This window comes from Sporosarcina trichiuri (assembly GCF_030406775.1).
Classification (GTDB): Bacteria; Bacillota; Bacilli; order Bacillales_A; family Planococcaceae; genus Sporosarcina; species Sporosarcina trichiuri.
In genome coordinates this window covers 1,535,516-2,292,500 of record NZ_CP129119.1, presented here as the reverse complement: position 1 = coordinate 2,292,500, position 756,985 = coordinate 1,535,516, and the positions used below count along the sequence as shown (strand labels likewise).

At 54.0% G+C, this 756,985-nt stretch carries 674 protein-coding genes, 3 tRNA genes, 2 rRNA genes, 11 pseudogenes, 6 riboswitches and 1 other annotated feature (2 of these 697 cut by a window edge); of the genes and pseudogenes, 509 read left to right on the top strand and 181 right to left on the bottom strand.

Going from position 1 to position 756,985, the window contains the following annotated elements:
* From QWT68_RS11570 to rrf, 4 genes are all read left to right on the top strand, one after another.
* A tRNA-Ile gene (locus QWT68_RS11570) sits at positions 1 to 52 on the top strand (it extends 25 nt beyond the left edge of the window).
* Between the two features lie 20 nt (positions 53 to 72).
* Positions 73 to 148: transfer RNA gene (locus tag QWT68_RS11565), tRNA-Ala, on the top strand.
* 167 nt (positions 149 to 315) lie between these two features.
* A 23S ribosomal RNA gene (locus QWT68_RS11560) occupies positions 316 to 3,247 on the top strand.
* Positions 3,248 to 3,326: 79 nt separating this feature from the next.
* Positions 3,327 to 3,442: ribosomal RNA gene (gene rrf / locus QWT68_RS11555) — 5S ribosomal RNA — on the top strand.
* A gap of 411 nt (positions 3,443 to 3,853) precedes the next feature.
* On the opposite strand, the gene istB (QWT68_RS11550) is transcribed toward rrf, so the two are convergent.
* Together istB (QWT68_RS11550) and istA (QWT68_RS11545) are read right to left on the bottom strand one after the other, a co-directional pair.
* Positions 3,854 to 4,627, bottom strand: coding sequence for an IS21-like element helper ATPase IstB (istB, locus tag QWT68_RS11550; protein WP_290148489.1), 774 nt, complete (start codon positions 4,625 to 4,627; stop codon positions 3,854 to 3,856).
* On the bottom strand, positions 4,624 to 6,156 hold the full coding sequence (istA, locus tag QWT68_RS11545) for an IS21 family transposase (protein WP_290148487.1): 1,533 nt from the start codon (positions 6,154 to 6,156) through the stop codon (positions 4,624 to 4,626). Before istA (QWT68_RS11545) ends, istB (QWT68_RS11550) begins: the two co-directional genes overlap by 4 nt.
* Positions 6,157 to 6,419: 263 nt before the next feature.
* On the opposite strand from istA (QWT68_RS11545), the gene QWT68_RS11540 reads away from it, so the two are divergent.
* The 4 genes from QWT68_RS11540 to QWT68_RS11525 all read left to right on the top strand — a co-directional run bounded on the left by QWT68_RS11540 (position 6,420) and on the right by QWT68_RS11525 (position 9,761).
* Entirely contained in the window at positions 6,420 to 7,238 is an 819-nt protein-coding gene (locus tag QWT68_RS11540; protein ID WP_290148484.1) for a YihY/virulence factor BrkB family protein, read from the top strand.
* On the top strand, positions 7,239 to 7,916 hold the full coding sequence (locus QWT68_RS11535; protein WP_040287717.1) for a response regulator transcription factor: 678 nt from the start codon (positions 7,239 to 7,241) through the stop codon (positions 7,914 to 7,916). It abuts the gene before it with no gap.
* Complete coding sequence (locus QWT68_RS11530) at positions 7,913 to 9,292, top strand: sensor histidine kinase (RefSeq protein ID WP_290148481.1); 1,380 nt, start codon at positions 7,913 to 7,915, stop codon at positions 9,290 to 9,292. The genes QWT68_RS11535 and QWT68_RS11530 overlap by 4 nt, the downstream gene beginning before the upstream one ends.
* A gap of 73 nt (positions 9,293 to 9,365) precedes the next feature.
* Entirely contained in the window at positions 9,366 to 9,761 is a 396-nt protein-coding gene (locus QWT68_RS11525; protein ID WP_040287715.1) for a hypothetical protein, read from the top strand.
* Positions 9,762 to 10,080: 319 nt separating this feature from the next.
* Here the strand turns inward: QWT68_RS11525 and QWT68_RS11520 are convergent.
* The 6 genes and pseudogenes from QWT68_RS11520 to QWT68_RS11495 form a co-directional block, all read right to left on the bottom strand.
* Positions 10,081 to 11,622: pseudogene (locus QWT68_RS11520) on the bottom strand (solute symporter family protein).
* A gap of 14 nt (positions 11,623 to 11,636) precedes the next feature.
* Positions 11,637 to 11,999 carry a DUF485 domain-containing protein gene (locus QWT68_RS11515; protein WP_290148480.1) on the bottom strand — a complete coding sequence of 121 codons (363 nt, stop codon included), beginning with the start codon at positions 11,997 to 11,999 and terminating at the stop codon, positions 11,637 to 11,639.
* A 221-nt stretch (positions 12,000 to 12,220) separates the two neighbouring features.
* Positions 12,221 to 12,913 (bottom strand): hypothetical protein, encoded by a 693-nt coding sequence (locus QWT68_RS11510; RefSeq protein ID WP_290148478.1) that lies wholly within the window; start codon positions 12,911 to 12,913, stop codon positions 12,221 to 12,223.
* Positions 12,894 to 13,784 carry an ABC transporter ATP-binding protein gene (locus QWT68_RS11505; protein WP_040287712.1) on the bottom strand — a complete coding sequence of 297 codons (891 nt, stop codon included), beginning with the start codon at positions 13,782 to 13,784 and terminating at the stop codon, positions 12,894 to 12,896. The genes QWT68_RS11510 and QWT68_RS11505 overlap by 20 nt, the downstream gene beginning before the upstream one ends.
* Positions 13,785 to 13,796: 12 nt before the next feature.
* Positions 13,797 to 14,960 carry a hypothetical protein gene (locus QWT68_RS11500; protein ID WP_290148475.1) on the bottom strand — a complete coding sequence of 388 codons (1,164 nt, stop codon included), beginning with the start codon at positions 14,958 to 14,960 and terminating at the stop codon, positions 13,797 to 13,799.
* Between the two features lie 28 nt (positions 14,961 to 14,988).
* Positions 14,989 to 16,200, bottom strand: coding sequence for a hypothetical protein (locus QWT68_RS11495; protein ID WP_290148473.1), 1,212 nt, complete (start codon positions 16,198 to 16,200; stop codon positions 14,989 to 14,991).
* A 176-nt stretch (positions 16,201 to 16,376) separates the two neighbouring features.
* Between QWT68_RS11495 and QWT68_RS11490 the strand changes: the two genes are divergently transcribed.
* Positions 16,377 to 18,437 (top strand): catalase, encoded by a 2,061-nt coding sequence (locus QWT68_RS11490; RefSeq protein ID WP_290148472.1) that lies wholly within the window; start codon positions 16,377 to 16,379, stop codon positions 18,435 to 18,437.
* Positions 18,438 to 18,519: 82 nt separating this feature from the next.
* Here the strand turns inward: QWT68_RS11490 and QWT68_RS11485 are convergent, their stop codons facing one another.
* Positions 18,520 to 19,464, bottom strand: coding sequence for an MBL fold metallo-hydrolase (locus QWT68_RS11485; protein WP_290148470.1), 945 nt, complete (start codon positions 19,462 to 19,464; stop codon positions 18,520 to 18,522).
* A 482-nt stretch (positions 19,465 to 19,946) separates the two neighbouring features.
* Between QWT68_RS11485 and cls the strand changes: the two are divergent.
* Positions 19,947 to 21,400 (top strand): annotated as a pseudogene (cls, locus tag QWT68_RS11480) (cardiolipin synthase).
* Positions 21,401 to 21,527: 127 nt separating this feature from the next.
* A complete protein-coding gene (locus tag QWT68_RS11475) occupies positions 21,528 to 22,604 on the top strand; it encodes an S-layer homology domain-containing protein (protein ID WP_290148468.1) in 1,077 nt (358 codons plus the stop codon).
* 49 nt (positions 22,605 to 22,653) lie between these two features.
* On the opposite strand, the gene QWT68_RS11470 is transcribed toward QWT68_RS11475, so the two are convergent.
* The 6 genes from QWT68_RS11470 to QWT68_RS11445 form a co-directional block, all read right to left on the bottom strand.
* Entirely contained in the window at positions 22,654 to 24,813 is a 2,160-nt protein-coding gene (locus tag QWT68_RS11470) for a type IA DNA topoisomerase (protein ID WP_040287707.1), read from the bottom strand.
* 270 nt (positions 24,814 to 25,083) lie between these two features.
* On the bottom strand, positions 25,084 to 26,001 hold the full coding sequence (locus QWT68_RS11465) for a DUF7916 family protein (RefSeq protein ID WP_040287706.1): 918 nt from the start codon (positions 25,999 to 26,001) through the stop codon (positions 25,084 to 25,086).
* 110 nt (positions 26,002 to 26,111) lie between these two features.
* The gene (yedF, locus tag QWT68_RS11460; protein ID WP_040287705.1) at positions 26,112 to 26,351 is read right to left on the bottom strand and encodes a sulfurtransferase-like selenium metabolism protein YedF; all 240 of its coding nucleotides are present in this window, start codon (positions 26,349 to 26,351) and stop codon (positions 26,112 to 26,114) included.
* The gene (yedE, locus tag QWT68_RS11455) at positions 26,341 to 27,552 is read right to left on the bottom strand and encodes a selenium metabolism membrane protein YedE/FdhT (protein WP_290148465.1); all 1,212 of its coding nucleotides are present in this window, start codon (positions 27,550 to 27,552) and stop codon (positions 26,341 to 26,343) included. Before yedE ends, yedF begins: the two co-directional genes overlap by 11 nt.
* A gap of 113 nt (positions 27,553 to 27,665) precedes the next feature.
* Positions 27,666 to 28,109 carry a hypothetical protein gene (locus tag QWT68_RS11450; RefSeq protein ID WP_040287703.1) on the bottom strand — a complete coding sequence of 148 codons (444 nt, stop codon included), beginning with the start codon at positions 28,107 to 28,109 and terminating at the stop codon, positions 27,666 to 27,668.
* Positions 28,110 to 28,208: 99 nt separating this feature from the next.
* Positions 28,209 to 29,306: an acyltransferase gene (locus QWT68_RS11445; protein ID WP_040287702.1), complete on the bottom strand. Its 1,098-nt coding sequence runs from the start codon at positions 29,304 to 29,306 to the stop codon at positions 28,209 to 28,211.
* 167 nt (positions 29,307 to 29,473) lie between these two features.
* Here QWT68_RS11445 and QWT68_RS11440 point away from each other — a divergent pair, with 167 nt between their 5' ends.
* Complete coding sequence (locus QWT68_RS11440) at positions 29,474 to 29,944, top strand: DUF4825 domain-containing protein (protein WP_179860804.1); 471 nt, start codon at positions 29,474 to 29,476, stop codon at positions 29,942 to 29,944.
* A gap of 45 nt (positions 29,945 to 29,989) precedes the next feature.
* On the opposite strand, the gene opuFB is transcribed toward QWT68_RS11440, so the two are convergent.
* Positions 29,990 to 31,507, bottom strand: a complete 1,518-nt coding sequence (gene opuFB, locus QWT68_RS11435; protein WP_040287700.1) for an osmoprotectant update ABC transporter permease/substrate-binding subunit OpuFB — start codon at positions 31,505 to 31,507, stop codon at positions 29,990 to 29,992.
* Positions 31,504 to 32,445: an ABC transporter ATP-binding protein gene (locus QWT68_RS11430; RefSeq protein ID WP_040287699.1), complete on the bottom strand. Its 942-nt coding sequence runs from the start codon at positions 32,443 to 32,445 to the stop codon at positions 31,504 to 31,506. Before QWT68_RS11430 ends, opuFB begins: the two co-directional genes overlap by 4 nt.
* A 238-nt stretch (positions 32,446 to 32,683) precedes the next feature.
* Between QWT68_RS11430 and QWT68_RS11425 the strand changes: the two genes are divergently transcribed.
* The gene (locus QWT68_RS11425) at positions 32,684 to 33,649 is read left to right on the top strand and encodes a c-type cytochrome (RefSeq protein ID WP_040287698.1); all 966 of its coding nucleotides are present in this window, start codon (positions 32,684 to 32,686) and stop codon (positions 33,647 to 33,649) included.
* A 138-nt stretch (positions 33,650 to 33,787) separates the two neighbouring features.
* Complete coding sequence (locus QWT68_RS11420) at positions 33,788 to 34,762, top strand: c-type cytochrome (protein WP_040287697.1); 975 nt, start codon at positions 33,788 to 33,790, stop codon at positions 34,760 to 34,762.
* A 51-nt stretch (positions 34,763 to 34,813) separates the two neighbouring features.
* Here QWT68_RS11420 and QWT68_RS11415 read toward each other — a convergent pair whose 3' ends face one another.
* The 3 genes from QWT68_RS11415 to QWT68_RS11405 all read right to left on the bottom strand — a co-directional run bounded on the left by QWT68_RS11415 (position 34,814) and on the right by QWT68_RS11405 (position 36,714).
* Complete coding sequence (locus QWT68_RS11415) at positions 34,814 to 36,007, bottom strand: serine-tRNA(Ala) deacylase AlaX (protein WP_052461909.1); 1,194 nt, start codon at positions 36,005 to 36,007, stop codon at positions 34,814 to 34,816.
* 137 nt (positions 36,008 to 36,144) lie between these two features.
* The gene (locus QWT68_RS11410; RefSeq protein ID WP_040287696.1) at positions 36,145 to 36,387 is read right to left on the bottom strand and encodes a hypothetical protein; all 243 of its coding nucleotides are present in this window, start codon (positions 36,385 to 36,387) and stop codon (positions 36,145 to 36,147) included.
* Positions 36,388 to 36,408: 21 nt separating this feature from the next.
* The gene (locus QWT68_RS11405) at positions 36,409 to 36,714 is read right to left on the bottom strand and encodes a DUF3243 family protein (protein ID WP_290148457.1); all 306 of its coding nucleotides are present in this window, start codon (positions 36,712 to 36,714) and stop codon (positions 36,409 to 36,411) included.
* Between the two features lie 139 nt (positions 36,715 to 36,853).
* Here QWT68_RS11405 and QWT68_RS11400 point away from each other — a divergent pair, with 139 nt between their 5' ends.
* Positions 36,854 to 37,360, top strand: a complete 507-nt coding sequence (locus QWT68_RS11400; RefSeq protein WP_290148456.1) for a general stress protein — start codon at positions 36,854 to 36,856, stop codon at positions 37,358 to 37,360.
* Positions 37,361 to 37,450: 90 nt separating this feature from the next.
* Here QWT68_RS11400 and QWT68_RS11395 read toward each other — a convergent pair whose 3' ends face one another.
* Positions 37,451 to 37,639 (bottom strand): CsbD family protein, encoded by a 189-nt coding sequence (locus QWT68_RS11395; protein ID WP_040287693.1) that lies wholly within the window; start codon positions 37,637 to 37,639, stop codon positions 37,451 to 37,453.
* Between the two features lie 221 nt (positions 37,640 to 37,860).
* Between QWT68_RS11395 and QWT68_RS11390 the strand changes: the two genes are divergently transcribed.
* Positions 37,861 to 38,268: a hypothetical protein gene (locus QWT68_RS11390; protein WP_290148454.1), complete on the top strand. Its 408-nt coding sequence runs from the start codon at positions 37,861 to 37,863 to the stop codon at positions 38,266 to 38,268.
* A gap of 125 nt (positions 38,269 to 38,393) precedes the next feature.
* Here the strand turns inward: QWT68_RS11390 and QWT68_RS11385 are convergent, their stop codons facing one another.
* Complete coding sequence (locus tag QWT68_RS11385) at positions 38,394 to 38,570, bottom strand: hypothetical protein (RefSeq protein WP_290148453.1); 177 nt, start codon at positions 38,568 to 38,570, stop codon at positions 38,394 to 38,396.
* Positions 38,571 to 39,017: 447 nt separating this feature from the next.
* Here QWT68_RS11385 and QWT68_RS11380 point away from each other — a divergent pair.
* The 6 genes and pseudogenes from QWT68_RS11380 (at position 39,018) to QWT68_RS11355 (ending at position 44,495) form a co-directional block, all read left to right on the top strand.
* Positions 39,018 to 39,827: pseudogene (locus QWT68_RS11380) on the top strand (polyphosphate polymerase domain-containing protein).
* Complete coding sequence (locus QWT68_RS11375; RefSeq protein ID WP_052461907.1) at positions 39,796 to 40,479, top strand: DUF4956 domain-containing protein; 684 nt, start codon at positions 39,796 to 39,798, stop codon at positions 40,477 to 40,479. The pseudogene QWT68_RS11380 and the gene QWT68_RS11375 overlap by 32 nt, the downstream one beginning before the upstream one ends.
* Positions 40,480 to 40,600: 121 nt before the next feature.
* Complete coding sequence (locus tag QWT68_RS11370; protein ID WP_040287690.1) at positions 40,601 to 41,680, top strand: AI-2E family transporter; 1,080 nt, start codon at positions 40,601 to 40,603, stop codon at positions 41,678 to 41,680.
* Between the two features lie 108 nt (positions 41,681 to 41,788).
* Entirely contained in the window at positions 41,789 to 42,607 is an 819-nt protein-coding gene (locus tag QWT68_RS11365; RefSeq protein ID WP_040287689.1) for an ABC transporter permease, read from the top strand.
* Between the two features lie 4 nt (positions 42,608 to 42,611).
* On the top strand, positions 42,612 to 43,385 hold the full coding sequence (locus QWT68_RS11360) for an ABC transporter ATP-binding protein (protein WP_040287688.1): 774 nt from the start codon (positions 42,612 to 42,614) through the stop codon (positions 43,383 to 43,385).
* A 27-nt stretch (positions 43,386 to 43,412) separates the two neighbouring features.
* Complete coding sequence (locus tag QWT68_RS11355) at positions 43,413 to 44,495, top strand: ABC transporter substrate-binding protein (RefSeq protein WP_052461920.1); 1,083 nt, start codon at positions 43,413 to 43,415, stop codon at positions 44,493 to 44,495.
* A gap of 40 nt (positions 44,496 to 44,535) precedes the next feature.
* Here the strand turns inward: QWT68_RS11355 and QWT68_RS11350 are convergent, their stop codons facing one another.
* From QWT68_RS11350 to QWT68_RS11340, 3 genes are all read right to left on the bottom strand, one after another.
* Complete coding sequence (locus QWT68_RS11350) at positions 44,536 to 45,501, bottom strand: DMT family transporter (protein WP_290148449.1); 966 nt, start codon at positions 45,499 to 45,501, stop codon at positions 44,536 to 44,538.
* Positions 45,502 to 45,514: 13 nt separating this feature from the next.
* A complete protein-coding gene (gene pepT, locus QWT68_RS11345; protein WP_290148448.1) occupies positions 45,515 to 46,741 on the bottom strand; it encodes a peptidase T in 1,227 nt (408 codons plus the stop codon).
* 117 nt (positions 46,742 to 46,858) lie between these two features.
* Positions 46,859 to 47,080 carry a DUF2187 family protein gene (locus QWT68_RS11340; protein WP_290148446.1) on the bottom strand — a complete coding sequence of 74 codons (222 nt, stop codon included), beginning with the start codon at positions 47,078 to 47,080 and terminating at the stop codon, positions 46,859 to 46,861.
* 233 nt (positions 47,081 to 47,313) lie between these two features.
* Here QWT68_RS11340 and QWT68_RS11335 point away from each other — a divergent pair, with 233 nt between their 5' ends.
* The 3 genes from QWT68_RS11335 (at position 47,314) to QWT68_RS11325 (ending at position 50,069) form a co-directional block, all read left to right on the top strand.
* Positions 47,314 to 47,580: a metal-sensitive transcriptional regulator gene (locus tag QWT68_RS11335; RefSeq protein ID WP_290148444.1), complete on the top strand. Its 267-nt coding sequence runs from the start codon at positions 47,314 to 47,316 to the stop codon at positions 47,578 to 47,580.
* 138 nt (positions 47,581 to 47,718) lie between these two features.
* On the top strand, positions 47,719 to 48,354 hold the full coding sequence (locus QWT68_RS11330; protein WP_290148443.1) for a hypothetical protein: 636 nt from the start codon (positions 47,719 to 47,721) through the stop codon (positions 48,352 to 48,354).
* 201 nt (positions 48,355 to 48,555) lie between these two features.
* Positions 48,556 to 48,667: riboswitch (SAM riboswitch) on the top strand.
* A gap of 112 nt (positions 48,668 to 48,779) precedes the next feature.
* Positions 48,780 to 50,069 carry an O-acetylhomoserine aminocarboxypropyltransferase/cysteine synthase family protein gene (locus QWT68_RS11325; RefSeq protein WP_290148442.1) on the top strand — a complete coding sequence of 430 codons (1,290 nt, stop codon included), beginning with the start codon at positions 48,780 to 48,782 and terminating at the stop codon, positions 50,067 to 50,069.
* A gap of 42 nt (positions 50,070 to 50,111) precedes the next feature.
* Here QWT68_RS11325 and QWT68_RS11320 read toward each other — a convergent pair whose 3' ends face one another.
* The 3 genes from QWT68_RS11320 to QWT68_RS11310 all read right to left on the bottom strand — a co-directional run bounded on the left by QWT68_RS11320 (position 50,112) and on the right by QWT68_RS11310 (position 52,579).
* Complete coding sequence (locus QWT68_RS11320; RefSeq protein ID WP_040287681.1) at positions 50,112 to 51,611, bottom strand: glycine betaine uptake BCCT transporter; 1,500 nt, start codon at positions 51,609 to 51,611, stop codon at positions 50,112 to 50,114.
* Positions 51,612 to 51,849: 238 nt separating this feature from the next.
* Positions 51,850 to 52,080, bottom strand: a complete 231-nt coding sequence (locus tag QWT68_RS11315; RefSeq protein ID WP_290148439.1) for an excisionase family DNA-binding protein — start codon at positions 52,078 to 52,080, stop codon at positions 51,850 to 51,852.
* 13 nt (positions 52,081 to 52,093) lie between these two features.
* Positions 52,094 to 52,579: a QueT transporter family protein gene (locus QWT68_RS11310; protein WP_040287679.1), complete on the bottom strand. Its 486-nt coding sequence runs from the start codon at positions 52,577 to 52,579 to the stop codon at positions 52,094 to 52,096.
* 10 nt (positions 52,580 to 52,589) lie between these two features.
* Positions 52,590 to 52,634: riboswitch (PreQ1 riboswitch) on the bottom strand.
* Positions 52,635 to 52,911: 277 nt separating this feature from the next.
* Between QWT68_RS11310 and QWT68_RS11305 the strand changes: the two genes are divergently transcribed.
* From QWT68_RS11305 to QWT68_RS11290, 4 genes are all read left to right on the top strand, one after another.
* Positions 52,912 to 53,124 carry a KGG domain-containing protein gene (locus tag QWT68_RS11305; RefSeq protein ID WP_040287678.1) on the top strand — a complete coding sequence of 71 codons (213 nt, stop codon included), beginning with the start codon at positions 52,912 to 52,914 and terminating at the stop codon, positions 53,122 to 53,124.
* Positions 53,125 to 53,232: 108 nt separating this feature from the next.
* The gene (locus QWT68_RS11300; protein ID WP_040287677.1) at positions 53,233 to 53,583 is read left to right on the top strand and encodes a KGG domain-containing protein; all 351 of its coding nucleotides are present in this window, start codon (positions 53,233 to 53,235) and stop codon (positions 53,581 to 53,583) included.
* Between the two features lie 80 nt (positions 53,584 to 53,663).
* Positions 53,664 to 53,948 carry a KGG domain-containing protein gene (locus QWT68_RS11295; protein ID WP_040287676.1) on the top strand — a complete coding sequence of 95 codons (285 nt, stop codon included), beginning with the start codon at positions 53,664 to 53,666 and terminating at the stop codon, positions 53,946 to 53,948.
* Positions 53,949 to 54,163: 215 nt separating this feature from the next.
* Positions 54,164 to 55,072, top strand: coding sequence for a cation diffusion facilitator family transporter (locus tag QWT68_RS11290; RefSeq protein ID WP_040287675.1), 909 nt, complete (start codon positions 54,164 to 54,166; stop codon positions 55,070 to 55,072).
* 47 nt (positions 55,073 to 55,119) lie between these two features.
* Here the strand turns inward: QWT68_RS11290 and QWT68_RS11285 are convergent, their stop codons facing one another.
* Positions 55,120 to 55,296: a hypothetical protein gene (locus QWT68_RS11285; RefSeq protein ID WP_179860803.1), complete on the bottom strand. Its 177-nt coding sequence runs from the start codon at positions 55,294 to 55,296 to the stop codon at positions 55,120 to 55,122.
* Positions 55,297 to 55,441: 145 nt separating this feature from the next.
* On the opposite strand from QWT68_RS11285, the gene QWT68_RS11280 reads away from it, so the two are divergent.
* From QWT68_RS11280 to QWT68_RS11260, 5 genes are all read left to right on the top strand, one after another.
* Positions 55,442 to 56,131, top strand: coding sequence for a response regulator transcription factor (locus QWT68_RS11280; protein WP_040287674.1), 690 nt, complete (start codon positions 55,442 to 55,444; stop codon positions 56,129 to 56,131).
* The gene (locus QWT68_RS11275) at positions 56,109 to 56,288 is read left to right on the top strand and encodes a hypothetical protein (RefSeq protein WP_040287673.1); all 180 of its coding nucleotides are present in this window, start codon (positions 56,109 to 56,111) and stop codon (positions 56,286 to 56,288) included. Before QWT68_RS11280 ends, QWT68_RS11275 begins: the two co-directional genes overlap by 23 nt.
* Positions 56,288 to 58,510, top strand: coding sequence for a sensor histidine kinase (locus QWT68_RS11270; RefSeq protein ID WP_290148436.1), 2,223 nt, complete (start codon positions 56,288 to 56,290; stop codon positions 58,508 to 58,510). Before QWT68_RS11275 ends, QWT68_RS11270 begins: the two co-directional genes overlap by 1 nt.
* A gap of 93 nt (positions 58,511 to 58,603) precedes the next feature.
* A complete protein-coding gene (locus QWT68_RS11265) occupies positions 58,604 to 58,831 on the top strand; it encodes a hypothetical protein (protein WP_040287671.1) in 228 nt (75 codons plus the stop codon).
* Positions 58,832 to 59,413: 582 nt separating this feature from the next.
* Complete coding sequence (locus QWT68_RS11260; RefSeq protein WP_040287670.1) at positions 59,414 to 61,312, top strand: mechanosensitive ion channel; 1,899 nt, start codon at positions 59,414 to 59,416, stop codon at positions 61,310 to 61,312.
* 80 nt (positions 61,313 to 61,392) lie between these two features.
* On the opposite strand, the gene QWT68_RS11255 is transcribed toward QWT68_RS11260, so the two are convergent.
* The 5 genes from QWT68_RS11255 to QWT68_RS11235 form a co-directional block, all read right to left on the bottom strand.
* A complete protein-coding gene (locus QWT68_RS11255) occupies positions 61,393 to 62,028 on the bottom strand; it encodes a response regulator transcription factor (RefSeq protein ID WP_040287669.1) in 636 nt (211 codons plus the stop codon).
* Positions 62,003 to 63,046, bottom strand: coding sequence for a sensor histidine kinase (locus QWT68_RS11250; RefSeq protein WP_040287668.1), 1,044 nt, complete (start codon positions 63,044 to 63,046; stop codon positions 62,003 to 62,005). Before QWT68_RS11250 ends, QWT68_RS11255 begins: the two co-directional genes overlap by 26 nt.
* A complete protein-coding gene (gene liaF / locus QWT68_RS11245; RefSeq protein WP_040287667.1) occupies positions 63,043 to 63,744 on the bottom strand; it encodes a cell wall-active antibiotics response protein LiaF in 702 nt (233 codons plus the stop codon). Before liaF ends, QWT68_RS11250 begins: the two co-directional genes overlap by 4 nt.
* A 301-nt stretch (positions 63,745 to 64,045) precedes the next feature.
* Entirely contained in the window at positions 64,046 to 64,654 is a 609-nt protein-coding gene (locus QWT68_RS11240; protein WP_290148431.1) for a PspA/IM30 family protein, read from the bottom strand.
* Positions 64,655 to 64,666: 12 nt separating this feature from the next.
* Positions 64,667 to 65,014, bottom strand: a complete 348-nt coding sequence (locus QWT68_RS11235) for a lmo0954 family membrane protein (protein WP_290148429.1) — start codon at positions 65,012 to 65,014, stop codon at positions 64,667 to 64,669.
* 200 nt (positions 65,015 to 65,214) lie between these two features.
* Between QWT68_RS11235 and QWT68_RS11230 the strand changes: the two genes are divergently transcribed.
* The 23 genes and pseudogenes from QWT68_RS11230 (at position 65,215) to QWT68_RS11120 (ending at position 91,368) form a co-directional block, all read left to right on the top strand.
* Entirely contained in the window at positions 65,215 to 66,366 is a 1,152-nt protein-coding gene (locus tag QWT68_RS11230; RefSeq protein WP_040287664.1) for a thiolase family protein, read from the top strand.
* A 577-nt stretch (positions 66,367 to 66,943) separates the two neighbouring features.
* Positions 66,944 to 67,555 carry a DedA family protein gene (locus tag QWT68_RS11225; protein ID WP_040287663.1) on the top strand — a complete coding sequence of 204 codons (612 nt, stop codon included), beginning with the start codon at positions 66,944 to 66,946 and terminating at the stop codon, positions 67,553 to 67,555.
* Positions 67,556 to 67,561: 6 nt separating this feature from the next.
* Positions 67,562 to 68,389: an undecaprenyl-diphosphate phosphatase gene (locus QWT68_RS11220; RefSeq protein ID WP_290148427.1), complete on the top strand. Its 828-nt coding sequence runs from the start codon at positions 67,562 to 67,564 to the stop codon at positions 68,387 to 68,389.
* 135 nt (positions 68,390 to 68,524) lie between these two features.
* Positions 68,525 to 69,225 (top strand): annotated as a pseudogene (locus QWT68_RS11215) (response regulator transcription factor).
* Positions 69,215 to 70,570 carry a sensor histidine kinase gene (locus tag QWT68_RS11210; RefSeq protein ID WP_290148425.1) on the top strand — a complete coding sequence of 452 codons (1,356 nt, stop codon included), beginning with the start codon at positions 69,215 to 69,217 and terminating at the stop codon, positions 70,568 to 70,570. The pseudogene QWT68_RS11215 and the gene QWT68_RS11210 overlap by 11 nt, the downstream one beginning before the upstream one ends.
* A 43-nt stretch (positions 70,571 to 70,613) precedes the next feature.
* A complete protein-coding gene (locus tag QWT68_RS11205) occupies positions 70,614 to 71,423 on the top strand; it encodes a PepSY domain-containing protein (protein WP_290148424.1) in 810 nt (269 codons plus the stop codon).
* Between the two features lie 216 nt (positions 71,424 to 71,639).
* Positions 71,640 to 72,542 carry a chemotaxis protein gene (locus QWT68_RS11200; protein ID WP_290148423.1) on the top strand — a complete coding sequence of 301 codons (903 nt, stop codon included), beginning with the start codon at positions 71,640 to 71,642 and terminating at the stop codon, positions 72,540 to 72,542.
* A 171-nt stretch (positions 72,543 to 72,713) separates the two neighbouring features.
* Complete coding sequence (locus QWT68_RS11195; RefSeq protein ID WP_425313934.1) at positions 72,714 to 74,117, top strand: alanine/glycine:cation symporter family protein; 1,404 nt, start codon at positions 72,714 to 72,716, stop codon at positions 74,115 to 74,117.
* Positions 74,118 to 74,208: 91 nt separating this feature from the next.
* On the top strand, positions 74,209 to 74,346 hold the full coding sequence (locus QWT68_RS11190; RefSeq protein ID WP_290148421.1) for a hypothetical protein: 138 nt from the start codon (positions 74,209 to 74,211) through the stop codon (positions 74,344 to 74,346).
* Between the two features lie 415 nt (positions 74,347 to 74,761).
* Complete coding sequence (locus QWT68_RS11185; protein ID WP_052461906.1) at positions 74,762 to 76,984, top strand: ribonucleoside-diphosphate reductase subunit alpha; 2,223 nt, start codon at positions 74,762 to 74,764, stop codon at positions 76,982 to 76,984.
* Positions 76,969 to 77,418 (top strand): flavodoxin, encoded by a 450-nt coding sequence (locus tag QWT68_RS11180; RefSeq protein ID WP_040287657.1) that lies wholly within the window; start codon positions 76,969 to 76,971, stop codon positions 77,416 to 77,418. Before QWT68_RS11185 ends, QWT68_RS11180 begins: the two co-directional genes overlap by 16 nt.
* Complete coding sequence (locus QWT68_RS11175) at positions 77,364 to 78,425, top strand: ribonucleotide-diphosphate reductase subunit beta (RefSeq protein ID WP_052461905.1); 1,062 nt, start codon at positions 77,364 to 77,366, stop codon at positions 78,423 to 78,425. Before QWT68_RS11180 ends, QWT68_RS11175 begins: the two co-directional genes overlap by 55 nt.
* A 471-nt stretch (positions 78,426 to 78,896) precedes the next feature.
* Complete coding sequence (locus QWT68_RS11170; RefSeq protein WP_290148420.1) at positions 78,897 to 82,574, top strand: nitrate reductase subunit alpha; 3,678 nt, start codon at positions 78,897 to 78,899, stop codon at positions 82,572 to 82,574.
* Positions 82,564 to 84,180, top strand: coding sequence for a nitrate reductase subunit beta (gene narH / locus QWT68_RS11165; protein ID WP_040287654.1), 1,617 nt, complete (start codon positions 82,564 to 82,566; stop codon positions 84,178 to 84,180). The genes QWT68_RS11170 and narH overlap by 11 nt, the downstream gene beginning before the upstream one ends.
* Entirely contained in the window at positions 84,173 to 84,745 is a 573-nt protein-coding gene (narJ, locus tag QWT68_RS11160) for a nitrate reductase molybdenum cofactor assembly chaperone (RefSeq protein WP_040287653.1), read from the top strand. The genes narH and narJ overlap by 8 nt, the downstream gene beginning before the upstream one ends.
* The gene (narI, locus tag QWT68_RS11155) at positions 84,738 to 85,418 is read left to right on the top strand and encodes a respiratory nitrate reductase subunit gamma (protein WP_040287652.1); all 681 of its coding nucleotides are present in this window, start codon (positions 84,738 to 84,740) and stop codon (positions 85,416 to 85,418) included. The genes narJ and narI overlap by 8 nt, the downstream gene beginning before the upstream one ends.
* 48 nt (positions 85,419 to 85,466) lie before the next feature.
* Entirely contained in the window at positions 85,467 to 85,934 is a 468-nt protein-coding gene (locus tag QWT68_RS11150) for a GAF domain-containing protein (RefSeq protein WP_040287651.1), read from the top strand.
* Complete coding sequence (locus tag QWT68_RS11145; RefSeq protein ID WP_290148415.1) at positions 85,931 to 86,998, top strand: sensor histidine kinase; 1,068 nt, start codon at positions 85,931 to 85,933, stop codon at positions 86,996 to 86,998. Before QWT68_RS11150 ends, QWT68_RS11145 begins: the two co-directional genes overlap by 4 nt.
* Positions 86,995 to 87,642, top strand: coding sequence for a response regulator (locus tag QWT68_RS11140; RefSeq protein ID WP_040287650.1), 648 nt, complete (start codon positions 86,995 to 86,997; stop codon positions 87,640 to 87,642). The genes QWT68_RS11145 and QWT68_RS11140 overlap by 4 nt, the downstream gene beginning before the upstream one ends.
* Positions 87,643 to 87,673: 31 nt before the next feature.
* Positions 87,674 to 88,198: a hemerythrin domain-containing protein gene (locus QWT68_RS11135; RefSeq protein WP_040287649.1), complete on the top strand. Its 525-nt coding sequence runs from the start codon at positions 87,674 to 87,676 to the stop codon at positions 88,196 to 88,198.
* A gap of 66 nt (positions 88,199 to 88,264) precedes the next feature.
* Positions 88,265 to 89,755 (top strand): nitrate/nitrite transporter, encoded by a 1,491-nt coding sequence (locus QWT68_RS11130; protein ID WP_040287648.1) that lies wholly within the window; start codon positions 88,265 to 88,267, stop codon positions 89,753 to 89,755.
* Between the two features lie 73 nt (positions 89,756 to 89,828).
* Positions 89,829 to 90,848: a ThiF family adenylyltransferase gene (locus QWT68_RS11125; protein WP_290148413.1), complete on the top strand. Its 1,020-nt coding sequence runs from the start codon at positions 89,829 to 89,831 to the stop codon at positions 90,846 to 90,848.
* Positions 90,849 to 90,861: 13 nt separating this feature from the next.
* Positions 90,862 to 91,368, top strand: a complete 507-nt coding sequence (locus QWT68_RS11120) for a MogA/MoaB family molybdenum cofactor biosynthesis protein (protein ID WP_338066442.1) — start codon at positions 90,862 to 90,864, stop codon at positions 91,366 to 91,368.
* 26 nt (positions 91,369 to 91,394) lie between these two features.
* Here QWT68_RS11120 and moaC read toward each other — a convergent pair whose 3' ends face one another.
* Complete coding sequence (moaC, locus tag QWT68_RS11115) at positions 91,395 to 91,889, bottom strand: cyclic pyranopterin monophosphate synthase MoaC (RefSeq protein ID WP_040287645.1); 495 nt, start codon at positions 91,887 to 91,889, stop codon at positions 91,395 to 91,397.
* A gap of 66 nt (positions 91,890 to 91,955) precedes the next feature.
* Between moaC and QWT68_RS11110 the strand changes: the two genes are divergently transcribed.
* From QWT68_RS11110 to QWT68_RS11080, 7 genes are read left to right on the top strand one after another with little or no spacing between them, the layout of a single operon-like run.
* Complete coding sequence (locus QWT68_RS11110; protein WP_290150483.1) at positions 91,956 to 93,203, top strand: molybdopterin molybdotransferase MoeA; 1,248 nt, start codon at positions 91,956 to 91,958, stop codon at positions 93,201 to 93,203.
* A complete protein-coding gene (gene mobB, locus QWT68_RS11105; protein WP_290148411.1) occupies positions 93,200 to 93,709 on the top strand; it encodes a molybdopterin-guanine dinucleotide biosynthesis protein B in 510 nt (169 codons plus the stop codon). Before QWT68_RS11110 ends, mobB begins: the two co-directional genes overlap by 4 nt.
* Complete coding sequence (locus QWT68_RS11100; protein ID WP_040287643.1) at positions 93,696 to 94,142, top strand: molybdenum cofactor biosynthesis protein MoaE; 447 nt, start codon at positions 93,696 to 93,698, stop codon at positions 94,140 to 94,142. Before mobB ends, QWT68_RS11100 begins: the two co-directional genes overlap by 14 nt.
* Positions 94,139 to 94,372 (top strand): molybdopterin converting factor subunit 1, encoded by a 234-nt coding sequence (moaD, locus tag QWT68_RS11095; protein WP_040287642.1) that lies wholly within the window; start codon positions 94,139 to 94,141, stop codon positions 94,370 to 94,372. The genes QWT68_RS11100 and moaD overlap by 4 nt, the downstream gene beginning before the upstream one ends.
* The gene (gene mobA / locus QWT68_RS11090; RefSeq protein WP_290148407.1) at positions 94,369 to 94,923 is read left to right on the top strand and encodes a molybdenum cofactor guanylyltransferase; all 555 of its coding nucleotides are present in this window, start codon (positions 94,369 to 94,371) and stop codon (positions 94,921 to 94,923) included. The genes moaD and mobA overlap by 4 nt, the downstream gene beginning before the upstream one ends.
* Positions 94,924 to 94,927: 4 nt before the next feature.
* The gene (gene moaA / locus QWT68_RS11085; RefSeq protein ID WP_290148404.1) at positions 94,928 to 95,944 is read left to right on the top strand and encodes a GTP 3',8-cyclase MoaA; all 1,017 of its coding nucleotides are present in this window, start codon (positions 94,928 to 94,930) and stop codon (positions 95,942 to 95,944) included.
* Positions 95,945 to 95,982: 38 nt separating this feature from the next.
* The gene (locus QWT68_RS11080; RefSeq protein ID WP_290148402.1) at positions 95,983 to 97,809 is read left to right on the top strand and encodes an SEC-C metal-binding domain-containing protein; all 1,827 of its coding nucleotides are present in this window, start codon (positions 95,983 to 95,985) and stop codon (positions 97,807 to 97,809) included.
* Between the two features lie 64 nt (positions 97,810 to 97,873).
* On the opposite strand, the gene QWT68_RS11075 is transcribed toward QWT68_RS11080, so the two are convergent.
* The gene (locus QWT68_RS11075) at positions 97,874 to 98,773 is read right to left on the bottom strand and encodes a TetR/AcrR family transcriptional regulator (RefSeq protein WP_040287638.1); all 900 of its coding nucleotides are present in this window, start codon (positions 98,771 to 98,773) and stop codon (positions 97,874 to 97,876) included.
* Between the two features lie 172 nt (positions 98,774 to 98,945).
* Here QWT68_RS11075 and QWT68_RS11070 point away from each other — a divergent pair, with 172 nt between their 5' ends.
* The 11 genes and pseudogenes from QWT68_RS11070 (at position 98,946) to QWT68_RS11020 (ending at position 113,000) form a co-directional block, all read left to right on the top strand.
* Complete coding sequence (locus QWT68_RS11070) at positions 98,946 to 100,499, top strand: DHA2 family efflux MFS transporter permease subunit (RefSeq protein ID WP_052461919.1); 1,554 nt, start codon at positions 98,946 to 98,948, stop codon at positions 100,497 to 100,499.
* An 829-nt stretch (positions 100,500 to 101,328) separates the two neighbouring features.
* The gene (locus QWT68_RS11065; protein WP_040287637.1) at positions 101,329 to 102,807 is read left to right on the top strand and encodes an aldehyde dehydrogenase family protein; all 1,479 of its coding nucleotides are present in this window, start codon (positions 101,329 to 101,331) and stop codon (positions 102,805 to 102,807) included.
* Positions 102,808 to 102,822: 15 nt separating this feature from the next.
* Complete coding sequence (locus QWT68_RS11060; RefSeq protein ID WP_290148398.1) at positions 102,823 to 103,989, top strand: saccharopine dehydrogenase family protein; 1,167 nt, start codon at positions 102,823 to 102,825, stop codon at positions 103,987 to 103,989.
* A 24-nt stretch (positions 103,990 to 104,013) separates the two neighbouring features.
* Positions 104,014 to 105,213 carry an acyl-CoA dehydrogenase family protein gene (locus QWT68_RS11055; RefSeq protein ID WP_290148396.1) on the top strand — a complete coding sequence of 400 codons (1,200 nt, stop codon included), beginning with the start codon at positions 104,014 to 104,016 and terminating at the stop codon, positions 105,211 to 105,213.
* Positions 105,214 to 105,428: 215 nt separating this feature from the next.
* A complete protein-coding gene (darT, locus tag QWT68_RS11050) occupies positions 105,429 to 106,046 on the top strand; it encodes a type II toxin-antitoxin system toxin DNA ADP-ribosyl transferase DarT (protein WP_040287785.1) in 618 nt (205 codons plus the stop codon).
* An 11-nt stretch (positions 106,047 to 106,057) separates the two neighbouring features.
* Positions 106,058 to 107,092: a type II toxin-antitoxin system antitoxin DNA ADP-ribosyl glycohydrolase DarG gene (gene darG, locus QWT68_RS11045; protein WP_040287634.1), complete on the top strand. Its 1,035-nt coding sequence runs from the start codon at positions 106,058 to 106,060 to the stop codon at positions 107,090 to 107,092.
* A gap of 138 nt (positions 107,093 to 107,230) precedes the next feature.
* Positions 107,231 to 107,434, top strand: a pseudogene (locus tag QWT68_RS11040) (acyl-CoA dehydrogenase family protein); the annotation flags it as partial.
* A gap of 45 nt (positions 107,435 to 107,479) precedes the next feature.
* The gene (locus QWT68_RS11035; protein WP_290148394.1) at positions 107,480 to 108,751 is read left to right on the top strand and encodes a serpin family protein; all 1,272 of its coding nucleotides are present in this window, start codon (positions 107,480 to 107,482) and stop codon (positions 108,749 to 108,751) included.
* 165 nt (positions 108,752 to 108,916) lie between these two features.
* On the top strand, positions 108,917 to 110,020 hold the full coding sequence (locus QWT68_RS11030; protein WP_040287633.1) for an NAD/NADP octopine/nopaline dehydrogenase family protein: 1,104 nt from the start codon (positions 108,917 to 108,919) through the stop codon (positions 110,018 to 110,020).
* A gap of 138 nt (positions 110,021 to 110,158) precedes the next feature.
* On the top strand, positions 110,159 to 110,728 hold the full coding sequence (locus tag QWT68_RS11025) for a TetR/AcrR family transcriptional regulator (protein WP_290148392.1): 570 nt from the start codon (positions 110,159 to 110,161) through the stop codon (positions 110,726 to 110,728).
* A gap of 67 nt (positions 110,729 to 110,795) precedes the next feature.
* Complete coding sequence (locus tag QWT68_RS11020; RefSeq protein WP_244898721.1) at positions 110,796 to 113,000, top strand: YhgE/Pip domain-containing protein; 2,205 nt, start codon at positions 110,796 to 110,798, stop codon at positions 112,998 to 113,000.
* A gap of 693 nt (positions 113,001 to 113,693) precedes the next feature.
* On the opposite strand, the gene QWT68_RS11015 is transcribed toward QWT68_RS11020, so the two are convergent.
* Complete coding sequence (locus tag QWT68_RS11015) at positions 113,694 to 114,575, bottom strand: SDR family oxidoreductase (protein WP_040287631.1); 882 nt, start codon at positions 114,573 to 114,575, stop codon at positions 113,694 to 113,696.
* 131 nt (positions 114,576 to 114,706) lie between these two features.
* Between QWT68_RS11015 and QWT68_RS11010 the strand changes: the two genes are divergently transcribed.
* Positions 114,707 to 115,492, top strand: a complete 786-nt coding sequence (locus tag QWT68_RS11010) for a hypothetical protein (RefSeq protein WP_290148390.1) — start codon at positions 114,707 to 114,709, stop codon at positions 115,490 to 115,492.
* Complete coding sequence (locus tag QWT68_RS11005) at positions 115,489 to 116,790, top strand: glycosyltransferase family 2 protein (RefSeq protein WP_040287629.1); 1,302 nt, start codon at positions 115,489 to 115,491, stop codon at positions 116,788 to 116,790. Before QWT68_RS11010 ends, QWT68_RS11005 begins: the two co-directional genes overlap by 4 nt.
* Before the next feature lie 40 nt (positions 116,791 to 116,830).
* On the opposite strand, the gene QWT68_RS11000 is transcribed toward QWT68_RS11005, so the two are convergent.
* Positions 116,831 to 118,486 (bottom strand): sensor domain-containing protein, encoded by a 1,656-nt coding sequence (locus QWT68_RS11000; RefSeq protein ID WP_290148389.1) that lies wholly within the window; start codon positions 118,484 to 118,486, stop codon positions 116,831 to 116,833.
* A gap of 127 nt (positions 118,487 to 118,613) precedes the next feature.
* Between QWT68_RS11000 and QWT68_RS10995 the strand changes: the two genes are divergently transcribed.
* The 3 genes from QWT68_RS10995 (at position 118,614) to QWT68_RS10985 (ending at position 123,323) form a co-directional block, all read left to right on the top strand.
* On the top strand, positions 118,614 to 119,522 hold the full coding sequence (locus QWT68_RS10995) for an EamA family transporter (protein ID WP_040287627.1): 909 nt from the start codon (positions 118,614 to 118,616) through the stop codon (positions 119,520 to 119,522).
* A gap of 245 nt (positions 119,523 to 119,767) precedes the next feature.
* Entirely contained in the window at positions 119,768 to 121,540 is a 1,773-nt protein-coding gene (locus tag QWT68_RS10990) for an ABC transporter ATP-binding protein (RefSeq protein WP_290148388.1), read from the top strand.
* Positions 121,494 to 123,323 carry an ABC transporter ATP-binding protein gene (locus tag QWT68_RS10985; protein WP_290148386.1) on the top strand — a complete coding sequence of 610 codons (1,830 nt, stop codon included), beginning with the start codon at positions 121,494 to 121,496 and terminating at the stop codon, positions 123,321 to 123,323. The genes QWT68_RS10990 and QWT68_RS10985 overlap by 47 nt, the downstream gene beginning before the upstream one ends.
* 292 nt (positions 123,324 to 123,615) lie before the next feature.
* On the opposite strand, the gene QWT68_RS10980 is transcribed toward QWT68_RS10985, so the two are convergent.
* Together QWT68_RS10980 and QWT68_RS10975 are read right to left on the bottom strand one after the other, a co-directional pair.
* Positions 123,616 to 124,077, bottom strand: a complete 462-nt coding sequence (locus QWT68_RS10980) for a YusW family protein (RefSeq protein ID WP_244898739.1) — start codon at positions 124,075 to 124,077, stop codon at positions 123,616 to 123,618.
* Positions 124,078 to 124,173: 96 nt separating this feature from the next.
* Entirely contained in the window at positions 124,174 to 125,193 is a 1,020-nt protein-coding gene (locus tag QWT68_RS10975) for a DUF2804 domain-containing protein (RefSeq protein WP_040287624.1), read from the bottom strand.
* A 111-nt stretch (positions 125,194 to 125,304) separates the two neighbouring features.
* Here QWT68_RS10975 and QWT68_RS10970 point away from each other — a divergent pair.
* The 7 genes from QWT68_RS10970 to QWT68_RS10940 all read left to right on the top strand — a co-directional run bounded on the left by QWT68_RS10970 (position 125,305) and on the right by QWT68_RS10940 (position 128,332).
* Positions 125,305 to 125,376: transfer RNA gene (locus tag QWT68_RS10970), tRNA-Ala, on the top strand.
* A 94-nt stretch (positions 125,377 to 125,470) separates the two neighbouring features.
* On the top strand, positions 125,471 to 125,956 hold the full coding sequence (locus QWT68_RS10965; RefSeq protein ID WP_040287623.1) for an amidase domain-containing protein: 486 nt from the start codon (positions 125,471 to 125,473) through the stop codon (positions 125,954 to 125,956).
* Positions 125,957 to 126,039: 83 nt separating this feature from the next.
* Positions 126,040 to 126,624, top strand: coding sequence for a nitroreductase family protein (locus QWT68_RS10960; protein ID WP_040287622.1), 585 nt, complete (start codon positions 126,040 to 126,042; stop codon positions 126,622 to 126,624).
* 38 nt (positions 126,625 to 126,662) lie between these two features.
* Positions 126,663 to 126,836, top strand: coding sequence for a hypothetical protein (locus QWT68_RS10955; protein WP_179860802.1), 174 nt, complete (start codon positions 126,663 to 126,665; stop codon positions 126,834 to 126,836).
* Positions 126,837 to 126,912: 76 nt separating this feature from the next.
* Positions 126,913 to 127,074 (top strand): hypothetical protein, encoded by a 162-nt coding sequence (locus QWT68_RS10950; RefSeq protein WP_290148382.1) that lies wholly within the window; start codon positions 126,913 to 126,915, stop codon positions 127,072 to 127,074.
* A 65-nt stretch (positions 127,075 to 127,139) separates the two neighbouring features.
* Positions 127,140 to 127,433, top strand: a complete 294-nt coding sequence (locus QWT68_RS10945; RefSeq protein WP_290148381.1) for a transposase — start codon at positions 127,140 to 127,142, stop codon at positions 127,431 to 127,433.
* Entirely contained in the window at positions 127,430 to 128,332 is a 903-nt protein-coding gene (locus QWT68_RS10940; protein WP_290150482.1) for an IS3 family transposase, read from the top strand. Before QWT68_RS10945 ends, QWT68_RS10940 begins: the two co-directional genes overlap by 4 nt.
* 222 nt (positions 128,333 to 128,554) lie before the next feature.
* On the opposite strand, the gene QWT68_RS10935 is transcribed toward QWT68_RS10940, so the two are convergent.
* Positions 128,555 to 129,952, bottom strand: coding sequence for a dipeptidase (locus tag QWT68_RS10935; RefSeq protein WP_290148379.1), 1,398 nt, complete (start codon positions 129,950 to 129,952; stop codon positions 128,555 to 128,557).
* 348 nt (positions 129,953 to 130,300) lie between these two features.
* Between QWT68_RS10935 and QWT68_RS10930 the strand changes: the two genes are divergently transcribed.
* From QWT68_RS10930 to QWT68_RS10920, 3 genes are all read left to right on the top strand, one after another.
* Positions 130,301 to 131,551, top strand: a complete 1,251-nt coding sequence (locus tag QWT68_RS10930) for a hemolysin family protein (RefSeq protein WP_040287619.1) — start codon at positions 130,301 to 130,303, stop codon at positions 131,549 to 131,551.
* A gap of 109 nt (positions 131,552 to 131,660) precedes the next feature.
* Complete coding sequence (locus tag QWT68_RS10925; RefSeq protein WP_040287618.1) at positions 131,661 to 132,206, top strand: RNA polymerase sigma factor; 546 nt, start codon at positions 131,661 to 131,663, stop codon at positions 132,204 to 132,206.
* Between the two features lie 111 nt (positions 132,207 to 132,317).
* A complete protein-coding gene (locus QWT68_RS10920) occupies positions 132,318 to 133,799 on the top strand; it encodes a phospholipase D family protein (protein WP_290148377.1) in 1,482 nt (493 codons plus the stop codon).
* 79 nt (positions 133,800 to 133,878) lie between these two features.
* On the opposite strand, the gene QWT68_RS10915 is transcribed toward QWT68_RS10920, so the two are convergent.
* Positions 133,879 to 134,064 carry an SE1832 family protein gene (locus tag QWT68_RS10915; protein WP_040287617.1) on the bottom strand — a complete coding sequence of 62 codons (186 nt, stop codon included), beginning with the start codon at positions 134,062 to 134,064 and terminating at the stop codon, positions 133,879 to 133,881.
* 26 nt (positions 134,065 to 134,090) lie between these two features.
* Complete coding sequence (locus QWT68_RS10910; RefSeq protein ID WP_290148375.1) at positions 134,091 to 135,140, bottom strand: hypothetical protein; 1,050 nt, start codon at positions 135,138 to 135,140, stop codon at positions 134,091 to 134,093.
* A gap of 121 nt (positions 135,141 to 135,261) precedes the next feature.
* Here QWT68_RS10910 and QWT68_RS10905 point away from each other — a divergent pair, with 121 nt between their 5' ends.
* The 9 genes from QWT68_RS10905 (at position 135,262) to QWT68_RS10865 (ending at position 144,832) form a co-directional block, all read left to right on the top strand.
* Positions 135,262 to 135,426 (top strand): hypothetical protein, encoded by a 165-nt coding sequence (locus tag QWT68_RS10905; RefSeq protein WP_290148374.1) that lies wholly within the window; start codon positions 135,262 to 135,264, stop codon positions 135,424 to 135,426.
* Positions 135,427 to 135,463: 37 nt separating this feature from the next.
* On the top strand, positions 135,464 to 137,416 hold the full coding sequence (locus tag QWT68_RS10900; protein WP_290148372.1) for a cation:proton antiporter: 1,953 nt from the start codon (positions 135,464 to 135,466) through the stop codon (positions 137,414 to 137,416).
* Between the two features lie 68 nt (positions 137,417 to 137,484).
* On the top strand, positions 137,485 to 138,048 hold the full coding sequence (locus tag QWT68_RS10895) for an NADPH-dependent FMN reductase (RefSeq protein WP_290148371.1): 564 nt from the start codon (positions 137,485 to 137,487) through the stop codon (positions 138,046 to 138,048).
* Between the two features lie 113 nt (positions 138,049 to 138,161).
* A complete protein-coding gene (locus tag QWT68_RS10890) occupies positions 138,162 to 140,333 on the top strand; it encodes a DNA topoisomerase III (protein ID WP_290148370.1) in 2,172 nt (723 codons plus the stop codon).
* 81 nt (positions 140,334 to 140,414) lie between these two features.
* Positions 140,415 to 140,975 (top strand): hypothetical protein, encoded by a 561-nt coding sequence (locus QWT68_RS10885; RefSeq protein WP_040287613.1) that lies wholly within the window; start codon positions 140,415 to 140,417, stop codon positions 140,973 to 140,975.
* A gap of 72 nt (positions 140,976 to 141,047) precedes the next feature.
* Entirely contained in the window at positions 141,048 to 141,521 is a 474-nt protein-coding gene (gene ybaK / locus QWT68_RS10880; RefSeq protein ID WP_040287612.1) for a Cys-tRNA(Pro) deacylase, read from the top strand.
* A 303-nt stretch (positions 141,522 to 141,824) separates the two neighbouring features.
* Positions 141,825 to 142,409: a YczE/YyaS/YitT family protein gene (locus QWT68_RS10875; RefSeq protein ID WP_290150481.1), complete on the top strand. Its 585-nt coding sequence runs from the start codon at positions 141,825 to 141,827 to the stop codon at positions 142,407 to 142,409.
* Positions 142,410 to 142,496: 87 nt separating this feature from the next.
* The gene (locus QWT68_RS10870) at positions 142,497 to 143,570 is read left to right on the top strand and encodes a hypothetical protein (RefSeq protein WP_290148368.1); all 1,074 of its coding nucleotides are present in this window, start codon (positions 142,497 to 142,499) and stop codon (positions 143,568 to 143,570) included.
* Positions 143,571 to 143,641: 71 nt separating this feature from the next.
* Positions 143,642 to 144,832 carry a glycine C-acetyltransferase gene (locus tag QWT68_RS10865; protein WP_040287610.1) on the top strand — a complete coding sequence of 397 codons (1,191 nt, stop codon included), beginning with the start codon at positions 143,642 to 143,644 and terminating at the stop codon, positions 144,830 to 144,832.
* A gap of 169 nt (positions 144,833 to 145,001) precedes the next feature.
* Here the strand turns inward: QWT68_RS10865 and QWT68_RS10860 are convergent, their stop codons facing one another.
* Complete coding sequence (locus tag QWT68_RS10860; RefSeq protein ID WP_179860799.1) at positions 145,002 to 145,172, bottom strand: hypothetical protein; 171 nt, start codon at positions 145,170 to 145,172, stop codon at positions 145,002 to 145,004.
* A gap of 11 nt (positions 145,173 to 145,183) precedes the next feature.
* Positions 145,184 to 145,852, bottom strand: a complete 669-nt coding sequence (locus QWT68_RS10855; RefSeq protein WP_290148366.1) for a hypothetical protein — start codon at positions 145,850 to 145,852, stop codon at positions 145,184 to 145,186.
* A gap of 187 nt (positions 145,853 to 146,039) precedes the next feature.
* On the opposite strand from QWT68_RS10855, the gene QWT68_RS10850 reads away from it, so the two are divergent.
* Complete coding sequence (locus tag QWT68_RS10850; protein WP_040287608.1) at positions 146,040 to 146,984, top strand: L-threonine 3-dehydrogenase; 945 nt, start codon at positions 146,040 to 146,042, stop codon at positions 146,982 to 146,984.
* A gap of 578 nt (positions 146,985 to 147,562) precedes the next feature.
* Here QWT68_RS10850 and QWT68_RS10845 read toward each other — a convergent pair.
* From QWT68_RS10845 to QWT68_RS10825, 5 genes are all read right to left on the bottom strand, one after another.
* Positions 147,563 to 148,918: a YjiH family protein gene (locus QWT68_RS10845; protein WP_290148365.1), complete on the bottom strand. Its 1,356-nt coding sequence runs from the start codon at positions 148,916 to 148,918 to the stop codon at positions 147,563 to 147,565.
* Between the two features lie 173 nt (positions 148,919 to 149,091).
* On the bottom strand, positions 149,092 to 149,757 hold the full coding sequence (gene bshB2 / locus QWT68_RS10840; RefSeq protein ID WP_290148363.1) for a bacillithiol biosynthesis deacetylase BshB2: 666 nt from the start codon (positions 149,755 to 149,757) through the stop codon (positions 149,092 to 149,094).
* Positions 149,758 to 149,782: 25 nt separating this feature from the next.
* Positions 149,783 to 150,133: a YojF family protein gene (locus QWT68_RS10835; RefSeq protein WP_290148362.1), complete on the bottom strand. Its 351-nt coding sequence runs from the start codon at positions 150,131 to 150,133 to the stop codon at positions 149,783 to 149,785.
* A 130-nt stretch (positions 150,134 to 150,263) separates the two neighbouring features.
* Positions 150,264 to 151,097: a bifunctional hydroxymethylpyrimidine kinase/phosphomethylpyrimidine kinase gene (thiD, locus tag QWT68_RS10830; RefSeq protein WP_290148360.1), complete on the bottom strand. Its 834-nt coding sequence runs from the start codon at positions 151,095 to 151,097 to the stop codon at positions 150,264 to 150,266.
* A gap of 74 nt (positions 151,098 to 151,171) precedes the next feature.
* Positions 151,172 to 151,420, bottom strand: a complete 249-nt coding sequence (locus QWT68_RS10825; protein WP_290148358.1) for a hypothetical protein — start codon at positions 151,418 to 151,420, stop codon at positions 151,172 to 151,174.
* A gap of 127 nt (positions 151,421 to 151,547) precedes the next feature.
* Here QWT68_RS10825 and QWT68_RS10820 point away from each other — a divergent pair, with 127 nt between their 5' ends.
* From QWT68_RS10820 to QWT68_RS10780, 9 genes are all read left to right on the top strand, one after another.
* Entirely contained in the window at positions 151,548 to 152,330 is a 783-nt protein-coding gene (locus QWT68_RS10820; RefSeq protein ID WP_290148357.1) for a DUF4230 domain-containing protein, read from the top strand.
* 5 nt (positions 152,331 to 152,335) lie between these two features.
* Positions 152,336 to 153,019, top strand: a complete 684-nt coding sequence (locus tag QWT68_RS10815; RefSeq protein WP_290148355.1) for a uracil-DNA glycosylase — start codon at positions 152,336 to 152,338, stop codon at positions 153,017 to 153,019.
* Positions 153,020 to 153,036: 17 nt separating this feature from the next.
* On the top strand, positions 153,037 to 153,213 hold the full coding sequence (locus QWT68_RS10810; RefSeq protein ID WP_290148353.1) for a uracil-DNA glycosylase: 177 nt from the start codon (positions 153,037 to 153,039) through the stop codon (positions 153,211 to 153,213).
* Positions 153,210 to 153,482 (top strand): YwdI family protein, encoded by a 273-nt coding sequence (locus QWT68_RS10805; protein ID WP_290148351.1) that lies wholly within the window; start codon positions 153,210 to 153,212, stop codon positions 153,480 to 153,482. The genes QWT68_RS10810 and QWT68_RS10805 overlap by 4 nt, the downstream gene beginning before the upstream one ends.
* Positions 153,483 to 153,816: 334 nt before the next feature.
* The gene (locus tag QWT68_RS10800; protein ID WP_290148349.1) at positions 153,817 to 154,197 is read left to right on the top strand and encodes a hypothetical protein; all 381 of its coding nucleotides are present in this window, start codon (positions 153,817 to 153,819) and stop codon (positions 154,195 to 154,197) included.
* A 66-nt stretch (positions 154,198 to 154,263) separates the two neighbouring features.
* Positions 154,264 to 155,046 (top strand): ABC transporter permease, encoded by a 783-nt coding sequence (locus QWT68_RS10795; RefSeq protein ID WP_290148347.1) that lies wholly within the window; start codon positions 154,264 to 154,266, stop codon positions 155,044 to 155,046.
* Positions 155,034 to 156,545 (top strand): hypothetical protein, encoded by a 1,512-nt coding sequence (locus QWT68_RS10790; protein ID WP_290148345.1) that lies wholly within the window; start codon positions 155,034 to 155,036, stop codon positions 156,543 to 156,545. The genes QWT68_RS10795 and QWT68_RS10790 overlap by 13 nt, the downstream gene beginning before the upstream one ends.
* Before the next feature lie 15 nt (positions 156,546 to 156,560).
* The gene (locus QWT68_RS10785) at positions 156,561 to 157,196 is read left to right on the top strand and encodes an ABC transporter ATP-binding protein (protein ID WP_290148343.1); all 636 of its coding nucleotides are present in this window, start codon (positions 156,561 to 156,563) and stop codon (positions 157,194 to 157,196) included.
* 145 nt (positions 157,197 to 157,341) lie between these two features.
* Positions 157,342 to 157,722: a DUF423 domain-containing protein gene (locus QWT68_RS10780; protein WP_290148341.1), complete on the top strand. Its 381-nt coding sequence runs from the start codon at positions 157,342 to 157,344 to the stop codon at positions 157,720 to 157,722.
* 48 nt (positions 157,723 to 157,770) lie between these two features.
* Here QWT68_RS10780 and gerQ read toward each other — a convergent pair whose 3' ends face one another.
* The 3 genes from gerQ to QWT68_RS10765 form a co-directional block, all read right to left on the bottom strand.
* Positions 157,771 to 158,127: a spore coat protein GerQ gene (gerQ, locus tag QWT68_RS10775; RefSeq protein WP_431312225.1), complete on the bottom strand. Its 357-nt coding sequence runs from the start codon at positions 158,125 to 158,127 to the stop codon at positions 157,771 to 157,773.
* Positions 158,128 to 158,199: 72 nt separating this feature from the next.
* On the bottom strand, positions 158,200 to 158,619 hold the full coding sequence (locus QWT68_RS10770) for a cell wall hydrolase (RefSeq protein WP_290148339.1): 420 nt from the start codon (positions 158,617 to 158,619) through the stop codon (positions 158,200 to 158,202).
* A 555-nt stretch (positions 158,620 to 159,174) separates the two neighbouring features.
* Positions 159,175 to 160,449 (bottom strand): IS110 family RNA-guided transposase, encoded by a 1,275-nt coding sequence (locus QWT68_RS10765; protein WP_290148032.1) that lies wholly within the window; start codon positions 160,447 to 160,449, stop codon positions 159,175 to 159,177.
* Positions 160,450 to 161,176: 727 nt separating this feature from the next.
* Here QWT68_RS10765 and QWT68_RS10760 point away from each other — a divergent pair.
* The gene (locus QWT68_RS10760) at positions 161,177 to 162,130 is read left to right on the top strand and encodes a nuclease-related domain-containing protein (protein ID WP_290148337.1); all 954 of its coding nucleotides are present in this window, start codon (positions 161,177 to 161,179) and stop codon (positions 162,128 to 162,130) included.
* Between the two features lie 305 nt (positions 162,131 to 162,435).
* Here the strand turns inward: QWT68_RS10760 and hemQ are convergent, their stop codons facing one another.
* The gene (gene hemQ / locus QWT68_RS10755) at positions 162,436 to 163,188 is read right to left on the bottom strand and encodes a hydrogen peroxide-dependent heme synthase (protein ID WP_290148335.1); all 753 of its coding nucleotides are present in this window, start codon (positions 163,186 to 163,188) and stop codon (positions 162,436 to 162,438) included.
* 213 nt (positions 163,189 to 163,401) lie between these two features.
* On the opposite strand from hemQ, the gene lipL reads away from it, so the two are divergent.
* Entirely contained in the window at positions 163,402 to 164,244 is an 843-nt protein-coding gene (lipL, locus tag QWT68_RS10750) for an octanoyl-[GcvH]:protein N-octanoyltransferase (RefSeq protein WP_052461898.1), read from the top strand.
* A gap of 29 nt (positions 164,245 to 164,273) precedes the next feature.
* Here lipL and QWT68_RS10745 read toward each other — a convergent pair whose 3' ends face one another.
* Positions 164,274 to 164,909, bottom strand: coding sequence for an RsfA family transcriptional regulator (locus tag QWT68_RS10745; protein ID WP_290148332.1), 636 nt, complete (start codon positions 164,907 to 164,909; stop codon positions 164,274 to 164,276).
* A 177-nt stretch (positions 164,910 to 165,086) separates the two neighbouring features.
* On the opposite strand from QWT68_RS10745, the gene QWT68_RS10740 reads away from it, so the two are divergent.
* Both QWT68_RS10740 and QWT68_RS10735 read left to right on the top strand, forming a co-directional pair.
* Positions 165,087 to 166,385, top strand: a complete 1,299-nt coding sequence (locus tag QWT68_RS10740) for an HD domain-containing protein (protein ID WP_040287593.1) — start codon at positions 165,087 to 165,089, stop codon at positions 166,383 to 166,385.
* A 15-nt stretch (positions 166,386 to 166,400) separates the two neighbouring features.
* Positions 166,401 to 166,904, top strand: coding sequence for a YwgA family protein (locus QWT68_RS10735; protein ID WP_040287592.1), 504 nt, complete (start codon positions 166,401 to 166,403; stop codon positions 166,902 to 166,904).
* 53 nt (positions 166,905 to 166,957) lie between these two features.
* Here the strand turns inward: QWT68_RS10735 and thmT are convergent, their stop codons facing one another.
* Complete coding sequence (gene thmT, locus QWT68_RS10730) at positions 166,958 to 167,143, bottom strand: 2-hydroxymuconate tautomerase (protein WP_040287591.1); 186 nt, start codon at positions 167,141 to 167,143, stop codon at positions 166,958 to 166,960.
* Positions 167,144 to 167,211: 68 nt separating this feature from the next.
* Between thmT and QWT68_RS10725 the strand changes: the two genes are divergently transcribed.
* Positions 167,212 to 167,742 (top strand): YwhD family protein, encoded by a 531-nt coding sequence (locus QWT68_RS10725; RefSeq protein ID WP_040287590.1) that lies wholly within the window; start codon positions 167,212 to 167,214, stop codon positions 167,740 to 167,742.
* A 642-nt stretch (positions 167,743 to 168,384) separates the two neighbouring features.
* On the opposite strand, the gene QWT68_RS10720 is transcribed toward QWT68_RS10725, so the two are convergent.
* Positions 168,385 to 170,424 (bottom strand): transglycosylase domain-containing protein, encoded by a 2,040-nt coding sequence (locus QWT68_RS10720; protein ID WP_348539785.1) that lies wholly within the window; start codon positions 170,422 to 170,424, stop codon positions 168,385 to 168,387.
* 179 nt (positions 170,425 to 170,603) lie between these two features.
* On the opposite strand from QWT68_RS10720, the gene QWT68_RS10715 reads away from it, so the two are divergent.
* From QWT68_RS10715 to pyrG, 23 genes are all read left to right on the top strand, one after another.
* Positions 170,604 to 171,041, top strand: a complete 438-nt coding sequence (locus QWT68_RS10715) for a YwiB family protein (RefSeq protein ID WP_290148330.1) — start codon at positions 170,604 to 170,606, stop codon at positions 171,039 to 171,041.
* The gene (argS, locus tag QWT68_RS10710) at positions 171,038 to 172,705 is read left to right on the top strand and encodes an arginine--tRNA ligase (RefSeq protein ID WP_290148328.1); all 1,668 of its coding nucleotides are present in this window, start codon (positions 171,038 to 171,040) and stop codon (positions 172,703 to 172,705) included. The genes QWT68_RS10715 and argS overlap by 4 nt, the downstream gene beginning before the upstream one ends.
* A 533-nt stretch (positions 172,706 to 173,238) precedes the next feature.
* Positions 173,239 to 173,424: riboswitch (cobalamin riboswitch) on the top strand.
* Between the two features lie 118 nt (positions 173,425 to 173,542).
* The gene (locus QWT68_RS10705; RefSeq protein ID WP_040287587.1) at positions 173,543 to 174,550 is read left to right on the top strand and encodes an ABC transporter substrate-binding protein; all 1,008 of its coding nucleotides are present in this window, start codon (positions 173,543 to 173,545) and stop codon (positions 174,548 to 174,550) included.
* Positions 174,547 to 175,542, top strand: coding sequence for a FecCD family ABC transporter permease (locus QWT68_RS10700; RefSeq protein ID WP_040287586.1), 996 nt, complete (start codon positions 174,547 to 174,549; stop codon positions 175,540 to 175,542). Before QWT68_RS10705 ends, QWT68_RS10700 begins: the two co-directional genes overlap by 4 nt.
* On the top strand, positions 175,539 to 177,008 hold the full coding sequence (locus QWT68_RS10695; RefSeq protein ID WP_348539784.1) for an adenosylcobinamide amidohydrolase: 1,470 nt from the start codon (positions 175,539 to 175,541) through the stop codon (positions 177,006 to 177,008). The genes QWT68_RS10700 and QWT68_RS10695 overlap by 4 nt, the downstream gene beginning before the upstream one ends.
* The gene (cbiB, locus tag QWT68_RS10690; protein WP_040287585.1) at positions 176,996 to 177,964 is read left to right on the top strand and encodes an adenosylcobinamide-phosphate synthase CbiB; all 969 of its coding nucleotides are present in this window, start codon (positions 176,996 to 176,998) and stop codon (positions 177,962 to 177,964) included. The genes QWT68_RS10695 and cbiB overlap by 13 nt, the downstream gene beginning before the upstream one ends.
* Complete coding sequence (gene cobD / locus QWT68_RS10685) at positions 177,951 to 179,600, top strand: threonine-phosphate decarboxylase CobD (protein WP_082023430.1); 1,650 nt, start codon at positions 177,951 to 177,953, stop codon at positions 179,598 to 179,600. The genes cbiB and cobD overlap by 14 nt, the downstream gene beginning before the upstream one ends.
* On the top strand, positions 179,597 to 180,433 hold the full coding sequence (locus QWT68_RS10680; protein ID WP_052461896.1) for a cobyric acid synthase: 837 nt from the start codon (positions 179,597 to 179,599) through the stop codon (positions 180,431 to 180,433). The genes cobD and QWT68_RS10680 overlap by 4 nt, the downstream gene beginning before the upstream one ends.
* Positions 180,430 to 181,191: an adenosylcobinamide-GDP ribazoletransferase gene (gene cobS, locus QWT68_RS10675; protein WP_040287584.1), complete on the top strand. Its 762-nt coding sequence runs from the start codon at positions 180,430 to 180,432 to the stop codon at positions 181,189 to 181,191. The genes QWT68_RS10680 and cobS overlap by 4 nt, the downstream gene beginning before the upstream one ends.
* Positions 181,164 to 181,751: a histidine phosphatase family protein gene (locus QWT68_RS10670; RefSeq protein WP_290148323.1), complete on the top strand. Its 588-nt coding sequence runs from the start codon at positions 181,164 to 181,166 to the stop codon at positions 181,749 to 181,751. The genes cobS and QWT68_RS10670 overlap by 28 nt, the downstream gene beginning before the upstream one ends.
* Positions 181,703 to 182,095 carry a bifunctional adenosylcobinamide kinase/adenosylcobinamide-phosphate guanylyltransferase gene (locus QWT68_RS10665; protein ID WP_290148322.1) on the top strand — a complete coding sequence of 131 codons (393 nt, stop codon included), beginning with the start codon at positions 181,703 to 181,705 and terminating at the stop codon, positions 182,093 to 182,095. Before QWT68_RS10670 ends, QWT68_RS10665 begins: the two co-directional genes overlap by 49 nt.
* Before the next feature lie 14 nt (positions 182,096 to 182,109).
* The gene (locus QWT68_RS10660) at positions 182,110 to 182,703 is read left to right on the top strand and encodes a cob(I)yrinic acid a,c-diamide adenosyltransferase (RefSeq protein WP_290148321.1); all 594 of its coding nucleotides are present in this window, start codon (positions 182,110 to 182,112) and stop codon (positions 182,701 to 182,703) included.
* Positions 182,700 to 183,383: an alpha-ribazole-5-phosphate synthase gene (locus QWT68_RS10655; RefSeq protein ID WP_290148320.1), complete on the top strand. Its 684-nt coding sequence runs from the start codon at positions 182,700 to 182,702 to the stop codon at positions 183,381 to 183,383. The genes QWT68_RS10660 and QWT68_RS10655 overlap by 4 nt, the downstream gene beginning before the upstream one ends.
* 378 nt (positions 183,384 to 183,761) lie before the next feature.
* Positions 183,762 to 185,912, top strand: coding sequence for a (Fe-S)-binding protein (locus QWT68_RS10650; protein ID WP_290148319.1), 2,151 nt, complete (start codon positions 183,762 to 183,764; stop codon positions 185,910 to 185,912).
* A 184-nt stretch (positions 185,913 to 186,096) separates the two neighbouring features.
* On the top strand, positions 186,097 to 187,293 hold the full coding sequence (locus tag QWT68_RS10645) for an acetyl-CoA C-acetyltransferase (RefSeq protein WP_290148318.1): 1,197 nt from the start codon (positions 186,097 to 186,099) through the stop codon (positions 187,291 to 187,293).
* A 255-nt stretch (positions 187,294 to 187,548) separates the two neighbouring features.
* Complete coding sequence (locus QWT68_RS10640; protein WP_290148316.1) at positions 187,549 to 188,400, top strand: 3-hydroxybutyryl-CoA dehydrogenase; 852 nt, start codon at positions 187,549 to 187,551, stop codon at positions 188,398 to 188,400.
* A gap of 14 nt (positions 188,401 to 188,414) precedes the next feature.
* Positions 188,415 to 189,551: an acyl-CoA dehydrogenase gene (locus QWT68_RS10635; protein WP_040287576.1), complete on the top strand. Its 1,137-nt coding sequence runs from the start codon at positions 188,415 to 188,417 to the stop codon at positions 189,549 to 189,551.
* A gap of 226 nt (positions 189,552 to 189,777) precedes the next feature.
* Positions 189,778 to 190,917, top strand: coding sequence for an acyl-CoA dehydrogenase (locus QWT68_RS10630; protein WP_040287575.1), 1,140 nt, complete (start codon positions 189,778 to 189,780; stop codon positions 190,915 to 190,917).
* A gap of 15 nt (positions 190,918 to 190,932) precedes the next feature.
* The gene (locus QWT68_RS10625) at positions 190,933 to 191,568 is read left to right on the top strand and encodes a TetR/AcrR family transcriptional regulator (RefSeq protein WP_290148315.1); all 636 of its coding nucleotides are present in this window, start codon (positions 190,933 to 190,935) and stop codon (positions 191,566 to 191,568) included.
* Positions 191,569 to 191,597: 29 nt separating this feature from the next.
* Complete coding sequence (gene icmF, locus QWT68_RS10620; RefSeq protein WP_290148314.1) at positions 191,598 to 194,867, top strand: fused isobutyryl-CoA mutase/GTPase IcmF; 3,270 nt, start codon at positions 191,598 to 191,600, stop codon at positions 194,865 to 194,867.
* A gap of 191 nt (positions 194,868 to 195,058) precedes the next feature.
* Entirely contained in the window at positions 195,059 to 195,226 is a 168-nt protein-coding gene (locus QWT68_RS10615; protein ID WP_290148313.1) for a hypothetical protein, read from the top strand.
* A gap of 52 nt (positions 195,227 to 195,278) precedes the next feature.
* The gene (gene rpoE / locus QWT68_RS10610) at positions 195,279 to 195,836 is read left to right on the top strand and encodes a DNA-directed RNA polymerase subunit delta (RefSeq protein WP_290148312.1); all 558 of its coding nucleotides are present in this window, start codon (positions 195,279 to 195,281) and stop codon (positions 195,834 to 195,836) included.
* A gap of 437 nt (positions 195,837 to 196,273) precedes the next feature.
* The gene (gene pyrG, locus QWT68_RS10605) at positions 196,274 to 197,875 is read left to right on the top strand and encodes a CTP synthase (protein WP_040287571.1); all 1,602 of its coding nucleotides are present in this window, start codon (positions 196,274 to 196,276) and stop codon (positions 197,873 to 197,875) included.
* A 290-nt stretch (positions 197,876 to 198,165) separates the two neighbouring features.
* Here pyrG and QWT68_RS10600 read toward each other — a convergent pair whose 3' ends face one another.
* Positions 198,166 to 198,681 (bottom strand): DUF2529 family protein, encoded by a 516-nt coding sequence (locus QWT68_RS10600; RefSeq protein ID WP_290148311.1) that lies wholly within the window; start codon positions 198,679 to 198,681, stop codon positions 198,166 to 198,168.
* Between the two features lie 148 nt (positions 198,682 to 198,829).
* Here QWT68_RS10600 and QWT68_RS10595 point away from each other — a divergent pair, with 148 nt between their 5' ends.
* From QWT68_RS10595 to QWT68_RS10430, 34 genes are all read left to right on the top strand, one after another.
* Positions 198,830 to 199,201: a response regulator gene (locus tag QWT68_RS10595; RefSeq protein ID WP_338066440.1), complete on the top strand. Its 372-nt coding sequence runs from the start codon at positions 198,830 to 198,832 to the stop codon at positions 199,199 to 199,201.
* Positions 199,202 to 199,307: 106 nt separating this feature from the next.
* Complete coding sequence (locus QWT68_RS10590; RefSeq protein ID WP_040287568.1) at positions 199,308 to 200,165, top strand: class II fructose-bisphosphate aldolase; 858 nt, start codon at positions 199,308 to 199,310, stop codon at positions 200,163 to 200,165.
* A 103-nt stretch (positions 200,166 to 200,268) separates the two neighbouring features.
* The gene (gene fsa, locus QWT68_RS10585) at positions 200,269 to 200,916 is read left to right on the top strand and encodes a fructose-6-phosphate aldolase (protein ID WP_040287567.1); all 648 of its coding nucleotides are present in this window, start codon (positions 200,269 to 200,271) and stop codon (positions 200,914 to 200,916) included.
* A 19-nt stretch (positions 200,917 to 200,935) separates the two neighbouring features.
* The gene (gene murA / locus QWT68_RS10580; protein ID WP_040287566.1) at positions 200,936 to 202,219 is read left to right on the top strand and encodes a UDP-N-acetylglucosamine 1-carboxyvinyltransferase; all 1,284 of its coding nucleotides are present in this window, start codon (positions 200,936 to 200,938) and stop codon (positions 202,217 to 202,219) included.
* Between the two features lie 99 nt (positions 202,220 to 202,318).
* Positions 202,319 to 203,284 (top strand): class II fructose-bisphosphatase, encoded by a 966-nt coding sequence (gene glpX / locus QWT68_RS10575; protein ID WP_040287565.1) that lies wholly within the window; start codon positions 202,319 to 202,321, stop codon positions 203,282 to 203,284.
* Between the two features lie 127 nt (positions 203,285 to 203,411).
* Entirely contained in the window at positions 203,412 to 204,695 is a 1,284-nt protein-coding gene (rho, locus tag QWT68_RS10570; RefSeq protein WP_040287564.1) for a transcription termination factor Rho, read from the top strand.
* Positions 204,696 to 205,469: 774 nt separating this feature from the next.
* Positions 205,470 to 206,744: an IS110 family RNA-guided transposase gene (locus tag QWT68_RS10565; RefSeq protein WP_290148032.1), complete on the top strand. Its 1,275-nt coding sequence runs from the start codon at positions 205,470 to 205,472 to the stop codon at positions 206,742 to 206,744.
* 753 nt (positions 206,745 to 207,497) lie between these two features.
* Positions 207,498 to 207,722, top strand: coding sequence for a 50S ribosomal protein L31 (gene rpmE, locus QWT68_RS10560; protein WP_040287563.1), 225 nt, complete (start codon positions 207,498 to 207,500; stop codon positions 207,720 to 207,722).
* 104 nt (positions 207,723 to 207,826) lie between these two features.
* Positions 207,827 to 208,429: a thymidine kinase gene (locus QWT68_RS10555; protein ID WP_040287562.1), complete on the top strand. Its 603-nt coding sequence runs from the start codon at positions 207,827 to 207,829 to the stop codon at positions 208,427 to 208,429.
* A gap of 109 nt (positions 208,430 to 208,538) precedes the next feature.
* Positions 208,539 to 209,615, top strand: a complete 1,077-nt coding sequence (gene prfA / locus QWT68_RS10550; protein WP_040287561.1) for a peptide chain release factor 1 — start codon at positions 208,539 to 208,541, stop codon at positions 209,613 to 209,615.
* Positions 209,608 to 210,459, top strand: coding sequence for a peptide chain release factor N(5)-glutamine methyltransferase (prmC, locus tag QWT68_RS10545; RefSeq protein ID WP_290148308.1), 852 nt, complete (start codon positions 209,608 to 209,610; stop codon positions 210,457 to 210,459). Before prfA ends, prmC begins: the two co-directional genes overlap by 8 nt.
* A 46-nt stretch (positions 210,460 to 210,505) precedes the next feature.
* Positions 210,506 to 211,084, top strand: coding sequence for a stage II sporulation protein R (locus QWT68_RS10540; protein ID WP_290148307.1), 579 nt, complete (start codon positions 210,506 to 210,508; stop codon positions 211,082 to 211,084).
* Between the two features lie 56 nt (positions 211,085 to 211,140).
* Entirely contained in the window at positions 211,141 to 212,169 is a 1,029-nt protein-coding gene (locus QWT68_RS10535) for an L-threonylcarbamoyladenylate synthase (RefSeq protein ID WP_290148306.1), read from the top strand.
* 92 nt (positions 212,170 to 212,261) lie between these two features.
* Complete coding sequence (locus QWT68_RS10530) at positions 212,262 to 212,762, top strand: manganese efflux pump MntP (RefSeq protein WP_290148305.1); 501 nt, start codon at positions 212,262 to 212,264, stop codon at positions 212,760 to 212,762.
* A gap of 55 nt (positions 212,763 to 212,817) precedes the next feature.
* Complete coding sequence (locus tag QWT68_RS10525; protein WP_290148304.1) at positions 212,818 to 213,258, top strand: low molecular weight protein arginine phosphatase; 441 nt, start codon at positions 212,818 to 212,820, stop codon at positions 213,256 to 213,258.
* Positions 213,258 to 214,550, top strand: coding sequence for a methyl-accepting chemotaxis protein (locus QWT68_RS10520; RefSeq protein ID WP_290148303.1), 1,293 nt, complete (start codon positions 213,258 to 213,260; stop codon positions 214,548 to 214,550). Before QWT68_RS10525 ends, QWT68_RS10520 begins: the two co-directional genes overlap by 1 nt.
* A 118-nt stretch (positions 214,551 to 214,668) precedes the next feature.
* Positions 214,669 to 215,109: a ribose 5-phosphate isomerase B gene (rpiB, locus tag QWT68_RS10515; protein WP_040287556.1), complete on the top strand. Its 441-nt coding sequence runs from the start codon at positions 214,669 to 214,671 to the stop codon at positions 215,107 to 215,109.
* A gap of 16 nt (positions 215,110 to 215,125) precedes the next feature.
* A complete protein-coding gene (locus QWT68_RS10510; RefSeq protein WP_290148302.1) occupies positions 215,126 to 215,671 on the top strand; it encodes a TIGR01440 family protein in 546 nt (181 codons plus the stop codon).
* Positions 215,672 to 215,726: 55 nt separating this feature from the next.
* The gene (gene glyA, locus QWT68_RS10505) at positions 215,727 to 216,980 is read left to right on the top strand and encodes a serine hydroxymethyltransferase (protein ID WP_290148301.1); all 1,254 of its coding nucleotides are present in this window, start codon (positions 215,727 to 215,729) and stop codon (positions 216,978 to 216,980) included.
* Positions 216,981 to 217,292: 312 nt separating this feature from the next.
* Positions 217,293 to 217,922, top strand: a complete 630-nt coding sequence (upp, locus tag QWT68_RS10500) for a uracil phosphoribosyltransferase (RefSeq protein WP_040287553.1) — start codon at positions 217,293 to 217,295, stop codon at positions 217,920 to 217,922.
* A gap of 40 nt (positions 217,923 to 217,962) precedes the next feature.
* Positions 217,963 to 219,063 carry a non-hydrolyzing UDP-N-acetylglucosamine 2-epimerase gene (wecB, locus tag QWT68_RS10495; RefSeq protein WP_040287767.1) on the top strand — a complete coding sequence of 367 codons (1,101 nt, stop codon included), beginning with the start codon at positions 217,963 to 217,965 and terminating at the stop codon, positions 219,061 to 219,063.
* A gap of 627 nt (positions 219,064 to 219,690) precedes the next feature.
* On the top strand, positions 219,691 to 220,062 hold the full coding sequence (locus tag QWT68_RS10490) for an ATP synthase subunit I (protein ID WP_040287552.1): 372 nt from the start codon (positions 219,691 to 219,693) through the stop codon (positions 220,060 to 220,062).
* 29 nt (positions 220,063 to 220,091) lie between these two features.
* The gene (gene atpB / locus QWT68_RS10485; protein ID WP_290148299.1) at positions 220,092 to 220,802 is read left to right on the top strand and encodes a F0F1 ATP synthase subunit A; all 711 of its coding nucleotides are present in this window, start codon (positions 220,092 to 220,094) and stop codon (positions 220,800 to 220,802) included.
* Between the two features lie 66 nt (positions 220,803 to 220,868).
* Entirely contained in the window at positions 220,869 to 221,093 is a 225-nt protein-coding gene (gene atpE / locus QWT68_RS10480) for a F0F1 ATP synthase subunit C (RefSeq protein ID WP_040287550.1), read from the top strand.
* A gap of 241 nt (positions 221,094 to 221,334) precedes the next feature.
* Positions 221,335 to 221,886, top strand: a complete 552-nt coding sequence (gene atpF, locus QWT68_RS10475) for a F0F1 ATP synthase subunit B (RefSeq protein ID WP_431312206.1) — start codon at positions 221,335 to 221,337, stop codon at positions 221,884 to 221,886.
* Positions 221,883 to 222,419, top strand: coding sequence for a F0F1 ATP synthase subunit delta (locus tag QWT68_RS10470; protein WP_040287549.1), 537 nt, complete (start codon positions 221,883 to 221,885; stop codon positions 222,417 to 222,419). Before atpF ends, QWT68_RS10470 begins: the two co-directional genes overlap by 4 nt.
* Positions 222,420 to 222,446: 27 nt before the next feature.
* The gene (gene atpA / locus QWT68_RS10465) at positions 222,447 to 223,958 is read left to right on the top strand and encodes a F0F1 ATP synthase subunit alpha (protein ID WP_040287548.1); all 1,512 of its coding nucleotides are present in this window, start codon (positions 222,447 to 222,449) and stop codon (positions 223,956 to 223,958) included.
* A gap of 50 nt (positions 223,959 to 224,008) precedes the next feature.
* Positions 224,009 to 224,866 (top strand): ATP synthase F1 subunit gamma, encoded by an 858-nt coding sequence (gene atpG / locus QWT68_RS10460; protein ID WP_040287547.1) that lies wholly within the window; start codon positions 224,009 to 224,011, stop codon positions 224,864 to 224,866.
* Positions 224,867 to 224,908: 42 nt separating this feature from the next.
* Positions 224,909 to 226,324: a F0F1 ATP synthase subunit beta gene (gene atpD / locus QWT68_RS10455; RefSeq protein ID WP_290148297.1), complete on the top strand. Its 1,416-nt coding sequence runs from the start codon at positions 224,909 to 224,911 to the stop codon at positions 226,322 to 226,324.
* Between the two features lie 24 nt (positions 226,325 to 226,348).
* Positions 226,349 to 226,744, top strand: a complete 396-nt coding sequence (locus tag QWT68_RS10450; RefSeq protein WP_040287545.1) for a F0F1 ATP synthase subunit epsilon — start codon at positions 226,349 to 226,351, stop codon at positions 226,742 to 226,744.
* A 103-nt stretch (positions 226,745 to 226,847) separates the two neighbouring features.
* On the top strand, positions 226,848 to 227,081 hold the full coding sequence (locus QWT68_RS10445) for a DUF1146 family protein (protein ID WP_040287544.1): 234 nt from the start codon (positions 226,848 to 226,850) through the stop codon (positions 227,079 to 227,081).
* A 410-nt stretch (positions 227,082 to 227,491) separates the two neighbouring features.
* Positions 227,492 to 228,793, top strand: a complete 1,302-nt coding sequence (murA, locus tag QWT68_RS10440) for a UDP-N-acetylglucosamine 1-carboxyvinyltransferase (protein WP_040287543.1) — start codon at positions 227,492 to 227,494, stop codon at positions 228,791 to 228,793.
* A gap of 112 nt (positions 228,794 to 228,905) precedes the next feature.
* Positions 228,906 to 229,856 carry a stage II sporulation protein D gene (gene spoIID / locus QWT68_RS10435; protein ID WP_290148295.1) on the top strand — a complete coding sequence of 317 codons (951 nt, stop codon included), beginning with the start codon at positions 228,906 to 228,908 and terminating at the stop codon, positions 229,854 to 229,856.
* 31 nt (positions 229,857 to 229,887) lie between these two features.
* On the top strand, positions 229,888 to 230,556 hold the full coding sequence (locus QWT68_RS10430) for a M23 family metallopeptidase (RefSeq protein WP_040287541.1): 669 nt from the start codon (positions 229,888 to 229,890) through the stop codon (positions 230,554 to 230,556).
* Here the strand turns inward: QWT68_RS10430 and QWT68_RS10425 are convergent.
* Positions 230,525 to 230,752, bottom strand: coding sequence for a hypothetical protein (locus QWT68_RS10425; protein ID WP_290148294.1), 228 nt, complete (start codon positions 230,750 to 230,752; stop codon positions 230,525 to 230,527). The genes QWT68_RS10430 and QWT68_RS10425 overlap by 32 nt on opposite strands.
* A 405-nt stretch (positions 230,753 to 231,157) precedes the next feature.
* Between QWT68_RS10425 and QWT68_RS10420 the strand changes: the two genes are divergently transcribed.
* The 8 genes from QWT68_RS10420 (at position 231,158) to QWT68_RS10385 (ending at position 236,296) form a co-directional block, all read left to right on the top strand.
* Complete coding sequence (locus tag QWT68_RS10420) at positions 231,158 to 231,442, top strand: sporulation transcriptional regulator SpoIIID (protein ID WP_040287539.1); 285 nt, start codon at positions 231,158 to 231,160, stop codon at positions 231,440 to 231,442.
* Positions 231,443 to 231,632: 190 nt separating this feature from the next.
* Positions 231,633 to 232,628, top strand: a complete 996-nt coding sequence (gene mreB / locus QWT68_RS10415; protein ID WP_290148292.1) for a rod shape-determining protein MreB — start codon at positions 231,633 to 231,635, stop codon at positions 232,626 to 232,628.
* Positions 232,629 to 232,679: 51 nt separating this feature from the next.
* Positions 232,680 to 233,519: a flagellar hook-basal body protein gene (locus tag QWT68_RS10410; RefSeq protein ID WP_290148291.1), complete on the top strand. Its 840-nt coding sequence runs from the start codon at positions 232,680 to 232,682 to the stop codon at positions 233,517 to 233,519.
* Between the two features lie 36 nt (positions 233,520 to 233,555).
* A complete protein-coding gene (locus QWT68_RS10405; RefSeq protein ID WP_290148290.1) occupies positions 233,556 to 234,377 on the top strand; it encodes a flagellar hook-basal body protein in 822 nt (273 codons plus the stop codon).
* A gap of 20 nt (positions 234,378 to 234,397) precedes the next feature.
* Positions 234,398 to 234,844 carry a DNA-directed RNA polymerase subunit beta gene (locus QWT68_RS10400; RefSeq protein WP_052461892.1) on the top strand — a complete coding sequence of 149 codons (447 nt, stop codon included), beginning with the start codon at positions 234,398 to 234,400 and terminating at the stop codon, positions 234,842 to 234,844.
* 22 nt (positions 234,845 to 234,866) lie between these two features.
* Positions 234,867 to 235,301, top strand: a complete 435-nt coding sequence (gene fabZ / locus QWT68_RS10395) for a 3-hydroxyacyl-ACP dehydratase FabZ (RefSeq protein ID WP_040287535.1) — start codon at positions 234,867 to 234,869, stop codon at positions 235,299 to 235,301.
* A gap of 146 nt (positions 235,302 to 235,447) precedes the next feature.
* Positions 235,448 to 235,834 carry a hypothetical protein gene (locus tag QWT68_RS10390; protein ID WP_290148288.1) on the top strand — a complete coding sequence of 129 codons (387 nt, stop codon included), beginning with the start codon at positions 235,448 to 235,450 and terminating at the stop codon, positions 235,832 to 235,834.
* Positions 235,835 to 235,906: 72 nt separating this feature from the next.
* Entirely contained in the window at positions 235,907 to 236,296 is a 390-nt protein-coding gene (locus QWT68_RS10385; protein ID WP_290148287.1) for a hypothetical protein, read from the top strand.
* A gap of 97 nt (positions 236,297 to 236,393) precedes the next feature.
* Here QWT68_RS10385 and QWT68_RS10380 read toward each other — a convergent pair whose 3' ends face one another.
* Positions 236,394 to 236,822 carry a YwpF family protein gene (locus tag QWT68_RS10380; protein WP_040287532.1) on the bottom strand — a complete coding sequence of 143 codons (429 nt, stop codon included), beginning with the start codon at positions 236,820 to 236,822 and terminating at the stop codon, positions 236,394 to 236,396.
* A 261-nt stretch (positions 236,823 to 237,083) separates the two neighbouring features.
* Here QWT68_RS10380 and QWT68_RS10375 point away from each other — a divergent pair, with 261 nt between their 5' ends.
* Entirely contained in the window at positions 237,084 to 237,530 is a 447-nt protein-coding gene (locus QWT68_RS10375; RefSeq protein ID WP_082023422.1) for a single-stranded DNA-binding protein, read from the top strand.
* 213 nt (positions 237,531 to 237,743) lie between these two features.
* Positions 237,744 to 238,022 (top strand): hypothetical protein, encoded by a 279-nt coding sequence (locus QWT68_RS10370; RefSeq protein WP_144036117.1) that lies wholly within the window; start codon positions 237,744 to 237,746, stop codon positions 238,020 to 238,022.
* A gap of 50 nt (positions 238,023 to 238,072) precedes the next feature.
* Here QWT68_RS10370 and QWT68_RS10365 read toward each other — a convergent pair whose 3' ends face one another.
* The 3 genes from QWT68_RS10365 to QWT68_RS10355 all read right to left on the bottom strand — a co-directional run bounded on the left by QWT68_RS10365 (position 238,073) and on the right by QWT68_RS10355 (position 242,983).
* The gene (locus QWT68_RS10365; RefSeq protein ID WP_098060140.1) at positions 238,073 to 240,817 is read right to left on the bottom strand and encodes a DEAD/DEAH box helicase; all 2,745 of its coding nucleotides are present in this window, start codon (positions 240,815 to 240,817) and stop codon (positions 238,073 to 238,075) included.
* On the bottom strand, positions 240,814 to 242,394 hold the full coding sequence (locus QWT68_RS10360) for a hypothetical protein (protein WP_290148284.1): 1,581 nt from the start codon (positions 242,392 to 242,394) through the stop codon (positions 240,814 to 240,816). The genes QWT68_RS10365 and QWT68_RS10360 overlap by 4 nt, the downstream gene beginning before the upstream one ends.
* Before the next feature lie 94 nt (positions 242,395 to 242,488).
* On the bottom strand, positions 242,489 to 242,983 hold the full coding sequence (locus QWT68_RS10355; RefSeq protein ID WP_040287529.1) for a helix-turn-helix domain-containing protein: 495 nt from the start codon (positions 242,981 to 242,983) through the stop codon (positions 242,489 to 242,491).
* A gap of 180 nt (positions 242,984 to 243,163) precedes the next feature.
* Here QWT68_RS10355 and QWT68_RS10350 point away from each other — a divergent pair, with 180 nt between their 5' ends.
* The 23 genes from QWT68_RS10350 to QWT68_RS10240 all read left to right on the top strand — a co-directional run bounded on the left by QWT68_RS10350 (position 243,164) and on the right by QWT68_RS10240 (position 277,766).
* The gene (locus QWT68_RS10350) at positions 243,164 to 243,532 is read left to right on the top strand and encodes a hypothetical protein (RefSeq protein WP_290148281.1); all 369 of its coding nucleotides are present in this window, start codon (positions 243,164 to 243,166) and stop codon (positions 243,530 to 243,532) included.
* 101 nt (positions 243,533 to 243,633) lie between these two features.
* Positions 243,634 to 244,098 (top strand): transcriptional regulator, encoded by a 465-nt coding sequence (locus tag QWT68_RS10345; RefSeq protein WP_290148279.1) that lies wholly within the window; start codon positions 243,634 to 243,636, stop codon positions 244,096 to 244,098.
* A gap of 474 nt (positions 244,099 to 244,572) precedes the next feature.
* Entirely contained in the window at positions 244,573 to 245,253 is a 681-nt protein-coding gene (locus QWT68_RS10340; RefSeq protein ID WP_040287526.1) for a hypothetical protein, read from the top strand.
* Between the two features lie 3 nt (positions 245,254 to 245,256).
* Complete coding sequence (locus QWT68_RS10335) at positions 245,257 to 246,552, top strand: permuted SH3 domain-containing protein (protein WP_290148277.1); 1,296 nt, start codon at positions 245,257 to 245,259, stop codon at positions 246,550 to 246,552.
* Positions 246,553 to 246,673: 121 nt separating this feature from the next.
* Positions 246,674 to 247,309, top strand: a complete 636-nt coding sequence (locus QWT68_RS10330; protein ID WP_052461891.1) for an exonuclease domain-containing protein — start codon at positions 246,674 to 246,676, stop codon at positions 247,307 to 247,309.
* 456 nt (positions 247,310 to 247,765) lie between these two features.
* A complete protein-coding gene (locus QWT68_RS10325; RefSeq protein WP_290148274.1) occupies positions 247,766 to 252,733 on the top strand; it encodes a S8 family serine peptidase in 4,968 nt (1,655 codons plus the stop codon).
* A gap of 912 nt (positions 252,734 to 253,645) precedes the next feature.
* Positions 253,646 to 254,746 (top strand): helix-turn-helix domain-containing protein, encoded by a 1,101-nt coding sequence (locus QWT68_RS10320; protein ID WP_290148272.1) that lies wholly within the window; start codon positions 253,646 to 253,648, stop codon positions 254,744 to 254,746.
* Entirely contained in the window at positions 254,743 to 254,964 is a 222-nt protein-coding gene (locus QWT68_RS10315) for a PLDc N-terminal domain-containing protein (RefSeq protein WP_040287521.1), read from the top strand. Before QWT68_RS10320 ends, QWT68_RS10315 begins: the two co-directional genes overlap by 4 nt.
* Positions 254,954 to 255,847, top strand: coding sequence for an ABC transporter ATP-binding protein (locus tag QWT68_RS10310; protein WP_290148269.1), 894 nt, complete (start codon positions 254,954 to 254,956; stop codon positions 255,845 to 255,847). Before QWT68_RS10315 ends, QWT68_RS10310 begins: the two co-directional genes overlap by 11 nt.
* The gene (locus QWT68_RS10305) at positions 255,847 to 256,611 is read left to right on the top strand and encodes an ABC transporter permease (RefSeq protein ID WP_290148267.1); all 765 of its coding nucleotides are present in this window, start codon (positions 255,847 to 255,849) and stop codon (positions 256,609 to 256,611) included. The genes QWT68_RS10310 and QWT68_RS10305 overlap by 1 nt, the downstream gene beginning before the upstream one ends.
* Before the next feature lie 74 nt (positions 256,612 to 256,685).
* The gene (locus QWT68_RS10300; RefSeq protein WP_040287518.1) at positions 256,686 to 257,285 is read left to right on the top strand and encodes a 3'-5' exonuclease; all 600 of its coding nucleotides are present in this window, start codon (positions 256,686 to 256,688) and stop codon (positions 257,283 to 257,285) included.
* 902 nt (positions 257,286 to 258,187) lie between these two features.
* A complete protein-coding gene (locus QWT68_RS10295) occupies positions 258,188 to 259,138 on the top strand; it encodes a nuclease-related domain-containing protein (RefSeq protein WP_290148264.1) in 951 nt (316 codons plus the stop codon).
* Between the two features lie 297 nt (positions 259,139 to 259,435).
* Positions 259,436 to 259,783, top strand: a complete 348-nt coding sequence (locus tag QWT68_RS10290; RefSeq protein WP_290148262.1) for a YhdT family protein — start codon at positions 259,436 to 259,438, stop codon at positions 259,781 to 259,783.
* The gene (gene panF, locus QWT68_RS10285; protein ID WP_040287515.1) at positions 259,780 to 261,222 is read left to right on the top strand and encodes a sodium/pantothenate symporter; all 1,443 of its coding nucleotides are present in this window, start codon (positions 259,780 to 259,782) and stop codon (positions 261,220 to 261,222) included. The genes QWT68_RS10290 and panF overlap by 4 nt, the downstream gene beginning before the upstream one ends.
* Positions 261,223 to 261,377: 155 nt before the next feature.
* Positions 261,378 to 263,624, top strand: coding sequence for a 5'-nucleotidase C-terminal domain-containing protein (locus QWT68_RS10280; RefSeq protein WP_290148258.1), 2,247 nt, complete (start codon positions 261,378 to 261,380; stop codon positions 263,622 to 263,624).
* A 231-nt stretch (positions 263,625 to 263,855) separates the two neighbouring features.
* Positions 263,856 to 265,355 carry an N-acetylmuramoyl-L-alanine amidase gene (locus QWT68_RS10275; protein WP_040287514.1) on the top strand — a complete coding sequence of 500 codons (1,500 nt, stop codon included), beginning with the start codon at positions 263,856 to 263,858 and terminating at the stop codon, positions 265,353 to 265,355.
* A gap of 424 nt (positions 265,356 to 265,779) precedes the next feature.
* Positions 265,780 to 267,714: a S8 family peptidase gene (locus QWT68_RS10270; RefSeq protein ID WP_290148255.1), complete on the top strand. Its 1,935-nt coding sequence runs from the start codon at positions 265,780 to 265,782 to the stop codon at positions 267,712 to 267,714.
* Positions 267,715 to 268,674: 960 nt separating this feature from the next.
* Complete coding sequence (locus QWT68_RS10265) at positions 268,675 to 269,751, top strand: C40 family peptidase (protein ID WP_290148253.1); 1,077 nt, start codon at positions 268,675 to 268,677, stop codon at positions 269,749 to 269,751.
* Between the two features lie 88 nt (positions 269,752 to 269,839).
* The gene (locus QWT68_RS10260; protein WP_290148251.1) at positions 269,840 to 271,954 is read left to right on the top strand and encodes an S-layer homology domain-containing protein; all 2,115 of its coding nucleotides are present in this window, start codon (positions 269,840 to 269,842) and stop codon (positions 271,952 to 271,954) included.
* A gap of 660 nt (positions 271,955 to 272,614) precedes the next feature.
* On the top strand, positions 272,615 to 273,919 hold the full coding sequence (locus tag QWT68_RS10255; RefSeq protein WP_290148250.1) for a hypothetical protein: 1,305 nt from the start codon (positions 272,615 to 272,617) through the stop codon (positions 273,917 to 273,919).
* A 160-nt stretch (positions 273,920 to 274,079) separates the two neighbouring features.
* On the top strand, positions 274,080 to 275,477 hold the full coding sequence (locus QWT68_RS10250) for a YfcC family protein (protein ID WP_040287510.1): 1,398 nt from the start codon (positions 274,080 to 274,082) through the stop codon (positions 275,475 to 275,477).
* Between the two features lie 22 nt (positions 275,478 to 275,499).
* Positions 275,500 to 276,657 (top strand): M20 metallopeptidase family protein, encoded by a 1,158-nt coding sequence (locus QWT68_RS10245; RefSeq protein ID WP_290148247.1) that lies wholly within the window; start codon positions 275,500 to 275,502, stop codon positions 276,655 to 276,657.
* Positions 276,654 to 277,766, top strand: coding sequence for a mandelate racemase/muconate lactonizing enzyme family protein (locus QWT68_RS10240; RefSeq protein ID WP_290148246.1), 1,113 nt, complete (start codon positions 276,654 to 276,656; stop codon positions 277,764 to 277,766). Before QWT68_RS10245 ends, QWT68_RS10240 begins: the two co-directional genes overlap by 4 nt.
* A 247-nt stretch (positions 277,767 to 278,013) precedes the next feature.
* Here QWT68_RS10240 and QWT68_RS10235 read toward each other — a convergent pair whose 3' ends face one another.
* The 4 genes from QWT68_RS10235 to csaB form a co-directional block, all read right to left on the bottom strand.
* Complete coding sequence (locus tag QWT68_RS10235; protein WP_290148245.1) at positions 278,014 to 279,600, bottom strand: hypothetical protein; 1,587 nt, start codon at positions 279,598 to 279,600, stop codon at positions 278,014 to 278,016.
* A 463-nt stretch (positions 279,601 to 280,063) separates the two neighbouring features.
* Positions 280,064 to 281,572, bottom strand: coding sequence for a murein biosynthesis integral membrane protein MurJ (gene murJ / locus QWT68_RS10230; protein ID WP_290148244.1), 1,509 nt, complete (start codon positions 281,570 to 281,572; stop codon positions 280,064 to 280,066).
* A 70-nt stretch (positions 281,573 to 281,642) separates the two neighbouring features.
* The gene (locus QWT68_RS10225; RefSeq protein ID WP_290148243.1) at positions 281,643 to 282,818 is read right to left on the bottom strand and encodes a glycosyltransferase family 4 protein; all 1,176 of its coding nucleotides are present in this window, start codon (positions 282,816 to 282,818) and stop codon (positions 281,643 to 281,645) included.
* 3 nt (positions 282,819 to 282,821) lie between these two features.
* Positions 282,822 to 283,943, bottom strand: coding sequence for a polysaccharide pyruvyl transferase CsaB (gene csaB, locus QWT68_RS10220; protein WP_290148242.1), 1,122 nt, complete (start codon positions 283,941 to 283,943; stop codon positions 282,822 to 282,824).
* Positions 283,944 to 284,498: 555 nt separating this feature from the next.
* On the opposite strand from csaB, the gene QWT68_RS10215 reads away from it, so the two are divergent.
* From QWT68_RS10215 to QWT68_RS10175, 11 genes are all read left to right on the top strand, one after another.
* Positions 284,499 to 285,218: a WecB/TagA/CpsF family glycosyltransferase gene (locus tag QWT68_RS10215; protein WP_290148241.1), complete on the top strand. Its 720-nt coding sequence runs from the start codon at positions 284,499 to 284,501 to the stop codon at positions 285,216 to 285,218.
* Between the two features lie 40 nt (positions 285,219 to 285,258).
* Positions 285,259 to 286,533: a nucleotide sugar dehydrogenase gene (locus tag QWT68_RS10210; RefSeq protein ID WP_290148240.1), complete on the top strand. Its 1,275-nt coding sequence runs from the start codon at positions 285,259 to 285,261 to the stop codon at positions 286,531 to 286,533.
* Between the two features lie 478 nt (positions 286,534 to 287,011).
* Positions 287,012 to 288,430, top strand: coding sequence for an O-antigen ligase family protein (locus QWT68_RS10205; protein ID WP_290148239.1), 1,419 nt, complete (start codon positions 287,012 to 287,014; stop codon positions 288,428 to 288,430).
* Between the two features lie 400 nt (positions 288,431 to 288,830).
* Positions 288,831 to 292,085 carry an S-layer homology domain-containing protein gene (locus tag QWT68_RS10200; protein WP_290148238.1) on the top strand — a complete coding sequence of 1,085 codons (3,255 nt, stop codon included), beginning with the start codon at positions 288,831 to 288,833 and terminating at the stop codon, positions 292,083 to 292,085.
* A gap of 93 nt (positions 292,086 to 292,178) precedes the next feature.
* Positions 292,179 to 294,713, top strand: a complete 2,535-nt coding sequence (locus tag QWT68_RS10195; protein ID WP_290148237.1) for an Ig-like domain-containing domain — start codon at positions 292,179 to 292,181, stop codon at positions 294,711 to 294,713.
* Between the two features lie 897 nt (positions 294,714 to 295,610).
* Entirely contained in the window at positions 295,611 to 296,240 is a 630-nt protein-coding gene (locus QWT68_RS10190) for a hypothetical protein (RefSeq protein WP_290148236.1), read from the top strand.
* 364 nt (positions 296,241 to 296,604) lie between these two features.
* Positions 296,605 to 296,787: a hypothetical protein gene (locus QWT68_RS10185; RefSeq protein WP_290148235.1), complete on the top strand. Its 183-nt coding sequence runs from the start codon at positions 296,605 to 296,607 to the stop codon at positions 296,785 to 296,787.
* A gap of 101 nt (positions 296,788 to 296,888) precedes the next feature.
* Positions 296,889 to 301,214, top strand: a complete 4,326-nt coding sequence (locus tag QWT68_RS10180; RefSeq protein ID WP_348539795.1) for an endonuclease — start codon at positions 296,889 to 296,891, stop codon at positions 301,212 to 301,214.
* Positions 301,215 to 301,485: 271 nt separating this feature from the next.
* Positions 301,486 to 301,737 carry an ATP-binding protein gene (locus tag QWT68_RS15610; protein WP_431312224.1) on the top strand — a complete coding sequence of 84 codons (252 nt, stop codon included), beginning with the start codon at positions 301,486 to 301,488 and terminating at the stop codon, positions 301,735 to 301,737.
* A complete protein-coding gene (locus QWT68_RS15605) occupies positions 301,733 to 301,966 on the top strand; it encodes an ATP-binding protein (protein ID WP_431312223.1) in 234 nt (77 codons plus the stop codon). The genes QWT68_RS15610 and QWT68_RS15605 overlap by 5 nt, the downstream gene beginning before the upstream one ends.
* Positions 301,933 to 302,268, top strand: coding sequence for a magnesium chelatase subunit ChlI family protein (locus QWT68_RS10175; RefSeq protein WP_290148233.1), 336 nt, complete (start codon positions 301,933 to 301,935; stop codon positions 302,266 to 302,268). Before QWT68_RS15605 ends, QWT68_RS10175 begins: the two co-directional genes overlap by 34 nt.
* 903 nt (positions 302,269 to 303,171) lie before the next feature.
* Here QWT68_RS10175 and QWT68_RS10170 read toward each other — a convergent pair.
* Positions 303,172 to 303,819 carry a response regulator transcription factor gene (locus QWT68_RS10170; RefSeq protein WP_290148231.1) on the bottom strand — a complete coding sequence of 216 codons (648 nt, stop codon included), beginning with the start codon at positions 303,817 to 303,819 and terminating at the stop codon, positions 303,172 to 303,174.
* Between the two features lie 71 nt (positions 303,820 to 303,890).
* Positions 303,891 to 303,958, bottom strand: a riboswitch (cyclic di-GMP riboswitch).
* A gap of 316 nt (positions 303,959 to 304,274) precedes the next feature.
* Between QWT68_RS10170 and QWT68_RS10165 the strand changes: the two genes are divergently transcribed.
* From QWT68_RS10165 to QWT68_RS10155, 3 genes are read left to right on the top strand one after another with little or no spacing between them, the layout of a single operon-like run.
* Positions 304,275 to 304,682: a hypothetical protein gene (locus QWT68_RS10165; RefSeq protein ID WP_290148230.1), complete on the top strand. Its 408-nt coding sequence runs from the start codon at positions 304,275 to 304,277 to the stop codon at positions 304,680 to 304,682.
* Positions 304,683 to 304,712: 30 nt separating this feature from the next.
* Complete coding sequence (locus tag QWT68_RS10160) at positions 304,713 to 305,486, top strand: hypothetical protein (protein ID WP_290148229.1); 774 nt, start codon at positions 304,713 to 304,715, stop codon at positions 305,484 to 305,486.
* A gap of 47 nt (positions 305,487 to 305,533) precedes the next feature.
* Positions 305,534 to 306,145 (top strand): hypothetical protein, encoded by a 612-nt coding sequence (locus QWT68_RS10155; RefSeq protein WP_290148228.1) that lies wholly within the window; start codon positions 305,534 to 305,536, stop codon positions 306,143 to 306,145.
* A gap of 208 nt (positions 306,146 to 306,353) precedes the next feature.
* On the opposite strand, the gene QWT68_RS10150 is transcribed toward QWT68_RS10155, so the two are convergent.
* The 3 genes from QWT68_RS10150 to QWT68_RS10140 are packed head-to-tail and all read right to left on the bottom strand — an operon-like array spanning position 306,354 to position 309,155.
* On the bottom strand, positions 306,354 to 308,201 hold the full coding sequence (locus tag QWT68_RS10150; RefSeq protein ID WP_290148227.1) for a hypothetical protein: 1,848 nt from the start codon (positions 308,199 to 308,201) through the stop codon (positions 306,354 to 306,356).
* Positions 308,202 to 308,222: 21 nt separating this feature from the next.
* Positions 308,223 to 308,711 carry a prepilin-type N-terminal cleavage/methylation domain-containing protein gene (locus QWT68_RS10145; protein WP_290148226.1) on the bottom strand — a complete coding sequence of 163 codons (489 nt, stop codon included), beginning with the start codon at positions 308,709 to 308,711 and terminating at the stop codon, positions 308,223 to 308,225.
* Positions 308,712 to 308,726: 15 nt separating this feature from the next.
* Positions 308,727 to 309,155: a type IV pilus modification PilV family protein gene (locus tag QWT68_RS10140; RefSeq protein ID WP_290148225.1), complete on the bottom strand. Its 429-nt coding sequence runs from the start codon at positions 309,153 to 309,155 to the stop codon at positions 308,727 to 308,729.
* A 324-nt stretch (positions 309,156 to 309,479) separates the two neighbouring features.
* Here QWT68_RS10140 and QWT68_RS15585 point away from each other — a divergent pair, with 324 nt between their 5' ends.
* From QWT68_RS15585 to QWT68_RS10095, 8 genes and pseudogenes are all read left to right on the top strand, one after another.
* Complete coding sequence (locus tag QWT68_RS15585) at positions 309,480 to 311,468, top strand: flagellin N-terminal helical domain-containing protein (protein ID WP_348539783.1); 1,989 nt, start codon at positions 309,480 to 309,482, stop codon at positions 311,466 to 311,468.
* Positions 311,469 to 311,738: 270 nt separating this feature from the next.
* Positions 311,739 to 312,428 (top strand): annotated as a pseudogene (locus tag QWT68_RS15600) (dynamin family protein); the annotation flags it as partial.
* Positions 312,429 to 312,554: 126 nt separating this feature from the next.
* Positions 312,555 to 314,402 carry a TcaA NTF2-like domain-containing protein gene (locus tag QWT68_RS10120; protein ID WP_431312222.1) on the top strand — a complete coding sequence of 616 codons (1,848 nt, stop codon included), beginning with the start codon at positions 312,555 to 312,557 and terminating at the stop codon, positions 314,400 to 314,402.
* A gap of 11 nt (positions 314,403 to 314,413) precedes the next feature.
* Positions 314,414 to 316,363 carry a dynamin family protein gene (locus QWT68_RS10115; protein ID WP_290148221.1) on the top strand — a complete coding sequence of 650 codons (1,950 nt, stop codon included), beginning with the start codon at positions 314,414 to 314,416 and terminating at the stop codon, positions 316,361 to 316,363.
* Complete coding sequence (locus QWT68_RS10110; protein ID WP_290148220.1) at positions 316,360 to 318,108, top strand: dynamin family protein; 1,749 nt, start codon at positions 316,360 to 316,362, stop codon at positions 318,106 to 318,108. Before QWT68_RS10115 ends, QWT68_RS10110 begins: the two co-directional genes overlap by 4 nt.
* A complete protein-coding gene (locus QWT68_RS10105) occupies positions 318,108 to 318,479 on the top strand; it encodes a hypothetical protein (protein WP_290148219.1) in 372 nt (123 codons plus the stop codon). The genes QWT68_RS10110 and QWT68_RS10105 overlap by 1 nt, the downstream gene beginning before the upstream one ends.
* 232 nt (positions 318,480 to 318,711) lie before the next feature.
* The gene (locus QWT68_RS10100) at positions 318,712 to 318,993 is read left to right on the top strand and encodes a hypothetical protein (RefSeq protein WP_290148217.1); all 282 of its coding nucleotides are present in this window, start codon (positions 318,712 to 318,714) and stop codon (positions 318,991 to 318,993) included.
* Between the two features lie 119 nt (positions 318,994 to 319,112).
* Positions 319,113 to 319,943, top strand: coding sequence for a hypothetical protein (locus QWT68_RS10095; protein ID WP_290148216.1), 831 nt, complete (start codon positions 319,113 to 319,115; stop codon positions 319,941 to 319,943).
* Between the two features lie 66 nt (positions 319,944 to 320,009).
* Here the strand turns inward: QWT68_RS10095 and QWT68_RS10090 are convergent, their stop codons facing one another.
* Both QWT68_RS10090 and QWT68_RS10085 read right to left on the bottom strand, forming a co-directional pair.
* Positions 320,010 to 321,086 carry an S-layer homology domain-containing protein gene (locus QWT68_RS10090; RefSeq protein ID WP_290148215.1) on the bottom strand — a complete coding sequence of 359 codons (1,077 nt, stop codon included), beginning with the start codon at positions 321,084 to 321,086 and terminating at the stop codon, positions 320,010 to 320,012.
* A gap of 129 nt (positions 321,087 to 321,215) precedes the next feature.
* Positions 321,216 to 322,013, bottom strand: coding sequence for an SGNH/GDSL hydrolase family protein (locus QWT68_RS10085; protein WP_290148214.1), 798 nt, complete (start codon positions 322,011 to 322,013; stop codon positions 321,216 to 321,218).
* A 169-nt stretch (positions 322,014 to 322,182) separates the two neighbouring features.
* Here QWT68_RS10085 and QWT68_RS10080 point away from each other — a divergent pair, with 169 nt between their 5' ends.
* The 20 genes from QWT68_RS10080 to istA (QWT68_RS09985) all read left to right on the top strand — a co-directional run bounded on the left by QWT68_RS10080 (position 322,183) and on the right by istA (QWT68_RS09985) (position 343,589).
* A complete protein-coding gene (locus QWT68_RS10080) occupies positions 322,183 to 322,905 on the top strand; it encodes a YveK family protein (RefSeq protein WP_290148213.1) in 723 nt (240 codons plus the stop codon).
* A gap of 6 nt (positions 322,906 to 322,911) precedes the next feature.
* Positions 322,912 to 323,622 (top strand): CpsD/CapB family tyrosine-protein kinase, encoded by a 711-nt coding sequence (locus QWT68_RS10075; RefSeq protein WP_290148211.1) that lies wholly within the window; start codon positions 322,912 to 322,914, stop codon positions 323,620 to 323,622.
* 55 nt (positions 323,623 to 323,677) lie between these two features.
* On the top strand, positions 323,678 to 324,442 hold the full coding sequence (locus QWT68_RS10070) for a tyrosine-protein phosphatase (RefSeq protein WP_290148210.1): 765 nt from the start codon (positions 323,678 to 323,680) through the stop codon (positions 324,440 to 324,442).
* Positions 324,443 to 324,667: 225 nt separating this feature from the next.
* The gene (locus tag QWT68_RS10065; RefSeq protein WP_290148209.1) at positions 324,668 to 326,500 is read left to right on the top strand and encodes a polysaccharide biosynthesis protein; all 1,833 of its coding nucleotides are present in this window, start codon (positions 324,668 to 324,670) and stop codon (positions 326,498 to 326,500) included.
* Positions 326,501 to 326,536: 36 nt separating this feature from the next.
* Complete coding sequence (locus tag QWT68_RS10060; protein WP_290148208.1) at positions 326,537 to 327,871, top strand: glucose-6-phosphate isomerase; 1,335 nt, start codon at positions 326,537 to 326,539, stop codon at positions 327,869 to 327,871.
* A 139-nt stretch (positions 327,872 to 328,010) separates the two neighbouring features.
* The gene (locus tag QWT68_RS10055) at positions 328,011 to 328,460 is read left to right on the top strand and encodes a type II secretion system protein (RefSeq protein WP_290148207.1); all 450 of its coding nucleotides are present in this window, start codon (positions 328,011 to 328,013) and stop codon (positions 328,458 to 328,460) included.
* Between the two features lie 394 nt (positions 328,461 to 328,854).
* Positions 328,855 to 329,967: a DegT/DnrJ/EryC1/StrS family aminotransferase gene (locus tag QWT68_RS10050; protein ID WP_290150477.1), complete on the top strand. Its 1,113-nt coding sequence runs from the start codon at positions 328,855 to 328,857 to the stop codon at positions 329,965 to 329,967.
* Positions 329,967 to 330,638, top strand: coding sequence for a sugar transferase (locus QWT68_RS10045; protein ID WP_290148206.1), 672 nt, complete (start codon positions 329,967 to 329,969; stop codon positions 330,636 to 330,638). The genes QWT68_RS10050 and QWT68_RS10045 overlap by 1 nt, the downstream gene beginning before the upstream one ends.
* A gap of 3 nt (positions 330,639 to 330,641) precedes the next feature.
* The gene (locus tag QWT68_RS10040) at positions 330,642 to 331,547 is read left to right on the top strand and encodes a methionyl-tRNA formyltransferase (protein WP_290148205.1); all 906 of its coding nucleotides are present in this window, start codon (positions 330,642 to 330,644) and stop codon (positions 331,545 to 331,547) included.
* A 12-nt stretch (positions 331,548 to 331,559) separates the two neighbouring features.
* Positions 331,560 to 332,225, top strand: a complete 666-nt coding sequence (locus QWT68_RS10035) for a PIG-L deacetylase family protein (RefSeq protein ID WP_290148204.1) — start codon at positions 331,560 to 331,562, stop codon at positions 332,223 to 332,225.
* A gap of 13 nt (positions 332,226 to 332,238) precedes the next feature.
* On the top strand, positions 332,239 to 332,856 hold the full coding sequence (locus QWT68_RS10030; RefSeq protein WP_290148203.1) for an acetyltransferase: 618 nt from the start codon (positions 332,239 to 332,241) through the stop codon (positions 332,854 to 332,856).
* 3 nt (positions 332,857 to 332,859) lie between these two features.
* Positions 332,860 to 334,152, top strand: coding sequence for a glycosyltransferase family 4 protein (locus QWT68_RS10025; RefSeq protein ID WP_290148202.1), 1,293 nt, complete (start codon positions 332,860 to 332,862; stop codon positions 334,150 to 334,152).
* Positions 334,127 to 335,446, top strand: coding sequence for a nucleotide sugar dehydrogenase (locus QWT68_RS10020; RefSeq protein ID WP_290148201.1), 1,320 nt, complete (start codon positions 334,127 to 334,129; stop codon positions 335,444 to 335,446). Before QWT68_RS10025 ends, QWT68_RS10020 begins: the two co-directional genes overlap by 26 nt.
* A 12-nt stretch (positions 335,447 to 335,458) precedes the next feature.
* Entirely contained in the window at positions 335,459 to 336,496 is a 1,038-nt protein-coding gene (locus QWT68_RS10015; RefSeq protein WP_290148200.1) for a glycosyltransferase family 4 protein, read from the top strand.
* A gap of 21 nt (positions 336,497 to 336,517) precedes the next feature.
* A complete protein-coding gene (locus tag QWT68_RS10010; protein WP_290148198.1) occupies positions 336,518 to 337,426 on the top strand; it encodes a D-glucuronyl C5-epimerase family protein in 909 nt (302 codons plus the stop codon).
* A 19-nt stretch (positions 337,427 to 337,445) separates the two neighbouring features.
* Positions 337,446 to 338,546 (top strand): glycosyltransferase, encoded by a 1,101-nt coding sequence (locus tag QWT68_RS10005; RefSeq protein WP_290148197.1) that lies wholly within the window; start codon positions 337,446 to 337,448, stop codon positions 338,544 to 338,546.
* 115 nt (positions 338,547 to 338,661) lie between these two features.
* Positions 338,662 to 339,939 (top strand): hypothetical protein, encoded by a 1,278-nt coding sequence (locus QWT68_RS10000; protein WP_290148196.1) that lies wholly within the window; start codon positions 338,662 to 338,664, stop codon positions 339,937 to 339,939.
* 66 nt (positions 339,940 to 340,005) lie between these two features.
* Entirely contained in the window at positions 340,006 to 341,286 is a 1,281-nt protein-coding gene (locus tag QWT68_RS09995; protein ID WP_290148195.1) for a lipopolysaccharide biosynthesis protein, read from the top strand.
* A gap of 80 nt (positions 341,287 to 341,366) precedes the next feature.
* Positions 341,367 to 342,392, top strand: a complete 1,026-nt coding sequence (galE, locus tag QWT68_RS09990) for a UDP-glucose 4-epimerase GalE (RefSeq protein WP_290148193.1) — start codon at positions 341,367 to 341,369, stop codon at positions 342,390 to 342,392.
* A gap of 99 nt (positions 342,393 to 342,491) precedes the next feature.
* The gene (istA, locus tag QWT68_RS09985) at positions 342,492 to 343,589 is read left to right on the top strand and encodes an IS21 family transposase (RefSeq protein ID WP_290148192.1); all 1,098 of its coding nucleotides are present in this window, start codon (positions 342,492 to 342,494) and stop codon (positions 343,587 to 343,589) included.
* A gap of 65 nt (positions 343,590 to 343,654) precedes the next feature.
* On the opposite strand, the gene tnpC (QWT68_RS09980) is transcribed toward istA (QWT68_RS09985), so the two are convergent.
* From tnpC (QWT68_RS09980) to QWT68_RS09960, 5 genes are all read right to left on the bottom strand, one after another.
* Positions 343,655 to 345,226 (bottom strand): IS66 family transposase, encoded by a 1,572-nt coding sequence (gene tnpC / locus QWT68_RS09980; protein ID WP_290148191.1) that lies wholly within the window; start codon positions 345,224 to 345,226, stop codon positions 343,655 to 343,657.
* 67 nt (positions 345,227 to 345,293) lie between these two features.
* A complete protein-coding gene (tnpB, locus tag QWT68_RS09975; RefSeq protein ID WP_290148189.1) occupies positions 345,294 to 345,647 on the bottom strand; it encodes an IS66 family insertion sequence element accessory protein TnpB in 354 nt (117 codons plus the stop codon).
* 296 nt (positions 345,648 to 345,943) lie between these two features.
* Positions 345,944 to 346,669, bottom strand: a complete 726-nt coding sequence (istB, locus tag QWT68_RS09970) for an IS21-like element helper ATPase IstB (RefSeq protein ID WP_290148187.1) — start codon at positions 346,667 to 346,669, stop codon at positions 345,944 to 345,946.
* Positions 346,670 to 346,802: 133 nt separating this feature from the next.
* On the bottom strand, positions 346,803 to 348,092 hold the full coding sequence (gene istA / locus QWT68_RS09965; RefSeq protein ID WP_290148185.1) for an IS21 family transposase: 1,290 nt from the start codon (positions 348,090 to 348,092) through the stop codon (positions 346,803 to 346,805).
* Positions 348,093 to 349,400: 1,308 nt separating this feature from the next.
* Positions 349,401 to 349,883 carry a sigma-70 family RNA polymerase sigma factor gene (locus tag QWT68_RS09960; RefSeq protein ID WP_290148183.1) on the bottom strand — a complete coding sequence of 161 codons (483 nt, stop codon included), beginning with the start codon at positions 349,881 to 349,883 and terminating at the stop codon, positions 349,401 to 349,403.
* A gap of 273 nt (positions 349,884 to 350,156) precedes the next feature.
* Here QWT68_RS09960 and QWT68_RS09955 point away from each other — a divergent pair, with 273 nt between their 5' ends.
* The 9 genes from QWT68_RS09955 to QWT68_RS09915 all read left to right on the top strand — a co-directional run bounded on the left by QWT68_RS09955 (position 350,157) and on the right by QWT68_RS09915 (position 359,322).
* Positions 350,157 to 350,666: a YkvA family protein gene (locus QWT68_RS09955; protein ID WP_348539782.1), complete on the top strand. Its 510-nt coding sequence runs from the start codon at positions 350,157 to 350,159 to the stop codon at positions 350,664 to 350,666.
* 269 nt (positions 350,667 to 350,935) lie between these two features.
* Positions 350,936 to 352,036 carry a DNA sulfur modification protein DndB gene (locus QWT68_RS09950; protein WP_290148181.1) on the top strand — a complete coding sequence of 367 codons (1,101 nt, stop codon included), beginning with the start codon at positions 350,936 to 350,938 and terminating at the stop codon, positions 352,034 to 352,036.
* A complete protein-coding gene (locus tag QWT68_RS09945) occupies positions 352,033 to 353,067 on the top strand; it encodes a DNA sulfur modification protein DndB (protein ID WP_290148179.1) in 1,035 nt (344 codons plus the stop codon). The genes QWT68_RS09950 and QWT68_RS09945 overlap by 4 nt, the downstream gene beginning before the upstream one ends.
* A gap of 150 nt (positions 353,068 to 353,217) precedes the next feature.
* Positions 353,218 to 353,805 (top strand): competence protein ComK, encoded by a 588-nt coding sequence (locus tag QWT68_RS09940; RefSeq protein WP_290148178.1) that lies wholly within the window; start codon positions 353,218 to 353,220, stop codon positions 353,803 to 353,805.
* 560 nt (positions 353,806 to 354,365) lie between these two features.
* Positions 354,366 to 355,460, top strand: coding sequence for an ABC transporter ATP-binding protein (locus QWT68_RS09935; protein ID WP_290148177.1), 1,095 nt, complete (start codon positions 354,366 to 354,368; stop codon positions 355,458 to 355,460).
* Positions 355,457 to 356,374, top strand: coding sequence for a carbohydrate ABC transporter permease (locus tag QWT68_RS09930; RefSeq protein ID WP_290148175.1), 918 nt, complete (start codon positions 355,457 to 355,459; stop codon positions 356,372 to 356,374). Before QWT68_RS09935 ends, QWT68_RS09930 begins: the two co-directional genes overlap by 4 nt.
* Positions 356,371 to 357,183, top strand: a complete 813-nt coding sequence (locus QWT68_RS09925; protein WP_040287485.1) for a carbohydrate ABC transporter permease — start codon at positions 356,371 to 356,373, stop codon at positions 357,181 to 357,183. Before QWT68_RS09930 ends, QWT68_RS09925 begins: the two co-directional genes overlap by 4 nt.
* 21 nt (positions 357,184 to 357,204) lie before the next feature.
* The gene (locus QWT68_RS09920) at positions 357,205 to 358,542 is read left to right on the top strand and encodes an ABC transporter substrate-binding protein (RefSeq protein ID WP_290148173.1); all 1,338 of its coding nucleotides are present in this window, start codon (positions 357,205 to 357,207) and stop codon (positions 358,540 to 358,542) included.
* 24 nt (positions 358,543 to 358,566) lie between these two features.
* Positions 358,567 to 359,322, top strand: a complete 756-nt coding sequence (locus QWT68_RS09915) for a glycerophosphodiester phosphodiesterase (protein WP_290148172.1) — start codon at positions 358,567 to 358,569, stop codon at positions 359,320 to 359,322.
* 215 nt (positions 359,323 to 359,537) lie between these two features.
* Here QWT68_RS09915 and QWT68_RS09910 read toward each other — a convergent pair whose 3' ends face one another.
* Positions 359,538 to 360,071, bottom strand: a complete 534-nt coding sequence (locus QWT68_RS09910) for a glycerol-3-phosphate responsive antiterminator (protein ID WP_290148171.1) — start codon at positions 360,069 to 360,071, stop codon at positions 359,538 to 359,540.
* A 395-nt stretch (positions 360,072 to 360,466) separates the two neighbouring features.
* Between QWT68_RS09910 and QWT68_RS09905 the strand changes: the two genes are divergently transcribed.
* The 3 genes from QWT68_RS09905 (at position 360,467) to QWT68_RS09895 (ending at position 365,889) form a co-directional block, all read left to right on the top strand.
* Positions 360,467 to 362,485 (top strand): alpha/beta fold hydrolase, encoded by a 2,019-nt coding sequence (locus QWT68_RS09905; RefSeq protein WP_290148170.1) that lies wholly within the window; start codon positions 360,467 to 360,469, stop codon positions 362,483 to 362,485.
* A 93-nt stretch (positions 362,486 to 362,578) separates the two neighbouring features.
* Entirely contained in the window at positions 362,579 to 364,057 is a 1,479-nt protein-coding gene (gene glpK, locus QWT68_RS09900) for a glycerol kinase GlpK (protein ID WP_431312221.1), read from the top strand.
* A gap of 179 nt (positions 364,058 to 364,236) precedes the next feature.
* Entirely contained in the window at positions 364,237 to 365,889 is a 1,653-nt protein-coding gene (locus QWT68_RS09895; protein WP_290148167.1) for a glycerol-3-phosphate dehydrogenase/oxidase, read from the top strand.
* 88 nt (positions 365,890 to 365,977) lie between these two features.
* Here QWT68_RS09895 and QWT68_RS09890 read toward each other — a convergent pair whose 3' ends face one another.
* Both QWT68_RS09890 and QWT68_RS09885 read right to left on the bottom strand, forming a co-directional pair.
* On the bottom strand, positions 365,978 to 366,697 hold the full coding sequence (locus QWT68_RS09890; protein ID WP_290148165.1) for a glycerophosphodiester phosphodiesterase: 720 nt from the start codon (positions 366,695 to 366,697) through the stop codon (positions 365,978 to 365,980).
* 24 nt (positions 366,698 to 366,721) lie between these two features.
* Positions 366,722 to 367,135: pseudogene (locus QWT68_RS09885) on the bottom strand (extracellular solute-binding protein); the annotation flags it as partial.
* 343 nt (positions 367,136 to 367,478) lie between these two features.
* Between QWT68_RS09885 and QWT68_RS09880 the strand changes: the two are divergent.
* Together QWT68_RS09880 and QWT68_RS09875 are read left to right on the top strand one after the other, a co-directional pair.
* Positions 367,479 to 369,002 carry a YifB family Mg chelatase-like AAA ATPase gene (locus QWT68_RS09880; protein WP_290148163.1) on the top strand — a complete coding sequence of 508 codons (1,524 nt, stop codon included), beginning with the start codon at positions 367,479 to 367,481 and terminating at the stop codon, positions 369,000 to 369,002.
* Positions 369,003 to 369,020: 18 nt separating this feature from the next.
* The gene (locus QWT68_RS09875) at positions 369,021 to 369,629 is read left to right on the top strand and encodes a transposase (protein ID WP_290148162.1); all 609 of its coding nucleotides are present in this window, start codon (positions 369,021 to 369,023) and stop codon (positions 369,627 to 369,629) included.
* 234 nt (positions 369,630 to 369,863) lie between these two features.
* Here the strand turns inward: QWT68_RS09875 and QWT68_RS09870 are convergent.
* Positions 369,864 to 370,076 (bottom strand): annotated as a pseudogene (locus tag QWT68_RS09870) (transposase); the annotation flags it as partial.
* Positions 370,077 to 370,878: 802 nt separating this feature from the next.
* On the opposite strand from QWT68_RS09870, the gene QWT68_RS09865 reads away from it, so the two are divergent.
* The 4 genes from QWT68_RS09865 to QWT68_RS09850 all read left to right on the top strand — a co-directional run bounded on the left by QWT68_RS09865 (position 370,879) and on the right by QWT68_RS09850 (position 373,351).
* Complete coding sequence (locus QWT68_RS09865) at positions 370,879 to 371,022, top strand: hypothetical protein (RefSeq protein WP_290148161.1); 144 nt, start codon at positions 370,879 to 370,881, stop codon at positions 371,020 to 371,022.
* Positions 371,023 to 371,137: 115 nt separating this feature from the next.
* Positions 371,138 to 372,109 (top strand): Rpn family recombination-promoting nuclease/putative transposase, encoded by a 972-nt coding sequence (locus QWT68_RS09860; RefSeq protein ID WP_290148160.1) that lies wholly within the window; start codon positions 371,138 to 371,140, stop codon positions 372,107 to 372,109.
* A 424-nt stretch (positions 372,110 to 372,533) separates the two neighbouring features.
* Positions 372,534 to 372,749: a hypothetical protein gene (locus QWT68_RS09855; RefSeq protein WP_290148159.1), complete on the top strand. Its 216-nt coding sequence runs from the start codon at positions 372,534 to 372,536 to the stop codon at positions 372,747 to 372,749.
* 236 nt (positions 372,750 to 372,985) lie between these two features.
* Entirely contained in the window at positions 372,986 to 373,351 is a 366-nt protein-coding gene (locus tag QWT68_RS09850) for a hypothetical protein (RefSeq protein ID WP_290148157.1), read from the top strand.
* A gap of 383 nt (positions 373,352 to 373,734) precedes the next feature.
* Here the strand turns inward: QWT68_RS09850 and QWT68_RS09845 are convergent, their stop codons facing one another.
* A complete protein-coding gene (locus tag QWT68_RS09845; protein WP_290148156.1) occupies positions 373,735 to 374,217 on the bottom strand; it encodes a sigma-70 family RNA polymerase sigma factor in 483 nt (160 codons plus the stop codon).
* A gap of 301 nt (positions 374,218 to 374,518) precedes the next feature.
* Between QWT68_RS09845 and QWT68_RS09840 the strand changes: the two genes are divergently transcribed.
* Positions 374,519 to 374,908 (top strand): hypothetical protein, encoded by a 390-nt coding sequence (locus tag QWT68_RS09840; protein WP_290148155.1) that lies wholly within the window; start codon positions 374,519 to 374,521, stop codon positions 374,906 to 374,908.
* A gap of 489 nt (positions 374,909 to 375,397) precedes the next feature.
* Here the strand turns inward: QWT68_RS09840 and QWT68_RS09835 are convergent, their stop codons facing one another.
* Positions 375,398 to 375,826 (bottom strand): hypothetical protein, encoded by a 429-nt coding sequence (locus QWT68_RS09835; protein ID WP_290148154.1) that lies wholly within the window; start codon positions 375,824 to 375,826, stop codon positions 375,398 to 375,400.
* Between the two features lie 325 nt (positions 375,827 to 376,151).
* Here QWT68_RS09835 and QWT68_RS09830 point away from each other — a divergent pair, with 325 nt between their 5' ends.
* The 3 genes from QWT68_RS09830 to QWT68_RS09820 all read left to right on the top strand — a co-directional run bounded on the left by QWT68_RS09830 (position 376,152) and on the right by QWT68_RS09820 (position 379,025).
* Positions 376,152 to 377,255: a DNA sulfur modification protein DndB gene (locus QWT68_RS09830; protein WP_290148153.1), complete on the top strand. Its 1,104-nt coding sequence runs from the start codon at positions 376,152 to 376,154 to the stop codon at positions 377,253 to 377,255.
* Complete coding sequence (locus tag QWT68_RS09825; protein ID WP_290148152.1) at positions 377,249 to 378,286, top strand: DNA sulfur modification protein DndB; 1,038 nt, start codon at positions 377,249 to 377,251, stop codon at positions 378,284 to 378,286. The genes QWT68_RS09830 and QWT68_RS09825 overlap by 7 nt, the downstream gene beginning before the upstream one ends.
* 151 nt (positions 378,287 to 378,437) lie before the next feature.
* Positions 378,438 to 379,025, top strand: coding sequence for a competence protein ComK (locus QWT68_RS09820; protein WP_290148151.1), 588 nt, complete (start codon positions 378,438 to 378,440; stop codon positions 379,023 to 379,025).
* Positions 379,026 to 379,357: 332 nt separating this feature from the next.
* Here the strand turns inward: QWT68_RS09820 and QWT68_RS09815 are convergent, their stop codons facing one another.
* Both QWT68_RS09815 and QWT68_RS09810 read right to left on the bottom strand, forming a co-directional pair.
* Entirely contained in the window at positions 379,358 to 380,188 is an 831-nt protein-coding gene (locus tag QWT68_RS09815; protein WP_290148150.1) for a hypothetical protein, read from the bottom strand.
* Positions 380,176 to 380,598 (bottom strand): hypothetical protein, encoded by a 423-nt coding sequence (locus tag QWT68_RS09810; RefSeq protein WP_290148149.1) that lies wholly within the window; start codon positions 380,596 to 380,598, stop codon positions 380,176 to 380,178. Before QWT68_RS09810 ends, QWT68_RS09815 begins: the two co-directional genes overlap by 13 nt.
* 357 nt (positions 380,599 to 380,955) lie before the next feature.
* On the opposite strand from QWT68_RS09810, the gene QWT68_RS09805 reads away from it, so the two are divergent.
* Complete coding sequence (locus QWT68_RS09805) at positions 380,956 to 382,122, top strand: M20 family metallopeptidase (RefSeq protein WP_290148147.1); 1,167 nt, start codon at positions 380,956 to 380,958, stop codon at positions 382,120 to 382,122.
* A gap of 158 nt (positions 382,123 to 382,280) precedes the next feature.
* Here QWT68_RS09805 and nhaC (QWT68_RS09800) read toward each other — a convergent pair whose 3' ends face one another.
* Positions 382,281 to 383,714 (bottom strand): Na+/H+ antiporter NhaC, encoded by a 1,434-nt coding sequence (nhaC, locus tag QWT68_RS09800; protein ID WP_290148146.1) that lies wholly within the window; start codon positions 383,712 to 383,714, stop codon positions 382,281 to 382,283.
* 225 nt (positions 383,715 to 383,939) lie between these two features.
* On the opposite strand from nhaC (QWT68_RS09800), the gene QWT68_RS09795 reads away from it, so the two are divergent.
* The 15 genes from QWT68_RS09795 (at position 383,940) to tatC (ending at position 399,071) form a co-directional block, all read left to right on the top strand.
* The gene (locus tag QWT68_RS09795) at positions 383,940 to 384,842 is read left to right on the top strand and encodes a LysR family transcriptional regulator (RefSeq protein ID WP_290148145.1); all 903 of its coding nucleotides are present in this window, start codon (positions 383,940 to 383,942) and stop codon (positions 384,840 to 384,842) included.
* 534 nt (positions 384,843 to 385,376) lie between these two features.
* On the top strand, positions 385,377 to 385,538 hold the full coding sequence (locus QWT68_RS09790; protein ID WP_290148144.1) for a hypothetical protein: 162 nt from the start codon (positions 385,377 to 385,379) through the stop codon (positions 385,536 to 385,538).
* Positions 385,505 to 385,918, top strand: a complete 414-nt coding sequence (locus QWT68_RS09785) for a DUF7713 domain-containing protein (RefSeq protein WP_425313933.1) — start codon at positions 385,505 to 385,507, stop codon at positions 385,916 to 385,918. Before QWT68_RS09790 ends, QWT68_RS09785 begins: the two co-directional genes overlap by 34 nt.
* A 433-nt stretch (positions 385,919 to 386,351) precedes the next feature.
* Entirely contained in the window at positions 386,352 to 387,200 is an 849-nt protein-coding gene (locus QWT68_RS09780; RefSeq protein WP_040287471.1) for a MurR/RpiR family transcriptional regulator, read from the top strand.
* Between the two features lie 14 nt (positions 387,201 to 387,214).
* Entirely contained in the window at positions 387,215 to 388,258 is a 1,044-nt protein-coding gene (locus tag QWT68_RS09775; RefSeq protein WP_040287470.1) for a serine hydrolase domain-containing protein, read from the top strand.
* A gap of 13 nt (positions 388,259 to 388,271) precedes the next feature.
* A complete protein-coding gene (locus QWT68_RS09770) occupies positions 388,272 to 389,828 on the top strand; it encodes an ABC transporter substrate-binding protein (protein WP_040287469.1) in 1,557 nt (518 codons plus the stop codon).
* A 76-nt stretch (positions 389,829 to 389,904) separates the two neighbouring features.
* Entirely contained in the window at positions 389,905 to 390,849 is a 945-nt protein-coding gene (locus QWT68_RS09765) for an ABC transporter permease (RefSeq protein WP_290148142.1), read from the top strand.
* 33 nt (positions 390,850 to 390,882) lie between these two features.
* The gene (locus QWT68_RS09760; protein ID WP_040287467.1) at positions 390,883 to 391,710 is read left to right on the top strand and encodes an ABC transporter permease; all 828 of its coding nucleotides are present in this window, start codon (positions 390,883 to 390,885) and stop codon (positions 391,708 to 391,710) included.
* Positions 391,711 to 391,727: 17 nt separating this feature from the next.
* Positions 391,728 to 392,927, top strand: a complete 1,200-nt coding sequence (locus tag QWT68_RS09755) for an anhydro-N-acetylmuramic acid kinase (RefSeq protein ID WP_290148141.1) — start codon at positions 391,728 to 391,730, stop codon at positions 392,925 to 392,927.
* A gap of 1 nt (position 392,928) precedes the next feature.
* Complete coding sequence (locus tag QWT68_RS09750; RefSeq protein ID WP_040287466.1) at positions 392,929 to 393,906, top strand: ABC transporter ATP-binding protein; 978 nt, start codon at positions 392,929 to 392,931, stop codon at positions 393,904 to 393,906.
* A complete protein-coding gene (locus QWT68_RS09745) occupies positions 393,903 to 394,955 on the top strand; it encodes an ABC transporter ATP-binding protein (RefSeq protein WP_431312205.1) in 1,053 nt (350 codons plus the stop codon). The genes QWT68_RS09750 and QWT68_RS09745 overlap by 4 nt, the downstream gene beginning before the upstream one ends.
* Positions 394,956 to 395,454: 499 nt before the next feature.
* Positions 395,455 to 396,207, top strand: coding sequence for a gluconate 2-dehydrogenase subunit 3 family protein (locus tag QWT68_RS09740; protein ID WP_290148139.1), 753 nt, complete (start codon positions 395,455 to 395,457; stop codon positions 396,205 to 396,207).
* Between the two features lie 23 nt (positions 396,208 to 396,230).
* Positions 396,231 to 397,943 carry a GMC family oxidoreductase gene (locus tag QWT68_RS09735; protein WP_290148138.1) on the top strand — a complete coding sequence of 571 codons (1,713 nt, stop codon included), beginning with the start codon at positions 396,231 to 396,233 and terminating at the stop codon, positions 397,941 to 397,943.
* A gap of 19 nt (positions 397,944 to 397,962) precedes the next feature.
* On the top strand, positions 397,963 to 398,166 hold the full coding sequence (gene tatA, locus QWT68_RS09730; protein WP_290148136.1) for a twin-arginine translocase TatA/TatE family subunit: 204 nt from the start codon (positions 397,963 to 397,965) through the stop codon (positions 398,164 to 398,166).
* A complete protein-coding gene (gene tatC / locus QWT68_RS09725; RefSeq protein WP_290148135.1) occupies positions 398,166 to 399,071 on the top strand; it encodes a twin-arginine translocase subunit TatC in 906 nt (301 codons plus the stop codon). The genes tatA and tatC overlap by 1 nt, the downstream gene beginning before the upstream one ends.
* Positions 399,072 to 399,303: 232 nt before the next feature.
* Here the strand turns inward: tatC and QWT68_RS09720 are convergent, their stop codons facing one another.
* A complete protein-coding gene (locus tag QWT68_RS09720; RefSeq protein ID WP_290148134.1) occupies positions 399,304 to 399,813 on the bottom strand; it encodes a hypothetical protein in 510 nt (169 codons plus the stop codon).
* Positions 399,814 to 400,109: 296 nt separating this feature from the next.
* Here QWT68_RS09720 and QWT68_RS09715 point away from each other — a divergent pair, with 296 nt between their 5' ends.
* Positions 400,110 to 400,835: a 3-ketoacyl-ACP reductase gene (locus QWT68_RS09715; RefSeq protein ID WP_290148133.1), complete on the top strand. Its 726-nt coding sequence runs from the start codon at positions 400,110 to 400,112 to the stop codon at positions 400,833 to 400,835.
* 180 nt (positions 400,836 to 401,015) lie between these two features.
* On the opposite strand, the gene QWT68_RS09710 is transcribed toward QWT68_RS09715, so the two are convergent.
* Positions 401,016 to 401,468: an OsmC family protein gene (locus QWT68_RS09710; protein ID WP_040287458.1), complete on the bottom strand. Its 453-nt coding sequence runs from the start codon at positions 401,466 to 401,468 to the stop codon at positions 401,016 to 401,018.
* 277 nt (positions 401,469 to 401,745) lie between these two features.
* Here QWT68_RS09710 and QWT68_RS09705 point away from each other — a divergent pair, with 277 nt between their 5' ends.
* The 3 genes from QWT68_RS09705 to QWT68_RS09695 all read left to right on the top strand — a co-directional run bounded on the left by QWT68_RS09705 (position 401,746) and on the right by QWT68_RS09695 (position 403,746).
* Positions 401,746 to 402,468, top strand: a complete 723-nt coding sequence (locus QWT68_RS09705; RefSeq protein WP_290148132.1) for a DUF6904 family protein — start codon at positions 401,746 to 401,748, stop codon at positions 402,466 to 402,468.
* A 199-nt stretch (positions 402,469 to 402,667) separates the two neighbouring features.
* Positions 402,668 to 403,006, top strand: coding sequence for a hypothetical protein (locus QWT68_RS09700; RefSeq protein ID WP_290148131.1), 339 nt, complete (start codon positions 402,668 to 402,670; stop codon positions 403,004 to 403,006).
* A gap of 14 nt (positions 403,007 to 403,020) precedes the next feature.
* Positions 403,021 to 403,746, top strand: a complete 726-nt coding sequence (locus tag QWT68_RS09695) for a toast rack family protein (protein ID WP_290148130.1) — start codon at positions 403,021 to 403,023, stop codon at positions 403,744 to 403,746.
* On the opposite strand, the gene QWT68_RS09690 is transcribed toward QWT68_RS09695, so the two are convergent.
* The 3 genes from QWT68_RS09690 to QWT68_RS09680 form a co-directional block, all read right to left on the bottom strand.
* Complete coding sequence (locus QWT68_RS09690; RefSeq protein ID WP_290148128.1) at positions 403,743 to 403,907, bottom strand: hypothetical protein; 165 nt, start codon at positions 403,905 to 403,907, stop codon at positions 403,743 to 403,745. The genes QWT68_RS09695 and QWT68_RS09690 overlap by 4 nt on opposite strands.
* A 72-nt stretch (positions 403,908 to 403,979) precedes the next feature.
* Positions 403,980 to 405,056: an S-layer homology domain-containing protein gene (locus QWT68_RS09685; RefSeq protein ID WP_290148126.1), complete on the bottom strand. Its 1,077-nt coding sequence runs from the start codon at positions 405,054 to 405,056 to the stop codon at positions 403,980 to 403,982.
* Positions 405,057 to 405,386: 330 nt separating this feature from the next.
* Positions 405,387 to 406,160, bottom strand: a complete 774-nt coding sequence (locus QWT68_RS09680) for an SDR family NAD(P)-dependent oxidoreductase (RefSeq protein ID WP_290148124.1) — start codon at positions 406,158 to 406,160, stop codon at positions 405,387 to 405,389.
* Between the two features lie 325 nt (positions 406,161 to 406,485).
* Between QWT68_RS09680 and QWT68_RS09675 the strand changes: the two genes are divergently transcribed.
* From QWT68_RS09675 to QWT68_RS09655, 5 genes are all read left to right on the top strand, one after another.
* The gene (locus tag QWT68_RS09675) at positions 406,486 to 406,707 is read left to right on the top strand and encodes a hypothetical protein (RefSeq protein ID WP_144036111.1); all 222 of its coding nucleotides are present in this window, start codon (positions 406,486 to 406,488) and stop codon (positions 406,705 to 406,707) included.
* Positions 406,708 to 407,254: 547 nt separating this feature from the next.
* The gene (locus QWT68_RS09670) at positions 407,255 to 407,971 is read left to right on the top strand and encodes a uracil-DNA glycosylase family protein (protein ID WP_290148122.1); all 717 of its coding nucleotides are present in this window, start codon (positions 407,255 to 407,257) and stop codon (positions 407,969 to 407,971) included.
* A gap of 607 nt (positions 407,972 to 408,578) precedes the next feature.
* Positions 408,579 to 412,046, top strand: coding sequence for a right-handed parallel beta-helix repeat-containing protein (locus tag QWT68_RS09665; RefSeq protein WP_290150475.1), 3,468 nt, complete (start codon positions 408,579 to 408,581; stop codon positions 412,044 to 412,046).
* A gap of 406 nt (positions 412,047 to 412,452) precedes the next feature.
* Positions 412,453 to 413,724, top strand: a complete 1,272-nt coding sequence (locus tag QWT68_RS09660; protein ID WP_290148120.1) for a RidA family protein — start codon at positions 412,453 to 412,455, stop codon at positions 413,722 to 413,724.
* Positions 413,725 to 413,774: 50 nt separating this feature from the next.
* Positions 413,775 to 414,155: a hypothetical protein gene (locus QWT68_RS09655; RefSeq protein ID WP_290148119.1), complete on the top strand. Its 381-nt coding sequence runs from the start codon at positions 413,775 to 413,777 to the stop codon at positions 414,153 to 414,155.
* Positions 414,156 to 414,232: 77 nt separating this feature from the next.
* Here QWT68_RS09655 and QWT68_RS09650 read toward each other — a convergent pair whose 3' ends face one another.
* Positions 414,233 to 414,928 (bottom strand): N-acetylmannosamine-6-phosphate 2-epimerase, encoded by a 696-nt coding sequence (locus QWT68_RS09650; protein ID WP_290148118.1) that lies wholly within the window; start codon positions 414,926 to 414,928, stop codon positions 414,233 to 414,235.
* Positions 414,925 to 415,998: pseudogene (locus QWT68_RS09645) on the bottom strand (PTS transporter subunit EIIC); the annotation flags it as partial. The gene QWT68_RS09650 and the pseudogene QWT68_RS09645, both read right to left, overlap by 4 nt.
* On the opposite strand from QWT68_RS09645, the gene QWT68_RS09640 reads away from it, so the two are divergent.
* Positions 415,999 to 416,718: a MurR/RpiR family transcriptional regulator gene (locus QWT68_RS09640; protein ID WP_290148117.1), complete on the top strand. Its 720-nt coding sequence runs from the start codon at positions 415,999 to 416,001 to the stop codon at positions 416,716 to 416,718.
* A gap of 246 nt (positions 416,719 to 416,964) precedes the next feature.
* On the opposite strand, the gene QWT68_RS09635 is transcribed toward QWT68_RS09640, so the two are convergent.
* Positions 416,965 to 418,758: a M3 family oligoendopeptidase gene (locus QWT68_RS09635; RefSeq protein ID WP_290148116.1), complete on the bottom strand. Its 1,794-nt coding sequence runs from the start codon at positions 418,756 to 418,758 to the stop codon at positions 416,965 to 416,967.
* 381 nt (positions 418,759 to 419,139) lie between these two features.
* Between QWT68_RS09635 and QWT68_RS09630 the strand changes: the two genes are divergently transcribed.
* The 8 genes from QWT68_RS09630 to QWT68_RS09595 all read left to right on the top strand — a co-directional run bounded on the left by QWT68_RS09630 (position 419,140) and on the right by QWT68_RS09595 (position 425,520).
* Positions 419,140 to 420,435, top strand: coding sequence for a Zn-dependent hydrolase (locus tag QWT68_RS09630; RefSeq protein WP_290148115.1), 1,296 nt, complete (start codon positions 419,140 to 419,142; stop codon positions 420,433 to 420,435).
* 479 nt (positions 420,436 to 420,914) lie between these two features.
* Complete coding sequence (locus QWT68_RS09625) at positions 420,915 to 421,190, top strand: hypothetical protein (RefSeq protein WP_290148114.1); 276 nt, start codon at positions 420,915 to 420,917, stop codon at positions 421,188 to 421,190.
* A 37-nt stretch (positions 421,191 to 421,227) separates the two neighbouring features.
* Positions 421,228 to 422,208: a sensor domain-containing diguanylate cyclase gene (locus QWT68_RS09620; RefSeq protein ID WP_290148113.1), complete on the top strand. Its 981-nt coding sequence runs from the start codon at positions 421,228 to 421,230 to the stop codon at positions 422,206 to 422,208.
* 344 nt (positions 422,209 to 422,552) lie between these two features.
* Positions 422,553 to 423,380 carry a methyl-accepting chemotaxis protein gene (locus QWT68_RS09615; RefSeq protein WP_290148112.1) on the top strand — a complete coding sequence of 276 codons (828 nt, stop codon included), beginning with the start codon at positions 422,553 to 422,555 and terminating at the stop codon, positions 423,378 to 423,380.
* Positions 423,377 to 423,751: a DUF6508 domain-containing protein gene (locus QWT68_RS09610; RefSeq protein WP_290148111.1), complete on the top strand. Its 375-nt coding sequence runs from the start codon at positions 423,377 to 423,379 to the stop codon at positions 423,749 to 423,751. Before QWT68_RS09615 ends, QWT68_RS09610 begins: the two co-directional genes overlap by 4 nt.
* 73 nt (positions 423,752 to 423,824) lie before the next feature.
* A complete protein-coding gene (locus QWT68_RS09605; protein WP_290148110.1) occupies positions 423,825 to 424,001 on the top strand; it encodes a hypothetical protein in 177 nt (58 codons plus the stop codon).
* Positions 424,002 to 424,050: 49 nt separating this feature from the next.
* Entirely contained in the window at positions 424,051 to 425,031 is a 981-nt protein-coding gene (locus QWT68_RS09600; RefSeq protein WP_290148109.1) for a nuclease-related domain-containing protein, read from the top strand.
* Between the two features lie 96 nt (positions 425,032 to 425,127).
* Positions 425,128 to 425,520 carry a hypothetical protein gene (locus tag QWT68_RS09595; protein WP_290148108.1) on the top strand — a complete coding sequence of 131 codons (393 nt, stop codon included), beginning with the start codon at positions 425,128 to 425,130 and terminating at the stop codon, positions 425,518 to 425,520.
* 34 nt (positions 425,521 to 425,554) lie between these two features.
* Here the strand turns inward: QWT68_RS09595 and QWT68_RS09590 are convergent, their stop codons facing one another.
* Positions 425,555 to 427,345 (bottom strand): alpha/beta fold hydrolase, encoded by a 1,791-nt coding sequence (locus tag QWT68_RS09590; protein ID WP_290148107.1) that lies wholly within the window; start codon positions 427,343 to 427,345, stop codon positions 425,555 to 425,557.
* Between the two features lie 431 nt (positions 427,346 to 427,776).
* Here QWT68_RS09590 and QWT68_RS09585 point away from each other — a divergent pair, with 431 nt between their 5' ends.
* The 3 genes from QWT68_RS09585 to QWT68_RS09575 all read left to right on the top strand — a co-directional run bounded on the left by QWT68_RS09585 (position 427,777) and on the right by QWT68_RS09575 (position 430,279).
* Positions 427,777 to 428,427: a VTT domain-containing protein gene (locus tag QWT68_RS09585; protein ID WP_290148106.1), complete on the top strand. Its 651-nt coding sequence runs from the start codon at positions 427,777 to 427,779 to the stop codon at positions 428,425 to 428,427.
* Between the two features lie 297 nt (positions 428,428 to 428,724).
* Entirely contained in the window at positions 428,725 to 429,624 is a 900-nt protein-coding gene (locus QWT68_RS09580) for a polysaccharide deacetylase family protein (RefSeq protein WP_290148105.1), read from the top strand.
* A gap of 16 nt (positions 429,625 to 429,640) precedes the next feature.
* Positions 429,641 to 430,279, top strand: coding sequence for a YkyA family protein (locus tag QWT68_RS09575; RefSeq protein ID WP_290148104.1), 639 nt, complete (start codon positions 429,641 to 429,643; stop codon positions 430,277 to 430,279).
* 295 nt (positions 430,280 to 430,574) lie between these two features.
* Here the strand turns inward: QWT68_RS09575 and QWT68_RS09570 are convergent, their stop codons facing one another.
* Both QWT68_RS09570 and QWT68_RS09565 read right to left on the bottom strand, forming a co-directional pair.
* Positions 430,575 to 431,408, bottom strand: a complete 834-nt coding sequence (locus QWT68_RS09570) for a serine hydrolase (protein WP_290148103.1) — start codon at positions 431,406 to 431,408, stop codon at positions 430,575 to 430,577.
* Between the two features lie 137 nt (positions 431,409 to 431,545).
* A complete protein-coding gene (locus tag QWT68_RS09565) occupies positions 431,546 to 431,983 on the bottom strand; it encodes a hypothetical protein (protein ID WP_290148102.1) in 438 nt (145 codons plus the stop codon).
* A gap of 63 nt (positions 431,984 to 432,046) precedes the next feature.
* Between QWT68_RS09565 and QWT68_RS09560 the strand changes: the two genes are divergently transcribed.
* From QWT68_RS09560 to QWT68_RS09535, 6 genes are all read left to right on the top strand, one after another.
* Positions 432,047 to 432,247 carry a hypothetical protein gene (locus QWT68_RS09560; protein WP_290148101.1) on the top strand — a complete coding sequence of 67 codons (201 nt, stop codon included), beginning with the start codon at positions 432,047 to 432,049 and terminating at the stop codon, positions 432,245 to 432,247.
* Between the two features lie 152 nt (positions 432,248 to 432,399).
* Positions 432,400 to 432,945: a helix-turn-helix domain-containing protein gene (locus QWT68_RS09555; RefSeq protein ID WP_290148100.1), complete on the top strand. Its 546-nt coding sequence runs from the start codon at positions 432,400 to 432,402 to the stop codon at positions 432,943 to 432,945.
* Between the two features lie 15 nt (positions 432,946 to 432,960).
* Positions 432,961 to 435,003, top strand: coding sequence for a hydantoinase/oxoprolinase family protein (locus tag QWT68_RS09550; protein WP_290148098.1), 2,043 nt, complete (start codon positions 432,961 to 432,963; stop codon positions 435,001 to 435,003).
* A gap of 1 nt (position 435,004) precedes the next feature.
* On the top strand, positions 435,005 to 436,738 hold the full coding sequence (locus QWT68_RS09545; RefSeq protein ID WP_290148097.1) for a hydantoinase B/oxoprolinase family protein: 1,734 nt from the start codon (positions 435,005 to 435,007) through the stop codon (positions 436,736 to 436,738).
* 15 nt (positions 436,739 to 436,753) lie between these two features.
* A complete protein-coding gene (locus QWT68_RS09540) occupies positions 436,754 to 437,068 on the top strand; it encodes a cupin domain-containing protein (RefSeq protein ID WP_290148096.1) in 315 nt (104 codons plus the stop codon).
* A 31-nt stretch (positions 437,069 to 437,099) separates the two neighbouring features.
* Positions 437,100 to 438,443 carry a purine-cytosine permease family protein gene (locus QWT68_RS09535; RefSeq protein ID WP_290148095.1) on the top strand — a complete coding sequence of 448 codons (1,344 nt, stop codon included), beginning with the start codon at positions 437,100 to 437,102 and terminating at the stop codon, positions 438,441 to 438,443.
* 253 nt (positions 438,444 to 438,696) lie between these two features.
* Here the strand turns inward: QWT68_RS09535 and QWT68_RS09530 are convergent, their stop codons facing one another.
* Genes QWT68_RS09530 through QWT68_RS09520 form a run of 3 tightly spaced genes read right to left on the bottom strand, consistent with a single transcriptional unit; the run spans position 438,697 to position 442,958 of the window.
* Positions 438,697 to 439,083 (bottom strand): carboxymuconolactone decarboxylase family protein, encoded by a 387-nt coding sequence (locus QWT68_RS09530; RefSeq protein WP_290148094.1) that lies wholly within the window; start codon positions 439,081 to 439,083, stop codon positions 438,697 to 438,699.
* Between the two features lies 1 nt (position 439,084).
* A complete protein-coding gene (locus QWT68_RS09525) occupies positions 439,085 to 440,719 on the bottom strand; it encodes a thiamine pyrophosphate-binding protein (RefSeq protein WP_290148093.1) in 1,635 nt (544 codons plus the stop codon).
* Between the two features lie 16 nt (positions 440,720 to 440,735).
* The gene (locus QWT68_RS09520; protein ID WP_290148092.1) at positions 440,736 to 442,958 is read right to left on the bottom strand and encodes a putative bifunctional diguanylate cyclase/phosphodiesterase; all 2,223 of its coding nucleotides are present in this window, start codon (positions 442,956 to 442,958) and stop codon (positions 440,736 to 440,738) included.
* Between the two features lie 337 nt (positions 442,959 to 443,295).
* On the opposite strand from QWT68_RS09520, the gene QWT68_RS09515 reads away from it, so the two are divergent.
* The 5 genes from QWT68_RS09515 (at position 443,296) to QWT68_RS09495 (ending at position 448,103) form a co-directional block, all read left to right on the top strand.
* Positions 443,296 to 443,553 carry a DUF2188 domain-containing protein gene (locus QWT68_RS09515; RefSeq protein ID WP_290148091.1) on the top strand — a complete coding sequence of 86 codons (258 nt, stop codon included), beginning with the start codon at positions 443,296 to 443,298 and terminating at the stop codon, positions 443,551 to 443,553.
* A gap of 537 nt (positions 443,554 to 444,090) precedes the next feature.
* On the top strand, positions 444,091 to 444,639 hold the full coding sequence (locus tag QWT68_RS09510; RefSeq protein ID WP_290148090.1) for a competence protein ComK: 549 nt from the start codon (positions 444,091 to 444,093) through the stop codon (positions 444,637 to 444,639).
* A gap of 327 nt (positions 444,640 to 444,966) precedes the next feature.
* Entirely contained in the window at positions 444,967 to 445,533 is a 567-nt protein-coding gene (locus tag QWT68_RS09505) for a glycerol-3-phosphate acyltransferase (protein WP_290148089.1), read from the top strand.
* Complete coding sequence (locus QWT68_RS09500) at positions 445,530 to 447,137, top strand: aminotransferase class V-fold PLP-dependent enzyme (protein WP_290148088.1); 1,608 nt, start codon at positions 445,530 to 445,532, stop codon at positions 447,135 to 447,137. Before QWT68_RS09505 ends, QWT68_RS09500 begins: the two co-directional genes overlap by 4 nt.
* Positions 447,138 to 447,152: 15 nt before the next feature.
* On the top strand, positions 447,153 to 448,103 hold the full coding sequence (locus QWT68_RS09495; protein WP_290148087.1) for a hypothetical protein: 951 nt from the start codon (positions 447,153 to 447,155) through the stop codon (positions 448,101 to 448,103).
* On the opposite strand, the gene QWT68_RS09490 is transcribed toward QWT68_RS09495, so the two are convergent.
* Positions 448,104 to 448,472, bottom strand: coding sequence for a VOC family protein (locus tag QWT68_RS09490; protein WP_290150474.1), 369 nt, complete (start codon positions 448,470 to 448,472; stop codon positions 448,104 to 448,106).
* Between the two features lie 198 nt (positions 448,473 to 448,670).
* On the opposite strand from QWT68_RS09490, the pseudogene QWT68_RS09485 reads away from it, so the two are divergent.
* Both QWT68_RS09485 and QWT68_RS09480 read left to right on the top strand, forming a co-directional pair.
* Positions 448,671 to 450,318: pseudogene (locus tag QWT68_RS09485) on the top strand (catalase).
* A 457-nt stretch (positions 450,319 to 450,775) separates the two neighbouring features.
* A complete protein-coding gene (locus tag QWT68_RS09480) occupies positions 450,776 to 451,258 on the top strand; it encodes a GNAT family N-acetyltransferase (protein ID WP_290148086.1) in 483 nt (160 codons plus the stop codon).
* A gap of 589 nt (positions 451,259 to 451,847) precedes the next feature.
* On the opposite strand, the gene QWT68_RS09475 is transcribed toward QWT68_RS09480, so the two are convergent.
* Positions 451,848 to 452,405: a hypothetical protein gene (locus QWT68_RS09475; protein WP_290148084.1), complete on the bottom strand. Its 558-nt coding sequence runs from the start codon at positions 452,403 to 452,405 to the stop codon at positions 451,848 to 451,850.
* A 315-nt stretch (positions 452,406 to 452,720) separates the two neighbouring features.
* Here QWT68_RS09475 and QWT68_RS09470 point away from each other — a divergent pair, with 315 nt between their 5' ends.
* Entirely contained in the window at positions 452,721 to 452,873 is a 153-nt protein-coding gene (locus tag QWT68_RS09470; RefSeq protein WP_290148082.1) for a cupin domain-containing protein, read from the top strand.
* A gap of 149 nt (positions 452,874 to 453,022) precedes the next feature.
* On the opposite strand, the gene QWT68_RS09465 is transcribed toward QWT68_RS09470, so the two are convergent.
* The 4 genes from QWT68_RS09465 to QWT68_RS09450 form a co-directional block, all read right to left on the bottom strand.
* Positions 453,023 to 454,504: an FAD-dependent oxidoreductase gene (locus QWT68_RS09465; protein WP_290148081.1), complete on the bottom strand. Its 1,482-nt coding sequence runs from the start codon at positions 454,502 to 454,504 to the stop codon at positions 453,023 to 453,025.
* A 144-nt stretch (positions 454,505 to 454,648) separates the two neighbouring features.
* A complete protein-coding gene (locus QWT68_RS09460; RefSeq protein ID WP_290148080.1) occupies positions 454,649 to 456,400 on the bottom strand; it encodes a GMC family oxidoreductase in 1,752 nt (583 codons plus the stop codon).
* Between the two features lie 21 nt (positions 456,401 to 456,421).
* Positions 456,422 to 457,279 carry a gluconate 2-dehydrogenase subunit 3 family protein gene (locus QWT68_RS09455; protein ID WP_290148079.1) on the bottom strand — a complete coding sequence of 286 codons (858 nt, stop codon included), beginning with the start codon at positions 457,277 to 457,279 and terminating at the stop codon, positions 456,422 to 456,424.
* Positions 457,280 to 457,527: 248 nt separating this feature from the next.
* The gene (locus QWT68_RS09450) at positions 457,528 to 458,391 is read right to left on the bottom strand and encodes an NADP-dependent oxidoreductase (protein WP_290148078.1); all 864 of its coding nucleotides are present in this window, start codon (positions 458,389 to 458,391) and stop codon (positions 457,528 to 457,530) included.
* A 462-nt stretch (positions 458,392 to 458,853) separates the two neighbouring features.
* On the opposite strand from QWT68_RS09450, the gene QWT68_RS09445 reads away from it, so the two are divergent.
* The 7 genes from QWT68_RS09445 to QWT68_RS09415 all read left to right on the top strand — a co-directional run bounded on the left by QWT68_RS09445 (position 458,854) and on the right by QWT68_RS09415 (position 468,045).
* Entirely contained in the window at positions 458,854 to 459,834 is a 981-nt protein-coding gene (locus tag QWT68_RS09445) for an ABC transporter ATP-binding protein (RefSeq protein ID WP_290148077.1), read from the top strand.
* On the top strand, positions 459,831 to 460,898 hold the full coding sequence (locus QWT68_RS09440; protein WP_290148076.1) for an ABC transporter ATP-binding protein: 1,068 nt from the start codon (positions 459,831 to 459,833) through the stop codon (positions 460,896 to 460,898). The genes QWT68_RS09445 and QWT68_RS09440 overlap by 4 nt, the downstream gene beginning before the upstream one ends.
* A complete protein-coding gene (locus QWT68_RS09435; RefSeq protein ID WP_290148075.1) occupies positions 460,895 to 462,655 on the top strand; it encodes a peptide-binding protein in 1,761 nt (586 codons plus the stop codon). The genes QWT68_RS09440 and QWT68_RS09435 overlap by 4 nt, the downstream gene beginning before the upstream one ends.
* 52 nt (positions 462,656 to 462,707) lie before the next feature.
* The gene (locus QWT68_RS09430; protein WP_290148074.1) at positions 462,708 to 463,673 is read left to right on the top strand and encodes an ABC transporter permease; all 966 of its coding nucleotides are present in this window, start codon (positions 462,708 to 462,710) and stop codon (positions 463,671 to 463,673) included.
* 11 nt (positions 463,674 to 463,684) lie between these two features.
* Positions 463,685 to 464,596: an oligopeptide ABC transporter permease gene (opp4C, locus tag QWT68_RS09425; protein ID WP_290148073.1), complete on the top strand. Its 912-nt coding sequence runs from the start codon at positions 463,685 to 463,687 to the stop codon at positions 464,594 to 464,596.
* A gap of 28 nt (positions 464,597 to 464,624) precedes the next feature.
* Entirely contained in the window at positions 464,625 to 466,121 is a 1,497-nt protein-coding gene (locus QWT68_RS09420; RefSeq protein ID WP_290148071.1) for a carboxypeptidase M32, read from the top strand.
* A 229-nt stretch (positions 466,122 to 466,350) separates the two neighbouring features.
* Positions 466,351 to 468,045 carry a methyl-accepting chemotaxis protein gene (locus tag QWT68_RS09415; protein ID WP_290148070.1) on the top strand — a complete coding sequence of 565 codons (1,695 nt, stop codon included), beginning with the start codon at positions 466,351 to 466,353 and terminating at the stop codon, positions 468,043 to 468,045.
* 392 nt (positions 468,046 to 468,437) lie between these two features.
* On the opposite strand, the gene QWT68_RS09410 is transcribed toward QWT68_RS09415, so the two are convergent.
* Positions 468,438 to 468,980: a GbsR/MarR family transcriptional regulator gene (locus QWT68_RS09410; protein ID WP_290148069.1), complete on the bottom strand. Its 543-nt coding sequence runs from the start codon at positions 468,978 to 468,980 to the stop codon at positions 468,438 to 468,440.
* A 200-nt stretch (positions 468,981 to 469,180) separates the two neighbouring features.
* Between QWT68_RS09410 and QWT68_RS09405 the strand changes: the two genes are divergently transcribed.
* From QWT68_RS09405 to QWT68_RS09375, 7 genes are all read left to right on the top strand, one after another.
* Entirely contained in the window at positions 469,181 to 470,443 is a 1,263-nt protein-coding gene (locus tag QWT68_RS09405; protein ID WP_290148068.1) for a quaternary amine ABC transporter ATP-binding protein, read from the top strand.
* Entirely contained in the window at positions 470,436 to 471,287 is an 852-nt protein-coding gene (locus QWT68_RS09400; protein ID WP_290148067.1) for an ABC transporter permease, read from the top strand. Before QWT68_RS09405 ends, QWT68_RS09400 begins: the two co-directional genes overlap by 8 nt.
* Before the next feature lie 2 nt (positions 471,288 to 471,289).
* A complete protein-coding gene (locus QWT68_RS09395; RefSeq protein WP_290150473.1) occupies positions 471,290 to 472,195 on the top strand; it encodes a glycine betaine ABC transporter substrate-binding protein in 906 nt (301 codons plus the stop codon).
* Positions 472,196 to 472,539: 344 nt separating this feature from the next.
* Positions 472,540 to 474,762 (top strand): RNA polymerase recycling motor HelD, encoded by a 2,223-nt coding sequence (gene helD, locus QWT68_RS09390; protein WP_290148066.1) that lies wholly within the window; start codon positions 472,540 to 472,542, stop codon positions 474,760 to 474,762.
* 281 nt (positions 474,763 to 475,043) lie between these two features.
* Complete coding sequence (locus QWT68_RS09385; RefSeq protein WP_290148065.1) at positions 475,044 to 475,541, top strand: PH domain-containing protein; 498 nt, start codon at positions 475,044 to 475,046, stop codon at positions 475,539 to 475,541.
* Entirely contained in the window at positions 475,538 to 477,022 is a 1,485-nt protein-coding gene (locus QWT68_RS09380; RefSeq protein ID WP_290148064.1) for a PH domain-containing protein, read from the top strand. Before QWT68_RS09385 ends, QWT68_RS09380 begins: the two co-directional genes overlap by 4 nt.
* A 67-nt stretch (positions 477,023 to 477,089) precedes the next feature.
* The gene (locus tag QWT68_RS09375; RefSeq protein WP_290148063.1) at positions 477,090 to 477,923 is read left to right on the top strand and encodes a tryptophan-rich sensory protein; all 834 of its coding nucleotides are present in this window, start codon (positions 477,090 to 477,092) and stop codon (positions 477,921 to 477,923) included.
* Between the two features lie 86 nt (positions 477,924 to 478,009).
* Here the strand turns inward: QWT68_RS09375 and QWT68_RS09370 are convergent, their stop codons facing one another.
* Complete coding sequence (locus QWT68_RS09370; RefSeq protein ID WP_290148062.1) at positions 478,010 to 478,921, bottom strand: NAD(P)/FAD-dependent oxidoreductase; 912 nt, start codon at positions 478,919 to 478,921, stop codon at positions 478,010 to 478,012.
* A 150-nt stretch (positions 478,922 to 479,071) separates the two neighbouring features.
* Between QWT68_RS09370 and QWT68_RS09365 the strand changes: the two genes are divergently transcribed.
* On the top strand, positions 479,072 to 479,887 hold the full coding sequence (locus QWT68_RS09365; RefSeq protein WP_290148061.1) for an STAS domain-containing protein: 816 nt from the start codon (positions 479,072 to 479,074) through the stop codon (positions 479,885 to 479,887).
* A gap of 93 nt (positions 479,888 to 479,980) precedes the next feature.
* Here QWT68_RS09365 and QWT68_RS09360 read toward each other — a convergent pair whose 3' ends face one another.
* Positions 479,981 to 480,289 (bottom strand): hypothetical protein, encoded by a 309-nt coding sequence (locus tag QWT68_RS09360; protein ID WP_290148060.1) that lies wholly within the window; start codon positions 480,287 to 480,289, stop codon positions 479,981 to 479,983.
* Between the two features lie 217 nt (positions 480,290 to 480,506).
* Here QWT68_RS09360 and QWT68_RS09355 point away from each other — a divergent pair, with 217 nt between their 5' ends.
* The gene (locus QWT68_RS09355; protein ID WP_290148059.1) at positions 480,507 to 481,820 is read left to right on the top strand and encodes an S-layer homology domain-containing protein; all 1,314 of its coding nucleotides are present in this window, start codon (positions 480,507 to 480,509) and stop codon (positions 481,818 to 481,820) included.
* 42 nt (positions 481,821 to 481,862) lie between these two features.
* Here the strand turns inward: QWT68_RS09355 and QWT68_RS09350 are convergent, their stop codons facing one another.
* The gene (locus tag QWT68_RS09350; RefSeq protein WP_290148058.1) at positions 481,863 to 482,582 is read right to left on the bottom strand and encodes a manganese efflux pump; all 720 of its coding nucleotides are present in this window, start codon (positions 482,580 to 482,582) and stop codon (positions 481,863 to 481,865) included.
* 94 nt (positions 482,583 to 482,676) lie between these two features.
* Between QWT68_RS09350 and rbsK the strand changes: the two genes are divergently transcribed.
* The 4 genes from rbsK to QWT68_RS09330 all read left to right on the top strand — a co-directional run bounded on the left by rbsK (position 482,677) and on the right by QWT68_RS09330 (position 487,071).
* Positions 482,677 to 483,591 (top strand): ribokinase, encoded by a 915-nt coding sequence (gene rbsK / locus QWT68_RS09345; protein WP_290148057.1) that lies wholly within the window; start codon positions 482,677 to 482,679, stop codon positions 483,589 to 483,591.
* Positions 483,592 to 484,791 carry a M20 metallopeptidase family protein gene (locus QWT68_RS09340; protein ID WP_290148056.1) on the top strand — a complete coding sequence of 400 codons (1,200 nt, stop codon included), beginning with the start codon at positions 483,592 to 483,594 and terminating at the stop codon, positions 484,789 to 484,791.
* Complete coding sequence (locus QWT68_RS09335; protein ID WP_290148055.1) at positions 484,788 to 485,708, top strand: nucleoside hydrolase; 921 nt, start codon at positions 484,788 to 484,790, stop codon at positions 485,706 to 485,708. Before QWT68_RS09340 ends, QWT68_RS09335 begins: the two co-directional genes overlap by 4 nt.
* Positions 485,709 to 485,778: 70 nt before the next feature.
* Entirely contained in the window at positions 485,779 to 487,071 is a 1,293-nt protein-coding gene (locus QWT68_RS09330; protein WP_290148054.1) for a uracil/xanthine transporter, read from the top strand.
* Between the two features lie 54 nt (positions 487,072 to 487,125).
* Here the strand turns inward: QWT68_RS09330 and QWT68_RS09325 are convergent, their stop codons facing one another.
* Entirely contained in the window at positions 487,126 to 488,115 is a 990-nt protein-coding gene (locus QWT68_RS09325; protein ID WP_290148053.1) for a LacI family DNA-binding transcriptional regulator, read from the bottom strand.
* A 177-nt stretch (positions 488,116 to 488,292) separates the two neighbouring features.
* Here QWT68_RS09325 and QWT68_RS09320 point away from each other — a divergent pair, with 177 nt between their 5' ends.
* The 5 genes and pseudogenes from QWT68_RS09320 (at position 488,293) to QWT68_RS09300 (ending at position 492,081) form a co-directional block, all read left to right on the top strand.
* On the top strand, positions 488,293 to 489,522 hold the full coding sequence (locus QWT68_RS09320; protein ID WP_290148052.1) for a NupC/NupG family nucleoside CNT transporter: 1,230 nt from the start codon (positions 488,293 to 488,295) through the stop codon (positions 489,520 to 489,522).
* Between the two features lie 583 nt (positions 489,523 to 490,105).
* Positions 490,106 to 490,816 (top strand): hypothetical protein, encoded by a 711-nt coding sequence (locus tag QWT68_RS09315; protein WP_290148051.1) that lies wholly within the window; start codon positions 490,106 to 490,108, stop codon positions 490,814 to 490,816.
* 12 nt (positions 490,817 to 490,828) lie between these two features.
* Positions 490,829 to 491,269 (top strand): annotated as a pseudogene (locus tag QWT68_RS09310) (type 2 periplasmic-binding domain-containing protein); the annotation flags it as partial.
* Positions 491,270 to 491,317: 48 nt separating this feature from the next.
* Positions 491,318 to 491,716: a hypothetical protein gene (locus tag QWT68_RS09305; RefSeq protein ID WP_290148049.1), complete on the top strand. Its 399-nt coding sequence runs from the start codon at positions 491,318 to 491,320 to the stop codon at positions 491,714 to 491,716.
* A 62-nt stretch (positions 491,717 to 491,778) separates the two neighbouring features.
* Positions 491,779 to 492,081: a hypothetical protein gene (locus QWT68_RS09300; RefSeq protein ID WP_290148048.1), complete on the top strand. Its 303-nt coding sequence runs from the start codon at positions 491,779 to 491,781 to the stop codon at positions 492,079 to 492,081.
* A 90-nt stretch (positions 492,082 to 492,171) separates the two neighbouring features.
* On the opposite strand, the gene QWT68_RS09295 is transcribed toward QWT68_RS09300, so the two are convergent.
* Complete coding sequence (locus tag QWT68_RS09295; RefSeq protein WP_290148046.1) at positions 492,172 to 493,005, bottom strand: GNAT family N-acetyltransferase; 834 nt, start codon at positions 493,003 to 493,005, stop codon at positions 492,172 to 492,174.
* Between the two features lie 169 nt (positions 493,006 to 493,174).
* On the opposite strand from QWT68_RS09295, the gene QWT68_RS09290 reads away from it, so the two are divergent.
* From QWT68_RS09290 to QWT68_RS09280, 3 genes are all read left to right on the top strand, one after another.
* Positions 493,175 to 493,735 carry a hypothetical protein gene (locus tag QWT68_RS09290; protein WP_290148045.1) on the top strand — a complete coding sequence of 187 codons (561 nt, stop codon included), beginning with the start codon at positions 493,175 to 493,177 and terminating at the stop codon, positions 493,733 to 493,735.
* A 99-nt stretch (positions 493,736 to 493,834) separates the two neighbouring features.
* Positions 493,835 to 494,569 carry a sulfite exporter TauE/SafE family protein gene (locus tag QWT68_RS09285; RefSeq protein WP_290148043.1) on the top strand — a complete coding sequence of 245 codons (735 nt, stop codon included), beginning with the start codon at positions 493,835 to 493,837 and terminating at the stop codon, positions 494,567 to 494,569.
* A gap of 75 nt (positions 494,570 to 494,644) precedes the next feature.
* Positions 494,645 to 496,069 carry an IS1096 element passenger TnpR family protein gene (locus QWT68_RS09280; protein ID WP_290148042.1) on the top strand — a complete coding sequence of 475 codons (1,425 nt, stop codon included), beginning with the start codon at positions 494,645 to 494,647 and terminating at the stop codon, positions 496,067 to 496,069.
* A gap of 51 nt (positions 496,070 to 496,120) precedes the next feature.
* Here the strand turns inward: QWT68_RS09280 and QWT68_RS09275 are convergent, their stop codons facing one another.
* Positions 496,121 to 497,419, bottom strand: coding sequence for an aminotransferase class V-fold PLP-dependent enzyme (locus QWT68_RS09275; protein WP_290148040.1), 1,299 nt, complete (start codon positions 497,417 to 497,419; stop codon positions 496,121 to 496,123).
* Between the two features lie 124 nt (positions 497,420 to 497,543).
* Between QWT68_RS09275 and QWT68_RS09270 the strand changes: the two genes are divergently transcribed.
* Both QWT68_RS09270 and QWT68_RS09265 read left to right on the top strand, forming a co-directional pair.
* Positions 497,544 to 498,704, top strand: coding sequence for a tetratricopeptide repeat protein (locus QWT68_RS09270; RefSeq protein WP_290148038.1), 1,161 nt, complete (start codon positions 497,544 to 497,546; stop codon positions 498,702 to 498,704).
* Positions 498,705 to 498,718: 14 nt separating this feature from the next.
* The gene (locus tag QWT68_RS09265) at positions 498,719 to 499,654 is read left to right on the top strand and encodes a carbohydrate kinase family protein (RefSeq protein ID WP_290148036.1); all 936 of its coding nucleotides are present in this window, start codon (positions 498,719 to 498,721) and stop codon (positions 499,652 to 499,654) included.
* A gap of 22 nt (positions 499,655 to 499,676) precedes the next feature.
* Here the strand turns inward: QWT68_RS09265 and QWT68_RS09260 are convergent, their stop codons facing one another.
* A complete protein-coding gene (locus tag QWT68_RS09260) occupies positions 499,677 to 501,293 on the bottom strand; it encodes a putative bifunctional diguanylate cyclase/phosphodiesterase (protein WP_290148034.1) in 1,617 nt (538 codons plus the stop codon).
* A gap of 421 nt (positions 501,294 to 501,714) precedes the next feature.
* Between QWT68_RS09260 and QWT68_RS09255 the strand changes: the two genes are divergently transcribed.
* Entirely contained in the window at positions 501,715 to 502,989 is a 1,275-nt protein-coding gene (locus QWT68_RS09255; RefSeq protein WP_290148032.1) for an IS110 family RNA-guided transposase, read from the top strand.
* 545 nt (positions 502,990 to 503,534) lie between these two features.
* Here QWT68_RS09255 and gltS read toward each other — a convergent pair.
* Together gltS and hutG are read right to left on the bottom strand one after the other, a co-directional pair.
* Positions 503,535 to 504,737 (bottom strand): sodium/glutamate symporter, encoded by a 1,203-nt coding sequence (gene gltS / locus QWT68_RS09250; protein ID WP_290148030.1) that lies wholly within the window; start codon positions 504,735 to 504,737, stop codon positions 503,535 to 503,537.
* Positions 504,727 to 505,695 carry a formimidoylglutamase gene (hutG, locus tag QWT68_RS09245; RefSeq protein ID WP_290148028.1) on the bottom strand — a complete coding sequence of 323 codons (969 nt, stop codon included), beginning with the start codon at positions 505,693 to 505,695 and terminating at the stop codon, positions 504,727 to 504,729. Before hutG ends, gltS begins: the two co-directional genes overlap by 11 nt.
* 130 nt (positions 505,696 to 505,825) lie before the next feature.
* On the opposite strand from hutG, the gene QWT68_RS09240 reads away from it, so the two are divergent.
* The 10 genes from QWT68_RS09240 to QWT68_RS09195 all read left to right on the top strand — a co-directional run bounded on the left by QWT68_RS09240 (position 505,826) and on the right by QWT68_RS09195 (position 518,860).
* Positions 505,826 to 506,719, top strand: coding sequence for a LysR family transcriptional regulator (locus QWT68_RS09240; protein WP_290148026.1), 894 nt, complete (start codon positions 505,826 to 505,828; stop codon positions 506,717 to 506,719).
* 116 nt (positions 506,720 to 506,835) lie between these two features.
* Positions 506,836 to 508,659, top strand: a complete 1,824-nt coding sequence (locus tag QWT68_RS09235; RefSeq protein WP_290148024.1) for a S8 family peptidase — start codon at positions 506,836 to 506,838, stop codon at positions 508,657 to 508,659.
* Positions 508,660 to 508,867: 208 nt separating this feature from the next.
* Positions 508,868 to 509,593 carry a polysaccharide deacetylase family protein gene (locus tag QWT68_RS09230; protein ID WP_290148022.1) on the top strand — a complete coding sequence of 242 codons (726 nt, stop codon included), beginning with the start codon at positions 508,868 to 508,870 and terminating at the stop codon, positions 509,591 to 509,593.
* Positions 509,590 to 510,186 carry a DedA family protein gene (locus QWT68_RS09225; protein ID WP_040287385.1) on the top strand — a complete coding sequence of 199 codons (597 nt, stop codon included), beginning with the start codon at positions 509,590 to 509,592 and terminating at the stop codon, positions 510,184 to 510,186. The genes QWT68_RS09230 and QWT68_RS09225 overlap by 4 nt, the downstream gene beginning before the upstream one ends.
* A gap of 22 nt (positions 510,187 to 510,208) precedes the next feature.
* The gene (locus QWT68_RS09220; protein WP_290150472.1) at positions 510,209 to 511,384 is read left to right on the top strand and encodes an MGDG synthase family glycosyltransferase; all 1,176 of its coding nucleotides are present in this window, start codon (positions 510,209 to 510,211) and stop codon (positions 511,382 to 511,384) included.
* A 616-nt stretch (positions 511,385 to 512,000) separates the two neighbouring features.
* Entirely contained in the window at positions 512,001 to 513,167 is a 1,167-nt protein-coding gene (locus QWT68_RS09215) for a hypothetical protein (RefSeq protein ID WP_290148020.1), read from the top strand.
* A 15-nt stretch (positions 513,168 to 513,182) separates the two neighbouring features.
* Positions 513,183 to 514,424 (top strand): metal-dependent hydrolase family protein, encoded by a 1,242-nt coding sequence (locus QWT68_RS09210; protein WP_040287383.1) that lies wholly within the window; start codon positions 513,183 to 513,185, stop codon positions 514,422 to 514,424.
* 146 nt (positions 514,425 to 514,570) lie between these two features.
* Positions 514,571 to 516,010: an amidohydrolase gene (locus QWT68_RS09205; protein ID WP_040287382.1), complete on the top strand. Its 1,440-nt coding sequence runs from the start codon at positions 514,571 to 514,573 to the stop codon at positions 516,008 to 516,010.
* A gap of 21 nt (positions 516,011 to 516,031) precedes the next feature.
* Positions 516,032 to 517,555, top strand: a complete 1,524-nt coding sequence (locus QWT68_RS09200) for an AbgT family transporter (RefSeq protein WP_179860788.1) — start codon at positions 516,032 to 516,034, stop codon at positions 517,553 to 517,555.
* Between the two features lie 18 nt (positions 517,556 to 517,573).
* A complete protein-coding gene (locus QWT68_RS09195; RefSeq protein ID WP_040287380.1) occupies positions 517,574 to 518,860 on the top strand; it encodes an amidohydrolase in 1,287 nt (428 codons plus the stop codon).
* Between the two features lie 49 nt (positions 518,861 to 518,909).
* Here the strand turns inward: QWT68_RS09195 and QWT68_RS09190 are convergent, their stop codons facing one another.
* Positions 518,910 to 519,107, bottom strand: coding sequence for a DUF2188 domain-containing protein (locus tag QWT68_RS09190; protein WP_040287379.1), 198 nt, complete (start codon positions 519,105 to 519,107; stop codon positions 518,910 to 518,912).
* 317 nt (positions 519,108 to 519,424) lie between these two features.
* Between QWT68_RS09190 and QWT68_RS09185 the strand changes: the two genes are divergently transcribed.
* From QWT68_RS09185 to QWT68_RS09150, 8 genes are all read left to right on the top strand, one after another.
* On the top strand, positions 519,425 to 520,123 hold the full coding sequence (locus QWT68_RS09185; RefSeq protein WP_290148013.1) for an MgtC/SapB family protein: 699 nt from the start codon (positions 519,425 to 519,427) through the stop codon (positions 520,121 to 520,123).
* Between the two features lie 45 nt (positions 520,124 to 520,168).
* A complete protein-coding gene (locus tag QWT68_RS09180) occupies positions 520,169 to 521,812 on the top strand; it encodes a glycerol-3-phosphate dehydrogenase/oxidase (protein WP_290148011.1) in 1,644 nt (547 codons plus the stop codon).
* 251 nt (positions 521,813 to 522,063) lie between these two features.
* On the top strand, positions 522,064 to 522,360 hold the full coding sequence (locus QWT68_RS09175) for a rhodanese-like domain-containing protein (protein WP_040287376.1): 297 nt from the start codon (positions 522,064 to 522,066) through the stop codon (positions 522,358 to 522,360).
* A 27-nt stretch (positions 522,361 to 522,387) separates the two neighbouring features.
* On the top strand, positions 522,388 to 522,783 hold the full coding sequence (locus tag QWT68_RS09170) for a DsrE/DsrF/DrsH-like family protein (protein WP_040287375.1): 396 nt from the start codon (positions 522,388 to 522,390) through the stop codon (positions 522,781 to 522,783).
* A gap of 21 nt (positions 522,784 to 522,804) precedes the next feature.
* Positions 522,805 to 523,926, top strand: coding sequence for an MBL fold metallo-hydrolase (locus QWT68_RS09165; protein WP_290148005.1), 1,122 nt, complete (start codon positions 522,805 to 522,807; stop codon positions 523,924 to 523,926).
* A gap of 26 nt (positions 523,927 to 523,952) precedes the next feature.
* Positions 523,953 to 524,183, top strand: a complete 231-nt coding sequence (locus tag QWT68_RS09160; protein WP_040287373.1) for a sulfurtransferase TusA family protein — start codon at positions 523,953 to 523,955, stop codon at positions 524,181 to 524,183.
* A gap of 33 nt (positions 524,184 to 524,216) precedes the next feature.
* A complete protein-coding gene (locus QWT68_RS09155) occupies positions 524,217 to 524,993 on the top strand; it encodes a sulfite exporter TauE/SafE family protein (protein ID WP_040287372.1) in 777 nt (258 codons plus the stop codon).
* Between the two features lie 57 nt (positions 524,994 to 525,050).
* The gene (locus QWT68_RS09150) at positions 525,051 to 525,929 is read left to right on the top strand and encodes a DMT family transporter (RefSeq protein WP_290147999.1); all 879 of its coding nucleotides are present in this window, start codon (positions 525,051 to 525,053) and stop codon (positions 525,927 to 525,929) included.
* A gap of 62 nt (positions 525,930 to 525,991) precedes the next feature.
* Here the strand turns inward: QWT68_RS09150 and QWT68_RS09145 are convergent, their stop codons facing one another.
* A complete protein-coding gene (locus QWT68_RS09145; protein WP_290147997.1) occupies positions 525,992 to 526,279 on the bottom strand; it encodes a hypothetical protein in 288 nt (95 codons plus the stop codon).
* Positions 526,280 to 526,355: 76 nt separating this feature from the next.
* A riboswitch (SAM riboswitch) is annotated at positions 526,356 to 526,455 on the bottom strand.
* A 369-nt stretch (positions 526,456 to 526,824) separates the two neighbouring features.
* Here QWT68_RS09145 and QWT68_RS09140 point away from each other — a divergent pair.
* The 12 genes from QWT68_RS09140 (at position 526,825) to QWT68_RS09085 (ending at position 537,523) form a co-directional block, all read left to right on the top strand.
* Positions 526,825 to 527,835 (top strand): ABC transporter substrate-binding protein, encoded by a 1,011-nt coding sequence (locus tag QWT68_RS09140; protein WP_290147995.1) that lies wholly within the window; start codon positions 526,825 to 526,827, stop codon positions 527,833 to 527,835.
* Positions 527,832 to 528,878: a FecCD family ABC transporter permease gene (locus QWT68_RS09135; RefSeq protein WP_052461861.1), complete on the top strand. Its 1,047-nt coding sequence runs from the start codon at positions 527,832 to 527,834 to the stop codon at positions 528,876 to 528,878. Before QWT68_RS09140 ends, QWT68_RS09135 begins: the two co-directional genes overlap by 4 nt.
* Entirely contained in the window at positions 528,865 to 529,644 is a 780-nt protein-coding gene (locus tag QWT68_RS09130; RefSeq protein WP_040287368.1) for an ABC transporter ATP-binding protein, read from the top strand. Before QWT68_RS09135 ends, QWT68_RS09130 begins: the two co-directional genes overlap by 14 nt.
* A 1-nt stretch (position 529,645) precedes the next feature.
* Positions 529,646 to 530,065 (top strand): ankyrin repeat domain-containing protein, encoded by a 420-nt coding sequence (locus QWT68_RS09125; RefSeq protein WP_040287367.1) that lies wholly within the window; start codon positions 529,646 to 529,648, stop codon positions 530,063 to 530,065.
* A complete protein-coding gene (locus QWT68_RS09120) occupies positions 530,062 to 530,409 on the top strand; it encodes an antibiotic biosynthesis monooxygenase (protein ID WP_290147987.1) in 348 nt (115 codons plus the stop codon). The genes QWT68_RS09125 and QWT68_RS09120 overlap by 4 nt, the downstream gene beginning before the upstream one ends.
* 487 nt (positions 530,410 to 530,896) lie before the next feature.
* Positions 530,897 to 531,910 carry a dipeptidase gene (locus QWT68_RS09115; RefSeq protein ID WP_290147984.1) on the top strand — a complete coding sequence of 338 codons (1,014 nt, stop codon included), beginning with the start codon at positions 530,897 to 530,899 and terminating at the stop codon, positions 531,908 to 531,910.
* Positions 531,907 to 533,133, top strand: coding sequence for a DUF819 family protein (locus QWT68_RS09110; RefSeq protein WP_040287364.1), 1,227 nt, complete (start codon positions 531,907 to 531,909; stop codon positions 533,131 to 533,133). Before QWT68_RS09115 ends, QWT68_RS09110 begins: the two co-directional genes overlap by 4 nt.
* Positions 533,134 to 533,600: 467 nt before the next feature.
* Entirely contained in the window at positions 533,601 to 534,488 is an 888-nt protein-coding gene (locus QWT68_RS09105; protein WP_290147981.1) for an ABC transporter ATP-binding protein, read from the top strand.
* Positions 534,489 to 535,226 (top strand): ABC transporter permease, encoded by a 738-nt coding sequence (locus tag QWT68_RS09100; RefSeq protein WP_040287362.1) that lies wholly within the window; start codon positions 534,489 to 534,491, stop codon positions 535,224 to 535,226.
* Between the two features lie 3 nt (positions 535,227 to 535,229).
* On the top strand, positions 535,230 to 536,345 hold the full coding sequence (locus QWT68_RS09095) for a sensor histidine kinase (RefSeq protein ID WP_040287361.1): 1,116 nt from the start codon (positions 535,230 to 535,232) through the stop codon (positions 536,343 to 536,345).
* Positions 536,342 to 536,947: a response regulator transcription factor gene (locus QWT68_RS09090; RefSeq protein WP_040287360.1), complete on the top strand. Its 606-nt coding sequence runs from the start codon at positions 536,342 to 536,344 to the stop codon at positions 536,945 to 536,947. The genes QWT68_RS09095 and QWT68_RS09090 overlap by 4 nt, the downstream gene beginning before the upstream one ends.
* A 75-nt stretch (positions 536,948 to 537,022) precedes the next feature.
* Positions 537,023 to 537,523 carry a DUF1648 domain-containing protein gene (locus QWT68_RS09085; RefSeq protein ID WP_040287359.1) on the top strand — a complete coding sequence of 167 codons (501 nt, stop codon included), beginning with the start codon at positions 537,023 to 537,025 and terminating at the stop codon, positions 537,521 to 537,523.
* A gap of 46 nt (positions 537,524 to 537,569) precedes the next feature.
* Here the strand turns inward: QWT68_RS09085 and QWT68_RS09080 are convergent, their stop codons facing one another.
* The gene (locus tag QWT68_RS09080) at positions 537,570 to 537,833 is read right to left on the bottom strand and encodes an excalibur calcium-binding domain-containing protein (RefSeq protein WP_040287358.1); all 264 of its coding nucleotides are present in this window, start codon (positions 537,831 to 537,833) and stop codon (positions 537,570 to 537,572) included.
* A gap of 537 nt (positions 537,834 to 538,370) precedes the next feature.
* On the opposite strand from QWT68_RS09080, the gene QWT68_RS09075 reads away from it, so the two are divergent.
* From QWT68_RS09075 to QWT68_RS09055, 5 genes are all read left to right on the top strand, one after another.
* Positions 538,371 to 538,589, top strand: a complete 219-nt coding sequence (locus tag QWT68_RS09075; RefSeq protein WP_290147979.1) for a hypothetical protein — start codon at positions 538,371 to 538,373, stop codon at positions 538,587 to 538,589.
* Positions 538,590 to 538,747: 158 nt separating this feature from the next.
* Positions 538,748 to 539,587, top strand: a complete 840-nt coding sequence (locus QWT68_RS09070; protein ID WP_040287356.1) for a MurR/RpiR family transcriptional regulator — start codon at positions 538,748 to 538,750, stop codon at positions 539,585 to 539,587.
* A gap of 112 nt (positions 539,588 to 539,699) precedes the next feature.
* Positions 539,700 to 540,593 (top strand): N-acetylmuramic acid 6-phosphate etherase, encoded by an 894-nt coding sequence (gene murQ, locus QWT68_RS09065; protein ID WP_290147977.1) that lies wholly within the window; start codon positions 539,700 to 539,702, stop codon positions 540,591 to 540,593.
* A gap of 54 nt (positions 540,594 to 540,647) precedes the next feature.
* Entirely contained in the window at positions 540,648 to 542,027 is a 1,380-nt protein-coding gene (locus QWT68_RS09060) for a PTS transporter subunit EIIC (RefSeq protein ID WP_290147975.1), read from the top strand.
* Between the two features lie 87 nt (positions 542,028 to 542,114).
* Entirely contained in the window at positions 542,115 to 543,185 is a 1,071-nt protein-coding gene (locus QWT68_RS09055; RefSeq protein WP_290147974.1) for a DUF871 domain-containing protein, read from the top strand.
* Between the two features lie 70 nt (positions 543,186 to 543,255).
* Here QWT68_RS09055 and QWT68_RS09050 read toward each other — a convergent pair whose 3' ends face one another.
* Both QWT68_RS09050 and QWT68_RS09045 read right to left on the bottom strand, forming a co-directional pair.
* The gene (locus tag QWT68_RS09050) at positions 543,256 to 543,582 is read right to left on the bottom strand and encodes a DUF378 domain-containing protein (RefSeq protein ID WP_290147973.1); all 327 of its coding nucleotides are present in this window, start codon (positions 543,580 to 543,582) and stop codon (positions 543,256 to 543,258) included.
* Positions 543,583 to 543,724: 142 nt separating this feature from the next.
* Positions 543,725 to 544,246: a competence protein ComK gene (locus tag QWT68_RS09045; protein ID WP_290147971.1), complete on the bottom strand. Its 522-nt coding sequence runs from the start codon at positions 544,244 to 544,246 to the stop codon at positions 543,725 to 543,727.
* A gap of 171 nt (positions 544,247 to 544,417) precedes the next feature.
* Between QWT68_RS09045 and QWT68_RS09040 the strand changes: the two genes are divergently transcribed.
* Complete coding sequence (locus QWT68_RS09040) at positions 544,418 to 544,864, top strand: DUF4385 domain-containing protein (protein WP_290147970.1); 447 nt, start codon at positions 544,418 to 544,420, stop codon at positions 544,862 to 544,864.
* Between the two features lie 59 nt (positions 544,865 to 544,923).
* The gene (locus QWT68_RS09035) at positions 544,924 to 545,832 is read left to right on the top strand and encodes a diacylglycerol/lipid kinase family protein (protein ID WP_040287349.1); all 909 of its coding nucleotides are present in this window, start codon (positions 544,924 to 544,926) and stop codon (positions 545,830 to 545,832) included.
* Positions 545,833 to 546,310: 478 nt separating this feature from the next.
* Here QWT68_RS09035 and glpK (QWT68_RS09030) read toward each other — a convergent pair whose 3' ends face one another.
* A complete protein-coding gene (gene glpK / locus QWT68_RS09030) occupies positions 546,311 to 547,804 on the bottom strand; it encodes a glycerol kinase GlpK (protein WP_431312204.1) in 1,494 nt (497 codons plus the stop codon).
* Positions 547,805 to 547,952: 148 nt separating this feature from the next.
* Positions 547,953 to 549,368: a YsnF/AvaK domain-containing protein gene (locus tag QWT68_RS09025; RefSeq protein ID WP_290147968.1), complete on the bottom strand. Its 1,416-nt coding sequence runs from the start codon at positions 549,366 to 549,368 to the stop codon at positions 547,953 to 547,955.
* A gap of 277 nt (positions 549,369 to 549,645) precedes the next feature.
* Here QWT68_RS09025 and QWT68_RS09020 point away from each other — a divergent pair, with 277 nt between their 5' ends.
* Positions 549,646 to 551,463: a cation:proton antiporter gene (locus QWT68_RS09020; protein WP_290147967.1), complete on the top strand. Its 1,818-nt coding sequence runs from the start codon at positions 549,646 to 549,648 to the stop codon at positions 551,461 to 551,463.
* A 17-nt stretch (positions 551,464 to 551,480) separates the two neighbouring features.
* On the opposite strand, the gene QWT68_RS09015 is transcribed toward QWT68_RS09020, so the two are convergent.
* From QWT68_RS09015 to QWT68_RS09005, 3 genes are all read right to left on the bottom strand, one after another.
* Positions 551,481 to 552,389 (bottom strand): methyl-accepting chemotaxis protein, encoded by a 909-nt coding sequence (locus QWT68_RS09015; protein WP_290147965.1) that lies wholly within the window; start codon positions 552,387 to 552,389, stop codon positions 551,481 to 551,483.
* 297 nt (positions 552,390 to 552,686) lie between these two features.
* Positions 552,687 to 553,442, bottom strand: a complete 756-nt coding sequence (locus tag QWT68_RS09010; RefSeq protein ID WP_052461858.1) for a YflT domain-containing protein — start codon at positions 553,440 to 553,442, stop codon at positions 552,687 to 552,689.
* 147 nt (positions 553,443 to 553,589) lie between these two features.
* Complete coding sequence (locus QWT68_RS09005; RefSeq protein ID WP_179860785.1) at positions 553,590 to 554,813, bottom strand: polysaccharide deacetylase family protein; 1,224 nt, start codon at positions 554,811 to 554,813, stop codon at positions 553,590 to 553,592.
* A 293-nt stretch (positions 554,814 to 555,106) separates the two neighbouring features.
* Here QWT68_RS09005 and QWT68_RS09000 point away from each other — a divergent pair, with 293 nt between their 5' ends.
* The 5 genes from QWT68_RS09000 to QWT68_RS08980 all read left to right on the top strand — a co-directional run bounded on the left by QWT68_RS09000 (position 555,107) and on the right by QWT68_RS08980 (position 561,171).
* Positions 555,107 to 556,507: an MBOAT family O-acyltransferase gene (locus tag QWT68_RS09000; RefSeq protein ID WP_290147963.1), complete on the top strand. Its 1,401-nt coding sequence runs from the start codon at positions 555,107 to 555,109 to the stop codon at positions 556,505 to 556,507.
* A 33-nt stretch (positions 556,508 to 556,540) separates the two neighbouring features.
* Positions 556,541 to 557,623 (top strand): hypothetical protein, encoded by a 1,083-nt coding sequence (locus QWT68_RS08995; protein ID WP_040287344.1) that lies wholly within the window; start codon positions 556,541 to 556,543, stop codon positions 557,621 to 557,623.
* A 111-nt stretch (positions 557,624 to 557,734) separates the two neighbouring features.
* Entirely contained in the window at positions 557,735 to 559,141 is a 1,407-nt protein-coding gene (locus tag QWT68_RS08990) for a GGDEF domain-containing protein (protein ID WP_040287343.1), read from the top strand.
* A 127-nt stretch (positions 559,142 to 559,268) separates the two neighbouring features.
* On the top strand, positions 559,269 to 560,516 hold the full coding sequence (locus tag QWT68_RS08985; RefSeq protein ID WP_290147960.1) for a hypothetical protein: 1,248 nt from the start codon (positions 559,269 to 559,271) through the stop codon (positions 560,514 to 560,516).
* Between the two features lie 16 nt (positions 560,517 to 560,532).
* The gene (locus QWT68_RS08980) at positions 560,533 to 561,171 is read left to right on the top strand and encodes a class D sortase (RefSeq protein ID WP_290147958.1); all 639 of its coding nucleotides are present in this window, start codon (positions 560,533 to 560,535) and stop codon (positions 561,169 to 561,171) included.
* 45 nt (positions 561,172 to 561,216) lie between these two features.
* Here QWT68_RS08980 and QWT68_RS08975 read toward each other — a convergent pair whose 3' ends face one another.
* A complete protein-coding gene (locus tag QWT68_RS08975; protein WP_290147957.1) occupies positions 561,217 to 562,638 on the bottom strand; it encodes a trypsin-like peptidase domain-containing protein in 1,422 nt (473 codons plus the stop codon).
* A gap of 295 nt (positions 562,639 to 562,933) precedes the next feature.
* Between QWT68_RS08975 and QWT68_RS08970 the strand changes: the two genes are divergently transcribed.
* From QWT68_RS08970 to QWT68_RS08955, 4 genes are all read left to right on the top strand, one after another.
* Entirely contained in the window at positions 562,934 to 564,253 is a 1,320-nt protein-coding gene (locus tag QWT68_RS08970) for a hypothetical protein (protein WP_290147955.1), read from the top strand.
* Between the two features lie 28 nt (positions 564,254 to 564,281).
* The gene (locus QWT68_RS08965; RefSeq protein ID WP_040287339.1) at positions 564,282 to 566,423 is read left to right on the top strand and encodes an ICP22 family protein; all 2,142 of its coding nucleotides are present in this window, start codon (positions 564,282 to 564,284) and stop codon (positions 566,421 to 566,423) included.
* A 222-nt stretch (positions 566,424 to 566,645) separates the two neighbouring features.
* Entirely contained in the window at positions 566,646 to 567,719 is a 1,074-nt protein-coding gene (locus QWT68_RS08960; protein WP_290147952.1) for an S-layer homology domain-containing protein, read from the top strand.
* A 92-nt stretch (positions 567,720 to 567,811) separates the two neighbouring features.
* A complete protein-coding gene (locus QWT68_RS08955; protein WP_290147951.1) occupies positions 567,812 to 568,879 on the top strand; it encodes an S-layer homology domain-containing protein in 1,068 nt (355 codons plus the stop codon).
* Between the two features lie 397 nt (positions 568,880 to 569,276).
* Here the strand turns inward: QWT68_RS08955 and QWT68_RS08950 are convergent, their stop codons facing one another.
* From QWT68_RS08950 to QWT68_RS08940, 3 genes are all read right to left on the bottom strand, one after another.
* Positions 569,277 to 571,130: an LTA synthase family protein gene (locus QWT68_RS08950; RefSeq protein WP_290147949.1), complete on the bottom strand. Its 1,854-nt coding sequence runs from the start codon at positions 571,128 to 571,130 to the stop codon at positions 569,277 to 569,279.
* 106 nt (positions 571,131 to 571,236) lie between these two features.
* Entirely contained in the window at positions 571,237 to 573,759 is a 2,523-nt protein-coding gene (locus QWT68_RS08945; protein ID WP_290147948.1) for a phosphodiester glycosidase family protein, read from the bottom strand.
* A 282-nt stretch (positions 573,760 to 574,041) separates the two neighbouring features.
* Positions 574,042 to 574,662 (bottom strand): S-layer homology domain-containing protein, encoded by a 621-nt coding sequence (locus QWT68_RS08940; RefSeq protein ID WP_290147947.1) that lies wholly within the window; start codon positions 574,660 to 574,662, stop codon positions 574,042 to 574,044.
* Positions 574,663 to 574,944: 282 nt separating this feature from the next.
* Between QWT68_RS08940 and galU the strand changes: the two genes are divergently transcribed.
* On the top strand, positions 574,945 to 575,829 hold the full coding sequence (galU, locus tag QWT68_RS08935) for a UTP--glucose-1-phosphate uridylyltransferase GalU (protein WP_040287337.1): 885 nt from the start codon (positions 574,945 to 574,947) through the stop codon (positions 575,827 to 575,829).
* A gap of 67 nt (positions 575,830 to 575,896) precedes the next feature.
* On the opposite strand, the gene QWT68_RS08930 is transcribed toward galU, so the two are convergent.
* The 4 genes from QWT68_RS08930 to QWT68_RS08915 are packed head-to-tail and all read right to left on the bottom strand — an operon-like array spanning position 575,897 to position 579,232.
* Complete coding sequence (locus QWT68_RS08930) at positions 575,897 to 576,241, bottom strand: EamA family transporter (RefSeq protein ID WP_244898712.1); 345 nt, start codon at positions 576,239 to 576,241, stop codon at positions 575,897 to 575,899.
* Entirely contained in the window at positions 576,228 to 576,572 is a 345-nt protein-coding gene (locus QWT68_RS08925) for a DMT family transporter (protein WP_290147944.1), read from the bottom strand. Before QWT68_RS08925 ends, QWT68_RS08930 begins: the two co-directional genes overlap by 14 nt.
* Positions 576,565 to 578,298 (bottom strand): DUF6020 family protein, encoded by a 1,734-nt coding sequence (locus QWT68_RS08920; protein ID WP_290147942.1) that lies wholly within the window; start codon positions 578,296 to 578,298, stop codon positions 576,565 to 576,567. The genes QWT68_RS08925 and QWT68_RS08920 overlap by 8 nt, the downstream gene beginning before the upstream one ends.
* 10 nt (positions 578,299 to 578,308) lie before the next feature.
* Positions 578,309 to 579,232 carry a glycosyltransferase family 2 protein gene (locus QWT68_RS08915; RefSeq protein WP_040287335.1) on the bottom strand — a complete coding sequence of 308 codons (924 nt, stop codon included), beginning with the start codon at positions 579,230 to 579,232 and terminating at the stop codon, positions 578,309 to 578,311.
* A 193-nt stretch (positions 579,233 to 579,425) separates the two neighbouring features.
* Between QWT68_RS08915 and QWT68_RS08910 the strand changes: the two genes are divergently transcribed.
* Together QWT68_RS08910 and QWT68_RS08905 are read left to right on the top strand one after the other, a co-directional pair.
* Positions 579,426 to 581,150: a phospho-sugar mutase gene (locus QWT68_RS08910; protein WP_040287334.1), complete on the top strand. Its 1,725-nt coding sequence runs from the start codon at positions 579,426 to 579,428 to the stop codon at positions 581,148 to 581,150.
* Between the two features lie 322 nt (positions 581,151 to 581,472).
* Complete coding sequence (locus QWT68_RS08905; protein ID WP_290147938.1) at positions 581,473 to 583,986, top strand: S-layer homology domain-containing protein; 2,514 nt, start codon at positions 581,473 to 581,475, stop codon at positions 583,984 to 583,986.
* Between the two features lie 100 nt (positions 583,987 to 584,086).
* Here the strand turns inward: QWT68_RS08905 and QWT68_RS08900 are convergent, their stop codons facing one another.
* From QWT68_RS08900 to QWT68_RS08890, 3 genes are all read right to left on the bottom strand, one after another.
* Entirely contained in the window at positions 584,087 to 584,572 is a 486-nt protein-coding gene (locus QWT68_RS08900; RefSeq protein WP_290147937.1) for a YflT domain-containing protein, read from the bottom strand.
* Between the two features lie 116 nt (positions 584,573 to 584,688).
* Complete coding sequence (locus QWT68_RS08895; protein WP_040287332.1) at positions 584,689 to 584,907, bottom strand: hypothetical protein; 219 nt, start codon at positions 584,905 to 584,907, stop codon at positions 584,689 to 584,691.
* A 37-nt stretch (positions 584,908 to 584,944) separates the two neighbouring features.
* Complete coding sequence (locus tag QWT68_RS08890) at positions 584,945 to 585,421, bottom strand: VanZ family protein (protein WP_290147935.1); 477 nt, start codon at positions 585,419 to 585,421, stop codon at positions 584,945 to 584,947.
* Positions 585,422 to 585,555: 134 nt separating this feature from the next.
* On the opposite strand from QWT68_RS08890, the gene QWT68_RS08885 reads away from it, so the two are divergent.
* From QWT68_RS08885 to QWT68_RS08835, 11 genes are all read left to right on the top strand, one after another.
* Entirely contained in the window at positions 585,556 to 586,581 is a 1,026-nt protein-coding gene (locus QWT68_RS08885; RefSeq protein ID WP_290147934.1) for an acyltransferase, read from the top strand.
* 191 nt (positions 586,582 to 586,772) lie between these two features.
* On the top strand, positions 586,773 to 587,045 hold the full coding sequence (locus QWT68_RS08880) for a hypothetical protein (RefSeq protein ID WP_040287330.1): 273 nt from the start codon (positions 586,773 to 586,775) through the stop codon (positions 587,043 to 587,045).
* A gap of 94 nt (positions 587,046 to 587,139) precedes the next feature.
* Positions 587,140 to 587,397, top strand: a complete 258-nt coding sequence (locus QWT68_RS08875) for a PepSY domain-containing protein (protein WP_290147931.1) — start codon at positions 587,140 to 587,142, stop codon at positions 587,395 to 587,397.
* 186 nt (positions 587,398 to 587,583) lie between these two features.
* Entirely contained in the window at positions 587,584 to 588,609 is a 1,026-nt protein-coding gene (locus QWT68_RS08870) for an asparaginase (RefSeq protein ID WP_040287328.1), read from the top strand.
* Positions 588,610 to 588,631: 22 nt separating this feature from the next.
* On the top strand, positions 588,632 to 590,227 hold the full coding sequence (locus QWT68_RS08865) for a glutathione ABC transporter substrate-binding protein (RefSeq protein ID WP_040287327.1): 1,596 nt from the start codon (positions 588,632 to 588,634) through the stop codon (positions 590,225 to 590,227).
* 62 nt (positions 590,228 to 590,289) lie between these two features.
* Entirely contained in the window at positions 590,290 to 591,210 is a 921-nt protein-coding gene (gene gsiC, locus QWT68_RS08860) for a glutathione ABC transporter permease GsiC (protein WP_040287326.1), read from the top strand.
* Positions 591,211 to 591,224: 14 nt separating this feature from the next.
* Complete coding sequence (locus QWT68_RS08855) at positions 591,225 to 592,127, top strand: ABC transporter permease subunit (RefSeq protein ID WP_082023437.1); 903 nt, start codon at positions 591,225 to 591,227, stop codon at positions 592,125 to 592,127.
* 29 nt (positions 592,128 to 592,156) lie between these two features.
* Positions 592,157 to 593,170, top strand: a complete 1,014-nt coding sequence (locus QWT68_RS08850; protein ID WP_040287325.1) for an ABC transporter ATP-binding protein — start codon at positions 592,157 to 592,159, stop codon at positions 593,168 to 593,170.
* The gene (locus QWT68_RS08845; protein ID WP_290147927.1) at positions 593,136 to 594,116 is read left to right on the top strand and encodes an ABC transporter ATP-binding protein; all 981 of its coding nucleotides are present in this window, start codon (positions 593,136 to 593,138) and stop codon (positions 594,114 to 594,116) included. The genes QWT68_RS08850 and QWT68_RS08845 overlap by 35 nt, the downstream gene beginning before the upstream one ends.
* 1 nt (position 594,117) lies before the next feature.
* On the top strand, positions 594,118 to 595,098 hold the full coding sequence (locus QWT68_RS08840) for a winged-helix domain-containing protein (RefSeq protein ID WP_040287323.1): 981 nt from the start codon (positions 594,118 to 594,120) through the stop codon (positions 595,096 to 595,098).
* A 123-nt stretch (positions 595,099 to 595,221) separates the two neighbouring features.
* The gene (locus QWT68_RS08835; RefSeq protein WP_348539781.1) at positions 595,222 to 595,932 is read left to right on the top strand and encodes a gamma-glutamyl-gamma-aminobutyrate hydrolase family protein; all 711 of its coding nucleotides are present in this window, start codon (positions 595,222 to 595,224) and stop codon (positions 595,930 to 595,932) included.
* A 114-nt stretch (positions 595,933 to 596,046) separates the two neighbouring features.
* Here QWT68_RS08835 and QWT68_RS08830 read toward each other — a convergent pair whose 3' ends face one another.
* Positions 596,047 to 597,411: a PepSY-associated TM helix domain-containing protein gene (locus tag QWT68_RS08830; RefSeq protein WP_290147923.1), complete on the bottom strand. Its 1,365-nt coding sequence runs from the start codon at positions 597,409 to 597,411 to the stop codon at positions 596,047 to 596,049.
* A gap of 222 nt (positions 597,412 to 597,633) precedes the next feature.
* Here QWT68_RS08830 and QWT68_RS08825 point away from each other — a divergent pair, with 222 nt between their 5' ends.
* Together QWT68_RS08825 and QWT68_RS08820 are read left to right on the top strand one after the other, a co-directional pair.
* Positions 597,634 to 598,188 (top strand): DUF488 domain-containing protein, encoded by a 555-nt coding sequence (locus tag QWT68_RS08825; protein ID WP_290147922.1) that lies wholly within the window; start codon positions 597,634 to 597,636, stop codon positions 598,186 to 598,188.
* A gap of 261 nt (positions 598,189 to 598,449) precedes the next feature.
* Entirely contained in the window at positions 598,450 to 602,013 is a 3,564-nt protein-coding gene (locus tag QWT68_RS08820) for a DUF8508 domain-containing protein (protein WP_290147921.1), read from the top strand.
* Between the two features lie 261 nt (positions 602,014 to 602,274).
* Here QWT68_RS08820 and QWT68_RS08815 read toward each other — a convergent pair whose 3' ends face one another.
* Positions 602,275 to 603,321, bottom strand: coding sequence for an acyl-CoA dehydrogenase family protein (locus QWT68_RS08815; RefSeq protein WP_052461824.1), 1,047 nt, complete (start codon positions 603,319 to 603,321; stop codon positions 602,275 to 602,277).
* A 213-nt stretch (positions 603,322 to 603,534) separates the two neighbouring features.
* Between QWT68_RS08815 and QWT68_RS08810 the strand changes: the two genes are divergently transcribed.
* Both QWT68_RS08810 and QWT68_RS08805 read left to right on the top strand, forming a co-directional pair.
* Positions 603,535 to 605,898, top strand: coding sequence for a bifunctional 2',3'-cyclic-nucleotide 2'-phosphodiesterase/3'-nucleotidase (locus QWT68_RS08810; protein WP_290147919.1), 2,364 nt, complete (start codon positions 603,535 to 603,537; stop codon positions 605,896 to 605,898).
* A 100-nt stretch (positions 605,899 to 605,998) separates the two neighbouring features.
* Complete coding sequence (locus QWT68_RS08805) at positions 605,999 to 608,374, top strand: bifunctional 2',3'-cyclic-nucleotide 2'-phosphodiesterase/3'-nucleotidase (protein ID WP_290147917.1); 2,376 nt, start codon at positions 605,999 to 606,001, stop codon at positions 608,372 to 608,374.
* A 194-nt stretch (positions 608,375 to 608,568) separates the two neighbouring features.
* On the opposite strand, the gene sda is transcribed toward QWT68_RS08805, so the two are convergent.
* Positions 608,569 to 608,700 carry a sporulation histidine kinase inhibitor Sda gene (gene sda, locus QWT68_RS08800; RefSeq protein ID WP_082023370.1) on the bottom strand — a complete coding sequence of 44 codons (132 nt, stop codon included), beginning with the start codon at positions 608,698 to 608,700 and terminating at the stop codon, positions 608,569 to 608,571.
* 494 nt (positions 608,701 to 609,194) lie between these two features.
* Here sda and ilvD point away from each other — a divergent pair, with 494 nt between their 5' ends.
* The 10 genes from ilvD (at position 609,195) to QWT68_RS08750 (ending at position 622,494) form a co-directional block, all read left to right on the top strand.
* On the top strand, positions 609,195 to 610,862 hold the full coding sequence (gene ilvD, locus QWT68_RS08795; RefSeq protein ID WP_290147916.1) for a dihydroxy-acid dehydratase: 1,668 nt from the start codon (positions 609,195 to 609,197) through the stop codon (positions 610,860 to 610,862).
* Positions 610,863 to 610,864: 2 nt separating this feature from the next.
* Positions 610,865 to 611,104, top strand: a binding site (T-box leader).
* A 79-nt stretch (positions 611,105 to 611,183) separates the two neighbouring features.
* On the top strand, positions 611,184 to 612,932 hold the full coding sequence (gene ilvB, locus QWT68_RS08790; protein WP_431312203.1) for an acetolactate synthase large subunit: 1,749 nt from the start codon (positions 611,184 to 611,186) through the stop codon (positions 612,930 to 612,932).
* Positions 612,929 to 613,444 carry an acetolactate synthase small subunit gene (ilvN, locus tag QWT68_RS08785; protein WP_290147915.1) on the top strand — a complete coding sequence of 172 codons (516 nt, stop codon included), beginning with the start codon at positions 612,929 to 612,931 and terminating at the stop codon, positions 613,442 to 613,444. Before ilvB ends, ilvN begins: the two co-directional genes overlap by 4 nt.
* A gap of 64 nt (positions 613,445 to 613,508) precedes the next feature.
* The gene (ilvC, locus tag QWT68_RS08780; RefSeq protein ID WP_290147914.1) at positions 613,509 to 614,540 is read left to right on the top strand and encodes a ketol-acid reductoisomerase; all 1,032 of its coding nucleotides are present in this window, start codon (positions 613,509 to 613,511) and stop codon (positions 614,538 to 614,540) included.
* Complete coding sequence (locus QWT68_RS08775; RefSeq protein ID WP_290147913.1) at positions 614,527 to 616,083, top strand: 2-isopropylmalate synthase; 1,557 nt, start codon at positions 614,527 to 614,529, stop codon at positions 616,081 to 616,083. Before ilvC ends, QWT68_RS08775 begins: the two co-directional genes overlap by 14 nt.
* A 22-nt stretch (positions 616,084 to 616,105) precedes the next feature.
* Positions 616,106 to 617,206: a 3-isopropylmalate dehydrogenase gene (gene leuB / locus QWT68_RS08770; RefSeq protein ID WP_040287147.1), complete on the top strand. Its 1,101-nt coding sequence runs from the start codon at positions 616,106 to 616,108 to the stop codon at positions 617,204 to 617,206.
* A 51-nt stretch (positions 617,207 to 617,257) separates the two neighbouring features.
* On the top strand, positions 617,258 to 618,667 hold the full coding sequence (leuC, locus tag QWT68_RS08765) for a 3-isopropylmalate dehydratase large subunit (RefSeq protein WP_290147911.1): 1,410 nt from the start codon (positions 617,258 to 617,260) through the stop codon (positions 618,665 to 618,667).
* 15 nt (positions 618,668 to 618,682) lie between these two features.
* A complete protein-coding gene (leuD, locus tag QWT68_RS08760) occupies positions 618,683 to 619,273 on the top strand; it encodes a 3-isopropylmalate dehydratase small subunit (protein WP_290147910.1) in 591 nt (196 codons plus the stop codon).
* A gap of 149 nt (positions 619,274 to 619,422) precedes the next feature.
* Positions 619,423 to 620,595: a pyridoxal-phosphate-dependent aminotransferase family protein gene (locus QWT68_RS08755; RefSeq protein WP_290147908.1), complete on the top strand. Its 1,173-nt coding sequence runs from the start codon at positions 619,423 to 619,425 to the stop codon at positions 620,593 to 620,595.
* 210 nt (positions 620,596 to 620,805) lie between these two features.
* Positions 620,806 to 622,494, top strand: coding sequence for a methyl-accepting chemotaxis protein (locus QWT68_RS08750; RefSeq protein WP_052461821.1), 1,689 nt, complete (start codon positions 620,806 to 620,808; stop codon positions 622,492 to 622,494).
* Positions 622,495 to 622,614: 120 nt separating this feature from the next.
* Here QWT68_RS08750 and QWT68_RS08745 read toward each other — a convergent pair whose 3' ends face one another.
* Complete coding sequence (locus tag QWT68_RS08745; protein WP_040287143.1) at positions 622,615 to 623,514, bottom strand: C40 family peptidase; 900 nt, start codon at positions 623,512 to 623,514, stop codon at positions 622,615 to 622,617.
* Between the two features lie 304 nt (positions 623,515 to 623,818).
* On the opposite strand from QWT68_RS08745, the gene QWT68_RS08740 reads away from it, so the two are divergent.
* The gene (locus tag QWT68_RS08740) at positions 623,819 to 624,922 is read left to right on the top strand and encodes a glycosyltransferase (RefSeq protein WP_290147907.1); all 1,104 of its coding nucleotides are present in this window, start codon (positions 623,819 to 623,821) and stop codon (positions 624,920 to 624,922) included.
* 111 nt (positions 624,923 to 625,033) lie between these two features.
* Positions 625,034 to 625,771 (top strand): SDR family NAD(P)-dependent oxidoreductase, encoded by a 738-nt coding sequence (locus QWT68_RS08735; protein ID WP_040287141.1) that lies wholly within the window; start codon positions 625,034 to 625,036, stop codon positions 625,769 to 625,771.
* 69 nt (positions 625,772 to 625,840) lie between these two features.
* Here the strand turns inward: QWT68_RS08735 and QWT68_RS08730 are convergent, their stop codons facing one another.
* Positions 625,841 to 626,191: an SCP2 sterol-binding domain-containing protein gene (locus tag QWT68_RS08730; protein ID WP_290147906.1), complete on the bottom strand. Its 351-nt coding sequence runs from the start codon at positions 626,189 to 626,191 to the stop codon at positions 625,841 to 625,843.
* A gap of 211 nt (positions 626,192 to 626,402) precedes the next feature.
* On the opposite strand from QWT68_RS08730, the gene QWT68_RS08725 reads away from it, so the two are divergent.
* Positions 626,403 to 628,295, top strand: coding sequence for a putative bifunctional diguanylate cyclase/phosphodiesterase (locus tag QWT68_RS08725; protein ID WP_290147904.1), 1,893 nt, complete (start codon positions 626,403 to 626,405; stop codon positions 628,293 to 628,295).
* Positions 628,296 to 628,336: 41 nt separating this feature from the next.
* Here the strand turns inward: QWT68_RS08725 and QWT68_RS08720 are convergent, their stop codons facing one another.
* Genes QWT68_RS08720 through QWT68_RS08710 form a run of 3 tightly spaced genes read right to left on the bottom strand, consistent with a single transcriptional unit; the run spans position 628,337 to position 630,695 of the window.
* Positions 628,337 to 630,022, bottom strand: a complete 1,686-nt coding sequence (locus QWT68_RS08720; protein ID WP_040287139.1) for a b(o/a)3-type cytochrome-c oxidase subunit 1 — start codon at positions 630,020 to 630,022, stop codon at positions 628,337 to 628,339.
* A gap of 1 nt (position 630,023) precedes the next feature.
* Positions 630,024 to 630,524: a cytochrome c oxidase subunit II gene (locus QWT68_RS08715; RefSeq protein WP_040287138.1), complete on the bottom strand. Its 501-nt coding sequence runs from the start codon at positions 630,522 to 630,524 to the stop codon at positions 630,024 to 630,026.
* 30 nt (positions 630,525 to 630,554) lie between these two features.
* Positions 630,555 to 630,695 carry a cytochrome c oxidase subunit 2A gene (locus QWT68_RS08710; protein ID WP_098060136.1) on the bottom strand — a complete coding sequence of 47 codons (141 nt, stop codon included), beginning with the start codon at positions 630,693 to 630,695 and terminating at the stop codon, positions 630,555 to 630,557.
* Positions 630,696 to 630,983: 288 nt separating this feature from the next.
* On the opposite strand from QWT68_RS08710, the gene QWT68_RS08705 reads away from it, so the two are divergent.
* Positions 630,984 to 631,685, top strand: coding sequence for a glucosamine-6-phosphate deaminase (locus tag QWT68_RS08705; RefSeq protein WP_040287137.1), 702 nt, complete (start codon positions 630,984 to 630,986; stop codon positions 631,683 to 631,685).
* Positions 631,686 to 632,195: 510 nt separating this feature from the next.
* Here QWT68_RS08705 and QWT68_RS08700 read toward each other — a convergent pair.
* Entirely contained in the window at positions 632,196 to 633,089 is an 894-nt protein-coding gene (locus tag QWT68_RS08700) for an accessory Sec system S-layer assembly protein (RefSeq protein ID WP_290147902.1), read from the bottom strand.
* Entirely contained in the window at positions 633,089 to 635,464 is a 2,376-nt protein-coding gene (gene secA2, locus QWT68_RS08695; RefSeq protein WP_290147901.1) for an accessory Sec system translocase SecA2, read from the bottom strand. The genes QWT68_RS08700 and secA2 overlap by 1 nt, the downstream gene beginning before the upstream one ends.
* Positions 635,465 to 635,712: 248 nt before the next feature.
* Between secA2 and QWT68_RS08690 the strand changes: the two genes are divergently transcribed.
* Positions 635,713 to 636,756, top strand: coding sequence for a glycosyltransferase family 4 protein (locus QWT68_RS08690; protein WP_040287133.1), 1,044 nt, complete (start codon positions 635,713 to 635,715; stop codon positions 636,754 to 636,756).
* A 119-nt stretch (positions 636,757 to 636,875) separates the two neighbouring features.
* Here the strand turns inward: QWT68_RS08690 and QWT68_RS08685 are convergent, their stop codons facing one another.
* The gene (locus tag QWT68_RS08685; protein ID WP_040287132.1) at positions 636,876 to 637,964 is read right to left on the bottom strand and encodes an LCP family protein; all 1,089 of its coding nucleotides are present in this window, start codon (positions 637,962 to 637,964) and stop codon (positions 636,876 to 636,878) included.
* A 155-nt stretch (positions 637,965 to 638,119) separates the two neighbouring features.
* Complete coding sequence (locus tag QWT68_RS08680; protein ID WP_290147900.1) at positions 638,120 to 638,752, bottom strand: YigZ family protein; 633 nt, start codon at positions 638,750 to 638,752, stop codon at positions 638,120 to 638,122.
* A gap of 148 nt (positions 638,753 to 638,900) precedes the next feature.
* Between QWT68_RS08680 and QWT68_RS08675 the strand changes: the two genes are divergently transcribed.
* The 4 genes from QWT68_RS08675 (at position 638,901) to QWT68_RS08660 (ending at position 641,907) form a co-directional block, all read left to right on the top strand.
* Complete coding sequence (locus QWT68_RS08675) at positions 638,901 to 640,052, top strand: sensor histidine kinase (protein WP_290147899.1); 1,152 nt, start codon at positions 638,901 to 638,903, stop codon at positions 640,050 to 640,052.
* A 26-nt stretch (positions 640,053 to 640,078) separates the two neighbouring features.
* A complete protein-coding gene (locus tag QWT68_RS08670; protein ID WP_040287129.1) occupies positions 640,079 to 640,753 on the top strand; it encodes a response regulator in 675 nt (224 codons plus the stop codon).
* 61 nt (positions 640,754 to 640,814) lie between these two features.
* Positions 640,815 to 641,420 (top strand): nuclear transport factor 2 family protein, encoded by a 606-nt coding sequence (locus QWT68_RS08665; protein WP_052461819.1) that lies wholly within the window; start codon positions 640,815 to 640,817, stop codon positions 641,418 to 641,420.
* Positions 641,421 to 641,547: 127 nt separating this feature from the next.
* The gene (locus QWT68_RS08660; RefSeq protein ID WP_040287128.1) at positions 641,548 to 641,907 is read left to right on the top strand and encodes a YhjD family protein; all 360 of its coding nucleotides are present in this window, start codon (positions 641,548 to 641,550) and stop codon (positions 641,905 to 641,907) included.
* Here the strand turns inward: QWT68_RS08660 and QWT68_RS08655 are convergent.
* From QWT68_RS08655 to QWT68_RS08645, 3 genes are all read right to left on the bottom strand, one after another.
* Positions 641,876 to 642,424, bottom strand: coding sequence for a competence protein ComK (locus QWT68_RS08655; RefSeq protein ID WP_290147896.1), 549 nt, complete (start codon positions 642,422 to 642,424; stop codon positions 641,876 to 641,878). The genes QWT68_RS08660 and QWT68_RS08655 overlap by 32 nt on opposite strands.
* Positions 642,425 to 642,610: 186 nt before the next feature.
* On the bottom strand, positions 642,611 to 643,774 hold the full coding sequence (locus tag QWT68_RS08650; RefSeq protein WP_290147894.1) for a M20 metallopeptidase family protein: 1,164 nt from the start codon (positions 643,772 to 643,774) through the stop codon (positions 642,611 to 642,613).
* A gap of 120 nt (positions 643,775 to 643,894) precedes the next feature.
* On the bottom strand, positions 643,895 to 644,419 hold the full coding sequence (locus QWT68_RS08645; protein WP_290147893.1) for an antibiotic biosynthesis monooxygenase family protein: 525 nt from the start codon (positions 644,417 to 644,419) through the stop codon (positions 643,895 to 643,897).
* 256 nt (positions 644,420 to 644,675) lie between these two features.
* Between QWT68_RS08645 and hemE the strand changes: the two genes are divergently transcribed.
* Genes hemE through hemY form a run of 3 tightly spaced genes read left to right on the top strand, consistent with a single transcriptional unit; the run spans position 644,676 to position 648,125 of the window.
* Entirely contained in the window at positions 644,676 to 645,725 is a 1,050-nt protein-coding gene (hemE, locus tag QWT68_RS08640; RefSeq protein ID WP_290147892.1) for a uroporphyrinogen decarboxylase, read from the top strand.
* A 16-nt stretch (positions 645,726 to 645,741) separates the two neighbouring features.
* The gene (hemH, locus tag QWT68_RS08635) at positions 645,742 to 646,671 is read left to right on the top strand and encodes a ferrochelatase (RefSeq protein WP_290147890.1); all 930 of its coding nucleotides are present in this window, start codon (positions 645,742 to 645,744) and stop codon (positions 646,669 to 646,671) included.
* A 26-nt stretch (positions 646,672 to 646,697) separates the two neighbouring features.
* Positions 646,698 to 648,125 carry a protoporphyrinogen oxidase gene (hemY, locus tag QWT68_RS08630; RefSeq protein ID WP_290147889.1) on the top strand — a complete coding sequence of 476 codons (1,428 nt, stop codon included), beginning with the start codon at positions 646,698 to 646,700 and terminating at the stop codon, positions 648,123 to 648,125.
* 559 nt (positions 648,126 to 648,684) lie between these two features.
* Here hemY and yhfH read toward each other — a convergent pair.
* The gene (gene yhfH / locus QWT68_RS08625) at positions 648,685 to 648,810 is read right to left on the bottom strand and encodes a protein YhfH (RefSeq protein ID WP_082023367.1); all 126 of its coding nucleotides are present in this window, start codon (positions 648,808 to 648,810) and stop codon (positions 648,685 to 648,687) included.
* A 305-nt stretch (positions 648,811 to 649,115) separates the two neighbouring features.
* On the opposite strand from yhfH, the gene lplA reads away from it, so the two are divergent.
* From lplA to QWT68_RS08590, 7 genes are all read left to right on the top strand, one after another.
* Entirely contained in the window at positions 649,116 to 650,108 is a 993-nt protein-coding gene (gene lplA, locus QWT68_RS08620) for a lipoate--protein ligase (protein ID WP_040287121.1), read from the top strand.
* Positions 650,109 to 650,233: 125 nt separating this feature from the next.
* Complete coding sequence (locus QWT68_RS08615; RefSeq protein WP_290147887.1) at positions 650,234 to 650,938, top strand: response regulator transcription factor; 705 nt, start codon at positions 650,234 to 650,236, stop codon at positions 650,936 to 650,938.
* Positions 650,935 to 651,945 carry a sensor histidine kinase gene (locus QWT68_RS08610; protein ID WP_290147885.1) on the top strand — a complete coding sequence of 337 codons (1,011 nt, stop codon included), beginning with the start codon at positions 650,935 to 650,937 and terminating at the stop codon, positions 651,943 to 651,945. Before QWT68_RS08615 ends, QWT68_RS08610 begins: the two co-directional genes overlap by 4 nt.
* Positions 651,935 to 652,714, top strand: coding sequence for an ABC transporter ATP-binding protein (locus tag QWT68_RS08605; protein WP_290147884.1), 780 nt, complete (start codon positions 651,935 to 651,937; stop codon positions 652,712 to 652,714). The genes QWT68_RS08610 and QWT68_RS08605 overlap by 11 nt, the downstream gene beginning before the upstream one ends.
* A complete protein-coding gene (locus QWT68_RS08600; protein ID WP_290147883.1) occupies positions 652,686 to 654,620 on the top strand; it encodes an FtsX-like permease family protein in 1,935 nt (644 codons plus the stop codon). The genes QWT68_RS08605 and QWT68_RS08600 overlap by 29 nt, the downstream gene beginning before the upstream one ends.
* Before the next feature lie 130 nt (positions 654,621 to 654,750).
* Positions 654,751 to 656,304, top strand: a complete 1,554-nt coding sequence (locus QWT68_RS08595; protein WP_290147882.1) for a fatty acid--CoA ligase family protein — start codon at positions 654,751 to 654,753, stop codon at positions 656,302 to 656,304.
* Positions 656,305 to 656,866: 562 nt separating this feature from the next.
* Complete coding sequence (locus tag QWT68_RS08590; RefSeq protein ID WP_290147881.1) at positions 656,867 to 658,849, top strand: S9 family peptidase; 1,983 nt, start codon at positions 656,867 to 656,869, stop codon at positions 658,847 to 658,849.
* 44 nt (positions 658,850 to 658,893) lie between these two features.
* Here the strand turns inward: QWT68_RS08590 and QWT68_RS08585 are convergent, their stop codons facing one another.
* Positions 658,894 to 659,238 carry an alpha-helical endospore appendage domain-containing protein gene (locus tag QWT68_RS08585; RefSeq protein WP_290147880.1) on the bottom strand — a complete coding sequence of 115 codons (345 nt, stop codon included), beginning with the start codon at positions 659,236 to 659,238 and terminating at the stop codon, positions 658,894 to 658,896.
* Positions 659,239 to 659,404: 166 nt separating this feature from the next.
* A complete protein-coding gene (locus QWT68_RS08580) occupies positions 659,405 to 659,755 on the bottom strand; it encodes a hypothetical protein (protein WP_290147879.1) in 351 nt (116 codons plus the stop codon).
* Between the two features lie 593 nt (positions 659,756 to 660,348).
* Here QWT68_RS08580 and QWT68_RS08575 point away from each other — a divergent pair.
* The gene (locus QWT68_RS08575) at positions 660,349 to 660,627 is read left to right on the top strand and encodes a late competence development ComFB family protein (protein ID WP_290147878.1); all 279 of its coding nucleotides are present in this window, start codon (positions 660,349 to 660,351) and stop codon (positions 660,625 to 660,627) included.
* 591 nt (positions 660,628 to 661,218) lie between these two features.
* Here the strand turns inward: QWT68_RS08575 and QWT68_RS08570 are convergent.
* On the bottom strand, positions 661,219 to 662,028 hold the full coding sequence (locus tag QWT68_RS08570) for a flagellin (RefSeq protein WP_290147877.1): 810 nt from the start codon (positions 662,026 to 662,028) through the stop codon (positions 661,219 to 661,221).
* A 109-nt stretch (positions 662,029 to 662,137) separates the two neighbouring features.
* On the opposite strand from QWT68_RS08570, the gene QWT68_RS08565 reads away from it, so the two are divergent.
* A complete protein-coding gene (locus QWT68_RS08565) occupies positions 662,138 to 662,524 on the top strand; it encodes a flagellar protein FliS (RefSeq protein ID WP_348539794.1) in 387 nt (128 codons plus the stop codon).
* Between the two features lie 446 nt (positions 662,525 to 662,970).
* On the opposite strand, the gene QWT68_RS08560 is transcribed toward QWT68_RS08565, so the two are convergent.
* Positions 662,971 to 663,747, bottom strand: coding sequence for an enoyl-CoA hydratase-related protein (locus tag QWT68_RS08560; protein WP_290147876.1), 777 nt, complete (start codon positions 663,745 to 663,747; stop codon positions 662,971 to 662,973).
* A 158-nt stretch (positions 663,748 to 663,905) separates the two neighbouring features.
* Here QWT68_RS08560 and QWT68_RS08555 point away from each other — a divergent pair, with 158 nt between their 5' ends.
* The 18 genes from QWT68_RS08555 to QWT68_RS08470 all read left to right on the top strand — a co-directional run bounded on the left by QWT68_RS08555 (position 663,906) and on the right by QWT68_RS08470 (position 686,086).
* Positions 663,906 to 665,138, top strand: a complete 1,233-nt coding sequence (locus tag QWT68_RS08555; RefSeq protein WP_290147875.1) for an EAL and HDOD domain-containing protein — start codon at positions 663,906 to 663,908, stop codon at positions 665,136 to 665,138.
* A gap of 78 nt (positions 665,139 to 665,216) precedes the next feature.
* Complete coding sequence (locus QWT68_RS08550; protein ID WP_290147874.1) at positions 665,217 to 666,071, top strand: DegV family protein; 855 nt, start codon at positions 665,217 to 665,219, stop codon at positions 666,069 to 666,071.
* A gap of 27 nt (positions 666,072 to 666,098) precedes the next feature.
* Positions 666,099 to 667,475 carry an ATP-dependent helicase ComFA gene (locus QWT68_RS08545; RefSeq protein WP_290147873.1) on the top strand — a complete coding sequence of 459 codons (1,377 nt, stop codon included), beginning with the start codon at positions 666,099 to 666,101 and terminating at the stop codon, positions 667,473 to 667,475.
* A complete protein-coding gene (locus QWT68_RS08540; RefSeq protein WP_290147871.1) occupies positions 667,472 to 668,086 on the top strand; it encodes a ComF family protein in 615 nt (204 codons plus the stop codon). Before QWT68_RS08545 ends, QWT68_RS08540 begins: the two co-directional genes overlap by 4 nt.
* Positions 668,087 to 668,127: 41 nt before the next feature.
* Complete coding sequence (locus QWT68_RS08535) at positions 668,128 to 668,544, top strand: TIGR03826 family flagellar region protein (RefSeq protein ID WP_290147869.1); 417 nt, start codon at positions 668,128 to 668,130, stop codon at positions 668,542 to 668,544.
* 586 nt (positions 668,545 to 669,130) lie between these two features.
* Complete coding sequence (gene flgM, locus QWT68_RS08530) at positions 669,131 to 669,400, top strand: flagellar biosynthesis anti-sigma factor FlgM (protein ID WP_290147867.1); 270 nt, start codon at positions 669,131 to 669,133, stop codon at positions 669,398 to 669,400.
* A gap of 36 nt (positions 669,401 to 669,436) precedes the next feature.
* On the top strand, positions 669,437 to 669,934 hold the full coding sequence (locus QWT68_RS08525) for a flagellar protein FlgN (protein ID WP_290147866.1): 498 nt from the start codon (positions 669,437 to 669,439) through the stop codon (positions 669,932 to 669,934).
* Between the two features lie 13 nt (positions 669,935 to 669,947).
* A complete protein-coding gene (flgK, locus tag QWT68_RS08520) occupies positions 669,948 to 671,459 on the top strand; it encodes a flagellar hook-associated protein FlgK (protein ID WP_290147865.1) in 1,512 nt (503 codons plus the stop codon).
* 15 nt (positions 671,460 to 671,474) lie between these two features.
* Positions 671,475 to 672,365, top strand: coding sequence for a flagellar hook-associated protein FlgL (gene flgL, locus QWT68_RS08515; protein WP_290147864.1), 891 nt, complete (start codon positions 671,475 to 671,477; stop codon positions 672,363 to 672,365).
* A gap of 71 nt (positions 672,366 to 672,436) precedes the next feature.
* Positions 672,437 to 672,991, top strand: a complete 555-nt coding sequence (locus tag QWT68_RS08510) for a DUF6470 family protein (protein ID WP_290147862.1) — start codon at positions 672,437 to 672,439, stop codon at positions 672,989 to 672,991.
* 25 nt (positions 672,992 to 673,016) lie between these two features.
* Complete coding sequence (fliW, locus tag QWT68_RS08505) at positions 673,017 to 673,460, top strand: flagellar assembly protein FliW (protein WP_290147860.1); 444 nt, start codon at positions 673,017 to 673,019, stop codon at positions 673,458 to 673,460.
* Between the two features lies 1 nt (position 673,461).
* Positions 673,462 to 673,680, top strand: coding sequence for a carbon storage regulator CsrA (csrA, locus tag QWT68_RS08500; protein WP_290147859.1), 219 nt, complete (start codon positions 673,462 to 673,464; stop codon positions 673,678 to 673,680).
* Positions 673,681 to 674,335: 655 nt separating this feature from the next.
* Positions 674,336 to 675,190, top strand: coding sequence for a flagellin Hag (gene hag / locus QWT68_RS08495; protein ID WP_290147858.1), 855 nt, complete (start codon positions 674,336 to 674,338; stop codon positions 675,188 to 675,190).
* Between the two features lie 99 nt (positions 675,191 to 675,289).
* Positions 675,290 to 676,927, top strand: coding sequence for a glycosyltransferase (locus QWT68_RS08490; protein WP_290147857.1), 1,638 nt, complete (start codon positions 675,290 to 675,292; stop codon positions 676,925 to 676,927).
* Positions 676,924 to 678,399 (top strand): CDP-glycerol glycerophosphotransferase family protein, encoded by a 1,476-nt coding sequence (locus QWT68_RS08485; protein WP_290147856.1) that lies wholly within the window; start codon positions 676,924 to 676,926, stop codon positions 678,397 to 678,399. The genes QWT68_RS08490 and QWT68_RS08485 overlap by 4 nt, the downstream gene beginning before the upstream one ends.
* 2,479 nt (positions 678,400 to 680,878) lie before the next feature.
* A complete protein-coding gene (locus tag QWT68_RS08480) occupies positions 680,879 to 682,690 on the top strand; it encodes an aminotransferase class I/II-fold pyridoxal phosphate-dependent enzyme (protein WP_290147855.1) in 1,812 nt (603 codons plus the stop codon).
* A gap of 26 nt (positions 682,691 to 682,716) precedes the next feature.
* The gene (locus QWT68_RS08475; RefSeq protein WP_290147854.1) at positions 682,717 to 683,673 is read left to right on the top strand and encodes a hypothetical protein; all 957 of its coding nucleotides are present in this window, start codon (positions 682,717 to 682,719) and stop codon (positions 683,671 to 683,673) included.
* 1,363 nt (positions 683,674 to 685,036) lie between these two features.
* Positions 685,037 to 686,086: a DUF1015 family protein gene (locus QWT68_RS08470; RefSeq protein ID WP_290147853.1), complete on the top strand. Its 1,050-nt coding sequence runs from the start codon at positions 685,037 to 685,039 to the stop codon at positions 686,084 to 686,086.
* Positions 686,087 to 686,497: 411 nt separating this feature from the next.
* On the opposite strand, the gene tnpC (QWT68_RS08465) is transcribed toward QWT68_RS08470, so the two are convergent.
* From tnpC (QWT68_RS08465) to QWT68_RS08455, 3 genes are all read right to left on the bottom strand, one after another.
* Complete coding sequence (gene tnpC / locus QWT68_RS08465) at positions 686,498 to 688,060, bottom strand: IS66 family transposase (protein ID WP_431312220.1); 1,563 nt, start codon at positions 688,058 to 688,060, stop codon at positions 686,498 to 686,500.
* 73 nt (positions 688,061 to 688,133) lie between these two features.
* A complete protein-coding gene (gene tnpB, locus QWT68_RS08460; RefSeq protein WP_290147851.1) occupies positions 688,134 to 688,487 on the bottom strand; it encodes an IS66 family insertion sequence element accessory protein TnpB in 354 nt (117 codons plus the stop codon).
* On the bottom strand, positions 688,484 to 688,675 hold the full coding sequence (locus tag QWT68_RS08455) for a hypothetical protein (RefSeq protein WP_290147850.1): 192 nt from the start codon (positions 688,673 to 688,675) through the stop codon (positions 688,484 to 688,486). The genes tnpB (QWT68_RS08460) and QWT68_RS08455 overlap by 4 nt, the downstream gene beginning before the upstream one ends.
* Positions 688,676 to 688,918: 243 nt before the next feature.
* Between QWT68_RS08455 and tnpB (QWT68_RS08450) the strand changes: the two genes are divergently transcribed.
* From tnpB (QWT68_RS08450) to QWT68_RS08435, 4 genes are all read left to right on the top strand, one after another.
* Entirely contained in the window at positions 688,919 to 689,272 is a 354-nt protein-coding gene (tnpB, locus tag QWT68_RS08450; RefSeq protein ID WP_290147848.1) for an IS66 family insertion sequence element accessory protein TnpB, read from the top strand.
* A gap of 67 nt (positions 689,273 to 689,339) precedes the next feature.
* Positions 689,340 to 689,468 carry a hypothetical protein gene (locus tag QWT68_RS08445; protein WP_290147846.1) on the top strand — a complete coding sequence of 43 codons (129 nt, stop codon included), beginning with the start codon at positions 689,340 to 689,342 and terminating at the stop codon, positions 689,466 to 689,468.
* Between the two features lie 12 nt (positions 689,469 to 689,480).
* The gene (gene tnpC / locus QWT68_RS08440; RefSeq protein WP_290147844.1) at positions 689,481 to 690,911 is read left to right on the top strand and encodes an IS66 family transposase; all 1,431 of its coding nucleotides are present in this window, start codon (positions 689,481 to 689,483) and stop codon (positions 690,909 to 690,911) included.
* 403 nt (positions 690,912 to 691,314) lie between these two features.
* Positions 691,315 to 691,596, top strand: coding sequence for a hypothetical protein (locus QWT68_RS08435; protein ID WP_290147843.1), 282 nt, complete (start codon positions 691,315 to 691,317; stop codon positions 691,594 to 691,596).
* A 286-nt stretch (positions 691,597 to 691,882) separates the two neighbouring features.
* Here QWT68_RS08435 and QWT68_RS08430 read toward each other — a convergent pair whose 3' ends face one another.
* Positions 691,883 to 692,749, bottom strand: a complete 867-nt coding sequence (locus QWT68_RS08430) for an Rgg/GadR/MutR family transcriptional regulator (RefSeq protein WP_290147842.1) — start codon at positions 692,747 to 692,749, stop codon at positions 691,883 to 691,885.
* 232 nt (positions 692,750 to 692,981) lie between these two features.
* Between QWT68_RS08430 and QWT68_RS08425 the strand changes: the two genes are divergently transcribed.
* From QWT68_RS08425 to QWT68_RS08410, 4 genes are all read left to right on the top strand, one after another.
* Positions 692,982 to 693,698, top strand: coding sequence for a geobacillin-26 family protein (locus QWT68_RS08425; protein WP_290147841.1), 717 nt, complete (start codon positions 692,982 to 692,984; stop codon positions 693,696 to 693,698).
* A 16-nt stretch (positions 693,699 to 693,714) separates the two neighbouring features.
* Positions 693,715 to 693,885: a hypothetical protein gene (locus tag QWT68_RS08420; protein ID WP_290147840.1), complete on the top strand. Its 171-nt coding sequence runs from the start codon at positions 693,715 to 693,717 to the stop codon at positions 693,883 to 693,885.
* 204 nt (positions 693,886 to 694,089) lie between these two features.
* A complete protein-coding gene (locus QWT68_RS08415) occupies positions 694,090 to 694,860 on the top strand; it encodes a geobacillin-26 family protein (RefSeq protein ID WP_290147839.1) in 771 nt (256 codons plus the stop codon).
* Positions 694,861 to 696,179: 1,319 nt separating this feature from the next.
* Positions 696,180 to 696,398, top strand: coding sequence for a hypothetical protein (locus tag QWT68_RS08410; RefSeq protein ID WP_290147837.1), 219 nt, complete (start codon positions 696,180 to 696,182; stop codon positions 696,396 to 696,398).
* Between the two features lie 141 nt (positions 696,399 to 696,539).
* Here the strand turns inward: QWT68_RS08410 and QWT68_RS08405 are convergent, their stop codons facing one another.
* From QWT68_RS08405 to QWT68_RS08390, 4 genes are all read right to left on the bottom strand, one after another.
* Positions 696,540 to 698,135 carry an ABC transporter permease gene (locus tag QWT68_RS08405; protein WP_290147835.1) on the bottom strand — a complete coding sequence of 532 codons (1,596 nt, stop codon included), beginning with the start codon at positions 698,133 to 698,135 and terminating at the stop codon, positions 696,540 to 696,542.
* Positions 698,132 to 699,025, bottom strand: a complete 894-nt coding sequence (locus tag QWT68_RS08400) for an ABC transporter ATP-binding protein (protein ID WP_290147834.1) — start codon at positions 699,023 to 699,025, stop codon at positions 698,132 to 698,134. Before QWT68_RS08400 ends, QWT68_RS08405 begins: the two co-directional genes overlap by 4 nt.
* Positions 699,026 to 699,039: 14 nt before the next feature.
* Positions 699,040 to 699,663 (bottom strand): TetR/AcrR family transcriptional regulator, encoded by a 624-nt coding sequence (locus QWT68_RS08395; RefSeq protein WP_290147833.1) that lies wholly within the window; start codon positions 699,661 to 699,663, stop codon positions 699,040 to 699,042.
* Between the two features lie 141 nt (positions 699,664 to 699,804).
* Positions 699,805 to 700,629, bottom strand: coding sequence for an SAM-dependent methyltransferase (locus tag QWT68_RS08390; RefSeq protein WP_290147832.1), 825 nt, complete (start codon positions 700,627 to 700,629; stop codon positions 699,805 to 699,807).
* A 341-nt stretch (positions 700,630 to 700,970) separates the two neighbouring features.
* On the opposite strand from QWT68_RS08390, the gene rsgA reads away from it, so the two are divergent.
* A complete protein-coding gene (gene rsgA, locus QWT68_RS08385) occupies positions 700,971 to 702,032 on the top strand; it encodes a ribosome small subunit-dependent GTPase A (protein WP_290150469.1) in 1,062 nt (353 codons plus the stop codon).
* Between the two features lie 89 nt (positions 702,033 to 702,121).
* On the opposite strand, the gene QWT68_RS08380 is transcribed toward rsgA, so the two are convergent.
* On the bottom strand, positions 702,122 to 702,673 hold the full coding sequence (locus QWT68_RS08380; RefSeq protein WP_290147831.1) for a hypothetical protein: 552 nt from the start codon (positions 702,671 to 702,673) through the stop codon (positions 702,122 to 702,124).
* Positions 702,674 to 702,789: 116 nt separating this feature from the next.
* Here QWT68_RS08380 and QWT68_RS08375 point away from each other — a divergent pair, with 116 nt between their 5' ends.
* From QWT68_RS08375 to QWT68_RS08360, 4 genes are all read left to right on the top strand, one after another.
* A complete protein-coding gene (locus QWT68_RS08375; protein ID WP_040287086.1) occupies positions 702,790 to 703,380 on the top strand; it encodes a TetR/AcrR family transcriptional regulator in 591 nt (196 codons plus the stop codon).
* Between the two features lie 486 nt (positions 703,381 to 703,866).
* Complete coding sequence (gene nhaC / locus QWT68_RS08370) at positions 703,867 to 705,303, top strand: Na+/H+ antiporter NhaC (RefSeq protein ID WP_290147830.1); 1,437 nt, start codon at positions 703,867 to 703,869, stop codon at positions 705,301 to 705,303.
* Positions 705,300 to 706,166, top strand: a complete 867-nt coding sequence (locus tag QWT68_RS08365; protein ID WP_290150468.1) for an MBL fold metallo-hydrolase — start codon at positions 705,300 to 705,302, stop codon at positions 706,164 to 706,166. Before nhaC (QWT68_RS08370) ends, QWT68_RS08365 begins: the two co-directional genes overlap by 4 nt.
* Positions 706,167 to 706,215: 49 nt before the next feature.
* The gene (locus QWT68_RS08360; RefSeq protein ID WP_290147829.1) at positions 706,216 to 706,662 is read left to right on the top strand and encodes a GNAT family N-acetyltransferase; all 447 of its coding nucleotides are present in this window, start codon (positions 706,216 to 706,218) and stop codon (positions 706,660 to 706,662) included.
* Between the two features lie 51 nt (positions 706,663 to 706,713).
* Here the strand turns inward: QWT68_RS08360 and QWT68_RS08355 are convergent, their stop codons facing one another.
* The 5 genes from QWT68_RS08355 to QWT68_RS08335 form a co-directional block, all read right to left on the bottom strand.
* Entirely contained in the window at positions 706,714 to 707,598 is an 885-nt protein-coding gene (locus QWT68_RS08355) for a hypothetical protein (RefSeq protein WP_290147827.1), read from the bottom strand.
* Between the two features lie 193 nt (positions 707,599 to 707,791).
* Positions 707,792 to 708,649, bottom strand: a complete 858-nt coding sequence (locus QWT68_RS08350) for an ABC transporter permease (protein ID WP_290147826.1) — start codon at positions 708,647 to 708,649, stop codon at positions 707,792 to 707,794.
* A complete protein-coding gene (locus QWT68_RS08345; RefSeq protein WP_052461814.1) occupies positions 708,627 to 708,869 on the bottom strand; it encodes a hypothetical protein in 243 nt (80 codons plus the stop codon). The genes QWT68_RS08350 and QWT68_RS08345 overlap by 23 nt, the downstream gene beginning before the upstream one ends.
* A gap of 71 nt (positions 708,870 to 708,940) precedes the next feature.
* Entirely contained in the window at positions 708,941 to 709,366 is a 426-nt protein-coding gene (locus tag QWT68_RS08340; RefSeq protein ID WP_290147825.1) for a hypothetical protein, read from the bottom strand.
* A gap of 10 nt (positions 709,367 to 709,376) precedes the next feature.
* A complete protein-coding gene (locus QWT68_RS08335; RefSeq protein WP_290147824.1) occupies positions 709,377 to 709,823 on the bottom strand; it encodes a LytTR family DNA-binding domain-containing protein in 447 nt (148 codons plus the stop codon).
* Positions 709,824 to 710,093: 270 nt separating this feature from the next.
* Here QWT68_RS08335 and QWT68_RS08330 point away from each other — a divergent pair, with 270 nt between their 5' ends.
* Positions 710,094 to 710,798: a gamma-glutamyl-gamma-aminobutyrate hydrolase family protein gene (locus tag QWT68_RS08330; protein ID WP_040287079.1), complete on the top strand. Its 705-nt coding sequence runs from the start codon at positions 710,094 to 710,096 to the stop codon at positions 710,796 to 710,798.
* Positions 710,799 to 710,876: 78 nt separating this feature from the next.
* Here QWT68_RS08330 and QWT68_RS08325 read toward each other — a convergent pair whose 3' ends face one another.
* Both QWT68_RS08325 and QWT68_RS08320 read right to left on the bottom strand, forming a co-directional pair.
* Positions 710,877 to 712,919, bottom strand: coding sequence for a methyl-accepting chemotaxis protein (locus QWT68_RS08325; RefSeq protein WP_290147823.1), 2,043 nt, complete (start codon positions 712,917 to 712,919; stop codon positions 710,877 to 710,879).
* Positions 712,920 to 713,064: 145 nt separating this feature from the next.
* Positions 713,065 to 715,047 (bottom strand): methyl-accepting chemotaxis protein, encoded by a 1,983-nt coding sequence (locus QWT68_RS08320; protein ID WP_290147821.1) that lies wholly within the window; start codon positions 715,045 to 715,047, stop codon positions 713,065 to 713,067.
* 153 nt (positions 715,048 to 715,200) lie between these two features.
* Between QWT68_RS08320 and flaG the strand changes: the two genes are divergently transcribed.
* From flaG to QWT68_RS08265, 11 genes are all read left to right on the top strand, one after another.
* Complete coding sequence (flaG, locus tag QWT68_RS08315) at positions 715,201 to 715,563, top strand: flagellar protein FlaG (RefSeq protein ID WP_290147820.1); 363 nt, start codon at positions 715,201 to 715,203, stop codon at positions 715,561 to 715,563.
* A gap of 14 nt (positions 715,564 to 715,577) precedes the next feature.
* The gene (locus tag QWT68_RS08310; protein ID WP_040287077.1) at positions 715,578 to 717,041 is read left to right on the top strand and encodes a flagellar hook-associated protein 2; all 1,464 of its coding nucleotides are present in this window, start codon (positions 715,578 to 715,580) and stop codon (positions 717,039 to 717,041) included.
* 34 nt (positions 717,042 to 717,075) lie between these two features.
* Positions 717,076 to 717,480 (top strand): flagellar export chaperone FliS, encoded by a 405-nt coding sequence (gene fliS / locus QWT68_RS08305; RefSeq protein WP_290147819.1) that lies wholly within the window; start codon positions 717,076 to 717,078, stop codon positions 717,478 to 717,480.
* Entirely contained in the window at positions 717,477 to 717,830 is a 354-nt protein-coding gene (gene fliT, locus QWT68_RS08300; RefSeq protein ID WP_290147818.1) for a flagellar protein FliT, read from the top strand. Before fliS ends, fliT begins: the two co-directional genes overlap by 4 nt.
* 129 nt (positions 717,831 to 717,959) lie before the next feature.
* Positions 717,960 to 719,432: a methyl-accepting chemotaxis protein gene (locus QWT68_RS08295; protein WP_290147817.1), complete on the top strand. Its 1,473-nt coding sequence runs from the start codon at positions 717,960 to 717,962 to the stop codon at positions 719,430 to 719,432.
* 222 nt (positions 719,433 to 719,654) lie between these two features.
* A complete protein-coding gene (locus QWT68_RS08290) occupies positions 719,655 to 720,020 on the top strand; it encodes a PilZ domain-containing protein (RefSeq protein WP_290147816.1) in 366 nt (121 codons plus the stop codon).
* 123 nt (positions 720,021 to 720,143) lie between these two features.
* Entirely contained in the window at positions 720,144 to 720,704 is a 561-nt protein-coding gene (hpf, locus tag QWT68_RS08285) for a ribosome hibernation-promoting factor, HPF/YfiA family (protein ID WP_040287073.1), read from the top strand.
* Positions 720,705 to 720,751: 47 nt separating this feature from the next.
* Positions 720,752 to 721,126 (top strand): hypothetical protein, encoded by a 375-nt coding sequence (locus tag QWT68_RS08280; protein ID WP_290147815.1) that lies wholly within the window; start codon positions 720,752 to 720,754, stop codon positions 721,124 to 721,126.
* A complete protein-coding gene (gene secA / locus QWT68_RS08275) occupies positions 721,120 to 723,627 on the top strand; it encodes a preprotein translocase subunit SecA (RefSeq protein ID WP_040287072.1) in 2,508 nt (835 codons plus the stop codon). The genes QWT68_RS08280 and secA overlap by 7 nt, the downstream gene beginning before the upstream one ends.
* A 38-nt stretch (positions 723,628 to 723,665) precedes the next feature.
* Positions 723,666 to 724,767, top strand: a protein-coding gene (gene prfB / locus QWT68_RS08270) for a peptide chain release factor 2 (RefSeq protein ID WP_098060158.1) whose coding sequence is annotated in 2 segments (ribosomal slippage) — positions 723,666 to 723,737 and positions 723,739 to 724,767 — 1,101 coding nt in all. Because the reading frame shifts where the segments join, the coding sequence is not laid out codon by codon here.
* A gap of 77 nt (positions 724,768 to 724,844) precedes the next feature.
* Entirely contained in the window at positions 724,845 to 725,198 is a 354-nt protein-coding gene (locus tag QWT68_RS08265) for a hypothetical protein (protein WP_040287071.1), read from the top strand.
* Positions 725,199 to 725,267: 69 nt separating this feature from the next.
* On the opposite strand, the gene QWT68_RS08260 is transcribed toward QWT68_RS08265, so the two are convergent.
* Together QWT68_RS08260 and dapA are read right to left on the bottom strand one after the other, a co-directional pair.
* Positions 725,268 to 726,401: a M20 peptidase aminoacylase family protein gene (locus QWT68_RS08260; protein ID WP_040287070.1), complete on the bottom strand. Its 1,134-nt coding sequence runs from the start codon at positions 726,399 to 726,401 to the stop codon at positions 725,268 to 725,270.
* Between the two features lie 182 nt (positions 726,402 to 726,583).
* Positions 726,584 to 727,471 carry a 4-hydroxy-tetrahydrodipicolinate synthase gene (dapA, locus tag QWT68_RS08255; protein ID WP_040287069.1) on the bottom strand — a complete coding sequence of 296 codons (888 nt, stop codon included), beginning with the start codon at positions 727,469 to 727,471 and terminating at the stop codon, positions 726,584 to 726,586.
* Positions 727,472 to 727,593: 122 nt separating this feature from the next.
* A riboswitch (Lysine riboswitch) is annotated at positions 727,594 to 727,772 on the bottom strand.
* Between the two features lie 357 nt (positions 727,773 to 728,129).
* On the opposite strand from dapA, the gene cccB reads away from it, so the two are divergent.
* From cccB to QWT68_RS08210, 9 genes are all read left to right on the top strand, one after another.
* Positions 728,130 to 728,462, top strand: a complete 333-nt coding sequence (gene cccB, locus QWT68_RS08250) for a cytochrome c551 (protein WP_040287068.1) — start codon at positions 728,130 to 728,132, stop codon at positions 728,460 to 728,462.
* Positions 728,463 to 728,688: 226 nt separating this feature from the next.
* The gene (gene ftsE / locus QWT68_RS08245; protein ID WP_040287067.1) at positions 728,689 to 729,375 is read left to right on the top strand and encodes a cell division ATP-binding protein FtsE; all 687 of its coding nucleotides are present in this window, start codon (positions 728,689 to 728,691) and stop codon (positions 729,373 to 729,375) included.
* Positions 729,365 to 730,249, top strand: coding sequence for a permease-like cell division protein FtsX (gene ftsX / locus QWT68_RS08240; protein ID WP_040287066.1), 885 nt, complete (start codon positions 729,365 to 729,367; stop codon positions 730,247 to 730,249). Before ftsE ends, ftsX begins: the two co-directional genes overlap by 11 nt.
* A gap of 33 nt (positions 730,250 to 730,282) precedes the next feature.
* On the top strand, positions 730,283 to 731,671 hold the full coding sequence (locus QWT68_RS08235; protein ID WP_040287065.1) for a murein hydrolase activator EnvC family protein: 1,389 nt from the start codon (positions 730,283 to 730,285) through the stop codon (positions 731,669 to 731,671).
* Between the two features lie 170 nt (positions 731,672 to 731,841).
* Positions 731,842 to 732,504, top strand: coding sequence for a hypothetical protein (locus tag QWT68_RS08230; protein WP_290147813.1), 663 nt, complete (start codon positions 731,842 to 731,844; stop codon positions 732,502 to 732,504).
* On the top strand, positions 732,501 to 733,091 hold the full coding sequence (locus QWT68_RS08225) for a redoxin domain-containing protein (RefSeq protein WP_290147812.1): 591 nt from the start codon (positions 732,501 to 732,503) through the stop codon (positions 733,089 to 733,091). Before QWT68_RS08230 ends, QWT68_RS08225 begins: the two co-directional genes overlap by 4 nt.
* Before the next feature lie 83 nt (positions 733,092 to 733,174).
* Positions 733,175 to 734,623 carry a S41 family peptidase gene (locus tag QWT68_RS08220; RefSeq protein ID WP_290147811.1) on the top strand — a complete coding sequence of 483 codons (1,449 nt, stop codon included), beginning with the start codon at positions 733,175 to 733,177 and terminating at the stop codon, positions 734,621 to 734,623.
* Between the two features lie 108 nt (positions 734,624 to 734,731).
* Entirely contained in the window at positions 734,732 to 735,895 is a 1,164-nt protein-coding gene (locus QWT68_RS08215) for a PDZ domain-containing protein (RefSeq protein WP_290147810.1), read from the top strand.
* Between the two features lie 22 nt (positions 735,896 to 735,917).
* Positions 735,918 to 736,178 (top strand): CsbA family protein, encoded by a 261-nt coding sequence (locus tag QWT68_RS08210; RefSeq protein WP_040287062.1) that lies wholly within the window; start codon positions 735,918 to 735,920, stop codon positions 736,176 to 736,178.
* A 189-nt stretch (positions 736,179 to 736,367) separates the two neighbouring features.
* On the opposite strand, the gene QWT68_RS08205 is transcribed toward QWT68_RS08210, so the two are convergent.
* On the bottom strand, positions 736,368 to 736,676 hold the full coding sequence (locus QWT68_RS08205; RefSeq protein ID WP_040287061.1) for an AzlD domain-containing protein: 309 nt from the start codon (positions 736,674 to 736,676) through the stop codon (positions 736,368 to 736,370).
* Positions 736,676 to 737,398, bottom strand: coding sequence for an AzlC family ABC transporter permease (locus QWT68_RS08200; protein WP_290147809.1), 723 nt, complete (start codon positions 737,396 to 737,398; stop codon positions 736,676 to 736,678). The genes QWT68_RS08205 and QWT68_RS08200 overlap by 1 nt, the downstream gene beginning before the upstream one ends.
* A gap of 120 nt (positions 737,399 to 737,518) precedes the next feature.
* Here QWT68_RS08200 and QWT68_RS08195 point away from each other — a divergent pair, with 120 nt between their 5' ends.
* The 7 genes from QWT68_RS08195 (at position 737,519) to QWT68_RS08165 (ending at position 750,124) form a co-directional block, all read left to right on the top strand.
* On the top strand, positions 737,519 to 738,148 hold the full coding sequence (locus tag QWT68_RS08195; protein WP_052461807.1) for a TVP38/TMEM64 family protein: 630 nt from the start codon (positions 737,519 to 737,521) through the stop codon (positions 738,146 to 738,148).
* A 419-nt stretch (positions 738,149 to 738,567) separates the two neighbouring features.
* Positions 738,568 to 742,068: a helicase-exonuclease AddAB subunit AddB gene (addB, locus tag QWT68_RS08190; protein WP_290147808.1), complete on the top strand. Its 3,501-nt coding sequence runs from the start codon at positions 738,568 to 738,570 to the stop codon at positions 742,066 to 742,068.
* Positions 742,043 to 745,750: a helicase-exonuclease AddAB subunit AddA gene (gene addA, locus QWT68_RS08185; RefSeq protein WP_290147807.1), complete on the top strand. Its 3,708-nt coding sequence runs from the start codon at positions 742,043 to 742,045 to the stop codon at positions 745,748 to 745,750. Before addB ends, addA begins: the two co-directional genes overlap by 26 nt.
* Positions 745,747 to 746,943 carry a DUF418 domain-containing protein gene (locus QWT68_RS08180; RefSeq protein ID WP_040287057.1) on the top strand — a complete coding sequence of 399 codons (1,197 nt, stop codon included), beginning with the start codon at positions 745,747 to 745,749 and terminating at the stop codon, positions 746,941 to 746,943. The genes addA and QWT68_RS08180 overlap by 4 nt, the downstream gene beginning before the upstream one ends.
* Before the next feature lie 44 nt (positions 746,944 to 746,987).
* Positions 746,988 to 747,887: a fumarylacetoacetate hydrolase family protein gene (locus QWT68_RS08175; protein WP_040287302.1), complete on the top strand. Its 900-nt coding sequence runs from the start codon at positions 746,988 to 746,990 to the stop codon at positions 747,885 to 747,887.
* A gap of 75 nt (positions 747,888 to 747,962) precedes the next feature.
* Positions 747,963 to 748,334: a YisL family protein gene (locus QWT68_RS08170; RefSeq protein WP_040287056.1), complete on the top strand. Its 372-nt coding sequence runs from the start codon at positions 747,963 to 747,965 to the stop codon at positions 748,332 to 748,334.
* Between the two features lie 347 nt (positions 748,335 to 748,681).
* Complete coding sequence (locus tag QWT68_RS08165; protein ID WP_290147805.1) at positions 748,682 to 750,124, top strand: alpha-amylase family glycosyl hydrolase; 1,443 nt, start codon at positions 748,682 to 748,684, stop codon at positions 750,122 to 750,124.
* Between the two features lie 49 nt (positions 750,125 to 750,173).
* Here the strand turns inward: QWT68_RS08165 and QWT68_RS08160 are convergent, their stop codons facing one another.
* Together QWT68_RS08160 and QWT68_RS08155 are read right to left on the bottom strand one after the other, a co-directional pair.
* Entirely contained in the window at positions 750,174 to 751,022 is an 849-nt protein-coding gene (locus tag QWT68_RS08160; RefSeq protein ID WP_290147804.1) for a DegV family protein, read from the bottom strand.
* 21 nt (positions 751,023 to 751,043) lie between these two features.
* On the bottom strand, positions 751,044 to 751,853 hold the full coding sequence (locus QWT68_RS08155; protein WP_040287053.1) for a Cof-type HAD-IIB family hydrolase: 810 nt from the start codon (positions 751,851 to 751,853) through the stop codon (positions 751,044 to 751,046).
* Between the two features lie 139 nt (positions 751,854 to 751,992).
* Here QWT68_RS08155 and QWT68_RS08150 point away from each other — a divergent pair, with 139 nt between their 5' ends.
* The 3 genes from QWT68_RS08150 to QWT68_RS08140 all read left to right on the top strand — a co-directional run bounded on the left by QWT68_RS08150 (position 751,993) and on the right by QWT68_RS08140 (position 755,482).
* On the top strand, positions 751,993 to 752,763 hold the full coding sequence (locus QWT68_RS08150) for a prolyl oligopeptidase family serine peptidase (protein ID WP_040287052.1): 771 nt from the start codon (positions 751,993 to 751,995) through the stop codon (positions 752,761 to 752,763).
* Between the two features lie 51 nt (positions 752,764 to 752,814).
* Positions 752,815 to 753,123, top strand: a complete 309-nt coding sequence (locus QWT68_RS08145) for a metal-sulfur cluster assembly factor (RefSeq protein ID WP_040287301.1) — start codon at positions 752,815 to 752,817, stop codon at positions 753,121 to 753,123.
* 205 nt (positions 753,124 to 753,328) lie between these two features.
* Entirely contained in the window at positions 753,329 to 755,482 is a 2,154-nt protein-coding gene (locus tag QWT68_RS08140; protein WP_431312202.1) for an ATP-dependent Clp protease ATP-binding subunit, read from the top strand.
* Positions 755,483 to 756,315: 833 nt separating this feature from the next.
* On the opposite strand, the gene QWT68_RS08135 is transcribed toward QWT68_RS08140, so the two are convergent.
* Positions 756,316 to 756,501 carry a DUF2929 family protein gene (locus QWT68_RS08135; protein WP_040287051.1) on the bottom strand — a complete coding sequence of 62 codons (186 nt, stop codon included), beginning with the start codon at positions 756,499 to 756,501 and terminating at the stop codon, positions 756,316 to 756,318.
* A gap of 188 nt (positions 756,502 to 756,689) precedes the next feature.
* Between QWT68_RS08135 and QWT68_RS08130 the strand changes: the two genes are divergently transcribed.
* Positions 756,690 to 756,985: the 5' portion of a beta-ketoacyl-ACP synthase III gene (locus QWT68_RS08130; protein ID WP_290147800.1), read on the top strand. The gene runs 637 nt beyond the window's last position; 296 of the gene's 933 nt are visible here — the first part of the coding sequence; its start codon is at positions 756,690 to 756,692; the stop codon falls past the right edge of the window.

Below are 756,985 nucleotides of genomic sequence, written 5' to 3'. Positions count from 1 at the left end.
CGCACGCCTGATAAGCGTGAGGTCGGTGGTTCGAGTCCACTTAGGCCCACCATTTTGAATTCTTAATTACTTGGGGCCTTAGCTCAGCTGGGAGAGCGCCTGCCTTGCACGCAGGAGGTCAGCGGTTCGATCCCGCTAGGCTCCACCAATTTACTCTATGAAGAGTATTTTTGTTCTTTGAAAACTGGATAAAACGACATTGAAGCAACAAATCAAGACAATCAACCGAGCCGGACACACTTGTGAGCCGGACTGCGATTCTTTTTCGTTCTGACGTCCATTCATCGCTGGGTGGCGGAAGAACAATGACTTTATGGTTAAGTTAGGAAGGGCGCACGGCGGATGCCTTGGCACTAGGAGCCTATGAAGGACGGCACTAACACCGATATGCTTCGGGGAGCTGTAAGTAAGCTGTGATCCGAAGATTTCCGAATGGGGAAACCCACCATCTTTAATAGGATGGTACGTATCTGTGAATACATAGCAGATACGAGGCAGACCCGGAGAACTGAAACATCTAAGTATCCGGAGGAAGAGAAAGAAACATCGATTCCCTGAGTAGCGGCGAGCGAAACGGGAAGAGCCCAAACCAGGAAGCTTGCTTCCTGGGGTTGTAGGACACTCTATACGGAGTTACAAAGGGATGGGGTAGGCGAAGCGGCCTGGAAAGGCCCGCCAGAGTGGGTAAAAGCCCCGTAACCGAAATTCCATCCCCTCCAGAGTGGATCCTGAGTACGGCGGAACACGTGAAATTCCGTCGGAATCCGGGAGGACCATCTCCCAAGGCTAAATACTCCCTAGTGACCGATAGTGAACCAGTACCGTGAGGGAAAGGTGAAAAGCACCCCGGAAGGGGAGTGAAATAGATCCTGAAACCGTGTGCCTACAAGTTGTCAGAGCCCGTTAATGGGTGATGGCGTGCCTTTTGTAGAATGAACCGGCGAGTTACGATTCCATGCAAGGTTAAGCCGAGAACGCGGAGCCGCAGCGAAAGCGAGTCTGAACAGGGCGCATGAGTATGGGGTCGTAGACCCGAAACCAGGTGATCTACCCATGTCCAGGGTGAAGGTAAGGTAACACTTACTGGAGGCCCGAACCCACGTACGTTGAAAAGTGCGGGGATGAGGTGTGGGTAGCGGTGAAATTCCAATCGAACCTGGAGATAGCTGGTTCTCTCCGAAATAGCTTTAGGGCTAGCCTCAAACGTCAGAATCTCGGAGGTAGAGCACTGTTTGGACGAGGGGCCCATCCCGGGTTACCGAATTCAGACAAACTCCGAATGCCGATGATTTATGTTTGGGAGTCAGACTATGGGTGATAAGGTCCGTAGTCGAGAGGGAAACAGCCCAGACCGCCAGTTAAGGTCCCCAAGTATTCGTTAAGTGGAAAAGGATGTGGCGCTGCCCAGACAACCAGGATGTTGGCTTAGAAGCAGCCATCATTTAAAGAGTGCGTAATAGCTCACTGGTCGAGTGGCGCTGCGCCGAAAATGTATCGGGGCTAAACGAATCACCGAAACTGCGGATTGACACCTTGGGTGTCAGTGGTAGGAGAGCGTTCCAAGGGCGTTGAAGCTGGACCGGAAGGACTGGTGGAGCGCTTGGAAGTGAGAATGCCGGTATGAGTAGCGAAAGAAGGGTGAGAATCCCTTCCACCGAATGCCTAAGGTTTCCTGAGGAAGGCTCGTCCGCTCAGGGTTAGTCAGGACCTAAGTCGAGGCCGATAGGCGTAGACGATGGATAACAGGTTGATATTCCTGTACCACCTCCCCGCCGTTTGAGTAATGGGGGGACGCAGAAGGATAGGGTGAGCGCGCTGTTGGTCATGCGCGTCCAAGCAGTGAGGTGTGGAACGAGGCAAATCCCGTTCCTGTAACATTGAGCTGTGACGGCAAGGGGAAGTTTCCCTGGAGTCCCTGATTTCACACTGCCAAGAAAAGCCTCTAGCGAGGCGGGAGGTGCCTGTACCGCAAACCGACACAGGTAGGCGAGGAGAGAATCCTAAGGTGATCGAGAGAACTCTCGTTAAGGAACTCGGCAAAATGACCCCGTAACTTCGGGAGAAGGGGTGCTCTGGTAGGGTGAACAGCCCGAGAGAGCCGCAGTGAATAGGCCCAGGCGACTGTTTAGCAAAAACACAGGTCTCTGCAAAACCGTAAGGTGACGTATAGGGGCTGACGCCTGCCCGGTGCTGGAAGGTTAAGAGGAGAGGTTAGCGCAAGCGAAGCTTCGAATTGAAGCCCCAGTAAACGGCGGCCGTAACTATAACGGTCCTAAGGTAGCGAAATTCCTTGTCGGGTAAGTTCCGACCCGCACGAAAGGCGTAACGATCTGGGCACTGTCTCAACGAGAGACTCGGTGAAATTATAATATGCGTGAAGATGCGCATTACCCGCGACAGGACGGAAAGACCCCGTGGAGCTTTACTGTAGCCTGATATTGAATTCCGGTGCAGCCTGTACAGGATAGGTAGGAGCCTTGGATGCGTGAGCGCCAGCTTACGCGGAGGCAATGGTGGGATACTACCCTGGCTGTATTGGACTTCTAACCCTTGCCCGTGATCCGGGCAGGAGACAGTGTCAGGCGGACAGTTTGACTGGGGCGGTCGCCTCCTAAAAGGTAACGGAGGCGCCCAAAGGTTCCCTCAGAATGGTTGGACATCATTCGAAGAGTGCAAAGGCATAAGGGAGCTTGACTGCGAGACCGACAAGTCGAGCAGGGTCGAAAGACGGGCTTAGTGATCCGGTGGTTCCGCATGGAAGGGCCATCGCTCAACGGATAAAAGCTACCCCGGGGATAACAGGCTTATCTCCCCCAAGAGTCCACATCGACGGGGAGGTTTGGCACCTCGATGTCGGCTCATCGCATCCTGGGGCTGTAGTCGGTCCCAAGGGTTGGGCTGTTCGCCCATTAAAGCGGTACGCGAGCTGGGTTCAGAACGTCGTGAGACAGTTCGGTCCCTATCCGTCGCGGGCGCAGGAAATTTGAGAGGAGCTGTCCTTAGTACGAGAGGACCGGGATGGACACACCGCTGGTGTACCAGTTGTCTTGCCAAAGGCATCGCTGGGTAGCTATGTGTGGACGGGATAAATGCTGAAAGCATCTAAGCATGAAGCCCCCCTCGAGATGAGATTTCCCATTACGCAAGTAAGTAAGATCCCTCAAAGATGATGAGGTGGATAGGTCTGGTGTGGAAGCATGGCGACATGTGGAGCTGACAGATACTAATCGATCGAGGACTTAACCAAACAAAAGCGGAAGCGCCGTAAGGCGGTCTTGGCTGCACAATGTCTGTTTTATCCAGTTTTGAGCGAACAAGCTCATCTGTCTGGTAACGATGGCGAAGAGGTCACACCCGTTCCCATACCGAACACGGAAGTTAAGTTCTTCAGCGCCGATGGTAGTAGGGGGCTTCCCCCTGTGAGAGTAGGACGTTGCCGGGCACTATAAAAAGCGGGGACGATCGTTTTGATGCGACAAGCATCAGGGAGTCGGAGCTGGATTAACACGAGCGGAGACAAAATGTCTCTGCTCGTGTTTTTTTATTGCATGGAATGCTAGCATGTAAATGTTATCATGGGTCTGCCACCCGTCGCAGAGTATTAACATACAGTTTCGCTTCAGAAGGCGGTCCGTAAGAGTGAAGAGGCTACGGGTTCTCCTCTGATTTCCTGCATGGACTGCGGATGTGTGAAACCCTTAGAATAGAATAAGATAATGGATGGTATGATGATAAGTATTGGATGGCATTTAACATGATTTTGGGCTACGCCGTATGGGGTAAAAGCTCCTAATGTGACCGTCAAGTAGAATTAAGCAGTTTTCGGCAATTATCACACAACAGTTTTCAACAATTAAGATTCAACACCTGTTGTCGTAAATAACGTCTGACGATATTTCATTCGAATGCTGTTCTGCTCCTCGCTGAACGTTAAAATCTCGCTCCTATGCAGTAAACGATCCAGGATGGCTGTGGTCAATGTCGGATCTCCTAAAAACTTCCCCCACTCTCCAGGCCCCTTGTTGGATGTCAAAATAAAGGCTGCTTGATCATACAGTTCATAAATGAACTGGAAAAATAAATGAGCTTCCTGCGGCTCGTAGGCCATGTACATGACGTCATCGATAATGATTAAATCGGATTTGACGATTCGTTTGTAGCGGGTTTTAGACTTGGCCGTATAATCCTTGGTCTTCAATACATACATCAATCGGTCCATCGAGATGAAGGACACTTGGTGTCCTCTCTCAATCGCATGAATGCCTAATGCTGTAGATAGATGGGTTTTGCCGACACCCGTCGGCCCCATCATGATCAGTGTGAAACATTCTTCTACCCACGCTAGCTCCTTTAAGACATTCAGTTGCTTGGCCCCGATTGCGGTCTGTTCTTCCAACCGAAAGTTCTCCAAGGTGAGCAGTTCAGGAAACTCTGCCCATTTCATCAACTTATCCCGACTCTTTGTCTCCCGGCATCGCACCTCATAATGAAGGAATTCATGCATCAATTCATGATACGTCCATCCCTTCGATTCGGCCTCCCGTAAAATTCGGGGCAGCTCCTTTGCGGCCTCTGCTAAGCGCAGGGTCCGGCATTGATCTTGCAGATCTTCGTAGAGTGGCTTCATACCAGATCACCTCCTTGGAAAATCTGAAGGTAGATATCTTCTTTCCGTTCGGGGGCTCGAAGATCTTGATATTTTTCATTTACCGCTGCTTCACGCTGTCCAGTCTTCTTCTCTTCCATCTCCAACGAGATGGCGATGTCCCGTAAGTCATGAGCGCTGCTGAGTCGCAGTCGTCGCATCTCCTGAACAGCCGGGGATAAGAATTCAGGATACTGAAGGCCGACTGTCTGGACAATCTGCAATTGATCGAGCAGGTGACGCGGATATCGTTCCTTCAATACCTCAATCAGCCAGTTGGAGAGCTCAGCGTCCGCGATCATTTCGGTCACCTGTCGGATTGATGTGTCGCGTTTTGTCTGGTTCCGTTTCCGGTGGCCTGGATCGGATATAAGCTGGCCTTTTCCCTTCGCGATGGTATGTTTGGCGATCACCGGTCCTGTTTGCTGCAGACGGATCAGAAGGTGATCTTTATGTTCTTCTACATAGGCGATGTTCGGCGCGTCCGACCGGAACGTACCAAGTGGTACGCTATAGCGGTTCCCTCCAAAGCGAATCACATTGTCTTTGTGAATCTGTCTTGTTATACTGGACGTACAGACATTTTCGAAAATGTAGGTTCCTGAGACCGGTCTGAGGTGTTCCTTTTCCAGAGTATACACTTCGGCAGGTCTTTTTTTCGTCGTGTGATGAACGTTATAATTCCCGGTCCGTTTCAGCCATTTCATGCAGGTATCTTGCCAGTGGCGTAATTGATCGAATACCCGGTTCTTGGCGAAGTTTCCTTTTACGTACTGGATCACCCGTTCAATTTTCCCCTTTGTTTCCGGGTCAGCTTTCCGGCACAGATAAATCCTGAACTTCCGTTTCTGATGATACCTGGCGAACTCTGCGGTCAGAATAATATCTCCCGCATTTTCACTGACGGCCAGAAGGTTGTCCTGATCATATACGATTTCTTCGGTCATGCCTCCAAAATAGGCGAAGGCATTCTCATGCATCCGAATCAAATCCTTTGTGGTAAAGGGCCTGTCGAGCCACTCTACATATTTATAGCGAGAATGGGCCAGGACGAAACCGATGAAATAGAGTTTCTGGCTTTTTCCATCAACCGTTGGCTGTCGTGTCTGCCCGAAATCGACTTGTATCTGGAGTCCCTTAGGAAGTTCGGGCACAGCCGCATATTCTCGTTCTGCCAACTGTTTAGGAATACAATATTTCTCTCTAATTTCGTTAACGTAATTCCTCACAGTCCCTTCACTGACGAAGTTCACCTCCAGCTTTTCCTTTAGCCAGTCTGCGATTTGTGCACCTGTAAGATCTGGATGCTCTCTCAGCCATCCAAGGATCTGCTTCTCATACGGATCCAGTTTCTTCTTTCTTGTCTGTAAAGACAAGGCAAACTCGTGAAATTCCTCCGGAGTCTTTCCCCCATAATCTTTCACTCTGTTTCTAGAAATCTTAAGCTTTCTAGCGATCGCTGCGTCTGAAAATCCTTCCTCACGCAGTCGCTTCACTTCAAAATACACCATCCAAATTTCCACTTCCTCTTTCCTCACTTTCTATAGACTATCTCTAGTATATAGAAAGCAATATAGTAGCGGAAAACTGTTGTGTCTTATTTGTTGAAAACTGCTCTCTCTAGTTTAACGTTTACACCTAATCATGACTTTCAAGATGGAAAGATAATTTTTCAATAAATTGGTTGTCAGGACTCTCAATGTCCCCCTAATATAGATGGCTGTGTCTTTAACCGGCTTCTCCATGAACCCAAGACGACAAAAGGAGATTGATGATGAGTATAGGTATTAAAGTCCTAAAAAGGTTCTTTTTTGAGCGTTTTTTTGACCAAGCGGCTCAAACTGCCTACTATCTGCTGCTGTCGATATTGCCGTTTTTCCTGTTCGTGCTGTCGCTGCTCAGTCTCTTTCCGGTCAATGAAGAAGTTATGTTTCGATTTCTCCGGCCTTTTATTCCTGAAGAGTCTTTCTTACTGATTGAAGATAACGTCCTTGAAATCGTGAGGAACAAAACAGGGAAATGGCTCTATTTGAGTCTGGCGGGTGCTTTCTGGCTGTCGTCCGTGACAGTCCAGTCGCTCGCCCGTTCCCTGGACCTTGCAAACGGGTATGTCAGGAAGAGGGGCTTCTGGCTGTCGCTGTTCCGGGATCTCGGCGTCACGCTGCTCTTCATGCTGATTGTGCCGCTGTCCCTGCTGCTGCCGTTCATCGAAAACGTGCTCCATCAGGTGATTGCGTATTATGATGCCGTGGACGACTGGGAAGGCTGGCTGTTCCTTTGGCCGAAAGTGAAGTGGGGGCTCGGAACGCTCTTCCTATTCTTCTTTTTCCTGTTCTTCTATAAATTCGTGCCGACCGGAAAGGTGTATTTCCGGCAGGCGCTGCCGGGGGCGGTCTTCTCGACAATCGGCTGGCAGCTGTTCAGCTACCTGTTCGGCGGGTGGGTGACTGATGTCGATTACACGCGGTTGTACGGCCAGCTGTCCGGTATTATCATGCTGGTCATCTGGTTCTATATGACAGCGGTCATTCTGCTGCTGTCCGGCCTTCTTAATGCGGAGTGGAACCGATCGAAAACGAAAGGTGTGAAATAGATGACGACAATATTGGCAGTGGATGACGATCCGAATATCGTGGAACTTGTTCGGATCACCCTGTCGGGGGCAGGGTATTCGGTTATCAAAGCGGCAAATGGTAAGGAGGCACTTGGGAAATTAGCTGAGGAAGTGCCGGATCTCGCGGTTGTCGATGTGATGATGCCGGAGATGGACGGCTATGCGCTGACGAAGAAACTGCGTTCCGAATGGGATATCCCAGTGTTGCTGCTGACGGCGAAGGGGGAATTGGAGGACAAGGAGAAAGGGTTCCTTGCCGGATCGGATGACTATCTCGTCAAACCGTTCGAGCCGAAAGAGCTGCTGTTCCGGATCCGCGCGATTTTACGCCGCTATGACAAAGCGGTCGATGTCTTCATCGAAGCGGGGCCGCTGTCCATCAACCGTCAGACGTACGAAGTGACGATCGGCAGGAAAGTGCTGCTGCTGCCGCTGAAGGAATTCGAACTGCTGTCCGTGCTCGCCTCCCGTGTGAACCAGGTGTTCACGCGTGACATCCTGCTGGACCGTGTGTGGGGGTTTGACTACGAGGGAGATGACCAGACCCTTAACGTACATATCAAACGGCTGCGGAATAAGCTCGAAGGCCTGCCGGAAGGGATCCGCATCGTGACCGTCCGGGGTGTCGGTTATAAGCTGGAGGTCCCTCTGCCATGAGGTCCCTGTATGGGAAATTCCTTTTATATACCGCAGCCATCATGACATTCAGCGCCCTGACTGCATTCCTGGCAGTAAATACGTACTACCACCAGAATCTCAAAGGATCGAACGACGAGAAGAACATGCGGATCGCCAAGCAGATGGCGGACTACATCAAAGAGATGGAACCGCCGGATCTGCGGGTTTTTCTGGAGATGGAGGCTGGGACAGGATACAAACTGCTGCTGGCCGGTGCGGATGGAAAGACGGAGCGGTTCGGACAGGCGTTCCGTCTGGAGAACTTGGCGCCGGAGAAAGTGGAAAAGGTGTTGGCAGGAGACGACTACCATGGGATGCGTGAGTTTCCGACCGAAACGTTCGTGACCGGTTTCTTCTCGGACGAAACCGCGAACACGGTCGGCGTCCCATTTACGTATGAGGGCAGGGACTATGCGCTGTTCCTGCGTCCAGATATCAAACTGCTGTTCACGGAAGTGCATTCCCTGCTCGGCGGTATGGTGATCGTCATGGCCATCACCAGCCTGCTGGCAATGCTCATCGTTGCGAAGCGGCTCATCCGGCCGATCACCCAGCTGACGCTTGCGACGAGGCGGGTCGGGAATGAGGAATTCAGTCCAATCCTGAATATCGATCAGAAAGACGAGATCGGGCAGCTTGCGGAAAGTTTCCAAAGGATGACGGAGCGTCTCAGTGAGAACGACAGAATCCGGAAGCGATTCATCAGCGATGTGTCGCATGATTTCCAGTCGCCTCTGCTGAATATCAGAGGATATGCCGAACTGCTTGCAGACGAATCCCTGCCGGCGGGTGAACGGGCGGGCTATGCGAAAGTCATCCAATCGGAGACGGACCGGCTGTCGTCGCTGACGAAACAGCTGCTGCTGCTGACATCGCTCGATCAGATGATGAGCCCGCTGAAACCGGTGCAGTACAGTGTGAGTGAGCAGCTGAAGGAGACAGTGCGCAAATACCGGTGGCTGTTGGAAGAGAAGCAGATTTCGTTATCCATGGACGTGGAAGAGGCTGAGTTGACGGGGGATCCGTCGTTCCTTGAAAAGGTCTGGGAAAACATCCTGTCGAATGCGTTGAAATACACGGACAAGTATGGGACGGTGGACGTATCCCTTGCTGCAGGAGAAGAGAAGGTGGTTGTCACCATCAGCGACTCAGGCATCGGCATCGCGCCGGAGAACATGGAACGGATCTTCCACCGGTTCTACCGCGAAGACGACTCCCGGACACAGGCGGCAGAAGGGACTGGGCTCGGTCTCTCTATCGTGCAGCAGGTCGTCGAGCTCCACGGCGGAACGATCGATGTGACCAGTGAAAAAGGGAACGGAACGACATTCACAGTCACACTGCCGAAACTGTAATGTACTGTACATGTTGCGTTCATCTTCAGGTTGTATGATGGAAGTAATCAGAACGGCACAGGAGGAATGCAGCATGCAAGAGAAATGGAGTATGCGTTTAATCAGGATTGCAGCGATTTTCGGATTGATCGGAACGGTATTAGGTTCTCATATGGCGGGTTCGGGTTCGTACGCGTTCAAACCGATCCACGCGCACATTCTGCTCGTCGGCTGGCTGTCGATGTTTTCGTGGGGAGTCTTCTACAAAATATACAGGGTGCGCGCCAAAAAGTTGGTGGCCGTCCACGGCTGGACCGCCATCATCGGCGCCATCGGTCTGACAGCCGGTATGTGGCTGCAGTTCATCCAGCCATTCAATATCAACCCGACATTCGCTCTCATCTTCTACATCGTCGGCGGTACGATCCTGCTGATCGCCTTCGCGCTGTTCGTCATCATGACGTTCATGACCGAGCGGACAACAGCATAAGCGTATCGGATGAAAACCGTTCCCTGCCTGGGGAACGGTTTTTGCGTCTGGCGGCAGAGGAATCAGTTGCGGCAAAGCGGGAAAGTGCTCATAAATGGTGCCGTTCCGCTCATAAACCGGGGGAAGTGATCATAAATATGGGATTATGCTCATAAATCCTTGAAAGTGATCATAAACATGGGATTCCGCTCATAAACTGTCACGTTGCGCTCATAACTTCACAATTCCCACTCATCTTTGCCGGGAATACAGACAAAAAAGCCCGGCGGTCTGCCTGCAAGACAGACCACCGGGCTTTTAGGAAAAACGAGGAAACGATTTACAATCCGCGGTAGCCGGTTTCCGCTTTGAACCGGACCTCCGCGTAGGACACTTCCTCCGCTTCCTGCTTCTTTGCACCGACATATGTGCCGATGACCGCAGCCAGGAAGCCGGCCGGGATTTAGATGATTGCCGGGTTGATGAACGGGAAGAGCGGTTCGCCGACGAAGAACGCTGCGCCCGGCACCGGATTGATGACGTTCGGACTGACCGCGACGAGCACCAATGCCGTGATAAGGCCGGTCAGCATGGACGCCACTGCGCCTGTCGTGTTGAACTTACGCCAATAGATCGTCATGAGCAGAGTCGGTACGTTCGCGGACGCTGCGATACAGAATGCGAGCGACACGAGGAATGCGACGTTCAATTTTTCCGAACCAAGTGCCAGCAAGATTGACAGGACACCGACGCTGATGGCGGCGATACGGGCTGCGCGCACCTGCTGTTTCTCCGTCACTTTGCCTTTCATGATGATTTCTCCATACAGATCATGCGCAATGGCGGATGCACCCGAGAGCACGAGCCCTGCGACAACGGCAAGGATCGTGGCAAATGCTACAGCCGCAACGAATGACTCCAAGGCATCCCCGCCGAGCACACCGGCGAGCATCGGTGCAGCCATGTTGCCGGCGGCATTTTCAGCAATGATCGCTTTCGAGCCGACGAACTTGGCGGCCCCGAACCCGAGGAAGATCGTAAGGACATAGAAAATGCCGATGATCCAGACCGCATAGACGACGGATGAACGGGCCGTCTTTGCATCCTTCACCGTGAAGAAACGCATGAGGATGTGCGGCAGGCCTGCTGTTCCTAGCACCAGGGCCAGCAGTACGGAAATCAGACCGATCGGATCTTTGTAGACGACCCCCGAATGGAGGAATGATTCCCCGTGGTCCGTCGCTGTCCGCATAATATCGAACATGCCGACGAAATTGAAATTGAACTTCATTAGGACCAGGAACGAAATGACGATGGTTCCGATCATCAGCAGGATCGCCTTGACAATCTGCACCCAGCTTGTTGCAGTCATGCCGCCGAACAGCACATAGACGAGCATCATGACGCCGACAATCATCACTGACATCCAATAGTCGATGCCGAACAGCAGTTTGATGAGCGCGCCTGCACCGACGAGCTGCGCAAGCATATAGAACAGCACGATTGTAATCGTATTGAGCGCCGCCGCTCCGCGCACTTTCTTTGCGCCGAAGCGGGAGCCGATCATGTCGGCCATCGTATACTTTCCTAAATTCCGGAGCGGTTCTGCAATCAGGAACAGCACGACCAGATAAGCGGTCAGAAATCCGACACTGTAATAGAAGCCGTCGAATCCGTTCAGCGAGATGGCGCCGGCAATCCCGAGGAATGATGCGGCGGACAGGTAATCTCCGGCGATCGCCATGCCGTTCTGCCAGCCGGACAGGGAGCCGCCTGCCGTATAGAAGTCACTGGCCGTCTGCGTCTGTTTTGCAGCCCAGTAGGTGATGTACAACGTCAATAGAATCACAGCGAAAAAGATTATAATGGATATCATACTCATCAGCGAATCCCCCTTTATTCCTGAACGTGTTTTTCGATAATCTGGTCAACGTCCTTATCAAAATCCCGTGCTTTCTTTACATAAATCTGCGTGAACACCCATACCATGGCAAATAACCTGAAGGCGTAGACCCATGTCCACGTCATCCAGCCAACTGCACGCGTTTCCAGTATGTTTGTGTAACTGGTCAGGATCGGAAGCATCAGGTAAATTACGAAAAATGCAGCCGTATAAGGTGTGATGAAGCGGTTCTTCTTCCTGACGAGCCGCTTGAACTCCGGTGTCTCGATGGTCCGTTCATAGTCCAGTTTCCCATCCGTCGTGCGCGGCAGTTCCTCTGTCACGCGGACTCCGGATTCTTTCAGTCCCACTGTCACAAACTCATCCCCTTTTGTTTTCGTTGATATACCCCGCAGTTGTCAGGCGATCCCCAAATCACTTGGCAACTAGAGGCAGGACATACCTATTTTGTAAAGGTAACGAAAAGACAGAAAATATGAAATATTATTTTTACATAAGAAACAGACGGCCGGCAGTAAAAAGACCGCAATCTCATAGGAGAGTCGCGGTTTCCGGTGGATCTGATGAAGCTGAATCCCTAATCTGCAGGATTGAACACCACGGTAGACGTTTTAGTGACACGGAGCCACTGCCCTTCCCTGAGCTCCACACGGCTTTCGGTCTTCCCTGACGTGCCGCCGATCAGTTCGTAAAGAATGGGGTCTTTTCCTCTCTCAAGAATCTGCAAGTACCCATAGAGTTCATCAGTTGAAATCGTATATACTCCCGGGTCGATATCCGTTCCCACTTTCCATACACCTGCAGACAGGGTGTTCCTGGGTTCCGTCTCAGCAGGAAAAACTGAAACCGAATCATATCCGCCATCTGCGCGCACGGTCATCGATTCATCCACCGAAACAGTGAGCGTATGAGCACCGGCATAATCGCCGACAATTTCCCGGAGTATTTGCTTGCCGTCTTTATCCAATACATAGATATTCCCGGTAGGATTTCCGGCAATCATATACCGGCCAGGGGGCAGTGTGATGGTTTCACCGGTCTTCGGGACAACAGGGACAGCGGTTTCACGGGCTTCGCTGTTGGCGCGGTCGACTTCCGTAAACAGACCTGGATGAACAGAGCCGATCAGCTCCTGTTTCTCCTTGCCGGTGATTTCCTGATTCTCTGCGTAGCGGACAACGGACTCGGAAGACGGAACGGACTTTGTCTGGCAGCCTGCGGAGAGCGAGATCAGCAGGACGAGCAGCACGTTACGCATAGTAGTTTTCATAGTATTCCACCGTTCCGAGCGGTCCGATCGTCAGTTTGGCTGTGCCCTGCGTAAGAAGCTTTTCGATCCATTGCACCTGATCAGGCATGGACAGTCCGTTCAGCGGAATGCAGAGCAGGTGACGGGCGATATAGAGATGATCCTGCGGTAGGGCCAATGACTCTGCCAGAAGATTATATTGATCTGGCGCCATCTCGGCCTTCAGGAAAAGGTCCCGCTCGCCTGTCAGCTTCTGTTCGTGGACGATCACCCCGTCCTTCAGGAAGATGACACGGTCGGCGTATAAGTCGAGGTTTTCGAGCAGATGGGAGGCGACAAAGATCAGTTTCCCTTCCTCCTTCATCTGCATCAGACAATCGGAAATGAGGGCGACGTTAGCGATATCGAGCCCGTTCATCACCTCATCCATCAGCATGACAGGCGTGTCGGCGGCCATCATCATGGCAAAACAGAGCCGCTGCCGCATGCCGAGTGAATAGGTTTTCACTTTCTTCTTCACATAGTGGCCCATCTGGAGACGTTCGATGATGGCCGGGACTTGCTTGGACGAGTGCTGCCACATCGAGGCGTATAATTTCAGGTGAGCGGTGCCTGTCAATTCTTCAAAAAGGTCCCCCTGTTCCGGGAATGTTGTCAACTGCCGATGGATCGCAACCTCTTCCCGTTCGCTGCGGTAGGAATGCTTTCCGTCAAACAGCACTTGGCCGGAGTCCGGCTTCGTATAGTTTGCAATGATATTGAACAGCGTCGTCTTCCCGGTGCCGTTCGGTGCAGCAACACCGATGATCTCTCCTTTTCCGGCTGTGAAATCGATCCGATCCAGGACCACCTTGCCCGGATAGGCGATCGATATGTTCGTCAGTTTCAGCATGACTGTCCCTCCTTAGTGTTTCCTGGCTGTCCGGTATGCCCGGGCCGGCTGTCTGTAGCGAAGCCGGTTGACGATGGCGGCTGTGCCGAGAAGGATGGCGGTCAGGCCCGCATACCAGAAGAATGCATGCCGGATATCCAGCTGCCCGCTTGCATACCGTTCGGCTGCGATGCCGTTCATCACGGAAGCACTGTCCAGCATGACGAGCGGCCGGAGCCAGCCGGCCTGCAGACCTGCCGTCGACAGGATAGAGGGCAGCAGGATGAAAAAGAGAATGATCAGAACGGCTGCATAGGTGTTTTCCGTGAATTCCTGCAGCAGGGCGAACGCCGCAAGCAGCAGCAGGCTGATGAGCAGGAACGATAGGGACTGGAGCACAATATAGGAGACGGACGAGACCGCCCGGAACTCTCCGCCGTCATAGAGCAGCAGAGGTGATAAGAAGTCCCCCCATCCTGTCTTCAGTCCGGCATACAGCGCGCCGGCACCGATACCGGCGGCCAAGAACAGCGTAATAAGCGCCAGATGGACGCCCAGTTTCGTAAGCATCCGCCGGGTCGATGAAACCGGCAGCCCCTCCATGACGGAGCGGTTCGCCCGGTCATGGAGCATCATGCTGCTGCCGATCAGCAGGACGAACAAGCCGAATGGCGCACCGCTGATCCGATCCAGAGCAGCCGGTATGAAAGCACTTGCTGCCAGTGGATCTGCGATAATCGGCACGTCATGCTGCTGCTGATAGGTCAGCAGGGCCGTTTCTTGACGGATCTCTTCTTCCGTCATGATCAATTCCTCAGGCATGCCTTTGTTGCCGGCATCGTAAAGCTGCAGGCGCAGTTCGGTAAGCCGCAGTCCGTCTTCGATGTAAGACTTGCTGTTCTCCTCTTCATCCCATAAGTAGAAACGCTGCATGTTGATGAGGGATGCCTGTTCCGTCAGGTTGTCGTAGATCATCTGCCCCTCTTCCGACTCCCTCAGCTCTTCCGGAAATGCTTTGAAGATCGTTTCGAACAGTCCGGCTTCTTCATTCTTCTGATCTTGTACGGTTTCGATCTGCTGCTGGCTGTAGTGACCGAAATAGATCGGGAAGAAGAGGACCAGTGCCAGACCGAGCAGCCAGTTTTTCCGGTTATGTGCAAGCATGTTCAGTTCGAATAACAGATAGGTCCGTTTCATGGACAGACTCATTCCTTCCCGGGGTTTGTCAGCGCGCTTGGTAGAGGCGCCGCTTCGTGATGATCCGCGATACGGCGAACAGGAGGAGTTCCACTGCCAGCACAGCAGCCAGCAGGACGATGAATCCCTTCGCGACGGTGATCGTCTCCGTATTCAGCAGGTAATTCTTCTCACCTGTAATAATCTTGCCGAAATCGAAGTAGATCTGCGGGAAATAGCTGATGTCAATACCGGCAAGTTCCCGCGTCGTCCGGCCGTCATACAGCCGCTCCGCAAAAATGACAGCCGTTCCGAAGAGGAGGACGAGCCATTCGTTCTTCAGCAGGAGTCCGAGCACCGTATTCAGACGGATGATGAGATAGACGAGCAGGGGGACGGCCAGTAATGAAATCCCTATGAACTTCAAGATGCCCATCACGCCGTAGTCCTCGATGGTGAACGTCTGCTGGGCTGTCATGATGGGCACATTGAGATCGGCAGGCCCGAAGCCGAATTGGAGAGCCAGCAGGAGAACACCGACAGCCAGCACAGCGAAGATGACAAGCAGTGTATACAGGAAGGCGGACAGCGATTTCAGGTTCAGCTGCCGGTACCAGGACACGGGAAGACCTTGTAATACAGAACGGTGGAGCCGGTCCCGGGAAACGATATCGCTGCTGAAATACACAGCGCAGAAGAGCATGAAGGCAAAGCCGTATGTCTGGAGAAAGCGCTGCAGCGACTGGAGACCTGTCTTCTCGAACAGCAGCCCTTCCGTAACCGTACACTTATTGGAAAGGTAGTCTTCGTAGCGCAGCATTGTCTGATGGTACAGATGTTCCCGATCCTTGCCGGGAAATGGTGAATTGCTGAAAAGACGGTCATCCTGTATGTAGACGGAAGGGTCGGACTCCAGATAGGCGGTGCGCAGATGGAGATACCGGAGGAAGTTCCGGTCTTCATAGGCATTCAGGAATGCGGAGAACAGCCCGTGGTAGTATGCATTCATGGCGAATACGGGCTGCCCGGTCATGAGGATGATCCCCGTATTGCCGTTCTTCAGTCGCTGCTCCTGCTCGACTTCCAGTTTCGTCAAGTACAGTTTGGTCTCATCGATATCGAGCGTCTCAGGCGTCTCCCGATTCGGGACGAGCAGGAAACAGTAGATCAGCAGAAGTGTGCCGATGAACAGAAGGAACGGGATGGTCCGTCTGCCCGCAGCCGTCAGCAGAAATTCGTGTTTCAAATATGTGCGGTTCATTCCCGAGTCCCCTTTAACGATTTTCCAGTCATTTACTGAGAGTTGCAACCTACTATAACAGTATGTTCAAAATAGTTCAATATATCTTCTTGTGGAAAAGCCCGGACGTAATCTTCGACGGCCTCTTCACATACACTGTAAATGGTTGAAAATCTCGCTGAGAAAGGTGCGCATGTATGGATAATCGATTTTCCGACGAACATGACAAGTCGGTCACGAATCGCAAGCTCGAACAGCTTGAGGAGTTCCGCATCCAAAATACAGGAAATCCCCTGACGACGAACCAATCACTGAAACGGTCGAATGACGAAGATCAGTTGAAAGCCGGTGTCCGCGGTCCGACGCTGCGGCAGGACTATGAGTTTTTCGAGAAGATGACGCATTTTGTCAAGGAGCCGATCCCAGAGCGGAAAGTGCATGCGAGGGGATACGGCGCACATGGAGAGTTCGAGTGTTACAAATCCATGAAGCAGTACACGAAAGCCGGATTCCTGCAGGAAGAGGGGAAGAAGACACCGGTATTCGTCCGGTTCTCGACTGTTCAGGGGCCCCGCGGATCGAAGGATACTGCCCGTGATCTGCGCTGCAAAGGAGTGAAATTCTATACGGAAGAGGGCAACTACGACCTGACGACAATTGACATGCCGGTGCTCATTAACCAGGATGCCATGAAATTCCCCGATGCCCTGCATGCCTACCAGCCGGAACCGAGGACCGGCATGCCGACAGCTGCAGGCGCCCATGATAATTTCTGGGATTACGTAGCAAACAATCAGGAAGCCCTTCATATGACGCTTTGGGTCATGTCCGACCGCGGAATCCTTAGAAGTTACCGTATGATGGAATCCTGGTCGATCAACACCTATCTGCTCGTGAACGAACAAGGGGTCGCCACCTTTGTACGGTTCGTCTGGAAGCCGATCCTCGGCACGCATTCTCTCTTACAGGACGAAGCACAGAAGATTGGCGGCATCGATCCCGATTACCACCGCCGTGATCTGCGGGAAGCGATCGACCGGGGGGCATACGCAGAATATGAACTTGGCGTGCAGCTCCTGTCCCAGGAGGATGAGTTCAAGTTCGATTTTGACATCTTGGACCCGTCCAAATTTTGGCCGGAAGAACTCATCCCAGTTCAGCTGATCGGAAAAATGACATTGAACCGGAACGTCGACAATGAATTCGCCGAGCTTGAACAAGTGGCATTCAACCCGGCGAACGTCGTGCCCGGCATCGACTTCTCGAACGATCCTGTGCTGCAGGGACGGCTGATGGCCTATCAAAGTGCGCAGTATCACCGGCTCGGCAGTGCGAACTTCCAAGACTTGCCGATCAACCGCCCCCTCTGTCCGTTCACCAATAATACGAGGAAGGGCTTCATGCGGTACCGGATCGATGTCGATCAGACAAACTACCATAAAAACTCCATCTCGGATAATACACCGTATACCGTACCGCCGGAAGAGGGAGGATACGCCTCGTACCCGAAGAAAGTCGAAGGGCACGTCATACGCGCCCGGAGCAAGTCGTTCGATGATTTCTTCACACAGCCGCGGATCTTCTGGAACAGCCTTACTCCTGTCGAAAAACAGCACATGATCGAGGCACTCAGCTTTCAGCTCGGCTGTGTCCAAAGTGAGTCGGTCCGTCAGCAGAACGTCGATATCCTCGTCAAGGTCGATAAGGAGATGGCCAACATCGTTGCAGACAATATTGGTGTCAACCGTCCGAGCGGCAGCCATGTGCCGGTATCCACCAAGTATCCATCCCTCAGCCAGGCCAGCACACCGAAATACGCATATTCCCAAAAGGTCGGGGTGCTGATCACGAACGGATTCGATACGGAGGCGGTCAAAAAAACTCTGGATGTATTGGAGAAGTATGGTGTATTCGTCGTAATCATCAGTGAAACCCTCGGTACAGTGACCGGCAGTGACGGCACCAAACTGAAAGTGGATGAAACGTTCCTGACGACAAGCCCGTATTTGATGGACTCTCTCTATATCGTTGGGGGAACTCCGAAAAATGCAGATAAGTTCAATTACGACATGAACGAATACATTAACGTCGCTTACAAGCACTACAAACCGATCGGGGTTGCGTCCACTGGCCGGGCATTCATCCGGAAATCGGCGCAGAACAATATGGCTGGCGTCGTGTTTGCTGACAATAATCCGGACTTCGGCGAGGAATTTGTGGCAGCAGTCGCACAGCAGCGGTTTTTCGACCGAACGTAAGCAAACGCAAACAGACGCGTATTCCGATAACTGGAATACGCGTCTGTTTTCATTCAGTTCGGATAAGGGAGGGACAGGGCTCTCACGAATCGCAGAGCGTCTCCCCGAGCCGCAGCAGCGTCAGCCGTTCCCGCGGAAGACCGCGCCTGTGCCACTCGGCCAGAAGCCGGTCGAGCGCTTCTTCCGTCGTATCGTCGGCCAGCCGGAATGCGCCGTAATGCATCGGGATGAACGTATCCGCCCGGACATCTTCGAATGCCTGTACAGCTTCCTCAGGCGTCATATGCTGGGTGCCCATGAACCATTCCGGCTCATAGGCACCGATCGGCAGCAGGGCATAGCGGATATCCGGGAAACGGTCGCCGATTGCACGGAACCCCGGAAAGTACCCGCTGTCCCCGGCATAATACAATGTACCGAACCGCTCTTCACCAGCGGCTGCCTGGCGGATCACCCAGCCGCACCAATGGGACGTGTTCGTGTCGGTCAGCGAACGCTTCGTCCAGTGCTGGGCAGGGACCGCATGGTATGAAAGCGGGCCGATGGTGACGTATGCTCCCCAGGGGACTTCGTAAACGCACGACTGTTTCATAATCTTGCGTACCGCCGGCCCCAGACCTTCAGGCACCAGGACCGCCGGACTGCCCGGCAGCTGCAGGAGGGAAGGTTTGTCGAAATGATCGTAATGGGAATGTGACAGCAGGACGACGTCGATGGCAGGCAGATCCTCAGGCGACAGACCGGGCGGCTCAAGCCGGACATCCAGCCCCATCCGGCGCGCAAACACCGGATCCGTGAGGATGTTGAGTCCAGCGATCTGCAGCAGGAACGTTGAATGGCCGATCCAGGTAATCGTGGTATCACAGCGGTTCCGCTGCAGGCGCGCCGTCTGCTTGTCCGGCGCCTGGCCGATTTTAAAACGCAAATCCTTCCGCTTCCTCATCCGCTCCCGCCGCCAGCGCATCAGTTCCCCGAACGTCGCTGGCCGTGCCGCCGGATCCAGATTCCGATACCGTCGTTTCTTCATGAAGCAGTCCCCCTGTACAACCAGTTTTCCCCATTATAGCGCAACGGAGTTACCCAGACGATGCAGAAAGAGCGGGCTTCATTGCAAGGGGCTTGGAAACTGCTCATAAACTGGCGAAACTGATCATAAATCTTGGGAAACGCTCATAAAACTTGATAAGTGATCATAAACTCGGGAAAGTGATCATAAATTTCGTAAAGTGATCATAAACACAGAAAATCGCTCATAAACCATGCCAAACCGCTCATAACTTCACACAATCAGGAACACAGCATGCCCGCGGACTGGCTGTCGGCTGCCACCAACCCGCCGTGCCGCTCCGTATGCACTTCAGACAAATCAAACCCCTGGCTTGCCGGCTCCGCTGTGCTACGCATTTTTTTATAGGAACAGAAGGACGCAAAAGGAGTCTCCCAGAGCAGAAAATAGATTGTATCGTTCACGGAAACCTGGCATCATGGACGGTAAAGGAGCAGACGCCTATGGAAATTGGAAATATCATTACATTGACCGCCACCATCACAATCATCCTGAACGCCTTCCTGCTGGCGGGGGTGCTGTTTTTCGAACGCCGGGACATCGGCAATACATGGGCATGGATCCTTGTCCTCGTCTTCCTGCCAATCGTGGGCTTCATCCTCTATCTCTTCCTCGGCAGGAATCTGAAGCAGAACAATTTCTACCGGCTCACGGAAAACGAGCGCGGGGAAATCCAGACGGAAGTCGATGCGCAGCTGGAGGCAATTGACCAGGGGACCTGCTGAAGGAGCCCGCTCTGCAGGTACAGGAAGAACTCATCCATATGAACCTGAAGTCGGCGGATGCCCTGCTGTCCACCGATAACAACATTGAGATCTTCAGCGACGGGCATGCGAAATTCGATGCACTCGAACGCGATATACGCAGCGCCCAAACCGAAGTCAACATCCAGTACTATATCTTCCAGAAAGACGAACTCGGCCGGCGGCTGCGGGATGCGCTAATCGAGCGGGCAAGAGCCGGCGTGAAAGTGCGCCTACTGTATGATGAGGTCGGCTCCAAAAAGACCCCGCCGAAATTCTTCGACGAGCTCCGGAAAGCGGGCGGGGAAGTCGAGGTATTCTTCCCGTCCTTCTTCCGGCTCATCAATTTCCGCATCAACAACCGGAACCACCGCAAACTGGTCATCATCGACGGTAAAATCGCCTACATCGGCGGGTTCAACGTAGGGGATGAATACCTCGGACTCGACAAGAAGTTCGGCTACTGGCGGGACACCCATCTGCGGATCGAAGGGCGGGCCATCCACCACATCCAGGGGAGGTTCATCCTCGACTGGCATCAGGCTGGCCGCGGGAAACCCGGTGAATGGGATCAATACGAATTCGCAGCGGGTCCGGCACGGGGGACGAGCCCCGTCCAGGTCGTCGCAAGCGGCCCCAATTCCCGGACGGAGCACCTGAAGAACATGTACATCAAACTCATCCTGGCGGCGAAGGAACGCGTCTATATCCAGACGCCGTATTTCATTCCTGATACGAGTTTCATGGATGCGTGCAAGATAGCATTGCTGTCGGGCGTCGACGTGCGCATCATGATCCCGTGCAAGCCGGATCATCCGTTCGTCTACTGGGCGACCTGGGCATATGCTGGGGACCTGATTGCGTATGGTGCGAAAATCCTGCTATACAACAACGGATTCCTGCACGCAAAGCCGATGGTCGTGGACGGGGAGACGGCATGTGTCGGGACGATGAACATCGATTCCCGCAGCTTCCATCTCAACTTCGAGGTGAGTGCGGTCATCTATGACAAAGCCATTGCCGGACAGCTGCAGGAACTGTTCCTGAAAGACACTGAAATCAGCACCGAGCTGACGGCGGAACGCTACGCTGAACGCTCTTTGCTCATCAAGTTCAAGGAAGGCATCTCCCGGCTGCTGTCGCCTGTCCTATAGGGAAAAGACGTCCGCAGAATATACCCGGACGTCTTTTTGCATGAATAATCCTTTTCATCTGGAAAAAAGTTGATAGGATGGCAGCAGATTGGTATGCTGGAACAAACAGAAGAAGAGGAGTGAGCACATGAAGAAGTTATGGACACTTGTCACCGTCATTGGTCTTTCCTTCATCCTCGCGGCACAGCCTGCAGTGGCTGCTGGATTCCCGGATGTCCCGAAAACGAACCGCTTCCACGATGAAATCAATTTCCTCGTCGGCAAAAACATTATCAGCGGCTATACGACCGGAAAGTTCCAGCCGAAAAAGGACGTGACACGCGGGGAAGCGGCCATCATGGTCGGCCGGATGCTCGACCTGAACGGCACGAAGCGCGCGACCAAGTTCAAGGACGTCGGCAAGAACTATGGCGCGAGCGGCTATATCGCCTCAGCAGCGGACCGCAAGATCATCAACGGCTATCCGGACGGCACCTTCCGTCCGAACGAGAAGATTTCACGCGGTGATATGGCGATGATCCTGGAGCGTTCGTTCGGCATCATGGCGGGAAGTTATGGCAGATTCAGTGATGTCGGTCATCACATGAACGCCTCCACGGCCATTTTTGAAATGGCAGGTGCCCATATTGTGACGGGGTATCCGGATGGCACCTTCCGTCCGACCGCGAATGTCACACGCGAGCAATTCTCAGCCTTCCTTGCACGCGGACTCAGTACTGAATTCAAACAGCGGACGCTTAACAAAGACGGCTATGCCTATGATCTGACAAAGACGTATACGTACGCACAGCCGAAAGGCGAGTTGCAAGTCGCGTATAAAAAAGTGACCATCAAGCCTGCAGAAGTGACATTCCACGGATATTTGTGGGAATTCAAGGATACGGGCGACGGCAGTGTCTATCACCTGGATCAGCGGGAAACAAAAGATGGGCTTTACATGGTTCATCCGCTTTCTGAAGCCGAAAAGGAGCTTATCTATCCTGTGAAATTGAACACGAAGTGGCAGCCCGGAATGGATTTCCATGAACGCGTCACGATCACAGGGATCAATAAAACCGTGAAAACACCATATAAGACATTCACAAAGGCCGTGGAAGCCACAAATACAAATGGAAATAAATCTTACTTTGTCAAAGGAATCGGACGAGTGAAGACGGTCGATAAATCCGGCAAGATGATCAGTGAATTGAAATCGATCCAGTAAATGAGGAAACCAGGCGGAACGGGGGATGCCCCTGTTCTGCCTGGTTTTTTCATTCCTTCTTTCTGCTTTCCGCAAACAACAGATTCAGCTTACCGTCCTTCAGCTCGAGCGCCGCATCAAACTTCTTGCCGGCACCGGACTGGAAGCCTTTGATGACGTTCGTCCGGCCCTTCGTGCACAGCAGTTTCACCTGCGCGGGCGTCAGCTTCTTCTTCAGGAAGTAGCCCGGGAATGTCTGCTTGCAGCCACTCTTGTAGTTGCTGCAGCCATAGAAGTCCTTGCGGGCGACAATTGTCCCTTCCTTGCAGGCAGGACACGGCGCCACTTCGACCGGCGTATATGACTTCCGGCCGGACGGCGGCCTCGGCGGCAGCGTGATGTCGATCGTCTGCTGCTCGAGCTGCTTCGGCACATCGTCGAGCAGTTTCCGGATGAACTTCGAGACGTTGTCGAGGAAGTGGGTCCCCGTGCCGTCCCCGCTGCCGATCCGTTTCAAGTACGTCTCCCATTTCGCCGTCATCGACGGGCTCGCGAGCAGGCTGCCTTCGATCGCCTGGCAGAGCACGCGTCCTTTGTCGGTGATCGAGACAATGTTCTTCGTGACGGAGATGTAGCCGTGCTTCTTGATCGTCTCGATGATTCCGCTGCGCGTCGCTTCCGTGCCGAGCCCTTCGATCTCTTTCAGGATATCCGTTTCGCTCTGGTCCTCGACGAGCTTGCCGCACGTCTTCATCATCGCGATCAGCTGGCCTTCCGTATATGGTTTCGGCGGCTGGGTCGCCCCTTCCTTGATGCCGATCTCGCTCTGCACCGTCTCGTTCTGCGACAGCGGCGGCAGGGCGGGTTCCTCTGCATCCTTGCCTTTTTTCGGCGGCACGGCGAAGAGTTCCTTCCAGCCCTTGTCCACCTCTGTCTTGCCCGTTGTGAAGAACGGCAGCCCGTTGACGTCCGTCGTCACTTTCGTCTCGGTGTACAGGTAGTCCCGGTGGAACATCGCAAGCGCCGTCCGGACGACTTCTTCATATAAATTCCGCTCGAGCGGGCCGAGTTTTGCGATGGCGGCCGCAGTCGGCACTTTCTTCGTCGGAATGATCGCATAGTGCTCCTGGACTTTCGAGCTGTCGACGAACCGCTTCTTCGGTGTTTTCGACACGATGTCGAACGGCTGGCCGATGAGCTGCTGATAGTCTTCGGCAGCGTCTGCCAAGTACTTGAACTCACTCGGCGTAATATGCCGCGTATCGGTCCGCGGATAGGATACGAGTTTCTTTTCATAGAGCGCCTGCATCGTTTTCAGCACGGTGGCGGGACTCGCTTTCCAGCGCCGGTTCGCCGTCGCCTGCAGCGTCGACAGGGAATGGAGCTGGGGCGGCGGCATGCGCTTGTCCGATGTCTTGAGCTCCGTAATCACACCGGGCGACCGCTTCGTGATGCCCCGGCTGTTCAAGGCGTCCGCAATCAGTTCCCGTTTCGGCTCCTTCAGTTTCGCCTTTCCTTTGTACGTCCCGTGTTCCGCAGTGAACAGCGCTTCCGCTTCGAAGAACGGCTCGGAGACGAACGTCTCGATCTCCCGCTGCCGCTGGTAGATCAGGTAGACGGTCGGCGACTGCACGCGTCCGATCGGGAATACTTCCTGGATGCCCTTCGCCTTCAGCAGCAGCGTATACAGCCGCGAGCCGTTCATGCCGACAAGCCAGTCGCTGATCTGGCGGGACTTCGCCTCCTCGTACAGCTGCAGATCCTGGCGGTTATCGCGCAAGTTCGCGAACCCTTTCCGCACTTCGTCGGCTTCGAGCGAATTGATCCACAGCCGCTTGATGGTCTGCCCGCGGGCGCCCGTCTGGTTGTAGATGCTGTAGAAGATGTTGGAGCCTTCCCGGTCCACGTCACACGCATTGATGATCGTATCGGCATTCTTCATAAGTTTCTTCACGACTTGGAACTGCTTGTACTTGCCCTTCGACACCTCGAACTCATAGCGCTCGGGCAGGATCGGCAGGCTGCCGAGCGACCACCGTTTCCAGGATGGGTTATACGTATGCGGTTCCTTCAGCTCGACCAGGTGGCCGACGCCCCATGTCAAAAAAGCCCCCTCCGGAAAGGTCGGGCACGGCAGGAGTTCCATATAGCCCTCATGCTTGCGCGCCGAAAACGCATCGGCGTACGCCTTCGCCTGCGACGGCTTCTCCGCCAGGATCACCGGTTTCATGACAGCACCTCGGTTTCTTGTAATAGTACAGGTGTTCTGATTATCTCATAACTAGAATGGGAATGCGAATATTTCCCAATAGAAAAAAGTAACCATCCCCCGCTCTGGCTGCGTGTGAGATGATTACTTTTCAGGTCTAACACCGAATACAGGCCAACCGCTCTTCAAGCGGATGGGACTGCAGCTGATCGGGTGTTCGCGCACCCAGCTAATTTCATGTCTCCCTAGTATAGCATATTGGTAAATTGGATTGGCAGTACAGACTAAGGCTTACCGCAGCACCGACTTCGCCATCCGGACATACGTATGGCGTCTCCCGCGGATGGTGATGGAGTATGTCATGATGTTCTCCGGCACGGCGATGCCGTAGAAACCGGTGTCGCCGATGTGATGGATGTCAGCACCGGCCATCTTGCTGTTCAAGGCGATCTGGCGGATGGTCGCCTCATCGGCCCCTTCCTGGCTCGTGCCGATCGTCAGCATGGCGAGGGCGCCGTTCGCGTGGACATGCCGCACGTAGGATTCCGCTGTCTGCACAGTAATACCGGGAATCGTGCCGGGCGCCGGCATGAGGATGACGTCTGCGCCCGCTTCGATGAACCGCGTCAGCATATCTTCGGAAATGATGTCGCCGCCCATTTCGCCGGCGACTCCAGCACCGTGCATCTTGCCGGCGATGATCAGCCCGGCCACCCCGAATATCCGACGCGCCTCACGGATTGCCGCCACGGTCGCTTCGTTCGAAACACCTGTCTTCGGATTGCCGGTCAGGCAGACGAAATCGAAGCCGAGATCGGCCGCGGCCTGCATCGCTTCCGGGGTCGCGAGCCGGCCGGCATCCACACGGCTGAGCTGTTCCGCAGCGGCGGCATCCGGATCGACCGGCTCGAGGTTCAGCCCGACCGGCCGCCCCGTCAACTCCTTCAATGTGCGGATCACTTCGGACTTTTTCTCACAGTCCAATCCTTCCACCACCGGATGGAACACATCGAACACATTCAGCAGCAGCAGGTCCGCTCCGAACGACGCGGCCAGCTCCGCATTCGTCACGTCCGGATAGAGCGGCGGGGCGGATGCGATCGTCTCCGACAGCATCACCCGGCCCTCGCAGGCCCGGATTGATTGTTTCAAAGTCTGTCCGTCCATTTCCTTGAAATCACTTGCTGTGCAGTCCAATACCCGTTTCATGCCATCTCCTCCTTTGATTGCTTCCTTCATCATCTCACAATCGGAGGGACAAGCGCCAACGCCTGCAGACAGTAAAAAACAGGCACCGGAATGCCGGTGCCTGCTGCGGGTCATGCGTAAATATAAAACAAATACTCCTGTCCGTTCTTCACAGGATCCTGTGCGAACGTGTAGCCGTGTGCGAGTGCCTCTTCCGGCACGTTGCGGAACGAACCGGGGCAGTCGGTGATGACCTGCAGCAGTTCGCCTTTCTTCATGCCTTCAAGCGCTTCCAGTGTATAGATGACCGGATACGGGCACGATTCACCGCGCAGATCGAGCGTGAAATCAGGTTCGAGATCAGTTTGCATGCTGTTTCGCTCCTTTCATCGGTACGAGTTTACTGCGGTATTGCTTTTCCCGGAACACGGTCAGGCCATACAGGACGCCGAGCATGAGGAGGGTCGCCGCGATAGCGCCGACCGGTCCGAGCGTGTCGATCAAGTTGACTTGACTGCCGCTTGCGACGAGTGTCTCATAGACGCCGAGATGATCCCACGCATAGGCGAGGAGGGTGGCGCCGATGATATTGCCGGCGAACACCGGCAAAAAGAGCACTTGGCCTTCCATCAGCCGGTACATCATCCCGGTTTCACAGCCCGATGCCATGACGATACCGAGACCGAACAGCACGCCGCCGACGAACGTACTCAGTGCGGCGATCTGCGTGATCGGCGTCATTCCGTAGACCGAAATCACGATGATTGTAATGACGGAACTGACTGCCATCCCGAGGATAATCGCTTTCGCCATCATGCTGCGGCCGACGAGGAACAGATCCCGGAATGCCGATGTGAAGCAGATCTGGCCGCGCTCGATCAGGATGCCGAATGCGAGGCCGAACAGTGCTCCGAGCCCGAGCCGTGTCTGGCCTGAGGCAAAGAAATAGATTGTCAGCGCCGCGTAGACGAGTGCGATGGCGGCTCCGGCAACCGGCTGGATGGTCCGCGATTTCACTTCCGACGGCTTGACCGCACCGCCGCGGACGAGCGACGGGCGTCCTTTCCACCAGCGCGTCTTCGTCAGTTTTGCACCGAAGAACGTTCCGATGCCTGTCGCGACGATGAAGATCCAGGAGTGGAACGAAAACTGCGGCACACCGGTGAAGAAGGCGGCCAAGTTGCAGCCGAGGGCGAGCCGTGCACCGAATCCCGCGATGATACCGCCCGTCAGCCCCTGGACGTAGCGCCGTTTCTGTTTGGGAAGACGGATCTTGAAACTGCCGCTCAACAGCACCATGACGAGCGCGCCGATGAACATCCCCCACACAATCCAGCCGTCCGGACGGTTCCAGGTCGCCCCCTGCAGGTGTACCATGTCATAGTACGCCCATCCGGAGATGTCCACGCCTGCCAGCTTGAGCAGGTCGCCGCCGAGCCGGGTGAACTCACCGGTCACTGCCCAGACACCGCCCGTCAGGCCGAAATAGACGGCACTGAGGATACCGGCAGCCGCAAGAACCAGATAAGGGTTCCAATAGCGGCCGAAAATCGAATGATATATAGTTTTCATCTCATTTAGCTCCTTCTAAAAGTACTTTTCTATTCTATGCCTATTTCCGGAGAAATCAAGAAGGAAGCCGGACAAACAAACAAGCCCCCGCTGCCGGAGGCTTGTGTACACAGCTATTTCGGATCGATGAAAACCGCTTTCAGGACAGGCACGCCGTCCGTGTCTGTTTCAGTATAGCTGCCATAGACGGTCACCGTCGTTCCTTCCGGGATTTCGGTGCGTTCCCCGAGCCGCAGATCGTCGACCCACAGAACAGTTTCAGCTTCATCTTCAACGTCATGCTTCAAACCGAGCTTCCCGTCTTCGTTTGAGAAGACAGTACCGGTGAAGTTCACTTTCTTATTGGCGGGCACGTTACCGGACGCAAGATCCGCATAGGCCACTTCTTCCGTGTCCCCTTTGAGCCCTTCTTCGAGGTCGGTCACAGCACTCGTCTCAGCGGGCTGTTCGGCAGCAGGCGCCGTATCAGCCGTCTCCGGTTTCGGTTCAGATTTATCTGTATCGCTGCAGGCGGACAGCAGAAGCCCTGCAGCCAGCAGCATCATCAGTTTTTTCATCACAATCGCCTCCTTGTCCAGTGTAAACAATTTTCGGCAAAAAGAAAATACGCAACTGATCAAAAAACCACCGGAATCGGCTGGATGCCCGGGGATGTCCTACTCTTTGACCTGCCAGAACAGCGGAGCCTTCTTCGGCAGTTTTCCAAAAACAAAACTCGCGAACGGCACGAACCGGTGGAAGAACCAGATGATGAGATAGCACAAGATCACCGTAATCGTATATTGCAGGAAGATCGTCACATGCCAGGACAGCGGTGTGCCGCGCGTCGGCAGATACTTCATGACCTGGAACAGGACAAGAGGGTGCATGAGGTAGAAGCCGAATGAGTAGGTCGCAACGCTCCGCATACGGTGCACCGATACCGTGCTGCTCCAGCGGGCAAGGTACTCCCCGAAGTAGAAGAAGAACAAACTGCCGATCACCTTGAACAGGATGCCGATCATCTTATAATAATCATCATCGATCGGCAGCCGCTCGAAGTACGTATTCCGGTAGCGGATGAACACATACGTCAGGCCGAACAGCAGCCCAGCTGCTCCGGCCAGCAGCATTCTCTTCTTCGACATCTTGTCGATGATCGTTTCGTAATGGACGCCGATCCAGGCGCCGAGCATGTACGATCCGATGAAACTGAACATGAGGGGGACTGTCACGAAGTCCGTATGCATCGTAAACTGGAAGTATCCATACTCCGCGAGGATCCCGAAGAGCCATAAGTAGTTCCGGAAGAATGCAAACTTGCGCACCAGCAGCATAAGAAGGGGAAAGACCAAGTAGAATTGCACAACAATGAAGATGAAGTAAAGCTGATATTTACTCTCCCCGAACAGGAGCCGGTGCAGAATATCGGACAGTACGAGCGGACGGTCCTGATAATGCCACATTTCGACTTCGTAGATGAGTGACCAGACAATATACGGAATCAGTATGTAGGTGACCCGTTTCTTCCAATAGGACAGCAGAACATCTTTCGTGAACGGCCTGTCCCGGTACATATAGAAGAACACAATCCCCATGATCATGACGAACATGCCGCCTTCGACACGGACGATATTATTCAGGAAAAAATAGAACGTATTCTGGAACGAAGGAGCGGGGAACAGATGCCGGTATTGAGCTGTCGTATGGACGAGCACGACAAAGAGCGCAGCAAAAAATCGCACATAGTAGATGGAAGCGATTTCTTTTTTCATTGAAATTCAATCCTTTACCGGCGTAATATGTAAACCAACTGCCAGTATACCAAACGGTCGGAACGGAATGCAAAACAATTTCGCAGAGCGAAAAACTCTGCATGTCGCGGAATAGGGTTATACTATATAGACTGTGACAATGAGTGAATAGTTGAGGAGGAATGATCTTGAAGAGATTATGGATGGCAGCGGCGGCGGCCCTCCTGCTGCTGATTGTCGGTGGATGCGCAGAAGGGAATGGATCGAAGGATCTGTTTTCGTATAAGAACTCGAAGATCGGTGACAATAGCAGCATCGGGGCGATAGTCGGACTGCTGCCGGGCAGCGGTCAGTTCGAAGGGATGGAACTGCAGACGGATACGGAACCCTATGGAGCGAAGCTGTTCTATGAGACGGCAGATGGTGCGTTCACGGATGACATGATGCTGCATAATGCCTCGGCCATCTTTGCACTTGTGCCGAATGCAGGAGTCCTCACTTTCGTCGTTGACGGCGATCCGCATACCGTCAGCCGGACGGTTCTCGATGACTGGTATGGCCAAAAACTGTACGACATCGGATCCGAAGATGAACTGAAAAAACTCGAAGAAGAGCATCCGGCGAACGCAGGGGAGATGTCGATGCTTTTCGAATCATAAGGAAAAGCCGGCCGGCATCCCGAAACGGGTGCCGGACCGGCTTTTTCAGTGGAGCAGGCCTGCGTTCTGCAAGTATTCGCGTGCCACGTCCGCCGGCTGTTCACCGCCGGAATTGACCCGGTAGTTCATATCCCGCATTTCATCATCCGTCACCTTGCCTGAAAGCGTATTGAGAATTTCCTTGAGCTCCGGATGCTTATCGAGTGTTTTCTGCAGCAACAGTGGTGCTCCCTGATAAGGCGGGAACAATTCCTTGTCGTCCTTCAAGACAGTCATCTCATACTCCTTCAGCTCACTGTCGGTGGAGTAGGCATCCATCAGGTTGATGTCTCCCGTCTCGATGGCCTGATAGCGCAGTTTCGGCTCCATCGTTCTGACGGATGGGAAATCGAGGCCGTACAGCTTCTGGATACCTTTGTAGCCGTCTTCCCGGTCATTGAATTCAAGTGTGAATCCGGCTTTCACATTGGATTGGACCGCGGCCAGATCGGAAATGGACGAGATGCCGGTCTGTTCCTCGAATGCTTTGGAGATGGCAAGTGTATAGGTGTTGTTATAGGCCATCGGTTCCAGGAACGCCATGCCGAATTGGTCTGCGAGCCCTTTTCTTGCCTGTTCATATACTTCTTTGCGGTCGTTGCTGACAGCTTCCTCCTTCAGGAACTCGGACAGCGCTGTCCCGGTGAATTCCGGATACATGTCGATGCTGCCCGACTTCAGCGCGCTAAAGACGAACGACGTTTTCCCGAGCCCGGGTTTCAGTTCGACGGACAGATCCGTCCCGTCTTCGATCAGCAGTTTGTACATATTTATGAGGATCTCGGGTTCCGCACCGAGTTTCGCGCCGATGACGAACTGCTTCTCTGAACTTCCGGACAGGAACGGAAGGACGATGACGAGCAGGGCAGCGGCGAAGAAGACACCGAGAGCCGCCGCCGCGCGCTTGAAGGGAAGACCTTCGAACTTCTTCAGCAGGAAATCGAAGAGTAGCGCGAGTAATGCAGCGGGAATCGCGCCGAGCACGATCAGGGAAGGGTTGTTCCGGTCGATACCCAGCAGGATCAGGTCACCGAGACCGCCGGCGCCGATCAGGGCGGCCAAAGTAGCCGTTCCGATGATGAGTACCATCGATGTCCGGATCCCCGCCATGATGACAGGCATGGCGAGCGGCAATTCCACTTTGATCAGCCGTTTCCACGTGTTCATGCCCATCGCGGTCGCGGCCTCTCTCAAGGATGGGTCCACCTCTTTGATGCCCGTGTATGTATTGCGCAGGATCGGCAGCAGGGCATAAGCGACGAGTGCGATGATTGCCGGCACTTTGCCTATTCCGAGCAGCGGGATGAGAAGGCCGAGCAGGGCGAGCGACGGGATCGTCTGCAATACGGCACTCGCCCCGATGACCGGTTCGGCGATGGCGCGCTTGTTCGTCAGCCAGATGCCGAGCGGAATCGCGATCAGCACGGCAAAGAAGAGGGCGATGAACGAGAGCTGTACGTGTTCGAACAGTGCACCTGCCAATTCGCCTTTGCGTTCCTGGAATACGTCTGTGAAATGCGTCATGCAGTCGCCGTCCTTTCCTGATCAGCCAAGTACTTGAGAATGGAGCCACGGGTCAGGATGCCGATCGTCTGTCCGTCTTGGATGACCCGCACAGCATCTCGGGATTGTAATGCTTCCAGGACGGCATGCCAGCCTGCATCTCCGGGCATGGAGGGTGCGTCAGCGGCTTCCGATCCTGCCGGCTCCATATAGTCCTTCACATTGAAAAGGTGAGACGTGCGGCTGCCCGTGAATTCCTCGACAAACGGCGTGGCGGGTGACCGCAGTATTTCTGCCGGTGTGCCGAGCTGCTCGATCCGTCCGTCTTTCATGAGACAAATCCGGTCACCGAGTTTCATCGCTTCCTGGATGTCGTGCGTGACGAACACGATGGTCTTCCGGATGGTGCGCTGCAAGTCCAGCAGGTCGTCCTGCAGCTTGGTCCGGCTGATCGGATCGAGTGCACTGAACGGCTCGTCCATCAGCACGACGTCGGGATCCGCAGCGAGTGCCCGGACAACGCCGATCCGCTGCTGCTCCCCGCCGGACAGTTCGTTCGGTTTCCGGTTCCTGTATGTATCGGGCTCCAGTCCGGCCATTGTAAGCAGTTCGGTGACACGGTCCCGGATCTTCCCCTTTTCCCACTTCTTCAATTCCGGCACGACGGAGATATTCTCTTCGATCGTCATATGCGGGAACAGGGCGATCTGCTGCAGGACGTAGCCGATCTCCCAGCGCAGTTCATGGATGTCATAATCGCTGATACGCTTGCCATGGATCCGGACCGTGCCTCCGGTCAGTGGAATCAGCCGGTTGATCATCTTCAGGGTGGTCGTCTTTCCGCATCCGCTCGGTCCGATCAGTACGAAGAATTCCCCTTTTTCGATTGTGAAATTGATATCCTCCACGACATTCACACGGCCGTCGTATGATTTGTCCACATGCTCAAACTCGATCATTCCCCCACGTCCTCTCTGCTGGTCTCTCCGCAGCTGCCTGTGCAGAGTCCGCCTTCTTACCTATATCCTGATTTGTCGCATCAGAAACATGAATTATATAAGAAGTATAGTGTTTTACAATCGAGTGTTTCATAAGAGAGACGGCAGGGAAGAGGACGAATGGGCAGTGTACTGAATACATAATAAATATAGAAAAATAATCGGCCGATGCAGGATGGCCGATCAGGGAGGGGACAACTTGAAGAACAAATCAGTTTGGGCACTCGGTCTTCTGGCAGTCATAGGGGCCATTGCGATTGTCGTGCTGGCAAATGCATTGAAAGAGAGCAAAGAGGAGAAACAGGCCATCCAGGGCGGAGACGTCGGAGAGGTGCTGGATGATGTCGAAGTGGCGTATAATCCGCCCTCGATGGATGATCTGCCCGACGGACCGGAAGGCGAAGCGATCCAGAGAGGCTACGATCTCATGATGGACACATCCAATCTCCTGCGGGAAAAAGCGAAGGCGACGGATGGTGAGGAAGTGATGAGCCAACTGGCGTGTACGAGCTGCCATGCGGGCGCAGGATTGGATGAGGACGTCTCGTCGCTCGTGGGTGTCACAGTGGAATATCCGAAATACCGCTCCAGGAACGATGCGATCGCAACAATCGGCGACCGTATCAATGGCTGCATGGTGCGCAGCATGAATTACGAAAAATTCGAGGAAGGCGATGAAGATCTGAACGCGATGATCGCTTACATGGCCTACATATCGAAAGGGATTCCGCCTGGAGCTGATATGCCATGGCTCGGCAAGAATGAGGTGGATGAAGTGCCGATCCCGAATGTCGACAAAGGGGAAGGGATCTTCCAGCAGTCCTGCATCACATGCCACGCTGCCGACGGTTCCGGCTCGGGTCCGACGACAGGGCCGGCTTTGTGGGGGGATGGATCGTTCAATGACGGTGCCGGCATGGGACGTATGTCGAAGATGACGGGCTTCGTCCAGAAAAACATGCCACAGAACGCGCCGGGCTCGCTCAGTCTTCAGGAAGCAGCGGACGTGACGGCCTTCATCCTGTCACAGGAGCGGCCGGAATTCCCGGATAGCGGGTCGGACTGGCCGGATGGCGGCGGCCCGACGGATATCATGGATAAGGAAAAACAACAGCAAGTGAAAGACGGGACTATCGACTGGGAAAAGGTTTTGGGACATAAGTAAAAGCCGAAATATTCTGCATAGTAGAGGCGAAGGACAGGGGCGGCTCAGGGATTTCCCTATGTATTTCAATATCGATACAAATAGGCGGAAGGCGGGTGTATACTGTATATATAAGCAAGGAAGAAGGGGGAGAGTAAGTTGAGAAGAACATCTACATTGGTCTTATCCATCATCATTGCGGTCTTTGCGCTTACAATCGTGCTCATGTCTTTCCAGCTGAAGACGAATAAGGCATCCGAAGCGGAGGACATCACAGAAGTCGCTCAGCCCGATGTCACAGACAGCGGAACGATCGCCTATAATCCGCCGTCGATGGATGACGTTCCCGATGATGAGCTGGGAACAGCCATCAAACGGGGCTATGAACTTGTGAACGATACGTCGAATGTGCTCCGCAGTGAAGCGGCCACGGCGGAAGACGGTGAAAAACGGGTGAACGAACTGTCCTGTACAAGCTGCCATGCAGGAGCTGGGCTGGATGAGGAGGTCTCTTCACTGGTCGGCATGTCCTCCGTCTATCCGATGTATATCGGCCGCTCCGGCAAAATCGTTTCCTTGGAAGACCGGATCAACGGCTGCATGGTACGCAGTATGGACGGACAGAAGTTCGACATGGATGACCCCGATCTGCGTGCCATGGTTGCGTACATGACGTATATCTCCGAAGGGATTCCGGTTGGGGCTGAACTCGACTGGCGTCATCAGAACAGCTTCGAAGACATGCCGTTGCCGAATGTGGCAGATGGCGAGAAGGTCTACCAGCAATCCTGTGCAACCTGCCATGCTGGCGACGGCAGCGGAACAGGGTCCAATACAGGCCCGAAATTGTGGGGGCAGGGCTCATTCAATGACGGGGCAGGCATTGCACGTCTGACGAAAATGGCCGGCTACGTCAAGAATAACATGCCGGTCGGCAATGTCGGCAGCCTGTCCGATCAGGAAGTGGCGGATGTCGCTGCATTCATCCTTTCACAGGATCGACCGGAGTTCGCACACCACGACAAGGACTGGCCGAATGGCGGCCGCCCGTCGGACTCGATGACAAAAGAGCGGCGCGATGAAGTCAAAGCCGGCACGATCGATTGGGAAGCCGTCATTGGCAAAAAAGAATGACAGTGAAACACCCCCTCCATCCGTTGCGATGGAGGGGGTGTTTTGGGCAGGTCAGATATGCATAGGAATGGACCGTTCCAGCAGTTCGGCAAGTTCCCCGGCGGACATGAGGCGGGCACCGCCGCCTTGTACGGCGGCAGCTGAACCGCCTCCTTTCCCTTCGATCGCCGGCAGGGCGATCGAGGAGGCTGTCCGCAGATCAGGGGTCAAGGAGGCACTCCGCGACAGGACGAACTGGAGTTTATCCGCAGATTCGGAGACGAGGATGACGATGGCCTGCTCACGAAGTGCAATCGTTTTCTTCGCAAGTTTCTGCAATTCCTTCATTGGACGGTCAGTATACGTCTGCCGGATCTTGATGGACTTGCGGCTTGCCAGACGTTCCGCCTCCCGGTCGAGCAGTTCTTCCCGGGCGTGTTCCAGCTGCTTTTCGAGGGAATGCTGGGTCTGCAGCAGCAGCCCGGCAGCCGAGGAAGTTCCCAGAAGCGGTGCGCTCAGCAGCTGGGATGTCTTCGTCAGCTCCTGATGGACCGCTCCCAGCTGATCCAGCACACGGCCGCCGCACACAAAATGGATGCGGGTATGCTGCTTTTCTTTTTCGGAGGACAGGATCTTCAGGGCGGCGACTTGTCCGGTCGCTTGCGGATGCGTCCCGCCGCATCCGTTCGTGTCGAAGTCGGGAATGATGACAAGACGGATCTCCTCTTCGACACTGACTTCTTTCCGCAATGCATACTGACCGAGTTCTTCCTGCGTGACCCAGCGCTGTTCGATCGGCCGGTTTTCAAGGATGACCTGGTTGGCCAGACGCTCCGCTGCAGCGAGTTCTTCTGGTTTTATATGGGGCGTGTCGATATCGATCGACACAAGTTCCCGGCCTAAGTGGAAACTGACGGTCGGATATCCGAACAGCTCAACAAGCGCAGCGGTCAGGATGTGCTGGCCGGTGTGCTGCTGCATATGATCGAACCGGCGCTTCCAGTCGATTTCCCCCGATATGGTGCCTTCTGCAGAAAGCGGCTGCTCCGTATAATGACGGATTTCGCCATCCGCCTCTTCGACATCTGTTACAGCAACCCCATCGATCGTGCCGATATCATGGGGCTGTCCGCCGCCTGTCGGGTAGAATGCCGTGTTATCCAGGATGGTATATGGCCGTCCGCTCTCATCAGCGCCATGACGGATCACACGTGCAGTGAATTTCGTTACATAAGGATCTTGATAATAGAGACGATCTTTCAGCATCGGAAAACCCCTTTCAACCTCCGTATACATCTGTCTTCCATTGTACGGCGGGGAGCTTGCAGATGCAAAACAGATGGGGGCTATCATTTCCCGGGAAATAAAAAAAACAGGGAGGTTGAACTCCCTGCCTGCATCGGTCACTGGTTATCAAATTTCTCTTCAGTCGCGGATTCGTCTTTCGACTTCCGATGGTTTTCCTGTTTCTCCTCTTCCCATTCCATGCGTGTATCTTCCACAGGAATAGCATCAACGGTCTGCATATCCTCATGCATGTCGAAGAGTGTCTCCTTATCGGTCTTGATCCCTTCAGGGTTGTCCATGTAAGGTTCTATGACGTCTTTCCGGTCTTCTGAAGTGAATGGCTTCTTCTTATCATCCATATCTGGTTCCTCCTTTAGGAGTTACTCCGCTTTGACAAGTTTCAAGAGCAGGCTGGACAGTGCTTTCTGTTCGTCTTTGTCGCCCACCTTCCAGAGCTCCTGGAGCACGTACTGTTCACGGTTTTTCGGTTCTTCGTGCTTCGCAAGGTAGCTGGCAACGAATTCAGTCGCTTTCGTCAGCTGATTGTCACTGAGCCCGAGCTTTTCCCCTTTAGCGACCTGGTCTGCCAAGTAGGACTTGAATTTACCGAAGTTCTCAAGGATATCCTCTTTCTTCTCACTGTCCATGTTCTGCAGCTCGCCCTCGACTTTGCCTTTAACGTCCATTCAAGCGTTCACTCCTTTTTCGTAGTATAGACAGTATTCACCTTTCCGGAAATATTAAACCTGACCGGCCATGGGTTTCTAAACGGGAAGGAATGGGGAATAGATACTGTAATTATGGTAAGGGAGGACGTGAAACCCGATGAAGCAGAAACGATACGCAGGCACCTACCACTCCATTGACGCGGTGCTGGCAAAAATCACGGAATTGAAGTCGCTCGGCTATACGAAAGACGAAATCTTCGCTGTGTCCAATACGGAAGACAATGACCGCATGCTTGAAGATCAGACTGACATCGTGCTGCCGACAAGGGAGCAGGACGGCTGGCTGGCGCGCATGAAGTTCCTATTCACCGACCAGGAGCCTGCCAAAGAGGCATTCGATCAGCTCGGCTTCAATGAGCAGCAGACGCAGGCGTTCTATAATGAAGTCAAGGACGGCGGTGTGGCATTGTTCGTCATGGATGATCCGGACGCACCGACCCATCATGATCCGGCAGGCACGCGCGGCGGAACATCCGCACCGACACCGTTTGACAGTGAGGGCGAGATGACGGACAGCGGCATCCCGCTTGAGAACGCAAGTGAGGATGTGGAAGCTGAAGAGAATGCCGGGCGGTATCCCCGCATCAACACAAATAAGCTGTAAGAAACCAGTTGTAGGCTGACCGGTTTTTTTGCAATAAAAATAGCCGGAACAGCTGGTCATTCAGCTGTTCCGGCTGCTTATCAGCAGGTATCAGCGGCGATCACGATCGTCTTTGTGCTCGCCGACCTGCTCCTGTACCTCGCCTTTCATTTTGTCGTACTTCCCTTCAGCCTGTTTGCTGATATCATCCGTCGCATTGCCGTACTGGTCTTTTGCTTCGCCTTTCACTTTGTTCACAGCACCTTTTACCTTATCTGAAAACCCGTTGTCGTTGCTCATTCAAAAAACCTCCTCGATGTGTAATAGTCATTTCATACCCTTCGTGGTGCCGAGTTAAACTACAAGCGAAAAAGGGTATAGTTACTATCTACCAGGCGGCTAGTGTGTTTGTAAGTCTTCACCCTCACCCACAATATAGGGCGAATCCTATCTATCGGAATTGCTGGATTACTTATATACTGGAAGATAGATGCAGAACTTCACGACTCGGAGGTGATGGCATGTTTCGAAGAGGAAGATTTGCGTGCTGGAAAGGGAATGAGTATGAAATCAGTTCCAGGAACCGACAGATTTATCTGACATCCACGGACGAGGCCCAATTGGGGAACGGCTTTTCGGCGATGGACGGGACTTCTGCCTCCTTTGTCCGTCCGGTCACAATCAGCGAATTGGAGGATGCCTATGAAATCATCCCATATGCCCTGGTGAAAGGCCATCGATTTGCAGTGGAAGGGATCGACAGCCGGACAGGCCTCCTGAAGCTGGTGACCCATAATCCCTTCGCTGCCAAAAAGGTGGCCGTGCAGCCATATGGCTCTGGTACCTTTATGATTGAAATGTCAGTGGAGGACGTACAATTGGCAGAAGACCGTATCCCGATATTAGGATTCGAAGACCGGCTGGCCTGAACTCCAGCCGGTTCTTTCACGGGTCTGCCGGCTGCATTCCGTCACACCGGCTCTCCCATAGATAGAGTGGAACCTATGATTCCGTAAAGAAAAACCGCTTCCGGCAGACCGGAAAGCGGTTTTTTTCACTTATTAGCAGTCGCTGCGGTCTGTGATGGCCGGGCATCTTTCTTCTTATCCCCGCGCATCGGTGTGTTGGAGAATTCATCGAACTGCTTGGAAAGTTTGTCCCGTGCGTCTTTGTTGCGCATCAAATAGGCGGCGCCAAGACCAAGTGCTGTCAGTGCCAATGTCTTCTTCATCGTGAACTGCCTCCTCTTTTCAAGTGTATCCGTTCCATTCCCTCTTCTGAGATGAGTCAAACAGGTATCGGAGGGCAGCCGTTCAGCGACGGATTTTCAGCGCTGGGCGCGCGGGGATCTCGCCCGGAAAAGTGGAAAGTGATCATAAAACAGGGATTCTGCTCATAAAACCTGAAAAGGGATCATAAAAACGGATTTCCGCTCATAAACCGCGGAAAGTGATCATAAAAACAGATTTCCGCTCATAAACCACAGAAAGTGATCATAAATCTCATATTCCGCTCATAAACCTCATCCCACCGCTCATCCCAGCCTCCGTCTACCCCTCCTCCTGGGAGGCCGCCTTTTATTTCTCATTGTTTTCTAATCAATTCGACAGTGTTTTCCCATTTTCCCGCTGTAAAGTAGTCATCACAAGGAAATAGACCAGGAAAGAGAGGGAGACCCATGGCGATTGAGATCTTTTGCAGGAAAGAACAGAAATATTTGATCACACGCCGCCAATACGAGCAATTGGTTGACCAGATCGGTCCGAGGATGCGGAACGACAAGAATGGGGTGGAGGGGAAGTATTCCGTCACAAGCCTGTACTTCGACAGTCCGGACAAGACGATCTACTTTGAAACAAAGAACAAGCTGAAGTACCGGCAGAAACTCCGGCTGCGCGTCTATGACGATGCCGACCTGAACAGTACAGCGTTCTTCGAGGTGAAGCAGAAGCATAAGAAAGTCGTCAACAAGCGACGCATGCTCCTGCCGCTGAAAGAGGCCTACCGGTATTTGTCGGACGAAGGCAAGACGGATCTGTCCGATTATGAGACGTCGAATCGGCAGGTCATGAAGGAGATCGATTATTTCAAGAACTATTACAACCTGAAGCCTGAGATGGTCGTCAGCTACAGCCGGCATGCGCTGCATGGCGTCACTGATCCGGAACTGCGGATCACGTTCGATTTCGACTTGAAATGCAGATAAGGTGACCTGCATATCGAGCACGGTCCATACGGTGAGCACTTCATCGATCCGGATCTTGTCGTGCTTGAAGTGAAGGTGGATCACGCCGTGCCGCTCTGGCTGGCGCGAGTGCTGCAATCGCTGAACTGCGAGCAGCGCAGTGCCTCGAAGTTCTGCACAAGCATGGAACTGCTGAGCGGGGATGTCCTTCCGCAAAGCGGATTACTGGAACCAAAACAACTGGAAGAACCAACAATTGGGGGAATCGAAGATGGATCAGATCACGAGCTTGTTTACGTCTAATGGAGTGGAAGGGGCGCCGACCCTCTGGATGAGCCTGGCCGCTATGGCGCTGGCGTTCGTCCTCAGTTTGCTCATTACGAAAATCTACCAGATCACCTTTACAGGAGAACGCTATTCTCAGGCATTCGTCCATACGATCATCATGATGAGTGTCGTCGTATCGGTCGTCATGAATGTCGTCAGCGGCAACGCGGGGGTCGCATTCGGGCTGTTCGCCGTCTTCTCGCTCATCCGGTTCCGGAGTGCTGTGACCAATGCGAAAGACATCGCCTATATTTTCTTCGGCCTTTGTGTCGGGATGACAGCTGGTCTGTTCCAATTCCAGCTGGCCATCGTGCTGACCGTGTTCTCCTGCCTGGTCTTCTACTTCATCTACAAAGTGGATTACGGGAAAGGGAAGGATACGCAGCTGCTGAAAGTGACGGTTCCTGAGAACTTGAATCACGAAAATCTTCTCGATGATATTCTGGATGAAAAAACCGATTTCTACCAGCTGCGCCAAGTCGAGACAACCAACCTCGGCACGATGATCCTTTACACGTTTGCCATCCGCAGCAAAACGGACACGAAAGACCAGGTGCTGCTCGATGCGATCCGTGAACGCAACGCCAACTTGAAAGTTTCGCTTTCCTATCTGGAAATGCGCGACTGATCAAAATTCCCGCTCTCAGCCGAGAGACGGGGATTTTTTTCGTTCGTGTTCGACAGAGGGCAGGGAAACTCGTATACTAGAAACAATTCAACGGAATAAATGGAAGAAAGGAGGCTGCCGTGTGACAAAGAAATTATGGTTCCAGACAGGGGTCGCCATTTTGCTGGCACTGCTCATCATCAAGTTCTTCCTGGAAATCAACTATATTTTCGCGCCGGTCGGCATCATTGCAAAGGCGATCATCCTGCCGCTGATTGCAGGCGGAGTCCTGTATTACATGACGGAGCCCATCCAGCGCTTCCTCGAGAAGCGGAAAGTGCCGCGCTGGGGAAGCATCCTCATCATCCTTGTGCTGCTGGCAGGCGCCATCTATGCCTTCTCGGCACTCATCGGTCCGCCGATCGCCAAACAGGTGAACAACCTGATCGACAACGGCCCGAAGATTTCTGCGGAACTCATCCATCTGAAGGACCTGGCACTTGAGCAGAAGGATGATCTGCCGCCGCAAGTGAAAGACTCGCTGAACAGCGCAACGGATAAATTGCAGTCGTATTTACTGAAATTCGGCGGTTGGTTCATCTCCTTCCTGCAATCGTTCGTCCAGGCAATCGTCCTGCTCGTCCTTGTGCCGTTCTTCTTCATCTTCATGCTGAAGGACCATGAGAAACTCGCGCCGAATATCTATAAGTATTTCCACGGCAAGCGCCGTCAGTGGATCAAGAAAACGATCGACGATATCGATCATGTGCTCCGCAGCTACATCCAGGGACAGCTGCTGATCAGCGCCATCCTGGCGACGATCATCCTGGTCGGTTATTGGATCATCGGACTCCAGTATGCACTGCTGATTGCGATTTTCACGCTGTTCATGAACTTGATTCCATTCCTCGGCCCGTGGATTGCTGTAATGCCTGCGATCCTGATCGCCTTTACACAAGACCCGAAAATGGTCATCTGGGTGGCGGTCATCACCCTGGCGGCCAACCAGATCGACAGCAACTTCATTACCCCGAATATTATGGGGAAAACGCTTGATATCCATCCGCTCACCGTTATTACGCTGCTCCTGGCAGCAGGGAATATGGCGGGATTTGTGGGGATCCTTCTGGCGGTGCCTGTATACGCAGTGGCGAAGGTCATCGTCGCAAACATCTATGCAGCCAGACAGGATATCAAGAAAACGGCCACGAAGTCAGTGTGAAGAACGCCTGCATCCATACATACCGGATGCGGGCTTTTTTTATTGTGCCTGCACGTCTGCCTATGTTGCGGAACAGGCGAACGCATAGAGTACGGTGAGGTGGTGAACATGACTCAACCAGTCGACGCAAGACAAGACGCGGTGCAGATCGAGCGCATCGAATGGAGGCGGCGGCAGGCAAAAGCGAGATGGCAGCAGCTCCTGACTGTGGTGTCGCCCGTATTTCTCCTCGCCCTGTGGGAAGTGCTGTCACGGACAGGAGCGATCGACATCCGGTTCTTCCCGCCGCCAACAGCGATTCTCGGGACGTTCTGGGAAATGCTTATGAACGGCGCGATCGCCGAACATGTCGGCGTGTCGCTGTACCGGATCGCCCTCGGATTCCTGGCAGGGGTCATCCCCGGTATTCTGATCGGCCTTCTGATGGGACTCTACAAACCAGTCCGTCACTTCGTATCGCCGCTCGTCATGGCACTCATGCCGATACCGACGCTCGCCCTCCTGCCGATCATCATCATCCTGTTCGGCATCGGAGACGTCTCGAAAGTGGTGACGATTGCAGGCAGCGTCTTCTTTCCTGTTGTCATCAACACGGCTGCAGGCGTGCTCAGCATCGACAAGATCTATCTGGATGTCGCGGACAATTACGGTGCCAGCAAATCACAGTTCTTCTTCAAAATTGCGCTGCCCGGCGCACTTCCCGTCATGCTCGAAGGGATCCAGATGGGGCAGGCGATCGCCTTGCTGACAATCGTCGCCGCTGAAATGATGGGCGCGACGTCCGGGATCGGCTACCTGATCTGGACCTCATACAAAGCATTCCTGCTGCAGAATATGTTTGTCGGTCTCATCATGATTTCGTTTTTCGGATACGTCTTTTCCCTGCTGCTGCGCGGCCTGCAGAAAAAACTGCTGCCTTGGAGGTGACTGAATGCAGTCAAAAATTGAAATCCGCAACTTGACGAAAGTGTTTGTGAAGAAGAACGGGAGTGTGACAGCGCTGCAGGATATTTCGCTGGATGTGGCAGACGGGGAATTCGTCTGTCTCGTCGGCCCGAGCGGCTGTGGTAAGACGACATTGCTCCGTATACTGGCCGGCCTGGAAACACACAGTGCAGGTGAAATCGCCATCCATTCCGAACAGACGGGACGGCCGCTGCAGTCCATGGTATTCCAGGAGAAAGGGATCCTCCCGTGGATGACGGTGAAAGATAATGTGGCATTCGGACTGGAGATGCGGAAAGCCCCGAAACCAGTGATTGCCGAACAGACAGCATATTACCTGGAAAAGACCGGTCTGGCGAAATTCGCCCATCTGTATCCGAGTGAGCTGTCGGGCGGCATGAAGCAGCGGGTCAGTATCGCGCGCGCATTCGCCAATGACCCGGAGATCCTGCTGATGGATGAACCGTTCGCAGCACTCGATGAACAGAACAAATTCATCCTGCAGGAAGAACTGCTGTCCATCTGGTCGGAAACGAAAAAGACAGTGCTGTTCATCACGCACAGTATCGACGAAGCACTCATGCTGAGTGACCGGATTTTACTGATGAGCGCCCAGCCGGGACGGATCATCCAGGAAGTCCGTATCGACCGGCCGCGGCCGAGGAAGATTGAAGAGATCCGGAAGGACCCGGAGCTGGCCGGGCAGTTCGTAGAAATCTGGAAACATTTGCAGCAGGAAGTCCAGAAGACGAGAACGTGACGAAAGGGGAAGCGTGTGAAGAAGTGGATGAAAGCGGGGGGACTCGCGCTCGTGCTCGGTGCTGCACTTGTCCTTGGGGGATGTACAGGAAAAGAGGAAGAAAAGAAGCCTGCAGCCAAACCGGCTGACCAGACGGAAGAGGGAACTCTCAGCCCGCTCAGCAAGAAGACAAAAGTACTGATTGCCGAAGACGGGGCCGCCTCCGGAGCAGGGTTTTATATCGCGAAAGAACGCGGGTATTTCGATGACTACAATATCGACGTGGAATTCACAGATTTCGCGAACAGCGATGACATGCTGCCGGCACTCGCAGCAGGGGAAGTCTCCATCGCGGGCGGTGTCTCGACAGCGTCATTCTTCAATGCAATCGCACAGGGAATCGATGTGCGGATCGTTGCCGACAAAGGACATAACATGCCTGGCGAATCGTATTTCTCATTCGTCATCGGCAATCATATGAAAGACGTCATCCAGGACTACCCGGATTTCAAAGGGAAGAAGATTGCGGTCTCCTCCCGAAACTCGATAGACGGCTATATTTATGAAGAGATGCTGAAGCATGCGGGACTGACGGAGGATGATGTGGAGTATGTCCATATTGCAGATTTCAGCGCCATGCTCGGGGCACTCGATTCCGGTACGGTGGATGCTGCGCTCAGCATCGAGCCGCTCATCGCGCAGGGAATCGAAAACGGATTCCATCTGCGGTTCGGCGATACGACCGATTATGCACCCGAATCCCAGATCGCGATGGTCCTCGCCTCTCCGCAGTTCATGGAAGACGAGGAATTGTCCCTCCGTTTCATGGCAGCCTATCTGAAAGGCGTCCGTGATTATAACGATGCGTTCTTCGAAGGGGTGGACGAAGAGGAGATCATCGAGATCATGGTGAAGCATACGGCCCTGAAAGATGCCGCCCTGTGGGATAAAGTCTTCGTGACCGGTCTCGACCCTGATGGTAAGATGTTCATCGAAGATATCAAAAAGCAATATGAGACATACAAGGCGAACGGAGCGATCCAGGGGGAGATCGATTTCGATAAAGCGATCGATACGTCCCTTGCAGAAGAAGCGGTCAGCCTGCTTGGCGCCTATGAAGCCGCCCAATAAGAAAAAAGGATCCGAACGGAAAATCCGTTCGGGTCCTTTTTCATGGAATTTCAGAAGCTGCCCGCTTTGCGGCAGCTGCTGTCTGCCAGCTGTGCAGCGACATGCCGAGTATGATGATAGCAGTGCCTGCCAGCGAAACAGGTCCCGGCAATGCCATATGCAGCAGCAGCATTTCACCGAGCATCGCAAACAGGAGCTCGAGTGACTGCGTCGCTTCGACGGCTGCCAGACGGCCCTGGTCGTGCCGGGCGAGGTCCGTCGCCATGAAGAACAAAGTGGTCGCAATGACACCGGAACTGACCCCGACGACGAATGATTGGACGAGCTGGCTCCACGAGGGAAGGCCGACCGTCAGCCAGGCGTACAGCGCCAGCAGGAACCAGACCGGCAGTGTCATGAGCGTCATGCCGAGCACCCGCTGGAACGTATCCAGCGAACCGCCGAGCAGTTCCATCATCTTGCGGTTGCCGAGCGGATAGGCGAATGCGGCCAATACGACAGGCAGTATGCCCAGCAGCAGTGCATCCGCCGACACGGACCGGGCATGCGGAATCTGGATCAGCACCACGCCGCCGAGAATGACGAGCGAAATAAGAAGGGAGGCAACCGGGATGCGCTGCCGGACTCCGCGTTCCGTGCCATCCGATCCATCCCCTGACAAAAACAGGGGAGCCAGCAGGACTCCTGCAACAATCGTCAATTGCCACGTACCGGCGAGAAGCCAGCCGGGGGCATATCCTGCTGAAAAGGTGAGTGGTCCATAAAACAGCACGAAAGCAACCGTACTCCAGATGAAGAACTGCCAGGGATGACGGCGCATCTCCCGCTGGACGGGCGTAAAGCCGCCCCTCATGGCGACAATAGCGGCCAGAAACGGCACCATGAAGAAATAGCGGAGGGAAGCGCTCCACATCCAGCTGCCGCCTGATAACTCCATGGAACGGTTCAATACGAACGTGACCGCAAAAAACACGGCGGCCAGTACCCCGAGCCAGATCCCTTTCATGCCGTTGCCCTCCTTATGCGCGAGCTTCGTATAACTGGACGGCTTCGACGATCACCTGTGCCGCCTTCTCCATCGTTTCTGCAGAGACGAACTCATAGCGGCCGTGGAAATTTTCACCGCCCGCAAAGATGTTCGGTGTCGGGATGCCCATATAGGAAATCTGTGAGCCGTCCGTGCCGCCCCGGATCGGTTCGATGACCGGTTCGATGCCGAGATTGCTGAAAGCATCTTTGATGATTTCGATGATTTCCATGTGCGGCATGATCTTTTCACCCATATTATAATATTGGTCTTCCAGTTCAAGCGTGACAGCATCTGGGCCATAGTCGGACTGCATCTGGGCGACCGTATCACGGAACAGCTGTTTCCGGGCTTCGAATGTCTCCTTATCGAAGTAGCGGATAATGTAATCCAGCTCTGTTTTTTCAACTGACCCCTTGATATCCATCAGATGGATGAACCCTTGCCGTCCATCTGTCAGCTCAGGAACCTCCAGTGCCGGCATCGCTGCCTGGAATTCCTGAGCACGCAAAATGGAATTCACCATCTTATCTTTTGCTGTTCCCGGATGGACGTTCGTGCCGCGGAACGTCACCCGCGCGCCCGCTGCGTTGAAGCTTTCATACTGGAGCTCACCAAGAGGCCCGCCGTCCATCGTATAGGCGAAGTCCGCCCCGAATGCCTGGACATCGAATTTATGGGGTCCCCGTCCGATTTCCTCATCCGGTGTGAAGGCGACCCGCAGTTTGCCATGTTTCACTTCAGGATGTGACTGCAAATACGCCATCGCTGTCATGATTTCCGCAATTCCTGCCTTATCATCCGCACCGAGCAGCGTCGTGCCATCCGTTGTGATCAATGTCTGGCCTGTGTAGTTGTTCAGCTCGGGAAACAGCTCGGCTGATAATGTCGTATTTTCGCTGAGGACCAGATCGCGGCCATCATAGTTCTCGTGGATCTGAGGGTTCACATCTTTGCCGGAATAGTCAGGTGACGTGTCGACGTGTGCAAGGAAACCGATGACCGGGACATCTTTGTCCGTGTTGGACGGCAGTGTCGCAAACAGATAGCCGTTCCCATCGAGCGTAATCTCTTCCATCTCCAGTTCTTCGAGTTCGTGTTTCAATACATGCAGCAGGTCCCACTGGCATTCGGTGGATGGAGTCGATGGACTGTTCGGGTCCGACTCGGTGTTGATTTTTGCGTAACGGATGAACCGTTCAGTGACTTGTTCTTTCATAAGCTGGAGTATCCCCTTTCAAAATAGGAAGAATCACTCTGTAAGAGTGTGTGATGCTGCAAAAACAGACAGCAAAAACGGCAGTACGCAGATGCGCTGCCGCTGTGACATGACCGATCAGACTACTGTGTAATTTTTATGGGCAACCACGGTCAGATTGGAGGCTGCTCCGATCTGGACAGCGTCGCTTTCGGAAATTTCCACAATGACGGAGTTATCCAGTATTTTATGGATACTGCCGGAGACATGGACGCCATGCCGCATGAATGAAATCTGTTCACCAGGATGGCGGGCGGAGACGAAATCAGAGACGGGTTGTTCCTTGCGCGGAAAAGCCAAACGAATTCCTCCTCTCGTCGTTACCGACAGTTCACGCTCAGCCGTACAGCTGAGCCGTTCATTTTTACAATCAGTGAAGAAGCGAGTCTGATCGGTTCTCAAAAACAATAAGTACAGAGACAAGTATAACATAATTCGAATAATTTCACGCCATCAGCATTTCTATGCAACTGTTTCATTGACGAAATACGCGATGGGGTATAGAGTGAAGAGAAAAGGAAGGGGACGGTATAGTGGAATACGATGCAAAAGTGGTCAACCGGCTGAAACGGATCGAAGGCCAGATCCGCGGCGTCCTGCGGATGATCGAAGCTGGAGATGACTGCCGCGATGTCGTCACCCAGCTGTCGGCCTCGCGCTCGGGAATCGACCGGACGATCGGCGTGATTGTCAGCAGCAACCTGATCGCCTGCATGGAAGAACAGGAACTGTCCGGATCGCCGGAAGACAAAGAGGCACTGGTCAAGGAAGCCGTCGATCTGCTGGTGAAGAGCCGCTGATCGATGGCTCTTTTTTAACCGGGTAAACATTAGAAATCATCTTTACAATTCTCCTCATCTCTTAATTTGCATCTCAGTCTCCTCTCAGACAGCGGGGTTATGATAATAGCATCCCAACAAGATAAGGAGAGGAACAAGATGAAAAAAACATTGATTACAGCAGTAAGCGCACTGATGCTATCCGCAGGAGGTGCCCAGGCGGCGACATTCGCACACGGCCATCAGGCAGACGGGCAGAGTTCGTACTCGCACGTATCGTACAGCCAGCAAGTGAACCAGGACATTACAGGATTCGAGGAATACGCATCAATCGCCTCCGTCATCGATCCATCAAGCTTCACGGTACGCGTAACGGAAAACAATGTTTCCAACCGGGTCATCCTTTTCTCCGACAATTATGGACGTACGCAGTATAAGAGTGTGTTCGTGAAGAAGACAGGTCTTCTGAAAGTCATCAGCCAAAAAGGCGGCGGTGTCCTGCTCCAGACAACAGTGACAGGAAACACAGCAGCTCCGGAAGCGAAACCGGACCAGAAACCCGCACAGCCGGCAAGCACGATCAGCAGCCTGCCTGAGTACAAGACACTTGCTGCGCATGTCGACATTAGCGGTCTGGCACCTGCCGTTGTTTCCGATAACTACAACAACCGCACAATCCTGCTGAAAGATGCGAATGGCCGCGGCCAGTACAAGAGCATCTTCGTAAAACGCACGAACATGCTCAAAATCGTTGATTTGAATGGCGGCCAGATTTTCTACGGTGCTGCCGAGTAATGAATGTCACCTGCATACCGCGTCCAATGACGCCCGGTATGCGGGTTTTTCTATTTGCGGAAGCAGCCGCCTTGAAGAGGATCGGGCACGGCGTTGATTGGCTGAATACGAAACTGTCAAATTATTTTGAGTAACCTGTTGACTTTCTGATTTTACGTGTGTATACTCGTTTCCAAGATGGAAAACTGAATAAGTCACAAACTCTTATCAAGAGCGGCGGAGGGACTAGGCCCTGCGATGCCCGGCAACCGGCAAGCATACCAGCTTGCAAAGGTGCTACTTCCTACAGATCCAGTGATCTGAAAGATAAGGGGAAGTGCCAGCAATGGCGGTCCTCTTCTATTTTCAGAAGGGGGCTTTTTCGTTTTCCCCCACCCGTCCGGTGTGCACAGTTCCATCAAAACTACTTTCCGGAGGTTAGGTATATGACAAATCTTCAACCCGAAACACAGCTGCTTCACGGCGGCCAGCAGCCTGATCCGACAACAGGCTCCCGTGCAGTCCCGATTCATCGGACGACATCGTTCGTATTCAAGGATACGGAGCAGGCAAGAAACTTGTTCGCCCTTCAGGAAGCCGGCAATATCTACACACGGATCACGAATCCGACAGTTGCCGTTTTCGAAGAGCGGATTGCATTGCTGGAAGGCGGTACTGCGGCTGTCGCTTTGTCGTCCGGAATGGCGGCCATCGCCTTCTCCATCCTGAATATCGCGGAAGCGGGGGATGAAATCGTAGCGGCGGCCAATCTGTATGGCGGCACCTATAACCTGTTCGCGATCACGCTGCCGAAATACGGGATCACCGTGAAATTTGTCGACTCGGCCGATCCGGATAACTTCCGGAATGCCATTACGGAAAAGACGAAAGGGATCTTCGCCGAAACGATCGGCAACCCGAGCCTGCAGGTGCTCGATATCGAACGTGTCGCGGACATCGCCCACGAAAACGGCATTCCGTTCCTGATCGATAACACATTTGCGTCCCCATACGGATGCAATCCGATCGAATTCGGAGCGGATGTCGTCATCCATTCGGCAACGAAGTGGATCGGCGGCCACGGCACTACAATCGGCGGCGTTGTCGTCGATGCAGGCAAATTCGATTGGACACAGGGCCGGTTCCCCGGCTTCACGGAACCGGATGAATCCTATCACGGCCTCCGGTACGGCATCGACACGGCAAACGCTGCATTTGCGACGAAACTCCGGGTACAGGGTCTTCGGGATTTCGGGCCCTGCCTCGATCCGGACAGTGCCTTCAACTTCCTCCAGGGACTGGAAACGCTCCATCTGCGGATCCAGCGGCACGGGGAGAATGCACGTCAAGTGGCCGAGTTCCTGTCTTCGCATCCATCTGTCGAATGGGTGACATTCACCGGCCTCGACAGCCATCCGACAGCGGAACAGGCGAAGAAGTATCTGAAGAACGGCGCCGGCTCCATGATCGTCTTCGGGATCAAAGGAGGGCGCGATGCCGGCCGGCGGGTGATCGACAACGTCACGCTGTGGTCTCATGTGGCCAATGTCGGCGATGCAAAGTCGCTCATCATCCATCCGGCCTCGACGACCCACCAGCAGCTCTCTGCGGAAGACTTGAAAAACTCAGGAGTGACTGAAGAACTCATCCGTTTGTCAGTCGGTCTCGAGTCCGTGGATGACATCATTGCCGACCTGAAGCAGGCGATCGAAAAGGCGGCGCCGGTCAGCGTCTGAATAGAAAACACCCGGGTTCCCCATTCGGAACCCGGGTGTTCTTTATTTACGATGATGGTGTCTGTGCGGAAGCGACTCATTGCCGAGCTCCTTGAACAGGGAGTACACCATCAGCAGGATGATGAACGAAAACGGCAGTGCCGCAATGATGATCGTATTTTGCAAAGCGTCGAGTCCGCCGACGGACAGCAGTACGAGCGCGATAGAGGACTGCAGCAGCCCCCAGATGATCTTGACGCTGTTCGGCGGCGTCAGCGAACCGTATGTCGACTGCATGCCGAGGACGAATGTCGCCGAGTCCGCCGAGGTGATGAAGAACGAGGCAATCAGCAGTATCGCAAATCCTGAAGTGATAGCAGCCCAGGGAAGCTGGCTGAACATCTGGAAGATGACGATCTCCGTATCCACGGAAGCCAGGTCGAAAGAGCCTGACTTTTGGATTTCGATTGCAGTCGTCCCGAACGCCGCAAACCAGATGAAGCTGAGGAGGCTCGGTGCAAGCAGCACTCCCACCATGAACTCACGGATTGTACGGCCTTTCGAAACACGGGCGATGAACATACTGACGAACGGCGCCCAGGAGATCCACCATGCCCAGTAGAAGATCGTCCATACATCAAGCCACTCGCGGTTGCCTGCATTGAGCGGTGATGTACTCAGGCTTAGGTCTATGAAGTTCGAGAAATAACCACCGATCGAGTCCGTGAAAATGTTCATGATCAGCAGCGTCGGCCCGAGAATCAGGATGAAGCCGAGAAGCGCCAGTGCGAGAACAAGATTCGTATTGGACAGATACCGGATCCCCTTGCTGAGACCGGACCAGGCGGAAAAGATGAACAGCACGGTGACGACCGAAATGATGATGAACTGGGACCGGATGCCGATCTCGAAGCCGAACAGGTAATGCAGTCCGGCGTTAATTTGGACAGCGCCGAAGCCGAGAGAAGTGGCTACGCCGAAAGACGTTGCAAAGACAGCGAGGACGTCGATGACCGTACCCCAGGGGCCTTTCATTTTATCGCCAAAAATCGGCTTCAGTGTTGAAGAAATTAACCCCGGCTCCTCTTTGCGGAATTGGAAGTAGGCAAGTGCCAGTGCAACAATTCCATACAAAGCCCAGACATGGATACCATAGTGGAAGAAAGTCTGCCGCATCGATTCACGGAAAGCTGCATTCGTCCCAGGTTCAGCGGTTGCCGGATTGACGGCAAAATGGGAGAGCGGTTCAGCTGCCCCGTAGAAGACGAGCCCGATCCCCATTCCGGCGGAGAACAGCATGGCAATCCAGGTGACCGTTGAAAACTGCGGGCGGTCGGAATCTTTGCCGAGACGTATTTTTCCATACGGACTGAAGATGAAGTACACACTGACTGCGACCAGCAGGGTCATCAGCAGCATATAATACCAGCCGAACGACGTCGAGACGAAGGATTTCACGATATTGGTCCCCGCTTCGAAACGATCCGGATCGATGGCACCATATCCGACGGCCAGTACGATGAGCCCGATGGTTATATAGAAGACGTTTGATATTTTTTTCATGGTTCCCCCTTAACGATGTAGTTGTAACAAACAGTTTACCACTATACTATTGATTCTACAGAAGTGCAACCGGTTTGATACACCGCTGGAAAAGCTTCATTCACTCACTTATTCTTTACAGTATTCACAAAACATTGAGCCATCAAACGCGTTAGCAAGCCGTCAGAAAAATAAGTTCGGAAACAGACGAAAAGCCGTCCAGCGTCAGCACACAGCTGCCATCGGACGGCTTTTCAAATCAATCTTCGTCTTTTATATCACGGTCAGGCGGGATCGGTTCGTTCAGCCAGTCATCGATCTGCTGCTTCAGCAGCTTGAGCTGTTCGAAATACAGACTGAACTGATCTTCATTGATGAGCCAGTCGTTTCCATCGTGCACTGCCCGGATTTTTCCGTTCAATACATATCGACGGACCTGTTCCAGCGGCATGCCGAGCTGATCCGCAGTTTCTTCCATAGTGAGATACATACAATCGCCTCTCTCAGATCAGTTTTCCGAGCGGCACCCGTTTGTTCAGTGCTGCCATCAGCGGGATGCCGATTGCCATGACGATGAATTCACTGATCGATAAGTAGCCCCACGTGATCCAGAACGGGAAACCGAGTACAAGCTGCAGCTGCCAGGCGATGATGCCCATTGTGCAGGTGAAGACGGCCGTGCTGATGAACATGCGCGTCACCGGAGCGGAAACCTTTTTCACGAGCAGGATGGTGATACCAAGTGAAAGGGCCGTATGGCCGACGCCGAAGATCAGATCGAGTGGCCCGACTTCCGACAACAGCAGATTCGACACGAATACGCCGATGACGATGCCAGCAAAGTACTTCTTATTGAAGACCACCAGATGGTTGAAGATTTCAGCCAGGCGGAACTGGATGTTGGTAAATCCAAACGGAGCGATGACGATCATGACTGCTACGTACAATGCTCCTACAATACCGCTGACTGCCAGAGTTTTTGTTTTCATATGATGACTGGGCTCCTTAGTTTTTTTGCGTGGGAGGATTTCGAACCACGTATGTTGACCGCTACTCAGTGTACCATCCCGGCGGTGTTTCGTACAGACCGGCAAGCGGCATAATCAACGGTTGTTGGTGATTGGAATAGATATAGTAAACTCCTTTTTCTTCCAGTAAAATCTGCAAGCTATTCAATTCCTTCTATATAATTACCTGTCAGACCAGATAGTCCTTACCATAAGTTAACGTAACGAACAACCCGTCAAATGTTTAAGAAGAGGAGCGGTGGGAATATAACCTGTACGCAACATAAAACATCAAATTTTAGGAGGAATTACACATGGCTGACGATAACAAAAACGGTAAGATGTCACTTGAAGAGGCAGGCAAAAAAGGCGGCGAAGCAACTGCTAAGAATCATGACAAAGAGTTCTACCAGGAAATCGGCAAAAAGGGCGGCGAAGCAACTGCCAATAGCCACGGTAAGGAATTCTACGAAGACATCGGCCACAAAGGCGGCGAAGCCCGTGCGAAGCAGCGCGATGATCAGTGATCTGACAAGATAATATAAAAAATGAACGGCAGGAAGTTTAAAAGAAAAGCTATCGGGAATATAAACGATACGTTACTTATTAATTAAAAAAATTAGGAGGAATTCAAAATGGCAAACGACAACAATAACAACAACGGTAAAATGTCTCTAGAGGAAGCAGGCAAAAAAGGCGGCGAAGCGACAGCGAAGAATCATGATAAAGGATTCTATGAAGAGATCGGTAAAAAGGGCGGCGAAGCCACAGCTAAGAACCATGATAAGGAATTCTATCAGGAGATCGGTGAAAAAGGCGGCGAAGCCACAGCGAAGAATCATGATAAAGAGTTCTATGAAGAGATTGGTAAAAAAGGCGGCGAAGCACGTGCCAACCAGGACACTTCAGGTACAAACAAGATGAGCCAGTCCGAAGCAGGCAAAAAAGGCGGCGAAGCACGCGCCAACCAGCGCGACAACAAGTAATCTCGATACTATACAGATGATACCTCAGTAAAACACAAAAACTATTCATTTTTTGAATGAAAAAATAGGAGGAATAACAAATGGCTGAAGAAAAAAACAACGGTAAAATGACGGTAGAAGAAGCAGGTAAAATGGGCGGCGAGAAAACAGCGCAAACACATGACAAAGAATTCTACCAGGAAATCGGTAAAAAAGGCGGCGAAGCTACATCTGATAGCCATGGTAAGGAATTCTATGAAGAAATCGGTCAAAAGGGCGGCGAAGCCCGAGCGAACCAGGATACTTCAGGCACAAACAAGATGAGCCAGTCAGAGGCAGGCCGCAAAGGCGGAGAAGCACGCGCCAACCAACGCGACAATAACTGATTGATTGAATGATAAAAACAGTCTGGAATGGCTAATTTCCAGACCGTTTTTTCATGTCCGCTTTTTCGTTCTGTCTGGGATGGCGACTTGTGGATAAGAGCGCTACCCGTTCCACAGGCAGGATCGGAGTAAACAAACACAGTGATGAGCAGACTGTCCTGAAGATATGTCCTGGAAATATTGGATGTAACTGCTCATTTGAAGGAGGGGCTGCAATGGCGCATACTCATGATCATGGTCAAACAGCAAGCCGGAAAGTCCTCTTGTTCAGCTTCCTCATCACTACAGTGTATATGATCATAGAGGCGGCAGGCGGATTTCTTACGAACAGTCTCGCCCTATTATCGGATGCAGGTCATATGCTGAGTGATTCCATATCGCTCGGTGTCGGTGTCCTTGCGTTCACACTGGGTGCAAAATCGGCGGACCCCCAGAAGACGTTCGGCTATCGCCGTTTTGAAATACTGGCTGCTGTCTTCAATGGCACAGCCCTGTTGGCAGTCTCCATAGTTATTTTAGTGGAGGCATTCCGACGTTTTGCGGAACCTCCGGATGTCTCATCAATCGGCATGCTATGGATTGCCATTGCCGGACTTGTCGTCAATCTTCTCGTAGCTTACATTATGCGGAAGGGGGATACGCACGGTAATTTGAATGTACGGGCTGCATTTTTGCATGTGCTCGGCGATCTGTTAGGATCGGTGGGTGCGATACTCGCCGCTTTCCTGATCATGTTTTTCGATTGGAGCTGGGCGGATCCCCTGGCCAGCATCGTCGTGGCGATTTTAGTGTTGATAAGCGGCTGGCGGGTCACCCGGGATGCTGTTCACGTGCTGATGGAAGGGACTCCATCGGAAGTGGATATCCAAGCGGTTGAAAAACAACTCCGTTCGTTTGAGGAAGTGACGGATGTCCATGATTTGCACATCTGGTCCATCTCAAGCGGGTTCAATGCGATCGCATGCCATATCGAAGTCCGCTCTGATTTCACAATGCGCAAGGCGAAGCCCCTGCTGACTGAAATCGAACGACGGCTCGCTGAGGAAAACATTCATCATAGCACCATTCAGTTCGAACCTCCGGCCTATCAACATGTCCTGGATGAGGAAGGGCCGCGTCACTAATTGAAAGGAAATCCCCCGTTTTATTCGAAACGGGGGATTTTGCGACTTTATTTGCGTTTGGAATTTTCTCTTCCCTGCGACTTTCCTGTTTGTCGATTGTGCTTTTTCGCAGCATCATTCTGTCCGATCACATCGAAGTCATCCGGGCTTAAGTCCATGCCAAACCCGAATTCCTCACGGCCCAGCTGCTTCGCTTTGTGCTTTCGCTTTTCCTCTTTTTCCACGTCGCTCACCTCCTCAAAAAAGTATGTGCGGTTTCCGCCAATCCATCCGCCTCCCGTTCTTAAGAATTTCTTCATTATTTCCCTTCTCAATTGTTAAGAAGTCCCTGTTACAATGAATATAACGAGTGGGAAAGAGGTGCGGCAGATGGCGGCCATGACAGTAGTAGTGGCGGATGATGACAAGGAAATCCGCGACGGAATCGAAATTTATCTGAAAAACGAAGGATATCGTGTGCTGAAAGCATCAGACGGACGGGAAGCATTGGAGCTGCTGGAAACGGAAGAGGTGCATCTGCTCATCCTGGACATCATGATGCCTACTATGGACGGCATCACCGCCACTTTCAAAATCCGGGAAGCGCAGAATATTCCGATCATCATGCTCAGCGCAAAAGTGGAGGAATCGGACAAAATACACGGACTGTCCGTCGGTGCGGATGATTATGTCGCGAAGCCGTTCCAACCGATGGAACTGATGGCGCGGGTTAAATCACAGCTCCGGCGCTATGTCCAGCTCGGTACGTACGATGGAAGTTCCACCCTGTCCGTCGGGGGGCTTGAACTGGATGAAGAGGCGAAGACACTGACGCTCGACGGAACGCCTGTCCGTCTGACACCGATCGAATTCAAAATCACGGAGCTGCTCATGAAGCATCCGGGACGCGTGTTCTCAATCAACGAGATCTACGAACGGGTGTGGAACGAAGAAGCGTACAATGCGGAAAATATCGTAGCGGTCCATATCCGGAAGATCCGGGAAAAGATCGAAGCTGATCCGAAAAATCCAAGATATGTAAAGGTGGTGTGGGGTGTTGGGTACAAAATCGAAAAATAACAGTGCGCTGTACTGGTCATTGGCGTCCATCGTTATTGCGGCAGCAAGCCTGGCGTACTGCTTCCCGCACATCACCGACCTTGCCGGCAGCGGAATCGACCGCACCAGCCGCACGGTGGCGTATTTCATCCGGATCATCAAAGGAGAGACGATTTAATGAAGCGATTCACACCGATGCTCATCTGGTCGATGCTGGCGGCGATTGCGATCGGCGGACTTGTTACATTCACGAGCCACGGTTTTTCCATCCTGTTCAAGGATTATACGCAGTCCGGCCAATTCCAGAGCCATATGGATGATTTCTACAGGGAACTGGGCCGCAATGTGCTGAATCCGGTGGAACTCGGGGAGGCTGAGAAGAAACTGACGGCCTCCCAGGAAGAAATTGAAGCGTACCGGACGTATTACGGCAGTCTGGCATCGCAGGTCGAAAATATCGACATGCAGTACAGGGACCAGATCCGGGAAGCGGAGAACCAGCCTGAAGTGAAAAAGGCACTGGTGGAAGAGCGGGATGGAAAAATAGCCGATATCCGAAAAAACTTCGAGGATGATGCCTATGTCGAGGAGAAGATTCTTCAAAAGAAAAAGTACATCCTCTCCCAGATTCTGCAGGATGCGAAAACGGAAAGCGGCAGTCTGGCCATCCCTGCTGCCTATGAACTGACGCCTGTTGCAGGCGGTGAATCCGTCAGACGCGGGGATACAGCCGGAACAGCCCCGTACGAAAAGGAGTTCAATGAGAACACGGGATATCTGAAGATCGACGGCCAGGACCTCGATGGAATCGACAGGATGTATGAAGGGACGATCCAGGGCGAGCTGTATAATGGGGAAGGGATTTCCTTATCCGCACGGGATATCGATGCGATTTTCCCTTCGCATACTCTCTATAAGGGGACTGTACACGTGCCGGCTTCAGCATTTGACAAGGGCGGAGTTCTCTACGAGGAAGTGAAGGAGTACAACTCGCTGAAGATCATGCTGCTGCTGTCAGGGGTTGCCGGAATCGCGGCACTCGTCAGTTTGCTCACCATCTGGAAGTTCAAATGGACTTGGTTTGTCGACCTTCCGTTTACGGATCGATATAATGCACTTAAAATCGATGTGAAAGCTGCCGTCTTCCTGTTTTTGCTTGTGAATGTCCTTAGCATGGCGAACGGCATTTCAGGCAGGCTGAATATGATGGCATTTGGGGAGTATTCGTTCAACCCGGTCAGAGGGGCAATCTACTTCCTCTTGAATGCTGTGATAATTGCCGGTTTGACGTTCCAAGTGGGGAATGCCATCGTGCAGTATCGCCAGCCGGGACGATTCGCATCTGAAATGCGGGACAGTTATATGATGAAATTCCTGGAATACAGCAGAGCAGTCTTCCAGAACCGCTCCATTGCCATCCAGACCCTGCTGCTGCTGTTCGGATTCTTCCTTGCAGGCGTCGGGTTCGTGGTGGGGGCAATGGAACCTGTCTTGTTCGTCATCTATGCATTCTGCGTACTGTTCCTCGGGCTGCCTGTATTATTCTTCTACATGCGCCGGATGGGGTATCTCGGCAAGATTCTCACAGCGACGGATGAAATGGCGGCGGGCCGGCTGAACCGCGACATCCCGGTCATCGGGCGTTCTCCATTCGCTGTCCATGCCGCCAATCTCAACAATCTCCGTGAAGGGGTGGAGCGGTCCGTCAGCAGCCAGGCGAAAAGCGAACGCATGAAGACGGAGCTCATCACCAATGTGAGCCATGATCTGCGGACACCGCTGACGTCCATCATCACCTACACCGACCTGCTGAAGAACCCAGGACTGTCCGAGACGGAACGGGCGGAGTACGTCGATGTGCTGGACCGCAAATCGCAGCGCCTGAAAACGCTGATCGAGGATCTGTTCGAAGTGTCGAAGATGTCGAGCGGTACAATGGAACTGTACAAACAGCGCGTCGACCTGTCACAGCTCGTCCGCCAGGCGGTCGGGGAGCATTCGGAACGGATGGCGAAAATTCCGCTCGACTTCCGGGTAGCCGTGCCCGAGGAGCCTGTGCCCGCTATCGTCGATGGACAGCGTTGGTGGCGCATGCTCGACAACCTGATCGGCAATGCGCTGAAATATTCACTGCCGGGGACACGGGTCTACGTGACACTCCGGGAAATTGGAGGAACCGCCGAATTCACCATCAAGAACATCACGGCCTATGAACTCGAGGAAAACGTCGATGAACTGTACGAACGCTTCAAGCGGGGGGATGCGTCACGTCATACGGAAGGCTCCGGACTCGGCTTGGCGATCGCCCAGTCGATCGTCGACATGCATGGCGGGTCGATGGATATCCAGGTGGACGGGGATCTGTTCAAGGTGACGGTCCGTGTGCCCGCAGCATTATGAACACGGCAGAGTTTAAATTGTCCGGAAGCCGGGAATTCTAAGGGGACAATGGATAGCCGTCTGGACAGACAGGCTATGGAGGGGGCGAACACAATGACCATCCATGACAACAAATATCCCAACAAGCGTGACCTGGAACCGAAAGTGCCGAAAAAAGGCAAACCGGCCGGTCCCACCGAGGAGCTGCCATTGTCGGACCCGGCGGATTCCAACTATACGCATGTCGTGCACGAACCCGGCGACACCGCCGGCGCGGAAGACCCAACTGCCGATGGCCAGACCAAGGTGACTCCGGCAGACAAGGGGAAAAACGGCAAGTGAAGCGTCACCCATACGACAACGAAGAAAACCAGCTGCCTGCAGGCAGCTGGTTTTCTTCGTGTTACGGATGGATCGGCATCCGGCCGCTCTTGAAGTTGTGGAAACGTGCAGGAATGCTCATAAAACGGTAAAAGTGCTCATAAACCTGTGATTCTGCTCATAAACCGATGAAAGTGATCATAAATCGCAGTTTCCGCTCATAAACCGGCCAAAGTGATCATAAAACCGGATTTCCGCTCATAAACCACCTTAAAGCGCTCATAACTTCACAAACGCCCCTCTGCCCGCGGCCGGTTCACGACTTCCGGACGCCTCCGAGCCGCGCAGCAAACAAGCAAATCAAAGACTGGCTTGTCAACTCCGCCTGCGGCTCCGCTTTTCAGTGAAGCCGTCAGGGTGGGGGGACGCCGTTGAAAGCAAAATAATCATAAACCCTGAGAACCGCTCATAAACCGGCAGCGGGACCATCATGCAGCAATACCGGCCGGCGCCAAGCTGTTCCGCGGCCTGCCTGCAAAGGTTTATCCAAGCAAGTTAACAGGTATAAACATAGCAATCTACTATATAGAATGGAGGATACGAATGTTCAGTGATCCCTATTATGCAAATATCTTCAGCTGGCTTCCAGATCTGATACTCGGCATCATTGTATTAATTATCGGATTCATTATTGCGAAAGTACTCGAAAACATCGTCACCAAGGCAATGAAAAAGGCACGTGTGGACGAAAGGCTCAATATGCGTGACAAAAAATGGGGCGCTGACAGGATTGCCGGTAAGATCGTATTCTTCATCGTCCTGCTGCTGACGGTTCTCATCTTCTTCAACATGATGAACCTTAACCCGATTGCGGCGCCGTTCCTAAATGTCTTCGCAGGCTTCAGCGGTGCTGTGCTCGGTATCTTAAAGGCGGCTCTCATCCTGCTGTTCGCGTATGTCCTCGCAACGGTCGTGAAGAAACTCGTCATGAGGGCCGGGCACAAAGTGGACGTCCACAAAGCCGTTTCGAAAACAGGCGGCTCACCGGAAACGGTCGATAAGGAGCAGTGGGTCAGCACGGCTGCGAACATCGCATTCTACGGCATCCTGCTGCTGTTCATCCCCGCGGTGCTCAGTGCGCTCGGCCTCAGCGGCGTAAGCGGACCGTTCGAACACCTGCTGACCGGGTTCGTCGCGTTCATTCCGAAGTTGGTCGGGGCTGCACTCATCTTTGCGGTCGGCTATGTTGTGGCGAAGATTGTCCGTACGATCGTGACAAAACTGCTGGAGTCTGTCGGCACTGACAAGATTGCGGACAAGCTGCATCTGTCATCTGCCGTCCAGGGAACGAGCGTTTCCAAAGTGATCGGCACGATCGCTTTCGTCCTGATCATGATTCCGGTGACGATCTCCGGTCTTGAAGTGCTGGATCTTGAGGGGATTTCACAGCCGGCCATTGCGATGCTCAATGACATCATGGTCATGCTGCCGCGCATCATCATTGCGGTTGTTCTTGTGATCGTCGGTGTCTATGTCGCGAAGTGGGTGAAGAAGGTTGTCGCCCAGCTGCTTGCGAACCTCGGTGTGGATTCCCTGTCCGGTAAGCTCGGCGTGAAGTCCGGCAGCCATTCGCCGTCCGCCTTCACCGTATCTTCCGTGATTGCAACGATTGTGCAGATCGTGATCATCCTTCTGTTCGTCGTGGAAGCGCTGCAGATTGTCCAGCTTGCCTTCATGGTGACGCTTGCGACAGCCATCTTTGCATACTTGCCGATGGTGCTGGCTGCGGTGCTCATCCTTGCTGTCGGTTTCTGGCTGGCGAACCTGGCTGAGCAGTTCATCGGCAGTGTCATGAAAACGAAATCGGGCAGTCCGCATATCCTGCGCTTCGTCGCGAAGTATGCAATCCTGGCCTTTGCGTTCTTCATGGCACTCAGCCAGCTCGGAATTGCACCCGCGATCATCAATGCGGCATTCATTCTCATCCTCGGTGGTGTGGCTCTCGCGTTCGGCCTGGCATTCGGTCTCGGTGGTCGCGATCATGCCTCCCGCTACCTATCCAAAATGGAATCGAGCCTGCAGGATGCAGATGTCTCGAAGGAAGATTGGGAACAGAAGAAGGAAGAGATGAAAAAGGATGCCGAACAGGCGAAAGCCCAAGCGAAATCGGGCATGCGTGAAACTCGATCTGAAATGCATCAGAAGAAACAGGATATGAAACAAGCGGCTGACCAGGCACCGCCGATGCCGTCTTCAGATGACGTACCGGAAGATCCGGCAGACAGCCTGAAAGGTCCGGCGTACTCGGACGTACAGCCGCCGGTATCCGATAACTTCGGCGGAACTGACCCGGTGCCGTTTACGGACGATGCTGCGGACCCGGGATATAACGAAGTGGAACCGGGGGAGGAGTACCCGTACGGCGAACATGACCGCCGCAGCCGGTTCAACAAAGAAGCGCACGATCAGTGGAATAACCAGAAACCGAGAGACGATCGCTGAGACGGCCGTCAGGTTTCAGGTAAACCGAATAAACCGCATGGCACCCGGATCGGTGTCATGCGGTTTTTCGTTTGTAAATCTCAATTGGCGAGATGGTGCTGAAAGGCGTAGATGACCGCCTGGGTGCGGTCCTGGACGTCAAGCTTCGACAGGACATTGCTGACATGTGTCTTCACCGTCTTCAGGGAGATGAACAGTTCGTCCGCAATCTCCTGGTTGGACCTGCCTTTCGCCAGAAGCAGAAGCGTTTCAAGTTCCCGTTCTGTCAGGCTTTCATGGAGCGGCTGATCCGGCGCTCCGCTTCGCATCTTCTCCATCATCTTGCTCGTCACTTCCGGTTCCAGCACGCTCTGCCCCTGTGCTGTATCGCGGATCGCCTGTGCAATCCGTGACGCATTGGAGGTCTTCAGAATGTAACTGGAAGCGCCGGCTTCGAGAGCCGGATACACCTTATCGTCGTCGAGGAAGCTGGTGACTATGATGATGCGGGCTTCCGGCCACTGCCGGATGATTTCGCCCGTCGCCTCCGCGCCGGTCATGACCGGCATCACCATATCCATCAGGATGACGTCGGGACGGAGGGCGAGTGCTTTCTCCACGGCTTCCCCGCCGTCCGACGCTTCGGCAACCACTTCCATATCGTCCTGCATGCTCAAATAGGCGGACACGCCAATGCGCACCATTTCATGATCATCCGCGAGCAGTATACGGATCATGGGTATCCTCTCCTTTACGAATCGGCAATTTCACTTCCACGATGGTCCCTTGGGAAGGGACGGAAACGATCTTACAGACGCCGCCGATTTCGACGGCGCGCTCTTTCACGTTCTGCAGGCCGTAGGCGCCTCCGCGATCCGGCATCTCACTGAAGCCGACGCCGTTATCCTGCACGCGGAAGATGGCCAGCTCATCCCGGCTTATGAACAGCACATCGACTTCCGTCGCCTGGGCATGGCGCAGCGTGTTCGACAAGGTCTCCTGGGCGATGCGGAACAAGTGGTCTTCCGCGCCTTTTGACAACGGCACATCTTCAAGCCGGTACCGGATCGTGAATGTCACTTTCTGCTGCAGTTCCACCAGCAGCTCTTCCAGTCCTTCCTTCAGCGTCTTGCTGTTGAGGACGGCCGGCCGTAAGTGCAGCAAGAGCGCTCTCATTTCGAGCTGCGCCTGCTGCACCATCCGTTCGACTTGCAACAGTGGTTTCCGAGCGGCGTCCGCTGTCGGCTGCTCGGTCAAAGAGGACAGAAGCATGGACGCGGCGAACAGCTGCTGGGAGACGGAATCGTGAAGTTCGCGAGCAAGCCGCTGCCGTTCTTCGATCAGCCGCTCCTGGATGATTTTATCCTGATCCTCCGCGCGCTGGTCGGTGATCCTCTGCAGGCTGCGTTTCTGCGTATCGAGCACTTCCGATATTTCGTCGACCGACCGCTTCAGTTTACGGGACAGCCCTTTCGTGGACGGCTGGGGATTTTCCTCCGCCAGCTGCCCGAGACTCCGCTCCACTGCTTTTTCACGGTTGCGTGCAATGCCGTAAATCCAGCCGGAGAACGACCAGCCAAGTGCAATTGGCACGGCTGCGAGCCAGACACCAAGCGGCACTTCAAGCAATTCATCCTCGAACAGCTGCTGCCATTCGAGGACCGGGGCGTATTCAACCAGACCATAGACGCCGGCTGCCGTAGCGGCGAGGAACAGGAACGACAGGAGGATCGCCCGCCAGAAAAATCCACTCATTTCCGGATCACCTCGATATCACCAAACCGGACGGAGATGGAGATGATGAGTTCCGCTTCCGCTCCTATATTCCGATCATAGCCGTCTTTCATATGGATCGATTCGTTCAGCAGCCGTTTCGGCTCCAGGTCGAACAGCCGGCACTCCCCGAACAGGATGGAACAGTGAACACGGACTGGCAGATCGTACGGCAGCTCGACCTTCACGCGGCCGAGTCCCTGTCGGATGGAGATGAGCGATGTTTCTTTTGGCAGCACGGTGTCCGTCACATCGATATGGAAGTCGCCGATCAGGCCCTGCACATGGACGTCCTGCCATTCGTACGAAGTGAATGGAGTCGACTGCTGGGAGAACAGCCGGTCTTTCCAGATGCCGTTCGGCGTCTGCCGTTCCATCTCCTTCAGCGGGCGCATGATTTCCTCCGCAGGCGTCCCTTTCCAGAGCCGTATCACGAGATAGAGCAGAATGCCGAAAATGAGCAGTCGGAGGCTCCAGAGGGACAGAAGCGCGATGATGATGAAGACGCCGGCCGTAAATACCATCCATTTGGAGCGCTGGTGTGTCCCGTAGTACAGCACAATGGCACCGAGAAAGAAGAAGATGACATTGCCGTTGCCAAACAGGCCGGCTTCCACGAAAACCAGCAGGAAAAAAGCGACGATCCACAGTGTGAAGCGCTCCGTCTTTGTCCGTTTCATGCGTTGTCTTCCTCCTTTCTCGAAGTCATTGATATAGCTGCGGTGTGTAGATTTACCAGCAAAGCGATCCATTCGGGCGGGGGACCGATCCATTGTGCTGGCGAAGCGATCGATTCAGCCTGGAAACCGATCCATTTCACTGACAAAGTGATCGATTGTGTTCGCGAACCGCTCGATTAGGCCAGCAAAGCGATCCATTCCGTCCATCGTGCGCCCACCGGCATCCCATGCAGGCAAAACGGCTGCCGGGCCGGCACTAGTTCCTCTGCCGTCCGGTCAGCCAGCTGCTGTTTCTCTTAGTTTACACGATTTCCGTCCGGCCTGCTTCGTCGGCCGTCAATTTGTCTAGACGCTGACGCATGGATGCGATATCACCAGGAGTGTGGTCGTCCTTATCACTGTCAAACTCGTTACGCGGCGTCAGATCGGCATTGAAGATTCTGTCCATCCGGTAGTTTGCGCGATTTTCGTTCTCCTCGCCCATCAGCTTGAGCCGGCGGACTTTCATGTCTTTCACTTTGTGTTTCATGTTTTCGAAGCGCCGTTCGAGCTTGAGCATCGACTGGGTCGTCTCGTCTGCGAGTGCCTGGAGTTCATCCCGGCGTCTTTCATAAGCATGGACTTCATCAGCTGCATAGCTGATCAGCTCGTCATCCTCCGTGGCTTCGGCCAGCTGCAGCTGCTCCTTCCGTTTGGCGGCCATCCGTTCCGCTTCCGCCAGTTCCTTCGTGATCTCATCCCGCAGCAACCGCTGCCGGTCCATCAGTTTCCCGACGGCAGCCGTCTGCTGTTCCGCTTCCTTGATCGTCTCGTTCAATACATCGGCTGCATGGTGGGGTGTCCGTTTTTCTGTCAGCTTCTCCAAGTCTTCCTGTACGGCAAATTTGAATTTATACCATAGTTCGTTCATGCAATGACCTCCTTATTTTGTGAACTCGTTCCATTGTTTCTCGAATTTCGTGAATGGGTCTGCGTCGATGATGGGATCGTCGGCACGCTTCTCCTTCTTCCAAGTGCGCCATGCATAGTACGCACCGGCAGCAGCGAGCAGTCCGATGAATGCCGGGATATTTGAGATGCCCGACAAGATCCCGATCACGACCACGAAGCCGGCGAGGAAGCGGACGAATCCCGATCCGCTTTTCCGTATATAATGCAGGCCGAAGAATACGGCTGCAGCGGACAGGGCAAGCGCAGCGATTGAACCGATATTCGCGACAGCGACGATGGCCGCGATGATTCCGAGTGATGCGAGTGCAAATTTTTTCATGGTGATGATGGCCTCCCTTCGTTTGTATCCCTATCATAAGATGTTTCCCCTGCCTGCCAAACAGGCGCTGTACGGAGATTCATCTCAGTCTTTAGGCTGAGATGCGGCGGAAGATGACGAATTGGCAGTTGAAGACGTTTTCATTCATTGGTATAGTTGTTGGAAAACTATAACTATTTGAAGGTTGAGGAGGGGCAGCTATGAAAGAGACGGTAATTGTGGCGGGTGTCAGGACACCGGTCGGACGGCGGAAAGGGAGTTTATCCGGAACACGGCCTGATGAGCTGGCGGCACTTGTCCTGGACGAACTGATGACGCGTGCAGGGGTTTCAAAGGATGAGGCGGAAGATGTGATCCTGGGCTGCGTGACGCAATCCGGTGAACAGGGCGGCAACATCGCCAGGACAGCTGCTCTCATTGCAGGCTTTCCGGTCCGCGTGCCTGGGGTCACCATCGACCGTCAATGCGGATCGAGCCAGCAGGCGGTACACTTCGCTTCACAGGCGATTGCAAGTGGTGACATGGATATCGTGGTTGCGGGCGGCGTGGAAAGTATGACGCGGGAGCCGATGTTCTCCAATATGCATGCCGCAAAACCGAGCGCCAAGTTGACGGCGCGTTACGAGATTATCAATCAGGGATTGTCCGCCGAACGGATCGCCCGGAAATGGAACCTGTCCAGGGAGAGGCTCGATCAGTATGCCTATGAAAGTCATCAGAAGGCGATGCAGGCCATCGACGGGGGACGATTCAGCGAGGAGATTGTCCCGGTACCGGTCGTCAGCGCCGACGGCACGGCCGAGCTGTTCATGGAAGATGAAGGGCCCCGCCCCGATACGACACCGGCCGCGCTGGCGGGCCTGCGGACGGTGTTCGACGAAAATGGGGTCATCACAGCGGGGAATGCAAGCCAGATGAGCGACGGGGCATCCGCCGTACTGCTCATGAGCCTCGAGAAAGCCGAACAGCTCGGCGTCCGGCCGCTGGCGCGGATCGTCGCCCGTACGGTTGTCGGATCGGACCCGACACTCATGCTGACAGGGCCGATCGAAGCGACCCGCCAGGTGCTCCGAAAAGCAGGAATGACGATCGATGAAATGGATCTGTACGAAGTGAATGAAGCGTTCGCCTCCGTGCCGCTCGCCTGGCTGGCGGAAACAGGAGCAGATCCGAAAAAGCTCAACGTCAACGGCGGCGCGATCGCGCTTGGCCACCCTCTTGGAGCGACAGGAACAAAGCTGCTCGTGTCGCTGCTGCATGAGCTGAAAGCTTCCGGCGGACGATACGGCCTGCTGGCGATCTGCGAAGGTATGGGAATGGCGAACGCCACGATCATTGAAATGATTCATTGAAAGCGACATCCGGAATATGCATGTAAGGATAGAGCGGACAGAGCGATACCGAAACAGGCGGCCAGTCATAGACGGCCGCCTGTTTTCGTACACTGGCAGGGAAAGGGGAAACCTGCTCTGCCGTGCGTCGTCCATATGTCGGACAGACCGGGTCCCGCGGGTCGAAAGCCGGTGTCCGACGGGCTCGTGCCGCGATAAAAAGGAACAAGCTGACGGTCTTCACGGAAATCACAGCGGAGGGGCCGTAACCTATCGTTTGGCGGGAAACCGTGCGGAGGAAAAGGCGGCAGGCCTGATCGATTGTGTGAAGTTATGAGCGCAATTATGTGGTTTATGATCACTTTGACGGCTTTATGAGCGTTTTCCGTGGTTTATGATCACTTTTCAAGGTTTATGATCATTTTCCGTGGTTTATGAGCGGAACGGGCCTGTTTATGAGCGGAATCCGACCGCTCCGGAGTATCAGAAGTCCCTGGGTACATACACCGGCCTTATGATGGAGAGGCGGCACTGAAATTTCCTCTTCTTCGGGCGGCGCAATGGCTGTATGATAAATGAAAAGGAAGGGAGGGCATGGATGGAAGGCTGGATACTGGCCGTGCTGGAGCAGTATGGCTATTTTGGCGTGCTGGCATTGATTCTCATCGAGAACGTCTTTCCGCCGATTCCATCCGAGCTGATTTTGACGTTCGGCGGCTTCCTGACCGTTTCCCGGGAGCTGTCGGCGGTATGGATGATCACCGCAGCGACAGCGGGGTCTGTCATCGGCGCCATGATCCTATATGGGATCGGCATGTTCATGGACATACAGCGTCTGGAAAGACTTGCGGACCGTCATGGGAAGTGGCTGCGGGTCACCCGGCACGACATCCGGCGGGCGGATGCCTGGTTCCGCAAGTACGGTCCATGGACGGTGCTCCTCTGCCGTGTCATCCCGCTCGTCCGGAGCCTGATTTCGATACCCGCAGGCATGGCGGGCATGAATTTCCCGCTGTTCGTGATACTGACCGCAATCGGCAGCTTCGTCTGGAACACTGTGCTGATCGCCCTCGGCATGCAGCTCGGCACCCATTGGAAACTCGTCCTCCAGTATATGGATACGTATTCCGTCATCATCTATGCACTTCTTCTGGCTGGATTGGTCTTTGCAGGCCTCCGGTACATAGCCTTTTACAGAAAGCGGAGGTAACAGACAATGGACTTATTTGAATTACTGAAATCCCTGATCCTCGGGTTTGTCGAAGGGATGACGGAGTTTGCGCCCGTTTCATCCACCGGGCATCTGATCATCGTGGATGATATGTGGCTGAAGAGTGAGGAGTTTCTCGGGAAATACCCTTCCATCACCTTCAAGATCGTCATCCAGCTCGGCTCGATCCTGGCGGTGGTCGTCGTCTTCTGGAAGCGGCTGTTCAGCCTCGTCGGCCTGTACAAAGTCGACGGACAGCCGGCGAGCAAGAGTTTCAACCTGCTGCACGTCATCGTCGGCATGCTGCCGGCGGTCATCCTCGGATTCGCATTGAAAGACCTGATCGACGACTACTTGTTCGGCGTCAAAACGGTGATCTTCGCCTTGGTCGCTGGGGCTGTCCTCATGATTGCAGCTGACCGCTTCGGGCCGAAGAAACCACGGGTGACGAGCCTGGATCAGATCACCTACCGTCAGGCCTTCACGGTCGGTCTCGTCCAGTGTCTCTCACTATGGCCCGGGTTCTCGCGTTCCGGTGCAACCATTTCGGGGGGTGTCCTGTTCGGCATGAACCACAGGACGGCCGCTGACTTCACCTTCATCATGGCGGTGCCGATCATGATGGGGGCAAGTCTCGTTTCGGTTTTGAAAAACTGGGAATACTTATCGGCGGATCATCTTTCGTTCTACGTCGTCGGATTCCTCAGTGCGTTCGTATTTTCGCTGATCTCGATCCGTTTCTTCCTGGCGCTGATCTCGAAGATCAAGCTCGTGCCATTCGCCATCTACCGCATCATCCTGGCGGCCATTCTCGCTGTCATCGTATTTCTATAAGAAGAGATCCCGCACCGGCTGCGGGATCTCTTTTTTTATCCGGCCGGATGAAAAACTGATAGAATAGAAGGAAACTGCACGGCACTGCGCTGGCAAGTGTGCCTGCTGGGTATAGGAAAGAAAAGGTGAACCGACATGGCGGATAAACTGCTGATCATTGAAGACGAAGAAAGCATCGCGCGGGTGCTGCAGCTGGAACTTGAATTTGAAGGGTATGAAGTGGCAGCCTGCCATACAGGAACAGACGGGCTCATCAAATACCGGGAAGGAGAGTGGGACCTCGTGCTGCTCGATCTCATGCTGCCGGGCCTGAATGGGCTTGACGTACTCCGTCGGATCCGGGCGGACGGCACGCTGACGCCTGTGATCCTGCTGACGGCCAAAAGTGATATGGAAGACAAAGTGACAGGGCTTGACCTCGGGGCGAATGACTATGTGACGAAGCCGTTCGAAATCGAAGAACTGCTCGCGCGCATCCGTTCTGCCCTCCGGTTTTCGCCGAAAGGCACCGTGGAAGAAGACACCCATCTCCATGAAGTGGACGGACTGTCCATCCATGATCAGACACGGGAGGTCCGGCGTGACGGAGAGCTGATCGAGCTGACTCCGCGTGAGTACGATCTGCTGCTCCACTTGCTGACGCATCCGAATCAGGTGCTGACGAGGGAACAGCTGCTGGACGCCGTCTGGGGCTTTGATTACTACGGGGATACAACGTGGTGGATGTCTATGTCCGCTATGTGCGGAAGAAAATCGACCGGGAAGACGGCCCGTCTTTCATCCATACCGTGCGCGGGGTGGGCTATGCGCTGAAAGATTCCAAGCATGAAGCTTAAGACGAAAATCCACTCCCTGTCGACGCTGATGATGCTGATCGTCCTGATCTTAAGCAATCTCGGCATCTATTTCACATTCGACAGGACCCAGCACCATACCGAATACAGCCAGCTGCTCGGAAGCGCCAAGGAGCTGACGGTCGCCCTCAGCAAGATGACCGATGAGGAGGAAGCGGAAATCATCCTGCGTGCTTACGTACCGCCGAACGGTGCGCTGCGAGTCGTCGGGGAAACGGGCAAGGACATCCTGACGGTGCAGTCGATGGAAGGTTTCGATAAGAAGTTCCCCATGCCCGGTAAGGACGAAGAGTACACACTCGTTCCGTACGAAGGATACGAAGCGCTGTCCATCGCGATCCCGACAATCTGGCCGACCGGTGAAGTTATGCAGCTGCAGATGACGCAAGTACTGACCGACCTGAAGGCGAATTTGCGGCTGCTGCGCATTGTGATGATCAGCATTACGCTGTTCGCCATGATCCCGATCATGATTTCAAGCATCACGCTCGGCCGTATCGTCACACAGCCGATCGGAAAGCTGATCCAGGCGATGACGGCAAGCCGCCGGTCGGGGACATTCCAGCGGATCGCTGTGCCGGATGACGGCAAAGACGAGCTGGCGCAGATGGGACAGACGTTCAATGACCTGATGATTCAGCTGGAACAGATCTATAGGAAACAGGAAAAGTTTGTCTCTGACGCTTCCCATGAACTGAAGACGCCGATCACTGTCATCGACAGCTATGCGCGTCTTCTCGAACGGCGGGGGATGGAAAAGCCGAAACTTGCCGAGGAAGCGCTCGGTGCCATCCGCAGTGAAACGAAGCGGATGACCGGCATGATCGAGCAAATGCTGGATCTGGCACGGAACAATGAGCCGGCATCCTATGTGTTCGAGCCGGCTGAAATCCGCGAGCTTGCGGAAGAGGCGGCTGCCATGGTCAGCAGGGCATACAGCCGGGAAATCCGTATCGCAGCGCCGGAACACGCAGAGGCCGTGACAGACAGCCAGCATTTGAAGCAGCTGATGATCATCCTTCTCGACAATGCCCGCAAATACAGCGAGCAGCCAATCGATGTATCGGTCGACGACAAAGGGGCCGATGTGCAGATCACCATACGTGATTATGGAAAAGGGATACCTGCCAAGGACATACCGTTCCTGTTCGACAGGTTCTACCGGGTGGACGAAGACCGCAGCCGGAAGACGGGCGGCACGGGTCTCGGTCTCTCGATTGCAAACGAGATCGCCATCGGTCTCGGTGCAAAACTGGATATAAAAAGTGAGGAAGGGGACGGAACGGAAATCACGATCCATGTTTTGAAATCCCCTGCCTCTCAGTGATTTTTAATGTGGCTCTGGTATACTCCGGGTGAGGTGACGTATTATGAGAAACAGCATGAAATGGCTGCTTCCGGCCGGACTGGTCGTCATCGCCGTGCTGACAGGGATTTTCTATATGAAAAGTACCGTCACACACGCCGAAGCCATCCCGGCTGATTCGATCAGGAACCAGCTGGAAGTGATGTACAACGGCAAGGTCGATAAACTGAAGCTGCACGATGAAGTCTATGAAGCTGAGCTGACACGCTCCGGCTCTGTCTATACATTGAAAGTCGAAGGGGATACCGGCCGGGTGATGTCGATGGATCTTGTGTCGGCATCGCCGGCTCTTGCGGACAAACGGGAAGAAGCCGGAGAGAAAGCGGAAGGTGAAAGGGTAGAACAGCAGGAGGCAGCCGCTGACAGCCGACCGCCCGCTGACGCTGCAGGCGGAGGTAACGAAAAGGAAAAACAGCCGGCCGCTGCTGAACCGAAGCCGGACACCGCGCCTCAGCGGGAGTCGAAGCCGAAGCCTGCACCGGTGCCGAAGCAAAAGCCGGCGCAGCAGCCAGAACGGCAGCCAGCGCCGCAGCAGAATCCGAAGCCGCAGCAGCCGGCTGCATCCCAGTCGCAGAAACCGCCTGTCCAGAAGCCGGCTCCGCAGAAGACAGTTCTTCTGACGGAGCAGCAGGCCGTGCAGATCGCCCTGCGGCAGCTGAACGGGGAAGTGGACGACGTGGACTTCGTTCAGACGACGGAAGGCGGGTATTATCTGGTGGAAATCGAAATCGATGTCGACGATGGCCCGGATGAGGCCACCTATCAGATCCATGCCATCTCAGGAAAAATCATGTCGGTCACATGGGATGACTGACCGTATGAAACTCGAAACCGACCAGCTGCTGGCCGGTTTTTTGCTTTGTGAAAAAGACGCATATTCGCCGGACTATCTGGGGAATTCAAGAAAAAGACGGAATCGGACTCAACCCTATGCCTGTTGAAGCCGAAATAGGAAGTAGGGACGCTTCGCAGATAGTTAGCCAGACGCACAACGAACTGGCAGTAAATTACATGAAAAGGACTGAAACCTATGGCGAAAGACAGTGGGATCTTATTGGAAAGCGGAACAAACGAACTGGAAATTGTGGAATTCGAAGTGGCAGGCAACCGGTACGGCATCAACGTCATCAAAGTGAAGGAGATCATCGTACCGATGCCGATCACGCCGATCCCCCATGCGGACCCTGCGGTAGAAGGCATCATCCAGCTGAGGGGGGACGTGCTGCCGGTCATCAGCATGGAGTGCGTGCTCGGGATGGGGCCGTCCGATAATCCGCAAAATGATAAGTATATCGTGTCTTCCTTCAATAAGCAGCAAGTCGTGTTCCACGTTCACAATGTCACGATGATCCACAGAATATCATGGGATGCCATCGAGAAACCATCCGGCGCTTACTCGGCGGAAACGTCACCCGTCATCGGCGTCATCAAACTGAGCGGTGAGATGCTTCTTCTGCTCGATTTCGAGAAGATCGTCATGGAAATCAGCCCTGACACCGGGATCCGTGTCGAGCAGATCCAGAAGCTCGGCAAGCGTGAGCGGTCGGACAAACGGCTGCTCGTTGCGGAAGATTCCCCGATGCTGCGCAAACTGCTCCATACGACACTTTCCGAAGCCGGCTATGACCGTGTCGAATTCTTCGAAAACGGCAAGGATGCGCTGGAGTATCTTGAAAATGCTGCGGAACAGGGGGATATCGAGGACACGGTGCAGCTCGTGATCACAGATATCGAAATGCCGCAGATGGACGGTCATCATTTCACCCGCCGGATCCGGGGTAACAAAGCGCTTGCGAAGCTGCCGGTCATCATTTTCTCCTCGCTCATCACCGAAGAACTGAAGCATAAGGGAACGAGCGTCGGTGCGGATGACCAGGTGAGCAAGCCGGAAATCGCGGAATTGGTTCTGAAAATCGATCAGTATGTCCTCTGATGGGATGCGGTCTGATTTTCAGGAATAAATAATAAATTGACAACGGAGCTCTGCCGATGGTTAACTGAACCATCGGCTTTTTCGGTGTCTTCATCTATACAAGAAGAGGGTATGGGAAATGTGTGTTGAAAAGTAGAGTTACAGACAAAGAAAATGAGGTGAACCTGCATGATGACCAGCTTTTTGGAATGGGTGACAGGACCATTCAGCAATTATCTTTGGACGTATGTCCTGATCGGCCTTTTACTGCTGCTCGGCCTCTATTTCACAGTGGGGACGAAGTTTGTGCAATTCCGCCTGTTCGGTGAGATGTTCCGCCTGATCACCGAAAAGAAAGAGAACGAAGACGGCGTGTCGGCGTTCCAGGCATTTACGATCAGTGCTGCGTCACGGGTCGGAACAGGCAACGTGACAGGTGTCGCGCTTGCGATCGGGATCGGCGGCCCGGGTGCAGTTTTTTGGATGTGGGTGATTGCGATGGTCGGTATGGCGACGGCATTCATCGAGAGTACCCTTGCGCAAGTGTATAAAGTGCGTGACGGCGATACGTTCCGCGGCGGCCCGGCCTATTATATGCAGAAAGCCCTGAACCTGCGGGGGCTCGGAATTGTATTCGCAATCCTGCTGACGCTCTGTTTCGGTTTCATATTCAATGCGGTGCAGTCCAACACGATCAGCCAGTCGTTTTCGGATGTGTTCCATATCCCTGACTGGGCAGTCGGTCTTATTCTCGTTGTCATGACTGCGGTCATCATCTTCGGCGGCGTCAAACGGATCGTCAAAGTGACGCAGGCCATCGTGCCGGTCATGGCGATCTTCTATATCATCGTTGCACTCTATATCGTCATCATCAATATTACGGAAATCCCGGCGATGATCGCATTGATCGTCGAGCATGCCTTCGGTCTGAAAGAGATGGCGGGCGGCGGAATCGGCGCTGCGATGATGCAGGGCGTCCGCCGCGGTCTGTTCTCGAACGAAGCGGGTATGGGAAGTGTGCCGAACGCAGCTGCGACGGCGAACGTCACCCATCCGGCCAAACAGGGGCTTGTCCAGAGTCTCGGCGTGTTCTTCGACACTATTATCATCTGTTCAGCGACGGCGTTCATCATCCTGCTGGCAGGCTTGTATGACAAAGGTGAACAGGACGGCATCCTGCTGACGCAAGCTTCGATGGCGGAGCATGTCGGCTCCTGGGCGCCGTATTTCGTGGCAATCGCCATCCTGTTCTTCGCGTTCAGCTCGATTATCGGAAACTACTATTACGGCGAAACGAATATCGAATTCATCAATGCCCATAAGCTCTGGATGACCGTCTACCGGATCGCCGTCCTCGGTATGGTGATGTTCGGAGCGCTCGCCAAAGTGCAGCTCGTCTGGGACCTGGCGGATGTGTTCATGGGACTGATGGCAGTGTTGAACCTTATTGTTATCGCAATTCTCGGCAGGGTCGCTTTCCGGGTGCTGGACGATTTCACGCTGCAGCGGAAGAACGGCCTGAATCCGAAGTTCGAGGCAAAATCGGTTCCCGGGCTGAAAGGAACGGAATGCTGGGGAGAAGAACGACCAGAGTAATACTTTCCATGTGAATAGATTATGAAGAAAAACCGTCGAATCCGTCACAGGTTCGGCCGTATCGGAAGAGACTGCGGCCTCTGCAGAGCAGGTGAGCGCATCATCCGTCGCCCAGCAGCAGGAACTTGAGCGGGTGGCGGCATCCGTCCAGCAGATGTCCAAAATCGCGAACGAGCTGCAGCTTGTCGTCAGCCGGTTCAAACTGGCGGGTCATGGTGACCAAGTGTAATCGGAACTGAAGGTTCGAGAGGAGAAAGTGCTATTTTTTCTCCTCTCTTTTTTCTTTTCCCCGATTATCCGCAGCCTGCAAGTTGGAAGAAAAGCGTGAGGATTTCGCATGTGATTTTTTTAAGAGGACAACTCGGTAACACTCTCTAATCTGTGTTAAAATGTTTCTTTGAGCTGAAAATCAGGCTTACCACAAGGAAGATTAATTCAAACTTTTCTACCCACGCCTTTTAGTCCATTGAATGAAAAATCACTACATGTTATGCTGTAGTGCATATACAAACACTATATATAGTGTTTGACCACTCCTTGCAATGGGGTACATGAATTGTAATCACAGAACCATTTAGTTTCCATGCACCTTGAAGAAAACCTGAAATCATACATACGAACAAATCGGAAGGGGACGGTCGGTAATGACACTTACTCGGGAAACAAATGACACGGCGGGCATCCTGCAGGCACTGACAGAAGAATTCGGCACAGAAAAGATAGCGCCGCTCACGGAGGCGAGTGGAAAATGGCTGGCCAAGCATCCGGAGGGCTCGCTGAAGGAATGGACCAACGCTATGATTCTGGAGGCGCTGAGTAACATAGACGAATCCGCGAGTTACTGGACATTCGCGGCGGCACGCCTGTATTTGCAGCAGCTATATGCAGACCAGCAGCAGGTGCGGGGAAAAGCACCATACACGGACTTCGCAGGCCATGTTGCCTCCCTTGTCGAACAGGGGCTGTATACGTCTGATCTGACGGACGCCTATTCCGAAGGTGAACTGTCAGCGATCGGTGCCCTGATCCACCCGGAACGGGACAAGCTGTTCACCTATATCGGGCTGAAGACACTCATGGACCGATACGCGGCCGTGAATTTCACGAAACAGCCGGTCGAACTGCCCCAGGAACGCTGGCTCGTCATCGCGATGACTCTCATGCAGCAGGAGACGGACGACCGGATCGGCAAGATCGCGGAAGCGTACTGGGCGATGAGCAATCTGTATATGACAGTCGCTACACCGACACTGTCGAATGCGGGTAAGCCGCACGGCCAGCTTTCGAGCTGTTTCATCGACACGGTCGACGACTCACTGACAGGCATTTACAACAGCAACACCGATATTGCGAACCTGTCGAAATACGGCGGCGGTATCGGTGTGTATATGGGGAAGGTCCGCTCACGCGGATCATCCATCCGCGGTTTCAAAGGAGCATCGAGCGGCGTCCTCCCGTGGATCAAGCAGCTCAACAACACAGCGGTCAGCGTCGATCAGCTCGGCCAGCGCCAGGGGGCGGTCGCCGTCTACCTGGACGTGTGGCACAAGGACATCTTCACGTTCCTCGACCTGAAACTGAATAACGGGGATGAGCGGCTCCGCGCCCACGACATCTTCACAGGGGTCTGCCTGCCGGACCTGTTCATGGAAGCTGTCGATGCACGCGGTGACTGGCACCTGTTCGATCCGCACGAAGTCCGGACGGTCATGGGCTACTCACTCGAAGATTCCTATGATGAAACGAAAGGTTCCGGTACATTCCGTGAACGCTACGAGGCCTGCGTCAACCACCCGGAGATCACGAAGGAGACCGTTCCTGCAATCGAAATCATGAAACGGATCATGCGCAGCCAGCTCGAGACCGGCACGCCGTACATGTTCTACCGGGACGAAGTGAACCGGGCGAACCCGAACAAGCATGAAGGTATCGTCTATTCAAGTAATCTCTGCAGCGAGATCATGCAAAATATGAGCGCAACGGAGTTCGAATCGGTCACATTGGAAGATGACATCGTCGTCACTCGTTCCAAGCCGGGCGACTTCGTCGTCTGCAACCTGTCATCGGTCAACCTCGGAAAAGCAGTCCCGGCGGGCGTCCTTGACCGTCTCATTCCAATTCAGGTGCGTATGCTCGACAACGTCATCGATCTGAACAAGATCCCAGTCGTACAGGCGCAGCGGACCAACAGCCGCTACCGGGGCATCGGCCTCGGTACGTTCGGCTGGCACCATCTGCTGGCGCTGAAAGGCATCCAGTGGGAATCCGACGAAGCGGTCGAATTCGCAGACCGCCTGTATGAGCAGATCGCATTCCTGACGATCCGGTCATCTGTCGAACTGGCAGCCGAGAAAGGGGCCTATCCGCTCTTCGAGGGTTCCGACTGGCATACCGGCTCCTATTTCGAGAAACGCGGCTATGTCTCCGCGGATTGGGAACGGCTGCGTGAGCAGACAGCGGAGACCGGCATCCGGAACGGCTATCTGATGGCGGTTGCGCCGAACAGCTCCACATCGGTCATCGCCGGTTCCACTGCATCGATCGACCCGGTGTTCAAACCGTTCTACCATGAAGAGAAAAAGGATTATAAACTGCCGGTCATCGCACCGGATCTGGATCATAACACGTACGATGTCTACCGCCGGTCGGCCTATATCGTCGATCAGCGATGGTCCATCAAACAGAATGCAGCCCGTCAGCGTCACATCGACCAGTCAATCTCATTCAATTTCTACGTACCGAACAATATCCGTGCGTCCGTGCTGCTCGACCTGCACATGCAGGCCTGGAAATCCGGCATGAAGACGACGTATTACACCCGTTCCACCGCTTCGGATATCGAGGAGTGCGAATGGTGTCATTCCTGATCGCCTATGCGTCATGGAGCGGCAACACAGCGGAAGTGGCGGAATTGGTCGGACAGACGCTGACGGCAGGCGGTGCAGACATCACACTGCACCGCATCGGGACAGGGCCTGTGCCAGATTACCGTGACTACGATGCCATGATTGTCGGCTCGTTCACATGGGATCAGGGCTCGACCCCGGATGAAGTGAAAGATTTCGTACTGGATGTCGGTGTGAAACCGGACCATGTCTTCGTTTTCGGGACAGGCGACACCCAGTTCGGCGGCGACGAACTGTTTTGCCGGGCGGCCGTGAAGTTGGCCCGCTTCTACAACTCAGCGCTCGCACCGCTGAAAATCGAGCAAAGCCCGCGCGGCGCGCAGGAACAGCGCGTCGTCCAATGGGCGGAAGGAGTGCTGGATCATTGGCGACACTTACACGAGTTAACGTACTGAACCCTGCAAATCCAAATAAGGCAACCGCCATATTCGGCGGGGAAGCAAGCGGTATCCTCAACTGGAACAACTTGGCGCACCCGCATTTCTACACATTGCGGCAGCGTATCCGTTCCCTGTTCTGGACAGCGAACGAAGTGGATATGACACAGGACGTCAAGCAGTTCCCGACACTGACGAAAGCGGAGCAGGATGCCTTCCTCAAGATCATTGGCCTGCTCGCGACACTGGACGGCCCCCAGACCGTCATTGCGATGAAAATCGCGGACTTCGCGACGGATCCGTCCGTCAAATCTATCATGGCGACAATCGCCGACCAGGAAAGCGAGCATAACCACAGCTATGCATATGTCCTGTCATCGGTGACGACCTATGACAAGCAGATCGAATCGTTCGAGATGGGACGCACTGATGAAGTGCTCATGAAACGGAACGAGCGGATTGTCGAAGTGTATAACGAATTCGCAACGGACCCGACAATCGGGACAGTGCTGAAAGCGATGGTCTATACGACGCTGCTCGAAGGCCTGTTCTTCTACAGCGGCTTCGCTTTCTTCTATAACATGGCACGCCACCAGAAGATGGTCGGTACGTCAACGATGATTTCATACATCAACCGCGACGAGCTGCAGCACGGGAAAGCGATCAGTGATATCTTCCGCGCAGCCCTTGCCGAGAATCCGGAGTACAACACCGAAGAGTTCACGGAGTGGATCTATGAGCAGTTCCGCCATTCGGTGGAGCAGGAGATCATCTGGAGCCGGTACGTGCTCGCGGATATCGACGGCATCGATCTCGATGAGATGGACGGCTATGTGAAATACCGTGCCAACAAGATGCTTCGCATGCTCGGACTGAGCGAACTCTATCCGGAATTCACCGACAACCCGATGAAATGGATCCGTGCCTACACGGACAACTTCGACGGGACCAAGACGGATTTCTTCGAGCAGACATCCCGCCAGTACGTCAAAACGAGCGACTTGAACGGATTTGACGACCTATAATCGTGAAACACCAGACACCGGCAGCCTGCCGGGAAGTCTGGTGTTTTTTTGTATTGATTGACGCCAGGCGGGACGCCCTTATCCAACTCCCTTAGTTTCAGGGGAATTGACAGGAATCGACTGTGCTGAAATAGGCCTTTCCCTTATATGAAGCAGGACGCGTCCGCCGTATACTGAAGATGCTTTCGTGAAATGTACGCTGGAAACCAGAAATACAGATAGAAAGACGGATAAGAGAAAAGTCACGGAACTGTCACAGACACAGCGCCAGCTAACTTCCCTCAAATGGACTCTAGTAAACTATTACTTTTTATCACTAAATTCATTACGAAAAAAGAACCTATTTTAGTAATAGGGAATTCCCTTATAGCAAAGAGTCAGAATACATATTAGGCTGAGTATATAAGGAAATCTCAGTAAGTCCTGTCAATGGAAACGCGATTGGTCATTCAGAAGGGAGCAGGAAGTACAATGAGGAAGACAAAATTCAACTTGAACTATTTCAAGCCTGTGGAAAAATACTCGGGCGACTGGTCGGTGCTCGAAGAGAAGAACCGTGATTGGGAGAATATGTACCGGCAGCGCTGGTCGCATGATAAGGTCGTGCGCACAACGCACGGCGTTAACTGTACAGGTTCCTGCAGCTGGAAAGTGTTCGTGAAGAACGGAATCATCACATGGGAAAACCAGCAGATCGATTACCCTTCCTGCGGCCCTGATATGCCTGAATTCGAACCGCGGGGCTGTCCGCGGGGGGCTTCATTCTCCTGGTACGAATACAGTCCCCTCCGTATCAAATACCCGTACATCCGCGGGAAATTGTGGCGCATGTGGAATCAGGCGCTGACCGAAGAGAAAGACCCTGTACGCGCTTGGGCGAGCATTGTGGAAGACCCCGCCAAGTCCACGGAATATAAGAAGGCGCGCGGGAAAGGCGGACACGTCCGCATCCATTGGCGTGATGCGACGATACTCATTTCCGCACAGCTCATCTATACGATCCAGAAGTACGGGCCTGACCGGATTGCAGGGTTCACCCCGATTCCGGCGATGTCGATGGTCAGCTACGCGTCCGGTGCGCGCTTCATTTCCCTTCTGGGCGGCGAGATGCTGAGCTTCTATGACTGGTATGCGGATCTGCCGCCTGCCTCCCCGCAGATCTGGGGCGAGCAGACAGACGTTCCGGAATCGAGTGACTGGTTCAACGCAGGCTACATCGTCATGTGGGGATCGAACGTACCGCTGACAAGGACTCCGGATGCCCACTTCCTGACAGAAGTCCGCTACAAGGGTACGAAAGTCGTCTCCGTTGCACCGGACTATGCGGAAAGTGTCACGCATGCGGATGACTGGATCGCAGCGAATCCGGGTACGGACGCAGCTGTCGCACAGGCGATGACGCATGTCATCCTCGACGAATTCTATGAACAGCGGAAAGAGCCGATGTTCCTGAACTATGCGAAACAATACACGGATATGCCGTTCCTGCTTCTGCTGGATGAACATGAAGGTGCTTATAAAGCAGGACGTTTCCTGCGCGCCAGCGATATCGGACAGGAGTCCCAGCATGCCGAATGGAAGTCGGTCATCCTGGATGAGAGCACAGACGAGATCATCGTGCCGAACGGGACGATGGGCCAGCGCTGGGAGGATGACGTGAAGTGGAACCTGCTGCTCGACAAGGAAGATGGAACACGCGTCGAACCTGCATTGTCCATCGCGGACCATGGAGCGGAGTGGAAGGAGATCCGCTTCCCGTTCTTCGACAACCTGTCGAACGGCGTCTTCGACCGCACCATTCCGGCCAAGGAAATCACGCTGGCAGACGGCACCGTCCGCCAAGTCGCGACCGTCTATGATGTCATGGCCAGCCAATACGGCGTCCGCCGCAGCGGACATGAAACCGAAGCGGAGGATTACTTCGATAAGTCATCGATCTACACACCGGGCTGGCAGGAGAAGATCACCAGTGTCAAACCGGAGCTCGTCATCCAGATTGCCCGGGAATTCGCACAGAACTCGCTCGATACGGGCGGCCGCTCGATGATCATCATGGGTGCCGGCATCAACCACTGGTTCAACAGTGATACGATCTACAGAGCTATTCTGAACCTTGTCACGCTGACAGCCTCCCAAGGTGTCAACGGCGGCGGCTGGGCGCATTACGTCGGACAGGAGAAATGCCGTCCGATCGAAGGGTGGAGCACGATCGCCTTCGCACGGGACTGGCAGGCACCGCCGCGGCTCCAGAATGCGACGTCGTTCTTCTACTTCGCAACCGATCAATGGAAGTATGAGGAAGCCGGCACGCAGTCGCTCATGTCACCGCTCGGTGGGAACTCCCGCTATGAGCATCCGGCGGACTACAACGTGCTCGCTGCGCGGCTCGGCTGGATGCCGTCCTATCCGCAGTTCAACCGCAACAGTCTGCAGCTCACAGAAGAAGCAGCCGAAGCGGGGCACACGACAACACCTGAAATCGTGGACTACGTAAAGAATCAGCTGATCTCAGGAGATATGCAGTTCGCAATCGAGGATCCGGATGCACCGGAAAACTTCCCGAGAAGCCTGTTCGTCTGGCGCTCGAATCTCGTCTCCAGCTCCGCAAAAGGTCAGGAATACTTCATGAAGCACCTGTTCGGCGCAACCGACAACCTCCTGGCCAAGCCGAATGAACGCATGAAGCCGGAAGAAGTCGTCTGGCGGGATGAAGTCGAAGGAAAACTTGACCTGCTCGTCGCGCTCGACTTCCGGATGACAACGACCCCGCTCTATGCCGATCTGGTCCTGCCGGCAGCGACCTGGTATGAGAAAGTCGACTTGTCGTCCACGGATATGCACCCATTCGTCCACCCGTTCAATCCGGCGGTCGATCCTCTATGGGAATCACGTTCCGACTGGGACATCTACCGGTCGATCGCGGAGACTTTCTCGGAAATAGCGAAGACCCATCTTCCGGGCGTCTACAAAGACCTGGTGACCTCTCCGCTCGCCCACGACTCGGCGCAGGAGATCGCACAGCCATACGGCGATGTGCGGGACTGGACGAAAGGCGAGGCGGAAGCGATCCCGGGCAAGACGATGCCCGGCATGACGATTGTCGAACGAGACTATACGAAAGTGTATGACAAGTACGTCACGCTCGGACCGCTTTTATCTACAGGAAAAGTAGGGGCACACGGCGTCAGCTTCTCGGTTGCGGACGAATACGAAATGATGAAGGGCATCAACGGGGTCTACGAAGACGACACCATCAAAGACGGACTGCCGAAGCTGCACACCGCGAAGCATGTTGCGGAAGCGATGCTGACACTGTCTTCAGCGACGAACGGACGTGTCTCCCAGAAAGCATTCCTTTCTGCGGAAGCGGACACCGGCGTGGAACTCAAGGACATCTCGGCAGACCGAGCGGCGGAACGGTTCACATTTGCCGGTATCACCGCGCAGCCGCGTGAAGTCATTCCGACTCCGGTCTTCAGCGGATCCAACAAACTGGGTCGCAGATACTCGCCGTTTACGACCAACATCGAGCGTCTCGTGCCGTTCCGGACGCTGACAGGACGCCAACACTTCTATCTGGATCATGAGCTGTTCCTCGACTTCGGGGAGGCGCTGCCGGTCTATAAACCGACACTGCCGCCGCTCGTACTCGGGCCGCATGACCGTCCTGTCGCAGGCACGGAGGACTCCCTCGTCCTGCGCTATCTGACACCGCATGGCAAGTGGAACATCCATACGACCTACCAGGACAACCAGCACATGCTGACATTGTTCCGCGGAGGTCCGACCGTCTGGCTGTCCGACGTGGATGCAGACGCACATGGCATCGATGACAACCAGTGGCTGGAGGTCTATAACCGGAACGGCGTCGTCACAGCCCGTGCTGTCGTCAGCCACCGGATGCCAAAAGGCACGATGTTCATGTACCACGCACAGGATAAGCACATCCAGGTGCCGGGCTCCGAAATTACGGAAGAACGCGGCGGCAGCCATAACGCGCCGACACGCATCCATATGAAACCGACACAGATGGTCGGCGGATACGCACAGCTGAGCTATGGCTTCAACTACTACGGACCGATCGGCAACCAGCGTGACGAGTACGTAGCCGTCCGCAAAATGAAGGAGGTCAACTGGCTTGAAAATTAAAGCGCAGATCGCAATGGTGATGAACCTGGACAAATGCATCGGCTGCCATACGTGCAGCGTGACATGCAAAACGACATGGACGAACCGCGAAGGTGCTGAATATATGTGGTTCAACAACGTGGAAACGAAGCCGGGGATCGGCTATCCGAAGCGGTGGGAAGACCAGGAGATCTACAAAGGCGGCTGGAACCTGCGGAACGGCAAGCTGGAGCTCAAATCGGGCTCCAAGCTTTCCAAAATCGCCCTCGGCAAGATCTTCTACAACCCGGATATGCCGGAGATGAAAGACTATTACGAGCCATGGACGTACGATTACGAAAAGCTGACAACGGCACCGGACAGTGAGCATACGCCGGTCGCCCGCGCGAAATCGGTCGTCACAGGCGACTACATGGACCTCGAGTGGGGGCCGAACTGGGAGGATCAGCTCGCGGGCGGCCATATCACAGGCCCGACGGATCCGAATATCCAGAAGATCGAAGAGGAGATCAAGTTCAACTTCGAGCAGGCGTTCATGATGTACCTGCCGCGGCTGTGCGAGCACTGCCTCAACCCTAGCTGTGTCGCATCCTGTCCGTCAGGCGCCATGTACAAACGGGACGAGGACGGCATCGTCCTCGTCGACCAGGAAGCGTGCCGCGGCTGGCGCTACTGCATGACCGGCTGCCCGTACAAAAAAGTGTACTTCAACTGGAAGACGAACAAAGCCGAGAAGTGCACATTCTGCTTCCCGCGCATCGAATCCGGACTCCCGACCGTATGCTCGGAGACATGTACAGGACGGATCCGCTATCTCGGTGTCCTGCTGTATGATGCGGACCGTGTCCTCGAAGCAGCGGCCACTCCGGATCCGAAAGACCTGTACAACGCACAATGCGATCTGTTCCTTGACCCAAGCGATCCGGAAGTGATCGAACAGGCAAGGAAAGACGGCATCTCGGAAGACTGGATCACGGCAGCCCAGAACTCACCGGTCTACAAGCTCGCGATCGAGTACAAACTCGCATTCCCGCTCCACCCGGAATACCGCACGCTGCCGATGGTCTGGTATGTGCCGCCGCTCAGCCCGATCATGAACTACTTCGAAGGAAAAGACTCCATCCAGAATCCGGATATGATCTTCCCGGCAATCGAAGAAATGCGGATCCCGATCCAATACTTGGCCAATATGCTGACAGCAGGTGATACGGAAACCGTGAAAGGCTCCCTGCAGCGCATGGCGATGATGCGCTCCTTCATGAGAGCCCAGTCTTCCGGCAAGGACTTCGATGAAAGCAAACTGGATCGGGTCGGCCTGACCGCTTCCACCGCGAAAAAGATGTACCGCCTTCTGGCCATCGCGAAATACGAAGACCGTTTCGTTATCCCGACCTCCCACAAAGAGGGGCAGATGAACGTCTACCGCTCCCAAGGATCGGCCGGCTACACCGGAATGGGTACGTATGGCGAAGCTGTCCAGCAGGATCCATACAGCAACTTCTCCGTCATGGGATCGAATGGCAGCTGTGACGGTTGCGGCCCGGTCAATGCGGGAGCAGGAGCGCCAGTCAAGACCGGGAAGGAAATCTACGAAGAGAATTTCTATGGGGGGATCTGGCGTGATTGACTTGGATCTTCTGTACGACAAGAAACAGATTTTCGGGTTTTTCGCCCAGCAGTTCTCCTATCCTGAAAAACTCACATTCCATCCCGATGTGCTGGAGGGGTCCGTCCGCCCCTCCGATCCTTCCTATCCCTATGTGAAGGAGTACTGGGACGAAATGATGACGTACAGCCTCGATGAAATCCAGGAGATGTATACATATACCTTGGATTTCCAGAGCGATGCCACCCTGTTCATGACCTACGTGAAGATGGGGGATTCGAAAGAACGCGGCCAGACGCTGGCCCGGCTGAAAGTGCTGTACGAAATGTTCGGGCTTACGATGCCGGACAGCGAACTGCCTGATTCGCTGCCGCTTATGTGTGAATTCATCTACGCGGCGGAATGGAAGGGAGACCCGCGCGCCCAGCAGAGTTTCTCGATGCTGCTGGCGGTGCTGGAAGACGGCTCCTATCATCTGATGAAAGCGCTCGAGAAGTACGGCAGTCCGTATTATTCCCTTGTCAGAGGGATGCGTGAAGAATTCAAAGCATGCATGATCCCACGGGAGGTTCCGGCCAATGACTAGTCAATTTTTATGGGTGATATTCCCTTATCTCTGTATCGCGGTATTCATCGTCGGTCACATTTTCCGGTACCGGCACGATCAGTTCGGCTGGACGGCGAAATCCAGTGAATTCATCGAGAAGAAGCAGCTGATGATCGGCAGCCTGCTGTTCCATATCGGGATCTTTCCGGTCATCCTTGGGCATGTTGCAGGACTCGGCATCCCCAAAGAATGGACGCGGGCCATGGGCGTCAGCGATCATATGTACCATCTCGGCGCTGTATGGGGAGGCGGATTCTTCGGTGTCGTGACATTGATCGGAATGATCATCCTGACGAGCCGCCGTTTCACGAACAGCAATGTGCGTCACCTGTCGTCCGCTTCGGACCTGATCGTCAATACGTTCCTTCTGCTCATCGTGTTCCTCGGCGTCTACAGCTCGCTGATCACCAATACGATGACACCCGGGTTCGATTACCGGTCGACCATTTCGATCTGGTTCCGCTCTCTGCTGATCCTGCGTCCGGATGCGGCATTCATGGCGTCCGTACCGATCATGTTCAAACTGCACATCCTGACAGGATTCCTGATTTTCGCACTGTGGCCGTTCACCCGGCTCGTCCATGTATGGAGTGTACCGTTGAATTATGTGGGCAGAAGCTATATTCTGTACAGAAAAGACAAACGAAACTGATCCGGAGAGGGGCTGCATGAGACCTCTCTCCAGCGAGGGAGGACACTCATGGAAAGCCGAGCACCCGCGTTCGATTATCTGCAGCAAGTGGAGGAGATCCGCCGTATTATGGATTGCGACTTCACAGCCCTTGCCCTAGTGCAGCCGGAAGAGCGCCGTTTCCAGATCCGCTGGGAGTATGCGTCCGGGAATTTGAGCCAGCGGTACCGCCGTATCGTCCTGCAGTCGGGAAAAGGCGTGGCGGGAACTGTCTTCAAGACAGGGAAAGCGATCTTCGCCCCCGACACGGAGGACTATTTCAAGGAGAAGGATCTGTACAACTACCCGATCATCATGGCGGAAGGGCTCGAGAGCTTCGCTGCCATCCCGCTGTTCAAGTACAATCGGGTCAAAGGCATCCTGCTGGCGGGCTGCAGGAAGAAGAATTGCATGGATGAGGAGAAATTCAAACTGCTTCAGACCCTGGTCGCCCCCACGTTCGGTCCCTACTACAGTGAGGAGATGAGCGTAAATTGAAGGAACTGAGTCAAAACGGCATGAACAGCCTGCTGATGAAGCTGTATGACCGTTCGTCGGAAGCCATATTCTTCTTCGATGAGGAGAACCGGGTCGTCTCCATGAACCAGGCAGCGGAGCAGATCCTCGATCCGCAAGTTGCCGAGCTCATGAAAGCAGGAAGCACAAAAGCGATCTGTATGGCCTGCAAAGGATTTACCAGCGCAGAGGAAGAGCAGACGTGCATCGCCTGCTATATGTCAGATCCCGATCGTGATATCCCATCATTCCAGGTGTTCCTGGAGACGGCGGGCAGGGGGATCGTGCCGTATACAGGCAGCATCCAGATGATCGACAGAGAAAATGGGATCCGTGTCTTCATGTTGCGCGACCTGACCGAACAGATCAAGACTCAGGAATCGATGCATCAGCAGACGCTCGTCAAGCGGGTCATCAAAGCCCAGGAAGGCGAACGGAAACGGATTTCACGGGAACTGCATGACAGTGTGGCGCAGGAAATGCTCAGCGCACTCGTCGACCTGCGTGTCTTGAAATATATGAATGTGGAAGAAGACGTCTTGAAGAAAGTCAAGCAGACGGAAGGCTCGCTCATGCGCCTGCTGGAAGACATTCGTCATCTGTCCGTCCAGCTGCGTCCGGCCACGCTGGATGACCTTGGACTGGAGGCGGCGTTCAGAACGCATTTCAAATGGATCGAGAAGAACTATGGCATGCTCGTCGACTTCAGCAGCAACGTCCAGTCCGTCCGGTTCGACGGGGAAATCGAGACAGTCGTCTACCGGGTCTGCCAGGAAGCGGTGTTCAATGCGCTGAAGTATGCAGGCGTGGAAGAGGTGGAGGTGGCACTGCTGCTGACGGATTCCGATCTGAAGCTGACCGTGGAAGACAGGGGGTCCGGCTTCGACCTCAATTCCCCTGTCCATAAAGGCACGGGTCTCGGTCTGTTCGGCATGAGGGAGCGCGCGGAACTCGTGCATGCAGACTTGACTATACGATCAGGCATCGGAACGGGGACCGTAATTGAACTGACCGTGCCTCTGAACGGAAGGGGAGACGGACAGTGAAACTTATTATTGCAGACGACCACGCTGTCGTCAGAAGCGGCTTCGCCCACATTTTGAATTACCAGCCCGATATGGAGGTCGTTGCGACTGCGGCGGACGGTCTGGAGGCATACGACCAAGTCGCGAAACACCGACCGGATGTCCTTCTCATGGATCTCAGCATGCCGCCGGGAGAAAGCGGACTGATCGCCACCGGCAAAATCAGTGAGGATTTCCCCGAAACGAAAATTGTCATCCTGACCATGTACGACGATGAGGAGTATCTCTTCCATGTGCTGAAAAGCGGGGCATCCGGTTACGTACTGAAAAACTCGCCGGATGATGAGCTGTTCTCGGCGATCCGCACCGTCTATGACGGCGGCACGTACATCCAGCCCTCCATGGCGACATCGCTCGTCCGGGAATTCGTCAAGAAAGACGGAGACGAAGTCGAGACCGATCCCTTCAAAATCTTGTCGAAGCGTGAAATCGAAGTGCTTCCGCTCGTTGCGAAAGGATACGGCAACAAGGAAATTGCAGAAAAACTGTACATTTCGGTGAAAACAGTGGAAGCCCATAAAGCCAAACTGATGGAAAAACTGAACTTGAAGAGCAAACCGGAGCTCGTCGAGTATGCGCTCAAAAAGAAGTTCCTGAACTTCTGACAGCAGGCATTACGTAAACGGAGGCAGACCGATGGATACGAAACGATTCAAGTTTGATCTGCCTGCACTGCAGGTACTGGAAAACGAACATCAGTATTTGATGTATCTCATGGACAACTGGCATCCGATCGTACTCGGCTTCGAGAATCGGATCTATTCACTGGAAGAAGGACGCGAAGCGATGCGGTCACTGCGTAAAGCGCTGATCGAGTTCATCGAACCGTTCAAGAACCATACGGATAAGGAAGAGGAGATCCTGTTCCCTGAACTTGCACAGTATGTCGGGAACGAACAGGGACCCGTCCGGGCGGTGGAAGAAGAGCATGAAGAACTCGATGCCTACATCGGCCACTTCCTGCATCACACCCGCGGCAGCCTGGATGAGCTGTCCCTTGAAGATCTTGAAGCGGTTTCAAAAGACGCCGGGGAAGCTTACGAAGCGATCATGGTTCACTTCATCAAGGAAGAAACGATCGTGTTTCCGATGGTGGAGTCGATGCTCCGGATCGAACAGCAGGATGCGCTGTTCGACAAACTGTACACGCCTATCGTGTAGGCAGGTACAGTGAAAGTCTGATAGACTGCAAAGCCTTTCATTCTCTATAGAAATGGACTGATATGGATGATCAAGAAAGTGCAGCTGCCGTTACAGACGGCCAACCTGGTTGTGGGATTCATGGTCTGGGTGCTGATTTCGTCGCTCCTCCCGTTCATCCGGGAAGATGTGTCGATCCCTGCATCCCGCATAGCGATCATTACAGCGGTACCGGTCGTGCTCGGTTCCGTGCTGCGGATCCCTCTGGGCTACTACGCCAATATATTCGGCGCACGGATTGTGTTCGCGGTCAGTTTCATCTTATTGCTATTTCCAGTGTTCTACATAAGTGCCGCCTCATCATTCACCGATCTGATCATCGGCGGAACGTTCCTCGGTATCGGGGGAGCGGTCTTCTCGGTCGGTGTCACGTCCCTGCCGAAATATTACGCAAAAGAAAAGCATGGTCTCGTCAACGGAATCTATGGGATGGGGAACGTCGGTACTGCCGTCACGACATTCGCCGCGCCGGTCCTTGCGACGCAGCTCGGCTGGAGCATGACCGTCAAGCTGTACCTCATCCTGCTGCTTGCGTTCGCCGCGCTGAACTTCATACTCGGCGACCGGCAGGAACCGAAAGTGAAGACGTCGATGGTCAAGCAGATCAAAGGCGTCTATAAGAATGAGAAACTGTGGTTCTTCTCGCTGTTCTACTTCATCACGTTCGGGGCATTCGTGGCCTTCACGATCTTCCTGCCGAACTTCCTCGTCGACTATTTCGAACTTGAAAAAGTCGATGCAGGGATGCGGACAGCCGGCTTCATCATCGTGGCGACACTGTTCCGTCCTGTCGGCGGATGGCTCGCGGATAAGTTCCAGCCGCTGTTCCTGCTGATGGGTGTATTTGCCGGGCTGACAGTTGCAGGGGTCATCCTCGCCTTCTCGCCTTCGATCGGATTGTATACGGTCGGCAGCATGCTGATCGCACTGACCGCGGGAATCGGGAACGGGGTCATCTTCAAGCTGGTGCCGTTCTACTTCAGCAAACAGGCCGGTACCGCGAACGGTATCGTGTCCATGATGGGCGGTCTCGGCGGGTTCTTCCCGCCCCTGCTGCTGTCGGCCGTCCATGGGATCACCGGTTCCTACTCGATCGGTTTCATGGCGTTCGCCCAGTTCTCGCTCGTCAGTCTCGTCCTTGTCATCTGGCTCTACTATATGGACCGTCTGTCTCTTGCAAAAGATGTGTTCGACTCGACGGGGCAGGGTATACTCGTAACCGACAGCACCGGTAAAATCCTGTCCGTCAACCCGGCCTTCACGGAACTGACAGGCTACTCGGAAGACGAAATCGTCGGGAAAAACCCGAATGTCCTGAGCTCCGGCCGCCAGTCGAAAGAATTCTACACAACGATGTGGGGAGTCATCGGCGATGAAGGGTCGTGGCAGGGACAGATGTGGAACAGACGGAAAGACGGCAGTGAATACCTTGAACTGCTTACCATCAATGCCGTCAAAAATGCAGATGGCGACGTGACCCGTTACGTCGGTACATTCAGCGATATAACACCAGCATAACAACGGGGGACCGCCAGTCGAATCTGACCGGCAGTCCTCCTGCTTGCTTTACTATGGAAACGAGGTGCCTGCATTGGAACAACGTTATTCACGCCAAACACTTTTTGCGCCGATTGGTGAGCCGGGTCAGCAGGAGCTGCAGGAGGCCCACGCCTTCGTGCTCGGCTGCGGGGCGCTTGGATCGGCGATTGCAGAAACGCTGATCCGCGCCGGCATCGGCAGGCTGACCATCGCCGACCGGGATTATGTGGAACCTTCCAACCTGCAGCGCCAGCAGCTGTTCGCAGAGGAGGATGCGGTTCATGGCACACCGAAAGTCGTGGCGGCGGAGGCCCGGCTGCGCGCCATCCGGAGTGACGCGGACATCGTACCATTGCTCGATCACGTCGATGGCAGTCTGCTCGGACGATACGCGGCGGATGCTGATATCCTGCTCGATGCGACGGATAACTTCGAAGCCCGTCTGCTGCTGAATGACTTTGCCTGGAAGCATGGGATTCCATGGATTTATGGGGCCTGTGTCGGAAGTTCGAGCAGCGTTTTTCCGTTCATCCCCGGCCGGGCGCCGTGTTTCCGGTGCCTGCTGCCTGTGCTGCCGTCTGTGAACGAGACGTGCGACACGGTCGGCGTCATCGCCCCGGCTGTGCAGATCACGGCGGCGAACCAAAGTGCCGAGGCACTGAAATGGCTGACGGGCAACAGGGACGCCATGCGGACGAAGCTGCTGCACACGGATATTTGGCACAATACACAAGTGGAAGCAGGGATTTCACGTCTGAAGAAAGACACGTGCCCGACATGCGGTGCGGATCCCGTCTATCCATCGCTGATGGAGGAGACCGGCACCCACTACGCGGTGCTGTGCGGGCGCGACACCGTACAGATCATCCCTGCGGCTGAACGGCAGCTGACAGGAGAGGACGTACTGCGAGTGGCGGAACGTCTCGGAACCGTCGGAAAGCATAATACGTACTTCACGGAATTCGAGGCGGATGGGTTCCGATGCGTCGGCTTTTCCAATGGCAGGCTGCTTGTCCATGGACTGAAGGATATTCAGAGAGGCCGTAAAATCTATCATCAGCTATTCGGATAAGGAGAGGATTGCGTTGCATAAGGAAGAGACGGGTCAGAGTGAAAAACTGAATATTTGTATCTTGACTGTGAGTGATACACGGACCGAGGCAGACGATAACAGCGGCCGGCTCATCCGCGATCAGATGGAGGATGCTGGCCATACCATCTTTGCGAGACAGATCTGTCCCGACGATAAGAATGCGATCCTGAAAGCGGTCGAATCGTGGATCGGTAAAAAGGAAGCGGACGTCATCGTCATTACAGGCGGGACTGGGATCAGCTACCGCGATGTTACGATCGAGACAGTTCGGCCGTTCTTCACCAAGGAACTGAACGGTTTCGGCGAACTGTTCAGGTATATCAGTTACGCGGAAGATGTCGGTTCGAAGGCGCTGCTGAGCCGGGCCGCTGCCGGTGCAATCGGGGAGAAGGTGCTGTTTGCGCTGCCGGGTTCCGTGAAAGCGGTCGCACTTGCGCTTGACCGTCTGATCCTGCCGGAACTCACGCATATCCATAACGAACTGACGAAGCATTTATAACGAACAGAAAAAAGAGGAAGCGGTGTCTACGCTTCCGTCCGTTCATAATCTCCATTTTTACCGCCTGTCTTCGACTGCAGCATGGTCGGGCCGATCACCATTTCCTTGCCCGCCGCCTTGCACATGTCATAGACCGTCAGCGCTGTCGCAGAAGCTGCCGTCAGTGCTTCCATTTCGACGCCGGTCAGCCCCGTCGTTTTCACTTCCGTCCGGATGAGGACTTCATAGTGTCCCTGTGCCTCATCGACGTTCCAGTCGAACCGGATATCGACGCCGGTCAGCGGCAGCGGGTGGCACATCGGGATCAGATCGGCCGTGTTCTTGGCAGCCATGATGCCGGCGACTTGTGCAACGGCGAAGACATCCCCTTTTTTGTTCGTCCCCTCTTTGATCTGCCGGTAAATCGCTTCGTTGACGATGATGGATGTACTTGCAGCTGCCGTCCGTGAAGTGACCGGCTTATCTGACACATCGACCATCCGTGCGCGGCCCTGGTCGTTGAAATGGGTGAGTTCAGACATTCGATTCATTCCTTTCAGTTCTGATACACTTAGTATACCAGAAGAAAGCAGGTGCTTTTTGTGGAAATGAGAACACCGATTCCAGTAGCGGAGGCGATCGGACGCATCATGCAGCAAGTCCGTCCGCTGGAAACCGAAGAAGCAGCGCTTGAAGAGGCGCTGGGCCGTGTGCTGGCGGAACCGATCGTCGCCCGACACAGCGTGCCGCCGTTTGACCGGTCCCCGTACGACGGGTACGCCATCCGGGCGGAAGACAGCGAAGGGGCATCCGGCAGTGCACGTATCCCCTTCACAGTCATCGGCGAAATCGGGGCAGGCCATGTCGGGGAGAAAACCGTCGGACGCGGGGAAGCCTATCGGATCATGACCGGTGCCAAGATTCCGGACGGCGCGGATGCGGTCGTCATGTTCGAACAGACAGCGGAGACGGACAGCGGCTTCTCGATCCGGAAACCGTTCACAGCGGGCGAGAACATTTCATGTAAAGGCGAAGACGCCGCTGAAGGGGATCTGCTCATCGAAGCGGGCACCCGTATCCACCCGGGGACTGTCGCACTGCTGGCGACATTCGGCTATGCGCGCGTGAGCGTCTCCCGACTGCCGGTCGTCGGCATCCTTGCAACAGGGACGGAACTGCTCGGCGTGGAGGATGAACTGCAGCCGGGCAAAATCAGGAATTCCAACGGCCCGATGATCGCGGCGCAGCTCGGGCGTCTCGGCGTGCCGGTCAGGCTGTACGGAACATCGGCGGACGATCTGCCGGCCTGCACGGCAATCGTGAAGGAAGCGATTACCGAATGCGATGCCGTCATCACGACAGGCGGTGTGTCTGTCGGTGACTACGATTATCTGCCTGCGATCTATGACCAGCTTGGCGCCTCCGTGCTCTTCAACAAAGTCGCCATGCGGCCGGGAAGCGTGACGACCGTGGCTGCCCTGGACGGCAAGTTCCTGTTTGGTCTGTCCGGCAATCCGTCGGCATGCTTCACGGGCTTTGAACTGTTCGCCCGGCCTGCGCTCCTGTCCATGATGGGAGACAGAGCGCCGTACATGCCGCATTTTAAAGCGGAGCTGGCTGAAGACTTCACGAAGCCGAACCCGTTCACCCGCTTCATCCGTTCGGTCTGGCAGATGACAGGAGACAAGATCACCGCCGCGCCTGCCGGCTTTAACAAATCGAATGCCGTTTCATCGATTGCGCGTGGCAACTGCCTTATCGTGCTGCCGAGCGGAACAAGGGGGTATGCGGCGGGCGACAGCGTCGACGTGCTGCTCCTCGGTTCCGAGCAGGGTGCGAAGGACTGGGTGCTGTGAAGACCCTCCATATAGCCGGTTATAAGAACAGCGGCAAGACAACGCTGCTGGAACGCTGGATCGGCATTGCCAAGCAGGCAGGACGATCGGTCGCCGTGCTGAAGCATCACGGCCACGGAGGACCGGTCGAACTGCCGACGGTACTGACGGACACGACTCGTTTTTTCCGCAAGGGCGCGGATGCATCCCTTGCGGCAGGCGGCGGCACGTGCCAGCTGCTGCTGAACAGTGAGCCGGACTTTGAAACCTTGAAACAACTCGCGGCACAAGGAAAGCCGGATATTCTTCTCATCGAAGGGTATAAGGAAGAGACCGGTGACAAAGTCATCCTGGTCCGGGAGCCGGAAGATTGGGAGACCCTGCAGCATCTGGACGGGATCCGGCTCATTGTCGGACCGCTCACTTCACTGTCTGCGGAAATCATCCCATCCCGGGAGGATACGGCGCAGCTCGACAGCTGGTTTGCCCGCTGGCTTGCAAAGGAGGAATTGGATGAAACCGTTTGAGATAACAGAAGAGCCGATCAATCCGCAGGACTATGCGGATTATGTGCTTCACACAGGTGCCGGTGCTGTGACACTGTTCACCGGACATGTACGGGAATGGACACACGGCGTGCGGACCGTCTATCTGGCCTACGAGGCGTATGTGCCGATGGCAGAGAAGAAACTCGCGCAGATCGGTGCCGAGATGGAAGCGAAGTGGCCCGGCATCCGGACAGCGATCGCCCACCGGATCGGTGAACTGCACTTGTCCGATATCGCCGTCGTCATCGCGGTTTCATCCCCCCACCGTTCGGCTGCCTATGAAGCTAACGAGTATGCCATTGAACGTATCAAGGAGATCGTGCCGATCTGGAAGAAAGAGATCTGGGAAGACGGCCAGGAATGGCAGGGCGCCCAGAAGAAATATCCTGATAAAGGAGCCGATGCACAATGATCCGTGTAAACTACTTTGCGAGACTGCGTGAACTTGCCGGCAAGGGCGGCGAAACATTGGAACGCGATCAGATGACAGTCCGTGAGCTGCTGGACTGGGCGGAGGAGACGTATCCGGGGTTCGGGAAAGATGATGTCCAGGTCGCGGTGAACGAAGAGTATGCGCTGCCCGAAGACCTCATCCGCTCGGGTGATGAGTGTGCGTTCATCCCGCCGGTAAGCGGCGGATGATCGGCATCGTGCTGGCCGGCGGTGAATCGCGCCGGTTCGGTTCACCGAAAGCGTTCGCACGCCATAATGGAAAGCAGTTCTATCAATATGCCATGGAGGCCCTTGCTCCGCATTGTGCGCAGACAATCATCGTCGCGCGGCCCGAACACAGGGACCGCTTTCCTGATTGTCCGACCGTTCTCGCTGACCTGCCGGAAGTGGCCGGCCAGGGCCCGCTTGCCGGGATCCTGACCGTGATGGACGCCGCGGATAGCGATTGGTATGCTGTCCTGCCGTGCGATGTGCCGTTTGCAGACGACCGGATCGTGGAGCTGCTGACAGCGGAAAAAACGGACGGCGGCCCCTCGGCGATCGAAGCGGCCGGAATCCGGCATCCTCTGCTGTCCATATGGGATCGGGCATCGGCAAGAAAGATCCGCTCGGCACTTGCAGCAGGCGAACGGAGTGTCCGGCCGCTCATCCGCAAATGGATCGACGGAACCGGACTGCTGGAGGAGGATCCGTCTATATTTGACAACGTGAACAGACCCGGACAATTGGAAGGGAGATGACAGCATGGAGCCCATAACAGATAAATTCGGCCGGCCGATCCGTGATTTGCGGATTTCTGTCACGGACCGCTGCAACTTCAGATGCTCCTATTGCATGCCGAAAGAGATTTTCGGGGACGATTATGTGTTCCTGCCGAAGGACGAGCTCCTGTCATTCGAAGAGATCGAACGGCTGGCAAAGCTGTTCGCGGAACTCGGCGTGAAAAAACTGCGCCTGACAGGGGGCGAGCCGCTCATGCGGCGCAACCTGCCGGACCTGATCGGTTCACTGACGAAAATCGAAGGGGTCGAAGACATCGGACTGACGACGAACGCCGTCATGCTCGGCCAGTATGCACAGCCGCTGTATGACGCGGGTCTCCGCCGTCTCAATATCAGCCTGGACGCACTCGACCCCGATTTGTTCGGGGAGATGAACGGCCGGGGCGTCAAGCCGGATCTGATCCTGAAAAATATCGACAGGGCAAGCCAGCTCGGATTCACCATCAAGATGAACATGGTCGTCAAAAAAGGGACGAACGAGCAGGAGATCCTGCCGATGGCCCAGTACTTCAAGGAACGCGGCATCACATTGCGGTTCATCGAATTCATGGATGTGGGCAATGACAACGGCTGGAGTTTCGACAAAGTCGTCACGAAGAAGGAGATCCTCAGCCGTCTGCAGGACGTGCACGATCTGGAGCCGGTCGATGAGGAGTACTACGGCGAAGTGGCGAAGCGCTGGCGTTACAAAGACAACGGCGCGGAAGTCGGCTTCATCACCTCGGTGTCCGAGTCGTTTTGCTCCACTTGTACACGGGCCCGGCTGTCTTCGGAAGGAAAACTCTTTACGTGCCTGTTCGCTTCCGATGGATTTGACGTCCGGCAGCTGCTGCGCGAAGGTGCGACGGACGAAGAACTCGCTGCTGCAGTGACGGGTGTCTGGGAGAAACGGACCGACCGGTATTCGGACGAGCGGACGGAACAGACGGTGAAAAACCGGAAAAACAAGAAGATCAATATGAGCTATATCGGAGGCTGACAGGGCGGCCTGCGGAACAGTCGGGAGGATGCACAGCCATGATAGGAAGAAATGATCCGTGCCCTTGCGGCAGCGGAAAGAAGTACAAGAAATGCTGCGGGAACGAAAGCAGCGGGTTGCTGAATACAGTTGTCAGCGAAGAGCTGGACCGTCTGCTCATCCAGTTCTTCGATACATATCCGACAGGCGCTGCCAAGGAACAGATGATGCGGCTCATGCGTCAGTGGGCGGAACGGCTGCGCGGCAGCTGGGAGCCTGCGCACACCGAAGAGGCGGCGTCCGAGTTCTATTTATTCATCGAAAACAACGAGCAGTGGAAAGAGTATGTGCACACGCAGCGTGAGGCGGCTGCACGCGGCACTGTGCAGGAAGTTCTCGCAAAGTGGGATGAGCCGCTCATGCTGCTCGGTGAAATCACAGGTGCTGAGGAAAAGTTTCTGCACATTGAACAGCTGCTGACGGGGGAAACGGTGGAAGTGGCGCGGATCGAGGGCATGCCCGCGGATGAAGGGACACTGCTTTTCGGTGTCGTGCTCCCTGACGCCCGCCGCGGCGAGCGCGCGGTCGCGCCGGTGTCGTCCATGCTGTTCCTGGCGAAATGGAGCCGGCAGACGAAAAAATCCCTGCTATCGCTCCGGGCGCAATCGCCGGATGAACCGGCTGCGGAATTCATTTGCAATCATGCGCTGGATATTTACGAACTGCTCGTCAAACGCAGCATGGCGTCCATGAACGATCTGCTCGAGGATGTACTGGCGGATGAACAGCTCGGCGCCCTGAAACTGCTGGACAGCCGGCTGGCAGAAGGCGGCGAACCGGCGGATGTCCGGGAAATGCTGCAGAAACTAGCGGTCGCCTACTTCCTGAACACCGAACAGGAAGAAGGCCAGGCAACGGATACAGCCTCTTTCGTGCAGGCGGCAATCGGCGTCGGCCGGTCACTCTCCCTGCTCAAAGGGGACACTGCTGATGTTGCCGAGGCGGACACGGCAGAAACTTCCCGTCTGTCGCAAGAATTGTACAGCCTGTATACGGAGATGATGGAAAACGGTGAAGCGGCTGCGGCAGCCGTCTATGAAATCGGCACCGATCCGCGCCCGTCGGAATCCGAGCTGTGGGAGACTGCGATGACGACAACGGGCGTCGTGGAACCGGAACGCCGTCCGGGTGTGGATGAAGGACGCGCCCAGCGCCTTGCGTACGAAGCATACAGAGCGGAAACGGAAGACGGACGCCGGAAACTGGCGGACTCGGCACTCGCCATCGCACCGCAGCTCCCGGATGCCCTGCTGCTGAAAGCGGAAACGGAAGCCGATGCGGAGCCGGCGGGCAGCCTGTATGAACAGGCGATCCGCGAAGCGAGCCGGCGGTTCGAACCGGGGGAGAATCCGTGGAACAACCTGCCGAACCGTCCGTTCATGCGTGCGGCCTTCTCGTACGGAGTCCATCTGTTCAGGCTGCGGGAATTCAATGAGGCGGCGGATATCTTCCTGGATCTCGTGCGCATGAACACGACTGATAACCAGGGTGCCCGCTATGAGGCGATCGCGTCGCTCATCCATGCAGAACGATACAAGGAAGCGGGCGAGCTGCTCGTCCGCTACGAGCGGGGATCGGAGAACGATGCGACCTACCTGTACCTGGACTGGAAGCTGGAAAACGAAGCGACACAAGGGGTATCTGAGGAAGAGGCGGACATGCTGAAGAAAGCATCCGAAGCAAACGGCAACGTCATGCATCTTATGGCGTTCCGGGCGCAGACCATCGCCTATCCGCGCAACGGGCGCCTGCAGCCGGGCAGCAAAGAAGAAGCCCGCTATATCTGGCTGCTCCTGAACGGACCGAGTGACGTGAACGAACAATAATCTGCGTGTATGGATGATGAACGGAAAGAACGCTGTCCGCGGCTGGTGCGGACAGCGTTCTTTTTCATGTGGCAGGCGTGCGTGCGGCCGGACTGCCCAGCTCACTGATACGGGACACGATGTCATCCACTGAAGCTGCGCTGTCTGACGCTGCAAACTCGTTCCGGAATGCATCCAGCACACTTCCCAGAATGACGCTGCCGCTTTTCCCGGTCACCAGCTCGTCCATCAAAAATTTCACATAGTCGACGCCTTTTTGTTCTTTGGACTTTTCGAATTGTGCGAGAAGCGTACGCAGCCGCCTGAACAATTCCTCTTTCGCCTTTTCCGCATCTGCAAATGACAGCTTTTCAAGCATGTCGTTCCCGAGCAGGATATCATCGGCTTTCCGCATCCCTGCCATCATGTCATCGAGCCGGCGGATGGCGAACGGCACCATCTGTTCGTAGTGGGAACTGTCTTTCCGTCCGTACCCGATCTTGATGATGTGCAGAATGTGCTGCATGACACCGAGCAGCATGACGGCGCCGTCGGTGGCATACGGTTCAGCGTCCGGTCCGTAGATTTCCAGCAGACGGCCGGATAGCCAGGCAACTTCGTATAGATATTGCTCCCGGACATAGCGCCGCATTTCCTCGTCGTTCGAAAAGAATATGGCTTCATAGATCGGCAGGAGATTCCGTTCGCGGTCAACGTGCGCACGGGTCATAATCTGCTGGGCGAACAGACTTTTATCCGTCCGATCCTTGCCGATCAGCAGTTTGCGCCGGCGCTCGATCGATTCCTCATTGGCCATTTCAAGAATGGCGAGCAGGCATTCATTCTTCGACGTGAAATAGTTATAGAAAGTCCCTTTCGAAATACCGGCAGCCGTCAGGATATCCTGGACGGAGGTCGACACGATGCCTTTCTCCTCGAACACCTGCTGTGCTGCGTAGATCACTTTTAGTTTACGTTCGTTCATTCCATCACCTTTGGACTCATAGTATACTGACAGTCTACTCTCCGAAACGCTATATATCAATGAAATATACTGTTTCGGATTTTTTTCTTGCGTAAGTTGGACTGCGGGTATAAAATAGCTTTCATGATGTTTTTTCAGTCAAGGAAGTATAAGGAAAATGGGGGACCGTTGGATGGAAACAAGTGAACACATTAAGAAAATGCATGAAAAGCCGCCTTACGGCATCATCATCATCTTATTCATCGGAGCGTTTGTTGCGATCCTGAATAATACATTGCTCAACATCGCGCTGCCGACTATCATGACAGAATTCAAGATTGAACCTTCCCAAGTACAATGGCTTACGACCGGCTACATGCTGGTTGGCGGTATCATGATGCCGGCCAGTGCTTTTTTCATTATGAAATTCAAGAACCGGAACTTGTTCCTCACGGCGATGACGCTGTTCTCTTTGGGGACACTCCTTGCCATCGTGACACCGAACTTCGGTCTGCTGGTTGCAGCGCGGATGATTCAGTCGTCCGGGGCATCCCTGCTGATGCCGCTGTTGATGAACGTCATGCTCGTTGCGTTCCCGGTTGAAAAACGGGGGCAGGCGCTCGGCTACTTCGGGCTGGTCATGTTCACGGCGCCGGCGATCGGACCGACGCTGTCCGGCTTCGTCGTCGAGCACTACTCCTGGCGCGCGCTGTTCATCATCGTGCTGCCGATCGCGCTGTTCGTCATGGCGTATGCATTCTTCAAACTGCGCAACATCACACCGAATAAGGACGTGAAAGTCGACACGCTGTCGATTCTCTACTCGAGTATCGGGTTCGGCGGTCTGCTGTATGGCTTCAGTTCCGCCGGACACGCGGGCTGGGGGTCGGTCGAAGTGTACGGTACGATCATCATTGGTGTGATCGGTCTGGTCCTCTTCGTCACCAGTCAGTTGCGTAAGAAAGAGCCGATGCTCGATTTCCGCATTTATAAGCATCCGATGTTTGCCCTGTCGTCCGTCATCTCGGTCGTCGTGTCCGTTGCGATGTTCTCGGGGATGATCCTGACGCCGCTGTATGTCCAGAACGTCCGTCACATTTCGCCGCTCGATTCGGGGCTGCTCATGCTGCCAGGTGCGATCGTCATGGGCTTCATGTCGCCGATCACCGGCAAACTGTTTGACAAGTACGGACCAAAAGGCCTTGCTGTTACGGGCCTTGCGATCACCGTGCTGACCACATATCTGCTGAGCCGGCTCACACTGGATACCGGTTATTATGAACTGATGGCGATCTACACCGCCCGCATGTTCGGCCTGTCGATGGTGACGATGCCGATCATGACGAACGGCATGAACCAGCTGCCGATGGTCTCGAATCCGCATGGCACCGCCATGAACAGCACCGTGCAGCAAGTATCCGGCGCAATCGGTTCCGCCATCCTGCTGACAATCATGACAAAACGTGCGGAGTCAGCCGGAACACAGATCGCTCAGGACGCGGCGATGTCCGGAGGTCTGCCGACCGACAAAGCCGGTCTCGCGGCATTCCAGGAGCAGGTCGCCCAGCAGGCACAGCTGGATGGCATCAACTTCTCCTTCTTCATCTCCGCAATTATCGCGGCGGTGGCCCTGGTGCTGACGCTCTTCATCAAGCGGGTCCTCCCGCCGAAGTTCGAAGCGCAGCAGATGCCGGACACTCCGACACCTGAGCATAACAATGTTACGGCAAAACCTGATAACGCCTGATCCAACGCCTTCCCGCAGGATATCCAACCTGCGGGGAGGCTTTTTTTATTGGAGATTGGCCGCTCACACGCAGAGCGCTCATAAATGAGGCCGTTCCGCTCATAAAACGTGAATTCCGCTCATAAACTGCCGGAAACGCTCATAAACTCGTGGAAGTGATCATAAACCATGGAAAGTGATCATAAATCATATGAAAGCGCTCATAACTTCACACAATCCGGTCCAGCCGGGCAGCCGAGCCCGCGGCAAGGCGGCCAGTAGCCACAAGTCGCCATGCCGCGCCAGATGATCTTCCACAAACTAGGAAAGACTGGCTTGTCGGCTTCGCTTCGCTCCGCTTTTTCTATAGATGGAAGTCATTGCACGCCGAACGCTCATAAATGAGGCCGTTCCGCTCATAAAACATGAATTCCGCTCATAAACTGCCGGAAACGCTCATAAACTCGCGGAAGTGATCATAAACCATGGAAAGTGATCATAAATCATATGAAAGCGCTCATAACTTCACACAATCCGGTCCAGCCGGGCAGCCGAGCCCGCGGCAAGGCGGCCAGTAGCTACAAGTCGCCATGCCGCGCCAGATGCGCTTCCACCACAAACTAAAAAAGACTGGCTTGTCAGCTCCGCTGCGCTCCGCGTTTTTTTGTGCACCAACTCAGGCAATCGGCGCATAGTCCGGACCGGCCGCTCATACACTGGTCACTGTGTTCACGAAGTGCGGCGCAGCCAGCCGGACAGCGAATCGGACTCCCTGAAAGGAGAACCGGGCTGGCTGTCGAATACAGTATGTAAGGGTTTGCAAACCGCATAAGAAAGGGGACAGGCAGCTATGAAACTGAACAACTATATCAACGGAAACTGGGAAACTGACGGAGGGGCGGAGTATACCGATGTCCTGAATCCGGCTAATGGGGACAAGCTGGCGGAAGTCCGGCTGTCGACAGCAGATGACGTGGACAAGGCAGTCGCCGCCGCGAAAGCCGCGCAGAAAAAGTGGGCGCGTGTGCCGGCGCCGAAGCGGGCGGATTACTTGTATGAAATCGGCCGGCTCATGGTGGAGAAGAAGGAGCATCTCGCACAAACACTGACGAAGGAAATGGGCAAAGTCATCGAAGAAGCGCGTGGTGAAGTGCAGGAAGGAATCGACATGGCGTATTACATGGCAGGTGAAGGCCGCCGGCTGTTCGGTGAAACAGTGCCGTCCGAGCTCGACAACAAGTTCGCGATGAGTGTCCGGGCGCCGATCGGGGTCGTCGGTCTGATCACCCCATGGAACTTCCCGGTGGCCATCGCGACATGGAAATCATTCCCGGCGATCGTCGCGGGCAACACGTTCCTCTGGAAACCGGCGACCGAAACGCCGATGATGGCATACGAAATGGCACTCATCTTTGAAGAGGCCGGTCTGCCGGCAGGGGTCGCCAACATCGTCTTCGGCAGCGGAGGCACCGTCGGCACGGCGATGATCGAACATCCCGACGTGCGCGTCATCTCGTTCACCGGCTCCACGGAAACCGGCCGCCATGTCGCGGAACTCGGCGGCCGTCACCTGAAGAAAGTGTCACTCGAGATGGGCGGCAAGAACGCCATCATCGTCATGGATGACGCCGATCTCGACCTCGCCGTCGAAGGCATCCTCTGGAGCGCGTATGGAACAGCCGGCCAGCGCTGCACCGCCTGCAGCCGGGTCATCGCGCATTCCGCCATCAAGGAAGAGCTCGAACAGAAACTGCTCGAGTCAATGAAAACCCTCACGATCGGCAACGGAACGGATGAATCCGTCAAAATCGGGCCGGTCATCAATGAAAAATCGATCGAGAAGATCCAGTACTACGTCGGTGTCGGGAAAGAAGAGGGTGCGACACTGCTCGCAGGCGGCAGCCAGCTGACAGAAGGCCATTATACAGGCGGTCATTACTTCGAACCGACCCTGTTCACGGACGTCAAGGCGGACAGCCGTCTCGCGCAGGAAGAGATCTTCGGTCCGGTCATTTCACTGATCGAAGTGAACAGTCTGGAAGAGGCAATCGACGTTAACAACGGTGTCAAATACGGGCTGTCGAGCTCAATCTTCTCACGGGATGTCAATAAGATCTTCCAGGCGCAGCGCGATCTTGACACGGGGATCGTCTACGTCAATGCCGGCACGACCGGCGCGGAGATCCATCTGCCGTTCGGCGGGACAAAAGGGACCGGAAACGGCCACCGCGATTCGGGCGTGGCGGCGCTCGACGTGTTCACGGAGTGGAAGAGCATCTATGTGGATTTCAGCGGCACATTGCAGCGGGCACAGATCGACAATAACTAATAGGGGGCTGATTGCATGAAAGTCGTCGTACTCGGAGCGGGACTCATGGGAAAAGAAGCGGTGCGGGATCTGGTGAAGCAGGATGCGGTCACAGCGGTCTATCTGGCGGATCAGGACGTGCGGAAAGCGGAGAACTTCGCGGACGACCTGCTGTCCGACAAGCTGAGCATCCTCGTGCTCGATGCGCGGAACGAACTCCAGCTGAGCGAGGTCATTGCGCTCGGCGACGTCGTCATCAATGCCCTGTTCTATACGTTCAATGAAACCGCAGCCCGGCTCGCCATCGAAGCGGGCGTCCACTATGTCGATCTCGGCGGCCACATCGGCGGTGCGACGGATGCCGTGCTCGCGATGGACGAAGCTGCACAGGCGAAAGGCGTCACGGTCATCCCGGACCTCGGGGTCGCCCCGGGGATGATCAACATCCTCGCAGGTTACGGTGCGGACAAACTCGACACCGTGGAGTCGATCAAGCTGTACGTCGGCGGGGTGCCGGCCGAACCTGAACCGCCGCTCAATTACAATATCGTATTCTCGCTCGAAGGTGTCTTCGACCATTACACCGACCCGTCACGCGTCATCCGCGAAGGCGAAATCATCGAGCTGCCGTCGCTATCCGAAATCGAGACGATCGAATTCGACGGTTTCGGCCCGATGGAAGCGTTCCATACGTCCGGCGGCACATCGACACTGCTCGGCTCCTTCCCGGACGTCCGCACGCTCGAGTACAAGACGCTCCGCTATCCGGGGCACGCGGAGAAGTTTCAGCTGCTCGTCGATCTTGGGCTGCTGTCACGGGAATCCGTCATCCAGGTCGATGGGAAGCCGCTTCGTGTCCGCGATGTCATGCGCGCCCATCTGACGCCGCAGCTGCTGCTCGGCGACAAGAAGGACGCTGTGCTGCTGCGGGTTCTCGTCAGCGGGGAAGCATCCGGTATGCCGGCGACCTACGAATACAACATGACCGTCACGAAGGACATGGAGATGAACGAAACGGCGATGGCGCTTGCGACCGCGAATACGATCTCCGTCGTCGCCCAGATGATCGGAACCGGTGACATCACGAAGCGCGGCGTCCACCCGCCGGAATGTATCGTGCCGGGGCACCTGTATATCGAAGAGATGAAAAAACGCGGGGTTATCATCGATGAGAACGTACTGACCGGCGAAGCATCCTTGTAAACTCACAGAGAGGACGTGCGCGGAATGGACTTCACATTCACAGAAGATCAGCAGCTCCTGCGGCAGACGGCACGCCGCTATGTCGATGAACAGATCATCCCGAACATTGCAGACTGGGAACGCGCAGGCGGATTCGATCCGCAAGTATGGAAGGATTTCGCAGACCTCGGCTTCATGGGCTCCTGCATCCCGGAACAGTACGGCGGCAGCGGGCTCGACTACAATTCGCTCGCCATCCTGTGTGAGGAGCTGGAACGCGGGGATACGGCGTTCCGCACGGCGGTCTCGGTGCATACCGGCTTGAATTCACTGACCTTGCTGCAGTGGGGGACTGAGGAACAGAAGCGGAAATTCCTCGTACCGCAGGCGAAAGGCGAGAAGATCGGCGCCTATGGACTGACCGAGCCGGGGGCGGGCTCCGATGTAGCCGCCCTCGCCTCGACCGCCGTGCGGGATGGCGATGAGTATATCCTGAATGGCCAGAAGACGTGGATTTCACTGTGCGACCAGGCGGATCATTTCCTCGTCTTCGCCTATACCGACAAAACGAAAAAGCACCACGGCATCTCGGCGTTCATCGTCGAACGCACGCGTCCCGGGTTTTCATCCAAGGCAATTGCGAATAAATACGGCATCAGGGCCGGCAACACGGGTGAGCTGTTCTTCGAGGACGTGCGGATTCCGGCAGCGAACCGGCTCGGCGAAGAAGGCGAAGGGTTCAAGATCGCCATGTCGGCACTCGACAACGGCCGCTTCACCGTCGCGGCCGGCGCGGTCGGTCTCATCAGCGTGTGCCTTGAAGCGAGCACCGCATACTGCGAGGAACGGCATACGTTCGGCAAGCCGATCGGCGACCACCAGCTCGTCCAGCGCATGATCGCCAACATGGAGGCGGGCTATCAGATGAGCCGGTTGCTCGTGTACCGTGCCGGCGAACTGAAAAATGCCGGCCGCCGCAACACGCGGGAAACATCCCTCGCCAAATGGCAGGCGTGCGACTTCGCAAACCGGGCGGCGGACGACGCTTTCCAGATCCACGGCGCCTACGGCTACTCGGACGACTATCCCGTCGCCCGTTACCTGCGCAACTCGAAAGCACCCGTCATCTACGAAGGCACCCGCGAGATCCATACGATCATGCAGGCGGAATACGTCCTCGGCAAGCGCGGGGATAAGCCCTTGAACCGCATGCTGCCGGGGTGGCCGTTTGAGGAGTTTCTGTGACGGATCCGCCGGACAGCCGTCTCATGATGTAAAGGTCGCTGTCCCCCTATGGATAGCGATCTTTTTCTCCATTGCGGCAGTTTTGATGCTGTCGGTCACTGATCCTATCTATATCACGGGAAGTCTTGTTACTTGACAGCCGTTCTGTGCAGCTATTGATACTAGGAAGAATGTGATAAACTACAAGTATGAAACGAATGAACGGAGTGACGGATGTGGCGGATAATCAGCTCCTCTATCATTTAACACACATCAGCAATCTGCCTTCCATTCTAGAAAGTGGAGGATTGCAGTCACATGCAGCAATGCAGATGAATCAGCTGCAGCATCAGGATATTGCCAATCAGGACGTTCAAGCACGAAGAAACAGAACGAAGATCCCTGTTGGCAAAGGTGGAGTCCTGCACGACTATGTCCCATTCTACTTTGCAGCACGCTCGCCTATGTTGTACTACTTATACAAACAGCAAATTTCACAAGAAGACGTGGTATATTTCATGACAAGTATCTCAACTGTTCAACGGAACGAGCTGGATTTCGTGTTTACAGATGCACATGCCATCAGACGTTTAACGAACTTCTATACAGATCCAATCCATTTGGACCAAGTCGATTGGCAAGTGATGACCTCCGTTTATTGGCATGATATAGACGAGGACATGAATAGAAAAGCCAGGCGGCAAGCAGAATTCCTTGTCTATCAGGAAGTCCCTCTTTCAGCTTGTTTAGGATTTGCAGTTTTCGATGAACGAGCGAAGGTGAAGTTGGAATATTTATTACACGGGGCTGGCAGTACATTACCGGTTGCCGTCCGAAGACAGTTCTACTATTAGGAGGTGGAGGAATGATCCGTTCAATGCAGGGGAACTTACTGGAAGATCAGGCTGAAGCTTATGTAAATACGGTAAATACAGTAGGTGTCATGGGGAAAGGAATCGCCTTGCAGTTTAAACAAGCCTTTCCGGATGTATTTAAACAGTATGCGAAGGATTGTAAGGCCGGTCAGGTTCGAGTGGGGAGAATGCATGTAGTTCCAGTCCATGGGTTAGCCGCCCCTAAGTATGTCATCAACTTTCCGACAAAAAAGCATTGGCGTAATCCTTCTGAGCTTACGTATATACAGGAAGGTCTTCGCGATTTGGTGCAAATTATTCAAGAGCTGAACCTTCAGTCGATTGCCATTCCCCCGTTAGGCTGTGGAAATGGCGGATTAGAGTGGCCGGTTGTTCGGACTGCTATCGTGGAAGCCTTGGCGCCTCTTTCTATTGAAGTCCATTTGTATGAACCAGCAGGCGCACCTCCGTTGGATCGGATGGTAATTAGGACGAAACGGCCTAACATGACATTGGGAAGGGCCTTGCTGATCAGCGCCATGGAACAGTATGCGGGTCCGGGCTATCGGATGTCGTTATTGGAAGTACAGAAACTCGCGTATTTCTTGCATGAAGCAGGGACACTGCCGAAACTACAGTTCGAAAAGAATCGTTTCGGTCCCTATGCAGAAGCGCTCAATCATGTCCTGCAAGACATGGAAGGTCATTGGATCAGAGGATATGGGGATCGCACAGCAGGGGCTGAAATCTATCTGCTGGAAGGTGCTATAGAGGAAGCGGAAGAATTTTTGAAGAATCATCCGGACGCAAAGTTCAATTTGGATCGGGTCTCTGACTTAATATATGGATTCGAAACCCCTTATGACATGGAACTTCTGGCAACCGTTCACTGGGTGCTGAAAGAAAATGCATCAAAAGCAACAGATAAAGCGTTTGTTGTTCAATCCGTACAGCAATGGAATGAACGCAAGAATAAAATGTTCCCACCCCGTGACATTGAGCAAGTATGGAACTACTTGCTTTATGAGGTCAAGTTTGCTTCATAACGCCAGGTGTGCTGGCCTATTCGCCATGAGAGAATATACTTTTCGTTTAAAAATGATATAGAGAGATCGCTGTTCTGGCAGGAATGGCGGTCTTTTTCACTGCCAATGGAAGAGGGAGTGAAAAAACTTGTGGGATAAGACGCCTTCCAGATCCACGGCGCTTACGGCTACTCGGACGACTATCCCGTCGCCCGTTACCTGCGCAACTCGAAAGCACCCGTCATCTACGAAGGCACCCGCGAGATCCATACGATCCTGCAGGCGGAATACGTCCTCGGCAAGCGTGAGGACAAGCTTTTGAACCGCATGCTGCCGGGATGGCCGTTTGAGGAAGATCTGTAACGGATCCGCCGGACAGCCGTCTGATGGTGTAAAGGGGATGATGATATGCGGAAAAAAGGGATTGCGGCCGCTCTGCTTGGCGCTGCGCTCCTGCTGACGGCGTGCGGGACGGTGCAGGCGCCGGCACCCGATGGAGAAGAGGAAGAAGAGATGACAGACAAGATCAGCGGGGAGTTCGGACAGGACGACTACCGTCAGCTGGCTGATCCATCGATGGCGCTGTCCCGGCAGCTGCTGGAACGCGCAGAAGCGGATGACGACGGCAATGTGTTCGTCTCGCCGGTCAGCCTGCTGGCGGCGCTGTCGATGCTGCAGAACGGAGCGGACGGAGAAACGCGGGCTGGCATCCTTGCGGCCATGCAGGCATCCGGATTGGATGAAGACTCGCTCAACCGGGCGAACGCCTCGCTGCTCGACCGGCTGCAGAATAATGACAGTTTCACTCTGACGATGGCCAATTCCGTCTGGGTCAATGACGGGTTCACGCTCCAGCAGCCGTTCAAGGACGTGCTGAGCTCCTATTATCTTGCGGCGTCAGAGGAGATCGATGCGGGCGATGATGCTTCTGCAGACCGCATGAACGACTGGGTGAAACGGCAGACGAACGGCAAGATCGAGGAGATCGTACAGGCGCCGCTCAGCGGGGATCTAGTGCTGTATCTGCTGAATGCCGTCTATTTCAAAGCACCCTGGAAGTACCCATTCCTGGAAAGTGCCACCGAAGAGGGGGCCTTCCGTCTTTCGGACGGCAGCCGGGCGGACGTGCCGATCATGAACCTGCAGGAGGAACTTCCATACCGGGAGACCGATCAGTTCCAGGCCGTCTCCCTGCCCTACGGGGAAGACGGCCGCATGCGGATGGACGTCTACGTGCCAAAAGAAGGGACGGCAGCCGAAGACTTTCCGGCATTCCTGACAGCTGAACAGCGGAACGGCTGGCAGGATGCAAAGACACGGCCCGGCACTGTCCTGCTGCCGAAGTTCAGCCTGTCGTACGAAGTTGAACTGAACGAAGTCCTGTCGACAATCGGCATGCAGCGGGCGTTCGGATCGGATGCCGAACTCGGCCGTCTTGTGGAAGAGGAGAAGGATAAGCTGTATGTCAGCAGTGTCCTGCAGAAGACCTATCTGTCGGTGGATGAAGCCGGCACGGAGGCGGCCGCGGTGACGTCCACGTCCGTTGACGTAACATCGGCGCCGCTCGCTGAACCGTTCACACTGAAGGCGGATCGGCCGTTCCTCATCGAAATCCGCGACCGGGATTCGGGGCTTGTCCTCTTCGCCGGCAAGATCGGAAATCCTGTGCAGGAAAAATGAATAGGCAGCCGGGAAGCGGCAATCGGACCGTTTCCTGGTTGTTTCAAGTACTCTCACAAAATAGGTTTACAGCCGGGAATATAGGGTATTTAACTGTTGCAGGCTTTTGCCTGCAAAAAATTTAATATGTCATGTGAACGCTTTCACAAGAAGGGGGAACTTGAGATGAAAATTACAATTATCGGTTCAGGACATGGAGGTTCCATGGCGGCAGCCTGTCTCGCGCGCGATGGCCACGAGGTAAGCATGCTCAAATTGAGCGGCCGGCCGGATGAACATTTCCAGAAACTCGAACAGACGAAACAGATCACGCTCCACGACGAACACGGAACACAGACGGTTCCACTCCTAGCCGTGACCCGCAACCCTGCAGAGGTCATCCCGCAAGCAGATATACTCCTCATCTATTATGTATCGAACTACCACAAATCCCTCGCGAGCGCCCTTGCTCCGCATCTCCAGAAACACCAGACCGTCTATATCTGCCCAGGCTATCTCGGCAGTGTCTACTTCCTCAATGAGCTGGAACGGCTCGGCCGCAGCGGGGACGCACCGCTGTTCGCAGAGGGGGAGACGCTGCCGTACAGCTGCCGCATCACGGCGCCCGGGGAAGTGACACTGTACTCGGTGAACTATGGTCATCCGATTGCGACTGTGCCGGCAGGACGTGTGGAAGAAGCATGCAAGACGCTTGCGCCCGTTCTCGGCCACTGCATCCCGCGTGATAATATCGCGGAAGTGGCGCTGCATAACCCTAACCTGATCATGCATACGGTCGGCATCGCGCTGAACGCCGCCTACATTGAAAACTCGGATGGGCAGTTCTCCATGTACACGGAAGGGTTCACACCATCCACATGGAAGGTGGCCCATGAGCTCGACCAGGAGAAAATGGACATGCTCACGCGCATCGGTGCGAAGCCGCGCTCTTACATCGAGGAGTTCAAAGTGCGCACGTTCACCGATCCGGACGCCTATTCCGATGACGAAGCGTTCGAGATCTATGCGGAAAGCGTGAAAGACCTGCGCACGAAATCGGTCGATAACCGCTATATCACGGAAGACGTGCCCATGGGACTCGGGCTGCTCCACTCGCTCGGCAAGCATCTCGGCATGCCGACACCTGTCGGGGATTCAATCATGACGCTTGCGGGCACGATGGTCGGCGACGATTATTTCGCGCAAGCCCGCACTATCGAAGCGCTCGGTTTCAGCTCTGCGAAGGAATTGCTGTCATTCATCACTGAAGAACAGGCGGCGCATGCCTGAGTGAGAGGCGGAGGGGGAGTTTCCCCTCCGTCTTATTTGTGTGCCGGACTTGCATTCGGAAGAACGGCGATGTATGATAGGTTCTGACCAATTGACCGGAACTGAAATATAGTCATTTTTGATGAAAGAGGTGTACCTATGGATCGCAGAGCGGAGATATTGGAAGCCGCTGCGAAGTCCTTTTCGCTGTTCGGCTACAAAGCGACAACGATGGATCAGGTCGCGAAAATCGCAAATGTCGGCAAAGGGACGATCTATACGTTCTTCGCCAATAAGGAAGAACTGTTCAATGCCATTGTTGTCGGCATGATCGATGAAATGCGGTGCGAAGCGGAAGCGGCAGCGGTCCCGGACGCTTCATTCGAAGAGAATGCGCACGCCCGTCTCATGTCCATCCTGAAATTCCGGACGACACACCGGCTGTATGCCAAGCTGATCGACGAAGGGAAAGAGATCCGGACGCCTGCTGTACAGGAAGTGCTCGCCGATATCGAAACACAGATCATCCAGTTCATTGCCGAAAAGATCGAGAAGGGCATTGTACGCGGCGAAGTCAAGCCATGCAATACGGAACTGGTTGCGTATTTGCTGTTCAAATCGTACATGGCGCTCGTCGTTGATTGGGAAAGGACCCATGATCGTGAATTGGCCGAGTCGGAAATCACCGATCTGCTGAGCAGCACCATTTTTAAAAGTCTCATACGCTGAGACTTCTTTTTTCATCATTGAATGACCGGAATCCTAAAATGGTCATACAGTCAAGGAGGAAACGGTTATGAAAAAGACAATGACAGGGGCCGAGTGGAAACAGCTTCTCCGCACCCGCAAGATGCTCGTCCCGATGATCGCAATCCTGTTCATCCCGGTGCTCTATGCAGGGATGTTTTTATGGGCGTTCTGGGACCCCTATGCGAATATGGACGCACTGCCGGTTGCAGTCGTCAACATGGATGAGGGCGCGGACTTCGAGGGGACGCATCTCGCACTCGGTGATGATCTCGTCGACAAGCTGACGGACAGCAAACAGTTCGATTTCAAAGGAATTTCGGAAGCGGAAGCCCGTAAAGGATTGAACGACCAGGACTACTATATGACGATCGAAATCCCGGATAACTTCTCGGAGCACGCAACAACGCTCCTGGATGACACACCGGAGAAATTGGCACTCATCTACAAACCGAACGAAGGGTTCAACTTCTTATCCGCCCAGATCGGTGAGACCGCCATGGACCGTATCAAAGCGGAAGTGAACGAGAAAGTGTCATCCACGTATGCGGAGCAGCTGTTCGACTCCATCAAGGAGATGGGCGACGGATTCGGCGAAGCGGCGGACGGTGCCGGCAAACTGCATGATGGGTCCGGCAAGCTCGTGTCCGGGACGGATGATCTGAAAGGGTACCTGGAACAGCTCGCATCGAGCACGGTAACCTTGGCGGACGGTTCCGACCGGCTGAAGAAAGGCGTCGCGGAAGCTGCAAACGGTGCTTCTTCACTGAATGCCGGACTCGGAACCCTCGTTTCTGGTGTCGGTGAACTGCAGAGCGGTTCACAGAAAGCAGCCGCAGGCGCGAATGATCTGAAGAGCGGAATCGCCCAGTATACGCAGGGTGTCGAAAAACTTGCCGGCAGCTATCAGCAGATCGGTGCAAAAGAGAAGGAGTTCGGGGCAGGCGTCGCGAACCTTGCGGAGAAATCCGGGTCGCTGAACGCAGCAGCCGGTCAGCTGACAGGGGGTGCCCAGCAGGTGAACGCCGGCATCTCCCAGCTGTCCGATCAGCTCGCACCGATTCTCGCGCAGCTTCCTGAAGAGCAGCAGGCCGCGCTGAACGGTGCGCTCGGCCAGCTCCAGGCGGGCAGCGCGCAAGTGGCAGGCGGACTTGGGGAATTATCTTCGGGGACAGCCGCGCTGCGGTCCGGCGCCAGGGAACTGAACGGAGCAGCCGGGCAGCTCGCAGGGGCGCACGCGCAGGCACTGGCAGGTGTGAACGAACTGAACAGTAAATCCGGCCAGCTTCTTGCGGGGGCTTCATCGCTTGCAGACGGCAACAATGCATTGAGCGCCGGGGCAGGCAGACTTGCGGATGGCGCGGCTTCCGCCAAGGAAGGATCCGGTCAGCTCGTCAACGGTCTGACGGCGCTGACCGAAGGGACGAAGACACTGACGGACGGCACGGGAACCCTTGCGTCCAAATCACGTGATCTTGCGGATGGATCGGCAGCACTTGCCGATGGTGCCAAGGAACTGAACGAAGGAACCGGCACACTGCAGGAAAAGCTTACAGAAGCGAACGAGACGGCCTCTGAAGTCAAGCCGACAGACAAGACATACGAAATGGCGGCCGCGCCGGTTGATGTCGAAAAAGATGCGGTCAATGAAGTGCCGAACTACGGAACCGGCTTTGCGCCGTACTTCCTGTCACTCGGCCTGTTCGTCGGCGCCCTCCTGCTGTCAATCGTTTTCCCGCTCGTCGAACCGGCAATCCCGCCGACCGGCCCGTTCCGCTGGTTCACGAGTAAAGTGACGGTGCTCGCGACGGTCGGTCTCATCCAGGCATTGATTGCCGTAGGGATCATCAAATACGGGCTCGGCATGGAAACGGTCGATACGCCGATGTTCGTTCTGACCGCAGTCATTACGAGCTACACGTTCATCGCACTGGTGCAGCTGTTCGTTTCGGTATTCAGTGATGCCGGACGGTTCCTCGCGATCCTCGTGCTCATCATGCAGCTCGTGACAAGTGCCGGGACATTCCCGCTGGAGCTGATTCCGGAGCCGTTGCAGGTGTTCAATAAATTCCTGCCGATGACGTATTCGGTGCAGGCGTTCAAAGCATCGATCTCAACTGGGGATATGGCTCATCTGTGGGCCTCGAACGGCGTGCTCCTCGGCTTCATGGCCGTATGTCTCGCACTGACAGCCGGCTATTTCGCCCTGCTGTTCAGCAAACGGTATTCGAAACAGGAAATTGCGGAAGCCTGATGTGGATAAATATGAAATACCGGCAGCGCACATTGCGTCTGCCGGTATTTTTGTGGATAGCATACGAGTTATTCAGAAGTTTTGCAGAAGTTATCACCGGAATGGGGAAAAGGTATCCACCGAAATCGGGTGTAACTTTAGTTATCCACATAACAAGTAGATCTTGATCGCTTTAAAGCCCTTCATTATCCACATTCCTTTAAGGTTTAAGAGATAGCATACGCTGGCAAGCACTATTGGACAGAACGTGCGGTGTATCGGACAGTTTGCGGAGGATATCCGCCATTTCACGGGTGATATCGGACAGAACCTGTGAAGTATCGGACGTTTCGCCGAATTTATCGGCATCTGGGCACAATTCAAAGGATGATTGGTGCTCACTCCGTTCGTTTTGTGTGGGACTTCGCTCGCACATGCGCGGCGAAGCAGCGGATACGCGCGCGGCGAAAAAAAAAGCGCGACGGAAGGGGAGATATGCGCGGGCAGGCACCAGATACGCGCGGCCAGAGGCGAAATACGCGTGCGACGGAAAATACGCGCGGCAGGAGAGGAGATACGCGCGGACGGGAAGCAAATACGCGCGCGGCGAAAAATACGCGCGGCAAGAGGGGAGATACGCGCGGGCAGGAAGCGAATACGCGCACGACGAAAAAATGCCCTGCGGAACAATTCCGCAGGGCGTGTGGGCCGTGATTATGAGCCGACGTAGTCGCCGCCGTCGACGTGGATCGTCTGGCCGGTCATGTAGCTGGCATCATCGGAGGCGAGGAACACGTAGGCCGGTGCGTTTTCGGCCGGTTCACCACGCCGTTTCATCGGCGTGTCGCTGCCGTGGGCCTCCACTGTCTTTGCGTCGAATGTCGACGGGATGAGCGGTGTCCAGATCGGGCCCGGTGCCACTGCATTCACGCGGATCTTCTTCTCCGCGAGGTTGAGCGCGAGGGAGCGTGTGAATGTCGTGATCGCCCCTTTGGTCGCCGAATAATCGAGCAGTCCCGGGGATCCGTTATAGGCGGTCACGGATGACGTATTCACGATCGATGCGCCTTCTTTCAAGTGAGGGAGTGCGGCGCGCGTCAAGAAGAACAGTCCGAAGAAGTTCGTGTCGAACGTTTCCCGGAGCTGGTCGCCTGAAATATCGAGCAGCGATTTCTGCGGGAACTGTTTTCCTGCATTGTTGACCAGCACATCAAGACCGCCGAACTCTTTGACGACATCCTCGATAAGCGTCTCGCAGTTTTCCTCGTCACTGATATCGATGCGCCTCTTCCATGCTTTCCCGCCATACTGCTCGATCAGTTTGACCGTCTTGTCGGCATCGACGTCTTCGTCCTCGCTCAGATAGGCGATGGCGACATCCGCCCCTTCTTTCGCGAACGCAACGGCCACGGCACGTCCGATTCCGCTGTCACCGCCGCTGATCAGCGCTTTTTTCCCTTTCAGCTTTCCGGAACCTTTGTAGTTTTCATCGTCGTAGATCGGCTGGGGTGACATCTCTTCTTCGACACCGGGCTGCTGTTCCTGCGTCTGGGGTTTCACCTGTTCATCGATCTTTTCATATTTGTTCTCAGACATAGGTTGAATCCTCCTTACCGATTTTCTAATCAGAGTATTCCCGTCTGTCCGCCTTGCAAACACTGGCTCGTTTTGCATAGACTAAGAGAAGGACATACAACTGACAGAATTTCAGGATGGAGGCGGGACGGATGGAAACGAAACAAACACGCTGGCAGCGTCTGCAGCTGCCATTCGCGTCAGTCATCTGGCTGGGCAGTGCATCTCTGCTGATCGGGCTCCAGCTGCAGGCGGACCAGGCTGTCATTGCAATTGTGCTGACGGTCTGTGCGGTGCTTTTCTTCCTGGTCACGGACAGGACGGCCTTTTTCTTCTATATTCTGTTCACCCTCATGACAGTTTTCTATTTCCTGTACCGGGCCTTCATGGATGGCTGGTCACCCGGTGAACAGGCGGCGGGCATCGGGCTCCATTTCCTGTTCCTGCTTCACCTGTTCGCGCTCTATAGCGTGGCGAAATACGTCTATTCGTACCGTCTGGAAAACAGGGAACTGAAGCAGCGGGTGGAGGAACTCCGGGAATTCATCTCCGAGCAGGGCGTACTGACGAAACGGGAGTTCGAGAAACAGGCATCGTTGGTGTTATCGTCCATGGAACGGCACCGGGAACCGGGCTATATCGTGACTGCGGATCTGTCGGCACTGCGAAGAGCTGCCCGGAAGCAGGCGATGGCGGCAAGCGGTGCCGCCATCTACGGGACGCTCCGGAAACACTATGATCTCGTCGGCCAGCTGGATGGCAGCACGATCGTCTTCCTGCTGCAGAATATCGGTGACGAGGGCTATGCTGTCGTCGAACAGCGGCTGCAAGAAGCGATGCTGCGCCAGCTCGAACCAGACGCGTTCAAGCAGATCGGCTGGGAGACCCGGAAGATAGAAGGGCAGCGGACACTCGATGAACTGCTGGTGATTCCATGAACAGACGTCTGATCATCCTGCTGACGACCGCCTTCCTGTTCATCGTTTTGCTGGTTGTCGCGGCTGTGTTCAACGTAAAGCTGCTGCTGTTCTTCACGACGGCGCTGTTCCTGCTGCTGCTCGGGTATTACTCCATGCTGACGATTGCGGGTCTCTACAACCGGCTGAAGGGGCAGGAGATTCCGGAGCTCGCCGAGTATCCAAGTGTCGATATACTGATTCCTGCGCATAACGAAGGGGTCGTCATCCAGGACACAATCGAAGCGATGACCCGGCTGAACTATCCAGGCAATCTGCAGATCTACGTACTGAACGACAATTCGTCCGATGAAACCGGAGACATCGCCGAGGACTTCGCGGCTACATTCACCAACGTCCATCATATACTCGTGCCGCCCGGCGAACCGAAAGGGAAGTCCAGGGTGCTCAACTATGGATTGAGCATTTCCGGCGGGACCTACTACTGCGTATACGATGCCGACAATCAGCCGGATCCGGAAGCGCTCGTCAAGCTTGTCGCCGTAGCCGAAAGCAATCCGAAGTCTGCCGGCGCGGTCGGCTATGTCCGGACGGTCAACGAGCAGGCGAACTGGCTGACACGGATGATCTCGATCGAGTTCCAGGTGTTCCAGCTGCTCATGCAGTCGGGCCGCTGGCAGCTGTTCAAGACCGGCTCGCTGACGGGGACCAACATGCTTGTCCGGCGGTCCGTCATCGAGGAACTCGGCGGGTATGATCCGTATGCGATCGCAGAAGATGCAGAACTGACGCTGCGGATCACGAAAGCGGGCTACTACCTGCCGATCGTCCCGGACTCCATTACGTGGGAACAGGAACCGGAAACGCTCGGCGTCTATTTGAAACAGCGGACCCGCTGGCTGCAGGGGAACCTGTACATCGTCGAGAAGACGCTGACGGAACCCGGTTATTTCAAAGGCAAGCTGCTCGTCCATTCCATCCATCAGCTGCTCGTCTATGTCGTGTTTTGGCTGTTTCTCGTCATCTCGTATATCTGGTTCATCCTAGGCCTGCTCGATATTTTCTACATCGAATACACCTACCCGCTGCTGTTCATCTGGTATCTGGCGTACATCGTCTACACGACGCAGCTGTTCGCAGCGCAAGCGACACAGCGGACATTCACACCGCTCAATGTGTTCATCAGCGTCATCATGTATTTCACGTATGCGCAGCTGTTTTCGTACCTGTTCGTTCGGAGTCTCATTCTGTATGTCAAGGCCAAAAAGAACCGGCAGATCATCGGCTGGGACAAAACGGAACGCTTCAAACAGAAGTGAACACAAAGAAAGAGCGCTGCCCGCAGGCAGTGCTCTTTCCTTAGTTGCGGAGATGCAGCTTCTCTGCAGGAACAGGCGCACCGATATAGTATCCCTGGACCGCATCGATCCCCATCGAGACGAGCAGGTCGAACTGGGCCTGCGTCTCGACGCCTTCCGCAATCGTGTACAGGCCCATCGTCTTGCTGAACTGGATCATCCCTTCGACGAGCTGCTGCGTCTTCGGATGACTCACGAGGCTGTTCATGTACACTTTGTCGATCTTCACTTTGGAGATCGGCAAGTACTGCATGTAGCGGAACGAGGCGTAGCCGGTCCCGAAATCATCGAGGATGAAGTTCACACCGGCATCCTGCAGTTCCTTCATCTGCTGGATGATGGACTGTTCCTCTTCGGCCCGGAAGGCGAATTTTTCGGTGATCTCGAGTTCCAGCTGGCCCGGCCGGCATCCTTCAGTCTGCAGGATGCTGAGCATGTTTTCCTTCATAGGATGGTTCGAGAATTCGCGCACCGACGTGTTGACAGACACATGCGGGCTGCCTTCCTGTTCCTCAAGCCTCACGGCAAGACGGGCTGCTTCCGACAGGACATATTCGCCGATATTGGCGATCAGGCCATTCGATTCGGCGATCGGGATCAGTTCATCCGGCGAGACAGTGCCGAGTTCCTCATCCTCCCAGCGGACAAGTGCTTCGTAGACCTTGACCTGCTTTGACGCCACATCGTACTGGGGCTGGAACGCGACTTCGAGCGCCTTGTGATCGAGCGCTGTCAGCAGTTTCCGGTTGATGAGCGACCGGCGGTTCAGCACTTTGTGCGACGTTGCCGACAGGGACACGATCTTGCCGCCGCCCTGCTTCCGCACTTCGTCGAGCGTCATCACTGCCGCTTCGAGCAGGGTGACGTAGCTTTTCTGGTCTTCCGGATACCGGACGATGCCCCCGCTGATCGACAGCGGCAGCGCTTCACTTCCGATATAGAGCGGCTGCTGTTCCAGGAAGTCGAGGAAGCCCTGGACGTACCAGTCCCCGAACGGTGTCAGTATGACGAACTGGCTGCTGCCGATGCGTGCGATCGGATTGTCCTGGAAATAGCGCTTCATGCGGTTTGCGAATGCCTGTGTGAGTTCCGTTTCATCCGTCCCGTTCTGCAGCTCTTTCAATGTGTAATAATGATCGATGGACAGGTAGACGAAGGAGAAGCTCTTCTCTTCCCGGATCATGTCATTGACAAGCGATTCCAGTTTGTGGCGGCTCATGAGACCGGTTTCGATATCGATGAAAGCAATCTGCTCGAGCCGCTCTTTCAGCCGGATGTCTTCCGTGATGTCGAGTTCGAGGAACAGCGCACGCGCCAGACTGCCGTCCTCCTCCATCGACGGTACGGCCAGCATGTTCGTGAAGTACGGTTCGCCGGTCCGTTTCTGTTTCTGTGCCGTGCCGAACCACGTTTTCCCCGATTGCAGCTGTGTCCATATGTGGTGGATCGTGTTCTGCGCTTTTTCGTCTTCATCGAACAGCTGCCAGATCGTTTTCCCAAGAACCCGCTTCGGAGTCCAATTGCTTACATTCAGAAAGTTTTTATTTACAGAAAGTACGAGACCTTCCGCATCTGTTTGGGTTACCATATAGTAATGATCGAGACTGTGCCGGACGTCAGGCATATCCAGATCATGCTGTTCGTGTAAGGTGGTCATGGAAGTTCCCCTTTCAACTAGTTCATAAGACCAGTATAGACCAAAACCTTGAACTTTTCACCTATATTATGAAATTTATACAAGCACATAGATAGAATCATATCAACGAGGAAACGAAGGTGAATGGATGGAACGGGTAAAAGGACTTGCAATGATTATAAGCGGGGCCGCTTTATGGGGACTTTCCGGGCCAATGATGGAATGGATACTGGAGAACAGCGGGATGTCGGTCTCGTTCCTGCTAACAAACCGGCTGCTGATCGCAGGCCTATTGCTAATTACCTATTTAAAACTGAAGGGCAAACCGGTGATGCGACCTTGGCGGCAGAAAGTATGGGCCCGTCAGATGGTCATTTTCGGGGTGCTCGGAATGCTTGGCGTCCAGTTCGCCTTCACATCCGCAATCAGCGAAAGCAACGCGGTGATTGCGACGCTGTTCCAGTTCCTGTCGCCGATCTATGTCATCCTTTTCGTGTCGGTGCGTCAGCGGTTCGTTCCGCCGCTCGCTCAGATTGCGGGGATGCTCGTCACGCTCGGGGGACTGTTCCTGCTGCTGACGAACGGGTCGCTGTCTGGCTTCAGTCTCACGCCGGCAGCGGTCTTCTGGGGGGTTGCCGTCGGGTTCGCCTTTACATTCTATACGCTGTACCCGGTCCGTCTCATGCAGGAATGGGGGGTTCTGCTGTCGATCGGCTGGGCGATGGTCGCCGGTGGAGCGGCGTTGTTTGTGATGAACCCGCTGCGCCTGTTCAGGGAGTTCCACTATCTGCTTGATTGGAAAGTTGCACTCATGCTCCTTGGCGTCATTATCGTCGGTACAGTGGCCTTCCTGCTGTTCCTCGGCAGCATGAAGTACATTTCCCCGATTGAAACGAGCATTCTCTCGAGTTTCGAGCCGCTGACGGCGATGATCGTCTCGGTCACGTGGCTCGGTGCTGTCCTCGGTATGTGGCAGCTCGGCGGTGCTATCATCATGCTGCTCGGTGTGACTGGTATCTCGATTGCCGGAGGGAAAGCGAAAGAGGAGACAGCATGAAAGCACGGGAGACCATGGCGGATGCCAGTGGTCTCCCGTTTTTTCATGCTCATTTTGTTCCTCAGGCAGCTCAGTGGTTTCCGCTCTGCCCTCTCCATTGACACGGCCAGGGATCCCGTCCTGGCAGTCTAGCATTCGTGCATCAGACAATTCAGTTCATTCACTATACACTGACTTCCCATTATGGCATACTAAGGACTACTAACTAATTCGTTTAACGAAACAATTCAGGAAGGACGATGGACGTGAAAACAGTATTCTCCTATGCAAGGCCTTATAAATGGCCGATCCTCATCGCGATCTCCATGATGCTCGTGGAACTGGCCGTCGAACTGGTGCAGCCGCTGCTGATTGCGAAAATCATCGATGACGGCATTACAGCAGGGGACCGGGAGACGATCATCGTGTTCGGCGGGTTCATGCTCGGATTGGCATTGCTCGCATTCGCCGCAGGTATCACGAACTCGTTCTTCGCCGCACACGCAGCGCAGGCGTTCGGCTTCGATATCCGCCAGGCGCTGTTCCGCAGGATCCAGTCGTTCTCCATGGCCACATTCCTGCGCTTCCCGTCGTCCTCGCTTATCACACGGCTGACGAGTGACGTAACGATGGCGCAGAATATCTTGTTCATGGGTGTGCGGTTCCTGCTGCGTGCACCGCTTCTCGTAGTCGGAAGTCTTATCATGGCAATGATCGTCAATGTGAAACTGGCAGGATTCCTCGTGATCGGCGTCCCGTTCCTCACCGTGTTCCTGTTCGTCATGGCCAGGAAAGGGGTCGTCTATTTCGCGAATGTACAGCGCCGGCTGGACCGGGTCAACCGTGTCATCCAGGAGAACCTGCAGGCAGTCCGGCTCATCAAGGCTTACCTCCGCGGTGCCTATGAAGGCAGCCGGTTCGCGAAAACGGCCGATCTGCTGCGGAAAGATACCGTCAAGGCGTTCCGAATGATGGAACTGATCATGCCGGTCCTGCTGCTGATCATGAACGGCAGCCTCATGCTCGTCCTCTGGTTCGGCGTCGGCACCGTGCGCGCCGGCAATGCACAAGTCGGGGAAATTGTCGCGATCGTCAACTACGCATTCCGGATCACCGGCGGCTTCTCGATGTTCTCCTTCATGATCATCGCGTTTTCACGCGCGCAAGCGTCTTCAACGCGGATGGAAGAAGTCCTTCTGGCCACTGACGATCAAGAAGAGACGGCTGACCGGCAGGGGGCCGGTGCGGACGTGAAGCAAGGCGCCCTGACATTCGACCATGTCTCCTTCCATTATCCGGGGCATGAGGAGGACGTGCTCAAAGACGTCTCCTTCGACATCCAGCCGGGCCAGAAGATCGCTGTGATGGGGGCGACCGGTTCCGGGAAATCGACGATGCTCAACCTCATTCCCCGGATCTTCACCGCAACGTCCGGGCGCATCTTGCTCGACGGAAAGGATATCCGCGACTGGCCGCTGGAGGAACTGCGAAATGCGATCGGCCTCGTGCCGCAGCAGTCCGTCCTCTTCACGGGAACAATCCGTGAAAATCTGGCGTGGGGGGATCCGGAGGCGCGGGCGGACGAACTGGAAGCGGCAGCTGAAAAGGCGCAGATCCACTCGTCGATCCTGCGGTTCCCGGCAAATTACGATACGCGTGTCGGGCAGAAGGGGGTCAACCTGTCGGGCGGCCAGAAGCAGCGCCTGTCCATTGCACGGGCGCTCGTCCGCAAACCGGCAGTCCTGCTGCTGGATGACAGTACGAGTGCGCTCGATGTGAAGACGGAGAACGCCCTCTGGGAAGCGCTCGAAGATGAGCGTGCCACGATGATCGTCATCACCCAGAAGATCCATACGGCTCAAGGGGCGGATAAGATCCTGCTGCTGGATGAAGGGGAGGTCTCGGCCTACGGCACGCACGACGAACTGATGGAGCAGTCGGCGCTCTACCGCAAGATCGCCGGATCCCAACTGGATGAGGAGGTGGAGGACAGTGGTCAAAAGCATAAAGAAACCCTTCGGTTACGAACCGATTCTTGAGAAGGATGACTTGAAGAAAGGGGCGAAACGGCCGCGTGAGGAAGTCGGTGACTGGAAGAAAGCGCTTCTCAACATCTGGCGGATTGTCGACGAGCAGCGCGGACTGCTGATCACGGTGCTCGCACTCGTCCTCGTCAGTTCGGGGCTGACACTGCTCGGACCGTTCCTGATCGGAAAGACGATCGATAACTTCATCATCCCGATGAAAACCGCAGGCCTCGGTAAGCAGATCGGTCTGTTGCTCGCGATCTATGCAGGGGCATCCCTGTCCATGTATTTCCAGAACTTCTGGATGGTCGGCATCGCCCAGAACACCGTCTACAAGCTGCGGGCAGGGTTGTTCAATCATCTGCAGCAGCTGCCCGTCTCGTTTTTCGACAGACGCCAGCACGGAGAACTGATGAGCCGGATGACGAATGATATCGAAAACATCAGCCAGACGCTGAACTCATCGTTCATACAAGTGTTCTCGAGTATCCTGACACTCGGCGGGACACTCGCGGTCATGCTGTACCTGAGTCCGTTCCTGACACTGATGACGATGATCATCGTACCGATCATGTTCATCGCCATGCGCTGGATCACCCGCCGTACCGGCATCCTGTTCAAGCAGCAGCAGCGGGCGATCGGGGAGATGAACGGCATGATCGAAGAAACGATTTCCGGACAGCGGATCGTCAAGGCATTCTCCCAGGAAGAGCGCATGAAAGAGGAATTCGCCGAGAAGAGCGGCAAGCTCCGGAACACCGCGTTCTGGGCACTGACGTATTCGGGGTTCATTCCCAAAGTGATGAACATGCTGAACAACCTGGGCTTCGCCATTGTCGCGGGGATCGGCGGTCTCCTCGCATTGCGCGGGGACGGTATCGTGACCGTCGGGACAATTGTGATCTTCGCGGAGTATGCCCGTCAGTTCACACGTCCGCTCAATGATCTCGCGAACCAGTTCAATACGGTCCTGTCGGCGATCGCGGGGGCGGAGCGCGTCTTTTCGATCATGAACGAAGCACCGGAGCAGGACGCGGCGGAAGGGAACGGGGACATCCGGCTGAAGGGGGACGTGGAGTTCGATCATGTGTCGTTCGGCTATGCATCGGAAACGGACGGCTATACGATCGATGACGTCTCGCTGCACGTCCGGGAAGGGGAGACTGCGGCGCTGCTCGGTGCGACAGGCGCCGGCAAGACGACGATCGTCCAGCTGATCGCCCGTTTCTATGAAACGAACAAAGGGACGATCCGCATCGACGGCATTCCGATCGATGAGCTGCCGCGGACTGTCCTCCGCAGCCAGACGGCATTCGTGCTCCAGGATCCATTCCTGTTCGAGGCGACGGTCCGGGAGAACATCCGCTATGGCCGGCTCGACGCCACGGATGAAGAGATCGAAGCGGCCGCGAAGAAGGCGAATGCGCACGAGTTCATCGAGCGGCTGGAAGAAGGGTATGACACGCTGCTGACAGCGGACGGAAGCGAGATTTCCCAAGGGCAGAAACAGCTGCTGTCAATCGCCCGGGCATTCGTCGCGGATCCTGTCATTCTGCTGCTCGACGAAGCGACAAGCAGCATCGACACCGTCACCGAGCTCGAAATCCAGGCGGCGCTCGAGACGCTCATGGAAGGACGTACCAGCTTCGTCATTGCACACCGTCTGAACACGGTGAAGAAAGCGGACACAATCTACGTGCTTGATCAGGGCAGGCTCATTGAATCAGGCAGCCAGCAGGAGCTGATCGCGCAAGAAGGTGTGTACTATAACATGCTTATGCAGTCGAAGTTATAGCATAGTGGAGGGACGGCAGCTGCCGTCCCTTTTATATTTGCGCGCAGAGCTCACGTTGGGTGCGGATCTTGCATGGGTGACAGGGGATGTGTGAAGTTATGAGCGCTCTCGGGACGGTTATGATCACTTCGGGAGATTTGTGAGCAGAAAACCGGAGTTTATGATCACTTTTGCGGGTTTATGAGCGGAAATCCATTCTTATGATCACTTCCAAAGATTTATGAACGCGGCCCATGGGATGGACCGCAGGGCAAACTAAAAACCACCGGCTCCGGTGGTTTTCAGCAGGGAATTATTTTTCATCCTGGAAATTCAATTTCTTGCCGTCGTCAAACTCGACATTCAAGTCGAACTTGGAGTACTCATCGATCTGGTAGTAGTCGAGGATCTTGTCGCGCGCTTCTTCACCGGACATGTTGCTCTCCAGGTTCGTATCGATGAACAGCTTATCGAGCTCATCCATGGCTTCTTGGCCCTTCAGGTCGATGTTGTTCTGCTCATTCTGATATTCGGGATCGAAATCTTTTTCCACCTTGTATTCCGCGTCGACCGCATCTTCACCATTCACGTCGATTTCAAGATCAAAGACATTGAAACCGTAACCGTCGCCGGTGTCCCGGTCGCCGCCTTCTTTTTCATCTGTCGTCACGATGTCCGCTTCATCCCGGTTGTCCTTGTCGGCGTCCTTGCTGAAATTCCCGCATCCGCCGGTAAAGAGAACACCCGCGAACAGGGCTGTTCCGACTGTCATCATTTTCTTCACCGTCTCACGTCCTTTCCGGATAAGCTCGATTGTCTGTTTGTACTACTCTACCTGTTTTCCATCGAATTTAAACAGTCAGGACCGAACTCACCACTTGGCTGTGAACGCCTCACAAGAGCCGAGCAGCCGGCGGATCGGGAGGCGTTCTCCGGAGTCCAGCTTGACAGACCCGTTGAAGTAGCCGAACACTTGCGTAAAGTCCGCCCGGATGCTCCGTCTTCGTGCTTCTGCTGTGCGTTCGAAAAACGGGGTGAAGGTCAGGTCGACACAATCGGTGAATTTAGTGTGGATTGTCCACCGGTCTTTCATGCGTTCCGGATTCCAGGAAAAAATGACATCTTCGTGGATTTTGGTCATGCTGCCATCCACGATGACCGCATTCTCTGTCAGCCCCGTTCCATCGGACCATTGGCCGCCGAGGTTGAGGCCGATACGGCGCCCGCCGGACCGCTGTGACGCCATCCCCCATTGCCAGTCCGTACTCTTCGGCCAGATACCTCGCGTACAGTTATACACCGTGAAGCTGTAATCGGGATTGAATTCGTATCGTTTATCACCGATCTGGAGGATTCCGGAAGTCGGCAGAATATGGTGCTTTGCGGTGAATTGGAACACACTGCGGTTTTTCGGAACGACCACATTGACAGACTCATCGTCCGCCGGATGGCTGATATGGAAGTCTGCATGCAGGGGTTCATTGTCAAAATCGGAAATGGAAACGGACAGATGGCTTTTCCGGTTTTCCTGGATGACATGGAGCGACAGGCGGCTGTCTTCGAACTTCATGCTCGACAGGACATCTTCCGGCATCTTGACGTGGCGGGCGAATGGCAGGGCGACCCGCTTTTCGAAGAAGCGCTCCGTCTCGTAGTCCAGGAAGTAGATGAGGCAGACGGCGCCGATATCGAAGTGGGCCACCGTCGCTGTGAAGAGCACTTCCTCCCCATAGACTGTCCACGTATTCCATTTTTTCTTATTGGGGAACTGCCCCCTCAGATTGCTCCGGACGATCGGCTGCGATGCATACCCGATCGCTTCGGGGTTCAGCAGCCCTTTCGTGTCACAAAGCAGGACCGGTGATGTCAATTCTCGTTCTGCATGCTGCATAAGCCGTCCTCCTGACAGTTGTCTTTTCGCACAGTTCTTGGTATACTTTCAATTGTAGCAGATTGGTACGGAATTATCGTCAATGAAACGTGTCCGTCACCAACTCCATACGGGGCATTAGTTCAGCGGGAGAATACTTCGCTGGCAGCGAAGGGGTCACCGGTTCGAATCCGGTATGCTCCATACGAATTAGGGGAAAGCGTCCGCATTGTGCGGGCGTTTTTTTGCGGCATGAACTGCCCGTGACCGGCATAGTCTCTTCCGAGGAGGCGAAACGATGTATGACCGTGAAGCGGCCGTCCGGTATGCAGATCGCTGGTGGAATTCACGCAATCCTGCATATCCGTCGTTCGATGATGATTGCACGAATTATACTTCACAGTGCCTGCGGGCAGGCGGGGCACCGATGCACGGCAGTCCGGCGCGGGACCGCGGCTGGTGGATGACCGGCGGGAACTGGAGTTTCAGCTGGTCTGTCGCACACTCACTGCGCTGGTATCTGGCCGGATCGAAACGGGGACTGACGGCAAGGCAGGTCGGGTCCGCTGAAGAGCTGCAGCTCGGTGATGTCATTTTGTATGATTTCCAGGGGGACGGCAGGTTCGATCACTCGACGATCGTCACTGCGAAAGACGGGGCTTCCCCTCTTGTGAATGCCCATACGTACAACGCTAAGCACCGCAGCTGGGATTACAAAGACTCCTATGCATACCGTCCGGAAGCGAAATACATCTTCTTTCACATCAACGACGAGTTTTCATGAGATGCTGAATTCGACGGTTGGCAAGTATTGAACACCATTATGTTGTATACTGGAATGTATCAACTGCAAAAGGAGATACATTCATGGACGAACAAGCATTATCTGTAAGAGACGCAATCACATCCCGCCGCTCCATCAAGAACTTCAATGGGCAGCCGGTGGAACAGAGCGAGATTACGGACATTCTGGAAGATGCCGTCTGGGCGCCCAATCATGGAAACCGAAATCCATGGCGATTTGTCCTCGCTGCAGAAGACACATACGAACGATTTCTTGACGTCCTTCGTGAATTCGGTGTACCTAAGTGGAAAGAGCTGGACGACGAAACGCTGGATAAACAGATGAGCAAATTTTCGAAGGCGAGCGCAGCGCTGTTCGTCATCGTACCGGAAGACGCGCGTCAGAAACAGCGGCACGAAGACTTCGCAGCCGCAAGCACGCTGATTCAGAACGTCCAATTGCTGGCGTGGGACAAAGGCATCGGCACCTGCTGGAAAACGCCGGGCTTCCTGGATGACCCGAAATTCCGTGAGCGCCTCGGCGTACAGCGGGGGGAGCGGATCATCAGCATGCTGCAGTTCGGCCATTTCGACGAGCTGCCGAAAGCGAAACCGCGTACGCCGGTGGAAGACCTGGTCACCTATTGGCAGGAAAACACAGCAGAATGATCAAAAGCCCCTTTCTTCTCGGAGAACGGGGCTTTTTTTTGCGAAAAATTTTAGCGGCTGTCCTTGAAATGTGTCCGGATGCCGATAAATTCGGCGGAGTGTCCGATACTTGCGATGAAGTGTCCGATACTTTCCGCGATCTGTCCGATACCCCACGCCAACTGTCCGATACATCGCCCGAACTGTCCGATACTGCCCTGGAGGAGGGCTGACTTGTGCGTTTCTTCGCGCCATGAAGCCGTCCGGGACTTTTGAGAGCCACCGCGCCCGCGACGGGGCTGACAGGAAATGAGCGGAGCGAACACCAGCCATGCTCTTGAATTGTGCCCGGATGCCGATAAATTCGGCGAAGTGTCCGATACTTGCGCTGAACTGTCCGATACTTTCCGCGATTTGTCCGATATCTCCCGCCAACTGTCCGATACATCGCCCGAACTGGTGCTACCATAAAAAACGTACACACCAGCGCTCCTTTTTGTTATATTCAAACTACTTGAAAAGAGGTTGTGTATATTATGGGGAAACATCAGACGCATGAATTTAAAGTGTACATCTGTCGGCTTGTCGTTGAGGAAGGACGGAAAATGACCGAGCTTTCCTACGAAACAGGTGTCGCCCTCAGCACCATCCGGAAATGGGTGGCGAAATACCGGCAGGCATCCAAGGAGATACGGCTAGAAGAAGGCATGGCAACTCCGAAGGACATCGAAAAGAGGCTTCGCCAGGCTGAGAAAGAAGTCGAAGATTTGAAGCAGGAGAACGAAATCTTAAAAAAGGCTATGCATGTCTTCGCGAAAAGCCAGTCATAAGGTACCAGTTCATAGAAGAGCATTCGAACAAGTACAGTGTGGCGAAGATGTGTGGAATACTGGATGTTTCGACAAGTGGCTATTACGAATGGAAACGGCGGCCTCTGTCGGAAGAGTGGCAGGCTCGCAAGGAAAACCGGGAGGCGCTGAAGCAGGACATCGCCATCTTCTATCATATGAACTACGGTGTGTATGGCAGTCCCCGGATCCATAAGGATCTTCTGGAGATCGGCTACCTAGTCAGCGAAAGCTACGTCGGGCAGCTGATGAAGGAGATGGGGATCGCTGCTAAGACACAACGGAAATTCGTGATTACGACGGATTCGGATCACGACCAGGCGATCTATCCGAACCTCTTGAATCGGCAATTCGCCGTTCAGGAACTGGATACTGTCTGGGTGGCAGACATTACATACATCTACACCAAGGACGGATGGCTTTATCTGGCCAGTGTAATGGATCTCTGTTCCCGGAGGATTATCGGTTATACAATGAGTGATTCAATGAAGACTGAACTTGTCAGTTCAGCGCTCAAGAAGGCGCTGCTTCTGCGGCAGCCGAAGAATGGATTTCTTCACCACTCAGACCGAGGCAGCCAGTACTGTTCTAAGGAGTATATCGAGCTTCTGGAGGAGCGTGAGGTCCAGATCAGTATGAGCCGAAAAGGCGATCCCTACGATAACGCTTGCATCGAGTCCTTCCATGCGACCATCAAGAAGGAGCTGGTGTATCAATGGGGGCAGCTGACACGCGCGCAGGCCCGACAGGAGATCACCCGATACATCGATGAATTCTACAATGCGAGACGCCGTCATTCGACGCTGGACTACTTGTCGCCGATATCATTCGAGAAGAAAAAGCTGGAGAAAGCAGGCACACAGCAGGCGCTCATTTCGTAACCCTTTAGACGGGGAAGGAGAATTATTCCAACGGAACCATTCTTCTTACCTGTCCCACCAAGCAAAGCGCGGTAGCTACTTCTCACAAAAAGCGCTCCTTTTTCGGTGTACGTTTCTTGACGGAAGTCCAGAACTGTCCGATACCGCCCCCGCCCCCCAAACGCTCCCCGCCACACGAAAAACCCCCGGCACACAGTATGCCGGGGGGCTGTCTCATCAGATTCAAATCTTCAGCTGATCCTTCGTCAGGCCTGACAGTTCCCCGTAATAATCGCCGAGGACACGCAATCCTTTGTCGAAGTTTTCGAGCGTCAGATGTTCGTTCGGTCCGTGCAGATTCTCGGTTTCAAGACCGAAGCCCATGAGGACAACGGGGAGCCCGAGGATTTCATCGAAATCAGCTACGATCGGAATCGATCCGCCGCCGCGTGTGTAGACTGTCGGGACATTGTACACCTTTTCGTACGACCGGCTCGCTGCTTCGAGTGCCGGGTGATCGAACGGTGTGATGTATGGAAGTCCCTGGTCGAACGGAGTTACCGTGACAGTCACGCCCTCCGGCTTATGTGCTTCGATGTGGGCCTTCAGCTTATTGACGATCTCACCCGGCGTCTGGTCCGGTACGAGACGGCATGTGATCTTCGCGCCGGCTTCGGACGGCAGCACGGTTTTGATGCCTTCCCCGCTGAATCCGCCGAAGACACCGTTCACTTCGAGTGTCGGCCGGGCCGATGTGCGCTCGAGGAACGAGTACCCCGGTTCGCCGAACAGCTCGGGGACATCGAGTTCCTTGCGCTGTGCGTCTTCATCGAAATTCAGATCCTTGTAAGCCTGCCGCTCTTCATCGCTCAGCGGGCGCACATTCTCATAGAAGCCGTCGACCGTGATTGTGCCTTCCTTGTCGTGGAAGGAGGCAATGATTTCCGCGATGGCATGGATCGGGTTCGCCACGCCGCCGCCGAACGTGCCGGAGTGCAGGTCGCTTTTCGCGCCTTTGACATCGATCTGGATACCGCTCAGACCGCGGAGTGCGTAACAGATCGCCGGCTGGCCGGGTGCATAGAGCGCCGTATCGGAAATGACGATTGCGTCCGCTGCGAGCTTGTCCTGGTGGTCTTTGATGAAGGACACGAGGTTCGGACTGCCGACTTCCTCTTCCCCTTCGATGATGAATTTCAAGTTGACAGGGAGTTCCCCGTCGAGCTGCATGAGCGCCTCGGCCGCCTTCACGTGCATGAAGGCCTGCCCTTTGTCATCCGTCGCGCCGCGTGCATAGAGCTTGCCGTCACGTTCTTCAGGTGCGAACGGTTCGCTGTCCCATAAATTCAGCGGATCGACCGGCTGTACATCATAGTGACCATAGACGAGGATCGTCGGCTTGCCTTCCGCATGCAGCCAGTCCGCATATACGGCAGGGTGCCCGCCGGTCGGTTCGATCGAGACGTTCTCGAGGCCGGCCTGCTTCAGCGATTCCGCCAGCCACTCAGCGGCTTTTTTCATGTCCCCCTGATGTTCGGACAGGGCGCTGATGCTCGGGATGCTCAGAAATTCCTTCAGCTGGTTCAGGTGTGTGTCCCGGTTCTTTTCGAAGTACTCATTCAATTGATCCATAGTTGCCATGGAAATCCCCTCATTTCGATTAAATTCACCGCTAAGCGGGAAGAACAGAAATAACTTCCGCGACTGGCCCGGTCTGCTGCCGCACTCGCACAGCTTTCCCGGTCAGCCGGGGCAGTATGTGTGAAGCGGAACTTATTTCTTAAGTATAGCAGAGTTTCAGGGAATTCTAAAAAGAGCAGACTTCCGGCACCGCCCGGACACCCCTCATATGCTATACTGTTCCAACAGCTTGGAAAACCTTCATACATAAGCAGGAAAGCGTTTTGCGGCTATGCAACCTGGCGGCCGGAATGCACGTCAGTACTGTATCCCAAAACAAACCAGGAAACTTACCGGGAGGAATCGCTCTTGTTCATCGCACTTGCCTTCTTTTTAGTGATGTCATTTTTCTTATCAGGAAGTGAAACTGCACTTACAGCTGTCAACCGGATGAGAATCCAGATGCGGGCAGAGCAAGGGGATCCGAAAGCCATCCGTCTCCGCGCGCTCATTTCGAAGCCGGACCGGATGATCACCGCCATCCTGATCGGCAATAATATCGCCAATATCATGATGCCGACCATCGTCACGAAGATCGCCATTGACAAAGGGTGGCCGCTCGGACTTTTGACAGGGACTCTGACAGTCGTCCTCATCATTTTCGGTGAAGTGCTGCCGAAGACGATTGCCGCCACATTCGCGGAAACGCTCGCCTACACAGTGGCTCCCGTCATCCGGCTGCTCGTCAAGCTGCTGACACCGCTCACATACTTGCTTGCGCTGTTCACGAACCTTTTCATCCGCATCCTTTCGAAAGGGAAAGTGAAGGAAGCGACGCTGACAAAAGAGGACTTGCGTTCAATGGTCGACATCGCGTCGACGGAAGGGACGTTCCAGCACGAGGAATCCGAGCGGCTCAAAGGAGTGCTCGATTTCCCGGAGAAGGATGTGCTGGATGTCATGGGCACGCACCGGACCGACGTCGTTGCGCTGCCGCTCGAATCGACGTATGAAGAAGTGCGCGGCACGGTGCTCGAATACTTCTACACCCGCTACCCGATCTATGAGGAGAGCATCGACAAGATCATCGGTGTGTTCTATTCCAAGCGGCTGATCGAATGGTCCATGGATCCTGACTTGCCGTTTGATGAAATGATCGACCGCGATCCGCTGTTCGTCGTCCAGACGGCAAGTGTCGAGAAAGTGTTCAAGATGATGCTGGCCCACAAAAAGCATATGGCGATCGTGCTGGATGAATACGGCGGCACTCTCGGCGTTGTCACACATGAAGACATCATCGAGGAGATGATCGGCCAGGAGATCGAAGATGAGACCGACGAGGCGGAAGACGCCATGGTCTATGAGCATACGGAAGATACGCTCGTCTGCCAGGGCCGGCTTGAAATCGAGGAAGCCGTTGCCCTGCTCGGCATCGACCTGCCGACAGAGAATGAAACGATCGGCGGCTTCGCCTTCCAGGAGCTGGACCATGTGCCCGATCCGGGCGAGCGGTTCACCTATGGGCCGCTGCTGTTCGAGATCGAGGAGATGGACCGCAACCGGATCGTCCGCCTGAAAATCACACGGCGTCCTGACGAAGTCGTGGAAGATGAAACGTAAATTGCGCAACCTTACACGTTTGTAAGATAGCTGAAAGAAAGACCGATAGTTCGTCCCCGGGTTCTGGTGCATACTGTATGTAACAGCTAGAACACGGAGGCGTTTACGCATGAACCCAACATTGGATGAATTACACGAACAATATGGTCGTTACCTATATCATTTATGCCTGAAACTGACACGCAACAAAGAAGAAGCGGAAGACCTCATGCAGGATGTATGGGTGAAGGTCGTCCGCTCAAGCGGACGCATGGAAGGTGTCGATCGCATGAAAGCCTGGCTGACGACGATCTGCATGAACACGTTCAGGGACCGGTACCGGAAAGACGTGCGCCGCAGCAAGTATGTCATGAACCAGCCGGACACGCTCGATATCCCGCTGCTCGATCTCGTGCCGAGCGGAAGTCCGCTGCCGGGCGACATCGTGGAACAGCAGGATCTGCGGGCCGCTGTCCGCAGCAAAATCGAACAGCTCGACGGCATCTACAAGACGACGATCGAATACTTTTACGTCAACCAGTATTCACTCATCGAGATTGCGGAAATGATGCAGGTCTCAATCGGAACCGTGAAATCGCGCCTGTTCCGTGCAAAGAAGTATTTGAAAGAACTGCTGACCCAGGACCAATCCGTCAGCGAGCTCGTCATTGCCTGAATAAGCAGCCGGAGAGGCTTTCCCGACATCAGCCGGGGAAGCCTTTTTTAGTTTGCCGGCCGGTCCGACAGGGAATGTGTCAGTGATGGACGTTCATTGAGGAGGCAGCTGATGGCGAAGAAAAAGGATAAGACCAAACGGAAGTGGCTGAGCCGCACACAGAAACATATATTGTTGGCCGTCCTTGTGATCTACCTGATGGTCTATGTAGCAGAAATCATCTACCATACATACAAGCCGCTGCCGGAAGGCGTCGATTACGCGGGCGCCGTGCACAAGACCGACGACGTAAAGATGTTGACGGACCTGACCTATGCACAGAACCAGAAAGGGGACGGCATGCGCCATGAACTCTATATATTCGATGAAGTCTATTCCATGATCGATGATGCGGACGAGTTCATCATCCTGGATATGTTCCTCATGGATCACTACACCGACGAACCATATGATTTCCCGAAAATCGCGGAGACACTGACGCATAAGCTGGTGCAGAAGAAGACGGCGCATCCGGACATGCCGATCGTTTTCATCACCGATCCCCTCAATACGGGCTATGGATCGTACGAATCGAAGTGGTTTTCGAAGCTGGCGGACGCCGGCGTGGAAGTCGTCTATACGGACCTCGAGCCGCTTCGGGATTCGATGCCGCTGTATTCGGGTCTGTACCGGACGATCTTCCGATGGGGTGATATCGGCGGAAAAGGCTGGATTCCGAATGCCATGTCGTCGGAAGCGCCGAAGTTCCGGCTCGCGTCCTACGTCGAATTGCTTAACGTCAAGTCGAACCACCGGAAGATGATCGCGACTGACAAAGCCGGACTCGTGACATCGGGAAATCCGCATAATGCGAGCGGATTTCACGGTAATGTCGCGTTCAAGGTGAGCGGCCCGATCATCAACGACATGGTCGAAGCGGAAGAGGCTGTCGTGAATTATACGAAAGAGGAGTCCGGTCAGACGCTTCCCCGGGTGGAAGCGGACGAACCGGAGGACGGAGAGTATGCCATCCAGTATCTGACCGAGAAGAAGGTCAAGGACGTCCTGATGGAGCAGCTGGCTGCCGCGAAGGAAGGCGACCGTATCCGCATGGGCATGTTTTTCATTGCGGAGCCGGATGTTGTGAAGGCCGTGACGGAGGCGGCGGACCGAGGGGTGGAAGTCAAGCTGATCCTCGACCCGAACCAGAACTCGTTCGGCAACGAGAAATCCGGCCTGCCGAACCGGCCGGTCGTCCAGAAACTCGTGGAAGACAGCGGGGGCCGGATCGAGGTGCGGTGGTATAACACGGTCGTCGGCCAGTTCCATACGAAACTCGTCATGATCGAGCGTGCAGGGAACGTGCATGTCCTGAACGGTTCCTCCAACCTGACGGAACGGACGCTCGATAATTATAATTTGGAAAACGATCTGTACATCACCGCGCCGGCAGACAGCGGGCTGTCCGATGAGCTGGATGCGTACTTCACCCGGCTGTGGGACAACGAGGATGCCATGTATACACTGGATATCGATGAATACCAGAGCAAGCTGACCCGGCCGCAGCGGATTATCTACGCGCTGCAGGAGTGGCTTAAGCTGACCTCTTATTGAACCGGAAAAGACCTCCCAACCAGATCAGGAAGGGAGGCCTTTTTATGGTTCGGTTCAATTCAACTTAGATAAGTTTAGGTCATCCCAGTTCGGCAAGCTGCCGGTTGAGGTCTGCAAGACGCTCTTCCATCCGTGCCAGGCGGCTTTCCGCCTTCTGTACGGAGTCTCCGTGCCCAGTCGATTCGAGTTTTTCGATATCCCCCTGCAGGCTGATGTACTCCATCTTCAGTTCTGCAATTTCCGATTCGATCTGTGATTTGGTCATAAATTGGACCTCCTGATGTGTTTTCATCAGTTTACCACATCAGGGACCGGCTTGCCGGGGACAGCCCGTTTCGGATGCTCAAGCAGGTAACGGACGGCTTCGAATACGCTGTCCGCCTCTTTGCCGAGCGGCAGGGACAGCTGGCGGTCGATATCGCGCTGCCGGAGGGAGTCGTGGAGGAGCGGTTCCATGATGGCGTTTAAAAGGTTCGACTGCTTCACTTTGCGGCCGAGACCGAGATGCGTGAAACCGTCTCGGTCAGACGGAAATTGCAGCTCGGTTTCGAAGGAGCTCTGGGCCAGGACGATGCACGGAACACCGAGACTCGCCGCGTCGTACGGCATGTAGCCACCGCCGCAGATGACGATATCCGATGCCGCCGCCAGGCTCAGGAAGTCGTGCGGCGCTTTCTTGATGGCCGTGTTGCGCCGGCTGAGCGCCATCATCCGGAGGGAGCTGTCATCATGTGCGTAGGACGGGCCGAGCAGGATCGTGACATTGAGCGGGATCTGGAGGTTCATGACATGCCGGAATGCCCGGAATGTCAGATTGCCCGGATCGATCTCGCCGAATGCGATGAGCAGCCGGGGCGGATCACCGGCAGTCTGCCCGTCCCGCTGTCTGCGCAGCTCGTCGGCGCGCGGATCCGGCAGGAATGTCCCGATGCCGGTCTTATAGGTTTCTGTCACATTGAATTCCGAGTCTCCATATAATGTCTGGATGACGAGATCGGCAGCCTGTCCGCCTTCGCCGAAATCGTCGAAATGGAGGACGGCGGGCACGAGATTCCGCACGGCTTCCGATTCCTCTTTGGCGGTGTTGCCGCAATCGCGGACCAGAACATCCGGTTTCAGAAAGGCGAGTGTGCTCAGCAGGTCGCGCTGGGTGGCGGCCTGAATGCGGCGGCATGTGTCGGGCAGGGCCAGGTCCTGGCTGGTGATGAAGACCGTGTCAGCCTCCGCTGCGAGTTCTTCTGCAATCCGGAGCGCACGGCGCACGGGGTATCCGTTCTTTTCGTCAGCCGATGATAGATCGAATGCAATCAGCTTCGTCGGTTGTGTAAGTATAGGAATCATCCTTTCCTGCAATCTCTTGCTGTCCACTCTATGAGCAGCGGGACGAGATTATGAACATTGCGGCCGGCGGAGCAGCGGGGGATTGGATGATATCGGACAGTTGGCGCGGTGTATCGGACAGTTGGCGCGAAGTATCGGACAGATGGCCGGCCATATCGGACAGATTGCGCGAGGTATCGGACACTTCATCGAATTTGTCGGCATCCAGACACAATTCGGCCGGATGCCGGGCACTCTCGCAATCTGGGTGAAAAAGTTGTTTCCGAGTCTGATTGTGGTACACTAAAACGAAATTTCAACGCGTTAGGAGTGTCAAAAACCGAATGTTTGGATCACTAGCTGCGGATCTCATGCTTGTCGTGCTGATCGGCATCCTGTCCCAGTGGGTCGCCTGGCGCTTCCGGCTGCCTGCCATCGTCGTCATGGCGCTGGCCGGGCTGGTCGTGGGGCCGGTCTTCGGCTTCATCAACCCGAAAGAATCGATGGGGGACCTGTTCAGCCCGATCATCTCGTTTGCCGTAGCGATCATCCTGTTCGAAGGGAGCCTGAACCTCGACTTCCGGGAGATCAAAGGATTCAGCCGGCCGCTCACACGCATCGTCACGGCCGGCGCGTTCATCGCCTGGATTGCGGGGTCGCTCGCGGCACACTATGTCGCCGGCCTGTCCTGGGCGGTCGCCTTCGTAATCGGCGGGCTGTTCATCGTCACGGGACCGACCGTCATCCTGCCGATGCTGCGGCAGGCGAAACTGAAACCGCGGCCGGCGGCACTCCTGAAATGGGAAGGCATCATCGTGGACCCGTTCGGTGCACTGCTCGCCGTCTTCGCCTTCGAGTTCATCAAATTCATCAACGCCCAGGTGACGCTCGGCGCGCTCGGCCTGTTTGCGGCCGCCTCGCTGTTCGCGGTCTTCATCGGCTGGGCATCCGCCCGTGTCCTCGGCGCAGCGTTCGAGAAAGGGGCCGTCCCGGAATTCCTGAAAGCCCCCGTCCTGTTCGCAGTCGTGCTGTTTGCATTTGTCGTATCGGATGAAATCATGCACGAAACCGGACTGCTAGCCGTCACGGCCATGGGGATCGTCATGGCGAACATGCACCTGACATCCATCCATGATATCCGCCAGTTCAAGGAAAACATTTCCGTCCTGCTCATTTCCGGAATTTTTGTCATGCTGACGGCGTCGCTCGATCCGCACGTCCTCATCGAGATTGCGGACTGGCATATCATCTTCTACGTGCTGGCGATGCTGTTCATCGTCCGGCCGCTGTCCATCTGGATCTCCACAATCGGCACCGATCTCTCCTACCGGGAGCGTAACCTGATCGGCTGGATCGCCCCGCGGGGAATCGTGGCCCTGACCGTGTCCGGCTACTTCGCATCGATTCTGCTGGAAAACGGCTACAAAGACGCGGATCTGCTGACGGCGCTCACCTTTGCGCTCGTCCTGTCGACCGTCGTCCTGCACGGCTTCACGATCGGCCCATTCGCCCGGCGGCTCAACTTGACGACGACGGATGAGTCAGGTGTCCTCATTGTCGGCGGCACGAAATTCGGAGCTGAACTGGCAAGGTCCATCGAAGAGACCGGCAATGCCGTGCTGATGATCGATAATTCCTGGGCGGGTCTGTCCCATGCCCGGAAGCTCGGACTGCCGAGCCGTGTCGGCGACATCCTGTCCGAACAGACCGAGTACAATCTCGACATGACACCGTACCGGTACATGCTCGCCATGACGAAAGCAGATACGTACAACGCGCATATATGCGCGGACTTCCTGCACGACCTCGGACGTGAGCACTTGTTCCAGACGGCCTTCCATGTCGGCAAAGGGGTCGACTCCTTCAATGTCACCGGCGGGAGGACCTTATTCACACCAGGCCTGTCGATCTACGACCTGGAGGAACGGATGAATCTCGGGCACGTCTTCCGGAAGACGGTCCTCTCCAAACAGTACAGCTATACGCAGTACTTGCGGGAGCGGGATGACCGGTCCGTCCTGCTGTATATTCTGCGGGAAGACGGCAGTGTCGAATTCTACACGCCGGACGAGGAGCTGCAGGCGTCTGCGGGAGATACGGTCGTCGCCCTGTCGCACCCTGTGAAGCAGATCGAACGGGCGAAAGAGCGGGTGGCTGTCGAAAAAGGGGAAGACGGCGCCGACCAGGTCCATGTGGAAAAGCGGTTCACCGAAGAAGCGGGCAAAGGGAAGCCGGCACTGCCCGGCGATGCGCCCCCGCCGATCCAGCCAGGACCGTCCAAGGAGCCGTCAAGCTGATTGCAAGTCAATTCCAACTCTTTCTGATACCATGAACAGTGAGATGATCATTAGGAGGTACGGACATTTTGAAAGTTTTGTTTGTGGACGGGACCATTATCGGCAGCAAAACGGGCATCGTGCTCGATACTGTCGAGAAATACATTGAGGAAACAGGCTGCGGCTTCGACATGGAGCGGCTCAGTTTCGCAGATTACGATCACCAATTCGTCGACGGCCGGCCGGCGGACGACTACAACGACGACATGAAACAGCTCATCCGCAAGTTCGAGGAAGCGGACGGCTATGTCATCGCGACACCGGTGTTCCAGGGATCGATCCCCGGTGTGCTGAAGAATGCATTCGATATGCTGCCGCCGCGGACGATGCGCTACAAACCGGTATCGATCGTCGCGAACGGCGGCACGTACCAGCACCACCTCGTCGTCGAGAACCAGATGAAACCGATCCTCGACTACTTCCGGTGCCTCGTGACACCGAACTACGTCTACACGCACCGAGATCACTTTGATGAAACCGGCAAGATCATCGATGACAACGTGCATGACCGGCTGAAGGAGCTCGCCCGGGTCTTCGTGAAATATACGGAGATGGGCAAAGAGCTGACAACCGGTATGATTGACGAACAATAAGAACAACCGCCCGTCCCGCACCGGAATTCCGGAGGGCGGGCTTTTTTAACGGATGAACACTGAAAAGCTAGCGCCGATTCCGTATAATGGACTTAAGTGAAAGGGGACTGACCATGTCAAAATCAGTAGTACTCGCAGAAAAACCATCCGTCGCGCGTGATATCGCACGTGTGCTCGGCTGTCATAAAAAAGGGAACGGCTCTCTGGAAGGGGACAAGTACATCGTCACATGGGCGCTCGGCCACCTCGTGACACATGCGGATCCCGAAGGCTATGGCAATGAATACAAAGAGTGGAAGATGGAGCACCTGCCGATCATTCCGGAGCCCTTCAAGCTGACACCCATCAAACAGACAACCAAACAATATAACGCTGTGAAAGCGCTGCTTCGCCGCGACGACGTGAAAGAAGTCATTATCGCGACCGATGCCGGACGTGAAGGGGAACTCGTGGCCCGCTGGATCCTCGAACTCGCGAAAAACCGTAAGCCGATCAAACGGCTCTGGATTTCATCCGTCACGGATAAGGCTATCAAAGACGGTTTCGCCCATCTGAAAGACGGCAAAGCGTATGACAACCTGTACGAGGCGGCGGCTGCACGGGCAGAAGCCGACTGGGTCGTCGGCATTAACGCAACCCGGGCGCTGACCGTGAAGCACAATGCCCAATTGTCGACAGGCCGCGTGCAGACACCAACCCTCGCGATGATTGCTGAACGCGAAAAGCAGATCCAGCAGTTCCAGCCGAAGCCGTATTGGGGCATGCAGGCGCTGACCGAAGCAGGGCGCTTCACGTGGCGTGACGCCAAGGGGCAGACGCAGGCCTTCGACGAAGCGGTCATGAACGAGAAACTCAATAAGCTCGACTCGGTTACGGAAGGCAGGATCACAGATGTCAACGCGGCGCCGAAATCGCAGCCGGCACCGCCGCTGTTCGACCTGACCGAGCTACAGAAAGAAGCGCACCGCCGCTGGTCATGGTCCGCGAAGGAAACACTGTCGACCTTGCAGAACCTGTATGAGCGCCACAAAGCGGTGACGTACCCGCGGACGGACTCGAAACACTTGACGGGCGATATGGAAAACACATTGAAAGACCGTGTGAAAGCGGTCGAAATCGGGCCATACCGGAAAGCGGTGAACGCACTGCTGCGCAAAGGTGCACTCAAGCCGCAGAAAGGCGTCATCAACGACAGTAAAGTGTCCGATCACCATGCGATCATCCCGACAGAGGAAAGTCCGTCGCTGCATGCGCTCTCCGATAAGGAGAACCGGCTCTACGACCTGATCGTCAAGCGGTTCCTCGCTGTCTTCTACCCGCCGTTCCGGTATGAGCAGCTGACAGCAGAACTGACCGCGGGCGGCGAGACGTTCACATTGAAAGGCCGGACGATCACCGATGAAGGCTGGAAAGCCGTCTATTCATCCGATGAAGAAGAAGCGGACACCGATGCTCTGCCTGCACTGAAGAAAGGCGAGACCCTGCAGATCCGCGCGTTCAACCGCACGGAAGGCAAAACGAAGCCGCCCGCACGGTTCAATGAAGGGACACTGCTCGCTGCGATGGAGAACCCGGCGCAGTTCATGGCAGGGGAATCGAAAGAACTCATCAAGACAATTGGTGAAACCGGCGGACTTGGAACCGTGGCGACGCGGGCGGACGTCATCGAGCGGCTGTTCGGTATGTTTGTCATCGAAAAAAGAGGGAATGACATTTACACTACATCCAAGGGCCGGCAGCTGCTTGAACTGGTCCCTGAAGACTTGAAATCGCCCGCACTGACGGCGGAATGGGAGAATGACCTGTCCAAGATCGCCGCCGGCAAACTGAAGAAAGACCAGTTCATCCAAGGCATGATCGACTTCTCGAAGAAAACGATCCGGGACATCAAAGCCGATGACAAGAAGTTCAAGCACGATAACGTCACCGGCAAACTGTGTCCGGACTGCGGAAAACCGATGCTTGAAGTGAACGGCAAACGCGGCAAGATGCTCGTCTGCCAGGACCGTGAATGCGGTCATCGCCAGACCGTCTCCACATTGACGAATGCCCGCTGCCCGAACTGCAAGAAGAAATTAGAACTGCGCGGGCACGGCGACGGCAAGATCTTCGTCTGCAAATGCGGCTACAGGGAAAAGCTGTCGGCGTTCGAAAAACGGCGGGCCCAAAGTTCAGGCAAAAAGGCCGATAAGCGCGACGTCCAGAAGTATCTTAAGAAGCAGGAGCACGAAGAACCGGAAAACACAGCAATGGCGGATGCGCTGAAGAAACTATTTGACAAGTAAGAAAAAGTTTCCTTGGCCTCATGAACCTCAAAAAGCCTTGCTGTATACTGGATACACAAGTTTTGGACGGAGGTGAGCAGGATGGTTTCCATATCGATGAGCCCGGCAGTGTCCCAGCAAGTGCGAGCCGGCAGACTGAAAGCCGAAGCGGCCTACAGCCGGGATGACGCCTATGTGCGCGGCAACGCGGCCAGACGCGAAGAGGCGGCCCGCAATCTGCAGGCGGCCCAGGAACTGCCGGCAGCGGAGCCGTTCCGTAAACTCGGAGCCGGCCAGCTCAAGCAGGTGGCCCTGCCGCTCGGTGAAACGCTGGAAGAGACGATCGACAGCTGGCGGAATGTCCGCCGCGAAGCGCTGTCCGCATCGGATCCCGCCGAAGTGGACCATCAGCTCGCTGCGGCTGCGTCCGCTAAAATCATGGAAGCCGAAGCGCAGCTCGCACTCGAAGACCGTCTCCGGTCCGCTCAGCTTGCCGAGGCGGCTCTCGAAGAACGGTCGGAAGGCACGGTATCGGCAGAGCAATCCGTAACCGATGTGATGCGCGAACTTTACGAACAGGCAGCATCCGCCTATGCTGTACAGACGGAGGCACGTGCGCGCGGCTATGAAGTCGCGGCACCCGCCTTCTTCCTGACAGCCTGAATGACGCACAGCCTTCGAACCCGCCCATCCAGTGGCGGGTTTTTTAAATGGCGTAGAAAGGGGAGATGCATTATGGCGAAAAAGAACAAGCACATCAAAACGAATGCCATCCGCATACTCGAAGCCGAGGGCATCCCGCATGAGCTGCTGGAACGTGACCTGTCAGAGGACGCCAATGCAGCGGCGGATGGGGGAGACGAAGCGGACGTCTTTAAAACGCTCGTTGCAACAGCCGGCACGGACCGGTATTATGTTTTCGTCATCCCCGTCATCCGTGAACTCGATCTGAAGAAGGCGGCACGGGCAGCAGGGGAGAAGAAGATCGAGATGCTTCCGCTGAAGCAGCTCACCGCTGTCACCGGCTACGTGCGCGGCGGCTGTTCCGCCATCGGCATGAAAAAGCAGCTACCCGTCTTCCTCGACGAATCGGCGGCAGCCAAACCTGCCATTTACGCAAGTGCGGGTAAACCTGGCTTCCAGATGAAACTCAAGCCGGAAGACTACGCCCGGGCGACAGGAGCGCCCTTTGTGGAGTTGTGTAAATAAAGTGGCTGTGCGGGAACGGCGAGCCCCGCTGAGAGCAAAGTGATCATAAACAGTGCCGAACCGCTCATAAACTCATGAAAGTGATCATTAAAACTGTATTTCGCTCATAACTTCACACCTTCGGCATCCCGCCTCATAAAAACCCGGCAGACAAAAACCCTTCCATCGCGCCAAACCACGATCCCAGGCATATGCTACAATGGACAGTGACATTTCGCCGTCCATCCAGCGACGGCTTCAGAAAGAAGAATGCATATGATGACCTTACGGAAATGGAGATGGATTTTTTTCATAGTGGGACAGATGATCTTGGCGCTCGGAATCGCGATGACCATCAAAGGGCAGCTCATCGGCATCGGACCGTGGGACGTCCTGCATGTCGGCCTGTACCAGAAGGTCGGCCTGACAATCGGTTCCTGGAGCATCATCACGGGGCTCGCCATCGTCCTGACGACGGCCGCCTTCCAGAGGAAATGGCCGAAATACGGCACATGGCTCAACATGCTGCTGCTCGGGTCGTTCATCGACCTGTTCAACTGGCTGCTGCCTGACATTCACACCATCCCGGGCGCCATCGGCATGTTCATCGCCGGGGTCGTGATCATGTCGTACGGCATCGGGCTCTATGTTTCGCCGAATATGGGAGCAGGCCCGCGGGACAGCCTCATGCTGCTCATCGTCCATAAATTCAATATAAGCGTAAAAGTCGTCCGGACCTCGATCGAAGTGATCGTCGCGCTGCTCGGCTGGGCGCTCGGCGGACCCGTCGGCATCGGCACGGTTCTCATCGCCCTGCTGATCGGGCAGGTCGTCCATATCGCCATGCCCCAGTGCCAGCGGCTGCTGCTGCGCGCGGCGGGCGAGCCCAATATCGAAGCCCTTCTATGAGTCTCCCGGCACAGCCCCCAGCGGCTGTGCTTTTTTCGTCCCCTTCCTCATATCTTGTAAGAGACGTGTTCAGAAAGGGTGGTCATGATGACAGGAAGCATCACGGAATCTATGGGAACAGCCTATACAGGAGACGGCATCATCCATAAGTATGATCATCTCATCCGGCAGGCGGCGGTCACGGTATTCATCAAAACACCGCCGGCATTCGCCCTGTCCGGCCTGCTCAACGAACTGGCAGCACTCCACGCAAGCCGCGGCAGTGATATCGAGAGGTTCAGGAGTCCACTGCATCTGGAGAAGACCGACGGCATCTACGTCAAGGACGCCGGCATCCTCTACATCTCCGCCTCCGCACCGGTCTCCCTGGAGCCTGCAGATCTCGGCGGCCGACACCGTGTCGTCAGTTTCTACGATGTCTATGATGAAGACAAACTGCGTGCAGTCAATCCGTCGATCGTCCAGCATACGGAGGAAGCGGAAGCGGTATTAGGAAAAGCGCTGCAGTCCCTCTCGGAAGCGAAGGCCATCCACGACGAATGGGAGGCGGTCAACATCGCACGGATGGACTGGGCCGAGCATACGGCCATCACCGCGAAACTTGCAGCGGACCTGTTCGGGACCTTGCGGCTGAACAAGGAAGCCGTTGTCACCCACCGTATCATCGGCTCGCTGTCCGCATCAGGTGCGCATGACTTCATCCCCTCCATCACGAAGACGGCGAAACGGCGGATCCTCATCAAATCACTCCCGGGCACGGGGAAGTCGACGATGATGAAAGCGCTCGCTGCGGAAGCGGAGAAACGGGGCATCGATACCGAATACGGCTGGTGCGGATTGGACGCCGGAAGCATTGACGTCATCCAATTCCCGGAGCTGTCAGTCTGTCTGATCGATGCTACGGAACCGCACGTCTACGACATCGAGCGGGAAGGCGATGAAATCCTGAACCTTGCAGGCCTTTGCGCGAAAGACGAACTGGCCGAACGGAAAATCGATGCCATCCGTCTCCGCTACAAGGCTGCGATAGGCGAAGCGGCGGAAGCGATGCACCGATATGCCGGATTGACAGGCAGAATCGATGCCGCAATGGACAGCGCGCTCGATCAGCAGGCATTCTCGGAAAAATCGAAGACACTGCTCACCCTGCTGCCGGTCTGACACGCAACGGTACCGGGAACCGGTCCGATTATGCTACACTTAAAGCATCACGTGTCGAAAGGGAGATCAGTTTGTCACACATACTCAACCAATTTCTAGACGAAAACCTGCAGGAACTGAAAGACCAGGGACTGTATAACGAAATCGAACCTGTCGAAGGCCCGAACGGCCCGATCATCAAAATCAAAGGCAAAGAACTCATCAATCTGTCCTCCAACAACTATCTCGGTCTTGCGACAGATGAAGACCTGAAACAGCTCAACATCGAAGCGGTCAAGAAATACGGGGTCGGTGCAGGTGCCGTCCGCACCATCAACGGAACGCTCGACATTCATATCGAACTCGAGAAGAAACTCGCCGAGTTCAAAGGCACCGAAGCGGCGATTTCGTTCCAGTCCGGCTTCAATTGCAACATGGCGGCCATCTCCGCGGTCATGAACAAAAACGACGCGATCCTGTCCGATGAACTGAACCACGCGTCCATCATCGACGGCTGCCGCCTCTCCGGTGCGAAGATCATCCGGGTGAAACACCAGGATATGGATGACTTGCGCGCGAAAGCGAAGGAAGCGACGGAATCGGGCCAGTACGGCAAAGTGATGTACATCACGGACGGCGTCTTCTCGATGGACGGCGACATCGCGAACCTGCCGGGTGCGGTCGAAGTTGCAAAGGAATTCGACCTCATCACCTACGTCGACGATGCACACGGTTCAGGCGTCACCGGAAAAGGGAAGGGGACCGTCAAGCACTTCGGCCTTGAAAAGGAGATCGACATGCAGATGGGGACGCTCTCGAAGGCAGTCGGTGTTGTCGGCGGTTATGTGGCCGGCACACAGAAGCTGATCGACTGGCTGAAAGTCCGCTCCCGTCCGTTCCTGTTCTCGACGGCTGTACCGCCGGGCGACGTGGCAGCGATCATGGGGGCGCTCGATAAGATCAGCGCATCCACCGAACTGCACGACAAGCTGTGGGAGAACGGCAACTACTTGAAAGACGGCCTGAAGAAGCTCGGCTTCGACATCGGCAATTCCGAAACACCGATCACGCCGTGCATCATCGGCGAAGAGAAGCTGACCCAGCAGTTCTCCAAACGGCTGGCGGAAGAAGGCGTCTACGCAAAATCGATCGTCTTCCCGACCGTCCCGAAAGGCACCGGCCGCGTGCGCAACATGCCGACCGCTGCCCATACGAAAGCGATGCTCGATGATGCGCTTGCTATCTATGAAAAAGTCGGCAAAGAACTCGGCGTCATCCAATAAAAGAAGGCTGTTTCCGATCCCTTTCCCGGGAACGGAAACAGCCTTTTCCAAAGGAGGCAGTCCTGCTCATTATGCAGCCGTCAGCTGATATGCAGCTATACTGATTACAGAAGGGACCGCTCAAACCCGTGAAAAACAGCCTGGACAAGAAATTCTGTCCAGGCTGTTTTCATTTGACCGGAAAATCGTCTTTGGCCGCAATCTCATCGTGGAAGACGGTCGTGATCTCACCGTCCGTCAGCTCGATGTCATACCGGGTCGGCTCGTCCGCGCGCACGAGGAGGATGACCCCCCTGCGCCCGTCTTTCAGTTCAACGGCTGTGTCTTCGGTGTACTCCATTGCTATCCCTCCTATGAAGGTATCGGGAAAAGGCTGTCTTCCCGTTCAAACAGAGAAACGATAATGTAATGCTGGACACCGCGAGAATGGGCTGCCGCCAGTTCCGCTTCCCTGCGGTAAGCGGTCCGGTCACCGGCCTGCCCGGCAATCCCGGCTTGAAGGGCGTGCGACATCCAGGCCTTCCGGATGGATTGGCGGATTGTTTCGGCGCGTTCCGTATTTCCTTCCATCAGGACAGCACAGGCCGTGTAGTAATTGACGTAATCCGCAGACGGCAGGTGGATGGCGAGACGATGCAGCGCTTCGGCATCCCGCTGCCAGACCGCGAGATTGGCAGCGTACACCGCCTGCAGTTTCGGCTGCTTGAACGTCTGCAAAATGGTTTCCAGCGCGCCGATCACTCGATCCGCCGGTTCATGACCGACTGCATAGGCGTAGCCGAAGATGGCATTCGACCGGTTCTTCGCTAGGAACGCATCAATTTTCTTCACGTTCCTGGACAGGTAGATGATGTACAGGGGCCAGCCCATGGTGACCAGCAGATAGAGCATCATGATGATGGCGAACACCGCCCAGAACGGGATGTCCGCGAACAGCAGGACGACTGTCAGCAGCACACCGCCCGCGAACAGCATCAGCCAGCGGGCAATGCCCCGCACGATAAATGGATTATCCTTCAAGAGACACACCCTCCAATTGCTTTTATTGTAGCATAGCTTTCAGATAATTACCTGCATCACTGTATGAAATATTGTTTTTATGAGCAGAACAGTTTATAATCGATTTCATCGAGAAACAAAGGATCTTTTATTTTATTGATAAAATGTGTCCTCTCCATAAATACAAACAGTCATAGGAGGCAGACAGATGAAAAAAATCATGGTGACCGGAGCACTCGGTCAGATCGGCTCGGAACTGATCGTCAAACTGCGTAACGAATATGGAACGGAAAATGTGCTGGCAACTGATATCCGGGAGCCTCAGACGGAGATGGACGGACCGTTTGCGATTCTTGACGTGACTGACGGTGTGAAGATGACGGAACTCGCGAAAGAATTCGGCGCCGACACACTGATGCACATGGCAGCACTGCTGTCTGCGAAGGCGGAGGAGAACCCGCTGCTTGCATGGAACCTCAATATGGGCGGCCTGGTGAATGCGCTTGAAACGGCGCGCGCACTCGATCTGCAGTTCTTCACGCCGAGTTCGATCGGCTCATTCGGCCCATCGACGCCGAAAGACAATACGCCGCAGGACACATTCCAGCGGCCGACGACGATGTACGGCGTCAACAAAGTCTCCGGTGAACTGCTCTGTGACTATTACTTTGAGAAGTTCGGCGTCGATACGCGCGGCGTCCGGTTCCCGGGCCTCATTTCGTATGTCGCACAGCCCGGCGGCGGCACGACCGACTACGCAGTGGATATCTTCTACAAAGCGGTCGAGGACGGGAAGTATACGTCCTTCATCGCAGAAGGCACGTACATGGATATGATGTACATGCCGGATGCCCTGCAGGCGATCGTCGACCTGATGGAGACGGACGCCTCGAACCTCATCCACCGGAATGCGTTCAACGTGACGGCGATGAGTTTCGATCCGGAAGAGCTGGCCACAGCCATCCGAAAGCACATCCCGTCATTCGAATTGGCGTATGACGTCGACCCGGTCCGCCAGTCGATCGCCGACAGCTGGCCGAATTCCCTCGACTGCTCTGCGGCGGAAGCCGAATGGGGCTTTGCAGCAACCTACGACATGGACACGATGGTCGCGGACATGCTCGAGAAGATCCGTAAAAAAGTGAACGCCTGATGATGAACGCCCCGCCGCGCGGGGCGTTTTGCTCATAAAACAGGGAAAGTGATCATAAACCCGGCCGTTGCGCTCTTAAACTCGCCAAAGTGATCATAAAACCCAGTTTCCGCTCATAAACCCGCGGAAGTGATCATAAACCCAGATTTCCGCTCATAACCCACTCCAAAGTGCTCATAACTTCAAAATTGCGAGGGCCGCGGCTCATCCCTAACGTCCGCACGTCCCCGAGCCGCGCAGAAAACAGACAAATCAAAGATTGGCTTGTCAGCTCCGCCTGCGGCTCCGGCTTTTTCGTAGTGCCGTCGGGGCAAGGGGGCGCTGGTGAAAGCAAAGTGATCATAAACCCGGCCGTTCCGCTCATAAACTCGCCAAAGTGATCATAAAACCCAGTGTCTGCTCATAAACCCTCGGAAGTGATCATAAACCCAGATTTCCGCTCATAACCCACTCCAAATTGCTCATAACTTCACAATTGCCGCCCCCCACGCACTGCATTTTCCCCAATTAAACCCATCCGCCGCATATCATCACACAAAAAACCCCTCTTCCGCAGAAGCGGAAAGAGGGGGGGTTCATTAAAAAATCAAGTGGGCGACGCCTGCCACAATCGGCAGCGCGATCAGTGTACGAATCAGGAAGATGACGATGAGATCCCACAGATTGACTGGGATTTTCGTCCCTAAGATCAGTCCGCCGACTTCAGATAAGTAAATGAGCTGCACGACGGAAATGGTGGCCACTGTAAAGAGCGTGATCGGCTCCGTAAGCAGACCGTTCGCAAGCAAAGCCGGCAGGAACATGTCGGTAATCCCGACAATCATCAGGGAGCCCGCTTCCGCTGCCTCCGGAATGCCGAGCACGTTCAGCAGCGGTACGAACGGTTTCCCGAGAATCGTGAAGAGGCTCGTGTACTCTGCGAGCATCGTCGCGATCGTACCGAACGCCATGACGATCGGCGCGACACCGAGCCACATATCGAGGACGTTGCGGAAACCATCGCCGGCCATTTTGCCAAGGGAACGGTTCTTATCGGCTGTCTCAAGCGCACTTTTCAGACCGTGGGTTACCACATTGTACCCCTCAGGAATCTTTTTTTCCGAGTCGTCCTGCGGAGAACCGTCTATATGTTCGTCAGGTTTCCGGGAAAGCGGATAGATCCGGGGCATGATCAGGCCGAGCACAACGCCGACCAATGCAACCGTCGCGTAAAAAGGCACGAAATATTGTTCCAGGTTGACTTCACGGATGATGACCAGCGAGAAGGTGATTGAAACGATTGAAAACGTCGTAGCAATTACGGCAGCTTCCCGCTTCGTGTAATGGCCTTCTTCATATTGCTGGCTTGTCAGCAGCACACCGATCGTCCCGTCACCCACCCAGGACGTCAGCGCATCGATCGATGACCGGCCGGGCAGCTTGAACAGCGGACGCATGATTTTGACCATCATCGTTCCGAAAAAATCGAGCAGACCGAAATTCAGCAGCAAGGGCAGGAACAGACCGGCGAACAGGAAGATTGTATACAGGAACGACACCAGGCCGTCCGGCGATAACAGCATGCCGCCTGTATTCTCGCTCCAAATCGCCTCCGGTCCGAGCTGGAACGTCACCATGACAGCGAAAACAGCTCCGACCACACGGGTCAGTGTCCAGAACGGTGTCATCTTGAAGAGTTTTTCAGGGAATGTCGGATTCTCTTCATCTTTGAACGGTATGAAGAGGTAAATCACCGAACCGACCGCAGAGATGATGATCAGCACCATCGCCGCGAACGGCATAATAGGTTCCACGAGACCGGACAGCCAGTCTGCCAATACAGCGACCGGCACGAGCCATTCGCCGCCGAATTTCATCGGCACCATGAACAGCAGGATTCCCGCTAAGGACGGGAGCAAAAACAATAACCAGTTCGACAAAGACGCTTTTTTCATTCTGAAGGCTCCTTATGTATGAAGTCTTGCATACTATGTATATTTATTCATTTTAATGAATGAATATCAAAAAGTAAACAACTTATTTCGTCTGAAGCCCTGTATGTATACCCGGAGAGATGCCCGGTAAACGGGCAATTCCGGAAGCTTTCCAAATGAAAGCGTTTTCCTTATTAAAAAGTATATGTGTAGAAATGTTCTGTGTTCAACCATTTTAGCGCATCGGGATCCTGTTCGTCCAGACGTTTCTGCATAGCTTCCATCATCCAGACCGTCTGAGAGGCGTGGGCGTTCATGGCGCCGAGTTTTTTCTCATTGACTCCCGATACATCATGATGGACATCCGGATGGCCGATCTGGTTGACCGTGTCATTGTCGAACGCGATCGTATACACTTTCGGCCGGTCGCCGGCGTCCATGCGGCGTATCGTTTCGATGACCGCGCGGGCGGTCGCTTCGTGGTCGGGGTGTACCGACAGTCCGGGATAGAACGTGATGACGAGCGACGGGTTCGTATCGTCGATCAGTCCCTGGATCATCTTCACCATCTTTTCATCGTCTTCGAATTCTACCGTTTTGTCACGGAGACCCATCATCCGAAGGTCGGTGAGCCCCATGGCGTCAGCGGAAGCCTGCAGCTCCTTCTTGCGGATGCCGGGCAGCGTTTCCCGGGTCGCGAACGGCGGGTTGCCGAGGTTGCGTCCCATTTCGCCGAGCGTCAGGCAGGCATATGTCACAGGCACTCCCATTTCGAGATATGTGGCGATCGTGCCCGACACGCCGAATGCTTCATCGTCCGGATGCGGAAAAATGACCAATACATGGCGTTCTTGTTCCATAGTTCAAGTTCCTCCTTCTGTACTCTCAATATGTGAATGGTGTTTCGCTGATCTGCAGAGCGACAGCAAGTTTGCCGTCCGGACCGAGTCCTGCCATCAGCAGGCGGCCGTATTCGTCGAGCTCGTAATGAGTGATGCCCTGCGCATAGATCCAGCCCGAAGGCAGTTTCAGACCGACGCGGTGCGGGGATTCCCCTGCGACTTTCCCGAGTTCGTAATTGACGACAATATTGCGGATGAATGCGCCCGCATTGAAGAATCCTTCCTGGAAATGGGCCGCGTAGGCGCCGTTCGTCGTCTCCAGATGGATGTAGACATCTTTGCCTGCAAAGGAATCGATGAGCTTCTGGAGCTCTTCTTGTTTCACTGGTTCCATGGTTGTTCCTCCTCCGGCTGAGTTTTTTTCACTATAGATAAGTATATCGGGTTGCGAAACGAAATGCAGTTTTGCAGTTCCGGCATGGAAAAAGCACTGGGAAGGGGGACTTTCCAGTGCCTGCGGTCTGTCATACTTCAGTTGTAGTGATCTCAGGTCCGCCGAAACGGTTTTTCGCGCCATGCATGACGGGTCCCACGTACTCATTCAGCTTCCAGCCGTTGGCGATGGCGCCAGCGACGAACGCCTTGGCGTCGATGACTGCGCTCTTCATGTCTGCGCCATTCGCCAAGTTCGCTGTGATGGCTGCTGCGAATGTGCAGCCCGCCCCGTGGTTGTAATGCGTGTCGGTCTTTTCGGATTCGAGCAGCAGGTGTGCCGTTCCGTCATAGAACAGATCCGCCGCTTTGTCGTGCTGCAGCTGCTTCCCGCCTTTGATGACGACGTTCTTCGCGCCGAGGGAATGGATCTTCTCTGCGACGGTCTTCATCTGATCGATCGTCGCAGGCGTCTTCATGCCGGCAAGCTGTCCCGCTTCGAACAGGTTCGGCGTCACGACTTCCGCACGCGGCAGCAGGTATTCGATCATCGCATCGACAGTGCCGGGGTTCAGCACTTCGTCCTCCCCTTTGCACACCATGACCGGATCGATGACGACATGTTCCGCGCCGGATTCACTGATCGCTTCGCCTGCGGTCTGGATGACTTCCTCCGTGCTCAGCATGCCTGTCTTCACTGCGTCGATCCCGGTGGAAAGCGCTGTCTTGATCTGCGCTTTGACGACGTCGATCGGCAGGGAATAAACATTATGGCTCCAATTGTTGTCCGGATCCATCGTCACGACGACAGTCAGGGCGGTCATGCCGTACGTGCCGAGCTCCTGGAAAGTCTTCAGGTCTGCCTGGATGCCCGCACCTCCGGACGTATCCGAGCCTGCGATTGTTAACGTTTTCTTCAAAGTCATTTGTAGAGGACTCCTTTACGAATAAGGTATAATCAAGTGTACTGAAATGAAATTGCAATTACAAATTGTGTGGATTACGCACGGATGAGCTGCACGAGCACATAACCGATGGCAGCGCCGGCAAGCAATACCACCGCACTTCCAATATAATGACCCGTCTGGACAAGTCCGGCAGCAAGCGCAGCCAGCAGCAGGGCGGCCGCTGCGAACAGTGTATAGAGGATATACAGGCCGGCCCGTTTCGATGTTTCGGAATAGCGGCTGCCGTCACTTGCGGATGACATGATGCGTTTCACTTTCTCACGGATCGGCACGTTTGCCATAGGATCCCCTCCCTGGTGACAGTATACCATGCAGGAGGGAATGGAAGTCCCGGCATCCGTACGTTACAGAAACACCGGAAACGGTTATAGACGGAACAAAGACAGCACCATGCAGAGGAGGCTGACCATGGCAAAACAATCGCCGTCGGATGACGAACGGAAACTGAAGGAAGTCGAACGGCTGCTGAAAGAACTCAAAGCATCCGATGAGGAGCAGGCGGTCACCGTCGAAGAGACGATGGGACGGCCGAGGAAAGAACGCAGAAATGTCTGGCAGCTGCTCGGCGTGTTCTTCTCCCTGTGGCGGAAATCATTCCTGCTGATCGCGCTGCTCGTCCTCCTGCTTGTCGTCTCCCTGCCGTTCATCGCATTCTATTTGCTCAAGCAGGGGAGCACAGAGACCGAACAGAAGACGTCGTTCCTGGAGCAGATCCAGGACCTGAACGAGCTGGCGACTGCCGAGGCCTATACGAAAGTGATCATCGAGCGGCAGGACAACGAACTGTTCGGTCAGAGCATCGGACTCGACCTGCCCGGTACGAAACGGCAGCTGCTCGTCGTCATCCCGGGCGCCATCAAAGCCGGCGTCGATTTCTCCGCAGTCGAACAGAAAGATATTACGATAAATGAAGAAGCGAAGACCGCAGAGCTGGCACTACCGAAACCGGAATTCCTCGGAGGCGCGGAAATCTTCTTCGACCAGGTGGAAGTGTACTCCTACGAAGGGGTGTTCCGCCAGAAAGCGGATATCGAAGAAGCGTATGATCTGGCGGAGGAAGCGAAGAAAATGATCCGGGAAGAGAGTGCGGGGCAGGGCGTGCTCACCACGGCCGGGCAGAACGCCGAACAGACACTGCGCGAGATGTTCTCGTTCGCCGGATATGATGTCACCATCACATTCAAGGAGTGATCGCTATGAAACCGGAATTCAACAACGGGTGGGATGAAGTCCTGGACGATGTGTTCAGCGCACCGTTTTATCAGGAACTGCGCGAATTCCTGAAAGAGGAATATGCAGCCGGCGCCGTTTTCCCGGACATGCATGACATATGGAACGCATTCAGGCAGACATCCTATGAAAACGTGAAAGTCGTCATTCTCGGCCAGGATCCGTATCACGGTGCCGGACAGGCGCACGGTCTCAGTTTCTCCGTCCAGCACGGCGTCCGGACTCCGCCGAGCCTCCGCAACATCTTCAAGGAGCTCGAGTCGGATATCGGCTGTGCCAAGCCCGCGTCCGGTTCGCTGACCGGCTGGACGGAACAGGGCGTGCTGCTGCTGAACACCGTCCTCACCGTGCGGGAAGGGCAGGCCCATTCCCATAAGAAGCACGGTTGGGAGCAGTTCACCGATGCCGTCATCCGCAAGCTGTCCGATCGCGAAAAGCCGATCGTCTTCATCCTCTGGGGCAGGCCGGCGCAGGAGAAGAAGCGGCTCATCGATTTGACAAAGCATGTTACGATTGAGTCAGTGCATCCGAGCCCGCTCAGTGCAAACAGGGGGTTTTTCGGATCCAAGCCGTTCTCGAGAACGAACGGGCAGCTCGAACAATGGGGCGAGCTGCCGATCGACTGGTGCAGGACCGATGCTGGATCGTAAAGGGGGGCGCTGCCGTCATGGCCGTCAATTGTTTTGAATGCCGCAACTTTTATGTCACGTGGGAACCGCGTCATCCGCGCGGCTGCAAGGCGTATGGGTTCAAGATGCGGGAGCTGCCGTCCGCGGTCGTGCTGCGGTCGTCAGGTATAGAATGCATGAAATTCGAACCGAAGAAAGGGAGCGGGGGACGATGATCTCAGTGACCCATGTGCTGGATGAACTCCAGAAACAGCTGGCGAAAGCGAAGAATTCATCCGACGAACAGGAAATCCGGGAGTCGCTCGCGGCGATGCAGTCGCTATGCGGGCTCGTCCTCGGCGCAAAAGACGCCGGCGGTTCATCCGTGACGTCCCGGACGCCCGCTGCTGCGCCATCCATCCCGGCAGTACCCGTCAGCAGTCAGATGGAAGGGAAACTGCTGGAAGAGGAAGACGCAAACGGCGGATCGCTGTTCGATTTTTAAGATGGGAAATCATAACCTTACAACCGGTATGTAAAACAACTTCAGTTTTTGGTTAAAATCCGGATGTTTTGAATATTAAGAAAAATTTAACGACATAAATCATAATAAAAGAGGTATCTCGTTATGTAAACGTCGGTTTAGGCCATACCATTTAATGAGAGGCTTTTTTACTTTTAGGCCAAGGGAACCATTTAGTTAACACTCTTCTGTTCCTGCATTTACCTAATATAGTCACTTATAACCAATTACAGTAAATGACCATTTTCTTCTTGCTAAAGCTATTTATCTGTTATATTATAAAAATCTAATAAATATAAAAGAGGAGGAAGAGCAATTGAAAAAGAAAATGGTTGTAGGGTTCTTGGCATTTGTGCTGCTAATTTCCGGTGGAGCTTTAACCAAGGCGGGTACTGCTTTTACAAGCTACAATACCACGGTAGGAAAGTTTAATGGCAGTGGCTATACTAGCTATCAAACTAAAGCAAAAAGTAGTGCAGATGGATACTTAAATTCAGCTACTGTTGGAGGCAACTATCAAGTAGATGCTAGAATGAACTCATCTAGCGGCACAGGTCCGTGGGTTAGAATTGATGACAATAGAAGCTATTTCTTAATTAATTCTGTTAAATCAGGGGCAGCTGCCAGAGTGCAATTTAGTAATGATCTTTCTACACCAGTTAGTGTGCAGGTTACAGGAACTTGGAGTAGTAACTAAAAATTTGTAAAGAAGAGTTTATTTGTTTGCGGACAGATAGACTCTTTCTCATATAAGAGGGGACGTATGATGTTAAATCAGCAAATAGTAATTGAATTGAAAAAAGCTTTATCATACAATCGTTTGTTAATAAGGCTATTCATAATAGGTCTGCCTATCCTTATTCAATTTTTTATTATTAAAAATGGCTACACATTTAGCAGCTCCATTGAAGTATTTCAAAGACTACTCTCAGGTTTTTTACCGATGATTTTTCCGCTTCTCATGATTCTGATTTATGCTGACAGTTTAGTAATAGAAAGAAAAGAAAATTACTTATTGTATACACGAACGCGTATATGGCTACCTACATATTTGTTGAGCAAGGGAATAGTAAATGCTTTACTAGCATTTGTAATATCGTTTATTTTAATATTTTCAACGTTTTTATTCGCAGTGTATATTGAACCTGGCTTTTCTTTTATCCAATACGGCGGCGTGGCCAATCCGGCCACTGACACTACCTTTAATCAATTTCTAGTGTTAGGTACTTTTACTTACGGCATTTTATATTCTTCCTGGGTTGCGATAAACGGTATGGTATATGCTACCCTTACATATCTCTTAACACTGTGCATAGATAATCCTTTCATAGCTCTGTCGATACCTTTTGTCTGGTATCAAATAATGAACTTTATTACTGCAATTTTGTCAGTTCCTCAGTTTTCTCCATTGAGCACTATTTTTCCTTACAATCTCACCCAACAAGAACTATGGACGGTATTACTCCCGTTCTCAATACTTCTTTTAGCTACCGTGGGACTTATAATATTATTGATGAAAAGGAAGAGAAACGAATGGTTAATTTAATGAAGAAATCATTCGTTTCATTAACAAATGAAGCGCTTACCTTAAAATGGCTATTAGTAGGAGTAATTATTTTTGCTTTTGGGTTAAATGAAAGAGTTAACATTCTCCGAGAAGCAGTCAATCTAAACGTTTATTTAAACAAGTGGGACTTTTTTATAACTGTAATAAGCAATCTTTATGTAATTTTATATTTTATTTTTCCATTACTTTTATTCATAATGATTAGATTAACTATCCAAGATTTTGAATACAACATTTTGATTAGAATTGGATCGTATAAAAAATGGATCTATAGAGTGCAAAAGAAATTTTTTAAATACTTATTTTTAATTCTAGTAATTTGGATAGGATGTGCGGCACTCCTTACATTGGGAATACCCTATTCAATTTACTGGAGCGAGGGCAGCAAAATAGAAACCGTACATAATTTGAGCTGGAGCCTTCGGTCAAAATTTGCAACCCCTATAATTGCAGCTATTGCACAAATATTGGTCTTTTCTATAACAATACAATGGATCCAATTAGTCTTTTCACTAGTCTATACTTTTTCTAAAAATAAAATAGCCATTAGTCTAATAGGAGTGTTTACATACCTCGGGGCTATTATTTCATTTAAAATTCTTCCTGCTTCGATGCAATGGGTTGCGTTACCTAACTATCTCTCTGTTTATCATGGTATTTCTAATTTACATTCTTTCTTTACGATAATCTTAATACTAATGGGTTTAATAATACTGAGTGTTTTTGCAGTAGTGATGGTTGACAAACCCCACATACTTACAAGTAGCATGTTTTCAAAAATGGGTGTTATGATTTATGCGTTACTCTGTATTGTGGGTATTTTATTTGAAGTTATAAACTTGCAAGATGAAAAGATAACAATAGGGGATATATTAATTGAAACCTTTCAAGGCACCTCTCATGCTGGCTATTCTTATCTTTCTTATTTATATTACATAATCGTATACTTTGGTTTTTTGTATTTAGTTTTTGTATATCTGGAGAGAGAAATTTCCGGTATAAGCTATTATAAGATTATAAGGTACAGATCATTTTTTAAATGGTTTTGGAGTTGGTTCGGTAAAATATGTGTGGCTGTAATTAGCCTACTGTGTATATTGGTTATAGTTACCTGTACTATTGCCTCTATAGCTGGTTATACCATTACGTTTAAAAGTAATATTTATCATAACCTAAGTGTCAATACTATTCTGTATCACTTCCTTATAAATGGTTTTTTACAGTTAATGTTTTACGTTTTAATGGGTTTTATTGTAAGTTGGGTAAGTGATAATTCTTTAAGTATCCTGATTTTAATCGGTTTACTCTGTCTGGTTTTATTGCCAGGGATAAATGTCGTTCCGGTGGGTCTAAACGGTTTTGGTCATATCTTAATTGGGGAGAGCAGTTATTCTACGACCATTTTACTTGTAGTATTTATAGTGCTTCAAAGTCTTATGATTTACTGGTTATTTAACAAAAAAGAACTTCATCTATAAGAGAGGATAACTAAAATGACATTAATCGAACTGAAAAACGTGAGCAAGTCATATAAGGGGCTAATTTTATTTGATAAAATTAATTTACAAGTGGAGGAAGGGGAGATTTATGGAATTATAGGACATAATGGTTCTGGCAAGTCTGTTCTTTTTAAACTAATTTGTGGGTTTGTCCTCCCTGATAACGGTGCAGTGTTTGTCAGAGGACAGGAATTAGGTAAAAGTATAAGGTTTCCTGATGGTTTTGGGATTATTATAGATCGTCCAGGTTACTTGCCTAACAGTACAGGTTTTGAAAACCTTAAATCTCTTGCGATGATTAAAAATGAGATTTCTGATGAAGTTATTCGAAATACTATGATTAGGGTTGGATTGCAACCGGATATTGAGCAAAAAGTTAAGAACTATTCTCTAGGAATGAAACAAAAATTGGCGTTAGCGCAGGCGATTATGGAAGATCAAAAGGTGCTAATCTTGGACGAGCCTTTTAACGCTTTAGACTTTGATAGTGTGAAAAAAATACGAGAGTTGCTATTAGCTTGCAAAAAAGAAGGAAAAACCATAATATTAACGAGTCACAATCAAGACGACATAAACTTGCTTTGCGATAAAGTTTATCGTATTAACAATTGTAAACTTGATTCTCTGTAATGTTGTTTCCTTCAAATTATTTTATATCTTTCATTTAATGCATTTTAGGATTTGAAAGCAATATAAAAAGCATTTTTAGAATGCCATATTAATGTTTGGTTACTTCAATACCAACCAATATGTCAATACAGAAAGCAGGGGAATCATGCCATTTTTCATCATTGCAGGGGCGGTCAACGGAGCGATTTCCGTCGCCCTCGGCGCATTCGGCGCCCATGCACTTGCGGACAGGCTGTCTGCCCACTATCTGGACGTCTGGGAGAAGGCGGTCCACTATCAGATGTTCCATGCCATCGCACTGCTCGCGGTCGGCATTCTCATGAGCCCGTCACTGTTCGGCCCGTCGGCATCGCTGACATGGGCCGGCTGGCTGATCCTCGCCGGCATCATCATCTTTTCCGGCAGTCTGTACATTTTGAGCCTGTCAGGGATCGGTATCCTCGGGGCCATCACGCCGATCGGCGGCGTGGCGTTCATCGCCGGATGGATCATGCTGATCATCGCCGCTGCGAAATTCAGCCATTAATTGCAAAAACACCGGAACTCCCTTATGTAAAGGGGGTCCGGTGTTTTTTCATGGCCGCTGCGGGAAGTAATTGAGCTCTTCATTGAACTCCGCGTAGTCGAAGTAAATCATCGGGAACAGGAACCGCTTGCCGGTGCGCTGTTCACTCAGGATGACGTGGTCACGGCCGGCAGCTTCCACCATACCGGTGACTGCCTTGACGTTCGTTCCCGCTTCCATGGCGTTCTCGAAGGAGAAATGGAACGTGCCGACTTTCCCGCGGTTGAGCCGCAGGATGTTCTCGATGTACGACTCTTCGCGGAACGGGCCTGCAGGCGGCCGGCCGCTCGGAATGGTGACGGCCGGCGGCACGGTCTGCGGCTGGCCTTGTGATGGATACCCGTACTGGCCCTGCTGATTGGGCACAGGATAGCCGTACTGGCCTTGGGGATAAGTAGGTGTTCCCTGATACTGAACCAAACTGTCATCCTTTCAAAGTTAGATGTCCGGGCAATCCTGCTGCGTCGGTGAGAAGAAGCAGTGTGACTTGTAGCGCCCGGTGTTGTACTGGCCGTACCATTGTGACGGACAGTCCCCGGCCGGCATGAAGAACCAGAGCGACCGCTCCGCCGGATGGAAACGTTCGCCATTCACCGCCCGCCGTGCAAGCTTGCGGTCCTGCTCACGTGCCCTCTGGTAGAAGTAGCCTTTCGTCGTCGCCTCGAACCCGCCGGGCCGCTGGAACACCATGTCTTCCAGGTTGCGGATGTCCGTGAAGTCGAGGCAGCCCGACCGCACCCGGTTCACGCCGACATTTCCGACCATCAGCATCCCGAGATTGCCCTCGCCCTCCGCCTCTGCACGCATCAGGCGGGCGAGCAGATCGATATGCTTATTCGTCGCTTTGATCACCGCCATGCGATCACCCCCTCACATCTATCCTATTGTTTCTCGCGCGCAAGTATTCCACCGTGTCCGGAAAGCGTTCAGGAGTGCTCATAAACCCGCGGTACCGCTCATAAACTTGCAAGAGTGATCATAAAATCAAGATTCCGCTTATAAACTCGTGAAAGTGATCATAAATCCGCGATTCCGCTCCCTCTTGAAACATTGATATACCAGGGGTTCACGGTGGTAAATGAGAGACAAAAAAATTTTTCTCTTCGATTCATGACCAGTTCCTATAATAAAAGTGAAAATATTGAAGGCCAAGCATACGCTACGCTGCCAAGGGTGGAGGTAATTTCCATCCCTGGCGGGACTGGTATGCGATGCACTCTGGATCTCCGCGTTCCTTATACTGATGTACCCTCCCATGGCTCTTGGCGTCTAGGCGCTAACATTCCTTCGTCGGATCTAGTAATAAGGCGGAGGCTGGCTATGCTCATAAGGGGACTCTGAGGTCCAATCGGAATTTCTTGCCTGCTTCTCCGTGTCATCCTGTTGTAGGTCTTACATTAGAAGGTACGTCGGTCAGCCTTGGGCCAGGGCAGGGATATCCTGTATCATACGTTGCGGATCAAATGCCCTGCGGTGTTTACACATACCGAAGAGAACATGGAGTAATTTCCGGCAGAGAACCACCATTGACTCTTTCTTCTTTAAAGGATTTTCAAGGCGTGTCGTGTAATACAGATGAAGCTGACGAAATGCTGGGTTGTGCTGAACCAATGGCAAGGTAACTCGATACAAAACAGAACGAAGACGCCGTCTGCCGCGCTTGGAGAGACGCTTCTGGCCCGTATGTTTCCCCGAAGAGCTTTCCCGAAGCATTAATCCCGCTAATTTCTCCAATTGGCGTGGATGCTTATAGTGGGTAAAGCTGCCGACTTCAGACAATAGATCGATAATAGTCGAGTCGGAAATTCCAGGCACAGAGTTTAAAATTTCATACTCATCGGTTGGCCGGATAATCGCCATCAAAGCGTCTTCCAACTCTGCCAGCTCCCGCTCTACCTGACGGAACCGACTGACAAGCGACTGAATCTCCAAGCGGGCAATCCGCTGGCCTTCAGACGCGCCGATGGTGTGCGACAACAGAGGGATCAGTTTCTTCACCTTGGCCATCTGGACAGAACGCAATCCGTCGGATTGGCGATAGAGACTACGCAAGTCATCCAAGGACTTCCCCTCGAAATCTGCAGGGAAAGGCGTGTAGGTCAGGACGGCCAATGCCATCTTGCCAAACGAGCCGAAAACCTTGCGGAACTCTGGAAAGTAGACATCCGTCCAGCGAATCAGCTTATTTTGCAGGGCAGTCCGTTCTTTGACCAAGCTATTGCGCAGCGTGGAGCCCACCCTAATATCTGCTTCATGATCCTTCAGGTGGCGCGGGTAGCTATACCGACCATCCTTCACAAGCTTAGCGATGACGATGGCATCTTTCTTGTCATTCTTGGTCTGGATGTTATCGTCCAGCTCCTTAGAACGCTTTACATGAAGTGTCTGAACAGCCACGAAGGGGATGTGCTGTTCGTGCAGGAATTGCCGCAAATTCAGGCCATAGTGGCCTGTCGGCTCGGCACCTACCAGCACATCGGTCTTGCCGAATTCCTTCATCGCGTTCTGGATCTCTGCCTGAAGAAAATCGAATCCTTGCCTGGACTGAAAGACCGGAAAAGGCTTTTTCAGCACAATGCCTCGATCGTTGACCATACAGGCGTAGTGCTTCTCCTTGGCGACATCGATACCAACTATCAAGGTTTGTTCTGTCACTTGCATGATTTTGTGATTTTGGGTATCATTCATTTCGAGTCCTCCTTGGTATTTAGTTAGGGGTCATTTCGTCTAGGAACATGACACCCCCGAATCATACCAGGAGGGCTTTTTTGCGTGCAAGCCCTTTAAAAGTTCAAAACAGGAATGCTCATAAAGCTGCAAAAGTGATCATAAACCCAGTTTTCCGCTCATAAACTTGGAAAAGTGATCATAACTTCACATACACCGGTCCCGCGGGTGCAGAGTTCGCGGCAGTCCTCTCACTTCCCGATGAACTTCCGCCGCGCTGCATGCACTTCCGGCAAATAAAAGAAGTGCTGGCTTGTGTGCTCCGCTGCGCTCCGCATTTCTGTCAGATCGGGCAGGCAGGGGGAGCCTGTCTGGCAGCAGAGTGCCGTGGACCTGCGTTTCCGCTCATAAATCTCAGGAAGTGATCATAAATCCGCGATTCCGCTCATAAACTTGGAAAAGTGATCATAAACTCAGTTTTCCGCTCATAAACCCCGGAAAGTGATCATAAACTGCACTGATCCGCTCATAACTTCACAATCGCCGGACCTTCTCAAAACAAAAACCAACCGAGACTCATGAAAAAAGACAAAAAAATACAGCTGCACACAACTTCATTTTGCCCTGTTTTGAGCGCCAAACTTCAAGTTTGGCCGCTGAAAAGGGGGCAAAATGCGGCTTTCGCAAAAGCCATTCCCTTTTGAGGGGAAACAGGATACACTCGATGAAAACAAGGGGGATATCAGCGATGCTCATGAAACAGCGAACGGCACCTGAACAACTGAAAGGATTACAGGCACTGGCGAGACGGCTGCCGGTCTCACATGAGAAATACCGGTTCATCCAGGAAGAGCTGTACAAGCAGCGCGCCGGCTATGGGGGAGAGCAGGAGTATGACCGCTGCATGCAGGAAGTGAGGACAGATTATTCTCACGCGATCCTGCATGATCTCAGCCTGCGGCATGACAGGGTCCGGTTCCAGCTCGATTCCGTTTTCATCGCGCCGGACCGCATCGTCATCACGGAAGTGAAAAACGTGGCAGACCGGATTGTCGTCAAAGCGAACCCCCTGCAGTTCCTGAAAGAGACGCCCGGCGGCACCCGGACGGTGTTCCGCAGTCCGGCGGCCGAGCTGGAGAGGAAAATCCATTTCCTGACCGGCTGGCTCAGTGACCGGGGCATCGATGTCCCGGTCACAGGGCTGATCTCGTTTGCTCATCATAATGAACTGATCTTCGAGGAGGAACCGGCAATCCCGGTCGTCTCCAATTACGAAGCACCTTCCTATTTCCGGAATTTGCGAATGGAAGAGGAGCGGCTGTCTGAGCGTGACATCCGGCTGCTGGCGGATGAACTGATCGCCTGCCACAATCCGTACAGCCCATTTCCGCTCACCGACCGGTACGGCATCGCGCCGGACGACTTGAAGACCGGTCTGCTGTGCGGCAGCTGTTCCTCTGATATTGCGATGATCCTGGAAGGGAGGAAGTGGAAATGCCTGCAGTGCGGCGAAACTTCGCGCACGCCGTATGAACAGGCGATCGAGGAGTACTTCATGCTTGCCGGCAGGAAGCTGACGAACCGGACGTTTTGCAGGTTCACCGGTGTCACGTGCCGCCATACCGTCAAACGGGCGCTCCAGCATCCGCTCCTCCGGCAGTCCGGCACACGGAAAGCCGCCGTCTACACGCTCGCAGACTGAAACCGGGACCGACTTGCTGCGCTTCGCCGTGCGAAGCGTTTTCTGTCAGGGCAGCAGGGAACGGAAGTGACCATAAACAGTGCCGTTCCGCTCATAAACCGGCCAAAGTGATCATAAACCCCGAAAAGTGATCATAAACCTCCCAAAGTGATCATAAATCCTGAAAAGTGATCATAAAACCCAGAAAGTGATCATAATCCCCTAAAACCGCTCATAAACCGCCGCACCATCCCGCCAGCTGGCCCCCAGACGCACAAAAAAACCGCCCGGCCTCAGAAAGGCCGCGGCGGTTTCCATCAATCCATTCACACTGCAAAGAAGTCAGCGCGCTTGTCGTCCTGCAGGATCGTACCGACGAAGAACTCACCGAACTCGCTGTAGCGGGCGCTCACTTCGTCGAAGCGCATCTCGTAGATCAGTTTCTTGAACTGGAGCACGTCATCCGCAAACAGCGTAACGCCCCATTCGTGATCGTCGAAACCGACGGAGCCGGAGATGATCTGCTTCACTTTGCCGGCATAGCTGCGGCCGATGAGACCGTGGCTGCGCATCATCTCTTTCCGGACATCCATGTCGAGCATGTACCAGTTGACGTCACCTTCGCGCTTCTTGTCCATCGGGTAGAAGCAGACGTACTGGCTGCGCGGCAGTTCCGGGTACAGGCGCCCGCGGACATACGGATTCTGATACGGATCTTCATCCGAGTCGCCGCCTGCCAGATAGTTCGACAGTTCCACAACCGAGACGTACGAATACGCAGGAAGGGTGAAGTCTGCAATCGACAGCTTGTTGAACTCCGCTTCGAGCTGCTGCAGTTCATCCATTGTCGGACGCATCGTCATCAGCATGAAGTCGGCTTTCTGGCCGACAATCGTATAGAACGCGTGCGCACCGGTCTTGTTTTCATCCGCCTTGTTCAGCTTGTCGAGAAACGCCACGAATTCGTCGACAGCATGCTGCCGTTCTTCCTTCGAGATGAGTTTCCAGGAAGTCCAGTCCATCGAACGGAAATCGTGCAAAACATACCAGCCGTCAAGCGTTTGTGCTGCTTCAATCATGAGAAATCGAACTCCTTTGAAATGGGATGCGGACGGATCAGCGGGCGATCGCACCCACAGCCGCCGTTCTGTTTTCAGTGTACCATATCACTGCAAGCGTATCGGGCGGCAGCCCTCGATGTCACCAATTCGCCACCCATCAGCCGGTGGATGGGGCGGCTGCAGTAGTGTAAACTGGAGAAACGACATCACTTAACAGGAGCTAAGCCTATCATGAAACTGACAGACTCTTATCTGCACGTGCCGATATGGCGTTTTATGGATGAATCCCTATCCGCGCGCACCCGATCCGCCCTCGAATCGTTCGCAGCAGACGACACCCTCTGCCATCTCGTCGGCCAGCAGCAGAGCCCGCCGGCAGTCCGCACCTGGGTGCACGACAATACGATCGTGCTCGGCATCCAGGACCACCGGCTGCCCCACCTTGAAGACGCGCTTCCCGCCATCCACGCTGCAGGCTACCGCACGATCGTCCGGAATTCAGGGGGACTGGCCGTCGTCCTCGACCAGGGTGTCCTCAATATTTCCATCGTGCTGTCCGAACAGACGGGGTCGATCGATATCCCCGCCGGTTATGAGGTCATGCTCGAATTCGTCCGGATGTTGTTCCCGGAAGCTGGGACGGCGATCGAAGCCTATGAAATCACCGGTTCCTACTGCCCGGGCAGCTATGACTTGAGCATCGGCGGCCGGAAGTTTGCGGGCATTTCACAGCGCCGCCTCCGGCAGGGCGTCGCCGTCCAAGTCTATCTCTGTGTCGAGGGCAGCGGCAGCGGACGGGCTGCGCTCGTCCGTGACTTGTACGACAAGGGTCTCGCAGGGGAGGAGACGAAGTTCGCCTATCCGCGTATCCGTCCGGAGACGATGGCGTCGCTGTCGGAGCTGCTCGGCATGCCGCTCACCGTCGCGGACGTCAATATCCGTGTCCAGCAGCTCCTTCAAGCGCTTGCCGGCAGTCTGCAGACCGGGGGCTTCCGTGAAGAGGAGATGGATCTTTATGCGTTCTATCTGCAGCGCGTCGTCGACCGGAACGCCAAAATGATCGCCCGCGGCTGATGCGTCCGCCGGCAGGAAAGAACCGCCTATTAGTGAGTCATAGGCGGTTCTTTTGATACGAGATTGCCGTTCGGTTCCATCTGGAAGGACGGGGCAGTTTGCTCGCTGTCTTCGTCGAGCGCGACCAGGCGCCGTGCGCGGTTCATGATTTCGACGAACTGCTCATAATCATCCCGGATCGACCGGTTCTCCTTCTTCAGCAGCTCGATCGTCTTTTCAAGCTCTTCCGCGCGTTTCTGCGCCGCCTTGGCGGTCTGTTCCCAGCGCAGCGCATCCTGGTTTGCCCCGCCTGTGTGCTGCACCCGGAGCAGATAGGCAATCACGGTATCCATCGTCAATGCTGACAGCGGAACGGCTGCCCCGCGGGGATCGTCACCCGTTTCCTGTGGCTGGTAGAGCGGAACGGAGCGGCGTTTGAAATCGCTGCCGAGCACGCGGAGTGCCTGCTTCCGTTCTTTCTTCGCCTGTGCGAGCTCCTTTTCGTAATCCTGGCGTACGACCGCATTCCAGCGGAAGCCGCACGCGGCAGCCGTCCGGTTCAGGACATCCCCGACTTCTTCGAAGGCGCTCAGCTGGGTGCTCCCTTCACGTACATGCCGCAATACCGTGTCCGCCAACAACTTATCGTTTTCTTCAAGCCATGCATCCTGTCTGATTTTCACCATCTCCAATGCCTCCTAGTAATAACGTTCTCGCTTTCTACCGACAGCATGGTCAGCTTGCGCGATGTTTATACAGAACAAAAGATTAATACTTTCAACTTCTTCCGGATGGGCCGATTTGCGCTGTCCAAATCCCTGTCATTTGGTATACTGGAAGGAAACGATGAACGGAGGTGCGGCATGTCCTACGAGCATGAAAAACTGGCGGAAGAGAAGGTGTTCAAAGACCCGGTGCACCGCTATATCCACGTACGCGACCGGGTGATCTGGGATGTTATCGGCACGCGGGAGTTCCAGCGCCTGCGCCGGATCCGGCAGCTCGGCACGACCTATCTCGTCTTCCACGGCGCGGAACACAGCCGGTTCCAGCATTCCCTCGGTGTCTACGAAATTGTCCGCCGCATCATCGACAGCGGCTTCGGCGGCAGACCCGAATGGAATGAGGGTGAACGCCTCGTCGCGCTTTGCGCAGCACTGCTCCACGACCTCGGCCACGGCCCGTTCTCCCATGCATTCGAAAAAGTGTTCGACCTCGATCACGAGAAGTTCACGCAGGCCATCCTGCTCGGCGATACGGAAGTGAATGCCGTCCTGAAGCGGGTCAGTCCGGAATTTCCGCAGCGCGTCGCGGATGTCGTCGGCAAGACGTATGCGGACAAGCTCGTCATCAGTCTGATCTCCAGCCAGATCGATGCTGACCGGATGGACTACCTGCAGCGCGACGCCTATTACACAGGCGTCCAGTACGGCCACTTCGACATGGAGCGGATCCTCCGCGTCATGCGCCCGGCGGAAGAGCAGGTCGTCATCAAGTCGAGCGGCATGCATGCCGTCGAGGACTACATCATGAGCCGCTACCAGATGTACTGGCAGGTGTACTTCCACCCGGTTTCCCGGAGCGCTGAAGTCATTCTCATCAAAATTTTGCACCGGGCGAAAGAATTGTACAAAACAGGGTATACGTTTCAACAGGACCCCATCGCCTTCCGTGCTTTTTTCGATAAAACCATTACATTGGAAGACTACATCTCGCTCGACGAAGGCGTGCTGTTCACCTATTTCCAATTGTGGATGAAGGAACAGGATCCGATCCTGTCCGACCTGTGCGGCCGGTTCATCAACCGGAAACTGTTCCAGTACGCGGAATTCGATCCTGCGAAGGAATACCGCAAACTGCTGCGGCTCGACGGCCTGTTCCGGCAGGCAGGACTCGATCCGGAATATTATCTGGTGACCGACTCATCCTCCGATCTGCCATACGACTTCTATCGGCCCGGTGAAGAGAACGAGCGCGTCCCGATCTACCTGCAGCTGCCGAACGGGGAGCTGAGCGAACTGTCGCGCTCCTCGGACATCGTCGATGCGATCTCCGGCAAGCGGCGCACGGACCACAAAATCTATTTCCCGGAAGACGTCTTGGAAGCACAGCAGGGGGACAACCCGCTGTACAACGAAATACTGCAGCTGCTGAGAAGCTAGAAAGGAGCGTGCGCAATGCTTGCGGAACACGCGAAGATCGTCCAGATGATCTCCCTCGCGGAGGAAGTGAACGGGCGGAAGAAATTACAGAAGATGGTATACATACTGAAGAAACTGCAGTTCGATTTTGCGGAGAAATACGAGCTGCACATGTACGGCCCTTATTCAGAGGAACTGACATTGCGGATCGAGGAATTGTGCGAGATGGGATTCCTGCATGAAACCTGCACCGACAAAGGCTCTTATGTGCAGTACACGTACAAGGCGACGGAGGACGGCGTGAAGTTTTCCGAGACGGCGGATTTCCCTGCGGACGAGCTCGGCCCGTGCATCAGCCGGCTCAATACGCAGAGTTCCCGTTTCCTGGAACTCGTGTCGACACTGCTGTATTTCGACCATCTCGACCGTGCGGACCAGATTGCGAAAGTGCGGATCGTCAAGAACAAGCTCAACTTCTCCGATGAGGAGATGGACACCGCGTTCGCCTTCATCGCTGAAATGTCAGCGTGCGTGGCGTGAAACGAAGAAAGCCGGATGGCACAGGGGTGACCTGGCTGCCATCCGGCTTTTACTCAATTGTCGCTGAGGCGCTTGCCGGCGACCGCGTAATGCGATTTCGGCATTTCTTCAATGAACACGACGACTTTTTCCTTCGGTGCATTCACAGTCTCGGCAACGACGGCTGTCACTTTCTCACACAATTCGCGCTTCTGCTCATCCGTCCGCCCTTCCAGCATCTTCACAGTTACATACGGCATCCTGGTTCCACCTTTCCGGTAAATTGGGTATAGTAGATATACTACCAGAAAGGAAGGGGCTTGCGGAAATGGCAGACGAGCAGAAACCGAAACAGAAGCTGGGCTTCACGATCATCAAGAACGATCCGACTGACGGACACAAAGGGTTCGGCATCGGATCGCTGTCGCTTGAGAACGTGACACCCGTCATGATCGATACAGAAGAAGGCACGGCCTCCATCGAAGTGGGCGCCATGCATGCGAAAAGCGATATCGAGCGGGGCATCAAGTTCACAACGAACCGCGAAGACTCGGAGGGCGGCAAGCTGTACTGGCTCATCTGGGTGACGATCGATTTCAATGAAAACGGACCCTATTACGCGGGCGTGACATCCTGTGAAATGATCGTCAACCGGGAGAAGCGACGCGGCTATAAGATCCTGGCCGATCATGTGAACCGGATGGACAAGTCGATGAAACGCCAGATCCTCGTTGACAATATGGATGAAACTTCGAAGGAGATCCTCGCAGATTTCCTGAAAGAGCATAATGAAGAAATGTGGAACAACAGCGAGCCGAAGCTCCACATCGCACTCAGCGAATCGTCCCCTCATTTATGAAGGCTTTGTGACAACGGGAAAAACCGGTAACATGTAGTTGAATGTCACACGGAAACACAGTAAACTAAAAGATAGCTTGCTATTGTAGGCTAGGACACGCGGGCTCGCCCGCCGCATAAAAAGCTTCCCGCCGTTCGACCCAACGGCAGGAAGCTTTTTTCGTGGTTGTGCATAGTGCGGGCGGCGGACCGCTCCATTCACGCGGCGACCCGATCCATAATGCTGCACGGTATTTCAACAGGCTGAACCGCTCCATTCCGCTGCCTAAGCAATCCATTCCGCCCGCAAACCGCTCCATTCACGCGGCAGCTCGAAGCACCGCGCTCAAGCAGGTTGTCCCGCGCTCAAGTAAGTCGTCTTGCGCTCAAGCAGGGTCATCCCGCGCTCAAGTAAATCATCCCGCGCTCAAGCAGGGTCATCCCGCGCTCAAGTAAATCATCCCGCGCTCAAGCAGAGTCATCCCGCGCTCAAGCAAGTTGCCTCTGCGCTCAAGCAAAGCCGTCCCCCGCTCAAGCAACACCACAGAAGCATGTATGCGGGCTATCCGGCTGTATGGAGGCTGCCCCATTCAAAGGAGGACAGGCTGCCGCCCAATTTGCCGAAGGACGCAAATGGTGCAGCAGGCTGTCCTCCGCCCCTGTATCACTCAAAGAACGAAAATGGGAACAGATCGAAACCTTTTTTCTCCTTCGTCCCCTGCAGCCGGGTCTCCCGCAGCGTCTTATCCGTACAGAGCTGCTTCGGCACATCGCGTTCCTTCAGATAGACGAGCCGCTGCTTCGCACAGCCTTCCACCGCGATGCCGCCTGTCTCGATATCGACGGTGACCCCTTTGACTCCGTGCGGCGGCAGGAACGGCTCAGGCCGTAGACCGGAATGCGCACTTTCCATGAAGTCGATCCAGATCCGTTTCGAGGCCGCCTTGTCCTCGGCTTCCTCGATCTGCCTGCCGACGTCGTAGCCGGTCCAGATGCCTGCCGTCAGTGTCGGGGAGTAGCCGATCAAGTATTGGTCGGACAGCGTCGTCCCGGACTTTGCGGCATACGGCCGCGTCTGCGAAGCGCGCATCGATACGCCGGTCGCGGTCAGATAGTCATTGAACACCGGGTCGAACATCCCCGTCATCAGATGGGTCAGGACGAACGCATTCTCCTCGGTCATCGCCCGCTTCTTCGTCTGTTCAGGGTGCTCATACACCAGTTTCCCGCGGGAGTCCTCGATGGAGAGGATCAGGACAGGATCGATCTTCCGGCCGCCCGACGCCACCCGGTTGTAGGCGCCTGTCATCTCGAACAGTGTCACTGCGGACGTACCGAGAGCGACAGCGGGGGACTCGGGGAACTTCACTTGGATGCCGAGCTTCTCGGCCATTGAATTGTATTTCCGGTAGCCGATCTCCTCGAGCGTCTTCACGGCATAGATATTGTCGGACACCGCGAGCGCCTGTGCCAGTGAAATCGGGTGATCGCCGAATTTTCCGTTGACATTGCTCGGTTCGTACGACGAACGCCCGTCGTCATACGTGAAAATCGTCTTTTCCGTCGAGATGAACGTCAGCGGATTGAACCCGTCTTCAAGCGCCGCCGCATACAGGATCGGCTTCATGGCGGAGCCCGGCTGCCGCTTCGCCTGTGTGACCCGGTTGAACGGACTGTCCGCAAAGCTCCGGCCGCCGACCATCGCCGTCACTTCACCGGTATCCGGTTTCATGGAGACGAACCCGATCTGCAGGTCATTGTCCGGCATCCGGTCCGCGATGATCTCCTCCGCCTTCTGCTGATGCGCCAGATCGAGCGTCGTCTTGATGGTCCAGCCGCCTTCCGCAGGATACCTCCCTTTGCCGACCAGGATCTTTTCTGCGTCCTGCCACACTTCGTTCAGGAAGTAGGGAGCGATGTCCTTCTGATCCGACCACTCTTCCGTTTTCAGCACAAGCTGCTGGCCGCCTGCCCGTTCCCTCTGGTCGGGGGAGATGAACCCCTGTTCCGCCATCAGCCGCAGCACGATCTGGCGGCGGTTTTCCGCTTTCTCCTTGTTGGCGGCAGGGGAGTAGATCGACGGCCCTTTCGGGATGGCGGCGATGGCCGCCGCCTCCTCAAGCGTCAGCTCCCCCGCCGGCTTCGCGAAGAAGTACCGGCTCGCGGCTTCGACGCCGTACATACCATGACCGAAATAGACAGTGTTCAGATAGCCTTCGAGGATGCGTTCTTTATCGTAAAAAAGCTCCATCCGGTATGCATAGAGCGCTTCGTTCGCTTTCCGGGTCCATGATTTTTCGTTCGTCAGATAGAGGTTCCGTGCGTACTGCTGGGTGATCGTGCTGGCCCCTTCCGCTTTCCGGCCCGCCTTCACATCCTTCAGGACAGCGCCCGCAATCCGCTTATAATCGAACCCGCCGTGCTTGTAGAAATTCTTATCCTCCACCGCGACGAACGCATCGACGAGGAACGGAGACATCTCATCCAAGCCGACCCAGTAGCGGCGCTCCCCGGAGAACCGGTCGCCGATCTGATGGTCATTCCGGTCGATGAACACCGTCGCCTCGGGCACACTGAGCGACGGCGGGCCTGCGATCTGCGCATACACCCGCAGGCAGATGAGAACCGTCAGCACCGCCGTGAACCCCGTGATCGTCAGCAGCCCTGCGAAACGGTACCGGGCTTTCCGTCTGGTCTTCTTCACAAAATCCGTCCGCCGCATAGCATCCTGTCCTTTCCAAAACGTTTGCGGTCAGTATGGGAATGGCGGAGGTGAATTAAACGGAACTCTCCAAAAAAGGGCAACGGACAGGCCGGGATTGAAAAAAACGTGCGGCAGCCGCTATAATGGATAGAATATAGACTCGAAAAGGCGGTGGACGGATGGGAACGCAGCCCCCGATCGTACCGGTGACGATCAACTTGAAATCGGAGATCCGGCATCCCGGACAGGACACGGATTTCATGGAACTCGAACTGGCAGGGACGATCACGGAAAAAGGCGGCAGACGGTACTTGCGCTACGAAGAGAAGCAGAACGCGGAAACCGTCCGGACGACGATCAAGCTCGATCCGGAAGACGCGGTCATCATGCGGACCGGCGCCATCCGGATGCGGCTGCCATTCGCACCCGGCGGGACCCGGCCCGGCACGTATGCGAACGGACCGCTCGCGCTCGACCTGCATGTGGTCACGAATGAGCTCCTGCTGACAGAAGATCACGACCATGGCGAATTCCGCGTCAGCTACGAAATGCACGCTGAAGACGGATTGCTCGGACATTACGAACTGACTATTACTTACGCGGAGGGAACACGATGAATGCAGTTGAACAGATCCAGAACGAAGTGAAAGACGCCCTGCATATAGCAGTGCTGAGAACCGGCCTGGCGGATGAGACCAGCCTGCCGGACATCATGCTCGAAACACCGAAGAACAAGGACAACGGCGACTATGCGACCAACATCGCCATGCAGCTGACGAAAATTGCGAAGAAGCCGCCGCGCGCGATTGCGGAAGCGATCCTCGAGAAGCTCGATACATCCGGCACATCGATCGAGTCCGTCGATATCGCAGGTCCGGGATTCATGAACATCATCCTCAAGAAGGATTACTTGAGCGACGTCGTCAAGACGGTGCTCAGCCAGGGAGAATCTTACGGCCGCACAGAGTCCGGGCAGCACGAAAAGATCCAGGTCGAGTTCGTCTCGGCGAACCCGACCGGCGACCTGCACCTCGGCCATGCCCGCGGCGCATCGCTCGGCGACGCGCTCTCCAGCATCCTCGACTTCGCAGGCTATGATGTCTCCCGCGAATATTACATCAACGACGCCGGCAACCAGGTCGAAAACCTTGCACGCTCCGTCGAAGCCCGGTATTTCCAGGAACTCGGCCTCGACAAGGACATGCCTGCGGACGGCTACCAGGGCGCGGACATCATTGATATCGCCAAGCAGCTCGTCGCGGAATACGGCGACAAATTCGTATCTGTGCCGGATGAAGAACGCTATCAGTTCTTCCGCAAATACGGCCTGGACATCGAGCTCGGCAAGCTGAAGCAGGACCTCGCCGATTTCCGCGTGCCGTTCGACGTCTGGTTCTCCGAGACCTCCCTCTATAAGGACGGCAAGATTGATGTAGCCCTGAACAAGCTCCGTGAAAACGGTCATGTCTATGAGGAGGACGGCGCTACGTGGTTCCGTTCGACCGAATTCGGCGATGATAAAGACCGCGTCCTCATCAAAAAAGATGGCACATACACATACTTGACGCCGGATATCGCGTATCACGAAGACAAGCTGCGCCGCGGGTTCGACACACTCATCAACATCTGGGGTGCCGATCACCACGGCTACATTCCACGCATGAAAGCGGCCATCCAGGCGCTCGGCTACGATCGCGACACGCTGGAAGTGGAAGTCGCGCAGATGGTGCAGCTGTATAAGGACGGCGAGAAGTTCAAGATGAGCAAACGGACGGGCAAGGCCGTCACGCTGCGTGAGCTCGTGGAACTCGTCGGTCTGGATGCAGCGCGCTACTTCTTCGCGATGCGCTCCGGCGATTCGCAGATGGACTTCGACCTCGACCTCGCTGTGTCCAAGTCGAATGAAAACCCGGTATACTATGCACAATATGCGCATGCCCGCATCTCGTCGATCCTGCGTGCAGCAGCGGAGCAAGGGTTCGCAGCATCCATGGAGCACGTCGATCTGCTGAAGGCCGAGAAGGAGATCGAGCTGCTGAAGAAGATCGGCGACTTCCCGCAAATCGTCGGCGATGCGGCGCGCCTCCGTGCGCCGCACCGCATCACGACATACATCCAGGAGCTGGCGGCGACGTTCCACAGCTTCTACAATGCGGAAAAAGTGCTCGACCCGGACAACCGTGAGCTGACGGAAGCCCGTATCGCACTGGTCACCGCGACCCGCACAACAATCGCCAACGCACTGAAACTGGTCGGTGTCGCAGCACCCGACCGCATGTAACCGAAAGCCCGGCGCCGAACGCGCCGGGCTTTTTGCATGCGCGGAATCGGTGAGAATTGTGTCCGGATGCCGATGAATTCGGCGAAGTGTCCGATACTTCCGCCCAAGTGTCCGATACATCTCGCCAACTGTCCGATACCACACGCCAAGTGTCCGATATCTCTCAGCAACTGTCCGATACGCCCGGCAGTGCAAGGGATGGCTTGTCTTTTTCTGCGCGCCGCACAAGCCGTCATGGTTCTGGAGAGCTGCCGCGTCCAAGACGGCTCCGGCAGCAAACGAGCGGGAGCGAGCACAAGCCAGGCTCGTGAATTGTGTCTGGATGCCGATAAATTCGGCGGTGTGTCCGATACTTCCGCCCAAGTGTCCGATACCAAGCGTCAAGTGTCCGATACCACGCGCCAAATGTCCGATAACCCCAGCCAACTGTCCGATATGCCTGCGGGAAGCGTCCTCCCAGGGCGTTCCCTCCACACGGCACTCGACAAATCCAGACAGTTCTGTATAATAAGAGCGGAACACTATCAAACTACATACCAAACTCGCAAAAAGGTGCCCCGTCCCGACGGGGGGAAAAGGGAAGCCGGTTCAAATCCGGCGCGGTCCCGCCACTGTAAGTGCCGAGCTCGTCCGCAACCGCCACCGGCTGAACCCCGGGAAGGCGCGGATCGGGTGTCTGACGCACAAGCCAGGAGACCTGCCTTCTTTGCTGATCACCCGGACCCTACGCGGATAGGCACGGTGAAGTGCGGCGGTTCTCCGCCTTATTTCGACTGCGCTCATCCCTCGTGTCCGAACGGGGGATTTTTGTTTGGCGAGAAAACAGGAGGAACGACCATGAAGAAACTTTGGCAGTTTTGGCTCACAGCCATCCTCGCCGTCCTGCTTCTGACAGCATGCGGCAGCGCCGACAATGCGAAAGACAGCGGATCGGACAACAGCACATCGACGACCGAACAGTCGGACAGCAGCAAGGATGCAAGCAGCGAATCGGACGGCCAGGCGGATGCCGTCGCCTATCCATTGACCGTCACTGATGCGACCGGTGAGGAAATCACCCTCGACAAAGCACCGGAAACCATCATCTCCACATTGCCGAGCAACACGGAAATCCTGTTCGCCCTCGGTCTGGATGACGAAATCATCGCGGTCGATGATTATTCCGATTATCCGGAAGCCGCACAAAGCAAGGATAAGATCGGGGACATGAACCTCAACATCGAAAAGATCATCTCCCTCAACCCGGATATCGTCTTCGCCCATGAAATGTCGCTGCCTGGTGCGGAAGAAGGCTTCCAGCAGATCCGCGACGCCGGCATCAACCTGTACGTCGTCAAGAACGCCATGAACTTCGATGAAACGTACGGAACGATCGAGGCGATCGGCGAAGCAACAGGCAAGAAGGCAGAAGCGGCACAAGTCATCGAAGACATGAAAACGAAAGTCGATGAAGTCGCAGAGAAAACAAAAGATGTCAAAGACAAGAAACGCGTATTCGTCGAAACATCCGATGTGCCTGAAATCTACGCACCCGGCAAGAATACGTTCATGCAGGAGATCCTCGATAAGATCGGCGCCGAGAACGTCGTGACGGAAGACGGCTGGATCATGATCAGCCCGGAAGAGATCGTCAAACAGGATCCGGATGTCATCGTCGTCATGCATGACTACACGCCGGACGTCGTCAACAGCGTCAAGAAGCGTGAAGGCTTTGCGGACATCACGGCCGTCAAGGAAGACCGCGTCGTCCAGGTCGACGCCAACCTGACGAGCCGGACAGGCCCGCGTCTCGCGGACGGACTGGAGGAAGTCGCGAAAGCGGTCTATCCGGAGGCGTTCCAGTGAGACGCCCGCTGATCGCCTATACCGTCTCAGCGGCCGTCCTTGTAACGGCTGTCTGGCTCGGTGTATCGATCGGGGCGGTGCACCTCCCGCTGAGCACGCTGTGGAACAACGGAGCGGATCAGACAGCATCCACCATCCTCTGGAAGATCCGGATGCCGCGCGTCCTGCTGGCAGGGCTTGTCGGCGCATCGCTTGCGATCGCCGGCGCTGCCTTCCAGGGCCTGCTGAAAAACCCGCTTGCGGATCCATACACGCTCGGAGTGTCATCCGGCGCCTCAGTCGGCGCTGTGATGACACTCTTTTTCGGTATCAGCATTCCGATGTTCGGGCTGTACACCCTGCCCGTCTTCAGCATGCTCGGTGCCGCCGCCACGATGTTCACTGTGCTCGCATTCGCGAAACTCGTCGACCGCGGACTCAATATGGAGACGATCATCCTGACCGGCATCATCTTCGGCTCGTTCCTCGGCTCGGTGCTGTCACTCATGATCGCACTCACCGGCGAGGAGCTGCGCCAGATCATCGGCTGGCTGCTCGGCAGCGTGTCGATGCGCGGCTGGAAGTACGTCTGGATGATCCTGCCGTTCACTGTGATCGGCGCATTCCTTCTCTGGATGAACCGGAGGGAGCTGAACGCGATGCTGTTCGGGGAGGAACGGGCGAAGCACCTCGGCGTCGACGTCGCCCGCCGCAAGCTCACCATCCTGATCGGCGGCTCCATCCTGACAGGCGCCGCGGTGTCCGTCTCGGGCACGATCGGCTTCGTCGGCCTCGTCGTCCCGCACATGACACGCCTGCTGTTCGGGTCCGACCACCGGCACTTGCTGACGCTGTCATTCCTGAACGGAGCCTCGCTGCTCATCATCTGTGACCTGCTCGCCCGCACGATCATCGCGCCGACCGAACTGCCAGTCGGCGTCATCACCGCATTCATCGGCGCGCCGGTGTTCGCATTCATCTTCTACAGGCAGAGGAAAGGGGGGACTGCATGATGCTGCACGTGGAAAACGTCTCAGGCAGCTATGGAAAAGGGCTCATCGTGGATGGCGTCTCCTTCGATGTACGTCCGGGTGAAGTGCTCGGCATCCTCGGGCCGAATGGCAGCGGCAAATCGACGCTGCTCAAGATCATCTCGGGCATCCTGCCGAAACAGGGAGGCACCGTCGAAATCGGCGGCCGGCCGTCAGACAGCTATACTGCGAAAGAATTCGCCCGCCGCGTCGCCGTCCTGCCCCAGCTGCATGCCCATGCCTTCTCGAACACGGTGCGGTCGACCGTGGAGCTCGGGCGCTATCCGTACCAGTCGGGCCTGTTCGCAAGCTGGACGGCAGCGGATGAGGAGGCCGTCTGCCGCGCGATGGAGCGGACAGGTGTAACACGCTATGCGGAGGCATTCATCGAATCACTGTCCGGCGGCGAACAGCAGCGCGTGTTCGTCGCCCAGGCGCTCGCCCAGCAGGCGCCGCTCCTGCTGCTCGACGAACCGACGAACCATCTCGACATCGCCTACCAGCAGCAGCTCCTCGACACGGTCAGGAGCCTGGCTGCAGACGAAGGCAAGACCGTCGTCTCCGTTTTCCACGACGTCAACCTGGCGGCTCTGTACTGCGACCGCCTGCTGCTCATGCAGGATGGCCGCATCGCCAAGATCGGCGAACCGCAGGAGATCGTCCGGGAAGCGGTCATCCGCGAGGTCTACGGGGCGGACGTCAGGACGCAGGCGCATCCGTCGCTGCCGAAACCGCAGATGACCCTGCTGCCGTCCGCTGTGCAGAGTCCCATACCGTTCGAGGTGGATGAAGCCCAGTTCACCGTCACGTCCGATGCCGTCGTGCTCAAGACGCCGATCGCCTTGAAAACGGTTTCGTCGGCTGTCCATAACCCGGGCACGGGCTGGTACCGGACCTTCGTCAACCGGCGGGTGGATGCCGCCTACAATACGGATGACGTCAGCAAAGAGATGGCCGCCTATCTGCAGGCGGCCGGGCACCCGCTGACCGGCACAGTCGGCATGATGACCGCCGTCCATACGAAGGATGCGGAAATCCGCCGCTATGAAGAGGACGGGTTCTCGGTCGTCATCGCCGTCACGGCCGGTGTCGGAAATGCCGTCGATGCGTCCTGCGCCGCCATGCGCGAAACGGCCGCCGGCACCATCAATACATGGGTGTTCGTCAATGGCCGCCTGACGGACGAAGCATTCATTCAGGCGATGATCACGGCGACCGAAGCGAAAACACGCGCCCTGCAGGCAGAGAATGTCCTCGACCCGCTCACAGGCACACAGGCGACCGGAACGTCGACGGACAGCATCCTGGTCGCGGCGGTCCAGCAGGGGGCGGAACTTCCGTATGCAGGGCCGGTCGCGCCGCTCGGCAAACTAATCGGGACCGGTGTGTTCGAATGCACGGTCTGCGCAATCCGGACCTACAAGGAGGCGAAAGGATGGACACGCTGATTGCACTGCATCTGCTGGCGGTAACGATCGGCTTCCTCCTCGACCGGCTGCTCGGCGATCCGCCGCATTGGCCCCATCCCGTACGTTGGCTCGGCGCGTGGATCGCCTTCCTGACAAAGAACCTGAACCGGGGCGGATACCGGTCAGCGAAGGGTGTGCTCCTGCTGCTTCTCACCGTGCTGCCTGCGATACTTGCGGCCGGCGTGATAACGGCCGGCGGCTATTGGCTCCATCCGGCCGCCGGTGTGATTGCGGAGAGCATTCTCATCGCCGTCGCACTCGCACAAAAGAGTCTGGCGGATGCGGCGCGCGGCGTGGCGCATCCCCTTGCTGCGGGTGATGTGACGGAAGCGCGGCGCAAGCTGTCCTGGATTGTCGGACGCGACACGGAAATGCTCGATGAACCGGAGATTACACGAGGAGTCGTCGAAACCGTCTCCGAAAACATTTCGGACGGCGTCACCGCCCCTCTGTTCTTCGCATTCCTAGGCGGGGCGCCCGGCATCTGGCTGTACAAAGCCGTCAACACGCTCGACTCGATGGTCGGGTATAAAGATGATCGGTACTTGCAGTTCGGCACCGCTTCCGCACGCCTGGACGACATTCTGAACTTCATCTCCGCCAGGATTTCGGGACTTGTGATCCTGCTCGTCTCCCCGAACCCGAGCGGCATCCCGCTGATGGACCGGCTGGCCGGCTGGCGGACGGACGCCCGCAAACATCCCAGTCCGAACAGCGGCTATCTCGAAGCCGCCACCGCCTGGCAACTCGGCGTCCGGCTCGGCGGAACAAATACATACCGCGGCGTGCCGTCGCACCGGCCGCAGTTTGGACCGGGGCTGCGGCGGCTGTCCGCGAACGACATCGACGAGACCATCGTACAGCTCACCCGCACCTCATGGATCATCTGGCTCATCGGCATCCTGATAGGAGGAATCTGTTATGCACTTGCCTGAACACGGCGCGAATCCGCATATGCTCTATAGACAGCTCAATATCCCGGTGCCGCCCGCCGTCACCGATTTCAGCGAAAACTGCAACCCCGCCGGACCGCCGGCTGCTGTGTTCCGGCACTGGGAATCGCTCTATCCGGCGATCGTCCGGTATCCGGACCCATCCGGCGAGCCGTTCCTGTCCGCTGCAGCGGCGTATCACGGAGTCGCGGCGGAGCGGATCCTGCCGGGGAACGGCGCTGCGGAACTGCTGTCACTCCTTGCGCAGCAGTATGCCGGAAAGCGGGCGATCCTCATCGATCCGGCATTCTCCGAGTACGAAGCGACACTGACGGCTGCCGGTGCGCACATCATCCGGATCCAGGCACAGGAAACCGGCGGATTCGCCCTGCCTGCAGATGAAATCCGGGAACAGCTGGCCGGTGCCGATGTGCTCTATCTGTGCACGCCGAACAATCCGACAGGCCTGCTGCCGGACCGCCGGATACTCCGGGGGCTGATCGAAGAAGCCGGGCAGGCACACTGTGATGTCATTCTGGATGAAGCCTTCATCGACTGGGCGGACGAAGCCCATTCCTTCATCCCGGACATCGGGGAATTCGATCACCTCACCGTCGTCCGGTCGATGACGAAGCTGTATGCGGTCCCTGGCATCCGGCTCGGGTATGCAGTCGCGCATCCTGAACGGATCGGCCGTCTGCGCACCATGGCCCCGCATTGGAATGTCAATGCAGTCGCCGCGCAGATCGGCGCGCTCTGTCTGAAGCAGGAGGACTACCGCCAGAAAGCGGTCAGCCGGGCCGCAGCCGAGCGTGTGAAGATGACGGAGTTCCTCAGGTCGCATGGCTGTACGGTGCTGCCGTCTGCTGCAAATTTCCTGCTGTTCAAGCCGCCGGCATCCCGGTCCGCAGATTCTGTCCTGAAAGGCCTGCTCGAACAGGGGCTGGTCGTGCGGCATACGGAGAATTTCCGAGGGCTCGACGGACGCTGGCTCCGGATCGGCATGAAGACCGCCCGCGATATGGAGCGGCTGCGGAAAGCGCTTGATGAACTATTCAGCAGGGGGACGCTCGCCTTCATCTGCGGGGGAGTGCGCAGCGGCAAAAGCGCCTTTGCGGAGTCATTCGTCAAAGAGAGGGCTGCAAAGACCGGCGGCCGGCTCGTCTACATCGCCTCCGGCCGGCCGGATGATGCCGAGATGAAAGCTCGGATCGAACGGCACAAAGCCGGCCGGGCTGGCGACGGCTGGGTCACCATCGAGCAGCCGGTCGATCTCGGGGACGCGGTACCGCAGCTGCAGCCCGGCGACCATGTGCTGTGGGACTGTGCGACGACCTGGCTTGCAAATGAGGCATTCACGGGCTGGGAGACGGGCACGCCTTGCATCCTGGAACCCGGCTGCCTGGAGCGCAAAATGGAGCGTCTGCTCACGACGCTCGATGAAATACTGGAAACCGCCGGCGTGCTCGCCATCGTGTCCAATGAAGTGTTCGATGAACCGCTGAAAGACGACGAAACGACCCGCAGCTACACGGAATGGCTCGGTCGTCTCCACCAGCAGCTCGCTCTGCGGGCAGATATCGCAGTCGAAATGGACAGCGGCATTCCGGTGTTCCACAAAGGGGGCGGCGCCCGATGAAAGGTATCATGGTGATGGGCACCGCATCCGACGTGGGAAAGAGTCTCGTCTGCACGGCATTCTGCCGGCTGCTCGCAGAAGAGGGAATCCGGACGGCGCCGTTCAAGTCGCAGAACCTGTCGCCATACAGCGTCCCGGCATCGGACGGCATCCCGATCAGCCGGGCGCAGGCGATCCAGGCGGAGGCCGCCCGTACGGAAGCCGTCTCCGCCATGAATCCGATTATCCTGCAGCCGGGGCCGGACGGCATACTGACGGGAACATTCTGCGGACGCCCGCTTATGCCGACAGACGGTCTGGCGTACCGTGAGCAGTATTTCGAGGAAGCGCTCCGGACGATCCGCTCGTCACTCGATACGCTGGCAGCGGCATACGACGCCCTCGTCATCGAAGGGGCAGGCAGCCCGGTGGAGATGAATCTCCGCGACCGTGACATCACCAACATGCGCATCGCGGAGATGGCTGACGTCCCCGTGATCCTCGTGGCAGACATCGACCGGGGCGGCGTGTTCGCATCCATCGCAGGGACACTCGCACTCCTGCGCCCCAATGAGCGGGCCCGTGTCAAAGCGATTGTCATCAATCAATTCAAAGGCGATCCGGCATCGTTCCGGGACGGTGTCGAGTGGCTTGAATCCTACACCGGGATACCTGTTGCGGGAATCATCCCGCATCTGCCGGCTCATGGCATCGCCGAGGAGGACGCCGACAGAGAGATCGCCGCTTATACAGCGGGCGGCGACAAGTATGACGGCTGGGCGGCGCACGTCCGGAAGGCGGTCGACTGGCCATTCATCCGCTCGCTCATTGATGGCGGGGAGGGACGGCCATGACCGGTCTCCTGCTCGCCCTGCAGTTCTTCACGAGCCTGCCGGTGCGCCGTGAACTCCCGATGGACCGGCGGACGGTCACCGTCATGTACGGCGCCCTTCCGTGGGTCGGCGCGCTGATCGGAATCCTGATGCTCGGGATCCATGCGGCTGGAGCATATGCGGGGTTCAGCCCGCTCCTGACCGCTGCACTCATGCTTGCGGCGGGCGTCATCCTGACAGGAGGGCTCCATCTCGACGGCGTTGCGGATACGTGTGATGCGTTCTTTTCATATCAAGATCGAAAACGACGTCATGAGATCCTCGGCGATCCGCGGATCGGCGCGTTCGGGGTGCTCGGCCTGCTGGTGCTCGTACTGCTGAAGTTCGCGGTCCTGTACGAATGGGCAGCGGCCCATGCGGACAGCTGGGGCTGGGTCATCATCATCCCGTTTTTGTCCAGAAGTGCCATGGCTGTCTATTTCGTCATCACGGAACCGGCCAAGGAGACGGGCATCGCCCATTTCTTCCGGAGCCGGCTGAACAGCAGTGTGCTGGCCGGCTGGACGGCAGGCTGCCTGGGAGCGGCTGTCGTGCTGTGCGGGCGGTACACGGGGACCGTCATGCTGCCCCTCGCCCTGGCCGCGGTCATCGCCGGAGCAGTCCTGCTGTTCCGTTTTTGGAGCCGGCGGCACTTCGGCGGTGTCACGGGTGACTTGTGCGGGGCATTCATCGAAGGGATGGAGGTGCTGTTGTGGATCACGGTGTTGAGCTTGTCCTGATCCGGCATCTGCCGACGGACGGCAATGGACGGAAGGCCTACGTCGGCTGGTCCGACGAACCGATCCGCCCGGCGGTAACCGGCCCGGCGGACGAACAGCTGCAGACCGTGTACGGCAGCGATCTGCTGCGTGCGCGGCAGACGGCGGAACTGCTGTATCCCGGAGCCCGCTACGTGCCGGACAGCCGGTTCCGCGAATGCAATTTCGGGGAATTTGAAGGGAAAACGTATGCGCAGCTTGAAAACAATACAGCATACCGGCGCTGGGTGGATGATCCGCTGCAGGTTTCCCCGCCGGACGGGGAATCGCTGCTGCAGATGGAAAGACGGGTGGCTGACGCGTTCCGCTCACTTCCGGCGGGCGCCCGGGCCGTCACGCACGGCGGGCCGATCCGGCTGCTGCTGGCCCGTTTCGCACCGGAGGAACGGGGCTTCTGGGAGTGGGATGTCCCGCACGGAAGCCGCCACCGCCTGTACTGGGCGTCGGCCGCTGCTTGGAAGGAGGGACGGCGATGCACGTCATACTCGGCGGAGTTGCCAATGGAAAACGGAGATATGTGAGGGGACTGCTCGGAGAACGGGCTGTCTGGCTCGGTGAAGAAGGCCCGTTCGATCTGACGTCGGCCGCCGGGATTCCGGCAGACCGGCCGCTCGTCCTGTGCGAGCCCGGGCAATGGATGGCCGGGCACCTTGCGGATGAAGAGCGGGCAGCCGGAGAACTGCTGTCGTTCGTCAAGGACCGCAACGTCACCGTCATCATGACGGACATCGGGCGCGGCATCGTGCCGGCGGATCCGCAGGAACGCGCGCTCCGGGATGCGTGCGGCCGGCTCAGCCAGCGTCTCGCACACGAAGCGGAATCCGTGACCCGGATCTGGTTCGGCATCCCGCAAAAACTGAAATAGGGAGAGGATTACTCATGAAACTGTATACGAAAACAGGTGACAAAGGGCAGACGAGCCTGATCGGCGGCCGTGTCGACAAAGACAGCCTCCGGGTGGAAGCGTACGGAACGATCGATGAACTGAATTCATTCATCGGCCAGGCGATGGCGGAACTCGACCAGACGGCATGCCGGGATATCTTCGACGATCTCGAAGCCGTCCAGAACGAACTGTTCGACGGCGGCGGTGACCTTGCGAACGTCATGAAAGAGCGGCATTATAAGCTGTCTGATGAGCCGATCGGGGTGCTCGAGCAGCGGATCGATGAACTGATGGAAGAAGCGCCGCCGCTCGAGAAGTTCATCCTGCCGGGCGGATCGAAGGCAGCCGCGGCCCTGCACGTATGCCGGACGGTCACACGTCGGGCGGAACGCGTCACCGTGACGCTCATGAAACAGGAAGAGGATGTACCGGGCACCGTGCAGCGCTATTTGAACCGCCTCTCCGATTACCTGTTCGTCGCAGCGCGCATCGTCAACAAACGGGCCGATGTGCAGGACAACGAATACGTCCGCAGTGCGAAAGTGTTCCGCACCGAGGACAAGAAGAAAGCGAAAGACGGCGAGTGACCGGGCTGCGGAATGCGCTCGAGATCGGCGGTCTCATCATCACGACCGACAACTCCGGCGGCATCGGGCAGAAGCGGGAGGATCTCGTCGCTGTGCCGGACCGCATGACGGCGCGGTTCGCAGCCCGCGTCTGCCTGCTCGAACAGTGGGCGGCGGATGCGGAACCGGAAGCCGTCCTGCTGCACAATTTCAGCGGGGAGGCCAGCTGGGAGCCTTATTGCGAAGGGATCCGGGACGTTTTCGATGAAATCGGGAAACCAATCCCGCCGATCAGCGGCAGCAGCGAGACGAACATGGCGCTCCGCCAGTCGGCGCTCGCCGTGACGTTCATCGGGCGGAAGACGGACGGCTCTCCGACTGATTCAGGCGACTGGTTCACCTATGGTACCCCGCTCTCCGGCAATGCCGTATTGGAACAATCGGAGGAGATCGCATCGCTCGCCAAACTGAATGAGGCACGGAGGCAGCAGCTGACCGGACGCATCTGGCCCGCCGGCTCGGGCGGACTCCTCGCTGAACTGCAGCAGGCTGCGCCCGGCGCGGTCCCGGTTGACACTCCCGTCGACCTGTATACCTCTGCTGGGCCGGCGACCGCCGTCCTCCTGCAGATCCCTGCAGCCCGGCAGCAAGCTGCACACCGCCACTTCGGCACCCAGCTGCGGTTCCTCGCTCCTGGCTGACCATTGCGCCAGGGGCGGCGAACCGCTCCATTCACTTTGCGAACCGCTCAATTGCCACCCCGAACTGCTCCATTCTGCCAGTATACCGCTCTATTCACGCTGCCGACCGCTCAATACCGCCCGTGAACCGCTCCATTACACTCCGCAATGCACTTCATCCACCCCAATGCCCCGCACCATACTCCCAGCGGAAAAAACAATCCTCCATATAACATCCTGCAATCCCTCTGATACTCTCAGAATACCCAGCACTTTCATAAAACTAATTGACTGAATGCTCATTCATGTCTTACACTAGTAAATAATCCATCGACAATCGGCCTGTGTTCATCTAAACTAGTAAGAACATTCATATCATACAAAAAAGGGGAGGACCTCATGTCACCATTACTCATCGCCAACTGGGTGCTATTCCTGGCCATCGTGGCGTACGGCCTTGCGCTCTTCACATACGTCGTCAAAACACGGACACAATTCATCCGTCTCGGTCAGAAGGAAGAGTTCGACAACAATGTCCAGCGCCGCCTCAAAGAGATCTGGGTCAATGTGTTCGGACAGAAAAAACTATTGAAAGATAAGAAAAGCGGCTCGATCCACGTCATGTTCTTCTACGGCTTCCTGCTCGTGCAGTTCGGCGCAATCGACCTGATCTGGAAAGGGCTCAAGCCGGATTCCCACCTGCCGCTCGGCCCGGCGTATCCGTTCTTCACGTTCTTCCAGGAGATCGTCGTCGCCGTCATCCTCGTTGCAGTTGTATGGGCGTTCTACCGCCGCTACATGGAAAAGCTCGTCCGCCTGAAGCGCGGCTGGAAATCGGGTCTCGTGCTCATCTTCATCGGCACACTCATGGTTTCGACACTCGTTGCGAACGGCATGAACCTGATCTGGCACGGCCATGACACGACGTGGACGGAACCGATGGCATCAGGAATTGCAACCGTTTTCAATTTCCTGCCGCCGACTGCTGCGGCCGCCATCTTCTTCGTCGCCTGGTGGGTCCACCTGCTGACACTCCTGACGTTCCTCGTCTATGTGCCGCAGTCGAAACACGCGCACCTGATCGCCGGACCGGTCAATACGTACATGCAGCGGTTCGACCGCCGCGGGAAACTCGCACCCCTCGACTTCGCGGCTCTTGAAGAAGTGGAGGATGAAGACGAGATGCCGGCACTTGGCGTCGGCAAGATCACCGACTTCACCCAGCTGCAGATGATCGACCTGTATGCCTGCGTCGAATGCGGACGCTGTACGAATATGTGTCCCGCGACAGGGACGGGCAAGATGCTGTCCCCGATGGACCTCATCACGAAACTGCGTGACAACCTGACGAACTACGGCGCACTGACGACGAAACAGAAGCCGTGGGTGCCGTCGGTCATGTTCAACAACACGAAAGGCAACCAGATCGCACTCGCCGCAGGCCTCGAAGGCGCGACGATGGACGACATCTACAATCCGTCCCTGATCGGCGACGTCATCACGGAAGAGGAGATCTGGGCGTGCACGACTTGCCGGAACTGTGAAGACCAATGCCCGGTCATGAACGAACACGTCGACAAGATCATCGACCTCCGCCGCTACCTCGTCATGACGGAAGGGAAGATGGACGCGGACGCCCAGCGCGCGATGACCAACATCGAACGCCAGGGCAACCCGTGGGGACTGAACCGGAAAGAGAAGGAGAACTGGCGGGATGCCCGTCCGGACCTCAAGATCCCGACCGTGAAAGAACTGAAGAAAGCGGACGAAGATTTCGAATACCTGCTTTGGGTCGGCTCGATGGGCGCATTCGACAACCGCTCGCAGAAGATCGCGCTGTCATTTGCGCACCTGTTGAACGAAGCAGGCGTGTCATTCGCAATCCTCGGCAACAAAGAGAAGAACTCCGGCGACACACCGCGCCGTCTCGGGAATGAGTTTTTATTCCAGGAACTGGCGACGGCCAACATCGCGGAATTCGAGAAAGCGGGCGTCACGAAGATCGTCACGATCGATCCGCACGCCTTCAATATCTTCAAGAACGAGTATCCGGACTTCGGTTTCGAAGCCCAGGTGTTCCACCATACGGAACTTCTGAATAAGCTGGTCAAAAAAGGGAAGCTCCAGCCGAAGCACGCGATCGACGAAACGATCACGTTCCATGATTCGTGCTACCTCGGCCGCTACAACGACGTCTACGACGCACCGCGTGACATCCTGAAGGCCATCCCGGGTGTCAACCTGGTCGAGATGAAGCGGAACCGCCAGGACGGCATGTGCTGCGGCGCCGGCGGAGGGCTCATGTGGATGGAAGAGGATGCCGGCCACCGCATCAACGTCGCCCGCACCGAGCAGGCGATGGAAGTGACGCCGGGCATCATCTCATCCGGCTGTCCGTACTGCCTGACGATGCTGTCGGACGGCACGAAAGCCATCGAAGTCGAAGATTCGGTCGGCACATATGATATCGCAGAGCTGCTCGAGCGCTCGGTATTCGGGGAGGAAAACCTGCAGCCGGCAGAAACGGAACAGGAGCCGGTGCTGCAATAAATGATTTGCGAGTTTGCAAGACTTGTTCTACAATTAAGACAGTCATACAGAACAGAATTGTCGGTCATGGAAAAGGGGGAGCACCGGTGCTTCCCCTTTCTTCCGAACTTACGCCGAGCGAGCGTTCAGTCGCTCGTTCATCATGGAAATGAAAACGCTATCAAAAAACTGGGGGATGACACAAATGGCAAAAACAGTACTCATTGACGGCGCACGCACACCTTTCGGAAAAATGGGGGGCGCGCTCATGTCGAAGACGGCGAGCGACCTCGGGGGCATCGCGATCGAAGAAGCGTTGAAACGGGCGGGCGTCGCACCCGACCAGGTCGATGAAGTCATCATGGGAACGGTCCTGCAGGGGGGGCAGGGGCAGATCCCTTCACGTCAGGCAGCGGTGAAAGGCGGTATTCCGTGGAACGTCAAGACGGAGACGGTCAACAAAGTATGTGCATCCGGCATGCGCAGCGTCACCCTCGCCGACCAGCTCATCCGGCTCGGTGACGAGGAAGTGATCGTCGCAGGCGGCATGGAGTCGATGTCGAACGCGCCGTATTACTTGCCGAACGCACGCTTCGGTCTCCGTATGGGGGATGCCCAGCTGATCGACGGCATGATCTACGACGGCCTGTCGGATTCATTCGCACCGGGTCATGCGCACATGGGGACATTCGGCAACAAGACCGCCGACGAATTCAGCGTGACGCGCGAGCGCCAGGACGAATGGGCGCTCCGCAGCCACGAACGTGCGGTGAAAGCGATGGAGGACGGCATCTTCGCGGAAGAGATCATCTCCGTCGAGATCCCGCAGCGGAAAGGCGATGCGGTCGTCGCGAGCCAGGACGAAGCGCCGCGGAAAGAGACGTCGCTCGACGTGCTCGCGAAGCTGCGCCCGGCATTCGGCAAGGACGGTTCTGTCACCGCGGGGAACGCACCGGGCGTCAACGACGGCGCCTGTGCGATGGTTCTCATGAGTGACGAGCGGGCGGAACGTGAAGGGAAAGAAGTGCTCGCAACCGTCATCGGCCACGCAGAAGTCGCCATCGAACCCGAGAACTTCCCGCAGACACCGGGCCTCGTCATCAATGAAATCCTGAAAAAGACCGGCAAATCGGCTGATGAGATCGACCTGTTCGAGATCAACGAAGCGTTCGCAGTTGTTGCACTCGCAAGCTCTGACATTGCAAAACTTGACCCCGAGAAAGTGAACGTCCACGGCGGCGCGGTCGCCCTCGGCCACCCGATCGGCGCAAGCGGGGCACGCATCATCCTGACGCTCGCCTACGAACTGAAACGCCGCGGCGGCGGCATCGGCATCGCGGCGATCTGCTCCGGCGGCGGCCAGGGCGACGCCATCATGATCGAAGTGCCGAAGCAGGGGTGAAGGCAGGCTCAGCAAAGGTATGATCACGTCGGGCCCGGTTATGAGCGGAAACTGAAGTTTATGATCACTTTTGTGAGTTTATGAGCGCAAATCCCAATTTATGAGCGAATCGGCAAGTTTATGAGCGGTTCCCGCGTTTTATGATCATTTCAGCGGATTTATGAGCAAAAACCAGAGTTTATGAGCAGCTGCATGGGTTCCCGCAGGCAGCCGGGCTTCATCACATACAGAAACGACTCGAAAGGATGACAGCAAATGGACATTCAAAACGTAATGGTGATCGGCGCAGGACAGATGGGCGGCGGCATCGCGCAAGTGTGCGCGCAGGCCGGCTTCAATGTCTACCTGAATGACGTCAAGGAAGAATCCTATGCAAAAGGGATCGGCGTCATCGAAAAGAACCTCGCCCGCAATGTGGAAAAAGGGCGTATGACCGAAGACGAAAAGGCTGCAGTCCTCGGACGACTCACAAAGTCGCTCGACATCCAGGATGCAAAGCACGTCGACATCGTCATCGAGGCGGCTGTCGAGAACATGGAGGTCAAAAAATCCATCTTCAAGCAGCTCGATGACATCGCACCGGCTCACGCGATCCTTGCGACGAACACCTCGTCGCTGCCGATCACGGAGATTGCCGCAGTCACGAAACGCCCGGAACAGGTCATCGGCATGCACTATATGAACCCCGTGCCGGTCATGAAACTCGTCGAGATCATCCGCGGCCTGGCGACATCGGACGGCGTCTACCAGGCGGTTGAGGACATGACGAAGAAACTCTCCAAAGTGCCGGTCGAAGTGAATGACTTCCCGGGATTCGTCGCAAACCGCGTCCTCATGCCGATGATCAACGAAGCGATCTTCACGCTGCAGGAAGGCGTTGCAACGAAAGAAGCGATCGACGAAGTCATGAAGCTCGGCATGAACCATCCGATGGGACCGCTCCAGCTCGCCGATTTCATCGGACTCGACACATGCCTCTACATCATGGAGACGCTGCAGGAAGGCTACGGCGATCCAAAATACCGTCCGTGCGCCCTGCTCCGCAAGTACGTTAACGCCGGCTGGCTCGGCAAAAAATCCGGACGGGGCTTCTACTCGTACACATAAAAGGAGACGAAACAATGGATTTCCAGTTCACCGAAGAACAGCAGATGATGCGGAAACTCGTCAAGGACTTTGCCAAGGCGGAAATCGAGCCGTTCATCCCGAACCTTGAGTCGGATGAATTCCCGACGGAGATCGTTCGGAAGATGGGGGAGCTCGGCCTCATGGGCATCACGATGCCGGAACAATACGGCGGCGCCGGCATGGACTTCGTGTCCTACATAAGCGCTATCCATGAATTATCGAAAATGCATGCGACGGTCGGCGTCATCCTGTCCGTCCACACATCGGTCGGCCAGAACCCGATCCTCTACTTCGGCAGTGAAGCACAGAAACAGCACTACCTGCCGAAGATGGCAGCAGGCGAGTGGCTCGGTGCGTTCTGCCTGACGGAACCGTCCGCCGGGTCGGATGCCGGCTCGCTGAAGACGCGTGCCGTGAAAAAAGACGGCGGTTACGTGCTGAACGGCTCCAAAGTATTCATCACGAATGGCGGGGAGGCGAACGTCTACATCGTCTTCGCCGCAACCGATCCGTCGAAAGGGACGTACGGCATTTCGGCGTTCATCGTCGACAGTGAGACACCGGGTCTGATCGTCGGCAAGAACGAAGAGAAGATGGGCATGCACGGCTCGCGCACCGTCCAGCTGACGTTCGAAGACATGTTCGTGCCGGAAGAGAACCGGCTCGGCGCAGAAGGCGAAGGATTCAAGATTGCGATGGCGAACCTCGACGTCGGCCGGATCGGCATCGCCGCGCAGGCGCTCGGTATTGCGGAAGCGGCCCTCGAAGCCGCTTCCGACTATGCGAAAGAACGCGTGCAGTTCGGCAAGCCGATCGCCGCCAACCAGGGCATCGGCTTCAAGCTCGCTGACATGGCGACCGCCGCCGAAGCCGCACGCCTGCTCGTCTACCGGGCGGCCGCGCTGCGTGCTGAAGGCAAATCGTGCGCGAAAGAAGCCTCCATGGCGAAACTGTTCGCCTCGCAGGCAGCGATGGACAACGCCATCGAAGCCGTCCAGGTATTCGGCGGCTACGGCTACACGAAAGACTATCCTGCCGAGCGCTTCTTCCGCGACGCCAAAGTGACGCAGATCTACGAAGGCACGAGCGAAATCCAGCGCATCGTCATCTCCAAACACCTGACCAAGTGATTGCATTGCGATAAACCATAGGGGAGCCGGGGCGCTCAAGCAGGCGGCGGAACGCTCAAGCAAACCGTGAAACGCTCAAGCAGGCAGCGGAACGCTCAAGCAAACCGTGAAACGCTCAAGCAGGCAGCGAAACGCTCAAGCAGGCGGCGAAGCGATCAAGCAAACCACGGAACGCTCAAGCCCCCCGCCCCACATCACCAAATCCAACAGAAAAGAGGAACTCACCATGAATTTCCAACTGTCCGAAGAGCATGAAATGATCCGCAAGATGGTCCGCGATTTCGCGGAGAAGGACGTCGCGCCGACTGCGGCCGAACGTGACGAGGAAGAACGCTTCGACCGGGAGCTGTTCGACAAGATGGCGGAACTCGGCCTGACGGGGATCCCATGGCCCGAGGAATACGGCGGCATCGGCAGCGACTACCTTGCATATGTCATCGCAGTCGAGGAACTGTCCCGTGTCTGTGCATCGACAGGCGTGACACTTTCCGCGCACACGTCACTCGCCGGCTGGCCGGTGTTCAAATACGGAACGGAAGAGCAGAAGCAGAAATACCTGCGTCCTATGGCGGAAGGAACGAAAATCGGGGCATACGGTCTCACGGAACCGGGCTCAGGCTCGGACGCAGGCGGCATGAAGACGACGGCGAAGCTCGACGGGGATGACTATGTCCTGAACGGCTCGAAGATCTTCATCACAAACGGCGGCATCGCGGATATCTACATCGTTTTCGCGGTCACCGATCCGGAATCGAAGCACAAAGGCACGACGGCGTTCATCGTCGAAAGCGACTTCCCGGGCTTCTCGGTCGGCAAGAAAGAGAAGAAACTCGGCATCCGCTCATCACCGACTACCGAAATCATCTTCGACAACTGCCGGGTGCCGAAAGAGAACATGCTCGGTGAAGAGGGCCAGGGCTTCATCATCGCCATGAAAACGCTCGACGGCGGCCGGAACGGCATCGCTGCACAGGCGGTCGGCATCGCACAGGGCGCACTCGATGCGGCGACGGATTACGCGAAAGAGCGCGTCCAGTTCGGCAAGCCGATCGCAGCCAACCAGGGCATCGGCTTTAAGCTCGCCGACATGGCGACAGCGACGGAAGCATCACGCCTGCTGACGTACCAAGCGGCTTGGCTTGAATCGAACAATCTGCCATACGGCAAAGCGTCTGCCATGGCGAAACTGATGGCCGGCGACACGGCGATGAAAGTGACGACGGAAGCGGTCCAGGTGTACGGCGGCTACGGCTATACGAAAGATTATCCGGTCGAGCGCTTCATGCGTGATGCGAAAATCACCCAGATCTACGAAGGAACCCAGGAAGTGCAGCGGCTCGTCATCTCCCGTATGCTGACGAAGTAAAGGGGGGAGCGTCCTATGGAACTGAAACACGAAGTGAAGTCCTCGGTGAAGGATGGCGATCTGATCGCGAAGCGGCGTGAGCAGATCGTCGAGGGCGCCGTCCGGCTGTTCAAGGAAAAAGGCTTCCACCGGTCGACGACACGCGAGATCGCCAAAGCGGCCGGGTTCAGTATCGGCACACTGTACGAGTACATCCGGACGAAAGAAGACGTCCTGTACCTCGTCTGCGACATGATCTACGACCAAGTGCAACACAGGCTGTCCGGCATCGCCGACGAAGAGCCGACCATCGGCGGGCTGAGACGGGCGATCGATGCGTACTGCCGGCTCGTCGACGACTTGAATGACGAATTCGTCGTCATGTATCAGGAATCGAAGTCGCTGCCGCCGAAAGCGCTCGACTACGTGCTCGAGAAGGAGCGTGCAATGACGGCGCTGTTCGAGTCGCTCGTCCGTGACTGCGCCGACGCTGGCGAACTCCGGATCCCGGAGCGCGCCATCCCGCTTGCGGCGCATCACATCGTCATCCAGGCGCAGATGTGGGCGTTCCGCAGATGGACGGTGCAGCGCATGTACTCACTTGATGAATATATCGAATACCAGACGGAACAGCTGCTGAACGGGCTCGTCAAACCGGAAGCGGCGGATTGAAGAAAACGGACACAAAGGGGTGCACGAATATGGCAACAGCAGAAACCCAGCAGGAAATCTACAAGCCGGTCCATCACGTACGTTTCGTGACGGCATCCAGCCTGTTCGATGGACACGATGCGAGCATCAACATCATGCGGCGCATCCTGCAGTCGACCGGCGCGGAAGTGATCCACCTCGGCCACAACCGCAGTGTCGAGGAAGTCGTCAACGCGGCGATCCAGGAAGACGTCCAGGGCATTGCGATCTCGTCCTACCAGGGCGGACACGTCGAGTATTTCAAATACATGTATGACCTCCTGAACGAACGCGGCGCAGGCCATATCAAGATCTACGGAGGCGGCGGCGGGGTCATCATCCCGCGGGAAATCAAGGAACTGCATGACTACGGCATCGCCTGGATCTTCTCGCCGGAGGACGGCCGTAAGATGGGCCTCCAGGGGATGATCAACCGCATGGTCGAAGAATGTGACTACGCGACCGAAGTGAAGGATGAAATGGGCTATCTGGAGAACGTCACGACGGAATCCCCTGAAAAGCTCGCCAATCTCATCACATTCGCGGAAGAGCACTTTGACAATCAAAACGAAAAATCAAAAACACTGATGGACCGCGCGCGCAAGCTGTCGAAAGGCACGCCGGTCCTCGGTATCACCGGAACGGGCGGCGCTGGAAAAAGCTCGCTGACGGATGAACTGATCCGCCGCTTCCTCCATGAACTGCCGGACAAGAAAGTGGCCATCCTGTCGATCGACCCGACGAAACAGAAGACGGGCGGCGCGCTGCTCGGCGACCGGATTCGCATGAACGCCATCTTTAACAAGCGTGTCTTCATGCGAAGCCTCGCGACCCGCGGTTCCCGCACGGAATTGTCGGGTGCGCTGAAAGACGTGCTCGACATCGTGAAGACGGCAGGCTATGACCTGATCATCGTCGAAACGAGCGGTATCGGGCAGGGGGATGCTGAAATCGACGAAGTATCCGACGTCTCGATGTACGTCATGACGAGTGAATTCGGTGCGCCGACACAGCTTGAAAAAATCGATATGATCGACTTCGCCGACCTCGTCGCCATCAACAAGTTCGAACGGAAAGGTTCGGAGGATGCCCTGGCACAAGTGCAGAAACAGTACCAGCGCAGCCGCATGCTGTTCGATGAGCCGATCGAATCGATGCCGGTGTACGGCACAATCGCGAGCCAGTTCAACGACAAAGGGACGAACACGCTGTTCGCGGCGATCGTCGACACGCTCAACAAAAAATGCGGCACGGACTGGACGACTTCCTATACGGAGTTCGTCAAGACGCAGAAGCAGAACGTCATCATCCCGAACGACCGCCTGCAGTACTTGCGCGAGATCTCGATGACCGTCCGGAACTACCACAAGCACGCGGAGCAGCAGGCGCACCTTGCCACCCGGCTGTACCAGCTCGAAGGGGCGATGAGCGAAGTCCGTGAACACGCACCGGACGATGCACTCGTCCAGTCGCTGCAGTCGCTGCACGACAACGTGCGCAACGAGATGACAGCGGAAACCCGCCGCGTCCTCGACAACTGGAACACCCTGAAGCAATCGTATGCGCAGGATGAATTCGTCACGAAGATCCGCGATAAGGAACTGCGCACGGCACTGACGACAACGAGCCTGTCCGGTCTGAAGATACCGAAAGTCGCCCTGCCGAAGTTCAAGGACTACGGCGAAATCGTCCGCTGGGTCTACAAAGAGAACGTCCCGGGCTCCTATCCGTACACAGCAGGCGTCTTCCCGTTCAAGCGCGAAGGGGAGGATCCGAAGCGCCAGTTCGCAGGCGAAGGGACACCGGAACGGACGAACCGCCGCTTCCACTACTTATCGAAGGATGACGATGCGAAGCGCCTGTCGACCGCATTCGACTCGGTCACACTGTACGGCGAAGATCCGGATGAGCGTCCGGACATCTACGGAAAAGTCGGCGAGTCCGGCGTCAGCATCTGCACACTCGAAGACATGAAGAAACTGTATGCCGGGTTCGACCTTTGCGCACCGGCGACGTCCGTCTCCATGACCATCAACGGACCGGCGCCGATCATCCTCGCGATGTTCATGAACACGGCGATCGACCAGCAAGTGAAGGCGAAGGAAGAGGAACTCGGCCGTACGCTGTCCGTCGAGGAATTCACCGACGTGCGTGACGCGACGCTGAAAGTCGTCCGCGGCACGGTCCAGGCGGATATCCTGAAAGAAGACCAGGGGCAGAATACGTGCATCTTCTCGACGGAATTCGCCCTCCGGATGATGGGCGACATCCAGCAGTATTTCATCAACAAAAAGGTCCGCAACTATTATTCCGTCTCGATCTCCGGCTACCATATCGCGGAAGCGGGCGCAAACCCGATCTCCCAGCTCGCATTCACACTCGCGAACGGCTTCACGTACGTCGAGTATTACTTGAGCCGCGGCATGGACATCGACGAATTCGCACCGAACCTGTCGTTCTTCTTCTCGAACGGCCTCGATCCGGAGTATACCGTCATCGGCCGTGTGGCGCGCCGCATCTGGGCGGTCGCGATGCGCGAGAAATACGGCGCGAACGAACGCAGCCAGAAGCTGAAGTACCACGTCCAGACATCCGGCCGCTCGCTGCATGCGCAGGAGATCGACTTCAATGATATCCGCACGACGCTGCAGGCGCTCATGGCTTTGCAGGACAACTGCAACTCGCTGCACACGAATGCGTACGACGAAGCGATCACGACCCCGACGGAGGAATCCGTGCGCCGCGCGATGGCGATCCAGATGATCATCACGAAGGAGCACGGCCTGTCGAAGAACGAAAACCCGCTCCAGGGATCGTTCATCATCGAAGAATTGACCGACCTCGTCGAAGAAGCGGTGCTGCAGGAATTCGACCGGCTCAACGACCGCGGCGGCGTGCTCGGCTCCATGGAGACCCAGTACCAGCGCGGCAAGATCCAGGAAGAATCCATGCTGTATGAGATGAAGAAACATTCCGGCGAACTGCCGATCATCGGCGTCAATACGTACTTGAATCCGAATCCGCCGTCGGAGGACAGCATCGACAGCATGGAACTCGCGCGGGCGACGCAGGAGGAGAAGGAAACGCAGATCCGCAACCTGCGCGCTTTCCAGTCCGCTCACGGCAGCGAGGCGGACGAAGCGCTCGCAAGCCTGAAACAGACAGCGATCACAGGCGGCAACATCTTCGAGGCGCTCATGGAGACGGTCAAGGTCGCAAGCCTCGGCCAGATCACGAACGCCCTGTACGAAGTCGGCGGCCAATACCGCCGCAACATGTAACACAGCACCGGAGCGGGGGGACTTCCCCGCTCTATTTCGTGTTCTGCCATTCGGCCGCAGGGAAAAAGCATCCGTCTGCACCAGGTATCCGCGGTCTGGAGAGTTTCACGCTGCACGAAAACAAGTTTCAGTGGATTTTAAACCCAAAACGCGCGTATACTATAAGGAATGGCCGAAAAGGGGTGCGGAAGTTGAAGACGGCAGTGCATCTTGTTATTATAATCACACTCATCACACTGACCTATCTCCTGTACGGCAAAGGGCTCGGTGCGATTCCCTTCCTGCTCGCCGCCATCTACCTGCTGACCGTCTCCTGGAAGGAATTCCGGCGGTTCCGCAGCAGACGACGAACACAGTAGCCGCTGCACCACCTCATAATATGAATGAAGCTGAAGAAAGGGCGTGCCTCCCATGGACGTAACAAACATGACAAAAGAGCAATTACGCGAAGAATCCCTCATCGATATCACGTTCGCGATTTTCGAGCGGACGAGAAACCCGATCGCTTTCAATGACCTGTTGCACGAAATCCAGCAGCTCACCGGGCTGTCCGACAGTGAGATGCAATCAAGACTCCCGCAATTCTATACGGACCTCAACATCGACGGCCGCTTCATGGCCATGAATGACGGCCGCTGGTCACTCCGCGAGTGGTACCCGGTCGACCAGATCGAAGAAGAGACGGCACCTGTCGTCAAAGTCCGCAAGAAGAAGAAAAAAGCGGTCGATGAAGACGAAGAGGAAGAGGAACTGGAAGAGGAAGACCTTGAGGACGCTGAATTCTTCGAGGAAGACTACGAAGAACTCGGAGACGAAGCCGATGAGGCGGACGACGAGGAAGACGAAGTCGATTCGGACGAAGACGAAATCGACGATCCGGCGGAAGGGCTTGAAATTATTCCTGACGAAGACATCGACCTCGATGAAGAGGAAGACGAGGAAGAAGACGAAGAGGAAGAGGAATTATAATCCATCCTTGACTTTGCCGGACATCCGCTATACAATTCAATTGGGCTCCTTTTTAAAGGACAAACGAACGGATGTTTAAGCGCTCCTTCTGCAGTGAACACTGCAGCAGGGGCGTTTTTTCGTTATTATATTGAATGGAAAAGAAGAGGTTGCATGGACATAGCAGAGTGGACCGCAGTGCAGGGAGGCGACTCCTGGCAGCCTGAGAACGCCGCGTACTGCGGCGACGGCTGCATGACCGACGTCCTGTCGGCCCGGGTTAGCGAAGATTGAAGACCCCGCAGGCGCGCAGCGGCGAGGAGGCTGAAATCGAGCCCCCGGAAAGCGTCCTCCCGGAACGGAGATCCACTCGGTATCGTCACTGTATACAGTTTTAATTCAATATACTCCGGTTCCGGCCAAGCCATCCTGACTACAAAACAATGGAGGAATTCACTATGACGAAATATATATTCATCACAGGCGGCGTTGTCTCATCACTCGGAAAAGGCATCAATGCCGCTTCACTCGGACGGCTTCTGAAAAACCGCGGCCTGCAGGTCACGATCCAGAAATTCGACCCATACATCAACATCGACCCGACCATGATGAGCCCGCTGCAGCACGGCGAAGTATTCGTCACACAGGACGGCGCGGAAACGGACTTGGATGTCGGCCACTATGAGCGGTTCATCGACATCGATCTGAACCAATACTCCAATATCACGATGGGCAAAGTATACTCACTCGTCCTGCAGAAAGAACGGAACGGTGAATACAACGGCGCAACCGTGCAGGTCATCCCGCACATCACCAACGAAATCAAGACCCTCATCAAGCGCGCAGGCCAGGAAATGCATGCGGATGTCGTCATTACGGAGATCGGCGGAAGCGTCGGTGACTTCGAATCCCTGCCGTATCTCGAAGCAATCCGCCAGATGAAAACCGATCTCGGCAAAGACGACGTCATGTACATCCACAACACGCTCGTGCCATACTTGAAAGCCGCCGGGGAGATGAAGACCAAGCCGACCCAGCACAGTGTCAAGGAACTTCGCAGTCTCGGCATCCAGCCGAACATGATCGTCCTGCGGAGCGAATATGCGATCCCGCAGGAAATGAAAGACAAGATCGCGCTCTTCTGCAACATCAAGCCGGAGGAAGTCATCGAAGCGACCGATGCGGAAACGCTGTACGAAGTGCCGCTCCGCCTGCACGAACAGAAGATGGACGATATCGTCGTCGACTACCTCGGTCTGGAAGCGAAACAGCCGGAGATGGATGAAATCAAAGAGCTCGTCAGCCGCGTGAAGAACCTTTCAAAGACCGTACGTGTCGCGCTCGTCGGAAAATACGTCGAACTGCAGGATGCGTACATTTCCCTGGTGGAAGCATTGAACCACGCGGGCTATGCATTCGACACGACGATTGACATCAAATGGATCAACTCCGAAGACGTGACTGCAGAGAACGCTGCGGAGCTGCTGTCCGACGTCGACGGCCTGCTCGTGCCGGCCGGCTTCGGGGAACGCGGAGTCGACGGTATGATTCACGCGATTGCCTTTGCCCGGAAATCAGGCCTGCCGTTCCTCGGAACTGGTCTCGGCATGCAGCTCGCGATGGTCGAATATGCACGCGATGTCATGGGGCTCGGCAATGCACACTCCGTCGAATTCGACGCGCATACACCGAATCCGATCTTCCTGCTGCACCCGGACTTCCGCAACGGCCGCGAAGACGAAAGCGCCCTGCGCCTCGGCAGCTATCCGTGCGAAGTGAAGGAAGGCACGAAAACGTATGAAGCGTACGGCAAGGACCTCATCGAGGAGCGCCACCGCCACCGCTATGAATTCAACACGGCATACCTGGACCGCTTTGAAGAAGCCGGTCTCGTGATCTCCGGCATCAGCCCGGATGAGCGCCTCGTTGAAATCATCGAACTGCCGAGCCATCCATTCTACATCGGCTGCCAGTTCCATCCGGAATTCGTCTCCCGCCCGACACGCCCGCAGCCGCTCATCAAAGGCTTCGTCGAAGCGGCACTCAGCCACCAGAACTAAATGAATATACGAAAAAACCTCCCGAGCCGGGAGGTTTTTTTGCTTGTGAAGCGGGTGATACACCGTGCCTTGCCAGCGGCTGCGCTCATACAACCGAGGAAAGTGATCATAAAACCGGGATTCCGCTCATAAACCGGGGAAAGTGTTCATAAAACAGGAATGCTCATAAACCCGAAAAAGTGATCATAAACGCCGCCAAAGCGCTCATAACTTCACACGTCCACCCCGCCGAGCGGAATGTCCTGCAGCTGCGCCCAGCATCCCTCAGGTTAGCCGGACCCAACAAATCGTTATAAATCCATCAACATTTCATCGTAAGAAAGTTTCACTGCGCTGAAGATGAAAAGGGCTGCAAACAAATGCGGCTGAACGACACGGCCGCCGTCATCATCCGGCAGAAGCCCCCTTGTCACGCCGGTTGCAATGTAAGCATCTGCCAGAGAGGAGAGCTCATTGTCTTCCGATTCTTTCACATCACCGACCGCTGCAAATGCAATCCCGCGTTCTGCAAGTGGGCGGGCAATCTGCAAAATTTCCTCGTCTGCCGCACTCCGCGCAAACAGCCAGACGCGGTCCGCCTGATCGGGCGTCTCTGGGCTTTCAAGAACTGCAGCCTTCAGGAACGGCTCTGCACCGGCAATCGCGTTTAACACGACACCGTGCATTTCCCCTGTCCCACTCAGCAGTACACGCCCTTCGCCAGCAGCAGCCTGCGCCAGCAGTCTCGCCGTGTCTTCCACTGCCTCTTCCTGGCTGCCCGCGATCCGCTGCAGCAGTCCCGTCAGCTGGGTTGTCAGCATTTTCATTGTCCCACCTCCATGGACTCCAGTATAAAGAAAAAATCGGGATTCCGCAGTAAAAGAAAGGATTTTCCCTTAGCGGTGTCAAAGATAGACAGTACATAGGGCTTTACGATTTCATGTAATTCTAAAACTAACTGATCATTTCTAAGGAGTGAATGGATTGAAGAAACTGCTGATTGTCGATGACCAGGCGGGTATCCGAATGCTGTTGAGTGAAGTGTTCAAGAACGAGGGCTATGACACCATACTCGCTGCGAACGGAATAGAAGCGATCCGGAAGCTGAAAGAGGAGGAGCCCGACTGCCTCCTCATGGACCTGCGTATGCCCGGAATGGATGGAAAGGAAGTGCTGCAGAAAATCAAGACCAGCTATCCTGACTATCCGGTCGTCCTGATGTCCGCCTTCAGTGAGGAAGAGATGGTCCGGAGTGTCCCTGGCCTGCGGGCAGATCATTATTTCAAGAAGCCGTTCGATATCCATGAAGTCCGCCGTGTCATCAACCATTTGCTGGAGGAATCCTGATAGCCTTCTCCCCCAAGTGGAACTGATCCGGGTTATTTGGTATGATAATAGCGGCAATACCCGTGAAAAAATCATACCGGTCCACCATTCGAAGGAGGAAATCTGCATGGCACTCGAGTCTATGAAACAAATGATGATCAAGGGAAAGAAAGAAGGATATGCCATCGGGCAATTCAACTTGAACAACCTTGAATATACACAGGCGATCCTGAAAGCGGCCCAGGCCGAGAATTCACCGGTCATCCTCGGTGTTTCCGAAGGAGCTGCGCGTTACATGGGCGGCTTCTCGACAGTCGTCCACATGGTCAAAGGTCTCATTCAGGACTACGGCGTGACAGTACCTGTCGCCATCCACCTGGACCACGGATCGAGCTTCGAGAAGTGCAGGGAAGCGATCGATGCCGGCTTCACCTCTGTCATGATCGATGCATCCGCGAAACCGATCGAGGAGAATATCTCGATTACGAAACAGGTCGTCGAGTATGCACATCCGAAAAACGTCTCCGTGGAAGCGGAACTCGGACTCGTCGGCGGCCAGGAAGACGATACCGTGGCGGAAGGTGTCATGTATGCGGATCCGGCAGAGTGCAAGCGGCTTGTGGAAGAGACGGGTATCGACTGTCTCGCACCTGCCCTCGGCTCCGTCCATGGTCCGTACAAAGGCGAACCGAACCTCGGATTCAAGGAAATGGAACAGATTTCAACCGAGTCCGACTTGCCGCTCGTCCTTCATGGGGGGACCGGAATCCCGACGAAAGATATCCAGCGTGCCATTTCACTCGGCACCTCGAAGATCAACGTCAATACAGAGAATCAGATCCAGGGAACGAAAGCTGTCCGCGACGTGCTGACAGCAGATCAGGACGTCTACGATCCGCGCAAGTATCTCGGACCGATGCGTGAAGCGATCCAGGCAACCGTCGTCGGCAAGATGCGCGAATTCGGCAGTTCACAGAAAGCGTGAAACAGACCGGCCGCATGCACTGCAGCCGGTGAAGAAGGGGGCGGCATCCCGTCAGCCGGATGATCCGCCTTCTTTCCATTCAATCTGAGGAGGAAGATCCATTATGAAATTTTTCATTGATACCGCAAACTTTGATGAAATCAAAGAAGCACACAGCTGGGGCATCCTGTCCGGCGTGACAACCAACCCGTCGCTCGTCGCGAAAGAGAACATTTCGTTCCATGACCGCCTGAAGGAGATCACAGCGCTCGTTCCGGGATCGGTCAGTGCGGAAGTCATCGCACTCGATGCGGAGGGCATGGTCAAGGAAGGCCGCGAACTCGCAGCACTCGCGCCGAACATCACCGTCAAACTGCCGATGACGCCGGAAGGTCTGAAAGCCTGCTCCGTCTTCGCGAAGGAAGGCATCAAGACCAATGTGACACTGATCTTCAGTGCGAACCAGGCGCTCATGGCTGCACGTGCAGGCGCTACATACGTGTCTCCGTTCATCGGACGGCTCGATGACATCGGCCAGGATGGTCTTGCATTGATCGAAACGATTGCGGACATCTTCACAATCCACAACATGGACACGGAAATCATCGCGGCGTCCATCCGCAGTCCGCAGCAGATCACGAATGCAGCACTTGCAGGTGCGCACATTTCGACCGTTCCATTCAAAGTGCTCAATCAGCTGTTCAGCCATCCGCTCACAGACCAGGGGATCGACCAATTCCTGAAGGACTGGGAATCCCGTGACAACAAGTGATCGTGTAAAGGAGATTGAAATGGAAGTATATAAAGTGCAAGGCGGCAAACCTCTGAAAGGCAGCATCAAAGTCAGCGGAGCGAAGAACAGTGCCGTAGCTCTCATCCCGGCGTCCATTCTCGCGGATACCCCGGTGACAATTGAAGGCCTGCCTGAAATTTCCGATGTCCATACGCTGCAGCGGCTGCTTGAAGATATCGGCGGCCATGTCGAATTCGAAGACGGTACGATGACGATCGATCCGGCTGATATGATCTCCATGCCGCTGCCGAACGGCAACGTCAAGAAACTCCGGGCGTCGTATTACCTCATGGGTGCGATGCTAGGCAAATTCAAGAAAGCCGTCATCGGGCTGCCGGGGGGCTGCCACCTGGGACCGCGGCCGATCGATCAGCATATCAAAGGTTTCGAAGCACTCGGTGCGAAGGTGACGAACGAACACGGCGCCATCTACCTGCGGGCGGATGAGCTGAAAGGCGCGAAGATCTACCTCGATATCGTCAGTGTCGGCGCGACCATCAACATCATGCTCGCGGCCGTCCTTGCAAAAGGCCGTACGACAATCGAGAACGCAGCGAAGGAACCAGAGATCATCGATGTCGCGACCCTTTTGTCCAATATGGGTGCGAATATCAAAGGTGCCGGTACGAACGTCATCCGGATCGACGGCGTGGAGAGCCTGAGCGGCACCCGCCACACGATCATCCCGGACCGGATCGAAGCGGGCACCTTCATGATCATGGCGGCTGCAGCAGGAGAAGGCGTCTCCATCGAAAACGTCATCCCCCTCCACGTGGAAGCTGTCACGGCGAAACTCCGGGAAATGGGCGTCACGGTCGAAGAAGAAGAAGAACGGATCTTCATCCCGAAACATCACGGCCTCCAGGCGGTCGATGTCAAAACGCTTGTCTACCCGGGGTTCCCGACAGACCTGCAGCAGCCGTTCTGCGTCCTTTCCACCCAGGCGGAAGGGACTTCGATGCTGACGGATACGATCTATTCCGCGCGATTCAAGCAGATCGACGAGCTCCGCCGCATGAACGCCGAAAGCAAAGTGGAAGGCCGTTCCGCCATCATCAGCGGACCGACGCCGCTCCACTCGGCGAAAGTGAAGGCGAGCGACCTCCGTGCAGGTGCCTCCCTCGTCATCGCAGGTCTGATCGCAGACGGTGAGACCGAAATCCAGGGGATCTCCCATATCGAACGCGGGTATGGCGGGCTGATCGGAAAACTGCAGGGACTCGGCGCATCGATCCGGAAAGTGGACGTGCCCGATCCGGCGGAAGAGGCGGAGAGCCTGTAAACTCAGCCATGCGCTCGTTTTGCGCTGTGCTATAATGGAGTGAACGAGCAACACGGTCAGACAATCTGCAAGCAGCAGAAAACGGGAGGAATTCAAGAGATGGAACGCAGTTTATCGATGGAACTTGTACGTGTGACAGAAGCCGCGGCCGTAGCCGCATCGCACTGGATGGGACGCGGTCTGAAGAACGAGGCGGACGACGCGGCCACGACAGCCATGCGGACCGTATTCGATACGATCCCGATGCAGGGCGTTGTCGTCATCGGCGAAGGTGAGATGGACGAAGCTCCGATGCTCTATATCGGGGAGGAGCTGGGAACAGGCTCCGGTCCTGCAGTGGACGTCGCTGTCGATCCGCTCGAAGGGACCAACATCGTCGCATCCGGCGGCTGGAATGCACTCGCCGTCCTCGCAATCGCGGACAAAGGAAACCTCCTGAATGCCCCGGATATGTATATGGATAAAATTGCGGTCGGCCCGGAAGCGGTCGGCAAGATCGACATTAACGCCTCCGTGACGGACAACCTGAAAGCCGTCGCAAAAGCGAAAAACAAACAGCTCAACGAAGTGACGGCAACCGTCCTGAACCGTGAACGCCATCAGAAGATCATCGACGAGATCAGGGAAGCCGGCGCGCGCATCAAACTCATCAACGACGGTGATGTCGCCGCAGCCATCAACACGGCATTCGAAGGGACAGGCGTCGATATCCTGTTCGGCCTCGGCGGCGCACCGGAAGGCGTCATCGCCGCTGTCGGCCTCAAGTGCCTCGGCGGGGAGATCCAGGGCAGACTCATCCCCATGAACGACGCGGAACGGGAACGCTGCGAAAAAATGGGCATCGACGTGGACAAAGTCCTGTATATGGATGACCTGGTGAAGGGCGACGACGCCATCTTCGCCGCAACAGGCGTGACAGACGGCGAACTCCTGCGCGGTGTGCAGTTCACAGGCGGCCATTCCAAGACGCATTCCCTCGTCATGCGCTCGAAGTCGGGGACCATCCGCTTCGTGGAAGGGCGCCACAGCATGGACAAGAAACCTCACCTTGTGATGAAAGACTGAACGGCCTCATAAAAATTGCCCGGTGTGAAAACCGGGCGATTCTTCTGTACTTCGTACGCTCATTCTGAACATCCCCAACCGATTTTCACCCTGATAGCAGACTATACCTAAAAGAGTGGTGCCGATAATGACAATGATTACCCTCGCTGATCTGGAGAACATGACACTCAAAGAACTCTATGCGCTCGCAAAAGAATTCAAAATCAGCTATTACAGCAAACTGACGAAGAAGGAACTCATCTTTTCCATATTGAAATCGCGCGCCGAGCAGGAAGGCTTCTTCTTCATGGAAGGGGTGCTGGAGATCATCCAGTCGGAAGGCTATGGATTCCTTCGGCCGATCAACTACTCCTCCAGTTCCGAAGATATCTACATCTCTGCGTCCCAGATCCGCCGGTTTGACTTGCGGAACGGGGACAAAGTGACAGGGAAAGTCCGTCCGCCGAAAGAGAACGAGCGCTACTACGGCCTCCTGCAGGTCGAAGCCGTCAATGGACAGAACCCGGAAGTCGCGCGTGAACGCGTCCACTTCCCGGCACTGACACCGCTCTATCCGACCCGGCACATCAAGCTCGAGACGGAGCCGCGCAACCTGTCGACCCGCATCATGGATCTTGTATCGCCGGTCGGTTTCGGCCAGCGGGGACTGATCGTCGCACCGCCGAAAGCGGGGAAGACGATGCTGTTGAAAGAAATCGCGAACGCCATCACGACGAACCACCCGGAAGCCGAACTCATCGTGCTGCTCATCGACGAACGTCCGGAAGAAGTGACCGACATCGAACGCTCCGTCCAGGCGGATGTTGTCAGCTCGACATTCGATGAAGTGCCGGAAAACCACGTCAAAGTGGCGGAACTCGTCCTCGAGCGCGCCATGCGTCTCGTCGAGCACAAACGCGACGTCGTCATCCTGATGGATTCGATCACACGTCTTGCGCGTGCCTATAACTTGATCATTCCGCCGAGCGGCCGCACACTGTCAGGCGGTATCGACCCGGCTGCCTTCCACCGGCCGAAACGGTTCTTCGGCGCGGCCCGCAACCTGGAAGAAGGCGGCAGCCTCACAATCCTTGCGACGGCCCTCGTCGACACCGGATCCCGCATGGACGAAGTCATCTACGAAGAATTCAAAGGCACCGGCAACATGGAGCTGCATCTCGACCGGGCGCTCGCCGAACGACGGATCTTCCCGGCTATCGACATCCGCCGCTCCGGCACGCGGAAAGAGGAACTGCTCGTCCCGAAAGAACAGCTCGACAAACTATGGGCCATCCGCAAAACCTTCTCGGACGCCCCCGACTTCGCCGAGCGCTTCCTGAAAAAACTGCGCCACACCAAAACCAACGCCGAATTCTTCGACAAACTCAACGAAGACATGAAAACCCAGAGAAACGGCAAAGGGCTAATATAAAAGCGGAAGCGGCCGTTTAGCCTCGACAGGCGTTGGAGGCCAAGCAGAAAAGGCGCACTTTGCCTTTCCTGCTTGGCCGAAACGACCCGAGAGGCTGGCCGCTGGAGCTGGATAATCTAAAAGCGCAGGCGGCTTGGTAGTCCCGACAGGCGTTGGAGGCCATCCCGAAAAGGCGCTTTTTGCCTTTACGGAATGACCGAAACGACCCCGAGGGACTCGGTCATCCAATAACTAACAAAAAAGCAGGCAGCCAAACCCGGCTGCCTGCTTTTCATAGTGCAGGACAGGCACTGAACCGCCGGCAGTGCAGCGTTTGTGAAGTTATGAGCGCTTCGCCGGGGTTTATGAGCAGAATCCATAGTTTATGATCACTTTCCCGGTTTTATGAGCAGAATCCTGAGTTTATGATCACTTTCCATGTTTTATGATCACTTTCTCGATTTTATGAGCAAAAACCCGGGTTTATGATCACTTTGCTCTCAGCAGGTCTCTTTCGCTGTGACGGTACCACGAAAAAAGCGAAGCGCAAGCGGAGCAGACAAACCAGCCCTTGACTTGCAGGTTTCCTGCGCGGCACAGCATCAGAGAGAAGCTGCAGATCGGCCGCGTCCAGGGCGGCATTTGTGAAGTTATGATCGCTTCCGCATGGTTTATGAGCATTCCTGTTTTGAACTTTTAAAGGGCTTGCACGCAAAAAAGCCCTCCTGGTATGATTCGGGGGTGTCATGTTCCTAGACGAAATGACCCCTAACTAAATACCAAGGAGGACTCGAAATGAATGATACCCAAAATCACAAAATCATGCAAGTGACAGAACAAACCTTGATAGTTGGTATCGATGTCGCCAAGGAGAAGCACTACGCCTGTATGGTCAACGATCGAGGCATTGTGCTGAAAAAGCCTTTTCCGGTCTTTCAGTCCAGGCAAGGATTCGATTTTCTTCAGGCAGAGATCCAGAACGCGATGAAGGAATTCGGCAAGACCGATGTGCTGGTAGGTGCCGAGCCGACAGGCCACTATGGCCTGAATTTGCGGCAATTCCTGCACGAACAGCACATCCCCTTCGTGGCTGTTCAGACACTTCATGTAAAGCGTTCTAAGGAGCTGGACGATAACATCCAGACCAAGAATGACAAGAAAGATGCCATCGTCATCGCTAAGCTTGTGAAGGATGGTCGGTATAGCTACCCGCGCCACCTGAAGGATCATGAAGCAGATATTAGGGTGGGCTCCACGCTGCGCAATAGCTTGGTCAAAGAACGGACTGCCCTGCAAAATAAGCTGATTCGCTGGACGGATGTCTACTTTCCAGAGTTCCGCAAGGTTTTCGGCTCGTTTGGCAAGATGGCATTGGCCGTCCTGACCTACACGCCTTTCCCTGCAGATTTCGAGGGGAAGTCCTTGGATGACTTGCGTAGTCTCTATCGCCAATCCGACGGATTGCGTTCTGTCCAGATGGCCAAGGTGAAGAAACTGATCCCTCTGTTGTCGCACACCATCGGCGCGTCTGAAGGCCAGCGGATTGCCCGCTTGGAGATTCAGTCGCTTGTCAGTCGGTTCCGTCAGGTAGAGCGGGAGCTGGCAGAGTTGGAAGACGCTTTGATGGCGATTATCCGGCCAACCGATGAGTATGAAATTTTAAACTCTGTGCCTGGAATTTCCGACTCGACTATTATCGATCTATTGTCTGAAGTCGGCAGCTTTACCCACTATAAGCATCCACGCCAATTGGAGAAATTAGCGGGATTAATGCTTCGGGAAAGCTCTTCGGGGAAACATACGGGCCAGAAGCGTCTCTCCAAGCGCGGCAGACGGCGTCTTCGTTCTGTTTTGTATCGAGTTACCTTGCCATTGGTTCAGCACAACCCAGCATTTCGTCAGCTTCATCTGTATTACACGACACGCCTTGAAAATCCTTTAAAGAAGAAAGAGTCAATGGTGGTTCTCTGCCGGAAATTACTCCATGTTCTCTTCGGTATGTGTAAACACCGCAGGGCATTTGATCCGCAACGTATGATACAGGATATCCCTGCCCTGGCCCAAGGCTGACCGACGTACCTTCTAATGTAAGACCTACAACAGGATGACACGGAGAAGCAGGCAAGAAATTCCGATTGGACCTCAGAGTCCCCTTATGAGCATAGCCAGCCTCCGCCTTATTACTAGATCCGACGAAGGAATGTTAGCGCCTAGACGCCAAGAGCCATGGGAGGGTACATCAGTATAAGGAACGCGGAGATCCAGAGTGCATCGCATACCAGTCCCGCCAGGGATGGAAATTACCTCCACCCTTGGCAGCGTAGCGTATGCTTGGCCTTCAATATTTTCACTTTTATTATAGGAACTGGTCATGAATCGAAGAGAAAAATTTTTTTGTCTCTCATTTACCACCGTGAACCCCTGGTATATCAATGTTTCAAGAGGGAGCGGAACCTTGGTTTTATGATCACTTTCCCAGGACTATGATCAAAATCTCAGGTTTATGATCACTTTTCACGGTTTATGAGCGGAACCCCGTTTTCATGATTAATTTACACAGTAGACTGCCCGCATGCAGCGCAGCCCCGGTGGCAGCATGGAAATCATGTCCGCCGCCTCCTGATCGTCCAAGAAAAAGCCAAACAAAAATCTTGCACAGCCCGTCCGGTTTTGGTAAGATTAACTCATATGGTTCACACCATATCTGCATATACGGCTGACATATACGGGCCGTGTAAGGCATCAGTCTTTTACTGGGAAGGCGCAGGCCGACCAGAAATACAACTCTGTTCCAGATGGTCCAGGGCGAAAGGAGAGAGACCGATGAAAGCAGGAATTCACCCGAATTACAAACTAGCAACTGTTACTTGTTCATGTGGCAACACATTCGAAACAGGTTCTGTCAAAGAAGACATTAAAGTGGAAGTTTGTTCTGAATGTCACCCATTCTACACTGGACGTCAGAAATTTGCTGCAGCGGACGGCCGTGTCGACCGCTTCAACAAAAAGTATGGCCTCAAAGAAGAAAACCGCGAAGAAGACAAGTAAGAACGGCTTCTGCAGTTCCCGTCCGGTGCAAGACGCCGGGCGGGACTTTTATTTTCCGCAGCATTTCACCTGCCATCTGTTCCGCTCACGAAAGGGGATTCCTCATGTACGTTACCATGCAAGGGGGCTGGGTCGAAGTCATCTGCGGCAGTATGTTCTCCGGGAAATCCGAAGAACTCATCCGCCGGATCCGCCGCGCCCAGTTTGCTAAACAGAAAATCGCCGTCTTCAAGCCGGCCCTCGATAACCGCTACAGTGACGAAGCGGTCGTCAGCCATAACGGCACTACCGTCCTTGCCGTGCCCGTCTCGTGCGCTTCTGACATTCCGGCGGAAGTGACAGACGACTTCGACGTCGTCGCCATCGATGAAGCCCAGTTTTTCGATGACGGTCTCACCGATATCGTCATGGAACTCGCCGACCGCGGCTTCCGGGTCATCGTCGCGGGTCTCGATCAGGATTTCCGCGGAGAACCGTTCGGGCCGATGCCGCGCATCATGGCGGTCGCGGAAATGGTGACCAAGCTCCAGGCGGTCTGCACTGTCTGCGGGTCACCGTCCAGCCGCACCCAGCGGCTCATCAACGGAAAGCCCGCGGGCTACGATGATCCGATCATCCTCGTCGGGGCATCCGAAGCATATGAACCGCGGTGCCGCATGCATCATGACGTACCGAAAGGCATCTCCATCCGCACCCATGCAGAATAACGAACCGCCAGAGACAGACTGCCCGGCAGCCTGTCTCTTTGTTCACATACAAGAACGCGGACTCCCGTACCCCTATCAAATCAACCAAAACAAATCCGAGGTGACTGCCATGTATGACCGGCTGCAAGCTGTCGAAGACCGTTATGAAAAACTGAACGAACTGCTGAGCGACCCCGACGTCGTCAGCGATCTGGACAAACTGCGCACCTATTCGAAAGAGCAGTCCGACATCCAGGAAACCGTCGAAGCATACCGCGCCTACAAAAAAGCGATAGCGGCGGCGGCGGACGCGAAAGAGATGCTCGAGGACGCGGATGATGAAGAGATGGAAGACCTCATCAAAGCGGAACTCGGCGAGCTTTCCGAAACAATCGATTCACTCGAAGCCCGCATGAAATTGTTGCTCGTGCCGAAAGACCCGAATGACAGCAAGAACGTCATCATGGAAATCCGCGGCGCTGCTGGCGGCGACGAAGCGGCCTTGTTCGCGGCGAAGCTGTACCGCATGTACAGCCGGTACGCCGAACTCAACCATTGGAAGATCGATGTCATGGAGGCCGCGCCGACCGAGCTCGGCGGCTTCAAGGAGATCATCTTCATGGTCAGCGGGAACGGCGCCTACTCCAAGCTGAAATTCGAAAACGGCGCACACCGTGTACAGCGGGTGCCGGAGACGGAATCGGGGGGCCGCATCCACACATCCACTGCAACCGTCGCTGTGCTGCCGGAAGCGGAAGAAGTCGAAATCGACCTGCATGACAAAGACATCCGGACTGACACATTCGCCTCATCCGGTCCCGGCGGCCAGTCCGTCAACACGACGATGTCCGCCGTCCGGCTGACACACCTGCCGACCGGCATCACGGTCTCCTGCCAGGACGAAAAATCGCAGATCAAGAACAAGGAGAAGGCAATGAAAGTACTGCGTGCCCGCGTCTATGACAAATTCCAATCGGAAGCGCAGGCCGAATACGATGAAAAACGGAAATCCGCTGTCGGCACCGGTGACCGCTCGGAACGGATCCGCACGTACAACTTCCCGCAGAACCGGGTGACTGATCACCGCATCGGGCTGACGATCCAGAAACTCGACCAGGTGATCGAAGGTAAGATGGACGAAGTGATCGAAGCGCTGACACTCGAAGATCAGGCGCGGCGCCTCGAACATCTGGAATCCAATGACTGAGACGATCCAGCAGGCGCTCCGCGGGCTGCAGGAAGATCTCGGCAGGCAGCAGCTGGATACGAATGCGGCGTATCTCCTGCTTGAGCACATTACACAGAAATCCCGTGCATCCCTGCTCGCCGACCTGCGTGAACCGCTGACCGAACCGCAGGCGCAGCAGTTCCGGAACGCAAGCGCCAACCTGCTGACAGGCAGGCCGATCCAGCATATCATCGGCGAAGAATGGTTCTACGGACGGCCGTTCATCGTCTCGGAAGATGTACTGATTCCGCGTCCGGAAACGGAGGAACTCGTCCTGAACGCCCTGGAGCGCACAACGAAACTGTTCGGCGATGTGCCAGTCAAAGCCGCGGATATCGGGACGGGCAGCGGGGCGATCGCCGTCACGTTCAAGCTCGAGCACCCGCAGGCAGCCGTCACGGCGACCGATATCAGCAGTCCTGCTCTGCGGATCGCCATGCAGAATGCGGAAAAGAATGGGGCCTCCATCGATGTCCGGCTCGGAAACCTCGCCGAACCACTCGCGGGTGAGACATGGGACGTCATTTTGTCCAATCCGCCGTATATCAGCGAAACGGATGCTGCCGGCATGTCGCGGACCGTCACCGATTTTGAACCGCACAGCGCCCTGTTCGCCGAAGAGGGCGGGCTTGCGCTATACAGGGAGCTCGCCTGGACACTGCCGGCCGTCCTTGGTCCAAAAGCATTGATCGGCCTCGAGATCGGTCACCTGCAGGGGCCGGCCGTGCGGGATCTGTTCCAGGAAACCTTCCCGGCTGCACAGGTCGACATCGTAAAAGACATCAACGGGAAAGACAGAATGATATTTTGTGAGATAGTGTGAATAATCCCCGGATATCCTGTGCACAATGAGGTCAGGAGGGGATGACATGCTGCAAGATTATCCACAGTTCACACAAACAGAGACGATTGGCAATGATACAAGACATACATGGAAGAGAAGACTGATAGTATTCGCCGAATTCCTGCTCATCATGGTGATGCTGCAGGCGGTTCTCTCACTCTTCCAGACACACGAAAACGAAGAACCGGTCCGCTACCGCATTCTCGCACACTCCGATTCGGCATCCGACCAGGCGGTGAAAGTCCGTATTCAGCAGGAGATCGAGCCGATGATCACAGCTGTGCTCGCGAATACATCGACACAGCCTGAAATCGATGCGGCCCTGAAAGGGATCGAAGCGGACATGCTCGCAGCTGCAGAAACGATTGCCCCGGACATGCCCGTTGCGCTGGAACGCAGCCAGGCGCTGTTTCCGGCGAAACGGGCCGGCCTCTGGATTACGCCGCAGGATACGTATGATGCGTATATCCTGACGATCGGAAGCGGCCGCGGATCGAACTGGTGGTGTTCGATCTTTCCAAAAGTGTGCTATGAAGAAGAAGAAGAAGAGGAGCCTGTGAAATTCTTTGTCTGGGAGTGGATAACTTCCTTGTTCAAAGCGTAATATCCACTTTTTGTTGTGGATAACTTAGTGGAAAGCGGTATGAAGGAGATGAAATGATGCACACTCGACTTGTGAAAGTGGATAACACTGTGGATAACGATGAAAGATATCAACAAGTTGTGGATTGTTTGAAAAAAGGGGAGCTCGCTGCCTTTCCGACCGAAACGGTGTACGGACTTGGGGCGCTTGCGACAGATCCGGAAGCGGCGCAGAAGATCTTTGAAGCGAAAGGCCGCCCCTCCGACAATCCACTGATCGTACATATCGGAACCAAAGAAGAAGCCGGGCACTATGCCGACGAAATCCCGGAAGCGGCAGTCCGGCTCATGGATGCATTCTGGCCGGGTCCGCTGACGCTGATCTTCCGGGAAAAGCCGGGGGTCATCGCAAAAAGCGTAACAGCAGGCATCGGCACGGTCGGCCTTCGCATGCCCGATCATCCTGTCGCGCTGAAACTGCTCCGGCTGCTCGGGGGGCCGCTCGCCGCACCGAGTGCAAACCGGAGCGGCAAGCCGAGCCCGACGAAAGCGGAGCACGTCCTTCGGGATATGCACGGAAAGATCCCGTTCATCCTGGATGGCGGGGCGACAGGCGTCGGTGTCGAATCGACCGTCATCGACATGACATCGGTGCCGCCAGCAATCCTGCGTCCGGGCGGTGTGACAGCTGAAATGATCGAATCGGTCATCGGTCCCGTCCGTTCCGAAACGTCAGCAGCCGAAGCGGAAGCGCCGCGCGCGCCGGGCATGAAGTATTTGCATTACTCACCTGACGCACCGGTCTGGCTCATCAAACCTGATCCCGGCAAAATCGAAGCAGCCATCGGTTCATTCCGATCGGAAGGCGGAAAAGTCGCCGTCATCGGACCGGACGAGCTCAGGACGGATACAGCGGACTGGTATTTTGCAACCGGACCGTACGGCGATCCGCGCGAACTCGCAGCCCGTCTCTACGATGCGCTGCGGACTTGCGATGACACGGATGCATCCGTCATCCTCGCCGTCGAGACACCGGCCGAAGGGATGGGCCTCGCCGTCATGAACCGGCTCAGGAAAGCGGCGGACGGCAAACGGCTCGATCCGTAATCTGTTTCAGCGGCAATTGGATAGTATTCATGAATGGCCTCCCCGCGCGCCGCATACGATTTACTGGCGCAACATGCGGGGAGGTTCTTATATTGGTTGAACTCATTGCGGCAGCGGTGACCACGATCGACATCCTCGTCATCTACACACTGCTGCATGTACGGAGACGCAAGTGGCTCATCGCCTTATGGACCGGCCTGCTGAATGTCCTGTTCCCGCTTGCGGGATTTCTGATGGGCGAGTGGTCGGCGCATCTGCTCTCGGATTGGAGCGGTATCCTTTCAAGCGTACTGCTCGTATTGATCGGTGTACATATGCTTCTGCAGGAGGAGGACACGGCATCGCAGAAGCTTGCGGGTCCGCTGCTGCTGGCTGTCGCGGTCAGCCTGGATGGCCTGTCGATCAGCATGTCATTCGGATTGCAGCAGCTGAACAAAACGCTGTTCGTGAGCGCGACCGGATTCTTTTCATTGGTGCTCTCCTGGTTCGCCTTGCGGACGCATATGGCAATGACACTGGGCATGCGTGCGTTTCTGAGACGTTTAGCAGGGGTGATCCTGATCGGGATGGGAATATTGGCTTGGATTTCATAATAAAACAGTTTCCGTATCTTGGAGAATCAGGTATGATGGTTGTTAGGTGATAATAATGAATATTTGTTTTATCTGCACAGGAAATACATGCAGAAGTCCGCTTGCCGAAGGGCTTCTGAGATCGAAGGAACTGCCGGGTGTCGCAGTCCGGTCCGCAGGCATCTATGCAGCAGACGGAATGCCTATTTCCGATCATTCGAAGGTTATACTGGAAAATAGTGGGTTTCCGTACACGCCCGTATCCAGGCAGTTCTCCAGGGCGGATGCCGAATGGGCGGATCTGATACTGACGATGACAGCGGGTCATCGGGATACGCTGCGCCGGTCATATGCAGACCATGCGGCCAAGGTATTCACGCTGAAGGAGTATACGGGGCAGGCGGACCATGACGTCCAGGACCCGTTCGGCGGCAGCTTCTCTTTGTACGAATCAACATTCGGCGAATTGGCGGAACAAATCGATCTGCTCGCAAGCAGACTACTGGGGGAACAATAATGGCAGAGACAAAGAGGAAATTCGGGTTGAAATGGAAACTGGTTGTGTTCGTAACAATATTGGCGGTCGTCACGTATTCGTTCAGCGCGCTGTTCATCAATTTCCTGCAGCCGCGCTTCTTTCCGGGCTTCAACCCGCTCTGGTTCGGTATCATGACATACGGTCTCGGGATCATCTGGTCGGCGATCCTCGCTGCATTGTTCAGCAACATCCTGACCAAACCGCTCCAGAAACTCGAACGGGAAGCGATCCGGGTGGCGGACGGCAGAATCGGCACGGATATCGAACTGCCGGATTCGTCGGATGAAATCCGCTCTGTTGCGGAAGCGTTCCAGCAGGTCGTCCTGAACCTGCGCGGCATTGTCGGGCAGATCGAAGAGAATTTCGACAGGACATCACGTTCTGTCGGCGTCCTGCATACCGAAACAGGGTCCGCTGCAAGTCAGGCGGATGCCATCGCGTCGACAATCGCGGAGATTTCCTCCGGTGCAGAAGCGACAGCCGTGTCCGTCCAGGAGACTGCGGAGGCGATGGAAGATGTCCGCTCGATCGCGGCAGACGTCAGCAGCCGTGCGGAGGAATCGTCCAGGCAGTCGGAGGAGATGCTGGACGAATTGAAGAAGACGACAGATGCCTACCGGGCGCTTGTCGTCGGCATACGGGACATGTCCACACAAAGCGAAGCCTCGCTCTCGACCATCCGGGACCTCGACCGCAACGCACAGAAGATCGGGGAAATCGTGGAACTGGTCGGCGGCATCGCTAATCAGACGAATCTCCTGGCACTCAACGCGTCGATCGAAGCTGCCCGTGCAGGGGAGCATGGCAAAGGGTTCGCTGTCGTCGCAGAGGAAGTGCGCGTGCTGGCGGATGAAAGCGCGAAATCGGTCCAGATGATCGGCGGCCTCGTCAGCACGATCCAGTCCGATGTCACGAAAGTCGTCAGGGAGATCGAGATGCAGGTGAAAACAGCCGGTCAGGAAGCGGACCGGGCTGATGAAACGAACAAGAGCATCACCGTGATGGCATCGACCATCAATACGATGGCCGGTTCGATCACAGGCATCACGGAACTCGTCGAACACCAATTGACACAGATCGAAAAGACAGCGCATCAGTCCCAGGAAGTCGCAGCGATTGCGGAAGAGACATCCGCCGGAGCGGAAGAAGTCCAGGCGGCGACCGAGGAGCAGGCGCATTCCATCGAGCAGACAAGCAATCTCGCAAGCGATCTGAAAGATCAGTCCGAAGCGCTGTATGCGGTCATCCGCCGATTCGATACATCCAACTGACCTGAAAGCCGGCCGAGTGCCGGTTTTTTTCATGGGGCCGGCTGCGCAGTTCCCACTGTGTTTTTACGCAGAAGAGTGATAGAATCATTGTAAGTATATTAAGAAAAGAGGGACGCACGTGAAACTCGCGATATCATCCGATCACGGCGGCAATAACCTTCGCCGCGAAATCAAAAACCTATTGACTGAACTGGACATCGACGTCACCGACTTCGGACCTGACTCCGATGCTTCCGTCGACTATCCTGATTATGCAAAAGAAGTGACGGCAGGCGTCGCGTCCGGCAAGTTCGACCGCGGCATCCTGATCTGCGGCACAGGCATCGGCATGTCGATCGCCGCCAATAAGACGAACGGGATCCGCTGTGCGCTCTGCCATGACGTGTTCAGCGCAAAAGCGACCCGCGGACATAATGATACGAACGTACTCGCAATGGGCGAACGGGTCATCGGCCCTGGACTGGCCCGTGAAATCGTCCAGACATGGCTCGACACACCGTTCGAAGGCGGACGGCACGAGCGCCGCATCGAAAAACTCATGGAACTCGAAAACAACTAGGAAGCGGGGGAGCAGCATGGATACCAGCATTTTATGGAGACTGCAGATCGAGCAGGTGCTCACGGAATTCGCCGAGCAGGCGCCGCCTGAAGCAGGCACGTTCTTCGTGATCGGCTGCTCCACGTCGGAAGTCGCAGGCAAACGGATCGGAACGGCAGGTGCACTCGAAGTGGCGGAAGCGCTGTACGGCCCGCTCGCCCAATTCGCGGAGACGCACAAGGTGCATCTGGCCTTCCAGGGCTGCGAGCACATCAACCGCGCGGTCACGATCGAGCGCAGTGCTGCGGCACAGCACGGCTATGACCGCGTGTCCGTCGTGCCGGTCACGACCGCAGGCGGCTCGATGTCCGCCTATGCCTATGAACACCTGGATGATGCGGTCGTCGTCGAGTCGGTGCGGGCACATGCCGGCATCGACATCGGCCAGACGCTGATCGGCATGCAGCTGAAGCCTGTCGCGGTACCGATCCGCACATCCGTCAAACAGATCGGTGAAGCTGTCGTCACCTGCGCCACGACCCGTCCGAAACTGATCGGCGGCGCCCGCGCGCAGTACGAATAAACCGGGACCCGTTCCCGGACTGAACGGCCAAAAAGACGCTAAAGGGGAAATGATCATGGATTTGAGCAATGTGAAACGTGAAGACAGTGCAGTATTTGAAGCGATCATGGCTGAGAAGAACCGCCAGAACGCAAACATCGAACTGATTGCTTCTGAAAACTTCGTCTCGGAAGCGGTCATGGAAGCACAAGGGTCCTACTTGACGAACAAATACGCAGAAGGCTATCCGGGCAAGCGCTACTACGGCGGCTGCGAGCACGTCGATGTCGTCGAGAACATCGCACGCGACCGGGTCAAGGAACTGTTCGGTGCGGCCTATGCGAACGTCCAGGCACACTCCGGCGCACAGGCCAACATGGCAGTCTACTTCACCGTCCTGAAACCCGGCGATACCGTCCTCGGCATGAACCTGTCCCACGGCGGCCACCTGACGCACGGCAGCCCGGTGAACTTTTCCGGGAAACTGTACAACTTCGTCGAATACGGCGTGAGCGAAGGGGACGAGCGTATCGATTACGAAGACGTCCGCCAGAAAGCGCTCGAGCATAAGCCGAAGATGATTGTCGCGGGGGCAAGTGCCTATCCGCGTGAAATCGATTTTGCGAAGTTCCGTGAAATCGCGGATGAAGTCGGCGCCTTCCTGATGGTCGATATGGCACATATCGCAGGACTCGTCGCAGCAGGGGAGCATCCGAGCCCGGTGCCTCACGCGCATTTCGTGACGTCGACAACGCACAAGACACTGCGCGGCCCGCGCGGCGGCATCATCCTCATCGGCGAGGAATTCGCAGAGGAATACGGCAAGAAGATCGACAAGACGGTCTTCCCGGGTATCCAGGGCGGTCCGCTCATGCATGTCATCGCAGCGAAAGCGGTTGCGTTCGGAGAGGCGCTCCAGCCGGAATTCAAGACGTACGCCCAGCAAGTGAAGAAGAACGCGGTTGCACTCGGCGAAACGCTCGTTGCAGAAGGCATCGACATCGTCTCCGGCGGCACGGACAACCACCTGGTGCTGCTCAACCTGACAAGCCTCGGCCTGACGGGTAAAGTCGCCGAGCACGTCCTCGACGAATGCGGCATCACGGTCAACAAAAATACCGTACCGTTCGATAAGGAAGGCCCGTTCGTCACATCCGGCATCCGCATCGGCACACCGGCCGTCACCTCCCGCGGCTTCAAGGAAGACGACATGAAAGAAGTCGGCGCCATCATCGCGAAACTCCTCAAGAACCACGAGGACGATACGGTGAAAGAAGAAGCGAAACAGCGCGTCAAAGCACTCACCGACAGTCACGCACTCTACGCGTGATCGATCGGCAAAACCCGCCATCCGATCCGGATGGCGGGTTTTGTGCGTTCCGGGACGTGTGGAGTTGTGCCTGGATGCCGATGAATTCCGCGAAATGTCCGATACCCCGGCTCAAATGTCCGATACATCGCGCCAAGTGTCCGATAACGCCGCCCAAACGTCCGATACCACGCACGATTTGTCCGATACGCCCTCCGCCCCACGGCGCTCGTACCGTGCAAATGTTCCGCGAATTCCAAACTTCCGTCCATGCAACCTAACGCGCCGCCATTCTGTTATACTAAGTGGGACAAAGTTAAAGGAGCGATCTCAATGGCAAAAGTACACGTATTCGATCACCCGCTCATCCAGCACAAACTGACATTCATCCGGGACGCCAGCACAGGCACGAAGGAATTCCGCGAACTCGTGGACGAAGTCGCCACGCTGATGGCATACGAAATCACACGCGACCTCCCGCTGCAGGAAGTGGACGTCCAGACACCTGTCAGCCAGGCGAAGTCCCAAGTGCTGGCAGGGAAGAAACTCGGCATCGTCCCGATCCTCCGCGCCGGTATCGGCATGGTCGACGGAATGCTGAAACTCATCCCGGCTGCCCGCGTCGGCCACGTCGGCCTGTTCCGCGACCCGGACACGCTGGAACCGCACGAATACTTCGTCAAACTGCCATCGGACGTCTCGGAACGGGAATTCATCGTCGTCGATCCGATGCTCGCGACCGGCGGTACCGCCGTCGAAGCCATCAACTCGCTCAAAAAGCGCGGTGCGAAACACATCAAATTCATGTGCCTCGTCGCTGCTCCGGAAGGCGTGAAAGTGTTCACGGAAGCACATCCGGATGTCGACGTCTATATCGCGGCACTCGATGAAAAACTGAATGACCACGGCTACATCGTCCCAGGTCTCGGCGACGCCGGCGACCGCTTATTCGGAACGAAATAATGGGGAAGGCGTGACTACTGTGAAACGCAAATGGAAAGTAATGACGATCTTCGGGACGCGGCCGGAAGCCATCAAGATGGCTCCGCTCGTTCTTGAACTGCAAAAACACGGGGATGACATCGAATCGATCGTGACCGTCACTGCGCAGCACCGTGAAATGCTCGACCAAGTGCTCACCACCTTCGGCATCACGCCCGATTACGACCTGAACATCATGAAAAGCCGGCAGACTCTGATCGATGTCGCAACACGCGGACTGGAAGGGCTCGACGGTATCATGAAGGAAGCGGAACCAGATATCGTGCTCGTCCACGGTGACACGTCGACGACATTCGTCGGCAGCCTGGCCGCCTTCTATAACCAGATCGCAATCGGCCACGTCGAAGCGGGCCTGCGCACATGGGACAAATACTCCCCGTACCCGGAGGAAATGAACCGCCAGTTGACAGGCGTCCTCGCCGACCTGCATTTCTCGCCGACCGAGAAATCCGCACAGAACCTGCTGGATGAAGGGAAGCCGCAGGACCGCATCTTCATCACCGGCAATACGGCGATCGATGCGCTGCAGACGACTGTCGACGAAACGTACACGCACCCGATCTTCGAAAAACTCGGTGACGACCGTCTCGTCCTGCTGACAGCGCACCGCCGGGAAAACCTCGGAGAACCGATGCGCAACATGTTCCGGGCTATCAACCGGCTGCTGGACAAGCACGATGACATCCAGGTCATCTATCCTGTCCATATGAACCCGGCCGTCCGCGAAGTCGCAGATGAACTGCTCGGCAACAATGACCGTATCCATCTGATCGAACCGCTCGAAGTGGTCGACTTCCACAACTTCGCGGCCCGTTCGCACATCATCCTGACCGACTCGGGCGGCATCCAGGAAGAAGCACCGTCTCTCGCAAAACCGGTCATCGTACTCCGCGACACGACCGAGCGCCCGGAAGGCATCGACGCTGGCACACTCAAACTCGCCGGCACCGACGAAGACACCATCTTCCGTCTGGCCGACGAGCTGCTGTCCGACCAGGCCGCCTACGAAGCCATGGCGAAAGCGTCCAACCCGTATGGTGATGGCAAAGCTTCGCAGCGAATCGTCGAAGCGCTGCTCAACTACCTGAATAACCAACGCTGAAAAGCAGAGGCCCGCAAGCCTCTGCTTTTCCATTTTCATCGTTTCCTCCTTGCCGCGAGGAAGACGATTTTCCAAACAACGACCCCGGAACAGAGCGGAATTTATCCGTCAGCACCGCAATTCACCTTCATCACACCTTCCTGAATCCCTAAGGGAATCCCCTATTTCTCGACTCTGAACAATTTAAACATTAAAATGTGACGATTCCTTGACAGCTCACCAACTATGTGAAGATTTTCACGGGAATCAATTGACAGCAAAATACCCCTATTGTATGCTAACAGAGGGTAACAATGATAGGGTTTATACATAGATAAATCAGCATTTTCCGCCTGATTTTCGGCTAAGTTCTATCATCCGCTCGCAGCCTGCCGCACACCCGGAACCGGGCAATGTGCAGGTTGGACAACGTGTCCTGGTGAACGCCAAGCAGCCGGCATGTCAGTCACCTCCTTCAAGCCGCGGAATCGTCCGCAGCCGCTGATTTGGAAGTATTGACGGCTGCAAAAAACCGGCAGAACCGGAACGCATCTGTCCGGCGAACCCATCCGTCCGCCGCACGTCTCACAGACCTCAGGCACGGTCCGGTCCTTAACTAAACTTATCGTAATAGGAGACTCACCTACCATGCAGACAATGCAGGAAATCTTTACAAGGCAAAAGAGGGCTCTATTTTTTTTGCTCGCATTGCTCATTTTAGGCTGGGCATTTACGGAAGCCAAGACCATTTTCGCAGGGCTCCTGCTCGGACTTGTCTTCGGATTGTACAACTTCTGGATCCTGATCCGGAGAATGGAACAATTCGATAAGAAACTGGACCAGGGCAAAAAGGCTTCGCTTGGCACAGGACTGCGTTTCGCCGCAGGGATTGCTGCGGCCGCCATCGCGATGTCGATGCCAGAATACTTCAATCTGATCAGTACAGTGGCCGGTCTGATGATTCCCTACGCCCTATTGCTCATCGATAGGATCGTCTACCATGTGAAACATCATTCCTAAACTGATCACAAAAGGGAGGTGAACGAAACGTGGAACACAAAAATCCGAGTTGGGACTTATTCGGTATCACTTTCAACCCAGCCAACATCATGATGCTCTTCGTCACATGCCTCATCGTCTTCATCATTGCCGTGCTTTCCACAAGGAAGCTGCAGATGAAACCGACCGGCATGCAGAACTTCATGGAATGGATCATGGACTTCGTCAAAGGGATTATCAAGAACAACATGGACTGGAAAACAGGGGGCCGTTTCCACGTACTCGGCATCACGCTGATCATGTTCGTGTTTGTAGCCAACATGCTTGGTCTGCCGTTCTCAATCCATTGGGATGGCTACCTGTGGTGGAAATCACCGACAGCCGATCCGGTCATCACGATGACACTCGCCGCGACGGTCGTCATCCTGACGCACTATTACGGGGTGAAGATGCTTGGGGTCAAAGGGTATTTCAAGACCTACATCCAGCCGATGCCGTTCCTGGCACCGCTGAAAGTCATCGAGGAATTTGCAAATACGCTGACACTCGGTCTGCGTCTTTACGGTAACATCTTTGCAGGGGAGATTCTGATCGGCCTGCTTGCAACACTCGCAGCCGGCAGTATCGGCGGCTTCCTCGGAGCCATCATACCTGCACTCGCCTGGCAGGGATTCTCGGTGTTCATCGGGGCGATCCAGGCATTCATCTTCGTTATGTTGACGATGGTTTACATGTCACACAAAGTGTCTGCAGACCACTAAACATAAAGCCCGTCTTCGGGTGAACACGCACCACCAAACCAAACAATACTAGGAGGAAATAACACTATGACAGGTTCACTTGGTCTATTAGCAGCAGCTATCGCAGTTGGTCTTGGCGCACTCGGCGCTGGTATCGGTAACGGTTTGATCGTCTCACGTACAGTTGAAGGGATCGCCCGCCAGCCGGAAGCACGCGGTGTCCTTCAGACAACAATGTTCATCGGTGTCGCGTTGGTCGAGGCATTGCCGATCATCGCTACAGTTATCGCGTTCATCGTCATGAACAAATAATCTGTACCTTAACTTACAAGTTATGTACCGTAACGGGATAGGGCCGGGGCTGCCTTGTGCGGCGGTCCCGACAGCCTGTCTGACTCCCCTTTGGTATGTAACCACTTTATAACAAAACGAAACAATGGCGGAGAGCGGGAACAGTACGATCTTGCGCCATTCATTTATGTAACAGGCGGCATGCCGCTGCACCAAACCGTTTGACTTGCAAACGTAAGTTTCTGAAGGGAGTGAAACAATCGTGTTTTTGGATACCTTCGTCCTTTTGTCATCGAATCCTGATGCAGGGTTCCTGGCCAGCCTGAACAACCGGCTGAATCTTGGGGACATCATTGCCACTGTCATCTTCTTCACGATCCTCATGCTTCTCTTGAAGAAATTCGCATGGGGTCCGCTGATGGGCATCATGAATCAGCGTGCTGAGCTGATTGCCAACGAAATCGAAGCGGCTGAAAAGAGCCGTGCCGAATCACAGAACGTACTCGAAGAGCAGCGCGCTCTTTTGAAAGAAGCACATACAGACGCACAATCGATCATCGAAAACGCGAAGAAGCAGGGCGAAGCGACACGCGAAGACCTCGTCCAGACGGCACGCGCTGAAGTGAGCCGCATGAAAGAGAACGCTGCACGTGAAATCGCTACGGAGAAAGAGAAAGCGATCGCCGCTGTCCGCGAAGAGTTCGTCTCTCTCTCGATCATGGCCGCGTCCAAAGTACTCGGCAAAGAAGTGTCCGAGGAGGATAACCGCGAGCTGATCGAAGAAACGATTGTGAAGGCAGGGGAAGGCCGATGAGCCGATCAATCGTCTCGGAACGCTATGCTGCCGGGCTGTTCAAAGCAGCGATGGCGCAGGGCGCTCTCAAAGAAGTCCATACAGACGTCCGTGAATTGCAGAAGGCGCTCGAAACCGGCCGCGGCTTCATGGAACTCATGAGCCTGCCGCAAGTATCGCTTGAAAAGAAACATTCACTGATCGCTTCCGTCATGCCGGGTGCGCACCAGCTCCTGCTGAATGCGCTGAACGTCATGCTGGACGCAGACCGTATGGAAGAACTGCCAAGTGTCCTGGAAGAATTCAACGAACTTGCAAACGACGCAGCCGGCATCGCCGAAGCGACCGTCTATGCAACCCGTGAACTGACAGAGCAGGAACAAACCCGAATTTCCAGCGCGTTCGCCGCACGAGTCGGCAAACAGTCGCTTCATCTTACAACGATTATCGATCCGTCCCTGATCGGCGGCATCCGCCTTCAGATCGGCAACCGAATCTTCGACAGCAGTCTCAGTACTAAACTGGCTTCACTGCAGCGTACGTTGATCGGCTAAAATTTTGAAAAATGAGGGGTGACATACATGGGCATCAAAGCTGAAGAAATCAGCACACTGATCAAGCAGCAGATCGAGGGCTATCAGTCTGAGATGGAAGTTAGCGAAGTCGGTACCGTACTTACAGTCGGTGACGGTATCGCCCGTGCTCATGGTCTCGACAATGTCATGGCCGGTGAACTCCTTGAGTTCTCCACTGGTGTGCTGGGTATGGCACAGAACTTGGAAGCGAACAACGTAGGTATCGTAATCCTCGGACCATACACAGACATCAAAGAAGGCGATGAAGTACGTCGTACAGGCCGTATCATGGAAGTACCGGTCGGAGAGGAATTGGTCGGACGCGTCGTCAATTCACTCGGACAGCCGGTGGACGGGCTCGGCCCGATCCAGACAACGAAAACACGTCCGATCGAAAGCCCGGCGCAAGGCGTCATGGCCCGTAAATCGGTCGACGAACCGCTTCAGACAGGTATCAAAGCGATCGACGCACTCGTTCCGATCGGCCGCGGCCAGCGTGAGCTGATCATCGGAGACCGTCAGACGGGTAAGACGACCGTCGCGATCGATACGATCCTGAACCAGGCAGATCAGGACATGATCTGTATCTATGTAGCGATCGGACAAAAGGAATCGACCGTCCGCTCGGTTGTTGAAACGCTCCGTGAACACGGCGCACTCGACTACACGATCGTCGTCACGGCATCGGCATCACAGCCGGCTCCATTATTGTACCTGGCACCATACGCAGGAATCACGATGGGTGAAGAGTTCATGTTCCAGGGCAAGCACGTCCTGATCGTGTACGATGACCTGTCGAAACAGGCTGCGGCCTACCGTGAACTTTCCCTGCTCCTTCGCCGTCCTCCGGGCCGTGAAGCATACCCGGGTGACGTCTTCTACTTGCACTCACGCCTTCTTGAGCGTGCGGCGAAACTGAACGACTCCCTCGGCGGCGGTTCCATCACGGCACTGCCATTCGTCGAAACGCAGGCGGGCGATATCTCCGCGTACATCCCGACGAACGTCATCTCGATCACGGACGGCCAGATCTTCCTGCAGTCCGACCTGTTCTTCTCGGGCGTGCGCCCGGCGATCAACGCCGGACTCTCCGTATCCCGTGTCGGCGGATCCGCGCAGATCAAAGCGATGAAGAAAGTCGCGGGTACCCTGCGTCTTGACCTCGCTGCATTCCGTGAACTCGAAGCGTTCTCCGCATTCGGTTCGGACCTCGATCCGGCAACGGCTGCGAAACTCCAGCGCGGATACCGGACGGTCGAAGTACTGAAGCAGGACCTGCATAAGCCGCTCAAAGTCGAGTATCAGGTCGTCATCCTGTACGCACTGACCCGCGGATTCCTCGACGATATCCCGGTCAAGGACATCCAGCGCTTCGAAAGCGAAATCGATATGTGGCTTGAAAGCAACCACACGAACATTTTGGAAACCATCCGTACAACGAAAGGGCTTCCTGCAGACGACGAATTTGCAGCAGCCATCAATGAGTTCAAGAAGAACTTTGCGGTTTCTGAATCGTAAGACTCGGCTGCAATACGGACAACGGACTAAAAAAAGGTGGTGAATAGCCAATGGCCTCATTACGCGAGGTGGAACAGCGTATTAAATCGACGAAGAATACACGGCAGATCACGAAAGCGATGCAGATGGTGTCCGCTTCCAAGCTGAGCCGTGCAGAAGCGAACGCCAAGCAGTTCGTCCCCTACATGGACAAGATCGAAGAAGTGGTCGGCTCCATCGCATCCGCGACGCAGGGATCCAGCCACCCGATGCTCGTGACCCGTCCTGTCAAAAAGACGGGCTACATCATCGTGACGTCCGACCGCGGACTCGTCGGAGGATACAACTCCCACATCCTGCGGAAAGCGAAACGCGCCATCGAACAGCGTCACGCGTCGAAAGACGAAGTGTCCCTGTTCGTCATCGGGAGCAAAGGGACCGAGTTCTTTGAACGGCTCGGTTTCGAGGTGGAGGAGAGCCTTGTCGGCGTCTCCGATCACCCTTCGTTCGAAGAGATAAAAGACATCGCGAATAAAGCTGTTGGCATGTTCACGGAAGGCAATTACGATGAATTGTACTTATACTACAATCATTTCGTCTCCGCCATCTCCAACGAACCGACGGAACGGAAATTGCTTCCGCTTACCGACCTGGAAACATCCGGCGTGAGCTCCTCTTATGAATTCGAGCCTTCTGCGGAAGTCATCCTCGAATCCCTTTTGCCGCAATATGCGGAGAGCCTCATCTACGGAGCGGTCCTCGACGGTAAAGCGAGCGAACATGCTTCCAGTATGACAGCGATGAAGACTGCAACCGATAATGCAACAGACTTGATAGATGATTTGACGCTCGTATTCAACCGTGCCCGTCAGGCAGCGATCACCCAGGAAATCACGGAGATCGTCGCAGGCGTCGCCGCGCTCGAATAACAGCGATTACCAGAACGTACCAGTACGACAGGAGGGAATAGCATGAGCAAAGGACAAGTTCTTCAGGTTATGGGTCCGGTCGTTGACGTCCGTTTCGCGGACGGTCAGCTGCCTGCGATCTATAACTCACTGAAAGTCCAGATCAATCGCCCGGGTGCTGAAGCGGAAACGCTGACGCTGGAAGTGGCGCTTCACCTTGGGGACGATTCCGTACGTACGATTGCGATGTCCTCCACAGACGGTCTGAGACGCGGCGAGGAAGTCACCGATATGGGTGCGCCGATCTCAGTTCCAGTCGGAGACGCGACACTCGGACGTGTATTCAATGTGCTGGGTGAGGAGATCGATCTGCGCGAGCCCGTTCCGGCGGACACACAGCGCGACCCGATCCACCGCCAGGCACCAACATTCGAAAACCTTTCGACGAAAGTCGAGATCCTCGAGACAGGCATCAAAGTCGTCGACCTGCTCGCTCCGTATATCAAGGGCGGTAAGATCGGCCTCTTCGGCGGTGCGGGTGTAGGGAAGACCGTACTGATCCAGGAACTCATCAACAACATCGCACAGGAACACGGCGGTATCTCCGTATTCGCAGGTGTTGGGGAGCGGACACGTGAAGGGAACGACCTGTACTTCGAAATGACGGATTCCGGCGTTATCAAGAAAACGGCGATGGTCTTCGGTCAGATGAACGAGCCGCCTGGTGCGCGTATGCGTGTTGCACTGACGGGTCTGACAATGGCGGAATACTTCCGTGACGAACAGGGCGCTGACGTTCTGCTCTTCATCGATAATATCTACCGTTTCACACAGGCCGGTTCCGAAGTATCCGCGCTGCTCGGCCGTATGCCGTCCGCGGTTGGATACCAGCCGACACTTGCAACGGAAATGGGTCAGCTCCAGGAGCGGATCACTTCCACGAACAGAGGATCCGTCACATCGATCCAGGCGATCTACGTCCCTGCCGATGACTATACGGACCCGGCTCCGGCAACGACGTTCGCCCACCTTGACGCGACGACGAACCTGGAGCGTAAACTATCCGAGATGGGGATCTACCCTGCCGTTGACCCGCTCGCGTCGACATCCCGCGCGCTAAGCTCGGACGTTGTCGGTAAAGAGCACTACGAAGTGGCGACGCAAGTCCAGGAAACGCTCCAGCGCTACCGTGAACTGCAGGATATCATCGCCATCCTCGGTATGGACGAACTGAGCGAAGACGACAAGCAGGTCGTGGACCGTGCGCGCCGTATCCAGTTCTTCCTGTCCCAGAACTTCCACGTGGCAGAGCAGTTCACAGGCCAGAAAGGATCCTATGTACCGGTCTCTGAAACAGTAGCCGGCTTCAAAGCGATCCTCGAAGGCAAGTATGACCACCTGCCGGAAGATGCATTCCGTCTCGTCGGACGCATCGAGGAAGTTGTGGCGAAAGCGAAAGAAATGGGCGTAGAAGTCTAATATAAGGGACCAGGAGGGAAAGTCATGAAGATAAAAGTCAATATCGTCACTCCCGACGGCCCTGTCATGGAAACAGAAGCGGATATGGTCATAGCGGTCACCGAAACCGGCGAACTGGGCGTCCTGCCCGGTCACATCGCCATGGTGGCACCGCTCGACATCGGCGCGCTGCGTCTGAAGAACGGCAATGAAACCGATCACGTCGCAGTCAACGGAGGCTTCCTTGAAGTCCGTCCTGACGTCGTGACCGTCCTTGCCCAGAGTGCGGAGCTTGCTTCGCATATCGACTTGGCGCGTGCCGAAATGGCGCGCAAGAAGGCGGAAGTCGCTCTTCAGCAGAAGACGAACGCACTGGAAGCCAAGCAGGCGGAACTCAGTCTGCGCCGGGCCATCAACCGCATCAAAGTTTCCGGCATGTAAGGCGGATCACACCGAATCGGGCAGAAGGGTTTCCTTCTGTCCGGTTTTTTAGCGTACAAACCAACCCGGACAGCATCCGGGCAGGCAGGGAGAGACGAAGCATATGGATATCTACGGGGTCAATCCGCTCCTTGCGATCGGATCTCACATCTTTTTCATCGGCATCTCATTCTACGCGCTGCAGGCCATCATGCCGCAGGCGATCATCCGCAAGAACCGGGTCTTCCAAACCCAGCTGCTGTATATACTGCTGAGCATTGCCATCGGTTCGGCCGTATCGAATTTCTTTTTGGACATATCCTACTGGTCAGGGAGGCTGCCGTTCTTCTTCGGCTGATTCGTCTGATCGCCGCGCAGGCATACATGCCTCCGGGGCGATCAGACGAACTATCAGCGTATCGGCAGCAGACAGCTGGGATGCGGCGGAATTATTCTAATTCAATGAGAAAGGTTTACTCGGGACGGCGGTCGGGAAACCAAACGACTGTAACCTCCTTGTAATATTGGAGGGAAAAAGAGTAAGCTATTCACCCACACGGATCTTCTTAGGCATACATATCATGGACTGAGACGGTCTTTTGTCGGAAACAGTCACAATGACGCTTGTGAACCGATGCGGTACGTTGTACAATGGACTGAGTTTGGTTGATTTTTCTATCAGATTACTAATTTAAGTTTTCATCGATACACAATGACTTTGACAATGACACGGGAACGAATTATAACTTTGAGTCGGAGGGGCTTGTTTTGGATAAAATTATTATTAATGGTGGACGGCAGCTGCACGGGACGGTGCGCGTGGAAGGGGCTAAAAACGCAGTACTCCCGATCCTTGCCGCTGCCCTGCTTGCAACGGAAGGTGTAAACATCATTCGGGAAGTGCCGAATCTGTCGGATGTCCGCACGATCAACGAAGTGCTGAAAAGCTTATATGCGAAAACGGACTATAAGCCGGAGGAAGGCGAGCTGATCATCGACTCGACCGAGACACTGACGAGCGAAGCACAGTTCGAATACGTCCGTAAAATGCGTGCATCCATCTTAGTAATGGGTCCTCTGCTTGCACGCAATGGGTTTGCACGCGTGGCAATGCCCGGCGGCTGTGCGATCGGATCACGTCCGATCGACCAGCACCTGAAAGGCTTCGAAGCGATGGGCGCTGAAATTTCCTTTGGACACGGCTTCGTCGAAGCACGTGCGAACGGCGGCTTGAAAGGCGCCAAGATCTATCTCGATTTCCCGAGTGTCGGAGCGACTGAAAACATCATGACAGCTGCCGCCCTCGCGAAAGGGACGACGACGATCGAAAACGCCGCAAAAGAGCCGGAGATCGTGGACCTTGCGAACTTCATCAATGAGATGGGCGGCCGTGTGATCGGTGCCGGTACTGATGTCATCCGTATCGAAGGGGTGCCGTACTTGAAAGGCGCTGTCCATAATATCATCCCGGACCGCATCGAAACAGGTACATTCATGGTTGCTGCAGCGATCACAGGCGGAGATGTGACGATCGAAAACGCTTTGCCTGAGCACAATGCTGCCCTGATTTCCAAACTGCAGGAAATGGGTGTCGTGATCACCGAGCTTGACGAAGGCATCCGCATTACGGCCGAGCACCCGCTGAAGTCGGTCGATTTGAAGACGATGCCGCACCCTGGATTCCCGACAGATATGCAGTCCCAGATGATGGCACTCATGCTGAAAGCTGAAGGAACAGGCGTCTTGACGGAAACCGTATTCGAGAACCGGTTCATGCATGTGGAGGAATTCCGCCGCATGAATGCCGACATCAAAATCGAAGGCCGTTCCGTCATCATGAACGGACCATCGAAGCTGCAGGGCGCTGAAGTGGCAGCGACCGACCTGCGTGCTGCTGCCGCCCTCATCTTGGCCGGCCTCGTCGCAGACGGCGTGACACGTGTCACGGAGCTCGTCCACCTGGACCGCGGGTACGTCAATTTCCATCACAAACTGAAAGCACTCGGCGCGGACATCGAACGCGTTTCTTCCCAATCCGAAACAGCAGATTCCGAAATCGTGCATTCATAATACTATTGGCTGTCCTCCATCACCGGGGGACAGCTTTTTCATTGGATGGAAACAGCAGGGCGCCCAGCTGACTGCTGCGAATAAGCTAGGGCTGTGCTGCATAGAATGCGGCATGGACAAACGATTAGCAGCAGTATTCATCATCTTGCTCTTTTTCATTCCGATCTTGCTGAATGCCAAGGACAAACCGCCGGACCGCGCGTCGGCAACCCCCGGACCGGCTGTATGCCAGGCCGAGATTACAGTGGAAGGAGAGGACAAGCCCCTGCAGCTGGAAGAGTACATCATCGGCGTCGTCGCTTCCGAAATGCCGGTGTCCTACTCGCCGGAAGCCCTCAAGGCGCAGGCGATCGCCGCGCGGACCTATGCCCTGAAGGAAACGGCGGAAGGGACGAAACCGATCGGCCGCGATGTCAGCGCACAAGTCTATTCCAGTGAGAAGCAGCGGAAAGAACGCTGGGGCAAGGCGTTCAAGGAGAACGAAAAGAAAATACGGGATGCTGTGGAGGCCACAGCGGGCAAAGTCCTCGTACACGAGGATGAAATGATCACTGCCATGTTCTTCTCCACGTCGAACGGCCAGACGGAAACCGCCGAGAACTTCACAGGCAGCCCGATCCCGTATTTGCAGAGTGTGGAGAGTCCGGACGAACAGACGGTCTCCGAGGAGATTGAGCGCAAGAAGGACATGCCGCTCAGTGAATGGAATGCAAAGCTCGGGGTTTCATGGAAAGAAGCTGATTTCCGCGCACTCCAGCTGGTCCGCAACGAAACAGGCCGTGTCCAGAAAGTCATATCGGGGACGGCTGAATTCACCGGCCGGGATATCCGTGAACGCCTCGGGCTCGCCTCCACCGATTTCAACATCGGATTCGATGTGACCAACAAGGTCGTCCATATTACGACGAAAGGGTACGGCCACGGCGTCGGCATGAGCCAGAACGGCGCAGAAGCCTATGCCAAGAAGGGCTGGACTGCCGAGCAGATCGTCGGACACTACTATACCGGGACGCAGATAAAAAAATTCGAGAAGCCGGAAAGCGAATGTTTAAAAACACCGTAACTTGCAGAGAATAGCGAGTGAGGTGATCATAATGGGAGAAGAAAAAAAACCGAAAGCCCCTTCTCAGAAAAACAAGAGCACGAAAAGCAACTGGTTCTGGCCCGCCGTCTATGCAAGTTTCGCTGTGTTGTTCGTTGGAATGGTCTGGGGATACAATGCACTGAATAAGACGGAAGCACCGCAGCAGGCTGCAGTCGAGAAAGAAACAGGCAAGGACAAAGGAGGCGTCACCGTTGAAACGAACGCCAAAGCCGAGAATCTGAAGTATCCATTCAAGGAAGACCTGCTTGACCAAGTCGCTATTTTACAAGATTTCTACGATCCGGAAGCTGACGCAGCCACACGTGAAAACGCATTGCTCGTCTTCAAGCAGCAATACGTGACGAACGAAGGTGTGACACTGTCCGTCGGCGGCCAGCCATTCGAAGTCGTCGCAGCCATGAGCGGGAAAGTCGATAAAATTATTTCCGATCCGTTCCAAGGCGACGAAATCGTACTCTCGCACAAAGACGGCCTGAAGACGATCTACCGCTCCGTCACCGGCATCCTGGTGAAAGAGGGCGACGAAATCCAGCAAGGTGAAGTGCTCGCGACAACGGCGGAAAACGAATGGAACGCAGCTGCCGGCATCCACCTGCACTTCGAAGTCCAGAAAGACAACGTCGCGGTCAACCCGCATTCGTTCCTGGCTTTCCAATAACCACATCCAGCCTGCCCCCTCCGGCAGGCTTTTTTGCGTGCGTCGGTGAAGCGCTCCACTCGACGACCGACCCGCCCGTTTCGGAGATGAACCCGCCCGTTTCCAGCAGCAACCCGCCCGTTTCAAGGTTGAACCCGCCCAATCCGGTGTCCGACTCGCCCGTTCCGTCATGCAACCCGCCCGTTCCAGCATCCAACCCGCCCGATTCCGCCGAACTCCCCAGGGTGCCTGTGCACGGCAGCCATTCGCGTCCTTCCGCGAATTGTGGCGTGCACAGACACCCTGTTCGAGACAGCGCCACACACCCCATCTCGCGGGGAACCATCATTGCCAGGCAGTCACCCGCTCGCGCATCATGCCCTTCACCAAATCAAAACCAAGACTGACTTGTCGGGCTCCGCTGCCGCTGCGCCTTTTCTGTTAGTGCCGTCGTCGGAGCGAGCGACGGCGCTCAAGCAGGGGAGAGAACCGCTCAAGCAAACTACACAACCGCTCAAGCAACCACACACCAACGACCCAGCACCCAGCCCCCAAAAGGAATACACCCCCAGCCTGCCGCATACAGTGAAAGAACAAATGGACGACGAGAAAGGAAGAGGGTGTGCACGAACAAATTCGGAGGCGCAGCGTTCGCCTCGGCAACCTGCTGATCGAAACGGGACTCACGGTGCGGGCACTCGCAAAAGCAACGGGCTACTCGAAAAGCACGATCCACAAAGACCTGACGGAACGGCTGCCCAACATCGATTCCGCTTTATCGGAAGACGTCGCCAAGGTGCTGGCCTACCACAAATCCATCCGCCATCTGAGAGGCGGCGAAGCTACACGCCAGAAATGGAAAATGGAACAGCAGAAACTGATCGAAACCGACACAAAAGCGGACTAGCGGCACAGCTGGTCCGCTTTTTCGCGGGGATTTCTGGAAGGCGGCCGGACAGCCCTGGCCGAGTGCGCCAAATCAGCGAAATTCGGCACTTAATATGTTCTTTTGGAGAACATTGTGATAAAATGTTAAGTTAGGAGAACGTGTAAATTTCCAATTTACCGGCCGGACGAACGGAAGGGGCAGGGATGAGATGTTTGCGAAAGATATCGGCATTGACCTGGGTACATCCAATGTACTGATACATGTGAAAGGAAAAGGGATCGAACTGAACGAACCATCCGTGGTCGCAGTCGATCCTGCAGCGAAAAGCATGGTGGCGGTCGGGGAGGAAGCGCACCTGATGATCGGCCGCACCCCCGGTAATATCCAGGTCATGCGTCCCTTGAAAGACGGTGTCATCGCTGATTTCGACAGCACCGAAGCGATGTTGAAAGGGTTCATCGACCGGCTGAAGGTGAAAGGCTGGTTCTCGAAGCCCCGCATCCTGATCTGCTGCCCGACCGATGTCACAAGCGTCGAACAGAAGGCCATCAAGGAAGCCGTCCAGAAATCGGGTGGCCGCCAGGTGTTCCTGGAAGCTGAACCGAAAGTCGCAGCAATCGGCGCCGGCATGGATATCTACCAGCCGAGCGGCAACATGGTCATCGACATCGGCGGCGGGACGACGGACGTCGCAGTGCTCTCCATGGGGGATATCGTCACCTCCGCATCCATCAAGATCGCCGGCAATACGTTCGATAACGATATCATCCAATCCATCAAGAAAAACCATAAATTGCTGATCGGGGAACGCACCGCTGAAGACGTCAAAATCGCCGTCACGTCGCTGTTCCCGGGCGGCGAAGAAAAAGAGCTGGCCATCCGCGGGCGCGATCTTGTCTCCGGACTTCCGCGCACAGTGACCATCACGTCGAAGGAGGTCAGCGATGCGATGGAGGAATCGGTCGCCTGGATCCTCCACACCGCGAAGAACGTGCTCGAGAAGACACCGCCGGAACTGTCCGCGGACATCATCGACCGCGGCATCATCCTTACAGGGGGCGGCGCACTGCTCCGCGGACTCGATCAGCTGCTTGCAGAAGAGCTCAAAGTACCGGTATTCACAGCAGAGGATCCGCTTGCCTGTGTGGCGAAAGGGACAGGCATCATGCTCGACAGCCTGGATAAAAAACGCAGGAAATCTTGAAGACAGCAGCCACTGGACCATTTGCATCACAGCACAAAGGAGGCGGAGCGGATGTTCCGTGGATTCTATACAGCCGGTTCCGGCATGATTGCACAGCAGCGCAGAACCGAAATGCTTTCAAATAATATGGCGAACGCCAATACCCCCGGATTCAAGGCCGAGCAGTCATCCATCCGGTCATTCCCGGAAATGCTTCTGTCCAGCCTCGAGACGGCGAAGATCCCGGTCGAGAACCGGTTTCAGATGAAAGGGCTGCGCCCGGTCGGTCAGCTGTCCACCGGGACGTACATGCAGGAGACAGCCCCGCTGTTCATGCAGGGCCAGCTCCGCGAAACGGAACTGACGACGGATATCGCCCTCATCGACGGCTCACTGCCTGTCGATGAAGAAACAGGACGTCCGGGCGCCGTATTCTACACACTCGAAGGGCCGGGTGGGGAACGGGCCTACACGAAAAACGGGAACTTTGCCCTCAACGCGGAAGGCTACCTGACGAATGCTTCCGGAAACTACGTACTCGATGACCGCGGTCAGCGTATCCAGCTGCCGGACGATGACTTCGATGTTTCGCCTGAAGGCGTCATCTCCTATGGCGGCGCCGGACAGGGCATCCGTCTCGGCATCGGGTTCGCCGCACAGCCGGAGACGCTCGCAAAGCGTGATAACGGTCTGTTCTATGCATCAGAGGACCTGCCGGACGCAGCAGATACAGACGGCGTCACCTATTCGTTCCAGCAGGGGTTCGTCGAACAGTCGAATGTCGATGCCGCCCGCACGATGACGGATATGATGACGGCCTACCGCGCGTTCGAAGCGAACCAGAAAGTGCTTCAGGCGTATGACCGCAGCATGGAAAAAACGGTGTCCGAAGTGGGCCGGGTCAATGGCTGACCGCGTCCGCTGCATGAGTGAAAGGAGTCAACCGAGATGATCCGAACGATGACAACAGCTGTCAACACCATGAACCAGCTGCAGAACAATATCGATATGATCGGCAATAACCTGTCCAACCTGACGACACACGGCTATAAGGCGAACCAGGCGAGCTTCCAGGAGATGCTCTACCAGCAGTTCAATAATGACAAGGCGGACAAGGCACCGCGCGAAACGCCTGCAGGCATCCGCTATGGTGTCGGTGCGATGCTTGCCCAGACGCAGATGAACTGGAAAGTCGGCACTCTTCAGCCGACGGACCGGAATCTCGACTTTGCGCTGACGGAGCCGAAACAGTATTTCAATGTACTCGCAGGAGGGGAGACCGTCTACACGCGCCAGGGGAACTTCTACCTGTCGCCTGACGGGAACCGGATGGCGCTCGTCGACGGGGAAGGCAATGCAGTCGCGGACAGTGCCGGCAGACCGATCTCCTTCACCGGAACGGTTGCTGACTTCGAATTGCGGGACGGCGGTGTGCTGACGGCAAGACGGGCGGACGGCACGGAACAGACGGTCACCCTGGGCATCACACGCATGGAGCGGCCGAACCTGATGACGCGGCTGTCGTCGACACATTTCAAAGTGCCGGACAATCTGGATGAACTCGGCGTCACGGAAGCGGATATTTTAACAGAACTTACTGGAGCTGCGGAATCGGAGATTGCCATCCGGCAGGGGGCGCTCGAAGGTTCCAACGTGGACTATCAAAAAGAAATGACAGACCTCATCAACGTCCAGCGATCGTATCAATTCAACTCACGTACGGTCTCCATCGCTGATCAGATGCTCGGCCTGGTCAACAACATCCGGTGAGCGAAGTGGGGAGCATTGATATGACCGAAGAGAAACGAATCACAAGCACACCGGCAGAAACACCGGCAGAATCGTCGCAAAAACCGATCATGAGCCGCACGGAAGCAAGAAGAGCGCATGCCGCAACCGTTGCCGAGACAGCAGCGGAACAGGAGAAGCCGGTGCGCAGCAGACGGAGCAAAGAGCCGTATGCCGGACAGACGGTTCCTGAAACACGGAACGAACGGCCGGCAGCCGCGAACGCACAAGCAGACGAAGAAGCGGCGGATGTGAAACCGGTCCGCTGGGTGCAGATCCGCATCCTGCCGATCTATGTCCGTGTCCTGCTCGTCATTTTGTTATTAGCTGTGGCAGTCATTGCCGGCGCGATGATCGGCTACAGCATCCTCGGGGACGGTCCGGCCGGTGATGTCTTCCAAAAAGAGACATGGACGCACATTTTCGATATCATGAACGGGAAAGAATAGTATACGCCAAAGGGGGAATTCCATGCTGACAGCTGAACAGATCCAGGCTATCATCCCGCACCGCTACCCATTCCTGCTCGTCGACCGCATCCTCGAAGTCGAAGCGGGCGTACGGGCGGAAGGATTCAAGAACGTAAGTGTCAATGAAGACTATTTCAACGGCCACTTTCCTGGATATCCCGTCATGCCGGGTGTCCTGATCGTCGAAGCGCTGGCCCAGGTCGGTGCGGTCGCGATCCTGCAGAAGGAAGAGAACAAAGGCCGTCTGGCATTCTTCGCGGGCATCGACAACTGCCGTTTCAAGCGCCAGGTCGTGCCGGGGGACGTGCTGCATCTGAAAGTGGAAATCACACGGATGCGCGGATCGATCGGCAAAGGGCATGCGGTGGCAACTGTGGAAGGTGAAGTCGCCTGCGAGGCGGATATCACATTCGCACTCGGGGCAAAAGAGGACTGAACCGGTTAAAAGTTGCAACCGATTCCAGTATCCGATAAAATTTCAAGTAATGCAGTACGGAAATCGGCCTGTGCAAGAGCTGCACAGCAAGCTGATCAGACATGCCGCAAGCGGCATATGTACACTGTGGGAGGTACGAAACGAGAATGTTCAAAAGTCTTTCACCCAACCTGAAGAGCAGCATCACGAGGTCGATCACACAGACCTTTGAACAATACATGGCAGAAATCGGATGGGATCCCGACCGGTATGACATGAATGATTTCATGAAACGGTGGAGCGAGTACATCACGAAAAAAGCACTGTGGTATGAAAAGATACCGGATGACGTCAAACTGTCGGCGGAATTCCATGAAGACATCGCAACGCGTATCAACGAAGTGATCCGGAAAGTGCTCAGCGAACCGCCATCCGAAGAACAGATCGCCTCCATCCAGCAAATGCAGGAAAAGCTGGAGACGCAGTACTTCTACGAGTGCAAAGCGGAAGCGGCCTACGTGGAGTCAGAATTGAAAAAACGGGTGGACGCATAAGAAATCACGGATAGTTCCCCTTTTCCAGGCCAAGCTATGACAGATGGCTGAATGGAGAGGAGGGAACTTTTTATGTGGAAAAAAGCGATACCGCTGGCGGCAGCGGGGTTCCTGCTGACGGCGTGCGGCAACAATGACAACGATGCAATGCCGGACAATGACGAAACACCGATGGAAGACCTGGACCGCCGGACGGACGACTGGACGCCGGAAATGGATGCGGACAATCCGGACGGTACAGCTGGCCCGAATCTGGATGGCGTGGAAGAGGCACGTCCGGAAAACGGTGACGACAACCTGCTCAACAATGGCGGGATGGACGGCGATGGTACGCTTAAAGGCAACGGCAACGCAGAAGGCGATGACTGGGGCGCGAACAGTACGGAGGACGGCGACAACACGGCGGGCACCGGAAACAACGGCGGCTCCCCGAAGAAAGACGACAAGAACGGCATGAAATAAGGAGCGGCACGACGCACTTATTTGGAATGCGGATACAAAAAAGGGCTGTCCGGCACAACAGATCACTGATCTGCCCGGACAGCCCTTCTTCCATGTATTAGGTCTTCTTCTTCAGACGCGGACGCGACCGCATGTCATGCTCGAACCGCTCCAGCAGCTCCGGTCCCTCCAGCCCGCTCTCCATCAGTTCACCCAGCAGCTGTTCTGCATACTCGCTCCGCTGCCGCTTCAGCCGTCCCTTCAGCAATACGGACAGCCTGTCTCCGATCTGCTGGACAGTATCGATCGCCAGCAGGAATGCAGCCGGTTCGTTCTCGGGATAGGAAATAACCACTTTTGCTTCGAGCAATTCCTCGTTGGTCTGCAGTTTCTCGAACCGCTCCTTGAGCGAAGCGTCCAGGAACAGTTCCAGTATCCACATCCGATGGCTGTTTTCCTGATTGATGATGATGCCGTCAAGCAGCGGCAGCTCTTCTGCCTGGTCGTCCGCGAGAAAGTTGAACGATATCATTTTGAATGTTTTCATCCCCTCTGCAGCCCCCTTTTCCACCCAGTATACCATAGCGGAAATAAACTTTTTCAAAAATGGTCAAAGCCGAATTATCATGGAAACGAGACAATTGCCAAACCTCCTGCCAGCCATGAAATTTGTCGTATCGTCTGGAATCGGGCATGCCAAACTTCAAGTTTGACCTGAAAAAGACCATCAAATCCCCGAAATGCCTAGTTGTGCAGAAAAACGGAACATCGTATAGTCAAGGCAGCTTAAAAGAGAGGAGGGGAACAGGTGAATCACGTAGCACTCGTGGGACGGCTCACAAAAGATCCGGAACTCCGCATGGTCGGGGATCGGAGAGCGCAGGCCAGCTTCACGCTGGCTGTGAACAGGAGCTTCAAGAACCAGCAGGGAGAGATCGATGCCGACTTCATCCTTTGCTCGATCTGGGGCAAGACTGCGGAGAGCACGGCCAGGCACTGCGGTAAAGGATCGCTTATCGGTATCAGCGGGCGCATCCAGACACGGACGTATGAGCGGCAAGACCGGACACGCGCCTACGTGACGGAGATCATCGGAGAGGATGTGCGATTCATCCAGACGAAGAAACCGGCATCAGCGGATCATCAGTCTGCCGCGGCGGGCAGCCCGTCCGCCGAGACGGAACGCGAAGCGGCATCAGCGCACTTCGAGCTGCCGCCGTCCAAGCCGGAATCCGAGGCACTGCCGATTTACTGAGCCTGCGGACATACATAGGCGCAGAAACGTGCAGACAGGAAGGAGGGACAGCACCGGGCGCCGATCCGGGTGGAGGAACCGCTTAACCTGTCCGGCTGAAAGACCTGCCGGACAGAGGGGAGTACCAAACGGCCGGGATATTCGGGGGAGCATCCCGGCGTACGCCGCCTGCAGGCGGATCCATCTCAGGCAGACCTGCAGCGGTGCATGTACATGTTAGCTATAACGAGGAGACGACTGAACGCCATAGTATCAGCAGGGCGGCCGCAGCCGGCGGGAGACCGCTTCCCGCTCCACTGCGGCGCTGCTGATGAAAAAAAGGGGGATGGAATGATGGACGCACAGCAGCAGCTCATGTATCGGATGGAACTGCAGATCGGCCAGCTGATCCGCATGGTCGCGAACTTGAACGAACGGATGGAACAGCTTGAACAGCTGGAACGGACGAAAACACTCCGTGTCATACATATGAAACGGCTGACCCGCGTCTAGACGGAAAAACGCAAACCGCCGGAGCGATTTGCGTCTGTTTCCATGCAGGGTCAGCCGAACGTCAGCAGGTCATCGAGTTCCGTATCGGACAGCTCAGTCAGCCACTGGCTCGACTGGATGAGGTCCGCGGATAATGCCGCTTTTTCTTCCAGCATCTTATCTATTTTCTCCTCGATCGTCCCGATCGTCACGAACTTATGGACGTGCACGAACTTTTCCTGCCCGATCCGGTACGCCCGGTCGGTCGCCTGGTTTTCGACCGCCGGGTTCCACCAGCGGTCCGCGTGCAGCACATGGTTCGCAGCCGTCAGGTTCAGCCCCGTACCGCCCGCCTTCAGCGAGAGGATGAATATCGGGAATTCACCTCTCTGGAATGCCTCCACCAGAGCGTCCCGCTGCCCTTTCGGCATACTGCCCGTCAGGAACGGTACATCGAAGTCATACAGGTCGGACAGGCACTGCCGGATCAGCTGGCCCATGCCGATATACTGGGTGAAGATCAGGCACTGCTCGCCGTTCTGGGCGATCTCCGCCGCCAGCTTCACGAGCCGTTCCAGCTTGTCGGAACGCACGAGCATCCGGTCTGCCGTCGTATACGGTTCTTTCAGGAACAGCGCCGGATGGTTGCACAGCTGCTTCAGACGGCTCAGCATCTTCAGGATGAGCCCCTTGCGTTCGAAGCCGGAGAGCGTCTGGAGCTTGAACTTCGTCTCCTCTATGAAACTCTCATACAGCGCCGCCTGTTCTGCGGTGAGCGGCACGTATTCGTTCTGTTCGAGCTTCTTCGGCAGGTTCAGCTGCAGGTCCGGATCGTTCTTCGTCCGCCGCAGCAGGAACGGGTGGATCTTCGACCGCAGCCGGCGTTTCGTCCGATCATCATCATCCCGCTCGATCGGAATGATATAGTCATCCGTGAAGCGCCGGAAACTGCCGAAGTATCCGCGGTGGATGAAGTCGAAGATCGCCCACAGTTCCGCCAGGCGATTTTCGATCGGTGTTCCGGTCAGGGCGATATGGTGGCCGCCCTGCAGCTTCCGGATCGCCCGCGACTGCTTCGTCTGCATATTCTTGATGTTCTGTGCTTCATCGAGTGTGATACTCGCAAACGGGAATGTTGTCAGGAAGTCGCTGTCCTGTGTCGCGGTCCCGTAAGTCGTCAGTACGACGTCGGGCTGCTCGGCTTCCATCGATTGCGCGAACTGCTCTTCCCGCAGGCGGCCCGGTCCGTAATGGATTGACGCCTTCAGGGAAGGAGCGAATTTCTCAAGCTCCTTCTGCCAGTTGCCGAGTACGCTCGTCGGGCAGATGATGAGCGACGGAGCCCCTGTATCAGCCTGTTCGTGGACGGCGAGCAGGTAGCTGATGAGCTGCACTGTCTTGCCGAGCCCCATATCATCCGCGAGGCATGCGCCGAACTTGTTCTTCCGCATGAACATGAGCCAGTTGAAGCCTTCATGCTGGTACGGCCGCAGTTCCGTCTGCAGACTGGCAGGGATCGTAACCTCCGGCAGTCCCTTTTTGTCCATGATCTGATCGACGTATTCCCGGAGTGACTGCTGCATGGTGAACGCGAGAAGCGGATCTTCTTCCTCCATCTCCTCCTCGATTGGCACGATCTCCTCGGGAAGCTCTTGGAACAGCAGATCCTTCACGGTCCATTCGCCTTCATCCGCCTGTTCCATCAGTTCCCGGATACGCTTCAGCCAGGCGGGATCGATATGGAACCACTCGTCCCCCGTGCGGATGAACTCGCGGTTTTCGTCCACCATCCGCTGGAACGCATCCCGGTCGATCATCTGGCCGCCGAGGGAGAAGTTCCAATTGAACGACAGCACTTCATCGAGCCCGGCTGCGGATCGGTAGGACTGGATGCCGGCGTCGGTCCGGATCTTCAGTTTCGTATCCGTCACAGTTTTCAGCCAAGCCGGCAGCAGCACTGTGAACCCGAACGACTGGAACAGCGGCAGATCATGCTGGATGAACAGCCGCACTTCCGGATCGCTCATCGGCATATGGAGGAAGCTGCCGTCCGCTTCAGGAGCCGCGGACTGGAGGAATGACATCATTTCGGACTGCTGCTCCTCGAGCGCATCCGCATAGGTCTTCCATTTGGCAGGCAATGCATCCGCAATCGGTGCATTGCGCTTCGACTTCGCCGGTATCCATTGGGTACCGCGCTCGTTCAGCAGGACCGTCTCGAGCAGCCAGTCCACGGTCCGGTCGGCATCAGGTTCCGTCAGCCGGAGTGCACAGCGGACAGGCAGATCGGTCCGTGCCTCCCCCGGCCAGCCATAGGTCTTCAAATGCGGCAGCAGGGCAGTGACGGAATCGGGTCCGACGCCGAGCGCTTTGAACTTGCTGATGACCGCCTGCTTCAGCAGGCCGGCAGCACCGTCAGACAGGCCTGCAGCCTCGCCGGCGAGATGGATGACCTCGTCGGCATCGGGCTGGATGTACGAAAACAGATCCGCGGACTGCCATAACGCAGCCGCCTCTTCTGCAGTCTTCAGCTGGTCCGCGTCGTGTTCCGTGCTGCCGGCATACGAAACGAACGGGTGGCGTCCTGCGCCGAGCGCCTGGACCCATTCGTGGGGACGCAGGATAACGGAGTTTTCCTCGACCGGCACCGACAGACCGAAGAGTGTTGATTCATCATTGAAGAAGAGGAATGACACAAGACGATCAGCAGGAAGTGCTGTGCCATAATCATCGGCAGCTGCCACGGCGAAATTTTCGCGGTCCGTCGGCTGGACTGTCAGATGCAGCGTGCGGACGAGCGGATTGGCTGGATTCATAATTCCAGATTCCCCCTTTCCATTTCTTCGACCAGTGCCCGGAGACGCCGGTGTTTCTCGCGTACGGAGCGGATGTAGCGGTTCCAGAAATCGTTCCGTCCGCTTCGTTTGCAGGCGGTCCGCATCCGTTTGAACAATTTGACGGCCCGGCGGTAGCTCATCCGGTTCTTATCGGCGATGAACTGCTGGGCGTAGTCATGCAGCAGCGGCATGGCGGCATCGGGCTGATGGGCCAGTACTTCCTTCATCTCTTCCGCATCCACACTGTCGAACGGTACGGCGAACCGATGCAGCAGGGCGGCCCACTCCATGTAGCGCTCCCGTTCGGCGAGGAAACGCGAATAGCGGCTGATGCCGATCTTGCCGTACATCGAATAGACCGTTTCATATTCTTCATCGGTGAAATCACCGCTGTCGAGCAGTGCGTCGATCTGCTGGGCGGCGGCCAGTTGTTCACTGCGGCTCGTCTGCCGGCTGAAGTAAGAGCCGACCGACGGATACAGTCCCCGGGCGATCGCGCCGGCCGTCGGCATGAGTGCCGACTCCCTGGCGAATTTCGCAAGCATCATCCAGCTGCCGAAATCAGGTGCCTGTTCGGCGGAGAGCGCTCCTTCCAGGATATCCCCGCGCCCTTCGATGATCGCAAAGTACATCGAAAGCAGTTTCGCTTCTTCCGACCCATCTTCCGCAAGCCGGCGTTTTTCCTCTTCGCGTTCATCGCGGCCGGAAAACAGCTGGCCCCAGACCGCTTCGTAAATACGGAAGCGGTATGCGAACTGGCCGCTGTGCCGGACACAGACCGAGTAGACTAAGGTCTTCAGACGGTTCATGAACGGATCGGTCTCGAACAGTTTCGGTTTGCTGCCGAACGTACCGGCAAGGCGTTCGATATCGGCGATCTGATCGTTCAGCCATGTCGTCACCTGCCACGTGCCATAGGCATGCTGCGAATGGCCCGCATCCAGCACGTCCGAAATATAGGCCCAGGCAGCGTCGAGAAGGTGCAGGCGATAATACAGATTGAACAGCGGCTTCCACTCATACTCGAACGGCATGAGCGGGCGCACCCGGTTTTCGATTTCCGCGCATTCGTATGTGAAGACGGAGGAGTTCACGGCCGGCGTCAGCTTCCGCAGCGGAGCTGTCACGTTCGCCAGTGCGGCATCCCAGGCATCCGGCGTACGCTCGGTGATCTTCACGGCGAGCTCTTCCTTCTCGGACGTCCGCCAGTCCTGGTACCACTCCGTCAGTGAATTGAATTGTGAATATAAGTCGAAGACAACTGCCAGCTGATGCTCACAGCGGTCTTTCGTGCCGCATGTGCAGCTGAGCGCCTGGTCGCCGAATGAAAACCGGACGAATTCCGACGCCCGATCGTTGAGCTGCGCCAGCACTTCGCCATCGTCCTGTGAATACCGGTAGGACGAAATGGCTCCCCGCCGGACCATCGTGATCGCCCGGCGGACCAGGTCAGCCTGCTCCGGCTGGTCCGGCCGGAATCTGTATCGGATATCCTTCATCATCTTTTCAATTTCCCGTTCATGCAAATACGAAATCCGTTCTGCAGCGACGCGCAAAGTTAACCCTCTCCCTCGACAAAGCATTCTTTCTATTATACCCCATGTCGGGCAGGTGCGTAAATCATCACATTCCAAAGGAAAACCCCTTCCCTCATTCCTGTTCAGGAGAGGGAAGGGGCTGGCCTGTATCGCCGTGCTTCCTCAGGAGGCTGCGGAACACGAGCAGGTTCGATTTGATGGAATTCAAGTACAGGCGGCGTTCTTTTTCAGTCATGGAAGCGACGATGGCGATGATCTCCCGCAGCTCGTTCGATTCCTGCAAAAGAGTCCTGTGGTGATCGACGAACCGATCACGGTAGGCGGCCTGGATCTCGGATGTTTTCCCGGCCGCTTCCGGTGCACCGGCACGGACATCACGAAGCGGTCTGCCTGTCACCATGGCGACGAAGTAGTCATCCGGGATGTCGAAGGTCTCCTTGAATTCCGCCAGCATTTCGGATGTGAGGTCCCGGTCGGTCCGCTCATAATTGGACAGGGCGGACGAAGAGATGGAGAGCTGTTCAGCGGCCTCCAGCTGTTTGATGCCCAGATATTCTTCACGGTACTCTTTGAATTGCTTACCGAAATGACGAGTTTTTCGTGTCATAATGCCCTCCGTTTTTTGTTCTACCGTATAGGAGTAAAACAAAGGATTTATCAAAACTCACGAATTGTGAAAATAATAATCAACAATATGTGAAGTTCGACAGACGGATCGATGAGAGAGCAAGAATCGGCCCGGACATGTAACATCAGGTGAGAACATATAGTGAAGGAGGAGGAAGCGATGCAGCCGGATTCGATAGTGCTCCATGTCCCCGGGCTCGGGGAACTGCTTGGCGGAAACCGCGGGCAGATCCATGAAAAGCTTGGTTTGCGGAGTCCCGGGAATGCTTCAGGAATACGGGAGGGCCGGATGATGTATTTGACCGGAAGGACGATCGGCCGCGTGTATTTCGATTCAATCGTCGTGGATGGCAGGCGAAACAGAATTACGTTCAGGCGACTGAATGCGGACAGGGGTCAGTTCGAGGAGACGGTCTGCAGGGTGATGGAGGAGCTGGGGATCAGCGAATATTCCCCTGCAAGCTTGTCCTACTGGCTGCTGGCACCGGGCTGGCAGGTGCGGGAAGACGACGGACCGTCGCCTGTCTGACGGCGACAGGGCAAAAAACACAGGCATCTGTCATTCACAAAACAGGGGGGGATGTGATAAACTATTAATAATCGGAATATTCAATATAGGAGGAGATCCATATGCTGTCCGTTAAACGAATGACACCGTTTTATACGAGCAAAGAGGATTTCAGGCTCCGGCTCGTGTTTGCCTACCAGTATTTCTCCATCGTAAAAGGCCAGGAAGTGTTTCAGTTTGTTCCGATTGAAGGAAAAGAGATCATCATCAACATGAAGAGCCTGCAAGTCGAGAATCTGGGGGAGATCTTCGTATTCCAGCGAGGCAGCCGGTTCATCCGATTACCGCTGTACCAGCTGCTCCTGATTTCCGATTTGCATATGCACCTGTCCGACGTTCTTGATGGCATCTTCCAGCTCGCTCCCGAACTTTCCATGCCGCAAGCGCGTGAAATCGAGGACATGATCGGAGAGCTGGAACTGCGGAACCGGCTGTGTATGATCGATTATGCACTTGAGATGAACGACAGACTCCTGTTCAATGAACTGACGGAAGGAATGCACACGCCCAATGTCACACAAGAATAATGCCAATTGAAAACACCTATCCGCAAGCTGTTCTGCCGGATAGGTGTTTTACTGTTTTTTATATAGGCTGTTCCGTGTCCGTCTCATAGGAAGAAATACAGCAGCGCTACGAAACCGGTCGAACCGGCAAGCCCGAAAGCTACATCCTGCCAAGTCATCTGTGCAATTCGTTTCGCTTGGATATTGTTTTCCATTGGAATCCGCTCCTTTTGTCGATTTCCCGGGAAATAAATCGGATACCCCCGGTCTGTTGTATGTCCGTGGTGTCATCAGGAGTCACTAGAGTGTGTAATAGTTATGTAATACCCACGTTTCGGCATATGGGAAACCTCCTTTCCGTAAATATTCTTTTCCTGATAAATTACGAGTCTTGTACGTGAAAACTTTGCAAATTCCGCGGTTTTTGCTAAAGTATAGGATAGGAAGTTTTCAGTGTTGACCGTTTCCCATCCTCTTTAAGAAAGGAATTATCCGATGTTTTTCAACTTTTCGTTTTGGCGCTATGTGACGAAGCCGTCAAAACTCGCCATCGATCATCAAAATTCGGCAATGCGCGGGTTCACCGTACGGATCGTTCTTCTTTTCCTTGCGGGTATCGTGCTGTTTGCATTGCGCGATATATGGGGAATGACAACCGATTCGCTCAGCCCGATGCTTGCGGCAGGCGGAAGTTACACGGTCGCCCGGATCGTCTCCGTGATCGGCGCAGTCCTCTGGTCTGTCATCTACATAGCTTTTCATCTGTTTTTCATTTCATACGTCCTTGGCCTCATCACCTCGATCCCGGTGCGCCGGATCGTTCCGCTGCAGCTGCTGACAACCGGTGTGCTGCTGATGGAGAAAGCACTCGTATTCTTCGTCTTCGCTTTGAAAGGGGAGGCGGCGAACGTGTCATTCCTGTCATTTGGACCGCTCACGGCGACATTTTCCGAAACGTGGTTCCTGGTCATGTTCCTCAACCAGCTGACACTCGTTTCCGCGCTCATCGTCAGCATGCAGTTCAGCTTCATCCGCTCCTATACGAAAACGATGAACTGGAAGAGCCTGCTTGCCGTTTTGATCGGCCTGCAGATCGCCATGGCCCTGCTGACAGCAGCGATCGGCTACATCCCGTTCGAGCGTCTCTTCAATTACGTCGTGCAAGGAGGCGCGTAACCGATGAACAAATTACAGAATGCAGCCATCGCGGTCGTCGTCAGTGTGTTCGTCGCACTGAACCTGTACCTGCTCTATTCGGATAAAAGCATCATCCCGAAAACAGTCTACGTCAGCGACTACGAAACGATGACAGCGAACGAATACAAAGAAGAACTGCCGAAAGAAGGATTGATCGCGCCTGCTGAGACATTCACTGTTTACACGGATGACAGTAACACGATCGATACATGGCTCGTCTCTCCTGGCGATACGGTCAGCGCAGGCGACGAACTTGCGAGCCTGCAGACCGAGCAGGCGGACGGCCAGCGGGCAGTGTGGGAATCCGAGAAGGAAGCACTGCTCGCGCAGCAGAGCGCCATCCGCTCGACGATTTCCGACTTGGAGTCCGGCGATCAGTCCGACAGTTCGAATTCATCGAAATCCGACCGGGCCCAAGCCGATGAAGACACAAAAGTGGAGTTGAACGTCAATGTCAACGTCGACGTCAGCCAGAAAGGGTCGTACGCGCAGGCTGTCGCAGAAGCGGAACGTGAGCTTGCTGATATCGACCGCCGGCTGAAAGTCGTCGAGTCACAGCTCGACCAGAACCCGGGCAATCCATCGCTCATCAGCCCTGCGGACGGTGTGATTGCGCGCATCAACAGTGAAAACGACCGCCCGACCATCGTCATCTACAGCGATGAGCAGGTGATCGAGACATTCGCGGAAGACGAAGAATGGAGCCGCATCGAGCCCGGCGACGTGGCTGTCATGAGCGCGAAAGGGACCGATGCGCCGCTGAACGGCTCCGTCGATGCGGTCGACCAGGTGCCGGCGCAGAAGGACGAGTTCCTCGACGCTTACAAGAAACTGGCGGATAAACCCGTCACGAACCCGCTCGCCTACTACAAAGTGCAGCTGAATGCAGGCGGCGAGCAGATTCCCGCACCATTCGGCACGCATGTGAACACCGTCATCACGACGAACGCCGCCCAGAACGCAGCCGCGGTCCCGTCCAAATGGATGATGGGCACCGGAACGGAAGGCGCCTACGTCTGGCGTCTCGATGAAAACGGCTACGCTGCTGCCACGCAAGTGAATGCGCCGTTCGATTATCTGGACCGCACCGTTGTCACGGAAGGGGTCACAGCGGGCGACGTGGTCGTCTATGACAAAGCGATCCGTGACCAGGGAAGCGCTCCGCGCGTCTTCTTCCCGATGCCGGCGGACTTCCCGTCAAAAGCGGAATGGAAAGCGTTCGGCTGGAAAAACTACTTCAGCGTCCTGCTGCTCAAAAAAGAATATACCGGAAAGTGACAAAAGGCAGGGCTGTGGCAGCCCTGTCTTTTGTTATATCCAGTTTGCAAGTTTTATGACTAGCATCCGGAAAACGGGGTATAGAATGAGCAGAATGTACAACGGGTAAGGAAGTGGAACGATGGAAAGGGAACGGAAACAAGTCCAGCTGCTGCTCAACCAGCAGCCGAAACAGAAGAACAACCGGCTGCGCAAACAGACACGCAGCAGCAACTACATAACGACGGATGACTGCCACGATGACTACGTCGTCCTCGACTTCGAGACGACAGGCATGCGGGCAGGAGCTGATAAGATCCTTGAAGTCCTCGCCATCCGCTACCAGGACCATGAGGAGACGGACCGCTTTTCGACACTTGTGAATCCGCAGCGGCACATCCCGCTCGAGGTGACCCAGCGTACGGGGATATCCGCCGCGGACATCCGGACGGCACCGGTCATAGAAGAGATCATTGCAGATCTCGTGGCTTTCATCGGGGAACTGCCGATCGTCATTCATGACAGTTCATTCGAGATGGGGTTCCTCGAGTCACTGGCAGACTTCACCCCTCTGGATCTGCCGAAATACACAGTCGTCGACACGACACGCCTTGCCCGGAAAGTGGCGGCCCAGCTGACGGACCGCAAACAGATGGTGCAGCTGAAGACCCTGCTGACCGACAAACTGAATTCCATGAGCGGCCACACCGACTGCCTCGCCACCGCAGCGATCTACCAATATTGCTGCCGGGTCAATCAGCCTGAAGCCGCCGTCTGATCCCCACGCTTCCGCCAACGAAGCGTTTTTTTGTGGGGTTTTTTTGGGGGGGAATGGCCGGGCGCTCAAGCAAAGCGAGAACCGCTCAAGCCCAGCTCAGAACTGCTCAAGCAAAGCGAGAACCGCTCAAGCCCCAGCCCCAAACGCTCAAGCATCAGTGTCCTACGCTCAAGCAAGCATCGTCCTCCCCCCCCAATCAGCGGATGGTTGACCCCACCTATATACCCACAATATGGAACACCTACCATCTTCATAAGATCTATCATCTTCCATACAACCAATAGACTACTCCAAATGATCCCCGGCAATGCCGATTGGACGATTTTTCTGAAAAGTGACGTTTATTCCGAAATTCGGAGGAAACTGCCGTTCTCAAATCTACCGTTCTATGATATCTTCGTTCTGTCACTTAATTTTGTTAAGTCTGACAACTAATTCAATATAGGGGGTAGGAATTTGACCAACAAGAAATTCACCAGATTTCTCAGTACGTTCCTGACACTGGTCCTGGTACTCTCGCTTGTCCTGCCGTTTGCAGGCACTGCCGATGCAGCGCTCCTCAAACAGCCGTTCAAGCCGAACCCGCAAGATGAAAGCATTCTGCAGCAGAAAGCGGCGATTGCTCAGCAGACAAGCCTGCTGGAGGGAGATGCCCGTCTCCATAAGGATCTGGAAGGGCTTTCAGGAACCCAGAAAGTGCCTGTCATCATTCATCTGTCCGAAAAGTCGGTGGGCCTCGAGCAGGGGATCCAGAAACTGAACGGCAAGAAGATGACACAGGCGCAGAAGAACACGAAAAAGAAAAAGATCCAAGACCAGCAAGTCAGCGCAAAAAAGAAGATGGCGGTCAAAAACGTCAAATTCGATCAGCAATTCTCATACGATACAGTCCTCAACGGTCTCTCCGGCACTGTACAGGCCAATGACCTCGAGAAAATCCTGGACATCGACGAAGTCAAATACGTCGAGCCTGACACTACTATGTATGCACTCGAAGGCCTCGAAAAAGTCGAGCCATCCGTCGATGCACAAATGGACACCAGCATTCCATTCCTCGGAATCGATAAACTGTGGGCAGAAGGGATTGAAGGACAAGGCATCAAAGTCGCTGTCCTTGACACAGGAATCGATGCAGAACACCCGGATTTGAAAGCAGTCTACAAAGGCGGCAAGAACTTCGTCCCTCACACAGAAGGCGACTATGCACGGCCCCGCGCAGATGACGACGGATCGGAAACGTCTCCGCTCGACCGTCCATCGAACAAGCCTGAATTCAACGACAAAGGCAGCGCATTCTACACATCGCATGGCACGCACGTAGCCGGAACGATTGCCGCACAAGGCAACAATCCATACGGCATCAAAGGGATCGCACCGAAAGTCGACCTCTATTCGTACCGCGTCCTCGGCGCATACGGCAGCGGATCGACCGCCGGAATCATCAAAGCGATCGACACTGCGGTCATCGAAAACATGGATGTCATCAACCTGTCGCTCGGCGGCGGGGCGAACAATGAAGTCGATGGGGCCTCCTTCGCCATCAACAACGCGATGCTCGCAGGCACGATTTCCGTCATCGCAACAGGAAACTCCGGTCCGAACCGCGGTACGATGGGAACTCCGGCAACGTCACGTCTCGGCATCGGTGTCGGCAACACGACAAACCCGGAAACACATTACCAGGCCAACATCAACATCACAGCCGGCGACTTCACGTACAGCAAAGTGAACGATCTCATGGCGACGACATTCGGCAAGGACGTGAAACAGCAGCTTTCGGGCAGCTACAAACTTGTCGCAGTCCCGGGCGTCGGTAAAGAAGCCGACTATGCCGGACTAGACGTCAAAGGTAAAATCGCACTCGTGTCCCGCGGCGAAATCGCATTTGTGGATAAAATCGAAGCAGCGAAGAAAAACGGTGCTGTCGGCGTCATCGTCCACAACTTCGCAGGCGGCACGAACGCACCTGGCAAATCCCAAACATTCCTAGGGGATGCGTTCGAATTCCTTCCGACATTCGACATGTCCGTCACAGACGGCGAAGCGATCCGCGCAGCACTCGCAGCAGCGGAAGGAACGATCACATTCGATCAGTTCACAAGCACGAAAACGACAGGCGACGACGTCAACGACTCAAGTTCACGCGGTCCATCCGTCCCGAACTTCGACATCAAGCCGGACGTCACTGCACCTGGAACGAACATCATGTCCACCATCCCGCAATACGGCAAAGACTTCCCGGATGCGGACTACAGCGAGTCGTATTCACGCAAAACCGGTACATCGATGGCCACTCCTCACGTTGCGGGTATCGCAGCGCTCGTGAAACAGGCAAACCCTGAGTGGAACGCATTCGATGTGAAAGTCGCACTTTCCAACACGGCAACACTGCTCGATACAAAGAAATATGATGTCTTCACACAAGGCGCAGGCCGTGTGGAAGCGTACAAAGCAGCACACGCTGACGTCCTTGCGTACGGCATCGACACAGCGAACAACGACGGTTCGGAAGTCGAGAACCTGAAAGGGACAGTCACATTCGGCCCTCAGAAACTCGACAAAGATATCTCCGTCACGAAGCAGATCAAAGTCAAAGATCTGAAAGGCAAAGGCGGCGACTACACCGTTTCCGTCGATATCACGAAGAAATTCGGCGATGCAAATGTAACTGTCGACAAGACAGCCTTCACCCTGAACGGTGAGCAAATGCTCAACGTCACGCTGACCGCTTCAAAAGCGGAGTCAAAAGCCGGCGATGAAATCCTCGGCTACATCCACATCAAAGGGAACGGCAAGGATCTGTCCCTGCCATTCGCAGCGGACTTCGGAGGCGCAGCGGCGGCCGCGGTCACAGATATGGAAATCACGGAAACCGATCTGTCCTTCAACGGTGATGGCGTGAAAGACGAAGCGATGCTTTACTTCACAATCACCGGCGATGTGAACTTCAACACGGTCGAACTGTGGAATATCATGGATCCGACAGGCGGCGAGTACAACGACGGCTACATCGGCTATCTGCATGCGGGCGCATCACTTGCAGCCGGCTCCTACCAGCTGCCGATCAAAGGCGAATACACGCCATGGGGCGGAACAGGCCAGCAGGACATCCCGGACGGCCTTTACACAATCGACTTCACAGGTGAGCCGGTTTCCGGAAATCCGAAAACGATCACAGCTGACGTCGGGCCGGTCGTCGTGAAATCATCTGCCGGCACGATCGAAGGATCGGTCGAAAACGGCAAAGCAGCAGGTAAGGTCATCGACAAGTACGTCGATTACCAGCGCGAACTCGTCAAATACGGCATGGGCTATGACCTCAACACGAAACTGTCTGCTTCGTATGAAGTGACAACTGACGGCAAGGCGGTCAACTCCGGCGCAGTGAAACTCGATCAGGACGGTAACTTCGCGTTCGATGTGCCGAACTTCGACAAGTACAAATCGAACGTTACAGTCAAGTACACGGACGCAGCAGGCAACAAAGCAGCACAGGAAATCTATAAAGCGGAGGGCCAGCCGGACACAGTCTCCGTTTCGGTCGATCAAACCGCACTGGATCTGAAAGCGGGCGACACAGCGCAGATCCTCGTAACCGAAACAACAACGAAGCCGGATGGCACATCGACAGACCGTGACGTCACTGCGGAAGCTGATTTCGCGTCAAGCGATGCAGCAGTCGCAACAGTGGCGAACGGCAAAGTGACAGCAGTCGCAGCCGGCAAAGCGGACATCACCATCACATACGGTGACTTCACGCAGACGATCCCTGTCACCGTGACAGCAGACGCTCCGGCACAGGACGAAGTCACGTATGCACTCAACAAAAAGAACCTGTCCATCGGCGTCGGCCAGCAGGAACAGCTCCTCGTAACGGAAACGACAGTGAAAGCGGACGGTACGACAGTCAAGAAGGACATCACGCCGAACGTGAAATTCAACGTCGTCGATAATTCGATCGCAACCGTATCGAAAGGTCTCGTCACAGGGCACAAAGCAGGCAAAACACAAGTCCGCGTCATGATCCCGGGGCAGGACACCCGGTTCGTCTACCTCGAAGTCAACGCAGCGGAACAGGATGTCGTGACGTATTCGGTGGATAAAAACACGCTCAAGCTCGGCGTCGGCCAGCAGGAGCAGATCACCGTCACGAAAACAACAGTGAAACCTGACGGCACAGTCGTCGAACAGGACTTCACGCCGAACACAAGCTTCAACATCGTCAATAACAAGATCGCAACTGTCCACAAAGGACTCGTCACAGCGCAAAAAGCAGGCAAGACACAAGTCCGCGTCATGATCCCTGAACAGGACACGATCTTCGTCTACCTCGAAGTCGTGGCACCGAAGCAGGACATCGTGACCTACTCGGTCGACAAAACAGAAGTCAAAATGCAGGTGAACCAGCAGAAACAAATCAAAGTCACACAGAAGACGGTCAAGCCGGACGGCCAGATCATCGAGCGTGACGCAACAAACGACGCGAAATTCAGCGTCGTCAACAACAAGATTGCAACAGTCCACAAAGGCCTGATCAGCGCGCACCAGCCGGGCAAGACACAAGTGAAAGTCGACTACCCGAACGGGGAAACAACACTCGTGTACTTGACTGTCAAAGGCGAGCCGGCACCAGTCGTGACGTATGCGTTGGATAAAGACAGCGTGTCCCTGAAAGAAGGGGACACGGCGTCTGTCCAGCTGATCGAAACGACAACGAAAGCAGACGGCACGTCCACAACGAAAAGCGTAACGGATGACGCGGCATACCAGTCGAACAACCCATCCGTCGCCAAAGTTTTCAAAGGCAAGATCACTGCCATCGGTGCTGGAGATGCTGAAATCAGCGTCACACTCGGCGACTTCACGACAACTGTGAACGTCCACGTCGAAAAGCCGGCATCGAAAGCGATGGTCGTGACAGAAGACATGATCGCAAGCTTCCTGAACGACAAGAAAGCGAAGGAGATCATTTTGGACGTACCGGCAGCTGACGGCACATTCGACGTCGAACTCGATGACAGCGTGCTGAAAGCGATCGAGAAATCCAAGAAATATCTCGTCTTCAAAACAGCGGACGCAGCGTTCACATTCGAAAAGGATGCCGTCGAAGTGCTCCGCAAGAACACGAACGGCAAAGCTGTCGTAACATTTGGCAAATCATCTTCCGCACAAGTGAAAGGTGCGAAGAGTGATATCTACACAATCGGCATCAACCAGGGCACAGCCGCTGCGAAAACAGCCATCAAGAAATTCGGCGAAGACATCCAAGTCGCCATCGCGGTGGATGACAGCGCGGATAAGAAATGGAAAAAAGGCTCCGTCCTCAACCTGGACACGAACAAAACATCCAAGTACAAAGTGAAAAAAGGCCAGGCCGAATTCGAAATCGAATCCGCCGGCAGCTATGTATTGCTGGATAAATAATGCTGGAAAAAGGGTGCCCGCGGGCACCCTTTTTGCATGGCAACCTGCCGACCGCTCCATTTCGCGACCTAAGCGCTCCATTCACTCGGCGAACCGATCAATTCTAATGCCGGACCGCTCCATTCCCCCAGCTGAGCGATCAATCCCGTCGCCGAACCGCTCCATTCGCCCGGTAAACCGCTCCATTCCCGCGGCTGCAATCCTGTCCCACACATCGAAATGGCCGCGACCATTCAAGCCCTCCCATGCGCAAAGACCAACACTAGCTTGTCGGGCTCCGCTGACGCTCCGCTTTTTCTGTTGGGGAGGGGAAAGAGCAGCAGCCACCCGGGTTGAGCGACCGCTCCATTCCACTGGCCAAGCGATCAATTCCCCGAGCGAAGCGATCAATTCGCCCGGTAAACCGCTCCATTCCACTGCCGAACCGATCCATTCCTCGGCCTAAGCGATCAATCCCGTCGCCGAACCGATCATATCCTGCCACGAACCGCTCCATTCCCGCGGCTGCAATCCCGTCCCACACATCGAAATGGCCGCGACCATTCAAGCCCTCCCATGCGCAAAGACCAACACTAGCTTGTCGGGCTCCGCTGACGCTCCGCTTTTTCTGTTGGGGAGGGGAAGGGCAGTGGACAGCCGGGTTGAGCGACCGCTCCATTCCCGGGCGAACCGATCCATTCGCCTGGCTAAGCGATCAATTCCACTGCCGAACCGATCCATTCGCCCGGTAAACCGCTCCATTCCACTGCCGAACCGCTCCATTCCCCGACGCAACCCGCCCATTTCATCTGCACATTAAGTTAATAAAATCATCCAATGGTTGATTCTCCTCCGCGCAAGTCAACCAAAACGTCATTGAATCAGCCAACAAGTAACTTATACTGGAGATAACGAGAAAAAGGAGGACCCACCATGCTCCACATCAGCACAATCATTCACCGCGAACGGCAAAAACACGGCATCACCCAGGAAACCCTCGCCGCGCACTGCCAGGTTTCCAAAGCGTCGGTCTCCAAATGGGAAAAAGGGCTGAGCTATCCCGACATCACGCTGCTGCCGAAGATCGCCGCCTACTTCAACCTGACCGTCGACGAGCTGCTCGGCTATGAACAGACACTGTCCAAACAGGCGATCCAGACGCTGTACATCGGCTATTCCAAACGATTCGCACACGAGCCATTCGCCGACGTGTACCAGGATGTCCTCGAAGAAGTACGGCACGGCTACCGCGACGCCGGCCTGCTGCTGCAGATGAGCGTGCTCATGCTCAATCACTTCATCCTCACGGAAAACGGTCCTGCCGTCTTGACGACCATCAACACGTGGCTCGACCGTATCCGCACGCTGTCCGAAGACGTCTGGGTGCTGCGCCAGGCGAACTCGCTGCAGGCGGCGGTCGCCTCCATGCAGGGTGACCCGGAAACGACACTCCGCCTGCTCGACGGCGTCATCCGGCCGAGCATCGGTGATGAAGCGCTGCTTGCGACCGCCTACGAACAGCTCGGGCAGACGGACGAAGCGATGCGAGCACTTCAGGTGATGATGTATCAGAATCTCCTGCAGCTCGTCGGTGCGGCGCCGCTCTATTTGAGGCTGTCCGCGGATGATCCCACGGTCTCCGCGGAAACGCTCCGCCGCACCGAAGGACTCATCGGCCTGTACGACCTGGAGAAACTGCATCCGAACGTCTGCCTGCAGTTCCACGCAGGCACCGCGCAGCTTGCGGCCATCCACGGCGACCGCCCGCAGATGTATGCGTATCTATCAAAATTTGTCCGCGTCTGCACGAAGTATCTGTTCCCGATCGATCTGCACGGCGACACGTACTTCAACCGGCTCGACAGCTGGCTCGAGGAACTCGACCTCGGCACGAATGCCCTGCGCAGCGACCGGCTCGTCAAACAGTCGCTGTTCGAAATCTTCGACGCCCCCTTCTTCGCGCCGTACCGGGACGACGAAGAAATGAAAGACTTACTCACCGAACTCCGTTTCGGACTGGAGGGAATCCAATGAACACCGATATCGACCTGCTCATCGAGTACTTGCCATTCCTCATCCCGCTCGTCATCCTGCAAGTCGGACTCGCGATCTTCTCGGCCGTCCACGTCATCCGCCACCCGCACTACCGGTTCGGCAATATGGTGATGTGGCTGCTCATCGTCGTCTTCATCCAGTTCCTCGGCCCGCTCGTCTATTTCACGATCGGAAGGGGAGACCAAGATGCTCGTTGAGATCAAGAACGTCACGAAAAAATTCGGCGATAGAACCGTCCTGGACAACATCGATCTCGTAATTCCCGAGCATACGATCTGCGGCTTCGTCGGTGCGAACGGCGCCGGCAAGACGACGCTCATGCACGGCATGCTCGGCCTCACCCCGCTGACATCCGGCACAATCACGATCGCCGGCACACCCGTCACATTCGGCCAGACCGCATCGAACGCCCACGTCGGCTACCTGCCTGACGTCCCGGAATTCTACCCGTACTACAGCGCCCGCGAGTACCTTGAACTGTGCGCCGTCATCACCGAGATGCCAAAACAGGAACGGAACACCCGCATCACCGAGCTGCTGGAACTCGTCGGCCTCGACACGAACAGCCCGATCCGAACCTACTCCCGGGGGATGAAACAACGGCTCGGCATCGCCCAGGCGCTGCTCAACCGGCCGAAGCTGCTCATCTGCGACGAACCGACGTCCGCCCTCGACCCGGCCGGCCGCGCCCAGATCCTGTCGATCCTGCAGGCGGCGAAACAGGACACGACCGTGTTCTTCTCGACGCACATCCTGTCCGACGCCGAGCAGATCTGCGACCGCATCGCCATGCTGCACGGCGGCAAAATCATCTTCGACGATGAACTCGCCCGGCTCGACCGCGAGACGAAGCACGAATTCGCCTTCACATTCGACGGCCCTTCTATAGAAGAGATCCATGCACAGCTCACAGACTTCCCGGCGGAAATGAAGATCGAACACGGTGCACTCATCGTCCGCCTGCCGGACGCAGCTGCCCGGATTTCATTCACAAAAGCGCTCGCAGACCGCGGTATCGCAACCAACACGATGCACCCGCACAAGAAAGCACTCGAAGATGTCGTTATGGAGGTGCTCTAATGACGCCCTGGTTCGGATTTCTGAAAAAAGAATGGACAGAAAGCGTGAAATCATACAAGCTGCTGCTCGTTGCGGTCATTTTCTCGATCCTCGGCGTGCTGAACCCGTTCACAGCGAAGATCATGCCCGCCGTCATGGAAAACCTGCTGCCGGAAGGGGCGGCGCTCGACCTGCCCGATCCGACGGCGCTCGACTCATGGATGCAGTTCTACAAAAACGTGCCGCAGATGGGGCTCGTCCTGTTCATTCTGCTGTTTTCGACGATGATGTCGAAGGAACTCGAGCGCGGCACCCTCACCATCCTGCTGACGAAAGGACTGCGCCGCAGCACCGTCCTCACCGCAAAATGGGTCACCGGCGCGGCGTACTGGACGTTCGGCCTGCTGCTGTCGGCCGGCATTACCTGGGCGTACACCGCCTATTACTGGGATCAATCCATCATCCGGCACCTGGCCCTCGCCATCGGCTGCATCTGGCTGTTCGGCCTGCTCCTGTTCACCGTCACGCTATGGGGCAGCACGCTGTTCGCGACAGGGTATGGCGGCCTGCTGACAGCGGCCGTTGCGGTCATCGTCCTGTTCCTGACGAGGCTGGTCCCCGACAGCGCTGACTGGAGCCCCATCGTGCTCATCAGTGATTCGGCCAGCCTGCTGACAGGGGAGGCCGCGCCCGGTGACTTCACCGGTCCGCTGCTCGTATCAGCCGGCTTGGTTGCCGTGCTGCTGGTGACAGCCGTTCTTCATTTCAATAAAAAAAACTTATAATCTCGAAACAAGCGTGAGACCCGGCATCGCGGGTATACTGAAAACAGTACACATTTCAGAAGGAGCGATGCCCTATGGACATCCACGAAAAAGCGATCCGGCTGCTGCAGCAGAAAGCCGAGCAGCCGAACCGCTCCCGCAAAACGACCTCGGCCAAATACAAGAAAAGCACGAAGACCGTCTCCGACTACGTCGTGCTCGACTTCGAAACGACCGGACTCCGTGCCGGTGCAGATAAAATCATCCAGATCGGTGCCATCCGCTACTTCAACCATTGGAAAGATGAAGAGATGGACGTGCTCATCAATCCGCAGCGCCACATCTCGCCGACCATCACCCGGCTCACCGGCATCTCGAACGAAATGGTCGCAGACGCACCGCTCATCGAAGACAAACTCGCTGACCTCGTCGATTTCATCGGCGACCTGCCCATCATCGCGCACAACGCCTCGTTCGACATGGGCTTCCTGTACGCACTCGACGGCAAAGCCGGCATCACCCTGCCCGCCTACACCGTCATCGACACTGTCAAAATCGCACGCCAGAAAATCAAAGACACACCCAATCACAAACTCACCACGCTCACCCAGTACCTGGAACTCGAACACGACGCCCACAACGCAATCGGCGACTGCCTCGCCACTGCCGCGATCTATCAGTATTGCACCAAATAACCAGAAGGAGTGCCGAACCGCTCCATTCGAGCGGCGAAGCGCTCCTTTCTTCTGCCGAAGCGCTCCATTCCGCGCGCAAACCGCTCCATTCGCCCGGCTAACCGCTCAATTCCAGCGCCGAAGCGATCAATTCGGCCTGCCAACCGCTCCATTCCCGCGGCAACAACCCTGTGCCTACACGCCGAAATGGCCGCGACCAATCCAGCACTCCCATGCGCAAAGACCAAACCAAGACTAGCTTGTCGGGCTCCGCTGGCGCTGCGCCTTTTCTGTTGGGGAAGGGGGGGCAAGAGTGCCGAACCGCTCCATTCCGCGGTCGAAGTGATCAATTCCACTGCCGAACCGCTCCATTCGCCCGGCTAACCGATCATTTCCGCCGCCGAAGCGCTCCATTCTGAGCGCAAACCGCTCCATTCGCCCGGCTAACCGCTCAATTCCAGCGCCGAAGCGATCAATTCCGCCTGCCAACCGCTCCATTCCCGCGGCAACAACCCTGTGCCTACACGCCGAAATGGCCGCGACCAATCCAGCACTCCCATGCGCAAAGACCAAACCAAGACTAGCTTGTCGGGCTCCGCTGGCGCTGCGCCTTTTCTGTTGGGGAAGGGGGGCAAGAGTGCCGAACCGCTCCATTCCGCGGTCGAAGTGATCAATTCCACTGCCGAACCGCTCCATTCGCCCGGCTAACCGATCATTTCCGCCGCCGAAGCGCTCCATTGCCCTTGCTGACCGATCAATCCCGTCGCCGAACCGCTCCATTCCTCCAGCTAACCGCTCAAATCCAGCGCCACATTTCCCGTCCAATGAATTGGACATTTTTCGTGATAATTCGGATTTGCCACTTTCCATATCTTTTGTCAGGCAGATAGGCTACACTAATAGAAAAATTAAGAGGTGATGAATTGATTTACAAATATCGTTCTGCGTCTTTGCTGCTCAGCGGGCTTCGCGCATTAGAGAGACGGCTGCCAAGACAGCATGAAAAATACCCCTATATCGCTGAAGAATTGTACAACACCCAAGCAGGCTATTATGGTGAACTCGAGTACGATCGCTATATGAAAGAGGTAAGGACCGCCCACCCCCATGCTATCCTTCATGACCTCTACCTGCACCACGACGGCATCCATTTCCAAATCGACTCCCTTTACATCTCCCCTGAATCCATCACCATATCAGAAATTAAAAACAGAGCTGATCAAATCAAAGTTACCGCCAAACCTACACAGTTCCTGCAAGTGGACAAGCAGGGAAGTACAAAAATCATCCGCAGTCCCATTGCGGAGATCGAACGCAAGAAACAATTTTTGGAGAAATGGCTGCACCAGCGCAATTTCCAAATCCCCGTAACCGGCATCGTTGTGTTTGCGTACAACAACCAAATGATCATTGAGGGCGAGCCGTCACTGCCGATCATGAGTTCTTACGACGCACCGACTTATTTCCGTGCACAAATTATAGAGAACTATTTACTAACAGGGGCCGAAATCCAGAAGCTTGCCAATGCACTGATCGGTGCGCATCGAGAGTTCAATCCGTTTCCTTTGCTGTCCTATTATAAAATTGCACCAGATAACTTGAAGAATGGCGTTTTCTGTTCGGACTGTAAACAACCTTGCGTTATGATGTGGATGAACAGGCGCTGGCAATGCCGCTCGTGTGGCAAGCGGGAATCGTCCAGTCATCTTGCAGCTATCGATGAGTGGTTCATGCTCATGCCGGGGAAGCTGACCAATAAAGCCTTCAGTAAATTTGCCGGAATACCCAATCGTCACACGGCAAAACGAATGCTGGCCCAATCGATGCTCCGTCATCAGGGAATCGGACGGGGAAGCCGCTATGAGCCTCTCTGAATTAAATCATATAAGTTTGTGGGCGCCGCATTCGCTGCGCCTTTTCTGTTGGAGAGGCGGTGGGGCGAGGTGTCGACCGCTCCATTCGGCGGGCGAAGTGATCCATTCCACTGCCGAACCGCTCCATTCGCCCGGCTAAGCGATCATTTCCGCCGCCGAACCGCTCCATTCACCCCGCTGACCGCTCCATACTCCAGCCCAACCGATCAATTCCGCGCCCCACCCCTACCCCCACCACCCAAAATAAGCTATACTCAACAAACAACCACACTCCCACAAAAAGGAGGCACGCGCACCATGTCCGCACAGCATAACAACGCCCAACCCAAACAAGACCCGCGCTTTAAAACCGCGCACAAGGAAGCGTGGATCGGCGCCGCGCTCGCCGTGTTCAACTTCGTCTGGTGGTACGGCTTCGCCTACGGGCTCGGCAGCCGGCCAGTCGACGAGTATACCTACATCCTCGGGCTCCCGGCCTGGTTCTTCTGGAGCTGCGTCGCCGGCTTCGTCCTGATGTCCATCATCACCGTCGTGCTCGCAAAATTCGTCCTCACCGACATGCCGCTCGACGATGACCCGAGGTACCATCCCGATGCCCTGCACAGCGGGAACGACACCCCCACCAAGAAAGGACCGAACTCATGAACATCGGCGTACTCATCCCGCTCATCATCTTCCTGATCGCCATCTTCGCCATCGGGTTCATCGCCTCCAAACAAATGGGCAGCGGCGGCGGCTTCCTGCAGGAGTACTTCCTCGGCGGGCGTGAACTCGGCGGCTTCGTCCTCGCAATGACGATGGTCGCGACGTACGGCAGCGCGTCGAGCTTCCTCGGCGGGCCCGGCACGGCGTACACCGTCGGCTTCGGCTGGGCGCTGCTCGCAATGACGCAGGTCGTCACCGGGTACTTCGTCCTGCTCGTGCTCGGCAAGAAGTTCGCGATCCTCAGCCGGCGCTATGACGCCGTCACGATGATCGACTTCCTGAAAGCGCGCTACAACAGCCCGGCGGTCGCGATCCTGTCCGCCATCGCCATCATCGTCTTCCTGTTCTCCGCGATGACCGCGCAGTGGGTCGGCGGCGGTCGGCTCATCGAATCGCTCACCGGCCTCAGTTACACGTCGGCGCTGTTCATCTTCGCCGTCAGCGTCCTCATCTACGTGACGATCGGCGGGTTCCGCGCCGTCGCGCTCACCGACGCCGTCCAGGGCGCCATCATGGTCGTCGGCACGCTCGTCCTGCTGATCGGCGTCATCATCGCAGGCGGCGGCATCCCGGCGATCATGCAGGATCTGGTCAATGAAAACCCGAACCTCGTCACGCCATTCGGGGCCGACCGGAGCCTCACGCCGGCCTACGTCTCGAGCTTCTGGATCCTCGTCGGCGTCGGCGTCGTCGGCCTGCCGCAGATGGTCGTCCGCACGATGAGCTACAAGAGCTCCCGCGCCATGCACCGCGCGCTCGCCATCGGCACGATCGTCACCGGCTTCATCATGCTCAACATGCACCTGATCGGCATCTTCGCGCGCCCGGTCCTGCCCGGCATCGACGTCGGCGACAAAGTCATCCCGCTCATCGCGCTCGACGTCCTGCCGCCGTGGCTCGCAGGCATCGTCCTCGCCGCCCCGATGGCCGCCATCATGTCGACCGTCGACTCGCTGCTGCTGCTCGTCAGCTCAGCGATCGTCAAGGACGTCTACTTGAGCTACGTCAGACCGCAGGCGACCGAGAAACAGGTCAAAACGCTCAGTTTCGGCATCACCGGCGTGCTCGGCGTCATCGTCTTCCTGCTCGCCCTGCAGCCGCCCGACCTGCTCATCTTCCTCAACCTGTTCGCGTTCGGCGGGCTCGAAGCCGCCTTCATCTGGCCGATCGTCCTCGGACTCTATTGGAAGTATGGCAATAAAACCGGCGCTCTCGCGTCCATGGTGACCGGTATGGCATCATACATCGCCATCTACCTGTACAACCAGGCGAACGGCGACCTGCTCGGCGTACACGCCGTCACGATCCCGGTCGTCCTGTCGCTCGCCGCCTTCGTCATCGGGAGCCTAGCTGCAAAACGCGAACCGTTCCAATTTTAATCCAAGCCTTCCGCACATCCGCGGAGGGCTTTTTTAAGTACATGTAAACTTCGTAAAGACTTATCAAATAACTTCGAAAACAGCTAGCCGGAACTCTCATAAACTGATATGATAGGTCTGCATGTCCAAACTACTAAACTAGGGGGCACAACCGAATGAACAAAAACACGAAATTCCTGGCCACTGCCGTTACAGCTGCAGCTGTCGCGTCCGCCATCGCGGTACCGAGCGCTTCTGCAGACACATCGAAATTCACAGACGTCTCCGACCGCTATGCGGACGCCGTCAACTTCCTCTGGGCGAACAATATCACCCAAGGTGTAAGCGCTGACAAGTTCGGCACAGCATCCGACGTCAAACGTGCGGACGCAGCCGTCTTCCTCGCGAAACTGATGGGTCTCGAGCCCGGCGGTGTGTACGAGCCATCCGGCTTCACGGACGTACCGAAGTCTGCAAAATGGGCAGTCGACGCACTGAAGGAACACGGCATCGTCAGCGGGAAAAGCGCAACGAAATTCGGTGCGAACGAGCAACTGACACGCGGGGAAGCCGCTGCCATAATCGTCAGAGCAGCGAAACTCCAAGTCGACATGGACAAGACGTCAACCAAATTCACAGATGTCAACAAACGCTTCGCCCCATACGTCCAGGCGCTCGTCGACGAAAAGATCGCGAACGGCAAGACCGACAAGATGTTCGGCACCTCCATGCCTGTCACACGCGGCGAACTCGCCATGCTCCTCAACAACGGCAACGCGAAGTTCGGCTACCTCGACCTCCTTGTCATGCATATGAACGACCACCACGCGTACCTCGACAACTTCCCGTACATCGCGAATGTCGTCCAGGATCTGCGCGCAACGCATAAGAACAGCCTGCTTCTCCACGGCGGGGACGTCTTCTCAGGTGATCTTTATTGGAATAAATACAAAGGCCAGGCGGACGTCGTCATGATGAACTACCTCGGCTTCGACGCCGTCACTTTCGGCAACCATGAATTCGACGAAGGCGGCACGCCGGACGGCCACGCGGCACTCCGCAACTACATCCTCGGTGCGCAATTCCCGGTACTCGGCGCAAACCTCGACTTCAAGGATGATGCGAAACTGAAGAGCCTCTACAAAGGCGGCATCGCGGAAAATGCAGGTGGCGGGGAAATCTATGACGGCAACATTGTCATGATGGATGGTCAGAAAGTCGGCATGTTCGGCCTGACGACGGAAGACACGGTCAACATCTCAAGCCCGGCGGACGTCGACGTCCTCAGCTACATCACACGCGCGAAAGAGACAGTCGCAGCACTGGAAGCGCAAGGGGTCGACAAAATCATCGCGATCACCCACGTCGGTGTGGATGAAGCAGCACCGTCAGGCAGCGACCAGACACTCGCGAAAATGGTGCCCGGCATCGACGTCATCGTCGGGGGCCATACGCACACGGCACTGAAAGAACCGATCACCATCACCCATGAGTCAGGTGACAAGACGCTGATCGTCCAGGCAGGCCAGTACGGGGACTACGTCGGCAAGCTCGACGTGAAGTTCAACCCGAAAGGCGAAATCTACTGGAACCACGGCGAACTCATCAAGATCGATCCGAAGACAATGACAGCCGATCCGCAAGCGGCCGCAGTCCTCGCACCCTTCAAAGCAGGGAAGGAAGAGCTGAAGAAGGAATCCATCGGTGTCACAACGGATGTCGACCTGAACGGTGCGCGTGATTCGAACGCAGAAGGCACATCGAGTGTCCGTCACAACGAGACGAACCTCGGCAACCTGATCGCGGATGCGATGCTGTCGAAAGCGAAGACACTTCCGGGCATGGAGGAAGCAACAGTGGTCGCCATGCAGAACGGCGGCGGAATCCGGACGAGCATCGAAGCCGGTGACATCACGGTCGGCAGCATTGCGCAGGTCCTGCCATTCGGCAACCCGCTCGCCATCGTCAAGTCGAACGGCAAGGAAGTGAAAGAGGCGCTCGAGCGCAGTGTGCGCGGCGCATTGATCGCTGAAGGCAAAGGCCTGAAAGAGGACGGCGGGTTCCTGCATGTCGGCGGCATGAAGTTCACCTATGACAGCACGAAGGAATCCGGTAAGCGCGTCATTGACGTCTTGGTCAAGGAAGGCGACAAGTACGTGCCGCTGGAAGACGACAAGACGGTCTACATCGCAACGAACTCCTTCACAGCACGCGGCGGGGACGACTATGACGTCTTCGAAAGAGCGTCCGCAGAAGGCCGCGTCTCCGACCCTGGCTTCTCCGACACGCAGAACCTGATCGAATACCTCCAGTCACTCGGCAAGGAAATCAGCCCGAAAATCGAGGGACGCATCATCGACGTATCGCTCGAAACGCAGCAAAATGGATACAAAGTTCCAGCTGAAGAACCAGCAGGGAAATAAAAACATCACAAAAACGCCGGATTCTTCTCGAAATGAGAATCCGGCGTTTTCCACGAAACCGCGTGAGCATAACGTCTAAGCAAGCAAGCGTTTGTCGAACGGGTACGAATGACCAGTCGAAAATGGCGGAAACTATTAAACTACCCGAATTTGGGCCGATAGAAACATAGAGAAATACAAAGAATTGTTGTATCCTTTACGGTAACGACAAAAATTTGGAGGATTGTACCATTGAAGAAACTTGCAGCATGCCTCACCCTGTCCCTCGCAGCGCTTGTCCCATTCGGACAAGAGTCCCAGGCAGCCACTACATTCACGGACGTCGGCACGACCCACCGGGCCCAGGCGGAAATCTACTACCTGGTCGATGGAGGCATCACTGGAGGTGTGTCCGCAACACGGTTCGTCCCGGAACAGCAAGTGACACGTGATCAGGCGGCAGCGATGCTCGGCCGCACACTCAACTTGAACGGCGAAATGCGGTCGACGAACTTCAAGGACGTCGGTTCGAACAACTTCGCATCCGGCTACATACAGCAGCTCGTCGACAAAAACATCATCTCCGGCTATCCGGACGGCTCCTTCAAGCCGAAAAACACACTGAGCCGCGGTGAAATGGCGATGCTCATCAGCCGCACTTTCGATTACAAGTCAAGTTCGGTCAGTGCAGCCGCCAGCTCCCTCATGAACAAAGGGATCGCAGCGGGAGTCGCAGACGGCACTTTCGGTGAATCCCAGACCATCAAACGTGCGGACTTCGCCGTGTTCCTCGCGCGTTCCATCAACGCGGACTTCCGGACAGCGAACTCCGAGAAATTCGACACGGACGTCTACGTCAATGTACAAGACGGCACGAAACTCAACATGCGCAAAGGACCGGGCGTCGACTATGCCGCCATCAAAACGATCCCGAGCGGCAAGATCGTCTCCTACGCATATTCCGTCGGTGACTGGGCATACATCACGTCCGACAACGTCAAAGGGTTCGTCCACTCGGCCTACCTCCAGCTGGACAAGCCGACCGACAATCCGGAAGTCGTTCCGCCAACACCGCCAGTGACGAAGCCGGATCCGATTCCGACACCGCCGGGCAAGAAGCCGCTGAAGGATATCGTTGTTGTCATTGATGCCGGACACGGCGGTAAAGACAGCGGGGCACCAGGCAACGGATTCCTGGAGAAGAATATCACGCTGAACGTCGCCAAAAAGATGGAAGCTTACTACAAGAATGTACCAATCCAAGCGAAGATGACCCGATCGGGCGACACATACCCTTCACTTGATGCTCGCGCAGCATATGCGAAAAAAGTGAACGGCAGCATTTTCGTCTCAATCCACACGAACTCGCACACAGGCAGTTCGGCAAACGGAACAGAGACGTTCTATTACAGCCGTTCCGCAGCAGTGAACCCGAACGTGGCCCAGTCAAAAGCTCTCGCACGCTATACGCAGAACCGTATGCTGGAAGCGTGGGGCCTGACCGACCGCGGTATCAAGGTCGGAAACCTGGCTGTCCTCCGTCAGAACACAGTTCCGGCCGTGCTTGCAGAAATGGGCTTCATCACGAACAAAAAAGATATCGGCCTCATGGGAACGGAAGCCGGACGCCAGAAACTCGCAAAAGGCCTGTTCCTCGCAACACTCGATTACTACTATTACTACGAAGGGCGCACAGACGTCCTGCCGCTGTACAAAACAGTCAACGCTACACCAAGCGGCAAGCTCCACTGATGTCCCGTCCCACCCGTTCTCCGGAGCGGGTGGGATTTTTCTATACATACGGCGGGGGACAGACGGTTGCGACCATTCGCGTCCTTCCGCGAATTGTGCGGCCGCCTGGCACCCTATGAACGGGAGAGCCGATGAACAGAGAGATAGCCCCGCAAACCCGGCTCCATCTCTTTTGGCACGTAATCTTCCACTGCATTTGTGCCGCTCGCAGGAGAAAGGAAGCCTCTCACTCCATCCGGGTGTCTGTGCACGCCACAATTCGCGGAAGAACGCGAATGGCTGTCGTGCACAGGCACCCTGGGGGCAGTAGGGATGTACCGCTCTGCACCCCTCGCAAACTTTTTCTCCCCAACCATGTCCAAGGTAGACTCGGACGGGGTATAGAGTCATAATATACATACCAATCCATCAAAGGAGTGATCACGTGAGAAAATTTGGAATGGCGGTCGTGCTCATGCTCGGTCTGCTCGTGCCAATCCACGCGCATGCAGCAGAGCAGACCGACTGGCTGCTGAAAGGGTCCGCAGATGAACTGGACGCCATCGCGCAGGAGATCGGACCGTTCACACAGCAATTCAGGCAGGCACCGCTCGGGCAGATCAGCCTGACGCAAGAGGATATCGCACTCATCCGGCAACAGTATCCGAACGTCGAACTTTATCCGAACCATACCTATGAAGTGGCCGCAGCGACCGAAGCACCTGCACCTCCTTCACAGATCACCTACCCGAAACGCTTCAGCCTCATCAACACCACACCGGACGTGATCGCTCCCTACACGGGCAAAGGCGTCAAAGTCGGCGTCCTCGACAGCGGCATCGACACGACCCACAGCAAACTGAACGTCAAAGGCGGCTTCTGCGCACTGCCGAAAGCCGAATGCGCGGCAGGGACTATCCCGTATGCCGATGACCTCGGCCACGGCACCCACGTCGCCGGCATCCTCGCCGCCCAGAAAGCGAGCAACGGCACACTCGGTGTCGCACCCGGCATCGACCTGTACGCCATCAAGTCCATCAACCAGTACGACTCCGGCACAACGGCGGACATCATCGCCGGTGTCGAATGGGCCATCAACAACAAGATCGACATCCTCAACATGAGCATCACGACGAACCGCAACGACCTGGCGCTCAAGCTCATGCTGGAGAAAGCATACGCGAAAGGCATGATCCTCATCGCAGCATCGGGCAACGAGGAATTCGGCGACAACAAGGACTCCGTCCAATATCCGGCGAAATACCCGACGGTCATCGCTGTCACGGCTGTCGCCAACAATAAAGAACGGTTCCTCGAAGCATCGATGGGACCGGAAGTCGAACTTGCGGCACCCGGCGTGGAGATCTTCAGTACATATCCGCGGGCGCTCGATGACGACGGCAAGAAGGACGGCTACTATGACCTGTCCGGCACATCCATGGCAGCACCGCATGTCTCGGGCATCGCCGCGCTGCTGAAAGAGCGGTTCCCGGACATGACCAACATCCGTATGCGCTCGATCCTCGCGAACGCCGCGGAGGACCTCGGCACCAAAGGGCGCGACCGCCAGTTCGGCTACGGACTCGTCCGCTACCCGGCGAAAGTCGAGGAGATCCCGATGATGACGCAGTACACGCAGAAAGGCAAAGTCATCTTCGAGCTGTCGAACGCCGACAAGACGACCGTGCGCCAGCTCAAGATCGAGGGCCGCGAAATACCCGAGCAGTCCCCGGGCAAGTGGGAGACCTACCTGCTGTCGGGCACGTACCACGGCAAGTACGCCATCATGACGAAAGCCGGCCGCCAGATCCAGGAAGACATCATCCTCAAGATCGACGGCACGAACTACAAGGACGTCAGCGGGCTGAAATGGTACGCCCCGCAGATCGCCTATCTGGCGGATAAACAGATGATATACGGCTTCAACGACAACACGTTCCGTCCGGACAAGAAGATCACACGCGCGGAAGCCGTCGCGATCATGGGCCGGGCCGCGGGACTCAACGGTGAAAAACGGCAGACGAAGTTCCGCGACGTCAGCCCGAACAGCTTCGCCTCCGGCTACGTCCAGTCCGCGCTTGAGACCGGACTGCTGAGCGGCTTCCCGGACGGCACCTTCCGGCCGAACCAGGCCGTCTCCCGCGGTGAAATGGCGCTCCTCCTGCAGAAAGCGTTCAAGCTGCAGGCCGACACCAGCCTGAAATCGCCGTTCAAGGACATGACCCCGAACGTCGCCAGCTATGACGCCGCATTGGCACTGACCCAGGCAGGCGTCACCAAAGGCTACCCGGACGGCACCTTCAGACCGCAGGAAACGATGACCCGCGCCACCTACAGCGTCTTCCTGGCCAACGCCGAAAACCCAGCGCTATTCAAATGAAACCTCGAAAACCGCGTGCTCCCCGAGGGGAGCCGCGGTTTTTTGCATGCCCTGCGCCGCCAGGACCGCTCCATTCCAGCGGACAAGCGCTCCATTCGCCTGGCGAACCGATCAATTCCACAGCTAACCGCTCCATTCCACGGCTAACCGATCAATTCCACCGCTGAACCGCTCTATTCCGTTTCAGGACCGCTCCATTCCGCAATCCTAAGCCCGCGGCCGCCGCTGCGCCGTGCAATTCCCCAATCCTCGCGGCCATCCCGCTCCCCAAACCCGTTGAATGGTCGGCTCCGCTGCGCTCCGCTTTTCCTGTCGGAGGAATCGCTCAAATCGCTTGGCCAAGCGCTCCATTCCCACCGCTAACCGCTCCATTCGCCTGGCCAACCGATCAATTCCACAGCTAACCGCTCCATTACACCGGCCAACCGATCAATTCCACAGCTAACCGCTCCATTCCGCCATCCCAAGCCCGCGGCCGCCGCTGCGCCGTGCAATTCCCCAATCCTCGCGGCCATCCCGCTCCCCAAACCCGTTGAATGGTCGGCTCCGCTGCGCTCCCCATTTCCTGTCGGGACGTGGGGGAAGGGGAACCGCTCGTTGCGCAGAAGAAGCCCCCAGGGTACCTGTGCACGACACCATTCGCGTCCTTCCGCGAATTGTGACGTGCACCGGTATCCCGGGTAGAACGAACCTGCTGCCCACGCGTTCCGTTCAGCCGAACCCGCCCGTTTCTCGGGAGTACCCGCCCATTCCGCTACGCAACCCCCCCGTTTGCAGAGGGAATCCATCATCAAAACCACCAATTATATAGCGGGCTTCATCAAAATAGACACAATTCCGTCACTTGTAATGAAACTGTAATATAAGCATGCAACCTTTTCTGTTACCATAGAAGCAAGTAAACATTACTAGTTTGTAAGGTACATAGAAGCAGTCCATCATCCTAAATCGAGGTGCGAGATGAAAAAGCGAATCGTCGTGTTTTTGGCCTTTGTGCTAGCAATTGCAAGCGTCTTCACTGTCCTGCCGCAGAAGAGCAGCGCGGCCGTCTCGGGAAGCAGCATCGTCGCCTATGCGAAGAAATTCGAAGGGGTGCCATACTTGTTCGGCGGCTCCACACCGGATGCCTTCGACTGTTCGGGCTACATCCTCTACGTCTACAAGCAGTTCGGCATCAGTCTGCCGCGCACATCGGAAACCCAATACAACGTCGGCACAGCCGTACCGCGCAGCGATCTGCGCGCGGGAGATCTCGTATTCTTTGAAAATACATACAAAGAGGGAATCTCGCATACCGGCATCTATATCGGCAACGGAGATTTCCTCTCCGCGAAAACCGGCGGTGTCGGCATCGCGAACCTGGACACGCACCCGTATTGGGCGCCGAAATATGTCGGTGCCAAGCGGGTGACAGGGGTTGCAGCACCTGCACCTGCAAAGCCGTCGGCACCAGCGCCAGCGAAACCGGCACCGGTAAAACCAGCTCCGGCGCCACAGCCGTCCGCCTCATTCAGCGACGTCGCGGTCAAGCACCCTGCATTCGACGCAATCGAAGCACTGACGAAGCACGAAATCATCAGCGGCTTCAAGGATGGTTCGTTCCAGCCGGACACGCAAGTGACACGGGGACAAGCCGCCACGATGATCAACCGTGTGCTGAAGCTGCGTCCGCGCTTCCCGCTCAGCTACAGCGACGTCCCGGCGAACCACGCGTTCGCGAAAGACATCTCCGCCATGAGCGACGCGGGCATCCTGAGCGGCTACGAAGACGGCACGTTCGGCATGTACGACCCATTGACGAAAGCGCAGCTCGCGATCATCCTCGACCGCGCCTTCAGCATGAGCCAGACGGCATCGAGCCTGACGACACCGCCGTACATCGACGTGCCGGTCACATACCGTGCAGCCGGAGCCATTAGCGCACTCAAGAAGATGGACAAGACCTCCGTCTTCCAGACACAGAACTTCTCCATCAACGCCAACGCCACACGCGCCCAGTTCTCTGCAGCGCTCTACAGCGTCGGCAATATCCAGTAAGACAACAAAATGCCGCCCCGGATTCCACATGCAGGGCGGCATTTCTTTGTGAAGAACCAACCATTCATCCAGAAGGAGGCACCACCTTATGAACACACGCATCACCGCAAAACTCGCAGCCGTGCTCACCGCATTCCTGCTGCTTCTCTCTTTGGTCATCCCGGCGACGAAAGCACACGCCGATGAACTCTCAGGCCGCACACTCGAGAAGGAACTCCGTGAAATGATCGACAAAGGGATCCTCTCCGGCTACGATGACGGCACCTACCGCCCGACCGAACAGGTCTCCCGCGGCCAGTTCGCCGCGTTCATAGCCCGCGCCCTGAAACTGCCCGAAGCAGCCGGCAGCTTCCAGGACGTCCCAAAGAACAGCAAACTCGCCAAAGACATCTACCGTGTCCAGCAGGCCGGCATCATGGGCGGCTACAGCGGCGGCATCTTCAAGCCCGATGCGCCGATCACACGCGAGCAAGTCTCCCTGACGATGATGAACGTCCTGAACTACAGTGAAATGGTGCTCCAGGAAACACGCATCGACTTCACCGACGTCAAGGAGTTCCAGTCGTCCGGCAGCATCCGTGCCGCCTACTACAACATCCGCTACGGCATCATCAGCGGAATCCCGAACAAGGACGGCTCCATGCGCTTCGAACCGAAATCGAACGCAACCCGCGAACAGGCCGCAGCTTTCATCAGCCGCTACCTGAAAGCGGTCGACGCCTACGAGCCGCCGTCGCTGCCGTCGATCCCGGAAACACCGGAACAGCCGCCGGTGCCGGAAGACCCGAAGGATCCGGTCCCGCCGACTCCGGAACCGCCGGTCGTCACGAAAGACTACTACCTCGCGACCATTTCGAACGGCAAGCTCGTCAAGCAGTCGAAAGGCTACAAAGAGTACCTGGATGCGGCAAATGAATTCAACAGCGATAAAACCATCCAGGCGATGTACCGCGGCAACGAGATCATCCGCGTCCGCAGCGGCTTCGCATTCGGTGACAACACATCGAAGGCCGGTGCAGTGGAAAACACGATCGTCTATTTCGATAAGGACTTCAAAAAGAAAGCGACCTACATCCAGCAGGGCCGGGAAATGAAGTACCTTGGCTCGAACGACCAGTACATCAACGTCCAGGTCGGCGCGACGGAAGGGTACGTCAAGCACTCGGAAACCGACCTGATCCCGATCCAGCTCGTCACGGACCGCGACCACTACACCGTGAGTCAGTGGGGGACACTGACGCACCATACGTACAATTATATGACGAAGAAATCGGCCAGCTACTACGTCCAGCTCGCACCGGACTTCCTGCAGAAGAACGGTACGTACTACAGCCCGGACGGCGTCCATTTCTATGACACGAACCAGCGATTCGCCGGCACCTTCCTGCCGTACTTCCAGTTCCTGTCCGCCCGGTCGACGACGAGCTACACAGGTGAAGAACTCGACGCGCTCATCAGCAAAGTGCTGAAAGAGCGTGCCGATAAATACGGCGGCCGCTACAAAGACGCAGCGACCAAATCCAAGCTCGTCGGACTCGGCAAGGAATTCAAGAAGCTCGAAGACGACTACAACGTCAATGCACTGCTCATCCTATCCCTCGCCGTGCACGAAGGCGACTACGGCATGAGTCAAACGGCGCAGACGTGCAACAACCTGTTCGGCCTGTACAAATATGACTCGCTGACAAAACTCTGTCCGGACAAAGGGACGTTCAAGAAGCCCGGCGACAGTGCCGTCGCGCTCGTCAAGGACTTCCTGAACCCGAACTACATGGACCCGGCCAACAAACTCGACCGCGCACAAGGCGCAGCCTTCGGCAATAAAACGACAGGCTTCAACGTCAACTACGCGTCCGACCCGACATGGGGCGCGAAAGCCGGCGCGCACATGTATGAGCTGGACAAAGCAGCAGGCGGCAAGGACTACGGCCGCTACAAACAGTTCGCGTTCACAAAGCTGGAGGTCCCGACAAACGTCCGGACCGCCCCAAGCACGAACGCACCGATCCTGTTCAAGTACACAAGCCGCTACAACGGCATCTACCAGAAAACCAGCAACGGCCTGTCCCTCGGCTACCCGCTCACCGTCATCCGCTCCGTAACAGGCGACGACGGCAAAACATGGTACGAAGTCTTCAGCGACGACGCCAAAGCCAAATCCGGCTACATCAGCAGCGACGTCGTCACCATCGTCAATAACTGATCAATCGAAAGCCCCGTGCAGCCGCACGGGGCTTTTCGCGCGGGCAACCCGCCCGTTTTGCATACGAACCCGCCCATTCCCGCGGGCAACCCGCCTGTTTCGCAGAGGAACCCGCCCATTCCGCCACGCGACCCGCCCGTTCCCGCGGGCAACCCGCCCATTCCGCATACGAACCCGCCCGTTCCCCAGGGTGCCTGCTGCACGACACCCGGGTAGAGTGGGAAAGCCCCTCGCTGACCGCTCCATTCCCCAAGCCAACTACATTCCCGCGGCCGCCGCTGTGCCCCGCATCTTCCCAATCCTCGCGGCCATTCCGCTCGTCAACCCCGCTGAATGGTCGGCTCCGCTGCCGCTCCGCATTTCCTGTGGGGTGGTGGGGGAAGGGGGTATCCTCGCTGACCGCTCAAATCTCGTGCTTCAACGCTCAACCAGGGGGCGAAAAGCTCAAGCAAGTGACCGCTCAATACTGCTTCCATACCGCTCCATTCCTCAAGCCCCCTTTCTGTGAGAGGCCACGTGAAAACTTTAAAACAACGCGGCTTCCTGCAGTGTTTTCCTCCCGAGTTTTACAGCACCTTCCGCTATGATAGGATAAGAGAAAGGCCGCCAGCAAGCAGGCGGCCGTACATACTGAAAATCCAGCCAGGGGTGACAATGCAGATGGTGAAAATCGCAGTATTCGGCTCTTCTGAAACAATTCAGCTCATTACAACGTTCGAAGCGGCAATGAAGAGCGTCCAACTAGAAAAATTCAGATACACCTCCGTCGATGATTTGGAAACACTCCTTCCACAAGCGGAAGCATGCGACGTGTATCTGTTCTCGGGCATTCTCCCCTACCGCCATGCGGAATGTTTGCTCGATAAATTCGATAAGCCAGCGGTCTACATGGAGGATAATGAGCTGAACGTATCTCTTACACTCCTTCATATTCTGTCGCAGAATCTATGTCCGCTAGACAAGCTGTCCATCGATTTACCTGACCGCCGCTACGTGGATGACATCGTACGCCAGCTGCGCCTGGACCCGGCCCCCGTCCACATCAAGGATTTCGACTGGCTCAAAACGACCAAATGCCCGCAATTCGACGCAGACCCAATCCTCACATTCCATTCGGACCTGTGGAACACCGGAGAGACCTCATTGGCGGTCACCAGCATCCATTCCGTCTATGATCGTCTGGTGGAACAGGGGATTCCCTGCTTGCGTTTCATTGATGCGGACAGCACGGTGAGAGATGTCCTCCTGCGTGCCGAACAGGCAGGGGTCTTACAGAAGACACGACTCGCCCAGGTGGCTGTCTGTCTAATCACGGTCTCTGGGGACACACTGCAGGAAGATGCGACAGCCAAGCTAACGCCCATCCGGAAAGCCATGCAGACAGCTTCCCGGCAGGTAAATGCTGAAATCCAACAGGTCGGTCCCTTGTCGTTCGAATACTTCGGAACGAAAGGGAGCATCCAGTTTCTGCTGAACCAATCCAGTCTGCTGCAGCCGGTCATCTCCGCTGCGGACAATCTGTCTGCTACCCTTCAGGCGGGAGCCGGGTTCGGGATGACAATCACGGAAGCGAAGAAGAATGCAACAATTGCGTTATCGCATTGCAAGCCTGGCCACCACGCCTTCTTCCTGATGACCGAAAACCATGAAGTGATCGATCCGTTGGAAAGGCAGCAGGTCCGGACTCTTTCCACCACGGACAGTCATATCCGCTTTTTGGCGAACACGGCGAAAGTCAGTATCCCGAATCTCGTCAAGATGCAGCGGTTCCTGCAAGCGCGAGCCGACAGCCATTTCACGTCGGACGATATAGCGGACTACTTCCAGCTGACGAAACGGAGTGCCGAAAGGATGCTGAAAAAATACATGGACGTCGGCTGGCTGCACATCGTGGGAGAGGAACAGCCCCATCGGAACGGACGTCCGCGTGCGGTCTATCAACTGGAATTCCCTTCGGGCGGGTAATCTGCACACCCTCCGAAGGGACTGCGATCCCAAGTCTTGTCTAACGTTATTTTTAAAATAATCTAAAAATATATTGACATTTGATTTCTCCTTCTTTAGTATAATAAACAAAGTTAGCGTCCATATACCGACATATAGAAGCTGAAAGGGAGGGAATCAAATGAAACAGGATCAGTCAGCTAAAAAGAAATGGAAGTTCCACGTGCCTCACGTCTTTGTCATTCTATTCATCGTCATCATCTTAGCGGCAATAGCCACCTACATCGTGCCGGCAGGACAATATGACACGTTGGTGGACGACAGTGACCGGACCATCGTAATAGACGGGACCTATCATCAGGTCGAATCGACGCCAACCGGGTTCTTGGCAATCTTCCAGTCGATCCACAAAGGGATGCAGAATACGGCTGGAATCATCTTCTATATCTTCATCGTCGGCGGATCGTTCGGAATCCTGCATGCAACCGGTGCAATTTCCGCGGCTGTCGGAACGATTTCGAAAAAGATGGCGGGCCGCGAGTATTGGATGATTCCGATACTCATGACATTCTTTGCACTGTCGGGAGCTATGCTGGGCCTGGCAGAAGAGACAATCCCCTATATTACAATCCTCGTTCCGCTCATGGTGCTGATCGGTTTCGACTCCATCGTGGGGGCGGCCATTGTCCTGCTGGGGACGTCAGCCGGCTTCACGGCGGCATTCATGAACCCGTTCACGGTGGGGGTGGCCCAAGGGATTGCAGGGCTGCCCATTTTCTCCGGCCTCTGGCTGCGGATCATATTCTGGGTGATCTTCTTATCGATCAGTATCTGGTATGTCATGCGGTATGCCTTGAAAGTCAAAAAGGACCCGACGAAGAGTCTCGTGTATGGAATCGGTGAACCGATCGAGCCGGCAGGCAGTATCGAGGAAATGACCGGGCGGCATAAGATCATTTTCCTAATCCTTCTCGCGTCCCTGGTCGGTCTGGCAATCGGAGTCATCCAGTTCGGCTGGTACCTGACGGAAATCTCGGGGCTGTTCCTGCTGATGGGGATTTCGATGGGACTTGTCGGACGCATGAAGCTCGACGAAATTGCAGAGGCGTTCATCGAAGGGTGTAAAGTGCTCGTGATGGGGGCGCTGGTCGTCGGCGTTGCCAATGCCATCCTCGTCATCCTGCAGGAAGGCGGGATAATGGACACGATTTTGTATGCGTTTTCATCGACCATCGGTGAGATGCCGTCGACCTTGGCGGCAGTGGGCATGTATGCGATCCAGTGTCTGCTGAACTTCATCATCCCTTCAGGGAGCGGGCAGGCAGCACTGACGATGCCGATCATGGCACCGCTTTCCGATCTTGTCGGCGTCACACGCCAGACGGCTGTTCTTGCCTTCCAGTTCGGTGACGGGATCTCCAATATCTTCACGCCGACATCGGGATACTTCATGGCAGGACTTGCCCTTGCACGGATCCCTTGGTCGAAATGGCTGAAGTGGATCTTTCCGCTCATCCTGATCCATTACACGCTCGGTGCGATATTTGTAACTATCGCCCATCTGATCAACTACTCATAACCAATACGGAGGTGCTTCCAGAATGACGATACAGCAAGAAACAGCCGAATGGGTTGTCCAGCAGCGGCGATATCTGCATGCCCATCCGGAGCTTTCCCACCAAGAAACTGAAACAAAAGAATACGTGAAGCAGCAGCTCGAAAACATGGGACTCGACACATACAGCATGACCGGCAAGGATATCATTGGTATTCTGCGCGGCAAATCGGAAGGAAAGACCGTCATCATCCGGGCGGACATGGATGCCCTGCCGATCCAGGAACAGACCGGCCTGCCTTTTGCATCCAAGCATGAACACGTCATGCATGCGTGCGGGCACGACGGGCACATGGCCATCCTGCTCGGCGTGGCCCAACAGCTCGTAAACCGCACCGATGACCTGGCAGGCACGATCTTGTTCCTATTCCAGCATGCCGAGGAGGAACTGCCAGGCGGTGCAACTCAATTGGTCGAGGCCGGCCTGCTTGATGGCATCGATGCCATATTCGGTTACCATCTGTGGCAGCCGATCCCCGCCGGCATCATCGGTGTGCGCGAAGGCGCGACAATGGCGGGCGCTGACCGGTTCTCCTTCACAATACAAGGCAAGGGTGGGCATGGGTCCATGCCGCAGGATACGATCGATTCGACGCTCGCCATGTCGGCCGTGATCCTGCAGATCCAGTCGATAATCAGTAGAAGCCTCAGTCCGAGCGAAGAAGCCGTCCTCAGTATCGGCGAATTACGCGCAGGGTCAAATTACAATATCATCCCGGATAGTGCGTATGCGTCCGGGACAGTGCGCTATTTCCATAAAGAAGCCTCCCAGCATATCAGAGAACGGCTGCACACTATCATCGACGGGGTCTGCCAGGCGTATGGAGCCACCTTCGAGCTCAACTACCAGCACGGCGACCCGCCACTCGACAACGATCCCGGTCTCATCGCGTTCATGGAACAGCAGGCGAAACAGCTGTTCGGGGAAGGGCAGGTCACACGTATTGATGGCATCATGGGCAGCGAGGACTTTGCCTATTATTCAACTGAAATCCCGGCTTCCTATATCTTCCTTGGAATCGGACAGGCGGATCGCCCATACGGACACCACCATCCGAAATTCGATATTGATGAAAGCATGCTTGCCATCGGCGTCGAACTGTTCACTGAAAGTATGCTGGCGTACATGGGGGGGCAGTCATGAAAATCACATCGATCGAAGTGTTCGCCGTCCGCCTGCCGCTGAAGACACCGTTCATCATCAGTTACCATACGTATAAGGATATGCCGTCCATCTTTGTGAAATTGCATACGGACACAGGCCTGACGGGCTACGGGGAAGGGACACCGGATGAGCATGTCACCGGTGAAACGTGGGAAGGGGTCCGGGCGATCCTGGTGAATACGATCACTCCATCCGTGATTGGCATGAACCCGTTCGACCTGGAACGGATCCACGACCGGATGGACAAGGCCATCTACGGCGCCACGACTGCCAAGGCCGCCATCGACATCGCCTGCTACGACCTGATGGGCAAAGCGTCCGGGCAACCGGTATTCAACCTGCTCGGTGGGCGATATCATGACCAGCTGGAGTTCCCGAAAGTGATCAGCATCCTTCCGCCTGAGGAAATGGCGGCCGAAGCGAAAGCAGCGGTGAACGAAGGGTATCGGATCCTCAAGCTGAAAGTGGGCACCGACAGCCAGCTGGACATCGAGCGCATCCGGGCAGTACGGCAAGCCGTCGGCGACCAGATCGCCATCAAAGTCGACGCAAACCAAGGTTGGGAAACGAGCGCAGCCTCCATGCAAGTGCTAGACCAGATCAAAGACTGCCGGATCGACTGGATTGAACAGCCGGTCATCGCCTCCGACATGCACGGCCTGAAGGAAATCAAACAAAAAACGGCCATTCCGGTCATGATCGACGAAGGGCTCCACGGTCAAAAGGAAATGTACGAACTGACGGCCACACGTTCCGCCGACATGATGAACATTAAGCTCATGAAATGCGGAGGGCTGTACCGCGCCATGCAGCTCGTCCACCAGGCGGAGCTCGCCGGCTTCACGTGCCAGATCGGCTCGATGGTCGAATCCGCCGTCGCCTCAGCTGCCGGCCTGCACCTCGCGACCGCCAAAAAAGGTATCCAGACAAACGAACTCGTCGGACCGCTCATGTTCAGCAAAGACATCGCCCGCTTGGACATCGACCTGCCATTCGTCCGGCTGAGCGAAACCCCGGGCTTGGGCCTCAACATCGATGAAGCGACGTTGACCGAGTTGACATACACCCACGACGTCATTGAACAATAACGAAAAGAAGTCGCGCTGCCCCTCCTGTGAACCTGACAGGAGGGGTTTACGGAATGGGGAAGGGGAGCCACATCACTGACCGCTCCATTCCCACGCAGAACCGCTCAATTCCCGCGCTAACTGATCCATTCCAACGTCAGACCGCTCCATTCTCCCGCTAACCGCTCAATACCACTGCCAAAGCGATCCATTCCGCCCACCAACCGCTACATCCCCAAAAAATCCCCACAAAAAAACAGGGGCCACATCACCCCTGCTTCAAATGCTTCGTCACTTTCTCAATCAATTCCTCACCCTGCAACCGCAAATAACTGATCTTCGAATCAATCAGCTTATCAAAATACGCATTCCGCCCGAGCTCCATCTCCTCCAGCAGCGACTGCGTCTCCACGAGATCGACCAGCGTCAGCTGCGGGTAATCATCGCCCGAGAACGTACCATCCGGCCGCGCCTGGTACCACAGATCGCCAGTATCTCGGATCCAGCCGCCCTCATCTGCACCGAACCCCTCGATGCCCGCCATCACGGACTTCGCGGCTTCCAAGTACTTCTTATCCGCCGTCTGCCCATACGCCGTCAGCAGAATCTTCAGCCCGCCGAGCTCATGGTTCAGCGACGCATGCGGCAGCTTCGTCTCCGGGTCCTCATCGAAATAATCGATGATCAGGAATCCGTCACCCGCTTCGATGATCTCACCTTTCTCCACCCGCGACAGCAAATAGTCCGCGTACACCGGCACGTACTGGCGCATCTCGCTGTGATCGCCGTCGAACGCCGCCGCCGTCTCCTCCAGGAAGAACGCCACATACTCGTTATACCGCGTATCCACATACGGCGCCTTGATGCCGTATGCGTTGTTCAGCCACGCACTCGTATACTCCGTCGGCCAGCGCGTACCGCCGAACTCCGCGATGTAATTCAGCAGGTTCACCCGCGAATTGCGCACCATGTCCTCGAAGAACTTCGACCCCGACTTGCCGTACCAGTCGAGTGCCACATCATCCTCCATCCGGCCGATCACCCGGCCGTAGCCCATCTTCGTCGCCGGGTCGATCGAGAACGGCAGCTTCGTGTACGGCCCGTCCTTCGTCAGCCAGTTCAGCTGCGAGAACTGGTTCTCGAGCGCAAAATCGACCCACTCATTCTCTTCCTCAACCTCCGTGAACAGGGGAGACTCCGACAGCAGCATCCACGACTCGCCGACCCCGGCACCGCCCGCCTTCAGCCCACGCACAAACCCATCCGGCAGCATCGTCACATCCTGCACTTCCGACCCGAGCTCCCGCAGCTTACTCTCGCCGACGTCATATTTCTTCAGCAATTCCTTCGAGGTGAATGAATACCCGACTACCGCTTCCGCAATTGCATTGTCTTTGATTGTCAGCCGGCCGTACGGGTTCACCGTCGGATCCGTCCCGAACGTATCGTGGTGCGGATGCTCCACCTTGCGCGGATTCCACTCCGTCGCAACAACATCATCCGATCCGTTGAAATGGTACGCTGTCTTCAGCGTCACCCCGAACCGGCTGTCGTTCGCGAGCCGCTCGAACACGAACCGAGCTCCGTTCCCGAGCGTCCGCTCCGTCAGCTCATACGTCCCGATCCGCTTTCCGAACCGGTGCACGGAATACACATGCGTCACTTCCTCCGCATCCTCCGTCGTCCGCTCCTCGTCCTTTTTATACGACAGCGTCACCAGCCGCGGCATCTCCACCGCCACCCGGATCGCCTCCGTCGACAGCACCTGCTCCGTCTTCGTCCCCTTCACGAACACGGCCCCCACACCGCCGAGCACCAGCAGCGCCAGCACAACCGCAACCAACCACTTCTTCACTGAACACCCACTCCTTTACGATAAAATCCTTTCCGTGCCAAAACCATCGTCATATGTATGCGGGGCTCTCCCGCTATCCACCGGCAACCCCATTCAGAGGGGGACAGGCTGCCACACAATTCGCTGAGGAGCGCGAATGGTGTACCAGTCTGTCCCCCGGCGGGCATTCCAGGGCACCTGCACGCTCCCCAGGGTTGTCTTCCTCCAGGGTACCTGCTGCACGACACCATTCGCGTCCTTCCGCGAATTGTGACGTGCACCGGTATCCCGGGTGGAACGGACATGCTCCCCACGCGCACCATCCGGCCGAACCCAAACGTGCCAAAACCACAGCACCGTGTTTGCGGGGCTATCCCGCTATCCACCGGCTACTCCATTCATAGGGGGACAGGCTGCCGCCCAATTCGCGGTAGGACGCGAATGGTGCAGCAGTCTGTCCCCCGGCGGGCAAACCAAGCCACCGTCACTTCGACCGCCGCAGCAGCCCAACAAACCGCCTAAACCCAGCGCGGTAAAACACAAACACGCCAACCACATACATCACAGCACCGATCGGCACCAGAATCACCAGCTGCGGAATCGCACCCAATGACCCCACACCGACAAACGCCTTCACAATCCACACAACAGCCCCCATGAGCACCGTCGGAACCAGCACCCGCGGCACCATCCGGCCGAACCGCGCAAGCTCAACAGAACCGAGATCGCGGTACACGACAACCATCGATACCGTGAAGAAGTACACACTCACGATCGACGTCGCCACCGCGAGCGCCGGGTAGCCGAACCGGTCGACCAAAAGCCAGTTGCTCAGGAAGTTGATTAAAATCGTCGTCACGCTGATCCGGAACACGACCGCCGTCTTGCCGCGCGCATACATCGACTTCGACAGCATGAGCTGCATGCCCTGGAACACGACGACCGGCAAGTACAGCATGAGCGCGACGTGCGTCTTCGCCGTATCCGCCGCCGTGAACTTCCCATGTTCGTAGATGAACGCAATCACCGAGTCCCCGATGACGAACAGCCCCGCCGCGATCGGCAGCAGCGTCACGAGCGAGATTTCCATCCCACGGAACAGCGTCTCCTTGAACTTCGCCCGGTCCTCTGTCTGCTCGCTCATCAGCGTGAAGATGATCGCCGCAAGCGTTGTCGCATAGATCGCGTTCGGGATGCTGATGATCAGCGACGCGTTGTTCAAATACGTCACCGCGCCATCGATCCCGGACGCGAACGCCTTGTTCACAAAGAAATTCACCTGGCCGACGACCGAGTTCAGCAGCGACGGAACAATCAGCAAAAGGAACGCGTTCCGGAACTTGATATCCATCTTGAACTCGAGACGATACTTGTAATCCGACCGGAACAGGTAATACAGCTGCACGATGACGCCGAGGATCGTCCCGAAGATGAACCCGTACGCCAAGGAGAAGATGCCCCACTGTTCACTGAACAGCACTGCGAAGATCACCGAGAACAGTGTCGCGAGCAGCTTCGACATCTGCGACGGCACGAAGATCCGCCGCGACTGCAAATACGAATCCAAAAGTCCGCTCAAAGCGATCACCGTCATGAACGCGAAGAACACCTGCGTCATCGGTACGGCGATCGCCGCGATTTCGGCCGACATCTTGCCGTACATCAGCGGCAGGAAGTACGGAGCGCCGAACCAGCCGACGAAGCTGATGCCGACGAACAGGATCATCGTCCAGTTCAGCAGCGCATTCGCATTATGGTCACCCGTATCGCCGGACTTCCGGTTCTTGATATACATCGGTAAAAAGACGTTGTTGAAGCCCGTCGAAATCATCGCAACGACGAGGGTGATGAACGGGAATGCGAGGAAATACGCATCCGTCTCGTGCGACACCCCGAATTTCGTGCTGACGATCGATTCCCGGAACAATCCCGACAGCTTCAGCACGAGGGCGAGCACCGCCGTCCACAGCGCCGCCTGTTTTAACTTGCCCATAGTAGTCCTCCCACATCTCGGATCATAAACTGCGAAAAGCTCCCTGACAAAACACCAGGGAGCTTCGCGGTCAATGTTTCAGTGCTTTCAAATAGATCGCTTCATATTTCTCAGCAGCCGCGAAGTGCGAGTACTCCTCGACGATCTTCGCGCGGCCCGCCGCAGCAAGCTGTTCGCCGTACGCCGGGTCTTCCAGCAGCTTGATCATCGCGTCACTCAGCTGTTCGACGTTCTGCTCTTCCACCAAGAGCCCGTCCTTGCCGCTGTCGACGATTTCCTTCAAGCCCCCGACCGCACACGCGATCAGCGGCACGCCGGAGCCCATCGCTTCAAGCGCCGAGATCGACGTCGCCTCCTCGACACCCGCCGAGTAGATCGACGGCACGAGCGCGACATTCGCAAGTGCGTAATACTGCATCATGACGGAGTGATCGACCGCGCCCAGCATCGTCACGTGATCGGCAACCCCAAGCTCCGCCGCTTTCTGCTTCATCGGTTCCATCATCTCGCCCGTCCCCGCGAACACGACGCGCGCGTTCGGGAACTTTTCGACGACTGCCGGCAGCGACAGGATCGGGTAGATGACCCCGTTCTTCTTCGTCAGGCGGCGCGGCACGAAAAAGATCAGCTCGTCCTGCGAGAAGCCGTATGTATCCCGGAACTCCGCACGCCGCTCGACTTCCGGCTTGAACGACTCCACGTCGATGAAGTTCTTGATCATGTTGCCCGTCACGCCGGTCTCTTTCAGGATGTACTCCTTGATGCGCGTATCGACGGTGATCACTTCACGTGTCGCCTTGTAGCCTCTGCGCTCCGCTTCCTGCAGCTCACGGGCTTCCGGTGACCCTTCGATGAGCGTCCCTTTCGAGATGCCCTCGAACGTCAGGTAGCCGTGCACCGTGCTGACGACCGGCACATTCGTCTCGAGCGCTGCGAACGTCGTGAAGACGTCCTGGGCATTGATGACGTCGTAATCCTTCTTCGAGACGGCATCCTTGATCAGGATCGCAAGCTCGTCCTGGCGCCGCTTCAGCGTCCAGACGTAGCCTTTGCCCTGTTTCATTTTGTTCAATAAAAATGCAGGCCCCCGCACGATGCCGTCGCGCTTCCATTTCGGCACGTCGGAGAACGACACGACGTCGACCTCATGGCCGCGCGACTCGAGCCCCGCCTTCAATGTCGTCAGGTGGGTCGACAGCCCGCCCAAGTGTGGATAATCATAGACTGTTGCAAGTAGTATTTTCACCGCTTAACGGCCTCCATTCAAAAACTGTTCCCGCAGCAGATCGACGTTGCGGATCGCCTCGCGCCGTAAGGTCTCAACGTTCGGCGTCATCATCTCTTTCAGTTCCTTACTGTGATCAAGTGCATACAAGGCGCTCTCCAGCAGGTCTTCCTTCGCGAATGAACCGAGCTCGTAGGAATGCTCCCACATGCCCGAGCGCTTCAGGAAGCTCTCGACTTTGCGGTCATAGCTCAAGCCGACGTGCGGTACATTCGACAGCGCCGCAAAGATCAGCGCATGCAGCCGGAGCGCAATCGTCAGGTCCGTCTGCTGGATGAAGTTGTAGAACTGGTTCGGCGAGAACTGCTCGCCGAGGATCTTCGTCGCATCCGCATGCTTCATGAGCTTCTGCACTTTCTTCGACACATTCGTGTCATACGGCGGCTCCATCGGCACGAACACCGGCGTCACGCCGCGCTGCTCGATCAGTTCATCGAGCGTCCACGCGAGCTTCTCGATGTACTCGTCTTCGTGATCAAACCACGGGCGCGGCGCCACCGCGACGAGTCGCTCATCACCAGTCAGACTGAGCGAGTCATACGCCGACGTATCTTCATCCGGCTTGAACGCGAACACGATATCCGCCGTCACGACCGTCTCCGGCTTCGTCACGCCGAGGTTGTGCAAGTACTCTTTCGAATACTCGTCGCGCACCGTCACGAAGTCGGCTTTGTTCGCGAGTCCCTGCATGAGCGTCTTGCCCCACTTGCTCGTCACCGGGCCGATGCCTTGTGAGAAGAACATGACCTTCGTTCCGCACAGCTTCGCCAGCAGTACGATGAGCAGGTAGTAGGGGAGGGGGCCGAAGAGGAACTTCGTCGGGTACGTGTCCTGCAGCAGCCCGCCGCCGCCCGAGATCAGCAGGTCCGCTTTCCGCAGCGCCTTGATCTTCTCCTTATTGCCGTGGCGCCAGCCGCGGTACACCGCCGACACGCTGTGGTCGGACGCCGTCTTCTCCGGCGATAGTGAGAACACCGTGATTTCGGGGTTGTCCAGCTCCGCCCGTAAGTTATCGATGATCGCCTTCAAAATCGCCTCATCGCCTGTATTTCCTAATCCGTAAAACCCGGACAATACAATCTTCAAGTGAATTTCCTCCTTGGTTCCAATACATACATTTTTAATAAGGGACGTCCTGCTAATCAAACCTTTTCTTCCAATAAAATAAACACCAAAGGTGTTGATCTGCGTTCCGGGCGGACGCTTTCCGGGGGCTTGCCCTCAGCCTCCTCATCGCTTCGCTCCTGCGGGGTCTTCGGACTACGCGATTCCCCAGGAGTCGCCGCCCTGCACTCCGATCAACGGATCTCCTTAAAATAGAACGACGTCCGTTCAAGAAGGATGCCTTGCGCAACAGTTAGGGCTGGAGAAGCGTTCGTCCGACTCCTGCGGGAATAGCATGAGCTGAAGACCCTGGACTGAGCGAAGCGAGGGAAGCGGCTGAAGCCATGCCCGCGGAAAGCGGACGATAAGCTTCAGAAGGCCGTGCCCGATGGGCTGTTATATTTAAGATCAAAACCCGCTCCAGTGAGCAGACTGTCGGGGTAATTTTAGCACTGTTCGAACAGGCTGTGCAAGCTGTTCCCGTTTCTGCTATACTAAGACAATTGAAAGTACAGCAAGAAGTGGGGGCACCCAGGAATGAAAGAGAGCTACTTAGGCGTGAACGTCTCGCCTCTGACATATGAAGGCATCATCGAACAGATCCGGCAGCGCATGGCGGCGGGGGAGCAGTCGACGATCATCGCGGTCAACCCCGAGAAGGTCATGACTGCGCAGAAAGACGCGCAGGTCAAGGACCTCATCAACGGTGCGACGTTCCAGATCGCGGACGGCGTCGGCATCCTGCTCGCATCGAAACTGAAAAAGGGTGCGATTACATCCCGCGTCACCGGGGTAGACATGATGGCGCGGCTTCTGCAGTTTGCAGCGAGCGATAACCAGCCCGTCTACCTGTACGGCGCAAAACGCGAAGTGATCGAAAAAGCGGCCGCGAACATCCAGCGCGACTACCCGGGCATCCCGATTGCGGGCATGACCGACGGCTACGAACAGGACGAGGAAGCGCTCGTGCAGCGCATCCGGGACAGCGGCGCGAAGATCCTCTTTGTCGCACTCGGCTCCCCTAAGCAGGAATTGTGGATCCGGCGCAACATGGACAGGCTCCGTGACGTCCTAGTCTTTCAAGGTGTCGGCGGCAGTTTCGACGTGTTCTCTGGATCCGTCAAACGTGCACCGGCCTTGTTCCGCAAAACCGGGACGGAGTGGTTCTACCGGCTGTGCAGCGACCCGAAGCGGCTGAAACGGCAGATGAACCTGCCGCGTTTCCTCGTGCGCGTATTAGCGGATAAATCCAAATAAGAATTAGACATTTTCTATAGAAGGAAAGAGGCAGAATCCCATGAAAAAGAGCATTTGTATTGTCGGACTCGGCTACATCGGCCTCCCGACGGCAGTCATGTTCGCGACCCACGGCCACAAAGTGCACGGCGTCGACATCAACGAAGCAGCGGTCGAGATGATCGGCAACAAACAGCTGCATATCGAAGAGAACGGGCTGCAGGAGAAACTGAACGAAGCGATCGACAGCGGCAATCTGACCGTGTCGACGACACCAGAGAAAGCGGACGTCTTCATCCTGGCAGTGCCATCGCCAATCAAAGACGACAAGACCGCGAACCTGGAATACATCCGGTCCGCGTCGAAATCCATTGCACCATTTGTCGAAAAAGGCAACCTCGTCATCCTGGAATCGACCGTTCCGCCGAAGACGGTGCAGGATATCGTCATTCCGGAACTCGAGCCGACCGGGCTTGAAATCGGCAAAGACATCCTCGTGTCCCACTCACCGGAGCGCGTCATCCCGGGCAAAGTGTTCGAGGAACTCGTGTCGAACGACCGCATCATCGGCGGGGTGAACGAAGAATCCGCACGCGCCACATCCGAACTGTACCGTTCATTCGTCAAAGGGGAACTGCACGAGACCGACGATACGACAGCGGAACTCGTCAAGGTGATGGAGAACACGTACCGCGACGTCAACATCGCGTTTGCGAATGAACTCGCGAAGATCGCGGAGACGATCGACGTCGATATCTGGGAAGCGATCCGTCTGGCGAACTTCCACCCGCGCGTCAACATCCACCAGCCGGGACCGGGCGTCGGCGGCCACTGCATCGCAGTCGATCCGTGGTTCTTAGTCGAGCTCAATCCGGAACTCGCGAAGCTGATCCACCTGTCGCGCAAGACGAACGACCGGATGCCGGAATACACCGCGCAGCTGACGGCGGACCTGCTTTCCGCAATGAACGCCGAACAGCCGAAAGTCGCCGTGCTCGGCCTCGCATTCAAAGGCAACATCGACGACATGCGCGAAAGCCCGTCGCTCGACGTCATCGAGCAGATGACGCAGAAGGGTATGATCGTGTCCGCCTACGACCCGCACATCAAGCAGAACCAGCTCGCCCTGCAGACGCAAAGTCTCGAAGACGCCGTCAAGGACGCGTCAGCGATCGTCATCCTGACAAGCCACGACAGCTTCAAGCAACTCGACCCATCGTCGGTCAGCGGCCTCATGAAGGACAAGCTCCTCATCGACGCCAAAAACTGCATCGACCGCGCCAAATGGGAAGATGCCGGCTTCCGGACACACGTCCTCGGCAACTCGAAGAACTGAGTGCCTAACGGTGTTGCTCTGCGCTCCGGACCCGGCGCTTTCCGGGGGGCGAGCGTTGAGCCTCCTCGTCGCTTCGCTCCTGTGGGGTCTCAACTAGCTCGCTAATCCCCCAGGAGTCGCCGGTCCTGCGCTCCGAGCAACGGAGCGTGGAGGGCATGCAGCTTCCACTGCCAGTGGGATATAGCAGAGAGAAAAGAAAAAAGACCAGGGTACCTGTGCACGACACCATTCGCGTACTTCCGCGAATTGTGACGTGCACAGATACCCGGGTAGAATGGAACCGCCACCCAAGCGCTCCATCCGGCGGAACCCACCCGTGCCAAAACCACAGAACCGTGTTTGCGGGGCTATCTCCCTGCATATCGTCTCTCTCATTCACAGGGGGACAGGCTGCAGCCCAATTCGCGGACGAACGCGAATGGTGCAGCAGTCTGTCCCCCGGCATTCAAACCAACAAACGAAAGAGGAACCTGCCCCAATGGAACTTAACCGACACAACATCATGCTAGCGCTGGTGGCGTTCGTCATGATCCAGCCGATCATCGATGTCCTCACCACGGCGTCGCTCTTGTTCATCGACCTTCCGTTGACGCTCGGCGTCATCATCCGTCTCGCGTATCTTGCCGCCATGGCCGTCTGGATACTCAACGAGTCACGGAAAAGCAAACGGGCCCGGCTGTACCTACTGTATCTTGCGGGGCTGGCCGTATTTGTCATCATCAACTTTATTGTAGGCTATACCGTTAAAGAACCGTTCTATATTGTGCAGGAACTTACATACTATACGAAGGTCGTCTACTTCCACGTCCTGTTCTTCGGTTTCCTGCTGATCTTGGAAGCAATGAAAAAAGAGGACGGGTCGGATACGGCACGTCAGCTCGTCAACTACTTCCTGATCGCCTCACTGACGATCAGTGTCGTGTTCATCATCGCCCACCTGACCGGCACGAGCATGGCGAACTATGCCCGCTCGAAGGAAGGCTGGACCGGCTGGTTCTATGCGGGTAACGAGATCGGCGCGTCGATGTCGATCCTCCTGCCGATCACCGCACTGTTTGCTGTCTACAAGCAGACGACGACGCGCAAGTTCCTGCACTGGCTGCCGTTCGTCCTGCTGTCGCTCGCGATGCTCGCGCTCGGAACGAAGGTCGGTTACGGCGGCATCCTGATCGTGCTGCTCAGCATCTTCTTCGGAAGTCTGCTATTACTGCTGACAACGAAGGAGTATCCAGCCCGGCAGCGGGTGAAGGCGAACTCGTTCGTGTCGCTTCTGCTGCTGATCGCCCTCGTCGTCTCGACACCATTCACGCCGGTGTTCGGCAATATGTACGCCCACCTCGACATTCTTGGCATCTCACTCGAGAAACCGCAGGTGCCTGTCGACGAGGACGGCAACCAACTGCCGCCGGATGGGGAAGAGGAGCCAGAAGAACCGCTCATTAACGCCGAGCAGTTCGAGAACCTCGTCTTCAGCAGCCGGGAGACGTACAAGGCGGATTACATCGAACAATTTAAGGACGCCCCGATTTCCCAGAAACTGTTCGGAATGGGCTTCGCAGGGAACTACGACGTCCCCGGGCCGCATAAGCCGCTCAAGATGATTGAGATGGACTTCCACGACTGGTTCTTCTCCTTCGGCATTCTCGGGTTCATCTACATGGTGGCGCCGATCGTCTGGTTCGCCGGCAAGTTCATCATCAAGTTCGTGACGAACCTGAAAGAGAACTTTAACTACTTCAGCATCCTGACGGGCGTCGCGTTCCTCGTCGGCATCGGCATCGCCTACACGGCAGGGCACACGCTGACGGCACCATCGGTCTCCGTCTGGCTCGCGTTCCTGCTCGCCGCCGTGACGGTCGTGTCGAAAGACGGCACCATCAAGCCCGATCTGGAATAAAATACGGAAATACTGGAAAACCCATGAATGATTATGACAATCATTCATGGGTTTTAAAATGGAAGAAAATAAATCTGAATACTAGACTTTAGTGACCGATAAAGAAAGGGACGGAACCTGCCCGGCCTGGCTGTCATGCCGCGTCAACACTACTGTAATAAGGGTTCCGGAATGTTTCGAAAAAGAAATGTTTACCTGCACATGAAAAACGTTGCAATGGAAAATCGCATGTGTATAATAGAATAAGAGTTTAGATACTGCAATTTCTCTGTAATCCGTGAAATCTTTTTGAAGATTTGTAGATTTACAGAGAAATCGGTGGTATAGTTAAACTGTATTTCATGACCGGTGGCAACATCGGTGAAATAGGATTACCTAAAACAGGGAGGAATACTACACAATGGCTCAACAACCAAAATCGTACAAAAAGTTTGTAGCAACAGCTGCAACGGCTACACTCGTCGCTTCTGCGATCGTACCAGTAGCATCTGCGAATGTATCAACTTCTGCATTCACGGACGTACCTGCTTCTTATAAGGATGCAGTCAACTTTGTTGTCGAATACAACATCGCAAAAGGTATGACAGAAACTCAATTCGGTATCAGCATGCAGATCAAACGCGGCGACGCTGCAATCATGATCGCTAACGCTGCTGGCCTGAACGACGAGAAAGCACCTTCAGCTGGTTTCTCCGACGTTCCGAACCGTGGTAAGCTTGCAGTCAACTCTTTGAAGAAGGCTGGCGTTATCAACGGTAAGACAGCTACAAAGTTCGGCTTTGAAGACAACATCACACGCGGTGAAGCGGCAATCATGCTTCAAAAAGCGTTCGAGCTGAAAGCTGGCACGACTTCAAACAGCTTCACAGACGTATCCGACCGTTATGACGCAGCAGTGGATGCACTGGTTGCGAACAACGTAACAAACGGTATCAACAAAACACAATTCGGAACACAGAACCCAATCAAACGCGGCGACTTCGCGAAGTTCTTGTATGCACTCAAAGACAAGATCGAACCAGTTGATCCTAACCCACCAGTAGTGGAAGGCAACCGTCTGATCCTGACAGCTTCCAAGGGCTCCATCACTGCTGACGGCGGAGACAACACTGTCATCACTGCGAAAATCGTCGACGAGAACGGCGTAGTTGCGAAAGATGCAGACGACCTTGTATTGAAGTTCGATGCAACTTACGGCCAATTGGCTAACAACCGTGTAACTGTTCAAGACGGTGTTGCGACTGTTGTCCTCACTTCCGAGTTCAGCAAAACGACACTTGATTCAATTGTAACTGCTCGCTTGATCGAAGCAGCTCCTGATTCGAAGTGGAATGACGAAATCGGTAAGCTTGTCAGCTCGACAACTGTGAAGTTCACTCCGGCTTCCGGAACAGCTTGGCAGACAGCACTCATCACTGGCGCAGAATCCAACATGGCGGACCGCCTGACTGTCTTCTTCGACAAAGATGTTGCACCATCTTCATTCCTTGGCGACAACCCGCTTGGATTGACTGTCAACCAGACAAACAACAAGAAGATTGTCGGTTACAAAGCAGTGCCGAACAACTCGAAAGCGATCGAAGTGATCCTTGACAAAGACACAACTCTGGCGAACAACAAGACAGTGACTGTCGGTCAGATCACTAAAGAAGGAACAGTCAACAGCCGCTCGTTCATCCTGACTGACGCTCGTCAGCCGGAAGCGACTTCTGTTGCACAGACAGCTTACAACGAGCTGGAAGTAACATTCTCAGAGCCGATCCAGGACGTTCAGAAGCAGCAGCTCCTGATCGACGGCGGAACAGTTACTATCAAGTCAGTTGAAAACGGTGAATTCAGCCAGACAGAAGGTGACTTCCGTAACAAGCTGGTTGTCAAAACTGACCGTTTCATCAAATCCGGTAAGCACTCCATCCAGCTGTCAGGCATCAAAGACTTCGCTGGCAACGAGTCGACGAACCAGATCCTCGACTTCACAGTACAAGGCAGCGATGTTATCCCTGCAGCAACTGCAAAAGTCGAATCGCCAGAGCAGTTCCGCGTGAACTTCAACACATTCGTGGAAGGCTTCAAGCCAGCTGACATGAAACTTGAAGTTTACAACGAAGATGCAAAAGAGTGGGTTCCTGCAGTAGCTGGAGCTGTTCCAAACCTTAAGAAGACTCCTGAATTCAAAGTGACTTCTTATAACGAGAACAACACATACACGATGAATACAGAATATCTGTATGAATTGACTGAAGACTGGACTGTATTGTTCGATACGAAGAATACAAACGATAACTACTACAACCACAAGTTCCGCATGGTCCTTGATAAGGATAAAGTAGAAAACCCTGCAAACGAGAAGAAGAACTTCAAGCAGGAAATCGACTTGAGCTACTCCGGTTCTGCTCTTGCAACTCCGGATACTACAAGCCCGAAATTGGTCGGCACACCGAAGCAGATAACAACTGGCGACTGGAAAGGCCACTTCGATGTACGTTTCGACAAGCCTGTTAAAGACCGCGATCTCGATCCAGGTCTGAACACACCATCCCAGCTTCAAGGTTCTACAATCCCGAAAGTGGTTGTTGAATTCATCGGAACGAACAAAGATGGCAAGAAGATCACTGTTGACGGCCAAGTTGTCCGTTATGCAGACAAAATGGAAGACGGCTTCCTCGTCAAGCCTGTCCGCGATCTGCAGACAGAAGTTGACGAAGCTGGATTCGCAGAAGACTGGGAGCTTGTTGTCCGTAACGTAACGGATGATGTAGGTAACGCAGCTTCTACATTGACTCAGAAATTCACTGTCACGAAGTCACCTGCTGCGACATTGTTCGCTGTCAAGACTGACAAGTACGACGGTGTGGACTTCTACCTGAACGGTACAGGCGCTGACGAAGTTGTCCTCAACTTCACATCTGCTGTCCAGTACACAGGCAACACAGAGAACGCGCTGAACGCTTCGAACTACACGCTGAACGGTAAAGAATTGCCGAAAGGCGCGAAATTCACATTGGCTGACAGCAACGGCAACGTGAAAGACGGTTACGAGAAAGTTACCATCACTCTTCCAGACGGAACATTGAATGGCAACTCTAACGTCATCAACCTTTCTAAGGGCTTGAAGTCCGCTAACGGTGTTGCTATCTCTGGAATTACTGAAATTGCAAAAGCACCGAAGGACCAGAAGCCTGGTGATGTAGTTGTCGACAAGGCGGCTCTTGCAGCAGCTATCACTGATGCAAAAACTAAAGTGGAAGCAGATTACACTGCGGCTTCTTGGACTACATTCAAGAACGCATTGACTGCTGCTGAAGCAGTTAACGCAAAAGCTAATGCTACTGAAGCAGAAGTTACAGCTGCTACAACAGCATTGAAGAATGCTCAGGCAGCGTTGATCGGTAAAGGAGAGGCGAACGTGACTACATTCGGTGCACTTAATGCAGGTAACCAAATTAAGGATAACGGACTTGGTCAAACACTCGTATCCTTCCTTGAAAGCAATTTGAGTGCTGATATGAAAGGTTCTTCTTACACAATTGTTGTGGATGGAACTACACACACATTCGTTAAGAGTTCACTGAATCCTGATCGTTACTCTGTAACATTGCAAGGTAAATATGATGCAGCTACGATTAACGCTGCAAAAGTAACAGTCAACAAATAATAATAATCAGGAAAGGCAGTTTATCTGCCTTTCCCCTGATTTTTTCGTTACTTACGATCATGGAAAACTATACTGAATAAGGTGGCATATAAAATGACAAAACAGCCTTTCAAGACGATTTCAAAAGCAGCTCTAGCGGCTACTTTTGCAGCGGCAGCAATTGTTCCTATGGCTTCTGTTCCAGCATCTGCTGCAACATCTAGCCAAGTAGACCACGTTGTAATCAACCAAGGCGGACAAATGCTTACTGTAGATGCTAATCTGTATAATGAAGCAATCAATGAAGGATTCATTGACACTTCAAAAATCTCTTATGTAAAATCAGGTACTGATTTCTATGCAATCGGTGATTTCAACGAAGCAGTCAATGAAACCAGCTCAACTGCAGCAGCTTTACAAATGTTAAATGAAGCAAATGCCCAAAAGACAGTAACTGCAGTCGAAGGTAAGTTTGATTCTAATGGTAATCTTATCCCCTCTGCAACAACACCAGCCAAAGATTTGAAAGTTGAATCAGTAACTGCAATCAATAGCACTGAATTGCAAGTGAAATATACTCAACCTGTGGATGGTTTTACTGCTACTGATTTGGATAACTATGTCATCACAATCAATGACCAAAAATATGGAGAAGATTATACTTCGGCATATGATGATGAAGATGGAATTATCGCTAATAATGTGAATAAAATTGATTTCAGTGAAGATATGAAAACAGTGACCTTTAAATTAAATGCTGGTAAAGAATTAGATAATGGCGATAAATATAGCATTGATGTCAAGGACAGTGTTCTCTCCGCTGACGGTACAAAAGGTGTAGTTCGTTATGGAGACACTCAAAAAGTTTTCCAAGACTATAATGCACCTAAATTGTTGAACGCGTCTTTAAATGCTGCAAACAAATTGGTTCTTACATTTGATGAGCCAGTGAAAGCTGTAGAGGATGATTTTAAGGTTACCGTGGATGGTCAACCGGTGGATGTTACAGCATCTACTAATGTATTAGACTATTCTGTAGTAAGCGATACAGCATTATCAGGTGATAAAATCAAGGTAGGAACACATAATGTTGTTGTATATAATGCTCGTGATTTGGTGGAGAACAACGGAAATGGTGGTAATAAAACTGCTATAGCTAAGCAATCATACACAGTTAAAGAAGGAGTAGCGCCTTATGTAACTGATGTAAAACCTCTCGACTTTAACTCGTTCCGTGTTTATTTCAGTGAACCCGTGACTGATGCGAAAGTTGTCGTGAAAAAAGGCACTGCAGAATTCTATAATCAGGTAGATAGCACTGAAGAAAAAACGTATGTAGATGTACACTTGCCTTTGTCAACTTCACTAAAAAATGGTGCAGCTCAAGGAGCTTTAACTCATCTATATGAAGAAGGAGATAACAGTGTAAATGTAAGCTTAACTGTTTCTGACTTCAAAGACGAGGATCAGTTATTTGGTGAAAAGTATACATCCACTCTAAATCTTAAGCGTGATGCAAATACTCCAAAAGCAGTTGGTCAGGCTAAAAATTCAATTTCTGGCAACTCATTGATGATAGCATTAAACCGTACAGGAATTACTGTTGCTGATTACTCTAAAATCACTGTTAAAGATAAGGATGGGGTAACACGCACACTTCTAACAGAGGAGGCGGGAGCAAGCGTTACAAGTTCTACTCTATCACTTGTTTTAGACAACGGTGAAGGTGCTGCAATCACAAATACAGAACTTGAGAAGATGGCTCCATTTACAGTTAACTTTGCTGCAGGTGCACTTGAAATAGACACTGATCAGGTTGACGTAGCAAGTATTGATTATATTGCAGGGGAATTCACAAATACTTTAAAGAACACATCATTCTCCACTAATGTGAATAAATCAGGTGAAACTGGATATAAAGCAGTTGAAGCGGTTGCCAATGAAGGCGTTTCTATCGCTAATTCAGTTGAGAAAGGTTCACTTGTAAATACTATCACAGTTAATTACAAGGAAAAAATGGGTCCTTCTGCTGGTAATCTCTCTAATTATACGCTAGATGGGGATTCGTTCCCGGCTGGTTCTACTATCACTATGGATGGTTCTAATAAAAAAGTAACCATTACTATTCCTAAAGAAACATTTACGAAAGACGTTCAACACAAGCTTGTTATTAGCGATAATGTTCTCACAGAAAAAGGAGAGCACGTTGTAGGTAATATTGCAACTAAAGAAGTATTTATGTCGCAACTGTTGGAAATCAAAGACAACGTTGCTCCGACTCTACAATCAGCTACTTTTGTTTTGTCAACTGAAGAAGATAAAACAACAGATACTATTGAATTGACATTCAGCGAAAATGTTAACGGAACTTCAATTTCCAATGAAAACTTTGTAGTTATTGCTCATGACGGTACGGAGCTAAAGGCAACTGTAGCTGATATCGAAGAAACGGGTAAAAAAGCTACTCTTAAATTAGCAGATGACAAGTCAGTGAATATTTCACAAGCTGTAAAAGTTAAAGTTGTTCCAAAGTCAGAAACTGAATCAAAGGTAGATCAAGTTATTACTGATAATAACGGCAACCTACTAATGTCCGGAACGGTTGTAACGGCTAAGGGAACCAAAGTTGTTACAATCCCTGCTCCTTAATAAAATTAAACGAAACGTTACTATATAAGCTAGGAAACTAGTGAAATTAGTGGAATGTGCCCTGTGGATTTAACTAGTATAGTTTAGTTCACAGGGCTTTCTAACTGTTACAATCTAATTGTTCGGTGTAATTCCGGACCTTGCCAAACAGTCTAGTGGCACGTGCCTAATCCTCCTGGACCCAATGAAGCGCTGATATACTCGCCTAAGGGGTTAAGTCAGGTGAAGTCGTACTCGATATTGCGAGGCGGGGCTCCTTAAAAAACAACTATGATCAGGCAAACGAATCCATGTAGGCAGGGTGAGGTAGTATTTATCGCGAAATTAAGCTAGGGGCTCGATAAGTATCCAGTCATCTTAAATGGTCTACTGGAGATCAGTACAATTGACTGTTAAACTGGTCTTTCTCTCTCCTGGATAGTGGAGGTCTACGGTTGTTAAAACGAGGGATAGATGTAACGGAACGTTTGAAGTCTTGGTGAGTGAGGTGGTTCAGCACCTTCGACCTTATCAAGATGGCTGCGGGTTCATAGTAGTGTGGATGGTTAGCCGATTGTACTTGCATGGTAACATGTGAGGAGGAGAAAACTAATCGGAGCGAAGGGACCCAGTCTGTAATTGGTCTTTACAAAACTTATTTCCCCAAAATTTGTTTTGCTATGTCATTTGGAAACTTCATTCTTTTTATGACATGCTTAAAGGACATATTGCTGACGGAACGCCGTGTGCGGTGAAAGCCGCCCGGACGGTGTAGGCCCAACCGAAAGCCTATTAGCATAGGTATAAGGCGGGAATAGTCATGAATTTGCAACAGCAACTATTACGTTTAATCAAGTTCCACGGGACTTGGCCAATCTTGCATACTTCTCTGGACGAGAACTAGGTAGCTCATTCAACTTGGATCAGGATAATGATGGGCGTATCGATGATTTGGCTATGACATTCACTGTTGACGGCCATGATATCGAAGTGGCGACTGCTGATACCCAATTACAAATCTCCAATCCACGTGCAGTATCTCGTTCAGAACTTATCCAGTTGTTGTCTGAAGACCTAAGGGATGTCGTCTTGGAACCAGCTTTTGGTCCGAATCGTATATTTATTGCTTCTAACACGTTAGGAAATGGCTCGTCCATTTCTGTTAAAGATCTAGGAACTTTGGGAACGGTCATTGGCTATGATCAAATTGCTGACAACGTCCCATTCGGCAATGACGGAGATACTGTCACCATTGGTTCCACAACGTTTGTGTTCATTCATTCGAATGATCATAACCTAGAACTTGCTGATCACAATAATCGTGTTAAGGTAATGGTGGGTTCTACAGTTATGGAAACTGCCAATAACCTTACGTCGGCTATAAATGCTCAACCTTCGCTGTCTTATGCGGCGGATTCTTCTAATGGAATTGTCAGTATTTCTGCCAAAACACCTGGTGCACAAGGAAATGATATCACCCTAGCTAAGCAAGATAGAAGCAATGCTGATATTACTCTATCTTCTTCCAGCTTGACAGGCGGTCATTAAGATGAGCGCTATATGACTAAAGTAGAGTAATTTGTTGTATAGAAGGGGTCAATAGATTTAAACCAAAAACTTTCGACCAATATCGGTCGGAAGTTTTTTTGTCGAAAAGAGTCGAAACATTTATTTAATTTTTAGTGTCTTTTTCTACTTAACTGTATTAATATAAAGATGGGGAAATAAGTTGTAGTACCAATTGCTGATGGCACGCCGTATGCGGTGAAAGCCGCCTGTCCGGTGTAGGCCCGAACCGAAAGCCGTTATGACGGTATAAGACGGGAATAGCAATGATGTTGAAGTTTCTGGAAGCGCTTTCTCAGGCACGGAAGTAAGCCCAAAAATGTACACAGGTAATGTGACAGTCTCTATGGAGAATGTCAGCGAGTTGGAGAATGCTGTAATCGGAGGCGATTTGATTTTAATAGGTGATATTCAAGATGAGGTAACGTTCTCTAACATTAAAGTTGGTGGGAATCTGGACCTATCCGGTCTGGAAACACCTATAACCAACTTGAGTGGTATTGAAGTAGATGGAGACACAATTCTTTGATCCAATACAAAGCCTTCTGGTTTGCTCAGAAGGCTTTGCCTATCTAATAATATGAAAATGGGGTGTATTACTTGAGGAATAAGAAACCTTTGCATCTTGGGATGATTGTGCTTATGGTTATTAGTTTGTTTTCACCCGGGATACTTACAGTAAATGCAGCAGGAGCTGCCGTGCAAGTGAAGTCTTCTGCTATGACAGTCCAGGAAGCCATCGACAATAATAGTGGAACTGGTACAGTCAGGGGATATATCGTCGGGTTCATTAAATCAGCTGGTAATGTTTCGAGAACTGAGTTTGGTAGTGACTTGAACCTTGCTATAGCGGACATGCCAGGAGAGACAGACGTGGCAAAAATGTTGTATGTCCAGCTTACTACGAATTTTCGTTCAGATTGGGGCTTGCAAACAAACGCGGACTTGCTTGACAAACAAGTGGATATTTCGGGAAGTCTTGAAGCTTATTTCAACGCAGCAGGTCTAAAAAGCCCATCCAGTATCCAGTTTGCTGATGACGAACAGCTTCCAACACCTGAGCCTGCGCCGGTTATGTCAATTGCAGAAGCCCGGGAAGCTGGCCCTGCTAAGGAAGTAACCATTAAAGGGGTCATCACCGCAAAGCTGAAAAACACAATTTCCATTCAGGATGGGACAGGCGGTCTTGCCGTCCGTCCGACGAGCCTCGCGGCAGAGGTGGGAGATGAAGTGACCCTCACAGGCAAGCTGACCGACTATCGCGGACTGCTGCAGCTCGACAGTGCAAAACTCGTGGAGAAAGCCGTTTCAACAGTACCGGATGCTAAAGAAGTGACGGGTGCGGATATCGGCGAAGTAACGGAATCCCAGCTGGTGACCGTCCATAACGTCACCCTGTCGAGCAAGGAGCAGGGGACCGGCTGGGCGAACTTCATTGCAACAGATGGTTCGGAATTCACCGTCCGGGATGAAAATGACTCCCTCGGCCTGCAGGCAGGCATGACGTATGATTCGATCACCGGCATCGTCCAGCAGTTCGACGATGTCTATCAGGTCATCCCGCGCAGTGCGGCGGATATCGTGGCGGATGCATCCGTCGTCCAGCCAGTCACAGCGGATCCGGGAAGCGGGACATTCATCGATGGTGTCAATGTAACATTGACAACAGGCACAGTAGATACGGAAATCCTCTATACGCTGGACGGGACCGATCCGGTTGAGAACGGAGCGACATACGCGTTACCGCTTGAAATCACGGACGACGTCCAGCTGAAGGCGGTTGCGAAAACAGCGGACGGCCGGACATCGATTGTCCAGACATTCGACTATTTCATCACCGATGCACTCAAGATCCATGACATCCAGGGGCCGGGCCACGACTCGCCGTTCGCAGGACAGACTGTGGAAGGCGTCAAGGGCATCGTGACATACAAATATGTCATCCAGGGATCGACGTATTACCATATCCAGACGCCGGATGACCAGCGGGACGGCGATCTGCGGACGTCCGAAGCGATTGTCCTGTACAGTGGGAAAGATACATGGAACCTGAAGGAAGGCGATCTGGTATCGGTCGGCGGCCAGGTGAGCGAGTACGCGATCGATGGGTACTCCGACCGTCAGCAGACCGACCTGAGAACGACGCAGATCAACGTCCGGGATGACCGGGGCGGTACCGTGAAGATTCTGGAACGCGGCGTCAAGCTGCCGGAACCATTCGTGATCGACGAATCGAACCTGCCGAAAGATGCTATCCTGAGCGAAGGGCTGAAGGAATTCGATCCTGCGAAATACGCAGGCGATTTCTGGGAGAGCCGGGAAGCGATGCGCGTCCAGGTCGGTGATGTGAAAGCGGTCGGTCCGCAGCAGCACGGAGATCTTGCGACTGTGTTCGGAAGCCGGAAAACGGACACGAAGAACGGCGGCGTCCTGCTTCGGCAGGACAAGCCGAACGCGGATCTTATCCAGTTCCGACTTGAGCCGAATACGACCGCCCGCAATTTCGAAGTGGCGACGGGCGACAAGTTCAAGGGACCGATCGTCGGCGTGGTCGGGTATTCATTCCAGAACTATAAGATCTTCGTCGGCTATGAGGAGATGCAGGACAAGTACGTGAAAGGATCTGCTGTACCGGAAATGACGACCATCGTGAAAAATCCGGAGAAGCTGACGATTGCGTCGTACAACTTGGAGAACTTCTCGAACAACCGTAAAACGACGTCAGATGATAAGGCCGGGAAACTCGCGCGGGCGATCGCCAACGACATGCACAGTCCGGATATTGTCGGCGTAACGGAAGTGCAGGACAACAACGGACCGGATGCCGGCGGACCTGAAGCGAATGAAAGCTACGAGCGCCTGATCCAGGCGATCGTGGAAGCGGGCGGTGTGAAGTATGAGTATGTCAATATCGACCCGGTCAACAACGAAGACGGCGGGCAGCCGAATGCGAACATCCGCGTCGGATTCCTGTACAACCCGGAGCGGGTATCACTGAAGGGCGGCGTGCCGCATGGGGATGCTATGACACCGGTCGGGTATGAGAACGGCGGCCTGACCGTGAATCCGGGGCGGATCGATCCGTCGAACCCGGCGTTCGCAAGCAGCCGGAAACCGCTGGCTGCGGAGTTCACGTTCGACGGTGAGGATGTCATCGTCATCGCGAACCATTGGAACTCGAAAGGCGGAGACACGCCGCTGTTCGGCGCAATCCAGCCGCCGGTGTACAAGAGTGAAATCCAGCGTAAGAAGATTGCCCAGATCGTCCATGACTTCGTGGCCGATGTAAAGACGAAGAACCCGGACGCAAACATCGTATCCGTCGGGGATTACAACGATTTCCAATTTTCGGATGCTTTGAAAATCTTCGAAGGCGATCTGATGACGAACCTGGTCAACAAGGTGCCTGAATCGAGCCGCTATTCGTATGTGTACCAGGGCAATTCACAAGTGCTCGACCACGTGCTCGTGTCGAACAACCTTGCAGATGAGGCGGAAATCGGTATGCTGCATGTGAACGCGGATTACACGGATATGGCGGGCCGTGCGAGCGATCACGATCCTGTTCTGATCCAAGTTTCACTAGTCAAACCGCAGATGATAGCTGAGAAGTTCTATGAATTTAAAGCCTTCAAAACAAAAAAATTGATTATCGGGAAACCGAGTGTAGACGTTCTGGTAGGTGCCCAGTCCGCAATCCGTGAAGGCATTCTATTTACTGGCAACTATGCGAAGTTTCACGGTGAAGGTTTGAAAGATGTAATTGTTACTATTAAGCCATCGAAACCCGAAGCGGTTATTGATTTCGCTGGAACTTCAGTGAAGAAGGTTGTAGTAGACGGAAAGAATGTAAAGGAAATAAAAGGAGCCGAAAACATTCAAGAGATTGAATTTACAAACGGAGCTACAAAAGAAGCAATTAAAATCACAAATTCAAAAGGGGGCCCCATTGGGGTTCCTTCTTTTCCTAATGAACCGATTCCTCCGGTGATCACTAAAAAAATGTCTAACTTGACATTGCGATCAGGTGAGGAAATTGTAATCAATCTTAGCGAATACTTCGAACAGACGGCAGATAGTTCACTGACATTCTCATCTACTAAAGGTTTAGTTGACGGGAACATCCTGACCCTGCACTTAGATGAAGGCAATCATATAGTTGGAGTGACTGCTAAAAATAAATATAACCTAAGTGCCACACAATCTTTTTCAGTTACTGTACTAGCAAAGGATCAATCTGATTCCCCCTATTATCAAAATGCAGCAGGAAAAGAAGGGGAGGCTTTAAAAAATGCTTTACATACTATTATTTCTGACCATCGCAAGCTGACATACGGAGAAGTATGGGATGCATTGAAGCAGACAGATGAGGATCCTAACAATGAAGATAATGTAATTCTCCTTTATTCAGGTGACTCTCGCCCAAAAAGTAAGAGTGGTGGCAATGTCGGAGACTGGAACCGCGAACATGTATGGGCTAAATCACATGGTGATTTCGGAACTTCCGTAGGTCCAGGAACAGATATCCATCATTTGCGACCAACTGATGTCCAAGTTAATAGCACGCGTGGAAATCTGGACTTTGATAATGGTGGCGCATCAGTTAAAGCGTGTAACGGGTGCTTTAGATCTGCAAACTCTTGGGAACCGCCAGATCGGGTAAAAGGAGACGTTGCTCGTATGTTGTTTTACATGGCAACCCGGTATGAAGTAGGCGATAAAGTAGATCTAGAATTGAATGAAAAGCTGAATAACGGGAAAGATCCATATCACGGGAAGTTGTCCGTTCTTCTGCAATGGCACTTGCAAGACCCAGTTGACGAATTTGAAGAGAAGCGAAACGAGACAATTTATGAAATCCAAGGAAATCGAAATCCGTTTATTGATCATCCGGAATGGGTTCATCTTATATGGGATATACCAAACAGGTCATCTGACTTACGCATTGCTTCTTAATTGAGAATCTTTTAAGTTGCCTTATACCACTATTTCAAATATCTCAATAGTTGACGAACATTATAGGCCGTATAACTTATTTTCAACATTTTTGAGTGGTACTTAACAAGAAAAAGAGGTCGCTGTCCCGTTGTGGACGGTGATCTCTTTTTTCTTCCCGAGTAAACTGGTGAAAAATGTTCTCTTCTGAACAGTGACATGCACAGTATTTCTGGCAGTTATAATTTAGCGGCTGATACAAGGGTCTGTCCGGATATAGTTTTCATGACAGATAGAAGATTATGGGCTAGTCTTTACAGCGTCTGCCGCCTGGTTAAGGAGAACCGAGAACCCCCGGTCCGTTCGCCTCACTGGTCACCGTATCATTCGGCTTCCGCTAATTTCCCTCGTAGGTGGCGGCACGTATTCGAAACCGATCGAGATCTCGCTTGCCCACCGTGACGTGCTCTTCCTGGGCGAGCTCGTTGAGTTCTCCTGCAAGACGCTCGACATCCTGCGGCAGCCAATGTTAAGGGGATATTGAAAATCAGCGGATACGACAGTTGGTGACCTACCCGGCACCGTTCCTTCTGCTAGTGGCAACGAGCCTATGCCCCTGCGGATACTTCGGGTCTCCAGAACACTATTGCGCATACACGTCTCACCAGATCCGCGACTACCCAGCTGATAGCATCCGGCCCGCTGCCCGACCGTCTAGATTTTGTATTGACGCTGAAGGATGTCGGGCTACAGAAAGACACTCTTCGAGTTAGCGGCCATTAGGGAGCGCGAGACACGTGCGCGCGGACGGCAGCAGGGACGCTATGACCATAACGGACTGAGCGGTATTGTCTCTGGCAGCCGGCTGCTCGACGCAAGCAAACTGACCGGTGAGAAGCTTGGCAATATCTGCTTCGGCAAAAAATGGAGCAACCGGACGCAAGTGAAATTGATACGATTGGCGAGGATGATCGCTGATCTGGCGGGTGCTGACCAGGTGCCGGAAGAAGGCATCGTGGAAACGGTCCGGTGGAAACGGCAGGCGGCGATTGGGCAACAGTTCCACATTATCTAGCAAAAAGGAAAGGAGTGAAGCTATCAAGGCTATCACGGAAGCGCAACTGACGGCCAGGCGCCTATTATCACGTCATCATGCGCGACACTAACCGGGCGAACGTATACAATGACAACCAGGACAAATCCCACCTTTTGCGCTGCCTCGCCGACGTGTACGAACGGTTCCGTTTTCGAATCCAGGCATAATACGTGAAATCAAACCAATACCAAATTCTACTCACCTCGGACGACGAGCTCAGCAAGATTATGGGCCTCGTCAATTAGCGTTAAAGTGATTACTATTCGAAACGGTACCGGCACGACGGCTACATCTATCAGCGTCGCAATTACGCAAAACTATCAACACGCCCGCCGGCCACCTTAGCGTCAGCCGTTACATCCACCGGAAACCGATCGAAACCGGAATCACCATGGTCAACGAGCTGACCGAACCCGCACAGCTCATTCAAATATTACACAGCACCAGACCAGCCCGTGCCGGGTTATCTCACCACCGGACGGCATCTGGACTGCCTGCCGACTTATTACGAACAGAACGAGAGCGGCTATCGCATGCACTGTCTAAAGGAACTGGGAGAGCAGGAGGAAATGGAGGTGACAGTCTGGACGAGAGAACTGACATGAACGGGTAACGAGATTAACATAATCACGTGCAACCGACCGCTATTCTTTCCTGATAGCGGTTTTATTGTGTCTCCTCCTCTCCATATTGTCGTATGAAGGCCAGATTGCCAGATAGCTGCAACTAGGAATTTACACTGTCCTCAAGCAACAGCAAAAGAGACCGCCATGCCCCTATGGGACAGCGATCTCTCTCTTCAATTCATTCTCAAATTCCCAGAACTGTGTCTGAGTTGTGTTGTGCACAGGCACGCGATACATACTGAACAGACCTGAACGCTCAAACACTCACTTCATAACGTGCAATCCCTTTCGCATTCGCGTATAACGCAGCATGCGTCCGATCTGCAAGACCGAGTTTGGCCAGCACCTGGCTGACATGCTTTTTGACGGTGAACTCCGTGACAAACAGGTCTCCTGCAATTTGGCGATTTGACAACCCTTGCCCGAGTGCTTGAAGGACTTCGAGTTCTTTGTTGGTTAACTGATCATGAGGAGGGTTCTCCGGTTTCTTGTCTGCTGTGTTGGCAAGCAGGTTCACCAACAGTTGAGAATCATAGTAAGTCCTTCCCAGGCGGATGAGATTCAGTGCACACATGAATTCCTCCTCCGTTGCAGTGCTGGCGAGCAGTCCGTCCACCTTGGATGTTTTCACCTCATAAAATTCCTGCTGAGTGACGGACTCCGCCAGCACTAGTGACTTTCCGCAATAGCCATTCGTTCTGACCTCTTGTATGAGCTCAAGCCCGCTCAGAGTACCAAGACACCAATTAGCAATCAGCAGGTCGGGCGGACTCTGTCTGATGAAGGGGATCGCCTCCTCCTTTGATATGGCTTCCCCGCAGATATGAAAGCCAGGGAAATCCGATAGCAGTGTTCGCAGTCCGCTTCGGACAATTGGTCTGTGATCGATGATCAGTATCTCCATTCTGCACCCCACCCATCTACTTGTTTTGACACAAAAAAGACCTGCAGACAGACGGATATCCCCGTCATCCCAGGTCGGTTGCACCACTCACTCCATGCACTCCAGGTGCCCACATACGGAATGCACTTCCTCGTTTCCTTCTCTCTATTCTGTTTGTCCCATACATACTATATCTCAACGGATAAAAGGATTTTGTCAGACGGCGTTCCGCAAATCCACTAGTTTTGTCTGCCATTGCTGAAACCAGATACAACTAGTCGATGAGGTGAACGAAAGTGGAAGCTTGAAGTAGACTACCGCTCCTGAAAGAGTAGACGAATGAGGGAAGAAGGGCAGACGATAGCCCCCTATACTGAAGATAGTTCCACAGACACAACAAAACGGTTGCTGCAAAGGAGGACAAGCCAAGGAAAGCTCGCATATCGATAGTGAGGTGGGAAATGAGAAAGAAACGGATGATCGTCATCACACTCTTGTTGCTGGTGATGAGCTCATCTGCCAGTGCAGAAACGGGGAAGCACCCGTTACAGGATTGGTACGATGGTGAATTCAAGCCGAGAAGTGAACGTCTGGGAGCCGTCACCGCGGATGGACTGTTCCAGGTGTTCCGGATGACCCGGAAAATAAGTCAGCAGAGCGAGAACCTATTCAGCCTGGCCATGCTGGAATTCAGCGACACCAACACTAAGGAAACAGTCTTGGGCATCAAAGACTACAGGCGAAAGATTGAGAACGAAATAGCAACAGCGAAGAACCAACTGGAACAAGAAGATTTTGAAGCATACAAAGAACAACTGGCCATCGAGCGGACTGTAGCCGCGGAAGTGGATGCCGTTCTCGGAGATGTGCTCAGTCAAGACTAACCAATACTATACTAGAAAAGAGGAATTCATATGTTGAAAACAATGAAAAGCAAAGTGATCGCAGGCGCAGTAGCTGTAGGGGTTCTGTCAGGCGGCGGAGCGGTACTGGGGGCAACAGATGCAGGTCTTGTGTTGAAGGGCTGGTATGACGCCAAATTCACTACTGCTTCCGACAAAGTATCCGCGGACTCGGCGGCATATGCCAGCTCACTGGCACCTGGTCTGGCTGCCGAGTACCAAGGCGTAAAAGACAATACGACAAGTAAGTTAAAGGAAAAAGGTGACTTCGTAACAGAAGTGACCATCGAAGGAATCGATAAGCAAAGCCAAGGCTATATCGATCAGATTAATACGCAAAAAGCACATATCGAGTCCTATATGTCCAGTCAATTCAGTGAGCTGTCCACATTCGCCAAAGGAATGATCGAATCGTCAGGCAATGAAGCGCTGGCATATGCGAACAGTGACTTGAATGCCCATGCATCTGCAGAAGGTGCAAAAGTGGTTGCAGACGTGAATGTAAAAGTGAAAGACGCGACTGCCGAGGCAGCAAGTGCACTACAAAAAGCGATTGATGATGCGAAGACCTCTTTGCAAAGTCAGCTGAATACCCAGCAAGCCAACACGACAGCGGACATTAAAAAGATGATCGACAGCGAAATCACCAAACTGCGTGCAAGCATTACAGCGGCCAACAATGCATTGATCAAAGAGCATGAGAGTACAATTACATTTGCAGCCAAATCCTTGCTGGTTAAAGGACAAAATCAATTAGACAGCATCGTCGGTTCCATCAACAATTAATATCAGTCCGCTATTGAGTCGGTGCAGGACGAGAAAGGAGGAAACCAATGCTGAACCAAGATGAAGTCTCCCGCAAAGTGTTCATTCTTCTGTTCGCTGTCCTGTTGATGTGGACAGCAGGAACTGGCGGAAGCCATGTACTTGCAGACACTAGTATTCAGGGCCGTTTGATCGGTTGGTTCGATAAGCAGAAAAACCAATCGATCCAGGAAATGGACCAAGCGATCACCGCGGAAAAGAACCGCCTGATGGACAGGCTGCGATTCGAACTGCAGCTGGAGACCCAGCGGGCACAAGCACAGCTGGCACAACATACAGCAGCAGAAACTGCCGGCAGCATTCAGGAATTGCAGAAATATGCCGATGCTCTTTCGGCAAAAATCCATGTCAGTAATGACTCGCAGAAAGCTGCAGTGTCATCTGCAGTAGATGATGCGCTGAAACGTGCGAAAGCGATCATACAGGGAGCTGCAGTTGTGCCGGAGGTTCCTCCTGTCGTCCAGCCGGAACCGGCACCATCAAAAGACGCGACTGCAAAACAGCCTGATGAGGCAGCTACAGCTGAAGAAGCAGCCCCAGCACCAGAAGCCGTCACACCGTCTGCGCCGAACACTGAGGTAGAGCCGCCTCAGACAGAACCGGAAGCAGCAGGTGAATGACGACAGGAAGTACAATAGGGAACGAAACAAAAAGAGAGATGGCAGCAATACTGGCCATCTCTCTTTTTTATTGCAGTGGAGTGATCTTGGAAACTGTAAATAAACGAGTTAGAAAACTTCTTAAACGTCAGAATTGCAAGCGACTGGACTGCCAAGTGAGCAAGTTAAAATTTTCCTGTCGTTCTACTGGAAAAATTGAAACGTTTCATCAGTAAGTCACTTTATCCACAACCGGAGCTTTCCAGTCAATGGTTCCGGTGTTTTCCGGTTCCTCAGGAGTTTCCTCGGTTTGGACGGCACATTTTTTGCTGAATTCCTCGGGTGCTAGCTGGATGATATTTTTGTTGGAATGGTTCGGGTTGCTCGTTTGCGTCTGATAGTAGATCTTGCTGTTTCCATCCATCTTCAAGTCCCTGACCTTAAGGTTGCCGGCGCAGACTTTCGCGTTTTCCAGTCTCAGGACGTCGGAGTCCAGTGAACCGGTGGCCATGATGGAATTTTCCAGTTTCAGTGGTGTCGAAGAAGTGATACTGGCGGCGGTCAGCAGGCTGTTTTCCAAATCCCCGCCGTTTGTGAGCGACAGCCCGCTGCTGATGATGAGCTTCGAATTGTCCAGCTTGAAGTTCTCGTTTGCCGTATACTTTCCTTTGACGAGCATCTTTACATGCTCCAGATCTGTGCCGTTTGTTGCCTTAACCTCGCCGCCGATGGATATATCAGAGTTTTTGCTGAGCAGCACCGTTTGATTATGTGTCATACCCCCACCAATTTGAATTCGTGAATTAAAAATCCTGGATCCATTAGCTGCTGTCACGTCTTTGTTTATTTTGATATCGGATCCTTCGACGTAAAAGAGTCCGCCGCCGAAGCTCATCGTTTCGCCGATTTCAATTCGGGAATTATGGAATTCGGCTCCCTTTGATTCGTATATTTTCTTCACATTGAAATCGGTATTCTTGAATGTTGCGTTATCGTTCGCCTTGTACGTATTCGTTATGATGAACGAATTCTCAATTTCCGATTGCTGGAATGTCAATGTATCATTTATCGTTAAATGGGAGTTGGAGATCTTTGCTTTCCCATGGCCATTTATAAATGTGCTTGCTTGAAGTTTTGTTTTGTTGATAGTGATAGGCTGATACGTTGATATTAAGCCGCCGACAACCAATAGTGTGTCTTCGGCCAGAAAACTGGCAGGCGTGAAATTCCCGCGTATGTTGAGGGACGAATTCTCGACATGGACATTTCCCCAGGAATCCAGCTTACCTGTCAGATAGACTCCTGACTTATTGATTGTATAATTGGGTTCGCTGATTTCCTGCTGCGCACACTGTTGGTTTTCCAGCAGACGTCCCTTGGGGTGGCATGCAGAAGCCGGCTTACTGATTGCGGCCGGTTTCTCGGGAGTCGCCGGCGGTGCAGGTGCTTTCAAAACGGGCATCCCGATCAGGCTTCCTGTGCTGTCGTTTTTATCATCAGGATTCTCAGGCTTTCCTCCGTCTGCTGTAAGAACTTGCGGAAAGATGAACCGGAATTCGAAATCCAGGTTTTTCGTTTTCGGCTTACCCCCTTGTGGGAGCTTTCCTTCCACTCTTCCTTTAACGAGCAGATAGGCAGTGCTGCCGTCCTGTTCTTTATCCACATCAGCAGCTGTCAGGTGATGGGTATACGTATTGAAAAGGTCGGTTTCAGGACTGTCCTTCAATTTCTTCAGCTCTTGTATTTTTGTCTCTAGCTTGTTTCTGAAATTTCCTACCATCTTTAGCTGAATGGCTGTGTAGTTGATCGGTTTTTTATCAGCAATATAGCCGTTCACCAGGCTGTTGAACTCAGCCTCCAGCTGCTGTTCGTCATACAGCTGTTTCAGATGCCACGTATAGTAATCGACGCCGGCTTCAGCAGAAACAACGACCAGATTGTTTTCATCGAGGGTCTGTCCCTGGGTGGCATTGCTGATCGCCCCGCGCATGAAGACAGCTGTGATGACGGTGATGAAGACGATGGCGAACAAGACGATCAGCAGTGCATACCCTTGTTCTTTTTTCACCTGGCGCATAGTATCGGTCCCTCCGTCCATTTAAGGTTTCTGTCTGTCCTTTGTCCGGTAGCGTGAAATTGTCGTCGGCACCGTGACCGCCTTCTCATGACCCGGCCGCACCACCGTATCCAGCACAGTGAACCCCGGCAGTTCGAGGTTTTCCTTCGTGGGCGAGTAGGTCCGGTCTACATACTTGTTGCCTGTACTGTCTCCGGCGCGATACCTGACCGCATCGCTGACAATGTGATTGTACTCATCAAGGCTTTGACCATCCGAATCTCTGCACGATTCGACCTGGACTTTTTCCTCCGAGATGATCAAACGGTAAGTGTCACAGTGACGATGGACTTGCTGGAGTTCGGCGATGACGAGATTGGCCTCCTGCTGCAGACGTAAAGTGGAGGTTTCCGATAGATTGAACTGTGCCGCTATGGAGATGACTGACCAGATAATGCCGGACACTAACGCGACCAGCACGAGGGCGGCCAGCACTTCGACCAGTGTCATTCCTTCTTCCTTTCGCTCCATTGTCAATTCACCTCTTTACCTGAGCTCGACATACCCGAACGACTCGCTGGTCAGTTTTCCGTCCTCTTTGACGGATATATGTATTTTATGGAGGCGCGGAACAGGTGCTGAATCGCTGCAGGCATACTTCGGTCCACCTGAAGTCTTTTCAGCATCATGGCAATCGACTTGGATATCATAGCCGGTCTTCGAGAAGTCATACGTCTCATAAGGATTGGCAGGTGTGCTGCTGCTCCGTCTTCGATCAGGGGTCAACCGGGCAGGGGATTCCTTCAGCGCCGCCAATTCCTGTTTCGCCAGGTTCATCGTCACGATCTTCGATTCGGTCCGCTGGTTGAATAAGTCCATTTGCGGAAAGATCGTCATGAATCCGACGAACACGATCCCGAGAATGAGGAGTGCAGCCAGCACCTCCACCAGCGTCAATCCCTTTTCATCAGCCACGTTCATGCACCTTCTTTCTGTAGAGACTTGTATAGTAAACTGAATGGCTTGTCAACTGAGTCTATCTTCTCATTAATGCGGCGGAGAAGTAAAGACTGTCTCTGAAAAAAGTTGAACCGGCTGTAGTTGGAGCACTATCACATAGTATTGAAAATACGAGGATAACTTTTCACGTCTGCGTCAATTGGATTAGGCAGAAAAATATATTGCGACCCACACGATTAACGGTATAATGTAAATACTTACAAATAATCAACCCTATTAGAATCAGGCAAATGGAATTACTAAAACGTCCATCTGCTATTAGTTGAACTCATAAATGAGGTGCTGATCATTCGGACAAGCAATGCAGGGCTGGTAAGCCATTTGCTGCATACAATACATAGACAGACAGTCAATTACCAGAAATCAAACAGGAAGATTTCTTCGGGTATGAAAGTTACGCAAGCTGCCGACGACGCGGCCGGCTTAGCGATCTCTGAAAAAATGCGTGGCCAGATCCGCGGATTGGCGCAGGCGGACAGGAATATTCAAGACGGCGTCTCGCTGGTGCAAGTGGCAGAAGGGGGATTGGCCGACATCCATTCCTATTTGCAAAGGGTACGGGAGTTGAGTGTACAGGCAGCTAATGATGTTTTGACATCAGCGGACCGGCAGGAAATTCAGAGGGAAGTCAGCCAGCTCATTGCAGGGGTGGATCAGATTGCAAATCATACGACCTTTAATACGATTCAGTTACTGAATGTGGAGATGAAGCAATCCTATTATGATAAGTATTTCGATCAGGTGGTCGGAGTACCGGAAATTCCACCGGTCGAAGGGATCGACCCGCCCTTTCTGCCTATGCAGTGGTACCATGTTTCGAAAGAGGAGATCGGCTTCATGCCGCAGGGGAATCACCAAGCTATCGCCACAAATGGCAGTAGTGCTGTGATTGCGGGGTCGTGGTCCGATTTCCTTGTATTCGATTCCTCAAAGCCTGAAGGGGAGCAGTGGTCTAAAGAAGTGACGATGACAGGACTTGACGGACAGCTCGTTTCTCATGACTACCAAAACTTCTTTCACGACGTTTTCTGGGATGGCCGTCAGTATGTCGCCATGAAAGAAAAGGGCGCTGTTTTCACCTCCTCTGACGGACACCAGTGGCAGCAGAAGTTGTCTGATATGACTGGTCCTGACTATAAAGTGAAACTCCAATCTATCACATCGAACGGAAATTCCTACATTGCGGTCGGCTGGAAAGAATTTGGAGCGATCGGTAATAACCTTCGTATCGAACAAGTCATGTACCGATCAGCCGATGGGCAAGAATGGGAGGAAGTTTCCGTCCCGCCTTATGCCAGTTCCGCCAGCAGATTGAATGATGTGCTGTGGAATGCAGAGAGAAACGAATTTATTGCAGTCGGAACTAATGGTCTCGTCGCGAGATCTTCAGATGGCATGCAGTGGGAAAGGAACTTTCATATCGGCGGTGGCTTTGGAAGTTTCACAGGGATCACTTACAGTGACGGAAAATATGTCGCAGTAACTGGAGACGGAACGCATGCAAAGATTTTCTATTCGGAAGATGGAACGTCCTGGTCTGACGACGTGCAGCCGATCGGTCCAAGTCTATCGGCAAGGCGGTACAACGGTGTACAGAAAACCGGCGATTACTTCATAGCATTGGGAACTGAAACAATTGGCCATGCCATCTCCAAAGACGGCGTAAACTGGATGCGGGTTCCCTCGAACAATTGGAATGGTTATTTGAAGGACTCCGTGCAAGTCGGAGATACGATCATCGCGGTTGGAAATGGGCAGTCCAGGAATACGGGGATTTTCATACTAGGCCCACGTGATAAAAATGATACGGATTCAGAAGAGGGAGAAAACGGATCTGGCAATTCCTCAGGGGAGTCCCATGGTTCGCATGACCCGCAAGACTTGCTGCTGCAGGTCGGTCCGAATGCAGGCAATACATTCAGAGTCGAACTGTCTGATGTCCGGGCGTCCAGTATGCGCATTGACAATGTCAGCGTGCTGACCCGGGAGAATGCAAATGAAGCGCTTCTCAAGCTGGACAAAGCGATAGGAATTGTATCGGATCAACGGACAAAATATGGCGCCTATGACAACGCACTGAACCATATTTCCAATAATGTACAAAACTATGGAGAGAACATTACGACTGCAGAATCCCGCATCCGAGATACGGACATGGCGAAAGAACTGTTACTCTCCATTAAATCCTCTCTTCTTTTGCAGACAAACCAGACGGTCATGGGTCATTCCAAAGTCATGGCAGAGAGTGTTCTGCAGCTCCTGAAATAATGACGATCTTTATATGCTTTTAGGTCAGCCTCCTGGATGGGGAACGGGAAACCAATAAGTTGTACGACTCCTACAGATTATTTGCCTCTGCAACCGGATAAGGTTGCAGGGGCATTTCTCTTTTGACAAACTCGGTTTCTGGATGAATGTATTGGACTATGTTGTGAAAGAGAAAAAATAAGTCCGAAATAACAAAAAAATAAATCTAAAATGTTACTTTGTACCTTGTATTTAGGCTTTTAACACTATTATAATAGATCTATACAGAATATGGACACGTTGGCAGGGAGGAGGGATAGGATGAGCGACTGGCAGGGAAAGCTGGAGATGGTGTTAACAGATTTCCGACGGCAGCTAAACGGATCATCAGCTTACATAGAAGATGCAAAGCAGAAGGTTGAAGAAATCCTCGCTGAGATAGGCAGACCTGTACGAGTGAATGTCCTTGGCGAGTTCAAAGCGGGTAAATCGACGTTCATCAACGCACTGCTGCAAGAAGATATCGTCGTTTCCGACGTCAACCCCGCAACAGCCGTGACGACAGTCATTCAATACGGTGAGACAAAGAGGTATCGGGCGATCCTCCAGAATGGCCAGGAAATCGAGCTGACGGATAAACTCTTTGCCCAGTTGTCTGCAGAAGGTGCTGGTGGTCTGGAAGACCTGCGAAAGCGGACAGATCATCTGGTTTTGGAACTGCCTATCGATTTCCTTGGTGATGTTACGCTTGTGGACACGCCGGGTTTCGGAGCTAAAGATGCTCATGATGAAATGACCAACCGGCATATGACCGATTGCGATTGTGCCCTTTGGATTTTGCCGTATGGCTTATGTGGAACCCCTGGTGAGAAGCGGAAGTTGACGGAATTGAACCGGTTGGAGATTCCCGTCTATGGGGTCATCAATAAGATAGATATGCACAATGAGGAGGAACCGCTCGACGAGTATTTGGAATCTGTCCGACGCCTCTTCCAGGGGGATCTTATTTCACTGACACCTGTTTCCGCGGAGCTGGCACGCATGGCGCATGGAGATCGAACTTCCGAAACCTATCGATTCAGCAAGTGGGAGGGCGTCCATTCATTGATGGAACATATCTTCAATGAGAAGTACGAAGAGAAAAGAATTGTACGCGGACTCACAGCATTCGTTGTCTTCCTGAAAGAAAGGATTTTTGCAGAAGCGACGAATCCGGAATTCACTATTGTGAAAGACAATATGGACACTCTCTTGAAGGAGTGGACGAACGAACTGAAGCCGAAATGGGAAACCCTCCTCGCCCATCAGGAATTATTCAAGGATAGGAGAACGGCCATCACTGAACTGGAGGCCGTACCGCTCGATTCCAAAGAAACTTTTCAGGCACTTAAGGGTTCTATCGCAGTATGGCAAGGAGCCCTTCAGTTGGAATTAGTGCAGACGGGTGAGTGGGAGGACTGCGATCTAGTGCTTTCGCAAAACCAATCACTTTCCTCAAATGTCCGTCAGTTGACTGAAGACCGGGACGCTTTGATGACAGATTATCAGCAACTTTGCAGAGGCCGCCGACAGACAAAAAGCGAGTGGCGCCAGATTGCTGTCAGGCAGGCAGTCATGAACGATCGGATTTCAACTTTGCAGGAACAGAGCAGTAAGCATACAGAGATGTATCAAGCTTGTGCAGCTAAGCTTAAAAGTTACTTGAAAAAGCTGAATGAACAGCTGAATAATTGGCAGACAGAAAGTATAAAAACCTTGAACCGATTAGAAAACGAATGGGAATCCGGCAGACGGACGGCTCAGATTGCAATCGGTGAAATTGAGTATTATGAACGTGAAGCGATCGAAGCGACGCAACAGATTCTGCATGGCTACCAGATGACTCTCGGCAGTCTGCTGTCAGATCAGCCATCTGAAACCGTGCCAAGTCCTCTTCGGCTGGCGAATGCTGTGCTGATGGGACTATCACTATGCCTGCCGATCCATGCCTATGAAAGCATGAAAACCTGGCACATATCTATAGATAACGCACCAGAAGCAGATATAAAATCTTCCTCCGTCCGATTGGCAAGCTCACTGTTCAGTCGTCAATCACTACCCATCATTCCGGATGTGCTTGACCTTCCTGTAGAAGAAAGGATTCAGCGGATAAGCCGCCGTCAGAAGCGACGGTTTTCCGCTGCGGCTGCAGTCATTCTTGCAGCGACAGCCGTTTGGCAAAAAGAACAGGTGATCGCTGCAGTTTCCCCGGTTGTTGAAAGTACGGCGGAGTCTGCTCTGTCAGTCTTCCAGATGGCGGATGCATTCTTGAATCGCGATGATGAAGAAGATGGCGGGTACGATTACGGAGAAGCGGCAGCCAGTGAAGATACGGATCAGTTCGTTGAAAACGAGACCCAAGCGTATGACGACCATCAGGCGGCAATGGATACTGGAAACAGCATTCCCTCCTCGTCTGTTGATACAACAGCGGACATAGTCAGTGAACCGGCACCTGAGCAGCAGACTGAGATTGCAGAAACACCATCCGTGCCGGTACAGGCGGCACCTTCACGGCAAGTGACTGAAGAAACTGCCCGCCAGCTGTCTGATTTCATTCTCAACTTTCGAGTGGATTATGAAGATGCTGTGAATTATGGGGAATTCGGATATGTTGCACATTATCTTGCCCAAGGCAGCAAGGCATATGAAGAAATCGAAGAGTATATTCTGGGCATCCAAGGAAAAGGTACATACTTTGAATTCGAGTCGACGGACATACTGGACACAGGCAGCCTCAATGCGAGGGATTACTATGTGGACACAGAAGAGGTTTTCCTGTTCACAGGAAACGAAGGGGACCAGTGGCGATATGTGAAAGGCAAGCGATATATCATCCGTCAGGACGATGATGGATATGCCCGGATTACAGATCTGGTCAGCTTGAAAAATGACAAGATACGTATTGATGAGTAGGAGGGAAACGGATGGGAGTGGAACTTACCCAGTTCAATAGCTGGAAGCAGCTGCTGGACACAGAGCTCCAGGCAATTGAGCTGCAAATGCAGGAACTGGAGTACCAAACGGAACGACAGAAAATAGCGCGGATCCGTAGCCAGATACATGAAGAACGGTTCCAGATGATTGTGGTCGGGGAGTTTTCGAGAGGGAAATCCATGTTCATCAACGCTCTGATGGGGCGTCAGATTCTGCCTTCCCTTTCCCGTCCATCCACGGCGATCCGGAACGCAATCGTCTATAGTGAGACCCCCTATATCCGTCTGCACTATGTGGAAGGCACCCGGCCGCCGGAACTGATCACCGAGGCGGCATTCAAAAAATTAACTGCTCCCATGGATCCCATTCTCGGGGATGAAGAGTCTGAACAAGAGTACGAAGCCGCCAGCCAAATGATCAAGAACATCCAATTCGCAGAAATCGGCCATCCGCTGCCGATTTGCCGGGAAGGGGTAACGCTACTGGATACACCGGGTCTTGGTGATCTGGATGCCAATCGCGGAGCAATCACCAACGAGCTGATCCCTGATTCGGATGTCGCCATCTTCCTTTTGTCTGCAACGAAGGCGCTGTCCAAATCGGAAATGAGCCTACTGCAAGACAGGCTGTTCAAAAATGATATCCAAAAGATCTTTGTCGCCATCAATTTCAAAGATTCACTGATGAAGGACGGTGATGCCCAGAAAGTGTATGACAAAGTGACATCCGATTTGAAGGGCCTAGTGCCGGAGACGAATATCTATCTCATCTCTGCAAAAGAGCAGCTGAACTTGAGGAGGACGCAGAATGGGGAGACAGTCCTCAAACTGGGGAAGCCGATTACCGTCTGGACCGAAGAAAAAACCGGTTTTGCAGAGCTGGAACAGGATCTCGCCGATTTTCTCCAATATGAGAGAGGCGCGGTCAAACTGCTGACTCCGCTCAGAAAATCACAGCGGATTCTGCAGGATATCCTGTTGAACAGGCTGCCGATTGAGCTGAATGCCCTTAGCCGTTCAAGGAATGAACTGGAAGAGCAAGTCAGTAGTTTTCAAAATAAGCTAGCAAACATCCATAAGGCGGGCAGGAAGGCGCAAACGGTCCTCAAAGAAACGATGCTGGCGCATGAGACGACCATCCGGCAATGGTATTTAAGGGAATTGGACGGCATCATGGAAACGGGCATCCAAGCGTTCGACCAGTCTAGTACAGCCGATCTGTCGGAAATCCCCCAGCTTGTGGACGCCGCAATGGCTCCCGAGGAACGCAGGCTGGAGCTTGCATTGAAAGATCGTAAGGAGACGATCATGAAGATTGCAATGGAGCGGGCAGGGAAACTGCTGAACGCGGAGTGGGAACGGCTGGAGCTGGATTTCAATACTGCATTCGGACTTCCGGCACTGTCGAAAGCCGGGAACTCCCTTGAGGCTGGACAGGAAGAGAAAAAAGACCAGGGAATCGTCTTCTTTGAAGAAATCATTGATGAATTGACCTGGAACTGGCATGACAAATCGACCGCAAGTAAGATCGCTTCCGGAGTGGGCGTTGCCGTGACAGGTGCTCTTTATGCCGCTACGCTGATGATAAGCGGACTATTCGAATTGTTCACGGGTGCACCGAGTGAACGGGACCGTTTAAAGAGCCGAATCCATACACAGCTGCGAAATGACCACACGCAGAAGTCGGAAACGTTCGTAAGGGAATGGGGATCGGCGATCGACGTATTCACCGGCAAGTATGGGGCGCTGATCGAACAGCAGATCCAGTCGAAAGAAGAGCAATTGCAGAAAATGCTTGATCGGGCAGCAAGACAAGACGAAAGCTTGGAAGCACAAGCCGATGAGCTGCAGAAAGCGGAACGATCACTTAGAGAATCGAATTACCGTCTGGATGATCTGATACAGAGAGTGACAGGGAAAGAGGAGGCATATACCCGATGACTGCAACAATTGAAAGATCACCGATACTCAAGACCTATGATACGATCAGCCGGCTGCTGCCGGAGAGTACGGCACTTCCTCTGCTGCGTGATTTGCAGCAGGATATGGATCAGGATTATTATACAATCGTGACAGTCGGTGAATTCAAGCACGGAAAGTCGACGATGGTGAACGCCCTGTTGGGAGGGGAATGGATGCCGGCGGATGTGACACCGACGACCGCGTTGATCCACGCTGTTTTCTATGGCGACACACCGGAAATGCATATTATCAGAAAAGGCAAGGAACCGGAAATCCGGCCTCTTGAAGCACTGTCTGAATATAGTGCCGGACAGCCGGGTGAACGTGAGCCGATCGAGTACATCAAGCTGTTCGTGCCATCTCCCTTATTGAAAGAGCGGGTGGTGCTTGTCGACACGCCGGGACTGAACGATTTGAATGAGCAGCGCTCAGCTGTAACGGAGACATTCATCCCGCGGGCGGATGCCGTCCTGTTTACCTTGGACATGAGGGCACCGGTCAGTGAGACGGAATACGAGTTCTTGCAGTCGATGCAGGAGAAACAGGGCATCGAGACAGTCTTGTTTCCTATGAATTTCATGGATATGCTGGAGGAAGAGGAAATGGAAGACACGGCGCATTACATCGAGCGTCGTCTGTCGGGCCTGAAAAACAATAGTATGGTGACAGTGGTTCCGATTTCGGCCAAGCTGGGGTTGGCAGCCAGAACACAGCAAGATGAGGAACTTCTGGCCTACTCCAACATCCCCGTATTGGAAGAGAAGGTGAAAACACTTCTGACAGAAGGGAACAGGCGGCGTGTCAAGCAGGAGCGGAACAGCTACAGGCTGTCTGTCCTGCGCGACATTGCAATCCGGGAAGCGGAAGAACGGCTGGCGATCCTTGAAGCGGATGAGGATGTCCTGAAACAGGAGATGGATCGGATTTCAGGGTGGCTGGCCTCGCAGGATGACTGGAAAGCTGAATTGGATGAATATATTTCAGAGCGGCGTCAGGAAATCGAAAGCATCGCTGTCAAGTCGCTCTATTACTTCTCGGGCAAACTGAAGAAGCAAGTTGCCAATCGCATTGATGTATTCAAAGGAACGGATATCGATCATTTCATCAATACGGAACTGCCTGTGTTCATCCACACAGGGTTTGATAATTGGATTGACCAATATGCCGTACACTTCCGTGAATTGTTCAAAAAACTGGAGATGGAACTCGCTAAAGGTCTGAGCCAGGCCTTTGACGAAACCGTCTCCATCCAGAGCAGAAGCTACCGGGAAATGGGAAGTCCGGAAAAACGGGCGGCTGCGGAAATGCATTACGGCAATGCTACCATCAAAGCCGGACTCGTGGCAGGCGGCGTGTCCGTCGCCGCTCTGTTGACAGGGGCGACGGTCATCCTCCCGGTGATGGGGATGGTCGCATTACCACTCATCCAATCCAAAATCCAGGCGACAAAGCTGGCGAATGCCAAGCCGGAGTTGAAAAATGTCATGGATATGACGGTTTCGGACGTGGCAGCTGAACTTGAAAATGCAATCCGTGAATATATCGGAGAAAATGTCACGAACATCCGGATTGCTGTCCAAACCGAATTCGAAAAGAAATTGAATGAGCGGGCCGGACTTGTGGACGAGCAGCTTACAGGCAAAGCTGAAAAGCAAGAACAGAATGCAGTACAGAAGACTGCCATGAAAGAACTCATTGAACTTTTGAAAGGGGACCAGCAGTAATGGACTACACTCACGATACTTCCCAGTCATCTACATCAGACAGTTTCGATCAGGATTTCAGCCAGCCGGATACGTTGCAGACCGACACTCTGTTCCATAATCCTGTCCATGTAACGGAAGCATACACAGCGCATCATCCCATCCACGGTAATATCCTTCACTTGGAGTATGAGGACCCATTGAAGTATTCAGGAAATTTGACATTTGAACCGTTGACTATCAAGCTCGATCCCCACTTCGTCCATCCTCATGAAGTGAGCGGTTATGAGAGACAGGATGGCACGTATGTGGAGGGATATTATCGCGATGGCGATGGGGATACATCCGTGAACCGGACTGTCGAACAAGGCGGGGGTTACTTCAGCAGATGAACGCCCTTACACCAATTGAATAAGAAACCAAAGAACCTAGACGATAATAGCTGTCTGGGTTCTTTTTACTAATAAGCTAAAAGTCCTATTTAAAAATAAAATTGGGTACTATTAACCTATAAAATGATTTATCCGTCCCGTGTTTCTGTATATTTAGTTACAGGGTAATATTTCAAATCCAACACTTCTTGACGATACTATACATATACAAAAAGCAGCAAAGGAGACCATCATGCAATTCATCGATTATCTGAACTATCGGCACAACATCCAACCGGGGGCACGGAAATTATCCGAAGTATCCGCAGAACAGTATGCAAACCGGCTGCATAACTTGCAGCGGAAAGGGATCTACCATAATGAGGATCATGTGACGGAGGAGATGCTTGCGGAAATTGAGAAAGAGTACAAGCGAGGCTTGGATCTCTATCCGCGGACGATCCGTTATTATATCGAGTACATGGAGTATGAGGCGTATCTGAACGAAGGGAATCTGCTTGCGGAAATCCACTGAATGGCGGCGGATCGGCTGTCGCTTTGGAACCGGTTCTCAACAAATTACATAGGGACTCCCGCTGATCACGGAAATCTGATAGACTGGTCATAATGACAACTAAGATGAGGGAGGCGCCTATGAACAAGAAACTGAAGATTTTTTTGATAGCTGCAATCGTCATCATTCTGGCGGGCGGCTCGTACTTGCTGTATGAGTTCAAGTTCAAGACGTATGATGTCGCGGACGAGGCGGTCGATGAGATCATCGACGAGCCATATGAACTCGACTTGCCGGACGGATCGACAATCGGCGATGAAGAAGCAGGATCAGGCACAGGTACGGAGGATGGTACTTCTGGGGACTCCTCGGATAATTCCGCTACAAGTACAGGCCACGATACGGCTGAAGGTGCAACCGGCAAAGGCGAACAGGCAAGTGGCGGCACGACGACCGAAACGAAGGGCAAAGTGACCGTGTCGAAAAACCTGGCGGCAGCTTCTTCCAGCCAATCTTCTTCACGTGTCTCAAAAGGACAAGCAGGCCAGCCGTCTTCTAACGCACAAAAAGGGCAGGCCGGCAACTCCAAGCCGTCTGGATCCAACCCGCAATCTGGCGGCAAGGCATCGGTCGCCTCCATCAAAGCGAAGTACAGACCGACGCTTGAGAGTCTCGAAAACCAGGCGGCCGGCCGTTTGAATGCACTCGTCGGACGGGCGAAGAGTGAGTATGCAGAGAAGAGCAAGTCCGGAGATGTCAGCTACGGCTACTTCTACAACAAATACATGGGTGCAGCGCGTTCCATGGAAGCCCAGACGGACGGCGCATTCAATACGGTCATGGGCGCGCTTGAGAACGAGCTGAAGGCGAACGGCTACGATAAGTCGTATGCGCAGAGTTTCCGTTCGGATTATGAAGCGCGCAAGAAGGGGCTCCAGTCCCAGCTTATGAACAAAGCGCTTGGCCGCTGAGCCAACTGAATATGATTACAAGAAAACCCCCGCTGCCAATTCGGCAGGCGGGGGTTTCTGTATGTCTTATGGGAGTTTGACAACAAGCGTCAAGTTGAAGTCTTCCCAGATCTTTGCGTCGCCGGTCTGTGCGAACAGACGGACCGGCACATTCTTCGCTGCCATTTCGCCGCCGCTCACGTTCGACGTATCCATCAGATCTTTCAGCTGCTGGGAGATCATTGCTTTCGCCGCTTTGTGGTCTTTCGTCACGTCAACCGGCTCGTTGCTGCCGATCTTGATAGCTGTCACGCCGAGCTTGGGCAATTTCTCGGAGAAGATGCCTGTGCCCTGGAGCATATCGACAGCGTCCGGTGTGTTCGCTGTCAATGTCAGCAAGTTGGATGGCTTGTCGAACTTCGCCGTCGCGACAACTTTGCCGTCCTTGTCCTTGTAGTCTTCGTTCATCTCGACGATGGCACGGATGTCCTTGCGCATCTGCTCGACAGCTGTGTCGGCTTTTGCAAGGTACTGCTCGGCACGGACGATGAATGTCGCGAACTCGCCACGGCCGACGCCGCGGTCCGGTGCGAAGACAGTTGAAGACTTACCAGTCGTGATGCCGGTTGCATACAATGGCAGCACATACTTCGCGTACCACTTGTCCGCTTTCACGTCTGTGAACGGGTTCTCATCGGAATACGAACCTGTCAGGTCATATGCCGTGACGAGGAACTTCGAGATCTCGGAACGTGTCAGCTGCTGATCCGGGCGGAACGAACCGTCCTTGTAGCCGTCGATGACGCCTGCTTCACTCAAGGCAGCGACTGCGCCATAGTACCAAGCACCCGATTTCACGTCCGTGAATCCAGGGTTCTTGACTTTCTTCGTGTCCAGTCCAAGTGACTTCGCGAGCATCTGGGCAGCTTCACTGCGCTTCAGCTGCGTCATCGGACGGAACGAACCGTCAGCGAAACCGGTCACAACGCCGCGCTCAGCAAGTGCGTGGATGGCGCTTGCGTGCGGTGTTTTCGATGAGACGTCTTTGAAGCTGACAGCAGCCTCGGCGTTCTGTGCCGGTACGGCTGCGACGATCGCGCCGGATGCGACAGCGGCTGACAGGACAGCCATGTACGTTTTCCGTGCGGTTGTACGGTTCTTCATGTAATCCCTCCATTGGATGAATAATAATGCCTAACATTGGTAGTTCTCTCATTCTCCCACACTATACCATAACTCCAAGTGAAAATGGTAGCCAATTAGCAGAATTTTTCTTACTTCCGCTACAACAGGTCAGTCGATGAACTGCTCGGCGAGCGCTTCCGCCCAGACATCGACGCCTTTCGATGTCAGCGTCCGATCCTTTCCGACATACTCCAGCAGATCGGCAGACGACGTAGTGGGCCATCTGTCCCAGTGATCGACATACAGGAAGTTTTTTGCAGCCGAGAACTTCTGCAGCGCTTCGATCTGCGTCAAGTAGTAGTTCGCTTCGTAGATCGGCTGAGGCGGTGTGACGATGAAGACCGTCTCGCTGGAACTGCTGGACGCCCGATCATAGACAGCGAGCAGATCCTGCTCCTCCTTCTCGATGACCACCTTGCCGTTGTTCTTCAATGTGAACGGTTCGTAGATGACGACATCATACGGCGCCGACCAATCGATCGTTCCGAGTCCCTGGGCGATGAATTCGGAAGACGTTACATCTGCCGTGGCGGCATCGACCGTCACCCATTCCCCGAACCCCGTCTTCAGTTTTTCGGCGAAATTGACGGCGACAGGCGCCAAAGCATCCGACCCGGCTAACAGGATCCGGACCGGTTCATCCGCCGCAAAACGTTTCTCGAACCGTTTCCGGATACCCGGGTCCACGGACTCACCAAGAGCATCCAGTGGCGGGGTGGCCGTGACCGTCTCCTCCTCATTAGGCTCGGCGTCAGGAGAGTTGCCTGTATCCCCCGACTCATTGGACACAGCCGGCCGCAGCTCGCCGGCCTCCTGCACCTTCCCTTTCCATACCATCCAGCTGCCGATCACTCCGGCAGCACAGATCACTGCCAAGATCACTAAAACACCGACTCCACGTCTCATAAGTTCTCCTTTCCAACTCGTCATGATCAGCATGTATTCCATCTATCCGTCTAGCAGATTAGCACTACTATAGCATAATTTTCAGGAAACGATGTACCAAAAAATGACCCGGTATGCTATACTGTTGCAAGATTTGACAAACAACTAGAAAAGGGGAACCCGGGATCTCATGGAAGAAACCATCAGTCTGCAAGAGCTGATGAACGTCCTCAAAAAACGTCTCATCATGATCCTTGCCATCACCATCCTGGCCATCACCATCGCTGGCGTCGTCAGCTACCTGCTTCTGACACCGATCTACCAGGCATCCACACAGATCCTCGTCAACCAGGATAAGGTCGAGCAGCAGCCGTTCAACAGCCAGGACATCCAGACTAACCTGCAGCTCATCAATACATATAATGTCATCATCAAAAGCCCGGCGATCCTGTCCATCGTCATCGAGAAACTCGATATGGATACGACGCCTGCCCAGCTGACCAACAAAATCAGCGTCGACAGCACACAGAACTCCCAGGTCATCAACGTCAGCGTCACCGATGAAGAGCCGTACCGCGCCGTCGATATCGCGAACACGACCGGGGAAGTGTTCCAGGAAGAGATCAAGAAACTCATGAAAGTCGACAACGTTAACATCCTGTCACCTGCGGAACTGCCGGAGAAACCGGTGCCCGTGAAGCCGAACCCGAAACTCAACATGGCGATCGGCGCAGTCGTCGGCCTCATGATCGGAGTCGGCATCGCCTTCCTGCTCGAGTACTTGGATACGACCGTCAAGACGGAACAGGATGTCGAGGACCTGCTCGAGCTGCCGATCCTCGGGCTCGTCAGTCCGATTTCGGAAAAAGAGATGCCGACGCCGGCATCGAGACATCGAAAGAAGAAGAGGTGACCGCACATGGCGATTTTCAAGAAACAGAAAAAACCGCTCCAGAAAGCGGCACGCAAACTCATCACGGTCGATAACCCGAAGTCGATCATCTCGGAACAGTACCGAACGATCCGGACCAACATCCATTTCTCGTCCGCAGATACCGAGCTGCGGACGATCATGCTGACGTCGTCGTCTCCGAGTGAAGGGAAGTCGACGAGCGCGGCCAACATCGCCGTCGTTTTTGCTCAGGAGGGACGCAAAGTATTGCTCATCGATGCGGACATGCGGAAACCGACGATGCACCATACGTTCCACGTCAATAATGGGACAGGGCTCTCGGCCGTCCTCACCCGGCAGGCGGAAGCGGCGGAGGCGATCATCCCGACGGATATCGAGCATCTTTCGGTCATGCCGTGTGGGCCCATCCCTCCGAACCCGGCGGAACTGATCGGCTCCCAGACAATGAAAGCACTTATCGCCCAGCTGAAAGAGCAGTTCGATGTCATCGTCTTCGATGCACCGCCGCTGCTGTCCGTCGCGGATGCCCAGATCCTCTCGAACGAATGCGACGGCACAATCCTCGTCGTCAATACAGGATCGACCGAAAAGGACAATGCCCTGAAAGCGAAAGAGACGCTGCAGTCGGCGAACGCACGGATCCTCGGCGTGCTCATGAACAATTACACGCTCGCAAAAGACCACTACTACTACCAATACTACGGAACTGCAGAGTGAGGGACGCACGGGCCCTCGCTCTTTTTTTCACTCATAAGCAAAGGAGATACAGATCATGATAGATATGCACTGCCATTTGCTGTTCGGCGTGGACGACGGCCCGAAGACGATTGAAGAGACGATGCGGCTGCTGGAGACGCTGCACGCAGAAGGCGTCACGGGAATCATTTCCACGTCGCACGCCCTCCAGCCGCAATACCACGTACCTGCGGAAGAAGTGAAAAGCCAGCTCCGGCTGCTTGAAGATATCCTCGCGGGCTCGGACACGCCTGTCACCCTCCACAGCGGACACGAAGTCCGGCTAGCGGAGGACATTGTCGATAAAGTGAAGACTGGAGAGGTTCTGACGCTCGCTGGCTCCAATTACTTACTGCTCGAACTCCCATCCGGCTCGGTTCCGGCGTACACAACGTCGATCATCAGCCAGCTGCTCACGGAAGGCATCACGCCGATCATCGCGCATCCCGAGCGCAACCGCGGCATATCGGAAAAACCCGAACGGCTCGAGCGGCTCGTCCACGCAGGCGCCTTGTCACAGATTACTGCAGGCAGCATCGCCGGCGGATTCGGGAAGGCGATCCAGAAACTGTCTCTTCAGCTCATCGAGGCGAATCTCGTCCACTGTTACGGCTCCGATGCGCACAATACGGCAAACCGTCCGCCGCTATTCGAAAAAGGACTCGATATTCTTGAGAAGAAACGGCTCGGCGACTATGCGGATCTGATGCTCGATAACAACGAAAAGATAATGACCGATAAGAATCTCACCATTCTTGAGCCGGAAGCACTAGAGAAGCCGAAAAAATGGCTGTTCTTCTAATGGATTGGTACTTACTTCTAGAAATCATGGATGAGAGGAAAGCAGGACAATTTGCCAGATGGAGGAAAAGTGAGGAATAGCAACGGGTTTCCCGAGAATGTGTGGAAAGTATGTAGGGAATTTGTCGAAAAGTTGCACGGAATCTAGCTTTCCAGCTACCGCCATGCTAAACTGGTAGAAGAATTGTAAAATATTTATAGTATTTTAGGAGGGAGGTGGAAGCGGATGACGATGCGGAAAAGGATGACCATGCTGTTCGTGCTCGATACAGTCATCGTCCTCTCTTCCATCTTCTTCGGCTATTTCATACTGAAACCGGATTTTGTTGTATTCACGACAAAAGTCGTCATCGCAAGCTCCGTTGCCTTGACAATCGCACATCACCTGTTCGCCTGGCGCTATGGCCTGTACCGGAAGGTCTGGTCGTATGCGTCCATCGGGGAACTCGCAGCGATCTTCAAAGCGGTCACGCTGTCGATCATCGTCGTCGCAGGCGTCCAGCTCGTCCTGACGCAACACATCAGCATGCGGGCATTGTTCCTCACATGGATGCTGCACTTGCTGCTGATCGGCGGCTCCCGGCTGTCCTGGCGGATGGCGCGCGACAGTCACTTGAAACGAAAAGGGCTGAACACGAAGCGCACGCTCATCATCGGCGCAGGACAGGCCGGTACGATCGTCGCCCGGCAGCTCGTCAACAACCCGGAATCCGGCATGACAGCGGTCGCGTTCCTCGACGACGACCGCCGGAAGCAGGGCCTCGAGATCCACGGCGTCTCGATCATCGGCGGCACGAAGAACATCGAAGACTATGTACAGGATAACGACATCGACAAGATCGTCATCGCGATCCCTTCAATGAACAAAGCGGACATGCAGGTGCTCATGCAGCGCTGTGTGGACACAGGCGTCAAGACGCAGACGATCCCGAAAATCGAAGACCTCGTGACGGGCAAAGTGTCCGTCACCGACATGCAGGACGTCAAGATCGAAGACCTGCTCGGGCGGGACGAAGTCAAACTCGACATGGAAGCGATCCGAAGCAAACTGACCGGCCAGACGATCCTCATCACAGGGGCGGGCGGGTCCATCGGTTCGGAAATATGCCGGCAGGTAAGCGCGTTCCAGCCGAAACGGCTCGTGCTCGTCGGCCATGGGGAAAACTCGATCTACCTGATAGAACGGGAACTCCGCGAAAAGGTTGCCGGCACGATCGACATCATTCCGGTCATCGCCGATGTGCAGGACCGGAACCGGTTCTTCAGCATCGTGGAACAGTACGCACCACACGTCATCTACCACGCGGCGGCGCATAAGCACGTGCCGCTCATGGAAGCGAACCCGCGGGAAGCGGTCAAAAATAACATCTTCGGCACGAAGAACGTCGCAGAAGCCGCCGACACATACGGCGTGCCGCACTTCGTCCTCGTCTCGACCGACAAAGCGGTCAACCCGCCGAATATCATGGGAGCGACGAAACGGTTCGCCGAGATGATCATCCAGAACCTCGCCAAAACAAGCAAAACGAAATACGCCGCCGTCCGGTTCGGCAACGTCCTCGGCTCACGCGGTAGTGTCATCCCGCTGTTCAAACATCAGATCAAACAAGGCGGCCCGGTGACCGTCACCGACCCGGACATGACCCGCTACTTCATGACGATACCGGAAGCATCCCGGCTCGTCATCCAGGCCGGCACACTCGCACGCGGCGGGGAAGTGTTCGTCCTCGATATGGGTGAGCCTGTAAAGATCACCGACCTCGCGAAGAATCTGATCCGCCTGTCCGGATACCAGGACGATGAAATCGAAATCAAATACTCCGGCATCCGGCCGGGGGAGAAGCTCTACGAGGAATTGCTCGACCCGGCAGAACGCCAGGACGAGTACGTCTTCCCGAAAATCTACATCGGCAAAGCGACACCGATCACAGCGCTCGAGCTAGAATACGTACTCGACCAGCTGCCCGACATGTCGATCGAGACGATGAAAGACACACTGATCGGCCTCGCCAACCGCAAGACGGTCGAAGTCGATCCGAAACAATTGACGACTGCCTAAGACTTGAGGAACTCACCAGAGAAAAGAGGAAGCGACATGACCTACATCAAGCTGGACTACACAAATGCAGAGCCCTTCTTCGGACACTACCAGATCGAGTTCCTCAAAGAATCAGTCGCAGCCATCCACGAGCAGATGCACAGCGGCCGCAGCAAGCACCAGGACGCCCTCGGCTGGCTCACCTATCCCCAGGACATCGACCCGCAAGAAATCGAACGAATTCAAAAAACCGCCCAGCACATCCAGCAGACGAGCGACATCCTCCTCGTCATTGGGATCGGCGGTTCCTACCTTGGTGCACGCGCAGCTATCGAAATGCTCACGCACCCCTTCAAATACTCTATACCCGGACCAACGCAGCATAAACCACAAATTCTCTATGTCGGTCAAAACTTGAGCTCGACATACATGACGCAAGTGATGCAAGCTCTCAAAGGGAAGGACTTCGCCATCAACATCATCTCGAAATCCGGCACGACGACCGAACCGGCCATCGCCTTCCGGATTTTTCGCAAGCTATTGGAAGATAAATACGGCAAGGAAGAAGCACGGAAACGGATCATTGCGACAACCGACGCCGAACAAGGCGCCTTGCGAGAATTGGCGCAACAGGAAGGCTATGTAACCTTCACGATACCGAGGGACATCGGCGGCCGCTACTCGGTGCTCACGCCAGTAGGTCTTCTGCCAATGGCGACAGCGGGCATCGACATCCAGCAGGTTCTGACAGGCGCCAAACAAGCCTACAACGAACTACTGACCGCGGACATCACCGAGAACAGTGCGTACCAATATGCCATCATCCGCAACATCCTGTTCCAGAAAGGGATGGCGATCGAACTGTTCGTCGCCTACGAACCGAGCCTGCAGTTTTTCGCGGAATGGTGGAAACAGCTCTTCGGCGAAAGCGAAGGCAAAGAACGCCGCGGCATCTTCCCGGCATCCGCCACGTTCACTACGGATCTCCATTCATTCGGCCAGTATATCCAGGAGGGCCAGCGGGATCTGTTCGAAACGATCCTGACCGTCAAAGAACCGGCACATGACCTGGTCATCGGTTCCGATCCTGACAACATTGACGGCCTGAACTACCTGGCCGGCAAGACAGTCAATAAAGTGAACGAACAAGCCACCATCGGCGCACTCAATGCTCACGCAGAAGGCGGCGTCCCGGCGGTCACATTCGAAGTCCCAAGACTCGATGCCTTCACGTTCGGCTATCTCGTCTACTATTTCGAAAAAGCGTGCGCCATGAGCGCCTACCTATTCGGCGTCAACCCATTCGACCAGCCAGGCGTCGAACTGTATAAAACCAATATGTTCAAACTGCTCGAGAAACCGGGCTATACGGAAACCGCTAAATCGATCTGATCCTATGGCACAACTGCATATGTGGATTCAGGTAACGCTGCCTCACCTTTATCAACGGCAGCACTCGGCTGTATTGTGGGTGGTTGGATAAACCACCTTAGATGCACACCAGTTATCAGTGGTACGGCGTGAGGAGGGGTTGGATGCCCCTTTTTTTATTTTGTTTTTATTACCGGGAAAGTTGGTGATAGAGATGGATAAGAAACATGATAAAGGTAAAACATCTGATGAATCCGGTTTCTCCTTAGTGGAGTTATTGGCTGTAGTTATCATAGTTGGGATACTTGCCGCTATAGCAGTTCCAATGGTTATTAACCAAATAGACAAAACGGAGAATGAAGTCTGTGCTGTGAATAGGGAGACTGTCAAGAAAGACTATGAGCGACGATTATTGATGAATTCAGTTATCCATACAACTGAACAATTTAACCAGTTCGTGAATGAAAGTGGGCTGAGTACTTGTCCTGCTGGAGGGAGCTATCAATTGAATAGGAGCGCCGATCAGTTGGAAGTGATCTGTAATGTACATGTAAAGGAACTGGATGACGAGGAAAACGGTGGAGGCGATTCTGAGGTGCCTTGGTTGTGAGAATAGAGGATGTAAGAACGGTGCAGACAGCAGAGAGATTACACCGGGTTCTTATGTCTTTTTTTGAATGGTTGAAGGGAACTGAGTATCGTACTTAGATTGAACGCTAGAAACCTTGCGGGATAAGGGTTTGAGGCATTTTTAGTGAGAATTTTAGATTAATTGAATGGTATATATAATTAGGAAGAAACTCGGTTTGGAGTGGTTTTGTAACGAATATCTATTTCGTATTTGCTTGGTAGATTGAATAGATATTACGAGGTGGCTATCAGTAGTAGATAACAATTTTAGTGGTTTAGTAGTTGGTTGGAAGGAAGATCTTCTAAATAAGTCCTAATCTACTAAAATATTAACTTAACTAGGGAAGGAAGTCTAGAAAATGGAATCGACAAAAGTGAAAGAAGGAATATTCCTCTCTTCACCACATATGAGTGATGAAGGTTATGAAATGCAATATGTTAAGGAAGCTTTTGATACAAACTGGATTGCTCCCCTTGGTGAAAACGTAAATGGATTTGAAAGAGAGCTTGCTGAGAAGGTTGGTTCTAAAGCTGCTGCAGCACTGTCTTCAGGAACAGCTGCTATTCATCTAGCGCTTAAAGCGGCAGGAGTTGGAGAAGGAGATATTGTATTCTGTCCAACACTTACTTTCTCTGCTACTGCAAATCCAATCATCTACCTAAATGCTATTCCTGTATTTATCGATAGTGATTACGAAACTTGGAATATGAGCCCAAAAGCATTAGAAGAAGCTTTTGAAAAGTATCCAGAAGTAAAGGCAGTACTGGTCGTTCATCTATATGGTTTGTCTGCAGATATGGACAAAATCATGGAGATTTGTAAGAAACATAACGTAGCGGTTATAGAAGATGCTGCTGAGTCTCTAGGTACTTACTATAAAGGTAAGCATACTGGAACTTTCGGTGACTATGGCATCTTCTCTTTTAATGGAAACAAGATCATCACAACTTCCGGAGGTGGAATGCTTGTTTCTAATAATGAAGAAAGAATTGCTAAGGCGAGGTTTTGGGCCACTCAATCCCGAGACCAAGCAAGACATTATCAACATAGCGAATTAGGTTTTAATTATCGAATGAGTAATGTGGTTGCTGGGATTGGTAGAGGGCAGCTTAAGGTGTTGGATCAGAGAGTTGCTAAAAAGAATTACATTTTTGAGTTCTATAAAAGAGAGCTTGGTGGGCTAGAAGGAATTGAATTTATGCCTAGTAATGAATGGGATGAACCAAATTATTGGTTAAGCTCGATGACATTGTCTGGTAAGATTAGACCCCTTGATATATTTGATGCATTGGAAACAGAGAATATCGAATCAAGGCCAGTATGGAAGCCGATGCACATGCAGCCATTCTTTGAGAAATATAACTTTGTTGGTGAAGGTGTATCGGAGAAATTGTTTGAGAATGGTGTGTGCTTACCGTCTGATACTAAGATGACAGATGAAGACCTGTGTAGAGTGGTAAAAACCATTAAGGGGTTGTGGCAGTAATGCAGTCTGAACTAAATACAAACATGAAGCCTAAGTTGCAGCACCCTAATAACAATGGTCTTTATAGTAAATATATTAAGAGATTACTAGATTTTATACTTTCGTTATCGGCTCTAATTATTTTGTCACCTCTTTTAATCATTGTGGCTATTCTAATTAAATTGGATTCCAAAGGACCGATATTCTTTACTCAAGAAAGGCCTGGGAAAGATATGAAAATATTTAAGGTCTACAAATTTCGAACCATGGTACAGGATGCGGCTAAGCAACAAAAAGTGGGTGTCGAAGTAAAAGGCAATGATAGTAGAATCACACAACTAGGGAAATTTCTTAGACGATTTAAAATAGATGAATTAGCCCAACTGTTGAATATCTTGAAAGGTGATATGTCAATTGTGGGCCCTAGACCAACACTTCCTGAATATATTAAACAATATGAAAAATGGGAATTGAATAGGTTTGATTCAAAACCAGGGTTAACTGGATTTGCGCAGGTTAATGGAAATATTTACTTAGAACGCAAAGAAAAAAGTGCCTACGATATAGAATATATAGAAAAAATCAGCTTTGTCACAGATGTTAGAATTATTCTAAAGACAATTGCGATTGTAGTTTTCGGTGAGGAAAAGTTTATAAACAAATCCCGAAATCAAAACGAGAGAGGGGAGTAAAGAATGAATAAGACTGTTTTTATAGGGTCGGTTATCTCAAGTAAGATTGCTCTAGAAACCCTAATAGAAAGTAACGTGAAAGTAGATCTAGTTTGCTCCCTTGATGAGGAAGTATCAACAAATGTTTCGGACTATTATCCTATTCATAAAATAGCTTTCGAATATGATATTCCATTTTTAAAGTTTAAAAAAATCAATAGTCGAGAAGTACTTGATGAGATTAAAAAGATAGCCCCTGATTTTATCTATGTAATTGGACTTTCGCAAATATTATCAAATGAACTTCTTGATATGGCTAATAAATATTCAATTGGATTCCACCCGACACCTCTACCTAAGCATAGGGGAAGAGCTGCTATACCATGGCAGATAATATTAGGAGAGCGAGAATCAAAAGTATCTTTATTTAAACTAGACCAGGGGATGGATTCCGGGGATATCATTAATCAGTACCCGTATACAATTGAAGAAACTGATTATGCAATGGATGTCTACCATAAAATATGTACCGCAATGAGCGAAGCTATCAAAGAAAGTGTTGAAAATATTTATTCTGATTCAGTAACCTTTAAAAAGCAAGATCATGAAAAGGCCTCATTCTTATTAGTTAGGAGACCAGAAGATGGGGAGATTGACTGGAATTTACCAAGTGAAGAAATTGAAACACTTATTCGTGCTACAAGTAAGCCTTATCCTGGCGCTTTTTCACACTACAAAGGCAATAAAGTGGTTTTTTGGAAAGCTTATTTGGAGGCTAATGAGAAATACATCGGTATACCGGGGCAGATTGCTTGGAAAAAAGATAATGGTGATATAGGAATTATAGCAAAAGATGCATTGTTAGTTTTAACGAAATATGAAGTATCTAATGATTCAAACCCTTTTATTATAGGACATAAATTTGTTTAAGGTGGTAATGTTATGAATGTTTTAGTGGTAGCACCACATGCAGATGATGAAATTTTAGGAGTCGGCGGAACAATAGCAAAATATATAGAGGAAGGTCATAATGTATACGTATGCGTTGTTACTAGTGGGCATCCTTCTATGTTCCCAAAAGAAGTGTTAGAAAAATTACGCGCTGAGGCAATTGAATCCCATAAATTTTTAGGGATAAAAGATACTATTTTCTTAGAATTCCCAGCTGTTATGCTAAGTGAAATTCCTAAACATGAGATTAATGCAAAGATTAATAGTGTTATAGATGAACTTAAGCCAGAGGTTGTTTTTATTCCTCACTATGGAGATATGCACCTAGACCATTGGATAGTGTCTCAATCTACGATGGTTGGAGTAAGGCCGATAAAAGAACATAAAATCTTGGAAGTTTATTCTTATGAAACTTTATCTGAGACAGAATGGAATGTACCACATGTGAGTAATGTATTTATTCCTAATACATTTGTTGATGTTAGCATTTATTTAGATAAAAAGATAAAAGCAATGAGTTACTTTACAACACAGTTAACAAATTTTCCACACCCTCGCTCTTTGGAGGCAATTGAATCATTAGCTAAATTACGAGGGTCTACTGTAGGGGTTAGAGCAGCTGAAGCATTTTGTTTGGTAAGAAGAATTGTTATTTGAAGGAGAAGGAATAATGAAAGAAAAACTTCTCATAATCGGTGCTAGTGGACACGGTAAAGTAGTCGCTGATATTGCGAAAAAAATTAATAAATGGAAGGATATTGTCTTCTTAGATGATGATGAAAATATTAAATTCTCAATGGGTGTTAAAGTTATTGGGAAATCTGTTGATCTCTATAAATATTTAAATGAATATGACTTTATTGTTGGTATTGGTAGTAATACTATTCGTGAAGAGATTCAGCTGAAACTTGAGGCTGCAAAGGCAAGTATTGCTTCTTTAATACATCCAACTGCTGTTATCGGGGAGCAAGTTAAATTGAGTAATGGGACTGTAGTTATGGCAGGAGCAGTGATAAATTGCTGCACTAAGCTCGGTAAAGGTTGCATTGTAAATACTGGGGCAACTGTAGATCATGATAATATTATTGAGGATTATGTTCATATATCACCAGGTACTCATCTAGCTGGTTCGGTTAAAGTCGGAAAAGGGACATGGCTGGGTATTGGTAGTATAGTAAGTAATAACATAAATATCATCAGTGGCTGTAAAGTGGGTGCAGGGGCTGTTGTGGTTAATGATATTACGGAGACTGGGACATATATAGGTATTCCGGCTAGGAGAGTATAAAGGATGAAAAAAAATATTTGGATATGGAATCATTATGCGACCAACATGTTTAGCGACCAAGCTGGCAGACATTATTGGTTTGCGGAACATTTAATTGAACAAGGATATACTCCGACTATTTTTTGTGCATCAACAAATCACTTTTCAAATGAGAATGTGGATACTGATGGGAGAAAATTTATAAGGAAACAAGTAAATGATATTCCATTCACATTTATTAATACTCCCCAATATAAAGGGAATGGCCAACAGAGAATAAAGAATATGTTCTCTTTCTATAAAGGGCTTTTTCCTGTTGCACAAGAGTATGCAAGTCGATATGGTAAACCCGATGTGATATTGGCTTCAAGTGTACATCCACTTACATTGGTGGCGGGGATAAAAGTAGCAAAAAAATTTGGGATACCTTGTATTTGTGAAGTGAGAGATCTTTGGCCTGAAAGTATTGTAGCGTATGGTGCATTAAAAAGAAAAAGTGTAATTACAAAAGTGCTTTATCAAGGTGAAAAATGGATTTATAAAAATGCCGACTCAATCATTATGACATGGGAGGGTGGCAAAGACTATATTAGGAATCAAAAATGGGATAATCAAATTGATTTGAAAAAAGTAAGTCATATTAGTAATGGAGTAGTAATTGATACATTTGATAAAAATAGTGAAGAATACAAGATAATAGATTCAGATTTAGATAGTAAAGTTTATAAAAATATTGTTTATGCTGGTTCTATTAGAAAAGTAAATAACCTTGGAATGCTGTTAGATGCTGCAAAAATAATTCAAAGTCAGGGTAAGAAAGACATTAGATTCTTAATATACGGATCTGGTGACGAGAGTGAGTTACTAATGAAACGCTGTAAAGAAGAAAATATTAATAATGTTATATTTAAAGGACGAGTTGAAAAGAAGTATGTCCCCTCTATACTAAAAAAATCTTATATAAACATTCTTCACAATTCAAGTACTTCGCTTGATAAGTATGGTCAAAGTCAGAATAAATTTTTTGAATATTTAGCGGCAGGTAAATGTATTGTGCAGACATATACAACTGGCTATAGTATTTGTGAAAAATATAAATGCGGAGTAAGTGCTAATGTACAAAATGCAGAAGAAATTGCTAAAGCATTAATTACAGCGAGTAGTAATGAAAAAGAAAATGACATGATGGGGAAAAATGCTCGTGAAGCTTCTTTTCAATTTGATTTTCATAAACTAACAGAGAAGCTGATTAATATAATTGAAAGTGTAGATGAAAGAGAGGAAGCATCAGATGAGTTTATACGAAAAAATAGCTAATAAACAGGAAAGGATCTCTGTAGTAGGACTAGGATACGTAGGTATGCCATTAGCTGTTGCATTTGCAAAGAAAGTTGATGTCATTGGGTTTGATTTAAATGAAAAAAAGATTGAATTATATACGTCAGGTATAGACCCTACCAATGAAGTAGGAGATGAAGTAATTAAGCATACATCAGTTGGCTTCACTTCAGATGAAACAAAGCTCAAAGAAGCAAAATTTCATGTTGTGGCGGTACCAACACCAATAAATTCTGATAAAACCCCTAATCTTGCTCCGGTAGAAGGAGCTAGTACAATTGTTGGGCGCAATCTTACAAAGGGGTCAATAGTAGTATTTGAATCTACTGTTTATCCTGGGGTAACTGAAGATGTTTGTATTCCAATACTTGAGAAGGAATCTGGCCTAAAATGTGGCTATGATTTTAAAGTAGGTTATTCTCCTGAGCGTATTAACCCTGGTGATAAAGTTCATACACTTGAAAAAATTATAAAAATCGTTTCAGGTATTGATGATGAGAGTTTAGAAGAAATATCTAAAGTATATGAATTAGTAATTGAAGCTGGTGTGCATAAGGCTAGTTCTATTAAAGTTGCAGAAGCAGCAAAAGTTGTTGAAAACAGTCAACGTGATATTAATATTGCTTTTATGAATGAACTGGCAATGGTATTCGACCGCATGGGAATTGACACTAAGGATGTTATAGAGGCAATGGATACAAAGTGGAATGCTTTAAGATTTACTCCAGGTCTGGTTGGGGGGCACTGTATAGGTGTAGACCCATATTACTTTATTTATGAGGCAGAAAGGTTAGGTTATCATAGTCAAATTATTTTATCTGGCAGGAAAATAAATGATGGTATGGGGAACTTTGTGGCAAATGCTATCATAAAGAAATTAATACTTGCAAATAAAGTCGTTAAACAATCAAAGGTGGTATTGCTTGGGATTACTTTTAAAGAAAACTGCCCTGACATAAGGAATTCTAAAGTTGTAGACATTATTAAAGGTTTAAATGAGTATGGAATAAAACCTATAGTGGTTGATCCATGTGCTAACGCTGATGAAGCAAAGAGTGAATATGATATTGACTTAGTGAACCTCAATGATATTGAAGATGCAGATTGTTTTGTATTTGCAGTAGCTCATTCTGAATATGTGGGAATGGAAATAGAACAAGTAGATAAGCTTTTTTCTATATCGGAAAATAGAGAGAAAGTCATAGTTGATGTAAAAGGTATTTTAAATAAAGAAGAAATTGAAGTGCGAGGATATAGCTACTGGCGATTATAAGGTGGGTGTCTAATGAAAAAAGTAGGGATTTGTGGATTTTTTGGAGAAAAGAATAAGCAGTTTGATGGCCAATCAGTTAAAACCAAGCAACTGCAAGAAGAATTAAATAAAGTCTTTGGTTCTGAAACAGTAATGGCCGTTAACACATTTGGATGGAAGAGTAATCCTTTAAAATTATTCCTAAATTGCATCTCCTTAATGAAAAACTGTGAGAGCATTATAATCTTGCCTGCCCAGAATGGAATAAAAGTTTTTATTCCATTATTTCTATTTCTAAATAAAGTATTTAATAGAAAGTTACATTACGTAGTTATTGGTGCATGGTTACCAGAACTTTTGTCGGAAAATCTTTATCTGAAAAATAAAGTAAGTAAATTTAATGGCATATATGTTGAAACAAATAATATGATTAAATCCCTTAATGAAATGGGATTAAAAAATGTTAATTATTTTCCAAATTTCAAACAGTTAGAAGTATTAGAGGAAAAGGATCTGGGTTATGAAATTCAGGAACCATATAGCCTTTGCACTTTTTCAAGAGTAGTTAAAGAAAAGGGTATTGAGGATGCTATAAAAGTTGTTAAGAATATAAATGATTCTATAGGAAGAGTTGTATATACTTTGGACATTTATGGGAAAGTTGATGAAAGTTATAAAGATAGATTTGAAGAGTTAGAAAAGGAATTTCCGGATTATATATTATATAAGGGTGTAATAAATTTTAATGAAAGTGTTAATGTTTTAAGGGGTTATTTTACTCTATTATTTCCAACACATTATAAAACCGAAGGTATTCCGGGAACAATAATTGATGCATATGCTGCTGGGTTACCAGTAATTGCTTCAAATTGGAATTCTGCAAGTGAAATTGTTATTCATGATACCACTGGTATGATTTATGAATTTATGGAAAGTTCAGAATTAGAAAAAATTCTGTTTCAAGCAGCGAATAATCCAATACAATTAAATAATATGAGGGGAAACTGCTTAAGGATGGCAAATAAGTATTTACCGAAAACTGTTATTGGTGAATTTGTTAAAAATTTATAAATTTGAGGGTGTATTCTAAATATGGGCTTAAGTATATATAACATAAAAAAATGGACAAGAATGCTAACTGGAAAAAGCATTGAGCATGTAAATCAAGGAGTGGGTAAAGTATACTCGATTCCAGAGATTAAAGGGTATTATAATGATTTAACTGAAAAAGTAACTAAGGGTGTAGATTTATATGATGTAAAATTACCAAAATTAAAAATTGAGAATGGTGACGAAGTGCTATTTCCGATAGCAATATTTCAGTATGGTTTGGGTGCATATGATTTATATTTATTAAAGAAAGATAAGCTGTTTTTAGATAAATTCAACTTATGTGTAGAGTGGGCTTTAGATACCCAGCAAAGAGATGGATCATGGGATAACTTCTTCTTTAAATTTCCAGATGCTCCTTATTCTTCAATGGCACAAGGAGAAGGTGTATCACTTTTAATTAGGGCATATAAAGAGTTTAATGACGAAAAATACCTTGTAGCAGCAGAAAAGGCAATAAACTTTTTAATAATTCCTTTAGAGAAAGGTGGCACAACAAAATATGTCAATGGGGATGTTTTTTTATTAGAGGCAACTAATAAGCCAACAATTCTTAATGGTTGGATTTTTTCACTGTTTGGTTTATATGATTATATTAAAGTTGTAAATGATGACAAGGTTAGAAGTATATACGATCGCTCCGTTCAAACTCTAATTAACCATATGGGAGATTTCGATAATGGGTATTGGAGCAAATATGATTTAGGTAAGATGATAGCAAGTCCCTTTTATCACAATCTTCATGTATCATTGTTGGATGCAATGTATGAGATAACTAATGAGTCTATTTTTAAAGATTTCTCAACTAAATGGAATAGGTATCAAAACAATCTAGTTAATAAAAATTATGCACTATTTAAAAAGGCAGTGCAAAAAATAGTTGAGAAATAATAGGAAGGATAGTATTATCATGGGTTCGAAAATGAACAAAAAGATAAAATTGATGCAAATAATGCCGGAGTTTGGGCTTGCAGGAGCAGAAATTATGGCCGAAAACTTATCAATCGCCTTAGAAGATGATGGTTTTGATGTAAATGTTGTCAGCTTATACGATTATCATTCGGCCATTACTGAAAGATTAGAGAATCAAAATATAAAAGTTATTTACTTAGATAAGAAAAAGGGCTTCGATATTAAAGTTATCTTTAGCTTATATAAATTATTTAAAAAGGAAAAACCGGAAATTATTCATACTCATCGATATATCTTACCGTATGCAATGATTGCTGCTATAGCAGCCAAAGTGCCTACCAAAGTCCACACAATTCATAACATTGCGAGTAAGGAGACTGGCAAGTTTCAACGGAAAATAAACTATTTCTTTTTTAAATACTGTGGTGTAGTTCCAGTTGCTATTAGTCCACTGGTGAAAAAATCTGTGATAAGAGAGTATAATTTCTCAGAAGAAAAAGTACCCATGGTTTACAATGGAATAGATTTAGCAAAGTGTATAGAAAAAAAGGCTTATAATGACGAAAATAAAAAAATTAGTATTCTACACGTGGGGCGTTTTTCAGAGCAAAAAAATCATAGTGAGTTAATTGAGAACTTTAAAATTATCTGTAATGAAATGCCCAATATTACTTTGAAATTAATTGGTTCAGGCCACTTAGAGAAAACTGTTAAAGATAAGGTGAAAGATTTGGGTTTAGAAAACAACGTTGAATTTTTAGGGACAAAGGCTAATGTTTTTCCATATTTGAATGATGCTGATATATTTATACTCCCTTCACTTTGGGAAGGAATGCCTATTACTTTAATAGAAGCTATGGCAACGGGATTGCCGATTGTTGCAACAAATGTAGGTGGTGTTCCAGATATGATTGAACATAGGGTAACAGGCTTACTTGTCAATAATAAAAGAGAAGAGATTGTTGAAGCTGTACTTGAGTTAATTAGAGACAGTGAACTTCGCAATAAATTAGGTGAATCTGCTAAAGTCGCTTCAAAAAAATTTTCAGTAACAAACATGAAAGCAGAATATGTAAAGATTTATCATAAAACCTTTTAATATATAGAAGGATATTCTCATTAATTCAGTATTTTCATATTAAGTGAAATATGCACATTAATACTTGGAATAGTAAATTTATCTTCCGTTACATGAATTAAGGAAGTGAGTAACCATGGGAACAATAATTTTTATAATTTTATATTTAATCTTAGTACTAATGCTTCTAAAGGATATAGAGAAAGGGATTATATCATATGTGATTTTTTCCCTTTTTGCACCTAATTTAAATATAAACAACACGCAGATAAGTTTTGAGATTTCTGCCTTCTTTATAGTAATTATCATACTTCTAATAAAAAGAAGAGAAATATTCACTTTGTATAAAAAGGGAAAAGTTTTCAGACAAAGATTATGGATGTATTTTTTCTTGTTGATATTTTCTACCCTTGTAGGGACTATTAGATATGAGAGTTCAATAGGGATAGTTTCTATTTTTGGTATTTTTAGAACTATTATAGTAATTTATTTACTTCAGTTCATCATGAAACAAAATGAAGATAAAGTGTTAGATAAAATTATATGGCCAATTTTATTTATAAATTTCATTACTTCTGTTATTCAATTAACCTTTCCGGAGAGCACTACCTTTTTTTATAACTTATATTATAAAGAATCTTTAACACCACTCAATGAAGTTCTAAGGTTAGGCTACTTTAGTCGAGCATATGGTACTTTTGGAAGTCCAGTGTTACTTGGTGTATTTTCAGTTTTTAGCTTTGCTGTATACTTTGGGTATTTAATAGAAAAGAAGAAGTGTAAAATAATATATATTAAATTAATATTATCAATTGCAATTGGTTTAATGGCTTTATCAAAAACAGCCATATTAGGATTACCAGCATTATTGATCATATTTTATTTTCTTGCTTTATATGGAATCATTAAAGTGAAAAATAGAAAAACACTATTGATTCCAATACTAGTATTTCCAATGGCTATAGGGATAATAAAAATTCTAGAGAGACAAGGATTGTTTATTTATTATTATCTAGAGTATTTGTTAAAACCATTTGAGGTATTTGAAACTAGATATGATTCAACAGAGGGAATATTAGCAAATACTTATATGATAATAAAAGAAAATTGGTTTATAGGAGTAGGAAAAATATCAATTAGCGATATCTTTATAGGGGATTCCATGTATATTGATTTAATTTATACATCAGGTATCATTGGCTTGGCTGTTTATTTTTCAATTTTACTTAGCGCCACTCTTTGGAATATTAGATTTAGAAATACGACAGCTGTTTTTTGCGTTGCTGCTTTATGTTTGGCAGGAACAGGCGCTCCTGTTCAATTTGAAATTCTCTCTGCAATATTAATTGCATATGTATTTTCTAAAGCAGAAAAAAGTATTTCTTTAAATGTAAAAAAACACGCTGAAGATTAATTGTGAAGTCTTTTTACACCAAAGGAGAAAAGGTGTAAATTTAAGATTTTGAGAGGAAGTAATTAATTGTCTATAGGCCAAATAAGCTTTTCAAAAAAAATATTAAAACTTTATAAAACAAAAGGAATAAGAACAATTTCTGGAGTATTATCAGCAAACATATTTAATCAGGCTATAAGCTTCCTCATAATTATTTTGGCAACTAAGCTATTAAGTGTGAGTGACTTTGCTAGTTTCGCAATAGCTATGTCTATTACAATGTTATGGGGATTGTTTTTAGACTTCGGTTTAAGTACTACAATAGTGAGGAAATTTAATACTTTAGAGGTTGAAAATAAGAAAAGGGATTTTTTAAGGTTATCTTACTATTGGAAGATATTAGTGTGTTTGATAAATATAATAATTAGTTTTCCTCTAACAAAATTATCAATTTTTTATTATCCGATATTACAAGGTTATGAATATTTAATTTATATATCTTACTTATCAGGAGGCTTACTTAGTCTTTGGATGACTGTTAGAGCGATTGAGCAAGCTCAAAAAAACTTTGCTAATTTTAAAAAGTATACTTTTATATATGGATTGCTAAGACTAATATTAATATCTTTAATATTAGTCTTTGATAAATTTGAAGTTAGTTACGTCTTTTTGACATTATATGCTTTACCACTTTTTTTACTGTTACTTCTTGATGTGGTAAAAAACAGTGGTTTTATGAAAGGTCTTTATAAAGCAAATTGGAAAGAGTTTTTATTGATAAGTTTTTCTTATAGTAAATGGGTTGCTCTTTCTGGGCTTTGTTTTATTTTGCTTTTACGACTTCCACAATTTACTCTTGGTGCTAGTACTTCGGAAAAAGAAGTTGCATTATATAGTAGTGCCATCACTTTTGTTGTGGTGTTTTCGTTACTTAACGATGCAATTAGAACAGTAATAATGCCTGATATAGCAAACATAAAAACAAGTGAGCAGCGTAAAGCATATAAAGCAAAGTTATTAAAGTTTTTACCGGTTGTTTTTGTTTTGGGGTTCGTAATAATAGGAATTATATCTGTGATGATATTCTTTTTATTAGATGAAGTCTACAAAGAAAGTATTCCTGTTTTTTGGATTATAGGTGTGGCCAATGTTATGATGATTTATATTGGGCTTTTCAATATCTTGATTCATTCTTATGGTGTACCAAAAATTGATGCTATAAATAATTTAATAAGACTATCAGTATTAATAGTGTTACTTATATTAGTTCCGAAGAATGCTCTCATAGTTAGTCTTACTTATGCAATAGTTGCAGTTTTAGGAGAATTGTACTTGCTGTTTAAAATAAGGAAATTGGAAAGAGGTTAAATTTATAAACTAAAGTGCCAGTAGGCAATCGAAACTTGCTGGAAAAACAATTATAAAAAAAGGGAGGGAGTGCTCTTATAATGAACATACTAGTAACAGGTGGTGCCGGATATATAGGATCACATACCAGTATTGCTCTTCTGGAAGCAGGACATTCAGTCATTATTGCTGATAATCTTTCTAACAGTAAGAGTGAAACAGTCATGAAAATCATGGATATAGCTGATAAAGAAGTAACTTTTTACGAGATTGATGTAACAGATGCGGAAGCTGTTGATATTATTTTCAGAAATTACAAGATTGATGGAGTTATTCATTTTGCTGGGCTTAAAGCGGTTGGCGAATCAGTAGAAAAACCACTAGAATATTATTATAATAACATCGTAAGTACAATGGTTCTTACAAAAGCTTGCCAGAAATATGGTGTCAATCGATTTGTCTTTAGCTCATCTGCAACAGTGTATGGGGATAATAAAGTACCTTTTGTAGAAACAATGGATCTCTTACCAACTACTAATCCGTACGGTGAAACGAAAGCCATGAGTGAGCGGATTCTTACTGATATAGCAAATGCAAACCCTGCTTTTTCAGTTTCAATTCTTCGATATTTCAATCCAGTAGGTGCCCATGAAAGCGGACAAATAGGTGAGGCACCTAACGGAATTCCTAATAATCTAATGCCATATGTAACTCAAGTAGCAAAAGGTAAGCTTGAGAAATTACGTGTGTTTGGAAATGACTACCCTACGGTGGATGGTACAGGAGTTCGCGATTACATTCATGTAGTAGACCTTGCTGAGGGTCATGTTGCTGCATTGGAAAACCTAACTGAAGGTGTCCATTTTTATAATTTGGGAACCGGAAAAGGTACTAGTGTACTAGAGTTGGTGAAAGCTTTTGAAGAAGCAAATGATATTGAAGTCCCTTATGAAATTGTTGATCGTAGACCAGGGGATATTGCTTCATGTTATGCCGATGCTTCTAAAGCAAAGAATGAACTCGGTTGGACGGCTAATCGCGACATTGTAGCTATGTGTCTTGATGCGTGGCGTTTTGAGAGAAATTACTGTTTATGGCACACTATAATTGTAGGAAACGGCAGCTAATTTATGTATAAAAAAAGGCCACTTGCCAACATCTAAATAACTATCTATCCTCTTGTATGGACACAACTTTTACAGGAGGTAGTTAAGGAGATGCTAGCAATGGCTGAAGTCAATTATATCAGACACGAAATCAATATCAAAGGGGCGAATTATGCGGAGGTGGCCCGGAAGGTTGGAGTTGATTGGAGAACCGTAATGAAATATGCGGACCAAGAAGACTTCTCTTCGGAGACACCAGTCCGACAAACCAGAAAATCCCCCGTCATGGATCCTGTCAAACCGATCATCGATGAATGGCTCCGAGAAGATGCCTTTAAGAAAAAGAAGTTCCGCCGGACGGCCAAACGGATCCACACGTTACTAAAAGAACAACATGACTTTATGGGTTCTGACCGATCGGTCAGGAACTATGTCGCCAAGCGGAAACGAGAGGTTGCAGAAGAAAGCGAGGACGCTTCGTTGCCACTCGTAACACAGCCTGGTGCAGCGCAAGTGGATTTTGGGGAGGCTCCCTTCCTGCATAACGGCAAGGAAGTAATCATGCACTACCTGGTTCTCTCCTTCCCGGCCAGTAACGCATTCGTCTTCCAAGTCTTCCCCTCTGAGAACCGTGAATGCTTCCTGCAGGGGTTGACCAATATCTTCACATTCATAGGTGGCGTTCCTCACACAATCCGGTTTGATAATCTATCTCCTGCCGTTTCTAAAATCTTGCCATACGGCGAACGGAAGTTGACGGAGGAGTTCGAGCGCTTTACGGCTCATTACGGGTTCCGATATGAGTTCTGTAATCCGGAGAGTGGAAATGAGAAAGGGCACGTTGAATCGATGGTGAAGTACGTCCGCAACAACTATCTAATCCCTGCCATCCCCTATCAGGCTCTGTCTTCCTTGAATGACCAAGCATTGTCCTGGTCTGTTCAGGATCGCAATCGGCCGCATTTTGAGAAGGGACTGCCAATTGCCGAACTCTATTTGGCAGACGAGCAACGCCTACTTCAGCTGCCGGGCAAGCCGTATGAGTGTGTCCGTAAAGAAGTACTGAAAGCGGACAAGTATGGGTATGTGCGAATTGATGGTCGGAATTACTCGACGTCCCCGCGATTTGCCGGACAACGAGTCTCTGTCCGTCTCAGCTTCGATCAAGTGCGCATTCTGACGGACAGCAATGAGGTGGTCAGTAAGCCCGTAATATAAAAAAGCGCTACCTATCGGCGCGCCGCACAAATAGCCCTTCTCTTCACCGATTTGAAGAGACAGGGCTATCTCAATTTACATGATTCTTGAATTTCTGGTGACCATGGCAGGAACGAATCGAGCCGTTCACTTTGCTGCTGAATACTCATAGTGGGTAGATCTGTGAATATTTTCTTCAAATAGGCATAGAAATCGATCCCATGAAGTTTTGCAGTCTCCGACAAACTTAGGCAAATCGCGTTTGCTTGCGCACCTGCTTCACTGACAGAAAAGAGCCAGTTTTTTCGTCCAATCACGTTCGGACGAATGGCATTTTCAGCTGGATTATTATCGATTTCAATTCGGCCATCATGAAGGAATCGTTGAAGCGCCTCTTTTCGCTTTAATGTATACTCAGCTGCCGTCGCAATGGCATTCTTCCCGTAAAAATGACCGTTCTCAATCCATTTGAAGAAGTCATCAAGGATTGGCTTAGAATATTTCTTGCGCATTCTACGCCGTTTGCTTGGCCGCATTGTTCGGAACTTCCGTTCCAACTGGTAGAGTCGATTACAATAGTCAACACCCATCCGGCCATTTTTACTATCGGCTTTCAGCCAATATCGTCGGACGTGCGCCCAACAGTTGGCAAAGGAGATACCTTCGATATCACCGTAAGCAGAGTAGCCATCACAAATCACGATACCCTTGAAGCCAGAAAGGAAATTCTTCAATACTTCCTTGGCACGCGACAAGGAATGCTGAAAAATGACCAGTGGAGGCCCTTGGCAAGGAACTGTCTTGTAAACCCAGTTATACGCCTTGGAACTGGCCGGTTTCCCATCACTACGATGAATGACTTGTGATGTCGTCTCGTCTACGTGAAGGATTGTCCGGTTTAAAGCCAGCTCGATCATCCGCCTATACAGTGGTGTCAGCCATTGGTTGGAAGCATTGATCACCCAGTTGGACAAATTCTTATCGTTCGTCTGTAAACCGTAACGAGCCCATTCTTTCACCTGACGATAAAGAGGTAAATATAAAGTGAATTTGTCCGATAGGACTTTCGCCAATACACTTGGACCTGCGAGGCTGCGCTGAATGACTGGCTGTGGTGCTTTTCCTCGAACAATTTTCGACGGTGTAGATAGATCTGCCTTACAATGCAGGCATTCATAAGCATGTTCCATATGCTGAATTCTCTTCAGTTGCGCCGGAGCAAATTCAGCTTCTTCGCGCACAATCGTACCGCCGATTTCCGTTAGTTGGAGATTGCAACAGGCGCAGGTAAGCTGGTCAGGATGATGGTGGATGACCTCTGTTTCGACACCTTCCTGAAAATGATCATTTCGCTTCCTCTTTGATGCTTTACGGACAACAGTATACGAAACTACCTGTTGGCTTTGTTCTTCTGTCTGCTCAGAAAGGGGAAAAGGGTTCTCTTCTTCCTCAAATAAGGAACCTTGCCCTTCGGGCACATTGTATTTTGATTTCTCGGATCGTGAGCCGAATAACATTTTTGTTAAGTGCTGAACCTGTTGGGTCAATTTCTCCACTTGATTGGTCAGCTGTTCATTCTGCTGATTGGAATGCGCCAATTGCTCTTCCAAAATGCGGATGACTTTTTCAAGCGCTTGTTCTGATGTCCGATTGGCCATTTCCTTCACCGCTTTCTTTCTCGTTGAAGGTAGTATACCGAATTACAAGATATCTGAACAGAACTATTTAGAAAGCACCTTGTAAGGAAGGAGCAATTGCCTTCGGCTGCTGAATGGAGAGTCCCTCAAGTAGCCAACAGAGCTCCTGCTGCGACAAGTTTTTCACTTCCTGTTCACTGCGTGGCCACTGCAATTTTCCGTTATCCAAGCGCTTGTATAATAGAGCGAATCCATTCCCGTCAAAATACAGACATTTATAGCGCTCTTTCTTCCAACCAGCGAAAAGAAAGATGGAATCCCCGTAGGGATCCAGTTCAAAGGAATCCTGTATAAGCGTTGCAAGACCGTCAATACCTTTGCGCATATCTGTTTTTCCGCAGACGATATAGATATTCTGCACTTCTGTATAATCCTGTCTCATCGGTCCATCAGCTCCCTTACGATCATCTGGACGATACGTTCCTCGACGCCGTTATGAAAGACAATTTCGGCGTGGGTCAATTTGATTGTGCAATGGCCGATGGCCTTGATGGCAGTAGTTGATGGGCTGGGTTCTGTTACGGAGTGTAATGTTACGGGGACGATGGTAACTGATTCTTGCGGCATGAGAAAAGCACCTCCTATCGATTAGTTAATCCAATCATACCTGGTGTATTTTGCAAGTTTAAAGTGCAGAGATTTGCAATGAAAAATACAGAGGGTTGCCACCCGAGTATTTTATATTCTTTTGGATAAAGCATTGGTCAGCCGGAAACTCTGTCCGGTATAGGAGATGATGTGCGCATGATGGATCAACCGATCCACCATGGCTGCCGTTAATCTGGAATCTGAAAAGATACGGTTCCACTGACTAAACTCAAGATTTGACGTTAAAATTAAGCTCTTTTGCTCGTACCATTCTGAGATCAGTTGAAATAATAATTCGCTCCCTTCCTTCTCGAAAGGCAGATACCCCATTTCGTCCAGAATGATCAACTCGACCTTTTCAAGCTTCCTGCGAAAGTTCTTTAATTTCCCTGCCGCTAATGCGGTCTCCAATTCTTCCACGAGCCGGGATACCCGAAAGAAACGTACTTCATATCCCCTCAGACAGGCCTCGCGGCCTAAGGCGGTGGCCAGATGAGTCTTGCCGGTGCCAGGCGCCCCTACTAGAATCACATTCTCTTGTCTGCGGATGAAAGTGAGATTGCTCAGTTCCTCCTTGTCCAAGTGTCCTGGAAAGTGAATATCTTTGTGCCAGTGATAGGTATCCAGTGATTTCTCGTCCAGAAAATGTGCTTTCTTGATATTACGGAATGCTTTGGCATGATCACGTCCATCTCTTTCTTTAAGCAGAAGACCGTGTACAAACTCTTCGGGTGTCGTAAACGGGACGTCGGCATAGCCATCGGCTACGTGGGCAAGCCGTAGTTGCCGGCACAGTTGCTCAATGGATTCTCTCATGACTGGACCTCCTGCTGCTCCGGCTGTAATGCATCATATTGGGACCACTCCACATCGTACGGATGAGAGGGGGCTGGAGAAGCAGTCATCAGCTCATAGAAGCGCTCTTCAATTTCAGTCATTTCATGCTGGATCAAAAGAGAAACCATCTGTTCAATTCGTTCCTGGCGTTGCCTTCCACCCTCGACGGATAAGTAGTCCAGTATGCGAGGCGGCAGATACCGACGATACCGGGAATGTTCGACCGCCCTCGTTTAGTGCGCCAGATTTTCATAATCTCATACCAGGGGATCAAGCGTCGTTTTTCTAGATAAGGCCTATGGTCGCTCAGGAGTACTTCGCCATCTTCCGTAATGACTTTGAAGGTGTCCCAGTAGGCGACACACGTCAAGTTCGCATGTTTCCTTGCACCGGGCACGTGAATGAGACGGTTATCCAATTTGAATTCGCTGTACTTGTTAAAGGATACGTCTGTTTGCTTAAATACGGGATAGGCCTCGTCTGGCAGCTTCAGAAGTACTTGTCTTTCTTCCTGCCACAGCTCTTCGATCAGTTTCCGCTTCGTATAATGGAGTCGCTGTCGGTCCTCCGTCAGTACTTTGAGCAGCTGTGATCGAAGATCGTCCCAGTCGATCATTACAGGTGGGACACTGAAGAAGTTGTAGCGAACATAGCCCACTTTCCGCTCCACATGTCCCTTTTCGTTCCCTTTGTTAGGATTGCACACCTGCACGTCAAATCCGTAATACGCCTGGAAAGCGGCGAAGCCATCCGTCAATTCTGCCTCTCCGTGGGAGCCGCGCACTTTCTTCACTGCGGGAGATAAGTTGTCAATCCGGATACTGAGCGGAACACCCCCTGCTTGTGCAAAAAGCATCTTCAATCCACTCAAGAAACATTCCTGATTTTCTGATGGCATCGGCACACAAAAAGCTGCGTTGCTTGCCGGGAAGGACATCACCAATGCGCGAACATCCTTATAGACGCCCCCTTGAACAGCTTCCATGACACCAAAATCAACCTGCGCCTGGCCAGGAGGATGTTCCAAACGCTCCGCTTCAGTATCAGGCGAGCTTTTCTGGTCATTGGAAGCCCGCCAAATTTTGATGAAGTCACAAAGGGTCCGATAGGAGCCCGTAAATCCTAACTCCACCAACTCCTGATGCATTTGCTTGTTGGTCCGCCGACTTTTCCGTTTTTCCCTTGCATCCTCTTCCAGCCAGTCGCCAACAATTTCTCCCCACTTGCTTTCATACATCATTCCTCTCCGTTTTTTTATTTTCACTTCGGGAAGTTGATTGTCATCCGCATATTTCTTAGCGGTCCGCCAATTGATCGACATGGTCCTGGCGATTTCAGATATGGTCAATCCTTTATTATTTCGTAGTGTTTTGATACAATGAACCTCAGACATTGCTAGCATCCTTTCCTACCTCCACCTGTTAGATTCGACACCTATACAGTAGAGGGACTTGAGGTGGCTGGCAAGTCTTTTTTTATGCACCAAAAAAGTGCGGGACTCTGTACAAATCACTTGCACAAGTCTGCACTTCTATTTTGCAATACACATATATGGCATACTGTCTGCAGGAACTGAGTGAGCGGGATGAGCAGGGGGTGGCTGAGTGGATGGTGGATATGCAATAGGACGGTGCAAATTTGCTGTTGCAAGGTGACCTTTTCTCCTGGCAAGATGCAGTGGGGTTTAGCTTGTAAAGGCATACGACTCGCCAGTGCTAGTGAAAAAAGCAAGACCGCCATCCTTATCGGACAGCGATCTCTCTATGAAATTGATCAGAAATTAAATTGAACATTTTGTAATTAGTGATTCGTTTATTCATCTCACCGGTCAAATGAAGCGACATTATCCATAACTTATTTCATATTTTTATTTACCTGCGGTAATCTGTAGGAACGCCTAAAGAAACCTGGTTTTTGAGAAGTCGGTCTTCAATTGGGACTGATATAACTAGTCCAATGCTATAATTGCCACTTGAATTATTTCTTGGGTGCATAAAAGAGGGGACACACTAAACAATTGTACATCGCACAAATGCTTCTGATCTTTAATTCATATTATTAAAGAAGCCGGCTACGAGTGGAGTTCACTCGTAGCCGGCTTCTTATCTATCTATACTCTATTGTTTCCGTGGCTGTTAATCTTACCGATTATCATGCTTTGAGGACAACGATGATAAACAGAATCAGTATTAACACTATATTCTTAATCTTTATCACTTCCTTGTCTATTTGATGTGTAAAATAGACAATAGATGATAGAGGATAAGAAGCAAATTTCGGATTCGTCGTTTGGTAACATAACTGAAGAAGTAAATTCTCTCACAGACTAAGATGATATTTAGTCCTCTCAGAGTAGAAAATCATATCATAACAGTTTGTTAACCTGTAAAAATCATACCATAAAAATTAATGCAGAACAAGAAGTCTGTCTTAAAAGGATAGGTTTAAACTATTTCAACTGAATAATATTCCAAGGTTCTGAATTGGAACGAATCACTAAACTCATGATAACAAGCTCTTCCCAGCAGATAAAGAGGAGTATTGCTAAACGGGTGCTCTGAATACAGCTATGAGTGCATGTGTGTGGTACAACTTATAAACGAATCAGAATAATGTCTGAGTTGGGTGATGCACAGACGCCTACCACGATTCTTCGGACAAAAGAAACTTCGCGGAGTTTTTTTCCCGCGAAGCCTTTTCCCGTTCCCATTCAATCCCCCAACTGCCCCCGCAGCTTCCCCAACAACCGCTCCCGCCGCTTCTTCACCCCAGCCACCGAGATCCCGAAATGGGCGGCGCAGACCGTCTGCGTCACGCGGTCATCATATAACAGGGTGAGCAGTTCCTTCTCCTCTGCTGTCAGCTGCAGCAGCACTTCTTCCAGCCGGCTGGAGGCCGATGTGTCGCTGTCCGCGTCCGTGCTTGCGTACTCCAGCAGGTCGTCTTCCGCCGGGACATGAACATCGCTGAACCGTGTCTCGCGCTTCAGTTCGTCGAGCAGTGCACCGTAAATGGAACGGTAGGCGAATGGCGCGAAATCCCCCTTTGCTTCATCGAACCGGCTCCACGCCTGCCAAAGGGCAATGCGGCCTGCCTGGCGGAACTGTTCGAACTCGCGGTAGATATGCAGTTTGCGGATGATCGAGGAGATCATCGGCTCGTATTGCTCCAACACTTCTTCAAATGGACTCATGATAGGCAACCTTTTCAGGTCGTGCACGACGCGTTGTATTCCCTGGGTGAGTCCATCATAAGAGAGTTGGGACAGGGAGGCGAACGGACGTTTTTGAAGAATGAACAGGGCATTCTTGAGAAATGCCCGGGTGTTTCTGAAGGTTGTGCAGGGGACTTATGAAATAGAGAAGTATTTGTGTATTGCAAAGTAGAAGTGCAGACTTGTACAGGGCGGCCGTGTGAAATCCGTATACCCGTTGGGGGCTGGTCTGTTGGTGCGGATTGGTTTACAATGCTCATTACTATCCGTACAACACCTGACTTGTGTGAAGCGATTCATGCAAGGGTAGACAAAAGTATCGTGAAAATGATGGGAGAGGTGAAAATGATGACAGAGGTACAGGATGATTACTCGCAACATTACTCGGACAGCAAGTTTTGGCACAAACTAAAAAAGTTCGGAAAGAAGGCAGGCGTGAAAGTCGCCTATGCCGCATTGCTTCTTTTCTATACAGCCAAGAAACCAACAACGCCTAAAAAAGCGAAAGCTTCTATTTTTGGCGCACTCGGCTACTTCATACTTCCGCTCGACATCATTCCGGATTTCACTCCAATTGCCGGGTATTCGGATGACTTAAGCGTTCTGCTAGTGGCATTACTGACTGTCGCAGCCTATATCGATGCCGAGTCGAAACAGGAAGCCAAGGACAAGTTAGTCAATTGGTTCGGGGAATCGGTTCTGGAAGACGTTTCTGTAATGGATAAAGATCTGGAGAAAAAGCGGAATGAAAAAAAGGACTAAACTTGAGCCGAAGTCATCTTTTTTAAAAACGTCTCACCAAGTGCTAGCGGCATACTTGGTGAGACGTTTTTTTGTCGTGGGAGTGTCCGGTTGCCTGGATTCTCCTAAGTGAATTCCGCCATTACCATATAACAGGGGGACCGTCAATATTCTGACGAAATCTTTATCAATTAAAACGAAATTTGAAAATTAGGAACACAATAATTTTTCATGTAGACAATTCCAATTTGCATGGATATACTTAAAAATATTGGAAGGGGTGTATGAGGATGGATGGAGGTGTTAAAACAGAGATCCCGGGTATTTTGCATGAGCAGTTCGGGAAAGAAGTCTTACTGACACAAATGCGGTTCAAGACACTCGAGGCGATTTTCGAGGTTGATTCGGAAGTACAGCGTCAGTTGGACATGAAGAAGCGGGGAAGTATACGGAGTTTCATCATGGATAATCTCGAGGCAGGTGAGCCGGTCTATTTCTCGCCATTTGTTTTTTCGAGCCGGAGGCAGATTGTCGTGGATGAGGGCAAATTCACATTGCCTGAGGGCTGTAAACTTTACATCAGCGACGGGCAGCATCGTGCGGCTGCGTTATCGTCAGCGCTCATTCAATTGAAGTCGGAAAGGGAAGCGAATGAGGAGACGGGCGATCTTAAAGAAGCCCGTCGTGTTCAGGGGAAGATCGATCAGATACATAATTTGCCGATCACGCTTCAGATCTATCTGGATTTGACAACACAGGAAGAGCAGCAGATGTTCACGGATTTGAACTCCGAACGCGCAGAAGCGAACCCGGGGTTACGGATGCAGTACGACCACCGGGATCCATATACGACCCTTACCCGCGATGTCGCAGAAGCATTACAGGATCGTATGCATATTGAAATGAAGTTATCCCGGCTGTCGGAGCAAAGCGGGGCGGTGACGACATTGACCACGATGCGCCGTTGCTTGGTCGCCCTGTTCGAAGGGACATTGACGGAACGGAAGGGGCAGGCGTATTTCAGGAACTGCAAACCGTCCGAAGTGCCTGCTATAGCACGTATGTTCTTTGAATCATGGGAAGACGTGTTCCCGGCGGAAGCGTGGTATGCGGAAGGCTCCGTCTGTTCGAAGTCGGGCGTGCAGTTAGCGCTTGCCCAGACGGCGTGCAACCTTTCCCGGGGCGAACGGATTCCGTATGAGGCCGCATTTGCGCAGCTGACTTTTCTCGGTAACCGCTGTACGTGGCAGCCGGACGATCCTCTCTTCTCGCATATGTACGACGAATCATCCAAACGGCTGAAGCATCATTCGTCATCAACGAGCATCAAGCGGACCATGATGAAGTTTCTGAAGGTGATTGAGGAGGAAAGGGCGGCGGTGTTGTGTTGACGGATACAGTGTATTCAAAGAAGCAGGGGATTGCAGTCTATCGGTTGGATGAGTTGATCGATCGGCTGGAGGATGAGCGGATCGAAACCCGGCACGAGACGAATCCGCAGATTACATTGATCCGCCGATATATGCTGGATAATTTGGCGAGTGGCCAAGTGTATTTTCCGCCGCTTGTCGCCCGGGTACCGGAAGGGGCCTTGGCAGACGGACGGCCGGATCGGTTTGCGGTAATCGATGGTACACAGCGGCTGAGGGCTATGGGGCAATTGCGCCCATTCATCACCCGCCTGATCGGCAGTGATGTACCAGGGGATCACGCCAAGGGCTATCTGATGAATAAGATGCTCGATAAGATCTACATATCCGTCCAGCTGTTCGAGGGATTCACTGATGAGGAGGCCGACCAGCTGTATATCGACCTGAACACGAAGGGGAAAAAGGTCTCTCTTTCGAAGCGCATTGCGTATGACTCGCGAAACGAGCTCAACAAGATCACGAACTTGCTTGTACGAACACATAAGGGACTCCAAACAGCAGGGATCGAGCAGGAAAAGCTTTCGATCCATCGGCCTCGGAACGTGAAGCTGGTGTCCTTGTCACAACTGCGGCGTCTCGTCGGCTACTTCATGACCGGTCAAGGGGTGAATGCCAAGCCGTCCATGCAGCAGGAGACGGTGGTGAATGCGGAAGAGTATCTGGATGTGATCGGTCATTGGCTCGATGAACTCTTCGCGCTGCACCCGGCCGTTTCGATCGGGAACTACGAAGTGTCCATGCTGGCGAACTATTCGCTGCTTGCAGCTGTCGCGGAGTATGCATATGAGGGCCTCCATGATGCGTTTCCCATACAGAAGAAAGACGTGATCTCGGAGCGGATGCGGCGGCTCGGTCACGTGGATTGGAATTCCAAGCATCCTCAGTGGCTGGAGTTTACAGGCGCGGAACGGAAAGGGCTGTACTTCCTTGATACGTCCAAAGCGAACTACTCGGAGCTCCTCAACTGGCTCCGGCTGAAGGGAGGTGAGTGATTGGGCAGGAACGCAAGAAATCCCCGAGTGTATAAGTCATGACGGACTCACTCGGGGACGGCAAGCAGGGGTATACCTGCTTACGATGGTAAGTATACCCCTTTTTTTCATCCAAAATCAATGGCTTGTAAAAAGAGGAGGATAAAACAGATGAAGTACGATGCAAAACTGATATTGACAACACAATTGGAAATTCTCATCCCGCATTACAATGATGTCGGAGGATTGGTGACGATGACTATGGAGGCCGACCGGGAAACGGAACTCACCCTGCCGCCGAGCAGGCTGGTCGATCTGAACTTGCGACTTGCCGGATCCAGTCTGCAGGGGGCCCGAGACAGTGCGGCGCTGATCCTCGGAACGCGGAGCAAAGTGCCGGTCATGATCAGCCGGAAGCATGGCATGAGCTTGATGCCGATTACATGGCCGGATTATTCCGAACGCGGCTGGGTGAACAAGCTGCAAGTCCAATACTATCTCCCGAAACAGACAGGCCTGACGACCGTTCACATGAAAAGCGGGAATGTCTACGAAGTCCCATGCAGTTACAATGTGTTCGATAACAGCATGAGCAAAGCCCGGAGACTGCACAGCGAGCTGACCGGACGCGACCAGCAGATCTTTCGAGAGCCCGCCATCCTCACACAAGCCCTCCATGTGCAGAAAGGGAAAAGCACGACCTATGCCGCAACGGACAAACCATCCCATGTCGCTGAACGGAAGATGGAATGGACATGATGGAGATAAGACCTCTCACCTGATCGGGTGAGGGGTTTTTGGTTGCTCCGCGTTGTGCTATTCAGCCACTGTTACTAATTGTGTTGGAGTTATGCGGTGTACGAAAGCTAGGTCGTCTTCGCTTCAAGGAAGACGACCTTTTTTTATGTTACGGAGATTGACTTTGTCTTTTGCAGTTGCCTGTGTGCGATACAATTCAGAAACGAATCAGAATAGTTTCTGAGTTGTGTGATGCACAGGCATGCTACTTACGCGGCAGCGAGCACAAGTCAGTCCCTTGAATTGTGCCGGGATGCCGATAAATTCGGCGGAGTGTCCGATAGTTTGCGAGATATGGCCGATATGCCGGGCGAAGTGGCCGATACTTCAGGCGGAATGTCCGATACTGCACAGGATTTGTCCGATATGGCCCAAGGCGGCGTGCTGGCTGAGTTGTGTGGAGCGCAGTTGAGCACCTCTCACGCTTAACCATCCCTTTACCAAACCCACACATCCCCTCCATGAGCCCTTTACATACGCCTAGTATGCTTGGATTGTATTCAATTAGGAGGTTGGTATGAATGAAGGCGATCGACACCAGAAATCTGAACAAAGCTTATCACGGAGATGCCCTGGTGCTTGAAGACGTAAGCTTCAACGTACAGCAGGGGGAGTTTTTCGCGATTGTCGGCCCGTCCGGCTGCGGGAAAAGCACGCTTCTGCGGATCATTGCGGGGCTCGAGCGGCTATCGGGCGGCACCCTGTTCATGAACGGCGAAGACTCGGGCGACAGACGGCCGGATGAGCGGCAGATCTCGATGGTCTTTCAAAACTATGCCCTGTTCCCTCATCTGAGTGTCGCGGAGAATATCATCTTCGGCCTGCATGTCAAGAAGATCCCGAAACAGCAGCAGCGGCAGCGCTGTCTGGAAGCGGCCCGCTTATTGGGGCTGGAGGAACTGCTCGACCGCAAACCGCGTGAGCTGTCGGGCGGTCAGCGCCAGCGTGTGGCACTGGGACGTGCGATTGCCTCGGAAGCGCCGATCTGCCTGATGGATGAACCGCTGTCGAACCTGGATGCGAAACTGCGCACAAAGATGCGTGCCGAAGTCCGGCAGATCCAGCGCCGACTCGGGATGACGATGATCTATGTGACACATGACCAGGTGGAAGCGATGACCATGGCGGATCGGATCATGGTGCTGAACGAAGGGAGCGTACAGCAGATCGGCCGGCCCCTGGATGTCTATAATCATCCCCAGAACCTATTTGTCGCCACGTTCATCGGCTCCCCGCCCATGAACGTCACGGAAACCGTGCGGAATGGCCGGCAATTGCAGCTGACAGACGGATGGGAAGTCGCCGCACCCCTTGTCAAAGAAGATGTCGTGGCAGGTGTCCGTCCTGAGCATCTTACATATGCCGCACAAAGGACGCCATCGTTCACCGCGGCGGTCGAGCATATCGAAGTCCTCGGGACAGAGACGCTGCTGATGTTCCGTATGAACGGACAGCTGTGGATCGCGAAATGGCCGGGGCAATGGGACTTCCAGGAAGGGGAGGAGATCCCGCTGGCAGTGGATGAGGCGCATATCCATCTCTTCAGTGCGGCCACGGGACAGCGCATCGATCATCATCTGCTGCCTGCCGGGCGGTCGATGGAGGCTGCCTTATGATTGCAGTGAAAGACCGGATCCGTGCCGAACCGAAAAGCAGACGGCGGTTCCCCGTACTGTTGGAAGGTCTGATTTACTTGCTGCCGTCGATCTTGCTGTTTTCGGTCTTCCTGTTCTATCCGATGTTCAAGACCATCTATCTGAGCTTGTTCCTGACGGATGCTCAAGGCCAGGCGCAAGTGTTCGTCGGCTTGGAGCATTACAGTCAGCTGCTCGGCTCTCCGACTTTCAGGGCCAGTTTGAAGGCGACCGTCCTGTTCGTGCTGTACACCGTGCCGGCCGGTGTGATCCTGGCACTCGGCCTGGCGCTGCTGGCGAACCAGAAGCTGAAGGGCATCGGCTTTTTCCGGACCATCTTCTCGTCCACGATGGGCATGAGTGTCGCCGCATCATCTGTCATCTGGCTGTTCATGTATAACCCGGCCATCGGCATTGCCAATACCATCATGAAGACAATCGGGCTTTCGGAAATGCAATGGCTGCTCAACCCGGATACCGCACTGCTGTCGGTGGCGATTCCGACCATCTGGATGAACACCGGCTTCAGCTTCCTGATCCTGCTCGGAGGGCTCCACAATATCGATGCAAGCCTGTATGAGAGCAGCCGGATCGCGGGTGTCAGCGATTTTTATTCGCTGCGTAAAATCACGCTGCCGCTGCTGTCGCCGACCTTGCTGTTCATCGTCACCATCTCGCTGATCAACTCGTTCCAGACATTCGGCCAGATTGATATCTTAACGAAAGGCGGACCGATGGAATCGACGAATGTCATCGTCTACTCCATCTTCAAAGACGCGTTTGTCAACTTCAACATCGGTTCAGCCAGTGCCCAGGCGGTCATCCTATTCGCCTTCATATTGGTCGTCACGATTTTGCAGTTCAAGTGGAGCGAAAAGAAGGTGCACTATCAATGACATGGAAAAAGAAATCCCTATTATATGCTCTGTTGTTGGTGGCGTCGTTCGTGATGTTCTTTCCGATCCTGTACGCATTCTCGATCAGCTTCATGCAAGGCGGTGAAGTGCTGAAGGGGCAGATTGTGCCGAGCGGATTTTCGTTCACCAATTATGAGGCTGCCATGCAGAAAGTGCCGCTGCTGCGGTATCTGTTCAACAGTTTCATTGTCTCCACACTGATCATGGTGGGGCAGGTCGTCTTTAGCTGTCTCGCTGCATTTGCCTTCACGTTCATCCCGTTCAAAGGGAGGAATACGATATTTCTGATCTTCATCTCCACGATGATGATCCCGTGGGAAGCGACCATGGTCCCGAACTTCCAGACAATCCGCTCGCTCGGCTGGACCGATACATACCTGGGACTGTCTGTGCCTTTCTTCGCCATGGCGTTCGGGACGTTCCTGCTGCGTCAGCAATTCAAGACGATCCCGCTTGAAATGTACGAAGCGACCCAGGTGGCAGGCGTCAGCCGATTCCAATTTCTCTGGAAAGTCGTACTGCCTGTTTCGAAGACTACATTAGTCACACTGGCGATCTACAGTTTCCTGACTGCGTGGAACATGTACTTATGGCCGCTGCTGGTGACGAATGATGAACAGATGCGCACCGTGCAGATCGGCCTGAAACAGATGCAGTCGCAGGAAGTTTCCACTGAATGGGGTGTGGTGATGGCGGGCGCGGTTCTCGTCATCCTTCCGACACTGGTTCTCTTGTTCCTGGGCCAGAAACGACTGCAGGAGGGCCTTACACGAGGCGCAATTAAATAAACGGACCGGAGGAATGGACAAATGAAAAAACCTACAATCCTTTTGACACTGATGACGTTGCTGGTGCTGCTATTGGCCGCCTGCAACTCGGAAAAAGAAGCGTCCCCAAAAACGACAGGTGAGGCAGACGAGCCGGCCGGGAAAACGGAAGTCGTGTTCTGGCATGCGATGAGCGGGAAGCTCGAGGAAGTCATCGATCAGCTCGTTGCGGATTTCAATGACCAGCAGGACGATATCGAGGTGAAAGCTGTGTTCCAGGGGTCCTATGAAGAATCCATCACGAAATTCAACACGGTAGCCGGAACAGAAGATGCCCCGACCATCATGCAGGTGTTTGAAGTGGGTACGAAGTACATGATGGATTCCGGAAAGATCCAGCCGGTCCAGAAATTCATCGATGCCGAGAACTATGACACGGGGAAATGGGAGAAGAACATCACGGATTATTACAACGTGGACGGAGTACAGTACTCGATGCCGTTCAACTCCTCCACACCGGTCCTGATCTATAACAAGGATGCGTTCAAAGACGCAGGTCTCGACCCTGAGGCCCCTCCGGCGACGTACGAGGAACTGAAAAAAGCGGCGGATGCCCTGACTTCCAAAGAGCAGTACGGCTTCTCCATCCTGAACTATGGGTGGTTCATCGAAGAATTGATTGCTGCGCAGGGCGGGCTGTTCGTCAATGAAGAGAACGGACGTGCAGGCGATGCCACGGAAGCGGTCTTCAACGGAAAAGAAGGGCAGGAAGTCTTTGGATTGATCAGCAGCATGTACAAAGACGGCACTTTCTACAATTCGGGTCAAAACTGGGATGATATCCGTGCGGCCTTCCAATCTGGCAAAATTGCGATGTACCTGGATTCCTCCGCAGGCGTCCGGGATGTTGTGGAACAGTCGTCATTCGATGTCGGAACGGGCTACTTGCCAGTCCCTGAAGCGAGCGATTGGGAAGGCGTCGTCATCGGCGGTGCATCGCTATGGATGGCGAACGAAATCGAGGAGTCCGAGCAGCAGGCGGCATGGGAATTCATGAAGTACCTGGCATCGCCGGAAGTCCAGGCGACGTGGCATGTGAATACCGGTTACTTCGCCATCAACACGGACGCCTATGAGCAGGACATCGTTAAAACCGAGTGGGAAAAGTACCCGCAGCTGAAAGTTACAGTCGATCAGCTCAGCGATACGAAGACATCCGTCGCGACACAAGGCGCACTTATATCCGTGTTCCCGGAAACACGTCAGAAAGTCGTCAGTGCCATGGAGAGTCTCTACCAGGGAACTGACCCGAAGGAGGCACTGGATCAGGCAGCTAAAGCAACGGACGACGCGCTTGAAATGGCCAACCGGAAAAAATAGCTGACTGGAAAGGAAGCGAGCGAAATGCCAGTACCTCTGATTTTCGGCCACCGCGGAGCCAGCGGCGCCTTCCCTGAGAATACAATGATTGCATTCGAAGAAGCCAGGAACGCCGGGGCAGCAGGCATCGAACTGGATGTCCAACTGACAAAAGACGGTCAAGCCGTCGTCATCCATGACGAAACGCTGCAGCGCACGACCAACGGAACTGGAGAGGTACAGGACTTCACGCTGGCGCAGCTCAAAAAACTGGATGCGGGGAGCTGGTTCGCCACTACCTATTCGCAAGAGAGGATTCCGTCTCTCGAAGAGGTGCTCCAGTGGATGAACAGAGACGGCAACAATCTGCGCCTCAATATCGAATTGAAGAATGATATCATCCCGTACGATGGTCTTGAGGAGAAAGTGCTGGCTCTGATTGCAGCGTATGATGCCGAGGAACGGATCATCCTGTCTTCGTTCAACCCCGACAGTCTGAAACGGGTACGGATGCTGAATCCTACAATCGAAATCGGCTACTTGATCGCGGGGGTGCCTGACCTGGCGGTGGAGACCGCCATCCGGATAGGTGCTGATGCCATCCACTGCCAGACGGAATATGCCCTGTCCCGGTATGCAGGGAAAGCCGGACAAGCAGGTCTTCCGCTGCGCATCTATACCGTCAACCGGCCGGATGTCCTGATGCGTCTGTCCGAAGCGGGTGTTGACACGGTGATGACGGATGAGCCGGGACTTCTTAAGGGGGTGCCTGTGCATCACACAATTCGGAAACTATTCTGAATTGTGTCTGAATTTTGTGGTGCACAGGCACCCAGCAAATCAATTGCATTGATTAGATCGGCATAGACATGGTTAGGTGCCGTGAGTAAGTATTTTCTAAAAGCATCACTAATATTGACCGAAATAGGCCCCTTTGCCTTTTCGGCGAGAGGGTGTTGGATTGGCGCTGTATGGGACACGGCTGCGCAGTTTCGCCTGACCCTGGTGGTAGGTCTTCACCACAACTCCCGGTTGGATGTCGTGACGGCGTAGGCGGAATTGTTGAGGGCGTTGTCGACGTCCTGCTGGGTGCGGATGAGGCCGCCTGCGATGATCGGGATACCTGTTTCGTCGTAGATTTCTTTGACGATGCCCGGGATGACGCCGGGCAGGATTTCGATGTAGTCGGGTTGGATCTTTTTGCAGATGTTGAGGTTATGGCTGAGCGCGTGGCTGTCGAGTGCGAACAGACGCTGGATGCCGAGGATGCGGTGCTTCTTGGCGAATGCGATCACGTTCGCTTTTGTAGAGATGATGCCGTCCACTTTGACGTTATGGATCAGGTATTCAAGACCATATTCGTCCACTTTCAGACCTTGTACGAGGTCTGCGTGGATAAGCACTTTTTTTCCAAGCTGCTTCGCGTGTTTGACGGTGCTTTCCAGTTGGGACAGCCGGGTTTCCAGGAAGATAATCAGTTCGTGGTCGGTTTTCAGCACAGCGTCGAAATCTTTCATGTTGCGGATGGCGGGTATGATTTTTTTGCCCATGTCGGTACTCCTCACTCTTTGGTGTTTGTCGGATCGGAATGTTCTCCGACTATCCTACCACAAGTGGGGCGCGGAGCAGAACCTCGATGTGAGAGGGACAAAGCATTGATAGTTCTGAAAATAGATGGTTGACAACGCTTTCATGGAATCGTATACTCATGGTAAGTTAATAGCTCGTGATGAGATGAGGAGACACATTGCCTTCCCCAGGAATTCGCCTGGGGATGTTCGATGTGTCTTTTTTTCGTTCGCTATGACACGATCTGGCTGGGGGGGGTTCATTGGAAGGATGGGGCCTTTGTTGTTTACTGGGTATCCATCCGATGACGCAGACGTATGCTTTACGAGGCAGACTGAAGTGGGATTGAAAAAAACGGGGAATGAGGGGGATGTATATGAACAGAGGTAAGAAACCGGTCATTTGGCTGATCGTCTCGGTGGTTTTGATATTGATAGGCAGTGTGGCGGCTTCCCGATTCAATAATTCGGGAGGAGATGTCGACGTTTCGCGTATTTATTTCGACACACCTCGCGGGGAACTGTCGGGTCTGCTGTACAAGCCGGACGGGGCGGATCAGACACCGCGGCCGACGCTTGTCGCGACGCACGGTTATTTGAATTCAGGGGAGATGCAGGATGCGCAGGCGATCGAGATGTCCAAACGGGGCTATGTCGTCTTGGCACTGGACCAGTATGACCATGGACATTCGACAGGCACGATGGAGAAGCCGGTGCCGTTCTTCTCGTTTTGGCCGCACGCCATCTATGACGCTGTCCAATATATGTACGATCAGGAGTATGTGCTGAAAGATGCGGATGGGAACGGGATCATTGCGGTTTCGGGCCATTCGATGGGCGGGTTCTCCTCGACGAATGCGGTGGTTTTGGACGAGGCGGACTTCGCTGAGTCGGGAGTCCGGAAGATTTACGCATCTCTCACAATGGGATCGGATTATCAATGGCTGAAAACGATGGGACTCACTGATGAGGACATCAATAAGGCATATGGTCCGCGGCCGTCCGGGAAAGTGGCTGGTCAGTACGATGAGTTCTTCTTCAATGCGGATGACGCAGTGCCGGGGCAATCGGTCGTGAAGAAGGATTATGTGGCGACAGCGGAAGGTAAGGGCTTCCTCGGCAATCCGGAGAAAGCCGAAGCGGGGGAAGTCTATGATGTCGACGGCGGCAAACGGGTGATCTACCAGCCGAACGAGACACATCCGTGGAACCATTTCTCGAAGGAATCGACAGGGGATGCGATCGGTTTCTACGATATGGCATTTGCCGAGTACGGGGATCTTGTGGAAGTCGGGGAGACCGGGCAGTCGTGGGTGTTCAAGGAATACGCGTCGTTTGTCGCGATGATCGGATTCTTCCTGCTGTTCATCCCGCTCATCGTGCTGCTGTCGCGACTGCCGTTCTTCAAGAAGGTTCACACGGCGAAGGCACTGCCGCTCGCTGAACCGAAGACGGATGGTTCGAAATTGACGAGATACTTGCTTCTCGTCTTCGGAAGTCTGTATCCTGCTTTGTTCTTCACTTCGCTGTATGGCGGTGACGTGACGGGGATGCGTCTGTTGCGGCAAGTGAGCATGATTTTCATAGCTCTGTCGGCGATTGTGCTCATCTATTCATTCGCAAGGAACGCCAGCAAAAATGCTAAAACCGGCTCCCTTCTTCTTTTGGTGCTGAGCGTCATCCAATATATGCTGTTGAGAAGTCAGGATAAGTTCCTTGAAACGACTCCGTTCTTCGGAGCGCCTACCGTCAATCCGATTGTCTACTGGGCGCTGAATGTTGCGGTCGTCCTGCTGATGGTGACGGTCTGCTATCATTACGTGTCCAAGAAGTCGGAAGGTGCGACACTTGCGAACTACGGTGTGAAGGCAAGCGTAACGGCGATAGTCGCTGCGTTTGTGACAGCTGCGGTCGCGGCTGCCGTCGGGTTCGGCATCCTGTTTGCAGTGGATGCGCTGTTCGGTGTGGACTTCCGTCTCTGGACCGTTGCCGTCAAGACGTTTGAATGGCATCATGTCGTCGCTCTGCTGAAATACGCACCGCTGTTCTTCGTGTACTATTTCGTCGTCGGCATATCGGTCAATGTGAACACTTCAGGTGAGCGGTACGATGGGGCGGGAGGGTATGTCATTTCAATCCTTCACTTTGTCGGCGGTTTGGTGCTGTACCTGATCTATCAGTACGGATTGCTGTTCGTGACGGGGACGGCAGGCTATCCAGGGGAATCGCTGTCTTCGATCATCGTGATCGGGCTTGTGCCGATGCTCGCGATTGCAGCGGTCTTCAACCGGTACTTGTTCCGCGTGACGGGCAATGTCTACGTCGGCGCGTTCCTGAACACGTTGGTCATGACGATGATCACAATCGCCAATACAGCGCTTTACACGATATTCTAACCCCGCAGATGAGGAGTCAGGGACACGGGGACCCGGCCTCCTGTCTCGGGCGTCATTTTGCAACAGGCGGAGGTAAACGGAGTGGAACACTATATGTTATCGCTGGATCAGGGGACGACCAGTTCACGTGCCATCTTGTTTGACACGCATGGGCAGGTCGTCGAAACGGCACAGCAGGAATTTGAGCAATTCTTCCCCCAGCCGGGCTGGGTGGAACAGGATGCGAACGAAATCTGGAACTCGATCTTGACCTGCATCGCGGAAGTGCTGCGGAAAGCGGATGTACTTCCCGGGCAGATCGCAGGGATCGGAATCACCAACCAACGGGAGACGGCTGTCGTCTGGGAGAAGGGCAGCGGTCATCCTGTCCATCGGGCGATCGTCTGGCAGTCCCGGCAGACGGAGGGTATTTGCGAACAGCTGCGTGAAGACGGGTATAGTGAGCTGTTTGCCGAGAAGACCGGGCTGCTGATCGATCCATACTTCTCGGGCACGAAAGTGAAATGGATCCTTGACCATGTCGAAGGGGCGCGGGAGAAGGCGGATGCCGGGGAACTGCTGTTCGGGACGATCGATACGTGGCTCGTCTATAAGCTGACAGGCGGCCGGACGCATATTACGGATTACTCGAATGCGTCACGCACCCTGCTGTTCAATATCCAGGAATTGAAGTGGGACGACGAGCTGCTGGCGATCCTGGCGGTGCCTGCGAGCATGCTGCCTGACGTGAGGCCGTCGTCTGAAATCTACGCGTATGCGGAAGGTTATCCGTTCACAGGACACCGGATCCCGATTGCGAGTGTGATCGGTGATCAGCAGGCGGCTCTGTTCGGGCAGGCGTGTTTCGAGCGGGGGATGGCGAAGACGACATACGGGACCGGCAGCTTCATGCTCATGAATACGGGAGAGAACTGTGTGCGGTCGAACCACGGGCTGCTGACGACGATCGCCTGGTCGGTCGGCGGGACGGTGACGTATGCGCTGGAAGGCAGTAATTTCGTTGCCGGCTCGGCCGTCCAATGGCTGCGCGACGGGCTTCGGATGTTCGAGAAAGCTTCGGATAGTGAAGGGTATGCACGGAAAGTCGCTTCCTCGGACGGTGTGTACGTCGTCCCGGCATTCGTCGGGCTCGGCACGCCATATTGGGACAGCGATGCCCGCGGTGCCGTCTTCGGTGTGACGCGCGGGACGACGAAGGAGCATTTCATCCGCGCGACGCTTGAAGCACTGGCCTATCAGACGAAGGATGTGCTGGAAGTGATGACGGCAGACTCAGGGATCGGCTTGTCGTCGCTGCGCGTGGACGGTGGTGCGGTCTCGAATGATTTCCTCATGCAGTTCCAGAGCGATATGCTGGATGTCCCGGTCGATCGGCCGGTCGTCAGTGAAATCACGGCGCTCGGTGCCGCATTCTTAGCGGGGCTCGCTATCGGCTACTGGGCAAATCAGCAGGAGATCGCTGAGAAATGGCAAGGTGAGACGACGTTCCGCAGTACGTTTTCAGACGGCGAGCGGGACCGGTTGTATGCCGGATGGAAAAAAGCGGTGGCGGCCACCCAAGCATTCAAGTGAACCATTGGAGTGAAGGGGCGTCGCTGTCATCGGCATGCGGATTATGATATGCTGAAAGCAAGTTAATAACTTTGGTAGAGAACCTGAGAGACCACGACACTCCATTTTCCGTCATCGGAATGGGGCTGATTCGTGGTCTCTTTTTCTATTCACAATTTATAGACGGGAGCGGATGGAGCATGAGATTTTCAAATGGGAACCGATCGGAATGGAAGGAAGAGCTGGGGAAGGGTGCGTTTGACGTACTGGTGATCGGCGGCGGGATCACGGGCGCGGGGATTGCGCTCGATGCGGCAACAAGAGGGCTGCGGGTGGCGGTTGTGGAAATGCAGGACTTCGCGTCCGGCACGTCGAGCAGGTCGACGAAACTGGTGCACGGCGGATTGCGCTATTTGAAGCAGCTGGAAGTGAAGATGGTGGCGGAAGTCGGGAAAGAACGTGAAATCGTCTATCAGAACGGTCCGCACATTACGACGCCCGAGTGGATGCTGCTGCCGTTCTACAAAGGCGGGACGTTCGGTCCGTTCACGACGAATCTGGCATTGCGGGTCTATGACTTCCTGGCAGGCGTCAAAAAGAGTGAACGGCGGAAGATGTTCAAACCTGCGGCAGCGGCTGCCCATGAACCGCTGTTGAAGCAAGAAGGGCTGAAGGGCGCAGGGTATTATGTGGAGTACAAGACGGATGATGCGCGTCTGACCATTGAAGTGATGAAGAAAGCGGTGGAAGAAGGCGCGGTCGCATTGAATTACATGAAAGTGACAGACCTTCTCTATGAAAACGGCAAAGTGGCAGGTGCCCGGGTCGAAGATCTGACGGACGGCAGCACGCTGGAAGTGAGAGCGCTGAAAGTCGTCAACGCGGCGGGCCCGTGGGTGGATACACTGCGGGAAATGGACGGGTCCAAGAAAGGGAAGTCCCTGCAACTGACAAAAGGGATCCATCTGGTCTTCGATGGTCAGCGGTTTCCGCTGCGGCAGGCGATCTACTTTGACGGCCCGGACGGACGGATGATCTTTGCGATCCCGCGGGAAGGGAAAACCTATGTCGGCACGACGGATACTGTCTACCAAGGCGACATCGCCCATCCGGAAGTGACGGTGGAGGACCGAGCGTACATTTTGCAGGCGATCGGCTTCATGTTCCCATCGGTGAAGATCGGGCCGGCCGATGTGGAATCGAGCTGGGCGGGGGTGCGTCCGCTCATTCATGAAGATGGGAAATCCCCATCTGAAATTTCGCGGAAAGACGAACTGTTCCTGTCGGAGTCGGGACTCATCTCGATTGCGGGAGGGAAGTTGACCGGGTATCGGAAAATGGCCGAACAGGTCCTGGGTGTTGTGGTCAAGCAGCTAGAGAAGGAGCACGGCAGACAGTACCCCGGTTCCCGGACGAAACACCTTCCGATTTCAGGGGGGCAGGTAGGAGGAGCGGAAGGCTTCCCTTCATTCATTGCGGAGAAAGTCGAGCGGGGAACGAAACTGGGAATTCCGGAGAAACTGACGGAGAAGCTTGTGCGGCGATACGGATCGAATGTCGATTCCGTCTTCTCCAACTATGAAGAGGGGAAACAGGCCGCGGCAGCCGCGGATTTGGATCCGGTAGTCTACGCGGAGCTCCGATATTCCATTGACCACGAACTTGTCTGCCGGCCAATCGACTTTTTCATCCGGCGGACGGGTGCTGTGTACTTTGATATCTCCTGGGTAAGAAGGCATCAGGAAGCGGTCTTCTGTTTCTTGGAAGAGGAGTTCGAGTGGACGGATGCTCAGGCGGGGCGGTACCGGATGGAGCTGGAAGAGTCGATCCGGGAAGCGGCTCATATCGGATAAGGGACAGCGGGAAGTGAAAAGGTACCTGTGCAGCACACAACTTAGACACGATTCTGAATCGTGTCTGAATTGTGAGGCGCACAGGTACCTATTTAAGTAAAGCGGGGTGGTCGGTCATGAAGGTGTCGATGCCTGCTTTGGTGAGACGTTCCAGTTCGTCACGCTCGTTGACGGTGTAGACGCGCAGCGGGAAGCCAGCTTGTTTGGCTTCTTCCGCATACGGGGACAGGGCGTATGCTGGCTGGCAGTGGATGGCGTCAGCACCGATTTCTGTGGTGAGCTCCACTGCGTAGTCCGCTTTGCCGATGACCAAGTAGCCGGTCTCGATGGTCGGGTTCAGTGCCCGGACCTGTTTGAGGCTGAGCGGATTGAACGAGGCCAGGATGATCCGGTCCTCGATTTGGTACGTGTCGATGAGCGCGAGCACTTTTAGTTCGAGCCCTTTGTACTGGGTGACATCGTTCTTCAATTCGATATTGACCGTAATGGAATTGCCGTCTTCGGTCATCCATTGCAGCAGTTCGTTGAGCGTCGGGATCCTCTCGTCGGAAAAGGAGGGGGCGACCCAGCTGCCGGCGTCCAGTTTCTTGAGCTGCGGCAGTGTGTGATCCTGGACGTAGCCCATTCCGTCTGTCGTGCGGTCCACGGTTTCGTCGTGGATGATGACGACTTGGCCATCCTTTGACAGCTGGACGTCCAATTCGATGCCGGCTGCTCCGGCTTTGCGGGCTTCTTCGAACGCTCGCATCGTATTTTCAGGAAAGGCCCCGCTTGCTCCGCGGTGGGCGTAGATGAGGGGTGCTGTCATCCCGTTTGCCTCCTTTACTGTGCTTCATTTTTTGCGGTTGGCCATTTCCAGTGCGTCATTCGTCGCTTTGGCGGCCTGGTCGAGCGCTTCTTTCGGATTCGTTCCCTGATAGAGGCTCTCCATGGCGTTGACGACTTTCTGACGGGTTTCCGGGAATACCGAGATCAGGGCGCCTTGTGTTGCGATGGATGTCTTCGTATCCCCGAGCTGGTCGACGGTGACTTTTAGTTGTGGGTACTTTTCCCACTCGGATTTGACGATGTCCTGATCATACGCGTCGGTGTTAATGGCGAAGTAGCCGGTATTGACGTGCCAGGTCGCCTGGACTTCCGGTGAAGTCAGGTACTTCATGAATTCCCAGGCGGCCTGCTGCTGGGCGTCTTCGATGCCGTTCGCCATCCATAGTGAGGCTCCGCCGATAACGACGCCTTCCCATTCATTGTTCGGTGACCTGTGCACCACACAACTCAGACACAATTCTGTGAATTGGTGAATGAGTGAAAGAGAGATCGCTGTCCCTCCGGGGGTGGCGGTCTCTTTTTCTGTTGTTGGAGGACAGCGTGCGAATTACCGCTAGACTATAAAATGACCAAAATCCTGTTTTGCCCCTGTTTCAGTTACCAAACTTCAAGTTTGGCCAGGTATCGAATACGCTTCATCCTGCAAAGCCGCATAGGGGCTGGATTTTACAGGTATCAAGTTGTTACACAATTCCAGAATGCGCTTTTGTCCTGTCCTCCCTTCTCCGCTATACTCAAGGCATAGAGAAGGGATGAGAGCGATGGATGTGCTGAGTGTCGGACTGGAAGGGATGAAGGGGCATGTCGTGCGCGTGGAGGCGAAAGTGCGCTCGGATAAGGAGCAGTTCGTGATTGTCGGGCTGCCGGATGCGTCCATCAAGGAGTCGAAGGAGCGGGTGCTGAGCTGCCTGCATGCGCTCGATGTCGACCTGGATATGAAGAAGGTGACGGTACATCTGTCACCGGCGGATAAGCGGAAGACGGGGACGGGATATGATGCAGCGATGCTAGTAGCGGTGTTACGGGACGTGCTGGATGAGCCGATCCCGTTCGATGAACAGACGTGCATCCTCGCGTCCCTGTCGCTTGACGGGCGGCTGGAACCGTTCCACGGGCTGATCCCGGCGATCCAGCAGGCTGTGCAGCTCGGGTTCAAGCGGATCCTTCTGCCGCCGGTGGATGTCCGCCAGCTCGGTGACAGCCTGCCGGCGGAGCTCGTGACGCTTTCCGACACCCGCCAGCTGCTGGACTACTTGCGCGGACAGCTCGTCTTGGAGACGGCGGCGGTGCAGGTGATGGAGGACCGGAGTGACGCGGCGCGGACAGATGAGCCATCGACCGATTTCTCCGCTGTCCGTGGACACCATGACGTCAAGCGGGCGCTCGAGATTGCGGCGGCTGGCGGCCATCACGTGCTGATGACAGGACCGCCGGGCTGCGGGAAAAGCATGCTGGCAGATGCATTTCCCGGCATTTTGCCGGATCTGCCGAATGATGAAATGCTTGAGGTCTACAGTGTCTACCACCTGGCGAAAGAGAGCCGCGGCTTCTCGGTCCGCCCGCCGTACCGCTCGCCGCATCATTCGGCGTCTGCAATTTCGCTTGTCGGCGGCGGGACGTATCCGAAGCCGGGAGAGATTTCTCTTGCCCATCGCGGCGTGCTGTTCCTGGATGAGCTCGGCGAGTTCTCCCGCAAGACGCTCGACATGCTGCGGCAGCCGATGGAGAGCGGTGAGGTGACGATCAGCCGTGTTCGCCAGTCTGTGACCTATCCTGCCTCGTTCCTGCTGCTTGCCGCTACGAATCCGTGTCCGTGCGGCTACTTCGGTTCCTCCGAACGCTACTGCACGTGCACGCCCCAGCAGATTCGCGCCTACCAGCTGAAAGCATCCGGCCCATTGCTCGACCGGCTCGACTTCGTGCTGACGCTGAAGAGTGTCGGCTTGCAGGTAGACACACCAGCCGAGACGTCCGCCGCCATCCGGGAGCGGGTCACCCGCGCACATGCGCGCCAGCGGACACGATACGGAGGTGCTGGCCTGAATGGCACAGTCCCCGGCAGCCGACTGCTTGCCGAAAGCGGCCTGTCTGATGCGCAGTTCGACCGTATCGGCACCATCTGTTTCGAAAAGAAATGGAGCAACCGGACGCAAGTGAAGCTTATCCGGCTCGCCCGGACAATCGCCGATCTGGCAGGTACCGACACTATATCCGAAGAAGCGATCCAGGAAGCCGTCCATTGGAAACGGCTCGCTGCCATCGCCCAGCAGCCAAGTCTCACATGACAGAAGAAAGAGAAGGAGGTGAGCCCGATCCGACTCCGCACACGCACGTGGCGGCCCGGCGCCTGGTTCCACGTCATCATGCGCGGCAACAACCGCATGAACGTCTACAACACGGACATGGACAAATACCACCTCATGCGCTGTCTGGCCGACGCCCGGATCCGCTACGACTTCACGATGATCGCCTACTGCATCATGTCCAACCACTTCCACTTCCTGCTCAAATCCGAAGACGACCTCAGCAAGATCATGCGGCTCATCAACCGCCGCTACACCGATTACTATTCCAAGAAATACAAGCACGTCGGCCGCATCTACCAATCCCGCTACTTCGCCAAAACCGTCGAGAGTCCAAGTGCCCTCCTCATGGTCAGCCGCTACATCCACCGCAACCCCATCGAAACCAAAGTCCCCATGGTCACTGAACTCGCCGCTTACCCGCACAGCTCATTTCCGTTCTATATGAAGGATACAACACCGCCCGACTACCTGAATACTGAATTTCTCCCCGGCTGCCTGCCAGCAGCCTATGATGCGTCTCAGGAAGGATATGTCACGTATTGCCTGCAGACGATCGAAGAGCAGGAGGATATGATTCTGGCGGCATGGTTGAAGGATATGGAGTGAGGAGTTATTTGAATCTGTTGTACGTAAAAGCCGCCTGTCAGCATGGTGCCTTCTTAGGCAGCTTACAGGCGGCTTTTTTAAGTCTTGGGTATAAGGTGAAGAGTTCAAGACCATTTGTTAGACATATTTGATAGCAACGGCTGGACACTACCCAGCAACATTCCTATAAGTAGATTTACGCTGTCCACCAGCAACAGAATTGTGTCTGAGTTGTGTGATGCACAGGTCACCGTACAGACTAAGGAGCTCCTGCTCCGCAGCCGTCCGGTTGTCTTTCTCCCGGAACGAACCAGAGGTTTGCGACTGTTTCACCCACTTGTCGAAAGCAGAAGGCGTCAAGTCATATTCGTGAAGGATGTCCGCTCTCGATTTACCATTTTCATAAAGTTGTACCATCTGTTTTTTGAACTCTTGGGTATAGGTTCGTCTCGCTCTCTTCTCGGTCATTGTAGATCGCCCCGTTTCTGTTAGTTGTATTCTACAAGACCTTATTTTTTCTATCCAACTCAGTGTAGCCTATTCAGTTGAAGAAATATTAATGGAGAGCACTTTTTATGTTCAGACTCTAATCATTGGAGTGACACAACAAAAGCCACTTCCTTGTCTAGGATAGTGGCTTTAGTTTATGCATTACTGGCAGCCATGCTTCTCGCAAGTGACTGATATATTCGGGGGCAGGTATGACTTCTGCATGCTGCGTATTTACTTTCATGCTGTTCTCATCAACAGTTGCAGCATGTTCGTAAATTCTTCATAACAGCTTTTCTAATTGAGACCATAACCGCAGGGTTGAGTCTTCAATATCCTGCCAAGAAATTTCATCAGCATATACCAATTGTTTCTGATAGCGTCTCCACATCTGTTCAGATTCACTGCTTTGAAAGACTTCGCTCAATGTTTGTGTCTCATCCCTCAACTCAGACACAATTCTGTGAATTGATGAATGAGTGAAAGAGAGATTGCTGGCCGTCCGGGGATGGCGGTCTCTTTTTCTGTTGCTGGAGGGCAGCGTCAATCTACTGATAGGAATGTTGCTGGATGGTGTCCAGCCGTTGCCAGCAAATATGTCCAGCAAATCTGTATGTTGACCTGTGCATCACAAGACCCAAGGGATTGAGAGTATGCTCCCTTCCTTCGCTTCCTGTATGAAAAACGAGTCGAAGTGTACAACCTGCTTACTGGCGTCCGGGAAGACGAGAAACTGCCGAGATATACGGTGCCTGGACTGGTTCGAACGAAGGCCATCTACATGAGTGACCTGATTGCCAAGCTGACCGCAGAATTCAGCGAGGAAAAGTACATCACCCAGCGGGAGAACGTCGAAGCCGCACTCATCGAGTATTTGAAGAAATACGGTTTTAAACAGGAAGTGGAATCGCTGCTAAGGAAGTGACGAGCTGCAAAGCCAACTCTTTCCGTTTAGCCTTTTTGTTTAATGGCAATTACTTAGTTTGAATTGTATAATAAAAAAAAGATCATAACTATAATATGCTGAGGCGGGATTGCACTTGAAGATACAGAATCCGCACGATAAGTTTTTCAAAGAGATCTTGGGGAATGTGACAGTCGCTAAAGACTTTCTTCACCATTACTTACCGCAGAATATTATGCAAGTTATCGACGTGAATACGCTGGAACCGCATAAAGACAGCTTCATCAACGAAGACCTACAAGAGAGTTTCTCGGATCTGTTATTCAAAGTAGACATTAATCAAAAAGAAGGTTTCATCTATTTCCTTTTTGAACACAAAAGCTACTCGAGCAAAGAAACAGCATTCCAGCTCTTGAAATACATGATCGAGATATGGGAAGCTAAAATGAAGAAGGAAGAAGCAAATGAGCTGCCGATGATTATTCCGTTGGTCATTTATCACGGGAAGAATAACTGGAACGTGAAAACCCAGCTTGGAGATATGATTAAGGGATATCATAAACTTCCGTCAGATATACAAGGCTACATCCCAAACTTCGAATACCTGATGTATGACATCACCAGATATTCAGATGAAGAAATCAAAGGGCATGCGCAACTTCGAATCTTGCTGACGATATTCCGCGACATTTTTACGAAAGATAGCAATGGCCTGCGGGAATCGATCCATCAGTCAGTCTCCTACTTGCGAGAATTAGAAGATAAACAGACGGGACTGGAATATCTTGAGACTCTGATGCGGTATATTTTCAGTGCAGGCAAAAACCTGACGAGGAAAGACATGTACAAAATTATTGAACAAATCGATACGACATATCCAGAAGGGAGTGAAATTGCGATGACACTGGCTGATATGTTTCGAGGCGAAGGGAAAGAAGAAGGAATTTTGAAAGGGATTGAGCGCGGCTTAGAACTTGGTGCAAAGCAAGGGAAATTGGAAGTCGCAAGAAATGCCCTAAAAGAAGGAATGCAAATTGATGTGATTGCAAATCTAACCGGATTATCAAAAAGAGAAATTGAAAAGATAGCTGAAGAAATGCAGAACTGAATTAGAATGTGCGGCGACCTGTGCATCATACAAATCAGATACATTTCTGTGAATTGGTGAATGAGTGAAAGAGAGATCGCTGTCCCTTCGGGGATGGTGATCTCTTTTTCTGTTGCTTGAGGACAGCGTGCGAATTACCGCTATACGGCAAAATGACCAGATTCCCGTTTTGCCCCTGTTTCTGTTGCCGAAGTTCAAGTTCGGACAAATACCGAGTTTGCCGCAACCTGCAAAGCCGTATAGCGACCAGCTTTTACGAGTGGTGTATTGTGATACACTTCCAGAATGCGGTTTTGTACTGTCCTTCCTTCTCCGCTATACTCATGGCTTGGAGAAGGGATGAGAGCGATGGATGTGCTGAGTGTCGTTTGTTTGGTGACCTGTGCATCGTTCAAATTAGACAGGATTCTGAATAGTATCTAAATTGTGTGTTGCACAGGTCAACGAACACGTCGGAATGGCGAACGGGGAATTGGCGGACTACGCCATATTCCTAGCGGAGCATATCTACATCGTCGCCATCGTCTGGCTTCCGTATGTCTGGCTGCTGTTCGACATCTTCCGCATCCCGGCACTCGTCGATCATGCGAACCATCAGACGGAGCGGGCGATCTTGGCTGCGATGTCGCAGGGGGAGTGATCGATTGACGTCTGTCCAGTTTTTATAACCAGAAGGACAAGTGGTGATCTATTTCCAAGGGCTGAAAAATCCATTTGAAGTCATGTTGTGACGAAGAATTCGTATTATCCTAGAATACTGAACTCTGAATATTGATGGGGAGAATTAAGAAGGATTGTAAGATTATAATGTTTTAATTCTTCTGTATACTTAATGAGATAAAAATGTTAGTATGAATAAAAAGTAGGAGGGTCTATATGCGTGGTATTCTGGAATTCATAAGTAAAATTTTCAGTGGTGTAGAACCGCTATATTGGTTCAAATCCTATTTCTTCAGTGCCGTCTTAATGATTCTGTGCTTGACAAATGTAACTGACGAAATGGTGGGCTACATGCCTGCCTACATTATTATTTGCGGTATCTTTTTCCCGTTAGCTTCTATTGTCTGGGACGATCTCGTTGTCAACACATTAGGCGGCGGTCCAGTATTGGCTATGCCGATCGTTATTCTACTGTTGTGGAAGTTACTGAAACTCTTCCTATTATTCTTTTTAACTCCTCTGTTGGCTCCGATCGGAGTCATTTACATCTATGTGAGTAACGGACATCATCGGGAAGCATAGAATAGAGAGATGTCTACATTGGTGAGGTGACTTACGCGTCGTACCAATCAGATATAATTTCATTGAATTGTAAAATTTTTGTTAACGAAATAGTTGTACACAATGAATGCCGAGATATATTCAATGGCATTGAAGTTTTTGATAGAGGGGTATTATTTCCTCCACAGTCCGCTTAACCGCTTTGTAAAGATGAAATTTCATTCGCTGAATATCAAGATAAAGTGAGATACTCGATACCAGGTTTTAAATCGAACGGATGCTATTGAGCACCCATTGAGCAATTGATTGTTAGCAATTTCCCATTCGTGCGGCTATGACGAATGTACTTTAGACAAAAAAGACTTCCCGGGAATTTCTCCAGGAAGTCTTTTTTGTCCTGCTGATTAGTTCTTGAGCTGCCCCCTTAACTTCGCCAGCAGCCGTTCTCGCCGCTTCTTCACACCCGCCACCGATATCCCGAAATGGGCCGCGCAGGTGGTCTGCGTTACACGGTCTTCGTACAGGAGAATGAGCAGTTCCTTCTCCTCTGCTGTCAGCTTGACCAGCGCCTCTTCCAGCCGGCTGAATGTCGATGTGTCGTCCTCCGTCTCCGAACCTGCGTACTCCAATAGGTCGTCTTCCGCAGGGACATGGACATCGTTGAACCGCGTTTCACGCTTCAGTTCGTCGAGCAGTGCACCGCGGATGGAGCGGTAGGCGAATGGCGCGAAATCCCACTTAGTTTCATCGAACCGGCTCCACGCCTGCCAGAGCGCGATGCGGCCCGCCTGGCGGAACTGTTCGAACTCGCGGTAGATATGCAGTTTGCGGATGATCGAGGAGATCATCGGCTCGTACTGCTCCAGCACTTCTTCAAATGGACTCATGATAAGCAACCTTTTCAGGTCGTGCACGACGCGTTGTATTCCCTGGGTGAGTCCATCATAAGAGAGGCCGGGCAGGGAGGCGAACGGCGGTTTTTGAAGAATGGCCGGGGCATTCTTGAGAAATGCCCGGGTGTTTCTGGAGTTTGGGCAGGGGATTGTTGAAAATGAGAGGTCTTTTCAAAAATAGGCTTTAAGTTTTCATGCTATGAAGAGTGTGATAAACTGTGTAGTAAACAACACACTTATATCTGGTTGTCTAAAATGGGAAAAGCCGAATACACTTAGGGAAGGACTGAGGAAAGTGAGTGTGGAGCTGGTGCCGGAGAAAAGACGGAAGAAAGTGAACACAGGGACACTGGAATTTTTACGTCACAATGTGTACAGCGTGACGGAGCTGACACGGCAAAAGAAATTGACGGAGATTCTGGATTTGTTTGCAGAGCGGACGAGTGAAGAAGTTTTCGTCATCCAGAATGCTAAGAAAAAGGATGCGCAGGCTGTGATCGTGGATCTTCAATATTTCCAGGAATTGCTTCGGCTGAAAGAAGAGATGGAGCGTGCTATGGATGAAGTTGCCCTCCAGGAAGCGGGGGGACGGATTGGTGAGGCGGCCGATCTCAAGCTGACAGATGTGTTCGATGATGCGGAGATTGACACAGATGCCATCCTTCGGCAGCTCCAGGACGAGTGAACATGAAAACCTTACGAGAATTGGAAGATTTCTTACTGGATGCATATCAAGTGGAATTGCGGTTCACCGAGGAAGCGAAAAAAGATTTGAAGACCATAGGGAAAGGTCGGCAGCAGGACATCCTGCTGCTTCTTGCGCGACGTGCGAAACAGGGACCGCTGTTCAGACCGGATGGCGTGGCAGAGTCTCTCCGCAGCCCGCTCAACGGCTTTGCAAAAGTGAAATCCCTTTCGCTGGGTATCCGGATCATCTACCGCCCTGTGCCTGGGGCGCCTGTACGGATGGAGGTCATTGCAATCGGTCCGCGTGATAAATTAAAGCCTATAAGCTTGCCATGGAACGGCTGGAAGGGTTTGGTGAGGGGTTGGACTGAGAAAGGCAGCGGCGGTACAGCCGAAGACATCCAAACGCAAGTCGGAGAAACATGCCTGCGTGCGATTGAGTCCAGCTTGCGGCCGGATCCTGTACAGCACACAGGCACGCAGATGATTATGGCTTCCGGAGCTCCAGATTTTCCAGGCCGTTGTTTTCAAACTCGATTTCATAGTTCCCGGCAGTTTCAAAATACTTCGCCGTGGCATCGCCCTCTGAGGCGAACACGTTTTGCGTCCTGGCCAGGTCCCGCCGCGCCAGTCGGCCGGCGAGTTCGTTCCAGAACACTTCATTGTCATTCTCTTGGATAATCGGTTCCAGCTGTTCTTCGTACTCCCGTGTCAGAAAATACCTAGCCATTGCTTTGTCTGACACGACAAAATCTTCCGACCCGAAATCTTTGGCGAAGGAGCAGATATACTGGAACAGCTCTTCGTAGCCGATGTGCCGCTCGTCCTCCTCTTTCGCGGAATTGGCGGTCCACTCGCCCAAATACACCAGATCGAGCAGCTGCTTGTATTGTTTCTTCGTGAAATTGATTTTCATGATGATGCCTCCTCTTTTTCTGTCATTGTAGCATGGGATACTGAAAATCTGCTTGTAGTTTGGAGGAGTCAGCGGATGGGCTGGTTAGACTGAGAGCAAAACATAACAACAAGGAACTGAAGAGAGATCGCCATCCCATTTGGGAGCCTGATCTCTCTTTTTTTGCCTACAGTGACCAATCATACATTTCCTGTTCCGTCAAGACTCTGCTAAACAAGCCACTGATTATCCAAATAGTTGATGAAAAGAAATCGTGTGGAAAAATTAGTGTGGACAAACCATAAATAGTATGACTATACTGATAACAATATAGGAGAGTGAGGCGATGGTCGTGGAGGTGGTGAGCAATTTGCCAGGGGAACGGTATGTGCAATTCGGGAAGGATGTCCTGATGACACAGATGCGATTTTTCACTCTGCAGGCGCTGTTCGAAGTGGATCAGGATGTGCAGCGCAAGCTCGACACGAAGAAGAGGGCGGAAATCCGGGACTTCATCCTGGAGAGTCTGAAGTCTGGCCAGCCGTTCTTCTTTTCCCCGTTCGTGTTTTCGAGCCGGCGGCAGATTGCAGCGGGGAATGACGGAGAACTGAGACTGAACGCCGGCAGCAGACTTTACATACTGGACGGTCAGCACAGATGTTCAGCCCTGGCGTCTGCGCTCGGCCATCTGAAATCCATGCAGGAAGCGAATGAGGAGACCGGGGATCTTGCGGAAGCTGCCGTGATCGGCGGGTACATCGATCAGCTGAACCGTCTGCCGATCGCCCTCCAGATCTTCCTGGATCTCACTACTTCGGAGGAAAAACAACTGTTCTCGGACATCAACTCCGAGCGGTCGGAACCGCGCCAGGGTCTGCGCATGCAGTACGATCAACGGGATCCGTACACGACACTTGCCCGGCAGCTCGCAGAAGACCTGAGCGACGACATGGATATCGAAATGGTGTGCAGCCGGCTGACGGCGCAGAATTCGGCGATCACGTCGCTGACGACGATGCGGCGGTGTCTCGTGGCGCTGTTCGAAGGCTCGGCGAGTGAGAAGAAACGCAAATCGGCATTCGGCGGCTATCCGGAAGAGGAGGCGGCGCGCATCGGACGGGAATTCTTCGCGTCCTGGCTCCGGATCTATCCGAAGAAGATGCCACAGCGCGGGAATTTCGTCTGTGCCAAGACAGGCATCCAGATCGCCCTCGCCCAGACGGCGTACCAGCTCGTCAAAGGGGAGGGCATCAGCTACGACGAGGCGATCGACCGGATGACGCTGCTGCGCGGAAGCTGCACATGGAAAGCGGGGGATCCGCTGTTTGCGCATATGTATGAAGCGGCAGGGAAGCGGCTGAAGAACCATGGGACGACAACGAATACGAGGCGGACGATGCGCGGGTTCCTGGCGGTCATCGAACGGGAAAGGGCGTTGGTGCTGTGCTGACAGCGGAGATTTTCGATAAACGGCAGAGTGTGACCGTATACCGGCTGGAAGAACTGATCGACCGGCTGGAGGATGGACGGATCACGGTGCGGGAACCGGCGAAACAGCAAGTGACGCTGATCCGCCGCTACATGCTCGACAACCTGGCGGGCGGCCATGTGTATTTCCCGCCGATCGTCGGTCACATCCCGTGGGAGGACGGACGGGAAGGCCGTCCCGACGGCTTTGCGGTCATTGACGGGACACAGCGTCTGCGCGCGATCGGACAGCTGCGGACCTTCATCAACCGGATGCTCGGCAGTGACGATCCTGAGGAGCATGCGAAAGGCTATCTGATGAACAAGATGCTCGGGTCGATCGAGATCGCCGTGCAGCTGTTCGAAGGGTTCACGGAAGAGGAATCGGACCAGCTCTACATCGATCTGAACACGAAAGGCAAGGCGGTGTCGCTTTCGAAACGGATCTCCTACGACTCGCGCAATGACCTGAACCGGACGACGAACCTGCTTGTGAAGACCCATAAAGGACTGCAGCGGGCGGGTATCGAACTCGAGAAACGGTCGGTGCGCCGGCCGGGCAACCTTAATCTGCTGTCCCTGTCGCAGCTTCGGCAGCTGGTCGGCTACTTCCTGACAGGCAAAGGGTTCCATGCGAAGCCTGACCTGCAGAAGCCGCTCGGGACCGATGAAACGGCCAATCTGACGGTGATCGGTCTGTGGCTGGATGAGCTGTTTGCGCTCGTGCCGGCGGAACACATCGGGGACTACAGCCAGTCGATGCTTGCGAACTTCACCTTGCTGTCGGCAGTGGCCGAGTATGCATTCGACGGACTGCATGCTCTGCCGGCCGAGAAAAGGCAGGAGAAGATCCGCGCACGGATGCAGGGGCTTGCGGGAATCGATTGGAACGCCCGGCATTCGCAATGGCGCGACTTCAGCGGCGAAACACGGAGAGGCCACTATTATTTCGACAAGAATAAAGCGACATACGACGCCCTTGTCGCCTGGCTGCGGCTGAAGGGAGGTGAGTGATTGAGCAGCAGGAACGCAAAAAATCCCCGAGTGTGAAGTCCTGGAAGACATCACTCGGGGAAAGTCAGCCGGGGTGTACCGGCTTATCGCCAGTATACCCTTTTTTACCCCCTATAACTAGGGCAAACATAAAAAAGGGAGGAACCCAACCATGAAACACGACAGTCAACTAGTACTGAGCAAGCAAATCGAAGTTCTGATGCCTGCCTATGACGAAGCGGGGGTGCTGGCATCCCACCGCATCGAAGCGGATAGCAATGATATCATTTCCTATGAACCGTCGCAGATCGTGGATTTGAATCTCCGGCTTGCCGGCTCAAGCCTCCGGGGCGCCCGCGACAGCGCGGAACTCATCCTGCGCTCGCGCAACAAGGCGCCGCTTATCCTGAGCCGGAAGCATGGTGTGTGCCTCATGCCGTTCGCCTGGTGCGGCTTCCCGGACCGCGGCTACGTCAACGAACGGCAAGTGGACGACTACGAGCCGAACGGCCGCCGGTCCACGACGGTCTACATGAAAAGCGGCAACTCCATCGACGTCCCGTGCAGCATCTACGTCTTCGACAACAGCATCAACCGCGCCCAGCGCCTTTGCGGCTGGCTGGCCGACCGTGACGAACGGATCTGCAGGGAACCGAAACTCCCCGTGCAGACCTTCCATATCGGCAAGGGTGCCGGGCTGAACTTCGCTTTGCTCGGGGACGCGAAGCGGAGGAAGAAGGAAGTCGTGAAATTGAAGTGATGGAACGGACCTCTTGCCTGGGTGGCGAGGGGTTTTTGGTGTTTAAAAAAAACAAATAATTTTGAAATGACTGTTGCTGCTTATTGGTATGGAAGTCTGGGGAAACACTAACAGCTGGAGACCTAGATAGGCAGAGTGTTTGGTGACCAGAGTGTTTGGTGACCTGTGCATCGTTCAAATCAGACACCAATCAGAATAGTATCGGAGTTGTGTCATGCACAGATCATCGTGCAGAGCAGAAAAAAGATCGCCATCCCTTAGGGGAAGCGAGCTTTCTTCTGCTTGAATGATTGTACGGAGTGGCCTCCAAGCTATGGTGGTGCTGGACAGTCTTAGTTTTTTGGTTCGGGGATATATGCATACATTTTACCACCGGTCTCCTCCCCGATTATCATCGTATCAGGAATTTCAACCAATGCCGCATTGGTAGTATCCAGTGGGGCAGGTATCAGCTTCTTCGCCTTTAAGATGCTGGATTTCTTATAGTTATCCCGGTTAAAGCCGATCATAACTTTATAATTATCCTCAAGTCCTTTCAGCTTGTTTGAAATCCGTTCAATCAGTTGTTCATTTGTCTGTTCAACCGGATTGAAAGCTGATTGGGTAAGTTCGTACTGATCGTATCCACGGAATCGGAGTAGGTAGGGCTCATAATAGTCTTTTAAAAAGCGAAAATTCATCTCAATGATTTTCTGTGTCTGGTTGAACTTCTGGATTGACTCTTCTAGCACAGTCATATACTTGGCATCTTTAAAACCCCGTAGAATCTCACGTTCTTTCAATTGTTCAATGACCGAAACTATTCCCTCTTGTTGATTATGCAAGGTTGTGATGTCTTGCAAGGTTTCCTTGAATGCATTTTCCACCTGAATATCCTCGGGTCCACTGACAGAGATTCCGCGCTGTTGCATCCGTTCATTCACAATCATCATGTACCCGTTCCTTCCTTGGACGTCTCCTGCCAGGCGGTCTTCGCTATTCGCTAACAGCAGCTTCATGTTCCGTTCTAGCTGATCCAGACTCTTCTGCATCGTGGCCAGCTGTTTTTGTCCGACAGCTGCCGTCAAGATACTCCAGCTATCATTCATGGCAATAGCGGGGTCCAGTTTTCTAATGAGTGTGGCTTGTTCTTTAAACCCTGACTTTCCGTTCAATACAGCCATAGGTGTAAAATGACCTTTTTTCCTTGCCGTGCTAGTAATTGCATGGTTCCATTTTTGAGCTCCTCCATTGTTTCCTGACTGAAATGCACCTTATAAGATTTCATGTTATTGAATACTGGATAGCCGATCTGGACAGTCTGCCTCATCACTTCTTGCATGGCATCGGGAATATGAAACTTCTGGAATCCTGCCGGTATGCTTTCCGGCTTGTCGAATTCTTCAACGGTTGGCAGTTGCGGCGCTTCGTCAGTTGCCAGTGGCTGGCCACTGGTCGATATATTGAGTGGCAATCTATCCATCTGTTCTGTTTCAAAGAACACGAAGTTCTTTCTCTGCTTATAAAGCCAATAGAGCAGCATGGAGACAAATATAAGTCCCGTCACAATGGCAATACCAATTAAGTTGTCCATCGCAGTATCAACTCCCGGGTTTTCTTATCTTCTTGTCGTGTTCCCTGTTTTATGCTGTCCTAACTTTAATACTCTATTTGAACCCATTATGTTTGGTGATCTGTGAATCTCCGGAATTACATACGATTCAGAATAGTGTTGGAGTTATGTGGTGCACAGGTCATCGATCAGAAACCAGTAAGATAGGGAAGCTGCAGTTTTAAGCAGAACAAGAAAGGTTCAAATGCCAGTCTTATATCATTCATATATCAGTGAAATAGTTTATATATATTTCACATATGAATCGCATCCATTTACACTGATCTATAGAGAACCGGATTAGATCGGGGATTGTCACCTCAAGGAGGAGGTTTCACAATGGATGAGAAAATAACAAACATGTGTCAATTTATCCGCGAACAAGAACAGGTGGCGAAGAAGTATTTGCGGCAGCTGGTCAATACAGACAGTTATTCCTACGATCCGAGCAGTGTGAATGCGGTGGGAGAAATTATTCAGGAATTGCTGCGTCATTATGATATTCCATTCACTGTGCGGGAAAACGAGTCATACGGCAATCATATTATCGCTACAGTAAAAGGAAGACAACCGGGGAAGATTCTGTTGATGGGCCACCAAGATACGGTCTTCCAAACTGGAACTGCAGCCGGACGGCCATTCTCTGAGGATGGAACGTTTGCATACGGACCAGGTGTGTCGGATATGAAAGGCAGCTTGGTCAGTATGATTGTGACAGCGGCAGCTGTAAGCATGTTTGCTTCTACGGACATTTGCGATCTTGAATTGCTATTCACGCCAGATGAAGAAATCGGATCACCGGTTTCCGAGGCTGTCATCCAAGAGCGGGCTGCAGATGCAGCCGGCGTCTTCAATATGGAACCAGCCCGGCCGGATGGATCGGTAGTGACCTCCAGAAAAGGCTCCGCCCATCTGATAATCAATGTTACAGGGAAAGCGGCCCACTCAGGATCCGCCATCGAACAAGGCATCAGTGCAATAGATGAACTGGCGCACAAAATCATTGCAATCAAACAGCTTATGGATCTGGAGAAAGGCGTGACCGTCAATATCGGAACTATCGAAGGGGGCATCGCTAATAATACAGTGGCACCGACAGCCCATTGTACAATCCATACAGGATTTTGGAGGGTGTGTGAGTTTGAACAGCTGAAATCGGCTATACAGGCGATTGCGGATCATTCCTATATCGAAGGGACGGTTTCTGTACTGACGGTCGGCTCAGGCATCCTGCCGATGGAGGAAAGTGAACAATCCCGTAAGCTGTTTGACATCGTGAAACTGGCAGGGGAACAGGTAGCGGTCCCTGTGAAGGGAACGGCGACCAAAGGAGCCGCAGATGCCGGCTTCGCTGCGGCGCTTGGTGTACCGACAATTTGCGGGATGGGTCCAGTCGGCGGGAACTGGCATTCAGAAAGTGAGTACCTGATACTTGATTCCTTGGTACCCCGCATGCAGCTGACGGCTGTCAGTCTTCTGTTGTATTGCCGGTCGATGACGAGATGACGAATGGACAAGATAGTTTGGCAGAACTAAAAAACCGGACGTCCCAAGGATAGTTGTTGACTGTCCCCCGGGGCGTTCGGTTTTTCGGGTGTTATTAAATTGTCGAGTCCCTGTAAATCGTTCAGTCTGGACACGATTCAATCAGGCATACAAGAGGTTCACTCGGCAGATTCGGCTGTTTCATCGCCAGGCGCTAACTTGGTGATCCCGATACCCGTATACCCGAGAATAATCGCGAAAATGAATCCTGTGTAACAAAGCACTGCCCAAGGCAGATAACTGAACGTAGAAACGCCCAGTGTCCCGGCGATGAACACACCGGACGTCGACCAGGGAACAAGAGGAATGACGACAGTCCCCGAGTCTTCCAGGGTACGTGAAAGGTTTTTGGCGGCGAGGTTCTTCTTTCTGTACGTATCTTTATAAAGCTCGCCCGGAATGATCAGCGGCAGATAGGTGTTGGCAGTCACCAGAGCCGTCGTGATGCAGGATAGAACGGTAACCAAGATTAGGTCGCCTGTCCGTTTTACGAGTTTCACCAACGCATTGACCAATACTTCCAGACAGCCGGATACGGAAACGATGCCGGCGAATGAGAAGGCGCAAAGTGCGATCAGCACGACACCGGTCATGGACTGCATACCGCCCTGATTGACCAGCCGCAACACTTCGGGAATCACAGCATCGGCATCGAACCCGGCTTTGTTGACCATGGATACGTCAAAACCTGAAACGGTGACTTGAAACGCATTCTTCACCGTGAATCCCTGCACAAAGATGGCAATGATGCCTGCAGTGAACGAAGAAAGAACTACCACAGGCAGTGTCGGCAGTTTGCGGATCGTGCCATACAGGATGATGAGTGCAGGAACAAGCAGCCAAAGACTCCAAGTGAACATCCCATCCAGACTGCTCAGCATAGCATTCGTCTGTGCGGAGCTGTCTGCCTGTACGTCTGATGAGTTGAAACCGACTATCGCGTAAACAATCATCGCCACGGCAGCGGCCGGAACCGTCGTATACAGCATATGTTTGATGTGCTCATGGAGCTCTGTGCCGACGACCAGCGGTGCTAAGTTGGTCGTATCGGAAAGCGGGGACAGTTTGTCGCCGAAGTATGCTCCAGATACGATAGCCCCGGCAGTTGCGGCGGCAGAAACATCCATACCGGATGCAATCCCCATTAATGCAACACCCACCGTTCCGATGGACCCCCACGAAGAACCAGTGACGATGGAGACGATGGCGGATACGACAAATGCTAAAAGGACGATGAACGACGGGTTGATGATTTTCAATCCGAAGTAGATCATAGCGGGAATTGTACCTGCCATCGTCCACATGCCGATCAAAATACCGATGGAAATCAGGATCAGCAGAGCAGGCATCGCGGCATCTATCTTTTCCCGGATACCTGCAATCATCTGGTCCCAGGAGACGCCTACCCGCAGGGCGATGACACCGGCGAACAGCGAAGCGAGAATCAGCAGCGGTTCGATTTTAATACCATAACCAGCGAATCCGATCGACGTCAGCAGCAACATGACAATAATTGGAAGAATCGCTTCGAACAATGTGGGCTTTCTAGTCATCTGAATCCCTCCAAGTAGTAGGTAACCCGAGGCCTTTCAGTCGGGCAATTATTAAGATCACATACCTTATCGGTGGTTAAGCGCTTACACGTGAAGTGAATGTTCTGCATATATGATGAAAAAGAATACTTTCAATTATAATGAGAATTCAGTAAGATTGAAAATATATAGTTTATGTATAGTTGATACTCACATGATATGACTATAAAAAAGGAGGACGAAAAGTTGAATTTACACAGGCTGCGCTGCTTTACACAAGTGGTGGAGGAAGGAAGTGTATCTAAGGCGGCGAAAAAGTTGAATATGGCACAGCCGCCATTAAGTATGTTGATACGCAAGCTGGAGGAAGAACTGGATGTAACTCTTTTTGAGCGCTACAAAAAGAGGCTTCTGGTCACAGAAGTCGGCACCCTTCTCTATCATAGAGCAAAAGAGATTTTGTCCATGTCGGATAACATCCAGCAAGAGATAGAGGGATTTGGAAATGGCATCAAAGGCACCGTCCGAATCGGCACGTCGACCTCCGCCAGCATAACCTTGATTCCGAGCATTTTGGAAGACATTCAGCGGCAGCAACTCGATATCACACTGGAGGTTCGGGAGGGGAAGTACACCGATATCCTGCGCGAACTGCGAAACAACGAAATCGATATTGGCCTGGTCCGCAATACGTCATTGGCCGATGACCTCGAGATTGTGGAATTGGTCAAGGAACCGTTATTGCTGGCTCTGCCACCATCCCACCACCTGCTTACAAAATCTTCAATTACTCTGCAAGACTTACGCTATGAATCTTTCCTCATGCAGCGTACGACACTTGGTCATAATATATCGGATGTCATACTGGAAGCATGCCAAGCAACTGGATTCATCCCGGCGATCAGCTACTGGGGGACGACCTCGTTGCCGATTGTCCTGATGGTAAAAAAGGGCGCAGGAATTGCATTCATACCTCAAAGTTTCCGGCAGCTTCATGACGACATGGAGCTGCCGCCTCTTCTGAAATTGCCTTCACCTGATTTATACAGTTACCAAAGCCTGATCATGCTGAGAGACCGCTTCAAATCACCCGCCGTACAAAAAGTCGTCGAACTCACCAAACATATGACGGACAGGCTGTCAACCTGAAATAATGACAGGGGATCCCACGCGTGTTTATTAACCAAATAGTTCCATCAAAATGAATACAAAAAAGAGATGCCCCACGTAAAATGTAAGTTACGACACCAACATTTACGAAACGAGGTCATCTCCATGAATAAGAATACCACGCTTCAGACACTGATTGAAAGCTTTCTATCCAAAGAAGCGTTACAGGCAATCCTGAACGAGTTATAATATGAAGAAACCTCCCGAAAATGCACGGTTTCCGTTCTTCTTTCCTATCTCATCCACGCGGCTGATATATGTGAAAAAAGAAAGGAAGATACAAAGAAAAATAAAAATATAATCGTCCCTACAACAGAGCAGTGGGAAGCCAATTGTAATGTGGACAGCATGCCTGAGGAGGAGCCAGAGGAGCCGGATGAAAATGCGAAGACGGCGTGGCGGGATCCCGACGTGACAGTGGAGTACCTGACGGCCGGTACAACAAAAGAATGATCATGCACGGTTGGATTATGCTTTTTTCTAATCACGTAAGGAAATGATAGGAAGGATTGGATGATCTGTGAGAGCTGCGAAGAGAGGGAAGCGATGGTGAGGGACGGTGAAGAGTCGCTCTGCATGGCCTGCCATACTGAGCGGCAGGCAGCTGCCTATCGGGTGCCGCTTCCAGGTCTGCCAGCGTCATTCGGGGCGCGGATGCCGATGGGGTCCATCTGATTCTTGAAGTAGAGTGGTCGATCCATCCGGGGGCTGTCACGCTGACGCCCCGGGAACGTGGAGAGTTCGGTTATACCTTTGCCGTGGACGGGGAGGTTACGGTCGATCAGCAAGAGTTGTATTTCCGGCTTGTCCGCAAAACACGCAGGGGACTTGCTGTCCGGTATGTGGAAGACAAAATGTTTCCGTCCGGCCAGCCATATCTCTCCAGCCGTGACATGGTATTGAAAGGCATGCTGCAGTATGATCCGTCTGATGAGGAATTGCCGCTGATGGTCATTGACGGCCAGCCATATTCCTGGGAGGCAGTCGGCCGGATGCTGTCAGCTTTCGAAGGGTTCCACGTCACAATTGAGATGGCGGATTTGGCGGACGTGTAGGAAGAGGGAGTGTGACTTGATGGCAAAATCATCAGGTCTATTTCTAGTTTCAGGGTGATTCAATAGTGGTAAGCCGCTGTCCGAATTTTCATGGGCAGCGGTTTTTTGCTGTGCAATGAGAAAACTGGCGACAGTTGAATTGTGCCTGGCTGCCGATACATTCGGCGAAGTGTCCGATACTTCACAAGTTATGGCCGATACCGCCGCCCGAGTGTCCGACACTTCACAGGTTATGGCCGATAGTTCACACATTTTGGCCGATACCGCTCCGATTCGAATCCCCATCGCCCCTCATCGATCATTTACCCGCCAAATAACTGTAAAACATTACGAAACCCCATTGACTTTTCAGAATTGGTAGATTAGCATGAAGTTTAACTAGTAATCTTTTAGAAAGTTCTGTAGTTAAACTTCATATGCTGGGGGAGATAGCATGAACAACACCCTGGAACGCATCAAACAGGGGCTCCATTCACTGAGTCCCTCAGAGAAAAAAGTGGCTGCCTTTATTCTAAATGATCCGGCCTGCATCCTGACAATGCCGATTGCGGAGCTTTCCGCGAAATCACATGCCAGTGAGGCGACCATCATCCGGATGTGCCGGGCCTTGCAGTTCAAAGGCTACCATGACTTGAAGCTCGGAATTTCAGCCTCTCTTAGCAGTCACCAGGCAGAGGGGAAGACCTACTACGCCGATATGCCGGCGGATCAGGGGATGGACCAGATTGTCGATTACGTTTCCTATACGGCTATGCAGTCCATCAAGAGCACAATCTCCCTGGTGGATCGGCAGCAGATGGAGGCGGTTGTGGAGCTGCTGCTTTCGGCCCGTCGGATTGCGGTGCTCGGTGTCGGCGCTTCCGGCATCGTGGCGCTCGATTTCGAGCAAAAATGCAAGCGAATCGATACGTGGTGTGAGGCGTTGACTGACAGTCACACACAGCTGATGACAGCTGTCCACCTTACCGAAAAGGATGTGATGCTCGCGATTTCATACTCAGGCGAGACGAAGGAGATCGTGGAAGCTGTCCAAGTGGCAAAGCAGCGCGGTGTATCGGTCATTTCCCTCACGCGGTATGGCAGCAACAAGGTTCGAAGTCTCGCGGATATTGCGTTGTATGCATCCCCAACGGAACACAGCATTCGGAGCGGAGCGACCGTTTCCCGCATTTCACAGCTTACGGTGATCGACATTCTCTTCATGGGCATGGTTTCCAAAAATCCGGATTCCTCTGTCGAGCGGCTAAACCGCACCCGGGAAGTCATCAGGAACAGGAAGTAACGGAGGTGAGGAAGATGGGACAGATGGAAGCGCTCGATGACATCATTAAAGAACACATTGAAAGCGGTTACTTTTCCGCGGCTGTCTGCAGCATTTCATTGGATGGAGAATCGGTATACAGAAAAGCATTCGGCGTCTGTGATCTGGCGACGGTGGAACCGTGCCGCACGGATACCCGGTTCGACATCGCGAGTATCACGAAAATATTCACCTCGACGGTGATTCTGCACATGATCACGGAGCGGCGGCTGACGCTTGATACCTCTCTTGGCGAATGCCTGCCTGCTGCTAAATCTCGGCCGGAGCTGACCTCGCTGACCATCCGGCAGCTACTGACGCACAGCAGCGGCCTGATCGCTTGGTATCCGCTGTATACGCAGCGGGGGCGGTCATTCTATGAAGTCCTGGACTCCATTCCTCTGCTGCATGAGTCTGCAGAGAAGACGGTTTACAGCGATTTGAATTTCATGCTTCTCGGGAAAGTGATCGAACAGCTTACAGAGATGACGCTGGAGGAGGCGGTTTGTGAGTACTTTGGAAACCGGTTGGACTTGGACTCCGTTACCTACCTCCCTTTGGATAAGCACAACATTGCAGCAACGGAATTCGGCAACCGCATTGAGAAGCGGATGTGCAGCGAACGCCATCTTCACTTTGATGGATGGCGCGATGAACATACGGCAATCGTCGGGGAGGTGAACGACGGAAACAGCTATTACTTCTTGAACGGGACAGCAGGGCACGCGGGGATTTTTTCAGATGCGGACGACTTGGTGACACTCGGGAACTTGTATCTCGGAGTGAAGGGTTTCCTGTCCGATGAGCTGCTGCAGGCTTGCGAAAGCCGCCAGGTTGGTGACAGGGGGCTCGGCTGGGACTTCGGGGAGACCTTTCCGGAAGGGTTCGGTCATACCGGCTTCACCGGGACCGCCTTATGGGTCGTCCCGGAACGGCAGCTCATCGTCAGCCTGCTGACCAACCGGCTCCATAGCCGTGAGCCGCAAAACATCACCCCGTTCAGAAAAAAGATTTTCAATTGCATCCTAAAAAACGTGTAGAGGAGAATGACATATGAAGAAGAAGATCTGGCTTTCCTTTCTCATGGTGTTTGCAGTGATTCTGGCAGCCGCCTGTTCGAACGGCAAATCGTCATCGGAGGGATCGGGTGATACCGACAAAGGCGGCTCTTCCGATGCGGAACAGGTTCTCAAGATCGCTAATGATCAGGAACCGGCAGGACTCGATCCGCACAAGACGCCGGCCCATTCCTCGGTGCGGATCTACTCCAAGATTTACGAAGGACTTGTGACGTTCGATGAAAACATGGAGCTCGTCGGCCAGCTTGCAAGCGATTGGGAGCAGCCGGATGACAGCACCTACGTGTTCAATCTGGTGGAAGGCGTCAAATTCCATAATGGACGTGAAATGACAGCAGATGACGTCAAATACAGTTTCGATCGCATCATGGATGAAGAGACGGCGTCCCACATCAGTTCGTATTTTTCGGATGTCAAAAACATCGAAGTGATGGATGACCATCAGATCAAGTTCGAACTGGAACAGCCGAATGCAACGTTCCTGACGAACCTGACCAATTCGAGTGCGGCAATCGTACCGAAAGAAGTCGTGGAAGAGAATGGAGATCTGCAGCAGAATGCTGTCGGAACCGGGCCGTTCGTCTTTGAGAAATGGGTGCCGGACAACAGTGTGACATTGAAGAAGAACGAAGACTACTACGTCGAAGACAAGCCGAAACTGGCTCGGGTCGAATACTACACGATGAAGGAAGAAGCTGCGAGACTTTCAGCCATCCGGACAGGTGAAATCGATATGACGACCCTGACATCGAAATCAGCAGGCTTGCTTGGCAATGATGACAATGTCGATATCAAGGATTATCAGTCACTGGAATACAGCTACGTCGGGTTCAACGTCGACAAAGAGCCATTTAACAATGAGAAAGTGAGACAGGCGCTGAGCATGGCAACCGATCGTGAGAGCATCGCGAAAGTGGTCTGGGACGGAAAGGCGATCACGACAGGACCGATCACCCCTGCGATGGGCGACTGGGCGATTGATGTGAATGAGGAAGACGTCTATATGAACGATACGGACAAAGCGAAGAAGCTCTTGGCAGAAGCTGGCTATCCGGACGGCTTCTCGACAACAATCACAACGGCATCCACTTATGCTGACATGGTCGACACAGCACAGCTTCTGCAGCAGCAATGGGCGGAAATCGGTGTGAAAGCGGACATCAAGCAGATCGAGTGGGGCGAGTATATCGATACATGGTCCAATACATCAGCGGATATCCTGATCGGCCGGAACGGATCCGGAACAGATCCTGACCGCGCGATGAACTACTTCTTCAGCACGGACGGTTCCGCGAACGTCTGGAACTTCTCCAATGAGGAGTACGACAAGCTGGTTGAAGAAGGGAAGCGGACGGTCGATCCGGACAAACGGAAAGAGATCTACGACAAAGCCCAGAAAGACCTTTTGGAACTGTCACCGAACCTGTTCCTTGTGTCTCCTGAGAGTTATGTCGCTGTGCGGAAGGACGTCAAAGGCTTCACTCCGCATGCGCATAATGCAGAAGACATCGATCAGACCTACAAAGAGTGACAGAAGACTGGATCCTCATGGGCAGTGCAGCGTGTGCCGCACTGCCTGAGGTGTTATAACGGAAGGATGTGTGAACTTGCTTACATATATCATCAGACGGCTGCTGATGCTGATTCCGGTGCTGTTCGGGGTCTCGTTATTCATCTTCTTCGTGATGCGTGTGGTGCCGGGCGATGTCGCCCAGACCATCCTCGGGACAGATGCTACGCCACAAGCACTGGAACAGCTGCGGAAGAACTTCGGGCTGGATCTGCCGCTCTATCAGCAGTATCTAGACTGGATGGGCGGCGTGCTGACGGGTGATTTCGGTGAATCGATGCGGACCGGGAAGGCGGTGCTGCCGGATATCCTGAACCGCTTCAAGCTGACGTTCGAACTGACACTGTTCGCCGCGGTGATTTCCTGGATCATCTCGATTCCGCTCGGCATCATCGCAGCGACGAAGCGCAACAGCAAGACCGATTTCAGCTTGCGGGTCGTCTCCCTCCTCGGGGTATCCGTCCCGAACTTTGCGCTTGCCACGGTCATCATCCTTGTACTGTCGCTGTACTTTTCCTACAGCCCGCCGGTCGGATATGTCGGTTTCTTCGAGAATCCGGTGAGGAACCTGGAAATCATCATCATTCCGGCGATCGTCCTCGGTACGTCGATGGCAGGGGCTGTCATGCGGATGACCCGTTCCTCGGTCCTTGAGATCCTGCGGCAGGATTTCATCCGGACGATCCGGGCGAAGGGAGCGAAGGAGCGGGTCGTGATCTTCCAGCACGCCCTGAAGAACGCGATGATTCCGATCCTGACGATCATCGGTCTGCAGATCGGGACGCTGCTGGGCGGAACGGTCATCATCGAGCAGATTTTCTCATTGCCGGGATTGGGGCAGCTGGTCCTGACGGCAATTACCCAGCGGGACTTCATGGTCGTGCAGGGCGCCGTCCTGTTCATCGCCTTCATCTTCGTGATGATCAATCTTCTTGTCGATCTGCTGTATTCCTATCTGGATCCGCGGATCAGTTACAAATAGAGCTTCGGGACTTGCATAGAAAAGAGTGATGAGATGAAAAGCTTCTTGAAAAGACTGAAGAACGACAAAGTCGGACTGATCGGATGCATCGGGGTGCTGCTCGTTGTGATCCTCGGGGTGCTGGCGCCTTCGATCGCCCCGTACAAACCGGAGCAGATGTTCACGGAGCACACGATGCAGGGGCCGAGCGGGAAGTTCATCTTCGGGACGGATGAGTTCGGCCGGGATATCTTTTCCCGGATCGTCTACGGTGCCAAAGTGTCCCTGCAGGTCGGCGTCATTGCTGTCGGCATCGGTGCGCTCGGCGGGCTGGTGTTCGGCCTGATCGCCGGGTATTTCCAAGGAATCGTGGATCAGGTCATCATGCGCATCATGGATGTGCTGTTCGCCTTCCCGGATATCCTGCTCGCCTTGACGATCGTCGCGGTCCTCGGGCCGAGCCTGACGAATACGATGATCGCCATTGGCATCGTGTTCATGCCAGTTTTCACGCGGATCGTCCGCGGGTCCGTCATCAGCGTGAAGGAGAACGAGTATATTACAAATGCTGTAGCGATCGGTGTGTCGCCGTTCACGATCATCTTCCGGCATATCACGCCGAACATCATGGCGCCGTTCATCGTCCAGGTGACCCTCGGCTTATCCGGGGCGATCCTGACCGAAGCGGCACTCAGTTTCCTTGGTCTCGGTGTGCAGCCGCCGAACCCTTCGTGGGGCGTCATGCTGAACGCGAGCCGGACCTATATGGAGTTCGCCCCGTGGACGATCCTGTTCCCGGCGGGCGCCATCGTCTTCACCATTTTCTGTTTCAACCTATTCGGCGACAGCCTGCGGGATATCTTGGATCCACAACTTAAGTGAAAAGGAGTGTGCAACGGATGAGTGTACTTGCAATCGGGCTCATGTCCGGAACGTCAGTCGACGGAATCGATGCCGTGCTGGTGGAGATCAGTGGTTCGGAAGGCGACCTGCAGGTGTCTGTCAAAGAGTCGGCAGGGACCGCCTACACACCGGAAGAGCGGAAGGAACTGCTGCGTATTTCGACGGAGGCAACATCTGACCTGCAGAGTATCAGTTCTATGAATTTCCATCTTGGCAAAAAATTCGGTGAAGCCGTTAACGAGCTGCTGGAGAAATCGGGCCATACAGCCGGCGACATCCACTTTGTCAGCTCACATGGCCATACGATCTTCCACCAGCCGTACAAAGGGGACAGTCCGCTGGATGAAACGAATACGCTGCAGATCGGGGATATCTCCGTCATATCCGACGCTACAAATATCGCGGTCGTCGGGGATTTCCGAACAGCGGACATGGCTGCCGGCGGGCATGGGGCGCCTCTTACGTCCTATATCGATTACTTGCTGTTCTCGAACAGCGACCGGTCCCGAGCCGTCCAGAATATCGGCGGTATTGGGAATGTGACCTATGTGCCAAAGAACGGCAGACGGGATCAGATCCTCTCGTTCGATACAGGGCCTGGCAATATGGTCATCGACGAAGTGGTCTACCGGGTGAGCGGTCAGACGGAGACGTACGACAAAGACGGCCGGTATGCACGTGAGGGGCGGATCGATGACGGACTGCTTGCCTTCATGAACGAGCATGAGTATCTCCAAGTGGAGCCGCCGAAAACGACCGGACGGGAAGTGTTCGGCTCCCATTTTGTCGATGGGATCTTTGAGAAGTTCGGTCATCTGGATGCCAAGGATCTGGTTGCGACAGTCAGTGAATGGACCGCGCTTACAATTACGGATAGTTATAAGAAGTTCCTTATTGGAAAAGATAACGAGATCGATGAAGTCATCATCGGGGGTGGCGGAAGTTACAACCCGTATCTGTTGGAGCGGATCGCCCACCACCTGCCCGGTATCACAGTCGGCGTCCATGAGGATCATGGGTTTTCAAGTGACTTGAAGGAGGCGATGGGGTTTGCCTTGCTCGGCTATCAATGCCTGAAGGGGGAGTACAACCAGCTGCCGTCGGCCACAGGCGCTGACCATTCGGTGATCATGGGAAAGGTCTCCTTCACGCAGCCTGATTCATTTGCACGGATGCTGGCAGTCAGGGGGGAGTGACATGGCATCATTACTCGAAATCAAAGATCTGTCCATCGACGTTGAAGTCGAGAAGGAAACATACAATGTCGTGAAAAACCTCAGCCTGACCATCGGAAAGAAACAGAAGTATGGCATAGTCGGAGAGTCGGGAAGCGGGAAGAGCCTGACCTCGCTGTCCATCCTTCAACTGCTGTCGGATGTCCTCAGCATCAGCGAAGGCAGCATCGTACTCGATGGGCAGATGGATCTGACGAAGCTGTCGAAGAAAGAGATTCTTGATGTCCGGGGAAAGGAGATCTCGATGATCTTCCAGGAACCGATGACCGCCCTGGATCCCCTGTTCACCGTAGAGCACCAGATCAAGGAGATTCTGCGGTTCCATGGCAATTATTCCAAAAAGCAGATGGATGACATGACCATCGACATTTTGGACAAAGTCGGATTCGCAAAACCGAAGCAGCTGCTGAAGAAATACCCGCACCAGCTGTCCGGCGGAATGAGGCAGCGCATCATGATCGCGATGGCGCTGATCTGCAGACCGAAACTGCTGATTGCGGACGAACCGACGACGGCGCTCGACGTGACGATCCAGGCGCAGATCCTGGACCTCATGAAGCAGCTCACGAATGATTACGATACGTCGATCCTGCTGATCACCCATGATCTGGGGGTCATTGCGGAGATCTGCGAGCGGGTGGCGGTCATGTATGCTGGTACGCTGGTCGAAGAGACGACGGTCGCCAATCTGTTCACCAACCCGCAGCACCCGTACACGAAAGGCCTCCTCAGTTCCATCAATTCATTGGGCGAACGCGGCAAGAGGCTGTACTCCATTCCGGGAAATGTGCCGTCCCCGAAGGAAGCGAACAAGACAGGATGCCGATTCGCTTCCCGCTGTCCGTATGTGATGGATATCTGCACGCAGCAGGACCCGCCGATGTATGCAGTGGGTGAAGATCACCACAGCAGGTGCTTCCTGCATAGGGAGGAGGGATGAACGTGGAAGAACGGACCATACTGGACGTCAGGGAACTGACCAAATACTACCCGCAGAAGAGCGGCATCTTCAAGAGAACGAGCAATTACGTGAGAGCGGTCGACGGCATCAGTTTTGCCATCCGCCCTAAGGAGACATTCTCCCTCGTCGGGGAAAGCGGCTGCGGCAAGTCGACCACCGGCAAGACGATCCTGCGCCTGCAGGAGCCGACATCGGGACAGGTGCTTTTTAAAGGCAAGGACCTGATGGACTACAGCAAGCGGGAGTTCAGAAGTCTGCGAAAGGACCTGCAGATGATCTTCCAGGATCCTTACAGCTCACTCAACCCGAGAATGACGGTCCGGCAGCTGTTGAAAGAACCGATCCTGACACATCGGATGGCCAATGGGAAGGAAGCGGAACAGATCGTGATCGACATCGCGGAGAAAGTTGGCTTGTCCCGCGAACAGCTGGACCGGCATCCGCACGAGTTCAGCGGGGGGCAGCGGCAGCGGATCAGCATCGCTCGAGCGTTGATCCTGAAACCGGAACTGGTCATCCTGGACGAGGCTGTCTCTGCGCTCGACGTGTCGATCCAGGCGCAGATCCTGAACCTCCTGATGGACCTGCAGGAAGAACTCGAGCTCACGTATCTGTTCATCTCGCATGACTTGAATGTCGTCAAACATGTCAGTGACCGGGTCGGCGTCATGTACCTCGGCCAGATGATGGAGATGACGGACACCGAACAGCTCTACGACAACCCGCTCCATCCCTACACACAGTCCCTGCTGTCTGCGATCCCATCGACCGACCCGTTCAGCAAGAAGGAACGGATCATCCTGAAGGGCGATGTGCCCGATCCCGCCAACCCGCCCTCCGGCTGTCCGTTCCGGCTCCGCTGCCCGAAAGCCCATGACCGGTGCGCCATCGAGAAACCCGCGTTCCAGGAAGTCGCCGCCGACCACTTCGTCGCCTGCCACCTGTATGACGAGTCGGAGAACCCGGAGCAAGCTCCGGTATCGATCGAACCGTCAGCGCGGGCTGATGCGCCTGAGGTGGAAGTGTGACGGGGACCATATACACGATGCAATAAACCGCTGTCCATTCTTATGATGGGCGGCGGTTTTTTGCTGTGGAATGAGGGAACTGGCGGCAGTTGAATTGTTTTCGAATGCCGATAAATTCGGCCAAGTGTCCGATAGTTCACAAGATATGTCCGATAACCCAGGCCAAGTGTCCGATACTTCACAGGATATGGCCGATAGTTCACACAATGTGTCCGATATCGCATACCCGCGACACGCCGCCGTGCAAAAGCAGCATGCCTCCGACACATGAGCGGCATACTGTTTTTACGTTATTCATCTATAAATCCGCTATGGAATAGTTACGAAAAGTAAGCACTATCAATTGTAAATAGTCTTAAAGTTTGATAAAGTGCAAGAAAACCCGACATGAGCCGACAAGTTCTGCGTCGGGTTTTCCATTAGAGAGAGTACATAGGGGATGCTGTGTTCCTTCATTTGACGCAATCGGTGAAATCATTAGCGGAGGAGGAACAGACACGTGGCAGAAAAGAATAAGAATCTATCGAGACGCGAGTTTCTGAAGACAAGCGGGATTGCAGCAGGGACATTGGTCGGAGGCGGTCTGATCGGCGGGCTTGTCGGCTATAACGCGAAGTCCACGGATACGAAGCCTGCGGAACCATCGGGCGGCGGAGGCAAGGATGACTTCCGCATCAACCGCGGACTGATGTTTTTCCAGAATCCTGCGGAATTCAAAGTGCTGGCCCATGCGACGGAGCGGATCTTCCCGGAGGATGATCTTGGACCTGGTGCAATGGGACTCGGTGTCCCGTATTTCATCGACAATCAGCTGGCCGGCAATTACGGCAGCAACTCGCGTGAATACATGCAGGGGCCGTTCTACAAAGGGGAACCGACACAGGGGTATCAGACGCCGCTGACCCGGGCGGAACTGTTCCGTACAGGGATCGCTGTGATGCAGGAAGAGGCGAATAAGCGGTTCGATAAGGATTTCACGGAAATCGAGGATGAGCAGAAGGACGAAATTCTGACGGATCTCCAAAAGGACAAGATCACCATGAAAGGAACGGACTCGTCCTTCTTCTTCAAATTATTGCGGTCCGCCACACTCGAAGGGGCCTATGCGGATCCGATCTACAACGGCAACGTCGATATGGCCGCCTGGAAGATGAAAGACTTCCCGGGGCACCAGATGTCGTATATCAATGAAATCGAGGATGAGGACTTCAAGAAGATCGATCCGAAATCGATCAGCAGCATGCAGCACTGACGGATAAGGAGAGGAGAACGAATATGGCGAAAACAATGGACAAAGTCGACGTTGTCACAGTGGGTGTCGGCTGGACGGGCGGCATCGTAGCGGCGGAATGTGCGAAAGCAGGCTTGAAAGTGCGCGGTCTGGAACGAGGAAAGGACCGGGGCACCAAGGACTTCACCATGATCCACGACGAATACCGGTATGCTGTCCGCTATGACCTGATGCAGGATCTGTCCAAGGAGACGATCACCTTCCGGAACACCAGGAAACAGCGGGCGCTGCCGATGCGCCAGCTCGGTTCGTTCCTGCTCGGGGAAGGGCTCGGCGGTGCAGGGACGCACTGGAACGGCATGGTGTTCCGCTTCTTTCCGTACGATTTTGAAATCAAGACGATGACAGACAAAAGGTATGGCAAGGATAAGCTGTCTTCCGACTATCTGCTGAGGGACTGGGGAATCACCTATGATGAGCTGGAACCGTACTATGATAAGTTCGAAAAGACGGTAGGGGTGTCCGGGGAAGATAAGAACCCATTCGCAGGGAAACGTTCTTCCGATTATCCGACCCCTCCGATGAAGAAGTCCCCGCTCCTGAAGAAATTCGAGAAGACGTCCACGGATCTCGGCTATCATCCGTACATGATCCCTTCGGCAAACCTGTCCGAACAGTACGAGAATCCGGATGGCTCGACCATCAATGCCTGCCAGTATTGCGGTTTCTGCGAGCGGTTCGGCTGTGAGTACGGCGCAAAATCCTCACCGGAAGTGACCGTGCTGCCGACAGCGAAGAAGACCGGCAACTATGACGTCGTATTCGATGCGAATGTCGTGGAAATCCTCAAACAGGGGGACAAAGTGACCGGCGTCAAGTACGTAGACACGCAAACAAGCGAAGAGTTCGTACAGCCTGCCGATATTGTCGTGCTGACGAGCTATGTCATGAATAACGCCAAACTGCTCATGGTGTCGGAGATCGGGGAGCAGTACGATCCGGATACGGGCAAAGGCTCACTCGGCCGCAACTATTGCTATCAGCTCGGACCTGGTGCAACCGGCTATTACGATGAACAGATGAATACGTTCATGGGCGCAGGCGCGCTCGGCATGCTGTTCGACGATCTGAATGCGGACAACTTCGATCACAGCGATCTCGATTTCATCCACGGCTCCATGCTCATGCTGACGCAGACCGGGAAGCGGCCGATCGAAACGAATCCGGTTCCGTCCGATGTCCCGACGTGGGGGGCGGAGTTCAAGAAGGCGTCCATCCAGAACTATACGAGAACGCTGTCCGTCGGCGGACAAGCTGCGTCCATGCCGCACAAAGAGAACTACCTGTCACTCGATTCCACTTATAAGGATAAGTACGGAGTGCCGCTGCTGAGCCTGACGTATAATTTCACGGATCAAGATCGGAATCTCCATAAGTATCTGACACAGAAAGCGGTGGAGGTTTCCGAAAAGATGGGTGCGAAAAAGACTGAAGCTGCTGCACCGATCGAGGACTACGATATCGTGCCGTACCAGTCGACGCACAATACCGGCGGGACCATCATGGGGGCGGACCCGGAAACGAGTGTCGTCAACAACTACCTGCAGCACTGGGATATGGATAACCTCTTCGTGGTCGGGGCCGGCAACTTCAGCCATAACAGCGGCCGGAATCCGACCGGAACAGTCGGTGCACTGGCCTACCGCTGTGCCGACGGGATTTTGCAGTACCACAAGAAAGGCGGCTCGCTCGTCTGAAGAATTAAGGAGGAATTCGATGAATTTTGCAGCGATCGGTGTCCCGGGACTTCTGATCATCCTCGTCATCATCCTGATGCTGTTCGGTCCGCGCAAGCTGCCGGAAATCGGCGGAGCAGTCGGAAAAACACTATCCGAATTCAAGAAATCAGCCAAGGACGTCATGGATGATGAGGAGACTGACACAAAGAAAGCATCTGAGGCTGAAAAGCGGGTGGACTGATGGATCCCTACCAAGACCATAACCGGAAAATACTCAGTCCGCTTGATAAGAAGAACAAAGAAGAGGCGGATGCGGCCGTCCAGGCCAAACAGAAGACCCTGGAAGATACTCCGCCGTCCCAGCCGTCAGAAAAGGGAACTGCAGAGACTCAAGACGCCGCCGCAGCTTCGCCGGAGCCCGGAGAGCCGGGCGGAGACGGGGAAGGGGACGATCTGGCGGCCCACTTGACCGAACTGCGGAAACAGCTTATCAAAAGTATCGCCGTGTTCCTGCTGTTCTTCGCGGCAGCGCTCAGTACGATCAATCTTTGGTTCCCGTATATCACCCGCGGCTATGATCTGATCGTGCTGAGTCCGATGGAGGTCGTCTCCTTCTATACGACAATCTCAGCGGCCCTGGCTTTCGGGTTCTCCGTTCCTTTCCTGTGCCATTTTCTCTGGCAGTTCGTCAAAACGGGGTTGAATGAGAAAGAGAGAGGATTTCTCGGACTCTATTCCCCTGCCATCCTGGTGCTGTTTGCAGGCGGTCTTGCGTTCGGGTACTTCGTCGTCAATCCGCTCAGTTATAACTTCCTGGTCAAGCTCGGGGAGATGAATTTCGACGTCATGGTGTCCGCAAAGGAATATGCACGGTTTCTGCTGCTGACCACCATGCCGATCGGTCTTCTGTTCGAGCTGCCGGTCGTGGCACTGTTCCTGTCGGCGATCGGTATCCTGACGTCCGGTACATTGAAGAAGGTCAGAAAGTGGTCGTATGTTGTGCTGGCAGTCCTGTCGGCACTCATCACGCCGCCGGATTTCTTCAGCCAGCTGATCATCCTCGTGCCGATGATCGGTCTTTACGAAGTGAGCATCCATCTCGTTGTCCGGTCGGAACGACGGCAGGTGAATGCCGATCTGTCTTGACTGCTTATGCAGGGGATCGAGCGATATCCAACATGAAACTGTCCACAGGAAGGTGAACAGCCCGAGAGCCGGGTATCCGGCTTGCGGGCTGTTCGCTTTGCAGGTTGAAGTGTGAAGGAGAGAAGTCTCTGGGGTCATTATAGTTTGACTTCAGCCGACTAAAAAATATCCCCTGCCGTACAAGAAACGGCAAGGGATACGGCTGCTGGCGGGCCTGTCAGGGACGCGCCGGTTACAGCATGTTGAGTGTGTTCATGAGTTCGCCGAGCTGGGAGTCCATCGCCAGCACGCTGATGAGGGCGCCTGCGACGAAGAGGAAGACGGCATAGAACAGGAACGCGTAGAATTTGTCGATGGTCTTCGACTGTCTGACCAGCTGGGAAATCATGACGAACATCGGAATTGTCGCGAATGCAAGGCCCGCTCCGATAGCCAGGATCCCGAACCCGACAGTGTACGATTTGAAGAGCAGCAGGACCAGGCTCACTGCGGTCAGTGCGACCGGCACTTCATAGAATTCGCCGATACCGTGGATGACCGCCTTGAGGGAAATGGGTTCAGAGAACAGCTTGAATGTCACAAAGATTGCGGTCGCATGGATGCCGATCGCGACAGCGGCGAAAAGCGTCAGCGGCAGTGCGACGTCCATGAAGCCGATCTCGACGATTCCGAACGAGTACTCCGACAGGGACCGTGCCATGAAGTAGACGGACAGCACAGCCAGCAGGATATAGACGGCCATGCTGAGCAGCGCATTCTTTATTCCCCAGTACCTGTGCACGGTGCAATTCAGACACTAATCAGAATAGTGTCTGAGTTGTGTGGTGCACAGGCACGCAGAAAGAATATGTCGGCTGAAAAGTCCGATACCTTTCGCCAAATGTCCGATACAGACCGAGGCAGCCGAAGAGACAAGTGCCAAGCTGCACATCTGGTTCCTTGCAAGTGAAAAATCTGTCAAACCGATTCCGTGAAGTGGCCCACGAGGCGCTGTATACTGGAAATGACCAGAATCAAAATCGAAAAGGGGTATATCTGATGGCACAATCATTGCAAGGGAAAGTGGCGTTCATCACAGGAGGGGCGCGGGGCATAGGCCGGGCGACGGCGATTGCACTCGCGAAGGAAGGCGTCCATGTCGGACTGCTGGCGCGCACGGAGTCCGCGCTGAAGGATGTTGCGGCGGAGATTGAAGCGCTCGGTGTGAACGCTGCGTATGCGATGGCGGACGTTTCATCACAGGATGAGGCGGAGAGAGCAGTTGCTTCATTGACGGACGCACTCGGCACAGCTGATATACTCATCAACAACGCGGGGATCGCTTCGTTCGGCACCGTGCTTGAGATGGAACCGGCGGAATGGAAACGGATTTTGGACGTGAATGTGATGGGGACGTATCATGTGACGCGCGCCGTCCTGCCGCAGCTCATCGAGAAGAACGGCGGCGATATCGTGACGATCGCGTCGACGAACGGATTGAACGGCGCTGCGACGTCGAGTGCGTACAGTGCGTCGAAATTCGCGGTGATCGGCTTCACGGAGTCACTTGCGCAGGAAGTACGCAGGAATAATATCCGGGTTTCCGCCCTCGCGCCGAGCACGGTGGCGACCGATCTGGCCTTCGATCTGGACTTGATCAAAGAAAACGACACGTCCAAAACCATCCAGCCGGAGGATATCGCAGAGATGGTTGTCAGCCAGCTGAAATTGCACCCGCGTGTCTATACGAAGACGGCTACGCTGATCGCGACGAATCCGTTCTGATCATGTGAAGATAGTGCGCAAAAGGAGACCGCTGTCCCGAGGGGATGGCGGTCTTTTTCGCGGTGTCGAGGGAGCACTGTAAAATCGAAGGATAGGAAAAGACGCCATTCTAATTACCCATCTTGTTGGAGGGCTATCGGAAGGCGTCTTCTCAAAACCTGAACGGTTGGGGGGAACCAATCACCTCTTCGACCAGCGGCCGGTCACTTCCACGCCTGCGTCTTTCAGCAGATTGTAGAGCGGACATCTGGATTCGACGGTCTCTCTGAACTGCTCCAATCTGGCTTCTGTCTCCTCGGTTTCGATGACCACATCCAGCTGGACCGTCTGGAAGTAGGTCTGCACGCCTTCCACACCTTTGAAGCCGCGCGGATCCAGCGTTCCGGATGACTCGTACGTAAAATCAGTGTAGTTGAAATCCATGTCCTTTGCGACATAGGCTGCCATGATGGATGTACAGGCGGATAAGGCGCCGAGAAAGTATTCCAATGGATTCGGACCGGCATTCGTACCGCCGAGCCGCTCGGGTTCATCCACGGTGAATGGGGGTAAGTCCCTGACATGAATGCTGTTCTTCAAGCCGTCTTCCATTTTTCCTTTTACTTGCAGCGTTGCGAGTGGTCGTTTTTCCATATTGAATCGTCTCCTTGTCAGTGCCGGCAGCGATGAGGTCTGTCTGGCTCGGTCTTATGTGTATTTAGTATGCATTCAATCGATGGTTCCGGAATGCCAAGCGCCGCATTCAAGTCTTACCGCGTGCGGGCATCTGCTGCTAACTTATCACAACGAGCAGCAGGATGCATCAGACGGCTTGCACAGGTCCGGTGGTAGATGGTCGGAGGGATTGTCGGAATCAAGACGATTTCGTATAGTGTAATAAAAGAATGGAAGTGAAAAGGGGGAGACAGGCATGATCCATCTCGAAGATACGCCGAATCACGCAGGGGTCTATGTGACGGGTGATTTGAATGATTTCGATGATTTGTACGAGGCCCTGCATGAGATTGTCGGGGAGGAAGGGGAGTATGTCCATTATGATGCCGTGCGGACACGGGTGCTCGGCCTCTGCTACGATCTGCGCCACGCAATGATGGGGAATCGGGGAACCCGCTTTGTCCCGAATGGTATGGATCGGGAAAAGCGGCTGCGGCAATCGATCGCGTGCAGTGAATCGAATGTCTACCTGCAATGCGGGATCCTGTGGCCGGAGCTGTTGTTCATCAGCTTTGCCCTCAATGATTTCATCGGTATCCGGGAACACCAGAAGAAGCCGCCGTTGTGGGATCCGGTCACGGCGACTGTCCGGAAATTCCAGGCTGCCGTCCAGACATGCCTGTCGGAAACGCTGCCGGAGAGCAAGTTCAGCAGATGCAAGCGTTATTTACGGGCGGGGCGCGGCAACTCGTATTCCCGCTATCTCACACAGTACATCGATGAATTGAACCTGAACTTCCTGCATATGGATGCGGACGAGCGGTTCAATTCGATCAGTGTCATGGTGAAACGGGTGAATGAGAAGAATGCCCGGTACTCTGAGCTGCATACGCAGTTCCTGAACGCTGCCCGGCATTACGGCGTCGATGTGGAAGAACTCCAATACAAGGGAGATTATCCGGAAATGATCGATTGGTGAGCTTGGTGTTTTGACAGAAAACGAGCGGCAGCGAGCACCAATCAGGGGGTTGAATTGTGTTCGGCTGCCGATAAATTCGGCGATATGTCCGATAGGCCGGCTGAACTGTCCGATACTCCTTGCCAAGTGTCCGATAAGTGCGGCGAACTGTCCGATACTTCGCCGGATATGTCCGATATGCCCAGTGGGGAGGGCTGGCTTGTCTGGTTTTCTGCGCGGCCAGGGGGTTTATTGGAAGTGGCGAGGTGCCGCGCACAGAGATGCTGCGACAGGAAACGAGCCGCAGGCGAGCACCAATCAGGGGGTTGAATTGTGCGCGGATGCCGATAAATTCGGCGAAGTGTCCGATAACTCCCGCGAAGTGTCCGATACGTCCGCTGAACTGTCCGATACATCGTGCCGAGTGTCCGATACTTCACGGAATATGTCCGTTATCGCAAGCGAAGGTGACGCAGCAGCCGATCTCATCCTTTCGTCCGAGCCGCTTTTCATCCAGTGGGTTGAGGTAATTGTCAGAACACTTGCTTATACTGGATGAAAAGGGGTGGTTGTGTGAGGAAGTATTGGATCGGGCTGATTGTGCTGGCGGTTGTTGCGGGACTCGGCCTGCAGGCGAATCGGGCGTTCGGATTTTTCCTGTCAGACAAAGGCGCGCAGGAAGTCGATATCGGCAAGGATGCGGCGTCTTCGCTGAACGTCGATGTGACGTTCGGGGCCGGGAATCTGCAGATCGAAGGGGGAGCTGAAGGCTGGGCGGAAGGTGTTCTCGACACCAACGTGAAGAAATGGCGGCCGTCTGTCCGGTATCGGGAGAAGAAGGGGACGGGGCATCTCACCATCCATCAGAAGATGAATGCGTTCGGGACGATGGGCAAAAAGCGCAATGACTGGACGCTCCGATTGACGGACGAGATTCCGGTCGATCTCCGTGTGGATGCAGCAGTCGCTGAGGCAAACCTGGACTTGGCGGGGATCCGGCTGAGCCGGCTGTCCGTCGATGCCGGCGTGGGCGACATGACCGTGAATCTGGCGGGGGACTGGCAGGATGGATTTGACGCAAAGATCGACGGGGGCGTGGGCGATCTGAAGGTCCTCCTGCCAAAAGGGACCGGGGTCCGGGTGACTGTCGATAAGGGTCTTGGGACAGTGGATGCCGAAGGGTTCATCGACAAAGGAAAGGGTGTCTATGTCAACGAGGCGTACGAAGGGGCGGAGACGGTGATCGAGCTGAAGGTGGATGTCGGCATAGGTGCTGTGAAATTTGTGCTGGCGGACTAGCGTTGGTGGCTGCTTCGGTCCGAGGTGAATTGTGCCCGGATGCCGATGAATTCGGCGAAGTGTCCGATACTTTCGCCGAAATGTCCGATACTCAGGTCCAAGTGTCCGATACGCTGCGCCAAGTGTCCGATATGTCCGTCGAATTGTCCGATACGCGGCATGCGCCAGTTCTGCGTGCATATAAAAAGCCTGCAGCCCATGAGGGAGGCTGCAGGCTTTTCGCATCGCTGGAATTACTTGATGGACTTCAGCTGGCTGACGGTTTTGCCGGACGGATCGATCGTCTTCACCTGTCCGACGTTCGGCACGTAATAGCTCTTGTAGCCGCTGGACCCTTTGACTTCGATCGCGTTCGTGAAGGTCTTGTAAGGAGTTGTCACCGTCGTATTCACTTTGGTGATCGTTTCATAGTCATTGGAATTACCATAGGACTTCCATGATTTGTGGAGGGTCGCCGGGTATTTCAGGTCGATGGAGATGTCCGAGTACGGCAAGCCGGATGCGAGGCTGTCCCTGTTCTCGAACTGCATGTAATAAACGACTTTGCCGTCCTTCGTGCGTTTCGCTTCCCACATGAAGCCAAGCGGCATGCCGTTGATCGTGCCGTCGATATATTTGTACGTATGGACAACATCGCCATCCACTTCCGCATACGTGTACTGCTTCGTCATGTTCTGCGCATACCCGCCGGCGAGTGCCGCTTTCTGTTTGTACAGCGGGCTCAGGCCGCGTGCGAGGAATGCGGAGAACTGGCCGCGTGTGACGGCATCATGCGGTTTGAACGTACCGTTCGCATAACCTGTCGTGATTGATTCGGCTGCGAGTGCGAGGACCGGACCGTACGCTTTCATGCGCGATGTCACGTCACTGAACGTATAGTGCGGGCGGAAGTTCAGGTCGAAAGCGTTCGCGAGGATGATCGCCATGTCGCCGCGGGAGATCTGCTGGTTCGGACGGAATGTGCCGTCCGGATAGCCGGAGATCACCTTTTCGCTGACAGCGCTTGCGATATAGCCGCTGCCGGAGTGGGAGGCGGGTACGTCCTTGAATTTCGTCGCACGTTTCGTGCCGTCCAGTTCCATCATACGGCCGATCATGATCGCCGCCTCGCCGCGCGTGACGTTCTTCTGCGGCTTGAAGGTACCGTCATAATAGCCGCTGATGATTTCAGCGTCGACGAGGAACTGGATTTCGCTGTAGAACGATGTGGATTTGTTCACGTCGCTGAAGTTGGTGGCTGCGCTGGCGGATGGGGAAATGATACCGAGTACGAGAGCGAACGACAGCAGGAAACTACCGAATTTCTTCAATGCAATCACTCCTTTTTTGTTGGTGGATTCAGTATACCAGACGGCGTGCACAGCCTGATAGTTTGATTGTAAGTATTTCCAAGAGGGGCGGAAGGGGGAGGGATATACACTGAATTGTGTCCGGATGCCGATATATTCGGCGAAGTGTCCGATATCCCGGCTGAAATGTCCGATACCCGTCGCCAAATGTCCGATAAGTCCGTCCATATGTTCGATACGTCACGGGATTTGTCCGATATCCTCAGTACGGGCACTCAATGATCAATGAGAAAAGGATCCTCTCCCGTAAACAGGGAGGGGATCCTTTTCTAACAGCTGTCTTTGTGATGATCACTGCTGCATCTTGCCGGCAGTGTAGCCGCCGTCGACAGCGAGCGTGACGCCACTGATCGAGCGAGCCATATTGGAACAGAGGAAGACAGCTGCGTCCGCCTGCTCTTCCGCCGTGGACATGCGTCCGGCCGGCAGCGTCTTCAGGACGCCTTGGTACTGCTCCGGCGATGTCTGCGCCCAGTGCTCGATGGCCGGTGTGACCGTAGCACCCGGTGCGATGGAGTTGATGGTGATGCCTTTTTGACCGTATTCGAGTGCGACCGACTTGGTGAGGCCGACGATTGCGTGTTTCGATGCCGTGTACGGCGCCATGTTCGGAGAGCCTTCGAGTCCTGCGCCGGACGCCGAGTTGACGATTGCACCGCCGCCGGATTTCAGCATCGCGTTGACTTCATGCTTGATGCAGTAGAAGGTACCGTACAGTGTGACTTTCAGCGTGATGTCCCAGTCCTTGGACACCATGTCGCCGATCGGCACGAGCCCTTTGTTGATGCCTGCGTTGTTATGTGCGAAATCGAGCTGGCCGAACGTCTCGACTGTCTTGTCGACGAGGCCGATGACCTGTTCTTCGTCGCTGACGTCACATTTGAAGAACGCCGCTTCGCCGCCCATGTCCTTGATGAGCTGGACCGTCTCTTCGCCTGCTTGTTCATTCACATCCGAAACCATCACTTTCGCGCCTTCCCGTGCGAAGGCAAGTGCTGACGCCCGTCCGATCCCTGAACCTGCTCCGGTCACGAGACCTGCTTTTCCTTCCATCATTCCTGTCATATGCTCCACTCCCTATCCGTATTTTTGAATTGACTTGTCAGATACTATCTACCCGTTCCGCCGGGGAATGCTAATCATGTGTCCCTGGACTGTCATTGATCCTCACAGAAGCATCTTCTTCAACAAGTTTGCGTATATGGGAGGCTCCCATACCTTGTACTCCGCAGGACGATGACAACATAGGTTACCGGTCTGCCCGTTGATAGTCCTGCCACAGATTTTCGTGTAATTAGTTTACTCTTTTAATGTTAAGGTATTTGCCGGGAATAGTAAAGGTTTCTGCATAACAGGTTCCGTGAAATGCGTGTCGGCGGTGGTGCATTTTTTGAGCCGCCGCGGAAAACGAGCTGCGGACGGATACCGTTTGGCTCTTGAATTGTGTCCGGATGTCGATAAATTCGGGGAAGTGTCCGATATGCTGGCTCAAGTGTCCGATACATCCGTTGAAGTGTCCGATACATCGCGCCATATGTCCGATACGTCCCGCCATATGTCCGATATCGCCTTGAGAAGAGCTGGCTTGTCGGTTTCCTGCGCGCCGGGATGAGCTGTTTTAGAAGGTAAGTCGCCGCGGTCGTCGTGTCCACAAGGAAAACGAGCGGAGCGAGCACCAGTCAGGGGTTGAATTGTGTCCGGATGCCGATAAATTCGGGGAAGTGTCCGATACATTCGTTGAAGTGTCCGATATCACCCGCCAACTGTCCGATACTGTGGCGTGAGTAGCCGTGACCCACAAAAAAACGTGCAGCGGACGTTCTCCGCAGCGACCTCTTTCACGTGTGCCGTCTCCGCCGGATCGTTCCAGATGGACGGGCAGTCGCGGACGTAGTCCAGTTTGTAGTCGGCGCCTGCCGCTTCGCACGTCGATTTCACGTTCTGCTTGAGCGCCTGTTCGATCAGCCGGCGGAAGTCAGGCTGTGAAAGTGAATGTATTTGTTGTAATTCTCATCATATTAATTTATATATTATTTTTCGTAGTAAAAAACTCTTCCTTTTCCTTTGTTTTCTGATAAAATCGGAAATATGAGAAAGTATGGTATGTCATTAGCGCACCAGATGAGTACCCCGAGTGCTGCAGGAAGGAGTGGAGACTCTTGGAGAGGGTCATCGATTTGCATCTGTCATTCATGGATTGGCTGAAGCGGGAAGAGGAGGTGCAGGAGGAACTGGCACGCGAAGGGATCCACATATTGCCCGGTTTTGCTGAACAGGCGGAACTGGGCAGGCGGTATTATAATACGTTCTATTCCAAACCGGGTCACCGCCTCGTCCTCTGCGGCATCAATCCGGGTCAATACGGTGCCGGGAAGACGGGTGTCCCGTTCATCGATTTTGATGGGATCAGCCGGCTGATGCCCGGGGTGGACATGCACGGCCGCAAGCCCGAACAGGAGCGGGCTGCCCAGTTCATGCTGTCTGTGATGGAGGCCTATGAGGCGGGCGGGTTCCAGGATGCCGTGTACCTGACCAATATATCTTGGTATGGATTCATGCGGAACGGCAGGAATTTAAATTACTATAATATCCCTGGGTCCGTCCGCCACCATTTCATCGATTCCTTCCTGGCCGAGATGGCGATTGTGCGGCCGTCGGCAATCGTCCCCCTGAGCGGGGAAGTGCAGCGTACGCTTAGGCAGCTGGCAGACGCCGGAAAACTTGAGTATCCGCTCGCCGAGAGTCTGCCCCATCCGCTCCACAGCTCATTCCCGTCGAATGTGAGCAAATGCCGGGCGAGGTATCACGCGTGTATCGAGCACTTCACAGGCCTCCGCCCGAAGCGGGATAAGGCATCTTCGGAACAGCCAGTATAGCCCGTTAAGGGGGTGATCTTGAATCTGTCACGAGGATACTCTGTGAAGCCGTTATGACATCGGTATTTCGGTAAGCGCATCGGTGGGAACAGATTGGCTTATGACAGGCAGGATGATTGCGACCGCAGCGGATGAGCATTCTCCTTGTCCGCGCAGACAGCCGCCCGGAGACAGTTCTCCGGACGGCCGTTTTGCGTGGAACAAGCCGTTTGCGCTGTCAGATGGTTCCGCAGTTTCCGTTTCGTCCACCCTCGCCGTGCCTGCCCGAGGGCGATCCGTCGGGTCTCGGGGGAGAGTGAATTGTGTCCGGGTGCCGATATATTCGGCGAAGTGTCCGATATGTCGTGCGAAGTGTCCGATAAGTCGGGGGATCTGTCCGATACTCTGCGCGATGTGTCCGATACTTCGCGGGAAGTGTCCGATATGGCCGGCGCTGAGCGTGAAAACAGCGGGGGAGAAAGCTGTTCATGCAGCACTGCGACAGTGAATTATGGTAAAATGAGAATATATGTTTCTGCACGGGAACTTGTGCGGGTGTTGATTAAAAAGTAATGCGTTCGGTGTGTAAATGAAGTCCACTATTGGAGAGGAGGCGGGGGATTTGGCGGTGATTCAAGTATCAGGGGACCAGGACGCAGCCTGCACAGCGATACAGGCTGCGCTTGACGATGCGCAGCCGGGGGACCGTATTGAAATCGGAAATGGGAGTTATTACGAGACTCTCCTTATAGATAAGCCGCTGACGCTCAGCAGTGCCGGCAAAGAGCCGGATGCTGTCCGTCTTGCGGGCGGTGTGCGGGTCGCTGCGGCCGGGGAAGTCCATCTTGAGGGGCTCACGATCGGCGCGGACGCGCAGCCTGCAGGACTCCAGGCCGATTCCGGACAGGTGACCCTCCGCCGCTGCCTGTTCTCCGGTATCCAGGGGCATCCCCTGCAGGTGGAAGCGGGGGCCAAGGTGTCCGCAAAGCAGACGGTGTTCCGGAAGAATCTCGGCGGCATCCGGGTGTCCGGGCGGCTGGTCCTGTTCGGCTGCATCGTCGAGGAGACGGTCGAAACTGCGCAGATTTCAGTGCGCGACGGCGGGCAGGCTGCGCTGACGGAGTGCGGCGTTCTCGGCGGCCAGCAGGAAGGACTTCTGCTGACGGGGGGCAGCCGGGCGATCCTGACGAAAAGTTCGTTCATCGGCAATGGCGGCGCGCAGCTCCGTGCGGAACAGGAAAGTTCGGTGGAGGCGGATGACGTCCGTGTCCTCGTCGGCAACGGTGCGGGGTTTTCATTCGACGCATCAGACGGTGTCCTGCGGAATTGTGTCTTCCGGACGCAGGCAGCGGCGCAGATCGAAGCGGCTGATGGTTCGGATGTGCAGCTGGTATCCTGTGTGCTTGAAGACGGCGGAGCGGCCGGTATGATGGTGAGCGGATCGAAGGCCGGGATTTCCGCCTCGCGGTTCAAAGGGCAGGCAGGCGACCAGCTTTTCTGCACGGACGGCAGTGCGGTGACTGTCAAGGGGACTGAGCTGCTGTCAGGGGCTGCGGGCGGTCTGCTGTGCGATCGCTCCGCGTGCACCTTCCTCGGTTCGAAGGTCCACTATCACCAGAGCACGCAGCTGTCGGCGAGGAATGAAAGCGCATTGACGCTGATCGACTGTGATGTGACGGACGGCAGGGAGAGAGGGATCTCTGTCGCTGACAGCCGGCTCCGGGTGTCCGATTCGGTCATCCGCCGGCATGCCGGGGTGCAGGTATCGGCGTCCGATGAATCGGATGTGACGCTGTCTGCCTCCGAAGTCGCGGGCGGCGGCAGTTCCGGCGTGCTCGTGAAACAATCGTCACTTCAGGCGTCCGAGAGTACGGTATCCGCACATCAGGGTTCGAACGTCCTGCTCGGCTATGCGGCAGCTGCGGAGATCACCGACTGCCGGATAACGAACAGCGGGAAGAACGGGCTGCTGGCGGGCCGGGGTGCGCGTGTTTCATTGGAACGGACGGCGCTGTTCCGGAACAGGCGGACACAGCTCGCTGCGGAGGAATCCGCGGAGATTTCGATGACGGTGTGCGAAATCTACGACGGCAGTGCATCTGGGCTGGAATTGATACGCGTGCAGCAAGTGTCGGTGGCAGATGCCAAGTTCCACAGCCATGCGGATGATCAGGTCATCCTGCAGGCATGCCCGTCCGCTGCGTTCCGGGCAGTGCAGGTTATGGGCGGTATGAAAGCGGGTCTGCGGCTGGAACAGTCGGCGCCTGTCCTTGAAGACTGCCTGTTTGCGGAAAACCGCGGAGGCGATTTGGCCGCGGCAGATGGCAGCGAGCCGCAGCTGATCAACACGAAGCTTGCGATGGCGCGGCCGGCGGGTGTCTCAGAGTCTCCGCCGCCTGTGGACAGCATGGCGTTCAGTGATCCGCAGCTGCTCGGCCTCCTCATGGAAGAACTGGATGGGTTCATCGGGCTGTCGGACGTCAAATATAAGCTGAAGAGCATGATGAGTCTCATGGAGGTCAACCAGTTCAAGGCGGAACGGGGGTTGAACGCAAGCCCGACATTGGCGCCCCATATGGTGTTCGCGGGCAATCCCGGCACGGGGAAGACGACTGTCGCACGGCTGATGGGTGCGTTCTTCAAGTGGCTCGGCCTGCTTGAAAAGGGCCATCTCGTCGAGGTGAAGCGCGAAGACCTCGTGGGCACGCACGTCGGAAGTTCCGAGGAGCTGACAAAGGCGAAAATCAAGGAAGCGATGGGCGGTGTGCTGTTCATCGACGAAGCCTACACGCTGGCTCCGGGGACCGCAGCCGGCAATGACTATGGCAAGAAGGTCATCGACACGCTCGTGCCTGCAATGGAAAACCATCGCGGCGGGTTTGTCGTGATCGCTGCAGGCTACCCGGCGGACATGGAGCGCTTCCTCGCAGCCAATCCGGGGCTGAATGACCGGTTCACGGAACAGATCACGTTTACGGATTATACACCGGATGAGCTGATGGAGATTTTCCTGATGCAATGCGGGAACGGCTATTCACTGACGGCTGCGGCGGAGCGGGCGGTGCGGGACGTGCTCACATCGCGGTACCGGACGCGGGGTGAAACGTTCGGCAACGCCCGGATGGTGCGTACGCTGCTTGAACAGATCACGCAGGCGCAATCGATGCGGATTGCTGCACTTCCGCGTGATGAATGGACCGAAACGGTACTGACGACGCTGGAAGAGGAAGACGTCTTGCGTGCTGCGGGTGAGCGGGAGCACGCGGGCTATGAGGTGCCGATCGACGAAGCGCTGCTCGCACGGAAACGGGAGGAACTGCACCGGTTCATCGGCCTGGCGCAAGTGAAGGCGGAGATCGACGAACTGATCGAGCTGACACGGTATTACCGCCGCGAAGGGCATCCGGCCGATAAACTGATGAACCATACGCTGCTGATCGGCAAGCCGGGCACGGGCAAGACGGAAGTCGCCCGCGTGCTCGCCGGCATCTATCAGGCGCTCGGCCTGCTGGAGCGGGGCGAGCTGATCGAAGTCGACCGCAGCAGCCTGGTCGGCACGCACATCGGTGAGACGGAAAAGCGGACGGCGGAACAGATCGAGCGGGCGATGGGCAGTGCGCTGTTCATCGACGAAGCATATACACTCGCAGGCGGCGGGGCGAATGATTACGGCCAGAAAGCCGTCGACGTCCTGCTGAAGCAGATGTCCGACCGGCAGGGGGAGTTTCTTGTGCTTGCAGCGGGGTATGAGCGGGAGATGGAACAATTCCTCGACAGCAACCCGGGGCTGCGCCGGCGGTTCGGGCTGACGCTGCATTTCGACGATTATACGCCGGAGGAGCTGCTCGCGATCACCGAGCTGTCGGCGGAAGGCTATACGCTGTCGGAGGAAGCGGAGGAAGTGCTGCTTGCGCACTACGAGCAGCTGTATGCTGCGCGGGATGAAAACTTCGGCAACGCCGGTCTCGCGAAGAAGGTGGCGCGGGAGATGACACGGAAGGTGGATTACCGGCTGGCGGTCGCGAGCCGGAATGGTGACAGCCTTCCTGCAGCAAAGGAAATCACGCAGGAGGATCTTGTTTTATTGGAAAGTTGATAGGGTTGTGGAGGGGAGGGCATGACGCTGCGTCGTGCTCTTTTTTTGTGGGGCTGGACGGGTGAATTGTGTCCGGATGCCGATAAATTCGACGAAGTGTCCGATAGTGCGTGCCGAGTGTCCGATACCTCCGGCGGATTGTCCGATACTTATGGCGATCTGTCGGATACCGCCCGTGATTTGTCCGATATGGCCCGGGCGGACGAACGCTGGCCAGCTTCCCGTGTCGTGGAACGCCAATCGCATAAAAAAGGATTCATGCGGTCTTGCAATTTCATAAAAACAGCATTTTTCGAAAACTGCCGTGGTATGGTTGTTGAATGGGTGAGACCGGAAATGGCATACCTTCGGACGTGTGAACACCGGACGCCGTACATAATTTTTCATTGAAAAGGGGACGAGATTCATGACAAACTTCAACGCAGTATCCGCTACGAATACGGAGCATGCACCGAGCGGAAACGGACTTTCTTCACAAAGCGCGGCATTCTCCCACTACAACAACCTGTCGGTACAGCTGCCGATCGATCCGTCGACCGGGAACCTGGTCGCTGGCGGTATCAAGGAGCAGGCAGACCAGTGTTTTAAGAACATCGAAGCGATCGTGAATCACCTCGGTCACGTCATGAGTGACGTTGCCCGCCTCAGCGTATTTGTCAAGGATATCCAGGACGTGGATGCGGTGGATGAGGTCTTCAAGACGTACTTCCCGACCTACGTGCCATCCCGCACGACAGTCGCGGTTGCGGCGCTGCCGATGGATGCCTTGGTGCAGATCGAGGCACTTGTGACGCATGGCGAAGGGACGATTCCGAACGCACCGCAGGCGGGCGATCTCATCAAGCTGACGAACAACACGCCGAATGCACCGGTGAGCCCGCTGTCGACGCAGACTGTATCGTTCTCCCACTATAACAACCTGTCGGCACAGCTGCCGATCGATCCAAAGACGGGCCGCGTAGTTGCGGGCGGCGCAAAAGAGCAGGCGGTCCAGTGCCTGAAGAATATCAAAGCAATTCTTGAAAGTATCGACGTGCCATTCGATGACATCGTGAAGACGACGATCTTCCTGACCGATCTTTCGGATGCAGACGTGGTGGATGACGTCTACAAGACATTCTTCCCGGATTCTGCAATTGCACGGGCGGTTGCCTACGTACCGGCGCGCACGGTCGTACAAGCGGCAGCACTGCCGCTTGGCGCGTCCGTCCAGATCGAAGCAGTCGTCTCGCATGGTGACGGCACGCCGCCGCAGGAAATCGAAGACCGTCACGGCATCGTGATCTGGGCGCGGAACACAGATAACGCGCCGAAGAACCCGCTGTCGACGCAGACAGTCGCCTTCTCCCACTACAATCACTTGTCCGCACAGCTTCCATTGGATCCGGCGACAGGCAAACTGGTTGATGGCGGTGCGAAAGAGCAGGCGGAACAATGTCTGTCGAACATCAAGGCGATCGTGGAAAGTATCGATCATGTCCTCGAAGATACGGTGAAAGTGAACATCTACGTGAAAGACCTGTCGGATCTCGACGAGGTGAATGAAGCGTACAAGTCCTTCTTCCCGGAAGGCACACCGGCCCGCCGCGTGGTTGGCGCGTCTGCACTGCCACACGGCGCATTGGTTCAGATCGATGCCATCGTAGGAAACGCGGAAGGCACACCGCCGAACGCATAATGAATACAGTTCCCCCGCTGGCCTGACAGATGGCCGGCGGGGGTTTCTATGTGGGTGAATTGTGTATGGATGCCGATACATTCGGTGATATGTCCGATAGTGTGCGCCAACTGTCCGATACTTCGCATGAAGTGTCCGATATGCCAAGCCGAGTGTCCGATACTTCCCGAGTTATGGCCGATACAGCACGCGGGGAGAAGAGCGGGCTTGCCGGTTTTCTGCGCGGCACGAGGGGTGGCAAGCACTCGGAGAGGTCGCCGCGGATGAGGGGGCTCGACAGAAAACGAGCGCCAGCGAGCACCATTCAGGCTCTTGAATTGTGTCTGGATGCCGATACATTCGGCGGAATGTCCGATAGTGTGCGCCAACTGTCCGATACTTCCGCGAAAGTGTCCGATACAGCGCGCCATTTGTCCGATACCTCCGGCTAAGTGTCCGATACACCATGCGACTCGAGAAAAACAGCCGGCAGGGGATCGACTTCCTGCCGGCTGTTCACCGTGACTCCTTATAAGTCCGCTCCGTGCAGTTCACGGACGAATTTCTTCGTGATGTCGCGCGGGCGGGTGATCGCGCCGCCGACGACGGCTGCGTAGGCGCCGAGGTCGAAGGCGCGCTTCAGCATGGCGGGGGTTTCGATGTTGCCCTCCGCGATGACCGGCGTCTGGACCGCTGCGATGACTTCCTTCAGGAATGCAAAATCGTCGTGGTGGATCTTGCAGCCTGCCGTATCGGCGGTATAGCCGTGCAGCGTCGTGCCGATGTAGTCGAAGCCGAGCTGCTCGGCGCGGACGGCTTCTGCGACTGTTGCGATGTCCGCCATGAGTTCGATGCCGGGTGCTTCACTGCGGATATAACGCACGAGATCTTCAATCGGCTCTGCGGGACGTGCGGCCATGGTGGCGTCCATTGCGATCACCTCACAGCCCGCGCTGAGCAGTTCGTCGATCTCTTTCCGGGTGGCGGTGATGTAGACGTCCGATCCGTCATAGTCCCGTTTGACGATGCCGATGACGGGCAGCGTGACTTCCTGCCGGATGGCTTCGATGTCCGTCTTCGAATTCGCCCGGATGCCTTTTGCGCCGCCTTCGTAGGCAGCGAGCGCCATCTTGCTCATGATGAAAGACGAATGCAGCGGCTCGTTCTCGAGCGCCTGGCAGGAGACGATCAGGTCGGACGGCAGTTTCAGGTTGCGGTTGCTCATCGTTCCAGCTCCTCTTCCACTTCGTTCTTGATGATCGACACGTGCGGGCCGTAGACGACCTGGACGCCAGTGCCGTTCATGATGACCCCTTTGCTGCCGGTAGAAGCGAACGCGTTCTGATCGACGAGCGCCGGGTCGCTGACCGTCACACGGAGACGGGTCGCACAGTTGTCGAGATCCTGGATGTTGCCTTTGCCGCCGAGTGCGTCGATGATCTGGTGCGGACGGCTGCCCTGCGGGTCGACGGACGGTACTGCTTCGCCGTCAGCTGCCGGTTTTTCATCTTCCCGGCCCGGGGTTTTGAAGTTGAATTTCCGGATGACGAACTTGAACGTGAAGTAGTACAGGAAGAACCAGACGATGCCGACCGGGATGACATACAGCCAGTTCGTCTTGTCCTGTCCCTGCAGCACCCCGAACAGGATGAAGTCGATGAAGCCGCCCGAGAATGTCTGGCCGATCGTGATGTTGAGAATATCCGCCATCATGAAGGCGAGTCCGTCAAAGATCGCATGGATCAGATAGAGGACCGGCGCGACGAACAGGAACGAGAACTCGAGCGGTTCCGTGATCCCGGTCAGGAACGAGGTCAGTGCCGCCGACAGCATGAGGCCGCCGACGACCTTTTTGTGTTCGGGCTTTGCCGTATGGTAGATCGCAAGCGCTGCACCGAGCAGGCCGAACATCATCGTGATGAAGCGGCCGGACATGAATCGGGACGTGCCCTCGAAGAACCGGGTCGTCGTCGGGTCACTCAGCTGGGCGAAGAAGATGTTCTGCGTCCCCTGGACGAGATGACCGCCGATCTCGAGCGCGCCGCCGAGACCTGTCTGCCAGAACGGCAGGTAGAAGATATGGTGCAGGCCGAACGGTCCGAGCATCCGGAGTATGAAACCGTACAGGAACGTGCCGACGACGCCGGTTGCGTTGACGAGGTTGCCGGCTTCCGCGATCAGGTTCTGGAAAATCGGCCAGACGAAATACATGACTGTTCCGAGGATGATGGATGAAAACGCCGTGACGATCGGGATGAACCGCGAGCCGCCGAAGAAGCCGAGATACTGCGGCAGATGGAAGATAAGCAGGTGGCGCTGAAATCCATCACTGATCTAGCAAAGGAAATTGACGTATCTCCTTCAAGTATCACCCGCTTCTGCAAAAGGATGCAGTTCGACAATTTCCAGCAGCTGAAATACGCAATGCTCGAGGCATCGGCAGACCGGGATCGGGAAGAGGATGACATCAGACGGGTGTCGGATCTGTATGTGACGGTCATCCGGTCGACCCAGCAGTTCCTCGAGATGGAACAGATCGCCCGCATTGTGGATCGTCTGCAGAAGGCGGACCGGGTGCTGTTCTGCGGTGTCGGGAATTCAGGGCTGATCGCAGAAGAGTTCAACAGCCGGACGGAGCGGATGGGGATGGACACGGCGGCGATGACGGACGCTCATACGATGGTGATGCGGAGTGCCCTGCTTGGTGAACGGGATGTGCTCATGTGCTTCTCGGCGACCGGCAAGACGCAGAGCGTGCTCGCTGCGGCCCGCGAAGCGAAAGCGAACGGCGCCGGCCTGATCGTCGTGACGACAAGCGGCGCCGAGGAACTGACCGATCTTGCGGACGAAATCGTCTTCGTGGCAAATCACGTGCTGGCCGCGGACGATAAATTCATCAACACGCAGATCTCGAGCCTGTTCTTCCTCGATGTGCTCACGTACCGGCTGCTCGAGAACCCGGATCTGCAGGCGGAGCGAGCGAAGACGCTCGCGGCGCTTGCGCGGTTCAGGTGATAGGGGAAGTGAAGAGGCGGGCAGGCAGGTTCGGGCTGCCCGCTTTTTGAATTGTGTCTGGATGCCGATAAATTCGATGAAGTGGCCGATAGTTCACAAGTTCTGTCCGATAACTCGGGCGAGGTGTCCGATAGTTCACACGAAATGGCCGATACTTCACACGAAACGTCCGATACGGCAAATGTCCACGCAAAAAAACGCCCGGCGCTGCTCCTGATGATCAGAAGGGGCGCCGGGTGTTTTCCTTTAGTCCTTTGTCAGTTCCAGGAATTCCTGCACGTCATCCGCGCAGAGCCGGATGGCGTTCTCCCAGAACTCCGGTTTCGTCAGGTCGACGCCGAGGTGCTTGTCGGCGAGGTCCTCGACGGTCATGCGGCCGGTGTCCTGCAGCAATGCGATGTAGTCGTCCTCGAAGCTGCTGCCCTGCTCGAGCGCATGGGCGTAGATGCCGAGACTGAACAGGTAGCCGAACGTGTACGGGAAGTTGTAGAACGGCGTGCCGGTGATGTGGAAGTGCAGTTTGGACGCCCAGAACATCGGGTCGTATTCGCTGAGTGCGTCGTTATACGCTTCCTTCTGCGCCTCGACCATGAGCCGGTTGAGCTGGTCGACGGGCACCATGCCGTCGCGGCGTGCTTCATAGAATTTCAGCTCGAACAGGAACCTTGAATGGATATTCATGAAGAACGTCACGCCGCGGCGGACTTTGTCTTCGAGCAGGGCAATTTTCTCCTCTTTCGTCGCTGCCTGCTTGACGGCGGCATCCGCCAGGATCATTTCGGCAAACGTGGACGCCGTTTCCGCGACGTTCATGGCGTAGCCCTGGTTCTTGATGTGCAGTTCATTCATGACGTGCTGATGGAAGCCGTGTCCGAGTTCGTGGGCGAGCGTCGCCAGGTTCGAGGCGGACCCCGAGTACGTCATGAAGATGCGGGTCTGCTCCTTGTTCGGGAAGCTCGTGCAGAAGCCGCCCGGACGTTTGCCGGCACGGTCTTCCGCCTCGATCCAGCGGTTCTCGAACGCTTTCTCCGCGAAGTCGGCCATCTTCGGGCTGAACTTGCGGAACTGACCGATGATGCGGTCCGCCCCTTCCGTGTAGGAATACGTCGTCGCACTCTTGCCGATCGGCGCGCCGATATCATAGATGCGCAGCTTGTCGAGGCCGAGCAGCTGCGCTTTCCGATCGAGGAACTCCACAAATACCGGTTTGCTGCGCTCGATCGCGCCCCACATCGCGTCCAGCGTCTCGCGCTTCATCCGGTTCTTCTCGAGCGGCTCGTGCAGGATGTCGTCCCAGCCGCGGTGCTTGTACACCTGCAGGCGGAAGCCGCCGAGGTGGTTCAGCGTCTGGCCGAAGAGGGGGGCGTTCTTCTGCCATTCTTCCTGGATTTTATCGAATAAATCCTTCCGTTCCGCGGCGTCCGGCGTTGACATCTTGTTGGATGCCTGACCGATGGAATACTGTTTCGTTTCGCCGTCCTCCTCGATCGGCACGGACATGCTGCCGACAATCGTTTCGTACATCTGGTTCCATGCGTGATAGCCGTCGACGGACAGGTCGTTGATGAGCACTTCCTGATCGAGCGGCAGCAATTCCTTCGCACGGCGGCGCGCTTCCGTCAGCGGGAAGGCGATGTCGCGTAGCTCATCCGACTGCATCAGTTCATCCCATTTCCCGTCATCGATACCTTTCAGCTTCTGATCGAGTTTCGTGCCGACGGCGGCCATCTGTGCGCCGAGCTCGCCGCGTTTCGCGACCCAGACGGCAGCGTTTTCATCGTGGACGTCCTGTGCGCTCAGGCAGCTGATATAGGCGGACACGTCACGGAGCTGCTTCTGGACAGGGAAAATGCTGTCCATGATGGCACCGAGAGATTCCGCTGTCGCTTCAGCCGGCTCGAAGTGATCCAGCTTCCCGCTGATCTCACCGATCTCCTCTTTCAGCCGTTCCACCGTCTGCTGCAGTTCCCCGGACGTACTGCCCCCTTTGAATATCTGGTCCAAGTCCCACTTCGGATTGAGTTCTTTCGTCTGTGCCAATCGAATCGCTCCCTTTTGAAAGTATATTCTAAGTATAAAGATAGTTTGACAGAAAATCCATAACCCGGACTTTTCGGGTTCGGAAATAATTAGTTTGGGCGCATTGAATTGTGTGCAGATGCCGATAAATTCGGTGAAATGTCCGATATGCTTCGCCATATGTCCGATATGGCAAGGTGAATGTCCGATACTTCACGCAAAATGTCCGAGAGTTCACAAGTTACGGCCGATATCACGTGGTGAGTGACGGGTTTATAGAATAAAAGAAAAATGAAAATACCTGTCCGGCAGTACATGCGGGCAGGTGTTTAGGCATTGGTGGCGAATATGCAAGGTAATGAGTACGAGGATGCCCGCGGGTGTCCGGGAGGAGTGGGACTGATGCTTTTATCCAATACATTATTTTCGAGATTGACAGCGGGCTATAATGAATCGCTGTCCCGCGGGGGTATCGACGGGCAGCGGGTCGCCGAGCGGCTGAGCATGCTGTCGGAGATCGGCCGGACGGCGGATGGCGGTGTGGACCGGCCGGGATTTTCGCCGGAAGAGAAGCATGCGAAACTGCTGGTGGCGTCCTGGATGGAGGAAGCCGGACTGCAGGTGAGGGAGGATGGTGCCGGCAATGTGATTGGCAGGCTCGAAGGATCGGCTGTCGGTCCTGCCGTGCTGTCCGGCTCACATGTGGACAGCGTGCCGAACGGCGGGAATTTCGACGGACCGCTCGGTGTCATCGCGGCTCTCGAAGTGGCGGAAGCGTGGCGGGAAACGGGTCATCAGCCGGAAAGACCATACGAAGTGATCGTCTTCTCCGACGAGGAAGGCTCGCGGTTCGGCTCCGGACTGACGGGCAGCCACGCGATGGCCGGGGAACTGACCGGTGAGCGGATGGGCAGTGTCCGGGATATGGACGGGCGGACATTCGCCGAAGTGATGGATGCGTACGGGACGTCGGTGGCTGATGTCTGCTCGGCGGCGCGGGACTGGCGCGAGGCCGGCCTGTTCGTCGAGCTGCATATCGAGCAGGGAAAGAAGCTGGAGCGCGCAGGATTCGCGGTCGGAGCGGTGAAAGGGATCGCGGGTCCCGTCTGGATCGACGTGACGTTTGAAGGGACTGCGGGCCATGCGGGCAATACGCCGATGGACGACCGGCGCGATCCGCTCGTGGCGGCAAGCCATTTTGTGCACGCTGTCTCGTCGCTGCCGCGCAAATTCAGCGAGACGGCTGTCGCGACGGTCGGCAGGCTGACCGTCAGCCCGAACGGCATCAACGTCATCCCGCAGAAAGTGGAACTGACGGTGGATGTGCGGGACATCCATGAGGACAAGCGGACGCAGCTGGTGGAAGCGATCATCGGGGCTGCGCAAGTGTCCGCCACTATGCATGATGTGGATGTTGCGACCCGGCAGATGCTGTCGGTCGACCCGCTGCTCGTGCAGGAAGACCTGCTGGCGGACATGAACGCTGCGATCGAGGATCTCGGCATGACGCCGATGGACCTCGTCAGCGGCGCCGGGCACGACGCCATGGTGATCGGCCGGAAAGTGCCGGCCGCCATGCTGTTCGTCAGGAGCAGGAACGGCGTCAGCCACAACCCTGCCGAATGGACGGATCTGAACGATTGCGTGAAAGGGATCCATGTGCTGAAAGCGTTCATCGAGAAACGGATGGAAGACTGAATGGTGTGAAGCAGGTTGCAGGATCCTCTGACCGGATGCCGGGTTGGAGGATTTTTCGCGTGCCGGGAAAAGCTGCGGAGCGGACGTCCTGGGTGGTGAATTGTGCCTGGATGCCGATAAATTCAGCGAAATGTCCGATACTTTGCCCGATATGTCCGATACGCCGCGGCAAGTGTCCGATATCCAGCGGTATGTGTCCGATACTGCTCAGCGGTCATTCAGGGGGTGCATGCTTACTGGTGAGCATCTTGGAAATCTGCTGCTCAGAGGACAACAGCTTATTGGACAGATGAATTGCATGTCGAGAATATAGTTTACAAGGTAATAACTCTCAAACTGGTAGTTAAAAAAGACTATATACTATTTACCTATATGAAGAATAATGGTATACTCTCAGAAATGGTTTGATTTCTAGTATCTGCCTTACTGACTACATATCATTGCAGGAGCAGTGAGGGGATCTGAGAGGAACAGGAACAATGGAATTCATCGACTATCTGAAAAACCGGCATGAGCTGCAGCCGGGTGCCCGCAGACTGTCGGACGTATCCGCCGAACAGTATGCGAACCGTCTTCATAACCTACAGCGCAAAGGGATCTACCAGGGGCAGTCCGATATCACGGATCATATGCTGCGGGAGATCGACAAGGAATATAAGCGGGGGCTCGATCTGTACCCCCGGACGATCCGGTACTATATAGAATACCAGGCATATCTGGAACGTTTGGAAAAGTGTCAGGAGGCTATTAAGTAAGATAGCCATGACAAGAGGCTGACAGGAGGGGCATTTGTTGGGGATCATCACTTTGCTGAAGAATTTACTTGCCATATTTACAGAGCGGTCTGCCAGGAAGCCTGCGGCATCGGATGGATTTTCCGGAACCGGTTCCTTGCCGGGCCGTGAACTGCTGGACATGCTGGATAATTCGCAGGACGTGATCTACTACTTCCTGATAGATCCGGAGCCGAAATTCATCTACCTGAGCCCCGCGATCGACGTGTGGCTCGGTGAAGGCACAGCGGCTGCCGCCATGCAGGACCCTTCCGTCCCGTTCAGCCTGGTGCATCCGGAAGACCGTCCTAAGATGGATGACAAAGTGAGCGGGCAGGTCGACTACAGTGAGCCACTCATCCAGAGGTGGCGGGACCGCGATGGGGTGTACCATTGGTTCGAAGAGCGGATGACACCCCTGTATCAAGATGGCCGGCTCATTGCACTGCAGGGCGTGACGCGGAATATCGATGGCCGCATGGACTATCAGCAGCAGCTGGAGTACCAGGCGACCCATGATGCGCTGACCGGCCTGCACAACCGGACCTATTTTGACAGTGTCATGGAATTGCTGGATCAGGAGGTTGCCGATCAGGCTGGACTGATCGTGCTGGATGTCGACAAGCTGAAAACCGTGAACGACCGGAACGGCCACGACGCGGGGGATGTCCTGCTGCAGAGAGGCGCGCGGTTCCTGAAGAGATTCGCAGCGGAGCAGACGACCGTGGCACGGATCGGCGGGGATGAGTTCACAATCCTCGTCCGCGGGGCTGACACACACCGCATCATGGACGGCTTCATGGAAATCCTGTCTGACGAACTTGCCCGGTACAATGCGGTACATGCAGGCGAAGAACTCCATCTGTCCTACGGCTGCGCTTTCACGGAGCATTCGATAGGGAACATGGGGAGACTGTTCAGGACGGCGGATCAGGAAATGTACCGCCATAAAGCGGAGCGGCAGCATGATGGGACTGGCAGCCGCTGTATGCCGGTGTAACGTACACACACAACCGTCCATATGAGATGAGAACCCATGACATAACGCTGTCATGGGTTTTTTGTGCTTGTACCAGGAGGATGGATCTGTACCTAAAACCGAGACACCAGGAAGGCTGGTTCATGGCCCCATCTTTCAATCCTATACTCAGTCCGGAGAAAATCAGTGAATTCATCGCGGGTAATGGGTATTTATATTCAGATATTCATGTTACAATAACAAGCACTAATTTCCCTGTAAACTGATTTGCGTCAAGTTGCAGAAAGTGGCTATGGATAACGGAACCGGTCTCGAATCGACCATGAACTAATGAAAGAACTTTCTTATGTGAGGAGTGGGCGGACATGAGTGATCAGAGGATGAATGACACTGGAAACAGCGGCCAGGTGTTGGATGAGAAACGGGTGCTCGCGGCGCTGGAGTCGAATTTGGCAATGATCGAATTCGATCGGGACGGCAAGGTGCTCTGGGGGAACGAACAGTTCGCAGGGACACTCGGCTATACGGTGTCCGAAATCACGGCAATGCACCACAGGCAGTTCTGCACGGAACAATTCCGGAGCAGCAGGGAATACACGGCCCTGTGGAAATTGTTGCGGGAAGGCCGGAAGTTCCAGGAGAAAATCTGCCGTGTCAGCAAGACGGGCAGGCTCGTATCCTTGGAGGCGACATATATTCCTGTCAAGAACGATGCAGGGGAAGTGGATGCAGTGCTCAAGATTGCAACGGACATCACTGAACGTGAGAACCAGACAATCGGCATCGTCTCCCAGCTGAAAGCCCTGTCGGAAGGGCTGAGTGCCACCATTACAGAGACCGCGCTGGAGAACCGGAAAGCGATCGGCTCCCTGAAGAATCAGGCCGAATCAATCCGGCAGATTTCCAACTCGATCCGCAGCATCTCAGTCCAGACCAATATACTCGCGCTCAATGCCGCCATCGAAGCGGCCCGTGCCGGTGAGCATGGCCGCGGTTTCCAGGTCGTTGCCACGGAAGTCCGCAAACTGGCGGGCAATGTGGAGAAGGCGATCACGAAGGTGAATGGCAATGTCGATCTCATTTCGACAGATGTGGAGAAAGTGAGCCGCCTGACGGAAAGCTCCCAAAATACAGTGTTCGCCACCCAGCAGGAGATCGAAACCGCAATGGCGACATTTGAGGGGATCGTATGAAAGACTTGTCGAAGCTGTATGCTCATCTGCCTTATTTCGAACAGACGGCCGGGCAGGAGCCGCGCCGCCTGATCAAAGAAGCCGGCGTGTTCTACGTGGAATATGAACAGGACATGAATGATTTCCTGGATGCTTATTATGCTGCGGAATGGACGGACACGGCATACCCGGATACACTGGCGGGCGCCGGCATCACCTCGCCGGCGGACATGGAAGCGGCGATTTCGGGTGCGGATCGGCCGCTGCTGAAGGCGATGCTCACGCAGATGGTGCGGGAAGAGCGGTTCGGAACGGGGGCGCTCGCCCGATATGCGGGCAGCGGCCTCATCGCCGGGGTGCTGCGCCGGATGAAGGAACTGGAAGACGCGTGAATCAGGATATTCGCACAAGGGCACAGCCGAACAGGGGCGGTGTCCTTTTTTGTGGTGCGGAAAGAGTATGCGGGTGCTTGAATTGTGTCCGGATGCCGATAAATTCGGCGAAGTGTCCGATACTTTGCGCCAAGTGTCCGATAAGTCCGGTGAACTGTCCGATATCTCGCGCCAAGTGTCCGATAACAGCCTTGATCTGGCGGATAGGCGGCCCCTCATGCAAGTGAACTCACAGGAACATGCTGAGTGAATTGTGATATCTGAAAAGCGTGATATGATAATAAGGAACATGAAAGGAAGTGACACCCATACTGATGAAAGAGCGGACAGCACCCGTCCTGATCGAAGGGCTGGAGGCTGCTGTCAGACGAATTCCCCGGTCTCACCCCGTCTCCCCCAATCTGCAAAGCCGGCTGTCTGCCGCCAAAGCAGGTTACGGCGGTGAACTTGAACTGGACCGCGTGCTGAACACCTACAAGTTTCCCCACGAAATCCTTGAGTTCCATGATCTCTCCCTTGTTTCCCACACCCTGTTCCAAATGGATACCCTCTTGCTGACCGAGCAATTCGCCTTGATTTGTGAAGTGAAGAATATGGCGGGGGATCTGGTGGTGACAGAGAACCCGCCACAGCTGATCCGGACAGCGGACGACGGGACCCTCAGCGGTTTCCTGAGTCCGCTCGCACAGGTGCACACCACATGCAAGCTGTTCGAGGGCTGGCTGCGCGCCCGCGGAGTCCATCTGCCTGTTTATGGCTGTGTTGTCATGGCATATGCCAAGCAGCGTATCACTCTGCCGAATACTGAAATTCCTACTTTGTTTCCAAAACTGGTGCCGGGATATGTCGGGGAGCTGATGACTGGCTCCGGCGGTCTGACGACAGATGAATTGGCGCTGCTCGGCCAACGGATCTTGGAAAGCCATCAGGGTTTCAATCACAAACCGATCTGTGAGAGGTTCGATGTCCCAACCGAAGTGATCAAAGGAGGGGTTGCCTGTCCTGACTGCGACCGGCTCGGTATGTGGAAACGCGGCAAAGGATGGTATTGCCCGGCGTGCAAGTGCCGCTCGATGACTGCCCACGAGCAGGCCATCCGAGATTGGTTCTGGCTGACGGGTAAGCCGCTGACCAATGCGGCATGCCGTGCGCTGCTGGGAATTGACTGTCCCAGAACAGCACTCCGTCTCCTGCGTGCTATGGAACTGACGGCTGTCGGAAATAAACGCGGCAGAACATATTCAATGCAATTGCACATGGAACTCGCGAAGCACACATAACCTCTGTGTGCTTTTCTGATGGGATGAACCATGCAGGCTGCGTCAGGTGCTATAAAGGTGCATTGTGCACAGCGAATGTATGTAGTGATGGTCATCATGAGGAACAGCATTCAGGCCCTCGAATTGTGTGTGGATGCCGATAAATTCCGCGAAGTGTCCGATAAGCCCGGCGAAATGGCCGATACGCTGCATCAAATGTCCGATACCGGCTATAATTTGTCCGATATGCCCCAGCCTCTATGGCTTGTCCCATATATCGCGCCAGCGAGCCGTCATGGACGTAACAAACTGTCGCGTCCGAGGGGATCGCTACAGAAAACGAACGAAGTGAGCACCATTCAGGCCCTTGAATTGTGTCTGGATGCCGATAAATTCGGTGGAATGTCCGATACTTCGCGCCAAATGTCCGATACTCTACGTGAAATGTCCGATACCGGCCATCATTTGTCCGATACCCCCGCTGCATCTGAACAGAGAAAAGCCCCGTGACTGCACTTTAGTCAGGGGGCGGTGCCATCGTCGGTCAAGCCTGGTGGGCTTCCAGAAACTCGAGCATTGTCTGGATGACTTTGATTTCATTCTCTTTCTTCGAGAAACCGTGTCCTTCGTCGTCCAGCACCAGATACTCGACTTCACGACCCTTGTCGCGGAGCTTCTGGACGATCTGATCGGACTCTTTCTTGACGACCCGCGGATCCTTCGCCCCTTGGATGACGAGCATCGGCTTGGTCATGCCATCCAGGTACGTCACAGGGGAGTCCTTGATGAACCGCTCTTTGTCGCGCTCGGGATCGCCGAGCCAGCGTTCCATGATCGGCTTCCAATGCGGCGGCACGGATTCGACGAATGTGAAGAGATCCGATGGGCCGAAGATATCGATGACAGCACGGAACAGCTCCGGATGACGGCCGTGCAGCAGGAGCGCCATATAGCCGCCGTAACTGCCGCCGACGAGGAACAGTTTCTCGGGTTCCGTGATTTTGTTCGCAACAAGCCATTCCACTCCGGCCACACAATCGAGCCGCGGGCCGTGCCCCCAATCCTGTTCGACGAGTTTGACGAATTCCGAACCGTAGCCTGTGCTGCCGCGGAAATTCGGTGCGAATACGGAATAGCCGCGGTTCAGGAACGACTGGAACATGGCGCGGAAATTCTTGCGTTCGGCCGCCTGCGGTCCGCCGTGCGGCCAGAAGATTGTATGGCCATTGTCGTTCTCCGGCTTTGCCCGGAACAGCAGGGCCTCGATCTCCATGCCATCGAATGACGTATAGTGCACCACATCGGGCTCCACCATGTCATCTTCCGTTACGCCGAGCACCCGGTTTTCGGTCAACGATTTCCAGGAACTTCCTTCTTCTGAAGAGAAGATATTCGGCGGGACGGCTGCGCTTCTGCCGAGTACATATAGATTACCGGATTTTGCAGTATGGATTTGATCCACCGTATCGACCGGCAGCTGCAATGGTGTCAGGCTGTCGTCTGCAGGTGAGTAGGAATACAGCGCATCGGTCACTCCTCTTTCTGTCAGCATGTAAAACACTTGGCGCTCCTTGTTCCACTGGATCGATGTTATGCTCTCTTTTTTCACTGTGAGAACTTTGCTGAACTCATCGCGCTCCAGATCATACTTCGCCAAGTAGTGATCGTCGCTGTCGAAGTTCGTGATGAAATGAACCGTCTTTTCGTCGGTGAATACCGGATTGAAAACAACGTGCACCTTGTCTTTATCGGGTGTCACATATCGGATGCCGTCCTCGGTTTTCACGAAAGCTGTCACATACGTGTTGGCAAACGACTGCGTGAAAACGAATGCTTTTTCCTCGTCCGACACGGCTGCCAGGTAGGTTGGTGCAGTTCCCCCTTCATGGATCAGCGAATCGCTGTCATCATCCAAGTCGCGGACCCGCGTATTCAGGAAGTTCGGATTGCCTTCGGACGTCATGTAGTACACCCGGTTTCCATCCTCACTCAAATGGCTGAAGAAATATTTCTCATCGGGATTACCAGTGATCAATCCCTCCGGCAGACCGCCAGCGGCAGGCAGTGCATAGATCTGATAATTCTCATCACCATCATTATCAAAGCCGGCCAGCACAAAGCGGTTTTCCGGGTCAATTTTAATGAAGTTGCATGACTCATCTTTGTGAGCGAACTGATAGGGGAATGAACCGGGAAGATCCAAAGCCCAAAGGTTCATCTTCCCATTGAGATTTGCATTGAACACCAAGCGGGATTCGTCTTTTGAAACAGCGAAATTTGTAAGCGCATAAGTCCTGAAAAACTGCTCGACCTGCGGTTTTGGAAACGAAATCATTGCATACGTCCTCTCTTCGTCTAGTTTTCTCTCTGTCCCTATTTTACAGTACAGTTGGAATAGTTCAACAATATGATGTTGGCAAACCAAAAGCCGGAGAGTTGTGTCTGGATGCCGATAAATTCGGTGGAATGTCCGATACTTTGCGCCAAATGTCCGATACTTTGCGCCAAATGTCCGATAAGTCCGGCGAAGTGTCCGATATCTCGCGCCGAATGTCCGATATGCCCTTGCAGAGAATCATACGCGACAGAAAAAGCGGCGTGGACGCAAGGTCCATGCCGGTTTTCCAATTATCTACTGATGACGCACAAAAATAAGAGTGTTTTACATCCGTTCCGTGTATACTGAACTTTATCGAAACCGAGGAGGCGGCCGTACATCTGGACTTGCCGGCCCCGGAAACAAAATGGAGACAGAGGAGCGCCATTATGCATCTCATTGAGGGACTGATCAGTTTCATTCTTCACATCGACCAGCATCTGATCGACATCATCCAGATGTTCGGGGGCTGGTCGTACGCCATATTATTTTTGATCATCTTCGTCGAAACAGGGCTTGTCGTGTTCCCGTTCCTGCCCGGCGATTCGCTGCTGTTTGCGAGTGCTGCGCTGGCAGCGGCAGGCGCATTCAATATCTGGCTGCTCGTCATCGGATTCCTTGCGGCCGCGATTATCGGGGACAGCGTCAATTACCAGATCGGGAAGTCGGCTGGGAAAGGTCTGTCGGCCACCCGCTGGTTCGGGAGGCTCATCAGCCAGGACAAATTGGAAGCCGCCGAACGGTTTTTCAATAAACACGGCGGCAAGACGATCGTCATCGCCCGCTTCATGCCGTTCATCCGGACATTCGCTCCGTTCGTCGCGGGCGCAAGCCGCATGGACTACCGTCATTTCCTGATGTACAACGTCGCGGGCGCCGTCCTCTGGGTAGGGCTCTGTACGTCGCTCGGCTTCCTGTTCGGCAATATCCCGGTCGTGAAAGATAATTTCTCGGCAGTCCTGCTGTTCATCATCGCACTGTCCGTCGTTCCGCCGCTGGTCGGACTTGTGAAAAACAAGTTCCGCGGCAAACCGGCATGAGTCAGAGTTGCACCCAGATCCTCCTCCCCTCACAGGGCAGGAGGATTTTTTCGTTTGAATTGTGCCGGGATGGTCCTGTCTTATGGACTGGTAAGCCGGACTGAGTCCGAAGGTGCGGGTAGTCCGTCCGGTCAATCGGCTAGATAGTTTCGTAACGTCATATCGACCGGGACAAAAAAACTATCAATCTGCCAGTCTTGCGGTGTCGTTTTTTGGCTGTTCATGGTAAAATGAAAAAATTGAAGTTGAATTGTGAGCAGGGGACGGGACTCCTCTGCGATGCAGGGAGTGAAGCACATGAAGAAGCGATTGAACCGGAAGGGCAGGGTGTTATCGATTTTATTGGCGGCTGTGGTACTGCTGCTGGCAGTCGGTCTGCTGCTGCCCTATCAGAAAGAGGGGAATGAGCAGGATGCCCGGACGGCGGCGCTCGGGACACTGACGGTTTCAGCGGCACCGCTTGCGGAGTTCAAGGGATCGGCATTCCGCCAGTCGGTTGTGGAAAAACACCGCCGGGACAAAGAGGCGGCACGCAAGGAAGCTGTCGCAAAACAGAACGCAGCGGATGCGAAAGAGCGGGCGATCTATCTGACGTTCGACGACGGACCGTCCAGCCATGTGAACCAGCTGCTCGACCTGCTGGATCAGTATCAGATGAAAGCGACGTTCTTCATGCTCGGGCCGAACATCAAGGAGTACCCCGATTCACTGAAGCGCATGGAGAAATCGGGCCATGGACTTGCCCTGCACGGCATCACCCACCAGGCCGGCAAGATCTACAGCGGTCCGGAAACGCCGGCGAAAGAGATGGCAGATGACCGGGACATCGTGAAGCAAGTGACCGGTGTCACGACCAATATCGTCCGCCTGCCGTACGGGAGCATTCCCTATCTGACGGAGGAGATGCGCGATGAGCTGGATAAGGAGGATTTCCATGTATGGGACTGGCATGTCGACAGCAGGGACTGGGAACTGAAGGACCAGCGCTTCGTTCAGCATACGATCGATGGCATCCGCAGCATGACGGCTGCGGGTGTCGCGCCGGTCATCCTGCTGCATGACAAGCCTGCGACCATCCAGCATCTGCCCGCGCTTCTTGCCTACATCAAGAAGGAGGGCTATAAGACCAAAGTGATCACGAACGATACACCGCCTGTCACGTTCCAATGTGAAGGCCGCTGTTACGCCATCAAGTAGATCGGAGGGTACCATCATGAAACGAATCGCAGGACTCCTGCTGCTGGCCGGTGTCCTCGCTGTGCTGGCCGGATGCCAGACGGATCAGAAGAAGGCGGAGACGATCCGCGCAACGCTGGATGACGCGGTGCAGCTGGAACAGCAGGTCAGCACTGATCAGAAAGAACTTGCCGCCGAGCGGGACCAGGTGGAAGCCATCTACGAAAAAGTGCTGGCGATGAAGAGTGCAGATACGGATGCCATCCAACGGCTTGCAGGCTCCCACGAAGTGTCGGCGGAGAAGCAGCAGCTGGACGCGGCGATCAAAGATTTCCAGGCTGTCCATGAAAAGATCATGTCCATCGAAAGCAGTATCGGCAGCATCAAAGACGACGAACAGAAGGCGGAAGCCGAAAAACTGCTGACGCTGGAAGACGGACGGAAGAAAGCGATGGATGCCTACTTCACTGCTTACAAACAGCAGCTGGACACCGAGACTGCATTTTTCGATCAGCTGGAGCAGGGAAAATTCGATCTGAAGACGATCGATGAGCAAGTGGAGACGATCAACGGAGCGACTGGCAAGATGACGGATGCCATCGACCGCTTCAATGCGGCGACGAAACAGTTCAACGGTGCCCAGCAGACGTATTTCAATATGGCCGGCCTGGATTGACAGGCTGGCTGCATCACCCCTTGTGCCGATTGTCCGGTATGAGGGGTTTTTTGTGGCCGGACATCGGCAAATTGTGCCTGGATGCCGATAAATTCAGCGAAGTGTCCGATAGTTCACAGGTTGTGTCCGTTATCCCACGTGAAGTGTCCGATAGTTCACAAGTTATGGCCGATATCCCGCGTGAAATGGCCGATACTCCACAAGCAATCGCCGATAATACGTCCTTCCGCTGAAGGGGAATGCCTGCGGAGCCATAGGAAACCCCCTCCATCCTGCTGGGTGGAGGGGGTTGCATTCATCGGGCGAGCGGCTCGAGTGACGAACTGTCATCCGGTGACAGTGTTTCCGCTGACATATAGTCGATGATGAGGCGGCCGATCTGGGCGATGGTCTGCTGGCCGTCGTGATTATACTGCCAGTCGGTCGTGAGCACGGCCAGATCCACACGCATCCGGTCATTTTCGAAATAGGCGATATCATGCTCGGTGCCGGGAAGAGTGCCGGTCTTGTTGCCGATGATCAGCGTTTCATCGAAAATCGGCTGATAGGCAGGCAGTTTGTCGATGAGCTGCTGATCCCGCATGATCGTTTTCAGCTGCTGCTTGCTTTTCATTGACAGATGCTTGCTGGCCGGGTCCAGGCATTCGAGGAACCGCACCATATCCCGGGCAGTTGCGACGTTTTCCAGCCCGAGCGCAAGGGCATCGTAATCCATGAACTTGCGGGTCAGCTTGGAACCGGCCGCGCCGACTTCATTGAAAAACGATTGGATCCGGTCGAGGCCGGTATGCTCGATGACGAGATTCGCCGCCGTGTTGTCGGACACGATGATCGATAGCGTGATGGCATTCAGCAGACTGATCTCCCCGAACCCGCTCATGTAGGCAAGAACACCCGAGCCGCCGACAGGCTCATGGATGGGGAGGCGTGTGTCCAAATGCAGCTCACCGCGGTCGACGGCAGCCAGGCAGGCCATCGCAATTGGAACTTTCAGGACGCTGGCTGACCGCTTGACGTCATCGGCTCCGATGGCGATCGTGCCGTCCGGCGTCCGGACACAGATGGAAACGTTACCTGTCGAACCGCCTGCCAGCAGACCAAGCTGCTGTTCTAGTTGTGTGAAATTCATCTCATTCACCTTTCCCCTTTCCCCATGCTTTTTCTTCCATATTATCATGCAAGGGCCAAAAGAAGATATAAGAAAATAAAATCCTGTGAATATTCTATCTGACCACATGGCTGAGCCGCAGAGTTATCCTGCCTATGTCAGTCATTTTTTGGCTTGGCCACTTGCACGTGACGCAGTCCGTTCTGCTTGAATTCCTGTTCGTATGCGAGTTCGGCCTGACTTTTGGCACGTGTATATGCCTCTTCGGACAGGAACCCGTATCCCGCCTGCAGTGCCTCCTTGGCCGCCATCCGGTTCACGAGCTCCTGCCAGAATACAGCGTTATTATATTGGTCCACAATCGGACGCATCTCCTGTTCATAGGCGTCGTTCGGATAATACGCAGCCGCTTCGGCATCGTAGGAGACCAGGTCGCCGAAGCCGAATGCCTCCGCATGTGCACAAAATGTCCGGAGCATGTCGTCGTAACACGTGAGGCGATCCTCGTACAGCCGGACGCCGTTTGCGGTCCATTCCCCTAAACACAGCATGTCCAGCATATGCCGGTACTGCTCCTTCGTCAGATCGATCTGCATGCATATCACTCACTTTCCGCTCATTTTCTCTAATCCTACCACAGACGCGACCGGTGGCAAGTGATGGACCTGGAATTGTGTCCGGATGCCGATAAATTCGGTGAAGTGTCCGATAGTTTGTCCGAAATGTCCGATACTTCCGATGAACTGTCCGATACTGCACGCCAAATGTCCGATATCTACGGCGAAGCGTGCGATATTGAAGCCCGGCTTTACGGTTGGTATCGAATTTCAAAACGATTACTCCTGGTCTCTCTCGCCTGAACATCTTCATGTAAATATATCTATTGTTGCAATATATAAATACTTTCACAAATATATTATTTTAGATAATTCAAATTTTATATTGCATTCTGCCATATAATTATGCTATAGTCATAAAAATTACACTCACACAGTAATCGGAGGTTGTAATCTTGGAAGAACTTCATACCCGCATCAAAGCTCTACGAGTCGAAAGAAGCCTGACGCTGAAGGAGATGAGCGATCAGACAGGCCTGTCACTCAGCTTTTTATCGCAGATCGAAAGAGGGGCTTCCTCGCTGTCCATCAGTTCCTTGAAAAAGATTTCAGATGCGCTCGGCATCCACATCAACTATTTTTTCCAAGACGAAGAGGAAGTCCGGCATTTCGTGGTGCGTAGCGAAGACCAGCATCCGTTCACGACAGGAAAAGGAAGTCAGACCTACGCACGGCTGACGGGCACATTCAGCAACCGGCGGCTGGAACCGCTGAAAGTGACGCTCCCGCCAAGGATGCATGAAGAGCATTCCTACAGCCACAGCGGCGAGGAATTCTATTACGTGCTCCAGGGAGAGGTCATCTTCTACTTGAACAATGAAAAACACCATCTGCTTGAAGGGGATACGATCCATTTTCCGTCCAGCATGATCCACCAGTGGGAAAATCCTCTGGAGACCGAGAGTACGGTGCTCAGCGTCGTGACCCCAACTATATTTTAAGAAGGAGTGTTCGCAATGAGAGTGGCAACAGATATCGGCGGTACGTTTACAGATTTGGTATATGTGAATGAAAACGGTGAAATCGGCGTAGCGAAAAGCAGCACGACCCCTCCGAACTTCGAAAAAGGAGTACTCGACGTCATCCGGAAAAGCGGCATCGACCAGAAACAGCTGTCGATGTTCATCCACGGGACAACGGTGATCATCAACGCACTGACGGAGCGGAAAGGCGCGAAGACGGGCTTGGTCACGACGAAAGGGTTCCGGGATGTCCTGGAGATCGCCCGGGGGAACCGGCCGGATCTGTTCAATGTGAACTATCGGAAGCCGGAGCCGTTCGTGGAGCGTCATCTTCGTCTGGAAGTGGAGGAACGGCTGGATTACAAGGGCCGTGTCCTGACTTCCCTCGAGCGGGAGGACGTCCGCCGATGTGTCGAGCACTTCAAGAAAGAGGGTGTTGAAGCGATCGCAGTGTCCTACTTGCATGCCTATGCCAATCCTGAACACGAACAGCAGACGGCGGCATGGATAAAGGAACTCTGGCCGGACGTGAAAGTGACGATTTCCAGCGATATCGCCCAGGAATGGCGGGAATATGAGCGGACGAATACGACGGTGCTGAACGCGTACGTCCAGCCGGCCGCGACTTCGTACATCAATCGTCTGGAGTCGGAACTGAAGGCGGAAAGCGGTGTGGAGAACCGGTATATCATGCAGTCGAACGGCGGGACCACGACATTCGACAGTGCCAAGGAAACACCGATCAGCATGGTCGAATCCGGACCGGTGGCTGGCATCTTCGGCGCCGCGGTCCTTGGTGAAATGATCGGCGAGGAGAACATCATCGCCTTCGATATCGGCGGAACGACAGCGAAATGTTCATTGATCGAAAACGGCGAAGTCAAAGTATCGACGGATTACTATATCGAACGGGACAACCGTCATGCCGGATATCCTATTAAGACGCCGGTTGTCGATATCGTGGAAATCGGAAACGGGGGCGGATCGATCGCCTGGATCGACCAAGCGGGATCCCTGAAAGTCGGACCCCAGTCCGCAGGTGCCTATCCGGGACCGATCGCATACGGGCAGGGGGGCACGGAGCCGACGACGACCGATGCGAACTTGCTGACGGGGCGTCTGTCGGCGAAGAACTTCGATTATGAAGTCGATCTGGAGGCGGTCGGAGCTGCGGTGCAGTCGAAGATCGGGGAACGGTTCGGCATGACGGCGGAAGAGGCGGCGCTCGGCATCATCCGGATTGCGAATTCCAATATGCTGAATGCCCTGAAACTGATTTCCATCCGGAAAGGCCACAACCCGCAGGACTTCACACTGCTTGCGTTCGGCGGCGGGGGCTCCATGCACGCGCCGGCACTCGCGCTCGAACTCGGCGTGAAGAAAGTGGTCGTGCCGATTGCGTCCCCGGTGTTCTCGGCCTGGGGCATGCTGCTGACCGATCTGCGCCATGACTACATCAAAACGTACATCAAGCGGATGGATGAGCTGACAGAAGAGACCATCAATGCGGCTTGGAAGTCCATCGAAGACCAGGCCCTGGCACAGTTCGAAGGGGAAGCCATGCCGGCAGACCGTGTGGAATTCCACAGATTCGCGGACATGCGGTACCTGGGGCAGGAGCATACCGTGAAAGTGCCGGTGGATGCAGACAAGTGGACAGAAGACAGCAAGCAGCGGGCCATCCGGGATTTCCATGCCCTCCATGAAAAGAATTACACATTCAAGCTGGAAGAGGCCCAGACGGAGATCGTCAACCTGCACGTCACGGCATTCGGAAAAGTGGAGAAACCGCAAATCAAGAAACAGATCAAGGAAGGGACGCTGGAGGACGCACTGAAAGAAGAGCGCGCCGTCTATTTCGAGGAGGACGGCTGGGTGCAGACCAACGTCTATGACCGGGAACTGCTGCCGACAAACGCCACAGTCCAAGGACCTGCCGTCATCGAGGAAAAAGCGGCAGTCACATTGATCTACAAGCAGCAGAACCTGCATGCGGACGAGTACGGCAACCTGATCATCGTGAAGGAGGAGAACTGACATGACGAAAACGACCACACTCGACCCGTTCACTTTGGAAATCGTGAAAGATTCGCTTCTGGCAACTGGAGATGAGATGTTCGCAGCACTCGCCCGGACGTCGATGAGCCCGATTATCTATGAAGTGCTTGACTATGCGAGCGGTTTGACAGATGCCAAGGGCAACTTGCTGACACAGGGGAATGGCGTCACCGGATTCATCGGCATGCTGACGTTCATGGTGAAAGAGACGCTGGCCAAGTACCCCGGCGACCAGCTGCAAGAGGGAGATATCATCATCATCAATGATCCATACCGGGGCGGCGGGTCCCACCTGTCCGATGTGGGGCTCGTTATGCCGATTTTCGTGGACGGCGAACTGATCGCCTTCTCCGCCAACAAGGCGCACTGGACCGAGGTCGGAGGGAAAGACCCGGGCTCCTTCACGAATGATTCCGTCGATATCTTTCAGGAGGGACTGCAGTTCTCCTGCCTGAAGCTGTATGACGCAGGCAGGCTGAACGACGTGCTGGTGGAGATGATCCGCGCGAACGTCCGGTTCCCGGATCTCTCGCTCGGCGATATGTGGGCGCAGGTGGCAGCATTGAAAACAGGCGGCCGCCGTGTGAACGAGCTGTGCCGCAAGCATACGACCGGAACGATCCTTGCGGCGATCGACTACTTGCTCGATCACGGTGAGATCATGGCCCGGGAAGAGCTGAAGAAGCTGCCGAAAGGGGACTTCTATGCCGAGGACTTCATCGATACGGATGGCTTCGGCAACGGACCGTTCCCGATCAAGGTCAAGGTGACCATCACGGATGATGAATTCATCTGCGACTTCAGAGGAAGTTCGCCGCAGGTGCCGGGACCGATGAACTGCTCGAAAACCGGTCTGACCTCCGCGGTGCGTGCCATCTTCCTGGCCATCACGAATCCGGAACAGGACGTCAACGACGGTGTCTTCCGTCCGCTGCGCATCATCACAGACCCGAAATCCATCATGTCCGCAGAGCGGCCGGTGCCGGTCTCCAACTATTTCGAGACCCTGCTCGGCAGCCTCGACCTCGTATGGAAAGCGATGGCCCCGCACTTGCCGGACCGTCTGAACGCCGGCCACTTCCTGTCTGTCTGTTCGGTGACCCTCTCTGGTGTCCACCACGATACCGATGAACCGTTCCTGATTGTCGAGCCATCCGTCGGCGGATGGGGTGCCTCCAATCGGAACGACGGTGCCTCCGGACAGTTCTGCATGGGGGATGGGGAAACATACAACGTCCCGGTGGAAGTGGCGGAAACCCGGTACGGCGTCATGCTGGATGAATACAGTCTGCGTGAGGACCGGGACGGAACCGGTGCAGGGGAATTCGTGGGCGGAAAAGGAGTCACCCGTTCCTACCGGGCAATGACGGACGGCCAGGCAGTCACCGTCACGTACGGCCGCAACCAATACAAGCCATGGGGGATCGGAAAGGGCCATGATGGTTCGCCGAACGAGTTCTTTGTCGACAAGACAGATGGGACGACGGACGGCCCGTTCGGAGTATACCCGCGGTACCCGCTGAACAAAGGGGATGTCGTCCGGCTCGTCACGGGAACTGGCGGCGGCTGCGGTGACCCGCTCGAGCGCGATGCAGGGCAGGTGGCCCGTGATGTCAAGAACGGGTATTTCACAGCAGACGAAGCGCGTACGGTGTTTGGGGTCCAGGTGGATGAAACGACATACGGCTACGAAGAAATGGACATCAGGAAATAAAGGGGGATTCACCATATGGAAAAAACAGCGAAACAGCAGACAGCGGAAATTGTACAGAATCTCTTTGCCGATCAATACCCAGGGGCTGACGTGAAATTCGGATTCGTCAGCATTCCGGCAGGGGAGCGCCTGCCTGCGGAAGGGACGACCTTCCATGAAGAGCATGAGTATTCCTACATCATCAAGGGATCCTTGTCCGGTGAATCCGGCGGAAATCCTTTTGAAATCCGCGCAGGGGAAGCTTCATTAATCCCCGCAGGAGAAGCACATTGGTGCAGGAATGATGGAGATGAGCCTGTGGAATTGGTCTTTTCACTAATAAAAGTGTAAGGGGCCGGCGAAGGGAGAGGGAAGTGGAGAAATGGCAACTGTACAGGAAAGCAAAAAACCAAGCGGCGATATATTAGGACAGGATAATGCGCTGGCGCCGGTACCGGAAGATCAGCGGCAGCACTGGCTGACACCCGCAGTCATCTTCGGCGGCCTGGAATTCACGATTCCGGTACTGATGGTCGGCGCGTCCCTGACCGCAAGTTTCGGGATGAGCAAGATCCTGTTGATCCTCATCATCGGATTGTTCGGATTCCAATGGGTCGGCAATGCCCTTCAAGGCTATATCGGTGCGAAGACGGGACGTTCGTCTTCCGTCATCGCCAAGTCAAGTTTCGGGACTGTGCAGGCACGGGTGATCGTCGGTTTCACCATCTTCATTGTATCCCTCGGCTGGTGGGCGCTGCAGACAGCAGTTGCCGGGAATGCGATGTCGGCCATGTTCGGCATCGACTATGAAACGAACTGGTTCGGCTGGGCGCTTGTGACAACGGTTGCGGGTCTTCTGTTCGCCCTCCCGTCGATCATCGGCTACAACTCGATGAAATGGACGGATTACCTGGCAGTGCCGTCCGGTCTGCTGCTCATCATCGGCGGGATCTACCTGACGATGAAAAATACGGGGCTCCATGAAATCATGGAATGGAACCCCGAGCCGACAATGACCGTGCTCGCAGGAATCAGCCTGGTCATCGGCGTCAACGTATCCCAGTGGGTGATCGCCTCCGACTATACCCGTTATGCCCGGCCGGTATGGCGGGATAACTGGATCATCCCGAGCGGCATCGCGGTCATCGGATTCCCGCTCTTCATCGTCGGGGCGATCATGTCTGTCGGGGTGGGCGACGCGGACATCGTCAATGTGATGATGAACCTCGGATTCCCGTTCTGGGGCTTCCTGATCTTATGGCTCGCCACCTGGACATCCCAGCTCGTGAACAATTACAGTATGGGGCTGGCACTTGCGAACCTGCTCAACGTCAACTCCAGTAAGGGCCGGGCGCTGCTGACATTGGCAGGGACAATCCTCGCGATCATCGTGGCGCTCGCCGGAATCCTTCAGTACTTTGAGGACTTCCTGTATCTGACGGCGTTGTTGTACCCGGCGATCGCCGGCGTGATGATGGGGGATTTCTTCATCATCCGCAAGCAGAAGTGGGCAGCCATTCCGGGCTGGAACTGGATGGCGACGATTGCGGTCGCAGCCGGTGTGCTGATCGGCTACCTGACGCAGTATGCCTATCCGATGGGGCTGCCGGCTGTCCAGTCATTGATTGCATCAATCCTCGTGTATGTCGTTGCGATGCGTGTGAAGCGCAGAGTCTCACCTGATCTGTTCACGGAAGATACTCCGGAAGAAACGGTGCCTCAATAGGAATCAAACCCCCATGCCGAAGCTGGCATGGGGGTTCCGTTTTTGAGCGGAAGCTGCTGGAATTGTGCCCGGATGCCGATAAATTCGGTGAAGTGTCCGATAGTTTGACCCAAATGTCCGATACTTCCGATGAAGTGTCCGATACTGCACGCCAAATGTCCGATACCCAACACGATTTGTCCGATACACCCCACCTCCCTGCAGCTTCACATGAAAACAACGCACACCGGCCGCCGGTGTGCGTTGTTTGGGTTCAGATCGTTTCCTCGGCGGTTTCCGCAAACACTTCGGCAGCCAGGCCCATTGCCTGGACGGCTTTCGGGAAACCGGTGTAACCGATGCAGTGGATGATCAGTTCCTTGATCTCGTCCTCGGTCAGCCCCGAGCGGAGGGCGGCCGGCATATGGACGCGCAGCTGGTCGAACGCGCCTTGTGTGATGAGCGTCGTCAATGTGATGATTTCGCGTGTCTTCAAGGACAGCAGACTGCCAGTGTACAGCTCGCCGAAGCCGAAACCGACGATCATATCCCACATTTTCGGTGAAGCATCTTTGATGTGTTCCATATAAGCGAGGGTGTCGGGCGGGAACAATTCCTCCATGACCCGTTCGCCTTCTTCGTATCGTCCGTTCAGATCCATATCATTGCCTCCCCATTGTCGGTGGTATTTCGTTCTGGTCGACGAGCACCTCGACGACCGCCGGTTTTTTCGTGCGCCGGATCGTGAGCAGTGCCTCTTCGATGGCTTCCGCTGTCTCGTCCGGTGTCCGGCATGTTTCCGCACAGACGCCCATCGAACGGGCGAACGCCGCGGCGTCGAGCGGTGTTTCGTATGTACCGCCGATGGAGGTGCCGATCATCTTGCGCATCCCTTTTTCCACCATATCGAGACAGCCGTTGTTCAGGACGACGAACAGGACGGCGGCGTCATAGTTCTGGGCGGTCGACAGTTCTGTGCCGTGCATGAACAGGCAGCCGTCTCCGACGAGGCAGACGATGGTCTTGCCGGGCGCCGCCAGCTTCGCCCCAATTGCGTAGCCGAGCCCATTGCCCATCGCACCGAAAATATCATCGAAGAAGAACGTGCCGGCCTTTGCGATGTCGAAATTCTGGATGCCGTAGAACGAATGGCTGCCGTCATCCCCGAAGACGATTGCTTCATCCGGCAGTGCGAGGCGCATCGCCGAGACGGCGGACACTGCGGACATGCGTTCGCCGGGCACAGTGACCGGCAGAGCAGGTCTTCTCGGAGGGAAGAGGAACGATCCGCTGTCCGCTGCCGGCTTGTCTGCCATCATTCTCGACAGGTTCGCCCGGATGTCCCCGAGAATCGGGATGGCGGGCACCGGCAGTGACTTGTCGATGAATTCCCGATTGTAATCGAAGTGGAGGATCCGTTCCGGGTACATCGGTTCCGTCAATCCGGCGACGGACATATCACTCAGCTGTGTGCCGATGACGATCATCAGGTCAGCGGGCTCCTGCAGATAGGCCGCGGCTTCCGGGGTGCCGCCCAGTCCGAATGCGCCGAGTGCCAGCTCATGGTTCGAAGGGAACGTCCCTTTGCCGCCGGGCGTCGTGATGACCGGTATCCCGTAATACTCCGCCAGATGCCTGACTTCTTTGTATGCACGGCTTGCATGGACCCCCTTCCCGAGAAACAGGACGGGCCGTTCAGCGGAATCGATCAGACCGGCGGCCATTTCCAGGTCGGGCGAGATAAGCGGGTGGGGGGCAGGGAATTCAAGTATGAACGGCTCGATCTCTTCCAGGAGAACGTCGAACGGGATGGACAGGTGGACCGGCCCCTGTACGCCTTCCACTGCCTTCTCGAGGGCATGCTGCAGCATCGGTCTGAGCAGATCGGCACGGTCGATGCGGGCGCTGAATTTCGTCACATGGCCGAACAGCGCGGTCAGGTCCGTGCCGAACAGGCTGGAATCCTGGCCCATCGGTTTGCCGGTGTCCTTCGCGGACGGATGTCCAGTGATCAGAAGCAGCGGCACGCAGAAGGCTTTCGCCTGGCCCGCTGCCGACAGAAGATTCGTCCCGCCGGGTCCCGATGTCCCGACTGCAACCCCTATGCTTCCGTTCATGAGGGAATAGCCGGCCGCTTCATAACCGGCAGCCGCTTCATGCTTGCTGAGGACAAATTCCATCTCTTCTTCCAGAAGGGCGAAGAGGATCGGGGAAATCGCCTTCCCTGGTATTCCGAATACGTGGCGGACACCCCAATGTTTGAAGTTGGCAGTCAAAACGGCTGCTGCTGTTGTCATAGGGAAGACTCCTTTATCAAGTAGTCGGACGATAATAGGACGACTCGATCTGTGCAGCAGGCAGCGGTTTCCCGAACAGGAAGCCTTGCGAAATGTCACAATACTGCTGTTTCAGGGACTCCAGCTGCTCTGCGGTCTCCACGCCTTCTGCAATCACTTCCTTCTTCAGGCTGTGTGCCATGGAAATGATGGCATTGACGATGATGGCGTCATTATTGTCATCCGTCAGTTCATCCACAAACGATTTGTCGACCTTGATATAGTCGATGGGCAGGTTCTTCAGATGATTCAGCGAACTGTAGCCGGTGCCGAAGTCGTCGATGCTGATGCCGACGCCGAGCGCTTTCAGATCATGCAGCACATCCACCGCATAGTTGTAATCCATGGCCATGTATTCGGTGATCTCGATGACGAGATACCGAGGCTCAAGACCGGTGCGGGTGAGAACAGTACGCACCAATCCGACGATATTGCGGGTCATGAACTGCTGGGCAGACAGATTGACGGACATCTTGACGGGTGTCCTTCCCTCGTCCTGCCACTGTTTGTTCCGCTTGCACGCTTCCTCGAGCACCCACTCTCCCAGCAGTGTGATCAGACCGCTCTCTTCTGCCAGATCGATGAACCGGTCTGGCGGCAGGAGGCCGAGCGATGGATGCTCCCAGCGGACGAGCGCCTCGAACCCGACCAGTTCACCGGTCCAGTTATGGACTTGCGGCTGGTAATGGAGGATGAATTCCTCTTCTTCCACAGCTCTCCGTAAATCGAAGGTGAGACTCGATTCGGCCTTCATCGATTCCAGAAGTTCAGGGGTGTGGACGACATAACGGTTCTTCCCTAACGACTTCGCTTCGTACATCGCATTGTCGGCATTCAGCAGGAACTGCTCCTTCGTGATTGGATAGTCGGGATACAGCGCAACACCGATACTTGCGGTCGTGATCAGTTCCCGGCCGTTGACGACGATCGGTTCCTCCAGGACGCGGCACATTTCGTGTGCGAGCGCCGTCACATCGTCACATGACGTGAAACCGGTCAGAAGCAGGATGAATTCGTCGCCGCCCATCCGCGCGAGGACATCGGATTTCCTGACGAACGGAAGCAGCCGGCGGCTCACTTGCTGCAGCAGCTGATCACCGTACGAATGGCCGAAATTGTCGTTGATGACCTTGAAACGATCCAAGTCGAGGAACAGCAATGCGGCGTTCCGGACACGCCCGTCCGCCAATTTCGGAATGACCTCCTCAAGCTGCTTATTCAGGAATCTGCGGTTCGGCAGGTCTGTCAGATCATCGTGGTAGGCGAGGTAATTGTATTGTTCCTGCAGCAGGTACCGATCTGTAATGTCGCGGAACTGGCCGAATGCCCCGATCATTGTACCGCCTTGGTAGATCGGCTGGGCGTCGAACAGGCAGACGACCGGATTGCCGGTGCCGTCCAGGAATTTCAGTTCCTCATTTTCGAAGACTGCCCCGCGGTTCAGTACTTCCGCGAAGTAATTGCCTGTCAGCGGGGAATCCTGGATATTCCTTCCGACGACATCTTCCCGGGCATTGCCGGACAGCTGCTGGGCAAAGTCGTTGAACTCCAGTGTGATGCCGTGTTCGTCCGTCACGACAATCCCGTTCCTCGTGCGGCTGAGCATGATCTGGTTCAGGATGAGCAGCTTGCGGTTCTGCTTGCGGAGCTGCAGTTCGCGTTCGATCGTGTCGACGACTTGGGCAAGCATGGACAGGAACAGGGGATTTTGGAAGTCGATCGGCATCATGATGGAGAGACTGCCGAGCAGCTGCTGTTCGTCCATGTAGCGGAATGCTGAACCGTAGCAGGCGATGCCGTGAAGGAAGGTGTGGTAGTGCTGGTCACCGATGATGCTGATCGGGTGGGGCTGCTGCAGGGACAGGCTGACCACGTTCGTGCCGGTGTCCTCGATTTTGAACAGACTTCCTGGCGTGATCCCGAGTTCGGTGATCGTCGACTTGATGGTTTCATCCCCTTCTACGGAGAGCAGATATCCGTTTGCGTCGGATACGACCACGAGGATCGGTGTGCCGGCAAGCGAATCGAGCAGCTTCTCCGAGAAAAAGCGGACGACGGATAAAATCTCTTTATAGGATCGGCTGCGCGCCTGGAATCCTGCATCATCCAGGAAATTCTTCGGTCTGCTCAATTCGTCCGGATCCATCCCGGCGTTCCGGCAGAATTCATTGGCTTCTTCGATGTAGTGCGGGTGTGGCATATGATTGAATTCCCTCCCATCTGCTTGCAGACTATCTAGTAAGTGTTTCGACAAATCACGACAATAGTTAACTGGTTGTGTCCTCTAAAAATACAGGATTGCAGCGGCATGGTAAAGGGGAAATTGAGTGAACGGTTTCAAACGGAAAGGCGGCTTCCTCCATTCATTTCCGGGACAGGCGGCTCATGTACCTATTCGTGACAACTTGTCTTTGTCCTGTTCCGGTTTCCTGTATTCTATTCCGGCTGCGGTCTGCAGAGCAGGGCAGCAAGCCGTTTCGATTTGCGGGCAGCGGGTACGGAAGGAACAGAACATCATGGGAAAAGGAGGAATCATCATGAACAAAGAGCAGGAGAAATATTTCGAGGACCGTGCGGGAACCGAGGACGCACGCTACCATATCGTCCCGCATGGTGATGAATGGGCAGTGAAACGTGAAGGGGAAGAGGAGCCTGTGTGCACGACGGGATCCCAGGACGAGGCGATTGACGAAGCGAAGAAACTCGCAGAGGAAACGGGAACGATGGTCTATATCCACAACGAACATGGCCGTATCGAGAAACAGCTTGAATTCAACAAGGACAAAAAAGGATGATTATCCGCTTCGGACAGACAGGACCGGCACTGCAGCCGTCCCTGTCTGTTTTTTAATTGGTCTGAAACCCTATTTATCCATAAAACTAACGATTTGAAAAGTTTACGGAAAGATGCTGAGAGGAGCGCGTTTCAGCGAAAGAGGGGTGAAATGGAGGACTGGCAGGCGGAAAAACGACAAACTCGTATAAAAAGAGTGAAAATTTATATAATAATGCCTTTCTATGTAGACGAGGGAGGGAATATTTACTATAATAGCAGTATTATTAGTGAAACAGTCATAGAGGGATATCGTTCCTTCTGATCATTTCGGGTGCCGGGCATTGGGTGAAAGATCAGTTGGCGGAATGTTGCCTGTACTTCAGTGGGGCCGAAAGGGGGTGAGATGTGGATACGGTCAGTGAATCGAAGAAACCTCCGAGTGTCATAGTCTGGGCAGACTCACTCGGAAGTGCACTGGGTAACCAGCTTATTTGCTAGTATACCCCTTTTCACTGATTTTTAAAGAGTTTTTTACAAGAGAATAGGGGGATTCCGCATGTTGATTTTGGAGAAGTATGTGATCACGACAGAGACAAGTATCCTGTTTCCGTATTACGACAGCTGCGGCAGGCTGATGTCGATGATTCTGGAAGGCGACCAGATCCTGTTCGTGGACAGCAGGCCGACGGAGATTATCGACTACAACCTCCGCAGGGGCGGTTCCAGTCTGAAAGGGGCTGCGGAAGGGGCTGATGAACTTCTCGGCAGGACGTTCATGGCGCCGGTCAGCATCAGCAAAACACATAGCATCTATATGACCCCGACGTGTTCGCCGAAAGCGGATGCCTGCATCTGGCTTGCGGTCGGCCATGTCGATACGTATGTGTGCAACAGCAGCGGGACCGTAACCGTCCGTCTGCGGAACGGCAGTGTCGCCGAGCTGCCGCTCAGTCCGTATCAGTTCAAGGAACGGGTCCGCCAAGCCTGCACGCTGCAGTATTCGATCGAGACGAACACCCGTCAGGCGATGAAAGTGAAGGAAGATTACACACAGTCCTACATCTTGAAGAAGCCTGAGAAGGGCATGAATTATGAAGGCGAATGATAGGAGCTGAATGAAGGAAGGGTGGCCTGGGCGCGGAGACATCTCCGTGCCCGGGCTTTTTGATGGGACGGAATGGATCGGTCATGAGGTGAAATGGAGCGGTTGCTGGCCGGAATGGAGCGGTTGCGGCTCTGGAACGATCGATTGCATGGGTGAATGGATCGGTCGCGCGGCGGAATGGAGCGGTACGATCGATGAATGGAGCGGCTGCGGCGGGGAAGGGAGCGCTCCCGCGCGGCGGCCGCGGATTTTTCAGCCACATGGACAGGAATAGTTCAGGGGTTTGTCGAAAGAGGGATGACAGACTTTGTGAGGGAGGAAGCCCTGATGATCGGATTGCTGCTGATCGGCTCGTATATGCTCGGCAATGTGCTGCCTGCACTCTATGCCGGCGGGCGGTCCGGCCGGTCGGTGCGCGAACTCGGGAGCGGGAATCCGGGTGCGCGGAATGCCGGGCGGGTGTTCGGCAAAGGGGCGTTTGCGGCAGTCCTCGCGGCAGATGCTTTGAAAGGTGCACTGCCTGTACTCGCTGCCGCCTGGCTTGGATGCGGTCCGGCTGTGCAGCTGCTGGTGCTGCTTGCAGTCATGCTCGGCCACTGCTTCCCGGCCATCCACCGGTTCCGCGGCGGAAAGGGGGCCGCTTCGTTCGCAGGCGGCCTGCTGGCGTTCGACCCGTTTGCGGCGGTGCCGGTCGTCCTGCTGTTTGCTGTGCTGTATCCGTTCATGCGGCGCACCACTGCTGCGGGGGTCGCTGCCGCCGCAGCATTCATTCCCTATTGCTTTACCGTCTATGATACGGCTTCCGGTATCGCAGCGAGCAGTCTGATCGGGCTGCTGCTGGTCACCCACCGCAGCCATCTGCCACTCATCCATAGAAAGGGGCGGCCTGAATGACATATTATTACCGACTGGCCCGACTGCCGCAAGATGCGGAACAGATCCACCGGCTGAATTACAGAACGTTCGTCGAGGAGATCCCGCAGCACGATCCGAATGATCAGCGCCAGCTCGTCGATCCATATCATGAGGAAAATACATATTTGCTTTGCATGAAAGACGGGGAGCTCGCCGGCATGATTGCGCTCCGGGACGCCCGGCCGTTTTCATTGGATCGGAAAATCGGCCCGATCGAGCAGTCCCTTAACAATCCGCCGGAACGGCCTGTCGAAATCCGGCTGCTTGCGATGGAGCCGGAACACCGGACAGGCCGGCCGTTCTTCGGGATACTGCAGGCGCTCGTGAACTGGTGTCTGAAAAAGGGATATGATGCCGCCGTCATTTCCGGAACGGTGCGGGAATTGAAACTGTACAGGCGCCTCGGATTCAAGCCGTTCGCCGAGCCCGTCGGAACGGAACAGGCGAAGTACGTGCCGATGATTTTATCCCGGGAATCATATGAAGGAAGTGCGGCGGGCCGTCTTGCTACGCCGATGGTGAATTTACTGCCGGGCCCGGCAGCGATTTCGGAGAATGTCCGGCGGGCTCTTGCGGAAGAACCGATATCCCATCGGTCGCCGGCGTTCACCCGTCTGCTGGGCTCAGTGAAGCGGCAGCTGACGGATCTGACGGGGGCGGCCTATGTCCATGTCCTGCAGGGGACGGGGACGCTTGCGAACGATGCGGTCGCCGCCCAGCTTTCAAGGATCGACGGGAAGGGATTAATCCTCGTCAACGGGGAGTTCGGGCGCCGGCTGCTGGATCATGCCGAGCGGATGGGACTGGAGTTCGTTGCGTTCGAAACGCAGGATGGCCAGGTGTTCCCGATGAAGGAAATCGGCCGCCAGCTCGATCAGGGTGCATTTGATTGGCTCTGGTTCGTCCACTGCGAGACTTCGACTGGTGTACTGAATGATATGGACACGATTTCGCAGATCTGCCGCGATGAAGGGGTGAAAGTCGCGGTGGACTGCGCCAGCTCATTAGGGACGGTTCCGCTGGATCTCCGGATTGTCGATTTCGCATCATCCGTCAGCGGGAAAGGACTCGCGGGCTATTCCGGCCTGGCCCTCGTATTCCATAATGGGCGACTGGAGGAGGACCGCAGACTGCCGCGCTATCTGGATATCGGCCTGTATGAAGAGGGCGGGGGGATTCCGTTCACCCAGTCGTCGAACTTACTGGCCGCACTCGATCAGGCGCTCAGGAACCTGTCCGTAGATCCGGACAGGCGTTACGGGCAGCTCCGCCGGACAGCGGACAGGCTGCGGAAAGGTGCCGGGACGCTCGGTATATCCGTACTCGCTTCGGAAGAGTCGGCAAGCCCCGGTATCCTGACGTTCGTATTGCCGCCGGGGCGGTCCGCACAGCGTCTCGGCGACGACCTGTTCCTGAACGGCTTCCGGACCCACTATGAGAGCGGCTATCTATTGGAGCACAACTGGCTGCAGGCTGCGGTCATGAACGGCCCGGATGATCGGGAGACGGACCGGTTCCTGGCTGTCCTTGCAAAGCTCTCAGATTGTGAAACCTTATCGTCTGCAGCCCCGTATGAATACTAAAAGGGGGCGGCTCGGATGAATGAAACGATGCAGGAGCGTCAGATGGCGCTGACGATGAAACGGAATGAATACGCGCGGGTCTGCCGCCGTCTGGACGATGCACAGACACGGCTCAGTGCGGCAGTTGCGGAAAACAGGCAGCTTGAGCGGGCACTGACGAAAGAACAGAAAGACGTGATGGATCTCGGCAAATTCTCATTCCTGAATAAGCTCAAGGAATGGACCGGCTCGCTCGATACCCGGATGGAAAAGGAGATTGCGGAAGCGGCTGCGGCGGAAGTCGCCTACAACGAATCGGTCAAACACGTGGAGGATCTGGAATACGAGGTATCGGTGCTCAAAAAGACCGCGGCCGATCCGGACTATGCCTATTTGGATGAAGAGTGGGCGGCGTTCATCGAAGAAAAGGAATTATGGATCCGGATGAATGATGAAACGTCCCAGGCCACACTGCAGAAGATCGCAGACGACCGTGTGCGCATCCGGTCGATGATGCGGGAGGTGGATGAAGCGTTTGAAGCGGGGGAAAAGGCGGAACGCGCACTCGACAGGGCAATCGACAAGCTGAGCAACGCGGAAGGGCTGTCGATGTGGGATACGTTCCTCGGCGGCGGTCTGCTCGTATCCGCTCTGAAATACTCCGAAGTGAACAGTTCCGACGATCTCGTCCACCAGGCGCAGCGGGCGCTCCGTCATTATGAGACGGAACTGATGGACGTCCAGGAAGCGGCGACCGCATCATTCCAGGTGAACCGCAACGACATCTTCACGTTCACGGATCTGTTCTTCGATAACATCTTCTCGGATTTTGCCGTCCATTCCCGGATCACGGAAGGGAAGCAGAAACTGAATGGTGTCCTGCAGGATGTCCGGCGTGTGCAATCGAGGCTGATGCAGAAGAAAGAAGCATCCGAAGCGGAACTCGTCCGCCTGGATGCCGATGAAAAACGGATTCTCCTCGGCTGATCAGTCGAACTCCAGGAATTCGATCCGGTTGCCGAACGGGTCGTGTGTGAAAAACCGCTGCCGGCCGTCGATCGGCGGTTCTTCGGAAATTCCATAGCCGGCTTCCTGCAGGGTATGCCGCAAGGATGGAAGCGCATGTACGGTGAATCCGGGATGCGCTTTTTTGGCTGCCTGGAAATCGTGCTGGATGCCGATATGCACTTCCTGGCTGCCGCACGAAAACCAGCAGCCGCCCCGTGATTTCAAATTCTCCGGTTTTTCGATCTCAGGCATGCCGAGCAGCTGTCCGTAGAAGGCGCGCGCCTGTTCCTCCGCCCCCGGAGGTGCTGCGATCTGCACATGGTCGATCCCTGTGAATGAATGCTCCATTTGTTTCACCTCGCTTCCTCTCCACTATACCGGCATCCGCAACACATGGACAGTCGGAATCCCGAATGACTCTTGTTCGGTTATCCGAATTGCTACTAGTTTTTATATTAGAATGTTTACAATGTAGATGATCCGGGTACACTGTGACCAGTATGAGGAAATTTCTGTTTCCTACAATCTTGCTGGGGGGTATTCGGTTTGGATAACGAACAGAACAAGAACAAGCAGAACAATGACGATGTGCAGCGGGAGACGCTGACGACGCGGCAGGGCCATCCGGTGCAGGATAACCAGAACATCCGGACGATCGGCGACCGCGGACCGGCGACGCTGGAGAACTATCATTTCATTGAAAAGATTTCACATTTCGACCGGGAAGAGATTCCGGAACGGGTCGTCCACGCCCGCGGTTCAGGTGCGCACGGCTTTTTCGAAACGTATGGCAAAGTCGGCGATGAGCCGGTTGAGAAGTATACACGGGCGAAGGTGTTCTCGGGCGCCGGCAAGCGGACACCGGTCCTCGTGCGTTTCTCGACAGTCGGAGGAGCGAAAGACTCTCCGGAGACGGCACGCGATCCGCGCGGCTTCGCAGTGAAGATGTATACCGAGGACGGCAACTGGGATCTGGTCGGCAACAACTTGAAGATCTTCTTCATCCGTGATGCGATGAAGTTCCCGGATATGATCCATGCGTTCAAAGCGGATCCCGCGTCGAACGTGCCGAATCCGCAGCGGATGTTCGACTTCGTGTCGCGTTCGCCGGAAGCGACACATATGATCACATTCCTGTTCTCGCCGTGGGGCATTCCTGCGACGTACCGTCATATGCAGGGTTCGGGCGTCAATACGTATAAATGGTGTGAACGACAAAGGCGAGGCCGTCCTCGTGAAGTACCACTGGGAGCCGAAGGAAGGCATCCGCAACCTGACGCAGGAAGACGCCGACGCCATCCAGGCGAAATCGGTCGGCCATGCGACGGAGGATCTGTATACGGCGATCGAGCGCGGAAATTATCCGGAATGGGAGCTTTTCGTCCAGATCATGGAGGATGACTATCACGAGGAACTCGACTTCGATCCGCTCGATGATACGAAACTGTGGCCGGAAGACAAATTCCCATGGCTGCCGGTCGGCCGTATGGTGCTGGACCGGAACCCGAAAGATTTCTATACAGAAATCGAACAGGCGGCATTCGGGACGGGCGTCCTCGTCGACGGGATGGACTTCTCGGATGACAAGATGCTGCAGGGCCGGACATTCTCGTATTCCGATACGCAGCGGTACCGTGTCGGCTCGAACTATCTGCAGCTGCCGGCGAACGCACCGAAGACACACGTGCGGACGAACCAGCAGCGCGGTCAGATGGACTTCCGGAACCCCGACGAATCGGGGGACAACCCGCACATCAACTACGAACCGTCCATGCTGGGCGGCCTCCAGGAAGCGGACGGCGCAGAACGTCCTCCGCACCGGCCGACGTTCAACGCAGCAGCGATGAGCGCGCCGATCGACCGGCCGAACAACTATGGCCAGGCCGGGGAAACGTACCGGATGTTCGAGGACTGGGAGCGGGATGAACTGATCAAAAATCTGTCGGACGCGCTCGCGCAGTGTGATGTGCGCATCCAGGAAGCGATGATCGGCCACTTCACACAGGCTGACGAAGACTATGGCCGCCGTGTGAAGGAAGGCATCCAGAAGAAAACGGAAGAGATGAAGAACATGGAGCAAGGGCAGGTGCCGGGCCGTGAATCGGGCAAGTCCAAATTCGGTTTCGGCACACCGAAGATGCAGGATGCGGCGGAAGACGCCGTCGAGAAAGGCAAAGACGCCGATCCTTATTGATGGATAGCTGAAGAAGGAGCCCTCTGACCGGAAACGGATCAGAGGGCTTTTTGATGTGCCTTTAAGTGAATTCGTGGAGGACTGTTCAGGACTGGCTGGTGAAGAGCATTCATCGCGGCACGGGAGAGTGGCAGGCATGCTATTTCCCCGCGCCCGAGGTATCGGTGGGTCGCATCCAACGGGGTTGTGTGAAGTTATGATCACTTTCTGGCGTTTATGAGCGCAAAACTGATTTTATGATCATTTTCCGAGATTTATGATCATTTTGCTGGCTTTATGAGCGGTATCTGGTATTTATGATCAATTTCCGAGTTTTATGAGCAGAATCCGGGTTTTATGATCATGTTTCATCGGACACACCATTCCGTCCCTCCCTTGCTGTCACCTCGGCGGGGGTAATGGTAGACTGGGGACAGCTTCATATTATCTCGACAGTATTGAAAGAGGGGGAGGCACAATGCAGATACGTCCAATCGAACAGAAAGACAATGCGGAGATGGAGCGGATCATTAAGCAATCGCTTGAGGCGGTCGGTCTCGACATACCGGGAACGGCCTATACAGACCCGCAGCTCGGCGATCTGTATGGCCATTACGCTGGGATCCCGGACGCTGCCTATTGGGTGGCTGTGGATGCGGAAGACCGTGTACTCGGCGGCATCGGCATCGGACCGTTTGATGAGACTCAGGGGATCTGCGAACTGCAGAAGCTGTACGTCGCACCAAGAGCACAGGGGCGCGGTCTGTCAAAGGAGCTGATGGCGGAGGCACTCGACTTCGCCAGACGGCATTATGCGTCATGCTATTTGGAGACATCCACGAAACTTGCGACCGCAAACCGGCTGTATGGCAAGCTCGGATTCCAGGAATTGGACCGCCCGCTCGACGGATCGGAGCACGGGGCGATGGATGCGTGGTATATGAAAGATTTGGAGTCCTGAAAATTTCCCGGCCCGGTTGCCCGTCGGCTTTCCGTCGGGGAGATTGGAATGCAACAGTATAGCACCATCTGATACCGCCGGGCGGATCAGGTGGTTTTTTTGATTTGCGGAAGCGGCTGGCTGCAGACACCGGTGATCGGGACTATCGGACAAATCACGGGAAGTATCGGACACATGGGCGGCGATAACGGACAGTCGGGGCGATGTATCGGACATTTCAAGCGAAGTATCGGCCATATCGCCGAATTTATCGGCATCCGGGCACAATTCAAGTTCCTGATTGGTGCTCGCGGTGCTCATTTTCTGTGGAGCCGTCCATGGTCGCGGCAACGGGCTGGTGAAGGCTTCCTGTATGGCGCGATTAAAGGGACAAGTCAGGCCCTGGCGCTGGCAGAGTATCGGACAAATCAGGGAGAGTATCGGACGTTTGAGCAGAAGTATGGGACATTCCGCACGGAGTATCGGACAAATGCGGGGAGTTATCGGCCATATCGCGGAATTTATCGGCATCCGGACACAATTCAAGTTCTCCATGCAGGCCGGTCCTTTCAGACCCCCTACCGTACGGTGAGGCGTTGGGAAACGGCTGTCAGCGGAAGACGCCGAGCAGTCCGCCGATTGCCGTGCCGTCGATGAGCACCAGCAGTACGATCACACAGACGATCGTGCAGGAAGCATAGAACAGGAGGCCATTGAACCCGTCGATTGTATCTGGGAAACCGGAGAGAATCATCAGCATTACATACAGAGGTACGAGAATGTAAGCGACTGCGAGACTCACGATGAGCAGGATCACTGCGAGTGAGTGGGCATCGAGGAATGTGAGGAGCAAAGCGGCTGATGAAAGGATGATGGGCATTGCAAAGAATCCGCCAAGTTTCCGGATCAGTTCAGGGAGCGGCTGAGGTACTGAAAAAACCATGGCGGTCGCTTTGATGGCCGATAGATTGATGGTGAGGAACAACAGCAGCAGCAAGCCGCCTTTCAACAGGACGGGCAGCCAGGTCGGGGCTGGCAGCTGTACGGCGAAGAGGGAATAAAAAGAAGTGGCGGCCAGGAACACATACAGCAGAATACTCATCCAGCTATGCGGAAAGCTGTTCTCTTGTGTGTGGAAATGGGCGGACGGCGCTTTTGCCTGGCTCATGACAAACCGCAGGAAGGACTGGACCTCATTTGTGAAATCCCTCCAGGCCCTGTTGGGGACGGTGGCTGACTCCGGGACGGCTTCCGTTCGTTTTCGGACAGTCTCATAAGATGTCCCGCACTCCCCGCAGAAATTCCCATCAAGCTGCGTATGGCTGCAAACCGGACAGGTCTTCAAGATGATCACTCCTCATTCGGATGGTTATCGGATTGTATGCAGGCTGCGAAGGGGATAGTCTCCTGTTTCAGAAGCCGGCGCGCCCGCCATCCGGCAGAAGGGTGCCGAGTTAGAAGAACGCCGCTTGTATTCCTGGAAATGTTCCGCAGCGACCACTTCGCAGACGTGTCACTGAACCAGTGGATGTCCCAGACGCCGCCGGAACTGCTGAAAGAGCATTTGCCACTGAGCGATGATTTCATCAAGAATGCACTGCACAGCGACAAGCGGCCGAATGTGAAATTCGAATGATCGCAGAGAACCTATCTGCCCCTTTGCCGGGCAGATAGGTTTTTTGTGAACAGGAAAAAGGACCATCCACATCACTGAAAACGCCGCACACAATCCCGGCATGGGTTGTGTGCGGCGTTTCTTATGGATGGCTGTCCGGTTCCTGCGGATCAGAACGGGTTGATGCCTTTCAGCGGTTTTTTTGCAGGGCCTGCAATGACTTCACCGGATCCTCTGAAGACCGAGCCGTGGCATGGGCAGTCCCAAGTTTCATCCCCGTCATTCCAGGAGACTTCACAACCGAGGTGCGTACAGGATAAGTCGACGTAATGGATCTTGCCGTTATGGTCTTTGTACATGCCTGCCGGCTCGCCATCCTGTTCGAACTTCTCCGCTTGTCCGTTATGCAGACGGTCCGCCATGTCCGAAAGGGACGGTTCGTCTTGCTTTCGGCTTTCATCATCCGGCATGCTGCGCTGCGGGCTCAGCAGCTCTTTGTATTTGTTTTGCTGACCGGTGATCAGATCCGTGATGAGCTGTGCAGCGGTGCCTGAAATGGCCAGCCCCCATTTGCTGTAGCCTGTCATGACATACATTTTGTCATCGCCCTCTTCGATCGGTCCGATGAAGGGACGGCGGTCGGGGGTCATCAGGTCGTGCTCCGACCAGTAGGCGAGCATCCCGGTGAGACCGAATTCGGCTTTCGCGAATTCCCGGATCGATTCGTAATGATCGATGGTGGACGTATCATTGCCGGTCGGATGCGTGTCACCGCCGACGATGAGGATCGGCTGGTCTCCGTCATGCGCGCCGCGGAACGTCCGCTTCGGATCATCGTCGCTGATGTACATCCCTTTGTCGAAGGCTTTATCGCTTTTGAAAGCGGTCAGATGGGATGTCATCGGTTTCAGGGTGTTGGAATAGAACGAGTGCGGATCTTCGACAGGGAACAAGGTGGCGAGAACCGCCTGTTTGCATGTGATCGTATACGGTGTATCAGTTGTCAGCGTCAGATAATCGCTATGATACGCCTTGTCCATATAGCGGGTATGCTGATAGATCCTGCCGCCCAACTTATGGATCTCTTTCAGGACACCGTGCAGGAATCTGACCGGATGGAATTCCGCCTGATCCCGCAGGACGAGTGCCGAGGCGACGTTGAAATCGAGAGGGATCGAATCGGTAAGTCCGCCGTCCGCCCCGATCTGTCTGTAGGCGTCCGCTTCGTTCCGCAAGCTGTCGGAATGGCTGCCGTCCTGCGAAAAGACATAGGAATCCATATCCGAGAAATCGCAGTCGATCGAATGTTCTTTGACGACGGATCGGATGAAGCCGAGTCCGTCTTCGTTTGCTTCATAGTATTGTTTTGCAGTATCCGCTCCGTCGCGTCCGATCATTTCGTGATAGATCAGCTGATGCTGGGCGGACAGTTTGGCAGTCGTGCCGCCTGTGCTGCCTGCTCCGAATTCACGCGCTTCCACAAGCGCCACCGATTGTCCCGCTTTGGCGAGACAGTAGGCAGCGAGGACTCCGGAGATCCCGCCGCCGATGACAGCTGTATCCACTTCGATATCCTCTGCCAGTTTCGGGTAACTGACACCGCCTCCTGTCGTCTTCCAGAATGAATGCTGGGTACCTTGGATGTGACTCATGCTATAACCTCCTGATGATAAAGTTTCCTATTTATTACCTACCTTTCTATCGCGGAGTTAAACATCCGGCACTCCCTGTGGAACACGGAAAAAGACGGCTCATCGGATGGATGAGCCGCCTGATGGTTTGTGCAAAAGAGCTGATCAGGAAAGGGCAGTCTGTTCCGCCTGGACGAGGAGGCCGCCTTCCTTCAGATACCGGTCGATGCCGTCTGCCGTCCGGTAGGCGAGCGCCCCGACGGTTTCAGTCGGATTGTAGTTGCCGAAATGCGGGAAAGAGGAGGCACCGGCGACGAACAGGTTGTCCATCTCCCACATCTGCTGATAGCTGTTGAGTGCGGAGGTGGCCGGGTCATCCCCCATGATGACGCCTCCCGCAAAGTGACCGGTCGTGTAGGAGTTGTTGAACTCCGTATCATCTTCCACTTTGTCAGGTTCCACGGTGTCCGCGCCCATTTCCTTCATGATTTTTGTACAGATATCGATAGCGTAGCGCATGAGGTTTTTATCCTGATCGGTGTATTTGTTCGTCACACGAAGAAGCGGATCGCCGCGGAAATCGGTGTATTTCGGATCGAGATCCATGTAGTTATGATCCCATGGCATCGTGCCGGTCAATGCATTGACGTATAGATGACGATTGGCATAATGGATCGACTTGTCTTTGAACTCCTTGCCCCACGAAGGTGTGCCGGATGGGACGAAGTTGTTTTCGATCGGCCGCAGACCCGACACCTGATGCTGCACTTCAAAGCCATGCAGGAAATCGAGATCGGTGTGGTCGAGATCATCAGCAGCGAAATCGTCGAACGTGGCACCGAGTGCGCCCGCCCCCATGAAGGTGTTGAACTCCTTCTTCTCGAAGAAGCCCCGTGCACCGAGATAGTTGATGTTGCTGAAGTGGCCTGTGAAATTTTTGCCGATGATCCCTTCGCGGGTCTTCGGGTTATATGGTGTCCCGATCTTTGACAAAAGCATGAGGCGGGTGTTGGAGAAGATGAATCCTGCAGCGACGACGACATCCGCCGGCTGTTCGTATTCCTGGCCGGTCAGGGTGTCGGTGTACAGGACCCCCGTCGCTTTGCCATTCTGGTGCAGGATGCGGTGAGCATATGCGTTGTAGCGGAGCTCATAGTTGCCGGTCTTCTGGGCTGTCTTCAGGACAGTGATGATCGGATCGGCTTTCGCACCGAAATGGCAGCCGTAGGTTTCACAAAATGCACAGTAGACACAGGCGTTGATCGTTTCGCCGTCTGGGTTCGTATACTGCTCTGTCACGTTTGCGGTCGGCAGCTGGTATGGATGATAGCCCAGTTTTTCCGATGCATCCTTGAACAGCCGGATGGACGGCGTTTCAAGGGACGGGACATTCGGGTAATCATCCGAACGTTTCGGACCGATCGGGTTCGGTTCCCCGGACATGCCTGCTGTCTTTTCATATTTGTCATAGTATGGTTCCAGATCATCATAGGTCAGGCCCCAGTCCTGGATGGTCATCCCCTTAGGGATCTTGGACTCGCCGTACCGTTCGACCGTCTTCGAGCGGATCTCGAAATCATACGGACGGTACCGGAAATTGACACCGTTCCAATGGACGCCGGATCCCCCTTTGTCCGTCCCGAGTATTGCGTTCTTATTCGTCCGGACGGGGAGGGCCTCTTCGTCTTGGGTTGCCCGGGATGTCATGGTGTCCTTGGAAAGGTCCTGCATGAGGGCATAGCGCTGGGAGTAGCGCAGTTCGTCTTTCTCTCCTCTGAAATCTGCGACTTCCCGGTCTTCACCGCGTTCGAGAGCGACCACTTTGTACCCTTTCTTCGAGAGTTCAGCACCGATGATGCCTCCTGCCCATCCGCTTCCTATGATTGCAACGTCCGCTTTTTTCAGTTTTTTCGCCAAGGTGCATTCCTCCTGTTTCGTTTAATGATGCTGGGTGTCTTTCAGGGCGACCGGCTTCAGTTCCGCGAATTCATCTTTCTCCAGAAGGCCCATATAGGACGGGTACGCGCCGGGATAATTGCGCATCTTCCAGCCTTCCATGTTTTTGTTGCCGCCGTAGATCGGATCGGAATAGGCACCTTCCAATGTCGCCTGGCGCAGAAGCGCAAAGAAGACGGAAGACGGGACGCCTTTCATCTTCGCTTTGCCCTCTTCGAATTTGTGCAGCAGGTCGATCTGCTGGTCTTCCTCCAATTCGTAATAGGGCTTCTTATACTGGTCCTGGCTGCTGCTGTTGAGTGCGCGGAGACCGTATGTAAAGATTTCACGCCGGGTCAGGATGGACTGGTCCTGCAAGTGGGAATCCGACGGGTCTTCCCCCTGGCTGCTTGCCCCGACCGGTTTCGGGTTGGCAGCTTCCGTGGAGGCATCCGGCGCAAGCTGGCCGGCTTCGTATACTTTGAAGGGGCCTTTCCGGTAATCCCGGGCGTTGATGCCCCAATCGCCTGCGAGCTGTTTGTCGATGAAGTACGGAACACCGAGACCGATCGCTCCGGAGCCGTGATGGTCTTCAGGGAAAATGCACTCGGTTGCCGCTTCCAGTGCTCTGAAGTCCTCTTCGCGTGTGAAGAATATGCGGGCTTCCTGGAAAGAGGTCGTCGTTTCGGTCTTCTCCTCTTTCTTCTCCTTCTCGTTTTTGCGGTCATTCATGAACAGACCGCCGAGCAGGGAACCACCGACGACGCCGCCGGCGACCATTCCGCTGTTTTTCAAGAACGTCCGGCGGCTCATCGGTGAACTCTGCGGCTCCTTATCGGGAGTCCGTTTCTCGTCTGCCATCTTGTTCACACCCTCCTCATGGTAAAAGGACAGACGGCACAGCCTGTCTGCCTTCCTGCATGTTGAATTTAGCACCTTGCCAGATTGCATCTGACAGGCTATCAATATGTCATACCCGAATGTTATGATTATAATCGTGTTCCGTAGAAAAAGTTCAGAAGAATGAAAATACCTCATGGCAGGGGAAGTTCCCATATCCATGCGGCGCGGCCTGAATGATGAAACTGGGGTATGCAATTCCATGCAGGTCATTCCAGGGAGAGGACGAGTTTCCCTCTGGCATGCCGGGTCTGCGTCTTCTTGAGGGCGCTGAGTCCCTGGTCGAATGGATAGACCTTTTCGATGACGAGCTGTGTCTGACCGTCCGAAATGGACGCGAACAACTCCGCCAGCTGCCTGCGGACATCCGCTTTGTGCGGCACGAATGCGACATGGATGCCGCGCTCGGGCGGAAAACGGTCGCCTGAAATCGTGATAACTGTACCGCCGTCCTTGACGACGTGCATACTGTCGGTCCCCGTGCCGGGCTGGATGGCGATGGCGGCGTCCACACCGCCCGGCCGCCAGCTGCGGATCACATCGGCCCATGCCGGGTCCCGGTAATCGACCGTTTTATCGGCCCCGAGCGACTTCATATAGTCATGGTTCTTCGGAGAGGCGGAACCCGCCACATGCCAGCCGCGCGCCTTGGCGATCTGGATGGCGAATGTGCCGATGGCGCCCGACGCGCCGGCGATGAAGACGGAATCGCCGGACTGCAGCGGCAGCGCGGTCATCGCATGGAGCACTGTGTTGCCGGCGACCGGGATGGCAGCGGCTTCAGTGAAATCCATGGAGTCAGGGATCGGGATGATCAGGGAGTCCTCCGTGACAGCGGCATACTCTGCCCATGTGCCTCCCTTCGGCTGCATCATGCTGACAAAGGCGATCCGGTCTCCCGTCTGATAGTCCGTCACGGAGCTGCCGGTCTGTTCAATGACGCCGGCTGCTTCGATGCCGATCGGATACGGGTACGCCATCTCCTGCGGCAGGAAGTAGGAATCGTGGATGCCGACACCGACCGCCCTGACGCGGACGAGCAATTCATGTTCACTGATCGAAGGACGGTCCACCTCCTGCAGGACGATATCGTCGGTGGCCTCGCTCCGTCAGACAAACGCTTTCATGATCGCATCGTTCCTTTCCGGTTGTTTGGTGAATTCAGTGTAGTATATGTACGGAGCGGCGGCCGCGGCGGAGGCCCGGCCGGCAGTTTTACACGGTGGAGGCAGCACGGGGGCAGCGGTGGCGGCGGCGTATCGGACAGTTCGTGTGAAGTATCGGCCATATGTCCGCCAGTATCGGACAGTTCGCCGGAGTTATCGGACACTTCGCGTGAAGTATCGGACATATCGCCGAATTTATCGGCATCGGGACATAATTCAGTGATGAACACCTATTGGAAGCGCTGTCTTAGTTCTGAAAACTCATTGTTATCTTAATTTCTATATGTTAGCATGTAATTTATCAAACTGTGTAATCATGATTACAAATTAATTGCGATTAAACTTGAAATTTAAAAGTGAGGTGGGAAGATGGAGCGTCCGGTATTGAATGTGGAACATTTGAAAACGTACTTTCATGTGGACGACCAGAAGATTGCGAAGGCAGTCGACGATGTATCTTTCGAGATCCGTCCAGGAGAATCACTTTCGATTGTCGGAGAATCCGGCAGCGGAAAAAGCATGACGGCGAATTCCGTCATGGGGCTGATCAGCAAGCCGGGAAGAATCGAAGACGGATCCATCCGGCTGGATGGTCGTGAACTGACAGGGCTATCCGATAAGGAACTGGAGCGGATCCGCGGCAAGGAGATGGCGATGATCTTCCAAGAACCGATGACCGCGCTGAACCCGGTATTCACAATCGGCAGTCAGATCACCGAAATGCTGCGTAAGCATAAGAGAATGGGCAAGAAAGCGGCACGTGAACAAGCGGTCCGGCTTCTCGCAGAAGTCGGCATCACACGCCCGGAGCAAATCGTCGATGAGTATCCCCACAAATTATCTGGAGGCATGCGCCAGCGTGTCATGATTGCCATTGCGATCTCCTGCCAGCCGAAATTACTCATCGCAGACGAACCGACTACTGCACTCGATGTCACCATCCAAGCACAAATCCTCACATTGCTCGACGACATGCGTAAGAAGATGGACATGTCGATACTTATGATCACTCACGATTTAGGGGTTGTCTCCGACTATGCAGACCGGGTCATCGTCATGTATGGCGGGCAGGTCGTGGAACAGGCCCCGACCAAAGAGCTGCTCCGCCATACAAAACATCCATATACACAGGGGCTGCTCGACAGCATGCCGGATTTGACCACTGATACAGACCGCCTGAAGACCGTTCCGGGGGCTGTGCCCGCTGCTACGGACTTTCCGAAGGGCTGCCGGTTCGCTTCTCGGTGTCCGTTCGTCATGGACCGTTGCCTGGAAAGCAATCCGGAGCTGCTGGAAGTCAGTCCCGGCCACTTCGCCCGCTGCCATTTGTATGAGGAGGAGGAGAAATGAGCGATTTGAACTTTAATCAGGCAGCTTCCGCGGATCATCTGCTGGAAGTGCGCCATCTGAAGAAATACTTTCCGATCAAAAGCGGAGTCATCCGTCACACGACCGGAAATGTCAAAGCGGTTGATGATGTGTCATTCAGCATCCGGGAAGGGGAAACACTTGGCGTCGTCGGAGAATCGGGTTCTGGCAAGTCCACACTCGGACGTGTGATTCTCAGGCTGCTGAGCGCAACTGACGGTACTATCACTTTCGCAGGAAGGGACATAACCGGACTGAAAGAGAAAGAGCTGCGCAGTATCCGGAAAGACATGCAGATCATCTTCCAGGATCCCTTTTCTTCGCTCAACTCGAAGATGAGTGTCCAGGAACTGATCGAAGAGACGCTGATCATCCAGACCGATATGCAGAAAGCCGAACGGAAACGGAAAGTGGAAGCGATTGTTGAGAAAGTCGGCTTGCGGGTTGCGGATCTCCAAAAGTATCCTCATGAATTTTCGGGTGGTCAGCGGCAGCGGATCAGCATTGCGAGGGCGCTCGTCAATAATCCGAAGTTCGTCGTATGCGATGAACCCGTATCTGCACTCGACGTATCCATCCAGGCGCAAGTGCTGAATCTTATGATGGACCTTCAAGATGAGCTCGGCCTGACGTATTTGTTCATCGCCCATGATCTGAGCGTCGTCAAGCATATCAGCGACCGCATTGTGGTGATGTACCTCGGCAACATTGTCGAAATCGCCCCGAAATCGGGTTTGTATGACAACCCGAAACACCCTTATACACAGGCGCTGCTCGATTCCGTCTCTGTCGTGGACAGAGGCACTGAAAAAAAGCGGACCAGAGAGAAGATCATCTTGAAAGGGACGATGCCGAGCCCTGCGGATCCGCCGTCGGGCTGCGTGTTCAGGACACGCTGCCCATTCGCTTTCGACAGGTGCATAACGGAGAAACCTGAGCTCACGGAATTGTCGGATGGTCATTTCGCTGCCTGCCACTTGAATACCGAGCCGGCCAGGGAGCACCGACTACAGAAACAGATCGAAAAAGAGGTGTCGCGGCCATGAGAACAAGAATTCGATTCCGAACGCTGGTCCTGTTGACCGCTGCCATTCTGTTGCTCGGCGCCTGCGGTTTGAAGGAAGACCGGGGGCCGGATGAATCGGCGGATACCGCACCTGGAGAACCGAAAGAAGGCGGCATCGTCGTCGGGGCAATGGCAACCGCACCGACCGGGATGTTCAACCCGATATTCTACGAAGAAGCTTACGATGAAGCGATTCTGCGATTGACGCATGAGAGCCTTGTCAGCCAGAACGACCAGCTGGAATTCGTCCCGCAGCTCGCAAAAAAATGGGAAACGAATGAGGACCAGACGGAAATCACCTTTCAATTAGAGGAAGGCGTGAAGTGGCATGACGGTGAGGAATTCACTGCAGAGGACGTTGTCTTCACCTATCAGATGATGTCCGATCCGCTGTACGTCGAAACGGGCGGTTTCCGGACGGACTATGTGCAGGGACTGAAAGGGTACGACGAATACAACGCCGGCGACACGGAAAAGTTCGAAGGCGTGACAGCGATCGATCCGTATACGGTCAAATTCAGTTTTGCGGAACCGAATGTAACTCCGCTTTACTCTGCCGGATTCCAGATCATCCCGAAGCATATCTTCGGGGAGATCCCCATCCAGGATATTCCGAAATCGGATGCCTCATTGAAAGGCGGGTCGGTCATCGGTACGGGTCCATTCAAGTTGACGAAGATCGTCGACCGCCAGCAGTACGTATTCGAGCGGAACGACGAGTATTGGAAAGGGCGCCCGCATCTCGAAAAGATTGTCTGGAAAGTCGTCGATGAAGCGATCATGACAGGGCTGCTGAAGACAGGCGACATCGATTTCGTAGCCGATCCGAACGGCATGTCGCCGGCGGATTACAAATCCGTCCAGGTTATGGGAAATCTGCAGATCATCGAACAGCCTGAGTTCGGGAACCAATTCCTTGGATTCAAGATGAATTACCGGGATCCGGCTGCCAATGACCAGAAAGCGAAGGACCCGGACAGCTGGAAAGTGAATGAGAAGATCGCCAACCCGAAAGTCCGTCAGGCGATCGCCTATGCGGTCAACCGGGAGGGGATCATCAATGGTCTTCTATATGGGCACGGAGAGAAAACGAACACTACGATCGCCCGGCAGTTCTGGGCATACAGCGAGGACGCACCGGTCGACTATACGCACGATCCCGGGAAAGCGGAACAGCTGCTCGATCAAGAAGGATATACCGACCGCGACGGTGACGGCTTCCGGGAAGATCCGGATGGCGGCAAGTGGGTGCTGAACCTCGATTTCCCGACAGGCAACAAAATCAGGGAACGGACCGCGCCTCTGCTGAAGCAGCAATTGGAGGAAGTGGGCATCCGTGTCAATATGCGGCAGCCGAAGGAAATGACAGCGTATATCGATGCGCTTGAAAACAGGGACAGCGACTGGGACCTATTCCTGCTCGGCTGGGCGCTCGACAGCCACGATCCTGATCCATCGAGCCTGTGGTCATCTGAAGCTGCCTACAACTATTCCCGATGGAACAACGAAGAGGCGGATGCCCTGCTGAAGCAGGCGATGAAAGCGCCGGAGGCATTCGATCAGGATTATAGGAAGGAAGTCTATGCTGACTGGCAGCGGGAATTCTCGGAAGACCTGCCGGCACTGTTCCTTTACGTGCAGGACAACCTATGGGTCGTGAACGACCGTGTTGAAGGAATCGAACCGCTGCCGTTCACAATCATGAACAACGTCCAGGACTGGTGGGTCAGCCGATGATCGGCCGGAATGCGGACGATTGAGCAGTCAACAAGATAGAGAGGTGAGCAAGATGTTTCAATACGCTATCAGAAGGATCCTGGTCTTCATCCCGATGCTGTTTTTGCTGACGGTCATCATTTTCGGATTGGCGAAAGCGGCACCGGGCGATCCGTTCACAGGAAAGATCCTCGATCCGAGTATCGATCCGGAAGTGTACGAACTGCGAAAGGAGGCTCTTGGGCTGAATGATCCTGTGCCTGTGCAATATATGCACTGGGTCGGATCCGTCGCCAAAGGGAATCTCGGCGAATCGATCACATACAATGGACGGTCTGTTACGGACCTGATCGGCGAACGGCTGATGAACACCGTCTACCTCGGTACGTTCGCATTGGCGATTACATTGCTTGTCGCGATTCCGATCGGTCTGTATTCAGCGAAGCATCCGTATTCGATGCTCGATTACAGCGCTACTGCGTTCGGATTCATGGGGCTTGCAGTGCCGAACTTCTTCTTCGGGCTCATTGCAATTTTCGTGTTTGCGATCAGTCTGGGCTGGTTCCCCGCACAGGGGACGGTCTCCAGCGTGGACGCGACAGGTTTTACACTGTTCCTGGACAGGCTGCACCATATGATCCTGCCGGGTCTGACACTGGGCCTGGCGGGCACCGCGACATACATGCGCTATATGCGCTCGGAAGTGCTCGATGTACTCGGCAGTGACTACATCAAGACTGCACGGGCGAAAGGGATGAGTGAATCATCCATCTTATATAAACACACGCTGCGGAATGCGATCATTCCGATCATCACACTGCTTGGATTCGAATTTGGCGCATTGCTGAGCGGTGCAGTCATCACCGAGCAGGTCTTCAACTATCCGGGGCTCGGGACACTGTTCATCACATCGATTGTCAACCGTGATTATCCGGTTGTCATGGCAATCAACCTTCTGCTGGGGGTAACGATCCTTGTCGGCAATCTGCTGGCGGATATGCTCTACAGTGCTGTCGATCCGAGAATCCGCTATGAATGAGGTGAAATTGAATGCAAACCTATCCAAATGACACAGTGCAGGACCAGCATGCTGCCGTGAAAGAGAAACCGAAAAGTCCGTTTCAGCTGGCCCTCCGCCGTTTCCTGAAAAACAAGCTTGCGGTGACTGGTGTCATCGTTCTGCTTCTGGTCATCCTGGCGGCAGTCTTCGCACCGCTTCTCACCCAGTATGATCCGGAACGGGGAGACCTCCTTGCAGTCGACAGTCCGCCGGGAAATGGCCATCTGCTCGGAACGGACAGTTCAGGACGTGATAACTGGGCACGGCTGCTCTATGGCGGACGGGTCTCCCTGATCGTCGGGTTCAGTGCGATGCTGTTCACCTTGTCGATCGGAGTGGTGACCGGAGCGATCAGCGGCTACTATGGCGGGAAGGTCGACAGCTTCATCATGAGGATGGCGGATCTGTTCCTGGCGCTGCCATTCCTCGTCCTTGCCCTGACGATCATCGCGCTGCTGGATAACGTGACCATCGGTGTCTTCGTAACCATCATAGCGATCACGACATGGCCGACATTGACCCGGCTGATCCGCGGGGCATTCCTGTCCATCCGTGAAGAGGAGTTTATCACAGGGGCGAAAGCGCTCGGTGCAAGTGATCTGCGCATCATCTGCAAACACTTCCTGCCGAACGCGGTAGGTCCGATCATCGTCAATGCGACACTCATGATGGCCACGATGATCATCGTGGAATCAGGGATGAGCTTCATCGGGATGGGGATTCCTCAGCCGACTCCGACTTGGGGTAACATGCTTTCGGAAGCGCAGAACTTGCGGGTGCTCCGCGATCAGCCGGAAGTATGGCTGCCGCCCGGTCTCGGCATCCTGGTGACCGTACTCGCCATCAACTTCATCGGTGATGGGCTGAGAGACGCGTTCGACCCGAAGAGCAACAGGCGATGACATATGCAAGGAAAGAAGGGAACGACTTATGGACTTGACCGTGAACGAACAGCGGTTCATGGAACTGATGAAAGAGCAGAACGCCTACAAGGAAGCGCTGACCGTACTGCAGTGGGATTCCCATACGCAGATGCCGCCGGGCGGCGTGGACAGCCGGGCGGACGTGACCGGCATCCTGTCGGCGAAACTCCAGGAGTCGGAGACATCCGACCGTATGAAAGACATGATCGAGGAAATGAAAGCCGTTTCGGAGAATGAATTCATCCTCCAGGCTGCAGAGGAATGCAATCGAATCTATGAAAAGAGCCGGAAGATCCCAAATGACCGCTACCGTCAGTACGTGACGCTCTGTTCGAAATCGGAGGCGGTCTGGGGAGAAGCGAGGAAAACAGATGATTTCAAGCTGTTCGAGCCGTACTTGCAGCAGATCGTCAGCTTCAACCGGGAGTTCGCGGATCGCTGGGGATACGAAGGGCATCCGTATAACGCACTGCTTGACAACCATGAACCAGGCGTCAAAGTGGATATGCTCGACGAGGTATTTCCCGCGCTGCAGCAATCGCTCACAGGTCTGATTGAACAAGTGAAGGCGAGTCCGCTGAAAGCCGACACTTCCCTGCTGACGGTCCCGTTTCCGGCAACTCGGCAGAAAGCGTTCTGTGAAGCGCTGCTGGAACGGATCGGCTACCGGTTTTCAGACGGACGCCTCGATACGTCCGCCCATCCGTACAGTTTCGCCATCAACCAGCAGGACGTCCGGCTGTCGACGAAGTATGACGAAAATGATTTCCGGACAAGTGTCTTCAGTGCCATCCATGAGGGCGGGCATGCGCTGTACGAGCAGAATATCGCACGCCGGCTGCAAGGTACACCATTATCAGCAGCGAGCTCAATGGGTATGCACGAGTCCCAGTCGCTGTATTGGGAAGTATTCGTTGCAGCAGACCGGGGATTCTGGGAAACGAATTACGATTGGTTCCGGGAATTTTCCCCGTCCCATTTCCGCTCGGTCGCTTTCGATGACTTCTACTTGGCGCTGCATGATGTGCAGGCATCCCTGATTCGGATCGACGCGGATCCGCTGACCTATCCGATGCATATCATGATGCGGTATGAGCTGGAAAAAGGTCTGATGACCGGTGATCTTAATGCGGCTGAGCTGCCGGGTGCGTGGAATGAGCAAATGGAGAAACACCTCGGTATCATTCCGCAAACAGATCGGGACGGCGTCTTGCAGGACATCCACTGGTCAAGCGGCGACTTCGGATACTTCCCATCCTATGCACTCGGCTATTTGTACGCGGCTCAGCTGCATCATTCCATGCAGAACGAGATCCCTTTCAGCAGCTGTGTGCAGGAGAACGACTTCCTGCCTGTCCGGCAGTGGTTCACCGACCATATCCATCAATACGGGAAGACGAAACGTCCGCTTGAGCTCCTTCGGGAAGCGACTTCTGAGGAATTGAACCCGAGGTATCTGATTGATTTCTACACCAAGAAGTACGGGGCGATCTACCAATTTTAAAATATACAGCAGGCTGTGTACCGTCGCAGCCTGTTTTTGTTGTATGAAAACATTACCACACCAATGGAAGTGAACTAACCATCAAGTGTAAGAGGAAAGGGTACAAAGTCATTAAAAATATATAAAAACTAGTGACTTTAGACTTGTGTGGAACTATAATAGCTCTTGTGTTCAAAATCTCAGAGAAATGAAAGCGGCCAATTGGTACGCTTAGAAGAAGGGGACTGTCATGAAACGCGTGAAAGGATTCAAAAGTTTGAAAGGCCGTCTGCTGACGGCATTCGGGATTGTTGTCCTGATGGTTTTGGGAATGGGAATCTATGTGATCTTTTCGGTCAATTCGGTGAACAAGATGACGAAGGAGATTGTGGAGCAGGATGCGCAACTGATGGCTGTCGATCTGAAACTCGCCAATACGATGGCGGGCCGTCTGTCGGCGGTGCGGGCATACATACTGTTCGGGGAGGATTCCTATAAGCAGGAATTCGAGGAATTGACAAAAGAAGGGATCGCCCTGCAGGCGGAAGCGGAAAAGCTCGGCACGTCGGGGGAATTCGGCGACTTGGTCGATCGGATGATCAGCTGGCGGAAGAAGCTGACGACGGAAGTCATCGATATGTATGATCAGAACCGTCCGGAACGTGCGGCGGATAACCTGAAGTCCCTGTCGGTCGAAGGCAATGGATTGATCGATGAATATCATGAAATCGCGGATCATCGGGAACAGCTGACGATGGACCACGGCCGTGAGATCATCGCGAGCGGGAAGCAGACCCTCACTTGGATTTTCATCGTCCTGCTGGCGGTGCTGGTTGTCAGTATCGTAGCGGCGCTGGTGACCGGACGCATTATCACAGCACCGATCCGCCGTGTCATGGACCGTATGAACCAGATTGCGGATGGAGATCTGAGCCAGAAACCGCTCGAGGTGCGCACGCGGGATGAAGTCGGCCAGCTGGCTGCGGCGACGAACGAGATGAGCAGCCGAACACGCAGTATGCTGAATGACATCGATGGCGTGTCTTCATCCGTTTCGGCACACAGTGAAGAGCTGACCCAGTCGTCGAACGAAGTCAATCTGGCGTCCCGTCAGATTGCGGTGACGATGCAGGAATTGACATCGGGTATCGAGAGTGAAGCGAATACAGCGACAGATCTGGCGATGGTGATGGAGCGGTTCGCGGAGCGTGTGGAAGATGCGAACGCCCGTGGGGAATCGGTCCGGGAAGCGTCCGAGTCGGTATTGGTGAAGACGGGAACCGGATCCGAACTCATGAGGGCATCTTCCGAACAGATGGAGCGGATCGATGCGATCGTCCAGGATGCCGTTGAGAAGATCAAAGGGCTGGACGCCCAGTCGCAGGAGATTTCGAAACTCGTTGTCGTCATCAAGGATATCGCGGACCAGACGAATCTGCTGGCACTGAACGCGGCAATCGAAGCGGCACGCGCAGGTGAGCACGGCAAAGGGTTCGCCGTCGTCGCAGAGGAAGTACGGAAATTGGCCGAACAGGTTGCAGTATCCGTGACGGATATCACCGGCATCGTCGGTACGATCCAGCAGGAATCCGGCAGTGTGGCCGGTTCCCTTGAAACTGGTTATGAAGAAGTCGAAAAAGGTACTGCACAGCTGCAGACGACCCAGGTGACGTTCGAAGAGATCCGCCAGGCAGTGGAAGCGATGGCAGAGGATATCGACATTATTTCGAAGAACCTGGAAGATATCACGGCAGGCAGTGAAGAGATGAGCGAATCGGTCGAAGAGATTGCGGCCATCTCCGAGCAGTCCGCGGCCGGAGTGCAGGAGACATCCGCCGCATCCCAGCAGACGAGCAGCTCCATGGAAGAAGTCGCTGGCAGTTCGGCGCAGCTCGCCCAGCTGGCGGAGGACTTGAACGGCCTGGTGCGTGCGTTTAAATTGTAATTTGATGAAGTGAAAGCCCGGCTGCCGATTGGCAGCCGGGCTTTTTGGCATACAGCCGGGGGATATCGGACAGATCGTGTGAAGTATCGGACACATGGCGCGCAGTATCGGACAAATCGGCGGACATATCGGACATATGGCGCGAAGTATCGGCCACATCGCCGAATTTATCGGCATCGGGACACAATTCAAGTGACTGATTGGTGCCAGCTCCGCTGGTTTTCTGTTAAGGCCAGCCACGGCCGCGGCTGCTTGCCGGGGTGTATCGGACAGTTCGCTGGAGATATCGGACATATGGTGGGAAGTATCGGACACATCGCCGAATTTATCGGCACTCAGACAAAATTCAACGGAAAACGGCAGTCCCAAGTACCCCGGGACTGCCGTTTTTATCAGTTTTCATCTTCTTTCAAAGGGACCAGGTCAAAAATCTTATGATCCTCAAACGCATCGATCAGACGGTCGAGCCAGTCATAATAATTGAGCGTGTAATCGAGCTTTTCGATATCACTGTCAATCTCCAGAAGGAGTTCTTCCGTCAGACTCTCATCGCCTTTCAGCTCGCGCAGCTCACGGAGCGACTTCCGGACGGCTGAAATATGGAGGGAGACGGCTCTTCGCCACTGGACAGTGAACATGTCGATGAAGATCTGGTACCAGTCTTCCTTCGCTTTGTACAGATCCTTGCGCACGCCTTTCTCCCAGACCCGCTCTACGAGTTTCCCGTCCGACAGGGCACGGATGGAGGTGCTCATGCTCGTTTTGCTCATCCCGAGTTTAGCGGACATATCATCCAGCGTCAGCGGGCGATCCTCGAAGAACATCATCCCGAACTGTCTGCCGGCAGACGGCGGGAGGCCATACAGATGTATGTTCTGCGCAATTGACTCGGTGACTCGTTTACGGGACTTTTCCAATTTTTCCTCTGCATCCATACGGGATGACCTCCTTGCCCTACTAGCAGTTCCTGTCTCACTTCTAACTGTTGAGTATAGCTTAGAATAACGCGAAACGGAAATCAAATTGTTTATACAGTAAAAACTGTACATAAAATTAATTAAGTAAAAACCTTGTATTACGATAATGTTACAGATATACTTGGGAACAGTGAGAAAAACTGAATCGGGGGGTTCGCATGAAAGAAGCACGTACATCCAAGAAAATCGAAGTGAGGAATGCGACGAAAATCTTCGGCAAATCGCCGAAACGCGCAGCTCAGCTTCTGAAAGAAGGAAAATCGAAGAAAGAGATCCTGAAGGAAACCGGCTCGACCGTAGGTGTCAACAATGCAGCGTTCGATGTACTGGACGGTGAAATCTTTGTCATCATGGGATTATCGGGCAGCGGAAAGTCAACGCTTGTCCGTCTGCTGAATCGGCTGATCGAGCCGACTTCGGGCCAAATCCTGATCGACGGCGTCGATATCGTGGCTATGAACAAAGAGCAGCTGCGCACGGTCCGCCGGAAAAAGATGGGGATGGTGTTCCAGAACTTCGCGCTGTTCCCGCACAAGACGATCCTGCAGAACACGGAGTACGGTCTCGAGATCCAAGGGGCCGATAAGGTGATGCGGAAGGAACGTGCCGTCAATTCCCTGGCCAAGGTCGGGCTCGCCGGCTATGAAGCGCAGTATCCCGGCCAGCTGAGCGGCGGCATGCAGCAGCGGGTCGGACTGGCAAGAGCGCTTGCGAACGATCCGGACATCCTGCTGATGGATGAGGCGTTCAGCGCGCTCGATCCGCTGATCCGCAAAGATATGCAGGACGAACTGCTGCAGCTCCATGAAGAGATGGGCAAGACGATCATCTTCATCACCCATGATCTCGATGAGGCACTGCGGATCGGGGATCGGATCGCCATCATGAAAGACGGCGTGATCGCACAGATCGGCACGCCCGAAGAAATCCTCATGAACCCTTCCAATGAGTACGTCGAACGGTTCGTCGAGGACGTGGACCTTTCCAAGGTGCTGACAGCGAACCATATCATGAAACACGCGGACACCGTCCAGATCGACCGGGGCCCGCGGGTGGCGCTGCGCCTCATGGAGAACTTGCGCATCTCCTCCATCTATGTCGTCGACAAAGGCGGCCGGCTGATGGGAGCCCTCACTGCGCAGGATGCGGTGAAGGCTGCGGAGAAGAACCTGAAAATCGAAGACGTCCTGATCACCGATGTCATCACCGTGCCGGGGGACAGTGTCCTGACCGAGCTGTTCGACATCGTCTCGACAGCCGTCATTCCGGTGGCTGTCGTGGATGAAAGGGATCGGATGAAAGGCATCATCATCCGCGGGGCACTGATCGGCGCGCTCGCCGGTGACAACTCGTTCATCAACGAAAACGGTGAGATCGACGCAGAGCCGTCAGTGGAAGCGGAGGTGGCTGCACATGAATGAACTGCTTCCGAGACTGCCGTTTGCGGATTGGATCGATGAAGGGGTCGACTGGCTGGTCGATATGTTCGGGCCATTGTTTGACGGCATTGCAACCGGCTTGGAGACGACCGTTGAAGCATTCGTGGAAGTGCTCGACTTCCCGCCATCGATTCTGCTGGCTGTGATCTTCGCGGTGATCGCCTGGTGGCTGTCCACGAAGAAAATTGCGGCGCTGACACTGTTCGGCTTCCTGTTCATCGACTATTTGGGGTATTGGTACCCGATGCTGCAGATGCTTGCGCTGGTGCTGACGTCGGTGGTCATCGCCATCATCATCGGGGTGCCGATCGGCATTTGGATGTCCCAGCAGCTGGCGGCCCGTCGCATCATCACACCGATCCTCGACCTGATGCAGACGATGCCGGCGTTCGTCTATCTGATCCCGGCGATCTTCTTCTTCAATATCGGAGTGGTGCCGGGGCTCGTCGCTTCCATCATCTTTGCGATGCCGCCGACAATCCGGCTGACGATGCTCGGCATCGAACAGGTGCCGCAGGACTTGATTGAAGCGACGGAGGCGTTCGGCTCGACGACTTGGCAGCGCCTGCTGAAAGTGCAGATCCCGCTTGCAAAGCCGAACATCATGGCCGGTGTGAACCAGAGCATCATGCTGTCGCTGTCGATGGTCGTCATCGCCTCGATGGTCGGTGCACCGGGGCTCGGTACGAAAGTGTATCAGGCGGTCACCCAGCTGAAGACAGGGGTCGGCGTGGAAACAGGTGTCGCCATCGTATTGGTCGCCATCATTCTCGACAGGATTACGCAACATGCAGGACGATCCAAACAAGGGGGAAACGAATCATGAAATTGACGAAAAAACTAGCAGGAATCAGTGCGGTATCACTATTGGCGTTGGGGCTCGCAGCATGCGGCGACGATGACGCGGACAAAGGCAGCGCATCCGGCGGATCTTCGGATAAACCGGTCGGCGAACAAGTCGATTACAAGATCACCGGTATCGACCCGGGCGCAGGCATCATGGAAGCGACGAACCGTGCCATCGACGATTATGGCCTCGACAAATGGACATTGACGACAGGCTCCGGGGCTGCCATGACGGCCGCTCTGAAGAAAGCGTATGACAAAGAGGAGCCGATCATCGTGACGGGCTGGTCGCCGCACTGGATGTTCACGAAATACGACCTGAAGTATCTGGATGACCCGGAAGGCTCGTACGGCGGCGATGAAGAGATCCATACCATCGGCAGCATGAAGCTGAAAGATGAAAAGCCGGAAGCCCATGAAATCCTGTCGAACTTCAAGTGGGAAGAGGACGATATGGGGACTGTCATGGTGGACATCATCGACGGGAAAGATCCCGAAGAAGCGGCACAGAGCTGGATCGATGACAATCCGGACAAAGTCGCGGAATGGACAGATGGTGTGGAAGATGTCGACGGCGATGAATTCAAATTCGTCTATGTTGCATGGGACAGCACAGTGGCCAGCACGAATGTGATGGCGAAAGTGCTGGAGAGCAAAGGCTATAACGTCAAGATGTCACAAGTGGAAGCCGGTCCGATGTGGACAGCGGTCGCTGACGGCAGTGCCGATGCCCTGCTCGCAGGATGGCTGCCGGTGACACACAAGACGTATGCTGAAAAGTATGACGGCAAGTTCGAAGATGTCGGCGTCAGCATGGAAGGTGTCAAGATCGGTCTGACAGTACCGGAATACATGGATATCGACTCAATTGAAGACTTGAAGGAATAACACTTTGAACCCCCGCCGGCTGGCGGGGGTTTTTACATGTGCTGAGGAGTGCTGGCCGGGGGGTATCGGACAGATCGGGTGAAGTATCGGACACATGGCGCGAAGTATCGGACAGATTGGCGGAGATATCGGACGAATGGAACGAAGTATCGGCCACATCGCCGAATTTACCGGCACTTAAACACAATTCAAGGAATGGGTCGTCAGGAACATACCTGTACCTGAATTTTCGAAATTCATGTTGCGGCAGGCTGCTGGCAATGGTACAATCATCGTCTGTTTAAAATTTCCCCTAAGCAATCCGGAAACGGCAGGACAAATTTCAGGAAACGGAGGGTCTGTCCATGCAGAGACACCCCGATTTTGAGTTTGAGGCTGAACGTCTGGAGTATACCATCCACTACATGCAGCGGCTGCTGGCTGAATCGCAGCGTGACGTGGATGCCTCACAGGAGCAGATCCGCCATTCGATGGCCGATCTCGACTACTTGGACTCCAGTCTGAGCTACATCAACATCCTCACGAACACCCGATTTTTCGAAATGGCACGATCCCAGAAGGAAACCTTTGAAGCGGTACAGCAGAAACCGTATTTCGCCCGTATCCACTTCCAGCCTGATGATGAAAAGGACCAGATGCTCTACATCGGCAAAACGTCCGTCTTCCATCAGGAGACGCAGGATCCGATCATCGTCGACTGGCGCTCGCCCGTCGCGAACGTCTATTATGACGGGCGGCTCGGTGATCTGACGTATGACGTCCGCGGTGAGCAGATCCACGGTCATCTGCATTCGAAGCGGCAGTACCAGATCGAGGACGGCGAACTGCTCGGCGTCCGGGATATCGATCTGACGACGAATGACGAACTGCTGCAGGAGGCGCTTGCCGGCAAGGCGGACGTCCGGCTGACCGAGATCATCTCGACCATCCAGTCGGAGCAGAACGACATCATCCGGGCCAGCCTCCATAAGCCGATCATCGTGCAGGGGGCAGCCGGCAGCGGAAAGACGACGATCGCCCTCCACCGGATTTCGTATTTCCTCTATACGATGGGGACCGATTTCCCGGCAGACAAATTGATGATCCTCGCGCCGAGCAAACTGTTCATGGATTATATTGCCGATGTGCTGCCGGAGCTCGGCGTCGGGGCCGTCAACCAGACAACGTATGAAGACTATGTGCTGGCGGCCACCGGACTGAACTTGAACCTGACAGACCCGAACGGCAGGCTGGAGCGGCTCGCTTCCTCGGCGTCTGCTGAAGATCCGGCGATTACGGTCGCCCGGCTGAAAGGGTCCGGGGAGTACCGGCGGATCATGGAGCGCTACATACGGAAGCTCGAGGCTGAGACGGCTGCGCTGTTCGAAGACGTATTCATCGACAAATACAGGATCATGGGGGCGAAACGGCTCCGGAATCTTTTCCTGGAGGATTTCGGATACTTGCCGATCGAGAAACGGCTGGAGCGGATACGTCTGATCATGAACTCAGAAGTGACACGGAAGCGGAAGCAGCTGTATGCGCTGCTGTCGGATAAATATGAAGAAGCGCTCGACAAAGCGCTGTACGGCATCAAGGACGACGAAAAGCGCAGGCTGCGCATCACGATGATCATGGATGAACGGGACGTCCGGCTGCCTGCCGTGGAACGGGAAGGGAAGCGGAAAGTCTCTTCCTATATGAAACGCTTCAAGAAGTTCAATGTGAAATCGCTGTACCGCACTTGGCTGACAGACAGCGCGCTGCAGGAGGAACTGGCGCCGGAGTGGACGGAGGAGTTCACAGCTGCATTCCGCGGTATGCATACGAAGAATACGTGGGAGTCCGAGGATCTGGCAGCGCTCTATGACCTGCATATCCAGTTGAAAGGACTGGACGGCGAATGGAAGATGCGCGCGGTGTTCATCGACGAAGCGCAGGATTACAGCGAATACCAGCTGGCGGCGCTGCATGACGGTCTCGGCACGGACCTGTTCACGCTCGTCGGCGACCTGGCGCAGGGCATCCACAGCTACCGGGCGCTGACGTCCTGGGAGCCGGTGCTGCAGATGCTGCCCGAAGCGACGTACACGACGCTTCAGAAGAGCTACCGGACGACGATCGAAGTCATGGAACTCGCCAACACGGTGCTTGCACAGATGGATGAGGACCTGCCGCTCGTCGAACCTGTCGTGCGGCATGGGATCCCTCCGGTATTCCATGAGATGGACGTGCTGGACAGCGGGCAGCTGAAGCTGGTTCTGGAGGAAATCGCATCTAGAGGCCATCGGTCGGTCGCGATGATCTGCAAGACGATGGCGGAAGCGCAGTCACTGACAGCGGCGCTTGAGCAGGCGGGGATGGCGGTCCAGCTCCTGATGCCGGACAGTGATATCGATGAGTCCCGTCTGCTGATCGTCCCGAGCGTCCTGTCGAAAGGGCTGGAGTTCGATGCGGTGCTCATCGCGGCGTACACCGATCCATTCCGCGATACGGCGATCGACCGCAAACTCCTTTACGTGGCGATGACCCGCCCGATGCATGAGCTCCATATACTCGGCCGCGCTGCGGATGCGCTGCTCGGGTGAAAGACGGAAGAACCCTGCTGGCGGTGCCGGCAGGGTTCTTCAGTGCGTTCGGAAGGTGTATATCGGACAAAGTGTGTGAAGTATCGGCCGTTTGGCGCCGCTTATTGGACATTTGGCTGGAGATATCGGACAGAACATGTGAACTATCGGCCACTTTGCCGAATTTATCGGCAACTGGGCACAATTCCATACTTTACTCCGCGGCAGCCGCTCGCAATCTTTGATTCTCGTTCCGAATTTTGTTGTAATGTAGACAGATGATCACGTGCGGAGGGATGCGGATGGAACAGGAAATCAAAATGCCCGAGCAACGGCTGGCGGAACAGACGGTGCCGGCGCTGCGGCTCGGATCCACGGTGGGACATGGCGTCACTGCAGTGCTGCTGGCCGTTTTGTACGGGCTGAATGTCTGGTTCTCTTGGGGCCGCTGGGCGGAATGGACGATAGCCATCTTGGCGGCACTCACTTTGCTGTCCGCCGTCTGGGGAATCGGGGTTCGGCCTGTACTGTTGCATCGGTACTACCGTTACAGTGCGGATGAGGAGTTTCTCCAGCTGAAATCCGGCGCCTTCCATGAAGTCCATGAATTGGTGCCAATGGCGAAAATCCAGGCGGTCTCGACGAATCAGGGACCGATCTTGCGGCGCTACAACTTGTACTCACTGGAAATTGAAACCATGGGGTCGACCCATGGGATTCCGGCATTGAAGAAAGAGACGGCGCTCGAACTGCGTAACATGATCGCAGTCTATGCAAAAATCCGGGAAGTGGATGAATGATGACATACCGACGCTATCATCCGCTGACGATCCTATTCAGCATCGCTGGCTTCCTGAAGAATTTCGGGATCATCATCGTCATAATGATGCTCAACATCCAGTCGGACTCCTGGCTGAATCGGATCAGCCGCTGGCTCATGCTGGCCGCGCTTGCCGCGACGGTCATCAGCAGCATTCTGAAATGGTTCACGCATCGATATGCGGCAGACACCGACGCGTTCCGGCTGGAGGAAGGACTGTTTGAAAAGACGGAGCGCACTGTCGATTACAGCCGCATCCAGAATATCCACCGGCATCGGTCACTGCTCCATAAACTGTTCGGGGTGACCTCGGTGACATTCGAAACTGGCACGTCCGGTATGAATGCAAGTGTCAAATTCGATGTGCTGGCTCCCACGGAAGCTGACAAGCTGGAAGCAGCGGTGCATGCTGTACACCATCCGGTCGCTGTGGAAAGCGGGGCAAGTGATGAGGAGGGCAGCGGCCCGGCTGCACCTGCCGACCGGACTGTCCACTTCACGCCGACCCGGAAAGATACGGTGAAAGCCGCATTCACATCCTTCAGTTTCCTTGTCCTGATTGCAGCGGCTGCATCGATTCTGTCGAAGCTCGATTCGATCTTCAGCGTTGACGACTATTTGAAAGGCCGGTTCAGCGGCTTGCTGACGAACGGCTGGGTCGTTGCGGCTGCTGTCATCCTGCTTGTCCTGCTGTCTGTAATAGCGGGACTGGTATGGACATTCTTGAAATATGGAAGCTATGAAATCGCTTCGGATAATGAACGGATCTTCATCCGGAAAGGGACTGTCGACGAGACAGCATTCACTATTGCTAAAGGAAGGGTGCAGGGGGTAGAAATCACCCAGTCGTTCATGAAGCGGATGCTCGGCTTGGCAGAAGTGAAATTGATCAGTGCTGGCGACTTGGGGGATGAGGAGCACGAAGTGAGCACCCTCTATCCGTTCCTGCCGGTCGAACGGGCGCATACGATGATCCATGAGCTGCTGCCGCAGTTCAAAGTGCTCGGAGGGATGCATCGGCTGCCGATAAAATCCCTCGCAGTACGGCTCATGAAACCGTATTGGGTCTGGCTCATTGTGACGGCAGCACTGGTGTACTTCCGGCCATCCATCTTCGGGCTGACGCTTGGCTGGCTGCTCGTGGCGTTTGTTTTGCTGCTGTTGACCGCAGCGGGCCGGGCTGCAGGCTACTGGAATACGCAGTATGCGATGGACGGCGTGTACATCCAGCTGAGTGAAGGAGTTTTTGAAAAAACGACCTTCCTGACACGCCGTGAAAAAATCATCGAGGCATCAGTCAAGCGGACAAAACTGCAGCAGATGACAGGGCTTGCCACCATCCGGTTCATCAATCGGGCGCATCCTGTCCGGCATGCGGACCTGCCGGATGTCCCTCTTCAGGAAGCACTTGCATTCCTCCGTTGGTATTACGGCCGCCAAGAGGACGTACAGAACAGGTGACCAAGTTTGATGGAGATCCCCCTAAGGAATACTGAACCAGAGATACAAATAGGAAAGGAGTGAAGAAATGGGAAGGACACGCAAATTCAGCAGGACGGGTCTGATCGTGCTGATTACATACGTCCTCATGATTCTCATGAACTACTTGGCAAATGCACTGCCGCTGAATGGGATGACGACGGGGGAAGTGTCGGATTCGTACAGCAATCTATTTGCCCCGGCTGGCTATACATTCGCTATCTGGGGCCTGATTTACGTACTTCTTGCATTTCATGTCATCTATCAGCTCGGATTCTTCAGGACTGGGGAACGATCGAAAGTGCGCCAGCTGACGGAACGGGTGGCCGTCTGGTTTTCCGTATCGTCGGTTGCGAACGCCTTATGGATTGCGGCCTGGCACTACGGGAAGCTCGGCCTCTCGGTCGTGCTCATGCTGGTCATCTTGGTGAGCCTGATCGTTATTACTGCCATGACGGGCAAAACGGAGCTGTCGATGAAAGAGAAGTTCTTTTTGCGCCTGCCATTCACCGTCTACTTCGGCTGGATCACGGTCGCGACGATTGCAGATATCACGGCGTTCCTCGTCAAGTCGGACTGGAGCGGTTGGGGGCTCTCGGATGCGAAATGGACAGTCATTGTCCTGCTGCTCGGAGTGGCCATCGGCATTTTGACGATACTCAGAACATGGAGTGCTCCTTATGGCTTTGTTCTTGTCTGGGCCTATATCGGAATCTACAGCAAACACATTGCTCCGGATGGCTGGAACGAGCACTATCCCGGCATCATCCTGACCGTATCGATCTGCATCTTGCTGCTTGCGCTGTTAAGCTTGTGGGTGCTTATCAAACGACGAAAAAAACGGAACCGCGGCTACAGCAGCGGTTACAGCCGGATCCGATGAATGACGGGTGCATGCTGGAAAAAAGAAGACCGCACGGAACGGGACAAGAAGCCTCCCGTTCCGTGCGGTCTTTCCTGTTTCAAAAATTACGTCGGTCCGTCGAAAAATTCATTGGTCAGGTCTCCGTTAATTCCGATGGCGGCGGCACTTCCGCTTCCGGCTGCTACGATCAGCTGAGCCGGAACGATATTGGCCATGTCGCCCGCAGCATATACGTTCCACACATTTGTCCGGCCGTACTCATCTGTCCGGATCCCCCCGATTTCGTTCAATTCACAGCCGAGCGATTCTGCAAAATGATCGCCGTGACTCCAGAGGGGGCTGACAAATCCATAGGACCGGTCGATCAGGGTACCGTCCTCGAGCCGGACGCATTCCAATTGGCCATCCGTCCCTTCGAGGGCTGATATGATGTCTTCGAAGACACGGATGCCATGGGCTTCCAGCCGTGATCGATCTTCCAGTTCCAGCCGGCCTTCCCCGTTCGTGAAGACGATGAGGTCCCGGCTCCAGGTGAACACTTCCTTGGCGAGTTTATAGACGTTCTTATCGGCAATGACCGCAAGCGGCTCATCCCGGACTTCCCAGCCGTCGCAATACGGGCAGCTGAACAGGCTGGTGCCGTAGAAACGCTCGATGCCCGGGATGTTCGGCTGTTCGTCTTTCAGGCCGGTCGCAAGCAGAATCTTCGTGCAGTGGTAGACTTTCCCGGACGCCGACGTCACCTCGTAATGTGTTTTCGTGACTCTTTCGGCATCGACGGCTTTCTCACGGATCACTTCGACGGTGGGATACACCGCCAGTTCCTCATGGGCAAGCTTCCGGAGTTCCGACGGGCGGATGCCATCCCTTGTCAGGAATCCGTGCGCTTCCCGGACGACACGGTTGCGGGCGTTATCGTCATCGAACAGCACGACATTCCGCCGGCTGCGGCCGAGGACGAGCGCGGCGTTCAGGCCGGCCGGACCGCCGCCGATTATGGCACAATCATAGATCATAGTTCCTTCATCCTTTCTGCATATGTACACTGTACCCGGGACCGCGCTGTTTAAGCCATGGGGATTTCATCGGCCGGGCCATCTGCAGGAAAGACAGCAGGCTGCAACTCCTGTATAATGGAAGCCATCAACTGACAAGGTGTGATGATCGTGGAGACAAACAGGGAACTGATCCGCTTCTTGACGGACCATGCCGGTCAACTGGCGGAGGATGTAGTGGAACGGGTAAGCGGGCTGCTCGGGGATGTCACGGACGAAGAGCTGAAACAGGCGCGTCTCATGTACGCACAATTATGGAAAGCGCTTGCGGACACATTGCGGACCGGTGAACTGCGCGTGCCTGAAGCCCTGATGAGATGGAGCCGGAGCAATGCGGCCATCCAGACGAAGAACAGCGGCTCCATCGCTGCAGTAGCGGACAGATATCCGCCATCGCGGGATGCGATCGCGGATCTGCTGCTTGAAATCAGTGAACAGCTGGGCGTGTCGCTGAAAGAATACGCGCACCTGAGCAAGCTGGTCAACCGGTTCCTCGATCTGAGCCTGCAGGAGAAATACTATGCGTATGAACGGCTGTCCAAGCTGTACCAATCGGATGCCGAGGATGAACTTGCTGAACTGTCAGCGCCTGTCGTTCCTGTCTACGACGGCATCGTCATCATCCCGTTCATCGGCCGGATCACGGACGATCGGGCGTATGCGATCATGAACAAAGTGCTCCCGAAAGTGGCGGAGATGAACGTCACCTGCACAATCGCCGACTTCTCGGGACTTGCCGCAGTCGATGATCATATCATGCATCTGCTGCAGCAGGTCGAAGGGGCGCTCGAACTGATGGGGATCCACGTCATCTCCACAGGCATCCGGCCGCACCTTGCACAAAGCATCGTCAATTCGGGACAGGCACTTGCAGGCCGCAGCTATTACGGCAATGTGAAGCTGGCACTCGAAAGCATCATCAAGTGAAAGGGCAGGCCGCAATTGAAACGGGTCTGCCCTTTCCGGGTGCACCTATGACAGCTGGTCGGAAAAAACCGGACGGGGGGTTCCGTCCGGTTTTCAAAGCTGCACATAGGCATTTTCGTTTTTTGAGGATAGGAGGCGGTTCTGTTCGGTGAATTCGTCTTCCGTCAGCAGTCCGGATGCATGGAGACCGCGGATGCGTTCCTGTTCACCGGCCAGGAACTTATGCCGTGCACCATGCGCCGACCGGATGGGCAGCGCTGACTTGCGGCGCAGTCTGCGTATGCAGAAGATGGCGAGCTGCAGACCGCTGCAGAGCAGCAGAATCGCGGCACCGGCAAAAAACGATTGTGTAAACCCCCATGTGCCCAGAAGGACAAAAACACCGAAAACAGACCAGCTCATAACGTTCAACCTCCACGTGATAGTACGTTCATTATATCTATTTATCTAATAGACGTATAAGAGTACAAAGACCTATAACTGATTCTTTTTCACTTGATTCCGACAAAAATCACCTGACAGATCCATCCGCGAACCGGCAAGAATCTATTCAGATCGGGTCGAACAGACCGATGAAAAAAGAAGGCCGACAGATAAAGAGCAACAGGGGGAATTCGAATTGGACAGCAGACAACGATGGTGGAGACGGCTTGGTGTGCTGGCGGTGCTTGGCGTGCTGATCGCCGCGATTCTACCTGATCAGGCCGCAGCAGAACCGTTCCGTGACGTATCACCCGCCTACTCGGAAGCCGTCAGCTATTTGACGGAACAGCAATATACGAACGGGGTCGCGCCAGATCTGTTCGGAACCGATCAGCCGATCACCCGCGGCAGTGTCGCAGTCATTCTGGCGCGGGCGCTGCAGCTGCCGATGCCTGCTCCGGGCAGCCGGGAATTCAGTGATGTCCCGACGCGTGCGGAGCAGGCGGTTGCGGCTTTGAAGACCGCCGGGATCATCCGCGGCAAACGGCCGGGCTATTTCGGATTCGACGAGCCGGTGAAACGCGGGGAAATGGCGCTCATGCTGAGCCATGAGCATGCCTATTCGCTGAGCGGCGATGGGTCCGGCCTCACCTTCCGGGATGTCGGCAGCCGGTATGCAGAGGCAGTCGCGGGATTGGTCGGAGCTGCGATTGCACAAGGGAAAACACAGGATGCCTTCGGAACGCAGGATCGGCTGAAACGAGGGGAATTTGCGCTGTTCATCTACCGGGCTGAAATGGACCGTATCACGAAGCAGCTGCCGAAGACCTATCCGGATCTTGCGGACAAGCTGAACAGCGGGACAGTCCGTTCCATCAAACTGATCGGCGACAGCATCTCTGCCGGTATGGGAGCGGACGGCTACCAAGTGCCTGAAGATGGGCGGGTCATCCTGGAAGACGGATCGACTGTCTATCGGGAAGCGTCCTTTGACGCTGCATCCTGGGCGAATGCATTCCGGACCTATGCGGGGCAGCCGCGCTTCGGAGACATCGATTTCTTCAATGCCGGGGTCAGCGGGAAAACCGCGCAGTGGGCGCTGGAACGCGCCGACCGGCTGATGGAGCCGCGGGAGGATGTCGTGTTCGTCATGATCGGCACGAACGACCGGATCATCGGAACGCTTGCACAGTATGAGCGGACGGTCCGCAAACTGCTGAAAGAGGCGGATGCGAAGTCCGGACTGCTGGTCGTCATGGCGCCGCCGCCTTCTGCAAATGATATCGGCAATTACCGGTTCAGCCCGGCAGGTATCAACAACGTATTGAAGCGGATCAGCCTGGAGGAAGGGTACCTCTTCATCTCCCATTATGATGCGATGACTGCATATCTCAAGAGCCACCCGGATACCGCCTATGGAGATCTGATGGAGACAACCAGTCCTCATCCGACAACCAAAGGATATGAAGTTATGTGGGACACGATCCGCACGGCACTTCAATTGAACTGAAAAAGCGCAGCTGCCGAAACTTTTGGCAGCTGCGCTTTTTGATTACAACATAATTTCAACCAAGCCGATGACGATCAGGAGAACGCCTGCAAAAGCTGCGGGATACCGGCCGATCCACGTGCGTGCGAGCAGCGTGCCGAACCGGTGGCTGCCCCCGATGGTGATGAACGAGAAAAATCCGACCGATAAAACCGTTCCAAGCATCGAGCTGCCGCTTACCCCCATTCCGAACCCGGCGGCCAGGCAATTTGCTGCAAGTACGAAGCCGAGGGGGATGGCCTCCCGTACAGAAATCACACGATTCCCATCCGTGTCGGCTGTTTTTGCATCCTCATACGCTTCCACTTGCCCGAATTTCGGCTGGCACAGCATCCAGACCCCAATCGCGCACAGCAGCAGACCTCCAATCCAGTCCGCCGCATTGGGAGTGATGAACGCCGCAATCCGGTCGCCAGCAAGCATTGAAAATGAGGTGACTGCCATGGATATCACGGCAATCATCAAATTTGAAATGAGCGGTATCCTCGTCTTTTGAATGCCGTATGCGAGCCCGATCCCTAAGTTATCCAAATTGGCCGCAATGCCAAGGAAAATCACAAGTAACAGATGCAAAGATTCCGCCTCCCCGGTGTACTCCTCAGTATATGCGGGCGTTTCCGGCGGCACGTGACAAATGCGGAACAGCTGACATGCCTCATTACTTGAAACTGACCGGCGGCAGAACCGGTAGAAAATTCTTTCATTATACTTGGAGTTAAGCATTGCCGGCTGAGAGGAAGGTATGCTATTCTGAAAATGTGTAATCGGTTACACATTTAGTTGGTGAACGACCTACTCTATTGGAACAGGTGATGGAATGAGGAAACGAATTGTCGTTGTCGGCAGTTTAAATATGGACATAATTATTTCGACGGACCGTCTGCCGCAAATCGGTGAGACGATCCTCGGTGAAAAGGTGAGCTACCTGCCCGGGGGCAAAGGTGCCAACCAGGCAGTAAGCTGTGCGCGGCTTGGCGGGGAAGTGACGCTGGTCGGCGCGGTCGGACAGGACGAGTTTGGACGCACACTGCTGGACCAGATGGAAACGAACCAGGTGAATACGGCATTCATCAGCCGGGCACCTGAAGTGAAGACAGGAATTGCGGACATCTTCCACATAAACCACGATAACTGCATCGTCGTCGTCCCGGGAGCGAACTACTCGCTTACGCCCGATGCGATTACTCCGGAAATCGAACAGGTGATTAAGGAAGCCGATGTTCTGCTGGCTCAGCTTGAGATTCCGCTGGAAACTGTCCAGAAAGTGATGGAAATTGCCCATGAGAATGGCGTGAAGACCATTTTGAATCCCGCACCTGCGCAGACCTTGCCGAAACAGCTGCTTCTGAATGCAGACATTCTGACGCCGAATGAAACTGAGTTTGAACTGCTTGCCGAACGGCCATTTTCGGACGAGCGTGAACTCGCACTCCTGATGGCGGAATGGGAAGCGGCCTATGATCAGACGCTGATCGTCACGCTGGGTGCACACGGCAGTGCGTATCTGGATGATGGGAAACTCGTCGTCGTACCGGCTGAACCGGTTCAGGCAGTCGATACGACGGGAGCCGGCGATACTTACAACGGTGCACTGGCCATCGCGGCGGCGGAAGGACGTCCGCTGGCTGAGATGATCGGTTTTGCAACACGTGCTGCAGCACGCGCTGTGACGAAATTCGGGGCGCAGGAAGGGATGCCCTACAGGAGCGAACTGAAAGGAGAGGATGAGTAGATGGAGACGATCACTGCAGACTACATGGAACAGCATCTCGACGGCTATCTCCGGGACACGTACAAGCATTTGCACAAGCATCCCGAACTGAGCAAAGATGAGCACAACACCCAGCTGTTCATCCAGCAGGAGCTCGACCGGATCGGCATCAGCCACCGGGCGATGGCCGGAACTGGCGTTTGTGCGGAAATTACAGGGGCGGCACCCGGCCGTACGGTCCTCATGCGCTGCGACATCGACGCGCTGCCGATCGAGGAAGCGACAGGACTTGACTACAGTTCCATCCACCCGGGGGTCATGCACGCATGCGGCCATGACGCCCACACAACGATCGGTCTCGCCATCCTGACTGTGCTGAAAGAACGGAAGTCGGAATGGACCGGTACCGTCAAGATCATGTTCCAGCCGACGGAGGAAGCGCAGCCGGGCGGGGCCAAGCCGATGATCGAAGAAGGGATCCTCGAGAACCCGGCGGTCGACGCGGCGCTCTGCCTGCATACGAACCCGTTCCTGACGCCAGGCACTTTTGAGATGAAACCCGGGTACATGCTCGCGAACACCGACAGGGTCTACCTGACGCTGACCGGCAAAGGGGGTCACGCAGCGGCTCCGCAGCAGGGGATCGATGCGATCGCGATGGCAGGGGAGTTCCTGACCGCGGCGCAGTCGATCGTTTCGCGTCAGACGTCGCCGCTCGATCACGCGGTCATCACGTTCGGGACGATCCAGGGAGGAACCGCATCGAATGTATTGTGCGGGCAGGTCGACATCTCGGGGACGGTCCGGACGATCCTGCCGGAAACGCAGGATAAGATCGAAGCGCAGCTTGAGCGGCTGCTGCAGTCCGTCACCGGATTCTGGGGCGGCAGCTACGAATACACGTACAGCAAGGGGTATCCGGCGAACTGGAACGATCCTGAATTGACGGCGCGGCTCACGCGTTCGCTGAATGATGCGTTCGGGGAGACGACCGTCTCGGTCAACGAACACCCGTACATGAGCGGCGACGACTTCTCGATTGTCGCGAACGAGGTGCCGTCGGTCTTCATGTATTGGGGGACGGGCTCTCTCGAAAAGGAGAACTTCCCTTGGCATAACGCGAACTACCATGTGAATCTCGATGCTTTGAAATACGGGGCAGCAGCAGGGCTGCACTGCCTGCTGGAATTATTGACAGAAGAAGGGGCGGAACGCATATGAAAAAAGTGATTATCGATGTGGACACGGGAATCGACGATGCGATCGGACTTCTGCTGGCCGAAAAGAGCGGCATGGCAGATATCTTTGGCATTACGACCGTGAACGGCAATACGTCCTTGGAACAGGCGACCGTCAACACCCGCAAAATCACGACGCTGCTCGGACGGGATGATCTGAAAGTCGTCCAGGGAGCGGCGCGTCCTCTCCTGCGGGATCCGCACTTCGAAGTGAGCGTGCACGGCAATGACGGGATCGGCGGTGCGCTGAAAGAAGTGGACGTTGAAATCCGTGACGAAGGCTTCGCTCCGGACTTCATCATCGAGCAGGCGAAGCAGCATGCGGGTGAGATCACCGTCATCCTGCTCGCACCGCTGACGAACATGGCGCTGGCCATCCGCAAAGAGCCGAGGCTCAAAGAGTGGCTGAAGGAACTTGTCATCATGGGCGGTGCGTTCGATCACCGGGGCAACATCACACCGACAGCGGAATACAATATCTATATCGACCCAGAAGCGGCGAAGATCGTCGTCCATTCCGGCATCCCGATCACGATGGTCGGTCTCGATGTAACGTCAAGCACCCTGTTGACGAAAGACGATGTCGAGCGCATCCAGCCTGGAGCGGGACGCGATTTCACAGAGGAAGCGACCGTCCATTACATGAACCATTACTATAACCTGAACGGACGCCATGCGTGTGCGATGCATGATCCGCTGGCCGTTGGAGCGGCCCTGGACCGGTCGCTCGTCGAGACGAAGAAATACTATGTCGACATCGAGACGAACAGCGATCTGTGCGACGGCCAGACCGTCTGTGATTTCACGAATTGGCATAAGAAAGAGCCGAACGTCGATGTCTGTGTCGCCGCTGACAGCAAGCGGTTCATCGATCTGCTGGTCGATACGTTAGGGAAGTGATCCACAGGGGTCCGGAGCATTGTGCCCCGGACTCTTTCCCGTTATTTTATTACAGAAAGCAGGAAACTGTATGACACGTTTAACCGCTCCAGCGTTTTCACTTGCCGGCATCCAATGGCTGCTGTTCATGGTCGTCAATACGGTCGTTGTCCCGCTGTCCATCAGCACGGCATTCGGTCTGTCCGATGACGCAGCCGCCGGACTCATCCGGACATCCTTCGTCGTCGCAGGGGTCGTCAGCCTGCTGCAGGCCCGATTCGGCCATAGGTTCCCGCTGTTCGAAGGCCATGGCGGCATCTGGTGGGGACTGATGCTCAGTCTGAGCGCCGCAGCTCCTGCCATGGGGCTGTCCTATATGGAAGTCGGCGGAAGTCTGGCGCTCGGCATGGTGCTGGCCGGTGTGCTGACCATCGTGCTCGGAGCGGCCGGCTTCACGTCCGTCCTGCAGAGGATCTTCACACCTGTCGTTCTGGCGATTTACCTGTTCCTGCTGTCCGTCCAGCTGATCCTGTTCTTCTTCAAGGGCATGCTCGGCATCAGTGACGGCGGAAGTCTCGCCATGCCGGAGGGGCTCCTGCCGATCGGGGTGGCCGCGGCTGTCCTGCTGATGGGACTGTCGCGCAGACGGGGGATTGCGAACTTTTCCGTGCTCATCGGACTGATCGGCGGGGCGGTGCTGTATATGCTCCTGATCGGCGGAACACCGAGTGTCTCTGCGGGCGGCTCGCTGTTCCGTCTGTTCCCGCTCGGCGGGCTGCATGTGCACATCGGCATCATGCTGACCGCATTCCTGGCCGGGCTCATCAATATGGGCAATTCGCTCGTCGCCATCTCGACGGCCGGCTGGCTGTTCGGGGAGAAGTCGGTGGATGGGCGCATCCAAGCATCCTACTATGTAACGGGAGCGGGAACGGTGATCGGCGGTCTGTTCGGTCTCGTGCCGTTCGGACCGTACTCGTCATCGATCGGGTTCCTGCAGAGCACGCGGATCTTCAACCGAGGCCCGTTCATGCTCGGCAGCGTGCTGTTCATCCTGATGGGGCTCATCCCGGCGCTCGGCGGTTTCCTCTCAGGCCTGCCGGAGCCGATCGGGGCGGCCGTGCTGTTCGTCGCCTACATCCAGCTGTTCGGCACAGCCGTGCACAAAATCCGTGAACTGCCGTTCGAGTCGATGTCGTTGTATCGGGTGACGATTCCGCTGCTGACCGGTGTCAGCATCCTGAACGTCCCGCCGGAAACGTTCCGTGATTTCCCTGTTCTCATACAGCCGCTCGTCAGCAATGGGCTGCTCGTCGGCGTCATGCTGTCGATCATGATGGAGCTGTGGGCAGGACGCAGGAGGGCACGCCGTGCATCCGGATGAAAAAACGCAGGACACCAAGTGCTGAATGCCTGGTGTCCTGCGTTTTTCAGTTTATCATCCGCCTGTCGACTGCCTGACAGTGAGGGAGACGGGAAATACCTTGTCCTCCGGGATATCCGGATGCTCTGTGATCAGACCGATCAGCACATCCACCGCGGTTTTGCCGAGTTCATAGATCGGCTGTGCGACGGTCGACAGTCCGGGGGACATCATTTCGAGCTGGATGCCGTCGAACCCGATGACTTTGACGTCTTCCGGCACGCGGCGTCCGGCCTCCTGAAGGGCTTTCAGGGCACCTGCCGCCATCAGGTCGTTGCTCGCGAAGACGCCGTCCAGGTCAGGGTGGGAGACGAGCAGCTGCTGCATCGCCGAATGGCCGCCTTTGACCGTGAAGTCGCTGTAGGCGATGAGGCCGGGCGTGAACCAGTCCGTTCCGGTGCTCACCGCTTCATACCCCGCTGTCCGTTCCCGGGAAGACGTGATCGACAGCGGCCCGCAGATATGGGCGATCTTGCGGCAGCCGCGCTCGAGCAGATGCCGGACCGCCAGCTCTCCGCCTTCCTTGTTCTCCACAGTGAAGGACACGACGGAATCACTGGAGAAGACGTTGTCCAGCAGCACGACCGGGATACCGGCCTTCTGCAGGCCTCTCAGGTGGTCGGGCTGGATCGTATAAGACGAGATGATGACACCGTCCGCCTGTTTGTGGATGAGCGTGTCGAGATAGCGCTGTTCTTTCGCTGTGTCGTTATCCGTGTTGCCGAGCATCACCGTATAACCGTATTCATTGGCGGCATCTTCCGCTGCACGGGCTAGCTCCGGGAAGAACGGATTCAGGATATCGGGGACCAGCAGGCCGATGGTCGCCGTCTTCTTGCCGGCCAGGCTCCGGGCAATCGTATTCGGGCGGTAGTTCAGTTTGTCGATCACGCCGGCGATCGCTTCCGCCGCCTCCTTGCTGACGTACCCATTCTTGTTCAGGTAGCGGGAGACGGTCGCAACCGATACCCCTGCAAGCTTGCTAACATCCTTGATAGTGGCCATTGTCCGGTCTCCTCATGTGTTATCGTTTACACAAATATACCAAGTACAGGAACAAGTTTCAATGGAAGACCAATAGTATGTCACATATTTGTTATTGACGCTCCTAATTACCGTGTGGTAAGTTATATGTAACCGATTACACATCATCGTACATGTCATTGATAAGAGGAGAATCTGATGAATATTTTAACGGGCCTGCTCGGATGCCTGGTCATCCTGTTCATAGCTTTTTTGCTCTCGGATAACAAGCGGAAAATCAATTACCGCCTCGTCGGAATTGGCGTTGTGCTGCAGATCCTGTTCGGCTACCTTGTCCTGAAGTCCTCAGGCGGCCGGGCGGTCATTGAGAAGTTCTCGGGCGGCGTCCAGAACATCATCCATTACGGAAATGAAGGACTCGCTTTTGTCTTCGGCAGTCTGGCGGATTCGTCCGCACCGACAGGCTTCATCTTCGGCATCCGGGTGGCGGCGATGGCGATCTTCGTCACCGCACTCATCTCGCTGCTGTACCACTTCGGCATCATGCAGTTCTTCGTCAAGATCATCGGCGGAGGGCTGGCCAAACTTCTCGGTACGAGCAAGCCGGAATCGCTGACCGCAGCGTCGAACATCTTCCTCGGGCTGCAGGAAGCACCGGTCATCATCAAGCCGTACATCAAGACGCTGACCCGTTCAGAGCTGTTCGCAGTCATGGTCGGCGGACTCGCCTCTGTCGCGGGCGGAACGATGCTCGCGTATGCCGCACTCGGGATTCCGATCAACTACCTGCTGTCGGCAAGTTTCATGGCAGCGCCGGCAGGCCTCGTGTTCGCCAAGATCCTCATTCCGGAAACGGAAGTGCCGGTCAATGCGGTCGATGAAGCCCCGAAGGAAATGATCGGGGAAGGCGGCGTCAAACCGGGCGCGATCGATGCCGTGACAAAAGGGGCTGCGGAAGGACTGAAGATGGCGGGCTTGATCATCGCCATGCTGATCGCCTTCATCTCCCTGCTCGCCATGGTCAACGGGATCCTCGGCGGGATCGGCGGCTGGTTCGGCCATCCGGATATCTCGCTCGAACAGATTCTCGGCTATATCTTCTCGCCGCTCGCCTTCGTCATGGGAGTCCCTTGGTCGGAAGCGATGACAGCGGGCAACCTGCTCGGCCAGAAAGTGATCTTGAACGAAATGGTTGCGTTCACAGCATTTCAGCCGATGATCGATGCCCTGTCCGAGAAGACGGTTGCCATCCTGACATTCTCGCTGTGCGGATTCGCAAACATCGGATCACTCGGGATCCTGATTGCGAGCATGACGGCATTCGCTGACAACCAGCGGGCGGTCGTTGCAAAACTCGGCTTCAAAGCCGTTCTCGCCGGTACCCTCGCCAACCTGATGAGCGGTACGATCGCCGGCATGTTCATGTAACTACACGTAGGAAAGCACCCGCTGTGCGCGGGTGCTTTTTCGCGTTTCGGCGGAGGTGAATTGTGCGAGGATGCCGATAAATTCAGCGAAGTGTCCGATAGTTCACAAGTTCTGTCCGATAAGTCGGGGGAAGTGTCCGATACGGCCGCGTGGAAGGGGCTGGCTTGCTCGTTTTCTGCGCGCCATTTACATTTGTTTTGGCGAAAGGGAGACGCCGCGTGCATGAGGATCTGACAGGAAACGAGCCGCAGGCGAGCACCATTCAGGCCTTGAATTGTTTCCAGATGCCGACAAATTCGGCGAAGTGTCCGATAGTTCACAAGTTTTGTCCGATAACTCGGGGGAAGTGTCCGATACTTCACATGAAACGTCCGATACTTCACAGAATTTGTCCGATATGGCACGTGGAAAGGACTGGATTGCCGGTTTTCTGCGCGGCCTGGCGTGTATTTTGCCAACGAGCGCAGCCGCGGGCACAGGGTCTTGCAGGAATCGAGCCGCAAGCGAGCGCCATTCTAGCCGAATCACTCTTGACTCCGATTACTAATAGTGTAATAATACACTAAAAGTTACTAGAAAGAGGTTGATTGGCATAGCGTTATTCTTCGTCGTCTTCGCTGTCTGTTGCCTGTCCATATTCACAATATTTGCCGTCCTGCTCTTACTGATGAACGGGACTCCCTATGCAATTCCGTTTGCCATGACAGCTCCTGCATTCGTGGCGGTCGGCCTGATCCTGCTGCTCAATCGGTATTTCACCCGCTGGGACCGGATTCTCTGGTTCCTGGGCATCTCTGCCGCGTCCCTGCTGATTACGGGCTTCGTGCCGGTACAGGATTTCTATAAGGGAAATTTGCCCACGGCTGCAGAGGAAGCGGATCCCCTTTTGTACGAAACTTCCAATCCGTTTGCGGAAACTGTGCAGCTCGACAGCGGATCGTCGCTGCGACTGGACGGGACGCTGCCGAAGCTGGACGGCGCACCGGCGTACTTCCCGATGTATGCCGCGTTCGTCCGGGCCGTCTATCCGGAAGGGGACTACACGAAATTCTCGGGAGACAGCACGGTGCTGTATGAGCATCCCCGTTATGCTTATCACCGGCTGATCACAGGCGAGCGGGATATCATCTTTGCACCGCCGCCGACGGAACAGCAGCTGAAGAAAGCGGAGCAGGCAGGAGTGGCGCTGACCTGCACACCCATCGTCAAGGAAGCGTTCGTCTTCTACGTTCATCACAGGAATCCGGTGGACAGTCTGAGTGAAGCAGAGATCCGCTCCGTCTACAGCGGATAGCTCACGGAGTGGTCTGACGTCGGCGGCCGTAAGAAGGCCATCATTGCATATCAGCGCAAACCCGATTCCAGGAGCCAGCTGCAGATGGAGCAGGTGATGGACGGAGAGCCGCTGACTGCTCCGTATGAAGAGCCGGTCACCCCGTTTTCACACGGCTGGGTCGGCCAGCTCTCGGAATATCAGAACAGGGGGGCCGCGCTTGGCTATTCGTACCGGAATACGGTGCAGCCGCTTGTGGAGGAAAGGAAAGTGAAACTGCTGCAGGTGGATGGGGTAGATCCCGGGGATGACGAAATCCGTGCTGGTACGTATCCATACACCCAGGAAATCTGCGCAGTGACCGCAAACACCGAACATCCGGAAACCGGCCGTTTCATCGAGTGGATCCTGTCCGAGGAAGGCCAGGAACTCGTGAAGAAATCGGGCTTTACACCGATCCGGAAGATGGATTGACGCATCCTTGATCAGTCAGTGAAATGGAAGGGAAAGGAGCTGGAAGATGTGAGGAAGTCAACGATCATTCTGTCCGTGCTGCTGTATGCAAGCATTGTGTCCATCGTCTATCTGCTGGCGGACCGGTATGTATTCCGATCCTTCGCGCCCGACATCGAAGACCAGGCAATCCTAGGCGAAATGACGATGATGGTACTGGAGAGCCAACAGTACAAAGCTATCGCGGCAAAAGAGACAGTCTATGCCGTGAAGCAAGGGGTGGACCGGTTCAATTCAGGAGATCCGTCATCCGTTTACAGTTATGAAATCGCAATTGTCACGGATAAAGACACGTATGGGTTTACGTGTGACGACGACGCATGCACGGCGGTATCCAACGGCAGCTGGGGCGGAGATCTATATCAAGATATCCATCCGATCCTGCCGATTGGCGGGGTGAAGAAATGAACCTATGGAATGCCGTTCCCTACAGATTATTCAGCCGGACGGCAGGGAAGGGGCGATCAGCTATGAAGACATACATCATCGCGATTCTCTTATTCATCGGAGGCGCTGTTCTTAGCAAGGACGGACAAGATCTGGCCTATTGGATGAACGAGTGGCTGCCTGCTGTGGAAGCAGTCTATTACTTGATCGGCATCTCCTTGCTGAGTGTTCTGCTGTTCATATCATCGGTGCTGATCATCTGGCGGACTGCAAGTTATGAGCACCGGACGTCATTCATCTATTTCTTCATGCTGTCGGCCACAGTGCTCGGGGGCGGCCTGATCACTTGCTGGACCCTGTTAGTCCTCGCATTCTGGCTGTCTTGAAAGAATAAGGGGCAGCTGTCCGTCACCTGATTGTATAAGAAACAGCTCACCCGGACCAACGGGGTGAGCTGTTTTGCGCGTATTCCTTCATTATTGGATGAATGGCAGTGCCGCTTCATAGTAGTCCTGCTGCTGTTTGCGTTCGAATCCGATACGCTCGTACAGCTTCAGCGCATTGGCGTTGCGGGTTTCGACGTCCAGGCAGATCGTGTTGCCGGTCGGCGCTTCGTGCTGCAAGATCCAGCGCAGTGCCTCCCCGCCGATCCCTTGGCCGCGCAGGCCGGATGCGACCGCGAATCCGGAGATGTATGATTCACCAGCACTCCGGGCGACCCGGATCTTGCCTGATGGGTTTCCGTCCGCTTCGATGATGTAGCGGCGTTCATCCTGCCGGGCCAGACGTTCCTCGTAATAGTGCTCGGCATCTGCAGCGGTCAGTGAGAACGCTTCGGCATCGAGCTCCACTTCGAATGCTTTGTCGGCCGGCTCCGAAAGCCGCATGGCAATTCCCGGATTGTCGCCGACCGGCTGTTCCGCCCACTGCATGTGGAATTCGGAAAATGAATAGCTGCAGGGCTGTCCCGCAAGCCAGCCTTTGGCGGAACGCGATTCACCGGGTGCATTCAGCAGCACTTTCCTGAATCCGCCGGCACGGATGGCCTCCTGCGCCTCTTCCCACAGACGGGTGAAATGGCCGTGCCGGCGCTCCTGTGGCAGCACCATTCCGCACACTTCCACCGTCGACCCGAATGCATATAATGCCAGATAGGCGATGAGCGTTCCGTCCTTCCATATGAAAAAGTCCTCCTGATCGCCTTTGCGGCTTTTCAGCATATCCCAATTCAGCTTCATTTCCACGCCGTCGTGCGTCTCACAAACCTCCTGCAGCTGCCGGATGGCGGTGAGCTGTTCTTCTGTCAGCATGCCCGTTCTCCCCCTGTATGTCTCTCTCTGGCAATCATCCAGTTCCGCCGTTGTACCTGGTGAACTGTCTGAATACTTCCTTAAATGTACAAGGCACCAACCATCCTGTCAATCTCCTATCACTTAGTATGATATACTGGCCGAAAGACTAGGAAAGCAGGGATATCTAATGAAAAAAGACATGCGCTACATCTGCTACCCGTTCATGCGGGAATCCGCATCGACGGTCGATTTTGAAATCCGCACCGATTCGCTGACTACACGGATCGGCGAAGCCCTCTCACTGACGGAGGATGTCGAAAAAGTCCACACCGACCTCCGCTGGCTGCAGCCGCTCGCCTACCATCTGAACGGGTCCGTCCGTGGCAAGCTTGCCATCACGCCGGAAGACCTGGAGAAGCTGAGCGGACTGTACGATGACTACGTCGGCGAACTCGGTGACCTTGTCGAACAGTTCGTCCTCCCGCAAGGCACCCATGCTGCAACCGTGCTGCACGTCTGCCGAAGCGAGGCGAAGAAATCGGTCCGCGCACTGCACAAAGTCTCACTCGAGCGGGACGTGCCGGATATCCTGTTCGACTTTGCCCAGCTCATGGCGAATGTCCTGTTCGTCATGGCGGTCTATGTCAACAAATCTCATCATGTCGATGAAATCCCATTCGTCAGCAAATCGTACCCGATCCGGAAAAAGAAGTCTTCCGCACAGACGCAAACGGCTGAAAGGCCATGACTTGTGATATAAGAATTAATTATCAGGATAGTTAATAACTATCGAATTTCCTTATTGAGCGGCCGGGCGTATACTGGAAGAAGAAAGGGGCGACAACCTATGGAATACGTTCTTCTCTCCATCACAGCGATGGTCGCCATGACGCTCGGCACGCTCGCAGGCGGCGGCGGGCTGATCACCATGCCCGCCATGCTCCTGATGGGCTTTCCGATCCACTCCACTATCGGCGCCAGTAAAATATCGACAACGGTCAGCTCGTTCTCGACATTCCTGACCGTGCTGCTCAAAAAGCAGATCACCCTCCGTGAGTCCTGGTGGATCCTGCCTGTGTCGCTGACCGGCGGCGTCCTCGGCGGCGTCTTCGCGACCCACATTTCGGATAAAACCTTATTCCATATCGCCATCGTGCTGCTGATCGGCGCATTCTTCACATCTTTCCTCTCGAAAGCCGACTTTTCGGGGACGGCGGCCCTTCAGCCGAAACGCAGCGGGGTGTTCGGCTTCATCGGCGTCGGCCTGTATGACGGCCTGTTCGGGCCGGGCCAGGGGACGCTGCTGCTGTTCCTGTTCAACCATCTCCGTGTTTCGTACTTGCGGGCCATCGGCTTCATGCGGCTTGCGACATTCTCCAGCGGCTTCGGCGCAGCTGTCAGCTACATCTATATGGGCAAGATCATCTGGCCGGCCGCCATCGCGCTCGTCATCGGCTCGCTCTCCGGGGCCCAACTCGGTGTGCGGATCGCAGAAAAGCTCAATCCGGTGCATGTCCGGGTGCTGCTGCGTCTCGTCATCATCGGACTGCTCGTGCAGCTTCTCGTCAAAGCGGTCCTATAGGTGCTCCCGGCAGGTTGACCGGTTGTGGTACACTACGTAAAGGGAAAACTATCAGTACTGACTCGAGGTGCCACTATGAAATCATACATCCTGAAATTTACAATGCTCGATATGCCTGAACCCGTCTGGCGGCGGGTGGTCATGCCGGCTGGCGCGACATTCAACCGGCTTCACTCGACCATCCAGCACGTCACCAACTTCCGAAGCTATTACACGGACAGCCCGTATCACTTCTTCGAAATCATTGTCGGCGGATTGTGCATCACGGACAACCCTGTCCGGCGCGACGAGCTGAAAGGCAATAAGGAACTCAAGCCGAAACAGCCGACCCGTCTCAAAATCGATACGTACATCGAAGAATTCAAAGAATTCATCTACGAATATGACCTCGGCGACGGCTGGCGGTTTGCAGTCGAGCTGGAAGAGATCGTCGACGACTACCACTTCGGATTCCCGACTCTGCTCGATGCAGAAGGGGAGGCGCCGCCCGAGGACGTCGGCGGACCGCCCGGATTCGAAGCCTTCCTGGAGACGATCCGGAATCCGGCCGACCCGGAGCATGATCATATGCTCGCCTGGGCGCGGAGCAATGGCTGGCGCTGGTACGACAAGCAGCATATCAACCGGATGCTGAAGACCATCAAATACGGCAAGACGGAGTGGGACAAGATCGATCACGACAACCATACGATCCTCAGCGATCCGTACCGGGACTCCGAAGCGGAGGAGCCGTCTGTCCGGCGTATCGCGCCAGAGACCGCTGCAGAAGCCGCTCCGGCTGAACCGGCCGCCCTCTCCGAAGAGGAGCAGGAACTCGAACAGTACATCCGGGCGATGGTCAATCTGTATGGTTTTGCCGAGGCCGAGCATGTCGCCTCGCTGTACAGCGAACAGAACGGCAAGACACTGTCTGCAGACGATCTGCTTGCACTTGTGGCATCTTCCGGAATCGAAGCGAGCCTGAAGGAGGATGTCATCTTCGTCAGGAACGGGCATTTCCTCGGGCCGAAACTCGTGCACATCGATCCCGACCAATTCTTCAAGGAGATCTACGGCAAGCCGTATTTCGAGCCGCCGAAAGAACAGCTTCTCCGCTATGCGGATTCCGGGTATATCGAGCGCACCCCGGAAATCGAAGAGCTGGAGCGCCTGTTCCTCGAGCAGCACGTCCCGCAGATGCAGATCGACCGCATCCTGCATACGTATATGAAGGACCTGTCCGTCTGGCATGCGAACTTCATGCAGGCGGCGGTGCGCCTCATGGAATCGGCCGGCCCGCTGACCGAGGAGAGCATCAACCGGATCATGCCGGCCGCCATCCAGGTGTCCAATACGGTCCGGATGATCGAGAACCGGGGCTACACTCCGCGGGAGCTGAGTGAACTGGCACCGAAATCCGTGCAGCCTGCAGCTGGCCGCGAACCTTCCAAGAAAACGGGCCGCAACGACCCATGTCCTTGCGGCAGCGGGAAGAAATACAAGAAATGCTGCGGGAAATGATGAATCGAAAAAAGCTTCCATCCCACTTGCGGATGGAAGCTTTTTCGTATTTCAAGTCAACTTCTGACGTGCCGTCTCCAGGATTCCGAAGAACCGGTCGATCTCCTCGATCGTATTGTAGTGGACAAGGCTGATGCGGAGCGCTCCGCCGCCGAACGGCCCGGCGAGCCGCTCCATGAGGGAGATGGCCAGGTAATTGCCTGTGCGGGCTTCGACGCCTGCGTCATTCAGCGCCTGTCCGAGTGCATCCGTGCCGATCCCCTCGATATTGAAAGCGAACACGGGCAGGCGGCCGGCCGGTTCCTCTGCCGGGCGGCCGTACAGGATGACACCCGGGATTTCCTGGAGGCGCTTCAGGAAATAGGACGTCAGCTGCTGTTCGTAGAGCTGGGCGAAGTGCATCGCCCCGGCTGTGCTGCGGCGTCCGGGTGACGCATCCGCGAACGGAGTGCCGGCGAGGGACAGGCCGTTCGCTTCGGCGTCCCGTGTAAGTTGTGCCAAGTATTCCGTACTGCCGATGAACCCTTCGATGCCTTCATGATTCTGGGAGCCGACTTCGAAGAAATAGGCGTCCTGCTCGAGCTCTTTCCGGATCTTCCAGCCGTCCAGCCGTTCCAGATGGCTGCGGTTGAAATATCCGAATCCCATGTGGGGACCGAAGATCTTGTACGTCGAGAACGCAGCGAAATCGACATCCGCTTCTTTCACGTCCATCGGCAGGTGGCTTGCCGCCTGCACGCCGTCTGCGACGACGAGTGCGCCCGCTTCATGGGCGAGCCGTGCAATCTCCTTCATCGGATGGACGGTGCCGGTCGCGTTCGACGCCCAGCCGGCCGCGACGACTTTCGGCCGCAGGTCAAGAAGTTCCCTGTACTGCTCCATCTCCAGGCTGCCGTATTCATCCACATGCCATACATGTACATGGATACCGCGCTCGGCCAGTTCCAGCCACGGGTTGACGTTGGCATGATGATCGGCCTCGGTGATGATGATATGGTCTCCTGCTGTCAAGTCCCGGCCGAGATGGTGGGCGAACAGATGGAAGAAATTTGTTGCGTTCTGTCCAAAAGCGATCTCTTCATGGCCTGCTGCACCGATCAGGTCGGCCGCAAGCTGCCTCGCTTCGACGATGACCTGCTGCATGTCGGCAGTCCGCTTGAAGATCGTCCCTTTCTGGGCATTGCGGTGAATGTAGTAATCTGTCACCCGGTCGATCACAAACCGGGAGACTTGTGCGCCCGCCGAATTGTCGAAAAACAGGACGGGATGCCCGTTGTAGGTGTCACCGAGACTCGGGAAATAGGAGCGTGCATGTTCGAATGTGTGCTGCAAAGCTTGCTGATGATTCATCCAACCATCCTTTCTATGTGTCCACTATACCATGCGGGCCTCTGAAATGATCCGGAGAGGAAATCGGGACAGTTTTCAAGTACACTGAAAGGAGAAGGACTAAACGATAAAAGGGGATACGAGGATGACAGAGAACGAATTACTGCAAGCTGCGAGGATAGGGGACGCTGCAGAGACCGCCCGGCTGCTCGCAGAAGGTGCGGACGTACAGGCAGCGGATGCAGAGGGGCGCACCGCACTCTTCCTGGCGGTCCAGCACGATCATCCGACATGTGTCCGGCTGCTGCTGGAAGCGGGGAGCGATCCGGACCGGCGGGACCATACGGAACTGACGCCATTCATCTGCGCGGGGGCAAATGGGTTCACGGAATCCCTGCAGCTCATGGCGGGTTCAGGCGCGGATCCGGAAAGCGTGAACAGGTTCGGCGGGACGGCCCTGCTGCCGGCGGCTGAAAAAGCGTATTTACGGACGGTGGAAGCATGCCTGGCCGCAGGGGTCCCGGTCGATCATGTCAATTATCTCGGCTGGAGCGCGCTGCTGGAAGCCGTCATCTTAGGGGACGGAGGCCGGCTGTACGCCGACGTCATCCAGACGTTGGTGGAGGCGGGTGCTTCTGCTCATCTGGAGGACTTTGACGGCAGATCGGCAGTACGCCATGCGGATGAACAGAAGCAGGATCGTGTACTCGCCATTTTGACAGGCACTCTTGAAGATCCTGTGCATCCTGCGGTGACGGAGGCAAAAGTGCTTGCCGGGGACGGGCGGTGGGCGGCTGCCGCTGCAGCGGTCGAAGAGGCGCTTGCACTCGACAGCGACAATCTCGATCTGCTCTACTATGCCGGTTATTATCTGGCTGAACAGGGACGCTGTACAAAAGCGCTCGCCTTCTACAGACAGGCGCTCGCTGTGGAGCCGGCTGCGCTGGAATTCCACTTCTATATCGCCCGGTGCTTCCGGCAGCTCGGCCTGACGGAGGAGGCGCTCCGTGAATTCGATGAGGGGCAGGCCCGGTCCCATGACGGATCTTTCTTCCTTTATCACAAATCGAACTACTTACGGGAGCTCGGCCGTCACGCGGACGCAGTGCAGGTGATGGAACAGCTCGTCGGGCGCTACCCGGAACGGTATGATTTCTGGTTCCATCTGGCGAACAGCCTGCGCTCTCTCGGCCGTCATGAGGAAGCGATCCGTGCCATCGGCCATGCTGCCGAACTGCAGCCCGGCAATCCGCTGTATGTGACCCACCGGGAGCAGTCCGAGAAACTGCTGGCGGAACCCCGATGAAAGGAGGCAGGGATATGGAGAAAACCGTCGTCGTCTACGGTGATGTATTCGTCGATTATATCGCACAGGATCCGGCCAATACATCATTCCGTCCGTATCTCGGAGGCGCGACAGTCAATGCGGCAGCCGGGGCCGCGCGTCTCGGCGCCCCGGTATCATTCATCACCGTGACGGGAAGCGACGAGACTTCAAGATTCGTCCGTGCGGAACTGGAACGGGAAGGCGTCGATCTGTCGCCATCCATCATCCGGCCTGAGAAACGGGTGAATGGCGTCTATGTGCACCTGACCGCCGACCATGACCGGGAGTTCGCGGATTATGTGAATGAAACGCCGGACATCCAAGTGACCGAAGAAGATCTCGACAGCGGAACTTTCAGCAATGCGGCCATTTTCCATATCTGTTCAGGGACGATGTTCCACCCGGCAGCGCTTATGACAACACGCCGTGCGGTCCGGCTCGCCCGGCAGGCAGGTGCTCTCGTATCCTTCGATGCCAACATCCGGCCGCTGCGCTGGGACAGCGAAGAGCGGTGCAGGGAGGTGACCGTATCCTTCCTGGAGCAGGCCGATGTCGTGAAAGTGACGGAAGAGGAATTGCTGTTCATGATGGAGGCGGAAGACCTGGAAGAAGGTCTTGAACGGCTGGCTGCCTATGACATTCCGGCTGTCCTGCTGACACGCGGGGAAGCCGGGACACTGGCCCTGATCGGCGGAGAACGGTTCGAGGTTCCCGCGATCCCAGTGGAAGCGATCGACACGACAGGTGCAGGCGATGCCTTCACGGCAGGGATCCTCTGCAAGATCCGCCAGCACGGCTGGCCGTCGGACACGCAAGTCTGGCGGGACATCATCCGGTTCGGCAACCGGATGGGCGCGCTGTGCGTGACGAAGCAGGGGGCCCTGTCCGCGATGCCGTATGCCGGTGAGATCGACAGCATGGATAGGTGAATTGAAAAGCGGCCGCTGACATTCATGAAGGAATGTCGGCGGCCGCTTTTTGCGGCGAGGAAGCCATGTAAGTTCCCAAATGTACCGGGGAAAGGCCATATTGCTGTTCGATCGTTTCGGGAGGAGCCGGCCGGCTGAACAGATAGCCCTGTCCGAGCTGGCAGCCGCCCTTCTTCAGCAAGTCCGCCTGCAGGCCGTCTTCGATGCCTTCTGCAATCAGGAGCATATCCAGGTTGCGGCCCATATCGATGATCGTCTGGACGATCGACTGCATCGGCGGATGCGTTCCCATCTCGGCCGTGAAAGACCGGTCGATCTTCAAGTAATCGATCGGCAGGAACCCGAGCTTGCTGAGCGAGGAGTAGCCCGTCCCGAAGTCGTCGATTGCGAATTTGACACCGAGTGCACGGAGGTCTTCGATGACGAGCCGTGATTCGGCATCATCCTGCATCATCGACTCGGTGATCTCGAGGATGAGCCTGTCCGGCGGGAACTGCGTCACTTGCAGGACGTTCCGGACGACACCGGGGAACTTCGGATTCCGGAACTGGCGGATCGACACATTGACGGCCAGCCGCAGGGATGGATCGGCTGTGTGCCAGCCGGCGACTTGCCGGCTGGCGGTCTCTAGCACCCACATGCCGATGTCGTCGATCAGGCTCGAACGCTCCGCGACCGGTATGAATTCCGCAGGGGAGACCAGGCCGAGCTCGGGGTGCTGCCAGCGGATGAGCGCCTCGAACCCTTCCAGCCGGGCGGTCCCGAGTTCGATGACCGGCTGATAATGGAGGGTCAGCTGGTCCGTATCGAGTGCGACCCGCAAATCACTCTCGATCCGCATGAGCTTTTCACTCTGATCGAGTTCAGGATGTTCGAACAGCTGCGCTCTGCCGCCGCCGAGTTCTTTCGCTTCATACATGGCCTTGTCCGCATGTTTGATGAGAGCTGCCGCATCCGGTCCATGCCCGGGGAACTGGCTGATCCCGATGCTTGCGGACGTATAGAGGAGAGTCCCTTCGACTTCGAAGGGTTCTTTGAAGACGGACAGGATCACTTCGGTGACCTCTTCGATCCGGCCATTGGGAAGTTCAGCCAGCACGATGAATTCATCGCCGCCATGGCGGTACAGTGATGTGCCGGACGGGAGCGACTGTTTCAGCCGGATGCTGACGAGTCTGATGAACCGGTCGCCGGATAAGTGCCCCATCGTATCGTTGATGGTCTTGAACCGGTCGAGATCCAGCGACAGGACGCTGAACTCTTTCCATGACGAAGTTTTCAGTTCCAGATCGCTGAACAGCTTAAGACGGTTCGGCAGACCGGTCAGCGCATCGTGTGCTGCGTTGTATTCCAATTCGATGTTCGACCGCATCAGCTGTTTCTGGATCAGCCTGTTCTCTTCGAGCTGTCGCTGAAGACGCCATTCCGCCCGGCTGCCCTGTTTCAGTGCGACTGTCAGGGCAGGCACAGCAAACAGGAACAGGATGCCTGTTCTCAGGAAACTTTCTCCCGGCACACTGCCTGTATACGATTGCAGTACAGCGATCAGGACTTCAGAGGCCAGGCTGGACAGGAAGATGATGGCGACCACGGATACTAGGAATTTCGGGATGGTGCCTCGCTGTGATGTCTGTTCCATGCAGCAACCGCCATTTCTTTTGTGAAGTAGTAGGATTGGAAAAAATGGTAAATTACCCATTTCGTCAGTCTACAGCTTTTATCGACAGAAACTGCGGATTGTAAAGGGCTGCCGATTGTTTATAGATGAAAATAGGAGCGACGGAAGCAAAAAAAGGGAAACCCCTTAAGGTTTCTTGGTGGTGATCGGGGGAATCTCCAGTATGACAAATTGTGCGGGAGGATTCAATGGGGCCAGGACGGATGAGGGCAGGCGGTTATGAGCGCTTTCGCCCTGTTTGTGATCACTTTCTGCGGTTTATGAGCATTCCTGTTTTGAACTTTTAAAGGGCTTGCACGCAAAAAAGCCCTCCTGGTATGATTCGGGGGTGTCATGTTCCTAGACGAAATGACCCCTAACTAAATACCAAGGAGGACTCGAAATGAATGATACCCAAAATCACAAAATCATGCAAGTGACAGAACAAACCTTGATAGTTGGTATCGATGTCGCCAAGGAGAAGCACTACGCCTGTATGGTCAACGATCGAGGCATTGTGCTGAAAAAGCCTTTTCCGGTCTTTCAGTCCAGGCAAGGATTCGATTTTCTTCAGGCAGAGATCCAGAACGCGATGAAGGAATTCGGCAAGACCGATGTGCTGGTAGGTGCCGAGCCGACAGGCCACTATGGCCTGAATTTGCGGCAATTCCTGCACGAACAGCACATCCCCTTCGTGGCTGTTCAGACACTTCATGTAAAGCGTTCTAAGGAGCTGGACGATAACATCCAGACCAAGAATGACAAGAAAGATGCCATCGTCATCGCTAAGCTTGTGAAGGATGGTCGGTATAGCTACCCGCGCCACCTGAAGGATCATGAAGCAGATATTAGGGTGGGCTCCACGCTGCGCAATAGCTTGGTCAAAGAACGGACTGCCCTGCAAAATAAGCTGATTCGCTGGACGGATGTCTACTTTCCAGAGTTCCGCAAGGTTTTCGGCTCGTTTGGCAAGATGGCATTGGCCGTCCTGACCTACACGCCTTTCCCTGCAGATTTCGAGGGGAAGTCCTTGGATGACTTGCGTAGTCTCTATCGCCAATCCGACGGATTGCGTTCTGTCCAGATGGCCAAGGTGAAGAAACTGATCCCTCTGTTGTCGCACACCATCGGCGCGTCTGAAGGCCAGCGGATTGCCCGCTTGGAGATTCAGTCGCTTGTCAGTCGGTTCCGTCAGGTAGAGCGGGAGCTGGCAGAGTTGGAAGACGCTTTGATGGCGATTATCCGGCCAACCGATGAGTATGAAATTTTAAACTCTGTGCCTGGAATTTCCGACTCGACTATTATCGATCTATTGTCTGAAGTCGGCAGCTTTACCCACTATAAGCATCCACGCCAATTGGAGAAATTAGCGGGATTAATGCTTCGGGAAAGCTCTTCGGGGAAACATACGGGCCAGAAGCGTCTCTCCAAGCGCGGCAGACGGCGTCTTCGTTCTGTTTTGTATCGAGTTACCTTGCCATTGGTTCAGCACAACCCAGCATTTCGTCAGCTTCATCTGTATTACACGACACGCCTTGAAAATCCTTTAAAGAAGAAAGAGTCAATGGTGGTTCTCTGCCGGAAATTACTCCATGTTCTCTTCGGTATGTGTAAACACCGCAGGGCATTTGATCCGCAACGTATGATACAGGATATCCCTGCCCTGGCCCAAGGCTGACCGACGTACCTTCTAATGTAAGACCTACAACAGGATGACACGGAGAAGCAGGCAAGAAATTCCGATTGGACCTCAGAGTCCCCTTATGAGCATAGCCAGCCTCCGCCTTATTACTAGATCCGACGAAGGAATGTTAGCGCCTAGACGCCAAGAGCCATGGGAGGGTACATCAGTATAAGGAACGCGGAGATCCAGAGTGCATCGCATACCAGTCCCGCCAGGGATGGAAATTACCTCCACCCTTGGCAGCGTAGCGTATGCTTGGCCTTCAATATTTTCACTTTTATTATAGGAACTGGTCATGAATCGAAGAGAAAAATTTTTTTGTCTCTCATTTACCACCGTGAACCCCTGGTATATCAATGTTTCAAGAGGGAGCGGAAACCGGGATTTATGATCACTTCCTGGGGTTTATGAGCGGAAACCGGGATTTATGATCACTTTCCGGGATTTATGAGCAGAAAGAAGAGTTTATGATCATTTTCCCGGCTGCAGCCGCCGGACGGACAGGAAAAACCCCGGCTTCACAGGAAGCCGGGGATCTGTCATGAGAATATATTGATGGTAGTGATGATGATCGGCATCGAGACGACGTCGATCAGGAACGCGCCGACGATCGGGACGATCAGGTACGCCGTGCGGGACGGACCGTAGCGTTCCGTGACGGCGGCCATGTTGGCCATCGCATTCGGCGTCGCGCCGAGTCCGTGGCCGGCGAATCCGGCACACATGACGGCGGCATCGTAGTTCTTGCCGAGGATGCGGAACAGGACGAACACCGCGAACAGCACGAGGAAGACGACCTGGACGAAAACGATGACCAGAAGCGGCAGTGCAAGGCCGGCGACTTCCCACAGCTTGATGCTCATGAGGGCCATCGACAGGAAGATGCCGAGCGCGACATCACCGATCAGTGTGATGCTCTTCATATGGATGAGATTGCCGTTGAACCGGTCGATGACATTCCGGATGATGACGGCGGCGAACATGGCGCCGACATAATTCGGGAGTGCAATCCCGTCTGTCAGCCTGCCGAATAATTCGCCGAGCAGCGAACCGCCCGCCATGGAAGCGACGATCAAAAATGCCTGCATCGTGAAGTTGTCGACCGAAATGGCAGGCTCATGCAGCTCGGCATTGTATTCGTATGTTTCTTTCGTGTCCGCGGCTTCATTGGATTTCAGATTGTATTTGTTGATAAGGAACTTGACGAGCGGACCGCCGACAAGGCCGCCGGCAACGAGACCGAACGTCGCAGCTGCGATTCCGATCGAGAATGCCGAGTCGATGCCCATCGCTTCGACGGTTGTCCCATAGGCGGTCGCACCGCCGTGGCCGCCTTCCATCGAAACAGCTCCCGCCATCATACCGATCAGCGGATGGATGTCGAACAGGTACGACATCGACACACCGATGACGTTCTGCATGAGTGCAAGGAACGCACAGGCGATCCAGTAGATGATCAGCAGCTTGCCGCCCAATTTAATGAGGGCGAAGCTTGCCCCGAGACCGACTGTCGCGAAGAACGTCAGCATGAACAGATTCTGCAGCGACGTATCCAGTGTGAAGGAGACGATGCCCGTCGTTTTCAAAATTGTGGCAAGTATTGCGAACAGCAGCCCGCCGACGACCGGCGCGGGGATGCAGAACTTCTGGAGGATCTTCGTCTTACGGACGAGCAGGTTCCCGAGAAGGAGAAGGGCCATCGCGAGGAACAGCGTGGTCACCTGGTTCAATTCAATCGTCATACATTGTACCTCCAAGCAGTGATACGATCGCTTCGTTCGTCAGATAGGCGCCGAGTTTCACAGTGCGGCCGCCTTCGTCGAGCGAAGGATTCACTTCTGATATGTCAAATGAAAGCGTTTTCGAGTCGGACGCGGCAAAGCGGATCAGCTCCCGGACCAGCTTCGGTGATAGGCCGAACGGCGACGGGGCGCTGACACCCGGTGCAGCGGCTGCATCCAGGACGTCCGAACAGAGCGTCAGCATGATGACGTCATGCCCGTCGATGAATTGCCGCAAACGGTCTGCAACTTCCGCAAACGGCAGCATTTCCAGCTCCCGCTCCGTGACGTACTGGACGCCGAGACGGTCTGCTTCATTGAACAGGAGAGCCGTGTTGCCGAACTCCTGGATGCCTGCGACGAAGTAGGAAACCGGGCCATCGCCATCGAGCATCTGTTTGAACATCGTGCCGGACGACGGCTGTTCCGCGTAGCTTCTCAGATCGAAGTGGGCGTCAATGTTGACGACACCGATCCGGGCTTTGGGGCCAGCAAATGTCCGGACGCCTGAATAATGGCCGTAAGCGGTTTCATGGCCGCCCCCGAGAATGACCGTCTTCTGATTTGCGGAAAGGCTCATACAGACTGCATCGCCGAGTTCGGCCTGGGCCTCTTCCAGCCTGCCGCCTTCGCAGACAACGGTCCCGAGGTCGATCAGCCGATCGGTCCCGGGCTGATGCCATGGCAGTTTCGCAAGCTCTTTCCGGAGGGCGTCGGGTCCTTCGGCAGCGCCGGTCCGGCCGTTGTTGCGCCGCACGCCTTCGTCGGATGAAAACCCGAGCAATGCCAGAGTCCTTTCATTGGGAACGCTTTCTTTATGGGGCGCAAGCTGGACAATCTGATGGAAACGGTATGCGGCACGGTTCGACGCATCGTCAATGCGGCCATTCCAATTTCGCGGATCTGCTGGTTGCATCATGGTGATCACCCTTTCATTTTTCGTAGCAATACGCCCCATTATACGGGCGCTCATTTATTAATTCAAATACCTATCATTCATTTACTTATGCATTCAGGTTATAATTAAACGGAAAGGGAGGGAAGAGTATATGGATATCAAACAGCTCAGGTACTTCGCGGCCGTCGTTGCGGAAGGGGGGTTCTCCGGCGCGGCAGCCAAGCTCCACCTGTCCCAGCCGTCACTCAGCAAAGCGATCCGGTCGCTCGAGGAACAGATCGGATTCCAGCTGCTGGAGCGCACGACCAAACGTGTGGACCTGACGGAATCCGGCCGTGTGTTCCATGAACGGGCCCTGCAGGTGCTGGCGGAAATGGATCTGTTCGAAAAGGAAGTCGGGGAAGTGAAGATTGCAGGAAGCGGGGAGGTCCGTATCGGGATGATCGAATCCGTGAAAAATTGGATTCCCGGTGTACTCGGCTGGTACCGCCAGGAGTTCCCGGATATGCATGTCGCCCTGAAAGAAGTGCTCACCCGGCCTGATATCGAGCATGCACTCCGCAATTATGATGTGCACGCCTGCCTGACGAACGAATTCATAGCAGAAGAGGATATCGAGACACAGCCCCTTTACGAGGAAAAGCTCGTACTTGTCATGAGTGCAGCGCATCGGCTTGCCGGTATGGAGGAAATCGGACTCACGCATATCGCAGATGAACCGTTCATCATCACGGGCAAAGGGTTCCAGACGAGGTCGAATATCCTGCAGGCGTTCGAAGCGGAAGGGCTTGTGCCCAATATCTGCTCGGATGCCGACCGGTTCGAGACGATCCTCACACTGGTGGAAGCCGGTATCGGCATCTCCATCATTCCCCGGAATTATATCGGCAGCACAGTACCGGAAATGCTCGTCATCAAAGAATTGGACAGTGCCAGTCTCGACCGCACCGTCTATCTGGCCTGCATGAAGAACCGCTATCGTCCGCCGGCGATCGAAGTGCTGCTGGAACGGATGCAAGCCGGGATATCGAATCCGACAGAATGAGGAGGGCTGCGCGAGTGTCCTGCCTCAATAATGTCAATAAGTTTGCTGAATTCATGTGAATAAAGCGGTGCGGGTGCCGATATAGTCGGAAAGACCACAAGGAAGAAGGAATCATCGTGTCCAAGCCCCGTTTTCTGCTGACATCCCTGCTGTCCGTTCTGCTGCTGTCCGGTACGTATCCGCTGGCTGCCCCGTCCGCTGCTTCTGCGTCGGAACAGCCATCCGCTCCAAATGCCCTTGCGCAAGATGCACATGAACTGCTCGTCCAATATAAGGAACTCCCGCGTTCCATCGCTTCTGCCCCGTCGCTGCCTGCTGAAACCGAGGAGATCGAAGACGTAGCCCCTGCTGTCCAGCTGCTTTCGTTCGATACTCCGGAAGATCTGAGCAAGGCCGAGGCGGAGCTGCAGCGCAATCCGCTTGTGGAGACTGTGGAACCGAATTACGAAAGGGCCGTCGATATGACGGTCAATGATCCGTTCTACGGGCAGCAATGGTGGGTGGACCATGTCCAGGCGCCTGCCATCTGGCCCCATGCCGGCAGCCAGTCGGCTCCGGTCACAGTGGCTGTGATCGATTCAGGCATCGACAGCGCGATCCCTGACTTCGCAGGCCGCATCGCCCCGGGTGCCTACAATTTCACGGACGGCACTTCTGATGTCCAGGACGTGAACGGTCATGGGACCGCGGTGTCCGGTGTCATCGCAGCTGCACTGAATGACAGATACGGCATCACCGGTATAATGGGACCATACGACGTGAAGATCCTGCCGCTGAAGACCATCAAGGCGGATGGGACAGGCACCGTGTCGATGAATGTCCAGGCGATCGACTACGCGATCCGACGAGGTGTCGATATCATCAATATCAGTCAGGGCGGTCCTGCAGCGTCCGTCATCGAGAAGGATGCGATCCAGCGGGCGGAAGACGCCGGGATCCTCATCGTGGCGTCCGCCGGAAATGACGCCGGCAAGGGCAATCCGGTCATGTACCCGGCGGCCTACGATAAAGTGCTGTCCGTGGCGTCTGTCGATCAAAGGAACCAGCACTCCTCATTCTCGACGTACAATGACGAAGTCGATCTCAGTGCCCCGGGTGAGCGGATTGTCACGAATGCACCGGGCGGCAGGTTCGTCTCGATGTCCGGCACTTCGTTCTCTGCACCGATTGCTGCCGGCGCAGCTGCCATGGTGCAGGCGGAATTCCCTGGACTGGCTCCTGCAGAGACGAAAAAGCTGCTCATGGAGTCTGCGAAGGATCTCGGAGCGCCGGGGTGGGATCCGCTGTATGGCGCGGGCGTGCTCGACCTGCGGAAACTGGCTGCATCACTGGAGGCTAAGCCGGAAAAAGCGAAACTTATCCACGTGTCGGCAATCGAGCTGGACCGCAAGACCGCGAGTCTGACAGTCGGGAATCCGGCGACTGTGTCGGCAATCAGACTGACTGCGCGTGTCCTGCCTGAAACGGCTGCAGACCGCACTGTCACCTGGTCGACTTCCGATCCGCGTGTCGCTGCCGTGGATCAGACCGGTCAGGTGACCGCGGTCGGCAAAGGGAAGGCGGTCATCACGGCAACGACAACGGACGGCAGCTTCACAGCAGCAGCCGAGATATCCGTTGTTTCCATTGCCCCGTTCACCGGGGACTTCCCGGATATGGAGATCGACCAGACGAAGATTTTCGCCGTGAAATTCAACACGCCGCTGAAACGCGGTATCGATTATAGAGGGTTCATCCGCATTTCATCAGATCCTGAGGGTACGGGTGCTGCAGCAGAAGCGGCTGTCCGGATCGATCCAGCCGATCCGCGGCTCCTGTACATTGCTCCTCTGAAGGAATGGAAAAACGGGACTTCCTATCTGACGATCAAAAAAGGGCTCCCGGCGGATTCCGGTAAGACACTGAACCGCGACACAAAACTGAAATTCACTGTCCGCTGAGCTCCAGCTGGCAGCAGCGCCGCGCATCCATGAGATGTGCGGTTTTTTTATTGGAATGAACCGGCGTCCGTGACGGGTGCCCATCTTAAGGAATTCTTCAGAATTATACTGATAGAACGGAAAGAAATGGCTGTCATACTAAACATGTTCGATTGTCAGAAGAATGGGTAAAAGAAAGTATACAAGAAAAGCAAAAGGGGAGAGACGCATGGGACGGAAGTGCTGGCGGATTGCAGCCATCCTGACAGTCATCTACGGTTTCTATACAGCAGGCGCCACACTGGTCATGCGGCTGACGGGAACAGGGATACGTAAAAAAGCGGCAGCCCGGCGCGGCATTGCACTGACGTTCGATGATGGACCGAATGCAAAGTACACACCGCAGCTGCTTGCCCTACTATCACACTACCGCATAAAAGCGGTGTTCTTCGTGACAGGACGCCATGCCGAGCAGCATCCTGAACTTCTCCGGCGTATGCATGCGGAAGGGCATGCCATCGGAATCCATCATTACGATCATCATTCGCTATGGCGCCTGCCGCCTCGGCAGGCCCGCCGGGAAATACGCCGGACGGCTGCGGTCATCGAACGGATCACAGGAAGCCGGCCTCGATTTTACCGGCCGCCGTACGGGCGTCTGACGGCCGCCCTGCCGAATATCGCAAAACCATATGAAACAATTCTTTGGACACATATACTCGGTGACTGGAAAACGGCGATGTGCGATTCGAAACTTTTACAGAGGCTGCGTGATGTGCCGGATGACGGATCGATCGTCGTCCTGCACGATGACGGCAGCAACAGTGGCGCGGATGACGAGGCACCCGGCCATATGCTCCGGGTCCTCAGGGAGTACCTTCAGGAAAGTGCGGAGCGGGGAATCGTTTTCCTCCCGCCCGACTGCATTGCCGATTGTGACGAGGACGGTCCATGAGCATCGAGTCGCTGACAAATACCATCCTGCAGTATGGCAGCATCATCATCTTCGTCCTGCTGTTCTTCGGTATCGTCGGCATCCCGTCTCCTGAAGAGTCCCTGACATTCCTGATCGGCGTGCTGATCGCCGGTCATCAGCTGTCCGCCATTCCGTCTGCGGCAGCTGCGGTGGCGGGTGCCTGGACGGGGATGCTGACCGCGTATGCGGGAGGCCGGTATATCGGCTATCCGCTCCTTCACAAAATCGGGAAGTTCATCGGTCTCACGAAGGAACGGTGGGCGAAAGCGGAGCAGTCCTTCAAGCGGAAACGGAAACGCACCATCCTGTTCGGGATCTACATGCCGGGCATCCGGCAGATCAGCCCTTATTTTGCAGGTCTTACTAAAATGCCGTTCCTTGAGTTCACACTGCTCAGCGGCGCTGCCTCGGCAGGATGGGTGCTGCCGTTTCTCGCTGCCGGCTATTTTCTCGGCAGATCATTCAAAGTCAATCCGAGTTACGCCGCTCTGGTCGGATTTGTATTTCTGCTCATCATGATCGGGCGGTTGCTCTTTAAAAAATGGAAGACGAAAAAAGAATATGCAAATTGACGAACGGGAGGTGCAGTTGTTGATGAAAGTATTGTTTTTTCCACACTTGCAAATGCAATCAGGCCACCATCAGGCCGCCGAAGCGCTGATGGATCTGATCCACCGGCAGTATCCCGAGGCGGAAGTGAAAAAGATCGATCTGCTGTCGGAAACAAACCAGCTGCTCGAGAAAGTGATCAAAACCGGCTATTTACAATGGATCAAACTAGCCCCGCGTCTGTACAGCAGGGCCTATAAGAAGCTGTACTTCAGCGAAAAGCCGCTCGACGAACAGTATATATGGCATCAGCCGCTGTTCCTGCACAAACTGAAACAGCTCATGAAGGAGGAGCAGCCGGATCTGATCTTCTGCACACACAGCCTGCCGTCCTGCATGCTCAGCAAACTGAAGATCGCCGGCCAGTGTGACGTGCCGGTCGTGAACGTCTATACGGATTTCTTTGTCCACGACTACTGGGGGCACCGCGGCATCGATGCGCATTTCCTGCCGACCGCAGAAGCCTGGCATCAGCTGTTGGACGATCCGAACGTCCCGGGACGGCTGTTCGTCACGGGCATCCCCGTGCACCGTAAAATCCGCCGGCCAGCAGAGCGGCCGCTGAAGAAGACGGCGGGACACAAACCGGTGATCCTGCTGGCAGGCGGCAACAGCGGACTCGGCTGTCCGGCCCGGATGTTCCGGGAGCTGAAGGAGGCGGACGATTTCCGGTTCATTGTCCTGTGCGGACATAACCGGCGACTGTATCAGAAAATCCAGTCCTGGAACTTGGCGCATGTGAAGGCGATGCCGTATATCGCACTGCGCGAGGAGATGGACGCCATCTACGACGATGCCGATGCCATCGTCACCAAGCCGGGCGGCGTGACTGTCAGCGAGGGGTTGCGGAAACGCCTGCCGATGTTCATCCATTCTGCACTGCCCGGCCAGGAGGAGATGAACCTTGAGACCCTGATCCCAAAGGGGCTTGTCGAACGGCTGCAGCCCGGACGGCCGCTCGCAGTCCAGCTGCGTGAAGTGCTCGCGGATGACCTGCGGCTCGCCCAATGGAAGCGGGCGATGGACCGCTATTCCGATGAACTCGCCGCTCAGTCAGATGAAGAACTGGTGTCGATCATCAGTGAACTGCTGCCATCCCTCGCAGCCCGGCCGTCTGAGAAAAAGGAAACAGAAGAGAAGCATTCGTTTGCAACCACTTGACCACTTCATATCCATACAGCAATCATAGCAGCACCCGCGTGAGGACCATGCGGGTGCTTTTTCGCGGTGCGGCAGATGACGGTGGATATGACGCCGCTGTGCTGGGGGAAGGAGAGGGGCTCGCCGAGGGCAGGATGTGATCATAAATTGCTGGAAATGATCATAAAACTGTGAAAGTGATCATAAATCGCAGAAAGTGATCATAAAAACGCAAAAGTGATCATAACCCAGCAAAATCGCTCATAAACCTCCTCAAAGCGCTCATAACTTCACAAACTCATAAGGGGCCAGGCACAGACGACGCTGGGCAGCGGGCCGGGATGCGTCCTCCGCTCACAAAGTTGGCCGGCCGGCAATGGAAACCTAAGAACCAGCTTGTGTGCTCCGCTGCCGCTCCGCATTTTCTGCTAAACCAACCAAGCTAGCTGAAAAAATAATAGAAAACTGAAATCCCGGCTCATCAGGGAAGGAAGCGGTTACAAGGTGATTCAATTGAGAGAAAGTTCGAAAGTAATCAAAATAAGTTGTTTACTCGGCAGTTCTATAATGATATATTGCATACCTAATACAATTCGAATTGTATAAAAACTATACAAACGGGAAAGGACTGAGCGATTTGCTGGCAAACCCATTGATTGCAACTGTACTGATTTTAGCGCTAATTGCTTTCGGCGAATGGCTCTCCATCGTTTCAAGGGCACGGATTCCGATGCTGCTCACGGCGATGGTCGGATTTTTGGTCCTGACCTGGACAGGCATCTTTCCGAAAGACATTCTTGAGAAATCACAATTTGCCGCGCTTGGCGCGATTCTGATCGGTCCGGCAATTGTCCATATGGGAACGATGATTCCACTATCTCTAGTGAAAACACAATACAAAGCGGTGCTGATCGCACTGAGCGGAGTCGTGACATCAGGCATCCTGATCCTGCTCATCGTGCCGCTGCTGTTCGACTACCCGACCGCCGTTGCGGGTGTCGGCCCGGTGAGCGGAGGGATCATCGCGCTGCTCGTCACGTCCGAGCGGCTGGAAGAACTCGGTCTGACGTCGATCGTCGTCATTCCGGCACTGGTCGTCGCATTCCAGGGGCTGGTCGGCATGCCGCTCGCCCTGCATTTCATGAAGAAATATGCAGGTGTCATGCAGGGGCAGATCGATGACGGATCATTCGTGCCGATGGCAGGGGAGGCTGAAGAGGACGGTGAACTGCCGAAGAAGAAGGCCGGCCCGCTGCGGTCAAGTGCTGTATTGAAATTGTTCTTCGTCTTCGCAGGCGCTGCTGTCGGCACAATGCTCGGCATGGTGACGCCGATCCACTACACGTTGTGGTGCCTGCTGATCGGTATACTCGGCCTGAAAGCCGGAATCTTCCAGTCAAGCGAGCTGCAGCGTGCGAACTCCTTCACGATCGCCATGCTCGGCATCATCTTCGTCGTGATCGGAACGATGGCAGGCGTGACACCGGGTCAGGTGCTCGACAACCTGCCGGCGATCCTCGCCATTCTCGGCATCGGCACAATCGGAATTTCCACCGGGGGCTACGTGATGGCAAAACTCGTAAAGTGGCACCCGTTCAAGGGGATGCCGGTCGCATTGACTGCATTGTTCGGCTTCCCGGGCGACTATATCCTCTGTGAGGAAGTGAGCCGGAGCTGTGCCCGCAATGAAAAAGAGGAAAAACTGATTTTCAATGAACTGCTCGCACCGATGATCATCGGCGGATTCACAACAGTCACTGTCGCGTCGGTCGTCATTGCAGGTATTCTGATCAAAACATTATAAACCGGAGGGATTCATATGACGAAAACCATTATCAAGAACGGACTGCTGATTGACGGCACGGGGAAAGAGGCGCAGCAAGACCAGGTGGTTGTCGTGGATGGCAGCCGCATCACCTATGTCGGCGGCGAGAGCGGCTATGCGGCGTCCGGTGAGGAAACTGTCATCGATGCCGGTGGGAACACGATTGTACCGGGATTCATCGACACCCATGTCCATATGATGATGGAATACGCGTCTGTCGCTGAACGGCTCGCGACGCCGTTCTCGTTCATGTACTACCAGGCGATGAAGTACTTGAAGACAACACTCGAAGCGGGGGTGACATCAGTCCGCGATGCGCTCGGCACCGATCTTGGCGTCAAGAAAGCGGTCGAGGACGGCCTGATCTCAGGGCCGCGCATGCAGCTGAGCATCAACGCTCTGACGACGACGGGCGGGCACGGTGACGGCTATACGGTATCAGGGCAGACGGTGGAGCTGCTGCCGTCCGGCTATCCCGGCATGCCGCACGGAATGTGTGACGGGGTGGAGGAAGTACGCAAGAAGACGAGGGAAATGCTGCGGGCCGGGGCGGAAGTCATCAAGGTTCACGCGACCGGCGGTGTTCTGAGCGCGACAGATCATCCCGAATTCACCCAGTTTTCATTGGAAGAACTGAAAGTGATCGTCGAGGAAGGGAAGTTCCGCAAAAACACACGTGTCATGGCGCATGCCCAGGGAGCGGAAGGCATCAAGAACGCCGTGCGGGCAGGGATCCATTCGATTGAGCACGGCATCTTCATCGACGACGAGGCGATCGAGCTCATGCTTGAGAACGGCACATTCCTCGTACCGACACTGCTCGCGCCGGTCGCGGTGCTCGAGACGGCCGAAGAAACCGGCATGCCGGAGACCGCTGTCCGGAAATCCGAGGAAGTCATCGACCACCATATCGCCAGTTTCCAGAAGGCGTACAAAGCCGGCGTCAAGATCGCGATGGGTACGGATGCCGGTGTATTCAAGCACGGCACGAACCTGCGTGAACTGGAACTGATGTGCAATGCGGGCATGACCCCGATGGATGCGATCGTCGCCTCCACGAAAACGGCTGCCGAGTGCCTCGGGTGGGAGGAGCAAGTCGGAACAATCGAGACCGGCAAGCTTGCAGACATCGTCATCGTCAAAGGCAATCCGCTGGAGGACATCGCGTCACTCTCCAGCCATGAAACGATCCAGGTGGTCATGAAAGACGGCAAGATCGAAAAAGATATCCGCTGATCAGCAGAATCCCCTTCTTCACCGCATAAAGTGAGGAAGGGGATTTTAATTTCCCTTGGTAAAAATGCTGTCGACTATTGACGGATTCTTGGATTCTATTTACGATGTAATCAGTCTATTGTTTATATTCAATATATTAGGGGGTAATGCGGGTGAGTCTTCAGGAGTTCACGAAACGGTATCTGGATGAACACAGGGCCTATTTCGAGGAAGTGAGCGAGTACATTTTCCGGCATCCGGAAACACGGTTCGAAGAATACGAGTCTGCGAAGTATTTGGCGGATCAATGCGAAGCGAAAGGTTTCACGGTCGAGCGCGGTGTCGGCGGTATTGGAACCGCCTTCACGGCGACGTTTGGTGAGGGCCATCCGGTCATCGGATTTCTGGGGGAATTCGATGCGCTGCCGGAACTGAGCCAGGAACCGAACAGTATTACGGAGCAGCGGTGGGAGCGGCATATCGGTCACGGGTGCGGGCATAACCTGCTCGGAACCGGTGCATTCGCAGCCGCCTGTGCAGCGAAAGCGTATCTGGAAGAGACCGGACAGACCGGCACCGTGAAATTCTTCGGCTGTCCCGGGGAGGAAGGCGGCTCCGGCAAGACATTCATGGCGCGGGAAGGTGTCTTCGACGGTACGGATCTCGCGCTGACCTGGCATCCGTCACCGACAAACAGCATCATGAGCCTCAGCACACTGGCGAACATCCAGGTGTTCTACCGGTTCAAAGGGGTGCCGTCCCATGCGGCCAATTCACCGCATCTCGGACGCAGTGCGCTCGATGCCGTGGAACTCATGAACACAGGGGTCCAGTATTTGCGGGAGCATATGCCGGATCAGGCGCGCATCCACTACGCCATCACGAATACGGGCGGGTTCGCGCCAAACGTCGTACAGGCGAATGCCGAAGTGCTCTATCTCATCCGGGACGTCGATACGGAGCGTGTCATGTCACTGTTCGAACGCGTGAACAAAGTCGCGGAAGGGGCGGCGCTCATGACGGAGACGGACGTGACCGTCGAGATCGACAAGGCGTGTTCGAACTACATCCCGAACCGGGCGCTCGAGCGCATCCTGTATGACAGCCTGTCCGAAATCGGCATCGAGCCGCCGACTGAGGAGGAGAAAGAGTTTGCCCGGGGCATCTTCGAATCCCTCTCGGAAGCGGAGCGGAAAGATTACCTCGGGGTCATGAAAGGGTTCGGCTATGTCGGGGACGGCTCGGAGTTCGAGGGCAAATATGTCTCGGACTGCATCTCGCCGTATGAGGTGCTGCCGGATATCCTGACGGCTTCGACGGACGTGTCGGATGTAAGCTGGATCATGCCGACCGCCCAGCTGTCGACGTCGACCTCCGCGCTCGGCACGCCGCTCCATACGTGGCAGATGACGAGCCAGGGGCTGTCGGCGAACGCGCATAAGGGGATGCTGCGGGCGGGCGGCGCCATGGCGCTGACCGCACTCAAAATCTTTGGGAATACGGATCTGCTTGCACCGATCCGTGATGAGTACACAGCGTTTGCACAGAAGAATCCTTACAATTGTCCGATTCCGGCGGATGTCAGTCCGTCGCCGCTCGGCAAGTAAATCGATTTAGGGGGAATGGGGATGGAAACGAAAGCATCGAATCGGGGGTTCTTCAACAAAGCATTGAATGGGATCGAGCGGCTCGGAAACCGGCTGCCCGACCCGTTCATCCTCTTCGTCTTCATGGCGGTCGCCGTCATGGTGGCGTCACTGATCTTCAGCTTGTTCGATGCCCAGGTCAAACACCCGGGCACCGGGGAAACACTGCCGATCAACAACCTGCTCTCGGGAGCGGGACTGCAATATATCCTTGAATCAATGATCACGAACTTCACCGGATTCGCACCGCTAGGCATCGTCCTGGCGATGATGCTCGGGATCGGGCTGACGGAGAAAGTCGGCCTGCTCGACTATGCGATCCGGAAAACGATCTTGAAATCCCCGCCGTGGCTGCTGACGTACGCCGTCGCCTTCGTCGGTATCATGGGGAATATCGCGTCGGATGCTGCGATGCTGCTCATTCCGCCGCTCGCTGCGATGATCTTCTATAAGGTCGGCCGCCATCCTCTTGCGGGACTCGCCGTCGGCTACGCATCCGCAGGCGCCGGGTTCACGGCGAATCTATTCATCGTCGGAACCGATGCATTGCTCTCCGGGATCTCCACGGAAGCAGCGAAGATTGTCGATGACTCGATCGTCGTGACGCCTGTCGATAACTGGTATTTCAATATCGTATCCGTCTTCATGCTGACACTGCTCGCAGGTTTCATCACGACGAAATTCATTGAGCCGCGTCTCGGGAAATATGAGGGGGATGCGGTCGACGTCGATATGGAAGAAGACGATCCGCGGGCCGGAAAGGCATTCCTGTTCGCCGTCATTGCGGGTCTGCTGTATCTCGCAGTGCTCGTCGTCGGGATCTTCTGGCCGGACAGTCCGCTGCGCGGTGAGGGCGGTACGATCATCCCGTCGCCGTTCATCAGCGGCATCGTACCGATCATCCTGTTCCTGTTCCTGACTGTCGGTGTTACGTACGGAATCACTGTCGGTAAGATCAAAAGCGGGAAAGACATCGCCGGCTACATGGCCGAAGCGATGAAAGATATGGCCGGATACATCGTCCTCATCTTTGCGATCTCGCAGTTCATCGCGTATTTCAACTGGTCGAACATCGGCACGTGGATTGCGGTCAACGGGGCGGAGTTCCTCGAATCCATCAACTTCACGGGCATCTGGCTGATCATCGGCTATATCATCTTCACGGCGCTCATGAACTTCCTGATCACGTCAGGGTCGGCGAAGTGGGCGCTCGAAGCGCCGATCTTCGTGCCGCTGTTCATGCAGCTCGGTTATCATCCGGCGTTCACGCAGGTGGCCTACCGTGTCGCGGATTCGTCGACGAATATCGTGACACCGCTGCTGCCGTACATGGTCGTCGTGCTGACGTTCATGCAGAAGTATGATAAGAAAGCGGGAATCGGGACGCTCATCTCGCTCATGCTGCCGTTCTCGATCTGCTTCCTCATTTCCTGGATCCTGCTGATCCTCGTATTCTTCTATGCAGGCATCCCGTTCGGACCGGGCATTACACCATTCTTGAAGTAAACGACAGGAGGGAGATCATTGGCCTATCAATTGGAAGAGAAAGTGAAAGCATGGCGCCGCGACCTGCACCAGCATCCGGAACAGGGATTCCTGGAAATGCGGACGGCGTCCAAAGTGGCAGCTGAAGTGACGCGTCTCGGTTTCAGGGTGCGTCTCGGGAAGGAAGTCATGACGGAAGATGCACGGATGGGCGTGCCGGAACAGCGGGTGCTCGATGCGCATTATGACTGGGCAGTCGCCCATGATGCGGATCAGGACTTCCTGCCGCAGCTGACAGACGGATTCACCGCGGTTGTCGCCGACTGGGACACAGGCCGGCCCGGCCCGGTGACGGTGTTCCGTGTCGATATGGACGCGCTGCCGATCCATGAATCGGAACATCCCGAACACCTGCCGGGACAGCTCGGCTTCCGGTCGCTGAATGACGGCTCCATGCATGCATGCGGGCACGACGCGCATACGTCGATCGGCATCGGGCTCGCGACACGGGTGGCGGAAGACCCGGATGCATTGAATGGCATCATCCGGATTATCTTCCAGCCTGCCGAGGAAGGGACGCGCGGTGCGAAATCGATGACGGAAGCGGGTGTCGTCGATGACGCGGATTTCTTCATCGCCTCGCATATCGGCACCGGCGTTCCTCATGGGGAGTTCGTCGCCGCAGCGAACGGCTTCATGGCGACGACCAAGATGGATGTCACATTCCGCGGCCGGGCCTCTCATGCCGGCGCGCAGCCGGAAGAAGGCCGTAATGCGCTGCTGGCTGCAGCCAATGCACTCGTCAATCTGCATGCGATCTCAAGGCACTCCGGCGGGACGTCCCGTGTGAATGTCGGTGAATTGACGGGCGGCGGCGGCCGCAATGTCATTGCGGACACCGCCTATATGAAGGTGGAGACGCGCGGCGAAACGTCCGTTGTGAACGATTATGTGCGCAGCCAGGCGGAGAATGTGATTCGGGGCGCCGCGATGATGACCGGAACGGACTGCACGATCGACATTGTTGGTGAGGCGATCAGCTGCGCCTGCTCGGAAGGCCTTGCTGCAATGGCCGGAGCAGTCGCAGAGACGGCGGCCGGCATCTCGAAAGTGCATCGCGCGGACAATGCATCGGCAGGATCCGAAGACGCTACGTATTTTATGGAACGTGTGAAAGAGAAGGGCGGCCAGGCGACCTACTGCATCTTCGGTACGGAGCTTGCGGCCGGCCATCATAACGAACGGTTCGATATCCATGAAGACACCCTGCTCGTTGCGGTGAATGTGCTGTATGACACGGCACTTGCGCTGAACGGCAGGGAATAGGAAAAACCCCCGATCGCTCCAATTTGTGGAGGATCGGGGGGTTTTTGGGTCAGAACGTCAATTCATCCGTGACATTGTGATCCTGATCGAGCACTTTCACGACGCTCGGCGTATTCTCTTTGGCGAGACGCTTCGCTTCGTCCAGTGCTTCGTCCTTCGAGCCGTACTGCTGTTCCGGCGCGACGTCTTCAAGTTTCACGAGCCATCCGGTCATCTCGGGGTTCGGCACGACACTGTACATATTCATACTGCAAAACTCCTTTGTAAATGTAATGGTTATAGTTTGTATGTTCCCCATTGCGGGGAAATGAAACACACGGCGCATACGGGCTGAATTGTGCGTGGATGCCGATGAATTCAGCGGAATGTCCGATACCTCGGCTGAAATGTCCGACAACTCCGCCTAAATGTCCAATACATCACTTCAAATGTCCGATATGCCGGGCGATCTGTCCGATACTTCACGAACTGCAGACTGCCGCCCGCTCATCATGGCGCCGGCAGTCATGCTTCGGGTACACTGAAAGTAGAATGGAAGACAACGAATTGGAGAGGGGGAGGCCTATGGACCTCTGGCTGGAAGTCGAAATGCTGACGAAGCTGAGCATTTCCGCTGTGCTGGGTTTGATCATCGGGCTGGAACGGGAACTGAAGAGGAAACCGCTCGGCCTGAAAACGAGCCTGGTCATCAGTATCGTCAGCTGCCTGCTGACCATCGTCTCCATCGAGTCGGCATACTCGTTCCCGGACAGCGCGAGCGGCGTCAAAATCCAGATGGATCCGCTTCGGCTTGCGGCTCAGATTGTCTCAGGCATCGGCTTCCTCGGCGCCGGCGTCATCTTGCGCCGCGGCAATGATCAGATCTCCGGACTGACGACTGCTGCAATGATCTGGGGGGCGGCCGGTATCGGGATCGCGGTCGGAGCCGGCTTTTTCGCAGAAGCCATTTTCGGCGTCCTGCTGCTGATACTCAGTGTCGAACTTGTGCCGTATTTCGTCATTAAATACGGGCCGAAACGGCTGAGGCGTGATGAGATGGGCCTCCGCATCAAAGTGAATGACCAGGCAAGCATTGAGCTGGTGCTGACAGAATTGCGGCGTCAGCGTTTTCATATCTATCAATCCCGCATCAAGGATCTTGATGATGAAAAGCTGCTTCTTCTGGAAATCAAAGCTCGTGTGCCGGCGAACCGTCCGCTGCCCGATATCTATCGGTCCATAAAAGAAATAGACGATGTCAATACTGTTGAAGTGAACGGCTGAAGAGGCGGTGCCGACCGCACATTCCAGGAAAGGATTTGACTGCAGATGATCTCTTTTTCGCATGAAGACCGGAGCCGCCTGCTTGGCCGGCTCTCTGCTGAACGGTACGATCTCATTGTGATCGGCGGGGGCATCACGGGGACGGGGATAGCGCTGGATGCATCCGCCCGGGGCATTCGGACGCTGCTCGTCGAGATGCAGGACTTTGCGGCAGGGACGTCCAGCCGCTCGACGAAACTCGTCCATGGCGGACTCCGCTATTTGAAGCAGCTGGAAGTGAAGCTCGTCTCGGATGTTGGGAAGGAGCGGGCGGTCGTGTACGCGAATGCTCCGCATGTCACCCATCCTGAATGGATGCTGCTGCCGTTCTACAAGAATGGATCGTTCGGCAGTTTCTCTACGTCACTCGGCCTGCAAGTATATGACTTTCTGGCAGGTGTGAAAAAATCAGAACGGCGCAGTATGCTGACGAAGACCGAAGTGACGGAGCATGAGCCGCTGCTGAAACGGGATGGCCTGCTCGGCGGCGGAGAGTATGTCGAGTATCGGACCGACGATGCCCGTCTGACGATCGAGGTCGCGAAGAAAGCGCGCGAAGAAGGTGCAGATCTGCTGAATTACACGATGGTCACCGGGTTTTCATCCGATGAAAGGGGCAGCGTCACCGGCGTTGAGCTGAAGGATGTCCTGACAGGCCGGCGGTATAACGCGCATGCGCCGATCATCGTCAACGCGGCGGGCCCATGGGTTGAACAAGTGCTGGAACTGGACAGACCTGGTGAGTCGGGCCGGCTGCTGCTGACGAAAGGCGTCCACCTCGTGTTTGATCGGAACAGGCTGCCGCTCCATCAGCCCGTCTATTTCGATACGCCGGACGGCCGGATGATCTTTGCGATTCCGCGTCTTGACAAGACCTACGTCGGCACGACCGATACGGTCTATGAAGAGGACCTGATACATCCGGGCGTGACGGAGGAGGACAGGCGGTACATCCTCACCGCCATTTCGGAGATGTTCCCGCAGGCGGGGATCCGTCCGGCGGATATCGAATCCTCCTGGTCCGGCGTGCGGCCGCTCATCCGGCAGGAAGGCAAAGGGCCGTCCGAGATTTCGCGCAAGGATGAGATCTGGGAAGCGGACAGCGGCCTGCTGACGGTGGCGGGCGGCAAACTGACGGGGTACCGCAAGATGGCGGAGGACGTCACCGACCTCGTCAGCCGGAAACTCCGGAAATTCGGCATCCAGGCAGGCCCTTGCATGACGGCGACGCTTGCATTATCCGGCGGCGCGTTCAGTCGGCCGGAAGACTATCCGGTCTATGTTGAAGACCGGGCACGGGAACTTGTGAAACTCGGCATCTCATATCAGGACGGGCTCAATATTGCCTCGATGTATGGCACAAACACGAACCAGGTGGCGGAAGGCATCACCCGGGTACAGCCGGCGCATGGGCTGCCGCTCGCCATCCGGCTGACGCTCCAGTATGCAATCGATTTCGAGATGGCACTGACACCGTCCGATTATTTAATCCGCCGGACGGGCGCGCTATACTTTCATATCGACTGGGTCAAGAAGTGGAAAGAACAGGTCACCGCCTACATGGCCGAACGCCTCGGCTGGGACGATGGCGAACGCCGGCAGCACATGAGGGAGCTCGATGACCGGATTTCTGACGCGATCGGGAAATAACAGGTAGATATCACTCGGACAGCACGGGAAACGGAAGAGAAACTGAAACCATGCATCACACCGGCAGCCGACTGACTGCCATCTGAAGTCCCCGTCCTCATTATCAGCGGACGGGGTTTTCGCATGCCGGCAGGATCGTGAAGCAACGTGATTGACAGGGTGGGGATGACGCTGTAGTATACGGGGTGGGGTATGAACCTATATTTTTTTAAGTGAATTTATACCCGCAGGGGTAAACAGGAGGAGAACAAATGAAAGAAGTGACAACCACGGAAGTGGAGCAGATGCTGGCCGCCCGGCAGCCTGTCCGGCTGATCGACGTCAGGGAGACCGAGGAATTGCAGGAAGTCAAGATCCCGGGGGTCATCCACATTCCGCTCGGCCTTCTGGAATTCAAGCTCCAGGACCTGCCGAAAGAGGACACATACGTGCTTATCTGCCGATCGGGCGGACGCAGCGGTCGCGCTGCACAACTGCTCGAAAGCCGGGGGTACGATGTCATGAATATGACAGGCGGCATGCTCGACTGGAACGGACCTACAGAATAAAACAGATAAAAGAAATGAGGAATCATCATGACAAACCGCACAGCCATCATCGCGTCGAACGGCAGCCTGTTCGATGCGTACAAAGTATTCAATATCGCAACCGCTGCAGCTGCGAGCGAGCACGAAACAGCAATCTTTTTCACTTTCGAAGGACTGAACTTCATCCACAAACAGGCGTCCGCACAGCTGCCGATGCCGGAGGGGAAGGAGCATTTCGCGGAAGGGTTCGCGAAGGCGAACGTGCCGGGAATCCCTGAACTGATCGCGATGGCACAGGAGCTGGACGTGAAGTTCATCGCCTGCCAGATGACGATGGATGTCATGGGACTGACGGAAGAGGATATGGTCGATGGGATACAAGTGGGCGGTGCCGCAGCATTTTTGGAGTTCGCCAAGGATGCGGACGTCACCCTCGCATTCTGATATGGAAAGGGGAAGACGGATATGACAGTAACAGCCATGAGTCCGAAAGAGGCGGCTGCACGGAGCATCGGAAAACAGCCGCTCCATATCGTGGACGTCCGGAACGAAGAAGCGTTCGCCGACTGGAAACTGGAGGGGGAAGCGTTCACGTACGTGAACAGACCCTATTTCGATCTGCTTGACGGTGTGGAGGAATTTGCCGCCGCGCTGCCGGAGGACCGCGAGCTGCTCGTCGTCTGTGCGAAGGAGGGTTCTTCCAAGCTGATTGCCGAAATGCTGTCGGAGGCAGGCCGTGATGCCGCCTATCTTGAAGGTGGTATGAGTGCGTGGAGCGAGTACCTTGCGCCAGTGAAAGTGGCGGACCTTGCGAGCGGCGGTTCGCTGCACCAGTTCGTCCGGCTCGGGAAAGGGTGCCTGTCGTACATGGTGATCGACGGAGGGAAAGCTGCCGTGATCGATGCAGTCCGTGTGACCGATGTGTTCACCGGGTTTGCGGAAGAACGCGGAGCCGTCATCGAACACGTGCTGGACACCCATCTGCATGCCGACCACATTTCGGGAGGGCGGGCGATTGCCGAAAAGACCGGCGCCGCCTACTATCTGCCGGAAGCGGATGCGGGTGAAGTCGTCTTTGACTACTATAAGCTTGAAGACGGTATGCAGCTGCAGGTCGGAAATACGATGATCGAAGCAATATACTCGCCGGGGCATACGAACGGCTCGACGTCCTTCATCGTGGATGGGTCATATTTGCTGACGGGGGACATCCTGTTCGTGGATTCCATCGGCCGTCCGGACCTCGCGGGCAAGGCGGACGACTGGGTCGGTGATCTGCGCACAACATTGTACGAACGATATAGGAATCTGTCCGGTGAGCTGACGGTGCTGCCGGCCCACTTCATGGAGATGAACGAAGTGAATGCAAATGGAACGGTGGCGAAGCGCCTGGACTCGCTATTTTCGGATAACCACGGATTGGCTGTCGATGAGGAAGCGGAGTTCCGGAAACTCGTGACAGAGAACCTGCCGCCGCAGCCGAATGCCTATCAGGAAATCCGGAAGACCAACATGGGGATCCTATCCCCGGACGAAGAGTTGCAAAAGGAAATGGAGATCGGGCCAAACCGCTGTGCGGTCCGGTAACAAAACCAATCGAGGAGGAATTCAATATGGAAGCGAACTTATTTTTGGATGCAACAGGGCTGTCGTGCCCGATGCCGATCGTCAAGACACGTAACGCGATGAAAGAACTGCAGGCGGGGGAAATCCTGGAAGTCCGGACGACGGACAAAGGGGCGATTGCAGACCTGACGGCATGGACGCGCTCCGGAGGGCACGAACTGCTCGAACAGACGGAAACTGACGGCGTGCTGACGTTCTTCATCCGAAAAGGAAACTGATGACAAGCAGCTGACAGGAAAGGGGAGGGGACGATGACAGTTACACTGATTGCCGTGCTGTTCGTGATCGGGTTCGCCGGCTCATTCCTGTCCGGGATGGCGGGGATCGGCGGTGCGATCGTGAAATATCCGATGCTGCTGTACATCCCGCCGCTGTTCGGATTGTCCGCGTTCACCGCACATGAGGTGAGCGGCATCACGGCGGTGGAGATCTTTTTCGCCTCCATCGCGGGTGTGTTCGCCTACCGCGGAACGGGGCTGCTGCACAGACAACTGATCCTCTGGATGGGGGGCGCCGTCATCCTCGGCAGTTTCCTCGGCGGTTTGGGGTCCGGTTATTTGTCGGAGCAGACGGTGAATCTCGTCTACGGCGTCCTGGCCGCAGCGGCTGCCGTGCTGCTGTTCATCCCCCGGAAGAAGACCGAGGACCGGCCTGCGGAGGAGGTCACGTTCAATAAGTGGCTGGCCGCCGGTATTGCGTTCGTGATCGGTGCGGCTTCCGGGGTTGTCGGGGCAGGCGGGGCGTTCATCCTCGTACCGGTCATGCTGGCGGTGTTCACGGTGCCTGTCCGGATTGCGGCAGCTTCGTCGCTTGCCATCACATTCTTGTCGTCGATCGGCTCGGCGGCCGGTAAGATTGCAACCGGCCAGATCCTCTGGGGGCCCGCAGCGGTGCTGATCGCCGCAGCGCTCATCGCGTCCCCGCTCGGTGCGAAAGCCGCGCGGAAGACGGATCCCCGTATCATCAAATGGATCCTCGCGGTACTGGTGCTGGCGACAGCGGTCAATATATGGAGCGGTTTGCTGTAACTGATGCCGGCTGACTGGTAGACTGGAACACGGAATTCATCCAGACCGGAGGCCATTATGACGAATCGCAACAAAGGGATCTTACTATTGCTCGCATCGGCGTTCGGCTTCTCCCTCATGACGGCGTTCGTCAAGCTGTCGGGGGATGTGCCGACGATGCAGAAAACGATTTTCCGGAATGGCGTATCCATGGTGATTGCCTTCTTTTTTGTGGTCCATTTCAAGGAGCGGCTGTTCGGCCGCCGTGAGAACCAGGGCCTGCTGTTGCTGCGTTCCGCACTTGGTGCGCTCGGCATCATCCTGTTCTTCTATGCTATCGACCATCTCGTGCTGGCGGATGCGGACATGCTCAATAAGATGAGTCCGTTCTTCACGATCGTGTTCGCGGCGGTCTTTTTGAAGGAGCACGTCAAACCGTTCCAGGTGTACAGCATCCTCGTAGCGTTCCTCGGCACGCTGTTCATCATCAAACCGTCATTCTCGCTCGACATCGTGCCGTATGCGGCCGGCATTTTGTCGGCTGTGTTTGCAGGAGCTGCGTATACGGTGCTCCGCGCACTCGGCAGCCGGGAGCAGTTCTATACGGTCGTGTTTTACTTCTCAGGTTTCACGACAGTTGTGCTGCTGCCGTTCGTGCTGTGGACGTATGAGCCGATGAGTCTGCAGCAGACGATCTATCTGCTGCTGGCCGGGGTGTTCGCGACGATCGGCCAGTTCGGGATCACGCTCGCCTACAAGTTCGCACCGGCGAAGGAGATTTCGGTGTTCAACTATTTCACCGTCGTGTTCTCGGCGATCCTCGGCTTCTTCCTGCTCGGCCAGATCCCCGATTTGTACAGTTTCATCGGCTACTTCATCATCTTCGGTGCGTCGCTGTACATGTTTTTACGGAACCGCGGCGGCGAGGAAGTGCCGGCGGAGCTTGCGAAGAAATGACGCGATGCAATTGATAAACCCCCGTTCTGTGGAATCGATCCACGGAACGGGGGTTTTTCTGTTCATTTCTTCAGCTGTTCGGCGGCTGTCCCGAAGACGTCCTGCAGAAGGTCATTTTTGCGGCGCTCGATTTCCCGCTGGAGGTCGTCCGCCTGCTGCTGCAGCTCGGTGATCTTTTCCAGTTCTTTGCGGATCGCTTTCTTCGACAGCAGATCGCCCTGATCGAAATAGTCGATGTCCGCCTGCACCCGGGCGAGCGTCTGGTGGCGTTTCATGACGCCGGCCATGCTCGTCGGCTGCTTTCGCTGCGCCTTCTCCTTTTCTGCGTACAATTCCTCGATCGTCATCATATCGGTCACTCCTTCTGGATTTGCTGAACAAAAAACCCTCCCCCCGAAAGAGAAGAGCTGCAGTGTGCGCAAATTCCCCTCATCGGCCAGGTTTCCCTGTTGGCAGCAGCACCTTGCGCAAGCGCAGGTTGCTGAGACGTCATCGGGCCAAGTCCCTCGGTCTCTCTGGATAAGAAAAGAGTCGTTCATTCAGTTGAATCCAGTGTAGCACGGAAAGCAGCGTGCGGCAATGGGGCTGTCCGTGGACATATCGGACAGATCGGGGGTTGTATCGGACAGTTGGCGGGATGTATCGGACACATCACCGGGAGTATCGGACAAATGGCGCTGTATATCGGACATTTCGCTGAATTCATCGGCATCCAGGCACAATTCAGAGGGGAATCCCTTGCTCGCCGGCGACTTGTTATGATGGCGAACTCAGCAAACAGCAGGCATGGCTCCTAAGCACTAATTCTGAAAACTTAATTGACAACGATTCTCATTATCAATTATACTCTCAATTATTGAGATTCATTATCAATTACATAATAGGGGGAATGGAAATGAGGAAAACACTATTGGCAGCAGCCACCGCTGCAGGGCTGTTATTGCTTGCGGCGTGTGGTGCTGCGGACAACAATCAGGACAGCGGGAAAGAGCCGGATGTCTCTGCTGAAACAGCAGCCGCATCTGTACAGACTTCTCAATCTCTAGATGTAAATGAGAATGGAACGATAGAATTCCAGGATGCAGCAGGCGAGACGGTTTCATTCGAGGAGGCACCGGCATCTGCAGCGGCACTCAGCGGAGGGGATCTCGACATGCTGCTTGCGCTTGGCGCGAATGTCGTCGGCCGCCCGTCTTCCCAAGGGCCGGCTGCTGATGAACTGAAAGAGATCCAGGAGATCGGCAATCCGCACCAGCCGAACTTCGAGAAGATCGCGGAAGTGCACCCGGACGTGCTCGTCGCGTCCGCGAGTTTCAAGCAGCATGCGGCGAATCTCGAAGCACAGGGAACGAAAGTTGTCTACACAGCGGCCAATTCGGTCGATGACATCCTGCAGACGATCGGCAACTTCGGTCAGATGCTCGGCAAACAGGACGAAGCGGAGGAGCTGACAATGCAGATCGAGGATAAGATGGACCAGGCGGCGGGTCAGGCTGAGAAGAGAGGTGTCAAGACGCTGCTCGTGTACGGTGCGCCAGGCTCCTACCTCGCTGCGCTTCCGAACTCCCTGTCGGGGGATCTGCTGGAACGCGCAGGCGGGGAGAATATCGCTTCCGATTTGCCGAAAGAGGACAACTACCCGCAGTATGCGAGCCTGAGCACGGAAAAGATCATCGAGCGCAACCCGGAAGCGGTCATGCTCATCACGCACGGGGATCCGGAAGCGGTGAAGTCCGCATTCGAAGGGGAGATGGCGAAGAATCCGGCATGGAAAAACCTCGATGCAGTTAAGAACGGCAAGGTGACTGTACTGCCATCCCATCTGTTCGGCACGAACCCGGGGACGAAAGTGGCGGACGCGTTTGACGTGATGATTGAAAGCCTGAAGGAAGCGGAAGCCAAATGATCGCAGCCGGAGAACAGCGGACCGCCTGTAGTCCCGCACGTATCCATCCGCTCGCAAAACGGCGTGCAGCCGTACTGATCTCAGGGGCTGTCCTGCTCGTCATCGCGGCAGCGGTCAGCCTGATGGTCGGATCGGTATCGTTTACTTTCTCAGAGATCATGAACGGCCTGCTGAATGCGGATGACTCTCTGGAGCGGCGTATCGTCTGGGAACTCCGGCTGCCCCGGCTGCTGATCGGGCTGATCATCGGCATGTGCCTCGCCGCTTCGGGATCGATCCTCCAGGGGATCATGCGGAACCCGCTCGCGGACCCCGGCATTATCGGAGTATCGTCTGGAGCCGGCCTTGCCGCGACAATCATCATGATCATCTACCCGGCGTACATCATGCTGCTGCCCGCCGCGGCATTCCTCGGCGCGCTCATTACGGCTCTCGTGATCTATGCGATGTCCTGGAAAGGCGGGGCGTCGCCGGTCCGCATCATTCTCGTCGGCGTTGCTGTGAACGCAGTCATCGGCGCAGCGATGAGTGCGCTCATGCTGCTGTACAGCGACCGGGTACAGTCCGTGCTGCCGTGGCTCGCGGGCGGGATTGCGGGTGCAGGATGGGTGCAGCTCGGCTCCATCATCTGGTATGCACTGGCCGCGCTCGTTCTCTCGGTATTCGCCATTCCGCATATCCGGATTTTACGGCTCGGAGACGAAGTTGCAAAGCTGCTCGGCCACAAAGTCGAACGGAGCCGGTTTTACCTGATCATCCTGAGCACCCTGCTTGCGGGGATCGCAGTCAGTGTCGCCGGACTGATCGGTTTCGTAGGACTTGTCGTGCCGCACATCATGCGCTCGCTCGTCGGAGGCGACCACCGGTACTTGCTGCCGGCGTCCGCGATCGGCGGGGCGCTGCTCGTCATCACGGCGGACACGGTCGCCCGGACGGCATTCAATCCGATCGAACTGCCCGTCGGCATCCTGCTGTCGTTCCTTGGCGGGCCATTCTTCCTGTACTTGATTCAGAAACGGAGGGGTTCTTTTGCTGACAGCTGAACAAGTGTGCTACCGGCAGTCCGAGACGTTTGCGCTGGAGGATATCAATCTGACGGTCCGGGAGGGGGAGATTGTGAGCCTGATCGGTCCGAACGGGTCGGGGAAATCGACATTCCTCCGGGTCATCTCCCGGCTGCTGTCTCCTGATGAAGGGGCCGTCGTCCTTGATGGTCAGAAGATTTCGCAGCTCGATACACGAACGATTGCGAAGACACTGGCCATGCTGCCGCAGATGCATGACCACCAGCTCGATCTGACCGTCGGGGAACTCGTGGAATTCGGCCGGCACCCGCACCGCAGCCGGCATGGGCGGCTGTCTGCCGAAGATCGGGAGGTGGCGGAGTGGGCACTCGGGGTGACCGGAATGGACAAGTTCCGGGACCGGCTGCTCAACTCGCTGTCCGGCGGTGAACGGCAGCGTGCATGGATTGCGATGGCCGTGGCGCAGCGGCCGAAAGTCCTGCTGCTGGATGAACCGACGACGTACTTGGACATCGCCCACCAGCTCGAAGTGATGGAATTGGTCAGGGAGCTGAACGGGCAGTTCGGTATGACGGTGATCATGGTGCTGCACGACATCAACCAGGCCGCGCGCTACAGTGACCGGATCATCGTGCTGAAAGACGGGACGGTGCGGTTCGACGGGATCCCGCAATGTGTATTGTGCAAGGACATGTTCAAATCCATCTTTGAGATCAACGCAGATATCTTCACACGGAACGGCACGTGTTTCTTTACGCCGACTAAACTGGAAAAGGGTGATTGAGATGAGGCAGGAAGGGGAACGGAAAGGACAGCTGGACGCGGGGCTCGTCCGGGAATTCATCATCGCGGCACACGGCAATCTGTCGGAGGTGCGGGCACTCGTTGCTGCAGAACCGGCGCTCGTCCACAGTGTCATGAACTGGGGCGGGGACGACTGGGAAAGCGGTCTCGGGGCAGCTGCCCATACAGGGAACCGCGACATCGCGGAATTCCTGCTGTCGAAGGATGCACGGATGGATATCTTCACCGCCGCGATGCTCGGGGAACTCGATATCGTGCGCAGTCTGGTGGAACGGTATCCGCTCATGATCGACGCAAAAGGGGCGCATGGCATCCCGCTGCTCCGTCATGCGGAACGCGGAGGGGAGCATGCGCGTCCTGTTGTCGAGTACTTATTATCGAAAAGGGAGGCGCTCGTATGACACAGATGATCGCAGTCAACGTTATCAGCATTGAAAGAGGCCGGGCCAAGGAGGTCGCGGACCGTTTCGCGAACCCGAAATCGGTCCATACGTTCCCGGGGTTCATCCGCATGGAAGTGCTGCAGAAGGAGAATCTCGAGGACCACGACGAGCTCCACATCTGCACGACATGGAATGAGGAAGCCGATTTCAAGAACTGGCTCGAGAGCCGGGCGAACGGCAAGGCCCATGGGGAGCAGCAGGAGAAGAAGCCGGCAGCGGACGGGGAGGGCAAGTCCAATCCGATCCTCGGCGCGGAATTGTCGACGTATACGGTCGTACACCGGCATCTGCCGGCTGAATAAGAGGGACACTCCGCCGTTTCCAGGCGGAGTGTTTTTTCGTGTGGAGCCGGTTTCCGGCGTTTTGCCTGCGGAACAGGGGAATGCCGGGTTGGTTTGATAGTAAAAGCGGAGTGAAACGGAGCCGGCAAGCCATTCTTTTGACTTACTGCCTCTGCCCGCGGCTAGGGTGCATCCGGAGCCCGCCAGCTGGCCGCGACAGATGTGAAGTTATGATCACTTTAGGGTGGTTTATGAGCGGAATCGCGGGTTTATGATCACTTTTACGGGTTTATGAGCGGAATCCCGGATTTATGATCACTTTCACCGGTTTATGAGCGGAATCGCGAGTTTATGATCACTTTCCAGCAGTTTATGAGCGAAACCAGAAGCTTACGATCACTCTTCCCCTCCCTTAGGCGGACAGCCTTCCCTCACCTTGACAACTGTATGCAAACTGCGTATTTTTATAGTTTAATATGTGGGAATTTTTAAGAAAGGGGAGAGCAACATGAAAGTGTTTGATCTGCATTCGGATTTGTTCACGGATATCGCGTTCCGGCGGGCGGCGGGGGAGCGCCGTGTGTTCGATAGGCTGCATGCGCCTGTTCTGCGGAGGGCCGGCGTCTCATCTGTCATCTGCGTCTTTTGGGTGGAACCTGCGTTCAAGGACCGTCCGCTCAAGCGATTCCGGGAATTGACCGAGGCGGTGATGGCGGACTTGGCGGAATCGGAGTACGCAGTCATCCAGCCTTTCCATTCCGTACATACTCGTTCTGCAAACAGTATGGAAGATAAGATCCAGATCTACCTCGGCCTGGAGGGCGTGACATTCGCGGAGGAGGAGCTTGCGCAAAGCGGCGGGACAGCTGCCGGACTCCTGGATGAAGTGACGGACCAGCAGATTCAGCATACCATCCTTGTCTGGAACGAACACAATGCGTTTGCGACGGGCACAGGCGCCTGGAATCCACGGCAGTCCGCCGGCCTCACGGAACTCGGGAAGCAATGGATCACGGCATCTTCAAGTAAAGGGGTGATGGTCGATGTGTCCCATCTGGATAAGATGAGTTTCTGGGATGTAATGGAAACCGTCGACGGCCCCGTGATCGCCTCCCACAGCAACGCCCGGGCCCTGTGTGACCATGAACGGAACCTGACGGACGACCAGATCCGCGCCATTGCGGGGACCGGCGGCCTGATCGGGCTGAATGCATACGGAGAATTTGTCGATGCGGATGAGCCGACTGTCGACCGGTTCATCGACCATGCAGTCCATCTGAAAGAAGTCGCAGGCATCGACCATGTGGCGTTCGGTTTTGACTTCATCAAATTCCTGGAGGTCCATCCGCTTGGCGATGACTTGAATATCTATACAGATGGCCTGTCATCAGTCAAACAGGTGCCGGCCCTTCTGAAACGGATGGCGGAACGCGGCTTTACGGAAGAAGAGATCGAAGCGATCAGTTTCAGGAATGCGGAGCGCTTCCTGCATAGGATGGAGGAAAGGAGGAGGAACTTGTGACGAATACATTGATTCAGCCTGACGACACGCTGACGCTCTGGGGTATCATCGTCGTCTGGGCGTCTGTCAGTATCTATCTGGAACAGCGCTACAGCTGGGCGTCGAAAGTGTCGGGGGCCATCATTGCGCTCGTCGGGGCGATCGCCTTGTCCAACTTCAAGATCATCCCGATGGAATCACCGGTCTATGACGCGGTCTGGGCGGTCATCATTCCGCTTGCGATCCCGCTTCTTCTGTTCCATGTCAACATCAAGAAGATCTGGACGGAGAGCGGCCGGCTGCTCATTCTGTTCCTGATCAGTTCAATCGGTACGGTGGCGGGAACCATCCTCAGCTTCTTTCTGCTGAAAGACCATATTCCCTACCTGGATAAAATCGGGGGCATGATCAGCGCCTCGTACGTCGGTGGAGGTGTTAACTTTGCGGCAATGACAGCGAAATTCGATGCGCCCGAAGATATGGTGTCCGCGACGGTTGTGGCGGATAATCTGATGATGGCCATCTATTTCGTCATCCTCATGCTGATTCCGACGATCGGTTTTTTCCGCAAACGCTACACGACACCGCATGTCGAAGCGGTGGAGAGCGGCGCAGGGCAGGAGGAAGGGAAGACACTCGCGGAAGGGTTCTGGAAGCGGAAGGATATCTCATTGAAAGATATCGCGATGGCGGTCGGCACGGCATTTTTCCTTGTCATCGTTTCGTTCAAACTGGCAGACTTCATCGATGGCCTGTTTCCTGCAGAAGGTGCGGATTCCGGGGTCATGACGGTTTTCCAGGCCATCCTCGGCGACCGGTATCTGGTGCTCACGACTCTTACATTCCTCGTGCTGGCCTTGTTCCCGCGCTATTTCGAGCGAATCAACGGCAGCCAGGAACTCGGGACATTCCTCATCTACCTGTTCTTCGTCGTGATCGGGATACCGGCATCGATCCTGTTCATCATCAAAAATGCGCCGCTGCTGCTCCTGTTCGTGTTCATCATTGTGATGATCAACATGGTCGTGTCACTCATCGGCGGCAAGCTGATGAGAGCGAATCTCGAAGACATCCTGCTTGCGAGCAATGCCAATATCGGCGGTCCGACAACCGCGGCGGCGCTGGCGATCGCCAAAGGCTGGAAAGACCTCATCGGTCCGATCCTCGTGGTCGGCACGCTTGGCTACATCATCGGCAACTATGTCGGCACCATGCTCGGGCTGTGGTTCTCCACAATCATCTGACGGACACACTGCGCTTCTCCTTCCGGGAGGAGCGTTTTTTTTATTGGACGGAGCATGCTTGTGTCCAACGAGGGGCAGCGCCTTCGCAGTCTCCGGAATAAAATGCGAAGCGGAGCGGAGCCGGCAAGCTAGTCTTTTGACTTGCCCCCTTTTCGCGCGGCCCGGGGCGCGGTGGGCCCGGCAGCCGGCCGCGGTAATTGTGAAGTTATGATCATTTTTTCGCCTTTATGATCACTTTCCCGTGTTTATGAGCGGAAACCGGAGTTTATGATCACTTTCCGCGGTTTATGAGCAGAATCCGAGATTTATGATCACTTTCCGAGATTTATGATCACTTTCCAAGAGTTCCGCCCGATCATCACCCACCGGGGGCCGCATCATATGACAAGTGTCATATGGATCGATGACAGAATGGACTGCCGCGGCTCTTCCGCATCCGGTACGATGAAGTCAAGGGAGTGATCGACATGATTGAATTCCGCCAAGTGGGAAAGTCCTTCAAACGGAAAGACGCGGTGAGCAATGTCAGTTTCGGCATCCAAGCAGGTGAAGTGGCGGCACTGCTCGGACCGAACGGGGCGGGGAAGAGCACGATGATCCGGCTGCTGCTCGGACTGCAGAAAGCTGATGCCGGCACGATAACCGTGTTCGGACGGCAGCCTGGGACACACGCCGTCCGTGAACAGACAGGCGTCATGCTGCAGGAAGTGAGCGTGCCCAATCTGGTGAGCGTCCGTGAAGTGCTCGAGCAGGTGAGGGGGTACTACGCCGATCCGCTGCCGCTTGAGGAACTGGCGGAGCTCGCGGGCCTGGAACAGGAGCTGCTCGGTGTGCGCACAGAAAAGTTATCCGGCGGTCAGAAACGGCGTGTCAATTTCGCGCTTGCCCTCGCCGGCAATCCGGAACTGCTCGTGCTGGATGAACCGACGGTCGGGATGGATGCCCCTTCCCGAAGACGGTTTTGGGAAACGGTCTCACGGCTCGCAGGGCAGGGGGTGACCGTCCTGTTCACCACACATTACATCGAGGAGGCGGAGCAGGCGGCCACCCGCATCCTGCTTGTGGAAGACGGCGAGCTCACATACGACGTGCCGCCAAGCGAACTGAAACAGCAGCTGAGCGTGCAGCAGATCAGTTTCCGCCATGCGGGCTCACTGACGGATGAACTCCTTGGACAGCTGACGGTTACGGACGTCCGGACAGACGGCCCGCTCGTCACCCTGTTCACACCGGATGCCGACCGTCTGCTGAACGAGCTGCTGGCGCACGGCGTGGAACTGCGGGAGCTCACCATCCGCCGGGGCACGCTGGAAGACGCATACACAGCATTGACCATGCGGAAGGAGGCGGGCTGAGTGAAGACCTTATGGAACGAATGCCGGCTTGAAGCACTTCGCGTGTTCCGGAACCGCTACTTCGTCTTCTGGTCGCTTCTCATGCCGATCTTCTTCTATGCGCTTTATACGAAGATCATGGTTCAGGACGTCGGCGATCAGGCCGCGTGGGCCCGTCATTTCCTCATGTCGATGGCCGTTTTCAGTGTGATGGGCAGTTCGATCATCACGCTCGGTCTCCGGCTCGTCCAGGAACGGAACCAGGGATGGACGGTCTATCTCAAGACGACACCTGTCTCCGGACCTGTCTATTTCATCGCCAAAATGGCGGGGCAATCCGCTGTCCATGTCTTCAGTATCACGGTCATTTTCGTCAGCGGCGCCCTGCTGAACGGTGTGTCCATGAGTATCGGGGAATGGCTCTCTGCAGCTGCCTGGATTGCGCTGGGGGCCCTGCCCTTCCTCACGCTCGGCACCCTGCTCGGAACAATGGAAAAAGCCGACACCGCTTCAGGGATCGGCAACCTGCTGTATTTGGCGCTCGCCATCGCGGGCGGATTGTGGATGCCGGCGGAGCAGCTGCCGGCTATCTTCCGCTTCATCACCAGCTGGCTGCCATCCTATCAGTACGGTGCCGGTGCCTGGTCGATCGCGGAGGGCCGTGCGCCGGAATTGTCCGGCATTTTGGTGCTGATCGCCTATACAGGACTTTTCATGATACTATCGATACAGCGAAGACGGAGGCAGGAGGCGGTCTAGACGATGAAACCGATAGAACTATTCCCGAAACGGTTCGGCTTGATTCCATATGTATTCCTTGCCTATCTGACGCTGCCTGTCATTACCGTGTTGAATGAAACAGGCTGGAAACGGGGGGCCGGCATTGTCTGCCTGCTCGTCTTTCTCGCTGCCTACCGGAAGGCGTACTGGACGGAAACCGATCGGGGCCATCTCGTCTGGTCCGCTGTACAGCTGGCAGTCATCCTGCTCTTGTCAGTCAGTTATCAGCCGTACAACCTCCTCCTTGCGTTCTATGTGTCGAACTTCATCGGCTGGATCCGGGATGACCGGCTGTTCCGTATCGGGATCACCGGATTCGGCGCAGTGCTCGCGGTCATCACGTTCTACTTCTTTTCCGAATATGGGGCGTCCGCGAACTTGACGATGCTGCCATTCGTTGTCGTGATGGCGCTGACGCCGATTGCGGTCCGCGGCAACATGCTCCGCGGGCAGCTCGAAGAACAGCTTGACGAGGCGAATGAACGCATCCGGCAGCTGAGCCGGCAGGAGGAACGCGTACGGATCGCGCGGGATCTGCATGACACGCTCGGTCACACGCTGTCGCTGATCACCTTGAAAAGCCAGGTCATCCAGCGGGTGAAACAGGATCCCGAACGGGTTTCGGCTGAAGCGGCGGGGATCGAGGAAACGTCGCGCGCGGCGCTGACGCAGGTGAGGGAGCTTGTCACCGATATGCGCGGCGGCACGATCGGCAGTGAGTTGGCCGCCATGGAGGAGCTGCTCGGGGCCGCCGGGATCCGATTGGAGATCGAACAGGAAGCCGGACTGCCGGACCTGCCGCCGCTCAAGCAGAACATCCTCGCGATGTGCCTGCGTGAAGCGGCGACCAATATCGTCCGGCACAGCGGCGCAGATGCGTGTACGGTGTCGATGGCTCAGGATGAAAGAGGAATCGCCGTACGGATCATCGATAACGGCATTGGGATGGACGGCGCGCAGTGGGGCAACGGACTGGCGGGCATGCGGGAGCGTCTGGCGCTCATCGAAGGGACGATGGCTGTGACGGACTGCGGAGGTATGCAGTTTGCCCTGCATGTACCGCTGCCAGTCACTGCAGAAGGGATGGGAACCGTATGATCCGATTAGTCATAGCGGAAGACCAGAGCATATTACGCGGCGCGCTCGGCACGCTTCTCGGATTCGAGGAGGACTTCAGTGTCGTCGGGGAAGCCGGGGATGGCAGAGAAGCGCTCCATCTGATTGAAACGCTGCAGCCGGATATTTGCCTGCTCGATATCGAGATGCCGCAGATGAGCGGGCTGGAAGTCGCGGATTCATTGAAAGCAAAAGGGCTGGACTGCAAAGTTGTGATGCTGACGACATTCGCGCGGCCCGGCTATTTTGAGCGGGCGCTCGCTGCGGACGTCCGGGGCTACCTGCTGAAAGACGGCTCGGTCGATGAATTGGCCGGAGCCATCCGCAAAGTGATGGACGGTAAACGGGAGTATGCATCGGAACTCGTGATGGGACAGTTTGCGGACACGAGCCCGCTGACCGGACGGGAACGGGAAGTGCTGGAGCTCACAGCGAAAGGGAAGACGGCGAAAGAGATCGGCGCCGACCTGTTTTTGTCACCCGGGACAGTCCGCAATTATTTGTCGGACATCCTGCAGAAAGTCGGGGCGAAGAACAAAGTCGAGGCGCTTTCGATCTGCCGGAAGAAAGGATGGCTGGATTGACTGTTTTGTGAAACTTTTCGTGAGACCGGCCGTAGAACAGTCATCAGGAAGTGACAGGAAAGGGGGGCGGTCCGCATGCAAAAGAATCCGATTGCGGTTGAAACGGAAAAAACGGTGCTGGATCGTATGTGTGATGCGGTCGGACTCGTGCTGTTCGCTGGATCGATCATCTATTCTATTGTCATGTGGCCGCAGCTGCCGGAGAATGTGCCGATCCATTTCAACGGGGCGGGCGAGGCGGACGGGTATGGATCAAAATGGATCCTGATGCTCATGCCGCTTCTCGGGATCGGCCTGTTCGCACTGCTCGGATTTCTCGAGCGACATCCGGAATGGCATAATTATCTGAAGCCTGTGACAGAGGAAAACGCAGAGCGGCTCTATACGGCGAGCCGGACGCTGCTCAACCGCATCAAGAATCTGACCCTCGTGCTGTTCGCACAAATCCAGCTCGACATAGTCCGGGTGCCGCTCGGCAAATCCGCCGGGCTCGGCATCTGGGCGACCGGCACGATCATCGGTCTGATGCTGGCAGTGACAGTTTTCGGTATAGTGAAGCAGGTGCGCATAAAGTGAAAAGAAGCATGTCCCGTCATGGGGCATGCTTCTTTTTCAATCCGGATCAGCGTTCGCACGCGATGCCGTCTTTGTCACGGTCCATCTTGCTATTGGCGTTATAAAGGGCTGCATTGACAGTCGGTGCATATCTCGTCTTGCCGCCTTTGTTGCGGACTTTGGCATCCCTCGCCACGCCGCCTTTGTACGTCTTGTTCAGCATTTTGCAGTTCTGGAATTTGGCGGGGGCTGCGTCGGCAGGCTGAACAGGAACCAGCGCGACACCAAGGGCCAGGACAGCGGCGGAAATAAAGGCGATTGTACGTTTCATCGGGAGTGCTCCATTCTGTTAGAGGATTTTTCATCAGTATACAATAACAGGCAATTGACGGAAAGCTTTTTTTTGCGTCCAATTGTGCCCGGATGCCGATAAATTCGGCGAAGTGTCCGATACCCTGCACGAAGTGTCCGATACTTTCGGTGATCTGTCCGATACCGCACGCCAAGTGTCCGATACTTCGCGCGATCTGTCCGATACCCCCCGAGCGCGTGCTGGCTTGTCCCTTTTCAGCGCGGCAGGGAAGATCCATGGACCTGGCCAGCCGCCGCGGCCAAAATGATACCACAGAAAACGAGCAGCGCGAGCACAAGCCAGGCCCTTGAATTGTATCCGGATGCCGATTAATTCGGCGAAATGTCCGATACCTTGCGCCAACTGTCCGATACTTCCGGCGAAGTGTCCGATACCGCACGCCCAGTGTCCGATACATCGCGCGAAATGTCCGATATACCCCCGAGCGCGTGCTGGCTTGTCCCTTTTCAGCGCGGCAGGGAAGATCCATGGACCTGGCAAGCCGCCGCGGCCAAAATGACCCTAAAGAAAACGAGTAGCGCGAGCACAAGCCAGGCCCTGGAATTGTGCCTGGATGCCGATAAATTCGGCGAAGTGTCCGATACTCTGCGCCAACTGTCCGATACGTCCACCGAAGTGTCCGATACCGCGCGCCAAGTGTCCGATACATCGCACGAAATGTCCGATACCCCGCGCAGCCCGGCCGGTTCCTCCTCCCAAGTGTCGGTTGTCTGACACAAACCGCCTGGCAGGCCGCCGGTGCACCGCTGAAGACCTCTGGGACGAAAGCGGGAAAGCCGGCCACATGAGCAGCCGCCAAAATACACATTGTCAAACACGGCGGGCTTGCTTCATAATGGATGAAACCCACCTGACTGGAAGGAGATGAAAACATGCTTGGACAAATCAGAAGGCAGCTGAGCCGGTTTTCAAAAACGGAGCGAAAAATCGCCGAGTATGTGCTGAACCACGCAGAACTCATCCCGACGATGACGACGAAGGAACTGGCCGCGAAAGCGGATGTCAGTGAGGCATCAGTCGTCCGGTTCACGAAATCCGTCGGCATCAGCAGTTTCAAAGCGTTCAAGATCCTGCTTGCCCAGGAACTCGTCAACACGGAAGAATACATCACGGACTTTTCCATCACCCAGAAAAAAGACTCGCCGTACGAACTGTTCCAGAAAGTCGTCCACGTCAACCGGGGGGCGATCGACCTGCTGCTTGCGTCCATCGAGAAGAAGGAGCTGGAACGCGCTGTCAACACACTGCAGAAAGCACGCAGGATCCTGTTTTATGGCGTCGGCGGTTCGGCTGTCGCTGCAATGGATGCACAATTCAAGTTCGCGAAACTGGGCTATCAGGTCGAATATCATGCAGACTTCCATTATATGCTGTCCATCATTCCGTTCCTGAGTGAAAATGATGTATTCGTCGCCATCAGCATGTCCGGTGAGACGAAAGATGTCGTCGAACTGGCACGGTTCGCAAAACAGCAGAAAGCAGTTTTGATCGCCATCACGAATCTCAATAAGTCGCCGCTGTGCAAGGAATCCGATATCCAGCTCGCGACGCCGAATGTCGAGAAGGATTTCCGTGTCGGCAGCATCACTTCCCGTATGACACAACTGACAGTCATCGATGCGCTCTACATCAGTCTCGTCAACCAGATGGGCGAGTCGATTCTCGATCAGTACCAGAATGCCAGGGAACAAGCGGTGAAGTTGAGAAGATAATCATTTTTGCATAAAGTGAAACTTAGTTTCATATATTTTAGATATTCTATTGACTTGTAATTTCCTTCGTGCGTACAATAGAGTCAGAAAACGCATGAAGAGGAGTGATCGGATGCTTGAGAAACTCGGCACGGAAAAACGGAATCCACTGACGATGCAGCTGGATGAAATGTCCGTGGCTGACGTGCTGCAGGCGATGAACCGGGAGGACGCCTCCGTCACACAGATCATACATAACAAAATCGATGTTATCACGAAAACTGTCGAGGCTGTCACGGATTCCTTCCAGAAAGGCGGACGGCTCATCTATATCGGTGCAGGAACGAGCGGCCGGCTCGGCATTTTGGACGCTGTCGAGTGCGTCCCGACATTCGGGGTTTCACCGGATATGGTGGTCGGTTTGATCGCCGGGGGATTGAAAGCGTTTACGAAAGCGGTCGAAGGAGCCGAAGACGATCCGGAACTTGGCGTCCAGGACCTGAAGGAGATCGGGCTGAACGGCAATGATACCGTCATCGGCATCGCGGCAAGCGGCCGGACGCCGTATGTTATCGGCGCTCTCCAGTATGCGCGCAAGACAGCTGCTCATACAATCAGCATCAGCAATAACGAGGACGCGGAGATCAGCCGCTATGCAGACATCGCGATCGAACTGCCGACCGGTGCGGAAGTGCTGACCGGGTCCACACGACTGAAAGCGGGCAGTGCCCAAAAAATGGTGCTCAACATGATCTCGACAGCCGCGATGATCGGCATCGGGAAGGCGTACGAGAACCTGATGATCGATGTGCAGGCGACCAATGAAAAACTTCAGGTCCGTTCCATACGGATCATCATGGAAGCGACCGGGGCAGATGAAGAAACTGCCGCACAGGCTTACGAGGCTTCCGGTCACCATGTGAAGACAGCGGTCATCATGATCCTGCTCGACTGCACGAAAGAGGAAGCGGCTGAACGTATTGAAGCTGCCGGCGGATTTGTGAGAAAGGCGGCAGCCCGGTCATAATTCCCGGTGGCTGACCGTACATACCATAAAGGGAGAAAGAGGGAGGGTGCAAGGATGAGAAAAGAACAGCAAATGGCCAATGGAATTCTGGAGCATGTCGGCGGAAGGGATAACATCCGCAAGATCGCCCATTGTATGACACGGCTGCGGCTGACACTGAAAGACGACGGCAAAGCCGACATCGCAGCACTGAAGAAAGTCGACGGCGTCATGGGGGTGGTCGTCGATGAAACATTGCAGGTCGTCATCGGACCGGGCACAGTCAACCGGGTGGCCGACGAAATGAGCCAGATCACGGGGCTCGGCATCGGAGAAGAATCCGAGCCGGAATACGACAGCCTGACATTCGAAGAGCGCGCGGCGGTCGACCGCGAACGCCGAAAAGAGAAGAACCGGACCCCGTTCAAGAACTTCCTGCGGCGGATCGGTAACATCTTCATCCCGCTGATCCCGGGACTGGTTGCATCAGGGATCATCAACGGGGCCGCGAACTTCGCGAAGAACGCAGGCGTCAACCCTGACCAGACATGGATGCAGATCCTTCTGCTTCTCGGTACGTCCGTCTTCACATACTTGGCAGTCATCGTCGGCTGGAACACGGCGAAGGAGTTCGGCGGAACGCCCGTACTCGGGGCGATTGCCGGGATGTTCCTCTTCAACCCGTTCCTTGCTGAAATCACGATTTACGGTGAACCGCTTGTCGTCGGGCGCGGCGGACTGTTCGGCGTCATCTTTGCCGCATGGCTCATGACATTCGTTGAGAAGAATGTCCGGAAAATCATGCCGGCAGCCGTCGATATCATCTTTACACCGCTGATTACGGTTCTTGTGGTCGGATTCTTCTCGCTGTATGCAGTCGTGCCGGTCGCCGGCCTGCTCGCAGACGGGATCACAAAAGGCCTGACGTCTGTATTGGATGTCGGCGGAGTCGTGGCCGGTGCTGTACTTGCAGGATTCTTCCTGCCGCTCGTCATGGTCGGCCTGCACCATGGTCTGACGCCGATCCACTTGGAGCTTATTAACACCTACGGCAACACAGCATTGCTGACGATCCTTGCAATGGCAGGTGCCGGTCAGGTCGGTGCCGCGATGGCGATTTTCGTGAAAACGAAAAACCGCCGTCTCCGCAACATCATCAAAGGTGCGTTGCCGGTCGGATTCCTCGGAATCGGGGAGCCGCTGCTGTACGGGGTCACCCTGCCGCTCGGCCGTCCGTTCATTACGGCCTGTATGGGAGCCGCGCTCGGCGGTGCATTCCAGGCGGTCATGCACACAGCGGCGACAGGTATCGGGGTCTCTGGTATCTCACTCATTCCGCTAATTGACGACGGCAAGTACCTGTTCTACTTCCTTGGATTGCTGATCGCATATGGCGGCGGATTCCTGTTCACGTACTTGTTCGGCTTCAAAGAGGAAATGGCACGCGATATTTAAATGAACAGAGCACTCATCTTCCGCCAATCGGGAGATGAGTGCTTCCTTTGTTTACACCGTAAAATGAATTTATCGGAGGGGTTACTCATGATCGGATGTTCAGTCTATCTTGGTACAGAACCATTTCACATACACGAAGAGCGGCTCCGCGCGATGCAGGCAGCGGGATTCCGCTCGATTTTCACATCGCTTCATGTACCGGAGAACGACGCATCGGCCTATAAGGAGGAAGTCCGGCAGCTCGGTGCGCTCGCGCGTGGACTCGGCATGGAACTGATGGTGGATGTCAGCCCGACCGCTCTCGGAAATCTCGGTCTGTCGTTCGAACAGGCGGACCAGCTGACGGAATGGGGCATCAGCGGACTCCGGCTCGATTACGGGATCGCGCCTGAAACGATTGCAGCACTTTCGCAGACGATGCGCGTTGCGGTGAATGCCAGCACCGTCACACATGATGAAATTGCGGCCATGAAGGCAGCTGGTCTGAACCTGGAGGCAGCGGAGGCATGGCATAATTTTTATCCGCGTCCCGAAACGGCTCTTGGCAAAGAGGAATTCACGCAGCGCAATGACTGGCTGCACAAAGAAGGTCTGACGGTGATGGCGTTCGCCCCGGGCGACGGTGCGCTGCGGGGACCCTTGTTCGAAACATTGCCGACACTCGAAAAACACCGCAGATCGTCTCCATTTGCTGCCTGCCTGGAGCTCTTGCGGGATACAGGGACGGATAAGGTGCTGATCGGCGACCCATCACTGAGCGGGGCATCCCTTGCCCAATTTGCGGCTTATGGGGAAGGCATCATTCCGCTGCGTGCCGACAAGGCGGCAGAAGCTGACGGGGAAGCACTGAACCGTGCGGAGACCGTCCATACGAACCGCCCGGACAGCGCCCGGGATGTCATCCGCTCGACCGAATCCCGTCACGCAGCGATGGCATCCGGCCTCAACGTCCCTGTCCGTAACTGCACAGACCGATCCACAGGCTCCATCACCGTCGACAACGAGCGCTACATGCGCTATCAGGGGGAGCTGCAAGTGACGAAACGGGATCTGCAGCAGGACGAACGTGTCAATGTCCTTGGCCGTGTCGTTGAAGAGGATCTGCCGCTGCTCAAGTATATCGGCGGCAGCCAGAAGTTCCGCATCATCTGGCAATGATCATATTTACAAATGAAACCTCCAAGTCAAACACCGCCCGGTCAGATACAGATGACCGGGCGGTGTCCGTTTACAGCATAGTGTCGTCGTCCGTCTTCTTTTCAGTCTTTGTACGAGGATCTGAAAAGTCCGGTTCCTCCCCGAATTCCGTATTGAAATCGGGACGTGTGTACGATGTGTACTCGGAGCCGGTATCTGCCGCATCATCGGTTTCAAAGAGCAAGCCGATACAGACGATGCCGCTGAGGCCGACCAATGTGTAGACGATACGTGCCAGCACGGCATCCTGACCGCCGAACAATGTCGCGACCAAATCGAATTGGAAGAGGCCGATCATCCCCCAGTTCAATGCGCCGATAATGACAAGTGCCAATGCAATCCGTGTAACAATCCGCATGGGGTCATCTCCTTTAGCATAGTGGGATTATTTCCGTTTCCGGAAAACGATCCACCCTTACTATTTGCCGAATCCTGGATTTCATGCATGGAATGAAGGGAAATGCAGAACCTGGATGAAGAACCGTCCTGCTGACTGCCGGTTACCGTAAAAAGCGGCCGGGCGGATGGGGCAGTCTGCGTAAATTGGCCTCAAGGCGTTCCTCTTCTGCACGGAGCAGCAGCATGTGCAGGCGGCCGGCCTGTTGATGGATCGTATGTATGGACGCCGGCACTTCTATTGAAAGACCGGATGAAAATGTAAGGAGGGTCTTCTTTTTCTCCCGGAACGAAGGCGTGAAGAAGTGATTGAACACCCAGACGCATGTTGAGTGGCGGGAAGAGCTTGTGGGGAACACGCCGATCCCGTCAGTAAGGATGAACGGAAGTTTCTGCCGTGACTTCAATATGGCGGCGGCTTCGCGTTTGCGGGCGGTTTTCGCTGAACCGCCCGCAAGGCAGGCCTGTTTCAGCAGTTCCACAGGCGCCTGTCTGGAAATGTATGTCCCGTGCATCGTCAGAATCATCGATCGGTTCCCAAGGTCATCGGAATATCCGGTCAGTGCTAATGCCTGACTGTCGAGCATGTAACTGTCACAAAGCATGCGGGTCATTCCCTTCTGCAAGTCGATGATTCCATTATACAAGTTCCGGCTCGATCGGACGGGAGATGTTATCGACAGTTTTCGACAGCGGAGCTGCCTGTCTGTCGCCAAGTAGCGCTCTGTCACGCCGTTTCAGGTGCTGGAACAGCGGGTAATTCAAGAAATAAACGAATTGGAAGGAGTCTGCCCGTGATGCCGTTCGATTATGAACTGGATTATAAGGAACTGGACTTGCGCCAGCACCCCGAACTGTACCGGGTCGGAAAAGGGGAACAGGGCGTCCTGCTCGTGGAACCGTATAAAAGTGAAATCCTGCCGTATTGGCGGTTCAAGACGCCGGAGATCGCCGAAGAGTCGGCGGATAAAATCTCCGAGCTGTTCGAAGAGTACAGGAAGGACGATGATTTTGTCGGGATGGACATGGCCCGCAAGTTCATCCAGATGGGGTATACGCGGGCCCGCCGCTATACCAACTACAAGGGTGGTCGGAAGTATAACGAGGACGGCACTGTAAAGCCGCGTCAGGAAGATCCGGAGAAGGCTGCTTCAGCTGCTATCTTCAAGGAACGCTGGGATGCCATCCGGGCGGATGAGGATTATCTCCGCAGGAAGAAAGAGCATCAGCGGAAGTATGGGTGAAAGCGGCCCCGCAGGCAGCCGTTCCCGAATTACAGGAAACGGAAAAAGGAGGAGGAAGTATGTACACGTTTCAGCATGCAATGCTGCTGGTCAATGACAACTCAGGTGCAGAGCGTACGGAACACAGGCTGACGGATGTCGTGCCGTCGCTGTCCAACATGGCGAAACGGCTGACGATCGCCCGCCCCGAGAACGAGGAGGAGTCGCAGGCATTGTGCAGACAGGCCGGAAAATACGACCTGTTCGTCATCATGGGCGGCGATGGAACTGTCCATCACTGCATCGACGTTATCGCACAGCTGGACGAACGGCCGCTGCTCGCCGTCCTGCCGGGCGGCACGTCGAATGACTTCTCCCGTACAATCGGCATGCCGCAGGACTTGGAGGAAGCTGCAGAATCACTCACAGGCGGAAAAATAGTCGAAACGGATGTCGGACGGGCCGGAAGCCGGCACTTCATCAACTTCTGGGGGATCGGCCTGGCCGCCGCCACGTCGAAGAACGTGGACTCCGGCACGAAACGGAATTTCGGGCCGCTCAGTTACATGACGAGCACGCTGCGGACACTGAAAGAGGCGGAATCGTTCCCGTTCGAAATCGTTGCCGACGGGGAACGGCTGATCGGAGAGGCGATCGCGATTTTCGTACTGAACGGTTCGTCGCTCGCGACAACGCCGATCCCGATCGCCGGCATCACGCCGTTCGATGGTGAGCTGGACCTGCTCATCTTCCGGAACACAAACCTGGCCACGCTGCGTGAACTGATGTCCTTGCGGAACGAAGACACCGACAATGCCGATCTGGACACAATTGAGTACGTCAGGGTGAAGCAGCTGAAAATCCAGGCGGCCGGCCAGCAGCTCGCCGATATGGATGGAGAACTGTACGAAGAATTGACGGGGGAGATACAAGTCTTGCCGGGTCATCTCCGGCTCCTCGTCCCTGAGACCGACATGGCGGAAGAATGACTGTCGCGGCTGGTGAGAAGGGCAGGGAAACGATCCACGAAACGGGGATTTTGCTCATGAAACTGTGAAAGTGATCATAAACAGGAATGCTCATAAATGACAACGAAGCGCTCATAACTTCACATATACGCCGGGCAACGGGGCCGCGGCGAAGGAGTTCTATGCCGCTTCGGAGCACTGGAACCGCCAGCGCTCATAAACTGCTGGAAAGTGATCATAAATTTGCAATTCCGCTCATAAACCGGCCAAAGTGATCATAAATCGAGGATACCGCTCATAAACCGGCCAAAGTGATCATAAATCGAGGATACCGCTCATAAACCGGCCAAAGTGATCATAAAATCAAATTCCCGCTCATAAATGCTGCCGAAGCGCTCATAACTTCACATATCCAACGGGCGGCAGAGCCGGGTGCCTATCACAATCCTGATAACTACAAAAGACACACAAAGCCGCCAGCGGCCTGTGTGTCTTTTTGTTATCTGAACAGCTGTGCGGCCTTCACGGCCTTCTGCCAGCCGCCATACAGTGCATCGCGTTCCGGAGCATCCATCTGAGGCGTGAATTGTTCGTCCCGCAGCCAGCGTTCCTGGATCTGCGAACAGTCTTCCCAGAAGCCGACCGCCAGTCCGGCAAGATAGGCGGCTCCGAGAGCGGTCGTTTCCCTGATGGACGGCCGTTCGACCGGCACATCGAGCAAGTCGGCCTGGAATTGCATCAGGAAATCGTTCGCCACCGCGCCGCCATCGACACGAAGCGACTTCAAGGAAATCCCCGAATCCGCCTCCATCGCATCCAGCACATCTTTCGTCTGGTACGCAAGCGACTCGAGCGTCGCACGGATGAAGTGCTCTTTCGCCGTCCCGCGGGTCAGTCCGAACACAGCCCCCCGCACGCCGCTGTCCCAATGGGGTGTCCCGAGACCGACGAAGGCGGGAACGACATAGACACCATCCGATGACGTCACCCGTGCGGCATACGCTTCGCTCTGCTCGGCCGTCCGGATCATCCGCAGACCGTCCCGCAGCCATTGGATAGCGGAGCCGGCGACAAAGATGCTGCCCTCCAATGCATACTCGACCTTTCCGTCAAGTCCCCAGGCAATCGTCGTCAGCAGACCGTGCTCTGAGTGGACGGCTTCCTCACCGGTGTTCATGAGCATGAAGCAGCCTGTTCCGTATGTGTTTTTCACCATGCCCTTATCGAAGCAGGCCTGACCGAACAGGGCGGCCTGCTGATCGCCCGCAATGCCGGCAATCGGAACAGCGCGGCCGAAGAACCGGCTCGGTTCGGTGTGTGCATAGATTTCCGAGGATGGCCGGACTTCAGGCAGCATCCGGCGGGGGACGTCAAGCAGCGCCAGCAGTTCGTCATCCCACTCCAGCTCATGGATGTTGTACATCATTGTCCGGGACGCATTCGAATAGTCGGTGATATGCGCAGCGCCGCCGGACAGTTTCCAGACGAGCCATGTATCGATCGTGCCGAACAGCAGCTCGCCGCGTTCTGCGCGCGCACGTGCTCCTTCCACATGATCGAGGATCCATTTCACTTTCGTGCCGGAGAAATAAGGATCGATGAGCAGTCCGGTCTTGTCGCGGATCAGTTCCGAATGCCCGCCGGCTTTCAGGTCTTCACAAATATCCGATGTCTGCCGGGATTGCCAGACGATTGCATTGCAGATCGGATTGCCGGTCTCCTTATCCCAGACGACGGTCGTTTCCCGCTGGTTCGTGATGCCGATACCGGCAATTTGATCGGGGGAGAGATTCTTTTCGGATAAAACACCCGCGATGACGGACAGGATGGAACTCCAGATTTCAACCGCATTATGTTCAACCCAGCCCGTCTTCGGGAAATATTGCTTGAATTCCTGCTGGGCTGTATAGACAGCTTCACCATCCTGATTGAACAGGATTGCCCGCGAGCTGGTCGTCCCCTGGTCGAGTGCAAGCATATATTGTTCGCTCATCATGAATTCCTCCTATCTTCCGTCTTCCAATTCTTATGCAGCTACATGTGTTCAGTGTAGCACACCCCGTGTCGGAGGATTCAATGAAAAAACCGCATGAAGGCATCGCTTCATGCGGTCTGTCAGCCCTGTTGTTCCAATGGGACACTTATGATCTGCGATTATTCAGGTCCGGATCGATTCCGTGCACTTCTTCGTCCACATCGGATTGCTCCAGCTTTCTGCGGTATTCTTCCTCTTCAATAGCGGCCTCTTCCTCTTTCACAGGGAATGTCTCTTTCGGTTCATGTGTCTGACCGAAACCGGGAGCAGCTGTATCGGAAAGCCCCGAACGTTCGTCGCGCATTCCGCTGCCGCTCAAGGAACCTGTCTCCGTACGGCGACCCAGGTCTCCATCGACATTAACGGACCCCGTCTCACCGCGGCGATTGACCTCGACATCTTCACGGCGCAGCGTTTCATCGACATGCTCCGTATCCGTGATGGTTTTCTTGTTGATGACGATCTCCTCGGTGACGACCGGTTTTTTTGTCACTTCGACTTTTTCTTCAGTGACAGGCACGCGGATCGTCTGGTCGTCGAACGATGCCGATTGCTGTGTACCTGTTTCGTCAGCTCTGAACGCATCCTGGCTGACAGGGCGGCGCTCGATCGTCACTTCTTCATGCTCGACGGGGATATCAGTCGACACGTTCCGCTGGCTGACGTTCTTTTCCAGCTCCACTTCGCCTTTCTTGACGGTCTGCTTGTCGACTTCCAGACGCTCCTCATGCAGATCCATTGTTTCCGGCACCTCTTCGGTCGTGCGGTCATAGGCGCCGCTGCCGCTGCGCAGCCGTTCCGTGTTTACGGTGTTTCCGCGGCTATCCTCCGTATGATCATAATCTCCATGCAGATGCGCTTCGTTGTTGACGTCGGACGCCGCCATGCCTGTCCGGTTATCCAATCCGCCGGTTGTATTATTCGCGTGTCTGGCTGAACGGCGCATCGAAGCATCAGCCGTTGTATCCCGGTCGGCTGCACCATAGGCCGGGCCTGTCAGATCTCCGCCGGCAATCGAGGAATCCGTCATTGCGGCGTCCGTCATGCCGGGGTCAGCCATTGCAGCCGTCTCAGGCGGGACGGCCGCCGCTGCTTCATCTGCTGTGAGCGAGTTCGCGCCAAGGTTCGGATCCGGCGCTGTATCTGCACCGGCACTGTACCGGTCCGTATTCCCGCGGTACAGATCCCCCGCTTCGCCTTCATCGACATAGAGCACGAGCCCGCCGTCGTGGATATCTTTTGTATAACGTTCTTTCTCCGCTTCCGAAAGGCCGAGATCATCGAACAGATGATGGACATGGTCTTCGCCTGTCATGAAGTTCATGAACTTATCCACCCATGACTCATCTGTCGTCTTCACTTCCGCATCCGTCCGTTTCTGCACCATTCGGACCGAATCATCGTTTTTAGCAATTACATAGATATTGTCGTCAGGTGTCCCTGATGCTTTCAGTTCCTGGATTTTTGCGTACAATTCTTCTTCATTGTGAAATGTCCCTACAAATCGCTTATCGTCATTCATTTTCAACTTCCTCCTCTGATGTTTTATGATTTTATTAAAATGATGCGTTAGGAAATAGATACCCGGGGTTGAGAGATTGAAAACCTGATATAGAAACGGAAATGAAATTGAAACAGTTCTGTCATGGGAAATTCCGGGCAGCCGGGTATTCTGCAAGCCGGCTGTAAGTCCACGCGCCGGACACGCATTTCCAAGTAGGCACGGGGCTTCCAGTTTGGTACACTTGTCACACATCTGTAAGACTGGCAGAACAGTTTATGAGTTAGGGAGTGGAACTATGGAAAATCTTGCGCTGATCAGTGTGGTGGCCGTGCTTGCGCTCGGCATCTTTTCACAGTGGCTCGCGTGGCGGATCCAATGGCCGTCCATCGTGATCATGTCGATTGCAGGTCTGCTGATCGGGCCGGTCTTCGGGCTGATCATTCCGAAGGCGGCCCTCGGAGACCTATATGGACCGCTCATCTCGCTGGCGGTTGCTGTCATCCTGTTTGAAGGCAGCTCGAATCTCGATATCCGCGAAATCAAGGGGATTTCGAAGTCGGTGTTCCGGATTGTCACGATCGGTGCATTCCTCGCATGGATCCTCGGATCCGTCGCAGCCCATTTCTTCGCTGGCCTTCAATGGGAGATCGCTTTCATCATCGGCGGGCTGTTTGTCGTCACAGGACCGACTGTCATCATACCGCTTCTGCGGAATGCCAAATTGAAGTCACGGACGGCTGCGGTTCTGAAGTGGGAAGGGATCATCGTCGATCCTGCCGGGCCGCTCCTTGCCCTGTTCGCCTATGAAGTCATCAAAGTGCTGAGCAATGACAATCTGACGATGAGCAGCCTGCTGAGCTTCTTCGGCGGTGCCTTCCTCGCGGTGCTGCTCGGACTGGCCAGCGGCCTGCTGATCAGTATCATGGCAACGAAAGGGCAGTTCCCGGAATATCTGAAATCACCGATCGTCCTCGCGTTCGTCCTGCTCTGCTTCATGCTTGCGGAAGTGATCATGCATGAGACGGGGATGCTTGCGGTGACGGTGATGGGACTCGTGATCGGCCGTTCCAAGCAATACGTTTCATCCATCGGGAATCTCGGACATTTTGTCGAAAACGTATCCGTCATGCTGACATCGACCGTTTTCATCCTGCTGACAGCGTCACTTCCGCGGGAGACGATCGCTCAGATGTTCACGTGGCCGATCTTTGCATTCGTACTGGTCACGCTGTTTGTTGTCCGGCCGCTGTCCATCTGGATTTCGACGGTCGGGACGGAACTCGAGCGAAACGAGAAACTGCTGATCGGCTGGATTGCACCGCGCGGAATCGTTGCATTGACTGTGGCTGGGTACTTTTCAAGCATTCTTGTCGAAGATGGATATGAAGAAGCAAGTCTGCTGACGGCACTGACATTTGCGCTTGTCATCATTACGGTGTGTGTGCATGGATTCACCATTGGACCGCTGGCGAAGCGGTTGCGGTTAGCGAGCAGCGCACCACCGGGGATCCTGATGGTCGGCGCAAGCAGTTTTTCAGCCGCACTCGGTGCCCAGCTGAAAAAGATGGGAATCCCTGTACTGGTCATGGACCCGTCGCAGGGCCGGCTGAACCTGGCCGCCGCCAAAGGGGTCGAAACGTTCGAAGGGCAGATCCTGTCAGAGCAGGCGAGGTTCGGCGTCGATATGACACCATACAGCACAATCCTTTCGCTGACGGGGGATGCTTCGTATAATGCGCTCATCTCCCAATCGTTCGCGCCGGAGTTCGGGTTCAACAATACGTTTTCACTGCCTGTGGCACAGCATCATCAAATGAACGATTCCGAACTGCCGATCTCCTTGAAAGCACATCTGCTGTTCAAGGAAGATGCGACATTCTCCGAACTGAACAGGAAAATCAATACGACGTTCGAGATCGGCGAAGTGCCGGTCGGGGAACTGAGCGAGGACGAGGAGTGGAGGGCGAAGCTGCCTGAACAGGTGATTCCGCTGTTCATCGTGAAGAAAAATTCCGCCGTGGATTTTGTCACACTCAGCAAGCGGATCAGTCTGGACGAGAGCGACCGGCTTGCCGTCCTTATGCCGAAACAGAAAAAGGAGCAGCCCGTCTAAGCGGCTGGCTCCTTTTTTCACACAATGTCGGCAACACGTCCGGATTGTTTCTCGAGTTCCGAGGCCGAGTTGGCAAGGTTGAGGAATTCCGAGATCACGTCCTCCACTTCCTTCTTGCAGTCATCTATATGGGACTGGGCATTCTTTGTCCCGTCACTGATGTGGGCGACTTCTTTCGTCATCGCTTCGATCCCGTCACGGACTTCGACGATGGACGCTTCGACATTGGAAGAGAGCTTGCGGACTTCCTTCGCGACGACGTCGAAGCCTCTGCCGTGTTCGCCGGCACGTGCCGCTTCGATGGCGGCATTCAGGGCAAGCAGGTTCGTCTGTGCAGCGATGGCCCGGATCGTTTTGACAATTCCTTGGATGTTTTCGGAGTATTTCTGGAGAAGTGCCAGTGTGGACGTGTTCTCCTGGGACACTTCGGAAATGGCGGCGATCCGCTTCAGGAGGTTTTCATTGCTCGCACGGCCTGCTTCGGCTTTGTCGGTCAATGCTTCCGCCATCTCTTTCAGCTCGGAGACGACTTCGACGGACAGCTGCTGCCGCTTCGTCACGTTGGTCGCCACTTTGGTCACTCCGAGGACGGTCCGCCCGTCAGTTGCGAAAATCGGCATATAAGTCGCTTCGAGCCAGACGGCACTTCCGTCTTTCGCCTTCCGCCTGATCTTTCCTGATGAGGCGCTCCCTTTCATCAGGTTCCTCCATAATTCTTCATACGCAGCACTCGCAGCATACTCCGGGAAACAGAGCCGCTGGTGGTGCATGCCGATCATCTCTTCCGGCCGGTAGCCGACTGCGGACGCGAACTTTTCGTTGACATAGGCGACCCGGCGGTCCGTATCGAAACGGATGATGGCGAGGTTCTCCTCGAGGGCGTTGACGACTAACTCGTCAGAAACGTGTTCAGCTGTGGCGTTCAATGAATTTCCTCCTGCCTGATGTTGTATTCGATGGATAATCTTCCAATCATTCTACCATATGACCTAGTCGGAAAGTAGAAATACTTTCCGAGTCCTTGGATTTATAAGATTTCCATGCATATTATCCCTGTATGATTTACGTTGCATTGGGGAAAATGGATATAAGATGATCATGTGACATTGGATACAAGTCAAAAGTCTCATGCTCGACCTAACAATCTATATACCCGGCTTTCTTAAAACGAAACAAAAACAGGACCTGCCATGTTCGGCAAGTCCTGTGTTGTTATCCGGTCTTCACTTCGTGCCGGGTTTTTCATCCCGTTCGTAGAAAAAGTCTCCGCGCATCGGCTGTTCAGCCAAGCCTTCTTCTTCATGTCCGTCATTCCGGTTCACTTGGTTTTGGAACTCCTGCCGGCGGCGTTCCTGTTCCGGATCCAACCCGAGTTCGCCGGTCAGGTCCGTGATCTCCGCACCGTTCGTGATTGTATCATCAGCGGCTGAACTGTATTCCGGCGGCCGCAGACCCCAATCCTTTTCCGGATTATCGGGCCCTCCGTCCGTATCTGCTGCTGTCTCACCGAACGCCGGCTGTTCAGGCGGACGGCTTACGCCGTCTCCCGGCGGTGCGACCCATGTGTCCTGGCTGCGATCCGGTTCACTTTCCAAGGATGCCAATCCCTCTGCTGTTTCCATCTCCTGATGCTGGCCGTCTCCGTGGATGTGCTGTTCTTCGACGAGGAGCAGCATATGGCCGTCATTGACATCCTGATAGAATCCGGCACGCTCGTTATCACTGAACCCGAGATCATCCAGAAGGCTGCGGACCCGGTCTTCACCGGTCATGAAGTCCATGAATTTGTCCAGCCATGATTCGTGGGTCGTCTCGATCTCCGCGTCTGTCCGCCGCTGCAGCATTTTCACATCATCTTCCCGTTTGGCCACGACATAGATGTCCCGGTCATCATACCCTTTCGTCTTCAGTTCCTGCACCGCAGAGAGCAGTTCCTCTTCTGTTTCATACATGCCGATGAACCGTTTGCCGTTTTCCATTATGTGATGCCTCCTGTCAGATTACTTGTGTACTGACAGAATACCCTCGGCGGGACTGCGGGAAACCTGGAAGCCCCGTTCACCTGATATTCGGATCAGACATACGAAACGGCAGCAGGGAATGGATTCCTGCTGCCGTCAACGCTGTCAGTAAGCGCCATACAGTTTCTTTTCGAAGTCTTTCAGTGAGTGGACAGGGGAGATGCCCTGGCGTTTCAGCTCGTACCGGTTGTCGCCGAGCTTCACATTCCCCGGATTCGTTGTGAAGGCCATCCGGATGCCGGAAGCTGCGATCGCCTGTTTGCTCTCGGTGTTGAACTGGCCGAATGGATAAGCAAGGTACCGGATGTTCGGATCCTGCATATTCCAGGCCTTCGAGACTTGGAACCGGCCGAGTTCGATGTCGGCTTTGATATCCGCAGCACTTGAAGACGTCAGGTATGGCTCCCGTGTGCCGGGTCTTCGGAGGTGCATGCCATGCGTATGATGCTGAAATGAAAACACATCCGCTGTTTCCCGGATTTCCTTCAGACCGAAGTACTGGAATGCCTGATCATCCCACGGCTGCGCCTGCTGCTTGATGCGTGACGTGATGAGGAACGAAGTCGCCTGGAACCCATTCTCCGACAGGACAGGATATGCGTATTTCTGAAGCGACAGCAGTCCGTCATCGAACGTCAGCAGAACGGTTTTGTCCGTCAGGTTCTTCCGCAGCATGAGCCAGTTGTCCAAGTCTTCCGGCGCAATGGTTTTCCAGCCGTTCTGCTTCAGGTAATTCATCTGCTGCAGGAACGGGGCATAGTCGATCACCATATTGTTGTGGGCAAATGGCGTGGCGGCACGCTTCTCGACTATATGATGGTACATGAGGACCGGTATTCCCGGATCCGCTTTGACCGTGCTTTTCGGGATGAATCCTTTGCTGCCGCCGAAGTTCACGGCGATATGGGTTTTTGTCTCTCCGATCACCGGCAGCCGCTGTCCCGGATTGACATAGCCGAGCCGGAAACCGCCTTTCAGGGCGCTTGCCACGGACACCCGCTTCTGGGTGATCATTGTTTTACGGCCCTTCGGCAGGGAAGCGCCTTTTTTTACAGCCGTCGATGCGATGACCGATGACGGCACAGCGAGCTTGTCATTGCCGAAGACGAGATATGTATACCGGTCGTCCTGTCCGGCCAGCTCATACGGGACGCCCGCCATGAAGGTCGCTGTGCCTGTCAGCGCCTCTCCTTCTATAGTGTAGGCACCCGAGGCTTTCGATAGTGTGACTTCCGATGAAGCGGCAGCCGCTCCAGGTGAGGCAGCGAGGGAACAAAGTGCGGTGAACAGACCGGCTGCAAGGAGCGTCCGGTATTTCTTCTTAGACACATGCAACATTCCTTTTCCTATATTTCTGCTAAATATTTCATAATACGACTATCATTCAGTGTACCACAATAGTTTCATTGTTTTGGATGTAATTAGAAAATAGGCCGGAAAAAATTCTTGAGATAGTACAGACAGGAAAAACCCGGGAACCGATACCTGACGGAGGCGCTCCTATGGTATACTTCTTGTCAGATTGTTGGATCGTCTGTATAGGGATAAAAGCCCGTCTGCGGCGCGGCTGCAAGACAAATTACAGCATTCAACTGCCAACTATTACGTATGCGGGGTACTTTATGATCTTTAATTCCTTTGAATTCATCTTCCTCTTCCTGCCGGTCGTCTGGGCCGTCTTTTTCCTTGTCGGCAGGGTGGCGCCGCCGTTTGCCAAAGTCTGGCTGCTGCTGGCTTCTTTGTTCTTCTATGCCTATTGGAATCCAGCTTATCTGCCGCTGATTGTCAGTTCGATGGTCGTCAACTATATCATCGGTGTTTTTCTCGGAAAAAATAAATGGCTGCCGACACGGAAGGTGATCCTCACAATCGGCATCCTGTTCAATGTGGCGCTTCTTGGCTATTTCAAATACAGGGACTTCTTCGCGGAAAACATCAACCTGCTGTTCGGCACAGAAATCGGACTCATCCAGGTGATCCTGCCGCTGGCCATCAGTTTCTATACGTTCCAGCAGATCGCCTACCTGGTTGATTCGTACCGTCTGGAGACGAATGAATACAATTTCCTGAACTATGGCTTGTTCGTGTCATTTTTCCCGCAGCTCATCGCGGGTCCTATCGTGCATCACGGCGATATGATGCCGCAATTCAGCGACCGGAAAACGTATCGCGTCAACTATGAAAATATCGCGAAGGGCCTGGTCATCTTTTCAATCGGCCTGTTCAAGAAAGTGGCGATTGCGGATACGTTCGCTGCGTATGCGAACAGCGGATTCGGCTCACCGGACACGCTGTCGATGATCAGCGGATGGGTGACGTCACTGTCCTATACGCTCCAGCTGTACTTCGATTTCAGCGGCTATTCGGATATGGCGATCGGCCTGGCGCTGTTCTTCAACATCCGGCTGCCGATCAACTTCAACTCACCGTACAAAGCGCTCGATATCCAGGACTTCTGGCGGCGCTGGCACATTACGCTGTCGGGATTCCTGACGAAGTATATCTACATACCGCTCGGCGGGAGCCGGAAAGGCGTTCCGCGGACGTACGTCAATATCTTCATCATCTTCCTGATCAGCGGTTTCTGGCACGGCGCCGGCTGGACGTTCGTCATCTGGGGTATTCTGCATGGCGTCGCCAGTATCATTGCACGAGTCTGGAAACGGTCCGACCGTCAGCTGCCGAAAATCTGGGCATGGGGGATTACGTTCCTGTTCGTCCATCTGGCGTTCGTCATCTTCCGTGCACCTGATATGACGGTCGCCCTGCAGGTGTTCAAGGCGATGTTCGGATTTGCAGGGCTCCATCTGACCGGTGTCTACTCCGTATTCAATGAAAGCCTGCTGTGGCTTGGCTTCTATCTGCTGATCGGGCTCGGCATTGCGCTGTTTGCGAAAAATTCGGTGCAGATCATGCAGACCGAGAAGCGGACGCCGCTGATGATGGCATTCGTCATCCTGCTGCTCTATTACAGCGCGATGCAGCTGCAGCGTGTCAGTGAGTTCCTCTATTTCAATTTTTGAATGTCCCGGAGCCAATTTACTACAGGAAAGTAGGTGTTTCCTCTGTCCGATAAACGTTTTTCCCATACGGTGATCGCTGTGTTCCTCGTTCTCGCAGCGGCCACTGCGGGATTCAATTACTGGATCGATCCGCTCTGGCATTATGGCCATGCGAATGCATACAACAGCATCCAGAAAGTGACGAATGAGCGGGAGCAGAAAATCGCCATGCTCCATTACGGCCGGCACGATTATGACACCCTGCTTGTCGGCAGCAGCCGGTCGACGTACATCCATCCATCCGCATTCGAGGACTGGGATGTGTTCAATTTCTCAGTCGCCAACATGTCGATCCGGGAAGTGCACAGCATCATGCTGTACAGCCAGTCACAGCTGCCCGGCCTGGACCGTTATCTGGTCGGTATGGACTTCTTCAAGTCGAGTGAAAAGGAGGCAGGGGCGCCGCGTTCCCTTGCCAATTACGAGAAGAAGATCGACCAGCCGTTCTATCGCACGAAAAATCTGCTGTCCCTGGATGCTCTCGATGTATCGATCCAGAATTTCATCCATTCGGCTTCCGGCAATGTCGACGAAGAGCGTATGTATAACCGGAAAGGTGAGGCATTTGCGAAGCAGCTGACGAAAGAGGAGGTCGAGGAAAGCACGAGCCTCAAGATCGAGCGTTTCGAAGAGGAGTTCTACGGCAGCAATTACACATATTACAAAGATTATCCGATGATCCTGCAGAAAATAAAAGATGCCGCCCAGCCAGGTGAGCTGAGGGTCTATACGACACCGATTTCCACAGCGCTGTTTTCCTCGCTGGTCAGTACAGGCCTGTACGAGGATTACGAACGATGGATCAGGGATCTTGTGGAGGTATACGGCGGGGTCTGGAACTTCATGTATCCGAACACGGTCACGAATGACATCATGAACTACCATGACGGCCATCATTTCTATCCGGAGACCGGCACACTCATCGCAAAACGCATCCAGCACCCGGAGACAACGGAAGTCCCGGCTGATTTCGGTGTCTATGTCACGAAAGAGAACGTCGAATCCCACCTCCAGCAAGTGCATGAACTGTTGTGGGAAGCGATGATTGGAACGGATAATTCCAAAGTCACTGATTGAGCCTGTATTCAGATTTATCTGAAGTGGGTCCATCGTCTCTAATATAGTTTCGTTGTCTGCTACTTTGGGTACTCTATCAAAGACAAATCGAAACGTATAGGAGAGCTGGGGATGCGCGAGACAATACAGAGACTTCAGCGGACCATCGAGTCGCTTCAGCACCAGGGCAAGTTTGAAGAAATGATCGAATGCTGCTATCAGCTGCTGCAGGCGGCGACAGATATGGGCGACCATCATCTCCGGATGGAAGCCTACGCGAATTACGCCCTCGGCTTCTACAGACTGGGGGCTATCAAGGAGGCATTCCAGTACATCGGCCGGCATGCAAATCTGTGTGAAACCTGGGGGACCAAGGAAGACTATATGCACTCCAATCATATTTTCTGTCTGCTCTATGTATATACCGGAGATTATGAGCGTGCGAAACAAGTATTGGAGATGAGTATCGACTTAGCCGAGCAGCTGGGCAACAGCAGGCTCATCAGTGAGAATAGCAGTGAACTGTGCAATGTCCTGTGCCGGCTCGGTGAGTATGACAGAGCGCTGAAGGCGGGCAGACGCGGTGCGAGTGTTGCCGCTGATCTGGAACCATACTGTCCGTACCTGCTGCTGAAAGCCGCCCTGGCATCTGCGCATGCATACTATGGGTTGGAAGATATGGAGTCGTCCGCCGTGCTGCTGGAAATTGTCCAGCGCGACCCGCTGCTGGATACCTATCCGGCGGAACGGGTGAAAAGCATCCGGCTGAAGGCTGAGATCCAGCTCAGGCAGCGCCATCCGCGTAACGCGATGGCCAGCTTGGAAGAAGCCTCCCGCATGGCAGAGGCTTCTTCGGACCACAAGCAGCTCAAAGAAATCTTGGAACGGCAGGTTTCACTCGCTGAGCACTTTGGTGATTTCAAGCATGGTTTTTCAGTGCAGCGGAGATATATCCGGCTGCTGGAAGAGCTCCACGAGAAGGAAGTCATTAACGCTGTCCTCCAGCTGGATATGAAAGTGAAACTGCGGGAACTGGAAAAACAGGTCAACACCGATTTCCTGACTGGCATCGCAAACAGGCGGTCGGTCGAGGATCTGGCGGGTGGTTGGCTTGCCGAATCAGCAGGCAGTGCAGAAAACATCGTATGCATCGCTTTTGACATCGACAATCTGAAAGTCCTGAACGATCGGTTCGGCCACCCGTTCGGCGATCAAGCCATCCGTAAAGTGGCGGATCTCTGCAGCTCGCTCATGAGGAAAGGTGATACCACTGCGCGTATCGGAGGAGATGAGTTCGTCGCAGTGCTGCGTGATATCACCCTTCAAGATGGCTGCCGGAGAGCCCATGACATGCTGGAAGCCGTCAGATCAGCCCTTCTCCCATGTAATGGGGAAAACGTGATGCTGTCCATCAGTGCAGGAGTCGCAGAGAACCGCCGAGGCAGCATTTCCGACTTCGCCAAGTTGTATCACAAAGCGGATATCGCACTTTATGAAGCGAAGCGCAGCGGCAAAAGCCGTGTCATCTGTACATCTTGAACATCCCCCTCCCAACCGGTGCATACTGGACAGAAGAGGGGGTTTCTTATTGGAGCTGAGATTATGTCCCAGCTTAATAGGGAAAGGGATTTTAGAGGTACATACAGTACAGAGGGGGCGGTAATGAGTGAAACGGCTGAATGGTCTGCTTGGTGCGGGAATTTTGATGCTGTCTGCCGCGTCACCCGCATTGGCTGCACAACCGGATGACAGGGGAATCGGCACGGCGGTTCCAACGGATACTGAATGCTATGAGATCGGCGAGTACGGAAAGGTCTCCGTACAAAAGCAGCCCAATCCAGAAGAGTCCACGGCAGTCAAAGGCGGAGAGGAGGCGGAATCCGCTGATTGTTCAGAAGCGGACGAGCCGGTTTCAGAAAGTGACTGCCTACAGGAGATACCTCACAACGAGTTGGATACCGATGTGGCAACCGGAGAGGGAACGGAGACTGACGCGGACTCCTCTGAAGGGGTTCAGGACGGGCAGTTAGCGGCGGATGTGAAAGAACAGCCAGCTGGTGAGGAGACATACAGCACGGCATCTTCTGCCCCGCAGGAGATTTACTCTCCCGATTCACTTGACAACGCAACTGTCATGGCTTGTGGCGACTCCGCCGCTGCGGATCCATCCGACACAGCGCCGGCGGGTCAGCCTGTAAAAGACGAAGATGGCTCCGGACCTGCAATGACTGGATCCGCGGGACAGACCGAGAAGCCGGTGGAGGAGCAGAAAGAACAGGACTTGACAGAACAGGACGGGGGACAGGCTGCAGGATCGGAAGACGCGAGGCCGGCTGAAGCGGAAGGAACTTCAGAGCTTCCCGAAGATATACGTGGAATCGTAGAAGAAACACCTGAAACTGAAGAAGAGATGGCTGGAACAGAAGCAGCGCCCGAAACAAAAGCGGCGGTGGAGGAGGACGAGGCTGATCCGGGCGGGGAGTCCGAGCAAGCCGCCGTCTCCACGGCAAGCGCAGACAGCAGCCCGGTCATCGATACGGATATCGAGATCGAGACGGTCTATCCGTCAGGAAGCTATACAGGGAACGGCGGTTCAGAGATGGGAGACCGGGTTTTCGTCCCGGACGGCAATTCAGCGGATCGGACCGGTCCGCGGCCTGCTGCAGGAAACAACAGCGGCAATTCCTTCGGCGGGAGTAGACCCGATACCGGCATCAATCGTCCTTCTAATGATTCCGATGCCGGCTACAACAATTCGCAGTCGAAGGGCACAGGCAACAGCAGCCTGCCCAGCCGACTGCCGAAGACCGGGAGCCCTGTAGGCCGATCCGATCTCCTGCTTGGCGGCATTCTGCTCATTGCGGGGGGCGTTCTGATAAGATTTTTGGCCGGATGGAGAAAGCCGGTCCGATGACAAGGAGGGGGTGGGAATGAAACATGCTGCCCGCTGGACGGGAAACATTCTTGTGCTCGCCGGGATCGGTCTGCTGATCTGGCAGTTCACCGGGATCAGGGAAACAAAAGGCGTCAAACACGAACAGCTGGATGCATTCGCTAATCTGAAAGCGGCTGCAGAAGAGTCTGGACAAGCGACAAAGGAAGCGGCGGCAGCTGGGGGCCAGCAAACAGGGAAACAAGCGGCGGAAAAGAAGATCGGCGATATAGAAGGAGTCCTCGACATCCCTCAAATCGACATTCACGCACCGGTCGCATATGGAGCGACTCCCGAGATACTGGACCGTGGATTCGGTGCGATCCCGCGAATGGATATGCCGGGGGAGACAGGCGGCAGCTATGCCATCGCCGGCCACCAGTCGCACGTATTCGGCCAGTTCTTCAACCGGCTTGATGAACTGGCGGCCGGAAACCGTTTCAGCTTCGAAACTGTGGACGAAGAGCAGACGTATGAAGTGTACGACATGCAGATTGTCGATCCGGAAGATGTCGAAGTGATCGGCCGTGAGCAGGGGAAGGCGAAACTGTCGCTCATCACCTGCTACCCGAAAAACAGCGATAAACACCGGCTCGTCGTCATGGCGAAACGCGTGGATGGAGAGGCTGGAGAGTGAGATGAAAAAGAGCAATGGCTGCAGCCACTGCTCTATTTCATGTAATCAGAAATCAGCGGCGTTACTGATTTTGTATCCGCCGTACTCATCGGTCACGATGGTATATTGTTTCCGTTTCTCGAAAAAGTTCTGTTCCCCTCTGCTGTCCGCTACCGAATAAGACAGATACATCGTCACGAAGGACCGGTCATCTTGAATCTCAATCTCCGTGATCTCACTCTCGTAAAACTCATAGATCCGGTCATCGGCAGCGACTTCATCGACAAAACTTGCGAAGGCCGCAGTGCTGGCGGTCCCCGGAAGGAAGTAGTGGGAGATCGGTGAAAATCCTTCTTTATACACGAGCGCTTCTTCATAATCCATTCTGAAGCTGGACATGAAATCATACAGGCCGTCATCCGCGAAAACTCCGGCTGCTGATTCGTCTTCGTACGTATCGCTGTACTCGTCATAGTCGTCACCATAGTAGCTGTCGGAGTCATCGTAAAAATCGGTGTACTCGTCGTCATACGCGATATCACTGTCAAAGTTGGAACTGGCCGTGTAGCTGTCATAGACGCCGAATAAGGAGGCGACAGCGGATTCACTCATCGGAGCCGCCGCCCACCGGTTCACCAGATCGAGTACACTGTACATCGGTATCGAGAATCCGAACAGGTTATTCTCCTTGTACAGCAGGGAGTTGATACCGATGACTTTTCCAGTCTTGGCATCCAGAAGGGGTCCGCCGCTGCTGCCCTGGTCGATCTGTGCATCGATCTGATAGATTTTCTCGTAGACGAATCCGAGCTCCATATCCCGGTTCAGACCGGTCAGATAGCCGACGGATGCCGAATTCTCAAACCCTTGCGGACTGCCGAGTGCAATGACTTCGGTACCGATCGGTGTTTCCTTCGTTTCACTCACAAGCGGTGCCAGTTTGGAATACGCATCCGAACGTATCAGTGCCACATCATATTTATCGGAAATCCCGATCACTTTGCCAGCGGCGTCTTTTCCATCCGAGTTGCGGACGACGACATCCGTGAAGCCGGCAACAACGTGTGCGTTCGTGACAATGAGACCGCCCTTTTTATACAGGAAACCGGAGCCGAGTCCGTCCCGTGTAAATATCGTGAACACACGCGGCAGCGACTCTTTGATCACTTCTGTTTTTTCCTTGTCAGGCGGTACAGATTTTATTGGCGCAGCAGGCCCCGAACTGACAGGTTTGAGAGGGGACTGGCTGCCGGCTTCAGCCTGCTGTTCGAGTGCGGGAGTCTGTTGTTTACCCTGATTCAGCAGACTTCCGAAATCCCAGTCTGTGTAATAGCCGATGCCTGCTGCAGATCCTGTTAAGATGAGCAGGCAGCTGAGCACGACAGGTATCACCCAGCCCGGGGTCTTTCTGGCTTTCAGAGGTTTTCCGCAGCTAGAACAGTACACCGCTTCCCGTTCGTTCCGAGTGCCGCAATGCTGACAATACATTAAAGGGATGCCTCCTTTTTCAATTGAGCTGTTGCTTTTATAGTATCATAGTTTTAGGTTTTTTGAACTACTATTAGAGGACGGAACTAAAAGAACTTCGAGGATATACATAGGTTAAGTGTTTAATTCAAGAATTTTATAAAAATAGTTTACAGTCGCCGGCATTGATATGTCAGCTGTTGGTAACAATAACGCCGGAATTGACATGTTTATGTGCAAGTGTTGTGGGTAGAGGCGAAATAGCGGAGGCCTGATATCGGGTTCTTCCATCTCCAGTTCGAAAGGAGGTGACTATGTGAAACGTGTATTTGCAGTCTTTTGTACTAGTTTTCTATTGATGTGTCTGCCGGCATTCGTCTATGCGGATGAAACGGACGACAGCCAAGAGCCAGCGAAAGAACGGAAAGGGCTTGTCGGCGGACTGCTGAACCAGGTGAAGAACACAGTGGATGAAACACTCAGCTCAGCCGGAGGGCTCGTGGAAGAAACCGTCCGATTCACGGGAGATACGCTCGACCGGACAGTCAAGTTCACAGAAGATACGGTGAATACGGTCGTTGATCCGAAAGAGAGACGGCCGGTGAAGAATATTGTGGAAAGTACGACGAACTTTGTCGGTGAAACAGTCGAAAGCACCGTCCCAGTTGTTGAAAAGACAACGGAGACCGTTCAGAACGTGACGGAGACAGCTGTGAACGTGACAGAACCGCTGCCTGAAGTGCCGGTCGTGACACCGGTTGTCGACAAAACGACCGAAACTGTCACGGAAGTCACCAAGCAGGTGAAGAAGACAGCGGATGAGACAGTCGGGAACACAGTGAAGACGGTCGCCAAGCCGCTGAAGAAACCAGCAGCGACAGAGACGGCACCGGCAGATAAACTGGACAAACCTGTCAAGCAGCCTGTTCAGCCCGGACAGCCAGCTTCAGAGGAAATAGATCCGTCTGACGAAGCAGAACCGGTTGAAAAGCCGTCGGTGCGTCCTGAAATTCCGCAGAAGCCTGTCGGACAGCCAGAGACCGTAAAGCCGCCAGTCCAAGAACAACCATCGGATACACGGGTTCCTGCCGAACCTGAACAAGAAAAAGCACAGGAACCGGCAGTGACCAAGCCGGAGACTCCGCCAGCGGCTTCCCAAAAGGAACCGGCGGACATACCTGCGGCGCAAGCGGAATCCGGGGACGAAGGCATCCCGGTGAAGGAAGCTGTTCCGGCAGCCGTACAGACGGCTGAACCTCTGGCAGATGAGTTCACGGATGTCCGCCCGGAGACTGTTCAGATGGACAAAACGTCCGAGAATGCTGAGCGGAAGGCGGATGATCGGAGTCTGGAATCAGCAGCCCGAAATTCCGCTTCAGCTGTCCCTCTGAGACCGGGAACTCTGACAAAATGGAAAGCGGATGTTGAGCTTGTGACAGGTTCTTCTTCCGTCAGTATTTCAACATCTGCTGCTGCATCAGGAAGCGGAGTCACCGCAATCCCGGCAGACGACTGGCGGATGGCTGCGGAAATCGTGCGGCAGAAATGGTACTTGGAAGATATCATAGGATCATTGCAATGGATACACGCGCCACCCGGACAACCGCCCCAATCCGCTCCTTTTTTATACGTCTAAAAAACTATAAAAAAGGAGAGGAAGTATAATGGAAAAGAATTGGATGAAACTCGCAGGGATGATGGTGTTAGCCGGTTCGGTGTTCACAGTGCTGCCTGCTGCAAGTTCGGCAGATGAAGGGGATACTGCACAGGCGGAGAAATCTTCGCATGTGGTGGATCTTCAACTTGATGGACTGCCGATTGTCGGCGATGTCAAAGTCCAAGTGCCGAAGCGGACAGAGCAGAAGGAAGAATCTTCACTAGTGAATGTCCAGGTGAGTGACGGAATTGCTGACAATGTGCAGGCGGAAGTGGCACCTGTCAAAAAGTCTGCAGAAACCGAGAAAAAATCCGCGGTTTCTGTGAATGTCGATACAGCCGTCACCAATGAGGTGCAGGCAGATGTAGCGATGAAGCAGTCCGGCTCTTCAGAGACAGAGGCGAACACGAAAGAATCCCTTGTTTCAGTCGAAGCGGAGGAACTGCCGGCCGCAGGCAAGACGACGGTCGATGCAGTTTCGAAGAAATCGGGTGAAGCAGACGGATCTTCAACAAGCAGCCAAGGGATTGTACAGGCAGACCTGAAAGATTCTGAGTTGCTCGGAAATACGCACGCAGGTGTCGCCGAGACGAAGTCAGAAACGGATGGACAGCAATCTGCCGAGCAGACCAAGGCGCTCGTTGAGGTGACTGTCGACGAATCCCCAATTCTTGAGGATACCCATGTCGGTGTGGTGGATGAGCATACGTCTGTAAATGAAGATGGTTCGTTCACGAAAGATGAAGGTGTCGTGAGTGCGGATGTCGGCGAAGCGCTCAGCGGTGTCGTGGAAAATGTACACGTCGGAGTGGTCGATAACCACGTCACAGCGGACGGAGACGGTTCGTACACACAGGACGGCGGCGTTGTGGAAGCTGTAATACCAGAAGCAGCCGGTCTGTTGGAAGACACGCATGTCGGTGTGCTGGACCATCACACATCTGTAAATGAAGATGGTTCATTCACGAAAGATGAAGGTGTCGTGAATGCGGATGTCGGTGAAGCGCTCGGCGGTGTGTTGGATAAAACGCATGTCGGTGTGCTCGAGAACCACACGGCAGTCAAAAACGACGGAACGGCCAGCCAAGACCGAGGTGTTCTAGATGTACTGATCAACAACGTCCTGGGTCTCGGCGGTCTGCACCTTGGCGTTCTGGATGATCACCGAGCTGAAACGGAGAATGGAACGGATCGGAACAGCGGGGTATTGCAGCTGGGTCTGCTCGATCAGCTGCTCGGCGACACATCTGTCAATCTGCTTGGGAAGAAAGAGCAGACTACAGACAAAGGCACTGCGATCAAAGAAGGCGTCGGCATGATTACGCTTGACCTGCCTCTTCTTGGTGCAGTCAACCTAGACTTGCTGACGAATTCGTCATTCAAACCGGCAGCAGCCGATCCGGATGAAGAAACCAGTGACCCCTCAGAACCTGGGGACACCGGCAGCACGCCGCCAACGGACAACGATGGCAATGGAACCGTACCACCGATGGACAACGACGGTGATGGAACCACCCCGCCAGCGGATGGAGATGACAGCCCGACAGAGCCAGAAGGATCGGATTCGGATGATACGGACAATACCCCTGTACCTCCCGTTGAAAACCCGGATGACTCCGGTAACGAAGGATCGGATTCCGATGAAGGGACAGCCAACCCGGATGATGACGCTGTGACAGAACCGGAAGGCGGAACCGATAATGGTGAAGGCCCCGGAACATCGGACCCGGACACCACTCCGGATAACGGAATGGATGGAAACGATGATGGTGCAACTGTCCCGGAAGGCGGTTCGGATGGCAGTAATGGAACTGACGGAACCGGCCAAGGAAACGGAAATAACCCGGGGATGAATGGCGGGATGGATTCGGTTACCGATTTGAATGGCTCCGGCTCCACGGCTGTGCCGGGTGCTTCATCCGGAAATTCATCGGATGGAAATGCCGGTATGGTGAACGCAATCCCGGCGCTCAGCCAAGCGGGCGGAAGCATGTCATGGCTGATGCCTGCCGCGGGCGGAAGCATGACAGATTCAGTTATGGACACTCTTCCAAAAACAGGAGGACCGCTCGATGCACTCAGCGTGACACTGCTCGGTCTTCTGGCAGCTGGTGCAGGACTAACCATGCGCAAGTGGGCAGTGCAATAAGTTTTCAAGAGACGGGTTCCTGATCAGAATCCACTCTCTGCTGTATATGAAATTTCTGAAAGTACCACCTGAACCGGACGCGGAACAGGTGGTGCTTTTATAATGGGGAGTCATTTGGAAATAAGACATAAGTATGGAAGTGTTGACGAATTTTAGAAATCATTCGTATGACTGGTAAACTACTGGTATACTGAACAGACAAACAGCTTAGGAGGAATGCATATGAAACGTATCTTGACCCTGGCAGCCGCGGCTGTCTGCGCATTGACGATTGCTGTCCAGCCGGCTGCAGCCGCAAGTTTCCCGGACGTCCCGAAAGCAAACCGGTTCAACGATGAAATCCAGTACCTGACGGGCCAGAAGATCATCAGCGGCTATACGAACGGCAGCTTCCAGCCGAAAAAGAATGTAAGCCGCGCAGAAGCTGCCATCATGATCGGCCGCATGCTCGACTTGAACGGTGCAAAACGCAACACGAAATTCAAGGACGTCAATGCCCAGAATGGCGCGAGCGGCTACATCGCTGCGGCGACAGAGAAAGGCATCATCAGCGGATATAAGGATGGCACATTCCGTCCGAACCAGTCCATTTCGCGTGGCGACATGGCGATCATCATGAGCCGTGCATTCGGAATCGAGACGGGCACTGTGCATGAATTCAAAGATATCAGTGATAACATGAAATCATACCAGGCCATCCGCAGTATCGCGGGAGACTATATTACAACAGGCTATGCCGACGGTACTTTCCGCCCGAACGGCAGCGTGACGCGTGAGCAATTCTCCGCATTCCTGGCACGCGGGATGAGTCCGGTCTATAAACAGCGTACTGTGAATAAAGACGGCTATATGCCGGACATGACGAAGAAATATGTGTACGCCACTAATCAAGGCGATCTGACTATGGAGTACAAGAAGACGAAAGGTCAGTTCGCGGAACTCACCTACACAGGCTTCTTCTGGGTTGGCGAGCGTCCGGCCACGAAAGAGGTATATTATATCCACATCGAAGAAACTGACAAGATGCTGGTGACGGCTTATCCGTTCTCGGAGTACTATACAGATCTCGTCTACCCGGTCAAGACAGGAACTACCTGGCAGAATGGCCCGGCTGATGCGGATATCGCCAAAATCACTGGTGTCAATAAAACCGTGAAGACCCAGTACAAAACATTCACCAATGCTGTCGAAGTGACTGAAAAAGGGACGAAATCCTATTATGTCAAAGGGATTGGTCTTGTCCTGTCAGTGGATTCTGCAGGGAAAGCACAGCGGAACCTCAAAGCTATCAAGTAAGCCAAAAGCGCCGAAGCAATCATTCGGCGCTTTTTCCATGTCTTCGTGAATTTGATATACTGGGGACATGATAGAAACAGAGGAGTGATTGCATGAAACGTATCGCCATGTTCGCAGCTGCTATTACGCTGTCGGCTGGGCTCGCTGTGCAGCCTGCCGCCGCGGCCGTCAGTTTCCCGGACGTCCCAAAATCCAGCCGATTCCACGATGAAGTCCAATATCTCGTCTCCCAATCCGTCATCTCGGGCTATCCAAACGGCAAGTTCATGCCGAAAAAGGATGTCACCCGTGCAGAAGCTGCCATATTCATCGGGCGCATGCTGAAGATGGACGGGACGAAACGCGCGACGAATTTCAAGGATGTAGGTAAAAACCAGTCTGCGAGCGGCTATATCGCCGGAGCGGTGACAGAAGGGATCCTGAGCGGCTATCCGGACGGCACATACCGGCCGGATGCGTTCATCTCCCGAGGCGATATGGCCGCAATCGTGGACCGGGCATTCGACCTGCAGTTCACCTCGCGCTTCCTGTTCTCGGACGTCGGACCGAACATGCGGGCATCCGAGTCGATCCGCAAGATTTCAGCAGCCGGTATTACAGCTGGTTATCCGGACGGCACGTTCAAGCCGACGGGAAACGTCTCGCGGGAACAGTTCTCCGCATTCCTCGCCCGCGGCCTGTCCGCTGAGTTTAAGCAGCGTGCCGCCATCGCGGACAGCTTCGCCCATGACAAAACCAAGCAATACACATACACCGGGCCGAACGGCGACCGCCTCCTGTCCTATGTGAATAGCAGCACAAAAGTCAACGGCTCCCGTCTCGGGTTCGTCTGGCAGGAGAAGGACGTCAGGACCGGCGGGACGGAATACTTCGTGGAAGATGAAAGCTACCAGGGCTTCGCGACCGGCCTGCTGCAGTCGGATTATTACATCGAACTGCTGTATCCGATCGAAACCGGCAAGTCGTGGAGCTACTATCAGGAGAAGAGTACGTACACGGCAGTCCACAAGACAGTGGACACGCCATATCGGACGCTCGCAAATGCCGTGGAAGTCACCACGTCCACCGGATATAAGAATTACTATGTCAAAGGTGTCGGTCTCATCAAGGTCGTGGATAAGAACGGTCACATCGTCTCCGTGCTGAAGGCGGTGAAGTGAGAGTCTCCCTGTACGCGGCGGGCGGCATGCACCCAGCCGGCGCATGCCGCGCAAGTAAGGGTTTGACAAGCCGAAAAGATCTGATTGGTGTGCTCCGCTTAAGCGAAGCATTTTCTGGGGGGAGAGTATGCTGGAAAGGGGACATAGGTTTGCGGAAGTGATCATAAAAACTGGAATGTGATCATAAATTTCTGGAAGTGATCATAAAAACCTGAAAGTGATCATAAAACCGGAGAAGTGATCATAAACCCAGAGAAGTGATCATAAATCCTCAAAAGTGATCATAAAACCCAAATAGCGCTCATAAACCTCGAGCCGAGTCACCGATCAGCTGATGCTTCCCATCCAAAAAAGCCGCTGCACCCTGGATTTCCAGGTGCGCAGCGGCTTTTCCGATTCACTTAACAGCATCTTCACCGTACCGTTTGCCGAATAGCAGGTCATACTGCAGCAGCTGATACTCTTTGCTCAGTTTCTTCGCCTTATCCGGCGTGTCCCGATGGAGGCCGCCGTCAGCGTCGATCTTCAGCTCACGGGTGAACGCAGGGAGCTTGTCCCTGAACTGCTCGAGCAGGCCGTAATAGAGCGGCTTCCGGATTCCCGCCATGTCGAACACGGCCGGGCCGAGCTGGTTCGGACTCAAGTGATCGATGTCCGGGATCGGCGCGTCAAAGTTATTCCACAGCAGGAGCGGTGTCGACCGGGTCTTCTCGAAATCCTCAAGCCCCCATTGACTTTCACCGGCGCCCCGCGGAACGAAATCAGCGACTTTATACAGACGGTAATCCTGACCGATGGCCGGCAGGTGGTCTCCGAAGAAGGCGACGACGGTCGGTTCATCCGAATCCTTGAAATGCTCGAGCAGCTCCTCGAGCGCCTTGTCGGCATCGTACACGCCTTGCGTATAGGAGCGCAGCAGGATGTTGTAGACATCATCGATACCTTCAGGGACTGTCGTCTTCACATCGAACTTGTCATATTTATCCTCCGCATAGCCGGTATGGTTCTGCATCGTCACAGCATAAATGAACATCGGATCATCCGACTGTTCCGTCCGCTCGATGATCGTCTTCGTCACCTGCTCATCGGAGATGAACGGACCCTTGTAGATCGGATCCTTGAACGATTTGTCATCGAGGAATTCATCGAACCCGAAATGCTGGTAGACGGTCTCGCGGTTCCAGAACCACTTCGCATAGGGATGGATCGCAAGTGTATTGTAGCCGAGGCCTTTCAAGTAGTTCGGCATGGCCGCGGGCTGGTCTTCTTTCACATACTGCTGGTACGGAACGGATCCGACAGGCAGGAAATTGTTCGAGAAGCCGGTGAGCACTTCGAACTCGACATTGCTTGTACCGCCGCCGAACGTCGGGGACAGCAGCCAGCCGGTCTGATGATCGCGGATGAACGGCATCGGATCAGGAACGAACTGGATCTTCTCCAGCAATGTCGGATCCCAGAACGATTCGTTCATGACAAAGATGATGTTCGGCTTCTTGCCGGAAGCATCTGTCTGATCGGCCGTTTCTTTCTTCAGTTCCTTCACGATCGACTCGATGCCCGACTTGCTGTAGCCGCTCGGCGCCAGGACGATGGCACTCTGCATATTGAGCATGAAGGCGCCGTAGAAGCCGTTCTGCTTGTAATTCCGTTCCTGGTTGAACGTGATGTTCGACATATCAGCTTCCTTCATGAGCTGGTCCATGCCGGGGAATGTCCGGTAGAAGACGAACGCTGCCAGGCAGACGGCGCCGAGTGCAGTGAATACAAGCCGCACCCACCACGGCAGGCGCATGATCGGCTTCGGCCGCCTCTTCAGCATATAGATGAAGAGTCCGACCAATACAAGCAGCACGATGACGATACCCGCCAGTGCCACGCCGACATTCGCCTGCTTGTAAATGTTCGGCAGCAGGTTGAGTACATTGTTATACAGCAGCAGATCCCACGGATACAGGTTCTCTCCGAGAAAACTGAACTTGAAGTAGCTGAATACCGCCAGCAGGATGGCGATAATGTTCGCCAGCAGAAAACTGATGACGAACCGGTTGATGATCCCCATCAGCAGCAGGAACAGGGCATAGACGATGAGGACGTTGAGCAGGTAGGCGGTCGTCCGCTCCTGTGCCCACACCGTCGCTTCTTCGAAGGAACCGAGCAGGAACGTTTCAACTGCGATCACGAGAAGCGGGAACCAGATGACGGTGAACCCCATTGCGAGGAACGACTTACTATCGAATTTCAGTTTCACAGGTAGGCACCTCCGGACAATTTCATTCCCCTATTGTAGCATATGTTGGCAGAAAGGCGCTTTCCGGCAGATGAAAACCCTGCAGCCGGGAAGCTGCAGGGCTCGGTCAGTTCACCTTGAATTCGGTGATGCTGTCTTTCACCATGGTGACCCCTTGCTTGTTCTTCGCAAAGTGGGTGACGACAAGACGGTAGTTTTTGCTTTTCGCATAGCCGGCTGCCGGCGCCTGGATGGTCACTTTGCGCGCATCCGAAGCGGCTGGGGTGACGGTAACCGTCTGGCGTGCACCGAATTCATCTTCCACATAAACATATCGGTCTGTCAGATAGGCCGGGTCCATCGCCTGGGTGAATTTCACGGTGAATGTCTTATCCTGACGTTCTGCCCGTGCGGAAGCGGACGGCTGGAAGGCGCGTTCCTGATGCGGCTTGGATGAATACCGTGCCTGCAGCTGATCGAACAGCAGGAACCCTTTGTCCTTCTTCGCCGATGACCGTTCCGCCAGGTAGATCTTATCGAGTGTCAGCGGAGCCGGAGCGGATGCAGGGATGGCGGCTGTGACGTACTTCCATCCTGTCCAGTCCTGTCCGTCTTCAGCGGTGAAGTTGACGACGGTTTCCTTGCCATTACCGTCCCGGAGCGAGCCGCGGAGCCAGTGCTTATTGCCGTCGCCATAGACCCAGACGCCGAGTTCCTTCGGCTTGGATGCGAGAGGCAAGCCGCCAGTGAAGTTCAGATAGGCGGCGGAGATGCCCTCCTTATTGGCGATGAAATCGTAGCTCAGGCGTACGGACGCTTTGCCGTCACGGGCCTGGATCGACTTTTCGGCAGCAAGTGAAGCTTCGGCACGAATGCCGGTCGCCTTGAGACCTGCGTCCGATTCAAACGAGCTGAGCGAGACAGGCTGATCGGTCACTGTCACCTGTACGGTTTTTTTCGTACGTCCGTATGTGGCGGTGATGGTTCCGGTGCCTTCTTTCGCCCCTGCTGTGAATACCTTCCCATCCAGTGTGCCGATGCCGCCGGAAGCCATCAGGGAAATGGCGTCCGGATTGAAGATGACGGCCTGGTCCTTCGACTTGCCGGACGCTTTCAGTTCAATCGATTCTCCAGTCCCGAGCATGAGGACGGACGGCGACAGGTCGATGTCATCGATGGAATCCGTAACTGTCACGGGGACATCCGTCACAGCATTCTCATAGCCTACTCTGACAGAGCCTTTGCCGGCTTTTTCGCCGATGAACCGGTTGTTCTCAATTCGGCCGATGCCGTTCGAGACAGCGAGAAGTTCCACTTTTTTCTGATCAATGCTGCGGACGACGTTTAAATATTGATCGAGTGCTGCGTTCACTTTGAACCCGACGGATGCGCCGATGCCGACTTGTCCGGGTTCCGCCTGGCTTGCAGTCATCGTGGCCGCTTTGTCATACGGTGCCGTACTGACCGCTTCCAGGATGGCGCTGACGGAACGATCGATGGAGCCGGACGGACGGTTGGCAAGCGTCGGATAGACGTTGCCCGGTTTCCGGGTCACCATCGTCGTCGAACCGCCGCCATCCAGGTTCAAGGCGTTATAGGCGCCGATCGAAACCAAGTGGTTGGCGAACTCCGCCATCGTCATGCCGGAACTCTTGCCGCGTACTCCCGAATCGGCTGTGACGAGGTAGACATACTGGCCGGTCTTGTCGGTTGCGACTGCCGTACGGGCGGTGCGCTGTTTCGCCTTCAGGCTATTCGGATCGATGGTCATATCGACTTTCCCGTTCTGGACGAGGAGCGGGCCTGAGGCGAGCATGTACCGTGCATCTTTCCAGGCATCATCGACCGAGTAGGAGATGGATACTTTATCGCCCATCTTGATATCCCGGATCTTGGCCGCTTCCGTCCCTTGCGCGGAGAGGACATACCCTTTTCCATTTGCCGGGACTGCAGCAGGGTCCTTTTTGCCGTGCGGACGGATGGCGGTGACGGTACCGGTCACTTTCTCACCGAGCGCAAAGCCGCCTTCGACTGACTTGGTTGTCGTCACGACGACTTCGAGACCGGTTCCGTTCGTCCGGGTAGTCGCATACGGCCAGGTCGATGTGAAGAGGATGCTTTCATTATCATTTCGTACCCGATTGAAAGACGTCATGGTGACAGACTTGCCGTTATGTTCGATTGTCGGAGACAAGGCGAATTTCCCGATTTTCCCCCGGTTGCCGTTCGTCACGCCGAACGCAGCTGGTGTCTTCATGAAATCATTATAGTTGGTGGATACCGCGCCGATATGCTGGATGATGCCATCGTTCATAAGCAGGTAACTCGGATAGCCGTTCTTGAAATGGAACAGGGATGCATTGACTGCCCCGACGACATGATGGTTGATCTGCGTGTGGGCGGTGGCGAGTGAGTTGACCGTGGCCAGTTTGTGGAATGGGTTGTTCAGACCGATCTCGACGGTGGTGTATGGCTTGGCCATATTAACATTCAGCTGGTTGATGGTCTGTGGATAGCCGTTGACCTTGACTGCCTGCTTCGTGTGATAGACCCCTTGTGACACGGACGCCGCGTCCGCCGCTGGCAGCAGGGCAGAGCTGAACAGTGCGACGGCCGCAATGCCCGACAGCAGGGTGCGTTTGAATGACATGGAAAAACTCCTTACTTGTTGGTATGCGTCAAGTATACGTGAAATTGGTCGGATAAGGGAATAGGACTTCCAATCTAAACCAGTGGAAAACATAAAAAAGCCTGGAGACACAGGGGGTCTCCAGGCTTTTTTTCGGCCTCAACAATTCGTGCTATATTCGATAAAACAGGGTTTACCTACACTTACTATCTTACCACACTTTCAAGAGAACACAAACACATTCGATAACTTTTTTTCAAGTGAGAGCAAGTATGTCTTCCGGCTTATTTTTTGTAAGGTTACTCAGGATACTTCTTCCACTTCGGGCGGCTCGATTTTCGAAAGCCCCTCGACTTTATAGATGAAGATTGCGAATTCTCCGCGTGTGATCGGGTCTGTTGCGCCGAACTTGGACGGCGACTTCCCTTGTGTGATCCCGTTTTCCACGAGTGCGCCGACATAAGGGGCGAATCGCGTATTCACATCGCTGAACGGGAGAGGGGCGACCGACAATTTCAGGTCGTATGCGGATGCGATGACCTTCGCCATTTCGTTACGCGTCATCGTATCGGACGTGCCGAATTGTGTCTTAGTCTTCCCGGAAATGACACCGCGGGCTGCCAATGCATTGACAGCCCATGCCCGGTTTTTCGGCACGTCAGTGAACCCGGCATCGGGCAGAGTGCTCGATTCGCTGAAGCCGAGCGCTTTTGCGACCATGACAGCTGCATCGATCCGTTTGATGGACAGGTTTGTCCCGAATGAGGTGCTGCTGACACCTTGGGCATAATTGTGGCTGACGAGGTAGTCGACTTCAGTTTTATAGCGGGACCCGACATCGGTGAAGGCGGCGAGTGAAACGGACGCCTGCAGTGTGAATGCAAGCATGCCGGCTGCCGCAGCGGTAAACAGTTTTTTTTTCAAATCAGTGTTCCTCCTTTGAATCTGTCGCTTTGCCCCAGTTTACTAGTTTTTGCCGGCTGTGCAAAGGGGCAAAGGAATCATGGGTCCGATCCGCCGGCTGCTGGCGGAGGTGTATCGGACAGATCACCGGAGATATCGGACACTTGGCGCGTCGTATCGGACAAATCGCCGAATATATCGGCAGCCTGACACAATTCACCGCAGGCCGGCCGGCTGATCAGGCATGCCGGCCGGCGTTCTGTGCTATACTGCATCTATTGAAGAAGGACAGGAGAGGATCCCATGAAACCAGTCAAGAAAGTGATCATCCCGGCGGCAGGGCTCGGCACCCGGTTCCTGCCGGCGACCAAAGCGATGCCGAAGGAGATGCTGCCGATCGTCGATATGCCGACCATCCAGTACATCGTCGAGGAAGCGATCGAATCGGGTATCGAGGACATCATCATCGTAACAGGGAAAGGCAAACGGGCGATCGAGGACCATTTCGACAATGCACTCGAGCTGGAAGAGAACCTCATGCAGAAGGAAAAATATGATCTGCTGGAAAAGGTCAAAGAATCCGCGGCGGTCGACATCCATTATATCCGCCAGAAAGAGCCGCTCGGCCTCGGACATGCCATCTGGTGCGCGCGGAACTTCATCGGTGACGAGCCGTTCGGTGTGCTGCTCGGCGACGACATCATCCGCAGTGACAAGCCGGCGCTCAAACAGCTGATCGAGCAGTACGAAGCGACCGGTTCGAGCATCATCGGCGTCAAGGAAGTGCCGCACGAAGACATCCATCGGTACGGCGTCATCGACCCGGTCACGACGGATTCCCGCCTCATGCAAGTCCGCAATTTCGTCGAGAAACCGAGCCAGGACGAAGCGCCATCCGACTTCGCGATTGTCGGGCGCTATGTGCTGACGCCGGAAATCTTCAACATTCTGGATGAAAAACAGATCGGCAAAGGCGGCGAGATCCAGCTGACCGATGCGATCGAAAAACTGAACACGCAGCAGGATGTCTATGGGTATGCGTTCGAAGGGCGCCGGTTCGACGTCGGAGAGAAGCTCGGTTTCATCGAAACGACGATGACGTTCGCACTGGAACGGGATGATCTGAAGTCGGACGTCCTCGACCTGATGGAACGGCTGCTTGCAGACTACAAAGCGAAAACGGAATAATAAGCTGCAATAGAAAAACCGCATGGTGTCAGGATCACTCCCCTGATACCATGCGGTTTCTTCATTCCTACAGCACGAGACAGACGGCGCCGGCCATGATAAGCACGACACCTGCAATCTTGCGCTTCGTGATCGGTTCGCCGAGCAGCACATAGGACAGGATGAACGTCCAGATGTACGTGATCGACGTCAGCGGGAATACTATCGTGTATGCCATATAGCGCAGTGCGAAAATATTGAGCACAGCGCCTGCGCCGTAACTGAGCAGCCCGATGATCAGACGGCGGATCAGCGCCGGACGTTCAAACTTCAGATCGGTGCCGGACGCGAGTTTCAGGAAATAGCCTCCGAAAGCGCCGCACCATGTCATGACGAGCAGCATCAATGCAAGCAGCCAGTTAATGACTGTCACCCCCTACGAGCCAGACGCCGGCCAGGATGAGGACCGTGCCGGCCAGCAGCGGAAGGCTGAGCGGTTCATTCAGGAAGGCGACACCGTAGATGAGGGCGATCACGTAGCCGACCGTCAGCAGCGGATGGAGCACGGACAGCCGGCCGAAACGGAAGGCGACGGTCATCAGGACAGCGCCGAGACCGTACAGCACGAATCCGGCCCACAAGTGCCAGTCGAACAGTCCGCCGCCGGCAGCGAGTTTCCAGAAAAACTGTCCGCTCGCTGTGCTGAACGCGGCTGCAATCATCAGTACGATGCCGATCGGTGAAGTCGTGCGGGTCTCAGTCATCGTCAGTCACCTCCATCGGTTCAAATGGCACGAGGCTGATCAGCAGGAATGGCAGCATGATCATCGAATTGGCCAGCAAGTACCGGAAATCCTGTGCCGGGATGCCGACAAACACGGCTCCCGTATTCAATGCGACCGGCAGCAGCAGCAGCCATGCACGCCAGTTGTTGCGCAAGTAGGCGATATACGTGAACAGCAGGGCAAGTGCTGTATAGAAGGCCGGGCGCCACAGGAACGGGATGGACTCATCCGCGTCTTTCAGATAATTGTACGCATGGAGACGGCGTTCTTCATTCAGCACAGGGTTGACGAGCCCATACTCGTTATTCCGGTAGATATGCGTCACGTATTTGCTCGTATACCCGTCTTCCGGCTGGTTGATCTGCCAGACGAGCGATGTCTGTCTGAACAGCGCGCCCGCTGCGATCTCCGGATTCTGTTTCACGAGCTGGAGATACGTCCGCCCGTACCGGCCCCAGTCGTCATAGATCGTGAACCGGTTGTAGTCGCCCCACGAGAACTTGATGGAGTCGACGCTGTACGGGTTGTATTTCTCATGCCACTTGTCGATCGGGAAGATCCGGTTGACGTAGTCCCTCTGTTTGTCCGTGATGTCCCCGCCTTCCGTCACGATGGCCGCGATCTGCTGTGTCGGGATGCTCAGCATCTCCTGCGGGTCGGACGGATGGACTTCAAGTTTCGTATAGACGGGATGGACGACAATCTGATAGATGAGCACCATCACAGCTGCCACCGGGAACAGCTTGAGCCAGTACGGCCGATACATGATGAGGATGAAGGCCGTCACGATCAGGAATACCGGGAAGCCGTTATGACGGAAAAACATCACCATGAAGCCGGTCAGCGCGTACAGGGCGAGGAACGGCCATCCGGCGAGCACCCGTCCGCCCGTCCGCACGATCTTGAACATGAGGATCGAGAACAGGAACAGGGCGGCACTGTAAGCGACATCTTTCCAGAGGGTGATGGAAGAGATCGCATGGACCGGACTGATCGCGAAAACGATCAGCACGAGCCAGATCGCCCATTTCGGCACCCGGGCTTCCTCCAGCGCGCGGCCGGTGACACCGGCAGCCGCACTGATCAGAAGGATCTGGAAGATCGCGACGATGGCAGGCGACTTCCAGATGGACAGCAGAACGCTCAGAAGCATCGTATGGACAACCGGATGCCAGTCCGTATATTTGTGTGTCAGCGCCTGATCCCATTGCGCCAGTGAATCCGGCGTCATCGCACCCGGATAGAAAGCTGCCAGGAAATAGGCGGAGACGAGCAGGGTGGGGAGGGCATACAGCAACACTTTCCAGACGGAAACCCGCTGACCCTTCGGCTGCAGCCGCACGGAAAGCGCTCCGTAAATGATGGCAGTAACAATGGCCAGCACCCCGAGCGTGACACCGAGCCAGACGGCCAGGATGACGACGATATGGTTATCGGTCAGGAACGGCTGCTCCCCGCGGATGCTCGCGGCGATGTAAAGCGGGAACAGTATGCCGAATAGAATGTAGCTGATCCGTTTGGCGCGCGTCATCGCCCGAAGCATCGGCCAGAACCGGAGGGCGAGCCAGACGAACACCGCCATGGCTGCGGATACGAGCAGGATCGCCCATACAGGCGTATTCCGGATCGGTGTGAAGAAGAAGATCATCGAGCCGCCGAGATACAGGCCGAGCAGAACGATCACAGCCCAGCGCACAATCTTCATGGGCATGCGCTCACCGTCTTTCCGCAATGCGGTTCAGCTGCAGTTCATAATTTTTGCGGTGCGTGCCCGCGACAGTATCGAGGATCAGCCCGCATGCGAACGACAGCATCGCAAGCATCACGAAGCCGACAGCGAGTATGGCGGAAGGCACTTTGGCGATGAACCCCGTCTGGATGAATTCCACGATGACCGGCGTGCCGGCAGCGAGTCCGAGCACGAGGAAGACAGCCGCCCACACGGAGAAGAACAGCAGTGGCTTGTAATCTTTGAATAAAGTGAAGATCATACGCAGAACTTTCAATCCGTCCGTGACCGTATTCAGTTTTGACTCGCTGCCCTCGGGCCGATCCCGGTAATCGATCGGCACCTCTTTGATGAGGAACCGGTTATCGAGTGCATGGATGGACATCTCGGTCTCGATTTCGAATCCCGGGCTTGTCACCGGCATCGACTTGACGAACAGCCGGTCGAACCCGCGGTAGCCGGTCATGATGTCCGTAATGTTGCTTTTGTACAGCTTATTGATGAGGCCTTTCACAAGGTTGTTGCCGAATCCGTGGAATTTCCGTTTGTTTTCATCGAAATACGTGCCGTTCGACAGGCGGTCGCCGATCACCAGGTTGGCTTCGCCTGTTTCAAGAGGTGCCAGGATCTCGTGCACGAATTCCGCCGGGTATGTATCGTCACCGTCGACCATGATATAGTAGTCTGCTTCGATATCGCGGAACATGGACCGGACGACGTTGCCCTTTCCCTGGCGCGGCTCGAAGCGGACGACTGCCCCATGCGCTCTCGCTACCTCGGATGTACGGTCCGAAGAGTTGTTGTCATAGACATAGATTGTCGCGTCCGGCAATTCACGCCTGAAGTCATCAATGACATTGCCGATCGTCTGCTCTTCGTTGTAACAGGGGACTAAAACTGCAATTTCCATATGTGCTCTCCTTTATTCGTTGTAGCTTAGTGTGCATTTTACCATGAACCGGCCGGTTAATACAGTGCCGCCCGCCGTTCCGGCAGCAGAGAGCGGCGCTTTGAATCCTTTGCTGTCCGCACGGCATCATCGTATACTTGGGGTAGAATGGCTGAAACTGGCTGCAAGCCGGCTGATAAGGAGAGAAACTGCGATGACAGACATCATGACAGCATACGAACAATGGAAGAATGCCGGATTGGAAGAACAGCTGACGTCCGATTTGGAAGCGATTGCAGGGAACGAGAGTGAGATCACCGAACGGTTCTACCGCTGGCTCGAGTTCGGCACAGGGGGCATGCGGGGCATGCTCGGAGCCGGCACGAACCGGATGAACATCCATACGATCCGACGGGTTGCAGAAGGGCTTGCCCGGATGATCGGGCAATACGGACCGGCAGCGAAGCATCGCGGGGCTGCCATCGCGTACGACACACGCCACCAGTCAAAGGGATTCGCGGTGGAAACTGCGCGGGTGCTCGGAGCGCACGGCATCCGCACATTCGTATTCGCCGAGCCGCGGCCGACGCCGCAGCTGTCGTATGCGATCCGCGAACTGGACGCATTCAGCGGCGTAGTCATCACAGCGAGCCACAATCCGAAAGAGTACAACGGCTTCAAAGTGTACGGGGAAGACGGAGGGCAGCTGCCTCCGGAGAAAGCGGATGCGATCGTTGCTTATATGGGAGAAATCGATGATCTGTTTGCGATCCCGGTACTCGATGAGGATGAGCTGAAAGCCGGAGGGCTGATGACAATCCTCGCCGAAGGGATCGATGAAACGTACCAGAAGCAGCTGAAGCGCCTGAAATACGGCGATTTCCCGCGGGACGATGTCAAGATCGTCTATACACCGATCCATGGGACAGGCAGCGTGCCGGTCCAGCAGGCGCTTGAGAACTTCGGCTATACACAGGTCACGGTCGTGCCGGAACAGGAACAGCCGGATCCCGACTTTTCGACAGTGCCATATCCGAATCCTGAAGAAAAGGAGGCATTCCGGCTTGCCATCCAGCTCGGCGCGAAAGAGGACGCGGATCTGCTGCTGGCAACGGATCCTGACGCCGACCGTCTCGGCGCAGCCATCGCCCTGCCGACCGGCGGCTATGATCTTCTGACAGGGAACCAGCTCGGCGCACTGCTGCTGCGCTATCTGCTTGAACAGCGAAAGCAGGCGGGCACGCTGCCGGACAACGGACTGCTGCTGAAGACGATCGTGACATCCGAGATGGGAAAAGAGATTGCAGCACGATATGGAGTGAAGACGGAAGACACGCTGACCGGCTTCAAGTACATTTCCGAGAAGATCGAAGAATATGCGGACTCCGGGGAGTATGAATTCCTGTTCGGCTACGAAGAAAGCTACGGCTATCTGGCGGCCGATTTCGTCCGGGACAAGGATGCCGTCCAGGCCGCAGTCCTCGCTGCGGAAGCGGCAGCCTACTACAAGAGCCTCGGCAGTTCTTTGCATGCGGAACTGCAGGCCCTCTATAAGGAAGTCGGCTATTACCGGGAAGGGCTGCAATCCATCACCGTTCCGGGAAAAGAAGGGACGGAGACGATTGCCAGGCTGATGGATTCGTTCCGTGCCGATCCGCCGGAAGAGATTGCGGGACAGCAGGTGGCAGCTGTCGAGGATTACGAGACAGGTATCATCCGGAACGCCGACGGAGCCGAAACAACGACCGGACTGCCGCGGGCGAATGTCCTGAAATTCCAGCTCGCCGATGGGTCCTGGTGCTGCATCAGGCCGTCCGGCACCGAACCGAAATGCAAGTTCTATATTGGCGTCTGTGCAGAAACGGGCATGGAAGCCGTAAAAAAGCGGGACGCACTCGAGATTGCCATGGCGGCGCTCACGGAGGAACGGCGCAAGTGAATCGGCAACTGCTGTGTTGGATGAAAACCGTATGGACCGGGCGTATGCACACCGGCTCCCTGCGGTTTTTCTTTATGGAAACAGAAGGAGGTATTTTCGTCCGTATATAGCATTCCTAGATGTTATTTTCTGTGAATTAGAAGTTTTTATATGTATGAAAATATGAAACTATATTTCAGGGGAGTTACGAGTCTGGAAATATTGACATGTACCCGTAATGTTTACCTGTATGCATTTAGAGGGTAGTGTCGTATAATAGATTCCTATTCTTCTTTTGAGGGGATAGAATCGAAGTTCCGCTAAGAAAGGAAGATATTTCATTATGAAAAAAACTACTAACTATTCGAAATTCGTTGCAAGCGCAGCGACAGCGACACTCGTTGCGTCCGCAGTCGTGCCGGCAGCATTCGCACAAGATATGAAATTCACGGACGTAGGCGACCGTTACAAAGAGGCTGTCACCTTCCTGTCTGAAAACAACATTACACAAGGGATCAGTGACACACAGTTCGGCACACAGCAGAGCATCAAACGTGTAGACGTGGCGGTTCTCCTCGCAAAAGCGACACTGACAACAGAAGAAATCGAAAGCGCACCGGCATCAGGCTTCTCGGATGTCCCATCACGCGCAGTGAAATATGTGAATGCATTGAAAGCGAAAGGCATCGCGAACGGGAAGACAACGACATCATTTGGCGCAAACTCTCCGATCACACGCGGTGAAGCGGCAATCATGCTGTCGAAAGCATATGGCATCGAAGGCGATGCAGCGAACGTCAGCTTCAGCGACGTAGCACCGCGCTACAAAGATGCGGTCGCAGCACTGGTCGACAACAATATCACGAACGGGAAAACAGCAAACCGCTTCGGCACTGTCGATTCAATCACACGCGGCGAACTGGCCATCTTCCTGTACAAACTCGAAACACGCGACGAAACTCCGGCTCCTGAACTCAAAGTCGAAGGCGTCGAAGCTGTCAGCGCAACACAAGTCCAAGTGAAATTCACAGACGCTGTCAACCCGGCAACCCTCTTTGCTAACGCAAAAACTGGAGAGTTCAAGGATGGCGTGTTCACGATGTCACGTGTGGGCAATGCCAATGAAACAGGCGAACTGACAGGGATGCTCTCGACTGACGGTAAAACACTGACTGTACAGACAAAGAATGCCCTGGAAGGCAAATACACTGTTATTGCTAACGGATTGAAAACAATGGATAACAAAGATATCGAGAAGTATCAGGAAATCGTTACCATTGCTAAAGATGAAAAGGCACCGACGGTCGTATCTGTCGACAAAGTAAACGCCTCCCAATACAATGTCGTCTTCTCTGAACCTATGAAAGATCTCGGAACACTTCGTTATACTAATGAAAACGGCACAGTATACGGTGATGACAATATAGACAACTCTTTCAATTCTGGTGACAGTGAAGTGCTCTTCACGTTGCCTTCTGGCATGGACGCTGGCAAGAAGGTGAACGTGGAATTTGCAAATGCGAAAGATATGGCGGACAACACCATTGCTGCTAATTCGGCAACTGCCACATTCACTAAAGGTGAAAAGGACGGCACACCGCCGACAGTAGGTAACATCGCACAGACAGGCGCTAAAGAATTCACTGTGGAATTCTCGGAGCAGCTAGCAGGCAAGCCTGAAATTAATCTGTCGGGGGGTACTGTGAAGACTGTCGAAAAAGACGTTTCGAACCCATTGAAATATGTAGTAACTACCAATGAAGTGCTCGATGGATCTCTAACTGTCACAGTTAACAACTACACTGATTTAAGTGGAGAAACAGGCGCAGAATCATCACGCCTTATCACATTCACAAAAGACACTGCTGCGCCTGAAGTGACTTCAACTAAGGTCATCAAAGACAAAGACGGCGACAAAGAATTGCTGGAAATCACTTTCGACAAAAAAGTAAATGTCTCAGAGGATTCAAAAGTGAAAATTGCCGGAACATATCTTCGTACAGACGGAGTTACGCAGAATGTAAATAAATCTGCGGTTGTAGCAAAAGTTGAAGATGACGCTGCTAAAGTAGTTGTGGAATTGGGTACTCTATTAAATGATGCCGATTCAGAAGGCGCAAAATATAATGTCAATCTCTCATTCGAAAACGTGGCATCAGCTTATAACGTAAATGCAGCTTCAAAAGATGTAACGTTCACACGTGGTAAAGATGCTGCGGCAGAGAATGCTGAACTGGTGAAGGTAACAAAAATCGAGCAAGACGCGGATGATAACACAAAAGTGAACGTTACGTTTGATAAGAAAGTAGACGGAAGCACTGCATTGAACACAGCAAACTATTCGATCAATGGAGTAGCTGTGCAAAGTGTCACTCTCAACGAAGTCGTAGAGGGTGATGATGAAACAGTTGCACAAACAGCAGTACTCCAGTTGGCACCCGGTTCAATTGATGAAACAGGGAAACGTTATGTGACAGTCAAAAATATCAAGGCTGAAGGTTCAACAAAAGCCATGGAATCTGATACAAGGAAGGTAACTTTCAACGAAAACGTTGCACCTGTAATTGAATCCGCAGTTATGACTGTTAATGGCACAATTGATTTGACATTCTCCGAGGCCGTTACAGGATCGCCAATCAATATGGAGATTTTGGCAGGCGATAAGACTGTCGCTAAGAAAGTCAAAACAACGCTAAATTCTAAAGATAAAACTAAAGCTACTGCGGTAGTGACTGGCGGTTTCTCTGAAGAAGAGTTAGCACAAACAATTACTATCCAGCCTGCAGCTGGCAACAAACTGACTGATGGAGTAGGAAATACACTCACTACAGGTGCTACAGTGAAAAGATCACGATAATGTGTAGCGATGAATATCCTGCTTAAAACACACTGGTAAAACAATAACAAAAAAAGCGGGCCGGCTCTGTCAACTCAGAGCCGGCCCGCTTTTATTCTTCTTACAACTTATACTTCGCATTCTGATGCTCCACCCGTGCATCATCGAGAAACTTCTCCTGTTCCGCCGCATCATTTTGCTCCGGCAGAATTTCACCGGTGTCCATCCGCTTGCCGATGTCCTCGGTCAGATTGCCGGCATCGTGGTCGGCCATATCCCAGAAGTCGCCTTTGTCAACGTATAACAGGAACGAGCCATTTTCAACCGCTGCAATGTAGCGGTCGGCTTCGTCTTCGGTCAGGTCCATGCGGTGCAGCGCTTTGCGCGCTGGCTGCTCGTCACTCAAGAATGACGTGAACCGGTCCCACCAAGAGGCTTCGGTTTCCTGGATTTCCGCATCTGTGCGGCCGCGGACAATGGACACATCCTCCTTGTCCTTCGTGACGACATACATATTTTCCTCTGCAATCCCCATGCGGTGAAGTTCATTGATTTTTTCGAGTAATTCCGTCTCACTTTCAAATATACCTGCGAATTCTCTGTTCATCTATCAGTTCCTCCATTCGTCGGTCTCTCATACTGAGTCCTTGCCCTTTCTCGGAAGACTTGAAACAAATTGAAAAAAGATGCCCATCTGGCAATGGATGGACATTCTGGAGTCCGTCAGTCTGCCAGCTGATCCCGATGGTATTCGGAAAACTGGGTGACCCGGACATTGGCTGTATTCAGTTCATGGTAGATCCCCCGGCTGTCCCAGAACGAAATGTACCGGTCGCGTTCGCTTGCGAGCAGCGCCACGACATCCTCGGCATTGTCATAATGGACAAACCGGCGGATGTAATGGTCCTCATCGAAGAAATAGGTGATCTTGTACTCCTGCATACGTCAGCATCCTTTCTACAGGGATTCCATGGCGTTTTCAGCGTGTGGTCCGGCGTGTTCTGCGCGGTGTGAACAGCCGGATCACGGTCAGGAAGACGATTGCGCCCGACAGATCGAGCGCGACATCCTGCCAGGTGGCGGTCCTGCCGCCTGTCAGTGACTGATGGAATTCATCCGCAGAGGCGGCAGCGAACGACAGCAGCAGCGCCAGGAAGAAACGGAGGCGCATCTTCGGCAGCAGCCAGTACAGGACGGCGGCCAGTACGCCGAATGTGAAGAAGTGCGCCGCTTTGCGGATCAGGAATTCGAGGAAATAGTAATAGCCCCGTTCCTCCACGGAGATGGTTTTCCCCCAATAGGGGATTTCCAGCTTGGACAGCGGCCCTTCGAGAGGCCGGTCCGGCAGCAGACGCTCCAGGTCCGGAACGATCGTCTGTTGGTCGTATGTCTGGCTGGAAGAGATGAAGAGACCGGCAATGATACCGATGAGCAGTAGGGCGACAAGTTTTTTCATGGTGCGAGTATACCATAATTGCTGATTCTTTGCAGACACTTCCGGGCCGTCCGCCTGAATCTGCCAAGTTAGCAAACAGGCCGGAAAGGGAATAGGAGGAGCAACTACTTCAACCATTGAAACGGGGAAACACGATGAAACGGCTACTCTATTTCGACTGGCTGCGTATTCTGGCGGCAGTTGCAGTTGTTGTCATCCATGTCTCGGCAGGTGTCGTGACGGACCGCTCGCAAAATTATACAAGTCCCTGGATGGCCGGGAACTTCTACGAATCCCTCAGCAGATGGGCCGTGCCGATGTTCGTCATGATCAGCGGGGCACTGATGCTCAGCAGCCGCAGGGAGATCCCGACAGCCGAGTTCCTGAAGAAACGGATGGGCAAGATCGTCATTCCGCTGCTGATCTGGAGTGTGATCTACTATGCCAATGAAGTCCGTAAAGGGGCATACAGCTTTTCCATGTCCGATTTTGTGGAGAGGCTCGCGACGGGGGATATCATGTATCATCTCTGGTTCCTTTACATGATTGCCGGACTCTATCTCATCACACCGCTGCTCAAGGTGCTTGTCCGGAATGCAAAGAGGACGGATATCGAATATTTCCTGATTCTCTGGCTGATCGCTTCCGTCATCATGCACTGGATGACGTACATGGTCGGCTACCGGATTGAAATCGAACTCTTATTCGTCTCGCATTACGTCGGGTATTACATGCTCGGCTATTATCTATTCACCTATGATCTGCGTCCCGCCGTCCGGAAACTCATCTATGCCGGCGGACTGGCCGGCTGGCTGATCACATTCTTCATGACGTACCGTGGATCGGTTTCGAGTGATGACCCGCTCGAGTACTTCTGGTATGACGAGCACTCACCGAACGTCTTCCTGATCACGATAGCCCTGTTCGTCCTGTTCAAGTACACGGCAGTCGGCAGGACGCCGCTGCCCTGGGTCGGCAAAGTGATCAGTGAAGCGAGCTTCGGCATTTACCTGATCCATGTCCTCGTCATGCAGACGCTCCATGAGAAGTTCGATTTCGTCTGGTTCAATCTTCACCCGGCAATCGGAATCCCGTATAAGACGGTGCTTGTCGTTGCAATCAGCACGATTCTCGTCTATATCATCAAGAAAGTGCCTGTACTCAGGGGGATGATACCGTAAGTGATTGTGCTGTACATGCAGCAGGCACCCTTCAAATCTGAAGTTTTCCTATGTTTATAGTTTCCTTGAGGTGGGTAGAAACTACCTGAGCGCTGGAATAGGATAACGAACCTATCTGCGAGGCAGATAGGTTTTGTTCTGTTTTATTCGAAAGAAAAGACGCGTCCATAAACCATAGAGGAGCACAATGGATGAAATTCATCGACTATCTTAAAACTAGGCACGAATTAAAACCCGGCGTCCGCCCGTTATCCGACGTGTCGGCAGAGCAGTACGACAACCGGCTGCATAACTTGAAACGGCACGGGATCTATTCAGAGGAACGGGAAATCACGGATGGGATGCTGGAACAGATCGACAGGATCTATAAAAACGGGCAAAATCACTATCCCCGGGCTATGGCATACTATATCGAATTTCTGAATTACCTTGACGATCACAAAAACGAACCGTCACCAAATTAGCCGCACGGTTCTCACCGGTATGCCGTCTTCCTGTCTCACATTTCCTTTAAGCCCGCATACACTGTCAGGGATAAAGCGAATTGGAGGAGATAGCATGACAAACCAGAACTGGACGGAACCGAACCCCTATTGGGCAAACCACTGGCAGAACCCCCAATACCGGCGGATCTCGATGGAACAGGCCATGTCTGCTGCGCTGCAGCAAGTGCCGGGCCAGGTCGTCAAAGCAGAACTGGAATATGAACACGGCACCCTGATCTACGAAGTGGAGATCCGGACTGTGGAAGGCCACAAATTCGAAGTGGAAGTGGACGCCAATACCGGGCGTGTGCTGCGTGTGAAACCTGACTGATATACTAGTCGCCGATGAGCAATAACTGTTCATCGGCGGCTTTTTTAGTTAATTACATTAATCCACGTGAAGTAACTTATTAAAACCCGATTATACAAAAGTTCAAAAACTTCAATTAAGGGGTTGTAATGAGATTGATTGTGTAATAAAATATTAGAAAATATTGAATTTTGGGAGAGTGGTAATTTGACTGCAGATCGATTAGTCATTGCAGAAAGAGGAGGGTATCAGGAGAGCGCACACGACGGCCACATTGCCGTGGTGGATCCGAACGGAAATCTGCTTTATAGCTGCGGCGATCCAGAGCGGGCGACATTTGCCCGTTCTTCTATGAAACCGCTTCAGACGATTCCTCTTATTGAAACCGGAGCTGCTGACTACTATCAGTTAAGTGCGGCAGATATTTCGCTCGCCTGTGCTTCCCACAATGGCGAAGAACAGCACACATCCAGAGTGAAGGATATTCTGGGCAGACTCGATCTTGAGGTAGAGGATCTGAAATGCGGCACCCACCCGCCTAGATGGAAAGACACTTACGAGCAAGTGATCAAGTCTGAGACCCCTATAACACCTGTGTATAACAACTGTTCAGGAAAACATAGCGGTATGCTGACCACCGCCAAATATATGGGAGAGTCTACCGAGGATTATTATGTTCTGGAGCATCCCGTACAGCAGCGGATCCTTGAAGTGATCAGCGATCTTTCAGAGGTGCCGGTCAGTGAGATTGAAATCGGAATTGACGGGTGCGGTGTTCCGGTCCATGGAATTCCTCTCGATCGTCTGGCGTTATGTTTTGCAAAAATGTCGAAACCGGACACCTTTCCTGAAAAGCGGAAGCAGGCGATTGAAACGATTACTTCTTCTATGATGGCAGTGCCTGAAATGGTTGGGGGGACCGACCGATTCTGTACAGATTTCATGAAAGTGATGGGCGGCAGGATGTTCGGTAAAGCTGGTGCTGAAGGCGTCTACTGTATAGGCGATCTTGAAAGCGGTATCGGAATTGCCATCAAAATTGAAGACGGCAATGGACGTGCTGCCTATCCTGCAGCAGTTGAAGTACTGAAGCAATTAGGATTACTGACGGAACAGCAGGAAGAGAAACTGGCATCCTATCATCACCCTGAACTGCGGAATGCGCGTGAAGAAGTCATCGGGCATTTGGAACCCGCTTTTAAATTGAAAAAGGCAACATGCACTTTATCATAAGAAACCAAAAGGGGAGAAGAAGATGAAAAAGACGTATGGCTGGTTGTCCGCATTTGCTCTGATATTGCTGCTTGTGCTTGCTGGATGCAGCGATTCCGGCAAAGAGGGAAGCGCGGAAGGAAGTGGGGGGGACGGCAAGAAGGCTGTCAAAGAAGGGAATGACCTGGTGATCGCAGTTGCGGATAACTTCACGACGCTGGATCCTCACGATACGAATGACACTTTGTCCAACTCAGCAGAGAAGACCATGATGGAAGGGCTTCTTGGCTTCGATGAAAACATGAATGTAATTCCGCTGCTGGCCGAGGAGTATGATGCGAATGATGAAGCTACGGAGTTTACATTCAAATTGCGTGAGAATGTAAAGTTTCATGATGGGACTCCTTTCAACGCCGAAGCTGTCAAAGTCAATTTCGACAGATTGGCGGATCCGGATAGCGGATTGAAGCGTCACAGTCTGTTTGCTTTGATCCAATCCACTGAGGTAATCAGTGATTACGAAGTTAAATTCACACTGTCTGAACCATTTGGTGCCATGATCAATACATTTGCTCACCCGGCTGCACTGATCCACAGTCCGAAGGCTCTTGAAGAGTATGGAAAGGACGTCGGCAAGCATCCAGTAGGGACCGGGCCTTTCAAGTTTGTCGAGTGGAAACCGAGCGAAGGGCTGAAGATCGAAAAGAATACGGATTATTGGAACGAAGGATATCCGAAGGTCGATGCAATTACATTCAAGCCCGTTTCCGAAAACGGTTCACGGATTGCCATGCTGCAGACAGGAGAAGCCGATTTCATCTATCCTGTACCGACAGAGCAGGTGGAAGGGGTAAACGGGAAAAACGGTATCGAAGTTGAAAGCAAGCCGTCCATCGTCGTCCGCTATATGGCGATGAACACAATGAAGGAGCCATACAATGACATAAAAGTCAGACAGGCTCTGAACTACGCTATCGACAAAGATGCTTTCATCAAAGTCGTCATGAACGGACAGGGCGAAAAGCTGGATTCGGTCATCGCGCCTGATGTCCAATTCTACTCGAAGCAGGAGCTGTATGACTTTAACCTTGAGAAAGCGAAAGAGCTTCTGAAGGAAGCGGGCGTTAAAGAAGGTATGAAAGCGAAACTGTGGGGCGGCAATAGCTCCAGCACAGTGAAAGCTATGGAATTCCTTCAGCAGCAGCTGGCAGCTGTCGGCTTCGATGTGGAAGTGGTACCGATGGAATCAGGTACGCTGTCAGACAAGATCTGGTCTGTCCAAAATGCGGATGATGCGGAACTTGAGCTGTACTATGGCGGCTGGTCGCCATCGACAGGTGATGCCGATTGGGGAATCCGTCCGCTTGTCGGTGGAGAAGATGCCTTCCCTCCGAAGTCCTATAATGTTTCGTACTATGATAATGATGAAGTGAATAAGCTCATCAGTGCAGGCCTGCAAACAGCGAACGAAGATGACCGGGCAAAAGCATATGAAGATGTCCAAAAACTTATTTGGGATGATGCTCCGTGGGTGTTCCTGTCAGCGGACAATACGCTTGCCGGCAAGAAAAATTATCTGAAGGGTGTATACCTGCTTCCAGATGGCTCTTTGAGCGTCTCTGAGGCTGAGATCGAGTAAGGATGGATACGGGGGGCGCTGATGCTCAGCGCTCCTTCTTTATCTAAAAGGGAGGTCTGTACATGCTGCGGTTTCTTGGTAAACGATTATTGCAAGTCATCCCGATACTCATTCTGGTTTCGATTTTCATCTTCTTGTTTGTACATATGATACCCGGCGATCCGGCAAGACTCGTGGCGGGGGAAGATGCGACGATCGAAGATGTGGAAATGGTGCGGAAAGAACTCGGACTCGATAAACCGGTCACTGAACAATATTTCACCTATATGAAAAACCTTTTCAAAGGTGATTTCGGAAACTCCCTCAAAACGAACCGATCCGTCAGTTATGAAATTGGTGAACGATTCATGCCCACTTTCTGGCTGACCGTATGGAGTATGTTATGGGCAGTTGCAGTCGGACTGTTCATCGGCGTGGTTTCTGCCACCAAACGCAATAAGTGGCAGGATTATCTTGGTATGTTCGGTGCTGTATCAGGATTGTCACTGCCTTCTTTCTGGCTCGGTCTGATGCTGATCCAGCTGTTCGCAGTTACACTCGGCTGGCTTCCAAGCGGCGGGATGGAGTCGTGGAAGAGTTATATTCTTCCCGCATTCACACTCGGAACAGGAGTGGCTGCGGTGGTCGCGAGGTTTACGCGGTCCTCGCTGATGGACGTATTGAAAGAGGACTATATCCGTACCGGGCGTTCGAAAGGATTGAATGAAAGAAAAATCACATGGGGGCATGGATTACGGAATGCGCTGATTCCCGTGGTGACGATGACAGGACTGCAGTTCGGATTTCTTTTAGGTGGTTCCGTCGTCATCGAATCTGTGTTCAGCTGGCCGGGGCTCGGCAAATTGCTGATCGACTCCGTCGCATATCGTGACTATCCGGTGATCCAGGCTGAAATGCTGATCTTTGCCTTGGAGTTCATCCTGATCAATCTGGTGGTCGATTTGCTGTATGGCGTTTTGAATCCGCAAATCCGCTATGAATAGGAGGGTGCTTTGTGATAGATGTCAAGTTATCGAACAAGGAAGCGTACTATCAGCAGACGCTTGAAAATATCCCATCCAAAACACCTTTTTCTGAGTTTTGGAGGAAGTTCAAGAAGCAGAAATTGGCTTTCCTGTCGTTTTTCTTTGTGATTTTCCTCATTATTATCGCGTTTGTCGGTCCTTTCATCACGCCTTACGATATTACAGAACCGGATTATGAGAATGTACTGTCCGGTCCGTCTGCCCAGCATTGGGCAGGGACCGATGCCTATGGGAGGGACATCTTCAGCCGGGTGCTGGCGGGAACGCAGATTTCCCTGTATGTCGGTCTCACATCGGTGCTTCTTGGTGCAATCGGAGGCACGTTCCTCGGTATCGTGGCAGGATACTATGGAAAGAGGATAGATTCAATTATCATGAGGATTTGTGATGTGCTCCTTGCGTTTCCCGGAATTCTGCTGGCGATAGGAATCATTGCTATTCTCGGCCCGGGCCTAGGCAACGTAATCATAGCGGTCGCTATATTCAGCGTGCCGATGTTCGCACGTATTGTGCGAAGTTCGACACTTGCAGTGAAGTCCACGTTATACATTGAAGCAACAAAATCTATCGGAACAAAACCAAATCGGATTATCTGGAAGCATATCTTTCCCGGAACAGTATCCAGTATCATCGTCTATTTCACGATGCGGATCGGCTCTGCCATCTTGACAGCAGCAAGTCTTAGTTTCCTAGGACTGGGCGCGCAGCCCCCTTCACCTGAATGGGGAGCAATGCTGAGTGGGGGACGCGACTACCTGAATATGGCTCCTCACGTGACGATTTTTCCAGGGCTCGCTATTTTCGTGACCGTTCTCGCATTCAATCTACTTGGTGACGGTCTAAGGGATGCGCTCGATCCGAAGATCAAAGAGTGATCACTCTATGCGTGAGGAGGAAACTGCTAATGAAGGAAAAAGTACTGCAGGTAAAGAATTTGCAGACGCATTTCAAGAGCGATGAGGGAACTGTAAAAGCTGTTGATGGTGTGTCTTTTGAAGTCGGCAAGGGTGAAACGCTTGGAATAGTCGGCGAATCGGGAAGCGGAAAAAGTGTAACCTCCCTGTCTATCATGAGGCTGCTGAAAGACACTCCGGGACAAATTGCCGGAGGGGAAATCCTGTACGAAGGAACAGACCTGACCAAGATTAGTGAACGGGAGATGAGAAAGATCCGCGGGAATGATATTGCGATGATTTTCCAGGAACCGATGACATCTCTTAATCCGGTTTACAAAATCGGCAGGCAGCTGGAAGAGTCCATCATCCTGCACATGAAGGTCTCCAAAAAAGCGGCCAGGGAACGTGCGGTCCAAATGCTGAAAGCCGTCGGGATTTCAAGACCGGAAAAGATTGTCCATGAATTTCCCCACCAGCTGTCAGGAGGGATGCGGCAGCGTGTCATGATTGCCATGGCCATGGCCTGCAATCCGAAAGTGCTGATCGCCGATGAGCCGACGACCGCCTTGGATGTCACAATCCAAGCACAGATTCTGGAACTGATGAAAAGTCTGACCAAGACAACAGATACGGCGATTCTCCTTATCACCCACGACCTTGGGGTTGTTGCGGAAATGTGTGACAGGGTGGTCGTTATGTACGGCGGCAGGGCAGTGGAAGAAAGTGATGTCGTTACGATCTTCACCAATCCGAAGCATCCATACACGCAGGGACTCTTGGAATCCATCCCTAAAATCGGGGAGCGTGTGAACCGGCTGCAGTCCATTCCGGGTAACGTCCCAATCCCATCACACATGCCGATGGGGTGCAAGTTTGCACCAAGATGCCCGTATGCCATGGATATTTGCTGGGAGAAGGAGCCGACCTTGGACAAAGTGACAACTAATCATTCCGTACGCTGCTGGCTGCATGAGGAGGTGCCGACAGATGAACCAGACCTTGTTGGAAGTACAGAACGTTAAAAAATACTTTCCGCTCCCATCGCGGCTGTTCAGCCGGAAAAAAGAGTTCGTCAAAGCAGTGGACGGCGTTTCGTTCACTGTTAACAAAGGCGAGACACTCAGTATCGTAGGGGAAAGCGGATGCGGCAAATCCACAACAGGCCGCATGATCATGAAACTGCTGGATATAACAGAAGGGAAAGTGCTGTTTGAAGGTCAGGATATAACCAATATGACGGATGACCAAATACGTCCCTTGAGGAAAGAGTTCCAGATGGTGTTCCAGGACCCATATGCTTCGCTTAATCCAAGACTCACTATAAAAGAAATTCTGGAAGAACCGCTGATTGTCCATAACTTCCATAAAGAGAACCGAAGCCAGCGGGTGACGGAGCTCCTGGAAACTGTTGGGCTCAGTCGCTATCATGCGGATCGGTATCCCCATGAATTCAGCGGCGGGCAGCGGCAGCGGATCGGCATAGCAAGAGCACTTGCAGTGAATCCGAAACTGATTATTGCAGACGAACCGGTATCCGCACTGGACGTCTCCATTCAATCACAAGTATTAAACCTGATGAAGGACCTGCAGGAAGAGTTCGGACTGACGTATGTATTCATCGCTCACGACTTAAGTGTAGTGGAGCATATTTCCGACCGGGTGGGTGTCATGTATCTGGGGCGTATGGTGGAATTGGCGAGCCGTGATGCACTTTTTGAGAAACCTCTCCATCCGTATACGAAGGCTCTTTTGAGCGCTGTTCCCATCCCGGATCCTACTGTAAGACGAGAACGGATCATCTTGAAAGGCGATATACCGAGTCCGGCGAATCCTCCATCAGGCTGCACCTTCCATACACGCTGTCCGTATGCCCAGGATATGTGTAAACTGAAAGTACCGGAATTCCGCGAACTGCATCCGGAACATTATGTGGCCTGCCACTATGCTGAGGAGCTTGAGAAAATATAACATGCAGAAACTTCATATTATCTCCATTCAAAAAGAATACTTAGACATCGTAGCCTATCAGCTGTTTGATATATTTGGCGATAAAATGGAGCTCTTTCCGATTACCCTGCAGCAACTGACAATGGAGACGGCAGCAGCAGGGGATCTGGTTGTTCTTTCCAAAGAAGTACTCAGAGGAATCACATCCCCATTCATCCCTGAATCATGTAAAGTGATCGTGGCGAACCGGGAGGTCAATATTGCCGCAGCCGAGAAATTGACAGAGCTGCCGAATGGCCAGCAGATCTTGATTATCAACGATACGATGGAACATTCAGAGGAAACCGTCGAATCACTGAAGCATATCTTTTATGAACATAGTTATCGAACGTACGACCCTTCTGGCGCAATCCCGGCGAATGTGGACTGGATTGTTACGCCGGGCGAATCCGAACTGGTGCCGGCGGTGTTCGAGAATGTCATCGACATCGGCCCAAGAACGCTGGATTACAGGACAGTCAAACAAATTGCTATGGAGCTTGGCAGTCCAATTCCGGAACTGGTGCTGATGAACCGGTACTTTAAATCTCAAGTCACGATAGCCCATAAGGCAATCAAAACGGGCACACAGCGGGAGAGGAAACCATCAGGCGGCATCGAACCTGATTCATGGAATAACTCCAAAATCGTATTCACAGCTGAAGATATAGAAATGATAAAAGAAAAGATCGAACGTATCGGATTTTTGGATGAAAGTCTGATGATCCTGGAAATCTACAAAGATGGCAAGGATGCATTTGAACTGTTAGGCCGGGCAAAAGTGAAGGACCGTCTTGCTGAAAGAGGGATCAGGCTTTCTGATCAGCAGCTGAGAGTCCGCCTTGAAGCGATGCAGGAAGAAAAATTGATAAACGCGCGTATCGGAAGAGGAGGAACAAGGATTTCGGAAAGAGGTGAATCATTCCTCGAATTTTTCAGAGATCCTAAAATAGCAGATTCATGAAAGAGCATGCGGGGAAGCTGTGACGCTCACTTCAGATGATTGGCTGAATTGCTGCCGTCTAATACGGGATCGGTGCTGTGTTTGCCAATTCAATCAGCGGAGGGGCTTTCGGAAAAGGAGGAAATGGACGTGAAGCCTTTGATCGGCATTACTTGCCACAATGACCTGGAATACCGCTATATACTGAACCATGCGTACGTCCAGTCGATTACAGAAGCAGGCGGGGTTCCTGTATTGCTCGCTATGGGAATGAAGACAGAGCCTGAACTGCTCGCTGAACGGCTGGATGGCTTGCTGCTGTCAGGCGGATTTGACGTAGATCCGCTATGTTATGGTGAAGAACCACATGGAATGCTTGGGGAAATATCACCAGGCCGGGACGCGCAAGAGCTGGAGCTTGCCCGAAAGTTCTTGGAAACTGATAAACCGGTCCTCGGTATCTGCCGCGGTCACCAAGTGCTGAATGTTGTACAAGGCGGGACACTGTACCAGGATATCTATTCGCAAAGGGATCGGGTACCGCTTCAGCATGCCCAGAAAGCGACGAGAGAGCACCTATCCCATAAAGTCACGGTCACGCCGGATTCCAGACTTGCCCAGATTTTCGGAGCACAGACGATATTGGTAAATTCGTTCCATCATCAGAGTGTCAAGGAGGTGGGAGAATCACTGGCTGTGACAGGTACCGCAAGTGACGGGATTATCGAGGCAATTGAAAGCAAAATCCATGCATTTGCGGTCGGTGTCCAGTGGCATCCCGAAAATACAGCTTGCGCAGGTGACATCTATTCCAAAAGGTTATTTAAAGCATTCGTATCGGCCTGCTGCAAGTAATTTACAGCGTAGTGAAATTGGGCACTCCGCATTCCTTAACATGAATATGGATGGTTAGTAACAGAATAACCGCCGATGGGCCATTACGGCTCACCGGCGGTTTCTTTCCGTTCGTCAGACAGAAGCCGACCGACGTTTCCTGCGGGCAAGGTACAGTATTCCTTCAATCAGTAAGACGATCACCAAGGAAATTCCGAACAGCGGCATCAGGACACCGAGGACGACCATCAGGATGATGAATCCTGCGGTGACCGGACGTCCGGCACGCGGCGGTGCGGACAGGCTGCCGGTTTTTTTGCGGACCAGCCACATCTGGAAGCCCTTGAATATCAGATAGAGGAACGCCAGGCAGACGAGCAGGTTGAGGATCTTGTTCGGCCAGCCGAACAGATGGCCCTCATGCAGCGGAATCCCCCATGTGAACCACTTGGCCAGGATGCCATACTCGCTGTAGCCGACGGTGGAAATCGGGTCCCCGCTGTACTGGTCGAAATAGGCGGTCATTTCATCGTACGGACTGACGTCGAGACCGGTCACCCCCGTGTTGCTGCCTTTCGAGACGATGAACACACCGTCCTCGGAAGACGGGGCAATGATGGTATATGGTTTCTCGATTCCCGCGTCCCTGGCTTTCCACAGCAGTTTTTCGATCAGGATACCGTTGCCGCCCATATCCATGCCGGGCATCTTGCCGCCTCCATGGTTCGCGTGAGGATCCGGTTCACCGGAAGACGGTGCCTCCTCTTTCCGGACGGCCCACGGGATCTCGCTCATATCCGATGCCGGCGGCTGCTGCTGGAGCAGTGGCGTGCCGATGGATGGATGATCCTGGGAAGCGGAATAGATGAAATCCCCCATGACCGCAGACCAGGGCAGGCCGGTGAAGATGATGACGAGCATCGGGATGGTGATGACGGTGCCGATCCAGGCATGCGTCCGTTTGATGGCGATCCGGCGCGCCGGTTTCTTCGGCTTCATCAGCGCCTTGCCGCGCCACGTCATATAGAGGCCGGACAGGAGCAGGAACACGGCCCAGCAGGCTGCCAGTTCCACGAGATAATTCACGACCGTGCCGCCGGCGAACAGGGAACTGTGGATATTGCGCATGATGTTGGCATACGTGTACTTGGCGTCCTGGGAGCCGACGATTTCATTATGTTCATCTAAAAATACGTATCGCTCTCCGCCGTCTTCGGACGCCAGTGTGAGCCGGGTGTTATACGGCTCCTCCATCATCATCACTTTGGTGATGTCATACCCGGGATTCTCATGCTGCACAAGGGAGATCCCTTCGTCGATCGTCAGCTGGTAAGTCTCTTCGCTGTTCCCGAAGAACAGGTCCTTGTAGGCGATGTTCTCCACATTCGTATAGAACAGGTAGCCGATGCCGCTCAAGGTGAGGGTGATCAGCAGCGGAGCCATGAACAGGGCGCCGTAGAAATGCCAGCGCCAGAAGCGGTTGTACGTTCGTTTTGCCATCCAGACACCTCCTTCTTCTTTCATATTGTGTTGCTTGTGCATTTCCAGGTTTCCCGGCTGCCGGACCGGTCCTTGGAAAACACGATAGTTTTTTATAGCATGCAGTTGTGAGCGTTCGGTGAACTCCTTGAAACGTTTTCAGCTGTAATGCCAGAATAAAAAATGTTTGCAGCGGCCGTCTGGAGGGCAGTGGTTAACCAAAAGGATGAAAGAGGGAGACAGATGGACATATTCACAATCGGACATTACAACCATACGGAAGAAGAGTTCATACGCCTGCTGCAGGAGGCGGAAATCGAGCAGCTCGTGGATGTCCGGTCGTTTCCGGGCAGCCGGAAGTTTCCGTGGTTCACGAAAGACCGGATGGCCGACTGGCTGCCGCAAGCTGGCATCGGGTATGTACATATGGAGGAACTCGGCGGACGGCGGCCGACGTCGCAGCTCATTTCCCCGGCGCTCAATGCCGGTTGGCACAATGAGTCTTTCCATAATTATGCGGATTACACGCTGTCCCATTGTTTTGCGGAAGGCATTGACCGCCTGGAACACACGGCGGCCCGGAAACGGACGGCCTATTGCTGTTCGGAACGGCACCCTGCCCGCTGCCACCGGCTGCTGATCAGCAACTGGCTGGCTGTCCGGGACTGGTCGGTCACACATATCGTTCCGGACCGGGACGGCACCGGTGAACTGGTACCCCATGAACTTGGGAAATGGGGTGCCATGCCGATCATCGAGGAGGATGAAACAGTTGTCTATCCTCCCCTGGAGTCGTGAAATGAATCAAGTGATGAGAACAGTCCTGGGAGGGGCTGTTTTTTCTATGCCGATTTATCTATGGACAGGCGTCTTGGATATGTCTTCCTGCACAGTCAGGAAGTTCACTTTACTGCCGGAAAGACGCATAGCCGGCCGGCGGGTACAATGATACGATTAGTTTGAAAACTGGAATTCTTTCAGGGGACATTTTGCATTTGTGAGACTTCCAAAACAATGAAGGAGCGTGAGGGAATGCACGGTCGGACGGGAAAGAGATGGATGAATTCATTGCTGGCGGCAACATTGGCAGCGAGTGCAGCGGCGCCGGCACTATCAGTACAGGCAGCTGAAGCACCTGCAGCATTGGCAGCGGATCTGCTCATCTCGGAGTATGTTGAAGGATCGGGTTACAACAAGGCGATTGAACTGTATAACGGGACTGGAACATCCATCGATCTGGCGGGGTATTCCATTGAAATGTATGCAAATGGAGGGATAAAGCCGACGAGCAGTCTCGCATTAACAGGGACTCTTGAACATGGCAGGACGTATGTCATTGTCCATAATCAGGCTCCTGCCGAATTACAGGCGAAGGGTGATTTTATAACAGGGGGCGTCACCAACTTCAATGGCGATGATGCGCTTGTACTCAAGAAAGGCGATGGGGTCATCGATTCATTCGGACAAGTCGGGGCTCAGGAGAAATGGGGTGTTGACGTCACACTCGTCCGCAACGCCGATGTCCTGAAAGGGAATGCAGCATTCGATGAACCATTCGACCGGTCAAAAGAATGGACGGTCTATCCGAAAGACACATTCGATCACCTCGGCACACATGACCTGGATGGTACAGGTGAAACGGATCCCGCCGAACCGGAAGTGCCGGCTGATGTACTAAGCATTGCCGATGCCCGTGCACTCCCTGCCGGACAGGAAGTAACTGTGAAAGGGGTCGTCACAGCAAAACTGAAGAACACGATTTCCATCCAGGATGGGACAGGCGGTCTGGCCGTCCGTCCGACGAGCCTCGCTGCAGAGGTGGGGGACGTAGTGACCCTCACAGGTAAGCTGACCGACTATCGCGGACTGCTGCAGCTTGACGGCGCAAAACTCGTGGAGAAATCTGCGTCCGCCGTACCGGAAGCGAAAAAAGTGACGGGTGCGGACATCGGTGAAACGACGGAATCCCAGCTTGTGACCGTGCATAACGTCACCCTGTCCGATAAGGCGGCAGGCCCTGGGTGGGCGAACTTCATTGCGACGGATGGTGCGGAATTCACCGTCCGGGATGAAACCGATTCACTCGGACTGCAGGCGGGCATGACGTATGATTCGATCACCGGCATCGTCCAGCAGTTCGATGATATCTATCAAGTCATTCCGCGTGGAGCGGGAGATATTGTGGAAGATGCCTCCGTCGTCCAGCCGGTCACTGCGGATCCGGGAAGCGGGACATTCATAGACGGGGTCAACGTGACACTGACAACAGGCACCGCCGATGCGGAGATCCTCTATACGCTGGATGGGACCGATCCGGTGAAGAACGGCGCAACCTATGCATCACCGCTGGAAATCACGGATGATGTCCAGCTGAAGGCGGTCGCCAAGACAGCGGACGGCCGGACATCGATTGTCCAGACGTTCGATTACTTCATCACGGATGCGCTGAAGATCCATGACATCCAGGGACCGGGTCACGACTCGCCGTTCGCGGGACAGACTGTGGAAGGCATCAAAGGGATCGTGACGTACAAATATGTCATCCAGGGATCGACGTACTACCATATCCAGACGCCGGATAATGAGCGGGACGGTGATCTGCGTACGTCCGAAGCGATCGTTCTGTACAGCGGCAAGGATACATGGAACCTGAAGGAAGGCGATCTGGTATCGGTCGGCGGCCAGGTGAGCGAATACGCGATCGATGGCTATTCCGACCGCCAGGAGACCGATCTGAAAACGACGCAGATCAACGTCCGGAACGACCGGGGCGGTACTGTGGAGATTCTGGAACGCGGCGTCAAGCTGCCGGAACCATTCGTGATCGACGAATCGAACCTGCCGAAAGATGCTATCCTGAGCGAAGGGCTGAAGGAATTCGATCCTGCGAAATACGCAGGCGATTTCTGGGAGAGCCGGGAAGCGATGCGCGTCCAGGTCGGTGATGTGAAAGCGGTCGGTCCGCAGCAGCACGGAGATCTTGCGACTGTGTTCGGAAGCCGGAAAACGGACACGAAGAACGGCGGCGTCCTGCTTCGGAAGGACAAGCCGAACGCGGATCTTATCCAGTTCCGACTTGAGCCGAATACGACCGCCCGCAATTTCGAAGTGGCGACGGGCGACAAGTTCAAGGGACCGATCGTCGGCGTGGTCGGGTATTCATTCCAGAACTATAAGATCTTCGTCGGCTATGAGGAGATGCAGGACAAGTACGTGAAAGGATCTGCTGTACCGGAAATGACGACCATCGTGAAAAATCCGGAGAAGCTGACGATTGCGTCGTACAACTTGGAGAACTTCTCGAACAACCGTAAAACGACGTCAGATGATAAGGCCGGGAAACTCGCGCGGGCGATCGCCAACGACATGCACAGTCCGGATATTGTCGGCGTAACGGAAGTGCAGGACAACAACGGACCGGATGCCGGCGGACCGGAAGCGAATGAAAGCTATGAGCGCCTGATCCAGGCGATCGTGGAAGCGGGCGGTGTGAAGTATGAGTATGCCAACATCGATCCGGTCAACAACGAAGACGGCGGGCAGCCGAATGCGAATATCCGCGTCGGGTTCCTGTACAATCCGGAGCGTGTTTCGTTGAAAGACGGAGCGCCGCATGGGGATGCCGTGACACCGGTCGGCTATGAGAACGGCAGTCTGACCGTGAACCCGGGACGGATCGATCCGAAGAACCCGGCGTTCGCAAGCAGCCGGAAACCGCTTGCCGCGGAATTCACATTCGACGGCGAGGATGTTATCGTGATCGCGAACCATTGGAACTCGAAAGGCGGAGACACGCCGCTGTTCGGCGCGGTCCAGCCGCCAGTGTATAACAGTGAGATCCAGCGGAAGAAAGTCGCGCAGATCGTTCACGATTTCGTGGCGGATGTGAAGACGAAGAACCCGGACGCCAATATCGTGTCCGTCGGTGACTACAACGACTTCCAGTTCTCTGATGCGCTTCAGATCTTTGAAGGCGACCTGATGACGAACCTTGTGAAAAAGGTGCCGGAAGCCAGCCGTTATTCGTATGTCTACCAGGGGAATTCGCAAGTTCTCGACCACGTACTTGTTTCGAACAATCTTGCAGATGACGCGGAGATCGATATGCTGCATGTGAATGCGGATTATACAGATATGGCAGGCCGCGCGAGCGACCACGATCCGGTTCTTATCCAGCTTGCGCTGAAAACGAAAGATGTGGAAAAGCCGTTCGAATGGGGGAACGTACCGATATCGAAATATTACTTCCTGCTGAATTACAAGAAACCGAGCCTCACGGTGGATGCGAAAGGGGCGTCGGTCACAATGGACTTCCGCTCCCGCGTCAAGCAGGGAATCACATTGAGCGGACAGTATGCGTTGCTGAGCGGTCTCGGATTCGCGAGCAATCAGGTGATTTTGAAGCCTGGTGAGAACGGGCTGACTGTCGACACGAAGTGGACCGTGCAGGGGGATGTTGTCGTGGATGGCACGAACCCGGTGCGTATCTTCGGAGCGGAGAATGTGCTGAAACTCCGCTATATCAACGGAGCCTCCGCAGACAATGTGGAATTCTACGACCGCTATGGCCGTAAACTGGCGAAACCCGGCATCCAGTGGCCATGGTTCGGAAAAGTCAGCTGAATAGGGCATTTCAAGGAAAGAGCGGCGCATCGTGCACCGCTCTTTCTTTTTGGGCTGGGTGCATGGGGCGGCGGGGGCATATCGGACAAAACCCGGGAGGTATCGGACATATGGCGCGTAGTATCGGACACTTGCCGGGAGGTATCGGACAAATCACGCGGCATATCGGACACTTCGCTGAATTTATCGGCATCTGGACACAATTCTACACAAAACAGCAGCCGGCCCACGCCGGGCAGGCTGCTGTTCATAGTTCTTGAATCACTGCTGCAGAAACCCATGCTGGCCGGCTGTCCACAGATCCCGGAACGCCCGGTTGACAGGGGACGTTTCCAGCACCGCCTGCATGCCGAGACGGCGGAAGAGCTGGACGGCACAATCCGTTGCAATATCGGTGCTTTCGATACAGACGGCGGACAGCTGATCAAGTTCATGATCATCGAGCGTGCCCTCCAAGTGCATCTCCCAGCGGCGGGACACTGCTGTGTGGAACAGCTGCTCGGCCTCATTGAACCGGTGCTGCTGCTCTTTCAGCAGACGCATCGTGACCGCGATCTTTTCGGCTGTCCATCTCTCCTTCGCGGTCTCCGCAAGATGATGGGCCTCTTCCATGAAACGGCCGGCAATTCCGAGGCATACCGCTGCGAACGACACTTGGGAGAACTGGACAAATGGGAACGAGTGGACCGGCAAGCCGATCGAATTCTGTTTATCCGCCACTGAAAACGTCCGGTCATATGGGACAAATGCGTCGGTGACACGTATCGTATGGCTGCCTGTCCCTTTCAGTCCGAACGCATTCCAGTCCGGGATGATCTCCACCTGATCGGGCATGAAGATACAGGCGCGCATTTCGTCTGTTTCTTCGCCATCCCGCCAGATGATCGTATTTGCGGTGAACATGGAGGCGTACGGAGCGCCGCTGCAGTACCGCCATTCTCCGGTCACCCGGTACCCGTCGCCCTCGGCATGCGCTCTGCCTGTTGCATAGCCGCTCCCTGCGATAACAGCATCTTCCGGTTTGAACAGCTCCTCCGCCTGTGAGCCGGTCATATTTTCAAGGAACATATTGCCGCCCGAACCGATCGTGACGAGCCACCCGAACGAACCGTCCAGCCGGGCACTCTCCTCAAACACTTCTGCAGCTTCAGGCAGACTCAGCGCGCGGCCACCCAGATTTTCCGGCAGGAAAAGTTTAAACAGTTTCTCGTCATATGCGATCTGCAGGACATCCTCCGGCAGCGTCCGTCTCTCTTCGATCTCCAAAGAAGCACTGCGGATAATCTTCTGTACGTTTTCATCTAGCAATGGAATCATCCTTCCTTTTTTCTGATGTGCTGAATGCACTGCAAAAAAACAACTTGTTTAGTGCATCAATTTGCCTGTTTTCCTATGAAACTTTGAAAAGGCTTACAATATGCTTCTGTCAAGGTTTGTCGGCTATTGGAACTCCTATGAAACTATGCTATCTTTAAGATGATCGAAAACTCTAAATTGAAAGGGAGATGAAGCATGTCCTTCATGAAGAAGCTGGGATTCAGCTTACTCGTCGCGCTGGTGGCACTCGGCAGTTTGATTATACCCCAAAATGCCAATGCTGCTAAACACGATGAGGCAACTCGGGGCGAGTTCGTCCAGAAAGTTGTCACTGCACTTAACTTGGAAACAGGGGATGGGACGTCGATCACATTCAAAGACGTCGACAAACAATTGGCACCGTACGTGGAAGCCGCTGTAAAGGCCGGTTTGGTGCATGGCCGCTCAGCGACCGTGTTCGACACGAACGGCTCGCTGACGCGTGAGCAGGCATTCGTCATCGCTGCACGTGCGTCAAAAACAGATAAAAAGTACCCGATGACACTTCTTGACCGCTTCAAGGACAAGCGTGACTTCGGTGCTTCGCTGCGTCCGGAAATGGCGAAAAGTATCGGACTCGGCCTGATGAAAGGCTATGCAGATCATACGGCACGGCCGAAACAGGCTGTCATGAAAAACGAAACACGCGCAATCGTCAACCGTCTTGTGAAAGTGAGCCAGCAGAACCCCGGCACACCTGATACAGACGACGCAACAGTTGCACTGCGTGTCCTCGGCACGACCGATCTTCATATGAACCTCGTCAATTATGATTACTACCAGGACAAAGAAGTACAGGATTACGGACTCGCAAAAGTCGGCGTGCTGATCGACCAGGCGCGCTCCGAAGTGGCGAACACATTGCTGTTCGATAACGGGGACCTCATCCAGGGAACGCCGCTCGGCACATACGAAGTCAGTGTCGATCCGCTGAAAAAAGGGGACGTGCATCCTTCATTCGCAGCGATGCAGGCACTCGATTATGATGTGATGTCATTAGGGAACCACGAATTCAACTATGGTCTCGACTACTTGGATCAAGTCATCGAAACTGCCGGTTTCCCAGTCATCAATGCAAACGTCTATGATGCGAAGACAGGCAAGAACCGTTACACACCTTACGTCATGCTTGATAAGCAGGTGACGGACACGAAAGGTGCGAAACACAATCTGAAAATCGGCGTGATCGGCGTTGTTGCACCAGGGATCCTCCGTTGGGACGGTGCCCTTCTCGAAGGCAAAGTTACGGTGGAAGATGCAGCAGATTCTGTTGAAAAATTCCTTCCTGAAGTCCAGAAGCAAGGCGCAGACATTGTATTTGTCATCGCCCACTCTGGGATCGGAGATGAACACCACGAGAAAAACAAAGATGACGTGACATGGCAGATCTCTGCAATGGACGGTGTGGACGGCGTCCTGACTGGTCACAACCATGCGCTGTTCCCTGGCGACTTCGAAGACACGAAGAACGCCAACCAGGTACAGGGCACGCTGAACGGCACACCGGTCGTCATGCCGGGTAAATTCGGCAGCCACCTCGGCTTGCTGGATTATGAATTGAAATTGAAAGACGGCAAATGGACAATTGTTTCCGGCAAGGGATCGCTGCGCCAGGTCGACAAGGATTCGACTGAAGTGCATCAGGGTGTCATGGATGCCGTTAAGAAATCACATGAAGGCACACTCGACTATGTCCGCACCCCGGTTTCCAAAACGACAGCGGATATTACCAGCTACTTTGCATTGGTGAAGGATGATCCATCCATCCAAATCGTGAATAATGCACAGAAAGCGTATGTAGAAGAGCAGATCAAAGGCACTGAGTATGCAAATCTGCCTGTATTATCCGTCGGAGCGCCGTTCAAAGCGGGCGGCCGATACGGATCAGACTATTACACGGATATTCCGGCCGGCGATATCGCCATCAAGAACATGGCCGATCTCTATGTATTCGACAACACGATGACTGCGCTCGTCATGACAGGAGCCGATGTGAAGGAATGGCTCGAGATGTCCGGCGGTCAGTTCAACCAGATCGACCCGTCGAAATCGGGTGAGCAGGATGTGCTTAATCCGAACTACCGGTCGTACCTGTTCGACGTGATCGATGGCGTCACGTACGAGTATGATGTCACACAGCCGAACAAGTATGATACGGCAGGAAAAGTAGTCAACAAAGATGCGAACCGCGTCAAGAACCTCCAGTTCAACGGCAAGCCGATCGACCTCGATCAGAAATTCGTCGTTGTGACGAACAACTACCGTGCGAGCGGCGAGTTCCCGGGTGTCCGGGATGCGATCGATTCAATCGCGTATGAGTATGAGAACCGGGAAGCGATTGTCGACTATATGAAGGCGAATAACCCGCTTGACCCGTCAGCGGACAATAACTGGTCCATCCAACCGGTACCGGGTGCGAAAGTGATCTTCGAAACGTCCGAAAAGGGCAAGAAGTACATCGGTGATGACGCACGCATCAAGTACATCGCACCGACGAAAGACGGCTATGCGAAGTACGAACTGAAGTAAGTGGACAGCGGGACTGCACCGGAAATCAGCTGAATGATTCTCCGGGCAGTCCCTTTTGCTGCAGACGGAAACCACATCAATTACAGAAAGGAAGCGGAAAATGACTATAGTGAAAAAGATTGCAATCAGTCTGCTGGCACTGCTTGTCGTGGCGGGAGGACTGTTCATACCTCAACCTGCAAAAGCGGCAAACCAGCAGGAGGCGGAGCGCGGGGAATTCATCCAGAAAGCAGTGACGGCATTGAATCTGCCGATGGGCGACGGTTCTTCCATCACGTTCAAAGATGTGGACAAACAGCTGGCGCCTTATGTCGAAGCCGCTGTAACTGCAGGGCTTGTACACGGCCGCTCGGCGTCTGTGTTCGATCCGCATGGTCCGCTGACGCGCGAGCAGGCATTCGTCATCGCAGCACGAGCTGCCAAGACGGAAAACACCTACTCGCTCAAGCTTCTCGACCGTTTCAAAGACAAGCGGGACTTCGGTGCATCACTGCGTCCCGAAATGGCAAAAAGCATCGGACTCGGGATCATGAAAGGCTATGCGGATAAAACAGCGAAGCCGAAACAGCCGGTCATGAAAAATGAGATGCGCGCCATCGTCAGCCGGCTTGTGAAAATGAGCCAGCAATATCCGGGGACTCCCGATAGCGGCGATGCGACTGTCGCATTCCGCATCATGGGAACGACGGATATCCATACGAACCTCATGAACTATGATTATTATCAGGATAAGACGATACAGGACTACGGATTGGCGAAAACCGGTGTATTGATCGATGAAGCACGGGCAGAAGTGAAAAACTCCCTGCTGTTCGACAATGGGGACCTGATCCAGGGCACGCCGCTCGGCTCCTACAAGGTGAAGGAGAGCCCGCTGCAAAAAGGTGAAGTCCACCCGACGGTCGCCGCGCTCAATGCACTCGATTATGACGTCATGTCATTGGGGAACCATGAGTTCAACTTCGGCCTGGACTATCTGGACAACGTCATAGAAGGCGCTGATTTCCCTGTATTGAATGCAAATATCTATGATGAGAAGACCGGGAAGAACCGCTTCACTCCATACGTCATCCTGGATAAGGATCTCATGGATTCAAAAGGCAAGACACATGCCATCAAGATTGGTGTGATCGGTGTCGTTGCGCCGGGCATCATGCGGTGGGATGGCGCTCACCTGTCAGGGAAAGTCCGGGCAGAGGATGCGGCGGATACAGTAGAGAAGTTCATCCCCCAAGTGAAAAAAGAAGGCGCGGACCTGGTGTTCGTGATCGCCCATTCGGGAATCGGTGATGAACATCATGAGAAGAACGAGGATGACGTCACTTGGCAGATTTCCGCATTGGATGGGGTTGACGGTATTCTGACGGGCCACAACCATGCGAAATTCCCAGGTGACTATGCAGATGTTAAGAACACTGACATGAAGCAGGGGACGATCAACGGCACGCCTGTCGTCATGCCGGACCGGTTCGGCACACACCTCGGCCTCCTCGATTACGAGCTGAAACTAGCGGACGGCAAGTGGACTGTCGTATCCGGAAAAGGTTCCTTGCGAGAAGTCCACAAAGAGTCGGATGAAGTGAACCAGAAAGTCGTCGATGCCGTCAAAGAAGCACATGAAGGGACGCTTGGCTACATCCGTACACCGGTGTCAAAGACGACTGCACCGCTGACAAGTTACTTCGGTCTTGTGCGTGATGACTCGTCCATCCAGATTGTGACGGAAGCGCAGAAGCATTATGTAAAAGAACACATGAAAGGAACGGAGTATGACAAGCTGCCTCTCCTGTCCGCAGGATCTCCGCTGAAATTTGGAGGCCGCTACGGATCGGATTATTATACGGACATTCCGGCTGGAGACGTGAGCATTAAAAACATGGCCGATCTGTATGTATATGACAATACAGTGGCGGCTGTCGTCTTAAAAGGCCGCGACATCAAAGAATGGCTCGAAATGAGTGCGGGCGCATTCCGTCAGGTGGATCCGGCGAAAGCGGAAGAGCAGAATATCCTGAACGAAAACCATCGCTCCTACAATTTTGACGTGATCGATGGACTGACATATGAAATCGATCTGACGGAACCTGCCAAATACGACAGCAAGGAAGGCAAATTGCTGAACGAGAATGCGAACCGCATTAAAAATCTTCAATACGAAGACAAGCCGATCGATCCCGATCAGGAATTTGTCGTCGTGACGAATAACTACCGCGGCAGCGGCAACTTCCCGGGTGTCCGGAATGCAAAAGACGTCATCTTCTATCAGGATGAAAACCGGGAAGCCATCATCGACTACTTGGCCGATCAGGAGCAGATCGATCCGAAAGTGGACAATAACTGGTTCATCCAGCCGGTCGACGGTGCAAAAATGATTTTCGAAACCTCTGTCCGAGGCAAAGAACACATTGGGAATGACCCGCGTATCAAGTTCCTTGAGAATACGAAAGACGGCTATGCGAAGTACGAATTGAAATAACCAGAAAAGCGGAATGGGACACAGGTTTGTGTTCCTTTCCGCTTTTTCAATTCAATCATCTCCGCGGACAATCACTCATCCACGCCATATAAAAAAGACAGCCGGCGCTTTCGCACGTGTGCTGTCTTTTATATATATAGGGCCATCAGGCAGACACCGCTTTCCCGTCTTGGTGGCATATGATTCAACGATAATCAGTGTATAAAGCAAAGCAGACTGCGTTTATCCACTTCATGTCTCAGCAAGTCGATAAAATCGGCAGACAAATCGAGCTCCATGGCTTTCATATAAGATTCAATCAGCAGGTCGTCGGGAAGTATGTTCACAGCACGTCACCTTCTTTCAGCAGTGATTCTGAATTTCCCCAGTTGCAGGGAAAGCGGGTTGTGTATAACTTATCAGATAAAAGAAAAAAGAACAACCGTTCGACTATCCACACGAACCTGTGGGGGACATGTGGACAAGCTGTGTGAAACAGTAGTGAACACTATGCGGATGGGGTGGATGACGTGGAGAAAGTTATCCACATATGTGGATGTAGCGAATTTTGTCGAAAAGTATTTAGGATGCACAAGAATATAACTAGAAATTTTTTTACGAAAAAAACTGTTATGCGATATATCGCGCTATGACAACATTGTAAGCGTATACATTTTAACGACCAATTCAAAATTGAACGATAATTTAAAAAACACTGTTGACTCTTGATTTCTTTCGCTATATGATTACAACAATCTAATTCAGCGGGCGGCGCAGAAGCAGCCGCAGCCCCGCTGGAATCCTGTCCACCCGCTGGTGCCACTGCAAGGAGTGACGTGTAATGAGAAGTGACATGATCAAGAAAGGCGTCGACCGGGCGCCGCATCGGAGCCTGCTGTATGCAACGGGGGTCCGATCGAGAGATATGGAGAAACCGTTCATCGGTGTCTGCAACTCATATATCGATATCATCCCGGGACATATGCACTTGAACAAGTTTGCGGAAGTCGTGAAAGAGGCAATTCGTGAAGCAGGGGGCATCCCGTTTGAATTCAATACAATCGGTGTCGATGACGGAATTGCGATGGGGCACATCGGTATGCGGTACTCACTGCCGAGCCGGGAACTGATCGCAGATTCCGCGGAGACGGTCATCAACGCACATTGGTTCGACGGTGTCTTCTACATCCCGAACTGCGACAAGATCACCCCCGGCATGCTGATGGCGGCTGTGCGGACCAATGTCCCATCCGTCTTCGTTTCAGGCGGCCCGATGGAAGGCGGGACTTCCGCCGACGGCAAACCGCTTTCCCTCGTTTCCGTATTCGAAGGTGTCGGCTCCTACAAACAGGGGTCGATGACAGCGGAAGAACTGCTCGACATCGAGCAGAGCGCCTGTCCGACATGCGGCAGCTGCTCGGGAATGTTCACTGCGAACTCCATGAACTCCCTGATGGAAATGCTCGGCCTCACAGTACCTGACAACGGAACGATCGTCGCGACTTCCGACGAACGCCACCGGCTCATCAAAGAAGCGGCACAGCACCTCGTCCGGATGGTCAAGGAAGACATCAAACCCCGGGACATCATCACGAAAGAGACGATCGATGATGCATTTGCACTGGACATGGCGATGGGCGGGTCAACCAACACGGTTCTCCACACGCTTGCAATCGCGCACGAAGCGGAAATCGAATACGACGTCCGGGATATCAACGAAGTCGCCAAACGGATTCCGTATTTGTCCAAAATCAGTCCGGCCTCCGATTATACAATGCATGACGTCCACCTGGCAGGCGGCGTCAGCGCCATCATAAAAGAACTTTGTGAGATTGAAGGGGCGGTCCATCCCGATCGGATAACGGTGACCGGTAAATCCCTCTATGAAAATGTGAAAGACCGGCCGATTAAGAACGATGAGGTGATCCGCCGGAAAGAGAATGCCTACAGTCCTGTCGGAGGGCTTTCCGTCCTCTTCGGCAACATCGCACCGGACGGCGGTGTCATCAAAGTCGGCGCGGTCGACCCTTCCATCAAGGAATTCAGGGGGGAAGCGATCGTTTTCGATTCACAGGAAGCGGCCCAGGAAGGCATCGATGACGGCACCGTCCAGGAAGGCCATGTCGTCGTCATCCGCTATGAAGGACCGAGGGGCGGTCCGGGAATGCCGGAAATGCTGGCACCGACTGCGGCGATTGCCGGAAGGGGGCTCGGCACGAAGGTGGCCCTGATCACGGACGGCAGATTCTCGGGCGCTTCCCGCGGGATCTCGATCGGCCACATTTCACCGGAAGCTGCGGACGGCGGTCCGATTGCACTTGTGGAGAACGGGGATGTCATCGCCATCGATCTGACAAACCGGACGATCGAGCTGGAAGTGGATGATGAAGAACTCGCTGCCCGGAAGGAAAATTTGAAACCGTTCGAGTTGAAGATCCAAAAGGGATATTTGGCACGCTATGCGAAACTCGTTACGTCTGCAAGTACAGGCGGTGTCATGAAAGTTTAATAGTGAACTCGATGATGAGGCAAAAGTGATTGGAATCCTGCATTTACAGAGAGCCGGCGGTGCTGGAAGCCGGTAATGCAGCCGACGCGATATCCCCTCGGAGTGGACAGCTGAACCAAGTAGGCGGTCCCGGACAGCAAATGTCCGTTAGGCAAAAGGACACGGAAATCATTCCGCGTCCATGAGGCGGCGACTTCTGCCGTGAACAAGGGTGGTACCATGAAAGCTTTTTCATCCCTTGCGCAAGCTTTTTGCGCGGGGTTGGAAAAGCTTTTTGTTTTGGAAGAGATACAGGGACAACAGGTAAAAGGAGAGATGCAAATGAGTACGGACTTGAAGGCGAATACGGCGGCGGACAGGGCGGAGGCTGATTTCCCGGCCATGCGGCCCGCAACAGGATCCGATGTCCTGATCCGTTCATTGAAAGAACAGCAGGTGGAGATCATCTTCGGCTATCCGGGCGGGGCCGTGCTCCCGATCTACGATGCGCTCTACAAACAGCCGATCCGGCACATTCTCGCAAGGCATGAGCAGGGAGCAATCCACGCAGCGGAAGGGTATGCCCGTGTCTCAGGAAAACCGGGTGTCGTCATCGCGACTTCAGGTCCCGGAGCAACCAACCTGGTCACAGGAATCACGGATGCCATGATGGATTCCCTGCCGCTCGTCGTCTTCACAGGCCAGGTCGCCTCAGGAGTGATCGGGACCGATGCGTTCCAGGAAGCGGACATCATCGGCATCACCCAGCCGATCACGAAGCATAATTACCAGGTGAGCCGGGTGGAAGATCTTCCGAGGATTATTAAAGAAGCCTTCCATATCGCGTCGACCGGCCGTCCCGGACCCGTCGTCGTCGACATCCCGAAAGACATTGCCACCGCCTCTGCGGAACATGTGCCCGATTCACCGGCTGTTCTCTGTCTGCCGGGCTACCAGCCGACATTCTATCCGAATTATTTGCAGATCCAGAAAACCGTTTCACTGCTTGCGGAAGCGAAACAGCCGGTCATCCTGGCAGGGGCAGGTGTCCTTCACGCTCACGCGACCGAGGAATTGCGTCAATTTGCGGAAGCTTCCCGGATCCCGGTTGTGAATACGCTGCTCGGACTCGGCAGCATCCCGGGCGGCCATGAGCTCGCCCTCGGCATGGCGGGCATGCACGGCACCTATACCGCCAACATGGCGCTCAGCGAATGTGATGTGCTGCTCAACATCGGAGCGCGGTTCGATGACCGTCTTACGGGGAACCTCAGCCGGTTTGCGCCAAATGCAACAGTTATCCATATCGATATCGATCCAGCGGAAATTGGCAAGAACGTGCCGACCGATGTACCGATCGTCGCCGATGCGAAAGAGGCGCTGAATGCGCTGCTGAAGCAGTCGAAAGAGAAATCCGATACGTCGGCATGGCTCGAAAAACTCGGCCAGCTGGCGAACGACTGCCCGCTCTGGTACGAGGAAGACGCAGAGCATATCCTGCCCCAGCAGGCACTGGAATTGATCCACACCATCACGGAAGGAAATGCCATCGTCACGACGGACGTCGGCCAGCATCAGATGTGGACGGCTCAATATTACAGCCTCAACCACGCAGACCGATGGGTGACGTCGGGCGGACTCGGGACGATGGGCTTCGGTTTCCCGTCTGCGATCGGTGCACAGCTCGCCAAACCGGACGCAAAAGTCATTTCCATCGTCGGAGACGGAGGCTTCCAGATGACCGCACAGGAATTGTCGCTGCTCCAGGAGCTAAGAATCCCTGTAAAAGTCGTCATCCTGAACAACGAAGCGCTCGGCATGGTGCGGCAATGGCAGGAGACATTCTACGAGGAGCGCTATTCCCAATCGCTCATTCCCGTGCAGCCGGACTTCGTGAAATTGGCGGAAGCGTACGACCTGAAAGGCTACCGCATCCGGACCATGCAGGAAGCGGAAATGGTGTTCAGGGAAGCGCTGCTGTCCGACGAACCGGCCGTCATCGACTGCCGTGTGAAGCGGCTGGAGAATGTCTATCCGATGGTCGCACCAGGCAGAGGAATCCAGGAGATGTTAGGAGTGAGCGCCCCATGAAGCGAGTCATCACCGTAACCGTCATCAACCAGAGCGGCGTGCTGAACCGTGTCACCGGCCTGCTCATGAAACGCCAGTTCAATATCGAAAGCATCACTGTCGGGCATACGGAACAGCCCGGCATGTCGAAGATGACATTCATCGTCCATGTGGAGGATGAGCGTAAGATCGAGCAGCTCGTCAAACAGCTGCAGAAGCAGATCGACGTCATCAAAGTGACGGACATCACAGACAAGTCGATCGTCCTCCGGGAACTCGCACTTGTGAAAGTCAGTTCCCCTCCTCACGCGCGAGGGGAGATGAACAGTCTGGTCGAACCGTTCCGGGCATCGGTTGTCGACTCCGGAAAAAATATCGTGACGTACCAGGTCACAGGTGATCCTGAAAAGATCGATGCGTTCATCGACCTGCTGAGACCATACGGCATCAAAGAACTGACGCGCACAGGAACCGCCGCTTTCGTACGGGAAGTACAGAAAGCACCATCGCCGCTGCTGTCGATCCTGAAATGACAGCCAGACCATGTGAACAATGAAATGCCTATAAACATCCAAACCCCTTTAGGAGGAATTCACAATGACAAACATGTATTACAACCAGGACATCAATGAGAACGTATTAGCAGGCAAGAAAATCGCAGTGATCGGGTACGGTTCACAAGGTCATGCACATGCCCGGAACTTGAAAGACTCCGGGTTCGATGTTGTGGTCGGCGTACGGCCCGGGAAATCATTCGACAAAGCGGAAGAGGACGGCCTGGATGTAAAAACCGTCGCAGAAGCTGCACAGGAAGCGGATGTCATCATGCTGCTGCTGCCCGATGAGCGCCAGAAGCAAGTGTATGAAGAAGAAATTGCACCGAATCTTTCAAAAGGCAAAGCGCTCGCATTCGCGCATGGGTTCAACATCCATTTCAAACAGATCCAGCCGCCGGAAGACGTCGATGTATTCCTCGTCGCGCCAAAAGGGCCGGGACATCTCGTGCGCCGGACATTCGAAGCAGGAGCCGGCGTGCCCGCACTGTTCGGCGTCTATCAAGATCCGTCAGGCACCGCCCGTGAAACGGCACTCGCCTATGCGAAAGCGATCGGCTCTGCACGCGGCGGCGTACTTGAGACATCATTCGAAGAGGAGACGGTGACCGATCTGTTCGGCGAACAGGCTGTGCTCTGCGGCGGACTCACGTCACTCATCAAGGCAGGTTTCGAAACACTTGTCGAAGCAGGATACCAGCCGGAACTCGCCTATTTCGAAACACTCCATGAAACGAAACTTATCGTCGATCTCATGTACGAAGGCGGTATGGCTGGAATGCGCTACTCCGTATCCGACACAGCGGAATGGGGCGACTTCGTATCCGGGCCGCGTGTCATCGATGCCGATACGAAAGGGCGGATGAAGTCGATCCTCGATGATATCCAGTCCGGCAAATTCGCGAAAGAATGGATTGCAGAGAACGAGAACGGACGTCCGAACTTCAATCGAATCGAGCAGGAAGAAGCGGCACATCAGATCGAGGAAGTAGGTGAGAAGCTCCGGGCAATGATGCCGTTCGTGGAAAAAGGATTGAAAAAAGAGGAAGAGGTGACGGCAGGTGCGGCAAATTGACTTTTTCGATACGACGCTCCGGGACGGTGAACAATCTGCAGGCATCAATCTGAACACTGCGGAAAAATTGAAGATTGCACGCCAGCTCGAGAAATTCGGTGCCGCGGTGATCGAAGCGGGATTCCCCGCTTCCTCACCCGGGGATTTCGAAGCCGTCAAACTGATTGCAGATACTGTGAAACAGTCGACGGTCACGGGACTTGCACGGGCTGTGAAGAGCGATATCGATACGTGCTGGGAAACGCTGAAAGGCGGCGAACAGCCGCACATCCACGTATTCCTCGCCACGTCACCGATCCACATGGAGTACAAATTGAAAAAGACGCCTGAACAGGTCGTGGAAACCGCCGTGAATGCGGTCAAGTATGCGCGGGCCAAATTCCCGCTCGTGCAATGGTCTGCGGAGGACGCATTCCGGTCGGATCCCGCCTTCCTCGTCCGGATCCTGAATGAAGTCATCGCAGCCGGTGCGACAACCGTCAACATCCCGGATACGGTCGGCTACGCATCACCGCAGGAATACGGAGCATTGTTCAGATTCCTGAAGGAGAACGTCCGCGGCATCGACCGGGTGAAGCTGTCCGCCCACTGCCACAACGATCTCGGCATGGCTGTCGCAAACTCGATTGCAGCCATCGAAAACGGGGCCGACCAAGTCGAAGGGACAATCAACGGCATCGGGGAACGGGCAGGCAACGCAGCGCTTGAAGAGATTGCAGTCGCCCTCCATATCCGGAAAGACCTGTATCAGCTTGGGAGCCGCATCCAGCTAGGTGAAATCAAACGAACGAGCGAACTCGTCAGCCGGCTGACAGGGGTCGCCGTCCAGCCGAACAAAGCGGTCGTCGGGAAAAACGCCTTCGCCCACGAGTCGGGCATCCATCAGGACGGCATGCTGAAGAACCCGGAGACGTACGAAATCATCACACCGGCCCTGATCGGTGCCACCGCCGAACCGCTGGCCCTCGGCAAGCACTCGGGCCGTGCAGCATTCAAGGACCGGGCCGTCTCCCTCGGGTTCGAACTGAATGAAGAGCAGCTGAATGCCGCGTTCCGGGAGTTCAAGGATCTTGCGGATAAGAAGAAAGAAATCACGGAAGACGACCTGTTCGTCATCTACACGAAACAGCAGCTGGAAGAGACGGAGACACCGATCTATTCATTGAAAAATATCCAGGTCCAGTACGGAACGAACAATGTTCCGACCGCGACAGTATCAGCTGTCACGCCGGAAGGCAAGGAAGTGAACGTTGCGACGACGGGAGCAGGTTCCGTGGAAGCGATCTTCAATACACTGGAGCTCCTTGTCGAGGGGGATGTCCACATTCTCGATTACCAAGTATCATCGATCGGAAAAGGCCGGGATGCACTCGGCCAGGCGGTCGTCAATCTGGAGTTCAACGGGACACAGATGACCGGCCGCGGCATCGCACAGGACGTCCTGGAGGCGACCGCAATCAGCTATCTCAACGCCATCAACCGCCAGCTCGTGCGGGAGGATCTTGAAAGCAGACGCCAGCAGGCAGTGCTGACCGTATTGTGAAAAACAGAAGGAGGAGACGACGATGGAAAAACGTATTGCAGTATTGCCGGGTGACGGAATCGGTCCGGAAGTCACGTCAAGTGCAGTGAAGGTGCTGGAAGTCATCGCAAGAAGGTTTCATCACACATTCGAGTTTGTCCACGGCGCGATCGGAGGGGCGGCAGTCGACGAATTCGATGCACCGCTGCCTGATGCGACAATTGCGGCGTGTGAGCAGAGCGATGCGATCCTGCTTGGTGCCGTCGGCGGTCCGAAGTGGGACAGCGAGCCTGCAGAAAGACGGCCGGAAAAAGGGCTGCTCGGTATCCGGAAACATTTCGGCCTGTTCGCCAATATCCGCCCGGTGAAAGCAGTGCCTGCTCTCCTCCATCAGTCTCCTCTGAAAGAAGAACGCGTAAAGGAAGTCGACCTCGTCATCATGCGGGAGCTGACAGGCGGACTGTATTTCGGCGAACCGAGCCGGAGGACAGCGGAATCGGCTGTCGACACGCTTGTCTATACGAGAACTGAAATTGAGAGAATCGTGCGGGCGGCGTTCGAACTGGCACGCACACGCAGCAGGAAGGTCACATCTGTCGACAAAGCGAATGTGCTGCAGTCGAGCCGGCTCTGGCGGGAAGTGGTCGATGAGGTGAAAGCGGACTATCCCGACGTTCACACCGAGCATCAGCTCGTCGACTCCGCCGCGATGAAACTGATCACCAGCCCGGGGTCGTTCGATGTGATCGTCACGGAGAACATGTTCGGTGACATCCTGAGCGACGAAGCGTCGGTCATCACGGGATCACTCGGTCTCCTGCCATCTGCAAGTGTCCGGTCGGATGGGTTCGGTCTATACGAACCTGTCCACGGTTCTGCGCCTGACATTGCGGGGAAAGGATTCGCCAACCCGGCAGCCGCCATCCTGTCCGCAGCGATGATGCTGCGGCAGTCGTTCGGCTTGGAAGAGGAAGCAGCCGCAGTGGAGCTTGCCGTCCGGACGGTTTACGAAGAAGGGCATTTCACAGCGGACCTTGCCACAAAAGGCATCCGGCCGCTGTCCACAGCAGAATGGGCAGACCGCGTTGCAGAAGAAGTCGATGTCCAATCCGTATCGAACAGCATCATGTTTTCCTACGTATAAGGAGACGGGCCGCAGGATCCTGCGGGCATATCACGGAAAGGGGAAGAGGAAATGGCGAAAACCATCATTGAAAAAATTTGGGATACTCACGTGGTCGTAAAAGAAGAAGGGAAACCGGATCTGCTCTATATCGACCTCCATCTCCTTCACGAAGTGACCTCCCCGCAGGCGTTCGAAGGACTCCGTCTGGCCGGCCGGAAAGTGAGGCGGCCTGAACGATGCTACGCGACGATGGACCATAACGTGCCGACCCGCAATGTCGGAACGGTAAGCGATCCGACAGCTCGCAAACAGATGTCGGCGCTCGAAAAGAACTGTGAGGAATTCGGTATCGAACTCGCAGACATGAGGCATCCCGACCAGGGGATCGTCCACATCATCGGACCGGAACTCGGACTGACACAGCCGGGCCGGACGATCGTCTGCGGCGACAGTCATACGTCCACACACGGTGCATTCGGCGCCATCGCATTCGGCATCGGAACGAGTGAAGTGGAGCATGTCTTGTCGACACAGACATTGTGGCAGCACCGTCCGAAGACGATGAACATCCAGGTCACCGGTGAACTCGGACCGGGTGTAACCGCCAAAGATATCATCCTCGCCATCATCGCGAAGTTCGGCATCGATGCCGGCACCGGACACATCATCGAGTTCACCGGCGATGCAATCCGCGGCTTGACGATGGAGCAGCGCATGACGATCTGCAACATGTCGATCGAGGCGGGAGCGAAAGCCGGGCTGATCAGTCCGGATGAAACGACTGTCGAGTATTTGCGGGGCAGACGCAACGTTCCGGAGGGTGAAGCGTTCGACCGCGCAGCAGCCGGCTGGCTCGCGCTCGCCACCGACGAAGGTGCGGTATACGATGAAGCCCGCACGATTGACGCAAGCGAAATCGAGCCTCACGTCACATGGGGCACCAACCCGGCGATGGGGACCGGGATCAGCGGCCGCGTGCCGTATGCGGATGACTTCGCCTCACCATCCGACCGGGAAGCCGTTAAAAAAGCGATCGCCTATATGGGTCTCGAAGAAGGAATGCCTATTCAGGACATCGAGATCCAGCACGTGTTCATCGGTTCCTGCACCAATGCGCGGCTCGGTGATCTGAGAGCTGCCGCGGACATCATCGCAGGCCGGCATGTGCATCCTTCCGTCACGGCAATCGTCGTGCCGGGGTCCCAGTCCGTAAAACGGCAGGCGGAATCGGAAGGGCTCGACAAAGTATTCCTCGAAGCCGGTTTCGAATGGCGCGAGTCGGGCTGCAGCATGTGCCTCGCCATGAATGACGATATCGTGCCGGCCGGGGAGCGCTGTGCGTCCACGTCGAACCGGAATTTCGAAGGCCGGCAGGGGGCGGGGGCCAGGACCCACCTCGTCAGTCCTGAAATGGCGGCAGCAGCTGCAATCGAGGGACGCTTCACTGACTGCCGGAAAGTACCTGCACTGCAGGAATAGGAAGGAGACGAGTGTATGGAGCCGATCCGTACAGTAACCAGTATACTGACACCGCTTGACCGCAAAAACGTCGATACCGACCAGATCATCTCGAAGGAATTCCTGAAGCGCATCGAACGGACGGGATTCGGCCGTTACTTGTTCTATCATTGGCGGTTCGATTCCGCAGGCAATCCCGATCCAGACTTTGTGCTGAACGATCCGAAGTATGAGGGTTCAAGCATCATCGCAGCAGATGAGAACTTCGGCTGCGGATCATCCCGTGAGCATGCGCCCTGGGCCATTCTCGATTACGGCTTCCGGGTCATTCTCGCACCGGGATTTGCAGATATCTTCTATAGTAACTGTTTCAAAAACGGCATTCTTCCGATCCGGCTGCCGCAGACGGTCATCGATGAACTGCTTGCCGACAGTCAGATTGAGCCGCTCACGCTGAGCGTCGATCTTGCAGAGCAGACGATCACCCGACAGGACAATGGTGCAGTCATACCGTTCGACATCGATGCCTACTCGAAACAGATGCTCTTGAATGGCTGGGATGAGATCTCCCGGACATTCCACTATGAAGATCAGATCGCCGCCTATGAAAACCGGCTGGCGAACTGACAGATTCCTCCTATAGCAGAGGCCGTCCATACAGGGCGGCCTCTGCTTTCTGCTTGCGGTTTTGCCGGCGGGACGGAAACAGTATTAAAGGGATTTGCAGGCCGCTGTCGAATACACTGGAAGACTATCTGACTATTGGAGGAATTCAAATGAGAAATGAAGAGTACCTGCTGATCCCGGGTCCGACCCCTGTTGTCGACTCCATTTACGACGCACTTGCGGAAGAGACACGGGCGCACACCGACCCCCGTTTCGTCAGCCGCTTCAAGAAGGCGATCGAGCGCACGAAACGGATCCTGAATACGGACGGGGAAGTAATCCTTGTTGCGGGCTCCGGCACGCTCGTCATGGAAATGGCACTCGTCAACGCAGTGGCTCCGGGAGAGCGCGTCTTGGTCATCAGCCATGGCCACTTCGGTGACCGGTTCACAAAACTTGCACAGGCCTTCGGTTTCGAGTTCGATGTCCTCCAGTCGGAATGGGGGCGGCAGGTTTCCCGCGATGACCTGGCACAGCAGCTGAAAAAGCATACGTACAAAGCCGTCACCGTCACACATGTCGACACATCGACAGGGGTCAAAGCCGATCTGGATGACTTCATCCCGCTCATCAAACAGCACGGAGCACTTGCCATCGTGGACGGTGTCTGTGCGACGACCGCCCTGCCGGAAGATATGCAGTACGACTACGCAGGAGAGGGGACGTCCATCGATATCGTACTTACCGGGTCTCAGAAAGCGATCGGTGCGCCTCCCGGAGTCGGCATCATCGCCTTCAGCAAGAAGGCAGTGGCGGCCCGGCGTGCGATGGAACGGGTGCCTGCCTACTATGCGGATATCGAAAACTGGATTCCGATCATGGAGGACCCGTCCAAATACTTTGCAACGCCGCCGGTCAACATGATCTATGCGGTGGAAGAGGGACTTAAGATTGTGGAGGATGAAGGGCTTGAGCAGCGCTACATCCGACATGAGGCCTATGGCAAAGCTGTCCGCGCAGCACTCCGTGTCTACGGCATGGAGCCGCTGGCCGACGAGGGGGACGCCGCACCGACGCTCAGCTGCATCCGCTATCCGGAAGGGACGGACGATGCGTCATTCCGCGCGGCACTTGCGGAGAAGGGCATCATCCTGGCAGGCGCCCTGGCCCACCTGGCCGGCAAAGCGTTCCGGATCGGCCATATGGGCAACACGACACCGGAAATACTGGAATCGGCCATACGGAAAATCGGGGAGACCCTGCAGGAGCAGGGGACGGAGGCGGACGTCGAAAAGGCAGCCGAAGCCTTCCGGGAAGAAGTCGGCGCACTGCAGACAAAGTAAATACATGAAGGCTCCGGTACAATGCCGAAGCCTTTTCTAATGCGATTTTTTAGCTGGCTGTCTGGACAAGCAGCCTTCAGTCTGACAATAGTGGTAAAAAAGTATTGGTTTTTGCGCTTGATACAGTTATAATCGAACTAGTCATAACTATTCAGACGATTCGAGTTTACCGAAGTTGCTGAAAATCGAGAAAAGGCTGGGGTGGAATGGGTGAAACGGACAATCGCGGGGAAATTGACGAAGGGGTTCGGCTTTCTGCTGCTGATGCTTGTACTGATCGGTGCGGCGAGCATCCTGCTGCTGGTTAAACTGAACGGGGATTATAAGGACATGCTCGATGATGAAGTCCGCAAAGTGGATCTGGTGGACGAATTCGTTTCGAAACAGCACGAAATGCAGAGTGAAATCAGAGGATACATGCTGTATCAGGACCAGTCGATGCTGGACAGCCGGCAGGCGAACTACGAACGGTCCGAGGAACTGATTGCAGAACTGGGCAAGATGGCGGACACGGCCGGGAAAAAGAAGATGTATGAGGCGCTCGTCGATGCGAATGAAAAGTCGATGAAGCTGCAGAACAATGTCGTCGATAATCTGGAAGCCGGCAAAGATGATATTGCAAAGTGGATGTCGGAAGCTTCGAAGGATGTCGGCAATGTTGTCATGATCCGTGCCGAAGACATCAAAGACAGCCAGTATAAAGCACTTGGAAAGAAACGGCAGGAAGTGGACCAGCTGCTCACACAGCTTATGATCATCATCATCGCCGTCATGGCAGCTGCTGTCATTGCCGGTGCTTTGATCTCCCGCAAGATCAGCCTCTCGATCTCACGGCCGGTCGCCGTCGTGACAGACGGCCTGCACAAAATTGCGGACGGCGATTTCTCGATCGATCCGCTGGCAGTCAAGAGTAAGGATGAAATTGCGGAGATGGCAGCGGCCTTCAATAAGATGGGCGGGGACGTTGCCAGCATGATCCGGAAGATCAATACCTCCGCCGAGCAGCTCGCCATGCAGTCCGAAGAGCTGTCTGCAAGTTCAGAAGAAAGTCTTGCCTCCTCCGAACTCATCGCTGCGACTGCTGAGAATCAGCGGTCGGGCAGCGAGCAGCAGCAGCGGATCACCGGGCAGTCGACAGAGTCGATGGCTGAATTGTCAGCAGGAGTCGGCGAGATTTCCAGCAGTAACGAGGATATGCTGCGCGCTGCCGAAGCCGTCTCTGCCCTTGTCGGAAAGGGATCGGCGTCCATGGAGATTGTCGCCGGGGAAATGGAAACCATCCGGACGACTATCCAGGAGACGAGCGCCGTCATGGATGAGATGGCGGAACACTCCTCGGAGATCGGAAGGGTGACTGCACTGATCACAGGTATCGCTGAACAGACGAACCTGCTAGCGCTGAATGCTGCAATCGAAGCGGCACGGGCGGGGGATGCCGGAAAAGGGTTTGCGGTCGTGGCCGAAGAAGTCCGCAAGCTTGCGGAACAATCGAAGACCTCCGCTGCGGAAATCGGCACCATGGTCAGCGTCATCCAGGATGACGCGGTAAAGGCAACAGGCTCGATTGCCGCAGGCGTGGAGAAGATCGAGAGCGGCATGACGGCGACCGAGACGTCAGGTGCACTCTTCAGGGACATCCAGCATGCCGTCAGCGATGTCGCAGCAAAAGTGGAAACTGTCTCTGCAGCCATCGAGGAGATCCAGGCGATGGCCGAGGAAGTGACGGAAGGCGGCAAAGAAGTGCAGCGGCTCAGCGTCCAGGCATCCGCCGCAGCAGCGGAGACGAGCACAGCGACCGAGGAACAGCTCGCGGTAAGCGAAGAGATCAGTGCAAGCGCACAGAGCCTCACACGGCTGGCGGACGAACTGCAGCAGGAAGTGAGCAGATTCAAAGTATAAGTGAAAGCACATCGCCATATGCGTGCGATGTGCTTTTTCATTAAGATTTATTGAGGAAACAGGTTTGAACTATACAAAAACGTGGAAACCTCTATATAAGAGATTTCCACGTGAACAGGTTTATTTAAGGTTGTCCATGAAGCGCTGCATGTCCTGGATCTTCACCTTGTCGTCGACACCGAAGTTGCCATCAGTGTAGCCCTTTGTAACATCATTTACATAGAGGGCGCCGATTTGTGCCGCTGCATAGTAGTCAGCCGGCACATCTTTGAATGGCACGTCCGTAGAAGTCGGCAGGTCGAACGCCCTTGTCAGGACGATCGCCATCTGGGAGCGGGTCAGAGAGCTGCTCGGATTGAAGCTGCCGTCGCTGTTTCCGCTGAAAATGCCGTTTTCGGCAGCAGCCATGATTTCATTGTAATAAGAAGTCTTGGGATTTACATCCGGGAAGTCCTTGCTTTCATAAGTGCGGTGCAGACCGAGAGATTTCACGACAGCATTCGCAATTTCCCCGCGTGTTGCGTAGTGTACTTTCGGTGCAGCCGGCTTCGAAGCCACAACTGTATCGCCGAATGTCGCTGCGCGCTTCGCGCCGACATAACGGCTCTTCCAGTAGTACGGGTCATTCAGAGATGATACAGTGACGCCCTTGCTTGTTGACGCGTGGATGAATTTGCTGGAACCGATATAGATTCCGACATGCGAGATGCCGCGGCCGCTCGTATTGAAGAATACGAGGTCGCCTGTTTGCAGGTTGCTTTTCGAAACGGATTTCCCTTGTTTGAACTGCTGACCTGTTGTACGAGGAAGTGACTTTCCGTTCTTTTTATAGACAAGCTGTGTGTATGCTGAGCAATCAATGCCGGAAGTGGTTGTCCCACCATAACGGTAAGGAGTTCCAATATAATTTTTAGCAGTTGAGACGAGACTGGATGTAGAGCTTGCAGAGGCCATTGACGGTACGGACGTTGAAATTAGTAAACTGGCGATTCCTAATGCCACAAGACGTTTCAGTTTCATAAGTTTCTCAGTTTCCCCTTTCGCACCGTTTCGATGACAGTGACTTTATCTGTGAACATCTTAGCATAGGCTAAACGTGCTTTTGGTTACAGTTATATTACAACTGCATTACAAAGTAAGTAGATTGCTAGTGAATGCTGCAATAACGCGGTTTATCGACTTGAAAAAGCGGTGATCGTGTTTTTATTTTTGCCTTTTTGTCTGTCACAGCATGAAAAATACCGTCATCTGCGGTATCTTTGTAACCAAACCTATCGAATTGCCGGGGGCTCCTCGCTGTCCCCGGCGGAACGGAGTTGTTTTTATGAAGAAACTTGCAGTGTTCAGTAATATGTACCCGACCGAAGCACATCCTACATACGGGATCTTCGTGAAGAACCAGGTGGAAATGCTCTCGGCCGCAGGACTGGAGATGAATGTCCTCGCTGTCACCGATCCGAAGGGGGGCAAAGTCCGATCTTTATTGAAGTATGGCAAGTGGTTCTTGCAGTCCGCCCTTTACTTGAGGAAACACCATCGGGAGCTTGCGCTGACGCATGCGCACTATGCTTTCCCGACAGGGCTGATCGCCCTTCTTGGCAAGCGGCGGTATGGTGTGCCGTACGTCGTGACACTGCATGGCGGGGATATCGATAAGATGGCAAAAAAGAATGCCCGGATCCGCCAGATGACACAAGACGTGCTGCGTGGGGCGGATCACCTCATCACGGTGGGTGAGCGGCTGAAGCAGGAAGTCGTCTCGGACTTCGGGGTGGATGAACAGAAGGTGACGGTCATGAGCATGGGGGTCGACCGGAATGTCTTCCGTCCGCTGCCGAAGGGAAAGGTGCGTCATAAGCTCAATCTTCCGGAAAACGCGCCGGTCGTCCTGTTCGTCGGCAACATCATCCGGGAAAAAGGGGTGGTGGAGCTGGTTCGCGCCTTTGCTGCAGTCAAGGAACGGTTCCCTGAAGCATCCCTGCATTTGATCGGTTCGACCCGGTCGGAAGCCTATGTGGAGGAAGTCAGGCAGTGTGCCGCTGATCTTGCGCTTGACGGCGTGACGTTCGAAGGGACGAAGCCGCAGAAGGAATTGGCGGACTGGCTTGCTGCTGCAGACGTCATGGCTCTGCCTTCCTACCATGAAGGCTTCGGCCTGGTCGCCCTCGAGGCGATGGCCGCAGGGACGCAGGTTGTGGCGTCAGATGTCGGCGGATTGACGTATCTGCTGGCGGACGGGGCAGGGATCCTCGTTCCGCCGCGCAATTCCGAGAGGCTTGCAGCAGGTCTTTCGGAAGCGCTCGAAGGCGGTGGCACGCAGAATGCCGAACAGCGCGAAACGGTTGTGGAGGAGCATTCCTATGGGACCATCCTCCGCAAACTGAACGCGATTTATGACAATATCGGACGCCGCTCAACCGATGGGTGACGGCACATATTTGCCACATATTTGAAAGCTTAAACAGTTGCATCCCCTATGCAAAAGGAGTACTATTTAGATGTTAAATCGATTCAGACGTATACAAAAGGAGCGGTTCAAATGGGCAGATTACAAGACAAAGTAGCATTCATTACAGGCGGAGCTTCAGGTATGGGTGAAATGATGGTGAACTTGTTCACAGCGGAAGGCGCAAAAGTCATCGCTGCGGACATCAACACGGAAGCTCTCCAAGCGAAATGGGAAAGCAAAGAGAACGTCGAATACGTCAAGCTGAATGTCACAGACGCTGACAACTGGGCAGAATCCGTGAAAACAGCTGCAGACAAATTCGGCAAGATCGATATCCTTATCAACTGTGCAGGCATCTCCACTGAGAAAGCGATGGACGACATCACACTCCAGGACTGGCAGCGCCTCCACGACATCAACGGTTTCGGTACATTCGCAGGAATGCGCGCAGTCGTGCCATACATGAAAGAAGCCGGCAAAGGTGCGATCGTCAATATCTCATCATATACAGCGCTCGTCGGTATGGGCTACAACCCGTACTCAGCTTCAAAAGGATCCGTCCGTGCGATTTCCCGTGCAGCTGCAGCTGAATTCGGTAAAGACGGCATCCGCGTCAATGCAGTATTCCCAGGTGTGATCCAGACACCGATGGTCGCGAACTTGGAGTCTTCCAAAGCGGCTCTCGAAGGTCTCATCAAGATGACACCGCTGGCACGTCTCGGACAGCCTGAGGACGTAGGCAACGCAGTCCTGTTCCTCGCTTCCGATGAAGCTTCATACATCTCAGGTGCTGAACTTGTCATCGACGGCGGATTCTCCGCTCGCTGATCAGTTTGACAACACGAAGAAACGCCTTCCCGTCATGGATAGGCGTTTCTTTTTGCGTTCACAGACAGATCAGAACCGGTACTTCGTCAAAATACCTTCCAGCTTCAAAGCGAGTCCGAGGCTTCCCTTCACCTTCAGTTTCCCCATCATGAAGGCAGATGTCGTATTGAGTTTCCCATGCAGCAATTTGTAGAAGTCGCCGACATTCATGGACAGCACACAGTCTGCACCAGCCGTATCGGCCGCCGTCACTTCAGCCTGCTGGCCGGCTAATTTCAATACATACTCCCCGGCTTCCGTGCCCGAAAGATTGAAACCGTATGTTACATCTGCCCCTTGAAACGGGGCGGGGTACTCATTCAGCTGCTGTTCAATCGACTCCCATGTCTTTGCCAATTCCATTTCCTGTCCGATCGCCAATACGTCCACTCCTTAAAATGAATGATCGTTCAGTACTATCGTATCAAAATAATCTGAATAAATAAACCCGAAGTTTTGTCGATTCCGGGAAGGGGAAAATGAAGATAAAGAGAAGACTAGCATATGGACGGAACCAGCCCGCGGACTGCTTGGAGCGAGCGATACAAAACACCTGTAAAAAGATGATCAGCTTTTTTAGGAGGTGACTTGCGTGGAACGGAGCCGGGAAGAAATGACGGAATTCGTCAGGAAGATAAAGCGGCAGCAGCAGGAAGTGTTCAGGCAGGCCAAACAGCTGAAACTGGACAAGGATTCGATGACAGATGTCTTGCTGGATCTGTGCGGCAGCATCGCGGGGATCATGGGTGCAGACCGGGTCAGCATCTGGCTGTTCAGCGAAGACTATACATACTTGACCGAGAAGATTACGTTCGCCGGGGACACCATCAAGGTTCCGAAGGTCCGGACCCTGTATAAGGGCGACGCCGATGCCTATTTCACTGCGATTGCCGAGCAGCGCGTCCGGCCGGTGGAAGATATAGCTGCTGATACGGCTCTTCAGTCATTGCCGGAGAATTATTTCGCAGACTCGCCGATGGCCTCCCTGATCGATGCGTCGATCATCATGAGCCGCGGCATCGGGGGCGTCCTCTGCTGTGAGACACAGGAACGGAGGAAGTGGTCGGAGCTGGATGAAGTGATCATGGCTGCGGTCGCGGATATGCTGTCGTTCGTCTTCGACAGGCTGTCGCAGCTTGAGATGGAGCATACGGTCCATGAGCTGGCGTACACGGATACAGTGACGGGGATCGATAACGAAAATGCGTTCATCGAAAAGGTGGATGGCATCATGCAGCGGTCAGGAAGCGGTATGCAGGGGGCTTTCCTCTATATGAAAGCGGATCAGTTCACGACCATCCAGAGTGTCCTCGGACCGGATGCGACGAAACATATCCTGAAGGAGATCGCTGAGCGGTTTGTCAGGTACTTCTTGGAGGATGCAGTCATCGCAAGAATTGCGTTCGATCACTTCATCATTTTTACGGAATACCATGCCGACGAGCAGACGCGGCAGCAGCAGATGGAGAAGATCATGTCGCGGATGCGCGAGCCGATCCAGGCGGAAGGCCAGGAAGTCCACTTGACGTTCAGTTATGGCGTGGCGTTTTATCCGGAACATATCACGACAGCATACGAAGGGATCCAGGCTGCGAAGATCGCACTCGATTCGTACCAGCCGAACACTGCCAGGAAGTCCAGGGCTGTGTACGACCCGGAAATGTCGGAACGGTGGCAGGAAGCGATGCACTCGGAGATGAACCTCGGGAAAGCACTTGAACGGAACGAATTCCGCCTGTACTATCAGCCGCAAGTGGAAAGCGTGACGCATCGGATGACAGGGGCGGAGGCGCTGATCCGCTGGCAGCATCCTGAAAGAGGGATCATTCCGCCGGTGGAATTCATCGGCATCGCGGAAACGACCGGTCTGATCGTGCAGATCGGGGAATGGGTGATCTGCGAGGCATGCCGGCAGCTGTGCCGCTGGAAGGAACTCGGTCTGGATGATTTGACGATATCCGTCAATATTTCACCACGCCATTTCCTGCATCGCACATTCCCGGATTTCATCGGCAGCTGTCTTGAGGAGTTCCGCATATCACCGGAAAGCCTGATCATCGAAATTACGGAGAATGTCGCATTCGAGAGTTCGGACGCTGTGGAGCAGCAGATACAGCGGCTGGCGGATCGGGGGTTCTCCATCTCCATCGATGATTTCGGCACCGGCTACTCGGCGTTCATCTATCTGCAGAAATTTGCGATCCAGGAAGTGAAGATCGACCGGCAGTTCGTCCGCAATATCGACACGGACGTCCGAAGCCGGGCGATCGTCCGGGCTATCCTGACACTCGCCAAGAGCCTTCATATGCATACAGTGGCGGAAGGGGTGGAGACGGAAGCGCAGCTTCGGTGTCTCGAGACCCTCGGCTGTTTCGAGATCCAGGGCTATTATTTCGGAAGGCCTGTACCTGCAGAGGAACTGACGGACCGCCTGCTGGCATCACCGCGGTTCCCTCAGCTTTTCCTTCCCATTCCGGCAACATGAAAAAAGGACGGTCAGCCCCCTGTGCTGTCCGTCCTTTTCGATTAGCTCCTGCCGATCGGGAATTTGAATGGAACCGATCCAGGAGGGGAGTGCTTGATGATGTCGATCATCGGGATCGTATACGCGAACGCAATGAGAGCGATCGTGATGCCAATCCAGACATACCAGTTTTCCAGGATTTTCGGCGCGGCCTGAGCGTCTTCGTCCTCTTCGGCGATCGGGAATTCCTCGACGCCTTTCGGTGCGAAGAATGCGAGCTTGATGAAGATGTAAACCATGAGGACAATGCCGACGAACAGGATGGTGCCGCCGATCGCCTGGGCGAGCTGGTAGCCGATCCATGTATCGACCTGCGAGCCGCCTGCATAGTTCGAGAATGCCGAGCGGCGCGGCCCGCCGAGCAGCCCCTGGATGTGCATGGCAGTGGACATGATCGACATCCCGACTGTCCAGATGATGGTCTGGATGATGCCGAGCTTGTTGAGCTGTTTCGTCAGACGGCGCCCTGTCAAGTGCGGCACGAGCCAGTAGGCGATGCCGAAGTATGTCAGGATGACAGTTGTCGCAATCGTCAGGTGGAAGTGGCCGGTGACCCAGATGGTATTGTGCACAAGAGCATTCATCTGGTGGGACGCATTGATAATTCCGCCGATTCCGCCTGGGATGAAGGCGACCATGCCGACGAATGGTGCAAAGAAGCGGACATCGCCCCAAGGGAGTTTCTTGAACCAGCCGAACAGGCTCTTATAGCCTTTCTTGCGGCCAGTCGTTTCAAATGTCGCAAAGATCGAGAAAGCGGTCATGAGAGACGGGATGACGACCATGAATGTCAGCACGACCTGAATGAATTTCCACGTAGGATCGATACCCGGCTCCGTCAGCTGGTGGTGGAACCCGACCGGAATCGAGAACAACAGCAGCAGGATGAACGCCATCCGCGCTAGCGAGTCACTGAACAGCTTGCCGCCGATGATTTTCGGGATGATCGCATACCACGCCATGTAGGCAGGCAGCAGCCAGAAGTACACGAGCGGGTGGCCGAAGTACCAGAACAGCGTCCGGCTGACGAGTACGTTGATGGTGTCGGTCATGCCGAGTGACCAAGGGATGAACTGGACAACGACAGCGATGGCGACGCCGAGCGACGCGATGACCCACATCAGCATGTTGATGACGGTCATGAATGCGAGCAATGGGGACTTCTCGCCTTTATGAGCTTTCTTCCAGACATACAGCTGGCGGAAGTTCGTGAATGCCGCAACCCAGCTGCCGATGATGACGAGCGCAAGTCCGATATAGAATGCCGGATGCGCAGCGAGTGGTGCATAGAATGTATACAGGACGTTCGCCTGGCCGACAAGGATTGTCACGGCCGCCATCACGGTACCGGTGAGCATCATCCAGAAGGAGATCCAGCCGACCGTGCGCTGCTTATTGCTGATGCCGACTGTCTTGCCCATGAGTGCGAATTGGAATCCGATGATGAAGAATGTTGTCAGAACGAGTCCTAAAATGACGCCATGCACAGTCAGGATCGTGTAATAATTGATGTTGAACGGCAGCGTGAACCTGCCGGAACGGACGAATGTCTGCAGCAGTCCCATCAGGCCGCCGATCAGAAGAGACGCAAACGTGACGAACATGAAGGACATATAGAGCCGTGCGTCTTTTTTCGGGAATAGCTGGAGGTTGCGTTTTGTCGCATCCAGATCATTTAAAACTGCCATGTTAATACACCTCTACCTTTCCGAACATCTGATGGTGACCGATGCCGCAGTACTCGTTACAGACGATCGTGAATTCCCCTTTGTTCTTCATGACGGTTTCATAGCGGCTGATATGACCCGGTTCGACCATCATGTTGACATTCGTGCCGGCGACCTGGAACCCATGGACGACATCTTTCGTTGTGATGGTGAACAGCACGGTCGAGCCTTGCGGGACACGGATCGTCTTGACCGGTTTTTCATCCTTATCCACACCGAGGTTGTAGTTGAAAGTGGAGGCGACAATGTTCACTTTATACTTGCCGTCTGCAACTTCCTGCAGACCGAGACTTTCAGGTTTGAAGCTTTCATACGCTTCGATGTTGTTGGGATCGATCATATCCAAACTGCTCTGCGGGTGCGTCCCTTTCCAGAATGCCGCAAAGCCGATTACCAATAGAAATATAACTAATGAGGCCATACCGAACCCGAGCCAGATCTTCTCATACTTGTGCAGATGCATAGTATCTGCTCCTTTCCCTTTTACGTCCATTTATCTTGAAATGAAAAGCCAATACGCACCGAACCATGCTGCGACCATCAGGATACCGAGGATCATGACCATGATGAATGTCCCTCTCAAATTGGAACTGTCTGCAGCAGGGACTTGCTTGTTCGGATGTTTTTTCGCCATTTTGCTCACCGCCTCCGTGCAATGTCTGATTTTGTTTGTTAAGCTACTTTCATCATATTGAATCTGCGAAATTTAAATACTAGGGAAATCCCTAGTGTTTTCGGATCACATACTTTATTCACAATTCGTTCATGGAACCACCACACATCTGACAAAATATCTTGTGGCACCGGGACTGTTTACATAGGGGGAGAGACGGGAAATGAAGGCGGGGGAGCGTTTGTTGACCAACCGGACAGCGCACCTTACAATGGATGGAGTACATACTTAAGAAAGCTGGTGGAATCTTTGAAAAATGTCCGAACAATCACTGTGGAAAGCAAAGAGCAGGGAGCAGAAGAGATCTGCAAGATTGTCCGCAACGAACTGGAAGCGGGGCGTCTTCATGTGCTCGGCCTTGCGACAGGCAGCACGATGGAACCTGTCTATGAGAAAATGGCAGCATCCGATATGGACTTCACGGATGTGACTGCGTTCAATCTGGATGAATACATCGGCATTCCGGCGGATCATAAGAACAGCTATGCGTACTATATGAACGATCTTCTATTCTCGAAAAAGCCGTTCAAAGAGACGCATATCGAAAACGGCATGGCGGAAGATCTTGACGCCGAATGTGTGCGCTACGAAACGCTGCTGAAAGAGAATCCACTTGACATCCAGTTCCTCGGTATCGGCGAAAACGGCCATATTGCCTTCAACGAACCGGGGACATCACCGGAATCCGTCACGCACGTCGTCGAGCTGACACAGTCGACGATCGACGTGAACAGCCAGTATTTCAGTGAAGACGAAACAATGCCGACAACCGCACTGACAATGGGGATCTCGTCGATCATGCAGGCGAAGAAACTGATCGTCGCAGCATTCGGCGAAAAGAAACGTGCGGCGCTCGAGAAACTGTTTGCTGGCAAAGTGACCACTGAATGGCCGGTAACATATTTGCTGGAGCACCCGGACGTCACCGTGGTCACAGATTTGAAACTATAATAGAAGGAAACGCAAGATGACTGTCCACTGGGCAGTCTTTTTTTGCGTAGGGAAGAGGGAGATGAGGCGTCGGTATCGGACAAATCAGGGGACATATCGGACACATGGCGCGCAGTGTCGGACATTTCATCAGGCATATCGGACTAATGACGCGACGTATCGGACACATCGCCGAATATATCGGCATCCGGACACAATTCAAGGGCTGAATGGTGCTCGCTTCGCTCGTTTGTTGCGCAGACCGCCCGGGACGCGGCAGCAGATTGGGGGCACCGGCGGCCTGTTGGCGCGGAAAAAGGGACAAGCCAGGCACGGAACAGGGGGTATCGGACAAATCGGGGGCCATATCGGACACTTCGGGCGAAGTATCGGACATTTCATCAGGCATATCGGACAAATGACGCGACGTATCGGACACATCGCCGAATATATCGGCATCCGGACACAATTCACGCAAACCGGACGCCAAAAAACCCGCACAGCCGAAACTGTGCGGGCGGGGGATAGCACTTACTGAGGAACCCGGATCGTCCAACGGGAGAAATCCGGTTCGTCTTTTGTCACCATTTCTTTCGGATAGATGAATGTCCATGGTTTTGTCGTATTTGCATTGACCGGCAGGGAGCCGATATCGAACGAGCCGCTTGCCACCACTTCACCGGAGGCGTCGATCAGCTCGAGCGGCAGTTTTTCGATGTTGATCTGCTTCGAGTGGCCATTCCGGATGAATACCGATGCCGCGATGCTGCCGTCATCCTGTTTTAATGCCTGGAATCCGGCGATATTCACTTCGCGCGGCTTCAGTTTCGGCAGATTGCCGACGACTTCCTCCAACGCGGCCTTCTGCTCAGCCGGAAGTCCCTGTTCCCACGATTCTTCGAGCTCGAGCTTGTGCGGCACCATCGACTGCACGTTGAAGGCGAGTTTCCAGTCCTCTGCAGGCGGCTCTTCGACGAACAGGTTGTCCTTCGTGAAGACGAACACCCACGGGCGGGCGCTGCGCGGCTGGATTTCGCCGAGCTCACTCAAGTCGAACTGCTGGGAACCGATCGTTTTGCCCTCTTTGTCCAAGAGCATCAGTTCCACCTCGCCGACCGTGATCGTCTGATCGAGCGACGAACGGAAGAATGCTTTCACGAGGAAATCACCAGTTGCCGGTTCGACGTCGATGTCGATGCCGGAAAGGGAGATCTGGTTAGGTTTCAGCGGCTCCAATTCATTGGCGAGGAAACGGAATACATATTCCTGTTCCTGCGGGAGCTGCCAGGACGGGTGGAGGGACAGCGACGTTTCGATATCCTCGTCTCCGCCTTGTCCGGAAGTTCCCGCCATCAGCTCTTCTGAATCGATCGTGCTGTCTTTGCCTGTTTTCTCGGTCTTCTTAAATAATGATAAGAAATTCATCAGTTAACCTCCTGTGCTTGTTCTTCCTGCTGTTCCGTCAGCATCTTCAAGAATTGGATCACTTCGGACGCAATGCTGCGGCGCAATTTCTGATAATGCTTGCCGAACAGCTCCAGTCCTTCACGCTGATAAATCCGCATCGGATCCTCCTGTCCATACGACCGGAGTCCGATCCCTTCCTTCAGCCGGGTCATGACTTCCAGATGTTTCACCCACATGGAATCGATATGGCTGAGCATCACTTGCGGAATCAGCGCGTTCACCTGCTCATTATCCTCAAACGAACGGATGTATGCAACCAATTCATCGAGAGGTTCTTCATAGAATTTCACGATCTGCACCGGTTTCTCGAACGTGCGCGGCAATTCAGCCGGCTTGTGCAGCAGGGAATTCATCGTCGTCTCGATCCGGTCGAAATCCCACTGATCCGGTGTCTCCCCCTCCGGGCAGCTGTCGTATATGACGAACTCCATCGTTTCGTGCAGCATCCCTTCGAGCGTACCGATAATGTTTTCCCTCTCCAGCACCTTATCCCGCAATGCATACAGGACATTCCGCTGATCGTTGATAACATCATCCAGCTTCAGATTGTACTCGCGCATCGAATAATGCGACCCTTCGACGATCCGCTGCGTCCGTTCCGTCAGTTCGTTCACGTCTTTGTTCAGCACCAGTCCGGTTTCATCCGTCTCGGCTTTTTTCTGGAATTTCTCCAAATCGTCTTTTGCGAACCGTTTGAACATATCGTCCTCAAGCGACAGGAAGAACCGAGATTCGCCTTTGTCCCCCTGACGGCCCGAACGGCCCCGTAATTGGTTGTCGACGCGGCGGCTTTCGTGCTTTTCCGTCCCGAGAACGAACAATCCGCCGAGATCTTCCACCCCTTCACCGAGAACGATGTCGGTTCCGCGGCCTGCCATGTTGGTCGCGACCGTGATGTGCCCTTTTTGCCCGGCGTTCGAGATCAATTCGACTTCCTGCTCGACACTTTTCGCATTGAGCAGATTGTAGTCGAGCTTATGTTCATCCAAATATCCGACGACTTTTTCCGACTGCAGGATCGACGTCGTTCCGACAAGAACCGGCTGGCCGGATTCATGACGTTTTGCGACTTCCTTCGCCATCGCTTTGTATTTGTCATCAATTGTTGCAAATACATAGTCCGGCTGATCGATCCGCTGGCGGGGCCGGTTCGTCGGAATCTGGATGACCTGCATGTTATACACTTCCCGGAACTCTTTCTCCTGTGTTTTCGCCGTGCCGGTCATGCCGCACAGCTTCGGATACATGCGGAAATAGTTCTGGATCGTGATCTGTGCCTGCGCTTTGTTTTCGTCAGTGATCGGCAGGTTCTCCTTCGCTTCGATTGCCTGATGAAGTCCATCCGACAGCGTACGGCCTTCCATGATCCGGCCGGTGAACATGTCGACAAGCTCGATTTTCTGATCTCTGACAATATAGTCCACGTCACGTTTGAAAATGACATGGGCGCGGACCGCCTGGATCATGTAGTGGTACAGCGTCTGGTGCTCGAGGTCATACAGATTGTCGACACCGAACGCTTTTTCGACTTTCTCGATACCAGCTTCCGTCAGGGCAGTCGACTTCGTTTCGTCATCAAAGTCGAAATCGACACCCTGTTTGAACCGTTTCGCAAGACGGGCGGCGATCATATGAAGATCGGCATCCGCCTGCATCTTGCCCGCCACGATGAGCGGCGTCTTCGCTTCGTCGATCAGCACGCTGTCGACTTCATCGATGATGGCGTAATGATACGGACGCTGCACTTTCTGGCTGATATGCTGCGCCATGTTATCGCGCAAGTAGTCGAAGCCGAATTCAGTGCCGACACCGTACGTGATATCCGCATCATATGCCTCTTTTTTCTCGAGCCCCTGCATCATCGGCACGTTCAGGCCGACCGTAAGACCGAGGAAACGATGGATCTGTCCGATCTGTTCAAAGTCACGGCGCGCCAGGTAGTCATTGACTGTAATGACATGGACGCCTTTTCCTTCAAGGGCACGTACGTAAGAGGGAAGGGAGGCGACGAGCGTCTTTCCTTCACCTGTCGGCATCTCGGCGATGTTGCCTTCCGCCAGCACCATTCCGCCGATCAGCTGGACGTCGAAGTGACGCATGCCGAGTACACGATTCGATGCTTCGCGCACGACAGCAAAGGCTTCAGGAATGATCTGCTGGACCGTTTCGCCAGTTTGGATGCGTTCTTTGAATTCGACGGTCTTTTCAGCGAGCTGATCGTCTGTCAAATCGACATAATCAGGCTCCAGTTTATTTATATGGTTTACGACTTTCCGGTACTTCTTGAGCTGCCGGTCACTCGTTTGGTTCGATCGTTTGAAAATGGATAGCATATAGATAACGCTCCTTTATATCGTCCATTGCATGGACACGTCCCTATTTTATCAAACTGGACGGGAAAAGACTATAACCGCACGAGAAAGGTTACGAAAATAGGTGTATCCCCTCAAAATTCAGGGTATTGTTATAACGTACGTCTGTGTAAACATAGAAAAGTTGGTTCACAGAGTGCTTTCTTTTTGCCGCCATGGTATAATACGGTAGGCTAAAATTAAAATCGAGAACTTCAGGGAGGAAGGACATGTTATTCCTGGCTATGGCGGCTGCATTTGTCGGCGCCATCATACTAACTCCGCTTGTTATAAAATTCGCATTCCGGATCGGTGCAGTTGACCGGCCGAACTATCGTAAAGTACATGCTGCGGTCATGCCGCGCATCGGAGGTCTTGCGATCTTCGGTGCCTTTCTGATCGGCTATGCTATATTGCTCCCTAAAGATGAACACGCTGCCGGAATCCTGATCGGTGCAGTGATCATCATTGCAGTCGGTTTCTTCGATGATATGCTTGAAATCACAGCGAAGGCGAAAATGCTCGGCCAGCTGGCTGCGGCAGTGGTCGTCATCACGGTCGGCGGCATGCAGATCGAAGTCCTGAACCTGCCATTCATCGGACAGATTGAATTTGGGTTCCTGAGCATCCCGATCACCTTGCTGTGGATCGTCGGTATCACGAATGCCATCAACCTGATCGACGGGCTGGACGGACTGGCTGCAGGGGTTTCGACCATTGCATTCATTTCCATCTCCGTCATGGCACTTATCATGCACGATCCGTTCGTTCTTGCCACGGCTGCCATCCTTGCCGCAAGTTCCATTGGATTCCTTGTGTTCAACTTCCATCCCGCCAAGATCTTCATGGGGGATACGGGATCGCTGTTCCTCGGCTTCATGATTTCCGTTCTGGCGCTACTTGGATTCAAGAATGTCGCAGTTGTTTCGCTCGTCATTCCGATTATTATACTCGGTGTGCCGATATCCGATACCTTCTTCGCGATTGTGCGTCGGATCCGCATGAAGCAGTCGATCACCGCACCGGATAAATCACACTTGCATCACTGTCTGCTGCGGGCTGGGTTCTCCCACCGTCAGACGGTACTCGTCATTTACGGCATTGCCATTCTGTTCGGAATTGCAGCGGTCCTGTTCTCACAGGCGACCGTCTGGGGAGCGATCCTTCTCCTCGGTGTCATCCTGCTCGCCATTGAATTGTTCGTGGAGATCATCGGACTGGCTGGTACAAATTACCGGCCGATCTTGAACCTGGTCCGCATGATCGGAAAATAATAGTGCATGGCTGTCTCAGAGTTCCTCTCTGAGGCAGCCTTTTTAGTTTGTCAAAAGATGCATGCCAATAGAAAAGTGCGCCGGCCGTCAGGGGACGGGGCGCACTGTGTGTACTGCATTCAATTATCGTCTGTGTCGGATCCGCTGTCGGCGTCTTCACTTGGAAGACCGGCGCTGTCCGTGCCGTAAAGACCGGATTCTTCATCATCGACGTCGGTGCCAGAAGGGGAAATCAGCCCGAGATGGGATTGGAGGATGAGCCGTTTCTGCTGGAGGTCTTCTTCATTCAGCTTCCAGTAGTAGACTCCGGTACCCCAATCATCATCGCCTTCCAGCGTCAGCGTGTCGACGGATGGCATGCCGCCTTTTGCATATTCAAGGAACGACAGCATCTCTTTGTAGGTCATGTTGGTCTTGACATTATCGCCGAGCGCTTCGATCACTTCGCCGAATTTCGTGATGGCTGCAGGCGACTTCGCCTTGTCCATCATTGCCTGGATGATCATCTGCTGGCGTTTGCCGCGTTCGATATCATTATCCAGTTTACGCGTCCGGGCGAGGGCCAGGGCATGTCGCCCGTCGAGTGTCTGAAGACCCGGCATCAGGTGGATCGTTCCGGCGTCCGTCTCATCTTTTTCGATACGCTCATACGGCACATCGACGTCCACGCCGCCGAGCGCATCAACGACATCGATGAATGCATTGAAGTTCGTCTTCAAATAATAATCGACAGGGATATCGAGCATCTCTTCGACAGTTTCGACTGTCGCTTTTGTCCCGCCATAGGCATTGGCGTGTGTGATTTTGTCTTTGTAATCGACTTCAGGAATGTATACGTAGGAATCCCGCGGGATGCTGAGCAGTTTGACGGTCTTCAGTTTTGGGTTCAATGTTGCGATGAGCAGCGCATCGGCCCGGCTGTTGCTGTCTCCCTGCTGCCGGTCATCGCTGTCATCGACGCCGATGAACAGGACGGATACATTGTCCTTGGCCGGCTGGATGCGTGTTTCTTTGTCCGTAGTCCTAGGGGAACGGTCAGGGATCGCTTCATATGCCCGGTCGGCTGCCAATTCCGCCTTTTTGTGAAGCGTCACGCCGTAGATGGCGACTGTGAACAATGCAGCGATGGCTGCCACGAGCCCGATCTTCAGTGCGAGCCGGGTCTTGGATGACCTGCGCTTTGACTTCTTATAGTCTTTCCGTTTCATTTAAGTTCTGGCCTCCGTTATGCCGTCCTTCTGCCGGATTCCCGATGATTCACGGAAATGGACAGCGGCGGTCTATACTGTCGCACTGGCTTGTAATTCGCAGAATTCTTCATGAATCTACAGTATACTATCTTTTGGAAAGCCCGTACACCTTTTCAAACGGAAAACTCCAGGAATATCTTTTCCCCTTCAACAACTTCCCCCTGCCCGTTTGTCAGATCAGCCATCCAGTCCCTGAAGTCACCGACCTCGCCGACCGGGACAAAAACCGACAGCATGACATGTTCGCCATAATCGATGCGATCGAGCGGCCAGCGGGACTGCCGCACTTCATTTTCCACTTTTCCGAGGGCTGTATAGTCGACCGTCACTTCCATCGTACTGTGAAGCCTGCGCTCTACAATCCCGGCTGCTGCAACTCCTTCCGATGCAGAACGTCCGTATGCACGGATCAGACCGCCGCCACCTAGTTTAATGCCTCCAAAGTAACGGGTCACGACGACGGTTGCATCTTTCAGCCCTTGTTTTTTCAGCACTTCGAGCATCGGGACACCGGCTGTCCCGGATGGCTCTCCGTCATCGTTCGCTTTTTGGATGTGATCATGCTCACCAATCAGGTAAGCTGAGCAATTATGCGTAGCGGAGGCATGCTCCTGCTTGATCTGCCGGATGAATTCCAATGCTTCCTCTTCCGATTCAGTACGTTTGACGGAGGCAATGAAGCGTGATTTACTAATGACAATTTCCGTCTCGCCCTGCTGTTTCACGGTCTGATAGTCAGGTCTCATTTCAGCATCCTCCTCAATCTGTAATACAATTTTAATATGTAATGGGCATTAAGATGCTATACTGAGTAAAGTGTATAGTGAATCCGTTTGCAGTGCAATAGCAACACGGATTCCGCACAAGGATAACAGCAGCGATGGGGGTGGGACAGTGAACAAGCCGGCAATAGATATCCAGAAACTGGAAGGTATCTTTGGCAGCATGGTGAATGTGATGGATCAGTCGAAAAACGACATTTTTATGATCAGTGAACAGAGCCGGCGCAGTTACGAGTCCATGCAGCGTGAGCTTCTTCTCGTCAAGGAAGATATTTCCCGGGTAATAACCGAAGGGGACCACCTTGAAGAGATGACACGCCACTCACGCAGAAGGCTTGCTGATGTCTCCAGGAATTTTGTAAACTATTCAGAGCAGGAAGTGCGGAAAGCCTATGAGGTGGCCAATGATCTGCTTGTCAGGCTTTCGGTGAACCGCATGGAAGAAAAGCAGCTGCGCATGACACGTGACGATCTCGACCGCCGCCTGGCGGAGCTGCTCCACACGATCGAACGTGCGGATCAGCTCGTGAACCAAGTGTCCACAGTCATTAATTACCTGACATCGGACTTGAAAGATGTAGGGGAAGCACTCGAGACCGCACGGCATAAGGAAGACTTCGCAATCCGGATCATCCAGGCCCAGGAAGAGGAACGCAAACGAGTTTCCCGGGAAATACACGACGGTCCTGCGCAAATGATGGCCAATGTGCTGATCCGTTCAGGGCTTGTTGAGAAAGTGTATGAACAGAAAGGGCCGGAGCAGGCGCTGATCGAGTTCAGGGATCTGAAGGAGATGGTCCGCAGCTCATTGTATGAAGTGCGGAGAATCATATATGATCTACGGCCGATGGCAATCGATGATCTCGGCGTTGTGCCGACTTTGAAGAAGTATCTGTCGACATTGATGGAATACGAACCTGACGTCCGGATCCATTTCCAGAGCATCGGCGAAGCAAGCCGCTTCGAATCCAGTTTCGAAGTAGCGGTGTTCCGGATGGTCCAGGAATCCGTCACGAACGCTATCAAGCATGGCAACAGCCGTGACGTCTGGGTGAAAGTCGAATGGCTGTGTGAATCCATGAATGCACTTATCAAGGATAACGGCAGCGGCTTCGATCAGAATGAAGTGAAAGAGAAATCATTCGGGATCATCGGGATGAAAGAGCGTATCGACCTGCTGAAAGGTGAGCTGAAAATCACCTCTGAAGTCGGCAGGGGGACAAGCGTCTTCTTCACTATCCCGTTCAGTCCCGATTCGAAGTGAAAATAGAGGCAGTGGAGGGAACGAAAATGACAAAGATCTTAATAGTAGACGACCACCAACTATTCCGGGAAGGTGTGAAGCGGATTCTTGCATTCGAAGATTCGTTCGAAGTGGTAGCCGAAGGGGACGACGGCAGTGAAGTGTTCACTCTGTATGAAGAACACCGTCCGGATGTCGTCCTGATGGACATCAACATGCCGCGCATGAACGGTATCGAGGCGACAGAGCAATTGACATCCAAATACCCGGATGCGAAAGTCATCGTCCTGTCCATCCATGATGATGAGTCGTACGTTTCTCAGGCACTGAAAACCGGTGCACTCGGCTATATGCTGAAAGAGATGGATGCGGATGCAATCGTCCAGGCGATCAAAGTTGTGGCGGCAGGGGGATCGTACCTGCATCCGAAAGTGACGCACAACCTTGTGACCGAATATCGCAGATTGAGCGAACGCGAGCATAAAGGCTCGTTCCATCAGCACGAAATCCGCCGTCCGCTCCACCTGCTGACGAAGCGGGAATGTGAAGTGCTGCAGCTGCTGACGGACGGCCAAAGCAACCGGGCGATCGGTGAGACACTGTTCATCTCCGAGAAGACGGTCAAGAACCACGTGTCCAGCATCCTGCAGAAGATGAATGTCAACGACCGGACACAGGCAGTCGTCACGGCCATCAAGAACGGCTGGGTTGAAGTCAAGTAAGGACAACAGAGCAAAGGGCCTCCGACTGGATGGTCCTTTTGCTGTGAGAGGGGATGGACTGATGAAGAAAACGGCAGTATTGTTCGGAACAGCAGCATTGGTGCTGACGCTCGGTGCGTGCGGCGGTGAAGACAGCAGCGAAAACAGCCAGGGATCGGTCAATGACGGGGAACAGACGAATGAATATGGCAGCATCGATCACGGCGTGAAAGATAAAGGGACGGAAATGGAAGGCAAGGACGGGGGCGACGTCGGCTTCAGCCTGAACGGCGGCGATATCGAAGAAGCATCCGGTGTCCCGGAAGATCAGAAGGAAGCGATCGAAAAGGCGTTCAGCGAGTACATCGATACACTGAATGCCGGCGATGTGGATGCGTACCTTGCCACACTTTCCGAAGAAGGCTATGACCTCGGCGAAGAACGTGCGGCGACCGAGGAGCTGCTTACTGAAAATGAGCTGACACGCACTCCGGAGGACTTGACGATTGTCGAGTATACGGAGGATGAAGCGCAGGTCTTCACGGTGATGAAGACGGCCGTCAAGTCCAAGGCAAGCGGTGAAGAGGACGTCAGCAGCGGACGTCAGGTGACGGTCATGAACCATGAGGACGGCAACTGGAAAGTGAAATCGGTCCACTACATCGGAGACTTGGAGAAGGAAAAATAAACTGAACAGAAGAAACAGTCCGCTGGCAGAATTATCATGCCGTTTACGGACTGTTTTTTGTTGCAATGAAAGAGGGGATGGCGTACACTCCTAATAAGAACACTTGTTCGTTATGGAGGGATGGACAATGCCTGCACTGCAGAAAGAAGAGGTCGCCAATCTGGAGAACATGATTTACCTGCCCATGCTGCTGACAGTCCTGGAACGGGACCGCCAATCGATCGAGCAGGGGAATTTCAAACTGAAAAAGCCGTATTTGGCGCTCGTGGACGATGTGACCAGGAAGGTGCACAGGGAGCTTGGCAATACGGCTGCCTACCTGCGGATGCACCGGATGTCCGTCATCAAAGGGAAGACGGATGACATTTTCACCGAATACACATTCCTGCATGACAGGACGGAAGATCGGCGCCGCTACTTGAATGTGCGGCTGCGCAACCGTACGGAGGAACTGCTCACTCGGTATCTCCGGCAACAGGATATGTGAAACTGCCATGCTGGGCGACCACCATCCGCGGACGCTGAAGCATGAACTGTTTCTTTTCGAAGTCCCGTTCGAGCAATGCGGCAAAAGCGAACTGCCGCCACATCGTCGGTGTCGAAACATTGACTTTCACTATACGGCCATTTTCAAGATGGATGGAACAGCCGGAGGACTCCTCCTTGAAGTCGGTGATGGCGTGGTACGAAATCCACATGTTGTCATCCGAAGCCGGCGACATGGTCGGCAGGAAGATGTACGGTGTGTCGAATGCGTGAGCGACGACGATCGGCGTCTTATGACGGTTGCCGAGTGCCCGGCGGGCGGTGAGCGTACGGGTCTTCAGTGAGGAGCCGTACAGCTCGCATGTCTTCCGAACGATCTGGATCGGTTTCTTCGGCAGGGAGAATTCCGTATGCCGTTCAATCACACGGGTCGTCGTCTTGAAATCTGCATGGATGGGCTGCAGAACGAACGTATCCGAGTTGATGAGGTAATTGCCGAATTGCTGCTGTGAGTGCATCTTTATCCCTCCTGCTGAGTAGGTTCTTAATTCTCATTATATCGGAAGCATCTGGAAATGCAATTTAATAAAAAGAAAAGTCGGAAAAGTGAAGATAAGCTGACCGATACTGTCGGAAAAGACAGTTCGATCAGCTTATCAGTCGGAGTTTATGTTTCCGCGGCCGGAAAAGGAGCCGGTATCCGCTTATTCCTGCGAACGCAATGCCGCTGCGCCGAGCGTTTTGGCGGCAGTCAGCATTGCGGATTCGTCAAAGTCGAACATCGGGTGGTGATGCGGGTAGGCCGATTCCGGCTGGGCGCCTGTGAAGAAGAAGGTGCCGGGCACCTGCTCCAGATAGTAGGCGAAGTCCTCGCCGCCCATCTGCGGCACCATCTCAACGACCGACTTCACGCCAGGAACGTCCCGGGCGATGTCCCGGAGGAATTCAGTCTCCTGTTTATGGTTCACGACTGCCGGATAGCCGCGCGTGTAGGTCACGTCGATCTTTGCATCGTGCATGAGGGCGGTGCCGTCCGCAATACGCTGGATTTCCCGTTCCATCAGATCCCGGATTTCGGGGGAGAATGTCCGTACCGTGCCGAGGAGCTCCGCCTGATCGGCAATGATATTGAACGCGTTGTCGGATATGAACGAACCGATCGTGACAACGGCGGATTCGATCGGGTCGACACGCCGGGATACGAGCTGCTGCAGATTCGTGACGAACTGGGAGGCGATGACGATAGCGTCCTTCGTCTGATGAGGGGATGCCCCGTGGCCGCCCGCGCCTTTCACCGTGATCTCGATCCGGTCGGCAGCCGCCATGATCGGCCCGCTGACATACTGGACCGTATTCGCTTCAAGGAGCGACCAGAGGTGCGTGCCGAAGATGACATCCACACCGTCAAGGCAGCCGTCTTCGATCATCGAAATGGCTCCGCCCGGCGCATATTCTTCCGCGTGCTGGTGGATGAAGACGTACGTACCGGTAAGTTCATCTTTCAGCGTATGGATTGCCTTTGCGAGCTGGAGCAGCGCTGCTGTATGTCCGTCATGGCCGCAAGCGTGCATGACGCCTTCGACTGTCGATTTGTAGGGGACGTCTTTCTGATCCTGGATCGGCAGGGCGTCGAAATCTGCCCGGAGCGCTACGGTCTTGCCGGGCTTCGCACCTTCAATGCGCGCGACAACACCATTGCCGCCTACATTGCTCCGGTATTCGACACCCAACTCTTTATAGAAAGTCTGGATATACTTTGCGGTTTCCGTTTCATGGAATGAGACTTCCGGATGCTGATGCAGATGACGCCGGATACTGACCATATCCTCGTAGGATTCGTCGAGCAGAGTATACAGCTTGTCGTTCATGGAAACATCCCCTTTTCAAATGATTCCACCCAGTATACCAATGCGTTTTTCAACTCGCAATAATGCGACAACGAAAAAAGAGGCATATGGCCTCTTCGTGTTCTGCAGCAGGCAGACGGCTTACAGTCCGTCCTCTTCGTCCGATACCGAACTATAGAGTGATAAGTACGGGGCACTCGTGAATATGTGGGCAGCCGGACCTGCGTGGGCATCCATAGTGGAGGTATCATACGCATCCTTGAATGCCGGAGTATGGCGCCACATATCGAACGCCTTTGCATCTTCCCACTCTGTCAGGATGACGTACGTATCCGAACCGATGGGACGCAGCAGACGGTAAGCGGTGAATCCGGCAGCATCCGCCATCTTTCCGTAGTCCTTCTTGAACCGGTCTTCGAATACCGGCTTGCCTTCGTCGGATACCGGCACGTTGTTCATGGCGAAGAATCCGCGGTCCTGCAGCTGTCCGAGCTCCGCAATCACTTCGTACTTGTGCGGTGTCTGGAATACGGTCTTCCCTTCGGTTTCGTGCAGCAGCAGCGACGTCCCGCTGCCGTTCATGAGAATCATCTTCTCATCGGGATACTTCTCCTTCACTTTCTCCATGAAGTCAACTGTCCCGCGGGTCGTATAAATGTTTGTCATTTGGAATGGCCTCCCTTGGCTTGTCTGATTCAGATTTGTTTTTCGTCAATCATTTCATTCTCTTCTTTCATTAATTCCCGAAATCCTTCTCCTAAAACAACCAAGCTCATCCAGGTGCCCAATGTAGTACAAATTTATGACATTGAGTGTGTTTGGCTATACATCCCAACCGTTTCCGTCTATATTGAAAACGATAAGCTGTCTGTATACAGCAGCAGAACACCGTCCGGTAAATTGAGAATGGGGGAAACTGTTCATGGCAACGTTCAACGATACACTTCTCCGTGCAGCGCGCGGGGAGAAGATTGACCATACACCTGTATGGTACATGCGGCAGGCAGGCAGATCGCAGCCCGAGTACCGTGCCATCAAGGAAAAGTACTCATTGGAGGAAATCACACACCAGCCTGAACTTTGTGCATATGTCACGAAGCTGCCGGTCGACCAGTATGGTGTCGATGCAGCGATCCTCTACAAGGATATCGTCACGCCGCTGCCTGGAATGGGCGTCGATGTGGCCATCAAAGCGGGCGTCGGTCCGGTCATTGCGAACCCGATCCGCTCCGTTGCGGATATCGACAAACTGACAACGATGCATCCGGAAGATGACATCCCGTTCGTGCTCGATACGATCAAACTGCTGACGCGGGAGCAGCTGAATGTGCCGCTCATCGGGTTCGCCGGAGCACCGTTCACGCTCGCGAGCTACATGATCGAAGGCGGTCCGTCGAAGAACTATGCACGCACGAAAGCGCTCATGGTGTCGGAACCGGAAGCGTGGTTCAAACTCATGGACAAATTGGCGGATACGATGATCGAATACGTCGGTGCGCAAGTGAAAGCGGGCGCAAGCGCCATCCAGATCTTCGACTCGTGGGTCGGTGCGCTGAATGTCCAGGATTACCGGGTCTTCATCAAACCGGTCATGGAACGGATCTTCACGGAACTCCGGAAACTGAATGTACCGCTCATCACGTTCGGCGTAGGCGCAAGCCACCTGGCGAACGAATGGCATGACCTTCCTGTCGACGTGGTCGGCCTTGACTGGCGGCTGTCGATCGAAGAAGCCGGCAAGCGCGGGCTGACGAAACCGCTTCAGGGCAATCTCGACCCGACGATGCTGCTGGCGGACTGGCCGGTCATCGAAGAACGGGCGAAAGCGATCATCGAGCAGGGTGTCACACACGGCAGCCACATCTTCAACTTGGGACATGGGGTGTTTCCGGAAATCGAGCCGGCCAAACTGAAGAAACTGACTGAACTGATCCACACATACAGTGCTGAACTGCGCGCTGCAAAAAACTGACCTTGAGGTGACTATTATGGGAAAACGTACAATGGGATTGCTCGTCATGGCGTATGGGACGCCGTATAAAGAGGAAGATATCGAACCGTACTATACACATATCCGCCGCGGCCGGAAACCCGCTCCGGAACAGCTCGAGGACTTGAAGAACCGGTATGAGGCGATCGGCGGTATTTCGCCGCTTGCGCATATTACGGAAGGCCAGGCACAGGCGCTTACCGACGCGCTGAATGCGTCCCAGGATGACGTCGAATTCAAGCTGTACATCGGCCTGAAGCACATTACGCCGTTCATCGAAGAAGCGGTTGAGCAGATGAGCAAAGACGGTATCGAAGAAGCGGTCACCGTGGTGCTCGCACCGCACTATTCGACCTTCTCGGTGAAGTCATACAACACACGGGCCAAAGAGGAAGCCGACAAATACGGCATCAAGATCCGTTCCGTCGAAAGCTGGTACAAACAGCCGAAGTTCCTGAAGTACTGGGAGCAGAAAATCCGTGAAGCCTTCGATGGCATGAGTGATGAAGAGCGCGAAAAAGCGGTGCTTGTCGTATCGGCGCATTCCCTGCCTCAGAAAATCCGTGAAGCGGGCGACCCGTATCCGGACCAGCTGGAAGAGACGGCGAAACTGGTAGCGGAAGCCGCTGAGGTGAAAAACTATGCAGTGGGCTGGCAGAGTGAAGGGCAGACAGGTGAACCGTGGCTCGGGCCGGACGTACAGGACCTGACACGCGACCTGTATGAGAACGAAGGCTACCGCTCATTCGTCTATACGCCGGTCGGCTTCGTTTCCGATCACCTCGAAGTGCTCTACGACAATGACTATGAATGTAAAGTCGTCTGCGATGAACTTGGCGCATCATACCGCCGTCCGCAGATGCCGAACACGGATCCGCTCTTCATCGGCGCTGTCGCGGATGCGGTTCTGGACAAAGTGAACGAGTAAGCTATTGAAAAGGACGTGTGAAAGGTATGGACGAACAGCGTAAAAAAGTCGTGATCGCAGGGGGCGGGATCACCGGTCTGTCCGCGGCATTCTATATGCAGCGGCAGATCGATGAGCAGCAGCTTCCGATCGACATCATCCTGGTAGAAGCAACGAACCGGCTCGGGGGCAAGATCCAGACCGTCCGGCGTAACGGCTATATTATCGAACGCGGTCCAGACTCCTTTCTGATCCGAAAAAAAAGCATGGACCGGCTGGCCGGAGAGCTCGGCATCGCCGATCAGCTGGTGAAGAACGCGACCGGCCAGTCGTTCGTGCTGCTGAATGACGAACTCCATCCGATCCCGGGCGGCTCCATCATGGGCGTGCCGACGGAGGTCGGACCTTTCCTGAAGAGCAACCTGTTTTCGCTGACCGGCAAACTCCGGGCGGCGGGGGACTTCTTCCTGCCGCGATCCGATATCCAGGGCGACCAGTCACTCGGGAAGTTCTTCCGCCGGCGTTTCGGCAACGAGGTCGTCAACAATCTGATCGAACCGCTGCTGTCGGGTGTGTATGCGGGCGATATCGATAATATGAGCATGGAATCGACATTCCCGCAATTCGTCGATGTCGAGGAAAAGCACAGAAGCCTGATCCTCGGCATGAAGAAGACACGGCCGAAGCCGGAACAGCTGCCGAACAAAGGGCATGCCGCGAAAAAGGAAGGCGCCTTCCACACGTTCCGCGACGGGCTGGAGACTCTCGTCGAAGCGCTCGAAGCACAATTGACGAAAGTGAAATTCGTCAAAGGCGTGCGGCTGGAAAGCATTGAAGAGCAGGACGGCAAAACGTATGTGACGCTGAACGAAGGCTCCGTCATCGAAGCGGATGCCGTCATTTTGACGACCGGTCACGAAACCGCGCGCCGGCTGTTCGAACCGTACGGCATCCTGCAGCAGCTCGGTGAGATCCGCACCTCTTCCGTTGCCACAATCACGCTTGCGTTCCCAGCGGAAGCGGTCGTGCAGGACAAGGAAGGAACCGGTTTCCTCGTCTCGCGGAGCGGCGATTATTCGATTACGGCCTGTACGTGGGTGAATCGCAAATGGCCGACGACGACACCCGACGGCAAAGTGCTGCTGCGGGCGTTCGTCGGCCGGATCGGAGAAGAGGCGATCGTCGACCTGCCCGATGCGGAAATCGAACAGATCGTCCTCGGGGATCTGCGAAAGATTTTTGAGATCAACGGAGACCCGGAATTTTCGATCGTCACCCGCTGGAAAGAGGACCGGCCGCAATACCGGGTCGGCCATAAGCAGCTGATCGCAGAAGCGAAAGCCGAACTGCGTGACGCCTTCCCGCAAGTCGAGCTTGCGGGCGCCTCCTATGAAGGCGTCGGCCTGCCGGACTGCGTCGATCAGGGCCAAGCCGCAGCCGAGCGCGTGATCAGCCGGCTCACGGACCCATCTTAACAATGAAACACCCCTTGCACCCGCCCGTTTGGCGGTTGCAGGGGGTGTTTTTGCTGCTGCACGCGGCGGTATCGGACAGATCAGGGGAAGTATCGGACACATCGCCTGCGGTATCGGACACATCGCCTGCGGTATCGGACAGTTGGCCGAAGTATCGGACAGATCGAGGGAGATATCGGACAGATCGCTGAATTTATCGGCATTTGGGCACAATTCAAGGGCCTGGATGGTGCTCGCTAACGCTCGTTTTCCAGGGGAGCCGTCGGGACGCGGCAGCGCACTCTGCGCCGTGTGCCGTCATGGCGCGAGAAAAAGGGACAAGTCAGGGGGCTGCACGCGGCGGTATCGGACAAACCAGGGGAAGTATCGGCCACATCGTCGGAGATATCGGACACTTGGCAGGAAGTATCGGACAGATGGAGGGAGATATCGGACAGATCGCTGAATTGATCGGCATCGGGACACAACTCAGCTCTTCCCGCATCCCCCTCAGACAAAAAAACCTTGCCGACAGGGCGCATAGCCCGGGGCAAGGTTTCATTCAATTACACATGGACATTCACTGCTCGGAACACGACGGACACGTGGCCTGGTAGCACTCATGCTGCTCTTCGAACTGTTCACCGCACGTGGCACACTGTTTCGGAGGAAGGTTCTTGAAAAACTCGACGACGTTTTCGATCATTGAAATCCGCTCCATTCGGTTTGTAATAGGACTGCTTTCTCCACAGGCATTTGTTATGCAACAGACAGGCCAAAAAAATAGGCAGCGGCATCTTGGTGTACTAGCACTTCGAGTTGTTATAACTAGTGTATTATAACAGTCTCCCATCCGTCAATGAATTCACCCAAATTTCTAAATAATTTTTCCTGATCTCAGCCGGCAGCCGGAAAACCGCCCTCTGCCAGACGGTCCGAACGGCGCAATGGGACGCTCCTGCCGCAGTATGATAAACTGTCAGTAATCACTAATGCAGAGGAGAGAAGGACATGCAATTTGTCGATAACAAAGGGATTACCGATCCGCGCATCAACTTGGCGATCGAGGAATACATTCTGAAGAACATGGACGTCGATCAGGACTCCTATTTGCTGTTCTATATCAACGAACCGTCGATCATCATCGGCAAGAACCAGAACACGATCGAGGAGATCGACACGGAATACGTCGATGCGAACGGCATCCACGTCGTCCGCAGGCTTTCCGGCGGCGGTGCTGTGTACCATGACACCGGCAACCTGAACTTCAGCTTCATCACGAAAGACGATGGACAGTCGTTCCGCAACTTCAAGAAGTTCACAGAGCCCGTCGTCGAGGCGCTCGCGAAGATGGGCGTCAAAGCTGAACTCCTCGGCCGTAACGACCTGCTCGTCGACGGTAAGAAAGTGTCCGGGAATGCGCAGTTTGCAACGAACGGACGGATGTTCAGCCACGGCACGCTCATGTTCGATACGGAAATCGAGGAAGTCGTCAATGCGCTGCGCGTCAAGAAGGACAAAATCGAATCGAAAGGCATCAAGTCGATCCGCAGCCGGGTCACCAACATCTCCGAGTATATGGACAAGGAGATGACAATCGAGGAATTCCGGATGGAGATCCTGAAATCCATTTTCGGCGGGGAAGAGAACATCCAATACAGGGAACTGACTGATGAGGACTGGGACAACATCCGCAAGCTGTCCGCGGAACGCTACGGCAACTGGGACTGGAACTACGGCCGCTCGCCAAAGTGCAACGTCCAGCACTCCCACCGGTTCCCGGTCGGCAGCATCGACGTGCGCCTGCAGGTCGACAAAGGGACGATCCATGAAGTGCACATATTCGGCGACTTCTTCGGGATCGGCGATGTCTCGGAGCTGGAGGAGCGCCTCGTCGGCTGCCAGTATGACCGTGAATCGATCACGGCCGCTGTCAGCACGCTCGATATCCCGAAACTGCTCGGCGGCATCACGCAGGAAGAGTTCGTCAATCTGATCTACTGAGCCGGGGCCCTGGGGTTCCGCATCCTCCTTCAGGGCGGATGCGGACCCTTTTTTCACGGGCGGGGAAAGACGCGGGACGGCCCGATACGGTATACTGGAAGTACTTGTGAAGGAGGCCGGGAACTATGGAACAACATCGCATTTTCATCGTGGAGGATGACCGCAAGATCGCGGAACTGCTCGCGGATACGCTGCGGAAATACCAATATGACGTCGCCGTCGCGGAGGACTTCGACCGGATTTCGGATGAATGCCTCGCGTTCGAACCGCATCTGATCCTGCTCGACATCAACCTGCCGACCTACGACGGCTATTACTGGTGCCGCCAGCTGCGCACGCAGACGACGTGCCCGATCCTGTTCATCTCCGCACGGTCGGGGGATATGGACCAAGTCTTCGCACTTGAGAACGGCGGCGATGACTTCATCACCAAACCGTTCCATTACGATGTCGTCCTGGCGAAGATCCGCAGCCACCTGCGCCGGTCGTTCGGGGAGTATGCGCCGGCCCAGACGGAGCGGATCGTGAAAGTCGGATCGCTCACCCTGTTCGCGGAGCGGATGGAACTGCAGGCGGGCGAGACGCTCGTGCCGCTCCAGAAGAAGGAATGCATCATCCTGGAGCTGCTCATGGACGCGGCGCCGCGTGTCGTCGTCCGCGAGACACTGCTCGAGGAATTGTGGGACGACCAGTCGTTTGTGGATGAAAACACGCTGAACGTCAACATCGCCCGGGTCCGTAAGAAACTGGCGGATTACGGCATCCTGTCGACGATCGACACCGTCCGGGGAGCGGGCTACCGGTTCGTGCTGGCCACTGAGGAAGCATGAACAAATACAAGCTGTTTTTGCGCGAGCATGCACCGTTCCTGCTGTTCCAGCTCATGCTGCTGCTGTTCATCTGCCTGCTGTTCTGGCTGGACGGCGCCCGTGACTGGAGCACTTCGCTGTATGCAATCCTCATGGGGATCCTGCTGACGGCGGGCTACCTGCTCGTGAAGTTCATCATGCGGCGGTCGTTCTACGAAGTGCTGGAACGCGAGCCCGGACGGATGGAAGACGCACTGATCGGCCGGCCGCAGACGCCGGAACACCGCGTCACCGCGCAATATATGCGCAAGCTGTACCGGCTGTACCACAGCGACGTCCAGAAACTCGATACCGCGCAGCACCGGCAGCTGCACTTCATCAACCAGTGGGTCCATCAGATGAAAACCCCGATTTCCGTGCTCGGCCTGCTGCTGCAGGAAGAGGAGACGGACCGCAAAAGCTTCCGCGAGGAGCTCGACCGGCTCCAGGACGGCCTCGATGCCGTGCTTGTCAATGCACGGCTTGAGACGTTCGAAGATGATATGCGGATCGAGCGCGTCCGCCTCGAGGAACTTGTGCGCCAGGTGGTGACCGACCACAAACGGCTGTTCATCGCGAACAGCGTGTTCCCGCAGATCGACGTGGACGCGCATTTCGTCGTCGCGACCGATCCGAAGTGGATGAAGATCATCCTCGGCCAGTTCCTGACGAACGCTGTCAAATATACGTTCGAAAAAGGGAAGAAAGTGTACGCCGAAGCCTTGCAGACGGATGAAGGGATCCGGCTGACTGTCCGCGACGAAGGGATCGGCATCCCCGAGACGGACATCAAACGGGTCACCCGCGCGTTCTTCACCGGCGAAAACGGCCGCAAGACGGGCGAGTCGACCGGCATGGGGCTCTATATCGCGGCGGAGGTATGCGGACGGCTCGGCCACCCGCTGTCGATCGAGTCCGTCGTCGGAAACGGGACCGCGGTGTCCGTGCTGTTCGCAAATGGAGAGGCGGTGGAAACCGATGGCGCATAAAATCGTCGAACTGACGGAAGTGACCAAAATCTATGAAGGCAAAGTGATGCACCGGGCGCTGAACCGGCTCGATTTCGAGGCGGAACAAGGCGAGTTCGTCGCCATCATGGGGCCGTCCGGAAGCGGCAAGACGACGCTGCTGAACCTGATTTCAACGATCGACCTGCCGACATACGGCCGGATCGCAGTCAATGGCATCGAACCGGAGACGCTCAGCCAGAACGAGCTCGCCCTGTTCAGGCGGCGCAACCTCGGCTTCGTCTTCCAGACGATCAACCTGCTGCAGATGCTGACAGTCGAAGAGAACCTCGTGCTGCCGCTGACACTCGACCGTATCCCGGTGCCGGAGATGAAACAGCGAATTGCGAAGCTCGCGGATAAGCTGTCACTGACCGAGATCCTCACCCGGAGACCGGACGAGCTGTCGGGCGGCCAGGCGCAGCGGACGGCGATCGGACGCGCGCTCATCCACGAACCGCAGCTGATCCTTGCCGATGAGCCGACTGGGAACCTTGACTCGAAATCGGCGCGTGACGTGCTCGAACTGCTGTCGAAGATCAACAGGACCGCCGGCACGACGATCATCATGGTGACGCACGATCCGCAGGCCGCAAGCTATTGCGACCGCGTGCTGTTCATCAAGGACGGCGAGTTTTTCAATGAATTGTACAGAGATGAACAGCGCAGGACGTTCTTCCAGCAGATCCTGAACGTGCTGTCGCTGCTCGGGGGGAACGTCAATGACCTTTCGTCAGTTCGCCTACCGTAACGTCGTCCGGAACCGGCGGATCTACGCTGCGTTCTTCATGGCGAGTGCGTTCTCGGTGATGGTGTTCTTCCTGTATTCGATGCTGCTGTTCCATCCTGCGATGGAGGAAGGGTTCGTCCAGGAGGTCGCGTCGACGGGCATGATGATCGCCGAATTCGTGCTGTTCGTCTTCACGCTGTTCTTCCTGTTCTACTCGATGCGCGCCTTCCTGCAGGCCCGCACGAAGGAATTCGGCATCCTGCTGCTGCTCGGCATGGCGCGGAGCCAGCTCCAGCGGCTCATCTTCCTCGAGACGATGCTGATCGGCGGTGTTGCTATAGTTGCCGGCACGTTCCTCGGCACGGTGTTCTCGAAATTCTTCCTGATGATCGTCAAGGAGCTCATCCAGCTGCCGGACCTGCCGCTCTACTTCACCTGGAAGCCGTTCCTGCTGACAATCGGCAGCTTCGCGAGCCTGTTTGTCATCATTTCACTGCTCGCGCCGATGTTCATCCGCGCGGGGGAAGTGTATGACCTGCTGCAGGGGGAGAGCGCCGAGCAGGATGCGTACATGATAACGAAATGGCGTGCGCTCGCGGGGATCGGGCTGCTCGCGCTCACCTACGTGATGGCGGTCTATGCGACGGATCCATACGTCATCCGGGTCATCTTTGTCCTGCCCGCCGCTGCGGTGACGGGCACGTACTTCTTCTTCAGTGATTCGCTCCCGTACTTCATCCAGCTGTTCCGTGCGCGGAAGCGGCTGTACTGGCGGCCGTTCTGGCTGCTGTCGCTGTCGGAAGGCGTTGTCCGGCTGAAAGAGAACGCCCGGATGTTCTTCATCGTCACGATGGTGTCGACGCTTGCGTTCATGTCCGTCGGGCTGCTCGCGTCATTGACGTCGTTCGCGAACCAGTACAGGGAGCTGAACCCGCTCGGCCTCGTCTACAAAAGTTACCCGGGCAACGTGCTTGAACAGATCCACGTCCGCCAGCTGACCGACGAGCTGAACGAAAAGGATATCGACTACAATGTCGTGCCGTTCCGGGTGCTCATGCAGAAATCCAGCTTTACGGATAAGGATGTCGCCGTCGTGCGTGCATCGAGCATGAACGCGCTCGGCTACACGTTCGGCTATCCGCCGATCGAACTCGCGGACGGGCAGGCGATGTTCCTGCCGCCGACCGACTCGTCGTACCACCAGCTGAAGGACCGGAATGTCATTACGAAGCTTGCGCAGAGCGGCCTGTCCGTCGAGATCAGCGGCGCGTATCCGCATCAGCTGTTCCCGCCGAACGCCATTGCATCGAATGCGATCATCGTCTCGGATGACGATTTCGAACGGATCCTGATGGGGAAAGACGGAGCCAGCGCGACGCTGTTCCGTTATTACGCATTCAATATCGCGGACTGGCAGGAGACGAAAGACGTCGGCCGCGCGCTGCATGAGGATGAACTCCAGTCGATCCTCCTGAGCGGTGAAGCGGGGACGCTGTTCACGTTCGGCAACCCGGGGCTCAACTATTCGGTGATCCGTACGACGTTCTCGCTCCTGCTGTTCATGGGGCTGCTGCTGGCGGCCGTCCTGTTCCTCGCGGCAGGCAGTTTCGTCTACTTCCGACTGTACACGACACTCGACCGCGACCGGCGGCAGTTCGATGTGCTGCGGCGGATGGGCATCACGGGACGCGAACTGAAGAAGATCGTCAACCGCCAGCTGCTGCCGCAGTTCTTCATCCCGTGGGGGGTGGCGTTCATCCACAGCGCATTCGCATTCCTGGCGCTCCAGGTGATCTGGGATGCCCTCGCTGAAATCTCGATCGCGAGGGAACTCGCCTTCGTGCTCGGCGGGTTCGCTGTTTTGCAGGTCGTCTATTTCTACCTGATCCGCTGGCGCTACTTGTCCCATATCCAGACACCGGAGTGAGTTCCGGTGTCTTCTTTTTTGGCGGAGCTGCTTTCATTTTCCAATAGCTATTGAATGTTTTAAATTTTTCTTATATACTACTAGTTGTGAAGTGAATGAGTATTCATTCAACTGAGAGAGGGGTGCTCTTATGAATCTAGTCCAACGTGTCCGTGAGACAGCGAGTGCGCAGCCGGAGAAGACGGCGTACCATTTTGCGGGCAAAGATACGTCCTATGCGGAATTCGACCAGTCGGTGGCGCGGTTCGCCGCCGCTTTGGAAGGCCTTGGGGTCGGCCGCGGCGACAATGTCGCGATGCTGCTCGGCAACACGCCGCATTTCCTGATCACACTGTACGCGACGATGCGTCTCGGTGCGACAGCCGTGCCGGTGAACCCGATCTATTCGCCGGATGAAATCTCGTACATCCTGCAGGACAGCGACGCGAAAGCGGTCGTTGCGCTCGAGCAGCTGCTGCCGCTCGTCGAAGCCGCTTCCGTCCGGCTGCCGGCAATCGAGTCGTACGTCATCTGTGAAACGACAGGGGAGACGGCTGCGAAAGTGACGGAGCTGTCGGAAGTCGCGAGGTCGAAAACACGGCTGTTCTCCCATCTGATCACCACAAGTACTGCCGCCGCCATGCCGGTCGATCCGGATGAAAATGAAACCGCTGTCATCCTGTACACGTCCGGGACGACAGGCCGTCCGAAAGGCGCCATGCTGACGCACAAGAACCTGTATTCGAACGCTGCGGACGTCGGCGAATATCTCGGGTTTTCTTCCGAAGACCGGGTCGTCGCGACGCTGCCTGTATTCCATGTATTCGCCTTGACGGTCGTCGTCAACGCGCCGCTCGTCAAAGGGGCGACGATCCTGCTTGTGCCGCGCTTCAGCCCGGGGGACGTATTCCAGACGATCCGGGAGCAGAAGGCGACGATCTTCGCCGGTGTGCCGACGATGTACAACTTCATGTACCAGTATCCGGAAGCGTCACGCGAAGACTTCGAAACGATCCGGCTTGCGATTTCCGGAGGTTCATCGCTGCCCGTCGCGCTGCTCGAGAACTTCGAGGAGAAATTCCAGGTGAAGATCTCGGAAGGCTACGGACTCTCTGAAGCCTCGCCGGTGACGACGTTCAATCCGCTCGACCGCGAGCGTGTGCCGGGCTCGATCGGCACGTCGATCCTGAACGTCGAGAACAAAATCGTCGACGAACTGGGGGAGGAAGTTCCCGTCGGACAGGTCGGCGAACTGATCGTCCGCGGCGACAACGTCATGAAAGGCTACTACAAGATGCCTGAAGAGACAGCGGCAGCGCTCCGCAACGGCTGGCTCTACACGGGGGACCTGGCCCGGCAGGACGAAGACGGTTATTTCTACATCGTCGACCGCAAGAAGGACCTGATCATCGTCGGCGGCTACAACGTCTACCCGCGCGAAGTCGAAGAAGTGCTGTTCCAGCACCGCGACCTCGTCGAAGCAGCGGTGCTCGGCGTGCCAGATCCCGACTTTGGGGAGGAAGTGCTCGCCTACGTCGTGAAGAAGGAAGGCAGCGCGGTGACGGAGCATGACCTGCTCGACTTCTGCGCGAAGCGTCTCGCCAAGTACAAAGTGCCGAAGCACATCGAGTTCCTGGACGAACTGCCGAAGAACACGACCGGCAAAATCCTCCGCCGCTCGCTGCGCGACCAGGTGAAATCATAAGGGAATGGGGAAAAAGACCGCCACGGCGGTCTTTTTTGAGTGGCGGGCGGGGGACCGCTCAATTCCCGCGGCGAACCGCTCCATTCGCAAGGCGAACCACTCAAATTACGGCTGTGACCGCTCCATTCACCCGGCGAAGCGATCCATTCCCTTGCCGAACCGATCCATTCGATTGCCGGACCGCTCAATTATCTGCAGAGACCGCTCCATTCCGCCTCTCCAGGGTGCCTGTGCAAGACAGCCATTCGCGTCCGTCCGCGAATTGTGACGTGTACAGACACCCGGGTCCCGTGAAAACCAAGATTGAATGGTCGGGCTCCGCTGCGCTGCGCCTTTTCTGTTGGGATGGCGGCTGGGCAACCCGCCCGCTTATCACGGCGACCCGCCCGCTTACCAAGGAACCCGCCCATTCCGCCTGGGTAACCCGCCCGATTGCCGCGATAACCCGCCCGTTTCCCCGTCCCCGGGGTGCCTACCCAGCCACCCGAACAAAAAATTCCACAAATGAAAGAAGGAGAATTCCTCCGGCTGTCGAAATAGATGGAATCAAGGGGGGATCCAAATGACAACGAAGCAATTGGTGCAAAAAGAGGATTTATTCACACTGAAATCCGTCACGAACCCGGTCCTTTCGCCAGACGGCACAGAAGCGGTGTTCATCGTCACACAGATCGACAAGGACGAGAACGCCTACCATGCGCATCTCCATCATCTCGATATCGCGAGCGGTACGTCCGTTCAATGGACATACGGCAAGGAGCGCGTCTCGCAGCCGCAATGGTCGCCGGACGGCAGATCGGTCGCGTTCCTGTCGACACGCAGCGAGAAGAACCAGCTGTACGCCATGCAGGCAGCAGGCGGCGAAGCTCGCCGGCTGACAGACTATGAGACGGGCGTCAACAGCTTCCTCTGGTCGCCGTGCGGCACGAAGATCTGGCTCACGAGCACACTTGAGGACGGCAAGACGTTCACGGATGAAACCGAGAAGGACGACAAAAAACTGCCCGAAGCGCTCCGCGTCACGACCATGAAATACAAAGCGGACGGCGTCGGGTTCGTCAAGACGGACCGCCACTCGCAGATCGGCTGCCTGGATCTCGGCAGCAAAGAGATCACCGCATTCACCGACGAGCCGTTCCACCATTCGCTCGAAGCCGTGTCACCGGACGGCAAGAAGCTCGTCATCGGCGTCAACCGCAAAGAAGACAAGGACTTCGACTTCAGCCAGCCGCTGCTGCTTGTCGACATCGACACGAAGGAAGAGACCGTCCTCATCGACGAACAGGGGTATTTCGGCGGGGCGGCCTTCTCGCCGGACGGGCGTTATATTGCGTTCGGCGGCTCAGACCGCACGTTCGAAAACGCCACACACGGCGAGCTGTACGTGTATGACTGTGACAACGGCACGACGCAGAAACTGACGGAAGCACTCGACGCACCGCTCGGGGACGCGGTCGTCGCGGACCACCAGCAGGGGCCTAACCCGCCGGAAGCCGTCTGGACAGAAGGGAACTATCTCTACTTCCAGGTGTCCGTCATGGGCGACGTCCGCCTGTACTTCGCCGATCTCGACGGCAGCCTGTACCCGGCGTCCCCGGAAGGCGAACACGTCTACGACTATGATGTCGCAAAAGACGGCACGTTCGCGCTCGCGGCCATCACCGATCCAGTGAACCCGGGCGAGCTGTACAAGCTTGATATCGCAACAGGCGAAAAGACGGCGATGACTTCATTCAATGAAACCTACATCAACGACACCGTGCTCGTCCAGCCGGAAGCGATCCAGTTCGACGGCGCGAACGGCTTTACCGTCCACGGCTGGCTCATGAAGCCTGCGACGTTCAAGGATGGCACGGAATACCCGCTCGTCGTCAATATCCACGGCGGCCCGCACGCGATGTACGGCAATTCGTTCTTCCATGAAATGCAGGTGCTCGCAGCGCAAGGTTGGGGCGTACTGTACATCAATCCGCGCGGCAGCCACGGCTACAGCCAGGGCTTCGTCGACGCAGTGCGCGGCGATTATGGCGGCGGTGACTACAAGGACATCATGGACGCGCTCGACCATGTGCTTGCAGAAAACGACTGGATCGACACCGATCGGCTCGGCGTCACGGGCGGCAGTTACGGCGGCTTCATGACGAACTGGATCGTCGGCCATACCGACCGGTTCCAAGCGGCGGTCACTCAGCGCTCCATCTCGAACTGGGTCAGCTTCTTCGGCGTCTCGGACATCGGCTACTACTTCAGCGACTGGCAGATCAAGGCGGATATGACCGACGTCGACACGCTCTGGCAGCATTCTCCGCTGAAATACGCGGAAAACGTCAAGACGCCGCTGCTTATCCTGCACTCGGAAAACGACCTGCGCTGCCCGATCGAACAGGCGGAACAGCTCTACATCACACTGAAGAGCCAGCACAAAGACACCGAATTCGTCCGCTTCCCGGAATCTGACCACAACCTGTCGCGCACCGGAAAGCCGAACCTGCGCATCACCCGGCTCGACGAAATCACCGGCTGGTTTGAAAAGTATCTGAAATGAAAGAGACGCCTGTCCCGGGTTGGGGACAGGCGTTTTTAGGACCTTCACTCATCTAGTTCGGAAGAAAACGGCTCCTGCGTTTCGGCTGCAGCCGCAAGTCGTTTCAATGCATGGGCCGCTTCCAGTTTCCGTGCAAACGCTTCTTCCAGACAGCAGGCACTTTCCAGCAATTGAATCACAGATTGATTGAATTCAGCTTTTTCACAGGCTGTCGAAGATATATCTTCATTGAACTTTTTTATGAGTACATACTCCTGAAATAGAATCCCGGACAAAATGGCTTCACTGATCAGGGCGGAGATGAGGATAAGTTCGGCTAATCGGTCATTGTCTGTATCAAGATGATCCACAATGGTTTGAAAGTCTTCCAGCATTTTCAGTTGGTCCACAGGCATACACCTCCGTAAGGGAACACTTTGTCTAGATACTGCTAGGGTATGCAGCGGGAAGTGGCTGCACTGGGTGCGTGCCGGCTGGCGACATCATCGGATCTTTTAATCAACAGCAAAGACGCCTGTCCCGGGTGATGGGACAGGCGTCAGCTGAAGATGGAGATTATGCGCGAGGGCAGCACGCTCCAACTACCGGTGTATCTGTTTCCGCGTCAACTTGTTTGAGATCGATGGCAGCTTCGATTTTGCGTGCGAACGCGTTCTCGAGGCAGCAAGCACCTTTCAGCATTTCACCGACGGAGCGGTTGAATTCCGCTTTTTCGCATGCGGTGCTTACTTCAGGGTTACTGTTGTTGAAGTCGTGGAACAACTCGTATTCTCTGAAGAGGATACCTGTGAGTACGACTTCGCCGAGCAACGTGGAGACGATAATGAGATCCGACAAGATTTCATCATCAATATCCCAATTGTTTGTTACGTTCTGCAATTCACGCAGCATTTGCATTTGGTCCATGGTCATTCACCTCCTTGAAAATTCGCTTTGTCCGGACACTGTCAGTCTATGCGGCTGTTGAGCTGAGGAGCTGGACAACCGTCTGAGGACGATGTTCCCAGATGAGCTGTGGGGAGTCGGCTGTTGTGAAAGGAGGAGCCGGTCATCCGGACACTCTCAGTCTATGCCGCCGATCCGTCAGCGTCTGGACAACCTTCAGGGGCTGGCGAATTTTTGTTTCTGCAGGCTTTAATTCATCCTGCCGGCCCCTTCACTCTTACTATATGTCCGAAAGGGGACGTGCACTGGACAAGTGTCCGCGGACAACTGTCTCAGCAGGCGAAATCCTTGATTTGATAAGGTTTTCAAGAGATTCTTCCGCACACTGTCATCCTATTCCGCGTATCCGCAGGCAGGGGGGACAGACCGTCAGAGACAAACCTCCTGGGGATGAACCGCAGCATGAAATCCGAGAAAGCGTTTGCAACTGTCTAGAAGATATTGTAAGATACTAGTATTCACAGAACGGCAGACATTTCCTGCAGCCCGGCAGCAGCACTCCTCCGGACGCGCAGGACCGAACGGAGGAGAACCGAGTGGGAGTCCACAACGTAATGGAAGACGTCGTCCGCGACACACTCCTGACCTACAAGAAAAGCATGAACCTGGCGTGCAGCTGCGACCGGTGCCTCGACGACATCATGGCCCTTGCCCTCAACGACCTGCCGCCGAGCTACGTCGTCAACAACGCCTACAGCCCATACGTCCGCGCCCAGCATCAGGCCGACCGCCAAGGCGCGACCAACATCATCACCATCATCGCCAAATCCGCCGCCAAAGTCTCCGGCAGCCCGCGGTGCGAGGCGTACGCACAAACCAAACAGCACAACTAAAAGACCGAAGCCGCGGGGGCTTCGGTCTTTTGTTTTTCTCTGAACCCGGGTGGCTGTGCACACCCGCCGGGGGACAGACTGGTACACCATTCGCGCTTCTCAGCGAATTGTGTGGCAGCCTGTCCCCCTACGAATGGGATCGCCTGCATGCAGCGGGATAGCCCTGCAGACCCGTCGCTGTTCTTTTGGCACGGCTCCCTTGAACCCGGGTGGCTGTGCATGCCACAATTCGCGGAAGGACGCGAATGGTGTCACGCACAGGCACCCTGGAGTCTCTTCCCTTGAACTTTCCCTAATCCCTTGACCTTCTCTTTTTCCTCCCCCACCCAGAGGGGGATAGCCGAGCAATCCACGCTCCGTTGATCGAAGCGGAGGATGGCGACTCCTGGGGGATCAGCGGGAGCCGTAACGAAGAACGGCTTCTGCGAGCAAAAGCGCAGCGTTGTGAGCAAGGCTGCCTTAATTTCTGCCCAGTTCGCAGAAATACGGCAAAGCGAACCCTCCGCTGTTCGCTTGGCTGAGGGCAAGCCCCCCCCGGAAAGCGCCATCCGCAGCGCAGATCAACATGTTTACATATTTGATTTCACCGAATCATTTCAACAACCCCAGCGACTCCTGCAGCGAACTGTTCACATGCTTGATCAGCAATTCGTCGCCCTTCTTCCGGATATCCTGGCTCACGAAATTCATCATCTCCTGCGCCATATCCGCATCTTCCAAATACGACAGCGACTTCGTCAGGTTCACCTCGAACACACCCGCATTCGACAAATGATGCTGCAGCGACTCCATCTGAGACCCCACCTTCGTCAAATGCCCCGTCACCGTCCGGATCGCACCGTCGATCGTGCTGATCAGCGCCTCCGCATCCGCCTGCGTCGCAAGCGTCCCGTCCTCCAGCCCGAGCGCCTTCGACGACACATCGAACAGGCTCACCTTCAGCTGCTGCGTCGGATTCGCGCCCACATGCAGCGTCAGCTCCATATCCTCCCCGAGAATCTTCTTCGTATTGAACTCCAGCTTCCCGGCCGTATCATCGATCGCCGCAAGAATCTGCTCCAGCTCCTGGCCGCTCGCCGCCCGGTCGGAATCCGTATACGTCCCATTCGCGGTCGACACCGCAAGTTCCCTCGCCCGCTGCAGCAGGCCGTTCACATTGTTCATCCCTTCATTCGCCGACTCCAACACGGAAATCCCGTCCTGCATATTGCGCTGCGCCTGCGAAATTCCGCGGATCTGCGCCCGCATCGTCTCCGAAATCGCCTTGCCCGCCGCATCATCCGCCGCCGTCGCGACCTTCAGGCCCGTCCCGAGATGCCGCAGCGACTTCTCGATCTGCTTATCATTCCGCACGCCGCGGTTCGCCGCTGACTGGATCAGCTCATGGCTGTTGATCCGCATACACTCCACCTCATTCTAAATAGTCGTTGTCCCTGGGTATATCGGCGCGAATTTGTAAAAATGAACGCTTGCCTGCCGATATAACCGACAAAGAAGGGAGGCGGACGCGATCATCACCATCCGCCAGGCAGCCCATGCCTACCGCAGGGCGAACGCGGCATCCCTCCCGCCGCTCACCGCCGTCTGCCGGGCGCTCGAGGCGGCGGGGGGGCAGCTGCATACCGCCCAAGAGTTGCTCGCAGCAGACAATCCGGACTGGCGCAGCGCCGTGCTCGCCGCGCAGGACCTGCTGTTTGAATTAATGGCCATGACCGACGCCTCTGCAGAAGAAGGCGAACGGCTCCTGACCCTCTATATCTATGCCAATCAAACCTTGCTGACCGCCTCGCTGCAGGCGGACGGGGAAGCGCTCGCGGAAATCGAGGCAATTCTCACCGCACTGCACAGCGACTGGCAGGCCGTGCGGGAATCACAGGTAGTCGCAGGGCACGTTTGAACCCACGCCGGGGAACAGCCTGCTGCACAATCCGGGCCGGGGGACAGCCTGCTGCACCATTCGCGTTCTTCCGCGAATTGGGCGGCAGCCTGTCCCCCTACGATGGGATCGCCCATCAACAACGGGATAGCCCCGCAAACACGGCTCCGTGGTTTTGGCACGGAGCCCTCCCTTGAACCCGGGTGGCTGTGCATGCCACAATTCGCGGACGGACGCGAATGGCTGTCATGCACAGGCACCCTGGGGACGCGGAATGGAGCGGTTACGCAAGGGAATGGAGCGGTCAGCCGGGCGAATGGATCGCTTCGCCAGTCGAATGGAGCGGTCAGCGGGCGGAATGGATCGCTTCGCCAGGAGAATGGATCACTTAGCCGCCGGAATGGAGCGGTCCCCCCATCCAAAACAAAAAAACCCGCCCGCAGGCAGGTTCTCCATCCATCTCTCCATCATTTCCCCTTAAAAACAGGTTTCCGCTTCTCCGCAAACGCATCCAGCGCTTCCAATCGGTCCTCGGTCGGAATCGTGATCTCATACGCCTTCCGCTCGATCGTCAATCCTGTCGCGAGATCCGTCTTCATCCCTTGTTTGATCGCGAACTTCGCCTGCTGCAGTGCAATCGGTCCGTTCGCAAGTAGTTTCTCCGCGAACTTCAACGTTTTCTCCTTCAACAGTGCCGCTTCCACCGTCCGCGTCACCAGTCCGCACAGCGCCGCATCCGCCGCATTCAGCCGCGCCGCCGTCAAGATCATCTCGAGCGCTTTCGCCTCGCCGACGAGCCGTGGCAGCCGCTGCGTGCCGCCTGCACCCGGAATGATCGCGAGGCCCGTTTCCGTCAGCCCCATCACCGCGGTATCCGCAGCGAACCGGAAATCGCACGCGAGCGCAAGCTCCATCCCCCCGCCGAACGCGAATCCGTTGATCATGCAGATCGTCGGCTGCGGCATCTGGTCGATCGCCGTGAATACTTCGCCCATCTTGTTCAGGTTCCGCTTCACGTCCTGGTCACTCAGCGTCTTCCGCTCCTTCAAGTCCGCGCCGACACTCAATGCCCGGTCACCCGCGCCCGTCAGTACGACCACCCGCACTTCCGGATCGATCCGGACCGATTCGACAACTTCCCCGAGTTCGCGGATCATGTCGTAATTGAACGCATTCATCGAGTCGGGACGATTCAGCGAAATCCACGCAATTCCGTCATTTTTTTCATACTGGATTGTTTCCATTCCATACACCCCCATGTACTGATATGACACGTTTTTAACATACCATTCCGTGACCTGGATTTCCAGAAAGGGAGGGAGTGGTGAAAATGTCACCTTGCAACCTAGTGCTAATTTGCTACAATATAGGTAAATTGACTGCGGATAGGTGGAATCTTTCAGTGGAAGCAAGCGTATTTGTCGGCAGACAGCCGATCCTCGACCGGCAAGGCAACTTGTTCGGCTATGAATTGTTATACCGGAACAGCGAACAGAACCGGTTTCCGGACGTCGATCCGAACAAGGCGACGGTCGGTGTGCTCGTCAATACGTTCCTGTCCATCGGTGTCGACCGGGTCTCCGGCAGCCATCCTTCGTTCATCAACTTCACCGGCGAACTGCTGGCGCAGGAGATCGTCGACCGGCTCAATCCGTCACGCGTCATCATCGAAGTGCTGGAAACTGTCGAAATCACGCCCGTCCTGCTGACACGGCTCCGCAACCTGAAAGCGAAAGGCTTCCGGATCGCGCTCGATGACTTCATCCTGACGAAGGAGTACGAAGTCGAAAAAGGGCTGTTCCCGCTCGTCGACTTCATCAAGGTCGACTTCATGCAGTCCGGCCGCGAAGAGCGCACACGCATCCAGAACTTCATCCGCATGTATCCGAATGTCGCCCTGCTGGCGGAGAAGATCGAGACGGAAGCGGAATTCGAAGAAGCGAAGAAGGCAGGGTACACACTGTTTCAGGGCTATTTCTTCGCGACCCCCGAAGTGGTGACGGGAATCGAAGTGCCCGTCATTGAAGAGAGCAACATGCTCGTCATGGAACAGCTGAACACAGTCGTCCCGAGCATCCGGGACGTCGCAGCCCTCATCACACACGACCTGTCACTCACGTATAAGCTGCTGCGGTTCATCAACACATACGCATTCGGCATCCCGCGCAAGATCACATCGATCCACCAGGCGATCGTGCTCATCGGCCTGCAGGAGACGAAGAAGTGGCTGTACATCATCACGTTCCACCAGATGGGCGAAGGGGAGGGCCAGGGCCGGACGAAGGCACTTGTCGATTACTCGCTCGTCCGCGCGAAATTGTGCGAACTGCTCGCACGCCGCGCCGGCCACAAAAATTCCGACGAGTATTTCCTGACGGGCATGTTTTCACTGCTCGACGTCATTCTTCACAAAGGGTGGGACGAAATCACGCAGGAAATCCCGCTTGCTGAACAAGTCACGGACACACTGACCGGCGGAGACACCGCACTTGCACCCTTCCTCAAGCTTGCGGAAGCGGTCGAGCGGCTCGACATGGACACGATGGAAGGCTTGAGTGCACAAGTCGACATCCCGATGGACGAGCTGTGCCTCTATTCCCAGCAGGCGAACCGCTGGGCAAGACGGATGGAATGAATTCTTTTTCACTTTCTGCGAGATAGCGTTTCCTTATTCTGCGGCAATTCGGTAGAATGGGTGCAGGAGTTGATGAACATGAAAATTGCGGTCGTGACAGACAGCACCGCCTACTTACCGGAAGACGTTCGCAAACGGCTCGGCATCCACGTCGTGCCGCTTGCGGTCACCATAGATGGGCACGATTACGACGAGGAAGTCGATATCACAACAGAAGAATTCTACGATAAAGTCCGTAACGGCGGGGAACTGCCGAAAACGTCACAGCCACCCGTCGGCCAGTTCGCAGCCAAATTCAAGGAACTGCATGACGATGGTGCAGACGCGATCATCTCGATCCACCTGTCGAGCGGCATCAGCGGCACCTACATGGGCGCCGTACAAGCCGGCGAACTCGCACAGGACTTCGATGTCCGCGCTTTTGACTCGGAGATCTCGTGCTATATGCAGGGGTTCTATGCGATCCGTGCCGCCGAGATGGCGAAAGAGGGCCAACCGCTCGATGCCATCATGGCGGAATTGAATGAAATGAAAAAGACGATGCGCGCATACTTCATGGTGGACGACTTGTCCCACTTGCAGCGCGGCGGCCGGCTGTCCGGGGCGCAAGCGCTCATCGGCGGACTGCTGCAAGTGAAACCGATCCTGCACTTCGTCGACAAAGTCATTGTGCCGTTCGAAAAAATCCGGACGCGCAAGAAAGCGATGAAGCGGATCGCCGACCTGCTTGGCGAGGACGCGGCGAAGATGCCGTTAGATGCGGCAATCATCCACGGCAACTGCCCGGAGGAGGCCGACAAATGGCTCGAAGCACTGAGCGCGCTCTACCCGGACGTGCGGTTCAACATCAGCTACTTCGGACCCGTCATCGGCACGCATCTCGGCGAAGGCGCGATGGGGCTCGGCTGGGTGAAACGCCGGACAAACAACTGACAACTGAACAGCGAAGGGGTGTTGCGGATGAACAAAGCATTCGATCCGGCCGTCAGGGGATTCCTCGACGGCCGCGTCTGGCTGCGTCTGCACACCCTTTTTCCGCGTGAGCAGATCGACGCGCATATCGACCAGGGCTTTATCACCGTCCAGCCCGGCGTCACGATGTCGAAAAACCGCATCGGCCAGTCGACGTTCAAATGCAATCGCTGTGAGAATGAAAACCTGGATCTCTTCACGCAATTCGACTGCCTCGCCTGCGGCGGTCCATGTGCCTACTGCCGCAACTGCTTGCAAATGGGCCGCGTGTCGTGCTGCACGGAGCTCATCCGCTGGAGCGGGCCGCCGTCTGTCTATCCGACGGGGCACGCACTCGCCTGGGCGGGTACATTGACGCCGCACCAGCAGAAAGCGTCCGAGGAACTGCACGAAAGCACGGAGCTGAAGCGGCCGCACCTGATCCACGCCGTGTGCGGCTCGGGGAAGACGGAGATCCTGTTCGAACCGATCCACCGAGCGCTGTCGAAAGGACATCGCGTCTGTCTCGCCGCCCCGCGCGTCGACGTCATCCTCGAACTCGAACCGCGTCTGAAAGCGGCATTCCCGGACACCATCATCGAAGCGCTCTATGGCGGGGCGGACGTCAAACGCTTCGACGCCCAGCTGATCCTCGCGACCACACACCAGCTGTACCGGTTCGACAGCGCATTCGACGTGATCTTTGTCGATGAAGCCGACGCGTTCCCGTACACCGCGGAAGCCACCTTGCAGTACGCCGTGCGAAAAGCGGCGAAACACGGCGCACCCATCCATTTCGTCACCGCGACACCGTCCGACAGGCTGCTCGCGCAAGTCCGCAAAGCCGGCGCTGTTTCGACAATCCACCGCCGCTACCACGGCCACCCGCTGCCGGGCCCACGATATGCTCCGCTTTGGAACTACGCCAAGCAGCTGAAGAAAGGCCGCGTCCCGAAAGTCCTTCATCAGTGGATCAAAGACCGCCTCGACCGCGAAGAACCGTTCCTCGTCTTTTTCCACGAAATCGACCTCATGACAAAAGCCGAACCTCTTATCCAGACACTCGACAGCCGTATCCGCGCCGTCCACTCCGCGCATCCCGACCGGAAAGAGCATGTCCAGGACCTGCGGGCAGGCAAGATTCCGGGCCTCCTGACAACGACGATTCTTGAGCGCGGCATCACCATCAAGAATGTCCAAGTGGCGGTCGTCGGTTCCGAACAGGGCATCTTCGACCGCGGAGCACTCGTACAGATCGGCGGCCGGGTCGGCCGGAACGCGGACTATCCGACCGGCGACTTCGTCCTGTTTCACGACGGCATCAGCTACGCGATGGATGCTGCAAAACGCGAGATCGAACGGCTCAACAGAGGGGGGACCACATGACGACCGTCTGCCTGCTGTGCATGAAACCGATCGGGAGCGACCTGTCGTGGCAAGCCTTCCTCCGTATCGAAAAGAACCGGGCACTTTGTGACAGCTGTTCAAATCGCTTCGTCCGCGCCGACATAATAGAAGAAGGCACCGTGCTCGACCGCGTCCATTCACTGTACGCGTACGACGAGCCGATGCGCGACTGGCTGCACCAGTACAAATTCCTGCAGGACGTCGCACTTGCGGACGTCTTCGCAGATGAACTGAACAAGGCGCTCACCGGCAGGGACATCATCGTGCCGATCCCGATGCATCCGGAGCGCGTCATGGAGCGGACATTCGCCCATGTCGACACACTGCTTGACCGCGCGAAGCGTCCGTACCGGCAGCTGCTCGAAAAACGCACGCTCGCCGTCATGGGCGAGAAGAACCGGCAGGAGCGGCTGGCGATGGGGCCGCTGTTCCGCCTGAAACCGGGAGCGGTCATCGAGCCGGTCACGTACCGGCTCGTCGACGACATCTACACGACGGGCACGACACTGCGCCAGGCAGCGCAGCTGCTGAAAGACGCAGGCGCCGCGCGCGTCGAAGCCGTCACGCTCATCCGGTCCGTGCAGAAATGAATTTGAATACACTGAGCTGAACTGAATGAGGAGGAAACGATATGGCAGAACTGCGAAACTGCCCGTCATGCGGCGAGTTCTTCAACTACACCGGCGTACGGGAAGTATGCCACCGCTGTGGCATGAACGAGGAGAAGATCTACGAAGAGGTGTACCGCTTCCTGCGCAAGCGCGAAAACCGCGCCGCGACGATCGAGCGCATCGTCGAAATGACCGACGCGACGGAGTCGATGCTGCACAAATGGGTGCGCAAAGGCCGGCTCCAGCCCGCCATGTTCCCGAACCTCGGCTACCCATGCGACAACTGCGGCGCGCTGACGACGAAAGGCAAGCTGTGCGACAAGTGCACAGCCGACCTCAAACAGGACCTGAAGACGTTCGAAGCCGCCACCGAATTCCGTGAAGCCATCAAACAGAACGACCAGGCCACCTACCTCTCCAGCCGCAAACCGCGCTGACCCAAAGACTGCCAAAGAGTCCGCACCTGACTTTCCGAGGCAGTCTTTTTATAATGGGGAGAGGGGATAAACAAAGCCCGCCGGCCTGCGCTCCAGGCGTACGCTTTCCGGGGGGCTTGTCCTCAGCCTCCTCGTCGCTGCGCTCCTGCGGGGTCTTCGGACTGCGCTGATCCCCCAGGAGTCGACGCCTTCTGCTCCGGCCTGCTCACTTCATTGAAGACAGTCAGTTAATAAGCCAAGGCGGCAAAATAAAGTTCAATGAACATCACTGAGTTGATCGGAGTGCAGGGCGGCGACTCCTGCGGGAAAAGCATGAGCTTGAGACCCCGCAGGAAGCGCAGCTGACGAGGAGGCTCAAGCCATGCCCGCGGAAAGCGTCCGCCCGGAACGCAGATCAACGCTTTCCACACGTCACTGCGGTTTTCAAGAAAGAAATTATGACAAGATGTAAAGCGCTAACAATGCGGTAGGTATCAGGGATCAGCAATCGATGTTCACACATTTCATACGAAAGACCCTTTAAATCCGAGCCATCCGTCCGAAATAGTAAGTAACAGCCATTATTACAGGAAAGGGGCGAGAACCAATGAAAATCAACAACCACCACGTGCAGCAGGTCAACCCGTACCGGGCCAACCAGACCAAAGCCGAGCAAGTGAAAAAGCAGGAAGCAGTGCCATCCGACAGTCTCCAGATTTCAAAGGAAGCGAAGCAACTGTCCGAGCCGAGCCCGATCGCAGCCCAGCGCAGCGACAAAGTCAGCGCGCTCAAAGCGCAGATCCAGGCTGGCACCTACAAAGTCGACGCTGAACAGCTCGCTTCGGATCTGATCGGCTACTTCCACCCGAAGGCGTAACGCGCACTCATCACATCACAGAAAGCAGGGAACCCCATGACACTGGAAGCGATCCTCACCAACATGGACCAGCTCGAAAAACTGCATAGGAGCCTGCTGCGCATCGCCAACGACAAGACGAACCGCATCAAACAGAACGACATCAGTGCGCTCGACCAGCTGCTGAAAGACGAGCAGGCGCACCTGGCGGCAATACTGCAGACCGACAACGCGCGCGAACAGGCGGTCATCCGCTTCTTCACGGAACAAGGACGTCCCGTACCGCTCCAACCGTCCATCAGCGACGTACTCGAACTCACAGAAGAGCCCGACCACACACGGCTCAAGGAGGCGAAGGACCGTCTCCTGCAAGCGATTCATGAATTGAAATGGCAGAACGACCTGAACCAGAAGCTCACATACCAATCGCTTCAATTCGTGAATCTTTCGCTGGACATGGTCCGTCCCCGGACGGACTCCGTCAACTACTCGAAAAAAGAAATCCAAGGCAACGCGAAAACGCCCGACCTGACGTCGTTCGACTCGCACGCCTGAGGGGGACATCCACATGCGGTCCACATTCATGGGACTCGAAACAAGCAAACGCGGCCTGCAGACCCAGCAGTCCGCTCTTTATACAACCGGGCATAACATCGACAACGCGAACACCCTCGGCTACACGCGTCAGCGTGTCAACATGCGGGCAACGGCCGGCTTCCCGGGCGTCGGCCTGAACGCCGGCACGATGCCCGGCTTCCTCGGCACCGGTGTCGAAGCCGGTTCCATCCAGCGCATCCGGGACTCGTTCGTCGACCAGCAGTACCGCGGTGAAACGAACAAACTCGGCTACTGGGACGCCCGCTCCAAATCGATCGGACAGATCGAGGACATCATGAACGAACCATCCGAATACGGTCTGCAGAAATCCCTCAGCCAGTTCTGGGGCAGCCTGCAGGACCTTGCTACGCATCCGGAGAACGGGGGGGCACGAAAAGTCGTCGTCGAACGAGGGATTGCGGTAGCAGATTCGTTCAATTATATGAATAAATCACTACAAGAATTGAAGACAGGAACGGAAACGGAAATAAATATTACGGTCTCTCAAGTCAATTCTATACTTTCGCAAATCGCCGGATTGAATGATCAAATATCTTCTATAGAACCAAATGGTTACTTGCCGAATGATCTTTATGATGCTAGAGACGTACTAATCGACCAGCTTGCACAAATACTGCCGATTGAAATGGGTAAACCGATTGAATCAGGAGGCAACGCTGTTAAGGGGATTGCCGAGGGTGCGGTTGTGATCAACATCAAGACTGCAAACGGGTCAATTCCTCTCTTGAGCGGAAAGGATGCCGGGCAACTTAGTGCGAATAAAACTGAAGACGCCATTAACGGAGATAAAATTGATAGTTTTTCGATAGCTTCTGTAGGAAGTATTCCTGTTGGCACGTTGAAAGTCAGTGACATGCAGGCGGACAAAGGGACACTAAAATCCCTTGTCACTACCTTCGGAGATGGTACTGATAAAGCGCTTATCCCTCAGATGATCAAGTCGTTAGATAAAATGGCAAATGCCTTTATGAAAGCCTTTAATGATGTCCATAAGGATGGCTATGCACTAGGGGCGGCAACAAAAAGTACAAACGACTTCTTTACCGGTACCGGCGCAGGCGATATGAAGGTAAATGGGGATATTAGTAAAGACCCTTCACTTATAGCCGCTTCTGGTGAAGCTGGTGCAGAGGGAAATGGCGATAATGCAAAAAAACTCGGTAATATCCAGTTCAATAAAAATGGAAATTTGGGCGGCGGAACCATCCAAACCTACTTCCAAGGAATCATCGGCCAGCTCGGAGTCGACGGGGAACAGGCCGCTAAAATGCAATTCAACTCGGAGACATTATTGAAATCCGTCGAGAACCGCCGAGCGTCGATCAGCTCCGTATCACTCGACGAAGAAATGACCGACATGATCAAGTTCCAGCAGGCGTACAACGCGTCCGCCCGGATGATCACCGTCGTCGACGAAACGCTCGATAAGATCATCAACGGCATGGGCGTCGTCGGCAGATAATGAGGAGGACTAGCAATGCGTGTAACCCAATCCATGCTTTCCAATAACATGCTCCGCAACTTGACGACCAATTACAATAAGATGGGCAAGCTGAACGAACAGCTCACGAGCCAGAAAAAGGTCTCACGCCCATCCGACGATCCGGTTGTTGCTATGCGTGGGCTTGCCTATCGGACACAGGTCGACAAAGTCGAACAGTATCAGCGCAACCTGGGGGAAGTGAACAACTGGCTCGACAGCTCCGATGATGCACTCGACAAAGTCGGCGCGGCAATGCATCGTGCGAAAGAGCTTGTCACGAATATGGCGAACACTGGTGCCATGACAGACGGCGATCGTGAAAAGATCAGAGCCGAGTTGGACCAGCTGCGTCAGCAAATACAAGACACGGCCAACACGAAAGTCGGAGATAAGTATCTTTTCAGCGGAACAAAGACAGGGACTGCACTTTTCGGTGATTTTGATAACGATGGAAAGAAAAGATACCCTACAGACGCTGAAATTGGAAAAGGATTTACGTCTGATGTGAATATCGACGTATTCGACGGCGTCCAGCTGAATGTTAATTCCAAAGCAGCTAAGATGTTCAAAGACATCGACGGTATCTTTGATAAGCTGAAGGATACTTCAACGGACACCGATGCCATGATCGGCGAAATCGATGCAATGATGGACACGGTTTTGACAGAACGCGCCGACCTCGGAGCGCGCCAGAACCGCGCCGAGCTCATGAACAACCGTCTTGAATCCCAAGCGGGCATCGCGAAGAAACAGATGTCCCAGAACGAGGACATCGACATCGAAAAAGTCATCACCGAACTGATCACCCAAGAATCGGTGAACCGCGCGGCCCTATCAGCAGGCGCGCGCATCATCCAGCCATCGCTGGTCGACTTCCTCCGATAACAAAGCCGCACGAGCGTGCCAGGTACTCTTGTGCCTGGCATTTTTCATAGCCATGGAAAGAAGGTGTCCATATGGATATTCCAAAACTGCAGATCCAGACAACCCCCGGCAGACTCGGCCTGCAAATCGACAAACCGGTCCAGCAGATCGAACAGCCGAGAGCAATCCTGGACATCCAGCAGCCTGCTGCAATACTAGAAATCTCGACTACGCGATCACGATTGTCGATCGACACGACCGAAGTGCGGGCGGATATCGATATGAAAAGCGTCTTCCGCCGCACCCAAGAATGGGCACAGCAAGGACGGCAGGGCGGACTCGACGGTACCGGCCGCCGGGCGGAAGAAGGGCGGCAGATGATGGAGATCGAAAATGGCGGAGGTGCCATTCCTGCCATCGCGAAGCAGAACGGAAGTCCGCCGACTGCACCGCTCGGCATCCGCTTCGTCGGCGATCGTTCCAAAATCCAGTTGAGCATCACGCCGGGCACGACGACCATCAACGCAACACCACAGAAACCGATCATCAATGCCCAAGTCAACAAACCAATCCACACGTACACACCCGGCAAAGTGACCGGCACCATGGAACAGTACCCATCCATCCAGATCGACTGGAAAGGATAATCCGTACACCGAAGGAGACACCCGCATGACCATCCAGACCAAATTCCACGGCGAACTCGACCTGGACACACTCACGCAATGGACATTCCCGAAAGGACTGCCCGGGCTCGAAGACGAAACAACATTCGTCCTCCTGCCGATCGAAGGCAACGACAGCTTCCAAGTCATGCAGTCCGTCCACACACCAGGCGTCGCACTCATCGTCGCGAACCCATACACCGTCGTCAGCGACTACTCATTCGCCATCGACGACCCGACCATCGAACTGCTCGGCATCGACTCACAGGAAGACCTCATGATCCTGTCCGTCATGTCCATGAAAGACCCATTCGAATCATCGACCATCAACCTGCAGGCACCGCTCATCTTCAACATCCAGAACCACACCGCCAAGCAGATGATCCTGAACGACACCAACTACAGCCTGCGCACACCTATCGGCACACCGGCACAAAAGGGGGCCCGCTGACATGCTCGTCCTCTCCCGCAAACCGAACGAATCCATCAAAATCGGCGACAACATCGAACTCAAAATCATCGAAATCAAAGGCGAAACCGTCCGCATCGGCATCGAAGCCCCAAAATCCGTAGAAATCCTGCGCGGCGAACTGGTCGAGTCCATCTCCGAAAGCAACAACGAAGCAATCGAAATCGACCTAAGCCTTTTCAACCAACTGAAGAAAAAATAAAAAAGAGCCCACTCGGCTCTTTTTTTCATACCGCATCTTCTAACACACTTAGCACAACACCATCACCCACCCGGGTACCTGTGCGTGACATCCATTCGCGTTCTACCGCGAATTGTGGCATGCACAGATACCCGGGTAGAAAGAAAGTTCCATCTACCAACCACACCCCACGCCAGCGCCTCCCCAGGGTGCCTGCTGCACGACACCATTCGCGTCCTTCCGCGAATTGTGACGTGCACAGCCACCCGGGTAGAATGGGACCGCCACCCACGCACTCCGCCCAGAGGGACCCATTCATGCCAAAACCATAGAACCGTATATGCGGGGCTATCCCGCTGTTTTCTGACTCTCCCATTCACAGGGTGCCAGGCTGCCGCCCAATTCGCGGAAGGACGCGAATGGAGCAGCAGGCTGTCCCCCGCCGTGGGAAAGTAACCGTGCCAATATCACGGATAAGCAACCGCATAAACCCCTCTCTATACAAAGAGAAAAATATCCAAAATCTTTCCCGAAAAACACTAAACAATAATGGCCCCCCTCCGATACTAATACTGTAAGCAAGAGAAGGATGGTTCGGCCGGCATCCCGATCGTGCAAACAAAAAACAAACGGGTCACAAGGATGTGAACCCTCACAACTCAAGGAGGAAACAACAATGATTATCAATCACAACATCGCAGCACTAAACACACACCGTCAACTCGGCGCGAACAACACGAACGCTTCTAAAAACCTCGAGAAATTGTCTTCAGGTTTGAAGATCAACCGCGCAGGAGACGATGCTGCTGGTTTGGCTATCTCTGAAAAGATGCGTGGTCAAATTCGTGGTTTGGATATGGCTCAAAAGAACTCACAAGACGGTATCTCCTTAATTCAAACTGCTGAAGGTGCATTAAATGAAACACATGCTATTCTCCAACGTATGAGAGAACTAGCAGTACAATCTGCTAACGATACAAACGACGATTCAACTGACAGAGCAGCAATTCAAAAAGAAGTAGATGAATTGGCAAAAGAAATCACAAGAGTTGCAGAAACTACTCAATTCAATGGCAAAACATTGATGAACGGCTCATATGCAGCCACTGGTGGCTCAGCGTTAACGTTCCAGATTGGTGCCAATATGGGCCAAAATGTAACGTTGAATATTTCTAAGATGGATGCCGCAACACTATCTGTAGGTAGTGGAAATAGCCAATCGGGTACAGGCATTTCGGTAAGTACGCAATCCGCCGCTAATACTGCAATCTCAGTATTAGATAAAGCTATTAAGACTGTGGCGACTGAACGTTCTAACTTAGGAGCAATGCAAAATCGTTTGGAACACACAATCAACAATCTAGGTACTTCTTCTGAAAACTTGACTGCCGCTGAATCACGTATTCGTGATGTCGACATGGCAAAAGAGATGATGTCGTTTACTAAAAACAATATTCTTACTCAAGCAGCTCAAGCAATGTTGGCACAGGCAAATCAACAACCACAAGGTGTACTTCAACTACTTCGATAAAATAGTGAACCTATCTCGATTAAGAGATAGGTTCATCAAAAAAATCGTACTTTAAATCGGTGCGATTTTTTTGATGAACCTATATAAGGATGTGTATATATGACACCCACATTATCAGTTTGCATGATAGTGAGAAACGAAGAAAAAGTAATTGGAAGATGTCTTGAATCAATAGTTGGTATTGCTGACGAAATTATCGTGGTGGACACGGGATCCTCTGATCAAACAAAAAGTATTGCTTCAATATATACAAATAAAATTTACGACTTTACTTGGAGTAACGATTTCTCAGCGGCAAGAAACTATGCAGCTTCTAAGGCGATAGGGAATTGGATTTTGGCATTAGATGCTGATGAATATCTAGACAGAAAGTCTTTTGAAAAGTTTAAAACTGAGTTACAAATCAATCCTCCAATATTTAATATCATAGGCCTGCAAATAGTTAGTTTTATTGGTGAGAAAGGGAATAACACCGCCTTGAACTACCATGAACGTTTATATAGAAATAATTCGGATATATTTTACGTCAGAAATATACACGAGGTATTAAAACATAGATATTCTCAGGAAGTATCAGGTGTAAAAGACTTGCAAATTTATCATACTGGATACTTGACAGAAGTAATGCAGGATAAAAATAAATCTTCGAGAAATCTCGCATTATTGTTAGGAAAAAAAGATAAGGAACCAATGGATTATTTTTTTATTGCAAATGAATACAGAAACCTCAATAAACTTAACCAAGCTATTAGGTATTATCGAAAAGCCTATTCATTAAAACCCAACATCGACTATGATTGGGTAAAAAAAACACTCTTATTTTTGACTGAAACATTGCATAGTTGTAAGAGAGATAAAGAAGCTTTAGAGATATTGGAATCTTGTATAGAGATATATCCTAATTTAGTTGATTATAAATTTTTTAAGGGAGCAATCCTCTTTGATTTAAAAAGTTATGATAAATCGAAAATAGTATTTGAGGAAATCTTATTTCAAAAGGAAAATCTCGTTGCAGATTCAAGTATTGATTTTTTAGAGTTGTCCCCTCTTAAATATCTTGGTCAAATTTATGAGATAGAGAATGAAGTGGAAAAGGCTGTTAAAAGCTTTTCAAGAGCTCTATCATTAAATAAATCTGACGATCAATTGTGGATAAAATTAATAAGTGTACTAGCGAGCCAGACAACTCTAGAAGAATTGTCTGTGTTTCTAAATAATAATTTGTTAAAAGAGAAGTCCATGACTCCCTTAAAGGTTATTAAAATTTTATTAGCTATTCCAAATATGGATGTTCAAAAGCTCAGTCGCTCGCTACTTACAGAGTCATTAACTGAAGTGCAACATGATGCTTTGCTACTTAAAAACTTATTGTTAGATAATCGTGAAAATGAAGTTCTGAATTACTTTGTAGATCGAGATGGGAACAAAGCTATCGAAGTATTGGCAACAGGAATATTCAGTATCACAGATTTTATTATACTATCTATAACTAATAATTCTTTAGGGCTAAGAGAATTTTTGTATGAAATAAAATACGATCAGTCCTTAAATAATTTATATAATTTGATCTTCAAAGGAACTGCCAACAAGTTAAGCCTAACAGAAGAAAATTTATATATTAAAATTAGCGAGCAAGCAAAAGTTATGAATAATTCAAAAAGTATAGAATTACTTTATTGTAAAAGTTATCATCTTAGTAAAAATGGACGAGAAAAAGTAAGGGAAGTTTTAAAATGAGGATTCAAATTAGAAATCAAATTACAGAATTGCTATCTACCATTAAAGAAGGTGCTTCTTTTACGAGGAGAGGAGATCAGGATACTGCATATATAGTAGCTAGGGACTGTTTGGAGGCCATTAACTCAATCGCCTTCACAATAGAGGGAAGTATTAGTAACGAGCGTAATAAGGAATATTATGTTGTTATAAATCGTGTGAAAAACAACTTCAATATACTTTTACAAAACATTAATTCGAATAATAAAGTATGCGAAGAAGCTGAAAATATTATTGCATGTATTGATCAATTGAAAATTATGTTGAGCAATGAAAAAGAAGTTAAAAAAGAAGTTTTGTTTCTTCCTTATAAATATTCCATGTGGGATTCTTTAGAAAGTATATGGCAAGCATCTCAAGAAGACGATAATTGTAATAGCTTTGTTTTGCCAATCCCTTACTATGAAAGAGATACTCAAGGGTTGCTGAAAAATAGGCAGTATGAAGGTGATAACTTTTTAAATAATAATATTCCAATAATTTCCTATGAAGATTATGATATCAGTAAAAGAAACCCGGATATTATCTATATTCACAACCCTTACGATGATCAAAATCTGGTTACCTCAATATCTCCGGAATTCTATACTAGCCAATTGAAGAGGTTTACAAATATGCTTGTGTATGTTCCTTACTTCATCGCTAGTCCATATAGTGATATAAGGCAATCTGCATCGTTTTGTATAAATAAAGGGGTGGCAAACGCCGATAAAATAATTTTACAATCACATATGTTAAAAGAAGTATATAAAGAAAACGATGTAGATGAAAACAAATTAGTCGTGCTAGGTTCTCCTAAAGTTGATGCAGCGTTAAAACTTAATAGAAAAGAGATTCAATTACCATCTGAATGGAATGAAAAAATAGGAACCAATAAAGTTATTTTGTTAAGTAGTACAATAGATAGTTTATTAAATATTGATAATTATCTTCCTCGTTTAGCAGAAAATATTAACTTACTTATCAAAAAAAAGGGTGTAACGTTAATATGGAGGCCCCATCCGCTATTAGAAACTACAATAAAAGCGATGAAACCTTCCTATTTTGACGAGTATATTAAAATAAAAAAAATAGTTTTAGAAAGCGACTCATGTATTCTAGATAATAGATCAAATTTTGATATATCCTTTAAATTTTCAGATGCTTTAATTTCTGAGAATAGTTCTTTGATTCAATCGTATATAATGAGTGGAAAACCAATTTTAATTATAGGGAATTTTATTATAGAAGAAAGAAAAAAGTTTTTAAACAGTGATATACTGTCGTGCTACTTTGAAAGTTCATTAAGCATTGTGGAGTTTGTAGACTTGGTAATTAAAAATGAAGATCCGTTAGCAAATAAACGGCTTAATAGGTATATCAAATCTTTGGTAAATACTGATGGGAATTGCGGAAGTGAAATTCATAAGTATATTTCCCAACAGATTAAGTGAAAGTTAAATTTTATTAAGGTACCACAAAGTGCTTAAAAATATATCTTAAATGGCAATAATAAAATAACCAAGTAGATAAAATCCAGTGTGTTCATCAATGGATATATCTCCTTTTAACTCTTAACAAGCTGTTTCTACCTTGTATTTATCTCTGTGATTCTCTTACAGCTCCGGCATCTATATCTTAAACTGAACAGCGCACTGTTGGTATTCTAGAATTTTCCTGGTAACTATATAAGTGTTTTATAGACGCGTCTAATGGTTTAGTAGATAAATCGGCTACCGCTTTTCCTGTGGAATATTACTTCAAAGATATCCGTTGTAGCGCTCTTTCGATTTTCGCTCGTTAGGAACAAAGGGTGACGGAAATAGTCGTTTTTAATTATGTGTAATCCCTGGAGTAGTAGTGTCTCGTTTTTTCTCTCGGTGGACGTCAACAAGGCCTTATCGCCGAGTTTCATACCCTCTGCCGTTTCGATCTTAATGTGACCGGATTCAATGCGATCCTCTACTTCAGTAAGGCGCTCGTCAATCCTTTGGCCACAAATATACTAGTTTTAACGGACCTACATGGTCTTTGTCTCGTCTGATTTTATTGGTAAATCGATATTCCGGACGCTCATCGCATCTATAAGATGTATAACGTCTTGGTGGAGATAATAAATTTGTTTCTCCAGCCGGCTTTTCTTCCAGCAAAGCCAAAGTAGGCATCCGGCGACCAGCCATGATGGATAATCCGATCACAAGCGAACTCATGAATTCACCGATTGTGAGCAGCTTACTTTTAGCCCCGCAGTTCAGCCAATTGCGTTCGTATACCGCCTGTTCTGTGTCAACGAAATAGACAGTAAATTGTAGCCCTACGGTCCTCAGCTAAGTCGTCGAACCGCGCCTCAGTTCATAGGCAATCGCTTGGTGTTACCATTCCGTGCAATATTCGATGCTTCGATTGGTGTGATTTACGCTATGAAGGATAGTGTTTGGATACGATCAAAGGGAGACAAGGGGTTATTCCTTCAATTTTGCGTCGTATTCTCAGTGTGTGCAATTATAAATCTTCATCTCACAATGAGTCTCGTAACCTAAAAAATACATGGAATTTAATGATTGTATTTTTTTATGCGTGTTGTTTATCCGAAATTATATAGATAATCTATTGTTACTTTCTGTTGTCACACGAGTTGTTTCCTGATTTCCAAACGCCATTCGAGCGCAAAGAAGCAGGCGCAAAAAGCCTGTAAAGGAAAATGACTTGGAAGTAACTTTCTTGGGCGCTTGTGTGAAGGAATTTTAGGAAGTTATAGATAATCAATATGATGAAGAATTGATTGAAAACGGCATTTTAAGTGGTTCCATAGAGAACCGGTACGTTCTGATACTGCATTACACAGTGGAAGAAGAATTCGATGACCAAGAGAGACTTGTGAAAATTGGAAATCTCTTGATTCGTTATGTTCTTCAGACTCGTCACAACGCTGAGACTCTTGCCCTCATAGTCCAGAAACTGCACCATCCATTCGCTGTCGTTTCTGAGTCTGTTACTACAGTGTACCAAGCGTGCACATGAATTCTGCAGTCACGTTCGTGTCCTTTGGACGGCTACCTTTCAATGATTTCTTACTTTTCAACTGGATGTTGGTCTTCAGACATTAGATGAAATCCTGATCATTTTCCAGATAGTCATCTACCTTGTCGATCGAGAAATAAGCCCGCCGACTAGAAGTAAACGCGGATTTTCTTGCTCTTTTCTGATAGGGCCTTATTGCTTTAAACTGGTGGTCTCCACATCACGGAGGGGCATGTCGGTATTATTCAGCAGCGCGACATGCAGTTTGATCCCTGCCCGTTCCCCGTTATATGGAGGACAAGGTAAGCCACTTTTCTCTACTGTATTCGTCGTGGAATAAATAGAGAGAAGTAATTTTGGAAGCTTCAGTGAATCTGGCTGCCGGGGTCATTTTATTGCTGAAGATGTCCAAGATAGCAGATTCCAGCCCTTTCAAATGTTTAGAGAGGAACGAATGATCAACGGAAGTTAGTCTTAAAGTTCTCTCAGGATTGGATTCATGGTGAAGGCTCATCCACTTATTCACAGCCGATTGATTGGATGAACTAGGATAGAAAAACAGAAACCGAGTAATTGCGGGTGGTTTTTTCATATTGGAAATCGTTCAGGATTGCCTGTAAATTTTCTTCTGGTAGAAATCTTTTAGTCAGTGTCTGAAGCGTGGTATCATTATTTATGGGGATGACCTCGTTTCGTAAATGTTGGTGTCACAACTTACATTCAACCTGAGTTATCTGTTTTTTGCATATTTTTGTGCACTATTTGGTTAATCAACACGCTTGCTGCAATACGTTAAATACATACAAAAAAATTATAGCTTGTGATACTGAAATTATAAGACAAAAGAAATTTTTTTATTAAGTATATGCCACTCAGATGTTTTAAATAGTTTCAAAGGAAGGATCGAGTATAATGCAATCAATTATATTAGCCGCAGGAATGGGAAAGCGCCTAAAAGAGTTAACTAATAATAACACGAAAAGTATGGTTAAAGTAAACGGTATGACGATGATTGAAAGGATGCTTTGCCAATTGGATAAGGTTGAACTTTCGAAAATTGTTGTAGTAGTTGGTTATAAAGGAAAAGAACTTATCGACTTTATTTCGACGTTGGGAATCAATACACCGATAGAGTATGTAGAAAATGAAATATATGATAAAACGAATAATATCTATTCGCTTTATATGGCGAGAGACTATCTGTTGAAAGAAGATACACTCCTTCTTGAATCTGACCTTATTTTTGAAGATTCCGTGTTAAATCAAATTATTGAGGATCCTTATCCAAGTCTTGCATTAGTAGCTAAGTATGAAAGTTGGATGGATGGAACAGTAGTGACTTTAGATGAGGAAAATAACATAAAAAGCTTTTTAGGAAAAAAAGATTTTAAATATGAGGATATTAAAAGCTACTTCAAAACAGTTAATATCTATAAATTTAGCAAAGAGTTTTCAACTACTCATTACGTTCCATTTTTAGAAGCATATAGTAAAGCGCTAGGAAATAACGAATATTATGAACAAGTACTTAAAGTGATTACACTATTAGACCGACCAGATATAAAAGCAACCATCCTTGGTGATGATTCATGGTATGAAATAGATGATATACAGGACCTTGACATTGCTGAATCAATATTCACAACCTCTACTGAAGATAAGTTAAAAAGAATACAGAGTAGGTATGGTGGTTATTGGAGATACCCACATTTAATAGACTTTTGTTACCTAGTTAATCCATTTTATCCGCCTCGAAAATTACAAGATGAAATAAAAGCAAATTTTGAACGTTTAATTTGTGATTATCCGTCAGGTATGGGTGTTAACAGCCTCTTAGCTGCAAAATATTTTGGATTAAAAAAGGAACATGTAGTTGTAGGGAACGGCGCAGCTGAAATTATTAAATCATTAATGGAAAGACTTCCTGGAAAGATTGGAATGGCTCTTCCAACATTTGAGGAATATCCAAATCGTAAACGTTCTGATGAAATTGTTCCATATTATCCTAATAAAAACAATTATTCCTATACTGCTGAAGACTTAATGGACTTCTATGTGGATAAGGATATTTCTATTTTATTATTAATTAATCCTGATAATCCTTCTGGAAATTACATCAAAAAAGTCGATATATTAAAGGTTGCAGAATGGGCAGAAAATAGAGAGATTACTTTTATTGTAGATGAATCTTTTGTTGATTTTGCAGAAGAGGAAAACGCCACCCTATTAAATGAAGAGGTATTAAATAGCTATCCGGATCTAGTTGTCATTAAAAGTATTTCAAAGTCCTTTGGAGTACCAGGGCTTCGTCTAGGGGTTTTGGCTTCCCTTAATGCGGAACTCATCAATTTTATGAAGAATGATATAGCTATCTGGAATATTAATTCCTTCGGAGAATTTTATATGCAAATTTTCGAGAAGTATAAGAGTGATTATGAAGAAGCTATGAGAAAGTTTAAAGATGTTAGAAGAGAATACATTGAGGAACTTTCAACTGTTAAGAATGTGCGAGTTGTACCGTCGCAGGCTAACTATTTAATGTGTGAAGTTGTTGGAAAGCATACAGCAAAAGAAGTAACAGAAAAGTTACTAGATCAATATGATTTATTAATTAAAGATTTATCTTCAAAAAATGGTTTTGACGGTGAATATATTCGAATTGCAGTAAAACGTCCGGAAGAAAATAATAAATTGGTAGCAGCATTAAAAGAAATATTGGACTAAAAATTAGTTAAGGGGGAGGAAAGGAAATGAAAATTTTAACACATACCGACATTATGAAATTAAATATAGAACCAATTCAGTGTTATAAATGGGTAGGTGATATGCTCGAAAACAAAGGGAATGTGATGTTACCTGCAAAAATTAGCATGAAACCAACGGAAGATGTTTTTTATAATGTGATGCCTTCTATACTCCCCCAAGATAATAGTGGGGGAGTAAAAGTAGTAACTAGGTATCCTTCCAGAAATCCAGCTTTGGATAGTCAGATTTTGCTTTATGACTATGAAACTGGTCGTCTGAAATCATTGTTGGATGGAAATTATATAACCACCATGCGTACTGGAGCAGTTGCTGCACATTCGATTAAGCTTTTAAGTAAGAAAGGTTTTAATAAGATAGGAGTTATAGGTTTAGGTAATCAAGCGAGGGCTACATTGAAAATGTTGCTTGCTTTATTCCCTGATAGGAATATTGTATTAAAGCTACTAAAATATAAAGATCAACATTTATTATTTAAAGAATATATAAATAGTCTACCAAATTCCGAACGTGTTGATTGTGTTTTTTGTGACTCCTATAAAGATACAGTAAAGGGAAGCGAAGTGGTCATTTCTTCTGTTACTTATTTAGCTGAAGATATCTGTGAAAATGATTGTTATGAGGAAGGTTGTTTAGTTGTACCAATTCATACAAGAGGGTTTATTAATTGCGATTTATTCTTCGATAAAATATATGCAGATGATACAGATCATGTTAAGGGTTTTAAGTATTTTAAACAGTTTAAGAACTTCGCAGAAGTGTCGGATATACTTAATGGAACAGCAGAGGGACGTCGCAACGACTCCGAGAGAATTATGGTATATAATATTGGACTGTCCATGCATGACATCTACTTCTCAGAAAAAATATATCAGTTAGCTGAGGTGCAGGGAATAGGGCAAGAGACCTCACTAAAGGCCCCTGATGATAAATTTTGGATATAAGTGAACTTCTTTACTTTGGCATTTCTATATTCCCAAAGCTATTATTTTATAGGCTCATTGTAGAATCAACTTAGTCACCTATATCCAAACAAAAGAATGCCACTATAAAATTTCGTGTATCATTGAGGTTCCGAGACTCATATTGAAAGGAAGTTTTATAAAAGCACAGACTGAGGATATCATACAAAACCGGAAGAATAAATACCTGCCCCCCTTTGAGCGCGGTCATATCGCTGCCCTCCACAATGCGAGGCATTCAAATCGAGACATCTGACGTCGCTTGGGGCGTCACCACCAATCGATTGCCAACGAACTGTAGCGCGAGGCAACGACGCAGCTGAAGACCGGACGGACGCCCTATACGGCCTACAGCGTAGAGACAGGACAGGCGGTATACGAGTGCAATCGGCTGAACTGCGGGGCGAAAAGCAAGCTGCCGACGGCCGGGATGTTCATCGAATTCGCATTTGATGGAATCACCCATCAAGGGTGGTCACCTGAAGCTGTTGTCTGTTTCGCTGGGGGCAAACCCGATTGGAAAACAAACCCATGGGCTCAACAAAGACGCTATACAACTATACCGAAATGGACATTTTGAGCGTCCAGAATATCGACTTGCCGCTGAAAAACAGGAGGAATACAAAGACCCTGCTAATCCGAAGAAATCTAGGTATCCTAGGAAAAAGGGATTGACGAACGCCCTGCTGAAGTGGAGGACCGAAACGAATTCAGTCGCTGGGAGATCGACACAGTGGAAGGCTTGAAATCCGGTGACATTTCCTCTTTGACACACATCGAGCGGAAGACGAGATACTATTAGGCCATCCTGATAGATGACAAGGTTCACGATTCCTTCGACCATGCCCTGAATCAATTAGAGGAGGGTTTCGGTGACTTAATCTCGACATTTTCAGGACGCTAACATCCTACAATTGAAGTGAATTTTTGAGCTCACCAAGGGGTTATACGGCGTCGCGGACATCTGTTACTGCCATCCCTACGCCCCCTATGAGCGAGGATCGAATGCGCGCCAAAACAGTCTTCTAGACGCTACATTCCGAAAGGATAAGCGTTAGACGATTACTCTTGCGGGGCCATCAAACGCATCTATTAGACACTCAATCAATTATCGAGAAAAAATCTTGGATTACCAACAGCTGCCCGTTCTGTTTGAGGAATTAGTCGCAAAACTGGAAGAGAATCTCCGAAACAAAATTAAGGTCAAAACAGCTAGTTAAGAATGGGGTGAAAAATGCCCCCATCAGTGAACACACTGGAATTTAGCTAGTAGGCTAATTTATCGTTGCAATTTAGGATTAAAAACAAGTTATAAATGGACTGCTAATAATGAGGTGAAATACTTTTGGAAATTAATGTACTCGAGAAATCATTTATTAATATTAGTGGGGATATTTATGATTCGGAATTTATAAATTTAGTTAATATAAAGGATAATAAATTAGCACTTGATGAAAGAACTCTGTTTCTTACCCAAAAGGATAAGGATAGGTTAAATATACAGCCAATTAAAGATTATGAAGATGTAATGTATATTTTTAAATATAGGAAAGTATATGGATTGATAGGAGATGTACCCATCAAGGAATACGACTCTGGTAGAATTAAATGTCATGAACTAGTTTTACCTGACACTGTCCAAGGAATGCTTAGTAACCTCCATGGTTACAATTGCGAGGCAGCTCCCATCTTACTTGCCCATAAAAAAAAAGTGGACTATAAATCATATATAGATGAGATGAAGTACAGGGAGAGTTATAGTCTGAGTGAGGATTTAGAGATTTTTGTGTTTTGTGGTGAAGAAGCTCAAAAGATTGCAGAGGAATTTGTGGATGAAGAAAGTATGTATGTTGCGGATGGACATCATCGTTTATATACGAGTTCATTATCAAGCTTTAAGAATTCGGTTCTTTCCTGTTTGATTAGCTTTGAATATCTAGATATTTTGCCGATACATCGGGTAATAGCGAATGTAGACGCACAGCTATTTGAAAAGGCTAAAGATTTTATCTTCAAAAGGTTTGAAGTTATGCCCGAGGAAACACCTCTGTCTAAAGGTAAAATCCGTATTGAATATGAAGGAGACCGCTTTGTAGTTAATCTTATAGACTTAAATTCTGATGACTTTTGTAATAACGATATATACCGGTTAAATACGCAAATCATTTCACAAGCTTTTCGTATATTTGACACAGGCAGCCTTGAGTATCTTTCAGATGCTGAACTAAGAAAATATAAATTATCATCTAGAAAAAAAGATGTTACGATCGAAACTTATCCAATAGTTAAAGAAGAATTTATTGAGTGTGCAAATAAAAACTCCATCATGCCGCCAAAGTCAACATGCTTTTTTCCTAAGTTTCCATCTTTTTTAATTTTTAAACAGTATAAATGATCTATTCATAGAGGCAAACTAGTGTTCTAGATGATTTATTGATTATTTTTTTTTTTTTTTTATTTAAAAGAAAAGTAATGTTCGGTGACCTGTGTGACACTCAACTCCAACACTATTTTGACTACTCAGCGGTTTGTTAAAAGTAAGCCCCCAATCAAACGACGCATATAAACTGAAAGCATCTCCAGGTATGATTGGATTATCTAATCGATAGGAGGTGCTTTTCTTATGCCACAAGAATCAGTTACCATCGTCCCCGTAACATTACACTCCGTTGTTATTGACGTTAAGAAAGGTCCAGAACTTGACGAGATTGCCTGTCCCACTGTAAGCCCGAAATATAAAAAAGCACGCCCAATATGGCGCGCTGCACAAATAGCCCTAGCGTTCGATATATTTTCGAACGGAGGGCTATTTTCTCCCGCATGAGAGTCGGATATTCTCTGACCACGGCAAATAATTGTCCAACAGGCCGGGGGCCTGATGAAAATCCAGATTCGGCAGTTCTGTGAACAGCTTCTGGAGATAGATGTAGAAGTCAATGCCATGGATCTTGGCTGTTTCGGCAAGAGACAGACAGATGGCGTTTGCTTGCGCACCCGCTTCACTAACAGAGAACAACCAGTTTTTCCGTCCGATGACGTTCGGTCGGATTGCATTCTCCGCGGGATTATTATCGATTTCAATCCTGCCGTCCTTTAGAAACGCTCGAAGTCCATCCGACCGGTTCAGTGTATATTCCGCTGCTGTCGCAAGCGCACTTTTCCCATAGAACGGGGATTGCTCGATCCACTGGAAAGATTCATCAACAATTGGTTTGGCGTATTTCTTCCATGCCTTTCGCCGTTTACCCGGAGAAAAGTTCCTGAACTTCCGTTCCAACCGATACAGCTGGTCGCAATATGCTACGCCGATTCGTCCATTCTTACTGTCGGCTTTGAGCCAGTACCGCCGGACGTGAGCCCAGCAGTTGGCGAATGTGATGCCGTCCAGATTGCCGTAAGCTGAATAGCCATCACAGATGAGCGTTCCCTTGTAACCGGAAATGAATGATCGCAAGGCAACCCTCGAACGGGAAAGGGCGCTCCGGAAAAGGACCATGACAGGCCCTTGGCTTGGGACGGTGCGGCACACCCAATTAAAGGCTTTCGACTGGCCGGATTTTCCGTCTGATCTGTGAACCACCTGTGCATATGTCTCGTCGACGTGCAGAACATTCCGGCACGTCAACAGTTCCCTCATCCTCTCGTACAGAGGAGATAACCATCGATCAGCTGCGGAGATCACCCAGTTGGACAGGTTCTTGTCATTGGTCATCAGTCCGTGGCGCTCCCATTCCTTTACCTGCCGGTAAAGGGGCAGGTATTGAATGAACTTATCATAGATGACTTTTGCCAGGACGCTGGGACCGGCAATACTCCGTTGAATGGCTGGTTGCGGCGCCTTGCCGCGGATGATCTGGGCAGGGAGCGACACATCATTTTTACAGTGAGTGCATTCATAGGCGTGTTCCATATGCAGCACTTTCTTCATCTTGGCTGGAATGAATAGAGCTTCCTCCCGCACGATAGTTCCGCCGATTTCCGTCATCTGTTGACGGCAACAGGCGCATTCAGTCTCTTCCGGATGATGATGGAGGATTTCTGTTTCGATGTCTTTCTGCAGCAGATCATTCCGCTTCTTCCGCTTAGCTTTCCGGACAACAGTATAGGAGATCGTCTGTTGGCTTTGTTCCTCTGTGTGCTCAGAGTCAGGAAAAGGAGATTCATCTTCGTCGAATAATGATCCCTGCCCATCGGGCGCCTGATACTTAGATTTCTCCGTTTTGGATCCGTACAGGAGCTTCGTCAGATTCTGCACTTGTTGGGTGAGCGATTCAATCCGTTTGGTCAGCTGATGGATCTGTTCGTTAGAATGGGACAGCTGATCTTCCAATAGCCGAATAATTTTTTCGTTCGATGACTTATTTGCCATATCGCTCACCACTTTCCGTTCCGTTTTGGTCCTTACATTATAACGGGTCCGAAGGACGGTGGAAAGTGGAATCTCAGAAAGCCCCTTTCAACGATGGCTGGATGGCTCTCGGTTGCTGGATAGACAAACCTTCGAGCAGCCAGCGAAGCTCCTGTTGGGTCAGGTTCTTTACTTCCTGTTCGTTTCTTGGCCATTGTAGCTTTCCACTATCCAGCCGCTTATACAGCATGGCGAAGCCGTTACCGTCGAAATACAGACATTTGTATCGGTCTTTTTTCCAGCCGGCGAACAGGAAGATGGAATCGCTATAGGGGTCCAGCTCGAAAGAATCTTGGATCAGCGTCGCCAATCCATCGATCCCTTTTCGCATATCGGTCTTTCCGCAAACGATATAGATGTTTTGAACCTGGGTGTAGTCCTGCCTCATCGGTGGATCAGCTCCCTTATTACGCTCTGGATGATGCGCTCTTCCACGCCGTTCTGGAAGGTGACTTCGGTATGACCCAGTCTGATGATACAACAGGAACCGGGGAAGCTGGAGGAAACGGCCGTCAGGCCGTCGTTTGGCGCTGGTTGCAATGTAACGGGGATGATAGTCAATGGTTTTTTTGGCAAAGGAAAAGCACCTCCTTCAAGTTGATATCTTGATCATACTAGGAGATGCTTGGTGAAAATATGCGTTGTTTGATTGGGGGCTTACCCCGTAACATTACACTCCGTAACAGAACCCAGCCCATCAACTACTGCCATCAAGGCCATCGGCCATTGCACAATCAAATTGACCCACACCGAAATTGTCTTTCATAACGGCGTCGAGGAACGTATCGTCCAGATGATCGTAAGGGAGCTGATGGACCGATGAGACAGGATTATACAGAAGTGCAGAATATCTATATCGTCTGCGGAAAAACAGATATGCGCAAAGGTATTGACGGTCTTGCAACGCTTATACAGGATTCCTTTGAACTGGATCCCTACGGGGATTCCATCTTTCTTTTCGCTGGTTGGAAGAAAGATCGCTATAAATGTCTGTATTTTGACGGGAATGGATTCGCTCTATTATACAAGCGCTTGGATAACGGAAAATTGCAGTGGCCATGCAGTGAACAGGAAGTGAAAAACTTGTCGCAGCAGGAGCTCCGTTGGCTACTTGAGGGACTCTCCATTCAGCAGCCGAAGGCAATTGCTCCTTCCTTACAAGGTGCTTTCTAAATAGTTCTGTTCAGATATCTTGTAATTCGGTATACTACCTTCAACGAGAAAGAAAGCGGTGAAGGAAATGGCCAATCGGACATCCGAACAAGCGCTTGAAAAAGTCATCCGCATTTTGGAAGAGCAATTGGCGCATTCCAATCAGCAGAATGAACAGCTGACCAATCAAGTGGAGAAATTGACCCAACAGGTTTAGCACTTAACAAAAATGTTATTCGGCTCACGATCCGAGAAATCAAAATACAATGTGCCCGAAGGGCAAGGTTCCTTATTTGAGGAAGAAGAGAACCCTTTTCCCCTTTCTGAGCAGACAGAAGAACAAAGCCAACAGGTAGTTTCGTATACTGTTGTCCGTAAAGCATCAAAGAGGAAGCGAAATGATCATTTTCAGGAAGGTGTCGAAACAGAGGTCATCCACCATCATCCTGACCAGCTTACCTGCGCCTGTTGCGATCTCAAACTAACGGAAATCGGCGGTACGATTGTGCGCGAAGAAGCTGAATTTGTTTCGGCGCAACTGAAGAGAATTCAGCATATGGAACATGCTTATGAATGCCTGCATTGTAAGGCAGATCTATCTACACCAACGAAAATTGTTCGAGGAAAAGCACCACAGCCAGTCATTCAGCGCAGCCTCGCAGGTCCAAGTGTATTGGCGAAAGTCCTATCGGACAAATTCACTTTATATTTACCTCTTTATCGTCAGGTGAAAGAATGGGCTCGTTACGGTTTACAGACGAACGATAAGAATTTGTCCAACTGGGTGATCAATGCTTCCAACCAATGGCTGACACCACTGTATAGGCGGATGATCGAGCTGGCTTTAAACCGGACAATCCTTCACGTAGACGAGACGACATCACAAGTCATTCATCGTAGTGATGGGAAACCGGCCAGTTCCAAGGCGTATAACTGGGTTTACAAGACAGTTCCTTGCCAAGGGCCTCCACTGGTCATTTTTAAGCATTCCTTGTCTCGTGCCAAGGAAGTATTGAAGAATTTCCTTTCTGGCTTCAAGGGTACCGTGATTTGTGATGGCTACTCTGCTTACGGTGATATCGAAGATATCTCCTTTGCCAACTGTTGGGCGCACGTCCGACGATATTGGCTGAAAGCCGATAGTAAAAATGGCCAGATGGGTGTTGACTATTGTAATCGACTCTACCAGTTGGAACGGAAGTTCCGAACAATGCGGCCAAGCAAACGGCGTAGAATGCGCAAGAAATATTCTAAGCCAATCCTTGATGACTTCTTCAAATGGATTGAGAACGGTCATTTTTACGGGAAGAATGCCATTGCGACGGCAGCTGAGTATACATTAAAGCGAAAAGAGGCGCTTCAACGATTCCTTCATGATGGCCGAATTGAAATCGATAATAATCCAGCTGAAAATGCCATTCGTCCGAACGTGATTGGACGAAAAAACTGGCTCTTTTCTGTCAGTGAAGCAGGTGCACAAGCAAACGCGATTTGCCTAAGTTTGTCGGAGACTGCAAAACTTCATGGGATCGATTTCTATGCCTATTTGAAGAAAATATTCACAGATCTACCCACTATGAGTATTCAGCAGCAAAGTGAACGGCTCGATTCGTTCCTGCCATGGTCACCAGAAATTCAAGAATCGTGTAAATTGAGATAGCCCTGTCTCTTCAAATCGGTGAAGAGAAGGGCTATTTGTGCGGCGCGCCGATAGGTAGCGCTTTTTTATATTACGGGCTTACGGTGAATCCGTTTCGAACGCGGCTATCTATCGTTTTGCGGGGGAATGGTAAGGCCAGGGGGATATAAGCCTTTAGCTGCTCGTAACAGTGGAGTGCCCACTGTTCGTCCTGCCGTCTGTGGATGAATTGAAATCTCGGTTTCCTGCCGGCCTGCTGGACAATGCAGCCATCCCCTAACAGCTTGCCGCACATACGCTGATGGAATACAGAAGACATGGCGATTGCTCCTATCTCAATTATGATAAGATAAGTATACCACGAGTTAGAACGTATGTTCTTTTTCAACAAGGCGTCTCAAAAATGAGAAAGGTAGTGATCACCATGAGTAAACAAGTACAGCCAGATATTCAAGCTATCGAAATTGAATTGCAGAAAGTGAAGGAGCAGGATGCGGTGCTGGCGCAAATCGAAGAGCGGTTGTACCGGATGAAGGACATTGCCCAGTTTGCTGCGGCAAATGACTTGGACAAGGAGAAAGCTGCAGAGCTGAATGGAGAAATCCAAGATCAGCTGGCAGCTATTGAGAGATTGAAGGAAGACTTTGAAGGATTATCAGAATTGAAATTACATGGTGTGTCAGACGGGTTTTCAACTCTACAATAGTTGGTTGTTCATGCCCCCATCAAGCAGCCGGTATGTCATTTGTCGACTGTGAAAATGATGTACTGTCCAATCCCTCCTCCAATATCCTACTCCTCCACCAGCTATGCCGGCGGCTGGATCTGTTTGCAGATTGAAGTCACATTAGCTGCTGAGCACCACAAACCCCAAGCATGCTGCGGATAATCCATCCGCCTATACTCCAGCCAACCAGTCCAACCATCGCGGCTTCACGTGAAATGACGGCCTGGCTGGTTGCAATTTCTCTCTCATTTCATGGTAGTAACTGTTACACAACTTCCGGCTTCGAATACTTGCTGTATTCCTCCTGGATCATCTGAAGCAAGTGATCGTCTTCGTACAGTTTCAGCAGCGCGACTGCCTTGTCATAGTGGTAAGCAGCATGGTCGAGATCTATGTGGGAGCAGCAGATCGCCAGCCGGCTGCAACAGACCGCCAAGGAGGGGTAGGGCAGTTGGCGGAGCTGCTTTTTTAGCAGGCGATCCAACCGTGTGCGGGCGGCTGTGTAGGCGCCGTTTTGGATCAGGATCATGGAAGAGTTGATTTGAATCGTGATGCTTAGTTTGATGGCATCCGCGAATCCGTTGTACTCACTGAGTCTTTCGAGAAGTTTGTCGGCCAGGGGGATAACGGTATCGCTGTCGAAAAAATAGAGCATGGCATTGAGCAGTTTGATGTCCATCAGATACCATTGGTCATAATTCGAAATGCGTTCCCATACGTGCTGCACTTTCTCCCGTGCATCGTTCAGGCTTCCGGATGTCTCAAGGATGAGCAGCGCTTCGCAGACCTGCCTGATTTCCATCAGATAGTTGTTCGGTACGGCTTCCAAGGACATATCAATCGAGCGGATCAGGTCTTGAATTTCAGTTTTGTTGTTGTATGGGAGACGGAAAAAGCGCTGGATCAGATGGTCTGACTCTCCAAATTGACAGCCGTTCTGGAGATAGTCGAGTTCTTCGAATGTGAGCTGCAGCTGATTGAGCAGATGTACGAAGGCTGCCGATCCAATATCCGATTTGCCGGCTTCGAAGTTGGAATAGGCCGCTTGGGAGAGTGCGGTTGTTGCGACTTTCTGCTGGGAGAGATGCTTGTTTTTTCGGACCTTCTTTAGTGACTGTCCATAGTGTGCCAATCGATTCCACCCCTTTTATCAGTTTTCTGATAATTTGTCTGATACTTGTAAGTATAACTTATACTGAAAGAAAAAGGGGGGCGTGTACCGATGATCGACTTCGTCATGACATTGCTGGATATTTGGCTTATTTCCGGAGGATGAATCAGTCACAGTAAATAAGTTTCCTGTACCAGCCGACTCGGGTGAAAGGTAATACGAAATGATATTTCCACTAAGGGAGGAAGAAGACGTGCTCAAAAACGTAAAACGGATCTTGCTCGTACTAGCTGCACTAATCTTGCTGAGTACCGCAGCCACCCCTGTGACGGTCTTTGCATCGGCAAGTGACGGAAGTCCCGTAGTCTTAAAGGATACGGGAATTGAACGAGTTGTTCAGACAGTCACGGATGGTGTAGTGACGAAAGCGGTATACAACAAGAAGTTGAATCTGCTGACAATCGAAGAAACCGGTCACAAGCCAGTCACTTACAATATGACCGAGCTGACACGCCAAGCGGTAGCCGATGAGTTGATCACCGTGTCCCCGGAGGAACCGCAATTGGGCATGCTGGCTGCGACGACAAAGCAAAAGACGTTCATGAATTATGAATACATCATCACTCACGGATCAACGGAGAAGTGGGAACTCCGCAGGCCGAAAGAAGACTCCCTCTTCAAGTACTATTATAAGAAAGTGAACAGGACAGCTTCGAATAAAGGCAACTTAGCGTCTTTCCAGACAGCAGTGGAGAACATCAACTATTACGAATTCAAAGCAATCGGAAGTTCGCTGACTTCTCTGGGACTCAGTTGGCTTTCCTTCATTCTATCAGTGCCGACAGCAGGTGCAGGTACACTGACTGCAGGTCTCGCAGCGTTAGGAGCATATGGAACGGCGCTGGATTCACTTGTCAAACTGCACCGGCATGCAAATCTCGCGAATACGTACTACCACCGCGTCAAGTGATGAAAGGAGCTTGTCCATGATGAACTTGATCATTCTTGTGCTGCTTCTGATGACTGTGTTCATTTTCAGCATCGGGCTCTATTACTTGTTTCTCAGAAAGAATAAGAACAATGTGACCCGTATCCTCGGCTATACGTATTTATTGATGGCGATGATATCGGTGGTGGTCACTTGGTATGTCTGGTGATCTGATTGTATGAGTCTCCGCGTCAGCCACTGAGGAACGAACCAGACTTGAATGATCGGTGCCTGTGCGAGAAACCGAATGATCGGTGCCTGTGCGAGAAACAATCGTGTTTGTTTACACATTTATGAATGTTTCGCGCACAGGCACCATTTTTGATAAACACTTTAATTGTATCATCAAAATACAGCAAGGGGAGATGTTGAGATGAAGAAATTAGTATTTTTACTTTGTTTGGTATTGGCGTTTAGTAGTACCTCAATAAGTGAGGTATTTGCAATTGGTTTCGATAAAAGTCCTGGAAGTAATATGGATTTGAAAAATGAATTGATAACAAAAGAATTTGAAGGTACTTATAATTTAATTAACTCGGACATGCCTGAATTAAGTTTGAATATCCTTGTAGACAATTCAACTGAAAGAGTAGTAGAATCAGTTCAAGATGGCGTGAAAAGTATTGCTATTTTCAATAAACTAACTAATGTTCTCACTACTAAAGTAGAAGGACAAGAGGAGGTTGTTTTAGATTTAAATGCAATAGCAAAAGAACAGTTAAAGATAGAATCTGAAAATGAAATGAATGCTTTAGCAGGTAAATTAGAAGAAAACACATGGACTAACTTTGAATATACAATCAATTATGGATCTCCAAACAAATGGCAAATGAGAAGACCTAACGGAAACTCTCTTACTTCGATCTTATATTACAATGTAAACGAAACAAATAAAAATAAATCTAATTTAAAAGGATTTAAAGATTCCGTTGATTCATTAAATGATTACGAAAGAAGATTTATTGGAGCAGTTACAGGTGTTGGTATTTTAACAATCGCTTCTTTAGTTGTGGCTGCAATAAATGGAGCGGCAGGTGTAGCTGTTGGAATAACGGCGATAGGAATATCCGGTGCTGCATATAATTATTGTATATCGATGGAGAGAGCCGCTAAAAGGGCTTATCACTATTATTGGCAGGTATGAGGTGTTAATTAGTAATGGCGATATTTAATTATGTAAATCTATTGTTAGGAATTTTGGTTTTTTTCTTAGGCTTATATGCACTTAAAATCAAGAAGAAGAAAAACCAGTATACTAATACATTAGGCTATTTGTTTGTTTTACTCGGATTGTTATATTTTTTGATAAATTTAGTTTATATTATTTGGGATTAAAGTTGAATATTAGCTATATTAATTGAACAACAGGAGGTCGTCATTGTAGTGAGGGGTGCCTGTGTGAGAAACAATCGTGTTTGTTTAAACATTCATGAATGTTTCGCGCACAGGCACCTCTTTTTCAGTTGTGGCTGCAATAAATGGAGCGGCAGGTGTAGCTGTTGGAATAACGGCGATAGGAATATCCGGTGCTGCATATAATTATTGTATATCGATGGAGAGAGCCGCTAAAAGGGCTTATCACTATTATTGGCAGGTATGAGGTGTTAATTAGTAATGGCGATATTTAATTATGTAAATCTATTGTTAGGAATTTTGGTTTTTTTCTTAGGCTTATATGCACTTAAAATCAAGAAGAAGAAAAACCAGTATACTAATACATTAGGCTATTTGTTTGTTTTACTCGGATTGTTATATTTTTTGATAAATTTAGTTTATATTATTTGGGATTAAAGTTGAATATTAGCTATATTAATTGAACAACAGGAGGTCGTCATTGTAGTGAGGGGTGCCTGTAGTGAGGGGTGCCTGTGTGAGAAACAATCGTGTTTGTTTAAACATTCAGAATATTTCGCGCACAGGCACCTCTTTTAAAAAAGGTAGTTCCAATGTTTTACGGGCAAACGCTTACGGACATTACGATCACATCACAATCCAGCTTTCTGCTTCTCCGAGTATCGGAATCAAAACAGGTTCTATTTCTGTTGGTGGAGTCACAAAAGTAACTAAAGCGACTTCACCTATGATACTATTCAATTACTAATCCTTTACCAAAAGATAGGGAGCTAAATTATGCGGATTACATTTCAATTAGTATTGGGTATAGTTATTTGTTTGACCTTATTTTTATTAACAGTTAATCTTTTCAAAGAAGATTTAGGGCCATTTTTCAGCTTGGTTGTCCCAATAGGTTTGGTATTTGGTTTCCAACTCATCATCTTGGATAAACTTAGCAAAAAATCTTAATAATATTTAATGCGGCAAAATGGTAGGTACTTCTCTGGAAGTACCGCCTTTTTGGTTTTTAAGTTAGTTCATTGTGATTGTGTGGTGACCTGTGCGTCGCATAGATCAATTAGAACGTATGTTCATCCCGGCGAGACGATTCCAAGCATAAGAAAGGTAGTGATCACTATCAATAAAAAAGTTCAGTCAGACATTCAAGCTATAGAAAATGAATTGCAGAAAGTGAAGCAGCAAGACGCCATACTTGAACAGATTGAAGCACGGTTGTACCAAATGAAAGATATTGCCCAATATGCGGCGGCAACTGACTTGTACAAGAAAGAAGCTGCAGAGCTGAATGAGGAAATCCAAGAGCAGCTCGCAGCTATTCAGAAATAGAAGGAAGACTACGCCAATTTGTGATTGCGAGACTTGCATTTTTGGGGAGCTGGAAAAGATACTAGCTAGTTGTTGCATCGTAAATCATCCAGCGTACAGATCCGCAAAGAAACTCTTCTGGAATATGCATTAGCCAACTTCTCAGCCAATATTTCTCTCCCGATACCCAAACACTCCACCCACTCCAATAATCACCCCAACCACCACCAGCTCTACAATCGCCACCCAATCCATTTCCTCCACCGGCCATTCCGGTACCGAGCCGAACGGCGAGATGTCAGCCATCCAGGCCGGCAGCTGGAACAAGCTCCCCGAATACAGGACGGCAAACGAATAGACGAGGAGGAGCCAGATCAGCGGGCTGGCTTTTGGTAATACACCTATCAGCAAAGCCGTTAACGCCACCATCACAAGGAGCGCCGGAATCTGTATGGTGCTCGCACCTATGATCATCGACAGTGGAAGCGGAGTGGCCATCGCACTGCGGCCGGCGAGCCATAGACCAGCGGCGGCCAGAGAGTTCATCAGGATGCCAGTCATCCCAGCGACGGTCAGATACGTTCCAATCAGCCGCACCCGCGAGACCGGGCGGCCGAGAATGCTGTCGATGCGGCCGTTCTTTTCTTCGCTGAGCAGCTGCTGCATGGACAATATCGCTGGAATGGTGGCGATCAGGGCCATGACGAGCATGAGCATCGGCAGAAACTGTTCGGGGATGGGCCGGGTGCTGCCAACGGTAAGCATGTTCTGCAGCAACTCATTCCCTTCGAAGAAGCTCTCCAAGTCGCCGAGAACGGATCCGTAGGCGAGGCCGAGGACGACCATACCGATGCCCCAGATGATGAGTGAAGTGCGCTGGAGGCGCAAGACGAGGCCGAGCGGTGTCCGCAGCGAGCTGGAAGCACTGGTACGTCCTTGTCTAGCCTGCAGGAGGCCGGCACCGAGGTCGCGGCTGCCTTGCAGCGTCCATGCGATCACGGCCAGCAGCAGGGCACCCGCTGCGAGCAGGACGAGCGGCAAGACTTGGTTGCCGGCGAACGGCTGGACGGCGGTGACCCAGCCGAGTGGCGTCAGCCAGGAAAGCCGGGACTCGGCGGCGTCACCGGCTGCGCGGAGCAGGAAAGCGAGGATCAGCGCGATCATTGCGAGACCTGTCGCGCCGCGTGCGCTTTCGGACAGTTGCGCCGCAATCAGGGCAGCGGCAGCGAAGAATAGCCCGGCACCACCGAGTGTCAGTCCGTACAGCAGCGAACCGCTGACGGTCAGGCTGTCCAAGCCTAGAGTGGCAAGCCCAATCGAGATAGCTGCGGCCAACACCAGGTTGACCAGCGCCAGCACGCCAGCCGCTGCGAGAAGCGGTGCACGCCGGCCGACGGGAAGGGCGAGGAGCATTTCCGAGATGCCCGCCTCCTCTTCTGCCCGCGTAAGCCGGACGGCGAGCAGGATATTCATAATCGCGACGGCGACCGCCGTCAGCAGGAGCATCTGGTGGGTGGTCATGGCGCCGAGTGTGTAGTGGGCAAGATTGCCGGGTCCGACCATGGCGGTCATCGCCGGGTTCTTCATCGTTTCGGCCATCGTGTCGCGTGCTGCCGGTGTCGGATAGAGGTCCTGGAAGGCCGGCGGGACCGCGACGGTGATGGCGGTGATGGCTGCAATCCAGATGAAGAGCCGCAGCCAGTCGCGCCTTATGATGAAGCGGAAGAGCCGCATGCTGCCGGTTGCTTGTGCGCTCATCGCGATGCCTCCCGGTGGTCGTAATGCTGCATGAACAGGTCTTCGAGCGTCGGCGGCGCACTTTCGAGACGCTCGATGCCATACGGCGCGAGAATCGCCATGATGTCGCCAAGTTTGTTGCTGTCCGCCTGGAACGTCAGGGTGCCGTTTTCATTGATCAAATTATGAATGCCGTCCAGCTCTGCAAGTCTGGAGGCAGGGGAGGCAAGTGCCACTGTCAGATTGGTGCGGGTCAGGTGGCGCAGTTCCGCAAGCGTGCCGGTTTCGACAATCGTCCCTTGCCGAATGATGCCGACCCGGTCGCACAGCCGCTCGACTTCGGACAGGATGTGGCTCGACAGCAGGACGCTCTTGCCGGCCTCTTTCACCTCGGCGACGCATTGCTGGAAGACACGCTCCATGAGCGGGTCGAGCCCGGACGTCGGTTCATCCAGGATAAACAGGTCGGCGTTTGAGGCGAAGGCGGCAATCAGCGCGACTTTCTGCCGGTTGCCTTTCGAGTACGTCCGGCATTTCTTCGACGGATTGAGGTCGAACCGCTCGATCAGTTCATTGCGCCTTTTTCCATCCGAATGTCCATGCAGGCCAGCGAACACATCGATCACTTCGCCGCCCGTCAAGTTCGGCCAGAGCGTGACATCGCCAGGCACATACGCAATCCGCTTGTGGATGTTTACGGAGTCCGTCCAGACATCCTTTCCGAATATCTTCGCTGTCCCGCCATCCCGCTTCAGCAGCCCGAGCAGCACCCGGATCGTCGTCGACTTCCCGGCGCCATTCGGTCCGATGAAGCCGAACACTTCGCCGGGCTCCACCCGGAACGTCACATCATCGAGCGCTTTGAATTTCCCGAATGTCTTCGTCAGTCCTTCCACTTCCAATACCGCCATACCGATCCGCCCCCTTATTTGTAATAGACCCGTTTCAATACGTCGAGGAACTCATAGAACTGCTGCCAATGCGGCTCCAGGTCGATCTCTGTGAATGCCGCGCCATTTAGCTTCGCGAGCAGTTCCTGACTGTAGCCGTCGATGGACCAGCTGATCAGCTTCAGTACGTCCTCGCCAGGTACTTCGTCGCGGAACAGCGTCGTATCGAGTCCGCTGAACAGCCGCCGCATACCATCCTGCTGCATAGTATCGAGCCGGTCCGCGAGCGGCTTCGGCAGCTTCGATTCCTTTTCCAACACCGTCTGGGCGATGAAGTTGAACAGGTCCGGATAGCGCTGGTACACCTCCATCTTCAATTTTGCAGACCCTTTCATGCGCTCTATGAAATCAGATTCGTCCATGTCAATGTACTGCGTGTACAGCTCCTCGAGAACAGTGATCGCCCGCTTGGCCAAATAGGCATACAGAGCTTCCTTCGAGCCGAAGTAGTGGAACAGCATCCCCTTGCCGATGCCCGCTTCCTGGACGATCCGGTTTGTCGACGCTTGGTCATATGCATACTGTGCGAACTCCCGCATTGCGGCGTCGGTGATCCGTTTCTGTTTGGTTTTGTCGAGTGTCGTGAATTTAGTAGTCATCATGAACTCCTTCGTAGACCGAAGTGGTCGATTTTCGTGAAAAAGAATAGACCTGACTGGTCGACTATAGAATATCACAGTCGACCAGATGGGTCTACAGTTTTTCTTGAACTTACAGATAACTTTCAAGATGGCCGTCCCTCAAGCCCCCGACAATACGAAACTGTTCAGCGAGGGGATGGCGTCATCCGGTTCATTCAACAATTCGTAATAGCTGGTGAGCAGGGAACCCATGGCTGGCGCTGCTTCCTCGAGTTCCGTCCGTATGCTGTTGGCATATCCGCGCTCCCAGCCGCCGTCGGGCAGGTGGGTGGCATCGACGGTTGCCGGGGCGTCCGTTGTAAAGCCGGCCTGTTCCAGGAGGCGCCGGATTTCTGTCTTATGGAACAGGGTTTGGACGTTGCTGTCGTTTTCGATGAACTGTGAATACAGCGCGAGTATGGACACCGCACAGAAGTGGCTCCGCTGGCCGAGATCGGTGAACGCCAGATCCCATTCGGCGAAACAGATCTGTTTCGCGGCGGGCCGAACTTTCTTCAGAAGTGCCAGCAGTTCTGTGGCGCTTTTGAAATACCAGGAACAATGGGACAGCACCGCGACGTCGAACGGTTCGGAAACTTCATAGTCCAGGAAATCGGTCTCTAGATGGAACATGATCCGGTCGCCGAGTGTGGACTGCAGAATCCGATCAGTGGCCTGACCTAACGTGAACGGCGCGCCGTACTCGCGGCTGGCCGGATCGATGGCGGTGACCGATCCGTCTTCGCCGATGGCATGCGCGATTGCCATTGTCGTGTCGCCCTGTCCGCAGCCGATCTCGAGGATCCGTCCGCCTTTTGGCAAAGCGAACGCGTCGACAAGCGCAAGCCGATGCTGCAGCTGGATCTGCTGGATGTCGTCGTCTTCGTATAAGTGATGTTCATCCAGAAAGTCCCGGGTTTGCTGGTTGATGGTGTATTGGGTCAAGAGGATCCCTCATTTCAATGGGTGTCTTTCAGGTTTCCTCTATGATAACCGGTTTGAAAGGCGGACGCATATATAATTAATTGAATCGATGGAATTAAAAAATATCTCATTGACTTACTAGTGATAGTTCCGTATGATGTAGATAACTTTCAGAGAGGGCAGGTGATCACTATGGCAAACTTCAATTTGACAATTGCAGATTGGATCGGACCCATACTTTCACCTGCCCTGAGGTAAATCAGGACAGTTTCCTTCTGGTGTATGCGTGAAAGCATGGTGTCCGATCCTTGGACCCATGCTTTTTTGTATGCACATAACTAGGAGGAATTTATTTGGAGAAAATGATGAAGTACGGATGGAATGACCACCAACAGGAGCAATGGCTCGAACTGCAGCACGATGGAACGTTGACCGATTCCATGGTGGCTGGGCGTGTCACATTGGAACATAAGCATATGTATCGAGTCGTGACGGAAAAAGGCGAATGGCTGTCCGTCTGTTCGGGAGCATTGCTGCACCGGGCGCACGACCGGCAGGATTACCCGGCGGTCGGGGACTGGGTGGCTGTTGAGCGGATGCCGGGGGAAGAGCGGGGGATCATTCACGCGATTTTGCCGCGTACATCCGTGTTTTCGCGGAAGACAGCTGGCACGAGTATCACGGAACAGCTCATCGCCGTGAATGTCGATCTCGTATTTTTGGTGACGTCCATGAACGACGATTTCAATATTCGGAGGCTGGAGCGATATCTGGTGGCAGCGTATGATTCGGGTGCCGTGCCGGTGATCGTGCTGACGAAAGCGGATTTATGCGACACACCTGAGTTGTATGTGGATCAAGTGCAGGCAATTGCGTTTGGTACAGACATCCTCACAGTCAGCAGTAAGACGGGCGAAGGGATCGAAGCAGTCGTCGATCTGCTCAAAGAGGGGAAGACCGCTGCGTTGCTGGGCTCCTCAGGCGTCGGCAAGTCATCGCTCGTCAATGCCATCTGTGGCGGGGACACGATGACTGTTCAGACAATCCGGGAAGATGACGCGAAAGGCCGCCATACGACAACCCACCGTGAACTGATTCCGCTGCCTGCCGGCGGAGTGCTGATCGATACGCCGGGGATGCGGGAATTTCAATTATGGAACGATCAGGAGAGCATGGACGGCAGCTTTGCGGACATCGACGCGCTGTCTGCATCGTGCAAGTTCAACGACTGCCGGCACCATGCCGAGCCAGGCTGCGCCATCCAGGAGGCACTTGCGGATGGGGCGCTTGAGGAAGACCGTTTTGCGAGCTATTTGAAACTGCAGCGGGAAATCGCCTTTTTGGAACGGAAGACAAACGTGCAGGCGCAGGCGGCGGAGCGGAAGAAGTGGAAGGCACAGACGAAATCGGGACGGAACGCATGATGGAAATCGGAAGCGGTGTAGGGACCGCTTCCGATTTTTTGATGATAAGGTCTTGCATGGGCAGGGGCTGTATAAGAACATGGGGTTCTTTACTCCGTCTTCTTCGCTTTTTCCGGCTTCGGCCAGATGAAATAGGAGGCGGAAATCAGGAGATCGATTCCCAGGATGAGGGTCCATAATTTCAGCATTTGTTGAAGGGCTTCTGTTCTCGCGTTATCACCGATATAGTAAATTAGTCCAGCAAGGAAACTACCGCCGATCAAGTAGGCGAGGACATGCTGCAGGGAGCCTTTCATCGAATGGCGTGCATGGGCGTAGCCTGTTTTCCTCTGCGGTTTCGATCCTTGTCGTTTAACATAATACAGAAACCGTTCATCTGCCCAGTGGATCATGCTTTTGCCGAATGCAACCGATACGCCGAGGTAAATCGCCGCGATGGCATGTGCCTGCGTGGCGACTGCACCATTGATCAGATCGGAAGCGGTGACAATCAGCAGGGCAGCGTCGATGACCGGCGTGAGTGCCAGGAAAAAGAGGCCGAGCCGTTTCTTGTTGAATACATACCGTGCGGTCATCCCGGCAAGAATGGCAACCCAGAAGCCGATTTCACAGGCAACGATCATCCAGGCGATCAAATTCATTACCATCCCTCCTTTGTTTATATGATACAGTTGTATTTATTAAGAGAATCGTATCACTTGTTCTTTCACAATACAAGTGTGTTGTTAAAAAACAGGATGTATTCTACACTAGGTATATGCCGAAATTAGTGAATCATGAAGCACGGAAGCAGTTGATTGCAGAGGCGATGTGGCGGGTCATTCTGGATAAAGGGATGGAAGGAGCGACAGTGCGGAACATTGCGGAAGAAGCGGGGCTCTCACTCGGGGCGCTCCGCCATTATTTCAAGACCCAGGATGATCTGCTTGTCTATGCGATGACGCTCGTGCAAGAGCGGGCGACCGCCCGGATTGAAAAAGTTGCGGCACAGGAACTTCCGCCTAAAGAAATGGTGCTGGCCGTATTATATGAAATCGTACCGCATAGCCCGGAGACGCGTGCGGAAATGGAAGTATGGTTTGCTTTCACCGTCTATGTGAACCACCGGAAAGACGACCTGCCGATACCGGATGACGGCGTGCTGGCAGGTGTCCGGAAAGCATTGGCGTATTTGGAGGCGACTGGACTTTTACCGGAAACTATCGATATGGAGCTGGAGAGTGAACGGCTGTACGGCTTGATAGATGGGATTGCGATTCATGCGCTGCTGGAGCCGGACCGTCTCGACGCCGACAGGATCAGACGGACGCTTCGTTATCATATTGAATCGATTTGCGTATTGCACTAGGAGAGGGATGAGTTCTTTTGTATGGCCTGAGCACACCGTGAATTCAGGCAGCCCGGAAACCGGTGAGGCCGTTTGGTATGCGAAGCCGGGGATCTCTCCGGAGCAGTCTTGCGCTGTTTCCGGTTTCTTGATGAAGGAGAAGAATGGAACAGTGCCGTGTGGAAGAGAATTGTACACGCAATATCCAATATACTGATTGACAATTCCCACTCCTCCCTCTATCATTGTGTAAAATGTGACGAACTGTCCGGAGTAGCGGTGCAATCCTTGGAATCAGAGACTTGGTGGGTGGTGCGAACCAAGCGGGAGGCATGGGTGAATTACAGGCAGGGAGCAGACGTGTGTCCGGCGGCCGGCCGTTATCCGGGTTGAGTGAGCAGGGGGAGTCCTGCTAAGTTGGGTGGTACCGCGGAGCTTCCGTCCCTTTCTTTCGAGAGGGATGGGGGCTTTTTTTGCGTTTTATATTACAGCAGGGGAGATGGGAGAATGGAGAAGGAAATGTCCGGGTGGCTTGCGGCGCTGCCGATACTTGTGTTGGTCGCAGCGGCATCAATGTCGGTGTTCGTATGGGACGCGGGAATGCTTCTGCCGCTGGTGATCGGGGTGCTCGCGGCCGCTGTCGTGGCGGCGGTGGCCGGTTTTAGGTGGGCGGATGTGCAGGAGATGATGGTGCGGGGTGTCGGCCGGGCGCTGCCGGCGGTGTTCATTCTCCTGCTGATCGGGCTGATTGTTGGGTCGTGGATGGCGAGCGGGGTCATCCCGACGATCATCCATTACGGCCTGTCGCTCATCCATCCGTCGGTTTTTGTACCAATCGTGGCACTCGTGACCGGTATCGTGTCGATCACGCTCGGTAGTTCCTTCACGTCGATCGCGACGGTAGGACTGGCATTCATGGCGATCGGGGAGGGGCTCGGATTCCCGGCGGGGCTTGTCGGCGGTGCGGTCATTTCCGGGGCGTTCTTCGGGGATAAGCTGTCACCGCTGTCCGATACGACGAATATCGCACCGGCGATGGCGGAGACCGACCTGTTTTCGCACATCCGTCACATGCTCTGGGATACGCTGCCGGCGTTCGGTCTGTCGATCGTCCTGTATGCGGTCGTCGGCCGGATGTTTGCCGGTGCCGGAACGTCTGACGCCGCGTCGATCGGTGCGATTCAGACCGGTCTGACGGAGCAGTTCACAATCCATCCGCTGCTGTTGTTGCTGCCGGTGCTGACCGTGGTCCTGATGATCAAGAAAGTGCCCGCCATCCCGGCGCTCGCCGGCGTTGGTCTGCTCGGTGCGGTGATCGCCGTGATTGTACAAGGCATGCCGGTCGGCGCTGTCATCCAGGCGATGACGAGCGGATTCACGGCGGAAACCGGTGTGCCGGCGGTCGATTCGCTGCTGAATCGCGGCGGGATGACATCGATGCTGAACACGGTCGCGCTGCTCATCATTGCGACGGCACTCGGCGGCATCCTCGAGGAGTCGGGATCGTTCGGTGTGCTGACGCGCAAGATGATGTCGCGTGTCCAGTCCGCGGGCAGCCTGATCGCGGCGACGATCCTATCGACATTCGTCGTGGCGTTCGCAAGCGGAGCACAGTTCCTGGCGATTGTGCTGCCGTCCCGGACGTTTGTGCCGAAATATAAGGAGATGGGCATCGATACCGTCAACTTGTCGCGCTGCGTGGAATCGGCCGGCACGGTCGGCATCAACCTCGTGCCGTGGAGTGTGCCCGCCGTGTTTGCGGCCGGCATGTTCGGCATCAGTCCGGGGCAGTTCATCCCGTATGCGTTCTTCGCATTTCTAGTGCCGCTCATCAACCTGATCTTCGGCTTCACGGGATTCACGATCAAGCGGAAAACGTACACCGCCGAACCGGCTGTGATAGAAGTGGATGAAAAAGAGGAGGTGGCGGCTTGGGCGAAGTGAGGCTGCAAGTGCTCGGCACGGCGCAGGACGCGGGTGTGCCGCAGCCGAATTGTTATTGCGGAAACTGCACCCGTGCGATTGAAAATCCGGCGTGGAAACGGCGGGCGGCGTCGCTCGCGGTCGTCCTGCCGGAGGAGGGGCAGTGGCATCTGTTCGACGCGTCCCCCGATTTCAAGGAGCAGCTCGTCATGCTGCAGCGGACATTCGGCTTGGAAGGGCAGGTCATGGACAGCATCTGGCTGACACATGCGCACATCGGCCATTATCCCGGCCTGATGTATCTCGGCAAAGAGGCGATGAGCACGGCCGGTGTCCCGGTCTTCGCCGGGCGGAAGATGAAGGAGATGCTCGAGACAAACGTACCATGGCGGCAGCTGACGGATCTTGGCAATATTACAGTTCAGGAGATCACGGACGGAAAGCCGGGGCAGCTGGCGGACGGTGTTACGGTGACGCCGTTCGATGTGCCGCACCGTAACGAATACTCGGAGACGTTCGGGTTCCGGATCGAAGGGCCGAACAAGTCGGTGCTGTACATTCCGGACATCGACAGCTGGGACGAGTGGACAGTGGATGTGCTCGATGCCTGCCGCGAGGCGGACATCTGCCTGCTGGATGCGACGTTCTTCAGTGCCGGCGATCTCGCGGACAGCGGGCGGAGCGACCGGGACCTGCGTGACATTCCGCATCCGTTCATCACGGAGACGATCCGTCGGCTGCAGGCGATCGCCGGGGAGACGGACATCTATTTCACGCATTTCAACCACAGCAATCCGGTTCTCGATCCGGACAGCGAGGCGCGGAAGTTCGTTGAAGCGAATGGGTTCCGGGTGGCGGAAGAGGGCATGGTGCTGGTGATTTGATTGTCATTCACAATTCGCAACTAGTAAATCGGAAAGAGGGCAGATAACCATGGAACTGACTATCCAACCAGTTGATGCGACCAATCGGGAAGATGTCCTCGGGTTGACCGTCCATCCGGGCCAGCAGGGCTTCATCGAGACACCAGCCGCCTGCCTGCAGGATGCCGCCGATTATCCCGAGTTCCGGCCGGTTGGTCTGTATGCGGACGAAGTGCTCGTCGGATTTGCGATGTACGGAGCACTGCGGGACAGTGCCGGCGGGCGCAACGTCTGGATGGACCGTCTGCTGATCGATGCACAGTATCAAGGGGAGGGTCTCGGTCGTTCATTCACAAGGCTGCTGTTAGAGCGTCTGGACCAGGAATACGGCAGGCAGCCGATCTACTTGAGTGTGTTCGAGGAAAATTTGGGCGCCCGGCGTCTGTATGAATCGTTCGGATTCGAGTTCATCCATGAATATGATGCAGACGGGGAATGGATCTACCGGAAAACATAGAAATGAAAAGCGGCTGCCCGCTCGACGGGACAGCCGCTTTCACATGTCTTCCTAATATTTCTCCGTCAGCGTGTAATTCACCCGCACGACGAGATTGTTCGTCTCCGCGCGCACTTTCCCATACAATGCCCCGAATTCCTCAGGGTGTGCACCTGGATCCTCGAAAGCACCCAGCTCGCCCCACATGCCCTGCATCTGCATCATGAGGTCGTAGAGTTCGATGTCGGTACTGGTCTGCGGGCCGGGGAACAGTGTCATCGGAGAACCGACTTTTGTGAACTCCTCCTGGAAGACGGCGGTGACGGGATGCCCGAGCTTCCCGTATTCAATCACTGTCCCGAGGTCGTTGAGGGGCGGGGCGATCAGCAGCACGAGCTGGATGACGCTCCGTTCCAGGTTGGTCGCTTCCTCCCATGTCCGGTATTCGGAGTCCGGCGTCCCCGCGAATTCATCGGCTCGGTTCTGCAGGAACAGTTGGTAAGCGGCGGGAATCTCCTCGTCCGGCAGCTGGTAGGCTGTACTGTTTTCCGTGTCGATCAGCGCATCCCCGAAGTTGGTGATGTCGGTGATCTTGTTGTCATCACTTGAGATACGGCGGATCGGGTGGTCGTCGAGAGCGAAACGGATGGTGCGCTGCGTCTTCGCGATCTGCTCGAATTCTTCCTCCGTCATCGCTGCACCCAGTTTGCCGTCTTCATCGAAAACCGAAGGGATCTCGACAGTCTGCGCTCTCGCCAGATCTAAGTCGGTCCCATCCCCGTCCGCCGTCCCGCTGTCTTCCTCTTCTCCTTCTTCCGTCTCTGCAGTCACAGGGACGGCTTGCTCCTTGGCCGTCTCATCCGTGTCCGGCTTGTCCGCTGCCGGTTCCGTCTTTTTCGCCGTGCTGCAAGCGGCTAACATGCATACCGTCAGCAGCAGAAGTCCGATCTTTTTCATGGTGTCAGATCTCTCCTCTCCGAGTAGGTTGCTTGTGATACGGCTATCGGCGGGAAGGGTTCCGGAATGCAGAAAAGTTCCGGCTTTCTATCCATTGCAGGGCGAGAGGGCTTAGGGCCTGAAAGGTACTGAAAAAGGATGGGGTGGACAGCGGCTGTACCTGACTCCGCAGCCGGCGGATCCGGCTGCGGAGTCAGGAACGTTTCAGACGTTTCGGGACGAGGCCTGCAACCAGGAAGAACAGAGCCGCTGACCCGATCAGATACAGCACGCTGAAAAGCGGATTTAGTGCCGTGTCTCCCAGATGGAACGTGATGCCCAACGCTTCATGGAACTGTTCGGACTTGGCGGCAGGTGCGCCTGCAAATGCATCCGTCAGATAAGGCGCCATCAGCACCTGCCGGAACAGGAGGGCGGCGTGGGAGACGGGGACGAGCTGGATGACCGACTGGAGATACCCCGGCAGGCTGCCGATCGGGATGTAGATGCCGGCGAGGAACCCGATCGTCGTCCCGATGAGGGTGCTTGCGGCCGCGCACGCGTTCGAAGTCCGGAAGAACCGGACGAGCAGCAGGAACAGGGAGCCGGCGGACAGGACGGACAGCGCGATGATGCCGGCCGACTGGAGAAGCTGGACCGCAGTCAGCAGCGGCTGTCCCGCGGCGAGCAGCATGATATCCGCTGCGACGAGTGCTGTAAAGGTCATGATCAGGCCGATAGCGAGGGAACTGAGCAAGTATCCTCCGGTGAGCACTGACCGTTTCAGCGGCGTGACGAGGAAATCGTCGAGTGTCCGTCGCTGCCGGTCTTCGACGTATGTGCCGAATGCGGCAAGTGTCGTGGTGATGCTGGTGACTGCGAAAATCCCCGCGATGACCCACGTCAGCAGGAGACCTTTCCTGCCCGGGAATTCCGGCATGCCGTCCGCGATCAGGTCGCCGAGGAAGAAGACGTAGACGGCAATCAGGATCGCGACGGACAGCAGGGAGAAGAAGACGGCGGACCGGTCGCGGAAGTAGAGCAGCATGTTACGCTTCGCAAGTGTCAGCATGCAGATCCTCCTCCTTCCGTTCCTGCACCCGCAGGAACACGTCCTCGAGGCTCGATTTCCTCACTTCGAACGACGTCAGCAGCGGCTCGTATTTTGCGGTGAGCGGGATAGCGTGCAAGGTCGAGTCCAGCTCGATTTCGAACCGGCCGAGGTGCTCGCTGTAGGGAAGCTGATCCCGCGAGAGCGCCGCCCGCAGCGCTTCGGAATCGGCCGTTCTCAAAAACAGCCGGTCCGCGGAGTGGGCGGTGCGGAGCGTTTCAGGCGTGCCGCTTGCGATGATGCGCCCGCTGTTCAGGATGACAGCGTAATCCGAGCGGTCCGCCTCTGCATCAGGATGTCGTTGATCCGCCGTTCATCCGCCTTCGTGGTCAGGTAGATGAGTACGAAGACCGACAGATAGGCGAGCAGGCCGGACAGCACGACAGACGACCAGATCCAGATGTTGAAAGGGAACATCTCGAAGAACAGGCCGCCTGCGGTCAGGACGGCGACGACACAGAGGATCTCCAAGACGAAGACGGCGGCCGGGTGCTCCACCGGCAGCTGATGCGTCAGCCAGATGAGGCATGTGATGATAGCAGAGACGAGGAACAGCGTGATGCTCATCGATTCGGTGAGCGGCGGGAACAGGCCGAGCAGACGGAACACGTAGTAGAGCAGGGAACTGAACGTGAACGCGGCGCACGCGGCCCCGATGTAGATCAAAGTCCGTTTCATATGAATCCTCCTATCCTAGAAAGTGGTTGCGGAACGCTTTGGCGTAATGCCGGTTGACGATCGTCTTCTCGCCGTTCGCAAGCTTCGCTTCGAACCGGCCGTTCAAAAGCGCGCGCACACTCATGGTCTTGGCGGTGTTGACGATCTGGTTCTTGCTGATGCGCAGGAACGCCGTATGCGCGAGCTGTTCCTCGTACTCATACAGCTTCCGGCCGCTCTCGTAGACATCTTCCGCCGTGTAGAGGAACACGGTGTTGTCGACCGCTTCGATGTACAGGACGGATTCCGCCTCGAGCGTATGCACGATGCCGTCTTTCCGGCCGGTGAACGACACGAGCAGCTGCTCGATCTTCCGGATGATGTCCTGCAGCCGGTCGTCGACTTCCCGGCACGTGACCGTGATTTCCGTGCCGCCGGCTTCCGGCGACTCATGGATTTTCAGTCGGATCAGAGTCACTCCATTTGTGTGAATGTTTGAACAGATCGTATCATGCAGACAGCAGCCGTACAATAGGCGGAACTGTAAGCTGCGTCTGCAGGCCGCTGAGTTGCACGGGTGAGGGGAGAGGAAGGCCAAATAAGCGTCCGGTACCGCTTCCGCCGTTGGTTTTGCCTCCTGGATGATTAAGAATGCTGCAGACCGGGAATAGAACAGCACCTCTGAAAACCGGCCTTCACCCCGGCCGGTTTTCTCATGGATCTTTTTACATAAGGGAGTGCTGACATCATGAAACCGATCATCGGAATTACATCAGACATCGACGAAAACGGGGAAACGTGGGTTAAGGCGGATTACAGCCGGGCGATCCTGAAAGCGGGGGGACTGCCGGTCGTGCTGCCGGCGGGTCTCGAGGATATCGACGCCATCTGCAGCCGGATCGACGGGCTGCTGCTGACAGGCGGGGAGGACGTCGGCCCGCTCGTCTACGGCGAGGAGCCGGAGGCGAACCTCGGCAAGACGGCGCCGGAACGGGACGATATGGAGCTCGCGCTGGCACGCTGCGCGATCGGGAAGGACATGCCTGTGCTCGGCATATGCCGCGGCCAGCAAGTGCTGAACGTCGCGCTCGGCGGAACGATTCATCAGCACATCTATTCGGATCTTGACGGGCCGCTATTGCAGCATAAGCAGCAGGCGGACCGGAATTATCCGACGCATACGGTGGACGTGAAGGAGGGCAGCCGGCTGGCGGAGTACGCGCAAGGATCTGAACTGCGCGTGAACTCCCTTCATCATCAGGCGGTCCATGACGTCCCCGAGCCGCTGATCGTGACAGCGACTGCGAAGGACGGCATCATCGAAGCGCTCGAAAGCACGGAACACCGCTATGTCATGAGCGTCCAGTGGCACCCGGAAGCGCTGTCGAACCGGGATGACCCCGCCGCACTGCGGCTGTTCGAAGGGTTCATCGAAGCATGTACATCCAAATGAAGACCAAGTAAAAAGGAACGGTCCCCTAGTATCGGGGCCGTTCCTTTTTGTCTGTTTCCTTTACCGTACAGGATGCCGTCAGATTGTCTCGTCAACATCCTCTTCGTCTGCACTCTCCTCAGCAAGAGGGGATTCCTCATCCGACACCTTGAACCGGTCGATCGCCTGGCTCAGCTGTTCGCTCAGCTCCGTCAGCGTCTCAGCCGCTTCGGTGACCGACTGGATGGCGCGCAGCTGTTCCTCGGTGGAGGCGCTCACTTCCTCGCAGGCGGCTGCGGTTTCCTGAGACGTCGCCGCCATGAGCTGGATCGTTTCCGCCACGTCGTCCTTATGACGGCCGACGTGCTGGATTTCATCGGAAATGGCGTCGATCGACGACTGCATTTCCGTCATGAGGGCGGACAGTTCGCCGAACGTCGTCTCGGTTTCGCTCACGACCAATCCTTGCTCGCGGAACGTCGCAATCGTCTCTTCCATCTGTTCGGTTACGGTGCGCGATTCGTCCTGCAGCTGGCGGACGGTCGTCTGGACGTCTTCCGTCGCACGCGCGGACTGCTCCGCGAGTTTCCGGACTTCCTCCGCAACGACAGCAAACCCTTTGCCGTGCTCGCCGGCACGCGCCGCTTCGATGCTTGCGTTCAGCGCGAGCAGGTTCGTCTGGGAGGAGATGTCGGTGATCGTTTCCATGACGCCGCCGATCTCCTTGACCTTCTGGCCGAGTCCTGAAATCGCTTCGTTCATCGACTGCAAGTTGCCGGCGGATGACTGGAACGTCTCCTGCAGGTTCGCCATCTGCGCCTGGCCGCTTTCATTCATGGCACCGGTGCGCTCGGCGATATCCGTCATCGACACAGCACGTTCGGTGACGCCGTTGATCTGCCGGCCGAGTTCGTCGGAGCGCTCGGTGACCGTCTCCGCATCCTGTGCCGATTTCGAGGCACCTTCCGCGATTTCATTGACCGCATGCGCCACTCCGGAGCTCGACGCGTTCGTCTCTTCCGCCACCGCACTCAGCGATTCGGAATTGGACCGTACGTTATCAGCGGACTGGCTGACGACAGAGATGATGCTGTTCATGCTGGCGATCATCTCATTGAAGTTGTCGCTCAGCTGTCCGATTTCATCCTTCGTATGGATATCGGAACGGACGGTAAGATCTCCTGCCGCCACCGCATCCATACTGCCGCGCAGGCGGCCGATCGGTTTCAAGAGCTTGGCGATGATGAAGTACAGCGCCGTGCCGACAACAGCGAGAGTGATCAGCGAAATGACGATGATCGAGAATCGCAGTTCCTTCGCCATGCCGAGCAGGTTCTTCTCGTCGTAGATGGTGCCGACTTTCCAGCCGAAACGTTCCATCGTCGAGAAGATGACAATCGATTTATCTCCCTTAGCGTTCTTGAAATCCGTATTCCCTTCGTTGTACATGAACATCTCATCAACGAATGTCTCGTCGCGCATCTCCTCGCCGTCTTTCTCCGGATACGAGATCGCCACGCCGTTGTTGTCGATCATGAATGGAAAGCCGTCATTAGGAATGCTCGTCTCATTGAGGGAATCCTTCAAGTAGCTGAGCTGGATATCGACGCCCGTCACACCGACAACGTCGATACCGTTCATGACAGCGCGGGACGCCGTGATGACCGGGTTTCCTGTCGCTTCATCGACGTAGGGAGCGGACCAGTACACCTTACCCGGACCATCCAGTGCCCGCTGGTACCAGTCGCGTCCGGTCGGGTCGAAGCCGGTCAGATCGACATGCGGCGAAATGAGCACCTTCTTGGAAGGAAGTGCGTAATAGACGGAAGAAGCATTCGGATACGCATCCATGAACTCCTGCAGTTTGACTTTCACCTCGTCATCACTGACGCCTTCTTTGCCATCCGTATATTCCTTGACCGTCTTCGCATTCGACAGCAGTTTCAGTCCCATTTCATACTGGTCGAGGAAATTCTCGGACGAGACGGCCATCTGGTCCGAAAGCGGTCCTCCTGCATCGGTGACATTCTCGATCGACCGCTTCTTCACCTGGCCATTCAGCATGTACGCCATCAGCAGCATGCCGAGCATGAACAAGACAACGGCTGCCGCGATGATCTTTGTCTTTAGTGATTTTGCCATGTGAATCCTCCATGTTAGATAGTTATGTATACCTATCTAATGTCGGCTTGAATTGCGTGATGTTTAGCGACAATTCACCGGAAGACGGATTTCTGAGACAACGAACAGGAAAAGGCTCCCGCATACAGCGGGAGCCAGTTGCTCATTATACGGTGAACCGGTCGATCGCCTGGCTCAGTTCCTCGCTCAGCTTCGTCAGCGTCTCCGCGGAATCGGTGACGGACTGGATAGCGCGGAGCTGTTCTTCCGTCGACGCGCTCACTTCCTCGCACGCGGCGGCAGTCTCCTCGGACGTCGCGGCCATCGTCTGGATCGTTTCGGCAACGTCATCCTTATGGCTGGACACCGTCTGGATATCCGCCGAGATCGCATCGATCGACGACCGCATGTCTTCCATCAGAGCGGACAGCTCAGCGAACGTCGTTTCCGTCTCCTGGACGACGAGACCCTGGTCCCGGAACGTTGAGATCGTTTCGTTCATCTGCTCGGTCACGAGCCGTGATTCGTCCTGCAGCTGCTGGACGGTGTGGCGGACGTCTTCCGTTGCGCTGGCAGACTGTTCCGCGAGTTTGCGGACTTCTTCTGCGACGACGGCGAACCCTTTGCCGTGTTCGCCGGCACGCGCCGCCTCGATGCTCGCGTTCAGCGCCAGCAGGTTCGTCTGTGAGGAGATATCGGTGATCGTATCCATGACGCCGCCGATCGCCTTCACTTTTTCCGAGAGGATGGTGATCGCGTCGTTCATCGACTTGAGATTGACGCCTGACGACTGGAATGTCTGGGACAGGTTCGCCATCTGCGTCCGGCCGTTCGTATTCATGATGCCGGTGCGCTCGGCGATTTCGGACATCGACACGGCACGTTCCGTAATGCCATTGATCTGCCGGCCGAGTTCGTCGGACCGTTCCGAGACGGTCTCTGCATCTTCCGCAGATCGGGAGGCGCCTTCCGCGATCTCATTGACCGCATGGGCGACTTCGGAGCTGGAAGCGTTCGTCTCTTCTGCGACAGCGCTCAAGGATTCCGAATTCGACCGCACATTGTCGGCGGACTGGCTGACGACCGAGATGATGCCGTGCATATTGCCGATCATGTCATTGAAGTTGTCGCTCAGCTGGCCGATTTCGTCCTTCGATTGGATATCCGACTGGACGGTCAGATCGCCTGCGGACACCTGGTCCATGAGCGACCGCAAACGGCCGATCGGTTTCAGCAGGCGGGTGATGAAGATATACAGCGCAATCGCCACGATCACGAGAACAATGAGCGCGATGACGAGGACAGCGCCCCTCAGTTCATCGGCCATGCCGGTGAGATGGCTCTTTTCATAGACCGTACCGACTTTCCAGCCGAATCCGGGAACCGTGGAATAGGCCCGGACTTTGTTACGTCCTTTTTCGTCCGTGAATTCGATATCACCGCTGTCAGCTTTGTACATATCGGCAACATGGCTTTCATCCATCTGGTTTTTACCGGCGAACGTCGGGTGGACGATCGCGTTGCCTTCCGCGTCATACATGACCGGATAGCCGCCGTATGGAATGTCGAGCTCTGTCAGCAGATCGCTGAGTGCGCCGAGCTCCAGGTCGAAGCCGAGCACGCCATTCACACGGCCGCCCGATTCAGTGGCGATGGAACCGGTGATCATGTAGTTTCCGGTTGTATCATCCTGATAAGGGGCCGACCACTGCACTGTGCCGGGTTCCGCTACAGCATCTGCATACCAGTCGCGGGTCGTTGGATCGAAATCCGACCAGTCCGCTTCTGGATACGAAAGAGAATATTTCGAAGGTAGCGAGTAATAGATGGACACCGCATCATCATAAACGCCGGCAGCAGTTTTGAGCGCTGCCTGGAGCTCGGCTTCCGTCACGTCTTTGCCATCCGGACCGGTGAACCGAAGGAATGTTTCTGTATTAGCGGTTGCCTTGATACCTTTCGTATATTGATCAATAAAATTGAATACGGTGGACGATGTCTGATCCGCGAGAGTTTCGCTGGAATCGACGACACTCTCGAGCGTAAGCTTTTTCGCGCGGTCGTTGATCATGAAAGCCAAGATCAGGAGACCGACGGCAAAGAGGATCAGCGTCAGTGCAATGATTTTAGTTTTAAGGGAGCGGGTCATGTGGTAGTTCCTTTCTGAATATATATTGTTTACTCCGCTTATTTCGGCAGGCGGCCCGGGATGTTGAGCGGGAAATATGAAAAAGCGGTTAACAACCTTTCCGGCAGGCCGATATAATAGGTAATACATGGGACACTGAGGGGGACGGAAACGATGGTCAGTCAACTAGGGGGCAGTCTGGACGGCAAACCGACAGCCGGCACTGCGGAATTCAGTCCGGCGGGGAAAGTCGCACGGACGGAAGGCATGGGGAGCCAGACGCAGGAACAGCCGAACGAACATCGCGAGCTGACAGCGAAAGAAGCGAAAGACCTGACAGGCAACATGAACAAATTCCTGGAAAGCGTGGACACACAGCTCCGTTTCAAGATGCACGACGAGCTCCACGAATACTATGTGACGATCGTCGACTCCAAAACCGACGAAGTGATACGTGAAATCCCATCCAAGAAACTGATGGACATGCACGCGGAAATGAAGAAATTCCTCGGCCTGCTCATCGACCGAAAAATCTGAAGGAGTGACGCACTATGAGAATCGGCGGACTCGCCAGCGGCATCGACACCGAGTCGATCATCAAAGACCTCATGAAAGCGGAGCGGATCCCGCTCGACAAGATCACGCAGAAGAAACAGTACTTCGAATGGCAGCTGAACGACTACCGTTCCGCAAACCGTGACCTGAAGGACTTCAGCACGAAATTGTTCGACAACATGATCCTCTCAAAAAACTTCAATGCGAAGAATGTAACCGTCTCCGCGCCGGATGATGTCTCGATTCGGGCGAAGGGAAATACGGAGAATTTTTCGGGGACTATTAAAGTAGAGCGCTTGGCAACAAGTGCAACTTTACAAAGCGCTGAAATTGCAGATGATTATAAAGTGCCAAATGGGGGCGCTTCATTAAATGTAACTTTTCCTGTTTCGACTGATGAAAAGCTTAAAACGGTAGAGCTTACTTTTTCTGAAGGCGCTGATATTAACGAAATTGTGAAGAGCATAACAGAAAAGACAGGCGTAAGAGCTTTTTACGATCCAGGTTCTAAGAAAATTGGAATGTCTTCTAAAGAAAGCGGTCTTGGTGAGATAGCACTTTCTGGTTCTTTAGCCGAGTCGTTAAATCTGACAGTTGAAAAAGGCGCAACTTCTAAAGCTGGAGTAGATTCCGAAGTTCTCTATAACGGAATGAAAATAAACCGGTCTTCCAACACCTTCGAACTCGACGGCATGGAAATCACTCTAAAAGCCGCAAGCCAAAAAGACATCACCTTCAACGCAACAACAGACACCGACAAGGTCTTTGACAACATCAAAGGCTTCGTCGATGACTATAACAAAATGATCGAGGATCTGAACAAAAAAATCCGTGAACCAAAATATCGGAACTACCAGCCTTTATCCACCGAACAAAAAGCCGATATGAAAGAAAAAGAGATTGAACTGTGGGAAGAGAAGGCAAAAAGCGGAACACTGCGCAATAACCCGGAACTGTCCAACCTGCTGTCATCGATGCGTTCCGTCTTAAACAAGTCGGTTCAAGTAGGACCAGAGCCTACCGACAAGCTGAGTCTCAGTGAAATCGGCATTAAGACATCCAACAACTATCTCGATCACGGGAAACTCGTCATCGATGAAAAGAAACTGAAAGAAGCAATCTCGAAAAGCCCTGAAGACATTCAAAAATTGTTCGGCCAGGACGATAAAGAGAGTACAGGGACATCTTCCAAGACAGGACTTGCCCGCTTGCTGCGGGACGAAGTCGACAACGTCCAGAAAGTCATCCAGAAGAAAGCCGGGAAGGTCGGCGACACGAACAAAGCGTTCACTCTCGGCCGTACCCTCGATGACATGAACAAACAGATCGACCGGTTCCAGGACAAGCTCCAGATGGTCGAAACCCGCTACTGGAAACAGTTCACCGCCATGGAAAACGCGATTCAGCGTGCCAATATGCAGTCCGCCAACCTGATGAACGCGCTTGGCGGCGGTGCATAAGTGAACCACGCAACACAAAAGGAGAGTCTTTCAAATGGTCATGCATAATCCATACGCAACGTACCAGAACAATACCGTCACCACTTCTTCGCCCGGGGAGCTGACGCTCATGCTGTACAACGGCTGCCTGAAGTTCATCCAGCAGGCGAAACAGGCCGTCATCTCCGGTAATATCGAAGAGAAGAACACGGCAGTCCAGAAAGCGCAGGCCATCATTTCGGAATTGATGATCACCCTTGACGTGAAAGCCTTCCCGGCGGGGAAAGAGATGCTCGTGCTGTATGAGTTTGCGAACAGCCGGCTGATCGACGGCAACATCAAAAACGACGTTGCACTGTTCGAGGAAGCCTCGGAGATCATCACGGAATTCCGCGACACGTGGAAGCAAGTGATCCAGCTGAACCGTCAGAAGCAATACGGCAACGTGAGCGAGATATGATCCGGCCGGCGCTGACGGAGTGGAAGGCAGCGGCGGATCGGCTGCTGTCCCTGTCCCTGACAGCGGATGCTGATGAGCGGGACGCCGTTGTCGCCGAGATCGAGGTCATCCTCGATACGCGCGATCGGCTGCTGCCGGACATCCAGCCGCCATTCACACCGGAAGAAGAAACGTTTGGCCGGGACCTGCTGGCTGCGGAGCCTGCCGTTGCGGCAAAACTGGAACAATGCATGGCGCTCATCCGGAAAGACCTGTCCGCCTCCCAGACGAAGAAGGACGGGGTGCGCAGTTACGTGAACCCGTACAGCAAAGTCGCGCGGGATGGCACCTTCTATGATACAAAACAATGAACGGCTGCCGGCGATCGGAAACGTTCGCCGGATTTTTTTGTATATTTACTAGGTACATTTGCCGGTGCTGAAAGTTTTATGTCCATTGGATTCAGCATTGCCCTACATAACTTTAGAGGAAGTGGCCTAATGACAATCGAACAAATGAAGTACCAAGACTGGCAGAGCAAAAACAATATCCTGTTCTTCGGATTCCTCGCTGCCGGCGGCCTGGGGCTCATTGCCCAGCTGTTCCTGAAGACCAACCTGAACATCATCCTGTCCGTCGCGATCCCGCTAGCGGCGGCCTGTCTTTATTACACTGCTTTCCGGATCACGAAGAACCGGATCCTTTCCGTCAGTCTGCCATATGTGCTACTCGCAGCGACGTTCGCTGTGGCGGCGGGCGTCATCCTATTTTCCGGTGCGAATCTCGGTTCGCTCGGCATCGTGTTCTTCCTGCTTGTCCTCGGCGGGATCCATGGCCGGCTGGTGATCATGGGAGTGGCGTATGTCCTGAGTCTGATTGCGCTATTGATGAACAACACGTTGTTCACGGAACCTGCCGTCGTGGAGTCAAGCGGGTCCAACCTGATCCTCCTGCATTTCCTGAGCGGCATGGTGCTGCTGCTCGTCGTCCGGCAGAACGCATCGGTCTCGAAACGGATCGAACAGGCGACAGCAGAGAGTGAAGCGAACCACCGGCAGGAAGAAGAGCGGGCTGCGCATCTGCAGGCGGCAGTCGAAACCATCACCCGGAACCTGGATACGCTCAGTTCCTCTTCGAAGACATCACTCGCTGCCCAGAAGGAAATGCTCACAGCTGTCAATGAAGTGAGTGCGGCAGGGCAGCAGCAGGCGGATTATATCGGGGATATCGCCGAGCGGTCCGAACGGAATTTCAACTCGGTGTCAGCGGTCTCGGAAGGGCTGGCACAGCTGGCGCAGGCCGTGTCAGGTGCCGGCACCAGTGCTGCAGAGGGCAGTACAAGGATCTCTGCACTGACGAAAGGGATCGAGGAATTCGCCGTATTCTTCGAAGAGGTCAACCGTACATTCGAGACACTGACCGAGAAAATCTCCGAGACGAATGCCTTCGCCTCTTCCATCAAGGAGATCACAGACCAGACCAACCTGCTGGCCCTGAACGCTTCCATCGAGGCGGCGCGTGCCGGTGAACAGGGCAAAGGCTTTGCCGTCGTAGCCGATGAAATCCGGAAACTGGCCGGACTCACGGATGAGACGTTGGCGAAGATCGACCGCAACCTGACCGAAGTCAATTCGTACAACGAACTGGCCGTGTCCAAACTGGCGGCCGGCAAGCAGCAGATTGCAGAACAGTCAGTCAGCGCCAATCACTCCAACACGACGTTCACCGGTCTCCACATGGCGATGGACGGTCTGCAGAGTGAGATGGAAAAATTCAGCCGTTCCTTGGCGGAGATCACAGAGGACACAGGGGTCGTGCGTGAACGGACGCTGGAGTTCGCTTCCGTGATCGAAGAGAATTCAGCGGCCGTCGAAGAACTGGATGCGACATTGACGAATCTGACGGGCGAGCAGGGCGAGATCGATACGTATCTCCAGGAAACCTATAACGAGGCCGTCCGTCTTCGGGACTGATCCAAGCGCCTGTCCGGCATCTGCCGGGCGGGCGTTTCCTTCGTATGGCGTGCCGTCTGCCTGCATACGATAAGCGTCGGCTGCGCTCCATGTTTCGGAACGGGGGCAACCGGCAATAGATAAGGACAGAACTATCGCCGGGGAAGTTGGAATTTTGGGAGCCGTGCTGGCAGGATTTTGGTATACTGGAGTCACCAGCAAAGCGGATGGAGCGTGGTTAGTATGCATTACAAACGCGATGAAGCGTTCAGGTTCCCATTTTCAGAACCGGTACCTGCGGAGTTCAGCCTGTATCTTAAAAAAGGCAGCCAAACCGGCACCGGCACGGGCGACGCGGTCCTGCTCGACATCAGTCCCGGCGGCACCAGGATGCGGACAGCGTTCGACATCCCGGTCAACCGCGAAGAAGTGGCGATCCGACTCCGGTTCAACGTGTACCAGGAGCCGATTGCGACAGACGGCGTCATCGTCTGGAAGGAAGCGGCCGGCGACGACTGGACGTACGGCATCGATTTCGATGAAGACGCATTGACCGCCGCCCGGATTGTGAGCGACCTGAAGCTGCGGCGACAGTCGGAACGGACGTGACGGCCTGAATTGCCGGGCCGCACAAACCGCCAAAATTCTTTTTTATTTTCCATTGGAAAAGAAGGGTTTTGCGGAAGGTATGCCGAAGTATAAGGCAGGGTCAAATCAAAGGAGGAGTTTAATATGTTAGACTTCAACATTCGTGGCGAAAACGTCGAGGTGACTCCGGCAATCCGGGAGTATGTCGAGAAGAAAGTGAATAAGCTGGAACGCTATTTCACTGAAGGGGCGAACGCCACTGCCCATGTGAACCTGAAAGTTTACAATGACAAGCAGACGAAAGTGGAAATCACGATTCCCATGAAAAATTTGACACTCCGTGCAGAAGAACGGCATAACGATCTGTATGCAGCGGTCGATCTGATCGTCGACAAGCTCGAGCGGCAGATCCGTAAATATAAAACACGCGTCAACCGCAAGTTCCGCGAGCGGGAAGGCGTTGCGGCATTCATGCAGCAGTCCGTCGAGAACGAATCGAAGGAGCAGGATGCCGAAGATGAGAACGAATTCAATGTCGTGCGTACGAAGCAGCTCGACCTGAAGCCGATGGACCAGGAAGAGGCCATCCTCCAGATGAACATGCTCGGACACGATTTCTTCATCTTCACGGATGGGGAATCCGACGCGACGAACATCGTCTACAAGCGCCGTGACGGCAAATACGGCCTGATCGAAGCAACTTGATAACTGATAAACCCCAACCGCCCGGCCATGCGCCGGGTGGTTTTCGTATGCCTGCTGGCGAACCTATCAATTCCACAGGCGAAGTGATCAATAACGCCGGCGAACCGCTCAATACCACAGGCGAACCGATCAATAACAACGGCGAACCGCTCAATACCACTGCCGAACCGCTCCATTCCACCAGCGAAGCGATCAAAACCACAGGCAAAGCGATCAATTCCATCGGTGAGCCGCTCAATACCGCTGACCGATCAATACCACAGGCGAACCGCTCCATTCCGCCCGCCTACCGCTCCATTCCTCCGCCGAACCGCACACCCTTCCCAAAAGTCGGAAAGTTCCTTGCATGGCATTTGCGCCCTCTGTTTCACAATGTTAAAATGAAGGGTGAACTTTATGAGGATGTGACCAAATTATGCTAAGCGTATTGAATAAAATGTTTGATCCGAATAAACGTGATTTGAAACGGCTTGAAAAAATTGCAGATCAGACCGAAGCGCTCGCCGGCGATATGGAAAAGCTCTCCGATGAAGAGCTGACAGCCAAAACGGCGGAATTCCAGCAGCGTGTCGCGAACGGGGAGACGCTGGACGACATCCAGCCGGAAGCGTTCGCGGTCGTCCGCGAAGCGGCGCGCCGTGTGCTCGGCCTGTATCCGTTCCGCGTTCAGATCATCGGGGCAGCCGCCCTTCACGAAGGCAACATCGCGGAGATGAAAACCGGGGAAGGGAAGACGCTGACGTCGACACTCGCCGTGTATTTGAATGCCCTCGACGGCAAAGGCGTGCACGTCGTCACGGTCAACGAATACCTCGCCTCCCGGGATGCTCAGGAAATGGGGCAGCTGTACGAGTTCCTCGGCCTCACGGTCGGCCTGAACATGAACAGCCTCGGCAAGGACGAGAAACGGGAAGCCTACGCAGCGGACGTCACGTATACGACGAACAACGAACTCGGCTTCGACTATCTGCGGGACAACATGGTGCTGTACAGCGAGCACAAGGTCCAGCGGCCGCTCCATTATGCCGTCATTGACGAAGTCGACTCCATCCTGATCGACGAAGCGCGGACACCGCTCATCATCTCGGGACAGGCTGCGAAGTCGGCTGAACTGTACCGGCTTGCGAACCAGTTCGTCGCGACGCTGAAAAAAGAGGACGATTACACGTTCGAGGAAACGACCAAAGGGGTTACGCTGACCGAATCGGGAATTGAGAAGGCGGAGAAAGCGTTCGGCATTGACAACCTGTTCGATCTGCAGCACGTCACACTCAACCATACGATCAATCAGTCGCTGAAAGCGCATGTCAGCATGCATATCGACGTAGACTATGTCGTGCAGGAAGGCGAAGTCATCATCGTCGACTCGTTCACCGGCCGTCTCATGAAAGGCCGCCGTTACAGTGATGGACTTCACCAGGCGATCGAAGCGAAGGAAGGCCTCGAAGTCCAGAACGAATCGATGACACTCGCGACGATCACATTCCAGAACTACTTCCGGATGTACGACAAGCTCGCGGGCATGACCGGTACGGCGAAGACGGAGGAAGAGGAATTCCGCAATATCTACAACATGAACGTCGTGGCCATCCCGACGAACCGTCCGATTGCGCGGGATGACCGTGCCGATCTGATCTACGCATCGATGGAAGGGAAGTACAAAGCGGTCGCGGATGATATCAAAGAGCGTCACCAGGAAGGCCAGCCGGTGCTGGTCGGGACGGTTGCGATCGAGACGTCCGAAATCATTTCGAATTTCCTGAAGAAATACGGCGTGCCGCATAATGTCCTCAACGCAAAGAACCACGGGCGTGAAGCGGAAATCATCGAGCAGGCCGGCCAGCCGGGAGCGGTCACGATCGCGACCAACATGGCAGGCCGCGGTACCGACATCAAGCTCGGCGAGGGTGTGGCGGAACTCGGCGGTCTCGCCGTCGTCGGCACCGAGCGCCATGAGTCACGCCGGATCGATAACCAGCTGCGCGGACGTTCCGGCCGTCAGGGAGACGCCGGTGTCACACAGTTCTATCTGTCACTCGAGGACGAATTGATGCGCCGCTTCGGTTCCGAGCAGATGAAAGGCATGATGACCAAACTCGGCATGGACGACGAAACGCCGATCCAGTCGAAGATGGTGTCACGCTCCGTCGAATCCGCACAGAAACGGGTCGAGGGGAATAACTTCGACTCGCGGAAACGTCTCCTGCAGTATGATGACGTGCTTCGCCAGCAGCGGGAAATCATCTACAAGGAACGGAATGATGTACTTGAATCTGAGAACGTCCGTCCGGTCCTGGAGGCGATGATCGACCGTGTCATCGAAAATGCTGTTGCCGTGCACACGGCGGAGGAGAACCAGGATAACTGGAGCCTCAAGGCACTCGTCGATTACCTGGGTGCGAACCTGCTTCCGGAAGACCGCCTGGAGGAATCCGATCTTAAAGGGAAATCCGCCGAGGAATTGACGGAGTTCATCAAACAGGCAGTGCATGCCCGGTATGATGAAAAAGAAGAGGAAATGTCCGCAGAGAAGATGCGTGAGTTCGAGAAGGTCGTCCTTCTCCGCGCGATCGACACGAAGTGGATGGACCATATCGATGCGATGGATCAGCTGCGTCACGGAATCCACCTGCGTGCATACGGCCAGAACGACCCGCTCCGCGAGTATCAGTCCGAAGGGTTCAGCATGTTCGAAGAGATGGTCGCATCCATCGAACAGGATGCGGCGAAATACGTCATGAAAGCGGAAATCCGCAACAACCTGGAGCGCGAGGAAGTCGCAAAAGGCCAGGCGGTCAATCCGAAGGAAGACGGCGAAAAGCAAGTGAAGAAACCGGTCCGCCGCCGGGTCAACATCGGCCGGAACGATCCGTGCCCATGCGGCAGCGGCAAGAAATATAAGAACTGCCACGGCAAAGAGTAACACGCCGTGAACTTGAATTTTTGGAGGAACAAATTATGATGGAATTATCCGAAGTACGCAACGAGCTCGACAAAACAGCTAAGAAATTAGCGGGTTTCAGGGGGTCTCTTTGACTTAGAAAACAAAGAGGCACGAATGCAGGAACTCGAAGAAATGATGCTTGATCCGGAATTTTGGAATGACCAGGATGCGGCGCAGAAAGTCATCTCGGAATCGAACGCACTGAAGGACACGGTCGGCGAATTCCATGAGATGAACGACGAGCAGGAGAATCTCGAGATGACACTCGAGCTGCTGAAGGAAGAACCCGATGCGGAATTGCAGGAAGAACTCGGCGACGAGCTGAAAGCGTTCCTGAAACGGATGGAGGAATTCGATCTGCAGATGCTGCTGAGCGATGAATACGACAGCAGCAACGCGGTCCTTGAAATCCATTCCGGCGCAGGCGGCACCGAGTCCCAGGACTGGGCATCGATGCTGCTGCGCATGTACACACGATGGGCGGAACAGCACGGCTACAAAGTCGAGACGCTCGACTATCAGGCGGGTGATGAGGCCGGCGTGAAATCCGTGACGCTGTCCATCAAAGGGCACAACGCCTACGGCTATCTGAAAGCGGAGAAAGGCGTCCACCGGCTCGTCCGGATTTCGCCGTTCGACTCATCAGGCCGCCGTCATACGTCGTTCTCCTCCGTCGAAGTCATGCCGGAATTCACGGGTGAAGTCGACATCGATCTGAAGATGGAAGACGTCAAGATCGATACGTACCGCTCAAGCGGCGCGGGCGGTCAGCACGTCAATACGACGGACTCCGCTGTCCGGATGACACACATCCCGACAGGTGCGATTGTCACGTGCCAGACCGAACGTTCGCAGATCAAAAACCGGGAGCGTGCACTCAACTTGCTGAAGGCGAAGATCTACCAGATCCGGCTCGAGGAAGAGGAAGCACGGCTGCTTGAAATCCGGGGGGACCAGAAAGAGATCGGCTGGGGAAGCCAGATCCGTTCCTACGTCTTCCACCCGTATTCCATGGTAAAAGACCACCGGACGAACGAAGAGACCGGGAACACAGGAGCCGTCATGGATGGGGAGATCGATCCGTTCATCAACGCCTACTTGCGTTCGCGTATTTCATAAGAAGCACCGGAAGACCGTTCAGCCGCATATCGTGCTGCTGAACGGTTTTTCAATACATAGGCACAGGGGGGATGGGGATGTTTTTCCGGAAAAAGAAGAAGGCGGAACGCGAGCTGTTCGATGTCAGCATCTTCGCTTCCGGCACTGCCGGCGAAGACACGTTCATGAGGTGGACGGATGAACTGATGGACACGGCCGGCAATGTCCTGTCCGCCGACTGGATACACAGTGAGGAAGCGGATCGCGACGAAATCGACGGCATCTGCTCGCAATTCCCTTCCGTGGATCCGGCACAGCCGTTCTTCGTCATCAGTCCTGCGGAAAGCGGCGGGGATGACGTACTGCTCGCCACGAACGATATGCGTGACGCGCAGGCGTTCTTCCGCGCTGCAGAAGACCGGGAGGCAGGGCGCCGCCCGTTTGACGTATAACAAAAAACCGCACGGCATCCGGAGCAGAGGTTCCGGTGCCGTGCGGTTTTTGTTGGCCTGAAAGACTGTTCAGCCGGCATCCTGTCCTGCATGCAGTTCCAGGATGCGCACCATGACATCGATGCCATTCATCATCGATTCATGGTCGAATGTCATATCGGGATGATGGAGCCCGGGGGACAGACCGCAGCCGAGACCGATCATCGTCGCCTTCAGATGCGGCCGCTTGATGGTATAGAAGTGGAAGTCATCCCCGCCGGGCGTGATGACCGGGGGAACCGTGTTCTCCTCGCCGAGCACGTCGGTGATCGCCTGCCGTGCAGTCTCCTGTGCTTCGGGGTGCACACGTGCGGCGGCCACATAGGTGTCTTCCGTGATAGTGATTTCGCTGCCGAACAGGTTTCTCGCGCTGTCCAGGACATCGCGGACCCGTTCCATCAGTTCATCCATCACTTCGTTGTCCTGTGCGCGGACGTCGATCGCAAGCGATGCGCTGCCCGGGATGATGTTCGTGCTCCGTCCGCCCGCTTGGAACCGTGTCACTTTCACGGAGTGGGCGACATTCGGGTTCACATGGATGGAATGCAGCGCATTGACGATGAACGTGCCGATCTCGATGGAATTCCGGTTCAGGTGCGGCCGGGCGCCGTGTGCATCATCGCCGCGGATCTCCAGTTCGATCGTTCCGTTCGCACCATGCACGATGGCTGGAGCCGCTTTGCCGTTATCCGTCTCCTGGAAGGGGCGCAGGTGGATGCCGTAGTAAAAATCGACATCTTCGATCGCTCCTTTCTCCACCATCTTGAGCGCACCTGTCCCGACTTCCTCCGCCGGCTGGAAGATGAAACGGATGCCGAGGTGCTTGAGCAGTTCGTCCCGGTCTTTCACGCGCTCCAGCACGCCGAGCACCATCGTCATGTGTGCATCATGCCCGCACGAATGGTTCGCCTGCAGGCTGCCGTCGACTTCCTGCCATAATGCATCCATGTCGGCGCGCAGTGCAATTACCGGCACATCGCCGGAGAAATTGCCGATATCACCGAAGACACCTGTGCAGTCATCGAACGACGTCACGCGGCAGCCGGCGTCTTCCAGCCGCTTTTTCACATAAGCGGTCGTCTGCTCTTCCTCCCAGCTCAATTCAGGGTTGTTATGCAGATGCTCGAATGTCTCCATCACTTGCTTTTTCGTCAATTGTGCCATATCGGTTGCCTCCTATGCGTCCGTAAATGATGGGACTGCTGTAAATTGTAAAGACTCCATAAGATTCCGTCAAATCATGGCGTATGGATTGACTGCCCGGTACGTCTGGCGGGCAGGCTGTGTGCGTACATCAGGCACCAACAGAAAAGCCGGACCGCTGCGATGCGGTCCGGCTTGCGTGTTCAGGCGGTTGCTTTGCAGTTCAAGTCATCGAGGACATTTGCGAGCGACTGCTGCTGCCTGTCCGTCAGCGGCACCATCGGGAGACGGACCGTGCCGGCGGGCAGTCCCTGCAGATTCAAAGCCGCTTTGACGGGTGAAGGGTTCGGTGCTTTGAACAGTTCCTTCATGAGAGGCAGGAGGCTGCGGTGGAGCGAAGCGGCCTCCTCGAAACGCCCGCTTTCAGCCGTATGCATCATCGCTTTCATCTCCGGTCCGATGAGGTGAGCCGCGACGGAGACGACGCCTGCGCCGCCGATCGTCAATGCCGGCAGTGTCAGCGCATCATCCCCGCTGTAGACAGCGAAACCGGCAGGCGTCTGTTCGATGATCGATGCCATTGTCTCCAGGCTGCCGCCCGCTTCCTTGATGGCTGTGATATTCGGGATTTCCGCAAGTTTCACGATCGTTTCGATTTCCAGATTGACGGTGCTCCGGCCAGGGATGTTGTACAGCATGACAGGCAGCGAAGTCGACTCCGCAATCGCCTTGAAATGGGCATACATCCCTTCCTGGCAAGGTTTGTTGTAATAGGGGACGACGAGCATGACGCCGTCAGCGCCCGCTTCCTCAGCTGCGCGGGTCAGTTCGATCGACTCCCGGGTGCTGTTCGTGCCGGTGCCTGCAATGACAGGGATCCGTCCGCCTGCACACCGGACCGTATGGCGGAAGAGAGCTGCTTTCTCCGAAGCGGTCAATGTCGGGGATTCGCCGGTCGTCCCGGCGACAACGAGGGCGTCCGTCCCTGTTGCGATCAAGTGCTCGATCAGTTCCTCCGCGGCTGTGAAATCGATGTCTTCCTGTGCATTGAATGGGGTCACCATCGCGGTGATCAGCTGTCCAAAATTCATCTGTTCTCCATCTCCTTTTGGTTGGTTTCCAAAAAATAGAGGTGGAAGGCAGTGTCTCCTGAAACGCAAAAAGCAGCAGCGAAGGATGCGCTGCTGCTGAAGAATCGACGATCTATTCCTCTGCATCAGATAGCCCTCCATATAGTCGCCTATATGACAGTCCTGCACTTGTTCAGTCCAGAACCAGCGTGGGGACGTTTGAGCATCCTCCCGCTTCGGCAAATTCCCCTTTCCGCGGCCGTCTCCGGAGCTCAATCTCCTCGGACTGCGTACTGATGGTTTTTGCGCCTCTATCCTTACTTCGAACGTTGCGAAATAAGTTTTTGTTCAATTACACGTTAGCTTACCGTGTTTCCCGCGGCATTGCAAGCGAAAATTGAAAATATTCCGAGCTTTGCTGTGCTGCTCTTAATCGGCTGTTTACCCGTCCTGCATAGTTTGAAACCTTGAAATCCACCAGAACTGCAGCTGGACAGCCCTCCATAAAATTCTTCCTGGCAAGAGGTTTGATTTCCGGAGAAAAGAGAATAGTACATAGAAGGAGTACGGCAGGTCAGGCCCAAACGTCATGAGTTTGTCACACGGCGGCGTGAAGGACATGCGGATTTTGGTATACTGAGGGAGCACGTACTTATTTTATCTGAAGGAGGAAATCAGTATGAAAACGAAAAGCAAATTCGCAGCGGCAATCTTTGGTGCTGCACTCGTACTCGGCGCATGCGGAGGCGGGGATGACAGCGCGTCCGGCGACAAGGAAGCAGGCGGCAGCGACGTAGATCCGGACAAGGTGTACCAGGCCAACTGTGCGACTTGCCACGGCGGCAACCTGGAAGGCATGAACGGACCGGAACTGGCACACATCGGCGGCGAGCTTTCTGAAGACGAAATCCACGATATCATCGAGAACGGTAAATCCGGCGGCATGCCTGGAGGCCTCATCAAAGGGGAAGAGCTCGATGCAGTCGCAAAATGGCTTTCCGAGAAGAAATAAGACATCCTGAATAAGGAATCATCCGGCAGAGGCACTTCGGTGTCTCTGCTTTTTTGCTGTTCGGCAGTCCCAGCCAGACACCCATAAACAGGATGCCAGATTACAAGATTGTTGAAAAGGTGTGAACAGTCCTGTCGAATTGAAATACTACTGTAATACTATGGAGGTTTATATCTGCTATAATGAAAAAGCTGGCGAAAAAGTAATTGAATCAGGTGGTTACAGAATGATCAAAATGAAAAACGTGTACAAAAAGTACTCGAACGGCGTCGTAGCCGCAAATGGCATCACGATCGACATCGACCGCGGTGAATTCGTCTACGTAGTCGGCCCGAGCGGTGCAGGGAAATCGACGTTCATCAAAATGATGTATCGCGAGGAAGCCCCGACCAGCGGGCAGATTTTCATCGATGGAACAGACCTTGGTTCGTTGAAAAGCAAACAGATCCCTTTTTTGCGCAGACAGATCGGGGTTGTCTTCCAGGATTTCAAGCTCCTGCCGAAATTGAATGTCTATGAAAATGTGGCATTCGCCCTGGAAGTCATCGAAGAGACACCGACGGAAATCCGTAAGAAAGTGACAGATGTTTTAGCGCTTGTCGGCCTGTCGCAAAAAGCGAGAATGTTTCCTAACGAGCTATCCGGCGGAGAACAGCAGCGTGTTTCGATCGCGCGTTCCATTGTCAATGAACCGAAGCTGGTCATTGCGGATGAGCCAACAGGAAATTTGGATCCGGATACGTCGTTAGGGATCATGAACATCTTCGAGAAAATCAACAACAGAGGAACTACCATTGTCATGGCAACCCATAACAAAGATATCGTCAATTCGATCCGGCACCGTGTCCTGCTCGTCGAGGGCGGCATGATCACACGGGATGAATATGAAGGAGAATACAGTTATGAAGGGTAGAACGCTTGCCCGTCACTTCCGCGAGAGTTTCAAGAGTCTCGGCCGGAATGGCTGGATGACATTCGCCTCCATCAGCGCCGTGGCTGTCACGCTTCTTCTTGTCGGCAGTTTCATCGCTATGATGATGAACCTGAACAAGATGGCGGACAACATTGAAAACGACGTGGAAATCAAAGTGGTTGCGGATGCAGCGGCAAGTGACGAGGCAATACAAGAGTTACAGAAGAAAGTGGAATCGCTCGGCGGCGTGGCGAGTGTGGAATATGCGTCGAGAGAGCAGGAACTGGACAAGGTCATCAAGCAGTACGGGAAAGAACTCGCTCTCTACAAGCAAAGCAACCCGCTCGGCGATGCATTGTACGTGAAAGCTGCGGATCCGCACAACACCGCAAAAATCGCCAAAGAGATCGATACATACGAATACACTGCCGAAGTGGTCTACGGAGCCGGGAAAGTCGAAAAACTGTTCAATGTCGTCAAAGTCAGCCGCAATGTCGGCCTGATCCTCATTGTCGCATTGCTGTTCACGGCGATGTTCCTCATCTCCAACACGATCCGCCTGACAATCATTGCACGCGGACGTGAGATCGAAATCATGAAGCTGGTCGGTGCGACGAACAGCTTCGTCCGCATTCCGTTCATCTTGGAAGGGGTCTGGCTCGGTATCCTCGGGTCCATCATCCCGATCACGGCGATCTCGATCGCCTATCAGCAAATATACGCCTACTGGCAGCCGAAGCTGGTCAACGAAATGTTCCAGGTGCTCGATCCTGTGCCGTTCATCATCCAGGTCGACGGACTGCTGCTGTTCATGGGCGTCTTCATCGGCGTATGGGGCAGCCTCATGTCCGTACGCAAATTCCTGAAAGCCTGACTAGCCGAATCGTTTGAAAGGGGAACTGGGACTTTGAAAAAGAATAAAAGTTTACTGCTGTCGACCATGGGGGTCCTGCTCTTATCGTCCACTGTCGGTGCAACAGCAGTATCAGCAGATTCACTCAAAGATATGCAGAACGAACAGAAACTGCTGCAGCAGAAACAGAACGAACTGAACAAAGGCATCAAGGACAAGTCTGATAAAATCAACGAAAAGAAAACAAAGAAACAGACGATCCTCGACCAGATCTCGAAACTCAACGGTGAAATCGATACTAATAATGAGAAGATCCGCGACGTGAAAGAAAAGATCGCGGATACAACCAAAGAGATTGCGCAGCTGCGCATCTCCATCAAGACACTTGAGCAGCGCATCAAAGAGCGTGATGAAGTGCTGCGCGAACGTGTGAAAACGATGCAGGTGAAAGGCGGGGACGTCAGCTACCTGGACGTGCTCCTCGGGGCGACCAGCTTTTCAGACTTCATCGACCGTTTCTCAGCAGTCTCTACACTGATGGACGCAGACCGGAAGATCATGAAGCAGCAGGAAGACGACATGAACCAGCTTGAAGAAGAAAAAGCGCTTGTCGAAAAGAAGCTTGCTGAACAGGAAGACCGGAAAGCGAAACTGACTGACTTGAAGAAGAAACTGGAAGGCCAGAAAGTCGAAAAGGACAAGCTCGTCGATCAGCTGGAAGCGGAAGAAGCAAAGCTGTCGAACGAAAAAGCCCACTTGGAAAGTGAAGCTGACGAAGCACATGATATGTCAGCGGACCTTGAAAAGAAGATTGTTGCAGAACAAGAGCGCCTTGCTGAAGTCGCCCGCCAGGCTGAGCTGAAGCGTAAACGCGAAGCGGAACTCCGCCGCCAGCAGGAGGCTGCCGCGGCGAAACGGCGTGCGGAACAGGCTGCCAGCTCGTCACATTCGTCAGCTTCATCCAGCAGCAGTTCTTCGAATGCATCATCAAGCTATGAGCCGTCGGTTGCGGCACCGCCAGTTTCAAGCGGAGCATGGACTGCACCAGCACACGGCCGTCTGACGTCGTCATTCGGATGGCGCGTGCACCCGATTTTCCATACGAAGAAGCAGCACCGCGGCCAGGACATTTCAGTACCGGTCGGAACAACAGTCAGCGCAGCTGCTGAAGGTGTCGTTTCCCATGCAGGACCGATGGGCGGTTTCGGTAATCTCGTCATGATCACCCACTCCATTGACGGTCAGATCTATACGTCCGTCTATGCCCACCTGTCCAGTATCGGTGTCAGCACCGGTCAGCATGTCGGCAAAGGCGAACCGATCGCAAAGTCCGGAAACACCGGCAATTCGACAGGGCCTCACCTGCACTTCGAAATCCACGTCGGAAACTTCTCGGCGACAGGTCCAAGTGCTGTGAACCCGCTCCGTTATGTATCGTTCTGATACCCGGTTCATTACTCTATAACAGTAGTATTTCCGGCTCAGCTCCATCCTAAACATTGCGGCGCAAGTCGGTATGATAAAAAGGTTCGCTCTCGGGCGGGCCTTTTTCTTTGCACCGAAGCCCCCTCGTTGGTGTTGACGAAGGAAATAAGATACCATATGAGGTATCAATGACTGAGGGGATTGCCATGCCAGTTACGGAATACTATCTACTATGGAAGGTGACCGTTCCGTCCTCATGGGTGGCGGCGGTCTTCGGGCTGGCTGCCGGCTGGCTGATGGTGCGCCGCCGATTCGGGAAGCAGGCAGCAGACATGGTGGGTGATGCGATCTTCACCGTGCTGCTCACCTGGAAGCTGTCCGTCATCGTCACGGATTTTGGGGTCGTCCGGCAGTCGCCCACTGCTATACTGTACTTCAACGGCGGAACAATTGGATTCCTCGCCGGCATCGTGCTTGCCGCCTTGCTCTTTCTGCTTTCGAAGAAGCCGGTCCCTGTCTCTGCAGGGCGTGCCTTCCTGCTGCTGACGGCTGTCGCCCAGGCCGGCTATCAGATCCTGATGGCCCTGCTGAATAGGGGTACGCTGTACGCGGAGGCCGTCACGATTCTCCTGTTCGGTATCCTGATGCTGCTCACTGTCCGGTATGCAGGGGACACACGGGTGACCGTCTTCCAGGGAGCCCTGCTGCTGACGGCCGCCCATGGGTTCATCGCCGCCCTGCAGCCGGCAGGCTTCGCCGGGATCCCGTTCGCCGCGTCAGCCGCGGTAAGCGCGTTTATCGTACTGATCGACCATTTGATAAGACAAAGAACTGCTGGAGGGATTGGATGAATAAAAAATGGGTCGGGTATGCGGTTGCCATTCTCGTCATCGGCACGATGGTTGCCCTGATGGTGAAATCCAATATGCAGAAGCCCGAGAAGATCGACACAGCCACGACCAAAGCCCAGTCGGAAACATTGCCGGGCATGGAAGAACTGCCTGGACTGAAACCGGGCGACACGCCTCCGGATTTCGAACTGAAGACACTTGACGGTGATTCAGTGAAATTGAGCGATTTGCGGGGCAAGAAGGTCATGCTCAACTTCTGGGCGACGTGGTGTCCGCCGTGCAAGGCGGAGATGCCGCATATGGAAAACTATTATAAGGACCTCGAGGAAGAGGACAACGTCGAACTGGTCTCCGTCAACTTGACGACAGCGGAGAAACGCGGAGAAAAAGCGGTGGAGGAATTCGCGGACGCCTACGGTCTGACGTTCCCCATCCTGCTCGACACGGAGGATATCGGGATGACCGATTACCAGGTGTTCTCGATTCCGACGACCTACATCCTGAAGACCGACGGGACCGTGGATAACAAGATCATCGGCCCGATGGACGAAAAGATGATGGAGCAGCTGATGGACGACGTCGACTGAATTTCATCAGCCGAATAATGCTGGATCCGGTTTCCGGTGTCGTAACATCCCTGTCCTTTTCATATGTATGGAAAGAGGAGGGGATGGTGACGATGCGCAGGAGCCGGTTTTTTTTAGTTGGCCTATTTGCTGCGGTTGCAGTTTGTCTTGTACTGCTTAACGGATGCGGGAAAAAAGAGAAGGAACGGGCGGCGCCTTCGGATGAATTCGGCGTCATCGACGAAGCCTATGATGTCATTACAGGCAATGCTGTGTATCCGCTTGAAAAGAACGATCTGATCGAAGGGGCGCTCCGCGGGATGGCGGATGTGATCGGCGATCCGTACTCGACGTATCTGACAAAGGAGGAAGCCGCCTCCCACAAGGAATCGCTTGCAGGTGAGCGGGTGGGCATTGGTGCGGAGATCACCCGGACCAGCGGGAAGTTCGTCATCGTATCGCCGGTGAAAGGATCGCCGTCGGACAAAGCAGGTCTGCTTCCATACGATGAAATCGTGCAGATCGATAAGGAAGGCGTCGACGGGCTGACGCTGCAGGAAGTCGTCAAACGGATCCGCGGGAAGAAAGGGACGACAGTGGAACTGACCGTCTACAGGCCGGAAGCCGGAAAGCACGTCGAACTGACGATTGAACGGGATGTCATTCCTGTCCATACGGTGTCTTCTGAAATCATTGAAGAGCGCGGCAAGAAAATCGGCTACATAGGGCTCACGATGTTCGGGGAGGAAAGTGCGAAAGAATGGCAGGCGGCAACGGACCTGCTTGTCAAAGAAGGGGCGGAAGCGCTGCTGATCGATGTGCGCGGCAATCCCGGCGGATATCTCCATGCGGTCGGTGCGATTGCAGGAAGTATGCTGCCGGAAGATACGGTGTTCGCCTACATGGAAAACATCAAAGGGCAGCTGACTCCGCTTGTCACGGAGAAGCCTGAGGGCGTTCTGTTCGATGAAAAACTGAAGACCCTGCCGATCGCACTCATGCAGGATCAGGGAAGTGCTTCGGCAAGTGAAGTGCTGAGCGGCGCCCTGCAGGACCTCGGCCGCGGGTTCATCGTCGGGACGACGAGTTTCGGCAAAGGGACTGTCCAGGAGACGATGGAGCTCTCGAATGGCGGCGAAGTAAAATTGTCGACGCACAAATGGCTGACCCCGAAAGAACGATGGATTCACGGCGAAGGTATTGAATCGGATCTTGTAGTCAAGCAGAACAGCCTGTTCGCCGAACATCTGCGGGTGCTTGCGGACGTGTATAGGGAAGAACAGTTCCATGATGATATCGCGTACGCTCAGCGTGTCCTCAAGGCGCTCAAGTTCAATCCGGGCCGCACGGACGGCTATTTCGACGATGCGACCAAGAAGGCGGTTGCGGAATTCCAGAAAGATGCAGAACTTGAAGTCAGCGGGGAGATGGACAGTGCGTTCTATCAAGGTCTGAAAGCCGCGGCCGAAGAAGTGAAAAGCGACCGCGCGAACGATGAGCAGCTCGCAATGGCGATCGGTTATCTGCACCACACGCTGTCTTCGAAAAAGTGAGCGGTCCGGCCTGTTTGCAAAGAACGGTCCGTCCTCACTATCCAATCCATCCGGTTGTTTGATACAATAGTAGAAAACAGCCGGACTGGGATGGGAGTGTGACGGAACGTGACAGATAGTTGGATCGAAGACGTGCTGCAGGCAGCCGGGATGTTTTTCCTGAATCCGCTGCTGTGGCTCATCCTGCTGGCGGCAGTGGCTCTCGGCTACATGCGTGTCAAACGGGAACGGCGGGATTTCAATATCCGGAAACTGCCGGGCAAGACGGAATTCAGGCGGGTGCTCGCGGATTCGTGGCTCCCTGCACTGATTGTTTCCATCGTGCTGAGCGGCATCGGACTGGCAGCGGACGCCGGCTGGATTGTGCTGTTCTGTGCATTCATGCTTATCATGGCAGTCAGCTTCTACTACCAGTGGGGGTCCCCAGTCTATACAGCAGGATTTGCGTTTTTCACACTGCTCATCTGGCAGCGGACCGAACCGGGCGTCTCGTACCGGGGTTGGTCCCTGGACGGCGTCGCGGATGAACTTGCGGTGACCGCTGCAGTCGCAGCAGGCGTGCTGATGATCGCGGAAGGTTTCCTTATCAGGAAGTCAGCAGTCCGGTATCCGTCCCCGCGGCTGGAGAAGACGAGCCGGGGCCTGCGGGCGGCTGTGTTCAAGGTGAAGAGCCTGTGGCTGTTGCCTGTCCTGCTGATTGTGCCGGGCGATATGATCAGCGCCCATCTGCCGTACTGGCCGCAGTTCACGCTGGGCTCGGATTCGTTCAGTTTGGTGCCTGTGCCGGTTGCGATCGGTTTCAGCCAGATTGCGCGCAGGCAGTTCCCGGATGTCCTGCTTCCGAAAATCGGACGCTCTGTCATATGGACGGGGATTGCAGTTACGGCCATCGGGCTTGGCGGTCTGTATGAACCGGTCATTGCCTGGGCGGCACTCGCTGCCGGGATCATCATCCGGACGGTCATCACCGTCACGGCAGCTGCAGGCGAACGGCGAGGCGGCTATGCCGCTTCTCCGAGTGCGGCAGGCGTAGTCGTGGCAGGTGTGCTGCCGGGATCGCCCGCCGAGAAACTCGGCCTGCTGCCGGGTGAGGTGATCCGTGCTGTCAATGGCATGCAGGTCGCCAACGAAAAGGAACTGTATGATGCCATCCAGGTGAACGCCGCCCACTGCCGCCTGCAGGTTGCAGACCGGAACGGGGAAGTGCGGCTCATGCAGCAGGTGCTGTACAGGCATGATCACTATCAGCTCGGCCTGCTGCTCGTCAGATGAATGAGGAAGGAGGCGGCGCACGATGGAAAGTCTGGCTACCAAGTTCGTGCTGGCACTGCTGCTGCCGGGACTGCTCGTCGTGTTCTTCACGCGGGTGACATTCCATCACGTCGTCGGCCTCCTGCTGACGATCGCCCTGATCGCCGCTTCCGTCTATGCGGGCTACACCCACAACTGGATCCTGTATGCAGCGGATGCACTGTCGCTCACTGCGGGATTCTGGTTTGCGTCCCGCATGGTTGCAAATTCGCACAGGCGGACGGAAGACGGACAGGACGAATGACGGGATGTCAGATTCAGCTATGAAAATACCGCACGGCTTCAAGTATTCGAAACTTGAAGCCGTGCGGTTTTTTGTTGTCCGGTCACTGTACAAAGTAACAGCGATACCGGTCTCCTTCTTCTTCAGCGATTACTTTGAAACTCGCAGTATGCTTTTACAGATTTCAGGGTATGATAAAGAGAGGGTTCCTCATAAGAACAGGCTGTACACGGCGAGAATACCGATCGTGCCGAGAACGACAGGCATGAGGCCGAAGCCGAGAAGAGCGATGCCGAATGCCGACACGGCGCCGATCACTCCGAACAGGATGTTGCCTTCCTGGACGTAGAAGATGGCCGGAAAGATGAGGGCGCCGAGCACCGCATACGGGATGTTGCCGAGCACGCCGGTGACGAACGGAGGCAGTTTTCTGCCATCCAGGAATGTCAGCGGGATCATGCGCGGCAAGTAGGTGACGAGTGCCATGCCGAACAGCATCCACCAGTATGTTGCGCCCATCAGATCCCCTCCTTTTCAAGCGGCGGCACGGGGGAGCGTCCGGTTTTTACATAGAGCAGTTCTATGACGATTGCTGCAATCAGGGTGGACACGAGAATCGACCAGCCGGTTGACAGCAGCTCCGTGTAATAGAAGATGCAGCTGAGGATCGCTGATGCTGCAGCGAGCAGGACGATCTTCCGGCTGCCTTTCATGGAGGGCACGAGCAGGGCGACGAACAGCGCATAGAGGGCGATCGACATGGCGGCCTGCAGGAACGGCGGCAGGATGTCCCCGATGAGGTGGCCGGCAGCTGTGAAGCCGACCCAGCTGCCATACGCGACGGCGATGACACCGAATGCACGGGCGCTCGTGACTTTGTCCTCTTTGCTGGTCGCGATGACCGAGAACGTTTCGTCCGTGACACCGAATGCGACCGCAGCTTTCACCGGTTTCGGAGCCGTGTGCATCTTTTCATTGAGCGACGCGGACATCAGGAAATGGCGGATGTTGACGATGAACGTGTTGACGACGATCATGAATGGATCGACGGCATGGGCGAGCAGGCTGAGCGATATGTATTGGGCAGCGCCGGCGAACACGAAGATGCTCATCGCAGTCGCTTCGAGCAGCGAGAGGCCGCCTGTCTTCGCAAGCAGGCCGAATGTGAGCGCAACGGGGAAGTAGCCGATGCCGATGCTGAGACCGGCCCGCAGGCCTTTGCTGAATTCCGATTGGTGCATCTTGCAACCCCGCTTTCTGTTCAGTGGTCAATACTAGTGATTATACTATATTCTATACATAGGACAAGACGGAATCTTTGCACGTTTTCCGAATAGTGACGTACTCAGGGGGAATCACGGATGCAGGAATGGTTCACGGTAGACAAAATCATCGAACTGACAGAGCAGTATCGGGCATTCGGTCCGGCGATCGGCTTTCTTTTGCCGTTCATCGAATCGTTCCTGCCGTTCCTGCCGCTGTTCGTTTTCGTATTCGCAAACATTGCCGCCTACCACGTCATCCTGGGCTTTCTGCTGTCGTGGAGCGGGACGGTCGTCGGCTCCTATATGGTGTTCCTGATCATCCGGAAGTACGGCCGCAGCCGCCTGCTGAATTTCATCACCCGGCACAAGCGGGTGAAAAAGCTGATCGTCTGGGTGGAGAGCAATGGGTTCGGCCCGCTCTTCCTGTTCATCTGCTTCCCGTTCACTCCGTCCGCACTCGTAAACCTCGTCGCCGGGCTGTCGAACATGAAGAAGACCTACTACCTCGCCATCCTCATGGCAGGGAAGTTCGTCATGGTGTTCATGATCAGTTTCGTCGGCTACGACATCCGGGCACTCTTCACCCAGCCGATCCGGACAGCCATTGTCGGGGTAGTAATCCTCATCCTCTGGCTCGCCGGCAAATGGTGGGAGAAACGGGTCAACAAGCGGGTGGAAAACCACGCGCGCGAATGGGACGGCCATAAGCATTGGGAAGACGACTGAAGTTGCAGCGCTCCGCGTCGGCGGGGCGTTTTTGTATGGCCGGATGTAGAGAGGGATTGTGTCCGGCTGCCGATAAATTCGGCGGAGTGTCCGATACTTGCGGCCAACTGTCCGATACCGAGCGCACGGCGGGCCTGACAGGAAACGAGCGAAGCGAGCCCAAGCCAGTCCTTTGAATTATATCCGGATGCCGATAAATTCGGTGATGTGTCCGATAACTCAAGTGAAGTGTCCGATAGTTCAGGCCATCTGTCCGATAAATTGCGCGAGGTGACCGATACCCCGCGCGAACTGTCCGATACCCGCCTGCTCTCTGTAAAATAATACGAACATTCATTCGTAAAATCACACACTCCGCTTTGATTCTTCCAGGCAAAACGATTACAATTGAACTATCAGACTGACAAGGGGGCGGGCTCATGACGCTGCGCATGATAACAGGACGTTCAGGAACAGGCAAGACGTATACGATCGAGCAGGAGATCGCCGGAGCGCTGCGGGAAGACCCGCTCGGCGCGCCGATCATCCTCATCGTGCCCGATCAGATGTCGTTCTCGATGGAGCACAGTCTCTCCTCACGGTTCGGTCTCCATGGGATGGTGCGTGCACAGGTACTGACGTTCAAGCGGCTCGCCTGGCGCATTCTGCAGGAGACCGGCGGCATCACACGCCGGGAAGTGGACGCGTTCGGCTACCGGATGCTGATCCGGAGCGTGCTGGAAGAGAATAAGGATGAGTTCACGCTGTTCCGGCAGGCGGCGGACAAGCGCGGCTTCACCGAGCAGGTCGAGGGCGTTCTGAAGGAATTCAGCCGCTACTGTCTCGATCACACAGCACTGACACAGCTCAACAGCGAATTGACGGCAGCCGATGCGCCCCGGTCCCTGATCGACAAAGCGGGGGATCTGTCCCTGCTGCTCGGAAAAGTCGAAGAGCGGCTCGGCGCGGGCTATGTCGACAGCGAAGGGCATTTGGCGATGCTGACGGAGCAGATCCGGTTCTCGGAGTATATCCGGGAGGCGGATATCTACATAGACGGCTTCGAATTGCTGACGAACCGGGAACACGAAATCATCCGGGAGCTGCTGAAATACGCCAAACGGGTCAACATCGCCCTGCCGACGGACGAAGCGGCAGGCACCGCGGAAGACCACGAGCTGTTCTACAGCCCGATGCGCACGAAGCAGATCATCACGGAGATCGCGAAAGGCGAGGCCATCGAAATCGAACCGGAACTCCGCCTGACGGACGCCCGGCGTTTCCGGAATCCGGACGTCCGCCACCTCGAGGCGCAGTTCGACCGCTATCCAGCCGACCGGCAGACCAGCGCGGGGGACGTACGCATCGTGGAAGCAGCGGACCGGCGTGCGGAACTCCATGCCGTTGCCCGGTCGATCCGGGAGCTCGTCCGGAACGGCAGACGGTACCAGGACATCGCCGTGCTGTACCGCCAGCCTGATGTCTACGACGAATTGATCGAAACGATCTTTCCGCTCTATGAGATTCCGGTGTTCATCAGCCGCAAGAAACCGATGCTCCACCATCCGCTCATCGAGTTCACGCGGTCCGTGCTCGAAGCGGTGACCGGCAACTGGTCGTACGAGGCGATGTTCCGCGCCGTCAAGACGGATCTGTTCTTTCCGTACGGCGAAGATCGGAAACTGTGGCGGGAACGGGCGGACCGTCTGGAGAACTATGTGCTCGCCCACGGCATCCATGGCCGCCGCTGGTTCGACGAAGACCGGTGGCGTGTGAAGAAATACCGGGGCCTTGAGCTGCATACGGACGTCCAGACGGATGAAGAACTTGCCATGCAGGCGGAACTGCACAGCGTCCGCGATCTGATCCGCGGCCCGCTGGAGACGTTCGGCAGCCGGCTGAAACGCGCCAAGGACGGACGCCAGGCGGCCGAAGCCCTGTTCACCTTCATGGAGGACTTGCGGGGCTACGACAAGATCATCGGCCTCCGGGCGGAAGAGGAAACGGCCGGCCGGCTTCTCGGCGCTTCGGAACACGAACAGGCCTGGAGCGGGTGGATCAACGTGCTCGACCAGTTCGTGCTCATGTTCGGAGACGCCGATATGCCTGCAAAAGAAGCGATCCGTGTGCTCGACGAAGGATTCGATACGCTCGAATTCGCCCGCATTCCGCCGTCACTCGACCAAGTGACGGTCATGACGGTCGACCTGGCGACGTTCCTGAATATCGACGAAGTGTTCGTAATCGGCGTGAACGACGGCGTCCTGCCGCAGCGGATCGATAACGAAGGGCTTCTGTCCGATGCGGATCGTGAATGGATCGGGACGATTGGTTTCGAACTGGCGCCTTCCGCGAAAACACGCCTGATGGATGAAACCTATAAAGCATACCGGGCATTCACAGCGGCCGCAGAAGGGCTGACGGTTACGTATCCGCTCGCGGACGAAGCTGGCAAAGCGCTCATCCCGTCGCTGTACGTGCCGCGTCTCGGCCAGATTTTCGAAGGGCTAACGATCGAACCGGCTGCGGCCGACCCGCTCGATCTGCCCGACGGATCGGATGATTGGCCGTACATCAGCCATCCGCGCCCGACACTGCCGTATGCTTCCGCACAACTGCGCAGTTTCGGGACGGATGGCACCATGAGCCCGCTGTGGCGCGCTGTCATCGCCTACTATGAAGACGATCCGCTCTGGTCTTCGATCCTCGCGGGCATTCACGGCCAGAAGAAGACAGGTACCGAGACGGAACGGCTTGCACCCGGTATCACGGCGGGCCTCTATGGCGAGTCGCTGAATTCCAGTGTGTCGCGCGTGGAATCGTATTACAGCTGCCCGTTCCAGCATTTTGCGTCGTACGGCCTCGGCCTGCGGGAGCGGACGGAATTCACTCTGGAAGCGCCGGCGATCGGCGATCTGTTCCATGCAGCACTGAAATGGGTGTCGGATGAAATGATGAGGACAGGGGCGAACTGGGCCGGCCTGACGAAGCAGGACACATTCCGTCTCGCCCATGACGCCGTCGAAAGCATCGCACCGTTCTTCTTCCATCGGATCCTGCTGACGACCAACCGGCATATGTACATCAAACGGAAGCTGACGCATATCATCCAGAGGACGATCGCTGCACTCAGCAGCCAGGCGACGGCCTCCTCGTTCCAGCCGATCGCTGTGGAAGTCGGGTTCGGACCGGGCGAACAGATGCCGCCGCTGTCAATTCCGCTGAAGCGCGGCGGGCAGATGAACCTCCGGGGGCGGATTGACCGGGTCGATGCCGCAAAAGTCGACGGCAAGACGTATATCCGGATCGTCGACTATAAATCATCATCCAAGGCGCTCAACCTGACGGAAATCTACTATGGCCTCTCCCTGCAGATGCTGACGTACCTCGACGTCGCGCTGGAGCATGCCGATGAATGGATCCAGCTGCAGGCGGATCCTGCCGGGATGCTGTACGTCCATGTGCACAACCCGATGATCCGCAGCATCCAGGAATTGTCGGAAGACGCGATCGAGCAGGAAATGATGAAATCCTTCACGATGAAAGGCTACGTTCTCGAAGACCTGTCCGTCGCAAAGGAGATGGACAGCGGCATCGAACAGTCCTCCTCGATCATTCCGGCCCGGGTCAAGAAGGACGGTACATTCTACTCGAATTCCAAAGTGCTGCCGCCTGATGACATGCAGATGCTGCGGTCCGCCGTACGGAAACGGCACGGCCAGGCAGGGGACGCGATGCTCGCGGGGGACACCCGCGTCTATCCATACCGCCTGAAGGAGCATATGCCGTGCACGTATTGTCCGTATCAGGGCGTCTGCCAGTTCGATAAGACGGACCCTGAGGCGGCGTTCCGGCAGTACGAAGATTTGTCGGCATCGGAATCACTCGAAAAAATGAGGAAGGAGGCGGAAGGCGATGCACATACCACCGAAACCCGCTGACGTCACATTCACGGATGCCCAGTGGCAGGCGATCTATGCGTCCGGCCGGGACATTCTCGTCTCCGCAGCGGCCGGCTCGGGGAAGACGAAAGTATTGATCACCCGGCTTATCGAGAAAGTGCTCGACGAAACCAACCCGGTCAATGTCGATGATCTGCTCGTCGTCACGTTCACGAATGCGGCGGCTGCAGAAATGCGGCACCGGATGGGGGCGGCGCTGGAGGAGGAGATCGCCCGCAATCCGGAATCCGCTCATCTGCGCAAGCAGCTGAGTCTGCTGAACAAAGCCCAGATCTCCTCGCTGCACTCCTTCTGTCTGACGATTGTCCGGCAGTATGCCTATCTGCTAGATATCGATCCGGGATTCCGGATCGCGGACCCGACGGAAGCGGCGCTGCTCCGGGACGATACGATCGAGGACGTGCTCGAAGAAGCCTACAGTGCCGATAACCCGGAAGCGATCTACCGTCTTGCGGACAGTTTTACATCCGATCGGAACGACCAGTCGCTCGAACTCCTCATTGACCGGCTCTACGACTACTCGCGGGTCCATCCGGAACCGGAGCAGTGGCTGCGCCAGATCCCTCTTGAATACGAACTGACGGAGGATGCCGACATCGACAGCCTGTCGTTCATCGGCCCGCTGAAATCGGCGATCCGCCAGAAACTCGAGGAAGCGGAGGCGCTCACGCTCGACATGCAGCGCATCGCGGAACAGCCCGACGGTCCGGCGCCGCTCGTGCCGACCGCGGAGGCGGACTTGGCTTGGATCCGCGGGGCGCTCGGAACTATCGAAGAAGGTACCTGGGAAGAAACGTATGCGTATTTCGGACAGCTGAAATGGGTGAAGGCCGGCAGTGTCAAGAAAGATTCCTGTGATGAAGAACTGGCAAAACGCGCGAAAGCGCTGCGGGAGTCCGTCAAAAAGCTCGTCGGCGGCGTTAGGGAATCGTTCTTTGAGCGGACGCCTGCACGCCTGCTTGACGAAATCCGGCTCATGGCGCCGATGATGCATACACTGATCGGTCTTGTGATCGATTTCGGTGAGCGGTACCGTGCCGTCAAGACCGAGCGGGGGCTCGTCGATTTTTCGGATCTCGAGCATTATGCGCTTGGGATTCTGTCGAAGCAGGAAGGGGATGTCCTCGTGCCATCCGATATTGCCGCCGATTACCAGGCGAAGTTCAAGGAAGTGCTCGTCGACGAATATCAGGATACGAACCTGCTTCAGGAAGCAATCATCCAGTTCGTCAAATCCGGTGCGGAAGCGGACGGCAACCTGTTCATGGTCGGTGATGTCAAGCAGTCGATCTACCGGTTCCGACTGGCGGAGCCGGGCTTGTTCCTCAGCAAATACGGCCGATTCACCGAGCAGGCCGCAGGCGAGGGTCTCAAAATCGACCTGAACGCGAACTTCCGGAGCCGGAAAGAAGTGCTCGATGCGACGAACTTCATCTTCACCCAGATCATGGGCAGACGTGTCGGAGAGATCGAGTACGATGAAGCGGCGGAACTGAAGTATGGTGCACGCTATCCGGAGTCCGACACGGCCGCCCATCTGACGGTTCTCTATTCGGAAGAAGAGGAATACGGGGACGAAACCGGGGAAGATCTCGAAAACCTGAAGAATTCCCAGGCAGAAGCCCGTTACATGGCGAAGACGATCAACCGGTGGATGACGGAGAAACACGAAGTGAGCGACGCCTTCAGCGGAGAAAAACGGCCGATCCGCTACAGCGATATCGTCGTGCTCATGCGGTCGATGACGTGGTCTTCGGAGATCGCCGATGAGTTCAAAAGGGCCGGCATCCCGGTCTACGTCGAATTATCGAGCGGCTATTTCGATGCGCTCGAGGTGACGATCATGCTGAACACGCTGCGGACGATCGACAACCCGTACCAGGATATCCCGCTTGCATCCGTGCTGCGCGCGCCATTCGTCGGCATGACGGAGAACGAACTGGCACAGGTCCGTCTCGCGGATAAGAACGCTTCCTACTATGATGCGCTGAAGACGTTCATCGTCACGCAGGGGACCGGCATGGCGCCTGAGACCCAGCAGAAGCTGCAGCGGTTCCTGCTCATGTTCGAGCAATGGCGGAACCTGGCGCGGCGCGGATCGCTGTCGGAACTGATCTGGCAAGTCTACAGTGATACGAACTACTATGAGATGGTCGGCAGCATGCCGAACGGCAAACAGCGCCAGGCGAATCTGCGGGCGCTCCACGACCGGGCGATCGATTACGAAAAGACGTCGTTCCGCGGTCTGTTCCGGTTCCTGCGGTTCGTCGACCGGATGAGACGGCGCGGCGATGATCTCGGTGCTGCCCGCTTCCTGAGCGAGAAGGAGGATGTCGTGCGCATCATGACGATCCACTCATCGAAAGGGCTGGAATTCCCGAATGTGTTCGTTGCAGGTCTCGGCCGCCAGTTCAACAAGATGGACTTCAACGAGCCCTATCTGTTCGATCAGCATTTCGGGCTGGCCGTCAAAGCGATCGATCCCGACAAACGGATCATGTATACGTCGCTGCCGTTCCTCGCGATGAAAGAGCAGAAAGAGCTTGAAATGCGCGCGGAAGAGATGCGCGTCCTCTATGTCGCGATGACCCGTGCGAAAGAGCAGCTCGAACTTGTCGCCACTGTGAAAGACATCGAGAAATCGGTGACGAAGTGGCAGGATGCGCAGCTCATCCAGCCGGAAGAGCGCCTGCCGGATTATATGAGATCCCGTGCGAACGGCTATCTCGACTGGATCGGCCCGGCTGTCGCCCGCCATCAGGATTTCGTGAAATTCGGCACCGCGCCGGGCGCCATGGTGAAAGATCATCCGTCCAGATGGGACATCACGATGCTGCCGGTCTCCTATTTCAGTGAGCCGGCTGCAGAGCGGGCTGGTGATGAAGAAGCCGGCCGGACACCTGCCGAGCTGCCGCCTGCAGACGAGGCACTGGTCGCCGAAGTGACTGCCCGCTTCGACTTCAGGTATTCCCATGAGGCGTCGGTCCGAAAACGGTCGAAGATTTCCGTGTCGGAACTGAAACGGGTCGCACTGCTTGAGGCCGAGCCGGATTATAATGACCCGTTCGCGACAAGAGATACGGAAACGAATCCCATGTTTCTCCACGAACGGCCGGCATTCCTTCAGAAACGCTCGATCAGTGCAGCGGAGGTCGGGACGGCGATGCACACCGTCATGCAGCATATCGATCTGGACCGGACCTATACGGCTGATGATGTCGGGGAGTTGCTCTCCGATCTGCTGGACCGTCAGCTGCTGACATCGGAAGAGGCCGGTGCGATCAACCGGGAACGGATCGTGCAGGTGATGCGGTCGCCGCTCGCTGAACGGATGCGGCATGCGAAACGGGTGCTGAAAGAACTGCCATTCACGTATGCGTATGACGGCGCTGACGGGGATTCACAAATACTCCAGGGGATCGCCGACTGCCTGTTCGAAGAAGAGGACGGCTGGGTGCTGCTCGATTACAAGACCGACCGGCTCCGCGGACGCTATTCGTCGGAGACGGAAGCGGACGAGGCGATGCGGGAACGGTACGCCATCCAGCTCAGCCTGTACAAGAAGGCGGTCGAGGCGATCACCCATATTGAGATAAAAGAGATGCTATTGTATCTGTTCGACGAAGGGCGGACAGTACCAGTTCAGGAGGTTACGGTTTGAGATCACTCCCCACCGGCGGTACCGGACGGATCGAATCGCTGGATATGCTCCGCGGCTTCGCTCTGCTCGGCATTTTCATCGCCAATATGATCCATTTCAATGCACCAGTCATGTACATGGATCCGTACAGCTGGTTCGAAGGAAATGGCGAAGGTGCATCCTACATGTGGATCGATATTTTTGTAGAAGCGAGTTTCTACCCGATATTCGCAATGCTTTTCGGGTATGGACTGAGTATGCAGTATGAAAAGACGAGACTGCATAAGACGCCGTTCAGCCCGATCACGGCAAGACGCATGGGCATCCTGCTGCTGTTCGGTGCCCTGCATGCAATCTTCATCTGGTCGGGCGACATTCTCTTCACCTATGCCATCATGGGGTTCGTCATGATCGCAGCAGTCCGCCTGCCTGCAAAATGGCTTCTCGGCGGTGCGCTCGCACTCTATATCGTACCAGTCGGTCTTCTGACAGGATTGGTCTACGCAGGTGAGTCACTGATGGAAGGAAGTTCGCTGTCCGAGTTCGCCGATATCCAGAAGGTCCAGGACACGATCGAGGTGCTCGGTCACGGCAGCTACACAGAGGTGCTCGCATTCCGGACGAAGGAGTGGCTGCTGTTCACCGCGACGAATTTCTTCGCCAATCCGTTCACCATCCTGCCGCTCATCATGATTGGCGCAGCACTCGCCAAATGGCGGCTGTTCGAACGGGCGAAGGAATGGAAAGGAAGGATCGCAGTGATTGGTGTCCTCGCATTTTCAGCAGGGATCCTGCTGAAGTCTGTGCCATTCCTGGTCAGTACTGAGATGTCGATGCAGATGATCCAGACGTATTTCGGCGGACCGCTCGCAGCAGCAGGGTATACAGCGTTCGTACTTCTGCTGTGCACGCTGCCGTGGTTTACGAAAGTGTTCCGCCCGCTCGCAAAAGCGGGCCGCATGTCACTGACCACGTATATCGGGCAGTCCGTCATCGCAACGCTGCTGTTCTACCATTACGGATTCGGCCTGTACGGCAAGATCGATCTTGCAACAGGCACACTGATGGCTGTCGGCATCTTCGCCGTCCAGGCGCTTCTCGCGGACTTATGGCTGAGCCGCTTCAGGATGGGACCGCTCGAATGGGTCTGGCGGATCGGCACATACGGGACCTTCTTCCCGATTAAAAAGGAAAAACAGCAGGATATGTCGTAACAGTATGGAAGACAGACCAATCATGGAAGGGATGGATGTATGCTATGAAACTGCTCTCATTCAAGTATGACGGGAAAGAACTGTTCGGTCCGAAAGTCAAGAAAGAGGAAGCGGTCTGGGATGTCCGCAAGATTGCGGAAACCGCCGGAACAGAAAACTTCCCTTCTTCGATTGCGGAAGGCGTGGCTGATGGATTGGACTTCATCGAGGAAATCCGCAGTCTCTGCGAGCAGGTCCGTGAATGGGAGGACGCAGACAGCTACAAGTATCCGTTCGATTCGATCGAGTGGCTGGCGCCGATTCCGCGGACCCCGAAGAACGTCCTCTGCGTCGGCAAGAATTATGCCGACCATGCATCCGAGATGGGGGGCGAAGGAGCGCCGGAGAAACTCATGATCTTCACGAAGGCCCATACGGCGATCGCTGCGGATGAACAGACCCTTTCCGTCCATGCGGATGTAACGGAGCAGCTCGACTACGAAGGTGAGCTCGCGGTCATCATCGGCAAAGGCGGCCGCAATATCCCGAAACAGCTTGCATACGATTCGGTATTCGGCTATACGATCGGCAATGACCTGACGGCGCGCGACCTGCAGGCGGAACGGAAACAGTTCTTCCTCGGCAAGACACTCGACGGCAGCTGCCCGCTCGGTCCTTATGTCGTCACGAAAGATGAGATCCCGAATCCGCAGGACCTTTCCATTGTCACGAAAGTGAACGATGAGGTGCGCCAGAACGGGAACACGAAATCGATGTCCATTCCGATCGACGGCATCATTGCTGAATTGTCCCGGTTCGTCACTCTGGAGCCGGGTGATGTGATTCTGACCGGCACCCCGGCAGGTGTCGGGAAAGGCATGAACCCGCCTGCCTATTTGAAAGCGGGAGATACAGTGAAGATTTCCGTAGAGGGCATCGGAACGCTCGTCAATTATTTCAAGTAAGCTCCCTCACTTTGGCGTGTCTGCTGAATTATGGTATATTGTTCTGTGGAACTGACTTTGAATGAGGTGACTAACTTGGATTTCTTATCGAACTCGACGCACATCCATATCTTTTCATGGGTCGTCGGCATCATCCTGTTCATCGTGGCAGCCACGATGCCGCTCGAATCGAAAGGCCGTAAAATCACGAAGATGGTCTTGCGGGTGTTCTACATCCTGATCATCATTTCCGGTCTTGCGCTCTTCATCCGCTATATGGATATGAATGCAGCTTTGTATGGCGTGAAATTCCTCTTCGGTATTCTGACAATCGGTCTCATGGAGATGGTATTCGCCCGCCAGAACAAGAACAAGCCGGCGCAGATGTTCTGGATCCTGTTCTTCGTGTCCTTGCTGATCACGATCTTCCTTGGACTCAAACTGCCGATCGGTCTGCACTTGTTCTGATACTGAATTACGGAAGGAGGAGAAGGCGGTATGATCGGATGGACGATACTGCTCGCCGTATTCGCCGTCATGCTCCTCTTCGCCGTCTCGGTCGTCGTCACGGCCCGGCGGAAGGACTTGCCGGGTGACCATGACAATCAGGAATGACAAACAGCCCCGCAGTGTCCAGTCCAACTGGCACTGCGGGGTTTTTGCTGTTCTGCAGCCGACCGGACATGCCCGCTCTGCGATTTCACAGGATCGACTTATTTACTTGAGGGGCATTTCATTTTTGCGTGGAATGCATAGCGGCATGCTGGCGGGTTTGATACTATTAAGGGTGGAATGATTACAGAGGGGGCTTTTTTGTGAAGGCGAAACGACTGATCAGCGTACTCATGCTGATACCTTTGCTCTTTGCCGCAGCCTGGCCGGCGTCGGCTTCAGCAAAAAACGAACGGACAATAACGGACGAAAGTATATATGATCTGCTTGTGGACCGTTTCAATAATGGGGACGGCCGCAATGACGGGAATGCGGATGCGCAGGACCCCGAAGCGTTCAATGGGGGCGACTTCGTCGGAATCTCCCTGCGACTCCAGCATATTCTGGACATGGGCTTCACTGCTGTATCGATCGGGCCGGTCTTCAAGACGGCATCCTATGACGGCAGCGAAGTGCTCGATTATACGAAACTGGAAGACCATTTCGGGACAGAGGAAGACTTCAAGGACATGCTGGATGAACTTCACGATAAGGACATCCGCGTCATTGCAGACTTCCCGCTGGCCGGTGTCAGCAAAGACCACGTCTGGAAGGACAAGCTGCCGTGGACGGCAGGGGACGGTGCGACAATCGACTGGAACGCCGATGATGCTGATGTCCAGCGTGTTCTGAGAGAAGCGATGACCGACTTTGTCAAAAAGTACGATCTGGACGGCATCCGGCTGACGAAGACGGACCAGTACGATCCGGCAGTGCTGGATGGGTTCATCGAGGCTCTGAAGAAGGCATCGCCGGACTTGTATGTGCTGTCCGGGGAGGAGACGGAAGCTGCCGTCGATGCGCAGCCGAACGATTCCGAAATGGAAGCATTACGACAGACCTTCGTCAAAGTGTCACCGGATTCCAAGCCGATGGACCAATTCAGCGCGGATGGACGGGGAGACCTGATTCAATTCGATAAGCTGACCGGTCCGCGTTTCACTCACGCCATCGTGGAAGAGCGGATGTTCCCGCCGACCCGCTGGAAAGTCGCCGTTACGGCCCTGTTCACGCTGCCGGGAATCCCGGTCATGCCGTACGGGACGGAAATTGCAGTGAATGGGCAGAAGGCACCCGAAAGTCATCCGCTGTTCAACTTCAAGACGGACATGGAGCTGAAGGATCTCATCGGCAATCTGAACCAGCTGCGCAATGAGTCGAAAACACTCCGCACAGGGGATTTCAAAATGCTTCATAACAAAGACGGTTATCTCGTCTATAAGATCTGGGATGATGAGGAAACATGGATTGCCGCGGTGAACAATACAGATAAGACACAGACGTATGAACTTGACCCATCGGAAATCGGCAGCAAGAAACGGCTCCGCGGTCTGCTGGACTCAGATCAGATCGTCGAGACGGAAGACGGGAAATATCACGTCGTCATGGACCGGGAACTCGCTGAACTGTACTTGGTCAAAGAGGACAAAGGATTCAATATCCCGTATCTGATCGCTTCGATCATGGTCTATGTGCTGTTCCTCGGCTTCCTGTGGGCTGTCTGGAGAAAAGGGCGCGCTGCCCGTAAAGCCCGGAGCGTAAAATAAGTAAAAAAAGAGCCGTCATGGCTCTTTTTTTCATGGCTGGGCGGATCGGTCAGCGCTTGTTCAGGAAGAACACGGACAATGTGTCCGGACCGGCATGGGAGCCGATGACGGAGCCGATCATATGGATCTGGATATCCTGCGGATGGAATTTCTCGTCGATCAGGTCACGGAGCTCCTCGGCACCTGCCAGATCGTCCCCGTGACTGATTGCGACTGTCTGGCTGCCGATATCCTCCCCGCGCTCTTCCATCAGTTCGATGATGCGGCGGAACACTTTCTTCCGTCCCCGGTGCTTTTCAATAGGCACGAGCCGTCCGCTTTCCACATGCAGCAGCGGTTTGATGTTGAGCAGGCCGCCGAAGAAAGCACTCGCTTTTGACACTCGGCCGCCTTTGGCCAAGTAGTCCAGATCCTCGACGGTGAACAAGTGCTCCATATGTCCTGCCAGTTTACGGATCTTGCGTTCGATCGTACGAACGTCTTCTCCGGCGTCACGCATTTCAACAGCTTTCTCGACGAGCAGGCCGCAGCCGAGCGACGCGCAGCGGGTGTCGATGATGATTAGATTCATGCCGGGATTTCCTTCTTTCACCTGGTCCCGCATCATCACTGACGTCTGATATGTACCCGACAGCTCGGAGGAGAAAGCGATGTAGATGCCGTCTTCCCCGGAGGCGGCAAACTCTTTCCACATAGCAAGCACCCTGTCGGGAGATACTTGGGATGTCTTCGGCTGTTTCCCGGCACGGATCGCCTGGAACACTTCTTTCGAGTCGATATCGACGATGTCCTGATATTCCTTGCCGTCAAGCAGGACGGTCAGCGGAAGCAGTGTCACATCATGTTCATCCAAATAGGACTTCGGCAGATCACAGCCGCTGTCTGCAAAAATTTTCATGCGGATCCTCCTCCGTTCGTATTAGTCCAACTGCAGCCGGTCTTTTAACAATACGGCGATGCCGTCTTCGTTATTCGTCCGGGTCACTTCATTTGCAATCGATTTCAGCTGGTCGATCCCATTGCCCATGGCAACGCCGATCCCCGCGTAATCGATCATCTCGAGATCGTTGTCCTCGTCTCCGAAGGCGATGATCCGCTCCTGCGGCACACCGATCCACTTTGCGACCTTCGACAGGCCGACCGCTTTGTTCAGACCGTGCCGGATGATTTCGACGACATCCCACGGAGCGCCCCAGCGGCGGTGTTCGATCACTTGGGCATGCACTTCCTCGAGGTGCTCGCGGATCTGGTCCGCAGTCCCTTCAGCCCCCTGGATCAGGAGACTTGTCGGATCCACTTTCAGCGATTCGCGGAGATCCCCTTCCGTCACCGACGGACTGCCCATGCTGAAAATGTCGAGCAGTTTTTCATCGTGGTACTGCAAGTAGACATCATCCATCACTTCGGCGATGAGGTTTTTCAGCTTGAAGTCCTGCATAGCTTCTATGACATCACGGGCGACGGATAAGTCGATCGTTTCGTGGATCGTCTTCCAGGTGCGGTCGGTCGGATGGTGTACGAATGCACCATTGAAGTTGACAATCGGCGTTTTCAGTCCGAGCTGACGGTAATAGGCAGCGCTTGAGCGATACGGCCGGCCGGTTGCAATCATGATATGGTGACCGGCATCTTCCGCCTTTTTCAGTGTGGCGAATGTTTCGTCGGAAATGACTTTCTGGTCGTTTAGTAAGGTCCCGTCCAAATCGAGGGCAATTAAATGAGGTTTCAAGGCAAAAACGCCTCCTTCCTTCATTCAGTTTAGCCTTATATGCGGCGGCAAGTCAAAAAAGTGGCAATCCATGCGCATCTTTTGTTTTTGTAAAAAAGTATTGGTATGCTCTAAGCAAACAACTAAAGAGGTGACGGCTATGAAAATCAGGGAAGAACAATGGGGGACAGTCCCTCTCCTGCATATTGTCGATGAACAGACTGAATCACCGGAAATGCCCGTCGTCATCTTTTTCCATGGATTCACGAGTGCGAAAGAGCATAATCTGCACTATGCCTTCAACCTGGCGAAGAAAGGGATTCGGGTGCTGCTGCCGGAAGCGGCACTGCACGGCGTCCGTTCGGAAGATCTGGATGAAGTCCAGCTGAGCCTGCGTTTCTGGGAAATCATCCTGACCTCCATCGAAGAGGCAGGATTCCTGCACAGCGAACTGGAGCGGAAAGGCCTGCTGGCGTCCGGCCGCATTGCGTTCGCCGGAACGTCGATGGGCGGCATCACCACACTTGGCTGCCTGACCGCCTATCCATGGATCCGGACAGCTGCCGTCATGATGGGAACGCCGGGCTATGTCAAGCTGGCACAAGGCCAGATGCAGCAGTTCGAAGACCAGGGCTACAAACTCCCGATGAACGACAGAGAGATCCGCAGCCTGCTCGATACGCTCCGTACGTTCGATATGACGGAGCATCCGGAAAAGCTGGGGGAACGGCCGGTATTCTTCTGGCACGGCAAAAAAGATATGACCGTTCCGTTCGCACCGACACAGCAGTTCTACGAAGCCGCCAAAGGGGCCTATAGCAACCATCCGGAAGACTTCGTGTTCATGGCGGACAACCATGCAGGACATGCCGTTTCAAGGCCGGGCATGCTTGCGGCAGTCGATTTCCTGGCAGACCATTTGAACGGATGAAGCGGTTTTGCTATGATGGAGACAGAAAAACCGGAAGAGAGGGGAATCCCGATGGCTGACGAAATGAAAGAAAGCATGATGGGCGCTCTGGAGAACGTAATCGACCCTGAACTCGGTGTCGATATCGTCAACTTGGGTCTCGTCTACGATGCCGAACTGCTCGAAGGCGGCGTGGCGAAGATCACCATGACACTGACGTCGATCGGCTGTCCGATGGGTCCGCAGATCGTGGCGAACGTCAAACAGGAACTGATGGAGCTGCCGGAAGTGAAAGACGTGGAAGTCGATATCGTCTGGAATCCGCCATGGTCGCGTGATAACATGTCACGCTATGCCAAAATGGCGCTCGGCGTACGATAATAGGGAAGGGGCGGTGAATGCATACATGCATTTGCCGTCCTTTTTTGTTGTGTTTAACGGGATGCGGCTATGGATAGAGTACTAGGACAGGGAAGTGCTTCTCCCTTTACAGCACGTCCCGGCAGTTGTATACTAGTATTAGTCAAAGATAGTCAAAGTCAAACAAGGAATGAAAGTATACTACCATAGAATGAGGTGAAGGTTCATGAGAATGGACGGCGTACAGGAAGATCAGCGTTCCCCATTGGAGCAATATGGACGGAACCTGGTCGAAGATGTGAAGAACGGCAAGATGGACCCTGTCATCGGACGGGATGAGGAGATCCGCAATGTCATCCGGATCCTATCGAGGAAGACGAAGAACAATCCTGTGCTGATCGGCGAACCGGGCGTCGGGAAGACGGCCATCGTCGAAGGTCTCGCCCAGCGTATCGTGAAAGGTGATGTGCCGGAAGGGCTGAAAGACCGGCAGATCCATGAGCTCGATATGAGTTCGCTCATCGCCGGTGCCAAGTTCCGCGGGGAATTCGAGGAACGGCTGAAAGCGGTACTGAAGCAGGTGAAGGACAGCAATGGCGAAATCATCTTGTTCATCGATGAAATCCATACGATCGTCGGTGCCGGCAAGACGGAAGGCGCAATGGATGCAGGCAACATGCTGAAACCGATGCTCGCCCGCGGAGAGCTGTACTGCATCGGCGCTACGACACTCGATGAATACCGGATGTACATCGAAAAGGACCCGGCACTCGAACGGCGTTTCCAGCAGGTAATGGTGCGGGAGCCGTCCGTCGAGGACACGATTTCAATCCTGCGCGGCTTGAAGGAACGGTTCGAACTCCATCACGGTGTGCGGATCCACGACCGGGCGCTCGTCGCATCGGCAGCGCTGTCCGACCGGTATCTGACGGAACGCTATATGCCGGACAAGGCGATCGATCTGATGGACGAAGCGAGCGCGATGATCCGGACGGAAATCGACTCGATGCCGCAGGAGCTCGACCAAGTGACGCGGCGCATCCTTCAGCTGGAGATCGAAGAGCAGGCACTGACGAAAGAGAAGGATGCCGTGAGCCAGACCCGGCTTGCCGCCCTGCGGGAAGAGCTGGAAGAGCTGAAGGAATCCTCATCAGGCATGCGGGAGCAGTGGAATGAAGAGAAGAAGAAATTGCAGGAGGTCCAGGACGTCCGTGAACAGCTGGACCTGTACCGCCGGGAACTCGAGGACGCGGAGAACAAATTCGATCTCAACAAAGCGGCGGAACTCCGGCACGGCAGGATTCCGGCGCTCGAGCATCAGCTCCGTGAGCTGGAAGAGTCCTTCAAGGGCGGCCAGGAGAACAGCCTGATCCGCGAAGAAGTGACCGAAGATGAAATCGCGATGATCGTCGCCCGCTGGACCGGCATCCCTGTGACCAAACTGATGGAAGGCGAGCGGGACAAACTGCTGCGGCTCGGCGATACGCTGAAAGAGCGGGTCATCGGCCAGGACAATGCCGTCCAGCTCGTCACGGAAGCCGTATGGCGGGCCCGTTCCGGCATCAAGGATCCGAACAAGCCGATCGGGTCGTTCCTGTTCCTCGGACCGACCGGTGTCGGCAAGACGGAACTTGCAAAAACACTTGCCGGCACACTGTTCGACTCGGAGGATCACTTCATCCGCATCGATATGTCCGAATACATGGAGAAGCACAGTGTCTCCCGCTTGGTCGGGGCGCCTCCGGGATATATCGGCTATGAAGAGGGGGGCCAGCTGACGGAAGCGGTGCGCCGCAACCCATACTCGGTCGTCCTGCTGGATGAAATCGAAAAAGCGCATCCTGACGTCTCGAACATCCTGCTGCAGATACTGGACGACGGACGGATCACCGACAGCCAGGGCCGGCTCGTGAGCTTCACGAACACGGTCGTCATCATGACGTCCAACATCGGTTCGCAATACTTGGTGAGCGGCCAGTTCGACTCCGAAGAGCACGCAGCGGAGGATCTCGTCATGGCCGAGCTGCGCGGTCACTTCAAGCCGGAACTGCTGAACCGGATGGACGATATCATCATCTTCCATTCACTGACCGGTGATGCATTCGGCCTGATCGCCCGCAAAATGCTGCATGACCTCGTGGCGCGCCTCGCTGAACAGGAAATCCGCCTGACGTACGGCGAAGACGTCATCGACTGGATCGTCGACCAGGGGACCGATGCCGACTTCGGCGCCCGGCCCCTCAAGCGGTTCATCCAGCGCTACGTCGAGACGGCCGTCGCCAAAGAAGTCATCAAAGGCGAACTGCAGGAAGGCGAAACGCTGCACCTCCGCATGGAAGACGGCTCCCTCGTCATCGACAAGGAACCCGCAGCTGCATAATGTAGAAAAACCGCCCGGACCGGGCGGTTTTTTAACTGGATGAGCGGGGGAGTGATCATAAAACCGGAAAAGTGATCATAAACCAAGGAATACCGCTCATAAATCTGGAAAAGTGATCATAAATCTGGGTTTTCGCTCATAAACCAGCGAAAGTGATCATAAAAACCAAAATGTGCTCATAAACTTGCACGCAGCGCTCATAACTTCACAATTGAAGAGACCGACGACCGCCAAACGCGCGCGGAGAAAAAACAGAGCGCATCGCACACCACAATGCCGCGCAAAAAAGGGGCAAGTCAAGGGCTGGCTTGTCAGCTCCGCTGCGCTCCGCGTTTTCTGTGGTGTCGGTGGGCAAACTGGGATCTTCTGCTGGCAGCTGTGCTGCGGAAAACCGGAAAAGTGATCATAAAAGTGGGAAAGCGATCCATCAACCAGGAAAAGTGATCATATAAACGGGATACCGCTCATAAAACTTGGAAAGTGAACATAAACCCGGGATTCCGCTCATAACTTCACATGTTACCTGCTCCCGTGGCACCGCCACTGCGCCTGACATGCGGGTGAGCCGCGAAACATGCACTGCCAGCAAGTCAAAAGACTGGCTTGTCTGCTCCGCTGCGCTCCGCTTTTTTTGTGGTGCCGTCGCGGCAGGGGGAATCGCCTGCAAGCAGAGTTGATCACAAATCCGGGATTCCGCTCATAATTCTCCTGAAATGGTCACTGCCGCCCCGGTCAAACCTCTTATAAACCGAGCGGCCCGGCCCCGCACAGACCTGTTTCCAGGCATAAAAAAACAGCAGAAAGGCAAATCGCCTTTCCGCTGCCGTCTCACATCAAAGATCTGCCACTGGCTCGTCCGGAATGAGCGCTGTAATGATGAACACCATAACGGACAGAACAAGGGAGACAATGATGCCGGTTGTGAATTCGAAAGTCGGTACGTTCGCAATGGCGCCTGCCACGTAATTGAGCATGGACACCAAAAGAAAGGACCAGACAAATGTCATGATGAATCTCACTCTGCATCACCTCTAGCCTGTGTTTTCAACTTCCATCATAGCACAGCTGCTGGGTCCCGCCTACACTTTCCCCGTAAACTGCAAAAGAGTTTGACGGAATCGTGTCACTGAAGTTGAAATTCCGGTGAAATCCATTTATAATTAACACCAGGTACTAATAATAGATAATAAGGAACGGGGTATGAGCTATGGGTGTTGGACTTCTCAGTATTGGCAAGTATGTCCCTGAACATGTGCTGACAAACGGAGAGCTTGAAAAGAGAATGGATACATCCGACGAATGGATCCGTACGCGCACCGGCATCGAAGAACGCCGGATCGCCGACAACTTTACAGATACCTCAGACATGGCCTATGCAGCTGCAAAACAAGCGATGGAGAAGGCAGGCATCACGGCAGACCAGATCGGCATGATCCTGGTCGCAACCGTGACACCGGACCAGCCGTTCCCATCCGTGTCGACGATGCTTCAGGCGAAACTTGG

What these genes read in the sequence shown, in the direction of transcription:
- rpoE (WP_290148312.1), top strand. Translation starts at nt 195,279, where the DNA reads ATGGACGTAACAAACATGACAAAAGAGCAATTACGCGAAGAATCCCTC.
- QWT68_RS08715 (WP_040287138.1), bottom strand. Translation starts at nt 630,524, where the DNA reads ATGCATCTGCACAAGTATGAGAAGATCTGGCTCGGGTTCGGTATGGCC.
- QWT68_RS08665 (WP_052461819.1), top strand. Translation starts at nt 640,815, where the DNA reads ATGAAGAAAACGGCAGTATTGTTCGGAACAGCAGCATTGGTGCTGACG.
- flgM (WP_290147867.1), top strand. Translation starts at nt 669,131, where the DNA reads ATGAAAATCAACAACCACCACGTGCAGCAGGTCAACCCGTACCGGGCC.
- QWT68_RS11525 (WP_040287715.1), top strand. Translation starts at nt 9,366, where the DNA reads ATGCAAGAGAAATGGAGTATGCGTTTAATCAGGATTGCAGCGATTTTC.
- QWT68_RS09335 (WP_290148055.1), top strand. Translation starts at nt 484,788, where the DNA reads ATGAAAAAAGTGATTATCGATGTGGACACGGGAATCGACGATGCGATC.
- QWT68_RS11465 (WP_040287706.1), bottom strand. Translation starts at nt 26,001, where the DNA reads ATGAAACGGGTATTGGACTGCACAGCAAGTGATTTCAAGGAAATGGAC.
- opuFB (WP_040287700.1), bottom strand. Translation starts at nt 31,507, where the DNA reads ATGACGCATTTCACAGACGTATTCCAGGAACGCAAAGGCGAATTGGCA.
- QWT68_RS10380 (WP_040287532.1), bottom strand. Translation starts at nt 236,822, where the DNA reads ATGAAAACATTCAAAATGATATCGTTCAACTTTCTCGCGGACGACCAG.
- QWT68_RS10180 (WP_348539795.1), top strand. Translation starts at nt 296,889, where the DNA reads ATGATTGTGCTTATGGTTATTAGTTTGTTTTCACCCGGGATACTTACA.
- QWT68_RS09010 (WP_052461858.1), bottom strand. Translation starts at nt 553,442, where the DNA reads ATGGAAAACGGCAAACGGTTCATCGGCATGTATGAAACAGAAGAGGAA.
- QWT68_RS11230 (WP_040287664.1), top strand. Translation starts at nt 65,215, where the DNA reads ATGAAAGAGACGGTAATTGTGGCGGGTGTCAGGACACCGGTCGGACGG.
- QWT68_RS09295 (WP_290148046.1), bottom strand. Translation starts at nt 493,005, where the DNA reads ATGCTGACAGAAGAACAGCTCACCGCCATCCGGCAGCTGCAGGAGGTT.
- QWT68_RS08605 (WP_290147884.1), top strand. Translation starts at nt 651,935, where the DNA reads ATGGCGCATAAAATCGTCGAACTGACGGAAGTGACCAAAATCTATGAA.
- QWT68_RS11150 (WP_040287651.1), top strand. Translation starts at nt 85,467, where the DNA reads ATGGAAAGCCGAGCACCCGCGTTCGATTATCTGCAGCAAGTGGAGGAG.
- QWT68_RS09470 (WP_290148082.1), top strand. Translation starts at nt 452,721, where the DNA reads ATGTTCCGCAGCGACCACTTCGCAGACGTGTCACTGAACCAGTGGATG.
- QWT68_RS09610 (WP_290148111.1), top strand. Translation starts at nt 423,377, where the DNA reads ATGAAAGACTTGTCGAAGCTGTATGCTCATCTGCCTTATTTCGAACAG.
- QWT68_RS10740 (WP_040287593.1), top strand. Translation starts at nt 165,087, where the DNA reads ATGTCCTACGAGCATGAAAAACTGGCGGAAGAGAAGGTGTTCAAAGAC.
- tatA (WP_290148136.1), top strand. Translation starts at nt 397,963, where the DNA reads ATGAATTTTGCAGCGATCGGTGTCCCGGGACTTCTGATCATCCTCGTC.
- QWT68_RS08755 (WP_290147908.1), top strand. Translation starts at nt 619,423, where the DNA reads ATGAGAAATGAAGAGTACCTGCTGATCCCGGGTCCGACCCCTGTTGTC.
- QWT68_RS09865 (WP_290148161.1), top strand. Translation starts at nt 370,879, where the DNA reads ATGAGTGACCTGATTGCCAAGCTGACCGCAGAATTCAGCGAGGAAAAG.
- QWT68_RS10195 (WP_290148237.1), top strand. Translation starts at nt 292,179, where the DNA reads ATGACAAAACAGCCTTTCAAGACGATTTCAAAAGCAGCTCTAGCGGCT.
- QWT68_RS09380 (WP_290148064.1), top strand. Translation starts at nt 475,538, where the DNA reads ATGATGACATACCGACGCTATCATCCGCTGACGATCCTATTCAGCATC.
- QWT68_RS09185 (WP_290148013.1), top strand. Translation starts at nt 519,425, where the DNA reads ATGGACCTCTGGCTGGAAGTCGAAATGCTGACGAAGCTGAGCATTTCC.
- QWT68_RS11405 (WP_290148457.1), bottom strand. Translation starts at nt 36,714, where the DNA reads ATGGACGTTAAAGGCAAAGTCGAGGGCGAGCTGCAGAACATGGACAGT.
- QWT68_RS10170 (WP_290148231.1), bottom strand. Translation starts at nt 303,819, where the DNA reads ATGGAGATACTGATCATCGATCACAGACCAATTGTCCGAAGCGGACTG.
- QWT68_RS08990 (WP_040287343.1), top strand. Translation starts at nt 557,735, where the DNA reads ATGCGCGAGACAATACAGAGACTTCAGCGGACCATCGAGTCGCTTCAG.
- QWT68_RS10860 (WP_179860799.1), bottom strand. Translation starts at nt 145,172, where the DNA reads ATGGAGTACACCGAAGACACAGCCGTTGAACTGAAAGACGGGCGCAGG.
- QWT68_RS11060 (WP_290148398.1), top strand. Translation starts at nt 102,823, where the DNA reads ATGAAAGTCGTCGTACTCGGAGCGGGACTCATGGGAAAAGAAGCGGTG.
- QWT68_RS08645 (WP_290147893.1), bottom strand. Translation starts at nt 644,419, where the DNA reads ATGACAAACATTTATACGACCCGCGGGACAGTTGACTTCATGGAGAAA.
- QWT68_RS09155 (WP_040287372.1), top strand. Translation starts at nt 524,217, where the DNA reads ATGACAGTTACACTGATTGCCGTGCTGTTCGTGATCGGGTTCGCCGGC.
- QWT68_RS08380 (WP_290147831.1), bottom strand. Translation starts at nt 702,673, where the DNA reads ATGAATTTGATCGCCTGGATGATCGTTGCCTGTGAAATCGGCTTCTGG.
- QWT68_RS09660 (WP_290148120.1), top strand. Translation starts at nt 412,453, where the DNA reads ATGACAAACTTCAACGCAGTATCCGCTACGAATACGGAGCATGCACCG.
- QWT68_RS10410 (WP_290148291.1), top strand. Translation starts at nt 232,680, where the DNA reads ATGTTCCGTGGATTCTATACAGCCGGTTCCGGCATGATTGCACAGCAG.
- lplA (WP_040287121.1), top strand. Translation starts at nt 649,116, where the DNA reads ATGCAATTTGTCGATAACAAAGGGATTACCGATCCGCGCATCAACTTG.
- QWT68_RS09595 (WP_290148108.1), top strand. Translation starts at nt 425,128, where the DNA reads ATGAGGAACAGCATTCAGGCCCTCGAATTGTGTGTGGATGCCGATAAA.
- QWT68_RS09440 (WP_290148076.1), top strand. Translation starts at nt 459,831, where the DNA reads ATGAGCGATTTGAACTTTAATCAGGCAGCTTCCGCGGATCATCTGCTG.
- QWT68_RS10765 (WP_290148032.1), bottom strand. Translation starts at nt 160,449, where the DNA reads ATGAATGATACCCAAAATCACAAAATCATGCAAGTGACAGAACAAACC.
- leuB (WP_040287147.1), top strand. Translation starts at nt 616,106, where the DNA reads ATGGAAAAACGTATTGCAGTATTGCCGGGTGACGGAATCGGTCCGGAA.
- QWT68_RS11400 (WP_290148456.1), top strand. Translation starts at nt 36,854, where the DNA reads ATGAAGCAGAAACGATACGCAGGCACCTACCACTCCATTGACGCGGTG.
- QWT68_RS10760 (WP_290148337.1), top strand. Translation starts at nt 161,177, where the DNA reads ATGCTCATGAAACAGCGAACGGCACCTGAACAACTGAAAGGATTACAG.
- secA (WP_040287072.1), top strand. Translation starts at nt 721,120, where the DNA reads ATGCTAAGCGTATTGAATAAAATGTTTGATCCGAATAAACGTGATTTG.
- QWT68_RS10600 (WP_290148311.1), bottom strand. Translation starts at nt 198,681, where the DNA reads ATGAAAATGCTGACAACCCAGCTGACGGGACTGCTGCAGCGGATCGCG.
- QWT68_RS08945 (WP_290147948.1), bottom strand. Translation starts at nt 573,759, where the DNA reads ATGTCATTCAAACGCACCCTGCTGTCGGGCATTGCGGCCGTCGCACTG.
- ilvB (WP_431312203.1), top strand. Translation starts at nt 611,184, where the DNA reads ATGAGTACGGACTTGAAGGCGAATACGGCGGCGGACAGGGCGGAGGCT.
- QWT68_RS08280 (WP_290147815.1), top strand. Translation starts at nt 720,752, where the DNA reads ATGCCTGCTGGCGAACCTATCAATTCCACAGGCGAAGTGATCAATAAC.
- QWT68_RS11305 (WP_040287678.1), top strand. Translation starts at nt 52,912, where the DNA reads ATGGCTGACGATAACAAAAACGGTAAGATGTCACTTGAAGAGGCAGGC.
- QWT68_RS11170 (WP_290148420.1), top strand. Translation starts at nt 78,897, where the DNA reads ATGAGGAAGACAAAATTCAACTTGAACTATTTCAAGCCTGTGGAAAAA.
- QWT68_RS11250 (WP_040287668.1), bottom strand. Translation starts at nt 63,046, where the DNA reads ATGAGTGGATTTTTCTGGCGGGCGATCCTCCTGTCGTTCCTGTTCCTC.
- QWT68_RS08160 (WP_290147804.1), bottom strand. Translation starts at nt 751,022, where the DNA reads ATGAAAATTTTTGCAGACAGCGGCTGTGATCTGCCGAAGTCCTATTTG.
- QWT68_RS08840 (WP_040287323.1), top strand. Translation starts at nt 594,118, where the DNA reads ATGCAGAAACTTCATATTATCTCCATTCAAAAAGAATACTTAGACATC.
- mreB (WP_290148292.1), top strand. Translation starts at nt 231,633, where the DNA reads ATGTTTGCGAAAGATATCGGCATTGACCTGGGTACATCCAATGTACTG.
- QWT68_RS09190 (WP_040287379.1), bottom strand. Translation starts at nt 519,107, where the DNA reads ATGAATATGTACAGTGTCGTGCCGAACCCCGAGATGACCGGATGGCTC.
- QWT68_RS09135 (WP_052461861.1), top strand. Translation starts at nt 527,832, where the DNA reads ATGATCGCAGCCGGAGAACAGCGGACCGCCTGTAGTCCCGCACGTATC.
- QWT68_RS08745 (WP_040287143.1), bottom strand. Translation starts at nt 623,514, where the DNA reads ATGAAACTGAAACGTCTTGTGGCATTAGGAATCGCCAGTTTACTAATT.
- wecB (WP_040287767.1), top strand. Translation starts at nt 217,963, where the DNA reads ATGACGATCTTCGGGACGCGGCCGGAAGCCATCAAGATGGCTCCGCTC.
- QWT68_RS08685 (WP_040287132.1), bottom strand. Translation starts at nt 637,964, where the DNA reads ATGAAACGGAAAGACTATAAGAAGTCAAAGCGCAGGTCATCCAAGACC.
- ilvN (WP_290147915.1), top strand. Translation starts at nt 612,929, where the DNA reads ATGAAGCGAGTCATCACCGTAACCGTCATCAACCAGAGCGGCGTGCTG.
- QWT68_RS10510 (WP_290148302.1), top strand. Translation starts at nt 215,126, where the DNA reads ATGGATACCAGCATTTTATGGAGACTGCAGATCGAGCAGGTGCTCACG.
- QWT68_RS11185 (WP_052461906.1), top strand. Translation starts at nt 74,762, where the DNA reads ATGACACTTACTCGGGAAACAAATGACACGGCGGGCATCCTGCAGGCA.
- QWT68_RS11315 (WP_290148439.1), bottom strand. Translation starts at nt 52,080, where the DNA reads ATGTATCTCACTATGGAAGAAACTGCGGATCAGCTCGGCATGCCGCTG.
- QWT68_RS08980 (WP_290147958.1), top strand. Translation starts at nt 560,533, where the DNA reads ATGAAACATGCTGCCCGCTGGACGGGAAACATTCTTGTGCTCGCCGGG.
- QWT68_RS10520 (WP_290148303.1), top strand. Translation starts at nt 213,258, where the DNA reads ATGGCAGAGACAAAGAGGAAATTCGGGTTGAAATGGAAACTGGTTGTG.
- thmT (WP_040287591.1), bottom strand. Translation starts at nt 167,143, where the DNA reads ATGCCGTATGTAACTGTGAAGATGCTGGAAGGGCGGACGGATGAGCAG.
- QWT68_RS11530 (WP_290148481.1), top strand. Translation starts at nt 7,913, where the DNA reads ATGAGGTCCCTGTATGGGAAATTCCTTTTATATACCGCAGCCATCATG.
- QWT68_RS10155 (WP_290148228.1), top strand. Translation starts at nt 305,534, where the DNA reads ATGCTGAACCAAGATGAAGTCTCCCGCAAAGTGTTCATTCTTCTGTTC.
- nhaC (WP_290147830.1), top strand. Translation starts at nt 703,867, where the DNA reads ATGGAGAAGGAAATGTCCGGGTGGCTTGCGGCGCTGCCGATACTTGTG.
- QWT68_RS09370 (WP_290148062.1), bottom strand. Translation starts at nt 478,921, where the DNA reads ATGATCTATGATTGTGCCATAATCGGCGGCGGTCCGGCCGGCCTGAAC.
- QWT68_RS09275 (WP_290148040.1), bottom strand. Translation starts at nt 497,419, where the DNA reads ATGAATCATCAGCAAGCTTTGCAGCACACATTCGAACATGCACGCTCC.
- QWT68_RS09535 (WP_290148095.1), top strand. Translation starts at nt 437,100, where the DNA reads ATGGCAACTGTACAGGAAAGCAAAAAACCAAGCGGCGATATATTAGGA.
- QWT68_RS08575 (WP_290147878.1), top strand. Translation starts at nt 660,349, where the DNA reads ATGGAAGACGTCGTCCGCGACACACTCCTGACCTACAAGAAAAGCATG.
- QWT68_RS11070 (WP_052461919.1), top strand. Translation starts at nt 98,946, where the DNA reads ATGGAAACAAGTGAACACATTAAGAAAATGCATGAAAAGCCGCCTTAC.
- QWT68_RS08590 (WP_290147881.1), top strand. Translation starts at nt 656,867, where the DNA reads ATGACAACGAAGCAATTGGTGCAAAAAGAGGATTTATTCACACTGAAA.
- QWT68_RS11495 (WP_290148473.1), bottom strand. Translation starts at nt 16,200, where the DNA reads ATGAACCGCACATATTTGAAACACGAATTTCTGCTGACGGCTGCGGGC.
- glpX (WP_040287565.1), top strand. Translation starts at nt 202,319, where the DNA reads ATGGAACGCAGTTTATCGATGGAACTTGTACGTGTGACAGAAGCCGCG.
- QWT68_RS10450 (WP_040287545.1), top strand. Translation starts at nt 226,349, where the DNA reads ATGAAGATAAAAGTCAATATCGTCACTCCCGACGGCCCTGTCATGGAA.
- QWT68_RS10145 (WP_290148226.1), bottom strand. Translation starts at nt 308,711, where the DNA reads ATGGAGCGAAAGGAAGAAGGAATGACACTGGTCGAAGTGCTGGCCGCC.
- QWT68_RS08415 (WP_290147839.1), top strand. Translation starts at nt 694,090, where the DNA reads ATGAAGAAATTAGTATTTTTACTTTGTTTGGTATTGGCGTTTAGTAGT.
- QWT68_RS11300 (WP_040287677.1), top strand. Translation starts at nt 53,233, where the DNA reads ATGGCAAACGACAACAATAACAACAACGGTAAAATGTCTCTAGAGGAA.
- QWT68_RS08350 (WP_290147826.1), bottom strand. Translation starts at nt 708,649, where the DNA reads ATGCTGACACTTGCGAAGCGTAACATGCTGCTCTACTTCCGCGACCGG.
- QWT68_RS08905 (WP_290147938.1), top strand. Translation starts at nt 581,473, where the DNA reads ATGAAAAAAACTACTAACTATTCGAAATTCGTTGCAAGCGCAGCGACA.
- QWT68_RS11075 (WP_040287638.1), bottom strand. Translation starts at nt 98,773, where the DNA reads ATGAACGAACGTAAACTAAAAGTGATCTACGCAGCACAGCAGGTGTTC.
- QWT68_RS11450 (WP_040287703.1), bottom strand. Translation starts at nt 28,109, where the DNA reads ATGAAAAAACTGATGATGCTGCTGGCTGCAGGGCTTCTGCTGTCCGCC.
- QWT68_RS09525 (WP_290148093.1), bottom strand. Translation starts at nt 440,719, where the DNA reads ATGACAACAGCAGCAGCCGTTTTGACTGCCAACTTCAAACATTGGGGT.
- cccB (WP_040287068.1), top strand. Translation starts at nt 728,130, where the DNA reads ATGAAAACGAAAAGCAAATTCGCAGCGGCAATCTTTGGTGCTGCACTC.
- QWT68_RS11295 (WP_040287676.1), top strand. Translation starts at nt 53,664, where the DNA reads ATGGCTGAAGAAAAAAACAACGGTAAAATGACGGTAGAAGAAGCAGGT.
- QWT68_RS10335 (WP_290148277.1), top strand. Translation starts at nt 245,257, where the DNA reads ATGAACAAATTACAGAATGCAGCCATCGCGGTCGTCGTCAGTGTGTTC.
- QWT68_RS09850 (WP_290148157.1), top strand. Translation starts at nt 372,986, where the DNA reads ATGCGTGGTATTCTGGAATTCATAAGTAAAATTTTCAGTGGTGTAGAA.
- QWT68_RS09510 (WP_290148090.1), top strand. Translation starts at nt 444,091, where the DNA reads ATGTTGATTTTGGAGAAGTATGTGATCACGACAGAGACAAGTATCCTG.
- QWT68_RS11375 (WP_052461907.1), top strand. Translation starts at nt 39,796, where the DNA reads ATGGATCAGATCACGAGCTTGTTTACGTCTAATGGAGTGGAAGGGGCG.
- QWT68_RS08525 (WP_290147866.1), top strand. Translation starts at nt 669,437, where the DNA reads ATGACACTGGAAGCGATCCTCACCAACATGGACCAGCTCGAAAAACTG.
- QWT68_RS11270 (WP_290148436.1), top strand. Translation starts at nt 56,288, where the DNA reads ATGAAGCGATTCACACCGATGCTCATCTGGTCGATGCTGGCGGCGATT.
- QWT68_RS10845 (WP_290148365.1), bottom strand. Translation starts at nt 148,918, where the DNA reads ATGAAAAAAGCGTCTTTGTCGAACTGGTTATTGTTTTTGCTCCCGTCC.
- QWT68_RS09925 (WP_040287485.1), top strand. Translation starts at nt 356,371, where the DNA reads ATGACATGGAAAAAGAAATCCCTATTATATGCTCTGTTGTTGGTGGCG.
- QWT68_RS10165 (WP_290148230.1), top strand. Translation starts at nt 304,275, where the DNA reads ATGATCGTCATCACACTCTTGTTGCTGGTGATGAGCTCATCTGCCAGT.
- QWT68_RS09445 (WP_290148077.1), top strand. Translation starts at nt 458,854, where the DNA reads ATGGAGCGTCCGGTATTGAATGTGGAACATTTGAAAACGTACTTTCAT.
- QWT68_RS10645 (WP_290148318.1), top strand. Translation starts at nt 186,097, where the DNA reads ATGGCAAAAACAGTACTCATTGACGGCGCACGCACACCTTTCGGAAAA.
- cobS (WP_040287584.1), top strand. Translation starts at nt 180,430, where the DNA reads ATGACCGGTCTCCTGCTCGCCCTGCAGTTCTTCACGAGCCTGCCGGTG.
- QWT68_RS08700 (WP_290147902.1), bottom strand. Translation starts at nt 633,089, where the DNA reads ATGAATTTCTTATCATTATTTAAGAAGACCGAGAAAACAGGCAAAGAC.
- QWT68_RS11320 (WP_040287681.1), bottom strand. Translation starts at nt 51,611, where the DNA reads ATGAAAAAAATATCAAACGTCTTCTATATAACCATCGGGCTCATCGTA.
- flaG (WP_290147820.1), top strand. Translation starts at nt 715,201, where the DNA reads ATGGTCAGTCAACTAGGGGGCAGTCTGGACGGCAAACCGACAGCCGGC.
- QWT68_RS09200 (WP_179860788.1), top strand. Translation starts at nt 516,032, where the DNA reads ATGGAAACGAAAGCATCGAATCGGGGGTTCTTCAACAAAGCATTGAAT.
- atpG (WP_040287547.1), top strand. Translation starts at nt 224,009, where the DNA reads ATGGCCTCATTACGCGAGGTGGAACAGCGTATTAAATCGACGAAGAAT.
- ftsE (WP_040287067.1), top strand. Translation starts at nt 728,689, where the DNA reads ATGATCAAAATGAAAAACGTGTACAAAAAGTACTCGAACGGCGTCGTA.
- QWT68_RS09750 (WP_040287466.1), top strand. Translation starts at nt 392,929, where the DNA reads ATGGCATCATTACTCGAAATCAAAGATCTGTCCATCGACGTTGAAGTC.
- QWT68_RS10305 (WP_290148267.1), top strand. Translation starts at nt 255,847, where the DNA reads ATGACGCCCTGGTTCGGATTTCTGAAAAAAGAATGGACAGAAAGCGTG.
- QWT68_RS10805 (WP_290148351.1), top strand. Translation starts at nt 153,210, where the DNA reads ATGATCTCAGTGACCCATGTGCTGGATGAACTCCAGAAACAGCTGGCG.
- QWT68_RS09475 (WP_290148084.1), bottom strand. Translation starts at nt 452,405, where the DNA reads ATGAGCCAGGCAAAAGCGCCGTCCGCCCATTTCCACACACAAGAGAAC.
- QWT68_RS09385 (WP_290148065.1), top strand. Translation starts at nt 475,044, where the DNA reads ATGGAACAGGAAATCAAAATGCCCGAGCAACGGCTGGCGGAACAGACG.
- QWT68_RS11180 (WP_040287657.1), top strand. Translation starts at nt 76,969, where the DNA reads ATGGTGTCATTCCTGATCGCCTATGCGTCATGGAGCGGCAACACAGCG.
- QWT68_RS09035 (WP_040287349.1), top strand. Translation starts at nt 544,924, where the DNA reads ATGTACACGTTTCAGCATGCAATGCTGCTGGTCAATGACAACTCAGGT.
- pyrG (WP_040287571.1), top strand. Translation starts at nt 196,274, where the DNA reads ATGACGAAATATATATTCATCACAGGCGGCGTTGTCTCATCACTCGGA.
- QWT68_RS09465 (WP_290148081.1), bottom strand. Translation starts at nt 454,504, where the DNA reads ATGAGTCACATCCAAGGTACCCAGCATTCATTCTGGAAGACGACAGGA.
- QWT68_RS10900 (WP_290148372.1), top strand. Translation starts at nt 135,464, where the DNA reads ATGTTTGGATCACTAGCTGCGGATCTCATGCTTGTCGTGCTGATCGGC.
- moaD (WP_040287642.1), top strand. Translation starts at nt 94,139, where the DNA reads ATGATCCGTGTAAACTACTTTGCGAGACTGCGTGAACTTGCCGGCAAG.
- gsiC (WP_040287326.1), top strand. Translation starts at nt 590,290, where the DNA reads ATGCTGCGGTTTCTTGGTAAACGATTATTGCAAGTCATCCCGATACTC.
- QWT68_RS10390 (WP_290148288.1), top strand. Translation starts at nt 235,448, where the DNA reads ATGTTCAAAAGTCTTTCACCCAACCTGAAGAGCAGCATCACGAGGTCG.
- QWT68_RS10935 (WP_290148379.1), bottom strand. Translation starts at nt 129,952, where the DNA reads ATGGCAACTATGGATCAATTGAATGAGTACTTCGAAAAGAACCGGGAC.
- pepT (WP_290148448.1), bottom strand. Translation starts at nt 46,741, where the DNA reads ATGAAAGAACAAGTCACTGAACGGTTCATCCGTTACGCAAAAATCAAC.
- QWT68_RS09480 (WP_290148086.1), top strand. Translation starts at nt 450,776, where the DNA reads ATGCAGATACGTCCAATCGAACAGAAAGACAATGCGGAGATGGAGCGG.
- QWT68_RS10910 (WP_290148375.1), bottom strand. Translation starts at nt 135,140, where the DNA reads ATGATTCCTATACTTACACAACCGACGAAGCTGATTGCATTCGATCTA.
- QWT68_RS10795 (WP_290148347.1), top strand. Translation starts at nt 154,264, where the DNA reads ATGATGTTAAATCAGCAAATAGTAATTGAATTGAAAAAAGCTTTATCA.
- QWT68_RS08310 (WP_040287077.1), top strand. Translation starts at nt 715,578, where the DNA reads ATGAGAATCGGCGGACTCGCCAGCGGCATCGACACCGAGTCGATCATC.
- QWT68_RS09040 (WP_290147970.1), top strand. Translation starts at nt 544,418, where the DNA reads ATGCCGTTCGATTATGAACTGGATTATAAGGAACTGGACTTGCGCCAG.
- tnpC (WP_290147844.1), top strand. Translation starts at nt 689,481, where the DNA reads ATGTTATTCGGCTCACGATCCGAGAAATCAAAATACAATGTGCCCGAA.
- QWT68_RS10100 (WP_290148217.1), top strand. Translation starts at nt 318,712, where the DNA reads ATGCAATTCATCGATTATCTGAACTATCGGCACAACATCCAACCGGGG.
- QWT68_RS08960 (WP_290147952.1), top strand. Translation starts at nt 566,646, where the DNA reads ATGAAACGTATCTTGACCCTGGCAGCCGCGGCTGTCTGCGCATTGACG.
- QWT68_RS08550 (WP_290147874.1), top strand. Translation starts at nt 665,217, where the DNA reads ATGAAAATTGCGGTCGTGACAGACAGCACCGCCTACTTACCGGAAGAC.
- QWT68_RS10355 (WP_040287529.1), bottom strand. Translation starts at nt 242,983, where the DNA reads ATGACACGAAAAACTCGTCATTTCGGTAAGCAATTCAAAGAGTACCGT.
- mobA (WP_290148407.1), top strand. Translation starts at nt 94,369, where the DNA reads ATGATCGGCATCGTGCTGGCCGGCGGTGAATCGCGCCGGTTCGGTTCA.
- QWT68_RS09515 (WP_290148091.1), top strand. Translation starts at nt 443,296, where the DNA reads ATGAACAAAGAGCAGGAGAAATATTTCGAGGACCGTGCGGGAACCGAG.
- galU (WP_040287337.1), top strand. Translation starts at nt 574,945, where the DNA reads ATGAAACCAGTCAAGAAAGTGATCATCCCGGCGGCAGGGCTCGGCACC.
- QWT68_RS09690 (WP_290148128.1), bottom strand. Translation starts at nt 403,907, where the DNA reads ATGCCGCGTATCGGACAATTCGACGGACATATCGGACACTTGGCGCAG.
- QWT68_RS10265 (WP_290148253.1), top strand. Translation starts at nt 268,675, where the DNA reads ATGAAAAAGCGAATCGTCGTGTTTTTGGCCTTTGTGCTAGCAATTGCA.
- prfA (WP_040287561.1), top strand. Translation starts at nt 208,539, where the DNA reads ATGTATGACCGGCTGCAAGCTGTCGAAGACCGTTATGAAAAACTGAAC.
- QWT68_RS10660 (WP_290148321.1), top strand. Translation starts at nt 182,110, where the DNA reads ATGAAACTGTATACGAAAACAGGTGACAAAGGGCAGACGAGCCTGATC.
- flgK (WP_290147865.1), top strand. Translation starts at nt 669,948, where the DNA reads ATGCGGTCCACATTCATGGGACTCGAAACAAGCAAACGCGGCCTGCAG.
- QWT68_RS10870 (WP_290148368.1), top strand. Translation starts at nt 142,497, where the DNA reads ATGACAGGAAGCATCACGGAATCTATGGGAACAGCCTATACAGGAGAC.
- QWT68_RS10175 (WP_290148233.1), top strand. Translation starts at nt 301,933, where the DNA reads ATGTCGGGCTACAGAAAGACACTCTTCGAGTTAGCGGCCATTAGGGAG.
- QWT68_RS10350 (WP_290148281.1), top strand. Translation starts at nt 243,164, where the DNA reads ATGCAGCCGGATTCGATAGTGCTCCATGTCCCCGGGCTCGGGGAACTG.
- QWT68_RS09400 (WP_290148067.1), top strand. Translation starts at nt 470,436, where the DNA reads ATGAATGAACTGCTTCCGAGACTGCCGTTTGCGGATTGGATCGATGAA.
- QWT68_RS09125 (WP_040287367.1), top strand. Translation starts at nt 529,646, where the DNA reads ATGAGGCAGGAAGGGGAACGGAAAGGACAGCTGGACGCGGGGCTCGTC.
- istA (WP_290148487.1), bottom strand. Translation starts at nt 6,156, where the DNA reads ATGGTGTATTTTGAAGTGAAGCGACTGCGTGAGGAAGGATTTTCAGAC.
- QWT68_RS10735 (WP_040287592.1), top strand. Translation starts at nt 166,401, where the DNA reads ATGCTTGCGGAACACGCGAAGATCGTCCAGATGATCTCCCTCGCGGAG.
- tnpB (WP_290148189.1), bottom strand. Translation starts at nt 345,647, where the DNA reads ATGAGACAGGATTATACAGAAGTGCAGAATATCTATATCGTCTGCGGA.
- QWT68_RS08480 (WP_290147855.1), top strand. Translation starts at nt 680,879, where the DNA reads ATGCAATCAATTATATTAGCCGCAGGAATGGGAAAGCGCCTAAAAGAG.
- prmC (WP_290148308.1), top strand. Translation starts at nt 209,608, where the DNA reads ATGACTGAGACGATCCAGCAGGCGCTCCGCGGGCTGCAGGAAGATCTC.
- QWT68_RS09080 (WP_040287358.1), bottom strand. Translation starts at nt 537,833, where the DNA reads ATGAAACGTACAATCGCCTTTATTTCCGCCGCTGTCCTGGCCCTTGGT.
- QWT68_RS08890 (WP_290147935.1), bottom strand. Translation starts at nt 585,421, where the DNA reads ATGAAAAAACTTGTCGCCCTACTGCTCATCGGTATCATTGCCGGTCTC.
- QWT68_RS10590 (WP_040287568.1), top strand. Translation starts at nt 199,308, where the DNA reads ATGGCACTCGAGTCTATGAAACAAATGATGATCAAGGGAAAGAAAGAA.
- QWT68_RS09570 (WP_290148103.1), bottom strand. Translation starts at nt 431,408, where the DNA reads ATGAATTTCACACAACTAGAACAGCAGCTTGGTCTGCTGGCAGGCGGT.
- QWT68_RS09960 (WP_290148183.1), bottom strand. Translation starts at nt 349,883, where the DNA reads ATGAGTCCATTTGAAGAAGTGTTGGAGCAATACGAGCCGATGATCTCC.
- QWT68_RS11360 (WP_040287688.1), top strand. Translation starts at nt 42,612, where the DNA reads ATGCAGTCAAAAATTGAAATCCGCAACTTGACGAAAGTGTTTGTGAAG.
- QWT68_RS09640 (WP_290148117.1), top strand. Translation starts at nt 415,999, where the DNA reads ATGGAAGATAAGCAGGTGGCGCTGAAATCCATCACTGATCTAGCAAAG.
- QWT68_RS10280 (WP_290148258.1), top strand. Translation starts at nt 261,378, where the DNA reads ATGAACAAAAACACGAAATTCCTGGCCACTGCCGTTACAGCTGCAGCT.
- cbiB (WP_040287585.1), top strand. Translation starts at nt 176,996, where the DNA reads ATGGACACGCTGATTGCACTGCATCTGCTGGCGGTAACGATCGGCTTC.
- QWT68_RS10625 (WP_290148315.1), top strand. Translation starts at nt 190,933, where the DNA reads ATGGAACTGAAACACGAAGTGAAGTCCTCGGTGAAGGATGGCGATCTG.
- QWT68_RS10030 (WP_290148203.1), top strand. Translation starts at nt 332,239, where the DNA reads ATGAAAGAAAAACTTCTCATAATCGGTGCTAGTGGACACGGTAAAGTA.
- QWT68_RS08880 (WP_040287330.1), top strand. Translation starts at nt 586,773, where the DNA reads ATGAAATTCATCGACTATCTTAAAACTAGGCACGAATTAAAACCCGGC.
- QWT68_RS09935 (WP_290148177.1), top strand. Translation starts at nt 354,366, where the DNA reads ATGAAGGCGATCGACACCAGAAATCTGAACAAAGCTTATCACGGAGAT.
- QWT68_RS10120 (WP_431312222.1), top strand. Translation starts at nt 312,555, where the DNA reads ATGGAACATATCTTCAATGAGAAGTACGAAGAGAAAAGAATTGTACGC.
- argS (WP_290148328.1), top strand. Translation starts at nt 171,038, where the DNA reads ATGAATGCAGTTGAACAGATCCAGAACGAAGTGAAAGACGCCCTGCAT.
- QWT68_RS09340 (WP_290148056.1), top strand. Translation starts at nt 483,592, where the DNA reads ATGGAGACGATCACTGCAGACTACATGGAACAGCATCTCGACGGCTAT.
- QWT68_RS10405 (WP_290148290.1), top strand. Translation starts at nt 233,556, where the DNA reads ATGATCCGAACGATGACAACAGCTGTCAACACCATGAACCAGCTGCAG.
- QWT68_RS11065 (WP_040287637.1), top strand. Translation starts at nt 101,329, where the DNA reads ATGAAACTGAACAACTATATCAACGGAAACTGGGAAACTGACGGAGGG.
- leuC (WP_290147911.1), top strand. Translation starts at nt 617,258, where the DNA reads ATGGCGAAAACCATCATTGAAAAAATTTGGGATACTCACGTGGTCGTA.
- QWT68_RS08205 (WP_040287061.1), bottom strand. Translation starts at nt 736,676, where the DNA reads ATGGGCGCAACATACTGGTGGATGCTGTTCGGCATGGCACTCGTCACC.
- QWT68_RS09240 (WP_290148026.1), top strand. Translation starts at nt 505,826, where the DNA reads ATGGATATCAAACAGCTCAGGTACTTCGCGGCCGTCGTTGCGGAAGGG.
- QWT68_RS10095 (WP_290148216.1), top strand. Translation starts at nt 319,113, where the DNA reads ATGAACAAGAAACTGAAGATTTTTTTGATAGCTGCAATCGTCATCATT.
- QWT68_RS08820 (WP_290147921.1), top strand. Translation starts at nt 598,450, where the DNA reads ATGAATTCATTGCTGGCGGCAACATTGGCAGCGAGTGCAGCGGCGCCG.
- QWT68_RS08330 (WP_040287079.1), top strand. Translation starts at nt 710,094, where the DNA reads ATGAAACCGATCATCGGAATTACATCAGACATCGACGAAAACGGGGAA.
- tnpB (WP_290147848.1), top strand. Translation starts at nt 688,919, where the DNA reads ATGAGACAGGATTATACAGAAGTGCAGAATATCTATATCGTCTGCGGA.
- QWT68_RS10205 (WP_290148239.1), top strand. Translation starts at nt 287,012, where the DNA reads ATGGAACTTAACCGACACAACATCATGCTAGCGCTGGTGGCGTTCGTC.
- QWT68_RS10040 (WP_290148205.1), top strand. Translation starts at nt 330,642, where the DNA reads ATGAATAAGACTGTTTTTATAGGGTCGGTTATCTCAAGTAAGATTGCT.
- QWT68_RS08535 (WP_290147869.1), top strand. Translation starts at nt 668,128, where the DNA reads ATGGCAGAACTGCGAAACTGCCCGTCATGCGGCGAGTTCTTCAACTAC.
- QWT68_RS09530 (WP_290148094.1), bottom strand. Translation starts at nt 439,083, where the DNA reads ATGGATCTGAACGGACGATACGAAGAAGGCGAACGGGTCATGGAGGAA.
- QWT68_RS10300 (WP_040287518.1), top strand. Translation starts at nt 256,686, where the DNA reads ATGGACATCCACGAAAAAGCGATCCGGCTGCTGCAGCAGAAAGCCGAG.
- QWT68_RS11235 (WP_290148429.1), bottom strand. Translation starts at nt 65,014, where the DNA reads ATGAAAAAATTTGCACTCGCATCACTCGGAATCATCGCGGCCATCGTC.
- galE (WP_290148193.1), top strand. Translation starts at nt 341,367, where the DNA reads ATGAACATACTAGTAACAGGTGGTGCCGGATATATAGGATCACATACC.
- QWT68_RS10705 (WP_040287587.1), top strand. Translation starts at nt 173,543, where the DNA reads ATGAAGAAACTTTGGCAGTTTTGGCTCACAGCCATCCTCGCCGTCCTG.
- QWT68_RS11265 (WP_040287671.1), top strand. Translation starts at nt 58,604, where the DNA reads ATGACCATCCATGACAACAAATATCCCAACAAGCGTGACCTGGAACCG.
- QWT68_RS10065 (WP_290148209.1), top strand. Translation starts at nt 324,668, where the DNA reads ATGACGATGCGGAAAAGGATGACCATGCTGTTCGTGCTCGATACAGTC.
- QWT68_RS09175 (WP_040287376.1), top strand. Translation starts at nt 522,064, where the DNA reads ATGAAAGAAGTGACAACCACGGAAGTGGAGCAGATGCTGGCCGCCCGG.
- QWT68_RS09285 (WP_290148043.1), top strand. Translation starts at nt 493,835, where the DNA reads ATGGAATACGTTCTTCTCTCCATCACAGCGATGGTCGCCATGACGCTC.
- QWT68_RS10780 (WP_290148341.1), top strand. Translation starts at nt 157,342, where the DNA reads ATGCCATTTTTCATCATTGCAGGGGCGGTCAACGGAGCGATTTCCGTC.
- QWT68_RS10035 (WP_290148204.1), top strand. Translation starts at nt 331,560, where the DNA reads ATGAATGTTTTAGTGGTAGCACCACATGCAGATGATGAAATTTTAGGA.
- csrA (WP_290147859.1), top strand. Translation starts at nt 673,462, where the DNA reads ATGCTCGTCCTCTCCCGCAAACCGAACGAATCCATCAAAATCGGCGAC.
- QWT68_RS10315 (WP_040287521.1), top strand. Translation starts at nt 254,743, where the DNA reads ATGAACACCGATATCGACCTGCTCATCGAGTACTTGCCATTCCTCATC.
- QWT68_RS09705 (WP_290148132.1), top strand. Translation starts at nt 401,746, where the DNA reads ATGATCCATCTCGAAGATACGCCGAATCACGCAGGGGTCTATGTGACG.
- QWT68_RS08210 (WP_040287062.1), top strand. Translation starts at nt 735,918, where the DNA reads ATGGAAAGTCTGGCTACCAAGTTCGTGCTGGCACTGCTGCTGCCGGGA.
- QWT68_RS09300 (WP_290148048.1), top strand. Translation starts at nt 491,779, where the DNA reads ATGAAGACATACATCATCGCGATTCTCTTATTCATCGGAGGCGCTGTT.
- QWT68_RS09075 (WP_290147979.1), top strand. Translation starts at nt 538,371, where the DNA reads ATGACCCTAAAGAAAACGAGTAGCGCGAGCACAAGCCAGGCCCTGGAA.
- QWT68_RS09455 (WP_290148079.1), bottom strand. Translation starts at nt 457,279, where the DNA reads ATGGCAGACGAGAAACGGACTCCCGATAAGGAGCCGCAGAGTTCACCG.
- rsgA (WP_290150469.1), top strand. Translation starts at nt 700,971, where the DNA reads ATGATGAAGTACGGATGGAATGACCACCAACAGGAGCAATGGCTCGAA.
- QWT68_RS10995 (WP_040287627.1), top strand. Translation starts at nt 118,614, where the DNA reads ATGGAACGGGTAAAAGGACTTGCAATGATTATAAGCGGGGCCGCTTTA.
- QWT68_RS10060 (WP_290148208.1), top strand. Translation starts at nt 326,537, where the DNA reads ATGACCTACATCAAGCTGGACTACACAAATGCAGAGCCCTTCTTCGGA.
- QWT68_RS10490 (WP_040287552.1), top strand. Translation starts at nt 219,691, where the DNA reads ATGCAGACAATGCAGGAAATCTTTACAAGGCAAAAGAGGGCTCTATTT.
- QWT68_RS10290 (WP_290148262.1), top strand. Translation starts at nt 259,436, where the DNA reads ATGTCCGCACAGCATAACAACGCCCAACCCAAACAAGACCCGCGCTTT.
- QWT68_RS08340 (WP_290147825.1), bottom strand. Translation starts at nt 709,366, where the DNA reads ATGAAACGGACTTTGATCTACATCGGGGCCGCGTGCGCCGCGTTCACG.
- QWT68_RS10150 (WP_290148227.1), bottom strand. Translation starts at nt 308,201, where the DNA reads ATGCGCCAGGTGAAAAAAGAACAAGGGTATGCACTGCTGATCGTCTTG.
- QWT68_RS10075 (WP_290148211.1), top strand. Translation starts at nt 322,912, where the DNA reads ATGGCGATTTTCAAGAAACAGAAAAAACCGCTCCAGAAAGCGGCACGC.
- murA (WP_040287566.1), top strand. Translation starts at nt 200,936, where the DNA reads ATGGAAGTATATAAAGTGCAAGGCGGCAAACCTCTGAAAGGCAGCATC.
- moaC (WP_040287645.1), bottom strand. Translation starts at nt 91,889, where the DNA reads ATGTCTGAACTCACCCATTTCAACGACCAGGGCCGCGCACGGATGGTC.
- ftsX (WP_040287066.1), top strand. Translation starts at nt 729,365, where the DNA reads ATGAAGGGTAGAACGCTTGCCCGTCACTTCCGCGAGAGTTTCAAGAGT.
- atpD (WP_290148297.1), top strand. Translation starts at nt 224,909, where the DNA reads ATGAGCAAAGGACAAGTTCTTCAGGTTATGGGTCCGGTCGTTGACGTC.
- QWT68_RS11200 (WP_290148423.1), top strand. Translation starts at nt 71,640, where the DNA reads ATGGCGAAAGACAGTGGGATCTTATTGGAAAGCGGAACAAACGAACTG.
- yedE (WP_290148465.1), bottom strand. Translation starts at nt 27,552, where the DNA reads ATGAAAACTATATATCATTCGATTTTCGGCCGCTATTGGAACCCTTAT.
- hemE (WP_290147892.1), top strand. Translation starts at nt 644,676, where the DNA reads ATGGCAACGTTCAACGATACACTTCTCCGTGCAGCGCGCGGGGAGAAG.
- nhaC (WP_290148146.1), bottom strand. Translation starts at nt 383,714, where the DNA reads ATGACTAGAAAGCCCACATTGTTCGAAGCGATTCTTCCAATTATTGTC.
- atpA (WP_040287548.1), top strand. Translation starts at nt 222,447, where the DNA reads ATGGGCATCAAAGCTGAAGAAATCAGCACACTGATCAAGCAGCAGATC.
- QWT68_RS08615 (WP_290147887.1), top strand. Translation starts at nt 650,234, where the DNA reads ATGGAACAACATCGCATTTTCATCGTGGAGGATGACCGCAAGATCGCG.
- glpK (WP_431312221.1), top strand. Translation starts at nt 362,579, where the DNA reads ATGTTATCGCTGGATCAGGGGACGACCAGTTCACGTGCCATCTTGTTT.
- QWT68_RS09020 (WP_290147967.1), top strand. Translation starts at nt 549,646, where the DNA reads ATGGAAAATCTTGCGCTGATCAGTGTGGTGGCCGTGCTTGCGCTCGGC.
- QWT68_RS11100 (WP_040287643.1), top strand. Translation starts at nt 93,696, where the DNA reads ATGAAACCGTTTGAGATAACAGAAGAGCCGATCAATCCGCAGGACTAT.
- QWT68_RS09430 (WP_290148074.1), top strand. Translation starts at nt 462,708, where the DNA reads ATGTTTCAATACGCTATCAGAAGGATCCTGGTCTTCATCCCGATGCTG.
- QWT68_RS09560 (WP_290148101.1), top strand. Translation starts at nt 432,047, where the DNA reads ATGGACCTGGAATTGTGTCCGGATGCCGATAAATTCGGTGAAGTGTCC.
- QWT68_RS10950 (WP_290148382.1), top strand. Translation starts at nt 126,913, where the DNA reads ATGAGCGGAGCGAACACCAGCCATGCTCTTGAATTGTGCCCGGATGCC.
- QWT68_RS09590 (WP_290148107.1), bottom strand. Translation starts at nt 427,345, where the DNA reads ATGATTTCGTTTCCAAAACCGCAGGTCGAGCAGTTTTTCAGGACTTAT.
- QWT68_RS09495 (WP_290148087.1), top strand. Translation starts at nt 447,153, where the DNA reads ATGAATGAAACGATGCAGGAGCGTCAGATGGCGCTGACGATGAAACGG.
- QWT68_RS11365 (WP_040287689.1), top strand. Translation starts at nt 41,789, where the DNA reads ATGACTCAACCAGTCGACGCAAGACAAGACGCGGTGCAGATCGAGCGC.
- QWT68_RS09745 (WP_431312205.1), top strand. Translation starts at nt 393,903, where the DNA reads ATGAACGTGGAAGAACGGACCATACTGGACGTCAGGGAACTGACCAAA.
- QWT68_RS11395 (WP_040287693.1), bottom strand. Translation starts at nt 37,639, where the DNA reads ATGAGCAACGACAACGGGTTTTCAGATAAGGTAAAAGGTGCTGTGAAC.
- istA (WP_290148185.1), bottom strand. Translation starts at nt 348,092, where the DNA reads ATGCTAGCAATGTCTGAGGTTCATTGTATCAAAACACTACGAAATAAT.
- QWT68_RS09170 (WP_040287375.1), top strand. Translation starts at nt 522,388, where the DNA reads ATGACAAACCGCACAGCCATCATCGCGTCGAACGGCAGCCTGTTCGAT.
- QWT68_RS09325 (WP_290148053.1), bottom strand. Translation starts at nt 488,115, where the DNA reads ATGGCCACTATCAAGGATGTTAGCAAGCTTGCAGGGGTATCGGTTGCG.
- QWT68_RS11385 (WP_290148453.1), bottom strand. Translation starts at nt 38,570, where the DNA reads ATGAAGAAGACATTGGCACTGACAGCACTTGGTCTTGGCGCCGCCTAT.
- QWT68_RS10650 (WP_290148319.1), top strand. Translation starts at nt 183,762, where the DNA reads ATGTCACCATTACTCATCGCCAACTGGGTGCTATTCCTGGCCATCGTG.
- QWT68_RS08490 (WP_290147857.1), top strand. Translation starts at nt 675,290, where the DNA reads ATGACACCCACATTATCAGTTTGCATGATAGTGAGAAACGAAGAAAAA.
- QWT68_RS09895 (WP_290148167.1), top strand. Translation starts at nt 364,237, where the DNA reads ATGAGATTTTCAAATGGGAACCGATCGGAATGGAAGGAAGAGCTGGGG.
- QWT68_RS11430 (WP_040287699.1), bottom strand. Translation starts at nt 32,445, where the DNA reads ATGATCGAGTTTGAGCATGTGGACAAATCATACGACGGCCGTGTGAAT.
- QWT68_RS09405 (WP_290148068.1), top strand. Translation starts at nt 469,181, where the DNA reads ATGAAAGAAGCACGTACATCCAAGAAAATCGAAGTGAGGAATGCGACG.
- QWT68_RS11510 (WP_290148478.1), bottom strand. Translation starts at nt 12,913, where the DNA reads ATGAAAACTACTATGCGTAACGTGCTGCTCGTCCTGCTGATCTCGCTC.
- QWT68_RS11110 (WP_290150483.1), top strand. Translation starts at nt 91,956, where the DNA reads ATGAGAACACCGATTCCAGTAGCGGAGGCGATCGGACGCATCATGCAG.
- QWT68_RS10365 (WP_098060140.1), bottom strand. Translation starts at nt 240,817, where the DNA reads ATGAATCCAGCCAATCCGCTCGTCCGCACGCTGCATCTGACAGTCCAG.
- QWT68_RS09540 (WP_290148096.1), top strand. Translation starts at nt 436,754, where the DNA reads ATGGAAAAAACAGCGAAACAGCAGACAGCGGAAATTGTACAGAATCTC.
- narI (WP_040287652.1), top strand. Translation starts at nt 84,738, where the DNA reads ATGACTAGTCAATTTTTATGGGTGATATTCCCTTATCTCTGTATCGCG.
- QWT68_RS11355 (WP_052461920.1), top strand. Translation starts at nt 43,413, where the DNA reads ATGAAAGCGGGGGGACTCGCGCTCGTGCTCGGTGCTGCACTTGTCCTT.
- QWT68_RS10015 (WP_290148200.1), top strand. Translation starts at nt 335,459, where the DNA reads ATGAAAAAAGTAGGGATTTGTGGATTTTTTGGAGAAAAGAATAAGCAG.
- QWT68_RS09490 (WP_290150474.1), bottom strand. Translation starts at nt 448,472, where the DNA reads ATGGAGCATTCATTCACAGGGATCGACCATGTGCAGATCGCAGCACCT.
- QWT68_RS11410 (WP_040287696.1), bottom strand. Translation starts at nt 36,387, where the DNA reads ATGGATGATAAGAAGAAGCCATTCACTTCAGAAGACCGGAAAGACGTC.
- fsa (WP_040287567.1), top strand. Translation starts at nt 200,269, where the DNA reads ATGAAATTTTTCATTGATACCGCAAACTTTGATGAAATCAAAGAAGCA.
- tnpC (WP_290148191.1), bottom strand. Translation starts at nt 345,226, where the DNA reads ATGGCCAATCGGACATCAGAACAAGCGCTTGAAAAAGTCATCCGCATT.
- QWT68_RS08290 (WP_290147816.1), top strand. Translation starts at nt 719,655, where the DNA reads ATGCATTACAAACGCGATGAAGCGTTCAGGTTCCCATTTTCAGAACCG.
- QWT68_RS09815 (WP_290148150.1), bottom strand. Translation starts at nt 380,188, where the DNA reads ATGGCTGTATTGAACGGAAAGTCAGGGTTTAAAGAACAAGCCACACTC.
- QWT68_RS09625 (WP_290148114.1), top strand. Translation starts at nt 420,915, where the DNA reads ATGGAATTCATCGACTATCTGAAAAACCGGCATGAGCTGCAGCCGGGT.
- hemY (WP_290147889.1), top strand. Translation starts at nt 646,698, where the DNA reads ATGGACGAACAGCGTAAAAAAGTCGTGATCGCAGGGGGCGGGATCACC.
- QWT68_RS08475 (WP_290147854.1), top strand. Translation starts at nt 682,717, where the DNA reads ATGAAAATTTTAACACATACCGACATTATGAAATTAAATATAGAACCA.
- QWT68_RS11470 (WP_040287707.1), bottom strand. Translation starts at nt 24,813, where the DNA reads ATGAAACCGGTGATCCTGGCGGAGAAGCCGTCGCAGGCGAAGGCGTAC.
- darG (WP_040287634.1), top strand. Translation starts at nt 106,058, where the DNA reads ATGATCCGTTCAATGCAGGGGAACTTACTGGAAGATCAGGCTGAAGCT.
- QWT68_RS10665 (WP_290148322.1), top strand. Translation starts at nt 181,703, where the DNA reads ATGCACGTCATACTCGGCGGAGTTGCCAATGGAAAACGGAGATATGTG.
- istB (WP_290148187.1), bottom strand. Translation starts at nt 346,669, where the DNA reads ATGAGAGAATCCATTGAGCAACTGTGCCGGCAACTACGGCTTGCCCAC.
- QWT68_RS09810 (WP_290148149.1), bottom strand. Translation starts at nt 380,598, where the DNA reads ATGGACAACTTAATTGGTATTGCCATTGTGACGGGACTTATATTTGTC.
- helD (WP_290148066.1), top strand. Translation starts at nt 472,540, where the DNA reads ATGCAGAGACACCCCGATTTTGAGTTTGAGGCTGAACGTCTGGAGTAT.
- QWT68_RS11390 (WP_290148454.1), top strand. Translation starts at nt 37,861, where the DNA reads ATGTTTCGAAGAGGAAGATTTGCGTGCTGGAAAGGGAATGAGTATGAA.
- QWT68_RS09145 (WP_290147997.1), bottom strand. Translation starts at nt 526,279, where the DNA reads ATGATGACGATCGAGGAATTGTACGCAGAAAAGGAGAAGGCGCAGCGA.
- QWT68_RS08420 (WP_290147840.1), top strand. Translation starts at nt 693,715, where the DNA reads ATGATGAACTTGATCATTCTTGTGCTGCTTCTGATGACTGTGTTCATT.
- QWT68_RS10920 (WP_290148377.1), top strand. Translation starts at nt 132,318, where the DNA reads ATGGCGAAGAAAAAGGATAAGACCAAACGGAAGTGGCTGAGCCGCACA.
- liaF (WP_040287667.1), bottom strand. Translation starts at nt 63,744, where the DNA reads ATGAAACGGACAAAGACGGAGCGCTTCACACTGTGGATCGTCGCTTTT.
- QWT68_RS09565 (WP_290148102.1), bottom strand. Translation starts at nt 431,983, where the DNA reads ATGCAGATCGATCTGACGAAGGAGCAGTACCGGCATATGCTGGACATG.
- QWT68_RS08925 (WP_290147944.1), bottom strand. Translation starts at nt 576,572, where the DNA reads ATGACTGAGACCCGCACGACTTCACCGATCGGCATCGTACTGATGATT.
- QWT68_RS09500 (WP_290148088.1), top strand. Translation starts at nt 445,530, where the DNA reads ATGACATATTATTACCGACTGGCCCGACTGCCGCAAGATGCGGAACAG.
- QWT68_RS10965 (WP_040287623.1), top strand. Translation starts at nt 125,471, where the DNA reads ATGTATGACCGTGAAGCGGCCGTCCGGTATGCAGATCGCTGGTGGAAT.
- QWT68_RS08510 (WP_290147862.1), top strand. Translation starts at nt 672,437, where the DNA reads ATGGATATTCCAAAACTGCAGATCCAGACAACCCCCGGCAGACTCGGC.
- QWT68_RS09715 (WP_290148133.1), top strand. Translation starts at nt 400,110, where the DNA reads ATGGCACAATCATTGCAAGGGAAAGTGGCGTTCATCACAGGAGGGGCG.
- lipL (WP_052461898.1), top strand. Translation starts at nt 163,402, where the DNA reads ATGAAACTGACAGACTCTTATCTGCACGTGCCGATATGGCGTTTTATG.
- QWT68_RS09805 (WP_290148147.1), top strand. Translation starts at nt 380,956, where the DNA reads ATGGATGAGAAAATAACAAACATGTGTCAATTTATCCGCGAACAAGAA.
- QWT68_RS09920 (WP_290148173.1), top strand. Translation starts at nt 357,205, where the DNA reads ATGAAAAAACCTACAATCCTTTTGACACTGATGACGTTGCTGGTGCTG.
- QWT68_RS10025 (WP_290148202.1), top strand. Translation starts at nt 332,860, where the DNA reads ATGAAAAAAAATATTTGGATATGGAATCATTATGCGACCAACATGTTT.
- QWT68_RS08660 (WP_040287128.1), top strand. Translation starts at nt 641,548, where the DNA reads ATGCCTGCACTGCAGAAAGAAGAGGTCGCCAATCTGGAGAACATGATT.
- addB (WP_290147808.1), top strand. Translation starts at nt 738,568, where the DNA reads ATGACGCTGCGCATGATAACAGGACGTTCAGGAACAGGCAAGACGTAT.
- QWT68_RS11290 (WP_040287675.1), top strand. Translation starts at nt 54,164, where the DNA reads ATGGCGCATACTCATGATCATGGTCAAACAGCAAGCCGGAAAGTCCTC.
- QWT68_RS10210 (WP_290148240.1), top strand. Translation starts at nt 285,259, where the DNA reads ATGAAAAAGAGCATTTGTATTGTCGGACTCGGCTACATCGGCCTCCCG.
- QWT68_RS09585 (WP_290148106.1), top strand. Translation starts at nt 427,777, where the DNA reads ATGCATCTCATTGAGGGACTGATCAGTTTCATTCTTCACATCGACCAG.
- QWT68_RS08320 (WP_290147821.1), bottom strand. Translation starts at nt 715,047, where the DNA reads ATGACCCGCTCCCTTAAAACTAAAATCATTGCACTGACGCTGATCCTC.
- glpK (WP_431312204.1), bottom strand. Translation starts at nt 547,804, where the DNA reads ATGAGCGAACAATATATGCTTGCACTCGACCAGGGGACGACCAGCTCG.
- QWT68_RS11225 (WP_040287663.1), top strand. Translation starts at nt 66,944, where the DNA reads ATGGAAGGCTGGATACTGGCCGTGCTGGAGCAGTATGGCTATTTTGGC.
- QWT68_RS08230 (WP_290147813.1), top strand. Translation starts at nt 731,842, where the DNA reads ATGACTGAGGGGATTGCCATGCCAGTTACGGAATACTATCTACTATGG.
- QWT68_RS08740 (WP_290147907.1), top strand. Translation starts at nt 623,819, where the DNA reads ATGAAGAAACTTGCAGTGTTCAGTAATATGTACCCGACCGAAGCACAT.
- QWT68_RS08865 (WP_040287327.1), top strand. Translation starts at nt 588,632, where the DNA reads ATGAAAAAGACGTATGGCTGGTTGTCCGCATTTGCTCTGATATTGCTG.
- QWT68_RS09905 (WP_290148170.1), top strand. Translation starts at nt 360,467, where the DNA reads ATGAACAGAGGTAAGAAACCGGTCATTTGGCTGATCGTCTCGGTGGTT.
- QWT68_RS10400 (WP_052461892.1), top strand. Translation starts at nt 234,398, where the DNA reads ATGACCGAAGAGAAACGAATCACAAGCACACCGGCAGAAACACCGGCA.
- hemQ (WP_290148335.1), bottom strand. Translation starts at nt 163,188, where the DNA reads ATGATTGAAGCAGCACAAACGCTTGACGGCTGGTATGTTTTGCACGAT.
- QWT68_RS09775 (WP_040287470.1), top strand. Translation starts at nt 387,215, where the DNA reads ATGGGACAGATGGAAGCGCTCGATGACATCATTAAAGAACACATTGAA.
- QWT68_RS09210 (WP_040287383.1), top strand. Translation starts at nt 513,183, where the DNA reads ATGACGAAAACCATTATCAAGAACGGACTGCTGATTGACGGCACGGGG.
- QWT68_RS10815 (WP_290148355.1), top strand. Translation starts at nt 152,336, where the DNA reads ATGAAACCGGAATTCAACAACGGGTGGGATGAAGTCCTGGACGATGTG.
- QWT68_RS08670 (WP_040287129.1), top strand. Translation starts at nt 640,079, where the DNA reads ATGACAAAGATCTTAATAGTAGACGACCACCAACTATTCCGGGAAGGT.
- QWT68_RS09330 (WP_290148054.1), top strand. Translation starts at nt 485,779, where the DNA reads ATGACACGTTTAACCGCTCCAGCGTTTTCACTTGCCGGCATCCAATGG.
- QWT68_RS09255 (WP_290148032.1), top strand. Translation starts at nt 501,715, where the DNA reads ATGAATGATACCCAAAATCACAAAATCATGCAAGTGACAGAACAAACC.
- QWT68_RS08195 (WP_052461807.1), top strand. Translation starts at nt 737,519, where the DNA reads ATGCAGGAATGGTTCACGGTAGACAAAATCATCGAACTGACAGAGCAG.
- QWT68_RS11055 (WP_290148396.1), top strand. Translation starts at nt 104,014, where the DNA reads ATGGACTTCACATTCACAGAAGATCAGCAGCTCCTGCGGCAGACGGCA.
- thiD (WP_290148360.1), bottom strand. Translation starts at nt 151,097, where the DNA reads ATGACTTTGAAGAAAACGTTAACAATCGCAGGCTCGGATACGTCCGGA.
- QWT68_RS09280 (WP_290148042.1), top strand. Translation starts at nt 494,645, where the DNA reads ATGAAATCATACATCCTGAAATTTACAATGCTCGATATGCCTGAACCC.
- QWT68_RS11030 (WP_040287633.1), top strand. Translation starts at nt 108,917, where the DNA reads ATGAAAATTACAATTATCGGTTCAGGACATGGAGGTTCCATGGCGGCA.
- QWT68_RS09070 (WP_040287356.1), top strand. Translation starts at nt 538,748, where the DNA reads ATGCTTGGACAAATCAGAAGGCAGCTGAGCCGGTTTTCAAAAACGGAG.
- QWT68_RS10680 (WP_052461896.1), top strand. Translation starts at nt 179,597, where the DNA reads ATGAAAGGTATCATGGTGATGGGCACCGCATCCGACGTGGGAAAGAGT.
- QWT68_RS09160 (WP_040287373.1), top strand. Translation starts at nt 523,953, where the DNA reads ATGGAAGCGAACTTATTTTTGGATGCAACAGGGCTGTCGTGCCCGATG.
- QWT68_RS08915 (WP_040287335.1), bottom strand. Translation starts at nt 579,232, where the DNA reads ATGGAAATTGCAGTTTTAGTCCCCTGTTACAACGAAGAGCAGACGATC.
- QWT68_RS11220 (WP_290148427.1), top strand. Translation starts at nt 67,562, where the DNA reads ATGGACTTATTTGAATTACTGAAATCCCTGATCCTCGGGTTTGTCGAA.
- QWT68_RS10850 (WP_040287608.1), top strand. Translation starts at nt 146,040, where the DNA reads ATGAAAAAAATCATGGTGACCGGAGCACTCGGTCAGATCGGCTCGGAA.
- QWT68_RS11135 (WP_040287649.1), top strand. Translation starts at nt 87,674, where the DNA reads ATGGATACGAAACGATTCAAGTTTGATCTGCCTGCACTGCAGGTACTG.
- fliS (WP_290147819.1), top strand. Translation starts at nt 717,076, where the DNA reads ATGGTCATGCATAATCCATACGCAACGTACCAGAACAATACCGTCACC.
- QWT68_RS11535 (WP_040287717.1), top strand. Translation starts at nt 7,239, where the DNA reads ATGACGACAATATTGGCAGTGGATGACGATCCGAATATCGTGGAACTT.
- QWT68_RS08650 (WP_290147894.1), bottom strand. Translation starts at nt 643,774, where the DNA reads ATGAACGACAAGCTGTATACTCTGCTCGACGAATCCTACGAGGATATG.
- QWT68_RS09230 (WP_290148022.1), top strand. Translation starts at nt 508,868, where the DNA reads ATGGGACGGAAGTGCTGGCGGATTGCAGCCATCCTGACAGTCATCTAC.
- QWT68_RS10005 (WP_290148197.1), top strand. Translation starts at nt 337,446, where the DNA reads ATGGGTTCGAAAATGAACAAAAAGATAAAATTGATGCAAATAATGCCG.
- QWT68_RS10695 (WP_348539784.1), top strand. Translation starts at nt 175,539, where the DNA reads ATGATGCTGCACGTGGAAAACGTCTCAGGCAGCTATGGAAAAGGGCTC.
- QWT68_RS11205 (WP_290148424.1), top strand. Translation starts at nt 70,614, where the DNA reads ATGAGAAACAGCATGAAATGGCTGCTTCCGGCCGGACTGGTCGTCATC.
- tatC (WP_290148135.1), top strand. Translation starts at nt 398,166, where the DNA reads ATGGATCCCTACCAAGACCATAACCGGAAAATACTCAGTCCGCTTGAT.
- QWT68_RS09835 (WP_290148154.1), bottom strand. Translation starts at nt 375,826, where the DNA reads ATGAAAATCAATTTCACGAAGAAACAATACAAGCAGCTGCTCGATCTG.
- QWT68_RS08845 (WP_290147927.1), top strand. Translation starts at nt 593,136, where the DNA reads ATGAACCAGACCTTGTTGGAAGTACAGAACGTTAAAAAATACTTTCCG.
- bshB2 (WP_290148363.1), bottom strand. Translation starts at nt 149,757, where the DNA reads ATGGAACAAGAACGCCATGTATTGGTCATTTTTCCGCATCCGGACGAT.
- QWT68_RS09580 (WP_290148105.1), top strand. Translation starts at nt 428,725, where the DNA reads ATGAAGAAGCGATTGAACCGGAAGGGCAGGGTGTTATCGATTTTATTG.
- QWT68_RS11195 (WP_425313934.1), top strand. Translation starts at nt 72,714, where the DNA reads ATGACCAGCTTTTTGGAATGGGTGACAGGACCATTCAGCAATTATCTT.
- QWT68_RS09930 (WP_290148175.1), top strand. Translation starts at nt 355,457, where the DNA reads ATGATTGCAGTGAAAGACCGGATCCGTGCCGAACCGAAAAGCAGACGG.
- QWT68_RS08200 (WP_290147809.1), bottom strand. Translation starts at nt 737,398, where the DNA reads ATGCACCAATCGGAATTCAGCAAAGGCCTGCGGGCCGGTCTCAGCATC.
- QWT68_RS08825 (WP_290147922.1), top strand. Translation starts at nt 597,634, where the DNA reads ATGGACATATTCACAATCGGACATTACAACCATACGGAAGAAGAGTTC.
- QWT68_RS11020 (WP_244898721.1), top strand. Translation starts at nt 110,796, where the DNA reads ATGAAAAAGACAATGACAGGGGCCGAGTGGAAACAGCTTCTCCGCACC.
- QWT68_RS09735 (WP_290148138.1), top strand. Translation starts at nt 396,231, where the DNA reads ATGGCGAAAACAATGGACAAAGTCGACGTTGTCACAGTGGGTGTCGGC.
- QWT68_RS09105 (WP_290147981.1), top strand. Translation starts at nt 533,601, where the DNA reads ATGATTGAATTCCGCCAAGTGGGAAAGTCCTTCAAACGGAAAGACGCG.
- QWT68_RS10330 (WP_052461891.1), top strand. Translation starts at nt 246,674, where the DNA reads ATGGAAAGGGAACGGAAACAAGTCCAGCTGCTGCTCAACCAGCAGCCG.
- QWT68_RS08325 (WP_290147823.1), bottom strand. Translation starts at nt 712,919, where the DNA reads ATGGCAAAATCACTAAAGACAAAGATCATCGCGGCAGCCGTTGTCTTG.
- QWT68_RS10110 (WP_290148220.1), top strand. Translation starts at nt 316,360, where the DNA reads ATGACTGCAACAATTGAAAGATCACCGATACTCAAGACCTATGATACG.
- QWT68_RS08975 (WP_290147957.1), bottom strand. Translation starts at nt 562,638, where the DNA reads ATGTATTGTCAGCATTGCGGCACTCGGAACGAACGGGAAGCGGTGTAC.
- QWT68_RS10825 (WP_290148358.1), bottom strand. Translation starts at nt 151,420, where the DNA reads ATGGCAAACGTGCCGATCCGTGAGAAAGTGAAACGCATCATGTCATCC.
- QWT68_RS11255 (WP_040287669.1), bottom strand. Translation starts at nt 62,028, where the DNA reads ATGATCCGTATACTGCTCGCGGATGATCATGAAATGGTGCGCATTGGC.
- QWT68_RS10810 (WP_290148353.1), top strand. Translation starts at nt 153,037, where the DNA reads ATGGCCGTCAATTGTTTTGAATGCCGCAACTTTTATGTCACGTGGGAA.
- QWT68_RS11015 (WP_040287631.1), bottom strand. Translation starts at nt 114,575, where the DNA reads ATGTCTGAGAACAAATATGAAAAGATCGATGAACAGGTGAAACCCCAG.
- QWT68_RS09830 (WP_290148153.1), top strand. Translation starts at nt 376,152, where the DNA reads ATGGTCGTGGAGGTGGTGAGCAATTTGCCAGGGGAACGGTATGTGCAA.
- QWT68_RS08580 (WP_290147879.1), bottom strand. Translation starts at nt 659,755, where the DNA reads ATGGACCAAATGCAAATGCTGCGTGAATTGCAGAACGTAACAAACAAT.
- QWT68_RS09050 (WP_290147973.1), bottom strand. Translation starts at nt 543,582, where the DNA reads ATGCGGATTGTTACACGGATTGCATTGGCACTTGTCATTATCGGCGCA.
- QWT68_RS10000 (WP_290148196.1), top strand. Translation starts at nt 338,662, where the DNA reads ATGGGAACAATAATTTTTATAATTTTATATTTAATCTTAGTACTAATG.
- QWT68_RS10525 (WP_290148304.1), top strand. Translation starts at nt 212,818, where the DNA reads ATGAATATTTGTTTTATCTGCACAGGAAATACATGCAGAAGTCCGCTT.
- QWT68_RS11475 (WP_290148468.1), top strand. Translation starts at nt 21,528, where the DNA reads ATGAAGAAGTTATGGACACTTGTCACCGTCATTGGTCTTTCCTTCATC.
- QWT68_RS11240 (WP_290148431.1), bottom strand. Translation starts at nt 64,654, where the DNA reads ATGAACGAACTATGGTATAAATTCAAATTTGCCGTACAGGAAGACTTG.
- QWT68_RS10245 (WP_290148247.1), top strand. Translation starts at nt 275,500, where the DNA reads ATGACGATACAGCAAGAAACAGCCGAATGGGTTGTCCAGCAGCGGCGA.
- hutG (WP_290148028.1), bottom strand. Translation starts at nt 505,695, where the DNA reads ATGATGCAACCAGCAGATCCGCGAAATTGGAATGGCCGCATTGACGAT.
- QWT68_RS10635 (WP_040287576.1), top strand. Translation starts at nt 188,415, where the DNA reads ATGGATTTCCAGTTCACCGAAGAACAGCAGATGATGCGGAAACTCGTC.
- QWT68_RS10875 (WP_290150481.1), top strand. Translation starts at nt 141,825, where the DNA reads ATGATCTTGGCGCTCGGAATCGCGATGACCATCAAAGGGCAGCTCATC.
- QWT68_RS11000 (WP_290148389.1), bottom strand. Translation starts at nt 118,486, where the DNA reads ATGACCACCTTACACGAACAGCATGATCTGGATATGCCTGACGTCCGG.
- spoIID (WP_290148295.1), top strand. Translation starts at nt 228,906, where the DNA reads ATGGACAAACGATTAGCAGCAGTATTCATCATCTTGCTCTTTTTCATT.
- QWT68_RS09320 (WP_290148052.1), top strand. Translation starts at nt 488,293, where the DNA reads ATGAATATTTTAACGGGCCTGCTCGGATGCCTGGTCATCCTGTTCATA.
- QWT68_RS10160 (WP_290148229.1), top strand. Translation starts at nt 304,713, where the DNA reads ATGTTGAAAACAATGAAAAGCAAAGTGATCGCAGGCGCAGTAGCTGTA.
- QWT68_RS09720 (WP_290148134.1), bottom strand. Translation starts at nt 399,813, where the DNA reads ATGGCCGTCTATATCCTGCTGGCTGTGCTGTCCGTCTACTTCATGGCA.
- QWT68_RS09890 (WP_290148165.1), bottom strand. Translation starts at nt 366,697, where the DNA reads ATGACAGCACCCCTCATCTACGCCCACCGCGGAGCAAGCGGGGCCTTT.
- QWT68_RS09520 (WP_290148092.1), bottom strand. Translation starts at nt 442,958, where the DNA reads ATGCCACACCCGCACTACATCGAAGAAGCCAATGAATTCTGCCGGAAC.
- dapA (WP_040287069.1), bottom strand. Translation starts at nt 727,471, where the DNA reads ATGAATTTTGGACAGCTGATCACCGCGATGGTGACCCCATTCAATGCA.
- atpE (WP_040287550.1), top strand. Translation starts at nt 220,869, where the DNA reads ATGACAGGTTCACTTGGTCTATTAGCAGCAGCTATCGCAGTTGGTCTT.
- QWT68_RS10340 (WP_040287526.1), top strand. Translation starts at nt 244,573, where the DNA reads ATGTTTTTCAACTTTTCGTTTTGGCGCTATGTGACGAAGCCGTCAAAA.
- hag (WP_290147858.1), top strand. Translation starts at nt 674,336, where the DNA reads ATGATTATCAATCACAACATCGCAGCACTAAACACACACCGTCAACTC.
- QWT68_RS10885 (WP_040287613.1), top strand. Translation starts at nt 140,415, where the DNA reads ATGGTTTCCATATCGATGAGCCCGGCAGTGTCCCAGCAAGTGCGAGCC.
- QWT68_RS11485 (WP_290148470.1), bottom strand. Translation starts at nt 19,464, where the DNA reads ATGAAGAAACGACGGTATCGGAATCTGGATCCGGCGGCACGGCCAGCG.
- QWT68_RS09915 (WP_290148172.1), top strand. Translation starts at nt 358,567, where the DNA reads ATGCCAGTACCTCTGATTTTCGGCCACCGCGGAGCCAGCGGCGCCTTC.
- QWT68_RS08435 (WP_290147843.1), top strand. Translation starts at nt 691,315, where the DNA reads ATGAGTAAACAAGTACAGCCAGATATTCAAGCTATCGAAATTGAATTG.
- QWT68_RS10215 (WP_290148241.1), top strand. Translation starts at nt 284,499, where the DNA reads ATGAAAGAGAGCTACTTAGGCGTGAACGTCTCGCCTCTGACATATGAA.
- QWT68_RS11210 (WP_290148425.1), top strand. Translation starts at nt 69,215, where the DNA reads ATGAAGCTTAAGACGAAAATCCACTCCCTGTCGACGCTGATGATGCTG.
- QWT68_RS11130 (WP_040287648.1), top strand. Translation starts at nt 88,265, where the DNA reads ATGATCAAGAAAGTGCAGCTGCCGTTACAGACGGCCAACCTGGTTGTG.
- QWT68_RS10540 (WP_290148307.1), top strand. Translation starts at nt 210,506, where the DNA reads ATGCTGCAAGATTATCCACAGTTCACACAAACAGAGACGATTGGCAAT.
- QWT68_RS11325 (WP_290148442.1), top strand. Translation starts at nt 48,780, where the DNA reads ATGACAAATCTTCAACCCGAAACACAGCTGCTTCACGGCGGCCAGCAG.
- QWT68_RS09615 (WP_290148112.1), top strand. Translation starts at nt 422,553, where the DNA reads ATGAGTGATCAGAGGATGAATGACACTGGAAACAGCGGCCAGGTGTTG.
- QWT68_RS09180 (WP_290148011.1), top strand. Translation starts at nt 520,169, where the DNA reads ATGATCTCTTTTTCGCATGAAGACCGGAGCCGCCTGCTTGGCCGGCTC.
- rbsK (WP_290148057.1), top strand. Translation starts at nt 482,677, where the DNA reads ATGAGGAAACGAATTGTCGTTGTCGGCAGTTTAAATATGGACATAATT.
- QWT68_RS11310 (WP_040287679.1), bottom strand. Translation starts at nt 52,579, where the DNA reads ATGAAAACAAAAACTCTGGCAGTCAGCGGTATTGTAGGAGCATTGTAC.
- yedF (WP_040287705.1), bottom strand. Translation starts at nt 26,351, where the DNA reads ATGCAAACTGATCTCGAACCTGATTTCACGCTCGATCTGCGCGGTGAA.
- QWT68_RS09755 (WP_290148141.1), top strand. Translation starts at nt 391,728, where the DNA reads ATGAGTGTACTTGCAATCGGGCTCATGTCCGGAACGTCAGTCGACGGA.
- QWT68_RS08355 (WP_290147827.1), bottom strand. Translation starts at nt 707,598, where the DNA reads ATGAAAAAGATCGGACTTCTGCTGCTGACGGTATGCATGTTAGCCGCT.
- secA2 (WP_290147901.1), bottom strand. Translation starts at nt 635,464, where the DNA reads ATGCTATCCATTTTCAAACGATCGAACCAAACGAGTGACCGGCAGCTC.
- QWT68_RS09505 (WP_290148089.1), top strand. Translation starts at nt 444,967, where the DNA reads ATGATCGGATTGCTGCTGATCGGCTCGTATATGCTCGGCAATGTGCTG.
- QWT68_RS08920 (WP_290147942.1), bottom strand. Translation starts at nt 578,298, where the DNA reads ATGAAGATTGTGCGCTGGGCTGTGATCGTTCTGCTCGGCCTGTATCTC.
- QWT68_RS09120 (WP_290147987.1), top strand. Translation starts at nt 530,062, where the DNA reads ATGACACAGATGATCGCAGTCAACGTTATCAGCATTGAAAGAGGCCGG.
- QWT68_RS09265 (WP_290148036.1), top strand. Translation starts at nt 498,719, where the DNA reads ATGGAGAAAACCGTCGTCGTCTACGGTGATGTATTCGTCGATTATATC.
- QWT68_RS08895 (WP_040287332.1), bottom strand. Translation starts at nt 584,907, where the DNA reads ATGCAGGAGTACAAGATCACCTATTTCTTCGATGAGGACCATTACATC.
- QWT68_RS08140 (WP_431312202.1), top strand. Translation starts at nt 753,329, where the DNA reads ATGAGAATGGACGGCGTACAGGAAGATCAGCGTTCCCCATTGGAGCAA.
- QWT68_RS10430 (WP_040287541.1), top strand. Translation starts at nt 229,888, where the DNA reads ATGGGAGAAGAAAAAAAACCGAAAGCCCCTTCTCAGAAAAACAAGAGC.
- QWT68_RS08955 (WP_290147951.1), top strand. Translation starts at nt 567,812, where the DNA reads ATGAAACGTATCGCCATGTTCGCAGCTGCTATTACGCTGTCGGCTGGG.
- QWT68_RS08225 (WP_290147812.1), top strand. Translation starts at nt 732,501, where the DNA reads ATGAATAAAAAATGGGTCGGGTATGCGGTTGCCATTCTCGTCATCGGC.
- QWT68_RS09060 (WP_290147975.1), top strand. Translation starts at nt 540,648, where the DNA reads ATGAGAAAAGAACAGCAAATGGCCAATGGAATTCTGGAGCATGTCGGC.
- QWT68_RS10255 (WP_290148250.1), top strand. Translation starts at nt 272,615, where the DNA reads ATGGTGAAAATCGCAGTATTCGGCTCTTCTGAAACAATTCAGCTCATT.
- QWT68_RS09940 (WP_290148178.1), top strand. Translation starts at nt 353,218, where the DNA reads ATGAAGTACGATGCAAAACTGATATTGACAACACAATTGGAAATTCTC.
- QWT68_RS10080 (WP_290148213.1), top strand. Translation starts at nt 322,183, where the DNA reads ATGGAAGAAACCATCAGTCTGCAAGAGCTGATGAACGTCCTCAAAAAA.
- QWT68_RS09085 (WP_040287359.1), top strand. Translation starts at nt 537,023, where the DNA reads ATGCAAAAGAATCCGATTGCGGTTGAAACGGAAAAAACGGTGCTGGAT.
- QWT68_RS09880 (WP_290148163.1), top strand. Translation starts at nt 367,479, where the DNA reads ATGGATGTGCTGAGTGTCGGACTGGAAGGGATGAAGGGGCATGTCGTG.
- QWT68_RS09780 (WP_040287471.1), top strand. Translation starts at nt 386,352, where the DNA reads ATGAACAACACCCTGGAACGCATCAAACAGGGGCTCCATTCACTGAGT.
- QWT68_RS08445 (WP_290147846.1), top strand. Translation starts at nt 689,340, where the DNA reads ATGGCCAATCGGACATCCGAACAAGCGCTTGAAAAAGTCATCCGCATT.
- QWT68_RS09910 (WP_290148171.1), bottom strand. Translation starts at nt 360,071, where the DNA reads ATGGGCAAAAAAATCATACCCGCCATCCGCAACATGAAAGATTTCGAC.
- QWT68_RS10470 (WP_040287549.1), top strand. Translation starts at nt 221,883, where the DNA reads ATGAGCCGATCAATCGTCTCGGAACGCTATGCTGCCGGGCTGTTCAAA.
- opp4C (WP_290148073.1), top strand. Translation starts at nt 463,685, where the DNA reads ATGCAAACCTATCCAAATGACACAGTGCAGGACCAGCATGCTGCCGTG.
- glyA (WP_290148301.1), top strand. Translation starts at nt 215,727, where the DNA reads ATGGATTTGAGCAATGTGAAACGTGAAGACAGTGCAGTATTTGAAGCG.
- QWT68_RS09165 (WP_290148005.1), top strand. Translation starts at nt 522,805, where the DNA reads ATGACAGTAACAGCCATGAGTCCGAAAGAGGCGGCTGCACGGAGCATC.
- QWT68_RS08810 (WP_290147919.1), top strand. Translation starts at nt 603,535, where the DNA reads ATGAAGAAGCTGGGATTCAGCTTACTCGTCGCGCTGGTGGCACTCGGC.
- rpmE (WP_040287563.1), top strand. Translation starts at nt 207,498, where the DNA reads ATGAAAGCAGGAATTCACCCGAATTACAAACTAGCAACTGTTACTTGT.
- QWT68_RS09680 (WP_290148124.1), bottom strand. Translation starts at nt 406,160, where the DNA reads ATGACAGGAATGATGGAAGGAAAAGCAGGTCTCGTGACCGGAGCAGGT.
- QWT68_RS08265 (WP_040287071.1), top strand. Translation starts at nt 724,845, where the DNA reads ATGTTTTTCCGGAAAAAGAAGAAGGCGGAACGCGAGCTGTTCGATGTC.
- QWT68_RS10820 (WP_290148357.1), top strand. Translation starts at nt 151,548, where the DNA reads ATGGCAAAACAATCGCCGTCGGATGACGAACGGAAACTGAAGGAAGTC.
- QWT68_RS10385 (WP_290148287.1), top strand. Translation starts at nt 235,907, where the DNA reads ATGTGGAAAAAAGCGATACCGCTGGCGGCAGCGGGGTTCCTGCTGACG.
- QWT68_RS11415 (WP_052461909.1), bottom strand. Translation starts at nt 36,007, where the DNA reads ATGCTGAAAGATCGTCTCTATTATCAAGATCCTTATGTAACGAAATTC.
- QWT68_RS10770 (WP_290148339.1), bottom strand. Translation starts at nt 158,619, where the DNA reads ATGGCGGTGATCAAAGCGACGAATAAGCATATCGATCTGCTCGCCCGC.
- QWT68_RS09770 (WP_040287469.1), top strand. Translation starts at nt 388,272, where the DNA reads ATGAAGAAGAAGATCTGGCTTTCCTTTCTCATGGTGTTTGCAGTGATT.
- QWT68_RS08400 (WP_290147834.1), bottom strand. Translation starts at nt 699,025, where the DNA reads ATGGCGGTATTGGAAGTGGAAGGACTGACGAAGACATTCGGGAAATTC.
- QWT68_RS10785 (WP_290148343.1), top strand. Translation starts at nt 156,561, where the DNA reads ATGACATTAATCGAACTGAAAAACGTGAGCAAGTCATATAAGGGGCTA.
- leuD (WP_290147910.1), top strand. Translation starts at nt 618,683, where the DNA reads ATGGAGCCGATCCGTACAGTAACCAGTATACTGACACCGCTTGACCGC.
- QWT68_RS10925 (WP_040287618.1), top strand. Translation starts at nt 131,661, where the DNA reads ATGAACCCAACATTGGATGAATTACACGAACAATATGGTCGTTACCTA.
- QWT68_RS08805 (WP_290147917.1), top strand. Translation starts at nt 605,999, where the DNA reads ATGACTATAGTGAAAAAGATTGCAATCAGTCTGCTGGCACTGCTTGTC.
- QWT68_RS09415 (WP_290148070.1), top strand. Translation starts at nt 466,351, where the DNA reads ATGAAACGCGTGAAAGGATTCAAAAGTTTGAAAGGCCGTCTGCTGACG.
- rho (WP_040287564.1), top strand. Translation starts at nt 203,412, where the DNA reads ATGACAATGATTACCCTCGCTGATCTGGAGAACATGACACTCAAAGAA.
- QWT68_RS09760 (WP_040287467.1), top strand. Translation starts at nt 390,883, where the DNA reads ATGAAAAGCTTCTTGAAAAGACTGAAGAACGACAAAGTCGGACTGATC.
- QWT68_RS10445 (WP_040287544.1), top strand. Translation starts at nt 226,848, where the DNA reads ATGGATATCTACGGGGTCAATCCGCTCCTTGCGATCGGATCTCACATC.
- ilvD (WP_290147916.1), top strand. Translation starts at nt 609,195, where the DNA reads ATGAGAAGTGACATGATCAAGAAAGGCGTCGACCGGGCGCCGCATCGG.
- QWT68_RS11035 (WP_290148394.1), top strand. Translation starts at nt 107,480, where the DNA reads ATGCGGAAAAAAGGGATTGCGGCCGCTCTGCTTGGCGCTGCGCTCCTG.
- QWT68_RS08900 (WP_290147937.1), bottom strand. Translation starts at nt 584,572, where the DNA reads ATGAACAGAGAATTCGCAGGTATATTTGAAAGTGAGACGGAATTACTC.
- QWT68_RS08570 (WP_290147877.1), bottom strand. Translation starts at nt 662,028, where the DNA reads ATGCGGATCAACAGCCATGAGCTGATCCAGTCAGCGGCGAACCGCGGC.
- QWT68_RS11500 (WP_290148475.1), bottom strand. Translation starts at nt 14,960, where the DNA reads ATGAAACGGACCTATCTGTTATTCGAACTGAACATGCTTGCACATAAC.
- QWT68_RS09150 (WP_290147999.1), top strand. Translation starts at nt 525,051, where the DNA reads ATGACGAATCGCAACAAAGGGATCTTACTATTGCTCGCATCGGCGTTC.
- QWT68_RS10020 (WP_290148201.1), top strand. Translation starts at nt 334,127, where the DNA reads ATGAGTTTATACGAAAAAATAGCTAATAAACAGGAAAGGATCTCTGTA.
- QWT68_RS09435 (WP_290148075.1), top strand. Translation starts at nt 460,895, where the DNA reads ATGAGAACAAGAATTCGATTCCGAACGCTGGTCCTGTTGACCGCTGCC.
- QWT68_RS08735 (WP_040287141.1), top strand. Translation starts at nt 625,034, where the DNA reads ATGGGCAGATTACAAGACAAAGTAGCATTCATTACAGGCGGAGCTTCA.
- QWT68_RS08260 (WP_040287070.1), bottom strand. Translation starts at nt 726,401, where the DNA reads ATGGCACAATTGACGAAAAAGCAAGTGATGGAGACATTCGAGCATCTG.
- QWT68_RS11330 (WP_290148443.1), top strand. Translation starts at nt 47,719, where the DNA reads ATGAAAAAAACATTGATTACAGCAGTAAGCGCACTGATGCTATCCGCA.
- QWT68_RS10835 (WP_290148362.1), bottom strand. Translation starts at nt 150,133, where the DNA reads ATGGAACCAGTGAAACAAGAAGAGCTCCAGAAGCTCATCGATTCCTTT.
- QWT68_RS08175 (WP_040287302.1), top strand. Translation starts at nt 746,988, where the DNA reads ATGAAACTGCTCTCATTCAAGTATGACGGGAAAGAACTGTTCGGTCCG.
- fliT (WP_290147818.1), top strand. Translation starts at nt 717,477, where the DNA reads ATGATCCGGCCGGCGCTGACGGAGTGGAAGGCAGCGGCGGATCGGCTG.
- QWT68_RS09955 (WP_348539782.1), top strand. Translation starts at nt 350,157, where the DNA reads ATGCTCATTACTATCCGTACAACACCTGACTTGTGTGAAGCGATTCAT.
- QWT68_RS08610 (WP_290147885.1), top strand. Translation starts at nt 650,935, where the DNA reads ATGAACAAATACAAGCTGTTTTTGCGCGAGCATGCACCGTTCCTGCTG.
- QWT68_RS10115 (WP_290148221.1), top strand. Translation starts at nt 314,414, where the DNA reads ATGGGAGTGGAACTTACCCAGTTCAATAGCTGGAAGCAGCTGCTGGAC.
- QWT68_RS08595 (WP_290147882.1), top strand. Translation starts at nt 654,751, where the DNA reads ATGAATCTAGTCCAACGTGTCCGTGAGACAGCGAGTGCGCAGCCGGAG.
- QWT68_RS09260 (WP_290148034.1), bottom strand. Translation starts at nt 501,293, where the DNA reads ATGGAACAGACATCACAGCGAGGCACCATCCCGAAATTCCTAGTATCC.
- QWT68_RS09205 (WP_040287382.1), top strand. Translation starts at nt 514,571, where the DNA reads ATGCGGGTGAGTCTTCAGGAGTTCACGAAACGGTATCTGGATGAACAC.
- QWT68_RS08220 (WP_290147811.1), top strand. Translation starts at nt 733,175, where the DNA reads ATGGTGACGATGCGCAGGAGCCGGTTTTTTTTAGTTGGCCTATTTGCT.
- QWT68_RS11005 (WP_040287629.1), top strand. Translation starts at nt 115,489, where the DNA reads ATGAACAGACGTCTGATCATCCTGCTGACGACCGCCTTCCTGTTCATC.
- QWT68_RS08965 (WP_040287339.1), top strand. Translation starts at nt 564,282, where the DNA reads ATGGAAAAGAATTGGATGAAACTCGCAGGGATGATGGTGTTAGCCGGT.
- QWT68_RS09090 (WP_040287360.1), top strand. Translation starts at nt 536,342, where the DNA reads ATGATCCGATTAGTCATAGCGGAAGACCAGAGCATATTACGCGGCGCG.
- QWT68_RS10250 (WP_040287510.1), top strand. Translation starts at nt 274,080, where the DNA reads ATGAAACAGGATCAGTCAGCTAAAAAGAAATGGAAGTTCCACGTGCCT.
- QWT68_RS09000 (WP_290147963.1), top strand. Translation starts at nt 555,107, where the DNA reads ATGATCTTTAATTCCTTTGAATTCATCTTCCTCTTCCTGCCGGTCGTC.
- QWT68_RS08830 (WP_290147923.1), bottom strand. Translation starts at nt 597,411, where the DNA reads ATGGCAAAACGAACGTACAACCGCTTCTGGCGCTGGCATTTCTACGGC.
- ilvC (WP_290147914.1), top strand. Translation starts at nt 613,509, where the DNA reads ATGACAAACATGTATTACAACCAGGACATCAATGAGAACGTATTAGCA.
- QWT68_RS09225 (WP_040287385.1), top strand. Translation starts at nt 509,590, where the DNA reads ATGAGCATCGAGTCGCTGACAAATACCATCCTGCAGTATGGCAGCATC.
- QWT68_RS11540 (WP_290148484.1), top strand. Translation starts at nt 6,420, where the DNA reads ATGAGTATAGGTATTAAAGTCCTAAAAAGGTTCTTTTTTGAGCGTTTT.
- icmF (WP_290148314.1), top strand. Translation starts at nt 191,598, where the DNA reads ATGGCAACAGCAGAAACCCAGCAGGAAATCTACAAGCCGGTCCATCAC.
- QWT68_RS10260 (WP_290148251.1), top strand. Translation starts at nt 269,840, where the DNA reads ATGAACACACGCATCACCGCAAAACTCGCAGCCGTGCTCACCGCATTC.
- QWT68_RS11490 (WP_290148472.1), top strand. Translation starts at nt 16,377, where the DNA reads ATGGATAATCGATTTTCCGACGAACATGACAAGTCGGTCACGAATCGC.
- QWT68_RS09025 (WP_290147968.1), bottom strand. Translation starts at nt 549,368, where the DNA reads ATGAATGACGATAAGCGATTTGTAGGGACATTTCACAATGAAGAAGAA.
- QWT68_RS08835 (WP_348539781.1), top strand. Translation starts at nt 595,222, where the DNA reads ATGGACGTGAAGCCTTTGATCGGCATTACTTGCCACAATGACCTGGAA.
- QWT68_RS09650 (WP_290148118.1), bottom strand. Translation starts at nt 414,928, where the DNA reads ATGAGCAACCGCAACCTGAAACTGCCGTCCGACCTGATCGTCTCCTGC.
- QWT68_RS11505 (WP_040287712.1), bottom strand. Translation starts at nt 13,784, where the DNA reads ATGCTGAAACTGACGAACATATCGATCGCCTATCCGGGCAAGGTGGTC.
- fliW (WP_290147860.1), top strand. Translation starts at nt 673,017, where the DNA reads ATGACCATCCAGACCAAATTCCACGGCGAACTCGACCTGGACACACTC.
- tnpC (WP_431312220.1), bottom strand. Translation starts at nt 688,060, where the DNA reads ATGGCAAATAAGTCATCGAACGAAAAAATTATTCGGCTATTGGAAGAT.
- QWT68_RS10960 (WP_040287622.1), top strand. Translation starts at nt 126,040, where the DNA reads ATGGACGAACAAGCATTATCTGTAAGAGACGCAATCACATCCCGCCGC.
- QWT68_RS10345 (WP_290148279.1), top strand. Translation starts at nt 243,634, where the DNA reads ATGCTGTCCGTTAAACGAATGACACCGTTTTATACGAGCAAAGAGGAT.
- QWT68_RS10370 (WP_144036117.1), top strand. Translation starts at nt 237,744, where the DNA reads ATGTTAGCTATAACGAGGAGACGACTGAACGCCATAGTATCAGCAGGG.
- QWT68_RS10085 (WP_290148214.1), bottom strand. Translation starts at nt 322,013, where the DNA reads ATGAGACGTGGAGTCGGTGTTTTAGTGATCTTGGCAGTGATCTGTGCT.
- QWT68_RS08545 (WP_290147873.1), top strand. Translation starts at nt 666,099, where the DNA reads ATGAACAAAGCATTCGATCCGGCCGTCAGGGGATTCCTCGACGGCCGC.
- QWT68_RS11260 (WP_040287670.1), top strand. Translation starts at nt 59,414, where the DNA reads ATGTTCAGTGATCCCTATTATGCAAATATCTTCAGCTGGCTTCCAGAT.
- istA (WP_290148192.1), top strand. Translation starts at nt 342,492, where the DNA reads ATGGCTGAAGTCAATTATATCAGACACGAAATCAATATCAAAGGGGCG.
- QWT68_RS10945 (WP_290148381.1), top strand. Translation starts at nt 127,140, where the DNA reads ATGGGGAAACATCAGACGCATGAATTTAAAGTGTACATCTGTCGGCTT.
- QWT68_RS08655 (WP_290147896.1), bottom strand. Translation starts at nt 642,424, where the DNA reads ATGCACTCACAGCAGCAATTCGGCAATTACCTCATCAACTCGGATACG.
- QWT68_RS08405 (WP_290147835.1), bottom strand. Translation starts at nt 698,135, where the DNA reads ATGAGCGCACAAGCAACCGGCAGCATGCGGCTCTTCCGCTTCATCATA.
- hpf (WP_040287073.1), top strand. Translation starts at nt 720,144, where the DNA reads ATGTTAGACTTCAACATTCGTGGCGAAAACGTCGAGGTGACTCCGGCA.
- QWT68_RS11010 (WP_290148390.1), top strand. Translation starts at nt 114,707, where the DNA reads ATGGAAACGAAACAAACACGCTGGCAGCGTCTGCAGCTGCCATTCGCG.
- QWT68_RS08375 (WP_040287086.1), top strand. Translation starts at nt 702,790, where the DNA reads ATGCCGAAATTAGTGAATCATGAAGCACGGAAGCAGTTGATTGCAGAG.
- QWT68_RS08850 (WP_040287325.1), top strand. Translation starts at nt 592,157, where the DNA reads ATGAAGGAAAAAGTACTGCAGGTAAAGAATTTGCAGACGCATTTCAAG.
- QWT68_RS09420 (WP_290148071.1), top strand. Translation starts at nt 464,625, where the DNA reads ATGGACTTGACCGTGAACGAACAGCGGTTCATGGAACTGATGAAAGAG.
- yhfH (WP_082023367.1), bottom strand. Translation starts at nt 648,810, where the DNA reads ATGATCGAAAACGTCGTCGAGTTTTTCAAGAACCTTCCTCCGAAACAG.
- flgL (WP_290147864.1), top strand. Translation starts at nt 671,475, where the DNA reads ATGCGTGTAACCCAATCCATGCTTTCCAATAACATGCTCCGCAACTTG.
- QWT68_RS09950 (WP_290148181.1), top strand. Translation starts at nt 350,936, where the DNA reads ATGGATGGAGGTGTTAAAACAGAGATCCCGGGTATTTTGCATGAGCAG.
- QWT68_RS09550 (WP_290148098.1), top strand. Translation starts at nt 432,961, where the DNA reads ATGAGAGTGGCAACAGATATCGGCGGTACGTTTACAGATTTGGTATAT.
- ybaK (WP_040287612.1), top strand. Translation starts at nt 141,048, where the DNA reads ATGGCGAAAAAGAACAAGCACATCAAAACGAATGCCATCCGCATACTC.
- QWT68_RS11280 (WP_040287674.1), top strand. Translation starts at nt 55,442, where the DNA reads ATGGCGGCCATGACAGTAGTAGTGGCGGATGATGACAAGGAAATCCGC.
- QWT68_RS08875 (WP_290147931.1), top strand. Translation starts at nt 587,140, where the DNA reads ATGACAAACCAGAACTGGACGGAACCGAACCCCTATTGGGCAAACCAC.
- QWT68_RS09360 (WP_290148060.1), bottom strand. Translation starts at nt 480,289, where the DNA reads ATGAGCTGGTCTGTTTTCGGTGTTTTTGTCCTTCTGGGCACATGGGGG.
- QWT68_RS11025 (WP_290148392.1), top strand. Translation starts at nt 110,159, where the DNA reads ATGGATCGCAGAGCGGAGATATTGGAAGCCGCTGCGAAGTCCTTTTCG.
- QWT68_RS09545 (WP_290148097.1), top strand. Translation starts at nt 435,005, where the DNA reads ATGACGAAAACGACCACACTCGACCCGTTCACTTTGGAAATCGTGAAA.
- QWT68_RS09820 (WP_290148151.1), top strand. Translation starts at nt 378,438, where the DNA reads ATGAAACACGACAGTCAACTAGTACTGAGCAAGCAAATCGAAGTTCTG.
- QWT68_RS10320 (WP_290148272.1), top strand. Translation starts at nt 253,646, where the DNA reads ATGCTCCACATCAGCACAATCATTCACCGCGAACGGCAAAAACACGGC.
- QWT68_RS09115 (WP_290147984.1), top strand. Translation starts at nt 530,897, where the DNA reads ATGAAAGTGTTTGATCTGCATTCGGATTTGTTCACGGATATCGCGTTC.
- QWT68_RS10555 (WP_040287562.1), top strand. Translation starts at nt 207,827, where the DNA reads ATGTACGTTACCATGCAAGGGGGCTGGGTCGAAGTCATCTGCGGCAGT.
- panF (WP_040287515.1), top strand. Translation starts at nt 259,780, where the DNA reads ATGAACATCGGCGTACTCATCCCGCTCATCATCTTCCTGATCGCCATC.
- QWT68_RS08910 (WP_040287334.1), top strand. Translation starts at nt 579,426, where the DNA reads ATGACAGACATCATGACAGCATACGAACAATGGAAGAATGCCGGATTG.
- QWT68_RS09055 (WP_290147974.1), top strand. Translation starts at nt 542,115, where the DNA reads ATGATCGGATGTTCAGTCTATCTTGGTACAGAACCATTTCACATACAC.
- QWT68_RS09845 (WP_290148156.1), bottom strand. Translation starts at nt 374,217, where the DNA reads ATGAGTCCATTTGAAGAAGTGCTGGAGCAGTACGAGCCGATGATCTCC.
- QWT68_RS10975 (WP_040287624.1), bottom strand. Translation starts at nt 125,193, where the DNA reads ATGCAGCATGCAGAACGAGAATTGACATCACCGGTCCTGCTTTGTGAC.
- QWT68_RS08885 (WP_290147934.1), top strand. Translation starts at nt 585,556, where the DNA reads ATGAAACGGCTACTCTATTTCGACTGGCTGCGTATTCTGGCGGCAGTT.
- addA (WP_290147807.1), top strand. Translation starts at nt 742,043, where the DNA reads ATGCACATACCACCGAAACCCGCTGACGTCACATTCACGGATGCCCAG.
- QWT68_RS09350 (WP_290148058.1), bottom strand. Translation starts at nt 482,582, where the DNA reads ATGCTTAACTCCAAGTATAATGAAAGAATTTTCTACCGGTTCTGCCGC.
- QWT68_RS08690 (WP_040287133.1), top strand. Translation starts at nt 635,713, where the DNA reads ATGTTATTCCTGGCTATGGCGGCTGCATTTGTCGGCGCCATCATACTA.
- QWT68_RS08680 (WP_290147900.1), bottom strand. Translation starts at nt 638,752, where the DNA reads ATGAGACCTGACTATCAGACCGTGAAACAGCAGGGCGAGACGGAAATT.
- QWT68_RS10640 (WP_290148316.1), top strand. Translation starts at nt 187,549, where the DNA reads ATGGACATTCAAAACGTAATGGTGATCGGCGCAGGACAGATGGGCGGC.
- QWT68_RS10630 (WP_040287575.1), top strand. Translation starts at nt 189,778, where the DNA reads ATGAATTTCCAACTGTCCGAAGAGCATGAAATGATCCGCAAGATGGTC.
- QWT68_RS08150 (WP_040287052.1), top strand. Translation starts at nt 751,993, where the DNA reads ATGAAAATCAGGGAAGAACAATGGGGGACAGTCCCTCTCCTGCATATT.
- QWT68_RS11080 (WP_290148402.1), top strand. Translation starts at nt 95,983, where the DNA reads ATGATAGGAAGAAATGATCCGTGCCCTTGCGGCAGCGGAAAGAAGTAC.
- QWT68_RS08710 (WP_098060136.1), bottom strand. Translation starts at nt 630,695, where the DNA reads ATGGCGAAAAAACATCCGAACAAGCAAGTCCCTGCTGCAGACAGTTCC.
- QWT68_RS10715 (WP_290148330.1), top strand. Translation starts at nt 170,604, where the DNA reads ATGGGAACGCAGCCCCCGATCGTACCGGTGACGATCAACTTGAAATCG.
- QWT68_RS09710 (WP_040287458.1), bottom strand. Translation starts at nt 401,468, where the DNA reads ATGGAAAAACGACCACTCGCAACGCTGCAAGTAAAAGGAAAAATGGAA.
- gltS (WP_290148030.1), bottom strand. Translation starts at nt 504,737, where the DNA reads ATGACGATTGAATTGAACCAGGTGACCACGCTGTTCCTCGCGATGGCC.
- QWT68_RS09140 (WP_290147995.1), top strand. Translation starts at nt 526,825, where the DNA reads ATGAGGAAAACACTATTGGCAGCAGCCACCGCTGCAGGGCTGTTATTG.
- QWT68_RS10045 (WP_290148206.1), top strand. Translation starts at nt 329,967, where the DNA reads ATGCAGTCTGAACTAAATACAAACATGAAGCCTAAGTTGCAGCACCCT.
- QWT68_RS10090 (WP_290148215.1), bottom strand. Translation starts at nt 321,086, where the DNA reads ATGAAGAACCGTACAACCGCACGGAAAACGTACATGGCTGTCCTGTCA.
- QWT68_RS08295 (WP_290147817.1), top strand. Translation starts at nt 717,960, where the DNA reads ATGACAATCGAACAAATGAAGTACCAAGACTGGCAGAGCAAAAACAAT.
- QWT68_RS08600 (WP_290147883.1), top strand. Translation starts at nt 652,686, where the DNA reads ATGACCTTTCGTCAGTTCGCCTACCGTAACGTCGTCCGGAACCGGCGG.
- cobD (WP_082023430.1), top strand. Translation starts at nt 177,951, where the DNA reads ATGCACTTGCCTGAACACGGCGCGAATCCGCATATGCTCTATAGACAG.
- QWT68_RS09220 (WP_290150472.1), top strand. Translation starts at nt 510,209, where the DNA reads ATGAAAGTATTGTTTTTTCCACACTTGCAAATGCAATCAGGCCACCAT.
- QWT68_RS09095 (WP_040287361.1), top strand. Translation starts at nt 535,230, where the DNA reads ATGAAACCGATAGAACTATTCCCGAAACGGTTCGGCTTGATTCCATAT.
- QWT68_RS09575 (WP_290148104.1), top strand. Translation starts at nt 429,641, where the DNA reads ATGAAACGAATCGCAGGACTCCTGCTGCTGGCCGGTGTCCTCGCTGTG.
- QWT68_RS08485 (WP_290147856.1), top strand. Translation starts at nt 676,924, where the DNA reads ATGAGGATTCAAATTAGAAATCAAATTACAGAATTGCTATCTACCATT.
- upp (WP_040287553.1), top strand. Translation starts at nt 217,293, where the DNA reads ATGGCAAAAGTACACGTATTCGATCACCCGCTCATCCAGCACAAACTG.
- QWT68_RS09290 (WP_290148045.1), top strand. Translation starts at nt 493,175, where the DNA reads ATGAAAAAAGACATGCGCTACATCTGCTACCCGTTCATGCGGGAATCC.
- istB (WP_290148489.1), bottom strand. Translation starts at nt 4,627, where the DNA reads ATGAAGCCACTCTACGAAGATCTGCAAGATCAATGCCGGACCCTGCGC.
- fabZ (WP_040287535.1), top strand. Translation starts at nt 234,867, where the DNA reads ATGCTGACAGCTGAACAGATCCAGGCTATCATCCCGCACCGCTACCCA.
- QWT68_RS10725 (WP_040287590.1), top strand. Translation starts at nt 167,212, where the DNA reads ATGGCAGACGAGCAGAAACCGAAACAGAAGCTGGGCTTCACGATCATC.
- hemH (WP_290147890.1), top strand. Translation starts at nt 645,742, where the DNA reads ATGGGAAAACGTACAATGGGATTGCTCGTCATGGCGTATGGGACGCCG.
- QWT68_RS08395 (WP_290147833.1), bottom strand. Translation starts at nt 699,663, where the DNA reads ATGACTACTAAATTCACGACACTCGACAAAACCAAACAGAAACGGATC.
- QWT68_RS10565 (WP_290148032.1), top strand. Translation starts at nt 205,470, where the DNA reads ATGAATGATACCCAAAATCACAAAATCATGCAAGTGACAGAACAAACC.
- murJ (WP_290148244.1), bottom strand. Translation starts at nt 281,572, where the DNA reads ATGGGCAAGTTAAAACAGGCGGCGCTGTGGACGGCGGTGCTCGCCCTC.
- QWT68_RS10200 (WP_290148238.1), top strand. Translation starts at nt 288,831, where the DNA reads ATGGCTCAACAACCAAAATCGTACAAAAAGTTTGTAGCAACAGCTGCA.
- QWT68_RS09410 (WP_290148069.1), bottom strand. Translation starts at nt 468,980, where the DNA reads ATGGATGCAGAGGAAAAATTGGAAAAGTCCCGTAAACGAGTCACCGAG.
- QWT68_RS09630 (WP_290148115.1), top strand. Translation starts at nt 419,140, where the DNA reads ATGCTTTTATCCAATACATTATTTTCGAGATTGACAGCGGGCTATAAT.
- QWT68_RS08145 (WP_040287301.1), top strand. Translation starts at nt 752,815, where the DNA reads ATGGCTGACGAAATGAAAGAAAGCATGATGGGCGCTCTGGAGAACGTA.
- QWT68_RS08560 (WP_290147876.1), bottom strand. Translation starts at nt 663,747, where the DNA reads ATGGAAACAATCCAGTATGAAAAAAATGACGGAATTGCGTGGATTTCG.
- QWT68_RS10535 (WP_290148306.1), top strand. Translation starts at nt 211,141, where the DNA reads ATGCACACTCGACTTGTGAAAGTGGATAACACTGTGGATAACGATGAA.
- moaA (WP_290148404.1), top strand. Translation starts at nt 94,928, where the DNA reads ATGGAGCCCATAACAGATAAATTCGGCCGGCCGATCCGTGATTTGCGG.
- QWT68_RS10310 (WP_290148269.1), top strand. Translation starts at nt 254,954, where the DNA reads ATGCTCGTTGAGATCAAGAACGTCACGAAAAAATTCGGCGATAGAACC.
- murQ (WP_290147977.1), top strand. Translation starts at nt 539,700, where the DNA reads ATGCTTGAGAAACTCGGCACGGAAAAACGGAATCCACTGACGATGCAG.
- QWT68_RS10185 (WP_290148235.1), top strand. Translation starts at nt 296,605, where the DNA reads ATGGAGAATGTCAGCGAGTTGGAGAATGCTGTAATCGGAGGCGATTTG.
- QWT68_RS09270 (WP_290148038.1), top strand. Translation starts at nt 497,544, where the DNA reads ATGACAGAGAACGAATTACTGCAAGCTGCGAGGATAGGGGACGCTGCA.
- QWT68_RS09790 (WP_290148144.1), top strand. Translation starts at nt 385,377, where the DNA reads ATGATCTGTGAGAGCTGCGAAGAGAGGGAAGCGATGGTGAGGGACGGT.
- QWT68_RS09375 (WP_290148063.1), top strand. Translation starts at nt 477,090, where the DNA reads ATGGGAAGGACACGCAAATTCAGCAGGACGGGTCTGATCGTGCTGATT.
- QWT68_RS08540 (WP_290147871.1), top strand. Translation starts at nt 667,472, where the DNA reads ATGACGACCGTCTGCCTGCTGTGCATGAAACCGATCGGGAGCGACCTG.
- QWT68_RS10915 (WP_040287617.1), bottom strand. Translation starts at nt 134,064, where the DNA reads ATGACCAAATCACAGATCGAATCGGAAATTGCAGAACTGAAGATGGAG.
- tnpB (WP_290147851.1), bottom strand. Translation starts at nt 688,487, where the DNA reads ATGAGGCAGGACTACACCCAGGTTCAAAACATCTATATCGTTTGCGGA.
- QWT68_RS11175 (WP_052461905.1), top strand. Translation starts at nt 77,364, where the DNA reads ATGGGCGGAAGGAGTGCTGGATCATTGGCGACACTTACACGAGTTAAC.
- QWT68_RS10790 (WP_290148345.1), top strand. Translation starts at nt 155,034, where the DNA reads ATGGTTAATTTAATGAAGAAATCATTCGTTTCATTAACAAATGAAGCG.
- QWT68_RS08720 (WP_040287139.1), bottom strand. Translation starts at nt 630,022, where the DNA reads ATGGCAGTTTTAAATGATCTGGATGCGACAAAACGCAACCTCCAGCTA.
- QWT68_RS11350 (WP_290148449.1), bottom strand. Translation starts at nt 45,501, where the DNA reads ATGAAAGGGATCTGGCTCGGGGTACTGGCCGCCGTGTTTTTTGCGGTC.
- QWT68_RS11445 (WP_040287702.1), bottom strand. Translation starts at nt 29,306, where the DNA reads ATGAAAAAAGAAATCGCTTCCATCTACTATGTGCGATTTTTTGCTGCG.
- QWT68_RS08360 (WP_290147829.1), top strand. Translation starts at nt 706,216, where the DNA reads ATGGAACTGACTATCCAACCAGTTGATGCGACCAATCGGGAAGATGTC.
- QWT68_RS10070 (WP_290148210.1), top strand. Translation starts at nt 323,678, where the DNA reads ATGATAGATATGCACTGCCATTTGCTGTTCGGCGTGGACGACGGCCCG.
- QWT68_RS10010 (WP_290148198.1), top strand. Translation starts at nt 336,518, where the DNA reads ATGGGCTTAAGTATATATAACATAAAAAAATGGACAAGAATGCTAACT.
- QWT68_RS10980 (WP_244898739.1), bottom strand. Translation starts at nt 124,077, where the DNA reads ATGATGACAGTCGGAACAGCCCTGTTCGCGGGTGTTCTCTTTACCGGC.
- QWT68_RS10240 (WP_290148246.1), top strand. Translation starts at nt 276,654, where the DNA reads ATGAAAATCACATCGATCGAAGTGTTCGCCGTCCGCCTGCCGCTGAAG.
- QWT68_RS10890 (WP_290148370.1), top strand. Translation starts at nt 138,162, where the DNA reads ATGTCAAAATCAGTAGTACTCGCAGAAAAACCATCCGTCGCGCGTGAT.
- QWT68_RS10745 (WP_290148332.1), bottom strand. Translation starts at nt 164,909, where the DNA reads ATGGTGAAAATCAGACAGGATGCATGGCTTGAAGAAAACGATAAGTTG.
- QWT68_RS10105 (WP_290148219.1), top strand. Translation starts at nt 318,108, where the DNA reads ATGGACTACACTCACGATACTTCCCAGTCATCTACATCAGACAGTTTC.